854 protein-coding genes, 14 tRNA genes, 1 other RNA gene, 7 pseudogenes and 4 riboswitches (1 of these 880 cut by a window edge) are annotated in these 910,686 nt (G+C 69.6%); of the genes and pseudogenes, 355 read left to right on the forward strand and 521 right to left on the reverse strand.

Annotated features, from left to right (window positions below; translation table 11 throughout):
- Positions 1-12 precede the first annotated feature (12 nt).
- The 16 genes from rpsS to Q9R13_RS10445 all read right to left on the reverse strand — a co-directional run bounded on the left by rpsS (position 13) and on the right by Q9R13_RS10445 (position 16,055).
- Positions 13-294 (reverse strand): 30S ribosomal protein S19, encoded by a 282-nt coding sequence (rpsS, locus tag Q9R13_RS10370; RefSeq protein ID WP_310961084.1) that lies wholly within the window; start codon positions 292-294, stop codon positions 13-15.
- Positions 295-310: 16 nt separating this feature from the next.
- Positions 311-1,144, reverse strand: a complete 834-nt coding sequence (gene rplB / locus Q9R13_RS10375; RefSeq protein WP_310961086.1) for a 50S ribosomal protein L2 — start codon at positions 1,142-1,144, stop codon at positions 311-313.
- A gap of 2 nt (positions 1,145-1,146) precedes the next feature.
- Complete coding sequence (gene rplW, locus Q9R13_RS10380) at positions 1,147-1,446, reverse strand: 50S ribosomal protein L23 (RefSeq protein WP_310961087.1); 300 nt, start codon at positions 1,444-1,446, stop codon at positions 1,147-1,149.
- A gap of 64 nt (positions 1,447-1,510) precedes the next feature.
- Positions 1,511-2,413, reverse strand: coding sequence for a 50S ribosomal protein L4, sunset domain variant (rplD, locus tag Q9R13_RS10385; RefSeq protein WP_310961088.1), 903 nt, complete (start codon positions 2,411-2,413; stop codon positions 1,511-1,513).
- Positions 2,414-2,415: 2 nt separating this feature from the next.
- Entirely contained in the window at positions 2,416-3,084 is a 669-nt protein-coding gene (rplC, locus tag Q9R13_RS10390) for a 50S ribosomal protein L3 (RefSeq protein ID WP_310961089.1), read from the reverse strand.
- Positions 3,085-3,106: 22 nt separating this feature from the next.
- Complete coding sequence (gene rpsJ / locus Q9R13_RS10395) at positions 3,107-3,415, reverse strand: 30S ribosomal protein S10 (RefSeq protein WP_008360994.1); 309 nt, start codon at positions 3,413-3,415, stop codon at positions 3,107-3,109.
- Between the two features lie 316 nt (positions 3,416-3,731).
- Positions 3,732-4,469: a tRNA (guanosine(46)-N7)-methyltransferase TrmB gene (gene trmB / locus Q9R13_RS10400; RefSeq protein ID WP_310961102.1), complete on the reverse strand. Its 738-nt coding sequence runs from the start codon at positions 4,467-4,469 to the stop codon at positions 3,732-3,734.
- Positions 4,470-4,487: 18 nt separating this feature from the next.
- Positions 4,488-5,744 carry a threonine ammonia-lyase IlvA gene (ilvA, locus tag Q9R13_RS10405; protein WP_310961103.1) on the reverse strand — a complete coding sequence of 419 codons (1,257 nt, stop codon included), beginning with the start codon at positions 5,742-5,744 and terminating at the stop codon, positions 4,488-4,490.
- Positions 5,745-5,857: 113 nt separating this feature from the next.
- Positions 5,858-7,051, reverse strand: coding sequence for an elongation factor Tu (gene tuf, locus Q9R13_RS10410; RefSeq protein ID WP_310961104.1), 1,194 nt, complete (start codon positions 7,049-7,051; stop codon positions 5,858-5,860).
- Positions 7,052-7,133: 82 nt separating this feature from the next.
- Positions 7,134-9,245, reverse strand: coding sequence for an elongation factor G (gene fusA / locus Q9R13_RS10415; RefSeq protein ID WP_310961105.1), 2,112 nt, complete (start codon positions 9,243-9,245; stop codon positions 7,134-7,136).
- A gap of 187 nt (positions 9,246-9,432) precedes the next feature.
- Positions 9,433-9,903 (reverse strand): 30S ribosomal protein S7, encoded by a 471-nt coding sequence (gene rpsG, locus Q9R13_RS10420; RefSeq protein ID WP_310961106.1) that lies wholly within the window; start codon positions 9,901-9,903, stop codon positions 9,433-9,435.
- Between the two features lie 2 nt (positions 9,904-9,905).
- On the reverse strand, positions 9,906-10,277 hold the full coding sequence (gene rpsL / locus Q9R13_RS10425) for a 30S ribosomal protein S12 (RefSeq protein WP_028660598.1): 372 nt from the start codon (positions 10,275-10,277) through the stop codon (positions 9,906-9,908).
- Between the two features lie 208 nt (positions 10,278-10,485).
- Entirely contained in the window at positions 10,486-11,130 is a 645-nt protein-coding gene (locus Q9R13_RS10430; protein WP_310961108.1) for a pentapeptide repeat-containing protein, read from the reverse strand.
- Entirely contained in the window at positions 11,123-13,864 is a 2,742-nt protein-coding gene (locus tag Q9R13_RS10435; RefSeq protein WP_310961109.1) for an FAD-binding and (Fe-S)-binding domain-containing protein, read from the reverse strand. The genes Q9R13_RS10430 and Q9R13_RS10435 overlap by 8 nt, the downstream gene beginning before the upstream one ends.
- A gap of 23 nt (positions 13,865-13,887) precedes the next feature.
- Positions 13,888-15,162 carry a hydroxyacid-oxoacid transhydrogenase gene (locus Q9R13_RS10440; RefSeq protein ID WP_310961110.1) on the reverse strand — a complete coding sequence of 425 codons (1,275 nt, stop codon included), beginning with the start codon at positions 15,160-15,162 and terminating at the stop codon, positions 13,888-13,890.
- The gene (locus Q9R13_RS10445) at positions 15,159-16,055 is read right to left on the reverse strand and encodes an NUDIX domain-containing protein (RefSeq protein ID WP_310961111.1); all 897 of its coding nucleotides are present in this window, start codon (positions 16,053-16,055) and stop codon (positions 15,159-15,161) included. The genes Q9R13_RS10440 and Q9R13_RS10445 overlap by 4 nt, the downstream gene beginning before the upstream one ends.
- Positions 16,056-16,092: 37 nt before the next feature.
- Here Q9R13_RS10445 and Q9R13_RS10450 point away from each other — a divergent pair, with 37 nt between their 5' ends.
- Positions 16,093-17,196 carry an acyltransferase family protein gene (locus tag Q9R13_RS10450; protein WP_310961112.1) on the forward strand — a complete coding sequence of 368 codons (1,104 nt, stop codon included), beginning with the start codon at positions 16,093-16,095 and terminating at the stop codon, positions 17,194-17,196.
- Positions 17,197-17,240: 44 nt separating this feature from the next.
- Here Q9R13_RS10450 and Q9R13_RS10455 read toward each other — a convergent pair whose 3' ends face one another.
- The 22 genes from Q9R13_RS10455 to Q9R13_RS10560 form a co-directional block, all read right to left on the reverse strand.
- Positions 17,241-18,476 carry a geranylgeranyl reductase family protein gene (locus tag Q9R13_RS10455; protein WP_310965073.1) on the reverse strand — a complete coding sequence of 412 codons (1,236 nt, stop codon included), beginning with the start codon at positions 18,474-18,476 and terminating at the stop codon, positions 17,241-17,243.
- A 32-nt stretch (positions 18,477-18,508) separates the two neighbouring features.
- Positions 18,509-19,156 (reverse strand): 4a-hydroxytetrahydrobiopterin dehydratase, encoded by a 648-nt coding sequence (locus Q9R13_RS10460; protein WP_310961113.1) that lies wholly within the window; start codon positions 19,154-19,156, stop codon positions 18,509-18,511.
- Positions 19,157-19,221: 65 nt separating this feature from the next.
- Positions 19,222-23,106 carry a DNA-directed RNA polymerase subunit beta' gene (locus tag Q9R13_RS10465; RefSeq protein WP_310961114.1) on the reverse strand — a complete coding sequence of 1,295 codons (3,885 nt, stop codon included), beginning with the start codon at positions 23,104-23,106 and terminating at the stop codon, positions 19,222-19,224.
- Positions 23,107-23,200: 94 nt separating this feature from the next.
- A complete protein-coding gene (gene rpoB / locus Q9R13_RS10470; protein WP_310961116.1) occupies positions 23,201-26,755 on the reverse strand; it encodes a DNA-directed RNA polymerase subunit beta in 3,555 nt (1,184 codons plus the stop codon).
- A 280-nt stretch (positions 26,756-27,035) separates the two neighbouring features.
- A complete protein-coding gene (locus Q9R13_RS10475) occupies positions 27,036-27,857 on the reverse strand; it encodes a J domain-containing protein (RefSeq protein ID WP_310961118.1) in 822 nt (273 codons plus the stop codon).
- Entirely contained in the window at positions 27,854-28,387 is a 534-nt protein-coding gene (locus Q9R13_RS10480) for a hypothetical protein (RefSeq protein WP_310961119.1), read from the reverse strand. The genes Q9R13_RS10475 and Q9R13_RS10480 overlap by 4 nt, the downstream gene beginning before the upstream one ends.
- A gap of 40 nt (positions 28,388-28,427) precedes the next feature.
- Entirely contained in the window at positions 28,428-29,738 is a 1,311-nt protein-coding gene (locus Q9R13_RS10485) for an MlaD family protein (RefSeq protein ID WP_310961121.1), read from the reverse strand.
- Entirely contained in the window at positions 29,735-31,246 is a 1,512-nt protein-coding gene (locus Q9R13_RS10490) for an MCE family protein (protein ID WP_310961122.1), read from the reverse strand. Before Q9R13_RS10490 ends, Q9R13_RS10485 begins: the two co-directional genes overlap by 4 nt.
- On the reverse strand, positions 31,243-32,409 hold the full coding sequence (locus tag Q9R13_RS10495) for an MCE family protein (RefSeq protein ID WP_310961123.1): 1,167 nt from the start codon (positions 32,407-32,409) through the stop codon (positions 31,243-31,245). Before Q9R13_RS10495 ends, Q9R13_RS10490 begins: the two co-directional genes overlap by 4 nt.
- A 1-nt stretch (position 32,410) precedes the next feature.
- Positions 32,411-33,382, reverse strand: a complete 972-nt coding sequence (locus tag Q9R13_RS10500; RefSeq protein WP_310961124.1) for an MCE family protein — start codon at positions 33,380-33,382, stop codon at positions 32,411-32,413.
- Positions 33,379-34,419 carry an MlaD family protein gene (locus tag Q9R13_RS10505; RefSeq protein ID WP_310961125.1) on the reverse strand — a complete coding sequence of 347 codons (1,041 nt, stop codon included), beginning with the start codon at positions 34,417-34,419 and terminating at the stop codon, positions 33,379-33,381. Before Q9R13_RS10505 ends, Q9R13_RS10500 begins: the two co-directional genes overlap by 4 nt.
- A complete protein-coding gene (locus tag Q9R13_RS10510; RefSeq protein ID WP_310961127.1) occupies positions 34,416-35,741 on the reverse strand; it encodes an MCE family protein in 1,326 nt (441 codons plus the stop codon). Before Q9R13_RS10510 ends, Q9R13_RS10505 begins: the two co-directional genes overlap by 4 nt.
- Positions 35,738-36,565, reverse strand: coding sequence for an MlaE family ABC transporter permease (locus tag Q9R13_RS10515; protein WP_310961128.1), 828 nt, complete (start codon positions 36,563-36,565; stop codon positions 35,738-35,740). Before Q9R13_RS10515 ends, Q9R13_RS10510 begins: the two co-directional genes overlap by 4 nt.
- A gap of 4 nt (positions 36,566-36,569) precedes the next feature.
- Positions 36,570-37,355, reverse strand: a complete 786-nt coding sequence (locus Q9R13_RS10520) for an MlaE family ABC transporter permease (RefSeq protein WP_310961129.1) — start codon at positions 37,353-37,355, stop codon at positions 36,570-36,572.
- 7 nt (positions 37,356-37,362) lie between these two features.
- A complete protein-coding gene (locus Q9R13_RS10525; RefSeq protein ID WP_310961130.1) occupies positions 37,363-38,316 on the reverse strand; it encodes an ABC transporter ATP-binding protein in 954 nt (317 codons plus the stop codon).
- 257 nt (positions 38,317-38,573) lie between these two features.
- Positions 38,574-38,966 (reverse strand): 50S ribosomal protein L7/L12, encoded by a 393-nt coding sequence (rplL, locus tag Q9R13_RS10530; protein WP_310961131.1) that lies wholly within the window; start codon positions 38,964-38,966, stop codon positions 38,574-38,576.
- A gap of 47 nt (positions 38,967-39,013) precedes the next feature.
- Positions 39,014-39,688, reverse strand: coding sequence for a 50S ribosomal protein L10 (gene rplJ, locus Q9R13_RS10535; protein ID WP_310961132.1), 675 nt, complete (start codon positions 39,686-39,688; stop codon positions 39,014-39,016).
- A gap of 290 nt (positions 39,689-39,978) precedes the next feature.
- Positions 39,979-40,692, reverse strand: coding sequence for a 50S ribosomal protein L1 (rplA, locus tag Q9R13_RS10540; protein ID WP_310961133.1), 714 nt, complete (start codon positions 40,690-40,692; stop codon positions 39,979-39,981).
- A 111-nt stretch (positions 40,693-40,803) separates the two neighbouring features.
- Entirely contained in the window at positions 40,804-41,232 is a 429-nt protein-coding gene (gene rplK, locus Q9R13_RS10545; RefSeq protein ID WP_310961135.1) for a 50S ribosomal protein L11, read from the reverse strand.
- Between the two features lie 132 nt (positions 41,233-41,364).
- Positions 41,365-42,285: a transcription termination/antitermination protein NusG gene (nusG, locus tag Q9R13_RS10550; protein WP_310961136.1), complete on the reverse strand. Its 921-nt coding sequence runs from the start codon at positions 42,283-42,285 to the stop codon at positions 41,365-41,367.
- An 11-nt stretch (positions 42,286-42,296) separates the two neighbouring features.
- The gene (gene secE / locus Q9R13_RS10555; RefSeq protein ID WP_310961137.1) at positions 42,297-42,533 is read right to left on the reverse strand and encodes a preprotein translocase subunit SecE; all 237 of its coding nucleotides are present in this window, start codon (positions 42,531-42,533) and stop codon (positions 42,297-42,299) included.
- Between the two features lie 80 nt (positions 42,534-42,613).
- Positions 42,614-42,686 (reverse strand) — tRNA-Trp (locus Q9R13_RS10560).
- A gap of 190 nt (positions 42,687-42,876) precedes the next feature.
- Here Q9R13_RS10560 and Q9R13_RS10565 point away from each other — a divergent pair.
- Genes Q9R13_RS10565 through Q9R13_RS10575 form a run of 3 tightly spaced genes read left to right on the forward strand, consistent with a single transcriptional unit; the run spans position 42,877 to position 45,817 of the window.
- Positions 42,877-44,163 carry an aminotransferase class I/II-fold pyridoxal phosphate-dependent enzyme gene (locus Q9R13_RS10565; protein ID WP_310961138.1) on the forward strand — a complete coding sequence of 429 codons (1,287 nt, stop codon included), beginning with the start codon at positions 42,877-42,879 and terminating at the stop codon, positions 44,161-44,163.
- Positions 44,160-45,224 carry an adenosine deaminase gene (locus Q9R13_RS10570; protein ID WP_310961139.1) on the forward strand — a complete coding sequence of 355 codons (1,065 nt, stop codon included), beginning with the start codon at positions 44,160-44,162 and terminating at the stop codon, positions 45,222-45,224. The genes Q9R13_RS10565 and Q9R13_RS10570 overlap by 4 nt, the downstream gene beginning before the upstream one ends.
- Positions 45,221-45,817 (forward strand): DUF4190 domain-containing protein, encoded by a 597-nt coding sequence (locus tag Q9R13_RS10575; protein WP_310961141.1) that lies wholly within the window; start codon positions 45,221-45,223, stop codon positions 45,815-45,817. Before Q9R13_RS10570 ends, Q9R13_RS10575 begins: the two co-directional genes overlap by 4 nt.
- 3 nt (positions 45,818-45,820) lie before the next feature.
- Here the strand turns inward: Q9R13_RS10575 and Q9R13_RS10580 are convergent, their stop codons facing one another.
- The 7 genes from Q9R13_RS10580 to Q9R13_RS10610 form a co-directional block, all read right to left on the reverse strand.
- Positions 45,821-46,894 (reverse strand): UDP-N-acetylmuramate dehydrogenase, encoded by a 1,074-nt coding sequence (locus Q9R13_RS10580; protein WP_397217709.1) that lies wholly within the window; start codon positions 46,892-46,894, stop codon positions 45,821-45,823.
- The gene (locus Q9R13_RS10585) at positions 46,848-47,225 is read right to left on the reverse strand and encodes a MaoC/PaaZ C-terminal domain-containing protein (protein ID WP_310961145.1); all 378 of its coding nucleotides are present in this window, start codon (positions 47,223-47,225) and stop codon (positions 46,848-46,850) included. The genes Q9R13_RS10580 and Q9R13_RS10585 overlap by 47 nt, the downstream gene beginning before the upstream one ends.
- Complete coding sequence (locus Q9R13_RS10590) at positions 47,225-47,632, reverse strand: MaoC family dehydratase (protein ID WP_310961146.1); 408 nt, start codon at positions 47,630-47,632, stop codon at positions 47,225-47,227. Before Q9R13_RS10590 ends, Q9R13_RS10585 begins: the two co-directional genes overlap by 1 nt.
- A 10-nt stretch (positions 47,633-47,642) precedes the next feature.
- Positions 47,643-56,090 (reverse strand): SpvB/TcaC N-terminal domain-containing protein, encoded by an 8,448-nt coding sequence (locus Q9R13_RS10595; RefSeq protein WP_310961148.1) that lies wholly within the window; start codon positions 56,088-56,090, stop codon positions 47,643-47,645.
- 259 nt (positions 56,091-56,349) lie between these two features.
- Positions 56,350-56,520 carry a 50S ribosomal protein L33 gene (rpmG, locus tag Q9R13_RS10600; protein ID WP_114775720.1) on the reverse strand — a complete coding sequence of 57 codons (171 nt, stop codon included), beginning with the start codon at positions 56,518-56,520 and terminating at the stop codon, positions 56,350-56,352.
- Positions 56,521-56,609: 89 nt separating this feature from the next.
- Positions 56,610-56,683 (reverse strand) — tRNA-Met (locus Q9R13_RS10605).
- A gap of 34 nt (positions 56,684-56,717) precedes the next feature.
- A tRNA-Thr gene (locus Q9R13_RS10610) sits at positions 56,718-56,790 on the reverse strand.
- Positions 56,791-56,847: 57 nt separating this feature from the next.
- On the opposite strand from Q9R13_RS10610, the pseudogene Q9R13_RS20355 reads away from it, so the two are divergent.
- Both Q9R13_RS20355 and Q9R13_RS20275 read left to right on the forward strand, forming a co-directional pair.
- Positions 56,848-57,174: pseudogene (locus tag Q9R13_RS20355) on the forward strand (acyl-CoA thioesterase domain-containing protein); the annotation flags it as partial.
- Between the two features lie 8 nt (positions 57,175-57,182).
- Positions 57,183-57,659 (forward strand): hypothetical protein, encoded by a 477-nt coding sequence (locus Q9R13_RS20275; protein WP_458295147.1) that lies wholly within the window; start codon positions 57,183-57,185, stop codon positions 57,657-57,659.
- On the opposite strand, the gene Q9R13_RS10620 is transcribed toward Q9R13_RS20275, so the two are convergent.
- Positions 57,649-59,100 (reverse strand): amidase, encoded by a 1,452-nt coding sequence (locus Q9R13_RS10620; protein WP_310961150.1) that lies wholly within the window; start codon positions 59,098-59,100, stop codon positions 57,649-57,651. The two genes, Q9R13_RS20275 and Q9R13_RS10620, sit on opposite strands and share 11 nt — an antisense overlap.
- An 87-nt stretch (positions 59,101-59,187) precedes the next feature.
- On the opposite strand from Q9R13_RS10620, the gene Q9R13_RS10625 reads away from it, so the two are divergent.
- Complete coding sequence (locus Q9R13_RS10625; RefSeq protein ID WP_310961152.1) at positions 59,188-59,901, forward strand: hypothetical protein; 714 nt, start codon at positions 59,188-59,190, stop codon at positions 59,899-59,901.
- A gap of 38 nt (positions 59,902-59,939) precedes the next feature.
- On the opposite strand, the gene Q9R13_RS10630 is transcribed toward Q9R13_RS10625, so the two are convergent.
- Together Q9R13_RS10630 and Q9R13_RS10635 are read right to left on the reverse strand one after the other, a co-directional pair.
- A complete protein-coding gene (locus Q9R13_RS10630; protein WP_310961153.1) occupies positions 59,940-60,533 on the reverse strand; it encodes a DNA-3-methyladenine glycosylase I in 594 nt (197 codons plus the stop codon).
- 2 nt (positions 60,534-60,535) lie between these two features.
- Positions 60,536-61,438, reverse strand: a complete 903-nt coding sequence (locus tag Q9R13_RS10635; RefSeq protein ID WP_310961154.1) for a pirin family protein — start codon at positions 61,436-61,438, stop codon at positions 60,536-60,538.
- A gap of 137 nt (positions 61,439-61,575) precedes the next feature.
- Between Q9R13_RS10635 and Q9R13_RS10640 the strand changes: the two genes are divergently transcribed.
- Complete coding sequence (locus Q9R13_RS10640) at positions 61,576-62,250, forward strand: hypothetical protein (protein WP_310961155.1); 675 nt, start codon at positions 61,576-61,578, stop codon at positions 62,248-62,250.
- Positions 62,251-62,262: 12 nt separating this feature from the next.
- On the opposite strand, the gene Q9R13_RS10645 is transcribed toward Q9R13_RS10640, so the two are convergent.
- Genes Q9R13_RS10645 through Q9R13_RS10655 form a run of 3 tightly spaced genes read right to left on the reverse strand, consistent with a single transcriptional unit; the run spans position 62,263 to position 65,548 of the window.
- Positions 62,263-63,072 (reverse strand): SDR family NAD(P)-dependent oxidoreductase, encoded by an 810-nt coding sequence (locus tag Q9R13_RS10645; RefSeq protein WP_310961156.1) that lies wholly within the window; start codon positions 63,070-63,072, stop codon positions 62,263-62,265.
- Entirely contained in the window at positions 63,069-64,655 is a 1,587-nt protein-coding gene (locus Q9R13_RS10650) for a succinic semialdehyde dehydrogenase (protein ID WP_310961158.1), read from the reverse strand. Before Q9R13_RS10650 ends, Q9R13_RS10645 begins: the two co-directional genes overlap by 4 nt.
- Positions 64,652-65,548, reverse strand: coding sequence for an oxygenase MpaB family protein (locus Q9R13_RS10655; RefSeq protein ID WP_310961159.1), 897 nt, complete (start codon positions 65,546-65,548; stop codon positions 64,652-64,654). The genes Q9R13_RS10650 and Q9R13_RS10655 overlap by 4 nt, the downstream gene beginning before the upstream one ends.
- 61 nt (positions 65,549-65,609) lie before the next feature.
- Here Q9R13_RS10655 and Q9R13_RS10660 point away from each other — a divergent pair, with 61 nt between their 5' ends.
- Positions 65,610-66,944, forward strand: a complete 1,335-nt coding sequence (locus tag Q9R13_RS10660; protein ID WP_310961160.1) for a cytochrome P450 — start codon at positions 65,610-65,612, stop codon at positions 66,942-66,944.
- Complete coding sequence (locus Q9R13_RS10665) at positions 66,937-67,491, forward strand: TetR/AcrR family transcriptional regulator (protein ID WP_310961161.1); 555 nt, start codon at positions 66,937-66,939, stop codon at positions 67,489-67,491. The genes Q9R13_RS10660 and Q9R13_RS10665 overlap by 8 nt, the downstream gene beginning before the upstream one ends.
- Positions 67,492-67,516: 25 nt before the next feature.
- Here Q9R13_RS10665 and Q9R13_RS10670 read toward each other — a convergent pair whose 3' ends face one another.
- From Q9R13_RS10670 to Q9R13_RS10680, 3 genes are read right to left on the reverse strand one after another with little or no spacing between them, the layout of a single operon-like run.
- On the reverse strand, positions 67,517-70,930 hold the full coding sequence (locus tag Q9R13_RS10670) for an error-prone DNA polymerase (RefSeq protein WP_310961162.1): 3,414 nt from the start codon (positions 70,928-70,930) through the stop codon (positions 67,517-67,519).
- Positions 70,931-70,942: 12 nt separating this feature from the next.
- Entirely contained in the window at positions 70,943-72,517 is a 1,575-nt protein-coding gene (locus tag Q9R13_RS10675) for a DNA polymerase Y family protein (protein ID WP_310961163.1), read from the reverse strand.
- On the reverse strand, positions 72,514-73,218 hold the full coding sequence (locus Q9R13_RS10680) for a hypothetical protein (protein WP_310961164.1): 705 nt from the start codon (positions 73,216-73,218) through the stop codon (positions 72,514-72,516). The genes Q9R13_RS10675 and Q9R13_RS10680 overlap by 4 nt, the downstream gene beginning before the upstream one ends.
- A 153-nt stretch (positions 73,219-73,371) precedes the next feature.
- Here Q9R13_RS10680 and Q9R13_RS10685 point away from each other — a divergent pair, with 153 nt between their 5' ends.
- Positions 73,372-74,244 carry a ZIP family metal transporter gene (locus Q9R13_RS10685; protein ID WP_310961165.1) on the forward strand — a complete coding sequence of 291 codons (873 nt, stop codon included), beginning with the start codon at positions 73,372-73,374 and terminating at the stop codon, positions 74,242-74,244.
- Positions 74,245-74,299: 55 nt separating this feature from the next.
- Here Q9R13_RS10685 and Q9R13_RS10690 read toward each other — a convergent pair whose 3' ends face one another.
- Together Q9R13_RS10690 and Q9R13_RS10695 are read right to left on the reverse strand one after the other, a co-directional pair.
- Entirely contained in the window at positions 74,300-75,091 is a 792-nt protein-coding gene (locus tag Q9R13_RS10690; RefSeq protein WP_310961166.1) for an endonuclease/exonuclease/phosphatase family protein, read from the reverse strand.
- A 64-nt stretch (positions 75,092-75,155) separates the two neighbouring features.
- The gene (locus Q9R13_RS10695; protein WP_310961167.1) at positions 75,156-75,968 is read right to left on the reverse strand and encodes a PIG-L deacetylase family protein; all 813 of its coding nucleotides are present in this window, start codon (positions 75,966-75,968) and stop codon (positions 75,156-75,158) included.
- On the opposite strand from Q9R13_RS10695, the gene Q9R13_RS10700 reads away from it, so the two are divergent.
- The gene (locus Q9R13_RS10700; protein WP_310961168.1) at positions 75,958-77,067 is read left to right on the forward strand and encodes a lysylphosphatidylglycerol synthase transmembrane domain-containing protein; all 1,110 of its coding nucleotides are present in this window, start codon (positions 75,958-75,960) and stop codon (positions 77,065-77,067) included. The genes Q9R13_RS10695 and Q9R13_RS10700 overlap by 11 nt on opposite strands.
- The gene (locus Q9R13_RS10705) at positions 77,067-78,230 is read left to right on the forward strand and encodes a glycosyltransferase family 4 protein (protein ID WP_310961169.1); all 1,164 of its coding nucleotides are present in this window, start codon (positions 77,067-77,069) and stop codon (positions 78,228-78,230) included. Before Q9R13_RS10700 ends, Q9R13_RS10705 begins: the two co-directional genes overlap by 1 nt.
- Here the strand turns inward: Q9R13_RS10705 and Q9R13_RS10710 are convergent.
- Both Q9R13_RS10710 and Q9R13_RS10715 read right to left on the reverse strand, forming a co-directional pair.
- Positions 78,205-79,314 (reverse strand): phosphatase PAP2 family protein, encoded by a 1,110-nt coding sequence (locus Q9R13_RS10710; protein WP_310961170.1) that lies wholly within the window; start codon positions 79,312-79,314, stop codon positions 78,205-78,207. The genes Q9R13_RS10705 and Q9R13_RS10710 overlap by 26 nt on opposite strands.
- 172 nt (positions 79,315-79,486) lie before the next feature.
- On the reverse strand, positions 79,487-80,056 hold the full coding sequence (locus tag Q9R13_RS10715; protein WP_310961171.1) for a histidine phosphatase family protein: 570 nt from the start codon (positions 80,054-80,056) through the stop codon (positions 79,487-79,489).
- A gap of 27 nt (positions 80,057-80,083) precedes the next feature.
- A riboswitch (cobalamin riboswitch) is annotated at positions 80,084-80,202 on the forward strand.
- Between the two features lie 39 nt (positions 80,203-80,241).
- Between Q9R13_RS10715 and cobN the strand changes: the two genes are divergently transcribed.
- The 6 genes from cobN (at position 80,242) to nicT (ending at position 88,629) form a co-directional block, all read left to right on the forward strand.
- A complete protein-coding gene (gene cobN / locus Q9R13_RS10720; RefSeq protein WP_310961172.1) occupies positions 80,242-83,853 on the forward strand; it encodes a cobaltochelatase subunit CobN in 3,612 nt (1,203 codons plus the stop codon).
- A 7-nt stretch (positions 83,854-83,860) separates the two neighbouring features.
- Entirely contained in the window at positions 83,861-84,595 is a 735-nt protein-coding gene (cobF, locus tag Q9R13_RS10725) for a precorrin-6A synthase (deacetylating) (RefSeq protein ID WP_310961173.1), read from the forward strand.
- Positions 84,592-86,067, forward strand: coding sequence for a cobyric acid synthase (locus tag Q9R13_RS10730; RefSeq protein ID WP_310961174.1), 1,476 nt, complete (start codon positions 84,592-84,594; stop codon positions 86,065-86,067). Before cobF ends, Q9R13_RS10730 begins: the two co-directional genes overlap by 4 nt.
- A complete protein-coding gene (locus Q9R13_RS10735; RefSeq protein ID WP_310961175.1) occupies positions 86,064-86,789 on the forward strand; it encodes a cobalt-precorrin-6A reductase in 726 nt (241 codons plus the stop codon). The genes Q9R13_RS10730 and Q9R13_RS10735 overlap by 4 nt, the downstream gene beginning before the upstream one ends.
- The gene (locus Q9R13_RS10740; protein ID WP_310961176.1) at positions 86,786-87,310 is read left to right on the forward strand and encodes a bifunctional adenosylcobinamide kinase/adenosylcobinamide-phosphate guanylyltransferase; all 525 of its coding nucleotides are present in this window, start codon (positions 86,786-86,788) and stop codon (positions 87,308-87,310) included. Before Q9R13_RS10735 ends, Q9R13_RS10740 begins: the two co-directional genes overlap by 4 nt.
- Positions 87,311-87,489: 179 nt before the next feature.
- Positions 87,490-88,629, forward strand: coding sequence for a Nickel transporter NicT (gene nicT, locus Q9R13_RS10745; RefSeq protein WP_310961177.1), 1,140 nt, complete (start codon positions 87,490-87,492; stop codon positions 88,627-88,629).
- Here nicT and Q9R13_RS10750 read toward each other — a convergent pair.
- The 6 genes from Q9R13_RS10750 to Q9R13_RS10775 are packed head-to-tail and all read right to left on the reverse strand — an operon-like array spanning position 88,560 to position 96,377.
- Positions 88,560-89,549, reverse strand: a complete 990-nt coding sequence (locus tag Q9R13_RS10750) for a cobalamin biosynthesis protein (RefSeq protein ID WP_310961178.1) — start codon at positions 89,547-89,549, stop codon at positions 88,560-88,562. The genes nicT and Q9R13_RS10750 overlap by 70 nt on opposite strands.
- Positions 89,546-90,313, reverse strand: a complete 768-nt coding sequence (locus Q9R13_RS10755) for an adenosylcobinamide-GDP ribazoletransferase (protein ID WP_310961179.1) — start codon at positions 90,311-90,313, stop codon at positions 89,546-89,548. The genes Q9R13_RS10750 and Q9R13_RS10755 overlap by 4 nt, the downstream gene beginning before the upstream one ends.
- Positions 90,313-91,353 carry a nicotinate-nucleotide--dimethylbenzimidazole phosphoribosyltransferase gene (gene cobT / locus Q9R13_RS10760; RefSeq protein WP_310961180.1) on the reverse strand — a complete coding sequence of 347 codons (1,041 nt, stop codon included), beginning with the start codon at positions 91,351-91,353 and terminating at the stop codon, positions 90,313-90,315. The genes Q9R13_RS10755 and cobT overlap by 1 nt, the downstream gene beginning before the upstream one ends.
- 13 nt (positions 91,354-91,366) lie before the next feature.
- The gene (locus tag Q9R13_RS10765) at positions 91,367-93,799 is read right to left on the reverse strand and encodes a cobyrinate a,c-diamide synthase (protein WP_310961181.1); all 2,433 of its coding nucleotides are present in this window, start codon (positions 93,797-93,799) and stop codon (positions 91,367-91,369) included.
- Positions 93,793-94,407, reverse strand: coding sequence for a cob(I)yrinic acid a,c-diamide adenosyltransferase (cobO, locus tag Q9R13_RS10770; protein ID WP_310961182.1), 615 nt, complete (start codon positions 94,405-94,407; stop codon positions 93,793-93,795). Before cobO ends, Q9R13_RS10765 begins: the two co-directional genes overlap by 7 nt.
- Positions 94,407-96,377, reverse strand: coding sequence for a VWA domain-containing protein (locus tag Q9R13_RS10775; RefSeq protein ID WP_310961183.1), 1,971 nt, complete (start codon positions 96,375-96,377; stop codon positions 94,407-94,409). Before Q9R13_RS10775 ends, cobO begins: the two co-directional genes overlap by 1 nt.
- 48 nt (positions 96,378-96,425) lie before the next feature.
- Positions 96,426-96,507, reverse strand: a riboswitch (cobalamin riboswitch).
- A gap of 92 nt (positions 96,508-96,599) precedes the next feature.
- On the opposite strand from Q9R13_RS10775, the gene cbiE reads away from it, so the two are divergent.
- Positions 96,600-97,829: a precorrin-6y C5,15-methyltransferase (decarboxylating) subunit CbiE gene (cbiE, locus tag Q9R13_RS10780; RefSeq protein WP_310961184.1), complete on the forward strand. Its 1,230-nt coding sequence runs from the start codon at positions 96,600-96,602 to the stop codon at positions 97,827-97,829.
- Here cbiE and bluB read toward each other — a convergent pair.
- Genes bluB through Q9R13_RS10805 form a run of 5 tightly spaced genes read right to left on the reverse strand, consistent with a single transcriptional unit; the run spans position 97,804 to position 102,224 of the window.
- Positions 97,804-98,460 carry a 5,6-dimethylbenzimidazole synthase gene (bluB, locus tag Q9R13_RS10785; RefSeq protein WP_310961185.1) on the reverse strand — a complete coding sequence of 219 codons (657 nt, stop codon included), beginning with the start codon at positions 98,458-98,460 and terminating at the stop codon, positions 97,804-97,806. The genes cbiE and bluB overlap by 26 nt on opposite strands.
- Complete coding sequence (locus Q9R13_RS10790) at positions 98,460-99,209, reverse strand: cobalt-precorrin-4/precorrin-4 C(11)-methyltransferase (RefSeq protein ID WP_310961186.1); 750 nt, start codon at positions 99,207-99,209, stop codon at positions 98,460-98,462. Before Q9R13_RS10790 ends, bluB begins: the two co-directional genes overlap by 1 nt.
- A complete protein-coding gene (cobJ, locus tag Q9R13_RS10795; protein WP_310961187.1) occupies positions 99,206-100,726 on the reverse strand; it encodes a precorrin-3B C(17)-methyltransferase in 1,521 nt (506 codons plus the stop codon). Before cobJ ends, Q9R13_RS10790 begins: the two co-directional genes overlap by 4 nt.
- Positions 100,723-101,379, reverse strand: a complete 657-nt coding sequence (locus tag Q9R13_RS10800; protein ID WP_310961188.1) for a precorrin-8X methylmutase — start codon at positions 101,377-101,379, stop codon at positions 100,723-100,725. The genes cobJ and Q9R13_RS10800 overlap by 4 nt, the downstream gene beginning before the upstream one ends.
- On the reverse strand, positions 101,376-102,224 hold the full coding sequence (locus Q9R13_RS10805; RefSeq protein ID WP_310961189.1) for a nitrite reductase: 849 nt from the start codon (positions 102,222-102,224) through the stop codon (positions 101,376-101,378). Before Q9R13_RS10805 ends, Q9R13_RS10800 begins: the two co-directional genes overlap by 4 nt.
- A 52-nt stretch (positions 102,225-102,276) precedes the next feature.
- Positions 102,277-102,467, reverse strand: a riboswitch (cobalamin riboswitch).
- A 108-nt stretch (positions 102,468-102,575) separates the two neighbouring features.
- Here Q9R13_RS10805 and Q9R13_RS10810 point away from each other — a divergent pair.
- Complete coding sequence (locus Q9R13_RS10810) at positions 102,576-104,108, forward strand: hypothetical protein (RefSeq protein ID WP_310961190.1); 1,533 nt, start codon at positions 102,576-102,578, stop codon at positions 104,106-104,108.
- Between the two features lie 25 nt (positions 104,109-104,133).
- Here the strand turns inward: Q9R13_RS10810 and Q9R13_RS10815 are convergent, their stop codons facing one another.
- On the reverse strand, positions 104,134-105,090 hold the full coding sequence (locus tag Q9R13_RS10815; protein WP_310961191.1) for a diacylglycerol/lipid kinase family protein: 957 nt from the start codon (positions 105,088-105,090) through the stop codon (positions 104,134-104,136).
- Complete coding sequence (locus tag Q9R13_RS10820; protein ID WP_310961192.1) at positions 105,087-106,649, reverse strand: FAD-binding oxidoreductase; 1,563 nt, start codon at positions 106,647-106,649, stop codon at positions 105,087-105,089. The genes Q9R13_RS10815 and Q9R13_RS10820 overlap by 4 nt, the downstream gene beginning before the upstream one ends.
- A gap of 17 nt (positions 106,650-106,666) precedes the next feature.
- Between Q9R13_RS10820 and Q9R13_RS10825 the strand changes: the two genes are divergently transcribed.
- Together Q9R13_RS10825 and Q9R13_RS10830 are read left to right on the forward strand one after the other, a co-directional pair.
- Positions 106,667-107,269: a TetR/AcrR family transcriptional regulator gene (locus tag Q9R13_RS10825; protein WP_310961193.1), complete on the forward strand. Its 603-nt coding sequence runs from the start codon at positions 106,667-106,669 to the stop codon at positions 107,267-107,269.
- Positions 107,266-108,783: a glycerol-3-phosphate dehydrogenase/oxidase gene (locus tag Q9R13_RS10830; RefSeq protein ID WP_310961194.1), complete on the forward strand. Its 1,518-nt coding sequence runs from the start codon at positions 107,266-107,268 to the stop codon at positions 108,781-108,783. The genes Q9R13_RS10825 and Q9R13_RS10830 overlap by 4 nt, the downstream gene beginning before the upstream one ends.
- A gap of 119 nt (positions 108,784-108,902) precedes the next feature.
- Here the strand turns inward: Q9R13_RS10830 and Q9R13_RS10835 are convergent, their stop codons facing one another.
- From Q9R13_RS10835 to Q9R13_RS10845, 3 genes are read right to left on the reverse strand one after another with little or no spacing between them, the layout of a single operon-like run.
- Positions 108,903-109,643: an SDR family NAD(P)-dependent oxidoreductase gene (locus Q9R13_RS10835; RefSeq protein WP_310961195.1), complete on the reverse strand. Its 741-nt coding sequence runs from the start codon at positions 109,641-109,643 to the stop codon at positions 108,903-108,905.
- A 32-nt stretch (positions 109,644-109,675) separates the two neighbouring features.
- On the reverse strand, positions 109,676-110,824 hold the full coding sequence (locus tag Q9R13_RS10840; protein ID WP_310961196.1) for an acyl-CoA dehydrogenase family protein: 1,149 nt from the start codon (positions 110,822-110,824) through the stop codon (positions 109,676-109,678).
- 11 nt (positions 110,825-110,835) lie between these two features.
- Positions 110,836-111,633 (reverse strand): enoyl-CoA hydratase/isomerase family protein, encoded by a 798-nt coding sequence (locus Q9R13_RS10845; protein ID WP_310961197.1) that lies wholly within the window; start codon positions 111,631-111,633, stop codon positions 110,836-110,838.
- A 119-nt stretch (positions 111,634-111,752) separates the two neighbouring features.
- Between Q9R13_RS10845 and Q9R13_RS10850 the strand changes: the two genes are divergently transcribed.
- Together Q9R13_RS10850 and Q9R13_RS10855 are read left to right on the forward strand one after the other, a co-directional pair.
- Positions 111,753-112,430, forward strand: a complete 678-nt coding sequence (locus Q9R13_RS10850; RefSeq protein WP_310961198.1) for a TetR/AcrR family transcriptional regulator — start codon at positions 111,753-111,755, stop codon at positions 112,428-112,430.
- 312 nt (positions 112,431-112,742) lie between these two features.
- Positions 112,743-114,542 carry a TIGR03767 family metallophosphoesterase gene (locus Q9R13_RS10855; RefSeq protein ID WP_310961199.1) on the forward strand — a complete coding sequence of 600 codons (1,800 nt, stop codon included), beginning with the start codon at positions 112,743-112,745 and terminating at the stop codon, positions 114,540-114,542.
- Between the two features lie 894 nt (positions 114,543-115,436).
- Here Q9R13_RS10855 and istB (Q9R13_RS10860) read toward each other — a convergent pair.
- The 9 genes from istB (Q9R13_RS10860) to Q9R13_RS10895 all read right to left on the reverse strand — a co-directional run bounded on the left by istB (Q9R13_RS10860) (position 115,437) and on the right by Q9R13_RS10895 (position 124,200).
- Positions 115,437-116,255, reverse strand: a complete 819-nt coding sequence (gene istB / locus Q9R13_RS10860) for an IS21-like element helper ATPase IstB (RefSeq protein ID WP_310961200.1) — start codon at positions 116,253-116,255, stop codon at positions 115,437-115,439.
- Positions 116,255-117,775 carry an IS21 family transposase gene (gene istA / locus Q9R13_RS10865; protein ID WP_310961201.1) on the reverse strand — a complete coding sequence of 507 codons (1,521 nt, stop codon included), beginning with the start codon at positions 117,773-117,775 and terminating at the stop codon, positions 116,255-116,257. The genes istB (Q9R13_RS10860) and istA (Q9R13_RS10865) overlap by 1 nt, the downstream gene beginning before the upstream one ends.
- Positions 117,776-118,006: 231 nt before the next feature.
- A complete protein-coding gene (lhgO, locus tag Q9R13_RS10870) occupies positions 118,007-119,230 on the reverse strand; it encodes an L-2-hydroxyglutarate oxidase (protein ID WP_310961202.1) in 1,224 nt (407 codons plus the stop codon).
- The gene (locus Q9R13_RS20280) at positions 119,223-119,870 is read right to left on the reverse strand and encodes an NADPH-dependent FMN reductase (RefSeq protein WP_397217742.1); all 648 of its coding nucleotides are present in this window, start codon (positions 119,868-119,870) and stop codon (positions 119,223-119,225) included. The genes lhgO and Q9R13_RS20280 overlap by 8 nt, the downstream gene beginning before the upstream one ends.
- Positions 119,871-119,875: 5 nt before the next feature.
- Entirely contained in the window at positions 119,876-120,727 is an 852-nt protein-coding gene (locus tag Q9R13_RS10875; RefSeq protein WP_310961203.1) for an aldo/keto reductase, read from the reverse strand.
- Complete coding sequence (locus Q9R13_RS10880; RefSeq protein WP_310961204.1) at positions 120,724-121,167, reverse strand: DUF3237 domain-containing protein; 444 nt, start codon at positions 121,165-121,167, stop codon at positions 120,724-120,726. Before Q9R13_RS10880 ends, Q9R13_RS10875 begins: the two co-directional genes overlap by 4 nt.
- Positions 121,164-122,327, reverse strand: a complete 1,164-nt coding sequence (locus tag Q9R13_RS10885) for a thiolase family protein (RefSeq protein WP_310961205.1) — start codon at positions 122,325-122,327, stop codon at positions 121,164-121,166. Before Q9R13_RS10885 ends, Q9R13_RS10880 begins: the two co-directional genes overlap by 4 nt.
- A complete protein-coding gene (locus tag Q9R13_RS10890; RefSeq protein WP_310961206.1) occupies positions 122,324-123,088 on the reverse strand; it encodes an SDR family NAD(P)-dependent oxidoreductase in 765 nt (254 codons plus the stop codon). Before Q9R13_RS10890 ends, Q9R13_RS10885 begins: the two co-directional genes overlap by 4 nt.
- Positions 123,089-123,237: 149 nt before the next feature.
- Positions 123,238-124,200 (reverse strand): SMP-30/gluconolactonase/LRE family protein, encoded by a 963-nt coding sequence (locus Q9R13_RS10895; protein WP_310961207.1) that lies wholly within the window; start codon positions 124,198-124,200, stop codon positions 123,238-123,240.
- A gap of 73 nt (positions 124,201-124,273) precedes the next feature.
- On the opposite strand from Q9R13_RS10895, the gene Q9R13_RS10900 reads away from it, so the two are divergent.
- Positions 124,274-125,893: an AMP-binding protein gene (locus tag Q9R13_RS10900; protein ID WP_310961208.1), complete on the forward strand. Its 1,620-nt coding sequence runs from the start codon at positions 124,274-124,276 to the stop codon at positions 125,891-125,893.
- A gap of 13 nt (positions 125,894-125,906) precedes the next feature.
- Here the strand turns inward: Q9R13_RS10900 and Q9R13_RS10905 are convergent, their stop codons facing one another.
- The 8 genes from Q9R13_RS10905 to Q9R13_RS10940 form a co-directional block, all read right to left on the reverse strand.
- A complete protein-coding gene (locus tag Q9R13_RS10905; RefSeq protein ID WP_310961209.1) occupies positions 125,907-126,569 on the reverse strand; it encodes a TetR/AcrR family transcriptional regulator in 663 nt (220 codons plus the stop codon).
- A 48-nt stretch (positions 126,570-126,617) separates the two neighbouring features.
- Positions 126,618-127,607 carry an ABC transporter permease gene (locus Q9R13_RS10910; RefSeq protein WP_310961210.1) on the reverse strand — a complete coding sequence of 330 codons (990 nt, stop codon included), beginning with the start codon at positions 127,605-127,607 and terminating at the stop codon, positions 126,618-126,620.
- Positions 127,607-128,593 carry an ABC transporter permease gene (locus Q9R13_RS10915; RefSeq protein ID WP_310961211.1) on the reverse strand — a complete coding sequence of 329 codons (987 nt, stop codon included), beginning with the start codon at positions 128,591-128,593 and terminating at the stop codon, positions 127,607-127,609. Before Q9R13_RS10915 ends, Q9R13_RS10910 begins: the two co-directional genes overlap by 1 nt.
- Positions 128,586-130,118, reverse strand: a complete 1,533-nt coding sequence (locus tag Q9R13_RS10920; RefSeq protein ID WP_310961212.1) for a sugar ABC transporter ATP-binding protein — start codon at positions 130,116-130,118, stop codon at positions 128,586-128,588. The genes Q9R13_RS10915 and Q9R13_RS10920 overlap by 8 nt, the downstream gene beginning before the upstream one ends.
- A gap of 68 nt (positions 130,119-130,186) precedes the next feature.
- Positions 130,187-131,257 (reverse strand): sugar ABC transporter substrate-binding protein, encoded by a 1,071-nt coding sequence (locus Q9R13_RS10925; protein ID WP_310961213.1) that lies wholly within the window; start codon positions 131,255-131,257, stop codon positions 130,187-130,189.
- A gap of 163 nt (positions 131,258-131,420) precedes the next feature.
- Entirely contained in the window at positions 131,421-132,209 is a 789-nt protein-coding gene (locus Q9R13_RS10930) for a glucose 1-dehydrogenase (protein ID WP_310961214.1), read from the reverse strand.
- Entirely contained in the window at positions 132,206-133,039 is an 834-nt protein-coding gene (locus Q9R13_RS10935; protein ID WP_310961215.1) for an alpha/beta fold hydrolase, read from the reverse strand. The genes Q9R13_RS10930 and Q9R13_RS10935 overlap by 4 nt, the downstream gene beginning before the upstream one ends.
- The gene (locus tag Q9R13_RS10940; RefSeq protein WP_310961216.1) at positions 133,036-134,304 is read right to left on the reverse strand and encodes an LLM class flavin-dependent oxidoreductase; all 1,269 of its coding nucleotides are present in this window, start codon (positions 134,302-134,304) and stop codon (positions 133,036-133,038) included. The genes Q9R13_RS10935 and Q9R13_RS10940 overlap by 4 nt, the downstream gene beginning before the upstream one ends.
- Positions 134,305-134,425: 121 nt before the next feature.
- On the opposite strand from Q9R13_RS10940, the gene Q9R13_RS20285 reads away from it, so the two are divergent.
- Together Q9R13_RS20285 and Q9R13_RS10945 are read left to right on the forward strand one after the other, a co-directional pair.
- Positions 134,426-135,064, forward strand: coding sequence for a nitroreductase family protein (locus Q9R13_RS20285; protein ID WP_397217757.1), 639 nt, complete (start codon positions 134,426-134,428; stop codon positions 135,062-135,064).
- Positions 135,061-135,840: a carbon-nitrogen hydrolase family protein gene (locus Q9R13_RS10945; RefSeq protein ID WP_310961217.1), complete on the forward strand. Its 780-nt coding sequence runs from the start codon at positions 135,061-135,063 to the stop codon at positions 135,838-135,840. Before Q9R13_RS20285 ends, Q9R13_RS10945 begins: the two co-directional genes overlap by 4 nt.
- 59 nt (positions 135,841-135,899) lie before the next feature.
- Here Q9R13_RS10945 and Q9R13_RS10950 read toward each other — a convergent pair.
- The 4 genes and pseudogenes from Q9R13_RS10950 to Q9R13_RS10965 all read right to left on the reverse strand — a co-directional run.
- Positions 135,900-136,369, reverse strand: a pseudogene (locus Q9R13_RS10950) (transposase); the annotation flags it as partial.
- Positions 136,354-137,307, reverse strand: coding sequence for a tyrosine-type recombinase/integrase (locus Q9R13_RS10955; RefSeq protein WP_310961218.1), 954 nt, complete (start codon positions 137,305-137,307; stop codon positions 136,354-136,356). The gene Q9R13_RS10955 and the pseudogene Q9R13_RS10950, both read right to left, overlap by 16 nt.
- The gene (locus tag Q9R13_RS10960; protein WP_310961219.1) at positions 137,304-137,468 is read right to left on the reverse strand and encodes a site-specific integrase; all 165 of its coding nucleotides are present in this window, start codon (positions 137,466-137,468) and stop codon (positions 137,304-137,306) included. The genes Q9R13_RS10955 and Q9R13_RS10960 overlap by 4 nt, the downstream gene beginning before the upstream one ends.
- Before the next feature lie 72 nt (positions 137,469-137,540).
- Positions 137,541-137,963, reverse strand: coding sequence for a tyrosine-type recombinase/integrase (locus Q9R13_RS10965; protein ID WP_310961220.1), 423 nt, complete (start codon positions 137,961-137,963; stop codon positions 137,541-137,543).
- Between the two features lie 286 nt (positions 137,964-138,249).
- On the opposite strand from Q9R13_RS10965, the pseudogene Q9R13_RS10970 reads away from it, so the two are divergent.
- The 10 genes and pseudogenes from Q9R13_RS10970 to Q9R13_RS11015 form a co-directional block, all read left to right on the forward strand.
- A pseudogene (locus Q9R13_RS10970) lies at positions 138,250-138,529 on the forward strand (transposase); the annotation flags it as partial.
- 391 nt (positions 138,530-138,920) lie between these two features.
- Positions 138,921-139,523 (forward strand): TetR/AcrR family transcriptional regulator, encoded by a 603-nt coding sequence (locus tag Q9R13_RS10975; RefSeq protein WP_310961221.1) that lies wholly within the window; start codon positions 138,921-138,923, stop codon positions 139,521-139,523.
- A 42-nt stretch (positions 139,524-139,565) separates the two neighbouring features.
- The gene (locus Q9R13_RS10980; RefSeq protein ID WP_310961222.1) at positions 139,566-140,765 is read left to right on the forward strand and encodes an amino acid ABC transporter substrate-binding protein; all 1,200 of its coding nucleotides are present in this window, start codon (positions 139,566-139,568) and stop codon (positions 140,763-140,765) included.
- A gap of 37 nt (positions 140,766-140,802) precedes the next feature.
- Positions 140,803-141,666 carry a branched-chain amino acid ABC transporter permease gene (locus Q9R13_RS10985; RefSeq protein ID WP_310961223.1) on the forward strand — a complete coding sequence of 288 codons (864 nt, stop codon included), beginning with the start codon at positions 140,803-140,805 and terminating at the stop codon, positions 141,664-141,666.
- 146 nt (positions 141,667-141,812) lie between these two features.
- Positions 141,813-142,784, forward strand: coding sequence for a branched-chain amino acid ABC transporter permease (locus tag Q9R13_RS10990; protein ID WP_310961224.1), 972 nt, complete (start codon positions 141,813-141,815; stop codon positions 142,782-142,784).
- Entirely contained in the window at positions 142,777-143,499 is a 723-nt protein-coding gene (locus Q9R13_RS10995; RefSeq protein WP_310961225.1) for an ABC transporter ATP-binding protein, read from the forward strand. Before Q9R13_RS10990 ends, Q9R13_RS10995 begins: the two co-directional genes overlap by 8 nt.
- 2 nt (positions 143,500-143,501) lie before the next feature.
- Positions 143,502-144,203: an ABC transporter ATP-binding protein gene (locus Q9R13_RS11000; RefSeq protein ID WP_310961226.1), complete on the forward strand. Its 702-nt coding sequence runs from the start codon at positions 143,502-143,504 to the stop codon at positions 144,201-144,203.
- Positions 144,204-144,280: 77 nt separating this feature from the next.
- Positions 144,281-145,024, forward strand: a complete 744-nt coding sequence (locus tag Q9R13_RS11005; RefSeq protein WP_310961227.1) for an enoyl-CoA hydratase/isomerase family protein — start codon at positions 144,281-144,283, stop codon at positions 145,022-145,024.
- Between the two features lie 126 nt (positions 145,025-145,150).
- On the forward strand, positions 145,151-147,301 hold the full coding sequence (locus tag Q9R13_RS11010) for an acetate--CoA ligase family protein (RefSeq protein WP_310961228.1): 2,151 nt from the start codon (positions 145,151-145,153) through the stop codon (positions 147,299-147,301).
- Positions 147,302-147,488: 187 nt separating this feature from the next.
- A pseudogene (locus tag Q9R13_RS11015) lies at positions 147,489-148,731 on the forward strand (IS256 family transposase).
- A gap of 80 nt (positions 148,732-148,811) precedes the next feature.
- On the opposite strand, the gene Q9R13_RS11020 reads toward Q9R13_RS11015, so the two are convergent.
- The 24 genes and pseudogenes from Q9R13_RS11020 to Q9R13_RS11135 form a co-directional block, all read right to left on the reverse strand.
- Positions 148,812-149,666, reverse strand: coding sequence for an SDR family oxidoreductase (locus Q9R13_RS11020; RefSeq protein ID WP_310961229.1), 855 nt, complete (start codon positions 149,664-149,666; stop codon positions 148,812-148,814).
- A gap of 70 nt (positions 149,667-149,736) precedes the next feature.
- Complete coding sequence (locus tag Q9R13_RS11025) at positions 149,737-150,570, reverse strand: FadR/GntR family transcriptional regulator (protein WP_310961230.1); 834 nt, start codon at positions 150,568-150,570, stop codon at positions 149,737-149,739.
- Positions 150,571-150,618: 48 nt separating this feature from the next.
- Positions 150,619-151,113, reverse strand: coding sequence for a hotdog family protein (locus tag Q9R13_RS11030; RefSeq protein WP_310961231.1), 495 nt, complete (start codon positions 151,111-151,113; stop codon positions 150,619-150,621).
- Positions 151,113-152,297 (reverse strand): acyl-CoA dehydrogenase family protein, encoded by a 1,185-nt coding sequence (locus Q9R13_RS11035; protein WP_310961232.1) that lies wholly within the window; start codon positions 152,295-152,297, stop codon positions 151,113-151,115. The genes Q9R13_RS11030 and Q9R13_RS11035 overlap by 1 nt, the downstream gene beginning before the upstream one ends.
- Before the next feature lie 33 nt (positions 152,298-152,330).
- Positions 152,331-152,660 (reverse strand): hypothetical protein, encoded by a 330-nt coding sequence (locus Q9R13_RS11040; protein WP_310961233.1) that lies wholly within the window; start codon positions 152,658-152,660, stop codon positions 152,331-152,333.
- A 14-nt stretch (positions 152,661-152,674) separates the two neighbouring features.
- The gene (locus Q9R13_RS11045; RefSeq protein ID WP_310961234.1) at positions 152,675-154,462 is read right to left on the reverse strand and encodes an acyclic terpene utilization AtuA family protein; all 1,788 of its coding nucleotides are present in this window, start codon (positions 154,460-154,462) and stop codon (positions 152,675-152,677) included.
- A gap of 3 nt (positions 154,463-154,465) precedes the next feature.
- Positions 154,466-154,921 carry a hotdog family protein gene (locus Q9R13_RS11050; RefSeq protein ID WP_310961235.1) on the reverse strand — a complete coding sequence of 152 codons (456 nt, stop codon included), beginning with the start codon at positions 154,919-154,921 and terminating at the stop codon, positions 154,466-154,468.
- On the reverse strand, positions 154,918-155,418 hold the full coding sequence (locus Q9R13_RS11055) for an FAS1-like dehydratase domain-containing protein (protein WP_310961236.1): 501 nt from the start codon (positions 155,416-155,418) through the stop codon (positions 154,918-154,920). Before Q9R13_RS11055 ends, Q9R13_RS11050 begins: the two co-directional genes overlap by 4 nt.
- Before the next feature lie 12 nt (positions 155,419-155,430).
- Positions 155,431-156,621 carry a CaiB/BaiF CoA transferase family protein gene (locus Q9R13_RS11060; protein ID WP_310961237.1) on the reverse strand — a complete coding sequence of 397 codons (1,191 nt, stop codon included), beginning with the start codon at positions 156,619-156,621 and terminating at the stop codon, positions 155,431-155,433.
- On the reverse strand, positions 156,621-157,391 hold the full coding sequence (locus Q9R13_RS11065; RefSeq protein WP_310961238.1) for an ABC transporter ATP-binding protein: 771 nt from the start codon (positions 157,389-157,391) through the stop codon (positions 156,621-156,623). Before Q9R13_RS11065 ends, Q9R13_RS11060 begins: the two co-directional genes overlap by 1 nt.
- Positions 157,392-157,393: 2 nt before the next feature.
- Positions 157,394-158,152: an ABC transporter ATP-binding protein gene (locus Q9R13_RS11070; RefSeq protein WP_310961239.1), complete on the reverse strand. Its 759-nt coding sequence runs from the start codon at positions 158,150-158,152 to the stop codon at positions 157,394-157,396.
- Positions 158,149-159,120: a branched-chain amino acid ABC transporter permease gene (locus Q9R13_RS11075; protein WP_310961240.1), complete on the reverse strand. Its 972-nt coding sequence runs from the start codon at positions 159,118-159,120 to the stop codon at positions 158,149-158,151. The genes Q9R13_RS11070 and Q9R13_RS11075 overlap by 4 nt, the downstream gene beginning before the upstream one ends.
- 175 nt (positions 159,121-159,295) lie before the next feature.
- The gene (locus Q9R13_RS11080) at positions 159,296-160,168 is read right to left on the reverse strand and encodes a branched-chain amino acid ABC transporter permease (RefSeq protein ID WP_310961241.1); all 873 of its coding nucleotides are present in this window, start codon (positions 160,166-160,168) and stop codon (positions 159,296-159,298) included.
- 56 nt (positions 160,169-160,224) lie between these two features.
- The gene (locus Q9R13_RS11085) at positions 160,225-161,394 is read right to left on the reverse strand and encodes an ABC transporter substrate-binding protein (RefSeq protein ID WP_310961242.1); all 1,170 of its coding nucleotides are present in this window, start codon (positions 161,392-161,394) and stop codon (positions 160,225-160,227) included.
- Positions 161,395-161,758: 364 nt separating this feature from the next.
- Positions 161,759-162,638: pseudogene (locus Q9R13_RS11090) on the reverse strand (IS1595 family transposase); the annotation flags it as partial.
- 18 nt (positions 162,639-162,656) lie between these two features.
- On the reverse strand, positions 162,657-163,010 hold the full coding sequence (locus Q9R13_RS11095) for a type II toxin-antitoxin system PemK/MazF family toxin (protein ID WP_310961243.1): 354 nt from the start codon (positions 163,008-163,010) through the stop codon (positions 162,657-162,659).
- 7 nt (positions 163,011-163,017) lie between these two features.
- On the reverse strand, positions 163,018-163,221 hold the full coding sequence (locus Q9R13_RS11100; protein ID WP_310961244.1) for a hypothetical protein: 204 nt from the start codon (positions 163,219-163,221) through the stop codon (positions 163,018-163,020).
- Positions 163,222-163,690: 469 nt separating this feature from the next.
- Positions 163,691-164,866: a malate dehydrogenase gene (locus tag Q9R13_RS11105; RefSeq protein ID WP_310961245.1), complete on the reverse strand. Its 1,176-nt coding sequence runs from the start codon at positions 164,864-164,866 to the stop codon at positions 163,691-163,693.
- Positions 164,866-165,495 (reverse strand): BMC domain-containing protein, encoded by a 630-nt coding sequence (locus Q9R13_RS11110; RefSeq protein ID WP_310961246.1) that lies wholly within the window; start codon positions 165,493-165,495, stop codon positions 164,866-164,868. Before Q9R13_RS11110 ends, Q9R13_RS11105 begins: the two co-directional genes overlap by 1 nt.
- Positions 165,495-166,892: an aldehyde dehydrogenase family protein gene (locus tag Q9R13_RS11115; protein WP_310961247.1), complete on the reverse strand. Its 1,398-nt coding sequence runs from the start codon at positions 166,890-166,892 to the stop codon at positions 165,495-165,497. The genes Q9R13_RS11110 and Q9R13_RS11115 overlap by 1 nt, the downstream gene beginning before the upstream one ends.
- A 1-nt stretch (position 166,893) precedes the next feature.
- The gene (locus Q9R13_RS11120; protein ID WP_310961248.1) at positions 166,894-168,141 is read right to left on the reverse strand and encodes an NAD/NADP octopine/nopaline dehydrogenase family protein; all 1,248 of its coding nucleotides are present in this window, start codon (positions 168,139-168,141) and stop codon (positions 166,894-166,896) included.
- Positions 168,142-168,146: 5 nt separating this feature from the next.
- A complete protein-coding gene (locus Q9R13_RS11125) occupies positions 168,147-168,431 on the reverse strand; it encodes a BMC domain-containing protein (protein ID WP_310961249.1) in 285 nt (94 codons plus the stop codon).
- A gap of 2 nt (positions 168,432-168,433) precedes the next feature.
- Positions 168,434-168,763 (reverse strand): EutN/CcmL family microcompartment protein, encoded by a 330-nt coding sequence (locus Q9R13_RS11130; protein ID WP_310961250.1) that lies wholly within the window; start codon positions 168,761-168,763, stop codon positions 168,434-168,436.
- Positions 168,763-170,052: a glutamine synthetase family protein gene (locus Q9R13_RS11135; protein WP_310965074.1), complete on the reverse strand. Its 1,290-nt coding sequence runs from the start codon at positions 170,050-170,052 to the stop codon at positions 168,763-168,765. The genes Q9R13_RS11130 and Q9R13_RS11135 overlap by 1 nt, the downstream gene beginning before the upstream one ends.
- A gap of 100 nt (positions 170,053-170,152) precedes the next feature.
- On the opposite strand from Q9R13_RS11135, the gene Q9R13_RS11140 reads away from it, so the two are divergent.
- Positions 170,153-171,292 carry an NAD(P)/FAD-dependent oxidoreductase gene (locus Q9R13_RS11140; protein WP_310961251.1) on the forward strand — a complete coding sequence of 380 codons (1,140 nt, stop codon included), beginning with the start codon at positions 170,153-170,155 and terminating at the stop codon, positions 171,290-171,292.
- 49 nt (positions 171,293-171,341) lie between these two features.
- Here the strand turns inward: Q9R13_RS11140 and Q9R13_RS11145 are convergent, their stop codons facing one another.
- From Q9R13_RS11145 to Q9R13_RS11160, 4 genes are all read right to left on the reverse strand, one after another.
- Positions 171,342-172,754, reverse strand: a complete 1,413-nt coding sequence (locus tag Q9R13_RS11145; protein ID WP_310961252.1) for an FMN-binding glutamate synthase family protein — start codon at positions 172,752-172,754, stop codon at positions 171,342-171,344.
- Entirely contained in the window at positions 172,739-173,461 is a 723-nt protein-coding gene (locus Q9R13_RS11150; protein WP_310961253.1) for a GltB/FmdC/FwdC-like GXGXG domain-containing protein, read from the reverse strand. Before Q9R13_RS11150 ends, Q9R13_RS11145 begins: the two co-directional genes overlap by 16 nt.
- Positions 173,458-174,405: a class II glutamine amidotransferase domain-containing protein gene (locus Q9R13_RS11155; RefSeq protein WP_310961254.1), complete on the reverse strand. Its 948-nt coding sequence runs from the start codon at positions 174,403-174,405 to the stop codon at positions 173,458-173,460. The genes Q9R13_RS11150 and Q9R13_RS11155 overlap by 4 nt, the downstream gene beginning before the upstream one ends.
- Before the next feature lie 100 nt (positions 174,406-174,505).
- Entirely contained in the window at positions 174,506-175,156 is a 651-nt protein-coding gene (locus tag Q9R13_RS11160; protein WP_310961255.1) for a GntR family transcriptional regulator, read from the reverse strand.
- Positions 175,157-175,227: 71 nt separating this feature from the next.
- Here Q9R13_RS11160 and Q9R13_RS11165 point away from each other — a divergent pair, with 71 nt between their 5' ends.
- Complete coding sequence (locus Q9R13_RS11165) at positions 175,228-175,668, forward strand: Rid family hydrolase (protein WP_310961256.1); 441 nt, start codon at positions 175,228-175,230, stop codon at positions 175,666-175,668.
- 13 nt (positions 175,669-175,681) lie between these two features.
- Here Q9R13_RS11165 and Q9R13_RS11170 read toward each other — a convergent pair whose 3' ends face one another.
- A complete protein-coding gene (locus Q9R13_RS11170) occupies positions 175,682-177,151 on the reverse strand; it encodes an APC family permease (RefSeq protein ID WP_310961257.1) in 1,470 nt (489 codons plus the stop codon).
- A 580-nt stretch (positions 177,152-177,731) separates the two neighbouring features.
- Here Q9R13_RS11170 and Q9R13_RS11175 point away from each other — a divergent pair.
- Positions 177,732-178,844 (forward strand): hypothetical protein, encoded by a 1,113-nt coding sequence (locus Q9R13_RS11175; protein ID WP_310961258.1) that lies wholly within the window; start codon positions 177,732-177,734, stop codon positions 178,842-178,844.
- A gap of 162 nt (positions 178,845-179,006) precedes the next feature.
- On the opposite strand, the gene Q9R13_RS11180 is transcribed toward Q9R13_RS11175, so the two are convergent.
- The gene (locus Q9R13_RS11180) at positions 179,007-180,554 is read right to left on the reverse strand and encodes a hypothetical protein (RefSeq protein WP_310961259.1); all 1,548 of its coding nucleotides are present in this window, start codon (positions 180,552-180,554) and stop codon (positions 179,007-179,009) included.
- Positions 180,555-180,835: 281 nt separating this feature from the next.
- On the opposite strand from Q9R13_RS11180, the pseudogene Q9R13_RS11185 reads away from it, so the two are divergent.
- Positions 180,836-181,804: pseudogene (locus tag Q9R13_RS11185) on the forward strand (IS630 family transposase); the annotation flags it as partial.
- 486 nt (positions 181,805-182,290) lie between these two features.
- Here Q9R13_RS11185 and Q9R13_RS11190 read toward each other — a convergent pair.
- Positions 182,291-182,527 carry a hypothetical protein gene (locus tag Q9R13_RS11190; protein ID WP_310961260.1) on the reverse strand — a complete coding sequence of 79 codons (237 nt, stop codon included), beginning with the start codon at positions 182,525-182,527 and terminating at the stop codon, positions 182,291-182,293.
- A gap of 188 nt (positions 182,528-182,715) precedes the next feature.
- Here Q9R13_RS11190 and Q9R13_RS11195 point away from each other — a divergent pair, with 188 nt between their 5' ends.
- A complete protein-coding gene (locus Q9R13_RS11195; RefSeq protein ID WP_310961261.1) occupies positions 182,716-182,886 on the forward strand; it encodes a hypothetical protein in 171 nt (56 codons plus the stop codon).
- Between the two features lie 132 nt (positions 182,887-183,018).
- Here the strand turns inward: Q9R13_RS11195 and Q9R13_RS11200 are convergent, their stop codons facing one another.
- Both Q9R13_RS11200 and Q9R13_RS11205 read right to left on the reverse strand, forming a co-directional pair.
- A complete protein-coding gene (locus Q9R13_RS11200) occupies positions 183,019-184,356 on the reverse strand; it encodes an IS256 family transposase (protein ID WP_310961262.1) in 1,338 nt (445 codons plus the stop codon).
- A 272-nt stretch (positions 184,357-184,628) separates the two neighbouring features.
- A complete protein-coding gene (locus tag Q9R13_RS11205; protein WP_310961263.1) occupies positions 184,629-184,985 on the reverse strand; it encodes a MerR family transcriptional regulator in 357 nt (118 codons plus the stop codon).
- Positions 184,986-185,626: 641 nt separating this feature from the next.
- Here Q9R13_RS11205 and Q9R13_RS11210 point away from each other — a divergent pair.
- The 3 genes from Q9R13_RS11210 to Q9R13_RS11220 all read left to right on the forward strand — a co-directional run bounded on the left by Q9R13_RS11210 (position 185,627) and on the right by Q9R13_RS11220 (position 187,192).
- Positions 185,627-186,052 (forward strand): Hsp20/alpha crystallin family protein, encoded by a 426-nt coding sequence (locus Q9R13_RS11210; protein ID WP_310961264.1) that lies wholly within the window; start codon positions 185,627-185,629, stop codon positions 186,050-186,052.
- Positions 186,053-186,404: 352 nt separating this feature from the next.
- Complete coding sequence (locus Q9R13_RS11215; protein ID WP_310961265.1) at positions 186,405-186,854, forward strand: hypothetical protein; 450 nt, start codon at positions 186,405-186,407, stop codon at positions 186,852-186,854.
- Positions 186,855-186,919: 65 nt separating this feature from the next.
- Positions 186,920-187,192 (forward strand): hypothetical protein, encoded by a 273-nt coding sequence (locus Q9R13_RS11220; protein ID WP_310961266.1) that lies wholly within the window; start codon positions 186,920-186,922, stop codon positions 187,190-187,192.
- Here Q9R13_RS11220 and Q9R13_RS11225 read toward each other — a convergent pair.
- The gene (locus Q9R13_RS11225; RefSeq protein WP_310961267.1) at positions 187,172-187,852 is read right to left on the reverse strand and encodes an SRPBCC family protein; all 681 of its coding nucleotides are present in this window, start codon (positions 187,850-187,852) and stop codon (positions 187,172-187,174) included. The genes Q9R13_RS11220 and Q9R13_RS11225 overlap by 21 nt on opposite strands.
- Positions 187,853-187,922: 70 nt before the next feature.
- Between Q9R13_RS11225 and Q9R13_RS11230 the strand changes: the two genes are divergently transcribed.
- The 17 genes from Q9R13_RS11230 to Q9R13_RS11310 all read left to right on the forward strand — a co-directional run bounded on the left by Q9R13_RS11230 (position 187,923) and on the right by Q9R13_RS11310 (position 205,710).
- Positions 187,923-188,855 (forward strand): MurR/RpiR family transcriptional regulator, encoded by a 933-nt coding sequence (locus Q9R13_RS11230; RefSeq protein ID WP_310961268.1) that lies wholly within the window; start codon positions 187,923-187,925, stop codon positions 188,853-188,855.
- The gene (locus Q9R13_RS11235; RefSeq protein WP_310961269.1) at positions 188,852-189,232 is read left to right on the forward strand and encodes a nuclear transport factor 2 family protein; all 381 of its coding nucleotides are present in this window, start codon (positions 188,852-188,854) and stop codon (positions 189,230-189,232) included. The genes Q9R13_RS11230 and Q9R13_RS11235 overlap by 4 nt, the downstream gene beginning before the upstream one ends.
- Positions 189,233-189,240: 8 nt before the next feature.
- The gene (locus Q9R13_RS11240) at positions 189,241-190,233 is read left to right on the forward strand and encodes an LLM class flavin-dependent oxidoreductase (protein WP_310961270.1); all 993 of its coding nucleotides are present in this window, start codon (positions 189,241-189,243) and stop codon (positions 190,231-190,233) included.
- Complete coding sequence (locus Q9R13_RS11245; protein WP_310961271.1) at positions 190,224-191,453, forward strand: amidase; 1,230 nt, start codon at positions 190,224-190,226, stop codon at positions 191,451-191,453. The genes Q9R13_RS11240 and Q9R13_RS11245 overlap by 10 nt, the downstream gene beginning before the upstream one ends.
- Positions 191,450-192,733: an oxamate carbamoyltransferase subunit AllG family protein gene (locus Q9R13_RS11250; protein ID WP_310961272.1), complete on the forward strand. Its 1,284-nt coding sequence runs from the start codon at positions 191,450-191,452 to the stop codon at positions 192,731-192,733. Before Q9R13_RS11245 ends, Q9R13_RS11250 begins: the two co-directional genes overlap by 4 nt.
- Positions 192,726-194,222, forward strand: coding sequence for an N-acyl-D-amino-acid deacylase family protein (locus Q9R13_RS11255; RefSeq protein WP_310961273.1), 1,497 nt, complete (start codon positions 192,726-192,728; stop codon positions 194,220-194,222). Before Q9R13_RS11250 ends, Q9R13_RS11255 begins: the two co-directional genes overlap by 8 nt.
- Positions 194,219-195,088, forward strand: a complete 870-nt coding sequence (locus Q9R13_RS11260; RefSeq protein ID WP_310961274.1) for an FAD binding domain-containing protein — start codon at positions 194,219-194,221, stop codon at positions 195,086-195,088. Before Q9R13_RS11255 ends, Q9R13_RS11260 begins: the two co-directional genes overlap by 4 nt.
- Complete coding sequence (locus tag Q9R13_RS11265) at positions 195,085-195,543, forward strand: (2Fe-2S)-binding protein (RefSeq protein WP_310961275.1); 459 nt, start codon at positions 195,085-195,087, stop codon at positions 195,541-195,543. Before Q9R13_RS11260 ends, Q9R13_RS11265 begins: the two co-directional genes overlap by 4 nt.
- Complete coding sequence (locus Q9R13_RS11270; protein ID WP_310961276.1) at positions 195,540-197,774, forward strand: xanthine dehydrogenase family protein molybdopterin-binding subunit; 2,235 nt, start codon at positions 195,540-195,542, stop codon at positions 197,772-197,774. The genes Q9R13_RS11265 and Q9R13_RS11270 overlap by 4 nt, the downstream gene beginning before the upstream one ends.
- A gap of 68 nt (positions 197,775-197,842) precedes the next feature.
- Positions 197,843-198,331, forward strand: coding sequence for a YybH family protein (locus Q9R13_RS11275; RefSeq protein ID WP_310961277.1), 489 nt, complete (start codon positions 197,843-197,845; stop codon positions 198,329-198,331).
- A gap of 30 nt (positions 198,332-198,361) precedes the next feature.
- Complete coding sequence (locus Q9R13_RS11280) at positions 198,362-199,510, forward strand: ABC transporter substrate-binding protein (protein ID WP_310961278.1); 1,149 nt, start codon at positions 198,362-198,364, stop codon at positions 199,508-199,510.
- Positions 199,511-199,540: 30 nt separating this feature from the next.
- Complete coding sequence (locus Q9R13_RS11285; RefSeq protein WP_310961279.1) at positions 199,541-200,395, forward strand: branched-chain amino acid ABC transporter permease; 855 nt, start codon at positions 199,541-199,543, stop codon at positions 200,393-200,395.
- Between the two features lie 63 nt (positions 200,396-200,458).
- Entirely contained in the window at positions 200,459-201,442 is a 984-nt protein-coding gene (locus Q9R13_RS11290) for a branched-chain amino acid ABC transporter permease (RefSeq protein ID WP_310961280.1), read from the forward strand.
- Complete coding sequence (locus Q9R13_RS11295; RefSeq protein ID WP_310961281.1) at positions 201,439-202,236, forward strand: ABC transporter ATP-binding protein; 798 nt, start codon at positions 201,439-201,441, stop codon at positions 202,234-202,236. Before Q9R13_RS11290 ends, Q9R13_RS11295 begins: the two co-directional genes overlap by 4 nt.
- The gene (locus Q9R13_RS11300) at positions 202,211-202,927 is read left to right on the forward strand and encodes an ABC transporter ATP-binding protein (protein WP_310961282.1); all 717 of its coding nucleotides are present in this window, start codon (positions 202,211-202,213) and stop codon (positions 202,925-202,927) included. Before Q9R13_RS11295 ends, Q9R13_RS11300 begins: the two co-directional genes overlap by 26 nt.
- Entirely contained in the window at positions 202,920-203,981 is a 1,062-nt protein-coding gene (locus Q9R13_RS11305) for a threonine aldolase family protein (protein ID WP_310961283.1), read from the forward strand. Before Q9R13_RS11300 ends, Q9R13_RS11305 begins: the two co-directional genes overlap by 8 nt.
- Positions 203,974-205,710, forward strand: coding sequence for an AMP-binding protein (locus Q9R13_RS11310; protein ID WP_310961284.1), 1,737 nt, complete (start codon positions 203,974-203,976; stop codon positions 205,708-205,710). The genes Q9R13_RS11305 and Q9R13_RS11310 overlap by 8 nt, the downstream gene beginning before the upstream one ends.
- On the opposite strand, the gene Q9R13_RS11315 is transcribed toward Q9R13_RS11310, so the two are convergent.
- Genes Q9R13_RS11315 through Q9R13_RS11325 form a run of 3 tightly spaced genes read right to left on the reverse strand, consistent with a single transcriptional unit; the run spans position 205,649 to position 207,746 of the window.
- Entirely contained in the window at positions 205,649-206,980 is a 1,332-nt protein-coding gene (locus Q9R13_RS11315) for a hypothetical protein (RefSeq protein WP_310961285.1), read from the reverse strand. The two genes, Q9R13_RS11310 and Q9R13_RS11315, sit on opposite strands and share 62 nt — an antisense overlap.
- Positions 206,977-207,276, reverse strand: a complete 300-nt coding sequence (locus Q9R13_RS11320) for a hypothetical protein (protein ID WP_310961286.1) — start codon at positions 207,274-207,276, stop codon at positions 206,977-206,979. Before Q9R13_RS11320 ends, Q9R13_RS11315 begins: the two co-directional genes overlap by 4 nt.
- Positions 207,276-207,746, reverse strand: a complete 471-nt coding sequence (locus tag Q9R13_RS11325; protein WP_310961287.1) for a hypothetical protein — start codon at positions 207,744-207,746, stop codon at positions 207,276-207,278. The genes Q9R13_RS11320 and Q9R13_RS11325 overlap by 1 nt, the downstream gene beginning before the upstream one ends.
- 178 nt (positions 207,747-207,924) lie before the next feature.
- Here Q9R13_RS11325 and mobF (Q9R13_RS11330) point away from each other — a divergent pair, with 178 nt between their 5' ends.
- Positions 207,925-213,522, forward strand: a complete 5,598-nt coding sequence (gene mobF / locus Q9R13_RS11330) for a MobF family relaxase (protein WP_310961288.1) — start codon at positions 207,925-207,927, stop codon at positions 213,520-213,522.
- A gap of 47 nt (positions 213,523-213,569) precedes the next feature.
- Here the strand turns inward: mobF (Q9R13_RS11330) and Q9R13_RS11335 are convergent, their stop codons facing one another.
- The 6 genes from Q9R13_RS11335 to Q9R13_RS11360 form a co-directional block, all read right to left on the reverse strand.
- Entirely contained in the window at positions 213,570-213,926 is a 357-nt protein-coding gene (locus tag Q9R13_RS11335; protein WP_310961289.1) for a hypothetical protein, read from the reverse strand.
- Between the two features lie 188 nt (positions 213,927-214,114).
- Positions 214,115-215,494 (reverse strand): type IV secretory system conjugative DNA transfer family protein, encoded by a 1,380-nt coding sequence (locus tag Q9R13_RS11340; RefSeq protein ID WP_310961290.1) that lies wholly within the window; start codon positions 215,492-215,494, stop codon positions 214,115-214,117.
- Entirely contained in the window at positions 215,491-215,976 is a 486-nt protein-coding gene (locus Q9R13_RS11345) for a hypothetical protein (RefSeq protein WP_310961291.1), read from the reverse strand. Before Q9R13_RS11345 ends, Q9R13_RS11340 begins: the two co-directional genes overlap by 4 nt.
- 353 nt (positions 215,977-216,329) lie before the next feature.
- On the reverse strand, positions 216,330-217,253 hold the full coding sequence (locus Q9R13_RS11350) for an SIR2 family protein (RefSeq protein ID WP_310961292.1): 924 nt from the start codon (positions 217,251-217,253) through the stop codon (positions 216,330-216,332).
- Between the two features lie 303 nt (positions 217,254-217,556).
- Positions 217,557-217,811, reverse strand: coding sequence for a hypothetical protein (locus tag Q9R13_RS11355; RefSeq protein ID WP_310961293.1), 255 nt, complete (start codon positions 217,809-217,811; stop codon positions 217,557-217,559).
- Between the two features lie 150 nt (positions 217,812-217,961).
- Entirely contained in the window at positions 217,962-218,948 is a 987-nt protein-coding gene (locus Q9R13_RS11360) for a hypothetical protein (protein ID WP_310961294.1), read from the reverse strand.
- 723 nt (positions 218,949-219,671) lie between these two features.
- Here Q9R13_RS11360 and Q9R13_RS11365 point away from each other — a divergent pair.
- Positions 219,672-220,034 carry a RidA family protein gene (locus Q9R13_RS11365; RefSeq protein ID WP_310961295.1) on the forward strand — a complete coding sequence of 121 codons (363 nt, stop codon included), beginning with the start codon at positions 219,672-219,674 and terminating at the stop codon, positions 220,032-220,034.
- 117 nt (positions 220,035-220,151) lie between these two features.
- Here Q9R13_RS11365 and Q9R13_RS11370 read toward each other — a convergent pair whose 3' ends face one another.
- On the reverse strand, positions 220,152-220,646 hold the full coding sequence (locus Q9R13_RS11370; RefSeq protein WP_310961296.1) for a MarR family winged helix-turn-helix transcriptional regulator: 495 nt from the start codon (positions 220,644-220,646) through the stop codon (positions 220,152-220,154).
- Between the two features lie 39 nt (positions 220,647-220,685).
- Positions 220,686-221,708, reverse strand: coding sequence for an MBL fold metallo-hydrolase (locus Q9R13_RS11375; protein WP_310961297.1), 1,023 nt, complete (start codon positions 221,706-221,708; stop codon positions 220,686-220,688).
- Between the two features lie 9 nt (positions 221,709-221,717).
- Between Q9R13_RS11375 and Q9R13_RS11380 the strand changes: the two genes are divergently transcribed.
- Positions 221,718-221,843, forward strand: coding sequence for a hypothetical protein (locus tag Q9R13_RS11380; protein WP_310961298.1), 126 nt, complete (start codon positions 221,718-221,720; stop codon positions 221,841-221,843).
- 32 nt (positions 221,844-221,875) lie between these two features.
- On the opposite strand, the gene Q9R13_RS11385 is transcribed toward Q9R13_RS11380, so the two are convergent.
- Positions 221,876-223,012 carry an FAD-dependent monooxygenase gene (locus tag Q9R13_RS11385; protein WP_310961299.1) on the reverse strand — a complete coding sequence of 379 codons (1,137 nt, stop codon included), beginning with the start codon at positions 223,010-223,012 and terminating at the stop codon, positions 221,876-221,878.
- Between the two features lie 131 nt (positions 223,013-223,143).
- Here Q9R13_RS11385 and Q9R13_RS11390 point away from each other — a divergent pair, with 131 nt between their 5' ends.
- Positions 223,144-223,725 carry a MarR family winged helix-turn-helix transcriptional regulator gene (locus Q9R13_RS11390; RefSeq protein WP_310961300.1) on the forward strand — a complete coding sequence of 194 codons (582 nt, stop codon included), beginning with the start codon at positions 223,144-223,146 and terminating at the stop codon, positions 223,723-223,725.
- A 21-nt stretch (positions 223,726-223,746) separates the two neighbouring features.
- Here Q9R13_RS11390 and Q9R13_RS11395 read toward each other — a convergent pair whose 3' ends face one another.
- Genes Q9R13_RS11395 through Q9R13_RS11410 form a run of 4 tightly spaced genes read right to left on the reverse strand, consistent with a single transcriptional unit; the run spans position 223,747 to position 228,071 of the window.
- Positions 223,747-224,352 (reverse strand): SRPBCC family protein, encoded by a 606-nt coding sequence (locus Q9R13_RS11395; RefSeq protein ID WP_310961301.1) that lies wholly within the window; start codon positions 224,350-224,352, stop codon positions 223,747-223,749.
- Positions 224,353-224,375: 23 nt separating this feature from the next.
- Positions 224,376-226,736, reverse strand: a complete 2,361-nt coding sequence (locus Q9R13_RS11400; RefSeq protein WP_310961302.1) for a xanthine dehydrogenase family protein molybdopterin-binding subunit — start codon at positions 226,734-226,736, stop codon at positions 224,376-224,378.
- The gene (locus Q9R13_RS11405) at positions 226,733-227,269 is read right to left on the reverse strand and encodes a (2Fe-2S)-binding protein (RefSeq protein ID WP_310961303.1); all 537 of its coding nucleotides are present in this window, start codon (positions 227,267-227,269) and stop codon (positions 226,733-226,735) included. The genes Q9R13_RS11400 and Q9R13_RS11405 overlap by 4 nt, the downstream gene beginning before the upstream one ends.
- Complete coding sequence (locus Q9R13_RS11410; RefSeq protein ID WP_310965075.1) at positions 227,262-228,071, reverse strand: xanthine dehydrogenase family protein subunit M; 810 nt, start codon at positions 228,069-228,071, stop codon at positions 227,262-227,264. The genes Q9R13_RS11405 and Q9R13_RS11410 overlap by 8 nt, the downstream gene beginning before the upstream one ends.
- A gap of 65 nt (positions 228,072-228,136) precedes the next feature.
- On the opposite strand from Q9R13_RS11410, the gene Q9R13_RS11415 reads away from it, so the two are divergent.
- The gene (locus Q9R13_RS11415) at positions 228,137-229,333 is read left to right on the forward strand and encodes an IS701 family transposase (RefSeq protein ID WP_397217824.1); all 1,197 of its coding nucleotides are present in this window, start codon (positions 228,137-228,139) and stop codon (positions 229,331-229,333) included.
- Between the two features lie 271 nt (positions 229,334-229,604).
- Here the strand turns inward: Q9R13_RS11415 and Q9R13_RS11420 are convergent, their stop codons facing one another.
- The 6 genes from Q9R13_RS11420 to Q9R13_RS11445 form a co-directional block, all read right to left on the reverse strand.
- Positions 229,605-230,432, reverse strand: coding sequence for an ABC transporter ATP-binding protein (locus Q9R13_RS11420; RefSeq protein ID WP_310961304.1), 828 nt, complete (start codon positions 230,430-230,432; stop codon positions 229,605-229,607).
- Positions 230,425-231,285 (reverse strand): ABC transporter permease, encoded by an 861-nt coding sequence (locus Q9R13_RS11425; protein ID WP_310961305.1) that lies wholly within the window; start codon positions 231,283-231,285, stop codon positions 230,425-230,427. The genes Q9R13_RS11420 and Q9R13_RS11425 overlap by 8 nt, the downstream gene beginning before the upstream one ends.
- Positions 231,282-232,073, reverse strand: coding sequence for an ABC transporter permease (locus Q9R13_RS11430; RefSeq protein ID WP_310961306.1), 792 nt, complete (start codon positions 232,071-232,073; stop codon positions 231,282-231,284). Before Q9R13_RS11430 ends, Q9R13_RS11425 begins: the two co-directional genes overlap by 4 nt.
- Before the next feature lie 5 nt (positions 232,074-232,078).
- Positions 232,079-233,041: an ABC transporter substrate-binding protein gene (locus Q9R13_RS11435; protein ID WP_310961307.1), complete on the reverse strand. Its 963-nt coding sequence runs from the start codon at positions 233,039-233,041 to the stop codon at positions 232,079-232,081.
- 11 nt (positions 233,042-233,052) lie between these two features.
- The gene (locus Q9R13_RS11440; RefSeq protein WP_310961308.1) at positions 233,053-234,009 is read right to left on the reverse strand and encodes an ABC transporter substrate-binding protein; all 957 of its coding nucleotides are present in this window, start codon (positions 234,007-234,009) and stop codon (positions 233,053-233,055) included.
- Between the two features lie 121 nt (positions 234,010-234,130).
- Positions 234,131-234,700: a MarR family winged helix-turn-helix transcriptional regulator gene (locus Q9R13_RS11445; protein WP_310961309.1), complete on the reverse strand. Its 570-nt coding sequence runs from the start codon at positions 234,698-234,700 to the stop codon at positions 234,131-234,133.
- A 166-nt stretch (positions 234,701-234,866) separates the two neighbouring features.
- Between Q9R13_RS11445 and Q9R13_RS11450 the strand changes: the two genes are divergently transcribed.
- Genes Q9R13_RS11450 through Q9R13_RS11480 form a run of 7 tightly spaced genes read left to right on the forward strand, consistent with a single transcriptional unit; the run spans position 234,867 to position 240,548 of the window.
- Entirely contained in the window at positions 234,867-235,937 is a 1,071-nt protein-coding gene (locus Q9R13_RS11450) for an ABC transporter substrate-binding protein (protein WP_310961310.1), read from the forward strand.
- Positions 235,938-235,970: 33 nt separating this feature from the next.
- A complete protein-coding gene (locus Q9R13_RS11455; RefSeq protein WP_310961311.1) occupies positions 235,971-236,813 on the forward strand; it encodes an ABC transporter ATP-binding protein in 843 nt (280 codons plus the stop codon).
- Positions 236,810-237,658: an ABC transporter permease gene (locus tag Q9R13_RS11460; RefSeq protein ID WP_310961312.1), complete on the forward strand. Its 849-nt coding sequence runs from the start codon at positions 236,810-236,812 to the stop codon at positions 237,656-237,658. Before Q9R13_RS11455 ends, Q9R13_RS11460 begins: the two co-directional genes overlap by 4 nt.
- Positions 237,648-238,436, forward strand: a complete 789-nt coding sequence (locus Q9R13_RS11465) for an ABC transporter permease (RefSeq protein WP_310961313.1) — start codon at positions 237,648-237,650, stop codon at positions 238,434-238,436. The genes Q9R13_RS11460 and Q9R13_RS11465 overlap by 11 nt, the downstream gene beginning before the upstream one ends.
- Entirely contained in the window at positions 238,429-239,268 is an 840-nt protein-coding gene (locus tag Q9R13_RS11470) for an alpha/beta hydrolase family protein (RefSeq protein WP_310961314.1), read from the forward strand. The genes Q9R13_RS11465 and Q9R13_RS11470 overlap by 8 nt, the downstream gene beginning before the upstream one ends.
- A gap of 7 nt (positions 239,269-239,275) precedes the next feature.
- Positions 239,276-240,019: a VOC family protein gene (locus Q9R13_RS11475; protein WP_310961315.1), complete on the forward strand. Its 744-nt coding sequence runs from the start codon at positions 239,276-239,278 to the stop codon at positions 240,017-240,019.
- Positions 239,997-240,548, forward strand: a complete 552-nt coding sequence (locus Q9R13_RS11480) for a MarR family winged helix-turn-helix transcriptional regulator (protein WP_310961316.1) — start codon at positions 239,997-239,999, stop codon at positions 240,546-240,548. The genes Q9R13_RS11475 and Q9R13_RS11480 overlap by 23 nt, the downstream gene beginning before the upstream one ends.
- 76 nt (positions 240,549-240,624) lie before the next feature.
- Here Q9R13_RS11480 and Q9R13_RS11485 read toward each other — a convergent pair whose 3' ends face one another.
- Entirely contained in the window at positions 240,625-242,160 is a 1,536-nt protein-coding gene (locus tag Q9R13_RS11485; RefSeq protein ID WP_310961317.1) for an aldehyde dehydrogenase, read from the reverse strand.
- Between the two features lie 183 nt (positions 242,161-242,343).
- Here Q9R13_RS11485 and Q9R13_RS11490 point away from each other — a divergent pair, with 183 nt between their 5' ends.
- The 14 genes from Q9R13_RS11490 (at position 242,344) to Q9R13_RS20290 (ending at position 252,822) form a co-directional block, all read left to right on the forward strand.
- Entirely contained in the window at positions 242,344-242,871 is a 528-nt protein-coding gene (locus Q9R13_RS11490) for a cupin domain-containing protein (protein ID WP_310961318.1), read from the forward strand.
- A 39-nt stretch (positions 242,872-242,910) separates the two neighbouring features.
- Positions 242,911-243,873 carry a PDR/VanB family oxidoreductase gene (locus tag Q9R13_RS11495; protein ID WP_310961319.1) on the forward strand — a complete coding sequence of 321 codons (963 nt, stop codon included), beginning with the start codon at positions 242,911-242,913 and terminating at the stop codon, positions 243,871-243,873.
- A gap of 10 nt (positions 243,874-243,883) precedes the next feature.
- Complete coding sequence (locus Q9R13_RS11500) at positions 243,884-244,837, forward strand: VOC family protein (RefSeq protein ID WP_310961320.1); 954 nt, start codon at positions 243,884-243,886, stop codon at positions 244,835-244,837.
- A 2-nt stretch (positions 244,838-244,839) separates the two neighbouring features.
- Positions 244,840-245,673 carry an aspartate dehydrogenase domain-containing protein gene (locus tag Q9R13_RS11505; RefSeq protein ID WP_310961321.1) on the forward strand — a complete coding sequence of 278 codons (834 nt, stop codon included), beginning with the start codon at positions 244,840-244,842 and terminating at the stop codon, positions 245,671-245,673.
- Positions 245,670-246,542 carry an alpha/beta fold hydrolase gene (locus Q9R13_RS11510; protein ID WP_310961322.1) on the forward strand — a complete coding sequence of 291 codons (873 nt, stop codon included), beginning with the start codon at positions 245,670-245,672 and terminating at the stop codon, positions 246,540-246,542. The genes Q9R13_RS11505 and Q9R13_RS11510 overlap by 4 nt, the downstream gene beginning before the upstream one ends.
- Entirely contained in the window at positions 246,539-247,282 is a 744-nt protein-coding gene (locus tag Q9R13_RS11515; RefSeq protein ID WP_310961323.1) for an SDR family oxidoreductase, read from the forward strand. The genes Q9R13_RS11510 and Q9R13_RS11515 overlap by 4 nt, the downstream gene beginning before the upstream one ends.
- 70 nt (positions 247,283-247,352) lie before the next feature.
- The gene (locus Q9R13_RS11520; RefSeq protein WP_310961324.1) at positions 247,353-248,132 is read left to right on the forward strand and encodes an SDR family oxidoreductase; all 780 of its coding nucleotides are present in this window, start codon (positions 247,353-247,355) and stop codon (positions 248,130-248,132) included.
- 34 nt (positions 248,133-248,166) lie between these two features.
- Positions 248,167-249,849 carry a thiamine pyrophosphate-binding protein gene (locus Q9R13_RS11525; protein WP_310961325.1) on the forward strand — a complete coding sequence of 561 codons (1,683 nt, stop codon included), beginning with the start codon at positions 248,167-248,169 and terminating at the stop codon, positions 249,847-249,849.
- The gene (locus tag Q9R13_RS11530; protein ID WP_310961326.1) at positions 249,849-250,415 is read left to right on the forward strand and encodes an alpha/beta fold hydrolase; all 567 of its coding nucleotides are present in this window, start codon (positions 249,849-249,851) and stop codon (positions 250,413-250,415) included. Before Q9R13_RS11525 ends, Q9R13_RS11530 begins: the two co-directional genes overlap by 1 nt.
- Positions 250,416-250,432: 17 nt before the next feature.
- Positions 250,433-250,654 carry a recombinase-like helix-turn-helix domain-containing protein gene (locus Q9R13_RS11535; protein WP_310961327.1) on the forward strand — a complete coding sequence of 74 codons (222 nt, stop codon included), beginning with the start codon at positions 250,433-250,435 and terminating at the stop codon, positions 250,652-250,654.
- A 2-nt stretch (positions 250,655-250,656) separates the two neighbouring features.
- A complete protein-coding gene (locus tag Q9R13_RS11540) occupies positions 250,657-251,724 on the forward strand; it encodes a Rieske 2Fe-2S domain-containing protein (RefSeq protein WP_310961328.1) in 1,068 nt (355 codons plus the stop codon).
- Positions 251,721-252,053, forward strand: coding sequence for a hypothetical protein (locus Q9R13_RS11545; protein WP_310961329.1), 333 nt, complete (start codon positions 251,721-251,723; stop codon positions 252,051-252,053). The genes Q9R13_RS11540 and Q9R13_RS11545 overlap by 4 nt, the downstream gene beginning before the upstream one ends.
- Positions 252,050-252,445, forward strand: a complete 396-nt coding sequence (locus tag Q9R13_RS11550) for a Rid family hydrolase (RefSeq protein ID WP_310961330.1) — start codon at positions 252,050-252,052, stop codon at positions 252,443-252,445. The genes Q9R13_RS11545 and Q9R13_RS11550 overlap by 4 nt, the downstream gene beginning before the upstream one ends.
- 17 nt (positions 252,446-252,462) lie before the next feature.
- Complete coding sequence (locus tag Q9R13_RS20290) at positions 252,463-252,822, forward strand: NAD(P)-binding protein (RefSeq protein WP_397219428.1); 360 nt, start codon at positions 252,463-252,465, stop codon at positions 252,820-252,822.
- On the opposite strand, the gene Q9R13_RS11555 is transcribed toward Q9R13_RS20290, so the two are convergent.
- The 11 genes from Q9R13_RS11555 to Q9R13_RS11605 form a co-directional block, all read right to left on the reverse strand.
- Positions 252,779-254,077 (reverse strand): ISL3 family transposase, encoded by a 1,299-nt coding sequence (locus Q9R13_RS11555; RefSeq protein WP_310961331.1) that lies wholly within the window; start codon positions 254,075-254,077, stop codon positions 252,779-252,781. The two genes, Q9R13_RS20290 and Q9R13_RS11555, sit on opposite strands and share 44 nt — an antisense overlap.
- 103 nt (positions 254,078-254,180) lie before the next feature.
- Complete coding sequence (locus tag Q9R13_RS11560; protein ID WP_310961332.1) at positions 254,181-254,873, reverse strand: DUF2510 domain-containing protein; 693 nt, start codon at positions 254,871-254,873, stop codon at positions 254,181-254,183.
- Positions 254,874-255,331: 458 nt separating this feature from the next.
- On the reverse strand, positions 255,332-256,261 hold the full coding sequence (locus Q9R13_RS11565) for a M23 family metallopeptidase (RefSeq protein WP_310961333.1): 930 nt from the start codon (positions 256,259-256,261) through the stop codon (positions 255,332-255,334).
- Positions 256,262-256,425: 164 nt separating this feature from the next.
- Complete coding sequence (locus Q9R13_RS11570; protein WP_310961334.1) at positions 256,426-257,943, reverse strand: ATP-binding protein; 1,518 nt, start codon at positions 257,941-257,943, stop codon at positions 256,426-256,428.
- A complete protein-coding gene (locus Q9R13_RS11575) occupies positions 257,940-259,448 on the reverse strand; it encodes an SCO6880 family protein (protein WP_310961335.1) in 1,509 nt (502 codons plus the stop codon). Before Q9R13_RS11575 ends, Q9R13_RS11570 begins: the two co-directional genes overlap by 4 nt.
- Positions 259,449-259,485: 37 nt before the next feature.
- A complete protein-coding gene (locus Q9R13_RS11580; protein ID WP_310961336.1) occupies positions 259,486-260,952 on the reverse strand; it encodes a hypothetical protein in 1,467 nt (488 codons plus the stop codon).
- Positions 260,945-261,781, reverse strand: coding sequence for a hypothetical protein (locus Q9R13_RS11585; protein ID WP_310961337.1), 837 nt, complete (start codon positions 261,779-261,781; stop codon positions 260,945-260,947). The genes Q9R13_RS11580 and Q9R13_RS11585 overlap by 8 nt, the downstream gene beginning before the upstream one ends.
- Positions 261,781-262,062 (reverse strand): hypothetical protein, encoded by a 282-nt coding sequence (locus Q9R13_RS11590; RefSeq protein WP_310961338.1) that lies wholly within the window; start codon positions 262,060-262,062, stop codon positions 261,781-261,783. Before Q9R13_RS11590 ends, Q9R13_RS11585 begins: the two co-directional genes overlap by 1 nt.
- Complete coding sequence (locus Q9R13_RS11595) at positions 262,062-262,928, reverse strand: hypothetical protein (RefSeq protein ID WP_310961339.1); 867 nt, start codon at positions 262,926-262,928, stop codon at positions 262,062-262,064. Before Q9R13_RS11595 ends, Q9R13_RS11590 begins: the two co-directional genes overlap by 1 nt.
- A complete protein-coding gene (locus tag Q9R13_RS11600) occupies positions 262,925-263,179 on the reverse strand; it encodes a hypothetical protein (RefSeq protein ID WP_310961340.1) in 255 nt (84 codons plus the stop codon). The genes Q9R13_RS11595 and Q9R13_RS11600 overlap by 4 nt, the downstream gene beginning before the upstream one ends.
- 40 nt (positions 263,180-263,219) lie before the next feature.
- A complete protein-coding gene (locus Q9R13_RS11605; RefSeq protein ID WP_310961341.1) occupies positions 263,220-263,939 on the reverse strand; it encodes a hypothetical protein in 720 nt (239 codons plus the stop codon).
- Between the two features lie 249 nt (positions 263,940-264,188).
- Here Q9R13_RS11605 and Q9R13_RS11610 point away from each other — a divergent pair, with 249 nt between their 5' ends.
- Positions 264,189-264,527, forward strand: coding sequence for a helix-turn-helix transcriptional regulator (locus Q9R13_RS11610; RefSeq protein ID WP_310961342.1), 339 nt, complete (start codon positions 264,189-264,191; stop codon positions 264,525-264,527).
- A 16-nt stretch (positions 264,528-264,543) separates the two neighbouring features.
- Complete coding sequence (locus Q9R13_RS11615; protein ID WP_310961343.1) at positions 264,544-265,071, forward strand: RES family NAD+ phosphorylase; 528 nt, start codon at positions 264,544-264,546, stop codon at positions 265,069-265,071.
- Positions 265,072-265,170: 99 nt separating this feature from the next.
- Here the strand turns inward: Q9R13_RS11615 and Q9R13_RS11620 are convergent, their stop codons facing one another.
- Complete coding sequence (locus tag Q9R13_RS11620; protein ID WP_310961344.1) at positions 265,171-265,944, reverse strand: phosphotransferase; 774 nt, start codon at positions 265,942-265,944, stop codon at positions 265,171-265,173.
- A gap of 139 nt (positions 265,945-266,083) precedes the next feature.
- Complete coding sequence (locus tag Q9R13_RS11625; RefSeq protein ID WP_310961345.1) at positions 266,084-266,521, reverse strand: MarR family winged helix-turn-helix transcriptional regulator; 438 nt, start codon at positions 266,519-266,521, stop codon at positions 266,084-266,086.
- 109 nt (positions 266,522-266,630) lie between these two features.
- Between Q9R13_RS11625 and Q9R13_RS11630 the strand changes: the two genes are divergently transcribed.
- The 3 genes from Q9R13_RS11630 (at position 266,631) to Q9R13_RS11640 (ending at position 268,275) form a co-directional block, all read left to right on the forward strand.
- Entirely contained in the window at positions 266,631-266,900 is a 270-nt protein-coding gene (locus Q9R13_RS11630; RefSeq protein WP_310961346.1) for a hypothetical protein, read from the forward strand.
- Positions 266,900-267,190, forward strand: a complete 291-nt coding sequence (locus Q9R13_RS11635) for a hypothetical protein (RefSeq protein ID WP_310961347.1) — start codon at positions 266,900-266,902, stop codon at positions 267,188-267,190. Before Q9R13_RS11630 ends, Q9R13_RS11635 begins: the two co-directional genes overlap by 1 nt.
- Before the next feature lie 335 nt (positions 267,191-267,525).
- Positions 267,526-268,275: a DUF981 family protein gene (locus Q9R13_RS11640; RefSeq protein WP_310961348.1), complete on the forward strand. Its 750-nt coding sequence runs from the start codon at positions 267,526-267,528 to the stop codon at positions 268,273-268,275.
- A 169-nt stretch (positions 268,276-268,444) separates the two neighbouring features.
- Here Q9R13_RS11640 and Q9R13_RS11645 read toward each other — a convergent pair whose 3' ends face one another.
- Positions 268,445-268,714: a hypothetical protein gene (locus tag Q9R13_RS11645; RefSeq protein ID WP_310961349.1), complete on the reverse strand. Its 270-nt coding sequence runs from the start codon at positions 268,712-268,714 to the stop codon at positions 268,445-268,447.
- A gap of 295 nt (positions 268,715-269,009) precedes the next feature.
- Between Q9R13_RS11645 and Q9R13_RS11650 the strand changes: the two genes are divergently transcribed.
- Positions 269,010-269,795, forward strand: coding sequence for a collagen-like domain-containing protein (locus Q9R13_RS11650; protein ID WP_310961350.1), 786 nt, complete (start codon positions 269,010-269,012; stop codon positions 269,793-269,795).
- 64 nt (positions 269,796-269,859) lie between these two features.
- Here the strand turns inward: Q9R13_RS11650 and Q9R13_RS11655 are convergent, their stop codons facing one another.
- The 12 genes from Q9R13_RS11655 to Q9R13_RS11710 all read right to left on the reverse strand — a co-directional run bounded on the left by Q9R13_RS11655 (position 269,860) and on the right by Q9R13_RS11710 (position 280,724).
- Entirely contained in the window at positions 269,860-273,138 is a 3,279-nt protein-coding gene (locus Q9R13_RS11655; protein ID WP_310961351.1) for a LysM peptidoglycan-binding domain-containing protein, read from the reverse strand.
- Complete coding sequence (locus Q9R13_RS11660) at positions 273,135-273,545, reverse strand: hypothetical protein (RefSeq protein ID WP_310961352.1); 411 nt, start codon at positions 273,543-273,545, stop codon at positions 273,135-273,137. The genes Q9R13_RS11655 and Q9R13_RS11660 overlap by 4 nt, the downstream gene beginning before the upstream one ends.
- The gene (locus tag Q9R13_RS11665) at positions 273,542-273,991 is read right to left on the reverse strand and encodes a TadE/TadG family type IV pilus assembly protein (protein ID WP_310961353.1); all 450 of its coding nucleotides are present in this window, start codon (positions 273,989-273,991) and stop codon (positions 273,542-273,544) included. Before Q9R13_RS11665 ends, Q9R13_RS11660 begins: the two co-directional genes overlap by 4 nt.
- Positions 273,988-274,416, reverse strand: coding sequence for a TadE/TadG family type IV pilus assembly protein (locus tag Q9R13_RS11670; RefSeq protein ID WP_310961354.1), 429 nt, complete (start codon positions 274,414-274,416; stop codon positions 273,988-273,990). The genes Q9R13_RS11665 and Q9R13_RS11670 overlap by 4 nt, the downstream gene beginning before the upstream one ends.
- Positions 274,417-274,420: 4 nt before the next feature.
- On the reverse strand, positions 274,421-274,624 hold the full coding sequence (locus Q9R13_RS11675; RefSeq protein WP_310961355.1) for a hypothetical protein: 204 nt from the start codon (positions 274,622-274,624) through the stop codon (positions 274,421-274,423).
- Positions 274,625-274,679: 55 nt separating this feature from the next.
- Positions 274,680-275,582: a hypothetical protein gene (locus Q9R13_RS11680; RefSeq protein ID WP_310961356.1), complete on the reverse strand. Its 903-nt coding sequence runs from the start codon at positions 275,580-275,582 to the stop codon at positions 274,680-274,682.
- Positions 275,582-276,328 carry a type II secretion system F family protein gene (locus Q9R13_RS11685; protein ID WP_310961357.1) on the reverse strand — a complete coding sequence of 249 codons (747 nt, stop codon included), beginning with the start codon at positions 276,326-276,328 and terminating at the stop codon, positions 275,582-275,584. The genes Q9R13_RS11680 and Q9R13_RS11685 overlap by 1 nt, the downstream gene beginning before the upstream one ends.
- Positions 276,329-276,471: 143 nt before the next feature.
- Entirely contained in the window at positions 276,472-277,821 is a 1,350-nt protein-coding gene (locus Q9R13_RS11690; RefSeq protein WP_310961358.1) for a CpaF family protein, read from the reverse strand.
- Positions 277,821-278,627 (reverse strand): hypothetical protein, encoded by an 807-nt coding sequence (locus Q9R13_RS11695; protein ID WP_310961359.1) that lies wholly within the window; start codon positions 278,625-278,627, stop codon positions 277,821-277,823. Before Q9R13_RS11695 ends, Q9R13_RS11690 begins: the two co-directional genes overlap by 1 nt.
- On the reverse strand, positions 278,627-279,325 hold the full coding sequence (locus Q9R13_RS11700) for an SAF domain-containing protein (protein WP_310961360.1): 699 nt from the start codon (positions 279,323-279,325) through the stop codon (positions 278,627-278,629). Before Q9R13_RS11700 ends, Q9R13_RS11695 begins: the two co-directional genes overlap by 1 nt.
- Entirely contained in the window at positions 279,322-279,948 is a 627-nt protein-coding gene (locus Q9R13_RS11705; RefSeq protein WP_310961361.1) for a hypothetical protein, read from the reverse strand. Before Q9R13_RS11705 ends, Q9R13_RS11700 begins: the two co-directional genes overlap by 4 nt.
- 287 nt (positions 279,949-280,235) lie before the next feature.
- Entirely contained in the window at positions 280,236-280,724 is a 489-nt protein-coding gene (locus tag Q9R13_RS11710; RefSeq protein ID WP_310961362.1) for a hypothetical protein, read from the reverse strand.
- Between the two features lie 653 nt (positions 280,725-281,377).
- Between Q9R13_RS11710 and Q9R13_RS11715 the strand changes: the two genes are divergently transcribed.
- Entirely contained in the window at positions 281,378-281,572 is a 195-nt protein-coding gene (locus Q9R13_RS11715; protein ID WP_310961363.1) for a helix-turn-helix transcriptional regulator, read from the forward strand.
- Positions 281,569-283,077: a tyrosine-type recombinase/integrase gene (locus tag Q9R13_RS11720; RefSeq protein ID WP_310961364.1), complete on the forward strand. Its 1,509-nt coding sequence runs from the start codon at positions 281,569-281,571 to the stop codon at positions 283,075-283,077. The genes Q9R13_RS11715 and Q9R13_RS11720 overlap by 4 nt, the downstream gene beginning before the upstream one ends.
- Before the next feature lie 41 nt (positions 283,078-283,118).
- On the opposite strand, the gene Q9R13_RS11725 is transcribed toward Q9R13_RS11720, so the two are convergent.
- Positions 283,119-283,200, reverse strand: a tRNA-Tyr gene (locus Q9R13_RS11725).
- Between the two features lie 95 nt (positions 283,201-283,295).
- Between Q9R13_RS11725 and Q9R13_RS11730 the strand changes: the two genes are divergently transcribed.
- Positions 283,296-283,787, forward strand: coding sequence for a YajQ family cyclic di-GMP-binding protein (locus Q9R13_RS11730; protein WP_310961365.1), 492 nt, complete (start codon positions 283,296-283,298; stop codon positions 283,785-283,787).
- 37 nt (positions 283,788-283,824) lie between these two features.
- Here the strand turns inward: Q9R13_RS11730 and Q9R13_RS11735 are convergent, their stop codons facing one another.
- The 5 genes from Q9R13_RS11735 to Q9R13_RS11755 form a co-directional block, all read right to left on the reverse strand.
- A complete protein-coding gene (locus tag Q9R13_RS11735) occupies positions 283,825-284,184 on the reverse strand; it encodes a tyrosine-type recombinase/integrase (protein WP_310965076.1) in 360 nt (119 codons plus the stop codon).
- Between the two features lie 450 nt (positions 284,185-284,634).
- Positions 284,635-286,038 (reverse strand): sensor histidine kinase, encoded by a 1,404-nt coding sequence (locus Q9R13_RS11740; RefSeq protein ID WP_310961366.1) that lies wholly within the window; start codon positions 286,036-286,038, stop codon positions 284,635-284,637.
- Entirely contained in the window at positions 286,035-287,687 is a 1,653-nt protein-coding gene (locus Q9R13_RS11745; RefSeq protein ID WP_310961367.1) for an NAD(P)/FAD-dependent oxidoreductase, read from the reverse strand. Before Q9R13_RS11745 ends, Q9R13_RS11740 begins: the two co-directional genes overlap by 4 nt.
- A gap of 102 nt (positions 287,688-287,789) precedes the next feature.
- A complete protein-coding gene (locus Q9R13_RS11750; RefSeq protein WP_310961368.1) occupies positions 287,790-288,017 on the reverse strand; it encodes a hypothetical protein in 228 nt (75 codons plus the stop codon).
- Positions 288,018-289,496: a GDSL-type esterase/lipase family protein gene (locus Q9R13_RS11755; protein ID WP_310961369.1), complete on the reverse strand. Its 1,479-nt coding sequence runs from the start codon at positions 289,494-289,496 to the stop codon at positions 288,018-288,020.
- Between the two features lie 237 nt (positions 289,497-289,733).
- Between Q9R13_RS11755 and Q9R13_RS11760 the strand changes: the two genes are divergently transcribed.
- Together Q9R13_RS11760 and Q9R13_RS11765 are read left to right on the forward strand one after the other, a co-directional pair.
- Positions 289,734-291,917, forward strand: coding sequence for an FUSC family protein (locus tag Q9R13_RS11760; RefSeq protein WP_310961370.1), 2,184 nt, complete (start codon positions 289,734-289,736; stop codon positions 291,915-291,917).
- A 35-nt stretch (positions 291,918-291,952) separates the two neighbouring features.
- The gene (locus Q9R13_RS11765; protein ID WP_310961371.1) at positions 291,953-293,383 is read left to right on the forward strand and encodes an MFS transporter; all 1,431 of its coding nucleotides are present in this window, start codon (positions 291,953-291,955) and stop codon (positions 293,381-293,383) included.
- On the opposite strand, the gene Q9R13_RS11770 is transcribed toward Q9R13_RS11765, so the two are convergent.
- The 4 genes from Q9R13_RS11770 to Q9R13_RS11785 are packed head-to-tail and all read right to left on the reverse strand — an operon-like array spanning position 293,364 to position 297,114.
- Positions 293,364-294,413: a sulfate/molybdate ABC transporter ATP-binding protein gene (locus Q9R13_RS11770; RefSeq protein ID WP_310961372.1), complete on the reverse strand. Its 1,050-nt coding sequence runs from the start codon at positions 294,411-294,413 to the stop codon at positions 293,364-293,366. The two genes, Q9R13_RS11765 and Q9R13_RS11770, sit on opposite strands and share 20 nt — an antisense overlap.
- Entirely contained in the window at positions 294,410-295,231 is an 822-nt protein-coding gene (locus Q9R13_RS11775) for a sulfate ABC transporter permease (RefSeq protein ID WP_310961373.1), read from the reverse strand. The genes Q9R13_RS11770 and Q9R13_RS11775 overlap by 4 nt, the downstream gene beginning before the upstream one ends.
- Positions 295,221-296,075 carry a sulfate ABC transporter permease subunit CysT gene (gene cysT / locus Q9R13_RS11780; RefSeq protein ID WP_310961374.1) on the reverse strand — a complete coding sequence of 285 codons (855 nt, stop codon included), beginning with the start codon at positions 296,073-296,075 and terminating at the stop codon, positions 295,221-295,223. The genes Q9R13_RS11775 and cysT overlap by 11 nt, the downstream gene beginning before the upstream one ends.
- 4 nt (positions 296,076-296,079) lie before the next feature.
- Positions 296,080-297,114 carry an extracellular solute-binding protein gene (locus Q9R13_RS11785; RefSeq protein ID WP_310961375.1) on the reverse strand — a complete coding sequence of 345 codons (1,035 nt, stop codon included), beginning with the start codon at positions 297,112-297,114 and terminating at the stop codon, positions 296,080-296,082.
- 234 nt (positions 297,115-297,348) lie between these two features.
- Here Q9R13_RS11785 and Q9R13_RS11790 point away from each other — a divergent pair, with 234 nt between their 5' ends.
- From Q9R13_RS11790 to Q9R13_RS11805, 4 genes are all read left to right on the forward strand, one after another.
- A complete protein-coding gene (locus tag Q9R13_RS11790; protein ID WP_310961376.1) occupies positions 297,349-299,316 on the forward strand; it encodes a 2-oxoacid:acceptor oxidoreductase subunit alpha in 1,968 nt (655 codons plus the stop codon).
- Positions 299,313-300,422 (forward strand): 2-oxoacid:ferredoxin oxidoreductase subunit beta, encoded by a 1,110-nt coding sequence (locus tag Q9R13_RS11795; RefSeq protein ID WP_310961377.1) that lies wholly within the window; start codon positions 299,313-299,315, stop codon positions 300,420-300,422. The genes Q9R13_RS11790 and Q9R13_RS11795 overlap by 4 nt, the downstream gene beginning before the upstream one ends.
- Positions 300,423-300,607: 185 nt before the next feature.
- Positions 300,608-301,516: an EamA family transporter RarD gene (gene rarD, locus Q9R13_RS11800; RefSeq protein ID WP_310961378.1), complete on the forward strand. Its 909-nt coding sequence runs from the start codon at positions 300,608-300,610 to the stop codon at positions 301,514-301,516.
- A 53-nt stretch (positions 301,517-301,569) separates the two neighbouring features.
- Positions 301,570-303,123: a S53 family peptidase gene (locus Q9R13_RS11805; RefSeq protein ID WP_310961379.1), complete on the forward strand. Its 1,554-nt coding sequence runs from the start codon at positions 301,570-301,572 to the stop codon at positions 303,121-303,123.
- Positions 303,124-303,126: 3 nt separating this feature from the next.
- Here Q9R13_RS11805 and Q9R13_RS11810 read toward each other — a convergent pair whose 3' ends face one another.
- The 16 genes from Q9R13_RS11810 to Q9R13_RS11885 all read right to left on the reverse strand — a co-directional run bounded on the left by Q9R13_RS11810 (position 303,127) and on the right by Q9R13_RS11885 (position 320,620).
- Positions 303,127-304,122 carry a polyprenyl synthetase family protein gene (locus Q9R13_RS11810; RefSeq protein WP_310965077.1) on the reverse strand — a complete coding sequence of 332 codons (996 nt, stop codon included), beginning with the start codon at positions 304,120-304,122 and terminating at the stop codon, positions 303,127-303,129.
- 5 nt (positions 304,123-304,127) lie between these two features.
- Positions 304,128-305,723 carry an NADH-quinone oxidoreductase subunit NuoN gene (gene nuoN / locus Q9R13_RS11815; RefSeq protein WP_310965078.1) on the reverse strand — a complete coding sequence of 532 codons (1,596 nt, stop codon included), beginning with the start codon at positions 305,721-305,723 and terminating at the stop codon, positions 304,128-304,130.
- Positions 305,724-305,749: 26 nt separating this feature from the next.
- Entirely contained in the window at positions 305,750-307,324 is a 1,575-nt protein-coding gene (locus Q9R13_RS11820; protein WP_310961380.1) for an NADH-quinone oxidoreductase subunit M, read from the reverse strand.
- Positions 307,324-309,258: an NADH-quinone oxidoreductase subunit L gene (gene nuoL, locus Q9R13_RS11825; RefSeq protein ID WP_310961381.1), complete on the reverse strand. Its 1,935-nt coding sequence runs from the start codon at positions 309,256-309,258 to the stop codon at positions 307,324-307,326. Before nuoL ends, Q9R13_RS11820 begins: the two co-directional genes overlap by 1 nt.
- An 11-nt stretch (positions 309,259-309,269) precedes the next feature.
- Positions 309,270-309,569, reverse strand: a complete 300-nt coding sequence (nuoK, locus tag Q9R13_RS11830; RefSeq protein WP_310961382.1) for an NADH-quinone oxidoreductase subunit NuoK — start codon at positions 309,567-309,569, stop codon at positions 309,270-309,272.
- Positions 309,566-310,315 carry an NADH-quinone oxidoreductase subunit J gene (locus tag Q9R13_RS11835; RefSeq protein WP_310961383.1) on the reverse strand — a complete coding sequence of 250 codons (750 nt, stop codon included), beginning with the start codon at positions 310,313-310,315 and terminating at the stop codon, positions 309,566-309,568. The genes nuoK and Q9R13_RS11835 overlap by 4 nt, the downstream gene beginning before the upstream one ends.
- Positions 310,312-310,854 carry an NADH-quinone oxidoreductase subunit NuoI gene (gene nuoI / locus Q9R13_RS11840; protein WP_310961384.1) on the reverse strand — a complete coding sequence of 181 codons (543 nt, stop codon included), beginning with the start codon at positions 310,852-310,854 and terminating at the stop codon, positions 310,312-310,314. The genes Q9R13_RS11835 and nuoI overlap by 4 nt, the downstream gene beginning before the upstream one ends.
- Positions 310,854-312,155, reverse strand: coding sequence for an NADH-quinone oxidoreductase subunit NuoH (gene nuoH / locus Q9R13_RS11845; RefSeq protein WP_310961385.1), 1,302 nt, complete (start codon positions 312,153-312,155; stop codon positions 310,854-310,856). Before nuoH ends, nuoI begins: the two co-directional genes overlap by 1 nt.
- Positions 312,152-314,578 (reverse strand): NADH-quinone oxidoreductase subunit G, encoded by a 2,427-nt coding sequence (locus Q9R13_RS11850; RefSeq protein ID WP_310961386.1) that lies wholly within the window; start codon positions 314,576-314,578, stop codon positions 312,152-312,154. Before Q9R13_RS11850 ends, nuoH begins: the two co-directional genes overlap by 4 nt.
- Positions 314,575-315,885 carry an NADH-quinone oxidoreductase subunit NuoF gene (nuoF, locus tag Q9R13_RS11855; RefSeq protein ID WP_310961387.1) on the reverse strand — a complete coding sequence of 437 codons (1,311 nt, stop codon included), beginning with the start codon at positions 315,883-315,885 and terminating at the stop codon, positions 314,575-314,577. Before nuoF ends, Q9R13_RS11850 begins: the two co-directional genes overlap by 4 nt.
- Entirely contained in the window at positions 315,878-316,528 is a 651-nt protein-coding gene (nuoE, locus tag Q9R13_RS11860; RefSeq protein ID WP_310961388.1) for an NADH-quinone oxidoreductase subunit NuoE, read from the reverse strand. The genes nuoF and nuoE overlap by 8 nt, the downstream gene beginning before the upstream one ends.
- 86 nt (positions 316,529-316,614) lie before the next feature.
- The gene (locus tag Q9R13_RS11865; protein WP_310961389.1) at positions 316,615-317,979 is read right to left on the reverse strand and encodes an NADH-quinone oxidoreductase subunit D; all 1,365 of its coding nucleotides are present in this window, start codon (positions 317,977-317,979) and stop codon (positions 316,615-316,617) included.
- Complete coding sequence (locus Q9R13_RS11870) at positions 317,979-318,755, reverse strand: NADH-quinone oxidoreductase subunit C (protein ID WP_310961390.1); 777 nt, start codon at positions 318,753-318,755, stop codon at positions 317,979-317,981. The genes Q9R13_RS11865 and Q9R13_RS11870 overlap by 1 nt, the downstream gene beginning before the upstream one ends.
- Before the next feature lie 49 nt (positions 318,756-318,804).
- Positions 318,805-319,359 carry a NuoB/complex I 20 kDa subunit family protein gene (locus tag Q9R13_RS11875; protein ID WP_310961391.1) on the reverse strand — a complete coding sequence of 185 codons (555 nt, stop codon included), beginning with the start codon at positions 319,357-319,359 and terminating at the stop codon, positions 318,805-318,807.
- Positions 319,360-319,408: 49 nt separating this feature from the next.
- Positions 319,409-319,768, reverse strand: a complete 360-nt coding sequence (locus Q9R13_RS11880; RefSeq protein ID WP_310961392.1) for an NADH-quinone oxidoreductase subunit A — start codon at positions 319,766-319,768, stop codon at positions 319,409-319,411.
- A gap of 159 nt (positions 319,769-319,927) precedes the next feature.
- Positions 319,928-320,620 (reverse strand): demethylmenaquinone methyltransferase, encoded by a 693-nt coding sequence (locus Q9R13_RS11885; RefSeq protein WP_310961393.1) that lies wholly within the window; start codon positions 320,618-320,620, stop codon positions 319,928-319,930.
- A gap of 117 nt (positions 320,621-320,737) precedes the next feature.
- Between Q9R13_RS11885 and Q9R13_RS11890 the strand changes: the two genes are divergently transcribed.
- Entirely contained in the window at positions 320,738-321,661 is a 924-nt protein-coding gene (locus tag Q9R13_RS11890) for a L,D-transpeptidase family protein (RefSeq protein WP_310961394.1), read from the forward strand.
- A gap of 33 nt (positions 321,662-321,694) precedes the next feature.
- A complete protein-coding gene (locus Q9R13_RS11895; protein ID WP_310961395.1) occupies positions 321,695-322,936 on the forward strand; it encodes an isochorismate synthase in 1,242 nt (413 codons plus the stop codon).
- Between the two features lie 136 nt (positions 322,937-323,072).
- Here Q9R13_RS11895 and Q9R13_RS11900 read toward each other — a convergent pair whose 3' ends face one another.
- The gene (locus Q9R13_RS11900) at positions 323,073-323,699 is read right to left on the reverse strand and encodes an MBL fold metallo-hydrolase (protein WP_310961396.1); all 627 of its coding nucleotides are present in this window, start codon (positions 323,697-323,699) and stop codon (positions 323,073-323,075) included.
- Positions 323,700-323,814: 115 nt separating this feature from the next.
- Between Q9R13_RS11900 and Q9R13_RS11905 the strand changes: the two genes are divergently transcribed.
- On the forward strand, positions 323,815-325,053 hold the full coding sequence (locus tag Q9R13_RS11905) for a cytochrome P450 (RefSeq protein ID WP_310961397.1): 1,239 nt from the start codon (positions 323,815-323,817) through the stop codon (positions 325,051-325,053).
- 9 nt (positions 325,054-325,062) lie between these two features.
- Here the strand turns inward: Q9R13_RS11905 and Q9R13_RS11910 are convergent, their stop codons facing one another.
- Positions 325,063-326,961, reverse strand: coding sequence for a Na+/H+ antiporter (locus Q9R13_RS11910; protein ID WP_310961398.1), 1,899 nt, complete (start codon positions 326,959-326,961; stop codon positions 325,063-325,065).
- Between Q9R13_RS11910 and Q9R13_RS11915 the strand changes: the two genes are divergently transcribed.
- Positions 326,960-327,727 (forward strand): isocitrate lyase/PEP mutase family protein, encoded by a 768-nt coding sequence (locus tag Q9R13_RS11915; RefSeq protein WP_310961399.1) that lies wholly within the window; start codon positions 326,960-326,962, stop codon positions 327,725-327,727. The two genes, Q9R13_RS11910 and Q9R13_RS11915, sit on opposite strands and share 2 nt — an antisense overlap.
- On the opposite strand, the gene Q9R13_RS11920 is transcribed toward Q9R13_RS11915, so the two are convergent.
- The 4 genes from Q9R13_RS11920 to Q9R13_RS11935 form a co-directional block, all read right to left on the reverse strand.
- Entirely contained in the window at positions 327,728-328,675 is a 948-nt protein-coding gene (locus Q9R13_RS11920) for a helix-turn-helix transcriptional regulator (protein WP_310961400.1), read from the reverse strand.
- A gap of 64 nt (positions 328,676-328,739) precedes the next feature.
- The gene (gene menD / locus Q9R13_RS11925) at positions 328,740-330,404 is read right to left on the reverse strand and encodes a 2-succinyl-5-enolpyruvyl-6-hydroxy-3-cyclohexene-1-carboxylic-acid synthase (protein WP_310961401.1); all 1,665 of its coding nucleotides are present in this window, start codon (positions 330,402-330,404) and stop codon (positions 328,740-328,742) included.
- A complete protein-coding gene (locus Q9R13_RS11930) occupies positions 330,401-331,357 on the reverse strand; it encodes an o-succinylbenzoate synthase (RefSeq protein ID WP_310961402.1) in 957 nt (318 codons plus the stop codon). The genes menD and Q9R13_RS11930 overlap by 4 nt, the downstream gene beginning before the upstream one ends.
- Positions 331,354-332,388: an AMP-binding protein gene (locus Q9R13_RS11935; protein WP_310961403.1), complete on the reverse strand. Its 1,035-nt coding sequence runs from the start codon at positions 332,386-332,388 to the stop codon at positions 331,354-331,356. Before Q9R13_RS11935 ends, Q9R13_RS11930 begins: the two co-directional genes overlap by 4 nt.
- A gap of 48 nt (positions 332,389-332,436) precedes the next feature.
- Between Q9R13_RS11935 and Q9R13_RS11940 the strand changes: the two genes are divergently transcribed.
- Both Q9R13_RS11940 and Q9R13_RS11945 read left to right on the forward strand, forming a co-directional pair.
- Positions 332,437-333,366, forward strand: a complete 930-nt coding sequence (locus Q9R13_RS11940; RefSeq protein WP_310961404.1) for a 1,4-dihydroxy-2-naphthoate polyprenyltransferase — start codon at positions 332,437-332,439, stop codon at positions 333,364-333,366.
- 36 nt (positions 333,367-333,402) lie between these two features.
- Entirely contained in the window at positions 333,403-333,537 is a 135-nt protein-coding gene (locus Q9R13_RS11945; RefSeq protein WP_310961405.1) for a hypothetical protein, read from the forward strand.
- Here Q9R13_RS11945 and cds1 read toward each other — a convergent pair.
- Entirely contained in the window at positions 333,534-334,658 is a 1,125-nt protein-coding gene (gene cds1, locus Q9R13_RS11950) for an L-cysteine desulfhydrase Cds1 (RefSeq protein ID WP_310961406.1), read from the reverse strand. The genes Q9R13_RS11945 and cds1 overlap by 4 nt on opposite strands.
- Before the next feature lies 1 nt (position 334,659).
- The gene (locus Q9R13_RS11955) at positions 334,660-334,935 is read right to left on the reverse strand and encodes a DUF4229 domain-containing protein (protein ID WP_310961407.1); all 276 of its coding nucleotides are present in this window, start codon (positions 334,933-334,935) and stop codon (positions 334,660-334,662) included.
- Between the two features lie 37 nt (positions 334,936-334,972).
- On the opposite strand from Q9R13_RS11955, the gene Q9R13_RS11960 reads away from it, so the two are divergent.
- Positions 334,973-335,182: a hypothetical protein gene (locus Q9R13_RS11960; RefSeq protein WP_310961408.1), complete on the forward strand. Its 210-nt coding sequence runs from the start codon at positions 334,973-334,975 to the stop codon at positions 335,180-335,182.
- 130 nt (positions 335,183-335,312) lie between these two features.
- On the opposite strand, the gene ccsB is transcribed toward Q9R13_RS11960, so the two are convergent.
- From ccsB to hemL, 6 genes are read right to left on the reverse strand one after another with little or no spacing between them, the layout of a single operon-like run.
- Positions 335,313-336,284, reverse strand: a complete 972-nt coding sequence (gene ccsB, locus Q9R13_RS11965) for a c-type cytochrome biogenesis protein CcsB (protein ID WP_310961409.1) — start codon at positions 336,282-336,284, stop codon at positions 335,313-335,315.
- Positions 336,281-338,002 carry a cytochrome c biogenesis protein ResB gene (gene resB, locus Q9R13_RS11970; protein WP_310961410.1) on the reverse strand — a complete coding sequence of 574 codons (1,722 nt, stop codon included), beginning with the start codon at positions 338,000-338,002 and terminating at the stop codon, positions 336,281-336,283. Before resB ends, ccsB begins: the two co-directional genes overlap by 4 nt.
- Positions 338,003-338,015: 13 nt before the next feature.
- Positions 338,016-338,756 carry a cytochrome c biogenesis CcdA family protein gene (locus tag Q9R13_RS11975; protein WP_310965079.1) on the reverse strand — a complete coding sequence of 247 codons (741 nt, stop codon included), beginning with the start codon at positions 338,754-338,756 and terminating at the stop codon, positions 338,016-338,018.
- A 23-nt stretch (positions 338,757-338,779) separates the two neighbouring features.
- Positions 338,780-339,415 carry a TlpA disulfide reductase family protein gene (locus tag Q9R13_RS11980; protein ID WP_310961411.1) on the reverse strand — a complete coding sequence of 212 codons (636 nt, stop codon included), beginning with the start codon at positions 339,413-339,415 and terminating at the stop codon, positions 338,780-338,782.
- Positions 339,412-340,107: a histidine phosphatase family protein gene (locus Q9R13_RS11985; protein ID WP_310961412.1), complete on the reverse strand. Its 696-nt coding sequence runs from the start codon at positions 340,105-340,107 to the stop codon at positions 339,412-339,414. Before Q9R13_RS11985 ends, Q9R13_RS11980 begins: the two co-directional genes overlap by 4 nt.
- Positions 340,104-341,537, reverse strand: coding sequence for a glutamate-1-semialdehyde 2,1-aminomutase (gene hemL / locus Q9R13_RS11990; RefSeq protein WP_397219431.1), 1,434 nt, complete (start codon positions 341,535-341,537; stop codon positions 340,104-340,106). Before hemL ends, Q9R13_RS11985 begins: the two co-directional genes overlap by 4 nt.
- Before the next feature lie 423 nt (positions 341,538-341,960).
- Between hemL and Q9R13_RS11995 the strand changes: the two genes are divergently transcribed.
- Complete coding sequence (locus tag Q9R13_RS11995) at positions 341,961-343,259, forward strand: lytic transglycosylase domain-containing protein (protein WP_310961414.1); 1,299 nt, start codon at positions 341,961-341,963, stop codon at positions 343,257-343,259.
- 33 nt (positions 343,260-343,292) lie between these two features.
- On the opposite strand, the gene hemB is transcribed toward Q9R13_RS11995, so the two are convergent.
- From hemB to Q9R13_RS12030, 7 genes are all read right to left on the reverse strand, one after another.
- On the reverse strand, positions 343,293-344,267 hold the full coding sequence (gene hemB / locus Q9R13_RS12000) for a porphobilinogen synthase (RefSeq protein WP_310961415.1): 975 nt from the start codon (positions 344,265-344,267) through the stop codon (positions 343,293-343,295).
- Between the two features lie 25 nt (positions 344,268-344,292).
- Positions 344,293-345,930 (reverse strand): bifunctional uroporphyrinogen-III C-methyltransferase/uroporphyrinogen-III synthase, encoded by a 1,638-nt coding sequence (locus Q9R13_RS12005; protein ID WP_310961416.1) that lies wholly within the window; start codon positions 345,928-345,930, stop codon positions 344,293-344,295.
- The gene (hemC, locus tag Q9R13_RS12010; RefSeq protein ID WP_310961417.1) at positions 345,927-346,958 is read right to left on the reverse strand and encodes a hydroxymethylbilane synthase; all 1,032 of its coding nucleotides are present in this window, start codon (positions 346,956-346,958) and stop codon (positions 345,927-345,929) included. The genes Q9R13_RS12005 and hemC overlap by 4 nt, the downstream gene beginning before the upstream one ends.
- An 11-nt stretch (positions 346,959-346,969) precedes the next feature.
- A complete protein-coding gene (locus Q9R13_RS12015; RefSeq protein ID WP_310961418.1) occupies positions 346,970-348,259 on the reverse strand; it encodes a glutamyl-tRNA reductase in 1,290 nt (429 codons plus the stop codon).
- A 49-nt stretch (positions 348,260-348,308) separates the two neighbouring features.
- Positions 348,309-349,016 (reverse strand): redox-sensing transcriptional repressor Rex, encoded by a 708-nt coding sequence (locus Q9R13_RS12020; RefSeq protein ID WP_310961419.1) that lies wholly within the window; start codon positions 349,014-349,016, stop codon positions 348,309-348,311.
- Positions 349,017-349,141: 125 nt separating this feature from the next.
- Positions 349,142-349,426 carry a glutaredoxin family protein gene (locus Q9R13_RS12025; RefSeq protein ID WP_310961420.1) on the reverse strand — a complete coding sequence of 95 codons (285 nt, stop codon included), beginning with the start codon at positions 349,424-349,426 and terminating at the stop codon, positions 349,142-349,144.
- Complete coding sequence (locus Q9R13_RS12030) at positions 349,423-351,003, reverse strand: class I adenylate-forming enzyme family protein (protein ID WP_310961421.1); 1,581 nt, start codon at positions 351,001-351,003, stop codon at positions 349,423-349,425. Before Q9R13_RS12030 ends, Q9R13_RS12025 begins: the two co-directional genes overlap by 4 nt.
- 43 nt (positions 351,004-351,046) lie before the next feature.
- Here Q9R13_RS12030 and Q9R13_RS12035 point away from each other — a divergent pair, with 43 nt between their 5' ends.
- The 3 genes from Q9R13_RS12035 (at position 351,047) to Q9R13_RS12045 (ending at position 354,365) form a co-directional block, all read left to right on the forward strand.
- Complete coding sequence (locus tag Q9R13_RS12035; protein WP_310961422.1) at positions 351,047-351,949, forward strand: HAD family hydrolase; 903 nt, start codon at positions 351,047-351,049, stop codon at positions 351,947-351,949.
- Positions 351,950-352,120: 171 nt separating this feature from the next.
- A complete protein-coding gene (locus Q9R13_RS12040) occupies positions 352,121-352,954 on the forward strand; it encodes a sigma-70 family RNA polymerase sigma factor (protein ID WP_310961423.1) in 834 nt (277 codons plus the stop codon).
- 190 nt (positions 352,955-353,144) lie between these two features.
- Positions 353,145-354,365, forward strand: coding sequence for a DUF5667 domain-containing protein (locus tag Q9R13_RS12045; RefSeq protein WP_310961424.1), 1,221 nt, complete (start codon positions 353,145-353,147; stop codon positions 354,363-354,365).
- A gap of 42 nt (positions 354,366-354,407) precedes the next feature.
- Here the strand turns inward: Q9R13_RS12045 and Q9R13_RS12050 are convergent, their stop codons facing one another.
- From Q9R13_RS12050 to Q9R13_RS12105, 12 genes are all read right to left on the reverse strand, one after another.
- A complete protein-coding gene (locus Q9R13_RS12050; RefSeq protein WP_310961425.1) occupies positions 354,408-355,526 on the reverse strand; it encodes a lysophospholipid acyltransferase family protein in 1,119 nt (372 codons plus the stop codon).
- The gene (locus Q9R13_RS12055; RefSeq protein ID WP_310961426.1) at positions 355,523-356,542 is read right to left on the reverse strand and encodes an NAD-dependent epimerase/dehydratase family protein; all 1,020 of its coding nucleotides are present in this window, start codon (positions 356,540-356,542) and stop codon (positions 355,523-355,525) included. The genes Q9R13_RS12050 and Q9R13_RS12055 overlap by 4 nt, the downstream gene beginning before the upstream one ends.
- A gap of 21 nt (positions 356,543-356,563) precedes the next feature.
- Positions 356,564-356,665 (reverse strand): 30S ribosomal protein bS22, encoded by a 102-nt coding sequence (locus Q9R13_RS12060; protein WP_081683056.1) that lies wholly within the window; start codon positions 356,663-356,665, stop codon positions 356,564-356,566.
- A gap of 117 nt (positions 356,666-356,782) precedes the next feature.
- The gene (locus tag Q9R13_RS12065) at positions 356,783-356,989 is read right to left on the reverse strand and encodes a helix-turn-helix domain-containing protein (protein WP_310961427.1); all 207 of its coding nucleotides are present in this window, start codon (positions 356,987-356,989) and stop codon (positions 356,783-356,785) included.
- A gap of 176 nt (positions 356,990-357,165) precedes the next feature.
- Positions 357,166-357,969 carry a pyrroline-5-carboxylate reductase gene (proC, locus tag Q9R13_RS12070; protein WP_310961428.1) on the reverse strand — a complete coding sequence of 268 codons (804 nt, stop codon included), beginning with the start codon at positions 357,967-357,969 and terminating at the stop codon, positions 357,166-357,168.
- Between the two features lie 14 nt (positions 357,970-357,983).
- On the reverse strand, positions 357,984-358,913 hold the full coding sequence (locus tag Q9R13_RS12075; protein ID WP_310961429.1) for a proline dehydrogenase family protein: 930 nt from the start codon (positions 358,911-358,913) through the stop codon (positions 357,984-357,986).
- Between the two features lie 43 nt (positions 358,914-358,956).
- On the reverse strand, positions 358,957-359,688 hold the full coding sequence (locus Q9R13_RS12080; RefSeq protein WP_310961430.1) for an ABC transporter permease: 732 nt from the start codon (positions 359,686-359,688) through the stop codon (positions 358,957-358,959).
- A complete protein-coding gene (locus Q9R13_RS12085) occupies positions 359,685-360,422 on the reverse strand; it encodes an ABC transporter ATP-binding protein (protein ID WP_310961431.1) in 738 nt (245 codons plus the stop codon). Before Q9R13_RS12085 ends, Q9R13_RS12080 begins: the two co-directional genes overlap by 4 nt.
- A gap of 4 nt (positions 360,423-360,426) precedes the next feature.
- Positions 360,427-361,215, reverse strand: coding sequence for a sugar phosphate isomerase/epimerase family protein (locus Q9R13_RS12090; protein WP_310965080.1), 789 nt, complete (start codon positions 361,213-361,215; stop codon positions 360,427-360,429).
- A 5-nt stretch (positions 361,216-361,220) separates the two neighbouring features.
- The gene (locus tag Q9R13_RS12095; RefSeq protein WP_310961432.1) at positions 361,221-362,159 is read right to left on the reverse strand and encodes a Ppx/GppA phosphatase family protein; all 939 of its coding nucleotides are present in this window, start codon (positions 362,157-362,159) and stop codon (positions 361,221-361,223) included.
- 57 nt (positions 362,160-362,216) lie between these two features.
- Positions 362,217-363,140, reverse strand: coding sequence for a hypothetical protein (locus Q9R13_RS12100; RefSeq protein ID WP_310961433.1), 924 nt, complete (start codon positions 363,138-363,140; stop codon positions 362,217-362,219).
- Between the two features lie 37 nt (positions 363,141-363,177).
- Positions 363,178-365,625 carry a CHAP domain-containing protein gene (locus Q9R13_RS12105; protein WP_310961434.1) on the reverse strand — a complete coding sequence of 816 codons (2,448 nt, stop codon included), beginning with the start codon at positions 365,623-365,625 and terminating at the stop codon, positions 363,178-363,180.
- Between the two features lie 141 nt (positions 365,626-365,766).
- Between Q9R13_RS12105 and Q9R13_RS12110 the strand changes: the two genes are divergently transcribed.
- The 3 genes from Q9R13_RS12110 to Q9R13_RS12120 all read left to right on the forward strand — a co-directional run bounded on the left by Q9R13_RS12110 (position 365,767) and on the right by Q9R13_RS12120 (position 367,998).
- Positions 365,767-366,534, forward strand: coding sequence for a hypothetical protein (locus tag Q9R13_RS12110; RefSeq protein ID WP_310961435.1), 768 nt, complete (start codon positions 365,767-365,769; stop codon positions 366,532-366,534).
- A 93-nt stretch (positions 366,535-366,627) separates the two neighbouring features.
- The gene (locus Q9R13_RS12115) at positions 366,628-367,266 is read left to right on the forward strand and encodes a VOC family protein (protein WP_310961436.1); all 639 of its coding nucleotides are present in this window, start codon (positions 366,628-366,630) and stop codon (positions 367,264-367,266) included.
- Between the two features lie 9 nt (positions 367,267-367,275).
- Positions 367,276-367,998, forward strand: a complete 723-nt coding sequence (locus Q9R13_RS12120) for a class I SAM-dependent methyltransferase (protein ID WP_310961437.1) — start codon at positions 367,276-367,278, stop codon at positions 367,996-367,998.
- Between the two features lie 15 nt (positions 367,999-368,013).
- On the opposite strand, the gene Q9R13_RS12125 is transcribed toward Q9R13_RS12120, so the two are convergent.
- Complete coding sequence (locus Q9R13_RS12125; RefSeq protein ID WP_310961438.1) at positions 368,014-369,063, reverse strand: LacI family DNA-binding transcriptional regulator; 1,050 nt, start codon at positions 369,061-369,063, stop codon at positions 368,014-368,016.
- A 136-nt stretch (positions 369,064-369,199) separates the two neighbouring features.
- Here Q9R13_RS12125 and radA point away from each other — a divergent pair, with 136 nt between their 5' ends.
- Together radA and disA are read left to right on the forward strand one after the other, a co-directional pair.
- Positions 369,200-370,609 (forward strand): DNA repair protein RadA, encoded by a 1,410-nt coding sequence (gene radA / locus Q9R13_RS12130; protein ID WP_310961439.1) that lies wholly within the window; start codon positions 369,200-369,202, stop codon positions 370,607-370,609.
- 5 nt (positions 370,610-370,614) lie between these two features.
- Positions 370,615-371,706 (forward strand): DNA integrity scanning diadenylate cyclase DisA, encoded by a 1,092-nt coding sequence (gene disA, locus Q9R13_RS12135; protein ID WP_397217908.1) that lies wholly within the window; start codon positions 370,615-370,617, stop codon positions 371,704-371,706.
- Positions 371,707-371,805: 99 nt separating this feature from the next.
- On the opposite strand, the gene Q9R13_RS12140 is transcribed toward disA, so the two are convergent.
- Positions 371,806-372,645 (reverse strand): hypothetical protein, encoded by an 840-nt coding sequence (locus Q9R13_RS12140; protein ID WP_310961441.1) that lies wholly within the window; start codon positions 372,643-372,645, stop codon positions 371,806-371,808.
- Positions 372,646-372,733: 88 nt separating this feature from the next.
- On the opposite strand from Q9R13_RS12140, the gene Q9R13_RS12145 reads away from it, so the two are divergent.
- Entirely contained in the window at positions 372,734-373,609 is an 876-nt protein-coding gene (locus Q9R13_RS12145; protein ID WP_310961442.1) for an HhH-GPD family protein, read from the forward strand.
- 8 nt (positions 373,610-373,617) lie between these two features.
- Here Q9R13_RS12145 and Q9R13_RS12150 read toward each other — a convergent pair whose 3' ends face one another.
- The 4 genes from Q9R13_RS12150 to Q9R13_RS12165 all read right to left on the reverse strand — a co-directional run bounded on the left by Q9R13_RS12150 (position 373,618) and on the right by Q9R13_RS12165 (position 380,144).
- Positions 373,618-376,131 carry an ATP-dependent Clp protease ATP-binding subunit gene (locus tag Q9R13_RS12150; RefSeq protein ID WP_310961443.1) on the reverse strand — a complete coding sequence of 838 codons (2,514 nt, stop codon included), beginning with the start codon at positions 376,129-376,131 and terminating at the stop codon, positions 373,618-373,620.
- Between the two features lie 1,395 nt (positions 376,132-377,526).
- Positions 377,527-378,054, reverse strand: coding sequence for a SigE family RNA polymerase sigma factor (locus tag Q9R13_RS12155; RefSeq protein WP_310961444.1), 528 nt, complete (start codon positions 378,052-378,054; stop codon positions 377,527-377,529).
- 102 nt (positions 378,055-378,156) lie between these two features.
- A complete protein-coding gene (locus Q9R13_RS12160) occupies positions 378,157-378,804 on the reverse strand; it encodes a response regulator transcription factor (RefSeq protein ID WP_310961445.1) in 648 nt (215 codons plus the stop codon).
- Complete coding sequence (locus Q9R13_RS12165) at positions 378,801-380,144, reverse strand: sensor histidine kinase (protein ID WP_310961446.1); 1,344 nt, start codon at positions 380,142-380,144, stop codon at positions 378,801-378,803. The genes Q9R13_RS12160 and Q9R13_RS12165 overlap by 4 nt, the downstream gene beginning before the upstream one ends.
- Before the next feature lie 172 nt (positions 380,145-380,316).
- On the opposite strand from Q9R13_RS12165, the gene Q9R13_RS12170 reads away from it, so the two are divergent.
- A complete protein-coding gene (locus Q9R13_RS12170) occupies positions 380,317-383,046 on the forward strand; it encodes a UPF0182 family protein (protein WP_310961447.1) in 2,730 nt (909 codons plus the stop codon).
- 55 nt (positions 383,047-383,101) lie between these two features.
- On the opposite strand, the gene Q9R13_RS12175 is transcribed toward Q9R13_RS12170, so the two are convergent.
- From Q9R13_RS12175 to npdG, 4 genes are all read right to left on the reverse strand, one after another.
- The gene (locus tag Q9R13_RS12175; RefSeq protein ID WP_310961448.1) at positions 383,102-385,390 is read right to left on the reverse strand and encodes an FdhF/YdeP family oxidoreductase; all 2,289 of its coding nucleotides are present in this window, start codon (positions 385,388-385,390) and stop codon (positions 383,102-383,104) included.
- 41 nt (positions 385,391-385,431) lie between these two features.
- Complete coding sequence (locus tag Q9R13_RS12180) at positions 385,432-385,815, reverse strand: histone-like nucleoid-structuring protein Lsr2 (RefSeq protein ID WP_397217918.1); 384 nt, start codon at positions 385,813-385,815, stop codon at positions 385,432-385,434.
- 10 nt (positions 385,816-385,825) lie between these two features.
- On the reverse strand, positions 385,826-387,322 hold the full coding sequence (lysS, locus tag Q9R13_RS12185; protein WP_310961449.1) for a lysine--tRNA ligase: 1,497 nt from the start codon (positions 387,320-387,322) through the stop codon (positions 385,826-385,828).
- Positions 387,323-387,410: 88 nt separating this feature from the next.
- On the reverse strand, positions 387,411-388,127 hold the full coding sequence (npdG, locus tag Q9R13_RS12190) for an NADPH-dependent F420 reductase (protein WP_310961450.1): 717 nt from the start codon (positions 388,125-388,127) through the stop codon (positions 387,411-387,413).
- 154 nt (positions 388,128-388,281) lie between these two features.
- Between npdG and Q9R13_RS12195 the strand changes: the two genes are divergently transcribed.
- Entirely contained in the window at positions 388,282-389,430 is a 1,149-nt protein-coding gene (locus Q9R13_RS12195; protein WP_310961451.1) for a zinc-binding dehydrogenase, read from the forward strand.
- A 51-nt stretch (positions 389,431-389,481) separates the two neighbouring features.
- Here the strand turns inward: Q9R13_RS12195 and Q9R13_RS12200 are convergent, their stop codons facing one another.
- From Q9R13_RS12200 to Q9R13_RS12230, 7 genes are all read right to left on the reverse strand, one after another.
- Positions 389,482-390,261 (reverse strand): type III pantothenate kinase, encoded by a 780-nt coding sequence (locus Q9R13_RS12200; protein WP_310961452.1) that lies wholly within the window; start codon positions 390,259-390,261, stop codon positions 389,482-389,484.
- Positions 390,258-391,166, reverse strand: coding sequence for a carboxylating nicotinate-nucleotide diphosphorylase (gene nadC / locus Q9R13_RS12205; protein ID WP_310961453.1), 909 nt, complete (start codon positions 391,164-391,166; stop codon positions 390,258-390,260). Before nadC ends, Q9R13_RS12200 begins: the two co-directional genes overlap by 4 nt.
- Positions 391,163-392,821, reverse strand: a complete 1,659-nt coding sequence (locus Q9R13_RS12210) for an L-aspartate oxidase (RefSeq protein WP_310961454.1) — start codon at positions 392,819-392,821, stop codon at positions 391,163-391,165. The genes nadC and Q9R13_RS12210 overlap by 4 nt, the downstream gene beginning before the upstream one ends.
- A gap of 87 nt (positions 392,822-392,908) precedes the next feature.
- A complete protein-coding gene (gene panD, locus Q9R13_RS12215) occupies positions 392,909-393,352 on the reverse strand; it encodes an aspartate 1-decarboxylase (RefSeq protein WP_310961455.1) in 444 nt (147 codons plus the stop codon).
- Positions 393,352-394,242: a pantoate--beta-alanine ligase gene (gene panC, locus Q9R13_RS12220; protein ID WP_310961456.1), complete on the reverse strand. Its 891-nt coding sequence runs from the start codon at positions 394,240-394,242 to the stop codon at positions 393,352-393,354. The genes panD and panC overlap by 1 nt, the downstream gene beginning before the upstream one ends.
- Entirely contained in the window at positions 394,239-395,120 is an 882-nt protein-coding gene (locus Q9R13_RS12225) for a Rossmann-like and DUF2520 domain-containing protein (RefSeq protein WP_310961457.1), read from the reverse strand. The genes panC and Q9R13_RS12225 overlap by 4 nt, the downstream gene beginning before the upstream one ends.
- Before the next feature lie 144 nt (positions 395,121-395,264).
- Positions 395,265-396,632 (reverse strand): HNH endonuclease, encoded by a 1,368-nt coding sequence (locus Q9R13_RS12230; protein ID WP_310961458.1) that lies wholly within the window; start codon positions 396,630-396,632, stop codon positions 395,265-395,267.
- Positions 396,633-396,784: 152 nt separating this feature from the next.
- Here Q9R13_RS12230 and Q9R13_RS12235 point away from each other — a divergent pair, with 152 nt between their 5' ends.
- Positions 396,785-398,017: an integrase catalytic domain-containing protein gene (locus tag Q9R13_RS12235; protein WP_310961459.1), complete on the forward strand. Its 1,233-nt coding sequence runs from the start codon at positions 396,785-396,787 to the stop codon at positions 398,015-398,017.
- A gap of 97 nt (positions 398,018-398,114) precedes the next feature.
- Here the strand turns inward: Q9R13_RS12235 and Q9R13_RS12240 are convergent, their stop codons facing one another.
- The gene (locus Q9R13_RS12240) at positions 398,115-399,458 is read right to left on the reverse strand and encodes an Ig-like domain repeat protein (RefSeq protein WP_310961460.1); all 1,344 of its coding nucleotides are present in this window, start codon (positions 399,456-399,458) and stop codon (positions 398,115-398,117) included.
- Positions 399,459-399,613: 155 nt separating this feature from the next.
- Here Q9R13_RS12240 and Q9R13_RS12245 point away from each other — a divergent pair, with 155 nt between their 5' ends.
- The 3 genes from Q9R13_RS12245 (at position 399,614) to Q9R13_RS12255 (ending at position 403,433) form a co-directional block, all read left to right on the forward strand.
- Positions 399,614-401,041 (forward strand): bifunctional cytidylyltransferase/SDR family oxidoreductase, encoded by a 1,428-nt coding sequence (locus Q9R13_RS12245; RefSeq protein WP_310961461.1) that lies wholly within the window; start codon positions 399,614-399,616, stop codon positions 401,039-401,041.
- 44 nt (positions 401,042-401,085) lie between these two features.
- Positions 401,086-402,201 carry a hypothetical protein gene (locus Q9R13_RS12250; protein ID WP_310961462.1) on the forward strand — a complete coding sequence of 372 codons (1,116 nt, stop codon included), beginning with the start codon at positions 401,086-401,088 and terminating at the stop codon, positions 402,199-402,201.
- A gap of 62 nt (positions 402,202-402,263) precedes the next feature.
- On the forward strand, positions 402,264-403,433 hold the full coding sequence (locus tag Q9R13_RS12255; protein WP_310961463.1) for a phospholipase D-like domain-containing protein: 1,170 nt from the start codon (positions 402,264-402,266) through the stop codon (positions 403,431-403,433).
- Positions 403,434-403,435: 2 nt separating this feature from the next.
- On the opposite strand, the gene Q9R13_RS12260 is transcribed toward Q9R13_RS12255, so the two are convergent.
- Together Q9R13_RS12260 and Q9R13_RS12265 are read right to left on the reverse strand one after the other, a co-directional pair.
- Positions 403,436-404,068, reverse strand: coding sequence for a sulfotransferase family 2 domain-containing protein (locus Q9R13_RS12260; RefSeq protein ID WP_310961464.1), 633 nt, complete (start codon positions 404,066-404,068; stop codon positions 403,436-403,438).
- 32 nt (positions 404,069-404,100) lie between these two features.
- Positions 404,101-405,231 carry a hypothetical protein gene (locus Q9R13_RS12265; protein ID WP_310961465.1) on the reverse strand — a complete coding sequence of 377 codons (1,131 nt, stop codon included), beginning with the start codon at positions 405,229-405,231 and terminating at the stop codon, positions 404,101-404,103.
- A gap of 417 nt (positions 405,232-405,648) precedes the next feature.
- Here Q9R13_RS12265 and Q9R13_RS12270 point away from each other — a divergent pair, with 417 nt between their 5' ends.
- Complete coding sequence (locus Q9R13_RS12270) at positions 405,649-406,863, forward strand: calcium-binding protein (RefSeq protein WP_310961466.1); 1,215 nt, start codon at positions 405,649-405,651, stop codon at positions 406,861-406,863.
- A 69-nt stretch (positions 406,864-406,932) separates the two neighbouring features.
- Here the strand turns inward: Q9R13_RS12270 and Q9R13_RS12275 are convergent, their stop codons facing one another.
- The 5 genes from Q9R13_RS12275 to Q9R13_RS12295 all read right to left on the reverse strand — a co-directional run bounded on the left by Q9R13_RS12275 (position 406,933) and on the right by Q9R13_RS12295 (position 415,508).
- Positions 406,933-410,478 (reverse strand): bifunctional glycosyltransferase/CDP-glycerol:glycerophosphate glycerophosphotransferase, encoded by a 3,546-nt coding sequence (locus Q9R13_RS12275; RefSeq protein WP_310961467.1) that lies wholly within the window; start codon positions 410,476-410,478, stop codon positions 406,933-406,935.
- An 11-nt stretch (positions 410,479-410,489) separates the two neighbouring features.
- Entirely contained in the window at positions 410,490-412,970 is a 2,481-nt protein-coding gene (locus Q9R13_RS12280; RefSeq protein WP_310961468.1) for a CDP-glycerol glycerophosphotransferase family protein, read from the reverse strand.
- Positions 412,971-413,047: 77 nt separating this feature from the next.
- The gene (locus Q9R13_RS12285; RefSeq protein ID WP_310961469.1) at positions 413,048-413,977 is read right to left on the reverse strand and encodes an ABC transporter substrate-binding protein; all 930 of its coding nucleotides are present in this window, start codon (positions 413,975-413,977) and stop codon (positions 413,048-413,050) included.
- An 84-nt stretch (positions 413,978-414,061) separates the two neighbouring features.
- Positions 414,062-414,796, reverse strand: a complete 735-nt coding sequence (locus tag Q9R13_RS12290; protein WP_310961470.1) for an ABC transporter permease — start codon at positions 414,794-414,796, stop codon at positions 414,062-414,064.
- Between the two features lie 4 nt (positions 414,797-414,800).
- Positions 414,801-415,508 (reverse strand): ABC transporter permease, encoded by a 708-nt coding sequence (locus Q9R13_RS12295; protein ID WP_310961471.1) that lies wholly within the window; start codon positions 415,506-415,508, stop codon positions 414,801-414,803.
- Positions 415,509-415,511: 3 nt separating this feature from the next.
- On the opposite strand from Q9R13_RS12295, the gene Q9R13_RS12300 reads away from it, so the two are divergent.
- Both Q9R13_RS12300 and Q9R13_RS12305 read left to right on the forward strand, forming a co-directional pair.
- Positions 415,512-416,501, forward strand: a complete 990-nt coding sequence (locus Q9R13_RS12300; RefSeq protein ID WP_310961472.1) for an ABC transporter ATP-binding protein — start codon at positions 415,512-415,514, stop codon at positions 416,499-416,501.
- Positions 416,502-416,626: 125 nt separating this feature from the next.
- Positions 416,627-417,484 carry a class I SAM-dependent methyltransferase gene (locus Q9R13_RS12305; RefSeq protein ID WP_310961473.1) on the forward strand — a complete coding sequence of 286 codons (858 nt, stop codon included), beginning with the start codon at positions 416,627-416,629 and terminating at the stop codon, positions 417,482-417,484.
- Here Q9R13_RS12305 and Q9R13_RS12310 read toward each other — a convergent pair.
- From Q9R13_RS12310 to Q9R13_RS12345, 8 genes and pseudogenes are all read right to left on the reverse strand, one after another.
- Positions 417,456-418,061 carry a hypothetical protein gene (locus Q9R13_RS12310; RefSeq protein ID WP_310961474.1) on the reverse strand — a complete coding sequence of 202 codons (606 nt, stop codon included), beginning with the start codon at positions 418,059-418,061 and terminating at the stop codon, positions 417,456-417,458. The genes Q9R13_RS12305 and Q9R13_RS12310 overlap by 29 nt on opposite strands.
- 18 nt (positions 418,062-418,079) lie before the next feature.
- Complete coding sequence (locus Q9R13_RS12315; RefSeq protein ID WP_310961475.1) at positions 418,080-418,586, reverse strand: DUF3180 domain-containing protein; 507 nt, start codon at positions 418,584-418,586, stop codon at positions 418,080-418,082.
- 10 nt (positions 418,587-418,596) lie between these two features.
- Entirely contained in the window at positions 418,597-419,163 is a 567-nt protein-coding gene (folK, locus tag Q9R13_RS12320) for a 2-amino-4-hydroxy-6-hydroxymethyldihydropteridine diphosphokinase (protein WP_310961476.1), read from the reverse strand.
- Complete coding sequence (folB, locus tag Q9R13_RS12325; RefSeq protein WP_310961477.1) at positions 419,160-419,576, reverse strand: dihydroneopterin aldolase; 417 nt, start codon at positions 419,574-419,576, stop codon at positions 419,160-419,162. Before folB ends, folK begins: the two co-directional genes overlap by 4 nt.
- A 100-nt stretch (positions 419,577-419,676) precedes the next feature.
- Positions 419,677-420,465: pseudogene (folP, locus tag Q9R13_RS12330) on the reverse strand (dihydropteroate synthase); the annotation flags it as partial.
- Positions 420,466-420,542: 77 nt separating this feature from the next.
- A complete protein-coding gene (gene folE / locus Q9R13_RS12335) occupies positions 420,543-421,151 on the reverse strand; it encodes a GTP cyclohydrolase I FolE (protein ID WP_310961478.1) in 609 nt (202 codons plus the stop codon).
- Positions 421,152-421,163: 12 nt separating this feature from the next.
- The gene (gene ftsH / locus Q9R13_RS12340; RefSeq protein ID WP_310965082.1) at positions 421,164-423,200 is read right to left on the reverse strand and encodes an ATP-dependent zinc metalloprotease FtsH; all 2,037 of its coding nucleotides are present in this window, start codon (positions 423,198-423,200) and stop codon (positions 421,164-421,166) included.
- 176 nt (positions 423,201-423,376) lie between these two features.
- On the reverse strand, positions 423,377-424,003 hold the full coding sequence (locus tag Q9R13_RS12345; protein ID WP_310961479.1) for a hypothetical protein: 627 nt from the start codon (positions 424,001-424,003) through the stop codon (positions 423,377-423,379).
- Positions 424,004-424,283: 280 nt separating this feature from the next.
- On the opposite strand from Q9R13_RS12345, the gene Q9R13_RS12350 reads away from it, so the two are divergent.
- Both Q9R13_RS12350 and Q9R13_RS12355 read left to right on the forward strand, forming a co-directional pair.
- Positions 424,284-425,036, forward strand: a complete 753-nt coding sequence (locus Q9R13_RS12350) for a hypothetical protein (RefSeq protein ID WP_310961480.1) — start codon at positions 424,284-424,286, stop codon at positions 425,034-425,036.
- Between the two features lie 29 nt (positions 425,037-425,065).
- Positions 425,066-425,785, forward strand: a complete 720-nt coding sequence (locus Q9R13_RS12355) for a class F sortase (protein WP_310961481.1) — start codon at positions 425,066-425,068, stop codon at positions 425,783-425,785.
- A gap of 91 nt (positions 425,786-425,876) precedes the next feature.
- Here the strand turns inward: Q9R13_RS12355 and hpt are convergent, their stop codons facing one another.
- Complete coding sequence (gene hpt, locus Q9R13_RS12360; protein ID WP_310961482.1) at positions 425,877-426,428, reverse strand: hypoxanthine phosphoribosyltransferase; 552 nt, start codon at positions 426,426-426,428, stop codon at positions 425,877-425,879.
- Positions 426,429-426,482: 54 nt separating this feature from the next.
- Here hpt and Q9R13_RS12365 point away from each other — a divergent pair, with 54 nt between their 5' ends.
- The gene (locus tag Q9R13_RS12365; protein ID WP_310961483.1) at positions 426,483-427,520 is read left to right on the forward strand and encodes an LLM class flavin-dependent oxidoreductase; all 1,038 of its coding nucleotides are present in this window, start codon (positions 426,483-426,485) and stop codon (positions 427,518-427,520) included.
- A 110-nt stretch (positions 427,521-427,630) separates the two neighbouring features.
- Here the strand turns inward: Q9R13_RS12365 and tilS are convergent, their stop codons facing one another.
- The 3 genes from tilS to dacB are packed head-to-tail and all read right to left on the reverse strand — an operon-like array spanning position 427,631 to position 431,203.
- Positions 427,631-428,614, reverse strand: coding sequence for a tRNA lysidine(34) synthetase TilS (tilS, locus tag Q9R13_RS12370; protein WP_310961484.1), 984 nt, complete (start codon positions 428,612-428,614; stop codon positions 427,631-427,633).
- 2 nt (positions 428,615-428,616) lie between these two features.
- Positions 428,617-429,720 (reverse strand): zinc-dependent metalloprotease, encoded by a 1,104-nt coding sequence (locus Q9R13_RS12375; protein ID WP_310961485.1) that lies wholly within the window; start codon positions 429,718-429,720, stop codon positions 428,617-428,619.
- Between the two features lie 10 nt (positions 429,721-429,730).
- Positions 429,731-431,203 carry a D-alanyl-D-alanine carboxypeptidase/D-alanyl-D-alanine endopeptidase gene (gene dacB / locus Q9R13_RS12380; protein ID WP_310961486.1) on the reverse strand — a complete coding sequence of 491 codons (1,473 nt, stop codon included), beginning with the start codon at positions 431,201-431,203 and terminating at the stop codon, positions 429,731-429,733.
- A 92-nt stretch (positions 431,204-431,295) separates the two neighbouring features.
- Between dacB and Q9R13_RS12385 the strand changes: the two genes are divergently transcribed.
- Positions 431,296-431,820, forward strand: coding sequence for an inorganic diphosphatase (locus Q9R13_RS12385; RefSeq protein WP_458295148.1), 525 nt, complete (start codon positions 431,296-431,298; stop codon positions 431,818-431,820).
- A 123-nt stretch (positions 431,821-431,943) separates the two neighbouring features.
- Here Q9R13_RS12385 and Q9R13_RS12390 read toward each other — a convergent pair whose 3' ends face one another.
- From Q9R13_RS12390 to Q9R13_RS12460, 15 genes are all read right to left on the reverse strand, one after another.
- On the reverse strand, positions 431,944-432,678 hold the full coding sequence (locus Q9R13_RS12390) for a class I SAM-dependent methyltransferase (protein WP_310961488.1): 735 nt from the start codon (positions 432,676-432,678) through the stop codon (positions 431,944-431,946).
- The gene (locus Q9R13_RS12395) at positions 432,678-434,669 is read right to left on the reverse strand and encodes an acyl-CoA dehydrogenase family protein (protein ID WP_310961489.1); all 1,992 of its coding nucleotides are present in this window, start codon (positions 434,667-434,669) and stop codon (positions 432,678-432,680) included. Before Q9R13_RS12395 ends, Q9R13_RS12390 begins: the two co-directional genes overlap by 1 nt.
- 42 nt (positions 434,670-434,711) lie before the next feature.
- On the reverse strand, positions 434,712-436,016 hold the full coding sequence (locus Q9R13_RS12400) for a C40 family peptidase (protein WP_310961490.1): 1,305 nt from the start codon (positions 436,014-436,016) through the stop codon (positions 434,712-434,714).
- A 292-nt stretch (positions 436,017-436,308) separates the two neighbouring features.
- Positions 436,309-437,352 carry a phosphatase PAP2 family protein gene (locus Q9R13_RS12405; RefSeq protein ID WP_310961491.1) on the reverse strand — a complete coding sequence of 348 codons (1,044 nt, stop codon included), beginning with the start codon at positions 437,350-437,352 and terminating at the stop codon, positions 436,309-436,311.
- Positions 437,349-438,374 (reverse strand): ABC transporter ATP-binding protein, encoded by a 1,026-nt coding sequence (locus Q9R13_RS12410; RefSeq protein WP_310961492.1) that lies wholly within the window; start codon positions 438,372-438,374, stop codon positions 437,349-437,351. Before Q9R13_RS12410 ends, Q9R13_RS12405 begins: the two co-directional genes overlap by 4 nt.
- 2 nt (positions 438,375-438,376) lie before the next feature.
- Positions 438,377-440,014, reverse strand: a complete 1,638-nt coding sequence (locus tag Q9R13_RS12415; RefSeq protein ID WP_310961493.1) for an ABC transporter permease — start codon at positions 440,012-440,014, stop codon at positions 438,377-438,379.
- A 7-nt stretch (positions 440,015-440,021) separates the two neighbouring features.
- A complete protein-coding gene (locus tag Q9R13_RS12420; protein WP_310961494.1) occupies positions 440,022-441,083 on the reverse strand; it encodes a thiamine ABC transporter substrate-binding protein in 1,062 nt (353 codons plus the stop codon).
- Positions 441,084-441,191: riboswitch (TPP riboswitch) on the reverse strand.
- A 123-nt stretch (positions 441,192-441,314) separates the two neighbouring features.
- Entirely contained in the window at positions 441,315-442,373 is a 1,059-nt protein-coding gene (locus tag Q9R13_RS12425) for an MBL fold metallo-hydrolase (RefSeq protein WP_310961495.1), read from the reverse strand.
- Positions 442,370-443,455 carry an NAD(P)H-dependent amine dehydrogenase family protein gene (locus Q9R13_RS12430; protein WP_310961496.1) on the reverse strand — a complete coding sequence of 362 codons (1,086 nt, stop codon included), beginning with the start codon at positions 443,453-443,455 and terminating at the stop codon, positions 442,370-442,372. Before Q9R13_RS12430 ends, Q9R13_RS12425 begins: the two co-directional genes overlap by 4 nt.
- Positions 443,452-444,258, reverse strand: coding sequence for an SDR family oxidoreductase (locus Q9R13_RS12435; RefSeq protein WP_310961497.1), 807 nt, complete (start codon positions 444,256-444,258; stop codon positions 443,452-443,454). The genes Q9R13_RS12430 and Q9R13_RS12435 overlap by 4 nt, the downstream gene beginning before the upstream one ends.
- Before the next feature lie 76 nt (positions 444,259-444,334).
- On the reverse strand, positions 444,335-444,730 hold the full coding sequence (locus Q9R13_RS12440; protein ID WP_310961498.1) for a hypothetical protein: 396 nt from the start codon (positions 444,728-444,730) through the stop codon (positions 444,335-444,337).
- Between the two features lie 13 nt (positions 444,731-444,743).
- Positions 444,744-445,193 (reverse strand): hypothetical protein, encoded by a 450-nt coding sequence (locus Q9R13_RS12445; protein WP_310961499.1) that lies wholly within the window; start codon positions 445,191-445,193, stop codon positions 444,744-444,746.
- 1 nt (position 445,194) lies between these two features.
- Positions 445,195-445,491, reverse strand: coding sequence for a hypothetical protein (locus Q9R13_RS12450; protein WP_310961500.1), 297 nt, complete (start codon positions 445,489-445,491; stop codon positions 445,195-445,197).
- Positions 445,491-446,162: an RNA polymerase sigma factor gene (locus tag Q9R13_RS12455; RefSeq protein WP_310961501.1), complete on the reverse strand. Its 672-nt coding sequence runs from the start codon at positions 446,160-446,162 to the stop codon at positions 445,491-445,493. The genes Q9R13_RS12450 and Q9R13_RS12455 overlap by 1 nt, the downstream gene beginning before the upstream one ends.
- Entirely contained in the window at positions 446,155-446,394 is a 240-nt protein-coding gene (locus Q9R13_RS12460; protein WP_310961502.1) for a hypothetical protein, read from the reverse strand. Before Q9R13_RS12460 ends, Q9R13_RS12455 begins: the two co-directional genes overlap by 8 nt.
- Positions 446,395-446,521: 127 nt before the next feature.
- Between Q9R13_RS12460 and Q9R13_RS12465 the strand changes: the two genes are divergently transcribed.
- From Q9R13_RS12465 to Q9R13_RS12475, 3 genes are all read left to right on the forward strand, one after another.
- Positions 446,522-447,208, forward strand: coding sequence for a hypothetical protein (locus tag Q9R13_RS12465; protein ID WP_310961503.1), 687 nt, complete (start codon positions 446,522-446,524; stop codon positions 447,206-447,208).
- Positions 447,209-447,377: 169 nt separating this feature from the next.
- On the forward strand, positions 447,378-447,911 hold the full coding sequence (locus Q9R13_RS12470; RefSeq protein ID WP_310961504.1) for a type 1 glutamine amidotransferase domain-containing protein: 534 nt from the start codon (positions 447,378-447,380) through the stop codon (positions 447,909-447,911).
- A 27-nt stretch (positions 447,912-447,938) separates the two neighbouring features.
- Positions 447,939-448,157: a PLDc N-terminal domain-containing protein gene (locus tag Q9R13_RS12475; protein ID WP_310961505.1), complete on the forward strand. Its 219-nt coding sequence runs from the start codon at positions 447,939-447,941 to the stop codon at positions 448,155-448,157.
- Positions 448,158-448,189: 32 nt separating this feature from the next.
- On the opposite strand, the gene Q9R13_RS12480 is transcribed toward Q9R13_RS12475, so the two are convergent.
- Together Q9R13_RS12480 and Q9R13_RS12485 are read right to left on the reverse strand one after the other, a co-directional pair.
- Positions 448,190-448,894: a response regulator gene (locus Q9R13_RS12480; RefSeq protein ID WP_310961506.1), complete on the reverse strand. Its 705-nt coding sequence runs from the start codon at positions 448,892-448,894 to the stop codon at positions 448,190-448,192.
- Positions 448,891-450,465 (reverse strand): sensor histidine kinase, encoded by a 1,575-nt coding sequence (locus tag Q9R13_RS12485; RefSeq protein ID WP_310961507.1) that lies wholly within the window; start codon positions 450,463-450,465, stop codon positions 448,891-448,893. Before Q9R13_RS12485 ends, Q9R13_RS12480 begins: the two co-directional genes overlap by 4 nt.
- 105 nt (positions 450,466-450,570) lie before the next feature.
- On the opposite strand from Q9R13_RS12485, the gene Q9R13_RS12490 reads away from it, so the two are divergent.
- The gene (locus Q9R13_RS12490; protein WP_310961508.1) at positions 450,571-451,968 is read left to right on the forward strand and encodes a cation:dicarboxylate symporter family transporter; all 1,398 of its coding nucleotides are present in this window, start codon (positions 450,571-450,573) and stop codon (positions 451,966-451,968) included.
- A gap of 177 nt (positions 451,969-452,145) precedes the next feature.
- On the opposite strand, the gene Q9R13_RS12495 is transcribed toward Q9R13_RS12490, so the two are convergent.
- From Q9R13_RS12495 to Q9R13_RS12530, 8 genes are all read right to left on the reverse strand, one after another.
- Positions 452,146-452,221, reverse strand: a tRNA-Thr gene (locus Q9R13_RS12495).
- 159 nt (positions 452,222-452,380) lie between these two features.
- A complete protein-coding gene (locus Q9R13_RS12500; protein ID WP_310961509.1) occupies positions 452,381-453,979 on the reverse strand; it encodes an alpha/beta hydrolase in 1,599 nt (532 codons plus the stop codon).
- Between the two features lie 49 nt (positions 453,980-454,028).
- Entirely contained in the window at positions 454,029-455,198 is a 1,170-nt protein-coding gene (locus Q9R13_RS12505; protein ID WP_310961510.1) for a DNA polymerase III subunit delta', read from the reverse strand.
- Positions 455,195-455,827 (reverse strand): dTMP kinase, encoded by a 633-nt coding sequence (gene tmk, locus Q9R13_RS12510; RefSeq protein WP_310961511.1) that lies wholly within the window; start codon positions 455,825-455,827, stop codon positions 455,195-455,197. Before tmk ends, Q9R13_RS12505 begins: the two co-directional genes overlap by 4 nt.
- Positions 455,828-455,939: 112 nt before the next feature.
- On the reverse strand, positions 455,940-458,657 hold the full coding sequence (gene topA, locus Q9R13_RS12515) for a type I DNA topoisomerase (protein ID WP_310961512.1): 2,718 nt from the start codon (positions 458,655-458,657) through the stop codon (positions 455,940-455,942).
- A gap of 258 nt (positions 458,658-458,915) precedes the next feature.
- Positions 458,916-460,373, reverse strand: coding sequence for a DUF7059 domain-containing protein (locus Q9R13_RS12520; RefSeq protein WP_310961513.1), 1,458 nt, complete (start codon positions 460,371-460,373; stop codon positions 458,916-458,918).
- Positions 460,374-460,435: 62 nt separating this feature from the next.
- Positions 460,436-462,859, reverse strand: coding sequence for a sodium-translocating pyrophosphatase (locus Q9R13_RS12525; RefSeq protein WP_310961514.1), 2,424 nt, complete (start codon positions 462,857-462,859; stop codon positions 460,436-460,438).
- Positions 462,860-462,977: 118 nt separating this feature from the next.
- The gene (locus Q9R13_RS12530; protein WP_458295149.1) at positions 462,978-463,316 is read right to left on the reverse strand and encodes an STAS domain-containing protein; all 339 of its coding nucleotides are present in this window, start codon (positions 463,314-463,316) and stop codon (positions 462,978-462,980) included.
- Between the two features lie 160 nt (positions 463,317-463,476).
- Here Q9R13_RS12530 and Q9R13_RS12535 point away from each other — a divergent pair, with 160 nt between their 5' ends.
- A complete protein-coding gene (locus Q9R13_RS12535) occupies positions 463,477-465,792 on the forward strand; it encodes a DEAD/DEAH box helicase (protein WP_310961515.1) in 2,316 nt (771 codons plus the stop codon).
- A 32-nt stretch (positions 465,793-465,824) separates the two neighbouring features.
- Here the strand turns inward: Q9R13_RS12535 and Q9R13_RS12540 are convergent, their stop codons facing one another.
- From Q9R13_RS12540 to ssd, 7 genes are all read right to left on the reverse strand, one after another.
- Complete coding sequence (locus tag Q9R13_RS12540; RefSeq protein ID WP_310961516.1) at positions 465,825-466,202, reverse strand: Rv3654c family TadE-like protein; 378 nt, start codon at positions 466,200-466,202, stop codon at positions 465,825-465,827.
- Complete coding sequence (locus tag Q9R13_RS12545; RefSeq protein WP_310961517.1) at positions 466,199-466,567, reverse strand: pilus assembly protein; 369 nt, start codon at positions 466,565-466,567, stop codon at positions 466,199-466,201. The genes Q9R13_RS12540 and Q9R13_RS12545 overlap by 4 nt, the downstream gene beginning before the upstream one ends.
- 150 nt (positions 466,568-466,717) lie before the next feature.
- A complete protein-coding gene (locus tag Q9R13_RS12550) occupies positions 466,718-466,900 on the reverse strand; it encodes a DUF4244 domain-containing protein (RefSeq protein WP_310961518.1) in 183 nt (60 codons plus the stop codon).
- Between the two features lie 150 nt (positions 466,901-467,050).
- The gene (locus Q9R13_RS12555; RefSeq protein WP_310961519.1) at positions 467,051-467,779 is read right to left on the reverse strand and encodes a type II secretion system F family protein; all 729 of its coding nucleotides are present in this window, start codon (positions 467,777-467,779) and stop codon (positions 467,051-467,053) included.
- Between the two features lie 6 nt (positions 467,780-467,785).
- On the reverse strand, positions 467,786-468,574 hold the full coding sequence (locus Q9R13_RS12560; protein WP_310961520.1) for a type II secretion system F family protein: 789 nt from the start codon (positions 468,572-468,574) through the stop codon (positions 467,786-467,788).
- Positions 468,571-469,734 carry a TadA family conjugal transfer-associated ATPase gene (locus Q9R13_RS12565; RefSeq protein ID WP_310961521.1) on the reverse strand — a complete coding sequence of 388 codons (1,164 nt, stop codon included), beginning with the start codon at positions 469,732-469,734 and terminating at the stop codon, positions 468,571-468,573. Before Q9R13_RS12565 ends, Q9R13_RS12560 begins: the two co-directional genes overlap by 4 nt.
- A complete protein-coding gene (gene ssd / locus Q9R13_RS12570; RefSeq protein WP_310961522.1) occupies positions 469,731-470,819 on the reverse strand; it encodes a septum site-determining protein Ssd in 1,089 nt (362 codons plus the stop codon). Before ssd ends, Q9R13_RS12565 begins: the two co-directional genes overlap by 4 nt.
- A 131-nt stretch (positions 470,820-470,950) precedes the next feature.
- Here ssd and Q9R13_RS12575 point away from each other — a divergent pair, with 131 nt between their 5' ends.
- Positions 470,951-471,757, forward strand: a complete 807-nt coding sequence (locus Q9R13_RS12575; protein ID WP_310961523.1) for an HAD family hydrolase — start codon at positions 470,951-470,953, stop codon at positions 471,755-471,757.
- Between the two features lie 263 nt (positions 471,758-472,020).
- Here the strand turns inward: Q9R13_RS12575 and Q9R13_RS12580 are convergent, their stop codons facing one another.
- A complete protein-coding gene (locus Q9R13_RS12580; RefSeq protein WP_310961524.1) occupies positions 472,021-472,743 on the reverse strand; it encodes a Fic family protein in 723 nt (240 codons plus the stop codon).
- A gap of 42 nt (positions 472,744-472,785) precedes the next feature.
- Between Q9R13_RS12580 and Q9R13_RS12585 the strand changes: the two genes are divergently transcribed.
- Positions 472,786-473,652: a class I SAM-dependent methyltransferase gene (locus Q9R13_RS12585; protein WP_310961525.1), complete on the forward strand. Its 867-nt coding sequence runs from the start codon at positions 472,786-472,788 to the stop codon at positions 473,650-473,652.
- A 27-nt stretch (positions 473,653-473,679) separates the two neighbouring features.
- Here Q9R13_RS12585 and Q9R13_RS12590 read toward each other — a convergent pair whose 3' ends face one another.
- The 5 genes from Q9R13_RS12590 to Q9R13_RS12610 form a co-directional block, all read right to left on the reverse strand.
- Entirely contained in the window at positions 473,680-475,038 is a 1,359-nt protein-coding gene (locus Q9R13_RS12590) for a GH1 family beta-glucosidase (protein WP_310961526.1), read from the reverse strand.
- Positions 475,035-475,931 carry a carbohydrate ABC transporter permease gene (locus Q9R13_RS12595; protein ID WP_310961527.1) on the reverse strand — a complete coding sequence of 299 codons (897 nt, stop codon included), beginning with the start codon at positions 475,929-475,931 and terminating at the stop codon, positions 475,035-475,037. The genes Q9R13_RS12590 and Q9R13_RS12595 overlap by 4 nt, the downstream gene beginning before the upstream one ends.
- 55 nt (positions 475,932-475,986) lie before the next feature.
- A complete protein-coding gene (locus tag Q9R13_RS12600; protein WP_310961528.1) occupies positions 475,987-476,940 on the reverse strand; it encodes a carbohydrate ABC transporter permease in 954 nt (317 codons plus the stop codon).
- Positions 476,940-478,292 (reverse strand): ABC transporter substrate-binding protein, encoded by a 1,353-nt coding sequence (locus Q9R13_RS12605; RefSeq protein ID WP_310961529.1) that lies wholly within the window; start codon positions 478,290-478,292, stop codon positions 476,940-476,942. The genes Q9R13_RS12600 and Q9R13_RS12605 overlap by 1 nt, the downstream gene beginning before the upstream one ends.
- 116 nt (positions 478,293-478,408) lie before the next feature.
- Complete coding sequence (locus Q9R13_RS12610; protein ID WP_310961530.1) at positions 478,409-479,419, reverse strand: LacI family DNA-binding transcriptional regulator; 1,011 nt, start codon at positions 479,417-479,419, stop codon at positions 478,409-478,411.
- A gap of 218 nt (positions 479,420-479,637) precedes the next feature.
- On the opposite strand from Q9R13_RS12610, the gene Q9R13_RS12615 reads away from it, so the two are divergent.
- From Q9R13_RS12615 to acs, 6 genes are all read left to right on the forward strand, one after another.
- The gene (locus Q9R13_RS12615) at positions 479,638-480,765 is read left to right on the forward strand and encodes a sensor histidine kinase (protein ID WP_310961531.1); all 1,128 of its coding nucleotides are present in this window, start codon (positions 479,638-479,640) and stop codon (positions 480,763-480,765) included.
- Positions 480,762-481,523 carry a LytR/AlgR family response regulator transcription factor gene (locus tag Q9R13_RS12620; protein ID WP_310961532.1) on the forward strand — a complete coding sequence of 254 codons (762 nt, stop codon included), beginning with the start codon at positions 480,762-480,764 and terminating at the stop codon, positions 481,521-481,523. Before Q9R13_RS12615 ends, Q9R13_RS12620 begins: the two co-directional genes overlap by 4 nt.
- The gene (locus Q9R13_RS12625) at positions 481,520-481,903 is read left to right on the forward strand and encodes a hypothetical protein (protein WP_310961533.1); all 384 of its coding nucleotides are present in this window, start codon (positions 481,520-481,522) and stop codon (positions 481,901-481,903) included. The genes Q9R13_RS12620 and Q9R13_RS12625 overlap by 4 nt, the downstream gene beginning before the upstream one ends.
- 112 nt (positions 481,904-482,015) lie before the next feature.
- Positions 482,016-483,563, forward strand: coding sequence for a sodium/solute symporter (locus Q9R13_RS12630; protein ID WP_310961534.1), 1,548 nt, complete (start codon positions 482,016-482,018; stop codon positions 483,561-483,563).
- A 146-nt stretch (positions 483,564-483,709) separates the two neighbouring features.
- A complete protein-coding gene (locus tag Q9R13_RS12635; RefSeq protein ID WP_310961535.1) occupies positions 483,710-484,330 on the forward strand; it encodes an acetate uptake transporter in 621 nt (206 codons plus the stop codon).
- A gap of 131 nt (positions 484,331-484,461) precedes the next feature.
- The gene (gene acs / locus Q9R13_RS12640) at positions 484,462-486,429 is read left to right on the forward strand and encodes an acetate--CoA ligase (RefSeq protein WP_310961536.1); all 1,968 of its coding nucleotides are present in this window, start codon (positions 484,462-484,464) and stop codon (positions 486,427-486,429) included.
- A gap of 75 nt (positions 486,430-486,504) precedes the next feature.
- On the opposite strand, the gene Q9R13_RS12645 is transcribed toward acs, so the two are convergent.
- Complete coding sequence (locus tag Q9R13_RS12645) at positions 486,505-487,491, reverse strand: TerC family protein (RefSeq protein WP_310961537.1); 987 nt, start codon at positions 487,489-487,491, stop codon at positions 486,505-486,507.
- 249 nt (positions 487,492-487,740) lie between these two features.
- Here Q9R13_RS12645 and nhaA point away from each other — a divergent pair, with 249 nt between their 5' ends.
- Positions 487,741-488,919, forward strand: coding sequence for a Na+/H+ antiporter NhaA (gene nhaA, locus Q9R13_RS12650; protein WP_310961538.1), 1,179 nt, complete (start codon positions 487,741-487,743; stop codon positions 488,917-488,919).
- A 73-nt stretch (positions 488,920-488,992) separates the two neighbouring features.
- Positions 488,993-489,391: a phage holin family protein gene (locus Q9R13_RS12655; protein ID WP_310961539.1), complete on the forward strand. Its 399-nt coding sequence runs from the start codon at positions 488,993-488,995 to the stop codon at positions 489,389-489,391.
- 7 nt (positions 489,392-489,398) lie between these two features.
- Here the strand turns inward: Q9R13_RS12655 and Q9R13_RS12660 are convergent, their stop codons facing one another.
- The 4 genes from Q9R13_RS12660 to nth form a co-directional block, all read right to left on the reverse strand.
- Positions 489,399-490,571 (reverse strand): MarP family serine protease, encoded by a 1,173-nt coding sequence (locus tag Q9R13_RS12660; protein WP_310961540.1) that lies wholly within the window; start codon positions 490,569-490,571, stop codon positions 489,399-489,401.
- A 75-nt stretch (positions 490,572-490,646) separates the two neighbouring features.
- Positions 490,647-491,309 carry an NUDIX hydrolase gene (locus Q9R13_RS12665; protein ID WP_310961541.1) on the reverse strand — a complete coding sequence of 221 codons (663 nt, stop codon included), beginning with the start codon at positions 491,307-491,309 and terminating at the stop codon, positions 490,647-490,649.
- Positions 491,310-491,332: 23 nt separating this feature from the next.
- Positions 491,333-491,944: a TlpA disulfide reductase family protein gene (locus Q9R13_RS12670; protein WP_310961542.1), complete on the reverse strand. Its 612-nt coding sequence runs from the start codon at positions 491,942-491,944 to the stop codon at positions 491,333-491,335.
- Complete coding sequence (nth, locus tag Q9R13_RS12675; protein ID WP_310965084.1) at positions 491,941-492,597, reverse strand: endonuclease III; 657 nt, start codon at positions 492,595-492,597, stop codon at positions 491,941-491,943. Before nth ends, Q9R13_RS12670 begins: the two co-directional genes overlap by 4 nt.
- Positions 492,598-492,790: 193 nt before the next feature.
- On the opposite strand from nth, the gene Q9R13_RS12680 reads away from it, so the two are divergent.
- Positions 492,791-493,468 carry a Crp/Fnr family transcriptional regulator gene (locus tag Q9R13_RS12680; protein ID WP_310961543.1) on the forward strand — a complete coding sequence of 226 codons (678 nt, stop codon included), beginning with the start codon at positions 492,791-492,793 and terminating at the stop codon, positions 493,466-493,468.
- Positions 493,469-493,509: 41 nt separating this feature from the next.
- Here Q9R13_RS12680 and Q9R13_RS12685 read toward each other — a convergent pair whose 3' ends face one another.
- From Q9R13_RS12685 to Q9R13_RS12705, 5 genes are all read right to left on the reverse strand, one after another.
- Complete coding sequence (locus Q9R13_RS12685) at positions 493,510-494,442, reverse strand: type IV toxin-antitoxin system AbiEi family antitoxin domain-containing protein (RefSeq protein WP_310961544.1); 933 nt, start codon at positions 494,440-494,442, stop codon at positions 493,510-493,512.
- A gap of 192 nt (positions 494,443-494,634) precedes the next feature.
- Positions 494,635-495,441, reverse strand: a complete 807-nt coding sequence (locus Q9R13_RS12690; RefSeq protein ID WP_310961545.1) for an MBL fold metallo-hydrolase — start codon at positions 495,439-495,441, stop codon at positions 494,635-494,637.
- Positions 495,438-496,289 (reverse strand): NUDIX hydrolase, encoded by an 852-nt coding sequence (locus Q9R13_RS12695; protein ID WP_310961546.1) that lies wholly within the window; start codon positions 496,287-496,289, stop codon positions 495,438-495,440. The genes Q9R13_RS12690 and Q9R13_RS12695 overlap by 4 nt, the downstream gene beginning before the upstream one ends.
- Complete coding sequence (locus Q9R13_RS12700; protein ID WP_310965085.1) at positions 496,286-496,744, reverse strand: RidA family protein; 459 nt, start codon at positions 496,742-496,744, stop codon at positions 496,286-496,288. The genes Q9R13_RS12695 and Q9R13_RS12700 overlap by 4 nt, the downstream gene beginning before the upstream one ends.
- Positions 496,741-496,914 (reverse strand): DUF4177 domain-containing protein, encoded by a 174-nt coding sequence (locus Q9R13_RS12705; RefSeq protein ID WP_310965145.1) that lies wholly within the window; start codon positions 496,912-496,914, stop codon positions 496,741-496,743. Before Q9R13_RS12705 ends, Q9R13_RS12700 begins: the two co-directional genes overlap by 4 nt.
- 59 nt (positions 496,915-496,973) lie before the next feature.
- On the opposite strand from Q9R13_RS12705, the gene Q9R13_RS12710 reads away from it, so the two are divergent.
- The 5 genes from Q9R13_RS12710 (at position 496,974) to Q9R13_RS12730 (ending at position 502,738) form a co-directional block, all read left to right on the forward strand.
- The gene (locus Q9R13_RS12710; protein ID WP_310961547.1) at positions 496,974-497,795 is read left to right on the forward strand and encodes an alpha/beta hydrolase family protein; all 822 of its coding nucleotides are present in this window, start codon (positions 496,974-496,976) and stop codon (positions 497,793-497,795) included.
- 40 nt (positions 497,796-497,835) lie between these two features.
- Complete coding sequence (locus Q9R13_RS12715; RefSeq protein WP_310961548.1) at positions 497,836-498,405, forward strand: NADPH-dependent FMN reductase; 570 nt, start codon at positions 497,836-497,838, stop codon at positions 498,403-498,405.
- Positions 498,406-498,471: 66 nt separating this feature from the next.
- Positions 498,472-500,457, forward strand: a complete 1,986-nt coding sequence (locus Q9R13_RS12720) for an acetoacetate--CoA ligase (RefSeq protein ID WP_310961549.1) — start codon at positions 498,472-498,474, stop codon at positions 500,455-500,457.
- Between the two features lie 74 nt (positions 500,458-500,531).
- Entirely contained in the window at positions 500,532-501,521 is a 990-nt protein-coding gene (locus tag Q9R13_RS12725) for an ArsA-related P-loop ATPase (RefSeq protein WP_310961550.1), read from the forward strand.
- Positions 501,522-501,568: 47 nt separating this feature from the next.
- A complete protein-coding gene (locus Q9R13_RS12730) occupies positions 501,569-502,738 on the forward strand; it encodes an ArsA family ATPase (RefSeq protein WP_310965086.1) in 1,170 nt (389 codons plus the stop codon).
- A 9-nt stretch (positions 502,739-502,747) separates the two neighbouring features.
- Here Q9R13_RS12730 and Q9R13_RS12735 read toward each other — a convergent pair whose 3' ends face one another.
- Positions 502,748-503,059, reverse strand: a complete 312-nt coding sequence (locus Q9R13_RS12735; protein WP_310961551.1) for a WhiB family transcriptional regulator — start codon at positions 503,057-503,059, stop codon at positions 502,748-502,750.
- Positions 503,060-503,246: 187 nt separating this feature from the next.
- Between Q9R13_RS12735 and Q9R13_RS12740 the strand changes: the two genes are divergently transcribed.
- Positions 503,247-505,631 carry a transglycosylase domain-containing protein gene (locus Q9R13_RS12740; RefSeq protein WP_310961552.1) on the forward strand — a complete coding sequence of 795 codons (2,385 nt, stop codon included), beginning with the start codon at positions 503,247-503,249 and terminating at the stop codon, positions 505,629-505,631.
- 51 nt (positions 505,632-505,682) lie between these two features.
- Here the strand turns inward: Q9R13_RS12740 and Q9R13_RS12745 are convergent, their stop codons facing one another.
- A complete protein-coding gene (locus tag Q9R13_RS12745) occupies positions 505,683-506,153 on the reverse strand; it encodes a GatB/YqeY domain-containing protein (protein WP_310961553.1) in 471 nt (156 codons plus the stop codon).
- Positions 506,154-506,170: 17 nt separating this feature from the next.
- Between Q9R13_RS12745 and Q9R13_RS12750 the strand changes: the two genes are divergently transcribed.
- The 3 genes from Q9R13_RS12750 (at position 506,171) to Q9R13_RS12760 (ending at position 508,748) form a co-directional block, all read left to right on the forward strand.
- Positions 506,171-507,103, forward strand: coding sequence for a metallophosphoesterase (locus tag Q9R13_RS12750; protein WP_310961554.1), 933 nt, complete (start codon positions 506,171-506,173; stop codon positions 507,101-507,103).
- Positions 507,104-507,280: 177 nt separating this feature from the next.
- Positions 507,281-507,357 (forward strand) — tRNA-Pro (locus Q9R13_RS12755).
- A 1,001-nt stretch (positions 507,358-508,358) separates the two neighbouring features.
- Positions 508,359-508,748: a hypothetical protein gene (locus tag Q9R13_RS12760; RefSeq protein ID WP_310961555.1), complete on the forward strand. Its 390-nt coding sequence runs from the start codon at positions 508,359-508,361 to the stop codon at positions 508,746-508,748.
- A 9-nt stretch (positions 508,749-508,757) separates the two neighbouring features.
- Here Q9R13_RS12760 and Q9R13_RS12765 read toward each other — a convergent pair whose 3' ends face one another.
- The 8 genes from Q9R13_RS12765 to ffs all read right to left on the reverse strand — a co-directional run bounded on the left by Q9R13_RS12765 (position 508,758) and on the right by ffs (position 516,068).
- Complete coding sequence (locus tag Q9R13_RS12765; RefSeq protein ID WP_310961556.1) at positions 508,758-509,783, reverse strand: aspartate-semialdehyde dehydrogenase; 1,026 nt, start codon at positions 509,781-509,783, stop codon at positions 508,758-508,760.
- A 5-nt stretch (positions 509,784-509,788) separates the two neighbouring features.
- Complete coding sequence (locus Q9R13_RS12770; RefSeq protein WP_310961557.1) at positions 509,789-511,078, reverse strand: aspartate kinase; 1,290 nt, start codon at positions 511,076-511,078, stop codon at positions 509,789-509,791.
- 62 nt (positions 511,079-511,140) lie between these two features.
- Entirely contained in the window at positions 511,141-511,722 is a 582-nt protein-coding gene (locus tag Q9R13_RS12775; protein WP_310961558.1) for a DUF5063 domain-containing protein, read from the reverse strand.
- A gap of 3 nt (positions 511,723-511,725) precedes the next feature.
- Positions 511,726-512,325 carry a recombination mediator RecR gene (gene recR, locus Q9R13_RS12780; RefSeq protein WP_310961559.1) on the reverse strand — a complete coding sequence of 200 codons (600 nt, stop codon included), beginning with the start codon at positions 512,323-512,325 and terminating at the stop codon, positions 511,726-511,728.
- Positions 512,318-512,674, reverse strand: coding sequence for a YbaB/EbfC family nucleoid-associated protein (locus Q9R13_RS12785; protein WP_310961560.1), 357 nt, complete (start codon positions 512,672-512,674; stop codon positions 512,318-512,320). Before Q9R13_RS12785 ends, recR begins: the two co-directional genes overlap by 8 nt.
- A 24-nt stretch (positions 512,675-512,698) precedes the next feature.
- Complete coding sequence (locus Q9R13_RS12790; RefSeq protein ID WP_310961561.1) at positions 512,699-514,921, reverse strand: DNA polymerase III subunit gamma and tau; 2,223 nt, start codon at positions 514,919-514,921, stop codon at positions 512,699-512,701.
- A 41-nt stretch (positions 514,922-514,962) separates the two neighbouring features.
- Positions 514,963-515,931: a glycoside hydrolase family 25 domain-containing protein gene (locus tag Q9R13_RS12795; protein ID WP_310961562.1), complete on the reverse strand. Its 969-nt coding sequence runs from the start codon at positions 515,929-515,931 to the stop codon at positions 514,963-514,965.
- A 46-nt stretch (positions 515,932-515,977) separates the two neighbouring features.
- Positions 515,978-516,068, reverse strand: an RNA gene (gene ffs / locus Q9R13_RS12800) — signal recognition particle sRNA small type.
- Positions 516,069-516,128: 60 nt separating this feature from the next.
- On the opposite strand from ffs, the gene Q9R13_RS12805 reads away from it, so the two are divergent.
- Positions 516,129-516,216: transfer RNA gene (locus Q9R13_RS12805), tRNA-Ser, on the forward strand.
- Positions 516,217-516,291: 75 nt separating this feature from the next.
- Here Q9R13_RS12805 and Q9R13_RS12810 read toward each other — a convergent pair.
- From Q9R13_RS12810 to Q9R13_RS12835, 6 genes are all read right to left on the reverse strand, one after another.
- The gene (locus tag Q9R13_RS12810; protein ID WP_310961563.1) at positions 516,292-517,515 is read right to left on the reverse strand and encodes a tyrosine-type recombinase/integrase; all 1,224 of its coding nucleotides are present in this window, start codon (positions 517,513-517,515) and stop codon (positions 516,292-516,294) included.
- 10 nt (positions 517,516-517,525) lie between these two features.
- The gene (locus tag Q9R13_RS12815; RefSeq protein ID WP_310961564.1) at positions 517,526-517,747 is read right to left on the reverse strand and encodes a helix-turn-helix domain-containing protein; all 222 of its coding nucleotides are present in this window, start codon (positions 517,745-517,747) and stop codon (positions 517,526-517,528) included.
- Entirely contained in the window at positions 517,740-519,404 is a 1,665-nt protein-coding gene (locus Q9R13_RS12820; protein WP_310961565.1) for a replication initiator, read from the reverse strand. The genes Q9R13_RS12815 and Q9R13_RS12820 overlap by 8 nt, the downstream gene beginning before the upstream one ends.
- 151 nt (positions 519,405-519,555) lie before the next feature.
- Complete coding sequence (locus Q9R13_RS12825; protein WP_310961566.1) at positions 519,556-521,031, reverse strand: FtsK/SpoIIIE domain-containing protein; 1,476 nt, start codon at positions 521,029-521,031, stop codon at positions 519,556-519,558.
- A 12-nt stretch (positions 521,032-521,043) separates the two neighbouring features.
- Positions 521,044-521,241: a hypothetical protein gene (locus tag Q9R13_RS12830; protein WP_310961567.1), complete on the reverse strand. Its 198-nt coding sequence runs from the start codon at positions 521,239-521,241 to the stop codon at positions 521,044-521,046.
- A complete protein-coding gene (locus Q9R13_RS12835) occupies positions 521,241-521,660 on the reverse strand; it encodes a hypothetical protein (RefSeq protein WP_310961568.1) in 420 nt (139 codons plus the stop codon). The genes Q9R13_RS12830 and Q9R13_RS12835 overlap by 1 nt, the downstream gene beginning before the upstream one ends.
- A gap of 146 nt (positions 521,661-521,806) precedes the next feature.
- Between Q9R13_RS12835 and Q9R13_RS12840 the strand changes: the two genes are divergently transcribed.
- Both Q9R13_RS12840 and Q9R13_RS12845 read left to right on the forward strand, forming a co-directional pair.
- Complete coding sequence (locus tag Q9R13_RS12840) at positions 521,807-522,568, forward strand: XRE family transcriptional regulator (protein WP_310961569.1); 762 nt, start codon at positions 521,807-521,809, stop codon at positions 522,566-522,568.
- A 5-nt stretch (positions 522,569-522,573) separates the two neighbouring features.
- The gene (locus Q9R13_RS12845; RefSeq protein WP_310961570.1) at positions 522,574-523,044 is read left to right on the forward strand and encodes an NUDIX hydrolase; all 471 of its coding nucleotides are present in this window, start codon (positions 522,574-522,576) and stop codon (positions 523,042-523,044) included.
- A gap of 9 nt (positions 523,045-523,053) precedes the next feature.
- Here Q9R13_RS12845 and Q9R13_RS12850 read toward each other — a convergent pair whose 3' ends face one another.
- Positions 523,054-523,590, reverse strand: a complete 537-nt coding sequence (locus Q9R13_RS12850) for an HD domain-containing protein (protein WP_310961571.1) — start codon at positions 523,588-523,590, stop codon at positions 523,054-523,056.
- Positions 523,591-524,576: 986 nt separating this feature from the next.
- Between Q9R13_RS12850 and Q9R13_RS12855 the strand changes: the two genes are divergently transcribed.
- From Q9R13_RS12855 to Q9R13_RS12865, 3 genes are all read left to right on the forward strand, one after another.
- Positions 524,577-526,322, forward strand: coding sequence for a phospholipase A2 (locus Q9R13_RS12855; protein ID WP_310961572.1), 1,746 nt, complete (start codon positions 524,577-524,579; stop codon positions 526,320-526,322).
- Between the two features lie 142 nt (positions 526,323-526,464).
- Entirely contained in the window at positions 526,465-526,770 is a 306-nt protein-coding gene (locus Q9R13_RS12860; protein ID WP_310961573.1) for a hypothetical protein, read from the forward strand.
- 1,393 nt (positions 526,771-528,163) lie between these two features.
- Positions 528,164-528,739 (forward strand): DinB family protein, encoded by a 576-nt coding sequence (locus tag Q9R13_RS12865; protein ID WP_310961574.1) that lies wholly within the window; start codon positions 528,164-528,166, stop codon positions 528,737-528,739.
- Positions 528,740-528,855: 116 nt separating this feature from the next.
- Here the strand turns inward: Q9R13_RS12865 and Q9R13_RS20295 are convergent, their stop codons facing one another.
- Positions 528,856-529,059 carry an ArsR/SmtB family transcription factor gene (locus tag Q9R13_RS20295; protein WP_458295150.1) on the reverse strand — a complete coding sequence of 68 codons (204 nt, stop codon included), beginning with the start codon at positions 529,057-529,059 and terminating at the stop codon, positions 528,856-528,858.
- Positions 529,060-529,101: 42 nt separating this feature from the next.
- Here Q9R13_RS20295 and Q9R13_RS12875 point away from each other — a divergent pair, with 42 nt between their 5' ends.
- The gene (locus Q9R13_RS12875; protein WP_310961575.1) at positions 529,102-529,932 is read left to right on the forward strand and encodes a PhzF family phenazine biosynthesis protein; all 831 of its coding nucleotides are present in this window, start codon (positions 529,102-529,104) and stop codon (positions 529,930-529,932) included.
- A 15-nt stretch (positions 529,933-529,947) separates the two neighbouring features.
- Here the strand turns inward: Q9R13_RS12875 and Q9R13_RS12880 are convergent, their stop codons facing one another.
- Complete coding sequence (locus Q9R13_RS12880; RefSeq protein ID WP_310961576.1) at positions 529,948-530,112, reverse strand: hypothetical protein; 165 nt, start codon at positions 530,110-530,112, stop codon at positions 529,948-529,950.
- Between the two features lie 112 nt (positions 530,113-530,224).
- Here Q9R13_RS12880 and Q9R13_RS12885 point away from each other — a divergent pair, with 112 nt between their 5' ends.
- The gene (locus Q9R13_RS12885) at positions 530,225-531,142 is read left to right on the forward strand and encodes a LysR family transcriptional regulator (protein ID WP_310961577.1); all 918 of its coding nucleotides are present in this window, start codon (positions 530,225-530,227) and stop codon (positions 531,140-531,142) included.
- A 55-nt stretch (positions 531,143-531,197) separates the two neighbouring features.
- Positions 531,198-531,494 (forward strand): antibiotic biosynthesis monooxygenase family protein, encoded by a 297-nt coding sequence (locus Q9R13_RS12890; RefSeq protein WP_310961578.1) that lies wholly within the window; start codon positions 531,198-531,200, stop codon positions 531,492-531,494.
- 32 nt (positions 531,495-531,526) lie between these two features.
- On the opposite strand, the gene Q9R13_RS12895 is transcribed toward Q9R13_RS12890, so the two are convergent.
- From Q9R13_RS12895 to Q9R13_RS12910, 4 genes are read right to left on the reverse strand one after another with little or no spacing between them, the layout of a single operon-like run.
- Positions 531,527-531,985 carry a nuclear transport factor 2 family protein gene (locus Q9R13_RS12895; RefSeq protein WP_310961579.1) on the reverse strand — a complete coding sequence of 153 codons (459 nt, stop codon included), beginning with the start codon at positions 531,983-531,985 and terminating at the stop codon, positions 531,527-531,529.
- A complete protein-coding gene (locus Q9R13_RS12900) occupies positions 531,982-533,115 on the reverse strand; it encodes a hypothetical protein (protein ID WP_310961580.1) in 1,134 nt (377 codons plus the stop codon). Before Q9R13_RS12900 ends, Q9R13_RS12895 begins: the two co-directional genes overlap by 4 nt.
- The gene (locus tag Q9R13_RS12905; RefSeq protein WP_310961581.1) at positions 533,112-534,218 is read right to left on the reverse strand and encodes a phosphotransferase family protein; all 1,107 of its coding nucleotides are present in this window, start codon (positions 534,216-534,218) and stop codon (positions 533,112-533,114) included. The genes Q9R13_RS12900 and Q9R13_RS12905 overlap by 4 nt, the downstream gene beginning before the upstream one ends.
- Positions 534,219-534,268: 50 nt before the next feature.
- Positions 534,269-535,831: a helicase HerA-like domain-containing protein gene (locus Q9R13_RS12910; RefSeq protein WP_310961582.1), complete on the reverse strand. Its 1,563-nt coding sequence runs from the start codon at positions 535,829-535,831 to the stop codon at positions 534,269-534,271.
- Positions 535,832-535,885: 54 nt separating this feature from the next.
- On the opposite strand from Q9R13_RS12910, the gene Q9R13_RS12915 reads away from it, so the two are divergent.
- Positions 535,886-536,200, forward strand: a complete 315-nt coding sequence (locus Q9R13_RS12915; protein ID WP_310961583.1) for a type II toxin-antitoxin system VapB family antitoxin — start codon at positions 535,886-535,888, stop codon at positions 536,198-536,200.
- Positions 536,197-536,715, forward strand: coding sequence for a LytR C-terminal domain-containing protein (locus Q9R13_RS12920; RefSeq protein ID WP_310961584.1), 519 nt, complete (start codon positions 536,197-536,199; stop codon positions 536,713-536,715). Before Q9R13_RS12915 ends, Q9R13_RS12920 begins: the two co-directional genes overlap by 4 nt.
- Positions 536,716-536,747: 32 nt before the next feature.
- Here the strand turns inward: Q9R13_RS12920 and Q9R13_RS12925 are convergent, their stop codons facing one another.
- The gene (locus Q9R13_RS12925) at positions 536,748-538,232 is read right to left on the reverse strand and encodes a potassium/proton antiporter (RefSeq protein WP_310961585.1); all 1,485 of its coding nucleotides are present in this window, start codon (positions 538,230-538,232) and stop codon (positions 536,748-536,750) included.
- Positions 538,233-538,400: 168 nt separating this feature from the next.
- Here Q9R13_RS12925 and Q9R13_RS12930 point away from each other — a divergent pair, with 168 nt between their 5' ends.
- A complete protein-coding gene (locus tag Q9R13_RS12930; RefSeq protein WP_310961586.1) occupies positions 538,401-539,858 on the forward strand; it encodes an FAD-binding protein in 1,458 nt (485 codons plus the stop codon).
- A 9-nt stretch (positions 539,859-539,867) separates the two neighbouring features.
- Positions 539,868-541,025, forward strand: coding sequence for a pyridoxal phosphate-dependent aminotransferase (locus tag Q9R13_RS12935; protein ID WP_310961587.1), 1,158 nt, complete (start codon positions 539,868-539,870; stop codon positions 541,023-541,025).
- Here Q9R13_RS12935 and Q9R13_RS12940 read toward each other — a convergent pair.
- Positions 540,988-541,629 (reverse strand): hypothetical protein, encoded by a 642-nt coding sequence (locus Q9R13_RS12940; RefSeq protein WP_310961588.1) that lies wholly within the window; start codon positions 541,627-541,629, stop codon positions 540,988-540,990. The two genes, Q9R13_RS12935 and Q9R13_RS12940, sit on opposite strands and share 38 nt — an antisense overlap.
- Before the next feature lie 66 nt (positions 541,630-541,695).
- Between Q9R13_RS12940 and Q9R13_RS12945 the strand changes: the two genes are divergently transcribed.
- Entirely contained in the window at positions 541,696-542,928 is a 1,233-nt protein-coding gene (locus Q9R13_RS12945) for a cytochrome P450 (RefSeq protein WP_310961589.1), read from the forward strand.
- Positions 542,929-542,937: 9 nt separating this feature from the next.
- Here the strand turns inward: Q9R13_RS12945 and Q9R13_RS12950 are convergent, their stop codons facing one another.
- The 11 genes from Q9R13_RS12950 to Q9R13_RS13000 all read right to left on the reverse strand — a co-directional run bounded on the left by Q9R13_RS12950 (position 542,938) and on the right by Q9R13_RS13000 (position 554,731).
- Complete coding sequence (locus tag Q9R13_RS12950; RefSeq protein WP_310961590.1) at positions 542,938-544,218, reverse strand: hypothetical protein; 1,281 nt, start codon at positions 544,216-544,218, stop codon at positions 542,938-542,940.
- A complete protein-coding gene (locus Q9R13_RS12955; RefSeq protein ID WP_310961591.1) occupies positions 544,215-544,742 on the reverse strand; it encodes a SigE family RNA polymerase sigma factor in 528 nt (175 codons plus the stop codon). Before Q9R13_RS12955 ends, Q9R13_RS12950 begins: the two co-directional genes overlap by 4 nt.
- Positions 544,743-544,779: 37 nt before the next feature.
- Positions 544,780-545,526, reverse strand: coding sequence for an enoyl-CoA hydratase-related protein (locus tag Q9R13_RS12960; RefSeq protein ID WP_310961592.1), 747 nt, complete (start codon positions 545,524-545,526; stop codon positions 544,780-544,782).
- A 161-nt stretch (positions 545,527-545,687) separates the two neighbouring features.
- Positions 545,688-546,863, reverse strand: a complete 1,176-nt coding sequence (locus tag Q9R13_RS12965) for an acyl-CoA dehydrogenase family protein (RefSeq protein ID WP_310961593.1) — start codon at positions 546,861-546,863, stop codon at positions 545,688-545,690.
- Complete coding sequence (locus Q9R13_RS12970; protein ID WP_310961594.1) at positions 546,860-548,815, reverse strand: ATP-binding protein; 1,956 nt, start codon at positions 548,813-548,815, stop codon at positions 546,860-546,862. Before Q9R13_RS12970 ends, Q9R13_RS12965 begins: the two co-directional genes overlap by 4 nt.
- Positions 548,812-550,440, reverse strand: coding sequence for an acyl-CoA carboxylase subunit beta (locus Q9R13_RS12975; protein ID WP_310961595.1), 1,629 nt, complete (start codon positions 550,438-550,440; stop codon positions 548,812-548,814). The genes Q9R13_RS12970 and Q9R13_RS12975 overlap by 4 nt, the downstream gene beginning before the upstream one ends.
- Before the next feature lie 79 nt (positions 550,441-550,519).
- Entirely contained in the window at positions 550,520-551,686 is a 1,167-nt protein-coding gene (locus tag Q9R13_RS12980) for an acyl-CoA dehydrogenase family protein (protein ID WP_310961596.1), read from the reverse strand.
- Between the two features lie 25 nt (positions 551,687-551,711).
- A complete protein-coding gene (locus Q9R13_RS12985) occupies positions 551,712-552,074 on the reverse strand; it encodes an AtuA-related protein (protein WP_310961597.1) in 363 nt (120 codons plus the stop codon).
- On the reverse strand, positions 552,067-553,356 hold the full coding sequence (locus tag Q9R13_RS12990) for an acyclic terpene utilization AtuA family protein (protein WP_310961598.1): 1,290 nt from the start codon (positions 553,354-553,356) through the stop codon (positions 552,067-552,069). The genes Q9R13_RS12985 and Q9R13_RS12990 overlap by 8 nt, the downstream gene beginning before the upstream one ends.
- The gene (locus Q9R13_RS12995) at positions 553,353-554,138 is read right to left on the reverse strand and encodes a TIGR03084 family metal-binding protein (RefSeq protein ID WP_310961599.1); all 786 of its coding nucleotides are present in this window, start codon (positions 554,136-554,138) and stop codon (positions 553,353-553,355) included. Before Q9R13_RS12995 ends, Q9R13_RS12990 begins: the two co-directional genes overlap by 4 nt.
- Positions 554,135-554,731 (reverse strand): TetR/AcrR family transcriptional regulator, encoded by a 597-nt coding sequence (locus Q9R13_RS13000; protein WP_310961600.1) that lies wholly within the window; start codon positions 554,729-554,731, stop codon positions 554,135-554,137. Before Q9R13_RS13000 ends, Q9R13_RS12995 begins: the two co-directional genes overlap by 4 nt.
- Positions 554,732-554,851: 120 nt before the next feature.
- Here Q9R13_RS13000 and Q9R13_RS13005 point away from each other — a divergent pair, with 120 nt between their 5' ends.
- Entirely contained in the window at positions 554,852-555,457 is a 606-nt protein-coding gene (locus Q9R13_RS13005; RefSeq protein ID WP_310961601.1) for an RDD family protein, read from the forward strand.
- A gap of 13 nt (positions 555,458-555,470) precedes the next feature.
- Here Q9R13_RS13005 and Q9R13_RS13010 read toward each other — a convergent pair whose 3' ends face one another.
- On the reverse strand, positions 555,471-556,223 hold the full coding sequence (locus Q9R13_RS13010; protein WP_310961602.1) for a maleylpyruvate isomerase family mycothiol-dependent enzyme: 753 nt from the start codon (positions 556,221-556,223) through the stop codon (positions 555,471-555,473).
- 69 nt (positions 556,224-556,292) lie between these two features.
- Here Q9R13_RS13010 and Q9R13_RS13015 point away from each other — a divergent pair, with 69 nt between their 5' ends.
- From Q9R13_RS13015 to Q9R13_RS13025, 3 genes are read left to right on the forward strand one after another with little or no spacing between them, the layout of a single operon-like run.
- Positions 556,293-557,165 carry an HNH endonuclease family protein gene (locus tag Q9R13_RS13015; protein WP_310961603.1) on the forward strand — a complete coding sequence of 291 codons (873 nt, stop codon included), beginning with the start codon at positions 556,293-556,295 and terminating at the stop codon, positions 557,163-557,165.
- 47 nt (positions 557,166-557,212) lie between these two features.
- Positions 557,213-558,205, forward strand: coding sequence for a phosphatidylglycerol lysyltransferase domain-containing protein (locus Q9R13_RS13020; protein WP_310961604.1), 993 nt, complete (start codon positions 557,213-557,215; stop codon positions 558,203-558,205).
- Between the two features lie 24 nt (positions 558,206-558,229).
- Positions 558,230-558,760, forward strand: a complete 531-nt coding sequence (locus tag Q9R13_RS13025; protein ID WP_310961605.1) for a gamma carbonic anhydrase family protein — start codon at positions 558,230-558,232, stop codon at positions 558,758-558,760.
- A 546-nt stretch (positions 558,761-559,306) separates the two neighbouring features.
- On the opposite strand, the gene istB (Q9R13_RS13030) is transcribed toward Q9R13_RS13025, so the two are convergent.
- Positions 559,307-560,086: an IS21-like element helper ATPase IstB gene (istB, locus tag Q9R13_RS13030; RefSeq protein WP_310961606.1), complete on the reverse strand. Its 780-nt coding sequence runs from the start codon at positions 560,084-560,086 to the stop codon at positions 559,307-559,309.
- Positions 560,083-561,627, reverse strand: coding sequence for an IS21 family transposase (istA, locus tag Q9R13_RS13035; RefSeq protein ID WP_310961607.1), 1,545 nt, complete (start codon positions 561,625-561,627; stop codon positions 560,083-560,085). Before istA (Q9R13_RS13035) ends, istB (Q9R13_RS13030) begins: the two co-directional genes overlap by 4 nt.
- Positions 561,628-561,899: 272 nt before the next feature.
- Between istA (Q9R13_RS13035) and Q9R13_RS13040 the strand changes: the two genes are divergently transcribed.
- The gene (locus Q9R13_RS13040) at positions 561,900-562,196 is read left to right on the forward strand and encodes a hypothetical protein (protein ID WP_310961608.1); all 297 of its coding nucleotides are present in this window, start codon (positions 561,900-561,902) and stop codon (positions 562,194-562,196) included.
- 126 nt (positions 562,197-562,322) lie between these two features.
- On the opposite strand, the gene Q9R13_RS13045 is transcribed toward Q9R13_RS13040, so the two are convergent.
- Positions 562,323-562,395 (reverse strand) — tRNA-Arg (locus tag Q9R13_RS13045).
- A 97-nt stretch (positions 562,396-562,492) separates the two neighbouring features.
- Here Q9R13_RS13045 and Q9R13_RS13050 point away from each other — a divergent pair.
- Positions 562,493-563,515 carry a TrmB family transcriptional regulator sugar-binding domain-containing protein gene (locus tag Q9R13_RS13050; RefSeq protein ID WP_310961609.1) on the forward strand — a complete coding sequence of 341 codons (1,023 nt, stop codon included), beginning with the start codon at positions 562,493-562,495 and terminating at the stop codon, positions 563,513-563,515.
- A 173-nt stretch (positions 563,516-563,688) separates the two neighbouring features.
- Here Q9R13_RS13050 and Q9R13_RS13055 read toward each other — a convergent pair whose 3' ends face one another.
- From Q9R13_RS13055 to Q9R13_RS13065, 3 genes are all read right to left on the reverse strand, one after another.
- A complete protein-coding gene (locus Q9R13_RS13055; RefSeq protein ID WP_310961610.1) occupies positions 563,689-563,826 on the reverse strand; it encodes a hypothetical protein in 138 nt (45 codons plus the stop codon).
- 207 nt (positions 563,827-564,033) lie between these two features.
- Positions 564,034-564,124: transfer RNA gene (locus tag Q9R13_RS13060), tRNA-Ser, on the reverse strand.
- A gap of 77 nt (positions 564,125-564,201) precedes the next feature.
- Positions 564,202-564,708, reverse strand: coding sequence for a hypothetical protein (locus tag Q9R13_RS13065; protein ID WP_310961611.1), 507 nt, complete (start codon positions 564,706-564,708; stop codon positions 564,202-564,204).
- A gap of 113 nt (positions 564,709-564,821) precedes the next feature.
- Here Q9R13_RS13065 and Q9R13_RS13070 point away from each other — a divergent pair, with 113 nt between their 5' ends.
- The 3 genes from Q9R13_RS13070 (at position 564,822) to Q9R13_RS13080 (ending at position 565,578) form a co-directional block, all read left to right on the forward strand.
- The gene (locus Q9R13_RS13070) at positions 564,822-565,187 is read left to right on the forward strand and encodes a hypothetical protein (protein WP_310961612.1); all 366 of its coding nucleotides are present in this window, start codon (positions 564,822-564,824) and stop codon (positions 565,185-565,187) included.
- A 42-nt stretch (positions 565,188-565,229) separates the two neighbouring features.
- The gene (locus Q9R13_RS13075) at positions 565,230-565,457 is read left to right on the forward strand and encodes a biotin/lipoyl-binding carrier protein (RefSeq protein ID WP_310961613.1); all 228 of its coding nucleotides are present in this window, start codon (positions 565,230-565,232) and stop codon (positions 565,455-565,457) included.
- A gap of 32 nt (positions 565,458-565,489) precedes the next feature.
- A tRNA-Ser gene (locus tag Q9R13_RS13080) sits at positions 565,490-565,578 on the forward strand.
- 67 nt (positions 565,579-565,645) lie between these two features.
- On the opposite strand, the gene Q9R13_RS13085 is transcribed toward Q9R13_RS13080, so the two are convergent.
- Positions 565,646-566,287, reverse strand: a complete 642-nt coding sequence (locus Q9R13_RS13085; protein WP_310961614.1) for an integrase core domain-containing protein — start codon at positions 566,285-566,287, stop codon at positions 565,646-565,648.
- Between the two features lie 268 nt (positions 566,288-566,555).
- Between Q9R13_RS13085 and Q9R13_RS13090 the strand changes: the two genes are divergently transcribed.
- The 3 genes from Q9R13_RS13090 to Q9R13_RS13100 are packed head-to-tail and all read left to right on the forward strand — an operon-like array spanning position 566,556 to position 569,763.
- Positions 566,556-567,794 carry a tyrosine-type recombinase/integrase gene (locus Q9R13_RS13090; protein WP_310961615.1) on the forward strand — a complete coding sequence of 413 codons (1,239 nt, stop codon included), beginning with the start codon at positions 566,556-566,558 and terminating at the stop codon, positions 567,792-567,794.
- Positions 567,791-568,777: a tyrosine-type recombinase/integrase gene (locus tag Q9R13_RS13095; RefSeq protein ID WP_310961616.1), complete on the forward strand. Its 987-nt coding sequence runs from the start codon at positions 567,791-567,793 to the stop codon at positions 568,775-568,777. Before Q9R13_RS13090 ends, Q9R13_RS13095 begins: the two co-directional genes overlap by 4 nt.
- Positions 568,774-569,763, forward strand: coding sequence for a tyrosine-type recombinase/integrase (locus tag Q9R13_RS13100; protein ID WP_310961617.1), 990 nt, complete (start codon positions 568,774-568,776; stop codon positions 569,761-569,763). Before Q9R13_RS13095 ends, Q9R13_RS13100 begins: the two co-directional genes overlap by 4 nt.
- Here Q9R13_RS13100 and Q9R13_RS13105 read toward each other — a convergent pair whose 3' ends face one another.
- The 3 genes from Q9R13_RS13105 to Q9R13_RS13115 all read right to left on the reverse strand — a co-directional run bounded on the left by Q9R13_RS13105 (position 569,764) and on the right by Q9R13_RS13115 (position 572,297).
- On the reverse strand, positions 569,764-570,300 hold the full coding sequence (locus Q9R13_RS13105) for a helix-turn-helix domain-containing protein (RefSeq protein WP_310961618.1): 537 nt from the start codon (positions 570,298-570,300) through the stop codon (positions 569,764-569,766).
- A gap of 138 nt (positions 570,301-570,438) precedes the next feature.
- A complete protein-coding gene (locus tag Q9R13_RS13110; protein ID WP_310961619.1) occupies positions 570,439-571,470 on the reverse strand; it encodes a hypothetical protein in 1,032 nt (343 codons plus the stop codon).
- 35 nt (positions 571,471-571,505) lie between these two features.
- Positions 571,506-572,297 carry a carbon-nitrogen hydrolase family protein gene (locus Q9R13_RS13115; RefSeq protein WP_310961620.1) on the reverse strand — a complete coding sequence of 264 codons (792 nt, stop codon included), beginning with the start codon at positions 572,295-572,297 and terminating at the stop codon, positions 571,506-571,508.
- 25 nt (positions 572,298-572,322) lie between these two features.
- Between Q9R13_RS13115 and mobA the strand changes: the two genes are divergently transcribed.
- From mobA to Q9R13_RS13135, 4 genes are all read left to right on the forward strand, one after another.
- Complete coding sequence (gene mobA, locus Q9R13_RS13120; protein ID WP_310961621.1) at positions 572,323-572,898, forward strand: molybdenum cofactor guanylyltransferase; 576 nt, start codon at positions 572,323-572,325, stop codon at positions 572,896-572,898.
- Between the two features lie 93 nt (positions 572,899-572,991).
- Entirely contained in the window at positions 572,992-573,297 is a 306-nt protein-coding gene (locus Q9R13_RS13125; protein WP_310961622.1) for a DUF6457 domain-containing protein, read from the forward strand.
- A 63-nt stretch (positions 573,298-573,360) separates the two neighbouring features.
- Positions 573,361-574,335, forward strand: a complete 975-nt coding sequence (locus Q9R13_RS13130; protein ID WP_310961623.1) for an NAD(P)H-quinone oxidoreductase — start codon at positions 573,361-573,363, stop codon at positions 574,333-574,335.
- Between the two features lie 10 nt (positions 574,336-574,345).
- Positions 574,346-574,891 (forward strand): bacterial proteasome activator family protein, encoded by a 546-nt coding sequence (locus tag Q9R13_RS13135; protein ID WP_397218036.1) that lies wholly within the window; start codon positions 574,346-574,348, stop codon positions 574,889-574,891.
- 26 nt (positions 574,892-574,917) lie between these two features.
- Here Q9R13_RS13135 and Q9R13_RS13140 read toward each other — a convergent pair whose 3' ends face one another.
- The 6 genes from Q9R13_RS13140 to Q9R13_RS13165 form a co-directional block, all read right to left on the reverse strand.
- Entirely contained in the window at positions 574,918-575,709 is a 792-nt protein-coding gene (locus tag Q9R13_RS13140; protein ID WP_310961624.1) for a Cof-type HAD-IIB family hydrolase, read from the reverse strand.
- Positions 575,706-576,233 (reverse strand): GNAT family N-acetyltransferase, encoded by a 528-nt coding sequence (locus tag Q9R13_RS13145; protein ID WP_310961625.1) that lies wholly within the window; start codon positions 576,231-576,233, stop codon positions 575,706-575,708. The genes Q9R13_RS13140 and Q9R13_RS13145 overlap by 4 nt, the downstream gene beginning before the upstream one ends.
- Positions 576,230-577,093: an HAD family hydrolase gene (locus Q9R13_RS13150; RefSeq protein WP_310961626.1), complete on the reverse strand. Its 864-nt coding sequence runs from the start codon at positions 577,091-577,093 to the stop codon at positions 576,230-576,232. The genes Q9R13_RS13145 and Q9R13_RS13150 overlap by 4 nt, the downstream gene beginning before the upstream one ends.
- On the reverse strand, positions 577,086-578,408 hold the full coding sequence (serS, locus tag Q9R13_RS13155; RefSeq protein WP_310961627.1) for a serine--tRNA ligase: 1,323 nt from the start codon (positions 578,406-578,408) through the stop codon (positions 577,086-577,088). Before serS ends, Q9R13_RS13150 begins: the two co-directional genes overlap by 8 nt.
- A 184-nt stretch (positions 578,409-578,592) precedes the next feature.
- Entirely contained in the window at positions 578,593-579,507 is a 915-nt protein-coding gene (locus Q9R13_RS13160; protein WP_310961628.1) for a DMT family transporter, read from the reverse strand.
- A gap of 4 nt (positions 579,508-579,511) precedes the next feature.
- Entirely contained in the window at positions 579,512-580,372 is an 861-nt protein-coding gene (locus Q9R13_RS13165) for a DMT family transporter (protein WP_310961629.1), read from the reverse strand.
- Positions 580,373-580,449: 77 nt separating this feature from the next.
- On the opposite strand from Q9R13_RS13165, the gene Q9R13_RS13170 reads away from it, so the two are divergent.
- Both Q9R13_RS13170 and Q9R13_RS13175 read left to right on the forward strand, forming a co-directional pair.
- Positions 580,450-581,571 (forward strand): MGDG synthase family glycosyltransferase, encoded by a 1,122-nt coding sequence (locus Q9R13_RS13170; RefSeq protein ID WP_310961630.1) that lies wholly within the window; start codon positions 580,450-580,452, stop codon positions 581,569-581,571.
- Between the two features lie 96 nt (positions 581,572-581,667).
- Positions 581,668-583,251, forward strand: coding sequence for a diacylglycerol kinase family protein (locus tag Q9R13_RS13175; RefSeq protein ID WP_310961631.1), 1,584 nt, complete (start codon positions 581,668-581,670; stop codon positions 583,249-583,251).
- Between the two features lie 55 nt (positions 583,252-583,306).
- Here the strand turns inward: Q9R13_RS13175 and Q9R13_RS13180 are convergent, their stop codons facing one another.
- Complete coding sequence (locus Q9R13_RS13180) at positions 583,307-583,777, reverse strand: nitroreductase family deazaflavin-dependent oxidoreductase (RefSeq protein WP_310961632.1); 471 nt, start codon at positions 583,775-583,777, stop codon at positions 583,307-583,309.
- Positions 583,778-583,788: 11 nt separating this feature from the next.
- On the reverse strand, positions 583,789-584,208 hold the full coding sequence (locus Q9R13_RS13185; protein ID WP_310961633.1) for a DUF4446 family protein: 420 nt from the start codon (positions 584,206-584,208) through the stop codon (positions 583,789-583,791).
- Between the two features lie 70 nt (positions 584,209-584,278).
- Between Q9R13_RS13185 and Q9R13_RS13190 the strand changes: the two genes are divergently transcribed.
- From Q9R13_RS13190 to Q9R13_RS13200, 3 genes are all read left to right on the forward strand, one after another.
- Positions 584,279-585,130: a prephenate dehydratase gene (locus tag Q9R13_RS13190; RefSeq protein ID WP_310961634.1), complete on the forward strand. Its 852-nt coding sequence runs from the start codon at positions 584,279-584,281 to the stop codon at positions 585,128-585,130.
- A 72-nt stretch (positions 585,131-585,202) separates the two neighbouring features.
- Positions 585,203-585,805 carry a TMEM165/GDT1 family protein gene (locus Q9R13_RS13195; RefSeq protein WP_310961635.1) on the forward strand — a complete coding sequence of 201 codons (603 nt, stop codon included), beginning with the start codon at positions 585,203-585,205 and terminating at the stop codon, positions 585,803-585,805.
- Between the two features lie 49 nt (positions 585,806-585,854).
- Complete coding sequence (locus Q9R13_RS13200; protein ID WP_310961636.1) at positions 585,855-587,048, forward strand: arginine deiminase; 1,194 nt, start codon at positions 585,855-585,857, stop codon at positions 587,046-587,048.
- Between the two features lie 195 nt (positions 587,049-587,243).
- Here the strand turns inward: Q9R13_RS13200 and Q9R13_RS13205 are convergent, their stop codons facing one another.
- From Q9R13_RS13205 to Q9R13_RS13220, 4 genes are all read right to left on the reverse strand, one after another.
- Positions 587,244-587,666, reverse strand: a complete 423-nt coding sequence (locus tag Q9R13_RS13205; RefSeq protein WP_310961637.1) for an ATP-binding protein — start codon at positions 587,664-587,666, stop codon at positions 587,244-587,246.
- Between the two features lie 142 nt (positions 587,667-587,808).
- Entirely contained in the window at positions 587,809-588,609 is an 801-nt protein-coding gene (locus tag Q9R13_RS13210) for a glycerophosphodiester phosphodiesterase family protein (RefSeq protein ID WP_310961638.1), read from the reverse strand.
- A 47-nt stretch (positions 588,610-588,656) separates the two neighbouring features.
- Complete coding sequence (locus Q9R13_RS13215) at positions 588,657-589,331, reverse strand: response regulator transcription factor (protein ID WP_310961639.1); 675 nt, start codon at positions 589,329-589,331, stop codon at positions 588,657-588,659.
- The gene (locus Q9R13_RS13220) at positions 589,328-590,548 is read right to left on the reverse strand and encodes a sensor histidine kinase (protein WP_310961640.1); all 1,221 of its coding nucleotides are present in this window, start codon (positions 590,546-590,548) and stop codon (positions 589,328-589,330) included. Before Q9R13_RS13220 ends, Q9R13_RS13215 begins: the two co-directional genes overlap by 4 nt.
- A 167-nt stretch (positions 590,549-590,715) precedes the next feature.
- On the opposite strand from Q9R13_RS13220, the gene Q9R13_RS13225 reads away from it, so the two are divergent.
- Positions 590,716-591,030 (forward strand): hypothetical protein, encoded by a 315-nt coding sequence (locus tag Q9R13_RS13225; RefSeq protein WP_310961641.1) that lies wholly within the window; start codon positions 590,716-590,718, stop codon positions 591,028-591,030.
- Entirely contained in the window at positions 591,017-592,408 is a 1,392-nt protein-coding gene (locus tag Q9R13_RS13230; RefSeq protein ID WP_310961642.1) for a cytochrome P450, read from the forward strand. The genes Q9R13_RS13225 and Q9R13_RS13230 overlap by 14 nt, the downstream gene beginning before the upstream one ends.
- On the opposite strand, the gene Q9R13_RS13235 is transcribed toward Q9R13_RS13230, so the two are convergent.
- From Q9R13_RS13235 to Q9R13_RS13245, 3 genes are all read right to left on the reverse strand, one after another.
- Positions 592,375-593,358, reverse strand: a complete 984-nt coding sequence (locus Q9R13_RS13235) for an SRPBCC family protein (protein ID WP_310961643.1) — start codon at positions 593,356-593,358, stop codon at positions 592,375-592,377. The genes Q9R13_RS13230 and Q9R13_RS13235 overlap by 34 nt on opposite strands.
- 24 nt (positions 593,359-593,382) lie before the next feature.
- A complete protein-coding gene (locus Q9R13_RS13240) occupies positions 593,383-593,742 on the reverse strand; it encodes an ArsR/SmtB family transcription factor (RefSeq protein ID WP_310961644.1) in 360 nt (119 codons plus the stop codon).
- Between the two features lie 71 nt (positions 593,743-593,813).
- Positions 593,814-595,004, reverse strand: a complete 1,191-nt coding sequence (locus Q9R13_RS13245; RefSeq protein WP_310961645.1) for an ATP-binding protein — start codon at positions 595,002-595,004, stop codon at positions 593,814-593,816.
- A gap of 151 nt (positions 595,005-595,155) precedes the next feature.
- Between Q9R13_RS13245 and Q9R13_RS13250 the strand changes: the two genes are divergently transcribed.
- The 3 genes from Q9R13_RS13250 to Q9R13_RS13260 are packed head-to-tail and all read left to right on the forward strand — an operon-like array spanning position 595,156 to position 597,730.
- Positions 595,156-595,695, forward strand: a complete 540-nt coding sequence (locus Q9R13_RS13250) for a SigE family RNA polymerase sigma factor (protein WP_310961646.1) — start codon at positions 595,156-595,158, stop codon at positions 595,693-595,695.
- Positions 595,682-596,818, forward strand: a complete 1,137-nt coding sequence (locus Q9R13_RS13255) for a hypothetical protein (RefSeq protein ID WP_310961647.1) — start codon at positions 595,682-595,684, stop codon at positions 596,816-596,818. Before Q9R13_RS13250 ends, Q9R13_RS13255 begins: the two co-directional genes overlap by 14 nt.
- A gap of 45 nt (positions 596,819-596,863) precedes the next feature.
- A complete protein-coding gene (locus Q9R13_RS13260; protein ID WP_310961648.1) occupies positions 596,864-597,730 on the forward strand; it encodes an Fpg/Nei family DNA glycosylase in 867 nt (288 codons plus the stop codon).
- Between the two features lie 102 nt (positions 597,731-597,832).
- Here the strand turns inward: Q9R13_RS13260 and Q9R13_RS13265 are convergent, their stop codons facing one another.
- The 3 genes from Q9R13_RS13265 to aat form a co-directional block, all read right to left on the reverse strand.
- Positions 597,833-598,291 carry an SGNH/GDSL hydrolase family protein gene (locus tag Q9R13_RS13265; protein ID WP_310961649.1) on the reverse strand — a complete coding sequence of 153 codons (459 nt, stop codon included), beginning with the start codon at positions 598,289-598,291 and terminating at the stop codon, positions 597,833-597,835.
- A 105-nt stretch (positions 598,292-598,396) separates the two neighbouring features.
- The gene (locus Q9R13_RS13270; RefSeq protein WP_310961650.1) at positions 598,397-599,794 is read right to left on the reverse strand and encodes an HNH endonuclease signature motif containing protein; all 1,398 of its coding nucleotides are present in this window, start codon (positions 599,792-599,794) and stop codon (positions 598,397-598,399) included.
- A 318-nt stretch (positions 599,795-600,112) separates the two neighbouring features.
- On the reverse strand, positions 600,113-600,787 hold the full coding sequence (gene aat / locus Q9R13_RS13275; protein ID WP_310961651.1) for a leucyl/phenylalanyl-tRNA--protein transferase: 675 nt from the start codon (positions 600,785-600,787) through the stop codon (positions 600,113-600,115).
- 62 nt (positions 600,788-600,849) lie between these two features.
- Between aat and Q9R13_RS13280 the strand changes: the two genes are divergently transcribed.
- Entirely contained in the window at positions 600,850-601,533 is a 684-nt protein-coding gene (locus Q9R13_RS13280) for an EcsC family protein (RefSeq protein WP_310961652.1), read from the forward strand.
- On the opposite strand, the gene Q9R13_RS13285 is transcribed toward Q9R13_RS13280, so the two are convergent.
- From Q9R13_RS13285 to Q9R13_RS13310, 6 genes are all read right to left on the reverse strand, one after another.
- Positions 601,494-602,696, reverse strand: coding sequence for a hypothetical protein (locus tag Q9R13_RS13285; protein ID WP_310961653.1), 1,203 nt, complete (start codon positions 602,694-602,696; stop codon positions 601,494-601,496). The genes Q9R13_RS13280 and Q9R13_RS13285 overlap by 40 nt on opposite strands.
- Positions 602,696-603,925 (reverse strand): hypothetical protein, encoded by a 1,230-nt coding sequence (locus Q9R13_RS13290; protein ID WP_310961654.1) that lies wholly within the window; start codon positions 603,923-603,925, stop codon positions 602,696-602,698. Before Q9R13_RS13290 ends, Q9R13_RS13285 begins: the two co-directional genes overlap by 1 nt.
- Positions 603,926-603,933: 8 nt before the next feature.
- Positions 603,934-605,016 carry a hypothetical protein gene (locus Q9R13_RS13295; protein ID WP_310961655.1) on the reverse strand — a complete coding sequence of 361 codons (1,083 nt, stop codon included), beginning with the start codon at positions 605,014-605,016 and terminating at the stop codon, positions 603,934-603,936.
- A 69-nt stretch (positions 605,017-605,085) separates the two neighbouring features.
- A complete protein-coding gene (locus tag Q9R13_RS13300; protein WP_310961656.1) occupies positions 605,086-606,021 on the reverse strand; it encodes a hydroxymethylglutaryl-CoA lyase in 936 nt (311 codons plus the stop codon).
- Entirely contained in the window at positions 606,014-608,056 is a 2,043-nt protein-coding gene (locus tag Q9R13_RS13305) for an acetyl/propionyl/methylcrotonyl-CoA carboxylase subunit alpha (RefSeq protein WP_310961657.1), read from the reverse strand. Before Q9R13_RS13305 ends, Q9R13_RS13300 begins: the two co-directional genes overlap by 8 nt.
- A gap of 10 nt (positions 608,057-608,066) precedes the next feature.
- Entirely contained in the window at positions 608,067-609,701 is a 1,635-nt protein-coding gene (locus Q9R13_RS13310; RefSeq protein ID WP_310965088.1) for a carboxyl transferase domain-containing protein, read from the reverse strand.
- 133 nt (positions 609,702-609,834) lie between these two features.
- Here Q9R13_RS13310 and Q9R13_RS13315 point away from each other — a divergent pair, with 133 nt between their 5' ends.
- The gene (locus tag Q9R13_RS13315; protein ID WP_310961658.1) at positions 609,835-610,389 is read left to right on the forward strand and encodes an SACE_7040 family transcriptional regulator; all 555 of its coding nucleotides are present in this window, start codon (positions 609,835-609,837) and stop codon (positions 610,387-610,389) included.
- A 54-nt stretch (positions 610,390-610,443) separates the two neighbouring features.
- Here Q9R13_RS13315 and Q9R13_RS13320 read toward each other — a convergent pair whose 3' ends face one another.
- The 6 genes from Q9R13_RS13320 to Q9R13_RS13345 all read right to left on the reverse strand — a co-directional run bounded on the left by Q9R13_RS13320 (position 610,444) and on the right by Q9R13_RS13345 (position 618,483).
- Positions 610,444-611,538 carry a pyridoxal-phosphate-dependent aminotransferase family protein gene (locus Q9R13_RS13320; protein ID WP_310961659.1) on the reverse strand — a complete coding sequence of 365 codons (1,095 nt, stop codon included), beginning with the start codon at positions 611,536-611,538 and terminating at the stop codon, positions 610,444-610,446.
- Between the two features lie 10 nt (positions 611,539-611,548).
- A complete protein-coding gene (locus tag Q9R13_RS13325; RefSeq protein WP_310961660.1) occupies positions 611,549-612,118 on the reverse strand; it encodes a GrpB family protein in 570 nt (189 codons plus the stop codon).
- A 50-nt stretch (positions 612,119-612,168) separates the two neighbouring features.
- The gene (locus tag Q9R13_RS13330) at positions 612,169-613,527 is read right to left on the reverse strand and encodes an FAD-binding oxidoreductase (RefSeq protein ID WP_310961661.1); all 1,359 of its coding nucleotides are present in this window, start codon (positions 613,525-613,527) and stop codon (positions 612,169-612,171) included.
- 33 nt (positions 613,528-613,560) lie between these two features.
- Positions 613,561-615,108, reverse strand: coding sequence for a DHA2 family efflux MFS transporter permease subunit (locus Q9R13_RS13335; RefSeq protein ID WP_310961662.1), 1,548 nt, complete (start codon positions 615,106-615,108; stop codon positions 613,561-613,563).
- A 109-nt stretch (positions 615,109-615,217) separates the two neighbouring features.
- Entirely contained in the window at positions 615,218-616,531 is a 1,314-nt protein-coding gene (locus tag Q9R13_RS13340; protein ID WP_310961663.1) for an outer membrane protein assembly factor BamB family protein, read from the reverse strand.
- Positions 616,528-618,483 carry a M13 family metallopeptidase gene (locus Q9R13_RS13345; RefSeq protein WP_310961664.1) on the reverse strand — a complete coding sequence of 652 codons (1,956 nt, stop codon included), beginning with the start codon at positions 618,481-618,483 and terminating at the stop codon, positions 616,528-616,530. Before Q9R13_RS13345 ends, Q9R13_RS13340 begins: the two co-directional genes overlap by 4 nt.
- An 85-nt stretch (positions 618,484-618,568) precedes the next feature.
- Here Q9R13_RS13345 and Q9R13_RS13350 point away from each other — a divergent pair, with 85 nt between their 5' ends.
- The 3 genes from Q9R13_RS13350 to Q9R13_RS13360 all read left to right on the forward strand — a co-directional run bounded on the left by Q9R13_RS13350 (position 618,569) and on the right by Q9R13_RS13360 (position 620,781).
- Positions 618,569-618,805, forward strand: a complete 237-nt coding sequence (locus Q9R13_RS13350) for a hypothetical protein (RefSeq protein ID WP_310961665.1) — start codon at positions 618,569-618,571, stop codon at positions 618,803-618,805.
- A gap of 91 nt (positions 618,806-618,896) precedes the next feature.
- Entirely contained in the window at positions 618,897-620,378 is a 1,482-nt protein-coding gene (locus tag Q9R13_RS13355) for an MFS transporter (protein WP_310961666.1), read from the forward strand.
- Positions 620,371-620,781 carry an uS7 family ribosomal protein gene (locus tag Q9R13_RS13360; RefSeq protein ID WP_310961667.1) on the forward strand — a complete coding sequence of 137 codons (411 nt, stop codon included), beginning with the start codon at positions 620,371-620,373 and terminating at the stop codon, positions 620,779-620,781. The genes Q9R13_RS13355 and Q9R13_RS13360 overlap by 8 nt, the downstream gene beginning before the upstream one ends.
- A 204-nt stretch (positions 620,782-620,985) precedes the next feature.
- Here Q9R13_RS13360 and Q9R13_RS13365 read toward each other — a convergent pair whose 3' ends face one another.
- The 11 genes from Q9R13_RS13365 to Q9R13_RS13415 form a co-directional block, all read right to left on the reverse strand.
- Entirely contained in the window at positions 620,986-621,978 is a 993-nt protein-coding gene (locus Q9R13_RS13365; RefSeq protein WP_310961668.1) for an NADPH:quinone oxidoreductase family protein, read from the reverse strand.
- A gap of 51 nt (positions 621,979-622,029) precedes the next feature.
- On the reverse strand, positions 622,030-623,238 hold the full coding sequence (locus Q9R13_RS13370) for a M15 family metallopeptidase (RefSeq protein WP_310961669.1): 1,209 nt from the start codon (positions 623,236-623,238) through the stop codon (positions 622,030-622,032).
- A 59-nt stretch (positions 623,239-623,297) separates the two neighbouring features.
- On the reverse strand, positions 623,298-624,281 hold the full coding sequence (locus Q9R13_RS13375) for an electron transfer flavoprotein subunit alpha/FixB family protein (protein WP_310961670.1): 984 nt from the start codon (positions 624,279-624,281) through the stop codon (positions 623,298-623,300).
- On the reverse strand, positions 624,278-625,048 hold the full coding sequence (locus tag Q9R13_RS13380; protein WP_310961671.1) for an electron transfer flavoprotein subunit beta/FixA family protein: 771 nt from the start codon (positions 625,046-625,048) through the stop codon (positions 624,278-624,280). Before Q9R13_RS13380 ends, Q9R13_RS13375 begins: the two co-directional genes overlap by 4 nt.
- Positions 625,049-625,055: 7 nt before the next feature.
- On the reverse strand, positions 625,056-627,590 hold the full coding sequence (locus Q9R13_RS13385; protein WP_310961672.1) for a GcvT family protein: 2,535 nt from the start codon (positions 627,588-627,590) through the stop codon (positions 625,056-625,058).
- Positions 627,591-627,733: 143 nt separating this feature from the next.
- Complete coding sequence (locus Q9R13_RS13390) at positions 627,734-628,711, reverse strand: ABC transporter substrate-binding protein (protein ID WP_310961673.1); 978 nt, start codon at positions 628,709-628,711, stop codon at positions 627,734-627,736.
- A 65-nt stretch (positions 628,712-628,776) separates the two neighbouring features.
- Positions 628,777-630,777 (reverse strand): ABC transporter permease, encoded by a 2,001-nt coding sequence (locus Q9R13_RS13395; RefSeq protein WP_310961674.1) that lies wholly within the window; start codon positions 630,775-630,777, stop codon positions 628,777-628,779.
- Positions 630,774-631,847 (reverse strand): quaternary amine ABC transporter ATP-binding protein, encoded by a 1,074-nt coding sequence (locus Q9R13_RS13400; protein WP_310961675.1) that lies wholly within the window; start codon positions 631,845-631,847, stop codon positions 630,774-630,776. Before Q9R13_RS13400 ends, Q9R13_RS13395 begins: the two co-directional genes overlap by 4 nt.
- The gene (gene betA / locus Q9R13_RS13405) at positions 631,847-633,586 is read right to left on the reverse strand and encodes a choline dehydrogenase (RefSeq protein WP_310961676.1); all 1,740 of its coding nucleotides are present in this window, start codon (positions 633,584-633,586) and stop codon (positions 631,847-631,849) included. The genes Q9R13_RS13400 and betA overlap by 1 nt, the downstream gene beginning before the upstream one ends.
- Positions 633,583-635,019 (reverse strand): aldehyde dehydrogenase family protein, encoded by a 1,437-nt coding sequence (locus Q9R13_RS13410; protein WP_310961677.1) that lies wholly within the window; start codon positions 635,017-635,019, stop codon positions 633,583-633,585. The genes betA and Q9R13_RS13410 overlap by 4 nt, the downstream gene beginning before the upstream one ends.
- 169 nt (positions 635,020-635,188) lie before the next feature.
- Complete coding sequence (locus tag Q9R13_RS13415) at positions 635,189-635,962, reverse strand: IclR family transcriptional regulator (protein ID WP_310961678.1); 774 nt, start codon at positions 635,960-635,962, stop codon at positions 635,189-635,191.
- A gap of 97 nt (positions 635,963-636,059) precedes the next feature.
- On the opposite strand from Q9R13_RS13415, the gene purU reads away from it, so the two are divergent.
- Positions 636,060-636,947 (forward strand): formyltetrahydrofolate deformylase, encoded by an 888-nt coding sequence (gene purU, locus Q9R13_RS13420; RefSeq protein ID WP_310961679.1) that lies wholly within the window; start codon positions 636,060-636,062, stop codon positions 636,945-636,947.
- Positions 636,948-636,969: 22 nt separating this feature from the next.
- Here the strand turns inward: purU and Q9R13_RS13425 are convergent, their stop codons facing one another.
- The gene (locus tag Q9R13_RS13425; RefSeq protein ID WP_310961680.1) at positions 636,970-638,409 is read right to left on the reverse strand and encodes a trimethylamine methyltransferase family protein; all 1,440 of its coding nucleotides are present in this window, start codon (positions 638,407-638,409) and stop codon (positions 636,970-636,972) included.
- A 203-nt stretch (positions 638,410-638,612) separates the two neighbouring features.
- Between Q9R13_RS13425 and Q9R13_RS13430 the strand changes: the two genes are divergently transcribed.
- The 5 genes from Q9R13_RS13430 to Q9R13_RS13450 are packed head-to-tail and all read left to right on the forward strand — an operon-like array spanning position 638,613 to position 643,529.
- Complete coding sequence (locus Q9R13_RS13430) at positions 638,613-639,389, forward strand: IclR family transcriptional regulator (protein ID WP_310961681.1); 777 nt, start codon at positions 638,613-638,615, stop codon at positions 639,387-639,389.
- Positions 639,386-640,051 carry a corrinoid protein gene (locus Q9R13_RS13435; RefSeq protein ID WP_310961682.1) on the forward strand — a complete coding sequence of 222 codons (666 nt, stop codon included), beginning with the start codon at positions 639,386-639,388 and terminating at the stop codon, positions 640,049-640,051. Before Q9R13_RS13430 ends, Q9R13_RS13435 begins: the two co-directional genes overlap by 4 nt.
- Positions 640,048-640,947 (forward strand): dihydropteroate synthase, encoded by a 900-nt coding sequence (locus Q9R13_RS13440; RefSeq protein WP_310961683.1) that lies wholly within the window; start codon positions 640,048-640,050, stop codon positions 640,945-640,947. The genes Q9R13_RS13435 and Q9R13_RS13440 overlap by 4 nt, the downstream gene beginning before the upstream one ends.
- Positions 640,948-640,954: 7 nt before the next feature.
- Complete coding sequence (locus Q9R13_RS13445; RefSeq protein WP_310961684.1) at positions 640,955-642,928, forward strand: ASKHA domain-containing protein; 1,974 nt, start codon at positions 640,955-640,957, stop codon at positions 642,926-642,928.
- Positions 642,921-643,529 carry a DUF1638 domain-containing protein gene (locus Q9R13_RS13450; protein WP_310961685.1) on the forward strand — a complete coding sequence of 203 codons (609 nt, stop codon included), beginning with the start codon at positions 642,921-642,923 and terminating at the stop codon, positions 643,527-643,529. Before Q9R13_RS13445 ends, Q9R13_RS13450 begins: the two co-directional genes overlap by 8 nt.
- A 27-nt stretch (positions 643,530-643,556) precedes the next feature.
- Here the strand turns inward: Q9R13_RS13450 and Q9R13_RS13455 are convergent, their stop codons facing one another.
- The 5 genes from Q9R13_RS13455 to Q9R13_RS13480 all read right to left on the reverse strand — a co-directional run bounded on the left by Q9R13_RS13455 (position 643,557) and on the right by Q9R13_RS13480 (position 647,791).
- A complete protein-coding gene (locus Q9R13_RS13455) occupies positions 643,557-644,402 on the reverse strand; it encodes a methylenetetrahydrofolate reductase (RefSeq protein WP_310961686.1) in 846 nt (281 codons plus the stop codon).
- Positions 644,403-644,549: 147 nt separating this feature from the next.
- Positions 644,550-645,188, reverse strand: coding sequence for a TetR/AcrR family transcriptional regulator (locus Q9R13_RS13460; protein ID WP_310961687.1), 639 nt, complete (start codon positions 645,186-645,188; stop codon positions 644,550-644,552).
- Positions 645,189-645,193: 5 nt separating this feature from the next.
- The gene (locus Q9R13_RS13465) at positions 645,194-645,385 is read right to left on the reverse strand and encodes a ferredoxin (RefSeq protein ID WP_310961688.1); all 192 of its coding nucleotides are present in this window, start codon (positions 645,383-645,385) and stop codon (positions 645,194-645,196) included.
- Positions 645,385-646,878, reverse strand: coding sequence for a fatty acid desaturase (locus Q9R13_RS13475; protein WP_397218083.1), 1,494 nt, complete (start codon positions 646,876-646,878; stop codon positions 645,385-645,387). Before Q9R13_RS13475 ends, Q9R13_RS13465 begins: the two co-directional genes overlap by 1 nt.
- A gap of 145 nt (positions 646,879-647,023) precedes the next feature.
- On the reverse strand, positions 647,024-647,791 hold the full coding sequence (locus tag Q9R13_RS13480) for a hypothetical protein (RefSeq protein ID WP_310961689.1): 768 nt from the start codon (positions 647,789-647,791) through the stop codon (positions 647,024-647,026).
- A gap of 73 nt (positions 647,792-647,864) precedes the next feature.
- On the opposite strand from Q9R13_RS13480, the gene Q9R13_RS13485 reads away from it, so the two are divergent.
- Genes Q9R13_RS13485 through Q9R13_RS13505 form a run of 5 tightly spaced genes read left to right on the forward strand, consistent with a single transcriptional unit; the run spans position 647,865 to position 653,282 of the window.
- Positions 647,865-648,569, forward strand: a complete 705-nt coding sequence (locus tag Q9R13_RS13485) for a phosphocholine cytidylyltransferase family protein (protein WP_310961690.1) — start codon at positions 647,865-647,867, stop codon at positions 648,567-648,569.
- A 24-nt stretch (positions 648,570-648,593) separates the two neighbouring features.
- On the forward strand, positions 648,594-649,499 hold the full coding sequence (locus tag Q9R13_RS13490; protein WP_310961691.1) for an SMP-30/gluconolactonase/LRE family protein: 906 nt from the start codon (positions 648,594-648,596) through the stop codon (positions 649,497-649,499).
- 46 nt (positions 649,500-649,545) lie between these two features.
- Entirely contained in the window at positions 649,546-651,132 is a 1,587-nt protein-coding gene (locus Q9R13_RS13495; RefSeq protein WP_310961692.1) for a GMC family oxidoreductase, read from the forward strand.
- Positions 651,133-651,156: 24 nt separating this feature from the next.
- Complete coding sequence (locus tag Q9R13_RS13500) at positions 651,157-652,335, forward strand: acyl-CoA dehydrogenase family protein (protein ID WP_310961693.1); 1,179 nt, start codon at positions 651,157-651,159, stop codon at positions 652,333-652,335.
- Between the two features lie 50 nt (positions 652,336-652,385).
- Complete coding sequence (locus Q9R13_RS13505; RefSeq protein ID WP_310961694.1) at positions 652,386-653,282, forward strand: oxidoreductase; 897 nt, start codon at positions 652,386-652,388, stop codon at positions 653,280-653,282.
- A gap of 10 nt (positions 653,283-653,292) precedes the next feature.
- Here the strand turns inward: Q9R13_RS13505 and Q9R13_RS13510 are convergent, their stop codons facing one another.
- Both Q9R13_RS13510 and Q9R13_RS13515 read right to left on the reverse strand, forming a co-directional pair.
- The gene (locus Q9R13_RS13510; protein WP_310961695.1) at positions 653,293-653,889 is read right to left on the reverse strand and encodes an LURP-one-related/scramblase family protein; all 597 of its coding nucleotides are present in this window, start codon (positions 653,887-653,889) and stop codon (positions 653,293-653,295) included.
- 52 nt (positions 653,890-653,941) lie between these two features.
- Positions 653,942-655,117 (reverse strand): PucR family transcriptional regulator, encoded by a 1,176-nt coding sequence (locus tag Q9R13_RS13515; protein ID WP_310961696.1) that lies wholly within the window; start codon positions 655,115-655,117, stop codon positions 653,942-653,944.
- A gap of 85 nt (positions 655,118-655,202) precedes the next feature.
- Between Q9R13_RS13515 and Q9R13_RS13520 the strand changes: the two genes are divergently transcribed.
- Genes Q9R13_RS13520 through Q9R13_RS13530 form a run of 3 tightly spaced genes read left to right on the forward strand, consistent with a single transcriptional unit; the run spans position 655,203 to position 657,945 of the window.
- Positions 655,203-656,324: a ferredoxin reductase gene (locus Q9R13_RS13520; protein ID WP_310961697.1), complete on the forward strand. Its 1,122-nt coding sequence runs from the start codon at positions 655,203-655,205 to the stop codon at positions 656,322-656,324.
- 24 nt (positions 656,325-656,348) lie between these two features.
- A complete protein-coding gene (locus tag Q9R13_RS13525; RefSeq protein WP_310961698.1) occupies positions 656,349-657,536 on the forward strand; it encodes a fatty acid desaturase family protein in 1,188 nt (395 codons plus the stop codon).
- 55 nt (positions 657,537-657,591) lie between these two features.
- Entirely contained in the window at positions 657,592-657,945 is a 354-nt protein-coding gene (locus Q9R13_RS13530) for a cupin domain-containing protein (RefSeq protein WP_310961699.1), read from the forward strand.
- A gap of 15 nt (positions 657,946-657,960) precedes the next feature.
- Here Q9R13_RS13530 and Q9R13_RS13535 read toward each other — a convergent pair whose 3' ends face one another.
- On the reverse strand, positions 657,961-658,773 hold the full coding sequence (locus Q9R13_RS13535; protein WP_310961700.1) for an enoyl-CoA hydratase-related protein: 813 nt from the start codon (positions 658,771-658,773) through the stop codon (positions 657,961-657,963).
- A 129-nt stretch (positions 658,774-658,902) separates the two neighbouring features.
- On the opposite strand from Q9R13_RS13535, the gene Q9R13_RS13540 reads away from it, so the two are divergent.
- Complete coding sequence (locus Q9R13_RS13540) at positions 658,903-659,976, forward strand: alpha/beta hydrolase (protein ID WP_310961701.1); 1,074 nt, start codon at positions 658,903-658,905, stop codon at positions 659,974-659,976.
- On the forward strand, positions 659,973-660,833 hold the full coding sequence (locus tag Q9R13_RS13545) for an SGNH/GDSL hydrolase family protein (protein WP_310961702.1): 861 nt from the start codon (positions 659,973-659,975) through the stop codon (positions 660,831-660,833). The genes Q9R13_RS13540 and Q9R13_RS13545 overlap by 4 nt, the downstream gene beginning before the upstream one ends.
- A gap of 21 nt (positions 660,834-660,854) precedes the next feature.
- Here Q9R13_RS13545 and lysX read toward each other — a convergent pair whose 3' ends face one another.
- From lysX to Q9R13_RS13565, 4 genes are all read right to left on the reverse strand, one after another.
- Positions 660,855-664,130, reverse strand: a complete 3,276-nt coding sequence (gene lysX, locus Q9R13_RS13550; protein WP_310961703.1) for a bifunctional lysylphosphatidylglycerol synthetase/lysine--tRNA ligase LysX — start codon at positions 664,128-664,130, stop codon at positions 660,855-660,857.
- A gap of 253 nt (positions 664,131-664,383) precedes the next feature.
- The gene (locus Q9R13_RS13555) at positions 664,384-664,824 is read right to left on the reverse strand and encodes a type II toxin-antitoxin system VapC family toxin (protein WP_310961704.1); all 441 of its coding nucleotides are present in this window, start codon (positions 664,822-664,824) and stop codon (positions 664,384-664,386) included.
- On the reverse strand, positions 664,790-665,017 hold the full coding sequence (locus tag Q9R13_RS13560; protein ID WP_310961705.1) for a hypothetical protein: 228 nt from the start codon (positions 665,015-665,017) through the stop codon (positions 664,790-664,792). The genes Q9R13_RS13555 and Q9R13_RS13560 overlap by 35 nt, the downstream gene beginning before the upstream one ends.
- Positions 665,018-665,320: 303 nt before the next feature.
- Positions 665,321-665,404, reverse strand: a tRNA-Leu gene (locus tag Q9R13_RS13565).
- A gap of 164 nt (positions 665,405-665,568) precedes the next feature.
- Here Q9R13_RS13565 and Q9R13_RS13570 point away from each other — a divergent pair.
- Genes Q9R13_RS13570 through pknB form a run of 7 tightly spaced genes read left to right on the forward strand, consistent with a single transcriptional unit; the run spans position 665,569 to position 673,969 of the window.
- Positions 665,569-666,291: a DUF3662 and FHA domain-containing protein gene (locus Q9R13_RS13570; protein WP_310961706.1), complete on the forward strand. Its 723-nt coding sequence runs from the start codon at positions 665,569-665,571 to the stop codon at positions 666,289-666,291.
- Between the two features lies 1 nt (position 666,292).
- Positions 666,293-666,766: an FHA domain-containing protein FhaB/FipA gene (locus tag Q9R13_RS13575; RefSeq protein WP_310961707.1), complete on the forward strand. Its 474-nt coding sequence runs from the start codon at positions 666,293-666,295 to the stop codon at positions 666,764-666,766.
- Between the two features lie 10 nt (positions 666,767-666,776).
- Entirely contained in the window at positions 666,777-668,126 is a 1,350-nt protein-coding gene (locus Q9R13_RS13580; protein ID WP_310961708.1) for a PP2C family protein-serine/threonine phosphatase, read from the forward strand.
- The gene (locus Q9R13_RS13585; RefSeq protein ID WP_310961709.1) at positions 668,126-669,514 is read left to right on the forward strand and encodes an FtsW/RodA/SpoVE family cell cycle protein; all 1,389 of its coding nucleotides are present in this window, start codon (positions 668,126-668,128) and stop codon (positions 669,512-669,514) included. The genes Q9R13_RS13580 and Q9R13_RS13585 overlap by 1 nt, the downstream gene beginning before the upstream one ends.
- Positions 669,511-671,019, forward strand: a complete 1,509-nt coding sequence (locus tag Q9R13_RS13590) for a peptidoglycan D,D-transpeptidase FtsI family protein (protein WP_310961710.1) — start codon at positions 669,511-669,513, stop codon at positions 671,017-671,019. The genes Q9R13_RS13585 and Q9R13_RS13590 overlap by 4 nt, the downstream gene beginning before the upstream one ends.
- A complete protein-coding gene (locus Q9R13_RS13595; protein WP_310961711.1) occupies positions 671,016-672,215 on the forward strand; it encodes a protein kinase domain-containing protein in 1,200 nt (399 codons plus the stop codon). Before Q9R13_RS13590 ends, Q9R13_RS13595 begins: the two co-directional genes overlap by 4 nt.
- Entirely contained in the window at positions 672,212-673,969 is a 1,758-nt protein-coding gene (gene pknB / locus Q9R13_RS13600) for a Stk1 family PASTA domain-containing Ser/Thr kinase (protein WP_310961712.1), read from the forward strand. The genes Q9R13_RS13595 and pknB overlap by 4 nt, the downstream gene beginning before the upstream one ends.
- Before the next feature lie 47 nt (positions 673,970-674,016).
- On the opposite strand, the gene Q9R13_RS13605 is transcribed toward pknB, so the two are convergent.
- Positions 674,017-674,754, reverse strand: coding sequence for a DUF881 domain-containing protein (locus tag Q9R13_RS13605; protein WP_310961713.1), 738 nt, complete (start codon positions 674,752-674,754; stop codon positions 674,017-674,019).
- Positions 674,755-674,810: 56 nt separating this feature from the next.
- Here Q9R13_RS13605 and Q9R13_RS13610 point away from each other — a divergent pair, with 56 nt between their 5' ends.
- Positions 674,811-675,287: a cell division protein CrgA gene (locus Q9R13_RS13610; protein ID WP_310961714.1), complete on the forward strand. Its 477-nt coding sequence runs from the start codon at positions 674,811-674,813 to the stop codon at positions 675,285-675,287.
- A 116-nt stretch (positions 675,288-675,403) separates the two neighbouring features.
- On the opposite strand, the gene Q9R13_RS13615 is transcribed toward Q9R13_RS13610, so the two are convergent.
- Positions 675,404-675,931 carry an HNH endonuclease signature motif containing protein gene (locus Q9R13_RS13615; RefSeq protein WP_397219436.1) on the reverse strand — a complete coding sequence of 176 codons (528 nt, stop codon included), beginning with the start codon at positions 675,929-675,931 and terminating at the stop codon, positions 675,404-675,406.
- Between Q9R13_RS13615 and Q9R13_RS20300 the strand changes: the two genes are divergently transcribed.
- Positions 675,854-676,075, forward strand: coding sequence for a hypothetical protein (locus tag Q9R13_RS20300; RefSeq protein ID WP_397218107.1), 222 nt, complete (start codon positions 675,854-675,856; stop codon positions 676,073-676,075). The genes Q9R13_RS13615 and Q9R13_RS20300 overlap by 78 nt on opposite strands.
- A 312-nt stretch (positions 676,076-676,387) precedes the next feature.
- Here the strand turns inward: Q9R13_RS20300 and Q9R13_RS13620 are convergent, their stop codons facing one another.
- A complete protein-coding gene (locus Q9R13_RS13620) occupies positions 676,388-677,323 on the reverse strand; it encodes a rhomboid family intramembrane serine protease (RefSeq protein ID WP_310961715.1) in 936 nt (311 codons plus the stop codon).
- Entirely contained in the window at positions 677,320-677,844 is a 525-nt protein-coding gene (locus tag Q9R13_RS13625; RefSeq protein ID WP_310961716.1) for a peptidylprolyl isomerase, read from the reverse strand. The genes Q9R13_RS13620 and Q9R13_RS13625 overlap by 4 nt, the downstream gene beginning before the upstream one ends.
- Before the next feature lie 137 nt (positions 677,845-677,981).
- Between Q9R13_RS13625 and Q9R13_RS13630 the strand changes: the two genes are divergently transcribed.
- The gene (locus Q9R13_RS13630; protein ID WP_310961717.1) at positions 677,982-678,581 is read left to right on the forward strand and encodes a hypothetical protein; all 600 of its coding nucleotides are present in this window, start codon (positions 677,982-677,984) and stop codon (positions 678,579-678,581) included.
- 3 nt (positions 678,582-678,584) lie between these two features.
- On the opposite strand, the gene Q9R13_RS13635 is transcribed toward Q9R13_RS13630, so the two are convergent.
- Entirely contained in the window at positions 678,585-678,959 is a 375-nt protein-coding gene (locus Q9R13_RS13635; RefSeq protein WP_310961718.1) for a DUF3817 domain-containing protein, read from the reverse strand.
- A 76-nt stretch (positions 678,960-679,035) separates the two neighbouring features.
- Entirely contained in the window at positions 679,036-679,776 is a 741-nt protein-coding gene (locus tag Q9R13_RS13640) for an SURF1 family protein (protein WP_310961719.1), read from the reverse strand.
- Between the two features lie 30 nt (positions 679,777-679,806).
- On the opposite strand from Q9R13_RS13640, the gene Q9R13_RS13645 reads away from it, so the two are divergent.
- Positions 679,807-680,640: an MBL fold metallo-hydrolase gene (locus tag Q9R13_RS13645; RefSeq protein ID WP_310961720.1), complete on the forward strand. Its 834-nt coding sequence runs from the start codon at positions 679,807-679,809 to the stop codon at positions 680,638-680,640.
- A gap of 144 nt (positions 680,641-680,784) precedes the next feature.
- The gene (locus tag Q9R13_RS13650) at positions 680,785-682,425 is read left to right on the forward strand and encodes a sulfatase-like hydrolase/transferase (protein ID WP_310961721.1); all 1,641 of its coding nucleotides are present in this window, start codon (positions 680,785-680,787) and stop codon (positions 682,423-682,425) included.
- Here Q9R13_RS13650 and Q9R13_RS13655 read toward each other — a convergent pair.
- Positions 682,406-683,374, reverse strand: a complete 969-nt coding sequence (locus Q9R13_RS13655; protein ID WP_310961722.1) for a formylglycine-generating enzyme family protein — start codon at positions 683,372-683,374, stop codon at positions 682,406-682,408. The two genes, Q9R13_RS13650 and Q9R13_RS13655, sit on opposite strands and share 20 nt — an antisense overlap.
- A gap of 127 nt (positions 683,375-683,501) precedes the next feature.
- Here Q9R13_RS13655 and Q9R13_RS13660 point away from each other — a divergent pair, with 127 nt between their 5' ends.
- The 8 genes from Q9R13_RS13660 to Q9R13_RS13695 all read left to right on the forward strand — a co-directional run bounded on the left by Q9R13_RS13660 (position 683,502) and on the right by Q9R13_RS13695 (position 692,717).
- Positions 683,502-684,434, forward strand: a complete 933-nt coding sequence (locus tag Q9R13_RS13660) for a hemerythrin domain-containing protein (RefSeq protein ID WP_310961723.1) — start codon at positions 683,502-683,504, stop codon at positions 684,432-684,434.
- Positions 684,434-687,688 carry a formate dehydrogenase gene (gene fdh / locus Q9R13_RS13665; protein WP_310961724.1) on the forward strand — a complete coding sequence of 1,085 codons (3,255 nt, stop codon included), beginning with the start codon at positions 684,434-684,436 and terminating at the stop codon, positions 687,686-687,688. Before Q9R13_RS13660 ends, fdh begins: the two co-directional genes overlap by 1 nt.
- The gene (locus tag Q9R13_RS13670; protein WP_310961725.1) at positions 687,685-688,587 is read left to right on the forward strand and encodes a 4Fe-4S dicluster domain-containing protein; all 903 of its coding nucleotides are present in this window, start codon (positions 687,685-687,687) and stop codon (positions 688,585-688,587) included. The genes fdh and Q9R13_RS13670 overlap by 4 nt, the downstream gene beginning before the upstream one ends.
- Positions 688,584-689,594 carry an NrfD/PsrC family molybdoenzyme membrane anchor subunit gene (nrfD, locus tag Q9R13_RS13675; RefSeq protein ID WP_310961726.1) on the forward strand — a complete coding sequence of 337 codons (1,011 nt, stop codon included), beginning with the start codon at positions 688,584-688,586 and terminating at the stop codon, positions 689,592-689,594. The genes Q9R13_RS13670 and nrfD overlap by 4 nt, the downstream gene beginning before the upstream one ends.
- Positions 689,595-689,678: 84 nt before the next feature.
- Complete coding sequence (locus Q9R13_RS13680; RefSeq protein ID WP_310961727.1) at positions 689,679-690,596, forward strand: HNH endonuclease; 918 nt, start codon at positions 689,679-689,681, stop codon at positions 690,594-690,596.
- A gap of 320 nt (positions 690,597-690,916) precedes the next feature.
- A complete protein-coding gene (locus Q9R13_RS13685; RefSeq protein ID WP_310961728.1) occupies positions 690,917-692,095 on the forward strand; it encodes a tyrosine-type recombinase/integrase in 1,179 nt (392 codons plus the stop codon).
- Between the two features lie 24 nt (positions 692,096-692,119).
- Positions 692,120-692,431: a type II toxin-antitoxin system RelE/ParE family toxin gene (locus Q9R13_RS13690; protein WP_310961729.1), complete on the forward strand. Its 312-nt coding sequence runs from the start codon at positions 692,120-692,122 to the stop codon at positions 692,429-692,431.
- A complete protein-coding gene (locus Q9R13_RS13695) occupies positions 692,424-692,717 on the forward strand; it encodes an addiction module antidote protein (RefSeq protein ID WP_310961730.1) in 294 nt (97 codons plus the stop codon). Before Q9R13_RS13690 ends, Q9R13_RS13695 begins: the two co-directional genes overlap by 8 nt.
- 471 nt (positions 692,718-693,188) lie before the next feature.
- On the opposite strand, the gene Q9R13_RS13700 is transcribed toward Q9R13_RS13695, so the two are convergent.
- Positions 693,189-694,814, reverse strand: a complete 1,626-nt coding sequence (locus tag Q9R13_RS13700; RefSeq protein WP_310961731.1) for a hypothetical protein — start codon at positions 694,812-694,814, stop codon at positions 693,189-693,191.
- A 345-nt stretch (positions 694,815-695,159) separates the two neighbouring features.
- Positions 695,160-695,543: a hypothetical protein gene (locus Q9R13_RS13705; protein ID WP_310961732.1), complete on the reverse strand. Its 384-nt coding sequence runs from the start codon at positions 695,541-695,543 to the stop codon at positions 695,160-695,162.
- A gap of 89 nt (positions 695,544-695,632) precedes the next feature.
- On the opposite strand from Q9R13_RS13705, the gene Q9R13_RS13710 reads away from it, so the two are divergent.
- The 3 genes from Q9R13_RS13710 to Q9R13_RS13720 are packed head-to-tail and all read left to right on the forward strand — an operon-like array spanning position 695,633 to position 698,611.
- Positions 695,633-696,889, forward strand: a complete 1,257-nt coding sequence (locus Q9R13_RS13710) for a 7-cyano-7-deazaguanine synthase (protein WP_310961733.1) — start codon at positions 695,633-695,635, stop codon at positions 696,887-696,889.
- Complete coding sequence (locus Q9R13_RS13715; protein WP_310961734.1) at positions 696,886-698,082, forward strand: XRE family transcriptional regulator; 1,197 nt, start codon at positions 696,886-696,888, stop codon at positions 698,080-698,082. The genes Q9R13_RS13710 and Q9R13_RS13715 overlap by 4 nt, the downstream gene beginning before the upstream one ends.
- Positions 698,075-698,611, forward strand: coding sequence for a hypothetical protein (locus Q9R13_RS13720; protein ID WP_310961735.1), 537 nt, complete (start codon positions 698,075-698,077; stop codon positions 698,609-698,611). Before Q9R13_RS13715 ends, Q9R13_RS13720 begins: the two co-directional genes overlap by 8 nt.
- 86 nt (positions 698,612-698,697) lie before the next feature.
- Here the strand turns inward: Q9R13_RS13720 and Q9R13_RS13725 are convergent, their stop codons facing one another.
- The 10 genes from Q9R13_RS13725 to Q9R13_RS13770 all read right to left on the reverse strand — a co-directional run bounded on the left by Q9R13_RS13725 (position 698,698) and on the right by Q9R13_RS13770 (position 706,448).
- Entirely contained in the window at positions 698,698-699,540 is an 843-nt protein-coding gene (locus Q9R13_RS13725) for a hypothetical protein (protein WP_310961736.1), read from the reverse strand.
- 286 nt (positions 699,541-699,826) lie between these two features.
- Positions 699,827-700,642 (reverse strand): IS21-like element helper ATPase IstB, encoded by an 816-nt coding sequence (gene istB, locus Q9R13_RS13730; protein ID WP_310961737.1) that lies wholly within the window; start codon positions 700,640-700,642, stop codon positions 699,827-699,829.
- On the reverse strand, positions 700,642-701,898 hold the full coding sequence (istA, locus tag Q9R13_RS13735; protein ID WP_397219438.1) for an IS21 family transposase: 1,257 nt from the start codon (positions 701,896-701,898) through the stop codon (positions 700,642-700,644). Before istA (Q9R13_RS13735) ends, istB (Q9R13_RS13730) begins: the two co-directional genes overlap by 1 nt.
- Complete coding sequence (locus tag Q9R13_RS13740; RefSeq protein ID WP_310961739.1) at positions 701,895-703,271, reverse strand: IS1380 family transposase; 1,377 nt, start codon at positions 703,269-703,271, stop codon at positions 701,895-701,897. Before Q9R13_RS13740 ends, istA (Q9R13_RS13735) begins: the two co-directional genes overlap by 4 nt.
- Before the next feature lie 115 nt (positions 703,272-703,386).
- Entirely contained in the window at positions 703,387-703,515 is a 129-nt protein-coding gene (locus Q9R13_RS13745; protein ID WP_310961740.1) for a helix-turn-helix domain-containing protein, read from the reverse strand.
- Positions 703,516-703,540: 25 nt separating this feature from the next.
- Complete coding sequence (locus Q9R13_RS13750; protein ID WP_310961741.1) at positions 703,541-704,320, reverse strand: hypothetical protein; 780 nt, start codon at positions 704,318-704,320, stop codon at positions 703,541-703,543.
- A gap of 192 nt (positions 704,321-704,512) precedes the next feature.
- Positions 704,513-705,172 carry a hypothetical protein gene (locus tag Q9R13_RS13755; protein WP_310961742.1) on the reverse strand — a complete coding sequence of 220 codons (660 nt, stop codon included), beginning with the start codon at positions 705,170-705,172 and terminating at the stop codon, positions 704,513-704,515.
- Positions 705,150-706,055 carry a HipA domain-containing protein gene (locus Q9R13_RS13760; protein WP_310961743.1) on the reverse strand — a complete coding sequence of 302 codons (906 nt, stop codon included), beginning with the start codon at positions 706,053-706,055 and terminating at the stop codon, positions 705,150-705,152. The genes Q9R13_RS13755 and Q9R13_RS13760 overlap by 23 nt, the downstream gene beginning before the upstream one ends.
- Positions 706,056-706,064: 9 nt before the next feature.
- On the reverse strand, positions 706,065-706,220 hold the full coding sequence (locus Q9R13_RS13765) for a hypothetical protein (protein ID WP_310961744.1): 156 nt from the start codon (positions 706,218-706,220) through the stop codon (positions 706,065-706,067).
- 9 nt (positions 706,221-706,229) lie between these two features.
- Positions 706,230-706,448 (reverse strand): helix-turn-helix domain-containing protein, encoded by a 219-nt coding sequence (locus Q9R13_RS13770; protein WP_310961745.1) that lies wholly within the window; start codon positions 706,446-706,448, stop codon positions 706,230-706,232.
- 266 nt (positions 706,449-706,714) lie between these two features.
- Here Q9R13_RS13770 and mobF (Q9R13_RS13775) point away from each other — a divergent pair, with 266 nt between their 5' ends.
- Positions 706,715-710,077 carry a MobF family relaxase gene (gene mobF / locus Q9R13_RS13775; protein WP_310961746.1) on the forward strand — a complete coding sequence of 1,121 codons (3,363 nt, stop codon included), beginning with the start codon at positions 706,715-706,717 and terminating at the stop codon, positions 710,075-710,077.
- On the opposite strand, the gene Q9R13_RS13780 is transcribed toward mobF (Q9R13_RS13775), so the two are convergent.
- Positions 710,057-711,007 carry a hypothetical protein gene (locus tag Q9R13_RS13780; RefSeq protein WP_310961747.1) on the reverse strand — a complete coding sequence of 317 codons (951 nt, stop codon included), beginning with the start codon at positions 711,005-711,007 and terminating at the stop codon, positions 710,057-710,059. The two genes, mobF (Q9R13_RS13775) and Q9R13_RS13780, sit on opposite strands and share 21 nt — an antisense overlap.
- 251 nt (positions 711,008-711,258) lie before the next feature.
- Here Q9R13_RS13780 and Q9R13_RS13785 point away from each other — a divergent pair, with 251 nt between their 5' ends.
- On the forward strand, positions 711,259-711,759 hold the full coding sequence (locus Q9R13_RS13785; protein WP_310965091.1) for a very short patch repair endonuclease: 501 nt from the start codon (positions 711,259-711,261) through the stop codon (positions 711,757-711,759).
- Here Q9R13_RS13785 and Q9R13_RS13790 read toward each other — a convergent pair.
- On the reverse strand, positions 711,723-712,565 hold the full coding sequence (locus Q9R13_RS13790; RefSeq protein WP_310961748.1) for a protein NO VEIN domain-containing protein: 843 nt from the start codon (positions 712,563-712,565) through the stop codon (positions 711,723-711,725). The two genes, Q9R13_RS13785 and Q9R13_RS13790, sit on opposite strands and share 37 nt — an antisense overlap.
- A gap of 175 nt (positions 712,566-712,740) precedes the next feature.
- Between Q9R13_RS13790 and dcm the strand changes: the two genes are divergently transcribed.
- Positions 712,741-714,066, forward strand: a complete 1,326-nt coding sequence (dcm, locus tag Q9R13_RS13795) for a DNA (cytosine-5-)-methyltransferase (protein WP_310961749.1) — start codon at positions 712,741-712,743, stop codon at positions 714,064-714,066.
- A gap of 25 nt (positions 714,067-714,091) precedes the next feature.
- Here dcm and Q9R13_RS13800 read toward each other — a convergent pair whose 3' ends face one another.
- The 14 genes from Q9R13_RS13800 to dnaA all read right to left on the reverse strand — a co-directional run bounded on the left by Q9R13_RS13800 (position 714,092) and on the right by dnaA (position 730,959).
- The gene (locus Q9R13_RS13800) at positions 714,092-715,057 is read right to left on the reverse strand and encodes a PD-(D/E)XK motif protein (protein WP_310961750.1); all 966 of its coding nucleotides are present in this window, start codon (positions 715,055-715,057) and stop codon (positions 714,092-714,094) included.
- 35 nt (positions 715,058-715,092) lie between these two features.
- Entirely contained in the window at positions 715,093-717,228 is a 2,136-nt protein-coding gene (locus tag Q9R13_RS13805; protein WP_310961751.1) for a Z1 domain-containing protein, read from the reverse strand.
- A complete protein-coding gene (locus Q9R13_RS13810; RefSeq protein ID WP_310961752.1) occupies positions 717,225-718,760 on the reverse strand; it encodes an ATP-binding protein in 1,536 nt (511 codons plus the stop codon). Before Q9R13_RS13810 ends, Q9R13_RS13805 begins: the two co-directional genes overlap by 4 nt.
- 260 nt (positions 718,761-719,020) lie before the next feature.
- Positions 719,021-719,096 (reverse strand) — tRNA-Ala (locus Q9R13_RS13815).
- 13 nt (positions 719,097-719,109) lie between these two features.
- Entirely contained in the window at positions 719,110-719,235 is a 126-nt protein-coding gene (locus tag Q9R13_RS13820) for a DLW-39 family protein (RefSeq protein ID WP_310961753.1), read from the reverse strand.
- Positions 719,236-719,270: 35 nt separating this feature from the next.
- Positions 719,271-719,344, reverse strand: a tRNA-Ile gene (locus Q9R13_RS13825).
- 61 nt (positions 719,345-719,405) lie between these two features.
- Positions 719,406-720,110: a DUF3566 domain-containing protein gene (locus tag Q9R13_RS13830; protein WP_310961754.1), complete on the reverse strand. Its 705-nt coding sequence runs from the start codon at positions 720,108-720,110 to the stop codon at positions 719,406-719,408.
- Positions 720,110-722,740, reverse strand: a complete 2,631-nt coding sequence (gene gyrA / locus Q9R13_RS13835) for a DNA gyrase subunit A (protein WP_310961755.1) — start codon at positions 722,738-722,740, stop codon at positions 720,110-720,112. Before gyrA ends, Q9R13_RS13830 begins: the two co-directional genes overlap by 1 nt.
- 57 nt (positions 722,741-722,797) lie before the next feature.
- Positions 722,798-724,954, reverse strand: a complete 2,157-nt coding sequence (gene gyrB / locus Q9R13_RS13840) for a DNA topoisomerase (ATP-hydrolyzing) subunit B (RefSeq protein WP_397218137.1) — start codon at positions 724,952-724,954, stop codon at positions 722,798-722,800.
- Positions 724,955-725,234: 280 nt separating this feature from the next.
- The gene (locus tag Q9R13_RS13845; protein WP_310961756.1) at positions 725,235-725,825 is read right to left on the reverse strand and encodes a DUF721 domain-containing protein; all 591 of its coding nucleotides are present in this window, start codon (positions 725,823-725,825) and stop codon (positions 725,235-725,237) included.
- Positions 725,818-726,939, reverse strand: coding sequence for a DNA replication/repair protein RecF (gene recF, locus Q9R13_RS13850; RefSeq protein WP_310961757.1), 1,122 nt, complete (start codon positions 726,937-726,939; stop codon positions 725,818-725,820). Before recF ends, Q9R13_RS13845 begins: the two co-directional genes overlap by 8 nt.
- Positions 726,940-726,949: 10 nt before the next feature.
- Positions 726,950-727,831: a phosphogluconate dehydrogenase (NAD(+)-dependent, decarboxylating) gene (gene gnd, locus Q9R13_RS13855; protein WP_310961758.1), complete on the reverse strand. Its 882-nt coding sequence runs from the start codon at positions 727,829-727,831 to the stop codon at positions 726,950-726,952.
- Between the two features lie 77 nt (positions 727,832-727,908).
- Complete coding sequence (gene dnaN, locus Q9R13_RS13860; RefSeq protein ID WP_310961759.1) at positions 727,909-729,084, reverse strand: DNA polymerase III subunit beta; 1,176 nt, start codon at positions 729,082-729,084, stop codon at positions 727,909-727,911.
- A gap of 381 nt (positions 729,085-729,465) precedes the next feature.
- The gene (gene dnaA / locus Q9R13_RS13865; RefSeq protein ID WP_397219440.1) at positions 729,466-730,959 is read right to left on the reverse strand and encodes a chromosomal replication initiator protein DnaA; all 1,494 of its coding nucleotides are present in this window, start codon (positions 730,957-730,959) and stop codon (positions 729,466-729,468) included.
- A 694-nt stretch (positions 730,960-731,653) separates the two neighbouring features.
- On the opposite strand from dnaA, the gene rpmH reads away from it, so the two are divergent.
- From rpmH to Q9R13_RS13905, 8 genes are all read left to right on the forward strand, one after another.
- Entirely contained in the window at positions 731,654-731,791 is a 138-nt protein-coding gene (rpmH, locus tag Q9R13_RS13870; RefSeq protein WP_310961761.1) for a 50S ribosomal protein L34, read from the forward strand.
- Positions 731,792-731,808: 17 nt separating this feature from the next.
- Positions 731,809-732,177: a ribonuclease P protein component gene (rnpA, locus tag Q9R13_RS13875; protein WP_310961762.1), complete on the forward strand. Its 369-nt coding sequence runs from the start codon at positions 731,809-731,811 to the stop codon at positions 732,175-732,177.
- Positions 732,174-732,422 carry a membrane protein insertion efficiency factor YidD gene (yidD, locus tag Q9R13_RS13880; protein WP_310961763.1) on the forward strand — a complete coding sequence of 83 codons (249 nt, stop codon included), beginning with the start codon at positions 732,174-732,176 and terminating at the stop codon, positions 732,420-732,422. The genes rnpA and yidD overlap by 4 nt, the downstream gene beginning before the upstream one ends.
- Entirely contained in the window at positions 732,423-733,448 is a 1,026-nt protein-coding gene (yidC, locus tag Q9R13_RS13885) for a membrane protein insertase YidC (RefSeq protein WP_310961764.1), read from the forward strand. It begins immediately after the preceding gene.
- Entirely contained in the window at positions 733,445-734,092 is a 648-nt protein-coding gene (locus Q9R13_RS13890) for a Jag family protein (RefSeq protein ID WP_397218149.1), read from the forward strand. The genes yidC and Q9R13_RS13890 overlap by 4 nt, the downstream gene beginning before the upstream one ends.
- A gap of 7 nt (positions 734,093-734,099) precedes the next feature.
- The gene (gene rsmG, locus Q9R13_RS13895; protein ID WP_310961765.1) at positions 734,100-734,756 is read left to right on the forward strand and encodes a 16S rRNA (guanine(527)-N(7))-methyltransferase RsmG; all 657 of its coding nucleotides are present in this window, start codon (positions 734,100-734,102) and stop codon (positions 734,754-734,756) included.
- Positions 734,757-734,941: 185 nt separating this feature from the next.
- Positions 734,942-735,871 (forward strand): ParA family protein, encoded by a 930-nt coding sequence (locus Q9R13_RS13900; protein ID WP_310961766.1) that lies wholly within the window; start codon positions 734,942-734,944, stop codon positions 735,869-735,871.
- A complete protein-coding gene (locus Q9R13_RS13905; protein ID WP_310961767.1) occupies positions 735,868-736,911 on the forward strand; it encodes a ParB/RepB/Spo0J family partition protein in 1,044 nt (347 codons plus the stop codon). The genes Q9R13_RS13900 and Q9R13_RS13905 overlap by 4 nt, the downstream gene beginning before the upstream one ends.
- 36 nt (positions 736,912-736,947) lie before the next feature.
- On the opposite strand, the gene Q9R13_RS13910 is transcribed toward Q9R13_RS13905, so the two are convergent.
- Positions 736,948-737,715 (reverse strand): lysophospholipid acyltransferase family protein, encoded by a 768-nt coding sequence (locus Q9R13_RS13910; protein ID WP_310961768.1) that lies wholly within the window; start codon positions 737,713-737,715, stop codon positions 736,948-736,950.
- Positions 737,716-737,858: 143 nt separating this feature from the next.
- Here Q9R13_RS13910 and Q9R13_RS13915 point away from each other — a divergent pair, with 143 nt between their 5' ends.
- Entirely contained in the window at positions 737,859-739,076 is a 1,218-nt protein-coding gene (locus Q9R13_RS13915; protein ID WP_310961769.1) for a pyridoxal phosphate-dependent aminotransferase, read from the forward strand.
- Positions 739,077-739,140: 64 nt separating this feature from the next.
- On the forward strand, positions 739,141-739,785 hold the full coding sequence (locus tag Q9R13_RS13920) for a GNAT family N-acetyltransferase (protein ID WP_310961770.1): 645 nt from the start codon (positions 739,141-739,143) through the stop codon (positions 739,783-739,785).
- Here Q9R13_RS13920 and Q9R13_RS13925 read toward each other — a convergent pair.
- The 8 genes from Q9R13_RS13925 to Q9R13_RS13960 form a co-directional block, all read right to left on the reverse strand.
- Positions 739,751-740,893: an N-acetylmuramoyl-L-alanine amidase gene (locus Q9R13_RS13925; RefSeq protein ID WP_310961771.1), complete on the reverse strand. Its 1,143-nt coding sequence runs from the start codon at positions 740,891-740,893 to the stop codon at positions 739,751-739,753. The genes Q9R13_RS13920 and Q9R13_RS13925 overlap by 35 nt on opposite strands.
- A 76-nt stretch (positions 740,894-740,969) precedes the next feature.
- A complete protein-coding gene (gene trxA, locus Q9R13_RS13930; protein ID WP_310961772.1) occupies positions 740,970-741,293 on the reverse strand; it encodes a thioredoxin in 324 nt (107 codons plus the stop codon).
- A 135-nt stretch (positions 741,294-741,428) separates the two neighbouring features.
- A complete protein-coding gene (gene trxB, locus Q9R13_RS13935; RefSeq protein ID WP_310961773.1) occupies positions 741,429-742,424 on the reverse strand; it encodes a thioredoxin-disulfide reductase in 996 nt (331 codons plus the stop codon).
- Between the two features lie 91 nt (positions 742,425-742,515).
- Positions 742,516-743,358 carry a hypothetical protein gene (locus Q9R13_RS13940; protein WP_310961774.1) on the reverse strand — a complete coding sequence of 281 codons (843 nt, stop codon included), beginning with the start codon at positions 743,356-743,358 and terminating at the stop codon, positions 742,516-742,518.
- Positions 743,355-743,984, reverse strand: a complete 630-nt coding sequence (gene sigM, locus Q9R13_RS13945; RefSeq protein WP_310961775.1) for an RNA polymerase sigma factor SigM — start codon at positions 743,982-743,984, stop codon at positions 743,355-743,357. The genes Q9R13_RS13940 and sigM overlap by 4 nt, the downstream gene beginning before the upstream one ends.
- On the reverse strand, positions 743,981-745,723 hold the full coding sequence (locus tag Q9R13_RS13950; RefSeq protein WP_310961776.1) for a protein kinase family protein: 1,743 nt from the start codon (positions 745,721-745,723) through the stop codon (positions 743,981-743,983). The genes sigM and Q9R13_RS13950 overlap by 4 nt, the downstream gene beginning before the upstream one ends.
- Before the next feature lie 82 nt (positions 745,724-745,805).
- Positions 745,806-747,503 (reverse strand): murein biosynthesis integral membrane protein MurJ, encoded by a 1,698-nt coding sequence (murJ, locus tag Q9R13_RS13955; protein ID WP_310961777.1) that lies wholly within the window; start codon positions 747,501-747,503, stop codon positions 745,806-745,808.
- A complete protein-coding gene (locus Q9R13_RS13960) occupies positions 747,500-749,617 on the reverse strand; it encodes a DUF6049 family protein (protein ID WP_310961778.1) in 2,118 nt (705 codons plus the stop codon). Before Q9R13_RS13960 ends, murJ begins: the two co-directional genes overlap by 4 nt.
- Before the next feature lie 63 nt (positions 749,618-749,680).
- Between Q9R13_RS13960 and Q9R13_RS13965 the strand changes: the two genes are divergently transcribed.
- From Q9R13_RS13965 to dinB, 4 genes are all read left to right on the forward strand, one after another.
- On the forward strand, positions 749,681-751,102 hold the full coding sequence (locus Q9R13_RS13965; protein WP_310965094.1) for a CCA tRNA nucleotidyltransferase: 1,422 nt from the start codon (positions 749,681-749,683) through the stop codon (positions 751,100-751,102).
- 182 nt (positions 751,103-751,284) lie between these two features.
- Positions 751,285-751,566, forward strand: a complete 282-nt coding sequence (locus Q9R13_RS13970) for an SRPBCC family protein (RefSeq protein ID WP_310961779.1) — start codon at positions 751,285-751,287, stop codon at positions 751,564-751,566.
- 50 nt (positions 751,567-751,616) lie between these two features.
- Positions 751,617-751,766, forward strand: a complete 150-nt coding sequence (locus tag Q9R13_RS13975) for a hypothetical protein (protein ID WP_310961780.1) — start codon at positions 751,617-751,619, stop codon at positions 751,764-751,766.
- A gap of 84 nt (positions 751,767-751,850) precedes the next feature.
- Positions 751,851-753,041 carry a DNA polymerase IV gene (gene dinB, locus Q9R13_RS13980; RefSeq protein ID WP_310961781.1) on the forward strand — a complete coding sequence of 397 codons (1,191 nt, stop codon included), beginning with the start codon at positions 751,851-751,853 and terminating at the stop codon, positions 753,039-753,041.
- A 27-nt stretch (positions 753,042-753,068) separates the two neighbouring features.
- Here the strand turns inward: dinB and Q9R13_RS13985 are convergent, their stop codons facing one another.
- The 3 genes from Q9R13_RS13985 to Q9R13_RS13995 all read right to left on the reverse strand — a co-directional run bounded on the left by Q9R13_RS13985 (position 753,069) and on the right by Q9R13_RS13995 (position 755,574).
- Complete coding sequence (locus Q9R13_RS13985) at positions 753,069-753,683, reverse strand: histidine phosphatase family protein (RefSeq protein ID WP_310961782.1); 615 nt, start codon at positions 753,681-753,683, stop codon at positions 753,069-753,071.
- Positions 753,684-753,799: 116 nt separating this feature from the next.
- Positions 753,800-754,891 (reverse strand): inositol-3-phosphate synthase, encoded by a 1,092-nt coding sequence (locus tag Q9R13_RS13990; RefSeq protein ID WP_310961783.1) that lies wholly within the window; start codon positions 754,889-754,891, stop codon positions 753,800-753,802.
- Positions 754,892-754,920: 29 nt separating this feature from the next.
- Entirely contained in the window at positions 754,921-755,574 is a 654-nt protein-coding gene (locus Q9R13_RS13995) for a PadR family transcriptional regulator (protein ID WP_310961784.1), read from the reverse strand.
- Between the two features lie 296 nt (positions 755,575-755,870).
- Here Q9R13_RS13995 and Q9R13_RS14000 point away from each other — a divergent pair, with 296 nt between their 5' ends.
- Both Q9R13_RS14000 and Q9R13_RS14005 read left to right on the forward strand, forming a co-directional pair.
- Positions 755,871-758,033 carry a transglycosylase domain-containing protein gene (locus Q9R13_RS14000; RefSeq protein WP_310961785.1) on the forward strand — a complete coding sequence of 721 codons (2,163 nt, stop codon included), beginning with the start codon at positions 755,871-755,873 and terminating at the stop codon, positions 758,031-758,033.
- Between the two features lie 10 nt (positions 758,034-758,043).
- Positions 758,044-759,600 carry a glycosyltransferase family 87 protein gene (locus Q9R13_RS14005; protein WP_310961786.1) on the forward strand — a complete coding sequence of 519 codons (1,557 nt, stop codon included), beginning with the start codon at positions 758,044-758,046 and terminating at the stop codon, positions 759,598-759,600.
- Here Q9R13_RS14005 and Q9R13_RS14010 read toward each other — a convergent pair.
- Genes Q9R13_RS14010 through Q9R13_RS14025 form a run of 4 tightly spaced genes read right to left on the reverse strand, consistent with a single transcriptional unit; the run spans position 759,505 to position 763,830 of the window.
- On the reverse strand, positions 759,505-760,557 hold the full coding sequence (locus Q9R13_RS14010) for an alanine racemase (protein ID WP_310961787.1): 1,053 nt from the start codon (positions 760,555-760,557) through the stop codon (positions 759,505-759,507). The two genes, Q9R13_RS14005 and Q9R13_RS14010, sit on opposite strands and share 96 nt — an antisense overlap.
- 3 nt (positions 760,558-760,560) lie before the next feature.
- On the reverse strand, positions 760,561-761,685 hold the full coding sequence (locus Q9R13_RS14015; protein ID WP_310961788.1) for a lipid II:glycine glycyltransferase FemX: 1,125 nt from the start codon (positions 761,683-761,685) through the stop codon (positions 760,561-760,563).
- A gap of 55 nt (positions 761,686-761,740) precedes the next feature.
- A complete protein-coding gene (locus tag Q9R13_RS14020; RefSeq protein ID WP_310961789.1) occupies positions 761,741-763,012 on the reverse strand; it encodes an LCP family protein in 1,272 nt (423 codons plus the stop codon).
- A gap of 8 nt (positions 763,013-763,020) precedes the next feature.
- On the reverse strand, positions 763,021-763,830 hold the full coding sequence (locus Q9R13_RS14025) for a deoxyribonuclease IV (protein ID WP_310961790.1): 810 nt from the start codon (positions 763,828-763,830) through the stop codon (positions 763,021-763,023).
- Positions 763,831-763,999: 169 nt separating this feature from the next.
- Between Q9R13_RS14025 and rpsF the strand changes: the two genes are divergently transcribed.
- The 4 genes from rpsF (at position 764,000) to rplI (ending at position 765,683) form a co-directional block, all read left to right on the forward strand.
- Positions 764,000-764,290 (forward strand): 30S ribosomal protein S6, encoded by a 291-nt coding sequence (gene rpsF, locus Q9R13_RS14030; protein ID WP_310961791.1) that lies wholly within the window; start codon positions 764,000-764,002, stop codon positions 764,288-764,290.
- Between the two features lie 40 nt (positions 764,291-764,330).
- Positions 764,331-764,900, forward strand: coding sequence for a single-stranded DNA-binding protein (locus Q9R13_RS14035; protein WP_310961792.1), 570 nt, complete (start codon positions 764,331-764,333; stop codon positions 764,898-764,900).
- 67 nt (positions 764,901-764,967) lie between these two features.
- Entirely contained in the window at positions 764,968-765,204 is a 237-nt protein-coding gene (rpsR, locus tag Q9R13_RS14040) for a 30S ribosomal protein S18 (protein WP_310961793.1), read from the forward strand.
- A gap of 29 nt (positions 765,205-765,233) precedes the next feature.
- Complete coding sequence (gene rplI, locus Q9R13_RS14045) at positions 765,234-765,683, forward strand: 50S ribosomal protein L9 (protein ID WP_310961794.1); 450 nt, start codon at positions 765,234-765,236, stop codon at positions 765,681-765,683.
- Between the two features lie 52 nt (positions 765,684-765,735).
- Here the strand turns inward: rplI and Q9R13_RS14050 are convergent, their stop codons facing one another.
- Together Q9R13_RS14050 and Q9R13_RS14055 are read right to left on the reverse strand one after the other, a co-directional pair.
- Positions 765,736-766,383, reverse strand: coding sequence for a hypothetical protein (locus Q9R13_RS14050; RefSeq protein ID WP_310961795.1), 648 nt, complete (start codon positions 766,381-766,383; stop codon positions 765,736-765,738).
- Positions 766,380-767,726, reverse strand: coding sequence for an MATE family efflux transporter (locus Q9R13_RS14055; RefSeq protein WP_310961796.1), 1,347 nt, complete (start codon positions 767,724-767,726; stop codon positions 766,380-766,382). The genes Q9R13_RS14050 and Q9R13_RS14055 overlap by 4 nt, the downstream gene beginning before the upstream one ends.
- 487 nt (positions 767,727-768,213) lie before the next feature.
- Between Q9R13_RS14055 and dnaB the strand changes: the two genes are divergently transcribed.
- A complete protein-coding gene (gene dnaB, locus Q9R13_RS14060; protein WP_310965095.1) occupies positions 768,214-769,569 on the forward strand; it encodes a replicative DNA helicase in 1,356 nt (451 codons plus the stop codon).
- Between the two features lie 117 nt (positions 769,570-769,686).
- On the opposite strand, the gene sigJ is transcribed toward dnaB, so the two are convergent.
- The gene (sigJ, locus tag Q9R13_RS14065) at positions 769,687-770,589 is read right to left on the reverse strand and encodes an RNA polymerase sigma factor SigJ (protein ID WP_310961797.1); all 903 of its coding nucleotides are present in this window, start codon (positions 770,587-770,589) and stop codon (positions 769,687-769,689) included.
- Positions 770,590-770,748: 159 nt separating this feature from the next.
- Between sigJ and Q9R13_RS14070 the strand changes: the two genes are divergently transcribed.
- The 3 genes from Q9R13_RS14070 to Q9R13_RS14080 all read left to right on the forward strand — a co-directional run bounded on the left by Q9R13_RS14070 (position 770,749) and on the right by Q9R13_RS14080 (position 772,914).
- On the forward strand, positions 770,749-771,495 hold the full coding sequence (locus Q9R13_RS14070; protein WP_310961798.1) for an SDR family oxidoreductase: 747 nt from the start codon (positions 770,749-770,751) through the stop codon (positions 771,493-771,495).
- Between the two features lie 63 nt (positions 771,496-771,558).
- Positions 771,559-772,383, forward strand: coding sequence for an NAD-dependent epimerase/dehydratase family protein (locus Q9R13_RS14075; protein ID WP_310961799.1), 825 nt, complete (start codon positions 771,559-771,561; stop codon positions 772,381-772,383).
- A 93-nt stretch (positions 772,384-772,476) separates the two neighbouring features.
- A complete protein-coding gene (locus Q9R13_RS14080) occupies positions 772,477-772,914 on the forward strand; it encodes a hypothetical protein (protein ID WP_310961800.1) in 438 nt (145 codons plus the stop codon).
- A 120-nt stretch (positions 772,915-773,034) separates the two neighbouring features.
- On the opposite strand, the gene Q9R13_RS14085 is transcribed toward Q9R13_RS14080, so the two are convergent.
- Entirely contained in the window at positions 773,035-773,679 is a 645-nt protein-coding gene (locus Q9R13_RS14085) for a TetR/AcrR family transcriptional regulator (RefSeq protein ID WP_310961801.1), read from the reverse strand.
- Between the two features lie 155 nt (positions 773,680-773,834).
- On the opposite strand from Q9R13_RS14085, the gene Q9R13_RS14090 reads away from it, so the two are divergent.
- The 3 genes from Q9R13_RS14090 to Q9R13_RS14100 are packed head-to-tail and all read left to right on the forward strand — an operon-like array spanning position 773,835 to position 777,313.
- Positions 773,835-774,623, forward strand: a complete 789-nt coding sequence (locus Q9R13_RS14090) for an SDR family NAD(P)-dependent oxidoreductase (protein ID WP_310961802.1) — start codon at positions 773,835-773,837, stop codon at positions 774,621-774,623.
- A gap of 5 nt (positions 774,624-774,628) precedes the next feature.
- The gene (locus Q9R13_RS14095; RefSeq protein WP_310961803.1) at positions 774,629-775,753 is read left to right on the forward strand and encodes a DUF5938 domain-containing protein; all 1,125 of its coding nucleotides are present in this window, start codon (positions 774,629-774,631) and stop codon (positions 775,751-775,753) included.
- Between the two features lie 12 nt (positions 775,754-775,765).
- A complete protein-coding gene (locus Q9R13_RS14100) occupies positions 775,766-777,313 on the forward strand; it encodes an acyl-CoA synthetase (RefSeq protein WP_310961804.1) in 1,548 nt (515 codons plus the stop codon).
- 59 nt (positions 777,314-777,372) lie between these two features.
- Here the strand turns inward: Q9R13_RS14100 and Q9R13_RS14105 are convergent, their stop codons facing one another.
- The 6 genes from Q9R13_RS14105 to Q9R13_RS14130 all read right to left on the reverse strand — a co-directional run bounded on the left by Q9R13_RS14105 (position 777,373) and on the right by Q9R13_RS14130 (position 782,040).
- Complete coding sequence (locus tag Q9R13_RS14105; RefSeq protein WP_310961805.1) at positions 777,373-778,293, reverse strand: methylenetetrahydrofolate reductase; 921 nt, start codon at positions 778,291-778,293, stop codon at positions 777,373-777,375.
- A 224-nt stretch (positions 778,294-778,517) separates the two neighbouring features.
- Positions 778,518-779,021 (reverse strand): nitroreductase family deazaflavin-dependent oxidoreductase, encoded by a 504-nt coding sequence (locus Q9R13_RS14110; RefSeq protein ID WP_310961806.1) that lies wholly within the window; start codon positions 779,019-779,021, stop codon positions 778,518-778,520.
- A 280-nt stretch (positions 779,022-779,301) separates the two neighbouring features.
- On the reverse strand, positions 779,302-780,108 hold the full coding sequence (locus tag Q9R13_RS14115; RefSeq protein WP_310961807.1) for an inositol monophosphatase family protein: 807 nt from the start codon (positions 780,106-780,108) through the stop codon (positions 779,302-779,304).
- Positions 780,105-780,587, reverse strand: coding sequence for a GNAT family N-acetyltransferase (locus tag Q9R13_RS14120; protein ID WP_458295151.1), 483 nt, complete (start codon positions 780,585-780,587; stop codon positions 780,105-780,107). The genes Q9R13_RS14115 and Q9R13_RS14120 overlap by 4 nt, the downstream gene beginning before the upstream one ends.
- A 98-nt stretch (positions 780,588-780,685) precedes the next feature.
- The gene (locus Q9R13_RS14125) at positions 780,686-781,474 is read right to left on the reverse strand and encodes a hypothetical protein (protein WP_310961809.1); all 789 of its coding nucleotides are present in this window, start codon (positions 781,472-781,474) and stop codon (positions 780,686-780,688) included.
- Positions 781,471-782,040 (reverse strand): RNA polymerase sigma factor, encoded by a 570-nt coding sequence (locus Q9R13_RS14130; RefSeq protein WP_310961810.1) that lies wholly within the window; start codon positions 782,038-782,040, stop codon positions 781,471-781,473. Before Q9R13_RS14130 ends, Q9R13_RS14125 begins: the two co-directional genes overlap by 4 nt.
- Positions 782,041-782,195: 155 nt before the next feature.
- Here Q9R13_RS14130 and Q9R13_RS14135 point away from each other — a divergent pair, with 155 nt between their 5' ends.
- Genes Q9R13_RS14135 through Q9R13_RS14145 form a run of 3 tightly spaced genes read left to right on the forward strand, consistent with a single transcriptional unit; the run spans position 782,196 to position 784,361 of the window.
- The gene (locus tag Q9R13_RS14135) at positions 782,196-782,552 is read left to right on the forward strand and encodes a metalloregulator ArsR/SmtB family transcription factor (protein WP_310961811.1); all 357 of its coding nucleotides are present in this window, start codon (positions 782,196-782,198) and stop codon (positions 782,550-782,552) included.
- Entirely contained in the window at positions 782,549-783,607 is a 1,059-nt protein-coding gene (locus Q9R13_RS14140) for a cation diffusion facilitator family transporter (protein ID WP_310961812.1), read from the forward strand. The genes Q9R13_RS14135 and Q9R13_RS14140 overlap by 4 nt, the downstream gene beginning before the upstream one ends.
- Before the next feature lie 31 nt (positions 783,608-783,638).
- Positions 783,639-784,361: an ankyrin repeat domain-containing protein gene (locus tag Q9R13_RS14145; protein WP_310961813.1), complete on the forward strand. Its 723-nt coding sequence runs from the start codon at positions 783,639-783,641 to the stop codon at positions 784,359-784,361.
- Positions 784,362-784,404: 43 nt separating this feature from the next.
- Here Q9R13_RS14145 and Q9R13_RS14150 read toward each other — a convergent pair whose 3' ends face one another.
- Positions 784,405-785,718: a lipase family protein gene (locus Q9R13_RS14150; protein WP_310961814.1), complete on the reverse strand. Its 1,314-nt coding sequence runs from the start codon at positions 785,716-785,718 to the stop codon at positions 784,405-784,407.
- An 83-nt stretch (positions 785,719-785,801) separates the two neighbouring features.
- Between Q9R13_RS14150 and Q9R13_RS14155 the strand changes: the two genes are divergently transcribed.
- A complete protein-coding gene (locus Q9R13_RS14155) occupies positions 785,802-787,100 on the forward strand; it encodes an MFS transporter (RefSeq protein WP_310961815.1) in 1,299 nt (432 codons plus the stop codon).
- Here Q9R13_RS14155 and Q9R13_RS14160 read toward each other — a convergent pair.
- The 6 genes from Q9R13_RS14160 to Q9R13_RS14185 are packed head-to-tail and all read right to left on the reverse strand — an operon-like array spanning position 787,019 to position 791,690.
- The gene (locus Q9R13_RS14160) at positions 787,019-787,570 is read right to left on the reverse strand and encodes a P-loop NTPase family protein (RefSeq protein WP_310961816.1); all 552 of its coding nucleotides are present in this window, start codon (positions 787,568-787,570) and stop codon (positions 787,019-787,021) included. The two genes, Q9R13_RS14155 and Q9R13_RS14160, sit on opposite strands and share 82 nt — an antisense overlap.
- Positions 787,560-788,168: a hypothetical protein gene (locus tag Q9R13_RS14165; protein WP_310961817.1), complete on the reverse strand. Its 609-nt coding sequence runs from the start codon at positions 788,166-788,168 to the stop codon at positions 787,560-787,562. The genes Q9R13_RS14160 and Q9R13_RS14165 overlap by 11 nt, the downstream gene beginning before the upstream one ends.
- A 33-nt stretch (positions 788,169-788,201) precedes the next feature.
- On the reverse strand, positions 788,202-789,047 hold the full coding sequence (locus Q9R13_RS14170) for a 5-oxoprolinase subunit C family protein (RefSeq protein WP_310961818.1): 846 nt from the start codon (positions 789,045-789,047) through the stop codon (positions 788,202-788,204).
- Positions 789,047-789,655 carry a 5-oxoprolinase subunit PxpB gene (pxpB, locus tag Q9R13_RS14175; RefSeq protein WP_310961819.1) on the reverse strand — a complete coding sequence of 203 codons (609 nt, stop codon included), beginning with the start codon at positions 789,653-789,655 and terminating at the stop codon, positions 789,047-789,049. The genes Q9R13_RS14170 and pxpB overlap by 1 nt, the downstream gene beginning before the upstream one ends.
- The gene (locus Q9R13_RS14180) at positions 789,652-790,416 is read right to left on the reverse strand and encodes a LamB/YcsF family protein (protein WP_310961820.1); all 765 of its coding nucleotides are present in this window, start codon (positions 790,414-790,416) and stop codon (positions 789,652-789,654) included. The genes pxpB and Q9R13_RS14180 overlap by 4 nt, the downstream gene beginning before the upstream one ends.
- An 11-nt stretch (positions 790,417-790,427) precedes the next feature.
- A complete protein-coding gene (locus Q9R13_RS14185; RefSeq protein ID WP_310961821.1) occupies positions 790,428-791,690 on the reverse strand; it encodes an NRAMP family divalent metal transporter in 1,263 nt (420 codons plus the stop codon).
- Between the two features lie 156 nt (positions 791,691-791,846).
- Between Q9R13_RS14185 and Q9R13_RS14190 the strand changes: the two genes are divergently transcribed.
- From Q9R13_RS14190 to Q9R13_RS14200, 3 genes are all read left to right on the forward strand, one after another.
- On the forward strand, positions 791,847-792,611 hold the full coding sequence (locus Q9R13_RS14190) for a GntR family transcriptional regulator (protein ID WP_310961822.1): 765 nt from the start codon (positions 791,847-791,849) through the stop codon (positions 792,609-792,611).
- Positions 792,608-793,381, forward strand: a complete 774-nt coding sequence (locus Q9R13_RS14195; protein WP_310961823.1) for a putative hydro-lyase — start codon at positions 792,608-792,610, stop codon at positions 793,379-793,381. The genes Q9R13_RS14190 and Q9R13_RS14195 overlap by 4 nt, the downstream gene beginning before the upstream one ends.
- A gap of 166 nt (positions 793,382-793,547) precedes the next feature.
- Positions 793,548-794,150: a peroxidase-related enzyme gene (locus Q9R13_RS14200; RefSeq protein ID WP_310961824.1), complete on the forward strand. Its 603-nt coding sequence runs from the start codon at positions 793,548-793,550 to the stop codon at positions 794,148-794,150.
- A 3-nt stretch (positions 794,151-794,153) separates the two neighbouring features.
- Here Q9R13_RS14200 and Q9R13_RS14205 read toward each other — a convergent pair whose 3' ends face one another.
- Together Q9R13_RS14205 and Q9R13_RS14210 are read right to left on the reverse strand one after the other, a co-directional pair.
- Positions 794,154-795,137: an ATP-binding protein gene (locus Q9R13_RS14205; protein ID WP_310961825.1), complete on the reverse strand. Its 984-nt coding sequence runs from the start codon at positions 795,135-795,137 to the stop codon at positions 794,154-794,156.
- 50 nt (positions 795,138-795,187) lie between these two features.
- Positions 795,188-796,123: a VOC family protein gene (locus Q9R13_RS14210; RefSeq protein WP_310961826.1), complete on the reverse strand. Its 936-nt coding sequence runs from the start codon at positions 796,121-796,123 to the stop codon at positions 795,188-795,190.
- 71 nt (positions 796,124-796,194) lie between these two features.
- On the opposite strand from Q9R13_RS14210, the gene Q9R13_RS14215 reads away from it, so the two are divergent.
- Both Q9R13_RS14215 and Q9R13_RS14220 read left to right on the forward strand, forming a co-directional pair.
- Entirely contained in the window at positions 796,195-797,211 is a 1,017-nt protein-coding gene (locus Q9R13_RS14215) for a GTP pyrophosphokinase (protein WP_310961827.1), read from the forward strand.
- 71 nt (positions 797,212-797,282) lie between these two features.
- Positions 797,283-797,699, forward strand: coding sequence for a VOC family protein (locus tag Q9R13_RS14220; protein WP_310961828.1), 417 nt, complete (start codon positions 797,283-797,285; stop codon positions 797,697-797,699).
- Positions 797,700-797,713: 14 nt separating this feature from the next.
- Here Q9R13_RS14220 and Q9R13_RS14225 read toward each other — a convergent pair whose 3' ends face one another.
- Entirely contained in the window at positions 797,714-798,373 is a 660-nt protein-coding gene (locus tag Q9R13_RS14225; protein ID WP_310961829.1) for an SDR family oxidoreductase, read from the reverse strand.
- 64 nt (positions 798,374-798,437) lie between these two features.
- Here Q9R13_RS14225 and Q9R13_RS14230 point away from each other — a divergent pair, with 64 nt between their 5' ends.
- From Q9R13_RS14230 to Q9R13_RS14270, 9 genes are all read left to right on the forward strand, one after another.
- Complete coding sequence (locus Q9R13_RS14230; RefSeq protein ID WP_310961830.1) at positions 798,438-800,933, forward strand: penicillin acylase family protein; 2,496 nt, start codon at positions 798,438-798,440, stop codon at positions 800,931-800,933.
- A 79-nt stretch (positions 800,934-801,012) separates the two neighbouring features.
- Positions 801,013-802,038 (forward strand): GNAT family N-acetyltransferase, encoded by a 1,026-nt coding sequence (locus Q9R13_RS14235; RefSeq protein ID WP_310961831.1) that lies wholly within the window; start codon positions 801,013-801,015, stop codon positions 802,036-802,038.
- Positions 802,035-802,823 carry a pentapeptide repeat-containing protein gene (locus tag Q9R13_RS14240; protein WP_310961832.1) on the forward strand — a complete coding sequence of 263 codons (789 nt, stop codon included), beginning with the start codon at positions 802,035-802,037 and terminating at the stop codon, positions 802,821-802,823. The genes Q9R13_RS14235 and Q9R13_RS14240 overlap by 4 nt, the downstream gene beginning before the upstream one ends.
- A 74-nt stretch (positions 802,824-802,897) precedes the next feature.
- Positions 802,898-803,305: a TOBE domain-containing protein gene (locus Q9R13_RS14245; RefSeq protein WP_310961833.1), complete on the forward strand. Its 408-nt coding sequence runs from the start codon at positions 802,898-802,900 to the stop codon at positions 803,303-803,305.
- A gap of 16 nt (positions 803,306-803,321) precedes the next feature.
- Positions 803,322-804,074: a molybdate ABC transporter substrate-binding protein gene (gene modA, locus Q9R13_RS14250; protein ID WP_310961834.1), complete on the forward strand. Its 753-nt coding sequence runs from the start codon at positions 803,322-803,324 to the stop codon at positions 804,072-804,074.
- 19 nt (positions 804,075-804,093) lie between these two features.
- Positions 804,094-804,918: an ABC transporter permease gene (locus Q9R13_RS14255; protein ID WP_310961835.1), complete on the forward strand. Its 825-nt coding sequence runs from the start codon at positions 804,094-804,096 to the stop codon at positions 804,916-804,918.
- Complete coding sequence (locus Q9R13_RS14260) at positions 804,915-805,985, forward strand: ABC transporter ATP-binding protein (RefSeq protein ID WP_310961836.1); 1,071 nt, start codon at positions 804,915-804,917, stop codon at positions 805,983-805,985. The genes Q9R13_RS14255 and Q9R13_RS14260 overlap by 4 nt, the downstream gene beginning before the upstream one ends.
- Positions 805,986-806,024: 39 nt before the next feature.
- On the forward strand, positions 806,025-806,507 hold the full coding sequence (locus Q9R13_RS14265; RefSeq protein ID WP_310961837.1) for a glutathione peroxidase: 483 nt from the start codon (positions 806,025-806,027) through the stop codon (positions 806,505-806,507).
- Positions 806,504-808,402, forward strand: coding sequence for a penicillin-binding transpeptidase domain-containing protein (locus Q9R13_RS14270; RefSeq protein ID WP_310961838.1), 1,899 nt, complete (start codon positions 806,504-806,506; stop codon positions 808,400-808,402). The genes Q9R13_RS14265 and Q9R13_RS14270 overlap by 4 nt, the downstream gene beginning before the upstream one ends.
- A gap of 21 nt (positions 808,403-808,423) precedes the next feature.
- Here Q9R13_RS14270 and Q9R13_RS14275 read toward each other — a convergent pair whose 3' ends face one another.
- From Q9R13_RS14275 to Q9R13_RS14285, 3 genes are read right to left on the reverse strand one after another with little or no spacing between them, the layout of a single operon-like run.
- A complete protein-coding gene (locus tag Q9R13_RS14275; protein ID WP_310961839.1) occupies positions 808,424-809,533 on the reverse strand; it encodes an alkaline phosphatase family protein in 1,110 nt (369 codons plus the stop codon).
- A 22-nt stretch (positions 809,534-809,555) separates the two neighbouring features.
- Complete coding sequence (locus Q9R13_RS14280; RefSeq protein WP_310961840.1) at positions 809,556-810,233, reverse strand: pirin family protein; 678 nt, start codon at positions 810,231-810,233, stop codon at positions 809,556-809,558.
- A 4-nt stretch (positions 810,234-810,237) separates the two neighbouring features.
- Positions 810,238-810,699: a 2'-5' RNA ligase family protein gene (locus Q9R13_RS14285; protein WP_310961841.1), complete on the reverse strand. Its 462-nt coding sequence runs from the start codon at positions 810,697-810,699 to the stop codon at positions 810,238-810,240.
- Between the two features lie 48 nt (positions 810,700-810,747).
- Between Q9R13_RS14285 and Q9R13_RS14290 the strand changes: the two genes are divergently transcribed.
- Complete coding sequence (locus tag Q9R13_RS14290) at positions 810,748-811,686, forward strand: cation diffusion facilitator family transporter (RefSeq protein WP_310961842.1); 939 nt, start codon at positions 810,748-810,750, stop codon at positions 811,684-811,686.
- A 22-nt stretch (positions 811,687-811,708) separates the two neighbouring features.
- Here Q9R13_RS14290 and Q9R13_RS14295 read toward each other — a convergent pair whose 3' ends face one another.
- From Q9R13_RS14295 to Q9R13_RS14305, 3 genes are read right to left on the reverse strand one after another with little or no spacing between them, the layout of a single operon-like run.
- The gene (locus Q9R13_RS14295; RefSeq protein WP_310961843.1) at positions 811,709-812,626 is read right to left on the reverse strand and encodes an MBL fold metallo-hydrolase; all 918 of its coding nucleotides are present in this window, start codon (positions 812,624-812,626) and stop codon (positions 811,709-811,711) included.
- 17 nt (positions 812,627-812,643) lie between these two features.
- Positions 812,644-814,656 (reverse strand): NADPH-dependent 2,4-dienoyl-CoA reductase, encoded by a 2,013-nt coding sequence (locus Q9R13_RS14300; protein WP_310961844.1) that lies wholly within the window; start codon positions 814,654-814,656, stop codon positions 812,644-812,646.
- Positions 814,653-815,186: a PadR family transcriptional regulator gene (locus Q9R13_RS14305; protein ID WP_310961845.1), complete on the reverse strand. Its 534-nt coding sequence runs from the start codon at positions 815,184-815,186 to the stop codon at positions 814,653-814,655. Before Q9R13_RS14305 ends, Q9R13_RS14300 begins: the two co-directional genes overlap by 4 nt.
- Before the next feature lie 154 nt (positions 815,187-815,340).
- Here Q9R13_RS14305 and Q9R13_RS14310 point away from each other — a divergent pair, with 154 nt between their 5' ends.
- The 13 genes from Q9R13_RS14310 (at position 815,341) to Q9R13_RS14370 (ending at position 832,084) form a co-directional block, all read left to right on the forward strand.
- Positions 815,341-817,806, forward strand: coding sequence for a hypothetical protein (locus Q9R13_RS14310; RefSeq protein WP_310961846.1), 2,466 nt, complete (start codon positions 815,341-815,343; stop codon positions 817,804-817,806).
- A gap of 56 nt (positions 817,807-817,862) precedes the next feature.
- Positions 817,863-819,020 (forward strand): CaiB/BaiF CoA transferase family protein, encoded by a 1,158-nt coding sequence (locus Q9R13_RS14315; protein ID WP_310961847.1) that lies wholly within the window; start codon positions 817,863-817,865, stop codon positions 819,018-819,020.
- A 131-nt stretch (positions 819,021-819,151) separates the two neighbouring features.
- Positions 819,152-820,366, forward strand: coding sequence for an acetyl-CoA C-acetyltransferase (locus Q9R13_RS14320; protein WP_310961848.1), 1,215 nt, complete (start codon positions 819,152-819,154; stop codon positions 820,364-820,366).
- 40 nt (positions 820,367-820,406) lie between these two features.
- Positions 820,407-822,650 carry a 3-hydroxyacyl-CoA dehydrogenase NAD-binding domain-containing protein gene (locus tag Q9R13_RS14325; RefSeq protein ID WP_310961849.1) on the forward strand — a complete coding sequence of 748 codons (2,244 nt, stop codon included), beginning with the start codon at positions 820,407-820,409 and terminating at the stop codon, positions 822,648-822,650.
- A 131-nt stretch (positions 822,651-822,781) separates the two neighbouring features.
- The gene (locus Q9R13_RS14330; RefSeq protein WP_310961850.1) at positions 822,782-823,516 is read left to right on the forward strand and encodes an ABC transporter ATP-binding protein; all 735 of its coding nucleotides are present in this window, start codon (positions 822,782-822,784) and stop codon (positions 823,514-823,516) included.
- Positions 823,491-825,026, forward strand: coding sequence for a hypothetical protein (locus tag Q9R13_RS14335; RefSeq protein WP_310961851.1), 1,536 nt, complete (start codon positions 823,491-823,493; stop codon positions 825,024-825,026). The genes Q9R13_RS14330 and Q9R13_RS14335 overlap by 26 nt, the downstream gene beginning before the upstream one ends.
- Positions 825,027-825,169: 143 nt before the next feature.
- Positions 825,170-825,727 (forward strand): LPXTG cell wall anchor domain-containing protein, encoded by a 558-nt coding sequence (locus tag Q9R13_RS14340; protein WP_310961852.1) that lies wholly within the window; start codon positions 825,170-825,172, stop codon positions 825,725-825,727.
- An 18-nt stretch (positions 825,728-825,745) separates the two neighbouring features.
- On the forward strand, positions 825,746-827,506 hold the full coding sequence (locus Q9R13_RS14345; RefSeq protein WP_310961853.1) for a DUF4012 domain-containing protein: 1,761 nt from the start codon (positions 825,746-825,748) through the stop codon (positions 827,504-827,506).
- A 19-nt stretch (positions 827,507-827,525) separates the two neighbouring features.
- Positions 827,526-828,800, forward strand: a complete 1,275-nt coding sequence (locus Q9R13_RS14350) for an acyl-CoA dehydrogenase family protein (protein ID WP_310961854.1) — start codon at positions 827,526-827,528, stop codon at positions 828,798-828,800.
- Positions 828,800-829,552 carry an SDR family NAD(P)-dependent oxidoreductase gene (locus tag Q9R13_RS14355; RefSeq protein ID WP_310961855.1) on the forward strand — a complete coding sequence of 251 codons (753 nt, stop codon included), beginning with the start codon at positions 828,800-828,802 and terminating at the stop codon, positions 829,550-829,552. The genes Q9R13_RS14350 and Q9R13_RS14355 overlap by 1 nt, the downstream gene beginning before the upstream one ends.
- On the forward strand, positions 829,545-830,639 hold the full coding sequence (locus Q9R13_RS14360) for a phosphotransferase family protein (protein ID WP_310961856.1): 1,095 nt from the start codon (positions 829,545-829,547) through the stop codon (positions 830,637-830,639). Before Q9R13_RS14355 ends, Q9R13_RS14360 begins: the two co-directional genes overlap by 8 nt.
- A 13-nt stretch (positions 830,640-830,652) precedes the next feature.
- Positions 830,653-831,291, forward strand: coding sequence for a histidine phosphatase family protein (locus Q9R13_RS14365; protein ID WP_310961857.1), 639 nt, complete (start codon positions 830,653-830,655; stop codon positions 831,289-831,291).
- A gap of 34 nt (positions 831,292-831,325) precedes the next feature.
- On the forward strand, positions 831,326-832,084 hold the full coding sequence (locus tag Q9R13_RS14370) for an SDR family oxidoreductase (RefSeq protein ID WP_310961858.1): 759 nt from the start codon (positions 831,326-831,328) through the stop codon (positions 832,082-832,084).
- A gap of 26 nt (positions 832,085-832,110) precedes the next feature.
- Here the strand turns inward: Q9R13_RS14370 and Q9R13_RS14375 are convergent, their stop codons facing one another.
- Together Q9R13_RS14375 and Q9R13_RS14380 are read right to left on the reverse strand one after the other, a co-directional pair.
- A complete protein-coding gene (locus Q9R13_RS14375) occupies positions 832,111-833,616 on the reverse strand; it encodes a PH domain-containing protein (RefSeq protein ID WP_310961859.1) in 1,506 nt (501 codons plus the stop codon).
- On the reverse strand, positions 833,613-834,098 hold the full coding sequence (locus Q9R13_RS14380) for a PH domain-containing protein (protein ID WP_310961860.1): 486 nt from the start codon (positions 834,096-834,098) through the stop codon (positions 833,613-833,615). Before Q9R13_RS14380 ends, Q9R13_RS14375 begins: the two co-directional genes overlap by 4 nt.
- A gap of 35 nt (positions 834,099-834,133) precedes the next feature.
- On the opposite strand from Q9R13_RS14380, the gene Q9R13_RS14385 reads away from it, so the two are divergent.
- The 9 genes from Q9R13_RS14385 to recD all read left to right on the forward strand — a co-directional run bounded on the left by Q9R13_RS14385 (position 834,134) and on the right by recD (position 848,323).
- On the forward strand, positions 834,134-835,801 hold the full coding sequence (locus Q9R13_RS14385; RefSeq protein WP_310961861.1) for an FAD-binding dehydrogenase: 1,668 nt from the start codon (positions 834,134-834,136) through the stop codon (positions 835,799-835,801).
- A 110-nt stretch (positions 835,802-835,911) separates the two neighbouring features.
- Entirely contained in the window at positions 835,912-836,289 is a 378-nt protein-coding gene (locus Q9R13_RS14390) for a VOC family protein (RefSeq protein WP_310961862.1), read from the forward strand.
- A 217-nt stretch (positions 836,290-836,506) separates the two neighbouring features.
- Positions 836,507-837,310 (forward strand): DUF6226 family protein, encoded by an 804-nt coding sequence (locus Q9R13_RS14395; RefSeq protein WP_310961863.1) that lies wholly within the window; start codon positions 836,507-836,509, stop codon positions 837,308-837,310.
- Positions 837,311-837,393: 83 nt separating this feature from the next.
- Entirely contained in the window at positions 837,394-838,518 is a 1,125-nt protein-coding gene (locus Q9R13_RS14400) for an LLM class flavin-dependent oxidoreductase (protein WP_310961864.1), read from the forward strand.
- Positions 838,515-839,132, forward strand: coding sequence for an FMN reductase (locus Q9R13_RS14405; RefSeq protein ID WP_310961865.1), 618 nt, complete (start codon positions 838,515-838,517; stop codon positions 839,130-839,132). The genes Q9R13_RS14400 and Q9R13_RS14405 overlap by 4 nt, the downstream gene beginning before the upstream one ends.
- A 94-nt stretch (positions 839,133-839,226) precedes the next feature.
- Positions 839,227-839,931: a hypothetical protein gene (locus Q9R13_RS14410; RefSeq protein WP_310961866.1), complete on the forward strand. Its 705-nt coding sequence runs from the start codon at positions 839,227-839,229 to the stop codon at positions 839,929-839,931.
- Between the two features lie 30 nt (positions 839,932-839,961).
- On the forward strand, positions 839,962-843,180 hold the full coding sequence (gene recC / locus Q9R13_RS14415; RefSeq protein WP_310961867.1) for an exodeoxyribonuclease V subunit gamma: 3,219 nt from the start codon (positions 839,962-839,964) through the stop codon (positions 843,178-843,180).
- Complete coding sequence (locus tag Q9R13_RS14420) at positions 843,177-846,521, forward strand: UvrD-helicase domain-containing protein (protein WP_310961868.1); 3,345 nt, start codon at positions 843,177-843,179, stop codon at positions 846,519-846,521. Before recC ends, Q9R13_RS14420 begins: the two co-directional genes overlap by 4 nt.
- Positions 846,518-848,323 (forward strand): exodeoxyribonuclease V subunit alpha, encoded by a 1,806-nt coding sequence (recD, locus tag Q9R13_RS14425; RefSeq protein WP_310961869.1) that lies wholly within the window; start codon positions 846,518-846,520, stop codon positions 848,321-848,323. The genes Q9R13_RS14420 and recD overlap by 4 nt, the downstream gene beginning before the upstream one ends.
- Here recD and Q9R13_RS14430 read toward each other — a convergent pair.
- The 3 genes from Q9R13_RS14430 to Q9R13_RS14440 form a co-directional block, all read right to left on the reverse strand.
- On the reverse strand, positions 848,320-850,401 hold the full coding sequence (locus Q9R13_RS14430; RefSeq protein ID WP_310961870.1) for an elongation factor G-like protein EF-G2: 2,082 nt from the start codon (positions 850,399-850,401) through the stop codon (positions 848,320-848,322). The two genes, recD and Q9R13_RS14430, sit on opposite strands and share 4 nt — an antisense overlap.
- A 110-nt stretch (positions 850,402-850,511) precedes the next feature.
- Positions 850,512-851,441: a M15 family metallopeptidase gene (locus Q9R13_RS14435; protein WP_310961871.1), complete on the reverse strand. Its 930-nt coding sequence runs from the start codon at positions 851,439-851,441 to the stop codon at positions 850,512-850,514.
- Positions 851,441-853,015, reverse strand: coding sequence for an FAD-binding oxidoreductase (locus Q9R13_RS14440; protein WP_310961872.1), 1,575 nt, complete (start codon positions 853,013-853,015; stop codon positions 851,441-851,443). The genes Q9R13_RS14435 and Q9R13_RS14440 overlap by 1 nt, the downstream gene beginning before the upstream one ends.
- A 100-nt stretch (positions 853,016-853,115) precedes the next feature.
- On the opposite strand from Q9R13_RS14440, the gene Q9R13_RS14445 reads away from it, so the two are divergent.
- The 5 genes from Q9R13_RS14445 to Q9R13_RS14465 all read left to right on the forward strand — a co-directional run bounded on the left by Q9R13_RS14445 (position 853,116) and on the right by Q9R13_RS14465 (position 856,668).
- The gene (locus Q9R13_RS14445) at positions 853,116-854,270 is read left to right on the forward strand and encodes an acyl-CoA dehydrogenase family protein (protein ID WP_310961873.1); all 1,155 of its coding nucleotides are present in this window, start codon (positions 853,116-853,118) and stop codon (positions 854,268-854,270) included.
- 105 nt (positions 854,271-854,375) lie between these two features.
- Entirely contained in the window at positions 854,376-854,684 is a 309-nt protein-coding gene (locus Q9R13_RS14450; RefSeq protein WP_310961874.1) for a DUF4333 domain-containing protein, read from the forward strand.
- Positions 854,685-854,732: 48 nt separating this feature from the next.
- Positions 854,733-855,293 carry an RNA 2',3'-cyclic phosphodiesterase gene (thpR, locus tag Q9R13_RS14455; protein ID WP_310965096.1) on the forward strand — a complete coding sequence of 187 codons (561 nt, stop codon included), beginning with the start codon at positions 854,733-854,735 and terminating at the stop codon, positions 855,291-855,293.
- Positions 855,290-856,054, forward strand: coding sequence for an MOSC domain-containing protein (locus Q9R13_RS14460; protein WP_310961875.1), 765 nt, complete (start codon positions 855,290-855,292; stop codon positions 856,052-856,054). Before thpR ends, Q9R13_RS14460 begins: the two co-directional genes overlap by 4 nt.
- A gap of 2 nt (positions 856,055-856,056) precedes the next feature.
- Positions 856,057-856,668, forward strand: coding sequence for an ACT domain-containing protein (locus Q9R13_RS14465; protein ID WP_310961876.1), 612 nt, complete (start codon positions 856,057-856,059; stop codon positions 856,666-856,668).
- Between the two features lie 27 nt (positions 856,669-856,695).
- Here Q9R13_RS14465 and Q9R13_RS14470 read toward each other — a convergent pair whose 3' ends face one another.
- Positions 856,696-858,198: an alpha/beta hydrolase family protein gene (locus Q9R13_RS14470; protein ID WP_310961877.1), complete on the reverse strand. Its 1,503-nt coding sequence runs from the start codon at positions 858,196-858,198 to the stop codon at positions 856,696-856,698.
- Between the two features lie 147 nt (positions 858,199-858,345).
- Between Q9R13_RS14470 and Q9R13_RS14475 the strand changes: the two genes are divergently transcribed.
- Genes Q9R13_RS14475 through Q9R13_RS14485 form a run of 3 tightly spaced genes read left to right on the forward strand, consistent with a single transcriptional unit; the run spans position 858,346 to position 865,613 of the window.
- Positions 858,346-860,445, forward strand: coding sequence for a bacterial transcriptional activator domain-containing protein (locus Q9R13_RS14475; RefSeq protein WP_310961878.1), 2,100 nt, complete (start codon positions 858,346-858,348; stop codon positions 860,443-860,445).
- A gap of 48 nt (positions 860,446-860,493) precedes the next feature.
- Positions 860,494-860,709, forward strand: coding sequence for a hypothetical protein (locus Q9R13_RS14480; protein WP_310961879.1), 216 nt, complete (start codon positions 860,494-860,496; stop codon positions 860,707-860,709).
- Positions 860,676-865,613 (forward strand): LamG-like jellyroll fold domain-containing protein, encoded by a 4,938-nt coding sequence (locus tag Q9R13_RS14485; protein ID WP_310961880.1) that lies wholly within the window; start codon positions 860,676-860,678, stop codon positions 865,611-865,613. Before Q9R13_RS14480 ends, Q9R13_RS14485 begins: the two co-directional genes overlap by 34 nt.
- A 37-nt stretch (positions 865,614-865,650) precedes the next feature.
- Here the strand turns inward: Q9R13_RS14485 and Q9R13_RS14490 are convergent, their stop codons facing one another.
- A complete protein-coding gene (locus tag Q9R13_RS14490) occupies positions 865,651-866,094 on the reverse strand; it encodes a nitroreductase family deazaflavin-dependent oxidoreductase (RefSeq protein ID WP_310961881.1) in 444 nt (147 codons plus the stop codon).
- 39 nt (positions 866,095-866,133) lie between these two features.
- Positions 866,134-867,735 carry a DHA2 family efflux MFS transporter permease subunit gene (locus Q9R13_RS14495; RefSeq protein WP_310961882.1) on the reverse strand — a complete coding sequence of 534 codons (1,602 nt, stop codon included), beginning with the start codon at positions 867,733-867,735 and terminating at the stop codon, positions 866,134-866,136.
- A gap of 104 nt (positions 867,736-867,839) precedes the next feature.
- Between Q9R13_RS14495 and Q9R13_RS14500 the strand changes: the two genes are divergently transcribed.
- The 5 genes from Q9R13_RS14500 to arr all read left to right on the forward strand — a co-directional run bounded on the left by Q9R13_RS14500 (position 867,840) and on the right by arr (position 871,333).
- The gene (locus Q9R13_RS14500; RefSeq protein ID WP_310961883.1) at positions 867,840-868,775 is read left to right on the forward strand and encodes a 1,4-dihydroxy-2-naphthoyl-CoA synthase; all 936 of its coding nucleotides are present in this window, start codon (positions 867,840-867,842) and stop codon (positions 868,773-868,775) included.
- 280 nt (positions 868,776-869,055) lie between these two features.
- Entirely contained in the window at positions 869,056-869,598 is a 543-nt protein-coding gene (locus tag Q9R13_RS14505) for a type IV toxin-antitoxin system AbiEi family antitoxin domain-containing protein (protein WP_310961884.1), read from the forward strand.
- The gene (locus Q9R13_RS14510; protein WP_310961885.1) at positions 869,595-870,419 is read left to right on the forward strand and encodes a nucleotidyl transferase AbiEii/AbiGii toxin family protein; all 825 of its coding nucleotides are present in this window, start codon (positions 869,595-869,597) and stop codon (positions 870,417-870,419) included. Before Q9R13_RS14505 ends, Q9R13_RS14510 begins: the two co-directional genes overlap by 4 nt.
- A 22-nt stretch (positions 870,420-870,441) precedes the next feature.
- Positions 870,442-870,597 (forward strand): hypothetical protein, encoded by a 156-nt coding sequence (locus Q9R13_RS14515; protein ID WP_310961886.1) that lies wholly within the window; start codon positions 870,442-870,444, stop codon positions 870,595-870,597.
- Between the two features lie 292 nt (positions 870,598-870,889).
- Positions 870,890-871,333, forward strand: coding sequence for an NAD(+)--rifampin ADP-ribosyltransferase (gene arr, locus Q9R13_RS14520; protein ID WP_397218239.1), 444 nt, complete (start codon positions 870,890-870,892; stop codon positions 871,331-871,333).
- Positions 871,334-871,423: 90 nt separating this feature from the next.
- Here arr and Q9R13_RS14525 read toward each other — a convergent pair whose 3' ends face one another.
- Complete coding sequence (locus Q9R13_RS14525) at positions 871,424-871,726, reverse strand: ArsR/SmtB family transcription factor (RefSeq protein ID WP_310961888.1); 303 nt, start codon at positions 871,724-871,726, stop codon at positions 871,424-871,426.
- A 92-nt stretch (positions 871,727-871,818) separates the two neighbouring features.
- Between Q9R13_RS14525 and Q9R13_RS14530 the strand changes: the two genes are divergently transcribed.
- From Q9R13_RS14530 to Q9R13_RS14555, 6 genes are read left to right on the forward strand one after another with little or no spacing between them, the layout of a single operon-like run.
- Positions 871,819-873,021 carry an MFS transporter gene (locus Q9R13_RS14530; protein WP_310961889.1) on the forward strand — a complete coding sequence of 401 codons (1,203 nt, stop codon included), beginning with the start codon at positions 871,819-871,821 and terminating at the stop codon, positions 873,019-873,021.
- A 32-nt stretch (positions 873,022-873,053) separates the two neighbouring features.
- Positions 873,054-873,749, forward strand: a complete 696-nt coding sequence (locus tag Q9R13_RS14535; protein WP_310965097.1) for an NAD-dependent deacylase — start codon at positions 873,054-873,056, stop codon at positions 873,747-873,749.
- Between the two features lie 47 nt (positions 873,750-873,796).
- Positions 873,797-874,561 (forward strand): VIT1/CCC1 transporter family protein, encoded by a 765-nt coding sequence (locus Q9R13_RS14540; protein ID WP_397218244.1) that lies wholly within the window; start codon positions 873,797-873,799, stop codon positions 874,559-874,561.
- A gap of 54 nt (positions 874,562-874,615) precedes the next feature.
- Positions 874,616-876,517, forward strand: coding sequence for a Re/Si-specific NAD(P)(+) transhydrogenase subunit alpha (locus Q9R13_RS14545; protein WP_310961890.1), 1,902 nt, complete (start codon positions 874,616-874,618; stop codon positions 876,515-876,517).
- A 43-nt stretch (positions 876,518-876,560) separates the two neighbouring features.
- Positions 876,561-876,902: an NAD(P) transhydrogenase subunit alpha part 2 gene (locus Q9R13_RS14550; RefSeq protein ID WP_310961891.1), complete on the forward strand. Its 342-nt coding sequence runs from the start codon at positions 876,561-876,563 to the stop codon at positions 876,900-876,902.
- On the forward strand, positions 876,902-878,302 hold the full coding sequence (locus Q9R13_RS14555) for an NAD(P)(+) transhydrogenase (Re/Si-specific) subunit beta (RefSeq protein WP_310961892.1): 1,401 nt from the start codon (positions 876,902-876,904) through the stop codon (positions 878,300-878,302). The genes Q9R13_RS14550 and Q9R13_RS14555 overlap by 1 nt, the downstream gene beginning before the upstream one ends.
- A 147-nt stretch (positions 878,303-878,449) precedes the next feature.
- On the opposite strand, the gene Q9R13_RS14560 is transcribed toward Q9R13_RS14555, so the two are convergent.
- Positions 878,450-879,427, reverse strand: a complete 978-nt coding sequence (locus tag Q9R13_RS14560) for a magnesium transporter CorA family protein (RefSeq protein WP_310961893.1) — start codon at positions 879,425-879,427, stop codon at positions 878,450-878,452.
- A gap of 14 nt (positions 879,428-879,441) precedes the next feature.
- A complete protein-coding gene (upp, locus tag Q9R13_RS14565; RefSeq protein WP_310961894.1) occupies positions 879,442-880,083 on the reverse strand; it encodes a uracil phosphoribosyltransferase in 642 nt (213 codons plus the stop codon).
- 71 nt (positions 880,084-880,154) lie between these two features.
- Between upp and Q9R13_RS14570 the strand changes: the two genes are divergently transcribed.
- The 9 genes from Q9R13_RS14570 to Q9R13_RS14610 all read left to right on the forward strand — a co-directional run bounded on the left by Q9R13_RS14570 (position 880,155) and on the right by Q9R13_RS14610 (position 887,697).
- Positions 880,155-880,646 (forward strand): tRNA adenosine deaminase-associated protein, encoded by a 492-nt coding sequence (locus tag Q9R13_RS14570; RefSeq protein WP_310961895.1) that lies wholly within the window; start codon positions 880,155-880,157, stop codon positions 880,644-880,646.
- Positions 880,643-881,113 carry a nucleoside deaminase gene (locus Q9R13_RS14575; protein ID WP_397218249.1) on the forward strand — a complete coding sequence of 157 codons (471 nt, stop codon included), beginning with the start codon at positions 880,643-880,645 and terminating at the stop codon, positions 881,111-881,113. The genes Q9R13_RS14570 and Q9R13_RS14575 overlap by 4 nt, the downstream gene beginning before the upstream one ends.
- A gap of 22 nt (positions 881,114-881,135) precedes the next feature.
- Positions 881,136-881,867 (forward strand): (Fe-S)-binding protein, encoded by a 732-nt coding sequence (locus tag Q9R13_RS14580; protein WP_310961896.1) that lies wholly within the window; start codon positions 881,136-881,138, stop codon positions 881,865-881,867.
- Positions 881,868-881,884: 17 nt separating this feature from the next.
- On the forward strand, positions 881,885-883,342 hold the full coding sequence (locus tag Q9R13_RS14585) for a lactate utilization protein B (RefSeq protein WP_397219446.1): 1,458 nt from the start codon (positions 881,885-881,887) through the stop codon (positions 883,340-883,342).
- Positions 883,339-883,938 carry a LutC/YkgG family protein gene (locus Q9R13_RS14590; RefSeq protein WP_310961898.1) on the forward strand — a complete coding sequence of 200 codons (600 nt, stop codon included), beginning with the start codon at positions 883,339-883,341 and terminating at the stop codon, positions 883,936-883,938. The genes Q9R13_RS14585 and Q9R13_RS14590 overlap by 4 nt, the downstream gene beginning before the upstream one ends.
- A 46-nt stretch (positions 883,939-883,984) precedes the next feature.
- Positions 883,985-884,074, forward strand: a tRNA-Ser gene (locus Q9R13_RS14595).
- 110 nt (positions 884,075-884,184) lie between these two features.
- A complete protein-coding gene (locus Q9R13_RS14600) occupies positions 884,185-885,405 on the forward strand; it encodes an MFS transporter (RefSeq protein ID WP_310961899.1) in 1,221 nt (406 codons plus the stop codon).
- A 10-nt stretch (positions 885,406-885,415) separates the two neighbouring features.
- Positions 885,416-886,342: an AAA family ATPase gene (locus Q9R13_RS14605; RefSeq protein WP_310961900.1), complete on the forward strand. Its 927-nt coding sequence runs from the start codon at positions 885,416-885,418 to the stop codon at positions 886,340-886,342.
- Positions 886,339-887,697 (forward strand): vWA domain-containing protein, encoded by a 1,359-nt coding sequence (locus Q9R13_RS14610; RefSeq protein WP_310961901.1) that lies wholly within the window; start codon positions 886,339-886,341, stop codon positions 887,695-887,697. Before Q9R13_RS14605 ends, Q9R13_RS14610 begins: the two co-directional genes overlap by 4 nt.
- Here Q9R13_RS14610 and Q9R13_RS14615 read toward each other — a convergent pair.
- On the reverse strand, positions 887,678-888,568 hold the full coding sequence (locus Q9R13_RS14615) for a patatin-like phospholipase family protein (RefSeq protein WP_310961902.1): 891 nt from the start codon (positions 888,566-888,568) through the stop codon (positions 887,678-887,680). The genes Q9R13_RS14610 and Q9R13_RS14615 overlap by 20 nt on opposite strands.
- Positions 888,569-888,584: 16 nt before the next feature.
- A complete protein-coding gene (locus Q9R13_RS14620) occupies positions 888,585-889,058 on the reverse strand; it encodes a hypothetical protein (protein ID WP_310961903.1) in 474 nt (157 codons plus the stop codon).
- Positions 889,059-889,247: 189 nt separating this feature from the next.
- Between Q9R13_RS14620 and Q9R13_RS14625 the strand changes: the two genes are divergently transcribed.
- The 5 genes from Q9R13_RS14625 to Q9R13_RS14645 all read left to right on the forward strand — a co-directional run bounded on the left by Q9R13_RS14625 (position 889,248) and on the right by Q9R13_RS14645 (position 895,425).
- The gene (locus tag Q9R13_RS14625) at positions 889,248-891,401 is read left to right on the forward strand and encodes a HelD family protein (RefSeq protein ID WP_310961904.1); all 2,154 of its coding nucleotides are present in this window, start codon (positions 889,248-889,250) and stop codon (positions 891,399-891,401) included.
- 112 nt (positions 891,402-891,513) lie between these two features.
- Positions 891,514-891,804: a hypothetical protein gene (locus Q9R13_RS14630; protein ID WP_310961905.1), complete on the forward strand. Its 291-nt coding sequence runs from the start codon at positions 891,514-891,516 to the stop codon at positions 891,802-891,804.
- Positions 891,805-891,824: 20 nt separating this feature from the next.
- On the forward strand, positions 891,825-893,735 hold the full coding sequence (locus Q9R13_RS14635) for a chorismate-binding protein (RefSeq protein WP_310961906.1): 1,911 nt from the start codon (positions 891,825-891,827) through the stop codon (positions 893,733-893,735).
- Positions 893,732-894,277, forward strand: a complete 546-nt coding sequence (locus Q9R13_RS14640; protein ID WP_310961907.1) for an anthranilate synthase component II — start codon at positions 893,732-893,734, stop codon at positions 894,275-894,277. Before Q9R13_RS14635 ends, Q9R13_RS14640 begins: the two co-directional genes overlap by 4 nt.
- Positions 894,274-895,425, forward strand: coding sequence for an anthranilate synthase component I family protein (locus Q9R13_RS14645; protein WP_310961908.1), 1,152 nt, complete (start codon positions 894,274-894,276; stop codon positions 895,423-895,425). The genes Q9R13_RS14640 and Q9R13_RS14645 overlap by 4 nt, the downstream gene beginning before the upstream one ends.
- A 36-nt stretch (positions 895,426-895,461) precedes the next feature.
- Here the strand turns inward: Q9R13_RS14645 and Q9R13_RS14650 are convergent, their stop codons facing one another.
- From Q9R13_RS14650 to Q9R13_RS14680, 7 genes are all read right to left on the reverse strand, one after another.
- The gene (locus Q9R13_RS14650) at positions 895,462-896,580 is read right to left on the reverse strand and encodes a S1C family serine protease (RefSeq protein ID WP_310961909.1); all 1,119 of its coding nucleotides are present in this window, start codon (positions 896,578-896,580) and stop codon (positions 895,462-895,464) included.
- A gap of 294 nt (positions 896,581-896,874) precedes the next feature.
- Positions 896,875-898,254 (reverse strand): HAMP domain-containing sensor histidine kinase, encoded by a 1,380-nt coding sequence (locus tag Q9R13_RS14655; protein WP_310961910.1) that lies wholly within the window; start codon positions 898,252-898,254, stop codon positions 896,875-896,877.
- A 10-nt stretch (positions 898,255-898,264) separates the two neighbouring features.
- Positions 898,265-898,975 (reverse strand): response regulator transcription factor, encoded by a 711-nt coding sequence (locus Q9R13_RS14660; RefSeq protein ID WP_310961911.1) that lies wholly within the window; start codon positions 898,973-898,975, stop codon positions 898,265-898,267.
- A 112-nt stretch (positions 898,976-899,087) separates the two neighbouring features.
- Positions 899,088-899,957, reverse strand: coding sequence for a fructosamine kinase family protein (locus tag Q9R13_RS14665; RefSeq protein WP_310961912.1), 870 nt, complete (start codon positions 899,955-899,957; stop codon positions 899,088-899,090).
- 59 nt (positions 899,958-900,016) lie between these two features.
- Positions 900,017-900,577 carry a low molecular weight protein-tyrosine-phosphatase gene (locus Q9R13_RS14670; RefSeq protein WP_310961913.1) on the reverse strand — a complete coding sequence of 187 codons (561 nt, stop codon included), beginning with the start codon at positions 900,575-900,577 and terminating at the stop codon, positions 900,017-900,019.
- The gene (locus Q9R13_RS14675; protein ID WP_310961914.1) at positions 900,577-900,951 is read right to left on the reverse strand and encodes a phage holin family protein; all 375 of its coding nucleotides are present in this window, start codon (positions 900,949-900,951) and stop codon (positions 900,577-900,579) included. The genes Q9R13_RS14670 and Q9R13_RS14675 overlap by 1 nt, the downstream gene beginning before the upstream one ends.
- Before the next feature lie 39 nt (positions 900,952-900,990).
- The gene (locus Q9R13_RS14680; protein WP_310961915.1) at positions 900,991-901,707 is read right to left on the reverse strand and encodes a GntR family transcriptional regulator; all 717 of its coding nucleotides are present in this window, start codon (positions 901,705-901,707) and stop codon (positions 900,991-900,993) included.
- A gap of 130 nt (positions 901,708-901,837) precedes the next feature.
- Between Q9R13_RS14680 and Q9R13_RS14685 the strand changes: the two genes are divergently transcribed.
- The 3 genes from Q9R13_RS14685 to Q9R13_RS14695 are packed head-to-tail and all read left to right on the forward strand — an operon-like array spanning position 901,838 to position 904,684.
- The gene (locus tag Q9R13_RS14685) at positions 901,838-902,740 is read left to right on the forward strand and encodes a dimethylarginine dimethylaminohydrolase family protein (RefSeq protein WP_310961916.1); all 903 of its coding nucleotides are present in this window, start codon (positions 901,838-901,840) and stop codon (positions 902,738-902,740) included.
- 44 nt (positions 902,741-902,784) lie between these two features.
- A complete protein-coding gene (gene hisC / locus Q9R13_RS14690) occupies positions 902,785-903,861 on the forward strand; it encodes a histidinol-phosphate transaminase (protein WP_310961917.1) in 1,077 nt (358 codons plus the stop codon).
- 1 nt (position 903,862) lies between these two features.
- Entirely contained in the window at positions 903,863-904,684 is an 822-nt protein-coding gene (locus tag Q9R13_RS14695) for a DUF72 domain-containing protein (protein ID WP_310961918.1), read from the forward strand.
- Here Q9R13_RS14695 and Q9R13_RS14700 read toward each other — a convergent pair.
- A complete protein-coding gene (locus tag Q9R13_RS14700) occupies positions 904,677-905,621 on the reverse strand; it encodes an EamA family transporter (protein ID WP_310965100.1) in 945 nt (314 codons plus the stop codon). The genes Q9R13_RS14695 and Q9R13_RS14700 overlap by 8 nt on opposite strands.
- A gap of 174 nt (positions 905,622-905,795) precedes the next feature.
- On the opposite strand from Q9R13_RS14700, the gene Q9R13_RS14705 reads away from it, so the two are divergent.
- The 5 genes from Q9R13_RS14705 to Q9R13_RS14725 form a co-directional block, all read left to right on the forward strand.
- Positions 905,796-906,107 (forward strand): hypothetical protein, encoded by a 312-nt coding sequence (locus Q9R13_RS14705; RefSeq protein WP_310961919.1) that lies wholly within the window; start codon positions 905,796-905,798, stop codon positions 906,105-906,107.
- 66 nt (positions 906,108-906,173) lie between these two features.
- Positions 906,174-907,100, forward strand: coding sequence for a glutathione S-transferase family protein (locus Q9R13_RS14710; protein ID WP_310961920.1), 927 nt, complete (start codon positions 906,174-906,176; stop codon positions 907,098-907,100).
- A 159-nt stretch (positions 907,101-907,259) separates the two neighbouring features.
- Positions 907,260-908,432 (forward strand): pyruvate dehydrogenase (acetyl-transferring) E1 component subunit alpha, encoded by a 1,173-nt coding sequence (gene pdhA / locus Q9R13_RS14715; RefSeq protein WP_310961921.1) that lies wholly within the window; start codon positions 907,260-907,262, stop codon positions 908,430-908,432.
- On the forward strand, positions 908,429-909,436 hold the full coding sequence (locus Q9R13_RS14720; RefSeq protein WP_310961922.1) for an alpha-ketoacid dehydrogenase subunit beta: 1,008 nt from the start codon (positions 908,429-908,431) through the stop codon (positions 909,434-909,436). Before pdhA ends, Q9R13_RS14720 begins: the two co-directional genes overlap by 4 nt.
- A gap of 5 nt (positions 909,437-909,441) precedes the next feature.
- Positions 909,442-910,686 carry the 5' portion of a dihydrolipoamide acetyltransferase family protein gene (locus tag Q9R13_RS14725; RefSeq protein WP_310961923.1) on the forward strand. The gene runs 270 nt beyond the window's last position, so only the first 1,245 of its 1,515 coding nucleotides appear in the window; the start codon lies at positions 909,442-909,444; the stop codon falls past the right edge of the window.

The raw sequence follows: 910,686 nt of genomic DNA on the forward strand, positions 1-910,686 counted from the left end.
TGACGCCGCGAATCAGCGGCGGCGGCTCTTCCGGTCGTCCTTGACGTGCCCGCGGTAGGTGCGGGTCGGCGCGAACTCGCCGAGCTTGTGGCCGACCATCGAGTCGGTCACGAACACGGGCACGTGCTTGTGTCCGTCGTGTACGGCGAGCGTGTGGCCGATCATGGCCGGCACGATCATCGAGCGACGCGACCACGTCTTGATCACGGTGTGGGTGCCGGCCTCGTTCTGCGTGTCCACCTTCTTCATCAGGTGGTCGTCGACGAACGGGCCCTTCTTCAGGCTGCGAGGCATGTCTCTACTTCCCTACTCAGCGCTTCTTGCCGGACTTGCGGCGGCGGACGATCATGGCGTCGCTGGCCTTGCGCTTGCGCGTACGGCCCTCGGGCTTGCCCCAGGGCGAGACCGGGTGGCGACCACCGGAGGTCTTGCCCTCGCCACCGCCATGCGGGTGGTCGACCGGGTTCATCACGACACCGCGGACGGTCGGGCGCTTGCCCTTCCAGCGCATCCGGCCGGCCTTGCCCCAGTTGATGTTGGACTGCTCGGCGTTGCCGACCTCACCGATGGTGGCGCGGCAGCGGACGTCGACGTAGCGCATCTCGCCGGACGGCATCCGCAGCTGTGCGCGGGAGCCCTCCTTGGCGACCAGCTGTGCGGAGATGCCGGCGGAGCGGGCGATCTTGGCGCCGCCACCGGGTCGCAGCTCGATGCAGTGGATCGTCGTACCGACCGGGATGTTGCGCAGCGGCAGGTTGTTGCCCGGCTTGATGTCGGCACCCACACCGGCCTCGATCGCGGTGCCCTGGCTGACCCCGACCGGCGCGATGATGTAGCGCTTCTCGCCGTCGGCGTAGTGCAGCAGCGCGATCCGCGCGGTGCGGTTGGGGTCGTACTCGATGTGCGCGACCGTGGCGGGCACGCCGTCCTTGTCGTAGCGGCGGAAGTCGATGACCCGGTAGGCACGCTTGTGGCCGCCACCCTGGTGGCGGGTGGTGATCCGACCCTGGTTGTTGCGGCCGCCCTTCTTGGGCAGCGGCTTGACCAGCGACTTCTCCGGCGTCGTGCGGGTGATCTCCACGAAGTCGGCCACCGACGAGCCACGGCGGCCCGGCGTGGTCGGCTTGTACTTGCGGATAGCCATGATCAGTTGCCTCCGAAGATGTCGATGCGGTGGCCCTCGGCGAGGCTGACCACGGCGCGCTTGGAGTTCGCGCGCCGGCCGATCCCGGTGCGGGTACGGCGGGTCTTGCCCTTGCGGTTCAGCGTGTTCACGGAGGTGACCTTGACGTTGAACACCTTCTCGACCGCGATCTTGATCTCGGTCTTGTTGGCGTCCGGCCGGACCACGAAGGTGTACTTGTTCGCGTCGAGCAGGCCGTAGCTCTTCTCGCTCACGACCGGCGCGATCAGCACGTCGCGGTGGTCCTTGTGCAGGGTGCTCATCGTGCCTCCTTCGTCGGCTCGAAGAGCCGGGCTGCTGTGCTTGTCTGTTCGCTCGCGCGCTCGCTCACTGGCTCTTCTCCTCAGCAGCGCCGCCGGCGCGGGTGAACCCGGCTGCCTCGGCGTCCTCGGCGGTCTTGAACCAGAGCTCGGCGACGGTGGCGTCGTACCACTGACCGCCGGGCTCGTGGAACTTCATCGAGTCGCGGTTGCCCTTGATCTCGTAGCCCTTGGGTGCGTTCCCGCTCTTCAGCGGCGCCTTGGCGCCCGCCGGCAGGTCGACGGCCTCGGCGTCGGCTTCCGCCTCGACGGCCTCGACCACGGGGGCCGCGGCAGGGGCGGGGGTCTCGGATGCCTGCGCACCGGAGCCGCCCGACACGAACGCGTCGTAGGCGCCCTTGGTGAAGACCACGTCGTCGCAGAGCAGCACGTCGTAGGTGTTGAGCTGGTCGACGGCCAGCAGGTGCACCGAGGCGACGTTGCGCAGCGACAACCAGGTCACCGCGTCGTCACGCTCGAGCACGACGAGCTGGCGGCGGTTCTGGGTGAGCGCGTTGAGGGTCTCCACGGCGGCCTTGGTCGAGGGCTTGCCGCCCGGGACCAGCGCCTCCAGCACGTGGATACGACCCGCACCGGCGCGGTCGGAGAGCGCACCGCGCAGGGCGGCAGCCTTCATCTTCTTCGGGGTCCGCTGGTCGTAGCTGCGCGGCCTGGGGCCGTGCACGACGCCACCACCGGCGAACTGAGGCGCGCGGGTCGAGCCCTGACGAGCGCGGCCGGTGCCCTTCTGCTTGTAGGGCTTGCGACCACCGCCGCGGACTTCGCCGCGGGTCTTGGTCGCGTGCGTGCCCTGACGGGCAGCGGCCTGCTGGGCCACCACGACCTGGTGCATCAGCGGGATGTTGGGCTCCACGCCGAAGATCTCGGCGGGAAGCTGGACCTCGACGGTCTTCACAGCGCTGTCAGCCATGCTCACGCGCCTCCGTTCTCGATCTTCTTCGCGGCGGTCCGGATGACCAGCAGGCCACCCTTCGGCCCGGGGACGGCACCCTTGAGCAGGATCAGGCCCTTGTCGGCGTCGACCGCGTGCACGGTGATGTTCTGGGTGGTGACGGTGTCGGTGCCCATCCGGCCGGACATCCGGGTGCCCTTGAAGACACGGCCGGGCGTCGCACAGGCCCCGATGGAGCCGGGCTTGCGGTGGTTGCGGTGAGCACCGTGGGAGGCGCCGACGCCGGAGAAGCCGTGACGCTTCATCGTTCCGGCGAAGCCCTTGCCCTTGCTGGTGCCGGTCACGTCGACGTCGTCCCCGGCGGCGAAGGTGTCCAGACCGAGCTCCTGGCCGACCTCGTAGGAGGCAGCGTCGGCGGTCCGGATCTCCACCAGGTGGCGACGCGGGGTGACCCCGGCCTTGCCGAAGTGGCCGGCGGCGGGCTTGGTGACCGCCTTGCCGTCGATCTCACCGAAGCCGACCTGGATGGCGTTGTAGCCGTCGCTCTCCGGGGTGCGGACCTGGGTGACCACGTTGGTGTTCGCGGCGACGACGGTCACCGGGACGACGCGGTTGTTCTCGTCCCAGGTCTGGGTCATGCCGAGCTTCGTGCCCAGCAGGCCCTTCACGTTGCGTTCTGTAGTGCTCATGGCGCAGTCGTCTCCTGGGGCCTCAGAGCTTGATCTCGATGTCGACGCCAGCGGGAAGATCGAGCCGCATCAGCGAGTCGACGGTCTTCGGCGTGGGGTCAATGATGTCGATGAGACGCTTGTGGGTGCGCATCTCGAAGTGCTCGCGAGAGTCCTTGTACTTGTGGGGCGAGCGGATCACGCAGTAGACGTTCTTCTCCGTGGGCAACGGCACCGGGCCGGCAACCTTGGCGCCCGTCCGGGTCACGGTGTCCACAATCTTCCGCGCCGAGGTGTCGATCACCTCGTGGTCATAGGCCTTGAGCCTGATGCGGATCTTCTGTCCTGCCATCCAGCTTCGTCCTTCATATCTCGCCGACCCCCGCGGTCGGGCGTGTCGTGGGCATTTCGCACACGAGTCCGCTCGACTGCAACGGGTCGTTGTCTGGGATTGGTGCCCAGTCCCTCACTTTCAGGACCGGACGGAACGGGATCTCCAGGTGCGGCGCGGACCTGCAACTGATCGGGCGTCGGCACGCGCGACTTGAACCAGTCGCGCCAGGAGAGCCTGTTCAGTAGTCAATGTCCGCGCCCCGGCAATCCCGCCGGAGCAACCGAACTATCTTGTCAGACGCACCCGCGGTCCGCCAAATCGAGCCGGGTCTGGCTCACCGCCGCCGGTAGGTCAGGTCGGTGATGGGCCGCCCCGCCTCCAGGCCACGACGCTCGAAGCGGGTCGAGGGACGCTCCGCCCATCGCGGCGTCACCCCTCCTTCGAGGCCCGGCTCGGCGTCGAGGACCGCACGCATCCGATCGGCGTACGCCGGCCAGTCGGTCGCCAGCCGCCACACTCCGCCGCGGGCGAGCCGGTCCGCCACCAGGCGTGCGAAGTCCGGCGTGACCAGCCGGCGCTTGTGATGCCTCGTCTTGGGCCATGGGTCGGGGAAGAAGGTCCACAGCTCCGCGAGCCCCTCCGGACCGACCAGGTGCTCAAGGGACCACACCGCGTCGACACCGAGGAACCGTACGTTCTGCGCCCCGGCCGCGGCGACGTTGCCCAGCGAGTCGGCCACCCCGGGGCGCCAGACCTCCAACGCGAGGACGTCGTGGTCGGGCCGCGCCGCTGCGAGCGGTCCGGTGGCCTCCCCCACTCCGCAGCCGATCTCCACGATCAGCGGGGCGCTCACGTCGGCCGGTCGCCGGCCGAACCAGTCCGCGAGCCGGAAGGCCGGGTCGTCGACGGCATCGTCGGGGATCACCCAGGCGTCCGCGTGCGCGTCCCAGGCCTGTTGTTGCCGCGGAGTGAACCGGCTGCCCCGGCGGGAGTAGGTGAGCACCTCGCGGATCCGGCGGCCGTCGTCAGTGAACCTCTGGTGCGGCCGGGCGGGCGGCAGGTGCGGTTCCATGGCCGTACGAGTCTAGGGTCACGTCAAGAAGCTGAAGATCGGCGACCCGGGCGGGACCCGCTCGATCTGCAGCCGGCTGTCGTCCATCCGGGCGAGTAGTCCGGTCAGGTCCTCGGCCCGGTCCAACTCGATGCCCACCAGGGCTGGGCCGGTTTCGCGGTTGTTCTTCTTGACGTACTCGAAGACCACGATGTCGTCGCTCGGGCTCAGCACGTCGTCGAGGAAGTGACGCAGCGCGCCCGGCTCCTGGGGGAAGGTGACCAGGAAGTAGTGGCGCAGGCCCTCGTGGATCAGCGACCGCTCGAGGATCTCCGAGTAGCGGCTGACGTCGTTGTTGCCGCCGGAGACCACACACACCAGCGACTGGTCGGCCGGCACGGTGCCGGCGAGGATGTGCGCCGCAGTGCCGGCGAGGGCGCCGGCCGGCTCGGCGATGATCCCGTCCACCTGGTAGAGCTCGAGCATCTCGGTGCAGATCGCGCCCTCCGGCACCGTGACGACCTCGTCGACCAGGTCGCGCACCAACGGGAACGTGAGCCGGCCGACCCGCGCCACCGCGGCGCCGTCGACGAACCCGTCGACGCCTGCGATGTCCACCGGCTCCCCTGCGGCCAGCGCGGCCGTCATCGACGGGGCACCCGCCGGCTCGACCCCGACGATCCGGACGCCCGGCGACCGCTCGCGCAGCCACAGCGCCATCCCGGAGACCAGCCCGCCGCCGCCGACCGGCACCAGCACGGTGTGGAGCGGCCCTGGGGCCTGGGACGCGATCTCCACGGCGACGGTGCCCTGACCGAGGATGGTTCGAGGGTCGTCGAAGGGGTGGACGTGCACCGCACCGGTCGTCTCGGCGTCGGCCAGGGCGGCAGCGCCCGCCTCGTCGTACGAGCTGCCGGTGACGATCAGCTCGGCGCGGCCGCGGCCCAGCGCCATGATCCGCTGCCGCTTCTGCCGTGGCGTGTTGCCGGGCACGTAGACCCGGGCGTCGATCCCGAGCGCGGCGCAGCTCGCGGCCACGCCCTGGCCGTGGTTGCCGGCGCTCGCGCAGACCACGCCGCGGCCGCGCTCGTCCTCGGTCAGCGACGAGATCAGGTGGTAGGCGCCGCGGATCTTGTAGGACCGGACCTGCTGGAGGTCCTCCCGCTTGAGCAGGACCCCGGCGCCCGCGGCGGCACTGAGGCGCTCGCTGCGCTCGAGAGGAGTACGCCGGACGACGCGGGCGATCCGCTCTGCCGCCCGCTCGACGCCGTTGGCGGACAGGTCGGCTCCGGTCACGTCGACCGATGCTAGTAGTCGACCGTGGCCGGCTGCCGGCCGGCCCCACGATGCCGCTGAGAGCAGTTGGGCCCGGTCCGTACGGACCGGGCCCAACCAGATGAAGCGTTAGATCACTTGGTGATCTTGGTGACGCGACCTGCGCCGACGGTCCGGCCACCTTCGCGGATCGCGAAGCGGAGGCCGTCCTCCATGGCGACGGGCTGGATCAGCTCGACCGACATGTCGGTGTTGTCGCCCGGCATGACCATCTCGCGACCCTCGGGGAGGGTCACCACGCCGGTCACGTCCGTGGTCCGGAAGTAGAACTGCGGACGGTAGTTGTTGAAGAACGGCGTGTGCCGGCCGCCCTCGTCCTTGGACAGGATGTAGACCGAGGCGTCGAAGTTGGTGTGCGGGGTGTTCGAGCCCGGCTTGATGACCACCATGCCGCGCTCGACGTCCTCGCGCTTCGTGCCGCGGAGCAGCAGCCCGACGTTCTCGCCGGCCTGGCCCTCGTCGAGGAGCTTGCGGAACATCTCGATGCCGGTGACGGTCGACTTCTGCGAGACGTCGCGGATGCCGATGATCTCGACCTCCTCGTTCACCTTCACCACACCGCGCTCGATACGACCGGTGATGACGGTGCCGCGACCGGTGATCGTGAACACGTCCTCGACGGGCATCAGGAACGGCTTCTCGGTGTCGCGCTCCGGCTGCGGGATGTACTTGTCGACCTCGTCCATCAGCTCGGCGATCGACTGGCCCCACTTCTCGTCGCCGTTCAGCGCCGGGAAGGCAGCGACCTTGACGACGGGGACGTCGTCACCGGGGAACTCGTACTCGTTGAGGAGCTCGCGCACCTCCATCTCGACGAGCTCGACGAGCTCCTCGTCGTCGACCATGTCGCACTTGTTCAGAGCGACCACGATCGCCGGCACGCCGACCTGGCGGGCGAGCAGCACGTGCTCGCGCGTCTGCGGCATCGGGCCGTCGGTGGCGGCGACCACGAGGATCGCGCCGTCCATCTGGGCCGCGCCGGTGATCATGTTCTTGATGTAGTCGGCGTGACCGGGGCAGTCGACGTGGGCGTAGTGACGCGCCTCGGTCTGGTACTCGACGTGCGCGATCGAGATGGTGATACCGCGCTGACGCTCCTCGGGAGCCTTGTCGATCTCGTCGAACGGCGTGAACGGGTTCAGGTCAGGGTACTTGTCGTGCAGCACCTTGGTGATCGCCGCGGTCAAGGTCGTCTTGCCGTGGTCGATGTGACCGATCGTTCCGATGTTGACGTGCGGCTTGGTCCGCTCGAACTTCGCCTTAGCCACTTCTGGCTCCTCCTGTTGTTGTTACTGCTGACTCGTTTTTTGTGGGAACTGCTGAACGCCGCTGGACGAGAGGGACGCTGCCCTACTCGCCCCGGACCTTCTTGATGATCTCGTCGGCGACGTTCTGCGGAACCTCGGCGTACGAGTCGAACTCCATCGAGTACGACGCCTGACCTGAGGTCTTCGACCGCAGGTCCCCAACGTACCCGAACATCTCTGAGAGGGGCACCACGGCGCTGACCACCATGTCCCCATGGCGCTCCTCCTGCGCGGTGATCTGACCGCGACGGGAGTTGATGTCGCCGATCACGGTACCCAGGAAGGTCTCCGGGGTGACCACCTCGACGGCGAACATCGGCTCGAGCAGGACCGGCTTGGCCATCCGCGCCGCCTCCTTGAACGCCTGGTTGCCGGCGATCTTGAAGGCCAGCTCGGAGGAGTCGACGTCGTGGTAGGCGCCGTCCTCCAACGAGACCTTGACGTCGACCATCGGGTAGCCGGCGAGCACGCCGAACTCCATCGCCTCCTGGGCGCCCTGATCGACCGACGGGATGTACTCACGCGGCACGCGGCCACCCGACACGTTGTTCACGAACTCGTAGCCCGCACCGGAGCCGGTCTCGGGGTCGATGTTGGGCTCGATGCTGATGAGCACCTTCGCGAACTGACCGGAGCCTCCGGTCTGCTTCTTGTGCGTGTAGCTGTGCTTCTCGACCTTGCGACGGATCGTCTCGCGGTAGGCGACCTGCGGCTTGCCGACCGTCGCCTCGACGCGGAACTCGCGCTTCATCCGGTCGACCAGGATCTCCAGGTGGAGCTCGCCCATGCCGGCGATGATCGTCTGCCCGGTCTCCTCGTCGGCCTTGACCGTGAAGGTCGGGTCCTCGTCGGAGAGCCGCTGGATCGCGGTGCTGAGCTTCTCCTGGTCGCCCTTGGTCTTGGGCTCGATCGCGACCTCGATCACCGGAGCCGGGAACGTCATCGACTCGAGGATCACCGGGTTCTGCGGGTCACACAGGGTGTGTCCGGTCTTGGTGTCCTTCAAGCCCATCACGGCCACGATCTGGCCGGCGCCGACCGACGCGATCTCCTCACGCTTGTTGGCGTGCATCTGGTAGACCTTGCCGATCCGCTCCTTGCGGCCGTTGACGGAGTTCAGCACCGTGGTGCCCGCCTCGAGCTTGCCGGAGTAGACGCGCACGTAGATCAGCTTGCCCAGGTGCGGGTCGGTGGCGATCTTGTAGGCCAGTCCGGAGAACGGCTCGTCGTCGGCGGGATGCCGCTCGATCGCCTTCTCCTCGTCACCTTGGGCATGGCCGACGATGGCCTCGATGTCCAGGGGCGACGGCAGGTACTTCACGACCGCGTCGAGGAGCGGCTGGACGCCCTTGTTCTTGAACGCCGTACCGCACAGCACGGGGTTGACCTTGTCGGCCAGCGTGGCGCGACGGATCGCGGCCTCGAGCTCCTCGACGGTGAAGCTCTCGCCCTCGAGGTACTTCTCCATGATGGCATCGTCGGCCTCGGCGAGCGTCTCGAGGAGCTTCTCGCGGTACTCGTCGGCCTTGGCCTGGAGCTCGGCGGGGATCTCCTCGACCTCGTAGTCCTCGCCCATCTTGGTCTCGCCGTGCCAGGTCAGCGCGCGCATCCCGACGAGGTCGACCACACCGAGGAAGTCCGCCTCGGCTCCGATCGGCAGCTGCAGCACGAGCGGAGTGGAGTTGAGCCGCTCGACCATCATGTCGACGCAGCGGAAGAAGTCCGCTCCGGTCCGGTCGAGCTTGTTCACGAAGCACATCCGCGGAACGGAGTACTTGTTGGCCTGGCGCCACACCGTCATCGTCTGCGGCTCGACACCGGCGACACCGTCGAACACGGCGACCGCACCGTCGAGCACCCGCAGCGAGCGCTCGACCTCAGCGGTGAAGTCGACGTGGCCCGGAGTGTCGATGATGTTGATCTGGTGGTTCTTCCACCAGCAGGTGGTCGCGGCGGACGTGATCGTGATGCCGCGCTCCTGCTCCTGCTCCATCCAGTCCATCGTGGCTGCGCCCTCGTGGACCTCACCGATCTTGTAGGTGATGCCGGTGTAGAACAGGATGCGCTCGGTGGTGGTGGTCTTGCCGGCGTCGATGTGCGCCATGATGCCGATGTTCCGGACCTTGTTGAGGTCCGTGGTGATGTCGACTGCCACTTTGAGTCAGCGTTCCTTAGTTAGTACGTCTTGATGAAACCGATGATTGAGATCCTGGTTCGGCCGCAGGCCCGTCATTGGAGCGAGGTAACGGCGACCAACCGGTGACCGACGAGGTGATCGGAGCGAGGTACCTGTACCCCTGCGGCCGCAACCACGAATGATGATGGAAGCAACCGCGACCCCGTCACCAGCGGTAGTGCGCGAAGGCCTTGTTGGACTCGGCCATCTTGTGGGTGTCCTCGCGCTTCTTCACCGCGGCGCCCAGGCCGTTCGAGGCGTCGAGGATCTCGTTCATCAGCCGGTCGGCCATGGTCTTCTCGCGGCGCTCCTGGGCGTAGCCGACGAGCCAGCGCAGCGCGAGCGTGGTGCCGCGGGTGCCCTTGACCTCGATCGGGACCTGGTACGTCGCGCCGCCGACTCGACGGGACTTGACCTCGATCGCGGGCTTGACGTTGTCGAGCGCACGCTTCAGCGTGACGACCGGGTCGGTGCCGGTCTTCTCGCGAGCGCCCTCGAGCGCCGAATAGACGATCCGCTGGGCGACCTGCTTCTTGCCGTCCTGGAGGACCTTGCTGACCAGCTGCGAGACGAGCTGCGACCCGTAGACCGGGTCGACGTCGATCGGCCGCTTGGGGGCCGGACCCTTGCGCGGCATCCTTACTTCTCCTTCTTCGCGCCGTAACGGCTGCGGGCCTGCTTGCGGTTCTTCACGCCCTGGGTGTCGAGCGTGCCGCGGATGATCTTGTAGCGCACACCGGGCAGGTCCTTCACACGACCACCGCGGACGAGCACGATCGAGTGCTCCTGCAGGTTGTGGCCGACACCGGGGATGTACGCCGTGACCTCGACACCGCTGGACAGGCGCACGCGGGCGACCTTGCGCAGGGCGGAGTTCGGCTTCTTGGGGGTCGTGGTGTACACACGCGTGCACACGCCGCGACGCTGGGGCGAACCCTTCAGGGCAGGCGTCTTGTTCTTCGACACCTTGTCCTGGCGACCCTTGCGGACCAACTGCTGAATGGTGGGCACCGGGTGGTTCCCTTTCTTTGCTGCTCTCTCGCGACGACGACCTGTCGAGGCGGTGGATGATCGGGAACTGCCGCTCGCGCGGTGGTGCCCGGCGCGCCCGCGGAATCCGGGCACGCATCAGTGCCTGGCACGCCAGACACGAACGCCAAGGTTACCCGTCGCCGGGGTGCGGACCAAATCGACGACGGCCCCGGGTCCGAGGGCGTGCTCACCCGACCCGGATACCCCATTCGTCGGCCAGCAGCGGGGCCAGGTCGTGCAGCTGGGCGGGGCTGACCGTGGCTCCCCGGAGGCCGGCGAGCCCGGTGACGGTGGTGAGCCGGGCGTCGCGGAGATCGACGTCGGTGAGGGTCGCTCCGCGCACCGCCAGGTCGGTCACCTCGCAGTCCTCGAAGGCGACCCGCGCCACGGCCGCGTCGGTGAGGTCGAGCGCGCCCAGGTGGCACCGCTCCAGGCGCAGGTCGGCGACGTCGGCCCCCCGCAGGTTCAGGTAGTCGATGCGGACCCCGACGAGCTCGACCACGCGCAGGTCGCCGTCGTAGAGCTCCAGCGCGCCGTACCGGCCACCCTCGAGCAGCACCTCCCGCCACCGGGCCGAGGCGGCACGCAACGAGGTCGCGGCACAGTCGACCAGCCGGCACTCGCGCCAGCGGGCGCCGTCGAGGACAGCCCCGTCGAAGCGGACCCGTTCCAGGTGGCACTCGGTGAGGGAGCGGTCGGGCAGCCGCTCGCCGCCCACGTCGGCATCGGTCACGCTGACGCCGTCGAGCGCGCGCTCGAGCACCAGGTCCTGCTCGGAGCCGCTCTCGAGCTCGTCGAGCACCAGGTCGGGGCGCCGGGGCGGCTCAACCACGAGTCCCCGCGTCGCCGAGCAGCACCTCGGCGAGGTGTACGGCGTGCACGCCGGCCAGGTCTGTCAGCTGGGTCCGGCAGGAGAAGCCGTCGGCCAGGATGATCGTGCCCGGCATCGCCCGGCGTACGGCGGGCAGCAACTGGTGCTCAGCCACCGCGACGCTGGTCTCGTAGTGACCCTGCTCGACACCGAAGTTGCCGGCCAGCCCGCAGCAGCCGCCGAGTCGGGTGATGGTGGCGCCGGTGCGCGCCAGCAGCGCGGCGTCCACCTCCCAGCCCAACACGCTGGAGTGGTGGCAGTGCGGTTGCACGAGGATCTCGGTGCCGCTCAGGTCCGGCGGGTTCCACCCTCGGGCCGTCAACAGCTCGGCGAGCGTGTGTACCCCGGTGGCGACGTCCTCGACTCGCGGGTCCTCGACCAGCTGCCGGGCATCCTCGCGCAACGCGGCCAGACAGCTCGGCTCGAGCCCGACGACCGGGACCCCGGAGGCGACGTAGGGGTGCAGTGTCGCGACGGTCCGCGCGACGATCCGTCGGGCCGCGGTGAGCTGGCCGGTGGTGATCCAGGTGAGCCCGCAGCACGCCGGCTCCGGGATGACGCCGACCCGCAGGCCCAGCGACTCCAGCAGCCGTACGGCGGCGCTGCCGGTTTCGGCCGCGAACGCGTCGGTGAAGGAGTCCGCCCAGATCCAGACGTCCGGGGTCTCGGCGTGCTGGTCGCGCTCCCGGGACGTTTTGCGGCGGAAGGGCACCTCCGAGAACGTCGGCAGGCTGCGCCGCTGGTCCACCCCGGCCGCCCACCGCGCCACTCGGGAGAGCCCGCGGCTGCGGAGCATCCGGTTGGCGAGCCTCGGGGGTGTCATCCGGGCCCACAGCGGCAGCCGACCGAGCGCGTAGTGGCTGCGCGGCCGCGGCCGGTGGCGGTATTGCTGGTGCAGCACCTCGGACTTGTAGGTCGCCATGTCGATCCCGGTCGGGCAGTCGTGTGCGCAGCCCTTGCAGGACAGACACAGGTCGAGCGCCTCGGTGACCGCGGGATCGTCGAACTCCAGCGCGCCGGTGACCACGTCCTGCAGCACCCGGGCCCGACCGCGGGTCGAGTCCTTCTCGTTGCGGGTGGCGACGTACGACGGGCACATCACGCCGCCGGAGGCGGTGTTGTCGGCCAGGCACTTGCCGACGCCCGTGCATCGGTGCACGGCTGCGGCCAGCGACCCGCCGTCGTGGGTCAGGCGTAGGAACGGCCGCTCGGCCCGACGAGGAGCGGCGAGCCGCAGGTCGGCGTCGAACGGCGCCGGCTCGACCAGCACGCCGGGGTTGAGCAGGTTGTCCGGGTCGAGTATCCGCTTGGCGCGGCTCATCAGCGCGAGGGCGTCGGCTGAGTACATCCGTCCGAGCAGCTCCGAGCGGGCCCGGCCGTCCCCGTGCTCGCCCGACATCGATCCGCCATAGCCGGCGACCAGGTCGGCGGCGTCCTCGACGAATCGGCGGAACCGCTTGCGTCCATCGGCGTCGTCGAGCTCGAAGTCGATGCGCACGTGCACGCATCCGTCGCCGAAGTGTCCATAGGGGACGCCATCGAGGCGCGAGTCGTGCAGCAGGGCCTCGAAGTCGCGGAGATAGGCGCCGAGCCGCTCGGGCGGCACCGCGGCGTCCTCCCAGCCGGCGTGCGCCGGGCGGCTGAGCGTGCGAGCGGCGAGCCCGGCGCCGTCCTCCCGGATCCGCCAGAGCGCCGCCTGCTCGGCCGGATCGGTGACCACGCGAGACGGTACGCCGGCTGCGGCGGCGACCGCCTCCGCCCGGGACCGCGCCTCCTCGGCCGTGCCGCCGGTGACCTCGGCGAACAGCCACCCCGCCCCGGTCGGCAGCTCCGGGTGGCCGGGGACCAGCGACGCGATCCGGTCGTCGAGGCCCTCGCAGGCCACCAGGTCGAGCGCCAGCAGCGGCGGTACGGCGTCGCCGGCCTCGGCCATCGAGCCGTAGCCGAGCACCGCCAGCGCGCGGAACGCAGCGTCCTCGACAAGCCGGACGGTCGCGTCGAGCACGATGCCCAGCGTCCCCTCGGTGCCGACCAGGAACCGGTCGAAGCGGCGGCCGTTCTCGGGGAGCAGCTGATCGAACGAGTAGCCGCTGACCTGGCGGCCGAACCGGCCGAACTCTGTGCGGACCAGGCCCAGGTTCGCGTCCACCAAGGCGTCGAGGCGGTCGCTGGCGGTGACCGTCGTACCGTCGGCGAGCAGCACCGTCAGGCTCTCGACGTTGTCGACGGTGCGGCCGTAGCCCAGTGCCCGGGAGCCGCAGGCGTTGTTGCCGATCATTCCGCCGACTGTGCAGCGGGTGTGCGTGGAGGGGTCGGGGCCGAAGCGCAGCCCCAGGGCGACGGCCTCGCGCTGCAGCCGCGCGTGCACGACCCCGGGCTGGACGTGAGCGGTGCGGGCGTCGCGGTCGAGGGCGAGGATCCGGTTGAGGTGCTTGCTGGTGTCGACCACGATGCCTGGCCCGACCGCGTTGCCGGCGATGGACGTGCCGGCGCCACGCATGGTCAGCGGAACCGCGTGCTCACGGGCGACGGAGAGGACGGCGGCGATCTCATCGGTGGCCCGGGGGCGCACCACCACCCGGGGCGGGATCCGGTAGAGCGAGGCGTCGCTGGCGTAGAGCGATCGTGCCAGCGCCGAGTCGTCGACGTCGGTCACGCCCACCCGACGGAGCGCGTCGGCGAGCCCGTTCGTCATGGGCACGATCCTCCCACCGTGCCTCACCAGAGCTGGAGGGACCTCCTGAGGATGGACGCGACGGCTTCCTCGGTCACATCGCGGGGCGCAGTGGCGAGCAGTCGCTGCTGCTTCATCGCGCCTTCGACGAGGTCGTCGACGTCGCCGTCCCCGTAGCCGACCGCGGCCAGGCCGTTGGGGAGAGCGATGTCGCGCATCAGGTCGGTGAGCACGGCGGATAGCGCGTCGGGCCCGTCGTACTCGTGCCCGGGGGCGAGCAGGGCGGCCGCGCGGAGGTGCCGTCCCGGGTCCGCCTCGAAGGTCCAGCGGAACGCCTCGGGCGCGGTGAGCGAGACCGCCATCCCGTGCGGCACCATCGGCTCGTCGGCCGGGTAGCCGGCCGGGTGGAAGTCCCGCACGCGACCCGCGATCGGGTACGCGTTCGCGTGCGGGACGTGCACACCCGCGTTGCCGAAGCCCATCCCGGCGAACGTCGCAGCCATCGCCATCTGCTCACGGGCCGCGAGGTCGTCACCGTGGTGGACCGCGGCGCGGAAGGATGTGGCGAGCAGCGTCATCGCCTTCTCCGACCACATGTCCGAGATCGGGTTGGCCCCGCAGTAGGGCACCCGCTGCTCGGGCTGCTTGCGGTCGTAGGAGGTGTAGGGCCGCGCGGTGTAGCTCTCGAGCGCGTGGCACAGGATGTCCATCCCGGAGGCGGCCGTGACGCCGGCCGGCTGGGTGACCGTGAGCGTCGGGTCGATCACGGCCAGCGTGGGCCGCAGCCGCGGGTGGCTGATTCCGGTCTTCACCTTCAAGGAGAGCACGTCCAGCACGCAGACCGTGGTCGACTCCGAGCCGGTACCGGTCGTGGTGGGCACGGCCACCAACGGCTTGAGCGGGTGCTCCGGCTCCCGGGCCCTGCCGACCGGGGCGTTGAGATAGTCCATCAGGTCGCCGTCGTTGCTGGTGAGCAGGTTCACCGCCTTCGCGGTGTCGATCGCCGATCCGCCGCCGACGGCCACGAACGCGTCCCAGGGTCCGGTGCCACGGGCGTGCTCGATCGCCGCGGTCAGGCTGGCGTCGGTGGGCTCCACGTGCACGCCGTCGTACACCGCCGTCTCGATGCCGTACGTCGCGATCTGCTCGGCGACCCGCTCGGGATGCCCGGTGGCGGCGACCCCGGGATCGGTGACGACCAGCACTCGGCGCGCACCGAGGCGACTGAGGTCATGCCCGATCTCGTCCGACGCGCCGGCGCCGAACTTCAGCGTCGGCGCCCCGTAGGTGAAGACGGTCTCGGCTCCGGGATGGCTCATGACGGCCACGCTAGTGCTGTGCGGACCAACTCGGTGACCGGGACCGTGCCGTCGTCGATGTCGGTGCGGTCGATCCAAGCGACGGCATCCGTGGTGCCATCGTGCTCGACCACCCGCGGCGCCGCGCCCGCCCGCCCCACCTCGACGGCGAAGACGAGGTTCACCGCGTGGAAGTCCTCGTGCCGGCCGTCGGGTGCGTTACCCACAAGATGCAGGTCGTGCACGCCGAGCAACCGACCGACGTGCGCCTCCAGTCCGGTCTCCTCGAGCAGCTCACGGGACAAGGCGTCCTCGGGAGCCTCTCCGTGGTCCACTCCCCCGCCCGGCAGCGTCCATCGGCCGGTCTCCACGGCACGGTCGGACAGTCGCGCCAGCAGCACGGCGTCGCCCCGCCGTACCAGCGCCTTGGCCGCCAGCCGTTGCCGTCGCGTCGGGGCGTGGGCGGCGAGCGCGTCGGTGACCATCCTCACCACCGGCACCTTCCCGGAGCGGACGTCGGCCAGCCGGTGCCATCGAGCATCCACCGTGGATCCGTCCTCCTCCACGACGTGCGGATCGGGGGAGTCCAGCGGCACCCACCCCTCGAAGACCATCCGCACCGAGTGCAGCTCCACGGCAGGCACGGTCGGGTCCGTCGTGGTCCGCACCGCTGAGTCGATCCAGGCCCGGTCCCCCACCGTGACACGCAGACCGGTCTCCTCGTGCACCTCGCGGACCACGGCGTCGCGGGGATGCTCGCCGAATTCGATGCCCCCGCCGGGCAGCGTCCAGATCTCGTCGGGTGACAGGTAGGGGGCCAGGCGGGAGAGCAGGATCTCGGCGTCGCGAATGATGACGGCGTACGCCGCCACCCGCTGCCGACCGGGCAGGTCGTGTGAGCCATGCCTCGTCATGCTGGGGAGTCTAAGAGGGGCCGGTACGTTCGGGGCCATGCGCCAACAGCCGTCGACGCACCGTGACCCCTGGTTCGACAATGCCAAGTTCCTGCTGATCTGCCTCGTGGTGGTCGGCCACTCGTGGGCCCTGCTTGAGGCCAACGCCACCGAGGACTGGCTCTACCGCTTCCTCTACGCGTGGCATATGCCGGCCTTCGCCCTGATCACGGGCCACTTCTCCAGGTCGTTCACGTGGTCACCGCGACGGCTCCGGTCTCTGGTGACCACGGTGGCGATCCCGTACGTCGTCTTCGAGGGCGCGCTGGCCTGGGTACAGGTCCACCTCGGCCACCGGGACCTCCACGACCTCTGGATCAATCCGCACTGGCCGATGTGGTACCTCGCCGCGCTGTTCGTCTGGCGGCTGCTGACCCCGGTCCTGCTCCGGGTCCCGGCGCCGGTGACCGTCTCGGTGCTGGCCAGCCTCACCGGAGGCCTTTGGGCAGGAGACGTGCTCGACCTGTCCCGCATCGTCGGCATGCTGCCGTTCTTCGTGCTGGGGCTGACCCTGCACCGCGGGCACTGGGAGCTGCTCAACACACCGCGCGCCCGGCTCTGGGCGCTGGCCACGATGGCGACGCTGCTCGGCCTGGCACGAGTCCCGTCGGACTGGGTCCCAACGGAGTGGCTCTACTACCGCACGCCGTACGCCGGCCTGGACACCAACCTGCTCCAGGCGGCGAGCATCCGGATGGTGCTGCTGATCGTCGGCACGGCCGGCGCGCTGGCGTTCCTGGCACTCGCGCCACGCCGCCACTCCTGGCTCACCGGGCTGGGCACGGCGACGATCGTGGTGTACCTGTTCCACGGCTTCGCGGTCCTGCCGGTCAGGTTCTCCGGGTTCCCGGCCTGGTCGGTGGGACACCCGGTCCTCGGGCTCGCCGTGACCACCGCGGGCGCTGTCGTGGTGGCCACCCTTCTGGCCTGGCCGCCGGTGTCACGACGGCTGCACGTGCTGGTGGACCCGATCGGGTCGCTGCAGCGTCTGCGCAGCGCGACCAGTCGTCAGGCAGGGCCGGCGGGGCGGACCGAGGTCCGGCCCGTCCCCGCGATCCGCTGCGACCCGCCACTGAGGCTCCCGGCCGGCGCCGGCTGGTGACCCGGTCCTGAACGGCTCAGACCTGAACGGCTCAGCTCAACGGATCAGCTGAAGGGGGGCCGGTGGTCGAGCCGGACCGAGCGGCGCCCCGCCCAGCGCCACACCCGCGCGGCGCGGTCCCGGTCCTCGTCGGTGACCAGGTTGCCCATCCATCGCAGCGCCAGCGTCATCAGCCAGTCGCTGCGCATGCCAGCCGGGCCGAGCGCGGCCACGATGCGCGGGTTCGTCGCCACCAGGCCCAGCCTGCGCGCGATCGAGAACGCCTCGCCGTAGTGGTCGCGCAGCAGCTGCGGCCACACCGTGGCGAGGTCCTCGTCGAGCACCTCCGCGAGCAGCCGGCCCGTCTCGAGACCGTAGTCGATCCCCTCGCCGTTCAACGGGTTGACGCAGGCTGCCGCGTCCCCGACCAGAGCCCAGTTGGGTCCGGCCACGTTGCTCACCGCACCTCCCATCGGCAGCATCGCGCTGGTCGGGAGGCGCAGCTCGCCGTCGAGCTGGAAGTCCTCGCGCCGCTGGTCGGCGTAGTGCTGCATCAGCGGACGCAGCGCCAGCTTCGCCGGGCGTCGAGCAGTCGCCAGGGTGCCCACGCCGAGGTTCACCCGGCCGTCGCCGAGCGGGAAGATCCAGCCGTAGCCGGAGAGCACCTTGCCGTCCTCGCCGCGCAGCTCCAGGTGTGAGCTGATCCAGGGATCGTCGTGCATCGCGGAGTCGACGTAGCTGCGGGCGGCGACGCCGTACACGGTGTCGCGGTGCCAAGCACGTCCCAGCCGCTTGCCCAGCGGCGACCGGACGCCGTCGGCGACCACCAGACGTTGGCAGCCGATCTCGACCTGCTCGCCTCCGGTGTCCACGACGACGCCGGCGACCCGATCACCCTCCATCCGGACATCGACGGCGCGGGCACCGTCGACACCGGTCGCGCCCGCCTTCAGCGCGGTGCTGCGCAGGTGGTCGTCGAGCTCGGTCCGGGCGACCGCAGAGCCGTACGCCGGCAGTCCGGCGCCCTGGCCCGGCCACGGCAGCAGCAGGGTCTGCCCGAAGCCGTGCGCGCGGAGTCCGTGGTTGACGGTGTGCGAACGCACCCAGTCGTCGAGGCCGAGACGCTGCAGCTCCCCGATCGCCCGAGGAGTCAGTCCGTCACCGCAGGTCTTGTCGCGCGGGAAGACCGCGGCGTCGACCAGGGTGACCTCGCGCCCGGCGCGCGCCGCCCAGGTCGCGGCAGCGGAGCCGGCCGGTCCGGCACCGACGACCAGGACGTCGGTGCGGGCGGCGGCGGGCATGGTCGTCACCGCCCCATCCTCTCAGGAGCTGCTCATCGCCCAGCATGGGTGCAGATGCAGGCCCGGTTGTCCTGCGGGTCCGCGAGCACGGTGAAGCTCGGTGCGTGGGAGTCGTCGACGACGGTGCCGCCGGCCTCGAGAGCAGCAGCGATCCGGGCATCGGCCTCGTCGGGGGCAACCCACACGTCGAAGTGCCAGCGCTGCCGCGGGGTGTCGTGGGCGTCGGTGTCTTGGAACCACACCGTGGACACGAAGCCCAGCGGGTCGACGACCTCCTCGCCATCGGTCTCCGGCAGGCCGAGCAGCGCCCGCCAGAACGGCAGCACCTCGGCGGTCGCCCAGGTGTCCAGGCCGGCCTCGACGAGCGTGAGCCCCTGTGGCTCGGCGACCACACCGCGCTCGGCGGCGAGCTCGCTGATCCGCCGGGCCAGGTCGACGTCGCGCTGCGTCTTCGCCCCGACGTCGTGGCTGAAGAGGGCCACCTGCAGGTGGGTGTAGCGCAGGTCGAGGTCCGGGTGGTGGTTCATCTCCTCGGCCACCGCCCCGATCGCGTTGACGAGGTCCAGTCCGGTGGCGAAGTCACCGGTGCGGAACCTGGCGTGCAGCTTCGACTGCAGGGTGCGCCAGTCGGCGAGTCCGAGCGTGGCGATGTGGTCTCCGGTCAGCTTGGTTTCGCTCACGCCCCCACCTTGCCACGAAATGCCGACAGCCCCCACCCTGCACGGGTGGGGGCTGTCGCCTGCGGTCAGTTGTTCTGGTAGGACCCGAAGTCGAAGTCGTCCAGCGCGACGGCCTGGCCGCCGGCGCCGAAGTAGTCGTCCCCGTAGGAGTCGTACCCGGTCACGGAGTACGCCGCGGCACGTGCTTCCTCGGTCGGCTCCACCCGGATGTTGCGGTACCGCTCGAGACCGGTTCCCGCCGGGATCAGCTTGCCGATGATCACGTTCTCCTTCAGGCCGAGCAGCGAGTCGGACTTGCCGTTGATCGCCGCGTCGGTCAGGACCCGGGTGGTCTCCTGGAAGGAGGCCGCCGACAGCCACGAGTCGGTGGCCAGCGAGGCCTTCGTGATGCCCATCAGCACCGGACGGCCCGAAGCCGGACGGACACCCTCGGACACCGCCTGGCGGTTCTCCGCCTCGAAACGTCCCCGGTCGACCAGGTCGGAGGGGAGCAGCTTGGTGTCGCCCGACTCGATCACCGTGATCCGGCGCAGCATCTGCCGCACGATGATCTCGATGTGCTTGTCGTGGATCGACACGCCCTGGCTGCGGTAGACCTGCTGAACCTCGTCGACCAGGTGCTCCTGGGCCTTGCGGACGCCGAGCACGCGCAGGACGTCCTGGGGGTCCTCGGTGCCGATCGTGAGCTTCTGGCCCACCTCGACGTGATCGCCGTCCTCGACCTGCAGGCGCTGACGCTTGCTGACGGGGTACTCCTGGACCTCCGAGCCGTCGTCGGGAGTGACCAGGATCTTGCGAGCCTTGTCCGTCTCCTCGATCTCGACCCGGCCGGCCGCCTCAGCGATCGGCGCCTTGCCCTTCGGCTGACGCGCCTCGAACAGCTCGACCACGCGGGGCAGACCCTGGGTGATGTCGTCCGCGGACGCCACGCCACCGGTGTGGAACGTACGCATCGTGAGCTGCGTGCCGGGCTCGCCGATCGACTGGGCCGCGATGATGCCGACGGCCTCGCCGATGTCGACGAGCTTGCCGGTGGCCAGCGATCGGCCGTAGCACTTCGCGCAGGTGCCGGTCTGGGCGTCGCAGGTCAGCACGGAGCGGACCTTGACCTCCTCGATGCCGGCCGCGATCAGCTCCTCGATCTTGACGTCACCGAGGTCGGTACCGGCAGCCGCCAGCACCTCACCCGTCTCGGGGTGCGCGATGTCGACGGCCGCCGTACGGGCGTACGCCGAGGTCTCGACGTTCTCGTCGCGACGCACCACGCCGTCCTCGCCGCGGACACCGATGACCTTGGGCATGCCGCGCTCGGTGCCGCAGTCGTCCTCACGGATGATCACGTCCTGCGACACGTCCACCAGGCGCCGGGTCAGGTAACCCGAGTCGGCGGTGCGCAGCGCGGTGTCGGCCAGACCCTTGCGGGCACCGTGCGTGGAGATGAAGTACTCCAGCACGGATAGGCCCTCGCGGAAGTTCGACTTGATCGGACGCGGGATGATGTCGCCCTTCGGGTTCGCCACCAGTCCACGCATCGCGGCGACCTGACGCATCTGCGTCATGTTCCCGGATGCGCCCGAGTCGACCATCATGAAGATCGGGTTGTTCTTGTCGAACGTCCGCTCCATCGACTTGGCGACCTCGTTCGATGCCTGGGTCCAGATCTCGATGAGCTCCTGACGGCGCTCGTCGTCGGTGATCAGGCCACGCTCGAACTGCTTCTGCACCTTGGCTGCGGTGTCGTCGTACTTGGCGATGATCTCCGCCTTGTCCGGCGGCGTGACGACGTCCTCGATCGACACCGTGACACCCGAGCGCGTGGCCCAAGCGAAGCCGGTGTCCTTCAGGGCGTCCAGCGAGTTCGCCACCTCGACCTTGGTGTAGCGCTCGGCGAGGTTGTTGACGATCCGGCCGAGCTCACGCTTGCCCACGGAGTACTCGACGTACTCATAGTTGGCCGGCAGCGTCTCGTTGAACAGCGCCCGACCCAGGGTGGTGTCCAGGGTGACGGGGTCGCCCTCCTGCCATCCGTCGGGCAGCACGGTGCCGGCCGGCGGCACGATCCCGGACAGCCGGATCTTCACCTTGGAGTGCAGGGTGATCTGGCCGCGGTCGAGCGCCATGACGGCCTCGCCCATCGAGGAGAAGGCACGACCCTCGCCGATGGCACCGTCGGTGTCCCGGGTGAGGAAGAAGATGCCGATGATCATGTCCTGGGTCGGCATCGTCACCGGGCGACCGTCGGACGGCTTGAGGATGTTGTTCGTCGACAGCATCAGGATCCGCGCCTCGGCCTGTGCCTCCGCCGAGAGCGGCAGGTGCACGGCCATCTGGTCACCGTCGAAGTCCGCGTTGAACGCGGTGCACACGAGCGGGTGGATCTGAATGGCCTTGCCCTCGATCAACTGCGGCTCGAAGGCCTGGATGCCGAGGCGGTGCAGCGTCGGTGCCCGGTTGAGCAGCACTGGGTGCTCGGCGATGACCTCTTCCAGCACGTCCCAGACCTCGGGGCGTACGGCGCGCTCCACCATCCGCTTGGCGGACTTGATGTTCTGTGCGTGGGACAGGTCGACGAGCCTCTTCATCACGAACGGCTTGAACAGCTCGATCGCCATGTACTTCGGCAGCCCGCACTGGTGCAGCTTCAGCTGCGGACCGGACACGATCACCGAACGACCCGAGTAGTCGACGCGCTTGCCGAGCAGGTTCTGACGGAACCGACCCTGCTTGCCCTTGAGCATGTCCGACAGCGACTTCAGCGGCCGGTTGCCCGGGCCGGTGACCGGACGACCACGACGGCCGTTGTCGAACAGCGAGTCCACGGCCTCCTGGAGCATCCGCTTCTCGTTGTTGACGATGATCTCCGGCGCACCGAGGTCGAGCAGCCGCTTGAGGCGGTTGTTCCGGTTGATCACCCGGCGGTAGAGGTCGTTGAGGTCGGAGGTGGCGAACCGGCCACCGTCGAGCTGCACCATCGGGCGCAGGTCCGGCGGGATGACGGGTACGGCGTCCAGCACCATGCCCTCGGGGCTGTTGCCGGTCTTGCGGAACGCGTCAACGACCTTGAGCCGCTTGAGGGCACGGACCTTCTTCTGGCCCTTCCCGTTCGCGATCACATCCCGCAGCGACTCGACCTCGGCCTCGATGTCGAAGCCCTGAAGGCGCTTCTGGATCGCAGCAGCGCCCATGTGGCCCTCGAAGTACTTGCCGAACCAGTTCTTCATCTCGCGGTAGAGCAGCTCGTCGCCCATCAGGTCCTGGACCTTCAGGCTCTTGAACGTGTTCCACACCTCGTCGAGGCGGGCGAGCTCGGCGTCGGAGCGCTTGCGAATCTGCGCCATCTCGCGCTCGGCACCGTCACGCACCTTGCGCTTGGCGTCCGCCTTGGCCTCGGCGGCCTCGAGCTCGGCCAGGTCGGCCTCGAGCTTCTTGGTCCGCTCCTCGATCTGGTTGTCGCGACGACCCTCGAGGCTCTTGCGCTGCAGGCCGATCTTGCCCTCGAGGTCGGAGAGGTCGCGGTGACGCGCCTCCTCGTCGACGTGGGTGATCATGTAGGCGGCGAAGTAGATGACCTTCTCGAGGTCCTTCGGCGCCAGGTCGAGCAGGTAGCCGAGCCGGCTGGGAACGCCCTTGAAGTACCAGATGTGGGTGACCGGGGCGGCCAGCTCGATGTGGCCCATCCGCTCGCGGCGGACCTTGGACCGGGTCACCTCGACGCCGCAGCGCTCGCAGATGATGCCCTTGAAGCGCACGCGCTTGTACTTGCCGCAGTAGCACTCCCAGTCCCGGGTGGGACCGAAGATCTTCTCGCAGAAGAGTCCGTCACGCTCGGGCTTGAGCGTCCGGTAGTTGATGGTCTCCGGCTTCTTGACCTCGCCGTGGCTCCAGGTGCGGATGTCCTCCGCAGTGGCCAGGCCGATCTTGAGCTGGTCGAAGAAATTCACGTCGAGCACGATGGCTGCTGTCCTTCGTTAGTGTTCTTAAATCTCTTGGTGGGGGGCGGAGGAGGCGGCGCATCCGCAGCGGTGCCGGACGCGCCGCCCGACCTCACACCTCTTCGACCGAGCTCGGCTCGCGGCGGGACAGGTCGATGCCGAGCTCCTCGGCGGCGCGGAAGACGTCCTCCTCCGCGTCGCGCAGCTCGATGTTGGAGCCGTCCTGGGACAGCACCTCCACATTGAGGCAGAGCGACTGCATCTCCTTGACGAGCACCTTGAACGACTCGGGAATGCCGGAGTCGGGGATGTTCTCGCCCTTGACGATCGCCTCGTAGACCTTGACGCGACCGGGCACGTCGTCGGACTTGATGGTGAGCAGCTCCTGAAGGGCGTAGGCCGCGCCGTACGCCTCCATCGCCCAGACCTCCATCTCACCGAAGCGCTGGCCACCGAACTGGGCCTTACCGCCGAGCGGCTGCTGGGTGATCATCGAGTACGGTCCGGTCGAGCGCGCGTGGATCTTGTCGTCGACCAGGTGGTGGAGCTTGAGGATGTACATGTAGCCCACCGAGACCGGGTCCGGGAACGGCTCGCCGGAGCGGCCGTCGAACAGGCTGGCCTTGCCGTTCTCGCCGACCATCCGGACGCCGTCGCGGTTGGGCAGCGACGTACCGAGCAGACCGACGATCTCGTCCTCACGGGCACCGTCGAAGACCGGCGTGGCCACGTTGGTGTCCGGCGCGGCCTTGTCCGCGTGGATCTTCATCAGCCGCTCGCGCCACTCGTCGTCGGACTCCGTCAGCGCCAGGTCCCAGCCGTTCTTGGCGAGCCACCCGAGGTGGATCTCCAGGATCTGGCCGATGTTCATCCGTCGCGGCACACCGAGCGGGTTCAGGATCACGTCGACCGGGGTGCCGTCCTCCATGAACGGCATGTCCTCGATCGGCAGGATCTTGGCGATGACGCCCTTGTTGCCGTGCCGGCCGGCGAGCTTGTCGCCCACCGATATCTTCCGCTTCTGGGCGACATAGACGCGCACCAGCTGGTTGACGCCCGGGGGCAGCTCGTCGCCGTCCTCGCGGTTGAACTCGCGGACGCCGATGACCGTGCCGGACTCGCCGTGCGGCACCTTCATCGAGGTGTCGCGGACCTCACGCGCCTTCTCTCCGAAGATCGCCCGCAGCAGCCGCTCCTCCGGGGTCAGCTCGGTCTCGCCCTTGGGCGTCACCTTGCCGACCAGGATGTCTCCGGTGGTCACCTCGGCGCCCACTCGGATGATGCCGCGCTCGTCGAGGTCGGCGAGCAGCTCGTCGGAGACGTTCGGGATGTCCCGGGTGATCTCCTCCGGCCCGAGCTTGGTGTCCCGGGCGTCGACCTCGTGCTCCTCGATGTGGATCGACGTGAGCACGTCCTCCTGGACCAGTCGCTGGCTCAGGATGATGGCGTCCTCGTAGTTGTGGCCCTGCCAGGGCATGAACGCCACCAGCAGGTTGGTGCCGAGTGCCATCTCGCCCTCGTCGGTGCACGGACCGTCTGCGATCGGCGTACCGACCTCGACCCGGTCACCCTCGCTCACCAGCGGACGCTGGTTGATGCAGGTGCCCTGGTTGGACCGGGTGAACTTCTGCAGCCGGTGGGTGCGGTAGGTGCCGTCGTCGTTCATGATCTCGACGAGGTCGGCCGAGACCGACTGGACCACGCCCGGAGCCTCGGCGGTGACCACGTCGCCGGCGTCGACCGCCGCACGGTACTCCATGCCGGTGCCGACCAGCGGCGCATCGCTCTTGATCAGCGGCACGGCCTGGCGCTGCATGTTCGCGCCCATCAGGGCACGGTTGGCGTCGTCGTGCTCGAGGAACGGGATCAGCGCGGTCGCGACCGACACCATCTGACGCGGCGAGACGTCCATGTACTCGACGTCCTCGCGCGGGATGTCGACGGTCTCACCGCCACGGGTGCGGCACAGGACTCGGTCGTCGACGAAGTTCCCCTTGTCGTCGAGCACGGCGTTGGCCTGCGCGATGACCTTCGAGTCCTCCTCGTCGGCGGTGAGGTGCTGGATCACGTCGGTGACCCGGCCCTTCTTGACGACGCGGTAGGGAGTCTCGACGAACCCGTACGGGTTGATCCGTCCGTAGGAGGCGAGCGAGCCGATCAGGCCGATGTTCGGCCCTTCCGGGGTCTCGATCGGGCACATCCGGCCGTAGTGCGAGGGGTGCACGTCACGGACGTCCATCTGCGCACGGTCACGGGAGATGCCGCCCGGACCGAGCGCGGACAGGCGCCGCTTGTGGGTCAACCCCGCGATCGGATTGGTCTGGTCCATGAACTGCGAGAGCTGGGAGGTCCCGAAGAACTCCTTCAGCGCAGCAACCACGGGGCGGATGTTGATCAGCGACTGCGGCGTGATCGCCTCGACGTCCTGGGTCGTCATCCGCTCGCGGACCACGCGCTCCATCCGGGCGAGCCCGGTGCGCAGCTGGTTCTGGATCAGCTCACCGACCGTGCGCATCCGGCGGTTGCCGAAGTGGTCGATGTCGTCGGGACGTACCACGATCTTGTCGCCGTGAACGTCCACGACCGCCTTGCCGCCGGCGTCGTGAAGGATCACGTTGCCCAGGTCGACCTCGCCCTGCGGTGCGTCATGCAGCTGGATGATGAAGCGGATGCTGGCCACGATGTCGTCGATCGTCAGCGTCTGCTGGTCGAAGGCCTCGTGCAGGCCGAGCTTCTTGTTGATCTTGTAGCGACCGACCTTGGCCAGGTCGTAGCGCTTGGGGTTGAAGTAGTAGTTCTTCAGCAGCGTCAGCGCGGCCTCGCGGGTCGGCGGCTCGCCCGGACGGAGCTTGCGGTAGATGTCGAGCAGCGCGTCGTCGGGACCCGTGGTGTGGTCCTTCTCCTCGGTGAGCTGGACCGACTCGTACTGACGCAGCTCGGCCATCACGGCCTCGTAGTCGTACGGCGCGCCCTGGTAGTCCTCGTCATCGGCGACGGCCTGCAGCGCCTTGAGCAGCACGGTGACGCTCTGCTTGCGCTTGCGGTCCAGGCGGACACCCACCATGTCGCGCTTGTCGACCTCGAACTCCAGCCAGGCACCCCGGGACGGGATCACCTTGGCAGTGAAGATGTCCTTGTCGGAGGTCTTGTCGGCGGAGCGCTCGAAGTAGACGCCCGGCGAACGGACCAGCTGAGAGACGACCACGCGCTCGGTGCCGTTGATGATGAAGGTGCCCTTGCGGGTCATCATCGGGAAGTCACCCATGAAGACCGTCTGGCCCTTGATCTCACCGGTCTCGGTGTTGGTGAACTCCGCAGAGACGTAGAGCGGGCGGGAGTAGGTGAAGTCCTTCTCCTTGCACTCCTCCTCGGTGTACTTCGGGTCGAGGAACACCGGGTTCTCGAAGCGGAGCTCCATCGTCTTGGAGAAGTCCTCGATCGGAGAGATCTCCTCGAAGATCTCGTGCAGACCGGACTTCTGCGAGAGCTCTTCGCCCGCCGCACGGCGCTCTTCGACGCGTGCCTTCCAGAGCTCGTTGCCGACCAGCCAGTCGAAGCTGTCGGTCTGGAGAGCGAGGAGCTGCGGAACCTCGAGGGGTTCGGCGATCTTGGCGAAGGAGATCCGGCGGGGGGTGGTGCTGACGTTCTTGCTGCGCGAGGCGGCCAAGAGGGGTCCTTCCGAGGCTCACAATTGGACTAAGTCCTGGGTGGGCGGCGTCGGCCCACCACAAACCAGCCACCGGGCAGGCAGGAAGCATTTGAGGGCGGACGCAAAGATTGATAGTACCCCAAGGGCACGACGAAACACAACAGTCAACTTCGGCACGCTCCGGAACCGGAGGGCCACCGGCTGCTGCAGGTTGCAGTGAACTATGAACCAACGTGCCCGGACAGGTCAAGCACCCCCGCCCACCGGCCACGCGACACCGCGCCCGTCGCGGCGCGGCTCACTTCGGGTTCAGCCCCGCGACCAGCCAGTCCCCGCCCCGCTTGACCATGGTCACCTCGACGCGGTTGGTCAATAGACAGGACGGCGAGCACTGCTGCCCCTTCGGGCCGGCCCGATGCCGGGTCTGCTGGTTGACGAACGCCATCACGTGCACCTGGTCCGGCTGCGCGTCCATCACGCCGGTGCCGAGCACGGTCGCAGAGACCACCGTCTTGGTCTGGGCCACCGGCGACGGCTTGCCGCCACTGGCGTCGGTGAGCAGCGCGAAGTTCTTGGCGTACTCCTTGCCATAGCTCGGGGTCAGGTAGGCCAATGCCTGCTTCTCGTCCACGGCCATGTGCCGGTAGTCGTAGGAGAGGATCGCGCTCAGCGCCTGCTGGGCAGCGCTGCTCGCCTGGACGCGCGCCGACTCCGTGGCAACGTCTTGGCGGTGCTGATAGGTGAGGACCCCGGCGGCCGCCGCGGCCGCCACGGTCAACGCCGTCAGCGCGCCGAGCCCGACGAGGTGGCGCCAGCTGGTGCCGGCCGCCTCCGCAGGCGTCCCGGCCCCCGCGGGCTCCGCGAGGCGCTCAGGCTCCGGTTCGGGCTCGGGCAGGCCGGCGTCGTAGACCAGGCGCCGCTTGGGGTCGAGCAGCGTCTCGGCCGCCTCGTTGAGCCGGCCGAAGCCGGGTGAGCCGGGACCCTCCTTGCGGATCCGCCGCTGCCACGCCTTGCGGATCTCCCCCGCCGAGGCCTCGCGGTCCACTCCGAGGGTCTCGTAGTACGTCGGGCCGTCGTCGGGCACGCGCGCCTCCAGGGACTCGTCGTCCGGGCCGCTCACTGGGAGCCCGCCACTTCCGGCGGCAGGCCGTCCACCAGCCAACTGCCCTCAACCTTGCGCAGCGACACCGTCCACCGGAAGTGCAGCGCCTTGCCGGTCCCGGTGACACTCGAGTCGTGCGCGACCAGCACCGTGGCCGAGTCGCTGTCCAGGTCGGTGACCCCGGCGAGCGCGATCGAGCCGGTCGCTGCCTTCCCCTGCTGACCCTTCTGCGGCTGGGCGCCGGCGTACACCTGCGCGATCAGCGGCTTGACCTGCGCGAAGTCCGCCTGGCCCTTGGTGGTCAGCAGCGCCTCGATGCCGGACTCATAGGCGTCCGCGCTCGGCGCCGCGAAGTTGTCCATCCGCAGCGCGAACTGCTCCGCCACGCTGAGCGCGTCGCGACGGTCGGCGTCGAGCCGGTCCTGGGCGCGAAGGTCCCGTGCCATCAGCACGATGATCACGATGCTCGCGACGAGGACGACGGCCAGCAGGCCCGCAACGACCCGCAGCAACCAGCCGCGCGGACGCGCGTTGGAGATGGGCCTCAACGGACCACTCCCGATTGCTGCTCGCCGGTCGACAGGCGGCTCACTTCTGCGTGGGCAGGGCGGGCTGCAGCAGCATCCACTTCCAGGCGTCCTTCCCGAAGACGTCGTCGGAACCGGCGTTGTCGATGACCCTCTCCTGACGCGGTTGCTGGTCCTGCCAGGTCAACCTGCCGGTGCTGGCATCGTACGACGCCACCGGAGCGCGGTAGCGGGCAGCGACCCGCGGGGCGTTCTGCGCGCCGCGGGCGTTGGTCCGGCTGGCCGGCTCGGCGCAGTGCACCGAGGTGTCCATCGTGTGGTACTTCAGGCGTGCCGGACCGTTCGGATCCTGCTGCTGCTTGGGCGGGATGTAGCCCTTGGTGCACACCGGCGGGTCCTGCTGGAGCACCAGTCCGAACCGCGCGTCGTAGTGCCCGGCGTCGGCTCCGGAGCCGATCTTCTGCACGACCGTATAGGCGCCGGCGACCATGTAGGGGTAGAGCACAAGGATCTGCCGCACTCCGGCGAGGTGCTTGACCACGACCTTGCCGGTGGTGACCAGGTTCGCGATCAGCCGGCCCAGATTGACCTCGTTCTGCTCGAGGAAGGTGCGCAGCTCCACCGAGGTCGCCGATCCGTTGTCGATCAGCGACCGGATGGCGGCGTCCTTGTTGACCAAGGTGTGGGTGAACAGGGACAGGTCCCGGGAGAAGGACCGGATCGCCGACGCCTTGTCCGCCTGGCTCTTCAGCACCGTGTTGGAGTCCCGGATCAGCGCAGTCGTGGTGTCGAAGTTCTGGTTGGCCGTGTCGATGAAGGAGGTCGAGCTGTCGATGATCTTGGTCAGGTCCGGGCCGGTGCCCTTGAACGCTGCGCCGAGGGACGAGATCACCGTGCGCAGCTTGTCCTTCGGCACGGACTGGACCAACTCATCGAGGTTGGTCAGCAGTGCCGTGGTCGACACCGGTGTCCGCGTGTCAGGAGTCGCGATCTGCGAGCCGTTCTTGAGGTACGGCGCGGAGTCGGTCTTCGGCTCGAGATCGACGTACTGCTCGCCGACGGCCGACAGGTTGCTCACCCGCGCGATCGTGTCGGAGGGGATCTTGTCGTATCCCTTGTCGATGCCCAGCACCACGTCGACGCCGTCGTTGGTCAGCTTCATGGCGCTGACCTGTCCCACCTGCACCCCGCGGTAGGCGACCTCTGCTCCCTTGAAGATCCCGCCGGACTGGGCGAACTGGGCGTGCACCTGGTAGTTGGAGTCGTAGAAGAGCCGACCGAGGCGGGCGTACCGCGCCCCCACGTAGGACACGCCCACCAGCGTGATCAGCACGAACACCAGCAGCTGCTTGCGCACCCTGGACGTGATCATCCGGTCACCCCCTGGAGGAGCAGGCTGCCGATCCCCGAACCGTCTGCACGCGAAAGGAGCCCGAAGGGATCGTCATCAGCACTGCTGCGGAAGGCCGCCCCGGGTGCGGCCCGTCCGAGTCCCAACCCACTCAGCAGGCCGCCGAGGCCACCGCCGGAGCCGGTCCCCGACCCTGAGCCGGAGCCCGACGTGGAGCCGCCGCCCGTCGTGGAGCCCGAGCCCAGGAGCCCGCCGCCGCCACCCAGGAGCCCGCCGACCGAGCCTCCCTTGGTCGCCGACTTGGAGCCGGCCGTCGCGCCGCTGCCGAGGAGGTTGTTCAGCTGGTCGGTCAAGGAGTTCGAGCTGGGCAGCGCACCTGCCAACCCCGCCACCGCACCGCAGACCGGGGCGAGGCTCCCCGAGAGCTGGCCAGGGAGCTGCTTGCAGATCGCAGCGATGGCGCCCTTCAGGTCGGGAAGCCCCGGCACGGTGAGCTTGTTGATGTCGAGGCCCAGCAGGATGGACAGGTTCACCCAGTCGCCCATCTGCAGGTTGCGGGCAACGGTCGGCGAGTTGCCCACCGCGGCGTCGAGGAACGGGTAGGTCGGGAAGATCTGCAACGCCTTCGGCAGGTCCTGTCCGGCCTTGGCGAAGGCGTTGAGGACCGGAGCCAGATCGCTGAGCGAGTCGATGGTGGCCTGCTTCGACGCCTTGATCACCCGGACGCCGACATTGCTCAGGTGCTGCAGGCCCCGCAGCATCCGGATCAGGTCGGCGCGCTGGGCGTTCACCGACTTCACTGCAGCGGGGAGGTCGTCAAGCGTCTGCTTGATCGTGCCCTCCTGGGAGTGCAGACCCCGCGCCAGGCGGTCGACGCTGTCGATCGCGGCGAGCACCGAGTTCTTGTTCTGGTCGAGCTGACCCATGAAGTAGTGGATCTGGTCGAGGACCGACCGGATGTCCTGCTCGCGGCCGGTGGTCGCCTGGTTGAGCTCGTGAGCGATCGACTTCAGCTGCGCGACCCCGCCACCGGTGAGCACGGCCGACAGCGCCTTGAAGACCTCTTCGATCTCGGGGTTGCGGCCGGTGTGCGCCAGCGGAATGACGTCACCGTTCGCGAGCGGCTGGGCGCTGGGCTGGGGAGGCTTCTCCAGCGATACGAACTTCTCACCGAGCAGGCTGGTCTGCCGGATCTCCGCACGCTCGTTGCTCGGGATCTTCAGGTTCCGCGGGATCTCGATGGTGACGTCGGCGGTGTAGCCGTCGAGCTTGATCGCAGTGATCTTGCCGACGGTGACGTCGTCGAGCTTCACCGTGGACTGCGGGACCAGGTCGAGCACGTCGCGGAACAGGACATGCACCTTCATCGGGTTGCTGCCGGCGTTCGCCCCTCCGGGAAGCGGGACGTCGTAGATGCCACACCCGCTCAGGGCGAGGGCCCCGGACGCCAGCAGCGCCGTCCAGGCCGCCGTACGCCGGCTGCGTCGCGACGCAGGTCGCCCGAGTTCGCGTGATCGGAGGATGCTCACCGGGCCACCCCCACGAGTCCGGCCAGGGTCGGATCGAACCGGTTGGCGGTGGGGTCCGCACTCCGCTTCGATGCTCCGAAGGGCGCCGTGCGCGGGCTGGCCGTCGACGGACAGGTGATGCCGCCCTTGGTCAGCCCACTGAGGTTGAGCAGCTTGCACAGCGTGCCAGCAGGGTCGTCCTGGATCTGGCTCAGGATCTCGCCGATGTTGTCGCGGGTGTCCTCGGTGCCGGAGTTCGGGTCGTAGGTCAGCGCGAGGTTGTTCAACGCGAGCGGTCCGACGTGCAGGATCTCGTCGAGCTGGCTCCGGCGCTTGACCAAGGTGTTGGAGATGCGGGTGAGACCGTCGACGTTGGTGTGCAGCGCCTTGCGGTTGTCGTGCACGAAGCCACGCACCGCCTTGAGGGCCACCGAGAGGTTGTCGACCGCGCGGCCGAGGTCGTGTCGGTCGTTGGCCAGCAGCTGCGAGCCGCTGGCCAGCGAGTCCGCGAACTGGCGGACCGTCTTGTCGTTCCTCGCCAGCGCGTTGACGAACTTCTCCACCTCCGACGCCGATCCGAAGAGCTCGTCCTTGTTGTCCGAGAGCGTCTGGGTCAGCCGACCGAGGTTCTTCAGCGTCTTGTTGAACTCCACGCCCTGGCCCCCGAAGTTGCGGGCCGTCGAGTCCAGCAACCGGGTCAGCGCACCGGTACCGCTCTGGTCCGGCCGGTTGGCACCCTTGGGGCCGAGCGCGAGATTGAGCTGATTGAGGCTGCCGAAGATCTCGTCGAGCTCGAGTGGCGTCGCGGTCCTGTCGAGGCCGAGGTGGGCGTTGTTCGGCAGCACCGGTCCGCCCTGGTAGGCCGGCGTGAGCTGCACGAAGCGGTCGCCCACGATCGACGGCGAGATCACCACCGCCTTGGCGTTCGCCGGCACCTTGTACTTGTCGTCGTACTCGAACTTGACCCGGACCTTGGTACCCATCGGGGTCACGCTGTCGACCTGGCCGACCTTGAGTCCGAGGATCCGCACGTCGGAGCCCTTGTAGAGCGCGATCGCACGCGGGAAGTCGGCGACGACGTACTTGCGCCCGCCACCTCCGGTGACCACCATCGCGACGGCGACCACGATCGCGATCACCACGAGACCGGCGATGATCCCGGCCAGGGACTTCAGTCTCGCCATGTCAGCTGACCCCCACAGTTCCGACGGGTGGGAGGTTCTCGATCCAGGTGTCGAACCAGGGACCGTCGCCCAGGACGCTGGCGAAGACCCGGTAGAACGGAGCCATCACCCGGAGGCTCTCGTCGATGTTGCTCTGGTTCTTCAGGAGCACGTCGACGACACCCTGCAGGTTCTGCAGAGCCGGCTTCAGGTCGGCCCGCGAGTCCGCGACCAGGCCGGTGAGCTGCTTGGACAAGGTGCTTGTGGAGACCAGCAGCCGGTGGATGGCGTCTCGGCGCAGCACCAGCGCGTGCAGCAGCGTGTTGCTGCTCTTCATCAGGTCCACGACGTCCTGGTCGTGGGTGCTCAGGGTGCCCGACACCGACTTCAACCGCTTGAGCAGCACGTTGATCTGTTCGTCACGCGAGGCCACCGTCTGCGACAGCGCGCTGACTCCGTGCAGCGCGCTCTTGAACGCCGCCGGGGTGGTGCTGGTGGCGTCGGCCAGCGTGTTCAGGGACTTGCGCAGCCGACCGACGTTGATCTTCTGCACCCGGGAGGCGAGTCCGCTGAACGCCTGGACCACGTTGTACGCCGACTCCGTGCGCGAGGTCGGGATCGTGGCACCCTGAGCCAGCTGGCCCGAACCGGACGGCTCGAGCGCGAGGAACATCTGGCCGAGGAGCGTCTTCACCTTGATCTGGGCGCCGGTGTCGTCCCCGAAGCGGGAGTCGGTCTTGATCTTGAAGGCAACCCTGACGTGGTCGCCCTCGAGATCGATGGAGCTCACCTTGCCGACCCGCACTCCTGCGATCCGGACCTCGTCATTGGGCTTCAGGCCGGAGGCGTCGGAGAAGTTGGCGTAGTAAGTGTCCCCGCCGCCGATCAGAGGCAGGTCGCCGGCGCGGAACGCTGCCAGCAACAGCAGCAGCAGCACGGCGATGCCCACCGCGCCGATGATCACCGGGTTGCGCTCCCGGAAGGGGGTGCTCATGACAGGTTGCACCTCCCGCTGTCGTTGCCGACGTTGAAGGTGGGCAGGGCGATGGTCTGACCCAGCAGGGTGATCTGTCCCTTGAACTGACACAGGTAGAAGTTGAAGAACGACCCGTAGCTGCCCGTGCGCCCGATCCGGTTGAGCTTGATCGGGAGGACCTGGAGGGCGCGATCGACCTCACCGCGGCCCCGGTCGAGGTTGCCCGCGACCTTGCGCAGACCCTTGACGTCCTTGGCGAACGACGGTCGGATGCCCTTGGTCAGCGCGGCGGTCTGCTGGGCGAGCACGGAGATCTTGTTCAGTGGGTCGAGGAGGGCATGCCGGTCCTGTGCCAGGCCCTGCATGAACGAGCGCAGCTGCACGATGAGGTTGCCGAGCTCGCCGTTTCGGTCGCCGATGGTCTTCAACACGCTGCTCAGGTTGGTGATCAGGCTTCCGATCACCTGGTCGCGGCTGGCCAGCGAGTTGGTCACCGATGCGGTGGTCTGGAGCAGACCTTGGAGGTTGCCGCCCTCACCCTGGAACACCTGGATGATCTCGTAGCTGAGCTGGTTGATGTCCGACGGCGTCAGCGCCGCGAACAGTGGCTTGAATCCGTTGAACAGCGTGGTCAGGTCGAGGGCCGGTTGGGTGCGCGAGAGTGGGATCGTGGAGTTCGCCGGCAGCATCGAGGTGTTGCCCACGCCCTCGTCGATCGAGATGTAGCGCTGGCCGACCAGGTTGCGGTAGCGGATCATCGCATCCGAGCTGCGGGTGACCTTGGCCGATGTCGCCACGTCGAAGGTGACCTCGGCGTGGTCGGTGTCGACGATCTTGATGTCCTTGACGCTGCCGACCTTGACTCCCGCGATGCGGATGTCGTCGCCATTCACCAGACCGGTGGCGTCACTGAAGACCGCATGGTAGGTGCGGCTGCTCTGGAAGGTGAGGTTGCCGATGAGCACCACCAGGACGCCGGTGAGCATCGCGGTGACCACGAGGAAGATCAGCAGCTTCACGAGGTCCGCGCTGGTCTTCTTGTCGAGCATCTTCATCGTGCACTCACCTCCGTACCTGCGGCGACAGGTGCGAAGAGGAGCGAGGTGATGCCGGCAACCTGATCGACGGGCACGCCCAGAGCCGGAGCGGTGAGTGCAGCGATCATGCGGCGCTGCGCGGGGGTGCCGACCGCCGTCGGGGACGCGCTGTTGGCGAACCCGGTCGCCGGCCGCTGGTTGTCGTAGCCACCACGACCGAGGCTGCCTCCGTTGTCGTCGACTCCATCACGGAAGTTCGGGATGTGTCCGTATCCGGGTGTGCCGTAGGGGTGCTCTGCGTTGCCGGGCGGGTTGGGCAGTCCGGCGCAGTTGGGGGCGTTCTTCGCGCCGTACACCGCCTTGTCACCGGTGTTGTAGCCGCGCGGCTGACCCGGGATCAGCTGCACCGAGATGTGGAAGATGAACCCACGGAAGGTGTCGGCCAGCATCGGCAGCTGGTTGACCAGCCCCTTGAGCAGGCAGGGGTACTCCGGGGAGTAGGTCTTCAGCAGCTGAAGCTGGGGGCGGCTGACCTTGCCCAGCTCGATCAGGTTGTCACCATTGGCGTTCAGGAAGCCACGTGTGGTGTCGCTCAGCCCGCGCACGTCACGGAGGAACTGGTGGAGTGCAGCCTGCTTGTCCAGCAGGGTGTTTCCGGTCTTCACGGTGTTGCGCAGCGTCTGCGCGACCTGCGGGAGCACATCGGCGTAGAGGTTGCTGTCCTGGCCGAGGAGCTTGATATCGGCGACGAACTGCGGAACCTCGGGGTTCAGCCGCTTGAGGTAGGCGTTGAGGGTGACCAGGCTCTGCCCGACCTCCTCGCCGCGGCCCTGAAGCGCGTCGGCGATCGCGTTCAGCGTGTAGCTCAGTTCGGCGGGCTGGATCGTACGGAGCAAGGGGTAGAGGTCGCCGAGGACCTTCTCCACCTCGATCGGAGGCCGGCTCTGCCCGATGTGCGCGCCCGGCTCGATCGGTGGCGCTGTCGGCGCGCCCTTCGGGGGGTCGAGCTCGACGTACTTCTCACCGAAGAGCGTCTTGGGGATGATCGAGGCCTGGACGTTGGCCGGAATGGTCTTCAGCTGGCTCGGGTCGATGCCCAAGGTGATGGTCGCTCCGCCGTTGCCGTTGGTCGTGGTGTCCAGGACCTCACCGATGAGCACTCCGCGGATCTTCACGTCGGCGCGTTCGGGCAGCTGCAGCCCGATCGCGTCGGTGGTCAGCGAGAGCTTGTCGAACGAGGTGAACTTCTGCGCGAAGACGGCGTAGACCAGCCAGATCCCCAGCGCGAGAAGTCCGACGAACAGCACGCCGAGGACGCGGTTGCCGATGACCTTCCTCATCCGGCCAACCTCACCGTGACGGTCGAGCCCCAGATGGCCATGCTGAGGAACAGGTCGATGACGTTGACGGCGACGATGGACGTACGCACGGCGCGGCCCACGGCCACGCCCACGCCGGCGGGGCCGCCGCTCGCGTTGTACCCGTGGTAGCAGTGGATCAGGATCACCACGACGGCGAAGACCAGCACCTTGCCGAAGGACCAGAGCACATCGCCCGGGGGCAGGAACTCGTTGAAGTAGTGGTCGTAGGTGCCCGGACTCTGGTGGAAGAACTGGATCACGACCAGCCGGGTCGCGAAGTACGACGACAGCAGGCCGACGACGTACAACGGGATGATCGCCACCAGGCCGGCGATGATCCGGGTGGTGACCAGGAACGGCATGGACGGGACGGCCATCACCTCGAGGGCGTCGACCTCCTCGGAGATCCGCATCGCGCCGAGCTGGGCGGTGAAGCCGCAACCGACCGTCGCCGCCAACGCGATGCCGGCGACGAGAGGGGCGATCTCACGGGTGTTGAAGTAGGCCGAGACGAAGCCGGCGAAGGCCGCCGTGCCGATCTGGTTGAGCGCGGCGTAGCCGGACAGCCCGACCTGGGCGCCGGTGAAGAACGTCATCGCGAGGATGACGCCGACCGTGCCGCCGATGACCGCCAACGCGCCGCTGCCCAGGGTGACCTCGGCGAGCAGTCGGAGGATCTCCCGCTTGTAGCGCCGCACGCTGCGTGGAGCGGCCGCGAGCGCACCGATGTAGAACCTCAGCTCTGCGCCGAGGTTGTCCAGCGACTTCAGCGGCCGCTGGTACACCTGCCTGATGTCCGCCATCGCGTCAACCCGTCTTCGGTGGCACGAGCTGGATCCAGATCGCGCTCATGACGAAGTTGACGATGAACAGGAAGATGAACGTGATGACGACCGACTCGTTGACCGCGTCGCCGACGCCCTTCGGGCCGCCTCCGGCGTTGACGCCCTTGTAGCTGGCCACGATGGCGGCGATGAGTCCGAAGATCAGCGCCTTGGCCATCCCCTCCCACAGGTCGGGCAGCTGCGCCAGCGCGGTGAAGCTCGCGAGGTAAGCGCCGGGCGTGCCGTGCTGGAGGATCACGTTGAAGACGTAGCCGCCGGCGACGCCGACGACGCTGACCATCCCGTTGAGGAACACCGCGACCAGCATCGCGCCGAGCACGCGGGGGACGACGAGGCGCTGGATCGGGTCGATCCCCAGCACCATCATCGCGTCGAGCTCCTCACGGATCTTCCGCGAGCCGAGGTCCGCCGCGATCGCGGAGCCGCCTGCGCCGGCGATCAGCAGAGCGGTGCCGATCGGGGCCGCCTGCTGGACCACGGCGAGCACGGAGGCCGAGCCGGTGAACGACTGCGCACCGAACTGCTTGATCAGGCCGCCGACCTGCAGGGCGATGACCGCACCGAACGGGATCGCGATCAGGGCCGTGGGAATGATCGTCACCGAGGCGATGAACCACGCCTGCTGGATGAACTCGCGGGTCTGGAACGGTCGCCGGAACAGCGAACGGCCGACGTCGAGGGCGAAGGCGAAGAGCTTGCCCGCCGTCCCGATCGGAGCCAGGACGCGGGTCGCGACCGAGGATGCCATGCGCCGGTCAGCCCCCGATGGCCATCGACATATTCGGTTGGAAGGAGCCCGGGGGCGGGGTCACGCCGTGCTCACGGCACCACTCACCGGGCGCACGCTGGCCACGACGCGGAATGCCGTTGGAGGGCTCCAGCTGCAGCGGGATCGGGGGCAGCGGCGGCATCTCCATGTCCTTCTCCGCCTCCAGCTCGTCGGCGTCCTTCTCCTCGCTCATGCCGATCGGACCGATCGTCTGAGCGTTGAGGAACTGCCGCACGACCGGCTCCTCGGAGCTCAGCAGCATCTCCCGCGGACCGAACATCGCCAAGTGCTTGTGGTAGAGCAGCCCGATGTTGTCGGGCACCGTCCGCGTCGAGTTGATGTCGTGGGTGACGATCAGGAACGTCGCGTCGATCTGGGCGTTGAGGTCGATGAACAGCTGGTTGATGAACGACGTGCGCACCGGGTCGAGGCCGGAGTCGGGCTCGTCGATCAGCAGGATCTCGGGGTCGAGGACCAGCGCCCGGGCCAGCCCGGCGCGCTTGCGCATGCCACCGGAGATCTCACCGGGGAGCTTCATCTCCGCCCCCAGCAGACCCACCAGGTCCATCTTCTCCATCACGATGTTGCGGATCTCGGACTCTGACTTGCGAGTGTGCTCGCGCAGCGGGAACGCGACGTTGTCGAAGAGGTTCATCGACCCGAACATCGCGCCGTCCTGGAACAGCACCCCGAAGAGCTTGCGGACCTCGTAGAGCTCCTTCTCCGGACAGCTCGCGATGTCGACGCCCTCGATCAGGATGCTGCCCTCGTCGGGCTTGAGCAGACCGATCAACGCCTTGAGGAACACCGACTTGCCGGTGCCGGAGGGACCGAGCATCACCGAGACCTCGCCGGCCGGCAGCGTCAGAGTGACCCCACCCCAGATCAGCTGCTTGCCGAACGACTTGGTCAGATTGTCGACCTTGATCTCGACGCCCATGACGCTCCCTTGAGTATGCGAAGTTCGTGCACTCACGCCGCCCACGGGCGTCGGCCTACCCCCTGCTGCCTGATGCTGTGGCAAACGAGTCTGCGACGGCTAAGTTACGCGATGGTCACCGCATCCGCACCCCTGTCCGGCGGTGTCTCCCCAATCGGTGCGCAAATGCGACGGAGCGGCCGGCCGGGCGGTGCCCAGGCCGACCGCTCCGGTCGTGGCGTTCGTGGTGGCCGCCCCGTCGCCGGGCCGGCCGAGACTCACTTGAGGGTGACGGTGGCCCCGGCGCCCTCGAGGGCCTCCTTGGCCTTCTCCGCGGTCTCCTTGTTGGCCTTCTCCAGGATCGCCTTCGGCGCGGCCTCGACCAGGTCCTTGGCCTCCTTCAGACCCAGGCTGGTGAGAGCACGCACCTCCTTGATGACGTTGATCTTCTTGTCACCGGCGGACTCGAGGACGACGTCGAACTCGTCCTGCTCGGCGGCGGCGTCACCGGCGTCACCGGCACCGCCGGCGGCGGGGGCGGCGGCGACCGCGACGGGGGCGGCCGCGGTGACGCCGAAGGTGTCCTCGAACTGCTTGACGAACTCGCTGAGCTCCAGGAGGGTCATCTCCTTGAAAGCGTCGAGCAGCTCGTCGGTGCTGAGCTTCGCCATGATGGCGTTCCTTTCAGTAGTTGCTGCGGAGTCCGCAGTCGTGAATGTCAGGCCTCGGTGCTTTCGGGGGCCTCTGCGCTGGCCTCAGCGCTCTCCTCGGACGCGGGCGCGTCCTCGGATGCAGCGTCCTCGGCCGGAGCCTCGGGCGCTGCAGCTTCCTCGGTGGCCTCCGCGGGGGCAGGAGCGCCACCGGCGAGGATCGAGGGGTCCTGCTCGGCCTTCGCCTGCAGGGCACCCGCCAGACGGGCGGCCTGCGACAGCGGGGCGTTGAGCAGGTAGACGGCCTGGGAGAGCGAGGCGAGCATCGCGCCCGCAAGCTTGCCCAGCAGCACGTCGCGGGACTCCAGATCCGCCAGCTTGGCGATCTGCGAGGCCTCGATCGGTGCACCGTCGACGTACCCGCCCTTGATCACGAGGGCGGGGTGTGCCTTGGCAAAGTCACGCAGACCCTTCGCCGCCTCGACCAGGTCGCCGCTGATGAAGGCGATCGCGGTCGGGCCGTTCAGCAGGTCGTCGACGCCGTCGACTCCCGCCTCCTTGGCGGCGATCTTGGTGAGCGTGTTCTTGACCACGGCGTAGTTGGCGTTCTCGCCGAGCGTGCGCCGCAGTTCCTGCAGCTGCTTCACGGTGAGACCGCGGTACTCGGTCAGCACAGCACCCGCGGAGTCGTTGAACTGCTCGACGATCTCCGCGACGGCTGCTGCCTTGTCTGGCCGCGCCATGGGTCTCCTTCCGGTCGTTGCGACCCGCGGGTGCGGGCGCCTCGAAGCCGGCACCGCCCGGAACGAGAGAACGCCCCGGCGCAGGGCACGGGGCGTACGGCGAAGGATCGCTGCAGCTGTGTCACCTGCGCAGGTCGCCCGCTCTCGCGAACCTTCGCCCCGGTCGATGAGACCCGGGGAACCGGCGGTCTTTGGCTTCAGGAGAAGAGTACGGCGCCCAGCGACCAGGCAGCAAATCGGCCCGGCCCCCGTGCGGGGACCGGGCCGACTGACACGTCGTACGGCGGGGCTCAGGCCTCGTCGTCGCCGGTGACGTTGCGGGTGCGGTTCGGGTCGATCTGGACCCCGGGACCCATCGTCGTGGAGACGGTGACCTTCTTGATGTACCGGCCCTTGGAGCTGTTCGGCTTGAGCCGCAGCACCTCCTCGAGCGCGGCGGCGTAGTTCTCGGCGAGCTGGAGCTCGGAGAACGACGCCTTGCCGATGATGAAGTGCAGGTTCGCGTGCCGGTCGACACGGAACTCGATCTTGCCGCCCTTGATGTCGGAGACAGCCTTGGCGACGTCGGGGGTGACCGTGCCGGTCTTGGGGTTCGGCATCAGGCCGCGCGGTCCGAGGACCCGGCCCAGCCGACCGACCTTGCCCATCATGTCGGGAGTCGCGACGACGGCGTCGAAGTCGATCCAGCCGCCGTTCACCTTCTCGATGAGCTCGTCGCCACCGACGATGTCGGCGCCGGCCTCGCGGGCGGCCTCGGCCTTGTCCGCGTTGGCGAACACCAGCACCCGCGCGGCCTTGCCGGTGCCGTGCGGCAGGTTCACCGTGCCGCGCACCATCTGGTCCGCCTTGCGGGGGTCCACGCCGAGGCGCATGGCGACGTCGACGGTCTCGTCGAACTTCTTCTTGGCGTTCTGCTTCGCGATCTTGATCGCGGCCAGCGGGGCGTGGAGCTCGTCCTGGTCGTACGACTCCGCCGCCGCGCGGTAGGTCTTGCTGCGCTGCATGTCTGGTTCTTCCTTACTTCCAGTCGTGGTCGTGGGGCCAGCGCGGCCCTGCCACGGTTTCGGTTGCGTCTCGCGAGCCGGCCTCGGTCGAGGTACGGCCCGGGAAAGCGATCAGTCGGTGGTGACGCCCATCGAGCGAGCGGTGCCCTCCACGATCTTCATGGCGGCATCGATGTCGTTGGCGTTCAGGTCGGGCAGCTTGGTCTGGGCGATCTCACGCACCTGGTCCTTGGTGAGCCTGCCGACCTTGTCCGACTGCGGGACACCGGACCCCTTGGCGATCCCGGCAGCCTTCTTGATCAGCTCTGCTGCCGGCGGGGTCTTGGTGATGAACTCGAACGAGCGGTCCTCGTAGATCGTGATCTCGACCGGGATCACGTTGCCGCGCATGGACTCCGTCTGGGCGTTGTACGCCTTGCAGAAGTCCATGATGTTGACGCCGTGCGGACCGAGCGCGGTACCGACGGGCGGGGCCGGCGTCGCGGCTCCGGCCTGCAGCTGCACCTTGACCAGGGCAGCGATCTTCTTCTTCGGGGGCATTTCCTTCTCTTTTCCTCTCGTGGTCCTGACGGGGCGGATGCCCCTGCCACACTTACCGGGTCCGGGAGCCCGCCACGCGAACCGTCGCTCCGCTCCGGTCCACGTCGACGCTCCTCGGCCTCCTCGCTTCGCTCAGACCTTCTGGATCTGGTTGAAGCTCAGCTCGACCGGGGTCTCCCGGCCGAAGATCTCGACGAGGGCCTTGACCCTCTGTGCCTCGGCGTTGATCTCGGTGATCGTCGCGTGCAGCGTGGCGAACGGCCCGTCGACCACCATCACCGAGTCGGAGACGTCGAAGTCGGCAACGGTGACCTGCTGACGCGGCGTTGCCTTGCGTGCTCCACCGGCGGCGGTCTCTGCGGTCGCGGCGGCCGCGTCGGCCTCGGCGCGCACTGCCGGTGCGAGCATCGCCTCGACCTCGTCGAGGCCCAGCGGCACCGGCTGGTGGCTGTGGCCGACGAACCCGGTCACCGACGGCGTGTGGCGGACGGCGCTCCAGGACTCGTCGGTCAGGTCCATCCGGACCAGCACGTAGCCGGGGAGCACGGTGCGCTTGACGAGCTTGCGCTGGCCGTTCTTGATCTCGGCGACCTCCTCGGTCGGCACCACGACCTCGTGGATGTAGTCGCCCATGTTCAGCGAGGAGATCCGGTTCTCGAGGTTGGCCTTGACCCTGTTCTCCATGCCGGAGTAGGTGTGCACCACGAACCACTCACCGGGCTTCTCCCGCAGGGTCGTGCGGAACTCCTCGAGCGGGTCGACCTCGGCCGCCGGAACGTCCTCGGTGGACTCCTCGCCGGCGTCGTCGGCAGGCTCCCCGTCGACAGGCTCGGTGGACTCCTCGACGGCGTCCTCCGTGGTGTCCTCCGTGGGGTCCTCCGTGGTGTCCTCGGCCGCTGCAGCCTCCGCGGGCTCCCCGGCGGGGGCACCCAGCTCGGCCTCAACGGTCGGCTCGACCTCGAGGTTGGTCTGTGGGTCGTTCTGCTCCGACACCGTCACTCCGTCGTCTGTCCATTCGTGGGTGGTTGTCTGCTCGTCAGGGCTGGTGCTCATGTCGTGGCCGCCTACCCGAAGACCGCGAAGACGAGCTTGCCGAAGGCGAGGTCGTACAGCGACACCAGGCCGATCAGGAACAGGCAGAACACCACCACCACGGTGAAGTAGGTGACCAACTGCGGCTGCGTGGGCCACACGACCTTGCGCAGCTCGGCGACCACCTGGCGGTAGAACTTGACCGGGCTGGTCCGCTCATGAGGCTGCTTCTTCGGTCGCCCTGGGCGTACCGACTGGCTCTCTGACACGACTCTTCCCTCATCCGTTCCACGGGGTCTGCTGGTCCACGCTGCCACCTCGATGGTCTCGTCACCGTGATGGGCTCTCGCAGGGCACGAGGGACTTGAACCCCCAACCTTCGGTTTTGGAGACCGATGCTCTGCCAGTTGAGCTAGTGCCCTACGGCGTCGTCCGGGCATGGCGAAACATTGCCCGAGGACACCAGGAAGAGAGTCTACGGGGCCCCGCCAGCCAAGTCGAACCGAGCGGGCACCGGCTCCACGTCGATGACGCCCACACTGCCGCGGAGCGCCCCAGGACGCCCGGCAAACCGCCTCGCCGCGGCCGGTCGCGGGATGGGACGATGGATCCGTGACCGTTTCCACCCAGCCACTGTCCAGCCAGTCCCCCGAGCAGGTCGCGGCGTTCCTGCAGGCCCAGCGCACGGCGTACGACGAGCTCCGCGCGCGCGGCCTCAAGCTCGACCTCACCCGCGGCAAGCCGTCGACGGCGCAGCTCGACCTGGCCGACGGCCTCCTCGCGCTCCCCCACGGCACCACCGACGCCGCCGGAGTCGACACCCGCAACTACGGCGGGCTCCAGGGCATCCGCGAGCTGCGCGAGATGTTCGCCGAGCTGCTCTGGGTCGAGCCCGAGCAGGTCGTCGCCGGCGGCAACTCCAGCCTGGTCCTGATGCGCGAGGTGCTCACCGACCTGTGGCTCAAGGGCGCCGTCGACGGCGAGCGTCCCTGGGGACAGGAGGAGAAGGTCACGTTCATCTGCCCGGTGCCGGGCTACGACCGGCACTTCACGCTGCTGTCGTGGTTCGGGATCGACACCGTCACCGTGCCGATGAACGAGGACGGACCCGACCCTGACGCCGTCGCGGAGATCGCCGCGAGCGACCCGTCGGTCAAGGGGATGTGGGTGGTGCCCACCTACGCGAACCCCACCGGCTCGGTGGCCAGCCAGGAGGTCGCGGAGCGGCTGGCCTCGATGACCACGGCCGCGCCGGACTTCAAGATCCTGTGGGACAACGCCTATGCGTTCCACCACCTCACCGAGGACGAGGCCAAGAGCGCCGACGTCCTCTCACTGGCGTCGGCAGCGGGCCATCCGCACCGACCGATCATGTTCGCCTCGACCTCGAAGATCACCTACGCGGGCGCCGGCGTGGCCTTCATGGCGGCGTCGGTGGAGAACGTGGGGTGGTACCTCGACCATCTCGGCCAGGGCGCGATCGGGCCGGACAAGGTCAACCAGCTCAGGCATGCGCAGTTCTTCGGATCGGCACAGGGGGTGCGCGACCATATGGCGCGCCATCGGGAGATCATCGCGCCGAAGTTCGCGGCGGTGGACCGGGTCCTCACCGAGCGCCTGGGAGGTCTCGGGGTCGCGTCCTGGACCCGCCCGACGGGTGGCTACTTCATCAGCCTCGACGTGCTCGACGGCACCGCGTCGCGCACGATCGAGCTGGCCCGCGACGCCGGGGTCGCCCTCACACCCGCGGGCTCCGCGTTCCCGCACAAGGACGACCCTTACGACCGCAACATCCGGATCGCACCGACCTATCCGGACCTGGCCGACGTGTCGGCCGCCATGGAGGCGGTCGCGACCTGTGTGCTGTTGGCTGCCGCGGAGAAGCTCGCCTCCGCATGACCAGCGCCAGCGAGACTGGCATCAGGTCCGTCGCTGAGCTCCCCAAGGCTCACCTGCACCTGCACTTCACCGGATCGATGCGGCACGCCACCCTGCTGGAGCTCGCCGAGCGGGACGGGATCACCCTCCCCGACGCCCTCGTCGAGGACTGGCCGCCGCAGCTGTCCGCGGCGGACGAGAAGGGCTGGTTCCGCTTCCAGCGGCTCTACGACGTCGCCCGGTCGGTCCTGCGCACCGAGGGCGACGTACGCCGGCTGGTGCGCGAGGCCGCCGAGGACGACCGCCGCGACGGCGGACGCTGGCTGGAGATCCAGGTGGACCCGAGCGGGTACGCCGCCCGGTTCGGTGGCATCACCGCCTTCACCGACCTCGTCCTCGATGCGGTCGCCGAGACCTCCCGCGACGTCGGGATCGGGATGGCGGTGGTGATCGCGGCGAACCGCACCCGCCATCCCCTGGACGCCCGGAGCCTGGCCAGGCTGGCCGCGCAGTACGTCGGTCGCGGTGTGGTCGGCTTCGGCCTGTCCAATGACGAGCGGCGCGGGCGCACCGACGACTTCGGTCCGGCGTTCCGCATCGCCGAGCGCGCCGGACTGCTCCTGGACCCGCACGGGGGCGAGCTGCTCGGCCCGGCCTCGGTGCGTGCCTGCCTCGACTCCTTGCACGCGGGGCGGCTGGGCCACGGGATCCGGGTCACCGAGGACCCGGCCCTCCTCGACCGGGTGGTGGCGAGCGGGGTCGCGCTCGAGGTCTGCCCCGTCTCCAACGTCGCCCTCGGCGTCTATCCCGACCTCGGCTCGGTGCCGCTTCCCGACCTGCTGGCTGCCGGCGCGACGGTCGCGCTCGGGGCCGATGACCCCCTTCTCTTCGGCTCCCGTCTCGCCGGCCAGTACGCCACCATGCGTGCGGCGCACGAGCTCACCGACGACCAGCTCGCCGGGCTGGCGCGCTCGTCGATCCTGGCCTCATGCGCCGCGGACGCGGACAAGGTGCGCTGGAGCTCGGAGATCGACGACTGGCTGGCCGACGACCCGTGCTCGGCTGCAAGGATGGGGCCATGAGCGACTACCCCGGCCAGCAGCCCGACCCGGACCGGCCCGCGGCGGACCAGCCCGAGCCGACCCGTCCGCTGGACCAGGAGCCGCCCGCCCGACAGGAGCCGGAGCCGCCGTACCCCTCGCAGCAGCCCCCGGCTGCCTACCCGACCCAGCCGCCGCAGTACCCGACCCAGCCCCCCCAGGCCGGGCCCGGCTACCCGGCGTACCCGCCGCCGTACCCCCAGCAGCCCCAGGGTCAGTTCCACGGGCAGCTGGGTGCGCCGGCGCAGTACCAGTACCCGATGGCGCCGCAGCGGCCCGTGCACGACAAGGCCGGGCTCGCACTCGGCCTCGGCATCGGCGGCCTGGTGGGGAGCCTGGTGCTCTGCGGGCTGCCGCTGTTGCTCTGCCCGTTCGCGTGGGCGATCGGTCAGCGGGCGCGCAAGGACATCCAGCGCTCCGGCGGCCAGCTCGACGGTGACGGGATGGCCCTGGCCGGGATGATCTGCGGCATCGTCGGCACCGTGCTGCTCGTGCTCGCCGTGCTGGCGCTGATCGTCTTCGGAGTGCTGCTGGTCGTCGGCTCCGCCGGGATCAGCTCCTCCACCAGCGCCTGACCATCAGAGCGCGCAGCCGACGAGCACGGGCTCGTTGACGAGCTCGATCCCGAAGCGGCCTCGTACGCCGTCACGCACCTCGCGGGCGAGGACGAGCAGGTCGTCCGTGCTGGCACCACCCCGGTTGGTCAGGGCCAAGGTGTGCTTGCACGACAGCCGAGCGGGGCCGGCGCCGTACCCCTTGCCGAAGCCGGCGTGCTCGATCAGCCAGGCCGCGCTGGTCTTGACGCGGCCGTCGGGCTGGGGCCACGACGGCGCGCCCTCGGGAACCTGACCGGGAGCGAGGACCGGGTTGGTGAAGAACGACCCGGCGCTCCAGGTGTCGTGATCGCCGGCGTCGAGCACCATGCCCTTGCGGGAGCGCAACGCCAGCACGGCCTCCCGGACCGCGGCCAGTGGCGCTCTCGCGCCGACCGGGAGGTCGAGGGCTCCCGCGAGCTCGGCGTAGGCGATCGGCCCGCCGAGGGTCCCCTGGCGCATCAGGTAGGTCACCTCGAGCACGACGTAGCGATCGGGCTGCTGCTTGAACCGGCTGGTCCGGTAGTCGAAGCCGCACTCGGCGGCCGCGAACGTGCGCTGGGCACGGTCGACACGGTCCCAGGTGCGCACGGATGCGACGGTCTGGGCGACCTCCTGGCCGTAGGCGCCGACGTTCTGGATCGGGGTGGCCCCGACCGAGCCGGGGATGCCCGAGAGCGCCTCGACGCCGACCCATCCGGACGACACCGTCCGCGCCACGAAGTCGTCCCACCCCTCGCCCGCGGCGACCGTCACACTGACGGCGCCCAGACAGGCCAGGTCGTCGGGATCATCGGAGTCCGCCGACACCCCCGTGGTGGCGACCTCCACCACGCGGCCCGGGAAGCCGGCATCGGCGACCACCAGGTTGCTGCCGCCGCCGAGAACCAGCACCGGGGTCCCGGCGGCATCGGCGTCCGCCACCGCGCGCACCAGGTCCGCCTCGGTCCTCGCGCTGACGAACTCCGCGGCCGGGCCACCGACACGTAACGTGGTGTGCGCGGCGAGCCGCTCAGCCACCCAGCACCGCCACCGGATTGCCCAGCACGGTCCGGCCATCGCAGACGACCGTGAGCGCGATCGTGTGGTCGTCGCGCCAGGCGCCGCTGATCTCCACCTCGGTGCCCTCCTCGGGCACGACGACCGGCCGGGTGAACTTCGCCCCGAGCTCGGCGATCCGACCGGCCTCGCCCAGCTGCTCGTCGACGTAGCGGGCCGCCAGCGCCAAGGTGTACATCCCGTGCGCGATCACGTCGGGCAGCCCGACACTGCGCGCCACCTCCGGATCCTGGTGAATCGGGTTGGGGTCGCCGCTGGCCTGCGCGTAGGCGACCAGGTCGGCTCGGGTGATCCGGTAGCTGCGGGTGGGCCACTGCTCCATCGCGCCCATCAGGCACCTGCCTTGTGCACCAGCGTCGCCTCGGCCGTGCAGACCAGCGCGCCGTGCCCGTCGGTGATCGCACTGGAGGTGGTGATGATGTCGGTGCCGGCGAGCTGGCGCAGGCCGGTCACCGTCAGCGCTGCTGAGAGCCGGTCTCCAGCCCGCACCGGCCGCTCGTGCGCGAACCGCTGCGCCCCGTGCACGACGTGGTGGAGCTCGATGCCCACGGACGGGTCCGCCATCAGCTCCTGCATGGCGGCGAACGCAACGACGATCGGGAAGGTCGCCGGTGCCGGTCCGCCGGCGGCGTACGGCGTGCCCGTGGCCGCGGCGAAGGCCGCCAACCGCTCCTCGGTCACGTCGTACGGCGGCGTCGGCGGGAAGCTGCGCCCTGCCAAGGAGGAGTCGACGGCCATGGGCCGAACGCTACCGCCGCTTCTTGCGCAGCACCTTCACCCCCGCGACCTTCACCTTCAGGTTCCCCTTCTTGAGGCTGACATCGACCAACGGCGGCACCTCCGGAGCCGCGAGCTTCTTGTAGGCCGCGAGCAGGGACTTTCGGCTGAGCGCGTTCGCGAACCGTCGCACCACCGGTTGCTGCAGAAGCATCGACCGGGCGATGTGGTTGGTCATGGCGACGAACGCCTGCCGCCCCTCGGGGGTGGAGAACGCCCGATGCAGGAACTCCTGTTGCGCGCTGGTGAACTCCCGCCCGTCGGGATCGACGTGGCCGACCGGGTTGTTGTCGACGTAGCTGTAGGGCTGGAGGGCCATCGGGTCGTCGATCGCCGCCGCCGGTGACGGCTGCATGGCGGGGTCCGGTGAGATGAACTGGTCCAACGTCGGGTCGTAGTACCGCGCGCCGTAATACGACAGCTGGGTGACGCTGCTGTAAGGGTGCGAGGTGTAGAGGTGGGCGATCACGTGTGGATCGCTGACCTCGTCGACCCACGGCGCCCCGGTCGCGAAGTACTCCAGGTGCTCGAACAGTCTGCCCTGGGAGTCGGTGACGTATGCGGTGCTCCCGTTGAGGTCGCCGTGGTAGTAGTACAGCGCACTACCGCCCGGCAGGTCGGGGTCGACGTCGCGCTGGGCCACTCTCTGCGAGCCGACCAGCACGGTCTTCACGATCCTCGAACCGTTGACGACGGTGTAGTAGGGGTTGACCGTCGTGGTCACGCCCCCCGGACCGTAGCTGACCACCTGGTTGCCCTGGTCGTCGTAGCGGTAACGCGTGGCCTGCCCGTTCGTGGTGACGCTCTGCAGCCGGCCCGCGTCGTCCCAGGCGAGGGTACGGCGCTCGTGGCTGGCATCGTTGGTCCAGCCGACCTGGTTGCCGTTGGGGTCATAGCTGTAGTGCGTGCCGCTCGACGGGGAGTGACCACTGCCCTTGCCGTTGCTCTGGCCCGAGAGGGTGCCGCCGCCGGCGACCTGGTCCACCGCGTTCGGCTGGGTGCCGTCGTAGCCGTAGGCCCAGTCGTGGCTGGTCGCCGCCTGAAGCTGGCTGGAGCCGCCCGGCTCGGTGATCGTGTCGGTCTGGTGGTTGGTGAGAATGTCGCCCAAGGAGTCGTAGGTCAGCGAAAGCGCGTACGTGCGGGTGTCGTCCGGTGCGTAGTGGTAGGTCCCGGTCGCGCCGGTCAGCCGGTAGAGGTCGTCGTAGGTGAAGCTCTGCGAGCTCGGGCCGCCGTACTGCGACGCCGGCGGCACCGGCACGGAGTTCTTCTCGCCGACGACGTTGCCGACCTTGTCGTAGGTGTAGCTCTGGTCCTGGAAGGTGCCGTCGGTCCCGGATGCCGTGATACGCGTGAGCAGCTGGTTCGTAGGGCCGTACTCATAGCCGGTGGTCGTCTGGTTGCCGTCGGATTGACGCACCTGGTGACCGAACTTGTCGTACTGGATCCCGGAGACGTACTGCTCCGTCTGGTTGCCGTCCGCGCCTGCCACCGCGTCGACCAGGCCGCCGAACCCGTAGTCGTAGGTCAGCTTCTCCCCGTCGGGGTAGGTGAGGGTGTGCAGCCTTCCCCAGGTGTCGTGCTCGAAGGCAGTCGCGTAGGTGGCCTGTGGCTGGGCGTGGATCGCGTTGACCGTGTCGGCCTCGTTGGTGACCAGGCCGAGCCGTCCGTACTGGTACTCCTGCTCACCGGCCTGGTCGACCACCTTGACGACCCGACCGGCTCCGTTGTGCGCCGCGCCGGGCCCACCGTAGGTGTAGGTGACGTCGTTGCCCGGGTCGTCGGGGTAGCTGATCTTGGCCAGGTGCGTGTAGTCGTAGTCGAACCGGGTCGACGGGGACTTCTTCGCTGCCCGTTCGTCGGCGGTCTGCTCGGCGACGAGGTGCGAGGCCAGGTCGTAGGTCATCGTGGTCAAGCCGGAGTCGGGGCTGTCGACCGACGTCTGGCGGCCGAGGTCGTCCCAGGTCAGCTTCGTGGTGTTGCCCTGGTCGTCGGTGACCGAGACGAGCTGGTTGAGCGGGTCGTACCGGTAGTCGGTCCACACCGGAGTGGTCCCGTCCATCCGGGCGACACCGGTGACCTGCTGTCGGACGTCGCTGTAGGTGACCGTCTTGTGGTGCAACGGGTCGGTCGCGGTGGTGCGGAACTCGGTCTGGCCGCGGTGGTCCGCGCCGAAGTCGTAGACCCAGCTGGTCACGGTTCCGCTCGGGGTGACGTGCCGGGTCAGCCGGTCCAGCACGTCGAAGGTGTTCTGCGCGGGGGGCTCGGAGTCCATCGTCGGGTCGAACCTGCCCGGGGCGCCGAGCGGCTCGGTGGTCGGGTAGTACTGCGCAATCGTTCGGCCGAGGAAGTCCAGAACGGTGCGGCCCGAGACCACCATCACCTGGTCGGGCGCGGACTGCGGGCCGGTGGCGACCGTGGCGTCGTGCTTGGTCTGCACCGTCCGGTCGAGCCCGTCGACGAGGGTGACGGTGTCCAGGGACCCCCCGTGCAGCGGGTCGACCGCATGCGCCTCCGCCCACGGCAGCGACGCACAGGGATAGCCACAGGGGTGGTACTCGAAGGAGATCGTGGGCGTCCCGCCGACGTGCTGGTCCGGGCCCCAGACGGACGCGAGCCGGCCCTGATCGTCGTACTCGTAGTGGGTGGTGTTGTCGTTCGCATCGGTGGTCGACGCGATCGCACCGAACCGGGGGTCGTAGGTCGCCGAGGAGGCGTAGCCGAAGCTGTCGGTGGTCCCCGAGACGTAGGTGTGCGTGGCGTCGTCGTATGCGTAGTCGACCTCGTAGGACTGATGGTTGGCGTCGGCCGGATAGGTGATCGACTTGACGTTGTAGTAGTCGTCGTAGGTGATCTCGGTGTCGGCGGTGGAACCGTCCGCGAGGTACTGGGAGATCGACTCCGGCGCGCCCAGATCACACGGCACCGAGGCCCTCTGCCGACGCAGCACCGCACCATCGGAGTCGGTCACCGTGATGTCGGTCGGGACGTCGAAGACGTTGGTGTCCGGACAGTCGGTGTAGGTCACGTCGACGGTCACCGCGTTCTGCGGACCGTCGCCGCTGTCGGCGATCCTCGTCGGGTTGCCGTGCGCGTCGTACCGGTAGCTCGCCGAGGTCGTCTTGCCGGGCGTGTCCTGGCCCCAGTAGTACTGCTGCGTTGTCCGGGACAGCTCGGGGAAGATGGTGTCCAGCCCGAGGCTCTGCGCCTGCGCCTGGGGCACGTCGTTCCCGGTGTCGACATCGTGCAGGGTGTAGTCGTTCTCGGTGCGGATCTGGTCGGCCCCCGCCCCGTCCTCCACCGTCTCGCTCGTCAGCAGTCCGTGGTCGTAGTAGTCGTCGTTGGCGTAGGTGTCGACGATCCGGCGGTAGGTCTTGCCCGTCTGGGGGTCGACCTGGTCCGTCGTCACGGTGCCGAACCCGTAGGTCTCGCGCTCCTCCGGGTCGTAGACGTTGTCGCGATACGAGTACGTCGTGACCTGGGTGCCGGCGCTCGGCTTCGGCGTGTTGTCGTGCACGGTGACCTTGCTCATCGCCCAGATCGACGCGGGCGCCGAGGTGGTGTTGCCCTTGCGCTGGTAGTCGATCGTGAACGATCCACCGAGCGGGCGGTCGACCGTGCGAAGGAGGTTCGTCGTCCCGGTGTTGTTCAAGGCGACATCGACGGAGTCGTCGGCGGTGCTGGACAGGTCGTCGGGGTAGCCGTCACCGTTGATGTCGCGGATCTGCAGCTCCTGGCGCGACATCGACCGGCTGTAGTCGAACCCGGGGTTGATGATGATGTAGCAGGCCGGCTCGAAGTCGGGCGGGATGACACAGGTCGGGATTCCGATCGTGAAGTAGCCGCCGCCGCCGATGTGCGCGCTCGTGCTCGTGGACACCTGGGAATCCACGCCGTCGACAGGGCTCGACGTCATCGCACCGTGCCAGACGACCGACGAGGCGAACCCGTCGCCGGTGTTGACGGCGACGTACATCTCTCCACCACGGTCGGTGACGTAGTCGGCGAGCCCATCACCGTTGACGTCGACCAGCACTCCGTCGTCCTGGTCCGCCTCGAGTCCGCCGTTGACCCCACCGCTGACGCCGAAGTCGCCGTCGTTGAATCCCACCGACGCTCCGCCACTGGCCGAGGCGCTGGAGCCCTTCTGGGTCACGGCGTCGTCGCTCCACTTCACCGGGTCCGCGAAGCTGTAACCGAGGTTGAACGCCACCTTCATCGTGCCGCCCTTGTCGGTCGAGACGCGGTCGGGCAGGCCATCGCCGTTGACGTCGACCAAGTCAGTGTTGACCAGGTCCCCGGTCGCGTCGTCGCTGTGGTTGGTGCTGCCCTGGCCATAGCTGCCGCTGACGCCGAGGCTGAGCTTGGAGCCGCCGTCGGACTCCTCCTCCGGCGGATCCCCGTCCGGCTCAGCGCCACTGGTGCCCGCGCCGCGCCGACTCACGGCCGAGCCCTCACCCGGCGCCGCGGCGGCGGACTCCTCGCCCGCGGCATCGCTCGAGCCCACTGCGCCACCCGAGCTCGCCGGTCGGGACGCGAGTGCATTGCTCCTGCCCGCACCCTCCGGTTCCGCCTCGGCCGCCCCTGATCCGCTCGAGGCCGGCTTGCGGGCATTCCCGGAGCTCGGCTGTGCCTGTTGCGGCGCGTTGGTGTTGCCCTTCGCGTCGGAGCTGAACTTTGCGGCGGTGCCCGACAGGCCGAACGACCACGCGGTCGAGTGGCCCTGCCGGACCGAGTCCCCGGTCAGCCCATGCGGTGTGGTGCCCGAGGGGTCGAGCGCCCCCGTGGAGTCGGTGTACTGGATCGAGCCGTTGCCCACCACGTCGGGGAAGCCGTCGCCGTTGAGGTCCAGCTCGTCGATGAGGCCGTCACTGGAGCCCCATGAGAACGACCCGCCCAATCCCGCGAGATCGGCTGCGATCGCGTCCTGCTGGTCCTCGCTGACCTGGGTGACCGCGCTGGCACCGGCGAAGTCGGCGGCCGAGGGCACGCTGACGTAGTCCTGCCCCAGCCGCGAGCTCTCCATCGTTCCCGCACGCACCCAGGTCTCGTCCTTGTTGCCGAGCCACTGGTCGGGCACCTGCGCCGGCGGGTCCTCCAGGGTGTCCAGGTGCGCCGGGCTCGGCGCGAGCGGCCAGGCCTTCGCCTGGGTGGGGTCACTCTTGCCGACTCCGACGAAGCCCTGGTCGGGGTTGTAGTTCTGGGTCGGGTAGGGATGGTCGTTCGTGTTGTCCTTGTTCTGACCGGGGCTGCCGAGGTCGGGGTGGTAGTAGTCGTTCTCGTTGGGGTAGTCGCTGGTGTCCACCACCAGGCGCGTCTCGTCCATGGGTGCGTCGGCACTGGTGTCGCCGCCGTTGTAGGTCGCGCTCGCCCAACCGCGGTAGGGCTGGGCGAAGAGCCCCTTGCCGGTGATCCGGTCCTGGTCCGAGTCGCCCGCATCGTAGGTGCCATGCACGGGCACCTCGTGGCTACCAGCCATGCCCTGCGTGATGTCGTCAGAGAGCCGGGGATCGGCGACCGAGAAGTCGTAGAAGACCGTGTCATCCTTGCCAAGATCGAACGAGATCGGCTCCCACCCGGTCGCGGCCTTGTGGATGCAGGGCCGGGTGCTCGCGTCGAGAACGTCCTCGACGCGACAACCGGTGACCAGACCCTTCTCGACCGTCATGGTCTCCTTGCCCAGCAGCCGGTTCGCCGTCTTGACCGTGAAGACGATGTCGCCGGATGGATGGCCGGCAAGGGGCGTCGGCTGCGCAGGCGATTTCACCACGGCCGCGTCCGCATTCATCGTGGCAGGGGTCTTCGGGGTGACCGGTTGCTTCTTCTCCGGGTCAAGGGACTCACCGGTGTCGGGCGAGGCGATGGTCGAGCGCGGGTAGACGTCGATGCTGTACGGCGGATTGAGCTGCACCTGGTAGTGACCCTCGGTGTCCTTGACCGCGAGCGGGCCCCCGTCCTTGGTGACTCCCGAGGTGTAGTAGAGGCTGGGCTCCCACTGCAGTCTGGACAGGTCGATGCGCGAGGCCACCGCTACGTGCAGCTCGAGCCGTTCGCCCTCATCCACGTGCACGGCGGTGGGCAGCGCTATCGAGCCGGACTGGGACGCCAGCAGCGTCTTGCTGAACAGCACGGTGGGAGTCGTCAGCGGGTTGTCCCCCGTGCCGGTGTCCAGCAGCTCCAGGGTGACGTCGTCGCTGGTGGGCCGCTTGTGCAGGTCGCCTGCGAACGCGACCGTGCCGGTGAAGGGCATGGTGACCTGCATGTCCTGGCGACCCGCGACGGTGAAGTCCCTCCCGGCGTCGAAGCTGTAGACCGGCAGTCCGTTGGCATCGGCAGTCGAGAGCGACCGGCCGACATAGGTGATCGTGGGATCCCACGCCACCGCGTCGTACTTGCCGTCGTAACCGGACTCGGTGCGGAAGTAGATCCGGTCACCGGCGTCGACGTGGATGTCGCCGACCGCTGAGTCGGGAGGCGTCATGCCGGTGGTGTCGTCCGGCGCCAGGTGGTGGGACCAGACGGTGGCACCGTTGTGCTGGATCGCGACGGTCACGCCGTCCGCGGTGTCGTAGGAGGACGGCGGGGCCTGCTCCATCGCGGCCCGGCCTGCGATCGCGATCGTCCCGGCGTACGGCGCGACCCAGCGGCGCACCGCGTCGACCAATGGCGAGGCGGCCAACTCGTGCTGGTAGATGGACTTCAGCTCGGGCATCAGCGCGCCGGCGTCGACCTGGCTGCTGCGGATCGGAACCCGCGTCGTGCTGCTGTCCGACGTGAACGTCGGCACGCCGTCGACCAGGTGGTCGAAGAGGACGTGGCCGTCGTGGACCAGGTCGGGGAGCCCGTCGTTGTTGACGTCGATGAAGTAGACGCTGCTGTCGGTGAAGGTCCAGGAGTGGTTGTAGAGCAGGGACACGCCGATGTGTGCCTCCGGCCCCACCGTCACTGCGTTGGAGGACTGCTGGCCCAGCGTGTCGAGGGTCGCCAGCGGCTTCGCGTCGCCGAACACCGTGCCGCCGTCGGGCCCGGACTGGTTGATCCGGTACTTGATCTCGTCGCCGGTCTCGAAGACCTTGTCGGGAAGGCCGTCACCGTTGATGTCCTCCATCGCGAGCGTGTCGGTGGAGTCGACGTGGTTGTAGTCGAGGTTCACCCCCACCGAGCCGTCCTTCTCGGGCTCGAGCGGGTTGAAGCCCAGGTAGATGTGGCCGTCGTAGCTGTTCGAGAAGCCACCGCTCAGGGCGCTGGGGTCCTCGAGCCCGGTGATGGCGGAGTTCGCGACGTGGTCGGAGCCGGTGTCCCAGGTCGAGCCGCGCGCGAACCCGTTGTAGCTGTGGTCGTCGCCCTTGACGTTGTCGTAGTAGTGGAACTCGTGCCTGTTGAAGACATGTCCCTGCGAGTCGTCCTCGGTGATCGAGCTCAACAAGGTCTTGGCGAACTCGCCCTGTTCGTAGTCCAGCCGGTAGCGACGGACCATGGTCCCTTGGTAGTTCACCGTGATGCTGTGCAGCAGGCGGCCGGTGACCTCGAGCGCGCCACCACGGGCATCGGTGAGCACGTCGGGTCGCGGCGTCGTCCCGGACACGTAGCGGGTGAGTGCGAGCTCGACCGAGTACGCGCCCGGCTCGATCGCATCGCCCGTGTCGTGGAGGTCGTAGTCGATCCGGGTGAGGTACAGCTGGGAACCGGTGGTGCTGCTCTCGGCTGTCACCGGATCGTTGATCGAGGTGTACTGGTAGTTGGTGACGTTGCCGTCGAAGTCCTCGACCACGGTCAGCGGCCACTTGTAGATCCCGTTCGGAGACTCCAGCACCTGCGAACGGTCCAGGCTCGCGGTCAGCTTGCCGCCGACGTACCTGAGCTGAGCACCGAAGTAGAAGTGCGTCGCGTCCTGGTCGACCACCTCCCACCAGTAGTTCGTCGGACTGTCGCCATGACGAGTGATCGTGTAGAAGTCGCCTTCGACCCGCTCGTGGAAGGTCCGCTCCGCCGTGCGGGGCAGCAGAACGTGGCGGTGCGCGAGCGGCGTCAGCTCATTGCCGTCGAAGTCGTAGCTCTCGCTCTCGCCGCTCCTGTCATAGCGCGGAACGCCCCAGCGGGTGTCGACCGCGATTGCCTGCGTCGAGAGGTCCCAGCCGACGCCCAGCCACCCGTCGGCACCGCTCGAGTCGTAGGTGATCGAGAGGTTGGGCTGGCTGTCATTGCGCCCCGGGGGGACCTGGATCGGGTAGGCGAGCCGTGCGGCCCCCTGCTCGTTGGGAACCGGTGGGTCGATGAGCGAGATCTGCGCGCCCGGGTCGGCCGACTGCTCGGCAGCGAGGGAGTCGGGATCGGTCGAGGTCGTGGGCGTGCCCTGGTCGGGCAGCGCGAGCAGGGAGCCGATCTCGGCCGGTGGCGGGTCGGCATGGGCAGCAGTGGGCATCAGAACGATGCCGACCGAGAGGACCGAGACGACAGCCACCAACATCAAGCGCCACGAGCGCATGTTCAGTTCGCTTTCCCGAGGGCGTCTCGCGACCCATGCACCCGCCGTCCCCGCCGCGGCGCTCCCGACGGATTCGGACGCTAGTTCATACCAGCCCTACCTGTCTCCGAAATGCCGGAACTGGTCGCACCCCGGTGGCGCGCGCAAAAGCACGGCGGCCGCCCCTGGGGACGACCGCCGTGCTCGGTGCGAGGACTCAGCGGGTCTCGCGGTGCTCGGTGTGCTTGCGGCAACGCGGGCAGAACTTCTTCAGCTCCATGCGGTCCGGGTCGTTGCGGCGGTTCTTCTTGGTGATGTAGTTGCGTTCCTTGCAGTCAACGCACGCCAAGGTGATCTTGGGGCGGACGTCGGAGCTCTTGCTGGCCACGGTGCTGCCTTCTTCCTGCTTGCTGCCGGGCCGGTGCTGGCCCGAGGTGGACCCTGGGTTTCGGGGTCCGTCTGGCGGTCGTTGCTGCGTAGCGGGGGCGGGACTCGAACCCGCGACACCACGATTATGAGCCGTGTGCTCTAACCACCTGAGCTACCCCGCCACAGGAACATCGCCGGGCGTGGCGTCATTCCCAGAGCCCCTTTACGGAATCGAACCGTAGACCTTCTCCTTACCATGGAGACGCTCTGCCGACTGAGCTAAAGGGGCGCGGCCCACGGGAGTCCCACGGGCCGACGTGAAGGATACACAGCCGCGAGGGGATACATGAAATCGGAACTGCCGGCAGGGTTCTACCTCCCGCGCGAGGGCGGCGAGGGCGCCCGGGAGCACTTCGAGTCGACCTCCGCGACGGCCGGACCGTGGAGCAGGAAGGCCCAGCACGGCGGTCCGCCGGCCGCTCTTCTGGGGCGCGCGCTGGAGCGGCTGGAGCCCCAGCTGGACCGCGTCCTGGGCCGGTTCAGCATGGACCTCCTCGGCCCCGTCCCGGTCGGCCCGGTGTCCGTCGAGGCGCGCGTGCTGCGCCCGGGGCGATCGGTCTCGCTGCGCGAGGCGGTCCTGTACGACGACGTGGCCGGTCGTCCGGTGGCGATCGGCCGGGCGTGGGCCCTCCCCCGCGCCGAGCCACTCCCCCACCGGCTTCCGGGCCTCACCCACGGTCCCGACCAGGCCGGGAGATCGAGCCACCGGCGTCCTGGTCACGGGGCTATCTCGACGCGATCGAGTGGCGCTGGATCACCGGGTCGATCGGCGAGCCCGGGCCCGCGGTGGTGTGGATGCGTCCGCGGCTCCCGCTGCTGCCCGGCGAGGAGATGAGCCCGTGGCAGCGACTGCTGTGCTGCGCCGACTCCGCCTCCGGGGCATCGGCACGACTCGACCCGGCCGAGTGGGCGTTCCTGAACACCGAGCTGACCGTGCACCTGGTCCGGCCGCCACGCACCGACTGGATCTGCCTCGACGCGGTCACCGAGATCTCCGGCAACCTCCGGCTCGCCACCGCGACGATCCACGACGACAGCACTGCCGATCTCGTCGGCCGGTCGGCCCAGCAGCTGCTGGTGACCGAGATCAGGCGCTGACCGCGTCCTGGATCCGCGCGAACGGTCGCGCCTGCTCGACCTCATAGGCCAGCTGGAGCAGCCGGCGCTCACGCCCCATCCCGGCCGCCAGCTGGATCCCGATCGGAGTGCCCTCGGCGCTGGTCGCGAACGGGAGCGAGATGGCCGGGTCACCGGTGGCGTTCTGCATCGGCGTGAACCCGACCCAGCCCAGGAGACGATCCATCACGACGTCGTACGGCAGCGTCGGGTCGAGGTAGCCGATCCGGGGCGTGACGTGGCTCAGCGTCGGGGTCAGCACCGCGTCGTACTGCCGGTAGAGGCGACGCGAGCTGATCGTCGAGGCACGCAGACGGGCGATCGCGAGAGGCACCCGGGGCAGGTGTCGCAGGACGTAGGCACAGAAGCCCCGCGTCAGCGGCTCGGTCCGGCGCCAGTCGAACGACGGACCGAAGGTGTGCCGTCCGGTGGCGTTGAGGACGAGGAACAGCAATCCGTAGTAGACCTTGAAGTCGCCGACGAAGTAGTCCGGGACCGGTACGTCGATCTCCTCGACGTGATGGCCCATCGACTCCAGCAACGCTGCCGCGGATCGGACCGCCTCGGCGGTCTCGGCGTCGCTCCGGGTGAAGACGGAGTCCACCACGAGCGCGATCCGGCGCCGCTTGCGGCCCGGCCCGACGACGTCCCCGACCGGAGGCAGCCGGAGGTTGCGGAAGAGCCGCTCGGTCTCACGGAGGTAGGCCGCGGTGTCGCGGACCGAACGTGTCACCACTCCGTCGGCCACCACCCGGACCGGCATCTGGCGGGTCATCGCATCCTGCGGGACCCGGCCACGGCTCGGCTTGAGCCCGACCAGGCCGGTGGCCGCGGCCGGGATCCGGATCGACCCACCGCCGTCGTTCGCGTGCGCCAGGGGCACCACCCCGGAGGCGACCAGCGCGGCAGATCCGGCCGAGCTCGCCCCGGAGGAATGCTCGGGACTCCACGGGTTCCGCACGGTCCGCCCCGGCGACTCCGCGCTGGCCGAGATGCCGAACTCCGAGAGCTGGGACTTGCCGAGGTTGACCGGGCCGAGTCGGAAGAACGTGGCCGCGAAGTCGCCGTCCGCGGCGGCGGGCGTGGCGCGGAAGGCTGTGGTGCCGTGCTGGGTCGGCAGGCCGGCGACGTCACTGTTGTCCTTGACGAAGGTGGGCAGGCCCGCGAAGTACCCGGTCGCCGCACCGGCGGACGCGTCGAGCAGGCGGGCGCGCTGCCGGGCCCGGTCGAAGTCGGGACAGGCGATCGCACCGAGAGGTCCGGCGACCCGCTCGGCTCGGGCGATCGCTGCCTCCACCAGTTCCGAGGGCGACACCCGGCCGCTGCGCAGCTCCGCGACCAGGCCGACCGCGTCATGGTCGCCGAGGGCATCGTCGCCGAAGGCGTGCAGGCGGGTCCGGGCCAGGTCGGGGCTGCGTGACATGCGGGTCAACCTATCGGCCGCGCGCGCCCGGCCGACGCGCCTGACACAATGCGGCCAGACCTCGCCAGTGATGACCCGGGAGCCCCGATGAAGAAGCCTCAGCGGACCGTCACCGCCCTGTGCCTGGTCGTGCTCGGGGCGCTCCTCGCCGTGCTGCTCGCCGGCTGCGGCTCCTCGAAGCCCGACCTGACGAAGCTCTCGGTGCCGGCGCTGTTCCACAAGGCCTCGGCCGCGGTGGCCAAGAAGAAGTACATCTCGCTGAGCGGACGCATCGCATCGAGCAACGGCCTGGCCGGCACCGGCCTCGACCTGCACTACGTCGACGGCGACTCGTACGGCGAGATCACCCTGGGCAACGGTGCCCAGCTGCGGATCGAGAGCGTCGGTGGCAAGACCTGGTTCAAGCCCAACGCCGCGTTCTGGCGGGCGCAGATGGGCAAGGATGCCGCGGCGATCCTCAGGGTGATCGCGGGACGGTGGATCCTGGCCAACCCCGACAACGCGAACTTCGGCCAGGTGCTGCAGCTGGCCAGCCGCGACTTCATCGCCAAGCAGGTGCTCGACCCGAAGATCCCCGCCGCCAAGGGGTCGGTGACCACAATCGCCGGCACCGACTGCATCCCGCTCCGGCTCAAGGCCGGCACGCTGTATCTGAACGCGAGCACGGCGCTGCCGGTGCGCGTCGCCGGAACCGGGAAGTCGGGCAGCGGCGCCGCCGACTTCAGCTACGCGAAGGTCAGCGCGCCCATCGCTCCGACGGCCAAGCAACAGGTGGACCTGAGCTCGCTGACCGGCCAGTGATCGCGTGGGGGGGCGCCGCACGTGCGGTCGACAGCGCCTCAGCCGCTCGCCCGCCGGTGACAGCCCAGGAGGTGGGTGTCGATCAGGCCGGTGGCCTCCATCAGCGCGTGCATCGTGGTGGGGCCGACGAAGGTGAACCCACGCTTCTTCAGGTCGCGGGACAGCGCCGTCGACCCGGCGCTGAGCGTGGGCAGGTCAGCCGTCGTCACCGGCTGCGGCTGGACCTTGGGCGCGTAGCCGGAGACGAATGCCTCGAGGCCGCCCTCCTCGCGCAGCGCCACGGCGGCCCGAGCGTTGACCAGCGTCGCCGCGATCTTGGCCCGGTTGCGCACGATGCGAGGGTCGGCCATCAGACGGGCCGCATCGCTGTCGTCGTACGTCGAGACCACGTCGACGTCGAAGCCGGCGAACACCTCGCGGAACGCGGGTCGCTTGGCCAGGATCGTGGACCAGGAGAGACCGGATTGGAAGGCCTCCAGGGTGAGCCGCTCGAAGAGCGCGCTCTCGCCACGCACCGGACGGCCCCACTCCTGGTCGTGGTAGTCCCGCATCGGTCCCGGCGCCGCCGCCCAGGGGCAGCGGGCCAGCCCGTCCTCGCCGACGACGGCCGCGCTCGGCACCCGGATCGCCATCGTCAGCTCCGAGGCCGCAGTCGCGCGTTCGGGAGTGCCGGTGCGGGCAACGGCGGGAGCGGATCGTCGACCGGGAGCGTGAAGCGCTCCGACGAGCCGCCGTCGAGCAGCCGCTGCCAGTCCGCGCGGTAGCCGGCGATGTCGTCGTGGTCGCGTCCGATGAAGTTCCACCACATGACGATCTCCTCGCCGAGCGGCTCCCCGCCGATCACCATCAGCCGGGTGGCGCCGACGGCCTCGAGCGCGAGGGCCGAGCTGCCCGTGCCGACGTACCCGAGCTCGTTCGCGGCGACCGGCCCGCCGTCGACCAGCAAGCGGCCGCGGTCCACGAGGAAGCCGTGCTCGTGTGCCGGATCCACCGGCAGGGACAGGCGCGCACCGTCCTCGAGGGCGAGCTCGGCGCCGACGAGCGGACTGTGCACGCGCACCGGGGAGGTACAGCCGAGCAGCGCGCCGATGAACACCCGGGCCGTCCACCCCTCGCCCCGGACCGGCTCGGGCCGATGGTGCTCGAAGTCGGGCTCGGTGTCGCGACTGTGCTCGGGCAGCGCGATCCAGAGCTGGCAGCCGTGCAGCACCGCAGCGTCGGGCGTGGAGTACTCCGAGTGGCTGATCCCGCGGCCGGCCGTCATCAGGTTCAGGGCGCCGGGACTGACCGTGGCCCGGTGCCCGGCGGAGTCACGGTGCTCGATCGTCCCGGCGAAGAGCCAGCTGACCGTGCTCAGCCCGGTGTGGGGGTGCGGCGGGAGCACCATCGGCTCCGCCTCGGCGAGGTCGTCGGGCCCGTAGTGGTCCACGAAGCACCACGCCCCGATGAGGCTGCGCTGGCGCTGCGGCAGGGTGCGCCGCACCGTCATCGCCCGCGGCCCACCCAGCGGCACGTCACGGGGGCTCAGGATCTCCATGACGGTGGAGTCTGCCACCAGCGCGCTGCGCCTGCGCGCCGGTCGACGACCGTCCGGCGAGGCCACCGCCGGTCTTGAACCGAGTCGGCGGCGGGCGCACACTCGAGGTACGGGGCTCTGCCACCCGGGAGGCTGACATGCACGCGACGCTCGACATCTCCACCGACGCCACCCACGACGTCCTGCGACGCCGGCTGCGCAAGGCGATCGCCGGACACTCGGTGGCCCAACACTCCCGCGGCGAGTACCCCGCCACCGACGACTTCCTGTCCAGCACCTCGCGGCACCTGGCCGCGGTGAGCGCCGCGATCGTCCCGGCCGCACGCAAGCAGCTCGATGACGGTGCCGAGCGCGCGAAGGAGCTCGTGCAGCAGTCGCGGCACCTCGAGCTGGCCATGGCCAAGCTCAAGGCCCGGCTGTACGGCGAGGCCCACGTCGCCCAGATCACCTGGGGCGAGCTGTGGACCGACGCGCGCGACGAGCTCGAGCGCACCTTGGAGCTGGAGCGCCGGCTCGTCGACGACCTGCTCGCCCGGCTCGACGACGACCACGCGGACGAGCTCGCCGGACGGCTCTACCACGCCGAGCTGCATGCGCCGACCCGTCCACACCCCTACGCCCCGCACGTCGGGCTCACCGGCAGGGTGGCACGTCGCGTCCTGACCACGGTCGACCACTTCTGGGACACGACCGAGGGCCGGATGGTGCCCGAACCGGTCCGGCCGCGCGACCACACCCACGACGGGCTGCTGACCCACTACCTGCTCGCTGACCCTGACCCGGTGCCGGAGGGCGAGGAGCAGGCGGACTGAGCCTGTGCCGGCTCAGCCGCCGGTGCGCTTGTCGTAGTTGGCACGCGCCGCCAGGTCCGGCTCGGTGAACACCTTGTCGAGCCCGAACTTCGCGCGCAGCCACGGCTTGGCCCGTGCGGGCGTCATCGTCCAGTTCGCGGCACTGAACGTCAGCGCGCGCGGCACCACCCGAAGCGCCTTCGGGGCGACGAACATCTCCACCACCGCTGCAGCGACGTCCTCCGGCTCGACCGGCTTCATCATCGTGCCCGGGGTGGTCCCTGCGATCAGCTCAGTGTTGGTGAATGTCGGCAGCACCGCGGTCACCCGGATCCCCTGCTCGGCGAGCTCGCCGTCCAGGGACTCGCTGAACGCCAGCACCGCCGCCTTGGTCGCGGAGTAGACGGCCGTGCCGGGCGTCGGGATCCGTCCGGCCAGCGAGGCGATGTTGACGATCGTGCCGCCGCGCCCCATCCGGGCGGACGCCTCGTAGCAGCCGTACACGACGCCGCGCAGGTTGACGTCGACCTGAGCGAGCTGCCGCTCGAGGGGTACGTCGTGCATCCGGCCGATCACCATGAAGCCCGCATTGTTGACCAGCCCGTCGAGGCCGCCGTACTCACTGACGACGGAGTCCAGGAAGCCGGCGAAGGACTCCTGGGAGGACACGTCCAGGCGCAGGGCGAGCCCGCCGTACTCCTGGGCACGGCGACCGGCCAGCTCGAGGTCGAGGTCGCCCACGACGACGGACGCTCCCGCGGCGGTGAGTGCCGTCGCGGTCGCCGCGCCGATGCCGCGGGCGCCTCCGGTGACCGCGATGACCTTGCCCGACAGTGGCTTCACGAGCGACTCCTTCGGTTGCGGAAGCGTACGGCGGCCAGCCGCGCGCTCAGGCCTGCAGCGCCGGCGGCGAGGAAGGCCTTCGGCTTCGCAGGGTACGGCGTGGCCCGGCGCTGCGCAGCGATCGTCTGCGCCTCGGTGTAGCGGAGCAGGCCGTCGGGTCCGTGGCGGCGCCCGACCCCGCTCGACTTCATGCCGCCCATCGGCGCCGCGACCGAGGCGATCGCCGAGACGTACCCGTCGTTGATGTTGACCGAGCCGGCCTGGATGCGCGCCGCGAGTCGGCGCGCGGCGGGCAGGTCGGTCGACCAGATGCTCGCAGACAGGCCGTACTCGCTGTCGTTGGCGCGGGTGAGTGCATCCTCGTCGTCGACCACCGGGTGGACCGCCACGACCGGCCCGAAGGTCTCCTCCTCGTGCACCGTCATCGAGGGATCGACGTCGACGAGGACGGTGGGCTCGTGGAAGAGCGGACCGAGGTCGGGACGGGCGTGTCCGCCGGCGACCACGTGGGCCCCCTTGGCGATCGCGTCGTCGACGTGTGCGCGGGTGGTGGCGAGCTGGGCCGCAGAGGTCAGCGATCCCATCTCGTAGGTGTAGTCGTAGGCGGCGCCGACACGGACCGCGTCTGTCGCCCGCGCGAAGGCTGCGACGAACTCGTCGAAGCGCGCCTCGTGGACGTAGATCCGTTCGATCCCGATGCAGATCTGACCGGCGTTGGAGAAGCACGCCTGCACCGCCCCGGTGACGGCAGCGGCCAGGTCGGCATCGGCGCGCACGATCATCGGGTTCTTGCCGCCCAGCTCCATCGAGGTGGACACCAGCCGCTCGCCGCACGCGGCCGCGAGTCGACGACCCGTCGCGGTCGACCCGGTGAACGCCAGGTGGTCGACCTCGTCGATCAGCGCGGGGCCGATCACCGGCCCGGGGCCGGCGACCACCTGCCACAGGTCGTGCGGCAGACCGGCTTCGTCGGCAAGCGCCCGAGCGGCCAGCAGTGACAACGGTGCCTGGGAGTCCGCCTTGCTGATCACCGCGTTGCCGGCCAGCAGTGCCGGGACGACGTCCCCGACCGCCAGGAAGAGCGGGTAGTTCCACGGCGCGATCACCCCGACCAGGCCCTTGGGCCGGTGACCGACGACCGTGCGCACCAGTCCCGGTGTCCCGGACCGGACGCGCCTGTCGGCGAGCAGCTCGTCCGCTGTGCCGGCGTACTGCGCGGTGACCGCTGGAAGGCCGAGCAGCTCGATGGCCGCGTGCACCCGCGACTTGCCGGTCTCCCACTGCACCACGTCGAGCAGTCGGTCCTTGCCGTGGAGCACCAGCTGGGCGAAGCGCACCATCGTGCGGACCCGGTCGCTGACGGGACGCGCGGCCCACTCGGTCTGGGCGACCCGGGCGCGGACGGCGGCCTCGGCGACGTCGACGGCGGTCGACTGCGGCACGTCGGGCAGCGGGCAGCCGGTGAACGGCGCCGTGGCGCGGGCCGTCGCGCCCCCCGACGACCGCACCCATCGCAGCAGGGAGTCGACGTAGCGAGCGTCGACCCGCGGCGGGACGTCCACCCCGGAGGCGATCGCGGTCATCGCGCCGCCTCCCGGGCGAACGCGCGTGCGGCGATCGGATGCATCCGCAGCCGGGCCGGCAGTCGGCGTACCGCCGGCTGCATCCGTCGGGCGACCGCAGCCACGCGTCGGTAGCGACGCTCGCGATCCGCGTCCCAGGGAAGACCGAGGATCTCCCGGCCGCGGGGAGGCATCCCGCCGATCGACAGCGACGAGCTCATCGCGTTGATCGGTCCTCGGACGACGGCCCACACCCATGGGCGCACCCGCCGGGGCCGCGGCCAGCCCTTGGTGGTGTAGCCCATGCCGTACGCCGCGGTCCGGTGCCGCACCAGCTGCTCGTCGAGCATGGCGTCGAAGTAGGCCTCGAACTCCGCCCAGGTGCGCGGGATCCGACCGGCACAGCGCGGCAGGTCACGTGGCTCGCTCACGCCGTAGCGGTGGTACCAGGTCACGTGCTCGCCGATGATCTGATCCTTCTCGTCCCGGCTCAGCGGCCGGATGAAGGTCTCGGTCGCCACCACCATGCTCTCGACGAAGCAGGCGTGCGCCCAGTAGTAGGTGTACGGGTTGAGCGCGCTGTACGGCGTACCGTCCGGCAGCCTGCCCTTGATCGCGGTGTGGAAGTCGCGGACCCGGTGACCCGTGGCGGCTCCGGTGCCGTCGTCGCCATACAGCGTGCCCATGATCGGCGGGATGCTGCGCGCCAGCCTGGCCGCGGTGTCGGCGAACCAGACCGAGTGCTCCTCGACCCCCTGCCCGAGCGCGGGCAGCATGTTCTGCAGCACCGCCGCGCGCGGACCGATCAGCGGCAGCCGCAGGTCACCGAAGAGCTGCCAGGTCAGCGACTCCGGCCCGAGCGGGAGGCCTCCGGCAGGGGGCGCGACCTCGGCATCAACGGTGACCGTCGTCATGCCCGCATGATACATTGAAATGGATTTGTGTCATCATCTCGCCGCCGCTGGAGGACACCCCATGGCCGACGTCGCGATCCCTGCCCCGGCCCGCGAGGTCACCGGCCCGGCGCTGGGACTGGTCCACCTGCTCCGACTGCGACGCGAGCCGGTCGCCCATTCCACCTGGCTGCGCGAGAACTACGGCGACGTCTACCGGATGCACGTCTTCGGCACCGAGATGTACGTCGTCAGCGGACCGGACGCGTTCGAGCAGGTCTTCGTCAACCGGGACAAGGTCTTCGCCAGCGGTCCGGCCTGGTCGCACTTCATCGGACCGTTCTTCCCGCGCGGCCTGATGCTGCTCGACTTCGAGGAGCACCTGCACCACCGACGGATCATGCAGCAGGCGTTCGGCGCGGACGCGCTGCGCCGGTACCACGCCATCGAGCGCCCGCACATCGCCCGCCGCCTCGCCGGCTGGGGCAACGTGTCGCAGCCGAGACTCCAGCGGATGCTCAAGGACCTGACCCTCGACCTCGCACTCGAGGTGTTCGTCGGCGTCGACCTCACCGATGCCGAGCGCGCCCGGATCAACAAGGCGTTCATCGCGGCCGTGCGGGCGGGGACCTCGATCGTGCGCCGGCCGTTGCCGGGCGGCATCGGGCCGTGGTCGCAGGGGCTGGCGGCCCGCCGCACGCTCGAGGAGTTCTTCTTCGCGGCGCTGCCGGACAAGCGCCGCCACGGCGGTGACGACCTCTTCGCCCAGTTGTGCCACGCCCGCGATGATGAGGGCAACGAGTTCACCGACGCGGACGTGGTGAACCACATGATCTTCCTGCTGATGGCCGCGCACGACACCACCACCACGACGATGACCTCGATGGCCTACCAGCTGGCCCGCTCACAGGAGTGGCAACAGCGGTGCCGCGAGGAGTGTCTGGCGCTCCCGGACCCGTCGTACGACGACGCGCTGGGGCTCACCGCGCTCGACCTGGTGATGAAGGAGTCGCTGCGGCTGTGCGCGCCGGTGCCGTCGATCCCGCGGATGGCGACCCGGGAGACCACGATCGACGGCTATCGGATCCCGGCCGGCGCGATCGTCACCAACTCGCCGTACCAGAACCACTACCTGGCCGAGGTGTGGCGGGACCCGACCCGCTTCGATCCGGAGCGGTTCGCCCCCGACCGGGCCGAGGACAAGGTGCACCGGACTGCGTTCGTGCCGTTCGGGGCGGGGGTGCACAAGTGCATCGGGATGTACTTCGCCGGCGTCCAGGTGCGCGCCGTCTTCCACGAGTTGCTCACCCACTACCGGTGGTCGGTCCCCGACGGCTATGAGATGCCGATCGACCTCGTCGCCCTGCCGGTGGCCCGCGACGGTCTGCCGGTGCGGTTGGAGCGCCTCGATGCCTGATCCGATGCCTGACCCGGTGCTCGACGCGGCGCGCGGCGTCTTCGAGCAGTACGGCGCCCGCCGCGCCAACATGGACGACGTCGCCGCCGCGGCCGGGATCAGCCGGAGCACCCTCTACCGGCGCTATCCGAACAAGGAGGAGCTGTTGGCTGCGGTGGTCACCGCCGAGCTCGACGCCTTCTTCGACGAGCTCGACCGGATGGCCGCCGACCTGCCGCCACAGGAGGCGGTGATCGAGTGCTTCGCCCGGGGGTTGGCCATCATGCGCGACATCCCGGTGCTGGGTCGACTCGCCCAGACCGAGCCCGAGGTGATCTCCGGGATGCCCGACCGCGGCCACATGCTGCTCGCCCAGAGCGACCGGGTCGCGCACACCCTGCGCCGCTCCGGGGCCACCATGCCCGATGACGAGCTGCGGATGGCCGCCGAGCTGCTGCTCCGCATCGCCACGACGTACCTCCTCGACCCCGCCGGCCACCTCGACCTGACCGACGCGCACGCCGTGCGCGACTTCGCCAAGCGCTACCTCTCCCCCCTGGTGAACTGACCGTCTCCCTCTCGGCCGAGAGGGGTCACTGGAAGTCGCGGGAGCGGTGCCGGCCACGGAGGACGGGGGCGGCGGCAGGGAAGAGCTGCTCGATCGGGGTGATCCGGTCGGCGACCAGGTTGGTGACGCCGTCGGATCGCTCGAGGATCCCGCGCACCACCAGCGCCGAGACGTTGCGGGCCACCCGTCGGTGCCGCTGCCACACCCCCGCGGAGCAGACCACGTTGAGCATCCCGGTCTCGTCCTCGAGATTGAGGAAGGTGACCCCGCCGGCGGTGCCGGGGCGCTGCCGGTGGGTGACCAGCCCAGCGACGTGGACTCGGCGCCGCGAGTCCACCGCGACCAGCTCCGCCACCGAGCGGACTCCGCCGGCGCCCAGCAGGCCGCGCAGGTGGGTGAGCGGGTGGTCGTCGGGTGAGACGCCGGTCGCCCACAGGTCGGCGAGGGTCTCCTCGACTTCGTCCATGCCGGGGAGGTACGGCGCCGCAGCGACCGGGGCTGCGCCCTCGAGCTGGTCGGCCCGCTCGGTGAACCCGGCATGCCACAGCGCCTCCCGGCGGGAGTGCCCGAAGGACGCGCATGCACCGGCGGTCGCCAGCGCCTCGAGCTGCGTCGGGGTGAGACCGGCCCGACGCGACAGGTCGACCATGTCGGTGAAGGGCCGTTCCTCCCGCGCGGCCACGACCCGCGCGGCGGCGTCCTTGCCCATCCCCCGCACGGAGTCCAGCCCGAGCCGACAGGCATAGCCGCCGTCCCTGCGGTGGGTGGGGGTCGGGTCCGGCGCGGACTCGTCGTACGGCGTCGGCGCGAAGTGCCCGGCCACGCACGCGGCCAGCCCGGTCGGGCCGGTCGGCCCGGTCTGGCCGGTCGGCTCCAGCCCCGCGCTCGCGTCCGAGCGGAGCACGTCGGGCCGCAGCACGTCGACGCCGTGCCGCCGGGCGTCGCCGACCAGTGACTGCGGGGAGTAGAACCCCATCGGCTGGGCGCGCAGCAGCCCGGCCAGGAACGCCACCGGGTAGTGCAGCTTGAACCACGAGCTGGCGTAGACGAGCAGCGCGAAGGACAGCGCATGGCTCTCGGCGAAGCCGAAGTTCGCGAACGACTGGATCTGCGCGTAGATCCGGTCCGCGACCTCACCGACCAGACCGCGTTGCGCCATCCCGGCGTACAGCTTCCCCTCGATCGCCTCGATCCGCTCGATGCCGCGCTTGGAGCCCATCGCCCGACGGAGCAGGTCGGCGTCGTCGGGGGTGCAGTCACCGATCGCGATCGCCATCTGCATCAGCTGCTCCTGGAACAGGGGTACGCCGAGAGTGCGGCGGAGCACCGGCTCGAGGTCGGGGTGGGCGTAGCTGACCGGTTCGCGACCCATCGCCCGCCGGATGTAGGGGTGTACGGCGCCACCCTGGATCGGACCGGGTCGGATCAGCGCGATCTCGATCGCCAGGTCGTAGAAGCAGCGCGGCCGCAACCGCGGCAGGGTGCCGATCTGGGCGCGGCTCTCCACCTGGAACACCCCGACCGAGTCGGCCCGGCAGAGCATGTCGTAGACCGCCGGCTCCTCCTTGGGCAGCGACTGCAGGGTCCAGCGTTCACCGAGGTGCTCGCCGGCCAGGTTGATCATGTGGTCGAGCGCGCCGAGCATGCCCAGGCCGAGCAGGTCGAACTTGACCAGGCCCATGGACGCACAGGCGTCCTTGTCCCACTGCAGCACGGTGCGCCGATCCATCCGGGCCCGCTCGATCGGGCAGACCTCGCCGATCGGTCGCTCGGTGAGCACCATCCCGCCGGAGTGGATGCCCAGGTGCCGCGGCGCCCGGAGCAGCTGGTCGGCCAGCGCCACCACCGGCTCCGGGATCCCGGCACCGTCGACACCGACCGCCCGGCTCCAGCTGTCCACCTGCTTCGACCAGGCGTCCTGCTGTCCCGGTGAGTGGCCGAGTGCCTTGGCGGCGTCGCGCACCGCCATCTTCGGCCGGTAGCTGATCACGTTGGCGACCTGCGCGGCGTTGTGCCTGCCGTAGCGGTCGTAGACCCACTGGATCACCTCCTCGCGACGGTCGGCGTCGAAGTCCACGTCGATGTCCGGCTCGTCGTCGCGGTGCGCGGAGATGAACCGCTCGAACGGCAGCCGGTAGGCAACCGAGTCGATCGCGGTGATGCCCAGGGCGTAGCAGACCGCCGAGCTGGCCGCCGATCCCCTGCCCTGGCAGAGGATTCCCCGGCCGCGCGCGAACGCGACGATGTCGTGCACGATCACGAAGTAGCCGGCGAAGTCCTTCTCCTCGATGATCTCCAGCTCCCGCTCGATCCTCGCGCGCGCCTCGGCCGCGTGCGGCTGGTCGGCGTAGTACGTCGTGAACCCCTCCTCGACCAGCACCCGCAGCCAGGTCGCCGGGGTGTGACCCTCCGGGATGCCCAGCTTGGGAAGTCGGGGCTGTGCCTTCTGCAGGTCGAAGGCGAGCTGGTCGGCCAGGGCGACCGTGCGGGCCACCGCACCGGGGTACGCCGCGAACCGCCGCGCCATCTCCTCCCCGGACCGGACGCAGGCGGCGCCCCAGGCCGGCAGCCAACCGTCCATCTCCGCGAGCGACCGGCGCGCGCGGACGGCGGCCATCGCGCCGGCCAGTCGGTGGTCGGCCGGGGTCGCGTAGTGCACGTTGTTGGTCGCGACCACCGGCAGCCCGTGGTCCGCGGCCAGCCCGGCCAGCGCGGCGTTGGCGTCGGAGTCGGTGGGCAGCCCGTGGTCGATCAGCTCGACCACCACGTGGTCGTGGCCGAACAGCGCGGTCAGCCGGTCGAGCTCGAGGGCGGCGGCCTCCCGGCCCTCGGTCGCCAGCGCCCGGCGTACGGCGCCCTTGCGACAGCCGGTCAGCACCAGCCAGTGCCCGCGGCCTCGCGATCCCAGCTCCTCGAGGTCGTACGCCGGACGGCCCTTCTCGTCGCCGCGCAGGTGGGCGTCGGTGAGAGCCGCGGCCAGCCGGTGGTAGCCCTCGACACCGATGCCCAGCGCGAGCAGATGGTCACCCTCCGGATCGGGTACGCCGTTCTGCGGCCGGGTCAGCCCCAGCGACAGCTCGGCGCCGTAGATCGTGCGCAGCCGGGAGCCCTGCCCACGGTGGTGACGGGCGGTCTCGGCGAAGAGCGGGGCGCCGGCGAACCCGTCGTGGTCGGTCAGCGCCAACGCGTCGAGGCCGAGCCGGACCGCCTCCTCGACCAGCCGGTCGGGCCCACTGGCACCGTCCAGGAAGCTGAAGTTGCTGTGGCAGTGCAGCTCGGCGTACGGCGTCACCGGGCCCTCGGGCGGACGCACCTCCCTGGGGCGGTAGCGCCTCCGCTTGCGGCTGACCGGACCGTCGGGCGGGGGCGTCGAGTGCGGCCGGGCCGAGAGGGTGCGCTCCAACTGGCTCCACGGCATCGGGGGGTTCTGCCACCCCATCAGGCGCCCCACTCAGTCATAGCTGGCCTCGGTCCACCAACCGCCGGCGTCGACGCGCAGCAGCCATGCCCGGCCGTCGGCGCCGACCAGCTGGAAGCGGGCGACCAGCTGGGCCGGACCGCCGGACTCCCACCACAGCTCCTCGACCGGCCACGGACCGGCCCAGGCCGCGACCGGCTCCTCACGGGAGTACGGCGTGCCGGGGGTGAACCGTGCCGGCGGGCTGCTCACCACGCCGCGGTCGCTGACCCGGACCGGTCGGCCGGTGAGGTCGACCACCGCTGCTGGGGCCGGCTCCGCGAAGACCCGCGTGGGGGCCGGTGGCGGCACGCTGCCCGGCCAGGGAAGCAGTGCGGACCGCAGCCCGGTCGGCCGACTCCCCCACGGCACCAGGGCCTGCCGGTCGGCGGGTGCCCGGCCACCCTGCCGGACCGGTCGGCAGGCGGCGTCGTACCCGATCATCGCCTGCACCCGCGCGATCCCCCGCTCGACCCGGTCGTCGGTGCCGCCGCCCCACAGCGCGTCTGCGTGGTCCCCGGCCGGCTCGACCGTCTCGGGCGCGAACCGCACCCGAGCGACCGGCCCGTCGAGCACGTCGGAGTGTCCGGGTGGGGACGTTCGCGCCGGCCCGACCGCCTGCAGCTGCCAGTGCACCCGGTCGACCAGGTCAGCGGCCCCGAACCAGCGTGCGTGCGCCCATCGTCGGGACGTGACCGTGCCCCGGTCGGTCTCCACGGCGAGGTCGACGACGGTGCAGACCAGATCGCGCTCCCCGAGCTGGGCGACGAATCGCTCGGCGGTCCGCCGGACGCTGAAGCAGACCGCCTCGGCGGACTCCAGCGGCGGCTCGAAGGCGATCTCGCAGGCGAGCTCAGGGGGCGGCGTCCTGGTCGGCAGCGGTGCCGGGGCGTCTCCGCGGACGAGCCGGTGCAGCCGGGCACCGTGACGGCCGAAGCGGTTGAGCACGTCTCCGGCCGGCAACGCCGCGAGGTCGCCCAGCACCCCCAGGCCGAGCCGGCGCAGCAACCCGACCATCTCGGCGCCCTCGGGCCCGTCGGCGAGCACCTCGAGGGGCAGCCCGCGCAGGAAGTCGGCCGCGCCCCCCTCGGGCACCACCACGCAGTCCTGCACCCCGGCCTGCCGGGCCGCCTGCTCGGCGGTGAAGAGATCGTCGGCGACGCCGGTGCGCACGTCCCAGACCCCCTGCTCCACCAGCTCCTGGGTGAGGACGGCGGCAGCATGCTCGTCGCCGCCGTAGAACCGGCCCGGCGAGCGGACCGCCAGCAGCCCCGGTCGCAGCGGGGCGACGCCGGGCCGGAGCCGCTCCACCGCGGCCAGCACCGGCTCGAAGGCACGCAGGTCCCGGGCCGGGTCGGCGTCGCACACCACCAGCCCCGGGCAGCGGGCCTGAGCGTCCCGGCGCCGCATGCCTCGTCGTACCCCTTCCGCACGGGCGGCGGCGTTGCCGGCCACCACCCGGTTGCGCGCGAACACCGCCGCCGGGAGCTGCCGGGAGAGCTCCTCCTCGGCGAGGGCGGCGACCACCGGCCAGTCCGGGCACCAGACCACCAGCACCCGCGGGCTCATCCGGTCCGCCGTTCCTGACGTGTCGGGGTGACATCGGAGACGTGTCGGGGTGACATCGGGGACGTCTCGGCGTGCTCGGGGGGTGTGGGGAGCCACAGCTCGGCGTGCCGCACCGGCGCCTGCCCACGACGACAGGCGACCACGACCTGACGGGACCGCAGCCGGCCGCTGCCCTCCCCGACGCCGTCCCAGCGCGACCCGGCCACCCACAGGCTGGCCTCACAGCCCGGCCAGGCGCCCTGCACCAGCAATGTCGAGGTGCGTCGGCGCAGCCGGGCGCCCAGCCGGCTCGCGGTGCGGGCGGTGACTCCCGTCGGCGGCCGGAGCAGTACGACGGGCAGCGCGTCGACCAGGGCGGCGGCCGCCTCCAGCCAGTGGTCTCCGGGGTCGGGCACCACCACAGTGCGACCCAGGTCGACCCCCATCTCCTCGGCGGCCTCGATGCCGAGGTCGTCGACGCCCACGATCGCGGTCCACGACCCGGCCCGCGAGGACGCGGCGAGCAGCAGCAGCGCCAGCGCGGCGCTGTCGACCTGATAGCTGCCGCCGGTGCGCAGCTGCACCAGCCCGGCGAGCTCGGGAGGGGTCGGCACCGGGAGCCGGCGGACGCCGTCCTGCATGCCCTGCATCCGCGCTCGCAACGCCTCGACGGTCCCGTCGGCACCCTCGCGAGGGCGGGTCGGGAGCGGGCTGGCGGTCATCCGTCGATGATCGAACACATGTTCGACCAAGTCAATCCGGTCCGGACCGGCTCGTGGACCCGGCGATCCTCGCGAACGAGGTGAGGTTAGGCTTACCTGCGGGTTAGCCCGGCGTTGCCCGCCCCCATCGCCCTTCCTTCCAAGGAGACCTCCGTGAGCCTGTCCACGACGCTGCTGCTCGGCCTCATCGCGGGCAGCACGATCGTCCTCGGACTGCCCGTCGGCCGGCTGCGCAGCCCCGCGGCCGGACTGAGGCTGTTCCTCAACGCGATCGCCATCGGCGTGCTGATCTTCCTGGTCTGGGACGTCCTCTCCGCCGCTTGGGAGCCGATCGACGGCGCCCTGGCCGAGACCCACGCGGGTCACCGCGAGCTCGGCACCGCCGTCGGCTACGGCCTGCTGATGCTCGCCGGCGTGGCCGTCGGGCTGCTCGCGCTGGTCTGGTACGAGCGCTGGATGGCCAGCCAGGTCGGTGTGCCCGCGACCACCGGGCAGGGCCCCGGCGCGATGCCGGTAGCCGTCGTCCCCCCACGCGGCCTGGCCGCCTGGCCGAAGGCCCGTCGGCTCGCCCTGCTGATCGCCGTCGGCATCGGTCTGCACAACTTCGCCGAGGGCCTCGCGATCGGCCAGTCCGCCGCCAGCGGCGAGATCGCCCTCGCGCTGATGCTGGTGATCGGCTTCGGCCTGCACAACGCCACCGAGGGCTTCGGCATCGTCGCGCCGCTCGCCGGCGACCTCGACGACGACGGCGTCGCCCGGCGCCCGAGCTGGGGCTTCCTGCTCGCCCTCGGCCTGATCGGCGGCGGCCCGACCTTCGTCGGCACCGTGATCGGGCACGGCTTCACCAGCGAGCCACTCAGCGTGGTGTTCCTCTCCCTGGCCGCCGGCTCGATCCTCTACGTGATCATCCAGCTGATCGGCGTCGCCAGCCGCGCCAAGCGAGCCGACCTGCTCTCCTACGGCATCCTGCTGGGAATGGTCGCCGGGTTCGTCACCGACGCGATCGTCACCGCCGCCGGCGCCTGACCCCCCACCGACGCGATCGTCACCGCCGCCGGTGCCTCACCCGACGGCCGGCGCCTCAACCGACCTCGCGGGTCGCCACCACCGCACGATGATCGGACGCATTCTCCAGGATCCTCACCGCCGCGGCGGGGCCCGGGCCGTGCACATCGTCCACCTGCCGGCGCGGTCCCAGGGTCCCCGGCCCGTCCTCGCGGCCCTGCCATGCAGAGGTGAGGCCCCGCAGCCGCAGACCGTCGAAGTTCGAGTCACCGACGGCGTGCACGACCCGACCGCGGGCCAGCTCCCGGTCGATGACGGTCTGCAGCCGGCGTACCTCCGCTCGGTGCCGCGCCACGAGCAGCGGCCGGTCGCAGCGGTACCTCCCCCCGCGTTGTACCCCGGGCACCAGGTGGAAGCAGAGCAGGCACACCGTCCGGCCACTCGCACGGTCACGGTAGACAGCGCTGGTCAACAGCCGCCCCGGCTCGATCCCGCGCCACCGGTCGGGATTCTCGCCGCGGCCCGGGGCACTCAGCGGCACCAGGCGACTGTCCACGAGGTCGTAGCGATCGGCCCGCGCACCGACGACGCAGTCGCCCACGACCGGCACGCTCCAGAGGTACGACGACCCGGTGCCGGGCGCCCAGAGGCCGGGAATCGATGGAGCGGTCCCGACCCTGCCGTGCTCGCGCAGCAGCCCGAGCCGACCCGGTCCCCACTCCTGCAGCCCGACCAGGTCCGGACCGGCCGCGAGAACACCGGCGAGGGCCTCCCGAGCGGCCCGCCGGCCCAACCCGTCGCGGATGTTCGCGGTGGCCACCACGGTGCGCACCACGGGACCCGGTTCGCGGTGTCGCCCCCCATTCATGCTTCCGTCAGGTTGGATGTGGGAATCTGGGTGCGAAAGGTCCATGGGAGGCAGCCGATGCGGGTCAGCGCAGGGTCTCGAACACGTCGTCGAGCAGTGCACCGGCCCTCGGGCGACCGCGCTCGCGGAACCACTCGTGTCCCAGCACCGGACCCAGCAGCGGACGCGGCAGTCGCAGCAGCAGAGCGACCGTCCGGATCGACCGGCCGCCGCCGGTCTGGCTGTGGTGCGCCGCGAGCGCCGCACGCTTCGCGCCGAGGTGCCGACGTACGTCGACCCGGTGCGTCAGATCCGACCGCGCCGTGTAGCAGTTCGCGAACCGGCCGGGTGGCACCAGCCGCGCCAGCCCCGGGATCACCTCCATCAGCCGGGCGATCCTGCCGAGCAGGTCGCGATCGACTGTCGCCTCCAGCACCACCGGTGTCCCGGCGAGCTCGGCGGCAAGCACTCCGACTCGGTGCACCTGGACGTGGTCGGCATGGCCGTAGCCACCGTGCTCGTCGTACACCGTCAGCACGTCCGCTCGTTCCTCGTCCAGCACCGCTGCGAGCCTCGCGGCCGGTCCGGCCGGGTCGAGCAGCGCGAACGGCACCGGGCCGCCCGGAGACGACGTCGGAGTGTCACTGCCCGAGTCGGGATATCCCAGCAGCACCACCCGAGCGCAGCCGAGCGCTGCCGCCGCGCGGTCGAGCTCCGCGAGGCGGCGTTCCCCGAGCCCGGACCTTGTGGACGCGTCGTCGGCCAGACCGGCCTCGCCGGCAGTCGCCGTCACCAGCACGACCCGGTGACCTTCTGCCGCGGCGCGGGCCAGGGTGCCTCCGGTCAGCAGCGACTCGTCGTCGGGGTGGGCATGGAAGGCGACCAGCGTGAACGACACGACCCAAGTCTTGCAGCGGCCGGAGCCCACGGCTCCCCCCACGCCCACTGATGGCGTGCCGCCGACGCCGCGCAGCCGCACCCGTACTCGCGTGCTGCGCGTCCTGGGCATGGCCGCCGGACTCGGCCTGCTCGGCTACGTGCTGCCGCGCGCGCTGGGCACCACTCTGACCGCGATCGGTCACACCCTCGCCGCGCTGCCACCGACGTGGGTGGCCGGCCTCCTCGTGCTGTGGGCCGCCGGCCTCGTGGCGCACTCGTTCGTCCTGACCGCCGCACTGCCCGGCCTCACCACCCGCCGGGCGCTGACCCTGAACCTCACCGGCAGCTCGGTCTCGAACGTGGTCCCGTTCGGCGGCGCCGCCGGGATGACGCTCAACTACGTGATGATCAGGTCGTGGAAGGCGGACACCTCGGCGTTCGCCGCCTTCCTGCTGGTCAGCAACATCTGGGACTTCATGCTCAAGCTCGCGCTGCCGGCGGTCGCACTGATCGCCCTCATCCTCGAAGGCGGAGTGGTCAGCCCCGGCCTGCGCACGGTCGCCGTGATCACCGCGAGCGTCCTCGGCGCCACCGTGGTCGCACTGGCCGTGGGCATCGTCAGCCGTCGGCACGCCGAGGCCGTGACCCGTCCCCTCGTGCACCTGTTCGCTGCGGTCCGACGGCTGCTCCGCGGCCACGCCGACCCCGCCGCGCTGACCCACCACGTGCTCGAGGCACGCGACCGGGTCGCCGAGGTCGTCCGCCGCAAGTGGTGGCAGCTCTCCGCCGGCATGGTCGGCTATGCCGTCCTCCAGGCCCTGCTGCTCGCGGCCTGCCTGACCGCCGTCGGCAACACCTTCGGCATCGCCGCAGTGCTGGCGGCGTACGCCGTGGAGCGGATCCTCACACTTGCCCAGATCACGCCGGGAGGCACCGGCATCACCGAGGCCGGGACCGCCGGGGTGCTGATCGCCCTCGGCGGCGACCCGACCGCGGTCGCGGCGGGCGTGCTGCTCTACCGAGCGATCACCTACGCGCTCGAGATCCCGGTCGGCGGAGCCTGGCTCGGCGGCTGGCTGTGGGCCCGACGGGTCCGACGCACGGCGGGCATCGCCTGATGCGGATCCTGCACGTCACCGACGTCTACCACCCGCGGGTCGGCGGCATCGAGGTCTTCGTCGACGACCTCGCCGGCCGACAGTCGGCCCGCCACGACGTGACCGTGCTGACCACCACCCCCGCGAGGCGGGGCCACGACCCGTTGCCGGACGGTCCGGTGCAGGTCGCCCGAGTGCCGCGCAGCACGCCGTACGGCCTCCTGGCGGCACGACTTCCGGTCCGCCTCGATGAGTACGACGTGGTGCACGCCCACCTGTCGGTGGTGTCCCCGTTCGCGACCCTGGTGGCTCGTCGGGCCGCCGCAGCGGGCCTGCCCTGCGTGCTGACCGTGCACTCGATGTGGGGCGGCAACCCTGCGGTCGTGCGCACCGTGCGGACGCTGTCCGGCTGGTCCCGCTGGCCGGTGGTGTGGACCACGGTGAGCCGGGCAGCCGCGCGTGACGTGCGCAGTGCCCTGCCGGGCGCACACGTCCTGGTGGTGCCCAACGCCGTCGACGTCGACTGGTGGCGCGAGCACGCCGCGGTCCCGTCCGACGAGCGTCCGATGACGATCGTGGCGGTGATGCGGCTGGCCGGCCGCAAGCGACCCCTCGAGCTGGTCCGCGCTCTGGCGCAGGTCCGGCGCAGCGTCCCGGCCGACGTACCCCTGCGCGCGGTGCTGGTCGGGGACGGTCCGCTGGCCGGGCCGGTCGCGGCCGCGGTCGAGCGGCACCAGATGACCGACTGGGTCGAGCTGCCCGGCTACCTCACCCGCAGCCAGATCCGCGATCTCTACGCCGAGGCCGACGTGCACGTGGCGCCGGCCTTCCGGGAGTCCTTCGGGATCGCCGCCCTCGAGGCGCGCGCCGCCGGGCTGCCCGTGGTCGCGATGCGCAGCGGCGGCGTCGGGGAGTTCATCCTCGACGGGGTCGAGGGGATGCTCTGCCTCGATGACTCGGAGATGGCGCACGCCCTGACCCATCTGGCCACCCGCCCGGCCACCAGGCGCGCGATGGCCGCCCACAACGTCGCCGTCCGACCCGACCTCGACTGGGAACGGGTGCTCGACGAGACCGACGACGCCTACCAGCAGGCAGAGGTGCGAGTCAGCCTCGCGCCCGCCGGACGCGGCGCCCGCAGACGCGCCACGTCCCGGCTCAGGACGGCAGCGCTTCGGGACTGACCAGCCGCGCGGGCTCGTCGACCAGATGCCGCGGGGGTCCGGCCACGGACGGAGCGGCGGCGGCCTCGCCCTTGGGATAGATCATCCAGCGTCCGAAGCGCACGCCCAGGAAGGCGATGATCAGCCCGGCGACGTCGTCGACGGCGAAGTGCCAGCCCCAGTACACCGTGGCGAACGCCGTACCGATGAGGAAGACGAGCATCACGATCGTCGTACGACGCAATCGGTAGTAGCTCGCCATCAGCAGCACCAGCGCCGTCACCCCGATGTGCAGGCTCGCGAACGCGGACACTGCAGCCCAGGAGTCGGCCGCATGCGGATGGGCCAGCAGGTGTGCGCGTTGCACCAGCAGGTGGGCCTGGTCGTCCTGGATCGGCGTGTGCGCGAGGCCCGCGAAGTCCTTCGGGGCCGACCAGAACGGCCCCAGCGTGGGGATCAGGTAGTAGCTGCCTACTCCGAGGATCCACACCCACATCCCCGCAGCGATGAACACGAAGCCGTCGCGCAGCCGCTCCACGAAGACGATCGCGGCCACCGGGCCAACGGTCTCGGGGATGCCGAAGGCCTCGTAGATCGCCCACAGCACCCACGCGGCGACGTGCTGGCCGAAGAGGTCGTGCAGCAGCACCGCTGGGCTGTGCCCGAAGAAGATCACCTTGTCCCAGTGCAGCAGTATGGAGTCGCGCGGGGCGTTGAAGACATCCCAGCTCTTCAGGTTGTGGTAGGAGAAGTAGACGACCTGGTAGGACAGCAGCGCGACCAGGGAGAGCGCGGTGCGGCGCCAGGTCCACTTGCGCTGCAGCCCGGCGAGCACCGCCCGTGGGCTGCGGCCGCCGCGGGGCAGCCGCCACCAGGCGTCGAGCACCGCGAGCAGCACCAGGAGCAGCAGGAAGACCCCGAATCGGGACCCGAACATGGAGTGGTGCGGATCCTTCAGCGGGATCCCCACGAACGCTGACCGGACCGCGGCGAGCGTGACGAACAGGCCGGCGAGCACCAGCAGCGGCACGATCCAGCGCGCCTCCGGCTCGCTCTGGCGAGTCGTCGTGGGCACCGGATCGACCCTCTCGGCGTCCGCGGTCATCGCCACCTCCTGGTCATGCGGTTCGGGCCCAACCAAGCGTGTGCGCATGACGGGCACATGAAGGCCGGGGCAGGAAAACCCTGCCATGCCCGCCATTCCCGAGCCGTCCCGGGTCAGTGCCGCGCTGCCGTGGAGCGCGTCCGCCGGTGAGCGCCGCGCCCAGTCAGTCCAGTCAGTCCAGCCAGGTGACCGCGGTGTCCACGCGCGCAACGGCGCCGTTGGGGACCTCGACCCACGTCGTCCGGTGTGCGGGCTCGCCCCTCAGATGTCCCACGGCGGCGCGGATCGCATCGCCGTGCGAGACCAGCACGGTCGGGCCCCGACGGGGCACCTCGGCCAGCGCAGCGGCCATCCGGTCGCGTACGTCGGCCGGCGACTCGCCGCCGGCCACGGGCAGGGTCGGATCGCTCCACTCGTGGGCCTCGGCGGCCGCCCAGGTCTCGTCGTACGTCTTGCCCTCGAGCGCACCGAGCGCCTGCTCGCGCAGCCGCGGATCGGCCTCGACGGCGCCGCCGGCGATCGTCGCGATGATCTGCGCGGTCTCGACGGCGCGCACCAGATCGCTGGTCAGGATCCGCGACACGGCCGCTCCGCCGAGATCGCGCTTGATCCGCAGCGCCGCGAGGACCGCCTGCTCCCTGCCGAGGTCCGTCAGCCGAGGGTGGGAGGTCTGACCCTGGGTGAGCCGGAGCACGTTCCACTCCGACTGGCCGTGCCGGGTCAGGTAGAACGGATCGGGCACCGGCCCATTGTCCGCCCATCCCGTAGGCTGACGCCCACCGCCCGTGGCGCAGGAACCCGGTGAGACTCCGGGGCGGTTCCGCCACTGTGATGTCCCCGAGCCTGTGGGGGACGCAGCCAGACACTGGCCACGGGTAGATCCGACCGCTAGACGGGGCGAGAACCCCGGAGGAGGAACCCGCCCCCGTGGCCGAGTCGTCCAGCCGCATCGCCCTTCTCTCGACGTCCGACACGGACCTGCTCTCGGCGCGCGCCAGCGGCGCCGACTACGCGTGGGCGAACCCGTCGCGCGCGGGCGCCGACGAGCTGCTCGAAGCCACCGACGGCGCCGACCTGGTCGTGGTGCGCCTGCTCGGCTCCCCCGACGACCTGTGGTCCGGCGTGGACACGATCCGCGCGCAGGGCACGCCGCTCGTCGTCCTCGGCGGCGAGCAGCAGCCCAGTGCCGAGCTGATGGAGCGCTCGACCGTGCCGATCGGCGTCGCCACCGAGGCGCACCGCTACCTGGCGGAGGGGGGCCCGGCCAACCTGTCCGCCCTGCACGCGTTCCTCTCCGACACCGTCTTGTTGACCGGCGAGGGGTTCGAAGCGCCCATCGCCGTCCCGGCGTGGGGCATCGCCACCCGTACGGCGCCGGTCGACGAGACCCTGCCGAGGGTCGGCATCCTCTACTACCGAGCGCATCAGGCGAGCGGCAACACCGCCTTCGCCCATGCACTCGCCGATGCGGTCGACCAGACCGGGCAGGGCGTCGGAGTGCCGATCTTCGCCGGCTCCCTCCGCTCGGCGCCCGACGAGCTCTACGACGCGCTGGGCACTCTCGACGCGCTGGTGGTGACCGTGCTCGCCGCGGGCGGCTCGGTGCCCGCGACCTCCGGGGCCGGCGGGGACGACGAGGCGTGGGACGTGGAGCGGATGGCGGCGCTCGACATCCCGGTGCTCCAGGGACTGTGCCTGACCTGCAGTCGCGCCGACTGGGAGGCGTCCGACGAGGGCGTCACCCCGCTCGACTCGGCCACCCAGATCGCGATCCCGGAGTTCGACGGCCGCATCATCACGGTGCCGTTCTCGTTCAAGGAGATCGACGACCAAGGCCTTCCCCGCTACGTCGCCGATCCCGAGCGCGCCGACCGGGTCGCCCGGATCGCGGTCAACCACGCCCGTCTGCGCCACCTCGCCAACGCCGAGAAGAGGGTCGCGCTCGTCCTGTCCGCCTACCCCACGAAGCACGCCCGCATCGGAAACGCCGTGGGCCTCGACACTCCCGTGTCGACGGTCAGGCTGCTGCGCGCGATGCGCGAGCACGGCTACGACCTGGGAGCCGACAACGTGGTGACGGCGATCCTCGACGCCTCGACGACCGACACCGAGGCGGGCGACGCCCTGATCCATGCCCTCATCGCCACTGGAGGCCAGGACGAGGAGTGGCTGACCAACGCCCAGCTGACCGAGGCCCACGTCCGCATCACGCGGGCCCAGTACGACGACTGGACGACCGACCTCCCCGAGGCGCTCAGGAGCGCCATGGCCGACGCGTGGGGCGAGTCCCCCGGCGCGCTGTTCGTCAACGACGACGGGGAGCAGGTCCTGGCGACCCTGCCGGCCGGCAACGTCGTCCTGCTGATCCAGCCGCCGCGTGGCTTCGGCGAGAACCCGGTGGCGATCTACCACGACCCGGACCTGCCGCCGTCGCACCACTACCTCGGCGCCTACCGATGGCTCGAGCACGGGTTCAAGGCTGACGCGGTCGTCCACCTCGGCAAACACGGCTCGATGGAATGGCTGCCGGGCAAGAACGCCGCAGTGTCGGCGGAGTGCGGGCCCGATGCCGCGATCGGCAGCATGCCGCTGATCTATCCGTTCCTCGTCAACGACCCGGGCGAGGGCGCGCAGGCCAAGCGCCGGGCACACGCGACCATCGTCGACCACCTCGTCCCGCCGATGGCACGCGCCGAGGCGTACGGCGACATCGCTCGCCTCGAGCAGCTCCTCGACGAGCACGCCAACATCGCCGCGATGGACCCGGCCAAGCTCCCCGCTGTTCGCGGCGAGATCTGGCAGCTCATGCAGGCCGCGCAGATGCACCGCGACCTCGGGCTCGAGGACCGCCCCGAGGACGACGACTTCGACGACTTCCTCCTCCACGTCGACGGCTGGCTGTGCGAGATCAAGGACGCCCAGATCCGCGACGGCCTGCACGTCCTCGGCGAGGCTCCGACCGGAGAGGCCCGCGTCAACCTCGTGCTCGCGATCCTGCGGGCCACCCAGGTCTGGGGCGGCCAGGGCGGTGCCGTGCCGGGACTGCGCGCGGCGCTCGGGCTCAAGGACGTCGACTCGGTCACCGGCAACGAGCTCGACGCGTTCGAGGCACAGGCCCGTGCGCTGGTGCTCCGCATGGAGGAGACCGACTGGGACGCCGACGCGGCGGCCGCACTGCACGAGGACCCCGAGGTCCAGCGAGTGCTCGAGTTCGCCGCCACCCAGGTCGTGCCGCGCCTGACCCGGACCGCCCAGGAGCTGGACGCGATCCTGCACGCGCTCGACGGCGGCTTCATCCCGGCCGGCCCCTCCGGCTCACCCCTGCGCGGCCTGGTCAACGTGCTGCCGACCGGGCGCAACTTCTACACCGTGGACCCCCGCGCGGTGCCGAGCCGACTCGCCTGGCAGACCGGCCAGGCGATGGCCGACTCCCTCCTCCGCCGCTACCTCGACGAGACCGGCACCTATCCGGAGTCGGTCGGCCTCTCGGTGTGGGGCACATCCGCGATGCGCACGTCTGGAGACGACATCGCCGAGGTGCTGGCGCTGCTGGGCGTTCGTCCGGAGTGGGACGAGCAGTCACGCCGGGTCGCCCGCCTGGTCGTCGTACCACTCGAGGAGCTCGCGCGTCCACGCATCGACGTGACGGTGCGGATCTCGGGCTTCTTCCGTGACGCGTTCCCGCACGTCGTCGCGCTGCTGGACGACGCCGTGCAGATGGTCGCCGAGCTCGACGAGCCGGCCACGCAGAACCTGGTCCGCGCCCACGTGCAGGACGACCTGGCGGACCACGGCGACGCCCGCCGCGCCACCACCCGGATCTTCGGCTCCAAGCCCGGCTCGTACGGCGCCGGCATCCTGCAGGTCATCGAGTCGGGCAACTGGCGCGGTGACGACGACCTCGCCGAGGTCTACACCGCCTGGGGAGGCTTCGCCTACGGCCGCGACCTGGACGGCGCTCCGGCGGCCGAGGACATGCGCGTCAACTACCGGCGCATCAAGGTCGCCGCCAAGAACGTCGACTCCGTCGAGCACGACATCGCCGACTCCGACGACTACTTCCAGTACCACGGCGGCATGGTCGCCACCGTCCGGGCGCTGACCGGGTCCGACCCCAAGGCGTACGTCGGCGACTCGACGAGCCCCGACGCCGTACGGACCCGCACCCTGGCGGAGGAGACGGCCCGCGTCTTCCGCGCCCGTGTGGTCAACCCGCGCTGGATCGCGGCCATGCAGCGACACGGCTACAAGGGCGCCTTCGAGCTGGCCGCGACCGTCGACTACCTGTTCGGCTTCGACGCCACCGCCGGGGTCGTCCATGACTGGATGTACGACAGGCTCGCCGAGGAGTACGTCCTGGACGAGACGAACCGGGCGTTCCTCCGCCGGTCGAATCCCTGGGCGCTGCGCGGCATCGTCGAGCGGCTCCACGAGGCCGCCGAGCGAGGGCTGTGGGCCGAGCCGGACCCGGACGTGCTCGCCGCCATGCAGCAGGTCTATCTGGACGTCGAGGGCGATCTCGAGGATCGCGATCAGTGAGGGCGACGTGAGAGTCAAGGTCCTCGGGATCGGGATGGGTCCGCAGCACGTGACCCCCGAGGTGGCCGGGGAGCTGCGGTCGTGCGACTACGTGGTGGCCGCCCGGAAGCGGGTCGACGACCGCCTGTTGGAGGTGCGCCGCGCCGTCTGCGAGCAGTACGGCGTCCCGCTGGTGGAGTTCGACGACCCCCAGCGCGACCGAGACACCGTGCCCGGCAACGGCCCGGCCCACTACGCCGACGCCGTCCGGGACTGGCACGAGGCTCGCGTCCGGTCCTACGAGTCCGTCCTGCGCGAACGTGGTGGCACGGCCGGGCTCCTGGTCTGGGGCGACCCGTCGCTCTACGACTCCGCGATCCGTGTCGTCGAACGGCTCGCCGCCCGGAACGACCTCGACTGGGACGTCGTCCCGGGCATCAGTGCCCCGCAGGTCCTCGCCGCGCGTCACCGCGTCGTGCTCCACGAGGTCGGCCGGCCCGTGCACCTCACCACTGCCCGCCGGCTGCGCGAGGACATCGCAGCCGGCCAGACCAACCTCGTCGTGATGCTCGGGGGCGCCCTCGCGCTCGACGGGCTGGAGGACTGGTCGATCTGGTGGGGGGCGAACCTCGGCACCGACTCCGAGGAGCTCGTGGCCGGCCGCGTCGGCGACAGGCTGGGGGAACTGGCGGCGGCACGGGCGCGGGCGAGGGCCGCGGCGGGCTGGGTCATGGACATCTATCTGCTGCGGGGCCCCGGGTGAGTGGACTGCTGGTCGCCGGCACCACCTCCGACGCCGGGAAGAGCGCCGTGACGACCGGCCTGTGCCGGGCCTTCGCGCGGCGCGGTGTGGCGGTGGCGCCGTACAAGGCCCAGAACATGTCCAACAACTCGATGGTCTGTGTCGCCGCGGACGGGAGCACCGCCGAGATCGGGCGCGCCCAGTGGGTGCAGGCGCTGGCCGCCCGGGTCAGGCCGGAGCCGGCGATGAACCCCGTCCTGCTCAAGCCCGGCAGCGATCGCCGCAGCCACGTCGTCCTGCTCGGTCATCCTGCCGGCGAGGTCTCCTCGGCCGACTGGCAGACGGGGCGCCGCCAGCTCGCTCGGACCGCACACGCGGCGTACGACGATCTGGCGACCCGCTTCGAGCTGATCGTGGCCGAGGGCGCCGGCAGTCCGACTGAGATCAACCTGCGCGCGGGCGACTACGTGAACATGGGGCTCGCGCGCCACGCCGGACTGCCCACGATCGTGGTCGGCGACATCGACCGTGGCGGCGTGTTCGCGGCGATGTACGGCACGGTCGCCCTGCTCGACGCCGCCGACCAGTCGCTGGTGGCCGGCTTCGTGGTCAACAAGTTCCGCGGTGATGCCGACCTGCTCTCGCCCGGCCTGAGGTCGCTGGAGCGCCTCACCGGCCGGCAGGTGTACGGCGTGCTGCCCTGGGACCCCACCTTGTGGCTCGATTCCGAGGACGGACTCGACCCGGGGAGCCGGCGCGCGGCGACCGGCGCGAGACATCGGGTGGCCGTGGTCCGGCTCCCGCGGATCAGCAACTTCACCGACGTCGACGCGCTCGGCCTCGAGCCCGACCTCGACGTCGTCTTCGTCTCCGACCCGCGCGAGCTGACCGACGCCGACCTCCTCGTCCTGCCGGGCACCCGCTCCACTCTGGCCGACCTCGCCTGGCTGCGCGACCGCGGGCTCGATGCCGCGATCGTCGAGCACGTCCGCCGCGGAAAGCCGCTGCTGGGCGTGTGCGGAGGCTTCCAGATGCTCGGGCGCACGATCGCCGACCCCTCGGGGGTGGAAGGCAGCCCCGGCGCCGAGGTCGACGGCCTCGGGCTGCTCGACGTACGCACCGACTTCGTCGCCGAGAAGACGTTGGGTCTCCCCGTCGGCGAGGCCCTCGGCGCCCCCGCGAGCGGCTACGAGATCCACCACGGACGGATCACCCGCGGCAACGGCGAGGACTTCCTCGGTGGGATGCGCACCGGCACGGTGTTCGGCACGATGTGGCACGGCAGCCTCGAGGGCGACGAGCTGCGCGGCGCGCTGCTGGGCGAGATGCTGGGGCGGCCGCCGTCCACCATCAGGTTCGCTGCCGCCCGAGAGGCGAGGCTCGACCGGCTCGGTGACCTGGTCGAGGGCCATCTCGACGTCGACTCCCTGCTCACCCTGGCTCGCGACGGCGTGCCGACGGTGCCCGTCCTGCCCCCGGGCGGCGTCCGGTGAGGCTCCTCCTGCTCGGCGGCACCTCCGAGGCGCGCCAGCTGGCGGCGCTGCTGGTCGCCCAGGGCATCGACGTGACCTCGTCGCTCGCCGGCCGGGTGGCCGACCCTCGACTCCCGGTGGGGAGGGTGCGCATCGGCGGCTTCGGCGGCGTGCAGGGGCTGCGGACCACGCTCCGGGAGTTCGACGCGCTCGTCGACGCCACCCACCCCTTCGCACGGGGCATGAGCGCCAACGCAGAGGACGCCTGCCTGACCGACGGCGTACCCATGCTGCGGCTGGAGCGGCCGGGCTGGGAGCCGGACCCGGCGTGGCACCTGGTCGACACCCATGAGCAGGCCGCCGAGACCGCCGCCGGTCTCGGGGCGCGGCCGGTCCTCACCGTCGGCCGCACGGAGCTCGCCCGGTTCGTGCCGCACCTCGGCACACACCCCGTGCTCGCCCGCGTCGTGGACGTCCCTGAGGTCGTCCCGCCCGAGAGGTGGACGCTGTTGACGAGCCGCGGTCCCTACACGCTGGACGGAGAGTTCGACCTGCTGCGCGGCCACCGGGCCGACGTGCTCGTGACCAAGGACTCGGGCGGCAGCTACACCCGCCCCAAGTTGGAGGCCGCGGCGACGCTCGGGGTGGCCGTCGTCATGGTCCGGCGCGCCGTACCCTCGCCTCGCGTGACCACCGTCCACGACGCCCACGCGGCGTTCGAGTGGGTCAGGGGCCTGGCGTGAGGGTGCTGGTCACCGGAGGAGCCCGCTCCGGCAAGTCCCGCCACGCGGAGTCACTGCTCTCCGGCTTCGACGCGGTCACCTATGTCGCGCCCGGGCCCACGACCGCCGAGGACCCCGACCCGGACTGGGCGGCACGGATCGCCGCGCATCGGGTCTCCCGCCCACGGGGCTGGACCACGCTGGAGACCCGTGACCTCGCCGCCGCGCTCAGCGTCGACGGCCCGATCCTGGTGGACTGCCTGGGCACCTGGCTGGCCGGCACCCTCGACGAGCGCGGCCTGTGGGACGAGTCGAGCGCGACGATCACGCAGATCGTGACCGCGCTGCTGGCTGACGCCGTGACCGCACTCGAGGACCGTGACGACGTCGTCCTGGTGACCAACGAGGTCGGCCTCGGCGTCGTCCCTGACCATCGCTCCGGCCGGCTCTTCCGCGACCTGCTCGGCCTGGTCAACCAGCAGGTGGCCACCGCCTGCGACCAGGTCCACCTGGTGGTCGCCGGGCGCGTGCTGACGCTGTGAGGGCCAGACACCCGGTAGGTTCGGCCTGCCCGGTCGCTGACCGGGTGGTCCAGACGGAGCGAAGCCGGTGAGATCCCGGCGCTGTCCCGCAACGGTGATGCCCCCTCGCGCCAGCGAGCGGGGATGAGCCCGGTCGCCTCCCCTGGGTCGCCGTTGTGACCGTCCCGAGGAGGATGGCGATGTCGCCCTCTGCTTCCACCGCGTCTGTCGGCACCAGCCGCGACGAGGACCCGCGGCGAGCCATGACCACGTGGAGCGCGAAGGACTGGCTCGGAGCAGGCGCGCTGCTGGCCTTCATCGTGCTGATGCACGTGATCGGCTTCGGGGTCCTGGTCCTCGTGGTCGCCCCGCACCACTACGGTCTGGGCACCGAGGTGTTCAGCGTCGGCCTCGGAGTGACGGCCTACACCTTCGGACTGCGGCACGCCTTCGACGCCGACCACATCGCGGCGATCGACAACACCACCCGCAAGCTGCGCAACGACGGCCTGCGGCCCACGTCGGTGGGCTTCTGGTTCGCGATGGGGCACTCGAGCGTGGTCTTCCTCCTCGCCGCTCTCGTGGCCCTCGGCGCCCACGCCGCCAACACCCTGGTCGACGACCGCTCGCCTGTGCACGAGGCGATGGGCGTGGTCAGCACCCTCAGCTCGGGCGCCTTCCTCTGCCTCATCGGCATCCTCAACGTGTTCGCACTGGTCGGCATCTGGCGCGTCTGGCAAGGCCTTCGCCACGGGCAGTTCGACGAGGACCGGCTCGAGGAGCACCTGCAGAGCCGCGGCTTCGTCGCCCGCTTCCTCAACGGGCTGACCCGGGCGACCCGGCGACCGTGGCAGATGTATCCGGTCGGTGTGCTGTTCGGGCTCGGGTTCGACACCGCCACCGAGGTCGCGCTGCTGGTGCTGGCCGGGTCCGGGGCTGCCGCCGGGGTGCCGTGGTACGCGATCTTGGTGCTGCCGCTGTTGTTCGCGGCGGGAATGAGCCTGCTGGACTTCCTCGACGGGCTGCTGATGAGCGTCGCCTACGACTGGGCGTTCCTGAAGCCCGTGCGCAAGGTCTACTACAACCTGGCGATCACCGCGCTCTCCGTCACCGTCGCGCTGCTCATCGGAACCATCGAGATCGTCAGCGTCCTCCACGACCACGCCGGCTGGGTCAACCCGGTCACCGACCGGATCACCGAGCTCAACCTCAACAACGTGGGCTTCATCATCGTGGGGCTGTTCGTCCTCACGTGGGCCGCCGCGATCGCCTACTGGAACATCGCCCGGGTCGACGACCGGTGGGACCACGTCGACGCGGCCCGGCCGGCCGAGGACTGAGCACGCCGGGTCGAGCACGCGAACGCCACCGCCGCCAGCGCGGCACCGTGGCCGACCCGACGAGCGAGCACCGTGGCCCGACTGATGTCCGCCGCCTGCGCCGGGCGCCCCGAGCTCGTCACGGGCCGATGCTCGATCCGGCCGCCGTCGTACGTGTTCGTGCCGCCCAGGCGGACGCCGAGGGCACCGGCGAAGGACGCCTCGACGACGCCGGCGTTGGGGCTGGGATGCCCTGCGGCGTCGCGGTGCCAGGCACGCCATGCGGCGTGGGGGTCGCCGCCGAGGGCGACGGCCAGGAGAGCGGTCAGACGGGAGGCAGGCAGGTTGACCAGGTCGTCGAGCCGTGCCGACGCCCAGCCGTAGCGCTGGTAGCGGTCGTTGCGGTGGCCGACCATCGCGTCGAGGGTGTTGGTCGCGCGGTGTCCGAGCAGACCGGGTACGCCGGCGACGGCCCCCCACACCAGGGGTGCGACGACCGCGTCGGAGGTGTTCTCCGCGACGGACTCGACCACCGCCCGCGAGATCTCCGTGGGCCCGAGGCGACGGGTGTCGCGTCCGACCAGATGGGTCAGCCGTTGCCGCGCCGCGACGAGGTCGTCGCCCTCGAGGAGCCGCCCGACCGCAACCGCCTCACCCTCCAAGGACCTGCCGCCCAGCACGACCCAGGTGGCCACGGCAGTGACGAGCACGCGTGCCGCCGGATGGCCGGCGAGTCGCTGCGCACCCGCCCCGAGGGCGACCGCTCCCCCGGCGAGGACGGCCGTGTGGACCAGGCCACGGGCGCGGGAGTCGGCGTACAGGCGCCGCTCGACCGCCGCAGCCGTCGTACCGAAGCCGGCCACCGGGTGGAGGCGGGCAGGGTCTCCCAGCAGCCGGTCCGCGGCATAGCCGAGCGCCAGGCCGAGCGCACGGGCCCTCATGCCAGCGCCACCAGCAGCGTCGCGAGAGCGAGCTCGATGCTCGCCCCGAAGACGTCACCCGTGACGCCGCCGAAGCGGCGGACGGCCCGGTCGACCACCAGCGACGCCACGGCGAGCGCCAGCAGCGCCCCGACCGCTCCGCGCCACCACGCCAGCCCTGCCCATGAGGCCGCCACCGACACGACGGCGGTGCCAAGGACCCACACCAGCGCGGCTGCCGCGCGCGGGACCGACTGGGTGTAGGTGTCGCCCAGGCCACCGGGACGTGCCGACGGCACCCCGCGCAGGCAGCACACCGTCAACGCGGCCCGGGAGACGCAGAACGCGACGCCGGCGAGGACGCCGGCACGCAGCGGCTGGGACGCCGACACCATGCTCGACAGCGCGGACACCTGGAGGCCGACGACCAGGACGATCGCGGCCACGCCGGCGGGACCGGAGGTGCCGGACTTCATCACCGCAAGCGACCGGTCGCGGTCGTAGGAGGCCGCCATCCCGTCGACCGTGTCGGCCAGGCCGTCGAGGTGGAAGGCCCGGTTGCCGACGACCGCAGCGCCGATGCCCAGCAGGGACGACACCAGCGGCGGCAGGCCGAGGTCGTGCGCGACGACCAGGACCAGGACCAGAGCGATCCCGAGTGGCATCGCGGCCACCGGCGCCAGCACCATGGCGACGCCGGCGCGACGTCGGTCGACGAGGATCGGCGACCTGACCGGCACCGCGGTCAGCGTTCCCAGCGACAGCCTCCAGGCATCGCGCAGCATCAGGGCATGAGTTCGGACAGCAGGGCGACGTCACGGAGCAGTGCCACCGCACTGCGCACGACGGGCACCGCGGCGACCGCGCCGGATCCCTCACCGAGCCGCAGCCCCAGGTCGAGCAGGGGCTCTCGTCCCATCTTCGCCAGCGCAAGGCTCTGCGCCGGCTCGGTGGAGCGATGGCCGGCGGCGTACCACGCGACGGCACCGGGCTCGATGCGGTCGGCGGTCAACGCGCACGCGACGCTCATCAGGCCGTCGAGCAGGACGGGCACGCCGTCCTGCGCCGCGGCCAGCAGGTAGCCGGTCGCCGCAGCGAGGTCGGCGCTGCCCAGCGCGGTCAGGGTCTCGATCGGGTCAGCGATCCGCGTGCCCGTCCGAGCCAGCGCCGCGTCGATCACCTCCGCTTTGCGCAGCAGTCCGGCGGCGTCGATGCCGGTGCCACGGCCCACGACCTCGGACGCCGGAACCCCGAGGGCCGCCGCCACGAGCGCTGCCGCGGGCGTGGTGTTGCCGATGCCCATGTCGCCGCTGAGCAGCAGCTGAGCACCCGCGGCGATCTCCTCGCGTGCGACCCGCGCGCCCGCTGCCAGTGCCGCGGCCGTCTCGTCGACGCTCAGCGCATCCTCGAGATGGATCGCGCCGCTCCCCCGGCGGACCTTGTGCTCCATCAGCGCCGCCCGGGTCACCTCGTCGAGGTCCGCGAAGTCCTCGTCGACCCCGAGGTCCAGCACCCGTACGGCGATGCCGTGCGCCGCAGCCAGCGCGCTGACGCCGGCCCTGCCGGCCACGAAGGTACGGACCATCGCACCGGTGATCGCGGGAGGGAACGCCGAGACGCCGTGGGCGGCCACGCCGTGGTCCCCGGCGAAGATCACCAGGCGGACGTTGTCGATGGGGCTGGGAGGCACCTGGCCCTGGCAGCTGGCGACCCACACGCCGAGCTCGCCGAGCCTGCCCAGGGCGCCGGGTGGCGTGGCGAGGGCGGCGAGCCTCTTGGTGGCGTGCGCGCGGGCGATGTCGGAGGGAGCGGAGACGTAGGGCATCGGCATTCCTGTATCAGTGGGCGGGTAATGGGAGACGGATCCGGTCGAGCGCGGCGAACAGGTCGGCGGTCCGGGCGGGCGGACGAGCAGCGATGCGGACCCAGGAGTCATCCAGGCCGGGGAAGGTGTCGGCCCGGCGTACCGCGACGCCCTGGGCACGCAGCGCCGCGTGGGCACCCGCGCCGACCCTGGCCAGCACGAACGGCGCGGCCGACGGCACCTGGACGATCCCCCGCCGGCGCAGACCATTCTGGAGGTCGTCGCGCCAGCGGGCGAGGTCGACGGCCCGACGGCGGGACTCCGAGACAGCAGCGCCGCCCGAGCACGCCACGATGGCCGCGATCGCCGGGGCCGAGACCGACCATGGCGTCTGCCGCGCCGACAGCTCATCGACGACGGAGGACTCACCGACGACGTACCCGACCCGGACGCCCGGGATGGACCAGTGCTTGGTGAGGCTGCGGACGACGACCAGCCCGTCCAGCCGCTCACCGACCAGGGACTCGCGCTCGTCGGGGACGGCGTCCATGAACGCCTCGTCGACGACCACCAGGCGACCGCGCCGGCGCAGTCCGCGGATCAGCGCGGCCGGGTGCAGGACCCCGGTGGGGTTGGTCGGGTTGCCGATCACGACGAGGTCGGCCTCCTCCGGGACTGCGAGGGGATCCAGGCCGAAGCCGTCCTCAGGGCGGCACAGCACGGTGGTCACCCGACACCCGGCCTGATCGAGGGCGACGTGCGGCTCGGTGAACTGGGGGTGCACGACGACGGGCCGGCGCCAGGGTCGCAACCTGGCGACCAGGGCGAAGGCCTCAGCCGCGCCGGCGGTCGGCAGCACCTCGTCGGGCCGCCGGCGGTGCTGCTCGGCGATCGCCAGTCGGGCCGGCTCGGGATCCGGGTACGCCGTCGAGCCGTCGACGCCGCCGTACAGCGCGTCGAGGAGCCACCGCGGCCGTTCGCCGGCGTACACGTTGACGGCGAAGTCGAGAAGCCCCTCCGCGGTCTCGCGGTCGCCGTGGTGGCGCAGCGGGTCGGGCGGCCCCGCGACGGCAGCAGCCGAGGCGCGGCGGCGCTCCACCAGCGCTGGCGCGCGACCGTGCGGCACCGCTGCGTGGACGGCGTCGGCGAACCGCTGGGCAAGGTGCGGATGTCCCGCCCAGTGCACGTGCAGGTAGGACGCATGCCAGGTGTCCGTGGTGAACCCGGTCGCCTCTCCGTCGACCAGCCACGCGGGCCGGTCGCCCTCCGCCGGGACCGCCCGGGTCCGGTGGAACTCGTGCCCGGTGACCTGCTCGCCCGTCCGGGTCAGCAGCGAGTCCGACGCGGCGGTGGCCACCGGGTAGCGCAGCGTGAGCCGGTCGGACATCGCCGTCGCGGCCCGGACCACACCGGCCATCGGCACGTCGTGCAGCGTCTCGGCCAGGTACAGCAGGCCAGCGCACTCGGCCACGGTCGGTACGCCGGTCACGACCGCAGCGTGCAGGTCGTCCAGCAGGGCCCGGTTGGCCGCAAGCTCGTTGACGTAGACCTCCGGGAAGCCGCCGCCGAGGTAGACCCCCTGCGTGCCGTCCGGAAGCGCGGGGTCGACGAGCGGGTCGAAGGTGACCACCTCGCACCCTGCCGCACAAAGCAGCTCCTCGGTCTCCGGGTAGCGGAAGGTGAAGGCGCGACCGCCCGCCACGGCGACCACGGGGCGGGAGGCCGACGCGGGCGTGACCTCGCGGGCCGGGTCCCAGGGCAGGGCGTCGAGATCCACGGCGCTGCCGGCCACGGCAACCAGTGCGTCGAGATCGAGGTGGCGCGCGACCTGCTCGCCGAGGTGTGCGACGAGCCGTGCCGACTCCTCGCGCTCGTCCGCCGGCACCAGGCCGAGGTGGCGGGCAGGAGCGCACAGCCCGTCATCACGGGGGAGGGCGCCGAGGACTCGGAGCCCGGCACGGTCCATGGAACGGACGATCTCGGCGAGGTTCGGCGCCGAGCCGGTCCGGTTGAGGATGACCCCGGCGATCTGGATCCGGTCGTCGTAGGCGGCCATCCCGGCTGCGATCGCGCCCGCGGATCGGGAGAGCTTCGCGACGTCGAGGACCAGGACCACGGGCGACTGGGTCAGCACGGCGAGGTGCGCGGTCGAGGAGAACCCGTCCGTGCCGAGCCGGCCGTCGTACAGGCCCATCACGCCCTCGATGACGGCCAGGTCCGCCCCCGCCGCACCGTGCAGGAGGAGCGGCACGATCCGCTCCTCGCCGACCAGGTGCGGATCGAGGTTGCGACCGGGGCGGCCGGTGGCGAGTGCGTGGTAGCCGGGATCGATGTAGTCAGGTCCGACCTTGTGTCCACTCACGACGTACCCGGCGGAGCGCAGCGCCGCCATCAGCCCGGTGGCGACGGTCGTCTTGCCCTGGCCGGTCGACGGGGCTGCCAGGACGAGGCGCGGAAGGGCTACCACTCGATGCCCTTCTGCCCCTTCTGACCGACGTCCATCGGATGCTTGGCCTTGATCATCTCGGTGACCAGGTCCGCGGCCTCGATCAGCCTCGGGTCGGCATGCCGGCCGGTGATCACGACGTGCTGGTGACCGGGCCGGTCCGCGAGGGTCGCGACGACCTCGTCGACGTCGACCCACCCCCACTTCATGACGTAGGTGAACTCGTCGAGGATCAACAGGTCGTGGGTCTGTCGGACGAGACGGCTCTCGATCTCCCGCCAGCCCTCGCGGGCGGCGGTCTCGTGGTCCTCCGCCTCGCCCTGCTTGCGGGTCCACGACCAGCCGGAGCCCATCTTCTGCCAGTCGACCGACCCGCCCTCGCCGGTCTCCTCGTGGAGGCGGCCCAGCCGCTCGAGGACGGTCTGCTCGCCGATGCGCCACTTGGCGGACTTCACGAACTGGAAGACCCCGATGCTCCAGCCCTGGTTCCAGGCCCGCAGCGCCAGCCCGAAGGCAGCCGTCGACTTCCCCTTGCCGTCGCCGGTGTGCACCATGAGCAGAGGTCGGTTGCGCCGCTGCCTCGTGGTCAGGCCGTCGTCCGGAACGGTCAGCGGTTGCCCCTGCGGCATCAGGCTGCTCCCCTCGTGCTGCTGCGCACGGTCGTGGCCAGGGTCTCCGCGCTGACGTCGGCAAGGGGCAGGTGCTCGCCCCGCAACAGCACGGCAAGACGAACGGCGAGACCCAGGCGCATCGGCCCGCTCTCCCCGTCGACGACGACCGTGGCGATGCCGAGACCGGACAGGTGCTCTGCCGCTCGCTGCGACCGGATCACCGCGTCGGGGCCGCCGGTGGCGCGGCCGTCGGTGACGACCACGAGCAGCGGCCGCAGCGACGGGTCACGCAGCCGCTCTCGCAGCAGCACCCGGGCGGCCTCGAGGAGACCCTCGGCCAGCGGCGTGCGTCCGCCTGCAGGGAGGTCGTCGAGGCGTGCGGCGGCGATGTCGACCGAGCGGGTGGGAGGCAGGGTGAGCTCCGCGCCGCTACCGCGGAAGGTGACCAGGCCGACCTTGTCGCGGCGCCGGTAGGCGTCGAGCAGGAGCGACAGGATCGCGGTCTTCACCGCGGTCATCCGCTTGCGCGCGGCCATCGAGCCGGACGCGTCGACGCAGAAGAGCACCAGGTTGGCCTCGCGGCCCTCTCGTACGGCGGTGCGGACGTCCTCGACGCGCAGCTCGACCCGACCGGTCGTGCGGCCGCGGGCAGCCTGCTTGCCGGCGGCTGCGCGCAGGGTCTCGACCAGATGGACCGACCCGTTCCGGCTCACCGTCTGGCGGGCGCCGATCCGCCGCCCGCTGCTGGAGATCGCTCGACTGCGACGACCGGGGGCTCCCTCGCCGAGCCCCTCGACGTCGAGCAGCTTCGGGCGGTACGGCGTGGTCGCGGCCACGGTCGTGCCGCCCGCACCGGCCGGCGCCGGCACCGGTCGGCCGTCCGCGTTCGGGTCGGGCGGCGGGGTCTCCGCATCCTCGGTCTGCTCGGGCCGGTCGGTGATCTCGGCCGGCTCGCTCTGGTCGCTGCGGCCCTCCTCCGTCTGCTCCGCCTGCGCGGTCGACCCCGCACCGTCCGGCGGCATCGGGGGGCCGTCCTCGGGTGGCCCGCCCGACTCCGGCGGCTCGGGCGGCAGCTCGTCGTCGCCGAGGATGCGGTCGAGGAGCTCCTCGTCGAGGCCGGGCGCATCGAACGGGGAGCGGCGTCGTCGGTGGGGCAACGCGAGCTGGGCGGCCCGCCGGATGTCGGCCTTGGTGACCTCGTCGCGACCCGCCCACGCCGCATGCGCCACCGATGTGCGTGCCATGACGATGTCGGCGCGCAGTCCGTCGACCTCGAACGCGGCACAGACCTCGGCGATCGTGAGCAGGCCCGGATCGGTGAGCCGCACCTTGGCGAGCCGCTCGCGCGCGGTCTCGATCCGGTCGATGAGCGCGTCGTCGGCGGCCCGGTAGCGGGCCGCGAAGGCGACCGGGTCGGCGTCGTACGCCATCCGACGGCGGACGACCTCGGCGCGCCGTTGCAGGTCTCGGGGCGCGGCAACCTCGACGGTGAGCCCGAAGCGGTCGAGAAGCTGCGGACGCAGCTCGCCCTCCTCAGGGTTCATGGTGCCGATGAGCACGAACCGGGCGGCGTGCTCGACCGAGATGCCGTCGCGCTCCACGGTGACCCGCCCCATCGCCGCGGCGTCGAGGAGCAGGTCGACCAGGTGATCGTGCAGCAGGTTGACCTCGTCGACGTACAGGACCCCGCCGTCGGCACGAGCCAGCAGGCCCTTCTCGACCTCCACCCTGCCGTGGGCGAGGGCCTGCTCGAGCTGGATCGAGCCGACGATGCGATCCTCGGTGGCGCCGATCGGCAGCTCCACCAGCGGCGGCAGGCTCGCACCGAGCGCCCGCACGGCCGTGGACTTGGCGGTGCCCTTCTGGCCGCGGATCAGGACGCCGCCGATCTCTGGCGAGATCGTGGTGAGGACCAGGGCGACGCCCATGTCGTCCAGCCCGTCCGCCTCGCAGCCGACGACGGCGGAAAAGGGATAGTGCACCGGCATGTGAGGCTCCCGCTCGATTCGCCAATCAGGTTGGTCGGGCGCGGGGCCGGTCTTCGGACTTGCCGAGTCCCTCCCTGTCGGGGGCTCGGTTCACCGCAGCGGGCCTGTGCCGGAGTCTCACCGGCTTCCCAGATTCTCCCCGCCCGCCGTCCCCGCCGTTTCCGACGGTTGGGCCGTTGGGGCACCTCGTGCCTGTCGGCGCTCACGATAGCGTCAGGCTCCGTGCCAGGAACACCGCACCCGTCCACCGCAGCCACCATCATTGTCATCGGGATCGGTGCCGACGGCTGGTCGGGCCTCAGCGACGAGTCGCGTCACCACGTGTCCCGGGCGAGCGTCGTCCTGGGTGGGCCGCGGCATCTGGCGCTGTTGCCCGAGGTGGCCGGCCAGCGCAGACTCCCCTGGCCGCGCCCGCTGCGCGCCGGTCTTCGCGAGCTGCTGGCCGGGCTCGAGGGCGCCGTCGTCGCGCTGGCGTCGGGCGACCCGATGGTGTCGGGCATCGGGTCGACGCTGGTCGACGCGCTGGGACCGGACCGGGTCGTCGTCGTCCCGGCGGTCTCCTCGGTGGCCCTGGCCCGCGCCGAGATGCGCTGGCCCGCGGAGTCGCACGCGACCGTGAGCGTGGTCGGCCGCGACGTCTCCCTGGTACGCCGCCAGCTCGCCCCCGGACGCCGGATCCTCGTACTCTCCGCCGACGAGCACACGCCGTTCCAGGTGGCGCGACTCCTGGTCGACGCCGGCTACGCGCGGTCCCTGGTCACGGTGCTCGGCGACCTCGGGTCCGAGCGGTCGACCGTCGTGGGTCCTCGGGCCGCGGCCGGGCTGGTCGACGACCACGGCGATCTCCCCCGCCTCAACGTGGTGGCCGTCGACTGCGTGGGCCCGCACCTGGGCGGCTGGGTCGCCGGGCTACCGGACGACGCCTTCGAACACGATGGCCAGCTCACCAAGCGGGACCTGCGGGCGTCGGCCCTGGCCCGGATCGCGCCGGCCCCGGGAGAGCACCTGTGGGACGTCGGCGCCGGTGCCGGGTCGGTCGCGATCGAGTGGATGCGCGCCGATCCGACCTGCACCGCCACCGCGGTCGAGGCCGACGCCGAGCGGGTCGCCCGGATCACCCGCAATGCCTCGCGCCTGGGCGTGCCCGGTCTCCAGGTCGTGCACGGGACGGCGCCCGAGGCACTCGCCGGGCTCCCCGCGCCGGACGCGGTCTTCGTCGGCGGCGGCGCGACCCGGGCCGGGGTGGTCGACTCGGCGATGGCCGCGCTGCGCCCCGGCGGCCGGCTGGTGGTCCATGGGGTGACGTTGGAGACCGAACGTCTCCTGGCCGTGCTCTATGCGGAGCACGGGGGCGAGCTGACCCGCCTCGGCGTCGAGTCCGTTGCCCCGATCGGGTCGTTCACCGGCTGGGCGCCGGCGCGCACCGTCACGCAATGGGCGCTGATGCGCTGATGTCGATCGACCGACGACCGTACGACTCCTGGTGGACGACGCTGTCCAGCGGCGAGCGGTGACGCCAGCCGCACCTCTCGAGGTCGGGTGCGTCGGGCAGCTCCGCGACCTCGCCGACGCACAGCCAGGCGACGGGGCGTATGTGCTCGGGCATCGCGACCAGGTAGCGCAGGAACTCCTCGCGGTAGAAGCTGACCCAGCCCACGCCGAGGCCCTCGGCGGAGGCGGCGAGCCAGAGGTTCTGGATGGCGCACACCACCGAGTAGAGGCCGGCGTCGGCGATCGCGTGGCGACCCAGCACGTTCGGGCCGCCGCGGTCCGGGTCGTAGCCGACGACGACGCCGAGCCCGGACTCGCGGATCCCCTCGATCCGGATCCGGGAGAACGTCTCGGCGCGCTCACCGCTCAGGCTGGCTGCGAAGACCTCGCGCTCGGTCGCGACGTGGTCGTGGAACGACGCGAGCCGAGCGGGGTCGCGGACCAGCACGAAGTCCCACGGCTGCGAGAGGCCCACGCTGGGCGCTGCGTGGGCTGCGGACAGCACCCGGGTGAGGACGTCCGGCGCCACGCCCGCGCCGGTGAACTCGCGCCGGGTGTCACGGCGGCGGTTGATGACGTCGTAGAGGTCCATCAGTGCTTGCTGCTCCGATCGCGTTGGGAGGCGTAGAGCCAGGACTCGCCGCCGTCGTTGGCCAGCGCACGGCCGACGAGGATGACCGCGGCCCGTCGCAGTCCCGCGTCCTCGACGGCATCGGCGATGTCCGCGACCGTGCCGCGCAGCACGCACTGCTCGGGCTGGCTCGCCCGGTGCACGACCACGACCGGGCAGTCGGCGCCGTACTGCGGCGCGATCTGTGTCATCAGCGCGCGGACCCGCGTGATGGCCAGGTGCAGGACCAGGGTGGCGCGCGTGGCCGCGAACGCCTCGAGCGACTCGGTCCGGGCCATCGCGCTCGACCGGGCCTGGGTCCGCGTGAGCACCACCGATTGGGACACGAGCGGGACGGTCAGCTCGGACCCGATGACCGCAGCCGCGGCGGCGTACGCCGGCACGCCGGGCGTGACGTCCCATGCCACCCCGGCCTCGGTCAGCCGTCGGCCCTGCTCGGACAGTGCGGAGTAGACCGAGGGATCACCGGAGGTCAGCCGCACCACAGTGCTGCCTCGGCGCGAGGCTGCGACGAGGTGCCCCACGATCTGGGCGAGGTCGAGATCCTGGGTGTCGACGAGATCGGCGGTGGGACTGCAGTGCGCCAACACCTCCGGGTCGAGATAGGTCCCCGGATAGAGGACGACGTCTGCTTGCGCCAGCAGCCGTGTCGCTCGCACGGTGAGGAGGTCGGCCGCACCCGGTCCGGCGCCGACGAAGTGCACGGTCACCGGGGGGCCTCGTCGGTGGAACGCGGCGTCCAGACCCGGCCGCCCGCGACCCGGGTCGAGCTGGCGCCCACGATGAGCAGGCACTTCATATCGATGGTCGCGGGGTCGAGCTCGGCCAGCGTCGTGATGGTCAGCGACTCCTCGGCTCGTCCGACGTCACGGCCCACCACCACGACGGTGTCGGGCTTGCGGTGCTCCAGGAGCACGTTCCTGGCGACGGCGACCTGCTGCATGCGCGAGCGTGAGGCGGGGTTGTAGATCGCGAGCACCAGGTCCGCCTCGGCGACGGCCCGCAGCCGCCGTTCGATGAGCGCCCACGGCTTGAGGCGGTCCGACAGGCTGACCACGGCGAAGTCGGCCCCGATCGGAGCACCGGCCCGGGCCGCGACCGCCTGGACGGCGCTGACACCGGGCAGCACCCGGACGGCGACGTCCGGGTAGGCCTCGGCCGCCTCGAAGACCGCGGCCGCCATGCCGAAGACCCCGGCGTCTCCGCCGGAGACGACCGCGACGCGCTCCCCCGCCCGGGCAAGGTCGAGCGCTGCGCGGGCCCGGTCCAGCTCGACGGTGTTGCCACTCGCGTGCCGGGTCAGGCCGGCGCGCTGCGGTACGCGGCCGACGTACGGTCCGTAGCCGACGACGTGGTCGACGCCTGCCAACGCCTCGGTGGCCTCGGGCGTGAGCCACTCGTCGCGACCGGGCCCGAGGCCGACGACGAGGAGCTCCGCAGGGGCCCCGTTCACGATCGCATCCGTCGGCGGCGCCGGGACGGACCGCATCCGCGTCATGCTCGACCCGGTCGCGGTGTCGCCGGGAACGACGATCAACGAGAAGTACGGCACCGAGTCGGGATCGACATCGGCGACGGGCAGCCACCGCTCCTCGGCCTGGGATGCCCGCTCGACGTACCAGGCACCGTCCAGGCGCCCGGCCTGCGCCAACGCCGAGCGAACCCTCGGGAACAGCCGACCGAGCTTCATGATGACGGCCGCGTCGGTATCTGCCAGCCGCCGGGCCAGCTCGGGCTCGGGAAGCGTGCCGGGCAGGACGGTGAGCACGTCGGTCTGCCGCACCAGCGGGGTCGAGACCGCCGCCGTCGCCGCCGAGAAGGCCGGCACCCCGGGAACGACCGAGGTGTCGTAGACGTCCTTGAACCGGTCGTGGAGATACATCGAGGAGCCGTAGAACAGCGGGTCGCCCTCGGCCAGCAGGACGACGTCGCGATCGGCGCCGAGGTGGGCGGCGAGCCTGGCCGCGCACGACTCGTAGAAGTCCGCCATCGCGCCGACGTACCCGCCGGGGTGGTCCGTGGTGCCGGTCGTGACCGGGTAGCGCAGCTCCTCCTCGATCACGTCCGCGGGGAAGTACGCGGCGGCGATCCGCCGCGCATGGGAACTCCTCCCGACGCCCGCGTGGTAGGCGACGACGGCAGCCTCGCCGATCACGCGGGCAGCCTTGATCGTAAGGAGCTCTGGGTCGCCGGGTCCGATCCCGACGATGGTGAAACGGCCGGTCATTCGTCCTCCTGGGCCAGCGCATTGAGAGCCGATGAGGTCATCGCCGAGCCGCCGCGACGCCCCTGGACGGTGACGTAGGGGATGTCGATGCCGTGGTCGCGCGTCAGGTCGACAAGGGCCTGCTTCGACTCGGCCGCGCCGATGAACCCCACCGGACAGCCGACGACGGCCGCCGGCCGCGGTCCGCCGTCGAGGATCACTTCAAGGAGGCGGAACAGTGCCGTGGGGGCATTGCCGATGGCGACGACCGCGCCCTCGAGCCGGGGCTCCCAGAGCGAGACGGCCGCGGCCGTCCTCGTGGTCCCCCACTCCCTCGCCAGCGTGGGCACGCGAGGGTCAGCCAGGAGGCAGACGACGTCGTTGTCCGCGGGCAGTCGGCTGCGAGTGACGCCGGTCGCGACCATGGTGGCGTCACAGAGGATCGGCGCACCGGCGGCCAGCGCGGCTCGGGCGGCGTCGACCATCCGCGGGTGGACGAGCAGATCCTGGGCGAGGTCGACCTGCCCACTGCCGTGGATCATCCGTACGGCGAGCCTCTCCGCCTGCGGCGGCACCCCCGAGAGGTCGGCCTCGCGGCGGATGGTGGCGAAGGAGTCGACGTAGATCGCTGGGCCGTCGTCGACGTAGTCGTAGTGGCGACGTGGACGCTTCATGGTGTCCTCTCCTCGGGAATGAGCAGGCCGCGCCATGGCGTGACGACCACCGTGTCGACGCCCGCGGTGTACCGCTCGACGGCCGCTCGGTCGAGCCGACCCCCGGGCGCCTCGACGTGGACGCCGCCCCCGACCTCGCCGTACCGGAGCGGACCGGTCGGCTCCGGCACCCTCGGGTCACGGTCGACCGGCGCCAGCAGCGGCTCGACGAGCTCGGCGACGTGCCAGGCCGCGGCCGGTCCGGTCCCCCGCGCGTCGAGGAAGCGACCGGCCAGATCGGCAAGTCGCGTGGCAGCGTCGCGGAGCGGCAGGCGCGGCCCCCAGCCCGTCCCCACCCGGAGCTGGACGAGGTCGGCATCGAGCACGCACAGGCCGAGATCACCGCTGCGGTCGAGCACGTCGCCCCGGCCGTCATCGAGCACGAAGAGGAAGCGGCCCGGCAGGTCGCCCAGTCGCGGGGAGGCGCACAGGAGTCGGTCGAGCTCGGCAGCGACCGGCCGGAGATCGGCACGGCCACCGGCCAGGCCCGTCTGCGGCGAGACCATCACGTTCCGGACGAGCTCGTGCGTCCGGGTCGGGACCAGCCCGGTCGACTCGATCGCACCGAGCGCGTCCGCCCGTACGGCGCCATGGTCGACCGGCAGCCCGCGGATCTGCAGGTTCGCCCGGGTCGTGAGGTGAACGTGCCCGTCACCGAACCTCTCGGCAACCTCCGCGACCGAGCGGAGCGCCACCGCGGGGACCCGTCCGCCGACGAGCCGCAGCCGAACCAGCAACCCGTCATCGGCGGGCCACGGGCGCAGCAGTCCCGGACACCGGTCGCGCCGATCTCGGTGTGCTGTCACGGCTACCTTCTGGCCAGGGACCCTTGCGCGGGGCCCGCGTACGACCTGGCGGCGGTCGCCACCAGCACCAGCAGGTCTTCGGACTCGGGATCCTCCGGCGCGGAGCGCCTTCCCGGAGTGACCTCCAGTGGCTGCCGTTCGGCGTGCTCCGCCCGTCACCCTCACCGCTGCGCGTCAGTCCCGGATTCTCACCGGGTTCCCTGACCCCACGAATGGAGTTCGACTGGCCCACCCACCCTACGACGCGGGCAGGTCGACCCCGAAGATCGGGTCCGGGGTCGACGCGGCCGTGCCCGGGCCGCACCGACCGCCGCGTCACCCATCGGTGATGGTGGGCATGATGGGCGTCCTATGACACCCACCCTCGTCTACCTCCACGGCATCGGGACCGAGCACGACGATGCGTGGCGCGACGTGCTGAGCGACGCGTTGCTCGAGGCGGGCTATCCGACTCTGTACGACGGCGTCGACTGCCGGGCCCCCAAGTACCCGAACACGTTGCGCTATCCCAGCGACGAGCACCATCCTCTGCCGCCGCAGACGATCGCTCCCCTGTCGCACACCGAGCGCGAGGAGGTCCGGTGGCGAGTGGAGCGGGCCACCGCGGAGCTGGAGCGCGCCCTGGGCGCGCACGTCGTCGGCAGGGGCATGCCGTTGGCCGCGGAGACCGTCCCGGCCGTGATGAGGGCCGTGCCCCAGGCCCGGCGCTACCTCGAGGACGACGCCACCCGCGCGAACACGCTTCACCGGGTGCTGGCCGACCTCCCCCGGTCCGGGCCGATCGTGGTGCTGGCGCACAGCCTGGGCACGGTCATCGCCGCCGACCTGCTGACCCGCCTGCCCACGTCGATCGACGTCGTCGGCATGATCACCGTCGGCTCGCCGGCGGGGCTGCTCGCGGTGCATCGGGGAAGTGACCGTCTCGAGGTGTTGCGCGAGCCGCCGGCCACGGTCGCCTGGTGGGTCAACATCTGGGGCGCATCCGACCCGGTGACGGGCCTGCAGGGCATCTCGGCGCGGTTCCCGTGGGTGCTCGACATCGCGCTGCCCGGGGCGCGGCACCCGATGGAGAACTACCTGGGCTCGACCACGGTCGCCTGCGCCGTGGGACGAGCGATGTTCGGCAGCCGCGCCCGCGAGCTGTCCGTTCCCGTCTCGCTCCCCGAGCCGGAGGTCGATGACGCGGAGCTCGGCGCCTACCTGTTGCTGACCTACGGTCACTTCGTTGCCGAGCACCTTCCGGCCAAACATCAGCAACGCTTCCTCGGCGCGCTCGCGGCCGTGCGCGCTGACGTCACCTCCCGCTTCGGCCTGACCGATACCGGCACGCCTCCCGACCCGGCCCGGCTGCGGACCCTGTCCAAGTCGACGGCGTTGATGCCGATGCTCGGTGTGGCGATGACGAACCCGGTCGCGCCGTACGACAGCGTGATCAGCACTCGTGCTCGACGAGATGCTCTGCACGACCTCGCTGTGTGGATCGGCCTCTACAGCGGTTACGGCGGCACCCTGCAACGCGCACTCACGCAGGCATCGATGGCGATCGCACCGACCTGGGCCGACCGGATGTGGCTGCGGCCGCGGAGACCACGACGGCCCGAGCGGCTCGATCCGGTGGAGCTGACCGCGATCCGCCTGGTCGCTGCCGAGCTCGTGCGGCAACGCGAGGGCCTCGACTCCGACCCGCAGGTCCATGCCGCACTGACCCGGGCCCACACCCAGATGAGGGAGGACCGCATCCAGCTCTCCGAGCACTCCGCTCCGCACGGGCCCGCGGTCCGGGTGCTCGACCGGCAGATCCGCACGCTGGCACGAGCAGTCCGCGCGCTCGACCGGCGAGGGCTCACCCCGACCACCTCCGGGGCGGACCTCCAACGCCGTTGATCGGCCGGCACGTCCTCAGCGACCGTCAGGGCTGCGCGAATCTGACCAGTTCGGTCTGGTCTCGCCTCGGGAGGATGAGGTTGAGCGCGCCGGGAAGGACGTCGATCTGCGCCGCGGCACGATCGGAAGGTGGAAGGGGCCCCAGCAGCTCGCCGTCACCGCCCATCGGCACCGATGGCGTTCCACTCACCGTCACCGACCGTCCGCGCATCACATGGACCTCAGGGAGCTCGACGTGGGCCCCGTCGTAGACCTTCGGCAGGGACTGGAGCAGATCCCATCTGCTCGCTGCCTCGATGACCACGACGTCGAGGAGGCCATCATCGACCTCCGCGCTGGGCGCGATCTTCATGCCTGATCCGTAGTACTTGGAGTTCGCGACGACCACCGTCGCGGCAAGGAAGTCGCGGGCACTCCCGTCCACGACAACGTGAACCCTGGCCGGCTTGTAGGTCACCAGGGAGTGGACCGCGGCATAGGGATACTGGAGCTTGCGTGGCAGCCAGCGCACCTTGTCCACGACTTCACCGGCGACGGCATCGACACCGGCGTACACCGAGCCTGCGACGACGCGTGGAGCGGCGTCGCCGAGACGCAGGGTCAGCAGGTCCGTCGGGGTGGATACGCCCTCGAGCAGCATTCTCGCCAGGTCGTCCGGCGCCGAGGGAAGGCCGAGCATCCGGGCGAAGTCGTTGCCGCGTCCGGCCGGGATGATGCCGAGCGTCGCGCCCACAGCAGAGACCCGACCGGCGATCGAGGACAGCATCCCGTCGCCGCCGACGGACACCACCACGTCACCCCTGCCCGCGGCCTCCTCGACGACATCCGCGGTCGCTTGGGGGCCGGTCGAGTAGGTGACCTCGACCTCCGCACCGGCATCGCGCAGGATCCGGGCCACCGGTACGACCGCAGCGGCCGCTGCACCGCCCCCGGACACCGGGTTGACCAGGAACGAGTAGGAGCGGACGGCCTGGTCGGTCACGGGATCAGGACCCCCGGGTTGAGCACGCCCGTGGGGTCTACCGCGTCCTTGAGACCGCGCAGCATCGCGACGCCGACCGGTCCGATCTCTCGGGCGAGCCACGGCTTGTGGTCGGTGCCCACCGCGTGGTGGTGGGTGATGGTGGCGCCGACCTCGATCATCGCGTCGGACGCGGCCGCCTTCGCGGCGAGCCACTGGGCCAGCGGTTCCTCGGCCTGCTTCGTGGCGACGGTGAAGTACAGCGAGCAGCCGGTCTCGTACACGTGGGAGATATGGCACAGCACGAGGGTTCCCTCCCCCAGCGAGCCCTCCAGGGCATCCTTCACCGACTGGTAGAGGCGCTCGCGGTTGGACCAGAACGTCGCTGTCTCGAGGGTCTCGACCAGGACACCGACGTCGAGCATGGAGTCGCGCAGGTACGGCGCATGGAAGCGGCCGGCCGCCCACGCCTGACCGCGCTCCTCGCCAAGGTTGGTGCCGCCGAGCGACTCGAGGATGGCCGTGACCTGGGCTCGGCTGGCCGCGACCGACGCGCCCTCGTGGCCCACGATCATCAGACAGCCGGTGACGCCCTCGCCGCCGATGTCCTTTTGACTGGCCAGGTTGGCCATCGTCTCGGCCTCGTCCGACAGGCGGATGACGGTAGGTAGCAACCGATCCTGGGCGAGCCGTCGCATCGCCTCGGCGCCTTCGGCGAAGGTCGGGAAGGTCCACGCCTCGTAGACCTTCTCGGCAGCCAATCGCCGCACCCGCACGGTGACCTCGGTGATGACGCCCAGGGTGCCCTCGGAGCCCATCACGACCTGGCGCAGGTCGGGGCCGGCGGCGTTGGCCGGCGAGGAGCCTGTTACCAGCTCGCCGATCGGGGTGGCCACTCGAAGCCCGACCACCATGTCGTCGAATCGGCCGAAGCCGGCCGAGGACTGCCCGCTCGAACGGGTCGCAGCGAAGCCTCCGACCGAGGCGAACTCGAAGGATTGGGGGAAGTGGCCCAGGGTCAGCCCGTGCTCGGCCAGAGCGGCCTCTGCCGCCGGGCCGCGCATACCGGGCTGCAGCACCGCGGTCATCGACACGGTGTCCACCGACAGCAGCCGGTCGAGGCGGATCAGGTCGAGGCTGATGAGACCGGCGTAGCCGTCGCGCCGGGCGGCCAGCCCGCCCGTCACGCAGGTACCGCCACCGAACGGGACCACGGCGACGTGGTGCTGCACGGCCCAGGACAGGACCGCGACGACGTCCTCGTGGGAGCTCGGCCGGACCACCACGTCGGGAGCGTCGGTCAGGTCCCCGGTGCGGGCCCGGAGCAGGTCCGGGGTGGACTTGCCGCGTGTGCGCAGCCGTCGCGCTGCGTCATCGGTCACGACCGCGTCGTCCCCGACTGTGCCGCGAAGCGACACGAGCAGGTCCTCGGCGAGGCCGGAGGTCGGCAGTGAGACATCGGTCGCCGCGGGGGTGTCGCGGGTGCCGACGAAGGCGTCGACGAGTCCGCGGACGCTGTCGGGAAGGGCCTCGGCCGCGGCCGGGTCGCCCCAACGCTGCGGGTGCATTTCGATCGTCATGCGTTACAGTGTGACACATGACGTCCGAACGCAACAAGGTGCCGATGGCGGAGACGGCCGACCGGCTGCTCGCGGCCGCCCGCGCGTGCGTGATCGACGTCGGCTGGCGGCGCACCACCCTGACCGATGTTGCGAACCGCGCTGGTGTCTCCCGGATGACGGTCTATCGCACGTATGCCGACATGGAGACGCTGTTCGCGGACCTGATGACCCGCGAATGGGCCGACGTCGTGGCCGCGGTGGTGACCACCGACGACAGCACCGCATCGTGGCCGGATCGGATCGCGGACCGCGTCGCCGGGAGTGTGACCGCGCTGCGGGAGAACCCACTGCTGCGCCGGATGGTCGACCTGGACCCCGAGTGGCTGCAGCCCTACCTGCTCGAGCGGCGTGGCCGGTCGCAGGACGCCGTACTCGACCTGCTCGCCGGCCGGATCGCCGAGGCCCAGGCCGAGGGTGGCCTACGGGAGGGTGACCCGGCGCTCCTCGCCCGGACGATCGTGCTCGCCGCCCATGGCTTCCTCTTCTCCGCGCACACGATGACCGACGACACCACCCCTCACCTCGAAGCACTCGACCAGGAGCTCGCCGAGCTCGTCCGGAGGTACCTCACGCCATGACTCCCGCAACCGCCCGCATCGTGCCGGGCCTCGACGGCGCACCTGACCGCGTTGACCTGGTCGTCGTCGGCCTCGGGGTGACCGGAGCCGGCGTCGCCCTCGACGCGGCCTCGCGTGGACTGAGCGTGCTCGCGGTCGACGCCCACGATGTCGCTTTCGGCACCTCCCGCTGGTCCAGCAAGCTCGTTCACGGCGGACTGCGCTACCTCGCCTCGCTCCAGATCGGCATCGCGCACGAGAGCGCCGTCGAGCGCGGCATCCTCATGGAGCGCACCGCTCCGCACCTGACCCGTCAGCTGCCGTGGCTGCTCCCGCTGACCAGCGGCGTCTCGTTCACCCAGGCGACCCTCGCCTCCGCGGGCTTCCGTACCGGCGACCTCCTTCGCCTCGCCGCCGGCACCTCGCGTGACACCCTTCCCCGACCGCGGCGGGTGTCGCGGACCGAGGCCCAGCGACTGGCTCCGGCGCTGCGTTCCTCGGGGCTGCGCGGAGGGCTGATCAACTGGGACGGCCAGTTGGAGGACGACGCCCGGCTGGTGACCTGTCTGGCCCGTACCGCAGCCGCCCACGGCGCACAGGTCCGCACCCGGGCCCGCGTTCTGGAGGCGGCAGCCACCTCGGTGCGACTCCGCGACGAGCTGACCGGCGAGACCCGCACCATCACCGCCCGCGGGGTGATCAGCGCCGCGGGCGTATGGGCCGGTGAGCTGGCGGAGGAGATCCGGCTGCGGCCGAGCCGCGGCACCCATGTGGTGCTGCGCGCCGAGAGCATTCCGGGCCTCAGGTCGGCCCTCACCGTGCCCGTGCCCGGAAGCAGCAGCCGCTATGTGTTCGCGCTCCCCCAGCCCGAGGGCGTCATCTACTTGGGCCTGACCGACGAACCCGTGGACGGCGACATCCCCGACGTGCCCGAGCCGACCGAGGGTGAGATCGGGTTCCTGCTCGACGTGGTCGGCGCGGCCCTGGAGCGTCCCCTCAGGCGCACGGACGTCATCGGCGCCTTCGCAGGCTTGCGCCCCCTTCTCGAGGCGGGCGGCTCCACCGCCGATCTGTCCCGCAAGCATGCCGTCCTCACGTCACGCAACGGTGTCGTCACCGTCGTCGGAGGCAAGCTCACCACCTACCGGCAGATGGCCGAGGACGCCGTCGACGCCGTCGGCCTGACCACCACGCCCTGTCGCACCCGGGACCTGCCCCTGCTGGGCGCCGCTCCCCGCGACGTGCTGGCGCGGTTGGAGGAACCAGCCCGGCTGGTACGCCGGTTCGGCACAGAAGCCCGGTTCGTGATCGACGAGGCCGTCAGGGCGAGCGGCCTGACCGAGGACGAGCTGCTCACCGCCGGACCCGGTGGGATCACCCTCGCCGAGCTCATCTTCGGTGTGACCCACGAGGGTGCGGCCGATGTCGACGACCTTCTTGACCGACGTACCCGTGTGGGCCTCGTCCCAGAAGACCGGGTCTCCGCCCTCCCCCTCGCCGAGCGTGCCCTGAGCCTGGTCCGGTCGGTGTCCTGAAGGAGTCGCGGCCTGCGCCTCGCACCGTCGGTGATGATCCTGTCGAGCCGGTAGCCGGCGGAGGACTCGTGGGTGATCCACTCGGCAGTGAGGACGGACTCGGAGGATGGTGGCGCGGCCTAGCTCATCGTGAGGCCGCCGCTGACGCTGACGGTCTGCCCGGTGATGAACGCGGCCTCGTCCGAGGCCAGGAAGGCGACGGCGTTGGCGAGATCCTCCGGCTGGCCCAGCCGCTTCAACGGGATCGCCTTCGTGAGCGCCGCACGCAGCTTCTCCCCGCCGATCGAGGCGAACAGCGCCGTGTCTGTCGGGCCAGGAGACACGCAGTTCACGGTGATGCCGGCGCGGGCCATCTCTCGAGCCAGGGTCTTGGTGAAGGCGATGATGCCGCCCTTGGCCGCCGAGTAGACCGCCTCACCACTCGACCCCACGCGGCCGGAGTCCGAGCCGATGTTCACCACCCGGCCGTAGCCCTGCTCCGCCATGAGCGGCAGCACCTTGTGGCAGGTGTTGAAGGCGCCGTACAGGTTGATCTGGATGATCCGGTCCCAGGTCGCGGGCTCGGAGTCGACGAACGGCTCGGCCTTGTCCCAGCCCGCGTTGTTGACCAGGACGTCGACGCGACCCAGCGTGCTGACGACCTGCTCGACCAACGCGTCGACCGAAGGGCGGTCGGTCACGTCAGCACGGACTCCGATCGACCCGTCGCCCAGTGCTGCGGCGGTTGCCTGGGCGGTTTCCTCGTTGATGTCAGCGACAACCACCGTCGCTCCCTCGGCGGCGAGCTTGGTGGCGATCCCGGCGCCGATGCCCTGACCGGCGCCAGTGACGATGGCGATCCTGCTGTCCAGCTTTCCCATGATGAGTTCCTTAACTAGATGCGGTGAGGCGGTCAGGGCGCGTAGGCACGGCCGAGCAGGCTGCGAGAGATGACGAGCTTGGAGACCTGCGCGGTGCCGTCCCCGATCTCAAGACCGATGACGTCACGCAGGCGTTGCCCGACCTTGTGCTCGGTGGAGTAGCCGACATGGCCGAGCGTGAGCAGACACTGGTGGATCACGTCGGTGGACAGCTTCGGCGCCCAGAACTTCGCCATCGCGGCCTCGGCGCTGTGCTCGAGGCCGGCGTCCTTGCGCCAGAGCGCCTCGTAGCAGACGTGCCGAGCACCGGCGATGTAGGTCGCGTACTCGGCCAGGGGGAATGCGACGCCCTGGTAGCTGCCGATGGGCTTGCCGAACGCCTCCCGGTCGCGTGACCACTGCAGCGCCTCGTCCATGCTCTGCTGGGCGGCGCCCAGGCAGAGCAACCCGATGATGGCGCGGGAGTAGTCGAAGCCCTGCATGACCGAGACGAACCCGCCGCCCTCGGCTCCGATCAGCTCCGCTCGGGTCACGCGTACTCCGTCGAAGTGGACCGAGGCGCGACCGATCGCGCGGCTGCCGAGGTCGTCGAAGGCACTGCGCGAGATGCCCGGGTCGCTCATGTCCACCCAGTACGCACTCACCCCACGGGCACCGGCTCCGCCGGTCCGGGCGAGCACCACCGCGCAGTCGGCCGCCATGCCGAGCGAGATCGAGGTCTTCTCACCCTGCAGGGTCCACGCGTCAGAGCCGTCAGGGGTGGCCCTCAACCCGAGGTTGGCGGCGTCGGTGCCCGCGCTGGGCTCGGTGATCATGATGCACGGCACCGTCTCGCCGGAGGCGATGCCGGGGAGCCAGGCTTGCATCTGTTGTTCGGTGCAATTGCGCACCAGGATGTCGCTGATCAGCGCGGTGTTGATGATCAGGTAGCCGGCATTGAAGTCGGCACGCCCGACCTCCTCCGCCGCGATCCCCGCGATCACGGCGGTCGCATCCTGGCCGCCGTGCTCGTCGGGGATGCGCAGCCCGGTCAAGCCCATCTGGGCCATGTCGGCGGCCAGCTCTCGGCGGAACTCAGCCGCCTTGTCGTCGGCCTGGTAGTGCGGCGCGAGGGTCCTCTCGGCCCAGCGGCGCAGCTCGGCGCGGAACGCTTCTTCGTCCTCGTCGAATCCGTAGTGCATGGGTCGCGACCTCAGCGGGCGGACGGAAAGACGGGATCGCGCTTCTCGCGTAGCGCGGTGTAGCCCTCGACCACATCCGGGGCCATGAAGCAGAGCATCTCGTAGGCGGCGGACTGGTCGAAGATGGGAGCGGCCTGGCGCACCCAGCTGTTGAGCGCGCGCTTGGTGTAGCGGATCGCCTGCTGGGCGCCCGTCGCCATCACCTGGGCGACGCGCAGGGCCTCATCGAGCACCTCGTCGCGCGGCAGGGCCTTGCTGACCAGCCCGATCCGCTCGGCCTCGGCTCCGGTCAGCATCTCGCCGGTCAGCAGGTAGTAGCGAGCCTTCGCCATGCCGCACAGCAGCGGCCAGATGATCGCGGCGTGGTCACCGGCCGCGACTCCGAGCTTGACGTGGCCGTCACCGAGCTTGGCGTCATCGGCCATGATCGAGATATCGGAGAGGATGCCCACCACGGTGCCAGCACCGACCGACACGCCATTGATCGCCGAGACGATCGGCTTATCGCAGTTGACGATGTTGTAGACCATGTCGCTCATCTCGCGCAGCATGTGGTCAACCCGCTCGTGATTGCCGGCCAGCCGGGCAACCATCTCCAGGTCGCCCCCGGCGCTGAATGCCTTGCCGGCGCCCGTGATGACCGCGACCCGGGTCTCGGGGTCATCGGAGACATCCCGGAAGACGCGCGCCAGCTCACCGTGCATCTGCTCGTCGGTGGCGTTGTACTTCTCGGGGCGATCCATGGTGATCAGCAGGACGCCGTTGTCATGTCGGGCGAAGGTCAGCTGGTGGTAGCTCTCGAAGGTCATGGCGTCCTCGCATCACGGTGAATAGTCGTTCAGTATGACTGAATCTAGATTCATCCCGCGGGCGTGTCAACGACCTCGACGCCCTAGAATGAATTTGCATTCAACGCCCAGGAGGACCGATGGCACGCCTCGCACCGAGCGACCACCCGCAAGACGCTGCTCGGCGGACCCTGGCCGAGGAGCGCTCCCGCCAGCTCCTGGGCGCCGCTGCACGCCTGATGGAGCGTGAGGGCTCCGAGGCGGTCTCGATGCAGGCGCTGGCCGCCGAGGCCGGCGTGAGCGTCGGGCTGATCTACCGCTACTTCGGCAGCAAGGACGAGGTCCTCCTCGCCGTGATCACCCAGGTTCTCGACGCCTTTGCACGGGAGGTACCTGCCGCGATCAACGATGCCGGCGTCGACCCGGTGCGTCGGCTGGCGGCGGCCTTCGCGGCGTACTGCCGTGTCATCGACGAATTCCGGCATGCTGCGGTCCTGACCTATCGCGAGTCGAAGACCCTCGACGAGGCCGGGCGCGAGCAGATCAAGAAGCTCGAGGTCGAGACCAGCCAGCCGCTGCGCGAGGTCGTGCACCAAGGCGTCACCGCAGGTGCCCTCGACGCAGCCGATCCAGATCTCGTCGCGTACAACCTGCTGCTTCTCGCCCATGCCTGGGCGCTCAAGCACTGGTACTTCGAACGCACGATGGACCTCGGCGCCTACATCGACGCCCAGCTTGCACTCGCCCTGCGCGCGATCGTTGTGCCGGAACACCGTGATGCCTACCGCGACCTCTTGACCGCCGGCCCATCTCGTTAGTGCTCGGGCGCAAGCAGATGACAGCCGGTCCGTTCCTTCCGCGCCGGGACGCGCGGCCGCGGATCCGGGTGAGACCACGGCCCACCCGGGGTCACTCAAGCCCCGCCGAGTAGAAGGAGGCGAAGCGCGACGTCTACTCGCCGCGGTCGCCGTCGGTCTCGATAGACCGGACGCGCTCCGGCGTCGGGGTCACGCCGCACACAGCAGGTACGGGCGACGGCCAGCCAGGCGTCGCCGCTTGACTGAAAAGTCGGATTGCGTCACTCAACGGCGCTGGCCTCGTTGTTCCCGTCAGGCCCCGAGAGGATGCACATGGACGACGAGCAGGCAGCCCCGGCTGCGGCAGACCCCACCCCCGGCATCAGTCGCCGCAAGGCGCTCGGCCTCGGCGCCGCGGCGGCGGGCGCGGTCGCCGCCGGTTCGCTGCTGCGGCCCGGCGCCGCCGCTGCCGATTCGGTCCCGCCGACGGCCTACCCTGTTGCCCCAGTCGGCTCGACCCTGGACAAGACGCTGCTGCGCGGCGCTCCCGGTGCCGGGGGCTACCGTCGCATCGTCGACGGACCTGGGGAGCCGGCGGTCGTGCGCAGTGACCTGCTCGGCGGCGCCGCCCGCGGCAGCGGCACCCGCACCCCACTGGCCGCGTTCGCGCAGTTCACCGACATGCACCTCGTCGACGCCCAGTCTCCGGCGCGGGTCGAGTTCATCGACGAGGTCGGCGGTGCAGTAACCGGCGCGTACCGCGCGCAGGAGATGCTCTCCCTCCATGTGGCCCAGGCAATGGTCCAGGCGATGAATGGCCTGGCGAGCGCCGCACCAGTGACCGGTCGCTCGCTCGACTTCCTGGTCAGCACCGGCGACAACGCCGACAACACGCAGTACAACGAGATCCGCTGGCACATCGACGTCCTGGACGGGCGGCAGACAGTGCGGCCCGACTCGGGCAACATCACCAAGTGGGAGGGCGTCGGCGGTCGCAACGACCCGTCGAGCTACTACTGGCACCCGGACGGTACGCCGAGGCTGGGTGGCCCGGACGACCCGCACACCAAGTACGGCTTCCCCACCGTCCCCGGCCTGCTGGACCGCTGCCGGGCCCCGTTCGCCGCCACCGGTCTCGCCATGCCGTGGTACACGACGTTCGGCAACCACGATGGCCTGGTGCAGGGGAACGCCCCGTCCGACCGAGAGTTCAACCTGATCGCCACCGGGGCGTTGAAGGTCACCGGGTTCCCGTTAGGGCTCGACTCCAGCAAGCTGGTGGCTGCGGTCCTCAGCGGCGACTCGGCCGCGCTTCTCACCCTGCTCACCGCGGGACCCGCCAAGCTCGTCAAGGCGGATCACAACAGGCGACAGCTCGTGCACAAGGAGGTGATCAACGAGTACTTCAACACGATCACCACGCCGGTCGGCCACGGCTACACGGCGGACAACCGCGACCACAACACCGCCTACTACTCGTTCGACAAGGGCGGCGTGCACTTCATCTCGCTCGACACCTGCGACACGTTCGGCTACTCCGAGGGCTCGATCGACCACGCTCAGTTCGTCTGGCTCGGCAACGAACTGAAGCAGCACAGCTCGCGCTATCTCGACACGAACGGGCAGTGGGTGGCCGGCAACGGCACGGACCAGCTGATCGTGATCTTCAGCCACCACACGGTCGAAACGATGACCAACCCGATCGGCTTGAACCGAGTCCTCGGCGACACCGTCGCCACGCTGCTGTTGCAGTTCCCCAACGTCGTCCTCTGGGTCAACGGACACACGCACCGCAACACTGTGGTGCCCTACCCGCGAGCGGCCGGAGCGGCTGTGGGCGGCGGGTTCTGGGAGGTCAACACCGCGGCGCACATCGACTGGCCGCAACAGGCCCGGGTCGTCGAACTCGTCGACAACGGCGACGGGACGCTCTCGGTCTTCGGCACGATCGTCGACCACGCCGCCCCCAACGCGTGGCCGGCGAATCCGATCACGCCGCTCGAGCTGGCCGCGCTGTCGCGCGAACTGGGAGCCAACGACTGGCAGAACGAGACGCCGACAGTGACCGAGGACGGCAAGCGCGGCAAGGCCTCGGACCGCAACGTCGAGCTTCTGGTCAGGAAGCCCTTCTAATCCCGACGAAACACGTCGCGGTTGGCCACATCACGTTCCTTGGCCTCTGCGGTTCCCGGGCCACCGCGCGGACCGTAGCCCATCGCGCTCCGGCGATCCGCCCCGCGTCCTGGCTGCTCATTCCGCCCGACCATCCGGTCAGTCTGTAATCCCGCGCCGATCCGTTCGGCGCGGTCCAGCTCCCGGGCCGCGGCGCGGATGGCTTCCGCGTGGTGGGTCACTCGCGCTGGATCTGCATCACGACGGCCTTCGGCTCGGTGAAAACTCGCGACTGAAGTCGCCGTCCTCACGGCCCACGCCGGACAGCGAAAAGGGCCCCTGACCCCGGCATAACCGCAGGTCAGAAGCCCTTTTCCGCTTCGGTGGCAGGTGCAGGATTCGAACCTGCGTAGGCTATGCCGGCTGATTTACAGACGGGCGCCCCCGAGCCTCTCACCTGCAGTTTTGCTGTTTTCGGCGAAACTTCCCCACGTATTCCCCCCACAAGCAGCCGGACGAGACGGCCCTCGACCGGCACCGGCCGGGGCTCCTTTCACTCCACAACTGTCAGGCTTGTCTGCAACTGGTAACGGGACCAGCGTGGTGGCCCACGCGGGCAGGGCCGGACCCCGGCTGCTTGTGGATCGGACTGGCCCGACCGACGAGCTCTCCCGGTCATCGGGATCGGGCAACTTCTTGGTAGTGGCGCTGCGCGATCACCGAGCAGGCGGCGCCGAAACATCGACGATAGCGCTTGAGGATCACAGCTGGGTGTCGCCGGACCGACGGCAACGCGACGAATTCGCAGCTCCTGTGTCAACGGACAGCGGGACTTCCCTGTGGGCGGTCAGGTGATCTCCTTGCTGGCGGACAGTTGATATCCCTGTCCACGGACAACTGATCTCCCTGCGTTGGTTAGGTCAGAGGCACCACTCCTCGTCCGGCGGTGGCTTCGGAGAGGCGCAGTGAGGTGCCCTCGGTGAGCACGACGTGTGCGTGGTGGAGCAGCCTGTCGACGGTGGCTGTGGCCAGAGTCTTGGGCATGATCGTGTCGAACCCGGAGGGGTGCAGGTTGCTGGTGACGGCGATGGAGCGGCGTTCGTAGGCAGCGTCGACGACGCGGTAGAACGCCTCGCCGGCTGCTTGGCCAGCGGGGAGCATGCCGATGTCATCAATCACGATGAGCTCGGCCCTGGTGATCCGGGCGATGGTCTTGGCGACGGATCCATCGACGCTCGCGCGACCGATCGCTGTGGTCAGCGATTCGAGGCTGAACCAGGAGACGCGCATGCCCTCGTCGATGACCTTGTGGGCCAGGGCTTCAACGAAGTGCGTCTTCCCGGTGCCGCTGGGGCCAGCGACGGCGAGGTTCTCGGCCCGGCCGACCCATTCCAGGGTGGCGAGGCCGGTCTGGGTGCCGGGTGGGATGGAGGAGTCGGTCTCGCGCCAGGACTCGAACGTCTTCCCGGCGGGCAGGCCGGCGGCTTTGCGTCGCATCCTCCTGGTGGCGTCATCACGGCCGCGGATCTCCTCGGTGATCAGGACCCGCAGGACCTCGGCGGGGTCCCAGCGTTGCGCCCGTGCGGTGGCCAACACTTCGGGTGCGACGTTGCGAAGGTAGGGCAACCGCATCCGTTTCAAGACCGCGAGGAGTTCCTCGGGCAGCTCCGGCGCCGAGGCCGACTGGGTGCTGAGGGCGGTCGACTGGGGACCTCGCGTGGTCGGCGTGGTCATCACTGTTCCTCTTCTAGACCCTCTGGGCGGGCACCGAAGGTTGCCCAGCCGCTGGTGCCGGGTTGGACCGAGTGAGCGTCGTCGGCGACGACCATGCTGGCGATCGAGGCACCGTTCGCGCGGTGGGTCACGATCGCGAGGAGGTCGCCCTCGGCGAACCGGCCGGCTGCGGCAGCAACACCCAACGCAGCGTCGACGGGTCCGGTCCCGACCAGGGCGGCGAGCTCGAGCGCGGCGGTCATCTTCGACCGAACGCGTTGCGCACCCACGGCGGCGGCTTCGATCAGCCACGAGTGCGCGCCCGGTCCCAACCCGAGGAACGCTTTCTCCTGGTCACTGCGGCCCTTCGGTTGCGGTGGCTTCGGGGACCCGTCGGGCTGTTGGGGATGGTCGGGATAGTGGGACAGGTCGATCCGCGGGTTCCCCGGCGTCGAGAGCCGGTGCCGGGCGACTTCGGTGAGCCCTGCCTGGAGGTTGGCAGTGATGACGAGCTCGTCGCCGTCGGCACGGACCCAGACCTCACGACCCACCAGGCCCGACGGGGTGGAGTAGCGCACCGACCCGAACCGAATTGTCTGGTCGGTGTTGACCATGCGGGTCTCACCGAGCGCTGCGGTGAATGGTGCCACCGGTATCGGATGCAACCGTGCCTGCTCGATGACCAGCGCCTCGGCCGGGATGCGTGCGGTCTCACGGTGGATCCGGTTGTTGACCTTGACGCAGAACGCCTCACACGCCTCGTCCAGTTCGGCGAACGAGTTGTAGCCGGTCAGCAGGTTCGCCTTGGTCGGGACCAGGTCTGCCTTCGCGATCCGCACGGTGGCTTCGGACCCACCCTTGGACTCAGGGTCGAACGGGACACAGGTATGGATCGTCAGCCCGTAGTGGCGGCCCGCGGCCACGATCATCGGATGCCGGACCGGAACCCGGGCGATGTGCTCGACCGTCACGGTCTTCTCGTTGTCGGTCAACGCATACGTCGGCGCCCCACCCACCCTGCGCAAGGTGGTGTCCAGACACGTCAGCAGGGTCTCGAGTTTGCGGTCCCAGGTCGGCAGGACGACCCGGAATCGCGACCAGGCCAACCACGCGCAGAACAGCAGCGTCTGCCGTGGTCGACCATCAGGACCGAAGACGACCGGCCCGTGGCCCCAGTCGAACTGCAACCACAAACCAGGCTCGGTGATCCAGGGCCGGTACTGACGGCGGTGCCCGTTGCGCCAGGCCTGCTTGGCGTTCGCGACCGCGCGCCGGGTGGTCCGCTCGTCGCCGGTGAATCCCATCGCGGCCAGCCGCTCGTGCAGCACATCGGCACGGACCGTGCCCTCGGACTGCTCGACCAGTTCCTCGATCTTCGGCAGGAACGGGTCGATCAACTTCGGACGCTGCACCGGCGCATCGACCGGCTCACCAGCATCACGCTTGGCGACATACCGGCGCACGGTCTTGGGGTCTACCCCCGCCAACAGCGCCGCCGAGTGCGCACACCCGGTGGCATCAAACGCTTCCAGAATCTCCATGATTTCCCTGTCAGACTTCTTCACAGTCCCTCCGGTGAGGCAGCTCGAGCGTGGTTAGAGACCTCGAGCGTTGCCCCGGAGGGACCTTCAATTTCGGACCGACACGACCGGCCCCGTAGTCCGTGAAGGGAGATCAGCTGTCCGCGGAGAGGGAGATGAAGTGTCCGCCTACAGGGATCTTGGACTGTCCGCTGTCACTCCTGCGCGTTCGGGTCCCTCCAGGTCACTCCGTCACGCTCGGATCGAGGGCCGAGCATCGAACTCGTCAAGCGCAGCAGCGGCGATCCGCTCGCCGATCAGAAGGCTTGCGGTCGCAGCAGGCGAGGGGGCATTCAGTACGTGGATCGTCCGAGCGTGCCGTGCGATAACAAAGTCGTCCACCAGGGTTCCGTCACGGTGAACCGCCTGGGCCCGGACTCCCGAGCTGCAACGGACAAGGTCGGTCGATTTAATGACCGGAACCATCTCCCGAATGCTGCGCACAAACAGCGGCTTCACCAACGAGCGGGCGATCTCGCCCGCTCCATGCCGCCAAAAACGGCGGACCATTCGCCACACGGCTGGGTCACGTACCAACCCAGTGACGTGACGAGGATCGACATCTCGCCAGCGGTAGCCGTGCCGAGAGAGTGCAAGTAGAGCGTTGGGCCCCACATGGACCGTCCCGTCCAGTCCTGGTGTGAGGTGGGTCCCCAGGAATGGCAGCGCCGGATCGGGCACCGGATAGACCGGAATACTCACTAGCGGTCGCGGGGTCGAGCTCAGCTCCGAATACTCGCCGCGGAAGGGCACGATGCGAATGTTGGGCTGACAGCCACTCATTCTGGCCACCAAGTCGCTCCGCAGACCTGCACAGTTGACCATCACCGCACAACGAAGCTCCCGGTCTTCAGTCGTCACCCGAACCTCGCCCTCACAAGTAGCCACCTCGACGACTGGTCGGGACACCTGGACGGTGCCACCAAGCGTTTCGACCTCAGCGGCCATCGCGCCGCAGACCAGGCCGAAGTCGGTGATGGCGGTGCCCTCCACGAACAATGCGTCAACGCCACTGACTTCGGGCTCGAGCTCTGCCAGCTCTGCGCGTGGAAGCGATCGAACGTTCACGCCGTTGGCTGCGCCCCGGCCCAGGAGTTCGTTCATGCGTTCTAGCTGAGAGCTCCTGGTCGCCACGATGACCTTGCCCGTCTTACGGACGGGCACCCCTTGTTCTCTGCAGTACTCGATCATGCGGAGTCCACCCGCCCTGGCGAACTCCGCCTTGAGGCTGCCGGGCCGGTAGTACAGGCCACTATGGATGACGTTGCTGTTGTGGCCGGATTGGTGGGCCGCGATGGTGGGCTCCGCCTCAAGCACAACGACGCATGTTCCGGGTCGACTCAGCAACACACTCCTTGCTGTCGCCAGACCGACGATGCCGGCGCCAATGACTACCACATCGGCGACGTCAGACATGTACACGCCTCGCGCACATGAGCGCTGCGAAGTCGAACGCCTGGCTTGCTACTGTCTCAAGTTGGCCGCGTATAGCGACATCAAGGCACTCGCCTGTTTCGCTGTCAAACACACCCGGACCCGCACCATTCACGGCAACCCCCAGTGGAGTGGGCCAGGCGCGCAACGCGTGGGCAACGACCCGCAGGGAGTGGAGTGTGGAGACGCTCGCCTGCCACCCGCTAGCTACCGCGATGCATCCAACGGGCACGTTGTCCAGGTAGGGCCGCTCGCTGGTACGGAGGTCTTCGACATAGTCGAGAGCGTTCTTGACCATGCCTGACATAGTTCCGTGATATCCGGGCGACGACACGAGGAGTGCATCGGCCCGGCGGATCGCGTCGACCAGGGCGCGAGCCGGCGCGGATCTCACGGTGGTTTGCGTGTCGTAGAGCGGGAGCATCAGATCACGTCCGACGATGAACTCGACCTCGGCGCCTAGTTGGCGCGCGCGCCCGGCCGAGACTCGAAGAGCCTGCTCTGAACTGGACCCCGGCCGAGTGGATCCGCCGAGACACAAGACATGTATCGGACGCCCTTCGTACGGCTCGGCAAGGTCGCGGGCCCCGTCCAGAGAGTCGGCCGCTGGTAGGGAAGTCATGGTTGTCAAAGTTCCTCATCTAGGGCGGCGAGGTCGGAGTCGGACAGCACGAGCCTGGTCGCCTCAATGTTCTCGTCGAGGTGTTCGAGTTGGGACGTGCCGGGTATGGGAAGGACCACGGGGGATCGCTGGAGAAGCCAGGCCAATGCGACCTGAGCGACAGTGGCGGACTGGCTGCGCGCCACACGCCCGATCACATGCGGAAGATCCGCAAGCTTGCCCTGCATCACGGGATACCACGGGATGAAAGCGATCTGGCGCTCCGCGCACATCTCGACCAGTGGTTCGTCGACGCGATCGATCAAGTTGAAGCGGTTCTGTACCGAGGCAATCGGAGTCAGCGCAAGCGCCTCTTCGAGCTGGCTGCAGCTGATGTTCGAGAGCCCGATGTTGCGAATCTTTCCCGAGCGTCGCAGATCGGCCAGCGCCCCCAAGGAATCCTCGAATGGAACTGCGGGGTCGACCCAGTGCAGCTGATAAAGGTCGATCGAGTCCACCCGCAGTCGTCGCAGACTTCCCTCGCAGGCCGCGCGCAAGTGCTCGGGCCGCCCATCGCATCCCCAGTTCCCCTTGCTGTCCCGGGTCCGTCCACCTTTGGTGGCGATCACGAGGTCGTCCGGGTATGGATGGAGAGCGTCGGCCAACAGGACCTCGTTCATGTACGGTCCATAGGTGTCTGCGGTGTCTACGAAATTGATTCCGGCGTCCACTGCTGAGCGGACCACCGACGTCGCATAGCTGCGGTCCGCAGGCTCACCTAGCCCGCCCGGACCAGTGAGCTTGAAGGCACCGAAGCCGAAGCGGCGGACCGTCTGGTCCCCTATCGCGACCTCGCCGGCGAGGGCATTGATCGTCATAGCAGCTCGAACAGGTCGTAGGTCACGCTGGCTCCACTCGTCTTGCCGATGCCGACGGCCTGGATGCAGTTCAACCACGCATAGTGTTCGTCGCCCGTCTCGAACGTTGCTGCGATCCGTGCATTAAGGAAGCCGCCCGGTTGCGGAATCGCGATCCCGCCGTAGGTCATCAGGACAACGGCGTTGTCCTCAGTCCTCAGCATGATCCGGGCATCGACCTTCAAGGATCGATCGGTGCGACGAGTTGCCCAGTCGCCACCTGGTGGGTGGACCGTTCCACGGAGCCGGTGGCCTTCGAAGCTGCCTCCGGTGACCTCGGCGACGATGCGCGAGCCCTGTGGAGCGCCCTTCAGATAGTGCGTGTCCGGGACGCTGAGCATCGTGACCACAAACAACGGCGCCACATCAAGGGTCGTTGTGGACATCGGAATCTCCTTCATCCTTTCACCAGCACATGTGCACTCGACACTGCCGTGTGTCGCTTGATAAGCCCGCCGCCGCATTGGATGAGCGCGACCCGGGGAACATCCAGCTGGCGGCCCCCTGCCGTGCCGCGAAGCTGCTGCACGGCCTCGTAGGCCTGGGCGAGGCCGGTGGCGCCGATCGGGTGGCCCCTGGCCACCAGCCCGCCGGACGGATTGATCGGCATCGCACCAGTCAGCTCGGTATGCCCCGTCCTTGCCCACTCCTCTTCGTCGCCGGCGGGGCACAGCCCGCTCTGCACCCAGGAGACCATCTCTCCCGGCGAAGTCGCGTCATGCAGCTCCGCGAAGTCGATGTCCTCCGGGCCGAGGCTTGCGTGGTCGTACGCCGCCTGAGCCGAGTCTGCATGCGCATCACAGGGCCCGCGAGCATCGCGCGGGAGGCTGCGCAACGATGATCCCCGGATCTCGATTTGAGGCCCAGTCCCACGGCGCGACGTGACGACTACCGCTGCGGCGCCATCGCTAAGCGGCGAGCACATGGCTACGGTCAGCGGCGCGAGGACCATACGAGCGGCCAGTGCGGCCTCCACGGAGAGCGCAGTCCGGTGGTGGGCAAGCGGGTTGAGTTCCCCATTGCTGCGCGCCTTGGCTGCGAGGATGGCGAAGGACTCCGGGCTGACTCCGCGCGTCATCAGCTCAGCGGCGACCAGGGCATAACGATCGATGAACGGGCTCCGGACGACTTCACTATCGCCGAAGTCCGCGTAGTCCAGGTCGATGCCTCCGCGGAACGCCCGGAAGCTCTTGGTTTTGTCCGGGTGCGTCAACTTCTCGCATCCCGCAGCCAACACTGTCTCGTACTGACCGCTGGCGACACTGGCCCAGGCGAGGTGCAGCGCGTTGCCACCAGTTGCGCATGCGTTCTCGACATTGTTCACAGCGATCGACCCAAATCCCATCTCGTGGGTGACCGTTTCTCCGCGGATGCAGTCCTGACCCCAGATCGCGCCCGCCGTCGAGTTGCCAAAGAACACTGCCTGGATGTCATCGACTACGGCGTCCGCATCGCCGAGGGCTGAGGTGATCGCGTCGCGCGAGAGCTCTTTGAAGGTCGACTCGGGATGCCGGCCGAAGGCCGTCATCCCGACACCGGCAATCCTCACTGGTCCGCTCATGCGCGCTGCGCCTCCTCTCGACGTTGTGTGACCGCGACCGGGATGGCATCGGTGGGCATGCCGCTCGCGAGCTGCCCACCGTCCATGACCAAACACGTTCCGGTGATGAAGCCGGCATCGTCGGAGGCAAGGAAGGCGACCGCAGCGGCAGTCTCGTATGTCGTGCCTTGACGGCCCATCGGACACTGGCTGCCGCGCCAAGCGCGGGCGACCTCATCGTCGCCCCAGTAGCGGCGAACCATGGTCGAGTCGATGATCCCCAGCGCCAAGGCATTCGCTCGGATGCCGCGCCTGGCGTATCGGACGCCGAAGTGCCTTGCGACGGCGATGAGACCTGCCTTCGTGACCTCGTACGACAGAGACGAGCCAGGACTGACTAGTCCAGCAAGGGAGGTCACAAAGACGAAATTGCCGCGGCCACGCGACATCATCGGCTCCAATGCTGCCTGTGCGGTCAGCCAGTGCGAACGCAGGTTGATTGCTACCGTACGGTCCCACTCCGCCACGCCTTGAACACGTCCGGGTTGCTGGGGGTTGATGGCAACGTTGCAGACGACGACGTCAAGGGGTCCGAGCTCACGCTCTGCACGGAGCACGACGGCGGTGCAAGCCGCCGGGTCCGCAGCGTCGGACTGTAAGGCCAAGCCTCTGCCGGGAAGGGCGGCAACGGTTTGCTCCGCCTTGACCAGATCGATGTCAGTCACCGCGACGTCGGCACCTTCGCTGGCCAGGCGCAGCGCGATCGCCCGCCCGTTGCCCATCGGCAGAACTTCGCCCTCACCCGCGGGGCCGTCAGCGCCTCCACCTAGGACAAGAACCTTGCGGCCGTCAAATCTCTGCACTCCGAACTCCCTAACTAACGTTAGGTAGAACGTAGTCCCAGTCGCGTTCACGGTCAATGAGAGCCACGTCACGCCCGTTGAAATCCGGCAAATGGCACAGCGGGGCGACCCCTCTTGCCTGGGTTGCACACGAGGACCCGGCCACCAGCAGACAGCAACCCGCTGGCGTCGTCCACGCACGCCGTTGTGATCATCAGCGTCTCGAGGTCCGCGCCCCCGAAACAGCAGCTGGTGGGATGTGCGCAGGGCAGCGAGATCGCGGTCAGCAGCTCGCCCGCGGGCGAGTAGCACAGCACCGCAGCCCCGCCCCAAAGCGCTACCCATACGTTGCCATCGCTGTCCACACAGAGCCCGTCCGTGACACCAGGGCCAGGGGGCCGCAGCCACTGGGATCGCGGCCCGACGGTGCCATTCACGACATCGAAATCGCCAATGTAGATCCATCCGCTGGCACTGTCGGCTAGGTAGATTCGCCGGCCATCCGGGCTCCAGTCGATCCCGTTTGGCAGGGTGAGGCCGCGCCAGGTCGCCGTCACCGAACGGTCGAGACCAATGCGGTACAGAACTCCGACACCGGGGGTGAGATCGACCGCCATGCTTGAGACCCACAGCCGGCCCGCAGCGTCGCACCGCCCATCATTGAGGCGCATCCGCGGTGATTCGCTCGGTTCGACCTGAAGCACGGGCACCACGGAGCCTTCAGGAGTGAGGCTCGCCAGACGACGCCCTGTGCCGATGAGCAGACTTTCGGACCGCGCCACCGAGACCACGCACAGTGGCGCTCGATCGAGCTGCACGACCTCGAACCCTGGCACCGCCGACGCGACTTCGTCGACAGCCTTGCCAAGCGCAGCCTCGGTCGCGAACCTGACAGTCCGGCCCACCACATCGATCCATCCGAAGCGAGCATGCCCCTGGTCCCACCATGGACTCTCCCCCAGTATGGAGTCCGTGCCCGCACACTCCCACGCCACCCGTTGGATGACGCCTTGGGGCCAAAGCCCGCCGACACCACACTGTTCGATCCGCATAGCGCCTAGCCTAACTAATGTTAGGTAGTCTAACCTTCACTCAGCGCTGCTCTCAAGCAATTGAAGGAACCTCATGAAACCGGTCGGCGACCGCCGTTCCATCCACATCGCGATGCACGATGCTGTCCTTCGGATGCCCGGCGCGCCCTTGGTGACCTTCACCGTGGATCCAGAACGCACCTACACACGCGCCGACTTCTGGGAGCTGTCGATGCGCTCTGCAGCCGCGCTGGTGTCGTCGGGGACCAAGGCAGGCGATCGGGTCGTGATCATGACCAGCAACCGGATCGAGTTCCTTGCGACCTGGACCGGAGCGGTGGCCATCGGTGCGATCCCGGCGCCACTGAACACTTCCTTCAAGGGACACATCCTGCGCAACATGCTCGCGCTAGTTGATCCAGTGGTCGTCATTGCGGAAGGCGAGGTTCTCACCCATCTGGCTCCGCAGCTGGTCGCCATCGATTTCTCCGGCACGCTGGTCGCTGTTGACGGAGTTCGAACGCTGCCACCGGCTACCCAAGGGGTCGGGTCCTCACAGTGCTTGTACGCCGACTGGGCTAACGTCGCACCCCTGCAGGAGTTCGTCCTCACGCGCCCGTCAGACCCTGGCTTGATCCTCTACACCTCGGGTACGACCGGTGCATCGAAGGCCGTCCTATGGCCGCACAACATGCTGATCTCGTTCTCGGAGACGGTGGTCGAAATTATGGACTACCAGCCCGGAGACGTGCTCTACACGGCGCTGCCCCTCTTCCATGGCAATGCCTTGATCTACGGGTTCTACGCAGCGCTGCTCTGCGATGCCACCAGCGTGATCGCCCCACGCTTCTCGCCGTCGACCTTCTGGGACGACATGCGGCGCTGGGGGGTCACCAAGACCTCGATGATGGGGCAGATGGCCGCCATGCTCCACGGCAAAGACTGCGACCCGCGCGATCCCGAGAACCCTGTCGAGCGGATCTGGATCACGCCACCTCCGGCTGACAGCGCAGATTTCGAGACACGTTTCGACGTACGCCTTGCCCAAGGCTATGGACTCACCGACGTCGGGCTGCCCCTCGGCTCTCCACGCGACCTCAACTACCCCATGGAGTCCGTAGGACGAGTCAACCCGGGGTGGGAAGTGATCGTTGCCGACGACCACGACCAACCGGTAGGCATCGGCGAGACCGGCGAACTCCTCGTCCGACCACTCCTACCCTACACGACGCCCATCGGCTACTGGCGCAACGCGGAGGCAACGATGGAGCTGACCCGCAACCTCTGGTACCACACCGGCGACTCCCTCTGCCGCGACGAGGACGGGTGGTTCTACTACCTTGGTCGGAAGAAGGACAGCATCCGACGGGGTGGGGAGAACATCGCACCCGACGAGGTCGAGATGGTTCTGGCGCTCCATCCCGCGATCGCTGAGGTTGGCGCATTCGCGGTGCCCTCCGACCTCACCGAGGATGATGTGATGGTCGCTTTGATCCTTCACTTCGACGACGTCGACCTGGAGGAGATCGGCGACTTTGCCGAGGAGAACCTGCCGTTCTACGCAGTGCCGCGCTACTACGACGTCCGCTCGGACCTTCCTCGCACAGCTACTCACAAGGTACGCCGGGAAGCCCTTCGCAAAACGGGCGTCACGCCGACGACCTGGGATCGCGGTCGAACCAAACGTACACAATCGGTAACCGAGAACCGGTGATATCGCAGCCTGGTCAGACGATGACGCCGGACCTGAAGATGTCGATCTGAGCCTTGACGACGTCATCGATCGTGCGGGAGCCGTCGGGGTCAAACCACCGGAAGACCCAAGTGATAGAGCCCATCATCACCCGGAATGCCATCCGGGGGTCGAGTTCTGAACGCAGCACGCCTTCCGTGACGCCTCGCTCGATCTGGTCGAGCCAATAGCGTTCGACGCGAGCGCTAGACGCATCCAGCGTCGGCATTACCGAACTGAGGTACTTCCAGTCGCCGAGCAAGATCTGCACCGCGGACCAGTGCTTGAACCCGACCTCAAGCGAGACGGTCGTCAAGCGCTCGATCGCGTCTACAGCACCCTGTGACTCCGCCACGACCGTGTCGTAGCCCTCGAAGAGATCGTCCCAATAGCTGGTGATGATCTCTTCGATCATCGCCTCCTTCGACGCGAAGTGGTGGTAGAGGCTGCCCGCCATAATGCCAGCGCGCTTGGCGATCTGACGGATGGATGAGCCTTGGATGCCGTTCTCAGCCATCGTCATGGCGGCCACCTGGAGCAGGTCTGCTCGTCTGGTGGTGGATGCCGCGACCTTCTCCGGAGCTTGTCCGGCGCTTCCAGTCAAGTGCTGCCTTCCTGTCCTCCGGGGGAGTAGTCCGCGGCTGCTGCGACTCCGCACGTCAACTCATCTGGCTGCGGGTGATGCTACCGCAGTCCCAATCGTGGCTCAGGCTCGCACCAGTGCGCTGGCAGAGCTCCGCCGCTGGACCGCTCGTGTAGCGAATCTACCCGCCGCGTACTCCAGCAAAACAACCGCGAACAAGATCAGCCCGGTAAAGAGCTGAATGACGTCATCAGTAGCTCCGTGCGCGTTCAGCCCGCTGGACACCATCCCGAGAATGACGACGCCAAAGGCCACGTGAAGGACGGTGCCCCTTCCCCCGACGAGGCTGATGCCGCCGACGAGAGCAGCCGAGATTGCCCCGAGCAGCAAGGTCCCATATGCATTTGGCGTGATCGCTCCAACCTTCAGCGAGGCCAGCGATCCGGCCAGTGCGGCGCATCCGGCCGATGTACCGAAGGCGAAGGTAATCGGCCTGATCAGCGAGACGCCAGCGGCTATCGCTTCCTCCCGGGCCCCGCCGATCGCGTAGACCTCTCGGCCCCAACGGGTGAATGCCAGATAGAAGGCGAGCATGATGAACACTCCGATAGCCGCGACAATGTCTGGCGAGAGGAATGGGCCCCACCGGTCCAGCAGGAACGCGGTGTCTTTGAGCGACTCCACGCTGAGCGGCTGCCCACCGCAGAGCTGGAAGCTGACGCCGCCCAGCAGCACCAGGGTGCCGACGGTGACCACCAACGAGTTGATGCGCAGTCGCGCGATGAGCAATCCCTGCATGCAGCCGAAGAGCGCCATGGTCGCTGTTGCGGCGATGATCGCAACCAGCACACCCGTACCCAGATTCACCAGCCGGACCGTGAGAGCGCCGCCCACGGCAGCGCTCGCAGCCACGGAGACATCCAGCTCCGCCGCGATCATCGTCACCGCGGCTCCCACTGCCACCAGTCCGAGCAGGCTGAAGTTGAGGAGGACGGAGTAGACGCCGCTGGTTCCGCGGAAGAGCTCGGTCGTCGACCCGAGACCGACCCACAAGGCAACCAGCAAGATGATCTGCGGCCAGTACGGACGGACAGCCTGAAGCGCGCGTTCCATCATTTCCCCCTGCGCTGACTCGCGAAGTGGACCACCAATATCGCGACAAGAAGGAGCCCACCCTCGAACATCTGGTGATAGCCATCGGAAACGTTGTGCAGTGCAAACAAGTTGTTCAACAAAGAGATGAAGACGGCGCCCAGAGCGGCATTCATCGGGGAGCCCACCCCTCCTTGGATCGAGATACCCCCGATGAGAACCGCGGTAACGACGTCGATCATCAGCGAAGGCAACATGACGGTCGTCGCCTGACCCACCGTCGATGCGACAATGACGCCGGCAATGGCTGCGGTGATGCCCAGCCCCACGAACGCCCACAGCGTGCTCTTGCGAATGCTTACCCCGGAGACGATCGCGGCGGCGGGGTTCGCTCCGCTCAGGATGATGTGGCGACCGATCACCGAATGGCGTACGAACACTGTGGTGCCAACGGTGACAAGTATGAAGACAATGACGACCACCGGGGCTCCGAGAAGGTCCCCAGCCACATGGCGAAGCCCGCGCGGCGCGAATGTGAAAGCCCCGCTGTTGTCACCGCTGAACAACGCTACCGCCCCCACAATGACGGTTCCGAAGGCAAGTGAGGCGACGATGGCGTTCAGTCCAAGCCCGATGACGTAGCCCTGGATGAGGCCTACGACGAGGACCATGGCCAAGACGACAGCGAGGGTGAGCGCCATTGATTCACCACGGCTCAGCAGCGCCGCTACGAGTACTGCGGGAAGCATTGCCGAGGGTTGCGCTGCCAGGGAGATCAGGTTTCCAGAGACCGTGACGAGCGACATCCCAACCGCCACGATCCCCACAATCGACGCGTTACGCAGAATTGCCTCGAAATTGGCCGCCGACGAGAACCCGTCGGTCGTCACGCCACCGGCAACCGTGACGGCGACCAGCAGGGCTGGCAGCGCCCACGCCAGCGCGTCGAAGCGTCGGGTTGCTGACTGGACCGCAGCGACTCGCGCTCCAACCCTTGAGTCAGACATCGTCGGCATGGGACACCTTCCGTCCGCTCATCACATGGCTCAGCAGCTCCTGTTCGGTCCAATCACCAAACGGTCGCATCTCCGTCATCCTCCCGTGGGAGAATGTAGCGATGACGTCGGCCAGCCCGAAGATCTCATTCGTGTCGGATGAGGCGATAAGTACCGCGACACCGCGATCGGCCATCTGCCGGATCCGTTGATAGATCTCTGCTCGAGCTCCGACATCGACACCGCGTGTTGGCTCATCGGCGATGAACACCAATGGGTCGATTCCAGTCCACTTTGCGAGTGTGACCTTCTGCTGATTGCCTCCGCTGAGGGTGGAGATGGGACTGGAGAGCCGTTCGGGGTCGAGGGCGAACTGCAGCGCGGCTGCACACGCTTGCTCCGACTCTTGTCGCTGGGAAACCCAGCCGCGACGCGCAACTCGGTCGATCCATGGCGATGAGATATTCCGCAGGACCGATAGGCCAGAGAAGATTCCGTCGGATTTCCGGTCCGAAGAGCAGTAGGCGATCCCTGCCCGAATGCCGTGGGTCCGAGAGCGGAGGTTCAATGGCGAACCCGAACCGAGCGTCACCTGACCGGCTACTGGTGGGCGACAACCCGCAACCGCTTGGACAGTCGCGCTCGCACCGCTGCCGAGCTGCCCTGTAAACCCGACAATCTCTCCTGCCCTTAGCTCGAAGGAGACGTCAGCCCCGATAGCGGTCGCCTTCAACCCAGTCACCCTCAGCCGCGTTTCATGGCAAGGCACACCCGCGGCGCGTGCGGGAAACATGTCATCCAGGCGTCGTCCCAGCATCAGAGCCACCACGCCGCCTACATCGGTCGCGCTCGTCTCGACGGGCGGCAACGCGACACCGTTGCGCATCACTTGGACCCGGTCGCACACGGTGAATACCTCGTCGAGGCGATGTGTGACGTAGACCACCGCCATCCCGGAGTCGGCCAGATCTCGCACGAGAGGGAGGACTCTCGCGATCTCCGCCTCGGAGAGGGCCGCGGTCGGCTCGTCCAAGATCACCACACGCGCGTCCCGCACAACGACACGTGCGATCTCCACGAGCTGACGCTCACCGACGCTAAGCTCACGCACCGCGATCCCTGGGTCGACCTGTCCCAGGCCCACCCGCTCGAGGGCACCGAGTGCGCTTCGTTCGAGTTTGCGTCGGTGCCAGATCAGCCCACTGTCGAGCCTGCCCAAGGCGAGGTTCTCAGCGACTGACATGCTCGGCACAAGACTGAACTCTTGAGTGACGATCGCTACGCCCGCTGCCTTGGCTTCCGCCGCAGACCTGAACTGCACGCGACGGCCGTCAAGCTCGATGAATCCGCTGTCGGGTTGCTGCAGTCCCGCGACACACTTGACCAATGTGCTCTTCCCAGCTCCGTTCTCTCCGAGAAGCGCAAGCACCTCACCCGCACGCACCTCAAGCGACACCTCGCTCAGTGCCACCACCGAGCCGTACTGCTTCGACACATTGTCGATCCGAAGCCTCGACGAGGACGCCGCTCGGGTCATGACCTTCTCCTTTGACGTCGTTTCGGGTCAGGCGCGCCCGAGCGCGGGCACCTGATCCGAATAGGGGTTCAGTCCAGAGGGCAGTTCTGCGAAAGCGGTACGCCCCACACATTCTGAGTCAAGGAGGCAGTATCTGCAGAGAACACCGGCGGGTTGTCGAGAATATTGATCTGCGCCGGCGCCTTGTCCGATGTCGAAGGTGCCTTCTCCGAGTAATGGAGAGTAGCTTCACCGGGAGCGATCTTCTTTCCGGATGCGAAATAGGCACTAATCACCGAGACCATGCCGGCACCCTCAACGTATCCAGACTGCAGTCCGGTCGCATAGACGGTCTTCGACTCGAGGACCGACGCCGGCCCACCACAGTTGCCCGAGACCATCCAGACGTCCTTGCCTGGCTCAAGCCCGTTCTGTCGCAGTGCGCGCGCGATCCCGTTCGCAGTGTCGTCATTCTGGGTAACGATGAAGTCAAGTTTCGACTTCCACTTCGGGATCAGCTGAGATGCCATCGCATATGCCTTTTCGGCGTCGGAGCAGCAGTCGTGGTTCTCCAACATGTTGAACGGAGCCGCCTTAGTTGCATCGACAAAGCCAGCGTAGCGTGCCTGTGCCTGAGCAGTGCCCGGGACTGAGCCGATGAAGAGGACGTTGCCCTCCGTGCTGTGAAGCTTGGTGCCACGGGCGTTGAGCTCGCCCCGCAGATGCATCAGGCTCTTGCCTGCGGTCTCGCCCACCAGCGCGTCACTCGGGCCGACGTACGCCTTGACGTAGTCCCAGCCTCCCTCCGCCACCTTCTGATTGATCTGGAACGTGGGCGCGATGCGCGAGAGCTGGGCGGCCTGGTTCACACCCGCCTTGGGATCCAGCGGAAAGATCATGATCGCGGCCGGCTTCTCTCCGCTCGCCACGAACTGCTGGACCTGCTGTCCCTGCTGAGCCGCATCCAGATTGTTGAGGACGAACTTCACGGTATAGCCGGCTTGTTTGGCATAGTCCTTGATGCCCTTGAACTGTGCAATGAGGTAGCTGATTCCAGCAGAAGAAGGGGCGAAATAGACGATCTCCCTACTGGCCTTGCCATTTCCACCTCCAGTGGCGGCGCCGCTGCCGCAGGCGCTCGATGCGAAAGCGACGCTCACCAGGAGAGCCAATATTTTCGCAATCCCGCCGTACTTATGGTTTGGTCGACTAATGGTCCGCACTCTGGTCTCCTTTGATTGGCATTTCTTACTCTTTCGAGGGGTTGGCGACACAACAGTCGAGCGACTGTGTGATTCGACAGCACAGAGATGCGTGGCTTGATCAGAATGCGACGACGCCATGTCCGCCCCCGAGAACGAGATCGTGACCGGTGACGAACGAGGAGTCATCACAGGCAAGGAACACCACTGCGGTAGCGATCTCCGCGGGTAGCGCGCGTCGCTTCATCAGCCGGTGCGATGCCGTGATCGCGTCGTTCACCCGCGCGGAGGCGGGAGCGCCATCGGGGGTACGCCGGGCGAGCGGCGTGTCGGTCACCCCAGGCGAGATCGAGTTAACCCGAATATCTGGGCTGTAGTCGCGGGCCATGGAGATAGTGAGTGCCCTAACACCCCCCTTTGCGGCGTGGTAAGCAGCGAGGGCAGGAGCACCCACAGTCGCGAAGGTGGAACAGGTATTGATGATGCAGCCCGATGACTGGCGCAACATCTGCGGCAGGACTGCCCGCGATCCCAAGAACACCCCGGTGAGGTTCACCGCCAGCGATCGGTTCCACTCGTCGAGCGTCAACTCGTGAGCCGCGCCGTAAACGCCAACGCCAGCGTTGTTGTGAAGCACATCTATCTGGCCGAATCGGTCAACTGTGCTCCTGGCCATCCGCTCCGTGTCCGCCTCGTTGCTGACATCGGCTTGAACAGCAAGCGCCATGGAGCCTGCTTCAACCAGGCAAGCCGCGGTGGCCTGCGCCGAATCCTCGTCGATGTCCACGCACGCCACCGCTGCACCCTCACGCGCCAGCGCCACCGCGGTAGCCGCGCCGATGCCCGACCCGGCGCCAGTCACGATCGCCACTCGCCCAGCGAGCCGCAGCCACGCCTGCCCACCGCTCATGCTGAGGCCACCATCGCGGCAATGCGCTCGGCGACTACAGCGGGTTGCTCGTAGACAAGCATGTGCGAGGCGTCCTCGATGACCTCGAGCTCAGCGTGTGGAAGCGCATCCAACCAGTGCTCGGAGAGTGCAACCGGGAGGACTCCGTTGTTCTTGCCCCACAAGATCTTGACCGGGGTCTCCCGGCTCCCACACAGCCGGTAGAGGCGGTGGGTGATGCCCGTGTCTGGGAACGGAAACATAAAGCGGCTGGCGCTGCCGAGCACCTCAGCGCGTCGCACCCCAGCCATTGCTCGCTCGTGGGGATTGGCCGGCTTGGGAAAGAGAGCAAGTGACAGCGAGCCCCCCGGCTCAGCCAAGATGTGTTCGAGGACATCGCGCTGAAGCAGAGCGAAGGCGTCTGCGCCGCCGATCTTGTCCTTCCACATCCCGACAGGATTGACAAGAAGCAGACCGCGGACGCGCTGCGGCTGAGCGACTGCCATCTCGGCGGCAAGTGCGGCACCCAGCCCGTGCCCGCCAATGAGAACGCGCTCCGAGATGTCCAGTTGATCAAGCGCATGCCAGTAAGCGATGGCAAGCTCGCCCAGCGATCCAAGACGAGCAACTTCTTCGGTAACACCCCAACCCGGATGATGAGGCAGTAGGAGTCGCAGGCCGGCCAACGATTCAGAGCTCGTCGCGAGCTCGGGGACCTGCTCGAAGGTCCCCCACTCGCCATGCAGCCACACGACGGGTCGCCCGGAACCAGTTCCGAACTGAGCCACGTGCAGAGCGGCCGCAGCCGGACCGAGATCCGTGCGGAGGGTCGCTTCGTTCGCCGCAATCATGCTGCACCGCCCATCGAACCCGTGCGAGCCGCATCCGGCACGCCGCGTTCCGACAGATCTAGCGGCTTGGGCCACCAACGGTGCTCATAGCCAGAGAACTTGTTTTCAAGGCCAGGCAGCACCTTCGATGTGAAAAGATCGATGTTCTGTCGTGCTAGCTCGTCCGGCATGTCGCCGAGGTGCAGCAATGAGATCCAGTTGCCGATATTGAGTCGGTCCGCCGCGTCGGAGAGCCGATCCCTGACGGTGCTTGGGCTGCCCGCGATCACGATGCCCGAGTCGACGAACTCGTCCCAGGTCAAGTCACGTGCTGCGGCGAAGGTGTCGCGTCTTGCGCCACCGGGGGCATCCTTGGGCGGTACCGCAGCGCGCAACGAGTCGAGGCTCTTGTATCCGGGCGCTTCGGCATAGCCGGGATACACATGGCTGAGTCGTTGATAGAAGTATTTGACGTGCGGCTCGTAGAGCCGGCGCGCCTCTTCGTCTGTGTCAGCTACCAGAATCGTCTGCACCATGCCAGCGCGGTACGGGTTGCGATCGCGACCCATCGCATCGACCCTCGCCCAGTACTTCTTCATGTTCGCCTCCGCGAAGTCGGACCCGAAGAAGGAGAGGAAGGTGTAAGGGATGTCGTGCTTGACCGCGAAGTCAAACGTCTCTACGGATCCGCTTCCGGGAGCCCAGATTGGAGGATGGGGTTTCTGCAAAGGGCGCGGCCACGGGTTGACGTAGCGAAGTTTATTGAACTCACCGTTGAACGAGAAGACGTCGGGCTCTGTCCACGCGCGCTTGATGAGCTCAAAGCCCTCGTTGTAACGCGCGCGCGTAGTCCGCGGCTCAACACCGTACACGAAGTTCGTGTCCTGGCTCGTGCCCATCGGAAAACCGGCAATGATCCGGCCACCGGTGAGAACGTCCAGGAGTGCCGTCTCCTCAGCGATCCGGATGGCGGGGTTATAGAGCGGGATCGAGTTGCCCATCACGAGGAGTGCCGATTTCGACGTGCGGCGGGCGAGGGCGGCCGTCATCAGTCCGGGGTTGGAGACCAGCCCGTATGCGTTGTTGTGGTGCTCATTCAAGCCCAAGCCATGGAACCCCGAGGCGTCGGCCAGTTCGAGCTGATTCAGGTAGGTGTTGTAGAGCCCATGCACTCGTCGCGAGTCTCCGAGCGACGCAGGGAGATCAACCCACGAACTCCGATACTTCTCCGAGAAGTCTGCAGGGAGGGCGTCGAAGGGCATGAAGTGGAAGTAGATGAATCGCATAGAGGATGACCTCGAAGTCCATGGTTGAGTCGCTGGCTGGCCCGCGTGAGTGGGAACCGTACTACCTTCCTAACGTTAGGTCAACGCTTAAGATGGCCACCAAGCCATGACTGGAGATGTGATGACAACCTTGCTGCCCCTGACCCCCGACGAGCTCCTGACCACTACGCGGGCCGTACGCAAACGCCTCGATCTGGACAGACCGGTGCCCCGGAGCGTGGTCGCCGAATGTGTTGCGGTCGCGGCGCAGGCGCCGTCCGCGAGCAACGTGCAGCCATACCGCTTCATGGTGGTTGACGCCCCTCCGGTTAGAGCCGCAATTGCCGATTTGTACCGATCTGGATATGACCGGTACAACGGACCACGCACGAGTCCGAACGATCAGGAGCGGCCTGAACACCCACTACAGAGCTCCTCGGACCACCTGCGCGATCACATGCATAACGTCCCGATGCTGGTCATCCCCTGCTTTATGGGCAATCTGGCGGAGCCCCGGTCATCAGCCCTTCGGGCGGGCCAGTGGGGCTCCATCCTTCCGGCTGTGTGGAGCTTCATGCTCGCCCTGCGCGCTCGGGGGCTTGGCAGCGTGTTCACGGCGGTCCACCTCGCACATGAGGGCGAGGTAGCCGAGATGCTCGGGATCCCCTATCCCGATGTCTCACAAGTCGGGCTGCTACCCGTGGCCTATACGCGGGGAACAGACTTCAGGCCGGGGACGCGCGCTGATCCTGGGCAGACAACCCGCTGGAACCACTGGTGAGGGACAGCGCCAACTCGCCCCTGTCGGTCACGCTGGTCCAGGCGGCGGCAGGGCTCGTCCCCGAGGCAAACCGTGATCGCCTGAAGGAACTAGTGGCGGGTCGTAGCGGCTTGGTTGTCCTTCCTGAGGCGTACGCCCGCGATTTCGGTAGGGCCGGGACGCAAGTTGGCCCGTTCGCGGAACCGCTCGATGGGCCGTTCGTCGAGGAGTTAACCAAGGTGGCAGGAGACGCCACCGTCGTGGCCGGGATGTTCGAGGTCAGCGGTGACCCGGAGCGCCCATTCAATACCCTTGTCGTGGTCGATCGCGCGGGACTGCGGGCGTCGTATCGTAAAATCCACTTGTACGACGCCTTCGGCTATCGCGAGTCCGATCGGTTGAGCGCTGGCGTCACTTCACCAGTAAGCGTCGAAGTGGGTGGCATCACCGTCGGACTAATGACCTGCTATGACCTGCGATTTCCAGAACTCGGACGAGCGCTCGTCGACCGAGGCAGCGAACTGATCGTCGTATCTGCCGCCTGGCTCGACGGGCCGCACAAGATCCGGCACTGGTGGGCGCTACTAGCGGCGCGAGCAATCGAAAATACCGTCTACGTAGCCGCCGCCGCCCAACCGGCACCACGCTACGGCGGCTATTCGGCGCTGCTCGACCCTTACGGCCAGACCCTTGCCTCGGCCGGTCCCGGCGAGGGCCAAGTCATCGGCGAGGTCGATCAAAGGGTCATCGCGCTGGCCCGATCGGAGAATCCCTCGCTCAACAACCGACGGATGTGAGCACGTGGTCAAGTCCCTCGTAGTGGTGTAGCGCTTCGCGTTCCTTCTTCTTCTTCGGGTTAGGCGGTCAGTGCGGGCAGGTCGTCAGCTCCGATCTCGGGTCCGGTGGTGGGCACGATGTTGACGCGGCAACGGGCCAGGACCTCGAGTCCGAGGTAGCGGCGCCCCTCTGCCCACTCGTCGGTCTGCTCGGCCAGCACGGCGCCGACCAGGCGCACGATGGCCTCGCGGTTCGGGAAGATCCCGACCGCGTCGGTGCGCCTGCGGATCTCGCGGTTGAGGCGCCCGGCGGGGTTGGACCAGATCTGGGTCCACACGTCCTTCGGGAAGGCCGTGAACGCGAGGGTGTCCGCGCGAGCGGTGTCGAGGTGCTCGTGGACCTCGGGCAGCTTCTCCTCGATGTAGTCCAGGAGTGGTCGAACTGCGCGCGCACCGCGGGCGCATCGGGCTGGTCGTAGACGGAGTGCAGCATCGCCTTGACCGCCGGCCACATCGCCTTCGGCGTCACCGACATCAGGTTCGCGGCGTAGATTGCGTGTTGGGTGTCCGGGTTCGTGCGAGCGCCTTCTCCTTGATGATGAGGTCTGCGTGGAGGTAGATCTGGGTGGTCTCGACACTGACGTGCCCCAGCCAGAGCGCGACCACGCTCGTGTCGACGCCGGCGTGCAGGAGCCGCATCGCGGTGGTGTGACGCAACACGTGTGCGGTGACCTTCTTCTCGCGCAGCGAGGGACAGTGCTTTGCTGCGGTGTCGACGTGGTGGGCGATGCGGTGTTCGATCGCGTCCGGGCTGAGCTGGTTGCCTCGGCGGGTGGCGAACAATGGCTCAGCCGGGCTGTCGCGTCGTTCAGTGAGCCAGTGGCGCAATACGTTCACGGTGGCGGTGGTGAGCGGAGTGATGCGTTCCTTGCGTCCCTTGCCGTGACAGGCGACATGCGCCCCGGTGCCCAGCGAAACGTCGCGACTGGTCAGGCCGATCAGCTCGGAGACTCGCAGCCCGGGGGTGAGGGCGAGCAAGAGCATGGCGTGATCGCGTCGTCCCGTCCATGTCGTTTGGTCGGGGGCATCGAGCAGCGCGTCGACCTCGGCCTCGGTGAGGTAGCTGATGGTGGCGTGGTCAAACCTCTTGGGTGGGATCGCCAACACCCGGGCGATGGTCTCGGAGTGCTCGGGGTGAGCGAACGCAGCGAATCGGAACAGTGAATGGATTGCCGACAACCGCGCGTTCCGGGTTCGGATGCTGTTGCCACGATCGCGTTCGAGGTGGTCGAGAAACCCTGCGATCAGAGCGGCGTCGAGGTCGGCGAAGTCCAACAGGGCTGGCGTGCGGCCTGTGCGGTCGGCGGCGAAGGCGAGCAGGAGCCGCCAACTGTCGCGGTAGGCGGCGACTGTATGGGGACTGGCGCCGCGCTGCCGGATCAGCCGGTCGGTGAAGAACGCCTGCAGGGTGGGAGCCAGCATGCTCATCGCGGCGCTCCCAGGTAGCTCTCCAGCCGCTGGCCGGCGGCGGCCATCAGCTCGGGGGACGCCGAGAGATACCAATATGTGTTGGCCGGGTCCACGTGTCCGAGCCAAGTGGAGAGCAGGCTCAGCTGGACCTGGCCGTCCTGGCTGCTGTTGTAGGCCATCGATCATGGCCTGGACGGCGAAGGAGTGCCGCAGATCGTGGATGCGAGGACGGCACCGAGGCGACCTGGGCGTCAGCCCGGCCTGGACGACCACCGGTGGAAGGTGTGGTGGACGTTGCAGTAGAGCAGCCTCGTCCCGGCCGCGGAGACGAAGAACGCCGCAGTGCCAGTCACTGGAGCGGCGTGGTTGCGCAGCCGTTGATACCGCTTCAACGCTGCGGCCGTGGTGGGGTGCAGCCACAACTGACGCGTCTTGTTGAACTTTCCGTGCCGGACCAGCAGCCGCCCGGTGCTCAGGTCGACGTCGGCGCGGTCGAGTCCGATCGCCTCCCCCACGCGGATACCGGCAACTGAGAGCAGCCCGATCAGGGTAGCCAGGGTGGCTCTGCGCAACGGGGGGCTCAACGAGCCGGTGGCGGCCATCAGCGCGGTGATATCGGCAATCGTGCCCGACAAGATCTCCTGGCTGGCCAGCGAGATGCTCAAGACGCGCATCGTGCACGGCTACTGTCCCGCCACGAGTCCCAAGGACCCTGCACCTACGCCAACATCTGCGAGACCTGCGACAACTACACCCCGGCGGCCGAGTTCGAGCCGGCCCTCACCGACCAGCTCGCCGACGTCCAGGCGCTACTGGCCGACGCCGCCAACCGCGGCTGGACCGGCGAGGAAGAACGACACCGACACGTCGCAGAAGCCCTCGAGAACCACCTCGACACCGTCCGACGGCGATGATCCAAACGACGGTCATACTTGCTCCGACGGCGAGGGCCGGACAATCGAGCGGGTCAACAAGGAGATCAAACGCCGCTCCCGCGTGGTCGGCATCTTCCCCAACGCCGCCGCCGTGATCCGGTTGGTCGGCGCCGTCCCTCCTGATCGACATGCACGACGAGTGGATCGCCGGCGACCGCCGCTACCTCTCAGAGGAGTCCACGGCGCTGCTCAACAACGGGGTGGATACTGTGACCACGCCGCCATCGAGAGCGGCGAGTAGGGCACCGCGGGGCGCTGTCCTCCCCTTCTGGAATGCGTTCCACGATAGGCGCAAGGGACGCTGACTAACGGGTGCGACAGGCTGCCGAGCCTCCGAGGCGAGCACCAAACGCCCGTTTCGCATACCTCGACGAGTGGACTTCCGGAGGCGAGCGATACCTGGGCTCTGTCCGGTTCCGACACTTGCGCAGCCGTCCAAGTCGCCTGTGGGGTCGAAGCCTTAGGCGACTGCGCGCACTCTTTAGCGAGCCGAAGCGCGGCGTCATTCCGGATGAGCGTGTGACTACGTTCCCGGCCAGCCGCTCAGGAGCCGGTGTACCAGACGCCCTCGGTGCTGGCGCGGGCGAGCCCGTTTGGCCACGGTGCGGCCGGTTCCGACCGACAATGCCGCTGATTCCACGGCCCTACCTACCAGATGGTTGACACCTACCTATTGGAAGGTAGATAGTCCTCGGTGTGACGGCGACCACAGGCCAGGGGACGAGCCAATCGACGACCCGCGAGCGGATCCTCGAGTTGGCGACGAACGTCGTGCAGCGGTCCGGATATCACGCGCTGCACTTTGCTGACCTCGCCGACGGGGTCGGCATCAAGAAGGCGAGTTTGCACTACCACTTCCCGACGAAGGAGGCGCTGGGTCGCACTGTAATGACGACCTATCGCCAGCAGATGCGCGGCCAGCTCGCCGAGATCGATGCAGGGACGAGGGACCCGATGGCGCGCCTGGCCGCGTACGTCGGTCTGTATCGGGGCGTGATCGATGGGAGTGCCGATCACATGTGCCCCGGGGGCATGTTGGCGGCAGAGACGATGTCGCTCCCGAAAGAGCTGCGTCAACAGATGCTCGGCTTCTTCCAGGAGAACGAGGAGTGGGTGGCGAACGTCATCGCCGACCTTCGCCCAGAGCTCGACGCCGCCGCTCGGATGCGTATGGCCAGGGAAGTGATCGCCACTCTCCAGGGCCATTTGCTCATCGCCCGTCTATATCAGGACGGGTCCGTCTTCGACCTTGTCTGGAGCGGCCTCGAGCAGCTCCTCATGGCCACGTCAACCGAATGACTTCTCGGGCCCATCTAGTGATAAGCGAAAGGACCGATCCGGATGAACGGCATCATCAAGGGGATTGCTGCTCTTTGCTGCGGTGCAACGTTGGCGGCGGCCAGCGCGGGATGCAGCACCAAAGGCGCATCGGACTCTTCTGACTCGGTCGCAGTCGGGGTCGCGCTTCCCCTGAGCGGAGCGCTGGCCAGCAGCGGGCAGACGATGTTGCGCGGGTATCGACTCGCAATCTCCAGCCTCAATGCGGCCGGCGGTGTGGACGGCAAGAAGGTGAAGTTGGTCGTCGAGGACGACAAGTTCGATCCAGCGACTGGCCAGTCGGCGATAAAGAAGCTCGTGACTCAGGACCACGTCAAAGCAATCCTCGGCACCTATGGAAGCGCTCCCGCACTCGCGGAATCTCAAGTCGCTGAACGCTACAAGGTGCCGAACATCCAGCCCGAGGCCAGCGACGGCACGATGGTGACTCGAGGCTACAAGTACCTGTTCAATACTTTCCGGCTCATCGATGAGACCGAGGTGCATTTCATCGACTTCCTCAAGCAGGTCGTCAAGCCCAAGAGCGCAGCTATCGTTTACATCAACAACTCTTTTGCGACAGACGGTGCCAACAAGTTCGCGTCGCTGGCAGCGGATGCGGGCATCAAGCTGGTCAAGTCGGTGAGCGTCGAGTCGGGAGCGTCCAACTTCACTGCGGCGCTCTCCAAGGTCAAGAGCGCCGATCCCGATGTCTTGCAGTTCATCGGCTACGTGCCCGACGAAATCGTGTTCCTGAAAGGCCTGCGTACCCTGAACTTCGCCCCGCGGGTGGTCTTCACGCAATCAGGCGTCGCCTTCGACCCCTCCGTGCGCGATGCGCTCGGCAATGGCCAGGACGGCGTGACCGGTATGCCCGACTGGTTCCCGGGCTCGCCGTTCCCCTCTGCGAACAAGGTGGCGGACGAGTACCAGAAGAAGTATGGCCAGCCCGCACGTGAAGAGGTCATCAAGGCCTATCAAGCGGCCCAGATCCTGCTAGCGGCCATCAAGCAAACCAAGGGCGGGTCGTCGCAGGCGATCACCGACGCGATCCGAAAGACCGACATGGACGTCGTCGGTGGGCACGTCACGTTCGCTGCAAATGGTCAGGCCTCGATCGGAGCTGTCATCGCGCAGCAGCTCGGATCCTCGGCGCGAGCCATCTACCCCGAGGACGTCGCCCAGGCGAGTTGGAAGCCGTTCCCAGCATGGAGCGACCGCTAGCCGCGCCCAAACTTTCCTGCCCGGAAGGAAAAGCTCGATGGATGTCTTCCTGCAGACGCTCGTCACCGGAATCTCCGACGCGACGCTCTTCGTGATGCTCAGCTTGGGCTTGACACTGATGTTCGGTGTGCTCGGCGTCGTCAACCTTGCCCAAGGTGACTTCATGACCGTCGCCGCGTACGTGGGCGTTGCAGTCGTTGGACTGGGTATGGGGCCGGTCCTTGCGTTGGGTGCGATGGTTCCGGCGCTTGCGGTTCTGGCTGTGATCTTCTACTACGGCGTGATTCGGCCGACCGCCGGCCGCAATCACGAGAATCAGTTGCTCGCGACCTTTGGATGCGCCTTCCTGCTGCAAGGACTCATCCAGGCCGTCTGGGGACCAGATCCGAAGGCAGCACGCCAATCCGGTGCAGCATGGGGGCTCGGGGGCGTGAGCATCCCGCACGATGTCGCTCGTAACCTCCTTGTTGCGGTGGTCGCTGTTGCCCTGCTGTGGATGCTGTTGAACCGGTCGCGCGTCGGTCGGCAGATCCGGGCGATGTCTCAGGACCCGGTGGGCGCTGAGCTTCTCGGCATCAACACATCAAGGATCGGTCTGATCGCGGCGATCGTCGCGTGTGCGCTCACTGCCGTCGGCGGAGTGATCCTGCTCAGCATCTCCAACCTGAGCCCGACCACTGGATACTCTTTGATCCTCAGCGCGTTCGCGGTGGTGATCGTTGGCGGCCTCGGCAGTCTCTGGGGGACGGTGGCCGCGAGCTTGATCTTGGGCTTCGCGACGGAGCTGGTTGCGACGTACGTGGGTTCTGGTTACACCAGCTTGGTCACCTTCGTAGCGATTGTCGTCGTACTGCTTGCCAGACCCCAGGGGCTCGCTGGATCGGCGGTGATCGCGCGATGAGCCGACGGACGCGGTCGGAACGGCGCTCAGCATGGATGGTTTCTGGCCAGACCCGGCAGGCCCGCGGAATCTGGTGGGTCCTTGTCCTGGCGAGCGCGGCTGCGATCGTTTGGTTCCCTTTCCTTGAAGGGCCCTACTACCAGAGTGTGGCGGTCACTGCCTTCATTCTCGTTCTCCTTGGCGTTTCCTGGAACGTGATGGGTGGCTACGCAGGCATCTTTTCGTTCGGACAGGCGGCATTCTTCGGCGTGGGCGCCTATGTCGCCATCCTGCTGACTCAACATGGCGTTCACTACCTGCTGGGCCTCGCGGCTGCTGCCGGGTGCGCATCGGTGTGCGGCTTTGCTCTCGTTCCGTGCTTCCGCGTTCGCGGGATCTATTTCGCGATCATCAGCCTCGCTCTCGCGAGCTGCTTGGGCGTAGTCGCGAACCAGAAGTTCCCGGGTGGCAGTGGAGGCGTCTTTGCTGACCTGCCGTTCGGTGCCTACAGCGCAGTTCCCTACTATCTGGCAGCCGGGTGTGCCGTCCTCGGGGTGGCAGTCAGCTTGATCGTCAAGGTCAGTCCCCTCGGACGTGATCTAAGTGCCATTCGCGCGGACCAGGCTGCCGCGGAGTCCGTGGGCGTCAATGCCATGCGGTGCAAGCTCGTCGCGACTCTCATCGGAGGAGGGCTGGCCGGCCTGGCTGGCGGGGTCTACGCCACCACCCAGGGCTTCGTCGACCCTGGGACCGTCTTCAACTCCAACTACAGCCTCCTTCCGATCCTGGTCTGCGTCCTTGGCGGACTCGGCACCGTCAGCGGTCCCGCTCTGGGCGGGGCCGCATGGTCGATCCTGAACGAGGTAATCCGTAGCCACACAACAAACGGTGCATACAGCCAGCTGCTCTACGGAGCGGCTCTGCTCGCACTCGCTCTGTTTCTCCCCCGTGGCGCGTTGGGCATTCGATTTCGCCGGCAACCCCGAAGCGATCTCGACCGGAAGGGTGAGGCCCCCGAACCAGAGCGGATTCCTACGTCGTCGCGAAAGCAGTCTAGGCAAGCTGGCGCGGACCATCTGACTTCCGAGTGTGAATCGGTGAGCGGGCAAGCGGCAGTCAGGAAGGTGCTCGATGTCTAATACAGACACTGTCCTCGAGGTCCGCAACCTGACGCGTAGGTTCGGCGGCGTTGCCGCAGTTCAGGACCTCGCATTCGACCTCGTCGATGGCGAAGTCCTGGGTGTCATCGGCCCGAATGGTGCGGGCAAGTCGACCCTGATGGCTCTCCTCTCGGGTGGTCTTGCGCCCACCCATGGAGAGGTCTTCTTCGACGGAAGGGACGTAAGCAGGGTAGGTGCCGCCTTGCGTGCCCGTCGCGGTCTAGCGCGTACGTTCCAGATCCCACGGCCCTTCGCTGGACTCACAGTCCGACAAAACCTCGAAATTGCACATCAGCACCGGTTCGATGACCGATTCGGCAGCGTGGACGTCGTGCTCGAGTTTTGTGGTCTGGCCGCTCGCGCACACGTGCCCTCGGAAGAACTCACGCATGCAGACCAGCGGCGACTCGAGTTCGCTCGCGCACTCGTCACCGGACCGAAGGTGATGCTGCTGGACGAGCTCGGCGCTGGTCTGATTGCGTCGGAGGTCGAGGAGTTTGCCTCTCTGATCCGGCAGGTCCAGTCGCGGGGGACAACCGTCATCGTGGTCGAGCACGTCATGGCGCTCGTCATGGGCGTATCGGACCGCATCCTCGTGATAGATCGCGGCCGATTGATTGCGTTGGGCACCCCCGACGAGATCCGTGCGAACGACGACGTCATTGCCGCCTACCTCGGCGGGACTGAGGAGTGAAGATGCTGACCATTCGTGGACTCTGGGCCGGCTATGGGCGACGTGATGTGCTCCGCGACGTAGGCATCGAGGTGGACCCTGGAAGGCTCGTGGCGGTGCTGGGAGCAAACGGTGCTGGGAAGACCACGCTCATGAATGCCGTCGCAGGCCTGTCGCGTGTCTCGCGTGGCTCCGTCCTTGTCGACGACGTCGACGTCACCCACGTCGCGGCGCACAAGCGTGTCGCCCACGGCCTGTGCCTGGTCCCCGAAGGCAGGCACCTCTTCCCTGCGATGAGCGTGCTCGACAACCTGATGTTGGCAGACAGGAGCTCAGCTCGGACGGCCACGGCGATGACCCTTCAGGAGGTCTACGACATCTATCCAGTGCTCAGGGAACGGCAGCATGTTCCTGCTGGAAACCTCAGCGGCGGTGAGCAGCAAATGGTGGCAATAGCACGAGCACTTCTCATCGGCCCGCGATACCTGCTGCTCGACGAGCCTTCGACCGGCTTGGCGCCCCGACTTGTGCGTGACGTCATCGAGACGGCACGCGAACTGGCGAACAAGGGAATCGGCGTGCTGCTCGTCGAACAGAACGCGCACGAGGTCATGCGTGTCGCGGACTTTGCATATGTGCTTGAACACGGTGTGATCACAGGACGCGGTGCGGTCGCTGATCTCATGAAGGACGAAGCGCTCCGCCGTTCATACCTAGGGGGATAGGCGGGAGGACGACTCACATTGCGTCTTCCGGAAGACCTCCTTCGAGACCATTCAAGAAACCGAACCTGGAGAGACCCATGCTGTGTGTCGAGTTGAACGGCAATGTGTTGGTGCTGCGCTTGAACGTGCCAAACACGCTGAACGCTCTCACGCTCGAGATGCTCGAAAGCCTGATCACGAGCTGTCAGGACGCGGAGTCGGATCCGGCCGTCGGTGCTGTTGTTCTTGCCGGGGCAGGTCGTGCCTTCTGCTCCGGTTGGAATCGACGAATCGTCCCTGACAGCCCGGCCGAAACTCTGGCGATAGATGCTCGCGGCGGCGCGGCCGTGGACACGCTGATGGGCTTGTCAAAGCCGGTTGTGGCCGCTCTTCACGGGGCTGTCGTCGGTGGCGGGGTCATGCTGGCCGCGGCGTGCGACCTCCGACTTGCTGCCGACGACACGTACTTCTGGTTGCCCGAAGTTGCGCTCGGCACCCCCGTGCTCTGGCGAGGGCTGAAGCCGCTCGCCGCAGAGATTGGACTTCCTGCGGCACGCCACCTTGCGCTCACCGCTGATCGTAAGGACGTCCAGTGGGCCCTTCGCGTAGGGCTGGTTCAGGAGAGGGTCGTCGAAGATCGACCAGTGGAGGACGCTGCCGTCGATGTCGCCCAGCGACTGGCAGCGTTCCCCGGGCATGGAGTCTCGTTGGCCAAGCAAGATCTCGGGGACATGCGGGAGAGGATCGTTCGCGGCGGGCACGGCTTCTCAGCCAAAGATGTATTTGTGTCGTTGTCCGCTGGCGAGTTCGTCGATGACACCCGGGGCGAGTCACGTGACTAGCAAAGTTGTGCTTCAGCGTCTGGGCAGTATCGCGCTCTGTGCACTGCGCGGGGAGCCCGCGGAGCGACTGTGCGCAACGGATGGGCCGTTGCCCCGGTGCGCCTGCTATGAGAGGACATTTGGTCGGTGTTGAACCCAATTCCCGTTCCCGAGGACATCGGCAAGAAGGTGCTGAGCAAATACGGCATCCGGACGACCTCGCAGAGTCTGGTCACGAGTGTTGAGGATCTGCAGCGGTGGATCGGCCAGGTCGATCCAGCGGCCGTCGTACTGAAGCTGTCGATGGATCGGCTCACACACAAGTCGCGTGTAGGCGGCGTTCGGACAGGCGTGTCGCCCGATGCGGCGCCGGATGCGTATCGGGAGTTGGCCGAGCGCGGTGCAGCCTTGACCGAGGAATATGGATCGTTGCGCGGCGTACTTGCTGAGGAGGACGCCGGCACGGGCGTCGAAGTCGCAATCGGACTGCATGTGGACGACGACTTGGGTCCGCTGGCCATGATCGGCAATGGTGGCAGTGCCATCGAGGAGACTCGTTGCGTTGCATTCGCGCCGGCCCCTCTCGACCGCGCTGCCGCGGACGACCTTGTTCGGCGATGGTCCCGGCTTCCCGGCTCTGTCGCTCCCGTCATCGGGAGGTCCGAGCAGGCGAGCCTTAGCGACACTCTTGTCCGAGTCGCCGGCGCGGACGGATTGGCCATGAGAGAAGACATTGCGACGGTGGACATCAATCCGATCATCGTCACCGCGGGCAGCACGGTCGCTGTGGATGCCGTGCTGATCCATGCAAGTGATGGTGGCAGTCCACGAGCATGGCTGAGCCGGATGAGCGCCGCGATGGGAGTCGAGGCGCCTGCGCTGCGCGCACTGTTCGATCCGACGAGCGTCGCGGTCGTCGGGGCCTCGGGTGACGAAACCAAGGCCGGAAACAGGCTCACCAAGAATCTCATCGACTTCGGCTATCGAGGCGCGCTCTACCCGATCCATCCGACTGCAGCGTCGATCCTGGGTTTGCCCGCTTACCGCGCGCTTCGCGACGTACCTGGACCTGTCGACAAGGCGATCGTTCTCGTCGGTAGCGGACAGGTGCCGGACGTCATCGGAGAGTGTGTCGAGGCCGGTGTTGAGGTCGCACAGATCTACTCAGCCGGCTTCTCCGAATATGCCGGCTCAGAGGCCGCCCTTGAGGGAGAGATTCTGGCCAGGATCCAGGGGACGACGACCCGCGTGGTGGGCCCGAACTGCTGGGGTGCCTACAGTCCTCGCTCGCGGATCACAACGACGACGGCAGACGCCGCGGGGATCCGCGACGGTGGCGTTGCCTTCATCAGTCAGAGTGGGACTCACTTCGTCGACATCGTTCGACGCTCAAGTGTTCGCGGCCTGCCGCTCTACGGAGCGGCATCGGTCGGCAACTGTCTCGACGTGAAGCCGCATGAGTTCGCCCGCTTTCTTCTCGATGACGAGAGAGTCACGGTCCTCGGGCTTTACCTTGAAGGCACCGTGCAGGCTCGGCAACTGGCGGAAGTAGCCGCGGCGTCGACCAAGCCCGTCGTGGTCATGCGAGGTGGACGAAGCGAAGCCGGCAGCCAGGCCGCCAGCAGTCACACTGCCGCATTGGCCACGGACGACGCCGCGTGGACCGCAGTGATGGCGGCCGCAGGCGTGGTGGTGGTCGACACCATCGAGGAAATGATGGATGCATTGTCCGCGATCGACCTGTTTGGCAGGCTCGCGGGCCCAAGGCTCACTGTCTTGGGCACGGGCGGCGGCGTTGCTGTTACAGCGGCCGACGTGGCGACAACGGTTGGGTTGGAGGTTGCGGCCTTCACTGAGAGCATTCAGCAACAGCTGTCCGAGCGCTTCGGTTCGCCCGGCACGAGCATGGCCAATCCAGTTGACCTCGCAGTATGGAATCTCTTCCCCAGTGACGCGAGTGCGGTCGCGGACCTGCTTGGCGTCGTCGCCGACCCCGCAGTCACCGACTCGTGCATCGCATATCTGGAAATGGGCTCGCTCTTCGACATGTCGGAGCATGGCCGTGCGCAACGTCTGATCGATCTCCTTCTCGCGGACATGGAGAAGGCGGCAGTCGGGAAGAAGCTCTCACTGGTGCTCCGTTCGGGTGGGGCCGCGTGGGAGGACGAGATCGTCCGCGCAGCCGAGAGGCGACTTCGCGCCGCGGGAGTGGGCGTCTACTTCCGGATTCAGGATGCAGTGCGCGCTCATGCCGCCGTGTGGCGAGCCTCGTCACGCCCGGCAGCCGTCGGTGGGTGAGCTCTGCGGTTGACCGACCGAACAGGCCACCTCCGCATCGGACCGCTCATCGAGGGGAGAGTCCCCTGGAGTGGTGCAACTCGGGCCCGCGGATTCGTGCCGGCTCGTGTCGGTCCCGGACGTAGGTGGGCCACCGCGTGAGGCTTTGTGAGAACCGTCCAAGGAACTCACGAAAGGCTTCTCCACGATGGCCCTGTCCCAGTCTGCCCTGCTCGAGCTCGTCGAGGATCTCAAGACCACCGATGCGAGCGAACTGATGCGTCGGATGCTCGCCACGATGCTCCAAGAACTCATCGACGCCGAGGCGTCCGCGGTGATCGGCGCGGCGCCTCACGAACGCACCGAGGCCCGCACCACCCAGCGCAACGGGACCCGGGAGAAGGTGGTCACGACCGGTATCGGGGACGTGGGCGTGAAGATCCCGAAGACCCGCACGGGGTCGTTCTTCCCGGCACTGCTCGCGCCGCGGCGGCGCATCGACGTCGCCTTGCACGCGGTGATCATGCAGGCCTACATCGAGGGCGTCTCGACCCGCCGGGTCGATGACGTGGTGATCGCGATGGGCGGCACCGGGGTCTCGAAGTCCGAGGTCTCTCGGATCTGTGCCCAGCTCGACGCCGAGGTCGCCACGTGGCGCACCCGACCGCTGGATGAGCAGGCGTTCCCGTATGTGTTCCTCGACGCGACCTATTGCAAGGCCAGGATCAACGGTCGGGTCGTGTCCCAAGCGGTCGTGATCGCTACCGGCGTCTCCGCCGACGGGCACCGTGAGGTCCTGGGCTGTCAGGTCGGCGACAGCGAGACCGAGGAGTTCTGGACCGAGTTCCTCCGCGACCTGCGCGGCCGTGGCTTGGGCGGTGTCCAGCTGGTCATCTCCGATGCCCACAGTGGCCTGGTGGCCGCGGTCGGTGCCGTGCTGCAGGGCGCTGCCTGGCAACGCTGCCGACTCCACTTCATGCGAAACGTGCTCACCAAGGTTCCCAAGGGCGAGGGCGAGATGGTCGCCACCTGGATCTGCACGATCTTCACCATGGGCACCCCGAAAGCGTGCCCAGCTCGACCACGTCGCCGACACCCTCCAAGCCGGCCACCCCCGCGTCGCTGAGATGCTGCGCGACGCCAAGGCCGATGTGACCGCGTTCTCCGACTTCCCCCAAGCCCACTGGCGCAAGGTCTGGTCGACCAACCCGCTCGAGCGGCTCAACAAGGAGGTCAAGCGCCGCACCGACGTCGTCGGGATCTTCCCCAACACCGACGCGCTGCTACGGCTCTCGGCCTGTGTCCTGATCGAAGCCCACGACGAGTGGCAAGACACCGACCGCCGCTACCTCTCCGAGGGATCGATGGCGCTGCTCTATCCAACCGAGCCGACCGCACTGATCACCACCGTGACCACCGTCGAGGAGGTGCCCGAACTCGCTACTGCATGATTGACCCAACTCGCGAAGTCACACGCGAAGAGTTACACCACCCCACGGGACGTCACCTCGTGGCGCCGTCACCTTCTCAGTTAGTTCGCGGCAGGAGTCGCACCGCTCGCGTCGAAGTACCGGCCTGAGGACAGCCACTTGCCTCCGTCAACCGTGAGGCTCGCTCCTGTGATGAACGAGGCCGCCGGGGATAGCAAGAAGACCGAGGTCCAGGCGATGTCCGCAATCGTGCCCACGCGCCTGAGGGGCACCGACTGGGCGACTCGAGCGAGGTGGCCGATACGATCTGTGCCCATGCGGGTTGCGGTGTCCACACCTTGCGTAGGCGTGTAGCCGGGGGCGAGCGCGTTGACGCGGATGCCGCGCGGCCCCCATTCCACGGCAAGGCTCTTGGTCAGCGAGTCCACGCCCGCCTTGCCTACGCCGCCGTGAACCCGGCCGGGGTTGCCCGTGATCGGCGACGTGCTCGTGATGTTGAGGATCGCGCCGGCCTTTCCAGCGATGAAGAGGCGCTTTGCGAATGCCTGGCACATGAAGAACGTGCCGAACGCATCGGTTTCGACGACCGCGCGGAATCCGTTCGGAGTCAGATCTTCGGCGGGTACACTAAACGTCGCACCCGCGTTGTTGACGAGAAGGTCTAGAGTTCCGAGGCTCCCCTCGGCCGTGTCGACTGCTGCCACGATCGCTTCCGGGTCGCGCACGTCGCAAGTCACCGTTTTGATTGCGCACCCTTCGCGCCGCATCTCAGCCGCGAACGCTGCAAGCGTCTGCGTGTTGCGACCTGCGACGGCGACCGTGGCGCCCGCAAGCGCCAGGGCAGTAGCGATGCCGCGACCCAAGCCACTCGCGCCGCCGGTCACCATCGCGACGTGACCGTTCATTAGGCCCGACGCAAAGGGGGATTTCTCGCGAAGATCTTCGATCAGAGTCATCAACAGAGTCCTTTGTCTGCAAACGGCTGACCGGGCCGAGTGTCCAGGACACGCTGTCCATCGCGAGCGTTCATCGCGGTCCTGGCCACGACCACGGCACAACCTGGCGGAGCGCAGCTGGGAACTCCATGGTCGCGTATTCTTCCCACTTGGCCAGATGGTGCCTCATCCGGTCTTCGGCGGCCTGACCGTTGCCGGTATGCAGTGCTTCGGTGATCGTCTGGTGCGCCGCAATGACCCCCTTTCGTGTACGCGGCGTGTATGACAAGCCCACGACGTGGCCGTCCATGATGTCGAGCAGCGAGTCGGCCAGGTATCTGAATAGCGTGTTGCCTGAAGACCAAGCGACGACGTTGTGGAACCGCGCGTTGAGTCCCCTGAAGTACGCGTCGTCGTCATCATCGACGTGCCCGTTCATCTCATCGATCGTGCTCTGCAACTCGATCAGCGCCGGCTCCTTGATGCGTTCGGCTGCGAGACGGCAGATCATGGGCTCGATAGCCGCGCGGACCTCGACGATTGACTCGAACGGCGTGCGCTGAAGTTGGAGGAGGAAGACGATGGTGCTGGCAAAGTGGCCGGAGTCTGGCTCCTGAACGTAGGGGCCGCCATTCACGCCCTGCCTGATCTGCACGGCGCCCTGGTACTCAAGAAGACGCAGTGCCTCGCGGACGGTCGCACGCCCGAGGTCGTAGCGGTCCACCATGACCTTTTCGGGCGGGAGCGCGTCGCCAGGAACCATGCCCTCGCGAACGATGTCCCGCAGGATTGTTTCTGCGAGCAAGATTGACGACTTGACCGGCTTCGGCACCGACCGGACCGGACGCGGCGGTAATGGGGCCGTGTCACCGCCGGAACCGTTCTGGTTGCGCAGATTGTCACCGGAAACGTGCGTGGCCATCATGACCCCTCTCTCGGGATAACGCTGCGCATATTTTCGCAGCAGGCCTGCTCATAGCGTCGACCGACCGTCGAGCCGCGCCACCGAAACGTCGCATAGGGCACGCCGTTCATACTCTGCGATGACCCGGCCCTCGTGGTCGGACACCGCGTCGTGGAAGCAGATCACCCCCCGATCGGACTTGCTCGTTCGAAGGATCCGCAAGAGCGCCGAGTCAACGTAGATGGTGTCGCCAGGGAAGAGTGGCGAACGGAATCGGATGCCTTCGTACCCCACCAGTGCGATGAGTCGTACACCGCGCTCCTTCAGCGGTGGCTTAATCGCCGGGGTGGCGATACCAAGTGCAAACGCCACGATGCAGGCTCCGGCAAGCATGCGCTCGTGGTGCATGGTCTGCTCGACGTGGATCCGGTTGGTGTGGATCTCCTCGAAAGTCCAAGTCAGGTTGGTCATCGCGCTGAAGTCGCCTTCGGTGATGGTCCTACCGACACTTCTGACTGTGAACACGAAGCCGTCCGGCAGCACGAAGGTGTCAGGTTCGCTCATCACAGCTTGTCCAGGAAGGAGCGGTACGGGCTTCCGAAGAGGTCACGACTGACGATGACCTTCTGCACCTCGGTAGCGCCTTCGCCGATCCGCCGGATCCGCAACTCGCGGTACCACCGTTCCAAAGGCATCTCCCGGCTGACCCCCATTCCGCCGTGAACCTGGATCGCTCGGTCGACTACACGCGAGGCAGCTTCGGTTGCCGCGACCTTGGCGAGTGCCGCCTCGGTCCGGAACGGTCGACCAGCGTCGGCGGTTGCGGCCGCGTGTAGCACCATCCAGGTGGCGGACCGGATGTCGTGCTCGCTCTCCACCAACATCCAGGCGAGGCCTTGGTGCTCTGAGAGCTTCTTCCCGAAGGCCTCACGGATCTTGGCGTACTCGACGGCGAGTTCCTGTGCGCGAATGGCGATGCCGATGCAGGCCGCGCTGTAGGGGATGCGGTTGCGACTGAGACGTTCGTTCGCGAGGGAGAAGCCCTTGCCAAGCCCACCGAGGATGTTCTTCCCCGGTACCCGTAGATCATCAAGGCTCAGCTCGGTCGCAGGATGACTGGACCGAAGCGTGTGCACGATTCGACGAACGCTGAACCCCGGGGTTTCAGTGTCGACGATGAAGCAGGTCACGCCATCGCGGCCAGGACCCCCAGTGCGTGCGAACAGGAGGGCGTAGTCCGCTTCGTGGGCGTGGCTGATCCACAGTTTCGATCCGTTGATGATCCAGTCGTCGCCGTCCTGAACGGCTCGCGTCTGGATGCTGCGCCCCGGGTCGCTACCACCGGAAGGCTCCGACAGGGCAAAGCAACCGCGTATCTCGCCAGTCACCGTCCGGTCGATGTACTTCTCCTGCTGGTAGGGAGTCGCGTGGGCCGTCATGACCGGCAGATAGTTGGGGTATCCGAACGCGTCGTAGCACGGTGCATAGAGGCCGGCCCGATGCTGTGACATCTCGATCGCGAGGAGACAGCGGGTAACGAGGTTGATCTCCGGCCCGCCCAGTTCCGGCGGAAGATCCATGTTGTACAGGCCCATCTGACGTGTCACGGAGGTCAGCCGCTCGTAGACGTCATGGGGAACTTCGGTCTCATCCGGGTCCAGGTGCTCCTCGACCGGCAGGATCTTCTGACGGACGAACTGGCGGACGCTGTGGATCAGCGCGCGCTGTTCATCGCTGATTTCAAACATGATGGACTCCTCTTGATGGATCAAGCTGGCATCTCAGGCGGGCCTGATGCGACCGGGCACGTGCGTGCCCCTCTCGCGGAGGCGGACAGGTTCCTCGCCGGCGTTTCTGAACTTGTGGTCAAGGACGAGTTCGACGAACCGGGACATGTAGAGGACATGTGGCTCGTAACGGAACTCGAGCCCCTGCGCGCCTCCGTGCCCTAACTCCCGGTCCAGCGCCGAACGCAGACCGAACGGTTCCAGGGCGCCGGCAAAGCCGATGTCGATGACCTCACCTGTCGGTTCACGTATCTCGAAGACGCCGGTTCCAATGATGACCCGTGACAGATTCTCCGGTGTTGCCCTGATCCATGGTGCGGTCATCCAACTGCTACTCATCAGGCCACATCCTTCGATTGAGGCACCAGTACCAAAGGAACATCGACCTCGCGGCTCAAGATGTATTCGGCGAGCCCCTTGGCCTGCGAGTCGAAGCGAGCCACCGAGGCGGCACCGTCCCCCAGGAGCCCGTGCACGACGAAGTTGAGTGCCTTCAGGTTCGGTAGTTCTGTCACTGTGATGGGCAATTCGTCTGCTTCTGGCATCAGCGCGCGGAACGCATCGACGGTCAGGGTTGCCCTCATCCATTCGTACCCGGCGTCGTCGCACGCCCACAGGCCGACGTTCGCGTTCGCACCCTTGTCACCCGAGCGCGCCGCGAGGACTTCGCCGAGCATGACCCGCACGGTTTCCCCGTACGAGGACACTCGGCGCGGCCCCGGGTCACGAGCAGGGCGTCCTCCGGTTGGTTCCCCCACGCCGCAGAACGGCTGTGCGATCGACAGCGTCGAGCCGTCCATCAGGTGGACCGTCTCACTGAGCTCGGCCCGCGGAATCAGACAGGGCCAGTGAATCCCGGACTGCGAGGATCGGCGTTGGCTGTCCTCGAGCAGGAAGAAGCCGGGGAAGCTGGACAGTGCGAGGCCGATCGCTGCGTCGAAGATTCTCCGCCCGAGGACCTTGTTGTCCTTCGCCGTGAAGGTCACCAGGTATCGAGCGAGCGCGAGCTCGTTGGTTGGGGCATCGGCTCGGTCAGTGCGGACCAAGCGCCAGGAGATGTCGTCGAAACAACTGACGTCGGCGAGGGTTGCCAGCATGCCCTTCTTGAGTAACTCAGCTTTGGCCTCCACGTGGGATCCCGTGATGCCGAACCCGACCGATTGACGATGCGGACCAAGGCAGGACATTGATACCTTCGCGCTGGAGGGAGCGGGTAGGCCCTTCGCCCCGCTGATTCGGACCCGATCGGGACCTTCCTCTTCGACGTGCAACGTGTCGAGCAGCAACACGGCGTCCGGATTCGGATACTCGACCCCGGCCACTTCGTAGACCAGCTGCGCAGTCACCGTCCCGATCGAGACCTGACCCGGACTGCCGGGATGCTTGGTGATGGTGGCCGATCCGTCGCGCCGCACCTCGGCGATTGGGAAACCCGGCAGAACGAGGTCTGGAACCTCGTCGAACCGGGCGTAGTTCCCGCCGCTTGCCTGCGCTCCGCACTCGATGATGTGGCCCGCGGCAATCGCGCCGGCGATGGCGTCGAAGTCATCCTCGGCCCAACCAAAGTTCCAAAGCGCCGGGCCGACGACAAGCGAGGCATCAGTGACCCTTGGGCAGATGACGACTTGAGCGCCATGGTCGAGAGCTGCAGCGATCCCGCGGCCTCCGAGGTAGGCATTCGCGGTGACTGGGGCAAGGCCCGATGAGTCGAGCCGCACCCCCGTATCCAGGTTGGTAAAGGTGTGGCCGGCCGCGCTGAGCTCGCCCAGACGAGGCAGGAGGTCGTCCCCGGTCACGTAGGCGACGTTGAGATCGATCCCCACCTCGCCGGCGAGCGACGAGAGGTCCCTCGCGAGTCCGGCTGGGTCGAGGCCTCCGGCGTTCGTCACGATCCGGATGTCCCGTTCGACACAGGTACTGAGCACCTCTTCCATCTGACGCAGGAAGGTGACGGCATAGCCGGGTCGCCCCGCGGACCTCGCCTTCCAGAGGATGAACATCGTCAGCTCGGCCAGGTAGTCACCGGTGAGTACGTCAAGCTCGCCGCCCTCCACCATCTCGCGTGCAGCGCTGAACCGATCTCCGTAGAACCCAGAGCAGTTCCCGATGCGAAGTGTCGCTTTCACCTCTCACACCTCCGGTCGCCGCGGAAGGATGATCGTCGCTTCGCCGATGGCGCACTCGACCTCGTCGGACTCCCTGACCTCGCTCACCTTCAACGTGATGCGCTGATAGCCCGGCCTGGCGTCGGGCTCGCTGCCGGTGACCTCACCTCGACAGGTGAGAACGTCTCCCGGGCAGGCGTACCGTCTGACCGAGTACTCGAGCCGCTCGAGTCGGCCCGCTTGGCCCATCCAGTCCGTGCAGTAGCTGGTGATAAAGGCGCCATGCAGGTGCGATTGAACCAGCACGTTGGGGTATCCCTCGGTTGCCGCATACGCCGCGTCGTAATGGATCCGATGTGCGTTCCAGGTAACGGCGCAATACCGGAAGAGCTGGACGTTCGACGGCTCGCGTCTCGCATGCTCGAGCTTTTGGAACGTCGACACCTGATCGCCGTATCGGACGCTGACTGCCCTGCTCATCGGCCGAGCACCGTCCTCACTGAAGTCATCAGCGGCGTGCCGCCCGCTGTCTTGTAGTTGTTCCGGACCTTTATAACCATGAGGAGCCCGGACCTCGACTCGCGAGCCGTGACGTCATCGAGGTGGCTGGTCATCACGACCTCGGTATCTACGTAGACCGGGGCGTGAAAGATCATTTCCTCACCGCCCCCCATCAAGCGCACGCCTTCGAGTGGGATCCACTGCATGTCGTCGCCCTTGGTCCCGTCGATCCTGAGCTCGTCCTCTGACCCGCCGTCGGTCCAGTCGAGGTAGGACGGCAGGAAGTTCGGCGGCACGACGATTCCGTCATACCCAGCCGCCTTGGCTGCGGCTTCATCGAAGAAGATCGGGTTGTTGTCTCCGATCGCTCGCGCGTATCGCTGGGACGTGAGCGTATCGATGGTCGTGCGCATCGATGGCGACGAGTCGCCGATGTGTCGCTTGACCTCTTCGATGAGTTCAGCACTGACTGTCATGGTTGACCTTTCTCACGCGATTGAGTTGCTGGCTCGGAGTGCGGCGATCTCGGCTTCGGTGAGCCCGAGATCGCCCGCGAGGATCGAATCGGTGCTCTGTCCCTTGGCTTCGGGTCGGAGCGGTTCACGTTGGGGTGAGGCCGACATGAAGATTGGGGAGCCGAATGCCCACCAACGCCCGCTTTGGTCGACGACTTCTCGGACCACGCCGCGGGCCTTCACGTGTTCGTCCGCCAAGAGCTCGGGCAGCGTGACGACGGGCTCACACAAGACATTGACGTCTGCTAAGCGGTCGACGATCTCCGCGCGGGTGTGACCGCGAACCCAGTGGGCGACGATATCGTCGACCTTGTCCATGGCGGCGCACCGCGCCTTGTTCGTGTCGAGTCGCGCGTCGTGCGCCCTCGGGTCATCGATAAGGTCGCGCATCCGACGCCAATGCGCATCGGTTGGGCAGATCAGGGCCAGCCACCCGTCGGATGCCTCGTAGGCGTTGTACGGACTCACCGCGAGACCGCCGTTGCGGTTGCCTGTTCGTTCGGGAATCGAACCGCCGCTGCTCACGTAGCCGGCGATGTTCGAGGACAGTGAGGGGATGATCGCGTCCTGGAGCGCCACCTCGACATGCTGGCCTCGTCCGGTGATCGTGCGCTCGAACAGTGCCGCCAGCACAGCAGCCGCCAGGTGTGACCCGGCAATGAAGTCGACGACCGATGGCCCAGTTCTCACTGGAGCTCCGTCGGGAAATCCCGTGGTGCTCATCACGGCGGTTAGGGCCTGGACCGTAAGGTCCATGGCCGGCTGTCCCGCCCGCGGTCCGAACGAGCCGAACCCGGTACCTGAGGCCAGGATGACACGCGGATTCACACGCGAGAGCTCCTCGTATCCGAGCCCAAAGCGATCGAAGGCTCCCGGCGCCAGGTTCTGCACCACGACATCTGCAGTCTCTACGAGCCGCTTGAAGATCGTGGCGCCCTGCTCGGTTCGTAGGTTGATAGAAATGTTTCGTTTCCCGGAATTGACCAGTCCGTACTGAACAGCAAAGTCCGCGTCCACACCCGTTGGAACGTGTCGGTAGGGGTCGCCGGCGGGGGACTCCACTTTGATGACATCGGCGCCGAGGCGACCCAGAAGCATAGTGCAGTACGGCGCGAAGTAGAACTGGCCCACGCAAAGGACACGAACACCGTCGAGCGCTGACATCACAACTGACCCTCTCCGAGCCGAATATCTTGAGCCGCGAGCGGCACCTGATCGCCCTTTTGTTTGGCTTGTCCAAGGTAGGAGGCCTCGATGAGGTGCCGCGCGCTCGTGTCGGTGAGGCGAGCGACCTCGCCAGCGCCATCGCCGTGGAGAACCAAGGCCGATTCACACAAGGCTTCGACCATCCCCACGTTCTGTTCCACGAGCAGGATGCCGACACCCTGCTTCGCGATCGATCGAAATATGTCTGTGATGGCATCCACAACGCTCGCGGCCAAGCCGAGTGAGGGTTCGTCGACGATCAGGTAGTCCGGTTCGAGCACGAGAGCGCGGGCGATTGCGAGCATCTGCTGCTGGCCGCCGCTGAGACCCGCTGCAAGTTGGTGGCGCCGCTCCCGCAGCACCGGAAAGAGCCCCTCGACCGTTCCGAAGTCGGAGGCCTTGCGCCCACGCACGCTGGCCGCCAAACGCAGATTCTCATGGACGGTCAGGGTCCCGAATACCTGTCGATTCTCCGGCACGAGACAGACACCGTGCTGAATCCTCTGGCGCGCCGATCCCCCGCGGGGCAGTGCATGCTCATCGACGAGAACGCGCCCTGACCACGTTGCTAGGAGTCCCATGATCGACCGTGCCAGAGTCGTCTTACCTGCGCCGTTGCGGCCGAGTACGCCGAGCACTTCGCCACGCTCAAGAGTCAAGCTGACTCCGTCGAGAACGGTTTGGCCGCGTACGTATCCGGTGCGCAGGTCTGAGATTGTCAGCGCCATCACTATGCCTCGGTCGATCCGGGCTCGTCGACTCGCCCCAGCAGGGAACGCCGCACTGGGGCTGAACTCAATACGTCCTCGACACCGCCGGCGCCGATCAGCGAGCCGGACTCAAGAGCGATGACCTCGTCGGCGACCCGGCGCATGAACTCGAGGTCGTGTTCGATGAAGAGGATCGCGATGTCGGGACGTCGATCGCGCAGGCGTCGGAGGAGGTCGGCGAGGTTGACCCGCTCTTGGGCGTTCAGGCCCGCCGCTGGTTCATCCAGGAGGAGCACGTCGGGTTCGGCAACCAGTGCCCGAGCGACTTCGACGAGCTTCTGCATGCCAAACGGTGTCTCGTGTGGGAGTAGGTCCGAAAATTCATCCGCACCCACCAGGGACACCGCGTCTCGGACGCTTAGCCCAACGGACGGCTTGAGGCCCATACCCGCGCTGCGCCCGGACAAGCCGACAGCGACATTGTCGGCGATCGACAACAGCTCGATCAGCTGCGGGTGCTGGAAGGTCCTGGCCAAACCGCGGCGCCGACGGTGGTGGGGGGGACGCCGGGTGATGTCCTGTCCCCGAAACTCCACCGACCCGGTCGTGGGGATGTAGATGCCCGTAACCAGGTTCAGGAGGGTCGTCTTCCCCGAGCCGTTGGCTCCCACCACGCCCAATGTCGAGCCCGCCTTGAGATCAATGCTGATGTTATCCAGCGCCCGTATGGCGCCGAAGGAGATGCCGAGGTTCCGGGTCCTGAGGATTACGCCGCTCATGCTTGCTTCCCGTCAGCGCGGGCCGCGCCCGTACCACTGGGTGGGCTGACGGCAACCTCCCGCACCCGGCGAATGGACCAAGTGCCAGCGATCCACACCGCGCCTTCCTCGATTCGCGTCCAGATTCCACTTGTTCCGAAGAGGATCACAAGCAGGAGAAGGAGACCTAGGAGCAGCGGTTCAGTGCCACCTGCGTCACCCGAGAGGACGATCGGAAGGACACCAACAAGCCCACCTCCGATCAGCGCGCCGACGGCAGTGCGCGCACCTCCGGCAAGCGTTCCCACCAGTAAGTACAACGACAAGGTCAGCGTGAACTGGCCGGGCACGATGAATCCCACCACAAGTGCGTAAAGCGCACCGCCCAGTCCGCAGAGTGCGCTCGAGGCCACCCAGCTCACCCACTTCACCTGGCGAGGATTGATGCCGAACGTACTCGCCGCAAATGCACGCTTCTTCGATGCATGCATGAGGCGGCCCGGCCTACCGTGTCCGAGTGAGAGAAAGGTCGCCCCGCACAAAATGAAGACAGCGACAACCAACCAGATCGTTGCCGGAGTCGTCCCCCCGATCGGCGCGCCGAACAGTCGAAGATCGACCGGCGTCGCCAGACCGTTGCCGCCACCCGTGTAGTTGGCGGCATACAGGATCAGATCTGGAACGGCGTAGGAAAGCGAAAAGGTCAGCAGCGCTGTGTAGACGCCGGTGAGTCGCACTACGGCAAAGGACAGGGCGGCCCCGACGCAGGCGGTGGCGAACGTCCCGATGACAAGGGCAAGGAGCAAAGGCATGTGGCGCGCCTCTAGGTACGTGGCGCAGTAGGCCCCGATCGCCATCAATCCACCTTGGGCCAGGTTGACCTCTTCGAGGAACCCGGTAACCACATTGCCGCCCAAGATGACGATCGCGTAGGTGAGAGCGAGAACGAAGGCGTAACTCGATGACGCTGTCGGGGAGTTCGCGAACAACAGTGCACCGGCAACGACAATTGATACCAGGACTCCTTGTCGCCAAAGCAATAGCGGGCCTCGACCCGTGACCGCGCTCGTGACGTACTTGTGCTGCCTTGCCGACGGGCCCCGCACCCGGGCTCCACCGTCGGGAGCGCTCAACTCGGACACGCGCAGATCGGTCTTCCTTGTTCTAGACACGCTCCAGGGGCCTCCGTCCGAAAAGTCCGTACGGGCGCAGAAGGAGTACGGGAATCATGACGGCGAACAACCCTGTCGTGATCAGATCGAGGTTGACGTACACCCCGATTAAGTTGCTCACGATGCCGAGGCCGATGCCGGCGACGAGAGCGCCGATAATGCTGTCGAATCCCCCGATGACAACAGCGGCAAAGCCATAAACCAGTTCGCCTTCGATGCTGGTCGGCGTCAGTGAGTACATCGGCGCTAGGAAGAGCGCGCCGACTCCGGCGAGGATGCCGCAGATCACCCACGAGCCCATCCGGAGCGCGCCGCTCCGCAGGCCGACGATGCGAGCGGCCGTTGCGTTCTCACTGATCGCGCGCATCCCCAGCCCTGTGGTGGTGCGCGAGAAGAGCAGCCCCAGCGCCCCAAACGCGATGATCGCTGCTGCCGCGATGCCGACGTCGCTCGCGGTGAAGTTGACCGAGGCCACCCTGAAGAGGGTGTGAGTGCCCATCGACGGGAACGCGCGCGCCGAGCCTCCCATGGTCAGAGTCAGAACGCTGTCGATGACCAGGGACAGTGCGATCGCGGCAAGTCCGCCCATGAGTTCGTCCCGTCGAGAGGCGAGGAGGTTGACAATCCAGCCCACGCACAGGCCGGCGAGTGCGGCGGCACCGATGGCCACAATCGCGACCAGCCAGTAGGGCGCCCCCCGTTCGGTGAGCGGGTAGGCGGCGTACAGGCCGAGAGTGCCGATGCTTCCCTGCGCGAAGTTGATGATTCGACTGGTGCGGTACACCGAGACCAAACCGGCTCCGGTAAGGGAGTAGACAAGGCCAGTGATCAGCCCCAAGACGACTGACTGCGCGAAGAGTTCCACGGCTTCCTCTCTGCCACGCCTGCGGAGGCCCACTCGAGCCTCCGCAGGCACAGGACCTAGTAGGCGGCAGACTCCTTGAACCCGGTGACAGGAACGAAGTTGGCACCCTGCTGCTTGAGGATCGCGTACTGCGTCACCCCTGCGTGATCTTGCGGTGTCCACTTCAGCCCATGGACGAAGGTGTCGTCGAGAGAGAAGTTGTTCGCCGTCTTGATCAAATTCGCGCTCGTGACGGCTTCGCCGGAGTCGAGCGTCTTCTTGATCACTGCCGCGCACGCGTCCGCGAGCGTCCAGCCCTGCAGTGCCTGCGCATCTGCATCGGGAATGGACGAGTAGTACTTCTGAATCGTGGCGATGGCCTGCTCGCTGCTCGGCTCGGAAGGCTGGTTCAGGAATGTGCTGATGTAGGCTCGGCCCGACGTGCTGTTGTGGGTCAGCTGGGCAAACTGTGGGGTGCCGCCGAAGAACAGATTGCCCCAAGTCGTGTCGAGTCCGATCTGGTGCGCTGTGTTCACGGCCAGCGCGAAGCCCTGGGACACCGATTCGGCGATGACGAAATCTGGGTTCGCAGCCTTGATTTTCGCCATCTGCGCACTCAGCGTGGTGTCCGAGAGGTCGTATGACTGCGCTGAGACGAGGGCCGCCCCGTCCTTGGCTGCCTCAGACTTCACCCCGGCGAGGGCCGGAGCGCCGGCATCGCCGTTGATGTAGAGGAGGGCGATCCGGGTCTTGTGAAGCTTCTTGACCGCGTAGTCAACGAGTCCCGTCGAGAGACGCCCGTAGTCCGCAACGACCACGTACTGGGTCGGGCTAACCGGCTTGGTCAGGGCCGCAGCGCCTGTGGCCGGCGCGATGTTCGGAACCTTCGACTGTGCGAGCAATGCCTGGATTGCGATGTTATTCGGAGTCCCATTCACACCGCAGAAGGCGGCTACCTTCGGCAGGAGCTTTCGGGCGATGCCAGGCGTCAACGCCGAGTTGTATTGGTCGTCTCCCTTCAAGACGTTGACCATGTGGCCGTCGATCCCGCCCTTGGCGTTCAACGCCTTGAAGTAGGCGAGCACGGCCGTGTTTGCGTCGCCGGTAGACGCATCAGGACCGCTAAACGCTCCGATCGTTCCGATCGTGATCGGGGCCTTGTTGTGACTGGACGCGGCTGCGGAGGAACCAGAGGAACCGCATGCCGCCAGTAGCGGTGCGATCGCAATGAGCGCCCCTGCCGCCATAAGCCTTCTTGTCATTTCCGCTTCTCCAATGCTTCGACCATGCGTATACATTGTAACTATTCGCATGTTTGGCATCACACTCTCAAGAGCCTCCATCCATGTCAAGTGGTTTGGTCGAACAGACCAAGACGAGGTGGGCCCTGAACGAATCTGATGCCCCGCGGTCACCGAAGATTCCGAGATCCGGGCTATTCATCTGAGCGGACTAACGCAGGTCAGTGACTCGCCACGGGCGGTCAGCACTGGGTTGGTCCAGCGTCGGCGGATGGCCACGGCCGCCGGGCGGGGTCGGTGGCACAGGCTTGGGCTGGGGGTTGGCGACCAGGTCGCGGTAGCGCACCGGCTCGTGGGCCACGGCTAGCTAGAGGACGCGGTAGAAGACCATGCCGCGGCTGCGTGAGTGCCGGCGGTTGAACCGGAAGACGAACTCGTCGAGGTAGTCGGGCAGGTGCACGTCTTGGACAGCGTCTTGGTGGGTGCCCAGCAGCCAACGCTTGGCCAGCGAAGCGACCCGGTGGACCACCGGCAGCAGCTCGCCGGGATCCTCCCCACGCCGGCGTGCGGCGCGCTGACTGCGGGGCTCGTGGATGTACCCGAGCGCCGGCAGGCCGCGGTAGCCGGTCCAGCCGTCGGTGATCACATGGGTGCCCGGCTCGACGTGTGCACTCACGAATGCGCCCAGACTCTCCGCGGAGGCATCGGGCAGGATCTGCATGCGGCACCGGCCGATCCCGCGGGGCTCGAAGACCTCCACCGCCACCCCTACCAAGGCCTTCTTGCCCTTCGCGCGCCCGCCGCGAGGGCCGGGCTCTTCGCCGCCGATGTAGGTCTCATCGACCTCGACGACCCCTTTGAGGCGGTCTCGGCCCGGGCGGATCAGCACCGCACGGAGCCGGTACAGCATCGCCCACGCGGTCCGCGTAGGAGCCGATCTGCAAGCTCGGCTGCAGGCTCAACGCGGACATGCCGTCCTTGCCCCACGCGAACAGCCAGATCGCCTCGAACCAAACCGTCAACGGAGTACGACGACGATCGAACAGCGTGCCCGCGGTCACCGCGGTCCGCTTGCCACACCCGGAGCACTTGTAGCGGCCATCGGCCACGCGCCAGCCGCCGGCATGGCCGCACTCGGGGCAGACGAACCCGCGCGGCCAGCGCAGCCAGTCCAGGTAGTCCAGACAGTCCGCATCGGGACCGAACCAGGACCGGAGCTCACCAGCCGAGCGCGGGTCGTGAAACCCCAGCCCGCGGACGGAAACTCCTCACTCACGGCACCTCAGAACAGTCCGGTCAGATGAATAGCCCGGTCCGAGATAATGGGCAAGCGCATGCTCGATCCCGCCCATCTGGTCGCGGGTCAAGTACTCCACCGGTTCGTCGGACAGATAACTCACATCGATTGTCCTGATCTGATCGACCAGAACCCTGGTCAGATCTCCCACGGTCTCGATCTCGGGCCGATAAATGCTCGCCTGTGCGCTGGTCGACGTCGGGAGGACGGTCGCGACCGACCAGTTCATATCCGAGGGCGACACCACGATCGCGTACCTCTTGCCGCCCTGCTCGTGGCCACGTCCGGGGCCCAGGTCCGCCCGATAGACCGCGCCACGAATCACCCGGCCCTCACCAGGCGCTCGGTTCCTCGTTTAGGTTCTCCTCACGCAGCCGAGTCGCGTCGCGTCGCGCCTGGTCGAGCCACTTCTCATCATCGAGCAACCGCAGCGCGTGCCTGATCGCGACTGTGGTGGAGGCGCCCTCGGCGGCCGCGTCCTTGAGGATCCGCAAATCCTCGGTGTTCGGTCGGAACCCGATCGTCTTGCCTGCCATCACGCGAACCTACACTCGTTGCACGTTTGTTCAACACACAGCTTTGCCGTTCACCCCGCCGGCCGCCGACGCTCGAAAACTCACGTGCGGCCACCAGCGCGACACCATGACCGATCCTTTTTACGAGACGCCCTCGAGCCTCTCACCCGCGGTTTTGCTGTTTTCGGCGAAACTTCACCACGTATTCCCCCACGACCAGCCAGACGAGACCGCCCTCCACCGGCACCAGCCGGGGGCTTTCAGACTGTCCCGACTACCGCTTCGATCGATGCAGACACGTCTGGCAGTTCCGCGGTGACCACTCGCCTGCTTCGCCAACCTTCAAGGTGAGATGGACCGAGCACGCTCCGCTGACGGTTCGGCAACGCACGATCTGACCGGTATTCGCTACGCGCCTTCGCCACGCAACCGGTCCGCGCGGATGCAACGTCTCGGCGCCGCTCGCCCCAGCCGTTTTCGACGCCTCAGCTCAGCCCGCGAGCCGCGCCTGTACCGATCGCGCAGCCGCCTGCAGAGCGGACAACTCTGCCTTATCGAGGCGGTCTTCGATGACCTCGACGACCCCTCCGCTGTCGAAGCGGGCTCGTACGCCGAGGAAGAGGCCATCGATCCCGTACTGGCCGGTGAGCATGACCGAGGCAGGCAGGGGGTCGGTGATGGCTCCGCGGAGGGCATCGACGAGCTCCATGACCGCATGTGCGGGAGCGATAAAGGCCGACCCGGTCTTGCGCAGCTCAACGACTGCTGCGCCTCCATTGACCGCCTCGGCCACGGCCCGGTCGATCATGGCAGTCGACAGGACGTCACGCACGGGTCGGCCCTTGATCGTGGCACTGGAGACCAAGGGCACCATCTCGGCGCCGTGGCTGCCCAAGGTGATCGCCTGGACGTCGGCAGGTCGCACGCCCGCTACCCCAGCGAGAGCGTTGCGGAACCGGCTCGAGTCGAGGGTTCCGGCCATCCCGATGACCTGCCTCGCGGGGAGTGCGCTGCGCCGCCACATCTCGCTGGTCATCTCGTCGAGAGGATTGGTGACCACGATGACGACGGCATCTGGGGCGTGCAGGGCAATGGACTCGGCGATATCGTGGATGACTCGCGCATTAATGGCCAGCAATGCGTCTCGCGTCATTCCTGGACTGCGTGGTCGGCCGGCGGTGACCACGACGACGTCTGCACTTGCACACAGGTCGAGCGAGGTGCCGCCTCGGGCTCGAGTAGCCGAGCCGGTGATTCCCGAGGCGTGCTCGAGGTCCAGTGCGGTGGCGGCCGCAAGCCCCGGTACAACGTCGACCAGGCTCAGCTCGTCGGCAATTCCTGAGATCGCGGCCAGATGGGCAGCGGTGGCTCCAACCATCCCGCTGCCGACGAATGCGATCCGGGTGAACCTGGTCGCGGCGAGACCGCGGCGATGAGGCGGTGCCACCCACCGAGGGGAGCGACGCAACAGCAGGCGCTGTACGGCACGAGCCGGGTCGATCGATGGCTGGGCGCCCATGGGTGCAGCTCGATGCTGGATGTCGACGCCCAGCCGGTCGGCGATGTCGAGGGCTTGGGGGGTGACCACGGCGTCGGCGTCGACGTACAGCTCCCGGTTGCCGGTGGCGGCCGCTCTGCGTACGTCGTACTCGGAGACAAGCGGCATCAGCGGCCCTCCGTCGACTCCAATAGGCTGGTTGCTGCCTTGACGGCGGTACGGACCTCTTCTTCGGTCCCCGTGATGAACAGCCGGCCGAAGCGGCCCACGGCGCGTACCTCGACGATCTTGATGCTGGCGTACTTCTCGGCTTCGTTGGCGGCCGCTGCGATGTAGGCGGCGGGCGAGCACTCAATGATGCCGAGCGTCTCACCGGGGACGACCATCGAACCCTTGCGCCACTTGTTGAGCAGTTGGGCCTGGTAGGGCTCGACGGAGGTGATGATCTGATTGCTCTCCACCCGCGGAGCGATCCGGTCGGCCACCCCGAGGCCGGTGTGGTCGAGGATGGCGTCGCGCGCGGCGACGATCTCGGAGTTGTGCGGCGATCGGAGCATGAAGAACCCGTACTCACGCTCGACGATCTGGCTGCAGGCTTCGATCCTGGCGGCCTTGAGCGCAACGTCGACGATTCGGAAGACCTCGTTTCCGGGGCCGAGTTCTCCAACGAGCACGGAGTCCCCCGAGAGGGGGATGGAACCGTAGACGGTGGCTCCGTTATACGCCGCGAACTGTGGCTGCATCCGGTCAATCTGCACGAACGCGCGAAGCTCGAAAGTGCTGTGGCTCTGGGCCATCAAGGGGTCCTCTCGAACAGGTTGTCCATGGTGCGCCACGGGCGCGACTGGTAGGCGATCCGTTTGATGTTGATCAGGTGCATCGCGGTGACGTTGTCCGAGGTAATCGATCCGGACAGGGTCCCGGTGCCCAGCATGAAGCTCGGCTCGACGTCGGCGGAGTAGCCGATGCCGGCGTGCATGCACGGAGTATTGACGAACACCCGCCCGGCCGGGAGCGAGGAGAACAGGGTGACCACCTCCGGGTCGTTGGAGTGAAGCGATGCGCTGTGCCCCTCTCCCCCAAACTTGAGAATCTGATGGCACAGGTCGTAGCCCGATGCGCTGTCTGCGACCTCGTAGAAGGCGAGGACGGGCGCAAGCTTCTCAGCGGACAAGGGGAACCCACGCCCCACGCCGTCCTGTTCGGCGATCAGGACTCTGGTGCGCGGAGGGACCTCAAAGCCAGCTCGTTGAGCCAGTGTGGCCGCGCTCTGGCCCACGTTCTCGGGGATGATGCCGAGGTCTGGTGCGAACAGGAGCCTGGCGAGCGCCTGGGCCTCGGAGCGGTTGCAGAAGTACCCCCCGTGGTCGCGAAGCTCCGCTCGTAGCATGTCTGCGATCGGACGATCGGCGACGATTGCCTGTTCGCAGACGCATCCGGTGCCGTGGTCGAAGTTCTTCGAGGTGAGGATGCCGTCGGCCACATCGGCGAGCTCGCGGGACATGGACCGGTCCACGTAGCAGGGCACGTTTCCGGGTCCGACCGCCAGGGTCGGCTTGCCCGAGGAGTACGCCGCTTTCACCATCCCGGCGCCGCCGGTAGCGAGGACCACGGCTGTGCGGTAGTGGCGCATGAGCTCCGCGGTGCCTTCGATGGAGGCGGCCTGCATGCACTGGACGAGATCCTTCGGCGCTCCGGCCTGGACGGCGGCCTCGGCCATCACCATCGCCGTTCGATGCGAGGACTTGGCCCCGCGGGGGTGTGGCGCGCACACGATCGCATTGCCTGCCTTGACCGCAGAGAGCACCTTGAAGATCACCAGAGCGGTGGGGTGCGTGACCGGGATCAGGCCAGCGACGACTCCCATCGGTTCGCCGATCGCGACGACCTTGGTCGCATCGTCTCGCCACAGCACCCCGAGCGTAGTGACGTTGGCGAGCCATTCGGCGACCACGCGTGAGTTGTAGAGGTTCTTGAGCCGTTTGTCCTCGACCTTGCCGTAGCCGGTCTCCACGTGAGCCAGCTCGGCCAGCGGTAGTGCTTCTCTCTCGGCTGCCGTCGCCATCGCCGCCACGACCTGGTCGACCTGGTCTGGTGTGAAGGCGCGGAACTTCTGCCAGGCCTCGTACGCCTTCAGCGCGCAGCTACGAGCTTCGGCAACGCTCTCTAGGTCCTGGAAGGCCATGGCAGCCATCTCACACGCTCCACCAGGTCATGGCCTGCGGAGCAACCTCCGCGGCTGTGCTCAACCGACGTCGCACGTCAGGCGGTCTGATTCCGCCCATGCCCAGGCCTTCTAGGCTGCGACCTGTCGACATGAGGTCATCGCCGATCAGGCAGCTGGCGAGCGCCACCACAGCCTCAGTTGCTGGGGTCGGCACTCCGGCGTTACGTCCAGCTCGCACGAGCGGCACCATCGTGTGAGGGACGTCGTCGGTGACGTGTGGGCCGCCGGTGCCACCCACGGTCACCTCGTCGAAGATCTCCAGGTCGGCCATCACCGCGGCGAGGTCGTCATCGGCTCGGTCCAGGTCTTGCTGCTCGCGCGGGTCGAACGCCGCACGGAGCCAATCACCGGCGCTGGGTAGATCGCGGACGCCGTAGTGAAAGGCCACGTCGCGGCGTTCCTGGTCCAGCGCCCGAATAAGGGTGCCCGACAGCGCTGCGGGCACCAGATCGCGCAGAAGGACGGAGGAGTCCCGACCGTCCATCACGGCGACGTTGGTCAGCATTGGCGCCACGGCGATGACTCCGGTGACGGTCCCGAACGCTGTCACCAAGGGGCTGTCGACTGCGGTCAGGTGCGGCAACATCACGGACAGCCGCTCGACCACGCCCGAGGCCGCGTCAACGGGCAGCGTGGCCAGGTCAGCGGACCGGGTCACTCCCTGGACCGTCACGGTGGCGCCGATCCTGCTTGCCAGGTATGGGGTAGCGGCCAGCTCGCCGATGGTGAGATCCGCGCGGCAGTGGTGTCTGGCCAGGTCCTGCCGGAACGCAACCGATCCGAGGAACCGCCCTGGCACCAAGACGACGACCTGTCCGTCGACGAGTACATCAGCAAGGACACCGGCGTAGGTTGCATGCGCCGACGCCGGTGTGGCGACGAAGATCACCTCGGCGTTGATCACGGCCTGATCGACGCTGGACGCCAGCTTGATAGCTGGCTGCCCGGGCTGCGCCTCGCCCACGGCGTAGCTGCCGACGAGATGGTTGCCCCTGACCGTGATCGAGCCCTGCTCCTCCAGATCCTCGAGGTCGCGGCCGAAGACCGAGTGCAGGACGACGTCGAGTCCTGCGGCAAGAGCTTCGCAGGCGAGGAGCTGACCGACGGCACCGGCGCCGAGAACGGCGACGCGCCGGATCGGTGGGGCCGACACCGGTCGCGTCGAGCCGGCCGTGTCGAGCGCGTCGACGAAGGATCGGAAGTCGGTCTGGGACATGGAGCTCAGGCGCTCGGCAGAATTGCGCTGAGGTCGTCGTGGGGCCGTGGGATCACGTGCACGGACAGCACATCGCCTACCTTGTTCGCCGCGACCGCGCCCGCGTCGGTGGCGGCTTTCACCGCGCCCACGTCCCCGCGGACAATGATGGCCACGAGGCCGCCGCCGGCTGATTCCTTGGCGACGATCTGGACATTAGCCGCCTTGACCATCGCGTCGGCGGCCTCGATGGCCGGCACGACACCACGCGTCTCGATCATGCCGATGGCGACCTGAGGGATCTCGGCCATGGTTACCTACCTTCTGTTGCGGTTGAGGACGTGCGTCGACGGGGCCGCCCCGCACGGGTCTGTGTGGTGGCGACGGTGACCTCATCGAGGATCGCCACCACGGTCAGGTCGGTGGCGACCTGCCGGATCGAGGCGGGGATTCGCGCCGCGGATCCCCTGGCGAGCAGGACGAGCTGGCCCGGTGCCGCCGACGTGGTGTCGAGTGCGACCTCGACGGGACCCTCGGGTTCACCGATCGGCGAGATCCGCTGCACCAGAGTGAGCCGGTGTCCGTCGAATGTCGAATCCTTGACTGTGGCGGTGCACTGCCCGCGAACCTGAGCGATATCCATCAGAACGCCTCGAGGTAACGGTCACGTTCGACGTCCGAGACCCGTTCGTTGACATAGGCGTGTTCGTGGCGTGCGGTTCCAACCACCACACGGATCAGGGTGTCGCCGAACACCTCCCTCGCGAGGTCGGACTTCTCGAGGGCTTCGGCGGCCTCGGGCACCGTTCTGGGCAGTACGGCGCCAGCCTCGTCGGCGTACGCGTCTGCGTCAGTGGGTGGACCCGGCTCGATCTGGTGCTCGACGCCATCGATCCCGGCGGCGATCTGAGCCGCCATGATCAGGTAGGGATTGGCATCGGAGGAACCGTCGCGCTGCTCGATGCGCACCGCACTCTCTGAGCCCTCGATGACCCGCAGGCCGACAGTGCGGTTGTCGTGGCCCCACGACGCCGTCTGGGGGCAGAACGAGTAGGCCTGCCGGCGCTTGTAGGAGTTGGGCGTGGGCGACCCGAAGAGCGTGAAGTCGGCCATGTGTCGCTGCAGTCCGCCGAGGTACCAGCGGCCGATGTCGGAGAGCTGTCGCCCGTCGGCGAACACATTGGCTCCGTCGCGCCACAGCGAGTGATGGAGGTGCACACCGCTGCCAGACTGATCGCGGGAGATCTTGGCCATGAACGACGCGACATAGCCGTGCTGGGTGGCGATCTCCTTGACGGCGTTGCGGAACAGCACGGCGTTGTCCGCGGTATGCATGGCCTCGTCATAGCGGACGTTGATCTCTACCTGCCCAGGCGCATACTCGGCATTCGCGGCCTCGATGGGGATGCCGAAGGCAATCAGATCGTTGCGCATCGGGCCGAGCGCGTCCTCGTACTCAGCCGCCCGCGCCAGTCCGTAGCACTGGATGTTGTCGTGACGCGGCTTCTTGGACACCGCATCGAGGAGGTAGAACTCGATCTCGAAGCCGATCCTGACCTCGAACCCAAGCCGCTCTGCGTGGGCAAGAACCCGCTTGAGGGCGCTGCGCGGCGAGACGGGAAGCTCGTTTCCCTCGTCGTCAGACGTCTCGCACAAGGTCAACGCAAATCCTGGACGCCAGGGCACCAGACGCAAGTCGTCCAACGGTGTGACGTGCATGTCCGGCCAGCCCTTGGAGGGATCGGCCCACTCGTCGTCCTCGCGGATCTCGCAGCGAGGCGTCCACGAGTATAGGACGCTTGCCATGTGGATTCCGCCCTCGGCTACGGCCGGCCAGGCCGAGGCAGGGATCAGCTTTCCTCTGAGCACGCCGGCGGCATCTGGAACCGCCAACTGCACGGTGTGCACTCCGTCGGGGAGTTCCTTGCTCATGGTCACCTCGGGTTTCCTCAGGTGCTGACAGGCTCGGCATTACCGTATACGGTATTCGAAAGCGGGGCAAGACCTCACCCCGGGATGGCTGGAGATACAAATGGCACGCAGTACGTCAGCAGTTGTCGTCGGCGCTGGGATCGCAGGCGCGTCCACAGCGCTGGCGCTGCGTCGCCAAGGCCTCGCCGTGACCCTCGTAGACGCGTGGGAGCCAGGCCATGCGGCAGCCGCGTCGGGCGGCGAGCACCGGATCCTGCGGGCGAGCCACGGCACCGACGAGCTGTACGCGCGGTGGAGCCGCGACGCACGCGTCGGGTGGCTGCAGCTGGCTGAACAGACCGGGCAGGAGCTGTTCGTTCAGTGCGGTGCCGTGATGCTTGCCCGTGAGGGCCACACCTCATGGGAAGACGCTAGCCGTCAGACCCTGACTCGGCTCGGCATCCCGCATTTCGTTGCACCGGCGAGCGAGCTTCCAGCCCGGCTCCCGGTGCTGGATTCCCACGGCATCACCTACGGCCTGTGGGAGCCGGAGGCGGGGTTCGTCTACGCCCGGCGAGCGACGGTTGCGACCACCGAGCAGTTCCTCCACGAAGGCGGTGTGCTGCGGCGTGGCCGGGTGATCACGGACAGCCGCGAGCATCCTCAACTCGACGGGCGACCGCTCGAGGCCGACGTCGTAGTGATGGCCTGCGGCGCGTGGATGGGCGGACTCTTCCCACGCTCGGTACGCCGTCTGGTCGAGGTGGTGCGCCAGAACGTGATCATGATCGAGCCGCCAGCAGGAGAGACGGCGTACGACCACGGCTCATTCCCGTGCTGGATCGACCATGGCAACAACGCCTACGGCATTCCCGCGGCGGGCGGCTACGGCTTCAAGGCGGTGCTGGTCTGGAAACAGCTCTCGATCGACCTTGACGAGGAGGACCGGATCGTCGATGCCACGTCCATCGCGCGCACCCGACGCTACATCTCCCAGCGCTTCCCGGGCTTGGCCGATCGTCCAATCAGCGGGATGGCGGTGGGCCAGATCGCGAACACCATCGACACGCACTTCCTGATCGACCGCCACCCCGAGCACGACCGCGTGATCCTGGTGGCCGGCGATTCGGGCCATCTCTTCAAGCATGGGCCCGTGGTCGGTGACTACGTCGCCGGTCTGGCGCTGCGCCGCTACGAGACCGACCCGCGGTTCAGGCTGGGTGCCCGCGGCACCATCGACCCGGCGAGCCGACCCCAGTAACGCGCGCACCCGACAGCCGTCGTTGGTACGGCGGATGCTGGACCCACCCTTACCAAGTGAAGGGACGGTCCGCGCCGACCAGAGAGATCCCCGTGAACGCGCTCGCCTCGAGGGTCAGCGCGCGCAGGTCCTCGGGCTCGAGGTTGTGCACACTGGACTTGCCACATGCCTTGGCCAGCAAGGTGGCCTCCATCGTCATCGCGGTCAGGAATCGATAGACACGTTCAGACGCGGCCTCGACGTCGACCCGGGACGAGAGGACCTCGTCCTGAGTGGCGACCCCCACCGGGCAGCGGCCGGTATGGCAGTGGTGGCAGGCACCCGGCTCGGTGCCGATCGCGGTGTAGTCCTCGACGTATCGCGGAGAGTTGCAGCCCAGCGAGATCATCGCCGCCGAGCCGATCATCACGCAGTCGGCACCCAACGCAAGGGCCTTGGCGACATCGACGCCGGAGCGGATCCCTCCGGCGGCAACCAACTTGACCTTGCCGGACATCCCGGTGTCGTCAAGCGCACGTCGAGCAGCCGGGATGGCAGCGAGGGTGGGGACACCGGTGTTGTCCAGCAGGAGCTCTGGCGAGGCGCCCGTGCCACCCTCGAGTCCGTCAACAACGATCACGTCGGCGCCCGTCTTGGCTGCGACTGCGGTGTCGTAGTAGGGGCGAGTGGCGCCCATCTTCACGAAGACTGGGACCTTGTGATCAGTTGCTTCACGCAGCTCCTCGATCTTGATGGTCATGTCGTCGGCGCCCAGAAAGTCCGGATGGCGCGAGGTCGATCGCTGGTCGACGCCCTGCGGCAGATTCCGCATCCGGGCCACGCGCTCAGAGACCTTCATGCCCAAGAGCAGTCCACCCGTGCCGGGCTTGGCGCCCTGCCCGACCACGATCTCTACTGCGTCGGCCCTACGGATGTGATCGAGATCGATCATGTAACGAGCCGGTGAGAGCTGGTAGAGCAGAGTCCGGTTCTCCGCACGCTCCTCCTCAAGCATTCCGCCCTCTCCGGTACACGTCATCGTGCCGGCCTTCTTCGCGCCACGACCCAACGCTGCCTTGGCATTGGCCGAAAGGGCACCGAAGCTCATCGAGGCGATGTAGATGGGGATGTCGAGCTCGACCGGGTTCTCGACCAGGCCGAGGCCGTCGCCCAGGACGGTTCTGGTCTCGCAGCGCTCGCGGTAGCCCTCGAGAGGAAGCCGAGTCATCGTCGCGGGCTGGAAGACCAGTTCATCGAAGGACGGGAGGTTCTTCTGGAACGTGGAGAATCCCCGGAGCTGGTATCGCCCGAGCTGGGACTTGGCGTGGATGTCCGCGATCACCTCACGGGTCCAGCGGGGTGACTTGCCCTCGGCATACGACGAAGGGACCCCGGCAGGGCGCCCCTCGACGCCGCCGTCACCGAAGGTGACCAGGTTCTCGTCGGCGATCAAGACCGGCTCGGACGTCAGATCATCAGCCATTTCTTTGCATCCCTTGCCTCGAAGTACCAAAGCTTCTTACCGGCGACGATCCGTTTCCAATCGCGCCCCGACCCGTCGATCCCGAGCGCGCCAAGCTGTGCCTCGACCTCGTCGACCTCGGCCTGCTCGGGTGTCACCACCACGGCGTCGATGCCGAGGGTCTCGATCTCGCCGGCCACCCACACGGTTCCCTGCCACAGTGAGTCGCCCACCGATCCGCGGGAGTTTCCCAGGCAGACGATCCGTCCGCCGTGGCTCATGAAGCCCGTCGAGTAGCCGATGTCGCCCTCGACGGCGATAAGTCCGTCCTTCTGCGCGACCCCGCAGCGCGGCCCAGCGTTGCCACGGATGTGAATGATGCCCCCGCGCATGGCGGCTCCGACGCTCATGCCGGCGTTGCCGTTGACGGTGATGTGTCCACTCGCCAGGCCCTCCCCGGTCCCCCAGCCACTATTGCCCTCGACCACGATGCGGCCGCCGTCAGACAGGCCGCCGCAGTAGTAGCCCACGCTGCCCTTGAAGGTGACCAGGCCCGGGCCGGTCAGGGCAACACCAAGGTTGTGACGTGACAGCGGGTCATGGACCTCGATGTCGCGACCAGCATCGACGGCCGCACGAATCTCCCTGTTCACCTCACGGATCGGGCGATCCCCCGCACTGATCCGCACCGGGGCCGACGCCTCGATGCCGGCAGCCAGGGCGCTCATGCCGCAGATCCGGTCGCCACGGGCTGGAGTCCCCAGACCTCGGTCATCAACGGCCCGTCGTAGTTGTGCACCTCGACCTCGTCACGGTAGATGCTGCGCAGCGCCTGCTCCTCGGTGGCGATCGCAATTCCATCGGCCTCATCGACCACGGCCAGGGGCTTGATCGCCCAACGATCCTTGGCCATCCCGATGCCGTCGATTGTGCCGAGCAGATAGGTGAACACGCCGTCCAACTCGCTCTGGCTTCGGATCAACGATTCCTGCAGGCTCAGCCCCTCGGACATCTGGACCGAGTTCCACACCGCGATCAGCTCGGAGTCGTTCTCGCTGCCGAACCGGTAGCCTGCGCGTTCCAGGCGTCGACGCCAGGTGAAGTAGTTGGTCAGCTGACCGTTGTGGACGATGCAGACGTCGGGGAAGGGGCGAGCCCAGAACGGATGGCTTGCGATCGGGGAGACCAGCGACTCGGTCGCCAGGCGCATGTTCGACAACGCGTGCGTCCCAGACATCTTGGAGACACGGTGCTTGGCATCGACTGCGCGGGCATCCCCGACGTCCTTGATGATCTCCAGAGATCGTCCGACCGAGAGCAGTTCCACCCCGGTGAGCTGCTCGACTGCGTCGACCCATGTGGGGAGGTCGTTCGGCTCGGTGATCTCGAGTCGGAACAGAACGTGTTGCTGACCCGAGTCATCCGAGGTGGGCTCGGCGCTCAGAGAGGCCCCGCTGTTCTTGAGGCGATCCTCGATCGCCTGCAGCGTGGGATCCAGTGCGGACCTGTCGGCGAGGAACCCGCGTACGACGAAGCCATCGCGGCGGATGGGTCCGTAAATGGCGAAGCCCGTGGAGTCCGGGCCGCGATGCCGCATGCGAGCGGCGAGCTCGACGATGTCGGCGCCCACCGGTCCTCCGTCGTACCGCACCCGCCCTGAGATCCCACACATCTGGGCTCCTCCTCATTGTCACTCACACCGCGTTTCGTATACGGTATGCGGAATGGAGACAGATGGCAAGCGCGGCCCGGGCCGACCGACCGAGGATCGGTCAGGCCTTGTGCACGTCCAGCCCGGCGCGAATGTGTGCGCTCATCTCCTCGTACGCCGCCTCGGGGCCCTTGCGAAGCGCTCGCACCAACGGCTCGTGGGCCCGGGAGACCGAGACCCGGTTTCGCTCGTGAGCGAGATAGTCCGCGAACATGGCGAGACCGCGCGCACCCTGCCAGATCTCGTCGAAGACGTCGAGCATCACGGGGTTCTCGAGAACCTCCACGAAGGAGCGGTGGACTGCGAGGTTGGCTCGGTAGACGGCTTGAACGTCTCCGAGGTCAGTGCCCCCCACCGAGTCGACGACCTTCTTGATGTAGTCGAACGCGGGTTTACCCAGCTCGGCCGCCATCCGCGCGGAGTAGCACTCAACGGCCTCCCGAGCCTGGTAGAGATGGACCGAGTCGTCGGGGACGAACTCGCGCACGGTGTAGCCACGCCGTCCCGAGGGCTCGATCATCCCCTCGCGCTCGAGCCGCAGCAGCGCGTCACGAACCGGCGTACGGCTGATGTCCAACTGCTCGGCGAGCTGGTCCATCACCAGTCGCGCGCCCGGCTCAATCGTTCCGGCGAGAAGAGCTTCGGAGATCCGCTGGTAGGCACTGTCTGCCAACGTGGTGCCCATCCGGTCGATCGGTTTCATCCCTGGCATCGCGTCCTCGTCCTGTCGTGTACAGAACATCGTATTCCGTCCAACACATCCCACTGCGCAAGGAGACACCGATGAGCCAGCCGATCGACTCGATCGACCAAGCCGTACAGGGGCACGGACGCTTCGAGAAGCTCGGCGGTTACGCCCGGGTACGCCGGGTCGGCGCGATGGTCTATGTGGCAGGTACAACCGCGATCGAGCCATCGGGCCGACTGCACGCGCCCAATGACACCTACGCCCAGACCCGGTTCACACTCGATCGAATCGCGGCCGCTCTGAGCGAGGTCGGCGCCGACATCGCGCACGTCGTACGCACTCGCGCCTACCTCTATGACCTCGGAACCGCTGCAGACTTCGCCCGCGCGCACGGCGAGGTATTCGCCTCGATCCTGCCGGTGACCACGGCGGTCCAAGCGGGGCTGACCACGCCCGGCATGATGGTCGAGATCGAAGTCGAAGCAATCGTTCGCGATCTTGCCGCGGCCGACGGGCGGCCCGAGCCGACCGTCTGATCCACCGCCGCGATCAGGCGGCGGCGATGTCCGCGTCCGCGATCTCGTCATAGGCCGCAGCATTGCGCGCCCGCAGGATGAAGGCCTGGACCAGGCCTCCGACGACAGCCACCCCGATCAGGGCGAGCAGGAAGATCGAAACCTTGCCAAATACCGGGTTGCCGGCCGAGTTCACATCACCGACCAGGAGCGGAAAGTTCTTCGCCGTAATCCAGGCGCTCCAAGCCAGACCGATCAGGGCGAGGACCGGGGCTAGCCTGACGGCCCACCAAGATTCGCCGCTCAACCCTGCGCGCGCGAAGTACACCAAGACGGCGACGGTACACACTGCCAGCAGCATGATGTAGACCATCGAGCCCAACCCGACAAACCAGGTGAACATCTTCAGGTACGGGTCCATCCCGGCGATCAGGCAGATCACCACGAGGATCCCGGACGCGACCGTGGTCGTGATCGATGCGGAGCTGGGCGCACCGTCGCGACGGTGGACGCCAGAAAGGTACGAAGGCAGCGCACCGGCCAACGACAGGGCATGCAGATAGCGGGTGGTGATCGTGTGGAACGCGAGCACTGCGGCGAAGATGCTGGTGATCACCAGCAGATGGGTCACGAACTCGCCAACGCCTCCGAGCTCTGCGCGCGCCGTGCTGAAGAGGAAGTTGGGGTCGGTGGCCGCACGCTTGACGACGTCACCCGAGCCCCAGGCCATCACGAACGCCCACGACGCGAAGGTGTAGAACAGGCCCACCACAACGACCGCCGCGTACGTCGCCCTCGGCACGGTGCGGTGCGGATTGACCGCCTCGTCGCGAAAGATCGCGGTCGCCTCGAAGCCGATGAAGGACGCCGCCGCGAACATCAGCGCCAGAGAAGGGGCACCCGCGGTCACCGTGCTGGGTGTGAAGGATGTCAGGTTCAGGCCGTGGGCGCCGCCCTTGCCGAGCGCGACCAGAGAGATCAGCAGGACAATCGTCAACTCGAGACTGAGGAGCACGGCAAGCACACGCGCGCTGAGCTCGACGTGGCGAGCGCCGAGCCAGCCGACAGCAATCAGAGCGACAGCCGTGTACACCGACCAATGGATGTTCGCGTGCAGGTAGTGGTTCACTCCGTCGTTGAACTCGTACCCGATGTACCCGAGGACCCCGACCTCGATAGCCATGTAGCACAGGATGGCGGCGTAGGCAGCCGCGAGCCCTGCCGGCCTACCCAGGCCGTGCGCGATGTATGTGAAGAACGCACCCGGCTTCGGAACATGCCTGGTCATCGTGGTGAAGCCGACCGAGAAGAGCAGCAACAGAACCCCCACCAGCGCGAACATCGCCGGAAAACCGGCTCCGTTCCCGAAGGCGAAGCCGATCGGCACCACCCCAGCGATCACGGTCAGCGGCGCAGCCGCCGCGACCACCATGAAGACAATCGCTGGAACACCCAGCGAACCGTGCAGTTTCCGAGCGCTCTCTTCGACCATGGTTCGGCTCATGCTTCCACCTCGGGCCCGCGTTACGTATTTCGTATACGGAGTTCCAGAAAGTAAGCCACGTCACACCTCGTACGTCAAGACCTTCAGGGCCAAATTGTGACAGGCCGTTGGTTCAGAACGCGCGGTGGGTCGAAGGACGCCATCCTTCGTGATCCCCGATGGCAGTGCCAGGGTAGAAGCTCAGCACGATCGGTGTGAACCAGGCTCAAAGGGGGGGGTGAGTTCTGCTGACCTGACACTGCCTGCTCCTGAATTCAGGATCCGCGCAAGCCGCTGACCCGCGGCTTTGGTGGAGCTGAGGTGCCTGAGGGTGTGCCTGAGGGAATTCGAACCCGGGACCTTCTCTGAAGGACGTGGCCCATCAGGTCATCGATGGATCTCGGTATCCCTCGGATCCAAGCCGCTGGATCTGCAGCCCTGCAACGGATCTGCGATCTTTCGGTTGTCAAGGCTACCCCACCACCTCGTGTGAGCTCGCAGATCTTCGGAACCCCTTTCCGGTGACTTTTCGGTATCCCCTTCGGACCGCCCGAACTGGATCTGCCCTCGGGACCTCCCGCGGCCGTGCGACATTGGTGAGATGTCGGCAACCATTCCCGAAGAGGATTTCGAGGACGGCTACGTCCTGAAGTTCCGCACCCTCCTCCACGGTCGAGGCATCTGGCTGGAGTATCACCGCGACCGCGGGGCTATCGACCTAGGCATCAGGCTGAAGCTGAAGCAGGGCGGTTCAAGCACGGTCAGCCAGACGCGCATCTGGTTTCAGCTCAAAGGGCTCCACACTGAAACGCACAGCGCTGCCGCGTTCGCCGAGAAGGGTGCCTACGCAAACGTCAATATCGCCCACCTTCGCGAGTGGTACGAGGCGCCTGAGGTGGTCTACCTGGTTGTGTGGGTTGAGTCGGTCGGCGAGTTCGTCGGGCTCGACGTGAGAGACCTCGTTCAAGCGCGGTGGGGTGCCGACGTCCGCTGGGACGAAGTCGGCGAGCCAGGGCAGACCAAGATCAGAGTGTGGATACCTGCGAGCAACCTGATTGAACCTAAGTTCCTCGACGGCCTTGACCGGCATGCATCCATGCGTATCGACTCCGGGACCTGGCGCGGCCAGTACTTAGGGCACCCGCTCGACCCGCTGCGCAACGAGCTTGAACCGATGCCAGCAGCGACCTTCAACAGCCTCGTGGCTACGGTGCTAGACGCACATGAGTTCAACCTCGACGCTCAGCTCGACCCGACTCAGATCTTGACGGACGACCAAGATGTCGACGCGGGCGGCCTCGCACAGACTTCCCTCGTCCGAGGCCGTCTGTTCGGGACTCTCCGCTGGCCGTTCCCTCTGAGCATTGAGTACGGATACACCGATATCGAGGAACCGCGCGAGGAAGGTCAGTGGTTCACGGCACACGGACACGTAGCCGTCCTCACGATGCCGAACCCTGGAACCTTGCGAACCCGCGAAAAACTCGAGCCCGAGTTGGTAGCGGCGCTTCTCGGGTCGGCTGCTGAGAAGGTCATCGTCTTCATCAACGACAGCGAGTACCAAGCCGGACCCTGGCGGTTCAGGGGCCTCCCGACCGTGGGCGCACCGCTGGGCTTGGGGGCGCTCTCGACGGTCATCTTGCTAGCACCTGCCCTCCATCGTGCGTACTCGACGCAGTTGAAGTGGCGGCGCCCTACGACGAGGCACAGCTGACGTGGCAAAGCCGCCCATTGCCTTCGCGCGCCCACCTAACGGGTCCGAGGGGACACCTGGGCCACAGCCCTGGCCGGCGATGCGCTCGAACGACTTGCGCGGCAAGCGGCGGGACCTAGCTAGAAGGCTTGGTCCGGCGGAGCCGGAATTTCGGGTCAAGTCTCAGGCTGCGAGTCCAGATTCCTTCGTGAGTTGGTCGAGGGCGTGCTGGTAGGTGCGGCTCGCGGCCTGTAGGGGGTGGGGTTCGGGTCCGGCGAGTTGGGCCATGCCGGTGCGCAGCAGTCGGTCATGGGCGCGGGTGAGGAACAGGGCGTGCTCGATTCCGGTGTCGGTGACTTGGTAGCGGTTGCTGTGCGCACGACGGACGATGAGTCCGTGGACGCGGAGTCTGCGCAGGTCGTAGGTCATTTGCCCTGCCGACATGACGGTGCCGAGCAGTTGCCCAACGAGGTCGCGCAGGTCGCGGTTGGTGAACCCGTCGGGTAGCAGCCGGAATACCAGGAGGGCGTGCAGCAACGCCATCGCGCGGGTATCGGCGAACTTCAGCCCGGCGACCCGGGCCCCGGTCTCGGTGGTGACCGGGTCGTTGAGCGTGGTGAAGACCTGTTGTCCTCGGGCCGGGTCGTGGCTGAGTCGTTGGACGTCGAGCAGACGCCTGTTGGCGGTGAAGCCGATCTCGCACAGGGCGGGCAGATTGGTCAGTCGTTTCCGGATGTCGAAGTCGTAGGTGTTGTTGATCGTGGTCTCGGTGCGCAGCGCTCTCCCTTCCTTGTGGTACTGCTTGATGGTGGTCGCCTTGTAGTCCACGTGCAGGCTGGGAGTCACGCCTTGGGTGATCACTCGAGTCCGGAACCGTCCTGGCGTCTGGTGCTTCTTCCCGGCGTGGATGCGGCGGTTGAAGACCAACCCGACCTGGTCGGGGCGGCCCAGGTCGAGGTTGTCGCGGATGACTTGTTCGGAGAAGATCCGCCCGCTCACGGGCCGGTCCAGCATCTGGGTCAGCGAGAACTCCGCCTGCAGGATCGAGATGTCGTAGCGGTAGCCGGCCGCCCGGTCCGCCTTCGAGTAGGGGTGTGGCACCTTGGCCAGCCACTTGCGCAGCAGCGCATCGATCTGGTCGGGGCCCAGACTGGCGCAGATTGCCTGAACGGTGGCGACATCGGCGGGGTCATCGAAGGAGGCAAACGCGTTGTCCAACGCGGTGAACCCGATCCCCGCCTTCGCGGCCTGTCGCTTGGCCCACTCGTTGCCGTTGATGCACAACCGGGCGTTGTAGGGGAAGTAGGAACAGAACTTGAGGAAGAACGGCCCGAAGTCGGCATCGACGGCGTAGACGTAGAAGTGGTTGACCATCCCGGTGGTCTTCACGATCCACGGATACGCCCGCCCCTCGACGTTGCGGCGCTTCTCGGTGCGAAACAGCGACGTCTTCTCCTGCGCACGGCCGATGAACAACACTCCCTCGGTGTGCCCGGCTGCTTCGAACCGCGCCAGACGCTCGTGCACGATGTCGTCCTTGCGTTGGCCCTTGACGAAGTCGACCCACGGCACGCCCTGGTCCACCGCGAAGCGGCGCATCTGTTTGCTGAACGCATCGGTGATCTTGCTCAGCGGCGCGGTCGAGGCGACCGGAAGCCCGAGCTGGCGCTGCACATAGCCCACCAGTCCGGCCGCGTACTGCAACTGCGGAACGTAGACGTTGAGATACATCCGATCCGATGCACTCGACCTCAAAGACGGTGTGCTCGGAAACGACATCGGACACGGTGCGCGGTAGCGTCATGAGAAGGCTCCGGTCAGGCGGGACGGCTCACCTTGAGCCAACCACCGCCAAGCAGGCGGTCACAACACGGGCCCCCGGGCACCGTCAACCCGCCGACCGGAGCCGCCAGCACCACCCCGGGACACCACGCACGGCTCGTCGGGCTGGGGCGATGCCCCGTTAGTGTGTTGAGTCAATAATTCATCTCCAGTAGTTGATAGTCTTGGGCATGCCCGATCCCAAGGCCGTTGCCGTTGTCCTCACCGACGAAGAACGCTCCCAGCTGGAGGCGTGGGCGAGCCGACCGAAGAGCGCGCAGGCGCTCGCGCAGCGTTCCCGGATCGTTCTGGCCGCCGCCCAGGGTGGCTCCAATGTCGCGGTGGCCGAGCGGCTCGGGGTGGAGCGCGGCACCGTGCGTAAGTGGCGCAATCGGTTCGCCGAGCATCGCCTGGATGGACTGCTCGACGAGCCCCGACCGGGTCGGCCACGCACCGTTACCGACGATCAGGTCGAGGCGGTGATCACCAAGACCCTGGAGTCGACGCCGCGCAACGCGACGCACTGGTCAACTCGGTCGATGGCGGCAGAGGTCGGGTTGAGCCAGTCGGCGGTCTCCCGGATCTGGCGGGCCTTCGGCCTCCAGCCCCACCGGCAGGACTCCTGGAAGCTATCCAAGGACCCGCTGCTCGTCGACAAGGTCAAGGACGTGGTCGGGCTCTACCTCGCCCCACCCGAGCGAGCCGTGGTGCTCTGCGTGGACGAGAAGAGCCAGATCCAGGCGCTGGACCGGACCTCTCCGATCCTGCCGATGCTGCCCGGCACCCCCGAGCGCGCCACCCACGACTACAAGCGGCACGTCACCTCCAGCTTCTACGCCGCCCTCGACATCACCACCGGCAAGGTCATCGGCCAGCTCACCGCCCGGCACCGGGCGATCGAGTTCAAGAAGTTCCTGACCACCATCGACAAGGAGGTCCCCGCCGACCTCGCAGTGCATCTCGTCATGGACAACGTCTCCACGCACAAGACGCCGGCGATCCAGCGCTGGCTGGTCGCTCATCCCCGCTTCGTCGTGCACTTCACGCCGACCTCGAGCTCGTGGCTCAACCTGGTCGAGCGCTGGTTCTCCGAGCTCACCACCAAGAAGCTCAAGCGCGGAGCCCACACCAGCGTCCGAGCCCTCAACGCAGGCAGCCGAACTCCTCGCCTACCGCGACACCCTCAACCCTGCCGCGATCGGCCGCGAGATCGCCGACCTCCAGGCCGTGCTGCTCAAACTGGCCAAGGACAAGACCGAGCAGCTCTACCTATCGACGTTCCCCAGCGCGCTACCCGACGTCCGGTTCGGCATCAGGGTCAAAGCGAGCTGACCGCCCAGTTCCGCGGGCATTCTTAGTTGAGGCACGGTCAACGTTTCGCGGGCATCTTGATTTGAGGCACTACGCACCCGAGGCACCCGCCCCGCAGCCTGACCTACCCGGACATTTCACGTGAGGCAACCGATGAACCCACGCGGACATCTTGACGTGAGGCAAGACGGAGCGTTCGAACTCCGTCCGGGTGACCCACGCCACTGGTCGGAGTGTTGGGCCCGCAAGATTCGCGATCGGAGGCACCGGGAGACTCTCCACTGGGTTCAATGCCAAATGATTGCATGGCTCCGTTCAGGCCGAGCGCCTTCGGCCTACCGAATGAGATCCACCGCTGCCGCGTACGCGGCCACCGCAGAAGCCACGACGAGGAGCGTCCAGCTGGTCACGGCCAGCTTGAGGTCGCGGATCGTGCGATGCATTTCAGGGTCGCGCCACGATCGGAGTTCGCGCCGCATTCGCCTCCGCTTCAAGCGAGGCGCCTCGGCGATCAGCTCGTCTTCGGTGGTCCACCACTCGACGGCCTCTTTCCGGCTCGCCCCGAAGTCCATGAGAGACAGGCGGAGTTGGATCGCGGTCCCCGCGGCAGCGCCGACAGCGATGAGCAATTGAAGGACTTCCGCGCACCCAGCATGTCGTCGGCCATCGACAATCGGTGTTCTCGAAGGTTCTGCGGCGCCAGCAACCGGCACCGAATTCCGGTCGAAGTCGATCGGCGACGCCGCGTAGCCTCGGCCACATGACACGACCTGTTCGTGACGAGGAGCCAACGGCCGACTTGGTCGCTTACAACGACACGCTGCACGCCCGCCGTGAGAAGTTCCTCGCTGAGAGCTCTGCAGAGTATGACCTCGAGTCGGTCGATGCCGATGAGATCGCCCAGCTGCTCGCTGAGGCACGCCGCCGCTAGTACTCCCGCCATTTGACGGGCGTGACCTCTCGGCGCCGTGGTTTCCAGCGCCGCGGCCGTTCGATCTTGACGGTTCACCAGATCTAGGGTCTGTCCGGAATCCGGTGTAAACGGCGTTCTTCATTTTGATGTTCAGCGGTCCTCGGCCTGGGGCATCCGGTTGGCGAAGGTGACCGCGAATGCGTTCAACGCCGGCTTCCAGCGCATGGTCCACCGTGTCTGTCCGGTGCCCTTGGGGTCAAGGGACCTGGTGACCAGGTAGAGGCACTTCATCGCGGCCTGCTCGGTCGGGAAGTGACCGCGCACGGACACTGCCCTGCGATACCGGGCGTTCAGGCTCTCGATGGCGTTCGTGCTGCACAGCACCTTGCGGATCTCCACGTCGTAGTCCAGGAACGGGGTGAACTGTTCCCAGGCGTTGCGGCACAGTTGGCCGATCGCGGGGTAGGGCTTGCCCCACTTCTCCTCGAACTCCTCAAACGCCGCCCACGCCGCGTCTCGGGTCGGTGCCCCATAGATGGGCTTCAGGTCGGCGGCGATCTGGCCCCAGTACTTCTTCGAGGCATACCGGAAGGTGTTCCTGATCAGATGGATCACACACGTCTGCACCACCGCTTGCGGGAAGACCGCCTCGACGGAGTCCGGCAGGCCCTTGAGGCCGTCGCAGACGACGAAGAATACGTCGGCCACGCCCCGGTTCTTCAGCTCGGCCAAGACGCTCATCCAGAACTTCGCGGTCTCCCCGCCACCGGCCCCGGCCCACAGGCCGAGGACGTCCTTGTGGCCGGCCAGGTCGACCCCGATCGCGGCATAGATAGGCCGGTTGCCGACCTGGCCGTCGCGGACCTTGACGTGGATGGCGTCGATGAAGATGGCCGCGTAGACCTTTTCCAGCGGCCGGGCGGACCATTCGGCCATCTCGGCGATCACCTTGTCGGTGATCCGGCTGACGGTGTCCTTGGACACCGAGGCACCGTAGATCTCGGCGAAGTGGGCGCTGATCTCCCCGGTGGTCAGCCCCTTGGAGTACAGCGAGAGCACGATGGTGTCGACATCGCCGGAGCGGCGCTGCCACTTCTTGACGATCGCCGGGTCGAAGCTGCCGTTGCGATCCCGAGGCACCTCGATCTCCACCGGCCCGCAGTTGTCTGTCAGCACCGTCTTGGTGCGCGTGCCGTTGCGGGAGTTCCCGGAGTTCTCGCCGGCCGGGTCGTGCTTGTCATAGCCGAGGTGGTCGGCCATCTCCTCATCCAGAGCGGTCTCGATCACCGTCTTGGTCAACGCCTTGAGCAGCCCGCCCGGACCAGTCAACGCGGTCCCCCGTTCGCGGGCAGAACGCACCAGTTCGCGGGCCACTTCGAGCTCCTCGGCCGAGGGTGGCGCGAACGCCTCCGGTCGCTGCGCCTCGACGTGGTTGTGGTTCTCCTTCTCCTCCTGCGGCTTCTCGGCCGCCTTCACCGATACAGACATGTTCGGCAGTGTTCCGGTCATCATCGACCCTTCCTGCCAACTCAACCGAGCTGGCGTGTCGGGCCGTTTACACCGAAATTCCGTGCAGATCCCGTTAGTACGCGGTCGTTGTCCTCGCTTCTTACGCTTCGCAGCCATCTGGGCCTTCATGGTTAGCACGCGGGGCGGCTGGTATCTGGCTGAGCGCAGCGGCGACCCTGGATAGGTGTGCGGCGCTGCCTCCTACGCGCGACTTGGCATCGGTGGGCCGCGCTTGTTGGCAGTGGTGGCTGCTACTGGTCGTTGTGCCGCTGGTTCTGTCGATCCGGCGAGGTCCGGCGCTGCGTTGAGGAGGGGCATGCTGTGTTGGGGCGGAGCCTGTGGATCTCGCGTTGCAGGCGGCGGTTCTCCGCGCGGAGCTGGAGGACGAGTTCGATGCCGGCAAGGTTGAGCCCGTCGGAGAGCAGGGTGGTGATCTCGTCGATCCGGTCCAGGTCATGGCTGCTGTAGCGCCGGGTGCCGCCCTCGGTGCGGTGCGGCGCCAGGAGGCCCTTGTGCTCGTAGGCGCGCAGCATCTGCGGGTTGACCCCGGTCAGCTCGGAGGTCACCGAGATCGAGAACAGGCCGCGTCCCGGCTCCAGATCGACCATCACCGATCATCTCTGGTTCGCGTCTGCGGATGCCCGGGTCGGGTCGCGAGGGCCGCACCGTGACCGGTCCGGCCACGATCGGCGCCTCCTACCGACCGAGGTAGTCCGATCTGCCCCTGCACGGCGACCCCCAGATGTCCACCGGGATGTCCACCGGGATGCCCGCCGAGATGTGCACTGAGTGCACCGGTCGCGCCACGGCTGTGTCACGGGGCCGCGGTGTGCTGCGCCCTGGCCCGGAGTCCGTCTGGGTCGGGACGGGCTTCGCGGCCGCGGCACGGCGGCCCGGGGCCTGCCGGAGTAGGTGATAGGCCGCGCACACCGTGCCGAACCGTTCGGCGGCATCCGGGGCCGACGACAGTCGGGATGGGTGGTCCTGGCCAGTCGTCGGTAGGCGCGTGCCATCGCGGCCGGACCGGTGTCCGCGGCCACGCCAAGGACCGCACGCGCCTCATTGATGGACCGGATCACGCCAAGGTCAGCCCTTTCGCGTCGACTGCGAAGTTCGTCGCTGCTCGCTCTTGAATAGTGTCCCCGACAGGAGTAGAAATCTCAATTGACAACCAGAGATTTCCTGAAGGGTCTGCGCATCCCGACGCGGTTCTCCTTCGGAGCTCGCCGGACCGTGAGGAGGAAGATCCATGTTGATGCGTACTGATCCTTTCCGCGACCTCGACCGACTCACCGAGGCCGTGTGGGGAACCCGTGCCCGGCCTGCGGCGATGCCGATGACCGCCTATCGCGAAGACGGCAGCTTCGTGGTCCACCTCGACCTGCCCGGGGTGTCGGTGGACTCCATCGATCTGACCGTGGAGCAGAACGTGCTCACCGTGCACGCCGAGCGCAAGCCCCCTGCCGGTGACAGCGCCGAGCGAGTCGTCGACGAGCGCGGCTATGGCGTCTTCAGCCGCCAGCTCTTCCTCGGCGAGACCCTCGACACCGACCGGCTCAGCGCCAACTACGGCGCCGGCGTGTTGACCCTGACCATCCCGATCGCGGAGAGGGCCAAGCCCCGCAGGGTCGAGATCAGCGCCGGCGAGACCGGCCGCAAGGAGATCAACGCCTGACCCGGCGCCGTTCGCCCGGCGGGCGCTTGGAGTCGGAAAGGCGTCGACGACGCCCGAGGGATCCGCCCGCGACGTACTGCGCGCTTGGGCCAAGAGCAGCGCGTGGCGCGTCAGGGCGGCCACGGCCGCCCTCCGCACGACCGTCGCCAGACGGCTCACCTTCGGAGGGCGCACACGGGACGCAGAGCGGCGCACACGCTGACGCCGCCGCCTCCCACCGCTGGAGAGCCCGGCCCGGCCACCACGGCGCAAACCCCGCGCCGGGCTCTCCAGACCAAGCCTGTGCCCCGGGCACCACGCCGCCCCAGCAGCCAACCAACCTCAGCAACGCCAAGTGCGAAAGGAAGCAGCGATGTACCCGGCGAAGGATGCTCGTGAGCTCGCGATCTTGTTGCGCATCAGCCGAGAGCTCGACATCGTCGGCGACGTCACCGCCACCGTCGACAACCCCTCCGAGCTCCTGGCCTGGGCTCTGGTCCTATCCAAGCCGGAGGTCCTCGCCTGGCGCGCCGAGGACTCCGGACACTGCTACCTGCACGTCACCGCAAACCGCCAACGCGCACCCATCCGAGGCACGGTCGCGTCCGTCCTCGACTGCGAACAGCACGGCGAGTTCTGGAACGCGCTCGGCCTCGAACACCTACGCCCCGGCGATCGACAGCACCTCACCGTCGCGGCCCTGTCCGCCGCCTGGGCCGTCATGCCCATCACCCCCACCAGCACGGTCCAGAGCCATCCCGCACCCACCCCAGGAGCCGCAAAGAAGGCGGAATCCAGTCCTCCTGCTCAAGGGCAACACTGAAGGGCCCAAATCACAGCTCCCAGCGCCCGACTACGCCTGCGCACGTCGTCGCGACCGGTCCGGCTATGTCGGTGCACGGCGTCGACGACCTCGGCGTCAACCAGGCTCCCGCCGTCCGGGTGAGCGGCGTGAGCGACGCGCCGCTGCTCCCAGTCCGGGTCACGGCGCGCGCCGGGTCGGGGACGCACGGCTACGCGGTGATCGCGGTGCCGCGCGGCCGCAGGGTGTGGAAGGTGGAGGCGCGGCTCGACCCAGGAGGACCCGCTGGTCTGGACGCCGCGTCGCTGAGAGGCGCCGGGGGCGGTCGTACCGCGGCCTCAGGAGCGGTGCTGATGTGACGAGCGGCGCCCGATCAGGTAGACGACGGCGAGCGCGGCGAGCACTTGCATCACCGGAGCGCACCTACTGAGCAACGGCTTTCCGACTACTGCGAGCAGGTCCAACGAGCTGGACCCCGGGAGGTCGGGCGCAGGGACGCTCGGCTCCTCTCCAAGGCCGCTGTTGTCTCCTCCGCCTGCTTCGCTCCCGACGCCATCTACCGGAACGACGTCGCGACCGAGCTCGGCGGCCAGATTGCTCGAGAACGTCTGCAACAGACTCGACGTGACGTCGCGAATGACGCCCCTGCCGAACTGAGCCGGCTTGCCGGTGACACTGAGTCTCATGTCGAGCAGGACCCGAGTTTGGTCTCCCTCCGGCTCGAGCTGCATGCTCACCGTCGCCTTGGCTGTGCCGGCCGCCCGCGCGTCTCGTCCGCTGGCCTCCAAGATTGCTCGCCCCTCGGATTCACTCCGCTCGCGGAATCGGCCGCTGCCGCGATAACTCGCCAGAATCGGCCCGATCTTCATCCGAACCGACCCGGCGAAGTCGTCGCCCTCGACCGAATCAAGTGCAGCGCCCGGCATGCACGGGGCGATCCGGTGGAGGTCCATCAGCGCGATCCACGCCTCCCCCTGAGGCAGGGGAACGGTGAACGAGTCCTTGATGTCGAGGTCCATGCATCTCCCGTCGCAAGATTGTGTGCAAAGAGTATTGCAAATTGGTCATCGATGCAATAACAATGTCGTCATGGCAGCGCGTCGACGTTCCGATGGGATCGCCCCCGAGCCGGCATCGGCTCCGGACCGCACAGCGGACGAGGGCGACCGGCGCTCGTTCGTTCCGATTCCAGAGGGGCTCGAGCTCTCCATGAGCCAGCGACGCATCGCTCACTACCTGGAGGGCCAGCCGCGCACCGCCGCCTTCGAGTCAGCCTCCGAGGTCGCTGTCAGGGTCGACGTCAGCGTGGCCACGGTGGTCCGATTCGCCCAGGCGCTCGGCTTCAAGGGATGGCCGGGGCTCCAGGTGCAACTCCGTCACCGGTACCTGTCGGGCCTGATGCCGGACCAGATCATGCACGACCGCGATCCCGCCACCGAGCGCAGCCGGGTCGAGAGCGCGATCGAGAGCGACATAAACAATCTCAAGATCACCTTGCACAGTGTGGAGCCGGATCAGGTAGAGGCCATCGCCCGACGCATCAGCGAGTCACGCCACACCCTGATCGTCAGCTCCGGGACCTACGCCACCGTCGGCACGGTCATCGCCCATCTCGGCCAGTTCATGGGCTATGACATCCGTCTCGAGACGCGAGGCGGGCCCGAGCTCATGGCGGCGCTCTCCCTGCTCGATGAGCGCGACTGTGTGATGGGCATCAGCTTTTGGAGGGTCTCCCGACAGGTGACGCTCGCTCTGAGCAGTGCCCAGAGGCGTGGAATCCCGACCATCGGGTTCGCCGACTCGGCGGTCTCTCCGGTCCTCCGAGGCGTTGACCACTCGATCGTCGTGCCCACCGACACGATCTCGTTCTTCCAGTCGATGACCGCAGCCATGTCGGTCGCCTACGGCCTCCTCGCCACCTTGCAGGAGATCGGCGGAAATGCGGTGGAGGAGCGAGTAACCCGTGCCCAGGAGCTCTATCACGAGCTCGACATCTTGCACATGAGGAGAGATGGCGTATGACGAGCCCGTACGCCGCGGCTTCCGCAGCCGACGAGGTGCTCAGCGCCCTGGCCTCGTTGCAGGACGAACCCCAGCGCGTCTGCGAACTGTGGGACCGCGACCCGTCGGCGGTGCATTTCGGTTCCGGCGGCCACGTCTACCGAGGAGCCGGCCACATCGCGCTCGCAGTGCAGGCTGGCGTACCCGGCATCCTGCTGCACCGCCTCGACGGTCCGGAGGTCTCGATCGTCGGAGACGTGGCATGGGTGGTCTCTGGCGTCGGCGACGGCGAGACCGAGCGCCTGACCGCGGTCCTCGTGCGGACTGCCGACGGCTGGCACGTCATCCACATCCATCAGTCCCAGGCGGCCGGCACCGGCCGGCCCGGCGGGATCTAGGAGCCTCGATGAAGCTGTCCTTGCGACTTAGCAGTGATCTCGAGCCAGAGCCGATCCGCGAAGGCGCCCGCGGAGCGGTGGCGGCCGGGCTGGAGCGGGTGTGGCTCGCCGACAATCCGCGAGAACGGTCCTCGATCGTCACCGCCGCCCACCTGGCGGCGCTCGAGCCGTCCTTGAGCATCGGCCTGGGGATCGTGTCGGCCCGCGAGCGGAACCCGATCGTCCTTGCCCAGGAGGCGCTTGCGCTTCAGGGCTACTGCCCGCAGGGGGTGATCCTCGGCCTCGGCCTCGGGGACAGCCGTGAGATCGGCAACCTCGGGCTTGCGAAGCGGTCGGGACTCGCGCTGCTGCGGGAGACCACGCAGATCGTTCGTGCGCTGTCGCAAGGTGACGAGATCCCGGCGCTGGGCGACGACGGTGCAGGGACGGTCGGCCTCAAGTTCACCGGACGACCCCTGCCGGTGTACTTCGGCGCCATCGGCCCGAAGACGCTGCGACTTGCCGGCGAGATCGCCGACGGCGTCGTCCTCTCCCTCGGCACCACGGCTCGGGCCGCCCGCACAGCGGTCACCACCGCACTCGAAGCCGAGCGTGCTCCGGGCCTGGCACCGACCGTGGAGACTGTTTGCTACGTCGCATTCGGTGGACTCGATGACGCGGCGGCCGACCGGATGCAGATGTTTGCTGCTCACGTTCTCAAGGTCTTCTTCGCCCAGCCAGGGCTCGAGGTGCTGCTCGAGGGCACAGGGGTCGGACCACAGGAGGCAGCCGGGCTGGTTGCTGACTACGAGCACGGTGTGCCGCTCCCTGCTGAGGTGGTCGACGCGATCTCGATCGCCGGCTCGGTCGAGCACTGCATTGAGCGCATGCGCGCCTACCAGTCCGCGGGTGTCAATGAGATCGCCTTGGGCCTGGGGCTCTGGAACTCCTCCTTTGCCGACGCGCTGGCGGACGCGGCCCGCTTGTCGGCTGCCTGGAAGGAAACAGCGGAGTGGACGTGATCATGCAGACGGGCGTTGCCACCGGAGCGATACCGCTCACCCTCAAGCAGGCTCAAGAACGCATCAGTGAGGTCGAGCAGGTCACGGGAGCGTGGGCTCACGTCGACGAACACCCGGCGGTTGCTGCAGTCGGGCCGCTGGCAGGGTGGACGATCGGCGTCAAGGACCTCATCGACGTGGCCGGAATGCCGACCGGTGCCGGAGCGATCGGGCGCCAAGAGTCCTCTGAGGCGAAGGATGACGCGGCCATCGTGACCACCCTGCGCCGCGCGGGTGCGACCATCCTGGGCAAGACCGTCGCCGTGGAGTACGGCTGGTTCGGTACCGTCACCACCCGCAACCCGCACGACCTCGCGCGGAGCCCGGGCGGCTCCTCGTCCGGCTCAGCTGCGGCAGTGGCGGCCGGCATGTGCCGCGCCGCGATCGGCACTCAGACCGCCGGCTCGGTGATCCGACCTGCGGCGTACACCGGCGTGCCGGCACTCAAGCTCAGCCACGGAGCGGTCGACCTGGCGGGAGTGGTGAAGGTCAGCGGGTCGCTCGACTCACTCGGCATCTTCGCAGGGTCACTCGACGACCTGCAGGCGGTTGCCGACGTGCTGCTGGGCCCGACGGCGGAGGAGTCCAGCGACTCAACGATCCGCATCGGCCTCATCCTCGACGAGTTCCGGGACGTCTGCGATGACTCGGTGCTCGACGCCGTCGACCGGTCCGTACGAGCGCTGGCGTCCTCCAGCCAGGTCGAGCTCGTCAACACAGCCAGTGCGCTGGACTGGAGCCAACTGCGCACTGCGCATCGCGCCCTAATGGTGCGCGAGTGCGCGCTGGCGCGCGCAGATGCATTCAGGGCCGACCCGACCCAATTCTCTGCGGTGCTGCGATCGGCGATCGAGGACGGCCTCGCCCTGAACGATGCCGTGAGAACTGAGGCACTCGAGGCGGCCTCGCAAGCGCGAGCCGTCCTTGAGTCCGCCGAGGTCGACATGTGGCTGACGCCGGCGGCGACGCAAGAGGCACCGCCCGCCGGTGAACCCGGAGATCCGGCCTGTCAGTCGCCGTTCACGCTCCTGGGTCTGCCCGCGATCCACCTGCCGGTCGGCCGAGGCGCCAGCAACCTGCCGGTGGGCCTGCAGCTGGTGGGACGACTCAACACCGACCGCCGGCTCCTTCGTCAGGCGCGGTCGCTGGCCGCGGCCATGGCCGATGGCGGTCTGCAATGAAGCACCGGGACGCCGAGATCGAGCGTCTGGTCACTGGTCCCCTCGTGCCGAAGGACGAGATTCAGCACCTGGCGGCGTCCGCGGTGCACCTCAAGGGCATCGTCCGGGCAGGTGCGGTGTGGCCAGAGCTCGAGTGCGGGACCTCCTTCCTGCACGCCGGTCCGCCGTTGGGCGATCGTGAGCCCCGGGCTGCGATGAAGGGCGCCGTGATGGCGCTCCTCCTCGCCCAAGGTGTCGCCGGCAACGTCAACGAGGCCCATGCCCTGGTCGACGACGGCGCGCTCTCGCTGCGCCCTTGCCATGAGGTCTCCGCGGTCGGAGCCATGGCCGGCGTCGTTGGTGCCGCGACACCGGTTGTCGTGGTCGAGGCCGCCAACGGGATGCGCGGGTACGCGCCGATGAACGAAGGCCTGGGCAGCGCCCTGCGCTTCGGAGACTTCGACCCGACGACCATCGACCGTCTGCGGTATCTGACCACCGTCGTCGCCCCCGCCCTAAGCCGGGCGATCCAGGCCGCCGATCCGATCGACGTCGTGGAGCTTCAGGCCGACGCTCTACGGCGGGCGGACGAGGGACACAACCGCAATGTCGCGGCAACCTCGATGCTCGCCACCATCTTGGCCCCTCATCTGATCGAGGCGAACGACTCGGTGCAGGGCGAGGCTGCGGCCCGTGAGCTTCGGGACAACGGCCACTTCTTCCTAGCGCCGTCGATGGCAGCCGCGAAGGTCCTCGCCGACGGACTGCACGCGCGCGGCCCGCGAGGCATCGTCACCGCGATCGCCTCCAACGGCCACTCCACCGGGATCCGGGTGTCCGGCACCCGTGGGTGGTTCGAGCGGCCGGCGCGTATCGAGGTCTTTCAACCGTTGCACGGTATGGACCGGCGCGACGCGGATCACCCGGTGGGCGACTCCTCGGTGGTCGAGACGATCGGTCTCGGTGCGATGGCCCTCTCGGCCGCCCCTGGCCTGGCGCGAGCCATGGGCTGGAGCCTCGAGCAAGCCCAGGCCCATGTCGGCCAGATGTACGCCATCTGCGAGACCACCAGCCCGCGCTACACGATCCCGACCAGGAACTTCGAGCCGGCGCCGCTGGGCATCAGCGTGGCCAAGGTGCTCGAGACCGGGATCCTTCCCGCGTTCACCACGGGCTTCTCTCACACCGAGCTGGGTCATGGCCGCGTGGGCTTCGGCATGGTCCGGGTGGACCGCGGCGCGTTCGAGGACGCCGCCGCCGCGCTTGCCGGCAAGACCGTGGCAGGTGTCGACCATGCCTGAGGCCCATGTCCTGCGAGGTGCGACCGTCGTGGACGGCACGGGCAGTCCCGGACAACGGGCTGATGTGCTCGTCGATGGTGATCGCATCGCTGCACTGCTCCCGCCGGGAAGCCCGGTGCCCGACGCTGCAACCGTCCACGACGTCGAGGGACGTCACGTCGTCCCAGGCTTCATCGACGTCCACAGCCACGATGACCTCGCCCTGCTGCGCGACCCGTGGCTCGTCCCGAAGATCGCTCAAGGAGTCACGACGGTCATCGTGGGGAACTGCGGTCACGGTACCGCTCCACTCGGTGTGGGCAATCCGATGGTGGAGGGAGTGGGCGCCGCCGTGTTCGGCCCGGCTGTGGAGGTCGACTGGACTGACACCGCGGGTTACCTCAAGCGCGTGGCCGAGGTGAGGCCGGCGGTCAACGTAGCCGCCCTGGCCGCCCACAACGCCCTCAGGATCGCCATCTGCGGTCTCGACCACCGGCCTGCGACCCGACCCGAGCTCGACCTGATGGTCTCGGCCGCGAGGGCAGCTCGTGATGCGGGTGCGCTGGGGTTGTCGACGGGCCTGGGCTACGAACCGGCACGGGCGGCCGACGAGGACGAGATCGTCGAACTGGCGCGCGTCTTCGCCTCGACCGACGGGCTCTACGTCACCCACCTCAGAGATGAGTCGGACGGCGTCGAGGATGCCCTCCGCGAGGCGCTGCGCATCGGGGAGCGCTCCGGATGCGCCGTCCACGTGAGTCACCTCAAGTGTGCCGGCGAGCGCAACTGGGGCCGGATGCCCGACCTCCTGAAGATCCTGTCCCGGGCGCGGGCCACCGCGGACGTGTACCCCTACACCGCAGCATCGACCGCCTTGCGCCCCGCACTTGGCGCAGTGGGCGAGGCACCACTGATCGCGGAGAACTACGTGATCGCCACCGCCAGCGGATTCGAGGAGATCGAGGGCCGAAGCCTCGCCGATCTCGCCGCGGAGTGGGGATGCAGTGGCCTCGAGGCGGCACGCCGGGTTCTCGAACGCACCGACGACCAGGTCACCGTCGTGTACTTCACGATGGCCGAGGCCGATGTCGCAGCAGCCTTGGCGGACGAGATCACCGTGATCGGTAGCGATGGCCTTCCGGTCGGCGGCCGCCCACATCCTCGTCTGTACGGAACGTTTCCCAGGGTGCTGACGCGCCATGTCGCCGGCGAGCCGCACCTGTCCTTCGAGGCGGCCGTCCATCGGATGACCGGACGTGCCGCGGACGTCTTCGGGCTCGGCGATCGCGGCCGACTGGTGCCGGGCGGGTTCGCCGACCTCGTAGTCCTCGACCGCGAGCGGCTGACCGACCGGGCGACGTACGAGGACCCGCGTCAGACCGCTGCCGGTATCGAGGCCGTCATGGTCAACGGGGCCTGGGTCCATTCGCGTGACCTTGCCGACTTGCGCCGGTCCGGACGGGTGCTGCGTGGAGCCGGCTACAAGGACGAAGGGACGGGCCGAGCATGATCACCACAGATGACCAGCTGGTCGCGGCGGAGACCTACGAGGAAGCCGCAGCCATTCTGGCGACACACCGCGACGATGCCAGGATCCTGGCCGGTGGGCAGTCGCTGGCCCTCCTCATGCGGCTGGGCTTCGCCTCGCCTCAGGTGCTGGTCAGCCTGCGCCGATGCCCCGATGTCACTGCGCTGGCCACCGGGCCGAACGAGGCGACAGTAGGCGCGCGCGTCACGGTCGCGGCCATCGCGGAGAGTCGGCTGCGTGCCGCCGCGCCGGTGGTCGCGTCCGCTGCTGGCCAGATCGCCTCCCCACACGTTCGCAACGTAGGGACGCTGGTGGGCAACCTCTGCCATGCAGACCCCGGCAACGACATGGCAGCGCCGCTGCTGTGCCATGACGCGATCGCGATCGTCGCCTCCAGCCGGGGCGAACGCCACCTCCGGCTCGAGGAACTCCTGGCCAGCCCATTCGTGTTGTCGCTGGATGACGACGAGTTCGTACGCGGATGCCGGATCCCACGGCTGGACGGATGGCGAGGCTCCTATCGCAAGGTCGTGTGGCGCGGCGCCGACCATCCGGTGACCGCGGCCGCAGTGACCTTGCGGATCGTGGCGGGGGTCGTCGAAGACGTCCGGGTCTCGGTGGGTGCCTGCGTCGCGGTCCCGAGGAGGCTCCCGCAGCTCGAGGCCGATCTGCGTGGACTCGAGGTCGACGCATCGCCGGACCTGTATCCGATGGTGAGCGATCACCTCGCCGGCGTCGACATGCTCGAGGAATCTGAGATCTCCGCTGCCTACCGCTCCAGGGCTACGGCGGCCGCCATCCACGACGCCGTCGCGGACTGCACGAGAGTTGGGAGGCACCACCGATGACGTTCGAGCTGAAGGTCAACGGACGAGTCCACGTGGTCTCGTCCTCCCCGTTCAGCACGCTGGCCGAGGTCCTGCGCGAGGACTGCGGGCTGACCGGCACCAAGATCGGCTGCGGTGTCGGCTACTGCGGTGCCTGCACGGTGCTGCTCGACGGCGAGCCGGTCCACGCCTGCTGCATGATCGCGGGTGACTGCGTCGACGCCGTCATCACGACCATCGAAGGCGCCCGCGAGGAGCCGGAGGGCGCCGAGGTCATCTCCGCGTGCGCGCGGCTCGGAGCCGTCCAATGCGGCTTCTGCACCGCGGGGTTCGTGATGTCGGCCGTTGGGATGCCGGACGCTGCCTGCAGATCTCGGGCGTCCGTCCGCGACTACCTCGTCGGGAACATCTGCCGATGCACCGGCTATGCCAAACTCATCGATGCCGTGTACGAGGCCAAGCAGGTGGCACCGTGACGGGCACCGGCGTCGTCGGCCGCCGATTCAGCCGACCCGATGCACTCGCCAAGGCCAGTGGCCGCGTCGACTACCTGTCCGACACGCGGGTTCCGGGCATGCTCGAGGCCGCTGTGGTGCGCTCACCGTTCCCACGGGCACGGGTGATCTCGGTGGACACCTCCGAGGCACTCGCCGTCCCCGGTGTCGTCGCCGTCGTCCGTGCCGAGGATCTGGGCCTGGTCCATCCGGTACGGCCGTTCCCGGAGTCGCCGCAGGTCCAAGGCGTGCTCACCGACAGTCCGATGTTCGTCGGGGACGCCGTCGCTGCCGTGGTGGCGCAGACTCGTCGTGCGGCGCAGGACGCGGCGGCCCTGGTCTTCGTCGACTATGAAGAGCTGCGGCCGATCCTCGACCCCGAGGAGTCGCTGCGAGCGGAGGACCAACTGTTCCCGCAGGCATCCGGCAACCTCGCCGGTCCACGCAGTGACTTCGAGCGTGGCGACTTCGACGGCGCGCTCGCTCGAGCCTCACGTGTCTTCGTTCACGAGTTCGAGACCCAGCGCCAGTGCGCCTCCACGATCGAGCCTATGGGGTGCATCTGCACCTGGCATGCCGACGGCCGAATCGATGTGGTCACCCACCTCGACAACATCTTCCACATGCGCGAGCAGCTGGCCGAGGTCCTCGGAGTCGACGAGTCGACGGTGGTCGTCACGCCGCCGGAGGCGCTCGGCGCCACCTTTGGACTGAAGAACTCCCTCATTCCCAGCCTAGAGCCACTGTGCGCCTTGCTGTCGCGTCACACCGGCCACCCGGTCCGACTCCTGCTGACACCGGAGGAGAGCATGACCACGACGGTGACCCGTCATCCCGCTCGGATCAAGCTGACCACGGGTGTCGCCGAGGATGGAGCGCTACTCGCCCGAGGGGCCGAGGTACTGCTCGACTCGGGTGCTTACGGCTTCGGCTACATCGTGATCAACAGCATGGCTGGCAAGTGGGCCACGCTCTACCACACGGAAAACCTTCGGTTCCGCGGAGCAGCGGTCTACACCAACCAGGTTCCCTGCGGTGCCTACCGCGGGGTGGGGACGGCGCAGATCCACTTCGCCATGGAATCGCAGATCGACGAGATCGCCCGCGAGCTCGGCGTCGACCCGATCGAGTATCGAATGCGACACGCGATCCGTCCCGGCGACCTCCTGCCCGGCGGGACACCGGTTCGAGCGCTGGGGCTCGAGGAGTGCGTGGCCCGCGGCAAGGAGGCCATCGGCTGGAACACGCCGATCCCTCATTCCGACGGACGCTTCGCACGCGGCCGAGGCATGGCACTCGGGCTTCATCACGCCGGATTCACGAACCTCATTCCCGGGCTGATCGAGCGGTCAATCTGTCGCGCCCGCCTGATCGACGGCGGTCGGCGCATCGCCGTGCACATTGCCGCGGTGGACAAGGGCCAAGGCGCCATCGGCACCATGATGGCCGTCGCGGCGCAGACACTGCACTGTGAGCTGGACGGCATCGTCGTCGACCCAGTCGACACCTCAGCGCCGTACGACGCGCTAGGGGCAGAGGCGAGCCGCAGCACCTATGTCCAGGGTCGAGCCGTGCAGGGCGCGTGCACCGAGCTCCAGGACGCGATCGTGGGAGCTGCGGCTCGCCGGCTCGGTATCCCCGTTGGGGGGTTGACCGTCGAGGACGGCTGGGTGGTGGCCGGAGACGATCGCCTCCTTGCCTTTGCCGACGTGGCCGAGGACCTGGTCGACGTCGTGGTGGAGCACGAGTACACGCCCACCGACCTGGATCCCCTGCCCGTGGTCGCGGCCGACTTCTGCGAGGTGGAGGTCGACCGTCTGACCGGTGTGGTCCGCGTGCTGCGCTTCGTCGCCGTACAGGACGCCGGAAAGGTCATCAACGTGCTCGGGGCCGAGGGCCAGATCGAGGGCGGGGTCCACCACGGGTTGGGCTACGCCCTCACCGAGACGCTCGAGATCGAGGACGGCCAGCCGATGAACGGCAACTTCGCCGGCTATCGGGTCCTGATGGCACCGGACATGCCGGAGATCGAGCCGATCCTCGTCGAGACCGTGGACGAGGAAGCCGGGCCGTTCGGGGCCAAGGGACTCGGGACCGGTGTCATTCCCGCAGTTGCCGCCGCAGCGGCCAACGCGATCCGCGACGCCCTCGGGGTGCGACCGCTCAGGGTGCCGATCACCCCGGCACGTGTCATCGAACTCCTGGACGGCTGAACCGCCCTCGCCTGGCAAACCTGGCGAACGAAAACACAACAGCAGCACCGATGAGAGGAACTGGCGCAATGTCAGACAAGAACAAGGTCAGCACGACGGCCGATGAGTCGGTCGACTACCAGGCGAAGGACCGCGAGGCGGTCTTCGAAGTGCACAACCGCTACATGGTCGCCAACACCGAGGTCGACACCGCCAAGTTGGCTGAGGTTTGGGACGCCACACCGACGAACGTCTACTTCAACCTGACCGGTCACAACTATCGGGGACTCGAGCACTGGTCCAAGTTGTGGCACTACTACCAGCCGCGGCTCAACATGCTGATGCCGTGGATCTCCTGGGATCACAACATCTGGGTCGAAGGCGACGTTGCCTGGCTGACCTGCCTGCGTCTGAGCCAGGCGCAGTGGGTCGGCGAAGGCAGCCGTGGCCCGGTCGACCAGTCACTGCCGACCGTGTCGCGAGCGACCGAGATCTACAAGCGCGTGGACGGTGAATGGAAGGCGGTGCACGTGCACTACTCACCCGCAGCGCTCAGCCCCCGTCCCGGAAATGTCTGAGACAACCTTCCTTCCACCTAGGAGAACCCGATGAGAGTACGAAACCTTACGGCCGCAGTTGCGGTCACAGGAATGTTGCTCGCCACCACCGCTTGCGGCGGGGGAGCGAGCAGTTCCGGCGAGGTCACGGTCGGCGCCGTCCTCACCCTGACGGGCGTTGGCGCCGACTTCGGTCAGGCTCAACGAGCAGCGCTCGAGATGGGCGTTGCCGATGAAGAGAAGAAGACGGGCACGAAGGTCAACCTGGTCGTCGAGGACAGTGGCGAGTCGAACACGGTCGCGCTGAGTGCGCTGTCCTCAGTGCTGAGCAAGCGGCCCGCAATCGTCTACGGCCCCTTCCTCGGCACCCAGGTCCTTGCGATGACACCGAAGGTGGAGCAGGCCAAGGTCCCCTTGCTGGTCACCTCGGGGACCAAGTCCATCACCGAGGGCGCGGCTACCTCGCAGATCTTCCGCTGGTACGCCAGCACGGCGTTGTCGGAGCCGGCAACGGCGGCGTATCTCGACGCGAAGCTGCACATCAAGGCCGCCGCGATCCTCTACGACACCACCGCCTACGGGCAAGACGGCCTCGGGCTGGTCCGCGGCCAGCTCGAAAAGGACGGCGTGAAGGTCCTCACGACACAGGCGGTCAATCCGACCGACACGGACGTCTCCGGCCAGGTCCACAGCATCCTTGCCACCAAGCCGGACGCGATCTTCGTGCAGCTCATCGGTGGCGCCTCGGGCGCGGTGGCGCTGAAGGCGCTCACCGCCCAGGGCAACCACGCCCCCGTCATCTGGGGATCAGGGATCACCTCGCACTCCCTGCTCGACCTGATCGATGACCAGGACGTCAACGGCGTCTACGGCAACCAGCTGAAGGTGATCACGGCGCAGACGGCCAAGGGTGAGATCGGCGACTTCCTCCAGCGGTACAAGAAGAAGACGAATCGCGAGGGCGATGCCTTCGCACTCGCCGCCTACGACGCCGGCCGGTTCATCGTGCAGTCGGTTGCCGACGGAGTCGACACGCCCCAGAAGTGGGACGAGCATCTCAAGTCGACCACCTACAAGGGTCTGCTCGCCACCTACCACGACGACGGCGACGGAAACATGGTCAACGAGACCACCATCCTCCAGATGCACAACAAAGTTCCCGTGCCCATCGACGTCGTCAACGGCGCCCCGGCCAAGTAGCGGCGCGAAAGGCCTTCCATGCTTCAGCTCATGGTCAACGGACTATTCCTCGGGGCGATCTACGCCCTGGCAGCCATCGGGTTCGTCCTGATCCACAACGTGAGTGGCTCGGTGAACTTCTCACACGGGGCGCTCGTGCTGCTCGGCACCTACCTCGGCGTCATGTACGTCGACATCGCGTCGGTTTCGATGTGGCTGGTGCTGGTCTTGGTCGCACTCACGATGGTAGGCATCGGGATGCTGCTCGAGCTCGTCGCATTCCGACCGCTGGAGGGGAAGCCGTTCGTTGCGGTATTCATCTCGACGCTCGCGCTCGGGTTGATCATCGCCCAGGTGATCCTCCTGGTCTGGGGGCCGCGGCCCCGCGCCGGAACTGCGCTCGTTCGCGGACAGTTGACGGTGGGGTCGGTCACGGTGCCGAACCAGGGTCTCATCATCCTTGGTTTGACCTTGGCAGTCGTCGCGGCGCAGTGGGTAATGTTTCATCGCACCCGGATCGGCATCCGGCTCCGGGCGACGGCGGACGACTCGGTGACAGCGAGCATGATGGGCATCCGCACTGGTCGAAACAGGTTGCTGGTCTTCGGCATCGCAGCGGCGTTGGCGGGGGTGGCTGGGGTCCTCATCGCTCCACTGAGTTTCGTGGATCCCAGCCGCGGCGGCATCGACATCATGATCAAGATCTACATCGCTGTGGTGATCGGCGGCTTCGGGTCCGAGGTGGGAGCCGCGGCCGGAGGAATCGTCCTGGGCCTGGCCGAGGTGCTCACTGCCGGCTATCTGAGCGCGACCTATCGAGACGTCATCATCTACAGCCTGCTGATCGCAGTGCTGGTCCTGCGACCGAGCGGTCTGTTCGGGCAACCGACTCTCAGGGAGGCGTGAGCCATGAAGGCAAGACGAGCGACGGGTGTGCCGAGGGCACGACTGGTCCTACCGGTCCTGGCAGTGGCGTTCGCCGTGATCCTCCCGCAGCCGTATGCGCACGACTTCTACTACCTCGACCTGTTCACGCTCTGCTGCCTCTACGGCATTCTCGTGCTCGGGTTGAACATCATCTTCGGATACACGGGCCAGCTCGCTCTGAGCCATGTCGGCTTCTGGGGCATCGGGGCCTATGTGTCGGCGCTCCTGACAGTCGATCTCGGTTGGTGGTCAGGATGGGCCATGGCGCTCGGCATGGTGGTTTGCGCCGCGCTGGCCGCTCCGCTCGGCATCATCACCCGCAATCTCGCCGGCCACTATCTGGCGCTCGCGACCTTGGTGTTCACCGGCATCGTGCAGCTGCTGCTCCTGAACTGGGTCGGCCTGACGAAGGGACCGAACGGCATCGGGGGGATCCCACCTCTGGGCGTTGGTGGCTTCGTCGCCGAATCGCCCCTGGCGCGCTATTACCTGATGCTGGCAGCTCTCATCGTAGTCGCTGTGTTCACGTGGCGATGGCAGACAAGTTGTTACGGGCGCAGGGCTGCGGCGATGAAGCGCAGCGAGCTCGCGGCACGGTCGCTCGGCGTCGACACCAGTCAGCTCAAGGTCGTAAGCCTGATGGTCTCGGCGGCGATTGCGTCTTTCGCTGGAAGCCTGTACGCGCACTATCTCGGCTACGTGAGTCCGGACGTCTTCGGGTTCGCGGAGATGTTCAAGATGGTCACGATGATCATCATCGGTGGCCTCGCCACCGTGGGAGGCCCGATCGTCGGCGCTGCCCTGCTGGTGATGGCACCGGAGTGGTTCCGTGGCTTCCAGCAGTACTGGCAGCTCATCTACGCAGTGCTCTTGCTGGTGCTGGTGCTGCGCATGCCGTACGGGATCTGGGGTCTGGTCCTGCGGTTGCGCGACAACCTGCGACACCGGCGTCGGGATGCTCCCTCGGTGACCGGCAAGGCTCCCCACGCTCCCGAGCGGGCCGAGGAGGAGGTTAAGGTTCCATGACGCTCCTGCGCGTAGACAACGTCACGAAGATGTTCGGTGGAGTACGGGCGCTGCACGAGGTCAGCTTCGAGGCCGGCGCCGGAGAGATCGTCGGCATAATTGGTCCCAACGGGTCGGGGAAGACCACGCTGGTGAACACCTGCACCGGCGTCTTCTCGCCGACCTCCGGGACATTGTCAGTGGGTGGCGAGCCGGTGACCCGAAGGGCTCCGGCACGCATGACGGAGCTCAGCAAGCGCGGCATCACCCGCACGTTCCAGCATCCGGTCGTCTTCGACGGTCTCACGGTCCTGGAGAACGTTCTGGTCGGCGCCGAATCCACCCTCCGAGCCGACGGTGTCTTCAGTTTGGTCGGCCTGCCGGGAGGTCGTCGAGCCCACCGCCGAGCACGGGAGCTCGCCGAGGCGTGCGTGGAGGAGGTCGGCCTCGAGCAGTTCATGCACAGGCAGGGCAATCTGCTGTCACCGGGCCTTCAGCACTTCCTCGAGATCGCCCGAGCCTTGGCCACCCAACCGCGGCTCGTGTTCCTGGACGAGCCGGCGGCCGGCTTGAACGAGCGAGAGACCGACCAGTTGTCGGCGGTGCTTCGGGCCGTCGCCGCACGCGGTGTCGGGCTCGCAGTCATCGAGCACGATGTGCGGTTCGTACTCGACCTCTCCGCACGGGTCGTCGTGCTCAACTTCGGCCAGCTCATCGCCGAGGGACTACCAGACACCATCGCCTCGGACCGGCTCGTGCTGGACGCCTATCTGGGCACCTCGGGAAGGAGTGGCATTGGCATCGCTGAAGATTGAGGACCTGTTCGTCAACTACGGACACGTCCAGGCTCTCAAGGGTGTGTCGATGACGGCCGAACACGGCGCCATCACGGCAGTTCTCGGTGCAAACGGCAGCGGCAAGTCCACGTTGCTGTCCGCGGTCATGGGTGTCGCCCGGCCGCGGCGAGGCAGGGTGCTGCTTGACGACCGAGACATCACCCGGCTCTCGCCAACAGCGACCGCGCGGTCGGGGATCGGCCTGGTGCCCGAGGGCAGGGCGCTCTTCCCGTCGCTGTCAGTCAACGAGCACTTCCTCCTCGGAGCCCGCAAGGACCTCGCTGGAGGGACCGAGTCCGATCAGCTCGCCTACCTCTACGACCTCTTTCCCGCCCTCCGGGGCAGGGAGGACACTCGTGCCGTCATGCTGAGCGGCGGCGAGCAGCAGATGGTTGCCATCGGGCGAGCCCTCATCTCCGGTCCGAAGGTGCTGATGCTCGACGAGCCCTCCCTGGGCCTCGCGCCCAAGCTCATCGACCAGGTCCTGATGTTGGTCGAACGTCTGCGCAACGAGGGCACCACGATCGTCTTGATCGAGCAGAATGCACGCGCCGCGCTCGAGATCGCCGACCACGCCTACGTCCTGCATGCCGGAACGGTCCAGGTCTCGGGGGAGGCGGCGGCCCTCACCCAGGAGGACGCCGTCGAGCGGGCCTACCTTGGTGGCTGAGGCAGCCGTGATCGACCTCCGCTCGGACACAGGGACCAAGCCGTCCGCCGCGATGCTGTCGGCGATGGTGACTGCCGAGCTGGGTGACGATGTCTACGGTGACGACCCTACGGTCAACGACCTCCAGGAGCTGTGTGCCCAGCTGTTCGAGAAGGAGGCCGGCCTCTTCGTCCCATCCGGTTCCATGGGCAACCTGGTGGCCATCGCCGCGCAGGCACGGTCCGGCGAGGAGGTGCTGTGTGACCAAGACGCGCATGTTCTCAACTATGAGGGCGGTGCCTTGGCCCTGTTCGGGCTCGTCACACGCAGCCTTGCCTACGACAGGGGGCTGATGTCGGTCACCGAGCTTTCCGAGGCCGTTCGCTCCGGGGACGACCATAGCCCACGCACCGCCGTGGTGACCTTGGAAGTCACACACGCCACCCGTGGTGGCTGCGTGCCGGACTTCGCCCTGTGCGCAGCCGCATCTGCGGTCGCCCGGCGCGGAGGGTCCGCCGTACATATCGACGGTGCTCGCATCTTCAACGCGCAGGTGGCCTCGGGTATCCCTGTCCACCGGTGGGCCGGCTTGGCCGACACCATCAGCGTCTGCTTCTCCAAGGGTCTCGGCGCGCCTGCCGGCGCGATGGTGCTCGGTCCGGCTGAGGTCATCGAACGCGCACGGATCATCCGCAAGCGGCTCGGTGGCGCCATGCGGCAGAGCGGAGTGCTCGCCGCCGCTGCACGCATCGGCGTCGAGGAGGGCGTCGACCTGCTGGCGGAGGACCACCGGCGGGCGCGGCTTCTGGCCGAAGGGGTGGCTGCCCTGATGCCCGGATCCATCGACCCCGATGACGTGCACACGAACATTGTCCAGTTCTCGCCGGACCGGCTCGGCCTGACAGCGCCACAATTCCTCGCGCTGCTCGCCGCGCAGGGCGTTCGCGCCAAGGCGTACGGCGGACGGCTCGTGCGACTGGTCACCCACCGCGACCTCGACGACGCGGCCATCATCACCGCCTTGGCGGCAATCGAGCTGGTTGCCACCACCACAGCAAGGGGCAGCCATGGTTAGCGGCACCTATGCGGAGACCTACGCCCGCAGCATCGGCGATCCGGAGGGGTTCTGGGATGACGCCGCGGCACTGGTCGACTGGGTCCAGCCGCCTACGCGCATCCTCGACAGGTCGCTCGACCCGGCGTCGTCGTGGTTCGCCGACGGCAAGCTCAACACCTGCTTCAACGCCCTTGACCGCCACGTGCTCGCGGGGAACGGCGACCGGATCGCCCTGATCTGGGAGAGCCCAGTAAGCGGTCGGAGCGCGCAGTACACCTACGCCCGGCTCACTGACGAGGTCGCGAAGTTTGCCGCCGTACTCCGGCGGCACGGCGTCTCGCGTGGCGACCGGGTGTCGCTCTACCTGCCGATGATCCCCGAGGCGGTGATCGCGATGCTGGCCTGCGCACGCCTGGGCGCCGTGCACTCCGTCGTGTTCGGCGGGTTCGCACCACGCGAGCTGGCGACGCGCATCGATGACGCCCTTCCGCAGGTGATCGTGACGGCATCGTGCGGCATCGAGAGGCAACGGGTCATCGACTACCTAGCGCTGGTGGACGACGCTCTGGCTCTCGCGGACCACCAGCCTGGGGCGTGCATCGTCAAACAGCGACCGGAGCATCGGGGCAGACCGTCCTCGGGCGGAGACGTCGACTGGGACGACGCTGTTCGTCGGGAGACGATCCCTGAGCCCTGTGTCGCGGTGGATGCGGCGGACCCGCTGTACATCCTCTACACGTCGGGTACCACCGGGAAACCCAAGGGCATCGTCCGTGACAACGGCGGCCACGCCGTGGCGATGGCGTGGTCGATGCGCTACGTCTACGACATTAAGCCCGGTGACGTCTGGTGGGCGGCTTCGGATGTCGGATGGGTAGTGGGGCATTCGTACATCGTCTACGGACCGCTCATCGGCGGGGCGACAACGATCCTCTATGAGGGCAAGCCCGTAGGGACGCCCGACGCCGCCGGCTTCTGGAGAGTCGTAGCCCAGCATCGGCCGAAGGCGTTGTTCACGGCGCCGACCGCGCTGCGAGCTGTGAAGCGCGAGGATCCGGAAGGCCTGCTCCTTGGCCAGTTCGACGTCTCGTCACTGCAGACGCTCTTTCTCGCCGGGGAGCGCTTGGACCCGGACACCTATGGGTGGGCAGCCGAGCACCTTGCCGTTCCGGTAGTCGACAACTGGTGGCAGACCGAGACGGGCTGGCCGGTAGCAGCCAACCTCCGCGGCCTGGACCCGATGCCGATCAAGGTCGGCTCGCCGAGCGTGCCCGTGCCCGGATTCGTAATCAGGATCCTCGACGAGAACGGATCGGACACGGGTCCAGGAGTCGAAGGTGCAGTCTGCTTGGAGCTGCCGCTGCCGCCCGGGTGCATGACCACGATCTGGGGTGCACACGACCGGTTCATCGAGTCCTACTTCACTCAGCACGAGGGCTTCTATCACTCCGGCGACGGCGGGTACGTGGACGACGACGGCTACGTCTTCGTCCTCGGTCGGCTCGACGATGTCATCAACGTGGCCGGTCACCGGCTCTCCACCGGCGCGCTCGAGGAGGTGGTGTCGGATCATCCGGAGGTCGCCGAGTGTGCGGTGATCCGGGGAAGGACGAGTTGGGTACCGGTTGAGGGGCTGCCATCGGGGCGCCAGATGAGGAGCGGCCGGCCCCGGGCCGTCGGTGCTGTCATCTGGAACGGCTTGGCCTGCTTCGTGCGCCAGCGCCGATGTCGTGGGTTTCCGCGCTGATGCTCATGTGATCGGACGGGTCGCCCGGGAGATCGCACGAGCGCACGCAGGATGCTGCAGCCTGCGGCCTCAGTTCGCTTCGGGTCACGGCGAGAAGCGGGGCACGGTCGCTGCTCAGCGTTGGGATCCAACGTTGTTCAGCGGCGTGGATTCCGATCGTCGGTTCCCCATCCAGCTGCGGGAGGGTGATCGGGACTGCGTAGAGCTTCTCGGCGAAGCCTCGTTCGATGGTGGTGGCGATGCGTGCGTCGGTCTTGGTGCACAGGCGAGCCAGGCGTTGGAGCGCTTCAGCCTGATTGTCCTCCGCTGAGGGGTGGGTGCGCTCGAGGCGGAGGATGGCTTCCTGGGCCTGGGCGACCGCGTAGCCACCACCGCCGAGCGGGCCCTGGACGTCGCGGCTGGCATGGACCATCTCACGGTACAGCCCGGCCCGCCGCCGGAAGATGCCGGCCAGCTCTGGTGCCGCGGTTTCGACATGCCGGGCCGCAGCGTCGGAGAGCTTGGCCTGGGCGAACAGCACCCGCCGCAGGTTGAGCGCGTTCGGGTGCCGGGCCAGGTCGACGAGCATGTTGTGCTGCGCCTGGTTCACCCCCGCCAATCCAGGCAGGGCGGGGCCGTCGATGATGCCGGCTGGTGGCCGGCGGCCGCGCTGCTCGACGCCGGGGTCGAGCCGACGGTCCGCTAGTTGGTGCAGGCAGGCTTCCGCGGCCCGCTCGAGAAGGTGCCGGCCGGACAGGTGCGTCCAGCCGGGGATGTTGGCGTAGCGGACATCGACGATGGCGATCGCCCGCGCCAGGGTGCCGGCATCGGCGAGTACGGTGTCCATCTGGGCGCGCGGCAGGTGCAGCCGGTTCACGTCCGCGGTCAGGTCGTGCTCGCCCAACGCTGCAGCCCGTGCGGCTTGGCGCCAGGTCTGCATCAGCTCGAACCGGTGCGGTTCAGCGAGCGCATCAAGTAAGGACGGTTGCGGCTCGGCGTCGTCGATGGTCTGTCGCAGCCGGCCGAGGAGATCGTCGGTGGGCTGGCGATGTGCGGCGCTGAGGTCACCGGCCCCGGGTGGGGTGACCGCGGTGACCGCCTGTTCGCACCAGGACAGCACCGCGAGCCGGTACCGGTTGATCGTCACACCCATGGCTCGGCGTTCCTCGGTGGTGGTGGTGACCGGGACGTTGACGTTCCCCGGCCCTCCGAGGCGTTGGGTGATCCGATGCCAGCCCAGCAGGCTGGTCAGCGCCTCCCGCATCTGGGCGACGTTCTCGCCGTAGGTCACGACCGGTCGTCCATGTCCCAGGCGACCCGCAGCATCTGCTGGCAGATCGCCAGCTCCAGCCGGTCGACGCCGTGGTGTGCCAGGTCGCTGATCGCCCGCGCGGCAACATCCTTGAGGACCCGCCGATCGCCGCTAGGCACCACCATGACCGGCGGTACGGCGCCGTCGTGTAGCCAGTCCAGATGCAGCAGCACCCGCTCGTACTCCAGCGCCGCATCGAACCCCGCAGCGGTCTCGGCCAGTGCGGCCAAGTACGAGCGGGCCTCGGCCAACACGACAGCGTGGGACAGCAACATCAGCGACCTCCCTGATCCACGGCACCCAGGCCGCCCCGGGCACCGACGCCCCGACCGTCGACCCCAAACCGCCCGGACGCACATTCGGCCCCGGGCGCTGTGGACACCGGCAGGGCGCGGGGGTCTGTGGAGGGGTCCTCGGCTCTCACCAGTCGCCGCGCCAGATCCCGGCTGATCCCGACCTCCCGCGCGGCGGCCGCCAACGACAGGCCCTCGCCGCACAGCCCGCGCAGGGCCCGGCCGGCCTCACGCTCAGCCGCCGAGATGGCCACTGCCAGACGGTCCCGGGTGCGGAGCGCACGCCGCGCCGTACGACGACCCAGCCCGACCCGGCGCTGCCGCAAAACCTCGGCAGGGTCCGGCCCCATCGCGGCCGGGCCACGCGCCACGCGGTTCGCCCGCGACTCCCATGCGTTCCGTCGTCCGGCCACCGCCCGAGACGCCTTCACCATCACGACCACCCCATCCATCGATCTGCTCCGACACCCCCACAGGCATCCGCACCTCGCCGACGTGGACACCCACCGGCCCGAAACAGGCCTCACCACCCCCGAGAAGCCAGACACGACACACCTGGTGCACGGCCGTGGGCGGGATGGCGGGACGCACCCAGCGCGGCTCGCCCGGCGCGATGTCCACGCAGCGCCGGTGAGGGACCTGTGGTCCGCTGTGATGGGGCTGCACAAGTTGACCGCCGGCGACGGGTACACCTACCTGACCCGGCAGGTCGCGGTGCACGACGCGACCGAACGCGGAAGCCGCAGCCTGGGTGACTACTACTCCGAGCGCGGCGAGTCTCCTGGCGCCTGGATGGGCTCCGGGCTGGCCGGGCTCGAGATCAGTCCCGGTGAACCGGTCGCCGAGGAGCAGATGAGGTCGCTGTTCGGGCTGGGTCGCCACCCCAACGCCGATCGGCTCGCTGTCACCGGTGATCCGGCCGGTGGAGCGTTGGGTAAGCCGTTCCGGGTCTGTGAGGGCTCGGCACCGTTCCAGGTCGAGGTCGCGCGCAGGTTCTCGACGTACAACAAGGAGCACGACCGTGCCTGGAACGCGCCCATCCCAGCCGAGGACCGGGCGAGGATCCGAACCGCGGTGGCAACCGAGATGTTCGCCGACCTGCACGGACGCGCGCCCTTGGACGATCGGGAGATCGCCGGATTCGTGGCCACCGCGTCGCGGCAGCGCACCACCGCGGTGGCGGGCTATGACCTGACGTTCTCGCCGGTGAAGTCGGTCTCAACCCTGTGGGCGCTGGCCCCGCCCGAGGTCGCCAGCGTGGTGCGGTCCGCCCACGACGCAGCGGTCGCGGACACGCTGAGCTGGCTGGAACGCGAGGTCGGGTTCACCCGGCTCGGAGCCGGCGGGGTCCGCCAGGTGCCGGTCACGGGTCTGGTGGCGGCGGCGTTCACCCACCGCGACTCCCGTGCCGGCGACCCGGACCTGCACACCCACCTCGCGGTGAGCAACAAGGTGCAGACCGATCAGGGGCGTTGGCTGGCCCTGGACGCCCGGGTGCTCTACAAGGCCAAGGTCGCAGCCTCCGAGCGGTACAACACCCGCCTGGAGGCAGAGCTGGCCGACCGGCTCGGCGTCCGGTTCGCCGACCGCGCCCGCACCACATCCGGGCAGCGCCCGGTCCGCGAGATCGTCGGCATCAACCCCTGGCTGATCCGCGCCTGGTCGTCGCGGCGTGCGGCCATCGAGGCCCGGCGCAGCCAACTGGCCAGCCAGTTCCAGGCCACCCACGGCCGGCCACCCACGGCGGTGGAGGCGTTGGCGCTGGCCCAGACCGCGACCCTGCAGACCCGCGACGGCAAGCACGAGCCGCGCAGCGAAGCAGAACAACGCGCGGCATGGCGGGCCGAGGCCATCGACGTGCTCGGCTCGGAGGCCGAGCTCAGACACATGCTGCGTGACGCCCTCGAACCCACCACCCCGTCCATCCAGCGCTGCGACGACTGGACCGAGGTCGCGGCGCCGGCGGTGGTCGCAGAGCTGGAGCAACGCCGGGCCACCTGGCAGATCTGGCACGTGCGGGCCGAGGCCGAACGTCGGGTGCGCGCCGCCGCCATCCCGCTCGGTGAGCACGACGCGGTGGTTGAGGAGCTCGTGGGCCGTGTCCTCGACGGTCTCTCGGTGCGGCTCGGGATCCCGGACCCGGTCGACGAGCCGCCGCAGCTGCGTCGCCCCGACCACACCAGTGTGTACGACGTCCAGGGCGCCACGACCTACACCTCGGCGCGGGTGCTGCGTGCCGAACAGCGGCTGCTCGAGATCGCAGGGCAGACCGATGGCCGGCGGATCTCGGAGGTGCGGGTCGGGATCGCGGTGGCCGAGGAGGCCGCGAACGGCATCGACCTCAACGACGCCCAGCAGACGATGGTGCGCGACCTGGTCACCTCCGGTCGTCGGCTGCAGCTGGGGCTGGCGCCGGCGGGGACTGGGAAGACCACCACGATGCGGGTGCTCAGCCGTGCCTGGTCCGACTCCGGCGGCTACGTGCTCGGGCTGGCGCCCTCGGCCCAGGCAGCCCATGAGCTCGGCACCGCCATCGACGGTCGCACCGAGACCCTCGCCAAGCTGACCTGGACGCTTGCTCACGAACCACGCGAGGCCTGGCCCGGCTGGGTGAGCCGGATCGGACCGCGCACCCTGGTGATCATCGACGAGGCCGGGCAGGCGGGCACCGCCGATCTGGCCGCCGCCGTCGAGTACGTCACGGGCCGGGGTGGATCCGTCCGGCTGATCGGCGATGACCAGCAGCTCGCCGCGATCGCCGCGGGCGGGGTCCTGCGCGACCTGCAGCACAGCGTCGGCGCCGCCACCTTGTCGGAGGTACGACGCTTTGCCGACCCCGCCGAGGCCGCGGTCACCCTCGCCGTACGCGAAGGCAACCAAGCCGCCCTCGGGTTCTATGCCGACCACGAACGCATCCACGTGGGCGACCTCGGCTCCGTCACCGATGCCGCCTATCGCGCCTGGGCCGAGGACCGCGCCGCGGGCCGAGACGCAATCCTGCTGGCCCCCACCCGCGACCTGGTCACCGCATTGAACGCCCGAGCCCGCGCCGACCTGCCGCACCGCCCCGGCCCCGAGGTGGCACTGGCAGACGGCACCAGCGCCTCCCCCGGCGACGTCATCATCACCCGCCGCAACCAACGTCGATTGCCGGTCTCCGCGACCGACTGGGTCAAGAACGGCGACCGATGGACCGTTGTCTCATCAACGCCGGATGGGAGATTGACGGTCCGCGGCCTGACGCACCATCGGACGGTCACGCTGCCCGCCGACTACGTGGCCGAGCACGTCCAGCTCGGTTACGCCTGCACCGTCCACGGCGCCCAGGGGATGACCACCGACACCGCCCACGTGGTGCTCAATGGCGAGGAGACCAGACAGGTCCTCTACGTCGCGCTGTCTCGTGGCCGATGCGCCAACCACCTCTACCTCTCCTCGGGGTACGACGGCGACCCGCACAGCCTGGTCCGCCGCGACGTCCTGCTGCCGCCCAGCGCGCTGGACACCCTCACCGAGATCCTGCAACGCGACGGGTCCCAGACCTCGGCCAGCACCGCACAGCGCGAGCTCACCTCACCAGCCGTGCAGCTGCACGACGCCGCACACCGCTACCGCGATGCCCTCGACGTCGCCGCCACCGACCTACTCCCCCCGAGCAGCCTCGAGGAGCTCGACCGTCAGGTCGAGGCACTCTGGCCCGGCCTGACCAGCGAACCTGCCTACCCCACCCTGCGCGGACACCTCGCTCTGCACGCGCTCGACGGCGCCGATCCACTCGCGGCCCTCATCGACGTCGCGGGTGACGACCCGGCGCCCGGTTCGAACGGGGCACGTGACCGGGCAGCCGTCCTCGACTGGCGACTCGCCAGCGACACGGAAGCCGAGCGCCCGCTGCCCTGGCTGGCCGGAATCCCTGCCCGGCTGCGCGCACACCCCACCTGGGGTCCCTACCTGGCTGCCCGCTCGCGTCGGGTCACCGACCTGACGCGACAGGTCCGGCTGCATGCGCTGGCCTGCTCTCCGGGCGGCATGCCCGCCTGGGCGGCCTCGACCGCCCTGCGCAGCGACCACGAACTGCGTGCCGACCTCGCGGTGTGGCGCGCCGCTCTCGGCGTCACCCCAGACGACTCGCGCCCGACCGGGCCGCGCCAGCCCGCCGCCGAGGCCGCCGCACACCAGCGGCACCTGCGCCAACGGCTGCGCACCGCCGGCCTTACACCAACACCGGCGCAGCTGAACCAATGGGCCGACCGCTTGCCCGCCTCCTTCTCCGGCGACCTCGCGACAAGGAACCTCTGCCGCCGACTGGACGCCCTGCAAGGCGCCGGACTCGACGTCGACCGACTGCTCCACAACGCCCTGACGCGTGCGCGCCCGCTGCCCGACGAACACCCCGCCGACGCGCTGTGGTGGCGAATCGTCGGACACCTCGGACCGGCCGCCCTGCGCGCGGACAGCCCACAGGCCACCACGCTGCGCCCCGACTGGACCCCGCTTCTGGCCGCCCTCTTCGGAAGCGACGTCGCCGAGCGCGTCATCGCCGACACCGCCTGGCCCGCCCTGGTCGCCGCTGTCCACGCCCGCCCGACCGGCTGGAGCGCCGAGGGCCTCCTCACCGCCGCAACCAGCCGCTCCCAGATCCCAGCCGACGAACTGTGCCAAGCACTGGTCTGGCGCATCGCCACCTTGACCGACGAGCCCACCGACCCCGAAGAACCCGAGCCCCACCCGACCACCGCTCCCCCGACGCCGAACCGTCCGGCCCTTGCTCAACCGCGAAAGCGGGGGACCTCGAAGACCCGGATCCACGAGCTCAACCAGACCGCCTGTGACTACTATTGCGAGCTGTATCCACGCTCCTGGGCGCCCGGCTACGTGCAGACCCGACTCGGCACCGACCTCACCGGGAACGGCCGATTCCCGATCGGCTACGCGCCTCCCGGGCCAACCAGCCTGGTCCGGCACCTCACCGGCGCCGGCGCCACCGAAGCCGAACTCCTCGACGCCGGCCTAGCCCGCCGCACCGACGACGGCGCCCTGATCGACACCTTCCGCGACCGGCTGATCTTCCCCATCCAGCACCACGACGACCGCAACGAGGTTGTCGGATTCATCGGCCGCCGCAACCCCACCAAAGACACCCGCGCCCAGCACGGCCGCGTCGGACCGAAGTACCTCAACACCAAGACCACGGCCGCGTTCACCAAGGGCGACCACCTCTACGGCCTTGCCGAGGGCCGCGCGGCTCTCCGACGCGGCGCGAAGCCCGTGCTGGTCGAGGGCCCAATGGACGCCCTCGCGGTCACCCTCGCCGGTGGCGGCCAGTACGTCGGGATCGCGCCGCTGGGCACCGCGCTGACCACACGCCAGGTCGACGCACTGAAGTCTTACGTAGCCTCCGATCCGTCCGCGATCATCGTGGCCACCGATCCCGACGCTGCCGGCTGGCTCAGCGCCAAACGCGCCTACTGGATGCTCACCACCCGCGGCGCCGATCCACAGCACTTGGCGCTCCCCGACCGGCTCGACCCCGCCGACCTGCTCCGCACCAACGGCACGCCCGCACTGGGTCGAGCACTCGACCAGTCTGGGCCCCTTGCCGACGCCATCCTCGACCAGCTCATCGACTCCCACCGGCAGCACCCCGAGTCTCCGGCCGCCCGGCTGCGGTTGGTGCGCGAGGCTGCACAGGTCATCGGCGCACTTCCACCCGTCCAGTGGGCCGGGCACATCGACCGGGTCCAAGACCTGACCGGCCTGCCCGCCGGCATGTTGCACCTCGAGGTCCTCGACACCGGGCAGGCCTGGACCAATGACCCAGCGGCCAACGCGGCGGCCCACCTCAGCGAGCTCGCCGCCCGGCAGCGCCACGCCGCACAGGGCACCTATCGCGCGACCACGCGGTGGGCGGCCCAAGCCGAGTCCGCCAGTCCCGGAATCACCGCGACCCCGGACTGGCCGCGCATCCAAGACCTTCTCACCCGTGCGCACGCCGACGGCCATGACGTCCCCGCACTGCTGGCCCTCACCCTGACTCGGGCAGATTGCCAGCGCGGTTCGGAGCCAGCCCGTACCGCTCGCTCCGTCGTGGTGGCACTGGCCGTCACCGTCGATCCCGAGGCGTCCCAGCGGCCGAGGACCTCAGCGCCAGCGCCGAGCCCGACGCCTCACCGCACCGTCGGCCCACCGCCCGCGCCAACCACCACCCCACGCGGACCGAGCCGATAGAGGCGGCCAGCCCCCCAGGAAACACGGTCACCGCCAGGGCCGGGCTCTCAGCCGGAGGCCTCACGGCGCCGGCGCGCCCGCGCCTGAGCATCACTGCGATACAGCGCATGGCGGGCCGCGCCCGGGCTGGGCTGGTGTCGCCCGGGCGGACAGCCGGTCGGACCGATCCGCTGCGAGATCAGCCCCAAGAACGTCGGCAGCGTCTGCTGCTGCCAGATCGCGAGCGGCCCCGGTCTCGCGGCGTAGCCCGCCTCCCAGCGCAGGCACGCCAGCGTTGCGAGCTCGTGGACGATGTGCGGGTGCTCGATCCAGCAGACCGGGATGGTGCGATCGACCCGCCAGGTGTGCTGCTCATTGATCCAGTCGACCACCTCGTCGAGCCACTTGTAGATCTCGCTACGCACGTCTGGGGCACAAGAGGCCGGGTCCCAGGGCCGATCTAGGGTGGCGACCTGCTCACGCTCACTGCGTGCCGGCTCTTTGTCCTTCCCAGGCTCGCAATCGGCCGCAACCTGGAGCTCGACCAACATCATGGCGAGCATCGAGCAGGGCTGGGGGAACGGCCTAGCCATCGAAGCGGGCTCCCCCTCCATCAACCTCCCCCGCCCTCGGCACGCGCGATGAGTCGTGCACGAGCCGCTGCCTGTGCCTCGAGCAGCCGCCGGCCACGCCTTCCGTCGATGCACCGGCTGAGCTTGACGACGAACGGCGCCAGAGTCTCGGAGACCACCAGGGCATGCCGGTCGGGCAGTTGGCGGATCTCCTCGGGCCGCAGGGTCGGCACGTCCTCGCCGTACCAGCTGCTCCCCCACCCGCCACGCTGCAGGTTGAAGCTGCGCCGCGGCACCCGGGCACTACCCACGAGCTCGGAGACCTCCTTGTAGAAGGCGCCGTCCTTGCCGCCCCCGTAGACGACTAGGTTGTTGGTCAGCCCGAACAGGGTGCGGGCCTCATCCTCGCCATAGATCATCACAAGCTGTCGCCAGGTCTGGGCGGCATAGATGAACGACAGCCCCAGCGCCCGCTCGTTGGCCATCCTGGTCCGCAGAGTCGGCAACGGCGTGGTGGACGGCAACTCGTCCAAACAAGCCAGAAACGGCGGACACAGCCTCCCGTACGGCGAGCCCATCGCCAACTGCAACGCGGTGTCCAACACATGCTCCGCGATCGCCGTCATCAACGGCGATGCGGATGCATAGGGGTCTTCCCGACCCAGCAGATACACGGTGCCGCCGCGAGCGATCAGATCGCGCAGATCAGTCGCAGCCCGGTCCGGTCCAGGAATACAACGGCGCCGGATCGACTCCTGGAAGAACAGCGCCATCGCCTGCTGCACCGTGGTGATGGTGTTGCCGGCAGTGCGGTCATCGCCGTGCAGCGCGCCACGCAGCAGACCGTCCCAGAAAGGTGCCGCACCCGGATGGGCGCGCAGGATCTCCTCGGGATGACCGGCGTTCACCGGGTCGGCCACCCAACCCAACACCGCCTCCAGGCTCCGCCTATCGAGAGCGGCCGCATGAAAGAAGGCCTGCAGCACCTTCGCCGCCTCCGCGGCATAGAAACGCGCCGCCTCGTCTCCCGAGCCGTGCGTGATCGCGCCCCTGACCGTGCCCGCGGTGAACGCCTTCGCCCGCCGCTCGGCCACCATCGAGTCCGCACATCCCGCCACCGGATCCCACACCAGCGGCGTGGCGCCGGGGACGAGATCGAACGGATCCAGCACGCGGACCGGCCGGTCCCCCGATGAGCGGGCGGCCATGGTGAGCAGCAGGTCCTCCGGCTTGGTCAGCGTCACCAGCGCTGCGCCCGGGCACGCGAGCAGCGCCGGCGCCAGCAGGTCCAGCGTCTTGCCCGACCCCTGCGGCCCGTAGACACCCGCCGTCCGGTCATAGGGCACCCAGATCTCGACGCCCCTCGGGCTGCTCGAGCGACCCACCCGCCACCCGACCCCGCTTCGGTCGAACCCGGTCATCGCACGACTCTTCGCCACCAGCGGCGCCGGGGTGGCGGATACAGGTCAGGTCTCACCGCGCGTCGCCGAGACCACAGTGCCCGTGGTCCGATCGCGGCCTCGATGTCGCGGCGGCGCGCCAGGCCGAACTGAGTGCCCGGGCCCACGGTGCGCCAGCACAGGATCGCCGCCATCACGGCGAGTGCGAGTACGCCGACCTCGAGCGCGCCGACGACGCCGTACACCACCCAGTCCGGCGGCAGCGCCGCGGTCTGTGCGCCAGACAGACCCTCGCCGGGCCGTCCGGCCAGCAAGCCCGCGACGCTCGGGATCAGGGCATGATCTGGCCAGACAGGTCCGCTGCCCCCGAGGAAGGATGCGGCGGCCTGCCCGGCCGGGAGCGCGACGGCAGCCAGGACCAGCCACCCGCCCAGGATCACTGCCGGGATCTCCCAGGTCAGTGGCGGCACCACATCGGCACGCGAGGCCTGAACCCGACGCATCAACGGCCCACCGACCCGATGCGGTGACTGCAGTCGTACTCCATACCTTCCACAGGCGACCACAGCACGAGAACGTGGACACGGTGGCCGGGCCCATGCGCCGCAGACGAACCGATTCGGCGCCGATCGTCTCGAATAGCAACGGGGCCGGCCACGGATGAGACCAGCTTCCTACGTCCTTAGGTACATCCTCAGGTGTGTAGCCCAGTGTGACGCGCGGCGGCAACCCCTACGAATCCGGTGTGGGTGAGCGAGCGGCAGAAACCCTACCCAAGGCTCGCTCGACACGCCCCTGCGTCGCCGTCTAGCCAACGAGCTCGCTCAAGTTCCGCTGAGCCTTGTAAGGATGGGCCTTACCGCTCCATCCACGAGATGGCAGCGCTCTCCGAGAGTAGGTCAGTGGCGGTCGGAAGATGCACGGCGGCCGCGTCTGCGGCCCAAATCTTGTTTCCGTTAGCGAAAGCGGAAAATCCGCCTCCTGAGATTGCGTAGCAGGAGAACTTACACGTGGGCCACAGCTCATCCACGGTCTCCATCGCTGAGGACTCGTTCTCCGCGACCACAAACAGCCGAGCGTCTGCCCGTAGATGCTCGGCGAGCAAGTCGAGGAAGTGTCTCTCTCGGCCGCGCCAGCCGATTGTGACTACTGTTGTCACTTTGTTCAGATCCTTCGCGAGGGAATCGAGGTGGGACCGTGGGCAGGAGAAGCTCGCTTTGGACCTGGCTGGGATTGCCAGTGCGGGGAGCCAATACGTCTGACTCTGTGGGTGTCGGTACGGGTCACCATCGTCAGGCTCATCGACACGAAAGGCATCGGGCAACCATTCAAGGCTTGGTGCACGTTCGATGAGCATATGCAAGACATCTTCTGCGTCCTGCACTTCTAGTCCGATGTTTGGGTTCAATCTTGCGGCCTGGCTCCAGTTGACTGAACCATGCGGTTTGTACAAGTGCACGGCCGCCGATGATACGTAATCGTCGATATCTCCGAACCGCAAGCCATAGACGTCTTGAACCGCGAACTCCAATAGCCGATCGTAATTGAAAGTCACGAATGTCGCGGCTTGTCCCTTTGCTTCAAGCGTCGGCGCTAATTCATTGACCAAAGAAACGTAGTTCGTCTGGCCAAGTGCGTCCTTATGCCATCGACCCGGGAGTTGAGTCAAGAGCCGAGACAAGTATGCGCGCAGCGCGACGAGCTGCGGCTGCAGCGCGCTGAAAGAACCCCGCTGTTCCTGATAGGTTTCAAGAACCTCTTCGATATCCTCGCCGGCCACGGCCGCGCTCCTGAGGTGCATGAGCAACGGGGTAGCACGAAAGAACTCGCGCGCACACTCCTTCGCCTCCCTGCTGGACGGCTCAAAGAGACCGGTTGCTAGAGGTGGTCGCCACTCCCCGTCCTGCATGTGCTCTTCGTGCTGATCGGATCGAAAGGGGCGCCTTGGGTCGCTATCGAACGACGCACCTGCACCAAAGATGAACATGAGCACGCCCACATCATGCTCGAAGTTTTGAGACTATTGTGCTCAAGCGCCGATCAATCCCCCTGGGGAACCATCCCAGTGGGCTGATCCGTGCGTTCAGGTCCGCGTCACTCCGCTGTATGGAGCGAAGTACAGGCCGCAAGCGGCAACAGTCACGACGACACCGGCGCCCCAGACGAGGCCGTCTCCGATTGCAAGACCCACCCCCACGAAAGCCGCGCCTACGACCACGAGCAGCACTCCGAGTACGCCGCACATGACCATCCGCTCGAACTGTTTGGCACCAACCTCGCCGATCACAGCGGTGAGGTCGCGGAGTCGACCCCGCGATATGTACTCGCTCTGGGCCAAGCACGCACGATCCCACGACGCTGATGCCGGCATCAATCCCGGTCATAGCCGTGCGCTTCACCCCTGGAGGGCACATGAATCGACCACGGACCGACGAACGAGATGGATGTGCGTCGTTCCGCCGCGATGCCGGACACACGGTGGTGACACTCAGCGAGCCGCAGGCTGGTCGGCCGAAAGTCGGTTGCGGAGACCGGCCATCTTCACGAAGTACCTCCGGGCGGCAATCGCTAGCAGGGTCGCCCCGGTCTCAGTGAGCCAGGTCTCGCGGTCTCCGTCGTGCTCCTCTACTGGATGGAGGGCGTAGTTGCGGACCTCGCGGAACATGTGGGCTTGGGTGACGACCTCGGTGATGGTCGCGTTGCCGGGCGAAGGCTTGACGTCGCGCAGGTTCTGCTCCGTAAGGCGGATAACCTCAGCGACGTCACGGCCCTCGTCGACCTTCTTCGCGAGTGCCTGCGGCGGCGCGGGCACGGCGCGCGCGAGGTTGAACCACGCCGCCTCAGAGGCAGCAGCCAACAGGCTGGACGACGCGAGATAGAGGCCGCGCTGGAGCGCGCGACGGCTCTCCCGGACCATGGTCATGCCGCGTGTGCCGAGGATCGGGTCGAGGCCGGACAGCAACTCCTCAATGGGCAGCAGGACCTCGCTGCCTTCGCCGTGGAGTGGCCGGACCGCCATGAAGCGTGGGGTAATACCTTGATCGCTGATGTACGGCGAGTGGACAAACACGGGGGCACTGGAACTGCCGCCTGGGTAATCGACCGGGATGCGTTCGGGCTGGGTCTCGTACTGGTTCCCTTCAGCGCGGCCCAAGATTCCCTCAGCGACGAGTTGGGCTAGCGCACGACGCACTGCGTGGCGCCCGCGGAGAACGGTCAGATGCGGATCGTGACGGTCAGGGTCGGCAAGTCGACGTCCGGGATCCGTAGAGGGTTGCGCCGTGAACTTGGTGCGCTCGGCGGGGCGCTGGCCGCCAACAGCCTTGAGCCACCGGTCTTCGAACTCGGTCAGCAACACAGGCTTGGTTGCCTCGGCGAGCGCCCCCAGGATCGCTGTGCGGGCAACTAAGACGTCGGCCTCGCTGGGGCTGACGGCCTGCTGCATAGCCTCGATGAACGGAGCCTCGAAGTCCATTGGGCCAGTCTCGCCGAAGATACCGACAATAGGGTCGCATCGCCGTCCTGTGTTGTCCCGAACCCATATGTCTCGATCCACACAGCTTGGCCATCACGGAGAGGCGCGCGGATTCGGCATGGTGCGTCATACCGCCGCCAATGCAGCATGGTGTCAACGGACCACAATTCTGGCGTCTGCAGCACCGAACAGCCTCACCTCCATCACACCCGACGTCGCCAGCCCTGCCTTGGTGACGATGCAACCGGGCTTCGATGGTGGCCCTAGCGAGTGAGAGGGCGGCAAATGAGTACGACGGCCGCTGAGCTGATCATCCCTGCGCCGACCGATACCGGTGCGTTGGCGAGGATACTGAGCTTCATCAACGCGCACGAGCCACGTCATGGCTCCTCGTCCACCTCTGTGTTCTTCTGGTTCGGATGCGAATGACCGGGCCGAGCGGACTGAGCAGCTGCACGCGATCTTGAAGCAGGTGGTGCAGGCGCTGGGTCACGAGCAGTAGATCAGCATCCGGAGCGGACCCCTCTCCCCAGCCACAGGGATGTCGCTGACGTCGGCAACCGACGAAGCTCTCGGGCCTGCGCAGGTCGACGGTCAGGATGCGGAACGCGGCTCGCGCCTCGTCTCGGACATGCGCTCAGGTAAGCGTCACGGATGCCCTTGGCTGCACAGCGTGGGCCGCAAGGTCTGGATTTTGGAATCATTTAGTCCTAAGCTTTTTCAATGCAAGCCTTCACTAACGACGAGTGCGCCCACCCCTACAGCCCGGCGTACGACGACAACGGCACCGTCTACGTTTCCGGGGCCCTGTCCGTCGACGACGACGGAATCGCTGTAGCCGGCCGGCGAGAGGCCCTCGACGCCGCCTTACGAAACCTGTCGAAGCGCCTGGCCACGGTCGGACTCGGCCTTGAGCACGTGGTCAAGACGACGTATTTCGCGACCGACGTGTCCCTGCGCGACGAGGCGAACGAGCAGTACGCCGAGGTCTTCGCCAGCCCTCGTCCCGCGCGTTCTTTCGTTGGCGTGAACAACCTTCCCTACGGTGCCATCGTTGAGATCGAAGCCGTCGCACGTCGTTCCTGAGCCAGGCCCGCTCAGCCTCAATCCACCGAACTCTTGGCGTTGAGAGAACAAGGGGCCAGGGTGACCGGATGATGTCGCGCAGCAGTCGAGGCATCGGTGGATGCAGCCTAAGTTGGCTCACTCGTGCGCGACCAGCAGCCTGCGCAGCAGACTCAGCAACTGCGTCCGCTCAGAGTCGTTGAGTGCGTGGAGCATCTGATCTTCGTGAGCCCAGTGCCGTTCAGCCAGTTCATCCGTGAGCGACACTCCGCTGGGGGTGAGCTCGACAAGACGGCCACGAACATCGTGCGGGTCGACAAAGCGGTGCACCAGGTTGCGACGGCTGAGGCGATCGAGCCGTTTGGCCACGCTGCCGGACTCGACGAGCACGGAACGGCCTAGTTCCCCCGGGCTCATCGGCCTTCCCCACCTGCGCAAGGTGGCCAACACGTCGAAGTCCGCGGTGCTGAGCCCCACCGCCGCGAAGACTGGGCGGAGCTCGTTCTCCAGCAGTCCAGCCAGGCGGAGCAACCGACCGAGCACCGCCATCGGCATCGTGTCCAGGTCCGGTCGGCGCTCACGCCACTGCGCGATGAACAGGTCGGTCTCATCTGGCTGCTGCAGCGTGGTCATGACATGAGAATACCTTTGTCCGAAGATATTTTCGAGGCGTCAACGCTGGGGAAAGGCGAGCTGGTGCAGGTCGTGGCCAACCACGACCTCGCCACCGAATCCGGAGCGTACGGCGCGACGCCATTCCCGATCGCTGACCTCCCGCGGGTCTCCTGGGCCTATGTGCGACAACGCAACCTGCCGCGCGCCTGCCTCGCGCGCGATCCGACCCACGTCCTCCGGAGGTGTGTGCGAGCTCTCGAAGAAGTCCAGCAGCGCCTGCGGGTAGCCGATGCTCGCGTAGTACGGGATGTGCATCGTCTCATGCACGAGGAGGTCTGCTCCCGCGGCGAGCCGAACCACGTTCTCGTGCGGAGCGGTGTCGCCGGAGAACACGAACACTCCGTCCTCGGTCTCGAACCGGTAGCCGAACGAGGGAAACACCGGCGGATGCTTGACCAGGGTAGCGCTCACCCGGACGCGGTCATCCTCGAAGACCACGAACGGCTCCATGTCAGGCGTCACCGCATCGGCTGTCGCACCGGTGTCGGCCGGCGGAAGCACGTCGTGCGCTTCAATCAGCGAGGCCAGTCCCGTCCGGCTGTTGTAACGGGTCCGGATGTTCAGGTCGTAAGCCCAGGCGCCCACCGCACCCGCGAGTAACTCACTCGTCCCTGGACTCGGGTTGTCCGGATTAGCCAGTGGCGCGGGCGTGACCCCGGGTGTCGACGCTGGCAGTGCGTGTGGGTTGCCCGGACCGAACACTTTCACCGGGGAGACCAGACCGTGTCCCCCGGTCCCCCAGCCGAGCAGGAAGAGATTGAACAGGTCGGCCACGTGATCAGAGTGCAGGTGCGTCACGAAGGTCGCCGCCAGCGAGCTCATCATCACGCCCGACTGGACGAACTTGCGCACGGTTCCGTAGCCGGCGTCGACAAGGTAGGAACGGCCGCCCACCACCAGGAGGCTCGCGCACCCCTGCCGTCCCGGCTCGGGGTACGGCCCTGCGGCTGTGCCGAGCAGGATCACCCGGGTCCGGGTGCTGCGCAGGTCGCCGGTCAGCTGGGTCGCGTCCTGTGGCACGGGCTGACCGTGTCCCTCTCGTCGACCGGCAGCCGCGGCGTACGGCGCGCAGCACAGATCCACTGCGCCGACGGCAGCCAGGCCAAGCCCTGCCGAGAGGAGACTGCGCCGAGCGAAGCCGCCGGACTGCGCTGATTGATCTTGCATCGGGGTGTTCCTTCCCATGTTCAGGCGATCGCTGTCGTCCAGGCGTCGTAGCCGTAGACCCAGTCGCCGTTGCCGGCGTTCTTGAGCCAGTCGTTTCCGCGCGATCCGATCTGGATCCGCGCGGTGCGGTCGTGACGGGCCTGCTCGTAGGCGAGCAACGCCGTCGGCAACGAGAGGCCGGTCCCGCTCAGCACCCGCGAAAGCACGACAGCATCCTCGATCGCCTGGCCGGCGCCCTGCGCCATGAACGGCATCATCGGGTGGCAGGCGTCGCCGAGCAGGGTGATCCGGTCCGTGGACCAGCGTGGCAGCGGATCACGGACATAGAGGGCTGACTTGAGCACCTCGTCGGCCCCATCAAGGAGGGCCCGCGCCTCGGGGTGGAAGTCGGCGTACATCGCCCGCAGCTCCTCGACGTCTCCCGGCGTCGTCCAGGACTCCTCCAGCCAGCTGTCCTGCGGTGCGGTGGCGAAGACGAAGATGTCCTTGCCGGAGTTGAGGGGGAACGTCACGATCTGCGTCGCCGGGTTCGGACCCCACCACTTGGTAAAGGCGGCGAGGTTCGGCAACTCCGCGAGGCGCGGCGCCGGCACCACCGCCCGAAAGGCCACCACACCGGTGAAGTCCGGCTTCTCCGGCCCGAGGATTGAGGTTCGCACCACGGAGTGGATGCCGTCGGCCCCGATCACCAGCCCCGCTTCCTCGGTGGATCCATCGGCGAAGGTCAGCTCCACTCCGGATGCCGACTCGGTGAGGCTCTCGAGCCGCCGGCCGAGCCGCAGCACACCTGTTGGAAGCGCGTCCTCAAGGGCGGCGAGCAGGTCGGCACGGTGCATCGTCAGCTGCGGCGAGCCGTACTTCTCTTCCGCAACGGCCCCCATCTCGATGCACGACGTCGCCGTTCCGGTGTCCCAGGTGCGGCTGATCCGGTGACTGGGTCGAGCCGCGGTACGCCGCAGCGCCTCGCCGACACCCGCGCCCAGTCCGTCCAGGGCGCGAACGGCGTTGGGGGTGAGGTTGATGTCGGCGCCAACCCTGGCGAAGCCGGGGGCCTGTTCGTGGACCTGCACGTCGTGGCCCTCGGCAGAGAGCGCGATCGCAGAAACCATGCCGCCGATGCCACCGCCGACGACGGCGACCGGACCGAAGCTCTCCATGCATCCTCCTGGTTCATAAGGCCTTAATATATAAGTCCTTATATAACTGCTTACCGATAACATATGCGGCGCGGCAGGCGACGTCAAGGGTTCGGCGTCGAGGCCCCCATCTCAAGGACGAAGAGGCGGCGATGGCACGCAGCACGAACACACCGAGTACCGCGAGCGCCGGGAGCGCACGTGCGGGGCCGGACGAGGTCGACCGGATCGTCGCCGAGTGGCGGGCCGAGCGCCCGGACGTCGACGCCTCGAGCATCGGCGTCTTCGGCAGGATCGGTCGACTGCAGCCCTTGCAGCGCGTTGCTCTGGCAGCGCTGCACGAGAAGCACGGCCTGAACCAGGCCGCCTTCGACGTCCTGGCGAGCCTGCGGCGTGGTGGCGCGCCGTACCAGAAGACCGTCGGTCAGCTGGCGGCGTCGTCACTGCTGACCTCGAGCGCGGTCACGCTCCGGCTGGACAACCTTGAGCGTTCGCGGCTGGTTCGTCGGGTACGCATCGGCTCCGACCGCCGCCAAGTCTATGCCGAGCTGACCGAGGAGGGGCGCAAGCGCATCGACGCGATCTTCGAGGAGCACATCGCGCTCGAACGCCGGATGATGCGGCTGCTCGACGAGCAGGAGCAGGCCGAACTCGCTCGCCTGCTGCGCAAGCTGTCGCTCTCGGTACGCCAGGAGACCTCCGTGTCGGAGAGCGACTTGCCTTGCGAGGGCTGACCGCAGCTCCAGCCGTCCGGCTCAGCCTCGCGCGCGTCGTACCAAGCAGCGTACGACGAGCCCCAGAGCCAGCATTCCGACCAGGACCGGCACGGCCCGCTTCACGAGGGGGAGCAGACCCGCGGCACCGAGATCGAGCGGCTCTGTCGACGCCGCTGGAGCCGGCGTCTCGGTCAAGGAAGGGACCGATTCCAATTCGCGTTCCAGGTTCGTCGCGAACGCATCGAGCAGCCGACTTGCGACATCCACCATGATCCCTCGGCCGAACTGCGCCGGCTTGCCCGAGAGGTCCAGGTCGGTGGTGACCCGCACCCGCACTCGGTCGTCCGCCACCGGAGTGAGCGCAGCGGTGATCGTCGCCTCAGCACTCCCGCCGCCTCGAACCTCACCGCCACCGGCCTCCATGATGATCGTGCGTGCGCCTTCGTCCGGCGCGATTTTGCCGTCGCCCTTGTAGGAGAGGCGCATCGGTCCGAGCTTGATGGTCATTCGCCCCGTGAAGGCTTGCCCATCCACTGAGTCGAGGCTGGCGCCCGGGAAGCACGGCACCACCCGCGAGAGGTCGGTGAGCACCGGCCAGACCTCATCGGCACTGGCCGCGATGGTGAAATCGTTGCTGAGCTGCATGGTTTCCTCCTCGAGGATTCGCTTCAGAGCTGCGTTGCCCGGACCAGGTCACGCACCCGGTTGGGGGTCAACGGGCAGGCGTGCACCACCACCCCGAAGGGACGCAGCGCGTCCTCGACGGCGTTGGCGATGGCGGCTGGCGGCCCGACGGCGCCGCCCTCTCCCAGGCCCTTCACGCCGAGGGCGTTCGTCGGACTGGGACAGACAACCTCGTCGAGCCGGACATCGGGCATCGATCCCGCCGTCGGCAGCACGTAGTCCATGAAGGTCGTCGTGACCGGCTGCCCGGACGCGTCGTACTGCAGATGTTCGAACAGCGCCCCACCGAGCCCCTGCGCAGTGCCGCCGACGATCTGGGCGTCGGCGACTTGGGGATTGACGATCCTGCCGGCTTCGTGCACGACCACGTAGTCGTCGATCTCGATCCGGCCGGTGTCGGGGTCCACTTCCACGAGCACCGCATGCAGACCCGAGGAGGTGGCGTAGTTCGGCGGCTGGAAGTACGACGTCTCCGAGAGGGAGTCACGTCCGCTGCCGCGCGGCGTCACAGGGAGCGCACGCATGATGTCGGCCAGCTCGAGTTCGTGACCGGGTACCCCCTTCGGGCGGACCACGCCGCCGAGCAGCTCAAGGTCTTCTGGGTCGAGCTCCAGCATGTCGGCAGCCGTGGCGAGGATGCGCTCACGGACCAGAGTGGCGGCCTGAAGGATGGCGTTCCCAGCCGTGACCAGAGCGCGGCTGGCGATCGTGCCCACCCCGAAGGGGATGTCGCGAGTGTCACCAGCGACCAGCTCCACGTCCTCGAAGGGAACTCCGAGACTCTCGGCCGCGATCTGCGCGAACGTGGTCCGGTGACCCTGCCCCTGGGACGGAGCACCAGTGCTGATGCGGATCCGTCCAGAAGGCAGCACCGTCACCTTGGCGCCTTCGAAGGGCCCGAGACCGGTGGCTTCGAGGTACATCGCTAAACCGAGTCCGAGATAGCGGCCCTCGGACCGGGCTTGCTGCTGCCGCTTTCGGAAGCCGTCCAGGTCGATCATCTTGTGGATCCGGTCGAGCATCTCCGGGTAGTCGCCGGAGTCGTACTCCTGCGGCAACCCCCGGCGGTCCAGGATGCCGGTGCGGTAGGGCATCTCCGCAGGGGTGATGACGTTGCGGCGGCGCAGTTCCCACGGATCCAGGTCGAGTTCGTCGGCCAACCTGTCCATCACCCGCTCCATTGCGAAGACGGTCTCCGGCCGACCAGCACCTCGGTACGGCGCCGTGCACATGGTGTTGGTCAACGCACCAGTAGCGGTGATCCGTAGATTCGGCACCCTGTACGGCCCGACGAGGTGGCACAACGAGTTGTAGGGCACGACCAGGCCCACCATGTTGCGGCAGCCGAGGTTGACGATCATCCGGTCGCGCACGCCAAGGATCCGGCCTTCGGCGTCAGCGGCAATGGCGATGTGGTGGACCTGTTCGCGTGCGTGTGTGCCGGCCATCAGGTTCTCGTTGCGGTCCTCCAGCCACCGCACCGGGCGACCGAGGTCGTGCGCGGCGAGCGGAACGAGGAGTTCCTCAACGACCAGGATCCCCTTCTGCCCGAAGCCTCCTCCGACGTCTACGGAGATCACCCGCACAGCCTCCGGGTCTAGCCCGATCGCGCTGGCGAGGTGATTGCGAACCCGGTGCGGCGTCTGGGTGTTGGACCAGACCGTGAGCTGGTTGCTGAAGGGATCGTGGGTGGCAACGATTCCGCGGCACTCCATCGGCGAGGCGACGTATCGTTGCGAGACGAAGGTGTCCTCCACGACCACGGCGGCCTCGGCGAACGCGCGTTCGACGTCACCGGTCCCGTGCTCGATGTGTACGCCGATGTTGTCCTCGGCGTCGCTGAGCACCAGCGGGGATCCGTCGACCAGCGCCTGTTCCGGGTCGAGCACGGCCGACAGGGCGTCGTACTCGACGTCGATCAGCTCGAGCGCGTCTTCGGCAAGGTAGCGGGACTCCGCCACCACCATGGCGACCGGCTGGCCCACGTAGTTGACCTCATCCACGGCCAGAAGTGGGCTCGGCTGGATCCGGACGATCGGGTCGATGTTCGCCCGAATGCCCTCGGGCACGCGCAGCTCCTCGCTGTTGAGCAGTGGCTCGACACGATCGGCCACGGATGCACCGTCGTACACCGCGACCACGCCCGGCAGAGCGAGCGCCGCCGCAATGTCGACGCTCGTGATCCGCGCGTGCGCAACCGGGCTGCGCAGGAAGGCGACCTCGAGCGCCCCGGGGATCTGCAGGTCGTCGACGAACCTGCCCTCGCCCCGCAGCAGCCGGTCGTCCTCGACCCGCGGGACGCTGCGGCCGAGAATGCCCTCGCCGATGGCTGCGTCGTGGCTCACCGGGCAGCCTCCTCGCTCGTACCCAGGAGCGCCTTGTGCGCGGCCTTCTTGATGTTCACGTAACCAGTGCAACGGCACAGGTTGCCGTCCAGGTGCTCCTCGATGCTCTCCTTACCGACCTCTCCGGACTCCTCGAGAGCCGTCAGCGACATCAGGAAGCCGGGGGTGCAGAAGCCGCACTGGAGGCCGTGCTCGGTGTGAAACGCCTCCTGAAGCCTGTTCAGCGGAGCTCCGCTCGGTGCCAGCCCCTCCACGGTGCGGATGCTGGCTCCGTCTGCCTGGACCGCGAAGGCCAGGCAGGATCGCGAAGCCTGGCCGTCGATGATGATCGTGCACGCACCGCAGGAACCCTGCTCGCAGCCGACGTGGGTTCCGGTGAGGCCGAGGCGATGCCGCAGGAAGTCAACCAGCAGGAGCCGGGACTCGACCTGCGCCCCCACGATCTCGCCGTTCACCTCCAGTTCGATCTCGTGCCAAGCCGACGGCTCGAGCAGCGGAGGCGTCGTGGCGGTGCGGACTCGGGAATCAGCCATTGCTTCTCTCCCAGGCTCTCTCGATGGTGGAGACGGCGAGTCGGGCGGCGAGCTCGCGGCGGAACTCGCCGCTGGCGTGCACGTCGGGAGAGGGATCGAGCCCGGACTCGACTGCGGAGTGAACAGCGGCGAGCACCTCTTCGTCGACAGGTCGACCGACCACCGCCTCCTCGGCCTCGGACAGCCGCAGGGCCCTGCCTCCCACACCGAAGAGTGCCAGGCGGCAGTCGATTACCGCCCCCGCACCGGCCACGAGGCGAACCGCGGCCCCAGCGGTCGCGAAGTCGCCACGCCTGGTGGCGAACTCCTCGAAGGCCCAGCCACTGTCTGCGCCGGCCGGGGGAAACACCACTTCGATGAGGATCTCGTTCTCCTCCAGGACGGTGGTGAACGGGGCTAGGACGAACTCCTCCGCCGCGATCCTGCGCTCGCCACGGCGGGAGCGCACGACCATGGTTGCATCGAGGGCCAGCGCGACGGCGGGCAATTCAGCCGCAGGGTCGGCGTGGGCGATGCTGCCACAGACCGTTCCGCGGCTGCGGATCTGCGGATGCCCGATCTCACTGATCGCCCGACGCAACATCGGCCAGCGGGCCCCGACCTCCCGGTCAGCGAGCACGTCGGCCTGACGAACGCCGGCACCGACGTGCAGCGAGCCGTCAGGTGTCATGGAGAGCTGCTGCAGCTCAGGGATCCGACACACGTCGACCAGGGCCGCGGGGTGCCCCATACGCAGGTTCATCACCGGGATCAGTGACTGCCCGCCCGCTAGTACTACAGCCGCACTTATTTTGGCCGTGATCGGTGTGTCGCCTGTGTGAGACTGGTGTTCGCCGGCATGTTGCTGGTGTGACTGGTGAGGTTTGTGTGTCTGAGGTCGAGGAGTGGGCGGCGGGGCTTGCGGAGGTGCATGCCCGGATCGCGCCGCGGTTCGCGCGCTCGGAGCCGCGTGAGCGGGTGTTGGCCTATGTGCGGGGGTTGTTGGCGCCGTTGGAGAAGAAGAACTCCTGGACGCTGGCCGAGTCTGCAGGTGAGGCGATCCCCGACGGGATGCAGCGATTGTTGGCCTATGCCGATTGGGACGCCGACGCGGTGCGCGACGATGTGCGTGACTACGTGGTCGAGCACCTCGCCCCTGCGCCTGGCGACCCTGCTGGGGTGCTGGTGGTTGATGAGACTGGCTTCTTGAAGAAGGGCACGAAGTCCGCGGGGGTGGCGCGGATGTACTCCGGCACTGCGGGACGAATCGAGAACTGCCAGATCGGCGTCTTCCTCGGCTATGCCACTGGTCCTGGCCAGGGATCCGCACGGACGTTCTTGGACCGTGAGCTCTACCTGCCCAAGGCCTGGGCCGAGGATGCTGCCCGACGCGCTGAGGCGCATATCGGGGACGAGGTGGAGTTCGCGACCAAGCCGGAGCTGGCGATGCGGATGATCGGGCGCGCGATCGACGCCGGGGTGCCGGCTGGGTGGGTCACCGGCGATGAGGTCTATGGCCAGCACTACCGATTGCGCGCGATGCTTGAAGAACGTCAGATGCCTTACGTGATGGCGGTTCCGGTGAACCAGCGCGTCATCGCCGCCGTCGACGACGGTGACGGACCGAAAGTGCGTGAACTGCGCGCCGATGCGCTGGCCGCGATGCTTCCCGCCCAGGCGTGGAAGAAGATCTCCGCCGGGCGCGGCGCCAAGGGTCCGCGCCTGTATCACTGGGCCCGGGCGCCGATCCGCCCCCTGGAGGACAGCCCCAGCTACTGGTTGCTGGCCCGCCGCAGCCTGACCGACCCCGATGATGTCGCCTACTACCTGTGCTTCGGGCCCGAACGCACCCCATTGCGTGAACTGGTCCGGGTGGCCGGTGCCCGCTGGGCGATCGAGGAGACGTTCCAAACAGCCAAGGGCCAAGTCGGCCTCGACCAGTACCAGGTACGCCGCTACGACTCCTGGTATCGGCACATCACCTTGGCGATGCTCGCGCACGCCTTCTTGACCATCACCACCGCCCAGACCAACACCGCCGCCGGCGGCGGAAAAAGGGGGACCTCCGGCCGGTCGAGGAACTGATCCCCCTCACCGTGCCCGAAGTCAGACGGCTCCTCGCTGCCCTGATCTGGCAGCGCCAGCCAGACACCACCGTCGTCCTGGACTGGTCACGCTGGCGACGCCGCCACCAAGCCCGCGCCCGACGATGCCACTACGCCAGGCGCAGCGCTGTTCCCTAAGTGCGGCTGTAGTACTAGGACCTTGACCTCGCGCTCATCGTTGACCATCCCGTCGATGGCATCGATGGCGTGATCCAGAGTGGTCGGAGCCAGGTAGTCGAAGGGTGCCGGCTTCATGCGATGACGCGGACGTTGGACGTCCCTGCTGCGCCTTCCTGTTTCGGCTCCGGCTCACCGCGGAGCAGCCTCAGGACGTGTGCGCGGGCGTGCACGAAGAACGGCTCCTCCTTCGTGATGATCTGGTCACGCGGACGGGCCAGGTCGACGCTGATCACCTCGGCGACCGTGCTCGGCGCCTTCGACAAGACGATGATGTTGTCGGCGAGGTAGACGCTTTCGTCGATGTCGTGCGTCACGACCAGGACCGTGATCTCGAGCTGCGCCTGGATCGTCAGCAGCAGGTCTTCGAGCTCGGCACGAGTCTGCGCGTCCACCGAGGCGTAGGGCTCGTCCATCACCAGCAGTCTCGGCCGGCACGCCAGCGCCCTGGCGATAGCCACGCGCTGCTGCATGCCGCCCGACATCTGCCACGGGTAGAGCCGCTCCTTGCCCTCCAGGCCGACCGCCTGCAATGCCTCGAGCACCCGGGCGCGACGCTCCGCCTTGTCGACACGTCGCAGGGGGAACGCAACGTTGTCCTCGACCCGCATCCACGGGAACAGCGACCGGGAGTAGTCCTGGAACACCATCGCCAGGCCCTCAGGGACGCCCTTGACCGGATCGCCGTCGAACAGCACCTTACCGGTGGTCGGGATGTCCAGACCGCTGATGATCCGCAGCAGGGTCGTCTTGCCCGCCCCGGAGGGACCGACGATGACCGAGACCTTCCCGGCGGGGGCGGTGGCGGAGATCTCCTTGATCGCGCAGTTCTCTCCGTAGACCTTGGAGATCCCGTCGAGCACGAGCTCCGCCGGCTTGGACTGTTTCTTGTGGTCAGTCATGTTGCGAGGTCACCCCTCTGTGCCAGGCCAGGACCCGACGCTCGATTTGGACGAGTACGACGTTGAGAACGATGCCGACCACCGCCAGCACCACCAGCACCGACCAGAAGCCCGGGTAGTCGAAGTTGCGCTGGTCGTAGACCAGCAGGTAGCCGAGACCGTTCTTGGACTTCTGTAGCTCCGAGATGATCATCATGATCAGCGAGAGGGACAGGGCGATCCGGGCCCCAGCGAAGATCTTCGGCGCCGCCCCCGGCAGCACGATCTTGAAGAACACGTCGCGGCTGCGGATCTTGAACACGGACGCGACCTGGGAGCGGGCGGTGCCGATCCCCTGCACTCCGTCGATGGTGTTGAACAGGATCGGCCAGATGATGCCGAACGCGATCAGCAGCACCTTGGGCCAGTCGCCGGTGCCGAACAGCAGGAAGAAGACACCGAGCAGTGCGGGAGTCGGTAGCGAACGGCCGAGGTGGATCATCGGCTGGAACAGAGCTGCCAGGACCGGCTGGATGCCCAGGGCGATCCCGATCAGGACGCCGACGACCAGCGCCAGCCAGAAGCCGAGGGTCGCCCGGATCAGGCTGGGCACCAGGTCGCTGCGGGCCACGTCGCCGAGAAACAGGTGGGCGGGATTGCCGCTGAGGAAGTCCTCGGCCGTGCGCTTGACGACGTCCAGAGGCGGCGCAATGAAGAGCCCCTTGGTCTCGCTGCGGGAGCCGAGCCACCACAGCAGCACGATCAGCACGGGCACGATCGCGCGCAGCGCCAGCTGCCGCATCAGGGGCAGGACACGGTGTGGCAGGCCGACGCGAGGGAAGGCACTGGCCTCGTCGTGGGTCAGGGACGTCATTGAGCCAGTCCTTCCTTCCAGCCGAACGCCACTCGGTCGACGACGGCGAACGCCGTGCTCACCATGACACCGAGGACACCGGCCACCAGGGTGGCGGCGTAGACCGCGTCGAGGTTGGCCGCACTCGTGCTCTGCAGGAGGATGTAGCCGCCGATGCCTTTGCCGGAGCCGAAGAGCAGCTCCGCACTCACCGCCACGATCAGGCCGATCGAGGCGGAGACCCGGATGCCGGTGAACATGAACGGCAGCGCCGCGGGCAGACGCACTCGCGTCATGATCCCGAACGGGGAGACGTGAAGCGTGCGAGCCGTCTGGATCGCGACTGGGTCGACCGCGCGTGCGGCGTACATCGAGTTAAACAGGATCGGCCATAGGCAGGCGATCGCCACCGTGAGGGCCAGCGGGAGCATCCCCTCGCCGATCAGCAGCACCAGCAACGGGCCGATCGCGATGGACGGCAACGGCCGCAGGATCTCGACCGGCAGGGAGAACATCGTGAACACCGTCCTGGAGGCTCCCATCAGCCCCCCGAGGACGACTCCGACGACTGCCGCGATCAGCAGACCAACCATCCACTCGCGCAAGGTGTAGGCGATCTGGGTCCAGAAGTCACCGTTGCCCAGGAGCGTCCAGGCCTGCTCGGCCACCGCGCTCGGTAGCGGAAGTCCGGCTCCGCTGATGACGTGCGTTCGGATCAGCACCTCGCCGAGAAAGAGCACGCCGACCACTCCAACGACACCGAGGATGATCTCGTGGCGCCGCGGAAGGGGGTCGTGAATGAGCTGCATTCGGATCAGTCCTTGGTGGTGATGATGTGGTCGTCGACCTTGTAGTTGCCCTCGATGAGGTGGAGGCCGATGAGTACGTCGGCGATGCGCTGCATGCCAGCGTGATCGAGCTCAACATCGAAGAGCGGCAACTTCATCTCCTTGGCGGCAGCCGGATCGGTGCCGGTCGCCTTCGGGAGCCAGCTGCGGAACTCGTCCTCGTTGGCGGCAATCTGTGCGCGAGCTTCGTTCATGGTCACCGCGAACTTCTGCACAACCTCGGGCTCGGACTTCGCGTACTGCGTGCTGGTCACGAACGTCGTCACAGGCAGAGCTTCATTGGGGCCTTGCACCAGTTCGACGATCTCGCGCAAGCCGGCCTGACGCGCCGAGGTGGCAAATGGCTCGGGCACATAGCCGGCCTCGATGGAGCCGTTCTGGACCCCCGGGATCATCTCGGGGAAGGGCACCTCGATCCAGTCTGGCTTCGCGTTGATGCCCTTGGACTTCGCCAGGTTGGCGAATGCCACATCGCCAACGTTGCTGAGAGTGTTCGTGCCGACTGTCCGCCCATCCAGGTCAACCAGTGTTTTGATCGGCGAATCAGCCTCCACATAGATGTTGTTGCTCCCCTTGCCGAGGCTCGAGCCGAGGGCCACCGTCTGCACCGGCGCCCCCTTTGCGGCAGCGATGGTCGTGCTGATCGAGTTGGCGAAGCTGAACTGGAGCTCCCCGGTGACCACCTTCTGCACGCCCACAGGACCACCCTGCAACGGCTCCAGCTTCACGTCGAGGCCATGCTTCTCAAAGAGGCCCTTGTCCTTCGCCCAATAGACCGGTGAGTAGTCAGCCAGGGGAAGCACGCCGACCTTGACCGTGGTCGTGGAGTCGCCTTCCGCATCGCTCCCGGCGTTCCCTCCGCCAGATCCGCAAGCGGTGACGGCTGCCCCCGCTGCAACAAAGACGGCCGCCAACGGCTTGTTCTTCACGTCTGGCCCCGTCAGCCTTCGTTGACGATCGTGTACTTCGCAGCGTCGTACTTGCCCTGGATGACGCCCAGCTCGGAGAGGAAGTCAGCGATGCTCTGCATCTCCTTGACGTCCAGCTTCACATCGAAGGTGGGCAGGTGCATCACCTTCGCGGCCGCCGGGTCCGTGCTCGATGCCTTGGGCCACCAGGCGCGGAACGCGGCGTCGTTGCCAGCCATCTGGTCGCGGGCTGCGTTGAGCGCGGTGGCGAACTTCTTCACGACGTCAGGATTCGACTTGGCGTACTGGGTGGAGGTCACGAACGTCGACATGGGGAGACCCACGTTGTCACCCTGGACCAGGTCGACGACCTGGCGCAGCCCCGCCTGGCGTGCGGCCGACGCGAACGGCTCGGGGAGGTAGCCGGCCTGGATGGAGCCGTTCTTGACCCCGTCGATCATCTCGGGGAAGGGCACCTCGACCCAGTCGGGCTTGGCGTCGATGCCCTGAGCCTTGGCCAGCTTCGCGAAGGTGACGTCACCGACGTTGTTGGTCGTGTTTATGCCGACCGTCTTCTTGTCGAGGTCGGCCATGGTCTTGATCGGCGAGTCGGCCTTCACGAAGATACCGAGCTCGCCCTTGCCGAGTCCGGACAGCATCGCGACGGTCTGGACCGGTGCGCCCTTGCTGGTCGCGATGGTGGAGCTGATCGGGTTCGAGAACGCGAACTGCAGTTCGCCCGTGACCACCTTCTGCACCCCCACCGGGCCGCCAGGAAGGTTCTCGAAGGTGACATCGAGGCCCTGGTCCTTGAACTGACCGTGGTCCTTGGCCCAGTAGACGGGTGCGTAGTCCGCCAGCGGGAGGACGGCAACCTTGATCTTGGTGTCTCCACCCTTGGCCGTGGCGTCGTTCGCTCCGCCACAGGCACTAACCAGCATCAGGGCCGCAGCCAGAACAGTGACGAGCTTCCAACGATTGTGATTCATGTACACGATCTCCATCGACGAAGGACCAACTGTGGCGCCGGTCACGGTGTGGGCTTCGTCCAGTGTGAATGTCTTGCCTCTAAGAGGTCAAGACCTAAGAGAATGAATCTTTCTCCGATCGTCAGCTCTCAGCGTACAGATGATCGCTCCGGAGCATCCGCCGAAGCAGCCGCTCGAGTTGCAGGCTCTCCGCTGGGTCGAGATCTGCGATCAGCTCCTGCTGGCACGCGATGATGTCGTCGAAGGCTTGGTCGATCCGAGCTCGTCCGGTGTCGGTGATGACCACGAGAACGCCCCGACGATCGCTTTCGTCGCGGCGTCGAGCGATCAGCTTGCGGCGCTCAAGGGAGTCCAGCCGGGAGGTCATCGTGCCGGAGGTGACGAAGGTGAACTCCAGCAGGTCTCCCGGGCGCATCTGTTCGGCAGTCGAGCGCCGGATCGCGGCGAGCATGTCGAAGGACCAGGCCTCCAGGCCATGGGTCTTCAAGGCCTTCTCACGGCAGCGCTCGAAGATCCGTATCACCCGGAGCATGCGGCTCACGACGTGCAGACTGCTCAGGTCCGCTTCTGGCGTGATCCGGTGCATGTCCTCGATGATTTGGTCGACGACGTCCCAGTTCGGATCGCCCGGATCAGGCCGCTCGACCGACTTACCCGGGTTCTCGTTTCGAACAGTCGATCCGTGCTCCATGCGGCTCTTCCTCCTGAGTGTCCAGCAACCCCTACCCCGGAAATTTATCTTGACTGTCAAGAAAAAAGGATTCCAAGTCTCTTGACGCTCAAGAAAGTATGATGCAAGGCTTCGGCTCATGCACGGCGGCGACGCCGCGGTCTCGTACACAGGTCCTGGAGGAACGATGTTCAAGCAGAAGAGGGCTCTCGGCGGAGTTGCAGGCGGCCTGCTGGTGGCCATGGCAGTGGCTGGCTGCGGTGCCGGCAACACCAAGGCGCAGACCAATGCCGAAGGCATGGCCTACTCCACGGACTGTTCCAAGATCGACCTTTCGGTCGCGCCCAAGTCCCCGGCCAAGCTCACGTTCGCACACGGCACTGCGGCCGAGGAACCGATCTACCTGATGCAGGCGAATGTCGGCACCACTCCGAACCGCGGCAAGTGGTACGACCCGACGTACACGACCATCACCAAGTCGAGCGACCGGATGACCTCGATCGTGTCTGGTCAGATCGACGGCGCGTCGATGTCTATCCCGCCGCTGATCAGTGCCAAGGCCAAGGGCCTCGACTTCAGCCTGGTCGCCTCGATCAGCAAGGAGGCAAAGGGGCACTTCCTGAGCACCTTCGTCGCGCTGAAGTCGAGCGGGATCAAGTCGGTGAAGGATCTCAAGGGCAAGACCATCGCGATCGCTGACTACGGCACGTCGCAGGACTACTGGGCCCAGAAGGCGGTCGCATCGGCGGGACTGGACCCGAAGAAGGATGTGAAGTACGCCGTCATCCCGCTCTCAAGCATGGAGGAGGCACTGCGCAACCACACTGCCGACGTCGTTGGCCTGGTCGAGCCGTTCTACTCGATCGCACAGGAGAAGGGCGCGCTGGTCGACGTCTTCGACTCGTTGACCGGGTCCGACGTCGACCAGGAGTTGCAGGACGCAATCTTCGGCAACAAGTACATCAAGGCCAACGCGGGCGCCGTGTGCGCCTGGATCGCTGACTACAAGCAGACCGTCGCCGCATACAACGCCGACGTGAAGAAGGGCAAGCAGCAGATCCTGGACGCCAAGATCATCCAGGCACCCGCCGACGTCTACCTCGGTGCCGACGACTGGGCCCGACCCGAGGGCGGCGTCATCGACCTGACCGACCTTGATGCCCTCATCAAGAGCATGAAGGCCGTCGGGATCGTCAGCTCGGACGCGAATGTCACCGCGAAGGACATGGTCTTCCCGGGCATTTCGAACACCCAGTGACCCCTGGTCCACAGGGCAGAGAAGGAGCACGTCATGGCCACTCGACACACCGAGTCGATGATGAACACCGAGGCCACCGGTCCCGACGTCCAGCCGATCCTCGAGATCAAGGGGGTCCGCAAGACCTTCCGACGCGGCAAGCGAACGGTCGAGGCGCTGGCGGAGGTCGAGTTACAGGTCCGTGACGGCGAGTTCTTGACCATCCTGGGACCGAGTGGCTGCGGCAAGAGCACGCTGCTACACATCATCGGAGGGTTCGAGACCGCCACAGCGGGTTCGGTCCACCTGGAGGGCCGACCCGTCACCGGGCCAGGTCGGGCCCTGGGGATGATGTTCCAGCACGGCGCACTCTTCCCCTGGAAGAACGTGCTCGACAATGTCGCCTGGCCGCTCGTGGCAGCCAGAGTCGGGCGCCGCGAGGCCCGCGCAGCCGCGATGGAGTACGTCGAGCTGGTCGGCCTGAGCGGATTCCAGGACTCCTACCCCGGTGAGCTCTCGGGAGGCATGAGGCAGCGGGTGGCTCTTGCCCGGACCTTGGCGCTCAAGCCGCGGGTCCTGCTGATGGATGAACCGTTCGGCGCCCTCGACGCTCAGACCAGGGAACTCATGCAAGAGGAGCTGAACAGGGTGTGGAGCACGACCGGGACCACCGTCGTCTTCGTCACTCACGACATCAACGAGGCGGCCTTCCTCGGGGACCGCGTGGTGGTGATGGGTGCCCGGCCCGGCCGAATCGTGCACGTCGAGCAGGTCGCCCTGCCGCGCCCTCGCACGGCGGAGTCCAAGAAGGACCCGCGACTGCTCGAACAGCACAACCGCCTGTGGGACGTGCTGCGCAACGAAATGCAGCCGCGTGCGGACGGAGCTGGCCGATGAGCTCCGCGGCTGCCGTTCCGTCGCTGGTCGAGGTGGGGCATGGCGACCCACGAGACTCCGTGTACGAGTGGATGCTCGCCAAGAAGTGGCCGCTCTCCCTGATCTCCTTCGTGGTCGTGCTGACCGTCTGGGAGCTCGCGGGGACGACCGGCGTGCTGCCCGACTACATCCTGAGCCCGCTTGAGATCGTGCGCGGTGTTGCGACCGCGCACGATGAGGGCCTGCTGATACCGGCACTCGTCACGAGTGGGCGGCGGTTACTGGCCGGATTCGCCATCGGCACCGGCTGCGGAATCGTGCTCGGCCTGCTATCCGGCCGGAGCTGGCTCGTCGGCAAGCTCGTCGATCCCCTGGTCAGTGTCGCCAACCCGCTCCCGAAGATCGCACTCCTGCCAGTGTTCGCAGTGTGGCTCGGCTTCACAGACGTGACCCGGGTCAGCGTCATCGCCCTGGGCTGCTTCTTTCCGGCGTACATCAACTCCGCGAGCGGAACCCGACTCGTCGAGAAGAACCTAGTGCGTGTCGCGGAGAATGCTGAGGCCTCTCGCCTGCGCCGGTTCTTCGGGGTCGTCCTCCCTGCCGCCCTGCCCCGGGTGTTGGTGGGTACCCGGATCGCCCTTGCGCTGTCCTTCGTCACCCTGTTCGCCGGTGAGATCGTGGTGAGTCCCGACGGCGTCGGCGGCATGCTTTACAACGGATACCAGAACGGCCGCTACGACGTGATGTATGGCGGCCTGCTGGTCCTGGCCCTGGCCGGCTTCCTGGCCGATCTCCTGCTTGGCTGGGTCGGAGTCAGGTTGACGCGTGGCCAGGCGATCGAGGCGGTGGGTCACGATGGCCGTTGACCGAGCCTCGAAGACGGCACGCAGGTGGCTCGCCATTACGCTGACGGTGCTCAGCCTGGGTGTTCCGGTGATCCTGTGGCAGGTCAACGCCATGATCCAGCAGAACCCTGTCCTGGCACCGGGCCTGGGCCGCATCTGGGACACCATGGTGAGCTCGGCGAACTCCGGAGACCTCTGGTACAACGCTTCCGTCTCCATTCGGTCGGGTCTGGAAGGCCTGCTGCTGGCGGCAGTGCTGGGGGTCGCGCTGGGCGTGCTGATGGCACAGAGCCGACTGGCCAGTGCGATCGTGTCGCCCTTCCTCAGCGCCACCTACCCGGTGCCGAAGCTGGCGCTCTATCCGGTCTTCATCCTGATGCTGGGCCTGGGCACCCTGCCCGTAGTGGTCCTCGTTGCCCTGGAATGCATGTACCCGATCGCTTACAACACGCTCCAGGGCGTGCAGTCCACCAACAAGGAACTGGTGCGCGCGGCGGCCAATGCGGACGCCGGCCGGTGGCGGACATTCACGGCAGTACAGGTCCCCTCGGCGCTCCCGGCATTCCTGACCGGACTGCGAATCTCCGTGCCGATCATGGTAGTGGTTACCGTGGTGGTGGAGATGCTCGGCCAGAGCCGGGGCCTGGGCTTCCTGATCCGTGACGCCGGCCGCACCTTCGAGCCGTCCCAGGCCCTCGGCGTCATCCTGCTGCTCGGCGTCCTTGGCTTCGTGCTCGATCAACTGCTCCAGGTCGCGACCCGCCAGATTGTCTTCTGGGAGGCACGATCCGATGCCTGAATCGAACACCCTGCGCACCCGCGATTCCGGCGTTCCGCCATTGATCGAGGACCCGGCCAGCATGGAGGCACTGGAAGCCTGGATCAAGAAGATCACCGCGGTAGCGAGGGCAGGGAGCTTCGCCCTCACCACGGTGGCCTACGGCACCCACCCGGAACAGGTCGCAGACCTCTGGCTGCCTGACGGCCCAGGACCCTTCCCGACGGTCGTGTTGATCCACGGTGGCGGATTCCTGGCCCGCTTCTCCAAGGCAATCATGGACGCTAATGCGGCCGACCTTGTTGGGCGTGGCTATGCCGTCTGGTGCCCGGAGTACCGCCGGACAGACCTCGACGGCGGCCCTCGTCGTACGACGTCCGACATCGAGTCCGCCCTCGCCCATCTCTCCCAGATCGAGGAGCCGCTCGACCTTGATCGGGTGGCGGTCGTGGGGCACTCCGCAGGTGGATACCTCGCGCTGTGGTCCGCCGGGCTAACGGCCGTGCGCCACGTTATTGCTCTGGGGGCGGTGTGCGACCTGCGGATCAACGCCAGGGCTACCGCGGACTACGCCCGGTTCGTGGGTGGAACCACCGACGAGGTCCCGGATGACTACGAGTATCTCGACCTCTCCCGTCGCCCGGCGAGTCGGTCCACCCAGGTCATCCTGTGTGGCGAGCTGGACCAACCGCACCGGATCCGGGAGAACCGCGACTACGTCGCCACCGCCATTCATAAGGGAGAGTCGATCACTCTCGAGGAACTGCCGGCGACCGGCCACTTTGCCTTCCTGGACCCGCAGTCGCTGGGTTGGACTCGAGCAATGGAAGCGCTGGAGGCGCTGCGGTTGTGAGTCGAGCATGAGCGAACTGTCCGGTGGTGCCCCCTGTTGGCTGGAACTCGGTGGCACGCCCAGCGCGGACGTGCTGGCGCACTATGCCGCACATCTCGGCTGGACCTACGACATGAACCCCGAGGACTCGGGCTATCGGAGGGCGTTTGCCGACGGCTTCAAGGTGGCCGGTTTCGGCGGTCCCGCCGAGCCTCGGCCCGAGCGCGGGTGGCGGGTCTACATCGCCGTGGACGACGTCGATGCCGGTCGCGAGCTCGCGGTCCACGCGGGCGCTCCCGCACTCGGCGCGATCATCTCCGTCCCCGACGGCCGGTTCGCCTGGTTGCATCACCCCTTGGGCGGGCACATGGGCCTGTTCGAGTCACAGACAGATCCGGGCACCGCGGTATGCCCAGGAGTGGGACGCATCAGTGGTTGGACCCAGGAGTCACCTGACTGCGATGGAGTCCGAAGCTTCCACCAGGCTGTCTTCGGACCCGGGTTCCCGACACTGGTCGACTACCAGACGAGCACACGTGCCGGCTGGATCGTGCGCGTCACCGCGGAAGTCGATCACGCCCTGGATCTGCAAGACCCGGCAGGCAATCGATTGCGCCTCGAGCCCGCCACTCCTTCGGACCGCACTGCCGCGGGGAGCGGTCGGCGGGCGTTGAAGTCGTTCACATGTGAGAACCTTGACGAGGTGCACCACCGAATGAGAGCACGAAACCTTCTTAGACCTCAGGGGAATGATGGCGCAGAAGCAACCTAAGCGTTCCTCGGATCTGGTCGACCTCATCATCGACCAATGGTCCCGCGAGGTCCCCGGTCTGGACGTCAGCAGCATCGGCGTGCTCGGCCGGCTGCATCGCTGCGACATCCGCTACCAGGGACTCGTGGCCGATGTGCTTGAGGAGTTCAACCTGACCACGGCGGCCTTCGACGTGCTCGCGTCCCTTCGCCGGAGCCCAGAGCACAAGCGCACTGCGGGCCAGCTCGCGCAGGTCGGCCTGATCAGCAGCGGCGGCCTCACCCAGCGGATCGACAGGCTGGAGAGGTCCGGGCTGGTCAGCCGCACCCGGGATCCCAACGATCGCCGGGTCGTCTACATCGAGCTCACCGCTGCCGGCCACAACCTGATCGACACGGTGCTGGAGCGGCATTTCGCGGAACAGAACAGCTTCCTGTCCGGACTCACCCGCACCGAGCAGCGGCAGCTGGCCGAGCTGCTCTCGCGGCTCGAGGTCTCGCTCGAAGTCGCCGAGCGAATGCGCGAGGAGCCCGACCAGGACGCCGGCTGACCAAAAGCCTGGCCGGAGTGCCGGCGTAGTTCCCAGCGCTGGATCAGGGCTAGGTCAGGGCTGGGTCAGTGCTGGATCAAGGCTGGCCCCACGGCAGCGGGGTGCCGGTCAGGTCCCAGTAGATGCTCTTCTGGCGCATGTACGACTTGATCCCGTCCCGACCCTTCTCGGTGCCTAGTCCACTGGCCTTGTGGCCGCTGAACGGCGTCGAGATGCTGAACTGCTTGTAGGTGTTGATCCACACCGTGCCGGAGTCGATCGCTCGGGCGACCCGCCAGGCCCGGCGATAGTCGCTGGTCCAGATTCCGCAGGCGAGCCCGAACTCGTTGTCGTTCGCCTGGGCGATCAGGTCGGACTCGTCCCTGAACGGGAGTACGACAGCGACCGGCCCGAAGACCTCCTCGCGGCAGATCGTGTCCTGGTTGGTGACACCGGCCAGGATCGTCGGCAGGTAGTAGGCGCCTGCAGCCAGCGCTGGATCCTCCGGAATGCATCCTCCGGCCAGCACCGTCGCACCTTCCGCGACCGCCTTGTCGACCATGCCGGCCACCTGGTCCCGGTGGGAGTGGTGCACCAAGGGCGCGACGTCGGTGCCCGGGTCGGTGCCGGGTCCGACTCGCAGTTGCCGGGTCCGTTCCACGAGCCGACCGACGAAGTCGTCGTAGACAGACTCGTGGATGAACAAGCGGGAACCAGCGATGCAGCTCTGGCCACTGGAGGAGAAGATGCCGAACAGGATCCCGGCGAGGGCTTGCTCCAGATCGGCATCGGCGAAGACGATCGTCGGTGACTTACCCCCGAGCTCGAGGGTCACCGGCATGATCTTGTCCGCAGCGACCCGCCCGATCTTGCGCCCCGTGGTGGTTCCACCGGTGAAGGACACCTTGCCGACCGACGGGTGGGCGACCAGCGCGTTGCCGATCACCGAGCCCGAGCCGGGCAACACCGAGAGCAGTCCTGCGGGCAGACCCGCCTCCTCGCAGATCCGGCCGACCAGCAGGGACACCAATGGCGCCCACACCGGCGGCTTGAGCACCACCGCGTTGCCTGCAGCCAGCGCCGGCGCGACCTTCTGGGCATCACTGGCGATGGGCGAGTTCCAGGGCGTAATCGCTGCGACCACGCCGTACGGCTCGTGCGCCGTCATGGTCAGGCTGCCGGCGCGCTGGGGCGTGACTGCCTCCTCCATCGTTTCCAGTGCGGCTGCCATGTACCGGAAGGTCCCCGCGGCGCTCATCGCCAGTGCCCTGGTTTCGGACCGGCACTTTCCGGTGTCAGCGGTCTGAACATGCGAGATGAGGTCGGCACGCTCCTCGATGAGATCACCTATCCGGTGCAGAACCAGGGCGCGCTGGTGCGGGAGCAGGTCTGCCCAGACACCCGCCCGCGAAGCCGCGAGTCCGGCCGTCACCGCGTCCTCGACATCCTCCAGCGATGCCCCGTGGAAGGCGTGCACTACCCCGCCCGTGGCCGGGTCACGTGACTCGATCAGCTCGCCGCCGCCCTGCCGCCACTCCCCTCCGACCAGGATGAGGTCCTCCAGCCCGTCCACCCCGTCCAGGGCGGCATGGCGAGAAGCGCTCAGCTGCGTGTCCGGCTGCGTGGTGTTCATCTGCGGTCTCCTTAGAGCCAAGAGGATTGAAACCTGGGCAGAGACGATCCGCGTGCGTGGAAGCATCGACTGCTGAAGGAGCGTCCGCCAAACTTCTTGCTTTTGGGTGTTGACGGATCGCCCTCGACGGCTTCATGCTACTAAGTATCTTAGGTCTGAGACAATACCCCAAGGAGACTTCCTATGACCACGACAGAGAACACCGTGGAGACCAACGACCTCGATGCGCTCATCGACTCCTGCCTGGCCACCAAGGAGAGCCGATACGAGGACTGGGACACGTTGGCCTTCCAGGCCGAGAAGGGTGGCGAGAAGTTTCGCCGGGCCCAGATCCGCTACATCGGGTCCGGTGCGACCGGCAACCACGAGGGTGACGGTCGGACCCTGCCCTCCGGCGGGTTCACGTTCTCTAACATGCTGTTGCCGGCCGGCTGTGTCGGTCCCGAGCACACTCACCACGACGTCGAGGAGGCGTTCTTCGTCCTCGAGGGCCAGGTCGAGTTCAGCGTGCACGATGTCGAGGACGGCACCAAGACCGCCTCCCGTGTTCTCGGCTACCGGGATCTGATCCGGGTCCCGGCCGGCGTACCCCGCAGCCTGAAGACGGTCAGTGACGAGGACGCACTCATCTGCGTGATCATCGGAACCCAGAAGCCGCAGCTCCCGACGTACCCCAAGACGTCGGAGATGTACGGCGTCACGCGCGACTGACCACCCACCAGCCCAGCACAACATCGGAGGGAGAGACGGATGCTCACCCCAACAGGAGCACGCGAGCTCCGCGTCAACGGGTTGAACTGGGAGGCCGAAGGCGTCCTGAGTGTCCGGCTCACCGACCCGTCCGGGGAGGCCCTGCCCACGTGGGAGCCAGGCGCCCACCTGGCGCTGCACCTGCCCAACGGCATCGTTCGTGAGTTCTCCCTGTGCTCCGATCCGGAGGACCGCACCGGTTGGACCGTCGCGGTCCTCCGGGAGCCGAGCTCACGCGGTGGCAGTGCCTACGTCCATGTCGAGCTGCGTCCCGGCGACCTCATCACCGTCGACGGGCCACGCAACAACTTCCAGCTCGAGCCGGCGGCGAGGTACGTGCTGGTCGCCGGGGGCATCGGGATCACTCCGATCCTCGCGATGGCTCGCGACCTGGAGCGGCGCGGCGCAGACTGGAGCATGCTCTATGCGGGCCGGTCCGCCGCCACGATGGCCTTCGTCGACGAGCTGGAGAAGCTCGGCACCGCTCACCTGCGCATCCATGCGGATGACGAAGCGGGCGGCCCCCCGAACCTCTCCGAAGTACTCGAAGGGGTTGACGCCGACACGCTCGTCTACTGCTGCGGCCCCGAGCCGCTGCTCAAGGGGGTGGAGGAGGGGTTGGCCGATGCCGGATGCCTGCGCCTGGAGCGGTTCAAGGCCCCCGACCCGGTTGCTCCGCCCGAAGGTGGCGACCAGCCCTTCGAGATCGTCTGCGCGGGGTCGGGAAGACGGGTCGCCGTCCCGGTCGGAACCACCGCTCTCGACGCCCTGGACCAGGCGGGCTTCGACATGCCCAGCTCGTGCACCGAGGGCATCTGCGGCACCTGTGAGACCAAGGTGCTCAGCGGCATCGTCGACCATCGCGACTTCCTGCTGAGCGACAGCGAGAAGGAAGCCCAGAACACCATGTTCATCTGCGTATCGCGGGCGCTGACCCCCGAGCTCACCCTCGACATCTCCTGAAGGGAACCACATGTCCATCACCGGGATCGTCAACCCCGGGCCGCCCGTGGCCCGCCTCCACTCCCTGCGCTCGGTCTCCCTGCTCGTGCCGGACCCGAAGTCGATGATCGACTTCTACACCGGCACCTGGGGCCTCAGCGCCACCGATCAGGGTGACGACGTCGCCTGGCTACGCGGGTCCGGCCAGGAGCACCACATCCTGCACCTCGCCCAGCACGACCAGAACGCGCTCGGCAAGATCGTCTTCGCTCTCGACACCCGTCGTGCCGTCGACGCAGCCGCCCGCGGACTGGAGAGGCTCGGCGTGGCCGTCGTACGCGAACCGGGTCCGCTCGACGATGCGGCCGGTGGCTACGGGCTGCAGTTCGTCGACCCGGAAGGGCGTCTGGTCGAGCTGAGCGTCGAGCGCTTCGCCGTCTCCGCCCGCGACGCCAACGGCCGGGACGCGATCCCGCGCAAGATCGCCCACGTGGTGCTCAACACCGTCGACATCGACGCGATTAGCACCTTCTACTGCGACGTCCTGGGCATGCGGATCTCGGACTGGTCCGAGCACCAGATGGCCTTCCTGCGCTGCAACAGCGACCACCACGTGATCGCCTTCAACCAGGCGCCCTGGACCTCGCTGAACCACGTCGCCTACGAGATGCCGTCGGTCGATCACTTTATGCGCGGCATCGGCAACCTGCGCCGTGCGGGCATCAGCCCCGAGTGGGGCCCGGGCCGGCACGGACCCGGCGACAACACCTTCTCCTACTTCAGCGACCCGGCCGGACTGGTCTGCGAGTACACCTCCGAGGTCGCCCAGATCGAGGAGGACAGCTGGCTGTGCCGGGTCTGGCCGCGCACCCCGGAGCTCTCAGACCAGTGGGGTACGGCGGGACCGCCCACCGAGAAGGTCCGCAAGCACATGGCGGGCGTGCCGGACGCTGGTCACCTGGCCCGACTCACCAAGACCGCCTGATCATGACGCTCACCCACCTGCGACACCCGGCGACCGCATCAGCGCAAGGGGGCCCGCTGCGCGTCGCCGTGCTCGGCCACGGCTCGATCGGCAGGCCCGTCGCCGACGCACTGAAGTCCGGCAACGTCGACGGAGCCGCCCTGGCTGCCGTGGTCGACTCGCACGGCACCCAGGATGCGGCCGGTGAGTCGATCACCTTTGCCCAGGCCACAGAGCTGGCTGACCTCTTCGTCGAGGCGGCCGGCCAGAACGTGCTCGCCGAGTTCGGACCGCGGGTTGTGGCCGCAGGGGTGGACCTGCTGGTGCTCTCGATCGGGGCGCTCGCCGACGAGCGGTTGCACGAGCAGCTCTTCGGGGGACCAGGCAGGCTCTACCTCTCCACCGGCGCGATCGGTGGGCTGGACCTAATCCGGGCGGTCGCCGACGGGGGCACCCTGGACAAGATCTGCATCGAGACCTACAAGCAACCACGCACACTGGTCCAGGACTGGATGGACGACCAGCAGCGGGCCGAGCTGCTCGAGGTCACCGGCCGCACCGAAGTTCTCCGCGGCACCCCGCAACGGATCGCCACGGCGTTCCCGAAGTCCGCCAACGTCGCCATGGCCGTGGCGATGGCCGCCGGCGACCCGGCCAAGGTCGAGGCAGTGGTGTTCGCCGACCCGGAATGCAGCCTGACCAGCAACGAGATCACCGTCCAGAGCAGAACCGGCAGCTACCTGTTCCAGATCCGCAACCTGCCGTCTCGGGACAACCCAGCCAGCTCCGGAGTGGTGCCGTTCGCCGTTCTGCGCGCAATCCAGGACCTGGCCGGTCGGCGGGAGACGCTGATATGAGCCGCGCCGAGGTCGGCGACATTGCCCTGGAGCTCTTCGAACCCGACGAGACCGGCGAGCCTGCCCGCACCGTCCCCGTGGTACTCCTGCACGGCATCGGCGGCAGTGCTGACACCTTCGCCGGAGTCGGACCCCTGCTCGCCGCGGCCGGATGGCGCACCGTGGCCTGGGACGCTCCGGGATACGGCGCCTCCGCCGACCCCGGTCCGGAGGTCGCTGGGCCACTCACTGGGCCTGACTCCCCCGGCGCCTACGTCGAACTGGTCGCCGGTCTGCTCGAGCGCCTCGACGCCCCCCACGCCCACCTTGTCGGAGTGTCCTGGGGCGGCGTGATCTGCACCCAGGTCGCGGTCCGCCGACCTGAGGTGGTCGCCAGCCTCACCCTGATCGACTCCACTCGTGGGTCGGCGACGACTCCGGAGAAGGCGGCCGCCATGCGTGGCCGGGTGGCCGAGTTGCAAGCCGTCGGCGCCGAGCAGTTCGCGGCAGGCCGTGCGCCACGACTGCTCGCCGACGGAGCGGACCTCACGGTCGCTCGGGAGGTGGCACGACAGATGTCGTCCGTGCGGCTGGCCGGGTACGCCGGCGCCGCCGAGATGATGGCCCAGAGCGACACCGGGCCTGTGCTCTCGAGCATCACAGCGCCGACGCTGGTGCTGGTCGGTGACCAGGACCTGGTCACCGGCGTCGAGGAGTCTCGACTGCTGGCGGATGCGATCCGGCAGGCGCAGTTCGGTCTGGTCCGCAACGCCGGCCACGCCGCCGTACAGGAACAGCCGGTCGAGGTCGCCGATGCGCTGCTGAGGTTCCTGGCCGGGCTGCCCGAGGAAGCGCCCAGCGACCGCACCCGTCAGGAGAGCATCCGATGAGTGGCCGACCGTTGTACGTCGTCACCGGCTCCGGACGGGGCCTCGGCCTGGCCATCGCCGAGCGACTCGGACGCGACGGCGCCCGGATCGTGGTGGCCGAGCTGAGGCCCGAGGTTGCCGAGAAGGGCGTCGCCCAACTGCTGGAGCACGGCATCGAGGCGCACCGGGTGGACACCGACGTCTCCGAGGCAGCCTCAGTGGCCGCACTGGCCGAAGCCGTCGAGGCCCTCGGCGGTGCGCAGGGCCTGGTCAACAACGCTGCCATCGCCAACGGCGTCGGCGGGCTGCCCTTCCACCAGATCGAGGAGACGCAGTTCAGCCGGATCCTCGACGTCAACGTGCGCGGGACCTGGCTGGTCTCCAGGGCGCTGTACCCCCAACTGACCCGCCACCAGGGGGCGATCGTCAACCTCGCCTCTGATGCCGCCCTCTACGGCTCACCACGGCTGGCACACTACGTCGCCTCCAAGGGCGCGATCATCTCGATGACGCGTGGCATGGCCCGCGACGCCGGACCGGACGGCGTGCGCGTCAACGCGGTGGCCCCCGGCCTGACCCGGGTGGAGGCGACGGAGACCGTTCCGGCGGAGCGCTACGAGCTCTATCGCAACAACCGCGCCCTGGATCGCGACCAGACCCCGGAGGACGTGACCGGCGTGGTCGCATTCCTGCTCAGCGACGACTCCCGCTACGTCACCGGCCAGACACTGGTCGTCGACGGCGGCTTTGTGATGCCCTGACCAACCAGCCAGCCCGGCCACCCGACCAACCGACTACCCCGACCCGACAAACCTTCACGAAAGGCACCACATGGACCTCGGACTGCGTGACCGCACGGTGCTGGTCACCGGCGCCAGTTCCGGCGTGGGCCTGGCCACCGCCCAGATGCTGCTGGCCGAGGGTGCCAACGTGGCGGCGTGCGCCCGAGACCTCGACCGCTTGACCGCAGTGCTGACGGATGCGTCGACCGAGCGCCTTCATCTGGTCTCCTGCGACGTGACGAACCAGTCCGCGGTCGAGGCATTCGTCGAGTCCGCAGTTGACCGCTTCGGCGGCGCTGACGGGGTGGTGTGCAACGCCGGGAGGTCGCTGATGGCACCCATCGAGAGCACCACCGATGCGCAGATCCGTGAGGAGTTCGACCTGAAGATCTTCGGCGTCCTGAACCTCGTGCGGGCTGCTCAGACGCACCTCGCCACGTCGCAGGTCGGCTCCGTGGTCACGGTGAACGCGATCCTGGCCCGCCAACCGGAGCCCCGGCTGCCGGTCACGTCTGCCGCTCGTGCTGCCCTGCTGAACCTGACCAGAACCCTGGCCACCTCGCTCGGCTCCGAAGGCATCCGGATCAACTCGGTGCTCCTCGGGCTGGTCGACACCGGCCAGTGGTCCCGACGATATGCCGAGGCCGATACCTCCCTCACCTATGCCGAGTGGGCCAGCGAGCTGGCCAGCGACCGAGGTGTCGTCCTCGGCCGCCTCGGCACCGCAGCCGAGGTGGCGTTCCCCATCGTCTCGTTGCTGTCCCCCTTGTCCGGCTACACCACCGGAGCCTGCATCGACGTCGGCGGCGGCGTCGGCCGCTACGTCTGACCTGACCACCATCCCGGAGATCCCAGGAGATCCCATGACCGATCAACCCACCCACGTCACCGGCGGCGACGTCCTCGTCGAGGTGATGCGCGCGCACGGCGTCGACACCGCGTTCGGGGTCGTCAGCATCCACAACCTCCCCCTGGTGGAGGCGATCGACCGGGAGCTGCGCTTCGTCCCGGTCCGTCACGAGGCGGCGGCGGTGAACGCAGCGGACGGTTATGCGAGAGCCACCGGGAGGTTCGGGGTGGCCATCACCAGCACCGGCACCGGAGCCGGCAACGCGGCCGGGTCGATGCTGGAGGCGCTCTCTGCTGGGAGTCGGGTGCTGCACGTCACCGGCCAGATCGACAGCGATTTCCTCGGGTCAGGTCGAGGCGTCATCCACGAGGTCCCACGCCAGCTGCAGATGCTCCAGGCCGTGTCCAGGTTCGCCCGCACCGTCGAGCGCGCCGACCAGGCTCGTGAGGTCCTCGAGGCCGCCATTGCAGATCTGAGCACCCTGCCCACCGCTCCCGCCAGCGTGGAGTGGCCAATCGACCTGCAGTACCTCGGCGACCCCGCCGACCAGACCGTGAACGGGCCCGCCACCGTCAGCAGACCCCCGACCGTTGATGCAGCCGCTCTGGCATCCGCGATCGACGTGCTCGACAACGCCAGGCGTCCCCTGATCTGGGCCGGCGGTGGTGCCCGCGACATCGGCGCCCCTCTCCAGGAGCTCGCCGAGCTGCTCGGCGCCGGACTGCTCACCAGCAACGCCGGCCGGGGCTCCATTCCAGAGGATCACCCTCTGGTGGTCGGCAATTTCGCCTCCAACCCGGGATTGGACGCGCTGATCGCCGACGCCGATGCCCTGCTGAGCATCGGCAGCCACTTCCGTTCCAACGAGACCCGGCACTATCACCTGCCACTGCCCTCCCCTCACGTCGCCATCGACGTCGACGAGGCGGCCGTCGGGCGGGTGTACCCCGCTGAGGTCGGCCTCGTCGGTGACGCCGCTGCGATCGTGCCGGCCCTCCTCGACGCGCTCCGCTCCAGGTCCACCGGACCGGAAGCGGGCTGGACGGAGCGGGTCACCTCGGTGCGCGAAGACGTCCGGACCAAGCTGGAAGCGGACATCGGCGCCTACGGGAGCATCTGTACGGCGATCAGCGAGGTGCTGCCCCAGGGGTCCATGATCGCCCGTGACGTGACCATCCCGTCGAGCTCCTGGGGCAACCGCCTGTTGCCGATCCTCGACCCGCGCAGCAACATCTTCCCGCTCGGCGGTGGCATCGGTCAGGGCCTCGCCATGGGCATCGGTGCCGCTGTCGGTCGCACGGACGTGCCGACCCTGGTCATGGTCGGCGATGGCGGCCTCGCCGTACACCTCGGCGAGCTGTGCACGCTGGCGGGTGAGGAGCCGTCGTGCATCCTGGTGATCTTCAATGACGGCGGCTACGGCGTGCTGCGCAACCTGCAGGAGGCCAACACCGGCAGACGCGCGGGAGTTGACCTGTTCACGCCGGACTTCGGCGACCTGGCGCATTCACTCGCGCTCCCCTATGCCCTGGCGAGGAACGGCGACGAGTTCCGCAGCGCCCTGGTCAAGGCGGTCGAACTGGGTACCCCGATGGTCATCGAGGTCGACGTCACCGCGCTGTCGCCGGCGCCGAAGCCGTTCGTTCCACCGGTGCACGTGCCCACACCCGGGGCGCGTCAGAGCAGGGAGTCCTGATGAGCGAGGGGCCCCACAGTGCCGTCCTGGGTCTGCACAGCAGCCTGGACTGGCCCGAGCTGACGGGGTCGGATGACGGAAGCCGGTCGGTCGCGTTCACGCCCGACCAGGACCTCCCCGCCCGGGTCGCGGTCGCAGCCGAGGCAATTGAAGATTTCGGTGCACCGATGCACATCGTGGCGAGTGGACCCGAAGGTGCCGTCGCTGTCCGGTTGGCGGTCAGCCGCCCGGAGCTCGTGCGGAGCCTGGTGCTCACCGATTGTTCGCCCCGCACGGATCTGGGCGACGTCACCGACGACCTGGTGGACGTCAGGGTGCCGTCGCTGGTGGTCGCGGCGAGTCCCGACGGGGAGTCCGGTCTCGAGGACTCCCAGACCCTGGCTGGCCAGATTCCCAATGGGGTGTTCGTGGTGATGGACCACACCGAGCTGCCCGCCCATGCATCGCGGCCGGGTTCATTCCAGGAGTGGTCAGCCTCGTTCATCTCGATCGTCGAGGGTTTGCGCGCCCTGGACCCCGAAGCCCGCCACATCATCACCCCGGCCGACACGGCCAGTACCCCTTGAGAACCGGAGGAGAAACCATGCAAGAGCCGCTGTATCTGCAGCCCGTTCAGACCCGAACCGAGCCGGCCTCGCCGTACGAGCTCAAGCTCGCCGGCCTGATCGAGCGAGTCTTCGCCGAGGGCCACACCGAGCTCCCTGAACTGGTGAAGGGGCTCAACGATCACCGGTCGACCTCACCGACCGGCGAGCCGTGGACCGAGGAGTCCTTCTGTGCCGAGATGACGAGACTGGGAGCCTGACGATGACTGTGACCGAGACCCCCCGGGTGAACTCGCCGGGCCGCAACACCGGAGCCCTGGATGTCGCGGAGCTCATGGGGACCGGCCTGCGGGACCGCTGGTACCCCGTGCTGCCCTCACACCTGGTCAAGCCGGGTGCGATGAAGAAGGTCACCCGCCTCGGCAAGGACTGGCTGCTCTTCCGCAGCGCCCAGGGCAAGCTGTCAATGCTGGCCGATCGGTGCCCACACCGCAATGCGCCGCTCTCCATCGGCCAGCACCTCGGCGACCGGGTGAAGTGCCAGTACCACGGGGTAGAGGTCGACGGCACCGGCACCGTGGTGAAGGTGCCCGGCATGCCCGGGTGTGCCTTGGAGGGCAAGCAGGCAACCGTCAGCCTAGACATGGTCGAGGCTGCCGGCGTTGCGTTCGCCTGGTTCCCCGCACTGCCTGACAACAAGGCTCCGGAGTTCACTCTGCCGGACCGGCTCGACTCCTCGGAGCACTCCTACTTCGTGAACTTCGTGGAGTGGAAGGCGCCATGGCGGTTCTACCTCGACAACGTGCTGGACCCCATGCATGGGGCCTTCCTGCACGCCGACTCTCACTCGATGTTCAGCGGTGACACCACTGCACGGTTCCGGATCCGCGAGACCGACCGGGGCTTCTTCTTCGAGAAGACCGACCAGCGCGGGCAGAACTTCGACTGGGTCGAGTACGTCCACCACAACGGTCTGGACTACGTCGACCTGGAGATCCCCTACGGCCCGGAGGCGGGCCCCGGCGGTCCCTTCGGCATCGTCGGCATCCCCACGCCGGTCACCGACAACGTCACGGCTGTCTTCCACTGGCGGACCCGCAAGGTGCAGGGCTGGGAGCGCGACGTCTGGCGCTTCCTCTACAAGACCACCCTCGAGGCGAAGCACTGGGCCGTGCTGGAGCAGGACCGCGGCATGCTTGAGAACTTCGCCGTCGACGCCGACCAGGGCGAGCACCTCTACCAGCACGACCTCGGGGTCGCCAGAATGCGACGGATGTACCAGGCCGCTGCCAAGGAACAGGCCGAGAAGATCTCCCAAGGCGGCAAGTGACCTCGCCCGACGAGGTGATGCTGACCGTCTTCCTGCGCCACGACCAGTCCCAGCACCTCGAAAAGATCCAGGACCAGCTTGACGAGCGAGACTGGTGGACCGGCTTTCCGCCGGAGGGGGTCGAGATCGTCTCCTGGGTAGTGGCCATGGGCGTGGGGCAGATCGTCACATTGCGGTTGCCCGCCTCGCGAATCGCTGCGGTGAACGTCGAGCTGGAACGTCGTGCTTGGGGCGCCTTCCGCACCGAGTTCTACCCAACGTACGACTTCCTGCCGGTGCGTGAGCGGCTGACAGCTGAGTCGGCCGCACGTAGAGGGAATACGCCGTGACGGCCGTGCACGCGCCGGGAGTCGACGAGCCACCACGCTCCACGATGTTCAGCAACGCCCGGGTCGTGGGCGACCAGATCTTCGTCTCCGGCCTCCATGCGGGTGACGGCGCCGGCGGCATCCTGGGCGACGGATCGACCTACGACCAGGCCCGAATAGCGCTGACCAAGATCCAGCGACTCATCGAGGCTGCGGGCGGCGTGATGGACGACCTGGTCGTGTTGCGTCTCTACATGACCGACATCGACGAGAAGGCCGAGGTCGGTCGGGCGAGGGCAGAGTTCTTCACTGGCGACTTCCCTTGCTCCACCCTGGTCGAGGTGAGGGCGCTGGTGGATCCCCGCCTCACCGTCGAGATCGAGGCCCAGGGCGTCCTGGGGAGCTCCCGTTGATCGAGCGCGCCGTGACCGTGGGAGCGGGGATCGCCGGCTGCTCGGCAGCGATCACGCTGGCCACGCGTGGTGTCGAGGTGACTCAGGTGGAGAAGCAGGCAGAGTGGCGGCCAACTTCAAGATGGTTCCCATCTCACCTTTGCCCTCTGGGGACAGACATCGTGACCGTCGACAGTGTTCACACCGCGTTCGTCGCGTCGCGTAACCCGGTCGCTGCCGCCAGGCAGTTGACTCGAAGTCGCAAGGCCGTTCGCCGCGTGCCTCCAAGTCAGCGCAGCGCTGGAACGGTCACATCCGGCCGAGTATTTCTGGCCCTCCTGACTGATCTGTGGGTTAGTTGCGGCCCGGGAGGGCGGGTCGGTGCCCGCCGAGGGTGAGCATCGCCAGCGCGATCAATGCCTCGGCGGAGTGGAACCCGAACGCCATCCTGGTCAGCAGCCGGATCTTGGTGTTGGTCGACTCGATCAGCCCGTTGGACAGGTTGTGCTCGATCGCGGCGAGGATCCGGGAACGGTGCTTGACGATGCTCTTCTGCAGTTTCACGAACGCCGGGATCCGGCAGCGTCGCGCCCAGCTGATCCACCGGTCCAGGGCCTCGGCGGCTGCCGCGTGGGGTAGTCGGAAGACCAGCCGCAGGCCTTCTTTGAGCAGATAGGCGCGATACAACCGCGGATCGGTGGCCGCGATCCAAGCCAGCTTGGTCTGCTGGTTCTCGGTGAGATCTTCGGGGTTCTTCCACAACGAGTAGCGGGCTCCCTTCAACGACTTGGCCCGTTCGCTGCCCGGTCGCGGCGGTGCGTCGGCGCGAGGACGTCCACGCGGCCGCTTGGGTTCGGTTCTGGCCTGCTTGCGGGCGTCGTTCCACGCCTCACGCCGGACCTCATCGAGCGCCTCGGTCGCCCATTTGACGATGTGGAACGGATCGGCCACCCGGACCGCGTTCGGGCACCGCCCGGCGACGATGGTGTCGATGAAGTCGGCCCCATCAGCCGAGACGTGGGTGATCAGCTTGCAGCGTTCTTCGCCGAGGAGATCGAAGAACTCAGCGACGGTGGCGCTGTTGCGTCCCGGTGCGGCCCAGACCAGTCGCCGCTGGTCGTGGTCGACGACGACCATCAAGTACTTGTGCCCGCGCTTGTAGCTGATCTCGTCGATCCCGATGCGCCGCAGCCCGGCGAAGCGGTCGTGCTGGGTCTCGATGTCGGCCCAGACCCGGGAGATGATCGAACCCACGGTGCGCCAGGCGATCCGCATCAGCTCGACCACGCATGACTTCGAGGCCTGGGTGGCCAGCCATGCCACCTGATCATCGAAGCTCAGCGTGTGGCCGGCGTCGTGGCGGGCCCAGGGCACGTGGGCGACCACCACGCCATGGGCCCGGCAGGTCACCCGCGGCGCGTCAGCCTCGACCATCGCGACCATCGTGCCCAGGTCCAGCGCCCGCCAACGCCTCCTGCCCGCACCGGCGTCATAACCCGGACAGCGTCGCCGACAACGCCCGCAGCGGCCACGCTGCCGCTTGGTCGGCCGCACGTAGGCGACCAGCACCTGGTCGTCCTCGTCGAACTCGACCCGCTCGATCACCGTCTTCTCGACCCCGAACACGCCCCGCCATAGGCTGACATCACGCACGCCGCTCTCCTGTGCACCTGGTTCCTGTTCCTAGACAGCTCAGAAACCTAGACAGGAAGCGGCGTGTGGCTCGTTCAGGCGCGCTCAGGCACCCACAGGTACGTCAGGAGAGCCGTATTTCTGTCTTCTTCGCTGTGAACTCTTGTTCGGTGAGAATGCCCGCATCCTTGAGCGCGGCGAGCTCCTTCAGCTGAGCAACAGGGTCTGGCCCCGTCTCAGGAGCAGGAGCAGCGACGGCCCGGGCGATCGGGTTGTAGCCCTCGTACCTCATTGTGTTCTGGCGTTGCTGGATCGCGTTGCGGGCCGCGAACGTCGCATCGTTGATCTGCCGTTGAGCAGTCCGCCCATCCGGGATGTCTTCCATGAGGACGATCTCCACCCCAGCGCCACGCTGAATCTGCACTGTCAGCGTGAATACCGAGCGAGCCTTTTGGGTCATGGTCTGCTTCACGTCGACATCGATCACCTGGGCAAGCGGAACCTGCTGTGACTCTGTGCGCAACGTCCCCTTCTCGAAGTACAGGTAGTTGGCATCCATGCGGTAACGGCCAGCACCGATGCCGGTCACTGGCTTCCCGACCGCAGACCAGACAGTGTCTTCCGGCAGGTTCTGATCCTTGACAAGCAGGCGTCCCGCGGCCGAGACAGCGGCATTCTTGAGAGCGCCAGGCGCAGAACCAGTGTCCGCCGGCACGGGAGCGTCACGAACCTGCTCCGTCCAGGCAGCCCCGTCCCAAAAACGCTCATGCCCACCATCGACGGGATACCAACCCGCGGGTGCCTGGACTTCGCTCATGTTCGGAGTGTAAGCACCGCGACGGGAGTGCATCTCGATTCCCCGAGCCTCCTCATGGGCGTCCCGAAGCTAGGCGAACGCCCTACATGCGCGTCGGCTCAGGGGCCCATTCAGCGACCCAGATCGGCACGTGGACGTCAGCTCGCGTTCAGACAGCTCGCGGCCGCGTTACATGATGCTGCGATCCGTGCAGCTGACAATGGGACTCGACCGTACGTCACACCCCCGCGAGAGAGCAGCCCCGTGTGCTACCGGGTGTCGCGCAACTTGAGACGAGGCCGCCCTCGGCGCGGGCATGTGAGGGCCGGGGCCGAGGGCGGCGAATGTCGGCCGAGAGGGAGGGAGAGGGCCGACCTGCGCGACGCTAATCGGAGGCCAGTCCACTGCGCCAAATACTGGACAGTAGTGTCACGATGCAAGACAGGCGAGATCGCAGATCGCTCGACCGGGCCGATGGCTCACCGGGACGGCTGTGGATGACCGACGTGCGCAGCCAGCCAGGTGCTCGGATTGACCGGGTCCTGGTAGATCGTGCCGCCATGGGGATGGACTTCGAAGTGCAGGTGGCAGCCGGTGGCGTTGCCCAAGTCGCCGACTTCGCCGATCTGTTGACCCGCCCTGACGCGCTGCCCGCTAGTGGCCAGAACGCGGCGCATGTGGGCATACCAAGTCGCTAACCTGCCCGAGCCGGTGGAGACCACGACCAGCCAGCGACCGGCCCAGGCCTGGTCGGTGCGGATCGTGATGGCGCCGGATGTGGCGGCCAGCACCGGGGTTCCGCATGCCACGGAGAGGTCGGTGCCGGTGTGGAAGCTGGACCAGTGGCCACCGGTGTGGCCGAAGTTGTGCTGGTCGACGTACCCCGAGCCCGCCGGCAGCGGAAAGCGCACGGCTCCGTCGCCGTACTGTGCTGCGCAGCCGCCCACCGTAGCCGAGCCGCCTGCGTCCAATCGAACGAGGAGGGTGCGGGCGAGTGGCTCGTCGTCGGCGTATGCCTCCGGGTAGGCGGAGTGCTGGACTGCTTGGGCTGCGACGGTGACCGGCAGGCGAACCCATCCGGGCACCTTGGCCAGCGCCCGGTAGAACAGACCGGCCGAGGCGGCGGGATCCATCAGGGTCTGCATGGTTCCCCACCAGGGCCACTGCTGTTGGAAGATGCCGAGGCTGCCGTGGTCGGTGCCGACGGCTTCATGTGGCAGCCGCAGGGATGCGGCGATCCCGTGTTGATCGGGCGCGAGGTCGCCGCCGAGGCCGTCGTTGGCGTAGATCCGCAGCCGGGATTCCTGCAGAGCGGCGGCCAAGGCGATCACGATCCCTCGATCCGGCACGCCTCGGGAACGACCGGCCTGAATGATCGTGGCTGCGTGCTGGATCTGGCTGGAGTCCATGCCAGCGACGCCCGCGGCGGCTCCGGCACCGGTCGTAGCCTGGACGCAGGTCTGGAGTCTGGGCGCAGCAACAGCACTGACCACGATGAGTGGGAGTGCGCCGAGGAGCAGGACCGCAACGACAGCTGTGGAGAGGACCTTCACTCGGGATCACCACCGGTGGCTCAGACGATCTGGAGGGCATCGTTGGTGTAGGTGAGGTCGAGCTCGAGGGGGGTCATCTTGGCCTCGACCTTGAACTGGCGCTCCCCCACCGTCCACAGCGCGCGGCCCTTGCCGCCCATCGCCCAGCCCGTCACCAGCTGCTGGGCGATCGGGTTCAGACCAAGCAGGGCGGCGAGCTCGTCGACGACGGCCTTGTCCTGACCGTGCAGGACCCTGATGTCGGCCAAGTGCAGCAGATCCTTGGCGATGGCCACGGCCTGGCTGCCCGCTGCGCCGGCCGACAGCGGGTCGGACGGCTTGTGGTAGACGACCACCTGCACATCACCTGCATGCCTGGACAGCCGAAGGTTGGAGTCAAGAGTCTTCACCGGCTCCAGACCCAGACGCATCTGCTTCCAGGTCTCGTCGCGGACCACGATGCGCACGTCGCCGGGCTCGGCGATCTCGCGCATGCCCTGCCCCCAGGAGTTCAGGCACAGCAGCGCGATGCCGACCGCCTCGTCCCCGGACTTCTCCAACCGGGACAGCGACAGCGATTGGACCGGAGCCCGCCAGTCCGGACGGATGCTGGTCGGAGCGTCGAAGAGCCCCTCCAGATGCCCCTTCACCAGTGCACCGAGGGCGTCCCGCAGAGTGCGGGTCTCGCCCTGGAAGTGCCGCACCGAGGCGAACCGGCACTCGTCGACCAGCTCGCCGGTGGGGTCGTCCAGCGCCGCCCACAACTCGGGCACGGTGACCGGCGCCAGTTCGGTGGCACCTCGGGTGTAGCCGGTCAAGGCGCGCAGTGCTGCGGAGACGGCTGTTTCGTCGCTAGGTCCGAACGGCACCGAGTCTGCGCCGATCTTCTGCGAGCCGACAAGTCCGCGGATCAGCAGCAGCCACCGGTTGAACACGAGGGATGCGCGGCGGGTGGCTTCAGCGGCATCGAGCCTTGCCCAGCCGTTGCCCAGGGGGCCGATGTCGAGAGGGTTGACCCGGGCCGGGAGCCCGTGGCCGATAGAGAACGGCTCGACATCGAGGGCGTGGCACAGTGGCTCGTACTCGTCCTTGGTGTCGCCGAGGATCAGCACCCTGTAGCCGAAGTCCATCATCCGCAGGCAGAAGATCTTGACGGTCCCGGACTTGCCGCGGCCGGGCTTCCCGAAGACGAAGATGTTGGGGTTGGTGACCGGGATGCTGTCGTCCTTGACCCAGCCGAGCGGGTCGCAGTAGAACGCGCCGCCGGACAGCAGGTCGATGCCGATCTGGGCGCCGGTCGGCGGCAGACCCTGAGCCGCGATCAGCGGCCACAGCACCGGGGTCTGCTCGGAGGTCATCCGCCAGGTCGAGAAGGGCGCGAGCGCGGGCGCCCATCCGGCGGCTCGCGCGCGATGACCGTGCGCGCCGACGTGCTGGTCAAACAGCCGGTCCTCCTCGAGCGCAGGTGGCGCCGCCGTTCGCGCCGGCACGGGGGCGCCGCTGTCGCGGAGCAGCTCGTCGATGCCGCGGCCGAACACCGCCCGTGCGCGTCGTCTCATCGGCGTCCTCGCCTCCTGGGCGCGCCGACGCCGAGCGGGACGCTTGCGGCGGCAAAGGCGGCGTCTTGAGCTCCGTCGAGTCGTTGCGGCACATAGCCCGCGAGCCGGACCGCGGCGTCGAGGCGTCGTCCGAACTCCTGGGTGGGCCAGTTGGCCGGGATGGTCACCGAGACCGCGGCGTAGGGCCGGACCAGGGAGCGACCGCGGGCGAGCTTCTCGTCGGTGGACCGCACTCGGTTGACGGTGCGGCGCTCCTTGGCCCGTTCGAGTCGTCCGGTCCGGCGGCGCAGCTCGGCGCCCGTGACCGCCGACATCTCCTCACGACCGGTGATCTTCTCCGCCGACCGTGTCGACATCGGCGCGAAGAAGACTGTCAGGGAACGGCGCTCACCGGCTGCCGACGGGACGAGCACCGGGGCGAGGGCACCGAGCACAGCACCCTGCTCTGGAAGCAAGACGGTGTCGGTGATGCTGCTCCAGTCTCCATGGCTGTATTGGCGCAGCTCGGTGCTGGCCGTACTGGGCCCGGCCGCGGCCAGTGACACTCCGGTTGCCACCTGGGGTAGGGATCGGGCGGCGACGTCGGCTGCGGACAGCAGGGCGCGGTCGCCGGGCTCGAACCCGGTGCGGATCGCGACGGCGAGGCTCGCGGAGTCCAGCCAGGTCACGGCCGTGCACCCCATCGGGCCGAGCAGACGAGCCTCGATCTCGCTCAATGCGCCATAGAGCACCCGGGCACGACCGGCGATGCCGCCGCCGGCGCGTTTGGCCGACCTCGAGATCCGGTCCTCGCCGACCACGACGCTCACGAAGGCCTCGCTGCGCACCGATGCGGGCATCAGCTGTTCGGACAGCTGGTCGTTGGTACGGCGGGCCAGGTCGGGTCCGTCCGCCCTGCGATGCAGCCGCACCCAGTCCTCGCGTTCGGCACCGTCATCGGGGACCGTGCGCACCTGGATGGCGACCAGGTCCACCAGCTCGGTGCGGGTGGCTGCCTCGCACAGCTCGGCCAGGCCCGCCCCCATCCGGTCTCGGGTGTCCGCCTCGGTCAGCCCGAGCCCGGGGTGCTCGATCCGGGCGGTGGCCGCCCAGGTGCGGGCCGCCTGATGCTGGATGACCGCGACCCGGGTCAGCAGATGTCCGTACGGCGGGCCGTCGTGGATCTGCACGCCGGCCAGGACGCCGGGGAGATCGGCCTGGTCCAGGTCCTCGGCTATCCCGGCGGCGACCTTGGACTGCCAGGTCGTCCACCCCATCAGCGCGCCGAGGCCGTGCGCAGCGAGCACCCCGACCCATTGTGCCGTCGACCAGCCGCGCACCGGGACGACTACCAGCAGTGCGACCCCGGCCCAGGCGGGCAGCCACAGTGCGAGCCACCCCCACATCGCAGCGTTCACCGCGATCCATGCCGGGATGCCCGAGAGCACCAGCAGCGCCAGTTGGATGCCGGTAAGTCCGAAGAACCAGCCGGTGCGGTCCTTCATGTATTCGCCGTAGACCGTCATCGTCGATCACCTCTCATGTCCCCCGCTCCAAAGCAGCTCACAGCGCCGCTGCAGCGCCGGCAGCGCCCGCTGCTCCCCTGGCAGACCCAGCCCCGGCCGATGATCCCGCCGCTGCTGCGCCGCCGGCATCGCCTGCGCCCGCGGAGCCGGCACCGAGGCCTCGTCCCCCCGATGGCACCGGCACCGGCACCGGTCCAGGCGGCAGTGCGGGCGGTGGTCCCAGCGACCCCGGAGGTGCCTCGTCGGGGCCTTGGGAGCCCTCGTCGTACGGCTCGGGCCGATCAGAATCTTGGGAGGCGGCGGTGCCACCGGTGCGATGCCTCGACGGGGTGGCGGTGCTGGCGTAGCTCGGGTAGTAGGGGTGGGAGTGTCCAACGCCTGAGGTGCTCAAGATGTCACTGCCCACCGCGACCGATCCCGCTGCCATCCGGGCCACCCCGGCGAGCAGGCCACCTGCCGCGGCGAACCGGCTGCTGGTAGCGGTGTCCGCGGTTGCCTCGCCCGAGGATCGACCGGCGCCGTCGTCCTGGGTGGCTGCTGGACCGGCAGTGTCGCCTCGGGAGAGCAGCCCCGAGATGCCTCCGTGGGCGGCCAGGGAGGTGCGCATGGCCGCGCCGCTGGAGGTGCCGGGCTCGACGAAGGCGAGCAGCCGGAACAGCACCAAGGGGCAGATCGCGCCGATCAGGATCAGCAGGCTGCTCACCACCGCCATCCCGACCGCAGCAGTAGTGTCGTGACCCGCGCCAGCGGTGATTCCTTCGGAGATCCGCTCCCCCACCCCGAGCACCAGCGCCGCCAAAGGAGCGACCAGTAGCGCAGCGAGGAACCAGCGCAGGCTGCGCCAGAACCACGTTCGACCCAGCTCCGCCATCAGGCCCCCGGCCGCGATCGGGGAGGTGGCGACCAGCAGCAGCAGCGCGGCCTCGCGGACCAGCATGATCAGCAGGTAGGCGATCGCGGCCGGCCAGATCAGCAGCCACGAGCAGATCCCCAGCACCGTGGCCGTGGTGGTGTCGGTGATCTGTCGTGGCCACCCAGCCCCGGGGTTGAACCCGGAGAAGCCATGAATGCCCAGTAGGCCCTCGAGCAGACCGTGGGTGAGCCCGGAGGCGGCCGTGACCAGGGCGCCGGCGACCCCGACGTACCCCAGCCATACCGCGCCGAACTGGGCCAGTCCAACCAGCACCCGCGCGATCGACTGGCCATCGCGCTTGAACGCAGCAACCCCCACCTGGAAAAACGCCATCACCAGCGCCACCGACAGGCCGATGCCGAAGGTGTACGGGTACACCGCGCCCATCGGCCCGGCGGCGGACAGGTCAGGAGTGGTGAACGCATCGATGACCTTGAACGCGAGCTTGAGGATCCACAGGCCCGAGGACCAGGCGGCGACCATGGCCGCGGTCAAGGTCTGGCCCACCGCTTCGGTCGCGGCGCTGCCGAGCCAGTGCAGCGGGTTCACGTCATTCCAGCCGAACAGCGGCGCCAGGAGTCGGCTACTCATAGCTCAGCTGCGCGTATCCCGCGGCACGGGCAGCCTCGGTGCCGGGCCATATCGACGGCGGTTGGGCGGGCTCGGCTCCAGGCCCGATCAACCATCGCGCATCGGTGGCCGACCAGACCATCCGCTGACAGTCCGCGGCGGCGGTCCGCGCCGTACGGGACGCGGTGGCGGTGACTACGAAGTCGACACATCCCACGACGTAGTTGTCGCCGATCGTGCCCTTGATCAGTCCCATCGCCGGACTCGCCGATACGGCCAGGTCGGTCGAGCCGGTGGCCGGTAGGCCTGCAGTACCCAGCATGTCGGCGATCGCCTTGACCCCCGACCATGACTGCGCCGTGGGTCCGCCCGGTTGGGCCCAGGCAGAGATCACCCGCTGGGCAACGGGGACCGAGGCTGACTGCAACGCGGCCTGGTCGATGGCGACCAGTTGTGCAAGCGCGCCGCCCGGCGTGTGCGGAAAGCCGGTGGACACTCCGACCGGGCCGAGCCGCTTCGGCGCCGGAAGATGCAGGACTGCGAATTTGGCAGTGATCAGCGGACCGGGTCGGGCTGCGTCTGGATCCGTCGCCGGCATCGGCCGCTCGGCGATCCGGTCCCGAGCATCGCCCCCGCTGCTGGCCACGCCTGCGTGGTCGCGACCGGCTGTGCCCGGATGGGCGGGGTGCAGCATGTAGTAGATCCCCAGGCCCATGCCGGCCAGGGCGAGCAGGGATGCGACCACGAGCCCGCCGAGGAGGAGCAGTAGCCGGCCGCGTCCCCACGATGAGCCGGCAGTCTCCGATCGCCGGCGTTGAGGTCCGTCCTTGCGGTTCTGGTGGCTGTGCATCAGCAGCCGGCTCCGGTGATTCCGGTGACGATCGCGTAGACGGCAACGAACATGACCGCGCACAGCACAGTGATCGCGAGTCCCATTGCACCGAGTCGGGATCCGTGTGGGTGTGCGAACACTCGCGCCAGGATGATCGTTCCGATGGAGACGAAGCCGCCGATCACGATCAGGGACAGGGTGCCCCATTTGACCCAGCCGAGGATCTGGTCGTCCCAGTGCCCCATCCCGGGCGGCGCCTTCGGGCACACGTTGGACATCAACACGATCAGGTGACTCATCATCGCTCCTTCATCGAGGGGTTCGTCCGTGTCGACTCGGCGGGCTCGGCCGCGAGCAGATCTGCCAGCCGGGCACCAGCGGCGAGTACTGACCTGGGCAGCGGTGTGCTGTCGATGCCGCTGATGGCGAGCCGTCGATCGCCGGACACGAGCACCATCTGTCCGGCGGCGGCGAGCCGCCTGGCGCGCGGACCCATCGATGCGTGCACGGGTCCTTGCCAGCGGCGCGATCCGAGCGGTGCGATGGCCGCGAGCACCGCCGTGGTCGGTAGCTGCTCCAGGGCGAGTTCGGCGCGGCGTACGCCGGGCACGGTGGCCCGACACACCATCACCACACTCGCGCTGCTCGCGTCCAGGCCATCGGCGTCCGCGGTACTGCTCGCGGCATCGATCACCCGCCGCGCGGGTGGCCCGCAGGGGGCTGTTGGTGTCGCGAGCGGTTCTTCTGGATGAGCCCGGCGAATCGTAAGGTTGCCGCGGGTGCCGGCACTCCAGCCGGACCGGTCGGTGCCGAGCTCACGGTCCGCGGCGCAGATCAGGCCAGATCGCTGCGTGGGCGCCAGGTCGATCAGTTCGACAGGTGGCCCCTCACGCTGCGCCAGGGCCTCGGCGATGGCCAGCGCGATGGTGCTGGTCCCAGCGCCCGGCTCCGCACCGACGACGGTGACCTGCTGGCCGTCGGCGGCGCTTCGGAGCGCGGCCGGCTCGGGGCCGTTCGCTGACGAGGTCTGCGCGGCCGGGATCGGCCGGGGCGGCGACCACGTCGCCGGAGCACTGTCGTCCGCCAGTGTCGCGAGCAGCTCGGCCACGGTTAGCGGCGAGGGGCGCGCCATGCCGGCGCTGTTGTCAGTGGCGACCAGTGTCATCGGCGGTCTTCCCTACTGCCGACCTTCAGCCCGAGCCGCAGCAGCTCGGGGTCGATCGTGGCGAGGATCCGGCGCGCCTTGGCGGCGCGGCGTAGCCGATCAGACAGCGCGTCCAGGTCTGCCAGCGTGGACTCGACGTCGCCGCGCCGCATGGTCTCGATGAGGTCGGCAACCCAGTGCCGATCGCTGGCGTCGAGCAGCCGATAGGGCGTCGCGGGCCGGTCCGCTCGAGGGTCCTGATTGTTCGTCACGACCCCAAAGGCAGCAGCGCTGAGGTGGTGTGGACACATCTCAGGCGGCCTCGTGCAGATAGCGCGGTACGGCGTCGCGCAGCCGGGCGAGGATGCGGTCACGTTCCCGGGAGATGGTCTTCGGGCAGACCCCGCGCCGCTCGGCCAGTTGGCGGGTCACCGCCTGGGGGCACACACCCTTGCGCATGGCCGGTCGCTGCTGGTCCTCGAAACTCTCCGCAGCCGCGAGCAGCTCGACGAGGAACTCCATCTCTGCGCGGCCAATGACCCGACTCCTCCGCGCCCAGCCCAGCAGATCGGCCAGCTCGATGGCCGCATCTGCGACACCCGGGGTCGAAAGAACCGGGCGGACGAACTCGTCCCAGCCATCCTGGTCCCGGAAATGGAGCTCTCGGATCGAGCGCTGCGGGCACAGCAACTTGACCGCCTGCGCTCGGGTATCTCGCAGGATGTTCGCGGCATAGGCGCGTCGGCGACGCTGCCAGGGAAACGTACGGATCCGTATCCACAAGCAGGACAGCACCGTCGCATCGCTGTCCTGACACGTGTCCGCCAGACCATGCATCAGGCATCGAGCTCCAGCCTCGAGCTGATGCACCACCGCATACGCCGCCAACTCGTCGTCGCCACCGTCATAGGCAGCGAGCCGGACAAGCGCGCCCAACGGGCCATCGGCATCCGCACCCCTCAGGCTGTGGACCTCCGCGAGGCCGTCGTACGGCGCGAGCTCAGGCTCGGCGCTGACCCAGCGCTCCCACACCGGTCCGGACACTCGTTCGACCAGTTCGTCGGGACAGATCCCCAGCCACACTTCGTTGCGCACAGTCGTGCTCCCTTCGGTGAACTTTGCGAAGGGCTCACGCTCGGCTGGCGGCCTCACCACATGGCTCACCACACGGCTGACCACCGGCCCCGGCGGCAGGGGTAGATGTGTGGTGAGGTGCCGCTGGGCCATCGAGGGGCGCGAAATCTTGACGGAATGTTGACGGGTAATGGGTATGCTGGGGTCATGTCCAGCGCATTCGCCGAGGAGGCCATCCGGATCCACCGCACCGCAGCGCTCTCGGACTCGCTGATCGCCGAAGCGGTCGGCGCCAAGCCGAGCACGGTGCGCGACTGGTTCAACGGGCGCAGTTCACCGACCGGGCCGCGGGCCCGTCGACTGGCCGAGCTCGTCGAGATCACCGATCGCCTGGCCCGGGTGATGCAGGCCCGCTACATCCCGCTCTGGCTGGTCAAACCGGTCGAGGCGCTCGATGACTACGCTCCGGTGGAGCTGATCGCCCGTGGCCAGGCACGTGAGGTGGCTCGGCTGATCAGCGCCCTGGAGTCACCCGGCGCCGCCTGAGCGCCACCACGCCACCGTGCCCTTGGACGTCGACCCGATCCGGATCGAAGGCAGTTGGGTGCGCCATGTCCCCGCCGGGCTGGACCCCAACGGCCGCCCTGATCCTCCACCGGACAACCGCTGGCAACGCGGCGACGTCGTCGACGCGCTGTACCTGGCCGACAGCCCCGCGTGCGCGTGGGCGGAGTGGTACCGACATCTGGCCGAGGCAGCACTTCCTCCGAACTTCGCGCTCCCCCGCGACCTGTGGACCTACCGGATCCGCAACCTAGAGGTAGCCGACCTCTCCGACGCAGCCCGGCTTGCCCGGGTCGGACTGGCCACCCCCCTCCCCGGCCGCCGGAACTGGCGCCAGTTCCAACACGTCGGCGAGCAGCTGTACACCGAAGGGTGGCGCGGCCTGGTGGCGCCCAGTGCGGCCCGGCCACGCAGCATGGTCCTCGTCATCTTCCTCACCGACCATGCCGTCGCCGATGAGGTCACCCCAGTGCGTCACCTGCGCATAGCCGAGCCGCCAGCACCGCCCACCGGCATGCGCACCTGAGCCAGCCGTCGGCTGGCGCCGAATCGTCCAGCGAGCGCCTGAGGTCGCCGGCGTACCCGTGGTGGGTCGCCCCCCGAGGTGGTCGCCACAGCCGGCGCCCTATGAGGAGTGGACCAGGGCTTCTCGGATCGCGCCGAGGTGTCGCTGTGTGTACTCGGCGTGATGAAGCCAGACCTGACCGTGACCCTCGCCCCATAGGCGTGCCCAGGGTTGGGCTCGGGTGGCGTGCCCGTTGCGGAGCAGGTTGTACATGCTCATGATGCGAGGAACGAGGAGATCGGCCAGTTGGTCGCGCTCGCTCTGGTCCAGACGGTAGCCCTCGGCGAGCGCCGCTATCCGTCGACAGGCGGAAGCGGTCGGGACGTGCGGCTCCAGGCCGCAAAATCCGTGCGCCGCATAGGCCAGGTCCCACAGCCGCGAGCCAGGGCCGGCGTTGTCCCAGTCGATAAAGACCCACCGCCTCCTACCGAGAACGAGATTCCACGGCGCGAGGTCGTGATGGATGACCAAGTCCTCCGCGTCCGGGGGGATGACGACGTTCCACTCGGCGTCGGCCGGAGGAGTGAACTCCGCGGACGCGTCATGGAAGTCACGGATCAAGGCCCCGACCCGTCGGGCCGCCTCGAGGTGGTCATCTGCCGCGAAGGGCATTTGGATCTCTCCGTCGACGTACTCCAAGACATGGCGCCCGAGGTCATCGAAGCCGAGAGTGCGCGGCGCTGCTGTGTACCCGACATCATTGAGGTGGTGTAGCAGCGCGTGGACCGAGCGCGACCAAGGCCCGGCAGGACGGCGGACCGTGTCTCCGACCCGCACCACTGCTGTGCCCACGTTGCCACCAGCGAGCTTCTCCTCTTCAAAGCTGCGCTCCACGGTGGGCAGCGTGCCACATCACCCGACCCGCAGGTGGTGATGAGCCTGTGCCGCCGAGCGAATCCAAGAACGATGCTCGATTGAATTGATCATCCGGCAGCGGGCTCTGGAGCCGTCGGGGCGGCGCTCGGCGGCGCCGTCACCGCGGACGGACTGTCTTGGGGTGTTCGGGGAAGAGGATCTCGAGGGCGATGCGCACCTCGGCCCAGCGGTCGGCGCCGATCCTGGCGGAGAAGTCGGCCTCCATGGCGGCCATACGCCGGCGGGCTACCGCGAGACCCTCGAGACCGCGCTCGGTGTAGCGGACGACCACACCCCGACCGTCGACCGGGTCCGGTTCGCGGCGGACCACTCCGCGCCGTTCCAGATCATCGACGACCTTGGTGATCGCCTGACGGGTGACTCCCGCGGCGGCAGCCATCTCGCTGGGACGGGCTCCGAGCTCGCCGAGGTTGCGCAGCACGACGTGGTGCCCGGGATTGAGCTCGCTGAAGCCGGCGCGAGTCGCCGCCGCGGCCACCTCGGCGTCGACAGCGGCATGCGCATCGCGCAAGAGGACCTGCAGGCTCTTCGGCATCACACCACGCTACAAATAGTTCACCATGGTTGACAATATTGCCACGCGGGTGGATGCTCAGAAAATCGATCTCGGATGACAGCGGCAACGCCGCGGGAAGTAGTACCCGATGCCTACAGTGCTGGCCTTCCACGAAGTCGAGAACGTCGACCAATGGCTCACCTCGCCCAAGCGGACCGAGCTCTTCGGGAAGTACGACGTCACCCAGATCCGCACCTTCACCGACCCCAACGGCTCCAACCGCGTCGGGCTGATCCTGGAGGTGCCCGACCTCGCAGTGGTGCCGAAGGTCCTCGCGGATGAGGAGATGCCCGCAGCGATGCAGCATGACGGCGTCCGGCCCGAGACACTGCTGATCCTGCAAGAGATCTCGCGCTGATGACCCGCGTGGTCGTCAACCACCTGCGGCTCGCGGCACCGCTGACGGAGTCGGTCATCGGTGCTGCCGGCGAGGTCTGTGAACAGATCCTCGCCGCAGGCGCACGATCCGTCAGCGTCGTGCAAGTCGACGACGGCCACGCGATCCTCGTCCTGAGCTTCCCTGACAAGGAGACCGAGGAGCGGGTCTCCACCGACATCGGCGGACCCTGGATGCGAGAGCACCTGCTCCCGCTGCTCTCCGGACCGCCCGAGCGCAGTTCAGGGGTGCTGGTCGCCGGGACGCCATAGAGATCCGCACTTGCCTTGAGTCGCGACCGCCTTGACTCGAACGGGAGACGACCATCAAAAGTGGTGTCCGGCAAGCTCGCTGCCACCGGTGACGACCCGAACCGGATCGACGTGGGCGAGACGTCCGTCGAGGAGCACCACGCACTGCCGACGCCGGAACGCCGATGCGCAGATTCTGGTGCGATCCGCCAAGAAAACCCATGGTTTGGGGGCCCGATATGGCCATGAAGTGCCAAACTGAGGACGTCGCGACCACCCCGCCGAGGTTGGTCGTGGCCGATCAATCTGATCCACCTGTGCTGGCTCTCCACCAACGACCTCGAGGAGTGTTCCGGATGGATTTCATGCCCCTGAACAACACCATAGTCGGGCTGGCCGCGGGAATCGGACTGATCGGGATCGCCCGAATCGTCTGGAAGTTGCAGGTGTCCCCCTCGGTCCCAGATGAGACCTGGGTCGAGGGATTCTCCGCGGAGGGCTGGGCACTCGTTTTCGCCCCGGCCGGATTCATCCTCACGGCGATGGGCCTGGCGATCACCATCGGCTGGCCCTACCGCATCCCGGCCGTGTTCGACGCGAACATCCTGTTCGGGGAGCCCGCGCTCGGGTTCGGTGCGCTGCTGCTCGCCGCCGCGTTCTATCTGTGGAAGGAACGTGGCATCGTCAGCCGAGCCAGGCTTTGGCGCACCCTAACGCCTGTCTCTCTGTACATCTTCGCTCTCGGATTGATGATGGGTGCGTGCGCTATCTCCTGGTGGCGCTATGAGCTCGGCGCCGCACCGCCGACAGAACCGATCAGCGGCACGATCGTGGGCGGTCACCCGCTGATCGAGTCCATCCCGCTGTTTGTCCTGTACGGCCTGGTCGCACTCGGCGCCCTCCTGTTTCCCCTGCTGACGGCCGGACGGGCCAGTGGTCGCAACGCCGGATGGTTGACCCCACAAAGGCAAGCCACCATCGGGACGATCATCTATTGGACCTGGCTGATCGCCGGCGTGGTCTTCATGTTGTTCAGCGCCCTGAACTACTACACACACATCGGGTCCCTGCAAAACGACAACATGCACACGCACTACAAGTGGTAGATCCACCCGCGGGCCGCCGTCCTAGCTCCGCGGATCACCAACAACGCAAGGGTGTGCACATCCACACTCAGAGCGCGAGCGGTCGCATCGCCCGCCAAAGTTCAAAACGGAGCGCGCAACCACCTCGACGCTCCGGCGAGGAGCCCCGTGAGGGGTCATCGTTCCGCCTTCAGGCGTCGGGTGCGGAATCCCAGTCGACCAGTTGACTCTTGATGGACAGCAACTGCCGCGGCTTTCCGGTGGAGTCGCCGAAGTGCCGGTAGGGGAACCCCACCGCGGCGATGCCAGCCCGCGCGAACCGTTCGGCGAACGCGTCGAGCCGCATCTCCCGGGTGGCGACCAGGCCGTGGCCGAGGATGACGACGGGCGGGCGTACGACGCCGCCCGGCAGAACAGCCACGCGGCGCAGGTGGCGGCAGGTGAGTGGCTGATTTGTCATCTCTGGGACCGTGAGGCCCTCGCATTCAACGAGGAGTCGATCAGTCTTGCCGATCCGCTGACACGTACGGCGTGACGCGATCTGCTGCTCAAGGCGTTGGCGTCGGTCCCCGGGCCAACGTGATCGGACTCGGGTGCGGCACGGCCCTTCGCACGCGCCTGGTCACGCACTGATGCCTTGGGTGAGCGAAGTCGACGGCGTTGAGCCAAACGTCGGACGGCGATCGCCTGCGCGCAGTACGGTGCCTGCGGGGCGGGAACCGGTTTGGTGTGCGGACCAACGGAAGGTTGTCCTGATGAAGTTCCCGACGAAGACCAATCGACGTGCTCCGGCTCTGGTGGCCGCCGGCGTGATGTTCGGCGCAGCGATCACTGGAGGTCTGGCCTACGCGTCCGGGATCCCCGGAGGCGACGGCGTCATCCAAGCCTGCTACGCCAATAGCGGCAACGCCAACCTGCGGGTGGTCGACGATGCTGCGGCATGCAGGTCCAACGAGGTTGCGCTGAGCTGGAACCAGAAGGGCGTCCAGGGCGACACCGGTCCCGTCGGCCCACAAGGCCCGAAGGGCGAGACCGGCGCGACAGGCGCCACCGGCAAGACCGGCGCGACAGGACTGACCGGCAAGACCGGCGCGACAGGACTGACCGGCAAGACCGGCGCGACAGGACTGACCGGTAAGACCGGCGCGACAGGACTGACCGGCGCCACCGGTGCGACCGGCGCCACCGGCGCGACCGGCGCGACCGGACCACAAGGCCCCAAGGGCGACACCGGGCCGGCAGGCCCCGCAGGTGTGGCGCCGTCGCCGCTCTTCGCCGTCGTGAGCGCCGCCGGAGTTCAGCTGCACGGCACGGCCACCGCCGTGCAGGCCGGTCGCACTGGCGTCTATGGGGTCACTTTCGGCCGTGACGTCTCTGCGTGCGCGTACAACGTCACGGTCTCGAGGGTCATCAACGATGGCCCCCCTGCGATGGCCATCGCCGGAAGCTGGGGTGGCCGGAACCTCGAAGTGGATATCTACGACGCGGCTGGCAACCTCGCCGATCTGCCCTTCTACCTCACGGTGACCTGCGCTAACTAGGCGCCGTCTAGCCACGCGTTGACCAGAGGCGTGCCCACACGGCTACGGTGAGCGCAGATGCGGCTTACCGTCCCATCCCCAGGACTGTGGCCGTTCGCGGGGATGGCGGTGGTGGAGGCGCGTCGTCGTCGCTGCGGTTGAGCACTTCGCGGCTCAGATAGATCTCGGCCTCGACTGAATGACCGCCCGCGCGGAGAGTAGCGGCGAGGTCGAGTCGGGGCTTGTCCTCGTACGGCGCGGCTGCGATGGCGATCTGACTCGCCCACGCAGCCAACTCAATGTCTCGGCTTTCAAGACCGTGGGTAGCGACGATGTGAGCGACGTCGACGATGCCCGCGGTCAGGTACTGATCAACCGGAGTCTGCGCGAGCCATCCATAGCCGCCGGGGCGCTGCTGGTCGAACGGCACGCCACCAACGAGCTCCAAGGCGGCCCTTAGATCGTCGATACCCTCGGCACCGCGCGCTTGGCCGCGGGTCCGAAGCCGTTTGAAGAGACCTGCGTCGCAGAGCATCTTGTCGATCCGGTACAGCGGCACGCCTCGTGCCTTGGCGTGCGAGGACAGCGTCGCTTCCGGAAGGTATGGCGCACCCGTGTCGGGATCGGTGCCCAGCCACCGGCGCAGGGTGTTCATTCGGCTGTGCATCGTGTTGTTCTGGACGCCGAAGGCTTCTGCGACCTGTTCGGTGGTGGCGCCGTCGTCATGAAGGGCCAGGTACGCGACCAGCTCGATGTAGTACGCGGGCCGGCGCGCTAGATCCACGGTTCGTTCGCCGCTGGCCTGGACCTCGAGTGGGCCAAGGACACGCAGCCTGGGTCGGTGCGTCGATTCGCTGTGCCACAGGTCGAGGTCTTCGTCGAGGGTGGGATCCAGCCTGCTGATGCGTTCGGCCGTCGCATCGTCGACCTGCGGTGCAAGCACCTCGACGTCATCAGCGGTGGTTGCAGCCGCTTGGACGTAGCGCTGGGTGGGAGCCATCAGCAGTGAGTGCTCGGGCGTATCCGCGTTCCGCGGGCTGGTGTGTTCTGGGAGTAGGGCGCCGGCGGCGTCGCTGATACCGACGGTCGCGGTGGAGCTCGAGTCCGCGGGCATTGCGGTATCGGTGCCTGGGTCGGCATCGGTGCCGGGTGTTGCATCTGGGGTGCGGGCGGGATCGGTGAGCAGGGCAGCCAGGGTTCGGCCCTGCTCGGCCGTGAGTTGGTTCGCGCTCAGGTCGGTGCCGTCGAGCAGCAGATGTCCGTGAGCGTCCAGCTCGATGGTCCGTGCCCCCGCGATCAGCTCGGCGCCGCCGGCCAGGACCAGCGCGGCGGCCGAGCGGCTCGGGCTCAGGCACAGCTCGTCGAGCAGGCCCGCGATCGCTGCCTGGTCCGGGGTGACGGCGGTGATCCGGATCTGAGGGGTCCACGCTTCTGCGCCGCGGCCGTCGAGGCGGGCTTGCAGCACGCTGGCACCGGTCATGGTGAGTGCCTCGCGCATCCGTCGTACCGCCTTGCCGAGGGATTCCAGGTCGGGGCCCTGCTCGGGGTGCAGTCGCGAAGGGTTCAGGGCGGGTAGCTCGGGCGCGAATCCACTGATCGCGATGTCGACGTCATCGGACCACTTGTTGAGCGCCAGCTCGGCGGCGATGAATCGGGCGAGGTTCTCACACCGCTCAGCGTCGCCTCCCAGGTGCAGGACTCCGGCGCATTCCAGGTCCAGCAACCAGGTGGCGCCGAAGGCATCGATGCCGACGGCGACAAGTGCCGGGTAGGGAGCGGTCGCGTCGGTCTCCTGCAATCTGACGCTGCGGTCCAGTGACCATCTCCGATTGCCGTCGACGCTGCTCCACGGGGCGGGCGGCGGTGCCGTCGCGGGTTGATCGAGGATCAGATCGATCCGGTCGTCGGCGAGCCGCACCGCTCGTAACTCGGGAAGCTGGCCTCCTGTGCGGGCGATGTCGCTCGCGAGGTTTCGCAGGGCGAGGTCCAGGTCATGGGCCGCAGCCGCTCCGGCGGCACCGATGGAGCGGACCACGGACTCCGCGGGGACCAGGTCGTGCCGCGTCGGGGCGATGGCGCTCCCTGACCGGCGGCCGCGGAACCGCCGACGTCGTTCGGCCATGAACGCAGCCAGCACCCCGCCGGCGAGCAGCATGCCGCCACCGGCCAGGGCAGCCACCAAGCCGCTGTCATCGCTCGGTCGCGGGGCCTGGCGGGCCGCCGCATCGCGGGATGACTGCTGGCCGCCCTCGGTGGGCCGGTTCGACCGGTGAGCGCTGGGCGCGCCCGACCGCTGTGGAACGCGCTGGTTCGGTAGGGCGGCCGGCACCGGGGCGGACGGCGCTGAGTTGTCGTCGACGCGTGTGCGCCGGTCCGGGGCTTCGTCGTACCGAGGACGGACGGGGGCATTCGGCGTGGTGGTCGGCCCGCGGTGTGCGTATGCCCGTCCGTCTGGTGGCGTGGGAAAGGACGTGGGCTCGACGGGGATGCGCAGGTGCTGGCCCGGGTAGATCAGGTCCGGGTCGCTGATCCGCCCCCGGTTTGCGTCGTAGAGACGCGGCCACTCCTCGCCGTCGCCGTAGGCGGACTCGGCGATCCCCGACAGCGTGTCGCCGGCTTCCACGACAGTCCATCCGGAGCCGCTGGATGCGGCAGCCCTGCCGGTTGCGGCCCGTCCAGGGATGCGCAGCGGCCAGCCTGGCTGGAGATCCCCGGCTGGGTCGAATCGTCGACCATCAGGCATGACCCGGTGCTGGTTGAGGTCAGCGATCTCGCGCCAGCGCTCCCCGGCTCCGAGGTTGCGCTCGGCGATTGCCCACAGGCTGTCGCCCTTGCGGACCTCGACGAGTCGGCTCACCGATGGGGTCTGGTGCGACCGCCTTGCGACGGGCTGCACGCCGACATCGGCGGAGTCCGGTCCCTGCTGCCCTGGCGCCGTTGGCTCGATGGCGGTTGTCGCCGCTGTCGCTGCACCATGCGCGGGCGGAACTGTGGTGCTGGCCACGGTCGCCGTAACGCCGACGGCTACCACGGCCTGGATCAGCAGCCGGGCGAGGCTTTGTTGGCTGGCGAAGGTGCCGGGGACGGTGGCCATCCACTGTGCGGAACGACCGGCCGCGATACGAACCTCGGCGAGTGCCTCGACACACAGGCAGAGCATCGTCTGGGCCCAGAAGAGCCATACCACAACGGCAAGCAGGCCGAGCAGCGCATCGTTGGTCACCGGATCGGACCAGCTCCAGTCGGTTCCTGGCAGCGGGTTGCCGATGGTCTCGATCAGCAGTGCGGGCACGCCGAGGCCGATCGCGACGATGATCACGAGGGCGACGACTGCCTTCAACCATGGTGCCAGGCGTTGGGTCATGGGGTGTCTTCCGTGATCGCAGTGGCGGTAGCGCTCTCGTGGATGGGAAGCGATCCGATGCCGATCACGCTCAGGATCCCGGTGCGCAAGGTCCCGTTGACCGTGACCCTCACGGTGGCTCCATGAACGCTCACGGTTCCGTGCATCCCGGCCGCGCGGAGGTAGTCGGAGCCGCGTTGTCGCGCCTGCGCCGCGGCGACGTAGTCATGACCGGACCGCACGGATGCACCAGACAGTGCATCGGCGGCGGTCCGAGCGGCCTGGCCGGCTGCGCGGGCCGAGGCCAGACATGCGTCGACGAGTCGGCCGCCGTCGACGACGAGGCCCAGCAGCACGGTGAAGGCGCCCGCGATGATCAGCAGAGCCCATATCGATGCGCTTCCCTGGTCGGGTCTCTGGGCGTTCATCGCAGTGTCCGGTGCTGTTCGATTGGGACCACTGCGGATGCGGTGAAGTCGCGGTGGCCGGGTAGTCCGAATCCGGTGATGTCGGAGAGGTCGGCGGTGCAGGTGACCAGAGCTTGGATGTGGCCGCCGGGCCTGAAGGCGTGGGTGTCGATGCGCACCGTCAGGTGGGCGCAGGAACGCCCGTGTTCGGCGAAGCTGCGGCGTGCGGCCGCTTCGCCGGCGGCGGATGCGGCACTTGAGTCCTGGGTGAGTGAGGCAGCCCGGGCTGCGGCGTAGGCCGCCGCATTGGACTGTCCCCGGGCATCGACATAGCGGGCGCCCGCCGCAATCACCAGGATCGCTGCGACCAGGATCGGGGTGAGCAGGACCAACTCGATCGACATCGAGCCGTTCTCGCTACGCCGACCCTTCCGCCCCTCGGCAGTGCAGCCGATCACTGGGCTCATGGTTGGCCGCCCTGTGGTTGGGCGGCTGGGACGAAATGTTCGACCGGTCCTTCGAGATGGACGCGCACGCGCACGGGCAGGAACGGGATGAACTCCTGGGTCCGGCCCGTGATCGTGATCGACGCCCTGTCCGGGCTGCGCGTCACCGATACACCGGTGTTGTCGATACCCGGGCCAAGGTGGGTCAGGTAGTCACGAGTCACGGCCCGGGCGCGGCTGGCTGATCCGTCGTACGCACTGGCTGCCGCAAGACCCTGCTCGGCGGCCGCGGTGGCGATGTGCTGGGCATAGCTGCGCAGGGCGTACTGGAGCATCAGCAAAAGGACCAGGATCAGCATGCCGATGACCAGCATGAACTCGATCGCCACCGCCCCGCTCTGGTCACGGGCCGTGTGGTGTCGCATCGTGGGTGTGCGCATCGGCATGGAGTCAGGGAGAGCCGAGCTTCTGGGTCTCTCCGGTGACGTAGGACTTGACCGCGGTCACCGCGATGGTGGCGATGGCGATCACGCCGAGCGCAACCAGCAGCCACTCCAGGGCCGTGAATCCTGCTTCGTTGCGGCCGGCGTGGCGGGCTGCGATTCTCGCGCGGAGCCAGCCCACCGCGAGTCGATAGGTGTCAATTGGGTCCACGGTTCTCCCCTTTCCGAGATGTCGTTCGCCCCGTGGTTGATGTCGACGTGTGGGATCAGCCCGAGAACAGCCGGGCGACTGATGGGTAGAGCTCATAGCTGAGGAAGACGAAGACCATGGCGATCAGGGCGAACTTCATCGACTCGGTCGCTCGGTTGGCGTCTGCCTCCGCATCGGCGACCCGCTGGTCGCGCAGCGTGGTGGCACGGGCGACAAGGGTCGCCCTCACCTTCGCGCCGTCCTCGTTGGCCAGTTCCAGCGCGCCTTCGAGGTCGCACAGCTCCGGCACCCCGATCCGGGCTCCCAGCCTGCCCAGCGCCACCCATGGAGTGATGCCGGAGAACCTGGCTCCCTCGATGGCGTCGCGGATCTCGGTGAAACCCCACCCGGTGCCGATCGCCGCCGCAGCGGGCAGTGCCTCGGCGTGACCTCGTCCCGCCTGCAGCGACATCGCCACCAGGTCCAGGTAGATCGACAAGGTACGGCGGAACTCCGCCCGCCGGCGGCGCGCCTTCTCGATCAGTTCACGATGCGCGACCAACACCATTGCCGCAGCAAGGCCCAGGCCGATCGCGACTCCGGCCGACAGCGGCAGCCCGACGCCCATGCCGTCGCCAAGGCCGACGATCACGATCGGCCCGAGGAAACCGGCGCCCACCAGCGCCAGCAGCCTGCTCAGATGCTCCTCGAGCCTGATCCCGGCCGCCGCAAGGTCCTGGCCCAGGTGTGGCAACCGGCTGTCACGCCGGGTGACCTGCTCGGCGATGCGCTCGACCAGCCGCTGCGTCCAGGTGGTTGCCGGCGGCGCGGAAAGCTGCTGAACGCGCGAGGCCCGGGCCCGGGCCTGATCCCAGCGGCCCACCCCCGCGACCAGGTCCGTCCTCGGTGGAACCGCCAGGCGGTAGCCGTGGACCAGGGCGACCGCGATCAGCGCGCCAGCCAGCATGAACCAGATCATCAGCGGCCTCCGAGCGCGGCGAGACGCGGCTTGTAGGAGGCGATCTCGGTGAACTGGTCGGCATCGGTCAAGAACCGAGGCTGGGTCTCCGAGCGAGCCAGCGACCGCATCCGCATGAACGCGCCCAGGAACATCAACACCAGCAATGCCAGGACCAACTGGCCTATCGGCGAGGAGTACGGCGCCACCCAGCCGTGCGCGAAGACCGCCTGTACGGCGGCGAACCCCACCACACAGCCAGCGATGCGCTGAGCTTGGTGCCGCAACGCAGCCCGCTCATGTTCGACCTTGCGACGCATCTCCAGCTCGGAGCGTTCCGAGGAGGCCAACGCGGTGAGAATCCGCTCCAACCCGCCCGCCCGCTGGCGGGCATTCAACGTCAAGGCCGCCACCACGAGATCGGCTGCCGGGTCGTCCACATCGTCAGCGAAGTACGCAAGCGCCTCGGGCAGTGGGACACGGCCATCGAGCCGAGCGGTCAGATCACGCAGTGGCCGATCCAACAGCGATGGCGCAGCCGCCACCGTCGCCGGCAACGCCTGCTCCAGCCCAGCAGCTGCGCTGGCTGTATCGCGCAGCGATTCGGTCCAGATAGCAAGCGCCTCGATCTTGGCCAGCTGGTGGCGACCCTCGCTCGCGCCACCGAAGAGCTTCGGCCAAATGACCACCAGCACGACCGCGGCCGCCCCCGCTACTGGCCAACGTGTCACGCCAAGCACCACAAGTCCTACCAGCGGCGCGACCATGACCCGCCGCGGCCAACGGCTCCGGGGTCGAGAGCCGCGCGCCATCATCCCGGGCAGGAGGCTCTGTCCCAGTGCGAGGCGAGCCAATGCCACCAGACCTGCGCAGACAACCGCGACCGCGGCCGCGAATCCAGCCGCTTGCATCACGACCACCCCGCTGCCGGCGGTGCCGTCCCGGTGACCGGCCGCCATCCGGCAGCGACCAGGTCCTCGTGGCAGCGCACCTGCACTCCGGTACGGCGGGCCGCCTGCTGCCCGACATCGAGGCCCCACAACTCGTTGGTTGCCAGGTGCCCCTCGTCGGTGATGCCAGCGACTTCGCGGACCGCCTCCACCACGCGACGCTGCAACGCCTCGCCGCTGCTGCTTCCCTGGCGGCGTTGGCGGTGGATGAACACGATGAAGTCCAGACCCGAGGCGACCAGCCGGACCGTCGCCTCCCAAGGCAGCCGTTCGGGCGCCTGGATCGCATAGGTGGCGATCTTGTGCACCACATCGACCGAAGAGTTCGCGTGGATCGTCGACAGTGATCCGTCGTTGCCTTGGGTCATCGCGTTGAGCATGGTGACGACCTCGTCGCCGAGCACCTCCCCCACGATCACCCTCGAGGGGTTCATCCGCAGGGTGTCGCGCACAAGCTCAGCCATCGTGACCATCCCCGCGCCCTCGCCGTTGGGCAGCCGCTCCTCGAACGCGATCGCATTCGGATGCGCCTCGATGTCCTCGTCGAGGCCCAACTCCAAGGACCGCTCCACGGTCAAGATCCGCTCCTCGGGATCGATCTCGCTTGCGAGCGCGCGCAGCAGTGTGGTCTTCCCGGCACTGGTTCCTCCCGCGACCATCACGTTCTTGCGCGCACGCACCGCGGCAGCCAGGAACTCGGCAAGCTCCTCGTCCAGGGTGCCCAAGCCAATCAGATCCTTCAGCCGCACCCGTGTGTGCCGGTGCCGGCGGATCGAGACCACAGGCTCACGGGTCACCGACTGCACCGCATACAGGCGCGATCCGTCCGGGAGCCTCAGATTCACCCGCACGTTGGCGACATCGAAGGCGCGTGCAGACAGGCCCTCGTGGGCTGCCAAGGTCTGAATCGTCTCGATCAGCTCTTCATTGGAGGCCGCGACCGGGCGCACCTTCGCGACCGACCCGTCGGCGTACTCCACGAACACGTTGCGATAGCCATTGATGTCGATGTTCTCGACGCGATCGTCGTCCAGGAGCAGCTGCAAGCCACCGGCCCCGAAAAGCCGGGCTTCCAAGGCCTCCACCAGATCCTGTCGCGCTTCCCACGTCAGCCCCTCGGCACCCTGCTCCACCAGGGAGGAGTCATAGTCGGAGACCACGCGCTGGACTAGAGCCTTGCCGTGTTGACGGGCATCGTCCCCAGACAGCACCGGCGCACCTGCCTCGCGGCGCCTTTGCACGTCTCGTTGCCGCAGCTCTCCGAGCTGGGCCTGCAGCCGCTTGATCAACAGGTAGTCCAACTCCGCCATCACGCCTTCTCCCCAACCCTGGCCGGGGCGGTACGCCGGCTGGGCTCGATCCGACTGCCCAGCTCGTGCCACAGCTCACGCGACGAGCGAAGCAGCGGGCTGCGTGCCAACCGTCCGGTTGGGTCCTCACCCGCCTCCAGCCGTTCCACCGCACCTTGATCCCAGGCCACGAATCCGCAGCCGACCACCAGAGGCCCGGCAGGCGACTCGGAGAGAATCCGAGCCACATCCGCTGCGTCGGCCACCCCATGCCTGGCGGCGGTCACCAGGACCGGGAACAGCCGGGGCGCCGCGCCCCTGCTGGCTGCCAGGGCTGGCACCAATCGGCTCGCCCGTTCGCGCAGTCGAATCACCGAGGCGGTGTCGGTCCTCGCCACCAGCAGCACAACGTCGGCCCGGGCAGCCACAGGAAGCATCGGCGATGCCGCATGCAGACGCCCCACGTCGACCAGAACCTGCCCAGATGAAGCTGCCAACGCGCGCCCCAGGGGCTCGAAGTCCATCAGGGTGCCGGCCTGCTCAGCCACAAGCGGACCCGGCACCACCGAAACACGGTTGTTGACCTCGTGGGCATACCGCTCGACCAGATCCGGCGCCTGCACCGTGCGCGCCGCCGAGGACAACGTCAGCACCGTAGGCGCTTCAGGAAACGCCGTACCCGCCCTTGTGCGCAGACGCAACGCAAGGTCACCACCGAACAGGTCTGCCTCGACGAGCACACTCCCAGAGGTGCGCGCCGACGCCAGCGCAAGGGCGGTCGTGGTCGTTCCCGGGGAGCCCTTGTCCGAACACAGTGCCACCAGCATCAGCGATCGCCCCCCAACGGCGCCTGCACCACCGCAACCCGACCTGCTGCCGCGAACGCGGCGACACGGTCCGCCTCCGCCCGCGACACCACCAGGGTCAGCCGGGATCCACCGGACTCGAGCCGCGTCATCGATCGCACCGTTGCCGACCCGGCTAACACTGCCGGGTTCTGGAGCGTCTGGGGATTGCTCGCGTCCCCGGAGGGCGGGACTGCCAGCACCTCGACTACGTCGCCCGGCGACATGCCCGCTGGTGAACGCGACGCATCCACAGCCACGCCCACCACCCGCTGCGACGGTCCAGGGACCGGCTGGTCCGTGACCATCTCGGGGGTCAACAGCTCCCCGGGCACCAGCCCGACCGCCGTCGTGTGGCCGACCAGCCGACCGACATCGCCCACCGCAACCGCATCCTTCACGCCCGCGACCTCCACCGTCCTCAGATCACTGCGCTGCAGAACCGATCCGGCTGGCACGGCCGTGCGCACCTGCCAGACCTCCACACGGTCGCTCTTCTGCTGCCACAGCCAGCCGGCAAGCAGGGCAGCAAGGACGACCACCATCACCGTGCCCGCCCACTGGCCATACCTGCGTGGCACCCGCGGCAGGTCGTGGCCTCGGCCGCCCAGTCCCACCCGCTCCCCATCAACCGGTGCAGTGAGCCCCGTGGGTGGTGCTGTGTGCTTGCTCGTCGTCATTGGACCAGCACTGTCTGTCGCTGCAGGACCCGCAGGCGACCCGAGCCGGCGGGTGCCTCAATCACCCCGAGAGTGCCCTCGCGGCGAGCGCATCTGCCCCGGCACGTCCAATCCACCTGGTAGCCGATTCGCGCGGTCACATGGAACATGCGACCAGGCTGGCCGTCCGACGTGACCGAGTAGGCGTAGCTGCACGTGGTCTGTGCCGCATCCGACATGCCGTCATGCCACGCCCGGCCGGGCCCCTCGCACGTCCGCACCTGCGGGCCCATGTCCCACAGCACCTTTGTCGGCCGGGCCGTCACCGACACCGACGTGCCGCCCACCGAGACCGTCTTCCTCAACGTGGCCCACTGCGGCTTTGGCAGCCATAGCCAGTTCTGGACACCCACGTAGGTGGGGTCCGGATTGGCGGGCGCGATCTGGACGTACGCAGTGCGCAGCGGCATCACCGCCAGCGCATGCTTTGCCAGGGCGCCAGGATCGATTTCGGCTGCCGGGGCTCCCCCCGGTGGGATCCAGAAGACGACGACCGGGCTCGTGTCGTCGGCCAGTCCGCACATCCAGAGGGATCCGTCCGTGTGGCCGTGCCAGTAAGGATTGCTCTTGGGCAGATCCTTCACTGGGTGGATCCAACATTGGTGCCCCGCACTCCAGGTGCCCAGATCAGTCACGCACGGGATCACTGATCCATCGCGCCGGTGGCACGGGGCAGCATCCCCCGTGGGGGCCGCATGCGGGGTGTCGTTGCTCGATGGCCTTCCGGGCGCCGACACAGGAATGCAGATGGCGCCGCCTCCAGGCTGTGCCGATGGCACTTCCCCGGTCGGACAGCCATCGGCCGACGCCCGGAACGGGGCAAGGGCGAAGGATGCCACGACGAGAGCGGGCACGACTATCGCAAGATGCCTCAGCATGTCGTCCCCAGACGTTCGCGAAACACCCGCCACCAACTCTCGGGCGGCGTGCGCACCATGACCACCTTCACCAGGTGCGGCGTTGCGGTCGGTTGGGGGACGGGGGTGCCGTGCTGGATGACCTTCACGCCCCGGGCGACTCCACACACGCGGAGCGTGATCGCGCCGCTGCCGTCAGGCGCAACCCCGACCTTCCCGGGGCGGATGCTGATCGTGCGGCTGCGACCAACCACGCGAAGGTGCGCCTGTTGACGCTGGTCCAGCCTCGCCCAATAGCTGCGCCAGTCTGCCGTGTACTTCTTGTAGAACGTTCGTGCTCTCGAAGTGGCCTTCCCTTTGGCGAGGAGGACCTCCTGCGTGCGGCTGAACGACTCATAGCTGTCGACCGCCGCCGCGTACGCCTTTCGCTCCCGTGCCGAATAACCGGCGAGGTAGGCAGGACTGGATGTCGTCGGCGACGGCGTACCCGCAGCGCTCGGCATCGACGGCTGTCTGGACGTCGCGGAGTCAGGATCGCCTACCCCGCACGAGACACACGTCGCCACCATGAATGCCACCACGACAACGGTCCTGCGTCGCATCGCACGCTCCTCCGAGATAGGCGCATGGTGCTTTCGCCACCATACGAGCAGTCCGGGCCCGCTGGGAACACCAGCGGGATTCGGCACCATCACGCCTCCTCTCGACTCCACACCAGCCACAGGCATTTCAACCAGCCATACGTGGACACCAAGATTCAGAAGATCGCGCTGCGTGCGGGACCGCAACTTGTGCCCGGGAATCTGTGGACAACCGCTCAGGATCCGGGCCTGTCGATGCCTGCGCGGGGAGCACCGATCGCTCGCGACGCGCTCGAGTTGCGGACTCGGTGCCGCCGACACTGGGGATAGATCGCTGTCGCTTGATGGGCGCCATCAACATCACCCCGAACACCCACGTGGCCGCTGCGGTGCGCGACCACAGCGGCTGTTTGCAGCCCCCTCTCCACAGGAACACCGGCCGCATACGTCTGGTGTCGCCGGTCATCGGCATGCTCCGACCATGCCCGAGTCAGTCCACAAGGTCGCCGGTGAAATGCCTGTGAGGACGACGGCACGGGCGCCCGGCTCGTGGCACGAAAGGTGAGGTGATCAACGTGACTGTCCAGGACCGTGAACAGCTCTCGGTAACCGATGTCTGCAGCGAACTCGGCATCGCGCGCTCGACCTTCTATGACTGGAGGGCGGCAAGGAAGGCGCCGCGCTGCATCAAGCTGCCCAACGGCAATATCCGAATCCGGCGCGGCGAGCTGGAGCGCTGGCTCGAGGCACACGAGGAGGACATCCCGTGAGCGACGGCGAGTGGACAGGTGACGTCCGATTCCGTGGCATCCGTCGATACAAGGGCGCGCGCGGTATTACCTATACCGTGCGTTGGACCGTTCGAGGTAAGGACATCCAGCAGACATTTGCTTCGGCCAAACTCGCCGAGGGCTTCCGATCCAGTCTCGTTGTAGCCGCCCGACAAGGCGAGAAGTTCAGCAGGCGAAACGGGCTGCCGCAGTCGATGAGTACGGCTAGCGTCACGATCAACTGGCTCGAACATGCCATCGAGTTCATCGCGATGAAATGGCCCGATGCGGCCCCGAAGTACCGCAAGAGCCTTGCGGGCTCGCTGACCCTGATCACGATGCCGATGCTTCAGGGCGCACCGACCACGCGGCCCAGCGACAGCGACTTGCGCGAAGCTCTATACGGCTGGGCATTCAACGGTGTCGCGCAACGTCGACCTCCTCCCGACGAGGTGGCCAAGGCAGTCGAGTGGATGCAGGGCCACTCAAGGCCGGTCGAGGACCTCTCCGACCCCGACGTCCTACGCTCCGTCCTCGACGCGATCTCGAGGAACCTGGACGGCACCAGGGCGGCTAAGTCGACCATGGCCCGACGACACTCCGCGCTGCACAACTGTTTGGACTACGCCGTCGAGCGCGGCCGCCTCCGCACGAATCCGCTGACGGGTATACGCAGGAAGCGCCAACCACCGCCAGCAGGAGTGGACCGGCGGCGGGTCGTCAACCCAACCCAGGCACGCGCGCTCCTCGCGGCCGTCGAAGCGGACTCACCAGAGCTGGAGGCATTCTTCGCGGTCCTCTACTACGCCGGCCTCCGCCCAGCAGAAGCCCTCAACCTACGACGCCGGGACTGCACGCTCCCCGAGCAGGGTTGGGGCCAACTGCTGCTCAGCGGCTCCTATCAGCGAGGCGGAGCCTCCTGGACCGACTCCGGCTCAGTCCATGAGGAGCGCCAGCTCAAGCATCGCGACCGCGCCGACACTCGGGAGGTGCCCGCACATCCCGAGCTGGTCGCGATCCTTCGCCGGCACATGGCGACGTTCCAGCTCGGGCAGAACGGCCGACTGTTCGTCGCTCGGACGGGCAGGGCCGGGCGCCCTCTGCCGTCACCCTTCCAACAGCCGGTGTCGATGAACACCGTCTATCGCGCCTGGGCCCGAGCGCGCCGCTCGGCGCTGACCAGCGAAGAGTTCGAATCGCTTCTCGCGGGCCGCCCATACGACCTGCGCCATGCTTGTCTCTCCACCTGGCTCAATGCCGGCGTGCCGGCCGTCCAGGTCGCGGCATGGGCCGGCCACAGCGTCGCCGTCCTGCTCAACGTGTATGCCAAGTGCCTCGACGGAGCCGAGGAGACCGCACGCCGACGAATCGAGACAGCCATGACAGGCCCCCAGCCAGGGCCGCAACCGGGCCTGTCCACCAAAACTTCCCCCGCTATTCCCCCGAGACAGCCGAAAAACGCCGATCCTGGCCGGAAGCGGCCGGACAGCGAAAAGGGCCCCTGACCCCGGCATAACCGCAGGTCAGAAGCCCTTTTCCGCTTCGGTGGCAGGTGCAGGATTCGAACCTGCGTAGGCTATGCCGGCTGATTTACAGTCAGCTCCCTTTGGCCGCTCGGGCAACCTGCCATCGTGTCACTGCCGGATAGTCTGGCCCGGCAGCGCAGCCGAGAATAGCGCAGCACCGGAGCCAGAATTAAATCGAGAGGTGGAGGGTAGGCACCGTGGCCGACTCGTCGTTCGACATCGTCAGCAAGATCGACCGTCAGGAGGTCGACAACGCGCTCTCCCAGGCGGCGCGCGAGATCTCCCAGCGCTACGACTTCAAGGGCACCGGCGCGGAGATCAAGTGGTCAGGTGAGAAGGGGATCGAGATCTCCGCGAACGCCGACGACCGCGCCACCGCGGTCCTCGACGTCTTCAAGGAGAAGCTGGTCAAGCGGCAGCAGTCGTTGAAGATCCTCGACGCCTCCGAGCCCCGCCAGTCCGGCCGGGAGTCGAAGATCAGCATCACGCTGAAGGAGGGCATCAGCGCCGACGATGCCAAGAAGATCGGCAAGCTCATCCGCGACGAGGGGCCCAAGGGCGTCAAGGCCCAGGTCCAGGGCGACGAGCTGCGGGTGTCGAGCAAGAAGCGCGACGACCTCCAGGCCGTGATCGCCTTGGTCAAAGCACAGGACTACGACTTCGCCGTCCAGTTCACCAACTACCGCTGAAAGGAGGCGTTTGCGAAGGTCAGAGGCCTAGTGGCTGCTACGAGTCCGCAGGACTTTTGGGTTTCTCGTAGAGGACGATCGACATCAGGCCCGCGGCAGCACTGCGGATGCGGTCCTCGGCCTTGGGCCACAGATGGCTGTCGGCGTTGAGCGTGATCGACCGCGAAGAGTGCCCCAGAGTGTGCTGAACGGTGACGACATCGCAGCCGGCAGCGATCAGTCCTGAGGCATAGAAGTGGCGCAGGTCGTGAAGGATGAACTCGTCCATGCCGACCTGCTTGCGGACCCGCCGCCACTGGTGGCCGGCGCTGTTGCGGTTGTAGACGTAGGCCCCCAGCGAGAACAGGTAGCCATCGTCGCCGTCTGGCCTGACTTGGTCGAGGTGTTGCGACAACATCGTCACGAGGTCGTCCGGAAGGTAGATGACACGGCCGGACTCGTACTTCGGTGAGGTCTCGGCGGTCCTGCTGTCGACCTGTCCCTGGATCTGTCGCTCGACCGTCAGCGACCATCAGAGCCTGCGCCACCTGCTCGGCGGTCGGGATCCGCATCTTGGTCTCGGCTCTGGGCACCTTCGGCGGCGCGATCGCAGCAGTCGGGTCAAGGCGGATCAACCGCGCGTTGGCGTTGCTTGTGCCCTCGCGATGGTCGACGTGGTCCAGCAGCGCCCGATCAACCCGGTCAAGCTGAACACCAACGGCGTCCGGCGCGCCTCCCACAAGGCGCCGATGATCAGGTCGGCGGTGTCGGTTTGGGCGCGACACCACCGGCGACGGCACCCAGCGCAGCAACCTCCCGGCAGGCTCAGCGGGTGGTGGCAGTGGTTGACGGCATAGAGCCAGCTGGCTCACCCGCGCTGTGCCTCCGTGGCCTGCCTGGGCAACCAGACCCGGAGAACGGTTTCGCCCGGGGGCTGTTCGATGCTGATCTCGCCGCCGTGCCGGCCGACGATGATGCGCCGGGAGATGTCGAGGCCGAGACCGGTTCCCTGCCCCACCCCCTTGGTGGTGAAGAAGGGCTCGAACGCCCGCTCCCGCGACCCCGCATCGCTCCAGTTGCCCGTGTTCGCGACCGCCACCACGACGCCGTCGCGCTCGGGCCGGATGGACAGTCGCAGGGTGCCCGCGCCGTCCATCGCATCAAGCGCGTTGGTGATCAGGTTCGTCCACACCTGGTTGAGCTCGGCGGGAATCGCCGCGATCGGCGGGGTGTCGGGGGCGTAGTCGCGGACGACAGTGACGCCGGACGGCATGCGGTGACGCAGCACGACCAGAGTGCTCTCGAGACCCTCGGAGATCACTGTCTGCTGCACCGAAGCACGGTCCATCTGGGAGTAGCTCTTGATCGCGCCCACCAGTTCGGAGATGCGGCGGGTGGACTCCTTCACCTCCGCCAGCAGGTTGCTGACGCTCAGCGTGCTCGTGACCCAGGCCAGTCCGGCGGCCGGCGAGCCGTCGAGGACCTGCGCCACGCGATCGCACCAGGACGTGTCGATACCGGCCGCCGCCAGCGTCCCGGCGATCTGCCAGCCGTCGACGACGCCGTGGTCGTCGAGCCAGCTCGCGAGCTCATCCTCCCGGTCGGCAAGCGCAACCGGGCTCAGCGGGTCTCCGGACGTGGCCACGAGCTCACGCCGCAGGGCGTCGAGCGCACCGAACTGGCTTGCCGTGACGTCATTCGTGGCCAGGTCGGTCAACGTGTCCAGCAACCGTCCGCTCGCGCCATTGAGTGCATCGACCGCACGTGCGGCTGCCGCGGCAGGGTTGTTCAGCTCGTGGGCGAGGCCCGCGGACAGGGTGCCCAGTGCCACCAGGGCGTCGCGTTGTCGCGCGGCAGACTCGACAGTGCGCGCAGTCCGGAACACCCCCTCGATGAGGTGGCTGCCGAAGGGGTCCAGCGCGCCGGTCCACTCCTTGAGGTCCGTGGAAGACACGCGCAGCGCGCGGCCGTTGGTGGAGGCGCGGCCGTTCGCCAGGTAGACAGCGTGCTCGTCCCAGGCAGTGAAGCCACCGGCCCACTGTCCCGGCTGGGCCATGGTGCCGACCCGGGTCTCCTCGTGGCCGGCAAGACGGACCAGGTCCACGTGACCCTCGAGCACGACCCACCAGGAATCCGCCCCGCCGCCTTGCGCCCACAACTCGTCCCCGGCCTCGAAGACGACCTCGTCGCCGCGGGCGAGGAGGTCTTGGAGCTCTTCCTCAGTGACCTTCTCGAACAGCGCGAGGCTGCGCAGCTCCGCTGTCGTGATCACATCGCCGCCAGGTAACGGTGGACGAGATAGACCGTCATGGCACCTTCACCGACTGCCGAAGCGACCCGCTTCATGGAGTCGAGCCGGACGTCGCCGGCGGCGAAGACCCCCGGCAGGCTGGACTCGAGGGCGTACGGCGTACGGGCCAGCGGCCACGCCTTCGTGCCGGAGGTGAGCAGGTCGTTGCCCGTGACGATGAAGCCGTGCTCATCACGGACGACGTCGTCGCCGAGCCAGTCCGTACGCGGTTGCGCGCCGATGTAGACGAAGAGCCAGTTCGTGGCCGCCTCCCCGGGAGACTCGTCACCCGTCGCGATCGAGATCGCCTCCAAGTGCTCGTCGCCGTGAGCGGCGACGACCGACGAACCCAGCCGTACCTCGATGTTGTCCGTCGCCTGTATCTGGGCGACGAGGTACATCGACATCGAGTCCTCGAGCCGCCTCCCGCGAACCAGGATGACGACGCGCTTGGCATAGCGGGCGAAGTTCAGCGCGGCCTGACCTGCAGAGTTCGCGGCGCCGACGATGTAGACGTCGTCACCCTGGCACTGGGCCGCCTCGCTCGCCGAGGAGCCGTAGAAGACGCCACGACCGGCAAGCTCCTCCAGACCGGGGCCTTGCAGCCGGCGATAGGAGACCCCACTGGAGATCAGCACGGCGCGGGCTTCAATGTCATCGGAGCGGTCGAAGCGCACAGCTCGGACCGGACCACGGGCCTCGATGCCGACGACGTCGCGGGCCAACAGCATCTCCGCGCCGAACCGACTGGCCTGGGCAGTCGCGCGGTGGGCCAGATCGGCGCCGGACAGGCCCTTGGGGAAGCCGAGGTAGTTCTGGATCGACGCGCTCTGGCCGGCCTGCCCGCCGGGCGCCTCCTTCTCCACGACCACCGCCCGCAGCCCCTCCGAGGCGGCGTACACGGCTGCGGCGAGGCCCGCCGGTCCGGCACCGACGATGCACAGGTCGTAGAGCGTCTGCTCCGCGCGAGTACGCAGCCCGAGAGCCTCAGCGAGCGACAGGATGCTCGGCGCGCGCAACGGCTCGGCGTCCGGAACGATCACGAGCGGAAGGTCTGCCACACCGGCACCCGCGAGATCGACGAGCCGACGCGCCTCGTCGTCACGCTCGAGCTCGAGCCACTGGTACGGCACGTAGTTGCGAGAGAGGAACGTCTTCAACTCGTGGCTGGCCTGAGACCAGCGATGGCCCACCACCCGCACGTCGCCGGCGTCGTCCGGGTGGCCCTGCTTCCAGTCACCCAGCAGGTCGTCGATGACGGGGAAGAGCTTCTCCTCCGGAGGGTCCCAGGGCTTCTGCAGGTAGTAGTCGAGCCCGACCTCGTTGATCGCCGCGATCGCAGCGTCGGTGTCGGCGTAGGCCGTGAGCAGCAGGAACTTGGCGTCGGGCGCATGCTCACGGGCCCGGCCCAGCATCTGCACGCCCGACATGCCCGGCATCCGCTGATCGGAGAGCACCAGTGCCACCGGCCGGGCCCGCAATGCGAGCTCGGCAAGCACCTCGAGGGCTTGCGCGCCGGAGGAGGCGCGCATGACCCGGTACTCACCGGCGTAGCGCGACCGGAGATCACGCGAGATGGACGCAAGCACCTGCGGGTCGTCATCGACGGCCAGCATCGTTGGCTTGCTCATTGCTGCCCCTTAGTCACCCGTGGTTAACGTCCACCTCGAGCGAGGGGAACGTAACATGGCTATTGGCCCACTTATCGCGTTTCCGCCCAAGACATCCCTGGGCTACCGAACCGACAGGTCGGTCTCCTTGGTGCGCAGGCGGCCCACGTGTGCCGATGCATAGACCCGGACGCTCTGAGCGACGAGCGATTCGAACAGCGCTCCCAGCCAGGTGCCGGTCGAGGCCGCCACACGCTCACCGGCCCCCTGCAGCAGCCCAGCCTTGCCGATCCCGACCCCGACCGTGCGGCCAGCGCCGGATCGACGAGTGACGCCGGTGCCCTTCAGCAACTACTGCTGAGCGCCGCCCGATCCGCCCGAAGGCCTCACCGGCGTCGGCGTCGGGGTGGGTGTCTGCGTCGCCGACTCGGGCAGCACATGCAGGTGCAGCGCATCCTCGACGGCGAGGGCGATGGCGAGCTGGCCACTCGGCGTGGGATGGAACGGCGCATCGGCGTGCAGCCCCTGGACGTACGGCTGGGCAGAACACACTCCGTGGCCAGCGAAGTTCGGCGTCGCGACATGGAAGCCGGCGGCTTCGGCGCCCTTCTTCAGAATCGTGTTCAGCGCGCCGAGTTGATCCTCCAGCGAGCCGCGCTTCGCTTCGGTGAGCCCGTGCGGGACCAGGCAGCTGATGTCGTCCGGGAACGGGTCGTAGTACTGGTTGACGACCACGGTCGGATGGTTGTCGAGGAGCTGCAGCTGGGAGAACAAGTGCAGCAGGTCCCGGCTGAAGTTCGCCAGCTGCTGCTGCAGGAACGCCCGCTGCGCGGAATTGGCGCAGTCGCGGCTGACCGCGCAGAGGCCGAGCAGAACATCCCAGTGCACATCGTCCGCACCCACGTTCACGACGATCAGGTCGGCCTTCGCGACCGCAGGATTGCGCAACTGGGGAGGTATCCGATGTCCGGCGGCGTGTTGGGGCCCGAGCAGGCCCGCGCGGATGGAGGCTCCGGAGCAGGCCAGGTTGACGACCTGCCATCCGCTGCTGACACCCAGGGCCGCGGGGAACGCGTCCCTGCTGCGGTTGCAGATCCGGTCCTGCTCGGTCGCATGCGGCACCAGCGCGTTCCCCTTGCCGGCCGCGACCGAGTCGCCGACCACCACGACCCGATTGATCGTGGTGCGCGCAGTGGAGATGTGCCGGTTCAGCGACGGAGGCGGCGCTCCGCCGACGAGCTCCTCGAGGGAGTCGACGGTGCGCAGCCGGGACGGCACCGTATATGCCGTCACCATGGTCGCACCGAGGTCGAAGGCCAGTGCCAGCGCCAGACCCACCGCCATCAGCGAGGCGGTGGCCTTCGGCGATCGTCGAAGCCAGCCGGCCATCGCGCCGAACAGAGCGAGGGCGATGAGCCCGGTCACGACGGTCTGCCAGAAGAAGTAGTCCTTCCATCCGCTGACGAGCGCGTGCTCGAGCTCGTGCCCTGCCGGTCCCAAGCCGCTGCTCACGAACTGGTCGAGCTGGTCGGTCAGGGAGATGCGGGTCAGCACAAGCTTGGGTCGCACCGGACCGACGAAGTCCACGGTGGTGGGGATCTGCTGCCCGAACAGGCTCAGCTCGCCCGGACCGGAGAGCGTCCACGACGGACTCGCCGCGCCGACCTCGATGGTCTGTCCCCCGGCCGTGACCGACTGCGTCGGCGTGACCACGAGGGCGAGCGCGCCGGAGCCCAATGCGACGAGGACCATGACCACGGCGAGGACGACTCCGCGCGACCGGCGGGCGCGCGGCCGCCGGAGCGCGGTGGTTTCGGGCTGTGCCTCCATCGACCGCCAATTCCCAAGGTGGTGACCCGGCTGACCGGCACCGGGCGCGAGAGTCCACTCGCTATCGAAGCATTATCGGTGGTACGGCGCTCGGACCCGCCGGTGCGGCTGCTCGCCGCGGCTACGCTCTCCAGTCATGGCTCGACCGACGCGCCCAGGTCAGGAACCAGCTCCGTCGTGGACTGAGAGGCGCCTGCTGGACGCCAACCACCACCGCGCAGCCGCTGACCCGATCGGATGACCACGACAGACGGCGACGGGAGTCTGCTCGCCCGCGGTCGGGTGCGGATGGGTCTCGAGGCACAGGATGCCTGGGACCGGTTCGTCGCCTCGGATCCCGGCCAGGCGAGGCTGCACAAGGGCCTGCGCGCCGTGGTGGCGGTCGGCACCACGATCGTGGTCCAGCTCGGGGTCGCTGGCGCGCTCGGCGTGAGCGGACAGACCCGCGCGCTGCACCTCATGCTGGGCTCGCTCATCGCGATGAACATGTCCACGGTGATCCGTCCGGGCACCCGCCGCCAGACGGCCACCAGCGCGGTGTGGGCGCCGGTGGCAGCCGCCCTCGGCGCCACCCTCGCCACGGTGACGGCTGCGCGTCCATGGCTTGCTCTGTCGCTCTTCGTGCTGGTCTGCTTCGCCGCCGTGTGGGTACGCCGGTACGGCGCGCGCTGGTTCGCCGGCGGCTTCATCGTGTGGCAGGCGTACTTCTTCACGCTCTACCTGCATCCCCCCATCTCGGCACTGCCCGGTCTGCTGGTGGCCGCGGTAGCCAGTACGACGTGGGTCACGCTGCTGCTGGTGACGGTGCTGCACCAGGACCCTGGAAGGCGACTGCGTCGTACGGTCACCGCCCTGCGGGCCCGGGCCCGGTCGGTGGTGTCCCACTGCCTCGACGTGCTCCGCGACCCTGGCGACGAGCGGCGGCTGCGCAACCTCCGTGCCCAGCTGGTGAAGCTCTCCGAGGTGACACTGCTCTTCGACGGCCAGCTCAGCGACGTCCACGCGCTGCCGTCAGGCACCTCCGCGGCCCGGTTGCGGCGCTGGATCGTCGAGGTCGAGATCAGCAGTGAGGAGCTGGCCAGTGCGGCCGTCGAGCTGGCCGCCCTTCCCGAGCCGGTCCCGCCGGCCACGCTCCGGCTGGTCGAGGAGGTGCTCGAGCTGCTCGGCTGGGGCGAGCTCGACACGACCAGGTCACGGCTCGCCGCACTCCGGCAGTCCCCGCATGACCGGATCGCGACCGTACGGCGGCTGGCCAATGCCGCGGACACCCTGCTCGGCTCGGTCGCGGACTGGATGTCCGGACACCTCGGGGCAGGTGCGGCCGATGAGACCGGGGCCCGGGAGTTCGAGCCCGTCCTCGCTCTCGCCGGCGACACGCTCCCCGGCACCGCCGTACCGGCAGGCGACGGTGAGCAGACATCGTCCTGGTCGCCGGCGTCCTGGGCCCCGACCACCCGCCAGGCCGTCCAGGCCGGTACGGCGGCAGCACTAGCGATCATCGCCGGGGAACTGATCTCCCACGAGCGCTACTACTGGGCGGTGATCGCCGCGTTCGTCGCCTTCACCGGCACCGCCACCGTCGGCGAGACCGTGCGCAAGAGCATGGCCCGGATCGGCGGCACCCTCGCCGGCCTGGTGGTCGCCGTATGGGTGGCCCAGCTGACCCTCGGGCATAGCGCGGTGACCCTGACCGTCCTGCTCGCGTGCATCTTCCTCGCCTTCTACTTCCAGGCGATCTCCTACGCGGCGATGATCTTCTTCATCACGCTGATGCTGGGCGAGCTCTACGGCATCCTGCACCGGTTCAGCGACAGCGTGCTCCTGGTCCGCCTCGCCGAGACTGCAGCCGGGGCAGCGGCCGGGATCCTGGTCTCCCTGTTCGTATTGCCTACGTCGACGCGCGGCACCCTGATCGAGGCTCGCCGCGGGCTGCTGGATCGACTGGCCGTGCTCGCCGACCAGTGTGCGCTGCGTCTGCGTGGCGACGAGTCCGAGCCGGGACTGCTGACCGAGGCGATCAGACTCGACGAGGCCGCCCGCCAGCTGGTGCGCAACGCGGACTCGATGATGAGCGTGCGCGGCATCGATGCGGACCGCAGCGGTCGTCGCTACCGCGTCCAGGTGCTGGGCGTCTGTGCCAGCACGGCCCGCAGCATGGTGCCCGCGGTGCTCTCGGCCCCTCCGGACCCCCCGGTCGAGCTCGCCCGGGCCTGCGAGGCGATCGCCACCGAGGCACGGCGGCTCGCCGACATCCCGGACCTGCGTGACCAGCCCCCCAGCCCCGACGGCGAGGCGGGGGTCGCCACCCGCGTATCCGAGCTCGTGGACGCAGCGGTCGATCCGCCGCTCGTGCTGGCCCGACGGATCCGCCGGCTCGCCGACTCCCTGGCACTGCTCACCCCCCGCGGACGTGGTCGCTGACTCCGTCGTCCGCGACGCTGTGCTTTCCTGAACGGGTGGGCGGACTGCGGCAGGACCATCGCACTCCGGTCCTTCTCGCGCTGATCCTCGCGATGGCCCTGGTCGCGATGGACACCACGATCGTGGCCACCGCGATCCCCCAGGTCGTCGACGACCTCGGCGGCTTCAGCCAGGTCGGCTGGGTGTTCTCGGTCTACCTGCTCGCCCAGACCGTCACCATCCCGATCTACGGCAAGCTGGCCGACCTGTTCGGCCGCAAGCCGGTGCTGGTCCTCGGCGTGGTCGTGTTCCTGGTCGGGTCGCTGCTGTCGGCCCTCTCCTGGGACATGGCCGCGCTGATCATCTTCCGCGCGCTCCAGGGCCTCGGCGCAGGATCGATCGGCGCGACGGTCAACACCGTGGCGGGCGACCTCTACAGCGTGGAGGAGCGCGGCCGGATCCAGGGCTACCTGTCCAGCGTGTGGGGGATCTCCGCCGTGGTTGCACCCGCCCTGGGCGGCGTGTTCGCGCAGTACGTCTCCTGGCGCTGGATCTTCTTGGTCAACCTGCCGATCGGCGTGCTGGCACTGCTGCTGATCGTCCGTGGTCTGCACGAGCAGGTCGAGCGCCGCCGACACCGCATCGACTTCGCCGGCGCCGGACTCCTGCTGGTCGCTGCCGGGATGCTGATCCTCGGCCTCCTGCAGGGCGGTACGGCGTGGGCCTGGCTCTCCTGGCAGAGCATCGTCGTGTTCGCCGTCGCCCTGGTGGCCGCCGTCGCCGTGGTGCCGGTCGAGAGTCGTGCGGCCGAGCCGGTGCAGCCGTTGTGGCTGTGGACGCGCCGCGTGACCGGGGGGTCGTACGGCGCCACCCTGACCGCAGCCCTGATGGTGATCGGCCTGTCGGTCTACCTGCCCAACTGGGCACAGACCGTGCTCGGCCTCAGCCCGGTCGCGGCCGGGTTCGTGCTCGCGGTGATGAGCATGACCTGGCCGGTCGCGTCGGCGTACTCATCGCGGTTGTACCTGCGGATCGGCTTCCGCGACACCGCGCTGGTCGGCGCCGCCTTCTCCGTGGTCGCGGGCGTCGTGTTCTGGCGGCTGGGCCAGGGCGCACCGGTGTGGCAGCCGGTGCTGGGCAGCGCACTGATGGGCGTGGGGATGGGGTTGATGCTCTCCCCACTGATCGTGGGGCTGCAGAACACCGTCGGCTGGTCCCAGCGAGGCGTCGTCACCGGCGGCGCGATGTTCTCTCGGTTCCTGGGTCAGAGCATCGGCGCGGCGGTCTTCGGCGCGGTGACCAACACCGTGCTGCGCGACCACGCCCACGAGTCCCATGTCGCTGCGATGCACGCGTCGGCCCATGCCGTGTTCACCGGCGTCCTGCTGGCGAGCATCGTCACCGCGGCGATCCTGGTCGTGCTGGTGCCGCGTCGGTTCCCCGCCTTCGAGCGAGAGCCCGCGACCGTCACGCCACCGGCACACTGACCGGATCCGGCGCCGCTGCGACCGTCTGACCGCGCTCCATCATCGGCACCGTGGTCGCTCCGTGCGTCGGAGCGAGCCAGACCGCCGAGCCCTCCACCAGGCTCAGATGGCGCTGGGTCGCCCGGGTGACCGTCACCAGCAGCGGCTGCTCTTGCGGGTCGTCGAGCAGCGTGACCGTGAGCCGCGCCTCGAACCCCACCCGAAGGATCCGATCGACCCGGCCGCGCATCGACCCCGCCGTCCGGCTGTGGGTGAACACCTCGATGTCGTGCGGGCGCACCAGCTCGTCACCGAGTCGGGTCGTCGGCCCCAGGAACGACATCACGAAGTCGTTCGCCGGCTCGTCGTACAGCTCGTCGGGGGTGCCCACCTGCTCGATGCGACCTTCGTTGATCACCACGATCTGATCGGCGACCTCGAGCGCCTCCTCCTGGTCGTGGGTGACGAAGACGGTCGTCACCGGCACCTGGTCGTGCAGCCGGCGCAGCCAGTCCCGCAGCTCCTTGCGCACCTTCGCGTCCAGCGCACCGAACGGCTCGTCCAGCAGCAGCACCGACGGCTCGACCGCGAGAGCGCGGGCGAGCGCCATCCGCTGCCGCTGGCCACCGGACAGCTGGGCGGGCATCCGGTCGGCGAACTGCGTCAGGTGCACCAGCTCGAGCAGCTCCGCGACCTTGCGACGCACCTCCGCCCTGTCACGACGACGGATCTCCAGGCCGAACGCGACGTTCTTCGCCACGCTCATGTGCTTGAACGCGGCGTAGTGCTGGAAGACGAACCCGACGTTGCGCTTCTGCGGCGGCAGGTGGGTCGCCTCGACGCCCTCGATCTCGACCGTCCCGGCATCCGCAGTCTCCAGCCCGGCGATGATCCGGAGCAACGTGGACTTGCCGCCACCCGACGGGCCCAACAGCGCCGTCAGCTGGCCGGTGGGCAGGTCGACATGGACGTCGTCGAGGGCGACGAACGGCGGCTGCCCCGATCCGGTGGACGGGAAGCGACGGGTGACACCGGAAACCTTGATGCTCATGAAGACTCCTTGGGACGCAGGATCGAGACCACGACGAGGCAGGCCATCGCCGCGAGGGCAAGCACCGCGGCGATCGCGTACGCCGAGGTCTGCTGGAAGTTCTGGTAGGTGGCCTCGACCGCCAACGTGGCGGTCTGGGACTGGCCGATGATGTTGCCCGACACGATCTTGACCGCGCCGAACTCGCCCAGCGAGCGGGCGATGGCGAGGACGACGCCGTAGACGACGGCCCACTTGATGCCCGGCAGAGTGATCCGACGGAAGGTCTGGACGGCGTTGGCCCCCAGGCTGCGGGCAGCCTGCTCCTGGTCGTCGCCGATCTCCTCGAGCACCGGCACCACCTCCCGGATGACGAGGGGCAGTGCCACGAAGACGGTGGCCATCACCATGCCCGGTGTGGAGAAGATGACCTGGTAGCCCCAGGCTTCCAACGTCGGGCCGAACCAGCCGCTGCGCCCGTTGTAGACCAGCACGAGTGCCAGCCCGACGACGACCGGCGAGATCGACAGCGGCACGTCGATCAACACCGAGAGCAGCCGCTTCCCGGGGAAGTCGTAGCGGACCAGCAGCAGCGAGATGGTGACCCCGAAGACGAGGTTGATCACCACCGCCCACACCGTGATCGTCAGAGTGAGCGCGAGGGCGTGACTCACGGCCGGGTCGTCGAACGCCTTCAGGAATCCTCCGATGCCGTCGGCCAGGGCGTTCCTGAAGACCAGCGCCGTCGGCCAGGCGACGAGCATGAAGACGTAGCTGACGGTCAGCACCCGCAGGCCCCAGCGCACCGCGACGGGTTCGCGCAACTGGTCAGTCGCCATGACGAAGCCTCCGTCGTGAGATGAGGTCGAGTGCGACGATGACCGTCAGCGAGACCACCAGCAGGATCGCTGCGACGGACGCGGCTGCGGCCTGGTCACCGTTCTCGATGAAGGACAGGATCCGCACGGAGGCGACCTCGGTGCGGTTCGGCAGGTTGCCCGAGAGCAGCACGAGGGAGCCGTACTCACCGATCGCCCGCGCGAAGGAGAGGGCGGCGCCCGCAGTGATCGCCGGGACCAGCGAGGGCAGCACGATCCGCCGGAACGTGGTCCAGCGGCCGGCGCCCAGCGAGGCGGCGGCTTCCTCGGCGTCGCGCTCGAGGGTCTCGAGCACCGGCTGGACGGTCCGCACCACGAAGGGCAGCGTCACGAAGGCCAGCGCCAGGAACACGGCGATGCGCGTGTTCGCGATGTCGATCCCGATCGGTGTGCCTGGGCCGTAGAGCGCGAGCAGGACCAGTCCGGCCACGATCGTGGGCAAGGCGAACGGCACGTCGATCACCAGGTCGACCACGCGTCTTCCCCAGAACCGGTCGCGCACCAGCACCCAAGCGAGTGCGGTGCCCATCGCGACGTTGAGCGCGGTGACGCCCAGGGACTGGAGGACGGTCAGCCTGATCGCGGCGGCGGTCTGGGAGCTGGTGACCACGCTCCAGAACGCGGCCCACCCCCCGTCGCCGGCGGACACCAGCACGGCGGCGAGCGGGATCAGCACCAACAGGCTGAACCAGCCGACGGAGATGCCCAGGGCGAGCGTGGAGCCGGTGCCGAGGCTGCGGTGCCCGCGGGTACGACGCCGGCGCGCCGTACCCGCGACCGAGCGCGAAGCGGTGAGCGTGCTCATCGGGTCAGGACTTCCCTGCCGCCGCGAGGAGCTTGGTGACGATCCCGTGCGTCGGGTCGAAGAACCTCGGGTCGGCGACCTTCCAGCCGCCGAAGTCCTTGTCGATCGTCAGCAAGGTCTGCGGCTGCGGGAAGGGGTTGCTCGGGTCGTTCGCACCCTCCACCGGCACGCGGATGCTGCTGATCAGCGGCCGGAAGCCCTGCTTCGCGTAGTCGGTCTGGCCCTGTTTGCTGAGCTGGAAGGCCAGGAAGCTCTTCGCGGCCGGGCTGGCGTTCTCGGTCAATGCCCCGGCGTTCTGGATGAGCAGGGTCTGCGCAGGCACGACGTAGTCGAAGTCCGCACCCGCCTGGCGCGCCTCGATCGCCTCGTCCTCGTAGGAGAGCAGCACGTCGCCGGTGCCGCCCTGGAAGGCGGTCGTCGCGTCATGTCCGCTGCCGGGCAGCGCCACGGTGTGTGCGATCAGCTGCTTCAGGTAGGTCGTCGCCTGCGCGGGGCTCCTGCCCTGGGCGATCTGTGACCCGTAGGCGGCCAGGATGTTCCACTTGGCCGAGCCCGACGAGCCGGGGTTCGGGGTCACGACCCTCACCCCGGGCCGGACCAGGTCGTTCCACCCGGTGATGTGATCGGGGTTGCCCTTGCGCACGACCATCACCACCACCGACTGCGTGATGACGCCGTGCTCGGGTCCGTCGGCCCAGTCCTTGGCGACCACGCCTCCGTCGACGAGCTTGGCCACGTCGGGCTCGAGCGAGAGGTGCACCTCGTCGACCTTCTGACCGGCCAGGACGGCACGGGACTCGTCGCCGGAGGCGCCGTACGACTGCCTGAAGGCGACCCCCTTGCCGGCGGCGGTCTTCTGGAAGTCGGCGATCACCTGCTTGTTGGCGGTCTGCAGCACCGAGAAGCCGGCGATGCCGACCGACCGGGCGCCCGTGCCGGCACCCGAGGCGGTGGCGCAACCGGCCGCCACCGCCACGGCGCCCACGATCGCGACCGCGGTGCCGGCACGACGTACCCAGCGACTGTTCAGCTTCTCCATCAAGCTCCCCTTCCGAGGATCAACGGCCCGGGCATGCTGCCCTCGGACCAACCTAAGTAATAGTAGCAAGTTAGTCGGATTACGTAGAGAACGCTACTTTACGCAGGTGACGCTGGTCACCACGGCGCATTGATCGCTGAGACGGCGTGTCGCGACTGGGCCAGCGCACTATCGTGGAATGGCGGTGTGGCACTGGGGAGGACGAGTGCGAGCCGGAGCGAAAGAAGGAGTGGCGTGGCGAAGCGGGTCGAGCAGCTCGATCGGGTGATCATCCGGTTCGCGGGTGACTCTGGTGATGGGATGCAGTTGACGGGTGATCGGTTCACCCAGGAGTCGGCGGCGTTCGGCAATGACTTGTCGACGTTTCCGAACTTTCCTGCCGAGATCCGTGCTCCGCAGGGCACGTTGCCGGGGGTGAGCTCGTTCCAGGTCCATTTCGCCGACCACGACATCTTGACCGCCGGTGATGCTCCGGATGTGTTGGTGGCGATGAACCCGGCGGCGTTGCGGGCGAATCTGGCCGACATGGCGCCGGGCACGGCGATCATCGTGGACTCTCATGACTTCACCTCGCGGAACCTGGCCAAGGCGGGCTATGAGGCGAACCCGTTGGAGCAGGAGGGTGCGGAGGGGTTGGCCCAGCGGTACAACCTCTCGGTGCTGGACCTGACCGGGATGACGGTCGAGGCGGTCAAGGAGTTCGGGCTCTCCCGCAAGGACGCGGCGCGGGCGAAGAACATGTTCGCGTTGGGGATGTTGTCGTGGATGTATGGGCGTCCGACCGAGACCACGATCGCGTTCTTGGAGAAGCGGTTCGCCAAGGCTCCTGACATCCGCGACGCCAACGTGACCGCGTTCCGGGCTGGATGGAACTTCGGGGAGACCACCGAGGCGTTCGCGGTGCAGTACGAGGTCAAGCCGGCGCCGATGCCGCCGGGGACCTACCGCAACATCTCGGGGAACCTGGCCCTGGCCTACGGGGTGGTCGCTGCGGGCGTGGCCTCCGGGCTGCCGATCTTCTTGGGCACCTATCCGATCACCCCGGCCTCGGACATCCTGCACGAGCTGAGCAAGCACAAGGGCTTCGGGATCACCACCTTCCAGGCCGAGGACGAGATCGCCGGGATCGGCGCCGCCCTGGGTGCCTCCTTCGCCGGCTCGCTGGGAGTGACCACCACCTCGGGGCCCGGGATCGCGCTGAAGTCCGAGACCATCGGGCTCGCGGTGATGACCGAGCTGCCCCTGGTCGTCATCGACGTCCAGCGCGGGGGGCCCTCGACCGGGCTGCCCACCAAGACCGAGCAGGCCGACCTGCTGCAGGCGATGTTCGGCCGCAACGGCGAGGCCCCGGTCCCGATCGTGGCGCCGTGCTCACCGGGCGACTGCTTCGACGCCGCGCTGGAGGCCGCCCGGATCGCGGTCACCTACCGCACCCCGGTGCTCCTGCTCTCCGATGGCTACCTGGCCAACGGCTCCGAGCCCTGGCGGGTCCCCGAGATGGCCGACCTGCCGGTCATCGACCCCGCGTTCGCCACCGGACCCAACCACGCCAGCGCGAAGGCGACCGACGGGCAGCCCGACGAGTTCTGGCCCTACCTGCGCGACGAGCAGACCCTGGCCCGACCGTGGGCGATCCCCGGCACCCCCGGCATCGAGCACCGCATCGGCGGTCTGGAGAAGGAAGGCATCAAGGGCGGATCGGGCAACATCTCCTACGACCCGGCCAACCACGACTTCATGGTCCGCACCCGCGCCGCCAAGGTCGAGCGGATCGCGGAGTCCCTGCCCCCACTGGTCGTCGACGACCCCTCCGGGAGCGCCCGGGTGCTGGTCCTGGGCTGGGGCTCGACCTACGGCCCGATCGGCGCCGCAGTACGCCGGGTCCGCGCCGCCGGCCACGACGTCGCCCAGGTCCACCTGCGTCACCTCAACCCCTTCCCGGCCGACCTCGGCGAGATCCTCAAGGGCTACGACAAGGTCCTGGTCCCGGAGATGAACCTGGGCCAGCTCTCCATGCTGCTGCGCGCCAAGTACCTCGTCGACGTCGTCGGCTACAACCAGGTCAACGGCCTGCCCCTGAAGTCCGCCGAGCTCGCCGAGGCCATCACCAACCTGATCGACACCACCGACCCGACCCACCCGCCACGACCCGGGGGCAACCACACCCCCCAGGACACCCCCGAGAAGGTGACCGTGCGATGACCCAGTCCGTCGAGCTGCCCTTCCCCGGCCTGCGCGAGGTCCCCGCACTGGGCCCCGAGGACGCCAAGCAGACCCGCAAGGAGTTCACCTCCGACCAGGAGGTCCGCTGGTGCCCCGGCTGCGGCGACTACGCCGTCCTCGCCGCGGTCCAGGGATTCCTGCCCGAGCTGGGCCTCAAACGCGAGAACATCGTGTTCATCTCCGGCATCGGCTGCTCGAGCCGGTTCCCCTACTACCTCGACACCTTCGGGATGCACTCCATCCACGGCCGTGCCCCGGCCATCGCCACCGGCATCGCCACCAGCCGCGCCGACCTCTCGGTCTGGGTCGTCACCGGCGACGGCGACGCCCTGTCCATCGGCGGCAACCACCTCATCCACGCCATGCGCCGCAACGTCAACCTCAAGATCCTGCTGTTCAACAACCGGATCTACGGCCTCACCAAGGGCCAGTACTCCCCCACCTCCGAGACCGGCAAGGTCACCAAGTCCACCCCCGTCGGCTCGGTCGACCACCCCTTCAACCCGGTCTCCCTGGCCCTGGGCGCCGAAGCCTCCTTCGTGGCCCGCACCATCGACTCCGACCGCAAGCACCTCACCTCGGTGCTCACCGCCGCCGCCGCCCACCGCGGCACCGCCCTGGTCGAGATCTACCAGAACTGCCCCATCTTCAACGACGGCGCCTTCGACGCCCTCAAGACCAGCCCCCGCTCGGGCAGCACCGACCCCGACGACACCGACCCCACCCACGCCGTCATCCCGCTCGTCCACGGCGAACCCATCCGCTTCGGCACCGACAACCAGTACGGCGTGATCCGCAAGCCCAACGGCGCCGTCGACGTCGTCGAGATCAACCCCAGCAACCAGGCCGACATCCTCGTCCACGACGCCCACGAGCCCGACCCCACCACCGCGTTCGCGCTCTCCCGCCTCACCGACGCCGGCGTCCTGCACCGCTCCCCCATCGGCATCTTCCGCGACATCGACCGCCCCACCTACGACGACCAAGCCCGCAACCAGATCACCACCGCCGCCCAAGCCATCGACGACCCCACCACCGCCCTCGCCGGCCTCATCAACGCCGGCGACACCTGGACCGTCATCTGATCCTGGGAACGACGAAGCGCCGTCATCCCGGGCACGAGTGCCCGCGCCGTGAGCGCCGCGCGCAGTCTGCTCAAGCGCAGGTGATGCGCCCCTGAGGTCGTGCACCGAAGAACGGGTAAAGCCTCAGGGCCAGCATTTCCGGCCCTCCGCGTCTCCGCTGCCGGCGGCTCGGCTAGCGTTTGCTCGTGACGGAGCAGCGGCGTGGGTTCGTGCTGGGCGTCGCGGCGTACCTGATCTGGGGCCTCTTCCCGCTCTACTGGCCGCTCCTCGAGCCGGCAGGCGCGCTGGAGATCCTCGCCCACCGGGTGCTCTGGTCCGTGGTGACCGTGCTGGTCCTGCTGATCGCGTTGCGCCGTAGCAAGCAGCTGCGAGCGATCATCGCGGACCGACGGCGACGGAGCCTGCTGCTGGTCGCGGCGGTCGTGATCGCGGTGAACTGGGGCACCTACATCTGGGGCGTCAACAACCACCGGGTCGTGGAGACCTCACTGGGCTACTTCATCAACCCGCTGGTGACCGTGCTGATGGGCGTGCTCATCCTCCACGAGCGGCTCCGCCGCTGGCAGTGGGCCGCGATCGGGATCGCCGGCGTCGCGGTCGTCGGGTTGACGGTCGAGTACGGCCACCCGCCCTGGATCGCCCTGGTGCTCGCCCTGTCCTTCGGCACGTATGGGCTGGCCAAGAAGCAGGCGGGCGTCGAGGCCGTCGAGAGCCTGGCCTTCGAGACCTTGGTGCTGGTCCCGGTCGCGGCCGCCTACCTCGCCTGGCTGGGCGCGCACGGCGACGGGCACTTCACCTCGGACGGGGTGGGCCACGCGGTGATGCTGGCCACCAGCGGCGTCGTCACGGCGGTCCCGCTGCTCTGCTTCGGCGCCGCCGCCATCCGCATCCCGATGACCACGATCGGCCTGCTGCAGTACCTCACCCCCGTCCTGCAGTTCGTGATCGGGGTGGCGTTGCTGCACGAGCAGATGACGCCGATGCGCTGGGTCGGCTTCGTGCTGGTGTGGCTGGCCCTGTCTGTCTTCACCGTCGAGGCGCTCCGGCACCACCGCCGCCAGTTGGCGCTGTCAGCGGAGGCTGTCGCGCTCTGAGGCCGCGCGCGCCGACGATCTGCCCGCCGTGGAGTCGGGTCCATACTGGCCAGATGACTGATTCTCGGCAGCCATTGGCAGGAAGCGACCGCACCGCGGTCGGGACGATCATCGAGCCGGTCCCCGGCGACGAGCGGGCCCAGGTGACGCTGGTCCTCCGACGCCGCTCGGAAGGAGACCCGCCGGCCTACCACGCTGGAGGCGATGCGGCGCCGCTGAGCTCCTCGGTACTGGGCGAGCAGTACGGCGCCGAGCCGACCGATGTCGAGCGGGTGACGTCCTACCTCGAGGGTCGAGGGGCCCGCGTCGTCGACGCGCACGCCGCGTCGCGACGTCTCCGGGTCGAGGCCGACGTACAGACCCTCTCCGAGCTGTTCGGTACGGCGCTGCACCGGATCACCCGTAACGACGGACGGGTGCAGACGCGGATGAGGTCCGGCGCGCTCACGGTGCCGCCCGAGCTCGCCGATGCCGTCGTCGCTGTGCTCGGCCTCGACGACCGCCCCCAGGCACTGACCCGCTCGGTGTTCGCCGACCCCCGGGCACAGCAGGCGAGCTACACACCGCTGGACCTCGCACGCATCTACGGCATGCCGGACGGCGACGGCAGCGGCCAGACCGTGGCGATCATCGAGCTCGGTGGCGGCTTCGGACAGTCCGACCTGGACACCTACTTCGGTGGCCTCGGCCTTGCCACCCCGACGGTCACGGCGGTGGGGGTCGACGGCGCGACGAACCAGCCGGGCCAGGACCCGAACGGCGCGGACGGCGAGGTGCTGCTGGACATCGAGGTGGTCGGAGCGCTCGCGCCCAAGGCCGACCTGCTCGTCTACTTCGCGCCGAACAGCGACTCCGGCTTCGTCGACGCGATCTCCCAGGCCGCGCACGCGAGCCCGACGCCCGCCGCGATCAGCATCAGCTGGGGCCAGAGCGAGGACCAGTGGACCGCCCAGGCGCGCACCGCAATGGACGGCGCGATCGCGGACGCAGTGGCGATGGGCGTCACCGTCACCGTGGCCGCTGGCGACAACGGCAGCAGCGATGCAGGCGCAGGTGTGCATGCGGACTTCCCGGCTTCCAGCCCGCACGCCCTCGGCTGCGGCGGCACCACGCTGCACAGCTCCGGCGGCACCACCACCGAGACCGTCTGGGACGACGGCGGGCAGGGCGGCGCAACCGGTGGCGGGGTCAGCGACGTGTTCCCGGTGCCGGACTGGCAGTCCGGGGTGGGCGTGCCGGACCGCTCAGGCACCCAGAAGAGCGGCCGAGGCGTGCCCGACGTGGCCGGCGACGCAGACCCCCAGACCGGCTACCAGGTGTACGTCGACGGCAAGGCTGCGGTGATCGGCGGCACCAGCGCGGTGGCACCACTGTGGGCGGGACTGGTCGCTCGACTCGCCCAGGCCCGCGGCAAGCCGCTCGGGTTGCTCCAGCCGGTGCTGTACGCCGGCCTCGGCGCCGGCCAGCCGGCCACGGGTCTGCGGGACATCACCAGCGGCAACAACGGCGCCTACACAGCCGGACCGGGATGGGACGCCTGCACCGGGCTCGGGGTCCCGGACGCGGACATCGCCGGGGTACTCACCGGGGTCGTCACGGGGGGTTGAGCGTCAGGCGGTGCGCTCGGCGACCACGTCGGCGAAGCCCTCGAGCGCCTCGCGCACCGGGCCGTCCGGCAGCACCTTGAGCAGCTTCTTCGCATCCGCCGTCAGGCCGAGGACGTAGCGGCGCGCCTCGGCCAGCGCCTGGTGGTCGCGGAGCAGCCCGAGCGCCTCGGCGTGCCGGGCGGTGTCGCTCAGGTCACCGTCGAGGAGTTCGTGCAGCCGTGCGTCCCCGGGGTCGGTCGACTTCCGCGCGATCAGCACCGGCAGCGTGGGGACGCCCTCGCGGAGATCGGTGCCGGGAGTCTTGCCGGACTCCGCCGACTCCGAGGCGATGTCGAGGATGTCGTCGGAGAGCTGGAAGGCCACACCGACCTTCTCGCCGTACTCGGTGAGCGCCTCCTCGACCTCGAGAGGAGCGCCGGCGAAGCGCGCGCCGTAGCGCGCGGAGGTCGCGATCAGGGATCCGGTCTTGCCGGCCACCACGCGCAGGTAGTGCTGGAGTGGGTCGTCGTCCGGTCCCGGGCCCAGGGTCTCCAGGATCTGGCCCTCGACGAGCCGGGTGAAGGTGCGCGCCTGGATCCGGACCGCCTCGGCGCCCAGCTCGGCGGTGAGCTCGGAGGACTTCGAGAAGAGGAAGTCGCCGGTCAGGATCGCGACGTGGTTGTCCCAACGCGCGTTGGCGGACTCGGCGCCCCTCCGCAGGTCGGCCTCGTCCATGACGTCGTCGTGGTAGAGCGAGGCGAGGTGGGTGAGCTCCACGACGCAGGCCGAGGTGACCACCCCGTCGGCGTCGGGGTTGCCGGTCTCGGCCGCCAGCAGGACCAGGAGCGGGCGGAACCGCTTGCCGCCCGCAGTGAGCAGGTGGCGGGCGGCCTCGGTGACGAAGCCCGCCTCACTCTGCACGTGCCCGAGGAGCTCGGTCTCCACCTGCTCGAGGCGTGACCGGAGCCGCTCCTCGAGCGCGGTGTCAACGATCGGCAGCGCGAGCGAGGAGTCCTTCACGGTGTTCACCTGATGAATACTCCCACTCGACCAAGCAGGTCGAGAAGGGGACCTGGGACGATTCCGAGGACCAGTGTGCCGGCCACACCGACCGACACGACCAGGGAGGTGAGCGCGCTCGGCACGGCCACGCTCGGGGCCTCGCCGACCGGGTCGACGAAGAACATCAGCACGATGACCTTGATGTAGAACGCCAGCGCGATCGCCGAGGCGAACACCGCGATGATCACCAGCGGCCAGGCGCCCGCGGACATCGCCGAGCTGAAGACCGCCCACTTCCCGGTGAACCCGCTGGTCAGCGGGATGCCGGCCATCGCCAGCAACAGGAACGCCATCAGCCCCGCCACCAGCGGCGACTCCTTGCCCAAGCCCGTCCAGCGGCTCAGCGCAGTCGCCTCGCCGGACCCGTCCCGGACCACGGTCACCAACGCGAATGCTGCGATCGTCATCAGGCCGTAGGTCGTCAGGTAGAACAGCACGGCCTGCACCGGCGCGATCTGGCCCGGCTGCAGGTCGCCCAGCGACCGGGCGCCGAGGAAGCCGACCAGCACGAACCCGGCGTGCGCGATGGAGGAGTAGGCCAGCAGCCGCTTGATGTCGGTCTGGCTCAGCGCCAGCACCGAGCCGATCACCATGGTGAGGATCGCGATCACCCACATCATCGGTGTCCAGTCCCAGCGGGCTCCACCGAAGGCGACGTAGAAGAGCCGCAGCAGCGCGCCGAACGCCGCGACCTTGGTGGCCACCGCCATGAAGCCGGTGACCGCCGTGGGAGCGCCCTGGTAGACGTCGGGGGTCCAGGCGTGGAACGGCACCGCAGCGACCTTGAAGAGCAGGCCGACCGCCATCAGGCCGAGGCCGCCGAGCAACAGCGCGTGCGCACCGCTCCTGCCGGAGACGGCCTGCGCGATGCCGGACAGGTGCATGCTGCCGGCGTACCCGTAGACCAGCGCGATGCCGTAGACGAAGAAGCCGGAGCTGAACGCGCCCAGCATGAAGTACTTGAGCGCGGCCTCCTGGCTGAGCAGCCGGCGCCGGCGAGCCAGGCCGCAGAGCAGGTACAGCGGCAGGGAAAGCACCTCGAGGCCGACGAACATGGTGAGGAGGTCGTTCGCGGCCGGGAACATCAGCATGCCCGACGCGGAGAACAGCAGCAACGGGAAGACCTCGGTGTGCTCGAGCCCCTTGGTGGAGGCCTCACGCTCCGCCTCGGTGCCGGGCAACGCCGCAGCCTGGCCGGCGAACGCGGTCACGCCGCTCTCGAGTCGACGCTCGGCGAACAGCAGCACCGACAACAGCGTGAGCACCAGGACCAGGACCCAGCAGACCAGGGTGGGACCGTCGAGCGCGAACGCACCCTCAGCGACGATCTTGCCCAGCCCGGGATGGGCGGAGCCGGGATGCAGCTCGACGAACACCAGGACGGCCGCGACCAGCGCCGCGACCGTGCCCGCCACGGCGAGGACCGCCTGGACGGCGTACCGCCGTGCGCGCGGGACGCTCGCCTCGACCAGGACCCCGACGACCGCGACGCCGAGCAGGATCAACACCGGCGAGAGCTGGCCGTACTCGATGTGCGGCGTCGAGAAGCTGGCCACCATCGGCGTGACGGCGTTCGCTGCCCCGATCACTGGGCGCTCCCCTCGGTGGTGGCCTGCGGCACGGTCGGTGCCGGGTCGGTGCGGCCGACCTGGCTCATGGTGTGGTCGACGGACGGGTTCAGTACCGCCGTCAGGGGCTTCGGGAAGAAGCCGAGCACGACGAGGAGCGCGACGACCGGAGCCACCGCGACCACCTCACGGACGTTCAGGTCGCGCATCCCAGCGGCCTCCGGATGGGTCGGCCCGGTCATCGTGCGTTGGTAGAGGATCAGCGCGTACATCGCCGCGAGCACGATGCCGGTGACCGCGAAGGCCGCCGCCCAGGCGGAGTGCACGAAGGCGCCGATGATCACCAACAGCTCGGGCACGAACGGCGAGAGACCGGGCAGTGAGAGCAGTGACAGGTTGGCCACAAGGAAGAACCCGGCGAGCACCGGCGCGACCTTCTCGATGCCTCCCATGTCGCTGATCAGGGCGGATCCGCGTCTGGTGGCCAGGAAGCCCCCGGTGAGGAACACCGCGGCCGTCGAGAGCCCGTGAGCGAACATGTAGAGATTCGCGCCGACCAGGCCCTGGCTGTTCATCACGAAGATCCCCAGCACGATGAACCCGAAGTGCGAGACCGAGGTGTAGGCGATCAGCCGCGGGATGTTGTTGCTGCCGATCGCCATCAGGGCGCCGTAGATGATGCTGATGATCGCCAGCACGATCACCACCGGCGTTGCCCACTTGGCGGCGCCGGGGAACAGCTCGAGGCCGAACCGGATCATGCCGAAGCTGCCGATCTTGTCGAGCACGCTGACCAGCAGCGTGTTCGTGCCCGGGGTCGCCTGCTCGCAGGCGTCGGGCAGCCAAGTGTGCACCGGGAAGATCGGCGCCTTGACTGCGAACGCGATGAAGAAGCCGACGAACAGCCAACGGCTCACGTCCTGGCCGAGGTCCATCCGGGTCAGGTCGGAGAGCAGGTACGTCGGGTGGCCGGCGACCTTCGCGGACTCGACGTACACGCCGATCACGGCGGCGAGCATGATCAGCCCGCCGGTCAGGGAGTAGAGCAGGAACTTCACCGCGGCGCGGGCGCGGCCGAAGCCGCCGAAGCCGCCGATCAGGAAGTAGACCGGGATCAGCACCGCCTCGAAGAGGACGTAGAACAAGAACACGTCCGTCGCGATGAAGCAGCCGATCGCCAGCCCCTCCAGAGCGAGCAGCCAGGCGAAGAACGAGCGGGTGCCCCAGCGCGGCTCGGGCCTCAGCCCGGCGCCGAAGCCCGCGCCACCGACTCGGTCCCCGTCGTGCCACGACGCCAGGATGACGACGGGCGTGAGGATCGTGGTGAGCAGAACCAGCGTGAGCCCGAGTCCGTCGACGCCGAGGGCGTAGTGCGCCCCGAAGCTCCGGATCCACTCATGGCTCTCCTGGAACTGCATGCCGCCGTGCGGATCGAACCGGACCGCGATCACGATCGAGAACGCGAGCACCACCAGGGACAGCGCCAGCGCAAGCTGCTTGGACAGCAGCGGGCGCGCGGGGACGGCGGCCACCACGATCGCGAACACGATCGGTGCGAACAGCAGCAGGGTGAGCCAGGGGAAGCCGTTCATCAGAGGTTCACCACCATCAGGGCCACCAGCACCAGGGCGGCACCGGCGAGCAGGGAGAGCGCGTAGGAGCGGACGTAGCCGTTCTGGACGAGCCGCCCACGGGCCGACAGCCCGCCGAAGCTGGCCGTGCTGCCCATCGCGGCGCCGTCGACGACCCCGCGGTCGAAGGCGGTCAAGCCGCGGACGAGCTGGTACCCCGGCTTGACCACCAGCTCCTCGTTCGCGGCGTCGCCGTACAACTCGGCGCGTGCGATCCGAGTGAGGACGGAGACCTTGAGGGGTGCGACCCGAGGCACCTCACGACGACCGACGAAGTACCAAGCGGCCAGGACGCCGCTGGCCACGACGACCACGGCGAGCAGGCTCAGCACCCATGGTGACAGGGAGGTGCCGACGTGCGACTCGGTGCCGACCACCGGGGCCAGCCAGGTCACGATCCAGTCGTTGATCAGCAGGGCACCGCCGAGGACCGACAGGGCAGCGAGCACGATCAGCGGGATCGTCATCACCTTCGGCGACTCATGGGGGTGTACGTCGGGCTCCCAGCGCTTCTCCCCGAAGAACGTCATCAGCATCAGCCGGGTCATGTAGAAGCCGGTCACCCCGGCACCGAGGAGGGCGCACAGCCCGACGATCCAGTTCTGGTCGAGCGCGGTCTCGATGATCTTGTCCTTGGACCAGAACCCGGAGAAGCCGGGGAAGCCGATGATCGCCAGGTAGCCCATCGCGAAGGTCAGGAAGGTCACCGGCATCGCCTTGCGGAGCGCGCCGTAGTGCCGCATGTCGACGTCGTCCTCGGTGCCGTGCATCACCGAGCCGGCGCCGAGGAACATGTTGGCCTTGAAGAAGCCGTGGGTCAGCAGGTGGAAGATCGCGAAGGCGTAGCCGGCCACGCCAAGCCCGGAGGCCAGGATCATGTAGCCGATCTGGCTCATCGTCGACCCTGCGAGGACCTTCTTGATGTCGTCCTTCGCGCAACCGATGATCGCACCCATCAGCAGCGTGATGGTGCCGACGAGGATGACGCCGGTGCGGGCGTCCGCGGTGATGCTGAAGATGAAGTTCGACCGGGTGATCAGGTAGACGCCGGCGGTCACCATGGTTGCCGCGTGGATCAGCGCCGACACCGGGGTCGGGCCCTCCATCGCGTCGAGGAGCCAGCTCTGCAGCGGGAACTGCGCCGACTTGCCGCAGGCACCGAGCAGCAGCAGCAGGCCGATCGCTGTCAGGGTGCCGGCGGACGCGTTGTGGGCATGCGCGGAGACGACCGAGAAGCTCGAGGAGCCGAAGGTCGCGAAGATCAGCGCGATGCCCAGTGACAGGCCGATGTCACCGACCCGGTTGACCACGAACGCCTTCTTCGCGGCGAACGCGGCGGAGTGCTTGTGCTGCCAGAAGCCGATGAGCAGGTACGACGCCAGGCCGACGCCCTCCCAGCCCAGGAACAGGGCGACGTAGTCGGAGGCCAGCACCAGCAGCAGCATCGAGGCCACGAACAGGTTCAGGTAGGCGAAGAAGCGTCGGCGCCGCGGGTCGTGAGCCATGTAGCCCACCGAGTAGAGGTGGATGATGCCGCCGACGCCGGTGATCAGCAGCAGGAACAGCGCCGACAGCTGGTCGTAGAGCAGGTTCAGCTCGACGTGATACTTCCCCGCGGTGAACCACGTCCACAGGTGCTGCTGCACCTGGCGGTCACCGGCGTCGCGGCCGATCAGCGCGACGAACACGACCACGCTGAGCACGAACGACACCGCCACGGTGCCGGTGCCGAGCAGGTGACCGAAGCGGTCGGTACGGCGGCCGCCGATCAGGAGCACGACCGCGCCGAACGCCGGCAGCGCCAGGATCAGCCACAGCAGCGAGAACGCGCCCGTGGCCGCGCTCGGGTCCACGATCGGCGCGACCGCGTGCAGGGGTACGAAGGTGTTCGTCATCAACGCGCCTCTCAGTACTTCAGCAGGCTGGCGTCGTCGACCGAGGCCGAGCGTCGGGTGCGGAAGATGGTCATGATGATCGCCAGGCCGACCACGACCTCGGCTGCGGCGACGACCATCACGAAGAACGCGGCGATCTGGCCGTCGAGGTTGCCGTTGCCGCGGGAGAACGTGATCAGGGCGAGGTTTCCGGCATTGAGCATCAGCTCGATGCACATGAACACGACGATCGCGTTGCGGCGGACGAGCACGCCGACGGCGCCGATCGTGAACAAGATCGCGGACAACACGATGAACGGGGTGACGCTCATTCGGGGTCCTCCTCGGTCAGCCGGGCCACGTCCGTGGCGAGCTCGGGAGCGTTCTTGACGGTGCCGCGCGCGGCGAGGACACGCGAGATCGAGGCGTGCGCGGTGCTCCCGTCGGGTAGCAGCGCGGGCGTGTCCACGGCGTTGTGCCGAGCGAACACCCCGGGCGGCGGCAGCGGACCCGGGTGCAGCCCGTGCTCGGCGTAGTCCCGCATCCGCTGCGCGGCCAGCGAGGCCTGCGTCGGCTTCGGGGTGAGCCGCTCACGGTGGGCGAGGACCATCGCGCCGATCGCGGCGGTGATCAGCAGCGCTGAGGTCGCCTCGAACGCGAAGACGTACTTGGTGAACAGCACCTGCGCGATGCCCTGCACGTTGCCGTTCTCGTTGGCGGCCTGCAGACCGGTGACCACCCCGAACGAGACCTGGGCCACGCCCAGCACCAGCAGCGCGCCGAAGCCGAGGCCGAAGATGATCGCCCAGAGTCGCTGCCCGCGGATCGTCTCGACCAGCGAGTCCGAGGAGTCGACGCCCACGAGCATCAGCACGAAGAGGAACAACATCAAGATCGCGCCGGTGTAGACGATGATCTGCACCGCGAACAGGAAGGGCGCGTCCTGCACGGCGTACAGCACCGCGAGCGAGATCATCACGACGGCGAGCAGCAGGGCGGCGTGCACGGCCTTGCGGGCGAACAGCATCGACAGCGCGGCCAGCACCATCACGGGGGCGAGGATCCAGAAGGCGATCATGCGTCCCCCTCCGGACCGGAGGCCGGCCGCACCGCACCTCGGTAGTAGTCGCCCTCGTCGTCGCCGAGACGCATCGGGTGCGGCGGCTGCTCCATGCCGGGGAGGAGCGGGGCGAGCAGGTCGGACTTCTCGTAGATCAGTGACTCACGGCTGCTGTCGGCCAGCTCGTACTCGTTGGTCATCGTCAGCGCGCGGGTCGGGCAGGCCTCGATGCACAGGCCGCACAGGATGCAGCGCAGGTAGTTGATCTGGTAGACGCGGCCGTAGCGCTCGCCCGGCGAGAACCGTTCGTCGTCGGTGTTGGAGGCGCCCTCGACGTAGATCGCGTCCGCCGGGCACGCCCAGGCACACAGCTCGCAGCCGATGCACTTCTCCAACCCGTCCGGCCAGCGGGTGAGCTGGTGCCGGCCGTGGAACCGTGGCGCGGTGGGCTTCTTCTCGAAGGGGTACTGCTCGGTGACCACCCGGCGGAACATCGTCCGGAAGGTCACCCCGAACCCGGCGACCGGGTCCCAGAACTGTTCCTTGAGGGATGCCATTACTGCTCCTCCCCCTCAGCGGTGGCAGAGACACGTGCGGACCCGGCGGCGACCGCCGTACCGGGCATCGGCGGGACCGGATAGCCGCCGGCGAACGCATCGAACGGCTTGGCCTCGGCGTCGGCCCGGGCCTCGGCCGCGAGTCTCTCGCGTCCGCGCGAGGCCCGGTCGTCGACGAAGCCGAGCACGAGCACCAGTGCGGCGAGCACCACGATCGCGGCGTACAGGTAGTTCTTGTTGAACGAGCCGTGCAGGCTGGCCGCGCGGATGCCGGCCACGGCGATGATCCAGACCAGTGCGATCGGGATGAGCCGCTTCCAGCCGAACGCCATGAACTGGTCGTAGCGCAGCCGGGGCAGCGTCCCGCGGAGCCAGATGAACACGAAGATGAACGCCAGCACCTTGCCCATGAACCAGAGCACGGGCCAGTAGCCGTGGTTGGCGCCGGCCCAGACCGTGTCGATCCAGAACGGGGCGTGCCAACCGCCGAGGAACAGCGTGGTGGCCAGCGCGGAGACGGTGGCCATGTTGACGTACTCGGCGAGGAAGAACAGGGCGAACTTCAGCGAGGAGTACTCGGTGTGGAAGCCCCCGACCAGCTCGCCCTCCGCCTCCGGGAGGTCGAACGGCGCGCGGTTCGTCTCGCCGACCATCGAGATCACGTAGATGACGAACGACGGCAGCAGGATGATCCCGAACCAGGTCTTGTCCTGAGCGGCCACGATCTCCGAGGTGGACATCGAGCCGGCGTAGAGGAAGACCGCCACGAAGGACAGCCCCATGGCGACCTCGTAGGAGATCATCTGGGCACTCGAGCGCAGGCCGCCCAGCAGCGAGTACGTCGAGCCCGACGACCAGCCGCCGAGCACGATCCCGTAGATGCCGATGGAGGCGATCGCGAGGACGAAGATCACCGCGACCGGCATGTCGGTCAACTGCAACGGGGTGCGGTGGCCGAAGAAGTTCACCTCGGGCCCGAACGGGATCACCGCCCAGGTCACGAATGCTGGGACCGTCGCCAGCACCGGCGCAAGCAAGAAGACGACCTTGTCGGCCGCCTTCGGGATGATGTCCTCCTTCAGCGCGAGCTTCACGCCGTCCGCGAGGCTCTGCAGCAGGCCGAAGGGTCCGTTGACGTTGGGCCCGATGCGGTGCTGCATCCGGGCGACGACGCGGCGCTCGAACCAGATGTTGAACAAGGTCAGCAGGACCAGCACCAGGAAGATCAGCACAGCCTTGACGATGATGACCCAGACGGGGTCGGTGCCGAACCCGCTCAGGTTGGTGTCGAGGAGACTCACTGCTCGGCTCCCTTCGCGATGGTGGCTCCGCCGGAGCTGACCGACACAGCGCTGCCGGCGGAACCGACCAGGTGGCGTACGGCGGCGCCGGGTGCGCTCGCCGGCGCCCAGACGACCCCGTCGACGATGTCGTCGCTGACGGCCGCCGGGTAGGTCACCTCACCGAGAGGTCCGCTCAGCGTCACCGGGTCGCCCTCGGCGACACCGAGCCCGGCTAGTGTGGCGGCGCCCATCAGCACGACCGGCCGGCGAGCGGTGGCCCGCAGGTAGTCCTCGCCATCTTGCATCCGACCGTCATCGATGAGCTGCTTCCACGACGACAGCACCAAGGTGGTCCTGGTCACGGGCGCGGGTTCGGCGGTAGGCGGCTGAGGCCGGGCACCGTCCCAGGGGCCCACAGACGCCATCTCGCCCTGCACGTGGGCCGTGGTGCGGAAGCCGAGTGGGACGCCCATCTCCTCGGCGATGCCCGCGAGCACCCGCAGATCCGGCAACGCCGCGGGCTTGTCGAGGACCTGCGCGAAGCTGCGCACCCGCCCCTCCCAGTTGACGAAGCTGCCGGCGCGCTCGGTCGCCGCCGCGACCGGCAGTACGACGTCGGCCGCACGGGTCACCTCGGATGCACGTAGCTCCAGCGACACCACGAAGGCCTTGTCCAGCGCGGCCACGGCCCGGTGATGGTCCGGCAGGTCGCCGGGATCGACACCCGCGACGACCAGTGCGGTGAGCTCGCCGGTCGCGGCGGCCTCGATGATCCCTGCGCCGTCGCGGCCCTCCGCGTCGGGCAGCGACTCGACACCCCAGGCAGCGGCCAGGTCGACACGTGCCGCCGGGTCCGCGACCGGGCGGCCACCGGGCAGCAGGTTGGGAAGCGCGCCCACCTCGAGAGCACCACGGTCGCCGGCGCGACGAGGCACCCACGCCAGCCGGGCGCCGGTGCTGCCGGCCAGCGCGGCGACCGCGCTCAGCAGGCCGGGCACCTCGACGGCACGCTCACCCACGAGCAGGACGCTGGAGCTGTCCAGGGCGAGGTCGGTGCGGCTCGCCAGCCCCCGGACCACGTCGACCTCTGCGCCCGGCGCGGCGGACAGCAGGGTGCCGCCCATCTTGCGCAGGCCCGCGGTGGTGTGCGACCCGACGGACCAGATCGGCGTCCGGTGCTTCAGGTGGGTCTTGCGCAGGCGAAGGAAGATCGTCCCGGCCTCGTCCTCGGGCTCGAGCGCGACGAGCACCACGGAGCCGGCAGACTCCAGGTCGGCGTACGTCACGTCCTGGCGCAGCACCACGCTGGACGCCAGGAACGAGGCCTCCTCGGCACTGTGCGCGCGGGCCCGGAAGTCGATGTCGTTGGTGCCCAGGACGACCCGGGCGAACTTGGAGTAGGCGTAGGCGTCCTCGGCGGTCAGCCGGCCGCCGGTCAGGACGCCGACGCGCCCCTGCGCTGCCGCGAGACCCCGGGCCGCGACCACGAACGCCTCGGGCCAGGACGCCGGCCGCAGCTCGCCGTCGTCGCCACGCACCAGCGGGTGGGTGAGCCGGTCCGGCTGCCGGGCGTAGGTGAAGGCGAAGCGGTCCTTGTCGGTGATCCACTCCTCGTTGACCTGGGGGTCGTCGCCGGAGAGCCGACGCATCACCTTGCCACGTCGGTGGTCGACACGGATGGCGGACCCACAGCCGTCGAGCTCGGCCACCGAGGGGGTGGAGACGAGGTCGAAGGGCCGCGACCGGAAGCGGTAGTCGGCCGAGGTGAGGGCGCCGACCGGGCAGATCTGGATGGTGTTCCCGGAGAAGTAGCTCTCGAAGGGCTGCTTCTCGTAGATGCCGACCTGCTGCAGGGCACCCCGCTCGATCAGCTCGATGAACGGGTCACCGGCGATCTGGGAGGAGAACCGGGTGCACCGGGCGCACAGCACGCAGCGCTCCCGGTCCAGGAGCACCTGGGCCGAGATGTTGATCGGCTTGGGGTAGACCCGCTTGGACTCGACGTACCGGGACTCGGCGGTGCCGTTGCTCATCGACTGGTTCTGAAGCGGGCACTCGCCGCCCTTGTCGCAGACGGGGCAGTCCAGGGGGTGGTTGATCAGGAGGAACTCCATGATCCCCTCCTGGGCCTTCTTCGCGACCGGGGAGGTGGCCTGGGTGTTGATCACCATGCCGGGCGCGACCGGGATCGTGCAGGAGGCCTGCGGCTTGGGCATCGGCCGGCCGTTGCCGGCGTCGGGTACGTCGACCAGGCACTGCCGGCACGCCCCGACCGGGTCCAGCAGCGGGTGGTCGCAGAACCTCGGGATCTGGACGCCGATCATCTCTGCCGCACGGATGACCAGCGTGTCCGGCGGGACGCTGACCTCGATGCCGTCGATGGTGACGGTGACCAGGTTGCTCTGCTCGACCTCGCCGGCCGAGTCGGACGTGACCGTCATGCCGACGCTCCTTCGGTCTCGAAGAGGGTCGATCGCGCCGGGTCGAATGGACAGCCGCCCTGCTCGAGATGGGCGAGGTACTCGTCACGGAAGTACTGGATCGACGAGCTGATCGGGCTGGTGGCACCGTCGCCGAGCGCGCAGAACGCCCGGCCGAGGATGTTGTCGCACTGGTCGAGCAGCAGGTCCAGGTCGCTCTCGCTGCCATGGCCCTGCTCGAGGCGCTCCAGGGTCTGCGCGAGCCACCAGGTGCCCTCGCGGCAGGGCGTGCACTTGCCGCACGACTCGTGCTTGTAGAACTCCGTCCAGCGCAGTACGGCGCGGACCACGCAGGTGGTCTCGTCGAAGATCTGCAACGCCCGGGTGCCCAGCATCGAGCCGGCCGCGCCGACGCCCTCGAAGTCGAGGGGCACGTCGAGGTGCTCGGCGGTGAGGATCGGGGTGCTGGACCCGCCGGGGGTCCAGAACTTCAGCTCGTGGCCCTCGCGGACACCGCCGGCCAGGTCGATCAGCTCGCGCAGGGTGATGCCCAACGGCGCTTCGTACTGACCCGGCCTCGCCACGTGGCCGGACAGGGAGAAGATGCCGAACCCCTTGGACTTCTCGGTGCCCATCGAGGCGAACCATTCTGCGCCGTTGCCGATGATGCTCGGCACCGACGAGATCGACTCGACGTTGTTGATCACCGTCGGGCTGGCATAGAGACCGGCCACGGCCGGGAACGGCGGACGCAATCGGGGCTGGCCGCGTCGTCCCTCCAGCGAGTCGAGCAGCGCGGTCTCCTCGCCACAGATGTAGGCGCCCGCTCCGGCGTGCACGACGAGGTCGAGGTCGTAGCCCGAGCCGTGGATGTCTGCGCCCAGGTGGCCCGCGGCGTACGCCTCCCGGACCGCGGCCTGGAGCCGGCGTACGACGTGCAGCACCTCGCCGCGCACGTAGATGAAGGCCCGGTTGGCACGGATCGCGAACGAGCTGATGATCACGCCCTCGACCAACGTGTGCGGGCTGGCCATCATCAGCGGGATGTCCTTGCAGGTGCCCGGCTCGGACTCGTCGGCGTTGACCACGAGGTACTTCGGCCGGGGGTTGTCCTGCGGGATGAAGGACCACTTCATGCCGGTCGGGAAGCCCGCACCTCCACGGCCACGAAGGTTGGAGTCCTTGACGGCCGCGATGATGTCGTCGGGTGCCATGCCCAACGCCTTCCGCATCGCGGCGTAGCCACCGCGCTCCTCGTAGGCGGCCAGCGTCCAGGAGCGCTCGGTGCCCCAGTTGTCGGTGAGCACCGGGGTCAGGGGGTCAGTCACGATCGGTCTCAGCCTTCGGAGCGGTCCAGTTGTTCTCACGGGCGACCTCGAGGCCGACCAGCGAGGCCGGGCCTGCCGAGGGGCCCTCGTCGGCCAGGTCGTCGGGGAAGCCGGCGAGCACCCGCTCGGCCTCGCGCCAGGTGCAGATACGGGGGCCGCGGGTCGAGGTGACCGGCTTGCCCGCGCGCAGGTCGTCCACGACTGCGACGGCCGACTCGGGAGTCTGGTTGTCCATGAACTCCCAGTTCACCATCATCACCGGCGCGTAGTCGCAGGCGGCGTTGCACTCGACGTGCTCGAGGGTCACCTTGCCGTCGGGCGTGGTCTCGTCGTTGCCGACGTCCAGGTGGTCCTTGAGTCGCTCGAAGATCGCGTCGCCGCCCATGATCGCGCAGAGCGTGTTGGTGCAGACGCCGACGTGGTAATCGCCGACCGGCTTGCGCTTGTACATGGTGTAGAAGGTGGCGACACCGCTGACCTCGGCGGCGCTGATCCCGAGGATCTCCGCGCACGCCTCGATGCCGTCGGCGGTGACCCGACCCTCGTTGGACTGCACCAGGTGCAGCATCGGCAGCAGTCCCGAGCGCGCCTCCGGGTAGCGGCCGGCGATCTCACGCAGCTCGGCCTCGTAGGGAACCGACACCTAGACCACCGTCCTTGCGCAACCGCTCGCGACCACAGGACGCGACTGCCGTCGGCCGCGGCCAAGGACCGCTCCTAGCTGCGCGCTCATCTGTCCACACCGCCCATCACCGGGTCGATCGAGGCGATCGCCACGATCACGTCGGCCACCATGCCGCCCTCGCTCATCACGCTGGTGGCCTGCAGGTTGGTGAACGAGGGGTCCCGGAAGTGGGCGCGGTAGGGCCGGGTGCCGCCGTCGGAGACGACGTGCGCGGCCAGCTCGCCGCGAGGCGACTCGATCGGCACGTAGGCCTGCCCCGCGGGCACCCGGAAGCCCTCGGTGACCAGCTTGAAGTGATGGATCAGCGCCTCCATCGACTCACCCATGATGTGCCGGATGTGGTCGAGGCTGTTGCCCATCCCGTCGCTGCCGATCGCCAGCTGCGCCGGCCACGCGATCTTCTTGTCCGCGACCACGACCGGAGCGCCCTCGAGCCCGGCGAGCCGCTCGACGCACTGCTCGACGATCCGCAGCGACTCCCACATCTCGTTGAGTCGGATCCGGAACCGGCCGTAGGCGTCGCAGCTGTCCCAGGTCTGCACGTCGAACTCGTAGTCCTCGTAGCCGCAGTACGGCTGGGTCTTGCGCAGGTCCCACGGGTAGCCGGTCGCGCGAAGCACCGGGCCGGTCAGGCCGAGCGCCAGGCAACCGGACAGCTCGAGGTGCCCGACGTCGACCAGCCGAGCCTTGAAGATCGGGTTGGCGTTGCACAGGTCGGCGTACTCGGGAAGCCGCTTCTTCATCAGGACCACGAAGTCGCGGATCTGGTCCAGCGCGCCGGCCGGCATGTCCTGGGCGACGCCGCCGGGGCGGATGAACGCGTGGTTCATCCGCAGGCCGGTGATCAGCTCGAAGAGGTCGAGGACCAGCTCGCGCTCGCGGAAGCCGATCGTCATCACGGTCAGCGCGCCGATCTCCATCCCTCCGGTGGCGATCGCGACCAGGTGGCTCGAGATGCGGTTGAGCTCCATGAGCATCACCCGCATGACCTGAGCCTTCTCGGGGATGTCGTCGGTGATGTCGAGCAGTCGCTCCACGCTGAACACGTAGGCCGCCTCGTTGAACAGCGGGCTCAGGTAGTCCATCCGGGTGCAGAACGTGACGCCCTGCGTCCAGGTGCGGAACTCCATGTTCTTCTCGATGCCGGTGTGCAGGTAGCCGATGCCGCACCGGGCCTCGGTGACCGTCTCGCCCTCGAGCTCGAGGATCAGCCGCAGCACGCCGTGGGTCGACGGGTGCTGCGGCCCCATGTTCACCACGACCTTGTTGTCGTGGTCCTCGGAGATGCCGGCCACGACCGAGTCCCAGTCCTGGCCGGTGACGGTGAAGACGCGGCCCTGGGTGGTCTCGCTGTGCGGGGCGTAGGCGTCGTGGTCGGCGCCGGTCGCTGAGCTTGTCGAACTGCTCATCAGTTGTATGCCCTCCGCTCGTCGGGCGGCGGAACGGTCCCGCCCTTGTACTCCACGGGGATGCCCCCAAGGGGGTAGTCCTTGCGCTGGGGGTGGCCCGGCCAGTCGTCGGGCATCTCGATCCGAGTCAGCGCGGGGTGGCCGTCGAAGACGATTCCGAAGAAGTCGAAGGTCTCCCGCTCGTGCCAGTCGGCCGTCGGGTAGGTCGACACCACGCTCGGGATGTGCGGGTCCTCGTCGGGACAGGTCACCTCGAGGCGGATCCGCCGGTTGTGGGTCATCGACAGCAGGTGGTAGACGGCGTGCAGCTCGCGACCCTTGTCGTGCGGGTAGTGCACACCACTGACGCCGGAGCAGAACTCGAAGCGGAGCGCCTCCTCGTCGCGGAGCAGCTTGACCAGGGTGACGAGGTCCTCGCGGCGGCAGAAGAAGGTGATCTCGCCGCGGTGGACGACGACCTTCTCGAACGGGTCCTCGATGCCGGCGTCGCGCGCGGCCGCGACCAGTGCCTGGGCCACCTCGTCACGCCACTCGCCGTACGGCGGCCGGGTGGACCCGGGCATCGCGACCGCGCGGTCCAGGCCGCCGTAGCCCGAGGTGTCACCGCTGCCGCGGACACCGAACATGCCGCGCCGCTGGTCGATGACCTCACCGCTGGTGGGCCGGACGGAGTCGAGGCTGGCGTCCTGGTGCCCGGTGACGACCTCGTGCTCCGCGGGTGACTGGACGGCCTTGTCGGCCTCGTCCGACGGCCTCTTCGACGTGTCGTCGCTCATGCGGCACCTCCGCCGAGGGGCCGGCGGCGCGAGCAGGTGCGTGGGGTGCTCATCGCATGAGGCCCTTCATCTGCGACGTGGGCAGCGCCGTCAGCGCCGACTCCTCGTGGGCGACGATCTCGTCGGCCCGGTTGACGCCGAGCTTGGTGTGCTGGACCTGGTCGTGCAGCTTGAGGATGGCGTCGATGAGCATCTCAGGACGCGGCGGGCAGCCGGGGAGGTACATGTCGACGGGCACGACGTGGTCCACGCCCTGGACGATGGCGTAGTTGTTGAACATGCCGCCGGAGCTCGCGCAGACGCCCATCGCCAGCACCCACTTCGGGTCGGGCATCTGGTCGTAGATCTGCCGCAGCACCGGTGCCATCTTCTGGCTGACCCGGCCGGCGACGATCATCAGGTCGGCCTGGCGCGGGCTGGCCCGGAAGACCTCCATGCCGAAGCGGCCCAGGTCGTAGCGCGGACCGCCGGACGTCATCATCTCGATGGCGCAGCAGGCCAGGCCGAAGGTGGCCGGCCAGAACGACGCCTTGCGCATGTAGCCCGCGACGCCCTCGACCGTGGTCAGCAGGACGCCGGAGGGAAGCTTCTCCTCAAGTCCCATCAGATTCCTCCCGTTGAGAGCCACCAGGCACGTGCATGCATGGCGGCCGTCAGTCCCAGTCCAGGCCGCCGCGTCGCCACACGTACACGTAGGCGACGAAGACGGGAACGATGAACAGCACCATCTCGACGAACCCGAAGAGCGCCATCTGGTCGAAGGCGACTGCGATCGGATAGAGGAACACGATCTCGATGTCGAAGACGATGAAGAGCATCGCGACGATGTAGTAGCGGATCGGGAACCGGCCCCCGCCGACGGGCTGCGGGGTCGGCTCGATGCCGCACTCGTAGGAGTCGAGCTTGGCGCGGTTGTAGCGCTTGGGCCCGACGTGGGCGCTCATCAGCACCGAGAAGACCGCAAATCCTGCGGCCAGGATCAGCAATGCCAGCACTGGCGCGTACAGGTGCACCGCACTCCTCCTCGCTGCGACTTCGTGAGCATGTGAACGACTTCACTAACTCTCGACCGACCCAGCATAGAGGCCTGCGTCACACCGCGCGAACCGCCCCCCGAACAGCCGGTTTCAGGCGTGGATCGAGCGATTTAGCGCATCAACCTGTTGTCGAAATCACGGCTTTCGGGCGCGGTGCAGCGCGACGATCCCGCCGGTCAGGTTGCGCCACTCGACGTCCGACCAGCCCGCGGTCTGGAGCCGGGCGGCGAGCCCCGCCTGGTCGGGCCACGCCCGGATCGACTCGGCCAGGTAGACGTAGGCGTCCGGGCTCGACGACACCGCACGGGCGATCGAGGGCAGCGCCTTCATCAGGTACTCGAGGTAGACGGTGCGGAACGGCGTCCACGTGGGCGAGGAGAACTCGCAGACCACGACCCGGCCGCCGGGGCGGGTGACGCGGAGCAGCTCGCGCAGGCCGGCGTCCGGGTCGACGATGTTGCGCAGGCCGAACGAGATCGTCACCGCGTCGAAGGTGTCGTCGGCGAACGGCAGCCGGGTGCCGTCGCCGGCGGTGAACGGCAGGTGCGGTCGCATCCTCTTGCCGACGCGCAGCATGCCCTCGGAGAAGTCGCACGGCACCACGGTCGCGCCGCGGTCGCGGAACGGCTGGGACGACGTACCCGTGCCGGCGGCGAGGTCGAGCACCACCTCGCCCGGCCGCGGGTCGACCGCGTCGAGGACGATGCGGCGCCAGCGGCGGTCCTGTCCGAGGCTGAGCACGTCGTTGGTCAGGTCGTAGCGACGGGCGACATCGTCGAACATCGCCCGCACCTCGGCCGGCTGCTTGTCCAGGTCTGCGCGGGTCACGGGCGGAGCCTAATGGGCGCCGCCGTCGAGCAACCGATCGGGCGCTCGGCGCGTCAAAGGGGTACCCGGCCGTGCTTGGCAGATCATGGTGCGGGTGTGACCAAGGGGGTTCGATCGATGAAGGCACGCACCACGACCGGGATGTTCCTCGTCCTGCTCCTGGCCGTCGCCGGACTGGCGTACGGCGTGGGCCAGGCGGCCGGCCCGTCCGACGCCGCCGGACCGGCCAGCCACCCAACCATGCATCGAACCAACCACCCAGCCACCGATCCAGCCACCGACCCGGCGCCGACCACCACGACCGACGGCGCTGCGACCGGTGGCCTCGTGGTCCGGCCCGTCCAGGATGTCGCGCCACGGCACGCGCCGCTCCGGGTCCGACCGGAGCTGGTGCCTGGCAGGCGGCTGCTCGGACCGGGTGACCACGGCCCGCAGGTGCGCGCGCTGCAGGCCCGGCTGCGTCAGATCGCCTGGCTCTCCGGCGACGTCGACGACGTGTACGACGCCACCGTGACCGCAGCGGTACGCGGCTTCCAGGCCAAGCGCGGCATCGCGGTGACGGGGTACGTCGACCCGCGCACCCGGCACCGGCTCGACGCGATGACCCACGCACCGACCACCGCCGAGCTGGAGAACCGGCTCACCCCGATGGGCAACACCCCGGGCCGCCTCGACCCACGCTGTCGGACCGGCCGGGCGATCTGCATCGACAAGTCCAGTCGCACGCTGCGCTGGGTCGTCGACGGCCAGGTGCTCCGCACGGTCGACGTACGCTTCGGCGCGTCGTACACCCCGACCCGCGAAGGCCTCTTCCACGTCTATTGGATGGACGCCGACCACGTCTCTCACGAGTACGGCTCGGCGATGCCGTACTCGATGTTCTTCTCCCGCGGCCAGGCGGTGCACTACTCATCCGACTTCGCCGCCCGCGGATACGCCGGCGCCTCGCACGGTTGTGTCAACGTCCGCGACCACGAGGGCGTGAAGTGGCTGTTCTCCCACGTCCGCGTGGGGGACAAGGTGGTCATCTACTGGTCCTGAGCTGTTCGGTGGGGTGGTCTAGGCTTCTTGGACGTGACCAGCGACGCGACGACCGTTCCGCGACTGGTCGCTCGAACCGTCGAGATCGACGACCCAGGCCCCCTGGTCGAGCTGCTCCCCGCCGATGAGCCGATGACCTGGCTGCGCCAGGGCGGAGGCCTGGTCGCCTGGGGCGTGGCCGCGCGGTTCGACAGCGCCGGCGTCGACCGGTTCGCCGATGCCTCCGCCTGGTGGCGGGAGGTGGTCCGCGTCGCGGCGGTCGCCGACGAGGTCACGGTGCCGGGCACCGGCCTGATCACGCTCGGCAGCTTCGCCTTCGCCGACTCCCCGGGAGACTCGGTCCTCATCGTGCCGTCGGTCGTCGTCGGCAAGCGCGGTGAGCGCAGCTGGATGACCACGATCGGCACCAGTCCCGAGGCGCTGCCGGACCTCAGCCCCCACGGCGTCCCCGAGGCGCCCAGCAACCTGATGTTCGCCGACGGCGCCCTCAGCGGCGCGGAGTGGGAGGGAGTGGTGTGGGAGGCGGTCCTGCACCTCAACGCCGGCGAGCTGGACAAGGTGGTGCTGGCCCGTGACCTGGTCGCCACCGCAGACGCTCCCATCGACGTGCGCTGGCCGCTGCGCCGCCTCGCCGCGCAGTACGAGATGTGCTGGACCTTCCACGTCGACGGGCTCTTCGGGGCGACCCCGGAGATGCTGGTCCGCAGAGAGAAGGGCCTGGTCACCTCTCGGGTGCTGGCCGGCACCATCCGCCGAACCGGCGACGACGAGCACGACCTGCGCCTGGCGGCCACCCTGGCCCGATCGTCGAAGGACCTCGAGGAGCACGAGTACGCCGTACGCTCGGTCGCGGACGCGCTGGCGCCGTACTGCTCGTCGATGAACGTGCCGGAGACGCCGTTCGTGCTGCACCTGCCCAACGTGATGCACCTGGCCACCGACGTCGCCGGGGTGGCGCACGACAGCGGCGCCAACGTGCTCGAGCTCGCCGCCGCCCTGCACCCGTCCGCCGCCGTGGGCGGGACGCCGACTAAGGTCGCGGTCGAGATGATCGCCGAGATCGAGGGCATGGACCGCGGCCGCTATGCCGGACCGGTCGGCTGGATGGACACGCGCGGAGACGGCGAGTTCGGCATCGCGCTGCGCTCCGGTGAGCTCGACGGCGACCGGGTCCGGCTGTTCGCCGGCTGCGGCATCGTCGCCGGCTCCGACCCCGAAGCCGAACTGGCCGAGTCCCAGGCCAAGTTCGTCCCGGTGCGCGACTCGCTCTCCTGATCCGCCGAGTGGTCCCAGATTGCGCGCGAGACGTCGCGATTGACGCTGTGCTCGGGCGCGCCCTGCCTCCCCCTGCGATCGACACGTGCACGGACCCTCGAGACCTGCGGGTCGCAGGAAGCGGTGACCCGCCCCGCTACAGGTCTGTGCCCGCGGCGAGCCGGGTGTAGGACTGGTGCCGCGCGCCCAGGAACCGTTCCAGGTGCCCGTCGGCGATGCCCAGACCGGCCTCGCTGTAGACCGCATCGTGGATCGCCAGGTTGCGCGGCGCCCCGACCTCACGCGCGAAGTCGATGCTCTCGCTGATCTTCAGCCACGGCGCGCTGACCGGCAGCAGCAGTACGTCGATGTCCTGGCCGGGGACCGTCAGCGCGTCACCCGGGTGGAACACGAGCACCTCGCCGAGGTGCAGCAGGTAGCCGCTGTTGTCGAAGTGCGGCAGCTCGGGATGGATCACCGCGTGCTTCTCACCGACCACGGTGACCGGCAGCCCGACGTCCAGCGAGGCGCCGGGCGTGACCACGGTGACCCGCTCGCGCAGATCGTCGGCGAGCTGGTTCGCGACCGCCGCGATGGTGAAGATCGGCGCATCGGTGCGCCTGAGGTGGTCCACGTGGACGTGGTCGGGGTGCTCGTGCGTGATGAGTACGGCGGTGGCCCCGTCGACGGCCTCCGGCTCGGTGAACATCCCGGGGTCGAGCACCACCGCCTGATCGTCGTACTCGACACGGACGCAGGCGTGGCCGAACTTGGTGATCCTCATGCTCCCGACGGTAGTGACCCGACACCCACCGATCACACCGCTGGCGTCTCGGATCCGAGATGCCAATCTCTGGACGGCGCTGCCGCCGGCACCCGCGCCTCGGCGACGATGAGGCATGACGACCAGCACCGACGAGGGCCGCTTCTTCGACCTCGGCGACCTGAGCTTCGACGTGACCGCCCCGGTGGTGCACGAGGCTCGCGAGGCCGACTGGTATGTGCGCACCAACTACGGCTTCGCCGTGCTGCGGTACGCCGAGGCGAACGCGATCCTGAAGGACCGGCGGTTCTGCCAGGGCACGATCCGGTGGCCCGACCAGAACGGCGTGCACACCGGCCCGTTCCACGACTGGTGGGGCAAGGTGCTGCTGTCGCTGGAGGGCGCCGACCACACCAGGATCCGGCGACTGCTCTTCCCTGCCTTCAAGCAGCGGCCGGTCGCCGCGATGGCACCGCGCTTCCAGCGGATCGCCACCGATCTGATCGATGGCTTCGCGGCGCGCGGAGAGGTCGAGCTCGTCTCCGAGTTCGCCGAGCCGTACTCGTCACGGATCATCTGCGGACTGCTCGGCCTGCCCGACAGCGAGTGGTCCCAGGTCGCGCACTGGGCCGACGACCTGGGCAAGTCCTTCGGGGTCAACCTCAAGGCCGACCTGCCCAGGATCGAGGGGGCCCTGACGGGTCTCTACGGGTACGTCGACCAATTGGTCGCCGACCGCACGGCGCACCCGACCGACGACTTGGTCAGCCAGCTCATCGCCGCGCAGCAGGCCGAGAGGCTCTCGGCCGAGGAGCTCGGCGTCGCGCTGGTGTTCCTGGTGTTCGCCGGGATGGAGACCACCCGCAACCAGCTGACCCTCGCGCTGCAGACCTTCTTCGCCCACCCCGACCAGTGGCGGCTGCTCGGCGAGCGTCCCGAGCTCGGCCGCAACGCCGTCGAGGAGATCATGCGGGTGAACCCGACGGTCACCTGGATCACCCGCGAGGCGCTCGAGGACGTCGAGATCAACGGGCTGGTGATCCCGAAGGGCGGCATCGTGCAGCTGCTCTCGCACGCCACCGGCACCGACCCGCGCGCGATGGAGGAGACCGGCTTCGACATCACGTCGCCACGGCCGATGCACATGGGCTTCGGCGGCGGCGTGCACCACTGCCTGGGCCACTTCGTGGCGCGCATCGACATGGCCGTCGCACTGCCGCTGCTGGCGATGCGGATGCCCGACGCCCGCCCCGACGGACCCGGCGAATGGCTGCCGGTCTCGGGCAACACCGGCGCGATCAGGTTCCCGATCAGGTTCACCCCCGAGACGCGACGGCCTGATCCGGTCGCGCTCGCTACGCCGTCAGGCTGGTGAGGGCGGCGCCTAACCGGTGACCTCGTCGACGAAGCACCAGCGCCAGGACTCGCCGGGCTCGGCCGAGCGCATCACCGGGTGCCGGCTCTGCTCGAAGTGGTGGGTGGCGTGCCGACGCGGGGACGAATCGCAGCATCCGACGTGTCCGCAGTCGAGGCACATCCGCAGGTGCACCCAGGTGCTGCCCTCGCGCATGCAGTCCTCGCACTCCCCCGGCGTCCGCGGCTCGACCTCGGGACGGGGCTGACGCAGGTGCTCGCAGTCGCCGTGCCCCTCAGCGGCGACCTCGGCCAGCGCGGTCCGCATCTGCTCGCGCTGCTCGCGGGTGTGCTCCAGCATCGACTCCTCCACGTCCAACATGCCGAGGACCTCCTGGACGACCTCGTGCGGGTAGTCACCCGAGCTGCGCGCCTGCAGCACGCGTGCCCGCTCGGCATCGATCATCACATGGCGAATCCGGGCGTAGGCCTCGCTGGGCGTCTCCGCCTCCGAGCTGCCGACCTGCTCCCAGGCAGCGAAGCTGCGCCGCTCGATCCGGTCCCGGATCACCTCGCGGACGCCGTGTGGGTCGTCGCACTCGTCGATCGCCTCGAGCCCGGCGGCCGAGGCCTGGTGGAGCAGGTTCGCCCGCGCGAGCGCGTCCTTGCGCGCGCTCGGAGACGGCACCCGCAGGACCCGAGCGATCCAGGGCAGCGAGAGACCCTGCAAGAAGAGCGTCCCGACCACGACGGTGAAGGCCACCAGCAGGAGCACCTCGCGGTGCGGGGTCTCGATCGGGATCACGAACGCTGCCGCCAGGGTGACCACGCCACGCATGCCGGCCCACGAGATCAGGAAGGTCGAGCGCACGGGAGCCTGCACCCGGCCGCCACGGCGTACCGGTCGGACCAGGAGCGCCCGCGCTGCGAACACCCAGACGACTCGGAGCACGATCACCGCGACCAGGGTCGCCCCGCAGACGGTGATGATCCGACCGGTGCCCAGGTCGCTTCGACGTACGTCGTGCACGATCCACTGCGCCTGCAGGCCGATCAGCAGGAACACCGCGTTCTCGAGCAGGAAGGCGATCGTGCGCCAGTTCGTGCGCTCCGCGATCCGCGACTGGGCGGTCTGAAGGATCGGTGCCTCGTGGCCGAGCAGCAGGCCGGCGACCACGACCCCGAGCACCCCGGAGGCGTGGACCGACTCGGCAAGCATGTAGGCCGCGAACGGGATCACCAGGGACAGCGCGGTGTCGAGCACCGGCGGATCGGTGAGGTGCCGCCGCACCTTGGCGACGAAGACGAAGACGACGAGCCCGGCGAGCACGCCACCGACCGCGGCCCAGAAGAAGTCACCGCCGACGCGCCACAGCTGGACCCCACCGCCGAACGCGGCGATCGCCGTGCGCAGCGCGACCAGTGCGGTCGCGTCGTTGAGCAGCGACTCGCCCTCCAGGATGGTGACCACCCGGCGGGGCAGGCCGATCCGCCGTGCCACCGCGGTCGCGGCGACGGCGTCCGGCGGGGCCACCACCGCGCCGATCGCCAGGCTCGCCGGCCACGGGAGGCCGGGCAGGATCTCGTGCACCACCCAGGCCACCCCGACGGTGCTGAACACCACCAGGCCGATGGACAACAGCAGGATGCTCCGCCGGTTGGCGTTGAAGTCCACCAGGGAGGTCTGCAGGGCGGCGGCGTACAGCAGCGGCGGCAGCAGCCCGAACAGCACCACGTCGTGACCGAGCTGCAGCTGCGGCATCCCGGGGATGTACGACGCAGCGATGCCCACCGCGATCAGCAGCAGCGGCGCGGGCATCCGGACCCGTTCCGCGGACGCCGTGAACACCAGCACCGCAGCCGCCAGACAGACGAGGACCAGGGCGGCATGCACCCGCACATCATGGCCGATGGGAGAGGATGCCCGCATGGAGGACTTCCTCGCGCTGCACGTGCCCGGTGAACCGCTGCTGCTGCCGAACGCTTGGGATCCCGGCTCGGCCCGCCTGCTCGAGAGCGTCGGCGCACGCGCGATCGCCAGCACCAGTTCGGGCTTCGCCGCCACCCTCGGCCGCGTCGACGGCGCCGCGACCCGCGACGAGGTGCTGGACCATGCGGCTCGGCTGGTGGCCGCGGTCGACGTACCCGTCTCCGCGGACCTCGAGGCGGGCTACGCGACGACGCTCGACGACCTGGCGCTCACCTACCGACGGGCTGCCGAGTCGGGCCTGGCCGGTGCGTCCCTCGAGGACTGGTCCGGCACGCAACTGCTCTCGGCAGCGGAGGCGGCCGAGCGGGTGGGCGCAGCCCGGGAGGCGGCACCCGGGCTGGTGCTGACCGGACGCGCCGAGGGCTACCTGCACGACGTGCCGTCGCTGTCCGAGGCGATCACCCGGCTGCAGGCCTACGCCGAGGCCGGCGCCGACGTGCTCTACGCCCCCGGGATGCGCGACCTCGACGAGATCCGAACCCTGGTCGCCGAGGTGCCGCGCCCGGTCAACGTGCTCCTTCTCGCCGGGCTCGAGGTACCTGCGCTGGCCGACGCCGGGGTGGCCCGGATCAGCGTCGGTGGAGCGATGGCCTGGACCACCTGGAAGGCCGCCGCGACCGCGGCCCGCGCCTTCCTGGCAGGAGGGTCCGGCTGGCTGACGGACGCGGCCACCGGCAGGACCGAGGCGGCCCGAGCGCTCCGCTGATCACCCGGCGGGCTCAGCGACCCAGCGCATCGGGTCGCCCCAACCCAGCTCGGTGATCCCGTGCCGGTCCAGGGCCAGCACCGCCAGGGTGCGCCGGTGCGCGGCGAAGGTGAGCACGTGCGCGATCATCCCGCCGTAGGTGAACACCTCGGCCGGATCGCACAGCGCGTCGACGAAGGTGTCGTCCAGGCGGCCCTCGTCCACGACCTCGTGCACGTGACGCAGGTACGTCGGACCCTCCTCGGCCAGCCGGCGTCGCATCGAGGTGAGCGACTCGTGCTCCTCGACCGACCAGTCGTACTCCCGGTTCGCGAGCGCGGCGTTCCACATCCCCATCTGCCCGATCAGCCGGGAGAGCAGCCGACGCAGCGAGGCGGGGTCGGGATCGTCCTCCACGCTCAGCTGGATCGGCTCGTCGAGCTGATCGTCGGTCAGCCTCGTCGCCCGCGCCAGGATCTCCCCGGTCAGCCAGACGTGGTGCTCCACCATCCGGGTCAGCAGCTCCATCGCAGTCACCTCATCTCTCGAGGGCAGCCTGATGCTGCCCGGTGGGTGGAAGTGCACCCCGCTCGGCGCCTCGATCCGGATCTCCCGCGGCCGGCTGCGCCAGGCGGCCGGCGGCTCGCCGTACGCCGAGGCGAACGCGCGGGTGAACGCCTCGTGCGAGCCGTAGCCGGCCTCGACGGCGATGTCGAGGATGCTGCGGTCCGACGAGAGCAGGCGGTACGCCGCGCGCTCCAGCAGGATCCGACGGCGGAACCTCCGCGGAGGCTCACCAGCCGTCTGGCTGACGATCCGGTCGAGGTGGAACCGGGAGAGGTGCAGCCGGCCGGCGATCTCCTCAGCGCTCAGCCCACTCGCCTGCGCCGAGCCCGTCGAGGGGTCGAGTGCGGCGATGAGCACGTCGACGAACGCGGTGAAGGTGTCGGTCGCCACTTCCGTTGTCATGCCCCGATCCTGCGGCGGTGCGGTGCTGCCTGCTTGATCATCCTTGCGCACCCTGACCCGAACCTCACCCGGCGAGAGCTCGGATCGCCTCGTCGAGCTCGCGCCTGTTGTCCCGGCGGACGACGGCCTCGACGACCTCGATCCCGCCGTTCGGGCTGGCCAGAGCGTGAGCCAGCTCGGCCCGGTCCGTGACCCGCCAGTGCGGAACCCGCAGGCCGCCGCACAGGGCGGCCAGGTCGACGCCGTGCGGGGTGCCGAAGAGCTTGTCGTACCGGTCCGCATAGCCGGACGCACCCTGCTCGAGCGTCGCGAAGATCGAGCCGCCGTCATCATTGGCCACCACCACGGTCAGGTCCGGGCGTTGCTCGTCCGGCCCGACCACGAGGCCGGTGAGGTCGTGCAGGAACGTCACGTCACCCACATAGGCGATGGCCCGAGTGGTGTGCGGCCGCCCGATCACGGCCCCGAGCGCGCTGCTCAGGGTGCCGTCGATCCCGGCCAGCCCGCGGTTGGCGACCACCAGGCGACGCTCCCCCACCCGGTAGGGCCGGGCCATCAGGTCCAGGTCGCGGATCGGGCTGCTGGCGCCGACGTACAACAGGCCACCGGGGGGTACGGCGGCGTTGACCTCCGCCGCGACGTCGTACGGCGTGAGGTCCGGCTGATCGGCCACGAGGGCGTCGATGCGCCTGCTGAGGTCCCTGTCGGCGCTCTGCCACTCCTCGAGCCATCCGCTGGACTCGTCACCGGGCGTGACCTCCACCGCGTCGTACTCAGCGGCGACGGGGAAGGGGCGCTGCGGCCAGCGACCCCGGGCGCGGACCGACACCACCTCGACGTCCTCGCGGGCCAGCAGCCGGCTCACCGGACGGGACAGGGTCGGGTGGCCGAGCACCACCGCTCGTTCGATGCGTGCCGCGAGCGGTGTGCCGAGCAGCAGCCGGTAGCTGCGGATCGGGGTGGCGCCGTTGCGCGAGCCGCTGCTCGGCTCGGCCAGCAGTGGCCAGCCCGCCGACTCGGCGAGCAGCCGGGCCCTGTTCCCCGAATCGTCGCCGGCGACCACCACCGTGCGCGGACCGCGTGCGAGGCGTCCGGTGCGGGCCTGCTCGGACTCCTCACGCTCGCCCGAGCGGCCGGGCTGGTCGCGTCGCCCTGGGTCCGTGGGAGAGGGCTCCATCTGTGACGACTCGGCGGCGATATGGGACGTCTCGGCGACGATTTGGGACGTCTCGCGGGGGGCGGGTGGGAGCAGCGGGTCGTTGAGCTGGACATTGAGGTGGATCGGACCGCCGGGGAGCCAGGCGGCGGAGAGCGCGTCGGGATCGGGTTCGGACAGGTCGGCGAAGGCAGCGGCGTCGCCGTAGAGCCGTACCTGGTCGGTGGTCTGGTTCGAGCCGGTGCCGCGCAGGGCGGCGGGACGGTCGGCGGTGACCGCGACCAGGGTGAGTCCGGCATGGGCGGCCTCGAGGACGGCCGGGTGCAGGTTCGCGGTCGCCGTACCCGAGGTGGTGACCACCGCCACCGGACGGCGGGAGGTCTTGGCGATGCCCAGAGCGAGGAAGCCCGCGGTGCGCTCGTCGATGCGGCTGTGCAAGGTGATCCCGGGGTGGGCGGCCAGCGCGAACGACAGCGGCGCGTTGCGCGATCCCGGACAGAGCACCGCGTGGGCGACGCCGCGGTCCACGAGCGCGTCGACGAGCCAGCGGGCGAGGGCGGTGGACGGGTTCACGATCGACGATCCTCCAGCACGGCCTCGACGTCAGCCAGCCGGGCCCGCCAGTGCGCCACCCGGTCGGGAGGGGCCACGACGCGACCCAGTGCGGCATCGTCGACCTCGGGGCGCCGCACCGGCAGCGCACCGTCCACGGGAAGCAACGGGTCGGCCACGACGTCGTCGGTGAGCAGTTGGACGGTCGCCAGCCCGCAGGCATGCTCGAGGGAAGGCAGGGCCGCCGCCAGCGCGACCCCCGCCGCGATCCCGATGCTCGACTCGACCGCGCTCGAGACCACGACGGGCAGCCCGATGTCCTCGGCGATGCGCAGGCACGCCCGGACACCGCCGAGCGGCTGCACCTTGAGCACCGCGATGTCGGCAGCGGCCAGGTCCCTGACCCGGTAGGGATCGACGGCCCGGCGGATGGACTCGTCGGCGGCGATGGGTACGCCGACCCTGCGGTGTACGACGGCCAGCTCCTCGACCTCGGCACACGGCTGCTCGACGTACTCCAGACCGCCCGCTGCCCTGTCCAGCAAGGGGATCCGGGTGATCGCCTCATCGACGGACCAGCCGCCGTTGGCGTCCACCCGCACCAGCCCGGCGGGCCCGATGGCCTCGCGGACGGCCTCGAGCCGGGCTTGGTCCTCGGCGACCGACTGGCCCCGCTCGGCAACCTTGACCTTCGCCGTCCGACAGCCCTGGGACCGCCGCACGATCGCGACGGCCTCGTCGGGCGGACACGCCGGGACGGTCACGTTGACCGGGACGGAGTCGCGCACCGGGGCCGGCCAGCCGAGGTCGGCGGCCTCGCGGGCGCAGGCCAGCCAGCCAGCGGACGTGGCCGCGTCGTACTCCAGGAAGGGGCTGAACTCACCCCAGCCGGCATCGCCCCGGAGCAGCATCCCCTCACGCACGGTGATGCCGCGGAACCGGGTCCGCAGCGGGATCGAGAACACCTCGGTCATCCCGACCACTCCTGCTCGGCCAGCCGGCGCATCGCCAACCGGTCGGGCTTGCCGTTGGGCAGCCGCGGGAGCTCCGGCACCACCACCAGCTGCCGCGGAGCCCATGCCCGCGGCTCGACGGCCTCGCGCACCGCCGCCAGCGAGAGCGGGTCCCGGGCCGTGACCACCGCGACCACGCGCTCGCCCCACTCCTCGTCGGCCGCCCCGACGACCTCGACTCCCACCACGGCGGTGAGTCGGGCGACCGCGGCGGCCACCGCCCCGGCCGGCACCTTCACGCCGCCGCTGATGATCACGTCGTCGACCCGGCCGTCGATGCGCAGCCGGCCCTGCTCGTCCCAGTGCCCCAGGTCGTTGGTGACCAGCCAGCCTTCCCGCAGGGCTGCCGCGGTGCGCTCGGGCTCGCCCTGGTAGCCGTCGAAGAGCATCGGGCCGCGCACCAGCACGTGGCCCTCGTCGATCCGCACCTCGGCGCCGGCCAGCGGGCGGCCGTCGTACACGCAGCCACCGCAGGTCTCGCTCATCCCGTAGGTCTGCACGACCCGCAGCCCCCGTGCCTCGGCCTGGGCGCGCACGTGCGGGTCCAACGGCCCGCCACCGATGAGTACGGCGCTGCAGCCCGCCAGCGACGCCACCTCCCCGGCCAGCGACTCGTCGTGCAGCAGCCGCGCCAGCTGGGTGGGGACCAGCGACACGTACGACCGTCCGCTCACCGGCTCCAGCGTCACCCGCCAGCTGTCGGCGTAGAGCACCGGCTCGACGCCGGCGACCACGCATCGGTAGAGCACCTGCAGCCCGGCCACATAGGTCGCGGGCAGATTCAACACCCACCGGCCCGGCCCGCCGAGCCGCTCGTGGGTGGCCAGCGCCGAGGCCCGCACCGCGTCCCGGGACAGCACCACGCGCTTCGGCTGGCCGGTGGAGCCGGAGGTAGCGATCACCAGCGGATCCGGATCGGTCGCGGCGTCCCACTCCCGGAGCAGCGCGAGGATCTCCTCGGCAGTGCCGGACACCGGGCGCAGGCTGCTCACGTCGGGCAACGCTAGGCCATCGCTCTGGGCGCTGTAGGTTCATCCCTCGTGGCCACACCTGCCCAATGGGTCTCCGGCGCGCGACCCCGCACCCTGCCGGCCGCTATCGCCCCGGTCCTCGCCGGTACGGCGGTGGCGGCGTACTTCGATCTCGAGGTGTGGTGGAAGGCTGCCCTGGCACTGCTCGTCAGCCTGCTGCTGCAGGTCGGGGTGAACTACGCCAACGACTACTCCGACGGGGTCCGCGGCACCGACGACGACCGCGTCGGGCCGATGCGGCTGGTCGGCTCCGGCGCCGCCACTGCCGCCGCGGTGAAGCGCGCCGCGCTGGGCACGCTCGCGCTGGCGGCGGCCGTCGGCCTGGTGCTGGCGGCCACGACCGCGTGGTGGCTGGTGGCCGTCGGGGCGCTGTCGATCCTTGCGGCATGGTTCTACACCGGCGGCTCGAAGCCCTACGGCTACCTCGGGCTGGGCGAGCTGATGGTCTTCGTGTTCTTCGGGCTGGTGGCCGTGCTGGGCACCGTGTACGTGCAGGTACACCACCACGTCAACGGGTGGTTCGCCTACGACCCGCTGCCTGCCGGGATGCACTTCTCGGTGTGGCCGTCAGCCTGGTGGGCCGCCGTCGGGGTGGGCGCGCTGGCATGCGCGATCCTGGTCGCGAACAACCTGCGCGACATCCCGACCGACCGCGAGGTCGGCAAGCGCACCCTGGCCGTCGTACTCGGTGATCGTCGGACCCGACGGCTGTACGTCGGGCTCGTGCTGGTCGCCGTGGTGATGCTGGTCCTGGTCGCCCTCGCCACCACCCTCGCAGCACTGGTCGGTCTGGTGGCACTGGTGCCGCTCGGTCGCGCCTCGCGAACCGTGCTGCGTGGCGCCTCGGGGCCGGGGCTGGTGCCGGTGCTGGCGGGGACCGGCGCGGGCGAGCTGCTCTATGCCGCGGGGGCGTTCATCGGGCTGCTCGTCGCCCGCTGACACATGGTCCCAGGCCCTGTGGGGCACACTGGAGACATGTGGTTCCTGATCCTGCTCGCCATCCTCGCGGTGTGCGCAGTGCTCTACGTCTTCCGGGTGCCGCTACTGGCCCGTGTGCTCGGCCAGCCGGAGTCGCGCATCCAGCGGCAGCTCGGCCGCAGGAACCGCTAACTCCCGACCGGCTCCACCCACTCGCCGCTGGCGCGGAACTTCTCCAGCGTCGCGAGGTACGGCGCGATGTCCAACCCGTGCTCGGCCAGCCAGCCGTCGTCGTAGTAGGTGTGCGCGTAGCGCTCCCCACCGTCGCAGAGCAGAGTCACCACCGACCCGGTCTCGCCGTTCCGGAGCATCTGCGCGATCAGGTGCAGCGCACCCCACATCGACGTACCCGTCGAGCCGCCGACCTTTCGGCCGGTGACCTCGGTGGTCCAGCGGGCCGCGGCGATCGAGGCGGCGTCGGGTACGGCGATCATCGCGTCGACGACCGCCGGCAGGAACGACGGCTCGACCCGGGGCCGGCCGATGCCCTCGATGCGCGAGCCTCTGCCGGTGGTGTACGACGGGTCGTCGGCGCACCAGCCCTCGAAAAACGCGGAGTTCTCCGGGTCGACGACGCACAGCGACGTGTCGTGGCGCTGGTAGCGCAGATAGCGGCCGATGGTCGCGGAGGTGCCGCCGGTGCCGGCGCCCACCACGACCCAGCGGGGCACCGGGTGCCGCTCGCGGGCGAGCTGATCGAAGATCGACTCGGCGATGTTGTTGTTGCCGCGCCAGTCGGTGGCGCGCTCGGCGTAGGTGAACTGGTCCATGTAGTGGCCGCCGGTCTCGTCGGCCAGCCGTCGCGCCTCGTCGTAGATGGTGCCGGGGTCGTCGACGAGGTGACAGGAGCCCCCGTGGAACTCGATGAGTGCGATCTTCTCCGGCGAGGTCGCAGCCGGCATCACCGCGACGAAGGGCAGCCCGATCAGCCGGGCGAAGTACGCCTCGGAGACGGCGGTCGATCCCGACGACGCCTCGATGATCGTCGAGTCCTCGTGGATCCATCCGTTGCACAGCGCGTAGAGGAACAGCGACCGGGCCAGCCGGTGCTTCAGCGAACCGGTCGGGTGGACCGACTCGTCCTTGAGGTAGAGGTCGATGCCCCAGTCCTCGGGGAGCGGGAAGACGTGCAGGTGGGTGTCGGCCGAGCGGTTGGCGTCCGCCTCGACGCGTCGTACCGCCTCGGCGAGCCAGCCACGCCCGCTGCCCTCGGCACGAGCCGAACGACAGCAGCCCTCGCGTTCCTCGCGCACGTCAGGCTCCCTGGTCGGCGTCCTCGCGCGAGCGCATCTCCTCGAACTTCGCGGTGGCCCGTGCCGCCCGCTCCTCGACCCGGCGGGCGAACCGCTCCCGCGGGCCCTGGAGGTACTTCAGCGCCAGCAACGACGAGACGACCGCGGCGGCGACGAAGGGCCAGATGTACGCCGCACCGCTGTCACCCCAGATGAGGGTCCACAGGCCGGCGAACACGGCATAGCAGACCACGAACATCAGGATCCGCAGCGCGGTGTAGACGAGGAAGTCCTTCACGCCCCAAGGATACGTGCTCGCGGACTACGCTGTGCGTGTGCTCCGGTTGCTCGTATGGCTGCTGATCCTCGCGGCAGCGCTCTACGTCATCTTCTGGGCGCTCGATCGACGCGCTGGCGCCGGCGACGAGGACCGGTCCGGTGGCCCGCGCCGACGCGCTCCGCAGGGGCCGCGCGGTCCGCTCGGGCCCGACGACGATGAGGAGTTCCTCCGCGAGCTCGATCGGCGTCGGCGCGACGGTCCGTAGCCCGGCGCGTCCGGCGTACCAGACCAGAGGCGCCATCAGTGACCACTCGCGCGCAATAAGTGACCACTCGCGCGCAATAAGTGACCACTCGCGCGCAATAAGGGACCACTCGGCGGGTCCGGGGGGCGGGTCAGGCGTAGGAGTGCATGCTCCCGGAGCCGAAGAAGAAGTTGATCCCGATGAAGTTGAACCACAAGGTGGCCAGGCCGATCAGGGCGACGATCGCGGCCGCCTTGCCCTTCCAGCCGGCGGTGGCGCGGGCGTGGAGATAGGCGGCGTACACCACCCAGGTGATGAACGCCCACACCTCCTTGGGGTCCCAGTTCCAGTACTTGCCCCAGGCGTGCTGCGCCCAGATCGGGCCGGCGATCAGCGCAGCGAAGGTCCACACCGGGAAGGCGAACGCATGGGTGCGGTAGGCCAGCCGGTCCAGCCCTTCGAGCTGGGGCAGCCGGGCGATAAAGCCGCCCGGGCGGCTGTGCGGCCACCGCTCCTTGATCAGGTACAGCGCCGAGGCCATCCCGCCGATCGTGAAGGCGCCGGTGGCCAGGATCGCGGCTACCACGTGGATCACCAGCCAGGGTGACTGGAGCGCGTCGCGCAGCGGCACGACGGGGCTGTAGAGCAGCAGCACGTCGACCATCAGCGTGATCAGGATGAACGCGGTCACCACCGGCGACAGCCAGTCGAGGTCGAACTTGCGGTAGAGCAGCAGGTAGGCCAGCCCCACCACGAACGTGGCGGTCAGGGTGAACTCGTACATGTTGCCCCAGGGGACCCGGACCGGGTTCGCCGCGAGACCGCGGGAGATGACCGCGACGAAGTGGATCGTCACCGCCACCACCGTCAGCGCGACCCCGATCCGGCCGAACAGCCCGGCGCGCTCCTCGTCGGCACCGCCCGCAGCGAGCACCGGCGCCGGTGCGTCGTCGGAGCCTCCGCCCGCTGCCGCCATCGCGGGCACCTGGGCCGAGACCTGAGCGGGGGCCACCCGCCGGAGAAGCGCCCACTGCCACAGGTGCGCGAGCACCGCGAGGAAGTAGACGACTGCGCAGGCAGCAACGGCCTGGTTGCTCAGCACCTCGAACGCGTCGTGGCTCATGCTGGATCCTCCTCAGTGCCGGGAGCGGCCGGGCCGTCCTCGGCTGCTCGACTGCTCGGCGGGGTGCCGAGCCGACCCGCGAGGGCCTCGATCTCCCCGACGAGATCCCCGCCGGAGGTCCGGTCGAGGCCGGCCACCTCCACGAGGGTACGCCGGACTCCGGACCCGTCCCCGCCCGACCCGTCGCCCCCGTCGGCGGGCCGGACCCGCACCCAGAGCCGGCGCGGCCGGATGAACAGCGACCCCAGCAGCCCGGTCAGCCCGAGCACCATCCCGAGCAGGGCCAGCCAGTCCGCCGGCGACCGGCTGACCTGGAGCTTGACGTAGCGGCTGACCCCGTCGAAGGTGACCGAGCCCATCCCGTGGGGCAGCAGCACGGTGTGGCCGAGCATCAGGTCGATCCGCAGCGGCTTGCCGTTGGCCTGCTTGATCGGCTTCAGGCCCGCCTTGTCCAGGCTGTAGACCGATTGCGGCCGTCCCGAGTCCAGGCCGAGGTCGCCGGTGTAGGCGAGCATCGAGAGGGCGGGGTTCTTGTCGTCGGGGAAGGCCGAGAACGGTCCGGTGGCGTCGGTGAAGGCGTACGTCGGGTAGAACTCGCCCTCGAGCCCGATCTGCTCGGGCCTGCCGTCACGAGCCTGCGCGTCCGGCACCTTGACCACGCCGAAGGACCGGAACGTGTCGTCCTCCGGCATGAAGACGACCGGCCCGGACTGCACCACGTGTCCCTTGCCGTCGCGCACGGTGATGTGCGGGGCGTAGCCGTGGCTGATCAGGTAGACCGAGGTGCCGTCGATGGTCAGCGGATGGTTCACCGAGATGTCGGCCCGTCGTACCGGGCCGTCCTGGGTGGTGCGATAGCTCATCGCGGCGGAGAACTTGTGCGCCATCCCGGCCTCGCGGCCACTGCGGATGAAGTTCACGTCGAAGTTGTGCACCGTGAACGAGAACGGCGCCAGCCGCGAGGGCGTGAAGAACGTCCCGGCCTTGAAGTCGTCGTACTGGCTCAGCGAGTTGGTGAATCCGTGCCCGGTCACCACGATCACGCCGCCCTGGTAGCCGAAGAGGCCGCCGATCGCCACCCCGGCCAGGACCAGGAGCACCGACAGGTGGAAGAGCAGGTTGCCGGCCTCGCGAAGGTAGCCCCGCTCCGCGGACACCGCGTCGTCGTGGCGGACCGTGCGGAACCGGCGACGGCGCAATGCGGCCTCCGCGACGTCCAGGACGGCCTGGGGACTGGAGTCGGCAGCGACGGCCTCGGCGTGGGCCGGCAGCCGACGCAGGTTGCGCGGAGGGCCCGGGGGCTTCGCGCGCAGGCCGCGCCAGTAGACGCCCAGGCGCGGCACGATGCACCCGAGCAACGAGATCACCAGCAGCAGGTAGATCGCAGCGAACCACACCGAGTTGAAGACGTGGAACAGGCCGAGCTTGTCGTAGATGGGGGCCAGCGTGGTGTGCTGCTGCTTCCACTGCGAGGTGAGCACAGAGTCGACGTTCTCCTGCGGCACGACGGATCCCGGGATCGCCGCCAGGGCGACCAGGAAGAGCAGCAGCAGCGCCGTACGCATCGAGGTGAGCTGGCGCCAGGTCCACCGCATCAGCTCGACCGGGGACAGCGCCCGCAACTGCCCGGTGGTCGACTCCGGCGGCCGCTTGGACGCCGCGCCGGGGCCCAGGTCCTCGCTCGGCGGGTCGATCTGCTCGATCTCGTCGGTGCTCATCTCGGGACCCACCTCACACCCCCGCCGTGAAGCCGGAGTAGCGCAGGTGGGAGACGGCCACGTCCCACCAGCCGGTGACCAGCAGCAGCCCGACGACGATCAGCATCACGCCACCGACCCGGGTGACCCATTGCTGGTGGCGGCGGACCCACCGGATCGCGCCGAGCATCCGCCGATAGGCGAGCGCCGCGACGATGAACGGGAGCCCCAGGCCAAGGCAGTAGAACAGGCTCAGCGCCATCCCGCGTCCGACCGTGCCCTGGGTGGTCGCCAGCGACATCACCGCGGTCAGGGTCGGGCCCAGGCACGGGGTCCAGCCCAGCCCGAAGAGGACCCCGAGCATCGGTGCCGCGGCCACCCCCACGGCGGGCACCTTGTGGATCCGGAAGTCGCGCTGCATCACCGGCAGCGCACCGAGGAAGACGATGCCGACGAGGATGGTCAGGCAGCCCAGCACCACCTTGAGCTCGCGCTGGTACTGGAAGAGCCAAGCGCCGATCGCACCGGTGGCGCTGCCGATCAGCACGAACACGACCGAGAAGCCCAGCACGAAGAGGAGCGCTCCGGCGAACATCCGGCCGCGGCGAGCGGCACCGAGGTCGGCCCCGGAGAGCCCGGTCATGTAGGACAGGTAGCCGGGCAGCAGCGGCACCACGCAGGGGCTGAAGAACGACACCAGCCCGGCGATCACGGCCACGGGTACGGCGAGCACCAGCGACCCGCCGAACGCGGTGCTCTGGAACCAGTGGCCCAGGCTGAGCGGGATCAGCGCGGGGATCACGAGCGCACCGTCCCTCGGATCGTGTCGTGGACCAGGTCGACCAGCGTCGTGCTCGAGGTGAGCTCGCCGAGCACGCTCGCCGCGATCCGGCCCTGCCCGTCGATGACGATCGTGCTCGGGATCGCGCTCGGCGTGATGGCGCCATGGAAGGCCAGCAGGTTGCGCCCGGACGGGTCGAAGATGCTCGGATAGTCGATGCCGAAGGCGCGGTCGAAGGCGCGGCCGTTGTCCTTGCTGGCGTCCCGGGTGTTGATGCCCACGAACAGCACGCCCTCGGGCCGCAGCTTCGCGGCCGCCGCGGCCAGCACGTGTGCCTCGGCCCGGCACGGCGCGCACCAGGATCCCCAGACGTTGATGACCACGACCTTGCCCCGGTGGTCGGCCAGGTCGAAGTGCCCTCCGTCGAGGAGATCGCCCGAGATCGCCCCGACCTGGTGCCGCTGGGCGGGGGGCAGTTCGGTGATCACTCCGTGCCCGTCCACGTAGCCCTTGTCGCCGGTGCCCTCGGCGCCGCAGGCCGAGAGCGCCCCGGCCAGCAGTGCGCTGAGCAGCACCGCCACCACGACACGGGCCGGGCGCGGAGGGGCCGACGCGGCGAGCCGGCGTACCGGCGTGAAGCGGGAGCGGCTCACGGGAGCGGCTCGTGTGGTCCGTCGTCCGCACCGCCTGCCGAGAAGGTCGCACGCCGGTCGGCGACCGGGATCAGGTCACCGGCCGGCTCGGAGTAGCTGACCGTGGTCAGCCGGTCGCCGGTGAACTCGAAGGAGGTGATGCTGCACAGCGTGCACTGGCGCCGGCGGGGGTCGTGCAGGAAGCGACGACGCTCGGCGTGGAGCCGGGTCACCCAGATCGGCAGCTGGTGGGAGACCAGCACGGCCTCGTGCCCCTCGGCCTCTTCGCGGGCGTCGAGCACGGCCGCCCACATCCGCTGCGCCACCTCGGCGTACGGCTCACCCCACGACGGGCGGAACGGGTTCCAGAGCCGTCGCCACGCGCCGGGGTTGAGCAGCAGCCCGTCGCGCACCGTGAACGGCCTGCCGGCGAAGAAGTTCTCCGACTCGATCAGGCGCTCGTCGGTGCCGACCTGGACGCCACGGACCGCGGCGAGCGGGGCGGCGGTCTCCTGGGCCCGCTCCAGCGGCGAGGACACGATGTGGGTGATGTCGCGGTCCCCGACCCGCTCGGCGACGCGCTCGGCCATCGCCCGGCCACGCTCGGAGAGGTGGTAGCCGGTGGCCCGTCCGTAGAGGATGCCCTCGGGGTTGTGCACCTCTCCGTGCCGCAGCAGGTGGACGGTCGTCCCGGTCTCCGACCCGTCGGTCATCTGAGGACCGCCTTCGGTCGACTGGCCGCAGCGGCGGCCCGGGCGGCGGCGGGCAGGGCGTCGACCACCTGCTGGATGTCGCGGTCGTCGTGCGCGGCCGAGCAGAACCACGCCTCGAACGCGCTGGGTGGCAGGTAGACACCGCCGTCGAGCATCGCGTGGAAGAAGGCCTTGAAGGCGTCGAGGTCCTGGTCCGTGGCGCCGGCGTAGTCGGTGACCTCGGCGGCGTCGGTGAAGAACACGCTGAACATGTTGCCTGCCGTCTGCAACCGGTGGGGTACGCCGGCCGCGGTCAGGGCCGCGGTCACGGCGGCACCGATCTGGGTGGCGACCTCGTCGACACGGGCGTACACGGCGTCGGTCGCCAGCCGCAGCGTGGTCAGCCCGGCGGTGGTGGCCACCGGGTTCCCCGAGAGCGTGCCCGCCTGGTAGACCGGCCCCTCCGGGGACAGGCAAGCCATCACGTCGGCCCGGCCACCGAAGGCCGCAGCCGGGAAGCCGCCGCCCATCACCTTGCCGAAGGTCATCAGATCCGGTCGCCAGCCCTCGACCGCGCCGTCGCGGCCCCACTGGCCCGAGCGCGAGACCCGGAAGCCGGTCATCACCTCGTCGCTGACGAACAACGCCCCGTTCGTCGCGCAGGTCTGCGCGAGGAACTCGTTGAAGCCGGGGTGTGGCGGGACCACGCCCATGTTGCCGGGCGACGCCTCGGTGATCAGGCACGCGATCCGGTCGCCGTGCTCGGCGAACGCCGCAGTCACCGCGTCACGGTCGTTGTAGGGCAGCACGAGCGTGCCGTGGGTCGCCTCGGCCGGCACCCCCGGGGTGCCAGGCACCGCGAGGGCGCTGCCCTGAGCCCCTCGAAGGGCGCTGCCCTGAGCCTGTCGAAGGGCGCTGCCCTGAGCCTCTCGAAGGGCGCTGCCCTGAGCCTCTCGAAGGGCGCTGCCCTGAGCCTCTCGAAGGGCGCTGCCCTGAGCCCCTCGAAGGGCGCTGCCCTGAGCCTGTCGAAGGGTCGCGAGGCCCGACCCGGCCTCGGCGAGCAGCGAGTCGACGTGGCCGTGGTAGCAGCCGGCGAACTTCACCACCAGGTCGCGTCCGGTGAAGCCCCGCGCCAGCCGGATCGCCGACATGGTCGCCTCGGTGCCCGACGACACCAGGCGGACCTGCTCGACCGGTGTGCGGGACACGATCTCCTCGGCCAGCTCCACCTCGGGCACGGTCGGGGTGCCGTACGACGTGCCGCGGGCGACCGCCTCGGAGACCCGGGCGAGCACCTTCGGATGGGCGTGGCCCAGCAGCATCGGCCCCCAGGAGCAGACCAGGTCGACGTACTCGTTGCCGTCCACGTCGACCAGCCGGGCGCCCTTGGCCGAGGCGATGAACCGCGGGGTGCCGCCGACGGCGGTGAAGGCGCGGACCGGGGAGTTCACGCCCCCCGGAGTGACCGCTCGCGCGCGCTCGAACCACTGCCCGGACGAGGACGTGGTCCGGGAGCCTGCATCGGCGCCGGCCGCGGGGGCTGAGCGGGCGGCCGACTCGTCGGTGGACTGCTCGGGCACCCGGACATTGTCCCCCCGTCCGGTGCGCGGCGCCCAACCGGGCAGGCAGCACAACCCCGCGTGGACGCCTGAGATCCTGATAAGGATGCGGCGCACGCGGCGCCATCCCGACCCGCGACGGAAGGATGCGGGGGCCGAGCCCCCGTCGTAGGCTGTGCGATGGCGGGTGGTGCCGGTGGGGGCTGCGGCGACGATTCAGACGTTTCGCGTCACGTTCTCCGGGCACGCTCGTTGTGTCAAGAGAGCCGCGCCATCGGGTCGCGGATGTCCGTGCATCTCCAGGAGTTGACCCAGATGAGCCCAGCGTCCCTCACGCGTCGGAGCAAGGCGATCGCGATCGTGCCGGTCGCGCTGCTCTCCGGCGCCTGGACCGTGAGCCTGTTGAGTTACTCCTCGGCTGGTGCCGCACCCGACCACGACAAGAACCTCCCCGACGGCACCAGCGTGCCGTCGCAGGCGATCCAGGCGCCCGCCAACGTGCCGCTGCCCGGCCGGATCGCGCCGGGCGTCCCCGAGGGCAGTGCCGACCAAGTCGTCGCCGGCGCCTCGACCGGCGGCATTCCGGCCCCTGCGCTGGCGGCGTACCAGCGGGCCGCGCAGATCATCGACTCCGCAGACAAGGCCTGCAACATCCCGTGGGAGCTGATCGCGGCGATCGGTCGCGTCGAGTCCGACCACGGCCGGTACGGCGGCAGCACCCTGAACGCCAAGGGCATCGACACTCCCCCCGTCTACGGCCCGGTGCTGGACGGCAAGCACAACACCGCGCTGATCCGCGACACCGACGGCGGCCAGATCGACGGCGACAAGGTCTTCGACCGTGCGGTCGGTCCGATGCAGTTCATCCCCTCGACCTGGCAGGTCGTCAAGGTCGACGCCGACGGCGACGGCCAGCGCAACCCGCAGGACATCAACGACGCCTCGCTGGCGTCCGCGGTCTACCTCTGCTCGGGCTCGGAGAATCTCGCCACCCGAAAGGGCCAGGAGAGTGCGGTCTACCGCTACAACCACAGCAGGAGCTACGTGAACCTGGTGCTGCGGATCGCCGAGGCCTACACCGCCGGTGACTTCACCTCGGTGCCGTCGGGCTCCTACGCCGGCACGGTGTTCAGCCCCAGCACCTCCGGCGCGATCGCCCACCGACGTCACGTCGCCGCCGAGCGCCGCTCGCACGGCGGAAGCCGGACCGCCCCGGGCCACACCGGCTCCACCGGGTCGACCGGGGGCACCACCACCCAGCCGGGCACCGGCAACGGCGGCACGGGCGCCGGCCCCGGCACGGGACCGTCGGCCCCGACCCCGTCGGCCGCCTCCAACCCGTTGGGGGCCCTCTCCGACGGGGTTCAGCAGGCGACCTCGGCGCTGCCGACCCCGATCCAGTCCGCGCTGAGCCCGGTCACGAGCACGTTGACCTCGCTGACCGCGCTGAACTTCTGCACCGCCCAGTTCGCCGCGATCCCCGACCCGCTCGGGCTCCTCAAGCCACTGCGCAGCAGCTGCGCCACCCAGGTCCAGGGCATGACCCAGGAGCAGGCTGCCAGCACCATCCCGAACACCCTCAAGGGCGTCCTCGCCTGGCTCAGCGGCAAGTAGCCGCGTCGGTCCTCGGTCGCCTGCCAGCGGGCCTCAGCCGAGCAGGGTGACCGCGTCGAGGGCCCAGTAGGTGAGGATCACCTCGGCGCCCGCGCGCCGGATCGCGGTCAACGTCTCGAGCACCGCTGCGTCCCGGTCGATCCAGCCGCGAGCTGCCGCGGCCTCGACCATGGAGTACTCCCCCGACACGTTGTAGGCGGCGACCGGGACGTCCACGGCCTCCCGGACGGCGCGGACCACGTCGAGGTAGCCCAGGGCCGGCTTCACCATCACCAGGTCGGCGCCCTCGTCGACGTCGAGCAGCGCCTCACGGACGCCCTCGCGCACGTTGCCGGCGTCCTGCTGATAGGTCCGCCGATCACCCTGCAGCGAGGAGTCGACGGCCTCGCGGAAGGGACCATAGAAGGCGGAGGCGTACTTCGCGGAGTAGGCCAGGATGCCGACACCGGTGTGCTCCTCGCCGTCCAAGGCAGCCCGGACCGCGCCGACCTGGCCGTCCATCATTCCGCTCGGCCCGACCAGGTCGACCCCCGCCGCGGCCTGCGCCAGCGCCATCTGGGCGTAGATCTCCAGGGTGCGGTCGTTGTCGACCTGGCCGTCGCTGTCCAGCACACCGCAGTGGCCGTGGTCGGTGAACTCGTCCAGGCACAGGTCGGACATCACGGTGAGCTGGTCACCGACCTCGGCGACCACGTCGGTGATGGCCAGGTTCAGCACGCCGTCGGGGTCCACCGCGCCGGAGCCGACCGCGTCCTTGGTCTCCGGGACGCCGAAGAGCATGATCCCGCCGAGGCCGGCCGAGACCGCCTCGTGGGCGACCTTCTTGAGGCTGTCGCGGGTGTGCTGGACGACGCCCGGCATCGAGGAGATGGGGACCGGCTCGGCCGCGCCCTCGCGGACGAAGACCGGCAGGACCAGCATCGAGGGGTCGACCCGCGTCTCGGCGACCAGCCGGCGCAGGGCCGGCGTACGGCGGAGCCGACGCGGCCTGGCCTCGGGGTAGCCCATCAGCGGATCCTCCCTCTCGGGCGCGTCACTTGGCCGCCGTCTTCCGCCTGCCCGCCGAGCGCCGCTCGGACGGCCGGGTGACCGGCTGACCGGACTCCACCAGCGCCGCGCGCCGGGAGGCACCGAAGTCGGCCAGCGCGTCGACCAGCGCGTCGACCGATGGGGACTCGGCAAGCACGTCGACCCGTAGGCCGTGCTCCTCGGCGGTCTTCGCGGTGGCCGGCCCGATCGCGGCGATCACGGTGGACGGGTGCGGCTTGCCGGCGATCCCGACGAGGTTGCGCACCGTCGAGGACGAGGTGAAGACGACGGCGTCGAACCTGCCGGTCTTGATCGCCTCCCTGGTCTCGGCCGGCGGCGGCGCAGCCCGCACCGTGCGGTAGGCGGTCACGTCGTCGACCTCCCAGCCCTGCTCGACCAGACCGGCGACCAGGGTCTCGGTGGCGATGTCGGCCCTGGGCAGGAACACCCTGTTGATCGGGTCGAGCACCTCGTCGAAGGGCGGCCAGTCCTCGAGCAGGCCCGCGGCGGACTGCTCCCCGGAGGGCACCAGGTCGGCGTTGAGCCCCCACTCGGCCAACCGGGCCGCGGTCTTCTCGCCGACTGCGGCGATCTTCAGCCCGGAGAACGCGCGGGCGTCGAGGCCGTACTCCTCGAACTTCTCCCGCACCGCCCGGACCGCGTTGACCGAGGTGAACGCGATCCACTCGTAGCGGCCCTCGACCAGTCCACGGATCGCCTTGTCCATCTGCTGCGGGTTCCGCGGGGGCTCGACCGAGATGGTCGGCACCTCCTCGGGGACGGCGCCGAAGCCGCGCAGCCGCGTCGACAGTGCCGGCGCCTGCTCCTTGGTGCGCGGGACCAGGACCCGCCAGCCGAACAGCGGCTTGGTCTCGAACCACGACAGCGTCTCGCGCAGGTCGACCACCGGGCCGACCACCGTGGTCACCGGCGACTGCAGGCGGGCGGAGCGGGCGACGCTGCCGATCTCTGCGAGCGTGGACACGATCGTCTGCTGAGTGGTCAGGCTGCCCGAGGAGGTCATCGACACCGGGGTGTCGGAGGGGCGTCCCGCGGCGACGAGCTCACGGGCGATCTCCCCGATCCGGTCGGCCGCGGACAGCAGCACCAGCGTCGACTGGGTGGCGTGAGCCGACCAGTCGATGCGGGCCTCCCCACAGCTGAGCACCGCGACGCCGTGCTGGCCCTTGGCGGTGAGCGGCACCCCGGCGTACGTCGGGACCGCGCTCGCAGCCGAGAGCCCGGGGACGATCTCGAAGCCGACGCCGGCCTTGGCACACGCCTTGGCCTCCTCGGGGCCCGAGGCGTAGAGGAACGGGTCACCGGCCATCAGGCGCACCACACGCTTGCCGGTGCGGGCGGTCCTGACCACCACCTTGGCGCGGGCGGCGGCGGTCATCGGCTGGTGGTCGTCGCCGAAGCCTCCGTCGACCAGCTCGGGCATCGCCGGGTCGTCGGCGGCGAGGCCCAAGGCGCGGCGGACCAGGTCGGCGTGGCCGGGCACCTCGGTCACCACGATCTCGGCGTCGCGCAGCAGCTCCACGGCGCGCACGGTGAGCAGGGCGGGGTCGCCGGGGCCACTGCCCACGAACGAGACCCAGCGGGTCGGGCGGACGGCTGGCTTGCGGGAGGTGTTGGTCACGATGGCCTCTTCGTCTCGGGGTGCTGCGGTGCTGCTGCCGGGCGGGTGGGTGCGGCGGGGTCGGGGGGGTCTGACTCTGGCGGGGTGGGCGGGGTGGGTGCCGGGGCTGCTGTGTCGATCAGGGCCGCCGCGCCGTCCGCGACCATCTCGGCGGCGAGCTTGCGGCCGACGCCGACGGGGTCGGTGAGCGGGCCGGAGGCGGACAGGCGCACCGACCGGGAGCCGTCGGGCGCCAGTGCGACCGCCCTGATCCACAGCTCCTCGCCAGCGTCGCCCTCGACGACCTCGGCGAGCGCGCCGACCGGCGCGCTGCACCCCGCCTCGAGCTCGGCCAGCACGGTGCGCTCGGCCTCGACGCAGGCACGGGTGCTCGGATCGTCGAGCGCGGCACGGACCTGCGCCGCCAGCGGGTCGCCGGCGCGGCACTCGACCGCGAGGGCGCCCTGGCCGGGCGCGGGCAGCACCTGGATCGGGTCGATGCTCTCGGTGATCTCGTCGGTGCGGCCCAGCCGGGCCAGGCCGGCACGGGCCAGCACCACGGCGTCGAGGTCGCCCGCCGTCACGTGGGAGATGCGGGTGTCGACGTTGCCTCGGACCCCGACCAGCTTCAGGCCCATCCCCAACGCGGCGATCTGGGCCACCCGACGCGGTGAGCCGGTGCCCACCCGCGCGCCCGCGGGCAGCTCTCCGAGGGTCAGCCCGTCGCGCGCGACCAGGACGTCGCGCGGGTCCTCGCGGACCGGGATCGCGGCGATCGTGATGCCCTCGGCGGGCCCGGTCGGGAGGTCCTTGAGCGAGTGCACGGCGACGTCGACCTCGCCGGCGAGCAGCGCCTCACGCAGCGCGCTGACGAAGACACCGGTGCCCCCCAGGCTCGCCAGCGGCGCAGTGGTCACATCCCCCTCGGTACGCACGTCGACGAGCTCGACCTCGCGGCCGAGCGCGGAGCGCAGCGCCTCGGCGACAAGCCCGCTCTGGGTGCGGGCCAGCAGCGAGGCACGGGTGCCGAGCCGGATCGCGGTGCTCATGGCGGGGCTGCTCATACGCCCTCCACCCGGGTGACGGCCTCGACGGCCTCGGGGTCGAGCGAGAACAGCTCGGCGAGCGCCGTCGCGTACGAGACGGTGCGCGGCTCGTTCGCAAGCTCCTTGATCCGCACCGTGGGCTGGTGCATCAGCTTGTCGGCGACCCGGCGGACCGCCTGCTCCACCTCTGCCCTGATCTCGGGATCGAGGTCGGGCAGCCGACTGAGCAGCCGCTGCAGCTCCCCGTCGACGACGTCGGTGGCCATCGACCGCAGCGCCACCACCGTGGGCGTGATGCTGGACGTCCGGCGCAGGTTCAAGAACGCGCCGAGCTCCTCGGCGACGATGGCGCGCACGCCGGCGACGTCGTCGCCCTGGGGATCGGCCTCGGACGCGGCGGCCAGCGCCGCGAGATCGATCAGCCGCACCCCGGGGAGCCCGGCCACCGCAGGATCCACGTCGTGCGGCAGGGCGAGGTCGACGACGGCCATCGGGCGACCGTCGTGGCGGGCGGCGTCCAGCTCGGGGGCACCGACCAGGACACGGGCGCTTCCGGTGCAGGAGACCAGCAGGTCGATCCCCTGGAGCCGGGCCGGTACGTCGGCGAGGTCGATCGCGTGCACGTCGTACTGCTGAGCAAGCCGGTCGGCACGAGCACGGGTGCGGTTCGCGACGACGATGTCCTCGACACCGGAACGGCGCAGGGTCGCGACCGCGAGGCCGGCCATCGCTCCGGCGCCGACCACGAGTGCGCGTGCCCCGTCGAGGCCGTCGAGGTGCTCGGCGGCGCGGTCGAGCGCAGCCGACACCAGCGACGGCGCCGCCTTGTCGATGTCGGTCTCCGCGTGGACGCGCTTGCCGATCCGGAGCGCCTGCTGGAAGAGCAGGTTGAGCGAGGGGCCGACGGTGCCGGCCTCCTGGCCGACCCGGAGCGCGTGTCGTGCCTGTCCGAGGATCTGGCTCTCGCCGACCGCCATCGAGTCCAGCCCGGATGCCACCGAGAACAGGTGGGAGACGGCCGCGTCGTCGTAGTGCACGTAGAGGTGCGGAACGAGGTCCTCGGCGGGTACGCCAGTGCGCTCGGACAGCAGGGCCGAGATGGCCTCCACCGATCCGTGGAAGCGGTCCACGTCCGCGTAGACCTCGCAGCGGTTGCAGGTCGCCAGCACGGTGGTCTCGGTGACGTGCTCGTTGGCCGCGACGTCGCTGATCACCTTCGCGACCGAGTCGGCGTCGAGGGCCACCTGCTCGAGCAGGGAGACCGGCGCGGAGCGGTGCGAGATGCCGATGACCAGGACACTCACTGGTGCCCCCCGACGGGTGTGGGGCGCAGTGCGACCGTGCTCGCGACCCTCATGCCGGCACCTCCGCGTCCGGCCCGACCACGCCGGAATGCGACCCGGGCAGCTGGCCCGCCGACAGCTTGCGCTGCTCGTGGTAGGCGAGGATCTGCAACTCCGAGGACAGGTCGACCTTGCGGACGTCCACCCCGTCCGGCACGGTCAGCAGCGTGGGTGCGAAGTTGAGGATGCTGCCGATGCCCGCAGCGACCATCCGGTCGCACACGTCCTGAGCTGCCCTTGCGGGGGTGGCGATCACGCCGATGGCCACGCCGTGCTCACGCACGATCGACTCCAACTGGGTGAAGTCGCGGATCTTGAGCCCGGCCACCAGCTCGCCGTGACGGGCGCGGTCGGCGTCCAGCAGCGCCACCGTGCGGAAGCCGCGACTGGAGAACCCGGAGTAGTTCGCGAGGGCGTGGCCCAGGTTGCCGATCCCGACGATCACCACAGGCCAGTCCTGGGTGATGCCGATCTCCCGGGAGATCTGGTAGCGCAGGTACTCCACGTCGTAGCCCACCCCGCGGGTGCCGTAGCTGCCCAGGTGGGAGAGGTCCTTGCGCAGCTTCGCGCTGTTCACGCCTGCGGCACCCGCCAGCTCCTCGCTCGAGCAGGTGCTGACCCCTTGGTCCAGGAGCGCGGTGAGCGCTCGGAGATACTCCGGGAGGCGCGCAACCGTGGCCTCCGGAATGCCGGCACTCGTCACGTCAAGACTCTCCATGGCTGGCCCGTCCGGGTCGGGTCTGCGACCACTTGAGGAAGGCGGGCTGAAGTCACCTTAGGAGTTTGTGAACGTGGGAACAAACTGAGTCCGCCTGGTGACTAGCACATCGTGAGATCGCTCACTCAGGCAGGGTGCCCTGCGCGACGGTGACCACCGTCCTCACGGGCCAGGGCGCGCCGCAGCCGCTCCTCGTCGACCCGCCAGAAGTCGTGCTGGGCACCGTCGACGAAGGTGACCGGGATCTGCTCGCCGTACGCCGCCATCAGCTCGGGCGAGGTGGTGATGTCGACCTCGCCGTACGACGTGCCGACGTCGGCGCAGACCCGCTCGATCACGGCCCTGGCGTCATCACACAGGTGGCAGCCGGGCCTGGAGTAGAGCAGCACCCGGGCGCCTGGCTCGGTCATTCCAGCAGCCCCAGGTGGCGGCGTCGCTCGGTCTCCCGGAGTCGCCCCTTCTGCACCTTCCCGGTCACGGTGTAGGGCAGGGCCTCGACGACGTGCACCACCGAGGGCTGCTTGAAGCGGGCCAGCCGCCTCCCGCAGTGCCCGGTCACCAGCGCGGCCAGCGTCGCCGGATCGGTGTGGGCCGCGGGCGTCACATAGGCGACCACGGCCTCGCCCGTACGAGCGTCGTCGACGCCGATGACCGCGACGCCGGACACCTCCGGCAGCTCGCCGATGACGTCCTCGACCTCGCTCGGGTAGACGTTGAAGCCGGAGACGATCACCAGCTCCTTGAGCCTGTCGACGAGGTAGAGGTCCCCGTCGGGGTCGAGGTAGCCGACATCGCCGGTCGCGAACCACCCGTCCTCGTCCGGCCCGTCGGTGCCGTCCGGCCAGTAGCCGGAGAAGAGGTTGTCACCGCGGACCCAGATCTCGCCCTCGTCCTCGGCCTCCGGCGGGTTGCCGGTGTCGTCGGTCAGTCGCAGTTCGATGCCGGGAAGCGCGGCCCCGACGGTGCCGGGCCCCGGTTCCGCGCTGCACAGGGTCGAGGTCACCACCGGGGCAGCCTCGGTGAGGCCGTAGCCCTGGTGGATCGGGATGCCGGTGCGCTCGACGAAGGAGCGGGTCAGCTCCCCGGAGAGCGGCGCCGAGCCGCTGAGCACCAGACGCACCGGGCCGAGCCGCTCCTCCAGGCTGGGCACCTGCATCCAGTAGGCGAACACCGGTGGCGCCACCGGTACGACGGAGACGGCCTCGTCCTCGATCAGGTCGAGCGACCCCTCGGAGTCGAAGCCGTCGACGAGGACGAGCCGGGCGCACTGGCGCATCACCTGGCCGAGCACCGCGTTGAGCCCATAGACGTGGAACAGCGGGAGCACCCCGAGGACGACGTCCTGGCCGATCACCATCGGCGGCCTGACCTTCGCGACCTGCTCGATGTTGGCGCGCAGGGCCCGATGGCTGAGCATCGCGGCGCGTGGTCGACCGGAGGTGCCGCTGGTGTAGAGCAGCACCGCGAGCGCCTCGGGGTCGTCGCGGACGGGCACCGGCGCGACGCCGGCCGCGGCGACGTCCTCCCAGGCGTGCTCGCCACTCTCGGCCGGCACGCCCACGGCGATGACCCGCGGTTGCGGGATGGCACTGCCCGGAGAGGCTGCGATCGCCCCGGACAGTCCGGCCACCGCAGCGCGGACGCCCGGAACGGTCGGCGGGTCCGCGAACACGACCCGGGCGCCGGAGTCGGCCAGCATCCGCACCAGCTCGCCGGTGGTGCTGCGCGGGTTCACCGGCACCGCCACCATGCCGGCACGAAGGATGCCGAGGTAGGCGGCGACGAACTCGATGCGGTTCGTCATCGCGATCATCACGCGGTAGCCGGCCACCAGGCCCAGTCCGGAGAGGCCTCCGGCGACCCGCTCGACCAGCTCGTCGAGGGCCGCCCAGGTGAGCACCCGCCCCGTGGACGCCTCCGAGAGCGCGATCTTGCCGGGCTCGCGAGCGACGGCTGCGGTCAGCAGGTCGGCGACACCTGACTCCATCCGGGGAGTCTGACACAGGTGCTCGCGGCACTAGGCTGCAGGCGTGTCTGCGAAGCGAGCGCCGGGCCGGCCGTCCAGCAGGCCGGCGACCCCCAACCTGCGTCGGCGGTCCCAGCTCGCCGGCGAGGCTGCGGCGGCCATCGCCGAGGTCGAGACCGCGCTGTCCGTCCCCGAGGACCCGAGCGCGGCCGCATTCTTCGACGTCGACAACACCGTCATGCAGGGCGCCTCGATCTTCCACCTCGCCCGCGGCCTGCACCGCCGCCAGTTCTTCACCACCCGCGACATCCTGGGCGCCGCCTGGAAGCAGGCCTACTTCCGACTGGCGGGCGTCGAGGATCCCGAGCACGTCGCAGAGGCCCGTGCAGCGGCACTGTCCTTCATCGCCGGCCACACCGTGGCCGAGCTGGAGGACCTCGGCGAGGAGATCTTCGACGAGGCGATGGCCCACCGGATCTGGCCGGGCACGCGCGCCCTGGCCCAGTTGCACCTCGACCAGGGGCAGCGGGTGTGGCTGGTCACCGCGGCCCCGATCGAGATCGCCTCGATCATCGCCCGCCGACTCGGGCTCACCGGGGCGCTGGGCACGGTGGCCGAGCATGTCGACGGCGTCTACACCGGCCGGCTCGTCGGTGAGATGCTGCACGGCCCCGCCAAGGCCGAGGCCATCCGGTCGCTGGCCGAGCTCCAGGGGCTGGACCTGTCCCGCTGCTCGGCGTACTCCGACTCCTCCAACGACCTGCCGATGCTCTCTCTGGTCGGCGACCCGTGCGCGATCAACCCGGATGCGAAGCTGCGCGAGCACGCCCGCGCAGCGGGCTGGCGGATCCACGACTACCGGACGGGCCGGAAGGCTGCCCGGGCCGGTGTGCTGACGGCCGCGCTCGTCGGCGCTGCCGTGGGGAGCGCCGCCGCGACGGCCGCGATCCGGCGACGACTGGTCTAGCCCGCACCCACATCCCGGCACGTGCCGCGAGGCGCGCCAGGACCTGTCCTGGGGTCGTCGGGGATGCGGCCGCAGGCCCATCAACTGGAACTGGTTCCCAATCCGGGCGGAGCCGTCTAGCATTCTCGAGGGAGAACCGGCGCGTGGGGGGCCGGTTGGCGAGGGAGCACCATGGACTGGACGGCATGCGAGCGGGGTCTGGCGTCGCTCCGTGAGGCCGTCTGCGACGCCTGGGCCGGACTTGTCGATCCGTTCGCACCGCTCACGATGAGCCCTGCCCCCGCGGGCGGCGCCGACGCCGGGCACCGCACCCGGTCCGACGCACGGTGGCTGCTCAGCCAGATCCTCGACGAGCGCCCGGACGTGCTCGCCTCCGCAGCCGCTGACCGGGTCCGTCGGTCCAACGGCTTCGGCGACGCCGACCTGGCCGCCTCCTCCGCCGACGACGAGGCCGAGGGTGACCGACTGATCGCGCTGGTCGAGTTGGCTCGTACCGGCGACAAGGAGGCGTTCGGCCAACTCTACGATCACTACCACGTCTCCGTGTTCCGGTTCCTCTACTACCGCGTCTCCTCCACCACCCTCGCCGAGGACCTCACTGCGGAGACGTTCTTCCGTGCGCTGCGCAGCATGAGCTCGTTCCGCTGGCAGGGCAAGGACTTCGGGGCGTGGCTGATGACGATCGCGCGCAACCTCGCTGCCGACCACTTCAAGGCCGGCCGCACCCGGCTGGAGCAGACCACCGAGGACATGCAGACCCTCGACACCACCACCGACGGCCCCGAAGGCGAGGTGCTCACCGCGCTCAGCAACGAGGCCCTGGTGGCCGCGCTGGGCGACCTGCCCGGCGAGCAGCGGGACTGCTTGGTGATGCGGTTCCTCGAAGGTCTGTCGATCGCGGAGACCGCCGAGGTCCTCGGGCGCAGCTCAGGAGCGGTCAAGCAGCTGCAGCTGCGCGGAGTACGCAACCTCGCGAAGCTGCTGCCGGCGGAGGCGTTCGCATGAGCACCGCCATGAGCGACCTGCGGCAGGCACCCATTGCGGGCACCCTCGCGCTCGCGACTCCACGAGCCCACAGCACCGGCGAGGACATAACCTCGGCCCGGCATCCGTCGTTGTCCCTGGTGCACCCCCCCACCGGATGCGCCACCCCTGTGTCCGGTGTCCGATCCCTTCTGCACCCAGGACCGCCACGATGAGTCCCCAGTTCGCGGCACGACGCGCTGCCGAGGAATTCGCGAGCGTCATCGACGGGCCCACCCGATCGGACGTGGCCGATCGCTACGCCGACCTCGTCGGCACCGTCATGCTGCTCCGCGAGCACCCGCAGCCCCTGCCGCGCCCCGAGTTCGTCACCGACCTGCGCGAGCGCCTCATGGATGCCGCAGACCTGCTCCCCGCGCAGCCGACCCGGCTTCGTCCGTCGGCGCCGGCGCGTCGACGGCCCGCGGGCTGGCGGCAACGCCACCTCGGCGCGGCCGCGGCGGCACTGGTCCTGGTGGGCGGCACCGCCGGCATGGCTGCGGCGGCCCAGTCCGCGCTCCCCGGCCAGGCCCTCTACCCGGTCAAGCGCGGCATCGAGCAGGTCGAGGTCCAGATGTCCGGCAACGACGCGGCGCGCGGCCGGCAGCTGCTCGTCCAGGCCGGCACCCGGCTCGAGGAGGTCCGGTCCCTGGTCGCCGAGCCCAGTGAGGCCCATGCGACGCCACAGCTCGTCGACCAGACCCTGGCGGCCTTCACCGCAAGCGCGGACCAGGGCTCCGACCTGCTGTTCCGCAGCTATCAGTCCGGCGGCGAGAACGACGACATCGCTGCGGTCCGTGACTTCACCGCGGGCCACATGAGCGCGCTGCGGCAGCTCGCCGCGCACGCTCCGTCGCAGAGCAGCCCGGCCTTCCGCCGAGCCGGTTCGGCCGTGGCCGACATCGATCAGCAGGCCCGCACGCTGTGCGGTGCGTGCTCCGACCGGGCTCCGGTGAGCCTCCCGCGGGTGCTGGACGACATGGTGTCCGCCCGATCACTGACCGCGTTGGTCACGGTGCCGACCGCCCGGGCCGACCAGGCCGCCCGCGCGGGCAGCAGGGCCCGGGCCGAGGCTCGCGCAGCCCAGGAAGCGGCATCGCGGTCGGCCGGGACGGGAGCCACGACGCACACCCCGTCCCTGAGCAGCCCGGGAGCCACCAGCACGGCGCCGCCCGCGGCCGGCGCGTCGACTCCTCAGGTCGGCACGCTGGGCGCCGCGCTTCCCAAGCCGAGCAAGCACCCCGTGACCGACCTGGTCAAGGGGCTGACCAGTGGCGTTCCGTTGGCCAACGGGCTCGGTGACACGCTGAACGGCGTGACCGCGCCCCTCGACGACACCCTCAACGGCGTCGGTGACGCCGTGAAGGGTCTGCTCAACCCGCCCCAGGGCTGATCCTTCGACCGGTTCGGCACCTGGGGGCGAGCGGCGAGGCCGTCAGGAGAAGACGGACTTGCGCTGCATCAGGAGCGCGTAGAGCGTCTGCTGCACCGACTCGCGGACCTGATCGGTGACGTTGAAGACCAGCATCGGATCGTCGGCCGCCGCCGGGTCGTACTCGTCGGTGCGGATCGGCTCGCCGAACTCGATGAGCCACTTCGAGGGCAGGGGCACCAGTCCGAGCGGACCGAGCAGCGGGAACAGCGGCGTGATCGGGATGTAGGGCACCCCCAGCAGCCGGGCGAGCGAGGGGATGTTGCCGACCAGCGGGTAGATCTCCTCGGCCCCCACCACCGACGTCGGGATGATCGGTACGCCGGTCCGGATCGCGGCCGAGACGAAGCCACCCCGACCGAAGCGCTGAAGCTTGTAGCGCTCGGAGAAGGGCTTGCCGATGCCCTTGAACCCCTCGGGCCAGACGCCGACGAGCTCACCGCCGCGCAGCATCCGCTCGGCATCCTCGTTGCAGGCGAGCGTGGTCCCGGCCCGGCGGGCGAGCTCGCTGACCACGGGCAGTCGGAAGACCAGGTCCGCGCCCAGCGGACGCAGGAACCGGTGCGCGTGATCGTGGATGCTCACCATCGTCATCAACCCGTCGACCGGGATCGTGCCGGAGTGGTTGGAGACGACCAGCGCGCCGCCCTCGGCAGGGATGTTCTCGGCGCCGCGCACCTCGACCCGGAACCACTTCTCCTTGATCGGCCGCAGGGCCGCGACCAGGAACCGCTCGGTGACCTCGGGGTCGAAGCCGAACTCGTCGACGGTGTAGTCGCCGGTGACCCGGCGCCGCAGGAAGGCCAGGAACTCGGCCAGCCGGGGCTCCCAGGTGTCCCCGAAGATCTCCTTGGAGGCCGAGGTGAAGGCCGCGAGCCAGTCGCCCACCGGAATGCCGTGCGTCGGTCGGCCGGCCGGGTGGGTGGTGACCGGAGCGCGGTCGGTCGGGACCGGGGGCTGGTTCGTCAGCTCCGCAGGGTCGGGCGCGTCAGGGTCGACCACGGGGCGGCGAGCCGGCTTCTTCCCGGCCAGGCTGCGGGCCGACGCGGACGGTCGCGCGGCACCGGTGCCGCGACCGGGGCGACCACGGGTGCCGATCGGGATCACGTTGCCCTCGCTCATCCGGCTCCTCCTGACAGGGCCCGGACCAGTGTCGTCTCCGCGGCCCGGACCCGGTCGGCACGGAGCACACCCGGCTTGATCCCCGCCGCGAAGTCGTCGAAGGCCTGCTCGGTCGAGTAGACCGGCTCGTAGCCGAGCTCGGTGCGCATCCGGGTGTTGTCCACCCCGCGCCCATAGGTGAGGAAGGCGACCTGCTCGGGGGAGAAGTCGACCCGCTTGGCCTGACCGACGGTGGAGCCGAACGCCGACACCGCGAACGGTGGTAGCGGCAGGGCCGGCTTGCCGAGCCGGCGTACCGCCTGGGACAGCATCATCACGCCGTCACCGGCGATGTTGAACGTCCCGGGGACGTCGTGGAGCGTCGCGCGCTCGAGTGCTCCGTGGGCGTCGTGCTCGTGCAGGAACTGCAGCCGCGGGTCGAACCCGAGGACGGTCGGCACCAACGGCAGCCGGAAGTACGCCGTCAGCGGGGAGTACACGATCGGGCCCATCATGTTCGCCATCCGCAGGGTGGTGACGCGTACGTCGGGGCGGCGACGGGCGAACCCGCGCACGTAGGACTCGACCTCGCCGACGTCCTTGGGAAATCCGGTCCGAGGCGCTCGCCGGGCGTTCATGCCCTCGACGAACATCGCCGGGTCGCGGTTGGAGGCGCCGTACACCGCAGTGCTGGACCGGACCACCAGGTGACGCAGCTGCGGCGCCTGCTGGCAGGCCGCGAGCAGCTGCATGGTCCCGATGACGTTGAGCTCCTTCATCGAGCCGCTGCCACCCGGCGCCGGTCGTGAGGCGACGGCCGCGTGCACGACAGTGTCGACCTGCTCGCGGATCATGACCTTGGCGATCACCGGGTTCCGGATGTCGGCACGGACGAACTGCATCCGGCCGACACCGAGCTTGGGCGGGGTCACGTCGACACCGACCACCCGCTCGATGTCAGGGTGCTCGGCGAGCCGCCGTGCGAACCGCCTGCCCAGGTCGCCGGCAACCCCTGTGACGAGTACGACGCGACCCATGGGACTCGCTCGACGCTGGCGCTACTTGCCGAGGCGACGACGCTGCACGCGCGTCTTCTTCAGCAGCTTGCGGTGCTTCTTCTTGGCCATGCGCTTGCGACGCTTCTTGATGACGGATCCCACGAACGCCCCTTTGGTGCGGTGAAGTCGAAGGGGCCAGCCTATCGGCCCCGACCGAGTCGCACGAATCGGAGGTGCCCGGGATCACGTCCGGACCGCTGCCTGCGACAGGCTCGGGGGTCAGCCGGTCTGGAAGAAGCTCTTGCGCAGGTACTCGTTCACGTCTTCCTCGCTCACCCGGAAGGAGCGACCGACCCGGACCGCGGGCAGGTCGCCCGAGTGCACGAGGCGGTAGACGGTCATCTTGGAGACGCGCATGACGGAGGCGACTTCAGCCACTGTCAGGAACTTGACCTCGGAGATGTCTCCGGACGTCTTGCTTGCCATTTCGGACCGTTCTTTCCCGGCAGCGCTCCCTCGGCTTCCCCACCGACGGCCGCACCTGCACGCTCGAAAGGGAGAATAGGGCCTGTTGTGACTCGTGGGGAAGGGGTGAACCGTGAGATTTTTTCACGCCATCGGCGCGCCGACTTGCCTCAATACAATCAGACGCACTCAAATCGTCACTCCGAGCCGGCTGCCAGCTCCCTGGAGCGGTCCCGCGCGGCCTCCATCGCGGTGATGAACGCGGCCCTGACCTTGTGGTCCTCCAACTGCCGGATCGCGGCGGCGGTGGTCCCGCCCGGGGACGTGACCCGCTCCCGCAGCACGGTCGGGTGCTCGCCCGTCTCGCGCAGCAGCTTGGCGGAGCCGACCACCGTCTGGACCACCAGCTCGGTTGCGGTGCTTCGCGGCAGCCCGAGATGTACGCCGGCCTCGATCATGGCCTCGACCACGAAGAAGAGGTACGCCGGGCCCGACCCGGAGATCGCGGTGACCGCATCGAGGTACTTCTCCGGCACCTGCAGCACTCGGCCGGTGGCGCGCATCAGCTGCTCGGCCCGGTCGAGGTGCGCGCCGTCGCAGTGGGTGCCGCCACTGATCGCAGCCATTCCCTCGTCGACCAGTGCGGGGGTATTGGGCATCACCCGGACCACCGCCACTCCGTCGGGGAGGTGCTGCTCGATGAAGGCGGTGGTGATGCCGGCCGCGAGCGAGACGACCAGCTGCCCGGCGTGCAGGTGCGGCGCCAGGTCGGTCAGCACGTCGGCCATGTCCTGCGGCTTGACCACGAGCAGCACGGTCTCGGCCCGGGCCACCTGGTCGGTGCCGGGCACCACGCTGACGCCGTAGCGCTCGGTGAGCTCGGAGGCGCGCTCGGCTCGCTTCTCGCAGACCAGCAGGTCCGGGCCCGGCGTACCGGCGCGCAGCAGCCCGGAGAGGAGGGCCTCGCCCATCACGCCGACGCCGACGATCGCGATCGTCATCGCGGAACCACCCTCTACCTCTTGGAGACCAGCGAACGCAGGAAGAATGTCAGGTTGGCAGGGCGCTCGGCGAGCCTTCTCATCAGGTAGCCGTACCACTCGCGGCCATAGGGAAGATAGACCCGGACGGTCTCGCCGCCGGCGGCGAGACGGCGCTGCTCGTCGGGTCGGATCCCGTAGAGCATCTGGAACTCGTAGCTACCCGGCATCCGCCCGTTGCGCGTGGCGAGCGCGGTGGCGATCCGGATCATCCGCGGGTCGTGGGTGGCGACCATCGGGTAGCCCTGCCCGGCCATGAGCACCTTCAGACAGCGCACATAGGACTTGTCGACCTCGAGCCGGTCGGTCCACGCGACGGAGTCGGGCTCGTTGTAGGCACCCTTGCAGAGCCGGACCCGGGAGCCCTCGTGCGCGAGCGCGCGACAGTCCCCCTCGGTGCGCCGCAGGTAGGCCTGCAGTACCGCACCGGTCTCCGGATGGTCCTTGCGCAGCTCGTGCAGGGTCGTCAAGGTCTGGTCGGTGGTGGTGTGGTCCTCCATGTCGATGGTGACCGTGGTGCCCACGTTGCGAGCGGCGCGACAGATCCGGCGCGCGTTCTCCAGGGACACCTTCGGGCCCACCTCGGGCAGCGCCTGCCCGATCGCAGACAGCTTCACGCTCACCTCGGCGCCATGGGCGAGGCCGGCCGCCGCGAGCTGGTCGATGAGCTCGAGGTAGGCGGTCACGATCGCCTCGGCCTGCTGCTCGTCACGGGTGTCCTCGCCGAGGTGGTCGATGCTCACCACCAGACCGTCATCGACGAGGGCGCGGGTGGCCGCGACGGCGTCCGCAGTCGTCTCGCCGGGGACGTAGCGGTTGACGATGGTGCTGCTGATCGGCAGTCGGGTGACCAGGTCCTTCACCCGGGAACTGCGGGACAGCAGCAGCAGTGGTTCGCGAAGCACGCCCACACCGTACGCCGGAGCCTGCCGCCCGGCTCAGCCCACCTCAGGCGGAGCGCCGACGCAGCGTGAGCGCGCCCAGCACGAGACCGGCGAGCACGTAGGCGACCACGATCGCGAGGTCGCCCCACGTCCCGTCCGACCCATGGGTGACGTGATCGATCGCGTCCACGGCGTACGACAGTGGCAGCACGTCGGAGACCTGGCGGAGTACGTCCGGCAGGGCGCTGCGCTCGATGAACAGCCCGCACAGCAGGATCTGCGGGATCACCACCGCCGGCATGAACTGGACGGCCTGGAACTCCGTACGCGCGAAGGCCGAGACGAACAGGCCCAACGCGGTCCCCAGCACCGCGTCGACGATGGCGACCAGACACAGCAGCGCGACCGGACCGGCGACGTCGAGGCCGAGGAAGAGCACACAGGTCCCCACCGCCAGCACCGACTGCACCACCGCCACCAGGCCGAAGGCGAGGGCGTACCCGCCCAGGAAGTCACCCTTGCCCATCGGCATCGCGAGCAACCGCTCGAGCGTGCCCGACGTGCGCTCGCGCAGGGTCGTCACCGAGGTGACCAGGAACATCACGATGAACGGGATCAGCGCCAGCATCGGCGGCGCCAGGGACCCGAAGCCAGCGACCGCGCTGTTGCGGAACATCCACCACAGCAGCGCCATGATCGCGCAGGGCAGCACCACCAGCATCACGAGAGTACGGCGGTCGCGGCGCAGCTGGATGAGCACCCGCGCGGCCACCGCCAGGGTGATCCGGGGAGTCATGGCGTGCCCTCGACGATCGCGAGGAAGGCCTGCTCGACGGTGGTCGTGCCGGTCCGCTGCTTGATCTCCGCAGGGGTGCCGTCGGCCAGGAAGACGCCGTCGCGCATCAGCAGCAGCCGGTCGCACCGCTCGGCCTCGTCCATGACGTGGCTGGAGACGAGGACGGCGGCTCCTGCATCGGCGAGGTCGTGGAACATCTTCCACAGCTGCAACCGCAGCACCGGGTCGAGGCCGACAGTCGGCTCGTCGAGCACCAGGAGGTCCGGGCTGTGCAGCAGCGCGACGGCAAGGCTCACCCGGGAGCGCTGGCCACCGCTGAGGTCGCGGACGACCTGGTCGCGGTGGTCGACGAGGTCCACCTGCTCGACGAGCGCGTCCACCCGGGCCGCTCCCACGCCGAGCACCCGGGCGAAGAAGCGGAGGTTCTCGCGCACGCTGAGGTCGTCGTACACGCTCGCGGCCTGGGTGACGTAGCCGATCCGGGAGCGCAGCTGCCGAGCGCCCGCCGGCTGGCCCAGCACCCTGGCGCTGCCGGTGACGCCGGCCTGGACCCCGACGAGGGTGCGCATCAGGGTCGACTTGCCGCAGCCGGACGGCCCGAGCAGGCCGGTGACCTGGCCGGCGGGGATGGTGAAGTCGAGCCCGTGCAGCACCTCCCGGTCGCCTCGGTGCACGACCAGGCCCTGCACCTCGACCGCGTGGGCCTGCACCCGCTCTGCCGCTGCTGCGGTCATGGGCTCACCCTCGCACGCCGGAGAAGTGCAACCGGGCGAAGGCGAGTGACTCGAGCAGGTCCGCCTCCCGGGCCTCACGGGTGCCGGCCCGACGGGTGTTGATCTCGACGACGATGTGCCCGTCGAAGGCCGACCCGTGCAGCTGCTCGAGCAGCTCTGCACACGGCTGACTCCCGCGTCCGGGCACCAGATGCTCGTCCTTGGCCGACCCGCTGCCGTCGGTGAGGTGGATGTGCCGCAGCCGATCTCCCAGCCTCTCGGCCAGCTCCAACGGGTCCGACTGCGCGGTCGCCGCATGGGAGAGGTCCAAGGTGGTGTTCGCGTAGGGCTGCTCGGAGGGGTCCCACCCGGGCAGGTAGACCTGCATCGACCGGCGGGCCGCGCGCCACGGGTACATGTTCTCGACGGCGAAGGCGACGCCGGTACGGCGCTCCAGGTCGGCGATGCCATCGACGAAGCCGTCGGCGTACTCCCGCTGCCATCGGAACGGCGGATGGACCACCACGACGTCCGCGCCGAGGTCGCCGGCCATCTCGGCGCTGCGCTCCAGCTTCTGCCAGGGCTCCGTGCCCCAGACCCGTTGGGTGATCAGCAGGCAGGGCGCGTGCACCGCACACACCGGCATCTCGTGGTAGTCGGCCAGCGACTTCAACCGGTCCGAGCGCTGGCTGGTGCTGTCGATCGACACCATCACCTCGACCGCGTCGTAGCCCAACCGGGCCGCATAGGCGAAGGCGTGCGACGTGTTCTCGGGGTAGACCGAGGCGGTGGACAGCGCGAACAGCGAGGTCATCGCCGTCACCCGCCCAGCACGCTGAGCCGGTCGATCCGGTCGAGCAGCACGCCCTCACGCAACGCCCACGGGCAGATCTCGAGCTCAGGGACCTCGAAGATGTCCATCACCGCCGAGGCGACCAGCGCTCCGGCCACCAGCTGGTGCGCCCGCGCCGCGGAGACACCCGGAAGTCCGGAGATCTCGTCGAGGGACATGTCCACCAGCTTGGGGATCCACGCCTCGAGGTCCTCGGCGGCGAGCAGCCGGCGGACGAACTGCCCTTCGGCGGAGGGCGCCGCCCCACACACACGCGCCAGCGACCGGAAGGTCTTCGAGGTCGCGACGGCGTGGTCCGGCGCGCCAGCACGCAGTACCTCCCCGGCGTCACGGGCGAGGTCCGCCCGGATCCGGCGGCGCAGCTCACGGACCGCGTCCGGGTCGGGCCGCCTGCCGACGAAGTGCTCCCGGGTCAGCCGGCCCGCACCGAGCGGCAGGGACTGCGCCACCGACGGCGCCTCGTCGGCACCGGTGGCGATCTCCAGGGAGCCGCCACCGATGTCGAAGACGGCCAGCCGTCCCGAGGACCAGCCGAACCAGCGACGTACGGCGAGGAAGGTCAGCCGGGCCTCGTCCTCGCCCGGCAGCACCCGCAGGTCCGCTCCGGTGTGCTCGAGGACGTGAGCCAGGACGGCCTCGGAGTTGGTGGCGTCGCGCACCGCCGAGGTGGCGAAGGCGTAGATCTCCTCGCAGCCCTTGTCCTCGGCGAGCTCCAGGGCGTTGGCGACGAAGGCGGTCAGCGCCGCGGTGCCCGAGTCCGCCAGCATCCCGGCCGGGTCCAGGTGCTCGGCGAGGCGCAGCGGCTCCTTGTACGACGAGGCCGGCAGCGGGGCCGCGCCCGCATGGGCGTCGACGACAAGCAGGTGCCCGGTGTTCGAGCCGATGTCAAGGACGCCCAGGCGCACGTGGCGAGCCTACAAGCGTTGCAGCACGCGACGGCGGCCACGCGCGGCTCGAGGCGATCAGGACGCGGGCGCGGGTCGCTCCTGCCGGCCACGCAGCGCGCCCAGGGCGAGCCAGGCCAGGCCCAGGCCGAAGGCGACGACCATGGGCCACAGTTGCGGGTGGGTCTGCGTGAACGCCTGCCCGAACACCTGACGGGCGGCGGCGAGGTGTCCGGGCAGGGAGTCCGGCAGCCCGCTGGAGGGCCGCAGAACGGCCGTCAGGTAGGTCAGGGCGGCCACCGCGGGGCCGGCGCACCACAGCACCAGCAGCGCGACCGGCCACAGCCCGGCCCAACGACGGGAGCGATGCACCGAGACGACCAGCCCCGAGGACAGCACCAGGGCGACCAGGACGCCGGTGAGCGCGTCGGCCCAGCTCCGCACGGCCGGGGCGTGGCTGCCGTCGTACAGGAAGGCCCGGACCCAGGTCGGCGCGGCGCCCGCGACCAGCGCCGCCGCCAGCGAGGCGAGCCCGTGCCAGTGCACGCTCAGCGAGCCGACGACGAGCCCGAGCAGCGTGCCTGCCACCACCGCGGCGGTGAGGCCGACCAGCACCCGTGTGTCGGCGGCGAAGCTGGTGGGGGCGTGCTGCCGGATCAGCTCCGTGGACAGCGCCAACGTCACCACGACGGTGACCGCGACCACCAGCCACACCTCGAGGATGGCGGCCGGGCGGGGCAGGTGGATCTGGAGCACCAGGATCGGCAGCAGCCCGGCGATCGTGCCACCGACGACGGCGCAGCACACGAGAGCCGGAAGATAGACAGCGATCAGCGGCAGCGGCATCCGCAGCCCGGCGAGCCCCTCGCTCGAGCTGCCCACCGGCGCAGCGATCGTGGTGGGCCAGTCCAGGCCGGCGCTGAACCAGGGCAGGAAGCCGAGCGGCCACCACGCCAGCACCGCGAGGGCGGCCAGCGCAAGGGGGATCCAGATTCGACGCATCAGGGCACTCCGGTCGACGACATGGCCGACCATCATGTCAGCCCACGCGCACCCGCAGCGTCCGGCTCACCGCCGTCACCTGTGCGTCGCCGAGGTAGTCGACGTGCAACCGGCGCAGGCCGGAGCCGGGCACGTCCACCCGCAGCGTCCTCGAGCCGCCTCGCAGGCTCCCCGAGCCCAGCACCGTCTGGCCCAGCCGGACCTCGACCCGACCGCCGACGACGCTGACAGCGGGTGCTCGCAGGCTGACCGTCAGGCTCACCCTCCGACGGACGACGCTCGACGTCGTGGTCATGGTCGGCACCGACTGCACCTGGGGCGTGCGGGCGCTGTACCGCTTGGCGGGGAACCAGCCCTGCGGGGCGACGACGATCCGGAGCCCGATCCGCTGGCCGACGTCCCTCCGGCGCAGCTGGTAGGTCGCGCCGTGGGCGGCCCAGATCCGGTGCCCGTCACGGCGCCACCGGTACTCCACCGGTGTCGTCGAGGGTGTGTGCGGTCCCACGATGGCCCGCAGCGTGTGGCCGAGGACGGCCCGGCCGCGGATCACCGGCTCGTCCGCCAGGCTCGCGACGCCGAGCCGCACCGCCCGGACGGCGGGCGAGCTCGCACCCAGCGGCACGTAGCCGGCCGTGGTGGCCACCTCGCGGACCGAGATCCGCTGGCCGAGCTGGGCGCGCGTCGGGCTGAACGTGGCGGCGGTCGCCCCCTCGACGGGTTCCCCGTCCGCCAGCCACTGGTAGCCGATCGCGTCAGGCTGGGGGGTCCACCGGCCGCGGGTCGCCCGCAGCTGCCCGCCGACCACCGGCAGCCCACGCACGCCCGGACCGGACTGCGCTGTCATCACGCCCCGCCGGACGGGGGAGGTCGCGGACGACGTCGCCAGCGCCGTGGTCCAGCCGTTCCGGGTCACAGTCACCTGGGCGGTGAGGTGCTTGCCCACCTGGGCCGCTCCGGGTGTGAAGTCGGGTCGGGTCGCGTCGGGGATCGTCGTACCGTCCGCGAACCACCGGTAGGCGTACGCCGTGCCACCCGGAGACCAGCCGCCGGTGGTGGCGTGCAGGGTCCGGCCCACCTGGGCCACACCCGAGACGGTCGGCGGTGCGGTGTTGGTGAAGGAGCCGGGCACCACGGCCGCCGTCGGCGCGGCCCTGCTGGTCGCTGTCGTGTAGCCCGGTCGCGTGGCAGTCACCACGACGGTGACCTGGTCCCCGATCACTCCCGGCGTCGGCCGGTAGCTGGACGCCGTGGCGCCCGCGATCGGCGTCGCGGCGCCGGACGCTCCCACGTCGTACCACTGGTAGGCGTAGCTGGCAGCGGGGCTCCACGTCCCCGTGGATGCCGTCAGGACCCGACCGATCTGCGGGGTGCCGGAGATGCTCGGCACCGCGCTGTTGACGAGCGAGCCAGGAGCCACCGCGGCCGTCGGGGCGGTGGTGGTCGTCGCAGCCTGGTAGCCGGCCAGGCTCGCCCGCACCTGCACGGTGATCGGCTTGCCGAGGTCGCCCGCTACCGGGGTGTAGGCCGTGCCGGTGGCACCCGGGATCGCGACGCCGCCGGCGTACCACTGGTAGGTGTAGCTGCCGGCCGGCTTCCAGGTCCCCGACGACACGGTGAGCGGGACGCCCACCTGCGCGGTGCCCGACACCGCCGGCGGCACCGAGGTGATGAACTGCCCCTGTGCCACCCGCGTGGTGCGGGGGGAGCGCACCGTTGTCGGCGCGTAGCCCGCGCGCCTCGCGGTGACCTGCACCTTGATGCGCCGACTGAGCTGGGCAGCCGTCGGGATGAACTTCCGGCTCGTCGCGCCCGCCACCGGGTCACCACCCGAGAGCCACTGGTAGCTGTACGTCGCCGGGTCCGGGCTCCAACCTCCCGGGCTGGCCTTCAGCGGTTGGCCCACCTGCGGGGTGCCGGAGATGGCCGGCTTCGTGGTGTTGCTGAACGCCATGTCGTGGAGGTGGATGAAGCCACTCGGCCACACCGAGCTGGTGCTGGCGATCGTCCGGGTGTCGTAGTAGCCGCGGCGCAGGTAGTTGTACTCCTCGACGGTGATCGAGTCGCTGCTCACCTTCCAGACCCAAGCGACGTGTCCCACCGACGACCCGGCCGACCCGGCCCTCCACCAGGCGACCGCGCCGACGACCGGGCGGTTGTCCACCGTGAAGCCGAGGCTGGTGGCGGCGGCCTTCCAGTTCGAGGCGTTCCCCCAGTGGGTGCCCCAGTAGTCATCGAACGGGATCTTGTTGTCGTTGTTCAGCCGCCAGGCCACGAACGACGTGCACTCCCGGTTGTAGAACCGCCACGGGTCGACCTTGGAGTCCTGGGTCGCGTTCTTGAGCGTGGTCGGGTAGTCGTCCTGCCCCGGTGTGGCCTGACCGGCCGACGCCGTGCCGACCAGCACCCCCAGGGCCAGGGCAAGCGCGAGGAAGGCGTGGCTCCATGTCAAGGAGACACGCCGACGAGAGTGCAAGTTGATGCGCACGTGACAGACGATAAGGGTGGGAATGGTGTTTCGTCACCTGAAGGCGGGACTTTTCGTCGGCGAACGGGCTGGTTCGGCGACGCCGACGCCTGTCTCGACAGTGGGTCCGTGGGATGCGGAGCGCAGGGTTAGGGTGCGCAGGTGCCCGAGGTCGACCTTGACTTTCCCCGCGCCTGGCTCGAGTTCACCGACCCCGCGGACCCCGAACAGGTGTTCCGCTGTGACCTGACCTGGCTGACGTCGAGCTGGACCTGCATCTTCGGGCAGGGCTGTCAGGGCATCTACTCGACCGCCCCGGAGTCCGGGTGCTGCACCCTGGGCGCGCACTTCTCCGACGCCGACGACGAGGAGAGGGTCGCCACCTGGGTCGACCGGCTCGACGACAGCCTCTGGCAGCGCCGGTCCGAGGCCCTGACCGCCAAGGGGCGAGTCAGCCGCAAGCGCTGGACCGAGGTCGAGGACGGCGAGCGCAAGACCCGTGTCGTCGATGGGGCGTGCATCTTCCACAACGACCGCGGCTTCCCTGGCGGCTACGGCTGCGCGCTGCACGCGCTCGCACTGCGCGAGGAGGTGCACTTCGTCGAGACCAAGCCGGACGTGTGCTGGCAGCTGCCGATCCGCCGGACGTTCCGCGAGGTCGAGCGCACCGACGGATCGACCTACACCGAGGTCAGCATCGGCGAGTACGACCGGCGCGGCTGGGGGCCGGGTGGACATGACCTGGACTGGTACTGCTCGGGGAACACCGAGGCACACGTCGGGGCGGAGCCGGTCTACCTCTCGAACGCCACCGAGCTGATCACGCTGATGGGGCAGCCGTCGTACGACGTGCTCGCGGCTCATTGCCAAGCCCGGTTGGCTTCTCGCGACCGCACCGCTCGCCACCCCGCCTCGCCCGATCCGCGCTGAGCCCGCCCTGGGCCATCTCGGCGCGTCGACCCGGCCACGAGGGCCGTCGACCCCGGTGTCGTCGACGAATCCCGCTCAGGTGAGAATCGAGCCATGCGCCTGGACCACATCGTCTTCGCCGCCGGACCTGACGGCCTCGCCGCCACCACCGAACGCCTCGCCACACTGCTGGGGGAGGAGTTCAGAGACGGTGGGGTGCACCCGCGCTTCGGCACCCGCAACGCGATCATGCCGCTGCGCGACGGCATGTACCTGGAGGCCGTCGAGGTGCTCGACCACCCGGCCTCGGACAAGGCCCCGTTCGGTCAGGCCGTCCGTGCTCGCACCGAGCTGGGCGGCGGCTGGATGGGCTGGGTCGTCGCCGTCGACGACATCGTGCCGCTCGAGAAGCGACTGGGCCGCGAGTCCGTGAACGGCAACCGGCACCGTCCGGACGGGGTCGAGCTGCTCTGGAAGCAGCTGGGCGTCAAGGGCCTGCAGTCCGACCCGCAGCTGCCGTTCTTCGTCGAGTGGCAGACCGACCCGGCCAACCACCCGAGCACCGGAGCGAGCGGCGACCTGTCCCTGGCCGCCCTCGAGATCGCGGGCGACCCTGCCCGCGTGTCGGACTGGCTCGGCGAGTCCGTCGAGCAGCCCCTGGAGGACCTCAAGGTCGAGTGGGTCGCCCCCAACGGCATCCCGGGCATCGTCGCCGCGCAGTTCCTGACCCGCGACGGGATCGTCCGGATCTGACCCGGCCCGGTGGCTGAGCAGCCGCAGTCCGGCACCCCACGGGTCCTGCCGGGCGCACGTCCGAGTCCCAACATCTGGCATTCGCCTGCGACGTACGAGCTCGAGAACCGCGCCTTCGACCGCGCCGGCGTACTCATCCGCACCCTGCGCGAGCTCGCGGACTGGACGGGACGCGACGTCGTGGACATCGGTTGCGGGACCGGGTTCCACCTGCCGCTCTTCGCCGCGGACGCTCGGAGCGTGACGGGCGTGGAGCCGCATGCCGATCTGCTCGCGATCGCCCGGCGTCGCGTCCGCCGCTACCCGCACGTCGACCTGCTGCCCGGGATCGCCGACGACCTGCCGCTCGAGCCCGCCTCCGTGGACGTGGCCCATGCCCGCTGGGCCTACTTCTTCGGGCCCGGCAGCGAGCCCGGTCTGGCCGAGCTCGACCGGGTGCTGCGTCCCGGCGGGACTGCACTCGTGATCGACAACGACCCCACCCGATCGACCTTCGGCGAGTGGTTCGGGCGTGGCTTCCCCGACGTCGACCCGCACGCGGTCGAGCGGTTCTGGTCGGCTCAGGGCTGGTCCCGCGAGCGACTCGACCTCGCCTGGACCTTCGACACCAGGGCCGACCTCGAGGACGTCGTCCGCATCGAGCTGCCGACGGCGGTGGCCGAGCAGGTGCTCACCTCGTACGACGGCACCGTGGTCGACTACGCGGTGAACCTCTGGTGGCGCCGCTGGTAGTCGCGGCGTGCCGGATCAGCGCTGGCTCGAACGCCGTACGACGAGGGACGGGGTCAACATCGTGCCCTTGTCGGTCTCGGCGAGCGGCTCACCGGACAGCACCCGGTGCAGCAGCGCGACCAGCTCGACGGCGACCTGCTCGAGCGGCTGACGCACCGAGGACAGCCCCGGCCAGCTGACCTGCGCCCCGAGCGAGTCGTCGAACCCGACCACCCCCACGTCCGTGCCGGCCCGCAGCCCCCGTTCCGCGAGTGCGTGCAGCACACCGATCGCGAGCGTGTCACTGGCACAGGCCACCGCACTGACCGACCGGTCCTCGAGCAGCGCGTGACTGGCCATCCGCGCCGCGTCGACGTTGTCGCTGGTGCGGACGGCGAGCCCCGCAGGATCCCGCCCGGTCGCGGTCAGCGCCGCCGCCCAGCCTGCGCGCCGGTCCTCACCGATCCGCGAGGCCTTCTCCCAGCCCAGCCAGGCGACCTTGTCATGGCCGGCGGCGAGTAGGTGCTCGGTCGCCATCCGGGCGCCCGCCGCCCCGTCGACGTCGACCCAGGCCCAGTCGGCGCCCTCGTCGACGCCGGTGCCCGCCCAGGGGCGGCCGAACGCCACGAAGGGCGCGCCGCGATCCTGCAGGAAGGCGGCCTGCGGGGTGCCTGCGTAGGTGTCGGTGACCACGAACGCGTCGACGGCGGTCGAGCGCAGCAGGTCGTCGTACCCGTCAAGAGGGTCCTCCGGGTCGCCGGAGAACAGCAGCACGTGATGGTCGGTGCGCTCCATCGTCTCGACCAGGGAGTGCAAGAAGCGGTCCATCAGCGCGTTGCTGGTCCCCTCCTGGGCCTGCTCGAAGCGCAGACCGATCAGGTGCGAGTTGCGTGTGCGCAGCTGGCGGGCGGCCCGGTTGGGCGTGTAACCCAGCCGCTCGATGACCTCCTGGACCCGGGCCAAGGTGTCCGGACGCAGCAGCTCGGGGTTGTTGAGCGCATTGGAGACCGTCTGGCGGGACACGCCAGCAGCGTCCGCGACCGTGGTCAGCGTGGGCTGCGACGCAGCATGTCGACCGGCGCTCACTCCCACCTCCCGTGGATCGTTCCAAGAGTAGAACGTCCCCTCGTCAGCGCTCCGCCATGCGCCAGGCGGAGCGGTGCTCGACCGACCCGCCGCCAGCCGCGCGCTCGATGTCGGCGTCACCACCTACGGTGCTGCCATGACCAGGACCACGCGGAGTGCCCCTCGCAGCGGCTACCAGTGCAGCGAGTGCGGATGGGAGGCCGTCAAGTGGGTCGGCCGGTGCACCGAGTGCCAGGCCTGGGGCACCGTCGTCGAGAAGGCCGCCCCCCGCAGCCGAGTGCAGGCCGGCCCGGTGACCGCCCCGGCCAGGCCGATCAGCGAGGTCCCGATCGAGGACTCCCACGCCCGCACCTCCGGGGTGCCCGAGCTCGACAGGGTGCTCGGCGGCGGGCTGGTGCCCGGCGCCGCGATCCTGCTCGCCGGCGAGCCGGGCGTGGGCAAGTCGACGCTGTTGCTCGAGGTGGCCGCCCAGACGGCGCGCTACCGGCACCGCACGCTCTACATCACCGGCGAGGAGTCCGCCGCCCAGGTGCGGATGCGCGCCGACCGCACCGGCGGCATCCAGGACGAGCTCTACCTCGCCGCCGAGACCGACCTGGGCGCCGTGCTGGGCCACGTGGAGGCGGTGAAGCCGACCCTGCTGGTGATCGACTCGGTGCAGACGATCAGCGCCAGCGACGTCGACGGCGTGCCCGGCGGCGTCACCCAGGTCAAGGAGGTCTCGGCCGCCCTGATCCGGATGGCCAAGCTGCGCAACATCACGCTGGTGCTGGTCGGGCACGTCACCAAGGACGGCACGATCGCCGGCCCTCGCGTCCTGGAGCACCTCGTCGACGTAGTGCTGCATTTCGAGGGCGAGCGCACCTCCCGGCTGCGGATGGTCCGGGCGATGAAGAACCGCTTCGGCCCCGTCGACGAGGTCGGCTGCTTCGACCTGTCCGCGGAGGGCATCGTCGCGATCGCCGACCCCACCGGGCTGTTCCTCGACGTCCGCGAGATCCCCGTGCCCGGCACCTGCGTGGCGGTCACCCTCGAGGGGCGGCGCCCGCTGCTCACCGAGGTCCAGGCGCTGGTCACCCGGACCTCCAGCGACCGGCCTCGGCGTACGACGTCGGGGGTCGACTCATCGCGGGTGGCGATGATCCTGGCGGTGCTGCAGCAGCACGCCCGGATCAGCCTGCACGCGCACGACGTGTTCGTCTCCAGTGTCGGGGGCGCCCGGCTCAACGACCCCTCCAACGACCTCGCGATCGCGCTGGCGATCGCCTCGGCCGCGCTCGGCAAGCCACTGGGCCGCAACGTCGCCGCGATCGGGGAGCTCGGGCTCTCCGGCGAGATCCGCCGGGTGCGGGACCTCGGCGTACGACTCGCCGAGGCCTCCCGGATGGGCTTCCGCTCCGCGGTGGTTCCCACCCCCGACCAGGCGAGCGCCGGCACCAGCCGGGTTCTCGACGGCATGCGCGTGCTCGACCTCGACAACGTGGTCCGGGCCCTGCGTGTGCTCGGCCTGGAGAAGTCGCCGGACCCACCGGTCCCCAACCCGTAGACTCGGTGCTCGTGGCCACCCCGGAACGACCCAGCGACGTCGAACGCCTGCGCGCGACGCTCGCCACCATCGCGCCCGGAACTCCCCTGCGTGATGGTCTCGAGCGGATCCTGCGCGGTCGCACGGGTGCGCTGATCGTGCTCGGCCAGGACCGCACCGTCGACGCGATCTCGACCGGCGGCTTCACCCTCGACGTGCCGTTCAGCGCCACCGGCCTGCGCGAGCTGGCGAAGATGGACGGCGCCATGATCCTCGACTCCGCCGCCAGCGTGATCCACCGGGCCAACGTACACCTGATGCCCGACCACACCATCCCCAGCGAGGAGACCGGCACCCGGCACCGCACCGCCGAGCGCGTCGCCAAGCAGACCGGCTTCCCGGTCGTCTCGGTCTCCCAGTCGATGCAGATCATCGCGGTCTACGTCGGCGAGCTGCGCTACCCGCTCGAGGACTCCGGACAGATCCTGTCCAGGGCCAACCAGGCACTGGCCACCCTGGAGCGCTACAAGCTGCGGCTGGACGAGGTCTCCAGCACGCTGTCCGCCCTCGAGATCGAGGACCTGGTCACCGTGCGGGACGTCGCCGTCGTCGCCCAGCGTCTGGAGATGGTGAGCCGGATCGCCCGGGAGATCGAGGACTACGTTCTCGAGCTCGGCACCGACGGCCGACTGCTCTCCCTCCAGCTCGAGGAGCTGGTGACCGGTGTCGACGCGGAGCGCGAGCTGGTGGTGCGCGACTACGCCCCCGTCGGTCGTCGCGACCGCACCCCAGAGTCGGTGCTGGCCGAGATGGAGTCGCTCTCCCCGACCGACCTGGTCGACGTCGGACAGGTCGCCCGTGCGATCGGCCTGGGTCAGAGCGAGCACCTCGACGGCGCAGTCACACCTCGCGGCTACCGGCTGCTGGCCAAGGTGCCGCGGTTGCCGACGGCAGTGATCGACCGGCTGGTCGAGCACTTCGACACGCTGCAGAAGCTGCTCTCCGCGGGCGTCGAGGACCTCCAGGTCGTTGACGGCGTCGGAGAGCTGCGGGCCCGCAGCGTCCGCGAGGGGCTGTCCCGGCTGGCGGAGTCCAGCATTCTCGAGCGCTACGTCTGAACCTGGCGTTGGGGCGCCGAGCGTCCTGGCCAGATGAGGCGTCAGGGCCCGTCGGGGCTTGCGTGCACACCGACGTGGCCTCCTGGGAGGTCCCCCCGCTCAGCAGGTCCCGGCGGCGTTGTCGCCCCCGCAGGACGACTCCGTGCCCTGGACGGACCCGGGGCTCTGGGTGCTCTTGGCGCCGGCCTTGGAGCCACCCGTGGACGTGGTGCGCTTCGGCTTGGGGTGCGCGGTCTTGGTGACCACCGGGCGCGGCGGCAGCGACAACGAGAACTGGGTGTCGGACGGCTCCGATCCGATCGCCGCGGCGAGAGCGTGGTAGTAGCCCGGCGTGGCCCAGGCGTTGCTCGGGCCACAGTTCCCGCTCGATCGACGACCGTTCCAGGTCACCGGGACCACTGCCGGGAGCGCGCTGCGCACCACCACGGACTTCTTCGGCACCGCGCGTGGACAGTCCTGGCTGGTCCAGATCGAGTCCGAGCCAGAGGTGATCTTCACGGCGAGGGTCTTCGAGGAGACCGCGAACGTGCAGGCCGGCCGGGTGGCGGTGAGCTTCACGTCGATGGTGATCGGGCCGCCGGCATGGGGGTGCGGCACGCTCGGCGTCACGGTGATGTCGTCCGCGGCGCACGCGCCGTCGGGAGCGGCGAGCGGCACCGACGGCGTGGGGCTGGTCGTCTTCTTCGCCTTCTTCGCAGATGTGCCGGCGGCCAGGGTCTGCACCGCCATCGGCCCGGCCGGAGTGGGCGTCGGGCTCGGCGAGGTGCTGTGCACGTCGCCGGCGAGCTGGGCTCCGCCTGAGCCTCCACCCGAGCCCCCGCCTCCGAGCAGATGGGCGAACCCGAAGACGAGCAGCAGCGCCACCGACAGCACCAGCGCCCGACGGAACCAGTAGACCCGGGCGGGCAGTCGACCCGCGGGCCGGGACAACGCGCTCATGACGGCAACGCTAGCCAGCCGGGCGCCCGATCCCGCGGAGCCACTCCGTGCAACCTCAACGGCGCTGCACCAACTACTCTGACGCACGATGGATGAGCTGCAGAGCCGCGTCGTCGCCTGGTACGACGAGAACGCGCGCGACCTGCCCTGGCGTCGGCCCGGAGCGAGCCCGTGGTCGGTGCTGGTCAGCGAGTTCATGCTCCAGCAGACCCCGGTCAGCAGGGTGCTGCCGGTGCACGCGACCTGGCTGCGGCGCTGGCCGACGCCGCGCGCCCTGGCCGCGGACTCGAGCGGCGAGGCGGTCCGCGCCTGGGGACGGCTCGGCTACCCCCGCCGTGCCCTGCGCCTGCATGCCGCGGCCGTTGCCATCGGCGAGCGGCACGACGGCGAGGTCCCGACCGATCTCGAGGACCTCCGAGCGTTGCCGGGGGTGGGCGAGTACACCGCGGCGGCGGTCGCCTCCTTCGCGTTCAGCGCCCGGCACCCGGTGCTCGACACCAACGTGCGGCGGGTGCTCGCGCGCGTCGTCGGCGGCGAGGAACTCCCCGCGCGCTCGGTGACGACCGCGGATCGGCAGCGCGCACTCGACCTGCTGCCGGCCGAGGATGGCGACGTGCGACCCGCGGCATGGGCCGTCGCGGTGATGGAGTTGGGGGCCCTGGTATGCACGGCCACCGCCCCCGGGTGCGGCCGATGCCCGGTGGCCGACGTCTGCCGCTGGCGGGCCGCCGGGAGCCCGCCGTACGCCGGTCCGCCGCGCCGAGCCCAGACGTACGCCGGCACCGACCGGCAGTGCCGTGGCCGGCTGCTCGCCGTGCTCCGCGACGCACCCGGCTCGGTCACCCGGTCCCAGCTGGACCGTGCCTGGACGGACCGGCCCCAACGCGAGCGAGCGCTGGCCTCCCTGCTCGACGACGGTCTCGTCGTGGAGCAGGTCGACCAGCGCTATGCCCTACCCGGCTGAGCCAAGGGTCAGACCGACGACTCGCCGCCGCTGCCGGCCACCTCGACCGGCGGCGCATCGGGCAGCTCGGCCCGTGGCGTGCCGGCGAAGGTGAAGCTCGCGTCCGGTCCCTCGGCATCGACGCCCACCAGGACGATCTGGCCGGGGCCGACCTCGCCGTACAGCATCTTCTCGGCGAGCACGTCCTCGATCTCGCGCTGGACGGTGCGCCGTAGCGGTCGGGCGCCCAGCACCGGGTCGAAGCCCCGCCTGGCCAACAGCTCCTTGGCCGCCGAGGTCAGCTCGAGCGACATGTCGCGGTCTTTCAGCCGCAGCTCCACGGCCGCGATCATGTTGTCGACCATCGCGATGATCTGGTCCTGCGTCAGCGGCGGGAACACGATCACCTCGTCGACACGGTTGAGGAACTCCGGGCGGAAGTGCTGCTTGAGCTCCTCCGAGACCTTCGCCTTCATCCGGTCGTAGTTGCCCGCGGTGTCGCTGCCCTGGTTGAAGCCGAGGCTGACTCCCTTGGAGATGTCGCGGGTGCCGAGGTTCGTGGTCATGATGATCACGGTGTTCTTGAAGTCGACGACCCGGCCCTGGGAGTCGGTGAGCCGACCCTCCTCGAGGATCTGCAGCAGCGAGTTGAAGATGTCCGGGTGGGCCTTCTCGACCTCGTCGAACAGCACCACCGAGAACGGCTTGCGCCGCACCTTCTCGGTCAGCTGGCCACCCTCCTCGTAGCCGACGTAGCCCGGAGGCGAGCCGAACAGCCGCGAGACGGTGTGCTTCTCGGAGAACTCGCTCATGTCGAGCTGGATCAGCGCGTCCTCGTCGCCGAAGAGGAACTCCGCGAGCGTCTTGGACAGCCACGTCTTCCCGACGCCGGACGGGCCGGCGAAGATGAACGAGCCGCCGGGGCGCTTGGGGTCCTTCAGGCCGGCACGGGTACGACGGATCGCGCGGCTCAGCGCCTTGACGGCCTCCTCCTGGCCGATGACCCGCCGGTGCAGCTCGTCCTCCATCTTGAGCAGCCGCGTGGACTCCTCCTCGGAAAGCTTCACGATCGGGATGCCGGTCGCGACGGCGAGCACCTCGGCGATCAGCTCCTCGTCGACCTCGGCGACGACGTCCATGTCGCCCGAGCGCCACTGCTTCTCACGCTCGGCCTTGGCCAGCAGCAGGTGCTTCTCCTCGTCACGCAGCGACGCAGCGGCCTCGAAGTCCTGGCCGTCGATGGCGCCCTCCTTGCGGCGGCGCACCTCGGAGATCTTGTCGTCGAACTCGCGCAGGTCCGGCGGCGCGGTCATCCGCCGGATCCGGAGCCGGGAGCCGGCCTCGTCGATGAGGTCGATCGCCTTGTCGGGCAGGAACCGGTCGGAGATGTAGCGGTCGGCGAGCGTGGCCGCCGACACCAGCGCCTCGTCGGTGATCGTCACCCGGTGGTGCGCCTCGTAGCGGTCCCGCAGGCCCTTGAGCATCTCGATGGTGTGCGCGATCGACGGCTCGGCGACCTGGATCGGCTGGAAGCGGCGCTCGAGCGCGGCGTCCTTCTCCAGGTGCTTGCGGTACTCGTCGAGCGTGGTCGCGCCGATGGTCTGCAGCTCGCCACGGGCCAGCATCGGCTTGAGGATGCTGGCCGCGTCGATCGCGCCCTCGGCCGCACCGGCGCCGACGAGCGTGTGGATCTCGTCGATGAACAGCACGATGTCGCCACGGGTGCGGATCTCCTTGAGCACCTTCTTCAGGCGCTCCTCGAAGTCGCCGCGGTAGCGCGACCCGGCGACCAGCGCGCCGAGGTCGAGGGTGTAGATCTGCTTGTCCTTCAGCGTCTCGGGCACGTCGCCGCGGACGATGTCCTGCGCCAGGCCCTCCACGATCGTGGTCTTGCCGACGCCGGGCTCTCCGATCAGCACCGGGTTGTTCTTGGTACGGCGGGACAGGATCTGCATGACCCGCTCGATCTCCTTCTCGCGGCCGATGACCGGATCGAGCTTGCCCTCCTTCGCCGCCTGGGTCAGGTTCCGGCCGAACTGGTCGAGCACCAGGCTCGAGGACGGGCCGGCCTCCGGCGCCGTACCAGCGGTCTGGGTCTCCTTGCCCTGGTAGCCGCTGAGCAGCTGGATGACCTGCTGGCGGACCCGGTTGAGGTCGGCGCCCATCTTCTGCAGGACCTGGGCGGCGACGCCCTCGCCCTCGCGGATCAGGCCGAGCAGGATGTGCTCGGTGCCGATGTAGTTGTGGCCGAGCTGCAGCGCCTCGCGCAGCGACAGCTCCAGGACCTTCTTGGCGCGCGGCGTGAAGGGGATGTGGCCGGTGGGCGCCTGCTGGCCCTGGCCGATGATCTCCTCGACCTGGGCACGCACGCCCTCCAGCGAGATGCCGAGACTCTCCAGGGACTTCGCGGCAATGCCGTCGCCCTCGTGGATCAGCCCGAGCAGGATGTGCTCGGTGCCGATGTAGTTGTGCGAGAGCATGCGGGCCTCTTCCTGGGCCAGCACGACAACTCGTCGGGCTCGGTCGGTGAACCGCTCGAACATGTGCATCGCTCCTCAAGATCGCCGGGCGGGCGGTGTGCCCCGATGAAGGCTTCCCGGCACCTCGTCCAACCCTTCCCCCAGCCTACGTGTTCCGGGCCAGCAACGGATTCGCTCTCAGCGAAACCGCGGCCGTGGGTGGTCGATACCCTCCGGGCCCACATCCCCCTGCCAACTGCACGTTCTCGAGCCGTATTTCCTGCGGTTCGCAGGGCGACGGGACGGTCCTGCTGGGTCCCCTCAGCGGCCGGCCGGACCAGCGGGTGCTCGTAGGCGAACATCGCTTCCATAGCTTGGCCCGCGACAGCGGTATCGAAAATCTGACGTCACTGATCCCCGTTCCGGGAACGGTCTCGGTGCGACTGGGCCGTTCCCAGACAGTGAGGTCGCCGTGATCAACTCTTGGATCGGCACCGTAATCGGCATATGGACGTTGGCGTTTGCTGGCTCGTCACATGGCTCGCCAGCGCTCCGCGTCTACACGGAACCCGGCAAACCTACCGAACCGACGAGCTTCAACCTGCGGGGGACGTAATGCCGATACTCCCGAGCAGAAAACAGCTGCATCTCTCACCATCACATCGGAGTCGGGCGATGTGCTGCAGCTGGATTCTGGCCAAGACTTCGATCTCAGGACGCTGACGTATGGCGCCTAGCCTTGCCCCTGGAGCTGGGCTGTGACGAAGTCAAGCGAGGTGTTGAAGGCCGAAACCGTGTAGTCCCGTCCCGGGTCATCGCGTTGGGCGCAGGAGAAGAACCGTTGACCGGTGGTCGGCACATTGAGAGCGCCTCCGCCATGCGGAAGGCGTAGCCTCGCGGACACGATGTGGGTGGCGTCCCTGCCGACACAGGCGTTCTTCGCGACCAGGAGGTACGCACGCGTATGGTCGCCAAGTCGAATAGCCGGACCCCTAGAAGCGAGCGATGGGGCGACGTACTGCGTCTTCGCATCGAACGTCAGTTGAACCTGCGAACCGTTCCGGTCGAAGAATGTCGCCGTCGGCCGGCCCTGGAGCAGGCATGGGCCTCCATGAACCCGGGTGATCTGATAGCTCAGCGGAATCTCTTGAGTCATGGGCGAGACCGGACGCGACGGGACAATGCTCAGATCACTCGAACGGCAGTAAGGCGCAGTTGGGCTGGGCATTGTCGTTCTCGGAGACGTCGCGACGGTGGTGCCTCCTGAAGGATTCGACGCCGGACGGAACCCGAGGCTCCAAACCAGGACCACCGCAGCTGCGACACCGATAACCGGGATGACTCGCAACGCCCAGGCCCTTCGGGCACGTTCACGGTTCCCACGGCGTCTGATCTCCTCAATCACAGCGGCGAACGGGCGGACGGGCGAGGCTTCAGCGACCGCGTGCAACTCGGCACGGACACGCTCTTCCAAGTCGCTCATGTTCCTGGCTCCCTTTCTTCTCCCGAGCTCAAGCGCACGCCTGACCGGCCAAGCGTGCGCAGGGCGTCCGAGGACTGTGACTTGACGGTGCCCTCGGAGCAGCCCAGCAGGTCAGCGGTCTCGCGCACCGTCATATCCTCGTAATAGCGCAGCACGAGCACCGCACGCTGCCGAGGCGGCAGTTGGCGCACTTGGGCCCACAGGTCGAGGCGGTCGACATCGTCGTCTGTGGTGTCTGTCCACGGTTGAGCACTGCCCACGACCTTGAGCTTGGCCTGGCCGACGGCCGCTCGGCGACGAGCCGACACAATCGTGTTGACGAGGACTTTGACGATGTATGCGTCCGGCCGGTCCGCGCGACGCACCCGCGGCCATTTGGCGTAGACCGCGACCATTGCGCTCTGGAGGAAGTCTTCAGCATCCTGCGGACCGCCAGCCAACAGCGTGGCCAATCTGGCCCAGGAGTCCCACCTGGCCGCGACCAGTTCCTCGAAGTCGCTGTCGCTTGAGTCGCCGAGCGCCACCATTGCGGTCCTTTCCACTCTTTCGACGCACGAGCACGGGACTGGGTTGGGTCATCGCCGGATATTCCCACCTCGCTCGGCACGTCGACAGCCTGAGCAGGCTCAGCGGCCGGGCTGTACCAGACCGTGCTCGTAGGCGAAGACCACCGCCTGGATCCGGTCGCGCAGGCCGAGCTCGCGCAGCACGTCGCCAACGTGTGACTTGACCGTCTCGGTCCCGATGAACAGCTCGCCGGCGATCTCGGCGTTCGAAAGGCCTCGCGCGACCAGCAGCAGCACCTCTCGCTGGCGGGGGCTCAGCCGCTCCACCGCGCCGTCCGGCAGGTGGGGACCGCGGCGCGCGAAGTCCTCGACGAGCCGCCTGGTCACCGCCGGCCCGAGCAGCATCGACCCGTCCGCGACCATCCGGACACCCTCGACCAGCCTGTCGGCGGTCACGTCCTTGAGCAGGAAGCCGCTGGCCCCGGCCCGGATCGCGTCGAAGACATAGGCGTCGAGGTCGAAGGTGGTCAAGATCAGCACGCGGGTGTCGTGGTCACGGGTGATCTGTCCAGTCGCGGCGATCCCGTCCAGCTCCGGCATCCGTACGTCGACGAGCGCGACGTCGGGCTGGTGCTTCTCGACCAGGGAGAGGAGGTCGAGCCCGTTCCCGGCAGTGCCCACCACCTCGAGGTCCTCCTGGGCGTCGAGCAGCGCGGCGAACCCGGCACAGATCACCGGCTGGTCGTCGGCGACCACGACCGTGGTCACGCAACGCCCCGGGGCAGGGTGGCCTCGACCACGAACCCGCCGTCCCTCGGCGCCGCCACCAGGCGGCCGCCCAGTGCCTCGACGCGCTCGCGCATGCCGACCAGTCCCTGGCCGGTGCCGACCCCCTGGGCAGACCCGGCCCCGGATCCGCGGGTCTCGACGTCGGGCCGAACCCCCGTACGGCCCGACGTCGAGACCCGCACCACCAGCAGCGCCCCCGTGCTCTCCAGGTGCACTGCCACCGGCATTCCCGACGCGTGCCGTCGGGCGTTGGTGAGGGCCTCCTGGACGACCCGGTAGGCGGCGTATCCCGAGGCGGCCCCGACGGTGACGCCGAGGTCGCCCTGCACGGTGATGTCGACGCCCGCGGTGCGGGTGCGCTCGACCAGGGCGCCGATGTCGGCCCAGGTGGGCTGCGGGGCGCGGTCGGGCTCGCCAGCGGCTCGCCCGAGGATCCCGAGCACGCCCCTCAGCTCATCGAGTGCCAGCCGGGCGTCGGCCGCGATGTCGGCGAGGACGGCGCGCGCCTCGGGCTGCAGGTCCGGCGAGGTGTACGGCGCGGTCTCCGCCCGGACCGCGATCAGCGAGACGTGGTGGGCGACGACATCGTGCAGGTCGCGGGACAGTCGGGCTCGCTCCGCCACCACCGCAGCGTGGTCCTCGACCTCGCCGGACCGGGCCGCCAGGGCACGCCGCTCACCCTCGCGGACCCCCGCCACCCTCATCCAGGCGGCCGCCGCCAGCACGAGCAGCAGCACGACGGTGTAGATGACGCCCAGCTCGACCCGGCGCGCCGTGTCGTAGTAGTCGATGCTGATGTCGGTGCGCAGCGGCGCAACCATCCGGTCGCCGGTGGCAATCCACGCCCACACGATCAGCGCCGCCAGCGCCACGGCGACCACCGACGCCACCGGCCGACGCCAGCTCGCGGTCAGGGTCACCGCGCCGAGTGCCGCGAACAGGCCGAACGGCACCGGCGCGCCGTACAGCAGGCAGAACGCACCCGGGGCGAGCGCCAGCACGATCGCGACCCCGGGCCAGCGCAGCGCCAGGAAGGGAGCCGCCGCGGTCAGAGCGCCGACACCGAGCCCGAAGAGCGTGACCAGGACCGGCCCGAGGCCGATCAGGAACGGTCCCGCGCCCCGGTAGCCGTAGTCGGCCACGATGCTGGGCACCCACCACGCGGAGGCGTAGCAGAAGAGCACCACGAGCGCCCCCATCGTGGCAGTGAGCCAGTACGACGCGGGTAGTGGCCCGTGGACGGGCGCCCAGGCCTCCTTGCCGAGGAGCCGACCGAGCCGCGATGCGGTGGACCGTCGACCCGTCAGCGAGATGTCCATGGCCGAGATCCTGCCTCCTGCCGGCGTCCCGCGGCACCCTCTCCCGGGGGAACTGTGCGGGAATCGCAGTCCCCCGGCCGGGGGAAGCGGGCTGCGGCATGCGTGACGATCGTCATGCCGTGTTGGGCGCGTTCCTCAGCACTCGCTCAGGGATCACGATTACGTTTCTGGCATGGCTGAGCAGAGTGCGGTGCCCAGCGGTGCTGGCGGCCGTCTGGACGACACCCTCGACGGACTGCGCCGATGGGTCATCCGAGCGGTCACCGCGGTCATCGTGGTCGTGGTGCTGTGGCGGGCGTTCAACGCCGTGGTGGGCGTCGTCACCTCACACCTCTGGTTCGAGTCGGTGGGCCAGGGCTCGGTCTACTCCACCATGCTGCGCGCCCAGATCCTGCTCTTCGCCGTCTTCGCCGTCCTCGGCGGCCTGGCCGGCTGGTTCACCATCCGCACGGTCCGCCGGGCCGGGCCGCGGCTGCATGTCGAGCAGCAGGTGCACTCGATCCGGTGGTGGTTCCGCAAGCACGAGCCGCGGCTGTGGCCCATCGTGCTGCTGCTGGGCGTGGTGATCCCGGCGTGGATCGTCGGCGGACACGCCGCCAGGCAGTGGCAGACCTACCTGCTGTGGCGGCACGCCTCCTCCTGGCATGCAACCGACCCACAGTTCCACAAGGACCTCTCCTTCTTCATCGAGGTCAACCCGTTCCACGTCCTGGTGGTCGCGCTGCTCTCGCAGATCGTGGTCATCACCCTCTGGATCGCGGTGATCGCCGGCTTCCTCTACGGCATCTGGCGCTTCCGCGGGCCCGGGCCGCGCATCACCCGCTCGATCACCAAGCTGGTCTCCCTGCTGCTCGCCGCATGGTTCGTGCTGAAGGCGGTCAACTACTGGATCGGTCGGTACGCCGTCGACACCTCGCAGCGCGGTCCGGTCACCGGTCCGTCGTACACGGACGTGCACGCAGTGCTGCCCGGCAAGGTGGTGCTGATGGCGGTGGCCCTCGCCTGTGCGGGGCTGTTGCTCGCCAACGTCGTCCACATCGGCCGGCTGCGGGTCACCGCCGCTGCGGTGGTGGTGCTGCTGATCGCCTCTGCCGTCTTCGGCAGCGCCTGGACCAGCCTCGTCTACCGCTTCCGCGAGCAGCCGAGCGCGGCCACCGTCGACCTCGGCGAGATCGCCCACAACCTTCAGGCCACCCGCACCGCCTTCGGGTTGCGCGACGTCGTCAGCACGGTGCCCTACAAGGCCGCGAGGACGCTGCACGGCAAGGCGCTCCAGCACAAGGCCTCCCACACGGCGCAGATCCCGCTGATCGACCCGAACCGGCTGTCGCCGACGTTCAACGTCAAGCAGCAGCTGCAGTCCTACTACCAGTTCAAGTCGACGCTGGACATCGACCACTACGACCTCGACGGCCGCTCCCAGGACGTCGCGCTGGCCGTCCGTGAGCTCCAGGTCGGCGGCATCCCGCACTCCAGCTGGGTGAACAGCCACCTCGTCTACACCCACGGGTACGGCATCGTCGCCGCACCGACCGGCCGGATGAACCCGAAGACCGAGGGGCCCGACTTCCTGAACGCCGGGATGCCCCCGGCCCAGCAGATCCCGGTCAACCAGCCGGCGATCTACTTCGGCCAGTCGTCGCCGAACTACTCCATCGTCGGGGCGCCCCCCGGAAGCCGCCAGAAGCTCGAGTTCGACCACCCGGGCAACAACGGCAGCTCGCGCTCCGCGCACACGACGTACGCCGGCCACGGCGGCATCCCGATCGGCTCGACGATGCGGCGGCTGCTCTTCGCGCTCCAGCTGAACAGCCCGAACATCCTGTTCAGCTCCGACATCAACAAGTCCTCGCAGTTGCTGATGGTGCGCAATCCGCGGGCCCGAGTGGCGAAGGTCGCACCCTGGCTGACCCTCGACGGCGACGTCTACCCCGCCGTCGTCGACGGGCACATCGACTGGGTCGTCGACGGCTACACCTCGACCAACAACTACCCAGGGTCGCAGCTGGTCAACCTGCACAAGGCGACCTCCAGCACCCTGTCGACCAACGGGGCGACGGTCGCCCAGCCGAGCACACAGGTCAACTACCTGCGCAACTCGGTGAAGGCCACCGTCGACGCCTACACCGGCAAGGTGACGCTCTACAACTGGCAGCAGAACCAGCTGCCAGACCCGCTGTTGAAGACCTGGGAGTCGATCTTCCCGGGTCTGGTCCAGCCGCAGTCGAGCATCCCTGCGGCGCTGATGCCGCACCTGCGCTATCCCCAGGACCTCTTCAACGTGCAGCGCAGCCTGCTCGCCCAGTACCACGTCACCAGCGCCCCAGACTTCTACAGCGGCAACGACTTCTGGAAGGTGCCGACCGACCCGACGGTGTCCGCGAACCAGCAGTTCAACGCCGGCTCTTCGGGAAGTACGTCCTCGGGGCCGAACGAGCCGTCGGCGTACATCACGATGTCGCCGGACGGCTTCGCCCCCCAGCGCTACACCCTCTCCAGCCCGATGGTGACGCTGAACCGCCGTGACCTGGCCGCATTCATCTCGGTCGACGCTCAGCCGGGTCCGGACTACGGCAAGTTCACGATCCTGGACTTCCCGTCGTCGTCGGGCGGCGAGTCGCCCTCGCAGGTGCAGAACGACATCGAGTCCGACACCAAGATCTCCGAGGCGCTCACCCTGCAGCGAGGCGGAAACTCGAAGGTGGTGCTCGGCGACCTCGAGGCGATCCCGGTCGCCGGCCGGATGCTGTACGTCGAGCCGGTCTACACCCAGGCGGCCGCGAGCAACTCGTTCCCGATCCTGCGACACGTGATCGCGCTCTACGCCAACGGCGACCCGGCGTTCGACGACGGCCTCGCACCCGCGCTGCGGCAGGCGATCGCCTCCGGCGACGTCAGCTGACCCGGCGGTCCCTGAGCCGTTCGGCTCAGGGAGCGGCCGCGCCGCGCCTCACCGATCAGCGGGCCCGCTCGAACCGCACGACCACCGACTTCGAGGCAGGGGTGTTGCTGACCTCGGCCACCGAGTCCAACGGCACCAGCACATTGGCCTCGGGGAAGTAGGCGGCGACGCATCCCCGGGTCGTGGGGTAGCCGACCAAGCGGAAGGACCGGGCCCGCCGCTCGCGCCCGTCGAGGTCACTGACCACATCGACGACGTCGCCGTCGGCATACCCCAGCTCGGCGAGGTCGGCGGGGTTGATGAACACCACCTTGCGGCCGCCCTTGATGCCGCGGTACCGGTCGTTGAGGCCGTAGACGGTGGTGTTGAACTGGTCGTGCGAGCGCACCGTCTGCAGCAGCAGGTGCCCGGCAGGCACCTCGACCGTGGTCGGCGGGTTGACCGTGAGGTGGGCCCGGCCGTTGTCGGTGTCGAAGGTCCGTGAGTCGTGCGGCGGCCGCGGCAGGGTGAAGCCGCCGGGCGCGCGCACCCGGTCCTCGAAGGCCTGGAAGCCGGGCACGACGTGCTCGATGTGCTTGCGGATCACCGCGTAGTCCTCGCCCATCTGCTTCCAACCGAGGTCCTCACCGAACAGCGCGTGACCCAGCCCCGAGACGATCGCGACCTCGCTGCGCAGCTCCGGTGAGCCCGGCAGCAGCCGACCGTACGACGCGTGCACCATCGCCATCGAGTCCTCGACGGTGACGAACTGCTCGCGACCGGCCTGCACGTCCTTCTCGGTACGGCCCAGGCAGGGCAGCAGCAGCGCCTCCGTGCCGTGGCAGACGTGGGAGCGGTTGAGCTTGGTCGCAACGTGCACGGTCAGCGCGCAGTTGGCCAGCGCGGCCTCGGTCACCGCCGTGTCCGGGGTGGCGGAGGCGAAGTTCCCGCCCAGGGCGAAGAACACGTCCACCTTCCCGTCGCGCATCGCGCGGATCGAGTCGACGGTGTCCCAGCCGTGCGCGCGTGACGGCTCGAAGCCGAACTCCTCGGAGAGCTTGTCCAAGAACGAGTCGGGCATCTTCTCCCAGATGCCCATGGTGCGGTCGCCCTGCACGTTCGAGTGGCCCCGGATCGGGGACGGACCGGCACCGGGGCGGCCGACGTTGCCTCGCAGCAGGAGGAAGTTGGTGATCTCGCGGATCGTGGCGACCGCGTTCTTGTGCTGGGTCAGGCCCATCGCCCAGCACACGATGATGCTGCCGGCGTGGACGACGTCGTCCGCGATCGCCTCGATCTCGCTGCGGCTCAGCCCGCTCTGCTCCTCGACGACCGACCAGTCCAGCGCCCGCCAGGCCTCGAGGGCAGGCTCGAGCCCGTCGCAGGACCGCTGGAGGAAGTCGTGGTCGAAGACGGTGCCCGGCGACCGCTCCTCACGCTCGGCGAGTGCCTTGTTGAGCCCGTTGAACAGCGCCAGGTCGCCGTTGACCCGCACCGGCACCAGCCGGTCGGCGAGCTGGGTGCCGCGACCGGCCAGGCCCTTGGGCGTCTGCGGGTTGTGGAACCGCCCGAATCCGGCCTCGGGCAGCGGGTTGATCGCGATGATCCGCGCGCCGCGCTTCTTGGCCTCCTCCAGCGCGGTCAGCATCCGCGGGTGGTTGGTGCCCGGGTTCTGCCCGGCGATGATGATCAGCTCGGCGTGCTCGGCGATGTCTGCTCGGCTCACCACGCCCTTGCCGATGCCGATCGTCTCCGACAGCGCCGCCCCGCTCGACTCGTGGCACATGTTCGAGCAGTCCGGCAGGTTGTTCGTGCCGAGGCGTCGGGCCAGCAGCTGGTAGACGAACGCAGCCTCGTTGCTGGCCCGCCCACTGGTGTAGAACACCGCGCGGTTCGGGTCGTCAAGCGCCTTGAGGCGGTCGGCGACCAGCGTGAAGGCGGCGTCCCAGCCGATCGGCTGGTAGTGGGTCGCGCCTGGCGGCAGGTACATCGGCTCCGTCAGGCGGCCGAAGCGCTCCAGCTCGTGGTCGGTGAGCCCGCGCAGATCATCGATGGAGTGCTCGGCGAAGAAGGCCGGCGTCACGCGCTTCCGGGTGGCCTCCCAGGCAACCGCCTTGGCTCCGTTCTCGCAGAACTCCGCTGCCTTGCGCTCCCCCGGCTCGGGATCGGGCCACGCGCAGCTCGGGCAGTCGAAGCCGTCGACATGGTTCATCTTCAGCAGCGTGGCCAGGCTGCGCGAGGCACCCATCTCGCGTGCGGCGTACCTCATGGACTCCGCGATGCCCGGCAACCCGACCGAGCCGGTCTTCGGGGGGCCGACCTCGGTCGGCTCGGACTCGTGGGTGGTGCGGTTGTCGACGGTCATACCGCCCACCTTCGACCCTCGACGGGCCAGAGGCAACCGGATCAGTGAGCGGCTTCGTAGGCCGCGCGCACGTCGGCGGCGACCCGACCCCGCTCGGGCACGTCGTACCCGTTCTCCCGAGCCCAGGCACGGATGTCGGCGGCCGATGCCTTGCCGGCCGAGGTGCGCGCGCGACGTCCGCGGCCGCTTTCCCGTCGCGCGTGGGCGACGTACGGCGCCATCGCGTCGCGCAGCTTCTGCGCATTCTTCTCATTGAGGTCGATCGCATATTCCTTGCCGTCAAGGGCGAACGAAACCGTTTCTGCTGCGTCGGACCCGTCGACGTCATCGACCAGGACGATGTTCACTTTCTGCGCCATGCCCGGAAGATTAGCCGAAATCCACTCGCCCACGAAATACCGGCGCCGCATACGGGCAATGAGCACGCCTCAGCATTTACTCGGGGCGCAACAACGGGAACAGAATCGTCTCTCGAATTCCGGCCCCCGTGAGCAGCATGATCAGCCGATCCACACCCATCCCCATTCCACCGGCCGGCGGCATGCCGTACTCCATGGCCTTGAGGAAGACCTCATCGAGCTCCATCGCCTCGGGATCGCCCGCAGCGGCCAGCAAGGACTGGGCGGTGAGCCGATCCCGTTGCACCACTGGGTCGTTCAGCTCCGAATAGGCCGGCGCCAGCTCCACCCCGTTGATGATGAGGTCCCAGGCCTCGTTGACGCCGGGCTTGCTGCGGTGCGCCTTCGCCAGCGGCTTGACGGCGGAGGGATAGTCCATCACGAAAGTCGGATTGATCAGGGAATCCTCGACCAGCTGCTCATAGAGCTCGACCAGGATCTCCTCGGCACCCCATTTAGGCTGCAGTTCGACCTCGCGCTTCTCGGCATGCTGGCGGAGCGTGTCGACCGAGGTGTCGATCGTGATTTCCTCACCGAGCGCATCGGAGACCAGATCGAGAATCGAGGCCTGTCGCCATTCACCTTCCAGGTCGATCTCAGAGCCGTCACGGCCCGGTACGACGGTGCGCCCCACCGCCCGTGCGGCATCGAGGACCAGCGCGCGGGTCAGGTCCATCATCGTGAACTGGTCGCCATAGGCCTCGTAGGCCTCCAGCATCGAGAACTCCGCGGCGTGGGTGGAGTCGAGTCCCTCGTTGCGGAACGTCCGACCGATCTCGTAGACCCTCTCCACCCCGCCGATCATCGCCCGCTTGAGGTCGAGCTCGAGGGCGATGCGCAGCAGCATCGGCTGGTCGAGCGCGTTGAGATGGGTGCGGAACGGACGGGCCGCAGCGCCCCCGTTGGTCAGCTGCAGGATCGGGGTCTCGACCTCGGTGAAGCCGCGGGCGTCCAGGGTCTGCCGCAGACTGCGCAGGACGGTGGCCTTGGTGCGCACCATCTCGCGGGCCTCGGGACGGATCATCATGTCGACGTAGCGCAGCCGGATCCGGGCCTCGTCGGACAGTGGGCGGTGCTCGTTGGGCAGCGGGCGCAGCGTCTTCGCCGCGATGCTCCAGCTCGTCGCCTGCACCGACAGCTCACCGCGGCGGCTGGTGACCACCTCGCCGGTGACGGCGAGCAGGTCGCCGAGGTCGACCAGCGCCTTGAAGTCCGCGAGCGCCTGCTCGCCGACCTCCGCCAGGGACAGCATCACCTGGATCTCCGCGCCGTCGCCCTCACGCAGCCGGACGAAGCAGAGCTTGCCGGTGTTGCGCAGGAAGATGACCCTGCCGGTGATCGACACGGTGTCGCCGGTGCGCGTGTCGGGCTCGAGCCCCTGGTCGTCGTACTGCTCCCGGATCTCACGGATCGTGTGCGTTCGCTCAACCGCCACCGGGTAGGGCTCTACGCCTGCCTCGAGGAGACGCTGCCGCTTCTCCCGACGCACCCGCATCTGCTCCGGAAGGTCGTCGGTCTCGGGCACGTCACTCATGCGCGAAAGGCTACTTGCCCCGTTGAGTGGGGAGTTCGTGCCCGTCGAGTTGGGAGTTCGGGTCCGATGAGTCAGGAGTTCGCGACGCTCAGATGTCGGTGATCCGGACCCCGGCGTGGGCCTTGTGCCGACGGTTGATGCTGATCAGGTTCGCGGTCAGCGCCTCGACCTGGTGGGCGTTGCGCAGCCGGCCGCCGTACACACCGCGTACGCCGGGGATCGTGCTCGCCAGCGCCTGGACCAGGTCGGTGGCCGCGCGGTCGTCGCCGAGGACGAGTACGTCGGTGTCGACCGACTCGACCTCGGGGTCGTCCAGCAGCACCGCGCTGACGTTGTGGAACGCGCCGACGACGGTGCTGTCGGCGAGGATGGCGGCCGCCTGCTGGGCCGCCGAACCCTCCTCGACGGGAAGCGCGTAGGCCCCCTGCTTGTCGAAGCCGAGCGGGTTGACGCAGTCGACCACGACCTTACCGGCAAGGGCTGCGGCCAGGCTCGTCAGCAGCTCGCCGTGCCCGTCCCACGGGACCGCCACCAGGGCGACGTCGCCGGCCTTCGCTGCTGCCAGGTTGTCCGCACCGGTGACGCTGCCACCGGTCGCCTCGGCTAGCTCGGCGGCAGCGGCCTCGGCCCGCTCGGCGCTGCGGCTGCCGATCACGATCTTCAGTCCGGCCTGCGCGAAGCGGCGCGCGAGCCCGCGCCCCTGTGGGCCGGTGCCGCCGAGCACGGCCACCGTGTGGTCGGCGGGAAAGCCGCCGTTCTGGGTCGGGATGTCGGTCACGAGAAGCTCCTTGAGGTCGAGAGACATCCAACACCTCTCGCGATGCGCACCTGTCAGGGGGTGCGGCGCGTAGGAGCCCGTCCCTCGACGAGACCGGGGCACAGTGCGACGCGCCAACCGGCACAGCGCCTGGCTGCTACAGCCGACACAGCACGGCCGCTGAGGCTGCCACAATGCGCACATGAGAGCGGTCGTCTGCCAGCAGAGCCAACTGCGCACGGAGGACGTGCCGGACCCGGTTCCCGGTCCCGGCCAGGTGCTGCTCGAGGTGACCCGCTGCGGGATCTGCGGCTCCGACCTGCACATGCGTCGCCACGCCGACGTCGTCGCCGACATGAGCGAGCTGATCGGGCTCGACGGGATCATGCGGGTGGCCGACGCGGTGGTGATGGGGCACGAGTTCTGTGGGCGGGTGCTGTCCTACGGGCCCGGCACCCGGCAGGAGTGGCGGCCCGGACAGCTCGTCGTCTCCCTGCCGATGGTGCGCCGCGACGGCCGTGCGGCGATGACCGGGCTCTCCGCCGAGGCGCCCGGAGGGTACGCCGAGAAGATCCTCGTCCAGGAGTCGCTGACCATGGCGGTCCCTGACGGCGTCGCCCCCGACGCCGCGGCCATGACGGAGCCGCTGGCGGTGGCCTGGCACGCCGTACGCCGAGGGCGGGTCGGGCGCCGGGACACCGCCGTGGTGATCGGTTGCGGGCCGATCGGCCTGGCCGTGATCCTGATGCTCAAGGCCCGTGGCGTGCGCACGGTGGTGGCCAGCGACCTCTCCGCGGCCAGGCGCGAGCTCGCCGTACGCTGCGGCGCCGACGTGGTGGTGGACCCGGCAGTCGATTCGCCGTGGGCGTCGTTCCAGCAGACTCGGCACGTCACCGATGCCCGCGCGCTGCTCGACACCGCCTTCGACGCGATGGAGAAGCTGCGTCGGATCCCCCGGCTGCCGTGGGCGAAGGTGCTGCGGGCCGCGGACGCCGCCGGCGCCGCCGTTCCGTCCGGACCGGTGGTGTTCGAGTGCGTCGGGGTGCCCGGCGTGATCGAGCAGATCGTCACCGGGGCCCCGCTACGCAGCCGGGTCGTGGTCGTCGGCGTGTGCATGGAACCGGACACGTTCCAGCCCGCGATGGCGATCAACAAGGAGATCGACCTGCGCTTCGTCTTCGCCTACGACCCCGCCGAGTTCCACGACACGCTGCAGATGATCGCCTCGGGGAAGGTCGACCCGACGCCGCTGGTCACCGGCACGGTCGGCCTGGACGACGTGGCCGACGCGTTCGAGTCGCTCGCCTCCGCCGAACACCACGCGAAGATCCTGATCGACCCGACGCGTTAGGCCCGACTCAACCGACGACGAGGCCGAACTGAACGGACGACAACCCCCAACTCAACGGTTGCGGTGATAGACCAGCTCGAGGCCGAGGAGGGTCAGCCAGGGCTGGTGGTCGGTGAAACAGCGGCACTCGTCGACGACAAGGGGAGCAAGACCGCCGGTGGCGATCACATTCACGGTGGCTACGGGGACGCCGAGCTCCTCGATCATCCGGGCGGCGATGCCGTCCACCTGGCTGGCGAAGCCGTAGAGCATCCCGGACTGCAGCGCCTCGACGGTGTTCTTCGCGATCACCGAGCGGGGACGGAGCAGCTCCACCTTGCGCAGCTGCGCCCCTCGACGGCCGAGCGCCTCCAGGGAGATGTCGATGCCCGGTGAGATCGCACCGCCGATGTACTCCCCACGCGGGCTGACCACGTCGAAGGTGGTGGCGGTGCCGAAGTCGACGACGATCGCGGGTCCGTCGTACAAGGTGGCGGCGGCGAGCGCGTTGACGATCCGGTCGGCGCCGACCTCACGGGGGTTGTCCATCAGCACCGGCACGCCGGTGCGCACGCCCGGCTCGACGACCACATGCGGAAGGTCCCGCTGTTGGTTGGCGAGCATCTCGCGCCACTCGTGGAGCACCGCGGGGACCGTCGAGCAGACCGCGATGCCGTCGATCTCGGCGCCGCTGGGACTGGCGGAGGTCAGCCCGCGCAGCAGCACCGCCCACTCGTCGGCGGTACGACGCTCGTCGGTGGCGACCCGCCAGTGGTCGAGTACCTCGCCGTCGCGGAGCAGGCCGAGGGTGGTGTGGGAGTTGCCGATGTCGGCACACAGCAGCGTCGTCACCCGGTGGGGTCCTCGGTGAGGTCCATCCCCAGGTCGAAGACGCGCACGGAGTGGGTCAGCGCGCCGACGGAGATGAAGTCGACGCCGGTCAGCGCCACCGACCGGGCCCGCTCCAGGGTCAGGCCGCCGGAGGCCTCCAGGCTGGCGCGACCCGCGGTGAGGCGCACCGCCTCGCGCATCGTCTCATCGCTCATGTTGTCGAGCAGGATCCGGTCACATCCGGCCTCGAGCAGCTGCTGAAGCTGCTCGAGCGAGTCCACCTCGACCTCGATCGGGGTCTCGGGATAGGCCGCCCGCACTGCCTGGTACGCCGGCACCACCCCGCCGGCGGCCTGCACGTGGTTGTCCTTGACCAGGGCCATGTCCGAGAGCGAGAACCGGTGGTTGACGCCGCCGCCGCAGCGCACGGCGTACTTCTCCAGGGCTCGCCAGCCGGGCAGCGTCTTGCGGGTGTCCAGCACCTTGGCGGTGGTGCCGTCGAGTGCGGCCACCCAGTGGGCAGTGGCGGTCGCGACACCAGAGAGATGGCTGGCGAAGTTGAGCGCGGTGCGTTCAGCGGTGAGCAGCCCGCGGGTCGGGCCGCTCACCCGCATCACCGCGTCGCCGGCCGTGACCGTGCTTCCGTCGCTGAGGCGGCGCGAGACGACCGCGTCCTCACCGAGCACGGTGGCGAACACGAGTGCCGCCACACCGAGACCGGCCACCACACCCGACTCACGGGCGGCGAGGTCGGCGGTGGCGCGGGCGTCGACGGGGATGGTCGCGACGCTGGTGACGTCGACGGACCCGCCGGGCAGGTCCTCCTCGAGCGCGGCCACGACGGCCGCGTGCACCGCCCTGGGGTCGAGTCCGGCGGCGGTGAGCTCGGCGAGGATGTCCCCGGGCAGCGCGTCGTACGGCGTCATCGGCGTTCCTCTGCCCCGTCGCTGGCCGGGGCGGACCGGAAGGCGACCTCGATCCGGCCGCCGGTCATGGTGACGTCGAAGTGGCCGGCGAAGTGCGCGTCGTCGCGCTCGGGGAAGTCCTCTCGCCAGTGCGACCCGCGGGTCTCCTCGCGATGCCGCGCGGCGTCGGTGAGCGCGCAGCTGAGGGTGACCAGGTTCGTGGTCTCCCAGCCTCCGGTGCCGATCTCGCCGTCCTTGTCGGCCAGGGCGGCGAGCTCGGTGGCGGCCAGGTCGAGGCCGGTGGCGCTGCGCAGCACACCGACCCGCTCGGTCATCGTGGCCTGCAGCGCACCGCGCACGTCGGCGGCGACCACTCCGGGCGTCCTGGGGTCGGGAGCGGCGTCGGTCTGATGTGCCAGCTCGTCGGGCAGCACCTCGGCAATGCGCCGGGAGAAGACCAGCCCCTCCAGGAGCGAGTTGGACGCGAGCCGGTTGGCGCCGTGCACGCCCGAGCAGGCCACCTCGCCGGTGGCGTAGAGGCCAGGGACGCTCGAGCGCCCCCACAGGTCGGTGGCGACCCCACCCGAGGCGTAGTGGCAGGCCGGCGCCACCGGGATCAGCTCGGTCACCGGGTCGATGCCGTGGGAGCGGCAGGTGGCGAGGATCGTCGGGAAGCGGCGCTCCCAGAAGGCCGCGCCGAGGTGGCGGGCATCGAGCCACATGTGCGGCTGGCCCTCCTCGTGCATCCGTCGGGTGATGGCCTTGGCGACCACGTCGCGCGGGGCCAGGTCGGCGAGCTCGTGCACGCCCTGCATGAAGCGGTTGCCGGCGAAGTCCACCAGTACGGCGCCCTCACCACGCACCGCCTCGGAGATCAACGGCTGTTGGCCTCGGGAGTCGGGCCCGAGGTACATCACCGTGGGGTGGAACTGAACGAACTCGAGGTCGCGCAGCACCGCACCGGCGCGCAGCGCGAGCGCCATCCCGTCGCCGGTGGAGACGGCCGGGTTGGTGGTCTGGGAGAACACCTGGCCCAGCCCGCCGGAGGCGAGGACGACGGCTCGACAGCGCACCGCGCCGACACCGTCACGCTGGCCCTCCCCCATCACGTGCAGGGTGATGCCGGCGACCGCGCCCGTGCCGTCGTACGCCGAGAGCAGCAGGTCGACGGCGAGCGCGTGCTCGACGACCTCGATGTCGGGGGCTGCCTTGATCGCGGCGACCAGGGCACGCTGGATCTCGGCGCCGGTGGCGTCGCCGCCTGCATGCGCGATCCGGTCACGGTGGTGGCCGCCCTCGCGGGTCAGCGACAGCTCCCCGTCAGCCGAATGGTCGAAGTTGGCGCCGAGCGCAATCAGCTCACGAACCGCCTCCGGCCCCTCGGTCACCAGCACGCGTACGGCGGCCGGGTCGCAGGCACCTGCTCCGGCGATCAGGGTGTCGTGCTCGTGCTGCGCGGGGGTGTCTCCCGGGCCGAGCGCAGCCGCGATCCCGCCCTGGGCCCACTGGGTGGAGCCGGCGGACAGCACGTCCTTGGTGACGACCAGGACCGTGCCGACGCGGTCGCGAAGTCGGAGCGCGGCGATCAGCCCGGCGATGCCGGAGCCGACCACGACGACGTCGGCGTCGGTGGTCCAACCCGGCTCACCCGCAGCCAGCCGCTCGGGAATGCTCACGGGCGAAGGCTACCGAGGTGCCGCGGCCAGGGCAGCGGCGTACCCGAGACTGTCTGACTGCTCGCTCCTTCGCGCATGCGCCGGGCGCTATCGCTGCGCGACCAGGTCGGACGGCGCGAACGAGTGCAGGTCGCCGCGCACCAGGCCGCTGCCGGGAAGCGCCTCGGCGGGATCGGAGCCGGTGCCGATGATCTTGTTGTTCGCGTCGACGAACACGACATGCGGCTCGTACTCCCGCGCCTCGACGGTGTCCATCTGGCCGTAGCCGATCAGGATCACCACGTCGCCGGGGTGCACCAGCCGGGCCGCCGCGCCGTTGATGCCGATCACACCCGAGCCCCGTTCGCCGGCGATGGTGTAGGTCTCCAGCCGGGCGCCGGTGGTGACGTCGACGATGTGCACCAGTTCGCCGACCAGCAGGTCCGCGGCCTCCAGCAGGTCCTCGTCGATGGTCACCGAGCCGACGTAGTGCAGGTCGGCCTGCGTCACCGTTGCGCGGTGGATCTTGGACTTCATCATCGTGCGCAGCATCAGCTGCCCCCTTCGGGTGTTGCGGGTGCGCCCAGACAGAGCGCCATGTTGTCGATCAGTCGGGTGGCGCCGATCCGGGCCGCGACCAGCACGCGGCCCTCGACACCGTCGGGACAGTCTCCGAGGTCGTCAGGGATCTCGGAGAGGTCCGCCGCGCGGACGGCGAGATAGTCCAGCTCGAGCTCCGGATCCTCCGAGAGCACCTTCATCGCCGCCCAGCGCGCCGCAGGCACGCCGTACTCCGCCCGCTGCTGCGCCGCATGCAGCGCCCGGGACAAGATCGTGGCCCGCGCCCGGTCGTCGGCGTCGAGGTAGCGGTTGCGGCTGGACAGCGCCAGCCCGTCGGGCTCGCGAGCGGTCGCCGCGCCGACGATCTCCACCCCCAGGCAGAGGTCGGAGACCATCCGGCGGACGAGCACCAGCTGCTGGTAGTCCTTCTGCCCGAAGACGGCGACGTCGGGGCGGACCAGGCCCAGCAGCTTGGCGACCACGGTCAGCACGCCGCGGAAGTGCGTGGGCCGGGAGGCGCCCTCCAGCATGGTGCCGAGCGGACCGGGGTCCACGGTGACGAGCGGATCGCCGCCCGGATAGACCTCGTCCACGGCGGGCGCGAACACCACGTCGGCACCCGCCTCGGCACACATCTCGAGGTCGGCCGACAGGGTCCGCGGGTAGCGGTCGAGGTCCTCGCCGGGCGCGAACTGCAGTGGGTTGACGAAGATCGAGACGACCACCGGCCCGGTCCCGGCCTCCTCGCGGGCGCGTCTGATCAGTGCCGCGTGGCCGTCGTGCAGCGCACCCATGGTGGGCACGAGCGCCACCCGGCCCGACCTGTCGGACAGGAGTGACCGAAGCTCCGCGCGAGTAGGCGCGAGGACGGGGATCGTCACTGGTGCTGAACCTCGGCCTCAGCCGCATCGAGGGCGGCCATGATCTGCCGCGCGCGGATCGGCAGCAGCCGGCCGTCGAGAACGGCCCGGTCGGCTGTGGCGCGGCCCAGCGCGACGTAGGAGGGCAGGGTGTCCGGCGACGTGGTGGCGATGTCGGCGAGGTGGGCGCGCACCGTGTTCACGTCACCGCGGACGATCGGCCCGGTCAGTGCGGCGTCGCCCTGGGTCAGCGCGTTGTCGAGCGCGGCGGTGAGCAGCGGACGCAAGGTGGCGGCCGGGTCGTCGGCCCCGGAGGCCGCGAGCAGGTCCATGGCCTGGGCGACGAGGGTGACGAGGTGGTTGGCGCCGTGCGCCAGTCCTGCGTGATACAGGGTGCGCCGGGCCTCCGGCACCCAGATCGGCGTACCGCCGAGGTCGGCGACCAACGTCTCGGCTCGAACGCGATCGGTGTCGACGACGGTGACGCCGAACACGCAGCCGGCGAGCCGTTCCAGGTCGAGCGCGGTGCCGGTGAAGGTCATCGCCGGGTGCATCGCGACCGGGCGGGCGCCCAGCGCGGTGGCCGGCTCGAGCACGGCGAGGCCGTGTCGTCCGCTGGTGTGCACGACGTACTGCCCGGCGCGCAGCACCCCGGCGCCTGCCAGGGAGGAGACCACGTTGCCGAGCATGTCGTCGGGCACGGTCAACAACAGCAGGTCGCAGCTGCGGGCGACGTCCGTGGGCTTGCGCATCGGCACGCCGGGCAGCAGCGCGGCCACACGGTTCCGGGACGCGGTGGACTCACCCGCGACCGCAACGACCTCGTGGCCGGCGGCACGCAGCGCCGCAGCCAGTACGGCGCCGACTCGACCGGCACCGACAACCCCGACTCGGGTCATCCGACTCATCGCCTTTCGTTCCAGTCCCGTCTGCGGGTACCGGACTACTCAATGACTTTGCGCAAAAAGCCTACGCCGCAGCCGCTCCCGTCGGAACCGGCCCAGGGGGTGGCCCGGGTCACACGTCTCGGTCACCTGTCCCGGTCAGGCGCATCGGTAGGCCGGGGCGATGCGTCCGGTGAGGCTGGCGACGTACATCTCGCCGACGCTGCGCCGGTGGCCGGGTGGAGGCGGCGCGAGTGAGCGGTAGCTGTGTCCGGTGGGTGTGGTGGTGACGACCAGGTGCCGCATGCCGGAGGGCCCGGGTCGGGTTCGCCAGCCCGGCGCCTCCTTGGCCTGGTTGCAGGCCTCGCAGAGGCCCTGGAGATTGTCGCCATCCGTCTTTCCGCCCATCGCGGCCGGCCGGGCGTGGTCGGTGTGCCGGATGGGTGCGTCGCACCACGGGGTGCGACAGGTCTGGTCACGGGTTGCGATCAGGTCGGCCAGACCCGTGGGGGCGCGGCGAGAACGGGAGGCCATCGCGACGAGCGCCCCCGTCACGGGGTGGGTGTAGAGCTGCCGCACGAAGACCGCGGCTCTGCTGAGGGCGTCCCTGACCCGGTCGCGGGCCCACTGCGCCGGCACCGTGCCGTACCCCTCCAGGTGCGCCGGCTCGGGCCCACCCTGCAGCAGGGTGCGGTCGGTGAGCACCAGCTTCACCTGCACCTCGGCCGGGTCGGCGGCCGATCGGCCGGTGAGACGTTCGACCAGGGTGTCGGCCATGATCTGCCCGCGGGAGCGATCGTCCCCGACCGCCATAGCTGTGTCTGCGATGCGCTTCAGCGCGGCATAGCAGGCCACACCGTGCTCGACGGGCAGCAGGGCGGACAGCCACGTCATCGTGTCCGGAGCCGGGCGGACCGACACGTGGCGATCGTTGCGGGCTCTGGCGGCGCGGTCGACCACCGCGTGAGGGTCGAGGGTGTAGGCGAGTTTGCGGGCCGCGTCTGCCAGTCGGCGGTCGCCCCAGCCGTCGGTGCCGCCGGTGTCGGCGGCGAGCCGTCGGTCGACCTCGATGCGGTCTTCTCGGGACAGACATGCAGTCTCACGGCAGATCAGGGTCGCCCGCCACTCGCTGACCTGGCCGCGTTGCAGCGCGCGAAACGTGTGCGGCAGCTCGGTCGTCAACGCTCGGGCCAGACCCAGTTGCCGCGATCCACGATGCGGAGACTCGCGACGCGCCAAGGCAACCTCCGCCGCGGTGCTGCGCACGGCACGCCGGGCGCTGACTCGCTGCTCGGGCCCCTTGGCCCGCTCAAGGGCGCGCTCCCGCGCCGACACGAGATCGACACTGAGCCGCGCCTGCGCGGCCGCCGCTGCGGCCTTGAGGTCCTCGAGCTCTCGGATCAGATCGATGCATTCTGACTCCGACGGCCACTGCGGCTGGACGGATCCGTGAGGCTCGGAGAGCTCCGCCACCTCGGCGAGCGTGGACCGCGCGGTCTGCAGTACGATCCCGAGGTCATCGAACATGTGTTCTATTGTACGTCAGAGCCATCGCTTGTCAAGAAGGCGCGTTGACTCATCAAAAGTGCGCGCGTAGAGGGGTTCGTTGACTCACGTAGGAATGCGCGCGTAGAGCGCGCCTATCGGGCTGTGTGTTCGGTGACCGGTAGGCCCTGAGCATGGGACTGACGTTGAGCCAACGACGAGCTGTGACCAAGGCGATCGCGACGCGGTACAAGCGTTGCGACAAGGCTGGCAAGGGCCTGATTCTCGATGAGCTGTGCGCGACGACGGGCTGGCACCGCAACCATGCCCGCAAGGCGCTGACCGCGGCGTTGAAGCCGAGGCTCGTGAAGCCCACCAGGAGGCCCCGGTCCCCGAAGTACGACGACGACACCGTTACTGCGTTGGGGTTGTGCTGGGCGGTGCTCGGTGCGCCGACCGGGAAGCGGCTGGCCCCGGTGATGGGCGAGCTGGTGCCCCGGTTGCGCCGGTTCGACGAACTCGACGTCACCGACCAGACCGCCGCAGCGTTGATGGCGATGTCGGCGGCGACCATCGACCGCCGGCTGGCCGCGGACCGGGCCAAGCTGATCCTCAAGGGCCGCTCCCACACCAAGCCCGGGTCGCTGTTGAAGTCCCAGATCCCGATCCGGACCTGGGCCCAGTGGGACGACGCCGTGCCGGGGTTCGTCGAGATCGACCTGGTCGGCCACGAGGGCGGCAACGCGGTCGGTGAGCACTGCTACACCCTCACCGTCACCGACATCGCCACCGGATGGACCGAGAACCGCAGCGTGCCCAACAAGGCCCGCAAATGGGTGATCGCGGCGTTGGAGGAAATCTCTTCGATCATGCCGTTCCCGGTGATCGGGGTCGATTCGGACAACGGATCGGAGTTCATCAATCACCACCTGCTCGACTGGTGTGAGCGACGCAAGATCACCTTCACCCGGTCGCGGCCCGGCAACTCCAACGACGGCGCCCACGTGGAGCAGAAGAACTGGGCGATCGTACGGACCGTGGTCGGCTACCACCGCTACGACACCAACGCGGAACTGGCTCTACTGAACGAGATCTGGGTCCTGCAGTCACAGATGACGAACTTCTTCGGCGCCCAGCAGAAGTTGATCTCCAAGGTCCGCGACGGCGCGAAAGTGACCAAGAAGTACGACAAGGCGACGACCCCACACCGGCGCGCCGAGCGACACGAGGCCGTCGTCGCCGAGGACAAGACCATCCTTGCCGACTTCTACGCCAACCTGAACCCCGCCGCGATCCAACGCCAGATCCAGGCCCTCACAGTCAAGCTGCTGACCCTGACCACCAGCAAGGCGGCAGCCCTCAGAAAGCCCGACCTCACGCGCGCATCCGGTCATGAGTCAACGAAACCAGCTACGCGCGCATCTTGACATGAGTCACCGGGCAAGGGCAGGCTCAACCGGCAGCGCCCACCGGCATGGATTCGGAGTGACAACGGGCCAAGGCCCCGTCGACCGGCCAAAGACGCTAGTAGGTGGCGTCGCTCGAGCACGCGTTGTCGGTGACCTTGTAGGGGCCGGGCGTGTTGCGGTCTCGGTCATGGACCGGCGGCGGCGCGCCCGGAGTACGCACGGTGTTGTCGCCGGGTACCGGCGTACCGATGGGAACCCGGAAGACACCCATGGCTGGACTGTGGTCCGAGCCCTTGATGCTCCGATAGATCGTGGTGCTCGTGACCCAAGGACCGCCGTTGTTGGTGAACATGTGGTCGAGCAGTGCCTTGCCCCGCGTGCCGTATCGCGCCGGGCGATGGATGGCCCACATCGACGACATGCCCTTGGCGCGCAAGGCACGCACTGGCAAGGACTTGCCGTAGGCACCACCGTTGTCGACGTCGCTCGTGTAGGCGTCATTGAGATCGCCCATCACGAGGACAGCACGGCCGGTGGCCTTCTCCGCCTGCACGAGGTGCGCAAGTCGACGGACCTGGTCGGTGTAGAGCTTCCAGGAGTGGCTGCTGAGCCCGTGGCGCGGATGACCGTTGGTGACGGCGCCGGGAAGCAGGTGTGCGTTGATGATGGACAGCTCCTGGCCGCTCTCGCGGTCCCGCAGGTGCACGACCTGGACCCAGTGCTTGATGTCTGGCCGATAGCTCTTCATCCCGTCGGCCGTGAGGTAGTTCGGCCCGGGAAGTGGTTGTGGCGCAGACAGCGACTTGCAGGCGCTTTCGAAGTCGAACCGACTCGTGCGCCAGAGGATCGGCTGCTGCTCTGCGCCGTCCTCGCGGTAGTAATAGTCGTGCTCGGGGTAGCGCGAGCCGCCGACGAAGATCATGTCGCGTACGTAACTCCAGTCACCGAAGTCGTTGTACATGACCTTCTCCTTGTCCTTGCTGTTCACCTCCTGCAGGCCGAGGACGTCGACGTGCGTGAGCATCGAGCCGACCGCACTCTTGAAGGTGGCAGTTGAGGAGCTGTCCACAATGTTGTAGGTGCCGACCCGCAGCGGAACGGACGGGACCGTCGGGATCACGCGCCAGTTCACGCTGGCTGTCTTGGGCCGCACCCGGTAGCTGCCGAGATAGCGCGCCCGCACCTCAGCGGTGCCCGCCACAAGCCGGCTGGGCAGCTTCACCGTCGCCTGCCGCCCGTGAAGCTCCACCGTGCGCAGCCGCTTTCCAGCGACGACCACCCGGACCTCGCCGACCGGATGCTTCTTGGCACTCACGGTGACGGTCAATGTGTCCGGCTGGCCCACACGAGTCTCGGTCTGCTCGAGGTACATATGCACATGACTGTGGACGCGATGCGGCTTCTTGTGTGCCGAAGCCGCCGGGTTGACGCTGAAGACGACGACTGACGCACAGGCCATGGCAACGATGGCAACACCGCGAGGCTTCACCCGCCCACGATAGGCGGGTCCGTGCACAGGCAGTGCCCGATTTGGAAATTACCGAGCTCTGCGGCGCGTCACCCGGCCCGCGTCCCCTATCTGGGGCCGGCCCCAGCAATGAGAGAGTACGTGCCATGGCATCGAGCAAGGCCCCGACCAGCCGCAAGGTCGCCGTCCTCCTCGCCGGCGGCGTCGGCGCCCGTGTCGGGCTCGACATCCCCAAGCAGCTGATCAAAGTCGCGGGCAAGACGCTCCTTGAGCACACCTTGCTCGCGCTGCACGACCACCCCATGGTCGACGACGTGCTGATCATGATGGCGCCCGGCCACCTCGACGCGGTCCGCTCGATCGTCAAGCAGGGTGGCTTCGACAAGGTCACCGACATCCTCGAGGGCGGGGAGACCCGCAACGACACCACCCTGCGCGCCATCGAGGCAGTCGCCGACGACGAGTGCCACCTGTTGCTGCACGACGCGGTGCGGCCGCTCATCTCGGCGCGGATCATCACCGAGTGCTTCGAGGCTCTCGAGCGCTACCCGGCGGTCGACGTCGCGATCCCGTCGGCCGACACGATCATCGAGGTCAACCCGGACGACACGATCCGTGAGATCCCGCCGCGTGCAGCTCTGCGCCGGGGCCAGACCCCGCAGGCGTTCCGGCTGTCGGTGCTGCGCAAGGCCTACGACCTTGCGGTCAAGGACCCGAACTTCGTCGCGACCGACGACTGCACCGTGGTGCTCCGTTACCTTCCGGACGCGCCGATCACGGTCGTCGCCGGCGACGAGCGCAACATGAAGGTCACCGAGCCGATCGACGTCTACATCGCCGACAAGCTCTTCCAGCTCACCGGCAGCGATGCCCCCGCGAGCCGCAGCCCTGAGGAGTACGCCGAGGCGCTCGCCGGCAAGGTCATGGTGGTCTTCGGCGGCAGCTATGGCATCGGCAACGACATCGCCGAGCTGGCCTCGGGCTACGGCGCCACGGTGTTCAGCTTCAGCCGGTCGTCGACCAACACCCACGTGGAGCGGCGCAGTGACATCGCCGCTGCGGCCCGTGAAGTGCTCGAGTCCGCGGGCCGGGTGGACTACGTGGTCAACACCGCCGGCGTCCTGCCACGGGGCAACCTGCTGGAGACCACCGAGGAGACGGTCTACTCCGCCACCGAGATCAACTACCTCGCTCCGCTCTTCATCGCCCAGGAGTTCCACCCACATCTGCAGGAGAGCAAGGGGTCGCTGCTGCTGTTCACCTCGAGCTCCTACACCCGGGGACGGGCCGGCTACAGCCTCTACTCCTCGGCGAAGGCGGCAGTAGTGAACCTCACCCAGGCGCTGGCGGACGAGTGGTCCGACACCGGGATCCGGGTCAACTGCGTCAACCCCGAGCGCACCGCCACCCCGATGCGCACCAAGGCCTTCGGCGACGAGCCTCCGGGGTCGCTGCTGGAGTCCGAGGTCGTGGCGCGCACCTCCCTCGACGTACTGCTGTCGCGACAGACCGGTCACATCGTCGACGTACGGAAGGCCGATCCGCTTGCCGCCGCCCTCGAACAGGACCTGTGAGCAGACACTACGATGAGCCGACCCAGCCGAGGAGACAGGGCGTCATGAAGTTGTTCTCGGGGCGCAGGGATCGCTCCACCGCCGAGTCGGACGCGGTCGCAGGGCCGGTGGCGCCGACCCGTCGAGTGATCCACATCGGGCCGCACAAGACCGGCACCACGACGGTGCAGTCCGCCTTCCACCACAACAGGGACGCGATCGCCGAGCGCGGCATCCACTACGTCGGCCCGCGTCTGCAGCCGACCCAGGCCGTCAAGGCGATGACCGGGGTAGGCAGCTCGGGCCAGACCCGCGAGGACGGCAAGCGCGAATGGGCCGAGCTCGCCGACAAGGCCCGGCACAGTGGCGCGCGCGACATCGTGATCTCCAGCGAGTTCCTCTGCGAAGCCGACGACGACGTCGCCCGGCAGATCGTCGCCGACCTCGGCGGGCCCGCGGACACCCGCGTCGTCATCACCCTGCGACCGCTGGCGAGCATCTTCCCCTCCCAGTGGCAGCAGTTCGTCCAGTCCAGCACCACCATGGCGCTGGACGAATGGACCGAGGCGGTGCTCGACCACGCCGAGCAGCCGACGACCGTCGGGCTGTTCTGGCGTCGTCACCAGCACGACGAGCTGGTACGTCGCTGGGCGGCCATCGTCGGGCCGGAGAACGTGACCGTGATCGTCCTGGACAGCCGCGACAAGGGTCAGATCATTCGCGAGTTCGCCCGGCTGCTCGACCTACCCGAGGACCTGCTCACCCCAGTGTCCGAGGTCACCAACCGATCGCTGACGTGGGAGGAGGCCGAGGCGATCCGGGCGTTCAACATCGAGTTCGCCGAGATCAACGCGCGCCGGGCCGAGAACGGACGGCCGAAGCTCCCGCTCAACGTGGACGAGAGGCTCGCTGCCTGGCGGCACGTCAAGCGTCGTACGCCGGAGCCTGACGAGCATCGGATCACGCTCCCCGCGACAGCTGCCGAGCGGGTCGCCGCGCTGTCGAACAGCATTGTCGACAACATCGTCGCCAGCGGCGCCCAGTTGGTGGGCGACATCGATCTGCTCCGCCAGGTGCCGGCCGATGCCAACGAGGCCGCCGGACCCACGATGGTCTCGACCGAACTCGCCAGCCGGTTGGCCAACGGCCTGATGCTGCAGACCCGGCGAAGGAAGGACTGACCAAAGTCCTGCGCTCTACGACAGCATCGAATACCTTCCCCCCTATGGGGATACCTAAGCGCTTGGCCGCGTCCATCATCGCCGCACTCCCTCTGATCGGACTACTCGCTGCCTCGCCACCTCAGGCGCAGGCGGTCAGCTATCTGGGAACGTGCACCCAGCTGAACTACACCGACCATGAGGTCTGTCTGAACGATCCGCAGGGAACTACGACCCAGCAGCAAGTGCTCGTAGCCCGGCTGAAGGATCTGGCGGATTCCGCAGGGGAAGGCGACACGGTCCGCATCGCCATGTATCGCTGGTCAACCGATGACTCAGTCATCGATCAATTCACTGACGCTCTGAAGGCCGCTGCTGCGCGGGGCGCGAGCATACAGATTCTTCTCGATGACGGGAACACGAGCAAAGATATCGGCAATCTGGAGACCGACTTTCCGAATGACGTAACGGTGTGCAGCCCGAGCACTTGCCTCGCAAACAGTGGAGACCAGCACAACAAGCTGTTCTTATTCACCATCGGCGGTCAGAACACGACAGTCATCTCCTCGATCAATCTCGCCGACGGCATGTACACGAAGTACGCCAACATGGTCATCCTGCACAACGAACTGTTGAGCTTCTACGACCACTACTTCGACCGCATGGTGGACGACAATTGGGATGGCTGGACCACGTCGGCTGACCGCACGAAGCCGGGCATCAGCGGCAAGATTCGCGCATATGTTTACCCGCAGCTGACCAGCGATGACACCGTCGCGGACATCCTCAACGCCATTACGGAGTGCGACAGCGGAGCCAACACGGTGTGGCTGCTTGCCAACCAGTTCACCCTGGGACGGCTCACCAGCTCCAGCAACCGCCTTCTCAATGCCTTCGATGGGGTGCCGGGCACCTGCGATCTCAGGGTGATCCTTGAGGACATCTCGTCGGATAGGCCGGACCCCACCGTCATTCAGGACCTCAGGAATGCGGGGGCAACGGTGCGGTTCTATGCCGCGAGTCCCCTGCATCACAGCAAGTACGTGCTTGTGCACGCCAAGACCACAGCACTCGTCGGTCCGGAAGGGACCGGTTGGCACAACTACGTGTGGACGGGCTCGGCGAACATGGGGACCGGGATCTGGAGCGGGGACAACAGCAACGTGCTGGTCCAAGACTCAACCGGGCTGGCGGCATATGAAGCCCAATTCAGCTACCTGTGGAGCCAGAGCCAGACCCAGCCGGCGACCTGAGGTCAGCCTTCCTCGAAGGTGTAGCCGAACGCCTCGATGTCCGCGGCGTACACCTCGGCTACCTTCCGGCGGGTGACGTCGTTGTAGTACTCGGTGTAGTGAGCGTGCGGGCTCCTGTTGCGCTTGGGGACCTTCTGAACTGGGTGCAGGCCGAGTCGCTCGCGGACGATGTTGATGTCCTTCTCGAAGTTCTCGGTGCGGCCGATGAAGTCCACCAGGCGCGCGCCCGCGCTCAACGTCTTGATCTGCGGACGTCCGACCTTCGAAATCTTCTCCGTCCCCTCGAGGACGAAACGGTCGAAGTCGTGCCGAAACTCCCCTTCAGGGAGCCACGCAGTGGGATCCTTCGCGATCCTGTCGATCGCGGGTTGGTGCCCAGCGTCGGCTCGCTCGAAGACCATGGCGATCATCGACCACCACGAAACCATCCGAGCCCACGGATTGCGGACGAACCCGAACGACCAGTAATCCGTGAACTGCTCCTCCCTGCGCAGCAGTCGCTCGTATGTTGCGTGGCGCGCGCCCGCCGCCTTGCGGGCGTCGGCAACTTCCTTGTCGAAGATGACGTCGATCGACGAACCGGCAGTCTTCGGCACGTGGACGAACAAGACTTGGTGGGAGTCTGAGACGCGCATGGCGGGATGATAACTGGCGTCGATCACCTCCCCTACGAGCCCCGAACACGCTCTGATTGACGCTGGAAGCTGTCCCTGTCCTTGCGCTCGACCTTCGGACGCCGGCGCGCCGCCTCGACGGTTGCCGCAACCAGGTCAGCAACGGCGGCAACGGGCAGGGTCAGTTCCTCGGGCGTGGGTAGGTCTGCGAAGCCGTCGTCCGGTACCTCCAACCACGACGGCTCTCCGACGATCTGCGCGCCGTCGCGCTGCAGTGCGCCGAGCTTCGCAATCCGATCGGCGGTCAACTGCTTGATCGGATCCCGGTGCTGGTTCGGGATACGCAGGGACACGTCTTCCGCGCGGCGCTCGGACCTACCCAAGTGATTCATCACCAGGCCCTCTCTGACCAGGAACCACTTGTCATCCTTGGACCAGTCGGCGTCGCGCCCACGAGCAAAGACCTGCCGGACCAGCTCGGCCTCGTTGAGCGTCAAGGAGCGGTTAGTCCGCTTGCCCTTCGGTAGCTGCAGGGTCCCCCCCGGAACGCCGAGGAGGCGTTCGAAGGTGGGCAGGAGCTGGTTGGAGTTGCCTTCGTCGGCAACGACGAGGATCAATCGGTCCGGAGGAACATGCTCGAGAAAGCGTCCGGTGAACTCATCGAGGTCCTGCGACTGCCAGAAGTTTCGCCACGCGGTCTTCGACCGGTCGTCGCCGAGCACGATCGGGAGCCACTCGCCCAAGGATCGACGCTGGAGCCCCCCCTTCAAGGTCTCCTGCCACGCTGACAACATGAGCTTGTCAATACGACGAACGACATACACGAAGTAGCCCTGCGGGCCGCCGAGGTCGCAGATCAGACGGGTGACCGCGTCGCCGGTTGCCTTGGCGAAGGCCTCGTCACTGACCACCAACTTGTCGGCGCTCAAGGCATCCGCGGATCGCACAAAGTCCTCCCACAGTGCGATGTCGGGAGCAAACGCGCCGCCGGGCAGCTTCTTGCCGATCAGCGAGAGGGTGGCCTCCCACGCCCTCGTCCCCTCCTGCGGCAGGACGCCGACGCCATGTTGGGCCAAGGAGTCGCGCGATGCCGCCAAAGCTCCCTGGACCACGGTCGTACCGGTCTTGGGTGGGCCGAGGTGAATCAGACGGCCACCGGAGGGCACCGGATCGACAGCGGACATGGTCACCTCCCTGGCTGCGGAGCGGTCGCCAAGGTATCACCGCGCTATCGCGCACGAGATGCGCGAGTCTGAACCTGATGGTGGCGGCGAGCCGTACCCTGATCCATGGCGTGTTCGCCAAGTGGGCGATCCGCAAAGGGGGACGGTGTGTACGGACGTGGCGCAGTCGGTGTTCTCGGTGGTCTCATCGTCGCGACATTTGCAGTCGTGCCAGCATCGGCGGCCAGTCCGATGACCTGCGACGGGTATCGCGTGACAATCACCGCGACCGGTGATGGCCAGGTGATCCATGGCAGCTACCACGCAGACGTCATTTCGGCCTTGGGCCACCGGAACGTAACCATCTATGGCGAGGGCGGCGCAGACCTCATCTGCGCTGTGCCCGACGAACAGGGTCTCCCGGGCTCACTCCCCGCGATGACGTCCGGTGCCGGCGTCATCGCGTATGGCGGTTCCGGCAACGACCACCTATACGGCTCGGGTGGCGACGACCGACTGGTCGGTGGGCCTGGCGACGACGTGTTCTCTGGAGTCGGTCAAGGCCAGGCGCCCCTGCCCGTCGGGGATGGCGGCGCTGACGTCCTCGAAGGGGGTAGTGGCAACGACGACTTCAACCACCTTGAAACGGTGCGCAACGATATAGGCGTCCAGATCAGGGGCACCAATCCCTCCAGCCAGATCTCGGGCGGGGCGGGAGGCGACACTCTTTTCGGGGTCGGCACGCTCTCCGGTGGATCGGGTGCCGACTTCATCGTAGTGAGCTTCGGGGTCGCGGGCAGCGTCGTTGCCGGCAACTCGGGCCGAGACACCTTGGCCATCACCGACCCCACCACGGATCAGGCACAGGGGGGCGGCGTCCGGTTCGATGCGCGAGCCAAGGTCGAGACAGATCCGATCGGCGGGCGTACGACCTGGACCGGCGTTGAGAAGTACGCCGGCACGGCCTATTCGGACACCTTCATCGGCAGTGATGCCTCGGAGGCCTACTACTCCGGCACCGGTGAGGGAGGCGCTGATCGGGTCGACATGGGCGGCGGCAACGACACCGTCGACCTGTCCACGGGAACGGTGCGCACCGGACAGGGCGACGACCGTGTCTTCGTTTCGAACGGTGGCAATGTCCGGACCGGACCCGGCGACGACCGGGTGAAGGCGTTCTGGGATAGCGACTGCGGCTGCGGAGAGCCGTTCCAGGTGCGCCTGGGAGCCGGCGACGATGGTTTTCACGGCTACAACGGGGTCAGCGAGGGTGGGGACCGCGAGTTCACCCCCGCTGACTATGAACTGGTCCGCGGCGGACATGGCCATGACAGCGTGAACCTGAGAGGCATCGCCTCCGCGGCCCGAGTCAGTCTCGCCTCCGGCCACGGCACCTGGAAGCGAGGCTTCATCAACATGCGGTCGGTCGAGACGTTCAAGGGCACACCGCACGGTGACCACATCGTCGGGTCGCCACAACGGGACGACATCTACGGCCAGGGCGGCAACGACGTGATCCGTGGCCGGGCCGGCAACGACGTCATCCACGGCAACCGGGGCGGTGACCACCTCTATGGTGGGCCTGGGTCAGACACTTCGTACGGCGGACCCGGCCACGATGTGTGCCGGGCCGAGCATCGACACAGCTGCTGAGCTGCGGAGATCTCAAGTCGGCGACAGGGCGCCAGTTGACGCGTTCCTGTGGCCGGGCTGACCGCAGGCTCAGGCGTCGCCGCGCGGCACCATCACGGCGTCGACGAAACGCGCGGCCGCATGGCCGTCCTCGAGGCTGAGGTACGACGAGCGGAACGCGTCGTACTCGTCCGCGTACTTGGCCACCAGCGCGGGAAGATCACGCAGCTGCTCGATCACCTCGTCGGTGGTGCGCACCTGCGGGCCGGGAGCGGTCGGGCCGAAGTCGAAGAGCCAGCCGCGGGTCTCGACGTACCGCTCGAGGTCGGGGACCAGGAAGATCATCGGCTTGCCGGTGACGCCGAAGTCGAAGCGCAGCGAGGAGTAGTCGACGATGCCGACGTCGGCGGCGAGGTAGAGGTCGTTGACCTCGGGGTAGTCCGTCACGTTGATCAGGCTGGCGCCGTGGCCGATCCGGTGCTTGGTGCGCGCATGGAACGCATGCCCCCGCATCAGCACGACGACGTCGTCGCCGAACGCACGACCGATCGCCTCGAAGTCGAGGAAGTCCGACATCAGCGCCCGGTTGTCGTTCTGCGCCAGGTAGTCGCGGAACGTCGGTGCGTAGAGGATCGCGGTCTGGTCGGGACGGATGCCCAGCGACTCGCGCACCACCTCGCGCAGCGGGCCGGCCTCGGGTGATTGCAGCACGTCGTTGCGCGGATAGCCGATCTCGAGCACCGCGCCGTCGTACCCGAAGTCGCGGGTCAGCAACGGCGTCGCGTACGTCGCCGGGGAGACCAGGTAGTCCCACTCTGCCGTGCGCCACTCGTACGCCGCGATCTTCGCCCGCGGGAAGCCCTGCTGGCGCCAATGCGGGTGTCCCATCAGCTTGAACGGATAGCCATGGAAGGTCTGCACCAGCACCTGGCCCTCGGGCTTGAGGTGGTACTCGGGCTGGTACATGTTGTCGACGTAGTAGGTCACCGACCCGAGCAGGTCGAACCACTGCGCACTGTTGACCACCACCGGGATGCCGCCCTCCGGCACCGGCACACCATGGTCCTGGACCGCCCAGAAGACCGGCAGATCCGAGCCTCGGCGACGCAGCTCGGCCTGGATCGCGACGCCGTTGTCGGTGGCCCGCTCGCCGAAGTACGCCCGCAGCAACAGCCCTCGGGTGCTGGCCCGGCCGCGCGTCGCCATCAGCGCCCGCTGGCGGTCGTACTGCGCCGCCCGGGTCATCTCCGCGCCCACCGGCCGACCGAGGGTCACCTGCAGCGCCCCGTTGGCGCCGCGGACGACGCGGCCCTGGTGCACCTTCGTGGCGACCGGAACCGGCAACTGGCTGTTCAGCTCCGGCGAGATCGTCAAGGGGACGGTCGCCAGCGGCTCGTCCCCTTCGCCGACCAGGCGTACATCGACCAGGTGCTCACCGATGCCGAGCGGCAGGCGACCGAACCGATGGACGTCGTGCCGCAGGTCGAGCTCGGCCAGGAAGCGACCGTCCACGACGTGCGCACGCGGTCCCGTGCTGGTGCTGCGCACCCATCTGGTCCCCAGTTGCACCGCGTGGATGCCCTCGCCGAACACCTGCCCGACGATCCGCAAGCCGCCGTCCTCGGTGACCCGGACCTCCAGTCCCTCGGCGCCCGGGGCCCGGTCGACGACGCGGGCGTGGCCAGCAGCGTTGCGGGTCAGCTGGAGCGCAGCGGCCGGCGGCGCGGCGACCCCGGCCAGGTCGGACAGCTCCACCGGCACCGGCCCGGTGGCCGCCTGTGCCCGCAGCTCCCAGGTTGCCGTCCTGCGTCCGCTGGCCGGGGGCACGGTGACCTCGAAGCGGAGCGCCGCGCCTGCACGGTCCAACCGGACGCCGACGACCGTTCGTCCCCACACCAGGTCCAGGGCCCGGAGACCGACGGCGAGGGGCCCGACCAACGACCCGGAGACGCGTCGGCCGTCGATCCGGAGCTCCGTGGCGCGCAGCGCTGCTGGCTCGCGGACCACGTGCGCGGGCTCCGGGTGACGCCAGGTCAGGAACAGCCGGCTGCCGTCCTCCAGCCAGGTCGCCTCGAGGCCGCCGGCGGCGCCGGCGCGCATCAGCCGAGTCACCGGCTGGTCCACGCGGAACCCCGCTGCGCTCACTCGCAGGAGCAGCTCCCACCGGCCGCTACGGTCGTTGAGGGCAGCCGAAGCGGCACCGAAGGGCGCGGTCACCTCGAAGGTCGCCGGGCGGTAGTCACACCAGTCGTCCTCGAACGGCATCGGGCAGTCGAGATCGACCCCGTCACGCGCGGCGTACACCTGCTCGGCGCCGGTGCGGGCGTCGCGCACGACCAGATCGACGTGCGACGCGCGGCCGCGCAGATCCACGTTGCGCAGGTGGGCGCGCCCCCGCAGGGTGAGCTCGTCACCGGCCCAGGAGGCGCTGGACACCAGGTGAGCGACCCGCAGCTGGTCCGGCCGGAGCAGGAACAGCGACGGATCCAGGTCGGCATCGCCGTACCCCGGCAGCTTGAGGAGTACGCCGTCGGCCTGCGGCTCGGACTCGGCCCCGCGCTGGTCGCGGGCGCCTCCTGCGTCCACGAAGGCCTGCACGTCGGCACGCCGTCCCTGCCTGGCCAGCTCCAGCAGCACCCGGCTCGCCGGCGGCGCGGCGTCCCAGACCGACTGCGGTGCATGAGCGGTCAGGTCGACGACGACCGAGCGGATCAGCTCCCAATAGTCATCGTCCTCGGTGCCGGCGCTGGTGAGGTACCAGAGGAAGTGGGCGTCGAAGAGGGTCTGCAGCCAAGCCCGGTGGACGTTCTCGGGCGCGTCGGTCAGGGCCTCCTCGGTGGCCCGCCAGGCCGACACCCGGTCACGCAGGTCCTTGACGGTGGCGGTCTGCTGGCTGATCGAGGACTGGTCGTCGCGCATCCGGTAGTGGTAGACGACGTCCGGGATGACGTCGATGCCACGGGCCCGCAGGAGCAACTGCGTGACGATCGGCTGGTCCTCGTAGGAGACGCCCTCGCGGAACCACAGCCCCTGGCTCTCCCAGAAGTCGCGGCGATAGAGCTTGTTCCAGGTGTAGAGGTTGCGCAGCAGCGGCAGGAAGCTCTCGATCCGAATCCGGTCACGGCGCACCGTGTGCAGCTCGGGCACCCAGTTCGGGCTCCACTGCCGGAAGCTGTCGAACCGCTCCACCGCACCGACGACGATGTCCGAGCCGGTACGCCGGGCGCTGGCTCGCAGCGCCGCCAGCGCATTCGGCGGCAACAGGTCGTCGGAGTCGACGAAGGTGAGGAACCTGCCCCTGGCGTGCTGGATCCCGGTGTTGCGAGCGGCACCCAGGCCACCGTTCTCACGGATGACCAGCCGGAAGCGCGGATCCCGGGCGACGTAGCTCTCCGCGATCGCCCGCGAGCCGTCAGGTGAGCCGTCGTCGACAAGGATGACCTCATAGTCGCCGGTGGTCTGCTCGAGGATGCTGTCCAGGCAGGCGGCGAGGTACTTCTCGACGTTGTAGAACGGAACGATCACGCTGATCGACGGCGGTCGGAGTCGCTGCCCGAGCCGACTTCGGGCCCCTCTGGTGGCGATCCGGCGAGCCGCTCCGGACGCACGGCGCCGCAGGCGGTTCAGTGTGATCATCGCGCAGCATGCTACACGGCGGCCGGTGTCCCTCCCGTGGGCGAAGGACCGAAGAACGCCGCCACCGCACGCTCGGCCGCATGCCCGTCCTGGAAGCGGTTGAACCGCTCGTGGAAGGCCGCGCGCTCGTCGGCGTACGCGCGTTCGAGGCCGGGCAGGTCGCCCAGCGCGGTGACCACCTCGTCGGTCGTCGCCAGCAGCGGACCCGGCGCAGACTCGCGGTAGTCGTAGAGGAAGCCGCGGCGGTCGGCGTAGTCGGCGAGGTCGGGCACGCAGAACACCATCGGACGACCCGTCAGCGCGAAGTCGAACCGGAGCGAGGAGTAGTCGAGCACAGCGACGTCGGCGGCCAGCAGCAGATCATTGACCTCCGGGTACGCGGTCACGTCCAGCACCCGGCCGGCGGCCGGATCCCGGTTGACCGCTGTGGTGACGTCCCCGCTGACGTCACGGTGGAAGCGGTGGCCGCGCTGCATCAGCACGTGGCCGGCGCCCAGCGCCGTCGCGGCCTCGGCCACGTCGAAGCCACGGTGCAGACGGGCCCGTCGGTAGTTGACGGCGAGCTCGTCGCGCCACGTCGGGGCGTAGAGCACCGCCACCTGGTCCGGACCGACGCCGAGCGCCGCTCGGGTGCGCTCCCGGATCTCCGCCGCCCGCGGCCCGACCAGGACGTCGTCGCGCGGGTAGCCGTGGTCGACGACCGCGCCCCGGTAGTCGAACTGCTCGCGGTAGTGCACCGTCATCTCCGGGCTGGGACTGGCCAGCAGCGTCCAGTTGCGCGCCCCGTGGTCGAGGGTCTGCTCGATCCGCCCCTGGGTCAGCCCGGCGGCCCGCCAGGCGGAGAACCCCATCGTCTTGCCCGGGTTGCCGTGGAAGGTCTGCAGCAGGTCCTGGCCCGGACGACGGCGGAACCAGCGCTCCATCTCGATGTTGGTCACCAGCCAGCGGGCCGTGGCCAGGGTGCGGTACCACTCCCGGCTGCGCAGCAGCACCGGCTCGGCCCCCTCGGGCAGCGGAACGTCGAGACGCTCCACCAGCCACCGGGTCCGGATCTCCGGGTGGGTACGGCGCAGCGCGTCGTGGATCGCCAGCGGGCTGTCGGTGGGGCGTTGGCCGGCGTACGCCTGGAAGTAGGCGAGGTCCGGCTCGATCGGGCCGGGTGCCCGCTCGTCGGCGTACCAGCGCTGCAGGAGCAGCTGGGCCCGCGGGCCGATCTCGTCGTCGCCGCGGGGGTCGTCGCGCACCGCCGGCTCCAGCGTCGCCGGATCCGCCACCGTGCCGCTGCGGGTGACGCCGCGGACGGTGAGCTCGACGGTGAGCTCCCCGGTCGCGGGGAGGCCGGTCAGGTCGAGGCTCAGCCAGGCGTGGTCGTGGTCGTGCTCGGCCTCGGCTGCGATCTTCGTGGCGGTCGGGGTGCTGGTGGACGCAACGGGCACCTCGCGGCCGGCGTACGACGCCCGCACCCGGGGTGGCTCGTCGGTCGACACACCGCGGATGAAGCCGACGAGCTCGAGCCGATCGGGCGTCCGGCGTACCGGGAGCAGCGCAAGCGGCGTCTCGGCGCGACCCAGGCGGCGTGCGGCGTCCGGCACCCCCTCGACCCCGAGGTCGGCGAGGACCTGACCGTCGCGGACGTCGGTGGCGATGTCGTCGGGTGCCCGCCAGCGTCGGAGCACCAGCGCGGTGACCCGGTCGCGGGCGCCGACCGCAACCAGCCAGGCAAAGATCCGCGACTCGGCGCGCACCAGCTCCTCGGGCTCTGCGGCTTCCTCTCCCAGCCGGGCGAGCAGTGTCGCGGCGAGCTGCTGCAGCTGGGTCCACTGGTCGTCATCGAGCCGCTCGACGTCTTGGAGCAGCGCCGGCAGCCGGTGGTCGAGGACCGCCGCGGTCCATCCGGACGAGGCTCGCGTGGCCGCGGACTCGACGGCGGCCAGCCAGGCGTCCGCTTCGAGCGACCAGCGCCGCAGGTGCCCGAAGGGCAGCCCGAGGGCACGGTCACGGTCCTCGTGGGTCACCGCGTCGATCAGCCCGCAGCCACCGGCGGCATCGAGCGCGGCGAGCGCGGCGTCGCCGAACCGCCCGTGACCCGGGTCGAAGCCGACCCCGCTGGCCCGCCAGCGGGACAGGTCGAGCAGTCGGTCGCCGGCTCCGGGCTCGACGCCCGCAGCGCGGCTGAAGGCAGCATCTCGCCAGCCGCTGCCGCGGACCGACCGTCCGGCGGCACTCGCCCAGCCGGTGCCGCGCAGCGCCCGGACCAGCAGCGCCGTCGAGTGCCAGGGCAGGGTGTCCGACGCCTCGAGGAGCCGGGCGTACCGGCCGCCGGCCTGCCGGAGGGCGTCGTTGCGGGCGGTCGCGAGGTCGGGTACGTCGGTCCCCTCGCCCCATCGCGCCACACTCACCCGGCTCGCGGGGTAGGTCTGCCGGCGTACCGACACCAAGGCGTCGTCGAGGAAGGGCTCCTGGCCCGGCCCGACGGTGACGACGTGCGTCACGAGCCCGGCTGGCCTCGCCTCCCACTGCCGTCGGAGCCGCTGCCGCGCCCGGGCGCCGATCGTCGAGGAGTGCTCCGTCAGCCGAGCAGCCCCTTCTGGTCGAGGTAGGCCTTGGCCACGTCGGCCGGCTTCTTGCGCTGGTTGCCGATCTCGCCGTTCATCCGCACCAGGTCGTTGGTGGTGAGCACGGCCATCAGCCCGTCGAGGGTGTTGCGCACGTCGGGGTGCGCGGCCAGGAACTTCGCGCTGACCGCCGGGATCAGGTTCTGCGCCGGCTGGACGTGCTTGTCGTCAGGAAGCAACTGCAGGCCCTGGGACGAGAGCGACCCGTCGGTGGTGCTGGTCTCGCCGAGCTGCGACTCGCCCTTGATCACCGACTGGTAGGTCTGGTCGCTGGCGTAGCCCAGCGGCAGCACCTTCTTGATCTTGATGCCGTAGACGTTCTCCAGGCCGCCGGCACAGTCCGTGCGGCCCTTGCAGTCCGGAGCTGCTGCCAGGGTCACCGCAGTGCCGTGTAGCGAGGAGAGGTTGGTCAGGTGGTGGGCGGCGGCGTACTTCTTGGTGGTGAAGAACGCGTTGGCGTCGGTGGCGTTGGACGGCTTGAGCAGGACGATGCCCTTGGGCTTCGCCAGCCCCTGCGCGGCCTTGAGGGTGGTCTGCACGTCGGGCGAGGACACCGGCTTGGCGTTGGAGCCCTTCGCCTGGGTGTTCAGGTAGTCGGCGATGCCGCCGAGGTACTCAGGCACGATCTGGACCGTGCCCGGGAACTGGCCCTTGGCCATGTAGACGTCGCGGGTGCCGACCAGCTTCACGGTCACGTGGTAGCCGTCGTGCTCGAGCAGCTGCTGGTACATGTCGGCCATCAACGTGGCCTCGGGGAAGTTCTGGCCCGAGATGGTCAGGCTGCCCTTGTCGCCCGAGGACGACGACGAGGGTCCGCCACAGGCGGCGACCAGGGCGAGGCCACCCACCATGGCGGCACTGACGAGGATTCGGCGAGCGAGCATGGAAACCACCTTCTGTGTCCCGCGACCGGCGGGGCCGCGCGTGTCAGGTCGTCCGGCGTCGCCGCCGAAGCTTCGCCAACCTTGTCACCTGTCGCCGACAGCTTCAAGGGGCGCCGGCCCTGGCACCGGGCCGGCCGCTGCGGTACGTCGAGCCGGGTCGACCGCGCGCTGCGCCAGTGCGGCGATCAGCTCGAGCAGCAGCGCGACCGCAGCCACCACGATCGCGCCGGCGAAGCCCTCGCCGTAGTTGGAGTGGTAGAAGCCGTCGGTGATGATCCGGCCCAGCCCCGGACCGGCGACCAGCGCGGCGATCGTGGCGGTCGCCCACACCTGCACCAGCGCCAACCGGACTCCGGCGACGATCAGCGGAGCCGCCAGCGGCAGCTCGACGCGTCGAAACCTCTGTGGGCCGGTCATCCCCATGCCGCTCGCGGCGTCGAGGACGTCGGCCGGCACCTCGCGCATCGCCACGTAGGCGTTGGTGATGATCGGTGGCAGCGCGAACAGCACCAACGCGATCAGCGTCGCGAGCCCGGCCCTGCCGTAGGGGCCGAGCACGCCCGTCCCGGCCGGCCCCACGCTGAGCAGCACCAGCACAGCGAAGGTCGGCACGGCGCGGCCGATGTTGGAGACGTTGACGGCCAGCATGCCGCCCCTGCCCAGGTGGCCGAGCCACAGCGCGATCGGCAGGCCGACGAGCACGGCGAGCGCCAGGGCGGTGAAGGTGAGCAGCAGCTGCTGGCCGAGCAGCGCGGTGATGCCCTGCGATCCGTGCCAGTTGGCCGCATCGGCCAGGTAGTGCCAGGCGTCGGTCAGCACATCGTCACCCTGCCTTCAGCCTGGTCCACGGGGTCAGCAGCCGCTGGGTCAGGACCAGCGCCCCGTCGAGCGCGAAGGCGAGCAGCACGCAGATCACCGAGGCCGCCAGGATCTCGGCCTTGAAGTTCGTGGAGACCCCGTCGAAGAGCAGGTTGCCCAGGCCGCCGTACGCGACGATCGCGCCGACCGTGGTCAGGGCGACCGTGGAGACCGTCGCGATCCGCAGGCCGGCGATCACCACCGGCAGCGCCAGGGGGAACTCGACGCGGAACAGCAGCCGGATCGGCGAGAAGCCGAGCCCCACCGCCGACTCGCGCACGTCCGTGGGCACCGCGCGCAGTCCTTCGAGGGTGTTGCGCACCAGGATCGTGAGCGAGTAGAGCGCCAGCCCGACGACCACCGTCGTCGGGGACAGCCCCGTGAGCGGCACGATCAGGGGGAACAGCGCCAGGGAAGGGATGGTGTAGATGCCGGTGGTGACCGCCAGGATCGATGACTCCAGCCGGTGGTAGCGCCGGGCGAGCAGGGCCAGCGGCACCGCGACGAGGAACCCCACCGCCACCGAGACCAGCGTGATCCACAGGTGCTGGAGAGTGGCCGACCACAGCTCGTGCCGGTAGTCGGAGAGGTACGCCGGGCACCACCAGTCGTTGACCGCGCGGGTGTAGCACGATTGCGCAGCCGTCACCGCCTCGGGCACCAGTAGGGTCACGACATGGACGCTACCGAAGAGCCGATGATTCGGCTCGAAGGCGTGGGCAAGACTTATCCGGACGGCACCGTCGCCGTCGGGGAGCTCGACCTCGACGTGCCTCGGGGCGCGATCGTCTGCCTGGTCGGTCCCTCGGGATGCGGCAAGTCGACCACGTTGCGGATGGTCAACCGGCTGATCGAGCCGACCAGCGGGCGGATCTTCCTCGACGGCGAGGACGTCACCCACATCGACCCGGTGCAGCTGCGTCGCGGGATCGGCTACGTGATCCAGCAGGTAGGGCTGTTCCCGCACCAGAAGGTGCTGCCCAACGTGATGACCGTGCCCAAGCTCCTCGGCGAGCCCGACCGGGTCGCACGCGAGCGGGCGTCGGAGCTGATGGAGCTGGTCGGCCTGCCGGTCGCCGAGTTCGGCGACAAGTACCCCGACCAGCTCTCCGGCGGCCAGCGGCAGCGGGTCGGGGTTGCCCGGGCTCTGGCGGCGAACCCTCCGGTGCTGCTGATGGACGAGCCGTTCGGCGCCGTCGACCCGATCGTGCGACTGCGGCTTCAAGACGAGTTCCTCCGGCTGCAGCGCGAGCTGGGCAAGACGGTCATGTTCGTCACCCACGACATCGAGGAGGCGGTCCGGCTGGGCGACCTGGTCGCGGTGTTCGCCGCCGGCGGCCGGCTGGCCCAGTACGCCACCCCGGCGGAGGTGCTCGGCGCACCCGCCGACGACTTCGTCGCCGAGTTCGTCGGCGAGAGCCGCGGCCTGCGGCGGATGGCCGTGACCCCCATCGATCCTGCCCACCTCGAGACGCTGGACGGGATCACCGCCGCGGACCTGGGCGGCACCATCGACGTCTCCTCCTCGCTCGGAGACGCGATGTCGATGATGATGCGGGAGGACAAGCCCACGGTCGGGGTCACCGACCGGGCCCGCATCCTCGGCGTTCTCACCCCGAACGGCGTGCACGCGATGCTGCGCGCCTCGGTCAACGACCAGGTCTGAACCACCGCGGGCCCGCTCGGGCGCGGGCCGACGGGCTGTGCCTGGGGCGACCAAGGTCCGCGATGTGACAGCATCGACGGACTCCGTGCCACTCGGGGCTCGGAGAGGACGAGAGGACCACTGGCGTGCCTGACCCCATCAGTGCCGACACCACCGACATCGAACCAACCCTGCTCGATCCGCACGGGCCGGCACTGCGGCAGGTCAAGGGCTGGTTCCGGCTCGCGGACCGCCGACTGTTCGAGTGGTTCCTCGAGCGCCAGCAGGCTCGCGGCCAGCACGGCGAGCTGGTCGAGGTGGGTGCCTTCGAGGGCAAGAGCGCGATCCTCATCGGCGCGTACCTCGGCGAGGGCGAGACACTGACGGTGGTCGACCTCTTCGAGCGCTCGGCCGGCGACGACGCCAACAGCCAGGAGAACCAGCGGTCCTACAAGAACCTCACCCAACAGGCCTTCGAGAGCAACTACCTGAAGTTCCATGCCGAGCTTCCGACGGTCCACGCCGGGCCGTCCAGCGACGTGGCCGATCTGGTCACCCCGGGCAGCGTCCGCTTCCTGCACATCGACGCCTCGCACCTCTACGCCCACGTCGCCGTCGACATCGACATCGCCCGCACCCTGCTCCAGCCGGACGGCGTCGTGGTGCTGGATGACTACCGCTCCGCCCATACGCCGGGTGTCGCCGCCGCGGTGTGGGAGGGCGTGCTCAACAAGGGGATGCGCCCGATCTGCGTGAGCAAGTCGAAGATGTACGCCACCTGGTCGGACCCCACCGAGGTCCAGGACGACCTGATCGCCTGGCTCTCGAAGCGTCCGCGAACGACGGTCCGCATCGAGGAGATCGCCGGGCGGCGCGTCGTACGCTGCGTGCTCCGGCCGCGTCGGCCGGCAGGCCAGCGCCGCGGTCGGGCGCCGCAGGCCGCGACCCCGACCTCCGCCCTGGGGCGGCTGCGGCTCAGGCTGACTGGATCTTCTCGGCGGTAGTCCGCGCGGTCTTGCGAGTCACCGACTCGTCGAACGCGACCAGGTCGGCCACGGACGCCTCGCCGCCCTCGCCCTCCCAGATCGCGAGGGCGTCGGCCTCCTCGGCCTCCCGGCGGGCGATCTCGGCCTCCAGGGCCGCGACCTTCGTCTGGGTCTCCTCGAGACGCTGGTTGGACTGGGACAGCCCGCTCTCGGCGGACGCCGCCCGGCGTTGCTCGGCGACGAGCAGCCCCTGCAGCTCGCGCATCGTCATCTGCGACTCGGCGAGTCGCTCGGTCATCGCGGTGGTGAACTCGGCGTGCTCGGCGGCACGCTGGGAGAACAGGGTCCGGTAGGCCGTCGCCGCCGCGACGCGGTCTGCCGCGTTCTCACGGCGCGACTGGAGAACCTCGGTCCACATCATCCGCAGTGCCGCCCAGCCGAGCACGATCGCGGCCACGGCGGCGATCGACAGGATCAGCGCGGACTGGGTGGGCAGGGCGAGCACCACCAGCACGGTCGCGACGCCGAGCAGGGTCACCGAGACGGTGACGCGGACACTTCGCTGCCGACGACGAGAGGCTGACCGGATTGCCATGTCCGCCAGCGTAGGCCGCTACTTCTCGTGGTCGCGCACACGACACGCCTGCTCGAGGAGCAGCGACGCGACCATCACCAGGATCCCGCCGCAACCGGCCACCACCGAATGCCACAGCTGGGCGTTCGCGCCCGAGGAGTCCGTGACGCCGAGGTGCGCCAAGGCGAAGCCGAAGTAGCCGCCGGCGATGCCCGCACCCACCAGCGCGCAGGTCTTGCCCAGCACGAGCCGGTTCACCGCGCGGTGCGGCTCCAGCCGGATGCCGTCCCGGCGGGTCCGCCAGGTGTGGTACGCCGCACCGCCGATCACCGCGGCGATGAAGAACACGATGCCGATGGACAGCCAGGTGACCTCCGGCTCGGCCCTGCCCATCCGGATCGCCAGGGCACGCAGTCCCCAGCCTGCGACCAGCCCGATCGCGCCGAAGACGCACAGCGGACCGGGCCCGGTCAACCCGACCGTGCCACGCCCGTTGCCGTTGCCGTTGTGGTCGTCCGGGGGCCGGTCCTCGCCCGGGGCCGTCATCGCCCGTGGCTCACTGCAGCGTGAGCTCGATGTCGTCGCGCCGGGAGATCCCGGCCGTGCCGGCCTTCTCCAGCAGGTCGGCGACGGCACCGACCCCGGGGATCTCGGCGTCGGGCTCGACGTCGTGCCACGGCGCCAGCACGAAGGCGCGCTCACCGGCGCGCGGGTGCGGCAACACCAGCCGGTCGTCGTCGGCCCGGCGGTCGCCGACCACGATCAGGTCCACGTCGAGGGTCCGGGGTCCGTGTTCCTCGGTCCGCTCGCGGCCGTAGGCGGCCTCGATGGCCAGCGCCCGGTCGAGCAGGGTCGGCGCCGACAGCGAGGTGTCCAGCAGCACCACGGCGTTGAGGAAGTCCCGGGAGCCCTCGGGGGCGTCCACCGGGGCGGTCTCGTAGACCGGGGAGATGTCGGTGACCCACACCTCGGGAGTGTCGGCGAGGGAGTCGACCGCGCCCTGCAGGTTGACCCGGCGGTCACCGAGGTTGGACCCGATGGACAGCACCGCACGGCGGATCGGGTGCATCTCGCCGGTGAGGGTGTCGGTGTCGATGATGTTCGGGTTCGGGGACTCGGTCACTGTCTGCTCCGGTTGATCGTGAGGGTGACGTCGCTGAACGTCGCCTCAATCGGCGCGTGCGGTTTGTGCACGGTCACTTCCACCCATTCGACTTTCTCGCGAGCCAGGCACACATCGGCGATCCGCTGTGCCAGGGTCTCGATCAGGTCGACCGGGTCCTGCTCTGCTGCCAACTTCGCATCCGCCACGAGACTTCCGTAGTCCACGGTCTCGGACAAGTCGTCGGTCGCCGCTGCTGCGGCGGTGTCCACTCCCAGGACGAGGTCGAGCACGAAGATCTGTCCCTCACGCCGCTCGAACTCGAACACGCCGTGGTGGGCGAGGACCTCGATCCCACGCACCGCCAGCCGGTCACTCATCGGAGTCCCCGCGGAGACGCGAGCGCCAGCAAGGGTCTTGGTGGGGTGATTCATCGCCCTCGACCCTACCCGTGACGGATGTGGGCCCCGACGCGGGAGTGACCCCGACCCCGCCCGTCCCGTCGGGCCTGTCCAGCGGGGCCAGCCCTCGCCATCGACAGACCACCTTGATCGCGTCGACACTCGCCCGCGCCTCGTGCACGCGGACGGCCCAGACCCCGCTCAGCGCAGCCAGGGTGGTCAGCGCGACATTGGCGTCCTCGCGGTCCAGCACGGGTCTGGGGCGGCCGTCGGGCCCCGCGAGCAGGCTGCCCAGGAACGACTTGCGTGAAGAGCCCACCAGCACCGGAAGGCCGAGGTCGAGCTTGTCGAGATGACGCAGCAGGGTCCAGTTGTGCTCGGCGGTCTTGGCGAACCCGAGTCCGGGGTCGACGGCGATCCGGTCCACGGCGACCCCGGCCGACACCGCGGCGTCGACGCGCGCGGAGAGCTCGTCGCGCACCGCGGCCACCACCCCGCCCGCCGTCTCGTCGTACGACGCACGCTGGTTCATCACGTCCGAGTGACCGCGCCAGTGCATCGCGACGTACACCGCGCCTGCGTCGGCGACCACGCGGAGGATGTCCGGGTCGGCGAGCCCTCCCGAGACGTCGTTGACCACCACCGCTCCCGCAGCGAGCGCTGCCTCGGCGACCTCGGCGCGCATGGTGTCCACCGACATCCGGACCCCGTGGCCGGCCAGCCCCTCGATGACGGGCAGTACCCGATCGAGCTCCTCGGCCACCAGCGGCCGGGTCGCCCCGGGGCGGGTCGACTCGCCGCCGATGTCGACCAGGTCGGCGCCCTCCCGGATCAGCGAGAGGGCGTGCTCGATCGCCAGATCCGGAGCGACGAAGCGGCCACCATCCGAGAACGAGTCGGGGGTGACGTTGACGACCCCCATCACCAGCGGCCGCTGCAGCAGCGGCAGGCCGGTGACGTGGCGGGCCGGGAGCACCCCGGGACGGTGCGCCGCGCCGGTCATCTCGCCGCGTTGATCAGCGACATCGCCTCGGCGCGCGTCGCCGGGTTGCGCATCGCGCCCCGCACTGCCGAGGTGATCGTCCGGGCGCCGGCCTTGCGCACCCCGCGCATGGTCATGCAGAGGTGCTCGGCGTCGACCACCACGATCACACCGCGCGGGTCGAGGAGGTCGACAAGGGCCTCCGCGACCTGGGTGGTCAGCCGCTCCTGCACCTGGGGGCGCTTGGCGAAGACGTCCACCAACCTGGCCAACTTGGACAGCCCGGTGATCTTGCCGTCGGTGCTGGGGATGTAGCCGACGTGCGCCACTCCGGTGAACGGCACCAGGTGGTGCTCGCACATCGACCACAGCTCGATGTCGCGGACCAGCACCATCTCGTCGTGACCAAGGTCGAAGGTGGTGGTGAGCACGTCGCTGGGCTGCTGGCGCAGCCCGCTGGTCAGCTCGGCGTACGCTCTCGCAACGCGGGCAGGTGTGTCGCGCAGACCCTCGCGCTCGGGGTCCTCACCGATCGCGATCAGCAGCTCTCGTACGGCGGCCTCGGCGCGACCGTGGTCGAAGTCGGCCACGGCACCCCCGTCGTGCGCAATGGGGTCCGGACTCATCCGCGGCTCCCGTCAGTCCTGGCCGGGCTCTGCCCGCGGCCCGACGCCGGGGTCGCCGTGGACGTCACCGCCGCCTCCGGGCGGGGTGAGGATCGCGCCGCTGTCGGACGCCGGCTTGGTGCCGTTGACGCGGACGCGGTCGCGGACCTCCTGGGGGATGTCGACGGGCGGGATCTCCGAAGGGTTGCGGGTGGGCGAGCCGGTCCACGCCGGACGCGCGGGGCGACGCCGCAGCGGCTCGAAGATCTCCGCGACCTCCGCCTTGTCGAGAGTCTCCCGGTCGACGAGGGCGAGCACCAGCGAGTCGAGGACGTCGCGGTTCTCCTCGAGGATGTCGAAGGCCTCCTGGTGGGCGTTGGCGAGGAACCGCTTGGTCTCCTCGTCGACGACCGCGGCGACCTCCTCGGAGTAGTTCCGGGTGTGCCCGAAGTCACGGCCCAGGAACGGCTCGGCGTTGTTCTCGCCGAGCTGGATGGCGCCGAGACGCTCGGTCATGCCGTACTGCGTGACCATCGCCCGGGCCAGGTTGGTGGCCTTCTCGATGTCGTTCCCGGCGCCGGTCGTCGGGTCGTGGAAGACCATCTCCTCGGCAGCCCGGCCACCGAGCATGTAGGCCAGCTGGTCGAGCATCTGGGAACGGGTCTGGGAGTACTTGTCCTCGTCGGGCAGCACCATCGTGTAGCCCAGCGCCCGGCCACGCGGGAGGATGGTGATCTTGTGCACCGGGTCGGTGCCCGGCAGCGCCGCGGCCACCAGGGCGTGGCCGCCCTCGTGGTAGGCCGTGATGAGCTTCTCCTTCTCGCTCATCAGCCGGGTGCGCTTCTGCGGGCCGGCGATCACCCGGTCGATGGCCTCGTCGAGGGACTCGTTGGTGATCAGCTTCTGGTTGTTGCGGGCGGTGAGCAGCGCAGCCTCGTTGAGCACGTTGGCCAGGTCGGCGCCGGTGAAGCCGGGGGTACGGCGTGCGACCGAGAGCAGGTCGACGTCGGCGGCCATCGGCTTGCCGCGGGCGTGCACCTTCAGGATCTGCTCACGACCGTTGAGGTCGGGCGGATCCACCGAGATCTGCCGGTCGAAGCGCCCCGGGCGCAGCAGCGCCGGGTCGAGGATGTCCGGACGGTTGGTGGCCGCGATCAGGATGACCCCGCCGCGGACATCGAAGCCGTCCATCTCGACGAGCAGCTGGTTCAGGGTCTGCTCGCGCTCATCGTGGCCGCCGCCCATGCCCGCGCCACGGTGTCGTCCGACGGCGTCGATCTCGTCGATGAAGACGATCGCGGGGGCGTTCTCCTTGGCCTGCTCGAAGAGATCGCGGACCCGGCTGGCGCCAACACCGACGAACATCTCGACGAAGTCCGAGCCGGAGATCGAGTAGAACGGCACACCCGCCTCGCCGGCCACCGCACGGGCCAGCAGCGTCTTGCCGGTGCCGGGGTTGCCGTAGAGCAGCACACCCTTGGGGATCTTCGCGCCGACCGCCTGGAACTTGGCGGGCTCCTGGAGGAACTCCTTGATCTCCCCGAGCTCCTCGATCGCCTCCTCGCAGCCGGCGACATCGGCGAAGGTGGTCTTCGGCATGTCCTTGCTGATCAGCTTCGCCTTGGACTTGGCGAACTGCATGACCCGGCCCCCGCCGCCCTGGACCTGGTTCATCAAGAACATGAACAGCAGCACGATGAAGACGAACGGCAGCAGCGTGGCCAGGATCGAGCCGATCAGGCTGGGCTTGGAGACCTTGCTGTTGTACTTCTGGATCTGGCCGGCGTCGACGGCCTTCTGCACCTTGTTGACCAGCTCGACCTGCTGGCCGTCGACCCAGGTGGCGATCTCCTTCTTGCCGTTGTCGAGGGTGGCCTGCATCTGCTGGTCACCACCGCCGACGAAGGTGATCTCCTTGATGGAGCCGTCGTTGATGTGCTGGACCATCGTGGCGGTGCTGACCTGGGTGTAGCCACCGTTGGGCACGAGGTACTGGAGGGCAAGGAGGACACCGATGAGGGCGATGACCGCCCACAACCAGGGTCCGCGAAGAATTCGTCTCACGTCGATCTGCCGGGGCGTCGACCCCGTCCTCCTGCCACCATGCCTCGGACTGAACTAGTGACGCTACACGTCACCGACAACGCGCAGAGACCGCTGGACGGTTCCCACGAGATCCATTGTCCCGCGTGGGGCGCACGGACACCAACCCGGTCCACGGCGGCGTGCGGGACGCGGCCCAGGGCTCACCCCGCCCAGCAGGCGATCACTGCCGCGGCGACGCCGTACGCCGCGCCGGTACGGCTGATTCCGGGAGGCAGGTCGGCCCGCGGCACTCCGTGGGCGTCGACCCAGAGGGCCTTGTGGTCCTTGAGGAAGGCGACGTCGCCGCTGCCGGTCTCGAAGGCGGGGAACCCGAAGCTCTGGAGTCCGCGGATCGGCCGCGTCCCGGGAAGGCGGGCGCGCAACTGGTCGAACCAGGCCCGGCCCGGTACCGCTCGGTCGAGGTCGCGCACGACCAGCCGCAGGGTGCCGCCCGGCACCCGGTAGGTGCAGCGATAGGTACCGTCGGCACCATCACTGGTCCAGTGGCTCGTCCTCGCCGGTGGCGTGGCGAGTGCGAGGGTGCGTTGCACGGAAGCGGCGGTGTCGTCGCTGCAGGTCATCCTCGCCGCGGAGGACGCGCCCGCGGTGGCGCCCGGCGTCGCGGTCGGCGCGCCGGTCGCCGCGCGCATCGTCGAGTCCTTCATCAGCGTCCCGTCGGGCATCGTGTGCACCGCCCCGGGGTCAGCCGCAACGGTCCCGGCCTGGCCGCTCGCGCCGCACGCAGCCACCAGTGGCGTCACAGCGAGCAGGGCAGCCGCGCCCAGCATGATCCTCGGGCTCGGGTGGAGGCCGCCGAGCCGGGCTCTGGGGCGGTCACTGCTCCGGTCACCTGTCCACATCCGGCCGTTCCCCTCATTGTCGACGACGTTCGTGTGAGGTGTTCGGAGCCGAGCCCGCACCGGTTTGGAACCGTCGTCGGCAGCCACGGCGCCGATCGACCAATCCTATCGCGTTCCCGTGCCGAACCTCACATGACCGAGTTCGGCACCCCGGTGCAGAAACGTCCGGGACGCATGGACACGCCACATCAAGAGATCCGAGGTAGTCATGCACAAGGCACTACGCGCACTGATCCCACTCGCTGCGGCCGCGCCGCTGGCCTTCGCCGCGCCGGCCATGGCCAGCGGTTCGACGTACCAGGCCACGCTCGACCCCCTCAACGGCTCCGGCGGCTCGGGCATGGTCACGATCGCGCTGCACGGCAGCTCGGCGACCGTGACCGAGAGCTGGAGCGGGCTGGCCAGCACGTTCGGCGGCAGCCCCTACCCGCACGTGCAGCACATCCACATCGACGGCCAGGGCCAGTGCCCGACGCCCTCAGCGGACAAGAACGGTGACGGCATCGTCGACACCCAGGAGGGCGCCCCGGCGTACGGCGCGATCGGGACCACCCTGTCGGAGAAGGGCGACACCTCGCCGGCCGCGGGCACCAACATCAAGATCGCGCCGGCGGGCAGCAGCACCAGCTACCACCGCACCATCCGCCTGGATCCCAAGACGCTGTCGTCGCTGCAGAACGACACCGCCGTCGTGGTCGTGCACGGGCTGGACCCGTCCACGCTGAGCAAGAAGGCCCAGGGAGAGAAGAGCAACCTGGTGCCGAGTCTGCCCCTGGCCGCCACGTCGCCGGCGCTGTGCGGTGCGCTCCACGCCATGCCCTCGGGCGGCGTCGCCACCGGAACCGGTTCGACGGCCGGGATCGAGGACGGCGGTGTCCTCGGCCTCGGGGGCGGGCTGTTGCTCGGTGGGGCCGGGATCGCCCTGTACGGCGTGCGTCGTCGGCAGGCCGTCAAGGCCTGAGTCGACCACCTCCGGAAGGCAGGTAACCAGTGACGGACCAGATGCCGGGGGGCGCGACCCGCGGCCGCCGAGGCGTGCTCCTCCTCGCCTCGGTGGTCGCGGTGATCGGGGTCATCCTGATCGTCGTGGGCGTGCGTGCGCAACAGCGCGCCCCGCACCCCCACGACGCGGGGCGGATCCAGCCCGACCCTCCGGCGACTGGCCATCCGGCCACCGGCAGCGGGTCATCGGGCTCGTCCACGCCGCGCCGCGGACGCGGCCCGTTGGGACCGTCTCGCCCGGTGCGCATTCAGATCCCCGCGATCGGCGTGAACACGCCGGTCAACCCGATCGGGCTGGCGCCCGACGGCACCCTCGCCGTACCCCAGCCGGGTCCGCACCTGAACCAGGCGGCCTGGTTCAAGAACTCCCCGACGCCCGGACAGCCCGGACCCGCGATCATCGAGGGCCACGTCGACAGCGTCCAGGGCGTGTCGGTGTTCTTCAGGCTCGGCGCGATCAAGCCTGGCGACACGATCCAGGTCCGCCGCGCCGACGGCGTCCGGGTGACCTTCACCGTGAACGCGGTCCGCGACTTCAAGAAGGCCAGCTTCCCCACCAAGGTCGTGTACGGAGGCGACCTGTCGACGCCGCAGCTGCGATTGATCACCTGCAGCGACTTCGACGAGTCCCTCCACCACCACGTGGGCAACGAGGTGGTCTTCTCCCATCTGACCCACGTGGACCGACCCTCCGGGAGGTCCCGATGAAGCCGAAGCTCACTCGGATCACACCCGCTGCAGCCGCGGGGCTGCTCGCCTGAGCTTCACCCATCAGCGCACGGCACCGGGGCACGAGGCCTCAGGAGTAGACGTGCGGCGCGAGCGTGCCGATGTCGCGCAGGTTGCGGTAGCGCTCCTTGTAATCCAGCCCGTAGCCGACGACGAACTCGTTCGGGATGTCCCAGCCGACGTACCTGACCTCGACCGGCATCTGCAGCGCCTCCGGCTTGCGCAGCAGGGTGCATATCTCGACCGACGCCGGGTTCCGCGAGGCCAGGTTGGAGGTGAGCCACGACAGCGTCAGGCCGGTGTCGATGATCTCGTCGACGATCAGCACGTGCCGGCCGGTGATGTCGGTGTCGAGGTCCTTGAGGATCCGCACCACACCGGAGGACTTGGTGCCCGAGCCGTAGGACGAGATCGCCATCCAGTCCATCTCGACGTGCCGATGGAAGCTGCGGGCGAGGTCCGCCATCACCATCACCGCCCCACGGAGGATGCCGACGATCAACACGTCGCGGCCGTCGTAGTCCGACTCGATCACGGCAGCCAGCTCGGCCAGCTTGTCGTGGATCTGCTTCTCGGTGAAGAGGACGTTGACCAGGTCGCCCTCGACGTCGGCTTCATCCATGGCCGCAAGACTGCCACAGGGATGATCCGGGCCGGTCGCCGCGTTGGGCAACACATGCGCCTCTCGGTCCTCGACCTCGTCCCCGTGCGATCCGACCAGTCCACCGGCGACGCGCTGACGGCGACCCGTCGGCTCGCGCGCACGGCCGACGAGCTCGGGTTCCACCGCTACTGGCTCGCCGAGCACCACAACATGCCGGCGGTGGCGGCGACCAACCCGCCCGTGCTCATCTCGATGGTCGCGGCGGCCACCGAGCGGATCCGGGTCGGCTCCGGCGGCGTGATGCTGCCCAACCACGCCCCGTTGGTGGTCGCCGAGCAGTTCGCGCTGCTCGAGGCGGCCTTCCCGGGCCGGATCGACCTCGGCATCGGCCGCGCCCCGGGCAGTGACCCTGTCACCTCGTGGGCGCTGCGGCACGGCGCCGGCGGAGTCGACGACCAGGCCGTCGCGCGCTTCCCGGAGTACGTCGACAACGTCGTGGCGATGATGGGTCCCGAGGGTGTCGGCCTGCAGTTGCAGGGACGGACCCATCCGCTGCGGGCCACCCCGCATGCGGTCGGGCGCCCGCCGGTATGGCTGCTGGGATCCTCGGACTACTCGGCCCGGCTGGCGGCCGAGCGCGGACTTCCCTACGTCTTCGCGCACCACTTCTCCGGGCAGGGCACCGCCGAGGCGCTCGCGCTCTACCGCGAGGGCTACCGCCCGACCGAGGAGAACCCGACCCCGCGCACGTTCCTGACCGTCAACGCCTCCGTGGCCGAGTCGCCCGCGGAGGCGCTGCGGCTCGCACTGCCGCAGCTGCAGGCCATGGTGGCGCTGCGCACGGGCGGTCCGCTGCTCCCGCAGCGCCTCGTCGAGGATGCGGAGGCCGACCCGGTGCCGGCCACCCATCAAGGCCTGCTCGACGCGATGGCGCGACGGTGGGTGATCGGGTCTCCTGACGAGGCAGCCAAGGCGGTGCGGGAGCTCGCCTCGACGTACGACGTGGACGAGGTGATGGTGCATCCGGTCGCCGGCGCCCATACCGGCACCGCCGCCGATGCCTCACCTGCCCGCGAGGAGACCCTTCGGCTGCTGACCGCTGCCCTCTGACAGCTCGCCCGCTGCTCCGACGACTTTCCCATGTTAGGAACCCAAGAGTCGTCTTCCCACACGAGCTCTCCTGGGTGATGAGCGACCTTGACCTCTTAACCTGGGAAAAGTCACGTTCGACGGAAGCGGAGCGTCTCGCCCTCGGCGTACGCCGTGACGAACCCGGGCAGCTGGACCTCCTTGCCGCTGGTGCCGACGAGCCGGAGCATCGCGAGCACGTGGGAGCGGGTGAGGTCGGACGGGGTCGCGCCCGCCTCGACCGCCGCGCGTCGGACCAGCCGGGAGCGGATCGCCTCACCGGCGCCGTCGACGGCGTCCAGGTCAATTCCGTCGTCGAGTCGGGCCCGCTGGTAGGCGTCGTCGACGAGCGGGTCGATGAGCTCGAGGTCCTCCCGCAGCTGCTCCGCCGTGCGGGCCAGCGCCGCGGCGATCCCCGGACCAAGCTCGCGCTCGAGCGTCGGCATCACCGTGTGCCGGATCCTGGACCGGACGAACCGCGGGTCCGCGTTGTGCGGGTCGGTCCACCACTCGATGCCCTGCGCGCGGCACGCCGCCTCGGTCTCGGCGCGGGTGAGGTCGAGAAGCGGCCGCGCGAACCCGACCCGGCTGCCCTGCTCGACGTACTGACGCCGCATCCCTTGTAGGGAGCGGGCGCCCGACCCGCGGGTGAGCCCGAGCAGGACGGTCTCGGCCTGGTCGTCGAGGGTGTGCCCGAGCAGGACCAGCCGGGCCTCGAAGTGCTCGGCGAGCTGTCCGAGCGCGGCGTACCTCGCCTCCCGCGCCCCGGCCTCGACGCCGCCCGTCCGGGCGTCGACGGTGACCCTGATCGACGCGGTCTCGTCGGCGCCGAGCAGGGCCATCTGGCTGACGACCTGCTCGGTGTGCCCCGCTGACCCGTCCTGCAGACCGTGGTCGACGGTGACGCCGACGACCCGCAGGGCAGCCTTGCGCGCCTCGAAGACGCAGCCGGCCAACAGGGCGAGCGAGTCCGCGCCGCCGGAGCAGGCGACGAGGACGGCCTCGCCCGGCTCGACCTTCAGGTAGGGGCGTATGGCGAGCCGCACGGCCGCCACGGCCGCCTGGGGGCCGGTCATCGCTATCCGTGGACGCGGCGCAGCCAGCTGTCCGGGTCGAGGATCTCCGCCTTCGAGGGGAGGTTCTCGGGCCCGGCCCACACCGCGTTGAAGCCGTCCATGCCGACCTTGTCGATCGCTGCGCGGACGAAGACCGCGCCGTCGCGGTACTGCGCCATCTTCTGGTCAAGGCCGAGCAGCCGGCGCAGCAGCCGGTCGAGGACGCCCACGCCCTTGCGCCGCTGGGTGAACTTGCGCCGGATGTCGGCCACGCTGGGGATCACCTCGGGGCCGACGCCGTCCATCACGACGTCGGCGTGCCCCTCGAGCAGGCTCATCACTCCGGTCACCCGCTCGATCACCTGCTTCTGCTCCGGGGAGGCGAAGAGGTCGATGAGGCTGCCTCCCTGTCCTGAGCCTGTCGAAGGGGCTTGTCCTGAGCCTGTCGAAGGGCGCTGTCCTGAGACCAGGTCGCCGACCCGCTTGACGAGCTCGCCCAGGAACTCGGTGGGGTCGGTCCTGATGCTGCCGACGATGTTGCCCATCTCGGCCTGCAGGTGGTCGCGCATCCACGGTACGGCGGTGAACTGCACGCGGTGGGTCTCCTCGTGCAAGCAGACCCACAGCCTGAAGTCGTGCGGGTCGACGCGCAGCTCGCGCTCGACGTGGACGACGTTCGGAGCCACCAGCAGCAGCCGACCACCGGCACCGCCGGCAGAGTAGAACGGATCGAACTGGCCGAGGACCTTGCCGGCCAGAAAGCCGAACATCGCCCCGAGCTCGACCCCGGTGACCCGTGAGCCGATGGCCGTGGCCAGCGCCGACGGTGCGCCCTTGCGCTCGGTCAGCTTGCCGAGCAGCGGCCCGATCACGGTTTCGAAGGCGTCGGCGTTGGCCTGGATCCAGCCAGGCCGGTCCACCACCAGGACCGGCGCGGTCACCTCCTCGGCGACCAGGCCGGTGAACTCGCGCACCAAGGGGGTGGACTGGACGGCGCCGGCACGCAGCTCGGCCACGCAGTCGGCCGCCTCCTGGGCGTCCACCTCGGGACCGTCACCCGCCAGCCGAGAGCCGATCCGCACCGCGAGGTCCCAGTCGATCATCCGCGGCGGGGTGTCGTTGTCCATGTTCGTGACCCTACGGGGTGGGCCTCGACGCGCCACAGTGGCAAGCACCGAGCGCGGCCGTGATCCGGTCCAGCGCTTGGCGGGCACCGAGCGTGTCCGCCACCGGCACCCGGTCGGTCAGCGCGGCGAAGATCAGCGGAGTCCCGTCGAGGTCCACCGCCACCCCGGCCAGACCGCTCACTCCGGTCAAGGTGCCGGTCTTGGCACGGACGCGGCCGAGCCCGGCGTGCGGGGCGGTGCGGTAGCGCCCGGCCAGCGAACCCGAGAACCCGGCGACGGGGAGTCCGGTGACCACGTCGCGCAGTCGCGGGTGGGCCGGGCTGGCCGCCGTACGGAACAGGGCGACGAGGGTCTGCGGACGGAGCCGGTCCTCGCGAGACAGCCCGCTGCCGTCGTGCATCCGGAGTCCGCGGGTGGGGATGCCGAGCCGGCCGAGCACCGTGCGGACGGCCGTGGTCCCTCCGGCGAAAGACCCGTCGTTTCGGATGGCGATCCCGACGTGGCGCAGCACTACCTCGGCGGCGTTGTTATCGCTGACGGTGAGCAGGCGCTGCACGATCTCGCCCAGCGGCGCACTCCGCACCGCGGCGATCCGGCGGCCGGCTGGCCGGGCCGTTCGAGGGGTCGGGGATCCGAGGACCTTCACCCCGGCCGCACGGAGCTGACCGGCGAACACCGCGGCCGCCGCAGCGGCGGGGTCGCTCACGTAATGGCCGGCGCCGTCCTCGGCCTCATCGACCCACAGCGCTGAGATCGGCGGCACCACGTCCTCGGGCAGGTACGTCGAGGGCCAGGCCGGGTTGACCGCCGGCCCGGTGAACAGCGACGCGTCGTAGCCCAGCCGCACCTTGCCGACGCCCTCCCGTCTGAGCGCCGCGGCGGTGCGGGCGGCCAGCTCGGCCGTGGTGGCCCGCTGCGGGTAGAGACCCTTGGCCCGCTTCGCCGTGCTGGCCAGGAACGGGTCGCCCCCACCGACCAGCACGATCCGGCGACTGCCGGGCACCTGGTCCACGGTGGTGCTGAACCGCCTCATCGGTCCGAGCACCTGGAGCGCCGCAGTGGAGGTGAGCAGCTTCATCGTCGATGCCGGGCGCACTGCGGAGTCCCCACGCCGGTAGACGATCGTGCCGTCGAGATCGGCGACCAGCACGTCGACCCTCTTGCCGAGTGCGTGGTCGGCGACGTACGGCGCCAGCGCGCGACGTACCGCCGCGGGGTTGAGCCGACCAGCCGATGCCACCGGCGCGACCCGGCGGGCGGCCGGCTGCTCCGCGAGCTGCAACCCGGCAGGCGGGCTGACCGCGCCGGGGTCGGTCCGGGGGTTCGGCTCGAGGCCGAGTCGGTCGCTCAGGTCCAACCGCCACTGGCCGACCGCCAGCAGGGCCACCGCGACCACGAGCACCACGACCAGTCGGCGCAGCCAGCGACGGCCGCGACGCCGTGCTGGGGTCACGGTGGGGTGGTCTTGCTCACGCTGCGGCAAGAACTCCCCCTTTCGATGCCCCGATCGGGGCCGATGTGCGCGAGACTGGGCGGCGGACTGGGCGAGGCGCCCAGCGATGATCTTGGCAAAGCATGGCGGATGCGCCGCAGAGAGGGGCCACGGCAGTGGAGTTCGACGTCCTGGTGGAGATCCCGAAGGGGAGCCGCAACAAGTACGAGGTCGACCACGAGTCGAACCGGATCCGCCTCGATCGCCACCTGTTCACCTCCACGATGTATCCCGCCGACTACGGCTACATCGAGGACACCCTCGGCCAGGACGGCGACCCGCTGGACGCACTCGTGCTGTTGCAGGAGCCCACCTTCCCCGGCTGCCTGATCAAGTGCCGCGCGATCGGCATGTTCCGGATGACCGACGAGGCGGGCGGCGATGACAAGGTGCTCTGCGTGCCCTCGACGGACCCGCGCCTGGAGCATCTGCGCGACATCAACCACCTGCCGAAGTTCGACCGGCTGGAGATCCAGCACTTCTTCGAGGTCTACAAGGACCTCGAGCCCGGCAAGTCGGTCGAGGGTGCCGAGTGGGTCGGCCGCACCGAGGCCGAGGCCGAGGTGGTGGCGTCGTTCAAGCGGCTCAAGGACCAGGGCGAGCACTGACCCATCCGCGTGCCGATCCATCCGCCGTACTGATCCATCCGCCGTACCTCACCCAGGAAGAGACACGTTCACACACCGACTCTCCTGTGTGAACATGACCCTTGGGTTCTGAACCTGGGAAAGTCAGCCCCGCACGCCCCGGAAGTAGCCGATCGCACCGGACAGCTCCATGGTGGTCTCGGTGAAGCCGGCCTCGGCGAGCCAGGAGAGTACGTCGGCGGGGGTGCCGCTGGGGCCGAGCAGGCCGGCCAGTTGACCGACGGCCATCACCGGCAGCGAGCGCGGATCGGCGCCGTGGAGCAGCGCACTGCCGGTGATCACGCCGCCGGGGGCGGTGACCCGGCCCAGCTCCAGCACGGCCCGGCGCGGGTCCAGGAAGCAGTGCAGCCCGGTGAAGCTCACCACCAGGTCGAACTCGCCGTCACCGAACTGCAGGTGCTGCACGTCGGCGACCACCGGCTCGACCTGGGCCGCCACACCACGCTCGGTCGCCGCCGCCATGGTGCGGTCGAGCATCAGCGCGGAGATGTCTGCGGCCACGTAGCGCAGCCCCTGGCCGGGCCGTAGGCCGCGCAGCGCGACGCCACCGCCGCACGGCACATCGAGTACGGCGGAGCCCGCCGGCTGTCGGCCGATCTCCGCTGCCGCGGCGTAGAGCCGACGCAGGTCCGAACCGATCCCGAGCCGCCACAGCAGGCCACCGGCTCCAGGATGCTCGACCGACCAGTCGTAGAAGTGTCCCCACAGCGGGTCCTGGTGCCATCCGCCCAACCCAGGCAGGCCCAACCGAGGCAGATCCACCCGAGGCAGGTCGAGCCTCGGGGGTCCCAGCCGGGACAGGCCCAGTCGCTCGCGCATCAGTAGCCGTCCCGCTCGAGGATCGCCGCGTGCAGCATCTCCGGCGGCACCCCGAACGCATCGACGAGATCCTCCGCGATCGGCCGCAGCTTGCGCAACAGATCGCCGACCTCGCGGGTGATCGCCTTGGCCCGCTGCGACGACAGCCGGCCGTGCTCCATCCACCAGCCCCGGTCCGCCTCGATCGTGGACAACGCGAAGAGGTCGCACAGCAGCTGCACCGCCACCCGGTTGTCGCCCTCCGGCATCGACCGCACCTTGTCGACGAATGCCTCGAGGACCATCCGCTCGGCGTGCGCCCAGGCGGCCGCGATCACGTGGTCCTGCGCCCGGCTGAACACCTCGGTCGGGTCCATCCCCTCGTCCATGCCTCGCTTGAGCCTCCGGGCGACGCCGGAGAGCTGGTGCTCCTCGCGCCAGCGGAACATCGCCAGGTGGTACTCAGAGTCGAGCAGGCCCGCCTCCTGGTCCCAGCCGTCGTCGCCTCCGGGAAGCACGTCCTTGATCCGTTCGAGCAGCTTGTGTACGGCGGTGCGCTCGACGACCGTCTCGACGGCGACCCCCGCGACGAACCTCACCATCCCGAGCTGGTCGAGGTCGTTGAAGCCGGAGGCGTAGTCGGTGAGCAGCCCCTTGGCGACCAGCTGCAGCAGGATGTGGTTGTCACCTTCGAAGGTGGTGAACACGTCGGTGTCCGAGCGCAGCGCGTCGAAGCGGTTCTCGGTGAGGTAGCCGGCGCCGCCACAGGCCTCCCGGCACTCCTGGATGACGCGGGTCGCGTGCCAGGTGCCCAGCGCCTTGGTGGCGGCGGCCCGGGACTCCAGGGAGCGGCGTCGCATCTCCAGCGCCTCGTCCTCCTGGTCCCGGTCGTCGCCGAGGTCGCCGGTGGCCGATGCCGCGGAGAACACCTCATGGAGCTCGCCGGCCAACACCTCCTGGGCGAAGTGCAGCGCGTAGGTGCGGGCGAGCAGCGGGAACAGCCGACGCTGGTGCATCCCGTAGTCGAGGAGCAGCTCCTCACGGTCACTGCCGGGCGCGCCGAACTGCCGCCGACGGTTCGCGTATGCGATGGCGACCGCGAGCGCCACCTTGCTGGCGTTGATGCCGGCGCCGCCGACGCACACCCGGCCCTGGACCAGGGTGCCGAGCATCGTGAAGAAGCGCCGGTCGGGGTTCTCGATCGGGGACGAGTAGACACCGCTCTCACTCACGCTCGCGTAGCGGTCGAGCAGGTTCTCCCGCGGCACCCGCACGTCGTCGAACCAGAGCCGTCCGTTGTCGACGCCGTTGAGACCGATCTTGGGTCCGTCGTCCTCGATGCGTACGCCGGGCAGCGTCCGGCCCTTGCCGTCCCGGATCGGGACCAGGAACGCGTGCACCCCCTCCGACTTGCCGCCGACCTCGAGCTGGGCGAAGACGACGGCCATCCGTCCGTGACGGGCGGCATTGCCGATGTAGTCCTTGCGGGAGATGTCGTCGGGAGTGGTGATCACGAACTCGCGGGTCTCCAGGTCGTAGCGCGCCCTGGTGCCGAGCGCCTGCACGTTGGACCCGTGCCCGGACTCGGTCATCGCGAAGCAGCCCAGCAGGTCCCCGGAGATCACGGCACCCAGGTACGTCGTGTGGTGGCCGGCGGTCCCCAGCTGCAGGATCGCCCCGCCGAACAGACCGAACTGAACGCCCGTCTTGACCAGCACGGACAGGTCACCGAACGCCAGGGTCTCGAAGGCCGCGACCGAGGCGCCGATGTCGCCGCCGCCGCCGTACGCCGGAGGGAAGCCCATCCCCGCCGAGCCCGTCCGGGCCATGTCCAGCACGATCTCGGCCACCCGGTCACGGAAGTCGTCACGGCTGAGCTCGACGGCATCGTCGAGCACGCCGGCGTACTCGGCGAGGTTCTTGCGGACCAGGTTGCGGACCTCGACGTAGCGGCCGTCGAGGAAGGCGGTCAGCGCGGGTACGTCGACAACGGGTTGGGCATAATCGGCCATGGCGTCACTCTGCCACCGCCGAGGGCGCGGGGGCAGGACCCGTCAGAGCCGGACCGCGAAGTTCGGGTACCAGTCGTAGATCGAGTTGTAGCGGACGTAGGCGCCGGTGTGGGGCGCCTCGATGAAGCGTCCGCCGCCCAGGTAGAGCGCGACGTGGTGGATGCCGCTGGGCATGCCGTTGTAGCTCCAGAAGAGCAGGTCGCCGGGTCGTGCGTCGCTGACCGAGATGGGCGTGCCAGCGTCGTACTGCGCGCCGGAGAAGTGCGGCAGGTAGATCCCGCCGGCCCGCCAGGCCATCATGGTCAGCCCGGAGCAGTCCCAGCTGTTCGGACCGGCTGCCGCCCACTGGTAGGGCTCACCGAGCTGTGCCTCGGCGAACCTGATCGCCGCCGCGGCGCCGCTGGAGGACACCGCCGGCGGGCTGCTCGGGGACGGGTCGGGGCTCGACGACGGACCAGAGCCCGAGCTCGCGGACTGGCCGTCCTGAGCAGCCTTCTCCCGGTCGGCCTTCTCCTGGGCCCGCTGCCGCGCCTCGGCCTCGGCGCGCGCCTTCGCGGCAGCCGCAGCGGCCTCCCGGCGCGCCTTGGCCTCGGCCTTCCTGCGTGCGATCTCCTCCAACGCCTGCTGACGCTGGTTGGCCAGCGCGACCGAGGTGTGCTCGGCCTTCGCCAGGGCCTCGATGAGCGTGGCGCGACGGGCGGCAACCTGGTGCGCCACCGCCTCTGCCTGCTGGGCGGAGGCGCCGGCGGCGGCGCGCGCCGCACGTGCCTTCGCGGCGATCTCCGCCTGGTTGCGGGCCGTGGCGTCCGCGTGCTGCTGAGCCTTCTTCGCCTCGGCGCTGAGCCTGGTGAACCGGTCGTAGTCGGCCTGCATCGAGTCGCCGGCCATCCCGACGACGCCGGTGCGGCTCATGATCTCCTCCGGCCCGCCGGCGCCGAGCATCGCGGTGACGCTGTTCAGCGAGGTCCCGTCCTGGTAGCTCTGCACCACCAGCTGGGCGATCTCGTCACGCTGCGCGTTCACCCGCTGGCGCGCCTTCAGTGCCGCTGCGTGAGCAGCCTTGGCCTCCTTGCGTGCGACCGAAAGCCGCCACATCGCGCCGTTGTAGGCCTCCGAGGCGATCTCGGCGCGCTGGTCGGCCGCCTGGGCACGAGCCTGGGCTCGAGTCAGCTCGCTGCGGATCGAGGCGACGTCGCCCTTCTTGGCCGCCACGTCGCGGCGGGCGTTGTCGACCTGCTGCTGCGTCGGGTAGCCACCGTTCCCGTCGGCGACGGCCACCCCTCCGAGCCCGAGGACGGAGGCGAGCGTGACGGCGGCCGCGAGACCTGTCCGCGCGTTCTTTCGCACGACGACAACCCTTTCGTTGGGGAGGCCCAGCCACTTCCCCATGGCTGGGAACCGTCGCCACGTTAGAGCTCATCTGTCACAAAGGGAACAGTTCTATCGAATTTTCTCAGAAGTTGCGGCGTGTCGGCTTGACAAACTACAAGGTTGTAATTTTGGAACGACAGCAGTGTCATTCCGGTACGCAGGCCTCACCGGGGCGTACAGCGGATGCCATCGGCACCCCGGAGCGAGCCGGAACGAGAGCCGGCTCGGGTGGAACGAGCCGGAACGGGTAGATCGAGAGAGCCCGGGCTCAGGGCTCGACCGGCACCTCGCGCGTGGTCGTCGTGGACACCGAGGCGCGACCGTGCCTCACGAACTTCTGTCCCGTCGCCAAGCCGGCGACGTACACCGAGACGATCGCGATCAGGGCACCGGCGACGTCATCGGCCAGGTAGTGCCAGCCGAAGTACGTCGTCGAGACGACCACCAGGGCCAGGAACGTCCACAGTGCCCACCGGATCACCCGGCTGCGCACCGTGTAGTGCGCGACCAGGCACATCATCAGGGTGATCGCGACGTGGAGGGATGCGAAGCCGGCAACCGACTGCACTCCGTCGGCGAACGGATTGACGTGGATGTGGTTCTCACGGCCGTAGAACAACGCATCCTGCAGCGCGCTGACCCCCGTCTTGTCGAGGGCGCCGTAGAGCCAGGGGAATGCGAAGTTCGGGCCCAGGGTCGGGATCATGTAGTAGCTGGCCGTGCCCAGGCTCCAGGCCAGGCAGTCCGCGGTGACGTACCAGTACCCGAAGTTGACGTTCGGCGACCAGACCGCCCAAGCACACACCGAGATCGGCACCAGCGGCAGGAACAGCAGGTAGATCCAGGACAGGAAGTGCGCGCTGATCCCGGTGCCGAGGACGTGCTGGAGCAGCAGGGTCGGGTCGTGGCCGAACAGCAGCCAATGGTCCAGCCGGTGCAGGGCGTAGTCGTACTTGAACGGCCGCACGAACGGCAGCACGTTCTTGAGGTTGCGGTAGCTGACGTAGACCGCGTAGAAGGACACCACGCTGATCACCACGAGCCCGACCCGGTCGCGGGTCCAATGCTCGCGGATCAGGCCCAGCGCCTCCTTGCGGAAGTGCAGCGGGTTCAGTCTCGAGCGGAGCAGCGTGCGCGGGATGATGTCGACCCCGAACCCGATCAGGCAGAGCATCGGCAAGCGGATCCAGGCAGGGCCCAAGAAGCCGTCCGGATCGCGGAGCGGATAACCGGTCGCCCGGCTGAGCACGAACGCGAGCACCGCCATCACGATCGCGTTCGCCACCAGGAGTCCGTAGGCGCGCCGCTTCACGATGAGTCAGTGTAGAGATCGGCTCCCGAGCGCTCCGGGAGGGTCGCCAACCGGGATCGATCGACGGCCAGTCGCACCCGGTCACCGGGGCGTACGGCGGTGTCCGGATCGGCGACGCCCTGCAGGGAGCCGATGCCGTCGACGTCCAGGCCCAGGCGGGTCAGCTCAGGGGTGGCCCGCACCGACCGGACCGTGCCCGCGAACGGTCCGGACCCGCTGACCCGGAGCGCCGAGCGCCGCAACGCCACCGAGGTCCAGTCGCCGGCGGGCTCGACCTCCCGGCGTACGGCGAGGGCGGCCGGGCCGGTCAGCACGGTGGCGTAGCCCAGGAACTGGGCGGTCCAGGCGTCCGCCGGACCACCCCAGACCTCGGCCACGGTGCCGTCCTGCACCAGCCGTCCCGAGCGCATCACCGCCATCCGGTCCGCGACGGCGAACGCCTCCTCCTGGTCGTGGGTGACCATCAGCGCCGTGGTGCCCGCCGCGTGCAGGATCTCCCGGAGCTGGTTGGCCAGCTCGTCACGCAGCCCGCGGTCCAGTGCGCTCAGCGGTTCGTCCAGGAGCAGCAGCCGTGGGTCCACCGCGAGCGCTCGCGCCAGGGCGACCCGCTGCCGCTCGCCACCGGACAGGGTGGCCGGCATCCGGTCGGCCATCCCGGTCAGGCCCACCAGCTCGAGCAGCTCGGCCACCCGGGCCCGCGTCGCCGCGCGGTCCCGGTGCCGCAGTCGCATCGGGTAGCCGACGTTGCGCCCCACGCTCTGGTGCGCGAAGAGCTGGCCGTCCTGGAACATCAGCGCGAACCCGCGCTGGTACGTCGGCACTCCGGCGAGGTCGTGGCCGTCGTACGCGATCGATCCGGAGGAGGGGTCCTCCAGGCCCGCGATCGCGCGAAGCAGGGTGGACTTTCCGCACCCCGATGGACCGAGGACGGCGAGGACTGACCCGTCCGGCACAGTCAGGTCCAGGTCGTCGACCGCCACCGTGTCGTCGTACCGCACGCTCAGGCCATTGATCCGCAGCATGGTCAGAAGGCCCCGAGCGAGGAGACCCGCAGCCGCTCGACCAACAGCATCACGCCCGCGGTCGCCGCGGCGAGGACGACGGAAGCTGCCATGGCCATGCCGAAGTTCATCACGCCGGGGCGACTGAGCAGCTCGTAGATCACCACCGGCAGGGTCGGGTCGTCGCTGCGGGCCAGGAAGCTCGTCGCGCCGAACTCCCCCAGCGAGACCGCGAAGGCGAACCCGGCCGCGGCCAGCACCGACCGCCACGCCGTGGGGAGGTCGACGGTGCCGAACACGCGCAGCGGGCCGGCGCCGAGCGACGCGGCGGCCTGGCGCTGCCGGTCGTCGATCGAGGACAGCACCGGGGCGACGGTGCGGACCACCAGGGGCAGCGCCACCATCGCCTGCGCGATCGGGATCAGCACGGTCGATGTGCGCAGGTCCAGGGGCGGCCGGTCCAGGGTGATCAGGAAGCCGAAGCCCACGGTCACCGCGGAGACGCCCAGAGGCAGCATGAAGGCTCCGTCGAAGGCCGCCACCAGCCGTCGGCCCACCCGGCCGGCCGGCCGCCGCGAGACGACGTACGAGACGAGCAGGCCGAGCACGAGGGCGAGCGCGCATGCCTCCACCGCGATCCCCAGGGAGGTGCCCAGCGCCTGCACGGCGGGCACCAGCAGCGCGTGGTGGCTGCCGGTGCTGCCGAGCGCACGGTAGTTGCCCAGCGACCACTGGCCGCCGACCCGCAGCGAGGCCTCGACCAGGGTCACGATCGGCAGCAGCAGGAAGCCGACGACTGCGGCTGCCGTGATCAGCACCGGCCAGTCACGCGCGCCGGGACGACGGGCCGGGCTGGAGCTGCGCTCCACCGGCGTACGACGTGCCCGGCCGACGATCCCGAGGAGCACCACGATCAGGACGAGCTGGAGCAGGGACAGCGCGGCGGCGGACGGCAGGTCGAGCTCCTGGGTGGTAAGCAGGTAGATCTCGGTCTCGACGTTGGAGTAGCGCAGCCCTCCCATGGTCAGCACGACCCCGAACGCCGTGGCGCAGAAGAGGAACACCACGCTGGCCGCGGCGACCACCGCCGGAAGCAGGGACGGCACCGTGACGGTGAGGAACACCTGCCGGGGCGAAGCGCCCAGGGCGGCGGCGGCCTGCTCGCGACGCGGGTCGATCGCCTGCCAGAAGGAGCCCACGGTGCGCACCACCACGCTCACGTTGAAGAACACCATGGCCGCCACGATCGCGGCCGCGGAGCCGTCCAGGTGCAGGCCGGCCAGTGGTCCACCGATGCCGAACACCTGCGTGAACGCGACGCCCACCACCACGGTCGGCAGCACGAACGGCACCATCACCAGCGCCCGGACCAGCCCCTGCCCGGTGAACCGGAGCCGGTGCAGGCAGAACGCGGTCGGCAGCCCGAGCAGGACGGCGACCGCGGTGGCGATCCCTGCCGACCAGATCGTGAACCACAGCACCCGCAGGGTCCGGGCGCGGCCGAGCACGTCGGCAACGCCCGCCGGGTCGAAGCGGCCGTCGGGCCAGAACCCGCGCTGCACCATTCCACCCACGGGCAGGGCGAAGAAGACCAGCAGTGCCGCGAGCGGGACCCCTGCCGCGAGCAGCAGCGGCCACCGTGTCCGCAGCACGCTGATCACGTGCGGCTCATCCGCTGACGAGGTCGCGCCACTCCCGCAGCCACTGGGCCCGCTTCTGGGTGATCTCGCTCGGCGAGATCACCCACGGCTTCGGCGAGACAGTCGCCCACTTCGCCCACTGCGCGGGCAGCGGCACGGACTTGTCCACGGGGTAGACATACATGCTCTCGGGCATCGAGCGCTGCGCCGGCCGGCTCAGCATGAAGTCCACGAACGCCCGCGCGCCCCGAGGGTTGTCCGCGCCGCGCACGACGCCGGCGTACTCCACCTGACGGAAGCAGGTGTCCAGCAGCGCGCTGGTGGTCGGCCTGGTCGCGCCCTTCGGGATCGTGTCGGGCGGCGACGACGAGTAGGACAGCACGATCGGCCGGGTCCCCTTGCCGCCACCGGCGGTGTAGTCGGCGTTCCAGGCCTGGTCCCAGCCGGAGTCGATCTTGGTGCCGTTGGCGAGCAGCGCCTTCCAGTAGGACTGCCAGTGGTCGCCCTTGGCGGCGATGGTGGCCGCCAGGAACGCCAGCCCGGGGGAGGACGTGGTGGCGGCGGGGGTCACGAACAGGTTCTTGTATGCCGGCTTCGTGAGGTCGTCCAACGTCCTCGGCTCGGCGAGGTGGTGCTGACGGAACCACACGTCGTCGACGTTGACACACACGTCGCCGTAGTCCACCGGGGTGAGGTCGTGGGCGCCGCTGCCGGGCAGCAGGTACCGCTTCGCCGAGGCCGGCAGGGACTTCGGCGTGTACGGGTCGAGCACGCCGGCGTCGACGGCCCGGCTGGCGAAGGTGTTGTCGATGCCGTAGACCGCGTCGGCGATCGGGCTGTCCTTGGTCAGCACCAGCTTGTTGGTGAGCTCGCCGGCGTCGCCCTGCTCCTCGATCTTGACGGTGTAGCCGCTCTGCTTCTCGAAGTCGGCGATCACCTGCTTCGGCATCGCCCACGAGTCGTGGGTGGCGACCACGATCGTGTGGCTATCGGTGCTCCCGCTGCTGCTGCCACAACCCGCGAGGCCCGTTGTGGCCACCCCCAGCGCGAGCAGACCTGCGAGGACATGGAAAGGGCGGGATGACCGCATCGTGGTGCTCCTTCGACTTCCTACGCCGGTGTGAGCCGGATCAGGTTCAAGGGTCTGCGGGCTCTTCCGCACTCTCAGCACGCCGTGCGTGCTCCCCTGTCGCTACGTCGACCAACCCTATACCTCGCCGAGGCGGCTCAACTTTGCAGCCCAGGACCGTCGAGGCGGCTCAACTCTGCACGACCACCTGCCCGTCGTACGACGCAGCCGTACGCCGGCCTGCGCGACTCGTCAGGCCGGAGCGGGGAGCGAGAACCGTGCGGTGCCGTCGGACTCGGTGCGGGCGAGGGTGCCCTGCAGCGCGAGCAGCTCGAGGTGCGCGAGCGTCTCGAAGGCGGCCATCACCGCGTCGAAGGGACCGAGCTCCTCGCGTCGGCGATTGCGGCGGGTCCAGGGCAGCTCGCCGGTGACCTCCCACGCCGTTCGGGCGCCATCGGCCACCGCGGCACGGCACAGCTCGAGCCGGTGGTCGTGGTGCGCCACCAGCTCGTCGATCCGGGTGTGCGAGCTCATCCCGGTCGGGCCGTGCGCCGGGAGCAGGGTCAGGTCGGGCATCGCCCGCACCTTGGCCAGCGAGTCGAGGAAGTCCCGCAATGGTTGGTCGACCCACTTGGGCTCGAACCCGATGGAGGGCGTGATCGTCGGCAGCACGTGGTCACCTGCGAAGAGCAGCCCGGCCTCGTGGTCGGCGAAGACGTAGTGCCCCTGGGTGTGACCCGGCGTGGCGACCGCGTCGAGCTGCCGCTCACCGAGATCGATGACGAGGTCGCGGTCGAGCCACTCCCCGGGCATGCCGTAGTCGTCCATCGGCGGCCGGTCGGCGGGCATCATCGACCGCCACCCCTGGGCCAGCTCGAGCGCTCCGGCGAGCTGCAGCCGGTCGAGGTTGGGGTCGCGGTGCAGGTCCTTGTCGTGCATCAGATCCATCGACGGCTTGTCGCCGATGCCCAGGCTGACTCCTGCGCCGACCTCCTGCCCGACGACGTACGCCTGGGTGTAGTGGTCGCGGTGCAGGTGGGTCACCAGGAACCGGCGGATGTCGCGGATGGTGTAGCCGAGCTCCTTCAAGGATTCCTCGAACAGCGTGCGCGACTCGGGCACGGCCCAGCCACCGTCGACGAGCACGAGCCCGGACGACGTCTCCATCACGTAGACGTTGACCGCACGCAGCGCGTCCATCGGCAGCGGCAGCGGGATCCGGTGCACGCCCGGCGCGACCTCGTACGCCCCGGGCTCGGTCCAGGCGCCCGAGCCGGTGGACTGGTAGGGCTGGTCCTCCGTGTTCGTCACCTCGCTACCAAACCACGTCCGGTGATCAACGGGAGGTCCTTGGCCGCAACCAGGCCGGGAGATGCGTCACACACGGCGTGCACGGCGTTGACCAGCCGCATGGCCGTGACGATCATCCCGCTGACGTTGTGGTCGCCGTGCTCGCCGTGGTGGCTGAAGTCGAAGCGCATCATCGGCTCGCCGGTGAGCTCCACGCGGTAGCAGCCGTCGCCGCCACTCGGCTGGGGCCAGTCCGGCATCTGCGCCGGATCGGTCCGGGTGACATGGTCCAAGACGATGCGCGGTACGCCGGCGACGGTGCCCTTCACCTGGAACCGCACCGCGCCCATCGTGCCCGCGGCGATGTCCACGCTGACCGTGTGCGTGTCCCGCTCGGCCGGGACCCGCTCGACCTCTTCGACGAGGTCGGGATCCAGCTCCAGATCGAGCCCGGCCGCGAGCTGTCGTACGACGGGGCCCCACGCGGTGGTCAGGATGCCTGGCTGCCACAGCATCGCAACGTGCTCCATCGGCTCCCCGAAGCCGTAGATCTCCCGCATCACCACCGGCTGGTAGTACGTCGAGTAGTCGGCGATCTCGCTGACCCGGATCTCGTCGATCCGCTGCGCCAGGCTGGAGGCGCTCAGCGGCAGGACGTCGTTGGCCCAGCCGGGGTCGATGCCGTTCACGTGCAGGCTGGCCCCGGTGGCGGCGCCGGCGGAGTTGACGCGATCGACGTACGCGTCGAGGCCGAGCTTCTCGGGGAAGCACATCAGCACCGGGCCGCTGGAGACCACGTTGATGCCGCGCTCGACCATCTCGATCAGGTCGTCGAGTGCCTCGAAGATCCGGTCGTCGACCATCGCGGTGTGCACGATGCAGTCGGGCTGCAGCGCGAACAGCGCCTCCTTGTCGTCGGTGGCCAGCACGCCGAGGTCACGATCCAGGCCCGCCAGCCGACCGGCGTCCTGGCCCACCTTCTCGGGGGTGGACACCCAGACGCCGACGAGCTCGAGGTCCGGACGCGCATCGATGCCCGCGATGGCGTGCCGACCGACAGTGCCGGTCGACCAGGCGACCACCCGCCTGACCGGCGCGGTCATGCCGAGGCCCCGGTGGTGAGATCGGGGAGCTTCAGGTCGAGGTTGGGCACCTGCAGGCCACCGTCGGCCTCGAGCACCTTGCCGGTCAGGAACGACCCGGCCGGGCTGGCGAGGTAGAGCACCGCGGCGGCGATGTCGTCGGTGTGACCGACCCGGCGCAGCGGGGTGGTCTCGGTCATCTCGCCCATCACCGCCTCGTCGGAGGCGACGTACTCCAGCGCGCTGGTCAGCACCGATCCGACCGCGATCGCGTTGACCCGTATCGTCGGGCTGAGGTCCATCGCGGCCAGCCGCGTGTAGTGCGCCAGCGCTGCCTTGGCGGTCCCGTAGGCGAGGTAGCCGCGCCCGGCGACCCGACCGACCACCGAGCTGATGTTGACGATCGAGCCGCCCCCGGCCTCGAGCAGGTGGGGTACGGCGGCCCGGGTCAACGCGTGCGCCGTGCTGACGTTGAAGTGGAACGCCTCCTCGAGGTACGCCGGGTCGGTGTCCATCAGTGCGTTCGGGATCGTCCCGCCGACGTTGTTCACCACGATGTCGAGCCGTCCGAACGCGTCGACCGCGGCCTGGGCGAGCCCGGCTGCAGCATCGAGGTCGCTCAGGTCGGCCTTGACCACGTGGGCACTGCGGCCCGCCTTCTCCACCTCCTTCGCGACCTCGGCGAGCTGCGTGGAGTGCCGGGCGGAGATGACGACGTCGGCGCCGGCCTGGGCGAGGGCGACCGCGGTCGCGGCACCGATGCCGCGTCCGGCCCCGGTGACGACGGCGACCTTGCCGTCCACCCTGAAGAGGTCGAGGATCATCTGCGGAATGTAACAGGTTCTAGTAATGGGGTCGTCCGACTCACGACGGTCCATCGACCGACGCCGGCCGGACGGCTCAACGGGTCAGCCAGATCCCCACGAAGAGGGCCCCGAGGGCGGTGAACCCGGTGAGCGCGCCATACACCGCCATCGCGCGCCGCGACTGTGCCCGCATGTGTGCGTAGGCGGTCACGCCCGAGGCGATCACGAACGCGTACTTCACCAGCAGGGTGTGCTGGAAGGCCGGTCCGCGGTGAGCGGTCGCCATCACGTTCCACACGCCTGTCACCAGCAGAACACCGAAAGCAGGCCAGGCCACCTTGTTGAATGCGTTCGCAGCCACCTTGACGTCCGCGCCGGCGGCGCGCAGTGGCGCGACGAGGGCGGCGAGGGTGAGCTGACCGCCCACCCACACCGTCGCGGCCAGCACATGCAGGAACAACCGGATCGTATCGAGGTCGACGTGCAGCACGACCGACATCGTGTCACTGCCGACGGAGCCCTCCGGGATGGTCCCCCGCCATTCGCGCCAGCACCGCCACCAGCATCAAAGCCTCGCTGACGACCGCCACCACACCGAGCGGCTCGCCCCAGTTGCCGATGTCGTCGTGGATCTGCGGCAGCCCGATGGTTCGGCTCGTGACGTAGCCCACGAGGGCGGCGGCGGCCACCACCCCGGTCGCCAGCCAGACCCAGGTGCTGTCCTCGCGGAGCAGCAGGTTGCCGAGATAGAGCCCGGCAACGGTGAGCAGCACGAAGCCCACGCCGATGTACGGCGCCTCGGTGAGGTGCTCCTGGATCACCGGGATGTGCGCGGCAGACTCCCCGAACGCGCCCAGCGCGGCAACGGTGCGCAGGACGCCGATGCCTCGCGTCGGCTCCGACGGTGCAGAGTCGGTCCTGCCCGCTGCGCGCTCGGCGAGGATGTCGGTCACCTCAGCGGCCCCGTCGTCCGGGCACCGCGAGGTGACGGTCGAGCACCTCGACGGCAGCCTGCGAGTCGAGCCCGAAGTCGGGCGCGATCAGCGCGGCGAGGGACGCGGTCTCGTCGCGGCAGGCTGCGCAGCTGACGAGATGGGTCCTGAAGTCCTCGGCGGGCGCCTCGTCGCGACCGAGCATCGCCTCCAGCTCCAGGTCGACCCGGTCGAAGCAGTCGTTACAGGACAGCCATGGATCCGTCGGTGCGAGCAGCCGCTCGGCAGCGTCCGCGGTGATCGGCACGTGGCGTCGCATCAGCTTCCCTCCTCTCGTCGGGCCACCTCGGACAGGTAGCCCTGCGCAGCGAGCTCCACCCGGAGTCGCTTCCGGGCGTCGTGCAAAGTCTTGTAGAGAGCGTTCCGGTTGGTGCCCAGTCGATCCGCGAGCACGTCGATGGGGACGCCCTCGACAAGCAGGGCTACCGCCACCCGGCGCTGGTGCGGGGTGAGCACCTCCGACATCGCTCGGGCCAGCGCCGCGGACAGGCTGCGGGCACCCACGTACTCCTCGGGCGACATGTCCCTTGCGACCGGCTCGGGCACCGACGACAGCGCCACGTCGCGCCCCCGCCACGCCGTACGACGGACCTCGACCGCGGCGTGCAGGATCCCGAACTTGTAGGCCCATGTGGTGAACCTGCTGCGGCCCTCGAAGGTCGACAGCCGGGCCAGCACGGAGACCGTGGCCTCGTCGGCCGCCGCCTGGACGATGCCCTCGCACGTGACCGTCCCGAGGCGGCGGGCCTCGGACATCCGGGAGACCTGATGGCGTGCAGCCCGGACCAACAGGGCGTGCAGGTGCCGGATCGCGTCGTCGCGGACCGGGCCGGAACCGCTCAGGCACCCCAGCCAATCCGCCGGCGCGGGCGGCCCGACGACGGCGCTGCGCACCGAGGCGACGGTCGCCACCTGCTCGGCCTCATCCATGAGCGGGGTCCATGCCAGTCATGATCCGCGCCGCGAGGTCCGGTGGGCAACCCCGGTCCACCAGGGTGAGCACCTCGTGCAGGTCCACGCCCGCCTGCACGGCCAGTCGCCGTGCCGTCGCATGGTCGAAGCCGGCCTCGACCAGTCGTTCGGTGCGCCAGGCCAGCTCGCTGCCGGTGCACTGGGGCGAGGCATGTGCGGGGAGTCCCCGCCGTCCGTCATCCACGTCCATGTGTGTTGGTGTCAGCGCGACGCCGAGTCTTACCGCCGTCCGAGGTAAGACCCGGGCGCCGCGCGGTCACTCACCTCCACCTGCTGACGTCGCGCCCGCGGCGACAGCCACCGAGGAAGGACCAGCTATGACACCCATCAGGAGGCGCATCACTGCCGCCGCCCTGGCCGCGGCCGCCGCCGTGGCCGTCGGCACGACCCAGCTCGACGGCGCAGCCGCCAGCACGCACGCCACCCAGTCCGCTGCTGCGGTGTCGACTGCCGCCCACGCCCGCATCTCGGAGGATGCGCTGCGCACTGCCATGCGCTCGTTGTGGGAGCAGCACATGGAGTGGACCTACGCCACGGTCGCCGCCTTCGCGGCCGAGTCCCCGGGCCTGCAGGCCACGATGAACCGGCTGCTGCGCAACCAGAACGACATCGGCCACGCCGTCAGGCCGTTCTACGGGAAGGCCGCAGCACACCGGCTGACCCACCTGCTGCGCACCCACATCAAGGACGCGGTTCCTGTCCTGGAGGCCGCCAAGGACGGCGACCAGGACGCCCTCTCCACCGCGGTGGCGGCGTGGTACGCCAACGCCAAGCGGATCGCCGACTTCCTCGCGTCGGCCAACCCGTTCTGGCACCGGCATGCGATGCGGCGAATGATGAAGACCCACATCACGCAGACCATCGCGTACGCGGCCGACCAACTGCAGGGGAAGTACGCCCTGTCGATCCGGGACTACGGCAGGGCCGAGGCACACATGATGAACATGGCCGACATGCTCACCCATGGACTCGCCAAGCAGTTCCCGCACCGGTTCACCCGGTAACGGCCCGCGCGGATGCCCCTGCGGTCCGCTGCCGCCCACCCCGGTGGCGGCCCGCAGGGACCCCGTCTGCTCGCCCGAGGACCTCAGGGGTGCGCGTTGCCGCGTGTGATCGGGATGCACCGGGTACCCCTCCAGGACATCGGATGGCGCACCCGACATGGAGGTGGACATGAGCGACAACCCCACGATCGCGTTCCTGGTTGCGAGCGAGGGCATCGAGGAGGCCGAGCTGACCGGCCCCTGGCAGGCCGTCAAGGAGGCGGGCTGGGAGCCGCGGCTGCTAGCCCCCGAGACGGGCAAGGTCCAGGCCTACAACCACCTGGACAAGGCCGACACCTTCGAGGTCGACCAGGCCGTGTCCGACGCACAGGCTTCGTCGTACGACGCCTTGGTGCTGCCCGGCGGGGTCGCCAACGGCGACCAGCTGCGGATGCACTCGGACGCGGTCGGGTTCGTCCGCGAATTCATGGACTCCGGCAAGCCGGTCGCGGCGATCTGCCATGCGATCTGGTCACTGGTCGAGGCGGACTGCGTGAAGGGCAAGCGGCTGACGTCGTGGCCGAGCCTGCAGACCGACGTACGCAATGCGGGCGGGGAGTGGGTCGACGAGGAGGTCGTCGTGGACGGCAACCTGGTCACGAGCCGCAAGCCCGACGACATCCCGGCGTTCAACCGCGAGCTCACCAGGCTCGTCGCGGGCTAGGTTCGGGGCGGCGCGTAGATTCGCCGCATGAGCACTGCGAAGAAGCGCTGGTCCGACCTGAGCCCCACCGCCCGCAAGGCGATCATCGCCGGCGGGGCGGCAGAGCTGGTCCTAACCTCGATGGCCCTGCGGGACCTCTCCCGTCGCGACGGCTCCAGCGTGCGCGGACCGAAGCCGATCTGGGTGCTGTCGTTCGTGGTGCAGCCGTTCGGGCCGCTTGCCTACCTGGGATTCGGTCGCCGCTGAGCCGGACGACAGCACGGTCTCGCCGGGCAGCATCACTCCACGGAACGCCAGGCGTACTCGACCTCGGGACGACCGCTGCCGCCGTAACGCACGCTGCGCTCCACCAGCCCGGACTCGGCGAGGTGCTCGAGGTAGCGGCGCGCGGTGACCCTGGACGCACCCACGGCCTTGCCGATCTCGCTCGCCGACCTCGGCAACCCGGCTCCGCGCACGGCCCGCGTGACCAGCCGCAGGGTGTCCGCGCTCATGCCCTTCGGCAGCGGCGCCCCGCCGGGGGCGTTGCGGAGCATGCCGAGCAGCTGGTCGACCTCGTCCTGGACCACCTCGGCATCGCTGGCGACCAGCTGGGCGCGGTAGGCGGCGTACTGCTCGAGCTTCGAGCGGAAGCCGCCGAACGTGAACGGCTTGAGCAGGTACTGCACCACGCCCTGCGAGACCGCCGACCGCACCACCTCGAGGTCGCGCGCCGACGTCACCGCGATGACGTCGCACAGGTGGCCGGCGGCGCGCATGCTGCGGAGCAGGTCCAGCCCGTGGCCGTCGGGAAGGTGCATGTCGAGCAGCACCAGGTCGATGGCCGGGTCGTTGCCGAGCAGCCGCATCGCGTCGACACCGGAGCGGGCGACACCAGCAACAACGAAGCCCTCGATCCTCCCGAGGTAGGTCGCGTGCGCCTCGGCCGCGACCGCCTCATCCTCCACGACGAGCACCCTGATCTGTGCGCCCTGGGCAGTCATCGGGCCGGGATCCTGACGGTGAACGACGCGCCGCCGAGGGCAGATCGGGAGACGTCGACGCTGCCGTGGTGGCGCCGTACGGTCCTCGCGACCAGGGCGAGGCCGAGCCCCCGACCCATCGCCGGATCGCCGCTCTTGGTGCTCCAGCCCCGCTCGAAGGCCCGGGCCACCGCGTCCTCGGCCAGGCCCGGCCCACTGTCCTCGACCCGGACGTCGAGCTGGGCGTCGGTCGCATGGAGCGCCACCTCGACCCGACGGGTGCTGCTCTCGGCTACCGCGTCGAGGGCGTTATCGACCAGGTTGCCGAGGAGGGTGACCAGCTCGCGCCCTTCGATCGGCAGGCCGCGCACCGAGGAGTCGGGGCCGAGCACGAGATCGACGCCACGCTCGGCCGCCTGAGCGGTCTTGCCGAGAAGCAGCGCGGCCACCACCGGCTCCTGAACCGCACCGACCACGTGATCGGTGAGCAGCTGTGCGGTGCGCAGCTCGGCGGTGGCGAAGTCCAGCGCGTCCTCGGGCCGTCCCATCTCGATCAGCGACACCACCGTGTGCAATCGGTTGGCGGCCTCGTGGTTCTGCGACCGGAGGCTCTCGGCGAGGCCCTTGGCCGTGTCGAGCTCGCCCGAGACGGCCCGCAGCTCGGTGTGGTCGCGCAGCGTGACGACCGAGCCGAGACCGCGCCCGGCTGCGTCCGCCCGGGCCTGGTTGACGACCAGCACGAAGTCGCCCACCAGGTGGAGCTCGTCCGGGCCGGCGGTGCCCGCGAGCAGTGACGCACTGAGCCGGTCCGGCAGACCGAGCGCGTCGACGCGCAGGCCGGCCGCAGCGGCCGGAAGCGCCAGCAGCCGGACGGCCTCGTCATTGGCGAGGACCACCCGTCCTTCCTGGTCGAGCAGGAGCAGGCCCTCGCGGACCGCGTGCAGAACCGATTGGTAGTACTCGTACATCCGGGTGATCTCGGCGGCGCCGAGGCCATGGGTCTGTCGCCGCAGTCGTCGACCGATCAGCCAGGTGCCGCCAGCGCCCAGGCCGAGTACGACGAGTCCGGCCAAGCCGATGCCGATGACCTGCTCACGCAGGGCGCGGTCGACCTTCTTGAGCGTGATCCCCACCGAGACCAGCGCGACCACCCGTGACCGGTCGAAGACGGGCACCACCGCGCGCATCGACGGGCCCAGCGTGCCGGTGTGCTCCTCGGTGAACACCCGCCCTTGTGGTGCGCCGCCGAGATCGCCGATGAAGTGCTGCCCGATCCGCTTCGGGTCCGGATGGGAGTAGCGGGTCCGGTCCAGGGCCATCACCACCACGAAGTCCGTGCCGGTGTCGCGTCGTACCCGCTCGGCGTACGGCTGGATGGTGCGGGACGGGTCGGGCCGGCCGAGCGCACGGAGGACGGTGGGTGCGTCCGCGACCGACTCCGCCACGTCCACCGACCGCAGCCGCGCACTGTCCAGCTGCGAGCTGCGGGCTTCGACGAACGCCAGCACCACGGCCGCGACCACGACCACGAGGACGACGAGGGCCTGGAGCAGCAGCACCTGTCGGGCGATCGGACTCGAGCGTCGCGCCACGGCCGGCTCCCTTCCTCGCGAACTCAACGAACAGAACAGTGACCTGCGTCACTGATCCTCGCAGCATGGGCGGACCACCTGTTCCGAGTCCACCCGGAGGATCCCATGACCATCGGCCAGATCATCGACCAGAGCGGACAGCCGCTCCGCAAGCCGGCGCGGCCTCCACGCGACCGTTCGCACCACCTCTACCTGGCGGTCGTCGTCGCCGTGGTCCTCGGCGTCATCGTCGGGCTGGCCGCACCCGGCGTCGGCACCGCCCTCGCGCCGCTCGGCACCGCCTTCGTAGGCCTGATCAAGATGATGATCTCGCCGGTGATCTTCTGCACCATCGTGCTCGGTGTCGGGTCGGTCCGCAGCGCCGCCGCGGTCGGCAAGGTCGGCGGCCTCGCCCTCGGCTACTTTCTCGTCATGTCGACCGGCGCCCTGGCCATCGGCCTGGTCGTCGGCAACGTCCTGCACCCGGGATCGGGCCTGCACCTGACCAGCGAGGTCGCCAAGGCCGGGGCCGCGCAGGCCGGTGACGCCGGCAGCACCACCGACTTCGTGCTCGGCATCGTGCCGACCAGCCTGTTCTCGGCGCTCACCGACGGCGAGGTGCTGCAGACCCTGCTGGTCGCCCTGTTGGCCGGCTTCGCCCTCCAAGCGATGGGACGTGCCGGCGAGCCGGTGCTGCGTGGCGTCGAGCACCTGCAACGACTGGTCTTCCGGATCCTCGCGATGATCATGTGGGCGGCCCCCATCGGGGCGTTCGGCGCGATCGCCGCGGTGGTCGGCGAGACCGGCATCGACGCCCTGAAGAGCCTGGCGGTCGTCATGCTCGGCTTCTACATCACCTGCGCATTGTTCGTCTTCGGCGTCCTCGGCGCGGTGCTGCGGCTGACCACCGGGGTCAATGTGTTCCGACTGCTGCGCTACCTGGCTCGTGAGTTCCTGCTGATCTTGTCGACGTCGTCGTCGGAGTCGGCGCTGCCTCGGCTGATCGCCAAGATGGAGCACGCAGGTGTCGAGCGCACCACGGTCGGCGTCGTCGTACCGGCCGGCTACTCGTTCAACCTGGACGGCACCGCGATCTACCTGACGATGGCCTCGCTCTTCATCGCCACAGCGATGGGCACCCCGCTCAGCATCGGTGCGCAGATCTCGCTGCTGGTGTTCATGGTGATCGCCTCGAAGGGTGCCGCGGGCGTCACCGGCGCCGGCCTGGCGACCCTGGCTGGTGGCCTGGCGTCGCACGCTCCGAGCCTGCTCGGTGGAGTCGGGCTGATCGTCGGCATCGACCGCTTCATGTCGGAGGCGCGGGCGTTGACCAACTTCGCCGGCAACGCGGTCGCCACCGTGGTGATCGGGTCCTGGACCGGCAGCCTCGACAAGGCCCGCCTGGACCTGGTGCTCAGTGGTGGTGATCCCTTCGACGAGGCGACCATGGCCCCCGACGACCACGTGGTCGCTCCGGCTCCGGCCCCCGCCTCTGCGCCGGTCCCGCAACCCGCGCTGGGCTGAGTGGTCGGCATGCGCGGGTCCGGCGCAGAGGGTGCCGGGCCCGCGCAGCGGTGCACCATCGCCGGACCCGCACCAGAGATTTCGATTGGAGCCGCCTGTCGGAATCGAACCGACGATCTATTCATTACCGACGGCACCGTGCGGTGCCATCGCCGGACCCGCACCAGAGATTTCGATTGGAGCCGCCTGTCGGAATCGAACCGACGACCTATTCATTACGAGTGAATCGCTCTACCGACTGAGCTAAGGCGGCGCTGTGCCCGACCTGGCAGCCGGGCACGCCGGACGAGTATAGGGCGATGCCGGGCGCCGGACCGAATCGGAGCACGCGACCTGAACCGACCGGACCCGCCGCCCTGCGATCCACAGGTTTCAGGAGTCGAGAACCTGCAGTTCGCAGGCTCGCTCCAGTTCAGCAGGCCTTGCCGTTCGGGGGCACCTTGTCGGAGATCAAGAAGTCCTCGACGGTGGAGTCGATGCACTGGTTCCCCTGGTGGTAGGCCGTGTGGCCGTCCCCATTGCGTGTGACCAGCACCCCGGAGTCGAGCTCGGAGGCGAGCCCCCTTGCCCACGCCAGCGGAGTGGCCGGGTCCCGGGTCGTGCCGACCACCAGGATCGGTGGGGCACCCTTCGCGTGCAGGGCCACGGTGTGCTTGTGGGACTTGACCGGCCAGTCGGCGCAGGTGGACAGGCTGAAGGCGAAGGCCTTGCCGAAGGTGGGCGAGACCTTCTCGAAGCGCTTGAAGTACTGCGGCACCTGCGAGGTCGGGATGTAGTCGTCGTGGTCCAGGCAGTTGACGTCGTACAGCGCGTTCATCGAGTTGTCGGTGTAGCTGCGCGGCCCCCGGGACGCGTAGAGGTCGGCCATCTGGAGCAGCGTGGAGCCGCGGTGGTCGACGATGGCCTGCTTCAGCCCCACGGTGAGCTCGGGCCACCACGACTTGACGTAGAGCGGCATCCAGACGCCCATCATCGCCAGCCCCGCGGTCAAGGGGCGGCTGGTGCCAGTGGGCAGCGGGTGCGCCTCGATCTGGTCGAGAAGGGTCCGCACTCGGCGGGTGCCCTGGTCGACGGAGTTGCCGAGGATGCAGCCCCCCTGGTCGACGCAGCTCTTCACGTAGGCCCGCAGCGCAACCTCGAAGCCGTGTGCCTGGGCAAGGGAGAGCTGCAGGTTGGACAGCTTCGGGTCGATCGCGCCGTCCAGCACCATCCGGCCGACATGGTGCGGGAACAGGTTGGCGTAGGTAGCGCCCAGGAACGTTCCGTAGGACAGCCCGAGGTAGTCGAGCTTCGGATCGCCCAGGGCAGCCCGAAGGATGTCGGTGTCCTTGGCCACCTCCACGGTGGACATGTGCCGGGCCAGGCCCGCGTCGTGGGCGAGGCACCCTTCGCCGAACCGGTGGATCAGCGCATCCATCCGGTTGCGCTCCTTCTCGGTATCCGGGTCGGGGTCCGAGGCAAGCATCTCGTCGAGGTCATGGGTACCGACGCACTCCAACGGGTCGCTCTGGCCGACCCCCCTCGGGTCCATCCCGACGATCGCGAACCGATCGAGCAGCCGGGCACCGAACTGGGTGGGCGCTGCCTGGGCGTAGTCCACCGGCGAACCACCTGGGCCGCCGTTGTTGATCACCAAGTCGCCGACCTTCTGCGAGGGGACCCCGGCGGGGACGCGCAGGACCGCGAGCTCGAGGGTGCGACGCCCGGGGTGGGCGTAGTCGAGGGGCACCTTCAGCCGCGCGCACTGGTTGGCGCCGCAACTGCGCCAGTGCAGCCTCTGGTGGTAGAACGACGCCAACGATGGGTCGCTCGCGGGCATCGGACCGCGGTGCGGGCGGCCCTGGGCCGTCGGACTCGGCGCCAGCGTCGCGCTGTTGTCGCGGCCGTGGTTGCTCGCCTGCCAGGTGAGGATCCCGCCGAGACCGACGACGAAGACCAGCGCGCCGACGACCACGCCAGTCAGGACTGCGCTGCGTGTGCCGCGCGGCGGCTGTGGGGAAGGCTGCGACATGCCGCCAGCCTAGGTGCCGCGGGCGAGTGAGCGGCGGCGGTCCACAGGCTCAGCCGCCGGATCGGCCGGTGAGTCGGAGCCCCACCATCATCGACTCCAAGGCCAGCAGCGGCGGCACGTTGAACTCGAGCATCTGCTCACGGGCCTCGAAGACCGCATCGATGCGACGCAGGTGCGCCTCCGGGCCCGAGTCCGCTGCGAGCGCGTCCAGGTCCGCGCGCTGCTCGGCGTTGACCAGCGCGCTGGGCGACCCGAGCTGGAGGGTGAGCACGTCGCGGTAGACCGACACCACGTCCATCAGGCTGCGGTCGACCACGTCGAGGACCCGGCGCTTGGCCCGGGTCTTCTGTCCCTTCTCGAGATCCCGCAGGGCGGGGGCGTACTCGCGCGGCCGACGTCCTCGCTCCACCACCCCGTAGGACCGGTCGAGGTCGACCCGCTCGCGCTCGTCGGCGGCCACCGTCAGCGCGCCTGCCTCCTGCTTGGCCAGCTCGTGCAGTCGATCGGCGGCGGCCATGCAGGCGCCCAGCGAGTCGAGTCGGGCAGGGATGGCCACCACCTCCTGCCGCCGCTGCCGGGTGTCGTCGTCCCGGGCCAGGGCCCGGGCACGGCCGATGTGCCCCTGACTGGCTCGCGCGGCGTACGACGCCTCCTCCGCGCCGACGCCCTCGACGCGGACCAGGAAGTCGGCAACGTCCTCGACCGAGGGCGTCGAGAGCACGACCAGCCTCGTGCGCGAGCGGATCGTGGGAAGCACGTCCTCGACCGTGGGGGCGCAGAGCAGCCACACGGTGCGGTCGTTGGGCTCCTCGATCGCCTTCAGCAGCGCGTTGGCGGCTTGGTCGGTGAGCCGGTCGGCGTCCTCGACGACCAGGATCTGCCAACGCCGGCCGACCGGGGTCAGCGCCGCGCTGCGGACGAGTTGGCGCACCTCGTCGACGCCGATCGAGAGCTTCTCGGTGCGGGTCACTCCGACGTCGGGATGCGCGCCGATCGCAACCTGATGGCAGGAAGGGCAGTGTCCGCAGCCGCCCTGCTCGCACTGCAGCGCGGCCGCGAAGGCGAGCGCAGCGTTCGACCGTCCCGAGCCCGGTGGCCCGGTGAACAGCCAGGCGTGGGTCATGCCTGTCGCACGATCACCGGCGGCCGCCCGGAGTCGGGGTACGACGTGCTGCTGGCCGACGAGCTGGTCCCAGACCGATCCGGTGGCCGCGCTCATCCGAGGAGCCCCTCGACGCGGGACCGCACCTGTGCGGCGATCTCGTCGGGGGCCAGTCGTGCGTCCACGACCAGGTGACGATCGGGCGTGGCGAGGGCGAGGAAGCGCTCGCGCACCCGCCGGTGGAACGCCACGGACTCGCCCTCGATCCGGTCGCGCTCGGCGAAGCGGCCCAGCCCGGACTCGGGCTCGAGGTCGAGCAGCACGGTCAGATGCGGCCGCAAGTCTCCCGTCGCCCACCGGACCACGTCCTCGAGCTCGTCCTGCGGAAGGTCACGCCCGGCCCCCTGGTAGGCCAGCGTGGAGTCGACGTACCTGTCGGTCACGACGACGGCGCCGCGTCGCAGCGCCGGCCAGACGACCTTGTCGAGGTGCTCGGCCTTGTCCGCGGCGTAGAGCAACGCCTCGGCGCGGGGGGCCAGCGCTCCTGTCGCCGGGTCGAGCAGGATCTCGCGGACCTGTCGACCGACCGGGGTGTCCCCCGGCTCGTGGGTCAGCACCACGTCGTGACCGGTCTCGGAGAGCCATTGCCGGAGCAGCCCCGCCTGGGTCGACTTGCCGGCCCCCTCGCCGCCCTCGAGGCACAGGAACAGCCCGGTCTCGGCGTACACCCCGGGCCAGTCGCTCACGGGCCTCAGCCTAGGGGTGGGCTCCGACGGCTCCACGAGCCGCCCGGGTAGGGGCCGGGACGTGACGGCGACACGTCAGGCGCGGTCCTCCGTCATCGGCAGCCGCTCACGCCTACTTCGCCGTCTTCTTGGCCGCCGTCTTCTTGGCGGTCGTCTTCTTCGTCGTCTTCTTCGTCGTCCTCTTCGCGGTCTTCTTCGCGGTCTTCTTCACTGGGCCCTTGGCGCGTCGCTCAGCGAGCAGCTCGGCCGCGCGCTCGAGGGTGAGGGTGTCGATCGCGTCGTCCTTGCGCAGGGTGGCGTTGTACTCGCCGTCGGTGACGTACTCGCCGAACCGGCCGGCCTTGACCACCACGGGCTTGCCCGAGACCGGATCGTCCCCGAGCTCCTTCAGCGGTGCGCTCGCAGCGGCACGGCCGCGGGCCTTCGGCTGGGCGTAGATCGCGAGCGCCTCCTCGAGAGTGATGTCGAAGATCTGCTCCTCGGTCTGCAGCGACCGCGAGTCGGTGCCCTTCTTCAGGTAGGGGCCGTAGCGGCCGTTCTGTGCGGTGATCTCCTCACCGCTCTCCGGATCGGTGCCCACCACCCGCGGCAACGACAGCAACTCGAGCGCCTGCTCCAGCGTCACGGTGTCCAGCGTCATCGACTTGAACAGCGACCCTGTGCGTGGCTTCGCCTTCTTCTTCGTCCCCTGCGCCGATCCTGTCGAGGCGTCCGGCAGCACCTCGGTCACATAGGGGCCGTAACGACCGTTCTTCGCCACGATCCGCAGACCCGACTCCGGGTCCGTGCCCAACTCGGTCTCGGCGCCGGCCGGGTTCGCCAGCAGCTCGCGGGCCTTCTCCAGCGTCAGCTCGTCGGGGGGCAGATCCTCGGGCACGTTCGCACGCGGCTTCGGATCGGCCTCCGAGGTGGTGTCTTCGATGTAGGGCCCGTAACGACCGACGCGCAGGTCGATCCCGCTGATCTCACCGTCGGGGCCGCGCACGGGAAAGGTGGCCAGCTCCTTGGCATCGATCTCGCCGAGCTCCGTGACCAGCTTCTTCAGGCCCTCGATCTCGTCGTCACCGAAGTAGAACGACGTGAGCTCGGTGTTGCGGTCCTTGTGGCCGGCCGCGATCTCGTCGAGCACGTCCTCCATGCTGGCGGTGAACTCGTAGGACACCAGCCGGGCGAAGTGCTCCTCCAGCAGTCGCACCACCGAGAAGGCGAGCCATGCTGGCACCAACGCCTGGCCGACCTTGTAGACGTAGCCGCGGTTGAGGATCGTCCCGATGATCGACGCGTACGTCGATGGGCGGCCGATCTCTCGCTCCTCGAGCTCCTTGATCAGGGTCGCCTCGGTGTAGCGCGCCGGTGGCTTGGTCTGGTGGCCGCTGGCGTGCAGGGAGGCCGCGCTGACCGCGTCCCCCTCGGACACGTCGGGCAGCCTGGTCTCCTGATCGTCGGTGGTCGACCCGTCGTCGCGGCCCTCGACGTACGCCTTGAGGAAGCCGTGGAAGGTGATCACCCGGCCGCTGGCCGCGAAGACGACGTCCTCCCCCGTCGACGAGGCGCCGCCGAGCCGGATCGACACCGACCGCCCGACCGCGTCCTTCATCTGCGAGGCGATGGTGCGCATCCAGATCAGCTCGTAGAGCCGGAACTCGTCGCCGGTGAGGCCGGTCTGCGCCGGCGTACGGAACGACGAGCCGGCCGGCCGGATCGCCTCGTGCGCCTCCTGAGCGTTCTTCACCTTGGAGGTGTAGGTCCGCGGGGCGTCGGGGAGGTACTCGGCGCCGTACAGCTGTCGGGCCTGCTCGCGTGCCGCCGCCACCGCCGTCTCCGACAGCGTGGTGGAGTCGGTGCGCATGTAGGTGATGAAGCCGTTCTCGTACAGCCGCTGCGCCACCGACATGGTCCGGGACGCGGCGAACCCGAGCTTGCGGCTGGCCTCCTGCTGCATCGTGGTGGTGCGGAACGGGGCGTACGGCGAGCGACGGTAGGGCTTGGCCTCCACCGACCGGATCTCGAAGGTCGTGTCGCGCAGCGCGTCAACGAGCGTCTCGGCGCGGGCCTGCTCGAGGTGCACCACCTGCTTGGCGCCGGTGAGCCCGCCGTCGGCGCCGAAGTCCCGGCCGCTGGCGACCCTGGCACCGTCGACCGAGTGCAGCTTGGCCGGGAACATCCGCGGGCCGGAGTCGCCGGCGGCCGCACCGCCGTCGAAGGTGCCCTCGATGTCCCAGTACGACGCGGCACGGAACGCGATCCGCTCCCGCTCCCGGTCGACGACCAACCGGGTCGCGACCGACTGCACGCGCCCTGCGGAGAGGCCGGACATGACCTTCTTCCACAGCACCGGCGAGACCTCGTAGCCGTAGAGCCGGTCGAGGATCCGTCGGGTCTCCTGGGCGTTGACGAGGTCCATGTCGAGCTCGCGCGGCGTGTCGACCGCGGCCCGGATCGCTCCGGGGGTGATCTCGTGGAAGACCATCCGGCGGACCGGCACCTTCGGCTTCAGCTCGTCGAGGAGGTGCCAGGCGATCGCCTCTCCCTCGCGGTCCTCGTCGGTGGCGAGGAAGAGCTCGTCGGCGTCCTTGAGCAGGCTCTTGAGCTTCGTGATGTGCGACTTCTTGTCCCGTGCGACCACGTAGACCGGCTCGAAGCCGTTGTCGACGTCCACGCCGAGCCGTGCCCACGACTCACCCTTGACGCGGGCGGGGATCTCGGCGGCGGTGTGCGGGAGGTCGCGGATGTGGCCGATGGACGACTCCACGACGTACCCCCGGCCGAGGTAGCCCTCAATGGTGCGGGCCTTGGCCGGTGACTCCACGATCACGAGCTTGTGTGCCACGTCTGCTGACGCTGTCCTTCCTTGCGGCTGTTGCGCCGATCTGGCGCGATGCCTGCCACCGAGGGCCGAGCGACCCCGGTGCTGCCGCATCAAGGTAGCGCGAGCCGTCAACCGGGACGTCGCGGGTCTGCTGCGGTGGACGATACGGCCCGCGGGGGAGCCGCGCCGGCGGCCCCTCCTTCCGGGGGCCTCGCACTTCACCCAGGAGAGTCGCGGTTCACACACCGACTCTCCTAGGTGAACAGGGAGTTCGGGTTCCTAACCTGGGAAAGTCAGGTACCCCTCCGCCACCAGCTCACGGACCGTGGCGACGGATACCGTGCCAGCGGTGAGCCCGGCGATCGCGTCCAGCAGGGAGCCGAGCGGGAGGTCGCCGTCGCAGGCCCCGACCAGGGCGGCCTCCGCCGTGTCGACCTGCCGCGCCCGGCGCAGGCCGGTCTGTTGGCGCAGCAGGATCTGGCCGGGGTCTGCCGCACCCGGCGCACCCAGCGTCTCCTGGCGTACGTCGGCACGTACGCGGAGCTTGGCCGCCAGAAGGGCCTCGTCGTCGACGGCACCCAGCGTGGCCGTCCGGGCGAAGTGGGCGGCCACCTCGTCGCCGAGCGGCTGGGCCACCTCCCACGGCCACTCCTCCAACCGGCGGGACGGCCGCTGGGAGGTCTCCGGTCCGGCGCGCCGACGCAGGTTGATCCAGCCGAACCCGACGGCCTCGGCACCAGTGTGCTCGAGCCAGGCCAGCCACGCGTCGTACCGACGCAGGTAGTCGGTCCGTGACCCGCCCGTCGACGGATGGAGTCCGGCGTCCTTGAGCCACAGCTCGACGTACGACGGAAGGTCGACGGACTCACGCTGCACTACCCACATGTCGCAGTCGTCCGGGACCCAGCCCGCCATCCGGTCCTGCCACCCGCCACCGGTCGGGACCAGCCAGTTGGCCAGGACCTGGCAGGTGCCGCCCTGCTTGAGATGGCCGGGAGCAGCGCGGACGATCTGCTCCACGACCGCGTCGCCCGGCAGCCCCGAGTCCCGGTAGACGAGCCGCTCACCGGTCCCCGGACCGATCACGAACGGCGGGTTGCTCACGATCAGGTCGACCTCCTCGCCGGTCACCGGCTCGAAGAGGCTGCCGTCGCGCACCTCGATCGCGACCTCGTTGAGCGAGGCGTTGAGCCGGGTCAGCCACAACGCTCGTGGGTTGACATCGGTGGCGACGACCCGCCCGCTGTGGCCGGCCAGGTGCAGGGCCTGAAGCCCACAGCCGGTGCCCAGGTCGAGGGCCGAGCCCACCCGGTCACGGACGGTGAGCTCGACCAGCGACCTCGCCGCGGGACTGAGACCGAGCACGTGGTCGGGCGACACCCGCGTGGGTGCGCCGTCGAGTCCCGGCGTCAGGTCGCTGGCGATCCAGAGGTGAGCGTCGTCGGCCGCATACGGCCGCAGGTCGAGACGTGCGGCCACCTCGCCCACCGAGCGCTCGAGGACGCCCACCGCACAGAGCGCGTCGACCAATCCCGGCAACGCGGCCTGGGCCGCTTCGACCGGGACCGTCGTCTGGAGCAACCAGAGCCTGGTCAGTGTCTCGAGTGGGCTGCCACCGATTGTCGCCCGCAGTCCCGGTGTGGTCTCGTTCCGCAACAGAGCGGCGTTTGCCTCGGACCCGAGGACGGTCGTGACCGCGTCGAAGGTGTACTCGGCCCTACGCAGTGCGTCCCGCACCTGCGGGACGAACCCGAAAGGGGCCCCGAGTTTCCCCGGAGCCCCTTTCGATGGAGCCGCACTCACGCGTCGAAGGCCCTCGTGGGCTCGTCGATCGGGCCCGTGCCCGGAGCCTCCTTGGTCAGCACCGGACCCGGGTGGGTGGTGGCCTCGACCGGCTCGGAGGGGTCGGCCGCAGGGGGTGGCGGCGGCGTTCCGCCACTGTCACCACCCAGTGAGACCTCGCGCTGCTTGGACACGTAGACCGCCGCGGCGATCACCAGCACCGCCACCACCGCGATGATGATCCGCAGTACGTCGTGCTGGTTCTTGCCCACACTCATCGAGACGACCGCACTGGCGATCAGCAACGAGACCAGGTTCATCACCTTGATCAGCGGGTTGATCGCCGGTCCGGCGGTGTCCTTGAACGGGTCACCGACGGTGTCACCGATGATGGTGGCCTCGTGGGCGAGCGATCCCTTGCCGCCGTGGTGGCCGTCCTCGACCAGCTTCTTGGCGTTGTCCCAGGCCCCACCCGAGTTGGCCAGGAAGACCGCCATCAGGGTGCCGGTGCCGATGGCGCCGGCCAGGAAGCCGGCCAGCGGGGCCACACCCAGGCCGAAGCCGACGGCGATCGGCGCCAGGACCGCGAGCAGGCCCGGTGTGACCAGCTCACGCAGTGAGTCCCTGGTGACGATGTCGACGACCTTGCCGTACTCCGGTCGACCGGTGCCCTCCATGATCCCGGGGATCTCCTTGAACTGGCGACGCACCTCGTAGACCACGGCGCCCGCCGCCCGGGCGACGGCGTTGATCGCCAGCCCGGAGAACAGGAACACCACCGCGGCACCCAGCAGCACGCCGACCAGTACTCCCGGGTTGAACACGAAGAAGTCGAGCAGGGAGTTTCCACCCGCCCGAACCGTCTCGAGCTTGTCGAGCACCGAGGTCGCGTAGGAGCCGAACAGCGCGGTCGCCGCGAGCACGGCCGTGGCGATCGCGATGCCCTTGGTGATCGCCTTGGTCGTGTTGCCGACCGCGTCCAGCTCGGTCAGGATCTGGGCACCCTCGGGGCTGACGTCGCCCGACATCTCGGCGATTCCCTGGGCGTTGTCCGAGACCGGACCGAAGGTGTCCATCGCGACGATCACGCCGACCGTGGTGAGCAGGCCACATCCGGCCAGGGCGACCGCGAACAGCGACACCGTGAGCGATGCGCCCCCGAGGAGGAAGCCACCCCATACGGCGGCACCGATCACCAGCGTGGTGTAGACCGCCGACTCGAAGCCGACCGAGAGCCCCGAAAGGATGACCGTGGCCGCGCCGGTGAGGGAGGTCTTGCCGACGTCCTTCACGGGTCGGTACTCGGTGCCGGTGAAGTAACCGGTGAGGGCCAGGATCCCGGAGGCCATCACGATGCCGATCACGACGGCCGCCGAGGCGATCCAGCGCGGGTCGCCCTCGGCGCCGCCACTGGAGATCTGGTCCAGGGCGCTTGCGGTGACTCCGTTGAAGCCGGCGAACGACGACGGCAGGTAGATGAACGCCGCGATCACCGAGGCCACGCCGCCCACCGCTGCGGAGATGTAGAAGGCGCGGTTGATCGTCTTCAGACCGTTCTCACCGGGCCGCGGCTGGCAGAGGTAGACACCGAGCACGGCGGTCAGGGCACCGATCGCCGGGACCATCAGGGGGAACACCAGACCCTTGTCGCCGAACGCCTGGCTGCCGAGGATCAGCGCGGCGACCAGCGTCACTGCATACGACTCGAAGAGGTCGGCTGCCATGCCGGCGCAGTCGCCGACGTTGTCCCCCACGTTGTCCGCGATCGTCGCCGCGTTGCGGGGGTCGTCCTCGGGGATGTTGTTCTCGACCTTGCCGACCAGGTCAGCGCCCACGTCGGCGGCCTTGGTGAAGATGCCGCCGCCGACCCGCATGAACATCGCGAGCAGGGCGGCGCCGAAGCCGAATCCCTCGAGCACGTGCGGTGCCTCGTCGCCGAAGGCGACCACGACGATCGAGGCGCCGAGCAGGCCGAGACCTACGGTCAGCATGCCGACGGTTGCCCCGGTGCGGAATCCGATCTTCATCGCCGGGTCACGACCGCTCTCGTTGGCGGCAGCGGCGACCCGCAGGTTCGCCTTCACCGCCAGCGACATGCCGAGGTAGCCCACGGAGGCCGAGAAGCCGGCGCCGACCAGGAAGAAGATCGAACGGAAGATCCGTACCCAGACGTCGTCAGCGGGCAGGGCGAGCAGCAGCAGGAAGGCGATGACAGCGAAGACGCCGAGCGTCCGGAACTGTCGGGCGAGGTAGGCGCTCGCTCCCTCCTGCACCGCCTGGGCGATGTTCTGCATGTTCTCGGTGCCCTCGCCAGCGGTCAGGACCTCGGCCCGGAACATCGCGGCCATGCCGAGCGCAGCGAGTGCGATCAGGGCGACGATGATGACGAGGACGAGGTTTCCGCCGGTGAGGTGCACGATGTCGGGGATGGGCCCGGTCATGATTCTCCTCGGTGTGATGTGGCATACAACCGCCGCGGAGTCTACGCAGGCGTGACCGGCATCACGTCGGCGGGGTGGGCGGCCACCAGGGGCACGACACGCCGCCGATCAGGGGCGCTCAGGACCCGAGGGCAGCCGTCTCGGACTCGTGGATGGTGAACACCTTGGCCAGCCCGGTGATCCGGAAGATCTTCAGCAGCCTGTCCTGGTTGCAGATGAGTTCCATCGAGCCGTCGTGCGCGCGCACCTTCTTCAGCCCGCCGACCAGGACGCCGAGCCCCGTGGAGTCGAGGAAGTCCACACCGGCCATGTCGACGATCAGGTGGTAGTGACCGTCGGCCACCAGCTCCGAGATGCGCTCGCGCAGACGCGGCGCCGTGTAGACGTCGATCTCCCCTGCGACGGACACGATCGTGCGCCCGCTCGCCTCTCGTGATTCGAGGGAAAGGTCCACCATGTCTCCCGTGGGCTGAACCGGATCGTCCTACCGCGTCGTGCCGGGCACCGCTGGCGCCCCTCGCCATTGAACCATGACAGGGCGATGTGCCGGGAATGTCATCGACCAGCGGACCGACTGCGCCGCCGGCGGCGTCGGTGCCGAGTGCGAGACTCGTGCGGTGCCGATTCCGCCCGTCGACATCCTTGTCAGCCGGCTCACCGCCCGTCCTGACCGTGCCGACGCGCTGGTCCACCTCGAGGAGATCCCGGCGCGCGCGGCCCAGGTCGTGGACTGGCCCGGGTGGCTCAGCACCGACGTCCGGGAGTCCTTCGTCGGGGCCGGCATCACCCAGCCCTGGCGTCACCAGGTGGACGCGGCCGCTCTCGCCCGCGAGGGTCACCACGTCGTCGTCGCCACCGGGACGGCCTCGGGCAAGTCACTGGCCTATCTGATGCCGGCGCTGTCCGCGATCACCGGCAGTCGCGGGGACAAGGGGCAGCGCGGAGCGACGGCGCTGTACCTGTCCCCCACCAAGGCGCTCGCGCACGACCAGGCCGATGCGCTCGGTCGGCTCGCCGTACCGGGGCTGAGGATCTCGACCCATGACGGGGACTCGAGCAAGGAGCAGCGCCAGTGGACCCGTGACCACGCCGAGTACGTCCTGACCAACCCCGACATGCTGCATCACTCGCTGCTGCCCGGGCACGAGCGCTGGTCCGGGTTCTTCGCGGCGCTGCAGTACGTCGTCATCGACGAGGTGCACCACTACCGCGGCGTGTTCGGCTCCCACGTCGCCCAGGTCGTACGCCGACTCCGGAGGATCTGCGCGGCGCACGGATCTGACCCCACGTTCGTGCTCGCCTCGGCGACCGTCGCCGAACCGGCCGAGTCCGCGCGACGGCTCACCGGGCTGGACGTCACCGCGGTCGATCACGACGGCTCGCCGCACGGACGCTCGACGCTGCTGCTCTGGGAGCCGCCCTTCGTCGCCGGCGTCGGCGAGAACGGTGCTCCGGTACGCCGGTCCGCGACGGCCGAGGTGGCCGACCTGCTCACCGACCTGGTCGTCGAGCGGGTCCGGACGCTGGCCTTCGTCGCCTCGCGACGCGGCACCGAGACCATCGCGCGGACCAGTCGCCGGCAGCTGGCCGAGGTCGACGCATCGCTGAGCGGCCAGGTGGCGGCGTACCGCGGTGGCTACCTGCCCGAGGAGCGCCGCGAGCTGGAGGAGGCACTCCGCGACGGACGGCTCACCGGCGTCGCCAGTACCTCCGCACTCGAGCTCGGCGTGGACATCAGCGGGCTCGACGCTGTCCTGATGGCCGGGTTCCCGGGCACCCGCGCGGGCCTCTGGCAGCAACTCGGCCGGGCGGGTCGGGGCGGCGAGGAGTCGCTCGGGGTCCTGGTTGCCCGCGACGACCCGCTGGACACCTATCTGGTCCATCACCCTGAGGCCCTGCTCGGTCAACCCGTCGAGGCGTTCGTCCTGGACCCGGACAACCCCTACGTGCTCGGCCCCCACCTCTGCGCGGCCGCCGCTGAGATCCCGCTGACCGAGGACGGCCCTGCCGACCTCGCGATCTTCGGTCCGGGCGCCCGCGAGGCCGTGGACGCACTGACCGCGGCCGGTCTGCTGCGACGCCGGCCGCGGGGCTGGTTCTGGACCGACCGGAGCCGGGCCTCCGACCTCGCCGACATCCGCTCCTCGGGCGGGCCGCCGGTGCGGCTCGTCGAGGAGGCCACCGGGCGGGTGATCGGCACGGTCGACCACAGCGCCGCCCCGGGGACCGCCCACGAAGGGGCCGTCTATCTGCATCAGGGTGAGACGTGGCTCGTGACCGGCCTCGATCTCGACGAGTCGGTCGCGACGATCGTCGCTTCCGATCCGGGCCACACCACCTCGGCCCGCGAGATCACCGACATCACTGTGGTGGCCGAGCGGAGCGCGCTGGCCTGGTCGTCGGGCCGGCTGGCGTTCGGCGACGTGTGCGTCACCAGGCAGGTGGTCTCCTACCTGAAGCGCCGACAGCCGGGGAACGAGGTGATCGGAGAGGTCCCACTCGACTTGCCCGAGCAGGTGCTGCAGACCCGCGCGGTGTGGTGGACCGTCCCGCCCGACGTCTTGGAGCGGGCCGGACTGCAGGGCCGTGACCTGCCCGGCGCTGCGCACGCTGCCGAGCACGCGTCCATCGGACTGCTGCCGCTGTTCGCCACCTGCGACCGCTGGGACATCGGCGGGGTGTCCACGGCCCTGCACCCGGACACCGGCGAGCTCACCGTCTTCGTGTACGACGGGCACCCGGGCGGTGCGGGTTTCGCCGAGCGCGGCTTCGGATCCGCCAGGCGATGGCTGGCCGCCACCCGGGATGCCATCGCGGACTGCGGCTGCACGGACGGGTGCCCGTCGTGCGTCCAGTCGCCCAAGTGCGGCAACCAGAACAGCCCGCTGGACAAGGCTGGAGCGGTGCTTCTGCTCGACACCCTGCTGGGCTGATGCCCCCTTGGCCTCGGACCTGTGCGGCCGGTTCAGCCGGCGCCGCGACCGGCGCGCGCCCTGGCCGGGAGGGTCAACCCGGCACCGAACAGCCTCGCGGCCGCCACTCGTACCGTGACCACGACGTCGAGGCCGTCGACCCGGCAGGTCTCGATGCGCGCTCCGTTCGCCGACGCGATCCTGGCTGCGTCCGTGCACCCGTCCGTCCCTTCTTGAAGCGCACGAGCAGCGGCCAGCGCCGCAAGATCCGCCGCGGACTCGGCGCGGCGGTGCCCCGAGACGACGCTGGCCACCACGCAGCATGCGACGGTGAAGCAGACCAGCAGACCGACCAGAGCGATCCCGAAGACGGCTGCTGCACCGCGCTCGTCGTACCGATGAGCTGCGCCGGGTCCACCACGGAACCTCACGAGGGGCCTCCTGAGGTCTCCCGCGCCGCCACCGACTGGGCATGGACGTCGAACTCGGGCAGGAACGCGAACACACCGCGCGGTCCCCGGACCGGGGCTCGCACGGTCACCACCACGGTGCCGGTGCCGTTCTCCACCACCACCTTCGACCCGGTGGGTGCCACCCGGCGGGCGTAGCTGACGCCCGTGCTGGTGGTGTCGCCGCGCGCGATCACCCGAGCCGCCTCGCGGGCAGCGTCCTGCACCCGCACCTGCGCGACGCCGAGGCTGACCAGCCAGGCCATCCCGACGGTGAACACGGCGAGGATCGGCAGCACGACCGCCGTCTCGGCGGTGACTGCTCCGGACTCGCCCTTGGAAAACATCCCCACTCCTCGCTGCTGTTCTGTGACCGGCGCTCTGGGCCGGCTCCTTGTTTGGCAGAGCTCTTCTTGGGTCAGCCGCCGACCGCTCCTGGCCTCGCCGGCCGTGTGGTGCCGGTGGGGAGCCCTGCCCCGGAGCTCCCCACCGACGTCTCAGAAGGGCAGCAGGCCCTTGATGCCGGTCCAGATCCCCTTGAGGAACTGCTGGCCGAAGTCACTGGTCAGCAGTCGGAAGAGCACGCCCGCGATCCCGACCCCGGCGCCGGTGCAGACGGCGTACTCCGCGGTGGTGGCACCCTTCTCGTTGCGGACCGCGGCGAGCGACTTGTTGGTCATGGCTTCTCCTTGCGTCTTGGCCCCCGAGACCGTCCCGACGGCGATTTCTCCTTGCAGGGTTGAGGTTTCTCCGCGATCACCGCGCTCGCCACCGCCTCCTCGGAAGCAGTGGACAACTCCGCTGCGGGCTCTGGTGTGGATGGCAGACGGTCACCCGAACAGCCGCAACGAGGAGAAGATCCCCACCACCATCGGCACCACGCCGAGCAGGATGAACGCGGGCAGGAAGCACACGCCCAATGGAGCTGACGCCTTGACGTCGACACTGCGCGCTCGCTCCTCCACGGCGGCACGCCGTCGGGCGCGAAGCTCGTCTGCCAGGGCCTGGATGGAGCCGGCGACAGGGGTGCCGCTCTCCTGCGCACGCACCAGCGCACGGCCCAGCGGTCGGAGCTGATCGTGGTCACAGAGCTCGCGCCAGACCTGCACCGGGTCCTCACCGAGGGCCAGCCGATGATGCAGCAGACCGAACTCGTCGCCGAGCGGGCCGGGAATCGCGTCGGCCACCGTCCGCAGGGACGACGGGACCGCGGCGCCTGCGATCAGGCAGCTGCCAAGGAGCTGCACTCCCCAGGGCAGGTCGGCCTCGAGGCGCTCCCGCCGCCGACGACGGGTAGGACTCTCCGCCCTGCCCAGCACCCTCCACGAGACTCCGGCCGCCAGTGCGCCGACGGCCATCCCGGGGAGTCCGCCGAGGAACGCCCACCCAGCGACGAAGGCCAGCGCGGACAGCGGGATCCGGAGCCGCAGCAACAGGGAGGCCTGCTCGCGTTCCGCCTGCGGCAGCGCCGTCGAGACCACGACTCGAAGCCGGGCACTCGGACTGCAGAGCCACCAGACCGCTGATCCGAGGAGGACCGCCGCGAACAGCTGCATCATCGTCGCTCACCTGCCCAGGACTGCGTCGGCGATGCGCTCGAGCCACACCATTCCCAGGAAGCTGAGCAACAGGCCAGCCGACAGACACCCGAGACCCGCCGCGGTGTGCAGCAGGAACCCGACAGGGTCTCCGCCGACCCCGACCCCGAGGAGCAGCACCATCACCGGCAGGAGCGCCATCAGTCGCGCGGTCGACCTCGCCGCGGCCAGCTCCGCGGCCACGGTGCGACGGGTCTGGCGCTCCTCCCTGAGCGCCACCGCGGCCTGGGCGAGTGCGTCGGCCAGACCGGAGCCGGAGCGGTGTGCCACCTGCCAGGCCGCGGCCACCGCGCGCAGCTGGCTCGCCCCCGGCAGCGCGGCCAGCTCCCGGAGGACGGCGGGTACGTCGGCATCGAGCTCACCCGCGACCGCAACTGGTCCGAGCTCACGCCAGTCCTCGGCGGCCCGGCGAAGCGCGCTCAGTGCGGGCTGACCCCCCGCCAGCTCGGCCGCCATCGCTTCGCAGACGAGGAGCACCTGCTCCGCGCGCTCGTCGGCGGCACGCGCCTGCCGCCGACGCAGGACCAGCCGGACGGCCCCCCAGGCGAGGACCGCCGCGATGGCGCCGAGGACCAGGTCGGTGCCGCCCAGCAGCCACCACGCGAGGCCCACCACCGCCCCCACCAGCCCTCCCCACGCGCCGGGGTGGACCCTTGCGGACCGCCCGCGACCGGCGCTTCGCGCCGTCGCCCCGGCAGGAAAGGCCAACCAGACCGTGATCGCGGCCAATCCGGCGCCCGCCACCAGCGTGCTCATCGGAGCAGGACACCCAACCGATCGGCGCCGGCGCCTTCGTACTCGCGACCGGACGGATCGAACCTGACCGCCGACCGGACCTCGACCAGGCCATCGGCATCACGGGTCAGGACTCCCACCTCGGCGAGATAGCGGTGCCCGTGGTCGCGGCCCAGGTGGACGACGACGTCCACTGCCGATGCCAGCTGACTGTGGGCCGCCTCGCGGCCGAGGCCCGCCGCCAGCGCAAGGCCCTCGATCCGACTGGGTACGTCGGCGGCGGAGTTCGCGTGGACCGTGCCGCAGCCACCTTCGTGCCCGGTGTTCATGGCCGCCATCAGGTCCACCACCTCGCCGCCCCGCACCTCGCCCACCACGAGCCGGTCGGGGCGCATCCGCAGTGCCTGCCGGACCAGGACCTGCAACGGCACGGCACCGGCGCCCTCCACGTTGGCAGGCCGTGCCTCCAGTGAGACCACGTGGGGATGGTCCGGGCGCAGCTCGCTGGCGTCCTCCACCACGACCAACCGTTCACCCGGGTCGACCAGGCTGAGCAATGCGTTGAGCAGCGTGGTCTTGCCCGAGCCGGTGCCACCCGTGACGAGGTAGGCGCACCGCCGCTCGACGATCCTGCGCAACAGGGCCGCGCCCGTGTCCGAGAGCGCGCCAGCAGCGACCAGCTCGGCCAGGGTGAACACGCGGGCGCGCGGCACCCGCAGGCTGAGGGTCGTGCCCGGCCGGGCCAGGGGCGCCAGCACGGCATGGAACCGGGTGCCGTCGTCGAGCCGGAGGTCGACGAACGGGGACGCATCGTCGAGCCTGCGACCGACCGAGGCGGCGAGTCGCTGTGCCAGCCGGCGTACCGCCTCGTCATCGGGGAAGGTGACCGCGCAGCGCTCCAGACCGGCCCCGCGGTCCATCCAGACCTGGTCGGGACCGTTCACCAGGACGTCGGTGACTCCGGATGTCCGCAGCAGCGGCTCGAGGGGCCCGGCGCCGATCACCTCCCGGCGCAGCGCATCGTGCACGGCGAGCACGGCGCGGTCCCCGACCGGCCGACCCTGGTCACGCAGGGCGCGGGCGACGTACTCCGGGGTCAGCGCCATGCCGTCGCGGGCCAGGCGCGTGCGGACCTGTTCGAGGATGTGGCGGTCGACCTCTACGGCCGGTGTCCCGGTCATGCTGCCGCCGCGTCCTCGAGCAGGACCGGCAGACACCGCCGCGCAGCACGTGCCAGCGTTCCGCGCCGTGACCGCAGCGGGCCGGCGCCCAGGTTGATGGCCTCGTCCAAGCCGCGCTGATCCGTCATCGCGTGCAGCAGAGGCACGCCGAGCAGCCGGCTCACCTCGCTGGGCGCGAGGTTGCCGGCGCCCCCACGGGTCACCAGGCCGGTCGGCACGGTCTGCGGCAGTCGAGCCGCCACCCGGGACGCTGCCGTGACCGCCGGCAGGGTGAGCGTCGAGACCAGCACCAATCGGTCGCACCGGGCAAGGGCCTGCTCGATGGCCGCATCCCCGGACCGCGGGAGGTCGAGCACGACGCAGCCGAACCCGCGACGGGCGGCAGAGAGGATCTCCCGGACCGCGAACCCCGGCAGCGTCTCCGGCCGGCGGGTGGGGAAGGCGAGCACGGACAGGTCGTCCGCGCGCGGCAGCGCTTCGCGCAGCGAGCGTGCACTCAGCCGGCCGGTGGCGGCCATCATCGCGTCCCACCTGATGCCGGAGCTCGACTCGACGCCCAGCACCCGGTCGACGCCCGCGCCGAGGAGGTCGAGGTCGACGAGGAGCGTGGGCGTGACGGCCGCTGCGCACCGGGCCAGAGCCGTGGCGAACACGGTGGCACCGACCCCGCCGGCACCGCCGACGACGCCGATCACCACCCCCGGCGTCGAGAGTCCGTCCGCGGCGTCGGTCAGCAGCTCGACCAGCCACTCCTGCGAGCTCGGCAGCTCCGTCACCGACTCCGCGCCGATGTGGACGGCATGCCGGAAGGCGTCGTTGCCGATCGACCCATGGCCCACCACGTGCACCTGCTCGCGGCGAGCGGGCCGACCCGCCGCACACGCGCTAGCCAGGTCGACACCGACCAGCAGCACCGACGCGGTGGCCCAGGTCCTCGCCGCGGCCGCGAGGTCGGCGACCACCGTCACCGAGACACCGGCGGCGGCAGCCAGCCGACGGACCTCGGCGACGAGCAGCTCGTCGGTGGACAGCAGCACCGGGGCCGTCTGCCCGGTGGAGGTGAGGGGGGTGTCGGCGATCTCCATGCGGTCACGATCCGGGAGGCCGCCGTGGCCGTACGAGCACGAGGCGGCGTGCTGTGGACAACCTGCGACCGGTGCAGGCTGTGGACCGGAAACGGCCGGTCGTGGGGATCCGCCCCGCATAGGCTGGCGACATGTCCCCCGTGGCCCGGCCGACGGCAGCGTTCTTCGACCTCGACAAGACGATCATCGCCAAGTCGAGCACGCTGGCGTTCAGCCGTGAGTTCCAGGCCGGCGGACTGATCACCCGGGGTGCCGTGCTGCGCAGCGCCTACGCCCAGTTCGTCTATCTCGTCGGCGGCGCCGACCACGACCAGATGGAGAAGATGCGGCAGTTCATGTCGCAGCTGTGCGCCGGATGGGATGTGCAGACGGTCCGTGAGATCGTCGCCGACACGTTGCACCACACGGTCGACCCCCTGGTGTACGACGAGGCCGTCAGCCTGATCGAGCAGCATCATGCAGCCGGCCGGGACGTGATCATCGTGTCGACGAGCGGCTCCGAGGTGGTCGAGCCCATCGGCGAGATGCTCGGCGCGGACCACGTCGTCGCGACCCGGATGGCGGTCGAGGGCGGCAAGTACACCGGCGAGATCCGCTTCTACGCCTACGCGGAGAACAAGGCCAAGGCGATCACCGACCTGGCCCGCAAGCGCGGCTACGACCTCGCCCGCAGCTACGCCTACAGCGACTCGATCACCGACGTGACGATGCTGGAGGCGGTCGGCCACCCGCACGCGGTCAACCCCGACAAGGACCTCCGCAAGATCGCGCGTGAGCGCGGCTGGCCGGTGCTCGTCTTCGAGAAGCCGGTGGCGCTGCGGTCCCGGATGCGGTTGCCACCGGCGAAGCCGACGTTGGCCGCCCTGGCGCTCGGCGGCCTGGCCGCGTTCGCCGCCACCGCCTGGGTTCGAGCTCGCCGGCTCCGGCACGCCGCCTGATCCGCCCGAGGCCGCAATGTCAACCCTTGTAAGGCCACGGGGTGCGGCGTACAAAGGAGACAACAACTCCAGACCAGCACATGAACCGGGTACCCACGCGGCGATCTACCCTTCCTACAGGGCGTTTGCTCATCGGGACACTCCCGAGGCGACAGTTGGATTCGTGCACGCCTGGTAGCCGTCGGTTCGTGTGTGAGAGCGGCATCGACGCCAACCGGACGGGTTGACCTCGGTGCCGCTCATCTGTGCGGTCGAGGGCTGGCTCAGCCGTTCAGCGGGCTCGCCTCGGCACCTCGGGAGTAGGCCTCGGCGGCATAGAGGAGCCAGGAGTGCAGTCCGGCGCGACCGCCCCTGCTGTAGCCGCGTAGGTTCGACTCGTACGCCGCACGCAGCGCCAGGTGCCCGGCCTCCGGCACGGTCAGCGAGGCCTGGTCGACCCCTCGGGCGACCAGCAGCAGTCGCTCGATCGCGCGGGCGACCACACCGTTATGGGAGGCGAAGGGCGCCACCGTGACCAGTTCGGCGTGCACCAGGGCAGCCAGCATCAGGGCGGGCACCTCGGTGGTGAGGATGGTGCGGGACAGCGTGGCGAGCCGCGCGGCGGCCTCCGCGTCGACGGGTCGGCCGAGGGCGTCGTCACCGACCACGCCCTTGCCGGCGAGCGTGTGTACCCGCGCGAAGGCCTGCAGCGGAGAGGACGTGATCACCGGCACGAGCCCGAGCAGCTCGGTGCTGATCCGCACCGCCGCGGCCGCGGTCTCGTCCAGGTCGCCTGCGCGCACCGAGTCCAGCGACGACTCCGACCCCTCGAGGACCGCGCTCGCGTGAGCGCCACGAAGCAACGACTCGCCTGTCTGCTCGGGTCGGGTACGGCGCAGCCCGCGGTCGCGCAGCAGCACGTCGATCCCGTCCCGGCTGCCGGCGTACGCCGAGGGCACGCCCTCCAGGGAGGTCAACCAGGCAAGGGGATCCGACGTCGTGGGCACGCCGCAAGGCTAACCGAGCCCTCGCGGGGTAGTTTCGTCGTGATGAACGCCGAGACCCCCGACCACGCGCTCTCCTTCGGTGCCGTGGCGGACGCCTACGACCGTGCACGGCCGTCGTACCCGGCGGAGGCCGCTCGGTGGCTGACCGGCAACGGCAAACTCACCGTCCTCGAGCTCGGGGCCGGCACCGGCAAGCTGACCGAGGTGCTGGTCGGAGCCGGGCACAGGGTCATCGCGACCGACCCGCTGCCCGAGATGCTCACCCGGCTGCGGGCACGGGTGGTCCCGTTCGCGATCGGCGTCTCCGGCGCGGAGGCCATTCCGTCACCGAGCCGCTCAGTTGACGTGGTGGTCTGCGCCCAGTCGTTCCATTGGTTCGACCATGCTCGTGCGCTTCCGGAGATCGCGCGGGTGCTGCGCCCCGGTGGCGTCCTCGCCCTGGTGTGGAACCAGCGCGACGAGGGCATCCCGTGGGTCAAGAGGCTCGGCCGGATCATCGGCACCGAGGGACAGGACGAGGACCTGGTCAAGCCGATCCGCGACTCGGCACTGTTCGGCTTCATCGAGGAGGCGAAGTTCCGGACCTGGCAGCGCCTCGACCGCGACAGCCTCCTCGACCTGGTCCGCTCGCGGTCCTACGTGGCCACGCTCGACGACGACGCCCGCCTCGCGGTGCTGGCCAAGGTCCTGGAGCTGTACGACGACTACGGCCGCGGCCATGACGGCATGCTGCTCCCCTACGTGACCCGCTGCTTCCGGGCCACCGTCCAGCACCCACCGGACCCGCCGCCGCGGCCGGAGCGCTCCACCGAGCACGCCTTCGAGGCCACCGGCGTCGAGGAGACCGAGCCGCCCGAGCCCCCGGAGCCGCCCGAGGATCCGGGCACGCTGCTGATCGACTTCCACTGATCGATCGACGGCGGCGGCACCTTCCTGTCAGGGCGGGGCGTTGCGGGCGATGACATCGGCGTACCAGCGAGCGGAGTCCTTGGGAGTGCGGGACAGGGTGTCGAAGTCGACGTGCACGATCCCAAAGCGCTTGTCGTAGCCCCACGCCCACTCGAAGTTGTCCAGCAGCGTCCAGAGGTAGTAGCCGCGGACGTCGGCACCGGCCTCGATCGCGTCCCGGACGGCGGTCAGGTGCTGGTGCAGGTAGTCGATCCGATCCAGGTCATGGACGACGCCCTGACCGTCGGGGAGGTCCGCGCAGGCGGTGCCGTTCTCGGTGACCATCATCGGGATGCCGTGGTCACGCTGCACCCGGAGCAGCAGGTCGGTCAGCCCGGACGCCTGGATCGGCCAGCCCATCACCGTGTGCGGACCAGGGATGTCCACGAAGCAGGCGCGGTCCGTCCCCGGGTAGGGCGCCAGCCCGGCGGCGGGGGCGCAGATCCGGACCGGGTTGTAGAAGTTCACCCCGAGGAAGTCCAGCGGCTGACAGATGACCTCGGCGTCCCCGTCGGCGACGAACGACCAGTCGGTGAGGTGCGCGGTCTGCTCCAGCAGCTCGAGCGGGTAGCCGCCACGCAGCATCGGGTCGAGGAAGATCCGGTTGGCCACGAGGTCGGCGTGCGCAGCGGCGGCGAGGTCCTCGGGCCGGTCGGAGGCGGCCTGCACCTGCTGCAGGTTCAGGGTCACCGACACCTCGGCACCGGCCGGGAGCGTCGAGCGCAGCGCGGCGGCGGCGCGTCCGTGTGCCAGGTTGAGGTGGTGCGCGGCGCGGTAGGCGAGCGGGCTGCTGGTGCGTCCCGGCGCGTGCTCGCCCTTCGCGTAGCCGAGGTACGCCGAGCACCACGGCTCGTTCAGGGTGGTGATGGCCGGCACCCGGTCGCCCAGCTGCTTGCCGACCACGACCGCGAAGTCGGCGAACCGGTCGGCGATGTCCCGATCGAGCCAGCCCCCGGCCTCGCCTACGTCGAGTGCCTGCGGCAGATCCCAGTGATAGAGCGTGAGCAGCGGGTCGATGCCGCGCTCCAGCATCCCGTCGACGAGCCGGTCGTAGAAGTCGAGCCCGGCCTGGTTGACCGTGCGGCCATCCGGCATCACCCGTGGCCAGGCGACAGAGAACCGGTAGGCGGGGATGCCGAGGCTGCGGATCAGGTCGAGGTCCTCGGCCCAGCGGTGGTAGTGGTCGCAGGCCACGTCGCCGTCGTCGTCGCCATCGATGCGACCCGGCGTGTGGGAGAAGGTGTCCCAGATGCTGGGTCCCCGACCGTCGGCCGCCACCGCGCCCTCGATCTGGTACGACGCCGAGGCGACGCCCCATCGGAAGCCCTCTGGAAAGCTCGATGTCATCCCTTGACCGCTCCCTGCATGATTCCGCCGACGATCTGCCGGCCGAGAAGTGCGAAGACGACCAGCACCGGCACCGTCCCGTAGAGGGTGCCGGCCATGATGATCGACTGCTGGGGCGCATAGCCGGTGGCCAGGCTCTGGAACGAGACCTGCACGGTCGGGTTCTGCGAGCTCAGCACGATGATCGGCCAGAAGAAGTCGTTCCACGACATCAGGAACGTCAGCATCCCCAGCACGGCCATCGCAGGCCGCACCGCCGGCACGACGATGGACCGGAAGATCCGGAAGGGTCCGGCGCCGTCCATGTAGCCGGCCTCGATGAGCTCGTCCGGAACCGCGCTGGCGACGTACTGCCTCATGAAGAACACCCCGAACGCGGTGACCAGGGTCGGCAGGATCACCGCGGAGAGGTGGCCCGCCATGCCGAGCTTGCTCATCAGCATGTAGAGCGGGATCACGCCCATCTGGGTAGGCACCATCATCGTCGCGATGCAGACCGCGAGCAGCACCTTCGACCCGCGGAAGCGCAGCTTGGCGAACGCGAAGCCGGCCAGGGTGCACAGCGCCACCGTGCCGGCGGTGACGCAACCGGAGACGATCACCGAGTTGATGAGCCCCTGGTTCAGCGGCGCGAGGCTCAGCGCCAGCCTGATGTTGTGCCAGATCGAGCCGTTGGGCAGCCACGGCGGGTTGGCTGCCGCCATCTCGGCGTTGGTGTGCGAGGCCATCACGATCGTGTAGTAGAGCGGGAAGACCGAGACCACCGTGACGATGCCGACGAGCAGATAGGTGACCCAACCCGCCTTCAGCTGCTGTCCCGCAGCAGTACGGCGGCGACGTCGCGGCACCACCAGGGCCGTGGTCATCTCGGGGGTCACCCCTTGCGCGCTCATCGGGGCCCCCGTCCTGTCGTGCGAACGGGCAGCCGGGAGGCCGTCGTGGCGGGTCTCATCGTCCGGCCCGCTCTCGTCGGCGGGCGAGGAACAGGTTGACCAGCACCGCGACCACGATGATCAGGAACATCGTCCAGGCTGTGGCCGAGGCAAGGCCGAGCCGATCGTTGGTCCAGCCCTGCTGGTACATCAGCAGGCCGAGCGTCTGGAACTGGTTCGACGTACCCCCGTCGGACTTCCCGTTGTGGTAGAGCAACGGCTCGCCGAAGAGCTGCGCCGCGCCGATGGTGGAGACCACGATCGTGAAGAGGATCGTGGGCCGCAGGCCGGGCAGGGTGACGTAGCGGAACTGGGCCCACTTGCCGGCACCGTCGACCGCGGCCGCGTCGTACAGCTCGTTGTCCACGGCCTGCAGGCCGGCGAGGTAGATCAGCGCGTTGTAGCCGGTCCAGCGCCAGGTCACGATCGCGGAGACCGCGATCTGCGAGGGCCACTTCGACCCCTGCCAGTCGACCTCGGGCAGGTGCGCGAGGTGCAACGCCCAGTTGACCAGGCCCAGCTTGGGGTCGAAGAGCTCGAGGAAGATCACCGTGGCCGCGGCCAGGCTGGTGGCGTACGGCATCAGGATCGCGACCCGGAAGAAGGTGCGGCCGCGCAGCCTGTAGTTGAGCAGGTGGGCGATGCCCAGGGCCATGCACAGCTGCGGGACGGTGGAGATGATGCCGATCGTGATCGTGTTGCGGAAGGCGTTCCAGAAGAACTGGTTGGTGAACAGGTCGCGGTAGTTGCCCAGCCCGATCCAGGTCATCTGGTCGTAGGTCGACAGGCGGACGTCGTGCAGCGACACCCAGGCGGTGTCCAGCCATGGGTAGACGCTGAACGCGGCGAAGACGGCGAAGAACGGCAGCACGTACAGATAGGCGATCCGGCTGCCCGGCCGCCGTCGGCCAGGCGAGCTGCGCCGGCGGGCGGCCCGGGAGGCCGGTCCCGCCGGCGCAGCGACCGACATCAGCCGGTGACCTGCTTGATCGCCGCCAGTGCGTCGCCGAAGGCCTTCGTCGGAGCCGTGCCCTTGGTCTCGACGTTGGTCAGCTGGGTGGTGAGCGCCTGCTGGATCTGCGTGTCGTAGAGCCCGATCGGCGGGATCGACATCTTCGAGGCGATGTCACCGAAGATCTTGCCCACGGGCGCGTTGCTGAAGTAGGCGCTCTTGGCCGTCGCCACCGCCGGGTCGGCCGCCGCGTCGGAGTTCGACGGGAAGTGACCGCCCTGCTTCCACATGGTGACCTGCTGGTCCTTGGCCGAGAGCCACTCGACGAGAGCGATCGCCGCGGCCTTGTGCTGCGCCTTGTCCGGCACGCCGAGCCAGGACCCGCCCCAGTTGGTGGCCCCGCCGGGGAGCACCGGAGCGATGTTCCACTTGCCGGCGTACGACGGTCCCGCCTGGCCCTGGATGTAGCCCATCATCCACGTCGGGCAGGCCAGGGTGGCGAATGCGCCGTTGGAGAAGGCCTTGTTCCAGGTCGGGGAGAACTGCTCGAGGCCGGCGGTGATCTTGGACTGCGCCGCCTCGGTGGCGTAGTTCCAGGCGCTCTGCACGCCGTCGCTGTTCTTCACGTCCGGCTGGCCGGCGGCGTTGTCGTACGCCTCCTTGCCCTGGTAGACAGCGGTCGAGAAGACGCTCGCCGCGCTGTCCACGAAGTGCGAGCCCGCCTGCTTGGTCGTGGACGCTTCGTACTGCTTGCCGAAGTTGATGAAGTCGTTCCAGGTCGACCACTTCTTCGCCAGCGTGGCCGGGTCGGAGGGCAGGCCCGCCTTCTTCAGCAGGTCGCTGCGGTAGCAGATCGCCTCGGGCCCGATGTCGGTGCCGAGGCCGACCGTGTCGCTGCCGTCGGTGCTGCTGGCCAGCTGCCACTTCCACGGGAAGAACTCGGCCTTGTCGGCGGCGGCATGGGGGACCTTGTTCCAGTTCACGAACTGGTCGGCGTGGTTCTGCACCACGTCGGCGACGAAGCCGATCTCGATGCCTTGGACGTCGTCGAGACCGCTGCCGGAGGCGAGCCGGGTCTTCAGCCGGGTCCAGTAGTCGGCCGACTGTTCGACGTCGTCCTCCTTCACCGTGATGTTGGGGCAACGCTTGTGGTAGGCGTCCCAAAGGCCGGCCTCCTTGAAGCCAAAGGTGCCGAAGAGCCCGACCGTGACGGTCGTCTTGGCGGTGGTCCCGCAGGGCCCGGAGCCGGCTCCTTGGCCGGCGGCGTCGTTGTTGCCGCTGCTGGAGCCGCAACCGGCGAGCAGCAGGGCGCCGGCGGTCGCGGCAGCGAGTACGGCTGCGGTCCGGCGAGGGTGGGAACTTCGGCCCATGGGTGTCCTCCTGGTTGTGAGAGCGCTCTCACGCTGGCTCGAGGATGGCTGTGACGGCCACCACATGTCAAGCACCCGAACAAATTCGACGTCCGATTCGTGACCTGAGGCAACGCTCATCCCGTCCCGCGCACCACCAGCTCGACGGGCAGCACCACGTTGGGGTCCGGTACGGCGCCGGTGACCCTGGCCAGCAGCATCCTGGTCATCGCGCTGCCCAGCGCGCCGACCGGCTGGCGCACGGTGCTCAGCGGCGGCTGGTGCTCGGCCGCGTCACGGATGTCGTCGAACCCGACCACCGCCACGTCGTCCGGGACCCTGCGCCCGGCGGCGTGCAGCGCCCGGATCGCCCCGAAGGCGGCCAAGTCCGAGCCGGCGAAGATCGCGTCGACGTCCGGCCGCCGGGCGAGCAGCCGCTCGGTGGCGGCGTACCCCTCGGCGGTGGTGAATCCAGCCGGCTCCACCAGCGACTCGTCCAGGGTCGCCCCGGACGCGGTGACCGCCTGACGGTAGCCGGTCAGCCGGTCCTGCCCGGCACACATGTCCAGCGCACCGGTCACGGTAGCCACCACCCGTCGCCCTGAGTCGACCAGGTGCGCGGTCGCGATCCGACCGCCTCCGACGTTGTCGGCGTCGACGTAGAAGAGGCCTCGGGCGTCGTCGAACGGGCGGCCGCTCAGCACCGTCGGCACGCCCTCGGCCTCCAGGCGGTGCGGTAGGTCGTCGGTGCCGTGCAGGGAGAGCAGCAGCACGCCGTCGACGTGGCCGCCGGCGGCGTACGCGACGAACCGCTCGCGGTCCTCGGCCCGGGAGACGACCGTGAACACCAGCTGGAGCCCGGCGGCCGCCGTCGCCACCTGCACGGACCGGAGCATGCCCAGGAAGAACGGGTCGGCGAACATCCGCTCCTCGGTCTCGTCCACCATGAAGGCGATCGAGTCGCTGCGGCCGGTGACCAGCGACCTGGCGGCGCGGTTCGGCGAGTAGGACACCTCGTGCGCTGCCGCGTGCACGGCCGCCCGTGCCGCCTCGCTCACGTTCGTCGCACCCCGCAGCACCCGGCTCGCCGTGGCCCGGGAGACGCCTGCCCGGGCGGCGACCTCCTCGAGCGTCGCGCGCTGGGTCACGCCCGGAAGTGTGCCACGCCCCTCCCCTGCCCTCCCCCCACATCCGCGAGTGGTCCCAAATTGTCCGCGAGTGGTCCCAAATCGCGCGGCGAGTGGTCCCACATCGCGCGCCGACTGGTCCGAAGCGGATGCCGCGCGACCGCCACTTGTGACCACTCGGATGCCCTTTGGGACCATTCGCGCGTCATAGGGGACGTCTCGGCGACTACGGTGCCGTCATGGCGAGGCGACGGACCGGCGGCCTGCTGCGCCGGCACCTGGGGACAGAGGCGGACCGGGCCACGTTCCACACACTGCACACGGCGTCCCTGATGACCGGTGCGCTGCGCACCGGCCTGACCGCCGAGTCCGCCGAGCGGTCGGTGCGACATCTGCGGTCGCTGCTCGCCGCGCCCGCGGTGGCGCTGACCGACACCGAGAGGCTGCTCGCCTGGGACGGCCACCATGCGGCGCACGCCGTCCACGCCGGAGAGCTCGCCCGGCGCGCCGTCGACGACGGGGCGACCACCGTCCTCGACCATGCGGTCTTCCCTTGCGAGGACCCGTACTGCCCCCTGCGCAAGGCGATCCTGAGCCCGCTGGTGGTCGACGACCGGGTCATCGGCACCCTGCAGGTGTTCGGCGGTCTCGCCTCCGCGGCCCTGGTCCGAGCGACCGAGGAGGTGGCCGGCTGGGTCTCCGGCCAGCTGGAGCTCGCCGAGCTCGACGCCTCCCGGACCCGGTTGATGGAGGCCGAGGTGCGGGCTCTGCGAGCGCAGATCTCACCGCACTTCATCTACAACGCGCTCAACGCCATCGCGTCCTTCGTGCGCACCGACCCCGACCGGGCACGGCAGCTGCTGCTCGACTTCGCGGACTTCACCCGCTACTCCTTCCAGCGGCACGGCGAGTACACGACGCTCGAGGAGGAGCTCCGCTCCATCGAGCGTTACCTCGTGCTCGAGCAGGCCCGCTTCGGCGAGCGGCTGCAGGTCACTCTGCGGATCGCGCCGGAGGTGCTCCCGGTCACCGTCCCGGTGCTCTCCGTGCAACCGCTGGTCGAGAACGCGGTTCGCCACGGGTTGGCACAGAAGGCGGGGACCGGAAGGATCACGATCCTGGCCGAGGACCATGACCGTGAGGCGGTGATCTCCGTGGAGGATGACGGCGTCGGCGAGGACCCCGAGCGGGTACGGCGGGCGCTGGCCGGCGACGAGTCCCTCGACAGCGTCGGGCTCGGCAACGTCGACGAGCGGCTGCGCTCAGCGTACGGCGACGACTACGGCCTGGTCGTCGAGACCGCCCCCGGTGCGGGCACCAAGGTCACCATGCGGGTGCCGAAGTACGCCGCAGGGGTCCGCCCGTGACCGCACCGGGCAGCACACCCGCCACCGGCTTGCGAGTGCTGGTCGTCGACGACGAGCGGCCCGCGCTCGACGAGCTCAGCTGGCTGCTCGGCCGCGACGACCGAGTGAGCGCCGTGTCCGCCTGCGACTCCGCCACAGCGGCGCTGCGGGTGCTCCGGGAGGACCCGGTCGATGCGGTCTTCCTCGACATCGAGATGCCGGGCCTCACCGGCCTCGAGCTCGCCGACGTGCTGACCCGTTTCAAGGAGCCGCCCGCGATCGTCTTCGTGACCGCGCACGCCGAGCACGCCGTTGACGCCTTCGATCTCCGCGCGGTCGACTACCTGCTCAAGCCGGTCCGCGAGGAGCGGCTGCGCGAGGCGGTCCGGCGCGTCCTCGACGCAGGCGCGCCCACGCCCGCCGACGACACCATCCCGGTGGAGCTCGGCGGGGTGACCCGGCTGCTCGCCCGCTCGGAGATCCAGTACGTCGAGGCACAGGGCGACTACAGCCGTCTGCACACCGCCGGGGGCAGCCACCTGGTCCGGCTGCCGATCTCTGCGCTGGAGGAGCGTTGGGGCCAGACCGGGTTCGTCCGGATCCACCGCTCGTTGCTGGTCTCCCTCAACCATGTCGACGAGGTGCGCGTCGACGGCGGTCGGTGCTCGGTGATGATCGCCGGCCGGGAGCTGCACGTCAGCCGCCGGCACACGCCGCTCTTGCGCGACCTGCTGCGCCGCTACCGTCAGGGCGCCGTGGCCGGGACGGTCGACCCGTGACCGAGTCGCCGCTGCCACGGGTCCGGATCACCAGCCCGCGGACCGGCCGCCCCCGCCGTACGACGGTCGCCTCGGAGATCGACGCTCAGACCGAGGTCGGTGAGGTCTACATGCGCTCGCTGATGCGCACCCAGCTTCGGCTGGCACTGGGCACGGTACTGCTCCTCGTCCTGACCGTAGGGGCGTGGCCGGTGGTGTTCGAGGTCTTCCCGGCCGTCCGGCGGGCGCACCTGGCCGGGCTGCCGCTGCCGTGGCTGTTGCTCGGGTTGCTGGTCTACCCGGTGCTGCTGCTGCTCGCCTGGTCCTACGTACGCCGGGCCGAGCGCAACGAGCAGTCGTTCCACGACCTGGTGGGGCCAGGAGCCGGGGACGAGCCGTGAATCCCCCCACGACATTGCACCCCACGCAGACGCGCTTCGGTCTCCTTTGCCCGGGGACCCCGCGATCCTGCTCACCAGCGATGCTCCTGCGCACAATCCCGCGGGGGCCCCGGTGAGCGACTGGTTCGCCATCGCCGCGGTGCTCGCGGTGTCGGTGGCCACGCTCGCCGTCGGTGCGGTGGGACTGCGCATCTCGCGCACGACCAGTGACTTCTACGTGGCGTCGCGCACCGTCGGCTCGGTCGTCAACGCATCGGCGATCAGCGGCGAGTACCTCTCCGCGGCCTCCTTCCTCGGAGTCGCCGGCCTGGTCCTGCTGCGCGGCGTCGACATGCTCTGGTACCCGGTCGGCTGGACCGCGGGCTACCTGCTCCTGCTGGTCTTCGTGGCCGCGCCGCTGCGCCGCTCACGTGCGTACACGCTGCCGGACTTCGCCGAGTTCAGGCTCGAGTCGATCGTCACCCGCCGGCTGTCCAGCGCCCTGGTCGTGCTCATCGGGCTGCTCTACCTGGTTCCACAGTTCCAGGGCGCCGGGCTCACCCTGCGCGCACTCACCGACGCGCCGACCTGGACCGGCGAGCTCGTGGTCGCGGTGGTGGTGCTCGCCAACGTCGCCGCCGGCGGGATGCGCAGCATCACCATCGCGCAGGCGTTCCAGTACTGGCTGAAGCTGTGGGCGCTGCTCCTCCCGCTGGCACTCCTGTTGCTGCACTGGCGCGGCGACGGCTCCCCAGGACCGCGGCTCGACGCCTCCGACTGGGTGGAGCCGATGCAGGGCCACTACGCGACGTACCTGACCTACTCGCTCATTCTCGCCACGTTCCTCGGCACGATGGGTCTGCCCCACGTCGTGGTCCGCTTCTACACCAACCGCGACGGCCGCGCCGCCCGCCGTACGACGTTGTCGGTGCTCACGATGCTCAGCGCGTTCTACCTGCTGCCCACCTTGTACGGCGTGCTGGGGCGCATCTACACCCCCGATCTGATCGCCTCCGGGCACACCGACTCGGTCGTCCTCGAGCTGCCCGGCCGGCTCCTCGGGGGTGTCGGGGGCGACCTGCTCACCGCGCTGCTGGGAGCCGGCGCGTTCGCGGCCTTCCTGTCCACCTCCTCGGGCCTGGTCGTCTCGGTGGGCGGGGTGATCGGCCAGGATCTGCTCGGCCGACGCCTTGACGGGGTGACGGCGTTCCGGGTTGCGGCCACCGGTGCCGCGCTGGCGGCGCTCGTCCTGACCGTGCTGACCTCGGGCCTGGCCGTCGCGCACGCGGTGGAACTCGCGTTCGCGGTCGCCGCGTCGACCTTCTGCCCGCTGCTGCTGCTCGGGATCTGGTGGCGTGGACTGACCGCTCCCGGGGCGATCGCCGGGCTCCTCGTCGGCGGGATCAGCTCCTCGACCGCGGTGCTGGCGGTGATGCTGGGCGCCGCGCCGACCGGTCTGTTCGGTGCGGTGGTCAGCCAGCCGGCGCTCTGCACGGTGCCGGTGGCCTTCGCCACCATGGTCGTCGGATCGCTGCTCACCAAGGGCCACCTGCCGGCGCACCTGGGCCGGACGATGGTGCGGCTGCACACCCCCGAGGAGATCGTCCTCGACCGCGGCAGCTACCACCCGGAGCGGCGCAGCGGTGACACCAGCGGGACCACGGTCGCCCGTTCGTCGTAGCGATCCGACCGCTCGTCGCGGTGTGACCGCGCACACATCGACGCTTCACTCGCGTTGGGCGATAACCCACCGGTAACCCCTCCCGGGCTCGCCGCCGCCTTCCTAGCCTTCGAGCAGGCACACCCCCACCCCGTGAGGAGAAGGTCATGTCCCACACCTCGGAGGTCGCCGACTCCGGCGTCCTGCCCCGCGCCCTACCTGGCGCTCACATCGCCGACCCGGCACCCCTGGGTCTGGCAGCCTTTGCCCTGACCACGTTCGTGCTCAGCTTCGTCAACACCGGCCTGTTCAAGGTCGAGCCCGTCGTCTTCGGGCTGGCCCTCGCCTACGGCGGCCTCGCCCAGCTGTGCGCCGGCATGTGGGAGTTCGCCAAGGGCAACACCTTCGGCGCGACCGCGTTCGCGTCGTACGGCGGCTTCTGGATCTCGTTCTGGTGGCTCACCGGGCACTCCGGCCTGGACAAGGTGACCAACGCGAACGACCTGGGCAACAGCCTGGGCCTCTACCTGATCGCCTGGGCGATCTTCACCGGCTACATGACGATCGCGGCCACCCGGGTCAGCGGCGCGGTGCTGGCTGTGTTCGTGCTGCTGACCATCACGTACATCCTCCTGGGCATCGGCGAGTTCGCGATGAGCGACACCCTGGGCAAGATCGGCGGTTGGGTCGGCGTGGCCACCGCCCTCGCGGCCTGGTACGCCTCCTTCGGTGGCGTCACCGCCTTCACCCACAAGAGGGCACTGGTCCCCACCGGCCCCCGGGAGTGACGGACCGCTAGTCACCGCCAGCACCACGACCCCTTGCCCGTGCGGGGTCGTGGTGCTGGAGTGGTTGGCAACCGATCCAGCGTCCGCACGAGCCCACGACGAGCAGGCAGAACCTAAGGAGACGAGAAACCATGGCTGAGGCCACCCAGAACATCGACGCGTTGATGGCCGAGGAACGACGCTATCCGCCCGACCCCGAGTTCGCGGCCCAGGCGAACACGCCGGCCGACTTCTACGACCAGGACCCGGACACGTTCTGGGAGCGGGAGGGCCGCGAGCGGATCAGCTGGTTCAAGCCGTTCGACACCCTCAAGCAGTGGGACCGCCCGTACGCCAAGTGGTACCTCGGCGGGAAGCTGAACGTCTGCTACAACTGCGTCGACCGTCACGTCGAGAACGGTCAGGGCGACAAGGTCGCCTACCACTGGGAGGGCGAGCCCGCCGACGACCGGCTCGACATCACCTACGCCGATCTGCAGAGCCGGGTGGTCAGGGCGGCCAATGGCTTCAAGCAGCTCGGCATCGGCAAGGGCACCAAGGTGTGCGTGTACATGGGGATGATCCCGGAGGCCCCGGTCACGCTCCTCGCCCTGGCCCGGCTGGGCGCACCGTTCACCTTCGTCTTCGGCGGGTTCAGCGCTGACTCCCTCGGCGGCCGCATCGTCGACATGGGGTGCGAGTACCTCATCACCCAGGACGCCGCGAACCGCCGCGGCACCGCGTCGGCTCTGAAGCCGATCGCCGACGAGGCGATGTCCAAGTCGCCGAACCTCAAGTCCTGCTTGGTGGTCCGCCGTACCGGCACCGAGATCGACATGACCGAGGGCCGCGACCAGTGGTGGCACGACGTCGTGGACGGTCAGAGCGACGACGCGTCCTCGTGCCCGTGCGAGGAGATGGACTCCGAGGACATGTTCTTCCTGATGTACTCCTCGGGCACCACCGGCAAGCCGAAGGGCATCGTGCACACCACCGCCGGCTACCTGACCGGGGTCTCGACGACGCACCACTACGTCTTCGACATCAAGCCCGAGACCGTCTACTGGTGCGCGGCCGACATCGGCTGGATCACCGGGCACAGCTACATCGTGTTCGGCCCGCTCTGCAACGCGACGACGAGCGTGATGTACGAGGGCCTGCCGGACTTCCCCGACAAGGATCGTTGGTGGGAGATCATCGAGCGCTATAAGGTCAACGTGCTCTACACCGCCCCCACCTCGATCCGCACCCACATGAAGTGGGGCGCCGAGTACGCCGAGCGGCACGACCTGTCCTCGTTGAAGGTGCTCGGGTCGGTGGGTGAGCCGATCAACCCCGAGGCCTGGGTCTGGTACCGCGACACCATCGGCGGCGGCAAGACGCCGGTCGTGGACACCTGGTGGCAGACCGAGACGGGCATGATCATGGTGACCCCGACGCCGGGGCTCACCACGCTCAAGCCCGGGTCGGCGACCCAGCCGTTCCCCGGCGTGATGGCGGCCGCATACGACGAGCAGGGCAAGGCGATCCCCGCCGGTAGCGGCGCCGGCTACATGGTGATCAAGGAGCCTTGGCCGGCGATGTTCCGCGGGCTCTACAACGACGACGATCGGTTCCGCGAGACCTACTGGAGCCGCTTCCCCGACGCCTACCTCGCCGGTGACGGAGCCCGGGTCGACGAGGACGGCGACTTCTGGCTGATGGGCCGCATCGACGACGTCATGAACGTCTCGGGACACCGGCTCTCGACGATCGAGGTGGAGAGCGCACTCGTCGACCATCCCGACGTGGCCCAGGCCGCCGTGGTCAGCCGGTCGGACCCGACGACCGGGCAGGCGATCGTCGCCTACGTGACCCTGCGCGGCGACCAGCAGGGGTCGCCGGAGAAGCTGATCGAGCTGCGCGACCACGTGGGCAAGGTCATCGGCCCGATCGCCAAGCCGGCGAACATCGTCTTCGCCGACACGTTGCCGATGACCCGCTCGGGCAAGATCATGCGGCGGCTGCTCAAGGACGTCGCCGAGAACCGGGCGCTCGGGGACACGACGACGCTTGCCGATCCCGCAGTGGTGCAGGAGATCAAGGCCCGCGCCGATGCCGAGGCGAGCAAGGAGGACTGAGCCGGGGGTTGACTGGGACGGACCCGGTGAGGGGCGCATGCCTCCCACCGGGCCCTACCTTTGCGGCGCCTGTGCTCAGACGCGCTCAGCACGCTGCTGCCGGCCCGAGGAGAGCAGGCTGAGCACGGTGGTGACGCCGAGGATCACGACGATCGCCACCAGGGACAGCCACACCGGGATGTCCGGCGCCCAGCCGATCGACCGTCCGCCGTTGAGGAACAGCAGCTCGTTCTCGTGCATCGCGTGCAGCACGAGCTTCACCCCGATGAAGCCGAGGAGCACAGCCAGCCCGTAGGACAGGTAGACGAGCCGCTCGAGCAGCCCGCCGATCAGGAAGTAGAGCTGTCGCAGGCCCATCAGCGCGAAGATGTTCGCGGTGAGCACGAGGAACGGCTCCTTGGTGAGCCCGTAGATGGCCGGGATCGAGTCGAGGGCGAACAGCAGGTCCGTCGTACCCAGGGCGACGACGACCACGAACATCGGCGTGATCAGGCGACGGCCGCCCTCGCGGACGAGGACCCGCGCGCCGTGCCACTTCGTGGTGGTCCCAGGCCGCCCGCTGACCCAGCGCACCAGCGCGCTCTCGTGGTAGTCCTCGTCATCGTTGGTCCCGCCACTCGCCAGCTTCACGGCCGTGTAGACCAGGAACGCGCCGAAGATGTAGAAGACCCAGCTGAACTCGTTGATCGCCGCCGCGCCGAGGGCGATGAAGACCCCGCGCATCACGAGGGCGAGCACGATGCCGACCAGCAGCGCAGACTGCTGCAGCTCCCGAGGTACGCCGAAGCGGCTCATGATGATCAGGAAAATGAACAGGTTGTCGATCGACAGCGAGTACTCGGTCAGCCAGCCGGCGAAGAACTCAGTGCCGTAGGTCGACCCCGACACCACCCACACCCCGACACCGAAGAGCACGGCCAGACCGACGTAGGCAGCGAGGGCGACGGTCACCTCCCGCCGAGACGGCTCGTGCGGGCGGCGGCCGATCACGACCACGTCGAAGAGCAGCACCGCCAGGGTGCCGCCGATGGTCAACCACCAGGCGAGCGCGGTCACGTGCACGTCGTACCTCCGGACATCGGGCCCCTGGGGGCGTCGTTCATGGTCCGGAGGTCTCTTCCATCCGCCGAGCGGACCACCGGCCCGGGCCCGTTCCGGGCCGTGATGACGAGACGGTGCGGGGGAATACTCCCCTCCAACGCACCCAGTCTCGCACGGGCGACGACCCCGCGGCCAATCGTGGCCTAGGCTGGTCACCGGTGCGCCGGGAAGTCTGGTCGGCAGTTCGCCCCGCCTACCCCGAAGGGCCTGATGAGCCGCCACCGCCGCCTCCTTCCCCGCCCCGACCTGGGCGAGTCGCTCTTCCTCGTCGACTTCCTCCGCTCGGAGACCGTCGGGGGCGCACTGGCCCTGGTGGCCGCCGGCGTGGCGCTGCTGTGGGCGAACCTCGCGCCGGGCAGCTACACCGCCGTCCGGCATCACCAGCTCGGCCCGCTGGACGTGGAGCAGTGGGCCGCCGACGGTGCGCTGAGCGTCTTCTTCTTCATCGCCGGCCTCGAGCTCAAGCGCGAGTTCCTGGTCGGCTCGCTGCGCCGCCTGTCCGACGCCGCGGTCCCGGTCACTGCCGCCTGCTGCGGAGTCGCCGTGCCCGCCGCCATCTTCGTCGCGGTCAACCACGGCACCGCCAACCTGGTGGGCTGGGCGATCCCGGCTGCCACGGACATCGCCTTCGCCCTCGCCGTGCTCGCGGTGGTCGGCTCGTCGCTCCCGACCCAGCTGCGTGCCTTCCTGCTCACCCTCGCGGTCACCGACGACCTGATCGTCATCTTGATCATCGCGATCTTCTACAGCTCCACGCTGTCGTGGTGGTGGCTGCTGGCCGCCGCGCTGCTGTGCCTCGTGTACGCCGGCCTGCAGCGCGCCCGTGTCCGCACCCGGCTGGTCTACCTGCCGGTCGTGCTGGCGACCTGGTGGAGCGTGCACGAGAGCGGGATCCACGCGACCATCGCCGGGGTGGCACTCGGCGTGCTCACCCGGGTGCTTCCTGACGAGGGCGAGGCGCGGTCGCCGGCCGAGCGGTTGGAGAACCGGATCGGCCCGCTCAGTGCCGGCGTGGCCGTGCCCTTCTTCGCGCTGATGAGCGCCGGCGTCGTGCTCTCCAGCGGTGAGCGGCTCCTGCACGACCCGGTCGTCTGGGGCGTGGTCCTCGGCCTGCTGGTCGGCAAGCCGGTGGGTGTGCTGGCCGGGACCTGGGTGGTCACCCGGTTCACCCGTGCCGAGCTCGACGACAACGTGGCGTGGCGCGACATGATCGGGCTGGCGATGCTGGCCGGAGTCGGGTTCACGGTGTCGCTGCTGGTCTCCGACCTGTCGTTCACCGACGCGCGACGGTCGGAGGCCAAGGTGGCGGTGCTTCTCGGCTCGGTGGCTTCGGCCGTGCTCTCGTCGCTGGTGCTCGCCAGGCGGAACCGGACGCATCGGGCGAGTTGAGCCGCAGATCGTGGGTACCGCCCGTGACGATAGGGTCGCCACGTAGGCGAACACCCGCTCGGAAGGATCTCCCATGGCACATCGCGAGCCCGCGGTCGCGGAGGAGCCGACGATCGGCAAGCTGGTGGTCGACGCCAGCCGCGACATCTCCACCCTGGTCCAGAGCGAGATCCAGCTCGCCAAGTCCGAGCTGAAGGTCAGCGTCAAGACCGGTGGCATCAGCATCGCTCTGTTCGCGATGGCCGGGTTCCTGGCGCTCCTCGCAGTGATCATGGTGTCGGTGGCCATCGCCTACTTCATCCACATGGCAGGCCTCGACCTGGCCTGGTGCTTCCTGATCGTCTTCGGTGCCTACCTGCTGCTGGCCGGGCTGCTCGGCTTCGTCGGCTTCCTGAAGATCCGGAAGGTGCGCGCCCCCGAGCGTGCGATCGCCCAGGCCAAGCAGGTGCCCTCGGCGTTCAAGAAGAGCTGAGCGCCGGTCAGGCGCAGCCGCCGGTCCCCACCGGCGCGTTGGCGTGCAGACCCTGGTCGGCCGCGCCGGAAACCTGGCTGGCGGTGAGTGCATAGCCGGTGTCACCGTTGCTCACCGACGCCGCGAACACCACGCCGAGGACCTTCCCTGCGGTGGACACGAGTGGACCACCGGAGTTCCCCGGCCGGACGATGCCACGCACCGAGAAGACGTCACGGGTGACGGTGCCGTTGCCGTAGATGTCCGGTGAGCGCAGCCGCTGCTGGATCCGGATCCGTGCGGGCTGCGCGCTGAACGGACCGTCCTGCGGGTAGCCGAGCACCGCGGCGGCCTCCTTGGCGTGGCCGCTCTGGTCGAAGGTGAGGTAGGGGCTGGTCAACGACGGCACCTTCAGCACCGCGATGTCCACGTCGGGGTTGTAGTAGACGACCTGTGCCGCCACGTCGTGGGTGCCGACCAACACCTGCGGGTCGCTCACTCCGGCGACCACGTGCGCGTTGGTCATCAATCGGCCGGGCGAGTAGAGGAAGCCGCTGCCCTCGACACCCTGGCCGCACTTGTTGTTGCCGCGGATCTTGAACACCGCCGGCTCGGCACGCTGGATGTCCGGGTCGCGGACGACGCGGCCCGGAGCCGGAGCCACCCCGACGATGTGCTCGGGGGCGAATGGCTCCAGATAGCGCGGGAACACGCTCGAGCCGACCACGTTGTCGAAGCTGCGCAGGGTCGACTGTGCCGACCGGGGCATCACCTGGTTGACCGCGATCAGCACCTGGGAGTTGCGCACCAGTGGGCTGAGGCCGGGGATCCGGGACCCGCTCACCGCGACGCCGAGCATCCAGGCCACGACCAGCACGGCCACCACCGACAGGGCGGAGCCGCCGATCGCGTCCAGCGCACGCACCGGCTGCCACCGGATCCGGTTGCGGACGCGGGTGCCGGCGTACTGGAAGAGCGCCTGGCCGAAGGACGCCGCGACCAGCACCACGAACAGCGCGCCGAGCGAGATCCACACCGACGGTGAGGCGGAGCCGAGCAGCTGCGGGGCGATCCAGATGCCGAGGATGCCGCCGACGACGAGCCCGACGGTGGCGAAGGCGCCGGCGATGAAGCCCTGCCAGTAGCCGGAGAGGGCATAGAGGACCACGAGGACGATCAGGCACCAGTCGAGGACGTTCACCACACCCCCTGCGGCATCGTGGGCGGAGCAGCGCAGCGGAGGAGCGCGGCACGTCGTGGGGTGGTGTTCATCGGATCAATCCTCGCGCACGCCGAGCATGTAGGACGGCAGCGTCCGCCGTACCGACGTGTCCCAGGGCCGAGTGAGCCCGACGTGCTCGAAGAGCTGGTTGACCAGGCCCGCGGTGAACCCCCACAGGATCAGGTCCTTGTCCGGCCCGATCAGGAAGCCCGGGCTCGAGTAGCCGCCCGGGTGGGTGACCGTCACCCGATGGGCGGGGTCGAGAAGCTCCTCCAACGGGACCCGAAGCACCGCATGCACCTCCGCGGGGTCGACGACGCCGACCCGACACTCCTCACGCCACCAGCCGAGGACCGGTGTGACCGCGAAGTTGCTGGGCGGCAGCCACAGCTGCGGGAGGCTGGCCAGCACCTCGACGCCGGCCGGGTCCAGGCCGGTCTCCTCCTGCGCCTCGCGCAGCGCGGCCGCGACCGGGCTCTCGTCACCGGCGTCGATGCTGCCGCCCGGGAACGAGATCTGGCCCGGGTGGGAGCGCATGTCGTGAGCCCGCTCGGTGAACAGCAGGTCCGGTCCCGCAGGCCCCTCGCCGAAGAGCATCAGCACCGCGCCGGGCCGGGCGTCGGATCCCGGCGGCGGCAGGAACCGACTCAGCTCCTCTCCCCTGATGGTGCGCGCGCCGTCCCGGATCGGCACCAGCCAGTCGGGGAGGTCGCTCACCGCAGACCCGTTCTCCGGCATCCTCAGGACACTCCGAGGTGCTGCTGGACCAGACCCTCGAGCTGAGCGACCGACCTGATGATCATCGCGCGCTCGAAGACGATGTCGCCGTGGGCGTCGACGAGGATCGTGGTGGGCAGGGCACCGGTGCGCAGGTGCGGCACCGTGTCGGCGACCAGCGGGTACGTCGTCCCCGCCTTGCGGGCCAGCTGCAGGGCGAGCTCGGGTCGGTAGTCCGACCAGTCCACGCCGAGCACCGCGACCTTGCCGGCGTACTTCTGCGCGAATGCCTGGAGCCGGGGCATCTCCTCGCGGCAGGGAGCGCACGACTGCGCCCACAGGTTGACGACCATCGGGCCGCGCAGCCGCGCCGGGTTCACGCTGCGCCCCCCGCCGAGGCAGGGCAGCTCGACGTCGGAAAGCCCGTGCGCCGCCGGTGGCGCCGTCGTCGCTGGGCAGTCTTGGATGTGGGCACGGTGCTTGAGCGCCCGCAGCGCCGGGGTGTCGACCTTGACCTGCGGACTGCCCAGGCCCCCGCCCAGTCCACCGCCGCCGGATCCGCCACAGCCGGCGAGCAGCAGAGCAGCCATCGCCAGCGCGACCGCACCGACGAGCCGACCTGCGCGCGTCCTCATGCCGGCCCCTGGGTCTTCACCAGCTTCGCGGCCTCCTCAGGGTCCGTGGGGCCTTCGCCGTACGACGGGCACCAGCGCGCGATCGTGCATGCACCGCATGCGGGCTTCTTGGCATGGCACACCCGTCGCCCATGCCAGATCACGTGGTGGCTGAGCATCGTCCAGTCGCGGGCGGGGAACATCGCGCCGATCGCGTGCTCGGCCTTGACCGGGTCGGTCTCGGTCGTCCAGCCGAAGCGCCGGACCAGCCGACCGAAGTGGGTGTCGACGGTGATCCCGGGGATGCCGAACGCGTTGCCCAGCACCACGTTGGCCGTCTTGCGACCGACTCCGGGCAGGGTGACGAGGTCGTCGAGTCGCGGCGGCACCTGGCCGTCGTACCGCTCGACGAGGGCGGCGCTGAGCTTGAGCAGGGCGTCGGTCTTGGCTCGGAAGAAGCCGAGCGGCCCGACGATCTGCTCGAGGTCCTCACGCCGTGCGGCCGCCATCGCCGGGGCGTCGGGGTAGGCCGCGAACAGGGTCGGACGGACGGCGTTGACCCGGCGGTCGGTGGTCTGCGCGCTGAGCACGGTGACGACGAGAAGCTGGAACGGGTCGTCGAAGTCGAGCTCGCACTTCGCGTCAGGATAGGTTTCGGCCAGGACCCGGTCCATCTTGCGGGCCCGGCGCACGAGGGTCGTGTCAGGCTTCGGGACCGGAAGGGTCGCCTGTTTGCTGGGCGGCACGCCGCAAGACTACGCGGGCGCGATTGACCATCCCGCGGCGTGGGCAGTAGGCATGGGTCAGACTGTGACCTGCAACACTGGACCGAGCGGGACGATTGGGCCCGGAGCGAAGGGAACATCGGTGGACAACGACGTACTCCGCCAGGCGCCGCTCTTCAGCGCGCTCGATGACGAGGCCGCCGCAGCGCTGCGGTCCTCGATGGGCGAGACCAAGCTTCGGCGCGGCGAGGTGCTCTTCCGCGAGGGCGACTCGGGCGACAAGCTCTACATCGTCGTCGACGGCAAGGTGAAGCTCGGCCGGACCTCGTCCGACGGTCGGGAGAACCTCCTCGCGATTCTGGGCCCTGGCCAGATGTTCGGCGAGCTCTCGCTCTTCGACCCGGGCCCGCGCTCGGCGACCGTGACAGCCGTGACCGAGGCGCAGTTCCTCTCGCTCTCCCACGAAGACCTGATGCGCTGGCTGGCCGGGAGGCCCGCCGTGGCGCTGGGGCTGCTGTCCCAGATCGCCAGCCGGTTGCGCAAGTCCAACGACGTGGTGGCCGACCTGGTGTTCTCCGACGTGCCCGGCCGGGTCGCCAAGGCGCTGCTCGACCTCGCGGACCGGTTCGGCCGGACCGCCGACGACGGTGTGCACGTGCATCACGACCTCACCCAGGAGGAGCTGGCCCAGCTCGTGGGCGCCTCCCGGGAGACCGTCAACAAGGCGCTGGCCGACTTCGCCTCTCGCGGCTGGCTCCGCCTCGAGCCCCGCTCCGTGGTGATCATGGACGTCGAGCGGATGAAGCGCCGCGCTCGTTGAGTGGGGCGTTCTGGTCCGTCGAATGCTGACTTGTTGCCCGGTCAATCGGGGATTCGGGTCCAACGCAGCCGCCTGGTCCGTGGCCGGAGCGCCGCCCGAAGCTCGCTGAGCCACGCGTCCGGGTCCGGCCCGCTGACCCCGTCCTTGTCGACCACGATCACGGTCCAGCCGTGCTCGCGGAGCCACTTTCTCCGCGTGCGATCCCGCGCCTTCTGCTCCTCGGTACGGCGATGGAACTCCTCCCCGTCGTACTCCACCGCGACACGATGCTTCGGGTAGGCGAGGTCGAGGCGGTACGTCGGCACCCCGTCTATCTCGATCCAGTACTGGAGCTCCGGGACCGGCAGCCCGGCGTCATGGATGTCCAGCCGGATCCACGACTCACGCATCGACTCCGACCGACCGTCGGCAAGCGCGACCAAGCCACGGAGTTGGACCACTCCGCGCCGGCGGAAGTAGCGCGGCAGCTGTCGCTCCATCTGCTCACGGGTGATCCCGTGGACACGGACGAACCCGTCCAGGGCGCCCAGGGCGCGGTGCCGGCCCAGGGCGCAGCCGAGGTCCAATGCGGTGCGCAGCGGCGTCGTGACCCAGACACCCAGGATCTGCGCCAGGTCCTCCGACCGCAGATCGCGGGTTCGACCATCCACGCCTGACCGGTTCGAGGGCGCATGACCGCGGAGCACGCAGGTCTCCACCGGAGGCAGGACCGCCGTGTCGGCGTACCCGAAGACGTTGACGTCGTGGAGCCAGGCTGCGGTGCGGTCGCAGACGACGGACTGTGGACTGACCACCAGCGCGGCCGCGCGCACCCGGAGCTCGACCGTGTCGGTTGCGTCGGCAGCGACGTACACGCCGCGCAGCACCCGCCGCACGAGGCCGTTGCGGACCGCGTCTCGCAGCCGGCGGTCGGTGATGCCGAGGCGGCGCGCTTCGGCCAGGGTGAAGGGCGTGTAGGGAACATCGGAGTGCATCTTGAGGACCATGCACGCCGGACCGACGTCCAGCCCTCGGATCGGCCCGGGCCTGTGGAAGACGGCTGGGGTTCACCATCTGTGGGCGTGGAACGGCCGCTCGACCGCGGTGCCCGTCAACAGGGCTCGCCTGTCGCGAACCCCCAACTCAATGGACGGCAATCCACCACTCACCGGACACGAACCCCCAACTCAACGCGTGCGGAGGAACTCCAGCTGGGCGCGCACGGAGAGTTCGGCGGCGGGCCAGAGGACGGGGTCGACGTCGGTGTAGACGATCTCGACGACCCTGCGGGGGAGCTCGTCCGCGGCGATGCCCTCGGGAAGCGGTTCGCGGCGGAGCTGGTCCAACGCGTCGCGCACCTGCTCCAGACGCTCGTGTCGGTGGGCGATGTAGTGGTCGAGCGCCGGCAGGGCCTGCTCGATCACGGGGCCGTGACCGGGCCAGATCGTCGCGACCTCGTTCGCCTCCGCCAGCGCGTGCAGCCGATCGAGCGAGTCCAGATAGGCACCGAGCTGCCCGTCCGGGTGGGCGACCACGGTCGTGCCCCGACCGAGCACGGTGTCCCCGGTGAGGACGGCGCCGTCGGCCGGCACCAGGAACGACAGCGAGTCGGCGGTGTGTCCGGGGGTGCCGACCACGCGGATCTCGAGACCGTCGACCTCGACCACGTCGCCGTCCCCGAGGCCCTCCTCACCCAGTCGGTACGCCGGGTCCAGCGCCCGCACTCCGCATCCCATCCGCTCGGCGAACCCACGGGCGGCCTCGGAGTGGTCGAGGTGGTGGTGGGTCAGCAACACCGCCGCCACGTCGCCCGCGACCGCGGCGACCGCGTCGAGGTGGCCGGGGTCGGGTGGACCGGGGTCGATCACCACCGATCGGCGGCCACCCGGCTCGCGCAGCACCCAGGTGTTGGTGCCGTCGAGCGTCATGATGTTGGCGTTGGGGGCGAGCACACACTGCGCACGCTCCCCGAACGGCCCGCCCGACCAGGTCATCGCGGTCTTTCCGCCAGCAGCGGGTCGACCCGCGCGGGTCGGGAGAGCAGGAACTCCTCACCTGACGAGATCACCTCGGGCATGAACATCTCGACGCGGTGATCGGCCGCGGCTGCGACGACCGCCGCAGGGTCGGCGTACGGCGTCAGCTCCAGGCAGGTGAGGTACGTCGGCGGCAGCATCATCAGCGCCGAGGCCTCCACCTGCTCGACCGCCTCGATCGCGGGGAGCCACTCCACCGACGACGACTCGGTCGACACGTCCCGGGTGCGCTGCCCCTCCGGCAGCTGAGCGACGAAGAACCAGGTCCGGTAGCGCCGCGGCTCGAAGATCGGCGTCAACCACCCCGACCATGCGCCGAGCAGGTCGGTGCGAAGCACCAGCCGACGCCTGTCCAGGAACTCGGTCAATGCGAGCTCGCGCTTCTCCAGTGCCTGCCGGTCGGCCTCCCAGTCCGCGCCCGTGGTGTCGGCGACGACCGACTCGGCCGACTCCCCGGCGAGCAGAACTCCGGACTCCTCGAAGGTCTCCCGGACCGCGGCACAGACCAACGCACGTGCGGTCGCGTCATCGACCCCCAGCCGCTCCGCCCACTCCGCCGGGGAGGGGCCGCCCCAGGCCACGGTGTGGTCGAAGTCACGCTTGTCGACGCCACCGCCGGGGAACACGCACATCCCGCCGGCGAAGGCCATCGAGGTCTGCCGCCGGAGCAGATAGACCTCAGGCCCCCGCTCGCCGGCGCGCATGAGTACGACGGTGGCGGCGTTGCGCGGCTCCGCGGGCGTCATCTCGCCACTCTCGAACGCGCGAGCCTGGTCGACCAGGCGCTGCGGGATCGGGAGCTTCACACCTCGACCAACAGCTCGACCTCGACGGGCGCGTCGAGCGGGAGCACCGGGACACCCACCGCGGAGCGTGCATGGAGGCCTGCGTCGCCGAATACCTTCCCGAGCAGCTCGGACACGCCGTTGGCGACCTGCGGCTGGCCGGTGAAGTCGGGGGTGGACGCGACGAACGCCACCACCTTGACCACCCGCTTGACGCGGGCGAGCTCGCCGATCTCGGCCCGGATCGCGGCCAGGGCGTTCAACCCGCACTGCCGGGCGCACTCCTGGGCCTGCTCGGGGGTGACCGCCCCGCCGACCTTGCCGGTGGCCAGCAGCTGACCGTCGCGCATGGGCAGCTGACCGGAGGTGAAGACGTGGCTGCCGCTGCGCACTGCTGGGACGTACGCCGCCACCGGCGCCGCCACCTGCGGGATCTCGAGGCCGAGCTCCGCCAGCCGCTCCTCGGGAGTCATCAGCCCTGCACCGGACGCTTGAAGTATGCGACCAGGTTCTCCGGATTCATCCCCGGGACGACCTGGATCAGTTCCCAGCCGTCCGACCCGAAGTTGTCGAGGATCGCCTTGGTGTTGTGGACCAGTACGGGCGCCGTCAGGTATTCCCAGCGTGTGATCGGGCTCTGCGTCATGCTCGTCACCCTAGTCCCGCGTGGGTCCGCCTCCCCCGACCACCCGCTACGGTGCCGGCGTGACCGATCCGCGGCTGCCCGACCACGTGCTGCGGTACGCCGACCACGCGGACGGGGTGCTCGACGTACACCTCCCTCGGGCGACCACCACTCGTGACGTCTCGGCGCACCAGATGGGACGCCTCGGCGCGCCAGATGGGACGTCTCGGCGGCGGGACAAGGTGGTGATGCTGCTGCACGGGGGGTTCTGGAAGCAGGAGTGGGACCGCACCCACACCCGAAACCTCGCGCGGGCCCTGGCCGACGAGGGCCACGTGGTCGCGACCCCGGAGTACCGGCGGGTGGGCGGGGGCGGCGGCTGGCCCACGACCTGCGAGGACGTGGGTGACGCCCTGGCGGCGCTGCCCGACCTGCTGGGCACCCTCGGGGTGCAGCTCGGCCCGGTGGACGTGGTCGGGCACTCTGCCGGCGGACACCTGGCACTGTGGCTCGCGAGCGAGCCGGTTCACGCTGGACATGCGCCGCCCCGCCCGCACCCACGGATCGGCCACGTCGTGGCTCTCGCACCCGTCAGCGACCTCCGGGCGGCAGCCGCACGGCACCTCGGCGACGACGCGACCCAGCGGTTCATGGGCGGCCCTCCCGACGAGGTGGACTACGACCCCGCCGACCCGATGATCCGGCTGGCACGGCGACCGGACTGCGCGGTCACGGTGATCCACGGCAGCCTCGACGACGCGGTCCCGCTCGGGCTGAGCCGAGACCTGGTCACCGCCCACCCCTGGATCCGGCTCGTCCAGCCCCAGGTGGGCCACTACGAGCTGATCGACCCCGCAGGTGCGACGTACCCCACACTGCTGGAGGGACTCAAAGGTAGTTGAACAGGGAACAACTTCAGCAGTCGAGCAGTTGGAGAACACCATGAGTCGCCTTGCCGTGATCGTTGCCAGCACCCGCCCGGGCCGGGTGGCCCTCCCGGTCGCGGAGTGGTTCGTCGTCGCCGCCGAGGAGCACGGCGGATTCGAGGTCGACCTGGTCGACCTGGCAGAGGTCGACCTGCCGTTCCTCGACGAGCCCCACCACCCGCGGCTGCGGCAGTACACCCACCAGCACACCAAGGACTGGAGCGACCGCATCGCCGCCGCCGACGCCTTCGTCTTCGTCACCCCCGAGTACAACTTCGGGACCCCGGCGGTACTGAAGAACGCGCTGGACTACCTCTCGCACGAGTGGGCCCACAAGCCGGCCGCCTTCGTCTCGTACGGCGGCGTCTCGGCGGGCACGCGCGGCGTGCAGATGACCAAGCAGGTGGTCACCACCCTGAAGATGCCCGCGCTGGTCGAGGCCGTGGCCATCCCGTTCGTCGCCCAATTCATCGACGACGAGGGTCGGCTCCAGCCGAACGACACGATGACCGGCGCCGCGAAGGTGATGCTGGACGAGCTGGTCCGCCAGGAGCGCGCCCTCCGGCCGCTGCGCGAGACCGCATAGCGCCGCCCGGCGGGCGATCGCGGACGCGCCGTCGGCCGGCGCGACAGTGCTTGTAACTTGTCGGTCATGGTCCCCGATGTCCTCTGGCGCCCCCCTGCCGACCAGCACTGCCGGCTGACGAGCTTCCAAGACTGGCTCGCCGACAACGGGGGTCCGCGCTTCGACGACTACGAGGCGCTGTGGCGCTGGTCGACGACCGACCTCGACGCGTTCTGGCTCGCGGTATGGCGCTGGTTCGACCTTCCCGCCGACGGCGACCCCGCCCCGGCGCTGGCCGACGACTCGATGCCGGGCGCGGTCTGGTTCCCCGGGCTCCGGCTCAACTACGCCGAGGCGATGCTGCGGATGCCGGGCCGGGCCGAGGACGACCTCGTCGTGGTGGCGCGTTCCCAGGGACGTGACGAGGTCCGCCTCACGGCCGCTGCGCTGCGCGACCTGGTGGGCCGGGTGCGAGCCGGGCTCCTCCGAGCCGGCGTGGGCGAGGGCGACCGCGTCGCGGCGTACACGCCGAACATCCCCGAGACGCTGGCGCTGCTGCTCGCCACGGCCAGCCTCGGCGCGGTGTTCAGTTCCTGCGCCCCCGAGTTCGGCACCCAGAGCGTCACCGACCGCTGGCAGCAGATCGAGCCGAAGGTCGTCGTCGCCGTCGACGGATACCAGTACGGCGCCAAGCCGATCGACCGGCGCTCGGAGGTCGACATGCTGCGTCGGTCGCTGCCCAGCGTCGAGACGCTGGTCTGGCTGCCCTACCTGGACCCCGATGCCGCCGCCCCCGACGGCGCGATCACCTGGGCGGACCTCACCGCCGAGCGCGGACCGCTGGAGTTCGCGCGGGTGCCGTTCGCCCACCCGCTCTACGTCCTCTTCTCCTCCGGCACCACAGGACTCCCCAAGCCGATCGTGCACGGCCACGGGGGGATCACCGTCGAGCACCTGAAGTCACTGGCGCTGCAGACCGATCTCGGCCCGGAGGACACGTTCTTCTGGTTCTCCACCACCGGCTGGATGATGTGGAACTACCTCGTCTCCGGCCTCGGGGTCGGCGCCACGATCGTCCTGTTCGACGGCAACCCGGCCTGGTCCGCGAAGCACGGCGCCGACACCGGGATGCTGTGGCGCATGGCCGCCGAGACCGGTGTGACCTACTTCGGCACCAGCGCACCGTTCCTGCTGCAGTGCCGCAAGGACGGGATCGTGCCGCGCGAGATCGCCGACCTGTCGCGCCTTCGCGGCATCGGCTCGACCGGGGCCCCTCTGCCCGCGGAGGGCTTCCGCTGGGTCTACGACACGGTCGCCGGACCCGGCGACACCGCCCTGCAGCTCGGTTCGCTGTCCGGCGGCACCGACGTGTGCTCCGGATTCGTCGGGTCGGCGAGAACCCTTCCGGTGTGGTCCGGCGAGATCGCCTGCCGCTGCCTGGGCGCGGCCGTCGCGGCGTACGACGAGCAGAGGCAATCCGTGGTGGGCCGACTCGGTGAGCTGGTGATCGAGCGGCCGATGCCGTCGATGCCCGTGGGCTTCTGGGGCGACGCGGACGGGTCGCGCTACCGGGCGGCGTACTTCGAGGCCATCCCCGGCGTGTGGCGGCACGGCGACTGGATCACCATCACCGACCGCGGCAGCTGCACGATCACCGGGCGCAGCGACGCGACCCTCAACCGCGGCGGTGTCCGACTCGGCACCGCGGAGTTCTACACGGTCGTCGAGGCGCTGCCCGAGGTCGTCGACAGCCTGGTGGTCCACCTGGAGGACGACGAGGGCGGCGCCGGCACCCTGGTGCTGTTCGTCCAACTCGCCCCGGGCGTCGATCTGGACGACGGCCTGCGCCGAACCATCGCGACCGAGCTGCGCACCCGGTTGTCCCCGCGGCACGTGCCCGACCTCGTCCACGCTGTGTCCGTGCTGCCGCACACCCTCTCGGGCAAGCGCATCGAGGTGCCCGCCAAGCGGATCCTCCAGGGGACGCCGACCGACGAGGCCGTCGCCCGGGGCGCGCTCACCAGCCCCGAGGGTCTGGCGGAGCTTGAGGGGTTCCGGTCCCGGCTGGGTTGACCCGACTCGCCTGCCGTCCCGCTGTCGAGAAGTGACCCGGGTTGACCAGCGCCGGCGTCGATAGGCTTCCGCCCATGGCTGACTTCCCGGACGTGCTGCTGCACGTCGTCACCGGCAAGGGCGGCACCGGCAAGACCACGGTGGCGGCCAGCCTCGCGCTGGCGTTGGCCTCGCGTGGCCGGACGGTGCTGTTGTGCGAGGTGGAGGGCCGGCAGGGCATCGCCCAGCTGTTCGACGTGCCGCCGCTGCCCTACGAGGAGCGGTTGGTCGCTCGCGCCAGCGAGCACGGGCACGGTGACGTGTACGCGCTCGCGATCGACCCCGAGTCCGCGCTGCTGGAGTACCTCGCGATGTACTACCGCCTCGGGCGGGCCGGGAGGGCTCTCGACCGCTTCGGGGTCATCGAGTTCGCCACCACGATTGCGCCGGGGGTCCGCGACGTGCTGCTGACCGGGAAGGTCTACGAGGCGGCGCGCCGCAACTCGCGCAACAAGGGTGCGCGGTCGTACGACGCCATCGTGCTCGATGCCCCGCCCACCGGCCGGATCGCGCAGTTCCTCAACGTCAACAACGAGCTCGCCGGGCTGGCCAGGATGGGGCCGATCAAGTCCCAGGCCGACACCGTCACCACGCTGCTGCGCAGCAAGCAGACCGCGGTGCACCTGGTCACCGTGCTCGAGGAGATGCCGGTGCAGGAGACCGTGGACGGCATCGCCGAGCTGCGCGCGGCGAACCTCCCCGTCGGAGGTGTGGTGGTGAACATGATCCGGCCCCAGGACCTCGACGAGGAGGCGCGCAAGTCCCTGGTGGCCGGCACCGTCGACGGCGACACATTGACCAGCATCCTGCGCGGCGTGGGCGTGGACGCCGACACGGCGCTGGTGGGGACGCTTCTCGACGAGGGTCGCGCCCACGCCGAGCGGCGCGAGCTCGAGGACAGCCAGCGCGCTCTGATCGATGCACTCGACGTGCCGACCTACGAGCTGCCACGGCTGCCGGGCGGCGCCGACCTGGCCGGGCTCTACGACCTCGCCGCCGGCCTCTGCGAAGGCGGACTGGCGTGAGCGCGGCGCAGCGGTCCAGCAGCCGCAGTGGCGCCCGGGTCGGCCCGATGGTCAGCACCGGCGTCACCGCCGCACCGCTGGACCTCGACGCTCTCATCGACGACCCCGAACGACGGATCATCGTGTGCTGCGGAGCCGGCGGGGTCGGCAAGACCACCACGTCTGCGGCGATCGCGCTGCGGGCGGCCGAGCGTGGCCGCAAGGTCGTCGTACTCACCATCGACCCGGCCCGGCGGCTGGCGCAGTCGATGGGCATCGAGGCGCTGGACAACACCCCGCGGCCGGTGCCGGGCGTCTCGGACGACGGGGAGGGCGGCTCGCTCGACGCGATGATGCTCGACATGAAGCGCACCTTCGATGAGGTGGTCGAGAGCCAGGCCAGCCCGGAGAAGGCCCGGCAGATCCTCGAGAACCCCTTCTACGTCGCGGTCTCCAGCTCGTTCGCGGGCACCCAGGAGTACATGGCGATGGAGAAGCTCGGCCAGCTGCACAAGGACGCCCAGAGGTCCGGCCGCTGGGACCTGATCGTGGTCGACACCCCTCCGTCCCGGAACGCACTGGACTTCCTGGACGCCCCCGAGCGGCTGTCGAGCTTCCTGGACGGCCGGTTCATGCGCCTGCTGCTGGCGCCGGCGAAGGGCCCCGCCAAGCTGATGACCGCTGGCTTCGGGCTGGTCACCCGCGCGATCACGACGATCATCGGCGCACAGGTCCTCGGTGACATGCAGGCGTTCGTCTCGGCCTTCGACACCCTCTTCGGCGGGTTCCGGCAACGCGCACAGGCCACCTTCGAGCTGCTCCAGGCCAAGGGCACGGCGTTCCTGGTGGTGGCTGCACCCGAGCCGGACGCGCTGCGCGAGGCGGCCTACTTCATCGAGCGACTCAGCGCGGAGGACATGCCACTGGCCGGCCTGGTGCTCAACCGCGCCTCCACCGATCCGGGACCCGAGCTGTCCGAGGCGGCGGCCGAGGCCGCGGCGGAGCGGCTGCGGTCGGGAGCAGGCGACGCCGACGACGAGGACCGATCGCTGGCCGCGGGCCTGCTCCGGCTGCACGCCGACCGCAAGGTGATGGTTGCCCGGGAGCACCGGCTGCGTGAGCGCTTCGCCACCTCGCACCCCGACGTCGCGACCGCTGTCGTGCCGGCACTGTCCACCGACGTGCACGACCTGCACGGTCTGCGGGTCATCGGCGGACTGCTGTCCGGGACCGACTAAGGGGCGAGGTCAGGCGGGGACGGCTTCGCTACCGGACCCGGTAGCGCGCTCGTGCTCCTCCTTGGCGGTGCGCAGCAGCGCGGACCAGGAGGTCACCTGAGGACGCTTGCGCAGCACGGCGCGACGCTCCCGCTCGGTCAGGCCGCCCCAGACGCCCCACTCGATGCGGTTGTCCAGCGCCTCGGCGAGGCATTCTCCGCGCACCGGGCAGGCCGCGCAGACGACCTTGGCCTTGTGCTGCTCCGCGCCCCGGACGAACAGCTCGTCGGGCACCGACTTCTGGCACAACGCCGCGCTTGCCCAGTCCTCGTTCCAGCTCATGCGTGTGGACCTCCACGTCCCCCATATCGCCTCCGGACCCCTCACTGGTCCGGCGACCAACCCGATGAGAAACCTATGCGAGATGGCCGGTTCCGAAACAGACACAGCCGGGTGGTCCCGGAGTAGTCCTTTCGGACTACTCCGCCGTGCTCCGAAGGCGTCGCCGGGCCCGCCTAGACTGTCCGCCATGGCAGCCCGACGACCACCGCTCACGTTCGGCACGGTGGCCTCCCACCTGGGTGTGCTGATCGCCGTGTCGGCGGTGATGGGGGTGCTGGCCGCGGGCCTGGCCGTGCCGCTGGTCTCGGCGCTCGGGTACGGCGCGCACCAGATCGACACGTCCCTGCGCAACCTGCCCGAGGACCTCAAGGCCGAGCCGCTGGCCCAGCGCACCCGCGTGCTGGGCTCGAACGGCGGGCTGATCGCGACCTTCTACGACCAGAACAGGGTGAACGTCCCGCTGGACCAGGTCTCCAAGATCATGCAGCGCAGCATCGTCGGGGTGGAGGACTACCGCTTCTACCAGCACGGCGCGCTGGACCTCAAGGGCACCCTGCGGGCGTTCCTGAACAACCAGACCGGAGACGGCAGCACGCAGGGCGGTTCGTCGATCACCCAGCAGATGGCGAAGATGACCGCCCTCAATCAGGCGCAGACCCCCGCCGAGCGCCGGGCCGCGGTCGCGGACACCTACAAGCGCAAGATCCTCGAGCTGCGGCACGCCATCGCCTTCGAGCAGAACTACTCCAAGGACTGGATCCTCGACCGCTACCTCAACATCGCCTACTTCGGTGACGGCGCCTACGGCATCCAGGCCGCGGCCCGGCACTACTTCAGCGTGGATGCCAAGGACCTCAACGCCAAGCAGTCCGCGCTGCTGGCCGGGCTGGTGAAGAACCCCAGTGGGTACGCCCCGACCGAGTACCCGGCCCGGGCGAAGGCGCGCCGCCACGTCGTCCTGGATCGGCTCGCCCAACTCAAGATCATCTCGCAGCAGAAGGCCGACAAGATCGATGCCGGCGGCTTGGGGCTCAAGGTCAGCCCGACCCCGAACGGCTGTGTGAGCTCGAAGGCCCCCTTCTTCTGCGACTACGTGCGCCGGTACCTCCTCGACGACCCGTCGTTGGGCAAGACCGTCGACGACCGCAAGGAACTGCTCAACAGCGGCGGACTGACGATCAAGACCACGCTCCGGCTTCCTTTCGAGCGGGCCGCGCTGCGGGCCACCCACGACGCGGTCCGACCCACCGACCATGCCGTCGGTGCGCTGGCGATGGTGCAACCGGGCTCCGGCGACGTCCTGGCCATCTCGCAGTCCAAGCCGATGGGCCGGAGCAAGGCCAAGGGCGAGACCTTCCTCAACCACGTCGTGGACCAGAAGTACGGCGATGCCGCCGGCTTCCAGCCCGGCTCGACGTTCAAGCTCTTCGTGCTGTCGGCCGCCCTGACCCAGGGACTCGCCCCGCACGCCACGAGGTTCTTCGCGCCGGACCAGGCCCACATCCCGCAGAACGAGTTCCGCACCTGCAAGGGGCCCTACCCCAACGTCGCCACCTGGGACCCGCACAACTCGACACTGAGCCACACCACGATGGACATGTACGTCGGGATGCAGCAGTCGGTGAACACCTACTTCGCCCAGCTGGAGCGGCAGACCGGACTGTGCATGCCGGTGAAGCTGGCCAAGGCGATGGGGGTCCAGCTGCCGTCCAACGCCCAGGTGCCCTCGTTCACGCTCGGTGTCGCCGACGCGAACCCGCTGGAGATGGCGGCGGCGTACGCAACGATGCCCGCCCGCGGGAAGTACTGCTCGCCCCGGCCGGTCACCGAGATCCTCAACAGCTCCGGCCAGGTGTTCAAGAAGTATCCGACGCACTGCAAGCAGGTCGTCTCGCGTGAGGTCGCCGACCGGATCAACGACATCCTGCGCGGCGTGATGCTGCCCGGCGGCTTCGGTGTCGGCCTGGCGCTGGACAAGCCCTCGGCAGGCAAGACCGGTACGTCCCAGGACAACAAGGCGGTGTGGTTCAACGGCTACACCCCCGAGGTGTCGGCCTCATCCGTGGTCGCCGGCGTGAACGGCCAGGGCTTCCCAAGCACGCTCAACGGTGTCTCGCTCAACGGTCTGGTGCGTAGCACGGCCCACGGTTCCACGGTCGCCGGACCGATGTGGGCCGAGGCGATGCGGGCGATCCAGGATCGGATCCCGTACAAGAACTTCGAGCGGCCCAGCAACCCACCGCCGACGACCGGGCTGCCGCAGGTGCTCGGCTCGTCGGTGGCCTCGGCAGAGTCGACGATCCGGGCTGACGGCTTCCACCCGCAGCTGGCCGGCGAGCTCGACTCGCACTACCCGGCCGGTTCGGTGGCATTCATCAGCCGTGGCGTCGACGGCCGCACGGTCTACCTCTACACCTCGACGGGCCACGGCGGCCCCGCGCCGCCACCGCCGCCCACACCACACCACCATGCGCCGGCTCCGCATCCTGGTGGAGGCGGAGGCGGCGCAGCCCCCGCTGGCGGCGGTGGGCCCGGCCACGGTCATGGCCGTGGCCACGGTCACGGCCACTGACCGCTGCGGTCCGGTGTCCCTGCGCCCGGCGCGCGCCCGGCAGCTGTCGAGCTACTGCCCGAGCTGGCGTCGTACCTCGGCAGCGACCGCGCCCCCGTCGGCACGGCCCCTGACCTTGGGCTGCAGCGCGCCCATCACCCGGCCCATCGCCTTCATCCCGTCGTCGGCGACCCCGAGGTCGGCGATCGTCTCGGTGACAAGCGTGGCGACCTGGTCGGAATCGAGCTGCTCGGGGAGGTACTCGGTGATCACCGCGAGCTCCGCGCGCTCCTTGTCGGCCATCTCGGCACGACCACCCTCGTCGAAGGCCGTCGCGGCCTCACGGCGCTTCTTGGCCTCGGAGGTGAGCACGCCCAGGACGGCGTCATCGTCGAGCACGACGGCCTGCTTTCCGGCGACCTCGGCGTTGGTGATCGCCGACAGCACCATCCGCAACGTCCCCGACCGTACCTGGTCGCGGGCCTTCATCGCGGTGGTCAGATCTGCCCGCAGCTTGTCCTTGATCTCGCTCACCTGACCCATTGTGGCAGCCTTGGGGGATGCGGCCCTCCCGGTTTTTCCAGCGCACCGTCGCGATCGGGGCGCTGGGCGGCGCCGCGGCCCTAGCCTGGTCGGCCGGCTACGAGGTGCGTGCGTTCGCGCTGCGCCGGGTCGACGTCCCGGTGCTGCCCCCCGGCCAGCGTCCGCTGAAGGTCCTGCACGTCAGCGACCTGCACATGACCCCCGGTCAGGAGCGCAAGCAGCGCTGGCTGCGGTCGCTGGCCGCGCTCGAGCCGGACCTCGTCGTCGACACGGGTGACAACCTCGCCCACCCGCGGGTGATCCCCCGGCTGCTGTCCGCCTTCGGACCGCTGCTGGAGACACCGGGTGTCTTCGTGTTGGGGTCGAACGACTACTTTGCGCCGAGCCTGCGCAACCCGGTCCGCTACCTGCTGCCCGACGACGGTCACCGCAACACCGCCTCACCGCGCCTCCCGGTCGGCACCCTCCGCTCGGCGTTCACCCGAGCCGGCTGGCTGGACCTGAGCAACACCCGGGGGCGTCTGACGGTCGGCGACACCACGATCGCGTTCGCGGGCGTCGACGACCCCCATCTGGGTTACGACGACCTCGGCGCGGTCGCCGGACCGTCACCCGGCGACGTCGATCTGCGGATCGGGGTCACGCACGCGCCGTACCTGCGGGTGCTGGACCAGTTCGCCGCCGACGGCTACGACCTGACGCTCGCCGGGCACACCCACGGCGGCCAGGTCTGCCTGCCGATCAAGGGGGCGCTGGTCACCAACTGCGACCTCGACACCGCCCGCGCCAAGGGGCTGCATCGGCACCCGGCCGACTCACAGCCCGATGACGCGGGCAGCAACTGGCTGCACGTGTCCGCCGGAGCGGGGACCTCGCCGTATGCCCCGGTGCGCCTCTGCTGCCGCCCCGAGGCCACCCTGCTCACCCTCCTCCCCCGCCTTTCCCGCTGACCTCCCCACCCCGCTCGCCCTCCCCCTCCCCCTCCCCACCCCCCGTCCGTCCCCGCGAGTGGTCCCAAATTGCGCGCCGAGTGGTCGCCCATGCGGGGCGCGACCGGGCGGACCGGCTGCGGGCCGACGGCCCGATTCGGCGCACCGCATCGGCTCCGGTAGCATCTGACTCGCCTTCGGGCTGTGGCGCAGTTTGGTAGCGCGCTTCGTTCGGGACGAAGAGGCCGCAGGTTCAAATCCTGTCAGCCCGACCATGTGATGTCTCAGGACATCGGAGACACCCGGACCCACGGAGACGTGGGTCCGGGTGCATCTCGTTCCGGCCGGCAGAGCACACGACGCCGGTCCGAGCGTGGGCGACGAGCGGCCCGCGTGCAGCCGCGAGCTGATCACCGGTGTCGGCACCCGCGGGTGGACCCGCGGCTGGGTCCCACCGTCGTGGCAGACTTCCGCCATGGCCGACGCAACCGGGAACGAGGGACCCGAGAAGTCCGGGGACGAGCCGAACCTCGAGTTGCCGTCCCTGAGCCTCGGGTTGCGGCGCAGGAAGAAGAGGGACAAGGCCGCTCAGGACGCATCCGCAGAGGCTTCGGCGCCTTCGACGGCGCCGTCACCAGGGGCGCCGGCCCACCAGGCAACCACCGAGGAAGCACGGACGGTGCCCGCACCACCCACGGCGCGGCCCGCCCCTGCGCCGCCCTCGCCGGCCCGAAGTGCGGCACCCCCGCCGCCACCGGCCGCGAAGGTCTCCGTTCCGCCCGCGGCCAACGCGGACACACCCGCAGCCAAGGAAGGGGCACCCCCTCCGCCACCCGCGCTGAGGACCGCAGCTTCCCACGAGAGTGCACCGGCCGCTCCGCCCCCGCCTCCGCCCGCGAAGAAGGCAGCGCCTGCGCCGCAGAAGGCGACTGCCGCGCCCCCGCCTCCGCCTGTCAAGAAGGCCGCCTCGCCCCCGCGGCGGCGCCAAGCGGTGCCCGCGCCTGAGCCGACACCCCCCGCCGCGTCCCCGGTCCCCGACCCCGAGGCCCCGGCGCCGCCCACCGAGGCAGCAGCCCCCATCCCGGTCGAGATCGCTCGACCGACCGGGGCCGCACCCGCCCAGGTGCCGGATGCAGCCGTGCCCGGCGGATCCGCGAAGCCCGGCACGGCGCCCAAGCCACCCAAGGCAGCCAAACCGCCCAAGGCAGCAAAGACACCCAAACCCCCCAAGACAGCAAAGGCACCGAAGCCACCCCGGGAGCCCCGGGAGCCGATCGTGCTGCCAGCGCTGTCAGGCCGCATCGCCGCCCCCATTACCGGGGTCATCTGCGGACTCCTGACGGTGCTGCTGGCCTGGCTCGCCGCCCAGGGCTGCGAGGCGGTTCGCGGTGTCGGTACCTGCGGCGGCTTCGGCCTGTTCGCCCTGATCGCCATCCTCGGCATCGAGGTGCTGGTCGGCGCGTTCCTGCTGCGCGGGTGGCAGATCGAGGAGCCGCTGAGCACCAGCTTCCTCGGCGTTGGCGTCGTCGCCGTGATCGCGATGCTGTTCTTCCTCGACAGCATCGGCTCGGTCTGGATGGTGCTGGTGATCCCGTTGCTGACCGCTGCCGCGTTCCTACTGTCCTGGTGGGTCACTGCCACCTTCGTCGAGGAGTCCGACGGCTGAGCCGGCGAGTCAGCGAGCAGCGAGCAACTCGGCGATCTGCACGGTGTTGAGCGCGGCGCCCTTGCGCAGGTTGTCGTTGCTGACGAACAACGCCAGCCCGCGGTTGCCGGGTACGCCGGGATCCTGCCGGATCCGCCCGACGTACGACGGGTCGCGGCCGGCAGCCTGCAGGGGTGTCGGGATCTCCGCGAGCTCGACACCGGGAGCGTCGGCGAGGATCTCGCGGGCCCGCTCGGGAGTCATCTCGGCGCCGAACTCGGCATTGAGCGCGAGCGAATGGCCGGTGAACACGGGCACCCGCACGCAGATGCCCGAGACCAGCAGGTCGGGAAGGCCGAGGATCTTGCGCGACTCGTTGCGCAGCTTCTTCTCCTCGTCGGTCTCGTTCATCCCGTCGTCCACGAGGGAGCCGGCGAAGGGCACCACGTCGTAGGCGATCGTGCGTTCGTACTTGACCGGGTCCGGGAAGGCGATCGCGCTGCCGTCGTAGGCCAGCTCTCGGGCCTTGTCACCGGCTGCCGCGACCTGGGAGGCGAGCTCCTCCACGCCGGCGACGCCGGAGCCCGACACCGCCTGGTAGGTCGACGCGATCAGCCGGACCAGGCCGGCGGCGTCGTGCAACGGCTTGAGCACCGGCATAGCCGCCATCGTGGTGCAGTTGGGGTTCGCCACGATGCCCTTGCCGATGTCGGCCAGCGCCTCCGGGTTGACCTCGCTGACCACCAGCGGCACGTCAGGGTCCATCCGGAACGCCGACGAGTTGTCCACGACCGTCACGCCTGCCGCAGCGAAACGCGGCGCCTGGGCACGGGACGTGCTGGCGCCGGCCGAGAAGAGTGCGATGTCGAGCCCCGCGGGATCGGCCGTCGCGGCATCCTCGACGGTGACCTCCCGGTCGCCGTACGACAACACCGTGCCGGCGGAGCGAGCCGAGGCGAAGAAGCGGATCTCGTCCGCGGGGAAGCTGCGCTCGAGCAGGATCTGGCGCATTGCCACGCCTACTTGGCCGGTCGCGCCGACCACTCCGATGCTCACCACAGCTAGCGTCCTGTCCCGCCGTACACGACGGCCTCGACATCGGTGGCGTCGAGGTCGAACGCGGTGTGCGTCGCCGCCACGGCGCCGTCGACCTGCGACTCGTCGACGACCACGGAGATCCGGATCTCGGAGGTGGAGATCATCTCGATGTTGACCCCGGCCGCGGCAAGGCAGTTGAAGAACTTCGCGGTGACGCCCGGGTGGGAGCGCATCCCGGCCCCGATCAGCGACACCTTGCCGATCCGGTCGTCGTAGAGCAGGGACTCGTAGCCGACCTCGTCCTTGAGCTCCTGGAGGGCCTGCATCGCCACCTGGCCGTCGGTGACCGGCAGGGTGAAGGAGATGTCGGTGAGGTTGGTGGCCGCCGCCGAGACGTTCTGCACGATCATGTCCAGGTTGATCTGCGCCTGGGCCAGCGCGTCGAAGATCCGGGCGGCCTCGCCGACCTTGTCCGGCACACCGACCACGGTGATCTTGGCCTCGCTGCGGTCGTGGGCGACCCCGGCGATGATCGGTGCTTCCATTCCTGCCTCCTCGGCACGATCGGACTCGTCGTTGATGCTCCCGCTCACCACGGTGCCGTCGAGCTGGCTGAACGACGAGCGGACATGGATCGGGATGTCGTAGTTGCGGGCGTACTCGACGCAGCGCAGGTGCAGGATCTTGGCTCCGCACGCCGCCAGCTCGAGCATCTCCTCGTAGGTGACCCGATCGAGCTTGCGGGCGGTGGGGACGATCCGGGGGTCGGCGGTGAAGACGCCGTCGACGTCGGTGTAGATCTCGCAGACGTCGGCGTCGAGCGCTGCGGCAAGCGCCACGGCCGTCGTGTCGGTGCCACCCCGGCCAAGCGTGGTGATCTCCTTGGTGTCCTGACTGACGCCCTGGAACCCAGCGACGATCACGATGTGGCCGTCGTCCAGCGCCGTGCGGATCCGCCCCGGGGTGACGTCGATGATCTTGGCCTTCCCGTGCACCGAGTCGGTGATCACGCCGGCCTGCGAACCGGTGAAGGATCGAGCGGTGAAGCCGAGGTCGGAGATCGCCATCGCGACCAGCGCCATCGAGATCCGCTCACCTGCGGTGAGCAGCATGTCGAGCTCGCGTGCCGGCGGAAGCGGGCTGACCTCGGCGGCGAGGTCGAGGAGCTCGTCGGTGCTGTCGCCCATCGCGGAGACCGCGACGACGACGTCGCTGCCGGCGCGCTTTGCCTCGACGATGCGACGGGCGACGCGCTTCACCGCGGCGGCGTCGGCGAGTGAGGAACCGCCGTACTTCTGCACGACAATGCCCACGACAGAACCCCTGGAGATCGGCTGACTTACCGCCACGATCCTACCGGCGGCGAGGAAAGGACCTACTCGCTGTCCAAAGCCGCCTCCGCGGCCTCGATCTGATCGTCCTCGCCGACGAACTCGGTGTCGAGGCGGTCGTGCGCCACGATCGAGTGCAGCGCGCTCACCACGCCGCAGGCGTTGGTGCCCCAGGAGGCGAGGTAGGAGAACTGCCACCACCACAGCGCCTCGACGACGTTGCCTGTCCGGAAGTGCCGCAGCCCGTTGGCCAGGTCGGCGGCGATGCTGGCCAGGTCGTCGGAGAGCTGCGCGGGGAAGGTCTCGGGGTCGTAGGGCTCGAAGTTGTGGCTGTAGGTGTCGACCGTGCCGAGGGTCTCGGCGAGCCGGAGCCGCATCGCGTCGAGATCGGGGTCCGGCCCGACATCAGGCTGGTACTCCTGCTCGGGTCGGAAGTCGGTCTGCGCCCCCAGCCGGGCACCGGCCAGCAGGACCTGGCTGACCTCCAACAGCAGCAGGGGTACGGCGGTGCCGGCGTCCTCCTCCTGCGAGATGGCCTGCACGGCGAGCAGGAAGGACTCGATCGCGTCCGCGATCTGTTGTGCGAAGTCGTCAAGGTCCGGGGCCGGCAGGCCCTGCTCCGTCATCGCTCACTCACCGGCGTTCCGCCTTCCCGCGAATGCCCTCCCAAGGGTGACCTCGTCGGCGTACTCGAGGTCCCCGCCTACGGGTAGTCCACTGGCTAGTCTCGTCACGCGCAAGCCCATCGGCCGCAACATCCGGGTGAGATACGCCGCAGTGGCGTCGCCTTCGATGTTCGGATCCATCGCGAGGATGATCTCGGTGACCTCGCCGTTCTCCAGCCGTTGGATGAGTTCGCGGATCCGGAGCTGCTCTGGACCGATGCCCTCGAGCGGCGAGATGGCGCCGCCCAGGACGTGGTAGCGGCCCCGGAACTCCTTGGTGCGCTCGATCGCCTGGACGTCCTTGGACTCCTCGACGACGCAGATCTGGCTGGGGTCCCGCCGCGGGTCACGACAGATCCGACACTGCTCCTCCTCGGAGACGTTGCCGCACACCGCACAGAACCGTGCCTTCTGCTTGACCTCCACCAGCACCTCGGCGAGCCGGCGTACGTCGGCGCTGTCGGCCGCGAGCAGGTGGAAGGCGATCCGCTGGGCGCCCTTGGGTCCGATCCCGGGGAGCCGACCGAGCTCGTCGATCAGGTCCTGGACGACTCCCTCATACAACGGGACCGCCCAGCGCACCGCCCGGACCGCCCAGGCCACCGGTCAGCGGGCCGAGCGTGTCGCTGGCCATCGCGTCGGCCTTGCCCTTGGCGTCCCGGAACGCGGCCACGACGAGGTCGCCGAGGTCAGTCAGGGAGTCCTCGTCGCCGGGCACACTGCCGGGCGCGAACTCAACGTTCGTCAGCTCGCCCGTGCCGGTCAGGGTGACGGTCACGCCGCCCGAGCTGCCCGTGACGGTCCGCGACCCGAGCTGGGCCTGGGCGTCGAGGAGCTGCTGCTGCATCTGCTGGGCCTGCTCCAGCATCGCTCCGAGATCGAAGCCGCCCTCACCGAAGGGGTTCTGTGTCATGGCGTCCACTTTCCGTTTTGGGGGTCACTGGTCGTGGCTGATCTCTTCGATCACCGTCGCCCCGAGCTCACGCTCGAGGAGGCTCTGCCCGTCGAGGCCATTGTCCTCGACATCGGGGTCGTCGGGGTCGGCGGCAGCATCGGGATCGGCAGCCGCACGCCCGGCGGACGCCTGGTCGGGGCGAGCCGTGCCGCGCGGGGTCACGGCCGCCTTGGCGGCCATGGCAGGGCTGGCGGGACTGTGGGGCACTGGTCCGGAAGAGGACGCACCTGCACTGGTCGAGGTGGCCCACTCAGGGGGGCTGTCGGGCCGCGCAGCGGATGCTTGGGCCGGTGAGTCGGGAGGTCCGGTCGGCTCCTGGGTCGGCTGCTGGACGGGTCGGCCCTGCTGCGCGGGCGGCTGCGCCGCAACCGCCGGACGGGTCACCTGGACGCCCTCGTGAGAGCTCGGGTCGGCGGACGGGTCGACGATCGCCTCGACCGTCCAGTCGGCGCCGATCACCTCCACCGCCGCCTGCCGCAGCACCTCATCACTGCCTCCGCCGAGGAACGACTCCCTGGCCCCTGCGCTCTTCAGCCCGATCGTCAGCACGTCGCCGTCGAGCCCGAGCACCTGGGCGTTCTGGCTGAGCAGGATCCAGGTGAACCGTCTCTTCTGCTTGACCTTCTCCAGCAGATCCGGCCAGATCCGGCGTACGTCGGCCAGGCCGAGGGCACCGCCTGCCGCCTGCTCGCCCGCCGCGGGTCGGGACGGAGCGGGCGCTCGCTCGCTCGCCGGTGGGGGTGCGGTCGCGGCAACCGCCCTGGGCTGATCCGCTGCGGCGGGCAGCTGCTCATCCTGACCGGGCGACCGCTCGGACCCCGTATCGGCTCCTGCGGACGTGGGCGCAGCGGAGGGCGCCGGTGGGGGCACGGACGCGGCGCTACCACGGCCGGCGTCTGCCGAGGGGGCTGGAGGGACCGGCGGCGGCTCGGTGTCCCGACCCGGCGGTGCAGCGGACGGCCCGCCGTGAACCGACGTGGCGCCGGGCGCCGGACCGACCGGTGCCCCCTCGACAGCCGCGCCGCCGGACCCGCCGGCCACACCGATGCGACGCTCAAGCCGGTCCATCCGGGCGGCGAGGCCTATCGCGTCGAGGTCGGCGGCAGGGAGCAGCACCCGGGCGCAGATCAGCTCGAGCAGCAGCCGTGGGGTGGTCGCGCCACGCATCTCGGTGAGTCCAGCCGCCACCGTGTCGGCTGCACGCACCAGATCGGCCTTGCCGAACCTCGCTGCCTGGGCGACCAGCCGCTCGGCGGAGTCCTCGGGCACGTCGATCAGGCCGGTGGCCGGTGCGTCTGGAACTGCCGCCACGATGACCAGGTCGCGCAGCCGACGCAGCACGTCCTCGGTGAAGCGCCGCGGGTCCTGCCCGGTCTCGATCACCTTGTCGACCACCCGGAAGACGGTGCCCCCGTCGGCCGCGGCGAAGCCGTCGACCACCTCGTCGAGCAGGTTGTCCGGGGTGTAGCCGAGGAGCCGGGTGGCCACCTCGTAGGTGACCCCGTCGGGGCCGGCGCCACCGAGCAGCTGGTCGAGCACCGACAGCGAGTCGCGGGCCGACCCGGCACCGGCGCGGACCACGAGCGGGAGCGCGGCCTGGTCGATCGGCACGCCCTCGCGGGCGCACAGCTCGGCCAGGTAGTCCGAGAGCAGCCGGGGCGGGATCAGCCGGAAGGGGTAGTGGTGCGTCCGCGACCGGATGGTCGCGATGACCTTCTCCGGCTCCGTGGTGGCGAAGATGAACTTCAGGTGCTCCGGAGGCTCCTCGACGAGCTTCAGCAGGGCGTTGAAGCCCTGCGAGCTGACCATGTGGGCCTCGTCGATGATGTAGACCTTGTAGCGGCTCGACACCGGCGCGAAGAACGCGCGCTCCCGTAGGTCACGGGCGTCGTCGACACCGCCGTGGCTCGCCGCGTCGATCTCGATGACGTCGATGGAGCCCGGCCCGCCTCGGGCCAGGTCGCGGCAGGAGCGGCACTCGCCGCAGGGGTCCGCGACCGGCGCCTTCTCGCAGTTCAGCGCCCGCGCCAGGATCCGGGCACTCGTCGTCTTCCCGCAGCCTCGGGGTCCGGAGAAGAGGTAGGCGTGGTTGACCCGGTTGTTGGCCAACGCCTGTCGCAGCGGCTCCGTGACATGGTCCTGCCCGATGACCTCCGCGAACGTCTCAGGCCGGTAGCGGCGATACAGGGCGAGGTTGGACTCCACGCCGCGAGCCTAACTGTCTGTCCCGACAGGCGCGGGGCGCGTCAGTACTGGTGGAACCACCGGCCCGATGCCGGCGCGCCCGGACAGGTGACGTCGCGGTCCGAGGTGCCCTCGACCCACTGACCGAGGACCGCCGTACCGCCCTGGATGGACCAGTCGGGCCGACACCGCCGCAGCGCCTCGGCCATGGAGGTCTGCCCCGCGGCACGCCATTCCGGTACGCCGAGCCGCAGGTCGCCGACCACGGAGCGCCACAGCGCGGGTGTGGAGTAGACACCGACCATCAGCCCGGCGTCGTCGTACCCCCGGGCAGCGCCCTGGACCACGGCCGCGTTGGCGGTGGTGTCGTTGCTCCACGGGAAGCCGGGGACGGACTCGACGTCGATCCAGACCGCCGGGCTGAGCAGGCCGGCTCGACGCATCGAGGCAACGTTGAAGGCGGCGGCTCGGTAGCCGACGTTGCGCAGTCGGCCGAGACGGTCGTCGGCGGGGAACGGTCCGCGTGTCCCGAGTGCGCTCGCCGTACGGTCGTCGGGGTAGCTCACCACGGAGTACGCCGAGGCGCGCAGGTGCCTGGTGCGCACCCAGTCGACCTGCGACCGAAGACAGGGGTTCACCGTGAAGGAGGGGCTGTTGGTCAGTCCGATCACGACGAAGCGCGCCGCCCTCCCGGGCATCGGCAGGCCCTTGGATCGCTTCTGTGGAATGCCCATGCCCTTCGGGCACTGCGGCCAGCTGACGTCGGCGCCGAGCACCCTCGGGCCGGAGGAGCTGGCCCTCGCCGCGGCCTCCGCGCGACGGGCCAGGCCGGATGCATCGGGCAGCGCGGGTGAGGCTGAACCCGCTGGGCTCGCGGGCACGGCGGGGCCGCGACCCGAGGCGGAGCGGGTTGGGTCGGGCGCCTTCGCAGTCAGCCCCGCGGTTGCGCTCGTGCCGGCCGGTGGCGCCTGTCCGCAGCCGGCGAGAAGAGCGGCGCCGAGGACGACCACGAGCAGCTGAACCGGACCCACCACCGCTCTCCCCCACACGATTCGGATGATAGGTGCCCGGGAAGGCGAAGGCCCCCCGCGCACCCGGAAGAGCCCACCTGCCCTTGCTGCCTTCCGGCCCTGGGGGAGTTCAGTGAGGTACCGCCGCACGGGGGGTTGCTGCGAAGTGTAGGCAACCGATTTCGCCGGGGCCAATCGGGGCAGGTAACCTCTCCCGCGGAGGATTCGCCTAGTGGCCTATGGCGCTCGCTTGGAAAGCGGGTTGGGTTAACGCCCTCGCGGGTTCGAATCCCGCATCCTCCGCCACGCTGACCAGCGCAAACGTTGATCTGGTGTACCCACCGCGCATCGACTGGTGCCCTCGTAGTCTCAGTTTCAGTCTCAGTTGGTGCTCGACGGGTCGTCATCGGTGGCCCAGAGGAGACTCCCGACCTGGCGAGCGACATCGCGGCGAATCGGGTCCGTGACGTGCTGATATCGGGCGGCCATCGCCGTGCTCGACCAACCCATGACAGACATGACGGTCCGCTCGGGAACACCGAGCACCAGCAGCACCGTGGCTGCCGTGTGTCTGGCATCGTGCAGCCGGCCCTCGCGTACCTCTGCCGTCCTCAACAGCGCCTTCCACTCGTGATAGTCCGAATTCGGGTTCAGCGGCGTTCCAGTTGGCGAGGCGAACACCCAGTCGCCGTCTCGCCACAGCTGGCCCGCCGTACGCCGTTCGCGGTCCTGCTCCTCCTGGTGGAGCTTCAGCATCGCGACCAACTCGTCGGGCAGACCGATCACCCGTTTGCCGGCCGCCGACTTGGTCTCACCGAGTTCGGCGTTCCGCTGCTTGCGTTGCGGACAGAAGCCCGGCTTCTTCCCACACGTGCCGCCGCAGCCGTGTTCGTAGACAGGCCTAAGCCTCGTCGCCCGGATCCGCAAGGTGCTGGTGTCGAGGTCGACATCCTGCCAGCGCAGGGCCAGCGCCTCGCCCTGACGGATTCCCAGCGCCAACGCGATCGCCCACCGGGCCGAGTTCCGCCGCTCGGAGGCGGCCGCGAGGATCCTTTGCACCTCGTCGATCGTGTAGGGCTCGACCGGCTCACTCTGCACCCGAGGCGGCCGGGCAAGGGCAGCCACATTGCGCACGACGTGACCCCGCCTGTTGGCTTCACCAATTGCCGAACGGGCCGTGCGATGGACCTGGTGAGCGGTTGCCGGACGGGCACCGTTGTCGATCATGCGCCGGTAGAGCCGTTCGAGGTGCTCGGGCTCCAAGCGGTCTAGGCGATGGTTGCCGAGCGTGGGGATCAGGTGCTTGTACACAGCGATCCTGTACGCGTTGTAACTCGACTCTCGGAGTCCCGGTCGGGCAATCGTCTCCAGCCAGTGTCCGAGCCACTTGCCGAAGGTCCACTTCTCGCCGATCCGTGGGACCCGTCCGGAGTCACGGAGCTTCTCCAGGTCGCGCACCTTGCGAACAACGGTGGCCTTCGACTTGCTCATCACGTGGCGACGGTCAGAACGCCCGTCGTCCTTCACGCCGACCGTCACACGGCCGTGCCAGTAGCCGTCGGCCCCTTGGTACACCGACGACGTGCGGTTGGGGTTTCTGCTCATGGCCCGCTCCCTATGCGGAGGTGGGCGCCGCGACCGCCGGCCGGGTGCGCAGATCGTCGATGTAGTCCTCGAGGCACGCCACTGGAATGCGTCGCAGTCGGCCCACGCGCACCGACTCCACCTGTCCGTCCCGAACGAGCTGGTACATCATCGTCCGGGCGATGCCGAGTCGCTCGGCTGCTTCCTCCATCCGAAGAAGCAACGCCACGTCGCCGTGCTCGTTCTCACTCATGGTTTCTCCCTGTCCGCAGGTGGCCCGCGGCCTCCCGCTGGTTGATGGTGCGGTCTCCGCGCTGCCCGTCCAGGGCACTTCGTGTCACTACGTGACTCGCTTCGCTCGCCCTGGACGGCCAGCGTGGAGACCTGGGATTTGGCTGGCTGGCGGGAGGCCGCGGGGGTCCGGCGCGTTGGGCGCGCTCATACTGCGACCTTCGACGCTGACGTTCCTGGATGGAGACGAGGATCGCTGCCCGACGCATGCCTGATGTGAGGTCGGCCGGGTCGATGGGATGCCACTCAAAACGCTGTCGACCGTCCCGATCGACCACGCACGCCGAGCAGTGATCCGTGTCGTCCACCTCGATGCCCGCTTGCGCCAAGACCTCACGGACGATTGCGGCGCGATCGGCCTTGTGATCGGTCAGGGTCTTCGATGTCCAGTCACGCGACACGAGGACACGACGACCGCCATAGCCGAGGTTCTCGGGATCGTGGGCCGCTCTACGGCATCCCCCGGGGATCGTGTGCTCGTCTGAGCCCTTGGGCTGGATCCCGTACCGCAGCCAGTTCCCACACTCCGGCCCGCATGGCAGCACCTTCACGTGCGCCATCAGCCGCTCGACGTGGTCGGCCTGACGGGTGCTGACGTGGTCCGGGTCATAGGTGTTCGCGATCGACTTGGTCAGGTACTTCGTGATGTAGCCGAGGGTCTTGTCTGTGCGCGGTGATCCGGCGATCAACCACTTGTAGTCCGACTGTTTGCCGAAGCGCACCACGTGCGCCGGTCGCGAGGCTGGGTTGGCATCAAGCTCGTCCATGGCCCTCTCCCACGCCGACAATGGCTGGCCGGAGTGAGGACAGCAGAACGCCTCTCGCACTGGATCCCAGGCCGGAAGCTGATCGTCGGCATAGACCGCCTCATCGAAGTCAGGCCACCAGACTTGGTGGTACGTCGCGGCTACCACCTTCACGACGAGCCCTCGGGGAATGACCCCACGCACCGCTGCATGCAGATGGGGCGCCAGGCGGTGCTGTTCCTCGACCACCGAGAAGTACTGCACCCGGTAGCCGGCGCAGCGACGGAGGTTCTGCCAGAGCCGGTCGACCAGTCGTGAGAAGTGCATCGCGTCGAGCGCTGCCCGTCTGTAGTCGTAGGTCGCTGGGCTGACCGGCGTCCCGTCCCGATGGACGGGGCCGTAGGAGGGCAGCGTGAACGTGAGGAACATCGAGGGCCGGTAGGTCTTGCCTGACGGTGAGGTCATCACCCGCCCGATGGTCCGTTCGCTCATCTCCACTCGGGGCAGATCGGGAGCATCACTGCGACGACGAGTCGACCGCACCCGACGCGACGGCCCGTCGCCGTGAGCCTCGCCCTCCGCTCCGACGTCGCGTTCGTCGGGCTGTTCAGTGTCGTCGTCGTGATGTTCGGGTTCGTCTATGCGGTGCCAGCCCTCACGGCATTGCTGCATGCGCAACCGGCGCGCTTTGTCGGCGCACGGAGCGCACTTTGACGCCTTGGTGGCACCGCATGGGATCGCCACCGTCCTTGTCTCCCCAGTGTGGGTGTCGAGCACCTGATGCAGGATCGGCCGGATGCACACTCCGTTGGCTTCGGCGACCATCGTCAACAGGGCCGAGTCCGTTGCGGCAGCGCGCAGGTCCACGGTCATGCCACTGAACCCGGTGCGTCGGAGACATTTGGTCGTCGCTCACCGATCACCGCCTGGACGAACTCGACGTCCTCCGCGGACCGGCAGTGCGGGCAGGGTCCGACGCCCCGCAACACGGTGAATCCGAGGCACACAGGGCACGAGCCGCCGATCATGACGGCTGGCCTCTGTCGGCGGCACTAGCAGCGAGTTCAGTGAGGTCGTCAGGAACCGCGATGGCCGTGATGTGATCGTCGGAGACGTATGCGAATCGGACGCGGACCGGCTCGGCGATCCCGTCGATGACGACATAGCCCACGCCCGGCAGCGCCTCCGAGATCCGGTCACACGCAGCTCCTCGGCGACGGGCGCCCTCCCCCAGGGTCATGTCGACCTGCTCAGGTTCCGTCAGGCGGAGCGCGATCCGAGTCGGGAAGAGATCCCGGAACGGGAGCACTTCCTTGCGGGGATCCTGCAGGGCTGCCACGACGACCACGCCGACGGCACGTCCCTGGGACAGCAGCAGCGAGAGGGCGGCCTTGATCCGATTGCGAGCCTCACGGTCGGTGACGTATGCGGTGAGTGACGCCAGCTCATCGACCAGTACCACGACGAGCGGATCACCGCATGTGGGCTCGTGCAGCCGTGTGATGCCCCGGAGCCGTCGCTGACGCTGGCGCATCACGGCCACGGCATCTTCGAGGAAGTCAGCGAACCCGCCCTCGTATGCATTCGGCTCTGCGGCCGCACCGTCGCCATAGCTGTACCGGTGGAACATGGGCGCGCCCGCGGCGAACTCCATGCCTCCCTTGGGGTCACACACCCAAAGCTCCACCAGTTGGCACCGGACCGCGGGCGCAAGCACGTTGACCAAGGACCACAACACTGACCCCTTGCCGGACCCCGTGGCGCCGACGACCAGCACATGACTGCCCAAGAGCCGGAGCCCGAAGAGGCCACCGTCTTCCCGTCGTGCAACCGGCAGGCTCGCGAAGTCCGCTACGGCAGGCGCATCGATGACCGGAACGACCTCCTCCAGTGGGTCGAAGACCAGGAACCACAGCTCGATCTCGCGTCGGTGTCGCCTGGTGGGCGGAACCGTCCGCACGCGACATTCCACAGCATCCAGGCTCAACGCGAGCCGCTCGGCCATCTCGGCGTAGTCATCGAGGATCTGTCCCGACAGCATCCTCACGGTGACTCGATCAACCGATCCGGTGGAGCGCACCCGACGAAGCTCGGGCAGATACTGCCGCTGACCGATCCGGACATCGAGTCCGGCGGTCACCATCGCAGGCTGCCATTGACGCCGGTACACCCACACCCTGCGCATGGCCGCCCGCGCCCGGAAGCGGACGAAGTGATCGAACGACACCCGGCGCAGGTGCCACCACGCCACGAGCAAGGCACCTGTGGTCGCCACGCAAGCCGCGAGGCCGACGGTGCCGATTGTCAGCCAGAGCAGCCAGCCGACGACCGCGCCGCCCCAAAGCCACGGCCGCTGAGCGATCGCGAACACCAGACGTCCCAAGCCGCCGAGCACCACACTGGCCAACTGGAACTCCAGCGGCACGCGCACCGTCTCGGAACGGACCGGAACACCGCGCGCGTCGTACCGCTCGCCAACCATCCCGAACTGACCAGTCATCTGAGCCTCCACTCACATTGCGTGGAAGCTGGACCACAGCCAGCCACCGGCACTGTCCAGGCTTTTCTCGATTGCGGTGCCAGCGGCAGTCGAGGCCAGCACCAGCCCGAACACGATGCACACCACCGCGGAACCCGTGTTGAGCCCCTTGGTCTTGAGCAGCAGCAAGACCAGCAGGCCCAGGACCACGCACACCGACGCGCCAGTCATTACGCGACCGCCTTGGTGGGTGTGGTCGACGCAGCAGACTTGGTATCGCCCTTGTTGGTGTCGCGCGCGGCGGTCAGCTCGCTGATTCCCTCGGCCGTCCACCGCTCAGCCAGCCCGTTCGCCTTGTTCACGTACGCGTTGAGCGTCAAGCCCTCGAAAACGATCGGCGAGTACGCCGCCGGATCCGGCTTCGCCTCTGCGGTCACCGTCACGCTCGCAGTGGTGGTGAACTCGCGCCCGAAGTTCTCACCCCGGTACGAGACCTCGACCTCCCACAGCGGCATCCCGGTGTTCTCGTCGCGCGCCTGCCGATCCGACGGACGACGCTTCCCGTCCTCTCCCAGCTCCCACTCCGGAGCGACTCGCACCACGCCCGTCGCCACCATCGGCTGACGCTTGCTGTCGACTGCGTATCCCATCTGAATCTCCTCGGTTGTGGGTCCGCTGGATCGGACCGCTACGTCGAGGACACCGCCTCTTGCGGGGACTGCGACACCACCTAGCGGGACGTTCACGGACGTCCGTGGTACGTTCAAAACGTCCCTCGGGACTCTCGGGAGGTTCGATGAGCAACGAGCGGCTACGCAGCCAAATCGCCGCAGCCGGCCTGGACTACACGACCATGGCCGGCTCGTTGGAGATCGACCCGAAGACGGTCGAACGCTGGGTCACCACCGACCGCCTCCCGCACCGTCGGCACCGCTGGGCAGCGGCTGAGCTGCTGGGCGTGGACGAGGGATACCTGTGGCCGCGGGTGGTCGACGACCCCCGAACGAAGTCCGCAAGTCAGGCAGAGTTCGTCGCGCTGTACCCGCACCGAGGCGCGATCCCGGCGGAGCTATGGGATGCACTGCTGCGCGATACGCACGACAGCTTCGATTTGCTCGCCTACTCGGGGCTGTTCCTGTTCGATGCCCACCCCGACGTGCTTTCCTCGCTGATCGCCAAGGCCGGTCACGGACTGAAGGCGCGCATCGCCTTGGGTGATCCAGATTCCGAGGCTCTCCGACAACGCGGGGAGGAGGAAGGGATCGGAGACAACATGGCGGCACGGGTGCGGGTCACCCTGGACGCCCTCGCTCCTCTACGCGAAGTGCACGGCATTGAGCTGCGCACCCATTCGACGCCGCTGTACACATCGATCTACCGATTCGACGAGCAGCTCCTCGTGAACACACACACGTACGGCTCCTCGGCCGCCCACAACCCAGTGCTACATCTGCATCGGGTCCCAGGCGGGCGACTTTTCGACCACTACATGCAGGCCTTCGACCGGGTCTGGGCCACCACGGGCGGCCAGCATGACTCACCAGCCATGGCACGCTAGGGCTCATGGGACGACGCATCGACTACCTCGATGACCCGAACGCGCCGGCGGCGAACACGCTCATTCCGTCGGTCAACACGATCGTTGAAAACGACCAACATCAGATCCTGCTGATTCGACGGACGGACAACGACCGTTGGTCGCTTCCGGGCGGGAAGGTCGACCTCGGGGAGTCATTGATCCAGGCCGCCGTCCGTGAGACGCGCGAAGAGACTGGCATCGACTGCAACGTGACCGGCATAGCCGGCATCTACAGCAATCCCCGTCACCTCATCGAGTACACGAGCAACGGCGAGGTACGACAAGAGTTCACCATCGTCCTGACGGCCCGCGCCGTTGGTGGAAGTCCAACGCCGAGCGCAGAGTCCTCACATGTGGAATGGGTGCACCCGTTGAGCCTGGACGAACACCCGATGCACTCGGCCACAACTGGCCGCATCCACGACTTCCTGAGCCGCAGTGTTCATCTGGACTGAGTCGAGAGTTCAGCGTCGTTGGTCGACCCGGCGCACCGTAGCGACGATCTCAGCCTCTGCCTCGTCGATGAAGTGAGTCACGACATCGTCGGGACCGTAGCGCTTGCGGATTTCCGCCAGCCGGTCCTCGACCTCGACCCGGTCGCCGGTCGGACCCGTGGTCATGTCCGCATAGCAGAGCGCATCAGCCAGATCTTGATCCAGTTCAGGAAACTCGCCTTCCAACTGATCCAGAAGCCCCCGCAGGCGTGCTTCTACGGGCGCGCAGGAGTGCCGCGCCACCAGGGTGACTACTCGCTGCTCGACGTCACGACCCTGCAAGAACCGGGCACCATCCAACGCGTGAAGACCCGTCTGCACCACGCCCGGCGCGTAGCCGACATCGTGCAGCCAGGCCGCCGCCACCAATGTCTCTACGTCGAGCCCGAGGTCGTCGGCTACCCCATTCGCGGAGGCCGCAACCGCCTGCACATGCGTCCAGCGGACAGGCAGCACGTCAGCGAGAAGGCCCTCCGCCAAAGCGCGCGCTCGCTCAACTGACGTCATGGTTGCAGGCTAGCCAGACGCCCAGCGGAGCTCGTGTAAGCGGGAGTCAGCGGTCGAGGCAATCCGTCGGGTTCTGCCGGCACCTGATTCGAAGGCCGCAACTCGCCGATAGCGGGACCTTGAAACCTCAAGTGTTCGCGTCCGCCTCCAATATCTCCTCGTCGCGCACCGGTGCGCGCGCACCACCTCTGTGAGGCGCTGGGCGACCTCCGGGTGCGGAAGGACCGCGTCCGTGATCTGGTCGCGGCCGATGGTGGGAGCAGGCGTGGAGAAACTCTTGGAAGTGGCAACGTCTGTCATCAGGACCACACCACCGTGGATGTGCACAGCGCCAGCCCCGTTTGCGCCGCCGTTGCCCCACGCCTGGCATCGGTTGTCAGCAGCAGGTACGCAGATGGTCGAGAAGGCGGGAATTCACCGGCGGACACGAGGGCAAGCCAGCGCCGCATCGGACTCGGCGGGAGTGGTCGTGGCGGCACAAGCCAACGACCCCGCGCTTCCGCTTGAGAATTCAGTAAATGTCTCCTGAGGCCCGCCCGCACTGCTACGGTTCGCTCACTTGCGGCCGGGCAGGGCCGCACACACTACGGGGCGGGAAAACGAATTTCATGAGGCGTCTGCACGGTGTCGCTATCGCGGCAATTCTGGTATTGACATCGTTGGTCGTCCTGGGCACGAGCAGCACCGCGCGTGCCGACACGCCTCCCGGCGGGGATTTTGTCTCGCTGACTCCGTACATGTTTGTCAATGCCACATCGGCTGGTTCCGGCGAATTCTCCGCTGGAGAGCAGCGCACCTACTCCGCCTTGGGGCGCGCGGGGATCCCGACATCCGGCGTCTCGGCTGTGCTTGTTCAAGTGGGCGTCCCCCGAACCTCGACGTCCTCGAACTCATATGTGACTGCGTGGCCTAGTGGCCAAACACGCCCGTCCATGCCAACTGTCTATTTCAGCTCCGCCAGTGCTCCACGCTCGAACACAGCGATCGTGAAGGTTGACGGCACTGGGAGCATCGACGTCTACAACAGCCTCGGCAGCACGGCCGTGACCGTCACAGCCATGGGTTACTTCACAGATTCCACCTCCAACGCCAGTGGCGGGTTCGTACCGACAAACTTAGATCGGGTCGCCAATACCGCCACTGGGGATGGTGTTCCTTTGGGAAAGCTGGGCGTCGGTCAGAGCGTCGACATCCAGGTCGCAGGCGAAGGAGACATTTCTAACTCCGCTAGGTCAGTTTTCGCAAACATTGAGGTCCGAAACGCAACATCGTCGGGGAAGATCCGTGTGGGCGAAGGCGGTGCTGACCTAAGTGCCGTACCAGCAGCAATGAGCTACGGCGATAGCGGGGCATACGTCTCATGCACGACGCTGCAGCTCAACAGCAGCGGAGTTGCCCGGGTAATGAACGCCTCCGGGTCACCGATCGACATCAAGATCGACGTCGAGGGTTACGTCTCGTCCGACCCGGAGGAGGGCTCCTCCTATAACCCGCTGACTTCGTCACCGCTCTACTCCACGACGGATACTGGCCAGACAAGTCTGGGCGCCGGCGAGACCCGCGAGATCCCTGTGCTCGGCAAAGCCGGCATCCCAGACTCCTCAAACGTCGGCGCCCTGGCAACGTCTCTGGCCGTTCGGGGCTGGGGCGGGAACGGTACCGTCACGGCGTTCAATCCCGATGAAGGAAACCCCGGCAGCGCAATTGCATCCTTCACCAAAGACGAGGGCGACCCCGCGAACGGGTTGGTGGTGACGGCGATCACCGGCATCTCAGATGACGGCACGATCGCGCTCCACAACACCAGTTCCGCACCTGTAACCGTTTCGCTCGCAACACAAGGATGGTTCACACTCCCCCCGGTCGAGTATTCAGACGATCCAGACCCGATCGCCTCAGAGTTTCCTGACTACACGCCTACCCCGGCGCTCATCCAGAGCGGCAGCAGCTCTGCAACCTTTTCCCCATCGCTCCCCAACGGGTACACGATTACCGATGACCCAGACGTCGCATCTGGAAACGCTGCCGCGGTCTTGGACGCGTCGGGAACCCGCGTTGGCGCCTTCACTCCTATCGTCGTGGATGAGTCCGGAGCAACGATTCCGTACTCAATTGGGTCCACTGGAAACGACCTCACGGTCTCGGTCGAGACTCCCTCAGCCCCGCAGTACCCGGTCGCAGTCATGGCTGTCTACGTCGATGACGGCGACCCTGAGGCATCAGCGCGGGTCGATGACCTCACGGCCGCGATGACATCGTCTCCGCCACGCGGCGACGCAGCGGCCGCACCAAGCGTGGATGCGGGTGAGGTTGACAGCAATGGATATGTAATCCCCCCTGAGAGCGCCCCAGACTCGTTGAGCGCAGCGGGCCCTATCTCCGGAGACAGGCCCAATAAGGTCAGTGTTCCTCATGGATATCGGTATCATCCGCAGCGGGGTCCACATGTGGCGCTGCATGACTATTGCACAAAGTCACCAGATACATTCGACGGTACCACCTTCCGTGGGCCGTGCGCAATTCACGATATGTGTTATGACCGGATTCGCAAGAATAATGAGCCGTGGACCCACCACTACGCCTGCGATCTAAGCCTCTGGCACGACATGCGGACCAACTGTGCGTATGCACACCCGGGCCTTCTGGGCACCACGCGCAGATTTAGTTGCTATGGCGTTGCCAACGTCTACGAGGAAGTCGTGATCGCGCATACCACAATCGAGGGCGTGTAAGCCCGCATTCCTTCGTCGCCGAAAGAGGACTAGAGTGTTTTCACCTGAGGTGTCACTAATGAGATTCAAGTTGAACAATCCGAGGCGTATCATTTACAGCCTGCGCCGGACTCGCCGAAACCTAGTGGTAGCGCTTGTCAGCGTGTTCCCGCTGCTGCTCGCATCGATTGCTGGTGTTGATTGGCTTCACTGGATCTTGCGCGTGATCTGTATCGTTCTCTGGTTGGCGCTTCCTATTGGTGCATGGCTGAATTCACGCCATTTCGTGACTACATCCAACATGGCGGCGTTCGGCCTAACTTGCGCGGCCTTGGTGCTCTTTATCGGATTTCAGTTGTACGACGCCACGCATCCGTATGATGACGGCTTTTTCCCCGGTGCCGGATATATGCTCGCGATCATCCTGATGATGGTGGGTGCACTCACAAGCGAACCCGGGCCAGAGTAAGTAGTTGACGAAAGACTCCCGAACCCCGCTCTGACTCGCACAGAAGGCGATCTTAGGAGATCATCACAAGCGGCCCTGGGGCACGATCCCCTTGCCGGGCAGATCTCGCGCGGCTCTGTGCTGCATGCTGAGGCCGATTGATAGTGGCCACCGCCCGAGTTTGAATGAGCTCTTCGCCGCGTATCCGGGCCTTAGTCGGGCCGATCATCGGGGTTCGGGCGGATCGGCGCGACTGGAAACCCCACGAGCACGGCTTTCTTCCGACACTTCGGCGAGCCACTCAGTGCAGACCAGAGCGTATGCGGCATGGAGCTTCACGAGCCGAGCCGCGCGAGGCATCGACCCGGCAGCGGAGGCGAGTAACGGGACGTACCCGCCTGACCGGGGCAGTCGACCGACTGCCGAATCGATCTCTAGTAGATCAAGACGGCGCTCCGCGCGGGCTGCGGCGCTGGCGCGCCGGTCCCGCGCTTTGCGTCGAAGCGTGGCGAGGCTACCGGCAGGAGCAGTTGCAAAGGCGAGCGTCGAGGCTGCTCAAAGTGCTGCCACCGAGCCTGGGACCGACCGGTCGTTGTTTGCAGCCGTCGCCCCATGGCGGCTGGTTATCGGGCGGAGGTTCTCTCCCGGCCTGCTGGTCCACCTTTCATAGCCGATGGGCGCGCCTTTCAGCAGGGGCCGCCTCCCAGGCGTCGATAAATAATCGGTCTGGCTCTTCTCGGACGGGCCGGCCAGAGTGTTCCGGACGAGGCGCCCGACATCGCGCAACATCTCGTCGTCGGGTGCGGCGCGCGTATTCGCGAGCAGTGTTCGACTGAGCCGTCCCGGGATGTCCGGAGGCTCCGGGGCGGCTCGGACCGCTTGCTGTCAACTGTTGTGTTTGGCAGCGAATCGGGCGGTTGTGGTCGTCGGTTCGTGTCGGAGGCCGCACGCGGTTGGAGCGTGCGTAGGGACGCCAGGAGGTTTTGGTGCGGGGGTTGAGGCGTTCTGTTGGTCTGGTCGTCTCTGCGTCAGCACTGCCCAACGGGGCAGTTCATGCCCTTCTCAAGTAGGCGCAGCCAGTCTCAGTTCTAGTCTCAGTCGCGAGCGTTCGGAGTAGTTCGCCACGGCCCGCACAGCGTGCAGTGCAACGCTCCCGGAGCCATCACGAACGACCGCGCACATGGCCTCGACGACTTGGAAAGCGGGTTGGGTTAACGCCCTCGCGGGTTCGAATCCCGCATCCTCCGCCACGCTGACCAGCAACAACCGTTGAGCCGGGGTTTCGAGACGACATCCACCGTTCTGCGCCGTGGTCTCCGTTCCAGCCCCGGTTCAGCGGAGCGATGTCGGAGCGATGTCGGAGCGACTTGGCATGATGGCGCTCACCATTCGTCATCGCCCCTTGGAGGCCACCATGTTCGGTCCCGGTAAGTACACCGAGGGCGAGGTGCTCGTGGGGTATCTCGGCCAGCAGCTGTCCGCGATCCGCGCCGCTGCCCACGGTCTGTCCGACGAGCAGGCGCGCGAGACGCCGTGTCGCAGCGCCTTGTCCATCGGGGGGCTGGTCAAGCACGCGACCTACGTGCTGCGCCGGCGTACGCAACAACAGGGCAACGCTGGGGCCGCGCCCGACCAAGCTGCGGTCGCGTTGTTCATGGGCAGCTCCGCGCTCCGCGACGACGAGACGCTCGCCGGTGCGCTCGATGACTTCGATGAGGCCACGGTTGCCTACCTGGCGGACGTGCGGGCCACCGACCCGGGCAGCGGCATGCTGGTCCCACCCGCCCCCTGGGACGGCTTGCACACCCCGACGGACTCCGTACAGCGTTACGCACTGGTCCACCACGTCGAGGAGTTTGCTCGTCACGCGGGCCACGCCGACATCATCCGCGAGCAGCTCGACGGCGCGACCGCGGCGTCTTTGCTGATGGCGGTCGAGGGCCGCGACGGCAACGACTTCGTGCAGCCGTGGACGCCTGCGACGACGTAGAGCCGCCCGGAACGACTGCGCGGCCCTACCTATCAGTCGAGTCCGGCGTCGCGGGCCTTGAGGGCAGCTTCGATGCGGGTGGACTCATTCCGGGTGGAGGGCACCACCCAGCGCGGTCAGGCTTCGTGCTCCACGCGGTAGCCGGCCCATCGCCCACGCTGCTCCCGCGTGACCAGGCCGGCGTCGACCAGCTGCTTCATGTGGTGGGACACCGTCGGCTGCGAGAGCCCGACCGGTTCGGTGAGCTCGCAGATACAGGCCGCGGCATCGATCGCGCGGGCGGCCGGGAAGGGATCCGGGAGTACCAGGAGACGCAGCACTCCAGCGTCGACTGGTCGTGACCGGCCGATAGCGTGCGCACCATGCGCCGCTTCAGCCAGGTCGACGTCTTCTCCGACGAGCCGTTCCGGGGCAACCCGGTGGCGGTGGTGCACGACGCCAACGGGCTCTCCGACGAGGACATGGCACGGTTCGCGCGATGGACGAACCTGTCCGAGACCACGTTCCTGCTGCCACCGGTGGACCCTACGGCCGACTACCGGCTGCGGATCTTCACGCCAAGCGAGGAGCTGCCGTTCGCGGGCCATCCGACCATCGGCAGCGCGCACGCCTGGCTCGAGGCCGGCGGCCGCTCGTCCTCGGCCACCGAGATCGTCCAGGAGTGCGGCGCCGGGCTCGTTCGGCTGCGTCAGGGCGCGGCGCTGGCGTTCGCGGCACCTCCGCTGCTCCGCTCGGGTCCGGTCGACGCCGAGGACCGACAGGCGATCGCACGGGCCCTCGCGCTGGAGGAGTCGCAGGTCCGCGACCTGGCGTGGATCGACAACGGGCCGGGCTGGGTCGGTGTGTTGCTCGAGGACGCGGCGGCGGTGCTCGCCGTACGACCCGACTGGAACGCCTTCGGGAGGTGGAACATCGGCGTCGTCGGCCCGCACCCGGACGGGGCGGAATGTGCGGTCGAAGTCCGGGCGTTCTGCCCGGGCGTCGGCGTCGCCGAGGACCCGGTCACCGGCAGCCTCAACGCCGGCATCGCCCAGTGGCTGGCGGGTGATCGGCTGCCGACGTCGTACGTCGCCGCGCAGGGCACCGTCCTCGGGCGGACCGGACGGGTCCACGTCGACCGGGTGGGCGACACCGTTTGGATCGGCGGGTCGGCCACCACCGCGATCAGCGGTCAGGTCGAGCTCGGTCGCTGAGCCTGTCGAAGCACCTCAGGCCGCGGTCGCGACCTGCTCGACGAGATCGTGGATCTGCTCGGCACCGCACCAGCAGGTGAAGTCCAGCCGGGTGCCGCCGGGGACGCGGACGATGGCGCGGACCTGGCTGGGGAAGATCAGCTGGCGCCTCTGGCATGCGCTGCAGTCGTGGGTGAACATGGCGACCTTCCTCCTCGTGCGAGCCGGGAGCCCGATGGTGACCGCTCCATGGTCCCGCAGTGTCGGCAATAGGGGTAGCCTTGCTTTCCTCTGAATAGCAAAGGGTATTCCTATGCTTTCGCTGCACCAGCTCCGCTGCTTCCTGAGCACCTACGAGCACGGCTCGCTGACCGCGGCCGCCGAGGACCTCGGCTACGCCCAGCCGAGCGTCTCCGAGCAGATCCGCACCCTGGAGCGCTCGTTGGGGACGGCGCTCTTCACGCGGGTGGGGCGGGGCGTCGTGCCCACGCCTGCTGGTGAGTCGCTGCGCGAGCACGCCGAGCGGACCCTGGCCGCAGCCGAGGAGGCGGAGCGCGCGGTGCTCAGCGTCTCCGCCCTCGAGACCGGCACCATCCGGTTCGGGATGTTCGGCACCGCTCGGCTGTACGCCGGCGCCGCGCTGATCGCCGATGTGCTGGCCCGGCACCCCGGTGTCCGGGTCGAGTTGGTCGGCCAGAACTCCACCGACGTCCAGGAGGACCTGCGACGGGGCCGCCTGGAGGCGGCGATGATCGCCATGCCGCAGGTGGCCAGCGAGGGGATGTCGGTCACGCCGGTGGCACAGGACGAGCTGGTCTACATCAGCGCGGACCCCGAGAAGCTGCGGACGCCGGTGACCGCGCATCGGCTCTCGCGGGCCTCGCTGGTGATGCCCGAGACGACCTGGCGGGCGACCGACTCCACCCGCATCGTGTTGCGCCGGATGCTGCACGAGACCGGCCGCAACCCGCAGACACGCATCGAGGTCGAGGACGTCGAGACCGCGGTCGAGCTGGTCGGCATGGGTCTGGCCGACTCCGTCATCCCGCGGGGTGCGGCGACCCAGCTGCTCCCCCGGCTGGCACCCAAGGCGGGCTTCGTCTCACTGCGGCCGCGGCAGGTCGACACCCTGGCGATCGTGCACCGTGCATCGGCGACGCTCTCGCCTGCCGCGCGGCTGATGATCGAGCTCGCCACCCGGCGGATCCGCGCCATCGTCGAGCCTGCCTGACCACACCGCGTGCCCCGCGTGACAGGCTTCGTCCCTTGCTCGAAAGGGGAACCTGGTGATTCTCGAACAGGCAGTGCTCCACGTCCGGCCCGGGTCGGAGGATGAGTTCATCGCGGCTTTCGAACAGGCGCGGTCGATCATCGCGTCGATGCCCGGCTTCATCGACCTGGATCTCTCGCGCTGCCTCGAGGACGAGAGCGTGTTCCTACTGCTGGTGCAGTGGGAAGCGCTCGAGGACCATACCGAGGGGTTCCGGCGGTCCCCCGAGTACCAGCAGTGGCGTCGGCTGCTGCACCACTTCTACGACCCGTTCCCCGAGGTCCTGCACTTCGCCGGCGTGGCGTCCGCCTGATCGGAGCCGGCTGCTGCGCCGGTGTGGCCCGGTCAGCCGTCCTGCTCATCGTACGCCGTGCCGCGCTTGATCTTCAGCGACGGCACGTCCTCGGTGGACCACGACGCCTCATAGGTACGCCGGTAGCCGGTGTGCGCGATCCGCCAGCCCTCCGGCGTGCGGACATAGCGGTCGTCGTAGAACGCCGCTCCCTCGAGGACGAACTTGAGCTCTGGGATGATCACCTTGTCCTCGAGGTACCAGATCCCGGTCGCGGTGTCGCCGTCCACCGCGATCTCGGGGTGGTGCGCGTGGTGCATCGAGATCATCTGCGGACCCATGTTCTCCGCCATGAACGCCACCAGCGAGTCCCGGTCGTCGAAGACGAGGCCGGCATAGTCGCCGGTCGCCTCGGGCACGAAGCACCCGGCGAACTCCTCCCACCGCTTCAGGTCGAGCATCCGGAAGTACCGGTACTTCAGCCGGGTGATCTCGTCGTGGTCGTTGCTCACCGGGCCACCGCCATCCAATCGCCGAATCCGGTCGGGTCGTGCCGCCCCATCGAAGCGTGCTCGAACAGACCGCGTCCCTCTCGGTCCCGCTCGCCGGGGGTGCGCAGCACCGCCCGCGCGCTGTGGTCGGTGACCCCCCACGGCAGCCGCGCCGCAGTGTCCGGGTCGCTGAGGTCGTACGACGACACCTGCGACCACTCGACGCCCCGCCACTGGCCGTGGGTCCACTCGGGGTCGCCGCCGTACCCGCCACCCAGGTGCAGCGCCACCGAGGTCACCGTCTCGACCTCGACGACCAGGGCGGTGCCGTCGGCCGTGGTCAGATGCAGCCGGGCACCGAGCGGGTGCCGCGAGCCGCTGACGTAGTCGAGCTCGACCCGGGGCCAGCCCAGCTGCTCGACGCGGCCGTCGGGGAAGATCCGGACCGCGTCGTTGAGCGTCCGGAACCCGTTCGGCTCCTCCTGGACGATGACCACCAGCGCGAACTCGTCGAACTGCATCGGGCAGTAGAGCCACCAGAATCCTTCCAGCGGCGAGTCCGCGTCGCGGCCGGCCGGGTCCGCGTCGCCCACTGGACGGATGCCCCAGGAGCGGTCGCGGGTGCCGTGCCAGACCGCGGGGGTCACGTCGATCCTGCGGTCGCCCACCGTGATCGAGCCGGCCCAGGTGCCCAGCTGGGCGAACCGCTGGGCCATCAGGGTCGGCCGGCTGGGCCCGAGGAGCAGGTGCGGCTGCTCGAGGATCGCCGGGAACGACCCACGCCAGGTCAGGTCGGCCGCCAGGCCGTCGGCCTCGCAGCGGAGCTCGACGGTCTGGAGCGGCTCCGGCACAGCCACGCCGATCCGGCCTCCCCCGGTCACCACCTCATGGGTGAGCGGTCGGTCGCCGAGCGCGGTGGAGAAGCGCGCCGCGTGCTGGACGTCGCCGACCCGCACCACGAGGAAGCCGTCCTGCACGCCGAGGTTGGGATAGACCCCCGCGCCCGCGACCATCATCACCTCACCGGCGCGGTCCATCGCGTTGAAGTAGCAGCGGTCGTAGAAGTTGCGGTCCGAGGTGTCCGGACGCGCGATCGGCAGCGGCGCCTGATGGATCGGGTACTCGTCGAGCGTGGTGGGGTGCAGGCTCATGCCAGCCCTTCCGGCGTTCCCCAGTCATAGGTGCCGGCCATCAGCCGGCGCAGCGATGCCTGGTGGATCACGTAGTCGTCGGGATCGTCAGGCACCTGGTCCTGACCGAAGTGGATCATCCGTCGCTTGATCCGGCACATCACGTTGCCATGGCGCAGCGCGGCGTACCCGAGGTACCAGTCGAAGTCGCGGACCTCGTGCCCGCTCGCGTTCCGGTACGCCGTGGCCACGTCGTCGCGATGGAGGAAGGTCGGCATCCCGGGCAGCTCGAAGACCTCGGCGATGTCCTGGAAGAACCTGTGCAGGAAGCAGAACCAGCCCAGGTCGAGCTCTCGAGGTCCGACGCAGGCCATCTCCCAGTCGAACGCGGCGGTGGGCACGAAGTCGGTGTAGCCAAGGTTTCCGATCCGGGCGTCGCCCCAGCACAACACCGGGTCGCCCACGGTGCTGGGCCAGCGCTGCTCGAGCCAGTCGAAGGCGTCCTCGAGCACCGGGATGCGCACCCCGTCCTCGGCCACCGCCCACGCGTAGTAGGCGCGCTGGTCCTCGAAGTGCCGCCGCAGCGCGTCGTCGCCGGACAGCCCGGGGATGCTCGACCAGTCCGCAGCGTGCACCGTGGCCAGCACGTCGACGCTGCCCCGCAGCAGGCGGCGTCGCTGTTCCCGATCGGCCTCGAGGAGCCACCCCCCGAACAGGTACGGCGGGTTGTCCGAAGGCACCTCGCCCTCCAACCGCTCGAAGAGCAGCAGCGGTGCGCCGAACACCTCACCGGTGGACTCCAGCGCGAGCACCCGCGGCGCGGGCACGCCCACGCGGCGTACCGCCTCGATCACGTCACGTTGGAAGCCGAAGTCGTAGCCGCGGAAGACCGGGAACGACGACCGCTCCGGTGGCAGCCGGGCGACGAGCTGGTGCGGGCCCGCCGCGTCGCGGGCCGCGAAGATGACGGTGGCGCTGGAGTAACCCGCCTCCGGCAGCACCAGATCGCTCACCACGACGGGCCCGTGACCGAGGACGTCGGGCAGCCACTGCTCCAGGCCCTCGCGGAGAGTCGCCGGGTCGCGCTCGTGGACGGTGAGGTCGACCCGGTCGGTGTGCGCCATGCGCCGAGACTAGAACGTGTTCCAGGTCGGCGGAAGGGGAACGGAGGCGCTCAGCGGCGCCCGGTCTTGAACAGGCCGCGCACGATCTCACGCGCGGCGCTGCGGGCGACCTGCTTGAAGGCGGTCGAGCTGACCACCTGCTCGACGACCGACTTCTGCTTGCGGGTGCGGCTCGTGGTGCGCGACGACGTCGGCGCGGCCTCCTCCTCGGCGGTGGCCTTGGTCGCGCCCTGGTCGAGCTTGCGGGCCAGGATCTCCTTGGCCGACTCGCGGTCCACGGCCTCGCCGTACTTCGCCGACAGCGGTGACGCCTTCACCGCAGCGGTCATCGTGTCGGCCGCCGCGGCCCCCATCAGCGACTCGGGCGCCCGCAGCCGGGTCCAGGCGACGGGCGTCGGGGCACCGCGCTCGTTCATCACGGTGACGATCGCCTCACCGATGCCGAGCTGCAGGATGACCTGGCCGAGGTCGTCGTACGACGACGTGGGGTAGGTGTTCACGGTCTGCTTGAGCGCCTTGGCGTCGTTGGGCGTCGCGGCACGCAGCTGGTGCTGGATCCGGGACCCAAGCTGGGCGAGCACGTCGTCGGGGACGTCGGTGGGCGACTGGGTCACGAAGAAGACGCCGACCCCCTTGGAGCGGATCAGCCGCACGGTCTGGGCGATCGACTCGAGGAACTCCTTCGACGCGCCGTCGAAGAGCAGGTGCGCCTCGTCGAAGAAGAACACCAGCTTGGGCTTGTCGGGATCGCCGACTTCGGGCAGGTCGTGGAACAGGTCGGCGAGCAGCCACATCAGGAAGGTCGAGAAGAGCGCCGGACGGTCCTGCAGGTTCGGCAGTTCCACCAGGGAGATCAGCCCCTTGCCGTCGCTCGTCACTTGGAGCAGGTCGGTGGTCTCGAACTCGGGCTCACCGAAGAACACGTCGGCGCCCTGGTCTCCCAGGGTGATCAGCTCGCGCAGGATCACTCCGGCCGTCGCCGCCGAGAGGCCGCCGAGATCCTTCAGGTCCGCCTTGCCCTCGTCGGAGGTCAGATGCTTGACAACCTCCCGCAGATCGGCCAGGTCCAGCAGCGGCAGCCCCGCCTTGTCGGCGTAGTGGAACACCAGCCCGAGCGAGGACTCCTGGGTGTCGTTGAGGCCGAGCACCTTGGAGAGGAGGGTCGGGCCGAAGGCGGTCATCGTGACCCGCAGGGGGATCCCGGTGCCCTGGCCGCCAAGCGCGAAGTACTCCACCGGGAAGCCCTGCGCCTTCCACTGCTGGCCGACCGACGCCGCCCGCTGGCTGACCTTGTCGCTCTCCGCGCCGGGCACTGCCAGCCCCGAGAGGTCACCTTTGATGTCGGCGGCGAACACCGGTACGCCGGCCGACGAGAGCTGCTCGGCCAGCAGTTGGAGGGTCTTGGTCTTGCCGGTGCCGGTGGCGCCGGCGACCAGTCCGTGGCGGTTGAGCATCCCGATCGGGATGCGCACGTGCACGTCGGTGAGGTCGGTGGCGTTGAGCATCAGCCCACCGAGCTCGAGTGCGGTTCCCTCGAACCGGTAGCCCGCGGACACCGCCGCGCTGATCGGATCCTGGACAGCAGCGTCGGCTGCGGGCGCCTGCTCGGTCATGACGGCCACCCTAGTGTTTCGGAGTCGTTGCACCAGTCTCCCTATGATGTGGCGGTGATCTTCAAGCGAGTAGGAGACAGCCGGCCCTACCCGGAGCACCGGCTGGATCCCCGCGACTGGGCGGCGCTGCCGCCGCGGCCGGTGCGGCTCGACGAGCTGGTCACGACCAAGGACACCCTGCAGCTGGCGACCCTGCTCGACGAGGACTCCACCTTCTTCGGAGACCTCTTCGCCCACGTCGTGGAGTGGCGTGGCGACCTCTACCTCGAGGACGGCCTGCACCGCGCTCTCAGGGCGGCTCTGCAGCAACGCCACGTGCTGCATGCGCGGGTGCACCAGATCGGCGACCCGGGCGTGAGCGGCCGATGATCGGGCGCCGCATCACCACGACGCTCACCATGGTCGCGCTGATCGTCGTACTCGGGGTGATGGCGGTGTGGGGCTACCGCGCTGCCACCGCACCGCTGCCTCAGCGTCATGACGCCTCGACGTCGACGTGTTCGAAGGCGGAGATCTCCAAGCAGATCTATGTCCATCGCAAGGACGTCACCGTCAGCGTCTACAACGCCGGCGCACCGACCGGGTTCGCTCGCCTCACGCTGCAGCGCCTCGAGAACCTGGGCTTCGCGCCGGGCAGCGTCGGCAACGCCCCCACGCACGACCACGTGACGCGGGCGCAGGTGCTCACCACCAAGAAGGGGGACACCGCCGCGAAGCTGGTCGCGCGCACCCTCGGCGGGCACCCCCGGATCAAAGTCGTCGCCGACGAGCTCGGTCCCGGGATCGACGTGTACGTCGGCGCCCACATGCACCACCTGGACAATCACGCACCCAAGCGGCTCAAGCTGCCGAAGCCCATCGAGCACTGCGTCCCGGTCGACTGACCGTTCCGCCAGGGCGTCAGCTGCGGTGCCACTCAGCTGCCGTACCACTGGGCGAGGCGACCACCGAGGGACACCGCCCGCAGCCGCTTCTCGGTCTGCTCCCGCGCCTTGCGCGGAGTCACGACGAGCACGTCGTCCCCACGTCGCAGCACCGTCCTCAGCTCCGGCACCTTGATCTCGCCGCCGCGGACGATGAGGGCGACCGACGCCCCGGTAGGCAGCCGCAGCTCCCCGACCTCGACCCCGTGCATCAGCGACTTCGGTGAGATCCGGACCTGCAGGAGGTCCGCGGAGATCCGCTCCAAGGGGGCCGCCTCGACGTCGAGGTCGCGCGGTTCGGAGCGTCGGGCCACACGTAGCCAGCGGGCCACGATCGGCAGGGTCGGCCCGGACAGCAGCGTGTAGATCACCACCATCACGAAGACGATGTCGAAGAGGTGGTGGGCGCCCGGCACCCGTTCGGCGAGCGGGATGGTCGCCAGCACGATCGGTACGGCGCCGCGCAGTCCCGCCCAGCTGATGAACGTCGCCTCGCGCCACGGCATCCGTTGGACAACGCTGCTGATCCCGACCGAGAGTGGCCGGGCCAGCACGGTGAGGACGAGGCCGGCGGCCGCTGCCTGCCACACCACCTGAAGCGTGAACCGCTCCGGAGAGGCGAGCAGCCCGAGCATCACGAACAGGCCGATCTGCGCCAGCCACGCGATGCCTTCAGAGAAGGACCGGGTGGCGGCGCGGTGCGGCAGCTCGGAGTTTCCGAGGACCAGGGCAGCGACGTACACAGCGGCGAAGCCGGAGCCGTGCAGGGTGGCGGCGCCGGCGTATGCGAGCACGGTGATCGCCAACGCGCTCAGGGGATACAGCCCCGATGCGGGCAGCGCCACCCGCCGCATCAGCCAGGCGCCGGCGTAGCCGACCAGCAGGCCCCCGACGAGACCGACCACGAGCTCGAAGGCGACCTCACCGACCAGGCCGAGCGCGCTGTGGCCGCCGACACTGACGAGCGTCACCAGGACGACGGTGGGCGCGTCGTTGAGCCCCGACTCCGCCTCCAGGGTGGCGCTGATCCGGCGCGGCAGCGGCACTCTGCGCAGCACCGAGAACACCGCGGCGGCATCTGTCGGCGAGGTGACGGCACCGAGGATCACCGCCAACTGCCAGCTCAGGCCCAGCACGTAGTGGGTCACCACCGCCACCACCGCCACGCTGACGGCTACGCCGATCGTCGCCAGGGACAGACCGATCCCAGCGACCGGCTTCATCTCCGCCCACGACGTCGTCAGCCCGCCCTCGGCCAGGATCAGCATCAGCGCCGCGAAGCCGAGCGCGTGGGCCAGGCTGGCGTCCTCGAAGTGCAGGCCGAGGCCGGACTCGCCCAACCCGATGCCGATCGCGAGGTAGACGAGCAGCGAGGGGAACCCGACGCCAACGGACAGCCGGACGGCGATGATCGCGAGGAGGAGCACACCGGAGCCCACGAGCAGCACCTGGTCGAGGGTGTGCACGTCGAGTGTCATCAAGGCACCTCGGCGATCGTGGTCGGAGTGAGATCCTATCGACGCCGGCCGTCCTCTGGCGCAGGCAACCGCGCGGGCGGGTACGTGCTCGACCCGCTGGACCACTCGCCACCACCGAGGCCCTTCCGGCGACTAGAACCTGTTCCAGTTCTCGCTTAGACTCCACCCATGAGCCTTGATCTGCCCGATGTCCTCTCCGCCTCCGACGTCAGTGCGTGGTCCGACGAGGTCGACGTCGTGGTGGTCGGGTTCGGCATCTCCGGCGGATGCGCCGCGCTGGAGGCAGCACGGGCCGGGGCGCGGGTGGTGCTGCTCGAGCGTGCCGCGGAGTACGGCGGCACCAGCGCGATGGCCGGCGGCCACTTCTACCTCGGCGGCGGTACGGCGGTGCAGCGTGCGGTCGGCGTGGAGGACTCGCCCGAGGAGCTGTGCAAATACCTCATGGCCGTCACCCGGGAGACCGACGACGACACTGCCGCAAAGATCCGGGCCTTCAGCGGCGACAGCGTCGAGCACTTCGACTGGATCGAGTCGCTCGGCATGCGGTTCGAGCGATCCTTCTATCCGGAGAAGGCGGTGATCCAGCCCGGCACCCAGGGCCTGATGTACACCGGCAACGAGAAGGTCTGGCCGTTCCTGGAGAAGGCCACGCCGGCGCCGCGTGGCCACAAGGTGCCGCAGCCCGGTGACACCGACGGCGCGAAGATCGTGCTGGATGCACTCGCGGCGCGGATCGCCGAGACGTCCGTCGACGTGCGCTACGAGACCGGCGCGACCAACCTGGTCGTCGACGGCGACCGCGTGGTCGGCATCGCCTGGCGGCACTTCGAGGAGCGCGGCGTGATCCGCGCCGGCGCGGTCGTGATCGCTGCCGGTGGCTACGTCGGCAACGACGACATGGTCCGCGAGTACACCCCCCAGCTCGGCTCGAAGCTGATCCCGCTGGCCTCGACGTACGACGACGGGCTGGGCATCCGTCTGGGTGCCAGCGTGGGCGCGGACCTGCGGATGATGGACCAGGCGTTCATCACCGCGCCGTTCTACCCGCCGTCGAAGCTGGTCACCGGCATCGTGGTCAACAAGGACGGCAAGCGCTTCGTCGCCGAGGACAGCTACCACTCCCGCACGGCGGGGTTCGTGATGGATCAGCCCGACCGGGCGGCCTTCCTCATCGTCGACTCCGCCCACATCGAGCACCCCGACTTCCCGCTGTGCCCCTTCATCGACGGCTGGGAGACGGTCGAGGAGATGGAGGCCGCGCTCGGCATCCCCGAGGGCAACCTGGTCGCGACCCTCGGTGACTACAACAAGCACGCGGCGGACAAGCAGGACCCGGACCTCCACAAGCACCCGGACTGGCTGGAGCCGCAGGACCGCGGCCCGTGGGGCGCCTACGACCTGAGCCTCGGCAAGGCGCTCTACGCGGGGTTCACCATGGGTGGCATGCGCGTCGACCTCGACGGCCGGGTGCAGCGGGCCGACCTGTCCGTGATCGACGGCCTCTACGCCGCCGGCGCCTGCGCAGTGAACATCGCCCAGGACGGCAAGGGCTACGCGTCGGGGACCCAGTTGGCCGAGGGCTCCTACTTCGGGCGGCGGACAGGCCGACGCGCCGCGGGTCGCTAACCTCGCCGCATGAACCGGCTGCAGGTCGCCCAGCGCGCGAACGTCCCGCCCTTCCACGTGATGGACCTGCTCGCTGCGGCGACCGAGCGGCAGCGCACCCACGGCGACCTCTGCAACCTGGTCGCCGGCCAGCCGTCCACAGGCGCACCCCGGGCGGTGCGCGAGGAGGCGAAGCGGCTGCTGGACCAGGAGCTGCTCGGCTACACCGTAGCGACTGGGATCCGCGAGCTGCGCGAGGCGATCGGCGCACACCACCGCCGTCGCAGCGGCATCGAGGTCGACGCCGATGACGTCGTGGTCACGACGGGATCCTCGGGCGGCTTCCTGCTGGCGTTCCTGTCCGCCTTCGAGGCGGGCGACCGGGTGGTGATGGCGAACCCCGGCTACCCCTGCTATCGGAACGTGCTCACGGCACTGGGCTGCGAGGTGGTCGAGGTCGACTGCGGACCTGAGACTCGCTTCCAGCCGACGCTCGCACAGCTCCAAGCCGTCGAGGGCCCGGTCGCCGGCGTCCTCATCGCGTCACCGGCCAACCCCACCGGCACGATGATCGACCCTGCCGAGCTCGCCTCGATCGCGCGGTGGTGCGAGCAGACCGGGGTGCGGCTGATCAGCGACGAGATCTACCACGGCATCCAGTACGGCGACGCAGCGGTCGCGTCCGCGTGGCAGACCTCGCGGACCGGCATCGTCTTCGGTTCGTTCTCGAAGTACTTCTCGATGACCGGCTGGCGGATGGGCTGGATGCTGGTGCCGGAGGAGCTGCGCCGCCCGGTCGACGTGCTCACCGGCAACTTCACCATCTGTCCCCCTGCGCTCGGGCAGTACGCCGCACTGGCCGCCTTCACCCCGGAGTCGTACGCCGAGCTCGACGGCCACGTCGCGAGGTATGCCGGCAACCGAGGCCTGCTGCTCGAGGGCCTCGCCGGCCTCGGTCTGGACAGGCTTGCCCCTGCAGACGGAGCGTTCTACTGCTACGCCGACGTCGGCGAGCTCACCCACGACGCGTACGCCTGGTGCCTGCGGCTGCTGGCCGAGACGGGCGTCGCGATGGCCCCGGGCATCGACTTCGACACCCGTGCCGGAAGCCGGTTCGTGCGGATGTCGTTCGCGGGCAGCGCTGCGGAGATCACCGAGGCGCTCGAGCGGCTGGGACGCTGGCTCTAGCCTCCATCGCCGCGGTCAGCATCGCCACGAGGTCGTCGACGAAGCGCTGGTGCGCCACTCGCTGTCGGCCGCCCGCCTCGACGGACCGGGCACGCTCGGCGAGGGACGCGGTCAGGAACGTGACCAGTGCGCCGACCCTCTCGCGGGCAGCCTGTCGGGTCAGCCGGTCGCGCAGCACCTCCTCGAGCCGGGCCAGCTGAGCGGCCAGCACGGTTCCCGAGATCGCGAGCGCGGGCCGGCCGGCGCGTACCCCCGAATAGCCCGCGAGCTGCTCGGTGATGCGCAGGAAGTCTCGGCCGCTCGGGGACAGCAGCCGTGCAGCCGTGGGGCCGACGACCAGGTCGACCACCTCGGCGAGGTCCGCGTTCGGTAGCCGCGCCATGCTCGCCGCGCGTGCGTCCTCCATCGCCGCCATGTGCTTGTCGACGATGGCACGGAGCAGCCCTTCGCGAGATCCGAAGTGGTAGCCGACCGCGGAGTCGTTGGCCTGGTGCGCCTCGCCCACGATGTCCGCGAGCCGGGCCCCGCTCACCCCATCCCGGGCGAAGCGCCGCTCCCCTGCACGGACGAGGAGCTCTCTGGTGCGGGTTGCGTCGCGTGGCATGGCGCCCGATACTAACAAATGTTGTTAGTAACGGACCTCGTTGAGACAAGGGGTGGAAGAGGATCGATGCACTACGACCCGGTCGACCCGGAACTGATCGCTGATCCCTACCCGACGTACGCCTGGCTCCGCGACCACGATCCGATCCACCACCACGACGCCAGCGACGGCGCACCACCGTTCTGGGCGCTCTCCCGGTTCGCCGACGTCTGGGACGCGGTTCGGAGGCCGGAGGTGTTCTCCTCCGCCCAGGGGCTGACGTTCTACTTCGACGAGATCGGGCAGCTCGGCCTGCCGCCGAACCTGGTGATGCTCGATCCCCCGCGGCAGACCCGGCTCCGAGCATTGATCGGGCGCGGCTTCACGCCGCGCCGGGTGGCCGAGCTGGAGGGCGCGATCCGCAGCTTCGTGCGCAGTCGGCTGGCCGAGATGGCGCAACGGGCATCGGACGGGGAGCCCGTCGACCTGCACCGTGATTTCTCGAGCACCATCCCCACTCACGTCCTGGCCGAGCTCTTCGGGGTCGCAGAGGAAGACCGGCTGCGCTTCGGGCCCTGGACCCAGGCACTCACCGCCATCCAGAACGACGGCCTGCGGCTCGATCCGGACACCTTCAGCGGCGACGGCAGGGAGGCGGTGACCGAGATGCTCGGCTACTTCAGTGAGCAGATCTCCGATCGGCGGGCCCACCCGCGCGACGACCTCCTCGGTGCCCTGGTCGCCGCCGAGATGGACGGCCCCGACGGGTCGGCGCAACGGCTCTCGGACTGGGACATCCTCGGCTTCTGCTTCGTGGTCGTCGCCGGGGGCAGCGACACCACGGCGTCCCTCATTTCGCACGGCATCGCTCTGCTCACCGACGCACCCGACCAGCGCCAGCTGTTGCTGGACGACCCCGGGCTCCTCGACGGTGCGCTGGTGGAGTTCCTGCGGCTGGAGTCATCGGTGCAGGGCCTGTGCCGGACGACCACCTGCGATGTCACCGTTGACGGGACGATGATCCCCGCAGGCGAGAAGGTGCTGATGCTCTACGGCTCGGCGAACCGAGACCCCCGAGAGTTCGGGCCGACGGCCGACCTGCTCGACGTACGACGGCAGATCCCGCGACACCTGGCGTTCAGCAGCGGTCCGCACTTCTGCATCGGCAGCCATCTGGCTCGGCTCCAGGCCAAGATCGCGTTCCAGGAGCTGTTGTCCGCCCACCCCGGCATCGTCGTCGACACCGGAGCGGGCCAGCGACACCAGTCGGCGTTCGTGCGCGGCTGGGTCAGTCTGCCGGCGTACGGGCTGGCGGGCTGACCGAGAGGGTCAGTCGGCCAGCTGGTAGGTGCCGATCACGAGCTGCGCGGTGGGCCCGGCGTTCTTGAAGTGCATTCGCAGCCGGGTGTCGTCCCTCCCGTCGGCCACCACCGCCCAGCTCATCCCGCCTCCGGCGAAGCGGCTGGTTTCCGAGTTGCCGAGCGTGGTCGTCAGCACGCCGCGTGAGCGACCCGGCGAGCCGAAGGCCACCAGGGCCGGCTGGCGACCGTCGATCGTCGCGGAGGCGCGGCGCTGTCCGCGCGGAGCGACGTACGTCTGGGACAGCTTCCAGCGGTGGCCCGCGTCGTCGATGAACCGCTGCAGGCCGTGGACGGCGCCGGTGCTCGCCGGCTGGTAGACGCCCAGGCCGATCCGGGTGCTCGACGGCACCGGGACCGGGTGGTCGTGACGGTCGACCACGCTGATCCGCAGGCCGCTGACCCCGCGCGGGACATGAGGGCTCATCACGCCGGAGTTCTCGCCGGGCAGGTGCTCGGGTGCCTGCCCACACTGGGCGCCCTCGCTGACATAGCCGGGCCGGCCCACGAAGGCGATCTTGAGCTGGGTGCCGTGCGGCAGATGGCTGCACACGGCGCGGAGGTCCACCTGGGCGGGCAGCGCGTCGAAGCGCAGCGTGTGCACCGCCTGGCCCGGGTCGCCGATCCAGGCGCCCAACAGCGGCTGCCCCGCGGCAGTCGGGGCGAAGACGATCCCCGCCTTCTGATAGGACCCCGGAGCCGCCTGGGCGAACCGGTAGACCGCCATCGCGACCGGCCCCGATCCACCGCGCTGGCGGACGGTGAGCCGGCTCGCCTCCTGGCCGCTCACCTCGAAGAACTCCCCGAACTCGCCGGCGGAGGTCACCCACTCGTCGCTAGCGCCGGCCTGGCTCAGACTGAGCTGGCCGTGCGGATCTGCCGAGCCCATCCGGACCAGGTAGTCGCTGACAGAGGCGGGCAGCTGCACCGCCAGGCGGCCGTCCTTCGCCTCGTAGCCGCGCACGTAGCGGTACGTCGCGCCCAGTGACATGGTCGTGCGCGGGACGACGTGGCCCACCATCCGGGCGGGGGCCTCGGCGGGTTGCACCCGGCTGTCGTGGGGCAGGCTCACCGCGGTCACACCGGCCGCGACGACGAGAGCCGCAGCGATGGCAATCCCCGCCGTACGGCGGCGTCGCGCCACGGTCACCCGGCGTCGTACCGCGCCGATCCGCTCGGGATGGTGTTGGTCGTCCACTGCTTCGGCGTGCCCACGCAGGGTCTGGCGCAGTTCGGTCAGCTGGTCGTTCATCGGGTCTCTCCCTCCGCGATCACGGCCGGGTCCAGTCGCAGCTTGGCGATCGCCTTGCTCAACTGGCTCTTGACGGTTCCGCGGGAGCAGCCGAGAAGGTCGGCCGTCTCCGCCTCGGACAGGTCCTCGAAGTAGCGCAGCACCACCACGGCCCGCTGTCGGCGTGGCAGCCTGCTCAGCGCCTCCCACAGGTCGTGGCTGCTCGCCGTGTCGCTCGCATGGTCAGCGACGCCGTGGTCGGGCAGCTCCTCGGTGGCATGCTCGCCGTTCCACCTGCGTCGCCACCAACTGGCGTAGGTGTTGACCAGCACCTTGCGGACGTAGGGCTCCGGGTTGCCCTCGATCCGCGACCAGGCGAACCAGCTCCTGGTCAGCGCGGTCTGGAGCAGGTCCTCGGCGAGCGCGTGGTCACGGGTCAGCAGGTACGCCGTACGCAGCAGGTGGGTCGACCGGGTGGCGACAAAGTCCTCGAAATCGACCTTCGTCGCCACCTGCGCCCCCGAGTCGGCGGTCAATGTCCTCACATCGGATCTTTACCGGCCGGCCGGCCCGATTGGTTGCCTAGGACTTCTTCCTGGTCAGGAAGGTCATCATCGCCTCGCGGGCGTCGTCGGATCCGAAGAGGCGGGCGCTGAGCGCTGCCATGTCATCGGCCCGGGCGTCGATGCGGGCGAGCAGGTCGCCGGCCAGCAGTGCCTTGGTCTCCCGAAGTCCCTGAGGATGGGCCAGCGACAGGTCCTCGACGACGCGAGCGATCTCGTCATCGAGATCCTCGGCCGGGACCGCCCGGGTCACCAGCCCCATCGTCGCTGCCTCCCTGGCATCGAAGGTGCGGCCCGAGAGGAACGTGTCGGCGGCCGCCCGGCTGGTCAGCCGCGGCAGCACGGTGAGCGAGATGACGGCCGGCGCGAGGCCCAGCCGCGACTCGGTGAAGGCGAAGGTGACGTCGTCGGCGCAGATCGCGATGTCGCTCGCCGCGACGATGCCCAGGCCGCCGGCGCGCACCGGTCCCGCCAACCGGACCACCACCGGCTTGGGATGGGTGACGATCCGGCGCTGCAGGTCGACCAGAGCCCGGGTTCCCTCCTCCATCCCTCCACCCGCGGCCTCGGAAAGGTCCGCGCCCGAGCAGAACACCCGGTCCGCGCTGCGGATCACCACCACACGGCTGTCGTCATCGGCCGCCGCGTCGAGACGGGCGAACAGCTCGGTGACCAGCTGCCGGCTCAGCGCGTTGCGATTCCTCGGTGAGTCCAGGGTGATCGTGCCGACGCCGTTCGCGACGTCGTGGTGGACCAGCTCAGTCATGTGTCGTCTCCGTTGAGTTGGGAGTTGTCGTCCGTCGAGTTCGGGGTTTCGGTCCGTCGAGTTCGGGGTTGTCGTCGGCGTTGCGGGTACGGCGTACAGAATTCTCGACTCACACGACCAGAACTCCCAAGTGAACGGACGGGAACGCCCAACTCAACGACTCAATAGCTCTTGGGCAGGCCCAAGGAGTGCATGCCGACGAAGTTCAGGATCATCTCGCGGCTGACCGGCGCGATCCGACCGACCCGAGCGGCGAGGATGAGCCCACCGACGCCGTACTCCTGGGTGATGCCGTTGCCGCCATGGGCCTGCACCGCGCGGTCGGCGGCGTCGCACGCGGCCTCGGCGGCGGCGTACTTCGCCATGTTGGCCGCCTCGCCGGCGCCCATGTCGTCGCCTGCGTCGTACAGCGCGGCCGCCTTCTGGGTCATCAGCCTGGCCAGCTCGATCTCGATCTTCGACTGCGCCAGGGGGTGCGCGATGCCCTGGTGGGCGCCGATGGGCTCGTCCCAGACCCTGCGGTCCTTGACGTACGACGTCGCGCGGTCGAGCGCGTGCCGGGCGATGCCGGTCGAGAACGATGCCGCCATGATCCGCTCCGGGTTGAGCCCCGCGAACAGCTGGATCAGCCCGGCGTTCTCATCGCCGACGAGCGCATCCGCCGGCAGTCGCACATCGTCGATGAAGACCTGGAACTGCCACTCCGGACTGGTGAACTCCATCGGGATGTGCTGGTAGGTCAGGCCCTTGGCGTCCGTGGGCACGACGAACAGGCAGGGCTTGAGCTTCCCGGTCTTCTCCCCGGATTCGGACAGAGCCTCCGTCCGCGCAACGACGAGCACGTTGGCCGCCTCGTCGACGCCGGAGATGAAGACCTTCTGACCCTTGAGCAGCCACTCGTCGCCGTCGCGCCTGGCCGTGGTGGTGATCCGATGGGAGTTCGAGCCCGCGTCCGGCTCGGTGATGGCGAACGCCATGGTGCCGCTGCCGTCGCAGATGCCCGGCAACCACTTCTGCTTCTGGGCCTCGGTGCCGAAGCGGGAGATCACCGTGCCGCAGATCGCCGGTGAGACCACCATCATCAGCAACGGACAGCCCTGCGCAGCGAGCTCCTCGCAGACGGCGGCAACGTCGCCGATGCCACCGTTCCCGCCGCCGTACTCCTCGGGCAGGTTCACCCCGAGGTAGCCGGCCTTGCCCACTGCGGCCATCAGCTCGGTGGTCTTCTCGCCCTTCCGCGCCTTGTCGGTGAAGTACTCGCGGCCGAAGGTCGATGCCAGCTTGGCGACCTGACGGCGCAGCTCCTGGCGCTCCTCGGACTCGGTGAACTGGGTCATGCGTCCTCCTCGACGACCGCGAGCACGTCGCCCGCGGAAACCTGTTGTCCTTCGACGACCTCGACGGTGACCACACCGCCGCCGGGCGCCCTGATGGTGTGCTGCATCTTCATCGCCTCGAGGACCAGCACGGTGTCCCCGGCGACTACGGTGGCGCCGGACTCCACCGGCACCGCAACGACCGTGCCGGGCATCGGGGCCAGCAGCGAACCCTCGGCCACCTGGTCGGCCGGGTCGACGAAGCGCGGCAGCTCGCGGAACGAGACCGCGCCGGTCGGGCCGTCGACATGCACCACGCGTGGTGACGCGCCGTCGACGTCCACCACCTGCACGTCGTACGGCGAGGCGACACCGTCCACCGCCAGGACCACCCGGTCGGCCGCGGCCGAGACCACCTCGGCGTCATCGAGGAGGTAGCCGTTGCGGGCACCCAGCCAGGCCACCTCGACGCCGCCCTCGAACCGGGTCAGCTGGGGCTGACTGGTCACGTTGCGCCACCCGACCGGGATCCGGCGCTGCACCCGGGCCCGGGCGCGGTCGTGCTCGGCGAGTGCGAGCGCCGCCGCCGTGGCCGCCTGGGGGTCGACCTGGTTCGCGCTCCAGTCACGCTCGCCCATCAGGGCCGTGGTCATCGAGCCGGCCACGAACTCCGCGTCGCCGAGCAGCCGGACCAGCTGGTCGCGGTTGGTCGTGACCCCGTGCAGCCGCGCCCGGCGCAGCACGCCGGCGAGGCGCCGGGCCGCCTGCTCCCGGGTCGGCGCCCAGCAGATCACCTTGGCCAGCATCGCGTCGTAGTGTGTGCCGACCTCGTTGCCGGTGACGAAGCCGGCGTCCAGCCGGATGCCGGGCCCGTCGAGCTGGTCGAAGGTCGTGTCGACGTCCGGGAACTCGAAGGTCGCCAGCCGGCCGCTCTGCGGCTGATGGTCGGCGGCGGGGTCCTCCGCGTAGAGCCGGGCCTCGATGGCGTGCCCGGTCGGCTCCTCGGGCAACGGGAGGGGTCCCCCCTCGGCCACGGCCAGCTGCAGCTCGACCAGGTCGACGTCGTACACCTCCTCGGTGACGGGGTGCTCGACCTGCAGCCGGGTGTTCATCTCCAGGAAGAAGAACCGCTCGGTGGCGGGGTCGTAGAGGAACTCCACCGTGCCGGCTCCGACGTACCCGACGGCGGCCGCGGCGGCCCGGCCGGCCTCGTGCATCGCTGCCCGGACCTCGTCGGACAGCCCCGGCGCGGGGGCCTCCTCGACCACCTTCTGGTGCCGCCTCTGCAGCGAGCAGTCGCGCGTGCCCAGGACCAGGACCTCGCTCGTCCCGGTGTCGGTCGCGGGCGACCCGACGACCTGGACCTCGACGTGCCGTCCGCGCTCGACGTACGGCTCCACGAAGACGGTGCCGTCGCCGAACGCGGACTCCGCCTCGGCTCGTGCGGCGGCGACCTCGTCGGGCAGGGCAGCGAGGGTGCGTACGACGCGCATGCCCCGGCCGCCGCCACCTGCAGACGCCTTCACCAGCAACGGGAGGTCCGTCTCGGCGACGGTGTCCGGGTCGACGTTGTCGAGCACGGGCACACCGGCAGCGGCCATCAGCTTCTTGGACTCCACCTTCGAGCCCATCTGCTCGATGGCCTCGGGCGCCGGCCCGATCCAGGTCAGCCCGGCCTCGATCACCGCGCGGGCAAAGTCGGCATTCTCGGACAGGAAGCCGTAGCCGGGGTGGATCGCATCCGCCCCGGTACGCCGGGCCGCATCCAGGACCAGGTCCGGACGCAGGTAGGTCGCCGCGGGTGTGCTCCCGGGCAACCGGACCGCGACGTCGGCCTCCGCCACGAACGGCAGGTCCGCATCGGCATCGGAGTGCACCGCGACTGTCTGGATGCCCAGTCGGCGGCAGGTCGCGAAGACCCGGCGGGCGATCTCGCCACGGTTGGCCACCAGGAGTCGGTTGATCGTCGTCATGGCCGGAACACCCCGTATCCACGGCCGCCCTCGATCGACACGTTGTCGATCACGGACAGGCAGATGCCGAGCACGGTGCGGGTATCGCGCGGGTCGATCACGCCGTCGTCGTACAACATCCCGGAGAGGAAGTAGGGCAACGACTGCTCCTCGATCTGCGCCTCCACGGCCGCCTTGATGCCCTCGAACCCGTCGGCGTCGAACTCCTGGCCCTTGGACTCCGCGGACTGGCGAGCCACGATCTCGAGGACGCCGGCGAGCTGCGCGGGTCCCATCACCGCCGATTTCGCGCTCGGCCAGGTGAACAGGAACCGGGGGTCGTAGGCCCGGCCGTTCATCCCGTAGTTGCCGGCGCCGTACGACGCTCCCATGATCACGCTCAGGTGCGGGACGGTGGAGTTGGAGACCGCGTTGATCATCTGGGCGCCGTGCTTGATGATCCCACCCTGCTCGTACTCCGCGCCGACCATGTAGCCGGTGGTGTTGTGCAGGAACAGCAGCGGGGTGTCGACCTGGTTGGCCAGCTGGATGAACTGCGTCGCCTTCTGCGCCTCCTCGCTGAACAGCACGCCCTGGGCGTTGGCGAGGATCCCGATCGGATGACCGTGCAGCCGAGCCCACCCGGTGACCAGTGAACTGCCATACAGCGGCTTGAACTCGTCGAAGACCACCCCGTTGCCCGGGCTCACCCCGTCGCAGATCCGGACGATCACCTCGCGCGGGTCGAACGGCTCCTTCAGGTCGCCCGGGATCAGGTCCAAGAGCTCCTCGGGGTCGGCATCGGGCTCCGCATAGTCGTCGAGGCGGCTTGAACTTGCAGCCAGGACCTGCCGAGGCGGCGCAACTTTGCAGCCTCCCTGCCGGTTGAGCCGGGCCACGATCCGTCGGCCGATCCGCAGTGCGTCGTACTCGTCGACGGCGAGGTAGTCGGCGAGCCCGCTGGTGCGCGCGTGCATCTCCGCGCCGCCGAGCGATTCGTCGTCGGACTCCTCGCCGGTCGCCATCTTGACCAAGGGCGGCCCGCCGAGGAACACCTTCGCCTGGCCCTTGACCATCACCGTGTAGTCACTCATCCCGGGCACGTAGGCGCCGCCGGCGGTGGAGTTGCCGAACACCAGCGCGACGGTCGGCACCTTCGCCGCACTCGAGCGGGTGATGTCGCGGAACAGCTTCCCGCCGGGGATGAAAATCTCCTTCTGCGTGGGCAGGTCCGCGCCGCCCGACTCGACCAGGGCGACCGTGGGCAGCCTGTTCTCCTCGGCGATCTGGGAGGCCCGGAAGATCTTCTTCACCGTCCATGGGTTGGAGGTGCCGCCCTTCACGGTGGGGTCGTTGGCGGTGAGCATGCACTCGACGCCCTCGATGACGCCGATCCCGGTCACCACGCTGGCGCCGACGGTGAAATCCGTGCCCCAGCCGGCCAATGGCGACAGCTCGAGGAACGCCGAGCCGGGGTCGATGAGCAGCTCGATCCGCTCGCGGGGCAGCAGCTTGCCGCGGGCGTGGTGGCGCTCGACGTACTTCTCGCCGCCGCCGGCGACCGCCTTGGCATGCTCGGCATCGAGGTCGGCGAGTTTCGCCAGCATCGACTCGCGCCGGCTTGGCGCCGACTGGGTCTCGGTCATCGGATCTCCTCCGCCATTCGTGACTTCTCGACGCGCCGTACGGGACCACTCGACGCGCCATACGGGACCACTCGGCGGATCATGGCGCGAACCCGAGCAGCTTGGCGGCAAGATCTGTAAGCACCTCGGTGGCGCCACCGCCGATCGGCAGCAGGCGTACGTCGCGGTAGTGCCGCTCGACCTCCGACTCCCGCATGTAGCCCATCCCACCGTGCAGCTGTACGGCGGCGTCCGCGACCCAGACGGCGGCCTCGACCGCGGTCTGCTTGGCCAGGCACGCCTCCGCGATCACGGTCTGGTCGGCCGCCGAGCCGGCGTCGTAGCGCCGCGCCACCTCGAGGGTGTAGCTGCGCGCCACCGCGGTCCGTCGGTACATCTCGGTGAGCTTGCTGCGCACCACCTGGTTGGCGACCAGCGGCTTGCCGAAGGCCTGCCGGTCCTTGGCGTACCGCTCGGCCAGGTGCAGGCAGCGGATCGCGTGGCCGTAGCCCATCAGCGCCAGCCAGATCCGCTCGGAGACGAAGTTCTGCGCGATGTAGTAGAACCCGTGGTTCTCCTGGCCGACCAGGTTGTCCAGCGGCACCCGGACGTCGACGAACGACAGCTCGCCGGTGTCGGAGGCCAGCCAGCCCATCTTGTCCAGCTTGCGGGAGACGGTGAACCCCTCGGTGCCCTTGGGCACCACGATCATGGAGATGCCGTGGGCGCCGTCGGGGCCGGTGCGGACCGCGGTGGTGACGAAGTCGCCGCGCACCGACGAGGTGATGAACGTCTTGGCGCCGTTGATCAGCCAGCTGTCGCCGTCACGGACGGCGCGGGTGCTGATGCTCGCGACGTCGGAGCCGGCTCCGGGCTCGGTGATGCCCAGCGAGCCGATCAGGTCGCCGGCCAGGGTCGGGCGCACCCAGCGGTCGATGAGCTCCGGCGACCCGTGCTGGACGATGTGCGGCAGCGCGATCCCGTGGGTGTACGTCGAGGCGAGCAGCCCGCCGGACCAGCCGGCCTCCATGAAGCCCTCCTGCATCGCGCAGACGTCGAGCAGCGTGCCGCCCTCGCCGCCCACGTCCTCGGGCACCCCGACCCCGAGCAAGCCGGCCTGCGCGAGCTTCTTCTGGAACGAGCGCGGGACCTCCCCGTCCCGCTCCCACTCGTCGAGGTACGGCGTCACCTCGCGCCTCGTGATCTCCATGGCGCTCCGCTTCAAGGCGAGCTGCTCGGGGCTCCAACCGTGGTCCCAGGACGTCATCGCTGCCACCTCCACTGCGTGCCGCTCACACGAGGTCCTGCGGGATGTGCACCAGTCGGGACCGGACGAACTCACCCAGGCCCTTGGCCTGCGGGTCGAACCGGGCACTGGCCGCGACGCCGTCGCCGAGCAGCCGGTGGACCACGACGTTGACCGCGCCGAGGTTGGGCAGGCGATGGACCTCGATCTCCAGCCCGTCGGCCTCGGGAAGCAGCCGGCGGACGACCTCGGGAGTGATGAAGTCGAGCAGCCACGCGACGCGCCGCTCGCGCTTGTCACCCTGTCGGACCCACAGGCCGATGTTGGCGTCGCCGCCCTTGTCGCCGCTGCGTGCGTGCACGAAGGTGCCGAGCGGAAGGTTCCTGGTCAGGTCGGGTGCCTCAGTCATCGCCGCCTCCCAGCACGTGCACAGTCTCCTCGACCTCGCCGCGGTCGACGTACCCGGGCCGATAGACGCCGTACGGCGAGCCTCGACCCGGCGGTGCCGTCATCGTGAACCCCGGGTACGACGCCAGCGCGAGCTCGACCGCGGCGCCGGAGAACGCCTTGCCCACCACCTCGGCGGACGGGTCCTTGACCGTGACCCGGAGCAGGCAGGACGCGGCCTCCTCGCTGGCGGCGTCCTGCTCCGGCCGCCGGCCCATCGACCATTGGACCTCGGCCGGCATCGGATCGAGCCGGGCCTCGAGCTGGCGGCGGATCCAGTCCGCCTTCTCCTCGACGTCCAGGCCGACCAGCACGAACTCCATCTGGTTGCGCCACCCGCCGAGCTCGTTGATGCAGACCTTGAGAGTGGCGGGCGGCGCCTCGCCACGGACGCCTGAGATCCGGACCCGGTCGGCCCCGGCATCGTCGAGCCGGATCGAGCCGAGGTCGACGCCCACGTCCGGGCCGAGGTAGGTCGTCGACTGGATCTCGTAGACGAGCTGCGCCGTGACGGTGTCGATCGAGACCATCCCGCCGGTGTCGTCGTGCTTGGTGATCACCGAGGAGCCGTCGGCGGCGACCTCGGCGATGGGGAACCCGAGCGGCCGGGTGTCGCGGGGCAGGTCCAGGAAGCCGGAGAAGTTGCCGCCGGTCGCTTGGGTACCGCACTCGATCACATGGCCGGCCACGACCGCACCGGCCAGCTCGTCGTACGAGGTCGGCGACCAGCCGAAGGAGGCGATCGCCGGGCCGACGACCACCGAGGCATCGGTGACCCTGCCGGTGACGACGAGGTCGGCGCCATCGGTCAGCGCCCGGGCGATCCCGAAGGCGCCGAGATAGGCGTTGGCGGTCAGCGCACCCTCGAAGCCCAGCTCGGTGGCCCGTGGCGCGAGATCGTCGCCGTCGACCCAGGCGATCCGGAGCGATAGCCCGAGCCGCGAGGCGAGCTCGCCGATCCGACGGGCCAGACCGGCCGGGTTCAGCCCGCCCGCGTTCGCGACGATCCGGACGCCCTTGTCCATCGCCAGGCCCAGGCAGTCCTCGAGCTGGGTGACGAACGTGCGCGCGTAGCCCAGGGACGGGTCCTTGAGCTGGTCCTTGCCGAGGATCAGCATGGTGAGCTCGGCCAGGTAGTCACCGGTGAGGTAGTCCAGCGGGCCGTCCTCGAGCATCTCCCGCATGGCCGAGAGCCGGTCGCCGTAGAAGCCGCTGCAGTTGCCGATCCGGACCACCTGACTCATGCCCGCGGCTCCCGTCCGGCGCCCGGTGGCCCCGCGAAGGCCTGCGCGATGTCCAGCCACCGATCGGCGTCGGGACCGACCGCCTCGAGGTCGAGGTCGGCACGGTTCCGGCGCTGGGTGACCAGGAGGCAGAAGTCGTACGCCGAGCCGGTCACGGTCTGTCCGGCATCCTCCGGGCCGAAGGACCAGACCTCCCCCGACGGCGCGACCAGGTCGATCCGGAACTCCTCGTCGGGAGCCGGCAGTGCGTGGGTGGCGAAGGCGAAGTCACGGGTGCGTACGCCGATGTGCGCGACGTGCCGGATCCGATCGGTCGGCTCGGCGATGATCCCGAGGGCGTCTGCGACGTCGAGCCCGTGCGCCCACGTCTCCATGAACCGCGCGGTCGCCATCGAGGTGGGGCTCATCGGCGGCCCGAACCAGGGCAGCCTCTCGCCCGTCGGGAACGACCGCAGGGCGGCCGCGAGTCCGACCCGGGCGCGGCGCCACCGGTCCAACAGGTCCGCACCGGCGGCGCGGCCACCGGCGAGCGCCATGGCGTCCACGAAGCCGGTCGGATCGGCGATCGCGTCGGTCACCGCCGCGTCCCAGGCCGCTTTGTCGGTGGCGGCGGCCACGGCCACCTCGTCGGTCCAGGCGAGGTGGGCGATCTGGGTGGCGACGTCCCAGCCTGCGGCCGGGGTCGGCCTGCGCCAGCCGTCGTCGTCCAGCCCGGCGACCCAGCCCTCCAGCCGGTCGCCCTCGGCGCTGAGGTCGGCGAGGACACTGTCGAGGACGTTCATGCCAGCTCGCTTTCGAGTACGGCGGCCCACCGGTCGAGGATCCGCTTGCGGCGGGCCGAGTCGTCGGAGATGGTGTTCGCCAGCCCGAGGCCGCGGACCAGGTCGAGGGTGGCCTGGACGAGCTCGCGGTTGCCCGGCAGGGACTCGTCGATGTCCAGGGCTTCGACGGTGAGGCGGTGCGCCTCCCTGCCGACCCGGCGCTCGAGCGGAGCGACGGCCGCGCGCAGCTCGGCGTCCGAACGCGCGGCGACCCACAGCTCGAGCGCGGCGTTGAAGACCGGCGAGGTGAAGTGGTCGGCGAGCATCCGCAGGGCCGCGCGCAGGCGCTGCCTGCCGTGCGGAAGCGCCGCAGCCGCCTCCCGCAGGTCACGTCCCCGGAGGACGGTGAGGTGCTCGACGGCGGCGAGGACCAGGTCGTGCTTGGTCGGGAAATGGTGCAGCTGCGCCCCTCGGGACACGCCCGCTCGCTCCGAGACCAGGGTCGTCGACGTGCCGGCGTACCCCCGCTCCACCAGGCAGTCCACGGTCGCCTCCAGCAGGCGCTGCCGCATCGCGCGGGTGCGCTGCTCCTGCGAGACGCGGGTGGTGGTCACCGGCCCATCGTCGTACCGGATCAACAAACAGTCAAGACTGTCTTTAACTTCAGTGATGGTTGCCCGACGTCGGGGGTCGGGCACCGTATGCTCAGCGGGCCCGATCGACGAGGGGACACCATGAGCGACCAGACACCACCACCTGACCCGCCGCCGTACCCGGCCCAGCCCGGACCCCCCTCCTGGGGCGACCCGACCTATCCCCCACCGCCGATGCCGGCCTACTACCAGCCGCCGAGCTCGGCGTACGCGCACTGGGGCCAGCGCGTCGGTGCCTACCTGATGGACGGCGTCGTCTTCCTGATCCCGTTCTACATCGTTGTCTTCATCGGCGCAGCGATCACGGGCGCGGCCACCACGACGACAGTGGACAGCTTCGGCAACACCACCAGCCACATGTCCGGCGCCGGTGCGGTCGGGATCGTGGTGATGGTGATCGGGTACGCCGGCGCCGCAGGGTTCGTGATCTGGAACCAGATCGTTCGCCAGGGCCGGACCGGCTGGAGCCTGGGCAAGAGGGTGGTCGGGATCCGGCTGATCAGCGAGCGCACCGGGCAGCCGATCGGCGGCTGGATGTGCTTCGTCCGGTATCTCGCGCACATCCTGGACGCGCTGCCCTGCTACATCGGCTACCTCTGGCCGCTGTGGGACCAGAAGCGACAGACCTTCGCCGACAAGATCATCGGGACGGTCGTCATCCCCCAGCAGGAGTCGAGCCGCCTCTGAGGCTGTGTCCGTCTCAGCCCCAGGTGACGGTCATCGACTCGCGCCACCGGGGGAGGAGCTCAGCGCCCTCGGAGGTGATCTCGTCGCCTCGGTTCCACAACCCGAGATACAGCTGCGCCGCCGTGCCCGACAGCACCGTGTCGGGCCGCTCCGCCCGCTCCCGTACGGTCACGACGGGATCCTCTGAGATCGTCATCGTCCAGGCGTCGCCGGTGTCCGACGTCTCCACCACGACCACGTGCGGCTCCGGCGAGCGCAGCCGCGTGCGCGGGCGGGGGACGAAGCCGGTGAGCAGCTCGTCGACGCCGTCCGCGGCCAGCCGCGGACGGATCCAGGTCTCGGCGGCGCGCGGCGGCCGACCGAAGGACGCCGACATCGCGTCGACCCCGTGCACGGTGGTCTCATGGCACTGTCGACGCGTCCAACCCAGCCGTGCCGGCGGCGGGTCGGCGAGGAAGAACGCCACGTCGAGGTCCTCGGGCGCATCCGCCAGAACCTGCAGCAGCGCCTTCACGCCCTGGTCGAACCAGTCGAGCTGGTCGACGGCCGCCAGCCCCTCCGCCTCGAGCGCGGCGGTGTCGCTCCGCTGGCCGCGCAGGAGCGCGGTCGCCCAGCGGTGCACCATCCCCTGGTGCGCCACCAGGTCATGGACGCTCCAGCCCGGACAGGTCGGTACGGCGGCCTCGGAACCGGCCCGGTTGGCGTGCTCACGGATCACCGTCCAGCCCGCGCCGATGCCGTCGCCGTACTCCTCGAAGGTCAGCATGGGTCGAGGATAGGGGCCGGCCTAGCCGAATCTTCCTCGCCTGTCGACGCGGGAACCTAGTCTCGGCAGGTGCCCCGAAAGCGCCACCACGGTTGGTGGATCGCCGCGACCGCGCTCGTCGTGGTCAGCTGCGCTGTGAGCCAACAGCACGACGGTGCCACGACCCCGTCGGACTCGTCACGCACGCCCGCCGGGCAGCATCGGACGACCAGTCAGCCCCGCCAGCACGTCGCCAAAGAGCACGTCACCGGGCACCTCGCCAGGCACCCCTCCCAGCGGATCACATCGAGGGGCGACCGGGCCACCACATCCGCCAAGCCCACCGAGAGGTCCCAGCCGGTCCGGTCGACCACGCGGCGCCGGATCCTCACTGCGCTGTCGCACACCAGGGTGCTGGCCAGTCGACCGTTCCCCGGGGGCTACGACCGTGACTGCGGGCCGAGCCACGGCTGCGTCTTCGGCCCGGCCTGGACCGACGACACGACCGCACCGGACGGCCACAACGGCTGCGATACGCGCAACGACGTCCTGCGCGAGCAACTCAGACATCCGGTCGTCGAGCCCGGCACGCACGACTGCAAGGTGATCGGCGGCACCTTCGACGACCCCTATACGGGGCGGACCTTCGACTTCGCGGTGCACCATCAGACGATCCAGATCGACCACCTCGTACCGCTCGCCTACGCCTGGGACATGGGTGCCTCGCGGTGGTCCCAGGTCCGCCGCGAGCAGTTCGCCAACGACACCCGGGTCGAGCTGCTGGCGTCCTGGGGACCGGCCAACGAGAGCAAGGGCGACTCCGGCCCGGGCGACTGGCTGCCGATCAACACGACGTTCCGGTGCACCTATCTGGCGCGCTACCTGCACGCCATCGACGTCTACGGCCTCGCGATGACCCGAGCGGACGCGTCGTCGATCCGCTACACGGCGCGGGGCTGCTGAGCGGGCCGAGTGACCGTTCTGCACGGGTTCGGGGGAGACTTCTCCTCGTGCCCACACCCGAGCCCGCCCCCGCGGACATCCACGCCCGCGTTCGTGAGCTCGTCGCTCTGAGCGTCGACGACCCGCTGGCCCCCTTCGCGCTGCGACCCGAGAAGCTGCACGTCTTCTCTCCGGACGGGCGAGCCGCGGTGAGCTACCGGCTGCGTTGCGGCCTCGCAGTGGCTGGCGGTGACCCCGTCGGCGACGTGGCCTCCTGGCCCGCTGCGATCGACACCTTCATGACCGAGGTGGCCTCCACCCGGCGGGGCGCGGCCGTGCTCGGGGCCGGAGAGCTGGCGCGCGACCTCTGGGAGGGCCACGGCCTGTCCGCGGTCGCGATCGGTCGTGACGTGGTGGTCCGGCCCGACGACTTCGAGCTGGTGGGTCGACACTTCCGCAACCTCCGGCAGGCGATCAAGCGCACCCACAACTCCGGCGTCACCGTCGAGAGCTGGCTCGAGCGCGACGTGCCGGCCACCGTCCGGATGGAGCTGCGCAACGTGGTGATCGCGGCCAAGCGCGACGAGGAGCGCGGCTTCGCGATGACCCTGGGCCGACCGTTCGACGGAGGCCAGCCCGAATCCCTCGTGCTGGTCGCGCGCGACCACGAGGGACGGCTGGTCGCCAGCCACCGGTACCTGGTCGCGGGGCACAAGGACCTGTCCCTCGACGTCCCGATCCGGCTGCCCGGCGCGCCGAACGGCGTGGACGAGCGACTGATCGCCGAGGCGGTCGCCTGGGCCGGGAAGCACGACTTCGACCGGGTCTCGCTCGCGTTCGCACCCTTCCCCGAGCTGTTCGCCGAGAGGCGCCACCTGGGGCTGGCCAAGGGCGCGGCGTATCGACTGGTCCACCTGCTGGATCCCTTGATCAAGGTCGAGCGGCTCTACCGCTACCTGCGCAAGTTCCACGCCTTCGACCAACAGCGGCACGTGATGCTGCGCTGGCGCCAGCTCCCGCGGGTCGCGACCGCGCTGCTGCTGCTGGAGTTCGGCCGTTGATCAGCCGCGTCTAGTCTGCGGCGTGTGAATCTGATCGAGTTCGAGGGCAAGCGCCCCCAGGTCCATCCCGAGGCGTTCATCGCCGCGACGGCCACCCTGATCGGCGATGTTGTCGTGGGGAAGGGCGCCAGCATCTGGTACGGCGCGGTGCTGCGCGCGGACGACTGCCGCATCGTGATCCGCGAGGACGCCAACGTGCAGGACAACTCGGTGCTGCACGCCGGTCCAGGCGAGACCGTCGAGGTCGGACCGGGCGCGACGGTCGCGCACAGCTGCGTCGTGCACGGGGCGGTGATCGGGGAGCGCGCGCTGATCGGCAACGGGAGCACGATGCTCGACGGGACCCGGGTCGGCGCAGGCTCGCTGGTCGCGGCGGGCTCGCTGGTCACCCCTGGGACGTCCATCCCGGCCGGCGTGCTGGCAGCGGGTGCACCGGCGGTGGTCCGCAAGGAGCTGGCGGGTACTCCTGCCCAGGCCTGGGTCGACGGCAATCCGGTCTACTACCCCGAGCTCGCCCAGCGGCATCGCCGCGGAGCCCGGCTGCTGGAGACGTGACCGACCCCGTGGCGTCTCGGGTCACCACGGGGTCGTGACACCAAGAATAGCAACGCGATCGAGCGAGTGGGAGAACCGGAGCCACTGTTCTGGACCAGTTCCGATCCCTCGCTCACGCCCCGTTCAGAAGGCCGGGTCAGGTGGCGACCTGGGACAGGACAGTGGGGTGTGAGCTCAGTCGACCTACCATCGCCGATGTGGAGCCGATTGAGACGCCTGGGGCCGTTCCTCGAAGGATGGCAACGTTCCAGGACCGGAGGCGGCCGCCGACGGTGGTGCTGCTCGGTCGTTGGCTCGACGGCCTGCCCCTCAGCGCGTCATCTCTCGGCGCGGCCGCAGCGACGTGGTGCCACGAGCGAAGGCTGCGACGGGCGGCCAGCCACCCAGAGTGGACTGCCCTGCAGCACCACCCTGCCCCCCTCTACGACGTGCGCGCGAGACTCGGTCCGGAGGCGATCAGCATCGAAGACGTCGACGAACATGTCAACGGCCAAGTTGCGGTCCCCGCTGGTGGCCAACTGAAAGTCCCCACCCTTCGCGGTGAGTTCAGCTGGTCTTGAGTCGTGTTCCTCCGTTCGCTCGGGCCTGTTTCATCCGGTAGGAGTCGCCGTCGGTGACGACGGTGTGGCAGTGGTGCAGGAGCCGGTCGAGCATGCTGACCGCGGTGGTGTGCTCGGGCAGGAACCGTCCCCAGGACTCAAACGGCCAGTGCGACGCGATCCCCAGCGAGCGGCGCTCGTAGGCGGCCGCGACGAAGCGGAACAGCAGCTGTGCCCCGGTGTCGTCCAGCGGGGCGAACCCGAGCTCGTCGACGAGCACGAGGTCATGGCGCAGCAGGTTCTCGATGAGTTTCCCGACCGAGTTGTCGGCCAACCCTCGGTAGAGGGTCTCGACGAGCTCTGCGGCGGTGAAGTACCGGACCCGGTGCCCGGCCTCGACCGCGGCGATCCCCAAGGCGATGAGCGTGTGGGACTTCCCGGTGCCGGCGGGCCCGATCAGGCAGGCGTTCTCCGCAGCGCGGATCCACTCCAAGGAGGAGAGGTAGTCGAACGTCGCGGCCGGGATCGAGGAGGCGGCGACGTCGAAGTCCTCCAGGCGTTTGGCGACCGGGAAGGCGGCTTGTCGCATCCGGGTGCGGACGTTGGACTCGTCGCGGGAGGCGATCTCGGCCTCGACCAGGGTGCGGAGGAACTCCTCGGGCTTCCATCGTTGGGTCTTCGCGGTCACCAGCAGCTCGGGTGCCAGTCGGCGCATCGCGGCCATCTTCAACCGCTTCAGACCCTCGTTCAGGTCCGCGGGCAGCGGCGGCGGAGTCGTCGCGGTCACGACACCTCACCGCCCTCGAGCCCCTCGATCGGCGGCTGGATGGCGTAGGCGTCCAGCGACCTGGTGGGCACCGTGGGCAGGGTCATCACCAGCGCCTGACCCGCGGGTGTGGGCCTGGGGCCATGTCCGTTGGTGGCCAGGATCGAGCGGACGTCGTCGGCGCGCCAGCGGCCGAACGCGACCGCTCGCTCGAGTGCCGCGAGGAGCGGGCCGGTGCCGTGCGCGGCACCCAGGGTGAGGACCTCGGCGATCTCGGTGCCCAGCTTGGTGACCCCGGCCGCTGCGGCCCCGGTCAGGAACTGCTCCGCGACTCCTCCCAGTGCGAGGAACTCCCGCTCGGCAGGCGTCCTGGCGCGTGCTCCCCGGGCCGGCGTGGTGGGGCGTGGCCGGTCGTAGTGAGCATCCTCGATGCTGACCTCGCCCGGCGCCACCAGCCCGTGTTCGGCGTGGACCTCGCCGGTGACCGGCTCGACCACCCGCAGGATCCGGTCGCGTTCGTCGACCAGCACCGTGACGACGGTGCCGATCAGCCGGTTCGGCACCGAGTAGCGGGCCGAGCCGAACCGGATGCAGGACAGCTTGTCGACCTTCCGGGTGGTCGGCTTCGGACCGACCTCCAGCCGCAACGACGGCAACTCGCCCAGCAACTCGACCTCGGTGGCCAGCCGCTGGACCGGAACCGCGTGGATCTCCGAGTGCACCGCCGCGTTGACCTCATCGCACCAGGCGACGGCCCGCTCGTTCAGACCTGCCAGGCCACCGGCCCACGGGTCGTCGTCGAGCTCGAGCGGGACCAGCAGGTCGTCCTTGGCGTAGCCGACCAGGTTCTCCACGATCCCCTTGGACTCCGGGTCAGCGGCATGACAGAAGTCGGGCCGGAACCGGTAGTGGGTCGCGAACCGGACGTAGTCCGGCGACGGGACGACAACGTTCGCGACCACGCCACCCTTCAAGCAGGCCATCCGGTCGGCGAGCACGACCTTCGGGACGCCGCCGAGGGCCTCGAAGCACTCCGCCAGCATCGCCAGCGTGGTGGCCTGCTGCTCATCGGCGGCGAACCGGACGAACCGGAACCGCGACCACGCCAGCACCGCGCAGAAGACGTGGACCTTGCGGCCCGCGAGGACCTTCTCACCCCAGTCGATCGCGAGGACCTCGCCGGGCGACCAGACAGCCGGACGGCGGCCACCCGCACGGACCTGACCCTGACGCCACTCCCGCTTCGCCTGGGCGACCAGGCGCCGGAAGTTGCGGTCCGACCCTTCATAGCCCGCCGCCCGGGCGGTCGGCAGCAGCCGCTTCGCGCTGATCCTCCCAGCAGTCTTGGCGACCTTCTCCGCGACCAGCTCGGCCACGCTCTCGTAGTTCCTGCTCCGCTGGACCCGCACCGGCGGCGCCGAGCCCACACCGCTGGCCTCGTGGGCCTCGATGATCCGTCGCACGGTCTTGTGGGTCGTGCCGCAGATCGCGGCCGCTCCCCGGTAAGTGCCCACGTCTCGGTAGGCGGCAATCACGTCCATTCGTTCCTTCGCGTTCTTCAATGGAGACCCCTGCGTGGTGCTCGGTGACTGGTTGGCACCGCCACCGTCACCACGCAGGGCCCTCACCGTCGGCTACGACACGACGCGAAGGGTGGGGACTTCTATCCGGCCACCAGCGGGGACCCGAACCTGGCCACCAGTGGGGACTTTTTCATGGCCACGGACACGAACAGGAGAAGGTCCTCGACCGGCTAGCGCCACCACCGTGGTGGCTTCCGCTCGCCCAGCGACTGGGTACGTCGCACCCCTTCTCGACCGTCGCTCGCTCGGGCGTGGGTCTTGTGCAACGCGCGCACCGGGGATGGGCCGATCAGGACTGTTGGAACCTGGACACCGTGCTCGCCCGGTGGCTGGGTGCGCAGTTGCTGAGCTTGGCGGCGGAGGCTCACGGCTGGCCCGAGAGCGCGGAGTTCCGCACGTTCGAGGATTGGGTGCATGCACTCCGGACCAACGGGGAGGCCCTCCTGGCGTATGCAGCGGACGACGCTGACGGCCAGGTTGCGGTCACTGCGGACGCGAAGGCGGCGCTGCGCTGGGTCGCCGATCACCTTGAACATCTCTGGGACTGACGCGAGACGACACCGGTCGCTCCTGCGCCGGGCACGGAGGGCACGGGACGGCATTGCCGAGCAACGTGCCACCCTGGAAGCACGAAACCGCAGATCAGCGGTGGTGCTGTCCTGCGGTTCGGGGAGCGCGCCCGGAGAGATTCGAACTCCCAACCTTCTGATCCGTAGTCAGATGCTCTATCCGTTGAGCTACGGGCGCTCGTCCGGGTGGTGCGTTCGGACGCCGGGGAAGCATAGCGCGAGCCCGTCGGCGCGACGAAATCAGTAGCACCGGGCGACTGCGGCACAATGCGGGTGTGACCCCGCCGTTCCCGGAGTTCGGACCTGAGCACCGCGCGCTCCTGCACAGCCGCGCGGGAGACCTCTACCGCGAGATCGCCAGCGGCGGGCCCTTGCGTCCGCGCGGCAAGCGCTTCGCGAAGGGCTCGGCCGACCGCAAGGCACTGACGCTGCTCCTCGAGCTGGGCCTGCTCTCGGAGGAGGGCGACCAGGTCGTGGCCGTCGATCCGGCGCTGGTGCAGGCCCGGGTGGTCGCCCCATTGGGCCAGCAGGCCGCCGAGCTGCTCTCGGAGTCGACGGACTGGGCCAACGCGTTCGCCGAGCTGTCGCAGGCGTTCCGGCGTGGGACGGCCACGGACAGCCCGCTGACCGACATGCGCGGCACGGCGAACATCAACCGCTACCTGCAGACCGTCGTGGGGGACGCCGAGTTCGAGCTGCTCACCGCCCAGCCCGACGGCGCCCGGTCGGCGGCCATCCTCAAGATCGCGATCGATCGCGACGTCGCTGCCCTGCGCCGCGGCGTCACGATGCGGACGCTCTACCAGCACTCGGCTCGCCGCAGCGTGTCCACGCGTGAGTACGTCGCCCGCGTGACCGAGGACGGCGCCCAGGTGCGCACGCTCGACGAGTTCTTCAATCGGCTCATCGTCGTCGATCGGAGGCTGGCCGTCGTACCGGCCTCCGACGACGACACCCACGCCATCGCGATCCACGAACCGGCCCTGGTCGCCTACCTCGCCGACATCTTCGAGCGCTACTGGGAGCGTGCCCACGAGTTCTCCGACAGGGAGGCGCCGACCCGAAGGGCAGTCGCCGACGACGTGCACAACATGACGGTCCGGATGCTCATCGAGGGCCACAGCGACAACGCCAGCGCGAAGCGGATGGGAGTCAGTGCGCGCACCTACGCGGGCTACGTCGCGGCCCTGAAGGAGGAGTACGGCGTGGACACGCGGTTCCAGCTGGGACATGCCATGGGGCGGCTGATGGGGCCGGAGGGCGACGCCAAGCGGCCGCCTCGCCCGGCAGAGGACTGAGAACGGTCGTCACCCAGGAACCTCGACGAGAGGCGACGCGCGGTAGAACGGACTGAGGGCTGCGAACCGAGCGGTCCGCAGCCCTCATCAATGTCGAGACGGCCCGTGAGGTTGGCTGGGGACGACTGCCGGGGGGGTGACGTGCGTCCGCGTCTCGAGTCTGTGGCGAGGGGTCAGTGTCCCCAGCCGGTGTCCGACATGTGGTAACCCACCTGGTGGCCCGCACTTGCCGTCGACGCAGGTGCGACCCCGAGGCCTACCGCAAAACTCACCGCGACCAGAGCGGTGAGCACCTTGGCGATCTTCTTCATGTGTCGCGTCCTTCGATCTGCTTGTCCGATCTGTTCGTCCCGGATGACCCGAAAACACCCGGGGCGCTGAGGACAAGTCTCGCCCGGATGCGCACCCAGCGGCACCTCCGAGCGGCCTCCGGTCCGTGCATTGCATGTTTCTGCAAAAGTCACGACATGCAAGGACCCCGGGCCGCGAATCGCGAACCCGGGGTCATGTGCAACCTGCGGAGGTGGAGGGATTTGAACCCTCGATGGGGTTGTAGCCCCAAACCCGCTTAGCAGGCGGGCGCCATAGACCGGACTAGGCGACACCTCCCAGACGTGGCGTCAGACTACCGAGCCGGTGGCGCGCGTGGAAATCGGCCCGGCTGCCCGCGACCGACGCGAGCACGCTCAGCGGCGCTTGCGGTAGCCGTGCCCGATGTCGAGGCGTCGGCCCAGCTCGCGGACGAACTCCTCGGAGTCGCCCTCGACCACGTCCACGGGCACGGTGGTGGTTCGCCCGTCTCGCAGCCGCATCACGACGCAGCGCGCGCCGGCGACCGTGGCGGTGCTGAGGTCGAGCACGTCGACCCAGCGCGCCCGGTGCGCACCGGCCCCGCGCACGAACCTGATCTCGTACCCGTCCGCGTCCAGGCGTACGACGTACCAGCGGCGGACCAGCACGTGGCCGATCGCGAAGACCGCGACGAGCACCAGGATGACCAGCGCGGACAGGACGTCCAGCGACCAGCCGGTCGCCATCACGACGACGGTCGCGATCACCAGCACCAGACCGAGCCCGACGAGCAGCAGGCCCATCATCCGGGCCCGCAGCGCCGGGGCCAGCCCGAAGGTCAGGACGTCGGAGCCGGCCGACGGGTGCGGCGCGTTCGTCGAGGGGTCCACCGGGGAGTTCACCCGGCGATTCTCCCCGGCACGCCGGGGTCCGACCAACTCGGGGTCCCCCGGCCCTTGTTTGTCCCAGTGACCTGGGTCACACTCGAGTTCTCGTCGTTGCGGAGGTGGTTGCGATGGCCCTTGACCAAGCGATCAACGAGCTCAATGAGACTCTCGGGCAGTCCGCCGGCGGATCCGCCGGCTCCCAGTGGCGGGCGCTGGTGCGACTCCGGCTCTCGGCCGTGCGCGAGGCGCTCACCGATGATCGTCCCCGCTTCCGGGACGGCTGGCTGACCGCGCGCGGTGCCGCCACCGACCGCGACCGGCGTCGCCTGCTCGCCCGGCTGTCCGCGCTGACGCCGCGCGTCGCGGACCGGCTCGACGCGGACTCCTCCTACCACGAGCTGCGCCGGCTGTCGGTGGACCTCGAGCACTACCGGCAGCGGCTGCACGACCTGGTCTACGACTCGGTCGGCATCGAGCTCGGCGGATCGGAGTAGCGAACGCGCGAGTAACCGCCGCCGGCGGGTACCGTCGCGGACGTGCGCGCATCGACCTCGCAGATCGCCGCCGAGATGGTGGCCAGTGTCCTGACCGTCGCGGTCGGCACGGGAGACCGGGTCGAGGTGGGCGACACGGTCTGCCTGCTGGAGTCGATGAAGATGGAGATCCCGGTCCTCGCCGAGCGTGCCGGGACCGTCTCCGAGGTCAAAGTCGTGCCCGGAGACGTGGTCTCCGAGGGCGACGTGCTCGTGGTGCTGGCACACTGAGTTCCTGCGACGGCGCTCCGGCGTCGTCGCGAGGAGGGGTGCCGGAGTGGCCGATCGGAACCGCCTTGAAAGCGGTCGCTGGCAGTGATGTCAGCCGCGGGTTCGAATCCCGCCCCCTCTGCTCTGTGATGTCTCAAGACATCCCGGAGGGCCGAACCCAATAGTCGTGGGTTCGGCCCTCCTTCGTTTCAGCGTCGCGGTCCGGGTGGGCGTCCGGTTCCTTGGTAGCGCGTGGATGTGTCGAGGGTCAGCTCGCGGAGGAGTTCGCCGGTGGCAGCGTCGACGATGCGGATGTCGAGGTCGGAGACGAGGAGGATGACGCGGGTTCGGGCGTGGGTTCGGCCGACGCCGATGGAGTAGAGCTGGCCGCCGTAGCGCAGCGTCACCTTGCCGGACTTGTCGACCCGGTCCTCGCGGACGCGGTCGTGGGTGTCGTCGCTGCGGTCACCCACGGTGGCCTTGGGCCGGGCTGTGTAGGCCGTCGCAGGAGTGGCTCGGTGTGGCAGCGACCGGTGGGGACGGTGGTGGTTGTATTCCTCGACGAACGCGTCGATCAGAGCTTGGAGGTCGTCGATCGTGGCCGGCTGTTCGGGTTGGCTGCGCAGCCACTTCTTCATCGTCTGCTGGAAGCGTTCGACCTTGCCCTGGGTCTGTGGATGGTTCGGCTTGCCGTTCTTCTGGATGATCCCGAGGCGGCGTAGCTCGGTCTCCAGGTGGTTGCGGCCGCCTTTGCCGCCGGAGAGGCGGGTGGTGAAGACCATCCCGTTGTCGGTCAGCGTGGAGGCCGGGATCCCGTGCTCTGCAACGGTTTCACGGAATGTCCTAAGCACGATCGGCCCGGTGACCCGGACGTGAGCGGTGACCGAGAGGGCGTAGCGGGAGCAGTCGTCGAGCCAGGTCAGGATCTCGGTGTCGGCGCCTAGCCGGCCGTCGGGTCGGACCAGGCGGAAGTGTGTGAAGTCCTATGCCGACCTCCGAACTATGCCGACACTGCTGAAGATCGTGCAGGTCAGTGACGTGCAGTGGAACTGGAAGGTCGGCATAGTTCCGTCGTCGTGATCACGCTTCAGACACACGAAGTGTCTGGAGGTGAGGTTCGTGACGAAGAGATCGGCAACGGCCCGGCCGTATCCGGTTCGGATCCAGCGGGTGCCGGTGGGCCCGCTGGCACCGAGGGTGTTGGACGAATGTCGGCAGTGGTTCGCGGCGAAGGGGTACTCGCCGGGCTCGGCGGCCGCAGCTGTGAATCTGGCGCAGCGGCTGAGCGCTTGGATGGAAGAGGCTGGCGCTGACATCGAGGAGATCGACGAGGACCTACTCGGTCGGTTCGTGACAGCGGAGCGTTCCCGCGAACGGCCGTGCTCCTCGGTGAAGCCCTGGATCGGTGCGCTCCGCCGATTCCTGACAGATTCCGGCTACTTGCAGGCGGCCGAGGTCAACGAAGACCGGTTCACACCGACTCAGGTTGCGGTGGTGCAGTGGTGCGCGTGGATGCGGGTCCAGCTGGGGCTGACCGAGAAGTCCGTCGTTCGGTATCGCTACTACGCAGCCGGCCTTCTGGACCAGGTGACGGCGGCCGACGGCTCGGTGTGCTGGGACCGGCTCAACGCGACGGTGATCAACGCGTACGTCGCTGACCGTGGCCGTGGCTACGGTGTTGCCGCCAAGGCTCACGTGGTGGGCTCGGTCCGTTGTCTGCTGCGGTGGGCGCTGAGCACCGGTCGCCTGGACCGCGACCTGAGCGCCGGGATCCTCAAGCCGCCCGGGACCAAACGATCCCTCCCGCGGGGAGTGACCGCCGACCAGGTCGCGGCGTTACTCGCCGTTTGCGACCCGACCACGGCGATCGGGGCACGAGACCGGGCCCTGGTGTTGATGCTGGTCCGGCTCGGCCTGCGGGCTGGTGAGGCCGCCCGTCTGATGCTCGACGACATCGACTGGGCCAACGGCCAGGTCAGGGTCACCGGGAAGGGCCGCGAGCACGTGCTGCCGCTACCCGTCGATGTGGGGCAGGCGTTGGAAGCCTGGCTGCGAGTCCGACCTGAGGCGCTGGATCGGGCTGTGTTCGTGCGCACCATGGCACCGCGTCAGATGATGACGACCTCGGGAACATCAGGGGTCATCGCCCGCCTGTCGAGCATGGCTGGCATCGACCCGATCCACGCGCACCGGCTGCGCCACACCGCCGCGATGGACGTGCTGGCCGCGGGCGGCTCGCTGAGTGAAGCCAAGGAACTGCTGGGCCACGTCTACACCGTCACCACGATGACCTACGCCAAGGTCGACCTTGCCTCGCTACGCGAGCTGGTCGTCCCGTTCGGGAAGGTGCCGCGATGACCGCCCCCGGGGAGACGTCGGTGTCGGCGTCGGCGTCGACAACCACAACGTTGCGTGATCGGCTCGATGAGTATCTGGTGCTGCGGCGGGCGTTGGGGTTCCAACTCAACGACGTCGAGCGACAGGTCGGCGGGTTCTGCACCTGGCTCGAAGCCCGCGGCCAGACGACGACTTTCACCATTGATGAGGCCGTGACCTGGGCCCGGCTCAACCCTGACGCGCACCCCTCGTGGTGGGCGACCCGTCTGTCGTTGGTGCGGCGCTTCGCCGGCTACCTGAACGCGAACGATGTCGACGTCCCGGTCATCCCGCGCGGGCTGTTGCCGGCACGGAAGCCCCGAGCGGTGCCCTTCATCTACAGCCAAGACGACCTCGACGCGCTGCTGGCCGCCTGCGACCGAGTGTTCAGCGACGAGCGGATCGCCGCGACGATGCGCACCGCCATCGGGGTGCTTGCCGCGACCGGGCTGCGGATCGGGGAAGCATTGAAGTTGCGCGTGGGCGACATCGACCACGTCAACCACCTGTTGGTCATCAAAGCCGCGAAGTCTGCTGAGCGGCTCGTCCCGATCCACCCCACGACGACGGCCGCGCTGATGGACTACATCGCGTTGCCAGCCCGCGCGGCGAGCAACCCCGACCCCGATGGTCCGGTCTTCGTGACGGCCAACGGGACCGGATACGCCTACGTGACCTTCCTGTCCAGGTTCAAACGAGTCCGAGAAGCAGCCGGACTGCTTCCGCGCGGCCGAGCACGTCCGCGTCTGCACGATCTACGACACACCTTCGCGACCGCGCACATGAGCGCGGCCTACGCCCACGACGGTGACCCCGACCGAGTGCTGTCGCTGCTCGCGACCTGGCTCGGGCACTCCGACGCCACCCACACCTACTGGTACCTGAGCGCGACCGGCGAGCTCATGGCCCTGGCCGCAGGCCGCCTTGAACTCAACGCCGGCACCACGCAAGGAGAACCCTCATGAACACCCTGGCCGCCAGCTTGCAGACCTACTTCACCACCTTCGCCCACAGCCAACGGGACCTGTCGAGTCACACGATCGGCTCCTACCGCGACACGTGGCGGATGCTGATCAAGTACCTGACCGCGACACTCGGGGTCAGCATCGACGCGGTCGACTTCGACGCCGTCACCGCGACGAACATCACTAGGTTCCTGGACTACCTCGAACACGAACGCGGCAACAGCACCAAGACCCGCAACGTCCGCCTGACCGCGATCCGCGCCGTGCTCAGCCGGGCACTGCCCGACCACCCCGAACACGCAGCAACGATCACTCAGGTCCTCGCGATCCCGCCCAAACGCACGACCAGACCGGTCATCGAGTTCCTCACCCCCGACGAGGTCGTCGCGCTCCTCGCCGCGCCCGACACGACGACCCGGACCGGGCGACGAGACCACGCACTCCTGGCCATGACCGTGCAGACCGGACTTCGCATCAGCGAGGTCTGCTCACTCACCATCGACGACGTCCACCTCGGCACCGGCCCACACGTCACCTGCACCGGCAAAGGACGGCGCCAACGCATCACGCCCCTGACCGGCGCAACGCTAAACGTGATGACGGACTACCTGACAGAGCGATCCGCCCGGCCCGGGACCGCACTGTTCAGCGGCCCTCACGGCCTGTCCCTGTCCCGCGACGCACTCGAGCATCGCCTTGCCACCCACGTCGCGGCCGCAGCCCGCGCCTGTCCCAGCCTGACCGGGAAACACGTCACGATGCACACCCTGCGACACACCGCAGCGATGAACCTGCTCGCCGCCGGAGTCGACGTCGCCGTCATCGCGCTGTGGCTCGGGCACGCCGACACCCACAGCACCGACGCCTACCTCCACGCCGACATGGCCATCAAGCAAGCAGCCCTCGACCGAACCCGACCACCCGAGGTGAAGCCCGGGACCTACCGCCCCGCGCCCGACATCCTCACCTGGCTCACCGCACTTTGACTATGCCGACCATGCCGCATCGAAGGCCGCACCGGCAAAGACCATCCTGAGGAACATCGGCATAGTTCGGAGGTCGGCATAGGACTTCCAATGCCGACGTCGGCATTGCATGTCGGACTGCCAGGTTTCGTTGGGCATCTCGGCGGCGAAGCGGATGTAGGACGACTTCGGCTTCTTCTTCGGCTCCGGGGTGACCAGGCCGTGCTTGGCCAGATAGCGCGAGATTGTCGCCCGTGACACCACGGTCGAGTGGTGGTGCTCGAGGTGCCACTTGATGGTGTCGGGACCGGCGTCCAGCCCGGTCGCGGTCAGTTTCTCGCGCAGCTCGAGGATCAGCTCGACGGCCTCAGTGGGGATTGTGGTCGGGACGCTGTGAGGGCGCCTGGAGCGTGGTTCGAAGGCTGAGTCGCCCTCGGTCTTGTAGCGGGCGAGGAGCTCGAAGAGCCAGGACTCAGAGACGCCGTACTGGGCGGCGACCTCGCGGACGGGTCGGTTCTCGACCACCACGGAGGTGATCAGCAATCGGTTCAGTGTCATGCCCGGACGCTGGGACCGGACCGACGCTCAGTCCGGGATGACTCGCGACATCACTCCGCGATGTCTTGAGACATGGCTCCGGGATGTCCTGAGCCAGGACACCGCCCCCTCTGCTCCTGGCCTGGTCGGCCCGTCTGCTCAGCGGAGCGGCGCGAACCTGCCCGGCTCGGGCCGGTGGGCGGAGGCCTCCTCGTCGCGACGGGCCCGACGGCCGCGGCTGCCGGTGAAGACCTGGTCGACGCGGATCACCACGAAGCCGATCATCAGACCGAGGACCAGGCTGTAGACCGCGCCCAGCACGTTCGCGGTGGTGGTCACGCCCGCCATGACGAAGCGGGTCGTCGCCGGGGCGGTCACCGCGATCCCGAAGGCGCACACCCACCAGCCCTGGCGACGGCGCGCCCGCATGAAGACCCCCCAGCACAGTGCCGGGACACCGAGCAGGGTCTCGATCGGATGCGGTACGGCGTGCAGGTGCGTACGCACCGCGGTGCGCACGTCATCGACCCATGAGACGAGGGTCGGCGACCCCCACCTGCCGAACGCCTCGGAGTAGGCGAGCGCGAGCACCAGCAGCAGCACCGCGGTGCCGGCCACGACATAGCCACGAGTGCCCAGCCCGGTGAGCCCGGCGCCGAGCCGGTAGACCAGCGCGAACGCCGCCACCAGACCGATGCCCAGCACGACGTAGCCGAACCGGCCGGTGTCCAGGTGCGTGTGCAGCGCACCGACGCCGAGGCCGGCGACCGTGGCGAGCGCGCAGGCGACGAGCACCTCCACCACCGCGCGGCCGAATCCCGGAGCCGGGGTGGTCGCCATCAGCGCCAAAGTCGCCCCGAGACCGGCCACGCCCACGGCGCCGCCCGCGAGCAGGTGCTGCTCGAGCGTGATCGTCGCGACAACGCCGTACCCGACGGCCAGCAGCGCGGGCAGCCAGGGCCGGCCACCGGTGCGCACCGCCAGCCCGGCGGCGAGGACGGCCGCCAGCGCGGCGGCCGCTGCCGGGCCGACGCGGTCCGGCAGGTCACGCATCCGGTCGGTCACCAGGACACCGAGACACACCACCAGTGCCAGCAGCCACGTCGTGGCCCACGCGCGGCTCGCGTCCACGGCCGCCACGGTGGTCGACCGCAGTCGGCCGCCGACGGGGACGACACGCAACACAGCCACGACCTCTCGCAGGGTACGTCCGGAATGGGCGAAGATTATCCGAGCCGGACGGGCAGTCTCCGGTTGGCCAGCGACGGGTTCATCCGACGTACGGCGTCCAGGCGCTCGCGGCCGAGCTCCGCCCTCAGCACCTCCGGGCCCTCGCCCGCCTCGACGAGGACGTCCCCGTCAGGAGCGACCACCATCGAGTGGCCGGTGTAGCGCGGCCCGGGCTGACCCACGCCGACGACCCAGGCGGTGTTCTCGATCGCCCGCGCCCGCAGCAGCGTCCGCCAGTGCTCGACCTTGCGCTCACCAGCGACCCACGCCGCCGGCACCAGCAGCACCTCGGCACCGGCGTCGACGAGGCCGCGGGCGAGCTCGGGGAAGCGCAGGTCGTAACAGGTCATCAACCCGACGCTGAAGCCGGCGACCTCGACCAGCACCGGCCGGACCGGCCCGGCACTGAGCTGGTCGGACTCGCGGATGCCGAAGGAGTCGTAGAGGTGGATCTTGCGGTAGCTCGCCTCGACGCCGCCGCCCGTCGCCACGAGGGTGTTGAAGGGTCGGGCGTCGTCCGGCGCGGTCTCGAACATGCCGGCCACCATCACGGCGGGACCGGCCACCTCGGCGAGCCGGCTGGCGAACGGACCATCGCGCCCCTCGGCGTACGGCGCCAGGTCGGCCCCGGGCTCGCCGAAGTCGCGCGCGGACGCCTCGGGCAGCACCACCAGGTCGACGTCCGGCACCAGCGGCACGAGCTCGTCGAGAGCTCGCCGGTTCTGCGCAGGATCCAGCGACGCGGCGCGCTGCACAAGCGCCACACGCATCAGCCCTGACTCCGTCACGACTCCAGCCTGCCAGACTGGGCCCGTGCAACAGGACGGGCTGGGCGCGGTGATCCTGACCGGTGGCACCGCGGCGAGGATGGACGGGGTAGACAAGGCAGGCATCGAGGTCGGCGGGCGCACCCTGCTCGACCGCGCGCTGGACGCGCTGGTCGACATCGACGACGTCGTCGTGGTCGGTCCCCAGGTCATCACCGAGCGGCCGGTGACGTTCCGGCTCGAGGACCCGCCGGGCGGCGGCCCGGTCGCGGGCCTGATGGCCGGGCTCACCGGCTTCCCCCGGATGCCACGTCGGGTCGCGGTCCTGGCGGTGGACATGCCCCGGGTCACCGCGGCGACGATCCGGCGGCTCCGCGCCGCGGCCACCGACGGGGTGCACGGCGCGCTGCTGGTCGATGGGTCCGGCCGCCGCCAGTACCTGTGTGGCGTCTACGACACCGCCGCCCTCCGCGCCGCCGGTGCCTGCGACGTGTTCGGCATGCCGGTCCGCATGCTGCTTGAGGGGCTCGCGCTGGTCGAGGTCTCCGCGGTCGGCGAGGAGTGTCACGACGTGGACACGTGGGCCGACCTCCGTGCCCTCCGGGACGAGTACGGCGAGTAACGGTGGGCTGGTCCGGACCAGCCCGGACCGGATCGTCGTGAACTTCGGCGAACCCCTTGCGACGCGCCCGCGAGTGCGCCAAGACTAAGGACCGTGAACCTGCACGACTGGATTGATGAGCTGTGTGACGTGCTCGACGTGGAGATCGACGTCGACGAGTCGCTGATCCTCGATCTTGCCCGGGAGGCCGCGCACAACGTGGAGCGGCCGGCTGCCCCGATCAGCACGTTCCTTCTCGGCTACGCCGTCGCCCGCGCGGACGGGGACCCGGAGGAGCTCGACCGCCTCGCCGCGGCCGCGACCGAGCTGGCGATCCGCTGGGACAAGTCTGCCGACGAGGTGGAGCACGAGGACGACGACCCGGAGGTCGAGGAAGAGCTCGCATCCGTGGAGGCCTGAGCCATCCCGGCTGATCCCCCTCGGTAGCGACCGCCACTGGAGGCGCCTCCTACGCTGGGCGCCATGCGCGCCGTGACTGCCCCTGCCCCCGGGGGACCCGAAGCCCTGCTCATCAGCGACCTGCCGGATCCGACCGCCGGACCCGGCGAGGTCGTGATCGACGTCGTCGCCTCCGCCCTGAACCGCGCCGACACCCTGCAGCGGCAGGGCTTCTACCCACCGCCGCCTGGGGCGTCGGAGGTGCTCGGCCTGGAGTGTTCGGGCCGGATCGCCGAGGTCGGGGAGGGCGTGGAGGGCCTCAGCGCGGGCGACGAGGTCTGCGCGCTGCTCTCGGCCGGCGGGTACGCCGAGAAGGTGTCCGTGCCCGCGGGTCAGGTGATGCCGGTGCCTACCGGGGTCGACCTGGTCGCGGCCGCGGGCCTGCCCGAGGTCGCCGCGACCGTGTGGTCCAACGTCTTCATGGTGGCCGGCCTGCAGCCCGGGGAGCGGCTCCTCGTGCACGGCGGCGCGGGCGGCATCGGCACCTTCGCGATCCAGCTGGCGGTGGCGCTCGGCGCGTCGGTGTTCGCGACCGCCGGAGCCCCGGACAAGCGGGAGCTCTGCCTGTCCCTGGGTGCCGAGCGGGCGATCGACTATCGCGAGGAGGACTTCGTCGCCGTGCTCGAGGAGGTCGGCGGTGCCGACGTCGTCCTCGACAACATGGGCGCGAAGTACCTCTCCCGTAACGTCTCCGCGCTGGCCACCGAGGGCCGCCTGGTGATCATCGGCATGCAGGGCGGAGCGAAGGCCGAGCTGGACATCGGCGCGCTGCTGCGCAAGCGCGGCGCGGTGATCGCCACCTCGCTGCGCAGCCGCCCAGCGGCCGAGAAGGCCTCGATCTGCGCGGGCCTGGTCGAGCACGTGTGGCCGCTGCTCGCCGACGGCTCGGTCCGCCCGATGGTGGGCGAGGAGTTCCGCCTCGAGGACGTCGCTCGGGCGCACCAACTGATGGAGGACGGCAGCCACACCGGGAAGATCCTGTTGCGGGTCTCGCCGTAGGGTAGGGCGCATGAGCGAGAACGAGTCCGAGGTCGACCCGCGCATCATGGTGATCGGCCCCGATGGCGCCGCATCGGCCCACCAGACCGTCGAGGACGAGTCCCGGGACCTGACCAACCTGGTCGAGGAGCCCGCCAAGGTGATGCGGATCGGCAGCATGATCCGCCAGCTCCTCGAGGAGGTGAAGTCCGCCCCGCTCGACGAGCCCGGGCGGCAGCGCCTGGCCGGGATCCTGCACACCTCGCTCACCGAGCTCAAGGACGGACTCGCTCCCGAGCTCGACGAGGAGCTCGACCGGCTGGTGCAGCCCTTCGACCAGAACACCCCCACGGAGTCCGAGCTGCGGATCGCCCAGGCCCAGCTGGTCGGCTGGCTGGAAGGACTGTTCCACGGCATCCAGACGGCCATCTACGCCCAGCAGATGGCCGCCCGCGCCCAGCTCGAGCAGATGCGACGGGCGCTTCCGCCCGGCGCGATGCCGGGCATGCCCGGTCAGGCACCCGGCGACGGCGACGAGCAGCACCAGCCCGGCGGCCAGGGCGGGATGTACCTCTGAGCCGCTGACGAGTCGCTGCGCGCCGATCAGCCGGCCAGCAGGTCCTCGAGCACCTGGGCCACACCTTCGTCATCGTTCGATGCGACGACCCGGTCGGCGACGGCGATCACGGTGGGATGCGCGTTCGCCATGGCGTACGACGTACCGGCCCACTCCAGCAGCGGGATGTCGTTGGGCATGTCCCCGAACGCGGCCACCTGGCCGGGTCCGAGGCCATGCTGCTCGGCGAGCAGGGCCAGCGTCGTGGCCTTGGTGACGCCGGCGGCGCTGATCTCCAGCAATGTGGTCGCCGAGGACCAGGTGATCACCGCGCGGTCGCCGACGGCCGCGGCCGCCCGGTCCCAGAACTCCTGCGGCGCGAGGCGCTCGTGCCGGGCGAGCAGCTTCAGCGCGGGCGCATCGAGGATCTCCTCGAGGGGTCCGCGGCGGGCACCGTCGGGGACCGGATGCCGCTCAAGGAACTCCGGCTCCAAGGCGATCCCTGCCGCAGCGGTCTCGACGGCGAACGTGCTGCCCGGCACGGCCGAGCGGATCAGGGCGCAGACCTCCAGCCCGACCGCGGGGTCGATGGCCCGCTCGAGGTACGGCGCGTCGGCGGCGACGTCCCAGACCAGCGCACCGTTGGAGACGATCGCCAGCCCGTGGCTGCCGACGTGCTCGAAGACCTCGCGCGCCCACCGGAGCGGACGGCCGGTGACGAAGACGACGACGATCCCCGCGTCCTCCGCCCGGGCCAGCGCCCGCCGGGTGCGCTCGCCGACGCTGCCGTCGGAGCGCACCAGCGTCCCGTCGAGATCGGTGGCGACCAGCCCGATCAACCGCGGCCACCCCGGAGCGGCCGCACCATCACCAGCTCGCCGTCGTCGGTGCTCCCGCGCAGGCTGGTGAAGCCGCACTTGGCCAGCACCCGGACCGAGGCGGCGTTGTCGGGGAGCACGCTGGCGCGCAGCCGGACGTCGAGGCGGTCGGTCTCGGCGACGAGCGCGCGCAAGGCCTCGGTCGCGAGCCCGTGCCCGCGCGCCTCCGCGACCAGCCCGTAGCCGACCTCGGTCTCGAGGACGCCGTCGACGTGCGCGGTCGGTGGCCCGAAGCAGCCGATCGTCCCACACACCAGCCCGTCGAAGGCGCGGACGACGAGCCGCGACCCCCATCCGCCGGTGAAGCTGGCCGAGGCGCCGTCGAGGTCGTCCTCGCGCGGGAAGTCCGGGTGCCAGCTGGGTTGTCGCCGGCCGGCGCGCATGTCGTCGGCATGGGCAGGGGTGATGACCGGCAGTCGGAGCCGCGACGTACCGACCACGTCAGGCAGGGCGAGGTCGGGCAGGGACACGTGGGGCGTGGTCACCGGAAGTACCGCTCCAGCTCGACGGCCACGCCGTCGTCGTGGACGGATGCGGTCACGGCGTCGGCGGCCGCCCGGACCTCCTCGACCGCCTGGCCCATCGCTACCCCGCGTCCTGCCCAGCGCAGCATGTCGAGATCGTTGCGGCCGTCCCCGATCGCCAGCACATCGACGGTGTCGACGCCGAGGCGCGCGCAGACCTCGGCCAGCCCGCTGGCCTTGTTGACCCCGACGGGCGAGAGGTCCAGCCATGCCGTCCACCCGACGACGTAGTCGGTCCCGTGCAGCCCGAGCCTCGAGGCCAGTGCGAGGAAGTCCTCGGCGGTGGCTGCGGGGTCGCGGATGATCACACGACTCACCGGCTCGGCGATGATCTCCTCGAGGTCGGTCACGATCATCTTCCCGGAGAGCTCGCCTTCCGGGAACTGCCGGTTGAGCCGGTAGCCGACGCCGCGCTCCTCGACCGCGACGAGCGCCTCGGGGTGCTCTGCGAGCACGGCGTGGACGGCCGCACGCGCGTCGAAGGTCTCCTCGTGCACGACCTCCAGAGGCGGGTAGCGAAAGACCACGGCGCCGTTGGAGGCCACCACCCACAGTGGCTCGTCACCGTCGTCGTGCAGCGGCAGCAGGTCGGCGATGCGGGTGATCCCGTGCGGCGACCGGCCGCTCGAGAGCACGATGTGGGCGCCGGCGTCGCGGGCAGCACGCACGGCGTCCAGCACGCGCGGCGTCACCTTCTCGTAGGCGGCACCGCCGCCGTCCACCCAGGCCAGGAGGGTGCCGTCGATGTCCAGCGCGACCAGGGCGGGCGACCAGCCGGCGGCGGGTCGCGGACCGGTCTCCGTGACGGTCTCCTCAACCACCAGCCACCGGCTCCAGCACCTCGCGGCCCTGCAGCCACGGCTGCAGGGCCTGGGGCACCCGGATCGAGCCATCCGCCTGCTGGTGGGTCTCGAGGATGGCCACGATCGCTCGCGGGATAGCGGTCAGGGTGCCGTTCAGGGTCGCGACCGGGACGGTCTGCATCGCCTGCCCCGATCCGGCGGCGCCCTCGCCAGGACGCGGGGAGGGCACCCGAGTGCGGATGTCGAGACGACGCGATTGGAAGTCGGTGCAGTTCGACGTCGACGTGAGCTCGCGGTACCTGCCTTGGGTGGGGATCCACGCCTCGCAGTCGAACTTCCGCTGGGCACTGAGCCCCAGGTCACCAGCAGCGGTGTCGATGACTCGGTAGGCGAGCTCGAGCTTGTCCAGGAAGGCCTTCTCCCAGCCGAGCAGTCGCTGGTGCTCCGCCGCGGCCTGCTCCAGCGTCGTGTAGACGAACATCTCCACCTTGTCGAACCAGTGCACCCGGATGATGCCCTTGGTGTCCAAGCCATGCGAGCCGGCCTCCTTGCGGAAGCACGGGCTGAACGCGGCGTACCGCAACGGCAGTGTGTCCGCGTCGAGGATCTCGTCGGAGTGGTACGCCGCCATCGCCACCTCGGAGGTCCCGACGAGGTACATGTCCTCGCCCTCGATCCGGTAGACGTCGTCGGCCGCCTGGCCGAGGAAGCCGGTGCCCTCCATCGCCCGCGGCTTGACCAACGACGGAGCGATCACCTGGGTGAAGCCGGCCTCCCGCGCCTGCTCCATGGCGAGGTTCACCAGGGCGAACTCCAGCTGGGCGCCGATGCCGGTGAGGAAGTAGAAGCGCGAGCCGGACACCTTGGCGCCGCGCTCGAGGTCGATGGCGCCGAGCATCCGGCCCAGCTCGATGTGGTCGCGAGGCGAGAAGCCCTCGGCGGCGAAGTCGCGCGGCGTCCCGACGGTCTCCAGTACGACGTAGTCGTCCTCCCCGCCGGCTGGTGCCTCGTCGGCCGCGGGATTGGGGATCGCCTTCAGCGCCTCGCGCCAGTCCTCCTCGGCGCGTGCCTGGACCGCCTCCGCCTCCTTGACGTCAGCGGCCAGCCGCTTGGTGCGGGTGAGGAGCTCGGCCTTCTCGGTGCCCTGTGCCTGCGGGATCAGCTTGCTGGCCGCCTTCTGCTCCGCGCGCAGCTGCTCATAGTCGACGATCGCCGCCCGCCGGGCAGTGTCCGCGGCCAGCGCCCGGTCGACGGCGTCCGCGGACAGCCCCCGCTTCTCCTGGGCAGCACGCAGCAGGTCGGGGTCGTCGCGGAGGAGCCGTGGGTCGATCACGTGGTCACGATATCGGCCGGGCGCGACGGCTTTACCGCTTCCCCGGCCGGCGACGGGGTCTCGGAATCGTCCAGACCAGGTCGGAGCCGACCGTGCAGTGGTGCTGCCCGAACGGCGCAATCAGGCCCCGGGGGCCGGGCCGTGTCCGACGAACGCGCGGCTCCTGACCTCGCGGGAGGTCGGATCAACCGGTCTCGCGCTGCTCACGCTGCGCGGTGCGCTCCTGCTCCGCGGCCTCCAGGCGCTGCTCCTTGCGCACCACCGGCGACGTGTCCAGCGCGATGATCCCGCCCAGCAGCGCCAGCAGTCCCGCCGCCGCCCCGCCCAGTCCCCAGATGCTGGTGCGCACCGGCTCGCCGAAGATCCCCACACCCAGCCCGATCGCCACCAGCGGAAGGGTGGAGTCGATCAAGGGGGTGCTTGCCGCCAGGGGCCCGGACTGGAAGGCATTCTGGATCAGGTACATCCCCACCAGGCTCGCGGCGATGAGGCCGTAGGTCTCCCAGACCACGAACACGTGCCACGTCCGGTGGCGCAGGACCGTGATGGTGGCATCGTAGAGCGCTGACTGCAGGCCCATCGTGCAGGCGCCCGCGAGGGCGAAGGCGGTGGCCTTCCCCGGGCCGCGCACCCGGGTCGCAACGGCAACGCTGAGGGCCACCAGCACCGTGATCGCGATGAGCGCCGGCACCCAGCGCGCGAGCGGCTGCACCGGTTGGCCGCGCTGCGGGTCTGCCGCCACGATGCCGAGTGCAAGACCTGCCACCACTGCAGCGACCGCGCACCAGTCTCGACGGCGCAGCCGGAGATCCCGCAGTCGCACCGACACAGGTACGGCGAACAGCAGCTCGGAGACGACCAGGGGCTGGACCAGCGTCAACGGACCGAAGCTGAGCGCGACCGCCTGGAAGCCGTAGGACACCGCGGCGGCGAGAATCCCCAACAACCAGGTGCGGTCGGCGACCAGGCGACGCATCAACCGCAGCGACAGCCGCTCGCTCGCCGGTCTCCGGCTCGCCGAGCGCTGTTGCAACACCCCTGCCGCGGCCAGACACAGACCGGCGAGCACCGCTGCGACCGCAGAGACCACGACGTCCACCGTGTCAGCCCCCGTGCCCGTGATGGCCCGAGACCAGGTGGGAGCGGGTGAGCATCGTGATCCCGACGACCATCACAGCCAGGGCCGGCGCGAGTGCGAACAGCGCGGCGCCCTGGTGGCGCAGTTGGCCGTGCAGGGCCCAGACGCCGAGCCCGATCGCGCAGAGGAGCTGTGCGGTCACCACGGCGGGGTACGACGACCTCAGCGGCGCGGCCGAGAACGCGCTCTGCACGAGCAGCATGCCGAGCACGGCGACGGTGAGCGTTGCCCAGGGATGCCAGTTGGCGAGCATGGTGACGAATCCGTCCTGTCCGAGGAGGTGGACCGAGGCCTGCACCAGCACGGCCTGCAGCCCGAAGAGGGCACCGGAGCCAGCGCCGAGGAGCGCGGCGCGGACGGAGCCGACGAGCCGACTCGCCACCATCGTGAGCAGCAGCGCGAACCCGACGGGCACTGCGGTGGCGAGCACCCACGGCACCGGACCGTTGGTGGTCGGGGACTCACGGGGTCGAGCCGCCAGCAGGAAGGCGACGAGTCCGGCAGCGATCAGCAGCCCGCCGTACAGGTCGCGCCACGGCACTCGCATCCGTCCCCACAGCGCCGCGGTGACCAGGCCGAAGAGCAGCCGGGAGACGAAGACCGCCTCGACCAGGACGACGCTCCCGCGCCCGAGGGCGGCAGCGAAGACGAGGTTGCCGACCAGCGAGCACCCCACCCCGGCGAGCCAGCGGGGCCGTCGTACCAACCACCAGAGCAGCGCCAGCGACAGGTTGTCGTCGGGTGGGGCACGTGCCGCCATCCGTTGTTGCACCACCTCGCCGCCCGCGACGACCGCGGCGGCGACGACGGTGAGCACGTAGACCATGGACCGTCACTGGTTCCCCATCACGCCGGGCAACAAACGGCGTTTGCCTCCACTGGACCGCGGGCACCTGCGCACACATGACCGACGCGCCGCCCAGTGATCTGACCGCGTCGGGGATGCGTGTGCTGGTGCTCTCGGCGGCGATGGGCGGCGGTCACCTGCAGATCGCCAGGGAGCTCGCCCGGCGCCTGGCCGAGCGCGGGCACGACGTCGAGGTCGTCGACCTGCTCGACCTGATGCCCCGCCTCTTCGCGAGGTTCCTCGGCTGGGTCTATCCCTGGCTGGTGAACAGGGCACCGAGCGTCTACCAGATGGTCTACGACACCTTCTTCGTCGCCGATCAGACCGCCGGCGAGCGCGCCGACGTACCGGTCCGTGCGGCGCTGCCCCAGTTGCGCCAGTGGGTGGGCCGGAACCGACCCGACCTGACGGTGTCCACGTACCCGCTGTGCTCACTGGCACTCGGTGAGCTTCGCGTCGAAGGCACCCTGAGCTGCCCGGCGGTCACGGTGGTCACCACCTTCTCGGTCAACAACCTCTGGGTACACCCCGGGATCGATCGCGAGCTGTGCATCTCCGAACCGGCCGCGGCGGACGCCGCACGACGCACCGGCCGGCGCGCGGACGTCGTCGGCCCGGTCGTCCGGCCGGGCTTCGACGCCCCCGCGGACCCGGAGCTGCGCGATCGACTCGGCGTACCGCCCGACCGCCGGCTCGCGGTGGTGAGCACCGGCTCGATGGGCCTGTCCGGCTCCGCGACGCACGCCGCGTCGGTGATCGCGACGATCCCGGGATGGACGCCGCTGGTGCTGTGCGGGCGGAGCACCCGCGTGCGTCGGGAGGTACGCCGGATCGACGGCGCGATCGCCCTCGACTGGGTCTCGGACATGCAGAGACTGCTTGCCAGCGCCGACGCCCTGGTGGACAACAACTGCGGGATGACCGCCAAGGAGTCGCTCGCCGCCGGCCTGCCCGTGGTCACCTTCCGGCCGCTCCCGGGGCACGGCCGTGACGATGCCCGCGCCATGGAGGAGCTCGGCCTGACGCAGATCGTGCACACCGACGAGCAGCTCGTCGGCGCGCTTCTCCGGCTCGCCGGTTCACCGCAGACACGTCACGACCGGGCACGCCGCGGTCGCGCCCTCTTCGTCGCCGACGCTGCCGCGCACCTGGAGGAACAGCTGCTCGCAGTCCGGTGAGGCACTGACCGGAGCGCCGCGGGCATACTCTCTGCGAGACTCCCCCGGCCCGCCCGCGTGCCGCCGCGACTCCCGACCGAGAGAATTCGACGCATCGTGACCGAGAAAGCCATCCGCCTCCGCGCGCTCGGCTGGGGCCTCGCCTGCCTCGCGGCCTTCGCCGTGCTGGCCGCACTGGTCCACGGCCACTGGCACCCGCTGGACGAGCTCGACGGCGACATCGGTCGTGGTCCCTTCGACGTCACCGTCGCGCACGCCTGGGTGCGGCACCTGGCGATCGCGATCGCGCACCTCTTCGGCACGATCGCGATGACCGTGGCCACGATCGTGGCCGGCGCGATCCTGTTCGTGAAGAAGCACCGGCGGGCGGCGTACTGGACCGTCGGGGTGATGCTGGCGGTCGGGGTCGCGACCTACCTGCTCAAGGAGCTCGTCGGCAGACCCCGTCCGGTCTGGCACGACCCGATCCAGACGCTGTCGTCGTACGCCTTCCCGTCGGGGCACTCCTCCTCGGTCTCCGCCGGCGCCGCCGTCGCGATCGTGCTGATCACCATGCTGGTACGACGCAGAGCGCTGCGTCGGCTGCTCGACCTGCTCCTCGTGGTCGTCGTCGTGGTCGTGGGCGCCGACCGCGTCTTCCTCGGCGTCCACCACGCCTCCGACGTGCTCGGGGGCTGGCTGCTCGGCCCCGGCATCGTGCTGGTCGGGCTGGTGGTCTTCGACCCGACACCGCGGTCGATCGCGCTGACCGCCGACCCCCTGCCGGTGGTGTTCGCCACCGAGCACCGCCGACTCGCCGTCGTGCTCAACCCGGTCAAGATCGACGACACCGGCCAGTTCCGGTCGATGGTGGCGGCGATGGCCGCCGAGTCGGGCTTCGACGAGGTGCGCTGGTGGGAGACGACCGTCGAGGACACCGGGCACGGGATGGCCCATGAGGCGGCGGTCGCCGACTCCACCGTGGTGGTGGCCGTCGGCGGCGACGGCACGGTCCGTGCCGTCTGCGAGGAGCTCGCCGGCACAGGCATCCCGGTCGGGATCGTCCCCGCGGGGACCGGCAACCTGCTGGCTCGCAACCTCGACATCCCGCTCTACCTGCGGGCCGCCGTCGACGTCGCCCTGAACGGTCAGGACCGCGCCATCGACATGGTGCGCGTCTGTGGCGACTCGATGGAGGATGCGACCTTCCTGGTGATGGCGGGGATGGGCTTCGACGCCGCGATCATGGAGGGCGTCAACGACCAGGTGAAGGCGAAGGTCGGCTGGCTGGCCTACGTCTGGTCGGCACTGAAGTCACTGATGTTCCCGGTGATCCGGGTCGAGGTCTCGGTCGACGGCGGCGAGTTCGTGTCCGCCCGAGCCAGGACGATCGTGATCGGCAACGTCGGTCACCTCCAGGCCGGGATGCCGCTGCTGCCGGACGCGACGATCGACGACGGCGAGCTCGATGTGGTGCTGCTCTACCCGAGACGCTTCCTGTCCTGGCTGCCGCTCGCGGCGCGAGTGATGACCCGCAACCCACGCACGGACGAGACCATCACCCGGATGACCGGCCGCACGGTGGTGGTCCGCACGTCCACCGACGCACCCCGTCAGCTCGACGGCGACCTGATCCAGCCGGGCCGTGAGCTGCGCGCGGAGTGCGTGCACGGCCGGCTGCTGGTGCGGGTGCCGCGCTAGAGGACGCGGGCGGCCGGCCGGGACCCGGCGGGCTCTGCCCCACCGCGCGGTGCCCTCATGCGGCTGGGTCGAGGTAGAACACCGGGATCGTCCGGCCGGTGCGCTCGGCGTACCTCGCGTAGTTCGGCCAGGTCGCCAGCATGTGCTGCCAGGCCTGCTCGCGCTCGACGCCCTCGAGCTCGTGGGGTACGGCGTCACGCTCCGCGCCGTCGTACCTCATCCGCACCCTGCTCGCGGCGCGCACGTTGACCACCCACACCGGCGGCTTCGCGCCGCCGAAGTTCGACCCGGCGATCAGCACTCCGTCCTGGTAGGGGACGCAGAGCAGCGGGGTCGACCGCGCGACGCCGGACTTTCGGCCGACGACCGTGAGCATCAGGCTGGGTAGCCCGGCGATCCTCAGCAGCGACCAGCGGCCCCGACTGACCCGCTGCAAGAACCGGTCGACCGCGGTGATCTGGCGCAGGAAGCGAGGCAGCCAGGCGAGAGCGCCGATCCGGATCGCCAACGGTGTGAGCGCGTTCATGGGGCCTGAGTCTAGGGAGCGCTGCCGGCGTCCACGCGCGCGTGGGCGATGGCGTCCAGCTCCTCGGGCGACAACTGCTGCTCGCACTTCCAGCCAGTGACGCTCTTGGCGTAGGTGCGCGCATCGCTGCGGCCGTGGATGCAGGTGAGTACCAGGCCGTTGCCGTGGTCGTCGAGCAGCGCGGTCGACCAGGAGAGCTTCCCGCCGGTGTCGCCGAAGGCGTCGTAGCGCACCACGGCCAGGTTGCGCAGGGCGTCGCCTGCCTCCTGCCGCAGAGCGGCCACCTCCTGTCGCAGGGCGAGCACGTCCGGGGGCAGGTCGGAGGCGTCGACGCGGCGCCGGGCCGCGCTGAGCTCGCGGTACAGGTGGGCCGCCAGTGCGAGCGCGGCCACGGACAGCAGGATCGCAAGGATGACCAGTGCGCCGAACACGAAGCGAGCGTAGGCACTCAGCGCGTGGTCGACCCGCAGGCGCGCCCGATCCGCATGGGAACATGGGCCGGTGAGCGCGACAGCGAGGACCGGGCGGATCGCCTACCAGGGTGAGCCCGGGGCGAACTCCGACATGGTGTGCCGCGAGCACTACCCCGACTGGGCGCGGGTGCCGTGCGCGTCCTTCGAGGACGTGTTCGCGACGATCGCCACCGGGGACGCCGACCTCGCGATGATCCCGATCGACAACTCGATCGCCGGGCGAGTGGCCGACATCCACCACTTCCTGCCCACCTCGGGCCTGCACATCGTGGCCGAGCACTTCCTGCGCATCGAGTTCGCGCTGATGGCCGTGCCGGGTGCGTCGCTCGACACCATCCGCACGGTGCACAGCCACGTGCACGCGCTCGGCCAGTGCCGCAAGGTGATCCGCCAGCACGGGCTGACGCCGGTCGTCGCCGGCGACACCGCAGGTGCTGCGCGCGAGGTCGCCGAGGCGGGGGACCCGACACAGGCCGCGATCTCTCCTCCCCTGGCGGCGCAGATCTACGGCCTGGAGATCCTCGCCGAGGACGTCGAGGACGAGGACCACAACACCACCCGCTTCGTGGTCCTCTCCCCCGAGCCGGTGGTGCCGCCGTACGGCGAGGGACCGACGGTCACCAACTTCGTGTTCAACGTCCGCAACCTCCCTGCCGCGCTCTACAAGGCGCTGGGCGGCTTCGCCACCAATGGCGTGAACATGACCAAGCTGGAGAGCTACATGGTCGACGGCCACTTCACCGCCACCCAGTTCCTCGCGGAGGTCGACGGGCACCCGGAGGACCCTGCCCTGCAACGGGCCCTGGAGGAGCTGGCCTTCTTCACCACCGAGGTGAAGGTCCTCGGCGTCTACCCGGCAGACCCCGCGCGGAACCGCTGACGTCGGCTCCCGCTCCCTCCCCGGTCCGGGGTGACACAGCAGCGGTCGCGGCCCGCCCCGTAGGTTGGACCGGTGGATCTCGCCGTGGTCGCCATCGCCTTCGGGGCGATCTTCGTGGTCGAGCTCCCCGACAAGACCTTCATCGCCGCGCTGGTGCTCTCCACCCGCTACCGGCCGCTCGCCGTCTGGGTGGGCGTCGGCACGGCCTTCCTCATCCAGACCCTGATCGCGGTCACGGTGGGACAGGCGGTCAGCTTCCTGCCGCACCAGATCGTGCAAGGCGTGGCCGCGGCGATCTTCGCCGCCGGTGCGCTGCTGCTGCTCCGGGAGGCGCCGAGGGCGGACGCCGAGGAGGCCGAGACCGAGGAGGAGTACGCCGCCAAGGCGAACACCGAGCGCTCCTGGCTGGGCGCCGTCGGCGCGTCCTTCCTGGTCCTGTTCGCGGCCGAGTGGGGCGACCTCTCCCAACTGCTCACGATCAGCCTGGTCGGTCGCTATCACGAGCCCGTCTCGGTGTTCTTCGGCGCGTGGATCGCACTGCTTGTGGTGTCGGGGCTGGCGATCGCAGCGGGTCGGGTGCTGCTGCGACACGTCAAGCTGTCACTGATCCACTACATCGGCGCTGGCGTGTGCGCCGTGCTCGCCGTGGTGACACTGGTCGAGCTGCTCCGCTGACCCCGTCGGGCCGGCCGGGGCCGGCTCGGCGATGGCTAGTCTGACGACCATGTCCTCTCCCCATGGCGTGAGCACCGAGGTCGGGCGGCTCCGCACCGTGATGCTGCACCGACCCGGCCCCGAGCTGCGCCGGCTCACCCCGCGCAACAACGACCGTCTCCTCTTCGACGGCATCCCCTGGGTGGCTCGCGCGCAGGACGAGCACGACGCGTTCGCCGAGGCGCTGCGGGGACGTGGGGTGGAGGTCCTCTACCTGACCGACCTGCTCGTGGAGACCCTGGCCGCGGAGTCTGCCCGCGAACACGCCATCGAGGCGGCGCTCACGTCTCTGCACCTGGGCGAGACGCTGCGCGGCTACCTGCGTCAGGCCCTCGCCGAGCTCGCCCCCGATGCGCTCAAGGACGTGCTCACCGCAGGGTTGCGCAACGACGAGGTCCGCGGCGGCACCGGCCTGGTGACCAGCTTGCTGGCCCACGACGACTTCCTGATCGACCCGCTCCCCAACCTTCTGTTCACCCGGGACTCCAGCGTGTGGATCGGTGACCGGGTGGCGGTCACGTCCCTGGCGATGCCCGCGCGCGCCCGGGAGACCCAGCTGACCGAGCTGATCTACGCCGAGCATCCCCGCTTCGCCGGCACCCCGCAGCTGCACGGCTGGCGGCACGAGCACGTCGAGGGCGGCGACGTGCTGCTGCTCTCGCCCGGTGTCCTCGCCGTCGGCGTGGGCGAGCGTACGACGGCAGCCGGCGTGGAGCGGCTCGCCCGGCAGGTGTTCGGCGCCGAACTCGCGCACACGGTGCTCGCCGTACCGATCGCGCAGGAGCGGGCGACGATGCACCTCGACACGGTGTGCACGATGGTCGACGTCGACAAGATCGTGATGTATCCGAACGTCGCCGACCAGTTGCGGGCGCTGACCGTCACCCTGCGCGGCGACGACCTCGACGTGTCCGCGGCCGAGCCGTTCCTGGTGGCCGCGGCCAAGGCGATGGAGATCGACACCCTGCACCAGATCGACACCGGCCTCGACCCGGTCACCGCCGAGCGTGAGCAATGGGACGACGGCAACAACACGCTCGCGATCGCACCCCGGGTGGCGGTCGCCTACGAGCGCAACGTGGAGACCAACGCCCGGCTCGAGGAGTCGGGCATCGAGGTCGTCGCGATCTCCGGCTCCGAGCTCGGCTCCGGGCGCGGCGGCCCGCGATGCATGTCCTGCCCGATCGCCCGCGACGAGGCCTGACCTCGCCGCGCCCCGAGGCACTCGGAGGGCGACCCGGGGGCTGCGATGCGGACGCGGGATACGCCTCAGAGAAGGGCCCTGGGAACGTGAGTGCCCGATCGACGTTGACGGGGGATGCAACATCGATCGGGCTCCGCTGAATCTAGTCCACCCTTCAACGAAAGACAACAGCGGGGGGCGGACCTCAGCGAGTTCTCAGGCGACTCGCTCCACCGCATCGAGCTGGGCCCGAACCGTCGTGCAGGAGCCGCTGGTCTCGACCCACCAGCCCGTGGTCAGCAAGTCGACGATCGCGAGCCCCCGCCCGCTCTGGTCGGTCGAGGCCGCGTGCCGCTTCCGGGGTGCGGTCCGGCCGCCACCGTCGGTCACGGCGATCTCCAGCGATCCGTCGGTGCAGGCCCAGTCGACGTCCACGGTGCCATCGGTCAGCGGTCGTGCGTGCCGGACGGCGTTGCCGACCAGCTCGGAGACCACCAACGCACAGTCGTCGAGGAACCCGACAGGCGCGCCGGTCGGGATCGCCCCGGCCAGCCAGTCGTCCAGCGCGTGGCGGGCGACACCGACGCTCTCTGCCGCGAAGGGCAGGCGCAGGTGCTGCGGTTCACAGCCGGCCGTCATGTCTGCATGGTTCCCGGAGGCCCATCCCTCAAACGCCCAGCGCTCAAACGCCCAGCGCTCAAACGCCCAGCGCTCAAACGCCCAGCGCTCAAACGCCGAGCACACCATCCGCCGGCATCCGAGCAGGCGTCGGGTGCGGCGGCTAGGACGAGAACTCCGTCATCGTGTCCAGGTAGGACCGGGTCGCCAAGGGCCGGTCGGTGATCAGCGCCTCGGCACCGTGGCCGACGCAGCGCTCGATGTCCTCGTCGGAGTTCACCGTCCAGACGTGCAGCCGAGCGCCCGAGTTGGTGATCCTGCGGATCAGGTCGGGGTGTCGGCGCAGCAGCTCCATCCCCGGTCCGGCGATCCAGTCGGGCTCGGCCACCGGTCGTGCCCGCGCCCACTGCGTCGGGCTGTCCATCAAGAACACCAGCCGGAGCCCAGCGGCCAGCCGGCGGATCCGTCGCAGCGCCACCCACGAGAAGCTCATCACCCGCACCGGTGAGTCCGCGTCGGCCCAGCCGAACTCGTCCACCAGGTCCACCAGCCGGCGCTCCACGAGACCGGCGTACCGGGTGGGGTGCTTGGTCTCGATCGCGAGCTCGATCCGGCGGGGGTACTCCCCGACCGTCTCGAGCAGCGTGCGCAGCGTGAGGACGCCGCCCAGGTGACGGTCCGGCAGCTCGGCCTCGTCATCGAGGTCGGCCCACGGGTGCTTCCAGCTCGCGAAGTCGAGCTCCTCGAGCTGGGCGAGCTCCATGTTGGAGACCAGGCTGTCGGTGGACGCCGTACGCCGAAGGTTGCGGTCGTGCACGCAGACCAGGTGCCCGTCGGCGGTCAGGCGTGCGTCGCACTCCAACGCGTCCGCGCCCTCGTCGAGTGCGGCGAGATAGGCGCCGAGCGTGTGCTCGGCGTTCGTGGCGCTCGACCCTCGATGGGCCACGACCTGCGGCCGCTGCATGAGGTCATCGTCGCAGACCGGCCGCTGCCCCGACCGGGTGGGCCGAGCTAGCCGGACCCGCCGGGAACGACGACCCCGTGGTCGAACGCGTAGACGATCGCGGCCGCCCGGTCGCGCAGGCCGAGCTTGGTGAAGATCCGTCCGACGTGGCTCTTCACGGTCAGCTCGGAGATCACCAGCCGCTCGGCGATCTCCTGGTTGCTCCAGCCGCTGCCGATCGCGCGGAGCACCTCGAGCTCCCGGTCGGTCAGCGCCTCGACGGGACCGGTGGCCGGCGACGGGTGCGCGCGGCGATAGCGGCTGAGCACCCGCGCGGTCACCGCCGGGTCCAGCCACGATCCACCCGCTGCCACGGTCCGCACCGCCCGGGCGAGGTCGTCGGCCGAGGAGTCCTTGAGCAGGAACCCCGCTGCGCCGGCGCGCAGCGCCCCTGACAGCAGCTCGTCGTCATCGAAGGTGGTAAGCACCAGGACCGGCGGGTTCGACTCCTGCACCCGCAGCGCCCGGGTCGCCTCGATGCCGTCGGTACGCCGCATCCGCAGGTCCATCACCACGACGTCCGGCCGGTGGCTGGCGACGGCGTCGGGGACCTCGTCGCCGTCCGCGCACTCGGCGACGATCTCGAACCCGTCCCGGCGGCGCAGGATCCGGCGCAGCCCGGACCGGACCAGCTCCTGGTCGTCGACCAGCAGCACCCGCACCTCCTCGGGCTGTGCGCTCATGTCGCGATCCTGCGCAACGTGCACCCGCTCTCGCCGGCCAACGGGAGCCGGACGTCGACCAGCCAGCCGTCGCCGTCGGGGCCGACCATGATCGTGGCGCCCAGCCCTGTGGCCCGCGCCGTCATGCCAGGCACGCCCGACCCGCCCGGTCCCGTGCGGTGTCGACTCCCGTCCAGCGAGTTCCGCACGCTCAGCCGGCCCTCACGGGGGCGCAGGTCCAGGCGGACCGACGCCGTCGACCCAGGGGCGTGCTTGGCCACGTTCGACAGCGCCTCCTGGACGATCCGGTAGAGGCCGAGCCCGGCACCGGACGGCAGCGCGGTCGAGTCACCGGCGGCGTCGTACCGCACGTCGAGGCCGGCAGCGCGGAAGTCGGCCACCAGTCCCGCGATGTCGGCGACGCCGGGGAGTGGTCGGGTCGGCGTCGGGTCCGCGGTCATGCTGCTGACCGTCCGGCGGATGTCGGCCATCGCGGCCCGGCCGATCCGCTCGGCGTCGTCGAGGGCGTCGAGCGCGTCGGGGACGTCCCCATCCCGCAGGGCGTGCCGGGCCCCGGCCAGGTGGAGCAGCGTGACACTGAGCGAGTGCGCGACGAGGTCGTGGATCTCCCGCGCGATCCGCTCCCGCTCGGCCAAGGTGGCGCGCGTGCGCTCACCGGCCCGGGCTTCGCGCTCGGCGGTCAGCTGGTGCATCTGCCAGCGCAGCATGAAGCCCACGGCAAGACCCAGGTCGACCTCGAGCGCGTAGAGGCCGGTGCTCGACAGGTCGCCCGTCCCGCCGGCGACCACCAGCACCACCAGCGACAGCACGTAGACCACCAGCCCGGGCACCACCCCGTCCCGACCGGTGACCACGGCGGCCAGGATCATCAGCAGCACCGGTGCGGTGTCGGCCGGACCGGCGACGTGAACGGGGTTCGCGAGCAGCCACGCGGTCGCCCCGAGGACCAGCGGCGCGTCGAACCAGCAGCCGAGCCGGGTGGGGTAGGTGAACGGGATCGCCTGCCCGGCGAGCACCAGCAGCAGGGTCGTCGCGATGGCCTGCGGAGGCAGCAGTGCATCACGCTGGGCCAGCGACACGAGCACCGCGATGATCTCGCCCACCGCCGACACCACCGGGATCCACCAGGGGTAGGCGAGGCCACGGACGGCCAGCTTGGCGTCCACGATGCTTCGGACGCTCCGGACCGTGCGCAGCGCGAGCACACCGGGGGACATGAGCAGCAGCGTAGGCAGGATCGCCGTCGCCGGCATCCGGCCACGGGAGGTGGGCGGGCTCCTACCCTGGTAGGACACAGGTTGGGTACTCCCGTGCGATGCCCGACGTACTCGATGGCTCGTAGCGTCGGCGACAACGGTCAACGACGACCCACAGGAGGCCCGAGATGAGCTGGGAAGAGACCCACCGCCGGTGGACCGCACTGCGCGAGGTCGCGGCCACCGCCGCGTTCACCCGCGACGGCGAGCTGCCCTGGAACGACCAGTACGCCGAGATCTTCGGCGACCGGGACGGACTGCTCACGGCGTTGCGCCACCGCTGGAACCAGACCATGCAGACCCAGCTTGACTCGCACCTGACGGCCGGGCAGATCGAGGACCGCCGCCGGGATCTGATCCGGGAGAACGCCGGCGTGCTGCGCATCCTGCGGCGGTACGGCGTGACTGCACGCGGTGAGGAGCGGATCCGTGCCAGCGCCTGACCCGTTCGCCCTCCCGGTGCCGGTCCCCACCGGCAACCCCCTGCGGTCACGGGCGACCTGGCTGCTCTCCCATGGACTCGCCCGCCGGCTGCTGCTACGTGAGGCGGCACGCGGCGACCTTCTTGCCGGATTGGCGATGGACCCGGCGCTCCGGGCGGACCCCTTCGCCGGCTACGAGGAGCTGCGACGCCGGGGACCGATGACGACGACCAGGCTGGCCGCGGGCACGGTCGACCACGCGGTCGCCGACGCCGTGCTGCGCAGTGAGGACTTCGGCGTCGCGGGCGGCCACGGCGAGCTTCCCCGCCCACTGCAGTGGCTGCTGGCACGGGTCTTCGACAATCGCGCGACAGGACCGGTCGACCCGCCGTCGATGCTGGCGCTCGACCCACCCGAGCACACCCGGCAGCGCAAGCTGGTCTCCCGTGCCTTCACCGCACGCAAGGTCGGCGGCCTCGAGGACACCATCGCCACCGTGGCGGCACGACTCGTCGACGAGCTGGCCGCCGGACCCGAGCGGGTCGACCTGGTGGACAGGTTCGCCTCCCGGTTGCCGCTGGTGGTGATCGCCGAGCTGCTCGGCGTACCCGAGGAGGACCACGATCGGCTGCTCGCCTGGAGCAACATCGCTGCCCAGTCCCTCGACCCCGGGCTGTCCTGGGCCGAGTTCCGACGCATCGAGCTGGCCATCCGCCGGCTGCACGTCTGGTTCGACGCCCATGTCGAGCGACTGCGCAAGCATCCCGGCGACGACCTGCTCAGCCGGCTGGCCACGCTCGATGGTCCCGACCGCCCCACCGAGGACGAGCTCAAGGCGACCGGGCTGCTCGTGCTGGGGGCTGGCTTCGAGACCACGGTCAACCTGATCGGAAACGCGGTGGCGCTCTTCGACTCCCACCCCGACCAGCTCGCGGTGCTGCGCGACGACCCGGGTCTGTGGCCCCGGGCCGTGGACGAGGTGCTGCGGTTCGACTCTCCCGTTCAGATCACCCTGCGCCAGGCCCATCGCGACACCGAGGTCGCCGGGGTCCGGGTCGCCGGCGGCACCGCCGTACTGACCTTCCTCGGTGGCGCCAACCGCGACCCGGCCGTCTTCGCGGACCCGCAGCGCTTCGACGTCACGCGCGGCAACGCCGACCAGCACCTGTCGTTCTCGGCCGGTGTGCACTACTGCCTCGGCGCCAGCCTGGCCAGGCTCGAGACGAAGGTCGCACTCCATACTCTCTACGACAGGTTCCCCGACCTGCGGGTCGACGGCCCACCGGTACGCCGGGGCACCCGGGTGCTGCGCGGCTACGAACACCTGCCGATCGTGCTCGGCGACGCTGCGGGGCGTCCGACCACTCAGCCGGCGAGCACGCCCTCGAGTCGCGCGTAGCTCGTCTCCATCCCGTCGACCATGCCGGTGCCGAGAACGATGTCGCGGGTCGTGGCGTCGGGGTAGGTGATCAGCAGGGAGAGCAGGGTGCCGCCATCGACGGGGGTCAGGGTCAGCTCGTTGACCGTGCTGGGGGCGTCCTCGGGGATCCCGTCGCCGTACATCCGCTCGGTGGTCACCGCGCGGTGCGGTGCCGAGACCTCGAGCAGCTCACCGGTGGAGCCGAAGCTGGTGCCGCCGTCGTCCTGCTGCCACACGTAGCGGTAGACCTGCCCGACCTCGCTCGCCACCTCGCAGGTCGGCATCGACCAACCGTCCGGGCCGAGCAGCCACTGCGTCAGCAGCGTCGGGTCGTGATGGGCCGACCAGACCTGCTCGACGCTGCCTCGGATGACCCGGGAGACCCGGACCGTCGTGTCGGAGAGCACCTGTGCGGCGGCCGGCAGATCCGCGGCGAAGCTGCGCAGGTCCTCGAGCACGCCGTCGATCTGCCCCATGGCCTGACGCATGCCCTCCTCCATGCCCATCTCCACCAGCTGCGCGAGCTCCTCGACGGTGTTGAAGTACGTCGTGGTCGTCACCCGCGACCCGGACCCGGTCGCCTCGAAGGAGAAGACCATCCGCATCGATGGCATCTCGGTGTTCGGCGTCCCGTCCGGGTGGCAGAAGCCGTCGCGGACCTCGAAGGAGTACGGCGCCTTGACGTCCAGGAACTCCCAGTAGCCACGGGAGACCTCACCCTCGGGACCGACCATCGCGTACGCGGACCGGCCGCCGGGGAGCATGTCGTGCCGGGTGAAGGTCGCCGGGTAGGACGGCGGCCCCCAGAACCGCTCGAGCTGGCGGGGGTCGGCGTACGCATCCCACAGCCGCTGCAGCGGTGCGGCGAAGTCGGCGACGACCGTGAGGGTGAGCGCTTCGGGGTCCTTGTGGATCGAGGTGATGGGCATCGGACGGTCCTCTCCAGTGGTGGGTCAGTGCTCTTCGTGCTCGTGGTGCTCGTCGTCGGCGAGCAGGGCGTCGAGGCGGGCGACCCGGGACCGCCAGAGTTGCTCGAAGGTGTCCAGCAGTGCCTGGGCGCGCCTGATCGCTTCCGGGTTGCCCCGGACGAGCCGCTCGCGGCCGTGCGGTTGCTTGGTCACCAGCCCCGCCCTCTCCAGCACCGCCACGTGCTTCTGCACCGCCGCGAACGACATGGCGTAGTCCTCGGCGAGCTGCGAGACCGACTCCTCCCCGACGAGCGTGCGACGGACGATGTCGCGGCGGGTCGCGTCGGCGAGGGCCCGGAAGATCCGGTCCACCTCGGCGTCGGTGATCTCGCTATCTACAACCATTTGGTTGTAGATTAGGCCGCGCCGAAGACGACGTCAAGAGGCGGGCGCTGGTGGATCCGCCGAGGGCGAGCTCAGCGCTGGTTGCGCAGGAACCTCCCGAAGTGCGGCACGGTGAACGCGACGGTGCCGCGCTCGGCGGAGAACACCAGACCCTTCTTGATCAGTCCGTCCCGGGCCGGGCTCAGCGACTGCGGCTTTCGATCCAGATGCGCGGCCACGTCGGAGGTGCTCACCGCCAGGTCGCCGGTCGGCTCACCGAGGTCGGCCATCGCGCTCATGTAGTCGCGCTCGGCGGGGGTCGCTCGGTCGAAGCGAGCCCCGAAGAAGCCGACCGCGAGCTCCGCCTCCGCCTCGGGTGCGGCCTGGACGACGTCGGCCCAGCGGATAGGGGATCCGACGGCAACGTCCCAGGTCGCCTTGCCGTAGGCCTGCACGAAGTAGGGATAGCCGTCGGTGAGCTCGTAGAGCTGGTCGAGGGCCTTCGCTTCGTACGACGCGCCCTCCTGCTCGGCCGGGAAGGTCCAGGCCCGCTCCGCCATCTCGCGCGGGAGCCGGTCGACCCGGACGTAGCGGAACAGCCGCTCGGCGTACGAGCGGGACGCGGCCAAGGCGACCGGCAGGTGCGGCAGCCCGGCCCCGACCACGACCAGCGGTGCGCCCTGCTGGCTGATCTCGTGGCAGGCGCCGCACAACGCGCCGAGCTCGTCCGGGGCGACGTCCTGCATCTCGTCGATGAACACTGAGATGCCGACGCCGAGGTCTCCGGCCAGCGAGGCCACGTCGGTGAACAGCTCGACCAGGTCGAGCTCGAGGTCGCCGGAGTCGGCACGACCCTTCGCCGCCGCCACGTCGACCGGCGGGGTCCAGGCGCGACCCCGCCGGTCCACATGGTCGGTGCGCAGCGCGAACGCCTTGAGCACGCCCATCACCTGCTCGACCCGGTCGGGGTCACGGTGCCGGTGGCCGAGCTCGCGCAGCGCGGCGTGCACCGCCTGGGCGAGCGGCAGCCGCAGCGAGTGCTCGGGCCGCGCCTCGATCTTGCCGGTCCCCCACGCGCGCCGGACCGCCTGCCCACGCAGCGCGTTGAGCAGCACCGTCTTGCCCACTCCGCGCAGCCCCGAGAGCACCATCGAGCGCCCGGGACGTCCGGCGGCCACCCGCTCGAGGGTGACGTCGAACTGCGCAAGCTCGGCGTCGCGGCCGGCCAGCTCGGGAGGTCGCTGCCCGGCGCCGGGCGCGTACGGATTCCTGATCGGGTCCATGATCGGACGCTATCGGGATGTCTAGCACAAACCGTAGATTTGCCGCGCGCGTCCTCGCCGTACTCGCCCTGAGCGCCGTGCAACCGATCCGGTCAGCGTTGCGTTCCACCTGCGACACCCTGGAGACCGAGGGGGGTGAGGGGAGGTGGCGATGACGCAGGCGCCGCGGGAGCGAGCCGGCTCGGACCGGCTCGACTTCACCGCGTACGTCGAGGCTCGCCAGCATGGCCTGCTCGGATTCACCGTCCTGCTGTGCGGGAATCTCGCCGACGCCGAGGACCTCCTCCAGAGCGTGCTCGCCCGCACCTTCCTGCGCTGGGACCGCCTCCTCGCCCAGCAGGTCGACATCGACGCCTACGTGCGCACGTCGCTGGTGAACGCCAACACCAGCCTGTGGCGGCGGGCGTTCCGACGACGCGAGCGACCGGCCGAGACACTGCCGGAGCAGGCCGGCGACCAACCGGATCCCGACGACGGGGAGCTGTGGGCCCGCGTCCTGCTCCTTCCGGAGCGGCAGCGGCAGGTGGTCGCCCTGCGCTACTACGAAGGGCTCAGCGTGGCCGAGACCGCCGCCGCGATGGGCTCGAGCGAGGGCACGGTGAAGAGCCAGTGTGCTCGCGCGCTGGCGCGCCTGCGCGTCGATCTCGGCGAGGGACAGCCGACGGAACGGACCAGCGATGAACGACGATGAGCTCAGCACCCGGCTGCACCGCGCCGCGGCAGCCCTGCCCGGAACGGACCTGCTCGAGCCGAGCCTGCGCCGGGCCCACCGCATCCACGTCCGCCGTTTGGCCGGGGGCGCGGCGGCCGTCGTCGGCCTCGTCGCGGTCATCGCCTTCTCCGGCGCCGTCCTCGCCCAGCGGGGCCAGCACACCACCGGGCCCGTCGGGCCCTCGCCGTCACCATCGCAGTCAGCGGTGCGCACGGTGCCGCTGACCCACCTGGCCACCGGACCCGTGCCGAGGCTGGACTACGTCGACCGCGGGCACACGGTGCACACCAGGGACGGGCACACCTTCCCGCTCGGAAGCGACCCCAGCTACCAGGCGAACGTCACCGTCGCGGCTGTCGGGGTGGTGGCGCTGCTCGAAGCACCCGACGGGCAGTACCGCATCGCGATCAACGGCGGTACGCCGAGTGACATCCCCGTGATCGGTCGCGCGGACGACTACCGCTTCATCCGCCCCGGCCCGCACGGGACCGCCTTCGTCGAGGGGAGCCCGGGTCGGCTCATCGTGGTCGGCCGTGATGGGACGATTTCCACCCTCGCCACCCCGCGCTGGGTCCGGGGAAGCACCGTGACCGCCACCCGCGACTTCTTCTGGACCGTCTGGAAGGGTCGGGCCCGGCGGCTGGATCCGGTCGACCCACGTGCGGGATGGAAGAGCTTCGGACCCGCCGAGAGCCTGGTCGGCGACCAGCCTGCCGACACGGTCTGGGACCAACGCGCTTCCTGCGCGATCGTGCACGACGGGCAGACCTGGCGACGGCTCTGGAGCGACTGCGACCAGCACGAGGGGTCGTTCACCGCGCCCTCCGGTGCCGGGGGCGACTACACGGTGGTGGTCCACAGCCGCCAGGTCCGGGTCGTGGGAGCGCGGGACGGGCGGCCGGTCGTCACCTTCGTGATCCCTCCCGGCGAGAAGTTCGGCAGCGGCCCGGCCTGGTCCGGCGACCAGCTCACCTTCCAGCTCGCGCACGGCCGGATGGAGCGTCCGGTGACCTGGGTCACCTGCGACGTCTCAGCCCTCCGCTGCTGGCGCAACGACCTGCCGCTGAACCTCGCATGGCTGGACTCCGACCTCCCCCGCTGACCGCCGCCGCACTCGCCCGCTCGGAGCACTCGCTACGCTCGACGCGTGCCCGAGCTGCCCGAGGTGGAGGCGCTGGCCCAGGACCTGTCCGGCCGGCTGCGTGACCGTGCCATCGTCCGGGTGGACATCGTGGCATTCAGCTGCCTGAAGACCTACGACCCACCGATCAGCGCGCTGAGCGGCAGCCTGGTCGACGGCGTGACCCGGCACGGGAAGTTCCTCGACATCGACGCCTCGGGCACCCACCTGGTGTTGCACCTGGCCCGTGCCGGCTGGGTGCGCTGGAAGGACGAGGTGCCGAAGCTGCCGGCCCGGCCCAGCAGCAAGTCGCCTCTCGCGGCGCGGGTCGTGCTGGACAACCACGCCGGACTCGACATCACCGAGGCCGGCACTCGCAAGAGCCTGGCGCTGTACGTCGTCCGCGATCCGGTCGACATCGAGGGGATCGCCCGGTTGGGGCCGGATCCGCTCGCCGACGACTTCACGATCGACGTGCTGGCCTCGATCCTCCAGGCCAGCGGCCGGGCCCAGATCAAGGGCGTGCTGCGCCAGCAGTCGAACATCGCGGGCATCGGCAACGCCTACTCCGACGAGCTGCTCCATGCTGCCCGACTGTCGCCGTTCAAGCCGGCGAACAGCCTCACCGACGAAGAGCTGACCACGTTGTACGCCGCGCTTCGCGACGTGCTCGGCGACGCCGTACGACGTGCCTCGGGGCTGGCCGCGAGCGAGCTCAAGGGCGAGAAGAAGAGCCACCTGCGGGTGCACGGACGCACCGGTCAGCCCTGCCCGGTGTGCGGCGACACCGTGCGCGAGGTGTCCTTCGCGGACTCGAGCCTGCAGTACTGCCCGACCTGCCAGACCGGCGGCAAACCGCTGGCCGACCGGCGGCTGAGCAAGCTGTTGAAGTAGCTGGGCTGAGACCCTCTGCACATGACGCGCGCATCGCAGGTTGCGTGAGCAGCGCGTGGCTGGTGTCGGTGCCGGCGGTCGTGATCGCGCAGGCAGAAGTCCCTACACGACGCTCAAGGCTGTGCAGATCTCTGGGAGGAGCAGCTCATATGCGGAGCCCGTCAGGTGAACGCCGTCCGAGGCGATGGCCCGAGCGCCCAGCGGAGCGAGCAGTGCGGGGGTGTCGATGAGGTGGTCTGGCCTCAGGGATGCGATCGCGTTGCCCCACACCGCATGTTCGGTCAGGGGCGGCCGGACATAGATCCATGGGCAGGCAAGCTCTGCGACCAGAGCCTTCACCAGTTCGCGGCATTCCTCGGGGCGAGTGCCACGTCTTGCGTCGTTGGTGCCGATCGACAGGACCGCGATGGCGTTGGTTGTGGGGAGGTGTGCTCGTGCTTGGGTGAGGACGTCTGCGGCGGTCGCGCCGCCCACTGCCGCGTTGATCGCGTTGGCGCTGATGCGCGGGAGTGCGCGGCGAATCCGGGCGAGGTGGCTGTCGCCGAGCAGGACTACCTCCACGATCCCTAGTTTGCCGGAATGCAAGGCAGCCGTTGGCCTTGTGGGTCGGGGGCGCATGGGCGGGGCAGCAGGCGGAGGGGCACACCTTCCCGCGACCGGAACTCCTCAGGTGCGTCGGGTGAATCGGATGTCGCCGTTGGGCAGGCGGTTGTGTTGGTAGCGGTCGTCGTGGGCTCGGTGGTGGTGCCAGGAGCACAGCAGCACCCCGTCGGCGAGGTCGGTTCTGCCGCCCTTGGACCAGGGTTTCCAATGATGGGCTTCGGCCCATCCTGCGGGGACGGTGCAGTGCTCGGCCCGACAGGACCGGTCGCGGAGCCGCAGGGCCTTGCGCTGAGCGCGGGAGAACAGTCGTTGGGTGCGGCCCAGGTCGAGGACCTGCCCGGTCCCGTCGAGGACGGCGGGGACCAACTGGGCGGTGCAGGCTAGTCGTCGGGCCTCGCCGGCGGAGATGCGGCCCTGATCGCTGGTGATCACCCCGGCAGCGGTGAGCTGGCTGCGTAGTTGGTCGAGGGTGAGGGTGATGATCACCGTGGTGGCGTCCCCGCCGTGCTCGGGCAGCCTGGCGGGGTCGAGGGCCTCGAGCAGGGCGGTGAACGCCAGCCCGCGTTTGCGGGCGGCCGGGATCCGATCACCCTCACCCACCCCCACCATCCCGATGGTTCCGAGCGGGTTGGCCGGGGCGCTGGTCGGATCCTTGTCGGGGTCGTGGTTGGGTCCGGGCACCGTGGTGCCGTCGTTGAGGCCGTGCCGGGGGCTGGTGAAGGCATCGAGGTAGGTCATCAGCCGGTCCGCGACCGCATCGGGGACCTTGATCCCGATCCGGGTCGACCCGTCCCCCAACCGTCGGGTGAACAGCCGGGTGGATTCTCGGGCGCGGCGCTCCTGCTCCTCCAACCGGCGGCCCTCCTCGGCCTCGGCGATGTCGGGGGCGAGGACCTCGAGGATCTTCGCCCCCAACACCGCCAGCTCCCGGGGACGGTGATCCGCGGCCAGCCCGATCAGGTGCTCCTCGGCCTCCACCAGGATCCCCGGATCCAGATCACCGGGCAGCTCCTCCAGCGCCTGGGCGACCACCCGGGCCTGAGCCAGATTCACCGACCCCTCCCCGAGCGCGACACCCAGCCGGGTCCAGCGCCGCTCCAGCGCCTCACCCAGCCGCAGATCCCGGCTGTTCGGGCTCCGCTCGGTCCGGGTCACATGCGCCAGCCACACCGCAGCGTCCCGGTCCCCGGACTCCTCGGCGACATCATCGGCCACCGCCAACACCCGCAGACCCAGCCCCGCGAGCCGGTCCTGCACCCGCCGCAACCCCACCAACACGCTCTGCTTCTCAGTCGTGGTCAAGAACACCGGCTCCACCCCGGCGACCTTGTCCACCGCCTCATCGACCGCGGCCACGAACCGCACCAGCCGATGCTGCGAGGCATCCTGCGCAGTGGGTGCATCCGACGCACCAGACTTCACGCGCGGCTCTGACAGCTCATGGTCCGGCTTGTCGGCCATTGCAGCCCCCCTCCCACACGCTCGCGAACACCGGCCCCCGCACGGGAGCTCTCGGGTTCTCACATGTGATGGGCTGCGGGCCTGTGAGGGGCCGACTCCATCGGAGCCAGATCCGAGGCCTTAGCCATCGTTATCACCACCGGATCTATATCGAGTAGAACATATGTTCGAACCAGTGTCAAGCGGATCCGCAGCCTGTGTGAAGTCGCAGGACATCGGTGACACTTCTGCATCAGGACGCCTGTGACAGTCGGCCGGGATCTCGCCGCCCCAGGCAAAGGGGGAGATCCCGTCCCGTCAGCCGCGGGAGTCCCATACTCAGAGCGACGACGAGGTCCCGAAGACATCAGGCAGCGGCACCGTGAGCGCGTCGGCCAGCCGGCGCAGATATTCCCGCCGTGGGACCTCGACGACGCCCAGGCTGGCCAGGTGCTCGGTCTGCCACTGGGTGTCCAGCAGCCGGCGCTCGGCGTGCTGGTCGCTGAGCAGGTCGACCAGCGCCACCAGTGCCACCTTGGAGGCGTCCCGCTCGCGGCTGAACATCGACTCACCGGCGAACAGGCCGCCGACGGCCAGCCCATACAGTCCGCCGACCAGCTTCTCCGCACGCCAGGCCTCCACCGAGTGTGCCCAGCCGAGCCGGTGCAGCGCGACGTACGCCTCCCGGACGTCGTCATCGATCCAGCCCGCCGGCCGACCCGGGTCCGCGCACGCGTCGATCACCGCGGTGAAGGCGGTGTCGACCCGGATCTCGAAGCGCCGGCAGGACTTCCGCAGTGACCGGGTGACCCGCAGACCGTCCAGCGGGAGCACGCCACGACGCACCGGGGACCACCAGCCGAGCCGGCCCTCGACGGGCATCGGAAAGAGCCCGAGGCGGTAGGCCGACAGCACCGTGCCGGGCGCCAGGTCGGCCCCGAGGCCCACCAGGTCGTCGTCGGCGGCCGCCGGAGCGCGCAGGCGCCACACGGACGGAGGAGGCTCGATCGGCACCCCCTCATCCAAGCAGTGCGGCCCGGGTCGACCGACCGCTGTCGTTCCGTAGGCTGGTCGACATGAGCAACCTGGGCAGGAGAGTCGGCAGCAGCCTCGCGCCGAGGGTGACGAAGCTGGCGCCGGAGATGACGTCGTCCTTCGTCCACCAGGCACTGCACCGCGCGATCACGGGCGTCGGCAAGCTTCCCGGCGCGGCGGCTGCGGCCGACAAGCAGCTCGCCGAGCAGAGGGGCGATGTCGACCGGGCGATCCACGAGGTCATCGAGAACCACGTGCGGTACGCCGGCGCCGAGGGCTTCGTCACCAACCTGGGCGGGCTGATCACGATGACGGTCACCGTGCCGGCCAACATCACCGGGCTGGCCGTCGTCGAGTGCCGGATGGTCGCCGGCATCCTGCACCTGCGCGGCTACGACCTCGAGGACCCTCGCACCCGCACCGCGATCCTGACCTGCCTGCTGGGCGAGGACCGACTGCTGGCGCTGGTGAAGCGGAAGCGGCTCCCGGGCACCCCGATGGCGATCGCGACCGCGCCGGTGCACGACCCCGACCTGTCGAAGATCGTCGCCAACGAGGTGGCCGCCGAGCTGATCACCCGGGTCGCCGGCAAGCGGGTCGCGATCACGGTGGGCCGCCGGGTGCCGCTGGTGGGCGGTCTGGTGGGCGCGGCCGCGGATGCCTACGCCACCTGGAAGATCGGCCGCTACGTCGACCGGGAGTTCCTGCCGCGCAAGCGCCGGTAGGCGCCGAGGCCGGCCCGGGCGAGCACGCTCCGGTCGGCCGCCGCGACGAACCGCTCCTTGGCCCGGTAGAGCCGCGTCGAGTGCGCCTCGTCGAGTTGACGCATCAGGTCGGCGATGTCCGCGTGCAGGTGGACCTCGACGTCCCGCAGCCGAGCCGACTCCTGCACGCTCGCCGACAGCGCCCGGAGCGCGGCCTGGACGACCTGGCCGGGGTCGGCGGCGTCCGGATCGACGAAGTCGGGAGCGACCTCGTCCGGGAGCAGGTCCTCGAGCGCGCCGACGACGTCGTACCCCTTGCGGGCCAGCTCCTCGACCCATTCGCGGCTGCGCTCGGCCGCCCACGCGTGCATCGGGGGAGGCAGCGTGAGCCGGGCGGACTCCCGGTGGGTGCCGAGGTTCTGGTGGACCAGACCCTCCCGGACGAACTGCCGGTAGTGGTGGTTGGGGAGCACCAGCTCCAGCCGCTCGTTGAGCTGCCGGACCAGGGCGGACTCGGCGACACCCAGGGACGCGTTGGCGCGGTCGCGGGTGGCGAGCATCCCGACGTCGATGCCGAAGGCCGCGGCGAACCGACGGCCGAGGACGTCGTGCGGCGCGCCGTACGGCGGCACCGTGATCACGTGGACCTGCTCGGGAGCCAGCGTGTCGCCCCACCGGGCGAGCACGTCGGGCAGCTCCTGCACGCTCCAGAACCACTGCACGATCTCCATCGAGCGGCTCTCGTCGCGGACCGCGGCGAGGAAGTCGGCGTAGTGGATGGTGCGCCGGTGCTTGATGTTCTCCTGCCACTCCGCGGGCAGCTGGCGGGCCAGGTCCCGCGCCGAGAGGATCACGTGCACCTCCGCGTCGCCGAGCGACTCCAGCGCGCGGGCCACCTGCTGCCGGGACGCCCGACCGAGGATCTCGTGGCTCACCATCGCGGTGCCGGGCCACTGCCGGACCTCGGCGGCCAGCCGCTCCCAGGCTCCGGCGGCCTCACGCTCGAGTCCGCCCCATGGCAGCTGCATCAGGTCCAGCGCGGCCAGGAAGTGGGCGTCGAAGCGCTCGGCCGGGTAGAGCACCCCCTGCTCGGCGAGATGATCGCGGTGCGTGAAGAGCGCGTGCTGGAAGGCCGAGGTGCCGGTCTTCGGCGTCCCCACGTGAAGGAAGACCCGCTCCGCCATCAGACCCCCTTCGCCCGTCCCGTCGAACCCGTCCCGATCCCCCCGGCTGCCACCGCGGCCCACCCGGAGGCGATCGCGGCCAGGGCGACCGCCAGGGTGTCGGCCGGCGGCACGCCGTGCGATGTGCCGCTCGGCAGCAGGCTGGTCAGCGCGGCCACGTCGCCGTGCACAGGGTAGCCAGCGACCCGGACCTGCTCCGCGGTGCGCTCGGCGGCGGCTGCTGCCCAGCTCCGCAGCCCGGGCGGTACGGCGAGGCCGGTGCCCGACCCGGCCACGTCCCGGCCCGGCGTCCAGGACTCGAGCAGTCGGTGCAGGCCGGGCAGGTCGGCCGGCGCGAACTGCTGACCGAGCACCGGGTTGATCCGGCGGCGAAGGTCGACCAGCGCGGGCGGGTCGAGTGGCTCCGTCGTCCGTGGGAGGGCGGTCCCCAGCAGCGTCGCCGCCAGCCGGGCCGCGTCGGCGGGATCGGCGGCGGCGAGCAGGTGCACGCGGTCGGCGCCCGCGGCCACGGCAATCCGATCGGCCAGCGGCACCGGCTGCAGGCGCTGGGGCAGCCGATCGCGCGCCGCCATCGCACGCCAGGTGCGTCGCCACGGCCGGGTGCCGCCCCGACGGCTGCGGGCGGTCCAGTGCTGCTGGACGACCTGCTCGACCGGGCCGGTGAGCACGAGGTGGACAGCCCGGAAGTCCCCCTCCACGAGGCCGGCCGCGGTGAGGGCCCGGCGTACGGCGTCCGCGGACGCGGGCGCGCCGTGCACCCGGAACCGGCGCCGATGCCAGCCCGGGCGTCGATCCGATCGCCCTGCCGGCGACGGCGCATCGCTCGCGCGCCCTCCGGCGCCATCCAGCAGCCGGGCCAGCACCCCGAGCGCGACCCGGAGAAGCTCCGGCGCGGGCAGCGACTCCGGTGCCACGGCCGGAGTGCCGAGGCTGCGCCGTTCGCCCGGCCACGGCAGCGGGATGTCGACGGCGCCGCGGCCCACCGGGGAGGTCGAGCAGACCAGGTCGGCAAGACCGGCAAGGTCCGGCGGTGCGGTCAGGGCGAGTCGGCGCAGCAGCTCCAGCTGGCCGGCGCCCGGGAGCACCGCACCCCGCGGCGCGAGGTCCCCCTCCGAGCCGGTTCGGTCACCCAGTCGGTCACCCAGCCACTCATCCCAGGTCCGGGTGTCGCCGTCCCGCAGGGCGGCCATCCAGCCGGTGACCGCATCGACGTACTGCGCCGGTCGCACGACGGCCGCTACTCGTGGCCCAGCAGCCGCTGGGCGATCCGGCGGGCGCCGCGGCCCTCGCTGCGCGGGTTGTCGATCTCGATCAGCACCGCGGCGAGCGCGTCGAGCGCGGCCTGGGCGACCCGGGTGGGCTGCGGCTGGTCGGGATCGGCCAGGTCGACGTCGGAGTCGGGCCAGCGCGGCCGCAGGTCGTCGAGGTCGCCCACCACGTGCACCCCCGACCCGACGATCCACTCCAGCCACTCGTCGGTGACCTCGTCGACGAACGGCCGATACCGCGCCGGCAGCACCGGGTTGTCGACGTCCTGGCTGGTGCCGTAGACCTCGCGGACCACCAGCTCACGGACGTAGTGCACGTAGGTCTCCCGGGACACCCCCGCCTGGCGCAGTCGCCGGTTGAGCCGGCGTAGGGCGGAGATCTCGGCGATGCCGAGCGAGGCGTTGGCCAGCTCGCTGGGGAGGTACGGCGACGCCGGGTCGAGCCCGAGCACCGAGCCGAACCGGTTCCAGAGCGTGTCGGCCGGCGCGCCCGCGGGGGGCACCGTGACCACGTGCACCTGGTCGGGGGTGAGGCCGGTCGCCCAGCGGGTGAGCACGTCCGGGATCGACTGGACCCGCCAGAACCACAGCTCCGAAGCGGTGCGCGGCGCCTCGACGACCTCACGGGCGAACCGCTCGAACCGCATCGACCGGCGGTGCTTGACCATCTCCTGCCACTCGGCCGGCAGCTGCCGGGCCAGGTCGCGCGCGGTGAGCACGACGTGCACCTCGGCCTCGCCGAGCGACCCCACCGCTCGCGCCACCTGGGCCGGCTCGGCTGCGGCGAGGATCTCGTGGGAGATGACGACGTCTTGATCGGACTTGCGCGCGACGTCGCTGAGGGCCTGCCACTGCCCGCGGGCGCGCTCGAGCTCGCCCGCCCAGGGCCGCTCGATCAGGTCCAGGGCGGCCTGGAAGTGATCCCCGGCGGGCAGCTCCGGGTAGCGGAGGCCCTGGGTCTCGAGGCTGTCCCGGTTGCGGGCCAACCGGTCCTGGAGGTAGCTGGTTCCACTCTTCGGGGCACCGATGTGCAAGAAGACGCGGCGGGCCATGGCTGCATTGTGCCGGACACGGTGCCGGAGCCGTCGTACGGACAGGGACGGAGGCGGTCGCGCACCGTCTCAGCCAGCCAGCGCGGCCACCACCCGCGACGGGCTCGGTCGGCCCAGGACCCCCGCCATCCAGGTGCTGACCTCGACGAGGGCGGGCAGGTCTACTCCGGTCTCGATCCCGAGACCGTGCAGCATCCAGACCAGATCCTCGGTGGCCAGATTGCCGGTGGCGCTCTCGGCGTACGGGCAGCCGCCGAGCCCGCCGGCGCTGGCGTCGAAGGTGGTGATGCCATGCTCGAGTGCTGCGTGCGCGTTGGCCAGCGCCTGGCCGTAGGTGTCGTGGAAGTGGACCGCCAGGGCGTCGTTGTCCAGCCCCGCCTCGTTGAACGCGGTCAGCAGCGCGCGGACGTGGCCGGCGGTGCCGACGCCGATGGTGTCGCCGAGGCTGAGCTGGCTGGCGCCGAGGTCGAAGAGCCGCTTGCCCACGGTCACGACCTGCTCGACCGGGACGTCGCCCTCCCACGGGTCGCCGAAGCACATGCTCACGTAGGCGCGTACGTCGAGGCCCTCGGCCCGGGCTCGGGCCACGGTGGGCTCGAACATCGCGAACTGCTCGTCGAGCCCGGAGTTGAGGTTGCGTCGGGCGAACGTCTCGGTCGCGCTGCCGAAGATCGCGATATGACGACAGCCCAGGTCCAGCGCGCGGTTGAGGCCACGCTCGTTGGGGACCAGCACCGGCAGGTCGCGGCCCTTGTCCCCGAGCTCGGAGACCAACGTCGTCATCAGCTCGCCCGCGTCCGCGAGCTGAGGCACCCACTTGGGGTGGACGAAGCTGGTCGCCTCGACGATCGGCAGGCCGGCGTCGAGCAGTCGGCGGACGAACTCCGCCTTGGCCTCGGTCGGCACCGTCGCGGACTCGTTCTGCAGGCCGTCGCGGGCGCCCACCTCGTAGATGGTCACCGACGTCGGCAACTGGGGGTCCAGGACCCGCTGTGGCTCACGCATCGTCGACCTGCCTCTCCATCCCGGTCGCCGCCTCGGCCACGGGCGCTGGCTCTACCACGAACAACACCGCGCCCAGGGCGACCTGTTCCCCGACCGTAGCCGCGACCCGAGTGACGACGCCGTCGTGCGGTGCGCGCAGGGACAGCTCCATCTTCATCGCCTCGAGCACGCCGAGCACGTCGCCCTCACAGACCTGGTCGTCCTCGGCCACCGACACGTCCAGCACCGTGCCGGGCATCGGCGCTGCGACGTCGTCGCTGGAGGCCCCGGCCTGACCGGTCCCGAACACGTCGGGACGCTCGAAGGTGAAGGTCGCTCCACGGTGCACCACGTCGACGGACCGGGACCGGACGCGTACGGCGGCCTCACGGATGACGCCGTCGATCTCGAGCCGCAGCAGGCCGTCCCCTCGGGAGACCAACCGCACCGAGACGTCCCGGTCCGGACCGCTGACCCGGCTCCACGACACCGTCCAGCGGGACACCTCGCGCTGTCCTGAGCCTGCGCCGTCGCCCTGAGCCTGTCGACCGGAAGGATCGACCAGCAGGGGGATCGAGGCCGGCGCCGAGGGTCCGGCGGAGCGCCATCCGTCCGCCGTACCGAACGGATCGCCGGGGCGCTGGCCGATCTCAGCGTCGGCGATGGCCCAGACCGCGAACACGGCCGCGTCCCCGGGCGGCGGCGGAGCGAGCGCATCCGGGTTGCGGTCCAGCCACGCGGTGTCCACGGCCGCGTCGGCGAACTCCTGACTGGCGGCGAGCTCGCGCAGGAAGCCGGTGTTGGTGGTCAGGCCCAGCACCACGGTGTCATCGAGGGCGTCGACGAGCCGCTTGCGGGCGACCTCGCGGTCGGGTCCCCGGACGATGACCTTGCCGATCATCGGGTCGTAGGCCGAGGTGACGGCCTGTCCCGACTCCAGGGCGACGTCGTTGCGCGCCCGTGCGGACCAGCGCACGATCTCGGCCACGCCGGCCTGGGGAAGGAAGCCGCCGAAGGCGTCCTCGGCGTAGATCCGGGCCTCCATCGCGTGTCCCTCGACGGCCACGTCGTCCTGCGCGAAGCCGAGCGGCTCACCGGCCGCGACCCGGAGCTGGAGCGCCACCAGGTCGAGCGGCTCGCCGCGGACCGTGACCACCGACTCGGTGACCGGGTGCTCGACCTGGAGCCGGGTGTTCATCTCCAGGAAGTAGGCAGCATCCGAACCGGGCGCATCCTCGACGAGGAACTCCACGGTCCCGGCGTTGACGTAGCCGACCTGGCGGGCCAGGGCCACTGCGGACTCCGTCAACAGCGCGCGCTGGGCCGCGGTGATGGTCGGCGCCGGTGCCTCCTCGATCACCTTCTGGTGGCGGCGCTGGCTCGAGCAGTCCCGCTCGAAGAGGTGCACGACGGTGCCGTGGGCGTCGCCGAGGACCTGCACCTCGACGTGCCGGCCGCGCTCGACGTACCGCTCGAGCAGCAGGGTGTCGTCGCCGAACGCCGCGCCGGCCTCCCGGCGCGCGGTCTCCACCGAGGAGCGCAGCTCGGCCGGTGTCCGGGCGACGTGCATCCCCTTGCCGCCACCTCCGGCAGCGGCCTTCACCAGCACCGGGTAGTCGAGCCGCTCAGGGTCGGCCAACGCCTCGTCGAGTGACCACGACGGCACCACCGGTACGCCGGCGGCCATGGCGATCTCCCGAGCGTGGTCCTTGCGTCCCATCTGCTCCATCACGGCCGCCGAGGGGCCGACGAAGACCAAGCCCGCGTCCGTCACCGCCTGGGCGAAGGCGGCCCGCTCGGACAGGAAGCCGTAGCCGGGATGGATGGCGTCGGCACCGGTCTCGCGCGCGGCGGCCAGGATCGCCTCGATGCTGAGGTACGACTCAGCCGCCGGCGTCGGCCCGATCCGCACCGCGGTGTCCGCCAGCCTGACGTGCGGCGCCTCGCGGTCGGCGTCTGAGTAGACGGCGACCGTCCGCAGCCCCAGCTCCCGAGCCGAGCGGATCACCCGGATCGCGATCTCGCCGCGGTTGGCGATCAGCAGAGTTCCGAACACGTTCCCACCCCTACATTCTGAAGATGCCATAGCGCGGCTCGGCGATCGGCGCGTGCTCGGCGATCGCGAGCCCCATGCCGAGCACCCGGCGGGTGTCGATCGGATCGATGATGCCGTCGTCCCACAGCCGGGCGGTCGAGTAGTACGGCGAGCCCTGGTGCTCGTACTGCGCGCGGACCGGATCCTTGAACGCCTCCTCGTCCTCGGCGCTCCACGTCTCCCCTCGCCTCTCCAGGCCGTCGCGTCGGACCGTGGCGAGGACGCTGGCCGCCTGCTCGCCGCCCATCACCGAGATCCGCGCGTTGGGCCACATCCACAGGAAGCGCGGGTCATAGGCCCGGCCGCACATGCCGTAGTTGCCGGCGCCGAAGGACCCACCGATGACCACGGTGAACTTGGGGACCACCGAGCAGGCCACCGCGGTGACGAGCTTGGCGCCGTCGCGCGCGATCCCGCCGTTCTCGTACTCCCGGCCGACCATGAAGCCGGAGATGTTCTGCAGGAAGACCAAGGGAGTGCGCCGCTGGTTGCACAGCTCGATGAAGTGCGCGCCCTTGAGTGCGGACTCGGAGAACAGGATCCCGTTGTTGGCCACGATCCCGACCCGGCGGCCCCAGATGGTCGCGAAGCCGCAGACCAGGGTCTCGCCGTACAAGCGCTTGAACTCGTGGAACCGGCTCCCGTCGACCACACGGCTGATCACCTCGCGGACGTCGTACGGCGTGCGTGAGTCGGTCGGCACCACGTCGTACAACCCGGCCGGGTCCAGCGCCGGCTCCTCCACCGGCTGCCCTAGCGCCGGTCCCTGAGCCTGCCCTAGCCCCGGTCCCTGAGCCTGTCGAAGGGCCGGTCGCTGAGCCTGTCCTTCGACGTGCTCAGGCGACGAAGCCGGCAGGGTCGCCACGATCGACCGGACGATCGCGAGCGCGTGCGCATCGTCCTCGGCTAGGTGGTCCACGACGCCGGACCTGCGCGCGTGCACGTCCCCGCCACCGAGTTCCTCGGCGGTCACGACCTCGCCGGTGGCCGCCTTCACCAGCGGCGGGCCACCGAGGAAGATCGTGCCCTGCTCCTTGACGATGACGGTCTCATCGGACATCGCCGGGACGTAGGCGCCGCCGGCAGTGCAGGACCCCATCACCGCGGCGATCTGCGGGATGCCGTCGCCCGACATGGTGGCCTGGTTGAAGAAGATCCGGCCGAAGTGCTCCTTGTCGGGGAAGACCTCATCCTGCATCGGCAGGAACGCGCCGCCGGAGTCGACGAGGTAGATGCACGGCAGTCTGTTCTCGCAGGCCACCTCCTGCGCGCGCAGGTGCTTCTTGACGGTGATCGGATAGTAGGTGCCGCCCTTGACCGTTGCGTCGTTCGCGACGATCACGCACTCGCGGCCGCTGACCCTGCCGATGCCCGTGACGATGCTGGCGCTGGGCACGGCGTTGACGTCCTCCGCGTCGCCGCCGTACATCCCGTACGCCGCCAGCGGGCTGAGCTCGAGGAACGGACTGCCGGGGTCGAGGAGGAGGTCGACGCGGTCACGGGCCAGGAGCTTGCCCCGGCCGGTGTGCTTGTCCCGTGCGCTCTGTGAACCGCCCTCGCGCACCAGCGCGAGCCGCTCCCTGAGCTGTTCGACCAGCTCCCGCATCTCCGCCACTGCACTCCTCCTTGTTTCCGTTCGCCCCATGATGACGCACCGATGGTTAACGATCGCTAACCTGAGGTTAGCCGCTGTCGACTCCCCGCGCCACCCACCGGTGAGCGGCCGCTAACCTGTGTGGGTGGAACGTCGCGACCAGATCCTGCAGACCGCGGCGGAGCTCTTCGCGGAGAACGGCTACCACGGCGTCTCGATCAACGAGCTCGGCGCCGCCTGCGGGATCTCGGGGCCGGCGCTCTACAAGCACTTCCGCGGCAAACAGGCGATCCTCTCCGAGATGCTCGTGCAGATCAGCGACGAGCTGCTTAGTGAGGGACGGCGGCGGGTCCGCGAGGCCCCGGACCGCGATGCCGCGCTACTCGGGCTGATCGAGTGGCACGTCGACTTCGCCCTGCAGCACGAGCCGCTGATCGTCGTGCAGGACCGCGACTGGGCGGCACTTCCGGTGGAGTCGCGCGAGCGGGTGCGCGAGACCCAGCGCAAGTACGTCGAGGTCTGGGTCAAGGTGCTCCGGGAGTTGCACGAGGACCTGGCACCCAAACCGGCGCGCGCGATGGTGCACGCGGCGTTCGGGCTGATCAACTCCACCCCGCACAGCGCACTTCTCCCGGCTGAGCAGATGCGGGCTACCCTGCGCCGGATGGCGCACGCCGCGCTCACCGCCCCGGTCGGCTGAGACCTGGTGTCCACCGAGTCCTGACCACGGGTTCACGCAGCTGACCGCCGCGCTCTACCTGCGTCCGAGCGTCTCGCCCAGCGCGGCGAGCAGGAGAGCCACCGAGGACGGGTTGGCGTTGGGTCCCATCAGGCCGATCCGCCAGACGCTGGCGGCGTACGCGCCCGCACCGCCGCCGATCTCGATGTCGTAGTCCGCCAGCAGCCTCGCCCGTACCGTCGCGGAGTCGACGCCCTCGGGCACCTTCACCGTGGTCAGCTCGGGGAGCCGGGAGCCCTCCTGCGCGAACAGCTCGAGACCGAGATCCTGCAGACCGTCCTGCAACGCGCGGCCGGCGGCCTCGTGGCGGGCCCAGACCGCCTCGAGGCCCTCCTCGAGGATCCGGTGCAGGCCGGCACGCAGGGAGGCGACCATGGCGACCGGCGCGGTGTGGTGGTAGGTCCGCTTTCCGCCGCGCTGCTCGGCCTCGCCCACGTAGCCGCCCAGCAGACCGAGGTCGAGGTACCACGACTGCGGCCGCTCCACACGGCGGCCGAAGGCCCGGTCGTTGATGGTGAACGGCGCCAGGCCGGGTGCGACCCCGAGGCACTTCTGGGTGCCGGCGTACCCGATGTCGATGCCCCACTCGTCGGCGGCGACCGGGATTCCGCCGAGCGACGTCACCGCGTCGACGAGCAGCAGCGCGTCCCCCTTCGCCGCGCCGAGGGCCGCGATGTCGGACCTCACACCGGTGGAGGTCTCGGCGTGCACCGCCGCGATGATCGACGGGCTCGGGTGGGCGGCGACCACCCGGTCGACATCCACAGGGGCGCCCCACTCGTGCTCGACGGGGACCACCTCTGCTCCGCATCGGGCGGCGACGTCGCACATCCGCTGGCCGAAGAGCCCGTTCACGGCGACGACCACCACGTCACCGGGATGCACGGTGTTGACGAAGGCGGCCTCCATGCCCGCCGAGCCCGTCGCCGAGAGCGGCAGCGTGCGAGCGTTGTCGGTCCCCCACACCGTGCGGAGTCCGTCGCAGGCCTCGTCCATGATCTGCAGGAAGGCTGGGTCGAGGTGCCCGAGCAGCGGGCGCGCAAGCGCCTCCGTCGCCTCCGCGTAGGGGTTGCAGGGACCGGGACCGAAGAGGTGGCGCTCGGGGATCACGTGTCTGACCCTACGACCTGAGCCGGGCTCCGACGGTGGTGGTCGGCACCTGGTTGGCGCCGATCGAGGCGCGCTCATCGGCGCTGATGCCGGCGGCCTCGAGGATCCGCTGCACGGTCGCGTCCTTGCCGGCGCCGTACTCGTAGATGTCGGCCGCGCGGGCGCCGACACGCTTCTTGACGGCGGCGTACTCGTCCCGCAGGGCCGGGTCGGCGCGGAGCACCTCGCGGACGGCGAGATGGTTCCGCAGCGACAGCGAGCCGTCGACGATGACGTACGTGTTGGTTCCGGCGAGCCGTTCTGGCGCATGGAAGGCCCACCGCTGCGGGATTCCGAGCTCGCCGCGAGGCTCGAACCCGAGCCCGACCAGCACCGCACTCGCTGCGCCGACGTGCTCGGCGGCGACGATGATGTCGCAGTCGATCACCGGCTTCGCGGCCAGTCCCGGAACCGACGTGCTCCCGACGTGCTCGATCGCCCGCACGGGTACGTCGGCGGCGGCCATCGCGGCGGCGTACTCGTCGCGGAGCCGCTCGAACCGTTCCGCCCAGGCAGGGTCCCAGTCGACGACCTCGATCACGCGGTCAGGGTACGCAGGACCCCGCTGACTGTGCCGAGGGCCGGCAGGGCCTAGAGGACGGCGCCGGGGTTCATGATCCCGTCGGGGTCGAGTGCGTCCTTCACCCGTCGGGTCAGCGCCATCACGTCCGGGCCGAGCTGGTCCGGCAACGCACCCTTCTTGGCCCGCCCCACCCCATGCTCGCCGGTGATGGTCCCGTCGAGGGAGATCGCCAGCGCCATCACCTCGGTGAACGCGGCGCGCGCGGCCGTGGCCGACGCCGGGTCGGCGGCGTCGTAGACCACCACGGGATGGGTGTTGCCGTCACCCGCGTGGGCGACGACCGGGATGCTGACCCCGTGGCGAGCCGCCACCGCAGCGATCCCGTCGACGAGCGCCGGCAGCGCCGGGATCGGTACGCCGACATCCTCGAACAGCACCGCGCCCTGGTGCTCGAACGCGTGCAGCGCGATCCGCCGGGCGCTGATGAACATCTCGGCCTCGGTCGGCTCCTCGGTGCAGAACACCTCGCCGGCTCCGGCGTGGGCACAGGCCTGCCGCATCGTCTCGAGCTCCCCGGCGCGGGCGTCGCCGGCCATGTCGGACTGGGCAATCAGCAGCGCGCCGGTCGCCCGGTCCAGCCCGTGCGGCTGGTAGTCCTCGACGGCGTTGATCGACGCATGGTCCATCAGCTCCATCATCGAGGGACGGAGCCGGGAGCGGATGGCCACCACGGCCTGCGATGCGGTGTTCATCGAGTCGAACGTCGCGACCAGGGTGGCCGGTGCGCCCTGCGCCGGCACCAGCCGCAGGATCGCGCGGGTGACGATGCCCAGCGTGCCTTCGCTACCGACGAACAGCTTGAGCAGCGACAGCCCGGCCACGTCCTTGATCCGCCTGCCGCCCAGCGTCACCAGGGTGCCGTCGGCCAGGACCACGTCGAGGCCGAGCACATAGTCGGTGGTGACGCCGTACTTCACACAGCACAGGCCACCCGCGTTGGTCGCGACGTTGCCCCCGATCGAGCAGATCTCGTACGACGACGGGTCCGGCGGGTACCACAGGCCGTGCTGTGCGGCGGCCTGCTTCACCTCGACGTTCAACGCGCCGGGCTCGACGACCGCAACCTGGCAGGCCGTGTCGATCTCGATCGCACGCATCCGCTCCACGCAGACGACGATGCCGCCGGTTACCGCCGACGAGCCGCCCGACAGCCCCGTCCCTGCGCCGCGCGGTACGACGGGGACGCGGTGGGCGGCGGCCCACCGGACCGCGGCCTGCACATCGCCCACCGACCCCGCCCGCACCACTGCCGCCGGACTCCCGGCGGAGCCGTCGTCGGCGAAGTCGTGCGCGTAGCGCTCCATCGCCACCGGCTCGGTCAGCAGGACGCCGTCGGGGAGCGCCTCACGCAGCGCGGAGAGGTCCATGGGACCACTCAACCACCGATCAGGTGGCCGCGATCAGTGCATCGGCACCGGTGCGCCCGCGGGAGCCTCGATCTTCGTGCGCGGCAGGAAGAACGCGGGGATCAGGCAGCATCCCACCAACACGGTCGCCACGGTGAAGACACTGCCGTAGGACAGGCCCATGTCGTGCAACGCCCGGGGGATCACATCCTTGTTGCCGGCCGCCATCCGACCGATCGAACTGTGGCTGTTCAGCGCGCTGGTGAGCAGCACCGAGAACAGCGCTGTGCCGATCGAGGCGGCCACCTGCTGGGTGATGTTCATCAGCGTGGACCCACGCGCGATGCTCGCGTCGGTGAGCTTGGCCAGTGCCGCGCTCATGATCGGCATCATCGTCGCGCCCATCCCCAGACCCATGATCACCAGCCCGGTGAGCAGGAAGGCGTAGGAGTCGTGCGAGCCGACGAAGGCGAAGAAGCCCATCCCGACGACGTCGAGCACCAGGCCGGTGAGGACCACCTTGCCGGGCCCGATCTTGTCGGCGAGGACACCGGCGATCGGCATGGTCAGCATCGCACCGAAGCCCTGCGGGGCCAGCAGCCAGCCGGACTTCAACGGGCTGTCGCCATGCACCTGCTGGAAGTAGAGCGGGAAGAGCAGGGTGGCGCCGAAGAAGGCCATCGCGAACAGCGCCATCGCGATCACCGCGATGGTGATCTCCCGGTGCGCGAACAGCCTCAGGTCGACGAGCGGGTGGATGTTGGCCTTGCGCAGCGCCCACGGCACGAAGGCGATGATCAGCACGACCCCGATCAGCGCGGTGATCCAGACCCGGTCGGAGAGATACATCCCGAGCACGTGCCAGCCCTCGTGCTTCTGCTGCGCCTCGGGGATCGACGACACGCCGAAGAGGAAGAGCGCGAGGCCGGGAGAGAGCAACAGCATGCCGACCCAGTCGAAGGTCTCCGACGGAGAGACGTCGTCCTTGGGCAGCACCACCCACGAGTAGACCACCGCGATGGCGCCGATCGGGGCGTTGATCAGGAAGATCCAGTGCCAACTGGCGATGTCGATCAGCCAGCCGCCGAGGATCGGGCCGAAGATCGGGCCGAGCAGCATCGGGATGCCGAGCACCGCCATCACCCGGCCGACCCGCTCCGGGCCGGCCGCGCGGGTCAGGATCGTCATGCCCAGCGGCATCAACATGCCGCCACCGAGGCCCTGGAGCACGCGGAAGGTGACCAGCATCTCCAGGGACGACGCGGTCGAGCAGAGCACCGAGCCGGCGACGAACAGCACCAGCGCGAGCAGATAGAGGCGCTTCGTGCCGAAGCGGTCGGCCGCCCAGCCGGTCAGCGGGATCACGGTGGCCAGGGCCAGCGTGTAGCCGGTCATCGTCCAGGCCACCTGCGCCGGCGTGGCGCTGAAGACGTCCTGGAAGGTACGCAGGCCGACGGAGACGACGGTGATGTCGAGGATCGACATGATGGCGCCGAGGACGACGACGCCGGCGGTGATCAGGACCTTGGCGTCGAGCTTGTCGTCGGCGGAAGCGGGCTTGTCCGCCGGGTGGGGCGGATCCTGGAGCAAGTCTGTGGACACGAGACCCAATAGTACGGATCCGTTCCATCTGTGCCCACCGAATTTCCGCATTTTCGGACCCGCCGGTCCGTGTCCTGCGTCACGGTCCGGGTCGGCACCGGGCTGGGGGTCAGTCGGCGCGCCGTACCGCCACGGCGCCGATGTTGGTGGCGACCACGAGCAGGCTGCCGGCGACCGTCAGCTGGTAGGGCCAGAAGCTGGTGTTGATGCCGTCGATCGGCAACGCATAGGAGCGCAGTCGTCCGGTGCGCGTGTCGAGCGTGCGCAACGCGGTCGTGGTGCCCAGGAGCAGGTGGTGCGCGTCGATCATCGGCTGGGCGTCGAGCGCGAACCCGTAGGGGAACAGCTGTCCGCCGGTCCCGTGACCCACCGAGGGGTACGGCGTCCGCCAGGCCCGGCGACCCGTCGTCGGGTCGATCCCCTCCAGCCCACGGTCGGTGCGCAGCACCAGCATGCCTCCGGCCAGGGCGACGTCGGCGTTGGTGCCGGCCGGGGCGGGCGTCGTCCAGACCTGTCGGCCGCGGCGGTCCAGGGCCACCAGCCGCAGGGCCGTCCCGTCGGCCTGCTCGAGCAGCAGCCGGCCGGCCGAGACGCCGACGACGTGGACCTCCAGGCCGTCGCCCCACGCCCAGCCGGGGCGCCCCGTCGCCTCGTCGAAACCCCGCAGAGCCGGGCCCGAGGGCGCCGGGACGTCCGCGTCCCCCAGCTCGTACGACGGACGACCGCCGGCCACGCCGACCCCGTCGCCGAGGTCGCCGAGGAAGTCACCGCGATCGATGCCGGTCAGGGTCCGGGTCCACCGGGCCGACCCATCGTCGCCGCGGATCCGGCTGAGCGTGCCGGCTGGACCGGGCGCGTCGGCGAGCACCAGCAGGTCGCCGCCGGGCAGCGCGGCCGTGCCCAGCGGATCGGCGTACCGCGTGGGCACCTCGCCCACCGACGCGCACCACAGCCGCCGCCCGTCGGCCAGCGAGTACGACGACACCTGCAGCGGTCGGTCCTTCGCCAGCTCCAGCTCGAAGAAGTGCGTCGCGTCGGCGTCCCACGCGTGCTGCAGCTGCGCCTGACGCAGGCCCCAGCGCGGCCGCAGGTCGGCGCCCAGGAAGCCGACCACCGCATTGCCCTTGGTCCACGCGGCGAGCCGTCCGGGCAGCGCCCCCACCGTGAGCCACTGGCCGTAGTCGTAGCCCACGGCGCCGACCACCCGTCCGAACGGCATCCGGTCCAGCGCGCCGGCGAGTCGACCCAGACGGCCGGCGGCCGGCGGCGCCTCGAACACCCGCGGGACCTCGCTGGCCCCGACCCGGGCCTCGTCCCCACCACAGCCCGGCCCGTCGAGGTGACGGACGACGAGCACCACCGCGACCGCGACGAGGACGGCCAGCGCGACGCCGGCGGCGACCCAGCGCCGACCGGCGTTCACCAGATGCGCACGCGTTGGTCGGGGTCGAGCCACAGGCCGTCGCCGGCGGCGGTGTCGAACGCTTCGTGGAACTCGTCGAGGTTGCGCGCGATGTTGGCGCGGAACTCCGCGGGGCTGTGCGGGTCGGTAGTGAGGTACTGCAGGGCGAGCTCCTTGCGACGCTTGGTCCGCCAGCAGTGCGACCAGTTGAGGAACAGCGTGCGCCGCTCCTCGACATCCGCGCTCCCGCCCCGTGAGATCAGGTACGCCTTGTGGGCGATGGTCAGGCCACCGAGGTCCCCGATGTTCTCGCCGACCGTCAACGCCCCGTTCACGTGCTCGCCGGGCAGGTCGCGCGGCTCGTAGCCGTCGTACTGCTCGATCAGCGCCTTGGACTTCTTCTCGAAGGCGGCCTTGTCGTCCGCGCTCCACCAGTCGTTGAGGTTGCCGTGCCCGTCGTACTGGGCGCCCTGGTCGTCGAACCCGTGGCCGATCTCGTGCCCGATGACCGCGCCGATGCCGCCGTAGTTCTCGGCCGACTCGGCGTCGGGCGCGAAGAAGGGCCGCTGCAGGATCCCGGCCGGGAAGCAGATCTCGTTGGTGCCGGGGTTGTAGTAGGCGTTCACCGTCTGCGGCAGCATGAACCACTCGTCGCGGTCGACCGGCGAGCCGATCTTGCCCAGTTCACGATCGGTCTCGAACTCCGCGATCGCGACGACGTTGCCGACCAGGTCGTCACGGGAGACCTCGAGCCGCGAGTAGTCGCGCCACTTCTTGGGGTAGCCGATCTTCGGCACGAACGTCTCGAGCTTCTCGAAGGCACGCTTCTTGGTCTCGGCGGTCATCCAGTCCAGCGCCGCGATGCTCTGCCGGTAGGCCTCGAGCAGGTTCGCCACCAGAGCGTCCATCTGCTCCTTGGACTCCGGCGGGAAGTGCCGGGCGACATACTCCCGTCCGACGGCCTCCCCGAGCCCACCCTCGACCAGTGCGACTCCGCGCTTCCACCGGGCGCGCAGCTCCGGGGTCCCGGACAGCGTGCGGCCGTAGAAGTCGAAGTTCGCCTCGACGAAGTCACCGGAGAGGTACGCCGCGAGGCCCCGCACGGCCTTCGCGGAGAGGTAGGCGCGCCAGGTCTCGATCGGAGTGTCGGCCAGCACCTTCTCGAGGTGCTCGAGGTACGACGGCTGCCGAACGACCGCCTCCGCGAACGTCCCGGTAGCGGGCTCGGTGCTCCCCCCGAGCGCCCGGACATAGCCGTCGAGGTCGAAGGACGGCAGCATCGCCTTCAGCGCGTCGAGAGTGGTCAGGTTGTAGGTCTTGATCACGTCGCGGGTCTCGGCCCGCTCCCAGTGGCCCTGGGCCAGCCGGGTCTCCAGCGCCATCACGGTCTCTGCCGTGCCACGCGGGTCGGGTCGACCGGCGAGGGTGAGCAGCCGCTCGAGGTAGTCGACGTACTTGCCGCGGATCTCGGCGAACTTCTCATCGCGGTAGTAGGACTCGTCGGGGAGGCCGATGCCGCCCTGGGTGATGTTGACGATGTAGCGGTCGGAGTTGCGGTCGTCGGTGTCGACGTACGACCCGAAGATGCCGCCACCGCCACGACGCTCCCGCGCGCCGAGGAAGGCGCCCAGCTGGGACACCTCGGTCAGCGCATCGATGTCCGCGAACGCCTGCTCCAGCGGGGCGGCTCCGAGCTGTTCGACGCGGTCCTCGTCCATGAAGCTGGCGTAGAGGTCACCGACCTTGCGCGCATCGTCAGAGCCTGAGGCCGTCGCGTCGGCGGCCAGCTCCTCGATGATCGCGCGCACCTGCGCCTCGGCTGCCTCAGCCAGCATCACGAACGGGCCCCAACTGGCCTTGTCGGCGGGGATCTCCGCGGTCGCGAGCCAGCGGCCGTTCACGTGGCCGAACAGGTCGTCCTGGGGTCGGATGTCGGGGTCCATGCCCTCGCGGGCGTCATCGAGGATGCTCACCCGGCGAGCCTATAGCCCTGCTGTGCCACGCTCCGGTGCCACAGGGCGACACCAGAGCGCGGCACAGCGCGCTAGCGTCGGCGGGGTGTTGATCTGTCGCATCCTGGGACACCGCATGGCCTTCACTGCCGAGGGCGACACGATGCGCTGGTCATGCGAGCGCGGCTGCGGAGAGAGCGGCGCGAAGCAGTACGCCACCGCCTCGGACGCGCAGCGGTACGCCGCCGCCCTCGACCGGCGCGCCACCGACGACCTGGGCCGGCGCGCACCGCTGCTCGGGCTCTTCCCCCTGCGGGTCTGGCACCGGCTCCGCAACCGCTGACCCCGTCGGCACACCGCCGGTGACGGTGCCGACTCGCATGGATTCGGCGTCGGACGGGAACATCCCCTGCACACGAGGGAAAGGGGACCCGATGAGCGCCGACGTCCAGACCGGGACGATCTCCACGCGCATCCCGGCCCGTCTCGACCGGCTACCCTGGTCGAGGTTCCACTGGATGGTGGTCGTCGGCCTGGGCAGCGTCTGGATCCTCGACGGCCTCGAGGTCACCATGGTCGGCAGCGTCGCCGCCCGGATGACCGAGAAGGGCGGCATCGCCATCAGTGCCGGGCAGATCGGCACCGCCGCCGGCATCTACGTCGCCGGCGCCTGCCTGGGCGCGCTGTTCTTCGGCCAGCTCACCGACCGGTTCGGGCGGAAGAAGCTGTTCCTGATCACCCTCGGCGTCTACATCGTCGCCACCGTTGCCACCGGGTTCTCGATGTCGGTCTGGTGGTTCTACATCGCGCGGTTCTTCACCGGCTCGGGCATCGGCGGTGAGTACGCGGCGATCAACTCCGCCATCGACGAGCTGATTCCTGCCCGCGCCCGCGGCCGGGTCGACCTGGCCATCAACGGCTCCTACTGGTTCGGCTCCGCCGGTGGCGCCGCGGTCGCGTTGCTGCTGCTCAACGTGTTCTCCGGCGACCTCGGCTGGCGGATCGCCTTCCTTCTCGGCGCCGTCCTCGGCCTGCTGATCCTCGTGGTCCGCCGACATGTCCCGGAGTCGCCGCGCTGGCTTTTCATCCACGGCCGGGAGGAGGAGGCCGAGCGGATCGTCGACGACATCGAGGCCGGTGTCCAGGAGGAGACGAACCAGCCGCTCGAGGAGCCCGACAAGGAGCTCACCGTGCGACAGCGTGAGGCCATCCCGTTCCGGGAGATCGCCAAGGTGGCCTTCACGCTCTATCCGAAGCGCGCGGTGTTGGGCCTCGCGCTGTTCGTCGGACAGGCATTCATCTACAACGGAGTCACCTTCGACCTCGGCACCCTCTACGGCAAGTTCTACGGGCTGTCCTCCGGAATCATCCCGGTGTTCATCATCATCTGGGCGCTGGGCAACTTCGCCGGTCCGTTGCTGCTCGGTCGGTTCTTCGACACCGTCGGCCGCAAGCCGATGATCTCCGGGACCTACCTGATCTCCGCGCTGGTCACCGTGGTGTTGGCGCAGGTCTTCGTGCATCAGGTCGCTGGAGAGTGGCTGTTCCTGGCCATCCTCGTGGTCGCGTTCTTCTTCGCCTCCGCCGGCGCCAGCGCGGCGTACCTCACCGTCAGCGAGATCTTCCCGATGGAGACCCGCGCCCTGGCGATCGCGTTCTTCTACGCCATCGGTACGGCGATCGGCGGCATCTCCGGGCCGCTGCTGTTCGGCCACTTCATCGACTCCGGCAGCCGATCCCTGGTCGCGCTCGGCTTCTACATCGGCGCCGCTGTGATGGCGATCGGTGGGATCGCGGAGATGTTCCTCGGCGTCCGCGCCGAGCAGGCCACCCTCGAGGACATCGCCCAGCCGATGACCATCGCGGAGGCCGCCGAGCCCGAGGATGGTAGCGAGGGAGGTATGCAGCGTGCCTGACGAGCCGTACGACGACCGACCGGACTCGGCCGAGGAGCGCGAGGCCCAGGAGAGTAAGGCCGAGGAGCGCGCCCGCGAGGAGCGGATCGCCCGCCGCCGGGAGGGCCGGGCTCCGCGCGGGATGCGTCGGTTCCGGCCCGGGCTCGCCCGCGGTGTGCCGTGGCAGCTCACGCCGCCGTCGGAGCGCGCCCAGGAGGAGGCGCTGGACCACGAGATCCAGATCATCGCCAATGCCGTCCGGGACATCGGTCCGATCACCGAGGACGAGCTTCGACGGGTCGTCGGCGCCAAGTACTGGGGACCGGGTCGATTCCGGCCCGCCGTACGCCAGGCCGTGGCCGAGCGCGAGGTGGTCCGGCTCGACCGCAAGCGGCTCGGCCCGCCACCCGACGACGCCGGCTGACCCGCGCGAGCACGCCGCCCGTGGTTGGCACGACCTGGCCGCATCCGTCGGTCGGTCCGCCCGGTTCTCCCCTGCGGTGGAGACGCTCAGCGACGGGCCCTGGCCAGCGACTTCCTCTCACCGGAGCGGGCGTTCGTGCGGACCGTGGTCGCGGTGGCGCGGCGCCTGGTCAGGACGGTGTTCCGGCCGCCACGAGACGCGGCGTCACCGTAGTCGGACGACCGTCTTGCCGAGGGTACGGCGGTCCTCCATCTCGGCCAGGGCCGCGCCGAACTCCTCCATCGGCCGGACGTCCCCGAGAGGCGGGTCGATGCTGGCCGACCGGCCCGGGGCGGACTCCATCATCGGCAGGAGCGTCGCCCACTGCTCGGCCATGAACCCCGGCCGCGCCATCGCGTAGGCGCCCCAGCCGACCCCACGCACGTCGACATTGTTCAGCAGCAGCCGATTGACCTTGACCTGCGGGATCGAGCCGGCCGCGAACCCCACCACCAGCAGCCGACCCAGCGGCGCGAGTGCCCGCAGCGAGTCGGTGAACAGCTCACCGCCGACCACGTCCACCACCACGTCGACGCCCCTGCCGCCGGTGAGGTCCTTGACAGCGGCGAGGAAGCCGTCGACCAGGACGGCCTCGTCGGCTCCGGCACGCCTCGCGACCTCGGCCTTCTCCTCGCTGGAGACCACCGCGATGGTCCGGGCACCTCTTCCCCTGGCGACCTGGATCGTCGCGGTCCCGACGCCACCGGCCGCACCATGCACGAGCACCGTCTCGCCCTCGCGCAGTCCGGCACGATGGTCGAGCGCGAACTGCGCGGTCAGGTAGTTCATCGGGAGGGCGGCGCCCTGCTCGAACGACAGGCCGTCGGGAAGCGGGAACACCGAGTCCGGCCCGATCGCGACGACGTCTGCGCCACCGCCGTACGGCAGGCAGGCGGCGACGCGCTGCCCCACCTGCAGGCCGCTGCCGTCCGGGGCCGAGCGGACCGTGCCGGCGAAGTCGACGCCGAGAGTGAACGGCAGGTCCGGCTTGAGCTGGTACTCCCCCTTGCTGAGCAAGAGGTCGGGGAACGACGTGCCGACCGCGTGCACGTCGACGAGGACCTGCGGGCCGAACGGACCCTCAGCGGTCGGCTCGTCGACCTCCTCGACGGTGACGGCGGACGGTCCTGCCAGGCTGGTCACTCGTACGGCGCGCATGACCGGCAGGCTATCGCCGGCCGCCGCCCGCGGGACTCGCCCGGGTGCCGATCAGCCCGACCGGACGATGCGGCGCAGCTGGAAGTGCATCGGGTCGGTGTAGTGCCACACGCCGCCCCACTGGAATCCCCAGCGGCTGAAGACCTGCACGACCTGCGGGTTCATGTGGCCGCGGGTGCCGCGCTCGTTCTCAGGGACGTTGAGGTCGATGGCCAGGCCGAAGGCGTGGTAGGAGAGCTGGTGGGTTCCCGCGATGAATCGGGGCACGAAGCAGCCGCCGTACTGCGCGGGGTTGATGTACTTCGCCAGCCCACGCTGTTGGATCTCGGTCAGCGCGTCGATCAGCTGCGGCAGCATCACCTTGTTGCAGGTGACCCGTCCGAGGATCGGCACGTTCACCGTGCGGATGTTGGCCGACACCCACGGGCCCTCGATGTTGACGGTCCCGTTCGCGTTGGCCGTGTAGTTGAAGGTGCCGACCGCCGAGCTCACCGACTCGCCGGTCAGGATCGCGGTGTGCACCGCCTGCGGGTCGAACTGGAAGCCGAGCACTTGCACGCTCGCCGTGTCGCCGGCGATAGCGCGCAGCCTCTTCACCAGCGCCTTCGTCGGCGCGGCGGTGCCGGTGGTGACCAGCAGTGCGTTCTCGGGGACCATGCCGAGCCGTCGGGTCCAGGAGCTGTCGACGACGGCGTCGACGCCGAGGTCGTTGAAGCGCGGGTCGAAGAGCTGCGCGTAGGCACCCACGTGCAACCGCGCGGAGTGCTCGGAGTCGCCGATGTGCACGTAGTCGTGAGCGTCCTGGATGCGCCGACCGAGCTTCGGGGCGATCGCGATCTCGCCGCCCGCGACGCGGTTCCAGACCTCGGCGCTCTCGGCCGCGGTGCCGAGGGTCCACCAGCGGAACGTGCTCGGGTCGACGGCGGCGTACCGGACCGGGTTCTCGTGGTAGTAGAACTGCGCCATCGCGAACTGCTCGGTGGTCGCGACCCGGCCGAGCCGGCGCACCTTCGAGACCACGGAGTCGGACAGGGTGTGGGTGCTGAACACCAGGATGTCCGGGTTCTGCAACGGTCGGTGCGCCGTCGGCGAGACGGACGGCGAGGCCGAGGCCGACGTCGACTGCGATCCGGTGGGGGTCGTCCGACTGTCGGGGTGAGGATGAGCCCGCGAGCCGGCGGCGCCGCAGGCTGCGAGCACCAGCGCGAGTGCCAGGGCGCAGCACAAGGCGATGCCCCGCCGGCACACGGTCGCGCTCACGTCGGCCTCCCCGCGATGTCCCAGTCCCCGGCTCCATCGTAGACAACCGGCGGCCCGGCTCAGCGGCGGCTGCGGAGCTCCTCGATGATCGCCGGCACGACCTCGTGCATGTCGCCGATCACGGCGTACGTCGCCTTGGTGACCATCGGCGCCTCGGCATCGGTGTTGATCGCCAGGATCGTCTTCGAGCTCGCACAGCCGGCCCAGTGCTGGATCGCACCGCTGATCCCGCAGGGGATGTAGAGGTCCGGGGCGATCCGGCTGCCGGTCTGGCCGACCTGCTCGTGGTGCGGACGCCAGCCCAGGCTGGTGACCACCCGCGAGACCCCGACGCTGCCGCCGAGCAGCTCGGCGAGCTCGACGACCCCGTCGAACCCGTCCGGACCGCCGGCACCACGGCCGGCACCGACCACGACCCGCGCGGACTTGAGGCTGCCGGAGCGGTCCGGCTCCTTGGCGCCCTTGCTCACCACGCGCGCCACCAGGTCCGCCTCGGCGATCTGCGGGGTGCGCTCGTGCCAGCTCGCCGCGACCGGTGAGTCCGCGGGCTGGGCCGTCCAGGAGTGCCCGGCGACGGTGAAGACCGCCGGTCGCTGCGCGAGCTGCATCTCTTCGAGGACCGCGCCACCGACGACCTGTCGGGTCACCACGAAGGGAGCCAGGCCCGAGAAGGCGACCACGTTGGCCGCCATCGGTACGCCGACCCGAGCCGCCACGTGGGCGAGCACCTCGTTGCCCCGCGGGCTGCCCGCGGCGACCACGACCACGGAACCGGTCTCGGCCTGCAGTTCCTGGACCGCCGCGGCCCAGGCCGCCCCGGCATAGAGGTCGAAGGCCTCACCGGTGACGTGGTGCACCTCACCGACGCCGTGCTCGCCCAGCTGCCGGGTGATCGCGTCGGCGTCCACCGGCAGCGGGCCGACCACCATCGCCCGGATCAGGATGCCGCCGCCCTCGGCCGCGAGCGACCGGGCGAACGCGATGGTCTCCAAGGAGATCTCGGTGACGCCTTCGGCGTCGGTCTCGACCAGTACGACGATCATCGTCCGACCCCCAGGCTCTCGAACAGGTCCACGACGGCGGCTGCCGCGGTCGGGCCCTCGCCGAGGACCTGCACCGAGCTCGGCGACGGCGGCGGCAGCCTCAGCTCCACCCGGCCGGATCCGGCCGGCTCGACGACGGGCTGGCGACGTTCGATGCTGACCTTCTTCGCGGCCATCCGCCCCCTGATCGTCGGATAGCGCGGCTCGACGCCGCCCTCGAGCACGGTGGCGACAGCCGGCAGCGGCAGGGAGTAGGTCTCCTCGCCGTCCGCCGCTTCGGCATGTGCGGACAGCATCCCGTCGGCCACCTCCAGGGTCGAGACACCGTTGACCACTGGCAGGTCGAGCTCGTAGGCGAGCCGGATCCCGACCTGGAAGTCGCCGCTGTCGGCCGCATCGTTGCCGAGCAGGATCAGGTCGTACGTCGTGCCTGCGCCCCGATGCTCGCGGACGACCGCGGCGATCTCCCGGGCCACGTCGGCAGGACCGAACCGGGTGGAGTCGGCCTCGATGAGCGTGGCCGCGCCGCATCCGAGGGCGAGCGCACCGAACAGCTGCTCGGTGGACTCCTCCGGCCCCAGTGAGAGCACAGTCGCGCTGCCACCGGTGTGGTCGGCGACCTGCACGGCGAGCTCGACGGCACAGCTCTCGTGGTTGCTGACCGTGAAGCCGACGTACCTGCCGTCGACCGCCTGCGAGTCCTCGGTCAGCACGATCGAGCTCGACGACTCCGGCACCCGCTTCACGCAGACGAGCACATCGGTCATCTGGCGCTCACCGGATCCGCTCGTTGGCGGGGTCGAGCAGAGCGGTGGCGTCCACGGTGGCCACCGTGACCGGGTACAGCTCCTCCATGTAGGACACCGCCAGCCTGTTGCCCACGGTCGCCTGGTCCGGCGGGAGGTAGGCCATCAGCACGTGCTTGCCCAGACTGGGAGCCGAGCCGGCCGAGGTGACGTAGGGATGGTGGCCGTGGCCGTCGGTCAGAGTGCCGCCGTCGCGGGTCAGGATCGGCTCACCGCCGAGCATGTAGCGCTTGACGCCGCTGGCGGAGGTGTGGTCGTCGACCGTCATCGTGCACAGCACCGCGAGCGGGGCCCGCTCGCGCTGCGCCAGGTACGCCTCGCGCCCGACGAAGTCGGCTGCCTTCACCTTGGGGCGCTGCATCCCGGCCTCGACGATCGTGCGCTCGCCGTCGAGCTCGAAGCCGAACGCGCGGTAGCCCTTCTCCAGGCGGCCGGTGGTGCCATAGACGCCGATGCCGACCGGCACCGCGCCGTGCTCGGCCCCGGTCTCCAACAGCGCGTCCCAGAGCACCGCGGCCGAGTCCATCGGCACATAGAGCTCCCAGCCGAGCTCGCCCACGTAGGAGATCCGCGAGGCCAGCACGGTGGTGTCGCCGGCACTCGTGCGAACGGAGATCCCGCGGCAGCTGAGGAAGCCGAAGCCGTCGTCGGAGACATCGTCCTCGGTGAGGGCGGACAGGATGTCGCGTGCCCGTGGACCCCACAGCCCGATCGTCGAGACCTCGTCGGTCACGTCGGACAGCTCGGTCGCGGCGTCGCCCGGAAGCTGGTCGGCGAAGATCTTCCGGTCCGCCATTCCGTGGGCGCCACCGGTGACGACCCGGAAGTGGTGCTTTCCGAGGCGCATCACGGTGAGATCGGACCTGAAGCCGCCCTTCGCGTCGAGGACCGAGGTGTAGATGACCTTGCCCACCGTGACGTCGCACTGCGCGACACAGGTGCGCTGAACGACGTCCAGGGCCCCCGGCCCGGTGATGTCGAAGATCGCGAACGCGGTCAGGTCGATCACGCCGGCGGCCTCGCGCATCCGCAGGTGCTCGGCATTGATGATCGGGCTCCACCAGCGGGAGTCCCACTCATGCTCGCGCGGCATCACCGCGTCGCCGTACTCCTCGAGCAGGCCGGCGTTGGACTCGTACCAGTGCGGCCGCTCCCAGCCGACCGCCTCGAAGAACACCGCGCCAAGCTTCTGCTGGGAGTCGTGCATCGGGGCGAGCCGCTGGTCGCGGTCGGACTCGTACTGCTCCGCGGGGTGGATGATCCCGTAGGTCTTGATGAAGGACTCGGTGGTGCGCAGCCGGGTGTGCTCGCGGCGCATCTGGTGCGGGTAGAAGCGGGCGATGTCGCAGTGGTGGACGTCGATCTCGGAGTGACCGTCGGTCATCCACTCCGCGACCGCGCGGCCGACCCCAGGGCCCTCCTTGATCCAGACCGCCGCTGCCGTCCACAGGCCCTTGACCAGGCTCTCGCCGAGGATCGGCTGGCCGTCACACGTCAACGACAGCAGGCCGTTGATGGCGTAGCGGATCTCGGCGCCCTCGGCGCCGAGCAGGTCAGGCATCAGCTCGAAGGCCTGCTCGAGCTGGGGGTCGAAGTCGTCGGAGGTGAACGGCATCTCGGTCGGCGACAGCTTCGCCTGCTCGAGCGAGGGGATGTCCTCCGGCTCGTGCAGGATCGCCCGGTGCGCGTAGGACCCGACCTCCATGTCGGCGCCGTGCTGGCGCTCGTAGCAGTAGGTGTCCATGTCCCGGACGATCGGGTGGTTTATCTCACCGCTGATCTCTCCTTGTTCACCCGTCAACTGCGGGCACGGGCCGACGCTGATCATCTGGTGCACCGCAGGGGTCAGCGGGATGCTGACGCCTGCCATGTCGCCGATCTTCGGACTCCACACGCCGCAGGCGATCACGACGTACTGGGTCTCGATGTCACCGCCCGCGGTGCGCACCGTGCGGATCCGGCCATCCTCGACGTCGAGGCCGGTCACCTCGACGTTGGGTACGACGGTCAGCGCCCCGAGCTCGAGTGCCGACTCCCGCATGATCGTGCCGGCTCGCAGCGAGTCGACCACGCCCACGCTCGGGGTCCAGAACGCGCCGATGATCTGGTCGGGGTCGAGGAACGGCACCTTCTCCTGGACGAATGCCGGGCTGACCAGCTCGGCCTCGATGCCCCACGCCTTCGCGCTCGACATCCGCCGACGCAGCTCCTCCATCCGGGCTGGCGTGCGGGCCACCTCGAAGCCCCCGGACTCGGTGAACACCCCCATCTCCTTGTACTGGGCCATCGAGTCCAGCGTGAGGTCGGTGATCTCCCGGGAGTGGTCGACCGGGAAGATGAAGTTGGAGGCGTGCCCGGTCGAGCCACCGGGGTTGGGCAGCGGGCCCATGTCCAGCTGCACGATGTCGCGCCAGCCCAGTCGCGCCAGATGGTGGACCAGGCTGTTGCCGACGATGCCGGCCCCGATCACCACGACGCGTGCACGAGCCGGAACCTCAGCCATGACCATCCTCCATCAGGTGCCTTCATGCACCGCAGTTGTTGCGTATTGCGCATCAGATTGCGCATTGTGAAACACTACCAGCGTGAGTCGACCGGCCCGCCGTGTCAAGAGCCGACTCGGCGGGCCGGACGTGGCTACTCAGCTCAGGTGCCGGACAGCCACGCGTTGACCTTGTCCGGGTTCGCGGCGATCCACTTGTCGGCCGCGGCAGCGTTGCTCATGCCGTCCTTGGCGATGTAGGTCGCGACCAGGTTCTGGTCGGCGTTGGTCCAGTGGAAGTTCTTCACCAGCGTGTACGCCGGCGAGCCGGACTTGGCGAACTTCGTGGAGACCAGCTTGTTCAGGTTGTACGGCGGGTAGTCGCAGCGGATCTGCGAGGGCGCCGTCGGGCAGACCTTCGGGTCTGAGGAGTACGCCGGCAGGTTGACGTGCGCCAGCTTCATCTCGGAGAAGAACCACTGCGGCTCGTAGAAGTAGGCCAGCAGCGGCGTCTTGTTCTTCTCGGCCTTGCGGAAGCTCTGGATCAGCGCAGCCTCGCTGCCACCGACGACGACCTTGTAGTTCAGTTTCAGGTTCTTCACCAGCGCCTGGTCGTTCGTGACGTACGACGGGTCGCCGTCGAGCAGCTGCCCTTGGCCACCGGACTCAGAGGTCTTGAACATCGAGGCGTACTTGTTCAGGTTCTTCCAGTTGGTGATGTCGGGGTACTTCTGCGCCATCCACGGCGGGACGTACCAGCCGATGATCCCCTTGTTGCCGGTCTGGCCTGCGTCCTGGACCACGTGCTGCTCGGTGATGTACTTCTTGACCAGGTCATCGTGGCCCCAGTTCTCCAGGATGGTGTCGACGGTGCCGTTGGCCATCGCGTTCCAGCTGGGCTCCTCGGCCAGCTTGACGTAGCTGACGTTGCAGCCGAGCTTCTTCGCGGCCAGCTCACCGACCACCCAGGCATCGGCGTAGTAGCCGGTCCAGGCGTTGATGGCGATCTTGAAGTCCCCGCAGGTCTTGCCACCCGCGCTCGTCGTCTTCTTGATGTTGCCGCCACCGCACGCACTCAGCCCGAGCGCGAGGGCAGCGGCGATGGCGACCAGACTGAACAGTCGCCGTGATCGTTGTGCCATGCGATTCTTCCTTTCGGTTCCCCGGCTGTGTGACGGGAAGATGGTGGGTGACGGGTCGCTCAGGCTCAGCGCCTCGACCGGGCAGCGGCCGCGCGCGCAGTGCGGTCGAGCAGGATGCCCAGCGCGGTGATGGCGATGCCCGCGGCCAGGCCCTTGCCGAACAGCGGAACCTGGACGAACCCGGACACGACGAGATAGCCCAGGCTGCCCGCTCCGACCATGCCGCCGATGACCACCATCGACAGCACGTAGAGCAGGCCCTGGTTGGCCGCCAGTGCCAGCGACGACCGGGCCATGGGCAGCTGGACCTTGAGGATCATCTGCCACGACGTGATCCCGCTGGCACGGGCCGCCTCCACCGTGGTCGCCGAGACTCCGCGGATCCCGTCAGCGACGAGCTTGATCGAGATCGGCGCCGCGTAGGCGGTGGCGGCCACGATCGCGGTGAACCGCGACGGCGAGAACAGCGCCAGCGCCGGCACCAGGTAGACGAATGACGGGATCGTCTGGAAGCCGTCGAGGATCGGCCGGACCGCCGCGTCGACGCGCTGGCTGCGACCGATCCAGACCCCGATCACGACCGCGAGGATCATCACCAACACCGTGGCCACGACGGTGGTCGTGAGCGTGACCATGGTGTCGTTCCACAAGCCCGTCCCGAAGATCACCCCTTCGCAGACCAGCGTCGTCAGCAACGGCTTGATGCCGCCGATCACCCAGGACACGGCCAGCAGCACCGGCGCCATCAACCACCACGGGCTGTCGGCCAGCAGTTCCTGGAGCGGGTTGAGGAAGCCGTAGCTGATCACGTTCTTGAAGGCGTTGGAGACCCCGCCGAGCGCATTGACGATCGAGTCGGAGACCGAGTTGATCCCGTTGACGAGGTGAGCGCCTACGTCCAGCGAGGACGGGAACTGCGCCGCCTGGAGGTAGGTGTGGGAGAAGTAGATCGCGACCAGTGTCACCACCGCGCCGACGACCAGGGCGATCCTGCGCACCCTGGCCGCGCCCTCCTTCTGCCGGCCTCTGCGCTCCGACCGTTCGCTGGCGGCCGTGGTGGTCCGGTCGAGCGCGATCGCGATCACGACGATCAGCAGGCCGGGCACCGCGCCCTGGCCGACGTTGATGTTGGTCAGGCCCTGCAGCACGTCTGAGCCGAGGCCTGGGCCGTTGATGAAGCCGGCGATGACAGCCATCGACAAGGCGGCCAGCGTGCACTGGTTGATGCCGAGCACGATGGTCCGCCGCGCCATCGGGAGCTGCACCTTGCGGAGCAGTTGGCGCCGGGTCGCACCCAACGATGAGGCCGCCTCCTGGGTACTGGCCTCGACCGACCGGATGCCGTGCTCGGTGATGCGCACCAGTGGTGGAACCGAGTAGACGATCGTCAACACGATCGCGCAGGCCGCGCCGGGACCGAACAGGATGAAGAAGAACGGGATGTAGGCGAACGACGGCATCGTCTGCATCGCGTCCAGGACCGGCGTGATCACGGTCGAGACCCAGGCTCGCCGCGCCATCGCGATCCCGGTCGGGATGCCGATGAGCATGCTCACCACGACCGCGAGGATCGTGATGATCACCATGTCGATGCTGTCTTGCCAGTAGCCGAAGACTCCGAACAGCTGGGTGGCGACCAGCACCAGGACCATCGAACGCAGCCCGGCCGCCGCGTACGCGCACCAGGCGAAGATCGCGCTGACACCCAGCCAGCCGATCTGCGGAACGGGGAGGCCCGGAGCCGGATGGGAGAGCAGGTTCTGCAGCTGGGTGATCACCCAGTTGGCGAAGTCCGAGACGCTGCCGATCACACCGTGGAAGAACCAGTTGGTCTGACCTGCGGTCTGGATGTCGTCGCGGATGCCGTTGATCCAGTGCTGGACCCCGGTGAGCTGGACGAACGGCGTGGCGAGGGTGTCCCTGCCGCGGAAGAGCGCGTAGCCGATCCCCCAGACGACCACGATCCCGAGCAACAGCAGCCAGACCGGCCGCCGGGTCGGCTCGGCGACGTGCGGCTGTTCCTCCCGTGTGGTCGGTGGCCGTGCCACCGCTGGTGCGACGGTCATGGCTGGACGCCCTCCTCCGCGACTACCACCCGCAGGATGTCGTCGTCGTCGACGACGCCGAGGAACTCCTCGCCGTCGAAGACCCGGACCGGGCCGTCGACGTCGAGCACGTGCCGAGCGGCGTCCCGCACCACCTGGTCGGCCTGCAGCACGGGTCCGTCGGTCGTCTCGCCGTCACGCTGGGGTCGGGCGACCCAGCGCAGCGTGAGCACGTGCGACTTCGGCACGTCGCTGACGAAGTCCTTGACGTAGTCGTCAGCCGGCCGGGCGACGACCTCGTCGGGGGTGCCGATCTGGACGATCTCGCCGTCACGCATGATCAGGATGCGGTCGCCGAGCTTGAGCGCCTCGGCCAGATCGTGGGTGATGAACACCATGGTCTTGCGGACCTCGTGATGCAGCCGGATGACCTCGTTCTGCATGTCCCGGCGGATCAGCGGGTCGAGTGCGGAGAACGGCTCGTCGAACAGCAGCAGGTCGGGATCGCCGGCCAGCGCGCGGGCGAGGCCGACCCGCTGCTGCATCCCGCCGGAGAGCTGGTCGGGATAGGAGAGCTCGTAGCCGGAGAGCCCGACGAGGTCGATCATCTCCTGGGCCCGGTCGCGCCGCTCCGCCTTCCCGACCCCACGCACCTCGAGACCGAAGGCGATGTTGTCGCGCACGGAGCGGTGTGGCAGCAATCCGAAGTTCTGGAAGACCATCGCCACGTGCTTGCGGCGCAGCTCTCGGAGCTGACTCTCGTCGGCGGTCGTGATCTCCCGCCCGCTCATCACCACAGACCCGGCGCTGGGCTCGATCAGCCGGGTCAGCAGCCGGACCAGCGTCGACTTTCCCGAGCCCGACAGGCCCATCACCACGAACACCTCGCCCGGGGACACCTCGAAGGAGACGTCCTTGACCGCCATCACGCAGCCGGTCTTGGCCTGCAGGTCCTTGCGGGACAGGTCGGCGTCGGGGGTGCCGATGATCGAGCCGGCCTTGTTGCCGAAGATCTTCCACAGCGACTCGACCCGGAGCGCGGCGTCGCTGCTGTCCGGCGTCGCCGGAGCGGGGTGTAGGTCTGTGCTCATCAGGCGTCTTCCTTCGTGGTGGGTACGCCGGCGGCGTTGCGCTGGTCCCCTGGCGGGTAGAGCGGGGTGCTCTCGCGATAGCGGTAGTAGGGCACGTCGACCGCGGCCAGCGGCGTGTTTCCCGCAATCAGGTCGGCCGCCTTCTCGGCAACCATCATCACGGGGGCGTAGATGTTGCCGTTGGTGACGTAGGGGAAGACAGAGGCGTCGACGACCCGCAGACCGTCGACTCCGTGCACCCGCATCGTGTCCGGGTCGACCACGGACATCGGGTCCGCCTCGATCGAGCCCATCTTCGCCGTGCAGGAGGGGTGCAGCGCGGTCTCGGCATCGCGGGCGACCCAGTCGAGGATCTGCTCGTCGGTCTCCACGCTGGGCCCGGGAGAGAGCTCGCCGTCGTTGTACGGCGCGAACGCCGGCTGGGTGAGGATGTCGCGTGCGACCCGGATCGCCTCGACCCACTCCTTGCGGTCGGTCGGCGTGGACAGGTAGTTGAACTGCAGCGAGGGGTGCTCGCGCGGGTCGGTCGAGCGGATCAACACACGCCCGCGGGTGTCGGCGTACATCGGGCCGATGTGCACCTGGTAGCCGTGGCCCTCGGTGGGCGCGCTGCCGTCGTACCGGATCGCGATCGGCAGGAAGTGGAACATCAGGTTCGGGTAGTCGACGTCCTCGTTGCTGCGCGCGAAGCCGCCGCCCTCGAAATGGTTCGTCGCGCCCAGGCCCCTGCGGTGGACAAGCCAGTCGTAGCCGATCTTCGGCCGGTTCCGCATCCGCAGGCCGGGCGCGATCGAGACCGGCTGCTTCGACGCGTACTGGATGTAGACCTCGAGGTGGTCCTGGAGGTTCTCCCCGACGCCGGGAAGGTCCGCGACGACGGGTACGCCGAGCGCGGACAGCGCGGCCGCGTTGCCCACACCGGAGAGCTGCAGCAACTGAGGCGTGTTGATCGCACCACCGCAGAGGATCACCTCGCCGGCGGCGACGGTACGGCGACCTCGGCCTGCGCGGCGGTACTCCACCCCGGTCGCCCGCTTGCCGTCGAAGACCACCCGGGTGGCCATCGCCAGCGTCTCGACCCGCAGGTTCTTCCGGTTCATCACGGGGTGGAGGTAGGCCCGCGCCGCCGAGAGCCTGCGGCCGCGGTAGACGTTGCGGTCGAACTTGGCGAAGCCCTCCTGGCGGTAGCCGTTCACGTCGTCGGTGAGGTGGTAGCCGGCCTGCTGCACGGCCTCGAAGAACGCTCCGAACAAGGGGTTGTCCGCCGGGCCTCGCTCGAGCTTCAACGGGCCGTCGCCGCCGCGCCACTCGTCGGCGCCGGCGAGGCAGGTCTCCATCCGCTTGAAGTAGGGCAGGCAGTGCAGGTAGTCCCACGACTCCATCCCCGGGTCGGCCGCCCAGCGCTGGTAGTCCAGCGGGTTGCCACGCTGGAAGATCATCCCGTTGATGCTGCTCGACCCACCGAGGACCTTGCCCCGGGCGTGGAAGACCCGGCGTCCGCCCATGTGCGGCTCCGGATCGCTCTCGTACTTCCAGTCGTACAGGCGGTTGCCGATCGGGAACGGCAGCGCGGCCGGCATGTGGATGAACGGGTCGATCCGGAAGTCGGACCGGCCGGCCTCCAGCACCAGCACGCTGGTGCCCGGATCGGCACTGAGCCGGTTGGCGAGCGCACAACCGGCAGATCCGCCCCCCACGATGACGTAGTCGTAGCGGCCGCCCGCGGTCCGCGCGCTCACGCGAACCAGCCCTGGGCCGCGGGGTCGATGTTGTGCCAGATGTGCTTGGTCTCCTGGTACTCATCGAGGCCGGCCCGGCCGAGCTCCCGGCCGATCCCGGACTGCTTGTAGCCGCCCCACTCCGCCTGCGGGACGTACGGGTGGTAGTCGTTGATCCAGACCGTCCCCATCCGCAACCGGGCGGCGACCCGTTGGGCCTTGCCGGCGTCCTGGGTCCAGACCGCACCCGCGAGCCCGTAGATGCTGTCGTTCGCGATGGCGACCGCCTCGTCCTCGTCGGTGAAGGTCTCCACGGTCAGCACCGGCCCGAACGACTCGTCCTGGGTGACCGACATCGCGGACGAGCAGCGGTCGAGCACGGTGGGCGGGTAGTAGAACCCGTCGGCGAGCGCGGGGTCGTCGGGCCTAACGCCTCCACAGCGCAGGACCGCGCCCTCGGCGATCCCCGCGGCGACGTACCGCTCGACCTTGTCACGGTGCTGGGCGCTGGTCAGCGGGCCGGTCTGGGCCTTGTCGTCGAACGGGCCGCCGAGCCGGATCCGGCCGGCCCGCTCGACCACGGCGTCGACGAACTCGTCGTGGATCGACTCCTCGATCACCAGACGTGCACCGGCCGAGCAGACCTGGCCCGAGTGCAGGAAGACCGCGGCCAGGGCCAGGTCGAGGGCCGCTGCGCGGTCGGCGTCGGCGAAGACGACGTTGGGGTTCTTGCCGCCGAGCTCGAGGGCGACCCGTTTCACGGTTCCCGACGCGGCGGCCATGACCGCCTTGCCGGTAGCCAGACCACCGGTGAAGGAGACCAGGTCGACGCGCGGGTCCTCCGAGAGCGGAGCTCCGGCGTGCGGCCCGGAGCCGACCACCAGGTTCGCCACGCCAGCCGGCAGGCCGGCCTCGAGGAGCAGGCGGACCAGGTGGATCGCGGTGTGCGGGGTCAGCTCGCTGGGCTTGAGGACGAAGGTGTTTCCGGCGGCCAGGCACGGCGCCACCTTCCATGACGCCTGAAGCAGCGGGTAGTTCCACGGGGTGATCAGCCCGCAGACGCCGACCGGCTCGCGCACGATCCGGCTGACCACGCCGGGGTTGCCCGTGTCGACCACCCGTCCGGCGTGCTCCGCGGCCACGTGGCCGTAGTGGCGGAAGACGCCGACCACGTCCTCGATGTCGTACTCGCTCTCGACCAGCCGCTTACCGGTGTCCAGGGACTCCTCCCGCGCGAGCTGCGCCTTGTCGCGCACCAGCAGGTCGGCCACCCGGAGCAGCAGGTCTCCCCGCTGTCGCGCCGGAGTGCGCGGCCAGGGTCCCTCGTGGAAGGCTCGGTGCGCCGCGGCGATCGCCAGATCGGTGTCCTCCGGTCCGGCCTCGTCGATCTCCGCGACCAGGCTGCCGTCTGCGGGGCAGCGGATCTCTCGGCGACCGCCCGCACGGGCAGCCACCCAGCGTCCATCGTGGTGGATCTCCGGCAACCGCGAACCCCGCTCCTGTGTCGGTCGGTCCGGTCACGTGTTGCGCAGCACGCAACATGATGCCTGCAGCGCAACTCGCCCTGCCGTTGAGGATGATGCTCCGCCGGGGGTACGTCAAGCAGTCGGCGCAGACCGTGGCCTAACTGCGACGCCCCCAGCCCAGCCGGAACGACACCTCGCCGGCCGCGCGGAGCAGCTGCTCGACCGCCTCCGCGACGCGCTCGTCCGCCAGCCGGAAGGTCGGCCCGGAGACGCTCATCGAGGCGATCACGTCGCCGTGGGCGTTGCGGATCGGTGCAGCCACAGCGGTCAGCCCCCGCTCGAGCTCGTCGACCGCCTCGGCGTAGCCCCGCTCGCGCACCCGCGAGAGCTCGGATCGCAGCCGGCTCTTCCGGGTGATCGTCCGCTCGGTGTACGCCGGCAGCGTGGCGAGCGCAGCGTCGAGCTGGGCCCCGTCGAGCTCGCTGAGCAGAACCTTGCCGTTGCTGGTGGCATGGAGCGGGATGTGCTGGCCCACCCAGTTGTGCGACTGCAGTGACGAGGAGCCGGCGACCTGGTCGACGTAGAGCGCGGAGTTCTCCGAGAGCACCGCGAGGTTGACGGTCTCGCCGGTGTCTGCCGCCAGCTGGCGACAGATCGGGCGGGCCTCCTGGACCAGGTCCAGCCGGGCGGTGGTGGCGCCGGCCAGGCGCAGCATCCCGACTCCAAGGCGGTACTTGCCGCGGTCGCCGGTCTGCTCGACCAGGTCGTGGCCCTCCAGGGTGCTGACCAGCCGGAAGGCAGTGCTCTTGTGCACATCGAGCTCAGCGGCGATCTCGGTGACCCCGGCCTCACCGACCCTCGCCAGCACCTCGAGGATGTTCAAGGCGCGCTCGACGGACTGGACCCCCTCACCCGCACGTGCGATCGCCATGAGGGGAGAGTAGACGAACCTCGGCAGCGGTGGGCCGTTGCGCATCGCACGAAGTCGTCGCAGAATGCGCAACGACCCCCAACCGAACGAGGTGCCCATGGTGCTGCCCGTATCCGCGAACGCCAGCAGTCCGGCCGGCGACTTCGTGCTCACCATCGTGTGCCCCGACCGGCCCGGGATCGTGCACGCCGTCTCGGGCTTCCTGACCGGCCACGGCGGCAACATCATCGAGAGCCAGCAGTACGGGGACCAGCTGGTCGACCGCTTCTTCATGCGGATCGACTTCGAGGTCGCCGACAGCGGCGTCACCGCCGACCAACTCCGCGGGGAGTTCGCCGAGGTCGCGAGCCGGTTCGACATGCGGTTCGAGTTGTGGGACGCGGCCGCGCCGTACCGAACGCTCATCATGGTGTCCAAGCACCTGCACTGCCTCAACGACCTGCTGTTCCGGTACAGCACCCGCTCCCTGCAGATCGACATCCCCGCGGTGGTCTCCAACCACCCGGACGCCGAGCCGCTGGTCCGGTCCTACGGGATCCCGTTCCACCACGTCCCGGTCACCGCCGGCACCAAGGCGGAGGCCGAGGCCGAGGTCCTGCGTCTGGTCAAGGAGCATGGCGTCCACCTGGTCGTGTTGGCGCGCTATATGCAGGTGCTCAGCGACGACCTGTGCCGCGAGCTGTCCGGCAAGGCGATCAACATCCACCACTCGTTCCTGCCCAGCTTCAAGGGCGCCAAGCCCTACCACCAGGCCTTCGAGCGGGGCGTCAAGCTCGTCGGCGCGACCGCGCACTACGTGACCGCCGACCTTGACGAGGGTCCGATCATCGAGCAGGACGTGATGCGGGTCGACCATGCGCACACCCAGGAGCAGCTCGTCTCCGCCGGCCGGGATGTCGAGGCCCAGGTGCTGTCCCGCGCCGTTCGCTGGCACTCGGAGTCACGGGTCCTGCTCAACGGCCATCGCACGGTGGTCTTCCGCTGACCTCGGATCGGCCGGGGCCACCTCAGTCGCCGAGCTCCTTGCGGCGGCGTATGACGTACTCCTCCAGTTCGGCCCGCACTGCGTCGTCGAGCTCGGGAGCGACGTACTCCTCGAGCTTCTGCTTGTAGATCCTCTCGGCGCGCGCAGCGGCGTCCGTGCCTCCGTTGCGCATCCACCGCTCGTAGTTCTCCGAGGAGGAGAGCAGCGGGCGGTAGAAGCAGTCGCGGAACCGCTCCATGGTGTGCGCAGCGCCGAGGAAGTGGCCGCCGTGACCGACCTCCTCGTGGGCACCGAAGGCCATCGACGCCTCGTCTATCTCCAGGGGGGTGAACTCGGCCTGCAGCATCTGCAGGATCTCGATGTCCACGACGAACTTCTCGTAGCCGGCGACCAGGCCGCCCTCGAGCCAGCCGGCGGAGTGCATCACCCAGTTGGCGCCGGCAAGGAACGTCGGCAGCATCGTCATCAGCGCCTCGTACCCGGCCTGGGCGTCGGGCACCTGCGAGGAGGTCAGCCCGCCGCCGGTGCGGAACGGGAGCCCGAAGTGCCGGGCGATCTGGCCGGTGCAGAGCAGGCCGATCCCGGACTCCGGGGTGCCGAACGTGGGCGAGCCCGACTGCATGTCGATGTTGGACAGGAACGACCCGAAGATCACCGGGGTGCCGGGTCGGATCAGCTGAGAGAGCGCGATGCCCGACAGGGCCTCGGTGATCTGCTGGACCAGTGCCGCGGGGATCGTCACCGGTGACATCGCGCCCATCAGGATGAACGGCGTGAGGACCACGGGCTGGCCGGCGGCGGAGTACTCGAACTGGGCCTCGAGCATCCGGTCGTCCCAGCGCAGCGGCGAGTTGCAGTTGATCAGCGAGATCGACGCCGGCGTCCGCTCGATGTTCTCGCGACCGCCGAACAGGATCGAGCCCATCGCGATGGTGTCCGCGGCATTGACGCCCGAGACCACGTTGCCCATGTAGACCTTGTCGGTCAACGTCTGCAGCGCGTAGGTCATGTCGAGATGCCGGCTGTCCAGCGGAGTGTCATTCGGCTCGCAGATCACCCCGCCCGCGGAGTCGAGGACCGGGAAGGACTGCGCCAGCTTGGTGAAGTTGCGGAAGTCGTCCATGGTCGCGTCCCGGCGTACCTCCCCCTGGCGGACGAACGGTGGACCGTAGACGGCACCGAACGCCATCGAATCGCCGCCGATGTGGATGCTGTGCTCGGGGTTGCGGGCCCGGACGTCGAACTCGGCCGGCGCCTTGGCCACCTGGGCGAGGACGAAGTCGGGGTCGAGGAAGACGGTGTTGTCCTCCACGCGCTGACCGGCCTGGCGGAACAGCTCGAGGGCGCGGTCGTCGAGGAACTCCACGCCGATCTCGGTGATCAGCTTGCGCCAGCCCTTGTCCAGGGTCGCCAGCGCCTCCTCGGAGAGGATCTCGTAACGGGGCATCCGGTTGACGAACATCGGTCCTCCTGCGGCTCGCGGAATCGGCGGCGATCAGGCCACCGAAAGGCTTGACCCACCTCGCTCGGCATCCTAGCCTCATGATATGGGCACCTAGTTCCATATCATGGAACTCTGGTCCAGCGTCCGGCGACAGCGGCAGACGCGCAAGCAGGCCCCAAGACAGGCCCAAGACAGACAGACCCAGAAACAGGAGGAGACCGGTGGCCAGGTCCGTCGCGCCGAACACGGGTACTCAAGCGATCGACCGCGCAGCCTTGCTGGTGGCGACCGTGGTCCGCGCCGACGAGCCCCTGTCCTTCCTCGACCTGCACAGCGAGAGTGGGCTGCCCCGCTCGACCACCTCCCGGCTGCTGACCGCGCTCGAGCGCACCGAGCTGCTCGAGCGCAACAGCGCCGGCAGCTACGTCGCGGGGCCGCTGTTCTGGCTCTATGCCACCCGGCACGACCCGTGGGAGGAGCTGGTCCGGCTCGCCCGGCCCACGCTAGAGCGGATCGGCACCGAGACCGGTGAGACGGTCAACCTCTCCGTCGCCCGCGGCGAGCGGGTGGTCCAGGTCGCGCAGGTCGACTCGACCTATCTCCTCGGCACCCGCGACTGGACCGAGGTCGACGTGCCGGCGCACTGCTCGGCGCTCGGCAAGGTGCTGCTCGCGTACGGCGCTCTGGCGATGCCGACCGGGCCGCTCGAGCAGGTCACGCCGAGCACGATCACCGACCCCGCCACGCTGCGCCGGCAACTGGGTCAGGTCGTCCGCCGCGGCTACGCCAGCACGGTGGACGAGCTCGAGATCGGGCTCACCGGCATCGGTGCGCCGGTCCGCGGCAGTGGCGGTGAGGTCATCGCGGCACTGGGCGTCTCGGGCCCCAACCCGCGGCTGGAGGAGCGGCTCGACGAGGTCGGCCGGTTGTTGAGTGACCGAGGCGAGCAGCTTTCCGGGCTGCTCCGTCGGCGAACCCGAAAGGAAGGCGTTGCATGACACCCGAGGAGATTCTGCAAGGCCTGTACGACGACACGCTGGTGGGCAACGCGCCCCATGTGCTCGAGCTGACCCATGAGGGGCTGGCCCTGAACATGGAGCCGCAGACCCTGCTCTTCGACGCCCTGATCCCCTCGCTCGAGGAGGTGGGCGCCCGCTTCGAGCGTGGTGACTTCTTCGTTCCGGAGATGCTGATTGCCGGCCGCGCGATGGCCGGCGCGATGGAGGTGCTCCGACCCCTGCTCGCCGAGACCGGCGTCGAGACCATCGGCAAGTTCGTGATGGGAACCGTGAAGGGCGACGTGCACGACATCGGCAAGAACCTGGTCAACATCATGCTCGAGGGAGCCGGCTTCGAGGTCATCGACCTCGGGGTCCAGGTCGCTCCCGAGAAGTTCGTCGCGGCCATCGAGGAGCACCAGCCCGACATCGTCGGTTTCTCGGCGTTCCTGACCACCACCATGCCGATGTTCAAGGCCAACATGAACGCCCTTGAGAAGGGCGGCCTGCGCGATCAGGTGATCGTGATGGTCGGCGGAGCCCCCGTCACCCAGGAGTACGCCGATGCGGTCGGTGCCGACGGCTACGCAGCCGACGCCTCAGCGACCGTCAAGAAGGCCAAGGCTCTCCTCAAGGAGAAGCGCGCCAAGGTTCTCGCATGAGTGGTCCGTTCAACGCCCCGCACCTGGAGACGGTGCTGAGGTCAGCGACCCAGCAGGTGGTGATCGGTCACGACACCCGCTTCTGCCTGATCGGTGAGCGCATCAACCCCACCGGCCGGCGGATCTTCCAGGAGCAGCTCAAGGCCGGCGACCTCTCTGCCATCGAGCGGGACGTGAAGGCCCAGGTCGAGGGCGGAGCCGACGTACTCGACATCAACATGGGCGTCCCACTGACCGACGAGGCCGAGCTCCTCGCCAAGGCGATCACGTTGGTGCAGGCGCTCAGCGACAAGCCGATCTGCATCGACTCCTCGGTGGTGGAAGCCCTCGAGGCCGGACTCTCGGCGTACCAGGGAAGGGCGTTGGTCAACTCGATCACCGCGGAGGACGAGCGGATGGAGCAGGTGCTTCCGCTGGTCAAGAAGTACGACGCCGCCGTGATTGCCCTCCCGAACGACGCGGACGAGATCCCGATGGAGGTCGAGAAGCGGATCACCCTGACCCGCAAGATCATCGAGGTCGCCACCAAGGAGTACGGCATCGCTGCCGCGGATATCGTGATCGACCCGCTCGCGATGCCCATCGGCGCGGACTCCCAGATGGTCAACACCACCTTGGAGACGATGCGACGCATCCGTGACGAGTTCGGCGTGAACATGACCTGTGGCGCGTCCAATGTGTCGTTCGGGATGCCGGGTCGGCCAGCGCTGGGTGCAGCCTTCCTGCCGATGGCGATGACCGCCGGCCTGACCAGCGCGATCATGGACGCTCGCAGTCCGCAGATCGTCGAGGCGGTCAAGGCCGCCGACCTGATGCTCGGTCACGACGAGTGGGGCGGAGCCTGGATCGCCGCGCACCGGGCGCGGCAGGCGGCCGAGACCGCGGCCACCTCGTGACCCCGCGATGACCGACGGACCAGACTTCACCATCGCCGACGTCGTCGACGTCGCCCGTGAGGGCCTGATCGAGCCTCCGGGCGCCGACCAGGCCGTCCACGACGGCACCGGGCGGGTCAACCTCGCCTTCACCGTCATCACCGGGCCGGACTCGCCGCCGACCCAGCGCTCGGTGCGGGTGCCTCCCGGGGTGACCGTCTTCGACTCCGCCTCGTGGAACGGCATCGCGATCGACTCCACCTGTGGTGGGCACGGCACCTGCCACAAGTGTCGGGTGCAGATCGCCGGCGAGGGCGTCCCGATCACCCGGCACGATGTACGCACGTTCAGTCCGGAGCAGCTCGACGACGGCTGGCGGCTGGCCTGTCTGGTCAACGCGACCCGCGACCTCGCCGTCCAGGTGCCGCCTCTGACCACCCGGCCGAAGGCTGCGACGGTCGGCGTCGGGCGGCAGGTGATCCTGCATCCCGCGATTCAGAAGCGGTACGTCGAGCTCGACGAGCCCACTCTGGCCGACCAACGCACCGACCTGGTTCGGCTGACCGACGCGATCACCGACCTCGAGCTGACCGCCGACCTGCACGTGCTGCGCCGGCTGCCCACGGTACTGCGCGCCGCCGACTTCAAGGTCACCGCAGTGATCGTCGACGAGGACCTGATCGACGTGGAGCCGGGCGACACCACCTCGACCCGCTACGCGATCGCGTTCGACCTCGGCACCACCACGGTGGTGGCAACGCTGCTCGATGTCGGCACCGGCACACCGGTCGCCGTGGCGTCGATGCTCAACAAGCAGCAGCCGTTCGGTGGCGACGTGATCTCGCGGATCAGCGCGACCATGATGGACAAGGACACCCTCGGCCGGCTGCAGGAGGCCGCCGGCGCGACCCTCGCCGAGCTGGCGAGCGACGTGTGCCGCGAGGGCGGCGTCGATCCGGCCCAGGTCTATGAGGTGGCGATCGCGGGCAACGCGACCATGACCGCGCTCGCGCTCGGCATCGATCCCGAGCCGATCGGAGTCGCGCCGTTCGTGATGGCCACCAGCCAACCGCCGTCGGTGCTGGCCACCGACCTCGGGCTGAGCCTGCATCCGCGCGCTCGCGCCGTCTTCTTCCCCGCCCTCGGTGCGTACGTCGGCGGAGACATCGTCGCGGGGATGCTGGCAACGGGCATGGACCGGGACAAGCGCACCCGGCTGTTCATCGACGTCGGTACCAACTGCGAGATCGTGCTCAGCGACGGCGACACGATCCTGTCCACCGCGGCGCCCGCTGGACCGGCCTTCGAGGGTGGCGCCATCCGCTGCGGCATGCGCGCCGCCGACGGTGCGATCGAAGTCATCAAGGTCGACCCGGCCGCCGAGCCGGGCACGGACCCGGTGATCCTCGGGGTGATCGGCGACGTGGAGCCGCGCGGCCTGTGTGGCTCGGGCCTGGTCGACGCCGTGGCTGAGCTGGTCAGGGTCGGGCTGCTCGACGACTCGGGGCGCTTCATCTCTGAGGAAGCGGCCAAGGAGATCGCGCCGGCCATCGCCGATCGACTGACGAAGCTGGGCGAGGAGCGGGTCTTCCTGCTGCACCGACCCACACCCCACGCCGATCCCGCCGAGTGCGTGTACCTCTCGCAACGCGACGTACGCGAGCTGCAGTTCGCCAAGGCGGCGATCTCCACCGGCTGGACATTGTTGCTCGAACAGCTCGGCCTGGAGCATCGCGACATCCAGCAGGTGCTCCTTGCCGGCTCCTTCGGCAGTTACCTCAGCCCCGCATCGGCAGTGCGGATCGGACTGGTCCCACGCCTGCCGGTGTTGCGAATCGTGGCGGCCGGGAACGTCGCCGGCGAAGGCGCGAAGATGGCCCTGCTGTCGCTGCGCGAGCGCACCGGGGCGACGGCGTTGCTGGAGGAGGTGGCCTATGTCGAGCTCTCCGACCGCCCCGACTTCAACGACAAGTTCGTCGAGCAGCTCGCCTTCGGTGGCTGAGGTGGGCCGCGTCGCCCTGATCGCCTGCGGCGCGCTGGCCCAGCCCGCCGCCGCGATCGCCGAACGACGTGGCTGGGCGATGGACGTGCATCCGCTCCCTCCCCTGCTGCACAACCAGCCGAAGCGGATCTCCGGTGAGGTGCGGGCACTCGCCGAGGTACTGCGCCCGCGCTACGCGAAGATCGTGATCGGGTACGCCGACTGCGGCACCTACGGTGCACTCGACGAGGTCTGTGCCGACCTGGGCCTCGAGCGACTGCCGGGGCTGCACTGCTACGACGTCTTCGGCGGTGCCTCCCGGCTGGAGAGGTTCTTCGCCGACCAGCCGGGCACCTATGTGCTCACCGACTTCCTGGTGCGCTCCTTCGCCCGCACCGTGGAGCGCGAGCTGGGCCTCGACCGCTATCCCGAGTTGCGCGACGACTACTTCGGCGCCTACACGCGGGCGGTGTGGCTGGCGCAGGAGCCGGGTGACGACGAGTTGGTGCAGCTGGCCCGAGCCGCCGCCGATCGGATGGGCCTGCCGCTGACCGTCGTACCCACCGGCGACCGCGGCCTGGAGACCGCACTCGAGAGTCTGGTCCCGATCCAGGCTGGGTAGCCCGCCAGGTCGTGCCGAGCCGGGCGATCAGGCCTTGAGCCGCTCCAGCAGGTCGCTGCGCCAGGCCTCGGTCTCGGCGACCTGGTTGAAGGTGAAGACGTGCAGACCCTCGACCAGCGCCTCGGGCGGGGCGAGGACCGGTGCGCACTGCTCGAGGAAGCGCTCGCCGGTGAACCCACCGGGGGCCGCGAGCCGCAGGAAGGTGCCGCGGTGCTTCGAGAGGAACCGGGTGGACTCGCCCACCCCGATCTTGGTGGCCATGTTGAGCAGCTTCGCCCGGTCGATCGGGCCGGGCATGCCCAGCAGCAGCGGCATCGTCACGCCGCGGCCGCGCATCCGCTTGATCCAGGCCCTGATCGCCGCCGGATCGAAGGTCAGGTTGCTCACCACGTGGGTGGCGTACTGCCGCTTGTCCCACATCGACTGCACCGTCAGGTCGTCGCTGATCGTCGGATGCGTCTCGGGATAGCCGGTCACGCCGACGTGCGAGAAGGGGTCGCCGAGCTCGTGCAGGTCGGCCAGCAGCGAGAACGCATCGGGGTAGTCACCGGCCGGCTCGGCATCGCCGCCGGGCACGAAGATCGATCGAATCCCCTTGCCAGTAAGGCGATCGCAGATCTCCGACAGCTCGGTGCGGTTGGTGACCATCCGCGCCGCGAGATGCGGGACCACGTCGTACCCGTGGCCGGTGAGACGTTCGGCCAGGTCGAAGGTCGACTCCAGGCCCTTGCCCGGGGATGCGGTGATCGTGACGACCCGCTCGATGGGCAGGTGGGTGAGCACCTTGTCCTCGGTGGAGGGGGTGGGCAGCACCTCGTAGCGGGCGTTCTCCAGCAGCCGGATCATCGCCGCCGTGGTCGCTTTGTTGCGCATTAAGGAACTCGTTTCGTGATGCGCACCAGTGTCGCGATCAGAGTACGCCGCCCGCGGGCGCAGGTACAGGCCTCGTTCGGCCCCGCCCGACGGGTCCTCCCGAGCGGAACTGCCGCGGCGACGCCGCGGCGTACGACACGTGGACGGTCAGTCGCTTCCCACGCCGCCGAGCACGCGGCCTGCGATCCACGCGATCGTGTCTGCGGTCTGCTGTGGAGAACCGCCCGGCTGCATGATGTGGCTGAGCACCAGTCGGACGACCAGGTCGATCAGGCCCTCGACGCGCTCGTCATCGAGGCCGGTCGGATAGCGGTGGACGTGCTCGCGGAGCATCTGTCGGGCCATGTCGAGCAGCGGTGCGGAGTTGGTCGTCAGCAGGGGCAGCAGGTCGCTCTCGGCACCCTGACGGCTGGCCAGGATCGCCCGCAGCAGCGGATTGGTCTCGCCGAGCTCGAGCGCTCCCCGGGCCGCGGCGCGGACCGCCTCGACCAGGTCGTCGGGGTTGTCGGTGAACGCCTGGTCCACGCGGTCGAGGAAGTGACCGAGCTCGGTCATCACCATCGCCTCGGCCAACTGCGGCTTGCCGCCGAGCTCGTTGTAGACCGTCTGCCGGCTCACCCCGACCCGGTCGGCCAGCTTCGCCATCGTCAGGGTCGACCAGCCATGCTCGGCGGTGAGCCGGATGGCGGTCGAGATCAGCCGCGACCGGATCGAACGGTCGTCGGTGGAGGCCGCCGGTGCCATGCCGGGCAGCCGGGACCGGAGCACCGATCGTGCCGACGCCATGACGCTCAGCCCTCCAGGGTCAACGCGAGCGCGGGGCAGGCCTGCACGGCCGCGTGCACCTTCGCCCGGTCCGACTCCGGCGGCGAGTCGTCCAGGACGTGCATCACGTCGTCGTCATCGAGCTGGAAGTACTCGTGCGCCATCGCCTCGCACATGCCGTGCCCGTCGCACAGGTCACGGTCCACCACGATCCGCATCAGGCGGCCGCAACCGGCTCGATGGCCACGAAGTCGATCTTCTCGCGCACCCCGCAGTCGGGGCAGCACCAGTCGTCGGGGATGTCGGCCCACGACGTGCCGGCTGCGAACCCCTCGTGCTCGCAGCCCGCGGCCACCTCGTAGACGAAGCCGCAGCCGGGGCACCGGGCCGCCAGCACCTCCGCGGCCTTCGCTGCCGCCGCGGCAGCAGCGTCAGCCTCGACCTTGGCGACCCGGGCCGCCTCGTGCTCGGTCAGGCCGTACTTCGCCAGGATCTTCGCGCGCTTGCGGGGCTGGATGTTCGCCAGGGTCAGGTCGCCGCCGAAGTGGGCCACCACCCGCGGGTCCATCACGCGTCGGTAGACCGGCGGGATCAGCGCAAGCACGATCATCCCGGCGTACCCCGTCGGCAGCACTGGCGACTCCTCGAAGTCACGCAGCGTCTGGTAGCGACGGGTCGGGTTCGCGTGGTGGTCGCTGTGCCGCTGCAGGTGATAGAGCAGCACGTTGGTGGCGATGTTGTTCGAGTTCCAGCTGTGCGAGGGGTCGACCCGCTCATAGCGCTGGCGCTCGCCGACGCCGACCTTCTGCCGCAGCATTCCGTAGTGCTCCATGAAGTTGACCACTTCGAGCAGCGAGAAGCCGATCACGGCCTGCAGCACCAGGAACGGAATCACCGCGAAACCGTTGAGCCCGCCGATCTCGAGGGCGGCGACCAGGCCGACCCACAGTACGGCGGTCATCAGCCAGGCGTTGAGCACGTCGTTGCCCCAGTGGAATGGACGCCTTCCCTTGCGGGCGTAGCGCTTCCGCTCCAGGTTCCACGCACTCCTCAGGGAGCCGATCACGGTGCGCGGCCAGAACTGGTAGAAGTTCTCCCCGAACCGGCTGCTCGCCGGGTCCTCGGGCGTTGCGACACGGACGTGATGTCCGCGGTTGTGCTCGATGTAGAAGTGGCCGTAGGCGACCTGGGCCAGGGCGATCTTCGACAGCCACCGCTCGTTGGCCTCGCGCTTGTGGCCGAGCTCGTGCGCGGTGTTGATGCCGATCCCGCCGACGCAGCCGATCGAGATCGCGATGGCCACCTTGTCCAGCAGCGAGAGGTCCTGGTCGAACCAGCCGCCGAGGTGACCACCGGCGATCAGGTACATCGCGCCGACGAAGCCGACGTACTGGATCGGCAGGAAGAGGTAGGTGATCCAGCGGTAGTACTTGTCCTTCTCCAGGGCCTCGATCGCGTCGTCGGGCGGGTTGGAGCGGTCCAGCCCCGCGACCAGGTCGATGGCCGGGACCACGCCGAGGATCACGATCGGCCCGATCCAGAACCACACACCCACGCCGGTGTACTTGTAGCCGACGATCGCGACGAAGGCGAGGGACGGCACGACCAGGCCGATCAGCCAGAGGTAGCGCTTCTTGTCGCGCCAGATCTCCGTCGTCCCTGCGGGCACTGTCGAGTTCGGAACTGTCTGGGCGACGTCTCCGGGATTCATCTCGGCCTCCTCGTACGCGGCGCCATGCCGCTTTACAAAAGACTACGACCTGTCAAGGACGTTTGACAAGAGGCGACCGAATGTAAAGTTGCAACCAAGGTCAGCCGCCGCGGGGTCGCCGCGTCGGGCGCACGAGCCGAGCCCGTCAGTCCAGCTCGCGGGTCAGAACGAGCTCCCCGGTGACCTCGGCCGGCTCCCGCAGGTCGGCGCGGTTGCGGTGCCCGCCGGCGACGACCCGGAGCACCATGCCGCGCTCGAGGCGGAGGTCGGTATGCCGGCGATCGACGTCGGCCACCCGGCCCCGCACCCGGTAGCGCGCGCCGCCCAGCCGCTCGACCTCACCGACAGGCCCCGCCGGGAGCACGTCGGAATCGGCGCGCAGGCTCAGCCGGCCGCCCACGCGACCGCCCGCGACCAGACCGCCGAGCAGCCCTGGGTCCACCCGCGCCGTGAAGGTCGCTCCCGCCATCGTGAACGTGACCAGGTCGCCGTCGACGAGCTCGACCTGGCGCACCGCCCACCGTCTCCGACGCAGCCAGATGGCCGCGAGCAGCAGTGCCAGGACCCCGTCGCCCACCAGCGCGACGACCCCGAGGATGGCACTCGACACCTCGCCCGCCGGGCGGTTCTCCGACGGATGCCCCGGTACGACGCGCACCGCGATCCGACCGCTCGCGACCGCCACCCGGTAGTGCGCGGAGTCGATCCGGGCGGCGTACGTCGTGCGCTGCGGGTCGACGTCGGCCGGGAGCCGGAACCGGACGAACTGGCGCCCGGCCACCGAGTCGTGCCCGACGACCACTGCCTTGACATCGCGTCCCGACGAGGCCAACCGCAGACCGACCCAGGCCTCGTGCGCCCACGGCAGGTTGACCAGCACCGCGACCACCAGCAGGGCGAGGATGCGGCGCATGGCCGAACGCTACCGAGCGGTGACCCCTAGGATGGCGCGACCGGTCGCGTGGAGCCGAGGGAAGAGGGAGCAGATGCCGATCCAGGTCGTGATCCTTGCCGCCGGTCTGGGCACCCGGCTGGGCAAGCCCCATCCGAAGCCGCTGACCCCGCTGACCTCCGGTCAGAGCATCATGCGCCGCGCCGTCGACCTGCTCCGGGACGCCTACCGAGACGAGGTCTTCGTCACCGCGGTCGTCGGGTTCAAGCTCGACCTGGTGATCGAGGCGATGCCGGACATCTCGTTCGTCTACAACGAGGTCTACGACTCGACCAACACCTCGAAGAGCCTGCTCAAGGCGTTGACGCTGAGCCAGCCCGGCGGCGTGCTGTGGATGAACGGCGACGTCGTCTTCGACCGGCGCGTGCTGGACCTGGTGCACCAGCGGATCCAGGAGGGCAAGAGCTTCGTCTGCGTCAACACCTCCTCGGTCGCCGAGGAGGAGGTGAAGTACACCCTCGACGACACCGGCCACGTCAAGGAGCTGTCCAAGACCGTGGTCGGTGGGCTCGGTGAGGCGGTCGGCATCAACTACGTAGCGGACGCGGACAAGGCTGCGCTGGTCGCCCGGCTCGCCGAGTGCGACGAGCAGGACTACTTCGAACGCGGCATCGAGGTCGCCATCGAGAAGGACGGTCTGCAGATCGAGGCGGTGGACATCTCGGCGTACGAGGTCGTCGAGGTGGACTTCGACGACGACCTGACCCGCGCCAACGAGTTCGTCGGCGAGGTGCGCTAGACGGGGCGGTCTATGGTCGGGAGCATGCCGAGCTCGGATCCGGTGCTGCTTCCTGCCGACGCCTGTGAGCGCGTCGTACCCAGTGACGCGACGTGCGGCGAGTCGCCGATGTGGTCCCGCGGCGCGGGTGTGCTGCACTGGACGGACAACGTCGGACGCACCGTGCACCGCTTCGACCCGGGCACCGGCGAGCCCACGTCGGTCGGCCTGTCCGAGGACGTGATGGACATCGGGCTGCGTGAGGAGGGCCTTGTCGTGGTGACCGCCAAGGCGTTCGCGCTGTGCGATCCCAGCACCGGTGAGCTGCAGCCCCTCGCCGCCGTGGAGGAGGACCGGCCGGACAACCGGTTCAACGACGGGAAGGTGGACCGGCGCGGCCGATTCTGGGCCGGCAGCATGAACGGCAAGCACTGGCAGCAGCCGACCGGGGCGCTCTACCGGTTCGGCGGCGACCGTCGACCCGAGCTGGTGCTCGACGGATTGGTCTGCGCCAACGGCCTGGGCTGGAGTCCCGACGACACGGTCTTCTACCTGGGCGAGAGCTTCCGGCACGCGATCTTCGCCTACGACTTCGATCTCGACAGCGGATCGGTTTCGGGCCGCCGCCTCTTCGCCGAGGTCGATCCGGACAGCGGCGGCTTCCCCGACGGGCTGACCGTCGACGCCGACGGTGGCGTCTGGAGCGTGCACAACGGCGCGGGTCGGGTGGTCCGGTACGCGCCCGACGGCTCGGTCACGCACGTGGTCGCCGTACCCGTGCCGCAGCCGACCAGCTGCATCTTCGGCGGCCCCGACCTGGACGTGCTCTACGTGACGACGTCACGCCAGGACATGTCCGACGAGCAGCTCGCGGAGCATCCCGACTCCGGCAGCGTCTTCGCGGTCGTGCCTGGGTTCGCGGGACTGCCAGAGCCGTTGTGGGCCGGATGATCCGCAGCCCGCGCGGGCCGGCAGAGCGGACGACGAGAGGACAAGGATGACCAGCACAGGTCAGGACAACCACTACGACGTCGTGGTGATCGGCAGCGGACCGGCGGGCGGCACCCTCGCCGCCGAGCTGGCCGCCACCGGAAAGCGCATCCTGCTGCTCGAGCGGGGGGACTTCCTGCCCCGCGAGCGGGAGAACTGGGAGTCGCAGGAGGTCTTCGGCAATGCCCGCTATGGCGCCGCCGAGACGTTCTTCGACCGCGACGACCAGCCCTTCCACCCCGGCATGCACTACTTCGTCGGCGGTAACTCCAAGGTGTACGGCGCGGCTCTCTTCCGGCTCACCCCCGCCGACTTCGGCACGATCACCCACGACGGCGGCATCTCCCCCGCCTGGCCGATCTCGTACGACGACCTCGAGCCGTACTACGTCCGCGCGGAGCATCTGTACAAGGTGCACGGGAAGCACGGCGAGGACCCGTACGCCGGTCCCGCCAGCCAGGACTACAAGTACCCGCCCGTCCAGCACGAGCCGCGGATCCAGGCACTGTCCGACGGTCTGACGGACCTCGGCCTGCACCCCTTCCACCTGCCGATCGGGGTCGACCTGATCCAGGACGAGAACGGCAACGCGGTGCACGGGTCTCCCTGCATCCGCTGCGACCGCGTGGACGGCTTCCCCTGTCTGGTCGGGGCGAAGTCCGACGCCGAGGTGATCGCCGTGCAGCCGGCGCTCGACGCGCACCCCAACCTGACCCTGCTCACCCGCGCGCTGGTCAAGAGGCTGGTGACGGACGGGTCCGGCCGCACCGTCACCGGCGTCGAGACCCAGCTGGCGGACGGCGGCACGGAGACCTTCTCCGGTGACCTCGTCGTCCTGTCTGCGGGCTCGATCCTGTCCGCGGCGCTGCTGCTGGCCTCCGCCAACGACCGGCACCCGCGCGGGCTGGCCAACTCCAGCGACGTCGTCGGCCGGCACTACATGCGGCACAACAACCTCGCCCTGATGGCCCTGTCGAAGGACCCCAACCCGACCCGCTTCCAGAAGACGCTCGCCCTCAACGACTTCTACGGCCCGAGCAAGGCCTGGGACTACCCGATGGGCAACATCCAGATGCTCGGGAAGTCCGACGACTGGCAGGTCAAGGGCGAGGCGCCGAAGCTGCTCAAGTGGGGCCCGGACATCGGCTATCGCCTCGCGGCCAGCCACTCCCTCGACTTCTGGCTGGCCGGTGAGGACCTGCCCCTGGCCGATAGCCGGGTGACGGTCCGTGCGGACGGCTCGATCAAGCTCGCGCTGCACCCGGACAACAACACCGAGGGTGTCAAGCGGTTGCGGATCCACTTCGACGGGATGCTCAACGACCTCGGCATCGCGTCGAAGTCGTTCGCCCGCGGGCTCTACCTGCACAAGGACATGGACGTCTCGGCGACAGCACACCAGGCCGGCACCGTCCGCTTCGGCACCGACCCGACGTCCTCGGCTCTGGACACCGACTGCAAGGCGCACGACCTGGACAACCTCTACGTCGTCGATGGGTCGTTCATGCCCTCGATCGGAGCGGTCAACCCCACCCTGACCATCATCGCGATGGCGATCCGAGTCGCCGAGCGGATCGCACAGCGGTTGGGCTGAACCGCAGCGCACTAACCTGACGCCATGCCCGCGACCCGACTCCTGCCCACCGACGAGGCCACCGCGTTGATCGCGCTGACCCGCGACATCGCCGCCCGGGAGCTGCTGCCGCAGGTCGCGCGGGCCGAGGAGACCGAGACGTTCCCGCGCGAGGTGTTCCGCACGCTGGGCCGCGCCGGCCTGCTGTCGCTGCCCTATCCCGAGGAGTACGGCGGGGGCGGCCAGCCCTACGAGGTGTACCTGCAGGTCGTCGAGGAGATCGCCTCCGCGTGGGCGTCGGTGGGCGTCGGCGTCTCCGTGCATGCGTTGTCCTGCTTCGGGCTGGCCACCGCCGGCAGCGAGGACCAGCGCCGGCGCTGGCTGCCCGAGATGCTCTCCGGCGAGCTGCTCGGCGCCTACTGCCTGTCCGAGCCGCACGCAGGGTCCGACCCGGCGGCGATGACCACGAGAGCGGTGCGCGACGGTGACGGCTACGTCATCACCGGGGCGAAGGCCTGGACCACCCACGGCGGCGAAGCCGACTTCTACAAGGTGATGGCCCGCACCGGCGACGCCCGCGGCGACATCTCCTGCTTCCTGGTCCCGGCCGAGGCGCCCGGGCTCTCCGCGGACCCGCCCGAGCGGAAGATGGGGCTGACCGGTTCGCGCACCTCGACGATGCGCTTCGACGGCGTCCGGGTGCCGGTCGAGCGCCTGCTGGGAGCCGAGGGCGACGGCCTGCGGATCGCACTGGCCGGACTCGACTCCGGACGCCTGGGCATCGCCGCCGTCGCGGTCGGCCTCGGTCAGGCCGCCGTGGACCACGCGTTGGCCTACGCCAAGGAGCGGGAGACCTTCGGCAAGCCGATCATCGACCACCAGGGGCTCGCGTTCGTGGTGGCCGACATGGAGGCCGCCGTACAGTCCGCGCGCGCCACCATGCTGCACGCCGCCCGGCTCAAGGATCTGGGCCTGCCCTACTCCCGGGAGGCCTCGATCGCCAAGCTGGTCGCCACCGACGCGGCGATGAAGGTGACCACGGACGCCGTGCAGGTCCTCGGCGGGTACGGGTACACCCGCGACTTCCCCGTCGAGCGCTTCATGCGCGAGGCCAAGGTGACCCAGATCTTCGAGGGCACCAACCAGATCCAACGGATGGTGATCGGTCGCTCGATGGCCAAGGCCAACGCCGGCACCCTCCACACGGTCGACGCCGCCGGCTGACCGCGTCCAGCACCGCACCCATCCCCTTCCGATCCCCTGCAGGAGACCCGATGCCCTGGACCCCGAAAGACCTGCCGGACCTGAGCGGCAGCACCGCGGTGGTCACCGGGGCCAACTCCGGCATCGGCTTCCACACGGCCCGCGAGCTGGCCGAGCACGGCGCCGGCGTCGTGCTCGCCTGCCGCAACATCGAGGCCGCGGCGGGGGCTGCCAAGAGGATGCCCGGCAGCGTCCGGATCGAGCGGCTGGACCTGTCCTCGCAGGCCTCCGTGGCCGCCTTCGCCGACCGGTGGAAGGGGCCGCTGGACCTGCTGGTCAACAACGCGGGCGTGATGACGCCGCCGCGCTACCGGGAGACCGAGGACGGCCACGAGCTGATGTTCGGCACCAACCACCTCGGCCACTTCGCGTTGACCGCTCGGTTGCTGCCCGCACTGCTCGAGTCCCCGTCGCCGCGGGTGGTCACCGTCGCCTCGGTCGCGCACCATGCCGGCAACGAGCGAGTGCTCGAGGCCAACCCCGAGGCCGGCTACCGACCGCAGGCCTACTACGGCAACAGCAAGCTGGCGAACCTGCTGTTCGCGCTCGAGCTGCACCGGCGTACGACGTCAGCAGGCTCGTCCCTGGTGTCGACGGCGGCTCATCCCGGCATCTCCGCGACGAACCTGGTCGCGTCTCGCGATGGCCTGGGGGCGAACCCGCTGGTCCACCTCACCGCGCCGTACTTCATGCCGCTGCTGTTCCAGTCCGCGGCCCGCGGGGCGGACGCCACCCTGTACGCCGCCACCGCGGCGCAGCCGGGCTCCTACACGGGTCCGACCCGGAGGCGCGAGTGGCGCGGCCCGGTGGGCCCGGCCAGGCTCAGCCGGCACGCCCGCGACGAGGACCTGGCCCGCGCGCTGTGGGAGCTCAGCGAGCAGAAGACCGGCCTCGCCCTCGCCCTGTAGGCAACAGCACTCAGCGTGACTGGAGCGCGTCCAGGGCCACCGCCTGGGCGATCACCAGTCGACGGTCCAGCGCCGGGTCGTCGACGTGCACGATGTAGTGATCGCGGAGTCGGGTCACCTTGTCGAACGCACCGATCCGGTCGGTCCCGCGCAGCCAGTCGAAGTGGTACTTGATCGGGAACGGGAAGTCCCCCGCCCACGGGATCCAGTCCCAGAGCCGCCGGAAGAGCGCCAGCCCCTGGCTGCGCTCGGTGACGGTCACCGGCTCGAGGCCGGGCTGCTCGAGAAGCCAGGTGGAGCGGAGCAGCGAGGCCTTGAACTGCTTGGTGAACACGCCGATCGGGCCACCCTCGGGGTCGGTGACGTCGTACCCGCCGTGCACATCGATCACCTTGCGGGCCTTGAACCGGGCCAGCACCGTCTGTCGCTCCCGGTCCGCGAAGAGCGTCACCTGCTCCTTGAAGGCGAGTCGCTTCTGCTCGACGAAGGCGACGAGCTCTCCCGGCGCACCGGCCTCGTCGGCGAAGACCTCGTAGCGGTTGATCATCATCGTCAGCTTCTGATGGACGTGGAAGGTGTCCTGAGCCTGCAGTGCGGTGAGGTCCATGGGCACACCGTACGGAGTCGGGGGACGCGTGGTGGCGGCTCGCGAGAACTCATCACTGCGACGGCGACGAGCGGGCACCGAGAGCGAGCACCAGCTCCAGCACCGCGTCCGGATCGTCGAGCCTGTCCCCGAACAGCTCGCGCAGCTGGCCGACGCGGTAGCGCACGGTCTGCGGGTGGACGAACAGCAGGGCGGCGACGTCGTCGCGGCGGCCCTGGCACAGCAGCCAGGCGCGCAGCGTCTCGGTGAGCTTGTCCCGCGATGCCGGGCGAAGCGGCTCGAGCGGTGCGAGCACCCGGGCGCGCAGGTCGACGAGCGCGTCCGCGTCGGCACCGAGCACCAGCTCGGCGAGGTGCTCCTCGGTGTCGACCAGCCCGACCGCGGGCAGCGCCTGCGCCCGCAGCGCCCGGCGGTACGACGCGGACGCGGCCAGCCAGGGTCGCTCGGGGCCGAGCACCGCCTGTCGATCTCGCAGCGTCCGCCTCAGCACCGGGCGACCGACGTCCGGGATGAGGAGCACGACGGTGTCGTCGGGAAGGTCCGGCGCCTCCTCGGTGACGACCAGCGTCTCGGCGCCGGCCGCCCCGAGGGCGGTCAGGATGCCGCGGACCTCGGCAGGCGCGACCAGGACAGCGGTCAGCCGGTCGGGCGGCTCCCACTCCGCGCGACGCGCGACGCGCAGCGCGTCGTCGTCGGGAGCTCCGGACAGCAGCGCGCGGCCGAGTCGCTCGCGCAGGCGTTCCCGGACCCGGCCGGTGGTCTCCAGCTCGTCGCTGTGCCCTGCCACGCTGACGGCGGACAGGTCGTCGATGAACGCGAAGACCAGCTCGGCGAAGATCACCACCCGGTCGGCCGACAACCCCGCCTCCACCGCCGTGTCCGACATCGCCCGCCACGCCACCCGCGCACCGACCCGGTAGGCCGCCAGCAGCGCATCCATGCTCCGGCCGGCCCTCGCCTCGCCACGACCCAGGCTGTAGGCGCCCGAGCGCACCGACTCCTCGGTGACCGGACGCCTCCCGCGCGAGGGCGACACCCGGTCCAGGAAGCCGGCCAGCGCGAGCGCGACCGCGGTCCGAATGGTCTGCGCCATCGGCCCGGAGAAGGCCGCCGAGTAGCTCGGCACCTCGGCGACCACGGCGGCGACCACGCTCTCGGAGACCTCCGGCAGTCGCGCACGCAGCGCGCGGGCGGCTGCGGGATCCAATTGGAGGGTCGTTGGCGGCATTCTTTGTCTCCTGCGAACAAACATCAGCGAAGGATTCACATCCGCTGGTCAGGAGTTTATCCCCTCAGTCCGTCAGGCTGGACCCATGAGCTTGATGCTGCGTTGGACCGGCACACCGCCCTCGACCGGTCGCGACCGACTCGTGCGGCTCCTCGAGGCGACCACGACACCGCTACTGCCGGCCGACTACCTGGACATCTTCGCGCCCCTGCGCAGCGGCACCGACCTGCGCGCGCGGGTTCTCGACGTCGTGCCGGAGACCAGGGACGCCGCGACGATCGTGCTGAAGCCGGGCGCCGACTGGACCGGGCACATCCCCGGGCAATACGTCCGGATCGGCGTCGACGTGGACGGGGTCCGCCAGTGGCGTGCCTACTCGCTGACCCACGGACCGCGGCGCGACGGCTCGATCTCGGTGACCGTCAAGGCGGTCCCGGACGGCACCGTGAGCCCGTATCTCGTCCACGGCCTGCGACCGGGCACGCTGGTCCACCTCGAGCAGGCCGCCGGCGAGTTCGTGCTGACCGCGGCGCCCGACAAGCTCCTGTTCGTCACCGCCGGCTCGGGCATCACTCCTGTGATCGGCATGCTGCGCAACCTGTTCCCCGTCACCGACCAGGGCGTCGTGCACCGCCAGCCGCGTGACATCACCGTGGTCCACGTCGCCCCGAGCCGGCCGGACTCGATCTTCATCGACAACCTCGAGCAGCTCGCTGCCGCAGGGGCGATCCGCCTGGTGGCCCGGTACGACGACGAGCACGGCCTCCTGGACGTGGCCGACCTCGCCGGCCTCGTACCCGACCTCGCCGAGCGCACGACCTACGCCTGCGGCCCCACCGGGCTGCTCGACGCCCTGCAGGCCCACCACGACGAGCGGGGCCTTGCGCTCTTCACCGAGCAGTTCAGGCCCGCGTTCGTCGAGCCGGGCGAGGGCGGCACCGTCCACTTCGGCGGCAGCGACGTCACCGTCGAGGCGGACGGCGCCACTCCGCTGCTGCAGGCCGGCGAGGACGCCGGCGTACTCATGCCGTCAGGGTGCCGGATGGGCGTCTGCTTCGGCTGTGTCGTCCCGCTGCGCGAGGGAGCCGTCCGCGACCTGCGCAACGGCGCCGTCACCACCGCGGTGCCGGGCGAGACCGACCCGGCCGGCGTCCCCATCCAGACCTGCATCTCCGCGGCCGCCGGGCCGTGCCACATCGACCTCTGATCCATCGACCCCCGAGGAGTCCCCGTGACCGTCCTGACCAAGAAGCCCACCGACCCGACCGCACATCTCACCCCCGAGGACGTCGAGGAGCTCGGCCGTGAGCTCGACGCGATCCGCCAGTCGGTGCTCGACACCCGCGGCGCCGACGACGCGGCGTACATCCGCCGGATCGTCGACACCCAGCGCAAGCTCGAGCTCGCGAGCCGGGCCGTGCTGCTGTTCTCGCTCTTCCCGCCCGCATGGCTCGCCGGTACGGCGGGGCTGAGCGTCGCGAAGATCCTGGAGAACATGGAGATCGGGCACAACGTCATGCACGGCCAGTGGGACTGGATGCGTGACCCGAAGATCCACTCCACGACCTGGGAGTGGGACAACGCCTCGACCGCCGAGGGCTGGAAGCACTCCCACAACGAGATCCACCACACCTACACGAACATCGTCGGCAAGGACAACGACCTCGGCTACGGCATCATGCGCGTCGACGAGGACCAGCGCTGGTATCCGTTCTATCTGGCCCAGCCGGTGTGGAACTTCATCAACGCGTGCTTCTTCGAGTACGGCATCGCGGCCTACGACCTCGAGCTCGGCAAGAACCTCCGCGTGCCGAAGGACAAGCGCAGCCAGGAGTTCAAGGACAACACCCGCAAGACGTTGCGCAAGATCGGTCGCCAGGCACGCAAGGACTACGTGCTGCACCCGCTGCTGTCGGGACCGTCCGCGCCGACGACCTTCACCGCGAACTTCGTCGCCAACCTGGTCCGCAACCTGTGGAGCCACTCGGTGATCATGTGCGGCCACTTCCCCGAGGGCGTGGAGACCTTCGAGAAGAAGGCGATCCCGGCCAACGAGACTCGTGGTCAGTGGTACCTGCGCCAGATGCTCGGCTCGGCGAACATCTCCGGCTCGCGACTGATGCACCTGATGACCGGCAACCTCTCCTTCCAGATCGAGCACCACCTGTTCCCCGACCTGCCCAGCAACCGGTACGCCGAGATCGCCCCGCAGGTGCGCGACGTGTTCGAGCGCTACGGCCTGACCTACGTGACCGGCTCGCTGCCCCGACAGGTCGGCTCGGCCTGGCACAAGGTGGTCCGCCTGTCGCTGCCGAACAACTTCCTCAAGGGCGGCCTCGGCGGGGTCTCGAGCAACGTCGTCAAGCTGACCTCGAAGAAGGGCCGTCGCCAGCTGGCGCGGCCGAGTGCTGCCGCCTGAGCCATCCGTCGGGGGCGTACGTTGGCCAGCAGGAGCCGACGAGGAGGAGCATCCGATGCCCGATCCGATCGATCTGACCGACGCAGCCGACGCGGTGCTCGCCGAGGCGCACGACAGCCCGCACGGCAAGGCCTCGCGGATCGTGGTCCACGGTGAGCGACAGCGCGTGCTGCTGGTGGCGCTGCTGGCCGGCAAGGAGCTCGGCGAGCACAACGCCCCCTGGGCCGCCACCCTGCAGGTGATCAGCGGCCGCGCCACCGTGCACGTCGGCGACGAGGCCCTGCAGATCGACGCCGGCGGGCTGGCTGCCATCCCGCAGGCCCGGCACGACCTGGTTGCCGTGGAGGACACCGTCGCGCTGCTGACCGTCGCACTCGAGGAGCCCGAGCCCGCCCGCAAGGATCACTGACCGCCGGCGGGGCGGTCAGTCCTGCCAGCGGGGCTCGCGCTTCTCGGCGAACGCGGTCGGTCCCTCGATCGCGTCGGGATGGCCGAACGCAACCATCGCGTCGGCGGCGTTGACCACCCACGGGTCCTCGCCGGTCCACGACGGATCCCAGTCGTTGCCGGCCGTGCGGGTGCGGTGCAGCATCCGCTTGCTGACCCGTACGGCGGTCGGCGCGTTGCTGGCGACCACACCGGCGAGCTCGAGGGCCTCGTCCAGCAGCCGGTCCGGCTCGACGACGCGGTTCACCAGGCCCCAGTCGTACGCCGTCGCCGCGTCCACCGCTCGTCCGGTGAGGGCCAGCTCCATGGCCCGCTTGGGGCTGATCTGGTGCTGCAGCCGGAGCAACCCGCCCGCAGCAGCCACGAGTCCCCGGCGTACCTCCGGCAGGCCGAAGGACGCCGTCGAGGAGGCGACGACGAGGTCGCAGGCGAGCGCCAGCTCGGTGCCGCCGCCCCTCGCGAACCCGTTGACCGCGGCGATCACCGGCTTGGCGGCCCAGTGCTGCACGAACCCGGCGAAGCCCCACTCGGAATGCCCGGCCGCATCGATCGACTGCCCGGCGGCGATCGCCTTGAGGTCGGCGCCGGCGCAGAACGCCTCACCGCTGCCGGTGAGCACGACGCTCCGCACGACCGGATCCGCGCCGGCCCGTTCGAGCGCATTGCCCAACCCGGTGGCCAGAGCGGCGTTCACCGCGTTGCGGGCGCCGGGTCGGTCGAGGGTGACCAGCGCGACCCGCCCGCGGATCTCGTAGCGGACCACCTCGTCGGCGGACTCATCGGGCTGCATGCCCACCACGGTGGCACATCCCGGCGCCCCGACGTACCGCTCCTGCCCATCCCAAAGGATCACTGTGGGTCTGCTGAAGGTTGTCCGGCGGCATGGAATCGGTCAGATCCGCGGCCTAACGTCGGTCCCGTGAACCTGCTGTCCACGGGGCTGGTGGTCGTCCTCGCGACCCTGGCAGTGGGCGTCCCTCTCCTGGCCGCCTGGTGGTGGAGCGGTCGCCGGCGACTCCCGGAGGGCGATCGGCGCCGTCGAGCGCTCCGGGCAGCCGGGGTCTTCGGCAGCTGCGTGGCGGCACAGGTGGTCGCCGTCTTCCTGGTGTTCGTCGTGGTCAACGACCAGTACCAGTTCTACGCGTCCTTCAAGGACCTGATCGGCGCCACCGGGGGCACCTCCCCGATCCTGGTCAACCAGGCCGCCGACGCCCACGGCGGCCAGCTGGAGAGCATCACCATCCACGGAAGGGCCTCGCACACCACCGAGCGCGCCCTGGTCTGGCTGCCGCCGCAGTACGCCGAGCAGCGTTACCGGCACCACCGCTTCCCGGTCGTGGAGTTCCTGCCCGGCCAGCCCGCCTATCCGGGCGGGATGGTCTCCCGCTTCGACCTCGGTGGCGCTGCCGCGGCGGCGATCGCCCACGGGGCGAAGCCGTTCGTGCTCGTCGTCCCGCCGATCATGGTGCGCCCGCCCGAGGACACCGAGTGCACCAACGTCCCGCACGGGCCGCAGGCGCTGAGCTGGCTGACCAAAGACGTCCCGGCAGCGATCACCTCGCAGCTGCGAGTGAAACACCCGGGACGGCACTGGTCGATGATCGGCTGGAGCACCGGTGGCTTCTGCGCGGCGAAGGTCCTGCTCACCGACCCGCACGACTACGCGTCCGCCGCCGTGCTGGGTGGCTACTTCAAGCCGATCACCCGCGGGACGGTCCCGCATCTCTTCGGGGGCAACCCGACGCTGCGTCGGCACAACTCGCCACGCTGGCTCTACCTGCATCACGGCCTCCGTCACGATCACCTGCTGCTGATCGCCGGCCGGCAGGACGCCGAGACATGGCCGGAGACCAGCCGGATGCTGCGCACCACCCAGGGCGACCGGCGGGTCAGCTTCGTGGCGTTCCCCGCCGGGGGGCACAATGTCGGCGACTACGCGGCCTACCTGCCCGTGGTCTTCCGCTGGCTGACCAGGACCGGCGTCCTCGCGTGAGTCGGCGCAGACCGAGCACGGTGCCGGCTCTCGGGAGGCTGGCGCTGGCGATGCTCCTGGCCGCGGCGCTCGCAGGGTGTGCACTCTCCACGGGTGCGGCCGTTGGTCACCCGGCCGCTCGGGCCAGCCGGGCCAGTCGGGCGCCGCGCGCCGTGCCGACCCGCCCCCCGCTGCGCGCCTATCGGCCCACCACGGTGGTCGGTCTCGGCGACTCGGTGATGGCCGGATCCGCCTGTGGCTGCGCGGGCCCGGTGGCGGAGTACGCCCGGGTGGTGGGCCGCCGCAGCGGCCAGCGGGTGGTCGACATCAACCTGGGTCGCAACGGCGCCACCACATCGACGCTGCTCAGCAGGCTGCACCAGCGTGGCGCCGGACGTGACGTGATGCGCGCACGGGTCGTGCTGGTGATCATCGGCGCCAACGACCTGCTGCCCCAGCGCCGGCGTTGGGAGGACTCGGGCTGCCCGCCCTCCTGCTACGCCCCCGCCGTCGCGGCCATGGGCCGGCGGATCAGACGCGTGCTGACCCGGGTGCGGACCCTGCGCGCACATTCGCGCGGCACCGTGCTCGTCGCGGACTACTGGAACGTCTTCAAGGACGGCAAGGTGGCTCGCAATGACGGCGGCCAGCCGCTGATCGCCTGGAGCCGACGCGTGAGCCGGGCGGCCAACCGGGCGATCTGCCGCGCCGCTCGGGGGGAGGACGCCACCTGCGTGGACACCTACACCGCCTTCGTCGGCAACGACCGTGACCCGACCGGTCTGCTCGCCGACGACGGTGACCACCCCAACCCCAAGGGAGTCGCACTGCTGGTGCGGCAGCTCGTCCGGGCGACCCCGGCGGGCGAGTTCCGCTGAGCGGGTGGGCGCCGATGCGGATCAGTCGAGCTGCCGGGGTCGGACGAAGGGGAACGCCAGCACGGTCCTGATCGGCGTGCCCAGGACCGTCATCACCAGCCGGTCGACGCCGAGGCCGAGGCCTCCGGTGGGCGGCATCCCGAGCTCGAGGTCGTGCAGGAAGGCCTCGTCGAGCGACATCGCCTCGAGGTCTCCGGCCGCCGCTCTCAGGGACTGCTCGGTGAACCGGGCACGCTGGTCGACCGGGTCGGTGAGCTCGGAGTACGCCGTACCGATCTCGACCCCGCCCACGACCAGGTCCCAGCGCTCCACCAGGCCGGGACAGCTGCGGTGCGCGCGAGCCAGCGGCGAGGTCTCCCGGGGGAAGTCGACGTAGAACGTGGGCATCGTGGTGGCCGGCTCCACGACGGCGGCGTACAGCCCCTCCACGAGGGCCCCAGGACCCATGTCGCCGCGGGTGGGCACCCCGTGCTCGCGGGCCAGCGCGAGCAGCCGGTCGAAGTCCGTGTCGAGGGTGACCCCGACACCGGTCGCCGCGGACACGGCCTCGAGCACCGGGACGACCCGCCAGGGGCCGGAGACGTCCACCAGCGCAGCACCGGGCCCTCCCAGCGGCAGCAGCTCGGCCCCGTGCACGGCGACGGCGGCGCCGCGGACGAGCCGCTCTGCGAGGGTGCGCATCACGGTGTAGTCGGCGTAGGGCCGGTAGGCCTCCAACGCGGTGAACTCGGGGTTGTGGCTTCCGTCGACTCCCTCGTTGCGGAAGTTGCGCCCGATCTCGAAGACCGGCCCCATCCCGGCGACGACGAGACGCTTGAGGTGCAGCTCGGGAGCGATCCGCAAGGAGAGATCCATCCCGTAGGCGTTGCTGAAGGTGCGGAACGGGCGCGCCGACGCTCCGCCGTGCACGGTGTGCAGCATCGGGGTCTCGACCTCGAGGTAGCCGTCGGCCTCGAGGGTCTCGCGCAGGGTGCGCACCACGGCGGAGCGGTGCCGCAGCGCCTCGGCCTGGTCGGCGTTGACGATCAGGTCCGTGGCGCGTCTGCGCACGCGGACTGCGGGGTCGTGCAGGGCGCCGAACGGCAGCGAGTGGAGCGACTTGGCCAACAGCTGCCACTCGGATACCAGCACCGAGAGCTCGCCGGACCGAGACTTGCCGACGAACCCCTCGAGGCGGACCAGGTCTCCGCTGTCGACCAGTCCGGCGAACTCCTCGAACGCCGTCGTGGTGGCACGCTCGAGGACCGCCTGGGCCCGGGCCTCGCGGTCGGCCAGGACCGCGAAGAGCACGCCTCCGTGGTCGCGGATGCCGACGATCCGGCCCGCGAGCGACACCTCGTGGCCGAGCGGCAGCGCGGCGAGGTCCTCGAGCTGCTGGTCCGGGGCCGGGCACCCCACGGGCCATGGGTCCCGGCCCGCGTCTGCCAGGCGTGCGGCATGGTCCAGCCGCACCATCTCCAGGTCGCTGCGTCGACAGTGCTCCCCCTGTAGGGCGGGGCGGGCCAGGTCGCGGACCCTCTCCAGGTCCGCCGGCCCGAGTCCGTCGGGAGTCTCGTGTCGGCGAAGCGGGCTCTCTGGGATGAAGCCTTCCGCCATGCCCGCGGCGATCGCGACCAGCGGCAGCGACACCCGGCCGTCGTAGCAGATGTAGCGCGGCCGCCACTCGGGCGCGTACTTCTGGTTGGACCGGTAGAGCCGCTCGAGTTGCCAGAACCGGTCGAGCGAGCCCAGGACCGTGTAGTTCAGCCGGGTGAGGGTGCCGGCGCCCAGGCGGGCGGCGTCGGCGTACACCTTGCGGAACATGCAGAAGTTGAGCGAGACCCGCCGTACGCCGAGGGTTCCGGCGGCGCGCATCAGCTCGGCCACCACCAGCTCGACCACGCCGTTGGGCGCATCGGGGCGGCGGCGCATCAGGTCCAGGGACGCTCCGGCACGTCCCCAGGGCACGAACGACAGCACCGCGAGCAGCCGCCCCTCGGGGTCGCGGGCGGTGCCGATGAGCAGGTTGAAGTCGGCCGGGTCACCGAGCCGGTTCAGTGCCATCGAGAAGCCCCGCTCCGGCTCGTCACCGCGCCAGTCCTCAGCGGCCGCCTCGAGCTCGGCGATCTCCTCCGGGCCGATCTCCTCCTGGCGACGGAAGGTGACGGAGACCCCGGCGCGGCGGGCGCGCTTGACCGCGTGCCGCACCGGAGTCATCGCGGGCTGGTTGAGCGAGAAGTGGTCGGCCTCGAGCACCGCTTCGTCGCCCAGCGAGATCGGGTTCAGCCCGGCGGCCGAGTAGGCCCGGGCACCGTGCTCACTGGCGCCAAGCACGGCGGGGACCCAACCGAACTGCCGCGCCTCCGCCTTCCAGGCCGCGATCACCTCCGGCCAGTGCCGGCGCGCCCCGATCGGGTCGCCGGACGCGAGCGAGACCCCGCACAGCACCCGGTAGGTCAGCGCGGCGTCGCCGCTCGCGCTGAGGATCGAGGCCTTGTCGCGTCGGGTGGCGAAGTAGCCGAGGCTGTCGGGGTCGCCGTCCGCGAGGAGCCGACGGATGGTCAGCTCGCGCTCCGGCGACCAGGCGTTGACCAGCCGCGCGGACCGCAGGAACAGCCAGACGCTCAGCAGCAGCGTGATGCTGACGACCACCGAGGTGATCTGCGGGATCCACTCCGGTACGGCGCTCAGCGTGGCCCGGTCGATCAGGTCCGCATCACCCAGGGACCGGCCCAGGGCCGCGCCGATCAGGTGCCAGCGGACCGGGACCGATCCGGGGACGTTCAGCTCGAGCAGCACCCAGGTCACGCCCACCGCCGCCAGCAGCCCGGTGACCAGCCCGGTGGCCGCCTGCAACCAGGAGCCCGGCTGGAGGCGAGCCGGGAAGGCGCGGCGGAGGTGGAAGCACCACCACAGCATCACGACGCCACCGACGATCGAGGCGATGTCCAGCACGTGCGAACCGGTCTCGCCCGACCAATCCGGCGCGACCGTCTGGGGACCCCACGTGCCGAGCGAGGCCGCCGCCGCGTAGATGCCGAGCACCTGCGCCGCCGCCACCAGGACCAGGCCGACCCGCTTGCGTCCAATGAGGGTGAAGGTGAGCACCGCAAGCCCAGACACCGAGATCAAGGAGTGCGCGACCGGGACGTTCACGATCCCGAATAGGTCCTCGAGCCAGCTGTTGTGATGGGTGTTCCAACGCCGCACCAGCCACTCGCCCAGAGCGGCAAGGGTGGCCAGCGCGAACAGCGCGGTCAGGGTCGCCGCCTGCCGCTCCACCCGCGGACCACGATCGCCCACCGTCCGGACCTCCACGTGAGCATCCAATCGCACGAACACGTCGTGGGACTGAGACGTTCCTGAACGGCAGGAAAAGGCTGCGCCACTCAGGATTGGAGCGGCCTCGACGCCATCCTCGACAGGCTGATGGGCCTGCTCCGCACCTGTGGGGTTCCCGACCCCGCACAACGCGAAGGTTTCATCCGGCAGGTTTGAACCAGTTGCCGCCACCTAAGCCCCGGCACACCCGGTGCAACGACCGACTGGCAGGGGACAACACGCAAAGCAGTCAGATCGTCGACACCTTTACGTCGAACCCGTCGACCAGGAGCTCCAAGTCTGACTTGTCGGCTGTGATCACCACGGACGGAGCCAACTCGACTGCCGTCGCAGCCACGATGGCGTCCACAGTGAGGTCGCGCTTCTTGCGTCGCACCCTCTCGGCGCGGGTGCGCAGCGCTCCGGCTCGCATGGCCACACCCTGAGGCAGGTCCAAGGTCGGGACTCTCGACAGGACGTGCCAGATTGCGGCATCAGTCGGCGCGCCAGTCCCGACCTCGGCGAGAACAACCGCGGGGATGAGGACTCGATGGTCGGCTTGCTGGGCGGCCGCCAGCCGCTCGGCCATCCCCTTGCGCTTCTCCGCCAAGGCAGAGACTGCTTCAGAGTCCAGGATCAGAACCCGCGCCACCGTCTCAGCGCCACTCGTCGACGTACTGCGCGACGGCATCCGCGTCGAGGGGTCCGTTGACCTCGACCAGATCGCCGATCAGGTCGTCGAGTCCGTCTCGCTCGAGCTGGCGCCGCAGGGCCAGGGTCGCGTACGCCGAGACCTTGCCGGGCTCCACTCGATCGCGGACGCGATGAAGGACGTCGGCCTCGATTGTGAGACTGACCTTCTCGAACGTCTGCTGGCTCGTCATGGGTCGATCCTACCAGCAAGGCGATCCGGCCGGAGCGAGTCACTTCGACTCCCACCTGCCACACACCCTCCACTGTCACACGCCTCACCCGTTCACTGACTGACCCGGTCCTTCCCTCCACCTCTCCCTGGCCCCGCCTTCACTCACGTTCTCTCTCCACTCCACCCATCACTTCGAGTAGACGCCCAACGCGGACACTTGCGCACCGCGAGGCTTAGCACATATTTCGGCACATGAGCGTGGCGCGAACCTGAACCCAACGACAAAGCCCCGGATCCGAAGACCCGGGGCCAGCCACTCACGTGCGCGAGGGGGGAGTTGAACCCCCACGCCCTTTCGGGCACACGGACCTGAACCGTGCGCGTCTGCCTATTCCGCCACTCGCGCGTGAAGCGGACACAGGCTATCCCACCCTCCGGCCGGGGCCCAAAACGAAGGTCGTGCTGCTCTCGGGTTCAGGCTCCTGCAAGGTCGGACCGATACGATCGTCGGGACCGAGGGCGCGCCGTACGGCGTGCCCACGCCTACGGATGCGCGAAAGGAGGTCGTCGATGAGCGCGCTGCAACGCTTCGAGAGCAAGCTCGAGGAGGTCATCTCGACCGTCTTTGCGCGCACATTCCGCAGCGCGGTCCAGCCCGTCGAGATCGCCGCCGCGCTCAACCGCGAGGTCGACAACTCCGCGCAGATCCTCAGCCGTGACCGGCGACTGGTCCCCAACGACTTCCACGTCGAGCTCTCGCCGTCCGACCACGAGCGGCTCTCCCAGCTCGGCCCGCAGCTGATCTACGAGCTCGTCGAGATGCTCCAGGACCACGTGACGCAGCAGTCCTATGTCTTCACCGGCCCGGTGCACATCACCCTCGAGCCCACCGATGACCTGACCACCGGCCGCTTCCGGGTGCGCAGCCGGTCGGTCTCGACCGTGACCCAGGGCGACGGCGAGCCGTTCCGGCCCTCGGACACCCAGGTACGTCGCGCCAGCGCAGTCCTGGTCGTCAACGGCGAGGAGCTCCCGCTCAGCGCTCCGGGAATCGTGGTCGGCCGCAGCAGCGACGCCGACCTGCGCATCGACGACCCGGGGGTCTCCCGCCGCCACGTCGAGATCCGGGTGGTAGACACCCCCGCCGGCCCGAAGGTCAGCGTCCACGACCTCGGCAGCACGAACGGCGTGATCGTCAACGGCAAGCGCGTCGAGCAGGCCACCCTCGCCGATGGTGCCGTGCTCCGCGTCGGCAACACCACCATGACGCTGCGCCACCAGGGGGCTGGCTGACATGTCCGAGCTGACCCTGGTGCTGATCCGGTTCGCCTACCTCGCGGTGCTGTGGATCTTCGTCCTCGCCGCGATCTCCGTGGTCCGTTCCGACATGTTCGGCGCCCGGGTCCCCCGCCAGGAGACCCAGGAGCGGCGCGCGAGCCGGCAGAAGCGCACCAAGCCGCCCAAGCCGCGGCGCGGCGACCCGACCCAGGTCGTGATCGTCGAGGGCGGCAACAAGGGAGAGTCGGCCGCATTGGCCGACGCCCCGCTGCTGATCGGGCGGGGCACCGACGCCGCCATCCGTCTCGATGACGACTACGTCTCCACCCGGCACGCCCGGATCGCCAGCGACGGCGACCAGTGGTTCGTCGAGGACCTCGGCTCCACCAACGGCACCTATGTCGGCAGCCGACGGATCAGCCAGCCGATGGCACTCGGCCTGGGCAGCCAGGTCCGGATCGGCAAGACGATCCTCGAGCTTCGCAAGTGAGGCTGGCCCGATGAGACTGGCACTGCGTTTCACCGCACTCTCCGACGTGGGCAGGGTGCGTCGTGACAACCAGGACTCCGGGTACGCCGGCCCGCACCTGCTCGCGGTCGCCGACGGGGTCGGCGGCGCGGCCCGCGGCGATGTCGCCAGCGCCACCACGATCCAACAGATCCGCGAGCTCGACCGTCCGCCGGGCAACGATGCGACCGAGCAGCTCGTCAGCGCGGTGCACCGGGCACACACCCGGCTGGCCGACCTGGTCGCCGACAACCCCGAGCTCGACGGCACCAGCACCACCGCGACGGTGGCGCTCTTCGACGGGGCCCAGGTGATCCTCGCCCATGTCGGCGACAGCCGTGCCTACCTGCTCCACGAGGGTGAGCTGCGCCAGCTCACCAAGGACCACACGTTCGTGCAGAGCCTCGTCGACGAGGGCCGGATCACCGACGACGAGGCGCGGGTCCACCCGCACCGCAACCTGATCCTGCGTGCGGTGGACGGGGTCCGCGAGCCAGAGCCCGATGTCTTCACGGTGCCGCTCGCGCCCGGCGACCGGATCCTGGTCTGCTCCGACGGGTGCTGCGGCTCACTCACCGACGAGGAGCTGGCCGGGCTGCTCGCCACCGATCCCCTCGACCGCGCCGCCCCCGCCCTGGTGAACGCCGCCCTCGAGGCCGGCAGCTCCGACAACGTCACCGTGGTGGTCGCCGAGGTGGTCGACGAGGACCAACACACCGACGCTGCAGAGCCGGACGCTGCGGAGCCCGACGCTGCTGAGTCCGCGTCCCCGATCGTCGTCGGCGCCGCCGCGGGCACGGTCCGCACGGGTCTGCGCGGGTCCCTGCGCCGGCGCAGGCAGGAGCCGGAGCCGCCGACCGACCCCGAGGCGCTGCGCTACGCCCCGCTGCCACCACGGCGGTCGCCGTGGGCCCGCCGACTCGCCGTCCTGGCACTCGTCGTGGTCGTGCTGGTCGTCGCCGCGATCCTCGGCTACCGCTGGACACAGTCGCAGTACTACGTCGGTGCGCAGGGCTCGCACGTGGCGATCTACCAGGGCATCGACATGGAGGTGCCCGGGGTGACGCTGCGCCACCTCGTGACGACCGAGCCACTGGAACTGCGGGCCCTGGGTGAGTACGACGGCGCCCTGGTGCGTGGTGGCATCACCCGATCGAGCCTGTCGTCGGCCCAGGAGAAGGTCCGCGAGCTGGTGGCCAACCACTGCAAGCCGGTCCCGAAGCAGCTGACCAAGGCCGAGAAGACCGCGTTGAAGAAGGCGCAGCGCAAGGCCAGGAAGCACCATCGTCCGGTCCCGAAGCGCCCGATGGTGCCGCCGGCCGGCTGCCCGGGGAGCGCCTGATGTCCGGCATCGCCGCCTCCCGCGCGGCGGCCTTCACCGGCTTCGTGCACCGTCGGCGGCGGGGTGCGGAGTTGATGCTGCTGATCCTCAGCCTGGTCGTGGGGATCGGCGCCTACGCCGCCGTCGGCATCGGCGCCGAGGGCAAGGTCCCGGCCGACATCATCCCGTACGGCGGCTGGCTCGCCGTGCTGGTGATCGCCGCGCACGTGGCGATCCGGCTGCGGGCGCCGTACGCCGACCCGGTGCTGCTGCCGATCATCTCGGCCCTCAACGGGCTCGGGCTGGCGATCATCCACCGGATCAACATCGCCCAGCCCGACCGCGCCCCGGCGGCGCACACCCAGCTCACCTGGATGACCATCGGCGTGGTGCTGTTCATCGTCGTGCTCGTCGTACTGCGCGACCACCGGCGCCTGCAGGCGTTCACCTACACCTCCGGTCTGGGCGCGATCCTGCTGCTGCTGCTGCCCCTGGTGCCGGGCGTCGGCACCCGCATCAACGGCGCCCGGATCTGGATCCACCTCGGCCCGATGAGCTTCCAGCCGGGCGAGGTCGCCAAGGTGCTGCTGGTCGTCGCCTTCGCCGGTTACCTGGTGGTGCACCGCGACGCCCTCGCGCTGGCCGGGCGACGGGTGCTCTTCGTGGACCTCCCGCGCGGACGTGACCTCGGCCCGATCCTGGTGATGTGGCTGGTCAGCCTCGGCGTGCTGGTCTTCCAGAACGACCTCGGCTCGTCGCTGCTGTTCTTCGGGCTGTTCCTGGTGATGCTCTACGTGGCCACGGAGCGGGCGGGCTGGCTGCTGGTGGGCGCACTGATGTTTCTGGTCGGCGCCTACCTGAGCTACCTGCTGGTCGGTCACGTGCAGGACCGGGTCAACCTGTGGCTGGACCCCTTCCACGACCCGAACGGCTACCAGCTGGTCCAGGGTCTCTACGGGATGGCCTGGGGCGGCCTCACCGGTCGGGGGCTGGGTCTGGGGAGCCCCCAGATCACCCCGTTCGGCTACTCCGACTTCATCGCCTCCTCGGTCGGCGAGGAGCTCGGGCTCACTGGTCTGATGGCGGTGATCCTGCTCTACGCACTGCTGGTCGAGCGTGGACTGCGCACCGCGCTGATCTCACGTGACAACTTCGGCAAGCTGATGGCCTCGGGCCTCGCGGTGACGTTCGCACTGCAGGTCTTCGTTGTCGTCGGCGGGGTCACCGGGCTGATCCCGTTGACCGGCCTGACCACACCGTTCCTGTCGTACGGCGGCTCCAGCCTGGTCGCCAACTGGGTGATCGTGGCGTTGCTGCTGCGCATCTCGGACCAGGCCCGCAAGCCACCGCCGGAGTGGAGCGACCGTGACGAGGACGCCGACGCGACCCAGGTGGTGAGCCTGCGATGAATCGACCGATCCGCGTCCTCGCGGTGGGCTGCATGGTGCTCTTCCTGGCGCTGCTGCTCCGGTCCACCTACGTGCAGTACTGGGAGGCCAAGTCCCTCGACACGGTCTCCCGCCACGAGAACAACATCCGGGTGATCGACGCTCAGTTCTCCCGGCAGCGCGGCGCGATCGTGGTCAACGGAAAGGCCATCGCGGTCAGCAAGAAGTCCGGCGACCGCTACAAGTACCAGCGCACCTACCCCCAGGGCCCGGAGTACGCCGACCTGACCGGCTACTTCACCCGCGACTGGGGGCTGGGCGGGATCGAGTCCTCGCAGAACACCCTGCTCTCCGGCGAGGACGACAGCCTGTTCCTCAACCGGATGGTCGATCTGGTGAACAACCGTCGGCCCAAGGGCGGCAGCGTGGTGCTGACCATCAACCCGGCGGCCCAGAAGGCGGCGTACGACGGCCTGAAGGGCAAGATCGGCGCGGTCGTCGCCCTGCAGCCGGACACCGGCAAGGTGCTGGCGATGGCGTCGTCGCCGACGTACGACCCGAACAAGCTGGCCACCCACCGCTTCGACACCGTCGGCAAGTACAAGACCCGGCTGCTCGACAAGAAGCCCAGCCCGCTGAACAACATCGGGATCGAGACGGTGGTCCCGCCGGGCTCGACGTTCAAGCTGGTCACCCTGTCGGCCGCTCTGTCGAGCGGGAGGTTCAACCCCGACTCGCTGGTCCCGGGCGCCTCGAGCATGAAGCTGCCGCAGTCGACCCACCTGCTGCACAACGAGAACAACTTCGCGTGTGGCGCAGGCAAGGTGACCCTGACCGTCGCGCTGGAGAAGTCCTGCAACGTCGCGTTCGGCACCGTCGGCGAGAAGCTCGGCATCAAGCGGCTCGCCGACCAGTCGAAGAAGTTCGGCTTCAGCCTGACCAAGGCCGGGTCGATCATCAGTCCGAACATCTACTTCCACGACCTCGACGACCCCATCACTCGACAGTCGGCCAGCCGGTTCCCGGCCGACGCTGACCCGCCGCACACGGTGCTGTCCGCCATCGGACAGGGCGACGACGCCGCCACCCCGCTCCAGATGGCCATGGTGGCCGCCGGAATCGCCAACAACGGCACGGTGATGAGGCCCTACCTGGTCTCCGAGACCGACTCGCCCGACCTCGACGTGCTGTCGAAGACCACCCCCAAGCCGATCGCGGACCAGCCGGCGATCAGCCCATCGGTGGCCGAGCAGGTGACCGACATGATGGTGCAGGTCGTCGACAACGGCACCGGTACGCCGGCCCAGATCCCGGGTGTGGAGGTCGCCGGCAAGACCGGCACCGCGCAGAGCGAGGCCAGCCGGCCGCCGTACGCCTGGTTCGTGTCGTTCGCGCCGGCCCAGAACCCGCAGGTCGCGGTGGCAGTGCTGATCCAGGACGCCGGGGTCGCCCGGGACCAGATCTCCGGCGGCGGCCTGGCGGCGCCGATCGCCAAGGCCGTGATGGAAGCGGTGATGCACCGGTGACCGGCGCCGAGCGCTACCGCCGTACCACCCTGATCGCGACCGGTGGGATGGGAGAGGTGTGGAACGCCGAGGACACCCTTCTGCATCGTCGGGTCGCGATGAAGGTGCTCAAGCCGGAGTACGCCGAGGACCCCGACTTCCGTGAGCGGTTCGCGACCGAGGCTCGCAACGCCGCCGCCCTGCTCGACCCCGGCATCGCCACCGTCTTCGACTACGGCGAGCTCGACGACGAGGGCCGCAGCCGGCCGTTCCTGGTCATGGAGCTGGTCGAGGGCTCCCCCCTGTCGGCGCGGCTTCGCTCGGGTCCGCTGCCACCCGACACCGCCCGCGACGTCGTCGCGCAGGCTGCCCGGGCGCTGGGCGTCGCGCACCAGTCCGGCTTGGTGCACCGCGACGTCAAGCCGGCGAACCTGCTGCTCACCCCGGATGGACGGGTCAAGGTGACCGACTTCGGCATCGCCCGAGCAGCCGACGCGGTGCCACTGACCCGCACCGGACAGATCGTCGGCACCCCGCACTACCTCTCACCGGAGCAGGCGGACGGGCGCACCGCCACGGCCGCGAGCGACGTCTACGCCCTGGGCGTGGTGCTCTTCGAGTGCCTGGTCGGAACGCGTCCGTTCAGCGGCGACACTCCGGTGACCACCGCGCTGGCCCACCTGCGCCAACCCGTGCCGACGCTGCCGTCGGAGATCCCGGCACACCTGTCCGCGGTCACCCAGCGCGCGCTGGCCAAGGACCCCGCCGACCGCTACCCCGACGGGTTGGCGATGGCCACCGCACTGGCCGGAGCCGACACCGCGACCGCCACCCAGGCGCTGCCTCCCGCGGTACTGCCCTCCGGTGAGCCGGCCGACGCCACCCGGGTGCTCACCGGGGTGGGGTCACGACGCGGACTGCCCCCGTGGTGGCCGCTGGGCGTCGCCGGTCTGCTCGCACTGGTGCTGGCGATCGCGCTCATCGCCGCGCACGGCAACGGCGGCCAGCCCACCGACCGCTCCACCGCCGGCTCGACGCCCGCGACGCCCTCGAGCTCACCGAGCCCCCACACCTCCGCCCCTCCGGTGACGCCGGCGTCCGGGCACACGGCCACGCCGCCGGCCAAGCACCGCTCCGCGAAGAAGCCTCCCAAGCACAAGGGCGCCAAGAAGGGCCATGGTCCGCAACCGAACGGCAAAGGAAAGGGTCATCGATGACTGAGCCGCACCGCATCGGCGGGCGCTACGAGCTGGGCGAGCTGCTCGGCCGGGGTGGGATGGCGGAGGTCCGCAAGGGCACCGACGTCCGGCTCGGACGCACCGTTGCGATCAAGAGGCTGCGCACCGACCTCGCCTCAGACGCGACCTTTCAGGCCAGGTTCCGCCGCGAGGCCCAGTCCGCCGCCTCGCTGAACCATCCCGCGATCGTGTCCGTCTACGACACCGGCGAGGAGCTCTCGCACGACGGCACCGACGTCGCCCAGCCCTACATCGTGATGGAGTACGTCGCCGGCCGCACCCTGCGCGACATTCTCCGCGAGGGTCGCAAGATCCTGCCTGAGCGGGCCCTCGAGATCGCCTCGGGCGTGCTGTCAGCCCTCGACTACAGCCACCGGATGGGCATCATCCACCGCGACATCAAGCCCGGCAACGTGATGCTCACTCCGTCCGGTGACGTCAAGGTGATGGACTTCGGCATCGCCCGCGCGGTCGCGGACTCCCAGAGCACGATGACGCAGACCGCTGCGGTCGTCGGCACCGCGCAGTACCTCTCCCCTGAGCAGGCCCGTGGCGAGAACGTCGACTCCCGTAGCGACGTCTACTCCGCCGGGTGCCTCCTCTACGAGCTGCTCACCGGTCGGCCGCCGTTCGTCGGCGAGAGCCCGGTGTCGGTGGCCTACCAGCACGTGCGCGAGCAGGCACCGGTGCCCTCATCGCTGGATCCCGAACTGCCGGCCGCCGTGGACGCGATCGTGATGAAGGCTTTGGCCAAGCGTGTCGACGAGCGCTACTCCAGTGCGGCGGCGATGAAGGCCGACATCGATCGGTACCTCGCCGGCCAGACCGTGCAGGCCCCGCCGGTGGCCGCGGCGGCGCCCGCGACCGCGGTGATGGCAGTGACCCCGGGCGGCCCGAGCCAGACCAGCGAGCAGCCCGCCGTGACCGACGAGCCTCGCAAACGCAGCACCGGTCCCCTCGTCCTGCTCGCGCTGCTGCTCCTCGCCCTGATCGCGGCCGCGGTCTTCCTCGCCCCCAAGCTGATCCACGGAGCGCCCAACCAGGTGTCGGTGCCGGACCTCTCCGGGATGACCCGCGCGGCGGCACAGCAGAAGCTCTCCACCGACGGGCTCGGCCTGGGGCAGGTCAAGCACGCCGCCAGCCAGGATGTCCGCAAGGGGCAGGTGATGGGTCAGGACCCGACCGCCGGCCAGCTGGTCGACAACGGCTCCGCGGTCGACATCACCATCTCCACCGGCAAGCCGGCGGTCACCATCCCCGACGTCATCGGCGACAACAAGGACGCCGCCGCGAGCGAGCTGCGTGGACTGGGCCTGCGGGTGCACCTCAAGCAGGTGAAGTCCGACGAGGTCGCCGGCAACGTGGTCAAGGTCGATCCGAACGTGGGCGAGAAGGTCGCGGCCGGCACCAAGGTCACCGTCTCGTTCGCCAGCGGCCAGCAGACCGTGCCGGACGTGGTCGGCCTGGACAAGGACCAGGCCAAGCAGCTGATCCGCGAGCGCGGCTTCAAGGTGAGCGTGCTGCCGGACAACAACTCGACCGAGCCGAAGGGCACCGTGACCCGGCAGAGCCCGGGCAAGGACACCCCGGCTGACCAGGGCACCACGGTGACGATCCTGGTGTCGACGTACGAGCCGCCGACCAACACTCCGTCGCCGACCCCGACGCCGACCAACAGCCCGTCCCCGACCTCGACGCCGACCGACAGCACCGGGCCCACCCCCGGGTTGTGATCTTTGGCCTGTGCCGTCCGGCCGGTGACGGCCGGTGACCGCCGGGGTCAGCCCGCTCGGGCGTAGCGAAGGTCCGGGGCGCCCTGGTATGCCGGCATGTCCAACTGGTCGGACGTCACCAGACTCCAGCCGAGGTGGTACTGCTGGACGAAGGTCTGGTACGCCGCGACGTACTCGCTGTGTGCCAGGGCCTCGGCCAGCTTGGTCGGGTCGCCGATCCCGGCGATCCGGTACGGCGGCGCGTACGGCACTCCGTGCAGCACGACCGTATTGCCCACGCACTTGATCCCGGTGGTGGAGATGATCCGCTGGCCCTGCACGGTGACGGCCTCGGCACCACCGAGCCAGAGGGTGTTGACCACGGCTTGGATGTCCTGCTGGTGCACGACCAGCTGGTCGACCGGCACCGACCCGTCCTCGCGGGCCCGGTCGATCACGCTCTTGGGGGCGTCGTCGAGGGTGACGGTGACCCCGGGCCCGGAGACGGCCTCGAACCCCGCCGGACCCTTGAGCCGGTCGACCTTGCGCTGCAGGTGCGTCACCCGGGTGTCGTGCACCTGCTTGGTCAGGGTGCCCACCTGAGTGTTCAGGTCGGCGACGTGGTCCTGCAGCTGGTCCACCCGACTGCGCTCCTGGAGCAGCACGGTGTCGAGGTCGGTGACACTGCTCGCCCGCAGGTCGACGCCGTGCGAGTTCAGCGCGCTGGTGGCGAACAGGGTCCCGGCCGCGACGAAGCCGACCAGCGTGACGAGACGCCAGCCCCGCACCGTCGGCCGCCTGGACATATGACTACGCTAGCCGAGATCCGCCACCCGTCGTGACGGCCGAAGGAGCCCCCACCTTGTCCAAGCGCACTGCTCGCAACCCGATCTTCGCGCCGAGCGGCTACCGCACCTCGATCACCCGCTGCGCCGTCGCGGTGCTGCTGGTGCTGGTCGGGATCGCCTGGATCGCGGTGTACGTCAACTTCGCGAAGGACGCCGCGCTGTACAACCCGAAGCTCGGCGGCGCGAAGCCCTCCGACCCGCTGCCGTGGATGGCCGACCTCAAGCGCTGGAACTACCTGATCGGCTTCGGCCTGATCCTGATCGGGATGTCGGTCTCGGCGCACCCCGACACCCCGCTGGGCCGTGGCCGGGGCGTGGTCGTCGGCATGCTGTTCAGCTTCCTGTTCGGGCTGGCCTACATCCTCGTCTACTACTTCATCGGCGACCACATCTCCGACGTTCCGGTGATGAAGGACCTCAACCAGCTCAACCTGGTGGTCGGAATCGGCTTCATGGCGGTCGGGTTCACCTTCGCCACGAAGTGGGAGTGAACCGCTCCGGTCGAATCACACCGGTGTAGTTATCCACAGTGTTGTCCCCAGGCTGGGGACAACCTCGGTCACATCGGGCGCGGCGAACCGCGTGGCGGTGTGCCTCGCGAGGGCGGTCAGGCAACCTGTGCCGGCGACGGACCGGGGATGCGCGGCGGTGGTTGTTGTCGTCTTCGGCGGAGGGTGATCTCGCCGTTGGGGTGGAGGTGGTGGGTGTAGTGGTTGTCGTGGATGCGGTGGTGGTGCCAGCCGAGGGGGATGGCGTTGTGGAGGTCGGTGGGTCCGCCGGTGGTCCAGGGGTCGATGTGGTGGATCTCGGTCCAGGCGAAGGGTCGCTGGCAGCCGTGGGCGGCGCAGGTGGGGTAGGTCAGGGATAGGGCGGCGCGTTGGGCCTTGGTGTGCAGTCGGGTCTGTCGGCCCAGGTCGAGGGGGACCGATGCGGTGCCCAGGACGGCGGGGATGAGGCCGGCGTTGCAGGCCAGTCGGCGGGCGGTGCCGGCGCTGAGGATGGTCTCGGTGTCGGTGGTGGCGCCGGCCAGGCCGTCGCGTAGGTGGGCCAGGTCGAGGTGGATCATGATGGTGGCCCCGACCCGGCCGTGGTTGGCGTGTCCGTCGGTGGGCAGGTGCTCGAGGAGTTCGGTCAGGGCGTGGCCGAGGAGCTCGTGGTAGCCGTAGTTCTCCGGCGCGGACTCATCGACCCCACCGCCCGGGCCCCCGTCCGGGCGGGTGTGGTGGCGGCGGGGTGCGGTGAGGTGGTGCAGGTGGGTGAGCAGGAGTTGGGCGTGTAGGTCGGGGATGATGAAGTGGCCCTCGGTGGTGCCGTCGCCGCCTCAACCCCATCGACCCCGTCGTCCGTGAGCTCCTCCTCGGCCACCCCGGTCGTGGCCGAGGCCAGCAGCGCCAGCGCCGCACGCAGGTCCGCGATCCGTGTGGCCGAACCAACGAGCGTCCCGAACATGTGCCTATACTATCGAACACACGTGCGACGTCCAAGACATTATCAAACCTGTGGACAGCGCTACAGGTTCTCGAATCCGAACGGCATGACCCACACCACGGAGCTCCCCAAGCCCCGCCGAGACCGAAACGGCGACACACCCTTAGCTGGTCAGCGACACGGCACGAACGGCGATCAGGGCCAGCGCGACCACCGCCAGTCCGATCGTGCCCACCGCCTGCGCGGGCAGCCGGATCGACCTGGGCGGGTAGACGATCACGGCGGCGACGATCGCCCCACCGAGCAGGCCGCCGAGGTGGCCCTGCCAGGAGATGTTGGCTGCGGTGAAGGTGAAGACGAGGTTCAGCGCCAACCAGATCCACAGCTGCTGGACCGGTGCCTTGATCTTCAGGCCGACCACGATCAGCGCGCCCATCACGCCGAAGATCGCCCCCGAGGCGCCCTCGGTGAGCGTGGTGGGCGAGGACCACAGCATCACCGCCGCGCTGCCGAACAGTCCCGAGATCAGGTAGACCGCCAGGAACCGGGTCCGGCCCAGCACCATCTCCAGCGGCGGCCCGAGGAACCACAGCGCGAGCATGTTGAACCCGATGTGCAGCGGCTCGGCGTGGGTGAACACCGAGGTGATCACCTGCCACCCGGCGCCATCGGCGACGCCGGGGAACCAGTGACCGTTCTGGGTGTGGCACAGCGCCGCACCATGGATCGCCGGGTAGAAACCGCCCAGGTCTGCGGTGTCGCAGCGTCCCCGAGGCAGCAGCGACAGCACTTGGAACAGCCGGCCGTTCGATCCACCGTCGGCGAGCACGGCAAGCCAGACCAGCACGTTGGCGACGATCAGCCCGATCGTGGTCTGGTGCGGGTTGCCCGGCACGCTGCCGCCGTACGGCAGGGTGCCGGCACGAGTGCTGCGAGCACCCTCCTTCACGCACGTCGGGCACTGGAAGCCCACCGACGCCTGGCGCATGCAGTCGGGGCAGATCGGGCGCTCGCAGCGCTGGCACCGGATCCAGGTCTCACGGCCGGGGTGCCGGTAGCACTCCGGCGCGGCCCCAGCGCCCTCGGGCGACTGGGTCACCCCCGGCTGACCTCCACCGACTCGATCACCACGGGCTCGACAGGACGGTCGCCCGGCCCGGTGCGGGTGGTGGCGATCGCGTCGACGACGTCGCGGCCGGCCTGGTCGGCGACCTCGCCGAAGATGGTGTGCCGGTGGTTGAGGTGCGGGGTCGGCGTGACCGTGATGAAGAACTGCGAGCCGTTGGTGGCCGGGCCGGCGTTCGCCATCGCGAGCAGGTAGGGGCGGTCGAACTGGAGCTCGGGGTGGAACTCGTCCTTGAAGGTGTAGCCGGGCCCGCCGGTTCCGGTGCCCAGCGGGCAACCACCCTGGATCATGAATCCGTCGATCACCCGGTGGAACCCGAGGCCGTCGTAGAACTTCTCACCGGAGCGCCCGGCGTCGTCGTTGTAGTCCTTGGTGCCCTCGGCCAGGCCGACGAAGTTGTCGACGGTCGCCGGCGCGTGGTCGGGGAAGAGGTTGAGGACGATGTCGCCGCGATTGGTGTGCAGCGTGGCCTGGGAGGCCTGGGAGTCAGCCATGGATTGCCTTCGGTCTCGTCGGGTACGGCGACCAGGGGTCGCCCATGATCCTGACCCGATCCTGCCACGACCGGGTTTGCGTGCCACAGCTACCCGGGCATGATCGATAACAAGACGACGAGAGGATCGAGAGCCGGATGTTTGCCAAGTCGAAGAACATCAAGGATCAGGCGCAGGGTCTGGTCGACCAGGTGGCGCCCCATGTCGAGAACGCCCGGGAGCAGATCGGCCCGCTGCTGGTCGAGGCCCGCGAGAAGGCCGCACCGCACGTCGCAGAGGCCCGCGAGCGCCTGGTCAGGGACGTGATCCCGGCCGTCCAGTCCGCGCTCGAGGACGCCCGCGAGCAGGCCGGCCCGGTGGCCGAGGAGGCCAAGCGGCGTGGGCTCGCGGCGGCTGCCGTGCTCGCCGGCGAGCAGCCCGCCTCGCGCAAGTCGGGCAAGAAGAAGTGGATCGCCCTGCTGGCCGTGCTCGGTGGTGCAGCGGTCGCCGCGAAGAAGGTCCTCGGCGACAGCGGCGGTTCGCACGTCGCCTACACCCCGCCCCCGCCGCCGGCTCCGCCGCGCCCGACCGTCGTACCCGACCCTGCACAGTCCGCAACGACCGACGACGCCGCCGGCGCCACCCCGGCCGAGGCGGTGGCCGACGCCACCGACGAGCCGCACCCCGTCACCACTCCGGACGACCCGGCCACCGTGACCGATGCGCCCGGACCCGAGACCGGTCCCGACGAGGCGTGAGCCTCAGCGGGCGGAGACCTCCGGGAACTCCGCCCGCACCCGCCGGATCGCCCGGCGCTCGGCCCAGAACGAGACGAACGGGATCGTCCCGCTGAGCAGCGTGATCGCGGTGAAGCCCATCTGCCAGCGCGCCTTGAGCGCCAGCATCAGCGCCACCAACACGAAGACCATGTAGATGAATCCGTGCGCGGTGCCCAGGTAGAGATTGATGTTGGTGCCCAGCCGCTGACCGGACTCGCCGACCTGGAGGAAGCCCGGCCAGAAGTTCGGCCACCAGTCGTGGGCGTACTTCAGCGGCACGCCGACCACGACGAGAGTGATGATGGACAGACCCACCACGGTGGCCAGCACGCGGTAGGCGTTGTACAGGGCCTTCACGCGCTCGAAGGTACCCGTATGACCCAGCGCACAGCCGGACGGGTGAGCCGCAGAGCAGCCGGAGGCGAGGGCCGGGCTAGGCGCCGGACCTGGTCGCCTCGGCCGCCGCCACCTCGGGGGCATCGAGCTGGTCGCGGCACCAGCGGATCCAGACGTAGATCGCGAAGCCCCCGAAGAACCACCACTGGGTGGCGTAGAGCAGGTTCCGCAGCCCGGTCGCGCCGGAGACCGACGGGCCGACAGGCGCACTCACGCGGGCCAGTCCGGCGGTGCCGTCGCTCGCGTCCCGGCTCACCACGTACGCCGAGTAGAGGTCGGCGTGCACGTGCTGGGTCAGGCTGGCGATCCGCATCGAGGTGATCACGTCGTCGCGCGGGTTCAGATCGGCCTCGCCGCTGCCCTCGCCGGCCTGCAGCCAGCCGGTGATCGAGACCGAGCCGTGCGGCAGCGCGGCGTGGGCGGTCGGGCTCCAGCCGCGTACGACGGGCATCGCCGACCGGCCGATCAGCACCGGGGAGACCACCCAGAATCCACGGGTGCCGTGGTGCTGACGGCCGGACACATAGACGGTGCCCGACGGAAGCCAGGTGCCGCTGAACGTGACCGGCCTGCCCAGCGACCCGCCGGGGAACGGGCTGTCTCCGCCCATCACCGACGCCAGCGGCACCGGCCGCGCGTGGGTCAGGTTGCGGGCGGCGGCCGCGCGGTCGCCCGACCACACCGAGAGCTGCCAGAGCCCGAGCAGCACCGCAGCCGCCACGGCCAGCAGCATCAGCAGGTGCGCAGCCCATGCGCGGGCGGACAGCAGGGTGGGCACGAAGCAAGGCTACGTGTCAGGATCGGGGCCGTGAGCACCGCCGTGCACCACCTCAACTGTGCCACGATGGCGCCCGCGCTCGCCGCCGGTGGGCGCGTCACCCCGGTCCGGATGGTGGCGCACTGCCTGCTGGTGGAGGCACCCGACCGGCTGGTGCTGGTCGACACCGGGTTCGGCACCGCGGACCTGGCTTCGCCGCGGAAGCGGATGGGACTGGGCTTCGTCTCGGCGATGCGACCCGCGCTCGACCCCGCGGAGACGGCGGTCTCCCAGGTGCGCGGCCTCGGGCACGATCCGGCCGACGTCACCGACATCGTCCTCACCCATCTCGACCTGGACCACGCCGGCGGTCTGGGTGACTTCCCGGCCGCCCGGGTGCACGTGTACGCCGACGAGCTGGCCGCTGCGCGGGCCCGCCGTACCCTCAACGAGAAGGGCCGCTACGTGCCCGCCCAGTGGGCGCACGGACCGCGCTGGACCACCCATGCCGCCGCCGGTGAGGAGTGGCTCGGCTTCGCCGCGGTCACCGCCCTGGCCGACGACGTGCTGCTGGTGCCGCTGCACGGGCACACCCGGGGTCACTGTGGCGTCGCCGTACGCCGGCCCTCCGGAGGCTGGTTCCTGCACGCCGGCGACAGCTACTTCTTCCACGACGAGGTACGGACGCCGCCGGCGTGCCCGAGCGGGCTGCGGATCTTTCAGTCGTTGATGCAGATGGACGGCAAGGCCCGGGTCGCCAACCAGGAGCGGCTGCGTCACCTGCACGCCGACCACGGACCCGGCTCGGGTGCGGCCGAGGTGGTGACGGTCTTCAGCGCCCACGATGCGACCGAGTACGACGCCCTCGCGGGCGGCACCGACTGAGGTCGATCCCCTCCCCGACCTCGACCGTCGCGGCGGCCCGAAGGTGGACCATCCCTGAAATCCTGAACCCCCTTCGCGGCGCCTTGACCCGACCTACGATTCAGCCACCAGCGCTCCCGATGCGCCGGGCGGAGGGACAGGTCGATGGGGCAGCCGGGCAGGTCGACGCTGCGCAGGTCGACGCTGCGCAGGTCGACGTTGGCCGCGATGGCGGTCGGCGCCCTGCTGACCGGCTGCGCCACGGTCCAGCCGACCGCCACCGCCCCGGCCGGGGGGCGCGCCGGACAGGTCGTCGCGTTCAGCGGCGCCGAGGCCCCGGGCGCCGTCCACGCGACCCCGCCGGACGGCCGTGACACCCGGGTGCTCCCCTCGAGCACCACACCGACGCCGCCGTGGCACGCCAGCGGCCGGCGGCCGAACATCCTCCTGATCACCGCGGACGACGCCTCGATCCTGGACCTGCCCTGGATGCCGCACGTGCGCAAGCTGATCGGCTCGCACGGCGTGACGTTCGCCGACGCGATCGCGCCGACGCCGATCTGCGTACCGGCACGCGCGTCGCTGCTCACCGGCCAGTACGCACACAACCACGGCGCCGTCACCATCTCCGGTCCCCGCGGTGGGTTCCCCGCCTTCCGGGACACCGACACGGTTCCGGTCGCGCTGCAGCGCAACGGCTACGCGACGCTGTTCACCGGCAAGTACCTCAACGGGTACGGCGACCACGACCCCCGCTACGTGCCGCCCGGCTGGACCGACTGGCGGGGACTGGCCATCGGCACCTACGACTTCTTCAACCAGACGGTCAACGTCAACGGCCGGCTGGTGCCCTCGCACCGCTACTCCACGTTCACCGTGCGGGACCAGGCCGACCAGTTGATCCGACAGCATCGCGGCCACAAGCCGTGGTACCTGTGGGTGAACTACGTCGCTCCGCACGTCGGCGCCCCGGTCCAGCGCGGAGACCCGATGCGGATCGACCGTGGCACCAACGCCGCCTACCAGACCACGGTGCCGGCGCCCAGCGACTTCAACCGGTACGCCGGCATCCACCTCCCCCGTCGGCCCGACATGTTCGAGCGGGACACCCGTGACAAGCCGCGGATCTCGGTGGCCCGGCATCGGCTGGACGCCCGTCAGAAGGCGGCCATGCGGATCGTCTTCGAACGACGGATCGAGGCGGTCCGGGGCGTCGACCGGGCGGTGGCGAGCCAGATCCGGGTGCTGCGGCGTACCCACCAGCTGGCGAACACCGTGGTCATGTTCACCTCGGACAACGGCTATGTCACCGGCGAGCACAACTACGACGGCAAGCTGTGGCACTACAACGAGATCCTGCGGATCCCCGCGTTGATGCGGGGTCCGGGCGTGCCACGCCACCAGGTCGTGCGCACCGCGATCACCAACCCCGACATCGCCGCCACCATCCTCGCGCTGGCGCGGACCACGTCGCTGCGGCCGCTCGACGGAGTCGACATGATGCCGTGGCTGAACGCCCCGACGCAGCTGCGGGTGATCCCGATCGAGGGCTGGGCGGTGCACAACGGGCGACAGCAGCGCTACACCGGAGTGCGGGTCGGGAAGTGGACCTACATCCGCTACCACCGCGGCGCCCAGGAGATGTACGACCGGTCCTGGGACCCCTACGAGCTGCACTCCCTGCAGCGCCGGCCGGCGTGGGTCGACCAGCTCCACCAGTTGCAGCGACTGACGAGGAAGTACCACGCCTGCCGCGCCAACACCTGCCCCAAGGCGTTCTACCCGGTCAGCCCGAGCCGCTCGTAGCGCACCGGAAGCCGAGGTTGGCAGCCGTCGAGTCCGGCGGGCTGCTCGACCGGGCAGCCACCCGGTAGCGGTGGCAGTAGGAGTGGTGGCACAGGTAGGAGCCGCCGCGGATCACCCGCGCCGACCCGGCCGCCGGTCCTTGCGGATCGTGCTCGGGGCTGGTGGCGTAGTAGCCCGGGTCGAACCAGTCCGCGCACCACTCCCACACGTTGCCCGCGCTCTGGAAGATCCCGAGGCCGTTGGCCGGGTAGGCCCGCGCGGGTGCGGTGGTGAGGTAGCCGTCGGCGAGGGTGTTGTGCTCGGGGAACTCGCCCTGCCAGATGTTGCAGCGGTGCATGCCATCGGGGGTGAGCTCGTCACCCCACGGGAACCGCGCCCCGTCCAGCCCCCCGCGAGCGGCGTACTCCCACTCGGCCTCGGTCGGGAGCCGCTTGCCGGCCCAGGCGGCGTACGCCGTCGCGTCGTCATGGGAGATGTGCACGACGGGGTGGTGCGACCGGCTGGCGATGTCACTGCCGGGCCCCTCCGGATGGCGCCACTGCGCGCCCCGGACGGCGTACCACCAGGGCGTCGCGGCGGGCTGTCCGACGATGTCTGACCGGTCCCCGGCGAAGGCCAGGTGGAAGACCGCGGAGAACCCGAACTGCTCGGCCGTGGTGACGTGACCGGTCGCCTTCACGAAGCGCCCGAACTCGGCGTTGGTGACCGTGGTGGCGTCGAGGTGAAACGCATCGAGGCCGACCCGGTGCACCGGTCGCTCGCCGTCGCCGTCGTACCCCTCGTCGAAGGCATCGCCCATCGCGAAGCTGCCCGCAGGCACCGCGACCTGGCCCCTCGTGCTGCGCCGACGCTGGTGCTGCGCCCGGGCGTCCGTGCCGCCGGCCGGGCTCGCCGCTCGGGCCGCCGGTTGGGGCGCCGGTCGGTCCGGGGGTGGTACGCAGCAGGACATCGACGGTGAGCGTACGCCCGCACTTCCCGGCATGGAGGGCGAACGGCCCGGGTTCGAAATCCAGGGCACCGGGTACGACCCGCCAATCTCGGCGGCCACCCCGGGACGCTGAGAGGAGGAGGACACCGTGGCCCTGCGTGACCGCCTGTTGGCTCTGCACCGGCAGGGCCGCAGCTGGGAGGAGATCGGCGACGAGGCCCAGATCCCCGCGGGCCAGGCCTACTTGATCGTGACCGGCCGACCTGCCGACGGCAGCGACGCCGTGGGACCCGAGTTCCTCTCCGAGCGGGGCGACCTGCTGATGCACGGCAGCCAGGCACTGTCGAACCCGCCCACCGAGGTGCCCACCGAGCACGAGGTCGTCGACCGCTGGCTCAAGGCTCGCGCCGCGGCGGACGGACCGATGCAGGACGCGGCCCGACGGCGTACGGCGGAGCCGCCGCCGATCGATGACGACAGCGACTCCGACGACGTCGTGGACGTCCTGGGCCATCAGCACGGCCAGGTGAAGTTCCTGATGGAGCAGCTCGAGGCCATCCCCGGCGTACGCGTCGGTGGCTCCGAGGAGGACCAGCAGCGACGCGTCTCGATCGTCGACATGATGCGCGTCCGGCTCTCCCAGCACGAGTCGATGGAGGAGGCGCACTTCTGGCCCGCGGTCCGCGAGCATCTCGAGCAGGGTGAGGATCTGGCGGCCGGGGCCGAGGAGCAGGAGCAGCGCGGCAAGGACCTGCTCCAAGAACTCGACGGCAAGCCGGGCGGCGACGACGAGTTCGACGAGCTCGTCGAGCAGTTGGTGCTCGCGCTGCGCACCCACGTCGCCTACGAGGACACGGTGTTCTTGAAGGTCAAGGAGCAGATGCCCGACGACGTCCGGGCGAAGGTCGGCAGCACCATCAAGAAGAAGATCGCCAAGGCACCCACCCGCCCGCACCCACATGCGCCGGCCGGCACCGGCATGGCCGCGAAGGTGGCGGCGGCCGGCGCCGCACCGCTGGACAAGGCACGGGACGCGATGGGCGAGCGGCCCGCGAAGCGCAAGGGCAAGGAGGAGGAGTAGTGGCGGTCTCGATCGGGTGGCCCGTGCTGGCCCAGTGGAAGGCGGGCGACCCGCTCGCCCGCGGCAAGGGCGCGAAGTCGCGGCGCTCCGCCGAGCTCCGGCCGCGCACCGCCACCGCGGACAAGGTCGTCAAGTCGATCTGTCCGTACTGCGGGGTGGGCTGCGCCCAGAACATCTACGTCAAGGACGACGAGATCGTGCAGATCGAGGGCGATCCTGACTCGCCGATCAGTCGTGGACGGCTCTGCCCGAAGGGCTCGGCCACCCTCGAGCTCGCCACCGGCCCGGCCCGGAAGTACCAGGTGCTGCACCGCAGTCCCGGGGCTGCCGACTGGGAGGAGATGAGTCTCGACGAGGCGATGGACCGGATCGCCGACCTGGTCATCGCCACCCGCCGCGACACCTGGCAGGAGGAGCACGAGGGGCGGCGTACCCACCGCACGATGGGGATCGCCTCGCTCGGCGGGGCGACGCTGGACAACGAGGAGAACTACCTGATCAAGAAGCTGTTCACCTCGCTCGGGATCATCCAGGTCGAGAATCAGGCCCGGCTGTGCCACAGCGCCACCGTCGCCGGGTTGGGCACGTCGTTCGGCCGCGGCGGATCCACCACCGCGATGCAGGACCTGCAGAATTCCGATTGCATCGTGATCGAGGGCTCGAACTTCGCCGAGGCGCACCCGGTCGGCTTCCAATGGGTGATGGAGGCGAAGGCCCGCGGCGCGACCCTCATCCACGTCGACCCCCGCTTCAGCCGGACCAGCGCGCTGGCCGACATCCACGTGCCGATCCGGGCCGGCTCCGACATCGCCTTCCTCGGCGGGATCATCAAGTACGTCCTGGACAACGACCTGTGGTTCCACGAGTACGTCGTCAACTACACCAACGCCACCCACATCGTCGTGGAGGAGTTCGAGGACACCGAGGACCTCGACGGGCTGTTCTCGGGGCTGCACGAGGGCGAGCAGGCCTACGAGAACGACAACTGGCAGCTCGAGGGCGTCGAGCGTCGGTCCGAGGAGCGGCCTCACGACCAGGCCTACCGGGACGAGCTCGCCGCGGTGAAGAGCGCCGGGCACGCGGAGTCGCACGGCTCCGGCGGTGCCGGCATGCGCGGCCAGCCCGAGGACGACCCGACCCTGCAGCACCCGCGCTGCGTGCTCAACCTGCTGCGCCGCCACTACGCGCGCTACACCCCGCAGATGGTGCAGGACGTCTGCGGCATCCCGCCCGATCTGTTCGAGAAGGTCTGCCGGACCATCACCGACTCGTCCGGACCGGAGCGCACCACCGCGTTCGCCTATGCGGTCGGCTGGACCCAGCACACCACCGGCTCCCAGTTCATCAAGGCGGCCGGCGTCCTCCAGCTGCTGCTGGGCAACATCGGCCGGCCCGGCGGTGGGATCCAGGCCCTGCGCGGGCACGCCAGCATCCAGGGCTCCACGGACATGGCGACGCTGTTCAACCTGCTCCCCGGCTATCTGCCGATGCCGCACGCCTACCAGCACGGCAGTCTCGACGAGTACATCGAGGGCGAGCGTACCGAGAAGGGCTACTGGGCCGACTGCCGCGCCTACGCGGTCAGCCTGCTCAAGGCCTGGTTCGGCGAGCACGCACGAGAGGAGAACGACTACTGCTTCGACCATCTGCCCAGGATCACCGGGAGCCACAGCACCTACGACACGACGATGCTGCAGCTTGACGGCACCTGCAAGGGCTTCTTCCTGCTCGGTGAGAACCCGGCTGTCGGCTCCGCGAACGCGAAGATGCAACGGATGGCGATGGCCAACCTCGACTGGCTGGTGGTCCGGGACTTCTCGCTGATCGAGTCGGCCACCTCCTGGAAGGACGGCCCGGAGATCGACAGCGGCGAGCTGGCGACCTCCGACATCGGCACCGAGGTGTTCTTCCTACCGGCGGCCTCGCACACCGAGAAGAACGGCACGTTCACCAACGCGAACAGGCACGTGCAGTGGCACTTCGCCGCGAAGGAGCCGGACGGAGATGCCCGCAGCGAGCTGTGGTTCATGTACCACCTCGGCCGCATCATCCGCGAGAAGCTGGCCGGCTCCGCCGACCCGATCGACCGTGCGGTCCTGGACCTGACCTGGGACTACCCCGTCGAAGGCTCGATCGACGAGCCCAAGGCCGAGGCGGTGATCGCCGAGATCAACGGGTACGACGCCAAGGGCGCCCCGCTGGCGTCGTACGAACAGCTCAACGAGGACGGCTCGACCGCGTGCGGTGCCTGGATCTACTGCGGGGTGTACGCCGACGGCGTCAACCAGTCCGCGCGTCGCAAGCCCGCCACCGAGGACAACTGGCTCGGCATGGAGTGGTGCTGGGTGTGGCCGGCGAATCGACACATCCTCTACAACCGTGCCTCCGCCGACCCGGACGGCAAGCCGTGGAGCGAGAAGAAGGCGCTGGTCTGGTGGGACGAGGAGAAGGCGCTGTGGCAGGGCCACGACATCCCTGACTTCAGCGCCGCCAAGGGACCGCACTACCGTCCGCCGGCCGGCGCGACGCGGGCCGAAGCGCTCTCCGGCATCGACCCGTTCGTGATGCAGCCGGACGGCAAGGGCTGGCTCTACGTGCCGGCCGGTCTGGTCGACGGTCCGATGCCGACGCACTACGAGCCGCAGGAGTCACCGGTGCCCAACGGTCTCTACGCACAGCAGCGCGACCCGGTCCGGCAGCTCTACGCGCACGAGCACAACCGCTACCAGCCGAGCGGCGACGACCCCGGTGCGGACGTGTTCCCCTACGTCGCCACGACGTACCGATTGACCGAGCACTTCACCGCTGGCGGGATGTCGCGCTGGTCGGCGTACCTCTCCGAGCTGCAGCCGGAGATGTTCTGCGAGGTCTCACCCGAGCTGGCGCGAGAGCGCGGCCTCGAGCACGGCGAGTGGGCCACGATCGTCACGGCACGCAACGCGATCGAGGCGCGGGTCATGGTCACTCCTCGGATGGCGCCGCTGAGGGTGATGGGCCGCACCGTGCACCAGGTGGGCCTGCCCTACCACTGGGGGACGAACGGCTACTCGACCGGTGACTCGGCCAACGACCTGACCGCGATCGTCTGCGACCCGAACATCCACATCCAGGAGGTGAAGGCGCTGACCTGCGACATCCGGCCCGGCCGCCGGCCACGCGGCAAGGAGCGGGTCGAGTACGTCCTGGACTACCAGCGTCGCGCCGGCATCACCCCGGAGACCGGAATGGAGACCGGAATGGAGACCCGCCGATGAGCCTCACCTGGCTGGACATGCCCGGCCTCCGCAACGGGCAGGACGCCGCGAAGGGCAGTGGGTACGACGACCCGCCGCCGCGAATGGGCTTCTTCACCGACACCTCGGTGTGCATCGGCTGCAAGGCCTGCGAGGTGGCATGCAAGGAGTGGAACCAGATCCCCGAGGACGGGCTGAACTGGACCGGCATGTCGTATGACAACACCGAGGGCCTGGGCGCCGACAGCTGGCGGCACGTGGCGTTCATCGAGCAGACCAAGCCGATGGCGGGTCAGGTGACGGGCAGCGAGCAGCCCCAGACGGGCGCCGGCGAGCCGGGTCAGGCCGAGGGGGTGCGCTGGCTGATGGCCTCCGACGTCTGCAAGCACTGCACGGAGGCGGCCTGCCTCGACGTCTGCCCGACAGGCTCACTGTTCCGCACCGAGTTCGGCACCGTGGTCGTGCAGGAGGACATCTGCAACGGCTGCGGCTACTGCGTCTCGGCCTGCCCGTACGGCGTGATCGACCAACGACCCGACGACGGCCGGATGTGGAAGTGCACGCTGTGCTACGACCGGCTCTCCGTGGGCCAGGAGCCGGCGTGCGCAAAGGCGTGCCCGACCGACTCGATCCAGTTCGGCCCGCTCGACGAGCTCCGGGCGAAGGCCGACGAGCGGGTGCAGCAGCTGCACCGCGACGGCGTCATGGACGCCCGGCTCTACGGCAATGATCCCGACGACGGCGTGGGCGGGGACGGCGCCTTCTTCCTGCTCCTCGACGAGCCCGAGGTCTACGGCCTTCCGCCGGACCCGGTGGTCACCACCCGCGACCTGCCCCGGATGTGGCGCCGGGCCGCGGCGGCGACCGGCGCGCTGGCCGCGGCGGTCGCGGTGGCCTTCGTGACGGGCGGTGCCCGGTGACCAGCTCGGCGACGACCAAGGACGGCCTGCAGGGTGCCCGCCCGGACACCGAGGCCACCGTCGGTGTCAACGTCCCGCCCGGTGGTGGCGGCCCACGACGTCGGCGCCGACGCGAGGAGCCGGAGTTCCGGTCCTACTACGACCTGCCGGTGCTCAACGACGTGGTGTGGTCACCGATCGACATCGGCGGCTACCTGTTCCTCGGCGGTCTCGCCGGCGCGAGCGGTGCAGTCGCCGGGGCGGCCGCGCTGACCGGGCGACCCGGCCTGGCGCGGGCCGCGACCTACGCGGCCGCGGGGGGTGCGCAGGTGTCCTTGGGTCTGCTCATCCACGACCTGGGCCGGCCGTCGCGGTTCCTCACCATGCTGCGGGTCGTCAAGCTGACCTCGCCGATGAATGTCGGCGCCTGGCTGTTGGGGGCCTTCTCCGCCACCAGCACCGTCGCCGCGCTCAGCCGGGCCACGGGTAGAGCTCGACCGATCGGCGCGATCGCCACGGCCGCCACCGCGGTGCTGGGGCCGGCGGTGGCGACGTACACCGGGGTGCTGATCTCGGACACGGCGGTGCCGGCCTGGCACGACGGGCACGAGCTGATGCCGTTCGTCTTCGCCAGCAGTGCGGTCTCGTCAGCCGCGGGGGTAGGTCTCCTCGCCGCACCGGCCATCGAGAGCGGACCGGTGCGCGCGCTCGGGGCGGCCGGTGCGGTCACGGAGGTGGCCCTCGGCAGGCTGATGCAGCGGCGGATGGGCATCGTCGAGGAGGCCTACCGCACCGGTCGGGCGAAGTGGCTGATGCACGCCGCCGAGGGCCTGACACTCGCCGGCGCGGCGCTGGCCGCCACCGCCCGCTCCCGTCCCGCCCGGCTGGCCGCCGGCGCGAGCCTCGTCGTCGGATCGGCCCTCACCCGTTTCGGCATCTTCGCCGCCGGTGTCCAGTCGGTCCGTGACCCGAAATACACCGTCGTTCCGCAGCGGGAGCGACGTGATGCGGCGTCGGGCTCGCACTGATCCTCCCCGGCGGTTGGCCGGGCAGCCTCTGGTGGGTTTCGGCGAACGATCGTGGACGCTCCAGGATCTTGAGATGATCCGCATGTGAGCCCGGACGAGCGATTGCGAGAGCTGGCCGTGAGGCACGCTGCCTTCGCGTGGCTCGACAGCCAACGGGCCGCCGGTAGGGAGACCTTCAGCCAGAAGGACACCACTAACCTCACCTTGGCCGGCGAGTCCATCCGGCTGATGCCCACCCAGCAGGGAATCTGGAAACCGGGGCAACTCGCCGCCGCTCTCGCGATCAGGACGGTCTACCGCCCGGATGGCTCCGATCGCCCGTACGACGATGCCGTCGGCACCGACGGGTTCTACCGGTACAAGATGCGCGGAGACGATCCCCACCATTTTCAGAATCGGGCCCTGCGCACGGCGATGCACGAACGCCTACCGTTGATCTGGTGGCTCGGCGTCCAGGGCGGCGGGTACAGCGCGCTCTATCCCATCTACCTCGTGAGCGAGGAGAGAACTCAGCTGCAGTTCGTCGTGGACATCGATACGGTGCCCCAGCCCGACATCATCTGGCCTTCCACAGAGCTTGAGCTCGACCCTTCGTATCGGCAGCAACTCACCAAGCTCCGCCTTCACCAGCGACCCTTCCGGGCTGCGGTGTTGCGGGCGTACCGGACCTCGTGCGCAGTCTGCTCCTTCCGTCACAGTGACCTGCTCGATGCGGCACACATCCAGGAAGACAGCAGCGGTGGGCGACCAGTCGTGACCAACGGGCTGACCCTATGCAAGATGCACCACGCGGCATATGACCGTCGGATCCTTGGGATCACACCCACGTACGAAGTGCGTATCAACGCAAAGGTCCTCGAAGAAGTCGACGGCCCGATGCTGCGTCATGGGATCCAAGAGTTCCATGGCAAGCGCCTGATGGTGTTGCCGGACCGCCGCACAGACCGTCCCGATCGATCTCTACTCGAAGAGCGCTTTCAGACCTTCCTCAACGCCAGCTGAGTCATCCGACGAAGCCAGCCGGTTGATCCTGCCCGCTGCGGGCGTCCGATCAGCTCTCAACGGTGCCTCGGGACATCGCAGTGAGTGGAGCCAAGGGTGTGATCTGTGAAGAGATTCCGTGAGTGGAGCCAAGGGGACTCGAACCCCTAACCCCCTGCTTGCAAAGCGCCCCGGAGGTCGGTTGAATAGTGCCTAAGAGCAGAGAAAACGCGGTCTGTGGTAGCCAAAGATTCCCCCACAGTGACATAGTTTCCCCCACCAGTCCCCCGCAGGGACTCCCTATGCCAACGCAGCATGGGGTTGGGAACGGAGGTCTCGGGATGGCCAGAAGGCGCGGCTTCGGCGAGGTCGAGCGGCGCGTGAGCGCGTCCGGCACGGTCACCTACCGCGCGCGCTATGCGATGCCCGACGGGACCCGCTACTCGCGGACGCTGGCGACCCGGATGGACGCCGAAGCGTGGCTGGTCGGCGAGCGGGGGCTGATCGATCGGGACGAGTGGACGCCGCCGCAGGCACGGCGCGCGGCCGAGGAGAAGCGGCAGCGCGATGCCGCGTTCAACACGGTGGCGGGCTTCGCCGAGCGGTACCTGTCCGAGCGCTCGCTGCGGCCGACCACGATCCGGGGCTATCGCAAGTTGCTGGCGAACCGGATCCTGCCGTACTTCGGGGAGACACCACTGACCGACGTGTCCCTGACGGACATCAAGAGGTGGCGGGCGTCCCTCGACCCGACCACCGAGGCGACCAACGCAGCCGCCTACCGTCTGCTCCGCTCACTGCTCCAGGCCGCGGCCGAGGAGGAGCTCATCGACCGCGCGCCGCCGAAGGTGCGCGGTGCGAGCTCGGCGCCGGTGAGGAATGTCGCCGTCCCAGCGACCCTCGACGAGTTGGCCGTCATCATCGACGCGATGCCCGAGCGGCTGAGGCTGCTGATCGTGCTCGCCGCATTCGTCGGTCTGCGCGAGGGCGAGCTGCTGGAGCTGCGCCGCTCGGACGTCGACGGCGTGGCCGGTCGGATCGACGTCACCCGCAAGGTCGACAAGGACGCAGATCCGGGTACACAGGGCGCCTGTCCCGACTGCGGCCGCCACATCAGCTCGCCGAAGACGAGGAGCGGGGTGCGCACGGTCCACGTCCCGCCGCCTTTCGTGAAGATGCTCCAGGAGCACCTGCTCGAGCACACCGCCGAAGGCCCGACCGGGCTGCTCTTCCCCGGCGACCGAACCGACCACATGAGCGTGCGCTTCCTGATGGACCGCTACCGTCCGGCCCGCGAGGCGGCCGGCCGACCCGACCTGACGATCCACCACCTCCGGCACACCGCCCTCACGCTCGCCGGCCAGCACGGAGCGACGGCCGCCGAGCTCCAGGCGCGCGCCGGCCACGCCTCGCAGGCCGCGATGGCGATCTACCAACACGCCACCCTCGACCGCGACAAGGCGCTGGCCGAGAAGATCGGTCAGACGTACGAGGCGTGGTCCGCCGACCGCACGTCGTGACAAGCTGGGACGTGTGAACTACAGTTGACACAACAGACCAAGATGCTTGAAAGCGAAACCTACCTCCGCTGGGTGGACGGCTTGCGCGACCGCAGGGCCGCGATGCGTGTCCAGGTCAGGGTGGATCGGCTCGCAGCCGGCAACCCGGGCGACGTGAGACCAGTCGGCGCTGGCATCTCGGAGATGCGGATCGACTACGGGCCGGGATACCGGGTCTACTTCCAGAAGCGCGGCGACACGCTGGTCGTTCTCCTGTGTGGTGGCGACAAGTCCACACAGCCGAAGGACATCGAGAACGCCAAACGGATTGCGAAGGAGTGGAAGCACGATGGCTGAGAGGTTCACGCCGTACGACTCGGCAGATCACATCAAGTCACTCGAGGACATCGCCTACTACCTCGAGGCCGTCCTCGAGGAGGCCGGCGACGACCCTGCCTTCATCACCCATGCTCTCGGCGTGATCGCACGGGCCCAGAACTTCAGCGATCTTGCCCGCAAGGTCGGCATGAGCCGCGAGGGCCTCTACAAGTCTCTCTCCAACAACGGGAACCCGAGCTTCGCCACGATCTACAAGGTGGCTCGGGCTCTCGGGCTTAAACTGGAGTTCCACTCCGTCGCCTGACGGTCACCTCGACGGACCCAAGCGTTAGGGGCAGCAAGGCCAGAGCAGCGGTGCGACGAGCGTCCTTCCGCCCAGATAGGGCTACCCACAGGATTGATTCAAGGTCGACGGTGTGGCGGCGTACGGCTGACGGACTCTGCTAACGCTCGTCGGCGCTGGTTGAGACCGGTGCGACGAGAGGGAGTTGAACAGACCCGTCGGCGGGCGGTTGGTCCTCTTTTGATCGACTACGGCGACTAGAGACTTCTCCCTGGAATGGTGCCACGACGGTCAGCGATGCTGGTTCGGTGAGTTCGCCCCAACCACACGCCTCGGCAATCAAGTTCCGAGAGGTGGGAGAAAGCGTCTTGGCAGGCAGTGCCTTCAACCAACTGACGGAGTACGCCGCTTGAGACATCAACCAATCAGGCTCTCGATTCATGGCCATCTCGTTTCCCTCACTCACGGTTTGAACTTCTACGAAGCCTAGGATCAAGCACCGACAGTGCTCGTTGATGTGGAGTCGTCGCCGTCATCAAGATTGTCGTCTGACTCAGTTGCCTTCGACTCGGGCGGTTGCTCACGCAACCGACGCACCACCGAGGTGATCGCCAGGACAACCTCGCTCTCCTTCGTTTGGACGGCGACGTCACTCCAGCCGAAACCCACCGGACACGCCGAACCAGGGTCATGTTCAGCGATCCCGTTTCCAACCCGCCGCTCACCGGACCGGAAGACATCGTCATACCGATGCGGACCGAAGCCCACGAACGGTCGGAACGGCACACGCTCGAGGTTCGTGGGCTCCACCCTGCGCACAGTCAGCGGAGGAACCGTATCGATCAGGTCGCCAAAGAGATCCCCCGCGAGGCTCTTCGGATAGGGCTCGATGTATTGCACCTCGACGATCCCAGCGCCGATAATGAACTTGGTGCACTCGTGGCACGGAAAGGTAGTGGTGTACAGGCGTGCCCCGGCGATCGCCACTCCGCTTCTGGCGGCATCGACGATCGCGGCCTGCTCCGCGTGCAAGCAGCGGGTGAACTCGATCAACGATTTCGCGCGAGTTCCGTCCAGCACGGACCTGCCGTTGGCGTCGGGTGCGGTCGCCTCGCGCAAGATCGCATTGCCGCCGGCCGCGTTTCGTTCCTCAGTGAAGTACCGCGCCTTCGCAAGGCGATCGATCAGCTCTCGGATGACCCGCTCGGTGTAGGCAGGGTTGGGGTCGGCCCCAGCCTGGAAGTCGCGGTGATCGGGCTCGTCGCCCTCCCGATACTGACCGCCGCCGGGCCTCGGCACCTCGTTCGTCCCTGGCAAATACGGTGTACCCAACCGGGGAACGATGACCGCACCAACTTGTCGACCGATGGCAGCGGACCTCAGTGCGGCCGCTTGGGCATGTCGCATCGCCTCCTCGTCCGCGGTCGGTGTCAGGAACGGAGCCGCGAAGACACCGCGCACGAATCGCTCCACCTCCCGGCGCCACTGACCACCCCGTTGGACGGGTAGGAAGAAGTCGGCCTCAGAGAACACGTCCCGGACGTGCTGACCATGCGCTGCGTCGGGATCAGCTTCGTCGCGTGCGATCAGGGCGGCGGCGCGTGCCTCCGGGGCGGCCGAGAAGCTCCCCTCCTGCTTGGCCAGGACGTCTGCGAGGTTCGTCGTGCGAACGGCGCTGTCCTCCACGATGGAGACGAGCCAGAACGCCGTGCCGTACACACTCTTCAGCAGGTCTGCTTCACGCGGGTGCTTGAGGCTGTCGAATACGAAGCAGGTGGGCTGTGGACCGTCGCCTTCGCTCGGCTGGCGAATGCTCGCGACACGCGCAACGGCCATTGCGGCTAGGGCACTGTCGTCTCCAGCTCCTCGGCGCAATCGGTCGCCCGCGTCCATCCGCGCCTCGTAGTACCCGCGATCCGTGAGGCGAGGAAGCGGGTCGGCGGTCGGAGCCACCGCGTCGAGCAGGTCAGCGAGTCGGACGTGCTCGACGCGATAGTCGTATGGGCGAAGAGTCGCGATGAGCGCCTTGACGACCTGGGCCCGGCTGGAACCGATTGGCGCCACCAAGCCGAGGAAGACGTCGTGACGCTCCGGCTCGTCGTCGGCGAGTCTCTTCAACGTTCCGGGAGTATCTGGCGCTTCGGGTGTCAGCTCGGCACCTTCTCAGGATGACGGAGCACTACCGGCTGCGTGCCCTCGGGGCTGAGACTACAGCGCAGTTGCCGGGCGCCGGCTCCGTGGTGAGCCAGTCGATTCCTTGTGAGCGTGCAACCCACAAGCGGACACCGAGTCGTCCCCCTCCAGGCACTGCGACCACCTCGACGTCTGCGACCACTGCGACGGCACCTCGACCTTTCGAGCCTGACGCCCTGCGCCCACCACTGATGTCGCCTTCTCGCTACCCCAACCTCGGCGCGTCGCTTGACATCACCTTGGCAGAACGCGCATTCTGCTTTGACAGTGTCAAAGGAGGTCGTCATGCCAGACGGCGATGTATTCACCCGCGGAGTGGCGCGACGGTGGCGAAATCTGGCTGCGGCGTTGCGTGATGGCCTGCCAGCGGAAGAGTGCGCTCTGCGAATCGAGCACAGCCTCGCAGCGGAGCTTCGTAAAGCTGGCGGGCTCGCCCGCCCAGGCCTTGAGGACCTGCTGAATGCCGACGCCGTCGATGAAACTCAAGTTGCCGTCAGGCTCGGGGAGTTGGTTCGACGTGAGGTGTTCGAACGAGTCATGCCTCTTCTGGTCGCGCAGGAAAAGTTCGCCAACTATGGGCAGGCTCAGCGGTTCATGACGATGTGCGTCAAAACGGCCCGCATGGACGTGCTTGCGCGAAGCCTGGTGAGTCACCCGGATGGCAAGGGCCTGCGGCGACCGGGTCGTAAGAGGTCGTCGACCGCGGACCTGTTGAGCGAGCCCGCATCAATGGGTGGGCGCGCGTGACGAAGGCGCACCACGTCAACCGCAACGACGACTACATACTCGACCTCGACGGCGGCGTCTCCGCGCTGGTGTCAGATCTCTTGTCGCTCTGCGAGCAAGCCTTCCTGGCCGATCGAAACCGACCTCGGGGCAAGGATCCAGACAACCCCAACTGGCATCGAACCCTTGAAATCGAGGTCCCCGTTGCCAGTGTCGACCTCTGGTCCAGCGCACCAGCCTTGGACCAGGCAACTGAACTGCTGACCTGGCTGACTGACGATGATTGGCAGATCCAATTCGTAGGAGTCAGCCGCGCTCAGCAGGCGACCCAGCGTCAGCTGAACATCGACCCAGTCGAGCGTACGGTGATGCTCTTTAGTGGCGGCTTGGACGCCACGGCGGGCGCCGCGCTGCTTCTCCCAGAGACTCCCATACTCGGGGTTGGCGTCGTAACCAACCCGGTGATGGGTAGCTACCAACGCCGAGCCCATGCGGCGCTGACCCAGCTGGGGGACATTCGCTACTCCCCAGTGCTGTTCTCCGTAGTCAGCGGAGGAGTGAGCGACAATGAACCGACTCGCCGAACGAGAGGACTGGTCTTCCTCGGCGTCGGCGTGGCTGCGGCGCTGCAGCGCGGGACTCGACGGCTCGTGGTGGCCGAGAACGGCATTGGCGCGCTCAACCTGCCATTAACGGGCGCTCAGTCCGGCGTCATGACGAGTCGAGCAGTCCATCCGAAGTCCCTGCGACTGATGGCTGCGCTAATCAGCGAAGTGACGGGCACGGAGTTCGTGATCGACAACCCGTTCCTCACCTCGACCAAGGGGCAAATGGTGCGTGCTCTGCCACCGGAAGCGCGTGAGGCGTGCGGACACAGCCAGTCCTGCGACAACGCGGCCGCTGGACGTGGCCCGTTGGAGAAGCGCTGCGGCCATTGCACGTCGTGCTTGCTTCGCCGCGTCTCATTTCATGCGGCCGGCCGCTCCGACTGGGACGCCCTTCCATACCTCATCGACTCTGACAAGAGAGAGCCGAGGTGGCGGTTGCCTGAGGTGCTCTGGCAAGCCGCTACCTTCGACGCCGTGCTCCGCTCAACCGAAGACAGCGCCCTCCTTCGACAGTTCCCGGACCTCCGGCACGTTCTCGAGTCGGAGCTTGCCCATGACAACTTGCGTGACTTGCTCGCCACCTATGTCGAGGAGTGGCGGTCATTCCCTGACCCGAACATCAGTCGCTTCCTGCCCCAAATAGACCGAGGATCGGTGCTCGCATGACCGTTGCAAGCGACGTGCCGCTGCCAGTCTTGGGTGCACGTCTGCGAGAGGCGCGACGCGCACGCGGGATGTCCCAGGCCGACGCCGCCGCCGGCATCGGTGTGAGCCGACCAACGCTCATTGCTGTTGAGCAAGGCAAACGAGTGCCGGCGGCTGCCGAACTCGTTGACTTCGCCCGCCTCTATGGACGCGACGTGCACGAACTAGTGCGAGACACGCCACCTGTTGAGGCACTCACGGCGAGATTCCGTGCCGCCGAGCAAGGCTCGCGCGACACTCAGGCCGCTGTCGATGAGCTACAGCGCCTGGCCGACGATGTTCACGAACTTGAGCTCAGCGAAGGTCTGACTACCCAGCGCCGTTGGCCCGACGAATACGACGTGGCCGGCCTCTCGTTAGCGGCTGCCGCCACTTTGGCCGCAGACGAGGAACGCAAGCGCCTCGGCCTCGGCGACGGACCACTGTCGAATCTACGACAGGTGCTCGAGAGCGATGTGGGCCTCCGGGTGTTCTCGCTGTCCATGCCCTCAGCCGTTGCTGGACTATTCGCCGTCGTCGAACCTGTCGGGGCGTGCATCGGCATCAACTCACGCCACCCCTTCGAGCGCCAGCGCTGGACGCTTGCGCACGAGTACGGCCACTTCCTGTTGCATCGCTACTCAGCCGAGGTCACGAGCGTGGTCCCCGGTAGGTCGCGGGACGAGCAGACCGCCGAGGCATTCGCGGCGGCGTTCCTCATGCCCAAGGACGGGCTCATCCGGCGCTTCCAGCAGGCCAGACGGCAGCGTGGAGGAACGGTTACCGCAGTAGACGTACTCCAGCTCGGCGCCGCCTACGAAGTCTCCGCCCAAGCCATGGCACTCCGTCTAGAGGACCTCGAACTGCTGGCTGGCGGCTGGTGGGACAGCCTCGTCCAGCGCGGACTCAAGGTTCAGGAAGCCCGAGACACCCTCGGCATAGCAATCCAGTCGCGTGACGAAGATACGGTGCCGAAACGGGCCCAGTATCTCGCCGTGGAGGCCTTCCTTGAGGGTCGATTGTCGGAGGGTCGCCTCGCCCGCCTTCTCAGACTTGATCGAGTCGCAGCGCGCGACGTCGTGCATCGTCTGGCGGGCAGTCAAGACGTCGCGCACGAGGGGGAAACGCAACGGTGGCTCTGGGAGCCGGAACCCGAAACCCAGGCCAGTGACTAACGGCGATCCTCTGCTCCTGGACGCCTGCGGATGTATCAACCTAGCTGCCGCATTCGCTCTCGAGTCCATTTCTGCAAACCTCGAGCGGCCCATTTACATCGTCGAACAGGCAGCCTCGGAAACGCTGTTCCTCCATCAACAGATCGACGGCGAACGCGTCAAGGTTCAGATCGATGTCGAAGCCATCCCGGCCATTAGGCTCGATGGTGATCCCGAGCTCGAACTCTATGTGCGACTCGCAAGGCAACTCGGTGATGGTGAAGCGGCTTCTCTAGCCATCTCGCATTTCCGACAGCTAGAGCTCGTGACCGACGACCGCACCGCTCGCAAGATTGCAGGCAGGGAAGCACCGAACGCACGCATTCGAGGCACCGCAGAGACCCTCAGGGCGCTGACCACTTCGATGGCACTACCCGACGACGAGGTTGCGCGAGCACTACGCCGAGTGGAATCTCATGCCAGTTTCCGCCCGCCACACGACGACCCCGAGCTGTCGTGGTGGATGTCTGCGCGTGAGCTCGCGGAGTAACGAGAGCTCGGTTCTCGATCGCCGCACACGCGACAAGCCAATACTCCTAACACTCGAGGAGCGTCTTTCCGCCGCGTGGAGGCGCCCTAATCGGTCGCTTCGTGTGCGTTCGGCTCCTCAGCCTTCGAACTAGTGTCACCTGCCTCGGAGTGCTGCTCACTTCCAGAGCCTGGTGCGGCGCCGAGGACCAACCCCTGGAGGTCGATGTCGATCGGGCCACCCTCGTCGAACTTCTTTTCCTGCCGCACCAGCGCTGGGTCGCCGGGCATGCATTCGACCGCACGTGCAAGTGCCGCGCGAGCCTCAAGTACTGACCCGTCCGACGAAAGTGCACGGGCTGTCTCGACCCAGAGAAGCGCGTCGATCGCTGGACGGATCGGTTGAGGATTTCGCCGTTGGAGGTCGTTATGACGATCCTCCGCGAGGTCGCACCACTCGTCCACTGACCAGGGTGGCTGCTGACCGATGACCGCGGCGACAGTCAGCGACTCCAACGACGGCCCGCTCAGTTCCTCCACCGCGACTTCCATCCACCTCTCCGAGTTGGGTCGATGCAGGTCTGGATGAGTGAGCCAGTGCCACAGAAAGTAGCTCGCCAGCATCGCCCGTCTCGGGGTTGCGTCCATGGGCCCGTTCAGTAGTTGTTCGATCCGCTCCAGAACCGGACGCATGTCCGTCGAGAGCTGCTCCTCACGATTCGAGAGGACCTCGATGAAGATGGACGCGACCTCATCAACACGTTCCTGAGCCGTTGACGTAGTCATGTTCTCGGGCCGCCACATGTAGTACTGAGGCGCGAGTTGCGCCCGGACCACGTTCGGCAGGTTCTCGCGGTAGTTGTACGACTTGTCGACTTGAGTAGGACCTCGGCTGACGAAACTTCGAACCACGTGAAGGCAAACCCGATGAAGACCTTCGTGGGTCAGCATCAAGTCACTTCCAGCTGGGCTGACCGTGTGTGCTCCGTCCGACATGACCCATGCCTCAGGCACGAGTTCCTTGAGGCTATGCACGCTGTCTGACCGGACCTGGTACGCCCGTGCCAGTGCACGAGGGAGCGAAGTAGGACGGATCGGATGAACGTGCGGAGGCAATTCCTCTCGGTAGAAGCCCGGCGTCAGGTGGTGCCGAACGAACTCAACGAACCGATGCTTGTCGGCGGCGCTCCAAAACTGGTCGATTCCGGCGCCTGAAAAGTGAACGGTTTGGGTGAGTCTAGGACTCGTCTTCTGCTGTGGTGGTGCGGATGCTGGGGAGGCTGTCGATGCCGCGTCCGCGGAGCCTGTAGCTGGCGCCCTTCAATGTGAGGACGTCGGCGTGGTGGACGATGCGGTCGATCATGGCCGCGGCGACGGCTTGGTCTCCGAACACGCCACCCCAGCTGGAGAACGGCAGATTCGAGGTGAGCACGAGCGAGGCGTGTTCGTAGCGGGATGAGACCAGCTGGAAGAAGAGGTTCGCGGCGTCTTGTTCGAAGGGCAGGTAGCCGACCTCGTCGACCACAATCAGCCCGTAACGGCGTAGCCGGGCGAGCTCTTGGGGCAGTCGTCCCTGCCGGTGGGCCTCGGTGAGTCGGGTGACCCAGTCGGTGGCGGTCGCGAACAGGACCCGATGCCCGGTCTGGGCGGCGGTGACGCCCAGGGCGGTGGCCAGGTGGGTCTTCCCGGTGCCGGGCGGTCCCAGCAGAACAACGTTGCGGGCCTCGGCCAGAAAGCCGCCTGAGGCCAGTGCTGCGATCTGTTGCCGGATGCCGGGTTGGGCGTCGAAGTCGAAGTCCTCGATGGTCTTGACGGTCCCGAACCCGGCAGCCCGGATCCGCAGGTGGGCTCCGGAAGCGTTCCTGGCTGCGACTTCGCGTTCCAGGACGGCGGCGAGGTAGTCCTCATGGGTCCAGCCGGCGTCACGGGCTTGGTCGGCAAGCCGTCCTGCTGCTTCGGTGATCCTGGGTGCCTTTAACGCCGAAGCCAGGTAGGTGATCTGCTTGAGTGCTTCGGTGCTCGCGGCAGCCTTGGTGTTCTTCGCGGTGGCCATCAGCTCATCGCTCCCTCGTCGTTGCCGAGCAGACCGAAGGCGCGGTCGTAGTCACTCAGATCGCGCAGAAGGTCATCGCCAGTTGTCGCTGCACTGACTGGGCGTGGTTGCTGGAACCGTTTGCGCAGCCAGGCAGCGGTCTCGACATGGGCGGGGTCGGTGACGGTAGCGCCCCTGGCCCAGATTCGGGTGTGCTCGGTGACCAGCCGTCCCTCGGCGTGGACCCGGACGTGCTCCAGGTCGGCGGACACGTCGACGAGGCGGCCGATCAGGGTCGGGTCCACGGAGTAGTCGTTGGTGTCCAGACGCACGTAGTAGTCGCGGCCCAGTCGGATCCGGTTGCGCCAACCCAGATGCAACGGGATTGGTGGCAGCGGCAGCATCGCGGCCCGGTCGGCCTCGACCAGATCAACCGGGGATGCCTTGATGGTGCGCACCGTCCGCGCGTTCGCCTTCAGCAGCCAGTCGCCGAACTGGTCGTTGAAGTCGACCGGGGAGCCGAAGGTGCGTCCGGGCATGAAGGAGGTCTCGAACCAGCCATTGCGGCGTTCCACCAATCCCTTGGATTCCGGATCCCTGGGCGGCAGCAAGACCAGCTTGGTGGCCAAGGTGCCCATGAACTGCTCGACGCCTTCGGCGCGGCGGTGTCCGCGGCCGATGCCAGGCTCGTTGTCCCAGATCAGGCGTCGTGGCACCCGTCCCAGTTGCTGGATCAACTCCCACGAACCCAGCAGCAGGTCCTCAGTCTTGCGGGTAGGGATCATCTTCGCGGTGATGAACCTCGAGTGCGCGGCGGTGATCACCAGCACCGGCAACAGCTTGGTGGTGCCGTCCTCCAGCGGGATCCGCCTCGGCGGGAACCACAGATCACACTGCGCCGCATCACCCGGCGCCCAGACGAGCCGATCCGCCGGATCCACCGGCCGATGCTCGGGACGCAGCCGCTTCACGTTCTCGGAGAACCAGCGGATCGATCCCGTCCAGCCGACCCGCTCGGCCAACACCGTGGCAGGCATATCCGGCGTCACCTCGAGCAACTCCCGCACCCGCGGCTCGAACACCGCGAACGACGACGCCTTCGGCGTCCGCTCATAGCGGGGCGGCGCCTCAGCCTGGATCCACCGACGGTGAATTCGGATCTCTGAATTCCTGATGGTGGGGCGGCTTCGGCGAGCGAGGCGTGGCTGGCCCGCCGGCCGGTGCCGGCTCTTCCACGTAGAGGTCCTCGGTAGTGCCGTCGCCGGCTGGGTGGTCAGGTCGCGACGGCGGTTGGCGGGTCGGTCGCGGTCGACCACAACAACTCCCAACTGCTGGCCCATGGCCAGTGTTGTGGCAGGTGCACGACCAGACGCCTGCCGGTGGACGCGATCCGGGCGGGGATGTTGATGATCCGGGTGCGCAGGGTGGCCCAGCGTGCGGTCCGCAGCGAGGCTGCGACACCGGTGGCACGGGCGATGTTGAACGCGAGCACGGCGTGCGCGACCCAGGCGGCGTTCGCTGCGTACTTGCCCGATGGCAAGTGCGCGAGCGGCCCGTCCTTGAGCTCGGCGATGACTTGCTCGACCAGGGCGTGGTCACGATGACGCTGATCGGCCTCGATCATCGACAGGATGCTGTTGGTGATGAACGCGTGGTGGCGGTAGGCGGCGAACAGTTCGCCCTGCTCGGTCCCGTCGCCGGCCAGCGGTTGCAGTCGCTTGACCCGGCGCACGACCAGCCGGCACGCGACCTGCTCGGCCTTGCGGCGGCCGGTGAAGGCGGTGAACGGAATCTCGGCGACCTCGGCGTCGCTGACCCAGCGGTCCTCGGCCTCGTCGTAGACGGCGTTGGGGTAGGCGATCGGCGTCCAAGCGTCCTCCTCGATGCTGGCGATCGCCTTCACCACGGCCGGGTTCATCCGGGCGGTCACGCTGAACCAGGCCCGGTGGCGGATCGCGGTGCCCACGAAAGCCCACCCGTAGTAGGCCGAGTCCGCCCGGCACAGCACCTGGCCCTTCACCCCGGCAGCACGGGCAGTGGTGATCGCCTGGGCAAGCAGACGTCCGGCACCGGTGTGGGAAGCGGTGTTGCCCTTGCGGAGTCGGGCGCGGGCAATCATCGGCGCCGCCAGCGGGGTGCTGATCGTGGCCAGTTGCAGGTTCAGACCGCGGACCCCGGAGTAGCCGAACGCGGCGCCCTGCTTGGCGTGCCCGTGGACCTCGCGGATGGTGTCGTCGACATCGAGGAACGCGATCCCCTCGCGGCCGTGGGAACCGGCGATCAGGTCGGGGACCCGGACGGCGAGTCCGGCGAGGATGTCGGCACCGATCTTGTCGAGCTGTTGGACGTGGCCGTGGGTGAAGCAACGCAGGAACGTGCCCAGCGTCGAGGGCGCCCGCACCCCGGCGAACAACCGGCTCATCCCGCCGTGCCGCAGCAGGTCGAGGTCATCGATGGAGTCCGCGCCGGCCAGCATCCCGCCAATCACAGCCGCGGACTTCGCGGCCGCGTTGGCCGAGGACACGCTCAGCTCGTCGAGCAGGTCGTACAGACCCGCGGACTCAGCCAGCCGAAGAGCCGGAACCAGGCCCGCCGCCGACACCAGGTTGGGATCATCGAAGACAGGGCGGATCGTGTGAGAAGGTTTCACTTACGAGGTGCCCTTCGTGAGCGGCGGATTCGGACCCTAGACAAGCCCGATTCTCCCGTCCCACAAGGGCATCTCTGCGTTACGGCACGCTCACGACCCGACACTCATCGGTGGATCAGGGCTCAGAGTTCACCGCCTTGATGACCGTGGTCCGCGAGATCCCCAACCGTGCCGCGATCCGTGCCTTCGGCACCCCCTCAGCAGCCAGCCTCCTGATCAGCGCCCAGTCCTCCAAAGTGATCACACTCCAATCGTTGAGTGTTCACTTTTCACCGCCGAAACTGTTCAATTTTCGAGCGCCGCCGACAATGCTTACTGCCGGCGCGCTCAGCCTCCAAGATCGCTGCTTGAAGATCTGCTGTCTGCGCAGGAGACAAATCCTGCAAGGCGGGCTTCAGAATTCTGCGCTTGCGTGAATCGAGACGTTCCCAATCGAGTCGAGGCGGATCGAAGCCTTCGGAGAGCGCTTCAAGTGAAGCCACGTAATCGGTGTAGGCCTGCGTCGGATCCTCGACGCAGCGACGTGCTGCATTCACAATCCGTCTGATCGCTCGCAACGCCCGTTCGTACTGCGGTCGGCTCAGGGCCAGCAACTGACCGATGAAGACCCTTGCATCGTCAATCTGCTCATCGGTGACACGTAGGTCGTTGTCGAACATCCGGCTGATGAACGCGCCCCGCCGGGTGCGGGGGCGACGCGACCGCTCACCGATCAGATGCCGGGCGCGATCATGATCGAGATCGAACACGGCATTGAAGGCGAAGGACAAGATCGCCGCGAGGTCCTCGTACATCTCTTCCCCGCCGGTCGACACGAGGAACTCATCTGTCCCGTCGGGCCGCGTCGCTTCGAGGCGTTCGACGAGCGTGACCCACAGTGCGGTCGCTCCGTCGGTCGCCAACGAGGTCTCCGGTGACATCGAACCTATGCCGATGTCGATCTGGTCTCGACCAATCAGTTGGAGGTTGCAGTAGATGGGCCGCCGGTGCTCGGTCTCGTGCAAGGTGACGCCATCTCTGAAGTAGATGCCTGTGGAGACCTGAAGCATGAAGAAAGCCTTGCATGCCTGCCCGACGACGCTCCCGGAGGCAAGATGGTCAGCCGGCCGAACACTTAGTCTTGCTCAGACCCACGGAGTGTCATTCCGCCGCGAATGCCCGATCAGCCAGCCGGGCCCCCGGCACTACGTCACGCCGGGCACAGCCTCACCCGATACGCGATCACCGCTCGGCGAAGATGCCTACGCGACGAGTTCGCCCGTGAGGCGGACGAGCAGACGCATGTGCATGCCCGCCTCGGCTGGGTTCACTCGATCGACGACAAGCTCGAACGGGCGCTCGATGATCCGGTGTACGTAGTCGAGCAACGGGTCCGGGACATATCCGATGCGGTCACCGGTCTGCCTCACCAGCAGGGCGCGCTCGTTGAACTCGTTGTCTGGCTCGCAGCGCAGATCGAGACGATCGCCTGGCTTCAGGCCATCGATCGCGGCGCGCTCCTCTGGCGTCAGGTGTCGGATGCCGTGGACGAGGAACGGCAAGTTGACAGGTCCCGGTTGCGGCAGTGGAGTCAGCTCGTAGGTGTCGCCGGTGCGACCTCCGCCCGATACGGCTAGCACTTCAAGCGGCTCAGCCTCGACGCCGAGACCCAACTGCTCCAGCGTTTCGGCCCGTTCGGGTCGGTGAGGGTCCATGACCCGCTCAGCGAAGATCGGGAAGAGGGACTCGCTCTCGTGCACTCGCTCGAGCGGAAGTCCCGGCAGAGCTCGCGTCACGCCGTCGTCGTACTTGAAGTAGAAGGTGTGCCCGTCGTGGCTCAAGACGCCCACGCGGCTGTAGTGCCGGGTTTCGGGGTCCTGTCGACTGACAAGTAGCTCATCAGTCTTCAGTAGCGTGGCCATGGCACAACCTCCTCTGATTCTCGAGCACCACCTGCTCCATGAAGGTAGACGCGACCTCCGACAGTCTCCCTTGAGGTGCTTCAAGTGTCTCCCGAATAGCGACCTCGTCCAAGGCAGCGACCCGCGCTACCCAGAGATCTGCACCACTGCGCCGAATGGCCTCAAGCGCCAGGTCCACGAGTAGCTGCTTTCGTGGCGAGAACGGATTCGCTCGCCCTCGCCGCGCAAATGCCAGGGGATCCTTGTCCCCTCTGTTGTCGTCTGTCAGCCCCGCGCCCAACGCGCTGCCATGGTCGAAGGTCGGTGCGAGGAAGCGGGCGCCGTCGCTCTGGCGTTCCAGGATCGCCCAGTTGCCCGGATGCCGGTCGCCGTTCCCGACCAGTGCGTCGAGGACCAGGTAGCCGGCGAACACAGCGAACCCTGACAGGTCACTGACCCCCGGTGGGGACGCGACGTGTTCGAGGACCCGCTCCATGGAGTCGAGCGTGTAGCCCTCGTCGAGTCGCATGCGACCATCATCGGAATCGGACCCGGCGGATGGCCGACGTTCGTAGCCCTCCACCTCGGGCAGATAGGTCGTGCCGGTGTTCAAGTTGAAGCCGTGGGGCGTGACGTTGCGGGAGATCAACCCGGGTTTGCCATCGAGTATCGCGAACCTGCACTCCGCTGCGGGTAAGTCGATCGCGGCGGCGAGGCGCGAAGTGAAGACCTCGGCACAGTCCGTCAACGCCGCTTCGGAGCCGTCGCCAGTCGTCTGGCGATATTTCCACAGCCAGTGTTGATCGCGGGGTGCGTCGGGGTCCTCTGCGATCCACCGCTTGTTCTTGTCGCGCCCGCCCGGCTCGTCACGGATGACGGTCCAGGCCGACACGTCAATCTCCACTGCTCTCCTTCACCGGGTCAGCGTCGGTTGTCGTCGCGCTGCAGTCTGTCGAGGATGCTGGTCACCTGTCCGCTCACCAGCGCCATCGAGGAGTGCCTTCTTCTTCCGGTTCGCGTCGGCCATCAGCTGCTTCGCCGGCCGTTCGACGTCGTTCGGTCCGACCATGGTGGCAAGTCAATCACCGCGGCGTGCGCGCCAGGTGTTGACGGGATGCGCGTCGATCAGCCGGTCGAGCGACTCGGTCTTGATCCGGATCGTGCGCCGGCCGAGGCGGACGGCGTCGAGCTCGCCGGCAGCGATGTAGCGGCGGACCGTCTTGGGGGAGACGGCGAGGATCTCGGCCGCCTCGGGCAGTGAGACGAGGCGGCGAGGAATCGTGGCGGTCGGTGCCATGGGTTCTCCTGGTGTCAGGGCGGCCGGGTTGACCGCGTAGATCCCCCAAGGCCGAGATCTGTCCTCCAGTGGCCACCCCATTTCCATCCCTTCCTTCGTCGTCCTCCCGCCCGCCTCCTCCTTCCCTGTCCGCCCCCCTCTCCTGCCCTCACTTCTTCACCCTCCCCCTGTCCTCATCCCTCACCTCCTCCTTCCAAACACACCTCTTTCACTGGCGAACCGGGGTGGCCACTGGCGCCGCGGTTTGGGCCTTGGGGGATGTGACGATGACGCTGAAGAAGCTCGCCGCCGGGTCGGGCTACGAGTACCTGACTCGCCAGGTCGCAGCGGCCGATTCGACCGAGCTCGGCAAGACCCCGCTGGCTGAGTACTACGCCGCCAAGGGCGAGGCGCCCGGCCGCTGGGTCGGCTCGGGGCTGGCCGAGATCCAAGGCGTCGAGTACGGCGACGTGGTCACGGCCGAGCAGATGCGACACCTGTTTGGCGACGGCTGCCATCCGGTGATGGGCACTGGGTTGGGCCGGAAGTTCGGCAAGAGATCGGTCGCCGGGTTCGACCTCACGTTCAGCCCGGCCAAGTCGGTCGCGACCCTGTGGGCGGTCGCGCCGCCCGAGTTCGCGCGGGCGATCAAGATGGCGCACAACGCCGCCGTACTCGACGCGCTGGCCTTCCTGGAGAGCCACGGGACCTTCACGCGCGAGGGCGCCGGCGGCGCTCGACAGGTCGAGACGCGTGGTCTGATCGCGACCGCGTTCCTGCACCGCGACTCCCGCGCGGGCGACCCGGATCTGCACACCCACGTCGCGGTCTCGAACAAGGTCCAGACCATGCAGGGCAAATGGCTCTCGATCTACGGGACGATCCTGCACGAGCATGTCGTCGCCGCCTCCGAGGCCTACAACACCGCGCTCGAGGCTCACCTCCACGATCAGCTCGGCGTCCGATTCATCGACGTCCCACGAGCCGCGGGCAAGCGGCCGGTGCGCGAGATCGCCGGCGTCGACCCAAGGCTCTCCGCACGTTGGTCCCGCCGTAGGACCGACATCGAGGAGCGAGTCGAGGAACTCGCAGAGGAGTTCACGGACAACCACGGCCGCCGCCCGAACGACAAGGAGCGGATCGTGCTCGCGCAGCGCGCGAACCTGGAGACGCGGTCGGCCAAGCACGAGCCACGCTCCGAGGCGGAGCAGCGCACGACCTGGCATGGCGAGGCAGCGGACCTCCTCAGCGAACGCGGTCTGCGGGCCATGGTTGACACGGCGCTCCACCCCGATCCGGCACCCACCCAGCCGGTCTCCGCGGCCTGGCTCACCGAAGCTGCCCATCGGGTGATCCGCGAGCTCGAGGCGCATCGCGCGAGCTGCCAGAGCTGGCACATGTACGCCGAGGCGCAGCGCCAGGTCCGGGGCCTCACCCTCGCGCCCGAGCAGATTCCCCAGGTCATCGAGCACCTCGTCGATGCCGTCACGGACCAGTTGATCAACCTGACGCCCGACCTCGACCCGATCACCGAGCCGGCCGCGCTCAAGCGTTCCGATGGCGTCAGCGTGTATCGCCACACGGGCGCGGACCACTTCACCAGTACGCGGATCCTGGAGGCCGAGGCCCGGGTCGTTGACGCCGCCGGCACCGATGCCAGCACAAGTCCAGATCCGGTCGATGTTGACCTGGCGCTGATGACAGCCGCCCTTGAAGGGCCGGCGCTCAACGACGGCCAGCGGGAACTCGTGCGCAGCCTCGTCGCCGACCCGCGCCGGGTCGCGCTCGCCCTCGCGCCGGCCGGCTCCGGCAAGACCACCGCGATGAGCGTCCTCGCCCAGGTCGCCCACGACCTCGGATACGACGTCGTCGGCCTCGCGCCATCAGCGGCCGCAGCCGCCGTGCTCACCGACGCGACCGGCATCCCCTCCGAGACCCTCGCCATGCTCGATCACTCCCTCGTCGCCGGCCTGGATCCCGGGTTCGGGCCGCACACGATGGTGGTCGTCGACGAGGCCGGGATGTCCGACACCCTCACCCTCGACCGGATCATCACCGCCTGCACCGGCCGAGGTGCACGAGTACGGCTGGTCGGCGACGACCAGCAGCTCGCCGCGGTCGGCGCTGGCGGCGTCCTGCGCGACATCGCCACCACGCATGGAGCCGTGCGTCTCGACCAGGTAGTGAGGTTCGACGATCCCGTCGAGGCGTCGGCGTCGCTCGCACTGCGCGACGGCGACCGCACGGCGCTGGGGTACTACCTCGACCACGACCGCATTCACACCGGCGACGAGCTCACGAGCCTCACCGAGGTGCTGGCAGGGTGGCAGGAGGACGCCACTGCCGGCCGCGAGTGCCTGATGCTCGCGCCCGCTCGCGACCTTGTCGCCCGGCTCAACCACGCCGCCCGCAAAGCCCGCCTCACTGGCGTGCGACCTGAAGACGAGGTCGACCTTGCCGACGGCAACCAGGCCTCGGTTGGCGACACGATCCTGACCCGCCACAACGAGCGCCGCCTCGGCGTCAGCGGCACCGACTGGGTCAAGAACGGCGACCGCTGGACCGTCACCGCGCTCGCCGCCAACGGCGGCCTGCGTGCTCGACACCTGCGGTCCGGACTCCAAGTCACGCTGCCGCGCGAGTACGTCGCCCACCACGTCGAGCTCGGCTACGCCACCACCGTCCACGCCGCCCAAGGCAGCACCGCGGACGTCATGCACGGCATCCTCACCGGGCACGAGGACCGGCAACTGCTCTATACGATGCTCACCCGCGGCCGCTTCGAGAACCACCTCCACCTGATCGACGAGCCGATCACGCCGGAAGAGCAGTTCCTGCCCGGGATCGATGAGCAGATCACCGCCGTCGAGGCACTCGACCGGATCATCGCCCGCGACGGCGCCGCGACCTCCGCGACCACCGAGCTCACCCACGCCACCAGTCCCTCAACGCTGCTGCACGAGGCCGCAGGCAGGTACGCCGACGCCGTCACCGCCGCCACCCAGCGGCTCTCTGGCGCGGACGCCGACATCGCTCTCGAAGCGGCGGGCGCCGGCCCGCTCCCGTGGCTGCCCGGCGTCCCCGCCGCCCTGCGCAGCGATCTCGATTGGTCGGAGTACCTCGACGCTCGCGCCGAGCGCGTCCGCACCCTCGCCGACGCCGTCTGTCGCGACGCACACCTCCCGCCAAGCTTGCGGCGCTTCGATGACGTGCTTACCGACCAGCTTCGCGAGGCGGTAGTCGTCTGGCGAGCCGCCAACGGCGTTCCCGACGACGACCGGGGCCTCCTCGGCCCACGAACCAACGACCTCGCCGCCGACCGCTACGCCCGCCACCTCCAGCGCCAGGTCGACGCCCTCTATCCCGAGTCAGTCCGGCGCTGGGAAGCACAGATTGCCCGGGCGATCGGCGACCTGGACCACCGCGACGACCGCACCCTCGACCTGGCTCGGGAGCTCGACCGCATTCAAGGCAGCGGTCTCAACGCCACCCAGATCCTCCGTCGCGCGGCCACCCTCCGACGCCCACTCCCTGACGACCGCAGAGTCGAAGCCCTGGCCTACCGGATCGAGCGCATCGCCGCCAACGACGCCGCACTCCGGCCGCAGACCCATCAGCCGAGCCGGCGGTCACCCGGCATCGGACTCTAGGAGAGCCTTCCATTCACGCGGCGTCGCACTCCGACGCCTTGTCCCGAGAACCACGTTGAACGCAACACGCAGCTGCTTGGACGTCATGCCCGGATGGTCGAGACGAAAGCGCTCTTCCTCCGCCTCGACGAGCGTGAGGTCCATCTCGTCCCAGATCGTCAGCTCCCGCTCCCGGTGCTGGGCCTTCCACTCCGCGTACCGCTGCGGGTCGTCCCGCGCATCGACGTACTCGATCAGCCGATCCAGAGCCCTCGCCGCGCGCTTCCGCAGCGACCTCGGCGCGAGGTTCGCCTCCGCAGCCACGGCCTCAACGACAGTGGGCGCCACCAGGCCCGTCCGCCCGCGGCGCGCGGGCGCGTTCTGGCGGTCGGCTTCCGCGGCGAGCGCCCACAGCAGCCAGTAGTCGAAGCCATTGATCGCGGCCTCCTCCTGGCCGACGTGGAAGACCTCGACGAGGACCGGACCAGGATCGTCCTCCAGTTCTATGCACGCCATCTCGTCGAGCACGTCGGGATCACCGACGACCTGCGCCATTGCCCGGTCTCGGCGTACTGCGAGGTCGCCCGCCCCCAGGTCAGCGAGCACCTCGCGCTGTGTCTGGCCCACGATCGCGCCGGCGATGTTCGGCGTGGTCAGGCGGTACGCCGCAACAGCCTCGATCCAGAGCTGGCTGGCCACCAGTCCGTCGATGTCATCCGACATGTCTCGAAGCCGACGCGCGACCTTCTCCGCGCCCGGAAGCAGCGCCCAAACCAGCGCGGTGATCGCGTCCGGCTCACTCTCGGTCATCGAAGCGAGCGCGCCGAGAACTGCCTTCGCCTCATCCGGTGACGCGAGGGCCCACCCGGGCAGGTCGACGAGGTCGTCGACGACGTCGTCAACGAGGCGCTGTGTTACCCAGTGCCGCCAGGCCGCTCGCGCCTCCCCCATGAGCGCACCCCCCAGGTCCTGGAGGCCAAGGCGATCAGCAACCGACACAACGTGCTCCCGAGGGACATCCCTGCCCCGACGGTCAGCAGGGACCTTCCAGCCTGAGCGGGACAAACCTGCACGTCAAGGGTCGCTTCCGCCGCCCGACGATGCATCTCGAGACGTTGAGAGACAGTCCGAGACGCTCCGCAACAACCAGCACCAATCAGCAGTTGAATCTCTTCAGTCGTCATCTCAGCATGTGACCGTTGATGCCGATTCTCGGTCTTCGATTCGCCCTTCGTTCGAGCCATGATGAAGAGGTGCCGGCATACCAGAGCTGGGCCAGCAGCCCGGCCTCACGCAAGGTCATGCAGGGCAACCGGTCGCGAGACACCGCGCCCGAGCTCGCCGTGCGTCGGCTCCTGCACGCAGCTGGGCTTCGCTTCCGCGTTGACTTCCGCCCCGAGCCGTCATTGCGGAGGACCGCCGACATTGTGTTCACCAGGCAGCGCGTCGCGGTCTTCATCGACGGCTGTTACTGGCACGCATGCCCCGAGCACGGCACGAGCGCACGTACAAACAGCGAATACTGGTCGGCCAAACTCCAGCGCAACGTCGCCCGTGATGCCGACACCACGGCCCGGCTCGAGGCGGCCGGTTGGACCGTGCTCCGTTTCTGGGAGCACGAGGATCCGACCCAGGTCGCACGTGAGGTAGCTGGCACCATCCGTGCCTACCCCGCTGAGTCGACTGCCGGTAACGCTCGATAGACGTCCGGCTTGAGCTGAGCGTTGAGTCCGAGCGGGCCGAGCAGCGTGTAGTAGCCAGCGTCCCTCTTGCCGTACCGGTACAGGCGGCGAAGCCTGTACGCCGGGCCAAGGTCGTTCGATGCCTCGACCTCATTGCCCGAGATGTAGAACGGGAGCTCCTTGGCGTAGCGCGTCGTCTTCACCTCGATGAACACGAGCTGGTCGGTCAAGTCCTGGAACGACTGGACGTCGTACCCGAGACCGTCCCCGTCGAGTGCAGACACGTGTCGCACCTCGGAAGCAAGGTCATCGCGGCCACCGGCACTTAGCCGAGCACGCTCGCCTTCCACGACTGCCAGTTCGCCGGCCCTTCCCAGGGCACGATTGAAGGATTCGATCGCCGCGAAGTCGATGCCCACCACAGCCACACGGCCATGGGACCTCTCCGACCAGTTGACAGCAGGTGGATCAACCTCAGCACCGAGCGGACTCCGGTCGACGTTCGGGTCCTCCACGGACCTGAGCATGAATGCGCGCAACTCGGCGTCTTCCGTGAACCGATCGATCACCACCTCGCGGAGTCGTTCCTGAAGGTTGCTCAGCGGCTTGTACCCAGGGATCCACAGCGCGTTGATCTCATCGAGGACCGCGGAGATGTTGCTGAACTTCTTGCCGATCGAGCCGATCGAACGGTCGACGGTGCGGGCGACTTCCCGCTGGTACGCGGCCTTGACGTACGGCTCCTCGGCCAGCTCCAGAGTCAGCATCTGGAAGTAGATGTCGACGGTCGTGTTGATCTCGTCATCGCTCCAGGGGCCGGTCGCCACGGGCACCAGGTTGCCGGACGTGTCGCCCCGTGTCCTGGATATCAACAAGCTCGCGGCCGTGAGCGACGAGCAGAACGGTGGTCCGGTCCAACGCACCGCGTGAGTTAGCCTTCATCTGCGGCCGAACCGCGCGTTCTGCGCCGCCCTGTCGGAGGTTCCGCGTAAGCTTGCCAGCATGTTCGATTTCGTCGACTACTTCGCTGGCGTCGGCGGGTTTCATGCTGCGCTCAGTGGCCTCGGCGGTCGGGCCGTTCAGGCATGCGAAATCGATCCGAAGCCTGCAGCGATCTACGAACACAACTGGAACCTGAAGCCCGAGAAGGACGTGCGTGAGCTCGCCCGGCATCCAGAGTTGATCCCCGCGCATTCTGTGCTGGCCGGCGGCTTTCCCTGTCAACCGTTCAGCAAGTCTGGTCGTCAACTCGGCATCGCCGAAGATCGCGGAACCCTCTTCGAGGACGTGCTGAAGATCCTTGAGGCGAAGCAGCCCCCGGTTGTGATGCTCGAGAACGTCCGCAACCTCGCCGGTCCACGCCAACAGGCCGCATGGCTGCGGATCCTCCGTGGCCTGCGCGAGGCTGGCTACCGGGTGGGCGATCGCCCCACCGTGTTCTCGCCGCACCTACTGTCTCGGGCGTTAGGCGGAGCTCCCCAGGTTCGGGATCGCGTCTACATCTTGGGAGTCTGGGTCGGTAGGGACCGAGCGATGACAGAAATCGACCTCGACCCTGTCGTCCCCCATACGGCTGAGGAGGGATGGGACGTTTCCGATTGGAGCATCGAGGCGGACGTGCTGCTTCCTGAGCCACCGGCCAGTGAGATCCAGCGGTACAAGCTGAGCGGTGACGAGATCGCCTGGATCGACACCTGGAATGAACTGCTCGCGATGCTCGGAGACGCCAAGTTGCCTGGATTTCCGCTTTGGGAGTTCGCCTGGCATCAGCGGCGCCCAAACGGCTACCGGACGATGCCGGCCTGGAAGCAGAAGCTCATCGAGCAGAACCGAGACTTTTACCTGACACACCGCAGTGCAATCGATGCATGGCGATCGCGGGATCGAGACGTTCCCCTCTCCAAGTTTCCAGCCTCGCGCAGGAAGTTCGAATGGCAGGCCGGCTCGGGTGAGCGGGATCTATGGAAGCACCTGATGCAACTCAGGCCGTCGGGCATTCGCGTCAAGCAGGCGACCTACGCACCGGCACTGGTGGCCATGAGCCAGACACCCATCTTTGGTCCGCGTCGTCGCCGACTGACTCCGCCCGAGACCGCCCGACTGCAGGGATTCGATCCGACGACGTTCTCGTTCGCCGATCAGCCGGACAGCGCGAGCTACAAGCAGATGGGCAACGCCGTCAACGTGGGCGTCGTACGACACGTCTTCAAGGCGTTCGTCGAGAAGAACGCCGATGACATCGCGGCGTGCGGACCGGCCGGCACGTCCATCCTGGAGTCGCTGGGGATCGATGTTCCGCTGGTCTCGACCAGCGTCGCAGCCTCGTAGCCCAGTTCAAGGCGCAGATCAGAGATCAGAGTCCCAACGCGGCGAAGAAGTCATCCGGGCCCTGTGATGGTGAGGATGAGAAGTCAGATCGAAATGTCATCCCGGAGACACCGGGAGGCAGCGGGTACCCGAGCTCTGGTCGTGGAACGTCCTCCCGCCTGAAAAACTCGAGGCTCTGGTCGCTCACGTCAGCGACGAATCGCTCCGCCATGAACTCTCCGAAGGACGCTCCGCACTCCGCCGCCAAGATCGCCCAGAACGCTTCTCGATCCTCGCTGGCACCTAGGCCGTCCGCGACCCTTCGGGCGAAGTCACCAATCGTCATCCCACTCTCGCGCAACTCGACCCGAACGGACGCGAAGTAGCGGTTCCCCGGGCCGAACGCCTGGTCTGCAGAGATCGTGTGCGATCGCGTGGCCGACTGGGTCGCCTTCACCTCGACCTCGACGGGCGGCCGTGTCAGCACGAAGTCGATGGTGCTGGTTGGCACGCTGTGCCACCCGCGAACCCAATCCTCGGGTCGTCTCGCGGCCGCGATCAACGTCAACTCGCCGATCAAGCCCACCACGTCGGTTCGTGGCGGAGCCTGAAGCCTCCAGAACAGGCCAAGCCACCGCGCGAGTTCGTCAGCAACGTCGGTCTCGGCCGGGTCGCTCGGAAGTGCGAGAAGCAGTTCGTGGACGAACGAGGCGAACAAGGTCTGTACTTCGGGGTCAACGCTCCTGCAGCGCATCACGGAGACCCGCATAGTCCGCTGTGTGATCCCATCGTCAAGGCGATACTGGACACCGAACTCGGCACTCAGCGCAGCCATTCGCACCGGAATGGGGCTCGACGGCCCTGTGCGAGCCACGATCGCAGCGACGTACTCCCCACTGGCCGCGCCGCCCGCGTACGCCAAGGTGCCGCCGGCCTCCGTTGCGATGGCGCTGACAGCGAGAGTCTGATCAGGAAGGCCCTCCGCAGAGGCCCTCTCAGAACCAGACGCCATCGCGCCACGCAATTCGGCGCGCCGGTCTACTGACACTAGAAGCCGACCTCGATGATCCACCCACTAGCCGCCGAGCTCGGAACGTGCCATGCAGTCACGAGATAGCGCCCGAGCGGCTCGCGATCGCGCGACTCAACCGCCACTTGATGTAGTTGAACTGCGATGCCATCGTGATCCGCGCCGATGCTGCGATCTCCCGGATAATCGCCAGAGCGTCCCTGGAAGATCTGGATCCCTCCTCCAACTGTCTCCTGCCGGCGTCCAGGCTCGCCGGGCCTCATCCAGTAGACGGCTATCGAGTGATCGCTTCCGGGCTCGTCGGAGAGACGCGCGAGCGCGAGCGACAGTGCCTGCGCTTGCTCGTCGCCCAACCGCGACCGCGGCGTCACGGCCTCGAGCAGTTCCAGTGTGACGTGCGGTGAGGTGTACCCGCGCCGATGACCGTAGGGGTCGAGACTCCAGTTGACGCCTTGGAGGATCCGCTCGGCCGTCCGGACGTTGTCTTCCAGCGCCGCGGCATCCACTCTTACCGGCTGTCGATCAGTGATCCATTTGTCTGCCATCGCAACTCGGGCTAACGGCATCCCGATTACCGACGCCCTGGTCGGCCGCATGCTGGGGTCGAGCAGGAACTTCCGACGCCACTCCTTCAGTGTCTCCGAGCCGTCCTGAATCGCTCTCAGTGACTCGAGCATGTCTCGCTCATGGTGTACGTAGTTCACAAAGGCGTCTCGCACGTCCGCGTCGAGGAAGACACGACAGAGTCCCAAGTACGCGGCCTTGTATCCGAAGAACCGGGCTCGCTGTTGGATGGTGTCTGCGACGGACATGCCAGCGCCGCGCGGCATGTACGTCACCGTGAGCCCCTCGACCGTAAAGCCGCGGTCGATCGCCTGGCCTCCAACCAGCACGTAGAACTTGGTCCTTATCCATTGGATGACAGGCGTCTGACCCAGTCGAGTGTTGACCTCAGTGACATCGAGGTTGTTGAGCACGAAACCGAACGCCTCCCAACAACTCTTGAAATCCGCAAGTTCGGGATACGTCTTCTTGAGATCTTCCCAGGCAGTGCGGAAGTCGCCGCGAAGTTTGACGGGGTCAGCGTCACCGGCATGCTCGAGACGGTCCTGCCATGTGGTCTTCATGTCCCGGACCCACGTGGCAAAGGTGCCTTGGTCGGCGGTCCCTCGCGACGGATGAACGAGCATCGACCTCGTCTCCGGTCGTCCACCGGCAACAACGTGCGCGGCGCCCACGAGGAAGAGCAGGAATGCCTGCCGCAGGCCGGCCGGGGGTGGACCGTTCGGATTACTGGCCGCCTGAACGTCAGCGGCATCGATCACGTGTACGTGCCGGGACGGCTCGCTGCCACCGAAGTAAACCTCGCCGCCGGTGTAGCCCTCGCCCGGCTCGAGCACGCGCACGAAGTCAGGCGATAGCGCGTCGTCGATTGCGATGAGCAATGGCGCCTGAGGAGTCGCCGTGTACTGGAGGTAGAAGTGGTTTGGCACCGCCTGCCTCAGCGCCTGCAAGTTGGAGTACGTGGAGGACTCTCGGCCACGCCGAACCAATGTATTGAGGCTGGCTTGGTCAGCCTCGTCGTCAACGATCAAGACCCGGACAGCCGACAAATCCACTCGTGTGAGCGCTCCAGCCAGATCGGCGATCCGGGTGTAGTTCTTCAGCACGACAACAACAGCGGTCTCCTTGTAGGCGGCCGGCGTTGCAGGATTCATCCAGTTCGCTTTGACCCGCAGGAGCTCTTGCTCAACGTGGTCCGACGGCTGGAGGTTGTCCGCAGGGTCGAGGAAGGTCCACCCGGCCGGCGACGCTTCGTTGAGGTCCTTCTTGAGCCGCCGCTGGCCCTGCGCCAGAAGCGGGTTCGAGATGCCACTGATGACGATCACGACCGCGAAGTCATTGTCGCGGGCGAGAGAGATGACGCCCTCGTACGACAACGTCTTTCCGGATTGGACCCGGCCCACGACCAAACCGGTGGACCTCGGCCCTGCTACCAGCGCACCGCGCAGGACTTCGACGGCACTTGCCCGAACTGCCGGCCGCGCCTCAGGCCGAACGACCTCGCTAAGGAAGCCGGCGAAAGTATCCCCTGAGACAACGGTCGGCATCTCGTCGGCCGCACTTGCCGGCGACATCGTCGGTCCGGTCATGCGTCGCTCCTCAGCCGCTTCGCAAGTGCGCCGCTCAGCAGCGTCTCGACCTGACGCATGAAGGTTCCGGCGATCTCACCCTCGCCTGATGAATTGAGGACGCTCTCCGAGACGACCATGGCGACGGCAATCCGGAACACGGCCTCGATCGCGTCCGTGCTGCCGAGTGCGAACTGCTTCAGAAACGGGTGGGCGGTGTTTAGGACGACGTGTGCTGTTACATCTCCACTCCTTGGCTCAGCCTCGACGTGCCGCACGAGCCAGCGGGTTTCCCCTGGGCGCGACGAGGCGGTCATCCGAAGTGTCCATGTGCGGCCCTGGTGGCCGAAGGAGAACTCTCGCTCCACGTCACCGACGGCGTCTTCCGATGTGCCGGCATCCGCAGGAACGGGCGAGTCGGTCGGAGCATCGATGCCCTCGGCCAACGCGTTTGGCAGCTCGCGCTCGACGACGTCCGCGGTGTTCTCTGTTGCCTCGCGGATTCGCTTCTGCTCCTGCTTGGACGCTTGCCGCGCGCGGTAGTGCTCGGCCTGCTTCAACAATGGCAAGGGCTCAGCATCGAGGACCGCTCGCAACTTCTCCTCGAACTCCTCCTCGTGTCCATGCCACTGGAATCCATCCTTGGTATGGCTGACCGGTAGTCCAGCGATCTCCAGTTCCCCGAAGAGACGCTGTGACCGGTAGGAGTTTCCGCCTCCATAGATGCGAGTGGGTCGATAGGGCGACTCGCCGCTTCCGACGATGACACGGCCCCGGCGAAAGAGAGAGAGTCCGTTGCCACTGGTGCGGCCCTCCGCTCGGATCGCACACCATCCTGCGACCTCGATGTCATCGCCGAAGACGAAGTCGACCTCCTTGCGCCACTCCTTCGGCTCCTTGGAGAGGTCATGGTTGGCCTCGGAGCGAACATCGACGGCGCGGAGAACCTGTGGCTCCTCGTACTCCATTTTCTGTCCGGCGACGGTCAGGTTCAGGCGGTCGTCTCGGAGGAAGCCGCGATAGATCTCTCGTAGGTGGTCCCGCACCTTGCCCATAGTGCGCCCGGGAAGGAACTGATTGAGGTCCCAGAGCTCGATCCTGGTGTAATGAGCGTCCCGCGACACAGGCCGGGTCGTGACCACCAAGTCCTCTACCTCGTCACGCAGGACCGACTCCATGTTGAACTCGATCGAGTACTCCGCCGGATCGCCAATGCTGGTCGTCACGACGCGCCAGTTCTGCGCGAACCAGATCGAGGCACTCTTCATACCCATGCCGAACTCGGACAGCCCACTTCGGTCGGGTGGTACCTCGGCGGCCTTGAAGGCGCGGGGGAAGTCCTGATGGGCGATCCCGCCGGCATTGTCCGCTATGACGATGCGCCCGCCGTTCTCACGCTGGTAGTCGATGTCGACACGAAGCCTGTACTGCGGCTCCACGCCGACAATCTGCGCGTACGACTTCGAGGCGCTCTGGATCGCATTGTCGACGTACTCGGCCAGCGCGAACCATGGTTCATAGTTGAGGTGCCCCAACACTCCCAGGATCGACACGCCAGGAACGATGCTGACGCGTTCGGCCGTTGCGCCAGCGGACGTTCGATTCGCGTCCTCGTTCGGACGCACTCCCTCGGCTACTCCTCGCTCCACTCCGTCGACCCTAGTAAAGACCCCCGACGCATGTGGCCGATTCATGTGCTCGCAGCACCTACGTGGAGCAGGCAACCCCCACCAGTCCCCCACGGAAGACCCAGACCTAGCAAGGGGATAGTTCGAAAATAGAGAGAAACCGCAGGCTGACCTGCGGTTTCTCGTGGTGGAGCCAAGGGGACTCGAACCCCTAACCCCCTGCTTGCAAAGCAGGTGCGCTACCAATTGCGCCATGGCCCCTGAGGGCGGTGCGTCAGGCCTTGTCGACGGTGTCGGTGGCCTGCTGCCAGAGCGCCTGCTCCTTGCGGCCGTCGTCGATCTTCTTCTTCGCGAACGCAGCGCCGGCGGCCGCCAGCACCACGAGGAGCAGCTTCTTCATGAACGACCTCCCGGTTGCCCCGGCCATCGGGGATGTGGGCCTAAGAGGACTTGAACCTCTGACCTCTTCCTTATCAGGGAAGCGCTCTAACCGTCTGAGCTATAGGCCCGTGGATGCGCAGGGAAGGCTACCCCATGGCCGAGCGCCGCAACAAAACGGAGGGCATCACGTCAGCGGTCCTCGGCGAGGGTCATCTCCACGCCACCGATCAGCGTGGCGGCGAGGTTGTAGATGAAGGCCCCCAACGTCGACAGCGCGGTGATCAGGATGACGTCGATGACCGCCGCGATCATCGTGAAGCCCACCGCCCGCGACGTGCCGATGTAGTGGGTGATGTCGAACGGCGTCCCCGACCCGGAGCCCACCGTCTGGTCGACCATCGAGTTGATCGAGTCCCAGACACCGGCGGCGCCGAGCACGCCCCAGATGATCGCGACGGCGACCACACAGGTGATGCCGATGGCGATCGAGAGCAGGAACGCCGTCTTCATCACCGACCACGGATCGATGTGCACCAGGCGCAGCCGCGCCTTGCGAGTACGACGCTCGGCGCCCGCCGTCGAGCCCGCCGGAGAGGGGCTCGGTCCGGCCGCCCTCACCGGGCTGCTGGGCTGCTGCGGAGCGGCCGAGCCGTCGGCCGCGACGGCACTGCCGGACTCTCGCTCGGAGGAGGTCACGCCGGGCCGCCACGACGTACGGCGATCACTGCGTTCCGCCTCGGCCCCGGTCGACGGGCCGGAGACAGGGCCTGTCGACCCCGCAATGGTGGGCGCAGCCTGTGAACCGTCACCCGCGTCGCGTTCCGCCGTCACCGCCGGCGTCGTACGCGGGTTCATCCGGTACTTCTGGTTGCGCTTCTGACGGCCCTTCGCCATCAGTCCTCCTGCGGGTCGGCGGTCGCGTCAGGCTCGATTGTCGCATCCTCCTCGGCATCGGCCCGCTCGACGGACCTGGCGACCACCGCGACCGAGTCACCGGCCTTCGGGGTCACGAACTTCACACCCATCGTGGACCGCCCGGTCGGACGGAACTCGCCATTGATCGGGCTGCGCACCACCTGACCCGTAGCCGTCACCGAGAGGATTTCGTCGCCCTCCTCCACGATGAACGCACCGACGAGGACGCCGCGCTGCTGGTTGGCCAGCGACATCGCCTTGATGCCGATGCCACCGCGGTTCTGCTCGCGGTACTCGGTGATCCGGGTGCGCTTGGCGAAGCCGCCGTCGGTCATCGTGAAGACGTACTGCGGGTGGACGCCGAAGTAGGGGCTGGTCGGCTCCTCGGAGGTGGCCGCGACCTGCTCGTCAGTGGGCGCTCCGGCAGCCTGGTCGGCCTCGGCCTCGGCGGCGACCTGCGCCTTGCGGATCACCGACATCGACAGCAGCGCGTCGCCGTCACGGAACTTCATCCCGGTGACCCCGGAGGTGGCCCGCCCCATCGGCCGTAGCTGGTTGTCGTTCGCCTCGAACCGGATCGCCTGACCCTTCCGGGACACCAGCAGGATGTGGTCGTCGGGACCGACCAGCTCGGCGCCGATCAGCTCGTCGTCGTCCTCCCGGAAGTTGATCGCGATGACTCCGGCCTGGCGCGGGCTGTTGTAGTCGCCCAGCCGGGTCTTCTTGACCAGCCCGGACCGGGTCGCGAGCACGAGGTACGGCGCCTGCTCGTAGTCGCGGATCGCCAGAACCTGGGCGATCTGCTCGTCGGGCTGGAAGCTGAGCAGCCCCGCCACATGCCCACCCTTGGCGTCGCGGGACGCCTCGGGAAGGTTGTAGGCCTTGGTCCGGTAGACGCGCCCCGCGGTCGTGAAGAACAGCAGCCAGTGGTGGTTGGAGGTGGCCATGAAGTGCTCGACCACGTCGTCGCCCTTCAGCGCCGCTCCACGCACGCCCTTGCCGCCACGCTTCTGGGTGCGGTAGTTCGACGCCAGGGTCCGCTTGGCGTAGCCGCCGCGGGTGATCGTGACCACCAGCTCCTCGTCGGGGATGAGGTCCTCCATCGAGAGGTCCCCGTCGGCGGCGATGAACTGGCTGCGCCGTTCGACGCCGAACTTGTTGACGATCTCGGCGAGCTCCTCGCTGACGATCGTCCGCTGGCGCTGCTCGCTGGCGAGGATCTCCTGCAGCTCGGCGATGATCAGCTCGAGCTCGGCCAGCCGGTCCATGATCTTCTGGCGCTCCAGCGCGGCCAGCCGGCGCAGCTGCATGTCGAGGATCGCGTTGGCCTGGAGCTCGTCGATCTCGAGCAGTTGGATCAGGCCCTGGCGCGCGTCGTCGACCTCGGGCGACCGCCGGATCAGCGCGATCACGTCGTCGAGCATGTCGAGGGCCTTGACCAGGCCGCGGAAGATGTGCGCCTCCTCCTCGCGCCGGCGCAGCCGGTGGCGGGTACGACGCTGGATGACGTCGATCTGGTGGGCAACCCAATGGCTGACGAACTGATCGAGGGTGAGGGTGCGGGGCACCCCGTCGACCAGCGCGAGCATGTTCGCGGAGAAGTTGGTCTGCAGCTCGGTGTGCTTGAAGAGGTTGTTCAGCACCACCCGGGCGACGGCGTCGCGCTTGAGTACGACGATGAGCTGCTGGCCGGTCCGCGAGGAGGTGTTGTCCTTGACGTCGGCGATCCCCTGGACCCGGCCGGAGTCGGCGAGCTCGGCGATCTTCAGTGCCAGGTTGTCCGGGTTGACCATGTAGGGCAGCTCGGAGATGACCAGCTGGGTGCGGCCCTTGGCGTCCTCGTCGACGGTGACGACCGCGCGCTGGGTGATCGATCCGCGACCGGTGCGGTAGGCCTGCTCGATGCCGGCTCGGCCGACGATGAGCGCGCCCATCGGGAAGTCCGGGCCCTTGATCCGCTCCAGCAGCGCTTCAAGGAGCTCCTCGCGGGTCGCCTCGGGGTGCTCCAGCGCCCACTGCACGCCGTCGGCCACCTCACGCAGGTTGTGGGGCGGGATGTTGGTGGCCATCCCGACCGCGATGCCGGCAGAGCCGTTGACCAGCAGGTTGGGGAACCGGCTCGGCAGGATCACCGGCTCCTGGCCCTTGCCGTCGTAGTTGGGCGCGAAGTCGACGGTGTCCTCGTCGATGTCGCGCACCATCTCCATGGCCAGCGGCGCCATCCGGCACTCGGTGTACCGCATCGCCGCGGCGGGGTCGTTGCCGGGCGAGCCGAAGTTGCCCTGTCCCTGGACCAGCGGCGCGCTCATCACCCAGGGCTGCGCGAGCCGGACCAGGGTGTCGTAGATCGCCGAGTCGCCGTGCGGGTGGTACTGACCCATCACGTCGCCGACGACGCGGGAGCACTTGTTGAAGCCGCGGTCGGGTCGGTAGCCGCCGTCGTACATCGCGTAGAGGACACGCCGGTGCACCGGCTTGAGCCCGTCGCGCACCTCCGGGAGCGCCCGGCCCACGATGACCGCCATCGCGTAGTCGATGTAGGACTGCTGCATCTCGTCCTGGAGCTCGACCTCGCGCACGCGAGGGTTCTCGGGAGGGAGTTCAGTCATGACTGGTCACTTTCACGTCGGCACAGGAAGTGCGAGGGGCGGGCATCGCTCCTCATGTCAGATGTCGAGGAACCGGACGTCTTTGGCGTTGCGCTGGATGAAGCTGCGTCGCTGCTCGACGTCCTCCCCCATCAGCACGGAGAACATCTCGTCGGCCCGGGCGGCGTCCTCGAGGTTCACCTGGAGGAGCAGCCGCTGGTCGGGGTCCATGGTCGTCTCCCACAGCTCGTCGGCGTTCATCTCGCCCAGACCCTTGTAGCGCTGCACCGGCATGTCCTTGGGGAGCTTCTTGCCAGACTCCAGGCCCGACCGCATCAGCGCGTCGCGCTCGGCGTCGGAGTAGACGAACTCGTGATCGTGGGGCTTGTTCCAGCGCAGTCGGTAGAGCGGCGGCTGCGCGAGATAGACGTAGCCGTGCTCGATCAGCGGCTTCATGAACCGGAACAGCAGGGTGAGCAGCAGCGTGCGGATGTGGTGACCGTCGACGTCGGCGTCGGCCATCAGCACGATCTTGTGGTACCGGAGCTTGTCGAGGTCGAACTCCTCGTGGATGCCGGTGCCGAGCGCGGAGATGATCGCCTGCACCTCGGTGTTGGCCAGCACCCTGTCGATCCGGGCCTTCTCCACGTTGAGGATCTTGCCTCGGATCGGCAGGATCGCCTGGATCCGCGGGTCGCGGCCGCCCTTGGCCGAGCCACCCGCCGAGTCGCCCTCGACGATGAAGACCTCGCACTCCTCGGGGTTGGTCGACTGACAGTCCGCCAGCTTGCCGGGCAGCCCGCCACCGCCGAGCAGCCCCTTGCGGGAGCGGGCCAGGTCGCGCGCCTTGCGGGCCGCGATCCGCGCCGAGGCGGCGGCCTGCGCCTTGCGGACGATGTCGCGGCCCTCGGCGGGGTTCTTCTCCAGCCACTCGCCGAGCTGGTCGTTGACGATCCGCTGCACGAAGCCCTTGGCCTCGGTGTTGCCGAGCTTGGTCTTGGTCTGGCCCTCGAACTGCGGCTCGGCGAGCTTGATCGAGATGATCGCGGTCAGGCCCTCGCGGATGTCGTCGCCGGAGACCCGGTCCTCGCGCTTCTTGATCAGCCCCCACTCCTCACCCCAGTGGTTGACCAGCGAGGTCAGCGAGGCGCGGAAGCCCTCCTCGTGGGTGCCGCCCTCGTGGGTGTTGATCGTGTTGGCGAAGGTGTGCACCGACTCGGTGAACGAGACGTTCCACTGCATCGCCAGCTCCAGGCTCATCTCCGAGCCGCCGTTGGCGGACTGGTTTGCCTCGAAGTTGATGATGGTGGGGTTGGCGGCCTGCTTGCTGCGGTTGAGGTACTCGACGTAGTCGACCAGGCCCCGCTCGTAGCAGAACCTGCGCTCGAGCCCGCCACCCTCGGCCGGATGGATCGCGTCCTGACCGGCCTGGTCGACGGAGTCGGCGATCGTGTCGTCCTGGACCGCCTCGACGATCTCGTCCGCGGCCGGCCGCTCGTCGCGCACGACGATCTCCAGGCCCTTGTTGAGGAAGGCGTACTCGCGGATCCGGTTGGTGATCGTCTCCAGGGAGTACGTCGTGGTCTCGAAGATGTCTTCGGAGGCGTAGAAGATGATCGTGGTGCCGGTGCGCTCGCCCTCCTCCATCGGGCGAACGTCCTCGAGGTCGCCGTCGGGGACACCGAGGGAGAACGTCTGTCGCCACAGATGGTCGCGGTTCTTCACCTCGACGACGACCCGCGAGGACAGCGCGTTGACCACGGAGATGCCGACACCGTGGAGGCCACCGGAGACCTTGTAGCCGCCACCGCCGAACTTGCCGCCGGCGTGCAGCATGGTGAGCGCCATGGTGACCGCGGGGATGCCCTCGGTCGGGTGGATGCCGGTGGGGATGCCACGGCCGTTGTCCTCGACGCTGACGCCGCCGTCGGCCCGCAGGGTCAGCACGATGCGGTCGCAGTAGCCGGCCAGCGCCTCGTCGACCGAGTTGTCCACGACCTCCCACACGAGGTGGTGCAGGCCGCGTTCACCGGTGGACCCGATGTACATGCCTGGGCGCTTGCGGACGGCCTCGAGACCCTCGAGGACTTGGATCGCGGAGGCGTCGTACGTCGACTCCACCGTGGTGTGGGCCGGCCCTCGCGTGATCGGATCGGTGACGACGTCGTCGGCCATCTCCTCGACGCCGTCGACGGCGTCCTCGTTGGTCTGGGGACTCGGCTCTGGACTCGACACCCGGTGACTTCCTGTTCGACTCTTGACACAAATGTGGCCGCCCCTCACAGCCCGTGTGCCGGGGCGACCTCGCATCGTCCAGTCTACCCGCTGAGGGCCCACAATCACGCGCGGCTGCCCGCGCGACCGGGGTGAAACGACGCCAGAGCGCCCCCAGGAGCCCGTTGAGTGGCCCCATGACGGGTTCGTGGGGCCGCGTCCTAGTCCCCATACGTCTGCGGGGCTGCTGAATCGACTCTGCGGGCCTGGTGCTCGCCCCGGAACCCGGTCGGCCGCCCGGTCAGCCGTAGGTGTCCCGTGGACCCCGGCCGCGGACCCGGTAGCGGCCCCGGCTCCACGAGGGTGCGTTGGGGCCGCGGACGTCGATCACGTCGACCGTCCCGTCGCCGAGCACCTGGTTGAGCCGGCGTACGACGTCCGCGACGAGCAGCTTCATCTGGGTCGCCCACGCCGTCGAGTCGGTGCGTACCACCAGCCGGCCGTCGGCGAACGACTCCGGCAGCACGTGCTGGCCGACCTCGGGCCCGACGATCGCCTCCCAGCGGGAGAAGACGCCGTGCACCCGCAGCTCGGTCCCCCAGCCGTGGTCGGCGACGAACGAGCTCACGGTGGCGTCGAGGGTCTGCGGGTCGCGGGCGTCGGGGTGCGCGCCGGACAGCGTGGACCCGGTCGCGCGGGTCCGTCGGCCCGGCGTACGGCCGGAGCGACTCACCCCGCCCGTCGCGGCCGACGCACGGGTCGACCCGGCCAGGCCGCGGGCGATGCTGCGGGCCAGGTCGAGGCCGCCGTCGTCGTGGTCGGGCTCGGGCGGCGAGTCCTCAGGCAGCTCCGCGTCGTGCTCGGCCGGCTGCTCCGGGGGCTCCTCAGGCATCGCGCACCTGGCCGTCGGCCACCGACAGCCGTCGGCCGCGCAGCTGCTCGGGGATGTCCTCCGGCACGGCCGCGGTGACCAGCACCTGCTCGGCGCCGGAGACGAGCTCGGCGAGCTGACCGCGCCGGCCGGCGTCGAGCTCGGCGAAGACGTCGTCGAGCACCAGCACCGGATCGTCGGCGTCACCGGACGTCGGCGCGCGCAGCAGCTCGTAGGACCCGAGCCGCAGGGCCAGCGCGAACGACCACGACTCACCGTGGCTGGAGTAGCCCTTGACCGGAAGGTCGCCCAGCGAGCAGAGCATCTCGTCGCGGTGCGGGCCGACCAGGGTCAGGCCGCGGTCGAACTCGTCCTTGCGGCGGCGTTCGAGCTCGGCCACGAACGCCGCGACCTTCCCCTGGGCGTCCTCGAAGGAGGGCCGGTAGGTGAGCAGCGCATCGTCGCGGTGGGCCCCGCGCGCGACCGCCTCGTAGGCCTTGCCGAGCAGCGGCGTCAGCTCGGCGATGAGCTGAGTCCGGGCCGCCATGATCTCGGTGCCGAGCTCAGCGAGGCGCTCGTCCCACACCTCGAGGGTGGCCAGCGCGGCGTCCCGCGAGCCCTTGGTGACGCCGGCCGATCGGAGCAGGCTGTTGCGCTGCTTGAGGACCCGGTCGTAGTCGGCCCGGGTGCCGGCGTACCGCGGGGAGCGCTGGACCAGCAGGTCGTCGAGGAACCGGCGCCGCTCGCCGGGGTCGCCCTTGACCAGGGCCAGGTCGTCGGGCGCGAACACCACGCTGCGCAGCACCCCGAGGAGGTCCCGGGCACGCGGCAGTGGGGAGGAGTTGATCCGGGCGCGGTTGGAGCGGCCCGGGTTGATCTCCACCTCGAGGACCGCGCGGCGGTCGTCGCGGACGACGGCCGCACGCACGACGGCCTGGCTGCAGCCGGTGCGCACCAGGGGCGCGTCGGCCGCGACCCGGTGCGAGGACAGCCGCGAGAGGTAGTCGACGGCCTCGACGACGTTGGTCTTGCCCTGCCCGTTGCGGCCCACCAGCGAGGTCGTCCCGGCGCCGAGCTCGAGGTCGAGATCGGTCCAGGAGCGGAAGTCGTGGAGGGTCAGATGGGCGACGTACAACGGCGGTTCGTCATCCTTCGGACTTGACCGCGTGGCCGCCGAACTCGTTGCGCATCGCCGCGATCGCCTTCATCGCCGGGCTGTCGTCCTGGCGCGAGACGAAGCGGGCGAACAGCGCTGCGGTGATCGCAGGCATGGGTACGGCGTTGTCGATCGCGGACTGCACCGTCCACCGACCCTCGCCGGAGTCCTCGGCCCAGCCGCGGATCTTGTCCAGGTGCGGGTCCTTGGTGATCGCGTCGGTGAGCAGATCGAGCAGCCACGAGCGGATCACCGTGCCCTCGCGCCAGGAGTTGAACGTCTCCGGGACGCTGTCGACCAGGTCGACGGCCTCGAGCAGCTCCCAGCCCTCGGCGTACGCCTGCATGATGGCGTACTCGATGCCGTTGTGGACCATCTTCGCGTAGTGCCCCGCGCCAGGCCTCTTCCCGGCATGGACGAACCCGAACTCGCCCGGCGGCTTGAGGGCGTCGAAGGCCGGCTGCACCTTGGCGACATCGGCGTCGGAGCCGCCGCACATCAGCGCGTAGCCGTTCTCCAGGCCCCAGACGCCGCCGGACACGCCGCAGTCCACGAACCCGACCTTCCGCTGCGCGAGCAGGTCGGCGTTGATCTGGTCGTCGGTCCACTTGGAGTTGCCGCCGTCGACCACGAGGTCGCCCTCGCCGAGGAGGTCACGGAGCTGCTTGATGGTGTCGCGGGTGGGGTCGCCGGCGGGCACCATCACCCACACGACCTTGGGCGCCGGAAGCTTCTCGACCATCTCCTGGAGGCTGGCCACGTCAGCCACGTCAGGGTTCATGTCGTAACCGACGACCGTGTGCCCGGCGTTGCGCAGCCGGGTGCGCATGTTGCCGCCCATCTTCCCGAGCCCGACGAGTCCGATGTCCATGCGCTGCCTCCTGGTCGCGGTGTGCTCCGGTCCTGGTTGGTCCGGCTTGCCCGGCCCCGGTCGCGGGCCGGTGCCCGTCAGGACAGCAGCCGGCGGGGCATCAGCAGGTAGCGGAAGTCCGTGGCGTCAGCCGCGGACCCCGTCCCGGCGTCGCCGTCGATGCTGTCCACCCCCGACATTACGACAGGCTTCGACGCCTGGGTGAAGGCCAGCTGGACGAACGGGTCGGGGATCGCCTGGAGGCCATCGAGCAGGAACTGCGGGTTGAAGCCCGTGGTGATGTCCTCGCCGGTGACGTGCGCCTCGAGCGACTCGCTGGCCATCGCGTCTTCGCCGCTGCCGGCATCCAGGGTGAGCACACCGTCGGAGAAGGCCATCTGCACGGCGCTGTTGCGCTCGGCGACCAGCGAGACCCGCTTGACCGAGTCGATCAGCGTGTCCCGAGCGACCCGGGCCACGGTCAGGTGCTCGCTGGGGAACAGCGACCGGACCTTGGGGAACTCCCCGTCGAGGAGTCGGGTGGTGGTACGGCGTACGCCTCCGCCGGCCGAGCCCTCGAAGCCGATGATGCCCTCGCCCGATCCGGCGGAGGACAGCGCGATCGAGATCTCGGCCCCCCCGGTCAACGCCTTGGCGGTGTCGGCGAGCACCTTGGCGGGCACCAGCGCGGCCGCGGTGAGGTCGGTCGTCCCCGGGCTCCACTGGAGCTCGCGCTGGGAGAGCCGGAAGCGGTCGGTGGCCAGCATCGTGATCGCGTCGCCGTCGAGCTCGAGCCGCACCCCGGTCAGCACCGGAAGCATGTCGTCGCGGCCGGCCGCGGTGACCGCCTGCGCGACCGCGTTCGCGAACGCCTCGCTGCTGACCCGGCCGCTGGACGCGGGGATCTCGGGCAGCGTCGGGTAGTCCTCGACCGGCATCGTCTGCAGACTGAACCGCGCCGAGCCGCAGGTCAGGCTGACCTTGGTGCCCTCGATGCTGACCTCGACCGGCTTGTTGGGCAGGCTGCGACAGATGTCGGCGAGCAGCCGACCCGACACCAGGGCTCGGCCCTCCTCGCTGACCGCCGCGTTGAGCGTCGCGCAGGCAGAGGTCTCGTAGTCGAAGGTCGACAGGCGCAGCCCGTCCCCGGCGTCACCGGAGCCGGCCTCGATCAGCAGGCCGGACAGCACCGGGGCGCTCGGGCGGATGGGCAGGGTGCGGGCGGTCCAGGCGACGGCGTCGGCGAGCACGTCGCGTTCGACAGTGAACTTCAAGTCAAGATCTCCTCAGATGACGTCTCGCGGACGTGGGGCGTGGAGCCGGTCGATCCGCGGGTCTGCATCCTGCCACGTCGACCGTCATCCCCAGAAGGGATGCCGTGATGAGTTCGGGGGTCGAAGGTGCAATGACAGGTTCAGTAGTCGTAGTAGGTCCGGTGGATTCTGTGGACAACCCCGATTCATGCAGGTCAGTGCCGGTTCGGGGCTGTGGACCGCGTGTGGACGCAGCGTGCGTCGTACAGCCGACCCTGTGGTTCGTCGCAGCGGCTGTGCGTCGTACGACCCGGTTGTCCACACGTGATCCCCAGCCGGTCCACCGATCGGGGCGCCACGAAGCACAGGGTCGAGCGGGGCGGATCGGGTGGCCGGCGGCGGTCACGCCTGCTTGGCCTGCTGCTTGATCCGGGTGGTCAGCTCGGTCACCTGGTGGAAGAGGTTGCGGCGCTCGGCGAGGTCCTTGCGGATCCGCCGGTCGGCGTTCATCACGGTGGTGTGGTCACGACCGCCGAACTGCTGGCCGATCTTCGGCAGCGACAGCTGGGTCAGCTCGCGACAGAGATACATCGCGATCTGCCGGGCGGTGACCAGGGCGCGGGTGCGGCTGGGTCCGCACAGATCGTCGATGCTGTAGCCGAAGTACGACGCCGTCTGGGCGATGATCAGCCCGGCCGTCACCTCCGGCTCGCCGCCCTCGGGGATCAGGTCCTTGAGGACGATCTCGGCCAGGGTGAGGTCGACCTCCTGGCTGTTGAGACTGGCGAACGCGGTGACCCGGATCAGCGCGCCTTCCAGCTCGCGGATGTTGGTCTGGATCCGGCTGGCGATGAACTCGAGCACGTCCGGCGGGGCGGAGAGCCGCTCGGCGGCCGCCTTCTTGCGCAGGATCGCGATCCGGGTCTCGAGGTCGGGCGGCTGCACGTCGGTGAGCAGGCCCCACTCGAAGCGGTTGCGCAGCCGGTCCTCGAGCTGGGTGAGCCGCTTGGGAGGCCGGTCGGAGCTGATCACGATCTGCTTGTTGGCGTTGTGCAGCGTGTTGAAGGTGTGGAAGAACTCCTCCTGGGTGGACTGCTTGCCCTCCAGGAACTGGATGTCGTCGATGAGCAGCACGTCGACGTCGCGGTAGCGGCGCTGCAACGCGTCCCGCTTGTCGTCGCGGATCGCGTTGATGACGTCGTTGGTGAAGACCTCGGAGGACACGTAGCGGATCTTCGCCCCGGTGTAGAGGCTGCGGACGTAGTGGCCGATGGCGTGCAGCAGGTGGGTCTTGCCGAGCCCGGAGTCGCCGTACACCAGCAGCGGGTTGTAGGCCTTGCCCGGCGCCTCGGCGACCGCGACCGCGGCGGCGTGGGCGAACCGGTTGGAGCTGCCGATCACGAAGGTCTCGAAGGTGTAGCGCGGGTTCAGCGGGCTGTCCGGGATCCCGGTGGTCAGGGAGAGTCCGGTGGCTGCGGCATAAGGTCGATCTGTCGACAAATCGTTTTGGTGATCTATCGATATGCCGTTCTGTCGGCCGCCGGAGCCTTCACCCCGGCCCACTCGAGCGCGATCGTTACCGAAGGGGCCGCCGTCGGCGGGGCGGGGCGGGGGCCACGGGGCGAGCCCGCGGGACTGCGCGGTCGGTGCCGCCGGGTTGTCGACCGGACGGTCCGTGCGCTGGGCGGGCGCGACGGCACCTGCCGCGGCGGTCGGGGTCGCCGGCACCGGGTCGTTGCCCGGCTCGAGCGCAGGGTCGACGCTGACCGCGATCCGGATGGGCTGGCCGAGCGAGTCGCTGAGCGCATCCTCAAGGCGAGTGCGGAGCCGACCTTCGAGCTGGCCGCGGGTGAACTCGTTGGGCACCGCGATCACTGCGGTGCTCTCGGCGAGCATCAGCGGCTTGCTGTCCTCGAGCCACACCCGTTGCGTCGGGGCCAACCGGTCCACGATCCCTGGCCACAGTTCTACCAACCTGTCCCGGTCCGATGCCTCCACGCTTTCGCCCGCTCCCTTGTTTGACCATCCACATGTTTGTCCACAGGTTGTGCAACACCCGGGACCGGTCCGGCTCCGAGGTGTTGCCGAGAGCGGTTTCGGTGCTCGCAGGAGACACGTCTTCCCAGTTCAGAGCCCGTTTCACCAGGTTGTGAGGGGGCCGGCGAAGGACTGTCGGAGCTCCTCGGTCGACCGTCCGGGACGACGCCCTCGGTAGCCGGACGCTAACAACTCATTGGCCTGTGGATCAACCGGTTCTCCACAGGTTCGGCAAGGATTGTGAGTCGGTACGGCGTGTCGTGCCCGGATCACCGCGAGAAGCGTGGCAACGTGGCGCGGTTCACGTCCGGTGCGCCCGACCCGGGTCCCACGGTCCTGGTCATCGCCTGCCGGTTTGACCCTCTGCCCGGCGGCCGCGTACCGTAGGTCAGTCGAACCGGTGTCGACCGGTGCCGCATGTCCACGCACTCACCTCGCAACACTTCCGGCGTCGTGGACTTGCGGTGCCAGTTGACGCAACGCAACGCACGCAACCGGTGGCCCGGTTCGCCGCATTCCACAGGCCGCAAACCCGTCAGGGGAGTTGAACCACGTGAGCAAGCGTACGTACCAGCCGAACAACCGTCGTCGGCACAAGAAGCACGGCTTCCGTCTGCGGATGCGCACCCGCGCCGGTCGCGCGGTCCTGTCCTCGCGTCGGGCCAAGGGTCGCAAGAGCCTCGCCGTCTGAGCAGCTGAGCGACCGCCGTGCTCCCTGCCGGCAATCGGCTCACTGACGGCGCCACCTTTCGTGAGGTGGTGCGCCGTGGCACCCGAGCCGGTGGCCCGGTCCTGGTGCTGCACCTGCGCGACACCGACGAACAGCGACCCGTCCAGGTCGGTCTGGTGGTGTCGAAGGCAGTGGGGCCGGCGGTCACCCGCAATCTTGTGAAGCGTCGTCTCCGTCACCTGATGAGGGACCGGATCGCGGATCTGCCGCCCGGTTCCCTGCTGGTGGTGCGCGCCCAGCCGGCCGCCGCTGGCGCGTCGTACGCCGAGCTGGGAGCGGAACTCGACCGTGGCCTGGCCCGTTTGACAGGGCAGCGCGGCGAGCACGCTGGGAGGGTCGGGCCGTGAAGTACCTACTGATCGGCCTGCTTCGTCTCTATCGCCTGCTCATCAGCCCGCTCTACGGGCAGATCTGCCGCTACCACCCGTCCTGTTCGGCGTACGCGCTGGAGGCGGTGACCGTGCACGGGAGCGTCCGCGGCACCTGGCTCGCCGCGCGTCGCCTGGTCCGTTGCCACCCGTGGGCGGCCGGAGGGTATGACCCGGTGCCGCCGGTGGCCGGACGCAATTCCACGCTCAACCAAGGAGCCTGAGTGCACTTCCTCAGCGAAATCGGCAGCTTCATCATGACGCCGCTGTACTACCTGGTCTCGGTCGTCCTGGTCGGCTTCCATGACGTGCTCGGGAAGGTGTTCGGCAGCGGCTCGGGCTGGGCCTGGGGCCTGTCGGTGGTGGGGCTGACCCTGGTGATCCGGGCGGCCCTGATCCCGCTCTTCGTCAAGCAGATCAAGTCGTCGCGCAACATGCAGCTGCTGCAGCCCAAGGTCAAGGAGCTGCAGAAGAAGTACGGCCACGACCGCGAGCGCCTGGCCCAGGAGACGATGGCGCTCTACAAGGAGACCGGGACCAACCCGTTCGCGTCCTGCCTGCCGCTGCTGATCCAGATGCCGATCTTCTGGGCGCTGTTCCGGCTGATCGACCACGCCGCCAAGAACAACCAGGGTCACGGCGTGCTCACCGACAAGCTGGCGGTCAGCTTCGCGAACGCCCCGTTCTTCGGCGGCAGCCTCAAGAACAGCTTCACCAGCAACGGCGGCCACACCAGCGTCCAGATCGCGGCGGCCATCCTGGTGGTCGCGATGATCGTCACCACCTTCACTACCCAGCGCCAGCTGATGGCGAAGAACATGCCCTCCGATGCGCTCACCGGCCAGTACGCCCAGCAGCAGAAGATGCTGCTCTACGTGCTGCCGCTGGTGTTCGGTGTCGGTGGCATCGCCTTCCCGATCGGGGTGCTGTTCTACTGGACCACCTCGAACGTCTGGACGATGGGCCAGCAGTTCTACGTGATCCGGAACAATCCGGCACCGGGAACGCCGGCCTTCGAGGCCAAGCAGAAGCGGGACCGAGCCAAGGGCAAGCCGCCGCCCGTCGAGGCCACCGCGGCGACGAGCGACGACCCGGTGGCCCCGGCCGCCGGCGCAGGTCAGGCAGCCACCGATCGTCGGCCCGCCCAACGACAGCAACCCAGGAAACAGTCGCGTCAGCAGCGCAGACAGACCGGTGCCAAACCGGAGTCCGGCGCCGGCGATCAGAAGAAGCAGGGAGACAGCAAGTGAGCGAGCAGATCCAGGACGTCGAGGTCGACGCTGCGCCCGCAGAGGCCGGGGAGTCCGACACGACCACCGAGGCGCTGAGCGAGACCGACACCGACGACGCCGCCGTCGTCGGCGGTGCGGCCGATGAGGGCGATGAGGGCGATGAGGGTGGACGACCGGGTCGTCTGGCGCGACTGGAGCGGGAGGGCGACATCGCCGCGGACTATCTCGAGGAGTTGCTCGAGATCGCCGACCTGGATGGCGACATCGACCTGGACGTCGAGGGTGACCGCGCAACAGCGTCCATCGTCGGCGCGAATCTGCCCCAGCTCGTCGGCCATGACGGCGAGGTGCTCGAGGCGCTGCAGGAGCTGACTCGGCTCGCCGTCTACCGCGAGACCGGCGAGCGGTCCCGGCTGATGCTGGACGTCTCTGGGCATCGGGCGGCCCGGCGTACGGCGCTGGAGGCGTTGGCCTCCGAGGTCGTGGCGCGGGTGCGCGCCAGCGGTGAGCGCGAAGACCTCGACCCGATGCGCCCGTTCGAGCGCAAGGTCGTGCACGACGCCGTGGCGGCGGCCGGCCTGCGGTCGGAGTCCGAGGGTGTCGAGCCGCACCGCTACGTGGTGGTGCTTCCCGGCGACGACGTGAGCAGCGCCGAGGAGTGACCGGTCGGTGACCGACGTTTCACGTGAAACACCCCCCGCTCCCGACGTGGCGCGGGGGGTGTTTGCTGACCGGCTGGCCCTCGCCGAGCAGTACGCCGACCTGCTCGCCACCGAGGGCACCCTCCGTGGGCTGATCGGTCCGCGAGAGGTGCCGCGGCTGTGGGAGCGACACCTGCTGAACTGCGCGGTCCTCGCCGACCTGATCGCCCCTGGTGCGACAGTCTGTGACCTCGGCAGCGGTGCCGGGCTCCCGGGCCTGGTGCTGGCGATCCGACGGCCCGACCTGCGGGTGACCCTGGTCGAGCCGCTGCTGCGTCGTACCACCCTGCTCGACGAGATGGTCGCGATCCTCGGCCTCGACAACGTGGAGGTACGGCGTGCCCGCGCCGAGCAGCTGCAGGGGACGTCGACGTTCGACGTGGTGACCTCCCGTGCGGTCGCTCCGTTGCCCAAGCTCGTCGGTTGGTCCTTGCCGTTGACCCGGGGTGGCGGCGAGACGTTGGCCATGAAAGGCTCGGCCGCAGCCGAGGAGGTCCGCACCGCGGAGCCGACGCTGCGCAAGCTCGGCGCGACCCGATGGTCCGTCGAGTCCGTGGGTTCCGGGGTGGTCGACACCCTGGTGACCGTGGTACGCATCGGCAAGTCAGGAGGTCGTCGAGCGTGAGCGCTGAAGAGCCCGGACTGGGCTGGCCCGCGGGGACCGGGTCAAAGTTATCCACTGGTCTCGGCTGGCCCCCTGAGCGTGTCGGTCCACAGGAAGACTCAAGTTTTCCACAGGCTCCCCTCGTTTCACGTGAAACCACGCCCGCCCCGAAGTCGGGCGCCGAGACCTCCGAGGAGACGCCGCGGATGACCCGTCAGCCCGAGCAGACGCCATCGATCGTCCCCTTCGACGAGGACAACACACCCTTGGCCCGCGCGGTCGCCGAGCAGTTGAGGGCGCGTGCTGCGGTGCGCTTCAACGATCCGCTGCCCCGACCGGCGGACACCCGGGTGATGGTCGTCGCCAACCAGAAGGGTGGGGTGGGCAAGACCACCACCACGGTGAACCTGGCCGCGGCACTGGCCCAGCAGGGACTCCGGGTGCTGGTGGTCGACCTCGACCCCCAGGGCAACGCGTCCACGGCCCTGTCCATCGAGCACCGCCGCGGCGTGCTGTCGTCGTACGACGTGCTGGTCGACTCCACCCCCCTCGTGGACGCGGTCCAGCCGCACCCCGAGATCGCCGGCCTGTTCGTCGTCCCGGCGACGATCGACCTGGCCGGTGCGGAGATCGAGCTGGTCAACGTGATGTCGCGGGAGAGCCGGCTGCGCAAGGCCCTCGCAGGCCACCCGCTGGTGCACGGCGAGTCGGAGGACCGGTTCGACTACGTGTTGATCGACTGCCCGCCGTCGCTCGGGCTGCTCACCCTCAACGCGCTCGTCGGCGGCGAGGAGATGCTGATCCCGATCCAGGCCGAGTACTACGCGCTCGAGGGTCTCGGCCAGCTTCTCGAGACCGTTGAGATGGTGCGCACGCACCTCAATCCGGGCCTGTCGGTGTCCACCATCCTGATCACGATGTACGACGCCCGCACCCGGCTCGCCGCTGGTGTGGCCGACGAGGTGCGTGAGCACTTCGCCAGCCAGGTGCTCAAGACCAGCATCCCGCGTTCGGTGCGAGTGTCCGAGGCCCCCAGCTACGGCCAGTCGGTGATGACCTACGATCCGGGTTCGCCGGGCGCGTTGAGCTATCTGGAGGCCGCGCGGGAGCTGGCGAACAAGGGAGCAGACCAATGAGCGCACAGGCACCCCGTCGAGGTCTCGGCCGTGGTCTGGGATCCCTGATCCCGACGGCCCCTGCCCAGCCCGCCGCGGGCTCCGGCCCCGAGGACCAGTCCGCATCCCCGTCGACCTCCGGAGTCGAGCCCACGGCCCAGACCGGTGCGCCCGCTTCGGGGGAGCCGACCACTGTCGAGGGCCGTCCGTCGGACATTGCCCCGGCAGCAGTCGCGGGCGCCTACTTCGCCGAGATCCCGGTCGACCGGATCAGCCCGAACCCGCGACAGCCTCGCCAGGTCTTCGATGAGGACGCGATGGCCGAGTTGGTGCACTCGGTCACCGAGATTGGCCTGCTGCAGCCCGTCGTGGTCCGCCGGACCGGTGGCGAGGGCGACCAGGCCGCCTATGAGCTGATCATGGGCGAGCGCCGGTGGCGCGCCACCCGCCAGGCGGGCCTGGACGTCATCCCGGCCATCGTGCGCGAGACCGACGATGACGCGATGCTGCGCGACGCGCTGTTGGAGAACCTGCACCGCGCGCAGCTCAACCCGCTGGAGGAGGCGGCCGCCTACCAGCAGTTGCTCGACGACTTCGGCTGTACTCACGATGAGCTCGCCGGACGGATCGGTCGGAGCCGACCGCAGATCAGCAACACGCTCCGCCTGCTCAAACTCACCCCGGCCGTCCAGCGCCGGGTGGCAGCAGGGGTGATCAGTGCCGGGCACGCCCGGGCCCTGCTCGGGGTCAGCGACCCGGCGAGCCAGGACCGGCTGGCCGGCCGAGTGGTGGCCGAGGGCATCTCCGTGCGCGGCCTGGAGGAGATCGTCTCGGTCGGTGACACCGGCAGTGCCGACGGGAGGCGGGTCCAGCACCGCCGACCGACCGCTCCCGGGCTGAGCGACTTGGGCGACCGTCTCTCCGACCGCTTGGACACGCGCGTCAAGATCACGATGGGCAAGGCCAAGGGCAAGATCGCGATCGAGTTCGCCAGCCTCGGCGACCTCGAGCGGATCGTGTCGATCATCGACCCGCGCAACCGTACCGACAGGCCGATCTAGCCCTTCATCGATGAAGCGATAGGTCGCTTTGTCGACTTATGGTTGAGTGGCCCGACGCTTCCGGGCGGCGCGGGCGGCGCGCTCCTCGGCGTACATCTGTGCGGCCTGCTCGGGGGTCGGCGCGGAGCCGCCGTGGCTCGCCGGCATCCACCAGGCGCCGGCGGCCCGGTCGGCGTCGGGGTAGGAGTCGATCAGCCCGGCGAGCATCGACTCCATCCGCTGCTGCAGATCGGCGGTCACCGTCGCCGGGTCGTCGTCGACGGCGGGGTGCATCGGCTCGCCGACCTCGATGGACACACACTTGTGCCGTCCGAAGTCGGCCTTCTGGCCCTTGGTCAAGAAGCGTTGCGTGCCGAAGAGCGTGACGGGCACCAGCGGTACGCCGGCGGCAGCCGCGATCCGGGCAGCGCCGGACTTCAGCGGCTGCAGCAGCAGGCTGCGCGAGATGGTGCCCTCGGGGAAGATGCCGACCAACTCGCCCTCGGCGAGGTAGCGCTGCGCGGTCTCCATCCCTTCCCGACCCGAGGACCGATCGATCGGGATGTGGTGGAAGGAGCGCATCACCGGACCACCGACAGGGTGGTCGAAGACCTCACGCTTCGCGATGAACCGGGTCAACCGGCCCCGCTCGGCTCCCGGATAGCCCGCCATTACGTAGTCGACGAAGGACAAGTGATTGACCGCCAGCAGCGCCCCGCCGCTCTCCGGGATGTGCTGGAGCCCGTTCATGGTGATCCGCACATCACCGACCTTGAACCAGGTACGGGCAGCGGCAATCACCGCGGGATAGACGAAGTCGCGCATGCACTGAATGGTGCCACAACCTACGCAACCGTAGGCGAGCCGACGGGTGGTGCTCGGGCGACGTCGGCCCCGGGGAACCACGGGGTGAATCACGTGGTGAATATGGTGGCGGCGTCGGCCCGAGACTCTGGGAGAATCACCGCATGCGCCCCATCGTCCAGAGCCGCAAGCTGCAGCACGTCCGCTACGACGTCCGTGGTCCGATCCTGGTCGAGGCCCAGAGGTTGGAGGCCGAGGGGCACAAGATCCTCAAGCTCAACATCGGGAACCCGGCACCGTTCGGCTTCGAGGCCCCCGAGGCCATCGTCGCCGACATCGTGCACAACCTCCCCGACGCACAGGGCTACTCCGACTCGCGCGGGATCTACTCAGCGCGTACGGCGGTCGCGCAGTACTACCAGGGCCGTGGACTCACCGAGACGGCCGTGGACGACGTGTTCATCGGCAACGGGGTCTCCGAGCTGATCACGATGGTCCTCCAGGCCTTCGTCGACGAGGGCAACGAGATCCTGGTGCCGGCGCCGGACTACCCGCTGTGGACCGGGGCGGTCGCACTGTCCGGCGGCACCCCGGTGCATTACCGCTGCGACGAGGAGAACGGCTGGGACCCTGACCTGGCCGACATCGAGTCGAAGATCACCGAGAACACCCACGGCCTCGTGGTGATCAATCCGAACAACCCGACCGGGGCTGTCTACAACGAGGCGACCGTGCGTGGCCTCGTCGACATCGCCCGCCGACACGACCTGGTGCTGTTCAGCGACGAGATCTACGAGAAGATCCTGTTCGACGAGGCAACGCACCACCACACCGCCAGGTTCGCCGGCGACGACGTCCTGTGCCTGACGTTCAGCGGCCTGTCCAAGGCCTACCGGGTCTGCGGCTACCGCGCGGGCTGGGTGATGGTGTCCGGGCCCAAGCACCTCGCCGAGGACTTCCTCGAGGGGCTCACCTTGCTGGCCAACATGCGGATGTGCGCCAATGTCCCCGCCCAACACGCCATCCAGACCGCCCTGGGCGGCTACCAGTCCATCGAGGAGTACATCGGGCCCGGTGGCCGGTTCTACGAGCAGAGCAAGCTCGCGGCCAAGCTGCTCAACGACATCCCCGGGGTGAGCTGCGTGGAGCCGCGGGGAGCGCTCTACTGCTTCCCCCGGCTGGACACCGCCATGTACGGCATCGACGACGACGAGAAGTTCGTCATCGACCTGCTCCGTGCGAAGAAGATCCTGGTCACCCACGGCACCGGCTTCAACTGGTTCGCCCCGGACCACTTCCGCCTGGTCACCCTGCCCGACGTGGACACGCTCACCGAGGCGATCGGCCGGATCGCCGACTTCCTGGCCACCCAACGCGCCTGACCGGCGCCAGACGCCCAGCACGGGCCTACGATGGGGCTTGGCAGACCAGTGTGGGAGTGAGCCGATGGGACGTCGTGTGGTCCGGCTGACGCTGGACAACCTCGCCGACCTGCCCTGCGCGGACTGCGTCTTCTGGGAGCTCGACCCGATCCGGCGCGAGGCGGCCCGCGGGCACGAGCGCGAGGAGAAGGCGAGCTGGCTCTCCGAGGTGCTCCGCGAGTGGGGCTCCTGCGGACGCGTGGTGTACGTCGATGACGAGTACGCCGGGCACCTGGTGTGGGCGCCCCCGGTCTTCCTGCCCGCGGCCGCGGGCTTCCCGACCGCCCCGGTGAGCGCCGATGCGGTCCTGCTGAGCACCGGCTTCGTGGTTCCCCGCCATCGGCACGGCGGCCTGGGCCGGGTGCTGGTGCAGTCGATGGCCAAGGACCTGATCAAGCGCGGCGGCATCCGCGCCGTCGAGGCGTTCGGTGACACCCGCGGCTCGCGGGGGCGCTGCGTGCTCCCGGCCGACTTCCTGCTCGCGGTCGGGTTCGCCACCCAGCGTGCGCACGCGGCGTACCCCCGGATGCGGATGGAGCTGCGCAGTGCAGTGACCTGGCGCAGCGAGCTCGAGGCCGCCCTGGAGCGGCTGCTGCCGGTGCCGGGTCGACTGCGCCCGGGCCGGGTGGGGCCGGCTACTCCGGCACGAAGCCGGCGCGTAGCTCGCTGACCTGGAGTACGCCGGTGTGCGCGTCGGCGTCGGGGCTGAGGTAGAAGCGCTGGATGGCGACCACGACCGCCTCGGCGAGCACGTCGCGGAAGCCCGGGTCGGACAGGCGCTGCCGGTCGCCGCCGTTGGTCAGGTAGCCGACCTCGACCCGGACCGCAGGCATCCGGGTCAGCCGCAGCAGGTCCCAGCTCTTGGCGTGCGAGCGCAGGTCGACCAGGTCGGTGCGGGCGGCGATCTCGCGCTGGACCAGCCCGGCGAAGCGCTGGCCCGCGGTCGAGACGGTGCCGTGGTGGCCGGCGCCGAAGTAGTACGTCGCCACGCCGCTCGCGTCCGGGTTCGTCGAACTGTCGAGGGCCAGCGAGACGCAGAGGTCGGCGTCGGCGCGGTTGGCGAAGGCGGCCCGGGCCGCCTCATCGCCGTCGTCCCCGGTGCTGGGACGGGACAGATAGGCCTGGACGCCGATGGCGACCAGCCGGCCCTCGATCCGTCGCGCCAGGTCGGTGACCACCTGGTCCGACTCACCGGCCAGCTCGGCGGGGAAGGCGTGGCCCCGACCGGGGTCGATCACCACGATCTTGCCGCCCAGCTGCGGACCGGCCTCGCGGATCCGCTCGGCGGCCCGCATCGCGTTGGGCTCGCCGCCACTGACGATCGGGGCCAGCCGGCCCAGTGCCTTGAGGGTGGCCGGGCCGCAGGTGCCATCGGGCGGGATGCCGACGTTGCGCTGGAACTCGCGCAGCGCATCCTCGGTGCGGGCGCCGAAGTAGCCGTCTATCCGGCCGGTGTCGAAGCCAAGCCCCAGCAGCCGCTGCTGGAGCGCGAACACGTCGTCGCCGGCCATCAGGGCGCCGGGCAGGTGGGTCAGGATCCGGTCGCCCAGGCTCCACCGAGCCTCGTCGAGGCGGCGGTAGGTCAGCGGGCCGACGACCCCGTCGACGCTGAGACCCCGCTGTTGCTGGAAAGCGCGAACGGCGACCTCGACCCGGGAGTCGTAGTTCGCCGGCGGCTCACCATCGAGCAGCCCGATCCGACCGAGCAGGTCGACGATGTGAGCCACCGCGGCACCGTCGTCACCGGGCCCATAGCTGGTCTGAGCGCTCCCCTGCACTGGTCCACTGAAACAGAACCCGGACGCCGAGCCAAGCCGGCTCGGCATCCGGGCGCGCTGGACAGGGGATCCGGCCTCAGATGAAGTCGGCGAGCTCCTTGAGCAGGACCGACTTGGGGCGGGCGCCGACGATCTGCTTGACGACCTCGCCGTTCTGGTAGATGTTCAGCGCCGGGATCCCGGTGACGCGGTACTGCGAGGGCGTGACCGGGTTCTCGTCGACATTCATCTTCACGAACGTGACCTTGTCGCCGTGCTCGGCGGCGATCTCGTCCAGGATCGGGGAGACCTGGCGGCAGGGACCGCACCACTCGGCCCAGAAGTCGACCAGCACCGGCTTGTCGGACTTCAGCACCTCGGCCTCGAACGTGTCGTCGGTGACTGCCTTGAGATCAGCCATGAATGTCGCTCCTCGGGTCGGACGGGTGGACGAGGCCTGCTGCCTCGTGGAACCTCTTGCACTCATTGAACACCGCGGTGCCGACGATTCTTCCCGGCAGAGGACGCGGGCCAACGATGGGTCGAGCCGACGACGTCAGACAACCGCTGCCTCGGAGGTCTCCGCGGGGACCGGCTCGGGCGTCTGCGCCGTGGTGTGCTCCAAGGTGGCCAGGTAGCGCTCCGCGTCGAGCGCGGCCGAGCAACCGGAGCCGGCCGCGGTGACCGCCTGGCGGTAGGTGTGGTCGACCAGGTCACCGCAGGCGAACACACCGGGCTGGTTGGTCAGCGTGGTGCGGCCCTGGACCAGCACGTAGCCCGCGTCGTCGAGGTCGACCTGGCCACCGAGCAGCTCCGAGCGCGGATCGTGGCCGATCGCGATGAACAGGCCGGTGGCGTCGAGCTCACGGGTCTCACCGGTCACGGTGTCGCGGAGTGTCAGTCCGGTCAGCTTGTCCTCGCCGTTGATCTCGGCGACCTCGGAGTTCCAGGCGACGTCGATCTTCGGGTCGGCCAGGGCGCGCTCCTGCATGATCTTGGAGCCGCGCAGGGCGTCGCGGCGATGGATCAAGGTGACCTTGGACCCGAAGCGGGACAGGAAAGTCGCCTCCTCCAACGCCGAGTCGCCGCCGCCGACGACGGCGATGTGCTGCTCGCGGAAGAAGAACCCGTCGCAGGTGGCGCACCAGCTCACGCCGTGCCCGGAGAGCCGGTCCTCTCCGGCCAGGCCGAGCTTGCGGTAGCCCGAGCCCATGGCCAGGATCACCGCACGGGCGTGGTACGTCGTGTCCGCGGTCCGGACCACCTTGACGTCGCCGGTGAGGTCGACCTCGACCGCGTCGTCGGCGATCAGCTCGGCGCCGAACCGCTCGGCCTGGGCGCGCATCTCGTCCATCAGCGCAGGACCCTGGATGCCGTCACGGAAGCCGGGGTAGTTCTCCACCTCGGTGGTGTTCATCAGCGCGCCGCCGGCGGTGACCGCGCCCTCGAGCACGAGGGGCTCGAGGCTCGCGCGCGCGGCGTACACCGCGGCGGTGTAGCCGGCCGGCCCGGAGCCGATGATGATCACGTTGCGGGTGTTCGCGTCCGACATGCTGCCTGCTCTCGACGGGTGGTCGACCGGTCCGGCCGACAGTGGGCTCAACCGATCCTACGGGCCAGAGATTCCCGCCGGATCGGCCCGGTCAGCGGGCCAGCGTGGTGCGGGCCAGCACCGCGCCGTCGTCGCAGGAGTATGCCCTGGCCAGCCTGGGTCGAGCCCTGACGGGGTCGACGACGAGCGTGGCTCGCACCCCGTCGAGCAGGATCGGCCGGACGTCCTCCCGGGGCCCGACTGCCGGGGACGGAGCGGTGCAGGTCCGCACGGCCTGCGCTGCGCGATCGTCCAGATTCCCCGCACGCCCCGAGTGCCGCGGCTCGCGCGCCCGTGAGTCGCCTGTCGGGGCGGGTGTCGCCGCGGAGAACGTCGACAGGCCGTTGTCGAGGCCGAGCAGCGAGCGCACCTGCTCGCCGAACGCCGCCGTGGTGAGCGCCGGGAGCGTGCCGGCGAGCATGGGGGTGTGCCGATCCGGCTGCTTGGTGGACGCCGGAGCCCGCAGCAGCGAGCCGGAGGGCGAAGGCAGGATCACCCGGCCGCCGGCGGGTGCCGAGCTGGTGGCGGCGCCTGAGTCGGAGGTGGCGGCTGCGGAGCCCGAATGGCCGGCCTGGCCACGCTGGGCGATCGCGATGCCGCCGCCGATCGCCACCACCGCGGCTGCCGCGACCAGGCCGCCGAGCACCCGGCGCCGCAGGGGTACGACGGTGCCCCGTCCGGTGCCCCCTCGCGTGGTCCGCTCGGTGGCCGGTTCGGTGGCCGATGGGGTGTGCTGCGCGCCGGCGCTGCTGCGACCCGCAGCAAGCCCGGCCAGTACGTCGTCCATCCGGGCGGCGACGTCGGCCGGCATCGGCTCGTCGGTCCGGGCGTCGGCGAGCAGAGCACGCACCCGGGCGTCGTCCTCGGACAACGGGTCGTTCGGACGATCGGTCATGGCTGCTCACCTCCTCGCTGATGGGACGCGCCGTCGAGCAGGCCGGTTCCCCTCAGCAGCTCGGCCAGCCGGGTCCGGCCCCGGGCACACCTGCTCTTGACGGTACCGACCGGGCAGTCGAGCATCTGCGCGACCTCGGCGACCGGGTAGCCCTCCATGTCGACCAGCACGAGTGCGGCGCGCTGCTCCGGCGCCAGCTGCTCGAGCGCGCCCAGCACGGTGCGTCGGCGTTCGGCGGCGACCGCACCGGCCTCGGGCTCGGTGTCCCCGGCGGTCGCGGCGAGCACCGCCCCCCGGGCGGCGAGGTCGTCGAGGTCGTCGGGCAGTGGGTCGGCGCGGCGTACCTTGTTGCGCCGGAGCCGGTCCAGTGCGGCGTTGACCACGATGCGGTGCAGCCACGTCGTGACGGCCGAGTCGCCGCGGAAGCCGTCGCTGCGGGTGAACGCGGAGACGAGCGCGTCCTGGAGGGCGTCCGCGGCATCCTCGGGGTTCCCAGTGGTCCGCAACGCGACCGCCCACAGCCGGTCGCGGTGCCGGGTGAACAGCACGCCGAACGCCTGCTCGTCGCCGTCGCGATGGGCGGCGAGCAGGTCGGCGTCGGACCGCTCGTCGCGCGGGACGGTCACGACAAGACCGTGACCTGGTCGATCTCGCCGCGGAAGCCATGGCCGTACGGCGGCAGCCTCGTCAGCCAGACCACGACGAACCGGGTCTTCACCGGCGAGCCCGGTCGCAGCGTCGTCTCGCGCTGGTCGGCGGTGACCGAGGCGACCTTGCGCAGCCCGGTAAGCGATGTCGGGGGAGTGTCCGAGCCCGTCGATGCGGCGTACAGGTCGACCGAGGTGGGGGAACCGCGCAGGGTCAGCCGGACCGATCCCACCGAGCGGTCGGTGCCGAAGTCGAGCAGCAGTCCGACGCCCGACTTCAGCCCGCCGAGTGCGGCAGTGGCGTAGGTCATCGTGGTCCAGCCGGTGTTGCCCCGGTCGTCGATCGCGAGCGGCACCTCCTGGGGGTTCTCCGACGGGTCCGGCTTCCCCTTGGCGTTGCGGCCCTCGGGGTCGAAGTCGTGGACGGCCACGGGTGTGAGCACCTGGTCCGTGGGTCGGGCGGACCCCGACGGCGTCGGGTGCGTGCTGGCGCTGGGCGTGTGGTGGTCGTGCCCCAGCTCGAAGGCGAGCACCATCGCCACCAGCAGCACCACCACGCCCGCTGCGATCAGCATCGTGCGCAGTGGGTGCCGGCCGTCGGTGGGGACCGCGGTGTCGTCGGCCGGCGGAGCGGACCCGGTGTCGTCGCCGAAGAGCCAGGCGGACGAGCCCCGGTCGGCGTCGGGGAGGGGGGTACGCCGCTCGGTGCCCGCGAACAGCGGCCGGTCGGGATGCTCTTCGTACGGCGGCAGCGAGGGCTGGGTGTCGAGCAGGGCCGGCGGTCCGGGCTCGTCGGGCCGGCCGGTCGGCCGCTCGTCGGGACGCTCGGGCCCGAACGGAGCGGGCAGCTGGTCGCGCCGGATCGCGACCGTCGGCTCGGTGTGCATGCTCTGCACGTCGAGCGGGGCCGACGCGAGCGGGTCGCCGACCTGGTCCTCGAGCGCGGCGAGGAGCTCGTGCGCCGACTCGATCGGCAGCGCGTGACTCTGCGCCTCCTTGCGCAGCACCCGGGAGCAGATCGCGTCGAGCATCCGGGGCACGCCGGCGCGGACCTGTCGGGGCCGCAGGGGTCCGCCGTGGTCCGTCGGCGCCCGGGGGACCGCGCTGGGTGAGATCCCGGGCCAGCGAGCGGTGAGGGCGGCGTACAGCAACGACGCGAGGTCGACCACGTCGGCCTGGCGTCCGTCCAGGTCGCCGTACCCGCGCTCGCGGACGCAGGGCTCGGCAGTGGCCGGCCCCTCGACGGCGGCGGTGACCACGAAGCCGATCAGCTTGACCGCGCCGGCCTCGGTGACCAGCACGCTCTCGGGGGTCAGCCGGCCGTGGCTGACCCCGGCGGCGTGCGCGGCCGCGATCGACTCGGCGACCTCGCGGACCAGCCAGGCGGCCCGGCTCGCCGGCAGCGGGCCCTGCTGCAGCATCACGTCCAGCGAGGTGCCCCAGCCCCACTCGTTGACCACCCAGGTGACCTCGTCGCCGGCGTCGCAGTCGAGCACCCGGAGCAGATGGGTCTCGCTGACCGTCGCGGAGTCACGGGCTGCGGCCATCAGCCGTTCGGCGCGCGGGTCGTCGCCGGCCACGGTGTGGATCGCCACGCTCCGCCCCAAGACGGTGTCGACACCTCGCCAGAAGCGTGCCCCGTCCGTCTCCGAGAGGAGGTCGTCGAGGCGGTAGCGGCCGCCGAGCAGGACGCCCGGACCGATCGCGTCAGTGGTCACGTCCCTCCCGCCGGCTGCTGTGCCATCCGTGCTCGGCTCCCGTTCGGAGCCTGCGTGGCCAATCGTAGGGCGGACCGCGCCGTCATCGGCGCAGCCTGCCGACAACGGTGCGGGTCAGGCCGTCCAGCTCACTGATCCGCATCAGCCGCGCCAGGACCAGCACCACGACGACGTCCACCCCGCCGGTCACCGCGAGCCGGAGCAGCACCTCCGGCTTGCCCACCCCGGAAAGCACCTGGTGCAGGCCGTGCATGACCAGCCAGGCCACCACGGTGGCCACGCCCGTGGCGATCGCCAGCCGCACCAGGAACCGGAGGACGCGGCTGCCATCGATGCCGCCCAGGCGCCGGGAGAGCTGGGTCAGCGAGAGGGTCGCGCCGACCAGGTACGACGCCGAGTAGGCGATCACCAGCCGAGGCGCGATCTCCCGGTCCGGTGCGCCGTGGGTGAGCCACAGCGCGACCACGATGTTTGTGAGCGCCACGGCACACTGGATGTGGAAGACCCTCCGGGTCTCCTCCAGCGCGTAGAACGAGCGCAGCGACAGGTAGTGCACGGTGTAGAAGACGACCCCGAGGGCGAACAGCGACAGGGTCGGCGCGAACCGCCCCGACGTCGACGACGACGCGCCCCAGCCGTAGACCAGCCCCGAGAGATCGGTGGCCACCACCGGTACGACGGCCATCAGCGGGAGCACGATCGACAAGGTGGTGCGCAGCGTGGCGCTGGACTCCCGACCCAGGGCGCGCAGGTCGCCGGCCGCGGCGAAACGCGACAGCTGCGGCAGCACCGCGGTGGCCAGCGACACCGTGATGATCGAGTGCGGCACCATCACCAGCAAGAAGGCGTAGGAGTAGATGGTGTAGCCGGTGCCCTGGGTGCCGCCGCCCCCGCAGGCCGCGCCGGCGGCCTGGGCAGTGCCGCTCGAGGCCAGCCGGACGACGATCGCGTAGGCGATCTGGTTGACCACCACGAACAGCACCGTCCACACCCCGAGCCGCAAGGTGTGCCCGAGGCCGCTGTTCCGGAAGTCGAACCGCGGCCGGAAGTGGAAGCCCGCGGCGCGCAGGTAGGGGATCAGCACCAGCAGCTGGGCGGCGATGCCCACGGTCGAGCCGAGGCCGAGCAGGGCCTCCTGGCCACCGCCGTACCCGCCCGTCGCGTTGCGCGGGGCGGCGCCGAAGACGCCGAGGTACGTCGCGAGCACCGCGACCGCCACCACGTTGTTGACGATGGGCGCCCACATCATCGGGCCGAAGCTGCCGCGGGCGTTGAGCACCTGCCCGACCAGCACGAACATCCCGTAGAAGAACACCTGGGGCAGGCACCAGCGGGCGAACGCGAACACGGACTCGCGCTGGTCGGTGCACACGCTGGTGAAGTAGGAGCCGTCCAGGAACAGGTGCATGAGCAGGGGTGCCAGCACCACCAGCACCGCGGAGGCGCCGGCCAGGAACAGCCCGGCGAGGGTGATCACCCTGTTGGTGTAGGCCTCGCCGCCGTCGGCGTCGGTCTTCTGGGCACGCACCAGCTGCGGGACGAGGACGGCGTTGAACACCCCGCCGGCCAGCAGGATGTAGAGCATGTTCGGCACCGTGTTGGCGATGTTGAACACGTCGCCGTGCAGCCCGTTGCCGATCGCGGCCATCAGCATGCCGTTGCGGACGAACCCGCTGAGCCGGGAGACCACCGTCCCCGACGCCATCACCGCGCTGGAGCCGAGGACCGAGCCGCCGTCGCCGCCCCGGGGCCGCAGCCGTGCCCTGACCGGCCCCCTCATCCGGCGGCCTTCCTCTCGCGCAGCCGGCGGCGGACCTGACGCAGCACCATCACCACCAGCAGGGCCAGACCGGCTCCCATGATCACCCAGAAGACCATGCCCACCTGGCTGGTGCGCAGGTTGAACACCAGTGCGGTGCCGACCTTCTGGCCCGCGGTCGTGATCGGCGTGAGCGCGACCTCGTGCACCCCGATCGCGCGGGCGTGGGCCACCAGTCGGACCGTGGTCCGCTGACCGGCGGCGAGCTGGATCGCGTGCGGAGCCTCGATGGTGATGTCCGGGTTGCCCGTCCGGGCACGGACGGTGACCTTGATGGGTACGTCGAGCCCGTTGAGCATCGAGACGGTCAGCACACCGGACTCGCCCGAGAGCGTGACGAACTGGGTACCGATCAGTCGGACCCCGGCCAGCAGGATCCGCAGCGCGTCGGCGAGCTCGGTGGCCTCGAGCCTCGCCGCGATCGGATCCGCGCGGGCGTCGTAGGACACCGCGGCCAGCGCGGCGCCGGTGACGCGATCCGTCACCGAGCGGTGCGCGCCAGCGTCGGAGTCGGGCTGCGGCCCGCCCACGTCGACGAGCTGGCCGAGCACCGACCCGAGGTGGGCCAGCTGGCGCGCTGACCGGGCGTTCGTCAGTGGGATCTCGTCCTGGACCGCGTCGTGCGGCCAGCTCAGCGTGGGCCGGCGCACCGGCTCGCCGGCCGGCAGCGACTGCAGCTGCAGCCAACTCGGGTCGAGCCCCGCGTAGAACGCCGGGTAGGCGCTGGGGTCGTCGGGGTTCCAGTTCGCCGGGAGCGAGACGATCAGGGTCCGCGACGTGCGCTGCAGCGACTCGATCGCGGCGTCGGAGGCGATCCGCTGTCGCAGCGACAGCGAGTCCAGCTGCGGTGCTGGCAGCGGCCCACCCGCGGAGGTGCGGGCGTCGGTGGAGACGAACCGGCGGCCACCGCTGGACACGACCGGCCGGCGGACGTCCTGGCCGTGGTCGGAGAGCAGCACGGTCACACCGGCCGCCAGGTGCCGGACCACGGCCGGGTCGAGGTAGCCATCGATCGGCGCGACCGCGGGAGTCGCCGGGATGCCTCGTGTCCTGAACGCTGCAGTGGACAGGGCCCGGGCCTGCTTGAGCAGCCCCACGTGGTGGTGGTCCCCGAGCGCGGAAACGTCGGGGTCGCCGTACGGCAGGGCGAGGGTGGTGCCGTTCCGCATCAGCGTGGTCATCGAGCGCAGCCAGGTGCGGGCGTTCGCCCGGTCCTGGTCGGTGAGCTCGGGTGCCGCGGCGCCGTTGGCACCGGAGGTGCTGCTCGACGGAGAGGGCGACGGCGAGGATCGCTGGCCGGGCTTCGCCGCCCCGATCCCCAGGGGCGGATTGCCGTCGACGATGTCCTGGGCGGCGTCGAGCACGGCAGGATCGACCAGCCAGGTCAGCGTGTTGCCGGAGGCCGCCTGCCCGAAGGCCGCGATCCGGCCCAGTCGTCCGGAGGGGGAGAAGGACTGGGCGAGGTCCTGCACGTCGCGCAGGGTGCCGTCGTCGGCTCGCCGTACCGGAGCTCGGATCGGCAGCACCATCGCGACGGACGCCTGGGCCTTGTGCGGCAGCAGCGGGATGAACGTGCGCGCGCGCCCGTCGGCGATCCCGTCACGCCCCGCGGGACTCTCGCCCAGCACGTGCACGCCGAGCCAGTAGACGCCCGGCGCCCCGGAGATCTGCAACTGGCTGCGCGGCACCTTCAGGTGGAACGTCGTGCTCGCGCCCGGCACGAGGTTGCCGACCGGGACGCCGAGCGGCAGCAGCCGCTGGCCGAAGTCGGTGGAGTTGGGGTCGGTGAGCGCGGCCGCCTCGACGGCGGCACGGTCGGTCATCGGGGAGGGCGAGGTAAGCGGATAGACGTTGAGCCGCTTCCAGGTCACCGAGGAGTCGTTGCGGATGACCCCGTCGATCGTGATCCGGCCGTGCCGGGGGATGACCGCGGGGTTCAGCGAGGTGATCCGGACCGTCAACGCGGGGTCGTCGTCGCCGGCTGCGGCCGCCGGGCCGGTCGCGAACGGCGCCAGCAGCGCTGTCAGCAGCCCGAGCAGCCCCAGCAGCGCGATCAAAGGCCGGGCTCGGGTCACGGGGCCAAGGCTAAGGGTCGGGCCCGGATAGAGTGGTCTCCCGTGTCCGAGCCGCCGTTGTTGATGACCGAAGTCCAGGACCGGGTCGCCCGTGAGCTCGCTCGGCTGGCACCGGTGGTCGACCCACTCGGCGCCCGGTTCGCCGACGCCGGGGAGCAGATCGCGCTGGTCGGCGGCCCCGTTCGCGACGCGATGCTCGGGCGTGACCTCTACGACCTGGACTTCACCACCTCTGCCCCGCCGGAGCGCACCGAGCAGCTGCTCAGCGGGTGGGCGGACGCGGTGTGGGACATCGGCCGGGCGTTCGGGACGATCGGCGCCCGCCGGGGCGACTGGCAGATCGAGATCACCACCTTCCGCACCGAGGCCTACGACCCGTCCAGCCGCAAGCCGGCGGTGCAGTACGGCGACAGCCTGGCCGGCGATCTCCGGCGCCGCGACTTCACCGTGAACGCGATGGCGATCCTGCTGCCCGGACATGAGTTCGAGGACCCCTACGGCGGCGTGGTCGACCTGGCCCACCGCCTGCTGCGGACCCCCGGTCGTGCGGAGGACTCGTTCTCCGACGACCCCCTGCGGATGATGCGGGCCGCCCGGTTCGCCGCCCAGCTCGGCTTCGAGGTCGACCCCGACGTCGTCCGCGCGATGACGGAGATGGCCGAGCGGATCACGATCGTCTCGGCCGAACGGGTCCGCGACGAGCTCGTCAAGCTGATCTGCGCGCCGTACCCGCGGGCCGGCCTGACCCTGATGGTGGACACCGGGCTGGCGGCGTACGTGCTGCCCGAGCTGCCCGCGCTGGCGCTCGAGCGTGACGAGCACCACCGGCACAAGGACGTCTACGAGCACACCCTGACCGTGCTCGAGCAGGCGATCGACCAGGAGGACCGGCTTGGCGGCGGGCCCGACTTCGTGTCCCGGTTCGCCGCGCTGATGCACGACGTCGGCAAGCCGAGGACGCGCCGGTTCGTCGGCGACGGCACCGTCACCTTCCACCACCACGACGTCGTCGGCGCCAAGCTGACCCGCAAGCGGATGCAGGCGCTGCGATTCTCCGGCGACGAGATCGACGCGGTGGCCAAGCTGGTCGAGCTGCATCTGCGCTTCCACGGGTACGGCTCGGGTGAGTGGACCGACTCCGCCGTACGCCGGTATGTGCGCGACGCCGGGGACCAGCTCGAGCGGCTGCACATCCTGACCCGGGCCGACTGCACCACCCGCAGCCAGCGCAAGGCCGACCGGCTGCGCCGTACCTACGACGACCTCGAGGCGAGGATCGCCCGGCTCGGCGAGGAGGAGGAGCTGGCCTCGATCCGCCCCGACCTCGACGGCAACGAGATCATGGAGGTCCTCGGCATCCCGCCCGGCCGGGAGGTCGGAGAGGCCTACCGCTTCCTGCTCGAGCTGCGCCTCGACCACGGCCCGATGTCCCCCGACCGGGCCCGCGCCGCCCTCCTCGACTGGTGGCGCAGCACCCACCCCTGATCCCACCCCTGACCCCCCCGAGTGGTCCCACATGACGCGCGAGTGGTCGGAAATGACGCGCGAGTGGTCCCAGATGACGCGCGATTGGTCCCACATGGTGCGCCAGATGTGACGACTCGGTCGTCATACGGGACGCTTCGACGGATATTTGTGACGTCTCGGCGAGGAAGAGGAGGCCAGGAATGGGCAACAGGAACGACGTACCGGAGCTGAGTGAGAGCGTGGAGATCGCGGCGCCGCCGGCGACCGTGTGGGGGCTGGTGCGCGACCCGCGGAACATGACCAGGTGGAGCCCGCAGACGAGCAGGTCGTTCCTGCGTACGCCGGGTGAGATCCGCGAGGGATCTCGCTTCCTCAACATCAACCGCAAGGGCGTGCTGGTCTGGCCGACCCGCTCGAAGGTGGTCCGGTTCGTCCCCGAGCAGGAGATCGCCTGGCGGGTCAAGGACAACTACGCGATCTGAGCCTGCGACTCGAGCCCGCCGACGTCGGGGGTACGACGGGCACCCGGCTGGTGCAGACCCGCGAGACCCCGCAGGGCATCTCGAACGTGTCCGCGAGGCTGACCGACACGGTGATGGGCGGGCAGGACAGGTTCACCCGCGACCTCCGTGCCGGGATGGCCCAGACCTTGGAGCGGATCAGGGCCGAGGCCGAGGGCTGAGCTCGTCGCCAGGCTCGGCGATCAGAGGCGCGGGGCGTCTGCGCGACCTTCCGCGCGGTCACCATCCGTGCGAACATATGTTCGATGAACGGTGCTGCGACGATCCTGCACGCCGACCTCGACTCGTTCTATGCCTCGGTGGAGCAGCGCGACGACCCGGGGCTGCGCGGACGGCCGGTCCTGGTCGGTGCCGGCGTCGTGCTCGCCGCCAGCTACGAGGCGAAGGCGCGGGGGGTGCACACGCCGATGCCCTGCCGGGAGGCTCTCGAGCTGTGCCCCGATGCGGTGGTCGTCTCGCCCCGGATGTCGGCGTACCTCGAGGCGAGCCGGGCGGTCTTCGCGGTCTTCGACGACACCACTCCGCTGGTCGACCCGGTGTCGGTCGACGAGGCGTTCCTCGAGGTCGGTGGACTGCGCCGGATCGCCGGTGACCCCGTCGAGATCGGCCGCCGGCTGCGCTCCGACGTACGCCGGCGGGTCGGCCTGCCCATCACGGTCGGCATCGCCCGAACCAAGTTCCTGGCCAAGGTCGCCAGTGGGGTGGGCAAGCCGGACGGACTCCTCCTCGTCGAGCCCGATCGGGAGCGGCAGTTCCTCGACCCGCTGCCGGTGGGGCGGCTGTGGGGCGTCGGCCCGGTGACCGAGGCCGCCCTGCTCCGACGCGGGCTGGTGACCGTCGGTAACGTCCGTGCTCTGCCGGAGGGGGCCCTGGTGGCGATGCTGGGGCAGGCCGGCGGCAGGCACCTGCACGCGCTCGCCCACAACCGCGACCCACGACCGGTCGAGGTCGGGCGGCGGCGGCACTCGATCGGCTCCCAGTGCGCGCTGGGGACCCGGCCGCGGCCCGCCGAGGAGATCGACGCACGGCTGGCGGGTCTCGTCGACCGGGTCACCCGCAGGATGCGCACCGCCCATCGCGCCGGCCGAACGGTGACGCTGCGACTGCGCTTCGGCGACTTCACCCGGGCGACCCGCTCGCACACGCTGGCGGTTCCGACCGCGCGGACGAGCCTGGTCCTCGAGGTCGCCCGTACGTTGCTGCACCGAGAGAGCGCCCAGGTCCGGCAGCGTGGCCTGACCCTCATCGGGATCGCGGTGGGCAACCTTCAGGACGCCGTGGCCGAGCAGCCGATGCTGCCGCTGGCCCGCCGCGACGTCGACGGCCTCGACGCCGCGCTCGACGGCCTGCGTGACCGGTACGGCGCCGGCGCCGTCACCCGCGCCTCGCTGATCGGCCGTGACCAGGGGCTGACCGTGCCGCTGCTTCCCGACTGACGCCGGCGGCGAGGCATCATCACCCCGTCAGTCCAGACTCAGGTCGCCCCAGCGCAGCAGCCGTCCGCCGTCGGCGTCCAGCATCAGCACGGCGGTCTCCCCGTTGCGCAGCCGCCGCAGCCGGTCGTCGTACGGCGGGGCGACGTTGCCCGCCAGCGTGGTGAGTGCGACACAGGCGGCACTCTCGTGCGCGACCACCAGGACGGTCTCGCCGCGGTGTTGGTCGGCGATGGCGCCGAGCTGGTCGCGATAGCGGTCGACCACGTCCCGTCCTGACTCCCCGCCGGTGAAGCGAGCATCCAGGTCGCCGTCGGCCCAGCGGTCGGTGACCGCGCGGACGGCCTCGACGTCGAACGGCTTGCCGAGCAGGTCGCCGATGCCGATCTCACGGAGCTCCTTGCGTGCGACCACGCCGGTGCCCAGCCGCGAGGCGGCGAGCTCGGCTGTCTGCACTGCGCGACTGCTGTCGCTGCACCACACTCGAGAGATCCGTGCACTCGCCAGGGAATCGCCGAGCTCGAGTGCCTGCTTGCGTCCGAGCGTGGTCAAGGTGCCGCCCTCGTCGGAGAACCAGGTCTCGACGTACTCGGCGTCCGCGTGCCGCGCGACCACGAGCGTGGCCGCGCAGAAGAGGTCGCTCACTCCCTCATCGTAGGGCGGCCCGCGCCTGGCCCGAACGCGCCGACGGCGGCCGGGGCACGAGGGCCCCGACCGCCGTCGGTCAGCTGAAGAGTGCGCTCAGGCAGTTCGGCGCTGGATCAGCGCTCGACCTCGCCGCGGATGAAGGCCTCGACCGAGGTGCGACCCTCGTCGTCGGGGCGCTGCACCGGCGGGGACTTCATCAGGTACGACGACGCCGACAGCAGCGGCCCGCCGATGCCGCGGTCCTTGGCGATCTTCGCCGCCCGGATCGCGTCGATGATGATGCCTGCGGAGTTGGGCGAGTCCCAGACCTCGAGCTTGTACTCGAGGTTCAGCGGCACGTCGCCGAAGGCGCGACCCTCGAGGCGGACGTAGGCCCACTTGCGGTCGTCGAGCCACGCGACGTAGTCGGACGGGCCGATGTGCACGTTGCGGTCGTCCTTGAGGCCGGCCAGCGACCCGGTCAGGTTGGACGTGACGGCCTGGGTCTTGGAGACCTTCTTGGACTCCAGCCGCTCACGCTCGAGCATGTTCTTGAAGTCCATGTTGCCGCCGACGTTGAGCTGGTAGGTGCGGTCGAGGGCCACGCCGCGGTCCTCGAAGAGCTTGGCCATCACCCGGTGGGTGATGGTGGCGCCCACCTGGGACTTGATGTCGTCGCCGACGATCGGGACGCCCGCGTCCTCGAACTTCTTCGCCCAGACGGGGTCGGAGGCGATGAAGACGGGGAGCGCGTTGACGAACGCCACGCCGGCGTCGATCGCGCACTGGGCGTAGAACTTGTCGGCCTCCTCCGATCCCACGGGGAGGTAGGAGACGAGCACGTCGGCGTTGGTGTCCTTGAGGACCTGGACGATGTCGACGGGGTCGGCTGCGGACTCCTCGATCGTCATGCGGTAGTACTTGCCCAGCCCATCCAGGGTGTGGCCGCGCTGCACCTCGACGCCGATGGTGGGCACGTCACAGATCTTGATGGTGTTGTTCTCCGAGGCGTTGATGGCCTCGGACAGGTCCTTGCCGACCTTCTTGTCGTCGACGTCGAACGCGGCGACGAACTCGACGTCGGAGACGTGGTAGTCACCGAACGTGACGTGCATCAGGCCGGGGACAACGGCGGCCGGATCGGCGTCCTTGTAGTAGTGGACACCTTGGATGAGGGAGGTGGCGCAGTTGCCCACTCCCACGATCGCTACTCGTACGGAACCCATCGGTTCGCTCCTTCTTGTGCGGTTTCTCTTCAGCTGGCCTCGGTCCGGACGGGGGCCGTGGTGGCGGCTGCTCCCTTGGACCGGGACGTCGGGGTGGTGCCGCCGGACGGTGTCCGGGGCGGGGAGTTCCGGGGCGGCGTCGGCTGGCCGTGCTCGGCGTCGATGAGCTCGGTGAGCCAACGGACCTCCCGCTCCATCGACTCGAGCGTGTGGCGCTGCAGCTCGGTGACGTAGCGGTCGGCGCCCTTGGTGGTGCCGCGGCCCTGCGCGGTGGTGGCGCGGTCGATGCGTTCCTGCAGCCGGGACCGTCGACCCTCCAGGATCCGCATGCGTACGCCAGCATCGGTGCGCGAGAAGAACGCGAACCTCATGTTGAAGTTCTCGTCCTCCCAGGCGGCCGGTCCGGCGTCGGTGATCTGCGAGGCGAAGAACTCGGTGCCGGCGGGACTGATCTGGTAGACGATCCGCTGCCGGCGCGAGACGCCGGGGGAGACCGTGGTGACCTCGGTGATCCAGCCCGCCCGGAGCATCCGCTTCAGCGCGGGATAGAGCGAGCCGTAGGAGAGCAGCCGGCCCCAGCCGAGCAGCAGGTTGAGCCGCTTGCGGAGCTCGTAGCCGTGCAGGGGCGACTCGTGCAGCAGTCCGAGGACTGCCAGCTCGAGGGTCGCGCCCTTGCTTGCCATGGTCCTGCTCTCTCGTGGATGGTGTGGCGGCGTGGATGTGTCGCCGCGTTCTATCGAGGCAATCTATCAACTCGATATATCGAGGAGTCAAGTTCGGCACGCTTCCCGGGCGCGTCCGAGGGGTCGCGTCGGTCACATTCGCAGGCGCTCTCCTCGGCCAACCCTCAGGATCAAGCCGTAACCTTGTCGCGTCCCGCCGCGAGCCCGCGGTCCCCCGACAGCGCCAGCAGCGCGGCCCCGAGACCCCCGAGACACAGCGCAGCACACAGCGCCCGAGAGCAACGGAGACCCTCGACGTGAGTGGCACCCGCAAGAGTGCATCAGGCCCGAAGCCCGGCAAGGGCCGCGGCAAGATCGACTGGCGCCGGCTGGTCCAGCGGACGCTGATCGGCTGCATCGTCGGCGTGGTCCTGCTGGCGGCGATCTTCTACTTCGCCTACCAGCGCACCACGATCCCGGATCCCAACAGCGCCTACCAGGCGCAGGCCTCCTACATCTACTACGGCAACGGGCACGACAAGATCGGCACCTTCGCCACCCAGAACCGCGAGATCGTCCCACTCTCCGACATCCCCAAGTCGATGCAGAACGCCGCCGTCGCCGCGGAGGACCGGACCTTCTGGACCAACCACGGGATCGACCCCAAGGGCATCCTGCGCGCGGCCTTCTCCAACGCCCAGGGCAACGCGACCCAGGGCGCGTCGACGATCACCCAGCAGTACGTCAAGATCCTCTACCTGAGCCAGCAGCGCACGCTCAAGCGCAAGATCAAGGAAGCGTTCCTCTCGCTGAAGATCCAGCAGGAGGAGTCCAAGCAGCAGATCATGGCCGGCTATCTCAACACCATCTACTTCGGTCGCGGTGCGTACGGCGTGCAGGCGGCCGCCAACGCCTACTTCGGGATCAATGCGGACAAGCTCAAGCCGGCCCAGTCGGCGATGCTCGCCGCGCTGGTCAACTCGCCGAGCTATCTGTCCCCCAGCGGCAGCGCGGCCCAGCGTCACGCGCTGCTCGACCGCTACCAGTACGTCATCGACGGCATGGTCAAGATGGGCACCCTCGACTCGTCGAAGGCCGACCGGATCCGTCCCCGGCTGCCGAAGGTGGTCAAGCAGCGCACCGACGACATGTACGGCGGCCAGCGCGGCTTCATGCTGACCATGGTCAAGAACCAGCTGCTCAGTCTCGGCTTCACCGACGAGCAGATCGAGGGCGGCGGCCTGCGGGTCACCACCACGTTCAACCGCAAGGTGATGGCGGCCGACAAGAGCGCGGTGCTGGCCCAGGCACCCAAGGGCCTCAAGCAGCTGCATGTCGGAGTGGCCTCGGTCGACGTCAAGACCGGTGCGCTCACCGGTTTCTATGGCGGGCAGGACTTCTTGAAGAGCCAGCTCAACTGGGCCACGGCGACGGACTCGCCGGGCTCGGGCTTCAAGCCCTTCGCGCTGGCGATGGCGCTGTCCAACGGCTGGAGCCTGAAGGACACCTTCGACGGCAACTCGCCGTACACCTTCCCGGACGGGACCGAGGTGCACAACGAGGGCGAGCGGTCGGGCGAGCCCAACGGCCACTCCTACGGCTCCCACGTGAGCCTGCTCACCGGCCTGATCGACTCGATCAACACGGTCTACATCGACCTGACCGCGTCGACGCCGGACGGACCCGACAAGATCCGCCGGACCGCGATCCGGATGGGCATCCCGGCGCGCAAGTCGCTGGAGCCCAACTCCCGGATCGCGCTGGGCAGCGCGCCGGAGAGCCCGGTCGACATGGCCAACGCCTACGCCACGATCGCCAACCACGGCATCGAGCACCCGACCTACTTCATCAAGAAGGTGACCAGCGTCGACGGCAAGGTGCTCTGGAGGCACCACTCGCACGACCGCCGCGCGATCAGCGCCGGCGTGGCCGCCGACGTCAGCTACGCGATGCAGCAGGTGGTGCGCTCGGGCACCGGTGTCGCCGCCCTGGCGCTGGGTCGCCCTGCGGCCGGCAAGACCGGCACCGCGACCAATGACAACGGCGACGTGGTCACCGCGTGGTTCAGCGGCTTCACCCCGCAGGTGGCCACCTCGGTGATGTACGTCCGCGGCAACGGCCGCCAGCCGCTGCAGGGCTACCTGCCGTCCTACTACGGCGCCGACTTCCCGGCACACACCTGGACCGCGGCGATGCAGCAGATCATGTCGGGCCTGCCGGTCGTGCAGTTCCCGCCGCCGGCGTACGTCGACGGTACGGCGCCCGCCACCGGCCACGCGCCGTACGTGCCGCCGCCGCCGAAGACCCATAAGGCCAAGCCGACCAAGCAGCCGAAGCCGAGCAACACGCCGAAGCCGACGCCGACGCCGACGCCGACGCCGACGCCGACCCCGACGCCCTCGCCGTCGAGCAGCCCGAGCTGTACTCCGAGCCCGGTGCAGGACTGCGGATCGCCGGCGCCGAAGCCCCCGAAGCACTGAGCCCCGGCCCGTGAGCGAGCCACCGGTCGCGCCGACCCGGGAGGACCCGGTGGCGGCGAGCCTGTCCGCGAGGATCGGCGGGCGGTACGGCGAGCACGGGTCGCCGCACTGGTGGTGGACCCCGGTCCGGGTCGTCCTCGCCTGCGTGGCGGTCGTGTTCGCACTGGGGATGGTGCAGCACGCGCCGTGCATGGACACCCACTGGAACAGCTCGTCGGTGCGCTACTCGAAGATGTGCTACTCCGACATCCCGTACCTCTACACCGGACGCGGCTTCGCCGAGCAGCACTGGCCGTACGCCGCCAGCAGCCGCTACCCGGCGATGGAGTACCCGGTCGGCATCTCCTACCTGGCCTGGTTCGCCTCGGCGCTGACCGCGATCGAGCCGCAGGGGCCACCGGAGAACCTGCGTGCCGCGGCCAGCGTCGCCGACCTGTGGGGCCTGCCGGGGATGGCCTCGGAGATCAACGAGAACTTCGTGATCACCGCGCTGCTGCTGCTCGGGCTGGCGCTGGTGGCGGCGTACTTCCTGGCCCGCACCCACCGCGGCCGACCCTGGGACGCGCTGCCGTTCGCCCTGTCCCCGGTGCTGCTGATGACCGGGCTGATCAACTGGGACCTGCTCGCCGTGGCCTGCGTGGCGGGCGCCCTGTTCGCGTGGTCGCGGCAACGGTCGCTGCTCGCCGGCATCTTCGTGGGGCTCGGTACGGCGAGCAAGCTCTACCCGCTGTTCCTGCTCGGGGTCTTCCTGGTCCTGGCCCTGCGGGCCGGGCCGGACCGGCGCGACCGGGTGCGCGCCTTCGCGCTGGCCACGGCGGGTGCGGTGGGGTCCTGGGTGCTGGTCAACGCGCCGGCCTGGCTCGGGGACGTCAGCCGGTGGACGAGGTTCTGGACGTTCAACGAGCACCGCGGCGCCGATCTCGGATCGCTGTGGCTGGTTGCCCAGCAGGCCGGGCACACGGTCGACGTGCACGCCCTGAACCTGGCTTCCTGGCTGGTGTTCGGCGGGTGTTGCCTGGTGGTGCTGCTGATCGGACTGCGGGCGCCGGCCACCCCCCGGGTCGCCCAACTGGGCTACCTGGTCGTGATGGCGTTCCTGATCGTCAACAAGGTCTACTCGCCGCAGTACGTCCTCTGGCTGCTCCCGCTGGCCGTGCTGGCGCGGCCGCGCTGGCGCGACCTGCTGATCTGGCAGGCGTGCGAGCTGTTCTACTTCGCCGCGGTGTGGATGTATCTCGGCGGCTGGCTGGTCGCGGCCGACGGCAGCAGCACACCGGTGTACTCGATCGCGATCGTGGTGCGCGTGCTCGGCGAGCTCTATCTGGCGGGGCGGATCGTCCGGGACCTGTGGCACCCGGAGGAGGACCCGGTGACCTCAGCTGATCTCGACGGCGTCGCTCTACCGACGGTCGACGGAGTCGCTCTACCGACGGTCGACGGAGTCGCTCTACCGATAGTCGACGGAGTCGCTCTACCGATAGTCGACGGAGTCGAAGGTGGTGGCGGTGTGCCGCACGCGCACGCCGACCTCGCTGCCGACGGCGGGCACCTCGGCGCCGGCGGGTAGGAACAGCATCGAGCACTGCATGTGCGGTGGCTCGGCGAAGAGCCGCGGCTTGCCGTCGATCGTGAACGGCGAGCGCACCAGCCCCAGGGCGTCCAGGCCGCCCCGCGCCACGGCCGCAGCCCGGTCGCGCAGCCCGGAGCCGGCGGTCGGCGCCTCCAGACCGATGCCGTGGGCGGTGCCCCCCGAGACGACCAGGATCGTGCCGGACCGTGGCGCGGTGCGCCCGCGGTAGCCGTAGACGTCGCCGCGTGCGACCGGATGGGCGTCGAGGACCGTCGCGGCGACCCGGAGCGCACCGCGGTCGCCGAGCCAGAGATCGGTGCCGACCCGTGGCCGGAAGCGCAGGTCCGGGTGTCGCCTCGCGAGGCCGGCCAGCTCGTCGTCACCCAGGTGCGAGACCCAGACCGTGCCGGTGCCGCCGGTTCCCGCCGCGACGATGTCGGTGAGCAGCGTCTCCATCTCGGCGAGATGGCTGCGCCCGGGCAGCGGCAGGTGCATCGACACGCCCTCGAGCCGGACGCCGCCCCGCCGCGCCAGGTCGGCGGCCTCCCGCAGCTCGCGCGCCCCGAATCCGTGCCGGCGCATCGAGGTGGCGCGCTCCAGCACGACCCGGGGCCGCTCCGGTGCTGCGGCCAGCGCGGCCAGGTCGTCGAGCCGTCCGACCGTGTGCAGCACGCGGTCGTCGGCGACGGCCGTGACGGCCGCGGGCAGGAACGGTCGCCACGGGGTGAGCACCAGCAGGTCCCCGTCGTACCGCTGTGCGACGTCGGGGAGCTCGTCATAGGTGCCGACGGCGAGAGTGTCGGCACCCAGCCAGCCGGCTCGCCGCGCCAGCCGGTGGTTGCCGAAGCCGTAGCCGTTGCCCTTGGTCACCGGCACCAGGCCGGGGTGGGCGGCGGCGAACCGGCGCAGGTGGTCGCGCCAGCGGTCGCCGTCGACGTGCAGGACCAGGCTCACCGCTCAGCCCCGCCGCGCCATGTAGAGGGCGAACGCGGCGTAGAGCGCCCGGTTGAGGGGCAGGTCCCACTCGCCGGCGTACTCGACGGCCTCGCCGCCGGTGCCGACCTTGAACTGGATCAGGCCGAGGTGCGGGTCGTCGGCGTCGAGGGTGTCGGTGATGCCGCGCAGGTCGTAGACCTCCGCCCCGGCAGCCATCGCGTCGCGGATCATCTGCCACTGGACGGCGTTGGAGCCGCGGACCTCACGCTTGACGGTCGAGCTCGCGCCGTAGGAGTACCAGGCGTGGCGGCCGACCCGGATCCAGATCGTCGCGGCCACCAGGTCGCCCTCGTGCCGGGCGAGGTAGAGCCGGATCTGAGTGGCGGCGCCGGGCGCGCCCAGCTCGGCGAACATGGTCTCGAAGTACGACAGCGGCCGCGGGGTGAAGTGGTCCCGCTCGGCCGTGTGGGCGTAGAGGTCGTGGAACGCCGGCAGGTCGGCTGCTCCGCCGAGGCTGACCTCGACCCCGGCCTTGGCCGCCTTCTTGATGTTGCGCCGCCAGAGCTGGTTCATCCCGGCCAGCACCTCGTCCTCGGTGCGGTCGGCCAGCGGCACCCAGAAGTTGTACTGCGGCTGGCCCGCGGCGAACCCGCCCTCGGCCGCCTGCGGTCGCCAGCCCAGCTCCCGCAGCTGGGAGACCACCGTGGCGCCGACCCGGTCGCGCTGGGTCGGCGGGAGGTCGTCGAGCCGGCGTACGGCGTCGTCGGCGATGCCCTCCTTGACCTGTGCCGCGCTCCACCGCCGCACCACCACCGGCGGGCCGATCCGGACGCCGAACGCCCCCTGGCCGCGCAGGTGGTCGGCCATCGGCCGAAGCCACGCCCCGAGGTCGTCGGTCTCCCAGTCCAGCACCGGCCCCTCGGGGAGGTAGGCGAGGTAGCGGCGCAGCCTCGGGAGCTGGCGATAGAGCACCAGCGCCGCGCCCACGACGCGTCCGTCGGCGATCCAGCCGAGCGACTCCGCGCGCCACTCGCGCTTGACCGCGGCCCAGCCGGGTGTCTGCAGGAAGCCGGCCGACTCGCGCTCGGCGAGGAAGGCGAGGTGCTCGTCCGTGCTGAGGGTGCGTACGGCGACGGGCGTGTTCACGGCCCCGACCCTACTGGCCCCGATCGACCGGGTCGGCCCGACCGTGACGACGCGCTCAGTTGTCGAAGGTCGCGATCCCCGAGGCGTTGTCGGTGCGCAGCGCGCTGCCCAGCTGGCGCAGCGCGGTGTCCTGGGGCAGCAGCACTCGACCGGCGGTGCCGCGGTGCGCGAACCTGCGGTACGGCGCGGTCAGGTAGCGGATCGCGTCCGGTCGCAGGTGTCGGGCGCGCCACATCAGGCTGCGCATGTCGCCGTTGGTGAAGGTGTCGTCGACCACGAGGTTCCGGGTGGTGTCGTGCAGCAGCCCGACGAGGTTGACGGGGTTGATCAGCATGCCGGGCGTGACCGACCCGACGAGCATCTGCTTGAGCCACTGCTGGTGCCGTTGCCCGGTGTCGACGTCGCCGTTGACCAGACCCTTGGTGGCGTCGGCGTAGCGCAGCATCTCCTGGCCGGTGTAGTGCCGCACGCCCTGGCCGGTCGGGACGGTCACGCCCCCGATCCGGTCGGTGACCGCGACGTACCCGTCGAACGAGACCTGCGCGACGTGGTCGATGCGCAGTCCCAGGTCGTCCTGGAGGGTGCTCGCCACGAGGGGGTTCCCGCCGGCTTCGTACGTCGCCTCGAGGGTCTGCTGGTCACGAACCTTCGGGTCGCCGGTGGGGGTGCTCAGATAGAGGTCGCGCGGGAAGTCGACCACGTCGGCCCGGCTGCCGTCGGCGGCGAGGTGCACCAGCTGGATCACCAGGGTGCGGGCGTCGGCCTCCAGCGTCTGGCCCGGCGCCTCGGAGCCGACCAGGAGCACGTTGGTGCCGGCACTGTTCGGGCCGGAGTAGTCCGCGAGCATCGGCGCCCGTCCGATCGCGGACAGCTGGGCGTTGAGGTAGAGCGCGTAGGCGAGCACGACCAGCACGATCGCGAGCAGCGCGCCCAGCACGATGTTGCGCGGCCGGCGCCACTTGTGCCGCCAGCGGCGGTACTTGCGACGCAGCCGGCGCCACCGGCTGTGGTGCCGGCTCCTCGTGCTGCCGTGGGACCTGCCCCGCGACGTCCCGTGGGAGCGGCCGTGGGAGCGGCCGGACGACCCGGACGATGACCCCGACGATGACCCGGACGGCGACCTTGAGGACCGTGACGGTCGGCGTTGCCCCTTGTAGTCGGGGTGCTCCCAGTCGAACGTGGCCGGGTCCAGGGTCTGGGTGGGCGGCGGTGGCGGGGGTGGTCCGATCGGCCGTCGGGCCGGTTCGGTCTCCTCGTTGCTGCCGGGGTTGCTGCCGGCGTTGGAGCCGTCGTTCGTGCCGGCCGGGTCGCCCGCCGGCCGATCCACCGGACCCGTCACAGGCGCTCCCTGAGCCAGGCGATGTCGGCGCGGTGCTCCTCCGCTCCGCCCGGCGTCTCGCAGACGACTGGCGCCGCGGCCGCACGCACCACCGCGACGAGCTCCTCGGCGTCGAGGTGTCCGCTGCCGAGGTTGGTGTGCCGGTCCGCACCGGAGCCGAAGTCGTCCCGGCTGTCGTTGGCGTGCACCAGGTCGATGCGGCCGGTGATCGCGCGGATCTTCTCGACCGCGGTGGTCAGCGCCAGGCCGCCGGCCCATGCGTGGCAGGTGTCCAGGCAGAAGCCGACCTGCTCCGAGCCGTCCGCCCGTGCGATGGACTCCCACAGCGCCGCGATCCGGTCCAGCCGGCGGCTCATCGCGTGGTCGCCGCCGGCGGTGTTCTCGATGAGCATCGGGATCTTCAGGTCGGTGGCCTCGATCGCCTTGCGCCAGTTGTCCAGCCCCTTGTCGGGATCGTCCTTGGCGGTCACATGGCCGCCGTGGACGACCATCCCCTTCGCGCCGATCGCCGCGGCCGCGTCCATGTGCTGTTGGAGCAGCTTGCGGCTCGGGATCCGGATCCGGTTGTTCGTGCTGGCGACGTTGATGACGTACGGCGCGTGCACATAGAGGTCGACCCCGGCCTCCTCGGCCGCGGACCGCAGCGCCTCCGCGCCGCCGGCGTACCGGACCTCGGGTCCCTTGTAGTCCTGCGGGTCGCCGAGGAAGAACTGCACGACGTCGGTGCCGCGCGCACGCGCCTGCGCCACCGGGTCGCTCTGGTCGACGTGCGCGCCGATCCGGACCAGGGCGGACTGGGAGGACATGGGGACACCCTATGAGCAGGACCACCCCGCCCTCGACGGCCGCCACGACGATTCGCGCCGACGGCCCTGCGCTTGTTACCCTTGCCTGTCGCTTCGCTGCCCGTGCAGCCGGAGCCCTCCTGTCACGGAACGTCCGTGGCCGCTCAAGTCCGAAGGAGGTAGGCGCATCTTGCGTGCCTACGAACTGATGGTCATCCTCGACCCGAACCTCGAGGAGCGCACCGTCGCCCCCTCGCTGGACACCTACCTGAACGTCGTCCGCAAGGACGGCGGCAGCGTCGACAACGTCGACGTGTGGGGTCGTCGCCGACTGGCCTACGAGATCAACAAGTTCGCCGAGGGCATCTACGCCGTCGTGTCGCTGCAGGCCGAGCCGGCCACCGTCAAGGAGCTCGACCGTCAGCTCGGCCTGAATGAGTCGGTACTGCGCACTAAGGTCATTCGACCGGACGTTCGCTGACGTTCCGGCACCGAACCACACGGACCTAGGGAGACTTCGCATGGCAGGCGAGACCGTCATCACGATCGTGGGCAACCTGGTCGACGACCCGGAGCTCCGCTTCACCCCCTCGGGCGCGGCGGTGGCCAACTTCCGGATCGCCTCCACCCCGCGCACCTTCGACCGTCAGAGCAACGAGTGGAAGGACGGCGAGGCGCTGTTCCTGTCCTGTGCGGTGTGGCGGCAGGCGGCGGAGAACGTCGCCGAGTCCCTGCAGAAGGGCATGCGCGTCGTCGTCCAGGGCCGCCTCAAGCAGCGCTCCTACGAAACCCGTGAGGGCGAGAAGCGCACCGTCGTCGAGCTCGACGTCGACGAGGTCGGTCCCAGCCTCAAGTACGCCACCGCGAAGGTCACCCGCGCATCCCGCGGCGGCGGTGGCGGCTACTCCGGTGGCGGCGCGGGCGGCGACGACCCGTGGGCGTCGAGTCCCGCCCAGCAGCAGACACCGCAGCAGTCGCAGCAGTCGCAGCAGCCCTCCCAGGGCGGCGCCTGGGGCGGGCAGCAGTCCGCTCCCCAGCAGGGCGGCCAGGACCCGTGGAACACCCCCGGCTCGGACGAGCCCCCCTTCTGATCATCCAACCAACCACCCATTCCGGCCCCGACGAACTGCACGGGCCGGGCTCGAAAGGAGCACCACAATGGCCAAGGCAGTCATCCGCAAGCCGAAGAAGAAGGTTTGCCAGTTCTGCAAGGACAAGGTGTCCTACGTCGACTACAAGGACACCAACCTGCTGCGCAAGTTCATCTCCGACCGCGGCAAGATCCGTGCCCGCCGGGTGACCGGCAACTGCGTCCAGCACCAGCGCGACGTGGCCACGGCCGTCAAGAACGCCCGTGAGGTCGCCCTGCTCCCCTACACCTCGACCGCTCGTTAGAAGAGCACAGCAAGGGATTCGAGAAGACTATGAAGCTCATCCTGACCCAGGAGGTCTCCGGCCTCGGTGGCCCCGGCGACATCGTCGAGGTGAAGGACGGTTACGGCCGCAACTACCTGATCCCGCAGGGTTCGGCGATCCGCTGGACCCGTGGCGGGGAGAAGACCATCGACGCGATCAAGTCCGCCCGGTCCGCACGCGCGGTCCGCGACACCGACCACGCCGCGGAGGTGAAGGCGCGGCTCGAGGGCGGCACCTTCAACGTCCGGGTTCGTGCCGGTGAGGGCGGTCGACTCTTCGGTGCGGTCACGCCCGGGGACATCGCCGAGGCCATCAACGCCGGCGGCGAGACCGAGCTGGTCGACAAGCGGACCATCCTGGTCGGCAGCCCGATCAAGTCGCTCGGTGCGCACACCGTCAAGGTGAAGGTCCACGACGAGGTCGAGGCCACCGTCTCGCTCAACGTGGTGTCCGACTGACCCAGGTCGATCCGCAGGGTCGATCCGCAGGATCCATCCGACTCACGCGCCGTCAGGAAGGCCGCTCCCCGTCGGGGGGCGGCCTTCGTGCATCCTCGGGGAGTCGCTCACGCAGCGTCCACTCGCGTGGGCCGGGGCCACCGAGGAACTCCCGTCGGTGCACCATGAACAGGTAGAACACGAACGCCACGTTGACCAACCCGATCAGCACCAGCGTCGGTCCCTCGAGCCGGCTGGCGCCGCCGCCGTACGCCACGATCGGGAGGACCACCAGGGCGACGAGTCCCCAGGACAGGACGCCGAAGCGGCTCACGACGTAGCGGTCCCGCGGTTCGGCCGCTGCGCCGGCCGCGCGGATACGGCGGGCCAGGAACAGGCTGAACAGGGTCTGCGGAAGGCTGATCGCCCATTGGCCGGAGATGGTGATGTCAGGGTTGTAGCGCGGCACCAGCAGATGGTTGAGCTGGGGGAACCACAGCGGGACGCTGACCAGCAGAGCCAGCGCCGCGAGCCACCTCACGCTCGCCAGCTCGAGGCCGCTGGACCGGCCAAGCGCCCACACCCCGGCGACCACCAGGACCCAGCCGATCGGGTCGGGCAGCGCGTCGTAGAAGCGCCACGCCGGATGGGGGTGCGCCGGGAAGTTCGCCGGAAGGATCACGATCACCAGGCCCATGGCGATCTTCTGGAGCGGCGTCACCCGGTCAGCGTAGAGCCGCCGGCCGCGGAGCGTGGCGCGCCCAGCCAGGCCTGACCGCGGGCCCGCAGCCCGAGCACCACCGCGCGGCCCCCCATGAACGCGACCGCGAAGGCGACCCACAGCCAGGTCAGCCCGTGGCCCCCGAGAACCACCCAGAGCGCGACCGGTGCGAACACCGCCAGCACCACCACCTGGGCCGCAGCCAGGTAGCGGTTGTCACCCGCGCCGATCAGGACGCCGTCGAGGACGAAGACCAGGCCGGCGACCGGCTGGGCGATCGCGGCGACCAGCAGGGCAGGTGCGAGGGCGTGCAGCACCCGGGGGTCGTCGGTGAACAGGCGGCCGAGGACGGTGGCACAGGCGAGCAGCACCAATCCGGTGAGCACTCCGAGCGCGAGACCCCAGCGAACCAACGCGCCGGTGAGTCGGCGGGTGGCGGTCCAGCGGCGGGCGCCCAGCTCGGTGCCGACCATCGTCTGCGCCGAGATCCCGATCGCGTCGAGCACGAAGGCCAGGAAGCTCCAGATCGTCAGCGCCAGCTGCATCGCGGCGAGGTCGACCGAGCCGAACCGGGTGGCGCCCCAGGTCATCAGCAGCAGTGCCGCCCGCAGCGCGAGGGTGCGCACGATCAACGGCACCCCGGCAGTCCCGGCCCGCCGGATCCCGGTCAGGTCCGGGGCGAGTGGCGCGCCGGCCCGCCGTACGCCGCGGAGCAGGACCACGAGCAGGACCGTCGCGGCCGCGACCTGCGCGATCAGCGACCCGAGTGCGCTTCCGGCGATGCCCAGGCCGTTCCAGCCGCCGACGCCGTACACCAGCAGGAGGTTGAGGGCGATGTTGGCCAGGTTCGCGGTGACCGCCACCACCAGCGGCGTGCGCAGGTCCTTGACGCCGCGGAGCACGCCGACCGCGGCGAGCATCACCAGCATCGCCACGACGCCGAGCAGGCTCACGTGCAGGTAGGTCACGGCGTACCCGGCGACCTCGGGAGTGGGGCCGAACAGGCCCACGATCCGCGGTACCAGCGGCTCGGTGACCAAGGTGATCAGCAGGCCGACTCCCACCGCCAGCCAGACCCCGTCGACACCCTGGGCCAGGGCACGGGAGGTGCGGCCGGCGCCGATCTCCCGGGCGACCGCCGAGGTGGTCCCGTAGGCCAGGAAGATGCACAGGCTCTGGATCACGCCGAGAATGGCGACGGCGATGCCCAGGCCGGCCAACTGGGCGGTGCCCAGATGGCCGACGATCGCCGTGTCGGCGAGCAGGAACAGCGGCTCGGTCACCAGCGCGAAGAACGCCGCAACGCTGAGGTGCCAGATCTCCCTCCCCCAGCGGTCCGGCATGGGCCGAAGCGTAGGCCAGCAGCCTCCGATGGGCTGGCCCGCGCCTGTGCATAACTGCCCTGAGGTTGTGGTTTCAGGTCCGTTGTGAACCTTTGTCGACAAACAGATCGGCCGATCCCAGATGGCGAAACGGGCGCAAGAAAGTTGCCAGAAAACTTTTGTCCACAGCCGGTGGACGCATGAAACCGCAGGTCAGCGTGGGTTTTGGGGGCGTGGGTCCGATGTAGTCCACAAGAACCTCGCCGGTCGGTGCACATCTTGCTCGGCGTGTTCCACATGCCACCCAGGGTTATCCACAGGGTCCTGTGGACGGCGGGCTGTGCGGACCTCGGGTCGGGGGCCTAACCTCACTCGGTCCGGTGCGGGTCGGCGCGGTTTCCGGGGGTGGCCATCCCTACCGTGCGAGCCAGGACGAGACGCAGGAGAGTGGGGGCGGATGAGCATCTCGGAGGCCGGGTTCGAGACGTCGGCGGGCGACTACTTCACCATGCCGGGGCACGGGTCGGAGGGTGGCAACCAGGAGGCCTGGTCGGGGCGGATGCCGCCGCAGGATCCGGACGCCGAGCAGTCGGTGCTCGGGTCGATGCTGATCTCGAAGGACGCGATCGCCGACGTCAACGAGCAGGTCAAGGGCACGGACTTCTACAAGCCCGCGCACGAGACGATCTACGACGCGATCATCGACCTCTACGGCCGCGGCGAGCCGGCCGACCCGGTGACGGTCGTGGCCGAGCTGCAGCGTCGTGGCGAGCTGCAGCGCGTCGGTGGTGCGACGTACCTGCACACCCTGTCGGCGAGCGTGCCGATCGCCGCGAACGCCGCCTACTACGCCGCGATCGTGCGCGAGAAGGCGATCCTGCGTCGACTGGTCGACGCGGGCACCAAGATCGCGCAGATGGGGTACGCCGGCGAGGGCGACGTCGATGACACCGTCGACCGGGCCCAGGCCGAGATCTACCAGATCACCGAGAAGCGGCAGAGCGAGGACTATGCGCCGCTCAGCGACATCATGGAGGGCACCCTCGACGAGATCGAGGCGATCTCCAACCATGACGGCAGCCTGCGCGGCGTCCCCACCGGCTTCGCCGACCTCGACGAGCTGACCAACGGGCTGCAGCCGGGCCAGATGGTCATCGTCGCCGGCCGACCCGGCATGGGCAAGTCCACCCTCGGCCTGGACTTCTGCCGATCGGCGTCGATCCACAACAACCTGGCCTCGGTGATCTTCAGCCTCGAGATGGGGCGCTCCGAGATCACCATGCGGCTGCTCTCCGCCGAGGCGAAGGTGCCGTTGAACCACATCCGCAACGGGCCGATGTCCGACGAGGACTGGACCAAGCTCGCCCGCAAGATGGGCGAGGTGTCCAGCGCGCCGATGTTCATCGACGACTCGCCGAACATGACGATGATGGAGATCCGGGCCAAGGCCCGGCGGCTCAAGCAGCGCCACGACCTGCGGCTCATCGTGATCGACTATCTGCAGCTGATGAGCTCGGGCAAGAAGGTCGAGTCCCGTCAGGTCGAGGTCTCGGAGTTCTCCCGCCAGATCAAGCTGCTCGCCAAGGAGCTCGAGGTCCCGATCGTTGCGCTCGCCCAGCTCAACCGCGGCTCCGAGCAGCGCTCGGACAAGAAGCCGATGGTCTCCGACCTGCGCGAGTCCGGCAGCCTGGAGCAGGACGCCGACATCGTGATGCTGGTGCACCGCGACGACGTCTACGAGCGCGAGTCCACCCGGCCCGGCGAGGCCGACATCATCATCGGCAAGCACCGCAACGGCCCGACCCGCGACGTCACCGTGCTCTTCCAGGGCCACTACTCACGCTTCGTGGACATGGCCCACTGAGTGCTCGTTTGTTGTCGAGATGCAGCGAGCTTTTCCAAACGCGCCGGCTCTCCCATCGCGGCGCGCGGAGAGGCGCCATCCATGAACAGGACCGGACACCCCGACGGGATGTGAGGTTCAGTTCCAGAGCGTGAGCTTGTCCGGGTTCATCATCAGACGCACATCGGTCACGAGCCCGGCAACGACGTCGAGGGTGACGACGCCGATGATCCGGCCGTCGTCCCAGAGTGCGAACCCGAGCCCGTCGGGGGTCTCCTGGTCCAGAACCACGGCCGTCGGATTCTTCTGCAGCGCGCCGAACAGGAATCGAGCCACCTTGTCCGCGCCGACGACCGGGTTGCGTGCCGCCGTGACGATGCCGCCGCCATCGGAGCGAAGCACCACGTCCGGGTCGAGCACAGTGATGAGACTGGCGATGTCGCCTGTCCGAGCCGCCGCGGCGAACGCTCTGACCACCTCGTCGTGCTCGGCACGCGATACGCGACGGCTTCGGCTCTGTTGCACACGCCGGCGGGCCGAGGTGGCGAGCTGCCGACATGCCGCAGGGGTGCGGCCGACGATCTCGGCGATCTCGGCGAAGGGCATCGCGAACACGTCGTGCAGGACGAACGAGACCCGCTCGGCCGCTGTCATGGCCTCCAGCACGACGAGCAGAGCGGTGCTGATCGACTCGTCGAGCGTGACGCGTTCGAGCGGGTCTTCGCCGGCGTCCGGCGCAGCAGGGAACGCGTAGGCCGGGACCGGCTCTGGAAGCCACGGGCCGACGTATCGCTCGCGCCGGTGTCGCGCGGAATCGAGGACGTTCAGGCAGACGCGGCTGGCGACGCGGGTCAGCCAGGCTCGTGGCACCTCGATCGCATCACGTTCCTCCTCGCTGAGCCGGTACCACCGGATGTAGGTCTCCTGCACCGCGTCCTCGGCCTCGGCGACGGTGCCGAGCATCCTGAACGCAAGGGAGATCAGATGTCGTCGTTCGCCCAGCACCTCGGCATGCAGCGCGTCACGTTCTTCGGGGGTCATCGCGTCCTCCTTTCGACTGTCTGACCGGGCTGCTGACCGATGTGTGAGGCAGAAACCTCACATCCGGGTCGCCTGCGCTGTCCTGGAGGGTATGAACGCAAAGCCTCACTCCCATCCTCTCCCGCTCCCGAAGCACGCTGAGGTCGCGAAGGTGACACGATGAAGATCGTCGTCGCCGGTGCGACCGGCTCCCTGGGAACACGGGTCGTCGAGGCGGTTCGCGCCGCCGGTCACGAGCCGGTGTCAATCAGCCGAGAGACAGGCGTCGACCTCATCAGCGGCGCCGGACTCACGGAAGCACTGCGGGGCGCGACGGCGGTCATCGACGCGTCCGCGACGAGCAGCACCTCCACGAAGGCATCCATCGACTTCTTCACGACCGTGACGCGGAACCTGCTGGCCGCCGAGCGTGCCTCGGGGGTGCCCCATCACGTCGCGATCTCCATCATCGGCGCGGCGAAGGTCAACGCGAACTACTACGCGGGCAAGGCTGCTCAGGAGGCGATCCTGCAAGCAGAGCCGGGAGGCTGGTCGCTGCTGCGCACGACACAGTTCCACGAGTTCGCCAGGCAGCTCGTGGCTCACGGCAAGCTCGGCCCGCTCCAAGGTGTGCCGAAGATGCGGTCGCAGCCGATCGCCGCCGCCGAGGTCGCCGCCGAGCTCGTCGCCATCGCCTCTGGCGATCCTCGCGGGATCGAGCCCGAGCTCGCGGGACCGCAGGAGGAGAGGATGGCCGACCTGGTACGGCGATACCTTGCCGCGCCGGGCAGGCGCCGGCCGGTCCTCGAGGTCTCGATCCCCGGAGACTGGGGCCGTGGCATGCGGGACGGCTCCTTGCTGCCGAAGGCGGGGACGCGTCTTGGACGGCAGACCTTCGATGAATGGCTCGTCACGCAGACCCGCTGACCTCGCATCACCGCAAGGTCAGTGCATCTGACGCCTCAGACCTCAGAGGAGAATGGACAACCAATGCGCATCTTCCTCGCCGGCGGCTCCGGCGTCATCGGAAGCAGACTGATCCCGGTTCTTGCCGAGGCGGGACATGACGTCACCGCGACGACGCGTCGCGCGGAGAACATCGACTACATCCGAGATCGAGGCGCCCGACCCGTCGTGGTCGACGTCTACGACGCCCCCCACCTGACAGTCGCTGTGGCGGACGCCGCGCCGGACCTCATCCTGCACGAGCTGACCGACCTGAACGACTTCGACACCGAGGCCAACGCCCGGCTCCGACGTGCGGGCACCGCGAACCTGGTTGCCGCGGCACAGGCCGCTGACGTGGGTCGCATGATGGTCCAGAGCATCGCGTGGGCCTATGAAGACGGCAGCACGCCGGCCGTCGAGGACGACCCGATTCAGGCTGGCTCGCCGATCGAGGTGATGGAAGACCTCGTGTGTCGCCTTCCCCACGCGACCGTGCTCCGCTACGGCATGCTCTACGGACCGGACACGTGGTACGCACCGGGCGCCCGCATGGCAAACGCCGTCACAGCCGGACTTGTCCCTGCCACCCCAGCGATCACCTCGTTCGTCCACATCGACGATGTGATCGTCGCGACCGTCCAGGCCATCGACTGGCCAGATGGGGCCTACAACGTCGTCGATGACGAGCCAGCGCCCGCCACCGAATGGCTCCCCGCATACGCCACCGGTCTCGGCGCCCCCGCGCCGACGATCGGGGAAGTGCCCGAAGGTGCTCCACTGGGCCGTGGGGCCTCCAACACGAAGGCCCGCTCGGCCGGCTGGACACCGATGTACCCGACCTGGCGCGAGGGCTTCCCTCGTGCTTGACGTGCAGGAGTGCGGGAGCACCCGCGCACGACGCGGAGCCCGGCGGAGCGCGTTCGGACTGACCGCGCCGCCCAGATCGAAGGACAAACCCCAATGACCGTCTTCATCCGAATCGGACTCGCCATCTTGTTCCTCGACGAACTCGTGGTCGGCGCGTGGAACGCGATCTCTCCTGAGACCTTCTACCGCTACTTCCCAACCGTCGACCTGACCCCGCCGTTCAGTGAGCACTACGCCCGAGACTTCGGCGGCGCGACCCTCGGCATCGCGCTCCTGCTCGGCGTCGCCATGGTCAAGCCGAAGGCACACTTCGTCACCCCCGCGGCGCTGGCCTACTCGTTCTTCGCCGTGCCGCATTTCTTCTTCCACGTCGCGCATCTCCAGGGCGCCACCGTCGGTGAGGCCGTCGCTCTCACCGCCGCGAACGCCTCGGTCGCCTTGCTCGGCATCGCGATCATCCTTGTCACGATTGCGCGCGACCGGCGCATGGCCCAGCAGCAGACGAGAGCCGCGCCGCACCCGACCTACTGACAGCGAGGAGTCACGACATGGCCAGGATGGTCGTCGGAGTAGGCGCTTCGGAGGTTCAGATTGCCTCGTGGCGCGGCTGCGGACCCACTTCGCCGCCCGCGCTCGGGCTGAACTGACCCGCTACCGGTTCGACTTCGCCCGCCGGGCAGGTGCCGACGCGAGCAGCACCGGCATCAGCTCACGGACCTGGGTCCGCAGGTCGTCGAGCACGCCCTCGCGCTCGCACAGGTAGCCGAGGAGTGCCTGCTGGAACAGTCCGTCGAGCAGGCCATAGGTGACGCGCGGGGTCATCGCGGCGGGCCGCCCGGCGAGCTCGGCGTACGTCGACACGACCCGCCAGACCATGTCCTCAAGCGTCTGGTCGATCTGGAGCACGGCCTCGCGCAGGCTGTTCTCGAACATGCTCTGGGAGCGCAGGTCGTACCAGAGCCGGTGCATCGGCGCCTCGTCCACGATCGTCTCGACCAGCTTGTCTGCGAACGCCTCGACCAGGCCGTCGGGCGTGGTCGCGTCGGCGACGACGCCGTCGTAGCGGTGCACGCAGGTCGCCTTGTACTGGCGCACGCAGTAGACGATCAGCTCGAGCTTGTCGTGGAAGTAGTAGTGGACGACGCCATGTGAGAACTCGGAGTTGTTGGCGATCTCGCGCAGGCTCGCGCGGGCGTAGCCAAGCTCACCGAGGGTGCGCAGGGCCGAATCGGCCAAGGCGCGGCGCCGCTCGTCGTGCTTGTCGGCGGGCGAGCGACGCGAGGTCGCTGTCGTCATGAGGCCCGACCCTACCGCCTCTGCTGCGGATCTCTGGACGAACGTCCAGATTTTTCTTGACGATTGTCCAGAGAAGTCTTGACAGTCGTCAAGGAAGCCGATTGTGTGGCCCACGTCACCGCGTACCACTCACGCCGACGAAGGAGTCGCACACCATGACCGAAGCAGAGCTCTCCGGGCGCACGGCGCTCGTGACCGGAGGTGCCCAGGGCCTGGGCCGGAAGTTCGCCGAGCATCTCGCCGCGGCCGGTGCCACCGTCGTGATCGCCGACCTGCAGGACACCAAGGGCAAGGAGGCCGCCGAGGCGGTCGGCGGCCACTACGTCCACCTCGACGTCACCGAGGACGCCTCATGGGCGGCCGCCGTCGCCGGCGCGGTCGAGGAGACCGGTGGCCTCGACGTCCTCGTCAACAACGCCGGCATCGAGATCGCCAGCCTCTTCGTCGACCTCGACCCGGACGTCGTCCGGCGGATCCTCGACGTCAACGTCGTGGGCACCTCGCTCGGCATCAAGCACGCCTTCCGAACGATGGGCCCGGGCGGTCCGGCCGGCAAGGGCGGCGTCGTCATCAACATCGCCTCCGTCGCTGCCACCATCGCGTTCCCCGCACTGTCGGCGTACTCAGCGTCGAAGTCGGCGGTCGACCGGCTCACCCGGGTCGCCGCAATGGAGAGCGGCAAGCTCGGGCTCGGCGTCCGGGTCAACTGCGTCTACCCCGGCCTGGTCCCCAACGAGATGGGTGCCGGCCTGGCCAACGAGATGACCACGCTCGGCCTGTTCCCCTCGGCCGAGGAGGCGGTGGCCGGCGTCGTCGCCCTGACCCCGTCGGGTCGGCTGGCCACCGAGGATGAGATCGCCGACGCGGTCACCTTCCTGGCCTCCGACCGCGCCCAGTTCGTCAACGGCGCCGGCCTGCCGGTCGACGGCGGGATGGGGATGTGAGCACCATGACCAAGCCAGTGATCGTCTACGGCGCCTCCGGCTACACCGGCCGGCTGATCTGCGAGTACCTGCGCGAGTTCGGCGTCCCCTTCGTCGCCGCGGGCCGCTCGGCCGACAAGCTGAAGGCCTCGATGGAGGCCAACGTCCCCGGCATCGAGACCGCCGACTACGACATCGCCGAGGTGGGCCACGACGTCGCCTCCCTCACTGAGCTGTTCCGCGATGCCTCGGTCGTGTGCAACACGGTCGGACCGTTCAGCAAGCACGGACCCGAGGTCGTCGAGGCCTGCCTCGCCGCCGGCACCCACTACCTCGACACCACCGGGGAGCAGGACTGGCTGATCACCTGCGACGAGCGCTGGGCCGCGGACTTCGCCGCCGCCGGCCTGCTGCTCTCCCCCGGCCTCGCCCAGATGTACACGACCGGCGAGATCGCCGCCGAGCTCTGCCTCGAGAAGCCGGGACTGGACACCCTCGACATCGCGGTCTTCTGGGGCGGATCCCCCACGATCGCCTCCACGCAGACCATCCTGGTCAACGCCGCGACGTCGACGGCGCACTACCTCCAGCAGAACCAGTACGTCGAGTTCGACCCGACCCAGGGTCTGGTGCCGCTCGTCGTACCCGGCCAGCACGAGCTCGCACTGTCGCTGCCGTGGGGCGGCACCTCGCACCCGGTCTGGTATCGCACGGACCCGCGGATCGCGAACTGCAAGGCCCAGGGCGGCGTCTTCAACGCGGCCCTGATGAACGGCGTCCCGCAGATCGTTGCCGGCGCGCTGGAGGCGACCAAGGACATGTCGGAGGCGGAGCGGGACGAGGCGCTGACCGCGACCGCGGCGCAGGTGATGAACCAGATGCCCCCGCGCGAGAACCCCCGCCTCAACAAGTCGCTCGACTCCGTGCACGCCTCCGGCCCCCTCGGTCGCGCACACTGCGTGATCCACGGCAACCAGAACTACAAGCAGACCGGGCTGCTGCAGGCGTACGCAGCGTATTCGCTCCTCCAGCAGCCGCCGCTGCGGGTCGGGTTCGCGTCGGGCTGCAAGGCGTTCGGACACCGCGCGCTCCTCGGCCAGCTGCGGGCCTTCGGCCTGGTCGCCGAGCCGGTCCTCACGGTCGAGGGCTGAGGAGGCGGGCCGGTGCGGCTGGTCGACTACCTGGACAAGGGTGCGTCGCTGGGGGGCGACGCCCCCTGCCTGGTCTGCGACGGGCGGACGTGGACGTACGACCAGGTGCGAGACCTCGCCGGACAGGTCGCGTCCGCCCTCGCAGGACGGGGCGTCCGGCCTGGCGACAAGGTCGCGATCCTGTCGTCGAACGACCCCGTGGCCTTCACCTGCGTGTTCGGGATCAGCCGGGCCGGAGCGGTCTGGTGCCCGATCAACCCGCGCAACGAGGCCGACGAGAACCGTGAGCTGCTCGACCTGTTCGACTGCACGACGCTGATCTTTCAGTCGCGGTACGCCGCCCTCGTCGACCAGATTCGCGGCGACCTGCCGGCCGTGACGACGCTGGTGTGCCTCGACGGATCGTTCGACTGGGCGCTCGGGTGGGAGGACTTCCTGGCGGTCGGGAGCGAGGAGGTCGACGGGACCGTCGACCGGCCGGCCGCGGACGACCTGGCCATGATCGTCGGGACCGGAGGCACCACCGGCAGGCCGAAGGGAGTGATGCTCAGCGGCACCAACCTCGAGACGATGACGGCGCTGACCCTGATCGGCTATCCCTGGCCCACCCGACCCGACCGGCCGACGTACCTCGCTCTGGCGCCGCTCACCCACGCCGCCGGAGTGCTCTGCTTCCCGGTCCTGTCCTCCGGCGGATCGATCGTGGTGATGCGGACGCCCGACGTCGACGGCTTCCTGTCGGCGATCGCCGAGCACCGGGTGACCCACACCTTCCTGCCGCCGACGCTGATCTACATGGTGCTCGACCACCCGGCGCTGGAGTCGACGGACCTCTCGTCTCTGCAGTGCTTCTGGTACGGCGCCGCGCCCATGTCGGCCCAGCGGCTGGAGGAGGCGCTGACCAGGATCGGCCCGGTGATGGCACAGCTGTTCGGGCAGACCGAGGCGCCGATGATGATCTCCACGATGGCGCCGCGGGACCACTTCCGGGCGGACGGCTCGATCGCCGTCGAGCGGCTGTCGTCGGCCGGCCGGCCCGCGCCGCTCGTGACGGTGGCCGTGATGTCCTCCTCCGGGCAACTGCTCCCGCAGGGCGAGCGCGGCGAGATTGTGGTCCGCAGCTCGCTGGTCATGCGCGGCTACTACAAGAACCCGGAGGCGACGGCCGAGGCGTCGGCGTACGGCTGGCACCACACGGGCGACATCGGCTACCTCGACGAAAATGGCTTCCTGCACATCGTCGACCGGGCGAAGGACATGGTGATCACCGGCGGTTTCAACGTCTACTCCACCGAGGTCGAGCAGGCCCTGATGACCCACCCGGCCGTCGCCGACTGCGCGGTCGTTGGGCTGCCCGACGAGAAGTGGGGCGAGCGCCTCACTGCCGTGCTGCAGCTGCGCCCGGGCCAGACGGTCACGCCCGAGGAGGTGCGGGCGTTCCTGAAGGAGCGGATCGGCAGCGTCAAGACACCCAAGCAGGTTGAGATCTGGGTGGACCTGCCGCGCTCGAAGGTGGGCAAGGTGCTCAAGACCGAGATCAAGGAGCGGTTGCTGGCCTGACCCGATCGGCGCAGGAACACCGCCAGGTGGCGTCGAGCCGGCGACCTGCGCCGTCGGTGCTACCGGCTCAACTCCGCGCGCAACTGGGCAGCAAGGCGCACGGCGGCCTCGATCTCGGCGCGGCGGATGGACACGCTCTCCACGTTGATCCCGAACGGCACGCCGAGCCGGCGGCAGTACTCGATGAGCTCCCGAGCGGCAGCAAGGGCGAGCTGGTACGACGCCGCGAGGGTGTCCTCTGCGTGCCGCAGGTCGTTCTGGATCCAGCGGGGGACGTCGACGCCCAGCCAGCGGAGGAACTCCAGTGTCCTCATCGATCCACAGACCGAGAACGTGAAGACGATCGGCATCGGGGCGATGCCCCGGGCTTCGCACTCGTAGCGATAGTCCGACACGAGGTTCTTCGCGGCGTTGACGTCGTAGACGACCTGTGTGACGAAGAACGAGCAGCCTGCGGACTGCTTCGCGATCAGCCGCTGGTGTTCCTGACCGCGTCTGGTGTGGCGTTCCGGGATCGCCACGCCACCGAGGAGCAGGTCGGGCCTCATCTCGGCCCGCAGCTGCATGGCACGTGCCAACGACGTGGTGACGTGCCTGTCGCGCGACGACGCCCCCACGAAGACCGTCATGAGCCGGTCGGGATCCTGGGCGGCCATCCACGACCGGAGCTCCGGCTCCGGGTACTTGCCCACGGCGCGGTAGACCACTGCCGGTAGCTGCAACGCGGCGAGGTGCTTGTCGAGGAACCTCGCCGGATCCATCGTCGGAAGGAACGGGAACGGTCGCTCCTCCTCGTTGCGATCGCTCTCGTCGTCGATGTCGTACAGCACGAGACCGTCCAGATCGAGCGTCTCAAGGCGCTCACGCGTGACGTCCGCGACCTCCTGGGCCCGCTGCCCCGACGCTGCAGCCCGCGGGGGCGTCACGGCGAACAGCAGGAACTCGCTCTTGCGTTCGGAGATGAGCTGCCGCAGATCCACGTGGCGAACCTAGTCGATCCGGCCACTCGCTTCAGGACCTCACGACAGCCGACCACGTCCCTCGCCGGCTCTCAGAGTTCGGCCGCGGACGCTCCATCGCGCGCCACCAGCGAGGGTCGAAGCGTCGCTGCATGTGTCCCTCACCCATCGGGCACAAAGCACGCCGATGTCCCTTATCGGCGCGGCCCTCGACGCGTTGCCGGGTCGATGGCCTGGCAGGTCCGTCAGGACAGTCCCGGCCGCGGCTCGGCGGGGACGAGGCGGACCATCGGCAGGGTCGTCCCCGTGGTACTGATCGGTGCGCCGAGGGTCTGCTCGAAGACCGGCGCGAGGCTGCGCCACGCCCGCGGGTGCGCCAACGCGTAGCGGCGGAGTGACTCCTGCACCTCGGCGTCGGTGAGCCGGCGGGCGACGACGGGCAAGCGCACCTGCCTGCCGATCGAGATGCGTGCCTGGGGATGGGCATCGAGGTTGTGCAGCCATTGGGCTCGCTCGCCGAATCCGGCCGCGACCGTGTACTCATCGCCGGATCGGTCCACCACCTCCAGGACGACGTAACGCCGCCGACCGGTCTTGCGTCCGCGGTGCTCGAGCATCAGCAGGCGCCCGCCGAGCAGGAAGCCGAGACGTGCCCGGTACAGCAGGATCGGAGCACGCACGAAGCATCGGGTACGCAGGATCACTGCCGCAATGTGGGCGATCGGCGAGGGAGCCTTCTGATCTGTCATCAACGATCCCGTCTACGAGCGCGAGTCAACGCGCCCCGGCGAGGCCGATGTCCTCATGGGCAAGCACCGCAACGGCCCCACCCGGGACGTTACCGTGCTCGTCCAGGGCCACTACTCACGCTTCGTCCGCATGGCTCGCCGACGGCGCCAGTTGTTGTCGAGATGCAGTGAAGTTGGAAATTGCCTCCGTGTTGATGAACAACTCACGTCATGTCGAGCCGTCGACTGGATCCTGCGCAGATCATGAGGAACGCCCGGGCGATGAAGGCTGCGGCCAGTTTCACTGCTGCTCCAGTGCCTCCACGTGAGGCGTCACGATGCTCAGCAGGTGGTGGTGAGTCGGGGCATCGGCTCCGATGATGAGGCCGCGGCCCATTCCGACCTCGGCCCCGCTGAGGTCGGTGACGATGCACCCTGCGGCGCGGCAGAGCGCGATCCCTGCGGCGAAGTGCACGTTGTCGACGACATGGCCGTCGCTGACGTAGCCGGCGCGCCGCCCGGCCGCTACCCACGCGACCGCGAGCGTGCTCGACATGACCCGAGGACCAAACGCTGCGCGGAACGCAGCGTCGATCACCTGCGCGCCAAGGAACGGGCGGTCAAGGGGACCATCGCAGTTGACGTCGACGAGCCGAGATCCCGGCGAAGGAGATGTCGCGACGTCCGCCCCGTCGGCAGCTCTGAGCATGGCTTGCTCAGCGTCCGTCCAGAACACTTCGCCGGCGATCGGATCGGCCACCGCCGCAGCAATGGTGCGTGAGCCGTTGACCAGAGCGATGTTGACGGCCACCAACGGCGTCTGAGCGGCGAAGTTGAGGGTCCCGCAGAGTGGGTCGACAAGCCACCGGCGTGTGGGTGCGCTGCCACCGCGGCGGCCTGTCTCCTCGCCCTCGAAGGCATCGTCGGGGAGCGCGGCGGTGATCACCTCGAGGATCGCGGCCTCTGCCTCGATGTCTGCGTTCGTAGCGAAGTCGAGGCCGGACTTCGTATGGATGGTCAGAGCTCCGCCGTATGCAGCGCGCACGGTCGCCGCTCCTGCTCCGACTGCCGCCAAAGCGACTTCCACGTCGCGCGACAGCGCAGTCATGTCGGCTCGCCTTGCGCAGTGAGGTCAGCCCCAAAGACCAGGGCTGGGCCACCGTGGGCGTGGACCTCGCGCTCGAGCGTGAGTCCGATGTTGGTCGCAACCCGCTGGGAGGCGATGTTGCTCGGCCGGATGATGGCGATCAGGTGACTTACGCCGGCGTCGCGTGCCGCGGCGCGTACGGACCCCGCCGCTTCGGATGCGTAGCCCTTGCGCCGAAGAGGCGTGCGCACGTGCCAACCGACTTCGACCAGCTGATCTCCTTCAACGTCCTGCATCGTCAGACCGCAGTCGCCCACGAAGTCTCCCGCGTGGGTCTCGATCACCCAGAGGCCGAATCCGTACTGGTCGTAGTTTCGTACGGTCCACTCGATCCAGCCCTCAGGGCCCCGCGATCCGCCGGTCTCCAGAGTCGCGATCGCGGCCAGGTCGCCTTCGGTCATCTCGCGAAACCGTAGACGCGGCGTCGGTGCTGGCAGCATGTCCGCACTCTAAGCCGGCGAGTTCGGAACGATCCGGCGATGCTGCCCGAGGACGACGAGCGTCCGCTGACGTGCGCGGGCCCGGAGCGCGTCGTACGTCATCTGGCGGGCCGCGCGCTCCCGTCGGCGAGGTGGACGGTGTAGGACCACGTCTCGGCGGGATGGTCGGAGCTCTGCTGGTGCGACGGCCACCATGCGGCGAACCGGTTCCCGGCCACCGAGGCCTCGATGTCCAGACCCGAAGAGGTGTGCACGGTGACACCGGTGACGTCGCTGCCCACATAGCCCTGGACCCAGCTGAACCAACCCTCGTGGGTGCTGCCCTCCATGCTGGTGGTCTCGGCGACGTGGTCGGGTGCGACGGTCGGCGGCGCGCCAGCGTCCGTGTCGTAGCTCCCGAAGAAGTCCTCCCCGCCAGCCGATTCGCGCCCGACGACTTCGCGAGGCATCAGGCAGACGGCCTCCGTGCCTGGCCCGGCGAGCAGTAGGTAGGTCCATTCGCCACGCCGCTCTGCGACCGCGACATGCTCTCCCCGGTCCGGTACGCCGAGGGCGACGCGACACGTTGTCGCGGCCCTGGCCGCGGTGACCGACGTCAGGGGCTCGGGCCTCGGCGTCCACGATCCGTAGGCGGTCCCTCCACCGAGAAGCAGCCAGGGGATGGCGATGCCGGCACCGACCACGCCGACACCCACCAGCAGCCGACCCCGGCCACGCCGCGGTCGGTCCGGCTCCACGGGGACGGCTCCGTGTTCCGGCGCCGCAACGATGCGGGCGAATGCCGCGTTGGCGCGTTCGACCTCCGCATTGGTCAGGTGGGTCCCCCGTGCGGGATCGAGGTGTCGCAGGGCTTCGGTGATCACGGCATCGGCTGGGCGCCTCCTCATCGCGTGCTCCTCTCGGATGCAGGGTGGCTGCGCAGGCGGTCGTCCGCAGAGGTGGAGTCGAGGCGGCGTCGCAGGCTGCGTCGGGCACGAGACAACCGCAGGCGGAAGGCAGTGGAGGAGATGCCCAGCACCGCGGCCGCCTCGGGCCCGGTGAGCCCGTCCAGCACGGAGAGAGCGAGCGCCTCTTGGTCGACCGCGCTCAGCAGCGGCCAGGCTGCCGCGAGGTCGACCCGGCAGGCGACCAGATCGGGGTGGTCGCCTGTATCCGCGGAACCATGCCGGGCTTCGGCGAGGCAGACCGCGACGGCATCGTGCCTGTCCTCGCGGCGCCGGGTGTTCTGGAGGGTCTTGCGGGCAACGCCGAACAGCCACGCGCGCGCCGCCGACAGGTCCGTCGGTACGTCGTCGAGGCGGCGCCACGCGACCAGCATGACCTCACCGACGACGTCTTCGGCGTGAGTCGGATGCACCCGTCTGCGAACGAAACGAAGCAGGTCGCCGTACGCCGCGTCGTAGACACCGCGGAACCGTTGTTCACGTTCCTGCGTCGACGCCGAGGATCCCATGCCCTGTTCCTGTCCGAGATGCCACGAGTGTGTCATCCGATCTCGCCAACGGGCGCGCGTGCGTTCGCACCCAGATCAACGGACCCCTCGTGTGATGCGCCCGTCCGAGTCCGGGCGACCTTCGTCTGCGCCGATGGCGGCCGTATAATTTGCGCATGCATGCAAATACGCAACCTCCAAGGTGGGGCGACGACATTGTGACCCTCGCCGTCGAGGTGCTGCGCATGTTGGCCGACCCCACCCGTCTTCAGGTGGCCGGAATGCTGCTCGACGAGGAGCGGTCGGTCTCGGAGCTCGCCACGCTGTTGGACAAGCCTGTTCCTGGGGTCTCGCAGCATCTGGCGAAGATGAGGATGGCGCGGCTGGTGACCACCCGCAAGGAGGGCACCTCGGTTCTCTACAGGATCGAGAACGGCCACGTTCGGCAGCTGGTCATCGACACGATCGGGCACGTGGAGCACCTGCTGGACCAGGCCCCGGCACACCACCGAGCAGGGGAGGGGTCGACATGACCCACAGATTGCGCGATCTCGGCGCCCACACGGACGAGCGCACGCATGACCCGGCCCATGGCCACGGGCACAGCCACGGACGCGAGCCGTGGTGGTCACTGGTTCTGCACGGGGTCTCGGAGATGTTCGGGGCGCATTCCCACGATGCCGCCGATCAGGTCGACGAAGCACTCGAGGCAGACGCGCGCGGCCGACGAGCCCTGTGGATCAGCCTGCTCGTCCTGGCCCTCACCGCTCTGCTCCAGGGGGTCGTCGTCACGCTCACCGGCTCGGTGGCCTTGCTGGGAGACACCCTCCACAACGTCGCGGACGCCCTCACTGCCGTGCCACTGCTGGCGGCGTTCTGGCTCGCCCGGCGGCCGGCCAACGACCGCTTCACCTATGGATACGGCCGTGCCGAGGACCTCGCTGGTCTTTTCGTCGTCGCCATGATCGCATTCTCCAGTCTCCTTGCCGGCTGGGAAGCCATCGATCGACTGGTTCACCCCCGCGACGTCGCCCACCTCTGGGCAGTCGCGGCCGCCGGACTGGTGGGCTTCATCGGCAACGAGTTGGTGGCGCGCTACCGGATTCGTGTCGGCCGGCAGATCGGCTCAGCCGCACTTGTCGCAGACGGACTCCATGCGCGTACCGATGGCTTTACCTCGCTGGCCGTCGTCCTCGGAGCGGCCGGCGTCGCCGGGGGGCTGCCGTGGGCCGACCCGGTGGTCGGACTCCTCATCGCGATCGCGATCCTCGGAGTACTGCGCTCCGCCCTGACCCAAGTCGGTGCTCGCTTGATGGACGCCGTGAGTCCCGACCTCGTGCACGTCGCCCGAGACGCGGTCAGCACCGTTGACGGCGTGCTTGCCGTCCGCAGTCTCCGACTGCGCTGGATCGGACACACCCTCCACGCCGATGGCGACATCACCGTGCCCGCCGAGCTCCCCGTCTCCCTCGGACACGACATTGCACATCACGCAGAAGCGCACCTGCTCGAGGCACTGCCGCGGCTGACCACTGCCGTCATCCACGTCAGCCCCGAGGGAGCCCACCCGGCAGCCACCCATCCCTGACGAGCAGTCGCTCACCGCATAGATTCAGGACGTGACCGATGCCAGCCAGCAAGCCGATGAGGTCAACGTCGTCCTGGCGATCCGGGCCGGGGACGTCGAGACGCTCACGCAGTTGCTCGCCGCCCGTCCCGGGCTGGCCCGCGACCGCCTCGAGGTCGCAGGGGGTCGCACGTCGCTGCACGTCGTCGCCGACTGGCCCGGCTTCTTCCGCAACGGTCCGCGCATCGCTCGAATCCTGATCGACGCCGGCGCCGAGCTTGATGCCCGCAGCAAGGACGGCACCGGCGAGACCCCGCTGCACTGGGCGGCCAGCAGCGACGACGCCGACGTGGCCAGGATCCTGATCGATGCCGGCGCCGACGTGGCCGCCCCGGACGGCTCGATCGGCACTCCGCTGGACAACGCGATCGGCTACGGCTGCTGGAACGTCGCGCGCCTCCTCGTCGCGAGCGGCGCCGAGATCGACAAGCCCTGGCAGGCCGCGGCACTGGGCCTGACCGGTCAGCTGGTGGACCTGCTGGGTGGGGCGGACCCAGGGCCGGGTGCGGTCGACCAGGCGTTCTGGCACGCGTGTGCCGCGGGGCAGCGTCGTTGCGCTGAGCTCTTGTTGGACCGTGGCGCCGACCTCGCCTTCAGCCCCGAGTACGGCAGTGGCACCGTGCTTGACGTCGCCCGCTCACACGGAACCCAGCGGAGCAACGTGATCGAGTGGCTCGAGGGGCTCGGCGTACCGGCCGAGCACGCTCCGCGGTGAGGTTCCGTGCGCTCGTGACCTCGGACGAGCGGGCTTTCGCGGCTCAGCCTGCGAGCCCCAACACGGTCCGGCCCAGTGCGCCACCCATCCGGGCGAACCCCGGCCACGACCGCGGTGAGAGCGCCACCGAGACGGTGGTGCGGACCCCGGTCGGCGCAGGCTCGTCGTACGCCCGGAACCGATCTTCCAGCCAGCCGAGCATCGTCGGGAAGCCCAGCACCATCAGGCTGATGTGCTCGCTGATCCGGTCGCGCACATAGAGCACCTCGCCGTCGTGGTCGACGTACCGCTGCACCTGGTCGTCGACGTCGGCGACGTCGACGACCTGGTCGTTGGTCGACTGCAGCACCAGCACCGGGCAGGCCGGTGAATGTTTGCCGAGGCGGAGGTCCTCGAAGACCTCGAGCACCTCGGGGGTGGCCAGCAGGTCGGCGAGCGGGGCGTCGACGTAGCTGTCGAAGTCGTCGAAGGCGTAGCGCAGCACCGCGCCGATGGTCGTCAGACGCTCCAGTGCGTCCAGCCGGCGCACGCCGCGTACATCGGTGTGCGTGCGCACGATCGAGGCCAGCCCGGGGTAGACGTGCCGCAGCCCGGCGACCACGAGCGCGGGGAGGCCGGCGAACGGCCCACCGTTGAGCTTCAGGAACGCCTCGCCGGGGTCACCGACCGGTGAGCCCAGCACGGCGCCGACCAGCGGCAGCTCCGGGGCGTAGTCCCCGGCCATCTCGACCGCCCACGATGTCGCCATCCCGCCGCCGGAGTACCCGATCAGCCCCATGCGCAGCTCCGGATCGAGACCCAGCGCGGGTACGGCGAGGGCCGCGCGGAGCCCGTCGAGGACCCGGTAGCCGGGCTCGCGCGGTGCTGCGAAGCTGCCGGCCTGCCCCTCGTGGTCGGCGATGCTGACCGCGAAGCCGCGGGCGAGCAGGGCCGCGACGAGGATGACCTCGAACTGGGGGAGCGCGCCCCAGGGTCGGGCGCCGGCGCGCATCGCGTACGACGGGAAACAGCGGTCGGACACGGCGTCGATGGCGCACTGGTAGCCGATCAGCCCGCGAGGAGTACGCCGTTGCGCGCCGCCCGGGACGACCACGGTGCTGACTGCGAGCTCGGGCTCTCCATGCAGGCTGGTGCTGCGGTAGGCGATCTGCCAGGCCCGCAGCCGTCGCTGGGGAACCAGCCCGAGGAAGCCCAGCCTGACCCGGCGGGTCCGGATCACCGTGCCCGGAGCGAGCATCGCGAGGTCGGCCGGCGCGTCGTGGAACGGGTCGACTCCGGGGAGGAGCAGCTCCGTGGTGAGCGTGTCGCCGTCTTCGCCGCCCGTCGGCACGAGATCCTCGGTGTGTTCCGGGCCCATCAGGCGCTCCTCCCCCGCGTGGTCACTGTCGGACAACCGCGGTGATCATGCCATCCATCCGGCCCCGGAGCGCGCAAGGAGGCGTGGCGACAGTGCTCGAGCGGGCCAGGCTGGGCAGGAGCTTCGGCTGGCTGTGGAGTGCCTACGCGGTCAGTGCCTATGGCACCGGCCTGGGCTTCGGCGCCTTCTCCTACGTCGCGATCACCGTGCTCGGGGCGAGCGCGGGCGAGGTGTCGGCCCTGTCGGTCGCCGGGCTGGCGGCCGGCGCCGTGCTTGCCGTACCGCTCGGTCCGTGGGTCGAGTTCCGACGCAAGCGACCGGTGATGATCACGATGGACCTGGCCCGGTTCCTCGCGCTGGCCACGATCCCGCTGGCCTTGTGGCTCGGCGTCCTCACCCTCGTCCAACTGCTCGTGGTCAGCGTCGTCACCGCGGCCGCGAAGATCGCATTCAACGCCGCCAGCGGCAGCTACCTCAAAGGCCTGGTGCCGCCCGAGCACCTGCTGACGGCGAGCAGCCGGTTCGAGTCGACGACCTGGTCGGCCACGGTCGTCGGGCCGGTCGTGGGCGGCGCCGCGATGGGGGTGATCGGCCCGGTGGCGACCGTCCTGGCCGACGCCGCCAGCTACCTGCTCTCGGCCCTCGGGATCACTGCGATCCGCGGCGACGAGCCCGCGGTGCCCACCCGCGCGGAGCGGACCCGTTTCGCCGACCTGCTGCTCGGCTGGCGATGGATCTGGGCGGACCGGACGCTGCGGCGGGTCTTCCTCAACGTCGTCGCGGTCAACGCGCTGATCATGGCCGCCGAGCCCTTGTTGACCTTCATGATGCTGGGCCCGCTCGGCTTTCCGCCCTGGCAGTACGGCCTGGCCTTCGCGCTGCCCTGCCTGGGCGGGCTGGTCGGCTCGAGGCTCGCCCGCCGGGTGGTCGCGCGCTACGGGCAGACCGCCGTACTGCTGCGGCTCGGCGCGGTGCGTGCGCTGTGGCCGATCGGGCTGGCCTTCGTCCGGCCGGGCTGGTCCGGCCTGGTGATCGTGATGGCGGTGGAGCTGGCGCTGATCGGCTGCATCAGCCTGCACAACCCGGTCGTCGGGACCTACCGGATGCAGGTCGTCGACCCGGATCGGCTCGCGCGCGTGCTGGCTGCGTGGTCGGTGACCACCAGTGCGGGCATCGCTGCGGTGACCGCGCTGTGGGGCGTGCTGGCCACGGTGACCAGCCCGCGCGTCGGCATCGCCGCCGCCGGCGTGCTGCTGCTCGCCACGCCGGCGCTGCTGCCGCGGCGCGGCAAGCCCCCGACTCAGCCGGCGGGTTCCCAGGCGAGGACGGCGTCGCAGAGCTCCTCGACGGCCCCGGCGCTGTCCAGCCGGAGCACCGGCTGAGGCAGTCCCGCCAGCCACCGCTCGTGCCGGACCCGACTGCGTCCCTCGAACATCGGGTCCTCGTAGCCGCGCGCCCAGTCCACGAAGGCCCGCCATCCCGCGGAGTCGGGATCCCTTCCCTCCTGCCGGATCGCCTCACGGCGCTCGAGCCGGCGCAGCCGCTCCTCGTGATCGAGGGTCAAGAACACGACCGCGTCGCACCGCGCCACCACGGGGTCACCCGAGCCGACCATCGACCCCGACAGGACCCAGGCCTCACGCGGCACGAACACGTCTCGCATCAACGCCAGTCGCACGTCCTCGTGCCGCTTCTGCGTGTACGGCGGGTCGGTGGGCACCCAGAAGTAGTCGTCGGCATCGGCGTGTGGCACCGACCAGTGGTCGGCCACGGCGCGGGCCAGCGTCGTCGTGCCGGTGCCGCTCGCCCCCATCACGTGCAGCCGACAACGGCGCATCGGGCTAGCCGTCACCGCGGCGGCCGCCGTACGACGCCACCAGGGCGTCGGCCACGGCGCCGGCGTCGGTCTGCGCGACCTCGGCGGGATACTCCGGCAGCAGGTCGTCCCAGACCACCAGCCACGACCCGTAGAGCTGGCTCTGGCCCTCCGGCCGCGCGAAGAACCACACGTGCAGGTGCGCCCCGCCATCGCCGATCCGGTAGACGTGACAGCGGCCGATGTGCGGCAGCGCCTCGACGTGGCGGGCGAGGTGCGTGCTGAGCACGCCGAGCTCGGCGGCACGGTCGTCGGGCAGGTCGGCGAGGTCGTGGTGGTCGCGCGGGTGCAGCATCAGCACCAGTGGTACGCCGACGCCGCCGACCCTGGTCAGCCGCCAGTGGTCGTCGAGCCAGATCCCCTCGTCGCGGGCCCGACAGGACCCGCAGTCGGACGGGTCGTCGCCGTGCCGGGGCGGCTCGGGCAACACCGGCTCCCGCAACCGAGACACGCGCAGGCCGTCGGGCTCGAACGGGCTGACGTCCCAGCCGGTCATCCTGGACAGCGGCAGCCGCTGGTCGGCGTCGGCGGCGGCGAGGGCATGGCGGTGGAACTCCTCGGGCGACAGTGGCATGCAGCGGATGCTAGGCCACCGGCGCCGGCCAGATCAGCGCCCCCGCAGATGCACCCTCTGTCCCGGCCGGAGCTGCCCGCAGGCGTCGACGTCGCCGTCATCGACGTAGCCGATCACCGGGTAGCCGCCGGTGGCCGGATGGTCGGCGAGGAACAGCACCGGCCGACCCGAGGGCGGGATCTGCAGGGCACCGCGCACCAGGCCCTCGCTGGGCAGCTCGTCGGTCCGGAGCCGCTCGAGCGGATCGCCCTCGAGTCGGAGGCCGACACGGTTGCTGTCGTTGCTGACGACGTACGGCTGGCCGGTCAGCAGGGCCCAGGCCTCGTCGCCGAACCAGTCGCGCCGTGGTCCCGCGGTGATCCGCACGGTGAGGTCGCCGGCCACCGGGTCGGCGACAGGCGCGAGGTCCACGCCCGGGCAGGGTTGGTCGGCGCCGCTGACGGGCAATGTCGCGCCAGGCTCGAGCGGCGCCGGGCCCAGGCCGGACATCACGTCGGTGGAGCAGGAGCCGAGTACCCGCTCGGCAGCGAAGCCGCCGCGGACCGCGACGTAGGTGCGCAACCCGCTGACCGGTGCGCCGAGTCGCAGCTCCCGGCCGGCGAGCAGCCTTGCCGGGGCGTTGTGCGGCCAGTCGCCCTGGCAGCGGGCGCCGGTCGTGACCACTAGCAGGTCCCGGTCAGCCCGGAGCACCAGCCCGCCGAAGGTCACCTCGAGCGTCGCGGCGTCCTCGTGGTTGCCGACCAGCCGGTTGGCCAGCCGGTGGGCGCTGCGGTCGCACGCGCCGGAGCGGCCGACGCCCAGCGCGGCGTATCCGCGGCGGCCCTCGTCCTGGAGGGTGGTCAGCACACCGGTGGCGAGCAGCGTGACGGTTCCGCTCATCACGCCTCCACGAACCGGATCAGGGCGCCCGGCCGGAGTACGGCGGCAGGATCCCGGGTCGGGTCGAACATCTCCAGGTCGGTCCGCCCGAGCAGCTGCCAACCACCGGGCGACGCCCGCGGGTAGACCCCGCTGAACTCGCCCGCGAGGCCCACCGAGCCCGCGGGCACGCTGGTGCGCGGGGAGGATCGCCGTGGCACCTGGTCTGGCCAGTCCTTGGATGTGAGGTAGCCGAAGCCTGGGACGAAGCCGCAGAACGCGACCGTCCACTCGACGTCGGTGTGCCGGCGGACCACCTCGGTGACGTCGCAGCCGAGCAGCCGGGCGATGTCCTCGAGGTCCTCGCCGTCGTAGGTCACCGGGATCTCGACAAGGTCGCCCGCGCGCAGCGCTCCGGGTCGCGGCTCGGTGCGGCGCACCCGCTCGGCGACCTCGGTGAGTGTCGTGACGGCCGGATCGGTCACCACGAGCAGCGTGCGCGCGGCGGGCACGACGTCGACGACGCCCGGCGGTGGGTCAGCAGTGAGTGCGGCGAAGAGCCCCAGGACCTCGTCCAGCTCGTCGACCTCGAGCAGCAGCGCGGTGGTGCCGCTGGGCAGGATCCTCATCGGTCGGCGAACGGCGCGAGTGTGGCTCCGTCCGCGAGCAGCGCGTCACGCACCGACCGGGCGATCTGGACGGCGCCGGCGGTGTCGCCATGGACGCAGATCGAGTCGGCCACGACCGTCAGCTCGCCGCCGTCGACGTCGCGGATCGGCTCCCCGCGGGCGATCCGGACGCAGCGGCTCGCGATCTCGTCGGCGTCGTGGAGCAGTGCCCCCGGCAGGCGGCGGGACACCAACGTCCCCTCCGCGGTGTAGCCGCGGTCCGCGAAGGCCTCCGGTACGACGTGCAGCCCGGCCTCCTCGGCCCGTCGCAGCCAGGCCGAGCCGGGGAGCCCCAGCACCGGCAGGGTGGCGTCGTACTCGACGAGTGCCTGCACCACTGCGGCCGCCTGCTCCTCGTGGTGGACGATCGCGTTGTAGAGCGCGCCATGCGGCTTGACGTAGCGCACCCGTGAGCCGGCCACCCGGGCGAAGGCGTCCAGGGCGCCGATCTGGTAGATCACGTCCTGGGTGAGCACCTCGGGCTCGATGTCGATGAACCGGCGCCCGAAGCCGGGCAGGTCCCGGTAACCGACTTGAGCCCCGATCGCCACGCCCCGCTGGACGGCCCGGTCGCAGACCCGTCGCATGGTGGCGGCGTCGCCGGCGTGGAAGCCGCAGGCGACGTTGGCGCTCGTCACCACCTCCAGCAGCGCGTCGTCGTCGCCCAGCGGCCAGTGCCCGAAGCCCTCGCCGAGGTCGCTGTTGAGGTCGATCGTGGTCATCGCCGCTCCTCCTAGAAGAGGTCCTTGAGCCCGGTGATCGAGTCGTATCCCAGGTAGATCGTCAGGACCCAGGCGACCACGCCGATCACCAGCAACCATGCCGGGTAGCGGTACCCGCCGAGCAGGTCGCGACGCCGCGCCGCGATCCAGAGCAGCACACCGAGGCCGAAGGGAAGGATCAGACCGTTGAACGCTCCGGCAAAGATCAGCAGCTTTACCGGGGTGGCGGTGACCACCAGGAAGATCGCGGTGGAGACGACGATGAAGCCGCACACCACCCAGCGCTCCCACCGGGTCACCCAGCCGCCGAGAACCTTCAGGAACGACGTCGAGGTGTACGACGCACCGATCACCGACGTGACCGCCGCGCACCAGATGATCACGCCGAAGACGATCTTGCCCGCCGTACCGAGGGCCTGGTCGAAGGCGGACGCGGTGGGGTTGGCCGGGTCCAGGCTCTTGCCGGCCGCGACGACGCCGAGGATCGCCAGGAACAGCAGCACCCGCATGACACCGGTGATGATCACCCCGGTGATGGAGCTGCGGGTGATCTGACCGACGTAGCGCTCGCCGCTGATGCCGTTGTCCACCAGCCGGTGCGCACCGGCGTAGACGATGTAGCCGCCGACCGTGCCGCCGATCAGCGTCGTGATGATCAGGAAGCTGATCTGGTCCGGAGCGACGGTCTGGCGCAGCGCCTCTCCCGCCGGGGGCTGGGTCTTGATCGCGACGAACGTGGTCAGCCCGATCATCACCACGCCGAGCAGCACCACGGCCCGGTCCATCGCCACCCCGGCCCGTCGGACCAGGAAGATCGCGATGGCCATCGCCGCGGAGATCGCGCCGCCGATCCGGACATCGAGGCCGAAGATCGCGTTGAGGCCCAGGGACGTGCCGGCGACGTTGCCGATGTTGAACACCAGGCCGCCGAGCACGTCGAGCGCGGCGAGCACGTAGCCGCCGCCGGGCACCACGCTGTTGGCCAGGTCCTGGGCGCGTCGGCCGGCGACGCCGACGATGCGCCACACGTTCAGCTGGATCGCGATGTCGAAGAGGATCGACGCGAGGATCGCGAACGCGAAGGCGCTGCGCAGCTGGGCGGTGAAGGTGGTGGTCTGGGTGATGAAGCCCGGGCCGATCGCCGAGGTCGCCATCAGGAACATCGCGCCGAGGAACTTCGCGCGGCCGCTGAGCTGGCCGCTGACCGGTGCGGCGCCGGTGCCGGCGTCGAGGGCGGAGTGGGCCGGTGAAGAGGACGCCGGTGAAGAGGACATCGTGTGCTCCGGGGGGAGAGTGTGTCGTGGACCACAGCAACGTAAAGGATTGTTGAACGATCCCACAAGAGGTTGATCCAACAAAAGTCTTGGATTCGCCGCGATCGTGGCCGATGATGGGGCCGCAGGGCTGGACCTGACTGGAGGGACGACACCGTGACCGAGGGACGCTGGCTGGGTGCGGTGGCGGACGACGTACGCCTGCTCGACCGGACCAGCACGGCGCAGCGAGTCGCGGACGTGCTGCGGGAGCGGATCACTGCCGGCGACCTGCCGCCGCGCACGCGGCTGCCGGAGGAGCAGCTCATCGAGGTGCTCCGGGTCTCCCGGAACACCTTGCGCGAGGCGTTCCGGCTGCTCACCCATGAGGGCCTGCTCGAGCACGAGCTGCACCGGGGAGTCTTCGTCCGCGAGCTCGGCGAGGACGACCTGGTCGACCTCTACCGGCTCCGACGGCTGATCGAGTGCAACGTCGTCGCGGGGCTCGCAGGGCTGGATCCGGGCCGCATGGAGCGGCTCGCCGACGACGTGGAGACCGCGTCGGCTGCCGCCGCGCGGGGCGACTGGGTAGCCGTCGGCACGGCCAACATGCGCTTCCACGCGGGCCTGGTCGGGTTGGCGGGCAGTCCTCGGACGAACCAGGTCGTCGCCCACCTTCTCGCCGAGGTGCGCCTCGCCTTCCACGCCGCCGCCAGCCCCCGCCGGCTGCACGAGCCGTACGTCGAGCGCAACCGGTCCCTGCTCGCGCTCCTGGTCGAGGGCCGGTACGACGTCGCCGCGCGGGAGCTGGACCGCTACCTCGACGACTCGCTGGCCGAGCTACTCGCGGCGATGCGTGAGGGACCGAGCCTCGAGCGCCCGGACACCGGCGACGCGGCCGATGAGACCGACGCGGTGGCCGAGACCGTGGCAGCCCCGTGAGCGGCACCCCGGCCGAGGCGCGCGAGCGCTACCGCGACGGCCTCGACGCACCGACCAGCGGCTGGGCACCGGGATTCACCCAGGCCAACCTGATCTCCCTGCCGCGTGACTGGGCCTACGACATGCTGCTCTTCGGGCAGCGCAACCCGGCACCGGTTCCGATCCTGGACGTGACCGAGCCGGGCGCGACGGGTACGACCCTGGCCGCGGGCGCCGACCTGCGCACGGACCTCCCTCGCTACCGGGTGTGGCGCGGCGGCGAGCTGGTCGACGAGCCGATCCACGTGCGGGACGTGTGGCGCGACGACCTGGTCTCGTTCCTGATCGGCTGCAGCTTCAGCTTCGAGAGCGCGCTGCTCGAGGCCGGCGTACCGGTCCGCAACATCGAGCAGGGCCGCAACGTGTCGATGTACCGGACCGACATCGACTGCCGGGCCGCCGGGCGGCTGTCCGGTCCGCTGGTCGTGTCGATGCGACCGATCCCCGCCGGTCAGGTCGCCACTGCCGTCGCCGTGACCGCAAGGATGCCGCAGGTGCACGGCGCGCCCGTGCACGTCGGCAGCCCGGAGACCCTCGGCATCGCTGACCTGTCCGTGCCCGACTTCGGCGACCCGGTCGACCTGCACGACGGTGACGTTCCGGTGTTCTGGGCGTGCGGCGTGACGCCCCAGGCGGCACTGATGGCCTCGAGGCCGCCGTTCGCGATCACGCACGCGCCGGGGCACATGTTCGTCACCGATGTGCCTGACGCGCACTACCGCGAACCCTGATTCCCCGCCCGCGACCTGCGACCGGATCGGGCCGACAGCGGGCCGACAGTGGACCGACAGAGGACCGACAGAGGGCACGGCTGCCGACCGGCACGCCAACTACTGTGCTGAGTGACCACGACGGTGCCGTGCACGGAGCGGTGCCGACACGCGCGAGGAGGACGCAGTGACCGATCAGAGCGTGAGCAGGTTCGGGCACGTCGAGCTGGCCGACTTCCCCACGGACCTGCGGGAGCGGATCACCCCGATCGCGGAGAAGTCGGGGTTCGTGCCGAACGTGTTCCGTGCGATGGCGCGGCGTCCTGCCGAGCTGCGCGCCTTCCTCGACTACCACGACGCGCTGATGGAGCCCACTACCGACGACGAGGGCACCGAGATCGGCCTGACCCGGGCCGAGCGGGAGCTCGTCGTGGTGGCAACCTCGGGGGCCAACCACTGCACCTACTGCGTGGTCGCGCACGGCGCGATCCTGCGGATCCGCACCAAGGATCCGACGATCGCCGACCGGGTCGCCTCCAACCCGTACGGCGCCGAGCTGAGCGGGCGCGAACGCGCCATCGTCGACCTGGCGCTGCGGATCAGCCTCGAGTCGGCCAGGTTCGGCGATGCGGACCTCGACGCCGCCCGACGAGCAGGGCTCAGCGACGAGGAGATCTGGGACGTCGGCGCGATCACCGCGCTGTTCGGCCTGTCGAACCGGATCGCCCACCTGACCGCTCTGCAGCCCAACGCGGAGTTCTACGCGATGGGTCGCCAACCCCGCGCGTGAGGCTCAGCGTCGTACGCCGGCCAGCCAGTCACCGAACGGCAGCGGCGCGGCGCCTGCGTGCACCTGGGCGATGAACTCCCCCTCGAGCCAGTTCCGCAGCCGCTGGACGGGTTCCGGCGCCGGCAGCGTCATCAGCCTGTCCTGGCGGGCCAGCTCCTCCGCCTGGTGGATCAGCCCACGCAGCGTCCGGAGGCTTGGGGCGACCTCGCGGCTGCACAGCACATCCACGTCGATCAGGTCCCGGCCCTCGCGCACCGCCTCCCGGGCTGCGATCCGGGCGGGGTCCCAGTTGGCGGCGTGCTCCTGGACGTAGCCGGCCATCTGCTGCGCGAGGCGCTGGTACGCCGGCTCAGCGAGCCGGTCGCCGAGCAGCTGCAGCTCCCGGGTGAACTCGGCGAGGTTGTCGTCGTGGGCGACCAGCAGCGCGGCCGGGCAGTCCCGGAACCGCACCACGGCCCACGCGTCGGGGTCGAGCGGCGTCGGCGGTCGCGCCTCGCTTCGGGTCACCTCGGCGGCCGTGGGGTCCGCGTCCTCGCTGGCGGGGCCGGACGGCAGGAAGTCCGCCCAGATTCGGGTGCCCGAGGCCAGCTCATCGATGCCCCAGCTCGCGGCAAGCGCACAGACCAGAAACATCCCGCGCCCGGTGGCGCAGGTGTCATCGGCGGACAGGTCGTCGAGCAGGGCATCGCTCAGCGTGGGCTGTTGGGCGAGCACCTCGACCGAGCCCATCCCGGCATCGGCGACCGCCAGCCGGACGGCGTCCGGCCGCTGCTCCAGCTCCACCTGGAAGTAGACGCTGCCGCTGTGCAGCGTGGAGTTCGTGGCCAGCTCGCTGACGCAGAGCGACACGTCCTCCGCAACGGCCTCCCACCCCCACTCCTCGAGGAGGTCGTTGACGAACCGGCGGGCCGCGGGGACGCTGGCAGGCTGCGCCACCATCCGTACCTCGGCGCGCGCTGGCGTGCTCGAGTGCGTCGTTCCCGCCACCCGGTCAGTATGGAACACCGCGGCGCAGCGCGCTCTGCGCTCCCCGGCCATCAGGAACCGCTGCGTACGCCGCTCCCGCCCAGCCAGGCCTCGGCGATCGTCGGCTGGAACAGCTCGACGGGGTTGCCGGCCGGGTCGTCGACAAGGACCTGTCGCCCCCCGACCCCGTCGACGATCTCGTTGCGGAACGTCGCGCCCGACCTGCGCAGCCCGGCCACCGTCTCGTCCAGGTCGTCCACCTCGAGCGAGAAGCGGTTCCAGCCACCGGGTCGGGGCAGCGAGCCGTCGGGCATCGCCTGCCCGCCGCCGGGACCGCCGCCGGGGGCACTGAGCACCAGTCGCAGGGCGCCCCGCTGCAGCATCGCGAAGGTCGGAGCAGGGTGCATCACCTCCACGAACCCCAGATGCGTGCAGTAGAAGGCGATCGCGGCATCCACGTCGTCGACGATGTAGCGCACGCTGACGCTCGCGGCGGAGCTGCCGGCGTCGGCACTCACGGGCACGGTGGCGACGGCCTCGAGGGAGTCGTCGCACACCTCCTCGAGCGCGCGCTCGGTCTCCCGTGCCTGCGCCGGGTCCACCAGGTCACGGTCGAGGAGCCACTCGAGCGCGCGCAGCGACGCCCGGGCGTGCGAGAACTCGTGCCACAGCCGACCGGTCTCGTCGTCGGCGTCCTGCATCCGCCGGCGGAACTCGCGGAACGGGCCCTTCGCGTCGAGCGCATGGGAGAGCTCTCGGGCCAGGGCGGGATCTCCGACCGCGTCGGCGAAGTCCGCCATGTCGGCGTACGCCGCGCGCGGGCCCTCGCCCTCGATCGGGATCCACTCGTCCTCGAGCTCGTCGTCGAGCTCCAGCGGGTCGTCCTCGAGCTCGAAGAGGATCTCGCCGCGCTCGGGGTGGAGGTGGCCGACCAGTCGCGGCGGTCGGTCGAGCAGGCCGCCGAGCTCGTCGAGTTCCACCGAGTCGGGGGTCAGCGGGTAGTCCACGGGGCACCAGTCCTCTCCGTGCCGACGATAGTCGTGCGCCGAGCCCCGGGCGACCTGCCAGACTGCGGGACGTGAAGCGGCAACCGGACGAGACCCCGTTCGACGAGATCCGTCGTGCCGCCGTCCAGGTGTACGCCGCGCGCCACGCCATGCTGCGGGCGGCCGGCGAGGAGTACGTCGCCCTGATCACCGGCATCCTCGACGACGCCGGCATCAACTACCTGAGCGTCAGCGGACGCACCAAGACCGTGACCTCCTTCGCGGCCAAGGCTGTGCGGCAGCGCGACGGCAAGCCGCTGTACGCCGACCCGCTGCGTGAGATCACCGACCAGATCGGGGTCCGGGTGGTCACCTACCTGCACAGCGATGTGGCCGCCGTCGCCGGTCTGATCGACGACCAGATGCAGGTCCTCGACGACCGTGACCTCGGCCAGGAGACGGCCTCGGAGGGCCGCTTCGGCTACGCCAGCCGACACCTCCTCGTTGCCCCCGAGCCGGGCAGCGCGGTCGCCATCGAGCATCCGACGCTGGCCGGGCTGGTCGCCTCGGTGCAGATCCGCACCGTGCTCCAGCATGCGTGGGCCGAGTTCGAGCACGACATCCGCTACAAGGGCCGGATCCCCGAGGAGCACGCGCCCGACCTGGACCGCCGGTTCACCCTGGCCGCGGGCCTGCTGGAGCTCGCCGACCGGGAGTTCTCCAAGATCCGCGACCGGCTCCAGGTCGACATGGGCGCCCAGCCGGCCTCGGCCGCGGACGACGACCCGCGGATCAGCGCCCAGGAGCTCGCTGCCTTCCTGGCCGGTCAGTTCCCGGAGGCGGGCTGGTCGCGCACCGACCACTACACCTGGATCGCCGGCCTCCTCCTCGAGCTGGGCATCGCCTCGCTCGACGAGCTCGGCGAGGTCCTCGAGGACGTCGACAGCGACGCGCTGAACAGCCGGATGCAGTACCGCTACCCGCCCGGTGCGGTGCGACGCCTGGACGACGCCCTGCTCGCGGCGTACGGCGAAAGGTACGTCGGCCTGCATCTCAACAGCCACCGTGTCGAGCTGCTGCGACACCGGCTCGACCGGCTTCGCGACTGAAGCGTTCCCACCGGCCACCCTCGGGCGTAGGGTCGAGCAGTCCGGCACGACCTGCGGATCCTGGAGCGACCATGGCCCTGCGGCTCAACCCCTACCTGCACTTCGACTCCAACGCACGCGAGGCCCTGGAGGCCTACCACGACATCTTCGGCGGTGAGCTGACGCTGAGCCGGTTCGGCGACTTCGGCGATCCGGACGCCCCCGAGGCCGACCTCATCATGCACGGGATGCTCCAGACCCCGGACGGCTTCACCCTGATGGGCGCGGACACCCCACCGGGCATGGAGTTCCACCCCGGCCGTGCGGTGACGATCAGCCTGAGCGGAGACGACGCCGAGACGCTGCGCGGCTTCTGGCAGCGCCTGGTCGACGGGGGCACCGTCGAGGTCGAGCTCGCCCCGCAGATGTGGGGCGACGAGTTCGGCCAGTGCGTCGACCGGTTCGGCGTGTCCTGGCTCGTGGACATCGCCGGCAGCAACCAGGCCTGAACCGGTCGGGCGGCTCAGACGGGAGCGCCCAGCGCCTCCGGAATCGGCCGCGGTCCGTTGTTGAACTCGATGGTGCGCCCGGTCGTTCGTGGCCGCGACACCACCGCGGCGACCACCGCCGCGACGTCGGCGCGGCTGACGCTGCCCCCACCCACGCCAGGATCCGTCCCGAGCTCGATCCGGCCGGTGCCCGGGTCGTCGGTCAGCCGGCTCGGGCCCAGCACGGTCCAGGCGAGGCTGCTGGCGCGCAGTCGCTCGTCGGCTGCGGCCTTCGCCTCGGCGTAGGTGAAGAACGGGTCCTCGGGCGGCACGCCGTGATCGGGTCCGGCACCGAAGTAGGACACCATCACGTAGCGATCGACGCCGGCTGCGCCCGCCGCCGAGATCGACCGGACCGCGGCGTCACGGTCGACCGCTCGGGTGCGGTCGGGGTCGCCGCCACCGGCACCGGCCGACCAGACCAGCGCGTCGGACCCTTCGATCAGGGCGGCCAGGTCCTCGACCGTCATCGTCTCGACGTCGGCCACCACGGGCTCGGCACCGGTACGCCGCACGTCATCGGCCTGGGCGGGATTCCGGATCACCGACCGGACCCGGTGCCCGTCGGCGACCAGCAGGGGAGCGGTGAGGAGGGCGACCTGGCCGTGTCCTCCGATGATCGTCACGAGACCCATGGACCCAACCTACGTGGGGGCGTCGGGCCGTAACCCGAGAGCCCCGCCGACCGTTCTGCCCCACATGGGGAACGCGCGAGTCCGGATGCTGGCATCGGTGGCTGCGCTCGGCCTGCTGCCGGCACTGTTCGTGGTCGAGACGCAGGCACACGCCGAGCCGACCGCCGGCAGGACTGCGTCAGGGGCGGTGCTCCAAGCCGACCAGCTCCAAGCCGGCCATCCCCGCTACCGGGCCACGATCGTGCGGACCCGGCACGGAATCCCGCACATCACCGCGGACAGCTTCGGCTCGCTGGGCTTCGGGTCCGGATACGCCACCGCACGGACGGACGGCTGCACCCTGGCAGACGTGTTGCTGACCGCCCGCGCCGAGCGGTCCTACTACCTCGGTCCTCGCAAGCACTACGACGACCGGGTGTCCATGGCCGGCACCAACCTGCAGTCCGACGCGCTGGTCACCGACCTGCACAACCGGCACGTCGTCGAGAAGCTGCTCCGCGACCCGGTGGCCGGGCCCGGCAGACAGGCACGGGCGATGGTGCGCGGTTACGCCGCCGGGATCAACACCTATCTGCGCGACATCGGCGGCGTGCGGCACTACCACGACCGCGCCTGCCGCGGAGCGGCCTGGATCAAGCCGAACGTCCGCCCGATCGACATCTGGTACGGCGTCTACCTGGCCAACATCTTGGCCTCCACCGGCCACTTCCTGCCGCAGATCGTGGGGGCCAGCCCCCCGACCCCGAGCGACCCGGGACTGCCGATCGACCTCGCGTCCGCCGCGTTCGCCACGGTGCCCGCAAGGCTGCCCTCCCGATCCGCCCTGCTCAAGGGCCTCGGCAAGGACCCCGACTCCGCGTTCGGCTCCAACGCGACCGCCGTCGGCAGCGCCGTGACCAGCACCGGCAAGGGCATGCTGCTCGGCAACCCGCACTTCCCCTGGGTGGGACGCTACCGCTTCACCCAGCAGCAGCTGACCATCCCGGGTCGCTACGACATCGCCGGTGCGAGCCTGATCGGGTCGCCGGTGGTCAACATCGGCTGGAACAACGACGTCGCCTGGAGCCATACCGTCTCCACTGCCTACCGGTTCACCCCGTACGAGTACCAGACCGTGGTGAGCCCGGCGACGTACCTCTACGGCGGCGGGCTCAGGACGCTCACCCATGACGTCGTGCACGTGCGGGTCAAGGGTGGGAAGACCGTCACTGCTGGGATGTACCGCACCCCGCAGGGCTATGTCATCGACGACCCCGCGGACCTGATGGGCTGGACTCCTCTCGGGTTCTTCGCGATCCGCGATGCCAACGGCGAGCAGCTGCGCACGATCGACACGTTCCTGAACATGGCCAAGGCGCACACCGTTCGTGGACTCCTGAAGCGCCAGGACGCCGGTGGCGGGATGCCGTGGGTGAACACGATCGCCGCGGACCGTGCCGGTCATGTCCTGTACGCCGACCACTCCGTCGTGCCGAACGTCTCGGACGCGCTGGCCCAGAAGTGCATGACCCCGATCGGCCGGGTGCTGCAGAAGATCGCGGGACTGCCGGGCCTGGACGGCTCGCGTGCCGCCGGCGCCTGCAGATGGGGCACCGACTCCGACGCCGAGCGTCCCGGGATCTTCGGGCCGAAGAACCTCCCCCTGGAGGTCCGCGACGACTGGGTGATGAACTCCAACGACTCCTACTGGCTGCCCAATCCTGCGCAGCCGCTGGAGGGCTACGCCCGGATCATCGGCTGCGAGCAGTGCGTGCGGACGCTACGCACCCGGATGGTCGACCACTACGTGATGGACCGGCTCGCGACCGGCAAGTTGATCACCCCGAGGAGCTTCCGCGGCACCGAGCACCAGAACCGGGTCTACGGCGCCGAGCTGATGAGCAAGGGCGGCGCGCTCGTGCAGCTGTGCCGCAACGCCGACGGCGGTGACGCCTGCCCGGTGCTGGCCCACTGGGACCTGCACTCGAACACGTCCAGCCGCGGCAACCAGATCTTCGAGGAGTTCGTCAAGCGGATCCCCACCTCCGGGCTGCTCGGACTGCTGCCCGGCCCGCAGATCTGGAAGGTCCCCTTCGACAAGTCCGACCCGGTGGGCACCCCACGGGAGCTCAACCCGCAGAGCAGTGCCGCGATCAAGGCGATGAAGGACGGCATCGCCTACCTGCGCGCCCACCACATCCCGATGGACGCAACCTGGGGCTCGCTGCAGGTGGCGGGCGACCGGGGCGCCCCGCCGATCCCGCTCGGCGGAGGTCTGGGCGACCAGGCCGGCAACGCCAACGCGCTCCAGTCGGAGGCGCCCGGGCCGCAGTCCAACAAGAGCCGCTACAAGGCCATCGACTATGGCTCGTCACACATCCAGGCGATCGCGTTCCTGCCGCACGGCGGCCTGCTTGCGCGCACCATCTTGACCTACGGCCAGTCCGAGGACCCGCGGTCGCCGTGGTCGAGCGACCAGACCCGGATGTTCGGCAAGAAGCGGTGGGTGCACTTCGCCTTCACGCCTCGGCAGATTCGCCGCCAGGAGATCTCCCGGCAGGTGGTCTCCGCGCCGTACTGAGAACGTGCGTGGGGGAAGGTCATGGCCTGCGGCGCGCGACGGCCGAAGCTTGCCCGACGCGTTCTGATTGAATCGAGTGGTGACCTCGCTGCCGCTCGACCCCGATCCTGCGCTGCCCGAGGGATACACCGCCCGGGTCCCTGAGGCGGGCGACGTGGCGCGGATCGCGGCGCTGGTGACCGCCGAGAGGCGGCGGGTGCGCGGCAGCGGGGCGGCCAACGTGGAGACGCTGACCCAGGAGGTCGTCGGCACCGGTTCTTGGACTCGGCGCCAGATCGTGGTCGAGGCGGCCGCCGGCGGCCTGGTCGCCTGGGCGTCGGTGCACGACCGCGCGGCCGGGCGCACCATGGTCCAGATGGTCCTCGCCCCGGAGCACGACACCCTCGCCGTACCGCTGCTGGACTGGATCGCGGCCGCGGCCGGCATGATCGGCGCACACCGCGGACTGGAGGTCACCCAGCTCGACGCCCTCCTCGACGAGGGCGCGACCGAGCTGGCCGAGTGGTTCCGCGAGGCCGGCTATCGGCACACCCGGACCTGGCTGAACATGACTCGGCGGGTCGCCAGCGAGGAGACCTTCCCGGAGCCACGCGACGGCGTCGAGGTGCGTCGGGTCGGCGTGCACGCCCTCCCGAACGGTACGACGTTGCCGGTCGCCGAGGACCTGCACGCCGTGCACCGGATGCTCGAGGAGTCCTTCGAGGATCACTTCAACTCCTACCGGGAGAGCTTCGCCGAGTTCGCCCAGCGGCTGCGGGAGGACCCGGGCCATCGGTGGGACCACTGGTGGCTCGCCCTCGTCGAGGACGAGGGCGCGTGGGTACCGGGCGGTGCGCTGGTCAGCTCGGTCTCCCCTCCCGACGACACCGGCGTCCCGGGCAGCTACGTCGACTACATCGGCGTCCACCGACGGGCGCGCGGCCGCGGCGTGGCCAAGGCGCTGCTGCACACCGTCCTCGCCGACGCCGCAGAGCGCGGGCGAAACCGGGTCTCCCTCGAGGTCGACGCCGACTCGCCCACCGGGGCCGACGGGCTCTACCGCTCGCTGGGCTGGGAGACCTCCTACATCACCGAGTCCTGGCAGCAGGACCTGCCGATCCGGTGACGGCGGACGTCGACCTCACCGCGGATTGCGCACGCTGCTTCGGGCTGTGCTGCGTGCTGCTGCCGTTCACGGCCGACGCCGGCTTCGGGGTCGACAAGCCGGGCGGTACGCCGTGCCTGAACCTGCTCGACGACGACCGCTGCCGGATCCACGCGACCCTGCGGGCGGACGGCTGGCCCGGATGCACGGTCTTCGACTGCTTCGGCGCCGGCCAGCAGGTCTCCCAGGTCACCTATGCGGGCCGATCCTGGCGCGACGGCGTGAACCGCGGCGAGATGGCGGCCGTGTTCACCGTGGTGCGGCTGCTCCACGAGGCCCTGGCCCACCTCGGTGAGGCGGTGGCGCGCACCGGCGACGCCGACCTCGCCGCGCTGCGGGCGCGGATCGTCGATCAGGCCGGCGGCGCCCCGGACGACCTCCTCGCCCTCGACGTCGACGCCGTGCTCTGCGAGGTCGGCGACAGACTCCGCGAGGCGAGCCGGGTGGTCCGATCCGGCCATGGTGACGGCCCGCACCAGGGTGGCGATCTCGCGGGCGCCGACCTGCGCGGCGCCGTGCTGCGGGCGGCCGACCTGCGCGGTGCGCTGCTCGTCGGGGCGGACCTGCGCGGTGTCGACCTCACCGACACCGACCTGCTCGGCGCGGACCTCCGCGGTGCCGACGTCCGCGGCGCCGACCTCTCCGCCAGCCTGTTCCTCGCGCAGGCGCAGCTCAACGCGGCGACGGGGGACGTGCGCACCCGGATCCCGGAACGGCTGGGTCGGCCGGCGCACTGGACGGACTGACCGAGGCACAGCGAATCCGCAGATGCGGAGACTAGACCGCTGGACATGACCGCAGATGCGGCTAGGATCGCGCTGTGCCGACGTACCGGATCCGTGACGCAGCCGAGCTCCTCGGCGTCAGCGACGACACCGTGCGCCGCTGGGCCGACGCCGGACGGCTGGACACCGCCACCGACGACGCCGGTCGGCACGTGGTCGACGGCGCCTCGCTCGCCGCCTTCGCCCAGGCGCAGGCCGAGCCCGGCCATGCCGCCGAGGCTGGTCCCGGCGCGACGGTCTCCGCGCGCAACCGGCTGGTCGGACTGGTCACCAAGGTCACCCGCGACACCGTGATGGCGCAGGTCGAGCTGCAGTGCGGCCCCTACCGCGTGGTCTCGCTGATGAGTCGTGAGGCGGCCGACGAGCTCGGACTAGAGCCCGGGGTGCTCGCCACCGCCGTCATCAAGTCGACCAACGTCGTGGTCGAGACCCCGGCGACCTGACGCCGCGAGGAGACCCATGAGGACCCCCCGCCTGCTCGCTGTGCCCCTTGCGGTCGCGTTGCTGGTCGTCCTGACCGGCTGCGGCGCAGGAGGCGGCGCCGGCGGCGACAGCACGCTGACCGTGCTCGCCGCCGCGTCCCTCACCGAGCCCTTCACGGCGATCGCCCGAGAGTTCGAGAAGGACCACCCCGGCACGAGGGTGGTGCTCAGCTTCGGGGCCAGCGACGTGCTGGCCCAGCAGAGCAACCAGGGCGCCCCGGCGGACCTCCTCGCCACCGCTAGCACCACCACGATGGACCTGGCCAACGACGCCGAGGACGCGCACCTCTTCGCGTCGAACACCATGGAGATCGCGGTCCCGGCGGGCAACCCGGGCCACGTCTCCTCGCTGCGCGACCTGACCCGCCCCGGCGTGAAGGTGGCGGTCTGCCAGGCCAAGGTGCCGTGCGGGGTCGTCGCCGCGAAGGTGTTCGCCCGTGCGCACCTCAGCGTCAGGCCGGTCACCGAGGAGGCCGATGTGAGATCCGTGCTCACCAAGGTCGACACCGGAGAGGTCGACGCCGGCCTCGTCTACACGAGCGATGTCCGGACCGCGCCGTCCGGAGTCCGGGGGGTGCCGATCCCCAAGAGCGTCAACGCGGTGACGTCGTACCCGATCAGCGTGCTGGGGTCGACGAAGCACCAGCACCTCGCCGAGCAGTTCGAGCAGTTCGTGCTCGGGCCCACCGGCCGGCGAGCGATGACGGCGGCGGGCTTTGCGAGGCCGTGACCGTGCCGCCGTCCGGCGGGTGCCCTGGGCGCTCGGCGTACCGGCTGCGCTCGGTGCCGCCTTCCTGGTGGTGCCACTGGTCGCGCTGGTCTGGCGCTCCCCGTGGCGCGACCTGGGCCGCCTGCTCGACGACCGGACCGTCCTCGAGGCGCTGCGGCTCTCCTTGATCAGCGCCACCAGCGCGACCGTGATCGCGCTGGTGCTCGGGGTGCCGCTGGCCTGGGTGCTGGCCCGGTCGACGCTCCCGGGGGTCGGTCTGCTGCGAGCGCTGGTGACCCTCCCCCTGGTGATGCCGCCGGTGGTGGGCGGCGTGGCGCTGCTCTACGCCTTCGGGCGAACGGGTCTCCTCGGGCGGCCGCTCGACGTGTGGTTCGGAGTCACCATCCCGTTCAGCACCACGGCGGTGGTGATGGCGGAGACGTTCGTGGCGATGCCCTTCCTCGTGGTCACCGTCGAAGGGGCCTTCCGTGCCGCCGATACCGGGTACGACGAGGCTGCCGCGACGCTCGGTGCGTCGGCCCTCACCCGCTTCCGTCGGGTCACGCTGCCGCTCGTCCGGCCCTCGCTGATCGCCGGCGCGGTGCTGTGCTGGGCCCGGGCGCTCGGCGAGTTCGGCGCCACGATCACCTTCGCGGGCAGCTTCCCGGGACGCACCGAGACGATGCCCATCGCGATCTACCTTCAGCTCCAGACCGACCCCCGGGCCGCGACCGCGCTGGCCCTGGTGCTGTTGGTGGTCTCGATGGTGGTGTTGGTCGCGCTTCGGGGGCGCTGGTGGTCGGCGGGTCGCCGCCTGCCCCGGACGCCGGCTGCTGTCGAGCTCGCCCCGAGGACGCTCCGGTGACGCTGCGCGTGGACGCTCAGGTGCGTCGGGGGAGCTTCAACCTCGCGGTCGCGCTCCGGGTCGAGCCGGGGGAGCGGGTCGGTGTGCTCGGGCCCAACGGCGCCGGCAAGTCCACCTTGTTGCGCACCGTCGCCGGGCTGACGTCGGTCACCTCGGGCCGGGTCGAGCTGGCCGGGCGGCTGCTCGACGCCGCCGCGCCGGAGGGGGCGACGGCGTTCGTCCCACCGGAGCGGCGCCGGGTCGCCCTGGTCTTCCAGGACCACCGGCTGTTCCCGCACCTCGACGTGCGGGACAACGTCGCCTTCGGCCCCCGCTCCACCGGGCTGGACCGTCGCGCGGCCCGCACCCGGGCCACCGCGTGGCTCGAGCGGCTCGACCTGACCGGCCTCGCCGAACGCCGACCCGACCAGCTGTCCGGAGGCCAGGCGCAGCGGGTCGCGTTGGCCCGGGCGCTCGCCCAGGAGCCGGACGCCCTCCTGCTCGACGAGCCGATGTCCGCACTCGACGCGCACACCCGGACCGTGGTCCGTACCGAGCTCCAGCGCCACCTCACTCAGTACGCCGGCCCGACGGTGCTGGTCACGCACGACCCCGTTGAGGCGATGGTGCTGGCCGACCGGCTCGTTGTGGTCGAGGACGGGCACGTCACCCAACGCGGCACTCCCGCGGAGGTGGCGACCCGGCCGGCAACGCCGTACGTCGCGCGTCTGATGGGCCTCAACCTCTACGCCGGTGTCCCCGGGCCGGACGGGGTGCGGCTCGACGGAGGCGGCGTGCTGCATGCCAGCGGGACTCCCGGCGGCGGCCGGGTGCTGGTCGCGCTGCGTCCCAGTGCGATCACGGTGCACACCGGCGAGCCGGACCGGGCCAGCACCCGCAACGCCTGGCCGGGGTCGATCCGGCACCTCGAGATGCTGGGTGACCGGGTCCGGCTGCAGGTGACCGGTCCGCCCGACGCCCTGGTCGACGTCACCCCGGCCGCGGTCGCCGAGCTCGATCTGCGTCCGGGGACGGCGGTCTGGCTGACCGCGAAGGCCACCGAGACGGAGGCCTACGCGACGGACTGACCTGCGGTCCGGCCGGGTACTGGTCGCTACCCTCGGACCATGACGACCATCGCAGACTTCACGGCGACCACGCTCGGCGGCGACGAGCAGTCGCTTGCCGACTACCTCGGCAAGGTGGTCCTCGTGGTCAACACCGCGTCGAAATGCGGCTTTACGCCGCAGTACGCCGACCTCGAGCGGCTCTACGAGCAGTACGCCGACCAGGGGCTGGTCGTGCTCGGGTTCCCCTGCAACCAGTTCGGCCACCAGGAGCCCGGCGACGAGGATGAGATCGGCGCCTTCTGCGAGGAGAACTACGGCGTGACCTTCCCGATGTTCGCCAAGGTCGACGTCAACGGCTCCGACGCCCACCCGCTGTACAAGTGGCTGCGCGGCGAGAAGGGCGGCGTGCTCGGCAGCGCGATCAAGTGGAACTTCACCAAGTTCCTCGTCGGACGGGACGGGCAGGTGGTCGACCGGTACGCCTCGGCGACCACGCCGGCCAAGCTGGCCGAGCCGATCGAGGCCGAGCTGGCCCGATGACCGCGTCGGTCTCGGGACGATCGGTGCGCACCACGGCAGTCGCGGCGACCACGCTGCTGCTCGGCACTCTCGCCGGCTGCTCGTTGCCCGGCGGCGGGCCGAGCGCGGGCGACGCGGCCACGAAGGTGGCCCACGAGTTCGCCACCGGAGAGTTCACCGACGCCGTCTTCAACGACTCCGACAAGGCCCAGCAGGCCTACCGGCACCTCGTCGCGGGCCTGGGCAACGACCTCAAGCCGATGGTGTCGGTCAAGGGCACCAACACCAGCGGCAACAACGGTACGGCGACACTGTCCTGGTCCTGGCCCCTCGATGAAAAGTCCTGGACCTACACCAGCACGGTCCCGCTGCACCGGTCCGGCGACGCCTGGCTGGCCACGTGGTCACCTCGCGATGTCGTGCCCGGCCTGTCCAGCGGCGACCGGCTGGTCGCCGTACGCGTCGATGCTCGCCGTGGTGACATCCTCGGCGCCGGTGGAGCGCCCCTCGTCAAGCCCCGCGCCGTGGTCCGCTACGGCATCGACAGGACGCGGGTGAAGAAGGCCGCGTCCGTGACCTCGGCACGGCGTCTCGCCGCGCTGCTCGGCATCGATGCCGGGCGCTACACCAAGCTGGTGAGGTCCTCGGGCCCACGGGCCTTCATCCCCGCGCTGACGCTGCGCAAGCAGGACGTCACCGCCTCGGTGCGGTCGGGGGTCTCCGGGATCCCCGGAGCGGTCGGCGTGCCGGGCACCCTCCCCCTGGCCCCGACCAAGGACTTCGCCGCGCCTCTGCTCGGCACGGTCGGGCAGGCCACCGCCGAGATCGTGAAGAGGAGCAAGGGTCGGGTGCGTCCCGGCGACGTCGTCGGGCTGTCCGGCCTGCAGTTGCGCTACGACGAGCAGCTCGCGGGCCGTCCCGGGACCCGCATCGATGCGGTCGACGCCAAGGGCGGCACCCGGAAGCTGTTCGAGTCCGCGCCGGTGCCCGGCAAGCCGCTGCGCCTCACTCTGGTCCCGAGGCTGCAGCGCCTCGCGGAGCAGGTGCTGGCGCCGGTTCGACCCGCCTCGGCGCTGGTCGCGATCCGACCGTCGACCGGTGCGATCCTGGCTGCGGCCAGCGGTCCCGGCTCGCACGGCTACGACACCGCGACCTACGGCCGCTACGCCCCCGGGTCGACGTTCAAGATCGTCTCCTCCCTGGCGCTGCTGCGCTCGGGGCTGACGCCGCAGTCGAAGGTGCACTGCGTGCCGGAGCTGTCGGTGGACGGCAAGAGGTTCACCAACGACTCCGAGTACCCACCCAGCGGGCTCGGCGACATCCCGTTGACCTTGGCGCTGGCCAACTCCTGCAACACCGGCTACATCTCGCAGCACGGTCGCCTGCACAACGGCGACCTGACCACCGCGGCGGCCGCGCTCGGTTTCGGTGTCGACCACCAGGTCGGCTTCCCGGCGTACTTCGGCCAGGCGCCGAAGCCCGCCAGTGAGACCGAGGGCGCCGCCGACATGATCGGCCAGGGCAAGGTGCTGGCATCGCCGATGGCGATGGCGACAGTGGTGGCGTCGGTGGTGGCGGGGCACGCCGTGCTACCCGAGCTGGTGCAGGGAATCGACGTACAGAAGCCAGCTCCGCTGCACCCGCTGACCGCGAAGGAGGCCGGTGAGCTGCGCGCGATGATGCGCGCTGTGGTCACCACGCCGACCGGCACCGGCGCGGGGCTCGCCGACGTGCCGGGCAAGCCGGTGATCGCGAAGACCGGCACCGCTGAGTTCGGCAGCACCCCGCCGCTGGACACCCACGCCTGGATGGTGGCCGGCCAGGGCGACCTGGCCGTCGCCGTGTTCGTCGACCGTGGGCACACCGGCGCCGGCACCGCCGGCCCTGTTCTGGAGTCGTTCCTGCGTGGGAAGTGACCGCCTACGGATCGAGTGGGGTCAGCGGTTGAACACGTCGGCGCCGAAGAAGTGCAGACCGGGCGTGCGGGCGTAGCCGATCGGCCGCGCGCCGATCATCTCCTCGATCGACCCGAGCAGGCTGTAGTGGTTGTACGGCGTGGAGCTGCGGGTGCCCGCGCCGGTCCAGCGCGAGATCACCAGAGCGCCCACCCGGCCGCCGCCCGGTCCGTCGATCCCGGGCTCCTCGGCGTTGGCGCTCGGCCCCTCACCGCAGCACGCGGTGGAGTCCTGCCGTGGGCCGTCGGACTCGTCGGCGGTGATGACCAGCACCCCGTCGTGACGGAAGGCGGGTGACTTCAGGATCCGCGGCACCCAGGTCTTCAGCCAGCGATTGAGCTGGGGCAGTCCGCCGCGACGGCCGTCCGCACACGGCGAGTCGTGTGCGTCGTTGCACAGGTCCGGGGTGATGTAGCTGAGGAACCGGGTCGTCGACCGCTTCTGGAGGTCCGTGCGCAGGTGCGGCAGCGAGACCACGTGCCGCCGGCAGTAGGTGGGGCGGTCGATGACCGAGCGGAAGTAGACGAACGGGTTGTGGCGGGTCGCGTACTCGTGGTGCGGCCGGGCCTTGAACGCGTTGTCGAGCGCCCCGATCCGGGGGTGCTCGCAGGAGCGGTCCATGCCCTGCAGGTAGCCCCGCCAGCCGAGGTGCCGCTTGTCGATCTGCTTCATCAGCGTCGGGGTCGCTGCGTCGAAGACGCAGCCGGTGCCCACCCGCTGCTGCGGGGCCTCGATCCGCCGGGTGTGCAGGGCGGTGAACCTGCGGCAGTCGGCCTGGATCGCCGGGTTGGGACCCTGCCCGGACACCTGGGCGAGGTAGTTGCCCAACGAGTGGTGCGCGGTGCCGTAGTACCGGGTCAGCAGCACTCCCTTGCCGCGCAGCGTGTGCGCCAGGTAGGGCGCCGCCGAACTCTTCCCCCAGGTCCGCGTGAAGCCCTTGTTCTCCAGATTGATCACGAAGACGTGGCCGACCGCGGGCGCGCTGTGCGCACTCTCGACGGCGGCGATCCCCGAGGTGGTGTCGGTCCCGCCGCAGGCTGCCGCGAGTGGCAACAGCAGCACGAGCAGCAGCCGAGCGGTGAACGGCTTCATGCCCTCACCCTGCCACAGTCGGTCAGGGAAGGGACCAGACCAGCAGTCGGGTCTCCGGTGCTCGGCCGCGCACCGGACGACCGGGCTCGTCGACCAGCCGGGCGGCGTCCGAGTCGACCAGCACCTCGTCGGCCAGCGTGACGCTCCCGGCGGTCACGAAGACGTGCAGCCGTGGGGACGCGGGGAGTTCGAGGTCGTCGTCGACGCCGAGGACACCGAGGTGGAGGGACGCACCTCGGGTGTTGATCGGCACAGCCCCCTCGCCGACCAGGGTGGTCCAGCCCTCGCCCATCGCCACGTCCGCGACGGCGTACGACGGCGCCAGCCCGGACTCGTCGGGCCGGACCCAAGCCTGCACGAATCGTGCCGGCAGTCCGCCGTCCGCGCTCTCGGAGTGCACCACGCCCGATCCGGCGGAGAGCCGCTGGACCTGGCCGGGCCCGACCACCGCAGTGTGTCCGCGGTCGTCGGTGTGCCGCAACGACCCGCTGAGTACCCACGTGACGATCTCGGCGTCGACGTGCGGATGGTCGGGGTAGCCGGAGCCCGCTTGCAGCCACTCGTCGTTGTGGGCGACGAGGGCTCCGAAGCCGACGTTGTCCGGGTCGTAATGGGCGCCGAAGGAGAAGGAGTGCCACGTGGTGCGACCCTCGACCTCGGTGCGGAACCGCTGCTGTGCGCGGCGCACGTGCACGGACACCGGCTCAGGCCGCCGAGGTTCCGAAGGGGAAGGTGGCCAGCTCGGTGAACTCGCCGTGAAAGTGCAGCAGTGCCGCCTCACGAGCGTGCGCTGCCAACGGCTCGCCCGGTGCCGGCACGTCGTCGGGGATGGTCAGGTGCGGCACGACCAGGTCGAACCTGCCCTCGTAGGGAGGGTATTCGGGGAAGAGCTGGTGCAGGCCGTGGGTCAGCCGGGTGAAGATGCCGGCCGGCTCGGGGGAGAGGTAGCGGGCACCCTCGGGGAATCGGGAGTCACCGTTGAGCACGAAGTCGAACGGGGTGATGTCGGCGAAGAACCGCTCCACCTCGGCGATCTCCTCCCGGCTGGGCCGGTTGTCCCGTCCGAACGGCGCCAGCAGAGTGATGTGCGCGTGCGGCGCGAGGTGGCGTGCCTCCTCGACCATCAGCACGATCCCGGTGATCGCCGGGAGGTCGGTTGCCGTCACAGCCGGTCAGCCTAGCGACGTGTCCACCGGTCACTAGGCTTGGCGGCCATGGGGCTCCCCGACACCGGTCACGGCCACGACCACGGGCACGCGGCCGATCGGGTCGAGGATCGGTCGCGGCTGCGGATGGTGCTGCTGGTCACCGCGACCGTCGCTGTCGTGGAGATCGTAGGTGCCGCGCTCTCCGGGTCGCTGGCGCTGCTCGCCGACGCCGGCCACATGGTGACCGATGCCTCCTCGATCGTGCTGGCGCTGTCCGCGTCACTGATGGCAACGCTGCCGGCCAGTCCTCGGCGCACCTTCGGCTACCACCGTGCAGAGATCCTCGCCGCTCTCGTCAACGCCCTTGTGCTGTTGGGGATCTGTGGCTACATCACCTACGTCGGGATCCGTCACCTGGTCACTCCCGAGCACGTGCACGCCTCCCAGATGGTCGTGTTCGCAGCCATCGGCCTGGTCGCGAACCTCGGGTCGATGGGCCTCCTGGCAGCACGGCGGGAGAAGTCCCTGAACATGCGCGCCGCGTTCCTCGAGGTGGCCAGCGATGCGCTCGGCTCGGCGGCGGCGCTGGCCGCCGCGCTTGTCATCCTCGGCACGGGCTGGCTGCGCGCCGACCCGGTCGCCTCGCTGCTGATCGCCGTGCTGATCCTGCCCCGGTCCGCCCAGCTGCTGCGCGACACCCTGGCCGTGCTGCTGGAGGGCGCCCCCCCGGGTCTCGACGTCGAGGACGTGCGGGCCCACCTGGCCCGCGTGGAGGGGGTGGTCGACGTCCATGACCTGCACGCGTGGCTGATCACCAGCGGGATGCCCGCCCTGTCCGCGCACGTGACCGTCAGCGACGCGGCCCTGGCCGAGCGCGGGGTCGGCGGCGTCCTCGACGAGCTGTGCCGGTGCACGACTGCGGAGTTCGGGATCGACCACGCCACGTTCCAGATCGAGCCGCAGACCCACCGCGCCCACGAGGACCTCGGCGAGCCGCACTCCTGAGCCGGGCCGAAGTGTCGGTCGATCAGGCCCAGGGGTCCTCCCGGCGCCAGACGGTCGGCATCGAGAGGGTCACGTCGTCCGCCCTCGCCAGCGCGAGCAGCACCGCGAGGGTGCGGTCGAGGTCGTCGCCGGCGTACGGCAGTGCCCGGAGCGGTCGGTCGAGAGGCGCGAAGAAGTCGTCCCAGTGGGTCAGCACCACCCGGCGGGCGCCCACGGCGCGGACGGTGTGCTGCCAGTAGTCGTGGAGGTAGGAGTCGGGCTGGACTCCGAGCTGGCCGACGCCGAGGTAGGCGACGTCGCACGGGGTGCCGTCGAGCGCACCGGCGACGAAGCCGGCGCTGCCCTGGACCAGTGCGGAGCGGCCGCCCTGGTGGCGGACGAGCATGGACCAGGCCTCGCCACATCGCCAGCGCCGCACCTTCGCGGGCGGGGTCACGGGCTCCTCGATGACGCCAGGGTAGCGGTCCGGTGGGCAGTGGGTCGACGCCACGAGCGTCACCGACCACGCGCCGAGGCCGATCGGCTCACCGGGCGTCGCGATCCGGATCCGCTCCTCGTGCAGTCCGTGACCGCGGCCCAGGTTCGCGGTCGAGGCGCCGCCGACGAGCAGGGCACCGGTGCGCTCCGCGACGTACGCCGAGTCGAGAGCGTGGTCGTAGTGACTGTGCACGGGGAGTACGGCCTCGAGACGAGAGATCCCGGCCCGGGCCAGGCAGTCGTCGACCCGGGCGCGATCCGGCGCGATCCGACCGAGCAGCACTCGGGCCATCCCCGGTCGGCTGAAGAAGCCGTCGGTGAGCAGCGCCGAGTCGCCGTCATCGAGCAGCAGCGTGCTCACCCCCAGGAACGTGACCGACGGTCCGCCGCCGGGGGAGTGGGCGGGCACGTCGAAGAGGTCGGCGTGACTCGCCAGGTCCGGTCGGCCGAGCTTGAGTCTCACTGGTCCACGACCACCGTTCAGGCGCCGGCCGCGAGCCGGGTGCCCTGCTCGATGGCGCGCTTGGCGTCCAGCTCCGCGGCGACGTCCGCGCCGCCGATCAGATGCGCGGTGCGACCCGCGGCGCGCAGGGCGTCGTACAGGCCGCGAACGGAGTCCTGCCCAGCGCACACCACCACATGGTCGACGTCGAGCACACGGGGCTTGCCGTCGACGAGAAGGTGCAGGCCGCGGTCGTCGATGCGCCGGTAGGTCACACCGCTCAACTGGTGCACGCCGCTCTGGCGCAGCACCGTGCGGTGCGCCCAGCCGGAGGTCTTGCCGAGGTGCTTGCCGATCATCGACGTCTTGCGCTGGAGCAGCCACACCTCGCGCGCCGTGGCTCGCGGCTTCGCCGGGGTCAGCCCCCCGGGCGCGAGGGACGGATCCCCGACGCCCCAGTGCGCCAGCCACTCCTGCTGCGTCTCGGCCACGTGGGTGAGCCACACCGCGACATCGACGCCGATGCCGCCGGCACCGATCACCGCGACCCTCCCGCCCGGCACGACCGAGCCGTTCAGCACATCGGCGTAGGAGACCGCCTTCGGGTGATCCATCCCGTCGATGTCGGGGATCCGGGGCACGACACCGGTGGCGACCACCACCTCGTCGTACGACGAAAGATCGGCGACGCCCGCCTCGACTCCCAGGCGAACGTCGACCCCGAGCACCTCGAGCCGGCGCCGGAAGTAGCGCAGCGCGTCGGCGAAGTCCTCCTTGCCCGGCACCTGCATCGCGAGCCGGAACTGGCCGCCGATCTGCTGGTCCTTCTCGAAGAGGGTGACCGAGAACCCGCGCTCGGCGTACGACGTCGCTGCGGCCAGCCCTGCCGGCCCGGCGCCCACCACGGCGACGTCGCGCGCACGCCGGGTGGGGGACAGCACCAGCGTCGTCTCGCGGCCCGCTCGCGGGTTCATCAGGCAGGACGCCTTCTGGTTGGCGAAGACGTGGTCCAGGCAGGCCTGGTTGCAGGCGATGCAGGTGATGATCTCGTCGGCACGCTCCGCCTGCGCCTTGTTCACGAAGTCCGGGTCGGCCAGCAGCGGTCGCGCCATCGAGACCAGGTCGGCGCTGCCGTCCGCGAGCAGCCCCTCCGCGAGCTCTGGGGTGTTGATCCGGTTGGAGGCGCACACGGGGATGCCGACCTCCTTGCGAAGCCGCGCCGTGGTCCAGGTCCAGGCGCCACGGGGCACCTGGGTGATGATCGTGGGCACCCGCGCCTCATGCCAGCCGATGCCGGTGTTGAGCACGGTCGCGCCGGCGTCGGTGATCCGGTGCGCGAGCTCGACCACCTCGTCCCAGGTCTGACCGCCCTCGACGAGGTCGAGCAGCGAGATCCGGTAGATGATCGGGAAGCCGTCGCCGACGGTCTCGCGGGTGCGGCGGACGATCTCGACCGGGAAGCGCATCCGGTTCTCCGCCGAGCCGCCCCACCGGTCGGTGCGCTGGTTGGTCCGCTCGGCGAGGAACTGGTTGATCAGGTAGCCCTCGCTGCCCATCACCTCGACGGCGTCGTACCCGGCCCGCTGGGCGAGTCCGGCCGCGCGGGCGAAGTCGGAGGCGGTGCGATCGACGCCCTTCGTCGAGAGGGCGGACGGCTTGAACGGGTTGATCGGCGCCCTGATCGCGCTGGCGCTCACCGACCAGGGGACGTAGGCGTACCGGCCCGCGTGCAGCACCTGCAGGGCGATCGCGCCGCCCTCCTCGTGGACGGCCTCGGTGACCTGCTTGTGCCGCTCGGACTGCAGCCGGGTCGTCATCTGTGAGGCGAACGGCTTGAGCCAGCCCTGCTTGTTGGGCGCATAGCCGCCGGTGATGATGAGGCCGACGCCGCCGCGGGCGCGTGCGCCGAAGTAGGCGGCCAGCTTGGGGAGGTCCCAGAAGTGGTCCTCCAGCCCGGTGTGCATCGACCCCATCACCGCGCGGTTGCGCAGGGTCAGGTCGCCGATCGTGATCGGCTCGAAGAGGCGCGGGTATGCCGTGCCGTGAGTCATCGCTGGTGTGCCTCCAGATACTCGGTCAGCCATTGGATCCAGAACTGCTCCATCAGCAGGCCGCCGCGGAGCACCAGGTAGTGGTCGAGCTGCTGCGCGGCGAGTTGGTCCGGATCGGGATAGTCGCGGTCGCGCATCGACTCGTAGTGCGCCAGCCGGACGCGGTGGTCGTCGAGCCGCTTCTCCACGTCGGTGAGCAGCGCGCGCCGGTCGCCGTACGACGCGCCGCGAAGCTTGACCGCCAGCTCGCTGCGGAACGCCTCCGGTGGGGTGGTCTCGGCGATCCACGCGGCGAGCGCCCGTTCGCCCGTCGCGGTGACGGTGTAGACGGTCTTCTCTCGACGACCGTCCTGTCCGACCACCTCGGACGTGACCCAGCCGTCGGCCTGCATCCGGCGCAGCACCTTGTAGATCTGCTGGTGGGTGGCGGACCAGAAGAAGCCGATCGAGCGGTCGAAGCGACGGGCCAGCTCGAGTCCCGCGGCCGGCTGCTCCCGCAGCGACACCAGCAATGCGTGCTCGAGGGCCATGCTCGGAAGTCTGACGGCCCTGCTCTAGATGTGCAACTAGTTGCACAAGTGAGGTCGTTCACGCCACCCCACAATCATCCTTGAAGTGGACGCCGCGAGGGCGGCGCCGCCGTACGCTCTTGCGTGATCGGGCTCGTCGGCGGGAGACGCACGCATGGGGACACAGAGGCTTCTGGGCCTGGCGGTGGCCGCACTGACCGCGGCAACGCTGGTGCAGGCCGGGCCGGGTGCGCAGGCATCCGCGAGGACCGGGCACCGGTTGGTACTCACCGGGATCTCCGGGCCGCGCCTCGCCCACGCGACCGGCATGGTCGCGGTGTCGGTGAAGGTGCGCGCCCGGGTGAAGAGCCGCGCGACGAAGGTCCACTGGTACCTGTCGCGTGACCGGCACCACAGCCACGGCGACCTGCGCCTCACGCCGGCTTCGCGAGTGCCGCGGCTGCGGGCCGACCACTCGACCCGGGTGCAAGGGTTGGTCACCGTGCCGGGGCGTGCCACCGGGAAGTACCACCTGCTCGCGTGTGCCAAGCACGCCGCGTGTGTCTCGCAGCGGACGAAGGTGCGGGTGGGCACCACGTCGGTGACCTCGAGCGACGGGCTGATCACCGCGGCGCTCGCCGCACACAAGATCGGCAACGCCCGGGCGGTCACCTACCGCGCGCTCGCAGCCGTGGGAGACCCCCACCTTCCCGCCCGCTACCGCGGTGACCCCGGGGCGGACGAGGCCGCCGATGCGCTGCGCGCTGCCGACGCCGCCTGGTCGACGCTCTCGGGCAAGCAGCGAAGGTGGATCCGTCCGTACCTGCAGGGCCCGTCGTACGGGAGGGTTCGGACGGCCGGCCGCGCAGTGGTGCCGACCTCCACCAAGAGCGTCTGCAAGCCCCAGCATCTCGCGGACGCGGGTCACGTCGATGCCCTGGGCGGTCGGATCCGGATCTGGTACAGCAAGTCGGACGACTACTACGCACGTGCCGACGCCAAGGCCGCTCCCCAGCTGGCGAGGGACGCGGCCCACATCTGGAAGAAGTACGCCGCCCTGATGGGTCGCACCCCGCCGTCCGACGCCCACGAGAAGTGCGGCAACGGCGGCGACGGACGCTACGACATCTACCTCGACTACAACGTGGGGGGAAGCGGCTGGACCGGGATCTACAAGGGGCACGGCGGAACTGGGGGTCCCTCGTTCATCGCCTTCAGCACCTGGGGCGCCCCACCGAATCGCTGGGCGCTGGCCCACGAGCTCTTCCACGCCTTCCAGTTCGCCTACCACTACGCGGCCAAACCCGACCTCTACACCAACTTCGACGAGGGAGCCGCGCACTGGGGGGCGAACTACGTCTACCCGCGCGACGACCTCGAGCACGGCGACAGCTTCCTGCTCAAGTGGCCGCGCTACTACTCGATGAGCTACACCAACTACCCATACCCGAACTGGGCGTTCGACCTCTACCTCACCACGCTCTACGGCGACCGGCAGATGCCCGCGGTCTACGCCGCGTTCAAGAGGCAGAAGCCCTGGGATGCCCTCGACGCGGTGGTCCCCGGCGGGCTGGATGCTCGCTGGAAGGAGTTCATCCGCTACGCCTGGAACCAGGAGCCGGTCACCGGCGGCTTCCGGGCCTGGGACCGGTTCGACCAGGTCCCCGACGTCACCGACGGAGTCCCCGTCAAGGCGATGGACCTGCGCATCGGCGGTCTCGAGCAGTGCACGCTGAACCTGCCGTTCGACCTGTGGCCGCTGGCGCACGAGTACCGCCCGCTGCACCTCGCCGACGGCAAGATCCGGGAGCTGATCTTCGACAACACCGTTGCCGGTCGGCGCCACGCGAGCGTCCAGGCCTTCCTCAAGATGGCTGACGGGAAGTGGCACACCGAGGACTGGAGCAAGCGGCCCACGGTCGACCTGTGCCGGGACCAGCCCGACCAGGACGTCACCGATCTGGTGGTGATGTACGGCATCGCCGACCCCGCCATCAGCGTCCAGACCGTCACCGACCGGGACCGGCGTACCATCAAGCCCTCGCGCGAGCCCACCCTCACGCTGCGCAGCACCTGCGACAAGTTCCTCAAGGTCACCGGTGTCGGCGGTTCCTACGACATGACCTACAACCGCACGACGAGCGGGCCGAACTGCACCTACGCGTCCCATGACCACTACGTCACGACTCCGTCGACCGAGCCCGACACCGGGTACGACGGCAGCTTCGGTGACACCGGTGGGACGATGAGCGTCCCGTTGCACAAGCACGGCACCGCGAGCGGGTCGGTGACCTGTCCGGGAGCACCACTCGACAACCAGAGCTGCGACCGGGTCCTCGACGACGAGGGGTCCTACTACCTCGACATCGAACACGTCCCCGGCGCAGCCACCGCCAAGCTGAAGTTCCATGCGCTGTCGCAGCCCTACAACGACTGCTCCAGCACGGCGAAGGACGGTGGCGAGACCACCGGCGTGACCCACCCGACCATCGACACGGACGTTGCCTGGTCCGCGCTCACCGGGACGGCGCCGTTCACGGTGCATGTCAACGGCACCTTCGACGACCCCGACCACAAGGTGACCCGCGACTACACCGTCACGCTGCAGCGGGTGGACGAGAACGGTGTACCGCTCGCCTGACTCTCCGTGCAGGCCCGCGCAGCAACCGTGACAGTGGTTCTGTCATGATCGGGCGCATGAGTCTTCAGCTTGGGCAGGGCACCGGACCGCTCCGCGGCATCAGGGTCGTCGAGCTGGCCGGGATCGGTCCCGGTCCGCACGCCTGCATGATCCTCGCCGACCTCGGCGCGGACGTGATCCGGATCGACCGGCCCACCGGCGCGAGCATCGGCGGTGGCACCAGCGACATCCTCAACCGGGGGCGCCCGAGCGTCGCCCTGGATCTCAAGGACCCGCGCGCCATCGAGACCGTGCTGCGGCTGGTCGAGGACGCCGACGTCCTCGTCGAGGGGATGCGGCCCGGGGTCACCGAGCGGCTGGGCCTCGGCCCCGAGGACTGCCGCGCCCGGAACCCGCGGTTGGTCTACGGCCGGATGACGGGGTGGGGACAGAGCGGCCCGTGGTCGCAGATGGCCGGCCACGACATGAACTACATCTCGATCGCCGGCGCGCTGCACGGGCTCGGCCAGGACAAGGCTCGCCCGCATTTCCCGATGAACCTGGTCGGCGACTTCGGAGGCGGCTCGACGTACCTGGTGATCGGGTTGCTAGCCGCGCTGCTCGAGGCGCGGGTGTCCGGGACCGGGCAGGTCGTCGACGCCGCGATCGTCGACGGAACCGCGCACCTCAACGCGATGGGGGCGGCGTTCCTGTCCAGCGGGCTCCAGGGGGAGGGCCGGGTGTCCGGCCTGCTCGACGGCGGGACGCCGTACTACGACCTCTACGAGACTGCGGACGGCGAGCACGTGTCGGTCGGTGCCCTCGAGCCGCAGTTCTACGCCGAGCTGCTGGACCGGCTCGGCATCGCCGACGAGGCGCCGGACCGCTATGACCCGGCCAACTTCCCGGCGCTGAGGAAGTTGCTCACCGACACCTTCCGGCAGCGGACACGCGCCGAGTGGGCCGCGGTCTTCGACGGATCCGACGCCTGCGTCGCCCCCGTGCTGCCGCTCAGGGAAGCGTTCGACCATCCGCACAACGTCGCCCGCGAGGTATTCGTCGAGCGCGACGGCCTGACCCAGCCGGCCCCGGCGCCGCGCTTCTCCCGTACGGCAGCCACGCTGAGCACCGGCCCCGCCGTCGCCGGCCAGCACACCCGGGACGCCCTGACGGCATGGGGTGTGGACGACGTGGACACCCTGATCGCGGAGGGCGTGGCCGTCCAGGCGACGTAGCCGATCGGCGATCGGGTGACCCAGCCCACACCGCGGACACCATTGACCCTGACAGTTCTACTGTCACAATGGCAGTGCATGCGTCGGCATGCCCCGGACCACCGCTGTACCGAGGAAGTTGGGATCGAAAGATGAGCCAAGAAGCGTTCGTGTACGACGCGATTCGTACCCCCCGCGGCAAGGGGAAGAAGAACGGCAGCCTCCACGAGGTCAAGCCGGTCGACCTGGTGATCGGCCTGCTCGACGAGATCAAGGAGCGCAACCCCTCGCTCGACGTGAATCGCGTCGACGATGTCGTGCTCGGTGTGGTCTCGCCGATCGGTGACCAGGGCGGCGACATCGCCAAGACCGCCGCACTCGCTGCCGGCTACCCCGAGACGGTGGCCGGCGTCCAGCTGAACCGCTTCTGCGCCTCCGGCCTCGAGGCCGTCAACCAGGCCGCGTCGCGGGTGCGAGGGGGCTTCGAGGACCTGATCCTCGCGGGCGGCGTGGAGTCGATGAGCCGGGTGGCGATGGGGTCCGACGGCGGCTCCTGGGCCTCCGACCCGGCCACCGCATTCGCCGCTTCCTTCGTCCCGCAGGGCATCGGCGCCGACCTGATCGCCACCCTGGAGGGCTGGAGCCGTGAGGACGTCGACACCTTCGCGGTCGAGTCCAACCACCGCGCCGCCAAGGCGTGGGCCGACGGTCGCTTCGCCCGCTCGGTCATCCCGGTCAAGGACCGCAACGGCGTGACCGTGTTGGACCACGACGAGTTCATCAAGCCCGAGTCCACGGTCGAGGGAATGGCCCGGCTCAAGCCGAGCTTCGCGGGCATCGGCGCCCAAGCAGGATTCGACGATGTGGCGCTGGAGAAGTACCACTGGGTCGAGCGGATCGACCACGTCCACCACGCCGGCAACAGCTCCGGCATCGTCGACGGTGCCTCCCTGGTCGCGATCGGCAACGAGCAGGTGGGCACGGACCTCGGCCTGACCCCCCGCGCCCGGATCGTCTCGGCGGCCGTCTCCGGCTCCGACCCGACCATCATGCTCACCGGCCCGGCGCCCGCCGCTCGCAAGGCGCTCGCCCGGGCAGGCCTCAAGGTCGACGACATCGACCTGTTCGAGATCAACGAGGCGTTCGCCGCCGTCGCGATGCGGTTCATGCGCGACATGGGCATCGACGACTCCATCACGAACGTCAACGGCGGATCGATCGCGATGGGCCACCCGTTGGGCGCCACCGGCGCGATGATCCTCGGCACCCTGGTCGACGAGCTCGAGCGCCGCGACCTCAAGCGCGGCCTGGCCACCTTGTGCGTCGGTGGCGGCATGGGCATCGCGACCATCGTCGAGCGCGTCTGACGCGGCCCGACAGACACGAAGACGAGAGGCAAGAGCACAGATGACCGAGACCGCAACGCCCCAGGGCACTACGAGCGCGGACAGCACCGCCGTCCGCTACGACCGCGGTGAGGACGGGATCGTCGTACTCACCCTGGACGACCCCACCGCCGGCGCCAACACCATGAACGACCTCTACAAGGACTCCATGCACGCCGCGGTCGACCGGCTGTACGCCGAGGCCGACAGCGTCACGGGCGTGGTGATCACCAGCGCGAAGAAGACCTTCTTCGCCGGCGGAAACCTGAAGAACATGCTCAAGGCCGGGCCGGAGGACGCCCAGTCCGTCTTCGAGATGGCCGAGGGCATCAAGGCGGACCTGCGCCGCCTCGAGACGTTCGAGAAGCCGGTCGTCGCGGCGATCAACGGCGCCGCGCTCGGCGGCGGCCTGGAGATCTGCCTGGCCTGCAACCACCGCATCGTGGTCGACGACCCCAAGGTCGACCTCGGCCTGCCCGAGGTCACCCTCGGCCTGCTGCCCGGTGGCGGTGGCGTCACCCGCGTGGTCCGGATGCTCGGCATCCAAAGCGGGCTGATGGACGTGTTGCTCACCGGGACCCGCTTCAAGCCTGCTGCCGCGAAGGAGAAGGGCCTGGTCGACGAGCTGGTGGCTACCCGCGAGGAGCTGGTGCCGGCCGCGAAGGACTGGATCGAGGCCCACAAGGACGACGCCGACGCCGCGAAGAACCCGTGGGACCGGGAGAAGTACAAGATGCCCGGCGGCTCGCCGTCCAGCCCGGCGCTGGCCGGCTTCCTCCCTGCCTTCCCGTCGATGCTGCGCCAGCAGACCAAGGGCGCGCTGTATCCGGCTCCGCGCGCGATCCTTGCGACCGCGATCGAGGGTGCCCAGGTCGACTTCGACACCGCCAGCCGGATCGAGTCGCGCTATCTCGCCGGGCTGATCACCGGGTCGAACTCCAAGAACATGATCCAGGCGTTCTTCTTCGACCTGTCCGCGATCAACAGCGGTGCCCGGCGTCCCAAGGACGTCGAGAAGTTCACCGCCACCAAGGTGGGCGTCCTCGGCGCAGGCATGATGGGCGCCGGCATCGCCTACTCGTGCGCCCGTGCGGGCATGGAGGTCGTGCTCAAGGACGTCCAGCAGGAGGCCGCCGAGAAGGGCAAGGCCTACTCCGAGAAGATCCTCGCCAAGGCCGTCGAGCGCGGGAAGATGGACGAGCAGAAGTCGGCCGAGATCCTGGACCGGATCACCCCGACCACCGAGCCGAACGACCTCAAGGGCTGCGACCTGGTGATCGAGGCGGTCTTCGAGGACCCCAGCCTCAAGCACAAGGTCTTCGCTGAGATCCAGGACGTCGTGAACGCCGACGCCCTGCTGTGCTCGAACACCTCGACCCTGCCGATCACCGGCTTGGCCGAGGGCGTCAGCCGGCCCGAGGACTTCATCGGGCTGCACTTCTTCAGCCCGGTCGACAAGATGCCGCTCGTCGAGATCATCCGGGGCGAGAAGACCTCCGACAAGGCCGTCGCGCACGCCGTCGACGTGGTGCTCGCGATGCGCAAGACCCCGATCGTGGTCAACGACAGCCGTGGGTTCTACACCTCGCGGGTGATCGGCACGATGGTCAACGAGGGGCTGGCGATGCTCGGCGAGGGCGTGCACCCGATGTCGGTGGAGCGCGCGGCCACCCAGGCCGGCTACCCGGTCGGCACGCTGCAGCTCTCCGACGAGCTGAACATGGAGCTAATGGCCAAGATCGCGAAGGCCACCCGCGAGGCCGAGGGCGACGCCTACGTCGAGCACCCGGGCACCAACGTCGTCGACACGATGATCGAGGCGGGCCGTCCGGGCCGCCTGCGTGGTGCCGGCTTCTACGAGTACGACGAGAACGGCAAGCGTCAGGGCCTCTGGAAGGGACTGGCCGAGCTGTTCCCGTCGAACCCGGAGCCCGCCGACATCGAGGACCTCAAGGACCGCTACCTGGTCGTCGAGGCGCTCGAGACCGCGAAGTGCTTCGAGGAAGGCGTCATCGAGTCCGCAGCCGAGGCCAACATCGGCTCGATCATGGGCATCGGCTACCCGGCACTCACCGGCGGCACCGTGCAGTACATGCAGAACTTCGACCCGTCGACAGGCTCAGGGCAGGCAGCCCGGATCACGGAGCGTGGCCTGAAGGGCTTCGTTGCCCGCGCCCAGCAGCTCGCCGAGAAGTACGGCGACCGCTTCACCCCGACTCCCCGCCTGGTGGAGATGGCGGAGAAGGGCGAGTCCTTCCCCGCCTGAGGGACCCGGCTGCCCTCGTCGTACCCGATCGAGGCGGCGCAACGTTGCAGAGTCTTTGCAAGGTTGCGCCGCCTCGAGGCGATTTCACTGAAAATCCGCGCCGCCTCGGCATCGTTGGGACACTCGGGTGCATGGGAGTGGGGGCGCCGGAGGGTGGCGCAGGATCGGGGCGTGTCGACGTGCGCGGATTGTGCGTGCACTTCGGCGAGGTCGAGGCCGTCCATGAGCTGGACCTCACGGTCGGGCCGGGCCGGGCGACGGCGCTGCTCGGACGCAACGGAGCCGGGAAGTCGACCACGATGCGCGTGCTGGCCGGGGTGGTGCCACCGAGCGCCGGGACGGCCAGGGTTGCCGGGTTCGATGTCGGCGAGAACCTGTGGGAGGTCAAACGACGGGTCGGCTACTGCCCCGACGTGGGCGGGCTGGTGCCGCGCGCCACTCCCTGGGAGCACCTCCAGCTCGCGGCCGCGCTCCGGCGTCTGGACGACTGGGAGGACGGCGCGCGGCTGCTGCTCGAGCGCTTCGACCTGACCGACGCGGCCCACCGGGTCACGGCCGGCTTCAGCCACGGCATGGGACGCCGCCTCTCGGTGCTGCTCGCCTCCTTCCACCGCCCCGACGTGCTGCTGCTCGACGAGCCCTTCGACGGCGTGGACCCGCTGGGCGTCGAGGCCACCCAGGAGGTCATCGCGGACGCGTGCGCGCGCGGCGCCGCCGTACTCGTCTCGACCCATCTGCGCGAGCTCGCGATGGGCGTGTGCGAGCAGGCTCTGGTGCTTCGCGGCGGAGCGAGCGTGGCCGCGCTGCCCGCCGCCAGCCTGCTCGGGGAGGGTGGCGCCGGTGCCTACCGCGCCCTCCTCGGCTGAGCTCCGTACGGCCGTCCCGGACCTGGCGGTGCTGCTGCGCTTCCGGTCGGCCACGCTGAGCTCGTCCGGTCGGCGTCGGCTGCTGGCGGCCCTCGCCGTCGTCGGCCTGCTCACGGTCGGGCTGGTCGCGGGCGCGGCCTGGCTGCCCGGGACCGGCGACCGTCCTCATGCCGGCGCGTTGATGGCGCTGCTGCCGTCGGCGATGGTCGGCTTCCTGCTGCTCACCGTGGTCTCCGCGGTGGCCTCGGGCGGGGGCCGCGAGGTGGTGCCGCGGGACCAGGCCGTGGCCTTCCCCGTGTCGGCCACCACGGAGCATCTCGGTGCGCTGCTGATGGCGCCGCTGAACATCGCGTGGCTGCTGCAGTCATGGGCCCTGCTGGGCACAGCGGCGTACGCGGTCGGCCCCCACCGGCTCTGGTCCGTCGAGATCCCGATGATCGTGTGGATCCTGGTCGCGACGACGGCCGCCCAGCTGCTCGGCTGGCTGATCGAGGGCCTCCGCCGGGGTCGGCACGGGCTCCTGGCGTTCCGGCTGCTGCTGGCCATGGCCGGCGTCGGCGCGGTCGGTCTGGTGGTGTCCGGCCAGCTGGCGCCATTCCTGGACCGCGGGCCCACGCAACGACTGGTCTTCGTGGTCACCGCTGGGCCCGACGGGCAGTGGCGGCTCTGGCTGAGCAACGTCGCCGCCCTGGTCGCGGCCGGCGTCGTCGTGTTGTATGCCGGGGCGGCGGCCGCAGGCTGGGCACTCGGCCGGCAGGAGCGCGAGGAGCTGCGTCTGGAGTCCGGCCGTCGACGGCCCCGGCCGATGCCTCGATCCGCCTTCGCGGCGATGGTGCGCGTGGACCGGGCCTCGGTCTGGCGGTCGGTTCCGCTGCGTCGCGGGATCGCCGTACTGGCCCTGATGCCGGGGGCGGTGGCGCTGGCCGGTGCGCTGCCCTGGGAGAGCCTCGCGGTGCTGCCGGGACTGGTGGTCTCCGGTGGCGCGCTGCTGTTCGGCGTGAACGCGTGGTGCCTGGATGGTCGGGGGGCGCTCTGGCGGGACAGCCTTCCCGGGGACCCGGCGCTGGCCTACTGGGCGCGGGCCGTGGTGCTGGCTGAAGTGCTGGTCGCGGCGGCGGGCGTCACTGCGCTGCTTGCGATCGTCCGCGCGGGGGCGCCGACGGCGAGCGAGGCCGCGTCCCTGGGCTGCGTCGTCGTGGTCGTCACCGCCCAGGTGGTGGCGACGTCGATGCGCTGGTCGGTCGCCAGGCCCTTCGCCGCCGATCTGCGCAGCGCCCGGGCAACGCCCGCCCCACCGGTGGTCATGGTGGGCTACAGCGCCCGGCTGGCCTGCTGGACCACGTTGACCGGACTCCTCTTCGGCCTGCTCTCGCGTCAGCCCGACTGGGAGGTCCCGGTGCTGGTCGCGGTCGCGCTGCTCGCCCGCGCCGGACACCGTTTGATCGCCGTCGCCCGGGCCTGGCGAGAGCCGTCGGTACGGGCGGGCGTGATCATCTCGGTACTCGGATGACCTTGCGGAAGGAGTCCGCCAGGTGCCAATCTGAATCCGCCGCTGACAGTCGCCATGGGCGGCTGCGCGTAACTCGGCACACGCACGGTCGTTTGAGCGGATAGGCTGTTGCGTAGTTCTCGGGTAGACGTACAGGAGAAGCGATGAAGAAGATCCTCGGTGTGGCCGCGGCCATGATCGCCACCCTGCTCGCCGTCGCGCTCAGCGCACCCGCCGCCCAGGCCTACCCGTCGCCCGTCTTCGACATCAGCGTGAGCCAGCAGGTGGTGGTCGGAGGCCACACGTTCGTCGGCCACGCCCACGCCAGCGTCCGCTGCCACGACTGGACACTCACCTTCCTCGAGCAGTCGGCGCACGGCCCCGGCAAGACCTTCAACCACCGCTTCGACACCCCGGTCGTGCAGACGAAGACCACCTACCCGATGCACGCCCGCTGCGTCTACAGCGTCGATGCGGGGGCCACTGGCTCCTCTCCCCGGGCGGCCGACCAGACCTGGACCGGCACCGTCCCGATCACGCTGCTGCCGCAGAAGTCCCACGGCCAGGCGGCGCCCGCGAACAGTGCCGGCGCCGGCGGTGGCCTGCTCCCGAACACCGGTGGACCGAGCTTCTGGATCCTCATCGCTGCGATCGTGTTGATCATCGGAGGTGGCGGTGCGGTCCTGCGGTCGCGTCGCCGCTCGGCCGGCCCGCCTGCCTGATCCGACCGCGGTGATTCGTTGACGCCGGTCTCGGCGTCCGGATCCTCGCGGGTACGCCGGCTGCTGCTGCTCCTCGGCGGCTTGGTGCTGCTCGCCGTCATCCTCTTCGCCTACCAGGCCTGGCGGGCCGGGTCCGCGCTGATGGATGCCCAGTCGCAGGCTCGCAGCCTGACCAGCGCGCTCAACGCGGGCGACCTGCGTGGCGCCGAGTCGGCGGCCCTTGATCTGCGTCGGTCGACCGCGCGCGCCCACGGCGAGACCGACGGTGTGCTGTGGGGCATCGGCTCGAAGGTGCCGTGGCTCGGCCGCAACATCGGTGCCGTGCAGACCTCGGCGGACGTACTCGACGCGATCTCCGCGCACAGCCTGCCCACCCTGCTCAGCCTGGCCGGCGAGGTCGACCACGGCCGGCTCCGGCCGCGCCACGGCCGGGTGGACCTGGCCGAGATCCGTCGGCTCACCCCGTCGGTGCAGCGGGCCGCGGCCGCGGTGGATGGCCCGGCCGCGCGGATGGCCCAGGTCGATCCGGACGGGCTCGTCTACCCGCTCAACGGTCTGGTCGACGAGCTGCGCACGAAGGTGGCCGATGCCCACACCGCCATCGACGCTGCGGCCGATGCCTTCGAGGTGTTGCCCACGATGCTCGGTGCGGACGGTCCACGCAGCTACCTGCTGTTGGTGCAGAACAACGCGGAGATCAGGTCCACCGGGGGGATGCCGGGCTCGTGGTCGGTGCTGCACGCCCGCAACGGCAAGCTGACCATGGGGGACCAGGGGGATGCCGCCAAGTTCACCATCGGCCGCAGCCCGCTCAAGCTCAGTGCGGAGGAGAGCGCGCTGTTCGGCAGCCAGCTCGGCCTCGATCCCCGTGACATCACCATGGACCCCGACTTCCCCACGGTGGCGCGCATCGCCGCCCGGCTCGCGGCCAGCCACGGGCACCGTGTGGATGGAGTCTTCGCGGTCGACCCGGTGGCGCTGTCCCAGGTGCTGCAGGGGACCGGCCCGGTCAGGCTGGCAAATGGCGCGGTCCTCAATGCCGCCAACGCCGTACCGGCACTCCTCAACGGGGTCTACCGCACCGTCGACTCGCCGGCGGCGCAGAACGACTTCTACGCGTCCGCGGCCCGGCAGGCCTTCGATGCGCTGGTGGCCGGGCGGGGCGACCAGGTCAGGGCGATCCGCGGCCTGGTGATCGCGGCGAGCCAGCACCGGGTGCTGGCCTGGTCCGACATCCCGCGGGTGGCGCGGGTGATCGGCCGCAACAAGCTCTCCGGCGCCTTGCCCACCAGCACCGGCTCTCCGGAGGTGGGCGTCTACCTCAACGACGGTGGCGGCGGGAAGATGGAGTACTACCTGCGACAGTCGGCCACCGCCACCGCGACGTCCTGCACCGACAACGGCACCCAGCACCTGCAGTTCTCGGCGACCTTCCGGTCCGCCGCGACGCCGGCGGTTGCCGGCTACCCGATCTGGGTCACCGGCACCGGAGCGATCACCAAGCCCGGAGTCATGCTGATGAGCCTCTTCGTCTACGGCCCCTGGCATGGCTCGATCACCTCACTGAGCGTGAACGGCCGCCCGGTGACCGTCACCGGAAACCTGCATGACGGGCACCAGGTCGGCATCTTGCCGGTGCAGCTGCGCCCGGGGCAGTCGATGACGGTGACCGGCACCATGGTCAGCGGCCCGCGCCAGCCCGGGGACGTCCACGTGACCAGCACCCCGGGCATGGAGACCGAGCCCGACCCGGCCACCTTCCCCTCGGCGTGCGGCTGAGCAGCACTAGTCTCGGGCCATGGACTTCGCGCCGTCGCCCCGTGCCGCCGAACTCGCCGCCCTGGTGGGCGCCTTCGTCACCGATCGGATCGAGCCGATCCAGGAGCAGTACCACCGGGACGTGGCGGAGCGGTCGGCCGGCGACGCCTGGCAGGAGAGCCCGATCCTCGGCCAGCTGCGCGCGGCGGCGCGCGAGCAGGGGTTGTGGAACCTCTTCCTTCCCGCCAGCCACGACCGGCCGTACGCCGAGCAGTTCGGCACCCACGGCGGGGCGGGCCTGAGCAACACCGACTACGCCCCGCTGGCCGAGATCATGGGTCGGGCCACGTTCCTGGCGCCGTACGTCTTCAACTCCCACGCCCCGGACACCGGCAACATGGAGGTGCTGCTCAAGTACGGCACGCCGGCGCAGAAGGAGGAGTGGCTGGAGCCCCTGCTCGACGGCCGGATCCGCTCCGCATTCGCGATGACCGAGCCGGGCGTGGCGTCCTCCGACGCGACCAACATGGCGGCGACCGCCGTCGTCGACGGAGACGAGGTCGTGATCAACGGGACGAAGTGGTTCTCCACCGGCGTGGGCCACCCCGACTGCCGGGTGCTCGTCTTCATGGGGCTGCGCACGCCTCCGGGGGAGAGCCCGGAGACCGACCGGCACCGCCGGCACACCATGGTGCTGGTGCCGCTGGACACCCCGGGCGTCAAGGTCGAGCGGCTGCTGTCGACGATGAACGTGTACGACGAGCCGGTGGGGCACGGCGAGGTGAGCTTCACCGACGTGCGGGTCCCGGCGAGCAACATCCTGCTCGGCGAGGGCCGCGCCTTCGAGATCGCCCAAGGACGGCTCGGGCCGGGACGGATCCACCACTGCATGCGGCTCATCGGCCAGGCCGAGATCGCCCTCGAGCTGATGATCAGGCGCGGGCTGTCCCGCACCGCCTTCGGCAAGCCGCTGATCAAGCTCGGCGGGAACCCCGAGCGGGTCGCCGAGGCCAGGATCGCGATCGACCAGGCCCGGCTGCTGGTGCTCAACGCCGCCTGGAAGCTCGATGAGGGCGGGCCGCTGCACGCGATCAGCGAGGTCAGCCAGATCAAGGTGGCGGTCCCGAACATGGCCCAGCAGGTGATCGACATGGCGATGCAGATCCACGGCGGCGCCGGGCTCTCCCAAGACTTCCCGCTCGCGGCGATGTGGACCAACGCCCGGGCGCTGCGGCTGGCCGACGGACCCGACGAGGTGCACCGCGGCGTGGTCGCCCGCCTCGAGATCGGCCGGATCGCCGCGGAGCAACGCTGATGACCCGGGTGCTCATCACCGGCGGCGCCTCCGGACTCGGCGCCGCACTCGCCCGGGGGTACGGCGACCGGGGCGCCGACGTCGTCACCGCGGACATCAATGGCGGTGACCTGCACCTCGACGTCCGCTCCGACGACGACTGGGCCGCGGCGCTGGCCTGGGTGGAGCAGCACTGGGGCGGCCTGGACATCCTGATCAACAACGCCGGTGTCGCGGGCGGTGGTCGAGTCGACGTGGCCACGATGGACGAGTGGGAGTGGATCACCGCGATCAACCTCTTCGGGGTGGTCCGTGGCGCGCGCACGTTCACCCCGATGCTCAAGCGGCAGCGCTCGGGACACATCGTCAACACCGCCTCGCTGGCCGGGCTGGTGCACCCGGCCGGGATGGGCTCCTACAACGCGGTCAAGGCCGCCGTCGTCGCGTTCACCGAGACGCTGGGTCACGAGCTGGCCGGCCATGGGATCCGCGCCAGCGTGGTCTGTCCGTCGTACTTCCGGACCAACCTGATGGCCTCGATGCGCGGGAGCGACCAGGCCGTCGGAGCGGTCATCGGCCGACTGGTCGAGACCTCGACGGTCTCGGCGGACGACATTGCGGCGGCGGTGATCGAGGGGGTCGAGCGGGGGGACGAGCTGATCCTCCCGGACGAGGCCGCACGGGCGGCGTACCGGCTGAAGCTGACCGACCGCCCGGCGTACGACGCGGTGATGCGGGACCAGGCTGCCCGGCTGGAGGCCTACGGTGGCTGATCAGGACGGGATCGAGATCGAGGGCGCCGGCGCGGTCCGCGCGGAGGACGCCTTCGACGTCGACGCGGTGCTCGGCTGGCTGCGTGCGCAGGGCGAGGCGATCGACGGCGACGTCATGGTCCGGCAGTTCGGCGGCGGCGCCTCCAACCTGACCTACTCCCTGCGCTCGACCGGACCCGACGGTGGCCGCGACCTGATCCTGCGCCGCCCACCGAGCGGGCACAAGGCACGCGGAGCCCACGACATGGGCCGCGAGTTCCGGATCCAGGCGGCGCTCGCCGAGCCGTTCGGGCTGGTGCCCACGATGGTGGCGCTGTGCGAGGACCCGGCCGTGATCGGCTCGGAGTTCTACGTCATGGAGCGCCTCGACGGGATCATCCCGCGCCGCGACCTCCCGCCCGAGGTGCAGCTCACCGAGACCGAGGTGCGTCGGCTGTGCACGGACGCGCTGGACACCCTGATCAGGCTGCACCGGGTCGACGTCTCCGCACCTGACCTGGCCGCGCTCGGTAAGGGCACCGGGTACGTCGCGCGGCAGGTCGCCGGCTGGTCCACCCGCTGGCGGCAGGCAGTGACGCCGGACGCGCCGGACTTCGAGGCGGTGATCGGCTGGCTCGACGCCCACCAGCCCGAGGACGTCGGCAACTGCCTGATCCACAATGACTTCCGGTTCGACAATCTGGTGCTCGACCGATCCGCCCCGACCCGGGTGATCGGCGTGCTCGACTGGGAGATGGCCACCCTCGGTGACCCGCTGATGGACCTCGGCGGGACCCTCGCCTACTGGGTACGCGACGACGACGACCAGTTCTTCCGCCAGTTCCGCCGCCAGCCGACCCACCTGCCGGGGATGCTCAGCCGCGACGAGGTCGTCGCCTACTACTGCGACGCGACCGGCCTCCCGATGACCCCTGACCGGTGGCGGTTCTACGAGGTCTACGGGCTGTTCCGGCTGGGGGTCATCTCCCAGCAGATCTACTACCGCTACTTCCACGGCCAGACCCACAACGAGGCGTTCGCCGTCTTTGGGCCGGCCACGCAGTATCTGCGCAGCCGCTGTGTGCAGATCCTCGGCCTCGCCGACTGATGGGGCCGCGCTGATGGGACAGATCCTGCTGGTCCGGCACGGCCAGGCGTCCTGGGGTGCGGTCGACTACGACGTGCTCTCGCCGACCGGCGAGGAGCAGGCCGCGGTGCTGGGTCGCTTCCTGACCGCCCTGGCCCCGGAACTGATCGTCCACGGGACGATGAAGCGACAGCAGCGCACCGCCGAGATCGCCGCCGAGGCGGCCGGCTGGTCGGCCCCGCTGTCGGTCGACGAGCGCTGGAACGAGATGGACCACCCGGCGATCCTTGCCGCACATCCGCAACAGTTCGACGGCGAACCCGATCGGCACCAGTTCCAGGCCTGGTTCGAGGCCGCCACCGACCGCTGGACGGCCGGCGACCACGACCACGAGTACGACGAGCCCTATCCGGCGTTCGTCCGTCGGGTCGGTGCGGCGCTCGCCGAGATCGCCGGGAGCGGCACGGCGGTGGTCTTCACCTCCGGCGGCCCGATCGCCTCGGCCACCACCGAGCTGCTCGGCGCCGACGTCGCGACCTATGGGCTGCTTGCTCCCGTGGTGGTGAACACCTCGGTCACCCGGGTGGTCAGCGGGCGCCGCGGCCTGACCCTGGTCAGCTTCAACGAGCACGCCCACCTACAGCACGACCGACGCCTGTTGACCTACCGCTGACGATCGGGAGGGTTCATTCCGGCAGACTGCTGCCATGGTCGAGACCAAGGGCACGATCCTGATCACCGGCGCGAGCGGCGGACTGGGCGCGGAGATGGCACGGCAGTTCGCCGTCCTGGGCTACGACCTCGCGCTGTGCGCGCGTCGTACCGACCGGCTCGACCAGCTGAAGGCGGAGATCCTCGCCGCGCACCCGCAGCGACGGATCGAGGTGCGCGCGCTCGACGTCACCGACGACGACCAGCTGTTCGCGGTCTTCGCCGCCTTCCAGACCGACTTCGGCACGATCGAGCGGGTCGTCGTCAACGCCGGCCTCGGCAAGGGCCAGCCGCTCGGCACCGGACGCTACGACGCCAACCGGCAGACCGCGATGACCAACTTCATCGGCGCGCTGGCCCAGGTCGAGGCCGCGATGGAGATCTTCCGAGCCCAGGGTTCCGGTCACCTGGTCATGATCAGCTCGATGTCGGCGATGCGCGGGCTGCCGAAGAACCTCACGACCTACGCCGCCACCAAGGCCGCCGTCGCCCACCTCGCCGAGGGCGTGCGCGCGGAGATGTACGGCAAGCCGATCGACGTCACCGTGCTCTACCCGGGCTACATCGCCTCGGAGATGAACGCGAAGGTCGCCCAGCGCACCCCGATGATGGCGTCGACCGAGAAGGGCGTCCGGTCGATGGTGGCGGCGATCGAGAAGCGGGTCGACTCGGCCTGTGTTCCTCGGCTTCCGTGGGCGCCGATGTCGCTGCTGCTCAAGCATGCGCCGATGGCGGTCTACCGAAAGCTGGTCTGAGCCCCCTGGTGCCGGCCCGCGAGCCGTCAGCGCAGGAACGGCTCGAGCAGCCCGGGTGTCGCCGCGCGAGCCAGCCCCAACGCCTCCGCGTCGGGTACGTCGAGCAACGGGTAGCCCTGCTTGCCACCAGCCGTGGTGGCCACCAGCGTGGTCAGCCCGACCCGCCGTTGGAACCAGCTCTGGTGCAGGTTCCAGCCGATGATCCCGTCACACTGCAGCACCACCCGTCGGCCGTGGAACGAGTGCGACCGGATCACCAGGTGGGCACCCGCCAGCGCGTGCCCGAGCCGCCTCGCCCGGTCGTGGGCCAGCAACGGGACCGGCACCAGGACCACCAGCGCGAGCAGCAACGGCCAGCCGTGCACCCCGAGCGCCAACCCCACGATCGCGGCGATCCCACTCGCCACGGTGCCGCCGGCCAGCGCCCGGGTGTAGCGGCGTCGGACGGCAGCCGGTCCGTGGCCGGTGAGCGCGACCTTCAGGGGCGCCCCATCACCGAGGACCTCTTCGGCGACCCGGCGCACCGCGGCGGTGGGCGCAGGCGGCACGAGGGTGGTGCTGCTGGACTCGCGGCGGCTCAGCCCGGTGACGATCGCGGCCAGCCGGCCGGCGCCGACCAGTCGGAGGCCGAGCGGCTCATGCACCTCCACGCCACGGATCCGTCGGGTCTCGATGCTGGTTTCGCGGTTCGTCAGCATCCCCTTGACCACGTGGAAGCTGCGTCCCGACGCGTCGCGGAAGAGCACGAACCCCCAGTTGGCGAGCAGGTAGCCGAGCACGGACAGCACCGAGATGACCACCACGAACACCACCACCGCGCCGACGATCCCGGCCCAGAGCGGGACACTGACCCGGCTGCCGTCGTACCGATGGACGGCGTCGGTCACCAGCGGGGTGAGCAGCTGGTTGCCGGCCGCGAGGGCGGCCAGGCCGATCGCCAGGCCGCCGGTGGTCAGTGGTGCGTAGCGGACCCAGGACGGATCGAGCCGCAGCAGCACGTCGTCGTGCGTCGGTGACGCCGTCGGCACGGGTGTGGCACCGGGGGCATCGTGGAGCAGTGCGGCACGCAGCGTGCGGGCCTCGACCAGGGAGAGCGCGTTGAGCTCGAGCCTCTCCTCGCCGCGGGTGTGGGCCGAGCCGGTGCCGATCCGGACCTTGGCCAGCCCGAGCACCCGGTGGATGGGCGAGGAGGTGAGCTCGACCGTGCGGACCCGGTCGAGCGGCGCGGTGAGCACGACGCGGTTGAGCAGGCCGCGACGAAGCTCGAGCTGCGTCGGGGTGATCCGGAAGCTCGTGGTGAGGTAGCGCAGCAGCCCGAGGACCACCGGCACCGCGACCCCGGCGACGTGCCACCAGGCGTTGTCGTTGCTGTGCGAGCCGATCAGGAAGACGCCGACGAGGGCGGGCAGGAACCGCACCACCTCGCCGGCGGGGTGCACCAACAGCATCCTCGTGTCCAGGCGCCTCCAGTCGACCCCGGCCGGTCCGACCCCGACGGGTCCGACGGAGTCGAGCCCTTGCGTCTGCGTCATGTCGCGTCGCCGGCCAGGTCCGCCGTGCGGCGGGTCAGCTCGGCGACCAGGTGCTCGGCGACGGCCCGGTCCAGCCCCTGGATCTCCAAGGGACCGGCGGCCGACGCGGTGGTGGCGGTGACGCTGGCCAGCCCGAGCAGCCGGGAGACCGGACCCTGCCCGAGATCGACCGTCTGCACCCGCGACATCGGTGCCACCCGGCGCTCGCGGGTGAGCCACCCAGTCTGGGTGTAGACCGCGACGTCGGTGGTCTCCCACCGGTGGATCCGGTAGCGCACTGTCGGCATCACCGCGAGGTAGGCCAGCGCCACGACGACGTACACCGACCAGGCCCACCACGGCATCGGGAACCAGTGCCAGACCTCCGCAGCCACGGTCAGCGCGGCGGCCGCGACGATCCCCTGGAGGAGGGCGCCGGCCGCCCAGACGACCATGGCCCGGGGCGAGACCCGGTGCACCGGGTCGCGCATGTCGAGATCCACCCGGGCAACTCTAGACGTCGGGCAGACTGCCCTTCATGGACTTTGTGGACCCGGACGCGATCGTCGTCGGCGCCGGACTGGCCGGGCTCGTCGCCACCCACGAGCTGGTCAAGGCCGGGCGCCGGGTGCTGATGCTGGACCAGGAGAACCGCGCGAACCTCGGCGGTCAGGCGTTCTGGTCGCTGGGCGGGCTGTTCTTCGTCGACAGCCCCGAGCAGCGCCGGATGGGCATCAAGGACTCCCGGGAGCTGGCCTGGCAGGACTGGCTGGGCTCGGCCGGGTTCGACCGGCTGGACGGCGAGGACCATTGGGGCCACCGCTGGGCCCAGGCGTACGTCGACTTCGCGGCCGGCGAGAAGCGTGCCTACCTGCACGAGCTGGGGCTCCGCTCGGTGCCGATCGTGGGGTGGGCGGAGCGGGGCAGCGGCTCGGCGACCGGGCACGGCAACTCGGTGCCGCGCTTCCACCTGACCTGGGGAACCGGACCGGAGGTGGTGCGGGTGTTCGCCGAGCCGGTACTCGCCGGCGAGGAGCGCGGCCTGGTGCAGTTCGGATTCCGGCACCGCGTCGACGAGCTCGTCGTCGAGGACGGTGTGGTGGTCGGCGTCCGCGGTGCGGTGCTCGCCCCCTCGGCAGAGGCCCGCGGCGTGAAGTCGTCGCGCGAGGTCGTCGACGAGTTCGAGCTGCGCGCACCCGCCGTGGTCGTCTCGTCGGGCGGCATCGGTCACAACCACGACCTGATCCGGGAGATCTGGCCGACCGAGCGGCTCGGGCCGGCACCGAAGCACATGATCTCCGGGGTCCCCGCACATGTCGACGGCCGGATGCTGAAGATCACCGAGGACGCGGGCGGCAACATCGTCAACCGGGACCGGCTGTGGGCCTACACCGAGGGGATCCACAACTGGGACCCGATCTGGCCCGACCATGCGATCCGGATCATCCCCGGCCCCTCCTCGTTGTGGTTCGACGCCACCGGCCGTCGGTTCGCGTCGCCGAACTTCCCCGGCTTCGACTCCCTCGGCACCATGAAGGCGATCCTGGCGACCGGCTACGACTACTCGTGGTTCGTCCTGACCCAGACGATCATCGAGAAGGAGTTCGCGCTCTCGGGCTCCGAGCAGAACCCCGACGTCACGGACAAGGACATCGCCTTCATGGTGAAGTCCCGGCTCGCCGGTGGTGCCCCGGGCCCGGTGGAGGCGTTCAAGGAGCACGGCGAGGACTTCGTCGTCGCCGACTCGCTGCGTGAGCTCGTCGACGGGATGAACGCGCTCGGGCGAGACGGCGCGGTGGTCTCCTTCGACGAGCTCGAGCGTCAGATCGTCGCCCGCGACCGCGAGGTCGACAACGCGTTCTCCAAGGACATCCAGTTGATGGCGGTGCACAACGCGCGCAGGTCGCGCACCGACAGGCTGATCCGGGTGGCCAAGCCGCACAAGATCCTCGACCCGGCTCATGGCCCGCTGATCGCCGTACGCCTGAACATCTTGACCCGCAAGACCCTCGGCGGGCTGGAGACCAACCTCGACTCCCAGGTGATGCGCCCCGACGGCAGCGCGTTCCCCGGCCTGTACGCCGCCGGCGAGGTCGCCGGCTTCGGCGGTGGTGGGGTGCACGGCTACAACGCCCTCGAGGGCACCTTCCTCGGCGGCTGCATCTTCTCCGGTCGCGCCGCCGGCCGGGCGATCGCGCGGGGCTGACTTTTCCCAGGTTAGGAACCCATCGGTCACGTTCACACACCGCAGATCGTGTGTGAAGAGTGACTATGGGTGCTTAACCTGGGAAAAGTCACCGCGCTAGGCTCCCGTGCATGAGCGGCAAGGTCGTGCACTTCGAGATCCCCTTCGATGACGCCGAGCGGGCCCACTCGTTCTACCGGGAGGCCTTCGGCTGGACGATCACCGAGATCCCGGAGATGCACTACTCGATCGTGCAGACCGGGCCGGTCGACGGCGATGGCTTCCCCGCGGAGAAGGGGTACGTCGGCGGCGGCATGCTCAAGCGGGAGAGCCCCACCGACCGGCCGGTGATCACGGTCGACGTCGATGACATCGACTCGGCGCTGGCCAAAATCGAGGAGCTCGGCGGGATGACCGTGCTCGGTCGCCAGGACGTCGGTGAGATGGGCTGGGCGGCGTACTTCAAGGACGTCGAGGGCAACCTGATGGGACTCTGGCAGAGCCGCTGACACGGGTCGGGAGTTCAAGGACCGGTCGAACGTCGACCCCGAACCGCCGTACTTGTCCACGATCCGCGGATCGATGTGCCGGGCGGCCTGCGGCTCACCGCGCCTTGGCGGCGTGACCAGGGTCGCGCACTGCGGATGCCCGGCAAGCATGGAGCTGGCCGGAGTCGGCTCTCCGAACTGCTACCGGGCCCGGCGCCCCCGGGGCTAGCGTCGGACGGTGACCTGGTGGGAAAGGCGCAACCGCGAGCTGGTCGGGCCGGAGCTGGCCGGCGAGCGGGTGCCGCCGTACCTGATCGAGCTGCTCGAGGCGGTCGAGGAGTCCTACCTCGCGCTGGCCACGATGCCGGGGTGGCCGGACCCGCACGCCGACCCGGCTTCTCCCTATGGCCGGCGCGAGTCGACGGAGGACGAGTACTCCCGCTGCCTCGACCCCTGGAAGTACGCCGTGGTCCTCGATCGGGTGGAGGCCTGGGTGAGCTGCCTGGTCGAGCGCGGACTGGCCGAAGTCGTGGAGCTCGGCCTACCGATCCGACCGGCTCCTGCCGACGAGGTGGGCGACCCGGACTGGCTGCTGGTGCCGCACCTCGCTCTCGGTCGGGCGCGGCGGGTGCAGCCGCTGCTCGCGCCAGGGCTGCCCCTGGTGGTGGGCAGTTGGGACGCCACCGACGACCGTCCGGCGGGCGTGCTGCTCGCCGCGGGATCGCCCGCAGTGCCGATCCAGGACGTCCCCGACTGCGGTTGCGACGCCTGCGACGACGGCTCCGACCCGCTGCTGCAGGTCGTCGACGAGACCCTGCTTCACGTGCTCGACGGGTCGCTGCGGATGCGGGTGGAGGCGGGCACCACCAGTGCGCGCTGGTCCGGCGGGGGGCAGTCGTCGACCGTCTACGGCGACGATCGCAGGGCTCGCCGGGCCGTGCTGGGGCCGGACCCGCATGAGTACGCCGGCTCGCCGTGGCATCCCGGTTGGCCCCTGCGTCAGCCCCAGGTCGAGGTTCGAGCCGAGCGCCCGCGCGAGTGACCGGGGCCTGGCCCCGGCCCGGTGGGCCGCCGGAATAGCCAACAGCCCCGTGTCGTTGAACAGTCAACGACATTGGAGGCGACATGCAGATCGGCATCTTCAGCGTCGGCGACGTGACCGCCGACCCGACGACCGGCCGCACCCCGACCGAGCACCAGCGGATCAAGAACACCCTCGAGCTGGCGAGGAAGGCCGAGGACGTCGGCCTGGACGTGGTCGCGCTCGGCCAGCACCACAACCCGCCGTTCGCGGCGAGCTCGCCGACCACGACCCTGGCCCACATCGCCGCACAGACCGAGCGGATCGTGCTGTCCACCGCCACCACGCTGATCACCACGACCGACCCGGTCCGGATCGCGGAGGAGTATGCCCAACTGCAGCACCTCTCCGACGGCCGCGTCGACCTGATGCTCGGTCGCGGCAACACCGGCCCGGTCTACCCGTGGTTCGGCAAGGACATCCGCGACGGCATCCCGCTCGCGATCGAGAACTACGCGCTGTTGCACCGGCTCTGGCGTGAAGACGTCGTGGACTGGGAGGGCAGGTTCCGCACCCCGCTGCAGGGCTTCACCTCGACGCCACGGCCCCTGGACGGGGTCCCGCCGTTCGTCTGGCACGGCTCGATCCGCTCGCCGGAGATCGCCGAGCAGGCGGCGTACTACGGAGACGGGTTCTTCTCCAACCACATCTTCTGGCCGTCGTCGCACACCGCACAGATGGTCGCGCTCTATCGGCGCCGGTTCGAGCACTATGGCCACGGCACCGCCGCGCAGGCGATCGTCGGGCTCGGCGGTCAGTTCTTCATGAGGCGCAACAGCCAGGACGCGGTCACCGAGTTCCGTCCCTACTTCGACAACGCCCCCGTCTATGGCCACGGTCCCTCGCTGGAGGACTTCAGCGCGCAGACCCCGCTGACCGTCGGGTCGCCGCAGCAGGTCCTCGAGCGCACCCTCGGGTTCCGGGAGTACGTCGGTGACTACCAGCGTCAGCTGTTCCTGGTCGACCACGCCGGCCTGCCGCAGAAGACCGTCCTCGAGCAGCTCGACCTGCTCGGCGAGATCCTGCCCGACCTGCGAGCCGGCTTCGCCGAGGGCCGCCCAGCCGACGTACCCGACGCGCCGACCCACGCCTCCCTGGTCCGCCGAGGCGGCGCAATCTTGCAGCCGGAGGACCTCGAGGCGGCGCAGATTCGCAGGAGCGCCCGATGACCCGGATCGTCGTGGTCACCGCCGGCCTGTCCGAGCCCTCCTCGACCCGGCTGCTCGCCGACCGCCTCGGCGCGGCGACCCGGCAGCGGCTGGAGTCGGCAGGCCGTGAAGTAGCGCTGGACCAGGTGGAGCTGCGGGCTCTCGCGCACCCGATCGCCGATGCCATGCTCACCGGCTTCGCCGCCGGCCCGCTGGCCGACGCCGTCGAGGCGGTACGTCGGGCCGACGCGCTGATCGTGGTCACACCGGTCTTCTCCGCGTCGTACTCGGGCCTGTTCAAGTCGTTCTTCGACGTCCTCGAGCCCGGCCTCCTCGAGGGCCTCCCGGTGCTGATCGCGGCCACCGCCGGGACGGCACGGCACAGCCTGGTCCTCGAGCACGCGCTGCGGCCGCTGTTCGCCCACCTCAAGGCGGTGGTGGTGCCGACCGCGGTCTTCGCTGCGACCGAGGACTTCGGAGCAGGCGGCACGGGAGCCTTGCACCAGCGCGTCGAGCGGGCTGCCGGCCAGCTCGTCGACCTGCTGGTGGGGCCCGGCCCGCTGCGCTCGGCGACTGATCCTTTCGACGACCGATCCGAGGACTTCACCGACTTCGCCTCGCTGCTCGGCACCTGACACTGGCGGAGCCGCCGGCGCGGTGCCAGCCTGTGCAGGCAACCTTTCGCCCGGGTGCGGCGTCGAAGGGGCACGAGCCGCTCGGAGGTGTGACGTGGGCAGGTTGACAGCGACGATCGTCGTGCTCGGGGTCCTGGTCGCCGGATGTGGCAGTGGGGAGCACCCGTCGACCCACGCCACACAGGACCCCGCAGGCGTGCGCACGAGCGCTCAGAGCAGCCCGAGCCCGCCCGAGAGCGACGCGCCCACACCGACACCCGCGCCGGCGGGACGTGTGCGGATCCCGGCGTCCTTCCCGCTCGCTGCGGGTTGGGGCCGGGGTGGGGGCGACGGCCGGCCGCGCGTCCTGCGGCACCCGCTTGGTCTCGACGTACACGGTGTCGACGTCTACGTGCCCACCGGTGCGCTCGGCAGACGGACGATGCTCTTCGAGCTGCCCGAGTGGGTCCGCGGACGCGAGGTGGCGGTCTACGGGAGCCCGGCGGCGGCGCGGCACGTGATCGCCACCGTCGTACGGGATGCCCGGCAATCGCGACGCAGCCGCTCCGAGGACGGCTCCCGGCTACTGCGCAGGGTCCATCGTCTCCCCGACGGCACCGTCGAGGTGCTCAGCTGGCGGCGGCTCGAGGGTCATCCGGCGGTCGGCACGCAGACCGTGCTGCTGCACCGGTCGGGCCGGGCGTTGCTGACCAGCACCGGCTCTGCCGAAGGCCAGGGGGCGGCCGGGGCGGCCCATCTGGCGCGCGAGGATCTCGGCATGCTCAGACCGGCCTTGGCAGCCCTGCCGGGCCTGGGCTGAACCGTCGGCGGCACCGCCTAGGGTGACGGCGTGGCGTTCACGGTGCACCGGGCAGTTCGCGCCGACCTGCTGGCGGAGGGGTTGGCGCAGCTGCTGGGCGACCCGCTGCCCGACCCGTTCGCGCGCGAGCTGGTGATCGTCCCGGCCAGGGGCGTCGAGCGGTGGCTCAGCCAGCGACTCTCCCACTACCTCGGCACGTCCGGTCGCGACGACGGCGTCTGCGCGGCGGTCGACTTCCGCACCCCGCACAGCCTGGTCGCGGAGCTGACCGGCACCACCGATGCCGACCCGTGGACGCCCGACGCCCTGGTCTGGCCGCTGCTGCGCGTGATCGACGACGCCTCCGGGCAGGAGTGGGCGCAGGTGCTCGCCACGCACCTCGGTCACGGTCTGGCGGACGAGCGCGAGGCGGCGCTGCGGCGGGGTCGCCGGTTCACCGTCGCGCGGCGGCTGGCTGGCATCTTCGCGTCGTACGCCGTGCAGCGGCCGGCCCTGCTCGATGACTGGGAGTCGGGCCGCGACACCGACGGCTGCGGCGACCCGCTGCCCGAGGACCTGCGCTGGCAGGCCGAGCTGTGGCGCCGCACCGTCGCGACCGTCGGTGTGCCGACACCCTGCGCCCGGCACCGGGCTGCGGTGGCAGCGCTCCGCGAGGGCCGGGGACCCCTCGGGCTGCCGCCCCGGATCTCCCTTTTCGGGCACACCACGATGACCGCCACCGAGCTCGAGCTGCTCGCGGCGCTCGGCGAGCACCGCGACGTGCACCTGTGGCTGCCGCATCCCTCCCCTGGGCTCTGGGACGACCGGGAGCCGCGGCACCCGTTGCTGGCGACCCTCGGTCGCGACGTGCGTGAGCTGCAGCAGGGCCTCGACCGGGTCGGCGCGGTCGACGAGGACGGCGGCGCCGTCCCGCCCCTGCCCGACACGCTCCTCGGCCACCTGCAGTCGGCGATCGCGACGGACACCCGGCCGGTGCCGGTGCCGGTTCGCGCCGAGGACGACACCGTGCAGGTGCACGCGTGCCACGGCCCGTCCCGCCAGGTCGAAGTGCTGCGCGAGGTGGTGCTCGGGCTGCTCGCCGACCATCCCGACCTCGAGCTCCGCGACATCGTGGTGATGTGTCCCGACGTCGAGCGCTACGCACCGCTGGTGGGCGCCGCCTTCGGTCTGGGCGACGCGGTCGCCGGCAGCCACCCCGGGCAACAGTTGCGGGTGATGCTCGCGGACCGGTCGCCGGTGCAGACCAACCCGCTGCTGGGCGTGCTCGGCACCGTCCTCGACCTGGCCGACGGCCGGGTCAGCGCGAGCGCGGTGCTCGACCTGCTCGCGGCCGAGCCGGTGCGACGCCGGTTCGGGCTGACCGAGTCCGACCTCGAGACGGTGACCGGCTGGGTGGGGCGTGCCGGCATCCGCTGGGCCTACGACGAGGAGCACCGGGCCGAGCTGGGCCTGCCAGGCATCAAGCAGAACACCTGGCGCTTCGGGCTCGACCGGATCCTGGCCGGGGTCGCGCTCTCCGACGACTCCGACCTGTGGCTGGGGTCGACGCTGCCGCTCGATGACGTCGCGAGCACGTCGATCGGCCTGGCCGGCCGGCTTGCTGAAGCGCTCGACCGCCTGCAGGGCCTCACGGAGGCACTTCGAGGCGACCACGCCGTCAGCGACCTCGTGCTGCTGCTGGCCCAGGGCGTCGAGCAGCTCACCGCCGCGTCGCGCGGCGAGGAGTGGCAGCTGGCTCAGCTCCACCGCGAGCTCGCTGGGATCGCCGAGGCCGCCGAGGGGGCGGGCGACCGGCTGCACCTCTCCCTCGCCGATGTCCGGGCGCTGCTGCACCGCAAGCTGGCCGGCCGACCGACCCGGGCCAGCTTCCGCACCGGTGCGCTCACCGTCTGCACGCTGACGCCGATGCGGTCCGTGCCGCACCGGGTGGTGTGCCTGCTCGGGCTCGACGACGAGGTGTTCCCGCGGCGGCCCAGCCGCGACGGCGACGACCTGCTCGTCCGCAACCGCCGACCGGGCGAGCGCGACCCCCGCAGCCAGGACCGCCAACTGCTGCTGGACGCGGTGATGGCCGCGGGCAGCCACCTGGTGATCACCTACACCGGCTTCCACGAGGCCACCGGTCACGCCCGGCCGCCGGCGGTGCCCCTGCAAGAACTCCTCGACGTGCTGCGCACCACCGCGCCCGACCGAGAGCCGGTGACCTGTCACCGGTCCCAGTCCTTCCACCCCGACTACCTCCGGCCCGACGGCCTGGTCGAGCGCGGCGGCCGGCACGGCACCTTCTCCTTCGACCCCGGGGCCGCCGGCGCGGCGACCGCCGCGACCGGCGAGCGCGCCGCGGTGCCCTCCCTGGCCGACCTCGACCTCGGCACGGCTCCGGTGACGGACATCGACGTCGCCGACCTCGTCGACGCCGTGGTCAACCCGGTGCGCGCATTCCTGCGCCGCCGGCTGCGGCTCGAGCTGCCCTGGGAGGACGAGCAGGTCCGCGACGCGCTGCCCGTCGATCTGCGGGGCCTCGACGAATGGCAGGTCGGCGACCGGATGCTGCACGAGCTCCTCGCCGGTCGCACCCCGCAGGACGCCCTGCAGGCCGAGTGGCGCCGCGGTGCCCTGCCGCCGGGCCGCTACGGCTGGCGGATCGCCAAGCGGGTCTGCGACCAGGCCGGGCCGCTGGTGGAGGTGGCCGAGGCGTGCCGGCAGGGCATCGCGCCGTCTGCGGTGGACCTCGACGTCGACCTGGGCGACGGCCGCCGGCTGGTCGGCACGGTCCCCGGCCTGCACGGCGATCGCCTAGTCCGGGTCGGGTTCTCGCGCCTGCGTGCGAAGCAGCGGCTGGAGGCCTGGGTCGCACTGGTCGCGCTCGGCGTCGCCGGCCGATACGGCACGATCGCGGGCACGGTCGGCCGGGGCAGCGGTGGCGCGGAGCGCGCGACGTACCGCCTTCCCGACGACCCTGCCGCCGTGCTGCGCGACCTCGTCGCCCTGCACGACGCCGCCCTCACCGCGCCGCTGCCGCTGGCCCCCGACACGGCGCGGGTCTGGGTCCGCGGGCACCGCTCCGCGATGAAGCCCTGGCAGATCCGGCGCGACGCGGAGAAGGAGTGGCGACGGGAGTCCCGCAGCCGCGAGTTCCGCCGTACCTGGGGGCGGCCGCCGGCCTTCGACGAGGTCGCCGAGGACCCACGCTTCGACCGCTGGGCGCGGGTCCTCTGGGAGGCCGCGCTGGACAGGGAGAGCCGATGACGGGCACGGCGACGGGGACCGCGATGCCCACCTTCGACATCACCGCGCCGCTCCCCAGGGTCGGGGTGAGCGCGTTGGAGGCGAGCGCCGGCACCGGCAAGACCTGGGCGGTCGCGACCCTCGCGGCGCGGTACGTCGCCGAGGGCACCCGGCTCGACCAGCTGTTGGTGATCACCTTCAGCCGCGCCGCCACTCAGGAGCTGCGCGACCGGGTCCGGTTCCGGCTCACCGAAGCAGTCAAGGCCCTCGAGGACCCGTACGCCGCGACGGACCAGGTGCTCGTTGACGTGCTCACCCACGACGCCACAGGGGCGCCGCTCCCCGAGGAGGAGTGCGCAACGCGCCGGCACCGCCTCCAGTCCGCGGTGACCCAGTACGACGCCGCCACCATCCTCACCACTCACGGCTTCTGCGACCTGGTGCTGCGCTCGCTCGGCGTCGCCGGCCAGACCGACGTGACCGACCGGCTGGTGGAGGACGTCGACGACCTGGTCGAGGACGTGGTCGTCGACGAATACCTGCGCCGGTGGGCCGACAGTCCCGAGGAGCCGCCGGTGGAGGTCGGCGACGCGCGCGCGGCCGCCCGTGCCGCGGTCCACCACCTGCGTGGTCGCATCGAGCCCGACGCCAGCGTCGATCCCCGCGCCGGCGCGCTCGTCGCCTTCGCCCGCGCCGTCGTCGCGGAGGTGGACGCCCGGAAGCGATCGGGCGGGCTGCTGACCTTCGACGACCTGCTCACCCGGCTCGCCGACGCCGTCGAGGGCGACGACTCCCCGGCTGCGCAGCGGATGCGCGAGCGGTGGCCGGTGGTCCTGGTCGATGAGTTCCAGGACACCGACGACGTGCAGTGGCGGGTGCTCGAGGCCGCGTTCGCCCAGCACTCGCGCCTGGTCCTGATCGGCGACCCCAAGCAGGCCATCTACGCGTTCCGCGGCGGCGACACCCCCACCTACCTCCGGGCGGTCCGCGGCGCTACGAAGCAGACCCTCGCGGTGAACTGGCGCAGCGATCCCGCGGTGGTCGAGGCGCTGCAGGTGCTCACCCGGGGGGCTGCGCTGGGCGACGAGGGCATCGTCGTGCACCCGGTCTCGGCGCACCGCACCACCTCGCGACTGGCCGGCGTGACCGCCGGCGTCCGCCTCCGGCACCTCCACCGCGCCGGGCACCCGCTGAACGGCAACGGCACCCTCAAGGCGCCCGCCGCGCCGCAGCAGATCGCGCTCGACGTGGCCGACGACCTGGCGCGCCTGCTCAGCTCGGGCGCGACCTATGACGGTCGTCCGCTCCGGGCCGGCGACGTCGCGATCCTGCTGCCCTCCGTGAGGTACGACGGCAGCCGCATCCTCACCGCCCTGCGCGACAAGCGGATCCCGTTCGTGGTCAACACCGCCGAGACGGTGATGGGCGGTCCGGCGGCCCAGCACTGGACGACCCTGCTGCTCGCGCTCGAGCAGCCGCAGCGGCCCGGCCGGGTGCGTGCGGCGGCGCTGACGCCGTTCCTCGGCGTGACCCCGGAGGAGCTCGACGCCGGGGGCGACGACCTCGTCGACCACCTTGCCGAGCGGGTCCGCGGCTGGCTGGACCTCGTGCGGAGCCGGGGTGTCGCCGCCGTGGTGGCGGCGGCGCACGCCGCCGGGATGGCGCGCCGGGTGCTCACCCAGGCGGGCGGCGAGCGGCTGCTCACCGACCTCGACCACATCGGCGAGTTGCTCCACGAGGCCGCGGTCGACCGGCACCTCGGCGTGACCGGGCTGCTTCGGTGGCTTGACGAGGCGATCGAGGAGGGCGGACGCAGCGATGCCCGGCGTCGACGGCTCGACATCGACGCGGATGCCGTCCAGGTGCTGACCGTGCACGGAGCCAAGGGCCTGGAGTTCCCGGTCGTCTACCTGCCCCAGCTCTACGAGCGCAGGGTCAACGACCGCGAGACCATCCACGCCTACCACGACGGCGACGACCGCTGCCTCGACGTCGCGGGCACTCCCGCGGCCGCCCGCGCCGCCCGTCGAGAGACGGCGCAGGAGGACCTGCGGCTGGCCTACGTCGCCCTGACGCGGGCGACCTCGCTGGTCGTCGCGTGGTGGGCGCCGACCTGGAACGCGGGGAACGGCGGCCTGAGCCGGCTGCTGTTCGGCCGTGAGGACGGCCGGGCCGAGGTCTCCCAGCAGGTCGAGGTGCCCGCGGACGACGCGAATGCCGAGGTGGTGCTGCAACGCTGGGCCGATCGGGGCGCGTTCAGCCTGGAGCGGGCCCAGCCGACGGGGGAGCCGCCGTTGCGCCTGGCCCCGCCCCGCGAGCGGTTGGCGTGCCGCAGCTTCGAGCGCACCCTCGACACCGAGTGGCGGCGTACGTCGTACTCCGGGCTGATCCGGGCCGAGGAGCAGCTGATCACTGCGGCGAGCGAGCCGGAGGACGTCGGCACGGTGGACGAGGAGCTGCCCCCGATCGATGGGGCGGCCGTCCCGGTACTCCCGCAGCCGGCGGCCGAAGGGCCCGTCTCCCCGATGGCGGACATGCCGGCGGGGGCGACCTTCGGGTCGCTGGTGCACGCGGTCCTCGAGCACGCCGACCCGTCGGCCCCCGATCTGCTCGCCGAGCTTCGCGGCCACGTCGAGGAGCAGCGCCGCTGGTGGACGGTCGACGCGGCGAGCGAGGACGTGGCGGCCGCGCTGCTGCCGCTGCACGACACCCCGCTCGGCCCGCTCGCCGAGGACCTGACACTGCGCCGGATCGGTCGGGCAGACCGGTTGTGCGAGCTCGATTTCGAGTTCCCGATGGCCGGAGGCGACGCGGCAGGGCCCACGGACCTACCGCTGGCCGCCTTCGCCACGGCCCTGCGCCGACACCTTCCGGCCGGCGACCCGCTGCGCGGCTACGCCGACCGCCTCGAGGCACCCGGGCTGGGCGAGCAGCGGCTGCGCGGTTACCTCAGCGGCTCCATCGACGTGGTGCTCCGGGTCCCAGACGCGTCCGCGCCGGGGGGTGCCCGGTTCGTCGTGGTCGACTACAAGACCAACCAGCTCGGCGAGCCGGGACGCCCGTCGACGGCGTGGGACTATCGCGCCGAGGCGGTCGCGGCGGCGATGGTGCACTCGCACTATCCGTTGCAGGCGCTGCTCTACACCGTGGTGCTGCACCGCTACCTGCGCTGGCGTCTCGGGGCGGCGTACGAGCCCGAGCGGCATCTCGGTGGCGTGCTCTACCTCTACCTGCGCGGCATGTGCGGGCCTGCGACGCCGGCCGTGGACGGCGTCCCCTGCGGCGTGTTCTCCTGGCGTCCGCCGGTGGCGCTCGTGGAGGAGCTGTCCCAGCTGCTCGCCGGCGAGGAGGCGCCCCGATGACCACCGTCCGCGGTCCCGACCCCGACCTCTCCGCGCGCCAGGCGCTTCGCGCCACCGGACTGCTCGCCGAGTTCAACCGCAGCGGCGTGCTCGACAGCGCCGACGTCCATGTTGCGCGGCGACTCGGCGCCCTCGGCGGAGAGGCGGCCCCCGAGGTGCTGCTCGCCGTCGCCCTCGCGGTCCGGGCCGCGCGGTTGGGCTCGGTGTGCGTGGACCTCGCGGCGGTCGCCTCCCAGCCGATCGAGCTGGCCGACGGCGCCGCGGAGCCCGGTTGGCCCGAGCCGACGACCTGGGTGGAGGCGGCGCGTAGCAGTGGGTTGACCGATGCCGGGGTGCTCCGCCTCGAGGGCACGCTGCTCTACCTGGACCGCTACTGGCGCGAGGAGTGCGACGTCTGTGCCGACCTGCTCGCCCGCGTGGGCCGCCGGCCGCCCGACGTCGATGAGGCGGTCCTGGGGACCGCCCTCGACCGGCTGTTCGCCGAGGGCTGGGAGGAGCAGCGGTCCGCCGCCCGGCAGGCCGCCGGGCAGTGGCTGACCGTCCTGACCGGTGGGCCGGGCACCGGCAAGACCGCGTCGGTCGCGCGGATGCTCGCCGTGGTCGCCGAGCAGCACCGGCTGGCCACCGGCCAGGCCCCCCGGATCGCGCTGGCCGCCCCGACCGGCAAGGCGGCCGCCCGGCTGCAGGAGTCGGTGGCCCGGGAGGCCGCGACCATGCCCGGCGCCGACCGGAACGCCGTGACCGGCCTCGAGGCCAGCACGCTGCACCGGCTGTTGGGCTGGCGACCCGACAACACCACGCGCTTCCGGCACCACCGCGAGAACCACCTGCCGCACGACCTGGTCGTCGTCGACGAGGTCTCCATGGTGCCGCTCTCGTTGATGGCACGGCTCCTCGAGGCGCTGCGCCCCCAGGCCCGGCTGGTGCTCGTCGGCGACCCCGACCAGCTCGCGTCGGTCGAGGCGGGTGCTGTGCTCGCGGACGTGGTCGCAGGGTTCGCCGGACGCGCCGACTCTCCGGTGGTGCGGCTCACCGAGGTGCACCGCACGCGCGATGCCCCGACCAGCGTTCTCGCCGACCTGGCCCAGGCGCTGCGCGACGGCGACGCGGAGGCAGCCCTGCACCTGCTCGCCTCCGACGCCGGCTCGGCCCGGATGGTCGACCCCGAGGACGCCACCGCGATGGCGGTCGTCCAGGAGCAGGTCGCCCGGGCCGCCTACGACGTGACGGTCGCTGCCGAGCACGACGATCGCGCGGCCGCCCTAGCGGGGCTCGACGACCACCGGTTGCTGTGCGCGCACCGCGAGGGGCCCTACGGCGTCGGCGGCTGGAACCGGCTGGTCGAGCGGCTGGTCTCGGAGCGGACCGGCCTGACCCGCTACGCCGAGTGGTACGCCGGGCGACCGGTGCTGGTCACCGCGAACGACAGCGTGCTCGGGCTCTCCAACGGCGACCTGGGCGTCACCACGCGGCTTCCCGACGGCCGGCTCCGGGTGGTCTTCCGGGTCGACGGCGCGATCGTGCCGTACGCCACCACCCGGCTGTCCGCGGTCGAGACCGTGTATGCGATGACCGTGCACAAGAGTCAGGGCTCGGAGGCGCGGGCGGTGACCGTGGTGCTGCCGCCGGAGGACTCCCCGCTGCTGACCCGTGAGTTGCTCTACACCGCGGTGACCCGGGCGCGGGAGCAGGTCACCGTGGTCGGGAGCGCGGCCGCGTTCCGGGCCGCGGTCGAGCGGCCGGTGCAGCGGGCGTCCGGCCTGGCAGCCCGGCTCCGACAGGCGCCCGACGCCCGCGGCTAGCGTTCCGCGACCACCTGCTTGGCCTGGTCCTCCGGCATTGGCTCGTAGTGCGCGAAGGAGCGGGTGAAGGCGCCGGCACCGTGGGTCGCCGAGCGCAGGTCGATCGCGTAGCGGACCAGCTCCCGCTGCGGCACGTGGGCGCGCACCAGGGTGCGGTCCTCGCCGACCTTGTCATTGCCCAGGAGTCGACCTCGTCGGGCGGACAGGTCGCTCATCACCGCCCCGACCTGGTCGTCGGGGACGAGCACCGCGACCTCGTCGTACGGCTCGAGCAGTGACACGGTCGTGCCCTCCGCAGCGTCGCGGAGAGCCAGTGCGCCGGCTGACTGGAACGCCATGTCGGAGGAGTCCACGCTGTGCGCCTTGCCGTCGACCAGAGTGACGCGCAGGTCGACGAGCGGGAAGCCGGCGCGGACGCCACGCTCCATCTGGTGGCGGACCCCCTTCTCCACGCTCGGGACGAACTGCCGTGGCACCGCGCCGCCGACGACCTTGTTGACGAATTCGAAGCCGCCGCCCTGGGGGAGCGGCTCGACCTCGAGATCGCAGATCGCGTACTGACCGTGGCCGCCGGACTGCTTCACGTGCCGCCCGTGTCCCTTCGACGGGCCGGCCAGGCACTCCCGGAGCGGTACGACGACGTCGCACTGCTCGACGGCCACGCCGTACCGATGCTGCAGCCGATCCAGGGCCACCTCGGCGTGTGCCTCGCCGAGCACCCACAGCACCAGCTGACCGGTCTCGGCGCTGTGCTCCACACGCAGGCTGGGATCCTCGGCGGCGAGCCGGGAGAGCGCGGAGGAGAGCTTGTCCTCGTCGGAGCGGGTGGCCGCCTCGATAGCGATCGGCAGCAGCGGCTCGGGCATCGTCCACGGCTTGAGCACCAGGGGCCGCTCCGGGTCGGAGAGCGTGTCGCCGGTCTCGGCCCGGGAGAGCCTGCCCACGACCGCCACGTCGCCGGCCAGGACCCGGGCCGCCGGCACCTGCTGGGCGCCGAACGGGTGACCGAGCACGCCGATGCGCTCGTCCTCGTCGTGGTCGTCGTGCCCGGCGTCGGCACCGAAGAAGGACGAGAAGTGCCCGGACACGTGCACCGGCAGGTCGGCGTCCAGCGCGCCCGAGAACACCCGGACCAGGCTCACCCGGCCGACGTACGGATCGCTGGAGGTCTTCACCACCTCGGCGACGAGCGGGCCGGAGGGGTCGCACGCGAGCGGGTCCGCCGTGGCGCCGGCGGGGGTGAAGACCTCGGGGCAGGTGTGCTCGCCGGGCGCGGGGAAGGCGCGCACGCAGAGGTCCAGCAGCTCGGCCAGTCCGACGCCGGTGGTGGCGCACACCGGGACGACCGGGTGGAACGAGCCCCGAGCGACGGCCCTCTCCAGGTCGTCGACGAGGACTGCCTCGTCGATCTGCTCGCCGCCGAGATAGCGGTCCATCAGGGTCTCGTCCTCGGACTCCTCGATCACTCCCTCGATCAACTCGCCCCGCCGCGGGTCGCCCTCCACCCCGTCCCCGGTGATCAGGCCGGTCAACGATCCGTCCGCTGCGACGACGTACACCGGAAGCACCTTGTCGCCGAAGGAGGCTCGTGCCAGCGCCACCACGGCGTCGGGGTCGGCACGGGCGTGGTCGAGCTTGCTGACCACCACCGCCCGCGGCATCTGCACCTGGCCGCACTCCCGCCACAGCGCCATGGTGGCGTCGTCGACGGTGTCGTTGGCGCCGATCACGAAGAGGGCGCAGTCGGCGGCCCGCAGCCCGGCCCGCACCTCGCCCACGAAGTCGGCGTATCCGGGGGTGTCCAGCAGGTTGATCTTCACCTCGGCGTGCACCAGCGGCGCGACCGAGAGCGAGGTGGACCGGTGGTGGGTGTGTTCGCCCTCCTCGAAGTCGGACACGGTGGTGCCGTCCTCCACCGAGCCGGCCCGCGGGATGGCGCCGGCGGTGGCGAGTAGCGCCTCGACCAGCGTGGTCTTCCCGGACTGCGTCGGCCCGACCAGCACCACGTTGCGGATGCGGTCGGGCCGTTCGACGCCGAGGTCCTGCTCGGTCGCTCTGCGGGAGTGCTTGTCCGCCATGAACCCAAACAAACTCCTGTCCCGGCTCGCGCACAAGACCCGACGCGGGGGAGGGCCCGACAGGACGGCCCGGTGGCGTACGACGAGCGGGGCGAACTCCGCGTCCGCCGTCAGCGACCGTTGGCGCTGAAGTGCTGCAGGTCCTTCAGCGAGTGCCAGCTACCGCCCCAGCCCCAGCCGATCGAGGCGAAGGCGCGCACCACCGGCCCGCCGGGCAGGATCATCCCGGGACGGTGCCAGGAGCGGTCCAGGTAGGCCGAGGCGAGCTCGGGCAGGACCAGGTGGCCCTTGATGTAGGGGTTCTGGAACGGGTTCACGTCGACGGCGAGACCGTAGGCGTGCTCGGACCAGATGGTCGCCCCCCGCACCGGACGGCAGTTGAAGGCGCCGGTGTCGTTGCCGTCTCCGGTCGGGGGCGCGGTCTGCTCGGCCTTCGTGGTGATCTGCATCTGCTCGAGGGGGAACCTCAGGTCCCACAGCCGGTGGAAGACCCGCACCAGATCGGCGGCCGCCGTGCGGTTCACCAGCAGCTCCCCGGTGTGCCGCGAGCCGTCGAAGCCACGGAAGGTCAGCCGCACCCAGTCCAGGTCGGCAGCGGCTACCGGACAGGCGGGTCGCCAGGTGGAGCGGGCCAGCACCCGGGCGGGCGCGCGCTCGATCCGGGAGGCGAAGCCGTGGCCGGGCAGCATCGGTACCGTGTCCGGAAGCGTGAACCGACGGTCACGGAGCACCTTCGGGGTCGGCTCGATCCTGCCGAAGCCGCCGGGCTGGTGCGGCAGCACCCGGGTCCCGAGCCACGACGGCGGCACGGTCCCGGGTGCGGACCGCTGCCGGTGCGGGGTGCGCTCGGCCCGGTGAGTCCGGTGAGTCCGGTGAATCCGGTGAGTCCGGTGCGGAGCGCGCGAGGCTGAGACCTGTGCGGACGTCGACGGGTGTGGCTGCGTATCCCTGCCCTGGTGCGGAGCCGAGCCGCAGCCCGCGGTCACGAGCGCCACGCACAGCAGGCCGAGCACGAGAGGCAGGCGGAGCAGCCGTGGCATCAATATCCCTGGGGCTGGTCGAAGAAGTTGTCCGGGTCGTAGGCCCGCTTCACCGCGGCGAGTCGGGCGGCGTTCGCACCGAAGTACGCCGTCCGGTGGTGCCGGACCGCACGGTCGGCGTAGTTGACGTACGCATGGTCTCCCCAGTACGGCATCAGCGTCGACCGGAACCGTCGGACGTAGGCACTGGCGTCGTGTCCGCGCTGGCCGGAGTACGTCGCGGTGTACTGGACGGTCATCAGGGCCCGCCGGTGCACGAACGCGGTCTCCGTGGGGGACAGGTCGCGGACGTGGCCGCCGAGGGCGTCCATCGAGATCCCGGCCTCATGCAGCCCGGAGGACTGGGCCCGCTCGACCTCGCCGAGCAACTCCGCGATGCCTGCAGAGGGCAGCGCCTCGTAGCCGACGTGGGAGGTGGCCGCGAATGCCTCGCGGGTGAGCGAGCCACCCGGCCCGGTATGGCAACGCGAAGCCGGAATGGTCGCACAGCCTGCGTAGGTCATCATCGCCTCGTGGTAGCCACGCACGTGCGTGGTCCGGACCGACGGGGCCGGGGCGTGCGCGAGGAGCCCGGCGAGCTGGCGGTCGAGCGTTCCTGTGGGCCCGGTCCAGGTGCCCGAGAGCAGCAGCGTGGGACCGCCCGGATGAGCGCCCCCGCCGAGCGCCTTCAGGGTCGACCACAACCGCGGGTCCGCATCAGGGGCCCAGTCCTGCCAGGCCTCGATCACCCGAGCAGCGGCCGAGAACGGCCAGCCCAGGTAGAAGGTGGTCAGCGTCGGCGCCGCCGTGGTCGCGAACCGCAGTGAGGTGACCACGCCCAGGTGCCCGCCTCCGCCGCCGCGCAGCGCCCAGAACAGGTCGGGATGCCGGTCCGGGTCGACGACGCGCAACCTGCCGTCGGCGGTGACCACCTCCAGCGACCGCATCGCGTCACAGGTGAGTCCCATCGCCCGGGTCAGTACGCCGACGCCGCCGCCGAGGGCCAGCCCGCTGATCCCGACGGTCGCGCACGAGCCGCCGGCCAGGGCCCGTCCCCGGTTCCCGAGGACGTCGTACACCCGGGCCAGCGCGGCACCGGCGCCGATCGAGGCTGTCCCGGAGGGGTGCACGGCGACCCGGTCGAGGTCGCGGCAGTCCAGGACCAGTGCGCTGGGCATCCCGGTTCCGGGCGCGCCGCCCGCGGACCAGCCCGGATAGCTATGGCCGCCCGACCGCACCGCCACCGGTACGCCGTGGTCCCGCGCCCAGGTGACCGCAATCGCCACGTCAGAGGCGGAGGCGACGGTGAGGACGGCCAGCGGGTGGTTGTCGTCGTACCGGGGGTTCTCGGTGCGCCGGACCCTGTTGTAGCCAGCGTCGCCCGGACGCCTCAGGAGGCCCCGGACATGCCGGCGCAGATCGCCCCAGGGGACCGGACCGGTGCTCGACGGGGGCGACGAAGGGAGCCGCGGGGTGGACCCTGCCGCCGGAGCCGCCACGGTGGCGCCGGGGCCGCCGCTGCAGCCGGCCACCAGGCCGGCGGCGCCCGCAATCAGCAGGGCCCGACGACCGAGAGTCGATGGATTCGTGCGCACGTCCCCATGGTGCCTCGGACAGCGCACAGTCGGGGCCATGCAATCCCGGGATCAAGCAGTCTCATCGTGCGGGCTACCTGTCGGTAACTAGGATGTGCGCATGGAGCGCACCATCTACGACGCCGACCACGAGTCCTTCCGCGAGTCCGTCCGCGAGTTCCTCGCCCGCGAGGTCGAGCCCCACCTCGAGAAGTACGAGCAGAACCACGGGCTCGACCGCGAGTTCTGGCGCGCCGCCGGCGCGCAGGGGTTCCTCGGACTGGAGATCCCCGAGCAGTACGGCGGCCAGTTGGAGCCAGGGGCCGGCGACTACCGGTTCAATGCCGTGCTCACCGAGGAGCTCGCGCGAGTCAACATGGCGCTCGCCTCGTGCGTCGGCATCCACGCCGACATCGTCGCGCCGTACCTGGTGCACCTGACCACCGAGGAGCAGCGCGAGCGCTGGCTGCCCCCGTACGCCACCGGCGAGCTGCTGGGCGCGATCGGGATGACCGAGCCGAGCGTCGGCTCGGACCTGGCGAACCTGCGGACCACGGCCGTGCAGGACGGCGACAGCTGGGTGATCAACGGCTCGAAGACGTTCATCACCAACGGCTTCAGCGCGGACCTCGTCGTGGTGGCCGCCCGCACCTCGCCGGAGAAGAAGGCGAAGGGGATCTCGCTGTTCGGCGTCGAGACGGCGAACCCCGGCTTCGCGCTGGGTCGCAAGCTCGACAAGGTCGGCCAGGACGAGTCCGACACCGCCGAGATGTCCTTCACCGACCTGAGGGTGAGCAACGACGACCTGATCGGGCCGCTCGACACCGGGTTCGTCTCGATGATGCAGTTCCTGCCGCAGGAGCGGCTCAACTGCGCTGTCGCGAACCTGGCGCACGCCCGGCAGATCCTCGACGAGACGATCCAGTACGCCAAGGAGCGCGAGGCGTTCGGCCAGCCGATCGGCAGGTTCCAGAACACCCAGTTCCTGCTTGCCGAGCTGGTCACCAAGGCGGACGTCACCCAGGCCTTCATCGACCAGTGCGTGACCGCGCACGCTGCCGGCAGGCTCACCCCGGTGGACGCCGCGAAGGCCAAGTGGTGGAGCTCGCAGGTGCAGAACGAGATCCTTGACCATTGCGTGCAGGTCCACGGCGGCTACGGCTACATGAACGAGTACCGGGTCGCCCGCGCCTGGCGCGATGCCAGGGTGACGAAGATCTGGGCCGGCTCGAACGAGATCATGAAGATGCTGATCGGCCGCGACCTGGGCCTCTGATCGGAAACCGGGCACAGGGCGCGACCTGGGCCGGTACGGTCGTGAGGAGATCAGCCTCGGCAGCTCCCGGGATCTCGCCCCGTCACCTTGTCCCTGAGGAGCACCATGGCCCGGACCGTCCCAATCGTTCTCGCCCTCGCGCTGTCGGCGTTCGCCGGCTGCTCTGCATCGGTCGGCTCGGACTCGGTCTCCGGCAATGACCTGGCCAAGCAGGTGTCGAGTCAGCTCGCCAAAAAGGTCGGCCAGGTCCCGGACAAGGTCACCTGCCCGTCGTTGAAGGCGAAGGTGGGGGCGAAGGCCCGCTGCACCCTCACCGACGGCGCCCGCGAGTACGGCGTGTCGGTGACGGTCACCAAGGTGAACGGCTCCGATGTCAACTTCGACATCCAGGTGGACAACACCCCGAAGTCGTAACCCGCTCCATCCGGCACCTTCCGCGGACGGCAGACTGCAAGGGTGCGGATGTTCGTGGCAGTGGTTCCCCCGGAGGGGGCGGTCGAGGACCTCGACGGCTTCCTCGAGGTACGACGCGGAGCAGCCGACTTCCGGTGGACCTCGGCGGACCAGTGGCACCTGACCCTGGCCTTCATGGCCGACCTGGCCGAGCGCAAGCTGGACGACCTTGTCGCCCGGCTCGGCCGTGCGGCCGCGCGTCGGCACCCGATGGCCTGCCGGTTCGCCGGGGGCGGAGCGTTCCCGAATGCCGCGCGTGCGAAGGTGCTCTGGGCCGGCGTCGAGACCGATGACCCGGTCGAGCTGAGTCGGCTCGCCACCGGGTGTCGTGCCGCCGCCTCGAAGGCGGGCGCCCCCGTCGACGGCCAACGCTTCCGCGGGCACCTGACCCTGGCCAGGATCGGGCACCCGGTCGAGGCGACCCGGTGGGTGCGGTTGCTGGACGGCTACCGCGGACCGGAGTGGACGATCGACCGGATCGCCCTCGTCGAGAGCCACCTCGGCGAAGGGCCGAGGCGTCGCCCGCGCCACGAGGTGCTCGAGACCTTCGACCTGGGGGCCACCGGATGAGGGTCCATCGGGTCGGGCTGTCGACGATGAAGGGCGCCCGGCACGAGGAGCGTGACGAGGTCGAGCTCGCCGCGAGCGGGCCGGTCGACGACCGGATCCTCTGCGTGGTCGACGTCGAGTCCCGCGCGGTGCTGCGCACGGTGGCCAACCCCATGCTGCTCCGGACCCGGGCGCACTGGAGCGATCCCGTCCTCCGTCTGGAGCTGCCCGGCGGCGAGGTGACCGGCGAGCTCGACCCGGGTGAGGTGCTGGACTTCGACTACTGGGGTCGCCGGCCGGCCCTGCGTCTGCAGAGCAGCGTCCACGCGGCCGCGCTCTCGGACCTCCTCGGCCTCCCGGTCCGGCTGGCGCGGGTCACCACCCCCGCCGACGTCGTGTACGGCGCACCGGTGACGATCGTGACCACCAGCGATCTGGCCGAGCTCGGGTCGCGGGCCGGCGTACCCGACCTGCTCGGGGAGTTCGCACGGTTCCGCGCCACCCTGACCCTCGACGACGGCAGCGATCCGCTCCCGACCGACGCCACCGGAGTCCGCGTGCAGGTCGGGACGGCGACGATCGAGCTGCTCCGACCGATCCCGCGCTGCGCCGTGATCGACCTGGATCCGTGGACCGGGCAACGCAATCGACACCTGCTGGAAACCTTGGCGGGATATCGTCGAGAGGCCGGTGAGATCTGGTTCGGACACTATGCCCGGGTCGTCTCGCCCGGCCGGTGCGCCGCCGGTGACCGCGTTCGACTTGTCGATCCGAGAGAGTGACGATGTCCTACCTGCTGCGTGTGCAGCTGCCCGACGTGCCCGGATCTCTCGGCCGCCTGGCGTCCGCCGTCGGCATGGCCGGCGGCAACATCGACGCCATCGAGATCGTCTCCCGCGACGGCGGGCTCGCCGTCGACGATGTCTTCCTGGCCGCCGACGGCGGGGTGATGCCGGACAGCATCGTGTCGGCCTGTCAGCAGATCGAGGGCGTGACGGTCCTGTGGATCTCGCGGTACGCCGCCGGCACGAACCTCTTCCTCGACCTGGAGGCGGTCGAGTCGATGACCGAGGACCCGGCCACCGCCGCGAACACGCTCGTCGACCTGGTCCCCGACGTGTTCCGTGTCGACTGGGGTCTGCGGATCCGGCGTACCGATGAGGGCATGGAAGTTCTGCACCGGACATCCGCCGCGCCCTCCGAGTTGCCCCAGGACATCGAGTGGCCCGAGGACAAGGTGCACCAGCTCAACCTCGGTGACCTGATCGTCGCGGGCGCGCGGATCGGCGGCGACGAGGCGATCGTGATCGCCCGACGTGGCGGCCCTGTCTTCTTGGAGTCCGAGCTCGCTCGCCTCAGGCACCTCGCCGCGCTGGCAGCCTCGATCAGTCGCTGAGCGCAGACTGCCTCGCCCCATCCTCGCTCAGCCCGAGCACCCGCCGACCTGCGCGACGTCGCCGTCGACCCGCCAGCGGCCATGGTCGCGGAAGTGCCAGGCCGAGCAGTAGTAGAAGCTCAGCAGCGACCCACGATGCAGGGTCACTGGTGACCAGCGGCCGTGGCCCACGGGCTCGAGGTAGCGGAACGCCGTACCGGTGAGGGCCTGGTCGTTGTCGCGATGCTTGAGGTAACGGTCCAGCCACGCCTGTGTGTAGTGGCTGGCGAGGTCCTGGCCGTACCGGCTCGCAGGCAGCACCAGCGGGATGTCGGTGTACTCCAGGTGCGTCGATGCACGGGGTACGACGAGCATCGTGTCCAGTCCACGGCTGGCCCACGCGTCATAGCCCGTGCGTCGCTCGCGCATCGGGTCCGGGCCTTGCGGTGAGGGACCCGGCACCAGCGACGAGCCGCCGCTGAGCTGCCAGGGCGTGACCGTGAAGCCGTACTCGGACTGCACCGCGAGCGCCGGGACCTTCGGTCGGTTGCCAGCCCCGTCGAGCGCGCCGGTCGAGTCCGGCCCGGTGAGCTTGTCCAGCGCGACGACGGCTTCGACGCGCTTGTCGATGCCCTGCACCTTCGACACCGCGGCGGCGCCGAGCGAGTGTCCGATGATCGCGATCCGGGTCGTGCGCCCCGCAGTGACCGTGCGCCGGTCGGGAGTGCGGTTCCAGGATCGCCAGTAGGGGTTGAACGCGTCGACCTTCGCGGCCGCGGCGCGCGGGTTCGGATAGTGACGGCGCGGGTCTGAGGTGAAGAAGCTGAGCGCGTCCCGGGTGCCGACCACGAAGTTGGCGAGCTGCTGGAAGGGCACGCCGGGGCACGGGGTCATCTCACCGGCGAGCGGCTTGGAGAGGACGTTGCAGAACGGCAGGGCGGAGCCCGAGGTGTGCGGCAGCGTCTCGCTGGTGCCCTGACCCTGGACGTCGTAGGTGAGGACGACGTAGCCACGCTCGGCCAGGTCCTCCGCGAGCCAGCGATACATCCCCTCGCTTCCCTGCACGGACCCCTCGGTGATGACCACGCCCGGGAACGGGCCACGCAGCCGACGGTGGCTGTAGGGGTCGCGGGCGTGCGGCATCGGACGGTAGACGGTGCCATGCAGCAGCGCGCCGTACCTGTCGGTGAAGGCCACCTTCTGCATCTGCCCGCGGGTCCCCGCCCAGCCCGCGCGCAGCGGGTTGCCGACGTTCCAGCCCGGCACCAGGGCCCCGGTGGTGAGCTCGGGGTGCGTGGGCGTCGCGGCCTGCGCGAGCAGCTGTGCGGTGCTCGTCGCGTTGCCCTGCGCGATCAGAGCCGGCAGGTACGCCGGGTTGCGCAGCTGACCGCCCGGTCCGGTGATCCGGCCATAGGCCGCGGCGATGTTCTGCAGGTCACGCAACTCATACGCCGCAGAGCCCGGCTCTGGCTTGGCGACGGCGTGGGCCGGCGCAGCGGTCAGCAGCAGACCGGCGATCGCAAGCCCGACTGCGGCTGTCCGTGGGTGCACTCAATCCCAACGACCGTCCACCCGAGGGAGTGACGCCGGCGCTCAGTTGCCGGATTCACCCTTCACCAAGACTCCGAGGACCTATCGTGGCTCGTGGCCCCGACGTAGTCCGGGCACACGAGTCGAGCACGTGTTTCGGAGCAGCCGATGAGCTCACCAGCCGAGCGCCTGTGCACGGCCGCCGAGGCCGCGATGGCGGCTGGTGAGGTTCGTCAGGCGGAGGCGCTGGTGACGGACGCGCTCACTGAGGTGTCCAACCTCGAGGACCGCGTGCGTGCCCGCTGCACGCAGGCACGCCTCGCTCTGCTCGCCGGGCGAGAGACCACCGACCTGATCGCGCTACTGCGCCGCGAGGCAGGTGAGGTGATCGACACCGATCCGACGGCGGCGCGAACGCTGCTGGTCCAGGCGGTGCTGTTGATGCTCTACGCGTGGCGGCCCGACACCGTGCCGGTCGCCGAGCAGGCGTTCGCCCTGGTGGAGCCCGCCGACGAAGCCATGCACGCCCGGGTCGAGACGATGCTTGGCCTGGCGCTCGTCGTGGCCGGGGACCCGGACCGGGCCCTGGGGCACCTCTCCCGGAGCACCGAGCTGCTGCGCATCGGCGGCCCGCCCCAGGAGATGCTGCAGACCCTGGAGCACGTCGTCGTCGCGCTGGCCGGCATCGAGAGGTACGCCGACGCGATGACCCTGTGTCGGCGCTACGTGCGGGTGGTACGCCGTACTGCCGCCGACGGCCTGCTGCCGACGGTGCTGTGCCTGACCGCCAACACCGCGTTCTTCCTCGCCGAGCTCGACGAGATGGAGGTCGCCGCCTCCGAGGCGCTCAACCTCGCGCGCAGCCGTGGGCTGGCCTCCGGCGAGGCCTTCGCACGCGTCTGCCTGGCGCTGGTGCTGGCGTTGCGGGGCGCCCGCGTCGAGGCAGAGGAGCATGCCCGGGCCGCAGCGGCGGTGCTCGACGAGGTGGGGTTGGCGGTGCTGGTGCCCACGACCTGGTCGGCCCGCGGGCTGGCCGCGCTCGGCCTCGCGGACTGGGACGCGGCCGTCGCGGCCTACGACGAGCTGGCGCGCCTGTTCGCGGAGGTGCCGACGCCGCGCGGTCTGCTGCACTGGCACGCGGATCGCCTCGAGGCGCTGTGGCGCTCGGGCGCGCACGAACGCGCCCGCGAGGCGCTGCGCGTCGCCGAGGACGGCGTGGAGCTGCAGGGACCGTGGGAGCAGGCGGTGGTCACGCGCGCTGCTGCCCTCGTCGACGACACCCCGCACGCCGAGGTGCTCTTCGGCCGCGCGCTGACCCTGCACGAAGACGCTGCCTCGCCCTTCGAGCGGGCCCGCACCCAGCTCTGCTTCGGTGAGTGGCTGCTCGACGCGGGCCGCACCGAGGAGGCCACCGCGCAGCTCGGGGCGGCCCGGGCGGTCTTCGCCGAGCTGGACACGCGAGGGTGGCGGGACCGAGCCGCCGCGCTGCTCGAGCGCGCCTGCTCACCGAAGGTGGCCGACGGTGCACGACTGCGGGTGGTCCAGGACTCGGGTCCGGTGCGCGTTCAGGCCTTCGGGCCGATCACGTTGGTGCGCGACGACCTCCGCGAACGGGTGCCGATGGGCGGGCCGGGTGGGCTGCTGCGCTATCTGGTCGCCGTCGGTGGATCGGCCCACGTCGACAAGGTGATCGACGACCTGTGGCCCGACGCCGAGCTGAGCCGCGGCGGGGAGCGGCTGCGCACGCTGCTGGCCAGGGCCCGTCGCAGGTTCGGGCCGATCGTCGTCCGCGACGGCGCCACGATCCGCTGGGCGTCCGGCGTCAGCGTCGACATCGACGAGTTCGGCGAGCTCGCCCGGCTCGCCCTGTCCAAGGACGATGCCGCCATCGACCATGCCCGGGCGGCCATGGAGCTGGTGCGCGGCGACGTGCTGCCGCTCGAGCGGTACGCCGACTGGGCGGTCGTCGCCCGGGAGCGTCACCGCCAGCAGCGGCTGGCGCTGCTGGACCTGCTCGCCGCCGACCACCTGCGTCACGGGCGGCTCAGCGCTGCCGCCGATCACCTGCGCCGGGCCATCGACGACGAACCCCTGGACGAGTCGCGCCGTGCGCGGCTCGCGGAGATCCTCATTCGAGGCGGCGACCGGGTGGGTGCGCTGGCCGTTCTGTCCGACGCCGAGCGCGCGGCCGACGAGCTCGGCGTCCCGGTGTCGCCGGTCGTGCGTGATCTTCGTCGGCGGGTGGCGGAGGGCGGCGAGCCGGCGTGACACGGTCCTGTTGCGCCCGTGTCACGGGTCGGGCCTAGCGTCCCGGCCGTGCTGGTCTCCTACGTTCTCCGCCTGGTCGCCTCCGAGGCTGCCCAGGGGAGGCTCGTGGGCGAGGTCGAGGACGTGCAGAGCGGTGAGATCCGGGTGATCCGCGGTGCAGGCGAGCTCGCGGCGGTGGTCCGTGCGAGTCAGCGCGCTGGTGTTGGCATCACATTCCCGGAGGCATCGCCATGGCGCGACCGACCCGATCCCACGTCCGACTGATCACTGCGGGCTTCCTCAGCGCGGCCATGGCCGCGGCGCTCGTCGCATGCTGGTCGGGGACGCCGGCCGACGCCCAGGCGGCACCTCTCGGCGCCGACCCAGCGCCGTTCACGAGCATCACGGTGCACACCTCGCCGAGCTATGGCGGCGCCGACGCGACGTACACGATCGGCTTCACCACGCCCTCGGACGGTGTGCTGGGTGGCTTCTCCATGCACGCACCGGACGGCACCACCCTGCCCTCGGACGCCAGCGACTACACCATCACCGACGGCACCACCTCCTACGCCGTGGAGCAGGCGGCTGTGGGCAGCTCGGGAAGCACCGAGAACATCCTCGTGCAGACCGGTCACTACCTGCCCGCCTCGACGACCCTGACGATGACGATCGACCACGTCACCAACCCGGCCGGATGCGACTGCGTGCTCTACCTCAATGCGGACAACGGCAGTGGCGACGTCGCGAGCCCGCACTACACGATCCTCGGCGGCTATCCCGCGGCCGTTCTCAGCGACCACCCGGCTCGCTACTACCGGCTCGGCGAGGCCGCCGGTGCCACGATCGCCAAGGACCTTTCCGACAGCGACACCGACGGGACGTACCAACCCGCAGCGACTCTGGGCACGACCGGGGCGCTGCCCACCGACGACGACACCGCCGCGGCCACGGATGGCACGGGTCCGGTGACCACGGCCTCCGACACCGGTCTGCCTTCAGGGAAGAGTGCGCGCACCGTGGAGGGCTGGATTCGGATGCCCGATGGCGGCACCGGCAATGCGGTGCTGGTCGACTACGGAACCTCGAGTGGGGCCGGCCAGTCGGTCGAGATCGACGTCGTGGGCGGCGGGAACCAGATCGACCAGAACTATGACTACGGCGGGGTCGGATGGACCACGCCCTACGGCCTCGAGGACGGCCAGTGGCACCTGATCGACTGGGTCGACGACGGCGCCGGTCACGACACCGTCTACGTCGACGGTGACAGCCTCGGCACCAAGAGCGACGGCGGAACGAACACCAACCTCGCCGGCGACGATGGACTCAGGATCGGCAACGGCTTCGACACCCATGGGGCGGCCGAGGTGGACGAGGTGGCCATCTATCCGACGGCACTGTCCGAGGCTCGGGTGCGCGCGCACCTCGCCGCCAGCGTCCAGGGCCCGAACCCGCCGACCGGCCTCACCGCGGAGAGCGGCACGAACCTAGTGACGGCCTCCTGGACCACATCGGCGGTCGACGCAACCCATGCTGCCCCGCCGTCCTACCACGTGCGGGTGACCGACGACCACGGCAAGGTCGTCGCCGACACCACCCGCTCCCGCGGGGCCCTGTGCCAGGACGGCAGCTGCACGCTCGCGCTGGACACGATTCCCGCCGGTGAGTACGTCGTCTCCGTGGCCGGGCGCGACTCCCAGTGGCAGGGCCCGGCAACCTCGGCCGCGACCGGCACCGTCTCGGGTGCGACCGACGAGGACCGCTACGCCGCCTCGGTGCTCGCCGACGGTCCGAGCGTCTACTACAGGCTCGACGAGCAGTCCGGCGCCACCCGTGTGCAGGACATCTCCGGCAACGAGGTCGACGGGCACTACGCGTCCGCGGGGACGCTCGCCCAACCCGGTGCGCTCCCGAACGACGGGGACCAGGCGGTGCACGCCGACGGCTCGGGACCGGCGCTCACCGCGAACGACGCCGCGCTGCCGATGGCAAGGACCGCGCGCACGGTCGAGGGGTGGGTCCGGCTGCCCGAGGATGGCACCGGCAACGCCGTGATCGTCGACTACGGCACCTCTGCGGGCTCGGGCCAGACGGTCGAGATCGGCGTGGTCTCCCACGGCAACGTCATCAACCAGAACTGGGACTACGGCGGCCTCAACTGGTCCACGCCGTACAGTCTCGAGGACGGCCAGTGGCACCTGGTCGACTGGGTCGACGACGGCGCCGGGCACGACACGGTCTACCTCGACGGTGTCAGCCTCGGCACCAAGGCCGACACGGGCACGAACACGCAGCCTGCGGGGATACGCGGTCTGCGGATCGGCGACGGCTTCGACACCCACGGCCCCGCCGATCTCGACGAGGTGGCGATCTATCCCACGGCGCTGTCCGCCACGCGCGTCCGGGCACACCTGGCGGCGAGCGTCCAGGGTCCGAACGCGCCGACCGATCTCGACGTCCAGGGCGGCGTGAACCGGGTGTCCGCGTCGTGGACCGCGTCTGCCGTCGACCCGACCCACGTCGCGCCCACGTCGTACCGGATGGTCGTGCATGGCCCGGACGGCGTCGCCGCGGACACCACGAGGTCTGCCGGTGACCTGTGTGCGGGGTCCTCGTGCACGCTGACCGTGCGGTCGTTGGCTGCTGGCTCGTACACGGTCACGGTCGCCGGTCGCTACGACGATCGCCAGGGTCCGGGGACCAGCGGCGACGTGGACGTCACCGGCGCCGACGACTCCTCGGCCTACGCCCACGCCGTGTTGCGCGACGGGCCTTCGGTCTACTACCGGCTGGACGAGCCCGCGGGGAGCGCCGTCGCCCAGGACAGCGCGGGCGACGACGACGCGCGCTACCAGTCGCCGGCACAGCTGGGTGTGGCGGCTCCGGCGTCGTTCCAGGGCGACACGGCGGCGGCCACCGACGGCTCCGGGCCGATCGCCACCGCGTCCGACCTCGACCTCCCAGGGGGCAGCACGGCGCGGACCGTGGAGGGCTGGGTCCGGCTGCCTGATGGCGGCACCGGGAACGCCGTGATCGTCGACTACGGCACGTCCGACGGAGGGGGACGGACGGTCGAGCTCGACGTCGTCGCCGACGGCAACCAGATCGACCAGAACTGGGACTATGGCGGGGTCGGCTGGACGACCCCCTACAACCTCGAGGACGGTCAGTGGCACCTGGTCGACTGGGTCGACGACGGTGCCGGGTACGACACGGTCTACCTCGACGGTGTCAGCCTGGGCACGCAGGGCGACAGCGGGACCAACACCCAGCTGGCGGGTATCCGCGGTCTGCGGATCGGCGAGGGATTCGACACCCGCGGCCCCGCCGCTCTCGACGAGGTCGCCATCTACCCGACGGCGCTCTCCGGCGACCAGGTCGCACGCCACTACGCGGTCGGCACCCAGACGATCACGACCAGCCACGACCAGACGATCACGTTCACCGCGCCCACCGGCCTGGCGTACGGCGCGGCGAAGACCGCACTCGACGCGACCGCGTCCTCCGGACTTCCCGTGACCTATGCCAGCAACACGCCCGAGGTGTGCGACGTGGACACCGACGGGAACGTGCTGGTGCTCGCCGCCGGGCCGTGCTCGATCACCGCCTCCCAAGACGGTGACACCGACTACGACGCCGCGCCCTCGGTCACCCGGGCCTTCGACATCGCCCAGGCCCCGCTGACGATCACCGCCTCGGACGAGTCCATGACGGCCGGCGACACACCACCGACCCCGACGGCGTCGTACGACGGCTTCGTGAACGGTGACAGCGCCGACTCGCTCACCACGAAGCCGACCTGCGTCAGCGACCTGGACCAGGAGAAGACGTCGTGCTCGGGTGCAACCGACTCGAACTACGACATCGGTTACGTCGACGGCACCCTGACGGTCAACCCCGCGGCGAAGCAGGACCAGACGATCACGTTCCCCAACCCTCCCAACGTGATGTACGGCGGTGTGGAGGATCTCCACGCCACCGCATCGTCGAAGCTGTTGGTGAGCTACGCCTCCGATGACCACACGGTCTGCACGGTCGACGACCAGGGCCACCTGACCGCGACCGGTGCCGGGACCTGCGTCGTCACCGCCAGCCAGGCGGGCGATGCGGACTACAACGCCGCTCCCTCCGTGGAGCAGTCCGTCCACGTCGACCGGACGGCGCTCACGATCAGTGCATCGGACGCCACCATGACCGCAGGCGGACCGCTGCCGACGGTCACGCCGACGTACTCCGGGTTCGTCGCGCACGAGACGGCTGCCTCGCTCACCAAGCAGCCGACCTGCGTCGCGGTGCCGACGGAGAAGAAGACGCGATGCTCGGGAGCCGAGGATCCCAACTACGACATCGGCTACGTCGACGGCACGCTCACGATCAGGGCCAAGCAGGCGCAGACGATCACGATCCACAACCTCCCGACTCTGACCTACTCGCGGTCGCGGATCGCGGTGCAAGTCACCTCGACGTCAGGTCTGCGGCCGGCCCTGAGCGCCGGGCCGCTCGCACGGTGCAGCATCGGTGGATCGCACACGCTGCTGATCCACGGTGCCGGCCGCTGCAGGATCACCGCCACCCAGGCGGGCAACGACGACTACTCGGCTGCGACCAGGACCATGACCGTCACGATCCGGCGAGTGAGCCTGGAGGTCGATGCGCCCAACGAGCTCCTCGTCTCGGGCCTGTCCGCGACGCCGACCATCGCGCCGACGTACGACGGCTTCGTCCGTGGCGACGACGTCACCGCGCTCTCCCACCCCGCCCGCTGCAGCATCGTCCACGTGACGGTGCGCAAGCACCATCACAAGAAGCGCGCTCGGGTGACCCGTTGTCGGCACTTGAGGTCCGCCAACTACGTGGCGAAGTACGTCGACGGACACGTCGGCACCGCCAGTCTGGACTATGCGTTCTACAACGCCTCGCAGGTCTACTGGCAGTCCGGGAAACCGACTCGGCTCAACCTGCGCGTCGTCCACGCTCGGCACACCCCGCGCGCCAGGGTCGAGGTCGAGCCGAACGCGGGCAAGTCCTACGGCCTTCCGCCGGGAATGCACTATGTCAAGCGGCACCACTCGATCTCGCGGCTGGTCGGCAGCCCGACGAGTCCGGGCACCTATTTCGTGTGGCTGCGCGCGTACTCCTCGAAGAAGGCCTACCTGGCGGACCAGGTGATCAGGATCGACGTGTACTGACGGCAGCGGCCCGGGCGGTGAGGGTCCGCGCGTCAGCTCACTCGACGGGCTCGAGCAGGAAGACCGGGATCTCGCGGTCGGTCTTCTGCTGGTACTCGCCGTAGGTCGGCCAGGTGGCGACCGCGTGCTGCCACCACTCCGCCCGCTCGTCGCCGGCGAGCGCGCGGGCGCGGTAGGTGCGGCGGACCGGGCCGTCCTGCAGCTCGACCTCGGGGTGCGCGATGAAGTTGGCATACCACGACGGGTTGTCCGGCGCCCCGCCCTTGGAGGCGATCGCGACGTACTTGCCGTCCTTCTCGACCCGCATCACCGGGTTCTTGCGGAGCTTGCCGGACGTGGCGCCGACCGAGGTGATCACCACGATCGGGTCGCCGGTGCGGGGCAGGGTGTTCGCCTCGGTGCCGCCGGAGGCCTCGAAGGCTGCGACCTGGTCGCGCACCCACTGCTGTGAACTCGGGACGTACTCACCTGTCAGTGCCATACCGGGACAACCGTGTGACGGCGCCAGTCATTCCGCGGGTCAGCCCACCACGACCGGCGGCTGCTCGTCGTCGAGATGGGCGGGCACGTCCTCCTGCCTGCGTGGGAGCAGCAGCGCCGGGACCAGGGTGAGCAGGACCAGGGCCCAGGCGACCCAGTACGTGTGGGCGAAGGCCGCCGCCGCGTCGTGCAGGCCGCGCTGCACCAGGTCCGCGGGGAGGTGCAGCAGCTTGAAGTCCTGCGGCCGGGTGTTGGACAGGATCGCCGCGGAGGTCTCCCGGAGCCCGCCCGGGCTCTGCGGGCTCTGGGTATGCGGGATGACGGGCGAGTGGTTGAGGTGGTTGGTGAGCAGCACCGACATGAGCGCGACGCCCACCGAGCTGGAGATCTGCTGGGAGATGTTGAGCAGCGTGGACCCGCGCGCCACCTCGTGCTCGCGCAGCGTGCGCAGCGCAGCGGTGAACAGCGGCATCATCGTGGCGCCCATCCCCAGGCCCATCACGAAGAGCATCAGGACCAGTTGCCAGTACGGCGTGTGGTCGGTGACCTGGGTCAGTCCGAACATGCCGATCACGATGCCGAGCAGGCCGATCGGGGTGATCCGGCCGATCGGGATCCGGTCCACGAGCCGGCCGGCGATCGGCATGGTGAGCATCGCGCCGAGCCCCTGCGGTGCGACCAGGAGGCCCGCGTGCAGGGTGCTCTCGCCACGGATCTGCTGGAAGTACGTCGGCACCAGCAGCAGGCCCCCGAAGAACGCCGCCGCGAACATGAACATCGTGATCAGCGAGACCGCGAGCTCACGGTGGCTGAGCAGCCGCAGGTCGAGCAGCGGGTGCGCGGGACGGAACGAGTGCCGCACGAAGGTGGCGATCAGGACGACACCGGCCAGCATCGGGGCCCAGACCTGCGGTGCGCCGAAGTCACCGTGATGGGTGGGCAGCGAGGAGACGCCGAAGAGGAAGAGCGCCAGGCCCGGCGACATCAGCGCCATACCGAGGAAGTCGAAGGTCTCCGACGGCTCCGGGGTGTCGGGGACCAGCGCGATGGAGGCGTAGATGATCGCCGCGATGCCGAGTGGCACATTGATGAGGAAGATCCAGTGCCAGCTGGCGATCTGGATCAGCCAGCCGCCGAGGATGGGGCCACAGATCGGGCCGAGCAGCATCGGCACGCCCAGGATCGCCATCAGCCGACCCATCCGCTTGGGTCCGGCGGCGCGGGTCAGGATCGTCATGCCCAGCGGCATCAGCATCCCGCCGCCCAGGCCTTGCAGCACCCGGAAGCCGATCAGCACGTTGATGCTCCATGCGGTCGCGCACAAGGCCGAGCCGAGCGTGAACAGCGCGATCGCGGTGATGTAGAGGCGCTTGGTGCCGAACCGGTCCGCAGCCCAGCCGGTCAGCGGGATGACCGTGGCCAGCGACAGGGTGTACGCGGTGACCGTCCATGCGACGTGCGAGTAGGCGAGCTCCTGGTTGCCGTGGCCGAAGACTGACTGGAACGTCGGCAGCGCGACGTTGACGACCGTGATGTCGAGGATCGACATGATCGCGCCGAGCACCACCACACCGGCGACCTTGAGCACAGCGCCGTCGATGTTCTCCGGGTAGTCCGTCCGGGGGGTGGTCTGGGTTGCCATCGCAGGGGTCCTTCCGAGCCGCACAGGTGCGTGGTCGACCCTAGTCGCCGAGCATCCGCGGTGCCCAAGACTTTTGTCACGTCGGCACGGATACGCTCCGCCCCATGAGCGCGATTGACGGAGTGTCCGAGATCTTCGACCCCGCCGACTGGGACGCCGTACCCGGCTTCGACGATCTCACCGACCTGACCTACCACCGTGCCCGTGCGCACGGGACCGTGCGGATCGCCTTCGACCGGCCCGACGTGCTCAACGCGTTCCGCCCGCACACCGTCGACGAGCTGCTGCGCGTGCTCGAGCATGCGCGCACTTCCGCCGACGTCGGCTGCGTGCTGCTGACCGGCAACGGGCCGAGCGCGAAGAACGGCAAGTGGGCGTTCTGCTCCGGAGGCGACCAGCGGATCCGCGGGAGGGCGGGGTATCAGTACGAGGAGGCCGAAGGGGCGACGGCCGGCGACGGTCCCATCACAGTGGACCGGGCACGCCTGGGTCGCTTGCACATCCTCGAGTGCCAGCGGCTGATCCGGTTCATGCCCAAGGTCGTGGTCTGTGTGGTGCCCGGGTGGACCGCCGGCGGCGGCCACAGCCTGCACGTGGTCTGCGACCTGACCATCGCCTCGGCCGAGCACGCGCACTTCAAGCAGACCGACGCCGATGTCGGGTCGTTCGACGGCGGCTTCGGGTCGGCGTACCTCGCCCGCCAGGTCGGGCAGAAGTTCGCCCGCGAGATCTTCTTCCTCGGACAGGAGTACTCCGCCGAGGACGGTGTCCGGATGGGCACGGTCAACAAGGCGGTGCCGCACGCAGAGTTGGAGAAGGTGGGCCTCGAGTGGGGCCGGCTGATCAACGGCAAGTCCCCGACCGCGCAGCGGATGCTGAAGTACTCGTTCAACCTGATCGACGACGGCCTGGTCGGCCAGCAGCTCTTCGCCGGCGAGACCACCCGCCTGGCCTACATGACCGACGAGGCCCAGGAGGGCCGCGACCAGTTCCTCGAGAAGCGCGAGCCGGACTGGTCGCCGTACCCCTGGTACTACTGATTCGGTGCGTTTGCGCAGGTCAGAGGCCTGTTAGGGCCTCGTGCGTGGCAGATGCGTGGCAAGAATCGCGATCGATGGCACGGTCTGCCTGGACTTGTGCGGTTCAGCACGACTGTGTAGCGGATTTCTGGCGGGTGGTCGACTTCCTCTTGGAGCACGAGCCCGCTGTCGTTCATCAGGTCTACGGACACCGAACGGGTATCGGCGCCGGCCGTCGGAAGTGGTGGAGGCGCCAAGGCTAGGGGTGTCACAACACTACCGTTTTCGGTATAGTTGTGACATGGCCGCCGAAGCGAAGTATCGGGACATCGTGCGCGAGATCGCGCTCGATCAGTACGGCTACGTCACGACCAAGCAGGCGGTAGAGGCAGGGGTGCCGGCGGTCGAGCTTCCGAAGCTCGCCGCAAGAGGCGGCCTGGAGAACGTCGCCTACGGCCTGTACCGGCTGGCAGACGGACCCGCCGGGCCCTTCGTCCAGTTCGCCGAGGCGCTGATGCGTGCGGGCGATGGGTCGTACCTCCATGGCGACTCGGTGCTCGCGTTGTTCGAACTCGCCGACGTGAATCCGCGGCGGATCAGAGTCGCGGTCAGGAGGCGCACCCGGCCGAAGTTGCCGCCGTTCATCGAGCTGACGTTGGTCAAGGACGATGTCGTCACGACGCTGTACGAAGGTCTGAGGTCGCAGCGCGTCGCTGATGCGATCCTCGAATGCCGTGGGCGCATTGAGCGGAGCCGCCTATTGGGTGCGACCGAGGAAGCGCGGAAGGAGGGCTTGTTGACACGCAGGGAGTGGCAGCGAGTCAGGAAGGAACTGCGGTCGTGAACTACGACAGCAGGCCGACCAGTGTCCGGTCGATGGAGCAGCGCATCCGCAACCTCGAAGGCGGCGAGCAGCTCGCCATCCGGAGACGGGTCGGTATGGCGTTAGTCGTCGTTGGTCAGATGCTTCCCGAGGGCGCCATCAAGGGTGGCAGTGCGATGGCGCTGCGCTATGGCCGCGGGACGCGGTTCACCCAGGATCTTGATGTGGCCCGGGTCCAGCCGCTCGCCAAGTTCCGTAACGACTTCGAGGATTCCTTGGCCGCCGGCTGGGCCGGATTCACGGGACGGCTCGTCGAGAAGGCTGCGCCGCGTCCGACAGGCGTCCCTACGGCGTACGTCATGCAGCCGTTCGACGTGAAGCTCGACTACCGCGGTCAGCCGTGGTGCACGGTGAGGTTCGAGCTCGGGCACAACGAGATCGGTGACGCCGACGAGCCGGAATACCAACTCGCGGAGAGCCTCGTCCAGCTGTTCACCGAGATCGGGCTGGCAGCACCCAAGCCGGTGCGGGTGATGCGCGCGGACCATCAGGTCGCCCAGAAACTCCATGCTTTGTCCGAGTCGGGCAGCGACCGGGTGCGCGACCTCGTGGATCTTCAACTGCTTGATAAGGGCGAGGCTCTCGACAGGGCGCAGGTCAAGGCCACCTGCCTTCGGCTCTTCGAATACAGGCGTCGACAGGCATGGCCGCCAACAATCTCCGCAGGCTCCGGTTGGGCCACGTCGTACCAGGCTGCGGTTGAGGACGTTGATGTCATCGAAGACGTCGGCGCCGCTGTCGCCTGGGTCAACGGCTTCATTGGACAGATCGCCGATGCCTGACGGTCGGGATACGGCTGCTGACGTGGACGCAACCGAGAAGGAGTTCCTTCGGCTCGCTATGGCGTTGCCGCCGCGCGAGCGCTGGAACCTCGGCATGCGCCTCCTCGAGTCCCTGGAGGTCAAGGACGCGGGTTCGGGGCAAGCCATCGACGAGCCCAGTGCAGGCCGGCCGGAGTAGGTGCTGAAGACGGCGCGATGCGTGGCAAAAACGTGGCAGCAGAGTCGTCGGCGACCGTCCGCGATCAACGCCCGCCAACGCGTTTGCGCAGGTCAGCGGCACATTGCCGTCAATGACCACCGACAGCCACTGAGCGTGCCGCGCTTCCCCTGGTACTACTGATCTGGCGCAGTTGCGCAGGTCAGAGCGTTGCGGATACCGCCAGTCCGCACAGAGATGCACCTTCAGGATAGGGCTCGGGTGGGGACTTGCGGCAAGGCCCGGGTCGTGCGGCAGACTCGCGCGTCCAACCATGGAGGCGGAAAGGTATGGGGTGTCCACACCGCTCGACGAAGGCCCCTTCTTTCACGGCACGATCGCGGATCTGAGCGTGGGTGAGTTCCTCACGGCGGGCCACCCGTCGAACTACCGCTCCAAAGTCGTGATGAATCACATCTACTTCACCGCTCTGATCGACGGAGCTGGCCTCGCTGCGGAGATCGCTGCAGAACTGGCAAAGGATGACCCCACCCCGAGGGTGTACGCAGTCGAGCCGACCGGTGCGTTCGAGAACGACCCAAACGTGACCGACAAGAAGTTCCCCGGTAATCCGACTCGGTCGTATCGAAGTAGTTCCCCACTGCGGATCGTTGGCGAAATCACCGAGTGGACGCGACTGACACCCGCACAGCTGCAGACATGGCGGGAGCGACTTTCGGTGCTTCTCTCAAGCGAGCGTGGCGAGATCATCAACTAAGGGCGCGTGAAGCGAAGTTCGCAATGAACTGGCTGCCCAGGCGCTCCTCAGCATGTCGAGCGGGAACCCGGGAGTCTCGAGCCAGCCCGGTCAGCCGGCCGCGGCGGAGACCACTGAGGTGAGCAGACCCGGGAACGCGGCGTCCAGGTCCTCGGCGCGCAGTCGCTGGACGGTGTGACCGTCGACGACACGCGTCTCGATGACCCCGGCCTCGCGGAGCACCTTGAAGTGGTGGCTCGCGGTCGACTTGCTGATCCCGTCGTAGAGCAGCCGGCACGCGATCGGGACATCGGCACCGCTGAGTCGGCGTACGACCTCGAGCCGGACGGGGTCGGCGAGCGCCGCCAGCACCTCCTGCAGCGAACCGACCGGAGCGGTGGTGTCCGCTGTCACGGTTCCTCCCCTGGGAATAAGTTCGATGTACATCGAACTTGTGCGTATCGTCGGTGTTCGATCGATATCGAACTTAGCATGAGGAGCACACCATGAGCACGCTCACCGCCGGGACCCGAATCCGCGCCCCTCGAGTGCCCGCCTACCCCCTGGTGGTGATGCTGCTCGCGGTGGCGCTCGGCGTGTCCGGCGCGCCTGCGCCGCTCTACGGCATCTACGCCCGGGAGTGGCACCTCGCTCCGATCACCACCACGGTGGTCTTCGCGGTGTACGCCGTCGGCGCGCTCGCCGCGGTCCTCGTCGCGGGGGTGCTATCGGACCGGCTGGGACGCAAGCCACTGCTCCTCGGCGCGGTGCTCGCGATGGCGGCAGGGCTCGTCGTCTTCATGACCGCCCATGGGGTCGCGGCCCTGGTGGTGGCACGGGCGCTGCACGGCATCGCGGTCGGCACGGCCGTGGTCGTCGGTGGCGCTGCGCTGCTCGATCTTCGCCCCGAGCACGGCGCGCGCAGCGGGCAGCTCACCGGCATCACCTTCAACATCGGGATGGCGATCACGATCCTCGGCGCAGCCCTGCTGGCGCAGTACGTCCCCGACCCGCTGGTCACGCCGTACGCCGCCGTGGGGCTGGTCGTGCTCGTGATGCTGCTGGCGCTGCTCGGCCTGCCCGAGACGCACCAGAACCGTTCGACCGCTCCGGTGCGGATCGCGCGGCCCGCCGTGCCCGACCACATCCGCGCGGACTTCCGGTTCGCGGTGCTCGGGGTGATGGCGTCGTGGGCCGTGCTCGGTGTCTACCTCTCCCTCTTCCCGGCCTTCGCGGGGGTGTCGACCCACATCCACAGCCTCGTCTTCGGCGGGATCGTGGTCGCCGCGATGGCCGGAGCCGCCGCCGTCAGCCAGGCGGTCGGCGGCGGGTTGGTGCCTCGCCACGCCGCCGTCATCGGCGATCTCGGTACGGCGGCTGCGCTCCTCTTCGGGCTGGTCGCGCTGCACACCCACCACGCCACGGCGGTGCTACTCGCCGCAGTGCTGATGGGCCTGATGTTCGGCCTTGCCTTCGGTGGCTCGTTGCGGCACCTCGGCGGAGTCGTGCCGGCGGACCGGCGTGGCGAGGTGATGTCGGCGTACTACCTGCTCGCCTACGGCGCGATGGCGGTGCCGACGGTCCTCGCGGGTTGGGCGGCGACCACATGGGGCCTGGCGGCGGTGTTCCCGTGGTTCACCCTGGCCGTCGCGCTCGCGTGCGTGGCCGCCGGCCTGCTCGGCATGCTGGCACCCCGACGGGCCGTGTGACCTGACCCACTAGCCTGCACTGCGTGGCAGGCATGGTCGTGGTCCTTACCGGCGCCGGAATCTCTGCGGAGTCCGGGCTGGCCACCTTCCGCGGACCCGACGGACTGTGGGAGGGGCACCGGCCCGAGGACGTCGCGACCCCCGAGGCGTTCCTCTCCGCGCCGGAGCTGGTGCAGCGGTTCTACGACGACCGCCGCGCCGCGCTCGCGACCGTCGAGCCGAATGCCGCCCACCGCGCGCTCGCTCGCCTCGAGCACGCGCTCGGGGACGCCTTCCTGCTGGTGACCCAGAACATCGACGACCTGCACGAGCGCGCGGGGTCGCGGCGGGTGCTGCACATGCACGGCCGGCTCAAGGCGGCCCGCTGCACCGAGTGCGGAGAGTCGACCCACTGGGACGGGACCCTCGTCGACGAGCCGCCGTGTCCGTTCTGCTCCCAGCGCGCGCTGCGTCCCGACGTGGTCTGGTTCGGCGAGATCCCCTATGGGCTGAGCGAGATCGACGTGGCACTGCGGCGGGTCAGGGTCTTCGTCTCGATCGGTACGTCGGGCAACGTCTACCCGGCAGCGGGGTTCGCCTCGTTCGCCCGAGCCGTGGGCGCGCGGACGGTGGAGCTGAACCTCGAGCCGAGCCTCGGGATCGACGACTTCGTCGAACACCAGCACGGGCCTGCCACCCAGGTGGTGCCGGCGTGGGTCGACGGCTTCCTTGCGGAGCGCGAAGCCTAGCCTCGCCTTCGTTGCGCGCGCGCCCGCGCCGTGGATGAATTCCTTGTATGGAGAGTGCGGACGTGACCGACGAGCACGGCCTCGAATCCGGTGACATCGGCCCTCACGACGAGGAGCCGCACGACGTCGACCTGCGCAGCCGGCTGAACTGGCTGCGCGCCGCCGTACTCGGTGCCAACGACGGCATCGTCTCGGTGGCCGGTCTCGTGATGGGGGTCGCGGCCGCGACGTCGCACAGTCACACGATCCTCGTCGCCGGACTGGCCGGCCTCTTCGCCGGCGCGCTGAGCATGGCCGCCGGCGAGTACGTCTCGGTGAGCACCCAGCGGGACACCGAGCTGGCCCTGCTCGCCAAGGAGGCTGCCGAGCTCGCCGAGGATCCCGAGGAGGAGCTCGCCGAGCTGGCGTCCATCTATCAGGACAAAGGTCTCAGCGCGCGCCTCGCGCTCGAGGTCGCTCGGGAGCTGACCTCCCATGACCCCCTCGCCGCCCACGCTGACGCCGAGCTCGGCATCGATCCCGAGGACCTGACCAACCCCTGGCACGCGGCGTGGGCCTCCATGGTGGCGTTCACGGTGGGCGCGGTACTGCCGCTGCTGGTGATCACGCTGGCGCCGAGCGCCGTCCGGATCGCTGCGACCGCGGTCGCGGTGGTGCTGGCGCTCGTCCTGACCGGCTGGTTGTCCGCGTGGGCGGGTGATGCGCCGCGGCTCCGCGCCATCGTGCGCAACGTGGCCGGTGGAGCCCTCGCGATGGCCGTCACCTACCTGATCGGGTCCATCGTCGGAGGGTCCGCCGGCTCCGCCACGTGAGACGCGGGTCTCAATCTGCGGATGGGCGACCTCCGAGCCCGATAGGTTGCACGGGTGAGGATCGCAGTGGCAAAGGAGACCCGCGACGGCGAGAGCCGAGTCGCGATGGTCCCGGAACTGGTCGAGAAGCTGACCGGGCTGGGCTATGACGTGCTCGTCGAGCCCGGCGCCGGTGACGGTGCGGAGTTCTTCGACGACGACTATGAGGCGGTCGGCGCGACGGTCGCCGCCGACGCGGTCGCCACCGCGGACGTGGTCGTCTCTGTTGCGCCGCTGGACCCCGAGCGGGTGCGCGAGCTGCGCGAGGGGACCACGACCATCTCCTTCCTGCCGGTCAACCAGTCGCACGACCTGGTGGCCGACCTGCGGGATGGAGCGGTGACGTCGTTCGCAATGGAGCTGGTGCCCCGGATCTCGCGGGCGCAGTCCATGGATGCGCTGTCCTCGCAGGCCCTGGTCGCCGGCTACCGCTGCGCGATCGTCGCGGCCGGGATGCTGCGACGGTTCTTCCCGTTGAACATGACCGCGGCCGGCACCGTTCAGCCGGCCGAGGTCGTCGTTCTGGGCGCCGGCGTCGCCGGACTGCAGGCGATCGCGACGGCCAAGCGCCTCGGCGCGGTCGTCCGGGCCTACGACGTCCGCGCGGCCGCCGCCGAGGAGATCCGCTCGATGGGCGCGAAGTCGATCGACCTGGAGCTGGAGACCCTCGAGGGCTCCGGTGGCTATGCACGCGAGATGACCGAGGACCGGGCCGCCCGGCAGCGTGAGCTGCTGACGCCGTACATCGCAGCGGCCGACGCACTGATCACCACGGCCGCAGTGCCCGGACGCGAGGCGCCGATGCTGGTCACCCGTGAGATGGTCGAGCAGATGAAGCCCGGGTCGGTGGTGGTCGACCTCGCGGCCGAGAGCGGCGGCAACGTTGAGGGCTCGGCCCCCGGCGAGATCGTCCGGATCGGGCACGCACAGGTCTGGGGTGGCGCGAACGTGCCCGCCCAGATGCCGGTTCCCGCGTCGCGGCTCTACGCGCAGAACGTCGTCAACCTGGTCACCCTGATGACCGCCACGGGCGAGGACGTCGAGCCAGGCCAGTTCGCGCCGGACTTCGAGGACGAGATCGTCCAGGGTGCTTGCGTCACCCATGAGGGCCGGATCCTGCACAAGCCGACCCGTGAGGCGATCGACGGCCCGGACCCCGAGCCGGAGCCTGAGCCCGAACCCGAGCCAGCGCCGGTGGCCGAGGTGGGCGCGGCTGCCGCGGGTGCCGCAGTCACGTACGACGCCCCCGCCGACCCGGTCGAGCCCGCGCCGGCACCGATGCCGACCCTGATGAGTGATGACCCGGAGACGGCGCCGCTGGAGCCCAACGAGGAGCCGCAGAGCTACCTCGACGAGCCCGAGTTCGAGCCCGAGCAGGAATGGGCCGCGGAGACCGGCGCCGATGGTCCGGTCCCGCTCGCCGAGGAGGCCGACGAGGCGCCCGCCCCGCGGATGCCGCCCCCGCCACCGCCGCCGCATGCGGCTGCACCGCCGGCCGCCGAGGCAGTGCCCGAGCTCGAGAGCGAGCCCGAGCCTGCTCCGGTGGCCGCGCCTGAGGAAGAGCCGGAGGACGCGACCCCGGAGGTGGCGTCCGAGGCTGCGCCCGCCGAGGCACCTGCGACCGAGTCCGAGCCAGTCGCTGAGCCCGAGACAGTCGCTGTGCCCGAGGCCCAGCCTGAGGCTGAGCCCGAGGCTGAGGCCGATGCAGCGCCCGAGGCAGATGCAGCGCCTGTGACCGAGCCTCAGGAAACGGCCGGGGCTGAGGAGGCCGAGGGTGACGACTCGGAGTCCGAGCACACCGACCCGTCGCCGGACGCTCCCGCCGTACCGCAGCAACCGGACGACTCGGTGTCCGATCCCGCCCAGACCGAGCTCCAGCTCGACCTTCCCCTGAACCCGGAGGCCGACCAGTCATGACCCACCACCAGCCTGCCCGCCGTACCCACGAGGGGAGCACGCCGTGAGTGTCGCCGTCGTCTGGCTGACGATCTTCGTGCTCAGCGTGTTCGTCGGCATCGAGGTGATCTCGAAGGTGTCCTCGACGCTGCACACGCCGCTGATGTCCGGCGCCAACGCGATCCACGGCATCATCCTGCTCGGCGCGATCCTCGTCACCGGGAGCACCGACAACACCGCTGCGGTGATCGTCGGGGTGATCGCCATCGTGCTCGCCTCGGTGAACATGGTCGGCGGCTTCGTGGTCACCGACCGGATGCTGCAGATGTTCACCCAACGCAAGAAGCCGGCCGCGAAGCCTGCGTCGAACGACAGCGCGGCGGGCTCCAAGGGGGCGAGCGCCTGATGCTGCCCACCTGGGTCCAACTCGTCTACCTCGCCTGCGCGGTCTGCTTCATCCTTGCGCTCAAGGGTCTTTCCGGACCGAAGACCGCGCGCAACGGCAACCTGGTCGGCGCCGTCGCTGCTGTGGTGGCGGTGATCACCCCGTTCGTGGTGAAGAACCCCGCTACCGGTGAGCACCTGCACCACGTCCCGCTCATCGTCGCCGCGATCGTGGTCGGCACCATCGGCGGCGTCTATGGCGCCCAGAAGGTGCAGATGACGCAGATGCCGCAGATGGTGGCGCTGTTCAACGGCGTCGGCGGTGGCGCGGCAGCACTCGTCGCCCTGCTCGAGCTGCATGAGCACCTGGCCGCCCATGAGAGCGAGAACTGGTTCGTGTGGGCGGCGACGGCCTTCACGATCGTCGTCGGCGCGGTCTCGTTCGCCGGCTCCGCGGTCACCTTCGCGAAGCTGCAGGAGCTGATGACCTCGCGGCCGGTCACCTTCCCCGGCCTGCGCTATCTCTTCGCGATCACGCTGGCCGCCGCGGTGGTGCTGTCGGTGCGGCTGGTCATCGTCCAATCCATGTGGCTCGGCATCGTGCTCGGGCTGATCGGCCTGCTCTTCGGCCTGCTGCTGGTCCTGCCGGTCGGCGGTGCCGACGTACCCATCGTCATCTCACTGCTCAACGCGTTCACCGGTCTGACCGTGGCCGCGGGCGGCTACGTGCTGTCCAACACCGTGCTCCTCGTCGGCGGCACCCTGGTCGGCGCGTCCGGAACCTTCCTGACCCTGCTGATGGCCAACGCGATGGGCCGCTCGGTCACCAACATCCTGTTCGGGGCGCTCAAGGGCGGCTCGACGCTGGGTGGCGGCGAGGCCTCGGACCGGCCGGTGAAGTCGCTGCAGCCGGCCGACGCGGCGATCCTGCTCGGGTACGCCGAGCGGGTCATCATCGTCCCCGGCTACGGGCTCGCGGTCGCGCAGGCGCAGCACTCGCTGCGTGAGCTGGTCGACGTGCTCGGCGAGCGCGGCACCACGGTCGACTATGCGATCCACCCGGTCGCGGGCCGGATGCCCGGACACATGAACGTGCTGCTCGCCGAGGCCCAGGTGCCCTACGAGCAGCTCAAGGAGATGGACGACATCAACGGCGACTTCAAGGACGCCGACGTGGTGCTCGTCGTGGGTGCCAACGACGTGGTCAACCCGGCTGCGAAGACGACCCCGGGCGCCCCGATCTACGGCATGCCGATCCTGCACGCCGACGAGGCGAAGAACATCATCTTCATGAAGCGCTCCATGCGTCCCGGGTTCGCCGGCATCGAGAACGAGCTGCTCTTCGACGAGAAGACCCAGCTGCTCTTCGGCGACGCGAAGGACACGATGGGCAAGCTCCTCAACGCGGTCAAGGCGCTGTAGCGCGGCGGTACGACGTACGCCGGCGGCCGCTCCGTCATCGCGGCCTTCTCCGCGCGCGACGGGTTCACCCAGGAAGGTCCCTCTTCACACATCGACTCTCGTGTGGGAAGAGGGACTTTGGGTTCCTAACCTGGGAAAGGTCGGGCGTCACCACCACCCCTGGCGGCGGGCCCAGCGCAGCAGCTGGGCGCTCATCAAGAGCATCACCAGCAGCACCAGGGCGAGCTCGAGGTGCTGGTGGGGACCGAGGATGTTCATCCCGTAGATCGACGCGATCGCGGTGATCGGCAGGGTGACTGCGGCGATCACCGCGAGCCGCTCCATCGCCACGGTCATCTTGGTGTTGACCTTGGTCTGATAGAGGTCGATCACGCCGAACAGGAACTGGCTCTCGCCGTCGGCGAGGGAGCGCACCCGGTCGAGCTGGTCGGCGAGGTCGTCCACGAGCTCGCGGTCCGAGTCGGCCAGTCCTCGACCCAGGTGGTGCAGGCGGGCCACCACGTCATGGCACTGCGCGGCCATCGTGCGGGCGGTGGTCAGCTCGTGCCGGATCAGGAACAGCTGCTCGAGGAGCTGCTCGGGGTCGCGCAGCCGGGAGGTCATCACCTCCTGCTCGAGACCGGGCAGCTTCTCGGCGACGTCCCCGACCAGGGCGCGCTGCCGACGCGCGCCGGCGGAGCCGATCGCATAGGCCAGCCGCATCGGCGAGGTCGCATGCAGCCGGCCGTCGTCGATGCGCCGCGCCGCCAGCTCGGTCTCGGTCATGGCCTGGGCAGGGTCGACGACCGGGTTGATCGGACCGTGCACGGTGACAAGGAAGTCCGGGCCGATCAGCTGGTCGAGCTCGAGCAGGTGGACGTGACCGGCCGGGCCCAGCAGCGGCGTGTGCTGGACCAGGAAGAAGGCGTCGCCGTACCCGTGCACGGTGGGCACGTGGTTGCGTCGGAGGCACGCCTCGATCACCAGCGGGTGCGCACCGAAGCCGTCGCGCAGCAGCTCGGCGACGCCGTCCTCGGTTGCTGAGGCATCGACCCACACGAGTCCGTCCGTGCGTGCGCGCAGCGACGCGACCGCCTCGACCGGGTGCGCCGTCATGCCGTCCGGCGTGACGAAGCGGACCTCCATGGCCTCAGACTGGACTACTGGGCCAGCCCGTACAACCGGTCGCCGGCGTCGCCGAGACCGGGGACGATGTAGCCGCGCTCGTTGAGCCGCTCGTCCATGGCCGCGACCACGATCGTCACCGGTACGTCGAGTCCCGTCAGCCCGGCCTCCACGTTCGCCACGCCCTCGGGTGCGGCCAGCAGGCAGATCGCGGTGATGTGGTCGGCGCCGCGGTCGGTGAGGAAGCGGATCGCCGCGGCCAGGGTGCCGCCGGTGGCCAGCATCGGGTCGAGGACGTAGCACTGGCGTCCGGACAGGTCGGCCGGCAGTCGCTCGGCGTACGTCGAGGCCTCCAGCGTCTCCTCGTTGCGCACCATCCCGAGGAACCCGACCTCCGCGGTCGGCAGCAGCCGCATCATCCCCTCGAGCATGCCCAGGCCGGCCCGCAGGATCGGCACCACGAGAGGCCGGGGGCGCGACAGGGTGATCCCCTCGGTCCGCGCGACCGGGGTCTCCACCGTGGTGGTCTCGGTGCGCACGTCGCGGGTGGCCTCGTAGGCCAGCAGCGTGACCAGCTCGTCGGTGAGCCGGCGGAACTCGGGCGACGCCGTGCCGCTGTCGCGCAGGGTGGTGAGCTTGTGGGCCACCAGCGGGTGGTCGACGGCATGAACGCGCATACGCAGAACCGTAGGCCATCAGCTGCTCCCGGCCAGTGGTGCGGGCTGGCCGGGTCTGCCACCATCGATCCATGCCCGAGATCACGGATGCGGAGGCCGGCCAGGTCGACCTGGCGCTGGCGGCGTACCTCGAGGAGGGCGAGTGGTACGTCCAGGAGCTCGCCCCGGGTGCCGCGGACTCCGTGGAGACGATCGCGCGCGAGCTGCGTCGCTATCCGGGGGAGACCGGTGCGCTGGCGCTGGTCTCGGTCGACGAGGACTTCCTGCTGGTGGTCCGCTCGACGGGCGGGCAGGTGCGGGTGCTGCTCTCGGATGCGAGCGCCGCGACCGACTGGCCGCTGGCTCGCAGCGCGGTGGACCATCTGGGCCTGCACGTCGAGGACGACGACGAGGAGGTGCCCGCCGGGGACCTGGCGATCGTCGCGGACATGGGCATGCCCGCGGCCGACCTCGGCGCGCTGTTGGACGACCTGGACCTCTACCCCGACGAGATCCTCAGCGAGCTGGCCGCCCGGTTGGGCTTCGGGGACCGCTTCGACGAGCTCGCAGGGTTGGCCGAATGACCGCTGGGACGACCGCCGGCCGGTGGGAGGAGCCGATGCGGCTCGCCCTGGCCGAGGCCGCGCGCGCCCTGCCCGCCGGGGACGTGCCGATCGGAGCGGTGGTGCTCGGCCCGTCCGGAGAGGTCGTCGGGAGCGGGCACAACATCCGCGAGCGGGACGGCGACCCGACCGGCCACGCGGAGCTGGTCGCGCTCCGGGAGGCGGCCGCGGCACGGGGGGAGTGGCGACTGGCCGGGTGCACCCTCGTCGTGACGCTCGAGCCCTGCACCATGTGTGCCGGCGCCACCGTGCTGTCGCGCGTCGACCGGCTGGTCTTCGGTGCCTACGACGAGAAGGCGGGCGCGGTCGGGAGCCTCTGGGACGTCGTCCGCGATCGCCGGCTCAACCACCGCCCGGAGGTGGTCGCCGGGGTGCTCGCAGACGAGTCGACCACGCTGATCGAGGACTTCTTCGCCGGTCATCGGTAGCCCCCGGTCTACGGTGAGTGCCATGCGGGTCGCGCTGATGGTCACATGCGTCAACGACGCGATGTTCCCCGAGACCGGGAAGGCCGTAGTGACGCTGCTACGCCGTCTCGGCGTCGACGTGGAGTTCCCCGCCGGGCAGACCTGCTGCGGTCAGCCGATGGTGAACACGGGCTATCTCGACGAGGCGGTTCCGGCGGTGCGCGCCTTCACCGCGGCGTTCGCCGAGTACGACGCGATCGTGGCGCCGTCCGGCTCCTGCGCGGGCTCGGCCCGGCACCAGCACGCCCTCGTCGCGCGGCGATCGGGCGACCGGACCCTGGAGGAGGCGGTGGCGGGCACGTCGCCGAAGGTCCACGAGCTGAGCGAGTTCCTCGTCGACGTGCTCGGCGCGACCGACGTGGGCGCCTACTTCCCGCACCGGGTGACCTACCACCCGACCTGCCATTCGCTGCGGATGCTCGGGGTCGGCGATCGCCCGCGGCGGCTGCTGGAGCAGGTCCGTGGCCTGGAGCTGGTGGACCTGACCAGTGCCGACGAGTGCTGCGGCTTCGGCGGTACCTTCGCGATGAAGAACGCCGACACGTCGGTGGCGATGGGCTCGGACAAGGCCCGGCACGTCCGCGACACCGGGGCCGAGGTGCTGGTCGCCGGTGACAACTCCTGCCTGATGCACATCGGCGGGCTGCTCTCGCGACAGCGTTCGGGGGTGCGGGTCATGCATCTCGCCGAGGTCCTCGCGGGGACCGAGCGGTGAGCGCGACCTTCGTCGGGATGCCGGCCTTCCCCGACGCCGCCCGGGCCGCCCTGGCAGACACGCAGCTGCGCCACAACCTCGCCCACGCCACCCGCACGATCCGGGACAAGCGGGCCGGCGTCGTCGCCGAGGTGCCCGAGTGGGAGGAGCTGCGGTTGGCCGGCGCCGCCGTCAAGGACCGCGCGCTGCACGACCTGGAGGCCCAGCTGCTCCGCCTGGAGGAGACGCTGGTGGCCCACGGTGCGACCGTGCACTGGGCCCGGGACGCCGCGGAGGCGAACGCGGTGGTCGTCGACGTCGCCCGCGCCCACGGCGTGGACGAGGTCGTAAAGGTCAAGTCGATGGCCACCCAGGAGATCGGCCTCAACGAGGCCCTCGCCGAGGCCGGGGTGGCCGCCTGGGAGACCGATCTCGCCGAGCTGATCGTGCAGCTCGGCGACGACCTGCCCAGCCACATCCTGGTGCCCGCGATCCACCGCAACCGGGCAGAGATCCGCGAGATCTTCCTGCGCCGGATGGCGCAGGTCGGGCGACCTGCGCCGACCGACCTCACCGATGAGCCGGCGGTGCTGGCCGAGGCGGCCCGCGAGCACCTTCGGGAGAAGTTCCTGCGGGCCACGATGGCCGTCTCCGGCGCCAACTTCGCCGTCGCGGAGACGGGCACCCTGGTGGTGCTCGAGTCGGAGGGCAACGGTCGGATGTGCCTGACCCTGCCCGAGGTGCTGGTCAGCGTCGTCGGGATCGAGAAGGTGGTGCCCACCTGGGCCGAGCTCGACCCGTTGCTGCGGCTGCTGCCGCGCTCGTCGACCGGCGAGCGGATGAACCCCTACACCTCGACCTGGTCCGGGGTCTCCTCCGGCGACGGTCCTCAGGAGGTGCACGTCGTGCTCCTCGACAACGGGCGCACCCGCGCGCTGGCCGATGCGGTCGGCCGCCAGGCGCTCCGCTGCATCCGCTGCTCGGCCTGTCTGAACGTGTGCCCGGTCTACGAACGCGTCGGCGGCCACGCCTACGGGTCGGTGTACCCGGGGCCGATCGGCGCCATCCTGAACCCGTTGCTGCGCGGCACCGGAGACCCACAGACCGACTCGCTGCCGTTCGCCTCATCGCTGTGCGGCGCCTGCTTCGAGGCCTGCCCTGTCCGGATCGACATCCCCGAGGTGCTGGTGCACCTGCGGTCGCGGGTCGTCGACGGCCACCGGGGCGATCGGGTGCCCAAGCCGGAGGCGCTGGCGATGCGCGCGGCGTCGTACGTCTTCGGCGACCATCGTCGGCTCGCCGCGGTGGAGCGTACGTCGGGCCTGGCGGGCCGAGTCCTGCGCAAGCTGGGTCGAAAGACGCTGCCCGGCGGCCGTCCGGCCGTAGAGCATCTGCCCGGCCCCGCCGCAGCCTGGACCGGTGCCCGCGACCTGGCCACTCCGCCGGAAGAGTCGTTCCGGACCTGGTGGGACCGCACCGACGGGGGCCGGCGATGAGCGCGCGTGAGGAGATCCTGTCCCGGGTGCGCGCCGCGCTCGACGGCGTGCCGGCCGACCCGACCCCCGTCGTCGCGCCGCGAGGCCGGCCGCCCGAGGACGTGGTGGCGCTCTTCGCCGAGCGCGTGGCCGACTACCGCGCCGAGGTCATCCGGTGCACACCGGCCGACCTGGCGACGACCGTGCGCGCAGCCTTGCCCGACGGGACCGTGGTGGTGCCCGGCGGCCTGTCATTGGAGCTGCCGGGCGCCGTGGTCGACGGGGCGGCGGGCAGCTGGCTCTCGGCCGCCCGGCTCGACGACGTCGCGGCGGTCGTCACCGATGCCAGGGTCGGGATCGCCGAGACGGGGACGATCGTGCTCGACCACGGGCCGGGACAGGGTCGGCGGGTGATCTCGCTGATACCGGACGTGCACGTCTGCATCGTGCGGGCCGAGCAGGTGGTGCCGGACGTGCCCGACGCGATCGCACTGCTGGACCCCTCCCGTCCGCTCACCTGGATCAGTGGGCCGAGCGCCACCAGCGACATCGAGCTGGACCGGGTGGAGGGCGTGCACGGTCCACGGACGCTGCGCGTCGTACTCGTGGGGGCCTGAGGCGGCGATTTCGGCCGACCGGACCCGCTCCGGTAGCCTTCTGCGCGGTGGCGTGTCCGAGCGGCCTAAGGAGCACGCCTCGAAAGCGTGTGTGGGTGCAAGCCCACCGTGGGTTCAAATCCCACCGCCACCGCCATGTGGGGCGTTGACCCTTTCGGGTCATCGCCCCACATCTCGTGGTGCATCGCCGCTGCGTTCTCAGGCTCCCGCAACGTTGCGGAGCCGGTGGCGAAGTACCGTGCGGGAGTGACCTCGCCCCGTCGGCCCTGGCTGACCCGCAACCTCAAGATCGTCTCGGGTGTCTCGTTGTTGCAGGACGCGGCGAGCGAGTTGCTCTATCCACTGCTGCCGATCCTGCTGACCAGTGTGCTCGGCGCACCGGCGGCCGTCGTCGGCATCGTCGAGGGGGTCGCCGAGGGCGTCGCGGCGGTGACCAAGATCGTCGCCGGGAGGCTGGCGGACCGGTTCCCGAAGGTGCCCATCGTGGCCAGCGGCTACGGGCTGGCGGCCGTCGGCAAGGTGCTCGTGGCGGCGGCCGGGATCTGGCCGGTCGTGCTCGTCGGTCGCTGCGTGGACCGGCTCGGCAAGGGGATCCGGGGTGCACCGCGGGACGCGTTGCTCGTCGACGGCATCCCGGTCGACGCCCGCGGGCGGGCGTTCGGGTTCCATCGCGCCGCGGACACCGCGGGCGCCGTGATCGGCCCGCTGATCGCGCTCGGCAGCTACGAACTGCTGCACCACCACCTGCGCCCGCTGCTCTGGGTCGCGGTGGTGCCGGCGGTCTGCTCGGTGCTGCTGGTCTTCCTGCTGCACGAGCCCAGCCGACCGGCGGCCCCCCGGCCGACCGCGCCGAGGATCGACGTGAAGCAGGCCGAGCGGCTGCCGGCGCCGTACTGGAGGGTGGTTGTGGTCATCGCGCTCTTCGGCCTGGTGAACTTCCCCGACGCGCTGGTGCTTCTGCGGCTGCACGAGATCGGCTTCTCGGTCGTCGGCGTGATCCTCGCCTACGTGCTCTACAACGTGGTCTACAGCGCGTTGAGCTACCCCGCGGGCGTCGTGGCGGACCGGCTCAGTCCGCAGACGGTCGTCGGCGTGGGCCTGGTCGTCTTCGCCGTCGTGTACGCCGGCCTCGGGGCCAGCCGGAACCACCTCGCGGCCTGGCTGCTGCTGGCCGGGTACGGCGCCTACACGGGCCTGACCGACGGTGCCGGCAAGGCATGGGTCTCCTCGCTGCTGCCCCGGCACGCCCAGGGCACCGGGCAGGGGCTGTTCCAGGGGATCTCCGGTGCTGCGGTGCTGGTAGCCGGCGTCTGGGCCGGCTTGGCCTGGGGGGCGGACGGCCGGATCCCGCTGCTGGTCTCGGGGTGCATCGCCGCTGTGGTGGCGGTCGCGCTGCTCGCCCTGCCGCGCCGACTCTTCTCCGTGCCGGCCGTGGACGCCGCCGCGGTGCCGGCCGCCGGTTCGTAGACTCCGGCCCATGACCTGGTTCAGCTCCCCTGCGGAGGCCGCTGAGCGGCTCGCCGCCGTCGGCTACCTGCCCGACCTGGCGACCGGCACGACGACCTACCTCGCGGGCGTGCTGGAGAAGCCGCTGCTCGTCGAGGGGCCGGCCGGGGTCGGCAAGACCGAGCTCGCCAAGGCGATCTCGCTGGCGACCGGCGCCGAGCTGGTGCGGCTGCAGTGTTACGAGGGCCTCGACGAGGCACGTGCCCTCTACGAGTGGAACTACAAGAAGCAGCTGCTCTACATCCAGGCCGGGGCGGCCAGCGTGGGTGAGGCGGCACCCCAGGAGGATCGCGGCACCAGCATCTTCAGCGAGGAGTTCCTGCTCACCAGACCGCTGCTGACCGCGATCCGCCGCGAGGAGCCGACGGTGCTGCTGATCGATGAGGTCGACAAGACCGACGTCGAGGTGGAGGGCCTGCTGCTGGAGGTGCTCAGCGACTTCCAGGTCACCATCCCGGAGCTGGGCACGGTCACAGCCTTGCGTCGGCCGCTCGTCGTCCTCACCTCCAACGCGACCCGGGAGCTGTCGGAGGCGGTCAAGCGGCGCTGCCTCTACCTGCACATCGACTACCCCGACGCCGGGCGGGAGAAGCAGATCGTGCTCGAGCAGGTCGCCGGCGTGGAGGACGGCCTCGCCGGTCAGATCGTGGAGACCGTGCACAGGCTGCGCGGGCTGGAGTTGAAGAAGCAGCCGTCCATCGCCGAAACGATCGACTGGGCGCGCACCCTGGTCGCGCTCGGCATCGGCACCCTCGACGCCGGGGTGATCGATCGGACGCTGGGGGTGCTGCTCAAGCACGTCAGCGACCATCACAAGGCGATCCGCGAGCTGCGTCTCGACAAGCTCGACGACCGGACCAAGCTCGACGACCGGACCGGGCTCGGCCCGACGCGATGACCCTGCTCGACCGGCACCTCGAGTTCGTGGCGGCGCTGCGCGAGGCCGGGCTGCCGGTCTCGCTGGCCGAAGGGCTCGACGGCGTCCGCGCCGTCACCGCACTCGACCTCGCGGACCGTGAGGCGCTGCGCGCCGGGTACGCCGCCACCCTGGTCAAGCGACAGGTCCACCGCTCCCAGTTCGACCGGATCTTCGACCTCTTCTTCCCTGCGGTGGTGGGGACGCCCACCCGGGCGCGCGAGGAGACGGACGGCGACGACGCGCTCGACGGACCGGAGGAGCTGGCCGGGTTCCGCGAGCAACTGGCCGAGGCCCTGGCCAGTAGCGCCGAGGAGTCGTTGACGATGCTGGCCCGAGAAGGGGTGCAGCGGTTCGGCCTGATCCGCGGTCGCGGGCCGGGCGAGCAGCGCTGGTCGTCGTACAACGTGATGAACAGGGTGGCCCCCGGCGAACTGGTTGAGCGGCTGTTGCGTGGGCTGCACGCCGCCGACGACCCGTCGCGGAGGCGGGAGATCCAGCGTCGCTCCGACCGGTTCGGCCAGCTGGTCGAGGCGGAGGTGAGCCGACGCGCGGCCGAGGTGCGCGGGGCCGACTACGTCGCGCGCAACACGGTGCGCAGGAGCATCGACCGCATCGACTTCACCGCCGCCCGCAGGTCCGACCTGGAGGAGATGCGCCGCGAGATCTACCCGTTGGCCCGTCGGCTGGCGACCCGGATGAGCAAGCAGAAGCACGACCGTCGCGGCACTCGCCTGGACTTCCGCCGGACCGTGCGGGCGAGCATGCAGTCCGGTGGGGTTCCGCTCGAGACCCGCCACCTCCCGCGCCGCCCGGGCCGCACCGACCTGGTGGTGCTCTGCGACGTGTCCGGCTCGGTCGCGAACTTCGCCGGCTTCACGCTGATGCTCGTCTTCGCACTCCGCGAGCAGTTCCACCGGGTCCGGGCGTTCACCTTCGTCGACGAGATCCACGAGGTCACCGACCGGTTCACCGTCGGGGCCGATCCCGCCGACACGCTCGCCGAGCTCGCGGCCAGCGCCGAACACGCCACCTTGTGGGGACGGACGGCGTATGGCCGCGCGTTCAGCCGCTTCCACGAGCTGTACGGCGATGCGCTGACCCCGCGCACCAACCTGCTCGTGCTCGGCGACGCCCGCAGCAACTACTCCGACCTGGCACTGCCGGTGCTGCGCCAGATGGCGTACGACGCCCGGCACAGCTGGTGGCTGAACCCGGAGCACCGCCGGCACTGGGACACCGGCGACTCGGCCGCCCGCGAGTACGCCGCGATCGTGCCGATGGTCGAGTGCCGCAACCTCACCCAGCTCGGAGAGTTCATCCACGCCCTGGCGTGACCCTGTGCTCGGCATCAGTCAGATGCCGGTGCAGGGCGAGGTCGTGCGCCGGGTGTTCGCGTCGGCCCCCGGCGGTGGCGAGCCGGGCGCTGCTCTCCTGGTAGGAGCGCCTGATCAGCTCACCGGCGCGGCTGAAGTCGAGCGGCGGCACGTCCAGTGGGCACGGTGGTGGCAGGACCACGAGGTCGACGCGGTCGGCGTACAGCGCGATGTCGGCGACCAGACGCTGCTGGGTCAGCAGGTTGAGCGCATGGGTGACCGCGGAGATCGGGGAGCGGGGGGCAGCCCGCAGTGCGCACGCGTAGCCGGCAGGAAGCACGTAGACCCGGTCGGCGCCCGCGTCCACCGCCGCCGAGACGGCGGTGTTGTCGGCGAGGCCGCCGTCGACGAGGGTCCGGCCCTCGCGCTCGACCGGGGTGAAGACGCCCGGGATGGCGCAGCTGGCCAGGATCGCGCTCGTCGCGTCGCCGGTGCGGAGCACCACCTCGCCGCCGGACAGGAAGTCGCTGGCGACCACGGCGAGCGGGATCGGCGCGTCGGTGAGGTCGTCGATGCCCAGGTTGGCGCGCAGCAGGGACCGCAGGCCGCGGTCCGAGCACAGCGCGCTGCCGTTGCCGGTGAGCGCGAGCAGGGCCCGGCGCGGGTCGAGCGGGAAGAGGGTGCGTGCGCGGAGACCGGACCAGAGATCCGCAAGCCGGTCCACGGCCGCACGGTCGCTGCCGTGCGTCGCGACGAAGGCCGCGTTCAGCGCCCCGGCGGAGGTGCCGACGAGCAGGTCCGGGGTGACCTGTCGATCGGCCAGGGCCTGCAGCATGCCGACCTGAAGGGCGCCGAGGCTGCATCCGCCCGAGAACACGAAGGCGGTGGTCATCCTCGGCGCCGGTCTCTCAGCGCCGCAGGTTCGGCAGGGTGGGCATGCCCGACGTGTAGCCGAAGGCCAGCCGGGTGAGGGTCAGCGCCGCGAACATCAGGCCGAAGTCGCGCAGCGCGACGTCGCCGTACCCGCCGACCATGAGCAGGTTGACGATGATGCCGGCCAGCCACAGCGCGACCACGGGCGCGCCGACCCGGGGGATCAGCAGCACGATGATGCCGGCGAGGATCTCGACGACGCCCACCATGTGCATGGCATCGGCCGCGCTGCCCGGGATCAGGTCGTTGAACTGCGGGGCCAGGTAGCGGGCCCAGTGGTCGGTCAGCACGGTGGCGAACTTGTCGATACCGAAGAGGACCGGCAGCAGCGCGAAGCCCAGACGGAGCGCCCAGAACGCCTGGTAGCCCGGGTCTCGTCGCAGGTCGGCGGTGCCGACCTGGGCTCGGGGACGGGTGGAGCCAGCGTTGCTGGCAGGAATGGTGGTCATGGCGACTCCTTCTAACGGTGGGGTAGTTCTAATTTAGAAGCCGTTGCGGTTTTCGTCAACAAATTTCTCCGATAGAAATGCGCCCACCCTCGGGGATATCGGCCGCGGCCGCGGACACCACCCGGTAAAGTTTCCTTCCTTGTATTCAGCGCTTCCGCCCGTCAACTTCCGCCTTCGAGGACACCCTTCGTGAACGATGCCGTTGCTGCCCGCGAGATCGCCGTGGAGCAGGAGTTCGTCGATACCGTCTACCGGCAGCTCGCCGCCTCCACCGAGTCTGCGTCCGCGCTGGCCCGCGAGGGCCTCGAGCGGGGACGGCTCGGGCACGAGGGCGGCCTCGTCGAGCGTGATGCGATGGTCTTCCAGGCGGCCCGCCGGGTCGCCACCCTCGACGCGGCACACGAGGGCCTGGTCTTCGGCCGACTCGACCTGCGCCCCGAGATCGACGCCGAGCCGAGGTACGTCGGCCGCATCGGGCTGCGCGACCAGAACCACGACGTCCTGCTGATCGACTGGCGCGCGCCGGCAGCCGCGGTGTTCTACCAGGCGACCCACGCCGACCCGCACGGCGTGGTGCGGCGCAGGATCCTGCGCAGCCATGGGGTCACCGTGATCGGTGTGGAGGACGACCTGCTCGACCCGGAAGCCGACGCCGCGGCCGAGTCCTCGCTTCCCATCATCGGCGAGGGCGCCCTGATGGCCCAGCTGTCCCGCGCGCGGGACCGCTCGATGCACTCGATCGTGGCCACCATCCAGGCGGAGCAGGACCGCGCGATCCGGGCACCGCAGAAGGGTGTGGTGTTGATCTCCGGCGGCCCCGGCACCGGCAAGACCGTCGTCGCGCTGCACCGCGCCGCGTACCTCCTCTACGCCGACCGGCGTCGCTACGAGCGCGGCGGCGTGCTGGTCGTCGGCCCCTCCGGCGTGTTCATGCGCTACATCGAGCGAGTGCTCCCCTCGCTGGGCGAGACCGCGGTGGCGCTGCGCTCGCTCGGAGAGGTCGTCGACGGGGTCCGGGCGACCCGACGCGACGAGCCGGCGGTGGCCGAGGTGAAGGGCTCCGCCGCGATGGCCGAGCTGCTGCGGCGCACCGTCCGCCAGGCGGTGCCCGGCGCACCGCACGAGTTCACCATGTTCTACCGCGACTCCCGCATCGTGCTCGGGGACCGGGAGCTGAGTGCGGTACGCCGGCAGCTGCTGTCGATGGGCCGACGGAACCGCGCGACGGGCAAGGTCGCCTCGACGCTGATCGACCGGATGTGGCTGCAGGTCCGCTCCGAGCGTGGCCGCGAGCGGACCAAGGAGGAGTTCGCCGACGACGTCCGCACCGACGACGCGTTCCTCGAGTTCGCGGCCGCCTGGTGGCCGGTGCTGGACGCCTCCAGCGTGCTCGGCTGGCTGCGCGACCACGACCTCCTTGCCCGCGTCGCCGACGGTGTGCTGGACGACGAGTCGGTCCGGTTGCTCGCCAAGTCGTGGGGCGAGGACCTGTCCATCGACGACGTGCCGCTGGTCGATGAGCTGCGCTACCTGCTCGGCGACCCCCCGCTGGCCGGTTCCGAGGACGCCGATCCGCTCGGCCTGGCTGACGCCGCCCTGCAGGAGGTGACCACCGCCGCCGACCGCGAGTACGCCGGGCCGCGGGGCTGGACACCGCCCACCCACCGCGTCGAGGACGACGGGTTCGCGCACGTGCTGGTCGACGAGGCCCAGGACCTCACCCCGATGCAATGGCGGATGGTCGGCCGCCGTGGCCGCGCCGCGACCTGGACGGTCGTCGGCGATCCGGCGCAGTCCTCGTGGCCCGTCCCCGCGGAGGCGGCTCGCGCCCGGGCCGAGGCGCTGCGCTCGCCGGCCGGCGGTGAGAAGCCGACGCATGCCTTCCATCTGTCGAAGAACTATCGGAACTCCTCGGAGATCTACGACTTCGCGGCGGACTACGCCGAGCGGGTGGGCCTGGACGCCGATCTGCCCGAGGCGGTCCGCTCGACCGGGGTCGCGCCGGAGCAGCGGATCGTCGGCGACCGGCTCGAGGCCGATCTCCAGGACGTCCTTGGCGAGATGGCCGGCGCCGTCGAGGGGACCATCGGGATTGTCGTGCCGGTGGCGCGGCTGGGCGAGGTGCGCCGCTGGGTGGCGGGGTCGCGGTTCGCGGACCAGGCCACCGGTCCAGATGCCCGGATCGTGGTGCTCGCCGGCCTGGACACCAAGGGCCTCGAGTTCGACGGCATCGTGGTGGTCGAGCCGCAGGAGATCGAGGACGAGTCGCCCACCGGCCGCTCCACGCTGTACGTAGTACTCACCCGGGCGACCCAGCGGCTGGTCACGCTCGCGCACTCCTGAACCGCCGGAGGCGGTCGGCGCCATGGTGCAATCCGCCTACTTGGAAGTAACCTCCGGAGGTGGCGCCGCAAAGGACGCACGGCCGTTGCCGCGCACGCACTACACGAGGATCGTGATCCCGCTCTACTACGAAGGCCACGCCTACCGGAAGGGCACCCGAATCCGGGTGACGATCTCGGCGCCCAACGGCACCCAACCGGTCTGGTCGACCACCAAGCCACGGCCGTCGACCGGCACCGCGAAGGTGTGGGTGTCCTCCTCGCCCCGGCACCGGTCGCGCCTGGTGCTGCCCGTCGTGCCGGGTCTGAGCATCCCCTCGGCCCAGCCGCCGTGCCCGAGCCTGCGTGACGAGCCGTGCCGCAGCTTCGTCCCACTGGTCAATCGGTCGGTGGCGGCACGCTAGCGAGGTTGTAGCGTGCGGCCATGCCGAGCCATCCCCTGAGCGCCACCGACGCTCTCGAGGCTCTGCTCGGTCACGAGGCCTGGGCGGTCATCCGACTGCGCGACAGCGAGACGGTCACGCTCGTCGCCGGCAGCCTGGAACCGGCCGACCGACTCGCGGACATCCCGCTGGAGACCGGTGCACCGGCGGAGGGTCGCCGATTCGACCGGCTGGTGGCGGTGCCGTTCCGGCAGGTCGCCGAACGCGGGTTCGAGGTGCATGACGACGGCACCCCGCTGGCCGTCGTACGCATCGAGAGCGAGCAGGAGGTGCCGCTCGAGGAGCTCGTCGCGGCGCTGCCCGAGGACGCCGTCGAAGCCGATCCGGGGGGTGGCTTCGAGACCGATGACGACGAGTACGCCGGTGTCGTCGAGCGGATCATCCGCGACGAGATCGGCAACGGCGAGGGCGCCAACCTGGTGATCGGCCGCCGCTACCGGGCCCGGCTGCGCGACTGGGACGCCGACTCGGCTCCGCGCAAGGCACTGAGCGTGCTGCGCCGGCTGCTCGAGCAGGAGCGCGGCGCCTACTGGACCTACTGCCTCTGGACGGGGGACCGGTTCCTGATCGGTGCCTCGCCCGAGCGGCACGTCAGCGTGCACGGCGGCGACGTGCGGATGAACCCGATCTCCGGAACCTTCCGGCTGCGCGGGCTCGCGGAGCTCTCCGAGGACGAGCGCAAGGCACGGCTGCTGGAGTTCCTCGCCGACGAGAAGGAGATCTACGAGCTCTTCATGGTCGTCGACGAGGAGCTCAAGATGATGTGCGACGTCTGCCACGAGGGTGGGCAGGTGCTCGGGCCGTTCCTCAAGCCGATGACCCATCTGGTGCACACCGAGTACCTGCTGGCCGGCCGCACCCGTGCCGACGTACGCGACGTGCTGCGCGACACCATGTTCGCTGCCACGGTCACCGGTGCTCCGGTGGAGAACGCCTGCCGGTTGATCCGGCAGTACGAGTCCGAGGGTCGTGGCTACTACGCCGGTGCGCTGGCGCTGCTCGGCCGCGACGGCGACGGGGCGCCGACCGCGGACAGCCCGATCGTGATCCGGACCGCGGACGTGAGCCCGGACGGCCGGCTCACCGTCACCGCGGGCGCCACCCTGGTCCGCGACTCCGATCCGGCGCACGAGGTGGCCGAGACGCATGCCAAGGCGGGCGGGATCCTGAGCGCGTTCGGGCTGGTGCCCCGGGCCGCCGGGTCGCCGGCCGACGTCGCGTCGCTGACCACCGACGAGGACGTGCTGATCGCGCTGAACTCCCGCAACCAGCGGCTGGCCAAGTTCTGGCTCACCGACCAGTCCGGCGCGGCGCCGGCGCCGGTGCTGACCGGGAAGCGGGTGGCGATCCTGCACGGCGAGGACGACTTCGTGAACATGCTCGCGCACGTCTTCGGCGTCCTCGGTCTGAGTCCGACCGTGATCCGGCACGAGGCCTACGAGAGCGGCGCGTTCGACGGCTACGACCTCGTCGTGGTGGGGCCGGGACCGGGTGACCCCCGCGACGACGACAGCCCGAAGATCGCGGCCTTCCGGCGGGCGGTCGACGACCTGCTCGCCGCGGGCACCCCGTTCCTCGCGGTCTGCCTGGGTCATCAGGTGCTCTGCAGCCGACTGGGGATCGAGCTTGCCTACAAGGACATCGTGTTCCAGGGCACCCAGTCCACGGTCGCGATCGACGGCCGTCCGGAGACGGTCGGGTTCTACAACACCTTCGTGGGCCGGGCTGGTGGGGCTCTGCCCCAGGGGGTCCGGGTCGAGGCGGACGACGCCGGCGACGTGCACCTGCTGGCCGGGCCGCACTTCCGCGGCGTGCAGTTCCACGCCGAGTCCATCCTCACCGAGAACGGCTTCGCGATCCTGCGTGGACTGCTCGTCGACCTGCTGGGATGACCCGCGTCCTGGTCGTGGACCATCACGACTCCTACACGTGGAACCTGGTGCACCTGATCGCCTCCGTCACCGGTCACCTGCCCGACGTCGCCGAGCACGACGAGCCGTTCGACCTCGCGGACTGCAGCCACGTCGTGCTCTCGCCCGGCCCGGGTCACCCCGCGAACCCCGGCGACTTCGCCCTGGGTCACGCGATCTTCGCCTCCGGGCTGCCGGTGCTGGGCGTCTGCTTGGGCATGCAGGCGCTGGTCACGGCGTACGGCGGGCACGTCGGGCCGGTCGACCCGGCCCACGGCGAGGTGGCCCGGATCGAGCACGACGGGGTGGGCCTGTTCGACGGCATCCCGCAGCACTTCGCCGCGGTCCGCTACCACTCCCTTGCGGCGCTGGGGGTGCCTGCCGAGCTGGAGGTGACCGCGACCGCCGACGGCGTGGTGATGGGGGTGCGGCACCGATCGCTGCCGCTGGTCGGCGTCCAGTTCCACCCCGAGTCGGTGCTGTCCGAGCACGGCGCTCGCCTCGTGGCCAACTTCCTGCGATGAACGAGCGCGCCTTCACGCTCGGCTTCGGCCCGGACGGACCGGTCCGCGGCTCCCTCGATCCCGACGACCTCTCCCTCTCCTACGACGCCGCCCGCGGCGAGGTGCGTGGCCATCCCGGCGGCGGTCTGCTCGGCGACGACGTGTTCGCGGTTCTCGAGGGCCTTCTCGACGGCGACCCGAGCACGCTGTGGGTGGGCTGGCTCGGCTACGCCTGTCGCCCCGACCTGCCGGCGTGCCCCGCCCGGGGGACACCGGACGCGGTCTGGATGCGGGCCCGCCGGACACAGCGGGCCGCTCCGGTTCCGGCCGCGACGCCGCCGAGCGGGACCCCGCCCGCCGAGGGGGGCACCGCGCCCGACTGGTACCGACGGGCGTTCGCCGAGGTGCAGCGCCAGCTTCGTGCCGGCAACAGCTACGAGGTCAACCTCACCCATCGGGTCGCGGTGGAGTCCGATCGCGACCCGGACACGGCGTACGCGCGCCTGGTCGCGCTCAACCCGGCGCCGTACGCCGGGCACCTGCGGCACCTCGGCACGCACCTGCTCGGCAGCTCGCCGGAGCGGTTCGCGACGATCACCGGGCGTCGCGTCGTCACCAGCCCGATCAAGGGCACCACCCCGCGGGGCGGCACGGCTGTGGAGGACGCCCGGCAGCGCGAGCGGCTGCTCACCGACCCGAAGATCCGGGCCGAGAACCTGATGGTCACCGACCTGCTGCGCAACGACCTGTCGCAGGTGTGCCGTCCCGGCACCGTGCGCGTCTCCGGACTGATGCAGCCGGAGTCGCACCCATCGGTGCACCAGCTGGTCAGCACCGTGGAGGGCAGTCTCGCCCCAGGGGTCAGCACGCTCGCCGCGCTGCGGGCGATGTTCCCCGCCGGCTCGATGACCGGGGCGCCCAAGCGGCGCACCATGGAGGTCATCGACGCGGTCGAGGCGACGCCGCGGGGGATCTACGCCGGCGCGTTCGGCTGGGTGACCGGGGACGGGCGGGCTGACCTGGGTGTGGTGATCCGCTCGCTGGTGCGGGCGCCGGATGGCCGGTGGAGCGTCGGCACCGGTGGCGGGGTCACGGTGCGCTCGGACGTCGACGACGAGTGGGCCGAGGCCGGCTGGAAGACCGACCGGCTGCTGGCCGCCCTGAAGTGAGCTGCCTGAAGTAGCTGCCTGCAGTGAGCGGTGCGGTCAGCTGGACTTGGTCGCCTGGTCGCTGCCCAGGGTGACCGAGACCGTCCTCGAGCTGCCGCCGCGGATGTAGGTGATCTTGACGTTGTCGCCGGGGCGGTGGCCGCGGATCGTGGCGACCAGCGAGTCGGCCCCGTCGATCATCGTGTTGTCGACCTTGGTGATCACATCGCCGGCCTTCAGCCCGACCCCGGAGGCCGCCCCGTTCGGGTCGACGGTGTGGATCTTCGCGCCCTGCTGGAGTGCTCGCCCGGTGAGGTCGGAGACGCTCACGCCGAGTCGGGCATGGGTCGGGGTCTGGTGGTTCATGATCTGGTTGACGATCGGCAGCACCTCGTCGATCGGGATCGCGAATCCGAGGCCGATCGAGCCGCCCTCACCGGACGCGGAGGTGCCCGACGTACGGATCGCGGAGTCGATCCCGACGACCCGGCCGGCCATGTCGACCAGCGGCCCGCCGGAGTTGCCCGGGTTGATCGCGGCGTCGGTCTGGATGGCGGGGTACGTCGTGCTCTGGTCGGAGCCGGGTGACTGCGGTGCCCCGAAGGGGCTGAACGGGTTCGTCTGCTGCTGGGGGTCGCTGGTCTGCACCGAGACGGGGCGGTTGAGCGCGCTGACGATCCCGGACGTGACGGTCGAGTTCAGCCCGAAGGGCGAGCCGACTGCGACGACCGGCTGGCCGACCTTGAGGTTGCCCGAGTGGCCGATGGTCGCCGGTGTCAGGTCGGAGACGTTCTCAGCCTTGATCACCGCGATGTCGGTGACCGGGTCGGTGCCGACCACCTTGGCCCGGTGGGTGCTGCCGTCGTTGAAGTTGACGGTGATCGAGCCGTTGTTGCCGGCGACCGCGACGACATGGTTGTTGGTCAAGATCGTGCCGTCCGGCTTCAGGATGATCCCCGAACCGGAGCCGGCCTCGTTCTGCCCGGTGACGTTGATCTTCACCACCGACGGCAGCACCTTGGCGGCCACCTGCTCGACACTGCCCGCCTTCGCGGTGTCGTCAGTCGCGCTGACCACATTGCCCGAGGCGGGGGACGACGCGCTGACAGAGCTGTTGTCATCGCCCTGCCACGCGTCGTACCACGCAGCGCCACCGACCCCGGCCGCTCCTCCCACCAGGAGGGCACCTACCAGTAACCCCGCCGTCACGACCCCGCGTCGCGCGGGTGCGGTCGCGCGTTCGGGTGCCGGCTGTTGAAAGGGCGGCAAGGGCCTGGTGTGCTCGGCCGGGGTCGGCGCTGTGGACGACCAGTCCTGCGAGTCCGACGGCTGGGGTGAGGGGACACTGTCACCGGTCGGTCGTTCGGGCTGGTCGTTCATGTCCTCCACCTTGCCCAGCGAGCCTGAGAGAGACCTTGGAGTCCGCTACGACCCTGCCAAGGACATAGGCCGAAGCAGATTCGGGACCGTTCATTCCTCGTCGAGCGGCGCCGACTGGCCCGGGACCCAGAACCAGAACCCCGCGCCGCCGTCCGGTCCTGTCCCCGCGCGGACCACGCCACCGTGTCGCTCGGCCACGGTCCGGACGATGGCCAGGCCCAGCCCGGAGCCGGGCATGCTGCGCGCCGAGGACGAGCGGTAGAACCGGTCGAACACCCGGGGCAGGTCCGGGCCCGGGATGCCCGGGCCGCCATCCGCCACCATCAGGGTGCCCTCGTCGAGGTGCACGCGCACGGTGCCGCCCTCGGGGCTCCACTTCGCCGCATTGTCGAGGAGGTTGGTGATCGCCCGCTCGAGGCTGGCCGCGTCGCCGGTCAGCCACCACGGCTCGGTGCGGACGTCGAAGGTGAGCGAGGTCGCCCGACGGCGTACCCGGGCGACTGCCTGGTTCACGATCGAGGCGAGCTCGACGGTCTCCAAGGACGGGGCCCCGGGCTCGTCGCGGGCGAGCTCGGTCAGGTCCCCGATCAGATTGGTCATCTCGCCGATCTGGGCGCGGACGTCGTCCAGCAGCTCGCGGCGCTGACCGGCCGGCAGGGTGCCCTCGGACTGCACGAGCAGATCCAGATTGGTGCGCAGGCTGGTGAGCGGGGTGCGCAGCTCGTGCCCGGCATCGGCGACCAGCTCCCGCTGCCGGGTGCGTGAGGTGGACAGCGCGACCAGCATCCGGTTGAACGCGGTGGACAGCCGGGCGATCTCGTCGCTTCCCTCCACCGGGATCGGATCGAGTCGCTCGGTGCGGGCGATGTCCTCGACCACGGAGGTCAGCCGGCGGACCGGTCGCAGGCCGTTGCGCGCGACGGTCCAGCCCGCCATACCGGCCACGATCACACCCGCGAGGCCGAACAGCAGCAGCACCAGCCCCAGCCGGTCGAGCATCCGGTCGGTGGGCTCCAGGGACTGGGCGAGCACCAATGCCTGGTCGTGGCCGGAGGGCACCGCGACCACGCGCCAGTGCTTGCCCTGGGCCCACACGGTGCGGGTCGACGACCGGCTGTGTCCCAGGGCGACCGCCACCTCCGGAGGGCCGATCCCGATCGGCTCCGCGGTGTCCAGGCTCCGGACCGGACGTGCCGACCCCGGGTTGAGGAACTGGATCTTGACGTCCGCGGCGCCGAGCATCCACGACGGCACCTGGGCGGAGAGCCCCTCCAGCGCCTGGCCCTGCACCGCCGCGGTCGCCCGCTCGAGCAGCGAGTCGTCGAGGGTCGACAGGGTCTGAGTGCGCACGGTGAAGTACGCCGCGAGCGCCACCACGGTGACCGCCAGCCCGACGGCCATCGTGGTCAGCGCGATCACCCGGCTGGCCAGCGAGCGCCGGTAGTGCAAGCCGGCCCAGTACGACGCCATCGCCTCGCCCTCAGGCGCTGTCGCGGAGCACGTAGCCGACCCCGCGCACGGTGTGCAGCAGCCGGGGCTCGCCGTCGGCCTCGGTCTTGCGGCGCAGGTAGCCGACGTACACCTCGAGGCTGTTGGCGGTGGTGGGGAAGTCGAAGCCCCAGACCTCCTCGAGGATGAAGGAGCGCTCGAGCACCCGGCGCGGGCGGCGCAGGAACAGTTCGAGCAGGTTGAACTCGGTGCGGGTCAGCTCGATGAGCCGGGTGCCCCGTCGTACCTCGCGGGTGGCCAGGTCCATGCTGAGGTCGGCGTACTCGAGGCGCTCGTCGGCCGAGTCGTCATCGCTCGGCGCGGTCCGGCGGAGCAGCGCGCGCAGCCGCGCCAACAGCTCGTCGAGCGCGAACGGTTTGGCCAGGTAGTCGTCGGCGCCGGCGTCGAGGCCCTCGACGCGATCGCCCACGGCGTCGCGTGCGGTGAGCACGAGGATCGGCACGCTGTTGCCCACCGACCGCAGCGCGCGCGTCGTCTCGATGCCGTCGAGCCGGGGCATCATCACGTCCATGATGATGGCGTCGGGCTTGAGTTGCCCGATGCCCGCCAGCGCCTCGGCGCCGTCCGTGGCGAGCTCGACGGAGTAGCCGTTGAACTCCAGCGACCTGCGCAGGGAGTCGCGTACGGCGCGGTCGTCCTCGACGATCAGCACCCTGGGCTTGGGCTCGGCGGTGGTACTCATTGGTGCCAAGCCTGCCATCTCGTGCTGAGACGTCGCTGAGCGTTCGTCACTCTTCGGTCTGCTTCTGGTCCGGTCTGCTTCTGGTCCGGCTCGTCCGTGCCGACCGCGTTGCTCAGCCCAGCAGTCGTCGGGCGGCGTCGCCGGCGAGGGTGCCGTAGTTGCCGCCGAACAGGCAGGCATGCACCAGAAGGGGGAAGAGCTGGTGAAGCGGCTGGCGCTCCTCCCAGCCCTCGGCCAGCGGGTGCACCTCCTGATAGGCGGCGAGCACGCGGGGCAGATGGGGGATGCCGAACATCGCGAGCATGGCGAGGTCGGTCTCCCGGTGCCCGCCGTACGCGGCCGGGTCGATCAGCACCGGCCCGGCCTCCGCGCTCCACAGCACGTTGCCCGACCAGAGATCGCCGTGCAGTCGTGCCGGCGGCTCCTCGGGACCGGCCAGTTCGGTGATCCGCCGCACGACGGACTCGACCGCCGTCAGGTCGTCCGGTCGGAGGTGGCCGCGGTCCGCCGCCAGCTTGAGGTAGGGCAGCACCCGTCGGGTCGCGTAGAACTCCGGCCAACCCGCCCCGGTCTTGTGCCCGTTCTTCATCGGCAGCGTGCCGATGAAGCCGTCGGCCTCGGCACCGAGCTGCTCGGCCCCGCTGGCGTGCAGCCGGGCCAGCCCGCGACCGAGCTCCGCCGCCTGCTCGGCGCTGGGCCGGCTCGGCTCGACCCAGCGCAGCAGGATGCAGTCCTCCTCGACGGCTACCACCTCGGCGATCGCGGTCGCGGCAGGTTCGGCCAGCCAGCGCAGCCCGCGCGCCTCCGCGGCGAAGAACCCGGCCGGTGCGTGGGGCCGGGTCTTCATCAGCACCGACGATCCGTCGCTCAGCCGGAGTCGGGTCGCGGTGCAGATGTCGCCGCCGGCGACCGGAGTGGTGGCGACGACCGCCATGCCGAGCACCTGCTCGGCCCGGTCGGCGATCGTTCGCATCCGCGCCATGCACCATGCCTACCGGCTGCGGCCGCCCTTGGCCAGACCTCGAGCGGGGCCTCGGGGGGTCAGCCGGCGCTCGACGGTCGCAGGAGGGCGTCGAGCTCCGCCACGAGAACCCGGCAGGTGCGCTCGACCATGGCCAGCACCAGGTCGAAGCCGTCCGGTCCGCCGTACCAGGGATCGGGGACCTCGGCGTCCGGCCCGCCTTCGGGATCGAAGCTGCGGAACATCCGGACCCGGTCCCGGTCCGCCGGCGGGGTCAGCGCGAGCACGTCAGACAGGTTCTGCGCGTCCATCGCCAGCAGCAGATCGCGGTCGAGCCAGTCCGTCCCGAACTGCCGGGCCCGGTGGGCGCTCGGGTCCAGACCCGCGGCGGTCAGGACTGCTGCGGCGCGGGGGTCCATCGGCTCTCCGACGTGCCAGTCGCCCGTACCGGCGCTGGTCACCTCGACGAGGGGTCCTCCTGAGCCTGTCGAAGGGCGCTGTCCTGAGCCTGTCGAAGGGTCGGCGAGCCCGGCGTCGGCGATCCGCTTTGCCAGTACGACGGCGGCGATGGGGGAGCGGCAGATGTTGCCCAGGCAGACCGTGGCGATCCGGTACGGCGTTGCCCGGGGCGGCGGCAGCATCAGTCGCGATCGGGGAGGACGGCCTCGATGACCATGCCCGCGAGCGAGATCACGATCGAGCCCCACACCGCGACCCAGAAGCCGTCCACGTGGAACCCGAGGTCGAGGGTGTGCGCGATCCGGCTGGTCAGCAGCAGGAGCAGCGCGTTGATCACGACGAGGAACAGCCCGAGGGTGAGGATGATGAACGGGAACGACAAGAACTTCAGCACCGGCTTCACCAGGGAGTTGATCGCGCCGAAGATGGCGCCGGTGAGGACCAGCTGGATGATCCGGTCGGCGCGGGTGTCGGCGGTCAGGGTGATCCCCTCGAACAGCCAGATCGCCACCAACAGCGCGAGCGCATTGGCGGTCAGCCAGAGCAGCAGCTTCATGGGCCGAACCCTATAGACCGGCACGCACGAGGCGGGTCGCTATTCCGGGCCGTCGTTCTGGCTGTCGTCCTGGCCCAGCGTCTCCAGCATCGAGCGTTGCGCGCCGGCGAGGTGATCGGTGAGCTCCGCCAGCGTCGCGTCGGTGTCCTCGGCCTCGAGCAGCTCCACCAGCCGGGTGTGGCTGGTCACCTGCTCCGCGGCGTTGCGACGGATCCGGTCCACGTTGGCCAGCGCGAGCCGGATCTCGGCGTAGAGGGAGTCGGCGGTGGCGAGCAGCCGCTCGGACCCGGTGAGCGCGACGATGCCGCGGTGGATGGCCAGGTGGGCCGCGGTCAGCTCGGCGAGGGTGGGCTCGCTGCGGTCCCGCGAGGTGCCCGGCTGCGCCGCGGCCAACCGTGCGAACTCCGCGAGCGCGGCGCGCACCGCGTCGCGGGCCTCGGCTGGGGCGTCGACCCAACTGCGCACCCCGGCGGACTCGAGGACCAGCCGGGCGCGGCAGACGTCGACGATCGCGGCACGGTCGAGCTCGCGGACGACGGTCCCCTTGTGCGGGACCCGGTCGGCCAGGCCCTCGGCGACCAGCGCGCCGAGCGCCTCGCGGACCGTGGACCGGGCGACGTTGAGCGACTCCGCGAGGGCGACCTCCCGCAGCGGGGTGCCCGGGTCGAGCTCGCCGGCGAACAGCGCGCGTCGCAGCTCGTCGGTGACCCGGTCCATCGTCGTGGCCGGTTCGATGCTGAGCGTCTCGAAGGTCATCAGCACTGATTGTCCGACAACCAGTTGCATCCGGCGACTCCGCCGCCGCATACTGACATTGTCCGACAATCGGGCAATCGGACGATGTCTGCGGTCAATCGATCCGCGGCAGCTCTCGAAGGAGGCGACGATGAGTGACCTGACTCCGCGGGACAGCAGCCTGGCCTGGGGCCGGCGCTACCTGATGGTGCCCCCTGCGCACTTCCGCGTCGACTATGCGATCAACCCCTTCATGCACCTCGAGGACCAGCCCGAGCCAGGTCGCACCTGGCGCCAGTTCGAGGCGATCCGGGACGCGATCGAGTCCGCTGGCGGCACGGTGGAGACCCTCGACCAACGGGCGGACGCGCCGGACATGGTCTACGCGATGAACCTCGGCCTCTTCCTGGACAGCGACTCGGGCCCGGGGGTGGTGCTCAGCCACATGCGCTATGACGAGCGACGGATGGAGACGGTCGAGGTGGAGTCCTGGGCGCAGCGCCATGGTCGGGCCCGCTGGCGGACCGGGCGGGACGGCGTCGGCGCCCACTTCGAGGCCGGCGACGCCTTTCCGTGGCGCGGTGACCTGCTCGTCGGGTTCGGGCCGCGCACCGAGGAGCTCGCGCTCAAGCACCTGGCGACCGATCTCGGTGTCACGGTCCGCGGCTTCCGGATCACCCACCCGGGCATGTACCACATGGACCTGTCGTTCCTGCCCCTCGACGATCAGCATGCGATGGTCTGCCCGGCGGCGTACGACGACGCCTCGGCCGCGGCGCTGCTGGACCGGGTCCCGGAGCCGCTGGTGCTCACCGAGGACGAGGCGATGACGTTCTGCGCGAATGCGGTCGTGGTTGGCCGGACGGTCGTGATGCCGGCCTGTCCGGCGCGGGTCCGGACCCAGTTGGAGGAGTGGGGCTTCGAGATCGTCGTCGTCGACACCGGTGAGTACCTCAAGGGCGGTGGCTCGGTGCGCTGTCTGACCAACCCCCTGGACATCCGTCTCGGCCGCGACCTGGTCACTGCCGACGCGGGTCGGGTCCTGCTGCCCTGAGCCGGTGAGGCTGGCTCGGGACCACGACGTGGCAGGGTGGGCCTATGACCGATGAGGGACCCCAGCCGCGCTCGGTGATCACCGCACTGCCGGCGTACGTCCCGGGCCGGCCGCCCACCCCGCGGCCCGGCCTGACGACGTACAAGCTCAGCTCGAATGAGAACCCGCACCCGCCGTTGCCTGCTGTGGTGCGGGCCGCGGCCGACGCGGCGGCGGCGATGAACCGCTACCCGGACATGGGCTGCACCGCGCTCTACGCCGCCCTCTCCCGCAGACTCGGCGTCCCGGCGGAGCACCTCGCCGCGGGGACGGGGTCGGTGGCGGTGCTCTACCACCTGCTGCAGGCGTTCTGCGACCCCGGCGACGAGGTCGTCTACGCGTGGCGCTCGTTCGAGGCCTATCCCATCGCGGTGTCGGTGACCGGTGCGATGTCGGTCCAGGTGCCGGTCACCGCGGACGGCCGCCACGACCTGCCCGCGATGGCCGCGGCGATCACCGACCGGACCCGCGCCGTGATCGTCTGCACGCCGAACAACCCGACCGGCCCGGCAGCGACCCACACCGAGCTGGTCGCCTTCCTCGAGCAGGTCCCGCCGCACGTGCTCGTGGTTGTCGATGAGGCCTACCTGGAGTTCGTCCGGATGGCCGACCGTGTCGACGGCCTCGACCTGCAGCGTCAGCACGCCAACGTCGTCGTGATGCGCACGTTCGCCAAGGCCTACGGGCTGGCCGGCCTCAGGGTCGGGTACGTCGTGGCCACCGAGCCGGTGGCCGCCGCCGTCCGTGCGTGCGCGCTGCCGTTCGGAGTGTCCTCGGTCGCCCAGGCGACCGCGATCGCCAGCCTGGAGCACGAGGACGAGCTGATGGCGCGGGTGGCGGGCATCGTCGCCGAACGGGACCGGGTGGTCGCGGGGCTACGCGAACAGGGCTGGGACCTTCCCGATGCCCAGGGCAACTTCGTCTGGTTCGGTCTCGCGCACCGTACGGCCGACTTCACCGCCGCCGCGGAGGAGGCCGGGATCATGGTCCGCCCGTTCGCCGGCGAGGGTGTCCGGGTCTCGATCGGGGAGCCGTCCGCCAACGACGTGCTGCTGAAGGTCGCGGCGGCGTTCCGGGGCTGAGGTGGCCGAGGTCCGGATCGGGATCTCCGGCTGGCGGTACGCCGGCTGGCGTGGGGACTTCTACCCGTCGGGGCTGGTGCAGCGCCAGGAGCTCGCCTACGCCGCCGAGCACCTGACCTCCATCGAGATCAACGGCTCGTTCTACTCCCTGCAGCTGCCGTCGTCGTACGCCGCCTGGCGCGCGGAGACGCCGTCGGACTTCGTCTTCGCGGTCAAGGGTGGTCGGTTCATCACCCACCTGAAGAAGCTGGTCGACGTCGAGACCCCGCTCGCGAACTTCTTCGCCTCGGGCGTGCTCGCCCTCGGGCCGAAGCTCGGCCCGGTGCTGTGGCAGCTGCCGGAGGTCCTCACCTTCGACGCGGACCGGTTGGCTGCGTTCTTCGCCCTCCTGCCGCGCAGCACCGGCGAGGCGGCGGCGCTGGCCGGGCGCCACGACCACCGCCTCGACAACCGGGCCCTGACGACGGCCGAGGACGACCGGCCACTCCGACACGCGCTGGAGTTCCGGAGCGCGACCTTCGCCACCCCGGAGGCCACCGCACTGTTGCGCGAGCACGGGATCGCGTGCGTGCTGGCCGACACCGCCGGTCGGTGGCCCAAGGTCGAGGAGGACACCGCGGACTTCCGCTACCTGCGGCTCCACGGCGACGCCGAGCTCTACACCAGCGGGTACGACGCGGCCGCGCTCGACGGGTGGGCCGCGAAGTGCCGGGCCTGGGCGGACGCCGGCCAGGACGTGTTCGTCTACTTCGACAACGACGCCAAGGGCTATGCGCCCCACGACGCGATGGCGCTGATCGAGCGGGTACGCCGGATCAGGTGATCCCCGCCTTCTCCTTGACGCCGACCCGCCGCGGTCGCTCCACCGAGATCACGATCACCACCCCGGCGACGATCACCGCCCCACCGAACAGCACCGCGTGCGTCACCGGCTCGCTGAGCACCAGCGCGCCGAGGAAGACCGCGACCACCGGGTTCACGTAGGCGTAGGTCGCCACCAGTGAGATCGGTGCGTTCGCGAGCAGCCAGACGTACGCCGTGAAGGCCACCATCGAGCCGAACACCACCAGGTAGGCCCAGGCCAGCCAGGTCCGACCGGTGTAGCTGCTCAGGTCCATGCGCTCCCCGCCCGCGAACCCGAGCACCAGCAGCACCAGCCCGCCGGTCCACATCTCGTGGACGGTCATCACGAAGGCGTCCCGCGGCAGCGCCAGCCTCGGCTGGATCCACGACCCGAAGCCCCAGCAGGCGCTGGCGAACAGCACGATCAGGCTCGAGCCGAGCGGGATGTGTCCGGTCGACTGGTCGTTGCCGGCCAGCACCAGCCAGAGCACCCCGAGGAAGCCCAGGCCCACGCCGACGAGGGTCCAGCGCTGCGGGTGGTCGCCGCCCAGCCGCCGATAGATGGTGATCATCAGCGGGGTCAGTGCCACCAGCAGCGCCGCCACGCCTGAGGGGGTGCCGCGGCTCTCGCCGAGCGCGACCACCCCGTTGCCGAGCACGGGGAGCATCAGCCCGACCAGCGCGCAGCCGGCCAGCTCCCGTCGACTCACCCGGAGCCGGCGTACCCCACCTCGCAGCGCCAGCAGGCCACCCAGCAGCAGCCCGGCGGTGGCGTACCGGAACCCCATCCCCAACAGCGGCGGCGCCTGCTCGACCGTCACCCGGATGGCCAGGTAGGTCGAGCCCCAGACGACGTACACGACCAGCAGCGCGGCAGCGACGAGGGCCGGCGCGGCAGCCGGTCGGGGAGGGGTCATGTGCACCCCCGCAGTGTGCTCCGTGCCGCGGCCTGCGGCCCACTGATTTGCCCACCAGGGCGGACCGATCGCGCGCTCGTGGGCTGCGCGAGGCGGCGCCCTGATCCAGTCCTCCGGCGCCCAAGTTCGACAACAGGCGCGCGTATTCGAATGTATGTACGACATGCATGCGCCATGCGCGCCGCCCCAGATCCCGGACTCCTTCGGGTGGGCGCTGCGCTCACGGAGCTGGCCGAGGCGATCGACGAGCTGGTGGTGACTGGAGTAGAGACCGCTGATGGTGCGGACGTGGCCGACGGCGTCGCGCAGCTGACCAGGGCGGGTGCGCAGCTCGCCGAGATGCGGCTGCGGTTGATGCACCTGGTCGACGGCTCGCTCTGCAGCTGGCACCACCACCGGGCGCACGATCCCACCTATGCGCTGCAACACGTGCCCGACGGCGGGCTCCGCTTCAGCCGGCGACGATCCGTGCGGCCGGCGGCATGACGGCAGGTGACCCTTCGACACGGGGATCGGTCGAACCGGCGACCAGCGGTCCCCCATGCTGGAGGCATGAGTCCGAGCTATGTGGAGCAGGACAGCGCGTTCGACCGCGACATGAACTACATCCCCGACCGGATCACCCGGGACTCGACGCAGTGGCCGGTGCAGCCCGGCCGGTACCGGCTGGTCGCGGCCCGCGCGTGTCCGTGGGCGAACCGCGCGATCATCGTCCGGGACCTGCTCGGGCTGCAAGACGTGCTCTCGATGGGCCTGTGCGGTCCCACCCACGACGTCCGGTCCTGGACCTTCGACCTCGACCCCGGCGGCGTCGACCCGGTCCTCGGCTACGAGCGGCTGCAGCAGGCGTACTTCGCCCGCTTCCCCGACTACCCGCGCGGAATCACCGTGCCGGCGATGGTCGACGTGCCCTCGAAGGCGGTGGTCACCAACGACTTCGCGCAGATCACCCAGGATCTGTTCTTCGAGTGGCGGGACTTCCACCGGCCGGATGCCCCCGACCTGTGGCCCGACGACTGCCGCGAGGAGATGGAGCAGGTGATGCAGCGGGTGTTCACCGAGGTGAACAACGGCGTCTACCGCTGTGGCTTCGCCGGCTCCCAGGAGGCGTACGACGAGGCCTACCAGCGACTGTTCACCGCGCTGGACTGGCTCGAGGAGCGGCTCGCCGACCGGCGGTACCTGATGGGCGGGTCGATCACCGAGGCCGACGTACGCCTGTTCACCACGCTCGCCCGCTTCGACGCCGTGTACCACGGGCACTTCAAGTGCAACCGCAACAAGCTCAGCGAGATGCCGGTGCTCGGGGCCTACGCGCGCGACGTCTACCAGACCCCCGGCTTCGGGGACACCATCGACTTCGCCCAGATCAAGCGGCACTACTACGTCGTGCACACCGACGTGAACCCCAGCGGCATCGTCCCGCGCGGTCCCCTGGAGGACTGGTGGCGCACTCCGCACGGCCGTGACCGCCTCTGATCCGCCCTCGAGGACCGGGCGATTGGTGTGGCTGGGGCGCTCTCGGCTACCGTGAGGACAGCTGTGGTGGCCGTCACAATCGGCCCGATCGCAAACCGTGCACGCTTGGCTCGGAACGACGGCGACCCCGTCGCCCGACCCGGACGACAGGAGAAGTCCATGCCCGACTTCGGCCCCGACCTCGCTGAGGTCTTCGGCCCCGCGCAGGCCGACCGTGGCCCCGAGCTGATCCAGTTGCTCACCCCGGAGGGGGAGCGGGTCCACCATCGGGAGTTCGACCTCGACTTCACCGCCGAGCAGATCCGTGGCTTCTACCACGACATGGTGATGACCCGGCGGATCGACGTCGAGGCCACCGCCCTGCAGCGTCACGGCGAACTCGGCATCTGGGCCCAGCTGCTCGGCCAGGAGGCCGCCCAGATCGGCGCCGGGCGGGCACTGCGGCCGCAGGACTACGTCTTCCCGACCTACCGGGAGCACGGCGTCGCCTACTGCAAGGGCATCGATCCGCTGAAGCTGCTCGGTCTGTTCCGCGGCGTCGACCACGGGTCGTGGGACCCGCACGACTTCAACTTCGGGCTCTACACGATCGTGATCGGCGCACAGACCCTGCACGCGACCGGCTATGCCATGGGCGTGCAGCGCGACGGCGCCGTGGGCACCGGCGACCCCGACCGCGACACCGCCGTGATCGCGCACTTCGGCGACGGCGCCTCCAGCCAGGGTGACGTCAACGAGGCGTTCATCTTCGCGGCCTCCTACAACGCGCCGGTGGTGTTCTTCTGCCAGAACAACCAGTGGGCGATCTCCGAGCCGATCGAGCGGCAGAGCCGGATCCCGCTGTACCAGCGTGCGCTCGGCTTCGGGTTCCCCGGAGTGCGGGTCGACGGCAACGACGTCCTGGCGACGTACGCCGTCACCCAGGCGGCGCTGCAGCGGGCCCGCGAGGGCAGTGGGCCGACGTTCGTGGAGGCCTACACCTACCGGATGGGCGCGCACACCACCACCGACGACCCGACTCGCTACCGGCTCTCCGCGGACGTCGAGAGTTGGAAGCTGAAGGACCCGATCGAGCGGGTGCGGGTCTACCTGACCCGCAACGGGATGGCCGACGCGGACTTCTTCGATGCCGTCCAGGCCGAGGCCGATGACCTCGGCGAGCACCTCCGCGAGGGCTGCAAGGCGCTGCCGGACCCGGAGCCGCTGTCGATCTTCGACCACGTGTACGCCGAGATGCCACCCGAGCTGATCGAGCAGCGGGACGGCTTCGCGTCCTACCTGGAGAGCTTTACATCGACGGGGCTCAGCACCAGCGAGGGGGCACGGGCATGAGCACGCAGAGGACGTCGACCGGCTCGGTTCAGCGGATCACGCTGGCCAAGGGGCTCAACGCGGGCCTGCGCAAGGCGATGGAGGACGACCCCAAGGTCCTGCTGATGGGCGAGGACGTCGGCACCCTGGGCGGTGTCTTCCGGATCACCGACGGGCTGCAGAAGGACTTCGGCGAGGACCGGGTCATCGACTCGCCGCTGGCCGAGTCCGGCATCGTCGGCACCGCCGTCGGGCTGGCGCTGCGCGGCTACCGGCCCGTGGTGGAGATCCAGTTCGACGGCTTCGTCTACCCCGCCTACGACCAGATCGTCTGCCAGGTCGCGAAGATGCACTACCGATCCAAGGGCCGCACCCCGCTGCCGATGGTGATCCGGATCCCGTTCGGCGGCGGCATCGGGGCCGTCGAGCACCACTCGGAGTCCCCCGAGGCACAGTTCGCCCACACCCCCGGGCTCAAGGTGGTGGCCTGCTCCAACCCGGTCGACGGCTACTGGATGATCCAGCAGGCGATCGCGTGCGACGACCCGGTGATCTTCCTCGAGCCCAAGCGCCAGTACCACGCCGACAAGGCCGATCTCGACGACTCCCTGACGCCTGAGCCGCTGTTCACCTCGCGGGTGGTCCGGCGCGGCACCGACGTGACCGTGCTCGCCTACGGGCCGACCGTGAAGACCGCGATGAAGGCCGCCGAGGCCGCGTCGAGTGACGGGGTGTCCCTCGAGGTCATCGACCTGCGCACCCTCTCGCCGCTGGACATGGGACCGGTCTACGAGTCGGTGCAGTCCACCGGCCGCGCCGTGGTGGTGCACGAGGCGCACACCAACCTCGGCATGGGCGCTGAGCTCGCGTCCCGGATCACCGAGCGCTGCTTCTACTCCTTGGAGGCGCCGGTGCTGCGGGTGGGCGGCTTCGACACCCCGTACCCCGCCTCGCGGGTCGAGGAGGACTTCCTGCCCGACCTGGACCGCGTTCTCGATGCCGTCGACCGGACGATGGAGTTCTGACACCCATGGCTGACTATCTGCTCCCCGACGTCGGTGAGGGCCTGACCGAGGCCGAGATCGTGTCCTGGAAGGTCAAGGTCGGCGACGAGATCAAGGTCAACGACATCGTCGTCGAGATCGAGACCGCCAAGTCGCTGGTCGAGCTGCCGTCGCCGTACGCCGGCACCGTGCTCGCGCTGCTCGTCGAGGAGGGACAGACCGTCGAGGTCGGTACCCCGATCATCTCGGTCGGCGCCGCGGGGGAGGCGCCCACCGCGGCGCCTGCCCCCGCTCGAGGGGACCACTCGGACATCGACCTGTCCAATCCTGCGGCCAGCGGCAGCGCCGAGGGCGAGAGCCTGGTCGGCCGGATGAAGGCCGACCGCGCTGCCGTGCGGCGGACTCGACGGCATACCGCGGCGGAGGCCGCGGGCCGGCACACGGCCCGCGCAGACGTCCAGGATGTGTTCAACGCTGGTGCCCCGCACCAGCACGACAAGGTCGCCGGCATCGTCGAGGCGCTGACCGACGACGCCGTCGCCCAGGGTGGGGTGGACCTGCGCGTGGGGGAGGGGGTGCCGGCCACGGGCGAAGCGCCCACGTCGACCGGTCCGCGGACCCTGGCCAAGCCACCGGTGCGCAAGCTGGCCAAGGACCTCGGCGTCGACCTGACCACGGTGACCCCCTCCGGACCCGACGGCGTGATCAGCCGCGAGGACGTGCAGTCCGCAGCCGGCGGGGACACGCGTCAGGCCATGCCCGCGCAGTACGCCGACCTCGGCCGCCGGGGCGTGGCTGCGATGTCCGGCGCCCGCGAGACCCGTGAGCCGATCAAGGGCGTCCGCAAGATGATGGGCCAGGCGATGGTCGACTCGGCGTTCAGTGCACCGCACGTGACCGAGTGGATCACCGTCGACGTCACCCCGACGATGGAGCTCGTCGAGCGGCTGAAGGCGCGCCGCGAGCTCGGCGATCTGAAGGTGACGCCGCTGCTGGTGCTGGCCCGGGCCTGCATCCTGGCGATGCGACGCACCCCCGAGATCAACTCGTGGTGGGATGAGGCGGCCCAGGAGGTCGTCTACAAGGGATACGTGAACCTGGGCATCGCCGCCGCCACCCCGCGCGGGCTTGTCGTGCCCAACATCAAGGACGCCGACGCGATGTCGCTGGTCGAGCTGGCCGCCGCGCTCGGCGAGCTCGTCGAGACCGCGCGCGCCGGCCGCACCCAGCCCGCGGAGATGTCGGGTGGCACCTTCACGATCACCAACGTC

The organism is Nocardioides marmorisolisilvae (assembly GCF_031656915.1).
In the GTDB taxonomy this organism is placed as follows: domain Bacteria; phylum Actinomycetota; class Actinomycetes; order Propionibacteriales; family Nocardioidaceae; genus Marmoricola; species Marmoricola terrisoli.

Bases quoted from the DNA above. Each gene is read 5' to 3' on its own strand.
- Q9R13_RS12720 (WP_310961549.1), top strand. From the start codon at position 498,472: ATGGTCCCCGATGTCCTCTGGCGCCCCCCTGCCGACCAGCACTGCCGG.
- Q9R13_RS12235 (WP_310961459.1), top strand. From the start codon at position 396,785: ATGGGACTGACGTTGAGCCAACGACGAGCTGTGACCAAGGCGATCGCG.
- Q9R13_RS11660 (WP_310961352.1), bottom strand. From the start codon at position 273,545: ATGAACGCCCAGAGACCCGACCAGGGAAGCGCATCGATATGGGCTCTG.
- nuoN (WP_310965078.1), bottom strand. From the start codon at position 305,723: ATGGTGGCCAGCTTCTCGACGCCGCACATCGAGTACGGCCAGCTCTCG.
- Q9R13_RS11755 (WP_310961369.1), bottom strand. From the start codon at position 289,496: ATGGAGGCACAGCCCGAAACCACCGCGCTCCGGCGGCCGCGCGCCCGC.
- purU (WP_310961679.1), top strand. From the start codon at position 636,060: ATGGTGCTGCCCGTATCCGCGAACGCCAGCAGTCCGGCCGGCGACTTC.
- Q9R13_RS11625 (WP_310961345.1), bottom strand. From the start codon at position 266,521: ATGCCGAAGAGCCTGCAGGTCCTCTTGCGCGATGCGCATGCCGCTGTC.
- Q9R13_RS11835 (WP_310961383.1), bottom strand. From the start codon at position 310,315: ATGATCGCCTTCTGGATCCTCGCCCCCGTGATGGTGCTGGCCGCGCTG.
- Q9R13_RS14055 (WP_310961796.1), bottom strand. From the start codon at position 767,726: ATGCCGGACCGCTGGGGGAGGGAGATCTGGCACCTCAGCGTTGCGGCG.
- Q9R13_RS10510 (WP_310961127.1), bottom strand. From the start codon at position 35,741: ATGAGGAAGGTCATCGGCAACCGCGTCCTCGGCGTGCTGTTCGTCGGA.
- Q9R13_RS12935 (WP_310961587.1), top strand. From the start codon at position 539,868: ATGAACCGGCTGCAGGTCGCCCAGCGCGCGAACGTCCCGCCCTTCCAC.
- Q9R13_RS14270 (WP_310961838.1), top strand. From the start codon at position 806,504: ATGACCGCGTCGGTCTCGGGACGATCGGTGCGCACCACGGCAGTCGCG.
- Q9R13_RS13355 (WP_310961666.1), top strand. From the start codon at position 618,897: ATGAGCGCCGACGTCCAGACCGGGACGATCTCCACGCGCATCCCGGCC.
- Q9R13_RS11735 (WP_310965076.1), bottom strand. From the start codon at position 284,184: ATGTTGTCGCAACACCTCGACCAAGTCAGGCCAGACGGCGACGATGGC.
- Q9R13_RS14135 (WP_310961811.1), top strand. From the start codon at position 782,196: ATGCATGCAAATACGCAACCTCCAAGGTGGGGCGACGACATTGTGACC.
- Q9R13_RS11195 (WP_310961261.1), top strand. From the start codon at position 182,716: ATGACACGACCTGTTCGTGACGAGGAGCCAACGGCCGACTTGGTCGCT.
- Q9R13_RS10955 (WP_310961218.1), bottom strand. From the start codon at position 137,307: ATGAGCATGCTGGCTCCCACCCTGCAGGCGTTCTTCACCGACCGGCTG.
- Q9R13_RS11430 (WP_310961306.1), bottom strand. From the start codon at position 232,073: ATGCAGCTCATTCACGACCCCCTTCCGCGGCGCCACGAGATCATCCTC.
- Q9R13_RS11100 (WP_310961244.1), bottom strand. From the start codon at position 163,221: ATGGCAGGCAAGACGATCGGGTTCCGACCGAACACCGAGGATTTGCGG.
- Q9R13_RS12270 (WP_310961466.1), top strand. From the start codon at position 405,649: ATGACGTCCGGTGCCGGCGTCATCGCGTATGGCGGTTCCGGCAACGAC.
- Q9R13_RS11820 (WP_310961380.1), bottom strand. From the start codon at position 307,324: ATGAACGGCTTCCCCTGGCTCACCCTGCTGCTGTTCGCACCGATCGTG.
- Q9R13_RS12945 (WP_310961589.1), top strand. From the start codon at position 541,696: ATGCACTACGACCCGGTCGACCCGGAACTGATCGCTGATCCCTACCCG.
- Q9R13_RS12910 (WP_310961582.1), bottom strand. From the start codon at position 535,831: ATGACCGAGCAGGCGCCCGCAGCCGACGCTGCTGTCCAGGATCCGATC.
- Q9R13_RS14620 (WP_310961903.1), bottom strand. From the start codon at position 889,058: ATGACCACCATTCCTGCCAGCAACGCTGGCTCCACCCGTCCCCGAGCC.
- Q9R13_RS14230 (WP_310961830.1), top strand. From the start codon at position 798,438: ATGGGGAACGCGCGAGTCCGGATGCTGGCATCGGTGGCTGCGCTCGGC.
- Q9R13_RS12225 (WP_310961457.1), bottom strand. From the start codon at position 395,120: ATGACCCGAGTCGGGGTTGTCGGTGCCGGTCGAGTCGGCGCCGTACTG.
- Q9R13_RS14530 (WP_310961889.1), top strand. From the start codon at position 871,819: ATGAGCACGCTCACCGCCGGGACCCGAATCCGCGCCCCTCGAGTGCCC.
- Q9R13_RS12965 (WP_310961593.1), bottom strand. From the start codon at position 546,863: ATGACCCAGTTCACCGAGTCCGAGGAGCGCCAGGAGCTGCGCCGTCAG.
- Q9R13_RS12465 (WP_310961503.1), top strand. From the start codon at position 446,522: ATGACACCCATCAGGAGGCGCATCACTGCCGCCGCCCTGGCCGCGGCC.
- Q9R13_RS10650 (WP_310961158.1), bottom strand. From the start codon at position 64,655: ATGACCGCGATCGCCTCCGGGGTGGACGTCCCGCCGCGGGTCGACGCT.
- Q9R13_RS14430 (WP_310961870.1), bottom strand. From the start codon at position 850,401: ATGGCGGACAAGCACTCCCGCAGAGCGACCGAGCAGGACCTCGGCGTC.
- ccsB (WP_310961409.1), bottom strand. From the start codon at position 336,284: ATGAGCCACGACGCGTTCGAGGTGCTGAGCAACCAGGCCGTTGCTGCC.
- Q9R13_RS11665 (WP_310961353.1), bottom strand. From the start codon at position 273,991: ATGAGCCCAGTGATCGGCTGCACTGCCGAGGGGCGGAAGGGTCGGCGT.
- Q9R13_RS10940 (WP_310961216.1), bottom strand. From the start codon at position 134,304: ATGCGATTCATCTACTTCCACTTCATGCCCTTCGACGCCCTCCCTGCA.
- Q9R13_RS12500 (WP_310961509.1), bottom strand. From the start codon at position 453,979: ATGTCGCAGCCTTCCCCACAGCCGCCGCGCGGCACACGCAGCGCAGTC.
- Q9R13_RS14365 (WP_310961857.1), top strand. From the start codon at position 830,653: ATGGGACAGATCCTGCTGGTCCGGCACGGCCAGGCGTCCTGGGGTGCG.
- Q9R13_RS11190 (WP_310961260.1), bottom strand. From the start codon at position 182,527: ATGGACTTCGGGGCGAGCCGGAAAGAGGCCGTCGAGTGGTGGACCACC.
- Q9R13_RS13235 (WP_310961643.1), bottom strand. From the start codon at position 593,358: ATGCCCATCACCTCGATCCACAAGGACCCCGAAGCGCTCACCCTCACG.
- pknB (WP_310961712.1), top strand. From the start codon at position 672,212: ATGACTGAGCCGCACCGCATCGGCGGGCGCTACGAGCTGGGCGAGCTG.
- Q9R13_RS11890 (WP_310961394.1), top strand. From the start codon at position 320,738: ATGAAGGCACGCACCACGACCGGGATGTTCCTCGTCCTGCTCCTGGCC.
- Q9R13_RS12970 (WP_310961594.1), bottom strand. From the start codon at position 548,815: ATGACGACGATCAACCGACTCCTGGTGGCCAACCGTGGCGAGATCGCC.
- cysT (WP_310961374.1), bottom strand. From the start codon at position 296,075: ATGAGCACGCTCACCGCTTCGCGCTCGGTCGCGGGTACGGCGCGCCGG.
- Q9R13_RS14075 (WP_310961799.1), top strand. From the start codon at position 771,559: ATGCGCATCTTCCTCGCCGGCGGCTCCGGCGTCATCGGAAGCAGACTG.
- Q9R13_RS14170 (WP_310961818.1), bottom strand. From the start codon at position 789,047: ATGAGCGGAACCGTCACGCTGCTCGCCACCGGTGTGCTGACCACCCTC.
- Q9R13_RS12365 (WP_310961483.1), top strand. From the start codon at position 426,483: ATGCGCCTCTCGGTCCTCGACCTCGTCCCCGTGCGATCCGACCAGTCC.
- Q9R13_RS10910 (WP_310961210.1), bottom strand. From the start codon at position 127,607: ATGGAACGCGCGCTTCAGGCTGTCCGTCCGTACTGGCCGCAGATCATC.
- Q9R13_RS10435 (WP_310961109.1), bottom strand. From the start codon at position 13,864: ATGACGAACGGGCTCGCCGACGCGCTCCGTCGGGTGGGCGTGACCGAC.
- Q9R13_RS14615 (WP_310961902.1), bottom strand. From the start codon at position 888,568: ATGACCACCGCCTTCGTGTTCTCGGGCGGATGCAGCCTCGGCGCCCTT.
- Q9R13_RS11265 (WP_310961275.1), top strand. From the start codon at position 195,085: ATGACGTTCGAGCTGAAGGTCAACGGACGAGTCCACGTGGTCTCGTCC.
- Q9R13_RS13495 (WP_310961692.1), top strand. From the start codon at position 649,546: ATGACCAGCACAGGTCAGGACAACCACTACGACGTCGTGGTGATCGGC.
- Q9R13_RS11635 (WP_310961347.1), top strand. From the start codon at position 266,900: ATGACCCGCGTGGTCGTCAACCACCTGCGGCTCGCGGCACCGCTGACG.
- Q9R13_RS14400 (WP_310961864.1), top strand. From the start codon at position 837,394: ATGCAGATCGGCATCTTCAGCGTCGGCGACGTGACCGCCGACCCGACG.
- Q9R13_RS11025 (WP_310961230.1), bottom strand. From the start codon at position 150,570: ATGATGGCCACGCACGTTTCCGGTGACAATCTGCGCAACCAGAACGGT.
- Q9R13_RS11105 (WP_310961245.1), bottom strand. From the start codon at position 164,866: ATGCCGCTTGTCTCCGAGTACGACGTACGCAGAGCGGCCGCCACCGGC.
- istB (WP_310961200.1), bottom strand. From the start codon at position 116,255: ATGACCACGCCGACCACGCGAGGTCCCCAGTCGACCGCCCTCAGCACC.
- Q9R13_RS11420 (WP_310961304.1), bottom strand. From the start codon at position 230,432: ATGACTGACCACAAGAAACAGTCCAAGCCGGCGGAGCTCGTGCTCGAC.
- Q9R13_RS13005 (WP_310961601.1), top strand. From the start codon at position 554,852: ATGAGCGACCAGACACCACCACCTGACCCGCCGCCGTACCCGGCCCAG.
- Q9R13_RS12450 (WP_310961500.1), bottom strand. From the start codon at position 445,491: ATGCGACGCCACGTGCCGATCACCGCGGACGCTGCCGAGCGGCTGCTC.
- Q9R13_RS13380 (WP_310961671.1), bottom strand. From the start codon at position 625,048: ATGACCGATGTGCTCGTCTGCGTGAAGCGGGTGCCGGAGTCGTCGAGC.
- Q9R13_RS10625 (WP_310961152.1), top strand. From the start codon at position 59,188: ATGAAGAAGCCTCAGCGGACCGTCACCGCCCTGTGCCTGGTCGTGCTC.
- Q9R13_RS11200 (WP_310961262.1), bottom strand. From the start codon at position 184,356: ATGTCTGTATCGGTGAAGGCGGCCGAGAAGCCGCAGGAGGAGAAGGAG.
- radA (WP_310961439.1), top strand. From the start codon at position 369,200: ATGACCAGGACCACGCGGAGTGCCCCTCGCAGCGGCTACCAGTGCAGC.
- Q9R13_RS12740 (WP_310961552.1), top strand. From the start codon at position 503,247: ATGGCAGCCCGACGACCACCGCTCACGTTCGGCACGGTGGCCTCCCAC.
- Q9R13_RS14290 (WP_310961842.1), top strand. From the start codon at position 810,748: ATGGGGCTCCCCGACACCGGTCACGGCCACGACCACGGGCACGCGGCC.
- Q9R13_RS14025 (WP_310961790.1), bottom strand. From the start codon at position 763,830: ATGTCCTCCCAGTCCGCCCTGGTCCGGATCGGCGCGCACGTCGACCAG.
- Q9R13_RS11505 (WP_310961321.1), top strand. From the start codon at position 244,840: ATGACGCTCACCCACCTGCGACACCCGGCGACCGCATCAGCGCAAGGG.
- Q9R13_RS13285 (WP_310961653.1), bottom strand. From the start codon at position 602,696: ATGGCGGAGCGGGTCTTCCTTCACGTGGGGACGCCGAAGACCGGCACC.
- Q9R13_RS11850 (WP_310961386.1), bottom strand. From the start codon at position 314,578: ATGACGGTCACGTCCGACTCGGCCGGCGAGGTCGAGCAGAGCAACCTG.
- Q9R13_RS14555 (WP_310961892.1), top strand. From the start codon at position 876,902: ATGCTGCCCACCTGGGTCCAACTCGTCTACCTCGCCTGCGCGGTCTGC.
- Q9R13_RS14500 (WP_310961883.1), top strand. From the start codon at position 867,840: ATGAGCGCGATTGACGGAGTGTCCGAGATCTTCGACCCCGCCGACTGG.
- Q9R13_RS13010 (WP_310961602.1), bottom strand. From the start codon at position 556,223: ATGCTGACCTTCGAGGAGTACGGCGACGGCATCGGCGCGGGCTGGACG.
- Q9R13_RS10590 (WP_310961146.1), bottom strand. From the start codon at position 47,632: ATGGCCGTCGACTCCTCCTTGGCAGGGCGCAGCTTCCCGCCGACGCCG.
- Q9R13_RS11455 (WP_310961311.1), top strand. From the start codon at position 235,971: ATGGCCACTCGACACACCGAGTCGATGATGAACACCGAGGCCACCGGT.
- Q9R13_RS13520 (WP_310961697.1), top strand. From the start codon at position 655,203: ATGAGCTTGATGCTGCGTTGGACCGGCACACCGCCCTCGACCGGTCGC.
- Q9R13_RS12350 (WP_310961480.1), top strand. From the start codon at position 424,284: ATGCACAAGGCACTACGCGCACTGATCCCACTCGCTGCGGCCGCGCCG.
- Q9R13_RS11910 (WP_310961398.1), bottom strand. From the start codon at position 326,961: ATGCGGGCATCCTCTCCCATCGGCCATGATGTGCGGGTGCATGCCGCC.
- Q9R13_RS14130 (WP_310961810.1), bottom strand. From the start codon at position 782,040: ATGGGATCCTCGGCGTCGACGCAGGAACGTGAACAACGGTTCCGCGGT.
- Q9R13_RS12595 (WP_310961527.1), bottom strand. From the start codon at position 475,931: ATGAGCGCGCAAGGGGTGACCCCCGAGATGACCACGGCCCTGGTGGTG.
- Q9R13_RS14300 (WP_310961844.1), bottom strand. From the start codon at position 814,656: ATGACTCACGGCACGGCATACCCGCGCCTCTTCGAGCCGATCACGATC.
- Q9R13_RS14265 (WP_310961837.1), top strand. From the start codon at position 806,025: ATGACGACCATCGCAGACTTCACGGCGACCACGCTCGGCGGCGACGAG.
- Q9R13_RS13905 (WP_310961767.1), top strand. From the start codon at position 735,868: ATGAGCGCACAGGCACCCCGTCGAGGTCTCGGCCGTGGTCTGGGATCC.
- Q9R13_RS11770 (WP_310961372.1), bottom strand. From the start codon at position 294,413: ATGAGCATCAAGGTTTCCGGTGTCACCCGTCGCTTCCCGTCCACCGGA.
- Q9R13_RS10680 (WP_310961164.1), bottom strand. From the start codon at position 73,218: ATGACCGCCAGCCCGCTCCCGACCCGCCCTCGCGAGGGTGCCGACGGG.
- Q9R13_RS11575 (WP_310961335.1), bottom strand. From the start codon at position 259,448: ATGACGGTCTACGGCGAATACATGAAGGACCGCACCGGCTGGTTCTTC.
- Q9R13_RS11700 (WP_310961360.1), bottom strand. From the start codon at position 279,325: ATGACGACGAGCAAGCACACAGCACCACCCACGGGGCTCACTGCACCG.
- Q9R13_RS14560 (WP_310961893.1), bottom strand. From the start codon at position 879,427: ATGGAGGTCCGCTTCGTCACGCCGGACGGCATGACGGCGCACCCGGTC.
- Q9R13_RS13485 (WP_310961690.1), top strand. From the start codon at position 647,865: ATGCCGATCCAGGTCGTGATCCTTGCCGCCGGTCTGGGCACCCGGCTG.
- Q9R13_RS11170 (WP_310961257.1), bottom strand. From the start codon at position 177,151: ATGAGCCGAACCATGGTCGAAGAGAGCGCTCGGAAACTGCACGGTTCG.
- Q9R13_RS11365 (WP_310961295.1), top strand. From the start codon at position 219,672: ATGCAAGCCTTCACTAACGACGAGTGCGCCCACCCCTACAGCCCGGCG.
- proC (WP_310961428.1), bottom strand. From the start codon at position 357,969: ATGACGATCGCGATCGTCGGCGTCGGCGTGATGGGCGAGGCCCTCCTC.
- Q9R13_RS13400 (WP_310961675.1), bottom strand. From the start codon at position 631,847: ATGAGCACAGACCTACACCCCGCTCCGGCGACGCCGGACAGCAGCGAC.
- Q9R13_RS12090 (WP_310965080.1), bottom strand. From the start codon at position 361,215: ATGACCTCGCTGTTCGCGCTGTCCACCGCCTCGGTCTACCCCGAGAAC.
- Q9R13_RS11535 (WP_310961327.1), top strand. From the start codon at position 250,433: ATGCAAGAGCCGCTGTATCTGCAGCCCGTTCAGACCCGAACCGAGCCG.
- npdG (WP_310961450.1), bottom strand. From the start codon at position 388,127: ATGTCTCTCGACCTCAAGGAGCTTCTCGTGACCGACATCCCGACCCAG.
- Q9R13_RS12505 (WP_310961510.1), bottom strand. From the start codon at position 455,198: ATGAGCGCGGCCACCGGATCGGTCTGGGACCAGCTCGTCGGCCAGCAG.
- Q9R13_RS14320 (WP_310961848.1), top strand. From the start codon at position 819,152: ATGAGCCAAGAAGCGTTCGTGTACGACGCGATTCGTACCCCCCGCGGC.
- Q9R13_RS10495 (WP_310961123.1), bottom strand. From the start codon at position 32,409: ATGGCGAGACTGAAGTCCCTGGCCGGGATCATCGCCGGTCTCGTGGTG.
- rplB (WP_310961086.1), bottom strand. From the start codon at position 1,144: ATGGCTATCCGCAAGTACAAGCCGACCACGCCGGGCCGCCGTGGCTCG.
- Q9R13_RS12565 (WP_310961521.1), bottom strand. From the start codon at position 469,734: ATGACCGGGACACCGGCCGTAGAGGTCGACCGCCACATCCTCGAACAG.
- istB (WP_310961737.1), bottom strand. From the start codon at position 700,642: ATGGCCACCGCGAAGAACACCAAGGCTGCCGCGAGCACCGAAGCACTC.
- Q9R13_RS13435 (WP_310961682.1), top strand. From the start codon at position 639,386: ATGACACCCGAGGAGATTCTGCAAGGCCTGTACGACGACACGCTGGTG.
- Q9R13_RS12885 (WP_310961577.1), top strand. From the start codon at position 530,225: ATGCTTTCGCTGCACCAGCTCCGCTGCTTCCTGAGCACCTACGAGCAC.
- Q9R13_RS11125 (WP_310961249.1), bottom strand. From the start codon at position 168,431: ATGGCCGAGATCCCTCAGGTCGCCATCGGCATGATCGAGACGCGTGGT.
- Q9R13_RS14310 (WP_310961846.1), top strand. From the start codon at position 815,341: ATGGGGACACAGAGGCTTCTGGGCCTGGCGGTGGCCGCACTGACCGCG.
- Q9R13_RS13575 (WP_310961707.1), top strand. From the start codon at position 666,293: ATGTCCGAGCTGACCCTGGTGCTGATCCGGTTCGCCTACCTCGCGGTG.
- Q9R13_RS11490 (WP_310961318.1), top strand. From the start codon at position 242,344: ATGACCACGACAGAGAACACCGTGGAGACCAACGACCTCGATGCGCTC.
- Q9R13_RS12670 (WP_310961542.1), bottom strand. From the start codon at position 491,944: ATGAGGACGCGCGCAGGTCGGCTCGTCGGTGCGGTCGCGCTGGCGATG.
- Q9R13_RS12825 (WP_310961566.1), bottom strand. From the start codon at position 521,031: ATGACTGGTCAGTTCGGGATGGTTGGCGAGCGGTACGACGCGCGCGGT.
- Q9R13_RS11585 (WP_310961337.1), bottom strand. From the start codon at position 261,781: ATGCACAGCCACCAGAACCGCAAGGACGGACCTCAACGCCGGCGATCG.
- Q9R13_RS10675 (WP_310961163.1), bottom strand. From the start codon at position 72,517: ATGAGCCCGCGGGTGCTGGTGGTCTGGTGCCCGGACTGGCCGGTGGTC.
- Q9R13_RS12820 (WP_310961565.1), bottom strand. From the start codon at position 519,404: ATGACCGTGGACCTGCGCGCTGCCGCAACGGACTCGGCCCTGTTGACG.
- Q9R13_RS13585 (WP_310961709.1), top strand. From the start codon at position 668,126: ATGTCCGGCATCGCCGCCTCCCGCGCGGCGGCCTTCACCGGCTTCGTG.
- Q9R13_RS14140 (WP_310961812.1), top strand. From the start codon at position 782,549: ATGACCCACAGATTGCGCGATCTCGGCGCCCACACGGACGAGCGCACG.
- Q9R13_RS12140 (WP_310961441.1), bottom strand. From the start codon at position 372,645: ATGAGCGCGTTGTCCCGGCCCGCGGGTCGACTGCCCGCCCGGGTCTAC.
- Q9R13_RS11570 (WP_310961334.1), bottom strand. From the start codon at position 257,943: ATGAGACGACGCGCACGGGCGGTGTTCGGCCGCGGCATCGACGAGCTG.
- Q9R13_RS11385 (WP_310961299.1), bottom strand. From the start codon at position 223,012: ATGGAGAGCTTCGGTCCGGTCGCCGTCGTCGGCGGTGGCATCGGCGGC.
- Q9R13_RS14305 (WP_310961845.1), bottom strand. From the start codon at position 815,186: ATGGCCCTCGAGCACGCATTGCTGGTGTCGCTGCGGGAGCAGCCGGCC.
- Q9R13_RS14580 (WP_310961896.1), top strand. From the start codon at position 881,136: ATGCGGGTCGCGCTGATGGTCACATGCGTCAACGACGCGATGTTCCCC.
- Q9R13_RS13200 (WP_310961636.1), top strand. From the start codon at position 585,855: ATGTCCTCTCCCCATGGCGTGAGCACCGAGGTCGGGCGGCTCCGCACC.
- Q9R13_RS10455 (WP_310965073.1), bottom strand. From the start codon at position 18,476: ATGCCCGCCGCCGCCCGCACCGACGTCCTGGTCGTCGGTGCCGGACCG.
- Q9R13_RS12940 (WP_310961588.1), bottom strand. From the start codon at position 541,629: ATGCCACGCGACGCAACCCGCACCAGAGAGCTCCTCGTCCGTGCAGGG.
- Q9R13_RS14490 (WP_310961881.1), bottom strand. From the start codon at position 866,094: ATGGCACTGACAGGTGAGTACGTCCCGAGTTCACAGCAGTGGGTGCGC.
- Q9R13_RS10900 (WP_310961208.1), top strand. From the start codon at position 124,274: ATGAAACCGGTCGGCGACCGCCGTTCCATCCACATCGCGATGCACGAT.
- Q9R13_RS12420 (WP_310961494.1), bottom strand. From the start codon at position 441,083: ATGCGGTCATCCCGCCCTTTCCATGTCCTCGCAGGTCTGCTCGCGCTG.
- Q9R13_RS12950 (WP_310961590.1), bottom strand. From the start codon at position 544,218: ATGAACGACCAGCTGACCGAACTGCGCCAGACCCTGCGTGGGCACGCC.
- Q9R13_RS12345 (WP_310961479.1), bottom strand. From the start codon at position 424,003: ATGCTGGGCGCGGCTGCCCTGCTCGCTGTGACGCCACTGGTGGCTGCG.
- Q9R13_RS12865 (WP_310961574.1), top strand. From the start codon at position 528,164: ATGTTCGGTCCCGGTAAGTACACCGAGGGCGAGGTGCTCGTGGGGTAT.
- Q9R13_RS11145 (WP_310961252.1), bottom strand. From the start codon at position 172,754: ATGGCTGATGATCTGACGTCCGAGCCGGTCTTGATCGCCGACGAGAAC.
- Q9R13_RS11180 (WP_310961259.1), bottom strand. From the start codon at position 180,554: ATGTATCTCAACGTCTACGTTCCGCAGTTGCAGTACGCGGCCGGACTG.
- Q9R13_RS11260 (WP_310961274.1), top strand. From the start codon at position 194,219: ATGATCACCACAGATGACCAGCTGGTCGCGGCGGAGACCTACGAGGAA.
- Q9R13_RS12925 (WP_310961585.1), bottom strand. From the start codon at position 538,232: ATGACACTCGACGTGCACACCCTCGACCAGGTGCTGCTCGTGGGCTCC.
- Q9R13_RS10930 (WP_310961214.1), bottom strand. From the start codon at position 132,209: ATGAGCGGTGGGCAGGCGTGGCTGCGGCTCGCTGGGCGAGTGGCGATC.
- Q9R13_RS12905 (WP_310961581.1), bottom strand. From the start codon at position 534,218: ATGGCGCACACCGACCGGGTCGACCTCACCGTCCACGAGCGCGACCCG.
- rplD (WP_310961088.1), bottom strand. From the start codon at position 2,413: ATGGCTGACAGCGCTGTGAAGACCGTCGAGGTCCAGCTTCCCGCCGAG.
- Q9R13_RS20280 (WP_397217742.1), bottom strand. From the start codon at position 119,870: ATGACTTCCCTACCAGCGGCCGACTCTCTGGACGGGGCCCGCGACCTT.
- Q9R13_RS12480 (WP_310961506.1), bottom strand. From the start codon at position 448,894: ATGACTGCCCAGGGCGCACAGATCAGGGTGCTCGTCGTGGAGGATGAG.
- Q9R13_RS13505 (WP_310961694.1), top strand. From the start codon at position 652,386: ATGCCCTGGACCCCGAAAGACCTGCCGGACCTGAGCGGCAGCACCGCG.
- Q9R13_RS14355 (WP_310961855.1), top strand. From the start codon at position 828,800: ATGACCCGGGTGCTCATCACCGGCGGCGCCTCCGGACTCGGCGCCGCA.
- gnd (WP_310961758.1), bottom strand. From the start codon at position 727,831: ATGGACATCGGACTCGTCGGGCTCGGGAAGATGGGCGGCAACATGCGC.
- Q9R13_RS12490 (WP_310961508.1), top strand. From the start codon at position 450,571: ATGACCATCGGCCAGATCATCGACCAGAGCGGACAGCCGCTCCGCAAG.
- nuoL (WP_310961381.1), bottom strand. From the start codon at position 309,258: ATGACGAACACCTTCGTACCCCTGCACGCGGTCGCGCCGATCGTGGAC.
- Q9R13_RS11465 (WP_310961313.1), top strand. From the start codon at position 237,648: ATGGCCGTTGACCGAGCCTCGAAGACGGCACGCAGGTGGCTCGCCATT.
- Q9R13_RS13970 (WP_310961779.1), top strand. From the start codon at position 751,285: ATGGGCAACAGGAACGACGTACCGGAGCTGAGTGAGAGCGTGGAGATC.
- Q9R13_RS13180 (WP_310961632.1), bottom strand. From the start codon at position 583,777: ATGAACGCGCTCACACCGTTGGCGATCCGGATCGGCGCTCTCGCCTGG.
- Q9R13_RS13765 (WP_310961744.1), bottom strand. From the start codon at position 706,220: ATGGTCGGACCGAACGACGTCGAACGGCCGGCGAAGCAGCTGATGGCC.
- Q9R13_RS12900 (WP_310961580.1), bottom strand. From the start codon at position 533,115: ATGAGCCTGCACCCCACCACGCTCGACGAGTACCCGATCCATCAGGCG.
- Q9R13_RS13940 (WP_310961774.1), bottom strand. From the start codon at position 743,358: ATGACCGATCGTCCGAACGACCCGTTGTCCGAGGACGACGCCCGGGTG.
- Q9R13_RS11390 (WP_310961300.1), top strand. From the start codon at position 223,144: ATGGCACGCAGCACGAACACACCGAGTACCGCGAGCGCCGGGAGCGCA.
- trmB (WP_310961102.1), bottom strand. From the start codon at position 4,469: ATGGAACCGCACCTGCCGCCCGCCCGGCCGCACCAGAGGTTCACTGAC.
- Q9R13_RS13070 (WP_310961612.1), top strand. From the start codon at position 564,822: ATGGCCCTTGACCAAGCGATCAACGAGCTCAATGAGACTCTCGGGCAG.
- Q9R13_RS10660 (WP_310961160.1), top strand. From the start codon at position 65,610: ATGGCCGACGTCGCGATCCCTGCCCCGGCCCGCGAGGTCACCGGCCCG.
- Q9R13_RS11115 (WP_310961247.1), bottom strand. From the start codon at position 166,892: ATGGCTGCCATGGCCTTCCAGGACCTAGAGAGCGTTGCCGAAGCTCGT.
- Q9R13_RS10750 (WP_310961178.1), bottom strand. From the start codon at position 89,549: ATGAGGGCCCGTGCGCTCGGCCTGGCGCTCGGCTATGCCGCGGACCGG.
- Q9R13_RS13695 (WP_310961730.1), top strand. From the start codon at position 692,424: ATGGCTGAGAGGTTCACGCCGTACGACTCGGCAGATCACATCAAGTCA.
- Q9R13_RS12655 (WP_310961539.1), top strand. From the start codon at position 488,993: ATGGCACATCGCGAGCCCGCGGTCGCGGAGGAGCCGACGATCGGCAAG.
- Q9R13_RS14115 (WP_310961807.1), bottom strand. From the start codon at position 780,108: ATGACTGCGCTGTCGCGCGACGTGGAAGTCGCTTTGGCGGCAGTCGGA.
- Q9R13_RS11695 (WP_310961359.1), bottom strand. From the start codon at position 278,627: ATGCTGGTGGCACTGTGTTCGGACAAGGGCTCCCCGGGAACGACCACG.
- Q9R13_RS12310 (WP_310961474.1), bottom strand. From the start codon at position 418,061: ATGGCAATCCGGTCAGCCTCTCGTCGTCGGCAGCGAAGTGTCCGCGTC.
- Q9R13_RS11610 (WP_310961342.1), top strand. From the start codon at position 264,189: ATGTCCAGCGCATTCGCCGAGGAGGCCATCCGGATCCACCGCACCGCA.
- Q9R13_RS10965 (WP_310961220.1), bottom strand. From the start codon at position 137,963: ATGCGCGTCTTGAGCATCTCGCTGGCCAGCCAGGAGATCTTGTCGGGC.
- Q9R13_RS10985 (WP_310961223.1), top strand. From the start codon at position 140,803: ATGGATGTCTTCCTGCAGACGCTCGTCACCGGAATCTCCGACGCGACG.
- Q9R13_RS13670 (WP_310961725.1), top strand. From the start codon at position 687,685: ATGAGCCTCACCTGGCTGGACATGCCCGGCCTCCGCAACGGGCAGGAC.
- Q9R13_RS11280 (WP_310961278.1), top strand. From the start codon at position 198,362: ATGAGAGTACGAAACCTTACGGCCGCAGTTGCGGTCACAGGAATGTTG.
- rpsJ (WP_008360994.1), bottom strand. From the start codon at position 3,415: ATGGCAGGACAGAAGATCCGCATCAGGCTCAAGGCCTATGACCACGAG.
- Q9R13_RS11215 (WP_310961265.1), top strand. From the start codon at position 186,405: ATGTACCCGGCGAAGGATGCTCGTGAGCTCGCGATCTTGTTGCGCATC.
- Q9R13_RS11905 (WP_310961397.1), top strand. From the start codon at position 323,815: ATGACGACCAGCACCGACGAGGGCCGCTTCTTCGACCTCGGCGACCTG.
- Q9R13_RS11155 (WP_310961254.1), bottom strand. From the start codon at position 174,405: ATGTGTGGGATCTCAGGGCGGGTGCGGTACGACGGAGGACCGGTGGGC.
- Q9R13_RS12390 (WP_310961488.1), bottom strand. From the start codon at position 432,678: ATGCGCGAGCGACTGGGCCTGTCCCGGCTGGGACCCCCGAGGCTCGAC.
- Q9R13_RS13385 (WP_310961672.1), bottom strand. From the start codon at position 627,590: ATGGCTGAGGTTCCGGCTCGTGCACGCGTCGTGGTGATCGGGGCCGGC.
- Q9R13_RS11000 (WP_310961226.1), top strand. From the start codon at position 143,502: ATGCTGACCATTCGTGGACTCTGGGCCGGCTATGGGCGACGTGATGTG.
- Q9R13_RS14390 (WP_310961862.1), top strand. From the start codon at position 835,912: ATGAGCGGCAAGGTCGTGCACTTCGAGATCCCCTTCGATGACGCCGAG.
- Q9R13_RS12930 (WP_310961586.1), top strand. From the start codon at position 538,401: ATGAGCCTTGATCTGCCCGATGTCCTCTCCGCCTCCGACGTCAGTGCG.
- Q9R13_RS14435 (WP_310961871.1), bottom strand. From the start codon at position 851,441: ATGCCACGGCTGCTCCGCCTGCCTCTCGTGCTCGGCCTGCTGTGCGTG.
- Q9R13_RS12065 (WP_310961427.1), bottom strand. From the start codon at position 356,989: ATGGCAAGCAAGACGTCCGGAGACATCTCCGAGGTCAAGTTCCTGACA.
- dnaA (WP_397219440.1), bottom strand. From the start codon at position 730,959: ATGCTCGCCGAGAGCACCGCAGTGATCGCGGTGCCCAACGAGTTCACC.
- Q9R13_RS13515 (WP_310961696.1), bottom strand. From the start codon at position 655,117: ATGCCGCCAACGACCCTCCAATTGGATCCCGCAGCCGCCCGCGCGCTG.
- Q9R13_RS13390 (WP_310961673.1), bottom strand. From the start codon at position 628,711: ATGGCACAACGATCACGGCGACTGTTCAGTCTGGTCGCCATCGCCGCT.
- Q9R13_RS13750 (WP_310961741.1), bottom strand. From the start codon at position 704,320: ATGCTTCAGGTCTCCACAGGCATCTACTTCAGAGATGGCGTCACCTTG.
- Q9R13_RS13425 (WP_310961680.1), bottom strand. From the start codon at position 638,409: ATGTTCGTCAACCGGATGCCCCGTTACGAGATCCTCTCCGAGGAGGCG.
- Q9R13_RS14035 (WP_310961792.1), top strand. From the start codon at position 764,331: ATGGCAGGCGAGACCGTCATCACGATCGTGGGCAACCTGGTCGACGAC.
- Q9R13_RS11650 (WP_310961350.1), top strand. From the start codon at position 269,010: ATGAAGTTCCCGACGAAGACCAATCGACGTGCTCCGGCTCTGGTGGCC.
- acs (WP_310961536.1), top strand. From the start codon at position 484,462: ATGGCTGAGGCCACCCAGAACATCGACGCGTTGATGGCCGAGGAACGA.
- Q9R13_RS13655 (WP_310961722.1), bottom strand. From the start codon at position 683,374: ATGTCCTGCTGCGTACCACCCCCGGACCGACCGGCGCCCCAACCGGCG.
- Q9R13_RS10505 (WP_310961125.1), bottom strand. From the start codon at position 34,419: ATGAAGATGCTCGACAAGAAGACCAGCGCGGACCTCGTGAAGCTGCTG.
- Q9R13_RS13375 (WP_310961670.1), bottom strand. From the start codon at position 624,281: ATGATCGTCGTACTGGTCGAGACCGACGCCGAAGGCGTCACCGAGATC.
- Q9R13_RS12470 (WP_310961504.1), top strand. From the start codon at position 447,378: ATGAGCGACAACCCCACGATCGCGTTCCTGGTTGCGAGCGAGGGCATC.
- Q9R13_RS13910 (WP_310961768.1), bottom strand. From the start codon at position 737,715: ATGCGCGACTTCGTCTATCCCGCGGTGATTGCCGCTGCCCGTACCTGG.
- Q9R13_RS13280 (WP_310961652.1), top strand. From the start codon at position 600,850: ATGAGCAACCTGGGCAGGAGAGTCGGCAGCAGCCTCGCGCCGAGGGTG.
- Q9R13_RS12250 (WP_310961462.1), top strand. From the start codon at position 401,086: ATGAAGTTGTTCTCGGGGCGCAGGGATCGCTCCACCGCCGAGTCGGAC.
- hpt (WP_310961482.1), bottom strand. From the start codon at position 426,428: ATGGATGAAGCCGACGTCGAGGGCGACCTGGTCAACGTCCTCTTCACC.
- Q9R13_RS10585 (WP_310961145.1), bottom strand. From the start codon at position 47,225: ATGGGCGCGATGGAGCAGTGGCCCACCCGCAGCTACCGGATCACCCGA.
- Q9R13_RS10580 (WP_397217709.1), bottom strand. From the start codon at position 46,894: ATGGCCGGACCGTGCTGGGCAATCCGGTGGCGGTGCTGGGTGGCTGAG.
- Q9R13_RS14375 (WP_310961859.1), bottom strand. From the start codon at position 833,616: ATGACGCAGACGCAAGGGCTCGACTCCGTCGGACCCGTCGGGGTCGGA.
- Q9R13_RS14225 (WP_310961829.1), bottom strand. From the start codon at position 798,373: ATGGGTCTCGTGACGATCATCGGAGGACACGGCCAGGTCGCCCTCCTC.
- Q9R13_RS14700 (WP_310965100.1), bottom strand. From the start codon at position 905,621: ATGACCCCTCCCCGACCGGCTGCCGCGCCGGCCCTCGTCGCTGCCGCG.
- Q9R13_RS13395 (WP_310961674.1), bottom strand. From the start codon at position 630,777: ATGACCGTCGCACCAGCGGTGGCACGGCCACCGACCACACGGGAGGAA.
- Q9R13_RS14370 (WP_310961858.1), top strand. From the start codon at position 831,326: ATGGTCGAGACCAAGGGCACGATCCTGATCACCGGCGCGAGCGGCGGA.
- Q9R13_RS14325 (WP_310961849.1), top strand. From the start codon at position 820,407: ATGACCGAGACCGCAACGCCCCAGGGCACTACGAGCGCGGACAGCACC.
- Q9R13_RS12775 (WP_310961558.1), bottom strand. From the start codon at position 511,722: ATGACGGAGCAGGGCCTGCCGGCCCCGGACCTTGACGACTTCGCACAA.
- Q9R13_RS12115 (WP_310961436.1), top strand. From the start codon at position 366,628: ATGCGCCTGGACCACATCGTCTTCGCCGCCGGACCTGACGGCCTCGCC.
- Q9R13_RS14535 (WP_310965097.1), top strand. From the start codon at position 873,054: ATGGTCGTGGTCCTTACCGGCGCCGGAATCTCTGCGGAGTCCGGGCTG.
- Q9R13_RS13530 (WP_310961699.1), top strand. From the start codon at position 657,592: ATGCCCGATCCGATCGATCTGACCGACGCAGCCGACGCGGTGCTCGCC.
- rplA (WP_310961133.1), bottom strand. From the start codon at position 40,692: ATGCAGCGCAGCAAGACCTACCGCGCGGCGGCGGAGTCGTACGACCAG.
- Q9R13_RS10630 (WP_310961153.1), bottom strand. From the start codon at position 60,533: ATGGCGATCCGGGTGCCGAGCGCGGCCGTCGTCGGCGAGGACGGGCTG.
- Q9R13_RS11710 (WP_310961362.1), bottom strand. From the start codon at position 280,724: ATGCCGAGCGCTGCGGGTACGCCGTCGCCGACGACATCCAGTCCTGCC.
- Q9R13_RS14660 (WP_310961911.1), bottom strand. From the start codon at position 898,975: ATGAGTACCACCGCCGAGCCCAAGCCCAGGGTGCTGATCGTCGAGGAC.
- Q9R13_RS14220 (WP_310961828.1), top strand. From the start codon at position 797,283: ATGGCCCTGCGGCTCAACCCCTACCTGCACTTCGACTCCAACGCACGC.
- Q9R13_RS11405 (WP_310961303.1), bottom strand. From the start codon at position 227,269: ATGGCTGATTCCCGAGTCCGCACCGCCACGACGCCTCCGCTGCTCGAG.
- Q9R13_RS13220 (WP_310961640.1), bottom strand. From the start codon at position 590,548: ATGTCCCCCGGTGTGCTCGCGCTGCGCACGGTCCGGAGCGTCCGAAGC.
- Q9R13_RS13725 (WP_310961736.1), bottom strand. From the start codon at position 699,540: ATGCTGACCCACGAAGGTCTTCATCGGGTTTGCCTTCACGTGGTTCGA.
- Q9R13_RS12975 (WP_310961595.1), bottom strand. From the start codon at position 550,440: ATGACCGAGACCCAGTCGGCGCCAAGCCGGCGCGAGTCGATGCTGGCG.
- Q9R13_RS13915 (WP_310961769.1), top strand. From the start codon at position 737,859: ATGCGCCCCATCGTCCAGAGCCGCAAGCTGCAGCACGTCCGCTACGAC.
- Q9R13_RS13270 (WP_310961650.1), bottom strand. From the start codon at position 599,794: ATGGCCGACAAGCCGGACCATGAGCTGTCAGAGCCGCGCGTGAAGTCT.
- Q9R13_RS11220 (WP_310961266.1), top strand. From the start codon at position 186,920: ATGTCGGTGCACGGCGTCGACGACCTCGGCGTCAACCAGGCTCCCGCC.
- Q9R13_RS10570 (WP_310961139.1), top strand. From the start codon at position 44,160: ATGACCAGCGCCAGCGAGACTGGCATCAGGTCCGTCGCTGAGCTCCCC.
- mobF (WP_310961746.1), top strand. From the start codon at position 706,715: ATGACGCTGAAGAAGCTCGCCGCCGGGTCGGGCTACGAGTACCTGACT.
- Q9R13_RS13965 (WP_310965094.1), top strand. From the start codon at position 749,681: ATGACCGAAGTCCAGGACCGGGTCGCCCGTGAGCTCGCTCGGCTGGCA.
- Q9R13_RS14610 (WP_310961901.1), top strand. From the start codon at position 886,339: ATGACCCTGCTCGACCGGCACCTCGAGTTCGTGGCGGCGCTGCGCGAG.
- Q9R13_RS12020 (WP_310961419.1), bottom strand. From the start codon at position 349,016: ATGGAGAGTCTTGACGTGACGAGTGCCGGCATTCCGGAGGCCACGGTT.
- Q9R13_RS14315 (WP_310961847.1), top strand. From the start codon at position 817,863: ATGAGTCTTCAGCTTGGGCAGGGCACCGGACCGCTCCGCGGCATCAGG.
- rplL (WP_310961131.1), bottom strand. From the start codon at position 38,966: ATGGCGAAGCTCAGCACCGACGAGCTGCTCGACGCTTTCAAGGAGATG.
- Q9R13_RS11685 (WP_310961357.1), bottom strand. From the start codon at position 276,328: ATGGTCGCGCCGCTGGTAGGACTTGTGGTGCTTGGCGTGACACGTTGG.
- Q9R13_RS12525 (WP_310961514.1), bottom strand. From the start codon at position 462,859: ATGACCGGGCCCATCCCCGACATCGTGCACCTCACCGGCGGAAACCTC.
- Q9R13_RS14085 (WP_310961801.1), bottom strand. From the start codon at position 773,679: ATGACGACAGCGACCTCGCGTCGCTCGCCCGCCGACAAGCACGACGAG.
- Q9R13_RS11670 (WP_310961354.1), bottom strand. From the start codon at position 274,416: ATGCCGATGCGCACACCCACGATGCGACACCACACGGCCCGTGACCAG.
- Q9R13_RS11460 (WP_310961312.1), top strand. From the start codon at position 236,810: ATGAGCTCCGCGGCTGCCGTTCCGTCGCTGGTCGAGGTGGGGCATGGC.
- Q9R13_RS14090 (WP_310961802.1), top strand. From the start codon at position 773,835: ATGACCGAAGCAGAGCTCTCCGGGCGCACGGCGCTCGTGACCGGAGGT.
- Q9R13_RS11520 (WP_310961324.1), top strand. From the start codon at position 247,353: ATGGACCTCGGACTGCGTGACCGCACGGTGCTGGTCACCGGCGCCAGT.
- Q9R13_RS11440 (WP_310961308.1), bottom strand. From the start codon at position 234,009: ATGAATCACAATCGTTGGAAGCTCGTCACTGTTCTGGCTGCGGCCCTG.
- Q9R13_RS11035 (WP_310961232.1), bottom strand. From the start codon at position 152,297: ATGTTTGAAATCAGCGATGAACAGCGCGCGCTGATCCACAGCGTCCGC.
- Q9R13_RS14330 (WP_310961850.1), top strand. From the start codon at position 822,782: ATGGGAGTGGGGGCGCCGGAGGGTGGCGCAGGATCGGGGCGTGTCGAC.
- nhaA (WP_310961538.1), top strand. From the start codon at position 487,741: ATGAGCCGCCACCGCCGCCTCCTTCCCCGCCCCGACCTGGGCGAGTCG.
- Q9R13_RS11120 (WP_310961248.1), bottom strand. From the start codon at position 168,141: ATGTCCCAGACCGACTTCCGATCCTTCGTCGACGCGCTCGACACGGCC.
- Q9R13_RS14585 (WP_397219446.1), top strand. From the start codon at position 881,885: ATGCCGGCCTTCCCCGACGCCGCCCGGGCCGCCCTGGCAGACACGCAG.
- Q9R13_RS11255 (WP_310961273.1), top strand. From the start codon at position 192,726: ATGCCTGAGGCCCATGTCCTGCGAGGTGCGACCGTCGTGGACGGCACG.
- folB (WP_310961477.1), bottom strand. From the start codon at position 419,576: ATGAATCACCCCACCAAGACCCTTGCTGGCGCTCGCGTCTCCGCGGGG.
- Q9R13_RS12835 (WP_310961568.1), bottom strand. From the start codon at position 521,660: ATGGGATACGCAGTCGACAGCAAGCGTCAGCCGATGGTGGCGACGGGC.
- Q9R13_RS10880 (WP_310961204.1), bottom strand. From the start codon at position 121,167: ATGAAGGAGATTCCGATGTCCACAACGACCCTTGATGTGGCGCCGTTG.
- Q9R13_RS12195 (WP_310961451.1), top strand. From the start codon at position 388,282: ATGAGAGCGGTCGTCTGCCAGCAGAGCCAACTGCGCACGGAGGACGTG.
- Q9R13_RS14475 (WP_310961878.1), top strand. From the start codon at position 858,346: ATGAGCTCACCAGCCGAGCGCCTGTGCACGGCCGCCGAGGCCGCGATG.
- Q9R13_RS10595 (WP_310961148.1), bottom strand. From the start codon at position 56,090: ATGCCCACTGCTGCCCATGCCGACCCGCCACCGGCCGAGATCGGCTCC.
- Q9R13_RS12920 (WP_310961584.1), top strand. From the start codon at position 536,197: ATGATCGGGCGCCGCATCACCACGACGCTCACCATGGTCGCGCTGATC.
- Q9R13_RS13625 (WP_310961716.1), bottom strand. From the start codon at position 677,844: ATGGCTGACTCCCAGGCCTCCCAGGCCACGCTGCACACCAATCGCGGC.
- Q9R13_RS13630 (WP_310961717.1), top strand. From the start codon at position 677,982: ATGTTTGCCAAGTCGAAGAACATCAAGGATCAGGCGCAGGGTCTGGTC.
- Q9R13_RS11865 (WP_310961389.1), bottom strand. From the start codon at position 317,979: ATGAGCAGTTCGACAAGCTCAGCGACCGGCGCCGACCACGACGCCTAC.
- cobO (WP_310961182.1), bottom strand. From the start codon at position 94,407: ATGCCGCAGGGGCAACCGCTGACCGTTCCGGACGACGGCCTGACCACG.
- upp (WP_310961894.1), bottom strand. From the start codon at position 880,083: ATGCGCGTTCATGCCGTCGACCACCCGCTGGTGGCCCACAAGCTCACC.
- Q9R13_RS13990 (WP_310961783.1), bottom strand. From the start codon at position 754,891: ATGGGTTCCGTACGAGTAGCGATCGTGGGAGTGGGCAACTGCGCCACC.
- Q9R13_RS14340 (WP_310961852.1), top strand. From the start codon at position 825,170: ATGAAGAAGATCCTCGGTGTGGCCGCGGCCATGATCGCCACCCTGCTC.
- Q9R13_RS13480 (WP_310961689.1), bottom strand. From the start codon at position 647,791: ATGCGCCGCATCCTCGCCCTGCTGGTGGTCGCGGTGCTGGTCAACCTG.
- resB (WP_310961410.1), bottom strand. From the start codon at position 338,002: ATGAGCACCGACGAGATCGAGCAGATCGACCCGCCGAGCGAGGACCTG.
- Q9R13_RS12080 (WP_310961430.1), bottom strand. From the start codon at position 359,688: ATGACTCCCCGGATCACCCTGGCGGTGGCCGCGCGGGTGCTCATCCAG.
- Q9R13_RS12475 (WP_310961505.1), top strand. From the start codon at position 447,939: ATGAGCACTGCGAAGAAGCGCTGGTCCGACCTGAGCCCCACCGCCCGC.
- Q9R13_RS13245 (WP_310961645.1), bottom strand. From the start codon at position 595,004: ATGGACCCGATCAGGAATCCGTACGCGCCCGGCGCCGGGCAGCGACCT.
- Q9R13_RS13995 (WP_310961784.1), bottom strand. From the start codon at position 755,574: ATGGCAAGCAAGGGCGCGACCCTCGAGCTGGCAGTCCTCGGACTGCTG.
- Q9R13_RS14150 (WP_310961814.1), bottom strand. From the start codon at position 785,718: ATGGGCCCGGAACACACCGAGGATCTCGTGCCGACGGGCGGCGAAGAC.
- Q9R13_RS12985 (WP_310961597.1), bottom strand. From the start codon at position 552,074: ATGACTGAGGCACCCGACCTGACCAGGAACCTTCCGCTCGGCACCTTC.
- Q9R13_RS14420 (WP_310961868.1), top strand. From the start codon at position 843,177: ATGACGGGCACGGCGACGGGGACCGCGATGCCCACCTTCGACATCACC.
- Q9R13_RS11920 (WP_310961400.1), bottom strand. From the start codon at position 328,675: ATGACAACGGAAGTGGCGACCGACACCTTCACCGCGTTCGTCGACGTG.
- Q9R13_RS11525 (WP_310961325.1), top strand. From the start codon at position 248,167: ATGACCGATCAACCCACCCACGTCACCGGCGGCGACGTCCTCGTCGAG.
- Q9R13_RS11295 (WP_310961281.1), top strand. From the start codon at position 201,439: ATGACGCTCCTGCGCGTAGACAACGTCACGAAGATGTTCGGTGGAGTA.
- Q9R13_RS12685 (WP_310961544.1), bottom strand. From the start codon at position 494,442: ATGCACTCCGATGTTCCCTACACGCCCTTCACCCTGGCCGAAGCGCGC.
- Q9R13_RS12875 (WP_310961575.1), top strand. From the start codon at position 529,102: ATGCGCCGCTTCAGCCAGGTCGACGTCTTCTCCGACGAGCCGTTCCGG.
- Q9R13_RS12810 (WP_310961563.1), bottom strand. From the start codon at position 517,515: ATGAGCAGAAACCCCAACCGCACGTCGTCGGTGTACCAAGGGGCCGAC.
- Q9R13_RS10845 (WP_310961197.1), bottom strand. From the start codon at position 111,633: ATGACCTTCGAGAGCTACCACCAGCTGACCTTCGCCCGACATGACAAC.
- Q9R13_RS10665 (WP_310961161.1), top strand. From the start codon at position 66,937: ATGCCTGATCCGATGCCTGACCCGGTGCTCGACGCGGCGCGCGGCGTC.
- Q9R13_RS11250 (WP_310961272.1), top strand. From the start codon at position 191,450: ATGAAGCACCGGGACGCCGAGATCGAGCGTCTGGTCACTGGTCCCCTC.
- Q9R13_RS13500 (WP_310961693.1), top strand. From the start codon at position 651,157: ATGCCCGCGACCCGACTCCTGCCCACCGACGAGGCCACCGCGTTGATC.
- rplC (WP_310961089.1), bottom strand. From the start codon at position 3,084: ATGAGCACTACAGAACGCAACGTGAAGGGCCTGCTGGGCACGAAGCTC.
- Q9R13_RS11175 (WP_310961258.1), top strand. From the start codon at position 177,732: ATGTCGGCAACCATTCCCGAAGAGGATTTCGAGGACGGCTACGTCCTG.
- Q9R13_RS14180 (WP_310961820.1), bottom strand. From the start codon at position 790,416: ATGACCACGATCGACCTCAACAGCGACCTCGGCGAGGGCTTCGGGCAC.
- ssd (WP_310961522.1), bottom strand. From the start codon at position 470,819: ATGGAGATCGCCGACACCCCCCTCACCTCCACCGGGCAGACGGCCCCG.
- rplJ (WP_310961132.1), bottom strand. From the start codon at position 39,688: ATGGCGCGGCCAGACAAGGCAGCAGCCGTCGCGGAGATCGTCGAGCAG.
- Q9R13_RS11140 (WP_310961251.1), top strand. From the start codon at position 170,153: ATGGCACGCAGTACGTCAGCAGTTGTCGTCGGCGCTGGGATCGCAGGC.
- Q9R13_RS11680 (WP_310961356.1), bottom strand. From the start codon at position 275,582: ATGATCTGGTTCATGCTGGCTGGCGCGCTGATCGCGGTCGCCCTGGTC.
- Q9R13_RS14450 (WP_310961874.1), top strand. From the start codon at position 854,376: ATGGCCCGGACCGTCCCAATCGTTCTCGCCCTCGCGCTGTCGGCGTTC.
- Q9R13_RS11985 (WP_310961412.1), bottom strand. From the start codon at position 340,107: ATGACCGACGGGTCGGAGACCGGGACGACCGTCCACCTGCTGCGGCAC.
- Q9R13_RS12085 (WP_310961431.1), bottom strand. From the start codon at position 360,422: ATGACCGCAGCAGCGGCAGAGCGGGTGCAGGCCCACGCGGTCGAGGTG.
- Q9R13_RS11360 (WP_310961294.1), bottom strand. From the start codon at position 218,948: ATGGACTTCGAGGCTCCGTTCATCGAGGCTATGCAGCAGGCCGTCAGC.
- Q9R13_RS12275 (WP_310961467.1), bottom strand. From the start codon at position 410,478: ATGATCACACTGAACCGCCTGCGGCGCCGTGCGTCCGGAGCGGCTCGC.
- Q9R13_RS14350 (WP_310961854.1), top strand. From the start codon at position 827,526: ATGGACTTCGCGCCGTCGCCCCGTGCCGCCGAACTCGCCGCCCTGGTG.
- Q9R13_RS14095 (WP_310961803.1), top strand. From the start codon at position 774,629: ATGACCAAGCCAGTGATCGTCTACGGCGCCTCCGGCTACACCGGCCGG.
- Q9R13_RS12230 (WP_310961458.1), bottom strand. From the start codon at position 396,632: ATGTTCGATGACCTCGGGATCGTACTGCAGACCGCGCGGTCCACGCTC.
- Q9R13_RS10440 (WP_310961110.1), bottom strand. From the start codon at position 15,162: ATGAGCCATCCCGGAGCCGAGACCGTCTTCACCTACGGGGCGCCGACG.
- Q9R13_RS13580 (WP_310961708.1), top strand. From the start codon at position 666,777: ATGAGACTGGCACTGCGTTTCACCGCACTCTCCGACGTGGGCAGGGTG.
- Q9R13_RS12145 (WP_310961442.1), top strand. From the start codon at position 372,734: ATGGATGAGCTGCAGAGCCGCGTCGTCGCCTGGTACGACGAGAACGCG.
- Q9R13_RS12715 (WP_310961548.1), top strand. From the start codon at position 497,836: ATGAGTCGCCTTGCCGTGATCGTTGCCAGCACCCGCCCGGGCCGGGTG.
- Q9R13_RS13845 (WP_310961756.1), bottom strand. From the start codon at position 725,825: ATGCCTGAGGAGCCCCCGGAGCAGCCGGCCGAGCACGACGCGGAGCTG.
- Q9R13_RS11070 (WP_310961239.1), bottom strand. From the start codon at position 158,152: ATGAGCGGCGTAATCCTCAGGACCCGGAACCTCGGCATCTCCTTCGGC.
- Q9R13_RS11040 (WP_310961233.1), bottom strand. From the start codon at position 152,660: ATGACCGCACCATGGATCAGGGCAACACCGGAGAATCTGTCACGGGTC.
- Q9R13_RS13135 (WP_397218036.1), top strand. From the start codon at position 574,346: ATGAGCGAGAACGAGTCCGAGGTCGACCCGCGCATCATGGTGATCGGC.
- Q9R13_RS14605 (WP_310961900.1), top strand. From the start codon at position 885,416: ATGACCTGGTTCAGCTCCCCTGCGGAGGCCGCTGAGCGGCTCGCCGCC.
- Q9R13_RS10960 (WP_310961219.1), bottom strand. From the start codon at position 137,468: ATGGCCTACAACAGCAGCCAGGACGGCCAGGTCCAGCTGAGCCTGCTC.
- Q9R13_RS13455 (WP_310961686.1), bottom strand. From the start codon at position 644,402: ATGCGCAACAAAGCGACCACGGCGGCGATGATCCGGCTGCTGGAGAAC.
- Q9R13_RS12850 (WP_310961571.1), bottom strand. From the start codon at position 523,590: ATGACGTCAGTTGAGCGAGCGCGCGCTTTGGCGGAGGGCCTTCTCGCT.
- Q9R13_RS12960 (WP_310961592.1), bottom strand. From the start codon at position 545,526: ATGACTGAGCTGGTCCACCACGACGTCGCGAACGGCGTCGGCACGATC.
- Q9R13_RS12995 (WP_310961599.1), bottom strand. From the start codon at position 554,138: ATGAACGTCCTCGACAGTGTCCTCGCCGACCTCAGCGCCGAGGGCGAC.
- Q9R13_RS12830 (WP_310961567.1), bottom strand. From the start codon at position 521,241: ATGACTGGCGCGTCGGTGTGCGTGGTCCTGGGCCTGCTGGTCTTGCTG.
- Q9R13_RS12730 (WP_310965086.1), top strand. From the start codon at position 501,569: ATGGTCAGCACCGGCGTCACCGCCGCACCGCTGGACCTCGACGCTCTC.
- Q9R13_RS10995 (WP_310961225.1), top strand. From the start codon at position 142,777: ATGTCTAATACAGACACTGTCCTCGAGGTCCGCAACCTGACGCGTAGG.
- Q9R13_RS12880 (WP_310961576.1), bottom strand. From the start codon at position 530,112: ATGTTCACCCACGACTGCAGCGCATGCCAGAGGCGCCAGCTGATCTTC.
- Q9R13_RS14710 (WP_310961920.1), top strand. From the start codon at position 906,174: ATGAGTCCGAGCTATGTGGAGCAGGACAGCGCGTTCGACCGCGACATG.
- modA (WP_310961834.1), top strand. From the start codon at position 803,322: ATGAGGACCCCCCGCCTGCTCGCTGTGCCCCTTGCGGTCGCGTTGCTG.
- rplI (WP_310961794.1), top strand. From the start codon at position 765,234: ATGAAGCTCATCCTGACCCAGGAGGTCTCCGGCCTCGGTGGCCCCGGC.
- Q9R13_RS10920 (WP_310961212.1), bottom strand. From the start codon at position 130,118: ATGACCCGAGCGGCGTCCTCGTCGAGGCTTCGGATCGACAATGTGTCG.
- lhgO (WP_310961202.1), bottom strand. From the start codon at position 119,230: ATGTCTGACGTCGCCGATGTGGTAGTCATTGGCGCCGGCATCGTCGGT.
- Q9R13_RS11425 (WP_310961305.1), bottom strand. From the start codon at position 231,285: ATGACGTCCCTGACCCACGACGAGGCCAGTGCCTTCCCTCGCGTCGGC.
- Q9R13_RS14505 (WP_310961884.1), top strand. From the start codon at position 869,056: ATGGCCGCCGAAGCGAAGTATCGGGACATCGTGCGCGAGATCGCGCTC.
- hemC (WP_310961417.1), bottom strand. From the start codon at position 346,958: ATGAGCACCGCGATCCGGCTCGGCACCCGTGCCTCGCTGCTGGCCCGC.
- Q9R13_RS10840 (WP_310961196.1), bottom strand. From the start codon at position 110,824: ATGCACTACGGATTCGACGAGGACGAAGAAGCGTTCCGCGCCGAGCTG.
- Q9R13_RS13755 (WP_310961742.1), bottom strand. From the start codon at position 705,172: ATGGCCACGCTACTGAAGACTGATGAGCTACTTGTCAGTCGACAGGAC.
- Q9R13_RS12170 (WP_310961447.1), top strand. From the start codon at position 380,317: ATGGCTGAGCAGAGTGCGGTGCCCAGCGGTGCTGGCGGCCGTCTGGAC.
- Q9R13_RS14665 (WP_310961912.1), bottom strand. From the start codon at position 899,957: ATGGCGCGGATGCGAACGATCGCCGACCGGGCCGAGCAGGTGCTCGGC.
- Q9R13_RS13170 (WP_310961630.1), top strand. From the start codon at position 580,450: ATGACCGACGCGCCGCCCAGTGATCTGACCGCGTCGGGGATGCGTGTG.
- Q9R13_RS11760 (WP_310961370.1), top strand. From the start codon at position 289,734: ATGACCACGACAGACGGCGACGGGAGTCTGCTCGCCCGCGGTCGGGTG.
- Q9R13_RS10710 (WP_310961170.1), bottom strand. From the start codon at position 79,314: ATGACCGCGGACGCCGAGAGGGTCGATCCGGTGCCCACGACGACTCGC.
- Q9R13_RS10825 (WP_310961193.1), top strand. From the start codon at position 106,667: ATGACGTCCGAACGCAACAAGGTGCCGATGGCGGAGACGGCCGACCGG.
- Q9R13_RS11345 (WP_310961291.1), bottom strand. From the start codon at position 215,976: ATGCGTCGGGTTCAGGCCTCGCGTGCCGATGTGGTGCCGCCACTGACC.
- Q9R13_RS11340 (WP_310961290.1), bottom strand. From the start codon at position 215,494: ATGACCGGGTTCGACCGAAGCGGGGTCGGGTGGCGGGTGGGTCGCTCG.
- Q9R13_RS14685 (WP_310961916.1), top strand. From the start codon at position 901,838: ATGAGTGACCTGACTCCGCGGGACAGCAGCCTGGCCTGGGGCCGGCGC.
- Q9R13_RS12245 (WP_310961461.1), top strand. From the start codon at position 399,614: ATGGCATCGAGCAAGGCCCCGACCAGCCGCAAGGTCGCCGTCCTCCTC.
- Q9R13_RS12240 (WP_310961460.1), bottom strand. From the start codon at position 399,458: ATGGCCTGTGCGTCAGTCGTCGTCTTCAGCGTCAACCCGGCGGCTTCG.
- Q9R13_RS10980 (WP_310961222.1), top strand. From the start codon at position 139,566: ATGAACGGCATCATCAAGGGGATTGCTGCTCTTTGCTGCGGTGCAACG.
- Q9R13_RS13535 (WP_310961700.1), bottom strand. From the start codon at position 658,773: ATGCAGCCCGATGAGTCCGCCGACGAGGTGGTCCGCTACGAGATCCGC.
- Q9R13_RS13490 (WP_310961691.1), top strand. From the start codon at position 648,594: ATGCCGAGCTCGGATCCGGTGCTGCTTCCTGCCGACGCCTGTGAGCGC.
- Q9R13_RS13130 (WP_310961623.1), top strand. From the start codon at position 573,361: ATGCGCGCCGTGACTGCCCCTGCCCCCGGGGGACCCGAAGCCCTGCTC.
- Q9R13_RS14120 (WP_458295151.1), bottom strand. From the start codon at position 780,587: ATGCTGCCAGCACCGACGCCGCGTCTACGGTTTCGCGAGATGACCGAA.
- Q9R13_RS11275 (WP_310961277.1), top strand. From the start codon at position 197,843: ATGTCAGACAAGAACAAGGTCAGCACGACGGCCGATGAGTCGGTCGAC.
- Q9R13_RS13820 (WP_310961753.1), bottom strand. From the start codon at position 719,235: ATGAAGAAGCTGCTCCTCGTGGTGCTGGCGGCCGCCGGCGCTGCGTTC.
- Q9R13_RS13920 (WP_310961770.1), top strand. From the start codon at position 739,141: ATGGGACGTCGTGTGGTCCGGCTGACGCTGGACAACCTCGCCGACCTG.
- Q9R13_RS11445 (WP_310961309.1), bottom strand. From the start codon at position 234,700: ATGGAGCACGGATCGACTGTTCGAAACGAGAACCCGGGTAAGTCGGTC.
- Q9R13_RS12785 (WP_310961560.1), bottom strand. From the start codon at position 512,674: ATGACACAGAACCCCTTCGGTGAGGGCGGCTTCGATCTCGGAGCGATG.
- Q9R13_RS10835 (WP_310961195.1), bottom strand. From the start codon at position 109,643: ATGGGAAAGCTGGACAGCAGGATCGCCATCGTCACTGGCGCCGGTCAG.
- Q9R13_RS10520 (WP_310961129.1), bottom strand. From the start codon at position 37,355: ATGGCATCCTCGGTCGCGACCCGCGTCCTGGCTCCGATCGGGACGGCG.
- Q9R13_RS14640 (WP_310961907.1), top strand. From the start codon at position 893,732: ATGACCCGCGTCCTGGTCGTGGACCATCACGACTCCTACACGTGGAAC.
- folE (WP_310961478.1), bottom strand. From the start codon at position 421,151: ATGAGTCCGGACCCCATTGCGCACGACGGGGGTGCCGTGGCCGACTTC.
- Q9R13_RS14385 (WP_310961861.1), top strand. From the start codon at position 834,134: ATGGACTTTGTGGACCCGGACGCGATCGTCGTCGGCGCCGGACTGGCC.
- Q9R13_RS14720 (WP_310961922.1), top strand. From the start codon at position 908,429: ATGAGCACGCAGAGGACGTCGACCGGCTCGGTTCAGCGGATCACGCTG.
- Q9R13_RS12175 (WP_310961448.1), bottom strand. From the start codon at position 385,390: ATGACCGTCGACAACCGCACCACCCACGAGTCCGAGCCGACCGAGGTC.
- Q9R13_RS14675 (WP_310961914.1), bottom strand. From the start codon at position 900,951: ATGAAGCTGCTGCTCTGGCTGACCGCCAATGCGCTCGCGCTGTTGGTG.
- Q9R13_RS11565 (WP_310961333.1), bottom strand. From the start codon at position 256,261: ATGGACTCCAGCCAGATCCAGCACGCAGCCACGATCATTCAGGCCGGT.
- Q9R13_RS10450 (WP_310961112.1), top strand. From the start codon at position 16,093: ATGCGCCAACAGCCGTCGACGCACCGTGACCCCTGGTTCGACAATGCC.
- Q9R13_RS13900 (WP_310961766.1), top strand. From the start codon at position 734,942: ATGACCCGTCAGCCCGAGCAGACGCCATCGATCGTCCCCTTCGACGAG.
- Q9R13_RS12375 (WP_310961485.1), bottom strand. From the start codon at position 429,720: ATGGACAACGACACCCCGCCGCGGATGATCGACTGGGACCTCGCGGTG.
- Q9R13_RS14485 (WP_310961880.1), top strand. From the start codon at position 860,676: ATGGCGCGACCGACCCGATCCCACGTCCGACTGATCACTGCGGGCTTC.
- Q9R13_RS12395 (WP_310961489.1), bottom strand. From the start codon at position 434,669: ATGGCCGATTATGCCCAACCCGTTGTCGACGTACCCGCGCTGACCGCC.
- rpsS (WP_310961084.1), bottom strand. From the start codon at position 294: ATGCCTCGCAGCCTGAAGAAGGGCCCGTTCGTCGACGACCACCTGATG.
- Q9R13_RS11470 (WP_310961314.1), top strand. From the start codon at position 238,429: ATGCCTGAATCGAACACCCTGCGCACCCGCGATTCCGGCGTTCCGCCA.
- Q9R13_RS13475 (WP_397218083.1), bottom strand. From the start codon at position 646,878: ATGAATCCCGGAGACGTCGCCCAGACAGTTCCGAACTCGACAGTGCCC.
- Q9R13_RS12410 (WP_310961492.1), bottom strand. From the start codon at position 438,374: ATGCTGCGGATCAATGGCCTGAGCGTGCGGTACGACGACACGGTGGCG.
- Q9R13_RS14635 (WP_310961906.1), top strand. From the start codon at position 891,825: ATGCCGAGCCATCCCCTGAGCGCCACCGACGCTCTCGAGGCTCTGCTC.
- Q9R13_RS11785 (WP_310961375.1), bottom strand. From the start codon at position 297,114: ATGGAGAAGCTGAACAGTCGCTGGGTACGTCGTGCCGGCACCGCGGTC.
- Q9R13_RS14540 (WP_397218244.1), top strand. From the start codon at position 873,797: ATGGAGAGTGCGGACGTGACCGACGAGCACGGCCTCGAATCCGGTGAC.
- Q9R13_RS11945 (WP_310961405.1), top strand. From the start codon at position 333,403: ATGTGGTTCCTGATCCTGCTCGCCATCCTCGCGGTGTGCGCAGTGCTC.
- Q9R13_RS13445 (WP_310961684.1), top strand. From the start codon at position 640,955: ATGACCGACGGACCAGACTTCACCATCGCCGACGTCGTCGACGTCGCC.
- Q9R13_RS12845 (WP_310961570.1), top strand. From the start codon at position 522,574: ATGGGACGACGCATCGACTACCTCGATGACCCGAACGCGCCGGCGGCG.
- Q9R13_RS11050 (WP_310961235.1), bottom strand. From the start codon at position 154,921: ATGAGCAGGGCAGTCAGCGTCCGATACGGCGATCAGGTGTCGACGTTC.
- Q9R13_RS12560 (WP_310961520.1), bottom strand. From the start codon at position 468,574: ATGAGCACGCTGGTGGCGGGCGCCGGATTGGCCGCGATCACGGTCTGG.
- Q9R13_RS11540 (WP_310961328.1), top strand. From the start codon at position 250,657: ATGACTGTGACCGAGACCCCCCGGGTGAACTCGCCGGGCCGCAACACC.
- Q9R13_RS14645 (WP_310961908.1), top strand. From the start codon at position 894,274: ATGAACGAGCGCGCCTTCACGCTCGGCTTCGGCCCGGACGGACCGGTC.
- Q9R13_RS10830 (WP_310961194.1), top strand. From the start codon at position 107,266: ATGACTCCCGCAACCGCCCGCATCGTGCCGGGCCTCGACGGCGCACCT.
- Q9R13_RS12750 (WP_310961554.1), top strand. From the start codon at position 506,171: ATGCGGCCCTCCCGGTTTTTCCAGCGCACCGTCGCGATCGGGGCGCTG.
- dnaB (WP_310965095.1), top strand. From the start codon at position 768,214: ATGCCGGGGCACGGGTCGGAGGGTGGCAACCAGGAGGCCTGGTCGGGG.
- Q9R13_RS14465 (WP_310961876.1), top strand. From the start codon at position 856,057: ATGTCCTACCTGCTGCGTGTGCAGCTGCCCGACGTGCCCGGATCTCTC.
- Q9R13_RS12815 (WP_310961564.1), bottom strand. From the start codon at position 517,747: ATGAGTGAGAACGAGCACGGCGACGTGGCGTTGCTTCTTCGGATGGAG.
- Q9R13_RS12055 (WP_310961426.1), bottom strand. From the start codon at position 356,542: ATGGGTCGCGTCGTACTCGTCACAGGGGTTGCCGGCGACCTGGGCAGG.
- Q9R13_RS12545 (WP_310961517.1), bottom strand. From the start codon at position 466,567: ATGTTTTCCAAGGGCGAGTCCGGAGCAGTCACCGCCGAGACGGCGGTC.
- Q9R13_RS11590 (WP_310961338.1), bottom strand. From the start codon at position 262,062: ATGAGTCACCTGATCGTGTTGATGTCCAACGTGTGCCCGAAGGCGCCG.
- Q9R13_RS10885 (WP_310961205.1), bottom strand. From the start codon at position 122,327: ATGAGCGGACCAGTGAGGATTGCCGGTGTCGGGATGACGGCCTTCGGC.
- Q9R13_RS12615 (WP_310961531.1), top strand. From the start codon at position 479,638: ATGGCGAGGCGACGGACCGGCGGCCTGCTGCGCCGGCACCTGGGGACA.
- Q9R13_RS11240 (WP_310961270.1), top strand. From the start codon at position 189,241: ATGAAGCTGTCCTTGCGACTTAGCAGTGATCTCGAGCCAGAGCCGATC.
- thpR (WP_310965096.1), top strand. From the start codon at position 854,733: ATGTTCGTGGCAGTGGTTCCCCCGGAGGGGGCGGTCGAGGACCTCGAC.
- nicT (WP_310961177.1), top strand. From the start codon at position 87,490: ATGTCGCCCTCTGCTTCCACCGCGTCTGTCGGCACCAGCCGCGACGAG.
- Q9R13_RS13785 (WP_310965091.1), top strand. From the start codon at position 711,259: ATGCCGATTCTCGGTCTTCGATTCGCCCTTCGTTCGAGCCATGATGAA.
- Q9R13_RS13800 (WP_310961750.1), bottom strand. From the start codon at position 715,057: ATGGCGTCTGGTTCTGAGAGGGCCTCTGCGGAGGGCCTTCCTGATCAG.
- Q9R13_RS14125 (WP_310961809.1), bottom strand. From the start codon at position 781,474: ATGAGGAGGCGCCCAGCCGATGCCGTGATCACCGAAGCCCTGCGACAC.
- Q9R13_RS11055 (WP_310961236.1), bottom strand. From the start codon at position 155,418: ATGACAGTCAGTGCTGAACTCATCGAAGAGGTCAAGCGACACATCGGC.
- Q9R13_RS11475 (WP_310961315.1), top strand. From the start codon at position 239,276: ATGAGCGAACTGTCCGGTGGTGCCCCCTGTTGGCTGGAACTCGGTGGC.
- Q9R13_RS13205 (WP_310961637.1), bottom strand. From the start codon at position 587,666: ATGACGGCCGGCTGTGAACCGCAGCACCTGCGCCTGCCCTTCGCGGCA.
- bluB (WP_310961185.1), bottom strand. From the start codon at position 98,460: ATGGACCTCTACGACGTCATCAACCGCCGCCGTGACACCCGGCGCGAG.
- Q9R13_RS13330 (WP_310961661.1), bottom strand. From the start codon at position 613,527: ATGGACCTCTCCGCGCTGCGTGAGGCGCTCCCCGACGGCGTCCTGCTG.
- Q9R13_RS12840 (WP_310961569.1), top strand. From the start codon at position 521,807: ATGAGCAACGAGCGGCTACGCAGCCAAATCGCCGCAGCCGGCCTGGAC.
- Q9R13_RS11775 (WP_310961373.1), bottom strand. From the start codon at position 295,231: ATGGCGACTGACCAGTTGCGCGAACCCGTCGCGGTGCGCTGGGGCCTG.
- Q9R13_RS11515 (WP_310961323.1), top strand. From the start codon at position 246,539: ATGAGTGGCCGACCGTTGTACGTCGTCACCGGCTCCGGACGGGGCCTC.
- Q9R13_RS11645 (WP_310961349.1), bottom strand. From the start codon at position 268,714: ATGACAAATCAGCCACTCACCTGCCGCCACCTGCGCCGCGTGGCTGTT.
- Q9R13_RS12025 (WP_310961420.1), bottom strand. From the start codon at position 349,426: ATGACCGAGCCAGGCGCCCGGGTGCTGCTCTACTCCAGGCCCGGCTGC.
- Q9R13_RS10775 (WP_310961183.1), bottom strand. From the start codon at position 96,377: ATGCCGGTGCACTATCCCTTTTCCGCCGTCGTCGGCTGCGAGGCGGAC.
- Q9R13_RS13460 (WP_310961687.1), bottom strand. From the start codon at position 645,188: ATGGCGTCGGCACGATCGGTGCTCCGGTCCCGGCTGCCCGGCATGGCA.
- Q9R13_RS11225 (WP_310961267.1), bottom strand. From the start codon at position 187,852: ATGGACCTCGACATCAAGGACTCGTTCACCGTTCCCCTGCCTCAGGGG.
- rplK (WP_310961135.1), bottom strand. From the start codon at position 41,232: ATGCCCCCGAAGAAGAAGATCGCTGCCCTGGTCAAGGTGCAGCTGCAG.
- Q9R13_RS12690 (WP_310961545.1), bottom strand. From the start codon at position 495,441: ATGACCTGGTCGGGCGGGCCGTTCGGGGAGCGTGCGCAGTGTGTGCTC.
- Q9R13_RS11690 (WP_310961358.1), bottom strand. From the start codon at position 277,821: ATGGCGGAGTTGGACTACCTGTTGATCAAGCGGCTGCAGGCCCAGCTC.
- Q9R13_RS11560 (WP_310961332.1), bottom strand. From the start codon at position 254,873: ATGAGCGAAGTCCAGGCACCCGCGGGTTGGTATCCCGTCGATGGTGGG.
- Q9R13_RS13650 (WP_310961721.1), top strand. From the start codon at position 680,785: ATGGGGCAGCCGGGCAGGTCGACGCTGCGCAGGTCGACGCTGCGCAGG.
- Q9R13_RS12165 (WP_310961446.1), bottom strand. From the start codon at position 380,144: ATGGACATCTCGCTGACGGGTCGACGGTCCACCGCATCGCGGCTCGGT.
- hisC (WP_310961917.1), top strand. From the start codon at position 902,785: ATGACCGATGAGGGACCCCAGCCGCGCTCGGTGATCACCGCACTGCCG.
- Q9R13_RS11395 (WP_310961301.1), bottom strand. From the start codon at position 224,352: ATGCAGCTCAGCAACGATTTCACCATCGCGGCCAGTGCCGATGAGGTC.
- Q9R13_RS12735 (WP_310961551.1), bottom strand. From the start codon at position 503,059: ATGAGCTGGAACGAGGACTGGGCAAGCGCGGCGTTGTGCCAGAAGTCG.
- Q9R13_RS11500 (WP_310961320.1), top strand. From the start codon at position 243,884: ATGTCCATCACCGGGATCGTCAACCCCGGGCCGCCCGTGGCCCGCCTC.
- Q9R13_RS11235 (WP_310961269.1), top strand. From the start codon at position 188,852: ATGACGAGCCCGTACGCCGCGGCTTCCGCAGCCGACGAGGTGCTCAGC.
- Q9R13_RS14670 (WP_310961913.1), bottom strand. From the start codon at position 900,577: ATGCTGCCGCCGCCCCGGGCAACGCCGTACCGGATCGCCACGGTCTGC.
- Q9R13_RS14165 (WP_310961817.1), bottom strand. From the start codon at position 788,168: ATGCCACTGTCGCCCGAGGAGTTCCACCGCCATGCCCTCGCCGCCGCC.
- Q9R13_RS13715 (WP_310961734.1), top strand. From the start codon at position 696,886: ATGACCGTTGCAAGCGACGTGCCGCTGCCAGTCTTGGGTGCACGTCTG.
- Q9R13_RS14070 (WP_310961798.1), top strand. From the start codon at position 770,749: ATGAAGATCGTCGTCGCCGGTGCGACCGGCTCCCTGGGAACACGGGTC.
- Q9R13_RS13465 (WP_310961688.1), bottom strand. From the start codon at position 645,385: ATGCGGATCGTGGTGGACCGTGACCTGTGCGACGGGCACGGCATGTGC.
- Q9R13_RS12605 (WP_310961529.1), bottom strand. From the start codon at position 478,292: ATGGGCCGAAGTTCCCACCCTCGCCGGACCGCAGCCGTACTCGCTGCC.
- Q9R13_RS11655 (WP_310961351.1), bottom strand. From the start codon at position 273,138: ATGACCCAACGCCTGGCACCATGGTTGAAGGCAGTCGTCGCCCTCGTG.
- Q9R13_RS10850 (WP_310961198.1), top strand. From the start codon at position 111,753: ATGGCACGCCTCGCACCGAGCGACCACCCGCAAGACGCTGCTCGGCGG.
- hemB (WP_310961415.1), bottom strand. From the start codon at position 344,267: ATGGGCTACCCCGAGGCCAGGCCGCGTCGGCTCCGCCGTACGCCGGCC.
- dinB (WP_310961781.1), top strand. From the start codon at position 751,851: ATGAACGGTGCTGCGACGATCCTGCACGCCGACCTCGACTCGTTCTAT.
- Q9R13_RS13095 (WP_310961616.1), top strand. From the start codon at position 567,791: ATGACCGCCCCCGGGGAGACGTCGGTGTCGGCGTCGGCGTCGACAACC.
- Q9R13_RS12635 (WP_310961535.1), top strand. From the start codon at position 483,710: ATGTCCCACACCTCGGAGGTCGCCGACTCCGGCGTCCTGCCCCGCGCC.
- Q9R13_RS14590 (WP_310961898.1), top strand. From the start codon at position 883,339: ATGAGCGCGCGTGAGGAGATCCTGTCCCGGGTGCGCGCCGCGCTCGAC.
- Q9R13_RS11230 (WP_310961268.1), top strand. From the start codon at position 187,923: ATGGCAGCGCGTCGACGTTCCGATGGGATCGCCCCCGAGCCGGCATCG.
- Q9R13_RS10855 (WP_310961199.1), top strand. From the start codon at position 112,743: ATGGACGACGAGCAGGCAGCCCCGGCTGCGGCAGACCCCACCCCCGGC.
- Q9R13_RS13415 (WP_310961678.1), bottom strand. From the start codon at position 635,962: ATGGCGATCGCACGTGCGGGTGAGGGGGTCCAGTCCGTCGAGCGCGCC.
- Q9R13_RS11805 (WP_310961379.1), top strand. From the start codon at position 301,570: ATGACTGATTCTCGGCAGCCATTGGCAGGAAGCGACCGCACCGCGGTC.
- Q9R13_RS13215 (WP_310961639.1), bottom strand. From the start codon at position 589,331: ATGAGCGCACAGCCCGAGGAGGTGCGGGTGCTGCTGGTCGACGACCAG.
- Q9R13_RS12030 (WP_310961421.1), bottom strand. From the start codon at position 351,003: ATGGAGTCAGGTGTCGCCGACCTGCTGACCGCAGCCGTCGCTCGCGAG.
- Q9R13_RS14275 (WP_310961839.1), bottom strand. From the start codon at position 809,533: ATGAAGCCGTTCACCGCTCGGCTGCTGCTCGTGCTGCTGTTGCCACTC.
- Q9R13_RS12575 (WP_310961523.1), top strand. From the start codon at position 470,951: ATGTCCCCCGTGGCCCGGCCGACGGCAGCGTTCTTCGACCTCGACAAG.
- Q9R13_RS12435 (WP_310961497.1), bottom strand. From the start codon at position 444,258: ATGATCCTCGACCTCTTCAGGGTGGACGGCAAGGTCGCCGTCGTCACC.
- rpsR (WP_310961793.1), top strand. From the start codon at position 764,968: ATGGCCAAGGCAGTCATCCGCAAGCCGAAGAAGAAGGTTTGCCAGTTC.
- panD (WP_310961455.1), bottom strand. From the start codon at position 393,352: ATGCTGCGCACGATGATGAAGTCCAAGATCCACCGCGCAACGGTGACG.
- Q9R13_RS13440 (WP_310961683.1), top strand. From the start codon at position 640,048: ATGAGTGGTCCGTTCAACGCCCCGCACCTGGAGACGGTGCTGAGGTCA.
- Q9R13_RS10655 (WP_310961159.1), bottom strand. From the start codon at position 65,548: ATGACGACGGTCACCGTTGATGCCGAGGTCGCGCCCCCTGCCGGAGGC.
- Q9R13_RS13560 (WP_310961705.1), bottom strand. From the start codon at position 665,017: ATGACGAGCCAGCAGACGTTCGAGAAGGTCAGTCTCACAATCGAGGCC.
- Q9R13_RS11480 (WP_310961316.1), top strand. From the start codon at position 239,997: ATGATGGCGCAGAAGCAACCTAAGCGTTCCTCGGATCTGGTCGACCTC.
- rplW (WP_310961087.1), bottom strand. From the start codon at position 1,446: ATGAGCACCCTGCACAAGGACCACCGCGACGTGCTGATCGCGCCGGTC.
- Q9R13_RS11530 (WP_310961326.1), top strand. From the start codon at position 249,849: ATGAGCGAGGGGCCCCACAGTGCCGTCCTGGGTCTGCACAGCAGCCTG.
- cobT (WP_310961180.1), bottom strand. From the start codon at position 91,353: ATGCCCTACGTCTCCGCTCCCTCCGACATCGCCCGCGCGCACGCCACC.
- Q9R13_RS13770 (WP_310961745.1), bottom strand. From the start codon at position 706,448: ATGGCACCGACCGCCACGATTCCTCGCCGCCTCGTCTCACTGCCCGAG.
- Q9R13_RS12555 (WP_310961519.1), bottom strand. From the start codon at position 467,779: ATGATGCAGCTGTTCGCGGCGGTCCTCCTCGGATCAGCGGTCTGGTGG.
- Q9R13_RS11205 (WP_310961263.1), bottom strand. From the start codon at position 184,985: ATGGTCGATCTGGAGCCGGGACGCGGCCTGTTCTCGATCTCGGTGACC.
- Q9R13_RS11510 (WP_310961322.1), top strand. From the start codon at position 245,670: ATGAGCCGCGCCGAGGTCGGCGACATTGCCCTGGAGCTCTTCGAACCC.
- Q9R13_RS13365 (WP_310961668.1), bottom strand. From the start codon at position 621,978: ATGCGCGCCGTACGAGTGACCAGCCTGGCAGGACCGTCCGCCGTCACC.
- Q9R13_RS13295 (WP_310961655.1), bottom strand. From the start codon at position 605,016: ATGGCCCGCCGCGTCTTCTTGCACATCGGTGCCCCGAAGAGTGGAACC.
- pxpB (WP_310961819.1), bottom strand. From the start codon at position 789,655: ATGAGGATCCTGCCCAGCGGCACCACCGCGCTGCTGCTCGAGGTCGAC.
- Q9R13_RS14575 (WP_397218249.1), top strand. From the start codon at position 880,643: ATGACCGCTGGGACGACCGCCGGCCGGTGGGAGGAGCCGATGCGGCTC.
- Q9R13_RS10800 (WP_310961188.1), bottom strand. From the start codon at position 101,379: ATGAAGCGTCCACGTCGCCACTACGACTACGTCGACGACGGCCCAGCG.
- Q9R13_RS12705 (WP_310965145.1), bottom strand. From the start codon at position 496,914: ATGACGCAGAGCCCGATCACACGCTGGGAATACCTGACGGCGCCCGTA.
- Q9R13_RS14185 (WP_310961821.1), bottom strand. From the start codon at position 791,690: ATGTCCTCTTCACCGGCGTCCTCTTCACCGGCCCACTCCGCCCTCGAC.
- Q9R13_RS13100 (WP_310961617.1), top strand. From the start codon at position 568,774: ATGAACACCCTGGCCGCCAGCTTGCAGACCTACTTCACCACCTTCGCC.
- Q9R13_RS11745 (WP_310961367.1), bottom strand. From the start codon at position 287,687: ATGAGCAAGCCAACGATGCTGGCCGTCGATGACGACCCGCAGGTGCTT.
- Q9R13_RS11900 (WP_310961396.1), bottom strand. From the start codon at position 323,699: ATGAGGATCACCAAGTTCGGCCACGCCTGCGTCCGTGTCGAGTACGAC.
- Q9R13_RS11165 (WP_310961256.1), top strand. From the start codon at position 175,228: ATGAGCCAGCCGATCGACTCGATCGACCAAGCCGTACAGGGGCACGGA.
- Q9R13_RS12385 (WP_458295148.1), top strand. From the start codon at position 431,296: ATGGCGGATGCGCCGCAGAGAGGGGCCACGGCAGTGGAGTTCGACGTC.
- Q9R13_RS13165 (WP_310961629.1), bottom strand. From the start codon at position 580,372: ATGGTCTACGTGCTCACCGTCGTCGCCGCCGCGGTCGTCGCGGGCGGC.
- Q9R13_RS13310 (WP_310965088.1), bottom strand. From the start codon at position 609,701: ATGCGGGAGCTGGTCGAACAGCTCAGGGAGCGGCTCGCGCTGGTGCGC.
- Q9R13_RS12050 (WP_310961425.1), bottom strand. From the start codon at position 355,526: ATGAGCGAGGGCAACGTGATCCCGATCGGCACCCGTGGTCGCCCCGGT.
- Q9R13_RS13830 (WP_310961754.1), bottom strand. From the start codon at position 720,110: ATGGCGAAGGGCCGTCAGAAGCGCAACCAGAAGTACCGGATGAACCCG.
- Q9R13_RS14680 (WP_310961915.1), bottom strand. From the start codon at position 901,707: ATGACCTTCGAGACGCTCAGCATCGAACCGGCCACGACGATGGACCGG.
- Q9R13_RS11210 (WP_310961264.1), top strand. From the start codon at position 185,627: ATGTTGATGCGTACTGATCCTTTCCGCGACCTCGACCGACTCACCGAG.
- Q9R13_RS11915 (WP_310961399.1), top strand. From the start codon at position 326,960: ATGGAGGACTTCCTCGCGCTGCACGTGCCCGGTGAACCGCTGCTGCTG.
- Q9R13_RS14445 (WP_310961873.1), top strand. From the start codon at position 853,116: ATGGAGCGCACCATCTACGACGCCGACCACGAGTCCTTCCGCGAGTCC.
- Q9R13_RS13105 (WP_310961618.1), bottom strand. From the start codon at position 570,300: ATGACACTGAACCGATTGCTGATCACCTCCGTGGTGGTCGAGAACCGA.
- nuoI (WP_310961384.1), bottom strand. From the start codon at position 310,854: ATGGCATCCCTCAAGGAACAGTTCTGGGACCCGGTCGCCGGGTTCGGG.
- Q9R13_RS11930 (WP_310961402.1), bottom strand. From the start codon at position 331,357: ATGACCGAGGTGTTCTCGATCCCGCTGCGGACCCGGTTCCGCGGCATC.
- Q9R13_RS10890 (WP_310961206.1), bottom strand. From the start codon at position 123,088: ATGGGCAACGGGCGGGCGATCGCGCTGCGCCTGGCCAGCGAAGGTGCC.
- Q9R13_RS10670 (WP_310961162.1), bottom strand. From the start codon at position 70,930: ATGGGGTGGCAGAACCCCCCGATGCCGTGGAGCCAGTTGGAGCGCACC.
- nadC (WP_310961453.1), bottom strand. From the start codon at position 391,166: ATGACGCCGTACGACGCGCTGCCCGGGGACATCCTCGCCGAGCTCACC.
- Q9R13_RS11370 (WP_310961296.1), bottom strand. From the start codon at position 220,646: ATGACCACGCTGCAGCAGCCAGATGAGACCGACCTGTTCATCGCGCAG.
- Q9R13_RS10820 (WP_310961192.1), bottom strand. From the start codon at position 106,649: ATGACGATCGAAATGCACCCGCAGCGTTGGGGCGACCCGGCCGCGGCC.
- Q9R13_RS13555 (WP_310961704.1), bottom strand. From the start codon at position 664,824: ATGCCGTCGCGCAGTACGTCGACGAGTGGCGCTGAGACGGTGGCGCGG.
- Q9R13_RS10915 (WP_310961211.1), bottom strand. From the start codon at position 128,593: ATGTCTGACTCAAGGGTTGGAGCGCGAGTCGCTGCGGTCCAGTCAGCA.
- trxA (WP_310961772.1), bottom strand. From the start codon at position 741,293: ATGGCTGATCTCAAGGCAGTCACCGACGACACGTTCGAGGCCGAGGTG.
- Q9R13_RS12550 (WP_310961518.1), bottom strand. From the start codon at position 466,900: ATGACCAACAAGTCGCTCGCCGCGGTCCGCAACGAGAAGGGTGCCACC.
- Q9R13_RS11160 (WP_310961255.1), bottom strand. From the start codon at position 175,156: ATGCCAGGGATGAAACCGATCGACCGGATGGGCACCACGTTGGCAGAC.
- Q9R13_RS13210 (WP_310961638.1), bottom strand. From the start codon at position 588,609: ATGCAGCGGCCGCAGGTCGTGGCCCATCGAGGGTCGAGCGCCACGAAC.
- Q9R13_RS11450 (WP_310961310.1), top strand. From the start codon at position 234,867: ATGTTCAAGCAGAAGAGGGCTCTCGGCGGAGTTGCAGGCGGCCTGCTG.
- Q9R13_RS10755 (WP_310961179.1), bottom strand. From the start codon at position 90,313: ATGCTGCGCGATGCCTGGAGGCTGTCGCTGGGAACGCTGACCGCGGTG.
- Q9R13_RS12600 (WP_310961528.1), bottom strand. From the start codon at position 476,940: ATGTCGGTCGCTGCGCCGGCGGGACCGGCCTCCCGGGCCGCCCGCCGG.
- Q9R13_RS12725 (WP_310961550.1), top strand. From the start codon at position 500,532: ATGGCTGACTTCCCGGACGTGCTGCTGCACGTCGTCACCGGCAAGGGC.
- Q9R13_RS12990 (WP_310961598.1), bottom strand. From the start codon at position 553,356: ATGAGTCAGGTGGTCCGGATCGGCAACTGCAGCGGCTTCTACGGCGAC.
- Q9R13_RS20285 (WP_397217757.1), top strand. From the start codon at position 134,426: ATGACAACCTTGCTGCCCCTGACCCCCGACGAGCTCCTGACCACTACG.
- nth (WP_310965084.1), bottom strand. From the start codon at position 492,597: ATGGACCGGGTCCTGGCCGAAACCTATCCTGACGCGAAGTGCGAGCTC.
- nusG (WP_310961136.1), bottom strand. From the start codon at position 42,285: ATGAGCACCAGCCCTGACGAGCAGACAACCACCCACGAATGGACAGAC.
- Q9R13_RS11795 (WP_310961377.1), top strand. From the start codon at position 299,313: ATGACCCAGTCCGTCGAGCTGCCCTTCCCCGGCCTGCGCGAGGTCCCC.
- recD (WP_310961869.1), top strand. From the start codon at position 846,518: ATGACCACCGTCCGCGGTCCCGACCCCGACCTCTCCGCGCGCCAGGCG.
- Q9R13_RS11135 (WP_310965074.1), bottom strand. From the start codon at position 170,052: ATGAGCAAGGAACTCCCCGACGGAGTGCACACCGTGCAGTTGGCGGTT.
- Q9R13_RS14080 (WP_310961800.1), top strand. From the start codon at position 772,477: ATGACCGTCTTCATCCGAATCGGACTCGCCATCTTGTTCCTCGACGAA.
- gyrA (WP_310961755.1), bottom strand. From the start codon at position 722,740: ATGACTGAACTCCCTCCCGAGAACCCTCGCGTGCGCGAGGTCGAGCTC.
- Q9R13_RS11150 (WP_310961253.1), bottom strand. From the start codon at position 173,461: ATGAGCGCCCTGGCTGCCGGCATCGAGGCGTCGGCCCCGGTGCGGATC.
- Q9R13_RS11065 (WP_310961238.1), bottom strand. From the start codon at position 157,391: ATGGCGCTGACAATCTCAGACCTGCGCACCGGATACGTACGCGGCCAA.
- Q9R13_RS11310 (WP_310961284.1), top strand. From the start codon at position 203,974: ATGGTTAGCGGCACCTATGCGGAGACCTACGCCCGCAGCATCGGCGAT.
- Q9R13_RS13780 (WP_310961747.1), bottom strand. From the start codon at position 711,007: ATGGGGGAGGCGCGAGCGGCCTGGCGGCACTGGGTAACACAGCGCCTC.
- Q9R13_RS14460 (WP_310961875.1), top strand. From the start codon at position 855,290: ATGAGGGTCCATCGGGTCGGGCTGTCGACGATGAAGGGCGCCCGGCAC.
- Q9R13_RS12530 (WP_458295149.1), bottom strand. From the start codon at position 463,316: ATGGTGGACCTTTCCCTCGAATCACGAGAGGCGAGCGGGCGCACGATC.
- Q9R13_RS14570 (WP_310961895.1), top strand. From the start codon at position 880,155: ATGCCCGAGATCACGGATGCGGAGGCCGGCCAGGTCGACCTGGCGCTG.
- pdhA (WP_310961921.1), top strand. From the start codon at position 907,260: ATGCCCGACTTCGGCCCCGACCTCGCTGAGGTCTTCGGCCCCGCGCAG.
- Q9R13_RS12430 (WP_310961496.1), bottom strand. From the start codon at position 443,455: ATGACCGCGCCGGTCAGGCGGGTGGTCGCCTGGTCGACCGGCACTGTC.
- lysS (WP_310961449.1), bottom strand. From the start codon at position 387,322: ATGAGTGACGTGCCCGAGACCGACGACCTTCCGGAGCAGATGCGGGTG.
- trxB (WP_310961773.1), bottom strand. From the start codon at position 742,424: ATGTCGGACGCGAACACCCGCAACGTGATCATCATCGGCTCCGGGCCG.
- Q9R13_RS11130 (WP_310961250.1), bottom strand. From the start codon at position 168,763: ATGGATATCGCTCAGGTTCGCGGGCAGTGCACCGCCACAGTCAAGGAT.
- Q9R13_RS10935 (WP_310961215.1), bottom strand. From the start codon at position 133,039: ATGATTGCGGCGAACGAAGCGACCCTCCGCACGGATCTCGGTCCGGCT.
- Q9R13_RS12590 (WP_310961526.1), bottom strand. From the start codon at position 475,038: ATGACATCGAGCTTTCCAGAGGGCTTCCGATGGGGCGTCGCCTCGGCG.
- Q9R13_RS12285 (WP_310961469.1), bottom strand. From the start codon at position 413,977: ATGCTCGCTCGCCGAATCCTCGTCAGTGCCGCCATGGTGGGTGGCCTC.
- tilS (WP_310961484.1), bottom strand. From the start codon at position 428,614: ATGACCGGCCCCCAGGCGGCCGTGGCGGCCGTGCGGCTCGCCATACGC.
- Q9R13_RS13255 (WP_310961647.1), top strand. From the start codon at position 595,682: ATGAACGACGATGAGCTCAGCACCCGGCTGCACCGCGCCGCGGCAGCC.
- Q9R13_RS12260 (WP_310961464.1), bottom strand. From the start codon at position 404,068: ATGCGCGTCTCAGACTCCCACCAAGTCTTGTTCGTCCACGTGCCGAAG.
- Q9R13_RS10525 (WP_310961130.1), bottom strand. From the start codon at position 38,316: ATGGGCGTCGAGATCAAGGTCGACAATCTGACCAAGTCGTTCGGCAAG.
- sigJ (WP_310961797.1), bottom strand. From the start codon at position 770,589: ATGACCCCCGAAGAACGTGACGCGCTGCATGCCGAGGTGCTGGGCGAA.
- Q9R13_RS10575 (WP_310961141.1), top strand. From the start codon at position 45,221: ATGAGCGACTACCCCGGCCAGCAGCCCGACCCGGACCGGCCCGCGGCG.
- Q9R13_RS12315 (WP_310961475.1), bottom strand. From the start codon at position 418,586: ATGACGGCCCCGGGCGAGGACCGGCCCCCGGACGACCACAACGGCAAC.
- Q9R13_RS11995 (WP_310961414.1), top strand. From the start codon at position 341,961: ATGAGCCCAGCGTCCCTCACGCGTCGGAGCAAGGCGATCGCGATCGTG.
- Q9R13_RS10895 (WP_310961207.1), bottom strand. From the start codon at position 124,200: ATGCGGATCGAACAGTGTGGTGTCGGCGGGCTTTGGCCCCAAGGCGTC.
- Q9R13_RS12100 (WP_310961433.1), bottom strand. From the start codon at position 363,140: ATGCGTCGAATCTGGATCCCCCTTGCGCTGGCCGCCCTCGCGGTGCTG.
- Q9R13_RS13055 (WP_310961610.1), bottom strand. From the start codon at position 563,826: ATGAAGAAGATCGCCAAGGTGCTCACCGCTCTGGTCGCGGTGAGTTTT.
- Q9R13_RS11030 (WP_310961231.1), bottom strand. From the start codon at position 151,113: ATGAGCGAACCTGACACCTTCGTGCTGCCGGACGGCTTCGTGTTCACA.
- Q9R13_RS11595 (WP_310961339.1), bottom strand. From the start codon at position 262,928: ATGACACTGGTCGCCACTGACAACAGCGCCGGCATGGCGCGCCCCTCG.
- Q9R13_RS11875 (WP_310961391.1), bottom strand. From the start codon at position 319,359: ATGGGACTTGAGGAGAAGCTTCCCTCCGGCGTCCTGCTGACCACGGTC.
- Q9R13_RS12045 (WP_310961424.1), top strand. From the start codon at position 353,145: ATGAGTCCCCAGTTCGCGGCACGACGCGCTGCCGAGGAATTCGCGAGC.
- Q9R13_RS13250 (WP_310961646.1), top strand. From the start codon at position 595,156: ATGACGCAGGCGCCGCGGGAGCGAGCCGGCTCGGACCGGCTCGACTTC.
- Q9R13_RS13510 (WP_310961695.1), bottom strand. From the start codon at position 653,889: ATGGACCTCACCGCACTGCAGGCTCAGGACACCTTCCACGTCCATCAG.
- Q9R13_RS11085 (WP_310961242.1), bottom strand. From the start codon at position 161,394: ATGGCGGCAGGGGCGCTCATTGCGATCGCACCGCTACTGGCGGCATGC.
- Q9R13_RS12455 (WP_310961501.1), bottom strand. From the start codon at position 446,162: ATGGATGAGGCCGAGCAGGTGGCGACCGTCGCCTCGGTGCGCAGCGCC.
- Q9R13_RS14705 (WP_310961919.1), top strand. From the start codon at position 905,796: ATGCGCGCCGCCCCAGATCCCGGACTCCTTCGGGTGGGCGCTGCGCTC.
- Q9R13_RS12980 (WP_310961596.1), bottom strand. From the start codon at position 551,686: ATGACGTCCTGGGACCACGGTTGGAGCCCCGAGCAGCTCGCCTTGAAG.
- Q9R13_RS11020 (WP_310961229.1), bottom strand. From the start codon at position 149,666: ATGACTCTGATCGAAGATCTTCGCGAGAAATCCCCCTTTGCGTCGGGC.
- Q9R13_RS13805 (WP_310961751.1), bottom strand. From the start codon at position 717,228: ATGACCGGACCGACGATGTCGCCGGCAAGTGCGGCCGACGAGATGCCG.
- Q9R13_RS10500 (WP_310961124.1), bottom strand. From the start codon at position 33,382: ATGAGCACCCCCTTCCGGGAGCGCAACCCGGTGATCATCGGCGCGGTG.
- Q9R13_RS11495 (WP_310961319.1), top strand. From the start codon at position 242,911: ATGCTCACCCCAACAGGAGCACGCGAGCTCCGCGTCAACGGGTTGAAC.
- Q9R13_RS12585 (WP_310961525.1), top strand. From the start codon at position 472,786: ATGAACGCCGAGACCCCCGACCACGCGCTCTCCTTCGGTGCCGTGGCG.
- Q9R13_RS12040 (WP_310961423.1), top strand. From the start codon at position 352,121: ATGGACTGGACGGCATGCGAGCGGGGTCTGGCGTCGCTCCGTGAGGCC.
- Q9R13_RS10515 (WP_310961128.1), bottom strand. From the start codon at position 36,565: ATGGCGGACATCAGGCAGGTGTACCAGCGGCCGCTGAAGTCGCTGGAC.
- Q9R13_RS11110 (WP_310961246.1), bottom strand. From the start codon at position 165,495: ATGGCCCAGAGCCACAGCACTTTCGAGCTTCGCGCGTTCGTGCAGATT.
- Q9R13_RS11320 (WP_310961286.1), bottom strand. From the start codon at position 207,276: ATGTTGCTGTCCCACGCTGTCGTGTTGGCCGAGGCCCGCTCGTACTTG.
- Q9R13_RS14495 (WP_310961882.1), bottom strand. From the start codon at position 867,735: ATGGCAACCCAGACCACCCCCCGGACGGACTACCCGGAGAACATCGAC.
- nuoK (WP_310961382.1), bottom strand. From the start codon at position 309,569: ATGAGCGTCACCCCGTTCATCGTGTTGTCCGCGATCTTGTTCACGATC.
- Q9R13_RS14655 (WP_310961910.1), bottom strand. From the start codon at position 898,254: ATGGCGTCGTACTGGGCCGGCTTGCACTACCGGCGCTCGCTGGCCAGC.
- Q9R13_RS12745 (WP_310961553.1), bottom strand. From the start codon at position 506,153: ATGGGTCAGGTGAGCGAGATCAAGGACAAGCTGCGGGCAGATCTGACC.
- Q9R13_RS11870 (WP_310961390.1), bottom strand. From the start codon at position 318,755: ATGAGCGACGACACGTCGAAGAGGCCGTCGGACGAGGCCGACAAGGCC.
- Q9R13_RS10875 (WP_310961203.1), bottom strand. From the start codon at position 120,727: ATGACGATCAATGCCCTCGCCGGCGAGGTCGCGATAGGGGACCAGACG.
- Q9R13_RS12150 (WP_310961443.1), bottom strand. From the start codon at position 376,131: ATGTTCGAGCGGTTCACCGACCGAGCCCGACGAGTTGTCGTGCTGGCC.
- arr (WP_397218239.1), top strand. From the start codon at position 870,890: ATGGAGGCGGAAAGGTATGGGGTGTCCACACCGCTCGACGAAGGCCCC.
- murJ (WP_310961777.1), bottom strand. From the start codon at position 747,503: ATGAGGGGGCCGGTCAGGGCACGGCTGCGGCCCCGGGGCGGCGACGGC.
- Q9R13_RS12265 (WP_310961465.1), bottom strand. From the start codon at position 405,231: ATGTCCGCTGTCGATCCGGTGCCCTCCGGTGGCCGTCTGATTCACCTC.
- Q9R13_RS11580 (WP_310961336.1), bottom strand. From the start codon at position 260,952: ATGAGTAGCCGACTCCTGGCGCCGCTGTTCGGCTGGAATGACGTGAAC.
- Q9R13_RS11285 (WP_310961279.1), top strand. From the start codon at position 199,541: ATGGTCAACGGACTATTCCTCGGGGCGATCTACGCCCTGGCAGCCATC.
- Q9R13_RS13685 (WP_310961728.1), top strand. From the start codon at position 690,917: ATGGCCAGAAGGCGCGGCTTCGGCGAGGTCGAGCGGCGCGTGAGCGCG.
- Q9R13_RS12460 (WP_310961502.1), bottom strand. From the start codon at position 446,394: ATGGACGTGGATGACGGACGGCGGGGACTCCCCGCACATGCCTCGCCC.
- istA (WP_310961201.1), bottom strand. From the start codon at position 117,775: ATGGAGATTCTGGAAGCGTTTGATGCCACCGGGTGTGCGCACTCGGCG.
- Q9R13_RS10485 (WP_310961121.1), bottom strand. From the start codon at position 29,738: ATGATCACGTCCAGGGTGCGCAAGCAGCTGCTGGTGTTCGTGCTGATC.
- Q9R13_RS13300 (WP_310961656.1), bottom strand. From the start codon at position 606,021: ATGCGTGAGCCACAGCGGGTCCTGGACCCCCAGTTGCCGACGTCGGTG.
- Q9R13_RS13570 (WP_310961706.1), top strand. From the start codon at position 665,569: ATGAGCGCGCTGCAACGCTTCGAGAGCAAGCTCGAGGAGGTCATCTCG.
- rpsG (WP_310961106.1), bottom strand. From the start codon at position 9,903: ATGCCGCGCAAGGGTCCGGCCCCCAAGCGGCCGATCGACGTCGACCCG.
- Q9R13_RS11640 (WP_310961348.1), top strand. From the start codon at position 267,526: ATGGATTTCATGCCCCTGAACAACACCATAGTCGGGCTGGCCGCGGGA.
- Q9R13_RS10640 (WP_310961155.1), top strand. From the start codon at position 61,576: ATGCACGCGACGCTCGACATCTCCACCGACGCCACCCACGACGTCCTG.
- Q9R13_RS14405 (WP_310961865.1), top strand. From the start codon at position 838,515: ATGACCCGGATCGTCGTGGTCACCGCCGGCCTGTCCGAGCCCTCCTCG.
- Q9R13_RS11630 (WP_310961346.1), top strand. From the start codon at position 266,631: ATGCCTACAGTGCTGGCCTTCCACGAAGTCGAGAACGTCGACCAATGG.
- Q9R13_RS13605 (WP_310961713.1), bottom strand. From the start codon at position 674,754: ATGTCCAGGCGGCCGACGGTGCGGGGCTGGCGTCTCGTCACGCTGGTC.
- Q9R13_RS11485 (WP_310961317.1), bottom strand. From the start codon at position 242,160: ATGAACACCACGCAGCCGGACACGCAGCTGAGCGCTTCTCGCCATGCC.
- Q9R13_RS10445 (WP_310961111.1), bottom strand. From the start codon at position 16,055: ATGACGAGGCATGGCTCACACGACCTGCCCGGTCGGCAGCGGGTGGCG.
- Q9R13_RS11325 (WP_310961287.1), bottom strand. From the start codon at position 207,746: ATGGATGGGGTGGTCGTGATGGTGAAGGCGTCTCGGGCGGTGGCCGGA.
- Q9R13_RS13240 (WP_310961644.1), bottom strand. From the start codon at position 593,742: ATGGTTGTAGATAGCGAGATCACCGACGCCGAGGTGGACCGGATCTTC.
- Q9R13_RS10705 (WP_310961169.1), top strand. From the start codon at position 77,067: ATGCGGATCCTGCACGTCACCGACGTCTACCACCCGCGGGTCGGCGGC.
- dcm (WP_310961749.1), top strand. From the start codon at position 712,741: ATGTTCGATTTCGTCGACTACTTCGCTGGCGTCGGCGGGTTTCATGCT.
- cobJ (WP_310961187.1), bottom strand. From the start codon at position 100,726: ATGACCGGCCGTTTCACCATCGTCGGGATCGGACCCGGCGACCCAGAG.
- Q9R13_RS14110 (WP_310961806.1), bottom strand. From the start codon at position 779,021: ATGACAGATCAGAAGGCTCCCTCGCCGATCGCCCACATTGCGGCAGTG.
- Q9R13_RS13225 (WP_310961641.1), top strand. From the start codon at position 590,716: ATGAGCTGGGAAGAGACCCACCGCCGGTGGACCGCACTGCGCGAGGTC.
- Q9R13_RS10620 (WP_310961150.1), bottom strand. From the start codon at position 59,100: ATGTCACGCAGCCCCGACCTGGCCCGGACCCGCCTGCACGCCTTCGGC.
- Q9R13_RS10690 (WP_310961166.1), bottom strand. From the start codon at position 75,091: ATGAATGGGGGGCGACACCGCGAACCGGGTCCCGTGGTGCGCACCGTG.
- Q9R13_RS10810 (WP_310961190.1), top strand. From the start codon at position 102,576: ATGACACCCACCCTCGTCTACCTCCACGGCATCGGGACCGAGCACGAC.
- Q9R13_RS12300 (WP_310961472.1), top strand. From the start codon at position 415,512: ATGGACGCTACCGAAGAGCCGATGATTCGGCTCGAAGGCGTGGGCAAG.
- Q9R13_RS10635 (WP_310961154.1), bottom strand. From the start codon at position 61,438: ATGGAGATCCTGAGCCCCCGTGACGTGCCGCTGGGTGGGCCGCGGGCG.
- Q9R13_RS11060 (WP_310961237.1), bottom strand. From the start codon at position 156,621: ATGTCAGCGCTCGACGGTGTTCGTGTCCTTTGCGTGGGCCAGTTCTAC.
- Q9R13_RS11005 (WP_310961227.1), top strand. From the start codon at position 144,281: ATGCTGTGTGTCGAGTTGAACGGCAATGTGTTGGTGCTGCGCTTGAAC.
- Q9R13_RS13590 (WP_310961710.1), top strand. From the start codon at position 669,511: ATGAATCGACCGATCCGCGTCCTCGCGGTGGGCTGCATGGTGCTCTTC.